Here is a 715,505-nt window from a genome sequence, read left to right as displayed (position 1 = left end):
CGCCATCTCCGGAAAACTGCGCAAAATTCGACAATAGGAACCAATCTGCGCAGTTATACTATGCGCCGATTCGTTGCCAATTTACAAACGCTTAACAAAAAGCTCTTTTATCCCGCCCGAGCGTCGCAGTTTTATGAATTTCACTGTTCAACAGTTGTCCGCGGACAACTTTTTTGAGCGGCATCTCGATGCGGTTGTCCGCGGACAACCAGACCGCTGCCGCGGTGCCCGTGGCGCACCCGCAAGTCGCCGGCGGCGTCAATTGACGCGGACAACAGCCCAGCGCCGTGGCGAGCGCAAACTATGGCACGGCTCCGTATGAGCCAGTCGGAGTGCTTCCGATCGGGCGCGGGCAGGGGAGGCTGGCGGCGCGAACGGCGGGGCGGCGATAGCTTGCCGGTTTGAGTGGTGGCAGGGCCGTTGCCACGAAGGCCAATGTAACACTTTGAATTTGCTCAGTTCCTATCCCAAGAGTGAAGCTCGATCGCACATCTTTTCCATCCGCGAGGTGCGGACTTAGCCATGATTCCACATGAGGTCGAACCCATCTGGAGCAGCTGATCAGCGGCTGGAGAGTAGGCGTGTTAGAACATAAAATTAGTAGACTATTGACAGGCTGCCGGATTGTGGCAGGATTGCGTCTGAAAACGCGAACAGGGAAGGGCGCTCAATGTTCTATCTCGGCGGAATGACACTTGGCTATTTCGAGCCGCCGGTGTCGAAGGCGGTGATGCGCAACGAAAAGGCCGCTTGCAATGTCGCCCGCGGCGACGTTTCGGCGGAGCGCGAACGGGAGCAGGAACAGGAATGGGCGCGTGCGTTCCTGACGCCTTGGCATCTCTTCTACTAAACGCACTGTCCTTTAGGAGTGGGCAGGGCGTGACGCGACTCCGCATCTCGGCTTGCGAAGACGGCATCGCGTCTCGGCACCGGCGGCGATCCCTTCGATCGTTCTCCGCTGGCCGGGCCATCTTAACACTTTGATCGTGTAGCATCCCACGAGGAAAACCGGCGGACATCCTCAGCAGGACTGTTGCCGCGGCGGGAAATGTTTAAGGTACGGGGTCAGTCACCAGCCGAGGATCCCGCCATTCCCAACGATCGTTCTTCCCACGAGGAAAACCGGGCAGAGCAGCCGCTCTCCCTGCACCAGCGGATTCTCAGCGACGTCGAGGGGCACATTCTGTCCGGCGACTGGCCGCCGGGACATCGTATTCCCTTCGAGCACGAGTTGACGGAGCAATACGGTTGCTCGCGCATGACCGTGAACAAGGCGCTGACCGAGCTCGTCAAGAAAGGATTGATCGAGCGCCGGCGAAAATCCGGCAGCTATGTCACCTTTCCGCACGTCCAGTCCGCGGTCATGGAAATCCACGACGTCAAGCTCGAGGTGCAGTCGCGCGGCCTCGAATACGACTATCGTCTCGACGAGCGGCATGTCCGCAAGGCCGGTGCCGACGATTCGGGACGCATAGACCTGCCGTCCTCGGCGCGGCTGCTCGAAATCACCTGCCGGCATCTGGCGAGCGGCCGGCCCTTTTGCTTGGAGGAGCGGCTGATCAACCTTTCAGCGGTGCCCGAGGCTGAAGCGGAATCGTTCGAGGCCGTCGCGCCCGGTTCCTGGCTGCTCGGCAAGGTGCCGTGGAGTACCGCCGAGCATCGCATCCGGGCCGTGGCGGCGAGCCGCCAGGCCGCGCAAGCCCTCGGCGTCGCGGTCGGTTCGCCCTGCCTCGTTATCGAGCGACGGACCTGGAGCGGCGGTGCGCCGGTTACCAGCGTTCGGCTGACCTACCCCGGCGACCGCCACGAACTGGTCGCGGAATTTGCGCCGAGCGCGATCGGGTAGATAGCGCGACAGAGGGCGAATGCGCGGCAGTCCTTTCTGCCGCAGCACGCGGCGCGTGCTTTCGCCGTCTACAGCGTCGCGCGGTAGCACTTTGAATCGCGGCATGTTTTGTCCTCAAATCGGCTCCGATTCAAGAAAGCGAGCAGTAGGCCCGCGACCTTTTCTTAAGATCGTCAATCTCAGCCTTGCGTAGCGACGGGCACGGGTGCACCCTTGCTAGAGCCTTGACCTCGCGGGGGAGGACGCGAGGCGGAAAACCGCGCACACTTTTCCTTATCCCGCTCTGGAAACGTGTCATCGTGACAGGAGGATCGCCGATGCGCTGCTTCACGGTACTTGGGCCTTCGCAGACTGGAAAATCCACGCTCGTGGAAAAGCTCGGTCTGCTCGAAGGCCAGTCAAGAAAATCCGCCTCTCCCTACGGTTTGAGCCTGACGGAGTTCGAATTCGGAAACGAAGAGTGGTGTGCGCTGGACACACCTGGGACCAACGAGGCGCTGGCGCATGCGCAGGATGCGTTGCTCGCCAGCGATGCCTGCGTGCTCTGCGTTTCGCCGGCACCGGAGGAGGCCGTGCTCGCTGCGCCCTATCTCAAGGCGATCGAGGCGTCGGGGACGCCCTGCATCCTTTTCGTCAACCGCATGGACGAGCCGAGAGGGCGGCTGAGGGACGTCGTCGCCGCTCTCCAGGACTATTCCAGCCACCCTTTCGTCCTCAGGCAGATTCCGATCCGCGATGGTGACCGGATCATCGGCAGTTGCGACCTGATTTCCGAGCGCGCCTGGCGCTACCGGGAAGGCCAGACGTCGGCGCTTTTCGAGCTCCCCGAAAGCGTCGTCGAGCGCGAACACGAGGCGCGCACCGAACTGCTGGAGCATCTTTCCGAATTCGATGACTGGCTGCTCGAAGAACTGATCGAGGATCGCGAGCCGGCGAGCGACGCAATCTATGCCATCTCGACGCGGATCTTGAGCGAAAACAAGATCATCCCGGTGCTGGTCGGCGCGGCAAGCCACAGCAACGGCATTCTGCGGCTGATGAAGGCGCTTCGTCACGACGCACCGCGGGTGGAGGCGCTCAGAAAACGCCTTGCCGCGGCCGGCGGCATCGCCGATGCGACGCTTTCCGCCGTCAGCTTTCACGCCCATCATCGCCCGAGCGTCGGCAAGACCGTGCTTGTTCGCGCGCTCGAAAACGGCGTGAAGCAGGGGGCCATGCTCGGCGGCTCCGGGCTCGGGGCCTTGCAGGATCCGGCGAACGGCCGCCCGCTGGCATCGGCGACACCGGCGCCCGGTCAGGTTTTCGCCGCCGTGAAATCCGATCACCTCGTCGTACCGTCGCTGTTGACGGCCAATGCCACCGTGGCACCGCCGGAATGGACGGTTCCGCCGACGCCGATGATGGAGCGGATCCTGGTGCCGGAGAGCGAGCGCGACGAGACCAAGCTTTCCGAAACACTCGCCAAGCTCTCCGAAACCGATCGCGGCCTGAAGGTCATGCAGGAGGAGGGGACCGGCGCGCAATTGGTCTGCGCGCAGGGGCCGGTGCACCTGCGCGACCTGTGCCGGACACTCTCCGATGTCTTTCACGTCGGGGTCAGCGAGCAAGCGCCGAGTCCGATCTATCGCGAGACGATCTCGAAGTCGTCTGACGTGCATTATCGTCACCGCAAGCAGACCGGCGGCGCCGGCCAGTTTGCGGATGTGAAGCTCAGTGTTCACCCCAATGAACGCGGCGGCGGATTCACCTTTGCCGAGACCGTCAAGGGCGGCGCCGTTCCGAGAAACTTCATACCGGCGGTCGAAGCAGGGGCGCGCGAAGCGATGGACAAAGGCCCGCTCGGCTTCAAAGTCATCGACGTCGGCGTGATGCTGACCGACGGCCAACATCACTCCGTCGACAGCTCGGAATACGCGTTCCGCACCGCCGGAAAGATGGGCGTCCGCCAGGCCCTGTCACAGGCCTCGGCCGTGCTGATGCAGCCGATCTTCCGCGTGGAGTTTCATATCCCCTCGATCTATTCGGGCAGCCTCGTGCCGATCGTTTCGACGCTGAAAGGCCAGGTTCTCGGTTTCGACCGGGACGAAGGGGCGAAGGGATGGGATATCTTCCGCGCCCTGATCCCAGGCGCCGCGCTTGACGACCTGGCGCGCTCGCTGAGATCCGCCACACAGGGGATCGGCTACTTCTCCAAGAGCTTCGATCATTTCGAGGAGCTCTACGGCAAGGAAGCACAGAGCGTGATCACGGCGCATGGGGCGCACGCGAACGAACACTGAGCGAAACCTTGGCCCTACAGCGCCGCGCGTCTTCTCGGACGCGCAAAGACACCTTGCTGCATGTCTTTGTCCTTGAATCGAGGTCGATCTAAGGAGACCTGCAGTAGGACCCGCTGCCGAGAGCGGCAGCCTCGCACGCGCCTCAGACCACGAAATCGAAGCGGCCGAATTTGCCGTCGGCCGTGTTGCGGATATCGAGTAGCAGCGCATCCGAATAGAGCCCGTCGCGCGCATTGCCCGGTTCGTTCGGAAAGAAAAGCTGCGTCGTGAGCAGCCCACCGCCACGGCGCTGCACGCGAAGATGATAGTGCCGGGTCCTGCCGCTGTAACGCGCGGGGACGATCGTGGCGAACCACCAGCGGCCGTTTGCATCGGTGAACTGGTGCGCGCGCAGCCGAAAACCGCTGGTGTCGTACGCGCCCGTTTCGTCGGCATGCCAGATCTCGACAAGGCTGTTGGCGAGCGGCCGGCAGTCGGCGTCGAGGACGTAGCCGGCAAGCGTGATGCGCTCGCCCTCGGGGGAATCGGCAAAGAGTTCGTGACGCAGGGGCGCGTCGGGCTTGTAGAAGGGACCGGCCGTGCGCGCGAGGGTCAGGTCGCGATCACTGCCGCAGGCGGGCGTCGGCGGCAGGGCGCGCCGCTGCGCGGCGGCCCGGCGGAGGTTGACGATGGGCAAGGCCGGGATTGCCAGAAAAGCGGTCAGCAGAGAACGTCGCGTTGGAAGCATGGCCGGCTCCTTTCACGCCTCTACAGCGCCGCGCGTTCTATCAGACGCGCAATGGACGCTGTAGCACTTTCTTTGCCGCATGTTTTATCCTTAAATGGCTAGGATTTAAGGAAACATGCAGTGTTCGGTGCGGCCCCGGTGCTTCGAGTAAGGAGCGTTTGTGAAGCTGCGCCCGTCGATCGACGTTAGCACGTAATCGACGGGCGCAGCTTCACAAAGCGGTCATCGCCTCACGCGTCCTTTTCGGACGCGCGGAGATTGTCTACTCGGCGGCAACGACCCGACGGCGACGGCCGATCGTTGCCTGGGTAACCAGGAATGCTCCAAGGGCGCAAAGCGCGATGCCGGCCGCCATCGGCAGCGCAGTGCCGTCGAAGAAGATGCTGGTGATGACCATCGCCACGGCCGAGGTCACGAAATGCAGCGTTCCCATCAGCGCCGAAGCGGTGCCGGCGATTTCGCCGTGGTCCTCGAGCGCCAGCACCGACGATGTCGGGATGACGAGACCGAGAACGCCGTAGCCGACGAAGAGGAAGGCCGCCATGACCGGCAGCTGATTGATGCCGAGGCTCATGACGACGAACATGCTGACCATGGTCAACGCGAACATCGTCACCGCCATCCGCATCAGCCGGACGAGGCCGAAGCGTTCGCCGAGCCAGCCGGTCGCCTGCGACACCGCGAAGAACGAAACGGCGTTGATCGAGAAGGCGAAGCTGTATTGCGTCGGCGTCAGGCCGTAGTGGTCGATCAGCACGAAGGGCGAGTTCGCGAGATAGACGAGGAAGCTCGAGATGCCGAGGCCGCCGATGAAGGTCAGCGTCAGGAAGTTGCGGTCGCCAAGAAGGAGCCGATAGGCGGCGATCGCGCTGCCGATGGTGCTGTCCGAGCGGTGCTCTTTCGGCCGGGTCTCCTTGAGCTGCGTCGAAAGCAGGACCAGACCGATTGCCGCGGCGATCATCACCGCATAGAAGACGCCGCGCCAGCCGTAGAATTCGATCACGGCGCTGCCGGTCAGCGGCGCGAGGATCGGCGAAATGCTGAACACGAGCATGAGCAGTGACATGAGCCGCGCCGCCTGGACGCCGGTGTGCATGTCGCGCACGACCGCGCGGGGAATGACCATGCCGGCGGCACCGCCGATGCCCTGAAGGAAGCGGAATGCAATGAGGGTTTCGATGTCGCTCGCGACCGCGCAGCCGATGCTCGCGAGCGTGAAAAGCCCGATACCGAGATAGAGCGGCGCCTTGCGGCCCCAGATGTCCGAAAGCGGTCCGTAGACAAGCTGGGACAGCGCGAAGGAGATGAAGAAGGAGAGCAGGCTCAGTTGCACGATGTTGTTTGCAGCGCCGAGATCCTTGCCGATCGAGGGCAGGGCCGGAAGGTACATGTCGATCGCAAACGGCCCGATGGCCGACAAAAGACCGAGAATAATCGCCGTGCGTAGAAATGAGGCCGTCATGATGATGTTCTTTCAGAAACCGCGAAGGCAGAGCCGGATGTACCTGCCGGCCCATCGCTGTCGCTAAAGGTTGAAACGGAAAAGCGGCCGCCGGACAGGCAGGATGCGGCTTGGGAGGATCGCATCTGCCCGCGACTGCTCGTGTCTAACAAATTGGACACGCGTGTAAACTTAGACACCATTGTCTAATTCGTCAACACGTCCTATTTTCAAGGCATGAAAAAACCGAAAGCGCCGCAACCGAAACTAGGCGGCCCCACTCAGAAAGGCCAATGCGCCAAACGCGTCTCGATATTGGACGCCGCTGCCGAAGTATTTTGCCGGGAGGGTTTTGCCGGCGCCAGCATCGACGAAATCGCGATGGAAGCCTGCGTCTCGCGCCAGACCGTCTACAATCACTACCGGGAGAAAGAGACGCTGTTCATGGCGGTCGTTCAAGACATCCTGGACCGTGCCAATGCCGCGCTGTTTGCGATCCTCGCGACCTTTCCCGACAACGGCGCCAATCTCGAAGACGACCTGACCGCCTTTGCCGTCCGCCTCAACAAGAACTGCGTGTGCAATCACGACGGAAAGTTCATCCGCAAGCTGGTGCAGACGGAGGGCGAGCGTTATCCGCATCTCTTCGAGATCTGGCGCCAGCAGGGACCGGGCAAGATCGGAACGGCGTTGGCGGCGCTCTTTGCCCGGCTGTCGCACGTCGCGCGGCTCGATATCGACGACTTCGACCTTGCCGCCAAGCAGTTCCTCGCCCTGGTCAATGCCGATCTGCAGATGACCAGCTTCTTTGGCGGAACGCCGACGGACGAGGAACTCGAGAAGTCCGCGCGGGCGGCCGTGCGCACCTTCCTGCGCGCCTATGGCAGACCGGCGGTTCGAAAAGCTGGCGGCGTCGACGAGCTCCGCCAGGAGACCGCGTAGAACAATTCCGGGAAGAGTGTGCAACGGTTTTCCGTCCGGAATTGCGAGCGACGTCCGCGTAACGCCGGACGCAGTTATGTCGTTAGGCTTCAACGGTTGCCTTGAACTGTTGCACCTCCCCCGCGATCCAGTCTCTAAAGGCGCAGACCTTCGGGTTGTCCCGATTCCCCAACGGGTAGACAAGGTCATACCCATATTCAACATCCAGGTGGGCCTCCGGGAAAAGCGCAACAAGACGGCCTGCCGCTATGTCCTCTGACACGAGGACGCTCCGCCCGAGCGCAACACCTTCTCCTCGGATTGCCGCCTCAATCGACATGCTGCCATGACTATAACCTGGTCCCCGCGCACGAGGCGCCGGAATACCCATCATTTCGAACCAGCGGTTCCAGTCGGCCTTCATGCCGTTCTCATGGATAAGCCGACATAAAGCCACGTCTTCGGCGGCTCGAAGCCCGCCCATTCGCTCGCGGTATTCGGGCGAGCAAACGGGGCTGACGGTCTCGTCCATGATCCGCTCTGCATCGGCATGAGGATATCGACCATCGCCATAGCGCATTGCCACGTCCGCCCGCGATTTGGAGAAGGCGATGTCGACATCGGTTACTTCGAGGTGGACATCATAGTCCGGGTGGCAGGCCATCAGACGATGCAGGCGCGGGGTCAGCCACTTGCTTGCGAACGAGACGCCAGAACTTACTACAAGCCGTGCGACATCGTTCCTGCGGCGGATGTTCTCCGCCTCGCGTGCGAGTTCAGAGAGCAGCCGCGTGACGACGGTGAAGAACGCGGAGCCTTCATCGCTGAACTCAATTCTGCGGGTCATCCGACGGAAGAGCTGGACGCCGAGATGATCCTCCAGCGCCCTGATCTGCCGACTTACTGCACCGTGCGTGACATGCAACTCCTCCGCTGCCAGCGTCATGCTCAGCCTTCGTCCGGTCGCCTCGAAGGCACGCAGGGTCTGCAGGGGTGGAAGTCGATCGGTCATGGCGCGCCTATGCGTGAATACTACTCACGCATCTTGTGACGATAAATGGTTTGTCGGCAAGGGTTATGACGCTTTAGATGCGACGCAGATACACATCCCCACACCAATTTCGAAGCACCATGAGCCAGCTCGTCACCGAACCCACTTCCCTTGCCGCCGCCGTCCCAGCACGTCCGGTTACGCTTATGAATTTCGGAGCGATGCTGCTGCTCGCGTTGATGTGGGGTCTGTCGATCCCGGTCACGAAGCTGGGATTGATCACGATGCCGCCTCTGACCTTGACGGCGATCCGTTTCGCCTTTGCGATCCCGTTCATGATGTTCTTGCTTCTTTGGAAAAAGCCCCTGCCGTGGAAAGCTCTGCCTGCGGTAGCCATCCTTGGTGTTCTTGGCATTGGCATAGGACAGGTCACGCAGACATTTGGCGTGGCAGGCACGTCGGCTTCGGTCGGTACCATCCTGTCTGCCACGATCCCGCTGTTCATCGTGTTCTTCGCGACGATCCGGCTTAAGCAGGCAGTATCGCGTCTACAGTTGGTCGGCGTGGCGGCCGCCTTCGCGGGTATTGTCGTGGTGGCTTTGGAGAACGCAGGTGAGGCAGGGGCTTCGGCAACAACCGTCCTCGGTCCGATCTGGATGCTGATTTCGGCCCTGGCGGTCGCATTTTACTATGTCTGGAGCGTGGAACTCACGAGCAGGCATGGCACGGTCGTGGTGGCGACGTGGAGCACATTCTTTGGCTTTATCGCGCTGGCACCATGGGCCGGCTGGGAGGCCTATCACACACCCTTTCAGGTCACGGGAGAGGCATTGGGAGCGGCGGCTTACCTTGGCCTGATCGTCACTGTGGCGGGCCTGTTCCTGTGGCTTAGCATACTACGCGACGTACCCGCGCCCATAGCAGCCAGCGTCCAATACCTCCAGCCCGTGTTCGGGATCGCCGCCTCTGCAGTGATGTTCGGCGACAAGATCGGTATCCAATTCGTGACGGGGGTTGCTCTCATCTTGGCGGGTCTCGCCTTGGCGATGCGGATGCGCAGCTTAAGATGATCCAGCTTAATCGCTACTGCTGAAGCCAGGCCTCGATCCCGCGTGCCGCCGCCCGTCCCGTGGCAAAGCAGGCGGTGAGCAGATAGCCGCCGGTCGGCGCTTCCCAGTCGAGCATTTCGCCGGCAACGAAAACCCCCGGAAGCGCCGTGAGCATATAGTCGTCGTTGATGCTGCTGAAGCTGACGCCGCCCGCAGACGAAATCGCCTCTGCGATCGGCCGGGGTCTTAGAACCGGTACAGGCAAGGCCTTGATCAGGCTGGCGAGGTCATGCGGATCGGCGTGAAGGGCATGAGGTGCCACCTCCCGCACCAGCGCGGACTTGACGCCGGCAAGGCCTGCGGCTTTGCGAAGACGGTTGGAGAAACTTGCCTTGCCATGCTGGCGCTCAAGGTCGCGGGCAAGGCGTTCGACTGTTCGTCCGGGCACGAGGTCAATAACGAGCGTGGCTTCGCGGTCGTGCTCCAGCCGGTCGCGCAGGCTCGACGCATGGGCGTAGACGAGGCTGCCCTCGATGCCGTGTCGTGTTACCACGAATTCGCCCGGAAAGAGGCCGGCATCGGACGAAGCCGTGACCGATTTCAGCGGTTCGCCGGCGAAACGATCACGAAAGCTCTCGCTCCAGGCGACGTCGAAGCCGCAATTGGCGGGCCGAAAATCGCTGACCGCGACACCCGTGTCGCGGAGCCAGGCCAGCCAGCCGGCATCGGAGCCGAGCCGCGGCCAGCTCGCCCCGCCGAGCGCCAGCAGGGCGGCGTCGCAATGGACGACTTTCCGCCCCTCCGGCGTCTCGAAGACATGGCCCGCGTCATCGAAACCCGACCAGCGATGACGGGTGAGAAGCCTGGCGCCCTGCGCTTCCAACCTGCGCAGCCAGGCACGCAGAAGTGGGGAGGCCTTCATGACCTTCGGAAAGACACGGCCCGAGGAGCCGACAAAGGTTTCCGTGCCGAGCTCGGCTGCCCAATCCCGCACATCATTCGGCGTGAAGGCATCGAGGGCGGGGCGCAATCGGTCCGACGCGGAGCCGAAGCGCGTCGCGAAATGCGCATAATCCTCGGCATGCGTGATGTTGAGGCCGGATTTTCCGGCGAGCAGGAACTTGCGCCCGACCGTCGGCATCGCCTCGTAGATAGTCACCCCGTGACCAGCGCGCGACAGCACCTCCGCCGCCATGAGGCCGGCGGGGCCACCACCCACGATGGCGATTTCTTTTCTTACCATCTGTCCAACGCCCGAATCTTCGAACGACACTCATTGCGCGTGAAGTGCCAGGGTGCAAGCCGATTGAGTAGGCAGGCGCGATTCGGAGCGACGCCGGTCACGGCGAGGTCCGTGACCGGCGACAGTATGGCGGGTGAGTTTCGGCATCAACTCAGGCGACGAGCAGGCTGATCCTGACGGTCAGATCTCTCTCCCAATCGATGTAGCCGCTCACGATGACCTTGTTGCTCTGCGGCGCGACTGCCCGAACATACATGTGCGCAGCACCGATGTCGGGAAGAGTAATCTGACCAGCTTCGGCCGGATTCGGAAATAGCTCCGAAATACTTGCCATCACAATATTGTGGGTGGTCATGCCGCCGAAGTTTATCAGCTGACGGAAGTTCCATCGTGCTCGGATCACAACAAATCCGGCAGCGCGAGTAATTCCGGTCTCAGAATTGAATGTGGTAAGTCCCTGAATATCTACCGGGGGGAGATCCTTGACGACGGATGGGTTGGCAGGCCCCGATGTTTGATCGTATTCATTGGCAATGTTCATCATAACCATATCCTCTTCAACAAGAATATTAATCATGTACTATTGCTGCAATGCGATACACACCAATAAATAGCACAACCGAGTGCTGACGGATAGGGCCTTCCGCAGGACCGAGGGCCTTCGTCGCATCGCAGCTATGACAGGCGCGCGCGAAGCTTCGTTTACGCCTGCGCCTCAGGCACCGGACCGGTCGACTCGCGCAGGATGAGCTCGACCGGCCAGAGTTCGTGAATCTCGGCCGCGGGCCTGCCCGACAGGAGCTGCAGGACGAGGTCGGCCGAACGCGCCCCGGCGGCGCGCAGCGACGAGCGGGTGGTCGAAAGCGAGGGGGCCATGTTGTCGGCGGTAAGATAGGGGAAGACGTCGTCATGGGCGATGACGGAAATGTCCCGGCCGACCACGAGGCCAAAGGAGCGCACGGCGCGGTAGACGCCGAGCGCCGTCATCATCGAACCCGCAACGAATGCCGTCGGGCGCGGCGATTGCTCGAGGAAGGAGCGGGCGAAGCGGAAGCCCAGTTCGTCGGTGAAGTGGCCATGGGCGACGAGGCGCGGATCGAACTGGATGCCGCGTTGCTCGAGGGCTTTGCGATAGCCCTTGTCGCGGTGGAGCGAAAAGGTCAGGCCGGCGCGGCCGTTGATCATCGCGATGCGGCGGTGGCCTAGATCGATGAGATGCGAGGTTGCGCGCCGGATGGCGCCCTCGTTGTCGATGTCGAGCCAGGCGTGCGGAACGGCGGTCTCGGAGCGGCCGTGAACGAGGAACGGCATTCCCAGCCTGTGCAGAAGCGCGATGCGCTCGTCGTCGGGCTTCGGCGAATGGATGATCACGGCATCGACGCGACCGCTGGTCGCTAGCCGGCTATAGAGCTGGCTTTCGTCCTTGCCGCCCTGCTCCGCGATGGGGCTGACCAGGATGTCGATGTCTTCGCTATCCAGCCGCTCGGCCATCCCGCTCATGTATTCCGAGAACTGAAATTCGCCGCTGCGACCCATCACCACGCCGATCGCGCCGGCACGGCCGGTGACCAGGCGAACAGCATTGACGTTCGGTCGGTAGCCGAGACGCACCGCTTCTTCCGCGACCCGTTTGCGGGTCTTCTCGCTGACCTCGGGATAGCCGCTCAAAGCGCGGCTGACCGTCGTCGGGGACAGCCCCAACTGCTTGGCGAACTCCTTGAGCTTCATGTGACCGATCGTATTCCCTGCACGCCCCACTGCATGGTTCTCAAACCGGAGCCGATCCGAAAGTCATGCAGCCATTCAACCTGCCGTGGCGACCTTGCGCGTCTGATCAGGCACGCGGCGCCGTTGCATTTGCGCTGGACTATACGCTGTTCGCCGGCGGTAACAATCCGTTCGTGAGGGAAAAGGGTCGCGGACCAACGAGACGGCGTGGGGCTCGCGGCCAACCAAATCGTTTTAAATTCCCCCAATTTCACGCCCGATCGGTATCCTCTACGGACTCCTGCTGCCGCGACGATCCACAGGCCTTATTTGGGAGTTTATCTTGAAAAAACAATATAGTAGGTCATGCTCGTTTTCGTTGCAACGTCGGCCGGGAGCACGTCTTGACAGAAGTTTGGCCTTCTGCCAGCTTTCTCGCCAGCCAAACCGTTTTCGAATTAAGGGGATGTTACGAAACCGGGGGAGCTTGGAGGAGCTAGAAGAACATGAAGCCTATCGTAAGGACGCTGATTTTTTGCGCCACTATCGCGGGTGCTGCCGATCTTGCCGCTGCCGCCGAGATATCGATGGCGGCCAATTCGACCGGCAAGAACTTGAGCTTTTTGCGCGAGCAGATCGCTAAGTTCGAAAAGGACACTGGTCACAAGGTCAACCTGGTGACGATGCCACCCTCGAGCAGCGAGCAGTTCAGCCAGTACCGCCTCTGGCTCGCGGCCGGAAACAAGGATGTCGACGTCTATCAGACCGACGTCATCTGGGCGCCGCAGCTTGCCGATCAATTCGTCGATCTGACCGAGGTCACGAAGGACGTGGCAGGCGCCCACTTCCCCTCGATCATCCAATCGCAGACCGTCAACGGCAAGCTGGTCGCGCTGCCGTTCTACACCGACGCGCCGGCGCTTTACTATCGCAAGGACCTGCTCGACAAATACGGCAAGAAGCCGCCCGAGACCTGGGACGAACTCGCCGCCACGGCGAAGGAAATCCAGGACAAGGAGCGCGCGGCCGGAAATCCCGACATCTGGGGCTTTGTCTTCCAGGGCAACGCCTATGAGGGCCTGACCTGCAACGCGCTCGAATGGATCAAGTCCTCCGGCGGCGGCCAGATCGTCGAAGCCGACGGCACGATCTCCGTCAACAACGAAAAGGCAGCCGCGGCCCTCGAACGGGTCAAGGGTTGGATCGGCACGATCTCTCCAAGTGGCGTGCTCGCCTATCAGGAGGAGGAGTCGCGCGGCGTCTGGCAGACCGGCAATGCCGTGTTCATGCGCAACTGGCCCTACGCCTATGCGCTCGGAAACGGCGACGACAGCGCGGTCAAGGGCAAGTTCGACGTGAAGCCGCTGCCGACGGCGACAGACGGCGATCAACCCTCGTCGACGCTCGGCGGATGGAACCTCGCGGTCTCGAAATATTCGGACGAACAGGAAGCGTCGATCGCCTTCGTCAAGTTCCTGGGTTCGCCGGAAGTCCAGAAGGCGCGCGCCATCCAGCTGTCGAACCTGCCGACGATCGCCGCCCTCTATGATGACAAGGAGGTCGCGGCCGCGCAGCCCTTCATGCCGAACTGGAAACCGATCTTCCAGGATGCCGTGCCGCGCCCCTCGGCCGTCGCGAAAGTGAAGTACAACGAGGTTTCCTCCAAGTTCTGGAGCGCCGTGCACAACACGCTCTCGGGCAACGGCACGGCCGCCGAAAACCTCGAGCTGCTGGAAGTCGACCTGACTGAACTCCAGGGAGACGGTTGGTAAATCCCACGATCCCGATGCATGTGGCCCGAAAGCATGCAGCGGCTTTGGGGTAACGACATGCACAAACGAGTACGGCAGCCGCTCGTCGGCTGCCGTCGCAAGCAGCATCGCAGGCTCTTCGGGACCCCGAAGAGTATTTCAAGCCTTTGAATACGGAGCGGTTCTCCGGTCCCACTTTGATCCAGGGAACCATGCAGCAGGTCGAACGTTCCGCCCAAGAGCTGGACGCCAACCAGTGAGCTCGTGTCATGACCGAACTTTCTCTCTCGGGGTCGCCGTCCGCAATTGCAGGCAAAAGGATAGGCTCCGATCTCCAGGCGCAGCGTCTCCGTTCGGCCTGGATTTTCCTGGCGCCGACTTTCCTGGTGCTGGCGATGGTCGCCGGCTGGCCGCTCGTCCGCACCATCTATTTCAGCTTTACCAACGCCTCGCTGACCAATCTCTCCGCTGCCGAGTTCGTCGGCCTTCAGAACTATCTCTCCTGGGTCACCCTGAAGAGCGGACGCACGATCTTCAGGGGCCTGCTCGCCGACCCCGCCTGGTGGAACGCGGTGTGGAATACGCTCAGGTTCACGGTGATCTCGGTCAGCATCGAGACGGTGCTGGGCCTGATCGTGGCGCTCGTACTCAATGCACAGTTTCCCGGGCGCGGCCTCGTGCGTGCCGCGATCCTCATTCCCTGGGCGATCCCGACCATCGTCTCCGCGAAAATGTGGGCGTGGATGCTCAACGACCAGTTCGGCATCCTGAACGACATCCTCATCGGCCTCGGCCTGATCAGCCAGAAGATCGCCTGGACCGCGAGCCCCGATACCGCGATGATCGCGGTGCTGATCGTCGACGTCTGGAAGACGACGCCGTTCATGGCGCTCCTGATTCTCGCCGGCCTGCAGATGGTGCCGGGTGAGATCTATGAGGCCACGAAGATCGACGGCGTCCATCCGGTCAAGGTTTTCTGGCGCATCACCCTGCCGCTTATACGGCCGGCGCTGATGGTCGCGGTCATTTTCCGCATGCTGGACGCGCTGCGCATCTTCGACCTGATCTACGTGCTGACGCCGAACAATACGCAAACGAAGACGATGTCGGTGCTCGCCCGCGAGAACCTTTTCGATTTCGACAAGTTTGCCTACGGCGCCGCCGCCTCGACCATGCTGTTCCTCATCATCGCGGCGATCACCGTGCTCTACATGTGGTTCGGGCGCGTCAATCTGGAAGGGGAACGCTGATGCTCATGACAGTCGTCAAACGAACCGCGTTCTATGCGCTCGTCGCCGTCATCGTCGTTGTCGCGGTGTTCCCGTTCTACTACGCGATCCTGACGAGCTTCAAATCCGGTACGGCGCTGTTCCGCGTCGACTATTGGCCGTCGACGCCCTCGCTTGCCAACTACCAAGAGATCCTGACGCATGGCAGCTTCCTGAGGAATCTCGGCAATTCGCTGCTCGTTGCGACCCTGGTCGTCGCCGTGTCGCTGCTTTTGGCGGTCACCGCCGCCTTCGCGCTGGCGCGTGTCCGTTTCCGGGGGCGCGGGCTGATTCTCCTCGCCATCCTGTCGGTGTCGATGTTTCCGCAGATCGCCGTGCTTGCCGGCCTGTTCGAACTCGTGCGCTGGATCGGCATTTTCAACACGCCGCTGGCGCTGATCTTTTCCTACATGATCTTCATGCTGCCGTTCACGGTGTGGGTCCTCACCACCTTCATGCGCGATCTGCCGGTCGAAATCGAGGAGGCGGCGATCGTCGACGGCGCTTCGCCCTGGGTGATCATCACCCGCGTGTTCGTGCCGCTGATGTGGCCGGCGCTGGTGACGACCGGGCTGCTCGCCTTTATCGCTTCCTGGAACGAATTCCTGTTCGCACTGACATTCACGTCGTCGGACATGCAGCGCACGGTGCCGGTCGCGATCGCGCTGCTCTCGGGCGGCAGCCAGTTCGAAGTCCCCTGGGGCAACATTATGGCGGCGTCGGTGATTGTCACGGTGCCGCTCGTGGTCCTCGTCCTGATCTTTCAGCGGCGCATCATTTCCGGTCTCACCGCCGGTGGCGTCAAAGGATAGGGCGGATGAGGAAAAGTGCAGGCAGTTCTCGGTTCGCATCCCGCTTGATTTAGGAGAGAATAATGGCAGAGCTTCAATTGCGGGACGTTCGCAAGTCCTTCGGCTCCTTCGAAGTCATCAAGGGTGTCAGCATGGACATCCGCGCGGGCGAATTCATGGTCTTCGTCGGACCGTCGGGCTGCGGCAAGTCCACGCTGCTCCGCTTGATTTCGGGCCTGGAGGAAATCACCTCCGGAACGCTGGCCTTCGACGGTGAGATCGTCAATCGGCTCGCCCCGTCCCGCCGCGGTATCGCCATGGTGTTTCAGTCTTATGCGCTTTATCCGCACATGACAGTTTTCGACAACATGGCCTTCGGCATGCAGCTCGCCGGCAAGGACAAGGTACAATGCAGAAACAGGGTCGAGGCGGCGGCCGAAATGCTGCAGCTTACCCCCTATCTCAAGCGTCTGCCCCGCCAGCTCTCCGGCGGGCAGCGGCAGCGCGTGGCGATCGGCCGTGCCATCGTGCGCGACCCCAAGGTCTTCCTCTTCGACGAGCCGCTTTCCAATCTCGATGCGGCGTTGCGTGTGGCGACGAGGCTTGAGATCGCCAAGCTGCATCGTAGTATGCACGGCACGACAATGATCTACGTGACGCACGACCAGGTGGAGGCAATGACGCTCGCCGACCGGATCTGCGTCCTTCGGGACGGGCTTGTCAAGCAGGTCGGCACGCCGCTCGAACTCTATGAAAGCCCGAATTCGATCTTCGTCGCCGGCTTCATCGGCTCGCCGAAAATGAATTTTCTGACCGGTGCTTTCTCGGAACCTTACGAGGCCCAGACAATTGGTGTGAGGGCGGAGCATCTGGAGATCGTCGATGACGCCGGTCAATGGAGTGGAACGATCGTCCACTCCGAAATGCTCGGCTCCGACAGCTATGTCTATATCGACATTGGCGCCGGCGAGCCGTTGATCGTCCGGGAAAGCGGGACCTCCAGGCATCAGCCCGGACAAACGGTGCAGGTGTCGCCTGCCGCCGACCAAATTCATCGCTTCGATGCGGTAGGACGCGCGATCGGCCGCACGGAATTGCGCGGCGCGGCGTAACCCCGCCGCAAGCCAACTACGGCGCCGCGCGTCTTATAAGACGCACAAAGGACGCCGTAGCACTTTGAATAGCTGCATGTTTTTGTCCTTAGTTCGGCTCGGGAGACATGCAGTGCAGACAAAGGCATCCGGCAGTGGATGCCGCAACCACGAGGAGAATGACCTTGGCTATCAACACCATCGTTTGGGGTGAGAACATCCACGAGCAGACGAATGCGGTTGTTCGGGAGATATACCCGAACGGCATGCACAACACCATCGCGGCGGCGCTGAACGAGGACGCGACGATTGCCGCGACGACGGCCACGTTGCAGGAGCCGGAGCATGGTTTGAGCGAAGAACGACTGGCTTCGACCGACGTGCTCGTCTGGTGGGGCCACAAGGACCACGGCGCCGTCGACGACCGTGTCGTCGAGCGGGTCGCCAAGCGCGTGTGGGAAGGCATGGGGCTGATCGTGCTCCACTCCGGCCATTTCTCCAAGGTGTTCAAGCGGCTGATGGGCACGCCATGCGCGCTCAAATGGCGCGAGGCCGGCGAGCGCGAACGCGTTTGGGTCGTCAATCCGCGCCATCCGATCGCCGCCGGTCTCGGTGAGAATTTCGTGCTGGAGTACGAGGAGATGTATGGCGAGCAGTTTTCCGTGCCGGAGCCGCTGGAGACGGTGTTCATCTCCTGGTTTGCCGGCGGCGAGGTGTTCCGCTCGGGCCTGACCTGGCGGCGCGGCGCCGGCAACATCTTCTATTTCCGTCCCGGCCACGAAACCTATCCGACCTATCACGACGCGACGGTGCAGACGGTGCTGCGCAACGCGGTGAAATGGGCGCACAATCCTCAGGGCACGTACAAGGCGATCCACGAGGCGCCGAACGTGCCGGTGGAGAAGGCGCTGGAGCCGATCGTCGAGCGGGGGCCGAAGCTCCACCAGGCCGGCGAAGCAGGATATCGATGAGGTCCATCATGCGTTTGCTCATTCTCGGAACCGGCGGCATGGCCAACAGCCATGCGCTCGCCTTTGCCAAGATTGATGGCGTCGAGCTTGTCGCCGCCGTCGATGTCGACCCGTCGCGGGCGCGCTCCTTTGCCGACATGCACGGCATTGCCCGCGTCTTCACCTCGCTCGATGACGCGATCGCCTGGGGCGAGTTCGACGCGGCGACCAACGTCACGCCCGACAAGGCCCATCATCCGACGACGCTGGCGCTGATCGCCGCCGGCAAGCACGTGCTGTGCGAAAAGCCGCTGGCGGAAAACTACGACAAGGCCGCCGAAATGGCCGAAGCCGCGGAGCGCGCCGGTGTCGTCAACATGGTGAACCTCACCTACCGCAACGTCGCGCCGCTTCAGCGGGCACGCGAACTGGTGCTTGCCGGTGAAATCGGCAGGGTGCGCCATCTCGAAGCCTCCTACTTGCAGAGCTGGCTGGTGTCGAAGGCCTGGGGCGACTGGGCGAGCGAATCGAAATGGCTGTGGCGGCTGTCGACCAAGCACGGCTCCAACGGCGTGCTCGGCGATGTCGGTATCCACATCCTCGACTTCGCCGGCTACGGCGCCGGCAGCGCGGTCGAGCGGGTCTTTGCCCGGCTGAAGGCGTTCGACAAGGCGCCCGACAACCGCATCGGCGAATACGACCTTGACGCCAATGACAGCTTCGCGATGACGGCGGAGTTCGAAAACGGCGCGATGGGCGTGATCCACGCCAGCCGCTGGGCGACGGGGCATCTCAACGAGTTGAGGCTGCGGCTGCACGGCGACAAGGGCGCGCTGGAGGTGTTCCATACGCCGGACGGCTCGCTCCTCAAGGGCTGCCTCGGCGCCGATGTCGAAAAGGCGATCTGGCGCGACCTCGACGCCGGGACGGTGCCGACCAATCACCAGCGCTTTGCCGCGGCGGTCGCCGAACGTCAGGCGGTCGATCCCGGCTTCCGCCATGCCGCCAACCTGCAGAAGGTGCTCGATCTCGCCATCGAAACCGAAAAGGAACGGCGCGAGCTGGAAGTCGCGGAGGCGCTTTCGGTCGAGGAAGAACGCGCGGCCGTCGGAAGCTAGAGCGGGATGAGGAAAAGTGCGTAGCGGCTTTCCGTCCGGAATTGCGTAGTTTCAAAGGGTTAGATCGTTTCACCGTTTCGACGGGGAAACGATCCAACGACACAATAATCCCGCTTCCGGCCGGTTTCGCTGGAAGCGGGAGCAATGCTCTCGTGAAAAACGCCAGCGCTGTTGCGCGTTCCTCGGAACCCGCAACGCAATGTGTCACAGCGTCCTTTGTGCGGTCACTTGAACACACGGCGCCGGAGCGGGATGAGGAAAAGTGTGCGCGGTTTTCCGCCCGCATCCCGCGTAGAATCGAGCACGTCTATGATTTTGGGTCGAGTCGACCCAAAATCATCGTGATCTAGGCCGCCGAATGCGGGTGCCGGTAGTCCCAGACAGCCCAGGCCGACAGTGCCGCGACGAGCACGCCAAGGATGACGTGTGTCCACATCGCGTTCACGTTCGCCATGAAGCCGAGCAGCCAGGGAGAGACGATCAGCCAAAGGCCGATCACCATGTTCACCCATTCCTCCCATTCTGCGAAGGCCGAAAGCGCTGCAACCGCCAGCGCACCGAGCACGATGCCGGCGATCCAGGCGTTCCAGGTCGGCAGGGCCTCAACCGCAAAACCGATGACCCAGGGAGAGAGGAACAAGCACACCGCCAGGACCAGATTGGCCCAGTCCTGGGCTCTTTTTCCCGCCATGAGAGTGTTTACCATGACAACCTCCACGTATGAAGCTTGACCAAAGCGTCACCCTCGCGTGCGCCTGACGTTTCAGCTCCGGCCTCTTCAGTTCGCACGGTCGCTGTAACGCTTTGAATTGCTGTGTAATTTTACGCTCAAATCGCTTGCATATCAAGAAATCACGCAGATTGGGTGCCGTGGGCCCACCAGGGCTGAACCAAGCCCCCGGCGGCTGCGACGCCGGGCTCTCGCAACCGGTTTTCCAACAGACCCACGGGCACTCCTTCCCTTCTCCCACGCGTGACCGGATTCACACAGCAATTCAAGGCGATAAGATCAGCGCGTCCGCGGAAAGGGGGCCGGCACATCTAGAGGGCGGCGACATGACCCCGCAGGGCGATGCCCGAGATCCTTTTGAGCGCAATCATTGGATCGGACTCCACGCCGACCTCGCCTGGCGTTCGTCGATCCGCGGCGGTAACCGGCGAACTCTCCGAATTCCGCATGCGTCGGCTGGCAATCGCGAACCAACGGGCGCATGCTGACTGCTATCGACCTCGGCAATCGAGCGTGAGAGCGCGGCGTGCTGAGCCGCTCTCTTCGCCACAAACGCGAGGGCGATGTTCAGAAGCGGGATCAATCAGAACCCGGAGGAGGTTATTGTGAGCGGGCACGTCTACAAGAAGATAGAGTTGATCGGAAGCTCGAAGACCTCGGTCAACGAGGCGATCGAAACGGCGATTTCGCGCGCCTCGAAAACCATGCGGAATCTCGACTGGTTCGAAGTCGACCAAATCCGGGGACAGATAGTCAACGGAGAGGTGGCGCATTACCAGGTCGTCATGAAGGTGGGCTTCCGCCTCGACGATTGATGCGCGCGGCCGATCCGGCCGATCAAGGGCATTTGCGTCGGCCCGGATGAAGCGGAGTCCGGGTTGCGTACCGGTTCCGGAGACAAGCACCCGAGGCGGGTCATCGCGTCCCCGCTCTTCGGCTTCGCCTTCCTTTACATTCCCATGCGCACACTCGCGCCCACGGCGCGGTGCGTTGAAGGCCCGCTGCGAGGGCATTCCGACCCCGGCCTACGGTCTTCAGGAGCGCCACCACCTCGGCTGAGCGACTGCGCCAGCCGGCTTCTCTTCCGGCTGGCGCATCAGGAATGATGGCGGCTGAGTTTACTCTGCGGCGATCGGCGTCGGATAGCGCTCTTCCTCATCATCGTCTTCGGTGCGCTGCTCGGCTGCTTCCGGCTGCACCTTTCGTGCCTTCGGCTCCCGGCCGAAGAACATCGCGTAGCCGGCCGGCAGCACCAGGATGGTCAGCACCGTCGCAACGAGGATGCCGCCCATCATGGCATAGGCAAGCGGGCCCCAGAACACGCCGCGCGAGATCGGGATCAGCGCAAGCACCGCCGTCAGTGCGGTGAGCATGATCGGCCGGAAGCGGCGAACCGCCGCGCCGATGATCGCCTCGGCGCGCTCCATGCCGGCCGCGATGTCCTGGTCGATCTGGTCGACGAGGATGATCGAGTTGCGGATGATGATGCCGAGCAGCGCGATGACGCCGAGAATGGCGACGAAGCCGAAGGGCGCGCCGCTGATCAAGAGCGCGGCGGCCGCGCCGATGATGCCGAGCGGACCGGTCGCAAGCACCAGCATCGCCTTGCCGAAGTGCTGGAGCTGCGCCATCAGCAGCACGACGATGACGACCAGCATGATCGGCGCCTTGGCGGCGATCGAGGCCTGGCTTTCGGCGCTGTCTTCGGCGCCGCCCTGGATCTCGACCTTGTAGCCGGGGGCGAGGCCGTTTCTCAGCCCCTGAAGCTCGTCATAGAGTTTCATCGTCACGTCGTTCGACTGCACGCCGTCGGGCAGCGTGGCGCGGACCGTGATCGTCGGCAGGCGATCGCGGCGCCATTCGATGCCCTGTTCCATGACCGGAACAACCTTGGCGACCTGCGATACCGGCACGAAGCCGCCGAAATCGGTTGGGACATAGACCGAGTTGACGGCCGAAAGCAGCTGGCGATTGCCATCCGGCTCCCGCGCGACGATCGAGACGGTTTCCTCGCCGTCGCGGAAATTGTCGAGCGGCACGCCGGTCATCGATGCCTGCAGCATCTGGCGGATGCGCTGCGAGGTGACGCCCAGCGCCCGGGCCCGATCCTGGTCGATCACCAGCTTCATCGCCGGCACCGGCTCCAGCCAGTCGTCGTGGACGGCGCCGAGCAGGGGGTTCTCGTTGAACTTCGCCTTCACCTGATCGGCGATGCGGCGGACTTCGGCGCGGTCCGGCCCCATCACGCGCAACTGCACGGGCCAGCCGGTCGGCGGGCCGAGGAACAGCCGGTCGACCTTGGCGCGGATCGACGGGAAGTCCTCGGCGAGAACCGTGCGCAGCTTGGCAATCAGCCGTTCGCGGGCCGGTTCGTCCTTCGCCATGACGAGCAGCTGGGCGAAGTTCGGATTGCGGAGCTGCTGGTCGAGCGGCAGGAAGAAGCGCGGCGCGCCCTCGCCGATATAGGTGGCGATGAAGCGCTTGTCCTCGTCGTCCATCATCCGCGCCTCGAGCGCCTTGGCCTGCTTCTCGACCTCCTTGATGCTGGTTCCTTCCGGCAGCCACAGATCGACCAGGATTTCCGGCCGCGACGACTGCGGGAAGAAGTTCTTCGGGATGAACTGGAATGCCCAGAGGCTTGCCATGAAGGTCGCGAGCGTCATGACGAGCACGATGACCCTGTGGCGCACCGCCCAACTGACCGTCGCGCGCAGGCGCCGGTAGAAGCGCGTGTCGAAGACATCGTGGTGGCTGCCGGCATGATGGCGCTGCTTGAGGATCATGTAGCCGAGCCAGGGCGTGAAATAGACGGCTACGAACCAGGAGACCACCAGGGCGATGCCGACGACATAAAAGAGCGAGCGCACATATTCGCCAGCGGTCGACTCGGCGAAGCCGACCGGGATGAAGCCGGCGGTCGTGATCAGCGTACCGGTCAGCATCGGGAAGGCGGTCGAGGAATAGGCGAAGCTCGCCGCCTCGATCTTCACAAGGCCTTCCTCGAGCTTGCGCTCCATCATCTCGACGACGATCATCGCGTCGTCGACGAGCAGGCCGAGCGCGATGATCAGCGCGCCGAGCGAGATGCGCTGCAGGTCGATGCCGAGTTCGTACATGATCGCGAAGGTGGCGGCGAGCACGAGCGGGATGGCGATCGCGATGACGAGGCCGGAGCGCCAGCCGATCGACAGGAAGGAGACGACGAGCACGATGATCAGCGCCTCGCCGAGGGCATGCATGAACTCGCTGATCGCGTCGGTCACGACTTCAGGCTGGTTGGCGATCTGGTCGACGGAGACGCCATAGGGAAGCGCGGATTCGAAGCGCTCATAGGTCGCTTCCACCGCCTTGCCGACGTCGGTGACATTGAAGCCTTTCGCCATGACCACGCCGATCTGGACGCCGTCGTGACCGTTGAAGCGGAATTTGCGCGAGTAGGGGTCTTCCAGTCCGGAGGTGACGCTGGCGATATCGCCGAGCCGGATCACCTGGCTCCCGGCTCGCAATCTCAGCGCACGGATGTCCTCGGCGCGGTCGACGCCGCCTTCAACGGAAATGCGCACCGAGCGTGTGCCGGTGTCGACGGAGCCGGCCAGATCGACATTGTTCTGGCCGACGATCGCGCTGCGCAGATCGTTGAGCGTCAGACCGCGTTCCGCGAGCGCCTTGGACGAAACGTCGATATAGATCTTCTCCGGCTGGTCGCCGATGATCGAGACCTTTTCGACGCCGGGCGTCGTCAAGAGCATGTCGCGGCCCTGGATCGCGAACTTCTTGAGCTCCGGATAGCTGTAGCCGTCGCCGCTGATCGAGTGGAGCGTGATGAAGGTGTCGCCGAACTCGTCGTTGAAATAGGGGCCGAGCAGGCCTTCCGGCAGCTCGTTGTCGATGTCGCCGACTTTCTTGCGCACCTGGTAGAAGGCGTCGGCCACCTCTTCGGCATTGGTGTCGCCCTCGACCTGCAGCGTGATGATGGCGCTGCCGGCGCGCGTGTAGGAGCGCACGAAATCGAGATGCGGCGTTTCCTGCAGCTTGCGCTCGATCTTGTTGACGACCTGGTCCTGCATCTCCTCTATCGACGCGCCCGGCCAGACGGCCTGGATGACCATGACGCGGAAGGTGAACTCCGGGTCTTCGCGCTGGCCCATGCGTAAGAGGCCAAGCGCGCCGGTGATGATGATCAGCGCGAAGAGGAAGCGCGCAATGCTCGGGTGGCCGATCGCCCAGCGCGAGAGGTTGAATGGTTTCCTGTCCTCAGTGGAGGCGTGCATGGCCGTCGTTCCGTTCTATCGATAAATGGGGGATTAGCGAAGGACTTCGCCCGTTTCGGTGAGTGCGGCTTGCTGTTCGGCTGCCGGCAGCTTCACCTTCAGGTCTTCCGTCATGAACTGGGTGCCGGCGGCAACGACGAGATCGCCCTGCTCAAGCCCTTCGGCGATGCGAACGCCATCGCCGGTGAATTCGGCGAGTTTCACGTCGCGCGCATGCACCGTCGAGCGTTCACGATCGACCACCCAGACGAGCTTCCGGCCGTCCCTCTCGGCAAGCGCGCTTAACGGGATGGAGACCGACGGCTGCGAGTTGGCGGCGACGGCCTCGATCGTGGCTGTCATGCCGAGCAGCACGCGCGGGTCTGTCGGGAGGCTTATGCGCACGGAAAAGGTTCGCGACTGCTGGTCCGCGCTGCCGGAGACCTCGCGCACGTTGCCGTCGAGCACGAGCGCGTCGTCAGACCAGAAGCGCGCCTTGACCGTCTTGCCCGGCTTGAATTCGGAGATATCCATCTCGGGCACGGCGATCTGCACTTCCTTCTCGCCATCGACGGCGACCGTCACCACCGGCGTGCCGGTGCCGACGACCTGGCCGATATCGGCGTTGATCGCGGTGACGATGCCGTTCTGGTCGGATTTCAGATCCGTGTAGGCGACCTGGTTCCTTGCCTGGTCGAGCGACGAGGCGGCGGCGTCCCGTGTGGAGGCCGCCTGATCGTAAAGAAGCGTCGCCTGATCGAGCTGGGCCTTGGACGAGAATTCGCGGGTGAAAAGCTGCTCCGCCCGCATCTTGGTGAGCGCTGTCGTTTCCACCTGCTTTTCAGCGGCGGCGAGGTTGGCTACGGCGCTTTTCACGGCGAGCTCATAATCGGTCGGATCGATGCGGGCGAGCAGGTCGCCCGGCTTCACCCGGTCGCCGATATTAGCGAGCCTTTCGGTGATCTTGCCGCCGACACGGAAGCCGAGATTCATCTCCGTGCGCGCCTTCACCGAGCCGGAATAGTCGAGTTCGCGCTGATTGCCGGCCGCGGCGATCTCGACGACCTTGACCGGCCGGATGATCTCCTTGGTCTCCACCTTCTCTTCCGAGCAGGCGGAGAGGGCGACGGCGATGGCAAGCACGGCCGCGAGCCTGGCGACGAGCGCGGTTCTCATTTCGAGGGCCTTTGGTGAAAACATCTCTGGCACTCCTGATCCTGTCTGCCGCCACGCGGCTTGAATATTTTTGGCTCGATTATTTCTTCAGTGCTCTGATCGCGAATTCGATCAGTTCGTCGGGCGTCGCGCGGTTTTCCTTCGCGAGGCACTGGGCGACGATCTGCGGATGACAGAGCGTCACAATGCTGGCGCCGAAGCACCTGGCAGCCTTTGCCGGGTCCTGATCGGCGAATTCGCCGGCTGCGATGCCTTCGCGGATGATATCGGCAAGAAGCCCGTCCAAGCGGTCGATGTGCTTCTCGATGACGTGCCAGTCCCGCTCGATGGCGACGACGACCATTTCGTGGACTTTCTGCTCGTCGAGCATGGTCTCGACCGTCATCTTGTGCTGGCCCTGTGCATGGCGACGGAGCCGCTCGGCGGCGCTTAAAGGAAGACGGGAATTATCGAGAGCCTGCTGGTAGCTTGCAGCCAGCATGCGCGCGCAAAGCGCCTGGTGGATCTCTGTCTTCGAAGTGAAGAAACGGTAGATATTGGCCGGCGACATTTCGAGGTCACGGGCGATGTCGGCCACATTCGTCTTGCTGTAGCCGTAATGCCTAAACAGCCGCTCGGCGGAATCGAGGATCCGCGTCACGTTTTCCTGCCTGGTAGCATCGGCGCCGATGTCTGCGAGTTCGCTCATTTCATCTCACGATTTACGAGTGACGATTTTCGAATTTCGTCAGTTATAATCCGACAGACGAAATCTGTCAATGATCTCGGGCGACGGAACATCCGTCGAAAATCGCGTTCGGAGCTCAAATGTCAGGCAAAAGCGGCCGATCGCGCCACCGCGGTTCACATGCACGAGCGGAGACAGGCCCCCGACCATCATCGTCGCGTTATTTGACGCGCGTCAAAGTCGGCAGGTCGGCATCGGCCTATTTCCGAGGCGACAACCACGGCAAGGGTCGGTGGTTCAACGGAGAAGATAAAATGCTGACAATGATGAAAAAGGGCCTTGGGATGAAGAAGGGCCTTGGCCTCGCCGCGCTGGCAATGCTGATCACCACCCCTGCGCTTGCGGCAGACTTTGAAGTGCACATGCTCAACAAGGGCGAGGACGGCGTGATGGTCTTTGAGCCGGCTTCGCTGAGGATCGCCGCCGGCGATACCGTGACCTTCATCCCGACCGACAAGGGCCACAATGTCGAGACGATCAAGGGCATGCTGCCGGATGGTGCCGAAGCGCTGAAGAGCAAGGTCAACGAGAACTACAAGGTGACGTTCACCACTCCGGGCGTCTATGGCGTGAAGTGCACGCCGCACTACGGCATGGGCATGGTGGGCGTCGTGCAGGTCGGCGACGGCCCGGCCAATCTCGACGCAGCGAAGGGGGCGAAGAACCCGAAGAAAGCGCAGGAGCGCCTCAACGCCGCCTTCACGGCGTTGGCGCTATAAGCGGCGGCGTCCGTCGACAGCGGGCGACATCCACCAACCGGGTAATGGCCGGTGCGACGCGAACGCCGCGCCGGCCTTTCGTTCTCCGACTCGCCGCGCCGCCGGCGGTTTCCGCGCGCTGACGTTGTAGAATGTGCGTTATTTCGAAAATACCAAAGGCCGGCGGGGCGTTTACTCGCAAGAGAAACCCCATATTTGCCCGGGTAAAATATCCCTTTGAATTGATAGGTGTTATTTCTTTTCTTGAGGAGGAAAGTCTAGTATATTTTTCTTTCTTTCCCGTCAGGGATTGTTACTATGCTGGCGAGTGACATCAACGGGGGATGTTAGCGTGTCAGAGTTATCTCCGCAGCAACTGACGGCACGGCCGCCGCAATCCCGGCGACGCGAACTTCTGACATTTCTTGTGCTGGCCTTCGGCATCTGGCCTCTGCTCGCCGTCGCTGTCGTCGGCGGCTATGGCTTCATCGTCTGGATGTTCCAGCTCGTCTTCGGACCGCCCGGTCCGCCGCCGGCGCCGCATTGAGGTGCGTTATGGCGGTTGCGACGATTTCCAGACGAGACCTGCTCTTCGGCCGCGGCGCGCCTGAGCCCGAACGGATCTGTCCGCCGGGCGTGACGCCGGAGAGCCTCGCCGCCTGCACCGGTTGCGGCCGCTGTGTAGATGCCTGTCCGACGCACATCATCAACCTTGCCGGCGAACGGCCGTCGCTCGATTTTTCCCTCGGCGAGTGCACCTTCTGCGGCGATTGCCGGAGCGCCTGTCCGGAGCCGGTCTTTGAGTTTGCCGACGTAAAGCGCTTCCAGCATGTGGCGGCGATCGCCGATCATTGCCTGGCGAAGAACAGTGTCGCCTGTCAGTCCTGCCGCGACAGCTGTCCGGAACAGGCGATCCGCTTCCAGCCGCGGATCGGCGGACCTTTTCTGCCGGTCGTCGACGAAGACGCCTGCAGCGGCTGCGGCGCCTGCGTCGGCATCTGTCCGGTCGGCGCTGTCCAGGTTTCTGCACGGAAAGAGGAGGGCGCCAATGTCTGACACACCGAGCGACTATCATGTGTCGAGCGCTGTCGTCGTCGCCGTTCCGGCGATGGAAGAGCAGGTATTGGCGACGCTTTCCAGAATGAAGAATGTCGAGGTTTACGGCCATCAGGGCGGCAAGATCGTGGTGGTCATCGAAGGAACGAGCACGGGCATGCTCGGCGAATGCCTGTCGCAGATTTCCACGCTCGAGGGCGTGGTGGCGGCCAACATGGTGTTCGAGCATGTCGAGAAAGAGGAGATCGGCAATGACCGGCGAACTGACGCGGCGTGACATCCTCAAGGCCCATGCGGCCGGCATAGCGGCGGCCACCGCGGGCATCGCGCTTCCCGCCGCAGCGCAACCCGTTCCCGGTGGCGTGACCGCGCTGGAGATCAAGTGGTCAAAGGCGCCATGCCGTTTCTGCGGCACCGGTTGCGGCGTGATGGTGGGCGTGAAGGAAGGGCAGGTGGTCGCCACGCACGGCGACATGCAGGCGGAGGTCAACCGCGGCCTCAACTGCATCAAGGGCTACTTCCTGTCGAAGATCATGTATGGAGCCGACCGGCTGAAGACGCCGCTCCTGCGCAAGCGGAACGGCGCCTACGCCAAGGACGGCGAGTTCGAGCCGGTGAGCTGGGACGAAGCCTTCGACGTCATGGCGGAGCAGGCGAAGAGGGTTCTGAAGGAAAAGGGACCGATGGCCGTCGGCATGTTCGGCTCCGGGCAGTGGACGATCTTCGAGGGCTATGCGGCGACGAAACTGATGCGCGCCGGCTTCCGCTCCAACAATCTCGACCCCAATGCCCGCCACTGCATGGCGTCGGCGGCCTATGCCTTCATGCGCACCTTCGGCATGGACGAGCCGATGGGCGTCTATGACGATTTCGAGCACGCCGACGCCTTCGTGCTGTGGGGCTCGAACATGGCCGAAATGCACCCGATCCTGTGGACGCGGGTCGCTGACCGCAGACTGGGGCAGCCTCATGTCCGTGTCGCCGTGCTTTCCACCTTTACCCACCGCAGCATGGACCTTGCCGACATCCCGATCATCTTCAAGCCGGGAACGGATCTGGCAATCCTCAACTACATCGCCAATCACATCATCCAGACCGGTCGGGTCAATCAGGACTTCGTGCAGCGCCACACGCGTTTCGTCCGTGGCGTCACCGACATCGGCTATGGCCTGCGACCGGAACATCCATTGGAAAAGGCGGCTGCCAATGCGGCCGATCCGACGAAGGTGGAGCCGATCGACTTTGAAGCCTTCAAGGCATTCGTTTCCGATTACACGTTGGAGAAGACGGCGGAATTGACCGGCGTCGATCGCGGCTTCCTCGAGCAGTTGGCGGAACTCTATGCCGATCCCGACCGCAAGGTCATGTCGCTCTGGACCATGGGCTTCAACCAGCATGTGCGCGGCGTCTGGGCAAACCAGATGGTCTACAACATTCACCTGTTGACGGGAAAGATCTCGGAGCCCGGCAACAGCCCGTTCTCGCTGACCGGCCAACCGTCCGCCTGCGGCACCGCGCGCGAGGTCGGCACCTTCGCCCATCGGCTTCCGGCCGACATGGTGGTGACCAATCCCAAACATCGAGAGCGTGCCGAGGAGATCTGGCGCATCCCAAAGGGAATTATCCCCGACAAGCCGGGTTATCACGCCGTCCAGCAGGATCGCATGCTCAAGGACGGCAAGCTCAATTTCTACTGGGTGCAGGTCAACAACAACATCCAGGCCGCACCAAACACCAGCAACGAGACCTGGCAGGGCTATCGCAACCCGGACAACTTCATTGTCGTCTCAGACGCCTACCCGACGATCACCGCGATGAGCGCCGACCTGATCCTGCCGGCCGCCATGTGGGTGGAAAAGGAGGGGGGCTACGGCAACGCAGAACGTCGCACCCAGCTCTGGCGCCAACTCGTCCAGGCCCCCGGCGAGGCCCGCTCGGACCTTTGGCAGATCGCGGAATTCTCCAAGCGCTTTACGACCGACGAGGTCTGGCCTGCTGACATTCTCGAGTCAAACCCCGAATATCGCGGCAAAACCTTGTACGACGTGATCTTCCGCAACGGCGAAGTGGATCGCTTCCCTTTGAGCGAAATTGATCCGGCCTACGACAACCAAGAGGCCAAAGCCTTCGGCTTCTACATCCAAAAGGGCTTGTTCGAGGAATATGCCACCTTCGGGCGCGGCCACGGCCACGATCTCGCACCCTTCAACATGTACCACGAGGTGCGCGGGCTGCGCTGGCCGGTGGTCGACGGCAAGGAGACGCTCTGGCGCTATCGCGAAGGTTTCGATCCCTTTGTCAAGCCGGGGGAGGGCGTGAACTTCTACGGCCAGCCGGACGGCAAGGCGGTCATCATCGCCCTGCCCTACGAGCCGCCGGCCGAACCGCCCGATGAGGAATACGACATCTGGCTGGTGACCGGCCGCGTGCTGGAGCACTGGCATTCCGGTTCGATGACCTTGCGCGTTCCCGAGCTCTTCAGGGCCTTCCCGGGCGCCGTCTGCTTCATGAATGCGGACGATGCCCGCAAGCGCGGCATCAATCAGGGCGCCGAAGTCAGGATCGTTTCCCGGCGCGGCGAGATGCGCGCCCGTATCGATACGCGCGGCCGCAACCGCATGCCGCCGGGCGTCATCTTCGTCCCGTGGTTCGACGCCAGCAAGCTCATCAACAAGGTTACCCTCGACGCCACCGATCCCATCTCCAAACAGACGGATTACAAAAAATGCGCGGTCAAGATAATCCCCGTCGCCGTCTAAGGCGGCCTGAATGGATGGTGGTCGTGGCAGGACTTCTGCTGTTCGTCACGACAACCGCGATTGCCCAGGTGTTACCCACGGTAATGCCGCAGTTGGTGGGGCGCACGCCCCCGATGGAGACAGGCCCCGCGGCGCCGTTGCCGAAGTGGATCGTCGATGACGTCCGCAGGCAGCGCGCCTATCCCGATCAGCCCCCGGTCATCCCGCATTCGATCGAGGGCTATCAGCTCTCGGTCAACACCAACCGGTGTCTCTCCTGCCACAGGCGCGAGTTCACCCAGGAATCCGGCGCGCCGATGATCAGCGTCACCCACTACATGACCCGCGAGGGCCAGATGCTCGCGGACGTGTCGCCGCGGCGTTATTTCTGCACCGCCTGCCACGTGCCGCAGGCCGACGCCAAGCCACTCGTCGGCAGCACTTTCAGGGATATGAGCGAGCTGGGCGCCAGGCCGGCGGGAAGCGAGTGACGCCATGGAATGGATCAGGAAACTCGTCCTCTGGGCGTGGCACGTCGTCAGCACGCCGGCAGGAACACTGAGCCTCGGCTTTCTGACGCTCGGCGGCTTCGTCGGCGGCGTGATGTTCTGGGGTGCCTTCAACACCGCGCTGGAGCTGACCAACACCGAGACCTTCTGCACCTCCTGCCACGAGATGCGCGACAACGTCTACCAGGAGCTGACGCGGACGATCCACTTCTCCAACCGCTCCGGGGTCAGGGCCACCTGCCCGGACTGTCATGTGCCGCACAACTGGACCGACAAGATCGCCCGCAAGATGCAGGCGTCGAAGGAGGTCTGGGGCAAGATTTTCGGGACGATCAATACACGCCCGAAATTCCTCGAGCACCGGTTGGAACTCGCCCAGCATGAATGGGCGCGGCTGAAGGCAAACGACAGTCTCGAGTGCCGCAATTGCCATTCCGCCGTGGCGATGGACCTACAGAGACAGACCGAGCGGGCGGCGGCAATCCACACCCGCTACCTGCTTCCCGGCCGGGCGACCTGCATCGATTGCCACAAGGGCATCGCCCACGAGCTGCCGAACATGCAAGGAATTGATCCGGGCTGGAAGATGCCGCCGGAACTGGAAGGCGAAAGCACCACCAGTTCGACTCCGATCGACGAACTGCGTCAGGCGATGAAGGAACTGCACGCGAGCAATTTCTGACGCAACTGGATCGGCGTCAATTGCTCGGGCGTGTGAGGATGAAGGCGACGGGGAGCGCCATCACAGCCGCGACGATGGCCGCAAGCATCGCGTCCGGCGCGCTGAAAAGACAGAAGAGACCGAAACTTGCGACGATCAGGGCGACGGCGGTGAACTTCGCCCTCACCGCGATCGCACCCTTTTCCCGCCAGAGGCGCAGCGAATGGCCGAAAACGGGATGCTCGACGAGCCAGCGCTCAAGCCGGGGAGACGCCCGGGCGAACAGGCCCGCCGCCAAGAGCAGGAAAGGCGTGGTGGGCAATAGCGGCAGGAACACGCCTGCGATGGCGAACCCGACCATCAGCCAACCAAGGCACAGGCAAAGGATACGCAGCGGAAGGTTCATTCGCCGTCTCCAGATCGCGTACAACAGAACCCGATCCCGAAAGTCTAATCGTGTTCATCGCACGCCCGCCTTCGAACTCGGCAACGCGGCGGTGGCATTGAGCAGCCGCGCCCCTTGCAGCGCGGCTTCGGCAATGTCCTCGAAAAGCAGCCGCGCTTCCACCAGCACGCTGCGGTCGGCATCCCCATAGCCGATCTCGTCAAGCTCGTGAAGCAATTCCATGATCGTGGCGATGCGGCGCCGCTGGCGCCGGGCCTGGTTGAGCATGCGTTTTTCGCGTTGCCTCGCCGTCAGGCTCTCGAAGCGAAGCAGCAATTCGTCGACGCGTGTGCGGCAGCCGCATTCGAGCGAAGCTCCATCGATCAACCTGCGGATCTGGCTGATCACGGTCACGAGATTTTCATCATTTGCGGTCCCATCTGCGAGCATGTCGAATTCACGTGTCATGGTGAGACTCCGGCTAAGTTGATGCGTTGCCTGCGATCCAGGCGGCTCCTTGCCGGGCGTAGTGGAACCCGTTCGAAAGCTGCGCGCCGGGATAGGCCTCTTGAAGACGGGCGATGGCATCGGCGGGTGCGGACCTGCCGGCGATTGCGTCGTCGAAGGCTCGGGCGACGGAGACCATGTCGCAGTCCTGCGGCGAAAGGCGGATCCGCGAAATGCCCGCGGCCGCCAGTTCCGGCAGCTCCTGGATCAGCGCCTGGCATGTGTGCGATACGGTCTGCACGCCATTCAGGACGAGAAAAGGCTGACGGTCGAGCGTTTCTACCGTGAGCCCATCCGGATCGTCGCCGCAGATGAACTGGCAATTGTCCTTGACCAGCCCCTTGGACCGGGCATGCGCGCAGCGGGCCGAGATCGCCAGCGGAACACGTCCGAACGCGAATATCTCGAACGATACGCCGTGTGCATCGCGAACGATTTCGCCCACGGATGTCATCGGCAGTTCCGGCGGCAGGCAGATGCTCGTGGCGCCGCGCGAGGCGAGCAGCCGTGCGGTGGCGCCGTTATAAACGTTGATCAACGGGCCGACGGAGTGTGGTTTGCCGGCCAGCAACCCGAGCGCCGACAGGTCGTTGGCTTCGACCGGGTGCGCGCTGTCGCGCACCAACGCGCGCACGACCTGGCTTTCGCGTTCGAGCGTGACGAGCGCCAGCGAGGCGAGGCTGACGCTTTTGCCTGCGCGCTCCAGCCGCTCGACCACTTCGGTGACATGCGGCTCGATAAAATGCAGCCGTTTCGAGCAGACCGTCTCGCCGATGACCACGTGGGCGATCGGTGCCTCGTCGGCGATGCGGAAATAGAAATCGCGCCATTTCGGTCCGTCCCAGAGGTAAAGAACCGGGCCGAGGCTGAGGCTTGGAAGCGTCGTGACGGTCATGATCTACCTCCAGCGCTTTTCATAGGCGCCGGACGTTGTCCGCTGGCCTTCGCTTAAGAGTCTGAGCCGCGAGATGAGGGCGGGCCGCTCGGCGGCATTCGCGGCAAGCGCGCGGCGCATCACCGAGACGACCTCCGCCACATAGGCCTTGCCGCGCTGCCGCCCCTCGATCTTCAGCGCGCTGACCCCTGCGTCGCGCAAAAGGTCGACGTGGTCCATCACGTCGAGCGAAACCGGGTCCTCGAAGGCGTAGCCGCGTTCGTCGGCGACGTTGAAGCGTCCCTTGCAAAGTGTCGGGTAGCCGGCTGCCTCGCCGGCGGGAAAGCGATTGATCGTATACTCCCCGAGTTCCGAGACGAGTTCGTTGCCGTCCTCGCGGTAGCGGACGTGGCTCGCCGGGGAACAGACGCCATTCATGTTCGGCGACTTGCCGGTCGCATAGGAGGAGAGCGAACACCGCCCCTCCGCCATCACGCAGAGCCCGCCGAAGACGAAAACCTCGATCTCGCAGCGGATCTGCCGCGCAAGGCGGGCGATGTCGGGGATGGTGAGGATGCGCGGCAGCACGACGCGCTTTGCCCGAAACGTCTCGACCAGGAAATTGACCGCGTCCGCGTTGGCGGCGGAAGCCTGCACCGATACGTGCAGGCGCTGGTCGGGATGCCGCTCGGCGGTATAGGCCATCAGGCCGAAATCGGCGAGGATGACGGCGTCGGCGCCAAGGCGTACCGCATCGTCCACGGCCTCGTGCCAGAGCTTCTCGCGACCGGCGCGCATGAAGGTGTTGATAGCAACGAAGGTCATCGCTCCGTGCTGACGGGCATAGGCGACCGCCGCCTTCAGCTCGTCGCGGGAAAAGTTCAGCCCGGGGAAATTGCGGGCATTGGTCTCGTCGCGAAAACCGCAATAGACGGCATCGGCTCCGGCATCGACGGCCTCGCGGAAGGCGGCCGGCGTGCCGGCCGGGCAGATCAGTTCCATTGGCCGGCCTCCCTGGGCAGGACGCGGCTCCTGATCTCGGCGGCGGCCCGCCGGACGAGCGGCGCGAAGGGGCCTGCGAGACTGCCGATGTCGGAGGGCAGGTCGATGTCGCAGTCGTCGAGAGCATTGCGCAGTGCCAGCATCGCTTCCATGTCGCCGGTCACCGTCAGGTCGCGCGAGAAGAACACGGCATCCCCGTCGAGCCGGCCTTCGAGCAGCCCGAGGAGGAGGACGAAACCGCCGGTGACCGAAGCGTCGGTCACCGGCAGGTTGGGCTTGCGGTGCACGGATATGTGGGCCTTGACAGGTTCGACCAGGAAGCCGACCGGCAAGTCGGACGGGATGAAGCCGTATCGCTTGGCCGCGTGTTCGCCGAGGCGATCGAAAAGGCCGGGATGACGCGCCATGACGTGGGAGAAGACGAGCCTTGTCGCCCGCTCAATGGCGGGAATGGGGATGAGCCGGAGCGGAACGGCCATCGCTGGGGGAACGGTCATGTGGAGCCTGCGAGGTGTGAATGTTCTCCCGATGTTAGCCGGCCGCCGTCGCCTGTGTTTGTCCCACATCAAAGACAGGCGGAAATCACCGGCACAAAGAGGCGGCATGAACAAAGCCTTCCGCACCGCAGAGCACTTCGCCTCGCTACAGGATTTTGCTTCGGCGCTTGAGCGCGACGGCGAGCTGAAGCGGATTTCGCGGCCTGTTTCGCTCGTCCATGAAGTGACCGAAATCCACAGGCGCGTGCTTGCGGCGGGCGGACCGGCGCTCCTGTTCGAAAAGCCGGTCGATGCTTCCGGCCGCGTGCACGCAATTCCGCTGCTCGCCAACCTGTTCGGTGCGCAAGCGCGGATCGAGCGCGGCTTCGGTCTGGAGCCGGGCGGGTTGCCGCTGCTTGCGCGGGAACTCGCGGATCTGCGTGATCCCCGCGCGCCCGGATCGCTGCGTGACGCCTGGGAGAAACTGCCCTTGCTGCGGTCCGCGCTCGCGATGTGGCCGAAGCATCATAGCCGTGCGCCGTGCCAGGAGATCGTCTGGTCGGGTCCGGAGATCGATCTCGGGAACCTGCCGATCCAGTGGTGCTGGCCGGGCGAGCCGGCGCCGCTCATCACCTGGCCGCTGGTCATCACCATGGCGCCCGACGATCCGACCGACATCAATGTCGGCATCTACCGCATGCAGGTCCTGGGCAAAGACCGCGCGATCGTCCGCTGGCTCGCCCATCGCGGCGGCGCGCGGCATCATCGCCTCTGGCAGAGACAAGGGCGGGACATGCCGGTCGCAGTCGCGATCGGGGCGGATCCGGCCATCATCCTCGCTTCGGTGATGCCGTTGCCGGACGGGTTGAGCGAACTCAATTTTTCCGGGCTCATTCGCCAGCGCCGAACGCCGGTTGCGACAGGTCGGACGGTGCCGTTGCCGGTGCCGGCGAACGCGGAGATCGTGCTCGAAGGCACCGTATCCGCCGCTGAGACGGCCGATGAAGGACCCTACGGCGACCATACCGGCTATTACAATTCCGTCGACCACTTCCCTGTCATGACGCTTTCAGCGATCACCATGCGCCGCAATCCGATCTATCTCTCCACCTATACCGGCCGGCCGCCCGACGAACCATCGCGTCTTGGCGAAGCGATGAACGTGCTGTTCGTGCCGCTCGTGAAGAAGCAGTTTCCGGAAATCGTCGATCTGTGGCTGCCGCCGGAAGCCTGTTCGTACCGGGCGATGGTCGTGGCGATCGACAAGCGTTATCCGGGCCAGGCGAAGCGGTTGATGATGGGGCTTTGGTCGATGCTGCCGCAGTTCAGCTACGTGAAGCTGATCATTGCCGTCGACCCGGACATCAATGTGCGCAACTGGCCGGATGTCGTCTGGGCGCTTTCCACGCGCTTCGACGCGAGCCGCGACGTGATGATCATCACTGACACGCCGATCGATTATCTCGACTTCGCCTCGCCGCGATCCGGTCTCGGCGGCAAGCTCGGGCTCGATGCGACCACCAAGATCGGTGCGGAGACCAACCGCGAATGGGGGAAGGTGCTCGATATGTCGCCAGAGGTGAAGGCCGACGTCGACCGGATGTGGGCCGAGCTGGGTCTAGGAGACAGTAAATGACGGGAATATCGAGGATCGTCGTCGGCGTGACCGGCGCCTCGGGAGCGGCGATCCCTTTGCGCATTGCCGAACGACTTGCGCGGATCGACGGGGTCGAGATGCATCTGGTCATGTCGCTGGCTGCACACCGGACATTGAGCCACGAGGCGGGACCTGACGCGCTGTTGCGCTTGCTCGAACGGGCTGACCGGACCTACGAGCACGACAACATCGGCGCGGCGATCGCCAGCGGATCCTTTCCTACCGCCGGCATGATCGTCTCACCCTGTTCGATGCGCACGCTGGCGGCGATCGCCAATGGACTTGCCGACAATCTCCTCGTCCGCGCCGCCGACGTGCACCTGAAGGAGCGCCGGCGGCTCGTGCTGATGACGCGCGAGACGCCGCTTCATCTCGGGCACCTGCGCAACATGTGCGCCGTCACGGAAATGGGGGCGATCGTCATGCCGCCGGTGCCGGGATTTTATCACCGGCCGACAAGCGTCGAGGCGATCGTCGACCATCTCGCCGCGCGTGCCATCGATCTCCTGGCGCTGCCTATCGCACCGCTGGCCGAAGCCTGGCAGGGATGAAGTCGGCCGAGAAGAACGTCCCGGCGGCAGGTTCAATACATCGTAAAGGCTTGCAGCAGCGGATCGGCGCCGAAGAGGGCTGAGTGGCCGCCGGCAAGCAGCCAGAGCGTGATTGCGGCCGTGGCAAAGGCCGACAGCACCAGGACCGGATCGAGACGGAAGCGGGCGCGGCCGCTGAGGATCGCCGCGAACGGCCAGATCGACGTGCCGGCGGCAGCGGTCGGCCAGTTGTCGCCGAGGCGCCGGCGCGCGCGCCGCTCGACCATCAGGAAACCGCCCGCAGCAAACAGCGCGAAACCGCCGAAGAGCACGAGCGAGCGAAGATCGCCGTTCGGAACGACGTGTCCCGCCGCCCAGATGAGGAACCCCCAGAGCACCGGATGCCGGGTGACGCCGACGATCGCTCCCGTCCGCTCGGTGCCTTGAAAGATCGAGACGGAAAGCGCGTTCTCGCTGAAGAGGCCTGCAAGAACGAGGAAGATGCCGAGGGGTGCAAGCACAAGCGTCACCCAGGCCTGCCAGGGCGCCGGGTCCCAGAGCGGTATGAAGTCCAGTGTCAACGCCGCGTGGAAGACCCAGACGAGCGCGACGATCGAGAGCAGCGAATAGCCGGCAAAATAACCCTTCCGGCCCAGCCGCTGAATGAGCCGCGCGCGAAGTTTCGGCATGGCGGGCACCATGTGGAGCGCGAGAAAGACCGCGAAGGCCAGGAGAAATTCAAGCATGGCAATTACCTCTAGACACGCGACGGACGCCACTTGCAAGTCCGCCGGGACCACACCCCCCTCTGCCCTGCCGGGCAGAGGGGGTGTGGACCTCCGTTTGCGCCGTTGCAATCTGACAGGGCGACCGGCGGGTTTCCTTGATCTGCCGCAAGCCCCGGGCTCAGCGGTCGAGAAAGAGCACCACGGCAATCGCGATCGAGAACAGGACGGCCGAGACCGTGCCGGCGCGCTGCAACACGCCCATGCGATGGAGGACAAGGGCGAAAACGATGATGATGGGGGTTGCGACCGAAAGGCCGATCTGTGCGTCTGTCATCGAATAACTCCTGGATCACGATGATTTGGGTCGACTCGACCAGAAATCATAAACGTCATCGATTCTAATAAGTTAGCGCGGGATGCGGGCGGAAAACCGCGCGCACTTTCCCTCGTCCCGCTTTAGTTGCCTTCGCCGATATCGGGTTTTTGGCCCGGCTTCCTTGCGCAATGTCAAAGACATCACTTCGCCGGCTCGCCTAAGTGCCGATCGTTTCCGCTCAAGGGAGATGTGGCATGGATGCACGGGCACCAACTGACGTCGAGGCGAAAGAAGAAGCACCCGCGGACGAGTTTCTGCTCTGGGTTCTGGTCTGGAGCGAACTCGCCGCCTTCGGCATCCTGCTTATCGCCTTCCTCGTGACCGGCCTTCTGCAAGCGGATGCATTTGCTGCCGGGCGAAGCGAACTCAACCCGGTGCTCGCGGGCATCAACACGCTGGTGCTTTTGACGAGCGGCTGGCAGGCAGCGCTCGCCGCGCGCAAGTCCGCACTACCCGGGGAGCGCCGGCGTGCCCTGGTCATGGCGGCCCTGCTCGGTTTCGTCTTCGTCGCGGTCAAACTCGCGGAATATAGCGGCGAATTTGCAAGCGGCGACATTGCCCGGCTCGGTGCCTTCTTCGAGCTCTATTTCCTGATCACCGGGTTCCACCTGCTGCATGTGGTCTTCGGCGGCCTCATCCTGCTTCTCGTCGCCTGGCGCCAGACACCCGGCAACATAACCCTGATAACAACCCTCTGGCACGTCATCGATCTCATCTGGATCGTGATGTTCCCGATCATCTATCTGGTATGACGTCATGACGGACCGCACTCGAAACCAACTCGGTCGAACCTGGATCGTGCTCGTTGCCATCGTCCTTTCGGGCATGCTGGCGGTCGCCTTTCAAGGCCGTGCCCCTGTTGTCGTTGCCGCCGTTCTCGTCCTGGCGCTCATCAAGGCCAGACTGATCATCCTGGATTTCATGGGCCTGCGCAGCGGTCCGGCCGCCATGCGGCGCGGGCTTCTCGTCTGGCCGCTGGTCCTCGCGCTTCTGGCAGCGGCGAAGCTGTTCGCCACCGGCATGCCTTCCCTTTGAAACCGCTCTCCTTGTTTGCCGAAACGCAAAGAACGCGCGCGGGAAATCCATAGACATGGATCGTGCCCCGGACATTCGTCGGCACCGCGACAGGCGGCGCCAAGCGGGGAGGGGATCAGATCAAGCCGGCCACGCTTTCGCGGCCATCTGAAATCGAAAGGACCACGTGATGGCAGAACGCCTCACCAAGACCGGGGCCCGAAACGTCTTCTACGGCGGGTCCTTCTTCTTCTTTGCAATATTCGTCGGGCTGACCGCCCATAGCCACTACTACATGAAGACGAGCTCGACGGACGAGACGACGCTGACGGACTCGGTCGGGCGCGGCAAGCACGTCTGGGAAAAGAACTCCTGTATCAACTGCCACACGCTTCTCGGCGAAGGCGCCTATTTCGCGCCCGAGCTCGGCAATGTCTGGAAGCGTTGGGGCGGGGACAAGGATCCGGACGGCGCGCGCGAGACGCTGAAGGCGTGGATGGCGGCGCAGCCCTCCGGCGTCGAAGGGCGCAGGCAGATGCCGCAATTCAATCTCACCGAACAGGAGCTCAATGATCTCGCCGACTTCCTGGAGTGGACGAGCCGCATCAAGACCCAGAACTGGCCACCGAACGAAGCCGGCTAAGCGTTGCGATTGGAGTTAAGAACCATGAAATACCAGACCCAGAAGGTCGCGATGCTCTATTTTTATGGCGCGCTCGGCCTGTTTCTCGCCCAGGTGCTGTTCGGTGTCCTCGCCGGCACCATCTACGTCTTGCCCAACACGCTCTCCGAACTCCTGCCGTTCAACATCGTGCGCATGGTGCACACCAATGCGCTGATCGTCTGGCTGCTGATGGGCTTCATGGGCGCCACCTATTATCTCCTGCCAGAGGAAGCGGAAACGGAGCTTTACAGCACCAGGATCGCCGTGGCGCAGTTCTGGCTCTTCCTGATCGCGGCGGCAGTCGCGGTGGTCGGATACCTGTTCCATGTTCACGAGGGCCGCGAGTTTCTCGAACAGCCCTTCGCGATCAAGGTCGGCATCGTCGTGGTGGCGCTGATGTTCCTCTACAACATCACGCTGACCGTTCTCAAAGGCCGCAAGACGACGGTGACCAACATCCTGATCTTCGGCCTGTGGGGTGTGGCGATCTTCTTCCTGTTCGCCTTCTACAACCCGATGAACCTGGCGCTCGACAAAATGTACTGGTGGTACGTCGTCCACCTGTGGGTTGAAGGCGTCTGGGAGCTGATCATGGCATCGGTGCTCGCCTTCCTGATGATCAAGCTCAACGGCATCGACCGCGAGGTCGTCGAGAAGTGGCTCTACGTCATCGTCGGCCTGGCGCTCTTCTCGGGCATCCTCGGCACCGGCCACCACTACTACTGGATCGGCGCTCCCGGCTACTGGCAGTGGATCGGCTCGCTCTTCTCGACGCTCGAAGTCGCACCGTTCTTCACCATGGTGATCTTCACCTTCGTGATGACCTGGAAGGCCGGGCGCAAGCATCCGAATCGTGCGGCCCTGCTCTGGTCGATCGGCTGCTCGGTGATGGCCTTCTTCGGCGCCGGCGTCTGGGGTTTCCTGCACACGCTGTCCTCGGTGAACTACTACACCCATGGCACGCAGGTGACTGCGGCCCACGGCCACCTCGCCTTCTTCGGCGCCTATGTGATGCTGAACCTTGCGGTGATGGCCTATGCGATCCCGGAAATCCGCGGCCGCCAGCCCTACAACCAGTGGCTCTCGATCGTCAGCTTCTGGGCGATGTGCACCGCCATGTCGGTGATGACCTTCGCCCTCACCTTCGCGGGCGTCCTTCAGGTCCACCTGCAGCGCGTCCTCGGCGAAAGCTACATGGACGTGCAGGACCAGCTGGCGCTGTTCTACTGGATCCGCCTCGGCTCCGGTGCCGTCGTCCTCGTCTCGGCGCTGATGTTCATCTGGGCGGTGCTGGTTCCCGGCCGGGAACGCAGCGAAAGGCTCAGCCCTTTGATCCAGCCCGCCGAATGACCGACATTACTGGCCCAGACAATGCGTCGGGGCCGGTCCTTCCGTTTGCTTCGACTGTTTGTCACGGAGATCAAAATGAATTTCGTCCTGCCGAACGCACCCCGCCCGACCGCCGACATTCCGCACTACAGTCCGCTCGGCAACGAATGCGCGCTGTTCGAAACCGCCTGGGTGAGGCAATTGCCGCTCTTGCTGAAAGGACCGACCGGCTGCGGCAAGACACGTTTTGTCAGCCATATGGCGGCAAGACTCGGCCTGCCGCTTTCGACCGTTTCCTGCCATGATGATCTTGCCGCCGCGGATCTCACCGGCCGTTACCTCTTGAAGGGCGGCGATACCGTCTGGGTCGACGGGCCGCTGACGCGCGCGGTGCGCGAGGGCGGTGTGTGCTATCTCGACGAAATCGTCGAGGCGCGCAAGGACGTTGCCGTCGTCCTGCATCCGCTGACCGACGACCGCCGCATGCTGCCGCTGGAGCGCACCGGCGAGATGCTCGCGGCGCCGCCCGGTTTCATGCTGGTCGTATCCTACAATCCCGGCTACCAGAATCTCCTCAAGAGCCTGAAGCCGAGCACGCGGCAACGCTTCGTCGCGATCGAGTTCGATTTCCTGCCGAAGGCTCGGGAAATCGCCGTCGTCTCGGCGGAAAGCGGCCTCGCGGAGGCGCAGGTGGCCCGGCTCGTCGATCTCGCCGCGCGCCTCAGGGCCCTCAAGGGCCACGATCTCGAAGAGGGCGTTTCGACCCGTCTGCTCGTCTACTGCGCCTCCCTGATCGACGCCGGGATGCCGGCGAAGGAAGCTGTTCGCGCCGCCATGATAGAACCCTTGACCGACGAGCCGGATGTCCGGGCCGCCCTGCTGGAAGTGGCCGAGTCCCTGATAGCGTGAGGTCCCTGGCGATGCTCGATTTCCTCGAACTGGAAGAAACGGTCGGTCGTGCCTGGCACCGCTTCATCGGCAATACGCGCACATGGCGGCGCCATCCGGAGCACGCGGTGCGGCTCGCCGATCTCCTGCCGGTGCTCGCGATCTCGTTCCGCGGGCACGGCGGCGAGAGTGCGGTGCAGATCGCCCCGGCCCGCGGGCGTACATCGGCCCACAGGCTCAAATGGCGCCACAGGGTGGGCCTCGGGGAAGAAAAGCTGGTGCAGCCCGGGCGCGATCATGCATCGCTGATGCTGCCGACGGAAATCGATCTTTTCCCGGACAAGGACCTCAATCGCGACCTCTATTTCTGGCTTGTCGCCTATATGGCGACGATGTCGCTGGAGCCGCTGGCGGAGGCGGATCTTCTCCGCCGCGATCTTGCCGCACTCGCCCGTGCGGAAGTAACGGTCACGGCGGTGTTAGGCACGTTTCCGGGCATGCGCGCGCGCTACCGCCGCCTGGCGGCAGCCGTCCTTGCCGAGCGGACGCGAGGCGCGCTGCCATCCGTGGAGCAGCATGTCGAAAACCGCATTCTCGGCATGTTGCGGAAGACCGCCGGGGAGCCGGACGAGACTTTGCCGGTGATCTTCCCGCATCGGGCGCCGCCCGGCTATCTGCCGATGCTGCCTCTTCCGCTCTGGCCGGATGCGCTGGTGCGCGCCGAGACGGAAACACGGCGCGAGGACGATGAGCCAGCGCAAGGCAGGGCGTCGTCGTCTGCTGTCGAGGCCGAGCGCCATGTCGCGACCCGCGAGAACCCCGAGAACCGCAAGGGCGACCGCAGCCCCTTCATCCTCAACCGCTTCGAGAAGATCCTTGCGATGGCGGAGATGGTCAACGTCGACCGGCCCGCCGACGACAGCGACGACCACGACGCGAAGGCGGCTGAAGAGCTGGACGAGATGACGCTCGGCGAACGGAAGGGCCGCCCGGCCGCCCGTTTCCGGTTCGATCTGGACCTGCCGCCCGAGGCGGTCGACGTCACACCGTTGACGGCCGAACGTACTTATCCGGAGTGGAACTACCGCACCGGCACCTATCTCAAGGACCATTGCCGCGTGTTGGCTTCCCCCGCTTCCGCGCTCGGCGACCGCGTCGAGCTGACCGCGGGGACGCAAAGCCTCATCCGTCGCATGCGGCGCCAGTTCGAGGTGCTGCGTCCGCGCCACGAGACCTTGCGCGCGCAGCTCGATGGTGCCGACCTCGATCTCGACGCCGTGGTTCGTGCACGCACCGACCTTGCGGCCGGCGGCCAGGGAAGTGACCGCATTCACCTGATGAGCCGGCCGCAAGCGCACGATCTCGCCGTCACCATCCTTGTCGACGTGTCCCTCTCGACCGATTCCTGGTCGGACAATCACCGCGTTCTCGATGTCGAGAAGGAGGCGCTGACGATCCTGGCGCATGGCCTGGCGGCCTGCGGCGACAACCATTCGATCCTGACCTTCACGTCGCGTCGGCGCGACTGGGTGCGGGTGGAAACCGTCAAGGCTTTCGACGAAGCAATGAGCGGCCTCGTCGAAGCGCGGATCGCTGCGCTCAAGCCCGGCTATTACACCCGCATCGGCGCTGCCATCCGGCATGCTTCGGCCGAACTCCGCAAGCAGCCGAACCGCAAGAAACTGCTTCTGGTGCTGACCGACGGCAAGCCGAACGACGTCGACCATTACGAGGGACGCTTCGCGCTCGAAGACAGCCGCCGTGCCGTGTCGGAGGCCCGCCGAAGCGGGATCAGCACCTTTGCCGTCACCGTCGACCGCGAGGCGCGATCCTATGTGCCGACGATGTTCGGCCAGAACGGCTATGCCATGGTCGGCAACATTGCCCGGCTATCGGCCGCACTTCCCGCCATCTATCGCGGGCTTGCCGGATAGATGAGGCCGGAGTTTGGGGAGAAGCACGGCAGACCGCATGAGGGTGCCGTACCCCGCTCCCAATCGTGCCGCGGCCGGCTTCTCATCGAGGGCTGGGTTGCTCCTCTTGAAGCCGTTGCACCGCTGGGCTAGCATCAATCGTGCTGCTGTAGGGCGCGTCGGCTTGCGAGCCGGAGGGGCATTGCCCGCCTACGAGAAAGTCAAACCGTAGTGCGCGCCCATGCCAAACAGCGAAAACCTCAGAAAGCAAGCCAAACTGTACCTGCGATGGCACCATGAACGGTACTATCCTGTCGCGGAGCAGATCAGGTCAGCTCTCGCCAAATTCCGAGACTTAACCGATGCGGACGTCTTGAAGGCGGAGTTCCGGCTCAGCGACGCGCAGGAGCTTGTCGCCAGAAAACACGGTTTCGAGAATTGGGCCGCCCTCATCAAAGGGATCGACACCATGACAGTACCAGCAGCCTCCACCGGTAACTCTCTCATCATGGCCGCAGAGCCGCAGCTCTTCGTTTCCGACATCGAGATGGCGTGCCGATTTTACGTTCAGAAGCTCGGCTTCAAGATCGCGTTCTCTTACGGGGAGCCGCCATTTTACGCTCAGGTGTTTCGCGACGGCGGCCGCTTGAACCTGCGAAAAGTCGGCGGCCCTGTTTTTGACAACGGCTTTCGGGAGCGGGAACGTGATGCGCTTTCTGCAACACTCACCCTCGACGATGCCAAGCCGCTATTCCTGGAATATCAAAGCGCAGGCGTCACATTTCACCAGAGCTTGAAGACAGAGCCGTGGGGAGCTCGCACCTTCATTGTGCGGGACCCCGATGGCAACCTGATCGCGTTCGCGGGTGGCAAAGCTTAGCCGCGCTTTGGCGGGTGAGGACAGGCACTCAGCCGCACCTGTCCCTCACGCAGCCTTGCTGTGTGTCCTTTGCGACTGCTCGAGATAGGCGTCGAAGGCGGCGGCGACGGCTCGAATGACGAAGCGGTGATCCTGCCGTACCTGAATGACGCCGCCGGTAACGTCCAGCACGCCGTCATCGGCTAGCGCCGCGAGCTTGGCGTTCTGGTCGATAAGCCGACGCGCGTCGAAACCGTGGGCCGCGGCGATCGCGGCAACGTCGGCGCTGAAGTCGCACATCAGCCTTTCGATGACCTCGGCCCGCATGCGGTCTTCGCCGGTCAGGCGATATCCCTTTGCCGTCGCCAGGCGACCCCCCGCGATGTGGCGCGCGTAGAGGCCGGGCGCGACTTCGTTCTGCGCATAACCTTCCTGCGAACGGCCGATGGCGGACGCGCCGAAGCCGATGAGCGTCTCGCAATTGTCGGTCGTGTAGCCCTGAAAATTGCGCCGCAGCTTTCCGGCGTCCTGGGCCTTCACGAGGTCGTCGTGCGGCAGGGCGAAGTGGTCGAGACCGATCTGCCGATAGCCGGCTGCGACGAGCGTTTCGCTGATCGCCATCGCCTGCGCATTGCGGGCGGCGCCGTCCGGCAGTGCGTTCTCGTCGATCATGCGCTGGTGCTTCTTGAAGGAGGGGATGTGGGCATAGCCGAAGACGGCAAAGCGCTCCGGCCGCATCGCCAAGGCGGCTTTAGCGGTTGCGACGCAGGACTCGACGGTCTGATGCGGCAGGCCGTAGATCAGGTCGAAATTGATGCTCTCGACGCCGGAGCGGCGCAGATGATGCACGGCGTCTGCTGTCTGCGCCTCGCTCTGGATTCGGTTGATGGCTTTCTGGACGACCGGATCGAAGCTTTGCACGCCGAGACTGGCGCGGGTGACGCCGCCGGCGCCAAGCGCTTCCGCCATCTCGACCGTCAGCCGGCGCGGATCGATCTCGACCGCGATGCCGGTCGCGCCCGCGAAGGAGAATTGCTCGCGCAACAAATTCATGAGCGCAAGGAATTCCGCCGGCTCGATGATCGTCGGCGTGCCGCCGCCGAAATGCACTTCGCCGATTGGAAGAGGCTGCCGCGTGCGGCCGGCCACCATCCGGATCTCGTCCTTCAAGACCGCGAGATAGTCGAGGATCGGCTCGTCCTGCCGGGTGATCGTCGTGTGACAGCCGCAGTACCAGCACATCGAACGGCAGAAGGGGATATGCAGATAGAGCGATACGTCTTGCTCGCGCGGTATCGCCGCCAACCATTCGGAATAGGTTTCGTGGTCGATCGTGTCCGCAAAACGCGGCGCGGTCGGATAGCTTGTGTAACGCGGCAGGCGCATTTCGCCGTATTTCTGCAGGATTGAGGCATGCATGGCGGTTCCTTCGGTCATGTCGGAAATTCATGACCGGACTGTAGGGCGCGATGCCGGAGGCTTCTTTGCGAAATGCCAAGTACTGCATGTTTCCTTAAGTCGTCGCCGATTCAAGGACAAAACATGCAGCGATTCAAAACGCGACGGCCTTTGTGCGTCTGATAAGACGCACGGCGCTGTAGCAGGTGCGTTGCTCAATCCGGAATTTGTTTGCGCTTCGACAACATGCTGCGTTGCCGCGCCGACTAGTTTTCTCAAATCCGGGCGACCACGCCGCCTCGTCCCGGAAAGCTGAACAATGTCGGCGGCGGCGAACGGATCCCTCATGACAACTGCAGAAACGGAATCAAAGCCCTCCATCGACGTCCGGACCATTCCCCCGGTGGAGCGCCACCCGAAAATTTTCGGCATGCTGAATGCTCTCGCCGCAGGAGGTTCCCTCATCCTCATCAATGACCACGACCCGCGACCGCTCCACTACCAGCTCGAAGCGAGGCATCCGGGCGAATTCTTCTGGGAATATCTGGAACAGGGACCCGACGTATGGCGCGTCGAAATCGGGCGGCTTGAGGCCTCCGGCTGCGAATGCTGCTGTGGTAGCCATTGAGCGGCGACCGCATTCCTGCCTATCAGAACCGGTCACGTGAGCTCGCCACTGCATGATTGCTTAAATCGTAGCCGGTTTAAGGATAAAAACATGCAGCAATTCGAGATGCGACAGCGTCCTTTGCGCGTCTGATATGACGCACGGCGCTTTAGGTTCGCGTGATCCGGTCAACCAGGTGAATCGAGATGTTCGGGGCCACGCTATCTCGCTGGACCATGTCCTATTTCGCTGCCGCACTCGCCTTTCTCTTGATCGGCGAGACGATGATGGTCCTCGGTTACGGATATCCCGCCGCTGCGATTGAGGCGCCCGAAACCCTGGCGCTGGTTCATACGATCGCGCTCGGCTGGTTGAGCCTGCTGATGGCGGGTGCGCTGCTGCAATTCGTGCCGGTCCTTGTCGGCCGGCCGCTTTGCTGCACCCATCTCGCTCTTCCCGCCCTCGTGCTTCTCGTAGCCGGCATCGGCGGCCTGGTGCTCGGTTTCGTCGGGCTTTCCGGCAGTATCGATCTGCCGCCGATCGTGCTGCCGGTGGCGGCGGCCCTGACGATAGCCGGCTTTGCCTTAATCGGGGCCGCCTTCGCGGTGACGCTATGGCGCGCGCGGCCTCTGCCGCTCACCGCGCGGTTCGTCGTCGTTGGTCTCGGCGCTCTGGTCGTTACGGTGCTGCTCGGCGGAAACTATGCCTTTGTCCGCGGAGGCTTGGCGGAGGCCGATGCTGCGATCGCCCTCACATTGGAAGGTGTCTCGCTGCATGCCGTACTCGGTCTCGGCGGCTGGCTGACCTTTACAACGATGGGCGTCAGCTATCGTCTCCTGACCATGTTCATGCTTTCGCCGGACGCGGAGCGTCGCAGCAGCAGGGTAGTCTGGCTGTCCGGCAGCGGTGCGCTTGGCCTGGTAGCCGGCGTCGTTCCGCTTATTCTGGCGGGCTCGCCCGGCCGTCTCGCCTTGTTGGTCCCTGCCGCCTGCCTTGGCGTGCTCGCGGTCGTGTTCTATGCCAGCGACATCTTTCGGATCTACCGGGAGCGAAGGAGGCGGGAAATCGAGCTCAACACCCGCGCGAGCATAGGCGCCTTTGGCGCGCTTGCCGCCGCCACGGTTCTTTTCGTGGGACTGCTCGTGACCGACCGCATGGAACAGGGCATCGGTTCGCTCGTTTATCTCGTCGCGTTCGGCTGGTTGACGGGCATGGGCCTTGCCCAGCTTTACAAGATCATTCCTTTCATGACCTGGCTCGAATGTTATGGCCCGGCGCTCGGCCGCACCCCGACGCCGCGTGTCCAGGATCTGGTCGTCGAACGGCGGGCGTTCGGCTGGTTTCGCGCGTTCTACGCATCGGTGCTGATCGCGACCCTCAGTCTCTCGGTTGGTGCGCAGCCACTTTTCCGGCTTGCCAGCCTTTGCCAATTGGTCGCAATCTTGGTGCTTGTCCTCGAGTTTACCCGTGCGCGCCGGCTCTCGAACGTACCCGCCAGCCTTCGCTTGCCGACAGGTGCTCAACGTCCGCACCTTTTCCTGCCATCCTTTCAGTTATGGAGACAACCATGACCATAGAACCGCACGAACTTGATGTCCGGCCGATATTGCGCGGCGGCGGTGATCCTTTTCAGGTGATCATGAACGCCGTCGACAACCTCGCTCCCGGACAGGCTCTGAGGCTCATCGCCTCCTTCCGGCCGGTGCCGCTTTTCAGCGTCATGGCCGGGCGCGGGTTTTCCCACCAGGAAGAGGCCCTCGGCAACGGCGACTGGGCCGTGCTGTTTACCCCTGAGGGGCAGGTTGACGACGTTCGCATGTCGGCCGGGGACATGGATCTCAACGGATGGACGGATCCAGTGCGCCAGCTCGACCTGACCGAGCTTGATCCGCCGGAGCCGATGGTGCGCATCCTCGCCGCCGTCGAGAAGATGGAAGCCGGCGAAGTGCTTTTCGCCCTGCTCTCGCGCGAGCCGCTGTTTCTCTATCCCGAACTCGCCAAGCGCGGTCATCGCTGGGCCGGAAACTTCGATGTGACCGGCGAGGTTTATCGCATCCTCATTCGCGTCGGAAAGCCGGGTCATCATGTCGGCGCCTGATGCGGAGGAATTGGTCGAGCGCATCCGCGACGCGCTGCGGATCGTCATCGATCCGGAACTGGGATCGAACGTCGTCGACCTCGGCCTGATCTATGACATCGAGGTGCGGGAGGGCGGCGTCGTGCGCGTCACCATGACGACGACCGTGAAAGGCTGCCCGGCGGCGGCGTTCCTCAAGGAGGCGGTTGAGAACTGCGTCTGGTATGTTCCCGGCGTCGAATATGCCGAGGTGCGGCTGACCTATGAGCCGGCATGGACACCGGACAGGATGGCCTCGGCTGTGCAGTCTTACGGACGATGAGAGGCAGCGTGACTATAGCGCCGCGCGTCCTATCAGACGCGCAACGGACGCTGTAGCGCTTTGAATTGCTGCATGTTTTTATCCTTAACTCAGTTACGATTTAAGGAAACATGCAGTGGCCGCCGCCTCTTCATCGAAGCGGGCAATTCCGCTCAGAGAACGAAGTAACCCTTCTGCATGGCCACGGCATCGTCGAGGTGAATGGCGAAATCCGCCTTCCTGTCGCCGTTGACGTCACCATAAATATAGGTGTCGGACGCCGCGCGGTCGTAGCGCAGCTCGCCCTTGCCGCCGGAAAAAGCGGCTGTTCCGACGAAGACGAATGCCTGGTTTCCCGTCGCCGTCGTGTTGGCGTCGATCGCCGAAAGGTCGAGCCTGTCCGATTGCGAGGCGACGAAATCGTAGAGCGTGTCACGGCCAGTCGTGGCGACGGTCGTTTCCGTGAGCGCCTTGAAGAGAAACCTGTCGGCTCCGGTCCCGCCGGTCAGCCTGTCCGCTCCGGCGCCGCCATACAGGCTGTCATTGCCGACGCCGCCGTCGAGCAAGTCGTTGCCGCTGTAGCCGCTCAGCGCGTCGTTGCCGGCATTGCCGCGAAGCGTGTTGGCGGCCTGGTTGCCGATGATCGAATCGCTGGCCGATCCGCCCAGAACGTTTTCGATCAGCGAGCGCGTGTCGCCATGGTAAAGCAGGGCATTGAAGATATTGCCGCGCGCGTAGCCGTCGTTCGGACCGCCGCCGAGATAGGCAAGCTGGTCGGCGCTGAAGGTCGAGGCTTGGCCGGGGCGCAAGTCGATCTTGAGCCCGGTCTTGTAGGCGGAGAGGTCGTAGGTGTCGGTCCCGCCGCCATCCCAGACAGTCGCGAAAATCCGGTTGGCGCCTGGGGCGATGGCGGTCGCGCCGTTGACCAGCGTGGCGCCGCTTCCCGGTGTCCATTTATAGACGGTGTTGCCGCTGTTGGTCGTGAAGTCGGCGCCATACATCTCCTGCAGCGCGGCGATGTCGGCCATCATGAAGGTTTGCGGCGCACCGAAGCGCTCGTACCAATAGGCGTTGCCGGAGCCGATGAAGCCGCTGTAGGTCATGATCGAATATTCGATCGAATTATATTGCGCGGGCAGCGCCCCGTAGTCGTCGGCCTCATGCCCGTGCGACAGGCCGAGTGCATGACCAAGCTCGTGCAGCAGCGTATGCCACGCGTAGTTTCCGGCCACGGGCGTGCGATAGTCATTAACGGTGCCGGCATAGGCCGTACCGAACCAGATGTCGCCGGCTTCAGGATTGGTACCCGGGTAATAGGCATAGGCTGTTGACGGCACCTTCGACTGCGCGAACCGGACTGTCGCGGTGTTGGCGCTGCCGAGGGCCAAGCTGGCGTTGGTGAAGCCTTCGACGGAGAAGCCGTCATTGGCGGCGGAACCGAAGGATTGCTCCATGGCGAAGAGTGCGGCGTTTTTCTGAGCCGCCGATACGGCAGCAAAGCTGCTGTTCTTTTCCCCACTGTAGCTGTAGCTGCCGGCGGCTGTGGGAAAGGCATAGGTGATCGTGCCGTTCCACGCCACACTCGAGAGCACCCCGTTAATGAGGCTGTTCCCGGTTGGCTGCACAAATTTGATGGATTTGCCCGTTCCGCTCATGCAAATTCCCACTCTTGACGTGATGGCGCCTACTGCATGTTTCCTTAAATCGTCGCCGATTAAGGAAACATGCAGCAATTCAAAGTGCTACAGCGTTCTTTGCGCGTCTGATAAGACGCGCGGCGCTGTAGAGCCTGAAAGCTCGCGTCCGGGACAATAGCCGCCGCGAGATACGATTCTCATAAGCCGATCGTTAAAATTGGAGACATTTTTGTGGCGTTCCGCGGATTACTGAAACCGGTCGGCCTAGCCGTTCTGGCGATCGGCCTGTCGACCTCTGTGCAAGGCGTGAAGAAAGCAGGCGGGGTAGAGATGCAGAAACCTCCGGATCCCGAGGTGGCCGTCAGGTCCGAGTTCGAGCGGGTGAAGGCGAAGAACACCGTCGAGGCCTATGAACGCTTCATTCGCCGCCACCCGGACCACGCGCTGGTTGAGGAAGCGCGAAAGGCCCTGCTGCGACTCAAGCAGTAGTACGGCCGGCGGGCGACGCCGCCGGCCAGAGCTGGTCTCAGGCCGCGCCGCGCGGCGAGCGGCGGTTGCGCACCAGCATCGGCCCGTATTCCAGGCAGAACAGGGTGAATGCGCATATCCAAAGGGCGCCCGATACGGCGGCCAGGACGTGGTAATAGGCCGGCACGACTTCCGCGAAGGGCCGCACCAGCGCCGCGCCGATGATTGCCACGTAGGATGCGCTGGTGATCGGCGACGCCGTCAACGGCCGGCCGGTGTGTCCCCGGCTTGCGCGGGTCATTACCGCCAGCATCATGCACGCCATGACGCCGACGGTCAGGATGTGCATCACCGGGTATTCCCCGAGTGCGCCGAGCGCGCCTGCGGCAATCCCGGCGAACCCCAAGGGCACGAAGGCGTAGGCGATGTGCAGCACGAGGAGCAGCTTCTCGGGATAGGTCGTCCAGCCGCGCCAGCGAAGCAGGCGGGCAATGTGAAGCAAGGATGCGATTGTCGCGATTGCGGCGGTGAGCACATGTTCCGGCGCCAGCGCCCAGGAAGCGAGCGCTGCGATGCCCGTCAGGATGGCGACGGTGTCCAAGCGATTATAGGGCACGGGAAAATCGGTGCGGCCGAACTTGTTCAGCCAATTGCGCGTGAAGCTCGGCAGAATTCGTCCCCCGACGATCATGATCAGCATGACATAGGCCCCGATCGCCAGCCTTGCCGCCGTATCGACGTTGGCCTCGGCCAGCACCGCGAGGTGGAAATGCACGTTGGCGCACGACAGCAACACCAATCCGCCGATCACCTTCAGGTCCTTCCATTTCCGACCCGCGATCACTTCGCGGGCGCAGATCGCCAGTAGCGTCGGTAGAAACAATGCTTCGACAGCGGCCGCCGGCGTCAGGCCGAGAAGATCGGTTGCGAGCAACGCCAACCGGCCGGCGAGCCAGAGGCCGAAGATCAAGGCGAGCGGCAGGCCCGACACAGGAAGCCTGCCGGTCCAGTTCGGCACCGCCGTCAGGAGGAAGCCCGCGAGCACGGCGGATGAGAAACCGAACAACATTTCATGGGCATGCCAGTGCGCGGCGCCGTAGACCCCAGCGATATCGATGCCCGCGCTTAGCGCCGCGATCCACGCGGCCATCGCGCCGACAGCCCAAAGACCTGCTCCGAGAAAGAACGGCCTGAAGCCATAGGAGAAGAGAACGGGCCCGGTGGTGGCAAGCCCGCGCGGTATGCTCCCACGGGGCGGCGATTTGCTGCGCATACGAAACATTGTCCGATCCTGTCTGCGGGGATCCCGATCGATATCGAGATGGCACCGAGTACCATGGGGGGAGGTCCATTCTTTGCGAAAACGCAAGTATTGGCGCGCTTTGCTGAATCGCAAGTATTGGTGGAGGTGCGACAAAGTGCGCAGGTGAATTTCCCGAAATATGCGAGGCGTCGGGAAACGTTTGTTCCAAGACAAAGATGTCGGCGGCATCTGGTTCTACTTGGAATACGAACGCTGAAAAACGAGCGGTCAAAGCAACGGTGAGCCGGCCGTGGGGGCAATGGCAACCGTAACACGTTGAATATTGGCGTGATCTTCCGACAGCAATTCCGGTGTCGCGATCATGCCCAAGGAGAGCGATGATGAGTGAACAGCTTCAGATGACTCGCAGGACGGTTCTTGCCGGCGCGGCCTTCGCAGGCGCCTTGACGCCACTCTTGCAGACGGCGACCGCGCAGGCGGCGCCCGCGGCCGCGGTGGCCACTCCGCCGGTCGACATCTCGACCTTGCCGCGCGTGAAGGTGGAGCTCGTTAAGCCGCCTTTCGTCCATGTGCATGAACAGGCGGCCAAGGCCGGTCCTCGCATCGTCGAATTCACGATGACCATTCAGGAAAAGAAGCTCGTGATCGACGGCGACGGAACGGAAATCAACGCCATGACTTTCAATGGCTCGGTACCGGGCCCGCTGATGGTCGTGCACGAGGGCGATTATGTCGAACTCACGCTGATCAACCCGGACACCAACACGCTCTTGCACAATATCGACTTTCACGCCGCGACCGGTGCGCTCGGCGGCGGCGGCCTGACGAAGGTCAATCCCGGCGAAGAGGCAGTTCTGCGCTTCAAGGCAACCAAGCCGGGCGTGTTCGTCTACCATTGCGCGCCGGAAGGCATGGTGCCCTGGCACGTCACCTCGGGCATGAACGGCGCAATCATGGTGCTGCCGCGCGACGGCCTCAAGGACGAAAAGGGCCAGGCGCTCACCTATGACCGCGTCTACTATGTCGGCGAACAGGATTTCTACGTGCCGCGCGACGAGGCCGGCAACTACAAGAAGTACGAAACCCCCGGCGACGCCTACGAGGACACGGTCAAGGCCATGCGCACGCTGACTCCGACGCATGTCGTCTTCAACGGTGCCGTGGGGGCGCTTACCGGCGAGAACGCCTTGACCGCCGCCGTCGGCGAACGGGTGCTGATCATCCATTCGCAGGCGAACCGCGATACGCGGCCGCACCTCATCGGCGGACATGGTGACTACGTCTGGGCGACCGGCAAGTTCCGCAATCCGCCCGAGCTGGATCAGGAGACATGGCTCATCCCCGGCGGCACGGCGGGCGCGGCTTTCTACACATTCCGGCAGCCCGGCATCTATGCATATGTCAACCACAATCTGATCGAAGCGTTCGAACTCGGCGCGGCCGGCCATTTCAAGGTCACCGGCGAATGGAACGACGATCTGATGACGTCGGTGGTCAAGCCGGCATCGATGTAAGCTGGTACTTACGAAGCGCCGCCGCGGGGCCGCATCAAATCTCCCCGCGTCGGCCGCGACAAATGTCCCATGCGGAAACTAAGCCATGAGCAAGAAGAACCGGAAAACTTCGCCGTCGATCCTCTCGCTGACTGTGCCAGCGGCCCTGCTCGTCGCTCTCAGCGTTACGGTGTCTGCGAAACTCGGCCTGTTCGATCCGGTGGGGCCGGTCTCCGGCCTTGCGATCAAAGGGCCGGAGACCGTCGTAATAGAACCAAGACAGATGCGTTATCGCGCCGAAGGACACTTTCTGAAACGGGGTCTGGCCGTCGATGCGCCTCTGGTCGATGCCGCACTCAGAGCGCCCTTCGCGATCACCAAGTACCAGGTCAGCCGCGGTGAATATCGCCGTTGCGTCGAGGATGGCGCCTGCCAGGCGCCGGAAGCCGGGGACGGCGGTGACGACGTGCCGGTCACGGGTGTCAACTACAGCGACGCAGAGAATTACGCCACGTGGCTTACGGCGCAGACTGGAGAGATCTGGCGACTTCCGACCGACGAGCAGTGGGCCTTCGCCGCCGGCAGCAAATTTCCCGACGATGCGCTGGGGATCGATGCCGAAAGCGACAATCCGGCACTGCGCTGGCTCGCCGACTACGAGCGTGAGGCAAGCCGCCAGAAGTCGCCCGATCCGCGGCCCCAGCGTCGCGGTACCTTCGGGGTAAACGAATACGGTGTGGCGGATGTCGGCGGCAATGTCTGGGAGTGGACCAGGACTTGCCATCGCCGGGTGACGATCGGCGATCGCGGCGAGGTGCTGAAGGAACAGCCGGCCTGCGGCATCTATGTCGTCGACGGCAAGCACCGCGCCTCCATGAGCTTCTTCGTGCGCGAGCCGAAGAGCGGCGGCTGTGCCGTAGGCGTTCCGCCGGACAATCTCGGCTTCCGCCTCGTGCGCGACGATCGCTGGTACGCCCGTGTGCTTTTTGCGTTCGAGCGGCGTCGCGCGGGTGCGGTATGACAGCGCACTTGCCTTCCCCTCCGGCCACGCGGCCGGGGAGGCCGGGGGGCGGTCCTTTCTTGCTCTGATGCTCTATGGTATAGCAGCCGCGATATCGGAACGGCAGAAGACAAGGAACGACGTGGCCGCGCTCGACCGAACACTCGTCAAATCACTCCCATTGTTTCAGAAGATGAGCGACCAGGAGCTCGATCAGCTGCTGGCGTACGCGACCGTCCGGCGCGTTCCGCAAAACGAGGCGGTATTCGAGCAGGGGGCGACAGCTGATTTCTTCTACCTGCTGCTGCATGGGCGCCTGAAGGTAACCCAAGTGACGCGGGACGGTCAGCAGATCATCGTTCGGGTCGTCAATCCCGGCGATCTCTTCGGCTTTGCCCGCGCCCTTCAGCGCAACGACTATCCCGGAACTGCGACGTCGGCGACCGAAAGCCTGGTGCTCGCCTGGCCGACGGAGCTCTGGAACGTCTTCGTCGAGATGAACCCGCATCTCGCCGTCAATGCCATGCATACGATCGGCCAGCGGCTGGACGAGGCGCATACCCGAATCCGCGAGATGTCGACCGAGGAGGTCGAACGGCGCGTTGCGCATGCGGTGCTGCGGCTCGCCGACAAGGCCGGCCGCCGCGAACAGAGCGGGGTGCGCATCGATTTCCCGATCTCGCGGCAGGATATCGCCGAGATGACCGGCACGACACTGCATACCGTCTCGCGAATATTGAGCGCCTGGGAAGGACGCGGTCTTGTCCAGGGCGGCAGGCAGAAGCTCGTCCTTTGCGACATTCCCGGGCTGAAGCGCCTCGCCGAACAGGCCGAAGAACAATAGCTTCGCGGAACCTGGGCCGGCCACGCTCGATCCGGCTTAACCACAAATCGCGGGTTCTCTTTCAGCTCGACGGCTTGCTTGCGCGGATCGCGTAGCGGTGCTGGCTCTTGCGTGCGAGCGCCTTGAAGACATTCCAGTTTCTCGCCTGCGTCCGATGGATTTCGCTGAGATCGGTATCGATCTCGACATCGACAAATCCAGCCTTCCGAAGAATGTCGACCACTGCTTCGGCTCGCGCGCCTTGCGAGAAATGGACACGCGAGAGGATGCTCCTGTGTGTCTCCATCATTCGGCGGGAGCCGGATGGGGTGTCCGCTTTTAGAAGCCCGGCGCGCTGCCCCCAGGCGCTGAGCTTCGAGAACAGCCGCTCCAGCGCGGTCGAGTTGACGAAGTCGCCGTCGACGATGAGCAGCGTGCCGCCCGGCTTCAAGACGCGCAGCCATTCCGCGAAAGCTGCGGCCGGGTCGACCAGCGTCCAGACCAGATGCCGGTTGACCACCGCATCGTAGTGATCGTCCGGCTCCATCGTGTTTTCGGCATCGCCCATGCGGAAGGAAATCCTGCGCCGGCGCTCGCGCGCCTTGCTGCGCGCCCGCTCGAGCATGGGTTCGGCCCAGTCGAGGCCGGTCACCCGGAAGCCGAGGTCGTCAAGCAGGTGCGAGACGACGCCGGTGCCGCTTGCGAGGTCCAGCGCCAGGCGGCCTTCGCCCTCACCGAGATGGCGCCGCATCAGCCGGTGCCACGCCGCACGCTCTTCCTCCGAGAAAATCTCGTGTCCGGGAGAAAGGTCGAAGGTTGCCGCGCGCTCCGACCAATAGGCCTTGATTTCGTCGCGAAGGTTATAGTTCCGCCGCTCAGCCACGTCGCTCATATCGTCCCCGTCCGACAAAGCGCGCTGCAAGCATACGGAATATGCGACGCGCTTTACCTCTTGCTTTTCATGCATGTCGTTGCCCCTAAACCGCTGCACACTTTCGGGCGACATGCATGATGTTTGGAAGCGTTCTAAAAGATAAATGTTGACTGATAAAGTCATGAAATATTAGATCGCGCAGATTTTTCAGCGGAGCGAAGAACAATGAGGCTTTTCAACAGGGTGGCCACCGCCGCCATGGGTTTTTGCATCCTTTTTTCGGCCCCGGCATTGGCTGAAACGGTCAAGGTCAGAGACGTGACGGGACGGGACGTCGAGGTCGAGGTGCCGGTCGAGCATGTGATTCTCGGCGAGGGGCGCCAGATCTATTTCCTTGGCGCGCTCGACCGGGAAGAGCCTTTCAAGCGCGTTGTCGGCTGGCGTGACGACCTCACAAAGGCCGACCCGGAAAGCTATGCCGCCTATCTCGCCAAATATCCCGATATCGGCAAGCTGCCCACTTTCGGCGGCATGAAGGACGGAACCTTCGACATCGAGCAGGCCGTGGCGCTGAAGCCGGACGTCGTGCTGATGAATGTCGACGCCAAGACGGCGACGGAGGAGGCCGGCTACATCGAAAAGCTCGGCAAGGTCGGCATTCCGCTCGTCTACGTCGATTTCCGCGAGAAGCCGATGGAAAACACCGAACCGAGCATGCGCATCATGGGCAAGCTCATCGGCAAGGAGGAAAAGGCCGAGGAGTTCATCAAGTTCCGCGCGGACAACATCGCCAAGGTGACCGATGTGCTCGCCAAGGCCGACGCGAAAAAGCCGCTGGTCTTTGTCGAACGCGCCGGCGGCTATTCCGACGATTGCTGCATGTCCTTCGGCAATGAGAATTTCGGCAAGATGGTCGAGTTCGCCGGTGGCGTGAACATGGCGAAGGACATCATCCCGGGGACGTTCGGCACGGTCAATCCGGAGCAGATCATCGCCGCGAACCCCGATCAGATCATCATTACCGGCGGCAACTGGCAGGGTTACGTTCCCGGCGGCGCCTGGGTCGGCGTCGGTTATGGCGCCGACGAGACGGAAGCACGTCGCAAGCTCGAAAACCTGACCAAGCGCCCGGCCTTCACGGGAGTCAAGGCGGTCAAGGACGGCAACGTCCATGCCATCTGGCACCAGTTCTACAACAATCCCTATCAGTTCGTCGCCGTGCAGCAGATCGCCAAGTGGCTGCATCCGGACCTTTTCAAGGATCTCGATCCCGAGGCGACGTTCAAGGAACTGCATGAGCGCTTCCTGCCGCTGCCTTACAAGGGCGGCTACTTCGTTTCGCTGAATGTCGGTCAATAATGGTTCGGGCGCCGGAGGGAATTGAGGCTCCGGCGCTCCTATCAAGAGGTTTGCCTATGTCGCTGTTCAAGAAACTTCTCCCGGCGCTGGTCGCCGTGGCAGCGCTCATCGCTGCACCGGCGATCGCCGCAGAGATCACCGATGTTACCGGCCGCCGGGTCGAACTCGACCTCCCGGCCAAGCGGGTGCTGCTTGGCGAGGCGCGGCAGATTCATGTGGCAGCGGCACTGAAGGGCGAGCACGTCTTCGACACGATCGTCGGCTGGCGTGATGACCTGATCAAGAAGGATCCGGATTCCTACGCCGCCTATCGCGAGCGCTTTCCGGCGATCGCGGACCTGCCGCTGTTCGGCTATATCCCGAGCGGCGATTTCAGCCTGGAAGCGGCAATTGCGCTGAAGCCGGACGTGCTGACGCTGAATCTCGAAGCGCAGCAGGCGGTCGAGGAGGCAGGCTTCATCGAGAAGGCGGCCGCGGCCGGTATCGCCGTTGTTTTTCTCGACTTCCGCGTCGACCCGGCCAAGAACAGCGAAAAATCCGTCGAAATTCTCGCGGCGCTTTTTGGCGCGGAGGCGCAGGCCAAGGAGTTCATCGCCTGGCGCCAAGCCCAAATCGCGCTGGTGACCGATCGTCTGGCGGCAGCCGGTGCGATTAAGCGCCCGAAGGTCTTCATCGAGCGCTCGCCCGGCATAACCGGTGAAACCGCCTGCTGCAGGACCTTCGGGCCTGCCAATTTCGGCGAGATGGTGGAAAAGGCGGGCGGCCACAATATCGGCTCGGATGTGGCCACAACAACCTTCGTTGACCTCAATCCTGAACAACTCGTCGTCGCCGATCCGGACCATGTGATCGTCACCGGCAGCAACTGGGCGGCCGAGTCCGACATCAACCAGTTCGTGAATGTCGGCCGCGGCGCCGATCCGGCCGCGGCTCGGGAAAGGCTGGCGGCGCTGATGCAGCGTCCGGGCTTCACCACGCTCAAGGCGGTGAAGGAGGGCAGGGTGCATGCCGTCTGGCACCAGTTCTACGGTGCACCCTACGAGTTCGTGCCGATCCAGCAATTTGCCAAGTGGTTCCACCCGGAGCTTTTTGCCGACATCGATCCGGAGCGCACGTTCCGCGAGTTCCACGAGAAATTCCTGCCGGTCGCCTATCGGCCGGGCTATTTCGTCTCGCTTCCCCAAGGGGGTGAATGATGGTCGCGGCCGTGGGGGAATTCTCCGGCATTGAGGGGCGCGGGCGTTACCGCGCCCTCGTCCTGCGCCGGTTGCTGCTGATCTCCTGTCTCGTCACGGCGCTCTTCGTGTCGGTGGCGGTCGACATGGCGCTCGGGCCGGCGAACTATCCGCTCGCCGATGTGCTCGCGGCCCTGTTCCGCCCGGAGACGGTCGGCGACCAGCTTCGCGTGGTGATCTGGGACATCCGCATGCCGATTGCGCTGATGGCGGTCACCGTCGGTGCGTCGCTCTCGGTCGCGGGCGCGCAGATGCAGACGATTCTTGCCAACCCGCTGGCGAGCCCCTTCACGCTCGGCATTTCCGCTGCCGCCGGCTTCGGCGCGGCGCTTGGCCTCGTCGCCGGCGTGGCGATCTTTCCCGTCGCGGTCCACTACATGGTGCCGATCAACGCCTTCCTGATGGCGATGGTGGCGGCACTCTTCATCCATTTCGCCTCGACCATGCGCGGCGTGACCGTCGAAACGATCGTGCTCATCGGCATTGCTCTCGTCTTCACCTTCAATGCGGCGCTGTCGCTGCTTGAATATCTGGCGTCCGAGCAGGCGCTCGCCGCCGTCGTGTTCTGGACCATGGGGAGCCTCACCAAGGCGACCTGGCCCAAGGTCTCGATCACCGGCGCCGTGCTCGTCCTGGCCGTGCCGCTCTTTGCGCGCCATGCCTGGGCGCTGACGGCGCTGAGACTCGGCGACGACAAGGCGGCGAGCTTCGGCATCAATGTCCGGCGCCTGAGGCTCGAAACCATGCTGACGGTCAGCCTGCTTGCGGCAATCCCCGTCTCCTTCGTCGGCACCATCGGTTTCGTCGGTCTCGTGGGACCGCATATCGCCCGCATGCTGGTCGGCGAGGATCAGCGCTTCTTCCTGCCGGCTTCCGTTCTCTGCGGTGCGCTTCTGCTTTCGGTGACGTCCGTCGTCAGCAAGATGCTCATCCCCGGCGCGGTGCTGCCGATCGGCATCATCACGGCGCTCGTCGGCGTTCCCTTCTTCTTCGTGCTGATTTTCACCAACAGGAGACGGTCATGGTAGCGCTGACGCTCAAGGATGTCGGAGCGACATACGGTCGGTGCGTGGTGCTGTCCGACATCAACACCGGAACGCTGAGAGGCGGCCGCCTGACCGCCGTCATCGGTCCGAATGCCGCCGGCAAATCGACGCTCTTCAAGCGCATCGCCGGCCTTGCCGCCGGCCCTGGCCTCGTCCATCTCTCCGATACGGCCAAGGGTCCGGAGGCGATCTGTTATATGCCGCAGGACACGGGGGCGAACGCAGTGCTGACCGTCTACGAGTCGGTACTGCTGTCGGCCAAGCAGGGATCCGGCTGGAAGGTCAAGGACGCCGAGCTTGCGGAAATCGATCGGGTGCTTGCGGCGCTCAGGATCGATGACCTGGCCTTCCGCGGTCTCGGCGAACTGTCCGGCGGCCAGCGCCAACTCGTCTCGATCGCGCAGGCGCTGGTGCGCAAGCCGGAAGTCCTGCTGATGGACGAGCCAACGTCGGCGCTCGATCTCTTCCGTCAGATCGAGGTGCTCGGCTTCATGAAGCGGTTGTCGGCGCAATCCGGGATGGCGGTGCTGATCGCCCTGCACGACCTCAACCACGCGCTGCGCTATTGCGACGACACCATCGTGATCAGCAACGGATCGGTCGTGGCGAGCGGCCCGACACATTCGGTCATCACCGCGGAAATGCTGAAAACCGTCTATCGGGTCGAAGCCCGCGTCGAGGCATGCTCGCTGGGCCGCCCCGTCGTCATCGTCGACGATTCCATCCAGACCGCCTGACCGCCGGCCAGCGAGATCGAGGACCTCTTCAAGGGCGCACGGCTTTTCCGGCGCGCCTTCACTGCTCGCGGCCGGCAAGAGGTGGAGCCGGCGCTGGTATTTCGCGGTCGTTGAAACGGTAAAATTCTGTAACCCTTTGAAACATCGCGGTTCCTGGCGGGAAATCCTTACACGCCTTCTCAAGATTGCACTCCGCGCCTGAGTGGCGGCGTGGAGGCGCCTGCTGTGCCCCAATTGCAGGCGTTCCGGCCATCCCGAGCGCTGGTCGCCGCCAATGTCGTTCGAAGCGAATGAGCGCTGTCACGACTATTCGGGAGCTTCACAGTAAATCTATCTGGGAACTGAATGATTTCTTGCCGCCGCAATGGGGCTGATCTATATAATCCATATCTAACATGCCCCAGTAAACGTATGAGCCGGCGCGACGCCCGGTGTGTCGGGCGACGGCAAACGTCTTTCTCGAAAGCGATGTCTCATGCTGACAAAAAAAGGAAAATACGGTCTGAAGGCAATGGTTGACCTTGCCCAGCTGCAGCCGGGCGAGACGGCCTTCATCACCGATATCGCCGTCCGAAACAATTTGCCGAAGAAATTCCTCGACACGATCATGCTGGAACTCCGGAACGCCGGGTTCCTTCGCTCCAAGAAGGGGCCCGGGGGAGGCTATTCGCTGGCGCGTCCGGCGGCCGAAATCCGCGTCGGCCAGGTGATCCGCACGCTCGATGGCCCGCTCGCGCCGATCCGCTGCGCCAGCCGCACGGCCTTCGAGGCCTGCGACGACTGTCGCGATCCGGAAACCTGTCAGGTGCGGCGCTCGATGGTGGTCGTACGCGATGCCATCGCAGGAATCCTCGACAACATGACGCTCGAACAGTTTGCCGCCGGCGAGAAGGAAGAGATCGTGGCGCCGCTTCGCAGCGAAGCCGGCTGACCATTTGCCGATCCCTATGCGTTGATCCGGGGAATTCTTAGACCCGACACCCGCGGACTTCAACCAATCTCAAAGCGAGCCATTGCGCGGCGGCTTGACGTCGTTGAGGTGGTAATTGCCGACGACGTGATATTTCCACCGCACGGGATCGTGCAGCGTGTGTGTGCGCGCGTTGCGCCAATAGCGGTCGAGATTGAGCGCGACCTTCGTCGACGCAGTGCCGGCAAGCTCGAAAAGCGTGTTGCTGGCGTCAAGCGCGACCTCGGTCGTCAGCACTTTGGCAGCGGCGACGGCGAGGCTTGCTTCGGTCGCGTGCTGCTCGGTCGGATCGATTTGGGCGACGTCGACCTTTTTTCCCGCATGCTCGACGACCGCCGACGCCGCTTCCAGGCGGATGGCGATCTCGCCGATCCGGGCGATCGTCAGCGGATCCTCCGACGCGCGCTCGACGCCAGTGTCGATCCAGGGCCGGGCCTTGTTGCGGACGAAGTCGACGGTTTCCCGGAAGGCGGCACGCGCGATCCCGAGATCAACGCCAGCATGGATGATCTGGCCGACGGAACCGATGGTGCCGGGGCGTTCGAAGCCGCGATGATGCCTGACGACGGATCCGGCAGCCACATAGACGTTCTGCAAAACGGTCGTGCCGCTGCCGGTGACGCGCTGCCCGAAACTGTCCCAGTCGTCGATGATCTGGACCCCGTCGGTGCCGCGCGGGACGAAAGACATGGTGAGCTGGTCAGCGGGATCGAGTGCAAAAACGGCGATCCAATCGGCAAAGAGAACACCGGTCGAATAATACTTGCGGCCATTTATGCGATAACCGGCACCGTCTTCGCTAAGGCGCGTATTGTAGTGGCCGCCGGTCTTCGTCCCGGTTTCGGCAAGCGCATTGCCGAAACGGTCGCCGGCAAGCGCGCGGCCGAAAAAGAACTTCTTCTGCTCCTCCGTCCCGTCGTGACGGAGCGCCTCCAGCACATAGAAGTGGTTCTGGGGAATCTGGCCGATCGAACTGTCGGCCTCCGACAGGATCGCAGCGACCTCGGCAAGCACGGCGTTCGAAACATCGATCCCGTCGTAGTCGGATGGAACGCTGATCGCCAGCAGGCCGGATTGCGCAAGCTGATCCAGTTCCTCATAGGGAAGAACGCGTTCGAGGTCGCGTTCGCTCGCACGTTCGGCAAAGCGGCTTGCCAGCTCCCTCGCGACCGACAGGGCCTCTTCTTCGCTCTCGATGCGCTGCGCGGGCGGCCTCGCCTTCTCGGCGAACTGCGAGATGGTTCCCATATCGATCCTCCGTGGACCGCAAATAGGTCCTGGATCGCTTTAATCCAGGACCATCGCGATCGATCCCAAGAACTTCGCTGCCGGCGGAAGCCGCCTCTCATTTTCCGCGACCGCCCGACGTTGGACCGTATCACTGAACGATCATCTTACACCGAGTAAGAAAACTTGTTCTATAGAATTTATGGATATCGAACTTTCTTTGCTTCGCTCGCGTCGATGCTCTTTCATAGTATGAAGCATGAAGCGTTTTCTTTCATCCGCCAAATATCTGCCCGGTTGCAGCAGACAACGCTGTGATCACCCAACGGCCGAGGTCGTTCTGTGCACTGCTGACGAGGGAGTAATCGTGGTTTGATTTCAATCGGAAAGAGCCGGCTGCGTTCTTCGGCGGCGTCCGCTTTAGATGAGCGACTGAACAAAATGCTTGATGATCGGCCCCTTTGTCATAAAATACTAACTTGATAGACTATGCCGTATAAGGATGGCCAGCCAAAGGAGCGGAGACTTCCGGAAGGCGTACGGCATGTTGTCTAGACTTCCCTGAAAATTCAAACGGCAGCTATTTGTGTGTCTCAAGGTCCTGCGTAGGGGTTGCCCATGACTGGTCCGGCCGCGCCGGGCGCAAAGGAGCTCACATGACTGTGCACGGATTGTTTGCAGCGAAGTCGCCTACGGTGGCCGGCCTGTCGTCGAAGCCCGAGATCGCCATCGTCGGGCGTGGATTTTCGGGCATCATGATGGCGATCGCGCTCATGAAGTCGGTCCGCGTCTCCTTTCATTTGACCATGTACGATCCGCACCCGTCGATCAGCGGTGGCCAGGCCCTGTCGTCGGCGCAGAGCATGGAGATCCTCAATAGCCGCGTGCGTGATCTGTCGGTTGCCGCCGGGCAACCCGACGACTTCAACGACTGGCTTTGCGCCAACGGCGAATTTCGTGCTGCGGTGCCGGCGGCCATCCCAGGCTTCCAGCAGATTTTCGTGCCCAAGGGCATTTTCAGCGACTATGTGCATCAGCGCTTTTCCGAGACGCTTGCGCGCCGGTCCGATATCACAGTGAGGTTTTCTCATGAGCCGGTCCACGGCCTGCGCAAGCTCGCCACAGGCCGCTTCGCGCTCGTTCACGATGGCGGAACCGACGAAAGCGATGTCGTCGTACTCGCGACGGGCTTTGGCGTCAGGGCCCGCAACGTCGAGATTCCCGATGACGAGCGGCCCGTCGTGAGAGCCCGCCGGCTCGTCGATCCGCGCCACGCGGTCCTGCTCGGCAGCGGCATTCGCGTCGTGGACCAGTTGTTTCAGATGCGCAACAGCGGCTACGCCGGCAGGATCACGTTGGTGTCGCGGCATGGCTTCCTGCCGCAGACGCATACGCGCCTGTCGGCGGCGCCGAGCTTCCCGGTCGACCCGATGCCGTCGACCCTCAGGGAGATCGTCCGGTTCGTCCGCAAGGCCTGCGCCGATGCCGAGGTCAGGGGACAGAGCTGGCAATCGGCGATGAACGGGCTTCGCCGCCGCGCCCGTTCGCTCTGGCAGGCACTTCCCGCGCGGGAGAAGCGCCAGTTCAACCGGCATCTGCGTGCCATCTACGACAGCCACAGAAACCGCCTGCCGGCGGCCGTGCACGCTCGTCTGCGGCAGGAGCTCGCCGAAGGGCGAACCGTGCTCTGCCGCGGATGGGCCGGGCGGCGCGTGCCGGAAGGACTGATGGTCCGCTGGTCCGGCCAGCCTATGGAGGAATTGCTGCGGGCCGATCAGGTGATCGACTGCCGCTGCTCGGCACCGGACCTCCAGGCACCATTGTTCCAGAGCCTTTTTGCCGGCGGATTGGCCATGCCGGACGAGCTTGAACTCGGCATTGCCGTCAGCCCCACCGGAGAAGTGCTCGGCAGCGGCGGCCGCACGCCAAACCTCTTTGCGATCGGGCCGCTCGGCGTGGGTAGCCTCCCCGACATCGACCTCGTTCCGGAGATCGTTACCCAGACCTATGCGGCGGCGCGGCTGATCGCAACCGGCAAACGCCTGGCACTGAAAGCGGGATAGATCGAACCCGCGACCTTGCTGCGGCGCTGTCGTCGCACAGGGGCGCCGCAGCCGCTTGGCATAGCAAGCAGCCGGCCGTGGTCACGCGCCCCGAAGCCGTCATGGCGGCGGCTATGCGGAATCAGCCTGATGGCCAAGAATGGCAAATCCTCTGGCGGCTAGGCGGGAGCAGTTTTTCATTGCTGAAAAACCTCATGCGGAATCGAGGCTTCTGGTCGTCACGCGACCGGTGGCATAGTCGCCGGCACAGCTTCACGACTGGAAAGGAATGCCATGCTTGCCAGCGACATCTCTGCGGTCAGCCGCAGGCCATTGGGCCGCTCCGGCCTGTCGGCCGCACCTATCGGGTTGGGCTGCTGGGCGATCGGAGGCCATTTCACGCTCGACGGAAAGCCGGACGGTTGGGGAGAGATCGACGACGAACAGTCGATCCGTGCCATTCATCTCGGGCTCGAGAGCGGTGCGTCGCTGATCGACACGGCCGACGCCTATGGAACCGGGCACAGCGAGGAGGTGATCGGCCGAGCGCTCAGCGGGCGAAGGGGTGACGCAATCATCGCGACCAAGTTCGGATACACCTATGATCGCGCCGCCCGCGCCCTCGTCGGCACCGATGTCAGCCGGGCGTACATCGAACAAGCCTGCTTAGCATCACTTGAGCGTCTTGCGACCGACTATATCGACCTCTACCAGATCCATGTCGGGGAGCTTTCGGATGATCAGGCGGATGCGGCCGGCGAGACGCTCGAACAGCTGGCGGAAAAAGGCGCCATCCGCTTCTGGGGCTGGAGCACGGACAACGCCGCTGCGGCGAAGCGAATGGTGAAATTCCCGCATTTCGTCGCGGTTCAGCAGGAACTGAACGTCTTCACCGATGGCCCGGACATGCTGGCGATGTGTGAAGGCAACCATCTCGCCAGCCTCAATCGCTCGCCCTTGGCGATGGGGTTCCTGACCGGCAAGTTCAACCCTCAAACGCGGTTGCCCCTAGGTGACGTGCGCGCCGCCGGTCATAGCTGGGTGCGGTTCTTTGAGGATGGACGGCCGCGTGCCGATTATCTTGACCGCCTTGCGCGGGTGCGGGAACTCCTCCAGAGCGGCGGCAGGACCTTGGCGCAGGGCGCGCTCGGCTGGATCCTTGCCCGTTCGCCCAACACCTTTCCGGTACCCGGTTTCAAAACGGAGGCGCAGGTGCGTGAAAACCTGGCGGCGCTGGAGAAGGGACCGTTACCGGCAGCGACAATGGCGGAGATCAATGCGCTTCTTGCGAACGGCGCTGATCACAGATGATTTCGCTGCGGAGGGCGGCGCTCCGGCAATGAGACCCCGCTGAGTGGCGGGCGTCGCGCGACGCCGGACCCGGAAGGTCGGCTCACCGGCGCCGGAGAATACCCTTGAAAAAGTGTTGTATTCTCGCAACGGATCCAGCGTGATTTCTGCAATCCGAAATTGTGCCTTTGCAAATTGGCCGGTCTCGTGTAAGGTGGCCTCACTCGCAATTCAAATCAGAGGAGGCGTGAAATGAATCCTGTTCTCGTGAATATGCGCCTCTCTGGCGGGGTGGCAGGCAGCGCTACGGTGTATCGCACATCTAGCTCGTGCCGATTTTGTTTCCTGGGTCTCTAAGCCCCGGATTTCTGCCGATTGGCGCTTTTCCATTTGACCTGACGTGATGGCTGACGGAGCGACTTGTTCGCATTTCCGCGTCCGCCTCCACTCGTCTATCGATCTTCGAGAGGACCTGGCCGCCTGGTCGCGCCGGGACGGAAAAATCATGCGTGAAGCACAATTTTTAGTTGTTGATACCCTTGCCGCAACGGTTGACGACCTGCGCCGAAAATTCGGCGTCTGGAAGACCGCGCGTGCGCTGATCCTGTCAGCCTGGAGAGATCGTCAGACGGCGAACCAGGTCTCCCATCTGTCGGATCGCATGCGCCGCGATGTCGGCCTTCCCGACGGCGAGCGCGGGCTCCTGGAAGCCAAATTCTCGCTTTGGGATCTCCGGCTTTGAGATGCTCTCCGAGCAGGACAGCAACCGTGATCGGGGGTGGAGGGGCGTCCCGGGCGCTCCTCCGCTGAGCCTTCGCGCGCTCAGTCGCGGATATAGAACAATCACAGTACCGTGCCGCGCAGGACGGGTGAGGCGGTCCGAGTTCCACAATCATCGCAATCATCACGTCGGCGTAAGAACGTGCACGGGCGTTCATTGGTTCACGCGGACGTCATTCCACCATCGGGGAACCCAACGGCCAGTGCGGCGTTTCCCAACATTGGCGGAGATCTGCGATGTGGGCCTTGAGGGCGGCGATCGTTTTCTTGGCGGCCATAGTTGTGGCTGCAGGTGGTTTCTTTTTTCTGGCGTGGCGTTCCGAAATCCCGGAGGACGCCGCGGCAGCAGAGGCGACGTTTTCTCCGGAACTGGTCGCGAAGGGAACGCAACTGGCGGCGCTTGGCAACTGCATCGCCTGCCACACTGTTCCCGGAAAGCCGGCATTCGCCGGGGGTCTTGCCGTGCCGACGCCCTTCGGGACGATATATTCCACCAACATCACCCCCGATCCTGAGACCGGCATTGGCGGCTGGAGCGAAGAGGCCTTCCAGCGGGCCATGAGCGAAGGCGTCGATCGGACGGGTAGCCACCTCTATCCGGCATTCCCCTACGACCATTTCACCCGTGTCTCGGCGGAGGACAATCGCGCCCTCTATGCCTTCCTGATGACGCGTCCCGCGGTCAAGGCCGAAGCGCCTCCGAACGACCTCCAGTTTCCTCTTTCGTATCGGCCGCTGCTCGCCGCCTGGAAACTCGCCTTCTTCGACAGGGGTGAGCTCGAACCGGATACCAGCCAGAGCGAGGCATGGACGCGCGGGCGCTATCTTGCCGAGGGTCTCGGACACTGCGGCGCCTGCCACACTCCCCGAAACGCCTTCGGAGCCGAAGATCGCGACCTGTACTTTGGCGGCGGCGAGGCGGAGGGCTGGCAGGCCTACGCGATCAACAAGGATTCCAAGGCGCCGGTCCCATGGGACGAGCAGAGCCTCGCCTTTTACCTTCGCAACGGCTGGCATGAATTCCACGGCGTTTCGCGCGGCCCCATGGCCGAGGTCACGGGCAATCTCTCAGGCCTACCGGATAGCGACATCATGGCGATCGCCACCTATGTCACGTCGATCATGGGCGACCCCACGCCCGAACGCGGGCAAAGAGCGGTGCAACTGCGCGAGCAGTTCGAGGGGGACTACCTGGAACAGGCTGCAGACAGCCAGAGTTCTCCTGTGAGTGCTTCCAGAGGCAGTCCCGGCGAGGCGATCTATGCGGCCGCCTGTGCAAGCTGCCACGAGGGCCAGCGACGTCAGCCCTTCGGAGGCCTGAACTTCGAACTGAGCACCGCCGTCAACGCCCCGAATCCGCAGAACATCGTCAACGTCGTGCTGTTCGGCCTTCCGCCGGCCGACGGCGAGGCGAGTGCGGTGATGCCGGCCTTCCGTCATCTGCTCAGCGACCAGCAGGTGGCCGACGTTCTGGCCTACATGCGCGAGCGGTTCTCCGAGGAGCAGCCTTGGGCCGGCCTCGCAGACCTGGTCGCCAATACCCGTTCCGGCGCGCGCAAGGTGACCGTCCGGCCGTCGGACGGCATTGAGAGGGCGCCGCACAATGTCCGCGCCGAGGAGGGATGATGGCGATATTGTTGACAGTCAACGGCCGCCCGCATGAGGTCGACGTCGATCCGGCGACGCCGCTGCTCTACGTCCTTCGCGATGAACTTGCCTTGAACGGCGCCAAATACGGCTGCGGATTAGGCCAGTGCGGTTCCTGCACCGTCGTGGTGGATGGTGAAGCGGTGCTTTCGTGCATGGTGCCGGTCATGTTGCTCAAGGGGCGCGAAATCACCACTGTCGAAGGCTTGGGCACGATCGACGAGCCGGGGCCGTTGCAGCAAGCCTTCATCGAGGTGCAGGCGGCTCAATGCGGTTACTGCATTCCAGGCATGATGATGAGCGCGCACGCGCTGTTGCGCCGGAACGCGCGCCCCAGCGACGCGGAGATCCGCGAGGCGCTGGCGACCAATCTCTGTCGTTGCGGCACGCATATGCGGATCCTGGCAGCGATCAGGCGGGCAGGCGAATTGATGCAGGCCGCCTCCTTGCCTGAACCTGATAAAGGGAGGGCAGGCTGATGGGCGTTCTCCGGGACGAAATCACCCGCCGCAGCGTGATCGTCGGTACCGGCGGGCTCGTAGTCAGTTTTTCGCTCGGCCGCGCATTTGCCCAGGAGCCAGCGCCTCCGACCTCGCCGGCATCGCCTCCGGGGCCACCCGCGTCCCTGCCGGGCAGCCTTGACGATGATCGCTTCCTCGATTCCTGGATCCGCATCGACCCTGACAATTCGGTTACCGTCTTCACCGGCAAGGCAGAGCTCGGCCAAGGCATCCGCACCGCCCTTCTGCAGGTTGCCGCCGAGGAGCTGGAGGTGGATCCGGGGGAGATCGAGTTTGTCACGGCGGACACCGGGCGCACGCCCAACGAAGGATTCACGGCCGGCAGCCAGTCGATGCAAAACAGCGGCACGGCCATCAGGAACGCCGCGGCACAGGTGCGCGCGCTCCTTATCGCGGAAGCCGCCAAGCGCTTCGGGATCGCGGCGGCCGAACTCAGGGCCGAAAACAAATCCGTGCTGGCAAAGGATGGGAGAAGCGCGACCTATGGCGAGCTCGTTTCCGGCCAGATGCTGCACGTGGAGGCGCAGCCGCAGTCGGCCTTGAAGCAGCCCGGGACCTTCCGCGTGATGGGCAAGCCGCTCCCGCGCATCGATATCCCGGCGAAGGTCACGGGCCAGCCCGCCTATGTGCATGATCTGCGCCTGGATGGCATGCTGCATGCGCGCGTCGTGCGCCCCCCGAGCCCGGCGGCCGAGCTTGCGGAGCTCGATCAAGGTGTGGCCGAGGCGATGCCGGGCATCGTATCCGTCGTGCGCGACGGCAACTTCCTCGCCGTCGTCGCCGAGAAAGAATTCCAGGCGGTGGACGCCATGCGGACGCTGGCCGCGGCCGCGCGGTGGCAGGAGAAGGAGACGCTGCCCGACCAGACCGACCTGCCGTCGGCGCTGCAGGGGCTCGAGCGCGAGGTGGGAACTGTTGCTGAAGCCGGCACGCTCTCGTCCAACGGCAAGGTGTTCGAGGCGACCTACACGCGGCCCTACCAGATCCACGGCTCGATCGGCCCGTCCTGCGCCGTCGCGCAAATGAAGGCGGATGGGACATTGGACGTCTGGTCGCACACACAAGGGGTCTTTCCCGACCGCGAGGCTATCGCCGAAATGCTGGCGATGCCCGAAGAAAGGGTCCATGTCATCCACATGGAAGGGTCGGGCTGTTACGGACACAATGGTGCCGACGACGCGGCTGGCGATGCCGCGCTCATCGCCAGCAAAATTCCCGGCAAGCCGGTACGCGTTCAGTGGATGCGCGAGCAGGAGCACAGCTGGGAGCCTTACGGCCCTGCGATGCTGATGAAAGTCAGCGCAACGCTCGACGATCAAGGCAGGATCGCGAGCTGGGCCTATGATCTCTGGAGCAACACACACTCCACGCGCCCCGGCGGGGCCGGTGCGCTCCTCGCAGCGCGCCACAAGGCTCAAGCCTTCCAGCCGAAGCCGGCCAAGCTCAACATCAGCCCGTCCGGCAACGGCGACCGAAACGCCAATCCGCTCTACACCATTCCGAACAAGCGCGTGCTCTGGCACTTCCTGCCCGACATGCCGCTGCGCGTCTCGGCGCTCCGGGCGCTGGGCGGCTATGCCAATGTGTTTGCGATCGAAAGCACGATCGACGAGCTGGCACTCATGGCCGAAGCCGATCCGGTCGAATTCCGGCTCAGCCACATGGAGGATCCGCGGGCGCGTGCCGTCATCGAACTGGCTGCGGAGCGCTTCGGCTGGAACAAGGCGCAAATGGCGAGGAATCGCGGACGCGGCTTCGCCTTTGCCCGCTACAAGAATCTCGCCGCCTATCTCGCGGTCGCGATGGAAGCGGAAGTCGAGCCGGAAACCGGCCGGGTGCGTGTGGTACGGGTCGTGTCCGCCATCGACAGCGGCGAGATCGTCAACCCGGACGGCATCCGCAACCAGACGGAGGGCGGCATCCTGCAGTCGATCAGCTGGACGCTATACGAGGCCGTGGCATTCGACAGGACGAGGATCACCAGCACCGATTGGTCGAGCTATCCGATCCTTCGTTTTGCGAGCGTCCCGGACAGTGTCGACGTGCATATCGTCGAGCGCCCCGGCGAACCCTTCCTCGGTACCGGCGAGGCGGCCCAGGGACCTGCCGCGGCGGCTGTCGCCAACGCGATCAGAAATGCCACCGGCAAGCGCCTCTATGATTTGCCACTTACCAGAGACCGAATACGAAACGCTGTCGGACGCGCTTGATCGACGCGCAGGTTTCCGCCGGTCAACATCGACTTTCGGCCTAGAAGCGGACCTGCACTCGGCAATTGCCGGGCCTTGAAAACTGTGCGACAAATTCCTCGCTGTCGTGCTGGAGGAGAGCATGGCCGCCATGGGAGAACAGATATTTCCAGTGTAATTTTGGAGTTGGTTGACACCTGCTTCAGAGGACAGGAAGTATTTTGGGAGGAGTGCTATGTCGCGGACCGCATTGCCCGTCCACTCGCTTTCAATAAAATCGGCCTTGGTGATCGATGATCATCCGCTTTATTGTGACGCCTTGGCCGCGACGATGGAAAGCACCTTCAAGACGCGTCGAATTCGAACTGCAACTTCGTTGAGTGAAGCGATGCAGCAGCTGCGGATGCGGTTCTCGCCAGATTTGATCATGCTTGATCTCAATCTGCCGGATGCGTCGGGTCTGAGCGGTTTTCTGAAGATCAAGGAAAAGATGCCCGATATCCCAGTGATCGTCATCTCGGCGATTACGTCGAAGGACGTCGTCCAGTCGGTTATTGCGGCCGGTGCTGCAGGCTTCATTCCCAAGGATATGGACCGGCAGAATTTCCAGGAGGCCATGCAGGACATCTGGAACGGCAAGACCTATGTGCCGCCCGGCTACACGATCCCGGCCCGCACGACAGCCACGGATCTGTCGGTCGAAACGATTTCGCGCAAGATCGCCCATTTGTCGCAGCAGCAGACCCGCATTCTGGGGCTGATCTGCGAAGGGATGCCCAACAAGCTGATCGCTTACGAGATGCAGCTGGCCGAGGCGACCGTCAAGGCCCATATCACGGCGCTTCTGCGCCGGCTGGGCGTCCATAACCGCACGCAGGCTGCGATGCTGGTGCGCGAAGTCTCGATCCGCCACAGCCTGCAGTGAGGCGTGCCGGCCCAGGCAATCGAGACTAGAGCATCCCGCTTCCAAGTGGAATCACTGAAAACGGATAAGATGCTCTAGAATCAAGGTGCTAGAGCGTCCTTTGTGCGTTCATTCGAACGCACGGCGCTCTAGAGCATCCCGTATTCGAGTGGAGTCGCCGAAAACGGATAAGATGCTCTAGAATCAAGGTGCTAGAGCGTCCTTTGTGCGTTCATTTGAACGCACGGCGCTCTAGAAGGGAGGATGACGGCGCATGACGGCTGTCGACGATCTTGACCGCAAACCGGCGGAGGCGGTGCGGCTTGCTGCATCGCGTGCCGACGACGCGGCCATTGCGCTTGCCGAGATCAGACGCCAGCTCGCCACCGCAAGGCCAAGCTTTGTCCTCCTGTTCGTGCCGAACAGGCTTCAACCCGACGACGTCGCCAAGGCTTTGCGAGTGTCGCTACCAAACACGGTGGTCTTCGGCTGCACGACGGCCGGCCAGATCACGTCGCGGGGGTATGAAGACGACGCCTTGCTGGCAATCGCCTTCCAGCGGCATCACTTCCGGGTGGCCTCGATCCTGTTCGAACCCATCTCGCCGGTTTCGATCGCCGATGTCGTGTCGCAGACGGAGCGGCTCGCCTCGCAATTCCGTGCGACGCCGGGCCGAAAGCGGCTTGCCCTGATTTTTGCCGATGGACTGTCCAAACAGGAGGATATCCTGATGGCAGCCCTGGAGGCAGGCCTGAAGGACATTCCCGTGTTCGGCGGGTCGGCCGGCGACGGGCTGCGGTTCGAGCGCACGCAGGTTTTACGCAACGGCGAGTTCCACAGCAACGCGGCGCTTCTTCTGCTCCTGGAAACCGATCTGGACTTTAGCGGCCTCGGCTTCGACCATTTCCAGCCCACGGAAACACGCATGGTGGTTACCCGCGCTGTCCCGGAGGAACGGCTGGTTCTGGAAATCAATGGCACACCGGCGGCCGACGAGTATGCCCGGCTCGTCAAGGTGCCGGTCAGCGAGTTGTCGCCAATGGTTTTCGCCGAGAACCCGGTACTGGTGCGCAACCGCAATCTCTATCACGTGCGGGCGATCCAGCAGATTCACGGCGAACATGGCCTCACCTTTCTGTCGGCAATCGACGACGGTCTGCTGTTGAGGCTCGGTCGCGGCAAGGAAGTCATCCGCACGCTCGAGACGGGGCTCGCCGTCAGGGACAAGGACGGTGAGGCACCCGATTTCATCCTGGGTTTCGACTGCTATCTGCGCAAGCTCGAGATCGCGCGGAAGGGCCTGGACGGCAAGGCGTCCGAGCAGTTCCGCCAGCATCGGGTCATCGGCTTCAACACTTATGGGGAACAGCATCTCGGCGTGCATGTGAACCAGACCTTTGTCGGCGTCGCGTTCTTCCGGCCAAAAGGAGGTGCGCCGCTGTGATCGATCCGGACGAACCCTACAAGATCCAGATCGCCAAGCAGGCCAAGATCATCGAGGCCCTGATCAATCGGGCCGAGCGCGGTCATGAGGTCGGCGGCTCCGCCTATTCACTTTTCGAATCGGCCATCGCCCTGCAGACGGAAGTCTGGGAAAAGACCAAGGACCTGGAAAAGGCCCTCGATACACTCGGCAGGGCGTCGAGCGAGCTCGAGATTGCCTATCAGACGCAGGAACGCATCCAGAGAAACCTTGCCGATGCCATGGTGGCCATGGAAGACGGCTTCGCTCTCTTCTCCGAAGAGCGGCTGCAGGTCTGCAATGCCCAGTTCCGGCACCTGCTTGCCGACGTCGAGCCGCTGATCAGACCCGGTCTCGGTTTCGACGACTATCTCGCGGCCGTCAATGCCAGCAAGTATCTGAACCGGGACGAAAACGGAGGGATCAGCCGTCCCCAGGCGCTTGTAACGGAGCAGGAGTCCGGTCAACGCTTTTCGTCCTTCGTCATGGAGCTGAGGAACGATCGCTGGTTCCAGATTTCCTACCGGCAGACCAGTTCCGGCAACATCACCGTGCTGCAGACCGAAATCACCGACATCGTGCGGGAGAACCGGCGCGAGAAGAACCGCCTGATCGACCAGCAGGCCCATTTCCTGCAGGCGGCTTTCGACCACATGTCGCTCGGGATCTGCACGTTTTCGTCACGCGGCGAATTGCTCGTTCGCAACGAGCGTTTCGGCGAGCTTCTCGGCGTACCGCTTTCGCTTCTCAAGAAGGGAAGTCCCTTCCAGCGCATCATCGAACATGTCGAACGTCACGAGATTCTCGAGCACAAGGGCCGGCGGTCGAAATTTGCCGGCTGGTTCAAGGTCATGCGCCGCGGCGAGACGATGCAGGAACGGTGTCGGCGACGCGACGGGATGAGCCTCGACATTCGCATTCATTCCCTGCCTGGCGACGGCTTCATCGTGTCGATCATGGACGTGACCGCAGAGACCCAAGCGGCAGCGCTTCTGGAGCAACGTGTACAGGAGCGGACCGCCGAACTGACCGAGGCCAATCGCCTGCTACAGATCCATGCCATCGAGCAAATCAAAATCGAGGCCGCCCTTCGGCAGGCCAAGGAGGCGGCCGAAACAGCCCATACATCCAAGACCCGCTTCCTGGCCGCGGCCAGCCATGACCTTCTTCAGCCGATCAACGCCGCGAAACTTTATCTTTCGATGTTGACGGAGACGGCGGGGCAACCCGGGACGGAAGATGTGGTCGGCCGACTCAAGCGGTCCTTCACCTCGATCGAAACGCTCCTCCAGGCGCTCCTCGATATTTCGCGCCTCGATAGCCCGGCAGCCGAGTTCAACATCACGTCGTTCGAACTCGGAGGCCTGCTGCAGGGCCTCGCCGGGGATCTGGCGCCCTTGGCGACGGAAAAGGGGATAGAGCTTCGGATAGTCCCTTCCACGCGCTGGGTCACCAGCGATCAGCGCTACCTGATGCGCTGCGTCCAGAACCTGGTCGTGAACGCGATCCAGTACACAGAGGGTGGCCGTGTGCTGGTTGGTTGCCGCCTGCGCGGCAATCGGCTGCGGATCGAAGTGTGGGACACCGGTATCGGCATCTCCGAGGAGGACCAGACCCGGATCTTCAACGAGTTCACCCGGGCCGGGGGTGCCGGAAAAGGCACGGGCATGGGACTTGGCCTGTCGATCGTCGAGCGGGCCTGCCGGCATCTCGATCATCCCGTCCGGCTGGTGTCACAGCCCGGCCGTGGTTCCGTCTTCTCGATCGAAGTGCCGCTTGTTGCGCCTGGCCGCGCCAGCGTCTGCGAAAACCCGATGATGGAGCAGATGCTCGATGGCAGCCTCGATCTCATCGTCATGGTCGTGGAGAACGATGCCGACGAGCTTCACGCGATGACGCAAGTGCTGGAGAGCTGGGGAGCGAGCGTCCTGGCGGCCGCCTCGACCGTCGATGCCGCTGCGCTGATGCAGGAAATCGGCACAGCGCCCGACATTCTGTTGGTCGATTATCAGCTGGATAATGGCGACAACGGCATAGAAACCATTCGCACGCTGCGCGCGCTTGCGGGAATCGAGATCCCCGCAATCATCATTTCTGCCAACCGGCAGCGCCAATTCCTGCAGCTCTGCAACGAAATGTCGTTCGCCGTGCTCAACAAGCCGGTGCAACTGGTGCGGCTGCGGGCATTGATCGACTGGAAGACCCGGGCGCGCGTGGCGTGAGCAAACACAGACAAAGGTCTCCGGTGACTTTGCGGCAGGCATTGCTAGGCTCGTCGCCAGCGCGACAGCGACTTTAGCGTGTACGACGCGCGGCGCTGAAGCATGGGAGGTTTGCGATGCGTGTTCTTCTCCTCTTTGCTTTGTTCCTGCTTGGAATGGGCGATGGCCCGGTCGCGGCTGCCGAGACTTACGAGCTTCTCTTTCGGTCGACGGCGTTGAAGGGGCTAGAGGCGATGCCCGATAAGAGCGAGACCAGGCAGGGCACGCTTGTCTACGACAAGGTCGTATCCGGTACCGATGTCGGGCAGGCAGGCGGCAGCTTCGGCATAGGCCTCAAGATCAAGCCCGACGACAATGTCTCCATGACGCTCTATCAGGGTACCCGGTCCCGCGCGCTTGGCAATTATCCCGCCTCGGTCGGCAATCCCGTCATCATGTACTTCCTCGAAAGCGTGCTTGCCGATGTTGCCGGTCAGTCGGGCGGCAGCCCCTTCTATATGCGCAACCGGATCAAGGAGGCCCTGCTGCGGGATGCGCAAGTCGTGCCGGTATCACGCCGCTACCAGAACCGCGACATCGCCGCGCGCGAGGTGACGATCCGGCCGTTCACAAAGGACAAGGCACGCGAACGGATGGGGCGGTTTGCCGAACTTGCGCTTGCCGTCACCGTGTCGGAAGACGTTCCTGGCTGGTACTATTCGCTGGTTGCCACCGTGCCGGCGGCCGCAGGCGGGGCAGAGGCCGGCTATTCCAATGCGATTACCCTGAAACGGGCAGGGGAGGACCAACCATGATGCGGGAGGCCCTATCCGCGCTGATAATTGTGGCAGCCGCGGTGCCGGCAAGCGGACAGAGCATGTCGGAGCGCCTGAACGACTATCCGACCGAGGCGAGGGCCGACTACGTGTTCGGTTGCATGGCGGTCAACGGCCAGAGCCGGGCGGTGTTGGGCAAATGTGCCTGCTCGATCGATCTGATCGCTTCCATCCTGCCCTATGAGAAATATGTCCAGGCCGAAACGGTGCTGTCCCTCCAGCAGACAGGCGGCGAACAGACGGCGATGTTCAAGTCGGCGGCCATGCCGCGCACGATGGTGGCCGACCTTAGACGCGCCCAGGCGGAGGCGGAGATGTTGTGCTTCTGAACCAACTTCCCATGACATCTGTCCGGTCTCCTCAAGCCGCGCAATGCCACGTGGCTAGATCACGATGATTTTAGGTCGGATCGACCTAAAATCATGAACGTGATCGATTCTAATAAGTTAGAGCGGGATGCGGGCGGAAAACCGCACACACTTTTCCTCATTCCGCTCTAAGTGGAGTGGTAGGTTCAATCGGGCATTTGCCTGAGCAGGATCTGCGCGATGGCATAGGCGCGTTTCTCCAGAAGCACCGGCGTTTCACAGACATAGGTAAGCGCCTGCGCGCGCTCGCGGTAAATGCGCTCGTCCCAGTCGATCTGTTCCTCCAGCCTGTCGATACGGTCGAAATCCGGATCTTTCTCGCGCGTAAGCTTAGCCATCTCGACGCGGCCGCCGTCGATCCGCGAGGAGAGCGCGATCTGGCTGCGGGAATAGCGGGCAATCCCGGCGATCAGCTTCTCCCGCGTGTCGGCGATTTTATCGAATACGGCGAGGAAGATATTGCCGAGCAGCTGGCCGTCCACAGGGGCATTCTTCTCGACGAAAGCCCGGACATGGGCCTCCGCTTCTTCGAGCGTAACCCGGCGAAGCGCCACGACTTCCACCAGCTCCGTCGCCGCAGGAGCAAGCGCCACGGGCGCTATCGACTCCGGCCACATCAGGCTCGCCGAAAGGTTCTCGACCTTGCGCTGGATGCATGGCCAATCGGGATCGGAAAAGTCCGCAGCGTCGGCAAAGCCGGGAGCTTGCGTCAGGCAAAGTGCCAGACCGAACGCATAACTGGCGACTCTCATTTCCGGTCTCCCCTGTTCCAACGAGCGTCAGTATAGGCTGACCAATGGAGATGCCAAAGGTCGCGTTTTACACACTAAGGTCGCAATTGTCTTTGCGCCTTGGCGCGTCTGTAATCTGTGTACAGGGCCGCACAGGGCCACTCTTACAGAACGCAGTTACCGGAGGAATCGATGCGCACACGCGCTGCTCTGGCTGTCGAAGCCGGAAAACCCCTTGTTGTGACCGAAGTCGAGCTCGAAGGGCCGAAGGCCGGCGAGGTGCTGGTCGAGGTCAAGGCGACCGGCATCTGCCACACCGACGATTTCACCCTGTCGGGGGCCGACCCGGAAGGGCTGTTCCCGGCGATCCTCGGCCACGAGGGCGCCGGCATCGTCGTCGACGTCGGCCCCGGCGTCACTTCGGTGAAGAAGGGCGACCACGTCATCCCGCTCTACACCCCGGAATGCCGCGCCTGCCCGTCGTGCCTCAGCCGCAAGACCAATCTCTGCACTGCCATCCGTGCCACCCAAGGCCAAGGACTGATGCCGGACGGCACCTCGCGCTTTTCGATCGGCAAGGACAAGATCCACCACTACATGGGCTGCTCGACCTTTGCCAACTTCACCGTGCTGCCGGAGATCGCCGTCGCCAAGGTCAATCCCGACGCCCCGTTCGACAAGATCTGCTACATCGGCTGCGGCGTCACCACCGGCGTCGGCGCGGTGATCAACACCGCCAAGGTCGAAATGGGTTCCACCGCGATCGTCTTCGGCTTGGGCGGCATCGGCCTCAACGTCATCCAGGGGCTTCGCCTTGCCGGCGCCGACATGATCATCGGCGTCGATTTGAACAACGACAAGAAGCCCTGGGGCGAGAAGTTCGGCATGACCCACTTCGTCAATCCGAAGGAGGTCGGCGACGACCTCGTGGCCCATCTTGTCAACATGACCAAGCGCGGCGCCGACCAGTTCGGCGGCGCCGACTACACCTTCGACTGCACCGGCAATGTCAAGGTGATGCGCCAGGCGCTCGAAGCCTCGCATCGCGGCTGGGGCAAGTCGGTGATCATCGGCGTGGCCGGCGCCGGCCAGGAGATCGCCACCCGGCCGTTCCAGCTGGTCACCGGCCGCACCTGGATGGGCACCGCCTTTGGCGGCGCGCGCGGGCGCACCGACGTGCCGAAGATCGTCGACTGGTACATGGAGGGCAAGATCGCAATCGACCCGATGATCACCCACACGATGCCGCTCGACGACATCAACAGGGGCTTCGAGCTGATGCATTCCGGCGAAAGCATCCGCTCGGTCGTCGTCTATTGAGTGCGAAGATGGAACTCGTAACGCAAAACCAATGCTTCGGCGGGACGCAGGCGGTCTACCGGCACGCCTCCGAGGTCTGCGGCGTCGAGATGACGTTCGGCCTCTACCTGCCGCCGCAGGCGCGGACGCGGCCTGTCCCGCTGCTCTGGTATCTCTCGGGGCTGACCTGCACCCATGAGAACGCCATGATAAAGGCGGGCTTGCAGCGGCACGCGGCGGAGCAAGGGCTGGCGCTGGTTTTCCCCGATACCTCGCCGCGCGGCGAAGGTGTGGCCGACGACGAGGCCTATGATCTCGGTCAGGGCGCAGGCTTCTATGTCAATGCGACGCAGAAGCCCTGGGCACGGCACTACCGGATGTATGACTACATCGTCTCGGAATTGCCCGCCCTGCTGCAGGAGCAATTGCCGCTCAACGGCGTCAACGGCATTACCGGGCACTCGATGGGCGGCCACGGCGCGCTGACGATCGCCTTTCGCAATCCTGGGCTGTTTCGCTCCGTTTCCGCCTTTGCACCGATTGTCAACCCGACCCGGTCCGACTGGGGCCGCAAGCAGTTCTCGGCCTATCTCGGCGACGACGAGGCCCATTGGGGCATGTACGACGCCTGCCTGCTCCTCAGCGAGTTTGGCTGGCAGGGCGATATCCTGATCGATCAGGGCTCGGCGGACCAGTTCCTCGCACAGTTGCAGCCCGAGGCGCTGGCCCGGCTCATGGCCGAACGCCGCCAGGCCGGCGTCCTCAGAATGCAGGCGGGATATGACCATAGCTATTACTTCGTGGCGAGCTTCGGCGAAGACCACGTGCGCTGGCATGCAGAGCGGCTGAACACCGCGTAAGGGAGAGGAAGGCATGGCTTTTAGACCTGGTACCACACTGACCGTTGTCGTCGTATTTGGTGGAGTTCTCGCAGGCTCGGTTGCGCCGGCGCTTGCTCTTGATCCCGCAGCCGGCGACCCAGCGACGGGAAAGACGGTGTTTCGCAAGTGTCAGGCCTGCCATGCGATCGGTCCGGATGCCAAATCGAAGACCGGCCCGCTGCTCACCGGTGTGGTCGACCGCCCGGCCGGCAAAATTGAAGGGTTCTCCTATTCCCCCGCCATGACCAAGGCGGCAGAGGGTGGATTGACCTGGACGCCTGAGAAGATCGCTGAGTTCGTGACCAACCCGAAAGCCTTTTTGCCCGGCACGAAGATGACCTTTGCGGGATTGCGCAAGGACCAGGAGCGCGCCGATCTGATCGCATATTTGGCAACGTTTCCCTGAAGCGCGACGCATTCGTTTGCAGCCATGCGACGCGCTTTGATCAGGTCGCCCGAAATTGCAACGCACGAAGCACTAACGCGAAGGAGGAACCGAAATCACAAGCAGGAGGAAGGTGCCCCGGGCTCACTGAAGCGGCGGGGGTAGTGTCGCAGGCCGATACCGGGAAGTGAGGAGACCCACGAGGTTTTCCCGGGGCGAGCGGGTTGAATGGCCCTGATCGGCAGCACTCGAGAGGAGGATGAAAATGAAACGACTTCTTACATTGCTTGCCTTGATGTCGATAGGCGGCAGCGCGCAGGTCGCTCTCGCCAACTCGGACTTGCAGAAGCAAATCGATGATCCCAATCAATGGGCTATCCAGACCGGCGACTACGCCAACCTGCGCTACTCGAAGCTCGACCAGATCAACAAGGACAATGTCGGGAAACTGCAGGTGGCATGGACCTTCTCGACCGGCGTGCTGCGCGGTCATGAAGGTGCGCCGCTCGTCATCGGCGACATTATGTACGTCCATACGCCGTTCCCGAATACGGTCTACGCCCTGGACCTCAAGAAAGATGGCCAGATCCTCTGGAAATACGAACCGAAACAGGATCCGAACGTCATTCCCGTGATGTGCTGCGACACGGTTTACCGCGGCGTGGCCTATGCGGACAACAAGATCTTCCTGCATCAGGCCGACACGACCGTTGTGGCGCTCGACGCCAAGACCGGTAAGGTCATCTGGAGCGTCAAGAACGGTGATGCTTCCAAGGGCGAGACCAATACAGCCACTGTCATGCCTGTTAAGGACAAGGTTCTCGTCGGCATATCCGGCGGCGAGTTCGGCGTCCGCGGCCACGTGACGGCCTATTCGATGGCAGATGGCAAGCTCCTGTGGCGCGGTTACTCCATGGGCCCGGACAGCGATACGCTGATGGATCCTGAAAAGACCACCCATTTGGGCAAGCCGGTCGGCAAGGACTCGGGCCTCACCACCTGGGAAGGCGATCAGTGGAAGATCGGCGGCGGCACGACCTGGGGCTGGTATGCCTATGATCCCGAAGCGAACCTGATGTACTACGGGTCCGGCAACCCTTCGACCTGGAACCCGACCCAACGGCCCGGCGACAATCGCTGGTCGATGACCATCTGGGCGCGTGATGTCGACACCGGCATGGCCAAATGGGTCTATCAGATGACGCCCCATGACGAATGGGACTATGACGGCGTCAACGAGATGATCCTGACCGACCAGCAGATCGACGGCAAGGATCGCAAGCTGCTGACCCATTTCGACCGCAATGGCTTCGGCTATACGATGGACCGCGTCACCGGCGAACTTCTGGTGGCGGAGAAATACGATCCAAAGGTCAACTGGGCGAGTGAAGTGGTCATGGACCCGAAGTCGGACCAGTATGGCCGACCGCAGGTCGTCGCGCAGTATTCGACCGAGCAGAATGGCGAGGACACCAACTCGACGGGTATCTGCCCGGCGGCGCTCGGATCCAAGGACCAGCAGCCCGCGGCCTATTCGCCGAAGACAGGGCTGTTCTACGTGCCCACCAACCACGTCTGCATGGACTACGAGCCGTTCCGGGTAAACTACACCGCCGGTCAGCCCTATGTCGGGGCAACGCTGTCGATGTACCCGCCGAAGGATAGCCACGGCGGCATGGGCAACTTCATTGCCTGGGACAACAAGGAAGGCAAGATCAAGTGGTCCCTGCCGGAACCGTTCTCCGTCTGGTCGGGTGCTCTGGCAACGGCCGGTGACGTGGTCTTCTACGGAACGCTCGAGGGCTATCTGAAGGCGGTCGACGCCAATACCGGCAAGGAGCTCTATCGCTTCAAGACGCCTTCCGGGGTGATCGGCAACGTGATGACCTATGCCCGTGACGGCAAGCAATACGTGGCCGTGCTCTCGGGTGTCGGCGGGTGGGCCGGTATTGGTCTGGCAGCCGGCCTGACCAACCCGAATGAGGGCCTCGGAGCCGTCGGTGGCTATTCCGCCCTCAGCAACTACACCGCGCTCGGCGGCACGGTCACCGTGTTCAAGCTGCCGGATTGAAGCGGCAGTCTTCGCCTAGAGCATCCCGCTTTCAAGTGGAATCACTGAAAGCGGATAAGATGCTCTAGAATCAAAGTGCTAGAGCGTCCTTTGTGCGTTCACTTGAACGCACGGCGCTCTAGGGAATGGGCGCGGATCATAAATTCCGCGTCCATTCGTCCCCGCCTAAAAGGACGCAAGATGACCAGAACCAGACCCGCCATACCGTTGATCCTTTCCGTGTTGATGCTTGTTGCCGGCACCGCAGCCGCAGAAGACGCATCGGCGCCAAAGGACAACATCACCGCCGTCCGCAGCGAGAACGGGCGGTATTACACCGCCGACGACGTTCCGACCTTCAATATCGCCAAGGATGGCACGGTCGACTGGATGACCTATTCGGGCTTCCGCCGCTATCACTCCGATTGCCATGTCTGTCATGGTCCGGAGGGCGAGGGCTCGAGCTATGCGCCGGCCTTGAAAAACTCCGCCGTAAACTTGGACTACTACGCCTTCCTCGAAGTCGTCACGAACGGACGCAAGAAGGTGAACGTGGCCGAGCACTCGGTGATGCCCGCATTCGGCGAGAACGCCAACGTCATGTGTTATCTCGATGACATATATACCTATTTGAAAGCGCGTGGCTCCGGTGCCTTGCCGCGGGGACGCCCGGCCAAGAAGGAAGCGAAATCGGATGCGATCCGGGATGCTGAAAAGTCGTGCCTCGGCAGTAACTAGCCTCGTCGCAGCAGTCAGCGTTCTGGTCCTGGGCGTCGTCGGTATCGGTCCGGCGGTGGCACAGACCTCGGACCTGGTATCGAAGACAGCTTTCCGTGTCTGTGCCGATCCGGCCAATTTGCCGATGTCGGATCGCGCGGGCGCAGGGTACGAGAACAAGATTGCCGAGTTGATGGCGTCCAGGCTCGGACTGCCATTGGACTATATGTGGTTTCCAATGGCCACCGGCTTCGTTCGCAAGACGCTGCAGGCCAATGCCTGCGATGTGGTCATCGGCTACGCCCAGGGCGACGAACTGGTGTTGAATACCAACCACTACTACACATCGGCCTATGTGCTGATCGTTCCTGCGAGCAGTCCGCTGTCCGGCGTCAGGAAGCTGTCCGATCCACTCCTCAGGGACAAGCGGATCGGCATCATCGCGGGAACCCCACCGGCGACGCATATGGCGAGGAACGGACTGTTGCCCAAAGCGAAGCCGTACCATCTGATGGTCGATCGGCGTTACGAGGACCCAGCCGACGACATGCTTGCCGACCTCACGGCTGGCGCCATAGACGCAGCCATTCTCTGGGGGCCGATCGGCGGGCCCTTGGTCAAGGCGAGCCATCCGGACCTGAAGGCAACGCCGCTTTTGTCGGAGCCGACTCCGCCGAAGCTCTTCTACCGCATCACCATGGGCGTGCGGCAAGGCGAAAAGGTCTGGGAGCGCAAGCTGAACTCCCTGATCCGCCGGAACCAGCCCGAAATCAACACGATTCTCACGGAGGCGGGGGTGCCGCTCGTGAACGATATGGGGACAGGGCCGCTCGACAACCACGCTCCTTAAGTCGCGGTTTTACGGCACAAATTGCCCTGTTAGTCTCTTCCCCCAAGGGGGTGTCAGGTAAATTGGGAGGTCGTTCCGATAATGTCCAACCTACGGCTTGCGCTTGCCGCTTTTGGCGCGGCGATGCTTGTCGCGCTCCCCTTGCGGGCAATGGAGGTGAAGGCCGCGGTGCTCAGGATCGATCGCGTGGTCGGCCCGCCGATTTCGCGGCTCGACGCGCCACCTGCCGATCTGGGCTTTGCCGGCGCAATGCTCGGCAACGAGGACAATCGGACGACCGGCGCCTTCACGGACACGGACTACACGCTGAAAACGCAGGCGGTTGCATCGGATAAGGCGGCGGCAGCGCTGGCCTCGCTGAAAGCCGAAGGTTTCGGCCTGATCACGGTGATCGCCGAAGGCGACGCCCTGAAGGCGCTGTCCGACAGAGCCGGTCCCGACGTGCTGCTCTTGAATGCAGGCGCTCGTGACGAGACGCTGCGCGACGCAGACTGCCGTGCCAATGTGCTGCATGTCTCTCCGAGCCGCTCCATGCTCAGCGATAGCGTCATCCAGTTCCTCATGTGGAAGAAATGGCCGCGCATCCTGTTGATCCACGGCTCGCATTCCGAAGACCAGCTTCTGGCAGAAAACTATCGCAAGTCTGCCGCCAAGTTCGGCGCGACGATCGTCGAGGAGCGCGAGTTCGTCGACACGGGCGGCGCCCGGCGCACGGATACCGGCCACGTCATGGTGCAGAAACAGATCCCCGTATTTACCCAGGATGCCGAGGATTACGACGTGACCATCGCGGCCGACGAGGCCGGTGTCTTCGCGCCCTATCTGCCTTATCACTCCTGGGAACCGAGGCCCGTGGCAGGATCCGCGGGCCTTCGGCCGGTGTCCTGGCATGCTGCCCATGAAGCCTGGGGCGCGACGCAGTTCCAGCGCCGCTTCGAGAAACTCGCCGGCCGCAGCATGCGCGAGGAGGACTACCAGACCTGGCTTGCCATGCGCGTGATCGGTGAAGCGGTGACGCAGTCCGGCAAGGCCGATCCGGCGTCCGTCAGGGCCTATGCCCTTTCGCCAGATTTCGAACTGGCGGCGTTCAAGGGCCAGAAGCTGACCTTCCGCCCATGGAACGGGCAACTGCGCCAGCCGGTCCTTTTGACTGACGGCCGGGTGACGGTTTCGATTTCGCCGCAGGATGGCTACCTGCACCAGCATTCGCCGCTCGACACACTGGGTATCGATGCACCTGAAACCGCTTGCCACGCCTTTGGAGGATAGAATGCTGAGATCCGCAGTGGTGCTTCTGCCAGCCGTTCTGACGTTTGCCGGTCCTGCCGAGGCCAACAAGGTATTCGTGACCAACGAACGCAGCAATGACGTGACCGTGCTCGATAGCCAGAGCTGGGAGGTGATCGCCACGTTCCCGGCCGGCCACCGGCCGCGCGGCATCACGATCAGCCCGGATGGGAAGGAGCTCTATGTCTGCGCTTCCGACGACGACACCGTCCGGGTCTTCGATCCCGAAACCTACAAGGAACTGCATACACTGCCATCAGGCGCCGATCCGGAGCTATTCGTTCTCGATCCCTCGGGCAATCCGCTCTACGTCGCCAATGAGGACGACAACCTGGTGACTGTCGTGGACGTCAAGACGCATCAGGTGCTGGCCGAGGTGCCTGTCGGCGTAGAACCGGAAGGTGTTGCGGTCAGTCCGGATGCCAAGACGATCATCAATACCTCCGAAACCACCAATATGGCGCATTTCATCAACGCCTCCACCTACGAGATCGAGCACAACGTGCGGGTGGACCAGCGCCCGCGCTATGCCGAATTCACCGCCGACGGCAAAAAGCTTTACGTCAGCTCTGAAATCGGCGGCACCGTTTCGGTGATCGACCTTACGGGACCCGAGCCGGCGATCGCCAAGAAGATCGGCTTTGCCGTGCCGGGCATTCTGCCGGAATGGTTGCAGCCGGTGGGCATCAAGGCGACCAAGGATGGCTCCCGCGTTTTCGTGGCGCTCGGCCCGGCCAACCGGGTTGCGGTGATCGATGCGGCGCGGGATGAAGTTCTCGATTACCTGCTTGTCGGACAGCGTGTCTGGCAAATGGCGTTCACCCCGGGCGAGGAATTCCTGATCACCACGAACGGCAACTCCAACGATGTCAGCATCATCGATGTCAAGGAGGAAACAGTGATCCGTTCGGTTCAAGTCGGCGAGCAGCCTTGGGGGGTCGTGGTCGCCCCGAATTGAGCGGGGCCAATGCGGTAAGACATATCGGGATCGAAGCCGCTTGAGGGCTTGAGCCCAAGGGTCAGCGCAGAAAACCGCCACTTTCCGCTATATTGCCGCCGACGGCATTTGCCTTGATCCTGCTTTCTCGGGAAGGACCTGAAGACGTTCAAGAGAGAGGAGGAACAAATGCTTAAGCTACATCCGTCCATCGACAACGGCTTTCCGCCGGCCAGCCCGGGCTTTCAGGGCGGCACGCTGCAATGCAAATGCGCCAGCAATCCGGTGACCGTCGAGATCGGTGCGCAGACGGCGCACAACCATGCTTGCGGCTGCACGAAATGTTGGAAGCCGGAGGGCGCCACCTTTGCGCAGATCGCCGTCGTCAGCCGTGACAAGGTGAACGTCGCATCAGGTTCGGAAAGGTTGCAGATTGTCGATCCAAATGCGACGATCCAGCGTTACGCCTGCAAGGATTGCGGCACGCACATGTATGGCCGGATCGAGAATACCAAGCATCCCTTCTATGGCCTGGACTTTGTGCATACCGAGCTCAGCGACGAGACGGGCTGGTCGCCGCCGCAGTTCGCGGCCTTCGTATCTTCCGTGATCGAAAGCGGCGTCAGCCCCGACAGGATGCCGGAAATACGTGCACGCCTGACGGAACTCGGCCTGCAACCCTACGACTGCTTGTCTCCGGCGCTAATGGATGCAATCGCGACACATATCGCCAAACAGTCCGGTGCCCTGCCGGCCTGACACACGAGCCCAACGCCTCCTCCCTCGGACCCTGCCCGTTTGCCTCCTTCCGGGAGGCGCTCCCAACGGGCGGGGTCTGAGGCGTTTACGGCCAAGTTGGTTGGAGCCGAGCCCTCGATATCCCTCTGCCCTGCAGGGCAGAGGGGGTGCTGCGGAGTCGATGGAATAGCCCTATTCCTGGGCGGACATCTTCCACTTGATGGAGCAACCGATCGAAGGCTGTTGTTCCGACGGACCTTTGCCAAACAGCGCGACCATGACCATGGCCTCGTAAAGGTCGCGCCTTAGATCGGTGGGGCCGATCTCCTTGCGTGAGGCGTCCAGTCGTCCGCGATATTGCAGCGTCATGTCCTTGCTGAAGCCGAAGAAGTCTGGCGTGCAGACGGCGCCATAGGCTTTGGCGATGGATTGGTCCTCGTCGTAGAGATAGGGAAAGGGCAGGGCGTTTTGAGAAGCGAAGCGCTTCATGTTCTCGAACGAATCCTGCGGATAAGTATCGGCGTCATTGGTGTTGATCGCCACGAAGCCGACGCCGTGAGCCCTGAGGCCGATCGCGTCCCGAACGATCCGGGCGATGACCGCTTTCACATAGGGGCAGTGATTGCAGATGAAGGCAACGACCAGCCCTTTCGGGCCGGCCTGATCGAATATGGAATGGGTGAGGCCGTCGACGCCGGGGAGCCTCGCGTCGACCGCCGGCCAGCCGAACTCACAGACAGGAGGTGTGGCGGCCATGGTTCATGCCGCTTTCTTCATGGCGCCATCGGAGGCCGCGCGGATGGCCGCGATGTTTTTCGCGTAGGCCTCCGCATTGCCGCCTTTGAACACTGCGGAGCCGGCGACCAGCACGTCCGCCCCGGCTGCAGCAACGAGCGGCGCTGTTTCCGGCGTCACGCCGCCGTCGATCTCGATGTGGATCGGACGGCTGCCAATCATCGACTTCACGCGCCGCACCTTCTCGACCACGGATGAAATGAAGGCCTGGCCGCCGAAACCCGGATTGACCGTCATCAGGAGGATGAGGTCCAGTCGGTCCAGCACATATTCGATGGCGCTCTCCGGTGTTGAGGGATTGAGCGACACGCCGGCCTTGCAGCCGAGGTCGCGGATCGCCTGCAACGACCGGTCGAGGTGGGTGGTCGCTTCGGCATGGACAGTGATGATGTCGCAGCCCGCATCGGCGAAGGCACCGAGAAACGGATCGGCTGGTGCGATCATCAAGTGACAGTCGAACACCTTGTCTGTTCGGTTCCGGATCGCTTTGACAACCGGTGGCCCGAAGGTGATGTTCGGCACGAAATGGCCGTCCATCACGTCAAGGTGGATCCAGTCGGCACCCGCCCGGCAGACGGTCTCGACCTCTTCGCCGAGTCTCGAGAAATCAGCCGACAGAACCGAGGGGGCTATGATGGTCTTCTCGCTCATGACGATGTCTCCGGATGATTGGGCTCACCCATGCTGAACACGCGGCTCGCGGAAATATCCCGAGCGGTGATGGTTGAGAGTTGCTCTGCGTCGACCGGGGCGACGCTTTCCTCGAACAGGCGGTTCGCCTGTCGCAGCCGCGCCCGGTCGAGCGCGTTGCGGATCGAGCGCGCATTGGCGAAATGCGGCTGGCGTCGCCGCCGGGCGATGTAGTCGCCCATCACCGCCGTCGCCTTGGCGTCAAAGCGATAGCCCTGACGGCCAAGCATGCTCTCTGCGATCGACAGGAGTTCCCCGTCGTCGTAGTCGGGAAAATCGATGTGGTGGGCAATGCGCGAACGGAAGCCCGGGTTGCTCTCGAAAAAACGGTCCATGCGGTCGGCATAGCCGGCGAGAATGACCACCAGGTCGTCGCGGTTGTTCTCCATCACCTGCAGCAGGATCTCGATCGCTTCCTGGCCATAGTCGCGCTCGTTGTCCGGCCGGTAGAGATAATAGGCTTCGTCGATGAACAGCACGCCGCCCATTGCCTTCTTCAGAACCTCCTTTGTCTTGGGCGCGGTGTGGCCGATATATTGCCCGACCAGATCGTCGCGCGTCACCGACACCAGATGCCCCTTGCGGATATAGCCGAGCCGGTGCAGCAGATTGGCCATGCGCAAGGCGACCGTTGTCTTGCCGGTGCCGGGATTGCCGGTGAAGCTCATGTGCAGGGACGGCGCTTCATGGGTCAGGCCCATTGCACGGCGGGCCCGCTCGACGAGCAGCAGGGCGGCCGTCTCGCGGATCCGCCGCTTCACGGGTTTCAGGCCCACGAGCTCTCGATCCAGTTCGTCGAGGACTTCGGCGACGCCGGAGGCCCTGTATTCCTCGGCGAGGTCGACCGATGTCGGCAGGCCTTCGGTGCCCGATGAGGTTTCGGCCATCGCCATCTCGTCTGCTCCCTCTACCGTTGCGTTTCCCAGGCGTAGTGCTGGTTGCGGCCGCGGCTTTCCGTCCGGCTCATCCTGAGGCTCGGCTCGTTGTCGGGACGGTTGACGATGAGGGACATCGTCACGGTCTCGAGGCCGCGGCTGGAATCGAATGCATTCAGGCGAATGTACTCCTGTGGATGGGCTTTGCGGCAATCCTCCAGCTCCATCATGACGCCCTTGGCATCCTTGAGGTCGAACATCGGATTGCCCCACATTTCCCAGTAGGTGTTGCGGGGGTGCGGGTCGTCGGTGTGCTCGACGCCGATCGCCCATCCCTTGCCGAGACAATACTCCACCTGCGCCGTTATCTGCTCATCCGTCAGGTCCGGCAGGAACGAGAAGCATCCTTGGGTGATACGCATGTCCGTCTCTCCTTATCTCCGTCAGGCAACGCTTACGCTCGGTACGAAATCCGAGGTGTCCGTCGGGGTGTAGTTGAAGCTGATATTGCCCCAGATCTCGAGGGCCGCTTCGAGCGGCTTGCACCACTTGGCCGCCGCCCTGAGGATCTCAGGACCTTCATGGGCGATATCGCGGCCTTCGTTGCGGGCGAGCACCATGGCTTCCAGCGCGACCCGATTGGCGGTGGCTCCTGCCTGGATGCCCATGGGGTGACCGATCGTGCCGCCGCCGAACTGCAGCACGACGTCGTCGCCGAAAAGATCGAGCAACTGGTGCATCTGGCCGGCATGGATACCGCCCGACGCCACCGGCATGACCTTCTTGAGGTCGGCCCAGTCCTGCTCGAAGAAGAGACCTCGCGGAAGGTCGACCTCATTCCTCATTTCCCGGCAGACATTGTAGTAGCCCTGCACGGTCAAGGGATCCCCTTCGAGCTTGCCGACTGCAGTGCCCGCATGCAGATGGTCGACGCCGGCGAGCCGCAGCCATTTGGCGATGACGCGGAAGGAAATGCCGTGGTTCTTCTGCCGCGTGTAGGTGCCGTGACCGGCCCGGTGCATGTGCAGGATCATGTCGTGCTGCCGGCACCATTCCGAGATCGACTGGATTGCCGTCCAGCCGATGATGAGATCGACCATGACGATGACCGAGCCGAGTTCCTTGGCGAATTCGGCACGGCGGTACATCTCCTCCATCGTGCCGGCGGTGATGTTGAGATAGTGCCCCTTGACCTCGCCGGTAACGGCGGAGGCGTGGTTGACGGCCTCCATGCAGTAGAGGAAGCGGTCGCGCCAATGCATGAAGGGTTGCGAGTTGATGTTCTCGTCGTCCTTCATGAAGTCGAGACCACCCTTCAGGCCCTCGTAGACGACCCGGCCATAGTTCTTGCCCGAGAGCCCGAGCTTCGGCTTGGTGGTAGCACCGAGCAGCGGCTTGCCGAACTTGTCGAGCCGTTCGCGCTCGACCACGATGCCGGTCGGGGGACCCTTGAAGGTCTTCACATAGGCGACGGGGAAGCGCATGTCCTCTAGCCTTGCCGCCTTTAGCGGTTTGAACGAGAAGACGTTGCCGATGATCGACGCCGTCAGGTTGGCGATCGATCCTTCCTCGAACAGGATGAGGTCGTAGGCGACATAGCAGAAATATTGCCCGGGTGTTCCGGGTACCGGGTCGACGCGGTAGGCCTTGGCCCGGTACTGGTCACAAGCCGTCAGACGATCGGTCCAGACGACCGTCCAGGTGGCTGTCGAGCTTTCGCCGGCAACGGCGGCGGCCGCCTCGATCGGATCGACACCCTCCTGCGGCGTGATCCGGAACAGCGCGATCAGATCGGTGTCCTTCGGCTCGTAATCGCCGTTCCAATAGCCCATCTGCGCGTATTTGAGCACGCCGGCCTTGTAGCGTTCCTTGCCCTTGATCTCAGTCTTTGCGTCGGCGTTCATGACACAGTCCTTTCCTCTGGATGTGGTCAGGCGGCTTGCGACCGCGCCGTCTGGGGTTTCAGCGACCCGCTTGCGTAGCGCCGGGCCATGTCCGACATCGGCACGACCTTGATGCGGGAGGCGTTGCCTGCGGTTCCGAAGGCCTCGAAACGGGCCTTGCACACGGCCGACATGGCGTCCATGGCGGGTTTCAGGAACTTGCGCGGATCGAACTCGGTGCGGATCGTGTCGGCAACGCGGCGAAAGGCGGCGGCTGCAGCCAGGCGCAGATCCGTGTCGATATTGACCTTGCGCACGCCGAAGCGGATACCCCGCACGATCTCCTCGACCGGCACGCCGTAGGTTTCCCGCATTTCGCCGCCATGGGCATTGAAGACATCCTGCCACTCCTGCGGCACCGAGGAGGAGCCGTGCATGACGATGTGGGTGTCCGGCAGCCGATGATGAATCTTCTCGATCACGTCCATGGCGAGCACTTCGCCGGTCGGCTTGCGGCTGAATTTGTAGGCGCCGTGCGAGGTGCCGATGGCCACGGCCAGCGCATCGACCCCGGTCTCGGCGACGAATCGGGCGGCCTCATCCGGGTCGGTCAACAGTTGCGAACGATCGAGCGCCCCTTCGAAACCGTGGCCGTCCTCGGCTTCGCCATGGCCGGTTTCGAGCGATCCGAGACAGCCGAGTTCACCTTCCACGGAAGCGCCGACCATATGGGCGAGGCGGCCGACTTCCGCCGTGATCGCGACGTTATAGGCGTAGTCGGCGGGGGTCTTCGCATCCTCCTTCAACGAACCGTCCATCATCACCGAGGTGAAGCCATGCTGGATCGCGGTCAGGCAGGTCGCGACGTTGTTGCCATGATCCTGGTGGATGCAGAGCGGGATGTCGGGATACATCACTTCAAGCGCTTCCATCATCTTGGCGAGCATGATGTCGTTGGCATAGGAGCGGGCGCCGCGCGAGGCCTGCAGGATCACAGGCGCATCACAAGCGCGCGCCGCTTCCATGATCGCGAGGCCCTGTTCCATGTTGTTGATGTTGAATGCCGGTACGCCATAGCCATGTTCGGCGGCGTGATCGAGCAACTGGCGGAGCGTGATACGGGCCATGGTCAAATCTCCCTGGACGATGCGATGACGTCTTTACCGATCCGCGAGTCGGTCCGGGCGCCGATGCGGGGCGCCTCCCGGAAATCGTCGCGAACAAGCCTCAGAGCTTCGGCGACGATGTGGTCGGCGGTGATGCCGAAATGGCGGTAGAGGTCTCCGGCCGGCGCCGAGGCACCGAAGCCGAGCATGCCGACGAAGGCACTGTGCGGCCCCATCCAGCGGTCCCAGCCGAGGCGGCCGGCCGCCTCGACGGCGATGCGCGGCGCATCTCCGAGGACCTGGCCCTGATAGGCTGCGTCCTGTGCCTCGAACTTCTCCCAGCAAGGCATGGAGACCACCGCCGCTTCGATGTCCTCGGCCTGCAAGCGCTCCGCAGCAGCGACGGCGATCTCGACCTCGGACCCGGTGGCAAGCAGCGTGACGTCGCGGGGGCCGCGCGCTTCCTGCAGCACATAGGCCCCGCGCGCCGACAAATTCTCGTCCCCATCCGTCTGGCGCAGCATGGGCAGAGCCTGCCGCGAAAGGGCAAGGACGCTCGGCCTCTTCTTCTCGCCGAGCGCGATCTCCCAGCATTCGGCCGTCTCGACGATGTCGGCGGGCCGGAAGACATTGAGGTTGGGGGTGGCACGGAGCATCGCCAGATGCTCGACCGGCTGGTGGGTCGGTCCGTCCTCGCCGAGCCCGATGGAATCATGGGTCAGTACGTAGATGACGGGCAGACCCATCAGTGCCGAAAGACGGATCCCACCGCGCGCATAGTCGGAGAACACCAGGAAGGTGCCGCCATAGGGAATGAAGCCGCCATGGAGCGCGATGCCGTTCATGGCGGCCGCCATGCCGTGCTCGCGAATGCCGTAATGGAGGTAGCGGCCTTTGAAATTGCCAGGCGCAATGGCTTGAGTCTGCGACGTCATCGTCAGATTCGAGCCGGTCAGATCGGCGGAGCCGCCAACCGTCAGGGCCGTCGCGCCATTGATGACTTCCAGCGTCATCTGCGAGGCCTGCCGTGTGGCGACCTTGGAGCCTCTCTTGCGATGCGCGGCTCGGAATTTTGCCAGCAGATCCGCCACACCCCCTCCCAGGTCCCGGGCGATGGTCTGTTCGTAGCGCTTCTTCGAGCGCGAAGCGTCCAGTCGGATTTCCCATGCCTCGCGGGCCACCCGGCCCCGCACCGCCACACTTTGCCAGGCGGACTTGATCTCGGCCGGCACGAAGAAGGGTGGGTGTGGCCAGGCGAGCTTCTCGCGCGTCGCGGCGATTTCCTTGTCGCCGAGTGCTGCCCCATGAGTCTTGTGCGAGCCTTCCATGCTGGCTGCACCCTTGCCGATCCGGGTGCGGCAGGCGATCAGCGACGGTTTGCGGGTCCGGCGCGCCCGCTCGATCGCCTTCGCCACGGCTTGCGGATCGTGGCCGTCGACGCTCTGCGCATCCCAGCCGGCCGCGCGGAAACGTGCAAGCTGGTTCATCGAGGTGGAGAGGTCGGTCGAACCGTCGATCGATATCCGGTTGTCGTCCCAGAGCACGATGAGCTTGCGCAGCTTCAAATGCCCGGCAAGGTCGATCGCCTCGTGGCTGATACCCTCCTGCAGGCAGCCGTCGCCGGCCACCACATAGGTGAAGTGGTTGCAGAGCGAACTCGTAAAGCGGGCGGCCATCATCTGCTCGGCAATTGCCATGCCGACGGCTGTGGCAATTCCCTGACCGAGCGGGCCGGTGGTGGTCTCGATCCCGAGGGCATGGCCGTATTCGGGATGGCCGGCCGTTTTCGAGCCGAGCTGGCGGAAGGCCGCGAGCTCGGTCATCGGCATGTCGGCAAAGCTGATGAGGTGATGGATGGCATAGAGGAGCATCGACCCATGGCCAGCCGAAAGCACGAAACGATCGCGATCCGGCCAGTCGGGCAGGGAGGGATCAATCTTGATGAAGCGATTGAAGAGCACGGTCACCGCGTCGGCCATGCCCATCGGCATCCCGGGATGGCCGGAATTGGCTTTCTGAACGGCATCCATGGCGAGAAACCGGATGGCATCGGCCATGTTGCGTTCCGATGCGGCGGCCCGTGTTTCGATCTGCTGCGAAACATTCATGATGTCCTCCTCACGACATGCGGTGTTTGCGCTCGAGCAGTTTGTGGATGAGCGGGGTGAAGATCAGCTGCATGGCGAGATCGAGCTTGTCGCCCGGCACCACGATGGAATTGGCGCGTGACATGAAGCTGTTGTTGAGCATCGACAGCAGGTAGGGGAAATCGATGCTTTGCGGTTTGGCGAAGCGGATAACCAGGATGGATTCGGCATGCGTCGGTATCCAGCGGGCGATGAAGGGGTTGGACGTGTCGACGATCGGCACACGCTGGAAATTGATGTCCGTGAGCGAAAACTGCGGGCAGATATAGTGAACATAGTCGGGCATGCGCCGCAGAATCGTGTCGGTCACGGCCTCGGTGGAGTACCCGCGCGTCGCCTTGTCGCGATGGATCTTCTGAATCCATTCGAGGTTGATCACCGGAACGACGCCGATCTTCAGATCGCAATGCTGGGCCAGATTGACCGTGTCGGTGACGGCACAGCCATGCAATCCCTCGTAAAACAGGAGATCGCTGTCGCCAAACTCTTCCCAGTTCGTGAACGTACCGGGTTCCGCGCCGTATTTCACGGCCTCGGCCTCATCATGCACGTAGTGACGGGTGCGCCCGACGCCGCGTCTGCCATATTCGGCAAAGACGCCTTCCAGGATTTCCAGTTCGTTCGCCTCGGCGGAGAAATGGGTGAAGTCGACGCCTCGCGCTTTCTCGTCCGCTATCTTGCGGCGCATGGTTTCGCGGTCGTAGCGGTGGAAGGCATCACCTTCGATGAAGGACGCCGAGATGTTCTCGCGCTTGAAAATCTTCTCGAAGGTGTCCTTCACCGTCGTGGTGCCGGCGCCGGAGGAGCCGGTGATCGATATGATTGGGTATCTGGCTGACATACCGGTCTCCTTTAGGCCCGAAACAGACCGCGCTTGCCGAAAAGCGGTGCGCGTTCGCCAATCATGTTCGGGTCGACGTGATAGCGGGCGACGCGCGCCACTTCGCGGCGCGAGCCGAAAGCCAGCGGCACGCGCTGGTGCAGGGTTTCCGGAACGAGATCGAGAATGCGTGTGATCGAGTTTGTGGCCGCGCCGCCGGCATTCTCGACGATGAAGGCGATCGGGTTGGCCTCGTAAACCAGCCGCAGCCGGCCCTGGCTGTAGCCCTTTCGGCCGTCGGCGGGGTACAGGAATATCCCGCCGCCGACCAGGATCCGATAGGCCTCGGCGACCAGCGAGGCGATCCAGCGCATGTTGAAGTCCCGTTCGCGCGGCCCCTCCGAGCCTGCCAGGCAATCGTCGACATAGAGCCGGATCGCTTCTTCCCAGTGTCGATAGTTCGACATGTTGATCGCGAATTCGCTGGTGCGCTCCGGGATGCTGACCGACTTGTAGGCCTCTACGAAGCATCCGAGCCGCGTGGAGAAGATGAAGATCTCCGTGCCCTTTCCGAGCGACAGGACGAGCGCGGTTTGTGGTCCGTAGACGAAGAAGCCGGCCGCCAGTTGTTGGTTTCCGGGCTGCAGAAAGGACTGCGTGGGATCCAAATCCGGTACCTTGACGGCGGGCAGCACGGAGAAGACCGTGCCGATGGAGACGTTGTTGGCGATGTTCGAGGAACCGTCGAGCGGATCGATGGCAACCGCCAGATGCGCCGTCGGATCGAGCGGGACAGGCTTTTCCAGCTCTTCCGAGGCGTAGTATGCGACCGGTGCCCCCTGCAGGCACGACAGGAAAAGCTCGTTGCACAGGACGTCCAGATGCTTTTGCAGGTCGCCGTCGGAATTGCTGTCGCCGCGACTACCGTTGAACGCGGTGTCGAGCGCTCCCTGATTGATGATTTTACGGATGACGAGTGCGGCCGTTGCCAGCCTCTGGATCACTGTGGCCACGTCCCGCGCCAGCTCGTCGCCATTGGCTGTACGTGAGGCGAGATAGGCCTCGAGAGTTGCACCTGACATGATGTCTCCTCCCACGATGTCCAGGAAAGGATGGCGCAAAAGATCGATTTGTAAAATTTATTCGATTGACTACCGAAGTTAGCTTTACTTATTTTGCTATCTGCATGCGCAACGTGACCCTTCGCCAACTCCGCATTGTCGAGGCCATTTGCAGGCTGGGGAGGATCAACCTCGCGGCCGAGGCCTTGCGTGTGACCGGACCGGCGCTCACCTTGCAAATCCAGCAGCTGGAACGGGACGCCGGCGTCCCGCTGTTCGACAGAACGCGCAACGGCATGGTTCCGACGGCCTACGGTATTGCTTTCCTGGAGGCGGCGCGGGCGGTCGAGGACAGCCTCGTCGGGCTCGAGGATTCGATCGATGCCATCAAGGGCCTCAGGACCGGGCGGTTGCGTCTCGGTGTCGTGTCGACCGGAAAATATTTCGCGCCGCAACTGATTGCCGCCTTCCGCGATCAGGTTCCGGGCATCGAGATCAATCTCTTCATCGGCAACCGCGCCGAGATCATCGCCAAATTGAGGGATCACGAAATCGATATTGCCCTCATGGGACGGCCACCGCGCGACTTCGAGGTGCGCGCACAGGTGTTTGGCGATCACCCACTGGTCTTCATCGCCTCCGCCGGTCATGCGCTCGCAGCAGTCCTGGAAATTTCGCGGGAGCGGATTGCGCAGGAGCAGTTCCTGGTGCGTGAGAAGGGTTCGGGGACGCGCATCTCGCTTGAGATCTTTCTGAGCAACACGCCGCACAAGCTGGAGGAACTCGGCACGGAGATCGCCTCGAACGAGACGATCAAGCAGGCTGTCATCGCTGGTCTCGGGATTGCCTTCATCTCAGCCCATACTATCGAGCAGGAGGTGAAGCTCGGCCGATTGGTCATACTCGACGTGGTCGAGACGCCGATCCGCCGGCAATGGTTCAGCGTATCACGCTCGGACCGCGCCACGACCCCGGCGATGCAGGCTTTCGAGCGGTTCCTGCTGGCGCAGGGCGCGCGATATCTGCCGGTGGTCAGCAAGCCCTATCCGGCGAACGCGTTCCGTTAAGCCGGATAGGCTGCGCGCAGCGACGGAAGGGCGTAAAGCCAGCGCTCCCGCGCGGGAAACCTGGTGTCGACCGCCACCTTGGTCTTAATTGTGAGGCCACTGAACGATTGATACCATTCAACTGGAGAGTGGAGGACCCTCGCACGAGATCACCGGTTACGGGTCGCCGTCAGGTCCGGCCTGCGGCGACAGCGGTTTCGAAACCCGGCGATGGCGACGTCGGGAATGCCGGTGCGGCGGCGTCCGTTCCGGCTCTTCACCCAAGCGGCGCTCTTCAAGAGCAAAGCTTGCTTCGTGTTCGGCCCGGTTGCGAAGCGCCGGCAATCAAGGGCAGCACACTGATCTGGACGAATGGAGGAGACATGTCCTGGCATAAACCGAAATTCATTGAAGTCAGCTGCGCGATGGAAATCACCCGCTACGCTCCAGCGGACGGGGATGAACCGATCCTGTTCTAGAGCGCCGTGCGTTCAAGTGAACGCACAAAGGGCGCTCTAGCCTTTGATTCTAGAGCATCTTATCCGCTTTCAGTGATTCCACTTGAAAGCGGGATGCTCTAGATCGCGATGGTTCCGGTCGAATCGACGCAAAATCGCGACCGTAATCCATTCCAAGAAATTAGAGCGGGATGCCGGCGGAAGCCGCGAGACGCTTTGTCATCCCGCTCTAAGACGCGGCTATAGGAGGATCGGGTTAATCCGGTGAAGAAATCGTCCGATCTTCGCATCATCGTTCTGGGGGCGGCCGCGGGCGGCGGTCTTCCGCAGTGGAATTGTGGCTGCCTGAACTGCACGATGGCGCGCGATCCGCGCTCCGCCGTCAAGCCGCAGAGCCAATCATCGCTTGCCGTCAGCCTTGATGGCGAAGCCTGGGCCGTCTTCAATACCTCCCCGGACATCCGCCAGCAGATCGAGCACAATCGTCTCCTGCAGCCGCGCCGGCTGCGTCACACGCCGATCAAAAGCGTGGTGCTGACCAACGGCGACATCGATCATCTTGCTGGGCTTCTCGTTCTGCGGGAGAAACAGCCGTTCACGGTGTTTTCCACCGGCTCGGTCGGCGAGATCATCGCCGAGAATCCGGTCTTCGGCGTCCTCGATCCGGAGCTGGTTTCAAGGAGGAGCGTCGCAATCGAGGAAGCTTTCTCTCCACTTCCCGACCTCGAGGCGCGGCTCTTCGGCGTTCCCGGCAAGGTTCCGCTTTTCCGTGAAGAGGGCGAACCGGATCTGAGCGTCGAGGGCGAGAACACGGTCGGGATCGAGCTCAGGGCCGGCAACGAGCGCGTCTATTACATTCCGGGCTGCGCCATGATCAATGACACCCTGGCTATGCGCCTCCGGGATGCCGACGCGCTGTTCTTCGACGGCACGCTCTTTACCGACCGCGAGATGATCGCGACGGGTACGGGGCGCAAGACGGGCCGCCGCATGGGCCACATGCCGATCACCGGCGAGGGCGGCAGCCTCGACGCGCTCGATGGCCTGAACATTCGCCGAAAGGTCTATATCCACATCAACAACACGAACCCGATCTGGCGGGCTGGTCCCGAGCGCGCAACGGTGGAAAGCCGCGGCTTTGAAGTCGGCTTCGACGGCATGGAGATCCGGCTGTGACGACGGCAACTGACAAGCAGGCTTTTCACGCCCGCCTTCTGGAGATCGGCAACGAACGCTATCACGACAAGCATCCCTTCCATGCGATGCTCCACGGCGGCCGCTCAACGATGACGCAGGTCCGCGCCTGGGTCATCAACCGCTACTACTACCAGAGCCGGATTCCGATGAAGGACGCGGCCTTCCTGTCGCGCTGCGACGACCCGGACCTGCGCCGGGCCTGGCGCTCGCGGATCGAAGACCATGACGGCGGCGTCGACGAGGGTGGCGGCATCCGCCGCTGGCTGCGTCTCGCGGAAGCGGTCGGCCTCGACCCCGCCTATGTCGCTTCGACGAGGGGCGTCCTGCCTGCGACCCGATTTGCCGTCGACGCCTACGTGTCGTTTGTGCGGGAGAAGCCGCTCCTTGAAGCGGTGGCCTCCTCGCTCACCGAGCTTTTTGCGCCCAAGATCCACTCGGAGCGCATTGCCGGGTTGCTGGAGCACTATGCGTTCGCGGACCACGAGGCGCTCGCCTACTTCCGCCAAAGACTGGCGGAGGCGCCGCGCGACGTCGAATTCGGCCTTGCCTATGTGCTCGACCACGCCGACACGGCCGAAAAACAGGATGCCGTCGCCGCGGCGCTCACCTTCAAGACGGACGTTCTGTGGTCGCAACTCGACGCACTTTATTCCGCCTATGTGATGCCCGGCCGGATCCCGCCGGGCGGCTGGGACGGCGAGCAAGGTGTTGTCGGCGGTCCGACGGCGAGGGAGGCGGCGGAATGAGCGCCGACACGCCGGTGATTTCAGGGGCGAGCGTCGTCAAGCTGGCACGCGGCGTGCGGCTGCACGAGGATCCGGTTCGCGGCCAGATGGTCCTGTTGGCACCGGAGCGTGCGATGGCGCTCGACGATATTGCCGTCGCGATCGTGCAAGCGCTTGACGGCAAGCGGAGCCTCGACCGGATCGCCGACGACTTTGCCGCCAAGTTCGACGCCCCGGCCGCCGAGATAGCCGGCGACGTCAGGGCTTTCGCCCACGAGCTTGCCATCCGCCGCCTGCTGGAGATCGTCGAATGAGCAGCACGATCGCCTCCACAAACCATTCCGCCGCCCCTGTTCAGCGCGTGCCGCCGCCGATGGCGATGCTGGCGGAGCTGACGCATCGCTGTCCACTGGCCTGCCCCTATTGCTCCAACCCGACCGCCCTGACGCCGGCGGACGAGGAGCTGTCGACCGAGGAATGGATCGGCGTCTTCAGCCAGGCGGCCGACCTCGGCGTGCTGCATCTGCACTTGTCCGGTGGGGAGCCGGCGGCGCGACGGGATCTTGTCGAATTGACGCGGGCGGCGGTCTCGCTGGGGCTCTACACCAACCTGATCACGTCGGGCGTGGGTTTGACGGAGGCGAGAGTCAACGACTTGGCCGAGGCCGGTCTCGACCACATTCAGTTGTCGATCCAGGGTGTTTCCCCCGAAGGCGCCGACCGGATCGGCGGCTACAAGGGTGGCCATGAACGAAAGATGGCTGTCGCAAACTGGGTGGCGGGCGCCGGCATCCCGTTGACGGTCAACGCTGTCTGCCACCGGCAGAACATGGGCGAGATCGACGGTATGATCGAGCTTGCGATCCGGCTTGGCGCGCGGCGGGTGGAGATTGCGACGGTGCAGTTTCATGGCTGGGCCGAGCGCAACAAGGCGGCTCTCATGCCGACGCGCGAACAAGCCGAGCACGCCACGCGAACCGTTGCCCTAGCACGGGAAAAATATCAGGGTATCCTGGTGATCGACTATGTGCCGGCGGATTACTATTCTATGTACCCGAAGGCCTGTATGGGCGGCTGGGGCCGCGTCGGCCTGAACGTCACGCCGTCCGGTCGCGTGCTTCCGTGCCACGCTGCGGAAACGATCCCGAGCCTCACCTTCAAGACCGTCCGCGAAGACACGCTCTCCGGGATCTGGTACGAGAGCGACGCCTTCAACGCCTATCGTGGTGAGGCCTGGATGCCGGAACTCTGTCGCGGTTGCGAGCGCAAGCAAATAGACTTCGGCGGCTGCCGTTGTCAGGCGATGGCGCTTGCCGGCGACGCGAGCACAACAGATCCGGTTTGCATCCGATCACCGCTGCGCGAACGTTTGACACGGGAGACGGAACGGCTATCAGCGATGTCATCGGCCGCTTTGGTCTACCGCGGACGGTAGAGCTTATTCAGCTCTCGAATGGGCACATGATTTGCCGCTACTCTGGCCAATGTCCGGAAGACCGGCCAATCCGTAGACCGCGCGCTCGTTTGCGGTGCCTGAATGTGACGCTGACTTCTTACTGATGGACAGTTTCCGCGACAATATGAATGAATGCTGCTGACGGGGGGCGTCTCACATATTCTCCGGCGTCACGATGTCAAACGGGACGGTGCGGTGGATTGTGCTCCCCGGTACGTCCTGATTGATCGTCTCGATCATTGTCTGCACCAGCGTGGCGGAGGTCTGCTCCAGCGGATGACAGAGGGCCGCGGTAATCAGTCCCTCGGACAGACCCTTTCGGGTCTCCGGGCCGATATCCCGGCATACCACGCGGATGCTCCTGCGCCGATCCTCGGGGGCTTCTCTCAGCGCTCGCAAAACCCCGGAGATACCGCCCCCGACGATGAGGATGCCGGCGAGGTCATCCGTTGTCGCGAGCAACTCCTGGACCATCCGGTAGGCCTCGCTCGGTTCCTCATGGGTGGGGCGGCTGTCCTCAATGGTCAGATGCGGCGCATGTTCCCGCATATAGGAGCGGAAGCTTGCATCGGCGACGTCCTGACACTGGTAGCGGTGGTTGCCGATGAATACAGCAATCCGCCCCGGCTCGGGCGTCATGTGCCCGATAAGCCATGCCGCCGTTCGCCCCATTTTCCAATTATCGGAGCCAACGTAAGCGGCTCTTTCCCGGGCTGATTGATCGGTAATATAGGCGGTGACCGGCTTGCGATGGTCGTGCAGTTCGCGGATGGCCTGCGCGATGACGGGATGATCTGCTGCAACCACGGCGACGGCGTCACAGGCTTCACCGAGGGCCTTCAGTCGACCCGCGATATTCTCAGGCGTTAAAAGGTCCACGAAATCGATCACCGGATCGACGACCTCATCACGCCTTGCGCGGCAGGCCTCGACGATCTTCTTGCCGAAGAGCTGGTAAAGCTCCCGGCTGGATTGCTGCAGCAGAAAGCCAAGCCGATATTTCGGTGCCGATTTCCGCAGCCGGTCCTCGATAGCGCCGACGCCGTAAAAACCAATGCGCTCTGCGGCAGCCTGGACGAGCTGCACGGTGGTGCCTTTAACCGAAGCGGTGCCGGTGAGGATCCTGTTGACCGTTGAGATTGAGACGCCCGCCTCTTTGGCAAGATCGGCAATGGTCGGCCGACGCATGATGTTCCTCCTCTCGCGGCGGTGATTGTATCATTATGAATGACACTGCATGATACTTTTTGTATGTTCAGTATTATTTGCCATTTCTGAAATTTCAAGCAGTCGATATGTTTCTCCTCACGGTCACGCCAGGGAGGCGGGCCAAGGGAGGAGAATGAGATGACTAAATTTCGCCGTCTTGCGGCAACCGTGTCGGCTGCCGCCATCATCACTTGCACTGCAACGGCCGTTATGGCTGCCAACATCTTCGTTGTGGGCGGCAAGCCGGACGATCCGTTCTGGTCGATCGTGAAGCGTGGCGCCGAGGACGCCGGCAAGGTGGTGGAGGCGCAGGGCGGCAAGGTAACCTGGCTCGGGCCCCAGAACTACGACAACCTTGGCGTCGATGCGGCGGAACTGATCCGTCAAGCGATCGACCAGGGCGCCGATGCGATCGTTGGGCCTAACTGGGTGCCGGAAGCCATGGACCCCGCCTTCAAAGCGGTTGTCGACGCCAAAATTCCGCTGGTCATCTATAATGCCGGGGGCATCGAAGCTGCCGATCGCCTGGGCGCCATGAACTACGTCGGCTCCAACGACTACCTGTCTGGCAAGGCCGCTGGCACCTACTTCGCCAAGCATGATCTGAAAAACGCCATCTGCCTCAACACGCTGCCCGGCGCAGCGAACATCGAAGCCTTCTGCAAAGGCATGATCGATGGCGTCACCGAAGGCGGCGGTGTCGGCTCGTCCCTGCCGCTGCCGGCAACCTCCTTCGGTTCGGCGACGGCCGTGGCGCAGGCCTTGAAGGCGCACCTGCTGCAGAACCCGGATATCAAAGCCGTGTTCGCTATCGGTAACGTCGACACGAACTCGGCGGTCAACGGTGTGACGCAGGCCGGCAAGCAGGGGCAGGTGCACGTCTGTGGCATGAACATGGACGAAACGATCCTGAACAACATCAAGAGCGGCACCCAGCTCTGCGCGATCGACCAGCAGGGTTACCTGCAGGGCTACCTGGCAGTCTCGATCCTGAACGCCAACGTCAACTACGGCCTCACCGTGCCGACCCGGGAAATCCTGACCGGCCCCGGTGTGATCGATAAAGCGAACGTCGAGGCCACCTTGGCGGGTGTGCAGGCGGGCGCCCGATAAACTTCGGCGGAACGTCGTGAAGCTGCCTGTCGCTTGAGGCAGGCCGCTTCCAGTCTTCCAATAGCGGCGACCGTTACCGGTCATGCGGCTTCGTTGGTGGTAATCAAATGAACACGACAAATAGTGCCCATGTCTCCTCGGTCCCTACAGGTGACCAGAATATCAAGGCGACCATCGGCCAGCTTTCCCGGCGACCTGAAGCGGGATCGCTCTTGGGCTTGATCGCGGTGTTCGTCTTCTTCGCCCTGGTGGGCGGCCAGGCTTTCCTGTCCTCCGCGGGCTATGCGAGCTGGCTCAACGTCGCCGCCGAGATCGGCATCGTCGCTCTCCCGGTTGGGCTCCTGATGATCGCAGGCGAAATGGACCTATCGATCGGCGCGGTCATTCCGGCGGCATCTCTGACGGTCGCCATCATTTCCGGCCACTACGGCCTTCCCGAGATTGTCGGGATTTTCGCCGGTCTGGGTGTCGGGCTCCTCGTCGGTTTTCTCAACGGCTTTGTCGTCAATCGCACGGGGGTGCCGTCCTTGATTGTCACCATCGGTTCCATGTTCGGCGTCATGGGCCTGACGCTGGGCTTCACCGTGCTCATCGCCGGCAGCACCGGCGTGTCGCTCGTGCCAAGCCCTACAGTCAAGGCGATCCTCGGCGATTTTGTCGGCGGCATGTTTCAGGTGACGATCTTCTGGTGGGTGCTGTTCGTGGCGGCGTTCTTCTATCTGCTGCACGTCTCGCCCGTGGGCAACTGGATCTTTGCTCTCGGTGGCGACAAGGTCTCGGCCCGCAACGCCGGCATCCCGACGGCGAGATTGACCGTCGCGCTCTACATGCTGTCGGGCTTCTCTGCCGCCTTCGTCGGCGTCAGCCAGGTGCTCGTCTACCAAAGCGCGCAGGTACTCGCGGGGCAATCGTTCATCTTCAATTCGATCATGTGCGTGGTCATCGGCGGTGTGCTTCTGACCGGAGGCGCCGGATCGGTGGTGGGCATTGTCTTCGGTACGCTCACCTTCGCAATCGTCAACCAGGGCATCTACTTCACCGGAATCGACCCCAACCTTGGCAGCGTCATTATCGGCGCGCTCCTGCTGCTCGCCGTGATGATGAATGACAAGTTCCGGCTGATGGCGATGTCCTATGCGACCAAAAAGAAGAAGTGAGGGCGGGGAGATGAACGGTTTTTCCATTGGACAAATTGTGCGCCGCCCGGAATTCGGGGCCGTGCTGAGCTTCGTCGCCGTGATTGCCTTCTACGTAGCCTTCGGCGGCGTTAGCCTGGGTGCGCTCTTCGGCGCGGCAAGCTGGATCAATTTCGCCGCCAACCTCGGCATCGTCGCCTTGCCCGTCGGCCTCCTGATGATCGCTGGCGAACTCGACATCTCGATCGGCGCAATGATCCCGGCGGGCTCGATGTCGATCGCCATCCTGTCGGGCTATTACGAGTTGCCGATCGTGATCGGCATGCTTGGAGCGCTCGCCTTCGGCGTTGGCGTGGGGTTGATCAACGGTTTTCTGGCGGTGCGCACGAGCGTGCCCTCGCTGATCATCACGCTGGGCACGCTGGTCGCGGTGCAGGGTCTGGTCCTCGCGGGATCGGCCATTCTGACCGGGGCCGCCTCGGTTCCGCTCGAAGCGCCCGCCTGGGCCAAGATGATCTTCGGCCAACTCATCCTCGGCAAATTCCAGGTGATCATCCTGTGGTGGTTTGCGCTGACCGTGGTCTTCGGCTTCGCGCTTCACGCGACGCGCTACGGCAACTGGATCTTCGCGATGGGAGGAGACGAGGTCAGCGCGCGCAATGCCGGCATTCCGACCAAGAGGCTGAAGATTGCACTCTTTGTTCTGTCGAGCACGGCCGCTTCCTTCGTCGGCATGTGCGGGGCGATCCAGTTCAACTCGGCGCAGGTCTCAGGCGGCATGAACTACATCTTCAACACGATCGTCTCGATTGTGGTGGGTGGGGTGCTGCTCGCCGGCGGCTTCGGCTCCATCGCCGGGATCTTCCTCGGCGCGCTGACCTTCGCCGTCGTCAACCAGGGCATCTATTTCACCGACATCGACCGCAACTGGTCCAACCTCATTATCGGCGTGATGCTCATGGCCGCTGTCCTGATGAACAATACCTTCCGGCAGATGGCGCTTAGCTTCGTGCCGAAGAAAAAGAAGTGAGTGTTCAACCATGTCTGACAATACTCCGATCCTTGAACTTCAAAATGTCGACAAGAGCTTCGGTCCGATCGACGTGCTGCACGACATCTCGCTCAAGGTCCGTGCGGGCGAAGTGCTGTGCCTGCTCGGCGACAATGGCGCCGGCAAGTCGACGCTCATCAAGACGCTTGCAGGGGTGCACAAGCCCACACGCGGCACCATCCTGATGGACGGAAAGCCGGTCGAATTCAGAGGACCGCGCGAGGCGCAGGAGATGGGCATTTCGACTGTGCACCAATTCGGCGGCACCTTTCCGCTGATGTCGATCGGCCGCTCCTTCTTTGTCGGCGTCGAACCGACCAAGGGTTGGGGGCCGTTCAAGGTCTATGACCGCAAGACCGCCAACGAGATCGCCGTCAAGGCCGTGCAGGACTTCGGCATCACCCGCATCGATGACGGCGATCGTCTGGTCGGGGGGCTTTCAGGCGGCGAACGCCAGTCACTTGCGATTGCCCGTGCCGTGCATTTCGGCGCCCGCGTGCTGATCCTCGACGAACCAACCGCGGCGCTCGGCGTGAAACAGGCGGCGCATGTGTTGCGGATCGTCAACCAGGCGAAGCGGCGGGGCCTGGCAGTGATCTTCATCACCCATCAGGTCATGCACGCCATGACGGTGGGTGATCACTTCGCCGTGCTCATCCGTGGAGCAATCGCCGCAGACTTCCGCAGGGGCGAAAAGTCCCGTGAGGAGATCACTGATCTGATGGCGGGTGGGGAAACCATGGCTGATCTGGAGGCTCAAATCGAGACTTACATGGATTCGCACGAGGGTCAGCCCCCACCGCCAGCCCAGTAATCGCTGACGGCATCACAAACGAATTGCGCAAACGCGCACAGCTTCGACAGCGACTGAAAGGACCGCTGTCGGAGGACGGAGAATTGCGTCCAGAATCCGGAGGTCAAAAAAATGAAAATCGCACTCGACCCGTTCATGCATCGGCATCTCTCGCTTGAGGAGTTGCCGAGAAAGGTCAAGGAACTCGGCTACGACTGGATCGAGCTTTCGCCGCGTGGCGATTTCCTCGAATGGTTCAAAGCGCCGCGCGTCTTTCCCGATCGGGTGAAGTCGTTCAAGAAGGCGCTTTCAAGTGCCGATGTCGGCATCGCATCGCTGCTGCCGATGTATCGCTGGGCCTCCAATGACGAGGCCGAGCGTCAGGCGGCGGTGAAACATTGGAAGCGGGCTATCGAGATCTGCGTCGAACTGGGCGTCGACACGATGAACTCGGAGTTCGGCCGCGGCCCGCACCCGGACAAGGGGTCCTGCTACTGCTGCCATACCGGGTCGATGATCGAGGCCTGCGAAGACGCCTGGTGGCGCTCGATGGAAGAGCTCGTGCCGATCTTCGAGCGCGAGGACATCAACTTGCATGTCGAGCCGCACCCGGAAGACTGGTGCGAGACGCTGCAGCCGGCGCTCGACATCATCCGCACAGTCAATTCGAAGAATGTCAAATTCCTCTACTGCGCGCCGCACACCTTCTATTTCGGCGACGACACCAAAGCCATGCTGCGCGAAGCGGCGGACGTTCTTGCCCATGTCCATGTGGGCGACACGTTCAACCATAAGGCCTCTTCGGGTCTGCGCTACATCGTCAATCCGCCGGGCTCGGCCGCCCGAGTACACCAGCATCTCGACATCGGCCAGGGCGAGGTGCCGTGGGACGATTTCTTCGGCACGCTCGCGGAGATCGGTTTCGACGGCATCATGACGGCTTGCGTCTTCGCCTGGGAAGAGCGCGCCGACCACTCCGGCCGCTTCATGCGCGAGAAGATGCAGGAATACGTCGAGAAGTACTGGGGGGCAAAATGACCCTCCAGATTGGCGTCATCGGCACGGGTATGATCGGCCAGGATCATATCCGCCGTCTTACGAAAGTCCTTTCCGGTATTGAAGTCGTGGGTGTCACCGACATCGACCAGGCCCGCGCTGCTGCTGCCGCCCCCGAAGGGGCGGAGGTGTTTGCCACCCCCACGGCTTTGATCTCTTCGGATAACGTGCAGGCCGTGGTGATCTGCTCCTGGGGACCGGCACACGAGGAGCAACTGCTCGCCTGCATCGCTGCCGGCAAGCCGGCCTTCTGCGAAAAGCCCTTGGTGACATCCGAGGCGGCCGCGCTTCGCGTGATTGAAGCCGAAGTGGCCTTCGGCCGGCGTCTCGTGCAGGTGGGCTTCATGCGGCGTTTCGATGCCGACTATCGCCGCCTCAAGGCCGTGATCGACGGAGGGAAACTTGGCGCGCCGCTGATGTTCCATTCCGTGCATCGCAATGCCTCGGTCCCCGAAGGCCTCTACACATCGGAGATGCCGCTGAACGACACGCTGGTGCATGACGCAGACATCTCCCGCTGGCTCCTGTCGGACGAGGTTACTGGGGTGGAGGTGCGCGTGCCGCGCCGGTCATCGCGCGGAGGCGAACTGCGCGATCCGGTCTTCGTGCTCCTGCACATGGCCTCGGGTGCGCTGGTCGATGTCGAGATTTCGGTGAATATCTCCTATGGCTATGACATCCGCGGCGAGGTCAGCTGCGAGACGGGCGTGGCCGCACTCCCGACCCGCCCGGCAGCCGTAATTTCGGATTCGAACGGCATCCGTCAGGCGATCCCCGAGGACTGGCGCGAGCGCTTCATCGAAGCATACGACCAGGAGTTCCGCGAATGGATCGTGGCCGCCTCTGAGGGCACCGCGACTGGTCCGTCCACCTGGGATGGATACGCGGCCACGCTGGTGGCCGATGCCGCTCTGCGTGCCGTGGCCAGCGGCGGCTTCGAATCAATCAACATGATAGCGAAACCCGGCCTTTACGGGCCTCCGACCGCCATGGCGGCGGAATGAACCAGTAGGCCATTTCAGGAAGATGATCAGATGATCAATGGAGAAAGAACGGTTTCCCGCCCCTTGCGCTGGGGCATGGTCGGCGGTGGACGCACCGGTCAGGTTGGCTACAAACACCGCACCGGCGCGCTCCGGGACGGCACCTATGAGCTTGTTGCCGGTGCCTTCGATCTCGATTTCGAACGCGGCCGGGACTTCGGCATCAGGCTCGGGGTGGCGGTGGATCGCTGCTACGCCACTTATCAGGAACTGATCGTCAATGAGGCGGCGCGGGAGGACGGCGTCGAAGTCGTCTCGATCGCAACGCCCAACTTCACCCATTACGAAATCACCAAGGCCTGCCTCGAAGCGGGCCTGCACGTGATCTGCGAAAAGCCGCTCTTCTTCACGGTGGCCGAATGCGAAGAGGTGGCGAAGCTCGCCGAGGAAAAGGGCCTGATCGTCGGCGTCACCTACGGCTTCACCGGCCATCCGCTGGTCCACCAGATGGCCGCCATGGTCAGGAAAGGCATGCTCGGCGATATCCGTATCGTCGACATGCAATATACCCATGGCTTCAACTCGGGCGACGACGTCGGTGCAGGCGAGGCCGTCAAATGGCGCACGAACCCGAAGACCGCCGGGCCGACCTTTGTCCTCGGCGACATCGGCACGCATCTCTACTACCTGTCAGAGATCGTCTTGCCACATATGAAGATCGAGAAGCTTCTCTGTGACCGCAAGGCGTTCATCCCGACCCGTGCGCCGCTCGAAGACCATGCCACGGTGCTGATGCACTACGACAACGGGGCGCGGGGCCGCCTCTGGGTTTCGTCGGTGGACGCGGGCAATATGGGATCGCAACGCTATCGCTTCGTGGGCTCGAAGGCCTCGATCGAATGGTCCGATGCCCATCCGGACCAGCTGATCTACGAAGTCCAGGGCGAGCCGAACCGTACCCTACACCACGGCATGCCGTATCTGGAGGAAGAAAGCCTCGCCGTCGACCGGATGGGTGCGCTGCACACCGAAGGCCTGGGCGATAGCTGGGCCAACATCTATCTCTGGATCGCCCAGGCGATCGACGCAAAACGTCGCGGCGACGAGGTCTTCCTCAAGGACCACCATTACCCGGGCATCGAGGCGGGCACCGAGGGTGTGCGCTGGCTGGAAAACTGCGTCCGTTCGGCGGATGCAGGTTCGGCTTGGATTGACTTCAAGTAGTTCAACCTGGGGGCACGCTGGACTTTCCTCCGTCCATCTCCCAAGCGCGCCCCCATTTTTCCATACAGAAAGATTGAGACGATGAAACTTTCCATTTGCACTGACGTGATGGGCAACCTGTCTTTTACGGACATGCTCGATAAATGCGTCGAGCTCGGCGTCGAAGGCATCGAGATGACCGGCGGCGGCTGGTCGCGCGCGCCGCATTTCCGCGCCGATGAACTGCTTGAAGATAAGGGACTTCTGAAAACCAAGATCAAGGAAATCGAAGCCCGCGGTCTTCAAATCGCCGCCCTCAATTGCTCGGCCAATCCGCTGGACCCCGGCGACATGGGCAAACGCCACCGCAAGGAGATGGAGCAGACGATCCGGCTCGCTGGCGAGATCGGCGTCAGGACCATCGTGACGATGTCCGGTCTGCCGGAAGCCGCTCCCGGCGACAGTGTTCCCAATTGGCTCGTCTATACCAAGAGCTGGCCCGACGAGATGCCCGAGCGCGACCGCTATCAGTGGGAAGACCGCGCATTCCCGCTGTGGCACGGCCTGGTCAAGCTCGCCAAGGAAGTCGGCGTCGAGAAATATGCTCTCGAAAACTTCTCGGCGATGTTGGTCTGGAACCCCGAAACCCTCTTCCGCCTGCGCAATGAGGTCGGCCCGACGGTCGGTATGAACCTCGACCCCTCGCATCTGATATGGATGGGGGCGGATCCGATTGCCTCCGCCCGCGCGCTGGGACCCGCAATTCACCACTGCCACGGCAAGGACACCCGTATCGAGCGGGGCCTGGCCGATGTCAACGGCCTGCTCGAGCTGAAGGAGGTCACCGACGTCGCGAACCGTAGCTGGAACTATGTCGCCGTAGGCGCGGGCCGTGACCTGCAATGGTGGAAGGAGTTCTTCTCCGTCGTCCGCATGTGCGGCTACAACGGCTGGGTAAGCTTGGAAATGGAAGACTTCACCATGTCTACCGAGGCTGGGATTCGATCCTCCATCGAGGCACTTCAGACGACCATCAGCCGCTAACGGAAATGCGGGTGTCGCCGGCATAGGCTCGCGGTGCCCGCCAGACCATTTCAGTCAGTCAGACGTCCTGATGATGAACCCCGTACATATGAACGTTGCTCGATGGAAAAATCCCGCAGCAGGAATCCCCCGAAGACCCTTCAGGAGTTGAAGTGCGATATTGCCAGGCGGCAGATCACCTTTCCCGGTACTCTGGACCGAGTGGCGCGCGAGGTCATCGATCGACCTGAAGCGGCAGCCTTCGAGACCGCCGCAATGATTGCCAGAAGGTGCAATGTCTCGGCGAGCACGGTTCAGCGACTCGCGCGCCATCTCGGCCTTCGCACGTTCGCCGACCTGAAGGCGGTTCTGCGAGAACATGTTCGCGATAGCTCGCGCCGCAGTTCCCGGTGACAGGCCTTCAACAGTCGGCTGTCGGGTGTTGCTGTCAGGAGCTCTTGCCGTTCGAAGCCATGCGCATGCCGGCTGCGCGCCCGCCGCTCGGTACCACGACGATCTGCCTGACCTTGCCTTGTTTGAAGGCGGTGAGAAAACGCGGGTAGTCCTTGAAGGCGACGCAGCCATGCGATTCCGCCCGATTGCCGCGCAGCAGGTAGCTGTGCGTCAGGAAGCCGTCGCGGCCATGCTTGTTCTTTCCGTCGACAGGCAGCATGCGGATCGCCTCGACGCCATGGAAGCGTGTTTCGCGCATCCTGAGATTGTAGGTGTGCGGTGGGGTCGGTCCGGTCATCTTGACATTCACGTAACGCGGATTGTCGGCCATCTTGCCGATGCCGGAATGGGCCTCGAGCACGCTGCCGTCGGGCATGTACACCTTGGCGGCCGCGATATCGTAGACGGCGACGCCATTTCCGGCCTTGGCTCCGCTGCCGAAGATGTTGCGCAGGGCCTGTCCGAAGCCGCTGCTGGAACCGTTCTCTGCCGGATTGTCCGGCCGCGCATAGGCGAGCTTCTGCTTTCTCGGCGTTTCGCGTTCGTCGGCCTTCCCGGTCCCTTCGGCCCTTGGCTGTGCTGCGTCCTGGGGCTGCCTGGTCTCGGGTTCCTCCGTTTCGGCAGCAGGCTGTTGGGCCTGATCGTCGCGCGGGCGGAACTGCGGCAGCGGGCCGGAGGACGGCGTATCCTCATAGCCTGGCAGCGCGTCGCCGTCCGTGTTCGGATCCTGCGAAGCTGCGAGGTTGTCCTCCAGCAAGGCCGAGAAGGCGGTGCTGGTCGTTCCGCTCTGGGAGTGGGCGGCATAGGCCAGCAAGGGCAGGGGCCTGTCGGTCGAGCCGGCGGGCAGTGGCCCAAATGGGCCGGGAGCAGGCGCGTCAACCTTTGCAGGCGGGCGGAGCGAGTTGGCGGAACCGGGGCGCTCGAAATGGCCGGCGAGCTTCCCCGATGTCAATGCGGCCTGCTTCACCAAGGCGTCGAAGAGCGCCGCCTTGCCGCTGCTCCCGGCATCTCCGGAAACATCGGGACTGCGGGTGGATCGGCTGGTGGCAAGGTTTGCGGACAGGACGGGCTGCGCCGCCGCGGCGACCAGCCGCGTCGCCTGGCTGATCCTGGCGTGCTTGTCCCATGGGCGCTCTTTTGTCCTCTCCGCCAAATAAAGCTGCGGCTTGGGCAGGTAGCTGCCTGAACCATGAGCGAAGGAACTGCCCATCGCGGCCATGCCGACCGCCGACCACACAGCCGCGCCGGCAAGGGCGGTGCCGCAGCAGGTGATCAACAGTGGGCGCAACAGACGCTGCAAGGACTGTGGGCGAACGATCTTACTCAACAACGCAAATCAAGCCAGAAAATCACGCAAAAGGCCCTCAGGCCGGCGAGCGGCCACCGCTGCGCGACTTCCGGATTGTCCCCTCATGACGACTGATGGAGATAAGATGGACAACTATGGTTAAATTTTGCTTTCCAGAACCCCGGATAGATCCGAACCAGCATTCCTGTGAGCGCCCACCTCGGGCTGCCGGTATCGGCGTGATGTCGATCCGGCGCTTCCTACGTCCAATCAGAGCTACCGGAACATGCCGGGGGTTGCGGCCGGAGCTCCGCGAACCCCATCGCTGAGCGGCGTTTTCTAGCCTCGAACGCGCTCCAGCACGCGTTCGAGGGCGCCGATCAATGCTTGACTTCCGCCGCTACGATGGAAGTCTTCGAACATCTGCTCATTCAAACCGCCCGGCGTCGAAAACTCGCGTCTTAGAATGTCGAGCGGCGTTTGACCAGTCCTGACAGCCGTCTGCGCAAGGCGGGCAAAGAGCGGCGCCAGATAGGCACGTGCCTTCTCGCTCGCCATGCCCTTTTGCGCCATCCAGCTGGTCGCCCGGTCGAGGATCCCGAAATACGTGCCCATCAGCGCGCTGGCGACGGCGAGCAGGTCGTATTCCTCTTTCGTCTCGCATTCGACGGCGCTGCCGAGCGCGGCGAAGATGGCTGCGATCTCGGCGTGGGGCGGGTAGATTGCGGTCACGCCTTCCCGTTCGGCGACGAAGGGCAGCGGGATCGCCTGCGTGAGGTTCACGTTCTCCTTGATCCAGCTCAGGAGCTTGGAACGATCCGTCGCCGCGACGACGCTGACGACTGTCTGGTCCTTCCGGAATGTGAGTCCGCCGATCACCTCTTCTGCGATCTGCGGCCGAATCGCGAGAAACAGGATGTCCGCCGCATCGACCACTTTCTGGTTGTCCTTGGCGATCCGCACCGAAGGAAACCGGCTGGCGAGCCGGGCGGCAATCTCCCGATTGCGAGGCGAGACGTGGATCTCCGTCACACCAAGCCCGGCGCCGACGATGCCTGTCACCATCGCCTCGGTAATCGCACCTGTGCCGACGAAACCGATACGCATCTATTCCGCTGCCTTCCGCCGCCCGAGTGATACATCCGTCGTGTAGTTCTCGCGCATGAAATTGATGAAGTTCTGCTGGAACTGGCGCGTATGGGCATGGGCCAGTTCGTCGGCGAGATCGACATTCTTCGCCCGGATCGCCTCGAGCATCAGGTTGTGCTCGTCGGTCAACAGGTAACCTTCGTGCGACCGCTCCAGATACTCGAAATGGAGATGCAGCATCCGCTGGCCCTGGTTGAGGAGCCGCTCGTAGAAGGACGCGAGATATGGATTCTTGCCGGCCCTGGCGATCGCCATATGGAACTGCTTGTTCGCCTCGGACATCTGAAGGTGATTTCCGGTTTTCACGGCCGCCTCGAATTCCTTCTGGCGCTTGGCGATGGCCTTCAGGTCGGCATCGGTCCTGAGCTCCGCCGCAAGGCGGGTGTTCATGCGCTGCGCGATGTCGAGCGCCTCCACATATTTCGGAAACGTTGCGACTTCGATCGGTGCCACGATCGTGCTGCGGTTCGATAGTGTGACGACCAGCTCCTCGCCGGCGAGCCGGATCAACGCTTCGCGGACGGGCGAGCGGGACATATCGAACCGTTCGGCCAGCGTGTTCTCGTCAAGGAGCTGGCCGGGGGCGAGCGTCAGCGCCAGGATCTCGTTTCTCAACGTCTCGTAGACGCTTTTCCAGCCCGTACCTTTGGCTCGCTTGGTTTCTGCTTCGTCAGACACTTAGGTCCCTTTCCCGTCATCCGGACGCATAAGGCCAGATCGGTCCTGCGCTGACAATGTAATTTTTCCGCTTGACTTTGTCGACACTAAGACGACATTAATCATTGTGTCGACACGAAGACGACACAAAAGCCAAGATCGGCTGAAAGCCGACGAGAGGAACCGCGCGTTACGCGCACGTCAAACAGAGGAAATGACGATGCTGTCGAAGATGCTTTCGCCCCTGCTGCGGGCGCTGCCTGCGCTTGCCCTGATCACTGGTCTTTCAACCACCGTTGCTTCCGCCCAAACGGCCGATGGCTATTGGCAAGGCGTGCAGAAGGCAGGTGTCCTTCGTTGCGGCGCGGCCGTCGCCCCGCCCTATGTCATGCGTGACCCGGCAACGGGCGAGTATTCGGGCTTCTTCGCCGATCTGTGCCGCGAATTCGCCGATGTCCTGAAGGTCAAGCCGGAATTCGTGGATACGACCTGGGACAACATTGTCGCCGGTCTGCAGGCGGGCAAATGGGACGTCTCGCTCGCGCTGAACAGGACGCCGGCCCGCGCCATGGCCGTGCAGTTCTCCATTCCGGCAATGGAGTACCAGATCTCGCTCGCCTACAATAAGGAGAACCCGAAGGTGCCGAGCGGTGCGACCTCGGTCGCCGACATCGACAAGAAGGACGTGACGCTGGCGGTCATGTCCGGCACCGCACAGGACAAGGCGATCACCGCCGCCGTGAAAAACGCAACCATCCTGCGTCTGCCTGGCAATGACGAGACGCGTCTGGCGGTGGTCTCCAGACGGGCGGACATCCTCGTCGATGCCTCCGACACCAATCAGCTTTTCACCCAATCGAACCCTGACTGGGCGGTCGCGCTCAACCCGAAGCCGGCGCTGGCGAAGCAGGGTGTCGCCTTTGGCCTGCCGCACCAGCTTTCGACGGCCGACGTCGAAGTGGTCAACATCTTCCTCGAAGAGAAGGTCGCGACCGGTCACGTGGACGAACTGATCCGCAAGGCCGTCGATCAGGTGCTGAAGAGCACGCAGTAACGGTAGCCTGGCCGGGCGCGGCCACCGTTTGCCCGGCCACTCTCATCCCCTCCTTTGACCAGTGAGATCGGCAATGACCATGTCCTTCAGTGCCCCCCTTGTCAAAATCCAGTCCCTTCACAAGAGCTACGGGCCGCATATCCAGGTGCTCAAGGGATTGGACATCGAGATGAAGCCCGGCGAACGGGTCGTGGTGATCGGCCCGAGCGGCGGCGGCAAGAGCACGCTGCTGCGCGTCATGATGGGGCTGGAGAAGATCGACAGCGGCTCGATCAGCTTCGGCGGCAAGCCCTACATATCCTCGGCGGGAGCCGACAGGAAGACCGTGATCGACACCGAGGTGCGCCGGTCGATCGGCATGGTGTTCCAGCACTACACGCTGTTCCCGCACCTCACCGTCATCCAGAACCTGATCCTCGCGCCCTGCAAGGTCAGAGGAGAAAACAAGGCGAGCGCCACCAAGCGTGCCCAGGCGCTGCTCGAGCGCTTCGGCCTCGGCGCGAAGGCGGGCGCTTATCCGGCGCAACTCTCCGGCGGGCAGAAACAGCGCGTGGCGATCGCCCGCGCCCTGATGCTCGATCCGAAGCTGATGCTCTTCGACGAGGTGACGTCGGCGCTCGATCCCGAACTCGTCGCCGAAGTCGAGCAGGTCATCCTGCAGCTTGCCGCCCAAGATATGCCGATGATGATCGTCACCCACGACATGTGGTTTGCGAAGAACATTGCCTCACGCGTGATCTTCTGCGCCGGCGGCGTGGTCGTCGAGGATGGACCGCCGGAGCAGGTGCTCGGCTCGCCCAGGGAAGAGCGCACCCGCGAGTTCATCGATCGCGTCTTCCATATCCGGCATTAGGAGGGGAAGATGGGCTATTCTTTCGACTTCCAGTCGATCTCCTTCGGTCCTCTTTGGGACGGACTGATCGTGACGCTGCAACTGACGGTCGCCGCCAATCTCATCGGCGTCGTGCTCGGCTTTCCGCTGGCGCTGCTCATCATGAACCGCTTTGCACCGGTCCGGCTGCCGGCCATGCTCTTCGTCGAATTCTTCCGCTGCACGCCGGCGATCGTGCAGATCGTCTGGTTCTTCTATTGCGTGCCGATGCTGTTCAACGTCTTTCTCGGCTCGATGACGATGGGCATCCTGGCGCTCGGCCTCAACCTGATGGCCTTCAACGCCGAGGCCTATCGTGCCGCAATCCAGGCCGTTCCGCGCGAACAGCTCGATGCCGGTATCGCGCTCGGTCTCAATCCGCTGCAGCGCACCCTCCATATCGTGCTGCCGACCGCGGTCCGAGCGTCGATACCGGTCCTGCTCACCAATGGCATCGGCATCTTCCAGCAAACCGCGCTGGTCGCCATCGTCGCCGTGCAGGACCTCATGTACCAGGCGAAGACGCTTGCAACCGAGACCTATCGGCCGATCGAGACCTTCACCATCGTCGCGCTGGTCTACTTCGCCGTCTCGTTCCCCGTCTCACAGATCGTCGGCTACCTCGAACGCCGCCGCCAACTGATGATGAGCTGAGGAGAAGACTAATGGCTCTCGACTTCTCCATCGTCCTTCGCTTCCAGGAAGCGCTCGCGCTCGGTCTCTGGATGACGATCAAGCTGACGCTGATCTGCATTGTTCTCGGCTGCAGTCTCGGTTTCCTTATCGGCCTCGCCCGGACCTCGCGCAGCACGATCCTGCGCGCGGTCTCCAGCGTCTATGTCGAGTTCTTCCGCGGAACGCCGGTGCTCGTCCAGCTCTTCTGGATCTTCTTCTGCCTGCCGCTGATCCTCGGCGTCGAGCTCTCCAACCTCACCTCCGGTGTGATCGCTCTCACCCTCTATATGGGCGCGATCACCAGCGAGACCTTCCGGGCTTCGCTGAAATCAATCGGGCCGGAGCAGCTCGACGCCTGCGTTGCACTGGGCCTTTCGCGCCGCGTTCAAGTGGCGAACGTCATCCTGCCGCAGGCGGTGCTCCGCGCCGTCCCGACGCTGCTCTCCAACTGCGTCAGCCTGTTCAAGGAAAGCGCGCTGGTCTCCGCCGTCGGCATGGCCGACCTGATGTTCGTCGGTCAGAACATTTCCAACAATACGGCGCGACCTATCGAGGTACTCACGGTCGTCGCTCTCATCTATTTCGTCATCGCGTTTCCGCTGACCCGTGCCGTCACGCTCGTCGAGCGGCGCGTGCTCGCCAAACTCGCGATCTGAATCGAAATCTTTCGAAAGGAGATATTCCATGAAACTCTCTGGCGTCATGCCCGCCCTTATCACCCCGTTCGACGCGAGCAACAGGGTCGACTTCAAGGCTTTCGAAAAGCTTCTGACCCATCTGCGTGATGCCGGGGTCACCGGCTGGGTTCCGAACGGGTCGACCGGAGAGTATTTCAGCCAGTCCAAGGAAGAGCGCCGCGATGTGCTGCAGTTCGTCAAGGATTTTGCCAAACCGGGCGAAATTCTGATCGCCGGCACCAATGCGCCCGCCACCCGCGAAGTCATCGAGCAGACGGCAATCGCCAAAGAGATCGGCTATGACACTGTGCTGCTCGCCCCGCCGTTCTACACCCGGCCGACGCAAGCCGAACTGATCCGGCATTACGAAAGCGTGCTCGATGCCGTGGATGTGAACCTGGTCCTCTATTCCTATCCGGCCAAGGATGGTTCGGACATCAGTTTCGAGCTGATGGACCATTTCGCCGACAATCCGCGCGTGATGGGGATCAAGGAAAGCTCAGGGGTATTGCAGCGCGCGATCGACATCGCCAGCCGCTACGACGGCCGCATCCAACTGGTGTCCGGATCGGACGACATTGCGCTCGACTTCATGTTCTGGGGTGCGGAGAGCTGGATCTGCGGGCCGGCGAACTGCATGGCCAAGGCATGCTGCGATCTCGACCGAACGTTCCGTTCCGGTGATCTCGACAAGGCGCGCGCGCTGATGAAAACGCTCTACCGCGCGATGAACATCCTCGAAAGCGGCAAGTTCGTGCAGAAGATCAAGTATGGCTGCGAGCTTCAGGGCTTGCCCATGGGTGAGTGCCGCGCGCCACTGGGGCCGCTGACCGACGATGAAAAGGCTGAGTTCCGCACCGCTATGGAGCCGATCCTGAACTGGTAATCGGAACCGGTCATCGCTTGTCAATGCGCTGTTTCTTGGCCGTTCGGCGATCAGGAAGCGGCGCCTCGACAGTAAGGACCCGAGCGATCCTATCCCGAGAGCTTCACGGTGGCCGACACCTGGATGACCACGGTTTGATTGCCGCACCACACCGAGAAAAGAAAAATGACGAGCAATAGCGAGGGTCCTGTCATTGTCGTAGGCGCCGGCATCATCGGCACGACGATTGCCTACGACTTGCAGCGCCGCGGGAAGAGCGTGGTGCTGCTCGACAGAGAAGGCCCCGGCAAGGGCGCGTCTTACGGGAACATGGCGTCGATCGCGGTCACCGAGTTCATGCCCGCCTCGCGGCCGGGCGTCTGGGCGCAGATGCCGAAGTGGCTGCTCGACCGGGAAGGGCCGGTGCGGATCCGGCCCTCCTATATGCCGAAGCTCGTCCCCTGGTTCCTGCGTTTTCTGGCGGCGAGCCGGCCCTCGCGGGTCAGGGAACTGGAGACGGCGGGCGCGGTGCTGTGCCATCGCGTTTATGAGGATCTTGATCCACTGCTGAAAGCGACGGGCCTCACCGGCATGCTGACCAAGGAGGGGTGCCTCAGCCTCTATGCGGACGAGGCCGAGTTCAAGGCGGACCGAGAGCATGTCGAGGTTCTAGAGTGGTTCGGCTTCCGCCATGAGATCCTGAGCGGGAAAGCCATCCGCGACCTGGAACCCGCACTGACGCCGAAGATCGCCAAGGCGGTACTGTTCCCCGACAACCGCTCCATTCGCGACCCTTATCAATTGGTCGTGAAGCTCGCCGAGGCTCTTCTGGCGCTCGGCGGCAGGATCGAGCGAGGCGAGGTCGTCGGCTTCGATCACGGTGATCGCGTCAAGGCCCTTCGCCTGAAGGATGGTCGTTCGATCGCCGCGTCTCAGATCGTGCTTTGCGCCGGCGCCTATACCGGCAGGATGGCGCGGCTGCTCGGCGAGCCGATCCCGCTCGAGACCGAGCGCGGCTACCACACGCAGATCATGGCGCCGGGCATTTCGATGCGCCATTCGATCATCTGGCCGGCGCGCGCCTTCATGGTGACCCCAACGGCCGGCGGCATCCGCGTCGGCGGCACGGTGGAATTGGCCGGGCTCGAAGCGGCGCCGGACTACCGGCGGGCAAAAGTGCTGGTCAAACGGGCGCAAGAGGCCCTGCCGGATCTTCGGGCGGAGAAAGCGATGGAGTGGATGGGCCATCGCCCGGCACTTCCCGATACGGTGCCGATCATCGGCCCTTCCGCGAAACACCGCGGCGTCTTCTACGCGACCGGCCACGGGCATCTGGGCCTCACTTATGCGGCGACGACCGGGAGGCTCATCGCCGATCTCGTGACGGGCGTCCAGCCCCCGATCGATCTCAAACCATACCGCGTCGACCGATTCTGACGGCCAGCGTGGGAATCAACGGAGCGAACAATGCGCAGCGAACTCTACATCGACGGAAAATGGACGGCGGCCGCGAACGGCAGGACGTTCGACGTCGTCAATCCGGCGACGGAGGAAGTGATCCACAAGATCGCCGCGGCAACGGCGGAAGACGTCGATGTTGCGGTAAAGGCGGCGCGCCGCGCCTTCGACAAGGATGGCTGGCCGAAGCTGTCCGGCGCCCAAAGAGCAAAATACCTGCGCGCCATCGCCGAGGGCATCCGCGCCCGTCAGGCGGAAATCGCCCGCCTCGAAGTGATCGACAACGGCAAGCCGTTTCCGGAGGCGGACTGGGATATCGCCGACGCCGCCGGCTGTTTCGACTACTACGCCGGGCTGGCCGATGAGCTCGACAACAGTCCCGAAGAGCCGATCGCGCTTCCCGACGCCCGCTTTACCTCGAAGGCGGTCAAGGAGCCGATCGGCGTTGCCGGTGCGATCATCCCCTGGAACTACCCGCTTCTCATGGCCGCCTGGAAGGTTGCTCCCGCGCTTGCCGCCGGCTGCACGGTCGTCTTGAAGCCGGCGGAAGTCACCTCGTTGACGGCGCTCGAACTCGCCGCGATCGCGGACGAGGCGGGTCTGCCGCCGGGCGTCCTCAACATCGTCACCGGGGCGGGCTCGGTCGCCGGTCAGGCGCTCATCGATCATAAGGGGGTCGACAAGCTCGCCTTCACCGGATCCGGCCCGGTCGGCTCGAAGATCATGGCGGCCGCGGCCCGCGACATCAAGCGCGTCAGCCTCGAGCTCGGCGGCAAGTCGCCCTTCGTCGTTTTCGACGATGCAGACATCGAAGAGGCGGTCGAATGGATCATGTTCGGCATCTTCTGGAACCAGGGTCAGGTCTGCTCGGCGACGTCGCGGGTCCTTGTCCAGGAAGGCATCTACGATCGTCTGCTGGCGCGCCTCGTCGAGGAGACGAAGAAGATCAGGATCGGAAACGGCCTCGAGGAGGGCGTGCTTCTCGGGCCACTCGTGTCGAAACGGCAGTATGAACAAGTGCTCGCCGCGATCGAGGCGGCAAAGGCTGCCGGTGCGACCATCGCCTGCGGCGGCATACGACCGGAAGGATTCGACAAGGGTTATTATCTTGAGCCGACGATCCTGACCGACGTGCCGCTGGAGAGTGACGCCTGGCGCGAGGAAATCTTCGGTCCCGTCGTCTGCATCCGGCCTTTCTCGATGGAAGAGGAGGCAATCGAGCTTGCGAACGATTCCCGCTTCGGGCTGGCTGCGGCAGTGATGTCGAAGGACGACGTCCGAGCCGACCGGGTTGCCGCCGCCTTCCGCGCCGGCATTGTCTGGATCAACTGCTCGCAGCCGACCTTCACCGAAGCGCCTTGGGGCGGCTACAAGGAGTCGGGTATTGGTCGTGAACTCGGCCGCTGGGGGCTCGAGAACTATCTCGAGACCAAGCAGATCACCCGCTTTGCCGCCGGCGAGAAATGGGGCTGGTACCTCAAATGACCGGCGGCATTTCGATGAATTGGGACCGTCCACTCGACCTGCTGTTGGTCCATTGCCAGGGCGAGATCGGCAAGGTGATCGTCGGCGGTGCGCCGGAAATTCCCGGCGCCACCATGCTCGACAAGATGAACCACATCAACACCGTCGACGACAGTCTCCGTCGCTTCGTCACCTTCGAGCCGCGCGCGAGCGTCGCCATGTCGGTCAATCTGCTCGTCGCGCCGACAAGGCCCGACGCCGATGCCGGGTTCATCGTGTTGCAGGCGGATCGTGCCCATCCGATGTCCGGAAGCAATTGCATCTGTGTCGTTACGGCCTTGCTCGAAAGCGGACGCGTCGCCATCAACGAGCCGGATACGATCATCCGTCTCGACACGCCAGCGGGGCTCATCGTCGCGCGCGCCACCTGCCGCGATGGACGCTGCCTCTCGGTGAGCCTCGACAACGTTCCGAGCTTTGCCGAAGCTCTCGATCGGATCGTCGAGACGCCGAGGTGGGGGCGGATCAAGATCGATGTCGCCTTTGGCGGCGTCTATTACGCAATCGTCGACATCGATCAGATCGGCGTCGAAATCACGCCCGCCAACGCACGCTATCTGGCCGAAGCGGGGATCAAGCTGAAGTCGCTTCTGGCCGACCAAATCGCCGTCAGACATCCGGAGCTCACCGGTGTCGACGAGATTGCCTATGTCATGTTCCGCGGGCACGAGCCGGACGGCGCTGTGCGCACCTGCACGACCTTGAAGCCGGGCCGGGTCGACCGCTCCCCTTGTGGGACCGGAAGTTCGGCAAATCTCGCAACACTTTACGCACGCGGAAAGGTCGCGATCGGCGATCGGCGGACATCGCGCTCGATCATCGGCGGCGAGTTCGTTGCGGAGGCGATCGGCACTACCGAGGTCGGCGGACGCCCCGCCGTGCTGCCGCGCATCACCGGGCGCGGCTGGATCTATGGCCGCGAACAGCTCCGTATTTCCGACGAGGACCCATTCAAAAGCGGCTTTGCGCTCTCCGACACCTGGGGACCGCAGGTCGATCAGCTGGGTTGAGGAGGGAAACATGCCCATCGAGTCCCTGTCGCGCCAGACCGTCCTTGTCACCGGCGCCTCCGGCGGCATCGGTGCCGCCATCGTCGAGCGCCTGGCGCAGGAGGGCGCGCGTCCGATTATCCACTACGGCAGCGACCGTGCGGGAGCGGAGGCGCTGCTTGCCCGCATTTCCGGCGAAGGGGTACTGGTTCAGGCCGACCTTTCGGCGGCCGAGGGGGCATTCGAACTGTGGCGCCGGGCAGAAGAGGCGGCCGGTCGTATCCATGCGCTCGTCAACAATGCCGGTATCCGCACTGAGGTTTCGATCGAAGCCGAGCCCGATCTCTGGAGGAACGCCTGGCAGAAGGAGTTCCAGGTGAACTTCTTCGCCGCAGTCGATCTCTGCAAGCAGGCGCTTACCCATTTCAAGGCGCATGGCGGAGGGCGGATCATCAACATGGCGAGCCGCGCCGGCCAACGCGGCTACGCAGCCGACGCCATGCCCTATGGCGCGACGAAGGCCGCGCTCGTCAATCTCACGAAATCGATCGCCCGCAGCTTCGGTCGCGATGGCGTCGTTGCTATCTCGGTTGCGCCCGGTTGGGTGCGCACCGACATGGCTGAGGATTTCGTCGCCAAACACGGCAAGGAGGCTGCGGTCGCTGACATACCGATCGGCGAGATGGCCGAGGTCTCTGAAATCGCCGAGCTCGTTGCCTTCGCGCTAAGGCCGTCACAACGTTCGCTGAACGGCGCGACGCTCGACGTCAACGGCGGCAGTTACATTCGATAGGTCTGGAGGAGCGAGGAATGAGAAGGTTCGAAGGCAAGGTCGCGATCGTCACGGGCGGAGGCGGCGGTATCGGCTCCGCAATCTCGCGGAGACTGGCGGAAGAGGGCGCACTGGTTATCGTCTCCGACGTCAACGGCGAAGCGGCGGACGCGGTCGCTGCCGAGATCGTCGCGGACGGCGGTTCCGCAGTGGCCGTTGCCGCCGATATTTCCCGGAAGGAGCCGTGTTTTGCTCTGATTGCTGAAGCCTTCGACCAGAGACAGCGCCTCGATATTCTCGTGAACAATGCGGGCATCAACCGGCGCGGCAACCTCCTGTCGCTGACGGATGACGACTGGCATGCGAGCTTTACGGTGAACCTTGATTCGATGTTTCACCTCTGCCGCGCGGCCGTCCCGCACATGATCGAGGCGGGGGGCGGCGCGATCGTCAACACCGCATCGCAATGGGGTCTTCTTCCAGCTCCGAACCACATTGCCTACAACACGACCAAGGCTGCAGTTGCGGCCTTCACGCAGAATCTTGCGCGCGACTACGCCCCTCAGAAAGTCCGCGTGAATGCTGTCTGCCCCGGCGAGATCCATACGCCCATGCTCGAGGCGGGGGTGAAGCGTTCGGGTCGCACGATCGCCGATCTTGACAAGCTGGTGCCATTTGGGCGTATCGGAAAACCCGAGGAGGTGGCCGCGCTCGTCGCGTTCCTCGCCTCGGACGAAGCCGCTTTCATGTGCGGCAGCCTGGTCGAGATTACCGGTGCTCAGGCGGTCGCGTAACGGAGCAGTGCGAGCGCCCCGGACGATGCGAGCTGACGGGCTCCATCCGACGTCACCGCGGGTGGGGAGCGGAGAGAATTCGCCTGTTCATCATGGTGACTTCTGGCCGAGTAGTCGAGCGGCCATCCGATAGTTTTCCTACAGGTTCGTGAGAGTATTGCCACTTCGTTGCCGGACGCGCTTATGTCAAAATTTGCAGACGAACTTCAGGAAAGGAAATGACATGGCTACACAAAAGGTCGCGTTGGTTACGGCAGGCGGAAGTGGCATGGGAGCGGAGGCTGCACGCAGGCTCTCGGCCGATGGCTATAGGGTTGCCATCCTCTCGTCCTCGGGCAAGGGTGAAGCGCTGGCAAAGGAGCTCGGCGGGCTGGGTGTCACGGGCTCGAACCAATCGAATGAAGACCTGAAGCGGCTCGTCGATCTCGCCGTTTCGACGTGGGGCCGCATCGACGTGCTGGTCAACAGCGCCGGCCACGGCCCGCGTGCTCCGATCATCGAGATCACCGACGAAGACTGGCATCGCGGGATGGACACGTACCTGATGAACGTGATCCGTCCGACACGTCTCGTCACGCCCGTGATGCAGAAGCAGAAGGCCGGAGCGATCATCAATATTTCCACCGCATGGGCGTTCGAACCGAGCGCCATGTTCCCGACGTCAGCGGTGTTCCGTGCCGGGCTCGCTGCCTACACCAAGATTTTCGCGGACACCTATGCGGGCGAGAATATCCGGATGAACAACGTTCTGCCCGGCTGGATCGACAGCCTGCCTGCGACCGAGGAGCGTCGCGACAGCGTGCCTATGAAGCGCTACGGAACAAGCGCGGAGATTGCCGCCACCGTAGCGTTCCTTGCCTCCGAGGGCGCGGCCTATATCACCGGCCAGAATATCCGGGTCGACGGCGGCCTCACGCGCTCACTTTAGAGCGCAACCGGATCCTGTTGGCGCGGGATCTGGCACCCCCCTCTGCTCTTGGCAGCTCGGGGTAACTCCGTGCTCGATGGTCGCGACAACGATTCAATCAAATAGGTCTTGCCCAAGTTGAGAGACGCGGCCGGCGCAGCGGTGATTGCGCCGGAAGGGATGCCTGCAGCGCCCCTTTTCAGGGGCAGACAGCCGCCCGGGCGTATTCTGCGGGAAACTGAGAAGCCCGCCAGTCGCCAGGATGGCCTCAGACCGGTGCCGTATCATGGGAAACTCTTCTCCTTTGACGACGCGGAATAGAACCGTGTTTCTATAATTCATAAAAATTATAGATTTAGATGATCACATCTGAAACGGCTTCGACGGAGGTCTACGATGCCGGATAAAAGAGTGGTCGGAATCTCGGGGAACATCACGCGCCCGTCCAAAACCCGGACGTTCGTCGATCATATCGTTCATCGGCTTGCACTGGGCGTTGCGGCCTCGGCACAGACGTTCGACATCGAGGACTTCGGCCCGTCTCTGCCACATGCAAGGCGGTTGGACGATCTCGCTCCCGAGGCGCGCTACATCGTCAGCCAGGCGGTTGCGGCGGACGTCCTGGTGGTCGGTTCACCGACGTTCAAAGGCAGCTACACCGGACTGTTCAAGCACTGCTTCGACCTCTTCGATCCCTCGTCGCTGCGCGGCAAGCCGGTCATCCTTGCGGCAACGGGCGGCGGCGAGCGTCATTCGCTGATCGTCGAGCACCAGCTGCGCCCGCTGTTCGGATTCTTTGAAGCACTGGCAATGCCGACGGCAATCTACGCGTCGGACAAGGACTTCGCGGACGGCGCCCTGATCTCGGAAGCGATCCATGCCCGGCTCGGGCAGGCGGTCGACGAAGCAACGCGCGTGCTGGGACGCTCCGGACGCTCCGACCGGCGGAGCATCGCCGCTTAGCGCGCCGGGCCGGAACCAGACATCGTGAATCAAAGCACCACTCATGGCCGATCGGCCGAAAACTCTCGGAGGGCTCAATGACCAGAAAGATCAAACTCGGCGCCTTTCTGCCCGGCGGCGGCCAGCATATCGCCGCCTGGAGACACCCGGAGGCTCCGGCCGACGGGGCGACGAGTTTCGAGTTCCACAAGAAGCTTGCGCAGACGGCCGAACGCGGCCTGTTCGACGCCTATTTCCTGGCGGACAATCTCTCGGTCGGGCTCGGGGGGCGTGAAGGCGGGAACGCCAAGATAGCAGGATTCGAACCGGTCACGCTGTTTGCCGCACTCGCACCGTTGACGACGCATATCGGCTTCATCGCGACCGCGTCGACCACCTACGAGGAGCCCTATACGCTCGCCCGCAAATTCGCGTCGCTCGATCTTCTGTCCAACGGCCGGGCCGGGTGGAACGTGGTGACTTCGGCGGGAGACGAGACGGCTCGCAACTTCAACAGGGAGACGCAGCCGAGCCATTCCGAGCGCTATGAGCGCGCCCATGAGCATGTCGAAACGGTGAAGGCCCTCTGGGACAGCTGGGAGGACGACGCCTTCATCCGTGACAAGGCGACCGGCCGCTTCTTTGACGCCGGACGCGTCCACGACATCAATCACCGGGGCAAGCATTTCGCGGTGAAAGGGCCGCTGAACGCGCCGCGCCCGGTACAGGGCCACCCGGTCGTCGTCCAGGCGGGACAATCCGAAGACGGACGCGGGCTTGCCGCTGCGACAGCGGAAGTGATCTTCACCGCCCATCAGAATCTCAGTTCCGCCCAGGAGTTCTACCGGGACATCAAGGCACGCGTCGGACGCGCAGGACGCAACCTCGAGCACGTGCTGATCATGCCGGGTGTCGCGCCCTTTGTCGGCCGTACCGAAGAAGAGGCGCGCAGCAAGTACGAGCGGCTGAACGAGCTCATCGTTCCTGAGGACGGTGTCGCCCTGCTCAACGGATTGACCGGTGGAACGCTCGACCTGACCGGATATCCGCTCGACGGTCCGCTCCCCGTCAGCCAGGAAACCGAAGGAATGAAGAGCCGCCAGGCGCTGATCCGCAAGATCGCCGACGAGCACGGTTTCACGATCCGGCAGCTCTACCAGTGGATCGCGACGGCGAGAGGTCACTACACCGTCGTCGGCAGCGTCGAGCAGGTCGCCGATCAGCTCGAGGAATGGTTCCGCAACGAAGCCGCCGACGGGTTCAACATCTTGCCGCCGTGGCTTCCCGGCGCGCTCGACGACTTTGTCGACCTTGTGATTCCGGAACTGCAGCGCCGGGGGCTGTTCCGGACCGCTTACGAAGGCCGCACGCTTCGTGAAAACCTCGGCCTCCCCAGGCCGGAAAATCCGTGGACGCAATCGCGCCAGACCGTTCAGGCCGCGGAATAAAACGCCAACAGGAGGGCAGGAGATGAGCTTACAGGATGTCGACAGATCAATCCTCGCCAACGGTGGCGTGAAAGCCGAAGAATATCTTCAGCGGGCCGGCGCAAAACTTCGCCAGTGGCTGTCGCGCTACGGACTTCTGGCTGCCTTTCTCGTCTTCTGGCAAGCCGCTAGCAGCGGCGGCTGGATCAACCCGGCCGTTTTCCCGCCGATCGACGCGATCCTTTCTGCGATGTGGAGAGGGGTCTTCGGCGGAGCCTTGCTCGACGACATCGCCATCAGCCTGCAACGATCCGGCCTGGCCTTCGTGGCGGCTGTGCTGGTGGCGATACCGCTCGGCCTGTTCATGGGGCAGGTGCGCCCGATCGAGCAGGCGCTTGACCCGATCCTTCAGCTCTTCAGGCAGACATCGGCGCTGGCGCTTTATCCGGTGTTCATCCTGCTGCTCGGGCTCGGTGAGGCATCCAAGGTCTTCGTGATCTTCTGGGCGACATTGTTCCCGCTGCTCTTGAACACGATCAGCGGGGTCAAGGAAGTCGATTCGAAGCTGATCGAAATGGCGCGTGTCTATGGAGCGTCCCGTTCGACAGTGTTCCGGCGCGTCGTCCTGCCCGGCGCCGTTCCGTCCATCTTCGTCGGCCTGCGCCTGAGCGCAACCACCGCGCTCTTGCTGCTGATCGCCTCCGAGATGATCGGCGCGAACAAGGGGGTCGGCTTCCAGGTCATGAACGCCCAGTACAACTTCCAGATACCCCTCATGTTCGCGGCGATCTTCATCCTCGCAGGACTCGGGCTTATCGCCAACTACGCGCTCGTCTTCGCGCAGCGCCGCCTGTGCCGCTGGAGCGATGTTTCGATCTAGAGCGCCGTGCGTTCAAGTGAACGCACAAAGGACGCTCTAGCGATGCGCTTCGACACCAACCCGTTCAACCAGGAAAGACGAACATATGACCATCTCCATTCGCTCCCTCGGTCTTGGCACCCTGTTTGCCATCAGCCTATCCGGGCATGCGGCGGCGCAGTCGCCCGATCAGGTGACCCTGCGCTATCTTGCCAGCCACGGCAGCATCTCGGCGCATGAGTTTGCTTCCGAGCTCGGCTATTTCGACGGGCTGGGCGTCAAGCTCGAGAACGTCGGCTATGCGAGCGGCGGCCCGGAGTCGCTCTTCGGGCTCGCATCCGGCAGCGTCGACATCGGGTCAGCCGCGACGCCAGCCGTCATAAACTCGATCGCCAGCGGCAACGATTTTGTCGCCGCCTATCCGACCAACGGCATCAACGAAGAGGTGAAGAGCATCTTCTACGTGCTCGAAGACAGTCCCATCAAATCCATCGAGGATATTGCCGGCAAGACGATTGCGGTGAACACGCTCGGCGCCCACCTCGACTATGCGATACGGGAAGCGCTGCAAAGCAAGGGCTTGCCGCAAAATGCCGCCAACCTCGTCACTGTGCCGGGCCCGCAGCTGGAGCAGACATTGCGCTCGAAGCAGGTCGACATCGCGGCCGTCGGATACTGGCAGGCAACGTTCAACGGCCAGATCGTCGACCATGGCGGCGTACGCGCGATCTTCGATGACACCGACGTCCTTGGCGAGATTGCCGGCGGTTTTGCCGTTCTTCGCCGCGACTTTGTCGAGGAGCACCCGGAAGCGGCCAGGAACTTTGTCGAACAGTCTGCCCGCGCGGCCGACTGGTCGAGAGAGAATCCGGAGGAAGCACGGGCGCTGCTTGCCAAAATTCTCGATAAACGCGGCGAGAATGGCGCTCTCGCTAAGCACTGGACCGGCTTCGGGTTGCGGCCGGGCGCGCGTGCGACCGAAAGAGATCTCGATTTCTGGATCGGCGTTCTCGAGCGCGAGGGCAGCCTGCCCCAGGGCAAGTTCAAAGCGTCCGATCTTCTGCTCCGGACCACCGCCAGCGCTGCGGCAAACTGAGGTCCAGCCATGGAAGATGTCCAGACTTTGCAAAAAGGGGAGATCGCGCTGCGCGATCTCTCGAAATCCTTCCAGATCGGCGGGCGTTCGCTCAGAGTTCTCAAGAACGTGAATCTGGACATTCGCTCCGGCGAGTGCCTCGCAATCGTCGGCGCCAGCGGATCGGGCAAGACGACATTGCTGCGCATCCTGGCGGGCCTCGAGGCCGCGGATGCCGGCAAGGTGCTGATCGACAACGAACCTGTCACGGGCGTTGGCAACGAACGCGCCGTCATCTTCCAGGAGCCACGCCTGCTTCCCTGGCAGACGGTTCTCGAGAACGTCGCGTTCGGGCTGGAGGTCAGGGGTGGCCATGCTCGTCACGCCAGGGAGCGCGCGCGCCACTACATCTCCCTGGTGGGACTGGCCGAGTTTGCCGACGCCTATCCCAAGCAGCTCTCCGGCGGCATGGCGCAAAGGGTCGGCATCGCGCGGGCGCTGACGGTCCAGCCGGAGATCCTGCTGCTTGACGAGCCATTCGGTGCGCTCGATGCGATGACCAAGCTGACGATGCAGGACGAGCTGGAGCGAATATGGCGGGAGGAGAACGTGACGATGGTTCTCGTCACGCACGATCTCGAGGAAGCGGTCTACCTCGCAGATCGCGTCCTGGTCCTTCCCAAGAACAAGGACGGCAACCCGAAGATCATCGAAATCGATCTCGCCCGACCACGTAATCGAAGCGAGCCGGGTTTCGTCCAGTACCGCAAGGATCTGCTTCGTGAGTTCGGACTGCACTGAGTTCACGCGACTTTTGCCACAGGTCGTGGGGACGTCAGTACCGAGAGCGTTTCACAATTCGTTGCACCTGCGAAACGCTCGAACTCTGCGAAGCGACGCAACTCCTGAGGGAAAACCGGCTCCGGTCCGACCTTTCAACGCGACAAACGTCGTCCGGCCTGAGCCGTCACCAGCCCTCGCCGCGCGTTCATGAATGTGGATAGTCGACCTACACGACCGCCTAGAGCATCCCGCTTTCAAGTGGAGGCACTGAAAGCGGATAAGATGCTCTAGAATCAAAGTGCTAGAGCGTCCTTTGTGCGTTCACTTGAACGCACGGCGCTCTAGTAGGATATTGCAATGCTACCCGTGTCGGACGTGGTGAAGTCAGGCTCTGGATAGGGACCCTGCCATTGAGCATAGGTGGTATTGACGTCGCCTGTGCCGGTGCTTGCGCATCCCGAAAGTAGCAGGAGCGCTATCGCGGCAATCAGAAATTTAAGAGGCATGGAATTCTCCTTTCACCGGAGATCGCCCAGGCCTCAAGGGCCAGCTCTAAATGTTCCCTCAAATCACCTTCGATGGCAAGCGTCCTGCGCACGTTTAGGCCGTTGTTATGATTGATTTTCAGCTTTACCGAGCGGTAGGGCGGCAACGATGGTATGCCACCCGTAAAGGCGCCGGCAACCAGCCCGAGGACGGGATACGTCGGTGGAGCTGGTGGTGCTACTGGTGCCCCGCCAGCAGGGGGCGCGGCCATTGACAAATACCTGACATGGGGCGAGCCTCCCGAGAACGTGGCGAAGGAGATCGCCGGGGTGCCGTTGCCGAAGCGGAGGGACGCGAGGTGACTTTCGTAAGCGGGGGGTGTCCCACGGTCATTGTGATTGGCGGCGGTTTTACCGGGGCCGTCGTCGCGGCAACTCTTGCACGCGACAAGAGCATGGAAGGATGGCAAATCGCCGTCTTCGAGCCACGCGAAAGTCTCGGCTGCGGCCTTGCATATGATACCGACGATCCGGCGCATAGGGTCAATGTGCCGGCCGGGCGCATGAGCCTTGATCCGGACGACGCCGACCATTTCGTTCGCTGGATGGAACTGCGGGGAGAGCCGCGCGACGACAGGGATGCACTGGCGCCGGACGGCCATCTCTATCCGCGCCGCGGCCTCTTCGGCCGCTATGTCGCGGATGCCGTGGCGCCGCACCTCGGCAGCGGCCGTATCGTCCATCACCGGCAGCGGGTGATCAGCGTGGAGCGGCGTGGCGGAGATTGGGAACTCCGGGGTGACGCCGGCACGACGCTTCGCGCCGACATACTGGTGATCGCAACCACCCATCCGGCCCCGGCGGCCCCAGCGGGCATCGATAGCGTGTTGCGGGGCCACCCGCGCTATGTGGCGGATACCACTGTGCCTGGGGCTCTCGCGGCCATCGGCCCCGACGACCACGTCCTTATCATCGGCACCGGTCTCACTGCAGCGGACGTCATCGCATCCTTGCGCACGACCGGGCGGACGGGGCCGATCACCGCCTTTTCCCGGCGCGGCCTCCGCTCGCGCGGGCACGCGGATCGGGCCCAGGACCCCTATGGCGACTTCACCGCGGCGCCGTCGCAAACGGCGACAGACCTGCTCGTGCGCGTGCGGCGGGCGGTCGCCGACGCCGAAGCCGACGGTTTTTCCTGGCATGCGGTCTTCGATGCACTGCGCAGCCAAGGCGGAGAGATCTGGCGCAGTCTGCCGGTCACGGAGCGGCGGCGGCTGATACGCCATCTGCGCCCCTTCTGGGACGTTCATCGCTTTCGCATCGCGCCGCAGATCGATGCCATCGTCGGGGCCGGACTGCAGTCGGGCGACATCCGCATTCTGGCGGGCCGGATCGATAGGCTTGAGAGAAACGGCGAGGAGATCGCCGCGACGTTCCGGCGGCGCCACGGGGCCGGGATCGAGCGTTGGAATGTCGATGCCGTAGTGGTCTCCACCGGGCCGGCACACAAATCCGTCCTGAAGAGCCAGCCCTGGCTCGAAACGCTTTCAGCCGACGGCCATCTGCAGCCGGATGCGGTCGGCCTTGGCCTTGCCTGCAGCGCGACAAGCCGAGCGCTCGACAGTGAGGGCCGGGAGACGGAGACGCTTTTCATCGCCGGACCGCTCGCCCGCGGAACCTTCGGGGAACTGATGGGGCTGCCGCAGGTCAACGATCACGCCATCTTCGTGGCGGAACAGGTGGCGGCACTTGCCCGCCGGCGAGGAGCAGCGAAGGCCGCTCCTTCGCGAGACGACGGATCGGAGGCATTGCGGTCTGCATCGATAAATTAGAGCAATTCCAGGAAAAGTGTGTAACGGTTTTCCGTCCGGAATTGCGTAATTTCAAATAGTTAGATCATTTCACTGTTTCAAAGAAACAATGAAATGATCTAGAGCAGGATGGGGGCGGAAGTCCGTGCACACTTTTCCTCATCCTTGTTTTGAGATCCGGCCGGCGACGTCAGCGTTCGCCGGCGAGCTGCTCCATGCAGAAGCGCAGCGTCGCCGCGGACGTGGCGATGGCCTTGTCGGCATCGAGTGCATAGTCCTCGGTTTCAATGCTGATCACATCGTCATAGCCAACTTCCCGCAGCGCCGTGAGAATCTCCAGCCAGCCCCGGACCGGGGTGCCGTGGCCGAGCGAGACGAAGTTCCACGATCGGCCGCGAACCGGCACCACGTGCTTCGGGTCGAGCAGACCGTCGATGCGCGCCTGCGGTTCAATGCGGGTATCCTTGCCATGGACATGGTAGATGCAGTCGCCGAGCGCGCGGATCGCTGAAACCGGCTCGCCGCCCATCCAGATCAGGTGGCTCGGATCGAAATTGACGCCGACGGTCGGGCCGACCGCGTCGCGCAGCCGAAAGAAGCTCTCGACATTGTAGACGGCCTGCCGGCCATGCTGCTCGACGCAGAGGCGCAGGCTCCTCTTCTCCGCGGCCGCCGCATAGTCCTTCCAGAAGGGGATAACGCGTTCGGACCATTGCCATTCGAGCATCGTCATCGCTTCCGGCGGCCAGGACGAAGTGATCCAGTTCGGGCAAATGTCGGTCGACCCGCCGGCCGGCAGTCCGGACATCATGACAATGCGCCGGACTCTGAGCAGCGTCGCGAGTTCCAGCGTGTCATAGGCGAGCTTTGTGTCCTTCGCCCCGCTCTCGCCCGGATGCAGCGGGTTCCCGGAGCAGTTGAGCGCTGAGACTTCGAGATGGCGCTCCCGCAGCATGCCGAGAAGCCGGTCGCGGGCCGTGCCGCTTGCAAGCAATTCGGCAACGTCGACATGCGGCGCGTTCGACCAGCCGCCGAGGCCGAATTCGACGCAGGCGAACCCGAGTTCGGCGACGCGGTCGAGGCACGCTTCCAGCGAGAGCGCCGCGAAGCCGTCGGTGTTCAGGCCGATTTTCATCTGTTTCCCTCCGGATCGACGCGATCGCCGTTAATCCGCGTGCGAAACCTTCACAGGCCCGCCGGTATCCGCAGCCATCTGGATCGCGTCGAGAATTTGCGCAGCGCGCAGTCCATCGAGCGTCGACCCATTCTGCATCGGACGGTTCTCGGCGATCGCTTCAAGAAACTCGTGGATCATGAATCCGAAGACTTCCGCATAGCCGATCGCCACGCCGTCATGGGGAACAGGGAGCAGTTCGGCATAGGGAAGGGCCGGGTTGTTCGCGACCAACGCAAAGGGCGATTGTCCGCTGCCGTCGAAACGCGCAATCTCGTAATGGGCCGGCAGGCGGGAATTGTAGCGCAGCGCACCCCGCGTCCCGGTGATCGTGAAGGAAAGCGTATTGCCCATGCCGACCGCCACCCGGCTCGCCAGGAACATGCCCTGGCAGCCGTTTTTGAAGCGAAGCAGGGCGGACATGACATCGTCGTTGTCAACGGGCCTCGTTTCGGGGCTGAGCGCAACCTTGTCGTGGCCGATGCCGGCGGCTGCCGGCAGAAAGCGCTCCTTGACGGAAATCGTACCGATGGCGCCGGCGACCTCGGAGACTTCTCCGCAAAGAAAGCGGGCGGTGTCGATCGCGTGGGTTCCGAGATCGAGCAACGCACCGGCGCCGGCGCGGCTCTTCTCGTACCGCCAGCTGTGCGGCAGGTTGGGATCGGCGGCATAGTCGCTTTCGTACTGGACCAGAAGGTTGACGAGATCGCCGATTTCTCCGGCGGCGATCATGTCGCGTATCGCGGCAACGGCCGGAATGCGCCGGTAGTTGAAGACCGTCGCGGAAACGACCGGCGATGCCGTCGCGGCGCGATGGATGCGCAGCGCCTCCTCGGCGTTGAGGGCAAGCGGCTTTTCGCAGAGAACGTGCTTTCCGGCAGCAATCGCCGCAAGCGTCACCTCCGCATGCAGCGCGTTCGGCAGGCAGACACTGACGATCCCGATTTCAGGGTCGGCGAGAACCGCGTCGAGATCGGTTTCCGTCTTTTCGAAGCCCCAGGTCGCGGCGAGGCGGCTGGCCAGCGCCTCATTGGCGTCGCAGACGGTTGCAAGGCGAAGACCGGCAATGCGGTTCTTGAAGCGCGGCAGATTCGTCCGGTAGCCGAACGCATGGGCTGCACCGATCATGCCGGCGCCGATGACGGCGATGGCCTTTCCTTCCATTCTTCCCTCCCAAGGAGGTGTGGCAGAGCCGTGAAATCAGCCTATGAGAGCGCCTACTGCATCTATCCCTAAATCGTAGCCGATTTAAGGATAAAAACATGCAGCAATACAAAGTGCTACGGCGACTTTTGTGCGCCTGAAACGACGCGCGGTGCCGTCAAGAATCTTGTTGCTTCGGTTCCGCAACGAACCAGAGATAGTAGGGGTTGTTCGGGTCGACGCGCAGCAGCAGCTCCATGTCGCGCGCCCATTCCGCGCGATAGCCGGAATAGGCATTGAGCGAGGCCTGGTAGAAGAGCAGCAGGCGGTTTTGCGATTCCATGATCGCCTCGGCGAGCGTCGGATCGGCGCCGATAACCGGCGGGGCGGTTCTGAGTTCAATGAGTGTCGGCAGCGTGCGCTGCAATTCGTCCGGTCGGACCCAGGCGGCATATTCGATCCGGGGCCGGTCGTCGGTCACCGGCAGCGCGGTCGCCGCATAGCGCTCGAGGCCCGAGTGGTCGGTCATCCAGGTGGCGAGGAGATCGGCCGGTCCGGCAATGCCGACTTCGTGCAGTGCAGCGGCGACTGTGGGTTGTTCCATGCGCGCGGAGATCCGCGCGGCGTCGAGCGTCTGGGGTTCGACCGTGCCGACCAGCAGCATCTCGTGAAGTTCGGTCGACCAGAGGGAGGCGTGCGGAAAGACGTCGAGGAAGCTGCGCACCAGCGCGCGCGTGTCCTCGTCGTTCTGGGTCGCCAGCGGCAGCCATTGTGCAACGATACCGCTTGCCGCGAGATGCGCCCGCGCCAGCCGGTAGAAATCCGAGGAGTAGAGATTGACGACGCCGGCGGCCGAAGGCGGCGGCGGCTCGAGCGTGATGAGATCGTAGCGTTCGGCACTGCTCAGGAGCTCGCGTCGGCCGTCGCGCAGCCGGACGTCCAGCCGGCGGTCGTTTACCGCATCGTTGTTGCCCGTGAAGAGGGTCGCGGCGCGCACCACCGAGGGCAGGAGTTCGGCGGCGACACGCCGTTCAAGGCCGGGGTAGGAAAGCAGCGACCCGGCGGTGATGCCGGTGCCCAGGCCGATGACGAGCGCTGACTTCGGCTCGCTCTGGTGGATGATCAAGGGCAGGAGTGCCTGGAGCCGCATGTAACGCAGCGACGGCATGGCGTCGCCGGTGTTGGAAACGCCCTGGATGTAGAGGCGGCGGAACCGTTTGTCCGCTTGCCCCTGTTCTATCACTGCGACGGTGGCTCCGAGGCCTTCCTCATAGGAAACGATCGAGCCCCGCGAGGCCGTCAATAGCGTCGCCAGCCGATCCGGCGGCACGGTCGCGGCTGTGATCAGCGCGATCACGCCGAGCGTCGCTGTTGCTGCGCGCAGGCCCGTCGTCGCAGCTGGCCGTCCCCGCCAGATCGCCGCGACGCCGATCGCCGCGGCGAGCGTCGCCAGAACGGAAAAGCTGCGGATGATACCGAGATTGGGAATCAGCAGGAAACCGGTTCCGATGGTGCCGACGATGCCGCCGAGCGTGTTGACGGCGATCACGCGGCCCGTGTCGCGCCCGACATGCGCCGGGTCGACCGCAAGCCTGAGGGCGACGGGAAAGGCCGCTCCGAGCAGCAGCGTCGGCAGAAAGACAATCGTGATGGCTGCGACCAGAAAGCGCGCGCACATGCCGGCAAAGATGCTGCCGGTCAGGCCTGCGACAGCCCCTTCCGTCGCCGTCTGCCAGACGGTGAGCCAGGGGCCGAGAACGGCCAGTTCCGCGAGCGCGATGAGACCCGCCGCCGTGATCAGCAGAGCGAAGGCCGCCCACGGATCGGCGAGCCGGTCGGTGCGGCGCGCGAAAAGAGCGGCGCCCAAGGCGAGGCCCGCGAGATAGGTCGCGAGCACGACCGAAAAGGCAAAACTGCGGGTGGAGATGAACTGGACGATCGCCTGCGACCACGCTACCTCGTAGCCAAGGGCGACGCCGCCCGCTACCCCATAAAGCACGAGAGCCAGGCGAGACCCGCCCCCACCGGAGTTGGCGACCTCGACGACGGACCGTGCGGGCGCGCCGAACAACCGTCCGCCGACGAGCGCGATTGCGGACGCGAGCAGGCCGAGACCGGCCGCCGCATGCCCGGTGCCCCGGACACCGAGGGTGGGAACAAGGAGGAACGAGACCGCCAGACAGCCGGCGATGGCGCCAAGCGTATTGGCCGCATAGAGCCGACCGCCCTTCGAGCCGACTCCGTCCCGGGCGGGCTCAAGCACGCGTAACAGCACCGGCAGCGTGCCGCCCATCAGCATAGCGGGTGCCGCGACCAGGAGCGTCAGCAGCAGCCAGGCGACGGGAGCGCTTCGATCTTCGAGGAAGACGAAAAGAGGTGCGACATGCGCAAGGGCGAAGGTAACCGCAAGCCCGAGAAGCGCCACGCCCGCTTCGAGCAACGCATAGAGGATGAGCGGCCGCGCCACGCGATCGCCGAGGCGGCCGATGAGGAAGCTGCCGAGTGCGAGGCCGAGAAAGAAGGCGCTGACACCTGTGCTGACGGCATAGACGTCGATGCCCGTGACCAGCGAAAGCTCCTTGATCCACAGCACCTGGAAGATCAGCGCAGCGGCGCCGGAGAGAAACAGCATCACGCCGGCGATGATCGCACCCTGCGCGCGTGCCCGCTCTCGCATGGCGTCATCTCGCTTCCGGGACGTGGCGTCGATCGCCTGCGCGGCGGGGATGTTCTTCATCGTCGCTCCGGCCATTGGTGAACGACTGTATGTTTCCTTAAGTCGCATCCGATTTAAGGACAAAAACATGCAGCATTCAAAGCACTACAGCGTCCTTGCGCGTCTGATTAGGCGCGGCGCTGCAGTGACGGCGCGCCGCATGGTTCGGCGCGCCGGTATTTCTGACTATTGAGCCGGCCGCGCCTTGCTCATGATCTCATCGATTTTCTGGTGAACACTCTCCTCCACCTGATCGATGCTGAAACTCGCGGGCTTCTGGCTCGGAGGATACTCGACAAAGGTTTCCAGGAAGCCAGCGGCCCTGATGGTCGCGTCGGCAAAGAGGTAGGCGTTCTTCGTGCGCCAGTCGTTATACTGATCCGAAACGATATCGGCGCGCTCATAGGGATCCATGCGCAGGTTGAAGATCTTTGGAACGCGCAGGCATGTGAACGGCTCCTGCCAGACATCGAAGCCGCCGGGCTTTTGCATTTCGCAGAACACGGCCTTCCAGTTATCCCAGCGCATGCCCACAAGCTTGGCGTCGTCGTTGAAGTAGAAGAACTCGCTGCGGGCGCTCTTCGGCTGTTCACCAAGCAGGTAGGGGAGCTGGTTGTAGCCGTCGAGATGCACCTTGAAGGTCTTGCCGCCGACGTCGGCGCCCTCCAGCAACCGCTCCTTGATGGAGGTGTCGCCGGCGGCGGCAAGCAGCGTCGGGAACCAGTCGAGACCCGAGAACATCTCGTTGCTGACGGTGCCCGGCTTGACCTTGCCAGGCCAACGGATGATCGCCGGCACGCGGAAGGCGCCTTCCCAGTTGGAGTCTTTTTCACTGCGGAAGGGCGTCGTCGCCGCATCCGGCCAGGAGAACTGGTTCGGGCCGTTGTCGGTCGTATAGACGACGATCGTGTTGTCGGCGATCTTCAATTCGTCGAGCAGGTTCAGAAGTTTGCCGACATCGTTGTCATGCTCGATCATGCCGTCGGCATAGTCGTTGCCGGGCATGCCGCTCTGGCCCTGATATTCCGGCCGGATATGGGTGAAGAGGTGCATGCGTGTCGTGTTCATCCAGGTGAAGAAGGGCTTCTTCTCCTGGACCTGTTTCTTGATGTACTCCATCGCGGCAGATGTCGTCTCGTCGTCGATCGTTTCCATGCGCTTGGTGTTGAGCGCACCGGTGTCCTGAACCTTGCCGTCGGCGAAGGAATGCAGCACGCCGCGCGGCGAGTAGCTTTTCAGGAAGGTCGGATCATTCTTCGGCCAATAGGGCCGCTCCGGCTCTTCTTCAGCGTTGAGATGGTAGAGGTTGCCGAAGAACTCGTCGAAGCCATGGGCCGTCGGCAGGAAGCGGTCCTGGTCGCCCAGATGGTTCTTGCCGAATTGCCCAGTCGCATAACCCAGCGGTTTCAGCGCCTGGGCAATGGTGATATCGCGGTCCTGGATGCCGACGGGTGCGCCCGGTACGCCAACCTTGGACATGCCGGTCCTGAGCACCGTCTGACCTGTGATGAAGGTCGAGCGTCCGGCGGTGCAGCTGTTCTCCGCATAATAATCGGTGAACATCATGCCTTCATTGGCGAGGCGGTCGATGTTCGGCGTCCTGTAGCCCATCACGCCGAACGAATAGGCGCTGATGTTCGTCTGACCGATATCGTCGCCGAAGATAACCAGAATGTTGGGTTTCGCGGCGTCCTGCGCGAGGGCAGGGCCGGCCGACATGGAAATCGTCGAGGCCAGCACCGTTCCGGCAAGCGCCAGCGCTTTAGGCTTCAACGCCCCGGCCGCGGGAGCGGCCAACAGGCTACACGCCCTCTTCAAATCGATAGTCATAATATGTCTCCCCTGAGACCACCGTGGTTTGCCGGAACCGGCAAACGCAGTTTCAGTATTGGCCCGGGAAATGTGCGCGCGAACGCCTGCGACGATAAGTACGTAACGGTTACGAAGACCGTTCGCGGCGTGCTTAACCCTGCAATGGCAGGCGATTTACGGGTCGGGCGAAATCCGGGTTGAGCGGCGGCAGTGCCGCGGGTCTGGCGGTCGCGCTCGGGCCGGAGCGCAACCAGTTCCGGCGGGCGTTCCTGAGCCCGCTCCGCAGCGCTCCGAAATCAGTCTTCTTCCGACCCTCGGACGGCTTGCCGTAGAGGAGCCTTTGGTGCTCGGCGAAGAGGCGCTGCGTCGCCGCATCCGCGAAGCGGTCGAGCCAGCGCGAAAGCGGCGCGTTGCCGGTCTTCCGTGACCAGGCATCAAGCGTTCGGCCAAGGCGCGTCAGATCGTGGTCCCGGCAAGCCTGCTCGATGCGCCGGAAATATTCCCGCTCCGAGTCGAGGCGGTGGCGATGCCAGGCCTCGCCCCAGGACTCTACGCGGTTGAGCAGGCGGGCAGCCAGCCAGATGAGTGCGGCGGCAATAACCGTCGCGGCGCCGACGCCGGCCCACAACTGCCAATCGAATGGGGGCTTCTGCGGCTCCGGCGCTGGCGGACCAAGCGCCGTGTCGACCGTCGGCGCGGCGGCGACAGTGACCGCGACCATCGGCGCTTCCGCCTGCTCAATGTTTCCCGTTTGAGGATCGAACCATTCGACGTCGATCGCCGGGAGCCGATAGGATCCGGCTTGCGCGAAGACATAGGTTGCCGCGTCCTTGCGAATCCCGGCCACGGGCTCTCCTCGGGGCGTTCGTTCCTCCGAAAGCGCCGGGTCGTGGACATAGACCCGAGCGCCCACCGGCGATCCGAAGTTCGGTTCCGGAATCATCATGGCATCGAGCCCCTCGGCCCGCACAGTGATGGTTCTCACCAGTGCATCGCCCGCATGCAGGCCGCTCGCATCACGGTCGAGCGCCTGGTCGACGGTGACTTTCACGGCGGTCACGCCGGCCTCGCCGCCGGCGCCGCCCGGCGCGGCCTCAACGGTAAACTTGAGCGGCGGAAGCGTGACCTTGCCCTCGGTGAGCTGGCCCGGCACGGCGGCGTAGCCGAAGGGAATTTCGGCCGGCGGCAAGGTATAGTCCCCGGCGGTCTGAGGCGTCACGACATAGCTCTTGCGGATACCCGAAAAGCTCTCTCCGTTCACGGTTTCGTTGAGGTTCATTCCACGTCCGTCGGGGATCGTCACCACAGCGCCGGAAAGATCGAACAGCGGAAACTGCGGCGGGGCGAGGAAGTAGTTGGGAACGAAGACATCGACGTCGATATGGACTTCCTGGCCGGTATAGAGCGTGCCCTTCGTCGCGAGCGTCGCGCGGGCGAAGGGATCGGCGGCAGCGGCCGGACCCGCGGGCATCAACAAGCAGGCCAGAAGGGCGAGCATCAAAGCGGAGACACCCGTCACGACCCGGATCATGGCGCACCCTCCTTCGCCTCGATGGCGAACTTTCGGGCGAGCAGGTCGGCCGGTGACACCTGGATGTTGCGCATCCACATGTCAGCGGTCTGCTCGCCAGCCTGCACCGTGCCCTCCTTGCCTTTTTCGCCCTTCTCGTCGATCTGGACCTGGTCGGGAGGCAGGTCCGCCCCCTGTTCTTGCTGCTCGTCCTCTTCCTGCTTCTCCTTTTGCTTGTTCCGCCTTTCGGCGAGCGCCAGATTTGCCTTTGCCTCCGCCCAATCGGGGCGCAGCTTCAGGGCCTGCCCATAGGCGGCGACAGCCTCCTTCGGCTTGTCGAGATGCATCAGCGCGTTGCCCTGGTTGTAGTAGCTCTCGGCCGTGTCCTCCTGGGCGAAGGCGTCGATTGCATCCTGGAAACGCCCGGCGCGGTAGAGCGCGACGCCACGCCAGGCAGGATCGGCAAAATGCTCGGCCGCACGCTGGAAGTCTCCGCGTTCGAATGCGCGGCGGCCCCGTTGGTCCGGCGTGAACCACAGGTCGCTGAAGCGGCTCTCGGCAGCCTCGGCCTTGCTGCCGGCAAGGGCCAATCCCGCAACCAGCAGGAAGCCGGCCCAGCGCACCGTCCAGCCGCGCCGGAACCAGAGCGCTGCGAAAAGGGCGATCGGGATTGTCAGCCACCAGCCGGCATCGCGCCAGCGGGTCTGTCCCTCCGCTATCTTCTGCGCGAAAGCAGATTGGATGCGCCGGGCGATCCAGCGGACATCGCTGTCGTCGAGCGTCACGGTCGCGACCTGAACGTTCGCGCCGTTCTGCAGCGCCTTGAGCGCATCGATATCGAGGCTCGCGCGGACACGCGCGCCGGACGCATCGGTGAGATAGCCGCCGCCGGCCGTCTTGACCGGACCGCCCTCCGCCGTGCCGACCGCGAGCACGATCACATCGTTGCGGCCGCGATATTGCTCGAAAGCCGCAAACGCCTTGCGTTCGACGCCGTCGGTCAAAAAGAGGATCGTGCCCGGAACGGTCTCGTTGGCGAGGCCAGCTTCGACGGCCCGAAGCGCCTTCGCCGTGTCCTTGCCCTCAACCGGCATGATGCCCGGTGAAAGCGCAGCAAGGTAGGTTCTGACGAGGGCGGCGTCGTCGGTCAAAGGCAGCACCATGTGGGCCGAACCGGCATAGGCGAAGAGTGCCGTGCGCGCGCCTTTTCTGAGATCGAGAATGTCCTGCACCTTCAGCTTGGCGCGCTCAAGCCGCGTCGGCGAGACATCCGTCGCATACATCGTCGCGGTGAGATCGATCGCAATCGCAAGCGGTGCCGTATCCTCGACGAAAGGCGGGCGCTCGCGCTCCCAGGTGGGGCCGGCCGCCGCAATTGCTGCGACGGCGATCAGCGCGGCGGTCAGGTGTACGGGGCGAAAGCGATGCGAGCCGCCGCGATCGATCAACAGGTGGTCAAGCAGGTGCGGCGCAATCATTCCTTCCCAGCGCGAGCGCATATCGGTGCGGCGGCCGATCAGCCGGATGAGGGGCGGCGCGGCAAGCAGGGCGAGAAGCCACCAGGGTCTGAGGAAGTGGAAGTCAGCAATCATCTGCCAACCTCGCTTTCCCGGCGCGCTGCGCCTCTTGATGAAAGCAGCCACATGATGGCGTGATAGGCGACGACGATGAGCAGTGATGCGCCCAGCGGATAGTAGAACAGTTCGATGCGCGGCCGCCAGGAAAGCGTCTTCTGATTAGCCGGCGTCAGCTGGTCGAGCAGCCCGTAAATGGTTTCGAGCCCGACCTGATCCTGTCCGAAGAAGTAGTGGCCGCCCGTCCTCGTTGCGATCTGCTGGAGCGCGGCGGTGTCGAGCTTCTGCTCGCCCTCGGCATGGGGATCGCCGATCCCGACCGCATGGATCGTGATGTGGCGCTGTCCGGCGATGTCGGCCGCCTTGTCCGGCGGCATCTTGCTGGCGGTATCGTTGCCATCGGTCAAGAGAATGAGGACCTTGTCGGGTGCTTGGCTCTGGTCGAACATCTTAATGGCGAGGCCGATGGCGTCGCCGAGCGCTGTGCGAGAGCCGGCCATGCCGGGCAGGCTATCGGCAAGTATCGCCTTGACCGTCCGGTGGTCGAGCGTGAAGGGCACAAGCGGATAGGGGGCATCGCCGAAGGCAATGAGGCCAAGGCGATCGCTCGGCCTGCGGCCGATGAAGTCGGCGACCACCTTGTGAACCGCATCGACGCGGGCCTCAAGGGTTCCGTCGGGATCGCGGAAATCGCGAGTGTCCATCGACTGGGAGAGGTCGATTGCAAGCATCAGATCGCGCTGCGGCTCGGTCTTCTCGATCGGCGGCTCGATGAACTGCGGGCGCGCCAGCGCCAACACGATCAGCCCCCAGCAAACGGGTGCGATCAGCATCTGCCCGAGATTGGACCGCGGCACCACCGACCCTTCCGTCGCGCCGACTCCGGCCGCCTCGGTAACATCCTTGAAGAAGGGGATGCGGACGGCCGGCGTTTGCTCACGGTAAGGCGGTAGAAGCCACCAGACGAGGAACGGCAGCGGCAGAAGCAAGAGCAGCCAGGGATAGTCAAGCACGTACATCGTGGCCCTCGATCCATTGCCTGGCCGCGGCCGCATAGGCTCGCGCCCTCTTCTCGTCGGTCAGCCGCAGCGTGTCCTCGCCACGATATTCCGCCTCCTCGAAGAACCGGGCGAATTCAGGCGAAAGGCCCGCTCCGCCGGAGCGCGCGTCAAGAAAACTGACCCAGAGCGGTCCATTCAGATCCGCGACGGTTTCGCGAGGCCAGGCGGCGAGCGCCACGCGTTTCAAGAGGGGAGGCAGTGCGGCAAGCGCCATGCCGCGTGTCGAGGGGTCGGCGAGACGCCGTTCGATCGCGGCGAGCTCGGACAGTGCCTCGCGGCGATAGCGATTGGCGGCGCGCCGGCGGAACCACAGCGATAACGCCGTGGCGACAGCCAAGACGATGATGGCGCCAAGCACACCCCAAGCCCATGTCTGCGGCAGCATTGAGACCGGCGCCGGCAGCGCGACGTCCGCCAGACCCCGCAACGTTGCCGCAAGGGCAGGATCGGTTGTGACGGGGATGCTGGGTTCCATTGCTATCGCCTCCGTTGCCGCCATCCGAGCTGCCCGAGAAGACGGCGGAGCTGGGGTGCGACCTCTTCGGCGGCCGAGAGCGGCAGCATCGGCAGGCCCATTTCCTGCTGCCAGGCGCGGAGTGCCCGGCCGCGCTTGCGGGCGAAGCTGTCGATCGCTTCGCGCACGTTTCCGCGGCCGAGTTGCAGCTCCGCCTGGAGCGCGCCGCCGCTGACGACGAGGTCGCCCTTGCGTGGCAGTTCGAGCAGGAATGGATCGTAGATCAGAATGACAACGACATCGTTGTGCATTGACAGATTGAGCAGCATCTCGCGCGTGTCGAGGCCATAGCCGTCGAAGTCGCTGATCACGATGACGAGGTGATCATGCTTGGCAATGGCGGCGACGGTCGAAAGAACGAGATCGAGCTGGTCCGCTCCCCGAGCAGTTTCGGACGCAGCATGAAGCGACGCGTTGTGCCTGGCGATCGCGTTCGCAAAGCGGATGACGGCCTCGCGGCTGCGGTGGGGACGGATCTCGTCGACCGCTTCGTCACCGAAGACGAAGCCACCGACGCGGTCGCCAAGCGCCATGACCCGCCAGGCGCAAAGCGCCGCGGTCTGTGCCGCTGCCACGGATTTCATCGCGCGGCGGCTGCCGAAGAACATGTTCATTCGCTGGTCGACGACGACCAGCGCCGGCCGGTCCTTCTCCTCGTCGTAGACACGGACGGCTGGCCTGCCGGTGCGGGCCGTCACGCGCCAGTCGATCGTGCGGATGTCGTCGCCGGGCAGATAGTCGCGCAACTCCTCGAAAGAGAGACCGCGCCCGCGCATGCGCGATTCATGGCGTCCGGCGAGCAGGCGGCGAACAGGTGCCTTGCGCAGGAAAGCCAGATCGCAGGCGGTCGCTTCCAGCCCGATCAGTTCGTCGATCGAGGTGTAGACGCCCGAACCCGCTTCACTGCGCGTCCGCGTGATGCCTTTCGATCGGGCAAAAGCAGGTATGGATATGCCCATTGGGATTCTCCCATCCTGGATCAGGTAAAGTCAGAGCGGGATGCAGGCGGAAAACCGCACACACGTTTCCTTATCCTGCTCTATGCAACCGCCACCTGCTCAACGATCCTGTCGATGACCTGGTTGGCGGAAATGCCGCCGGCATGCGCCTCGTAGGAGAGCACGAGGCGGTGCCGGAAGACGTCGTGGACGGTGGCCTGCACATCGTCCGGGGTCACGAAGTCGCGCCCCTTCAGCCAGGCATGTGCGCGTGACACCTTGTCGAGGCCGATGACGCCGCGCGGGCTGACCCCGACCTGGATCCATTTGCTAAGCTCGCTGTCGAGCTTGTCCGGATAGCGTGTCGCCATCACCAGGGCGACGATGTAGTTTTCGATCGCCTCCGACACGGTGAGGGCGGAAATCTCTTCGCGGGCGGCGAAGACGGCATCCTGCGCGAGCTTCTGCATCGCGTGGCCGTTGCCCTTTGTCGCTGTCTCCTCGGAACGCACCAGCCGCATGATGTCGGCTTCCGACTTCGCGTCCGGATAGTCGACCTGCACATGCATCAGGAACCGGTCGAGCTGCGCTTCGGGGAGCGGATAGGTTCCCTCCTGTTCGATCGGGTTCTGGGTCGCCATCACCAGGAAGAGATCGGGCAGGCCGTGGCTCTTGCCGCCGATGGTGACCTGCCGCTCCTCCATCGCCTCGAGCAATGCCGATTGCACCTTCGCCGGCGCGCGATTGACCTCGTCGGCAAGCACCAGGTTGGCGAAGACCGGCCCCTCCTGGAAGCGGAACTCCCCTTTGCCACCTTCGGTGAAATAGACCTCGGAGCCGGTGATGTCGGCCGGCAGGAGGTCGGGTGTGAACTGGATGCGCGACAGCCTGGCATCGAGATTCTTCGCCATGCTCTTGATCGCGCGTGTCTTGGCGAGGCCAGGCAGTCCTTCGACGAGCAGGTGGCCGTTGCTGATGAGACCGAGCAGCAGACGCTCGATCATGCCTTGCTGACCGATGATCGCCGCGCCGATCCGCTTGCCGAGTTGCTCGATGTCGTCGCGCGCACCCATCAGACTATGCCCCTTCGTCCAATTGCCACCGGTTTTGCTTTCATTATCTTAGAGCTTAGCGAGCCGAGAACGGATCGGAAGAACGTAACAGTAACGAAGGCCGGGGGAACGTTCAATTTTGGGCATTCGGTCAGTCGCTCCTGACCTTCGTAACCGTAACGTACTTGGAGGGCAGGCGATCGCGCGTAGAGTAAGAGTGGTGAGGTCGGACTATCTGCTGCAAGGTCGATGAGGTAACGCATGAACATTCCGCTCAATCGATCGGCGGGCGATGAATCGCCGATGGCGATCGCTGCCCGCGAACAGGTCTGGATCGAAGGCGGCACTTTCGTCATGGGATCGGACCGCCACTACCCTGAAGAGGCCCCGGCGCATCCGGTGAAGGTGGGTGGATTCTGGATCGACGTCGCGCCGGTTACCAACCGGCAGTTCGCCGAATTCGTCGAGGCGACCGGCTATGTGACGCTGGCCGAAAGACCGTCCGACCCGAACGACTATCCGGGCGCGCCGGCGCATATGTTGAAAGCCGGATCGGTCGTTTTCGATCCGCCGAAGCGGATAACCGGCCGCGATCATTCGCAATGGTGGAATTTCAAGTTCGGCGCCAACTGGCGACGGCCCTATGGGGGCTTGAGCAATCTGCGTGGAAAACTCGACCACCCGGTCGTTCAGGTCGCCTATGCCGACGCCAAGGCCTATGCGGCCTGGGCGGGCAAGGATCTGCCGACCGAAGCCGAATGGGAGTTTGCCGCCAAGGGCGGCCTCGAAGGCGCGGAATTCGCCTGGGGCGATGAACTTGTCCCGGACGGCCGGTTCATGGCCAATACCTGGCACGGTGCGTTCCCGACCGAAAATCTCAAGCCCAACGGCTTCGAGCGAACGTCGCCGGTCGGCAGCTTTCCGCCGAACGGCTACGGGCTCTACGACATGATCGGCAATGTCTGGGAATGGACGAGCGACTACTGGTCCTCCGCTCATCCCACACCGGCGCAAAAGGCCTGCTGCATCCCCGCCAATCCGCGCGGAGGCAGCGCGGAAGAAAGCTTCGACCCGACGCAACCGAAGATCCGCATCGCCAGGCGGGCGGTCAAGGGCGGATCGCACCTCTGTGCGCCCAACTATTGCCGGCGTTACCGGCCGGCGGCGCGCCACGCACAGGAAGAGAACTCGGCGACCACCCATATCGGGTTCCGCTGCGTCCGACGGTCGTAACGCCGGTTCCCGAACGCGCAATTCACTCGAGGAGAACTCACCATGATCGCAGATGCCAGATCGGGAATGTCGGCTGTCGCGACCGCCTCCATCGGTGATCGTCGGGCGCCGCTTCTCGCGACCTTTTTTGCACTGCTGGCGCTGGTGCTTGTCATGCCGGCGGCGCTCGCGGCGGATGCTGCCCCCGCTAATCTGCCTTCATGGAACGACGGCGACGTGAAGTCGGCGATCGTCGATTTCGTCACGCGCGTGACGACGGAGGGCGGGCCCGATTACGTCGCCGTGCCCGACCGCATCGCCGTCTTCGACAATGACGGCACCCTTTGGACGGAGCAGCCCGCCTATTTCCAGGCGTTGTTCATCAACGATCGCGTCAGGGCGCTGGCACCCGAACATCCCGACTGGAAGGAGAAGGAGCCCTTTGCCTCGCTTTTGAAAGGCGACGTGGCCGGCGTCGCCGCATCCGGCGAGAAGGGGTTGGTCGAACTCGCCATGGCGACCCATGCCGGCGTGACGACGGAGGAATTCAACAAGATCGTCAGCGACTGGTTCGCTACGGCCAGACACCCGCGCTTCGATCGGCCGTATAACGAGATCACCTTTCTGCCGATGCGGGAACTTCTCGACTACCTCAGGGCGAACGGCTTCAAGACCGTCTCGGGCGGCGGAATCGAATTCATGCGGCCGATGACGGAACAGATGTACGGGATTCCGCCCGAGCAGGTCATCGGCAGCAGCATCACGACCAAGTACGAACTCGAGGGCGATACGCCGGTGCTGATGCGTGAACCGACGATCGATTTCATCGACGACGGTCCCGGCAAGCCTGTCGGCATCAACAAGTTCATCGGCCGGCGTCCGATCTTCGCCGCCGGCAATTCCGACGGCGACTACGAAATGCTTCGCTGGGTGACGTCGGCCCCCAGAGCCCGCTTCGGGCTGATCGTGCATCACACCGACGGCGAACGCGAGTGGGCCTATGACCGCCAGTCGCATGTCGGCAAGCTGGACAAGGCTTTGACCGAGGCTCCTGAGCGCGGCTGGCAACTGGTCGACATGAAAGCCGACTGGAACCGCGTATACGCATTCGAGAAATAGGACGGCCGCGCGCCTTCTCCAATCCGGACCGGGCTCTTTTACAGCGCGTGCTTTGCAGGGGTAGCGGCGATCGGCTGAGATCCTGTCGAGGGAGGATCGCCATTGCCATCCATCCCGTTCGCAACCATCTCCTCCTTTTTGCCCCGCCATATGCGAGGCGCGCGCCCTCCAGCACCGTCGTGGCCGGACCCGTTTGCATCTGCGTTACCGTTACGTACTTCCATGCGGACCGTTGCATCGGCCATCATCTGTCTCTCGGAGACCCCTTGGCATCTCGATTTGAATCGTGTGTCGGCATCCCTCGATCCGACACGGCCTTCCGGCGACCGGTGCGCGCTCAGGATCGCGCCTACCGGACACGCGGCGTGTGCCAGGAACTCGGGACAACGCGAACGCGGCGCAGCTTGGTAGATGCCAATGTCCGGCGAACACAGACAGCGAGGATTGCTGAAGCTGATGCTGAAGTTGCCCGTGCTCCGGGGCCAGCTCCAGTTGCTGAGCGCGAAGGATTCGTCGCTTCATAGTCTCTGCGAAGCCTATGACGAAGCGACTTCCATGCTCGACCGGGAGCGCAGTGGCCAATTGCAGGACAAGGCCGTCCTTGCGGAATACGAGCTGATCTGCCGTGAAATCGAGGAGGAGGTCATCGCGATCTGTCTCTTCAATGAAGATCAGGACACGCCCAGGGCCTGAGCGGTGATGACCGCCTGCGGCAGAAGCGGGATGCCGGCTTCCCCGCGGTGGCGACATCGTCGTTTCATGTATTCAACATGATGTGATCGCGAAACGTCCTGATCTTTATCAAGAATCCGCTTCCCGTTCTGGTAGTAACGGTCTAATGTTCTTTCCGCAATTGCACTCCCTTGCCGTTTGTCAAACAACCGGATGGAAGCAATGGACGCCGGAGAAGACAGCGAACACGCCGCGCAGTGCATGGTTGCCGAGAGCGACGTGCGCGTCGAGACCGAGCGACTGCTGGACGACGCTCGGTTTCACGCGACGGAGCGCCACCGGAAGCTTCTGAAATATCTCGTCGACGAGTTTCTTGCCGGCCGCTCGGCGACTGTAAAGGCCTATTCCATCGCGGTCGATGTCTTCGGTCGGCCCAGTTCGTTCGACCCGAATGTCGACCCGATCGTTCGCGTTGAGGTCTCCCGCCTGCGCGCGGCGTTGGATCGATATTATGAAACCGTGGGCCAACAGGCGCCGCTCAGGATCGAGCTTCCGCGCGGCAACTACAGACCGCGGTTCATCGCGCTTTCGGGACCGGGGGGATCGGTGCAACTAGAGGATGCGCCGTCGTTCGAGCCCGGGGCGCAGGATGAAGCACAGGAGGCGCCCGCGCAACGACCGAGGACCATCCGCCCGGGCCTCTTCGCCGCCTGCGCCGGCCTCACGGTCACGGCTCTCGCCGCGGTCTATGGCATCGCCACGGGGCATCTCGGCTGGCCGCCTGCGCTTTCCGTGAAACCGACGATCATCGTCGATGTACGGAGCGAGCCCACGGCGGCGTCGGCTGCGCAGGGGCTCGAAGAGTCGCTCGTGCACGCGCTCTCGCAATTCTCCACGGTCAGGACGTTCACGCAGCCGCGGCAGGCGGATGTGGATACGGCAGCGATCACCGGAGACATATCGGCCGGCCGTCCGCTGCCGCCGAAGAGCAACGTCTACCGGCTTTCGGTGAGCTATGGCGACGCGGCCGGTTCCGGCGGTTTCTCCTGGCAGGTTATCGACATGCAGACCAATGAAACGCTGCGGTCAGGCGTCGCCGAAGCCGAGAGCGGAAACAGCGAGGCGGCCGGGGAGCACCAGGATGTCGTCGTCAAGCTCGCCCGCGCGCTCGCCGGCGATCAGGGAATCGTCACCAGCCTCGAAGCCGCACGTCAGCTCACCAACCCTTCGCTTGGCTATGGCTGCGTGCTGCTTGCCGACACTGCGCTTGCGCGCGCCGACCGCGAAAGCATGGTTGCGGCACGAACTTGCCTCGAGCGGTCGCTGACCTACCAGGAAAACGATGCCGAGGTTCTGGCAAGCCTCGCCACGGTTCTCGTCGCGGGAGCGACGGGCAATTCCTCGGTCGCCACCGAGAGGGCGCTGAAGCTGGCAGACAGGGCAACGGCACTCGCCCCGCAGTCCAGTCAGAGCTATGCGGCGCAGATGATGGCGCGCTTTGCCGCCGGCGAAACCGAGGCCGCTTTTCTTTCCGGCCGACGCGCCGCGTCGCTGAACCCGCTGGATGACTCCGTCCTCGCCAGGCTCGGTTACCTGTTGTTCGTCAGCGGCGAGTGGCAGGAAGGTGTGAAGCTTGCGCGCTCTGCCGGGCAGAACAAGGAATATGTCCAGCGCGCCGCGGTGCTGACGCTGGCATTGGAAGACTACAGAATTGGCAACTACGACGAGGCGCTGCGGCGGGTCCGCCAACTGGCGAGCCCGTCGGATACTATGGTCAACATCCTGAGGATCGCGGCCGCAGGGCAACTGGGCCTTCAGGAGGAGGCGACCGATGCCATGGAGGAACTGCGCGGCCGTGTCGAAAGATTCGAGTCCGTCTTGCGCCGGCAGATGTGGGCGCAGCATTTCTCTCCCGAGCTCGCGGCGCTGATCGAAGCCGGCTTGCGCAAGGCGGGCGTTCGCTTCTCGAGCGGTTCCTGAGACGACGCTTTGGTGACGCTCGGCAAGGCGATCGGACGCCTGCTCGGCCGCCGGTGCGAGCCGACGGCACCGGGCGAACGCTGCGGCGCGTCTTCCACGACAGGTTGCGGAACGCCTTACCCTTTCGGCAGTTCTGGCCTATATTAGAGAGCGATCACATTTAAGCATTTGGATCGCGTCGGCGCAGAATCATCGCGGTCCAATGGAACTCAGAGGTTGTGGCGGCGAATGTCCCGAATCCTCATCCTGCTCATGGCATTGATATCCGCGTTCGCGTTTCCTGCCGCGTCTGCATCCGGCGCCGAGCGCCTGGCGATGGTCTTGCATGTGAACGGCGCGATCAGCCCCGCGACTGCGGAATATGTGACGCGCGGCCTTGAGCGGGCCGATGCGCGTGGCGTCTCGCTCGTCATATTGCAGATGGACACGCCCGGCGGCCTCGACACGTCGATGCGCGACATCATCCGCGCTATCCTCGATTCTTCCGTACCGGTTGCGAGTTTCGTGGCGCCGAGCGGGGCGAGGGCGGCGAGCGCCGGCACCTATATTCTCTATGCCAGCCATGTCGCGGCGATGGCCCCGGGTACCAATCTGGGTGCCGCGACACCGATTGCAATCGGCGGTGGTCTGTTCGGCGGCGACGAGGGCGACAAGGGTGGTTCCGGCGAGGCTGACAAGCAGAGCGGCGCGAAGCAGCCGGCCAATGCCGGCGAAGCGAAAATGATAAACGATGCGGTCGCCTATATCCGCGGCCTTGCCGAGCTGCGCAACCGCAACGCCGACTGGGGTGAGCGCGCCGTGCGCGAGGCTGCGAGCCTATCGTCGACGGCGGCCGTCCGTGAGAAGGTCATCGATTTCACCGCCGGCAGCATCGAGGATCTGTTGAAGCAGGCGCACGGCCGAACAGTTCGTCTCGGCCAGGCGGATATTCGCCTCGACACCGCGGGGCTCGCCGTCGAGGACGCTCTGCCCGATTGGCGGACCCGCCTCCTGTCTGTGATCACCGATCCGAATGTCGCCCTGCTTCTGATGATCGTCGGCATCTATGGGCTGATCTTCGAGTTTCTGACACCCGGAACGGTCCTGCCTGGCACAGTCGGCGGCATAAGCCTTCTGCTGGGGCTCTATGCACTTGCGGTGCTGCCGGTGAGTTATGCCGGCATCGGACTGATCATCCTCGGCGTGGGGCTGCTGGTGGCCGAGGCCCATGCGCCGTCATTCGGGGCGCTTGGGCTCGGCGGCGGGGTCGCGCTGGTGCTCGGCGCCGCCATCCTGTTCGACACGGACGTGCCGGGTCTGCAGGTCTCCTGGCCGGTCCTCGGTGGCGTCGCCATCGCAAGCCTCGCCTTCAGCGCTCTCGTTGCCCGGCTTGCGTTCATCTCGCGCCGGCACAAGGTCGTCACCGGTGCGGAGCAGATGATCGGCATCTCCGGCACCGTCGATAGCTGGACGGGCGGCACAGGCTACGTCATCGCCCGCGGCGAACGCTGGAAGGCGGTCAGCGGCGAGCCGCTCGCAGCCGGGGAAGACGTGACGGTCATAGACCGTAACGGATTGACGCTGAAAGTCGCGCGCAGCGCGTCGCAAACCTAGCGCATCGGCCCGAAAATCGGAATCGATTTTCGGAAAGCACGATGCGTAGATTCAAAGACTTACAGCGTCCTTTGTGCGTCCTGAAAGACGCACGGCGCTGTAGGGCGATTCCTGGAAAGTGGCAGGGAGAAGGTCATGGACATAGTCGGAAGTCTCGCCCCGTTCATCGCGGCGCTTGTGGTGCTGCTCATCGTCATTGCCTACGCGATCAGGATCCTGCGCGAATATGAACGCGGCGTCATCTTCACGCTGGGCCGGTTCACCGGCGTCAAGGGGCCGGGGCTGATCCTGCTCGTTCCCTATGTCCAGCAGATGGTGAGGGTCGATCTCAGGACGCGGGTGCTCGATGTGCCGAGCCAGGACGTCATTTCCCACGACAACGTTTCGGTCCGCGTCAGCGCGGTCATCTATTTCCGGGTGATCGACGCGGAAAAATCGACGATCCAGGTCGAGGACTTCATGGCGGCGACGAGCCAACTCGCTCAGACGACCTTGCGCTCCGTGCTCGGCAAGCACGACCTTGACGAGATGCTGGCCGAACGCGACAGGCTCAACGACGATATCCAGAAGATACTGGACGTCCAGACAGATGCCTGGGGCATCAAGGTCGCGACCGTCGAGATCAAGCATGTCGACATCAATGAATCGATGATCCGGGCCATCGCGCGCCAGGCGGAAGCGGAACGCGAACGGCGGGCGAAGGTCATCAACGCCGAGGGCGAACAGCAGGCGGCGGCGAAACTGCTCGAAGCGGCGGAAATTCTCGCCCGGCAGCCGCAGGCGATGCAACTGCGTTATCTCAGCACGCTGAACGTCATCGCCGCTGAAAAGAGTTCGACGATCATCTTCCCGTTCCCGATGGAACTGGCGAACATCCTCGCGGCGAAGACGGGCGGTTCTTCGCAATAAGGCGGGGCGCCGCGCTTTCCCGAGATCATTTCATTGTTCCTTTGAAACAGTGAGTGATCTAACTCTTTGAAATTACGCAATTCCGGACGGAAAACCGTTACACACTTTTCCTGGAATTGTTCTAGTCTTTAGGCAGGCCTGCCGGCCGCAGCTGTTTCTTCAGCGCGGCGATGCGGAAGATGGCATTGGCGGCACCGTAGCCGCGATAGCCGCGTCGCTCCACGATCTCGAAGAAGAAACCCTCGCCATAGGTCGGGCTGTAGAGCTGGAAGTACTCTCCGTGCTCGTCGCGGTCGTAGAGAATATTGGCTTCTTTCAAGCGCTCGATCAGTTCCGGCTCGAGCGCGAAACGCGCCTCGATGTCGTCATAGTAGTTGGGCGAGATCGGCAGCGCCCGGAAGCCGTTTGCCCGCAATGCCTCGGCCGCCGTGAAGATATCGTTCGTGGCAAAGGCGAGATGCTGGACGCCGGAGCCGAAGGTCTCGGCGATGAAATGCCCGGCGAGTGTGTTGCGGTTTTCGGCGCCGTTCAAAGTGATGCGCAGCGACCCGGCGTCATTCTCCACCACCTGGCTGCGCACCAACCCGGCCGGATCGATGATGTCGACCATCGGCGTCTTATGCACGTCGAGCAGCGAGTTGTAGAAGAGGAGCCAGGTCAGCATTTCCTCGTATTTGACAGTCTGGGCGACATGGTCGACGGAGATGAGGCCGGCCGGCATCGTCGATAGGTCATTTTCCACCGGCTCGAATTCGATCTCCCAGATGCGCGCGAGGTCGGACTTTTCGTCGAGGAAATAGATGACGCCGCCGCCAACGCCGCGGATCGCCGGCACCGATAGCTCGCCGGGGCCAACGGCCTGTGCGAACGGTTCGGCGCCGAGCGCCTTTGCGCGCTCGACCGTCGCCGCGGCGTCGTCGACCATCAGCCCGAAGGCATAAGCCGACGTGCCGTGCACCAGGTAGGAGGCGTTGGCGAACCCCTCGCGCTCCGTATTGATGACCAGATTGATTGCCCCCTGGCGATAAAGCGCGACGCGTTTGCTCTTGTGGGTCGCGGTCTTCTGAAAGCCGAGCGTTCCGATCAGCGCCTCCAGTTCAGCCGCCTGCTCTTCGTCGGCGGCGAATTCGATGAAGGCGACACCCTTCACCTCGACGGGCGCCGGCATCGCCGGTACCGACAAGGGTGTGTCCGGTTCGGCGCGCTTGACCTGGTCGCCGAGATAGATCAGCGAGCGGCGCCCGTCGACGGCGATGGCGCCGGCATTGCCGCCGCGGAACTGGTCGTTGAAAATTTCCAGCGACAGGTAGCCGTCATAGCCGGTCGCGGCGACGGCGCGCATGAAGTCGGTGACCGGAAGATCACCTTCGCCGGGCATGTTGCGGAAATGCCGACTCCAGTAGAGCAGGTCCATGTTTATCAGCGGCGCGTCGGCGAGCTGGATGATGAAGATTTTTTCTTTCGGGATCGACCGGATCGAATTGACGTCGATCTTGCGGGAAAGCGTGTGGAAACTGTCGAGGATGAGGCCGACATTGGGGTGGTCGGCGCGCCGGACGATCTCCCAGGCGTCGCGATGATCGTTGATGTGCCGGCCCCAGGCGAGGGCCTCGTAGCCGACCCTGAGGTTCCGCTTCGCTGCCCGCTCGCCGAGCTCGCGGAAATCGGCGGCTGCACGGTCGATGCCGCCCTGGGCGGCCGGTGAAACGTTGGAGCAGACGAGCACGAGATCGGTGCCAAGCTCCTGCATCACGTCGAACTTGCGTTCAGCACGGTCGAAGGTTCGCGTGCGAAGCGGTTCCGGCATGCCCTCGAAATCGCGGAACGGCTGGAACAACGTAATCTCGAGGCCGAAGTCGCGTGCCATGCGGCCCACCTCCCGCGGGCCTTCGTCGAAGGCGAGGAAGTCGTTCTCGAAGATTTCCACGCCGTCGAAGCCGGCTTTGGCGATCGCCTGCAGCTTGTCCTTGAGATCGCCGCTCAGAGAAACGGTGGCTATCGAGGTCTTCATCGTCCTGTCCTCGGTTCTGACTTGCGATATCGGGAGGCGGGCGGTGATACCCCCCCACTGCCAAGCCCACGGATCCGATCCTCACCCGGTCAGCGCCTTGAAGTGCGTGAGCATCCGCGCAGCGTCGGGCTCGAGCCCGGTAAAGAGCCGGAAGGCGCCGACGGCCTGGAAAACGGCCATGCCGCCGCCGTCGAGGGTGCGGCAGCCGCGCCGACGCGCCTCCTTAAGAAGCGCCGTTTCCAGCGGGAAATAGACGATCTCGGCGACCCAGTGCCGGTGGTCGAGGAGTTTAGCGTCGAGCGGCAGCCCCGGATATTTCGTCATCCCGGTCGGTGTGGCGTGGATGAGACCCGATGCGTCTTGCATCGCGGCGGCGAGATCCGTGCCGGGCAAAACGTCGGCCTCAGGAAAGATCGGCGACAGCATCTCTGCAAGCGATTGCGCGCGCTCCGGCTCGCGGTCGAAGACGGTAAGCCGCCGCAAGCCGAGCGAAAGCGCGGCATAGGCCGTCGCCACGCCCGCGCCGCCGGCGCCGAGCTGGACGGCCGAGCCGAGGTCCGCATCCGGCAGACCGCGCCGGAAGCCTTCGGCGAAACCCCACCAGTCGGTGTTGTGGCCGTAGCGCCGGCCGCCCTTGAGGACGACGGTATTGACGGCGCCGAGCCGCCGGGCGTCGGGGGCGAGCTCATCGAGGAAGGAAATGATTGCCTGCTTGCAGGGATGGGTGATGTTGAGCCCAGCAAGGCCGCGCCGCTCGGCATCGGCGATGAGACGCGGCAAGTCATCTTCCGTTGCGCCGAGCGCATTGAGATCGATCAGCTCGTATTCGTAACGAAGCCCCTGCGCCGCGCCCTCCGCCATATGCATTGCCGGTGTCAGCGAGGCCTGGATGCCAGAGCCGATCAAGCCGGCCTTCAAGGATCTTACGAGCGTATCGGTCATGGTTTCCCGTTCCATGTGTTTTCCGCGCCGGCGGCATTCGCGCCGCCGCTGAAGCCGGCCCGCCTTTCGGATCAGACGGGCCGGCGGTTTTCTCCCGTTACTGGCCGCGCACGGCGCCGATGTCCTTGAAGAGGGCCTGCACCGTCTCCTGGCCGATGTCGGCACTGAACTTGTCGATCATCGGCTTGACGGCATCGCGCAGGCGCTGCGTTTCCTCGGGGCTGAGCTCGCTCACCTCCATGCCGGTCTTGCGGATTTCCTCGAGCGCTGCGGCATCCTGCTCGCGCGATACTTTGCGCTGGAAATCGCGTGCTTCGACCGCAGCCTGCTGCAGGACCGCCCTCTCCTCGTCATTGAGGCCGTCCCAGAACTTCTTCGAGATCAGCACGATCTGCGGGTTGTACTGGTGACGGGTCAGCGTCATGTACTTCTGCACCTCGTAGAATTTCGCATTGAGGATGTTGGCGGCCGGGTTCTCCTGGCCGTCGACGGTTCCCGTTTCGAGCGCGGTGTAGAGTTCGGTGTAGGGCAGCGGCACGGCGTTGGCGCCGAGGGAGTTGAAGAGCTCGACCGGGATCGGCGACTGGATCGTGCGGATCTTCAGGCCCTTGATGTCCTCGAGCTTGGTCACCGGATGGCGGTTGTTGGTGAGATTTCGAAAACCGAGCTCCCAATAGGCGAGGCCGACGAGGCCGGTGTCGGAGAGGCGCTCCATCAGGCCGGTGCCGAACGGACCGTCCATCACCTTGTCGGCCTCCTCGCCGCTGTTGAACAGGAAGGGCAGGTCGACGGCGCCGAACTCCTTGACGTTGCTTGCAAGAATGCCGGCATTGAGCACGGTCATCTCGATCACGCCGCCCTGCAGCGCCGAGACGGTCTGGACGTCGCCGCCGAGCGTGCCGCCGGGGAAGAGCTTCACATTGATCTTGCCGCCGCTCTTCTCGTTGACGAGTTCGGCGAATTTCTCCATGCCGGTCACCTGCGGGTGGCCCTTGTTGTTCGCCGAGGCGAATTTAATGGCCTGGTCGCGGATCTCGGCCTCTGCCGGTCCGCCCGCCAGCAGCGCCAGGGGCAGGGCGAGGCCGAGCGCCAGTTTCGTCATTCTGTTCAACATGTTTTCCTCCCAGGTTGGGCCGGCGTTCAGGCCGGCCGTGTTGACAGTCAGAAGTCGCGCCCGTCAGTGCCCGAACCAGGAGACCGGAACGGTCACCAACTCAGGGAACAAGACGAGCAGGAAAAGGACGATCAGTTCGGCGATCATGAACGGCATGACGCCCTTCATCAGGTCTTCCATCGACAGTTTCGAGACGCCGCAAATGACGTTCAGGACCGTACCGACGGGCGGCGTGATGAGGCCGATCGAATTGTTGATGATGAAAAGCACGCCGAAGTAGACCGGGTCGATGCCCGCCTGCTTGATGACCGGCATCAGAACCGGCGTCATGATCAGGATGGTCGGCGTCATGTCCATGGCGGTGCCGACGACGACGATCAGAACCATGATGGCGACGAGGAGCGCCGTCCGGTTGTCCATCAGCGGCTCGACGAGCGCGGCGAGCGCGCCGGGCACGTCGGCGACGGTGATCAGCCAGGCCGAGACTGCCGCGCAGGCGACCAGGAACATGACGACGGCGGTGATTTTCGCCGCCGCGACGAAGACATGGAAGAGTTGCGCCGGCGGCAATTCGCGATAGACGACCATCGAGACGAAGAGCGAGTAGACGGCCGCCACCACGCCCGCTTCCGTCGGCGTGAAGACGCCGAACTTCAGTCCGATGATGATGATCACCGGCAGCATGAGGGCCCAGAAGCTGTCGACGAAAGCCTTGAGGCGCACGGCGCCACTCACTCTCGGCGGCAGCTCGAACTGCTCCTTGCGGGCAACGATGAGCCAGGTGACGGAGAGCGCCACGGCTATCATCAGCCCGGGGAAGATGCCGGCAAGGAAAAGCTTGGTGATCGAGACGCCGCCGACGACGCCATAGAGGATGAAGCCGATCGATGGCGGGATGATCGGGCCGATGATCGAGGCAGAGGCGATGAGCCCGCCGGCGCGCGCCGGATCGTGGCCGCTTTTCAGCATCATCGGCAAGAGGAGAGCGCCAAGCGCGGCCGCGTCGGCGACCGCAGAGCCCGAAAGGCTCGAAAGGATGCAGGCCGCAAAGATCGCGACGAAGCCGAGACCGCCGCGGATATGGCCGACCATTGCCATTGCGAGCGCGACGATGCGGCGGGAAAGGCCGCCGGTGTTCATGACCTCGCCGGCGAGCAGGAAGAAGGGAACTGCCATCAGCGGGAAGCTGTCGGCGCCATTCAGAACGTTCTGCGCGACGATCTGGGCGTCAAAGAGCCCGAGATAGAGCATCAGCGCCACGCCGCTCAGGATCAGCGCGAAGGCGATCGGCACGCCGAGTGCCATGGGTCCGAGAAGCGCGCCGAGAAAGATGGTGACCGTCATCGTCGCCTCCTCAATGCTTCGGCGAGAGCTGGCCGAGCACGGGCTCGGGCAGATCGTCGAGGGCGGCCTCATCCTCGCTCTCGCGCACGAGGTCGACCGTCGTCACGTCAATGCGGCCCGTCGCGATCGCGAAGGCGTCGGAAAGCAGGATCAGGAAGGCCGGGATGCCGAAGGCGAGACCGGCGCCATAGAAGACGGCCATCGGAATGCCGGTGGCCGGCGCGCCGACATGGAGGTTGATCAGCGTCTGCGTCCAGCTGCCGCTGATCACCAGCCATGTGGCATAGAGCATCAGTGCATGGCCGCAAAGCACGGCCACCTTTGCGGCAAACGGCGGCAAGCGCTTGATGAGGGAGTCGACGCCAAGATGACCATGCTCGCGCATGGCAACGACGGCGCCGAGAAAGGTGAGCCAGACGAAGAAGATCCGCGACAGCTCCTCGGAAACGGTGATCCCCTGGTTGAAGGCGTAGCGCAGGACGACATTGCCGAAGACGAGCACGACCATGCCGGCGAGCAGCAGCGCGATCGTCACCTTCAGCGCGAAGAAATAGAAATCGATGATGCGGGCCATTCGCTCCTCCCAAAGCGATCGGGCGTACCGGCGGCACGTCGCGACGACGCGTCTGTGGCAGGCCTCCTCCTTCCAACGCACGGCGGTTCGCCGGCGGCCGCCCCGCGCTCCTCGGCACGGATCGGCAGTGGGTTTATAAAATGTACTAACTAGTTCGAATGTCAAGCGCCATGCTATTGAAAGAGGATGACAACGTGAATATGACTTGAGGCATTGCTCTTGCGGGGCACAGCTTCGGGTCGAAAATCGGCAGGTGATTTTGGGCGAGGCAGGCAGTCTCGGATCGTGAGACGAACGTTTCGGACATTCATCGAGGCGCGCGAAGCCGCAGGAAATAGGCATGATGATTCAATGGCCTGTCGGGCCGGGAAGCAGTGCGGAAATGGCGGAGCGGCAGGGGAACGGCAGAAAGAACGATCCACAGAGGACGCAGGAGGATATCCTTGCGGTAGCGACGGAAGAATTTTCGACGCACGGCCTGGCCGGCGCGCGGGTGGATGCGATCGCCGAGCGCACGCGCACCTCGAAGCGGATGATCTATTACTATTTCGGCAGCAAGGAGGGGCTCTATCTCGCCGTGCTCGAGCGCTCCTATCGCAGGATCCGCACTCTCGAGGCCGATCTCGAACTCGCCAACCTGCCGCCGGAAAAGGCGCTCAGAACATTGATCGAGACCACCTTCGATCACGACGAGACCAATCCGGATTTCGTCCGTCTGGTCAGCATCGAGAATATCCACCACGCGGCGCATATGCTGCGTTCGGAGGCGATCCGCGAGCTCAATGTCTCGGTCATTCAGATGATAGAGGCCATCATCGCGCGCGGTCTCGCAGACGGTACCTTTCGCCGCAAGGCCGACCCGATCGATGTTCACATGCTGATCAGCGCCTTCTGCTTCTTCCGCGTGTCGAACCGTTACACATTCGGCACGATCTTCCGCCGTGACCTCTCGGAAAAGGCGACGATCGAACGGCATCGCACGATGATCGCCGATGCAGTCATCAGCTATCTGAAATCGGCGGAAGGTGGGCCTGTCACGCCGCCTGGTTAAGGAACGAGTACGGCCGCTCCGCTGAGCCTGCCGGCGCGAAGGTCGGCGAGGGCGCGGTTGGCTTCATCGAGCGGATAAACGATGGTGTGCGCCTTGACGCCTGCTTCTGCGGCGATTGCGAAAAACTCGCGGCCATCCCTACGCGTGAGGTTCGCGACCGAAACCAGTTCGCGTTCGCCCCAAAGCACAGCATAGGGCATGGCGGGGATATCGCTCATGTGGATCCCGCCGCAGACCACCCGTCCGCCCTTGCGCACCGCTTTCAGCGCCGCCGGCACGAGGTTTCCGACCGGCGCGAAGATGATCGCAGCGTCGAGCGGCTCCGGTGTCGGCTCGTCCGAACCGCCGGCCCAAAGCGCGCCGAGGTCGAGGGCGAAGCGCTGCGCTGCCCTATCGTGCGGGCGGGTGAAGGCATAGACCTGCCGGCCCTGCCAGACGCAAACCTGCGTTATGATATGCGCAGCGGCGCCAAACCCGTAGATGCCGATTCTCCTGCCGTCGCCGGCCCGTTTCAACGAGCGCCAGCCGATGAGACCCGCGCAGAGGAGGGGCGCAAGCGATACGGGATCGCCCTGGGGATCCAGATCGAAGGCATAGTCTGCATCCGCGATGACGCCGGTGGCGAAGCCGCCGTCGCGGGTATAGCCGGTGAACAGCGGATCGTCGCAAAGGTTTTCCGCGTTCGACCGGCAATAGAAGCAGTGCTGGCAGGTATGGCCGAGCCAAGGGATCCCGGTGCGCCGACCGATGCGTGCCGGATCGACGCCACTCCCGACCGCCTCGATGATGCCGACGATCTCGTGGCCCGGAACGAGCGGCAGCTTTGGCCGCGGCAGATCGCCGTCGACCACGTGCAGGTCGGTGCGGCAGACGGCGCAGGCCTCGACGCGCAGCCGGATTTCGCCGGCGAGCGGTTCTGGAAGTGGCCGCTCCACCGCTTTCAACGGTTCCCCGATCCTCTCAAGGACCATCGCGCGCATCAGCCTTTGCCTCCCTGAAGTTGCACAAGTCGCGATTGCTGCTCGCTCTGTTCGAAATGAGGCTCAGCAATGATATCCTCTTGCCAGGGACGCCGGATAGTCCTGTTCCCTCCACATCGAAGAGCCTTTTTCATCAAGACCGCCATCGACCCCGGAAGGATCGCAAATGCCGAAAAGAAGCGCAGGCATCCTGCTCTACAAATACGATGGCGGGGCACTTTTCGTCTTGCTCGTTCACCCTGGCGGTCCGTTCTGGAGCAACAGGGACCTTGGTGCGTGGTCCATCCCCAAGGGCGAATATGGCCCCGACGAGCAGCCGGAAGCGGCGGCGCGACGCGAGTTCCTTGAGGAGACCGGCATTGCAGTGGACGGCGCCCTCGCGTTTCTTGGCGAGCTTCGTCAGAAAAGCGGCAAGCTCGTCACCGCCTATGCCAGCGAAAGCGATTTCGACATCACCAAGATCCGCAGCAATCTGTTCGAGATGGAATGGCCGCCGCACAGCGGCAAAACACAAGCTTTCCCGGAGGTCGATCGCGCCGGATGGTTCAGCCTGTCGGACGCTCGGGAGAAGATAAACGCGTCACAACGGCCATTTCTCGATCGCCTCGAAGCCTCGCTGTCTCCCGAATGACCTTTGGCCCGAATGACCTTCGGCCCGAATGACCTTCGGAAAGTCGGCGAAGGCTCGCACGGTCAATGATTGGCGATGTGCGCGGCCGGGGTCGCGACCGCGACAGCCAGGCCGGCCGCAATACCGACATTGGCGAGCCCGTCGATTTTGGCCGGCCCCTGCACTCCAGAGTAATGGCGCTCGGCCGGTACCCCCGGCACGATCTCGACGGGAATGCCTTCGCTTTCCAGCCGTCGGATTTCCTTACGCATTCCGGCCGAAGCGGTGGGGTCGCCGGATTTGAGGCGCACCACGCGCTTGCCTGACAGAACCAGCTCCACCACGGCATCGTGGATACCGCTCCGGCCATCGGCGACGCGGCTGTTCGGCCCGCCAACGAACTGGCGCTTTGCTTCGCGGCGGGAAAGTTCGAGCACGTCGTTCGAGATCGGTTCGTCGAAGAGGATGACGTCGGCGGCCTGCAAGGCACGGATGGCCTTCAGCGTCAGGAGTTCGGCATCGCCCGGGCCCGCGCCGACGATCGCGACGCGGCCGATGGCGGAGCGGGTCGCGGACAGGCAATCCAGCTCCTCCATCAGCCGCGTCTCGACACCCTCCTCCGGTGTATCCCAAAAGGCGCGATCGACGAACCGCTCCCAGAAGGCGCAGCGCGCCGCGCCCGGATTCAGCCGGGCGTTGACCCTTTCGCGGATCGCCTGTGCGATCGCTGCCCAGCCCTTGATCGCCGGCGGCAGCAGCGCCTCGATCCGACGGCGGATCGCTTGCGCCAGGATCGGCGCGGCGCCGTCGGTCGAGATCGACACGACGACCGGCGAGCGATTGACGATCGAGCCGAACTGGAACTGGCAGAAGGCCGGCTTGTCGATGACATTGACGGGAACGCCGGCTAAACGCGCCGCCTCAAAGAACGCCTCGGCTTCGGCATTGTCGTCGCAATCGCCAATCGCAAGGGCGGCGCCGGCAAAGATGCCATCATGCCAGATTTCATCGTGATGGACGAAGCTGCCATCCTGATGTGCGGCGCCACGTTTCATCAGGCCGAGAAAGACGTTGCTCAATTGCGAGCCCGGTGCGTAAACATCAACATCCGCGCCGCAGGCTGCCAAGAGTTCCGCCTTCCAGGCAGCGGCATCGCTGCCGCCGGCAACGACGACGCGCTTCCTCTTCAACGTCCAGAACAGCGGCAGGGTGGCAAGCGGAGCGACGCGTTGCGGCGACGGCTTTGCGACCCGGTCATTCGGCGGCAGCGGCCAGGCATCCATCGATGATCCCCCTTATCTCTGCGCGGCAGGAGCCGCAATTGGTGCCGGCGCTGAGCCTCTCGCCGATAGCCTGGACACTGTGGCAGCCGTCCCGGATGGCCGCGGTGATCTGATTGACGCCGACGCTGAAGCAGGAGCAGACCGTGGCGCCCGGGTCCTCTCTGCCGGCGCCCGGACGACCCGCCGCCACGGCGAAGCGCGTCCCGAGGTCGGTGTGCGAGGCACGAAGCTGCGAGACAGCCCAGTTGCGGGCGACCGCTACCGGGCGGGTTGCCAGGAACAGGGCGGCAAGTAGCCTTTCACCGTCGAAAAAGGCGAGGCGGAGCTCGCCGGACTGACGATCGGTGTAGCCGATCGGCTCTGTTCCGGCCGGGATGGAAAAGACCCGCCGGCACCACCCGATCCAGTCGGCTTGCTGCTCGGCGAAGGCGAGTTCCAGGCGCCAGCCGCCCTCGGCCCTGGCGATCGCCCAGTAGGCGGCATCGACGCCTTGAGGTTTCTCGGCGGAGACTGCGAAACCATAGGCCCGCGCCTCGAAGCGCGTAGCCTTTACCGCCACGTTTTTCGACGCCGGCTGCCCGGAAACGGGGTCCGTGACCGGCGGCACCAGCGCGTCGATGCGGCCCTTCGAGGCGAACTGGTCGTTCCAGTGCATAGGCACGAAGAGGCTTCCCTCCGCCTGGCGCTCGGTGATGAGGGCGCGGACGATCGCCCGTCCATAGGGGCTCTCGATCCTCATCAGATCGGCATCCGCGACGGCAAGCTTCTCGGCATCGCGCGGATGAATTTCGGCAAACGGTTCCGCGATATGGGCGGAGAGCCGGGCGCTCTTTCCGGTTCGCGTCATCGTGTGCCAATGGTCGCGCACCCGGCCCGTGTTGAGCGTGTAGGGATAGGTGTCGTTTGCCCGCCTGGAGACCGAAGCGTCGACGGCGACGAAACTGGCGCGCCCGTCCGCATGGTAGAACCCGCCCTCGGCGAAAAACCGCCTTTCACGGGGCTGCGTGCCCCGTGGCTGTGGCCACTGGAACGGCTTCAGATCGTCGTAGGCCGCTTTATCGATTGCGGCATGAGCGCCGATGTCGAAATCACGGCGGCCGTCGTTTTCAAAGCCGGAAAGGGCGGCATGTTCGGCGAAGACCTCCGCAGGAGAGGCGTGGGCGAAGGCCTGCGAAAAGCCCATGCGCCGTCCGACCTCGGCCAGTTGCCACCAGTCGGGGCGTGCCTCGCCGGGAGCGTCGAGAAAGGCGCGCTGGCGCGAGATGCGCCGTTCGGAATTGGTGACCGTGCCGTCCTTCTCGCCCCAGCCGAGCGAGGGGAGGAGCACATGGGCGTGGCGGGCCGTGTCTGTCTCTCGCAGGATGTCGGAGACGACGACGAACGGACAGGCCCGGATCGCGGCCTCGACCGCGTCCGCGTCGGGCATCGAGACGACCGGGTTCGTCGCCATGATCCAGAGCGCCTTGATCCGCCCGTCGGCGACGGCACGGAACATGTCCACGGCCTTGAGGCCCGGCTTGCCCGCGAGCGCGGGCGCGCCCCAAAAGCGCCGGACGAGATCACGGTGAACGGATTTTTCGATGTCGAGGTGGGCGGCGAGCATGTTGGCGAGCCCGCCGACCTCGCGCCCACCCATGGCATTGGGCTGGCCCGTCAGCGAGAAAGGACCCATTCCCGGCCGACCGATCCGCCCGGTCGCGAGATGGCAGTTGATGATGGCGTTCACCTTGTCGGTGCCGGAAGCCGACTGGTTCACGCCCTGGCTGTAGCAGGTGACGACCTTTTCGGTCGTCTCGAACAGGCGGAAGAAATCGCGCAATTGCGCCTGCGAAAGTCCGGTCAGGGCCGAGAGCTCCGCGAGATCCAGCGCGGAAACCGCTGCAAAGGCCTCGGCGAAGCCTCTTGTGTGCGCCGATATATAGTTCTGATCGACCGCTCCGCTCACCGCCAGATGGGCGAACAGGCCGTTGAAAAGCGCGACATCGCTGTCCGGAGCAAGCGCCAGATGCATGTCGGCGATGTCGGCGGTCATCGTCCGGCGTGGATCGATGACGACAACTTTCATTTCGGGTCGGCTTGCCTTGGCCGCGGCGAGACGCTGGTAAAGCACCGGGTGGCACCAGGCGAGATTGGAACCGGTGAGCACGACGAGATCGGCAAGCTCGAGGTCCTCGTAGGCGCCCGGAACCGTATCGGACCCAAAGGCGCGGCGATGACCGGCGACCGAGGACGACATGCATAGGCGTGAGTTTGTGTCGATGTTCGCCGAACCGATAAAACCCTTCATCAGCTTGTTGGCGACGTAATAGTCCTCGGTCAGCAATTGGCCGGAGACATAGAAGGCGACAGAATCCGGGCCGTGCTCGGCAATGGTTTCCGCGAAGCGGCGGGCGACGAGGTTCAGCGCTTCGTCCCAGCCTGCGCGGCGACCGCCGATCTCCGGATGGAGAAGGCGACCGTCGAGATCGAGGGTTTCGGCAAGTGCCGAGCCCTTGGAACAGAGCCGGCCGAAATTGGCCGGATGCTCGGGATCGCCCTTGACGCTGACGGAGCCCTCATCGTCCACGCGGGCGATGACGCCGCAACCGACGCCACAATAGGGGCAGGTGGTTTTGACCTCGCACGCCATGCCTACTCCGCCGCTGCCAGTGTCAGGGTCTCGAGTGCGATGAAGAGCGCGCCGTTGTCGTTCTTCACCGGGATCGTGCGGACCGCGCCCTCGTCTGCGCCGAGCGCCTTGCCGGTTTCGAGCGAGATCACCCAGTTGTGCAGCGGGCAAGTCACCGCAGTGCCGTGGACGATCCCTTGCGAGAGCGGCCCACCCTTGTGGGGGCAGTGGTCCTCGATCGCGAAGACATCGTTCTCCGCGGTGCGGAAGACGGCGATCTTACCCTGCGGCGTCCTCACGCAGCGGGCGCCGCGCAGAGGGATATCGGAAACGTTACCGATTGCGATCCAGTTCATCTCCATTACCTCACTCCGCTGCCTGATTGAAACCGACCGTCGCCATCGGCCGGAACTCGTGCTTGTCCTTGCCGGAGACGCGCTCCGACCAGGGATCGACCTGGGCGAACTTCTGGCTGAAGACGAAGCGGTCGAAATAGGCCTTGCGCTTCTCCGTATCGTCCATGATCTGGCGGCGGATCTCGGCGAGGCCGACGCGCTTCGCCCATTTGTAGATGCGCTCGAGATAGCGGGCCTGCTCGCGATACATCTGCGTCAGGGCAACGATGTGCTCCAGCGCCTCGTCCTCGGTCTTGACGAGCCCCAGAACTTCCGTGCCCTTGATGTCGAGTCCGGCCGCGCCGGCGAAATGGATCTCGTAGCCGGAGTCGACGCAGATGACGCCGACGTCCTTGCAGGTCGCCTCGGCGCAATTGCGTGGACAGCCGGAGACGGCCATCTTCACCTTGGCGGGTGTCCACGAACCCCACATGAACTTCTCGATGCGGATGCCGAGCCCGGTCGAATCCTGTGTGCCGAACCGGCACCAATCGGAGCCGACGCAGGTCTTCACCGTCCTCAACCCCTTGGCATAGGCCTGGCCCGAGACGAAACCGGCCTTGCCGAGATCGGCCCAGACGGCCGGCAGGTTCTCCTTCTGGATGCCGAGCAGGTCGATGCGCTGGCCGCCGGTGACCTTGACGAGCGGGACATCGAACTTGTCGACGACGTCGGCGATGGCCCGCAATTCCTTCGAATTGGTCACCCCGCCCCACATGCGCGGTACCACCGAGTAGGTGCCGTCCTTCTGGATGTTGGCGTGGACGCGTTCGTTGATGAAGCGCGACTGGTAGTCGTCGGCGTATTCGTCCGGCCAATCGCAGACGAGGTAGTAATTCAGCGCCGGCCGGCACTTTGCGCAGCCGCAAGAGGTCTTCCACTCCAACTCCTGCATGACGGCGGGAATGGTCTTCAGGCCCTTCGCCTTGATCAACCGACGGACGTCGTCATGCCCGAGTTCCGTGCAGCCGCACATCGGCTGCACGGCGGCCGGATTGTACGCGTCGCCAAGCGTCAGCGACATCAACTGCTCGACGAGGCCGGTGCACGAACCGCAGGAGGCCGAAGCCTTGGTGTGGGCACGCACGTCGTCGAGCGACGTCAAGCCCTTTCCAGTGATCGTCGAAACGATCTTGCCCTTGCAGACGCCGTTGCAGCCGCAGATTTCCGCATCATCCGGCAAGGCTGCAACGGCCGCCATAGGGTCCAGCGGGGACCCTCCCTGATAGGCCTGGCCGAAGATCAGTGTGTCACGCATCTCGGTTATGTCGGTGCCGCGCTTCAACAGATCGTTGAACCAGGCGCCGTCCCCGGTTTCACCGTAAAGCACCGTGCCGATGATGCGGTTGTCCTTGAGCACCAGCCGCTTGTAGATGCCGGCGGTGGCATCGCGCAGCACGATCTCCTCGCGGCCATCGCCATCGGCGAAGTCGCCAACCGAATAGAGGTTGATGCCGGTCACCTTCAGTTTTGTCGGTGTATCGGAATGGACGAAGGCGGCGCTGCGATCGCCGGCCAGATGGCGCACGGCAATCCGTGCCATCTCGTAGAGCGGCGCCACCAGGCCGTAGACCATGCCGTCGACCTCGGCGCATTCGCCGAGTGCCATGATGTCCCCGTCGGAGGTCTGCATGCCGGCATCGACGACGATGCCGCGGTTGACGGCGAGCCCAGCTTCCTTGGCGAGACCGGCATTCGGCCTGATGCCGACGGCCATCACCACCAATGTCGCCGGGATGATCCGGCCGTCGTCGAGCTCGATGCCCTCGACCTTCTCCTCACCGACGATCCGTTTGGTATTCGCCTTGGTGATGACCTTGATGCCGCGTTCCTCGACCGCCTTCTGCAAGAGGTATCCGGCGGCCGGGTCGAGCTGGCGCTCCATGAGCGTCGGCATGACGTGCAGCACGGTGACATCCATGCCGCGCGCCTTGAGTCCGGCAGCCGCTTCCAGGCCAAGCAGACCGCCGCCGATGACGACCGCCGTTTCGCGCGACTGGGCGGCGAGCAGCATCGCCTGCACGTCGTCGAGATCGCGATAGGTGATGACGCCGCGCAGATCCTTGCCTGGCACGGGAATGATGAACGGCACCGAACCGGTGGCGATCACCAGCTTGTCGTAGCTTTCCGTGACCCCGTGATCGGAAGTGACCGTCTTGGCGTTACGGTCGATAGCAATGATCTTATGGCCCTTGTAGAGCGTGATGCCGTGCTTGATGTACCATCCGTCGCCATGAATGATGATCTCTTCGTACTCTTTTTCACCGGAAAGCACCGGCGAGAGCATGATGCGGTCGTAATTGACGCGCGGCTCAGCGTTGAAGATCGTCACCTCGTAGCGCCCGGGGGCCTTTTCGAAGAGTTCTTCCAGCATGCGGCCGGGCGCCATGCCGTTGCCAACAATAACCAGCTTCTCGGTCATTCCATTACTCCGCGGCTTGTTTCTTGAGGGTTTGGGCGGACAACATCGTTCGGGCGGCGCGCTTCGCACGGATCGCTTCGAGATGTTCGGGAGCGGGGCTGGCGCCGCCTTCGTAGGCCTCCAGGAAGTCCAGGAGCTCCTCGCGATAGGCGTAGTAATCGGGGTGCGACAGCAGCTCCTTGCGCGAACGAGGCCGCGGCAGGTTCACTTCCATGATATTGCCGATCCGCGCGTTCGGGCCGTTCGACATCATCACCACCCGATCCGCGAGCAGGATCGCCTCATCGACGTCGTGCGTGACGCAGATCGCCGTCACCTGGGTCCGCTTCCACACGTCCATCAGCACTTCCTGCAGTTCCCAGCGGGTGAGGCTGTCGAGCATGCCGAAGGGTTCGTCGAGGAGGAGCAGCTTCGGCGAAAGCGCAAACGCCCGGGCGATGCCGACGCGCTGCTTCATGCCGTTCGACAGGTCCGCCGCGAGCCGATGCATCGCATCGCCGAGGCCGACGCGCTGCAGATAATATTCGACGACGTCGCGGCGCTCGGCAGGCGTCGCGTCGGGATAGACCCGGTCGACGCCGAGCGCGACGTTCTCGCGGGCGGTCAGCCAGGGAAGCAGGGAAGGGGCCTGGAAGACCACTGCCCGATCCGGACCGGCGCCCGAAATTTCCCGTCCGTCGAGGATGATGCCGCCGGACGAGATCGGGTTGAGGCCGGCCATCATCGACAGGACGGTCGACTTGCCGCATCCCGAATGGCCGATGATCGAGATGAATTCGCCCCTGTTCATCTTGAGGTTGAAGCCGTCGACCACCGTCAGCGGACCTTTCGGCGTCGGATAGACCTTTCGGACTTCGAAAAACTCGACGTAGCTCTTCTCGATCGCGGAACGCGCCTTTCGGGCATAGGCGTCCGGCAGCTTGGTGCCGGTAAGCTTCTGCGTGATCGGCACGACGTTGGGCAAGGCGACGGCGCCGCTCTCCCCGGTATTTCGCCCGGCGCCCAGATCCATCAGATATTCGGTGACGGCGCCGCGCAGACGGATGAACTCGGCGTTCGAGTTCATTTCCGCGCGGTCGCGTGGGCGCGGCAGGTTCACCTCGAAGCTCGGCCCGAGCGAGGCATTCGGGCCGGGCGCCAAGGGAACGATCCGGTCTGCAAGCAGGATCGCCTCATCGACGTCGTTGGTGATGAGGACGATGGTCTTCTTTTCCTTCGACGAGATCTCGGCGAATTCGTCCTGCAGCTTCGAGCGGGTGAGCGCGTCGAGTGCTGAGAGCGGCTCGTCGAGCAGGAGCACGTCGGGCCGCATCGCGAGCGCTCTTGCCACGGCCACGCGCTGGCGCATGCCGCCCGAGAGCTCGGCGGGCCGGCGCTCCGTCGCATGGGAGAGACCTACCATTTCGATATAGTATTGAACGACGCTCGCCCTTTCCGCTTTGCTCTTGCCGGAATGCACGGCATCGACGGCAAGGGCGACATTGGCGCGGACCGAGAGCCAGGGCATCAGCGAATAGGACTGGAAGACGACCCCGCGCTCGGGCCCGGGCCCTGACACTTCCTTGTCGCGGAAGAGCACCGCGCCGCGATCCGGCATCGTCAGGCCGGCGAGGAGCGAAATCAGTGTCGACTTGCCCGAGCCGGAGAAGCCGACGATGGCAATGAATTCGCCTTCCTCGACCTTGAGGTTCACGCCCGACAGGACATCGTTGCGCGACTTGCCCTCGCCGAAGGACTTCGAGACATCGCTGAGTTGAAGAATTGCCACGCGCGCCTCCTATCGGTTCGTCGAGAAGGTGAAGGCGGATTGGAGGGCATACATGACCCGGTCCAGAATGAAGCCGATGATACCGATTGTGAGCACCGCAACCATGATGCGGGCGAGCGAGTCGGAGGAGCCGTTCTGGAATTCGTCCCAGACGAACTTACCGAGGCCGGGGTTCTGGGCGAGCATCTCAGCCGCAATCAGCACCATCCAGCCCACACCCAGCGAGAGTCTCAGGCCGGTGAAGATCAACGGAAGGGCGGAGGGCAGAACCAGCTTGCGGATCGTCGTTGCCGTCGAGAGCTGCAGGACCTTGCCGACGTTCACCAGGTCCTTGTCGATCGAAGCGACGCCAAGCGCCGTGTTGATCAGCGTCGGCCACAGCGAACAGAGGGTCACGGTCACGGCCGAGATCACCAGCGACTTCGGCATCAGGCTCGACGGATCGACATAAAGTGCCGAGACGACCATGGTCACGATCGGCAGCCACGCCAGCGGCGAGACCGGCTTGAAGATCTGGATCAGCGGGTTGATGGCGCCGTTGATCGTCTTGGAGAGCCCGGAGGCTATCCCGAGCGGCACGGCGACGATCGTCGCGATCACGAAGCCGAGCCCGACGGTCATCAGCGATGTCGTGATCTGGTCGATGTAGGTCGGCTTGCCGGTGAACACCCGATGCTTCACCTGATCGGCCCTGCCGTCGGCAACGAGCTTGGCGTTGCGTTCGTCCTGCCGGGCATAGAAAGCCGTTGCCTTGCTCCGTTCCGCGAAATGATCCTTGAGCAGCACGTTCGCCTGGCCGAAGACGGCGGCGGGGCCGGGAATGGCGCCAAGCGAGGTTTGAACCTTCGGCGCAAGAAAGCCCCAGAGGGCGAGGAAGCACAGGATGCCGGCGAGCGGCACCAGCAGCACCTTGCGAATCTCGGACATCTGTTCGGCGACATTGTCGCCAGCCGCCATCCGCAGGATCGGGGTCACCCAGCCGAGGCCAAGCACATTGAGCCAGCCGGCGGCTTTGTTGATCCGCTGAAACAGGCGCTCTCGTCGCGCGAGTTTCGGGTCAGCCAGGGTAATCGCTTGAGTCATGGATTTGTCTCATCTGTTGGAATTGTGATCCGGGAGCCGGCGGCCACGGGTTTCGCGCCGCCGGCTCGACGTTCAGCCGCCGACGACATCCGACCCGGAAATCGTCTGTTCGTTCTTCAGCCCGATCTTGAGGGAGTCGATGTAGGCGTTCGGCGCCTTGGCATCGAAGCTGACGCCGTCGATGAAGTCGGAGGTCGGCGCCCTGTAGCCGTCGGTGCCGAAGGGAAAGTCGCTTGTGTCGGCCTTGCCCTCTTCGACCAGCATCCCTGCCGCTTTCAGGTAGATGTCAGGCAGGTAGACGGACCTTGCCGTTTCCGCGTACCAGGCATCGTCCTTGTGCTCGGCGATCTGGCCCCAGCGGCGCATCTGCGTCAGGTACCAGATGGCATCGGAGTAGAACGGATAGGTCGCGTTGTGGCGGAAGAAGACGTTGAAGTCGGGAACGTCGCGCTTGTCGCCCCGCTCGTATTCGAAGGTGCCGGTCATCGAGTTTGCGATGACGGCCGCGTCGGCCCCCACGTATTCGCTGCGCGACAGGATTTCGACGGCCTCGGCCCTGTTGGCGTTGTTGTTCTCGTCCAGCCATTTGGCAGCGCGAATGAGCGCCTTCGTCAGCGCGAGGGTCGTGTTCGGGTATTTCTCGGTGAATTCCTTGGTCAGCCCGAAGACCTTCTCCGGATTGTTCTTCCAGATTTCGTAGTCGGTCACCACCGGAACGCCGATGCCCTTGAAGACCGCGGCCTGGTTCCACGGTTCGCCGACGCTGTAGCCGACGATCGTGCCGGCTTCGAGAGTCGCCGGCATCTGCGGCGGGGGTGTCACGGACAGGAGCGCGTCCGCCCTGATCTGTCCCGTGACGTTTTCCGGCGAATAGAATCCAGGATGGATGCCGCCGGCAGCGAGCCAGTAGCGAAGCTCGTAGTTGTGGGTGGAAACCGGAAACACCATGCCGAGATTGAACGGCTTGCCCTCGGCCTTGAACGCATCGACGACGGGCTTCAGCGCGTCAGCCTTGATTGGGTGGAGCGGTTTGCCGTCCTCGCCGAGCGGAATATTCTCCTTCATCATCGCCCAGACGTCATTCGAGACGGTGATGCCGTTGCCGTTCAGGTCCATGGAGAAGGGCGTCACGATATGCGCCTTGGTGCCGAAGCCGGTCGTGGCGGCGAGCGGCTGACCGGCGAGCATGTGCGCGCCGTCCAGTTCGCCGGTTATCACGCGATCGAGCAACACCTTCCAGTTGGCCTGCGGCTCGAGCGTGACGAACAGCCCCTCTTCTTCGAAGAAGCCCTTCTCATAGGCGATCGCCAGAGGCGCCATGTCGGTGAGCTTGATGAAGCCGAGCTTGAGCTCGTCCTTCTCGGGCACCAGCATCTCGGCAGACGCGAAAGAGCCAACGCCGACATAGATGGTTACCGCCCAGGCGGCGACGGTCGAACACTTCGCGAATTTTCCGGTGGAAGGCCTGCTCATGCTTTTCTCCTGTGTACCGGCGATGGGAGGTTCGCCTGCGGTTGCGACGTTCGGGCAAAAAAGAAAAGGCTGCCAAACCGCAGTCCAACGCTCTGCCTCGTTCAGAGCGCGTTCCCGGTTTGGCAGCCTTGCCTTCTGCGCCCTTCATTGGGCGCCAATTATTTCGAGCGGACCCTCACTGGCCCTACGCTTTCCTCAATGCAGGAACCGTGCCAGTTTCGCGGATGGCCGGATTCTCATGATCTTTCAGTGATGAAGCCCGAAGGGCATTCCGCTGATGAAAGGCGATTAAGCTGTTGCTTGAATAAATTTTGCGCAGTGCACAATAATCGAGCAGAGTGCCGGCGCGGGTTCAGCGCTGGCTCGCCAGATAGTCGTCGAGCCGGTCCGGGTCGAAGATCCGGCCGTCGAAAAAACCATCGGGGCCGAGAACGAGCCCTTTTTCCGAAGCTCCGACCGGTGCCGCCACGGTCAGGGCGCCCTCGACCTTCATATTGGCGCCAGGCATCGGCGCGGCGATCGGCTTCAGCGCCTGCCGGTAGATGTCGGGCCGGTAGGTGTCACGCGCGCGCTCAGCAAGCGCGGCCGAATGCGGCGTGTGTCCCCACCGCACCATCTGGCTATAGAACCAGAGGGCGTGGCTCTGCCAGGGAAAGCTCGCGCCCTTGGCGTGCGGGACAAAGAACTCCGGAATGTCGCCGGTCGCGCCATCGCCGAGCATCAGTCGGCCCGTGAGGATCGGCATCAGCCTCTGGCGCGGCAGGTCAAGATAAGCAGGCGTGCTCATCAGTGCCGCGAGTTCTTCGTGGTTTGCGGCTTCGCTGCACCACATCGAGCTTCGGTAGAGCGCACGCAGCAGCGCGTCCAGCGCGGGGCGGTGTTCGGAGGCAAACCGGGCCGAAACGCCGAGCACCTTTTCCGGACTCAGCCGCCAGATCGACGCCTTGGTGGTGGCAATACGCCCGGCATGCCTTGCAACCGCGACACTGTTCCACGGTTCGCCGACGCAGAAGCCGTCGATGGCGCCAGTCGACAGCGCATCGGCCATCAACGGCGGCGGAACCACGACAATCTCGACGTGGCTTTCCGGATCGATGCCGCAGCCCGCGAGCCAATAGCGCAGCTCGTAGTTATGGCCGGAGAAAGGGTGGACGACGGCAAAACGCAGTGGCGGTTCTCCGGCGTCGCGGCGTCGCTGGACGACGCGCCTCAACGCCGCGCCATTGGCGGTCGGGTCGGTGCCGGGTCCGGCGCCGTCGGCGACCATGCGATCCCAAAGGCCGCGCGAGACCGTCACCGCATTGCCGCCAAGTCCAAGCGCAAAGGGTGCCACGAGGTCCAGCGACAGTGGCGTGAGGCCGAGATTGGATGCAATAGGCATCGGTGCCAGCATGTGGGCGGCCTGGAAATGGCCGACGGCGATCCGATCGCGGATATTGGCCCAGGAGGTTTCCCGGACCAGTTGCACCGACAGGCCCTCGTCGGCGATGAAGCCCTTTTCGCTGGCGGCGACCAGCACGGCGCTGTCGAAGAGCGGCATGAAGCCAAGGGTAATGTCGGCGGTGGCAGCCATTCACAGGTCCTCCAGCAATCCCGCCGCCAGCACCAGGCTCTGTGCGATTTCGGCTAACTTTCGGTTCTGGTTCATCGCAGCGGTGCGCAGGAGCTTGTAGGCCTCTTCTTCGCTGATGCCGCGCGACTTCATCAGGATGCCCTTGGCGCGGTCGATCACCTTGCGGTCCGCAAGCTCGCTGCGCGCTTCCGCCAACTCGCGCTCCATGCGTGAAAAGGCATTGAAACGGCTGATCGCCATGTCGAGGATCGATTTCACGCGCTCCTGCCGCAGTCCGTCGACGACGTAGGCCGAGACGCCGGCGTCGATCGCCGCCTCGATCATGCTGCTGTCGGATCGATCAACGAACATGGCGATCGGGCGCTTCACCGAGCGAGAGAGCTGGAACATGCTCTCCAGCAAATCGCGATTGGGATTTTCGAGATCGATGACGATCACATCCGGTTGCAGCCGTTCGATCACGCGCCCGACGCCATGGACATCGTGCACGATGCTCACGCGGTTGTGGCCCGCATCGCGCAAGCCTTCCTCGATGATCGAGGCGCGGATGGCGTTCTCGTCAATCACAAGAATGGTCAGGTCGCGGCGGGTCATGCGGCGATCATGATGCAGCGCAGCAAATTTCGCAATACATTTGCCTAAAAAATTTGCGCAGCCGAGAATTGCATGAATTTAAGGCGATATTGGAGTGCGAAGTGCCTCTAATCAGCCGAGGCTTGAACCGGTCTGCAGGCCCCTCCATCTATTTTGAACAACAGTACCAAATTGTTTCGGTCCGTTGGTTCGGCGGCGATGGTCGCCGCCGTTTGAGGATCAGATCATGGGTTTCATCGACAAGGAAATAGCGCCCGTCGACGACGGCGCGCTGACGGATGCCTATTCGCATGCAATTGCCGGCGCGGTCGACGTGGTCGGTCCCGCGGTCAACCGCATCGAGCGCGTTGGCGGCAGGGCCGGTCATGGCTCGGGCTTCGCCATTTCTTCCGACGGGCTGATCGTGACGAACAATCACGTCGTCGGGGATTCGAGGGCCGTTCGCATCACGACACCGGACGGCTTCGTGACGGAAGGTCGTGTGCTCGGTCGCGACGTCGACACCGACATCGCGCTCATACGAGCGAACTCGGGCGTCGGCGCCTGGGCGCGACTAGGGGACTCGCAGCGGTTGCGACGGGGCCATATTGCAATTGCCATCGGCAATCCGCTGGGCTTCGAGTGGACCGTCACGGCGGGCATCGTCTCGGCGCTTGGTCGCACCATGCGGGCGGCGAGCGGACGCCTGATGGACGACGTGATCCAGACGGACGCCGCCCTCAATCCCGGGAATTCCGGAGGGCCGCTGGTCTCGTCGGGCGGCGAAGTCATCGGCGTCAACACGGCTATGATCCAGGGCGCGCAGAGCATCGCCTTTGCGGTCGCCTCGAACACGGCGAATTTCGTGATTTCCGAGATTCTGAGATACGGTCATGTCAGGCGGGCGTACATCGGCATAGCCGGCGACACGATCGAACTGCCCCGCAGGATCGCGCTCGCGGCCGGGTCTGACCGGACGACATCCGTCCGGCTGAGACGGCTGGAACCCGGCGGTCCGGCCGAGCGCGGCGGTCTTCGGGAAGGCGACTATATCCTGGCGATCGACGGCAAGCCGGTCGGCGGCGTGGACGACGTCGTCAGGCTGATGGACGGTGAGAAAATCGGTCAGGCCACCGAATTCCTGATCTTTTCGGTGGCAGGCAAGATTGAAAAGAGGACCTTGGTGCCCGTCGCTCGATCGTAAGCGGTCTGTGTTGGCCGCCCGCGATGGCTGAGCAGTGGGAGCGGGTTCCGGTTGGAAACCGCTCCCCACGCGTTCAGTCAGCAGCGGCCCAGGCTGCCCAGAGCCACCAGATCGACCGTCGGAAGAACGTTCTTGTCGCTGATGTATTCGACTTCCTGAAGCAGGGAGGCCAAGGCCAATTCCAGGCAATATTGCACGCCCTCGACGTTCAAAGTCTTGGCGGAGTCTCGTGCGTAGCTGACGAGGCGGGCAAGGGCCAGAAGTTCCTTCTCCTTGTCTTCCACGTCGATAGGTAGCTTGATGGATTGCTGCATGATTTTCCCCAGTGTCACTCGGGGGTCACTGCGACCCGCTTTCCGCAGCAAATATAGCGTGACTTTGGCGCCGTGGGCGTGACACGGGCGTGACACACGCTGAATGGGAAATGCAACCGGTCCTACGTCTCAGGTTGATTAAGCAAAACCTTCCACATACTTGTCGAATTGAATGCCCGGCCGGGTCTTTCGCCGCGCCGTTCCTCCGGCTGGGCGCTGACCGCGTCGAAAAGCGCGAGGGCGTCGATGCGCTTCTGGTCGACCATCTCCTGATGAAGCCTTGCCGCCAAGGCGGCGCGATCGGCATCCGCCTGAAGTTCTGCATCGGCAACGATCGCCGCCCATGTGCGCCGCTTGTAGAATATCTGCCCGGCTGCCGCTTCGATCCGCATGGCATCCGCAATCGTAATCGAGCCGCCCTGCCTGAGGCGCGCAAGCGTCGCGCGCACATTGACCAGCGGGACCGTCAGGGGCGCATAGCCGAGCTCGGCGGGCGCATGAAGCAGGGCCACATCCGAGTCGTCCGCAAGCTCGCCTGCGGCATACTGGCGATATATGTCTCCGATCCCCACCATTCCGAACGGCGCACACTCAGCGGCGCGCAAGGCACCCATGCTCGCCGCCCCGAAGACCTGTACACCTTGTGAAAGGGCGAACAGGATCTCCTTGTGCCAGACCGGCGCCACATGTTCGAAGTTGCCGTCGACAAGGCCGATGATCGTCGCCCCGGCGCGTACGACACGCAGGATATCTCCCTGCATCGCCGGCGGATGGACCGCGAAAGCCGCACCGGCGAGCGCGCGCGCATCCGGGACGGTCGGGCCGACGAAGACGATCTTCATGCCACCTCCAGCGCCCGGGAGAGTGCCCGTGTGCCGAAGCGGCGCTTGCGCTCGCCCTCCGGGTTTTCCAGCTCCGGAACGAACACTTTCACAACCGCAAAGGGCAGGTCATCCCCGAGCAGCGGCACGGAGATGACCTGACCGATGCCGGCGTCCCGCAGCCGCTGCAGGACGAAAGACAAGAGCGCGTCCGGTCCCCCCGCCTGGGTAGCGTCGACGCGTGTCGGCGCTTGCGGCACAGCCTCGAACAGTTTTTGCGTCTGCTGCGGCAAGGGGCGAACGAACGTCTCCGGATAGACGTCGTCGCGCGCGCCGCTGATGTAGGTGAGCCTCGATTGGGCCGCTTCGGTTACGGCGCGGATGGCCGCCCGTGCTGCAGTCGGATGTGCCCCATGTCCGACCGTCACGTGATGGAAAAGCGGCGCCTTCGCCGTGAGAATGTCTTTCCCGGCCACGACAGCGGTGAAGCTCGGTATGCCGACGTCGCTGGTGATGTCGAAAAGGCGCAGCTCGAGTTCGGCTGCGGCAAACTTTGCGGCCATCGCATCGAGCACCGGATCGCCGAGCGCCTGCGGTGCAACGCAGCGTCGAAGCCTCGTTGCCAATGGCGTGAGGCGCCACAGCACCTCCGCATCGCGTTCGATCCGCTCCAGGAGCCCATGTAGCACCGCTTCAGTCTCGGTGTTGCCGGAGGCGAGGCCATCGGACGATTGCCAGTACCGGCAGTTCTCCACCGTCCTGTCGAGCAGCGCGGCCTCCAGCGGAACCCATGTCGGCGCTCCTCTGTCGAGGTCGCGGCCGAGAACCCAGCGGATCGGTTCATCGTCGGCAAGATCGGCTCGCGCGCTGGCGATCAGCCCCGGTAGAGGCAGGGCCTGATCGCCTTCGGCCAATAGCTCGCTGCGGTTAACAACTCTCGTCGGCACGCGCGGCGCGCATGCGACGGCACGCTCGAGCGCCTCCATGGCGGCCGAGACTTTGGCGTCGATGTCCGTTATGCCCTTGCCCTGATTGATGACCAGCGACTTCGAATTCGGAGACACGGCATTCCAGACCGGTATGCCGATGCAATCCAGTCCGGTCAGGCGTGCAAGCCGCGTGATGCCGAACTCCGGCAAAAGCGGTTCGATCCGGCCGAAGGTCGTTTCGGCGGCACAGATGCGATCGGAATAGCGAATTGAGCTGGACATGGCTATCGAGGGGTCGCACGGGCGACAGCCCCTTTGGCCTGCCGCCCGTGGCAATACCCGGCTAGCCGTCCAGGAACCCCCCGAAAACGCGGTCGGCAGAACTTGCCGCAGCGGCCAGATTGACAGTCTTGATGACGGTGGACCCTGCCTTGCGCAATGCGTCGGCGTCTGCCAGCGCACCCTGCTTGGGCGGATCGATCCTGGTGACTGTCCCCGCCCTGAGATCCGCGAGCCACAAATGATCCTCTCCGGCAATGCCGAAAACAACAACCTCAGCCATTATTTCACCCCTCTTGCTCTCGCGCGGAATTGCGCCTCAAAAACCCGCCTTCTTCAGGCCCTCGCGGTAATGCTCCCTCTGCCAATCCTCCCGGATGGGCACGATCGCCATCCAGCGGTCGAGATCGAAGTCCGGATGGACATCGAGTGTCTTTCGCACGAACTGGCGAGCCTTTCTGCGGTCGCCGAGCATGCCCCAGCTCGCGGCCGACAACCGGTCGGCCGGTGTCCGGTCCCGCATCCGGTCGATATAGGCGAGCGCCTGTTCGTAGTGGCCAAGAGAGTAGCTGGCGCCGGCGGCCGTCCAGAAATATTCGTCCGGAGCGATCGGGTTGAGATCGATCGCCGCCTCGATCTTCTGCAGGCCCTCGCCGGGACGGGAGGCCTGCACGAGGGTGTCGGCATAGCTGGCGATAACATTGGCATAGTGCGGGCTGAGCTCTTCCGCCCGGTCGTGGAATTCGACGCTTTCGTCGAATTCGCGGAGGTAGAGCTTGACGACTCCGAGTTCCCGGTGGCCGGAGGCGAGCGTCTCGTCGGCGGCGATCGCGTCACGCGCATGTCTTTCGGCCAGCGTCAGCAGCTCGCGATCGCCGCGCGCCGTCAGCAGCCATTCGACGAAATAGCTCCTGGCAAGCCCGCTCATGGCGGGGGCGAAGTCCCGCTGGTCGCTCAACGCCTCGCGGAAGCTCTTGCGCGCGCGGCGGATCTCCGGAAGGTTGAGATGCTTGAGATACCGCTGGCCGAGGAGATAGCTGCGATAGGACTCGCCATTGCGCTCGTAGGCGTGTCGGGCGGCTTCATTCCGTTCGACCTGGCTTGCGATCGCCGAAGCGATCCGGTGCGCAATGCCCCTGCGCGACTGCATCAGCCCATCGCCGACGAGATTGAACCGGTCGGCCCAGATGACCTCGTCACTCGCAAAGAAGATCAATTGGGCAAAGAGGCTCTGCCGATCGCCCTCGTCAGTCAATCGTGTGTCGAGGATATAGCTGATGGTGTGCCGTTCGTAGGTGTTCGCCTTGTCGGCCTGAAGGCCGATCTGCGCCGCGGTATAGGGCGCGATGACGCTGACGGACCGAAGGGCGCAGAGGCCGATCGTCACGTCCTCGATGAGCGAGCTTGCGAAGATTGCCGCGGCGCTATCCGCGCGCTCGGAGTTTGGCGGCAGCAGCACGAGCCGCGGCGGCTTTCTCTGCTGATGGTCATCCCCGACAAGGACCTCGACCGGTGCGGAGGGCAGGCTGCCGATGACAGGCACCGAGCGGCTGACGCTGTCGAAGATGACCTGCGCATCATGATGCCGCCCTTCGGATTCCAGCGCACTCTTCAAGATCGCGCGGACTTCCTCGTCCGACGGACTGCGTTCGAGCAATCGCATTGCCGCCGACTTGAGAAGTTCGCGATGTTTGCCGGCGGCGGCGGGCGTCGCGGCAAGCAGGCGTTCCCTGAGCAGCGACATATGCGTCTCGCGCTGGTGGCTGATCCAGGCATCGAGCGCCTTGCCGTGCGATTTCGCGTCCTTCAGGAAATCGTCGCGCAGCACAGTGGCAATGCGGCAGAAGCGAGCCACGGCGTCGCCGCCATCGTCCGTCACGGCATCCAGATCGCTCGTCAGGGTTCCCGGATTGAGCAGGATCGACGACTGCGAAAAGGTCAGAAAGGTGCGCCCGAGCTCCATCTGCTGGGCGGTGATGCGGGAGATTGTCTTGCGCAGGTTGACATAGGCCTGGCTGGGCTCGACCCCGTCCCACAGCAGCTTGGCCGTTTCCGCCCGGGACTGCTCGCGATGGCCGTTGGCAATCGCGAGACACAGGATGAGCAGGCCCTTCTCGGGGAATGCGACTTCGCGGCCCGCTTCATTAAGCAGGCGCAATCGTCCCAGAGTCTGCAACCTGTAGGTCATGCGGCCCCCTCGCTGACGGTAAGGCTAGCTCTTAACCGTGCAGGGGCTCTGTGCGGCGCGCGCCAGCGGCGACGCTCGTTGACTCCGTATCTGGTGTCTGGGCCATCGCGGCTACGAGCGAGATGATCTTCTTCCGCAACACGGGATCGGCGATCTTCAGGAACGCCCTGTTGAGCGCGATGCCTTCCTTCGAGGCGACGAAGGAGGAAATCTCGTTCGACTCATGCATGTCGCCGGCGCTTTCTCGGCCCGACGGCCTTTCTTCGTCGCGCTGGAAGAAGAAGCTTGGGTGGACGCCCAGGATATCGGCAATCGCCTGCAGCCGGCTCGCGCCGATGCGGTTCGTGCCCTTTTCGTACTTCTGTACCTGCTGGAAGGTGATGCCCAGGCCATCGGCCAGCTTCTCCTGGCTCAGCCCGACCATCAGTCTGCGCATTCTGACGCGAGAACCGACGAAGGTATCAATCGGGTTTGGATCCTTCTTGTTCATCTCAATGATTCTCCTCGGAGCGGTGCGACCTCATGCGTATGAGTTTGCTCGAATAAGTGTTGCGATGCAATCATGGCGCGCCAGAATCCATGGGCCGAAACACATTTTGTGATTGTGTCGCGTTATGATTGTGGCGCGCCGGCATACGACCGCCCGTTGGCCGCCTTGTGACTCACCAGACGGCTGGTTCGCCCTGAAACCGGCGCCGCGAAGGCTTCGGCACCGGCGACCGCGAGGGCGTCAGACAAACCGGGTTGCGCTCGAGACGAGCGCAGTTACGCCAAATCCGATGAGCAGAAGCCCGGAAATGCGCGACACCCAGGTGGCGAAACCGTCCGGGAGCCGCGCCTTGGCAAGCGCGACGCCGCCGCTCAAGAAGAACCACCAGGCAAGCGAACCGAGAAAGACGCCCGAGACGGCAATCGCGCCTTTTATCCCTTCGCCGACCGTCGAAAGCCCGAGCCCCGCGAAGATGGCGGCGAAGGACAGGATCGTCGTGGGGTTGGCGATCGTCAGGAAGAAGGTCGCAGTCGTTGTGTGAACGAGATCGCGCGCGTCGATCTCGGCGGCCATGGCAACGGGTTTCGGCGCGAGTCCGCGCCAGCCGAGCCAGATCATGAACAGGCCTCCCACCAGGCTCAGCGGTGTCGCGATCACGGAAAGCACGGCAGCGAATGCCGCGAAACCGACCGCCGCAAGCATCGCGTAGGTCGCGTCGGCGAGGGCCGTTCCGAGGCCGCCGGCAACGCCGGCCCAAAAGCCGCGCGTCAGCGTACGGCTGATGCAAAGCGCGCCGATCGGCCCGACCGGCGCGGCAATGGCAAGGCCGAGCAGGAGGCCTTTTCCGAAAAGCAGTACAGACATGTCTATCGGACCTCCGGTCCCGTGAAGAGGTTATCGGCAACGGTCGAAAGCGCGATGACGGTCTCGCTGCGGGCGAGGTATCGCCGTGCTTTCAGCTCCGAGAGAAAAGGCTCGATGTCGCCGAGCGTCGGCATGCGGATCTTGACGCAATAGGACCATGAGCCGGTCACGTGATGGCATTCGGCGACAACCGGGTGCGTTGCCATGAATGCACGGAATTCGGTTTCATCGGCATCGGCCGAGAGGGCGATCCAGACAAAGGCGAGAACGTCGAGGCCAAGAGCGCGATGATCCACGTCGAGCGTAAAACGGCGGATCGTGCCACTGGCGACGAGACGGCGGATGCGTTCGTTGATCGCCGAGGGCGAAAGGTCGACCGCCGCGCCGATGTCGGTCAACGATGTGCGGGCATCCTCCGCAAGGATTCCAATGATTTTTCTGTCTGTGACGTCCATTTCGGAAAAATACGTGGCGTTATGAGAAAATTCAACTGTTTTTTTGGATTTCGTCGTTTCAAATGGCCGGGGCAGCGGCGACGTGCGCTTCGCGCCGCTTGCCCACCGCCGCCGCGGAAGTTAAGAGCGAGGCGCAATCGCTTGCCCACAGACAGGGATGCCAGGTCCAGGATGATGATCGACAAGAGGCACAGGCCCGCGGCACCGGCACACAGATTTCCAGGCTCGATCATCGTGATGGGCGTGTCTGGCAGCGGAAAATCGTCCGTGGGCGAACACATCGCGAAGGCCTGTGGCTATCCCTTCATCGAGGGGGACGCGCTCCATCCACCCGAGAACATCAAGAAGATGTCGGAGGGCATTCCGCTGACGGACGATGACCGCTGGCCATGGCTGGCGGCGATCGGCCGTAGGCTCGCGGAAAACTCGGGCCCGGCCGTCGTTGCCTGTTCGGCGCTCAAACTCAGTTATCGGCAGAAGCTGCGTGAAAGCGCGCCGGAGGGGCTGGCCTTCGTCCATCTCCATGGAACCGAGGCGGTGTTGGCGGAGCGCATGCAGCATCGCACCGGCCACTTCATGCCGCCGTCCCTGCTGAAGACCCAGCTCGCGACGTTGGAAGATCCGACCAGCGAGGTGAACACCGTGGCGATCGACATCGACCAACCGCTGGCTGCGATCGTCGATGAGGCGCTTACCGCCCTCGGCAAGATGTAGCCGCACGCGCCCCCCTATTCCCTAAGGTTTGATAAACGGCACGGATCGACTATGGATTCCGCATGGCAAAGCGGTTCTTGAGTCGGCGATTCGGCCTTTTTTGGGAAGGGGTGGCGCTTGCCGCCCGCCGATGCACGGGCGGTCCCACGGGCATGCTTGCCATTCTGGGCCTTCTGCTGGTCGGGTGCGCGGCGCGCGAAGGCGTACGCACGATGTCAGGCGCGGCCCTTGTGCCGACGGAGAATGCGCTCATCTTGCCGCCGCCCGGCGGCCCGGCGGTCCTCAACGTCGTCGAACGCCGTTTCGCCAACTCCATAGCACAGGACGTCTTTCTCCATACATCCGCCTCGACGCCCGGACAGAATTTTCTCAAGGCCCAGTTTTTCGGGCCGATGGAAACGGTTTTCGGCCAGCAGAGCAGCGCATACCTCCCTGTTCGCAGCTCGCAGATGATGCGCGAGGCGCGGCGGGCGGTGCCCGGAGCGGCACTGACGCAATCGCCCTATTTCCTTCAGAACAGCTACGGACCTTTCGGTTACGCCTTCGGGCGCGGTCGCGGGGACGATGCCTGCCTCTATGCCTGGCAGCAGATTCGCCCGCCGCAACACCGCCGCTCGCCGCTGCAGAACCATGGCACAATACAGGTCCGGGTGCGCTATTGTGCGGCTGGAGCCACGGAAAGAGAACTTCTCGCGCCCGTTTATGGCTACACAATCAGCGGCACCTTTCCCGATCCGAGGTGGAATCCTTATGGCGAACCGCCCGCGGTAGATCCCGGCATTGGTCGTACCGGCAGTCCCATCTATCCAAAGGAGCCACCCGCGATCGAGCGTGTTACCGTGGTCGAGAGAAGGATCGTCCGTCCGGCAGTAGGGGCCGGAATGGGGAGGCCGCAAGTGCGGGAGCAGGCTGCGGTGCCCGGGCCGCCGGACCAGGCTGCAAGCGGCCTGCCAACGCCGACGGGAACGCCGGCGGGGGCGGGGAGCACGGTTGTGGTACCAATGCCGACCTGCGACGCGCAGGCCGGAACCGATTGTCCTTGATCAGCCTGTAACCAACGTTTGGTATGAGGCTGGTCGAACTTTAAGGACCTGTTTTGGTCAAACCAGCGGCATGATGCCGTCTGCTGGAAGGCGAATGAATGAGTAAAGTTGCTGCCCTTGCCGTGTGGGCGTTTCTTTCCCTTTGCGTCGTCGCCCTGATCACGCTGCCTGTCAATCTGCAGACGCAACTGATCGCAAGTGTTGTCGTCGTGACCTTCATGGCGCTGATCAAGCTCGTGAACGCCGGCGGCAGATGGCGGCTGATCGCGCTTGCCTTCGGTACGGCAATCGTGCTGCGCTATGTCTATTGGCGGACGACCAACACCTTGCCGCCCGTCAACCAGCCTGAAAACTTCATTCCGGGCTTCCTGCTCTACCTCGCCGAAATGTACAGCGTGATGATGCTGGCCCTCAGCCTTTTCGTCGTGGCCATGCCGCTCCCGCCTCGACCATCCCGGGCCGCCACGGCAGCAAAATCCCCGAAGGTCGACGTCTTCGTTCCCTCCTACAACGAGGAGGCATCGCTTCTCGCCAATACGCTCGCGGCAGCGAAAGGCATGGACTACCCGGCCGACAAGCTGACGGTATGGCTGCTCGACGATGGCGGGACCCAGCAGAAGCGCGACTCCGCCAGCCTCGTCGAGGCGCAGCGCGCCGCGGCGCGTCATCTGCAATTGCAGGAACTGTGCGCCGATCTCGGCGTGCGCTATCTGACGCGCGAGCGCAACGAACATGCCAAGGCCGGCAATCTCAACAACGGAATGCTGCACGCCGACGGCGAATTGATTGCGGTGTTCGATGCCGATCATGCGCCGGCCCGTGATTTCCTCCTGGAGACGGTCGGCTATTTCGAGGACGATCCGCGTCTCTTCCTGGTGCAGACGCCGCATTTCTTTCTCAATCCGGATCCGCTCGAGCGAAACCTCAGGACGTTCGAAAAAATGCCGAGCGAAAACGAGATGTTCTACGGGATCATCCAGCGCGGCCTCGACAAGTGGAACGCCGCCTTTTTCTGCGGCTCGGCGGCGGTGCTGCGGCGAGCGGCGCTCGACGATGCGGGCGGGTTCAGCGGCTCCAGCATCACGGAGGACTGCGAAACGGCGCTGGCGCTGCACGGGCGCGGCTGGAACAGCGTCTATGTCGATCGTCCGCTTATCGCCGGGTTGCAGCCGGCGACCTTTGCCAGCTTCATCGGTCAACGCAGCCGCTGGGCGCAGGGCATGATGCAGATCCTCATGTTCCATTTCCCACTGTTGAAGCGCGGCTTGTCCCTGCCGCAGCGGCTTTGCTACATGTCGTCCGCCCTGTTCTGGATGTTCCCGCTGTCGCGCACGATCTTCCTGTTCGCGCCGCTCTGCTATCTGTTCTTCGATCTCGAGATATTCACGGCATCGGGCGGCGAGTTCCTGGCCTATACGCTCGCCTACATGCTCGTGAACCTGATGATGCAGAACTACCTCTACGGATCGTTTCGCTGGCCGTGGATCTCGGAGCTCTACGAATATGTGCAGGCGGTGCATCTCCTGCCGGCAGTGTTTTCCGTTCTGGCGAGTCCGCGTAAACCCACCTTCAAGGTGACCGCAAAGGACGAGTCGATATTCGAAAGCCGACTTTCGGAGATCAGCCGGCCGTTCTTCGTCATCTTCGCCGTGCTGTTCATTGCCCTCCTGATCACCGCCTATCGCGTCTATGCGGAACCCTACAAGGCGGATATCACCCTTGTTGTGGGTGGCTGGAATTTCTTCAATCTGGTCCTGGCCGGTTGCGCGCTCGGCGTCGTGTCCGAGCGGGGTGAAAGATCGGGGTCGAGGCGGGTCAAGGTCAGTCGCCGATGCGAGTTCGGACTGAATGAGAAGTGGTATCCGGCAACGATCGAGAACGTTTCGGCAAACGGCGCCCGCGTGCAGGTGTATGGGTTGGGTGATGGCAATCTCGTCATCGACACGCAGGCCCAGATTCGCTTCGAGCCTTATAGCGGGGGCGGCACGCTCGATACGCTGCCGGTTGCGATCAAGAACGTCGAATCCGGCGGCGACATAACGATCGTCGGCTGCCGGTACCTGCCGGAGGTGGCCCGTCACCATAGCCTCGTTGCCGACCTGATCTTTGCAAATTCGCAGCAGTGGAGCGAATTCCAGCGCCTGCGGCGCGCAAATCCTGGGCTGGTGCGCGGAACGCTGTGGTTTTGGTGGCTCTCGCTTTATCAGATGAACCGAGGACTTGTTTATCTCTTCCGCAGCATGGGTTCCGCTCAACGTGAACCGGGGCGCGCGCGATGATCAGGATGCTCGCATTCGTGATTTCGGTGCTTGTGTGCGGGCCGACCCTGGCCCAGCCGGCACCCTTCGACATGACGGGCGAACGTCCCGCCGAGGAGCGGGCCCCGGTACAACCTCCGGCGAGGCCCGGCCAGACAGACCGGCAGGCTGATGACGCCGCGACCCCACCAGCGGAGCAGCCGATTGCATTCCGTCGCCATATCATCCCATTTTCGACGCTTTCGCTGACGGGGGAATTCGATGAGCGGACATGGTCCGTCTATCTGACGCCGGGTCAGGCGGCAGCGGGAAACACGCTCACCTTCGCCTATCAGAATGCAATAGTCGTTGCGCCCGAGGCTTCCGTTCTTTCCGTGATCGTGAACGGCAGGCTCATCGGCGAAGGGCCAGTGCGCGCGACCGAGGCGCCACAAACACGGAGTTACAAGCTCCCGCCGGATCTGTTGCGGGCGGGGTCCAACGAAGTCCGCTTTCGTGTCCACCAACGTCACCGTACGGACTGCACCATCCAGTCGACCTATGAACTCTGGACGGAAATTCCGTCCGAGACCGCCTTCATCGAGTTCGCGGGGCGGGACGCGGGCCGGTTGTCGACGATCGACGATATACGCGCGACCGGCAACAACGGCGATGGCCGCACGCGGTTCAATATCGTAATGCCTGCGCTCAACCAGCCGAGCAGGACCGGCACAGTCATGCGGCTTGCACAGGGATTGGCTCTGCTTGGACACATGCCCGCTCAGAGCGTTCTCGTGACGGAGAACATGCCTGTGCTCGGCCAGCCCGGAGAGTTGACGGTCCTGGCCGGCACGGTATCCGAATTGGCACCCCTTCTGCCGTCGATGCCGGACGGAGCGTCGGCGACATCTGTTGCTACCTTCGTACAAGACGAGGCCAGCGGCGCGCCGCTCCTGGTTTTGACGGGGCCGGATTGGTCGGCCGTCGAAGCTGCAATCGAAGAGGTCACCAAAATAACCGAACGCCCGTCGGACGTGCCACGTGACGTCATCAATACGGAACGCTGGCGCCTGCCTCAGCCGCCCCTGTTTGTTTCAGCCAAAACGCTCCGGTTCTCGGAGCTCGGGGTCACAACGGCCGAGTTCTCGGGGCGCCGCTTTCGCACGCCATTCAGCGTCTCCCTCCCTTCGGATTTTTACGCGGGCGCCTATGGCGAGGCCACCATTTTGCTTGACGCGGCCTATACGGAAGCGGTGCGTTCAGGCAGCCGGATCGATATCTATGTCAACGGTAACATCGCTTCGACGGTGCCGCTAGGTTCGGCAAGCGGCCGCTTTGTCCGCCACCTGCCCATCAGCGTCACCCTTCGCCACTTCCGGCCCGGTCCCAACCTCATCGAGTTGGAGGCTGCCTTGCTGACCGAAGCCGATAGCGTCTGCGCACCGGGAACTACTGCATCGACCGAGGCGCGATTCGCCCTGTTCGATACGTCCGAGTTTCGCATGCCGGATTTCGCACGCATCGGCCTGCGTCCGAACCTCGACGCCATGTCGGGCGTCGGCTATCCCTACCGCGCCGATGCGGGACCGGTTGCGCTCTATCTCGACCGGCGCGACACGGAGACACTTTCGGCCGCCGCGACTTTCGTGTCACGGCTGGCGCTTGCAGGCGAAAGCTTAGCGCAGATCGAGCGCATCGCCACGCCTTTGGAGGTCGGTGATCGCAATGCGCTCTTCATCGGTGCTTTGCCGCAGCTGCCGGACTCGGTGCTGACGCAGGTCGGTATCGACGCAAGCGTCAAGGTTTCGTGGGGCAGTGCCCCGGATACGGTTTCGCGCACGGTGACACAGACAGCGTTCGATGAGTGGAGAGCGCGATTGCGAGGCGGGGGCTGGCGGATGCCGATTGCAAATATTGAAGACTGGATGAGGGAGACCTTTGGTATTTCCTTGACTTCGCTCACGATCACGCCGGGGAAGGAGAGCATTTTTGCACCGCTCGACGCTGCAACCCTGCTCATTGCTCAGGCAGCCAATCCCGCAGGGACCGCGACGTGGACCGTTGTGACTTCGCCGACACCAAAGCTGCTCGAAGAGGGCGTCTCGGCGATCGCGGATATCACGAGATGGAACCAGTTATCCGGTCACATTGCGACCTTCGAACCGCTCAATGAGTTGGTCAGAACGATCCCGGCCAGGCAGTTCGAGTTCGTGCCGACACAGGCTCCGTCTCTCTGGAACTATCGATTGATCGGCGCCAACTGGCTGTCGACGAACGTCCTTCTTTACGCGTTGTTGCTCGTCGGCCTCGCCATTTTGCTCGGCATTTCAACAGCAGGACTGCTTGGCAAGCTGGGGCGTCGCCTATGAAGTGGTTGGTCGCATTCGTATTTTTGCTGGCGATTTCAGGTGGCGCTGTACAGGCGCAGGAGGTGCGCGCGGTCGTGAGCGAAGATGCGTGGACACAGTACAAGGCGAGGTTTCTGGATCCGAGCGGCCGCATCGTCGATGACGGCAACGATAATATCAGCCATAGCGAAGGACAGGGTTACGGCCTCCTTCTTGCATTTCTTGCCGACAATCCGGCCGACTTCGAGCAGATCTGGTCCTTTACCCGCCGCGAACTCCTGCTTCGCGACGATGGGCTAGCCGCCTGGAAATGGAGCCCGGTCGATACGCCGCATGTTGTCGACATCAACAATGCGACCGATGGCGATATCCTGATTGCCTATGCGCTGGCGCTCGCCGGCGAGCGCTGGGGGCGAAGCGATTACCTGAGCACTGCGTCTGCAATGGCGAAGGCGATTCTTGACAATGCCGTAGTCGAATATGGCGGCAGGACGCTGCTCACGCCAGGAGTTTCCGGCTTCTCGGCGTCGGATCGTGCCGATGGCCCGGTCATCAACCCGTCCTACTGGATCTTCGAGGCGTTCCCGGTCCTGAACCGGGTCGCCCCTTCACCCAAGTGGCAGACCCTTTCCGAGGAAGGAGAGGCGATGATTGAGGGTCTGCAGTTCGGCCCGAGGAAGATGCCGGCGGACTGGGTGAGCGCCCGGACGATGCTGAAGCCGGCGGCGGGCTTCCCGGCTCACTTCGGTTACAACGCACTGCGCATTCCACTCTACCTTGCGCGCGCAGGCTACACGGATCGCGAACTCCTCTCGCGATTGGCGGACGGCATGGGTACTCCGGATGGAGCAATCGCCATCATCGATCTCGATGGCGGGACCGTGATCAAAGCGCTGGACGACCCGGGTTATCGAATTGTTAACCATATTCTGGCCTGTGTCCTTGACGGAGCGAAGCTGCCGGACACCGCCAGGTTGTTCAGCCCCACGCAATATTATCCTTCGACACTTCACCTGCTGGGGTTGTCCTTTGTGGAGCAAAATCATCCGGAGTGTTTATGAAGACCCCAATCGTTGCCTCCGTGGCTGTCTTGATCGCGGCGATCGGCGTTGCCGGCCTCGCCGACGACAGGCATCTGCGGCAGGACATCGGGGAACTGATCAAGCACACCGTCCCCGAACGGGTTGCTTTCGTCCTGGGCGACAGCCTCCCCGGCAAGGCTGCGGCGGAAGAGATCGCCCAGGCGGCAAGCCCACCGGAGGCCGAAGCGCAGCCCGAGGAGCCGGTCGTCGATGAATCTGCACTACGCTATTTCGCCAGCAAGGGCGACACCGCGCGTCTGGAGGCCGAGATAGCGCGCTTGCGGACGCTTTATCCGAATTGGACGCCTCCGGAAAATCCGCTGGCGGTGCCGCGCAACGCCGACGCGCAACTCGAAACCATGTGGCAGCTTTATTCGGAGGGGCGCTACAGTGAGGTGCGCAGGGCGATCTCCGAACGGCAGTCGAACGATCCCGGCTGGCAGCCGCCCGCCGATCTGATCGAGCGCCTCGACATCGCCGAGGCGCGCGCGAGGCTTATCAACGCGTCCGACCTCAGGCAATACGAGACTGTCATCCAGGTGGGCGCCCGCACGCCAAGCCTTCTGACCTGCAGCGAAGTCGACGTGCTGTGGCGCGTCGCCGAGGCCTTTGCGCAAACGGACAGGCATGACCGGGCGCGTGACGCCTATCTTTATATCTTGAAGAATTGCGACGACCAATCGGAGCGGCTTGCGACGCTGCAAAAGGCGGCGGCCCTGCTACCCTACGCGACCGTCCAGGAACTGCTTTCCTTCGAGAGGACGACGGCGGCGGGAACGCTTGAATTCGAAACAATCCGCGACGATCTCGCACGACGTTTCGTTGCCGAAGGTAACGACGATGCCGCGCTTGCCGTCGATCCGAAATATCTGCAACGCGTCGAGCGATTGGTGGAAACGCAAGGCCTGGCGTCGGACGCGTTGCTGCTCGGCTGGTATCAACTGCGCCGTAACAACATGAGCGCGGCAGAGCAGTGGTTCCGCCGGGCACACGACAAGCAGGATTCCGCCGAGGCTTCCCAGGGGCTGGCGCTCGCGCTCATCGATCGCAAGGCGCCTCAGGAAGCCGAACAAGTGCTTTATCCTTGGCGGGATGCATCGGCCGACGCACACGCGACCTACATGGCAGCGGCGGCCAATCTGCTGGCGATGGATCCTCCCGTCGCGCTTTCAGCCGATGTCCTCCAGCGTATCTCCGTGGAGACAATGAAGGGCCGCGACCCGGCAACCGCACAGCAGTTCGGCTGGTATGCCCGGGCGCTCGGACAGCACCAAACGGCCGCCCAATGGTTTTCCGCTGCGCTTCGCTGGAAACCGGATGACGAGCCGTCAGCCTATGGTCTGGCGCTCAGCCGTCATCAACTCGGCGACGAAGCGGGCGTCGCCGAAATTCAACGCCTTTGGGCCGGGCGATCGGAACGGATCGCACGGCTAACGGAGACGGAAACTACGCCGCAAACCCAATTGCCGACGCCGACGGCAAACGGTGCGCCACAGCCAGCGACGGTTACGCAGCGGCCTGCGGCGGTTACGACACCCCGACGCGAGGGCGTTCAGCCTGTTTATCGCGGGACCGCGCCGCGGGCGGCAGCCCGAAGCACCGCCGGTTGCCGCGCGACGCGCGATCCGGGCCGGCTCTCGCCGGCGGCGGCGCTGGCGCGCGGGTGGTGCCTGATGGATCTGAACCGGCCGCTTGAAGCCGCAGAGGCGTTTGAAGTCGCGCTGCGCGCGCCGCAGTCGCGGTTGCGCGAGGATGCCGCCTATGGGCAGAGCCTTGCCTATCTGCGCGCCGGCCTGACCGACAGGGCGGCGGTCGCGGCGACGAAATCGCCCCAGCCCCGTGCCCGCGTCGATGAACTGCAGACGGCAATCCTCGCCGATCGGGCGATCGCCGCATTCGATGCCGGGCGCTATCCCGAGACATTGCTGTTGCTCGACCGGTTGAGCCGGATAGCGTCCGATCGCTCTGACCTGATGGTTCTTCGTGGTTACGCATATCTGCAGCTTAGACGCTTCGCAGAGGCGAAGCAGATCTTCGAAGCGGTCGCGGCGACCGGCAATCGCGATGCCTTGCGCGGGCTTGCCGACGTCACCACCGCGTGGGAAGTCTGGCCTAACAAAAATTGAGGCTCTCTCCATTGCCTCGCTAAGGAAGGAACGAGCCCTCGAATCGGCGCCGCAGATATCGGCGAAGCCCTGCCGGTGTCGAAGCATCGATTTATCGCATTCCGGCGCGTGCGTTTTCATATCGTGCTTGGCCGGGCGGCTCTTTGGAAGGAAATTAGCGAACGGCGATGTTATCGTTCGCAGCGATGGCCGTGGAGCGGTAGGATGCGCCGAGCGGTTGTGTCACTACGGCGCCGCGCGTCTCATTCACCGCGAGGACGCTGTAGCACGTTGACTTGCGGCATGGTTTTTTATCCTCAAATCGGGTGCGATTTGAGGAGACATGCAGCGGGGGAGATGCCCGCGAGGCCTGTTTCTGCCGGCGATGAGGAGATCGCCGCCGGAGACATGCGGAGGAGAAAAGACATGTATCAAGGTGGACTGAGTTTCGCCCTTGGCGATGACATCGACGCGTTGCGCGACAGCGTGCGCCGGTTTGCGAGCGAACGGATCGCGCCGCTTGCGGAAGAGACGGACCGGAGCAACGCCTTTCCCGCTCCCCTCTGGCGGGAAATGGGAGAGCTCGGCGTGCTCGGCATCACCGCCGATGAGACCTATGGCGGCGCCGGCATGGGCTATCTCGCCCATTGCATCGCGATGGAGGAAATCAGCCGCGCCTCCGCCTCGGTGGGCCTAAGCTACGGTGCCCATTCCAATCTCTGCGTCAACCAGATCAACCGCAACGGCAGCCCCGAGCAAAAGGCGAAGTATCTGCCGAAGCTGATTTCCGGCGAACATGTCGGCGCGCTCGCCATGTCGGAAGCTGGCGCCGGCTCCGACGTCGTCTCGATGACGCTGAGAGCCGACAGGCGTGGCGACCGCTACGTGCTGAACGGCAACAAGATGTGGATCACCAATGGTCCGGACGCCGATGTTCTGGTGGTCTATGCCAAGACCGATGCGGCCGCCGGCCCGCGCGGCATCACCGCCTTCCTCGTCGACAAGGGGTTCGCCGGCTTCTCGACCGGCCAGAAGCTCGACAAGCTCGGCATGCGCGGCTCCAACACCTGCGAGCTCATCTTCAGGGATTGCGAAGTGCCGGAAGAAAACGTGCTCGGTGCGGACGGCCGCGGTGTCAACGTGCTGATGTCCGGCCTCGACTATGAGCGTGTCGTGCTTTCGGCCGGGCCGCTCGGCATCATGGCGGCTTGCCTCGATGTCGTCGTCCCCTATCTCCATGAACGCAAGCAGTTCGGCCAGCCGATCGGCGAGTTCCAGTTGATGCAGGGAAAGCTTGCCGACATGTATGTGACGATGAATGCGGCGCGCGCCTATGTCTATGCGGTGGCGGCGGCGTGCGACCGAGGCGAAACCGCGCGCAAGGATGCCGCCGGCTGCATTCTCTATGCGGCGGAAAAGGCGACCGCATTGGCGCTCGAGGCAATCCAGGCGCTCGGCGGCAACGGCTACACCAACGACTATCCGGCCGGCCGCCTGTTGCGTGACGCCAAGCTCTACGAGATCGGCGCCGGCACGAGCGAGATCCGCCGGATGCTGATCGGGCGCGAGCTGTTCGCGGAAACGAAATAGACGAACGGCGGCGGCCGTTCTTCGCGCATCTTGGTCAAAATCCCGTGCCTGAGGGCTTCATGACAATTTTGAGATCGCATATCTCGGCATCCTCCGACGTCTACAGGAGCAACCGCGCCGCGATGACAGAGGCCATCGCGACGATCGAGGAGGCGGTGCGGCTCGCCGTCAACGGCGGCGGCGAGACGGCGCGGGAACGCCATGTCAGCCGCGGCAAGTTGCTGCCGCGCGACCGGGTCGCGTCGCTGATCGATCCGGGCACTCCGTTCCTGGAGGTCGGCGCCACGGCTGCGCACGGCATGTACAACGGCGACGCGCCGAGTGCCGGGCTTATTACCGGCATCGGCCGGATTGCCGGGCGCGAGTGCATGATCGTCTGCAACGATCCGACCGTCAAAGGTGGTACCTATTACCCGATGACCGTCAAGAAGCACCTGAGAGCCCAGGAAATCGCTGCCGAAAACCGGCTTCCCTGCGTTTACCTGGTCGATTCCGGCGGCGCCAACCTGCCGAACCAGGACGAGGTTTTTCCCGATCGCGAGCATTTTGGACGGATCTTCTACAACCAGGCCAATATGTCGGCTGCCGGCATCCCGCAGATCGCCGTCGTCATGGGATCCTGCACGGCGGGCGGCGCCTATGTGCCCGCCATGTCCGACGAGGCGATCATCGTCGAGGGGCAGGGCACGATCTTCCTGGCCGGCCCTCCGCTGGTGCGGGCGGCGACCGGCGAAGTGGTCTCGGCCGAGGATCTCGGCGGCGCCGACGTCCACACGCGGGTGTCGGGCGTTGCCGATCACCTGGCGCGTGACGATGCGCATGCACTGGCTCTGGCGCGGCGCGCCGTGTCAGCCTTGAACCGCGAAAAATCATCGCCGGTGGAGCTTCGCACACCCGAGCCGCCGCTCTACGATCCGGAGGAGATCGCGGGAATCGTGCCGGCCGACCTCAGGACGCCCTACGAGATTCGCGAGGTGATCGCCCGGATCGTCGACGGCTCCCGTTTCGACGAATTCAAGGCGCGTTTTGGGACCACGCTGGTCTGCGGCTTCGCCCATATTCATGGAATACCAGTCGGCATTGTCGCGAATAACGGCGTGCTGTTTTCGGAGTCGGCGCTGAAGGGGAGCCATTTCGTCGAACTCTGCGCACAGCGCAAGATCCCGCTCGTTTTCCTGCAGAACATCACCGGCTTCATGGTCGGCCGCAAATACGAAACCGAAGGCATCGCCAAGCATGGCGCCAAATTGGTGACGGCGGTGGCCACGGTGAAAGTGCCCAAGGTCACCATGTTGGTCGGCGGATCGTTCGGAGCCGGCAACTACGGCATGTGCGGGCGGGCGTTTTCACCGCGCTTCCTGTGGACCTGGCCGAACAGCCGCATTTCGGTGATGGGCGGCGAACAGGCGGCCGGCGTGCTCTCGACGGTGCGCGGCGAAGCGTTGAGGCGGGCCGGCACGCCATGGAGCGAGGAGGAGGAGGCGCGCTTCCGTCAGCCGGTGCTCGATCTTTTCGACCGGCAAAGCCATCCGCTCTATGCCTCGGCGCGTCTTTGGGACGACGGCGTCGTCGATCCGCGCAAAAGCCGGGACGTGCTCGCACTGTCGCTGTCGGCCGCGCTCAACGCCCCGATCGCGGATACACGTTTCGGATTGTTCAGGATGTAGGGAGGCCGGCATGAAGCGCGACAACATCAACGCGATCAACGCGCCGCAGCCGCGCGGCGGCTACGCGCAGGCCGTCAGCGTCGAAAGTTTTCAACGTCTGCTCTTCGTCAGCGGCCAGATACCCATGACCTCCGATGACGTCTTGCCGGAAGGCTTCGAGGCGCAGGCACGCCAGGTCTGGCTGAATGTCGACGCCCAGCTCAAGGCCGCCGGCATGACCAAGTCCAATATCGTAAAGGTGACGACCTACCTCGCCGACAGGAACCATACCCTCGCGAACCGTGAGATCCGTAGCGACTATCTCGGTGCATTGGCACCGGCGATGACGGTCGTGATTGCCGGAATCTTCGATTCCGGCTGGCTCCTGGAAGTCGAAGTGGTGGCGGCAGAATAGAAGCGGAACCGAGGGGCATGTTTTCCAAACTCCTGATTGCCAATCGCGGCGAGATCGCCTGCCGCATCATTCGCACCGCCCGGCGTCTCGGCATCCGCACCGTTGCCGTCTATTCGGATGCGGACGGCGACGCGCTTCACGTGACGCTCGCCGACGAGGCGGTGCGGATCGGCCCCGCGAATGCGGCCGAAAGCTATCTTTCGATCGAGCGCGTCATCGAGGCCGCGAAGGCTGTCGGCGCCGACGCCATCCATCCTGGCTATGGCTTCCTGTCCGAGAACGCCGATTTTGCCGAGGCCGTCGAGGCCGCCGGCATCGTTTTCGTGGGGCCGCCTCCGGAGGCGATCCGGGCCATGGGGCTCAAGGACGCGGCCAAGGCGCTGATGGAGCAGTCCGGCGTGCCCGTCGTGCCGGGCTATCACGGCGATCAGCAGGATCCTGAGTTCCTGGCGGCCCGCGCCGCGGAAATCGGCTACCCGGTGCTGATCAAGGCGCGCGCCGGAGGCGGCGGAAAGGGCATGCGGCGCGTCGAACGGCGAGAGGATTTCGGTTCGGCGCTGGAAGCCGCGCAGCGGGAAGCTCAAGGATCCTTCGGCGACGCCGGGGTTCTGATCGAGAAGTATCTGACCCGCCCCCGCCACATCGAGGTCCAGATTTTCGGAGACCGGCACGGCAACATCGTTCATCTTTTCGAACGCGACTGCTCATTGCAGCGCCGGCACCAGAAGGTGATCGAGGAGGCGCCGGCGCCGGGCATGACCGCGGAAGTGCGCCGCGCCATGGGAGACGCCGCGGTCAGGGCCGCGCATGCGATCGGCTATGTCGGCGCCGGCACCGTCGAGTTCATTGCCGACGTAACCAATGGCCTCTGGCCGGACCAGTTCTATTTCATGGAAATGAACACGCGATTGCAGGTCGAGCATCCGGTCACGGAGGCGGTCACGGGGCTCGATCTCGTCGAATGGCAGCTGCGCGTCGCAGACGGCGAGCCGCTGCCGAAAAAGCAGGGCGAGATCGGCATAGACGGCTGGTCCTTCGAGGCGCGCATCTATGCCGAGGATCCGACGCGCGGCTTCCTGCCGGCGACCGGGCGGCTCGCACATCTAAGCTTCCCGGACAGCAACGTGCGCATTGACTCCGGTGTCACCCAGGGGGACTCGATAACGCCTTTTTACGATCCGCTGATCGCCAAGCTGATCGTGCATGGAGGCACACGCTCGGCAGCGCTCGCCCGGCTGCAGGCGGCTCTGAAGGAAGTCCGGATCGGCGGAACGGTTACCAATCTCGATTTTCTCATCAGGCTGACGGACGAACAGGATTTCCGCGCCGGCAGGCCGGATACGGGACTGATCGACCGAGCGGTCGAGCGGCTGGCGGCGCCGAGCGACCCGGACGACGAAGCATTGGCGCTGGTGGCGATTGTTTCCACCGGCGTCCTTCAGCCGATGACGTCCACCGATCCCTGGGCCTCGCTCGGCTACTGGCAGATCTGGGGCGATGCCCACCGGACGATTTCCATCGACCACGCGAACGGGCGCGCGGCTGTCACGCTCGCGTCGCGCGGCCGCGATCAGTTCGCGGTTCGCGCCGGGACGAGCACCCTGCCGGCACTCGTGCTCGAACGCTTCGAAAACGGTGCGCGGCTGGAAGTGGCCGGGCAGAGGCGAACGCTTCGCTTCCTTCGGCAGGGCGAGACGCTGACATTGTTTCTCGGTGGCCGGAACCTGGTGTTTCATCTGCCGGATGGGTTGTCCGGCGGACATGGCGGGGAAATTGCCGATGACGAGCTCGTCGCGCCGATGCCAGGGCTCGTCAAGATGGTCCGTGTCGGCGCCGGCGAGGCCGTCGCCAAGGGCCAGCCGTTGGTGGTGATGGAGGCGATGAAGATGGAGCTGACGCTTTCGGCCTCGCGGGAGGGGACGGTCGCGAGCGTGCACGTCGCCGAGGGTACGCAGGTCAGCGAAGGCACCGTCCTTGTAACGCTCAGTGAGGAGGCCGCGCAGTGACGTCGTCGGCAAGTGAGCACGTCACGATCGTCGAGATGGCGCCGCGCGACGGCCTCCAGAACGAGTCCCGGCTTGTCGATACCGATGACAAGATCCGGCTGGTCGACCTGCTGTCGGATTGCGGTTTCGAGCGCATCGAGGTGACGAGCTTCGTCAGCCCGCGATGGGTGCCGCAGATGGCCGATGCCCCGGCGGTCATGGCCGGCATCGCGCGGCGCCCGGGCATTCGCTACGCCGCGTTGACGCCGAACATCAAGGGCTTCGAGGCCGCCCGCGCCGCCCGCGCCGACGAGGTGGCGATTTTTGCCTCCGCCTCCGAAAGCTTCTCTCAGAAGAACATCAACTGTTCGATTGCCGAAAGCATCGAGCGCTTCCGCCCGGTCGCGGAGGCAAGCCGGCAGCATGGGATTCCGATGCGCGGCTACGTCAGCTGTGTCGTCGAGTGCCCTTACGAGGGACCGATCGCGCCGGAGGCCACTGCCCGCGTCGCACGCCTTCTTTCCGAGCTCGGCTGTTACGAGATCAGTCTCGGCGACACGATCGGGCGCGGCACGCCGGAAGCCGTTGATACCATGCTGGCGACGGTGCTCGGTGACGTCGCGGCGACAAAGCTTGCGGGTCATTTCCATGACACGTCCGGCCGAGCGCTGGAAAATATCGCTGTCGGCCTCGATCGGGGTCTGCGGGTGTTCGATGCCTCGACCGGAGGGCTCGGCGGTTGCCCCTACGCTCCCGGCGCCGCCGGCAACGTCGATACGCTTGCGGTGGATGGCTACCTGCGGAAAAGAGGATTTTCGACCGGGCTTGACGCCGAAAAGCTCGATCGCGCCGCGGCCTTCGCCCGATCGCTGAGGAGTGCCGCATGACTGAGCAAACGATCCGGTGCGCCGTCGACAAACGGGGCGTCGCCCGCCTTACGCTCGCCCGTCCGCAAAAGCACAACGCGCTTTCCGCCGCGATGATCGGCGAGCTCACGGATGCGGCGGTCCGGCTTGGCGACGACAAGGCGGTCCGTGTCGTCATCCTCGACGGCGAGGGGAAGAGCTTTTGTGCGGGCGGCGATCTCGACTGGATGCGCCAGCAGTTTGACGCCGACCGGCAGGCGCGGATCGCCGATGCGACGCGTCTCGCGATGATGTTCAAGGCGCTGAACGAAATGCCGAAGCCGCTGATCGCGCGGGTGCATGGCAATGCCTTTGGTGGCGGCGTCGGACTGATGAGCGTCTGCGACGCCGTCGTCGCGGCGGCGGGCGCAAAGTTCGGCCTGACGGAGGCGAGGCTCGGGCTGATCCCGGCGACGATCAGTCCCTATGTCGTCGCCAGGATCGGCGAAGGGAGGGCGCGGCCGTTGTTCATGTCGGCCCGGCTTTTCGGCGCCGAAGAGGCGGTTGCCGCCGGTCTTGCGACGGTCGTGGTCGACGATGGACACCTGGACGCCGCTGTCGATGCGGAAATCGCGCCCTATCTTTCCGCCGCACCACAAGCGGCCGGAAGGGCGAAGCGCTTGGCGCGCTCGCTTGGCATGCCGATCACCGATGCAGTCATCGCAGCGACGATCGAGCAGCTTGCCGACACCTGGGAAACGGAGGAAGCCCGGGAAGGGATCTCGGCCTTCTTCGACCGGCGGACGCCCTCCTGGCAGCGATGAGCAACAGCACCGCGCGTCTTATCAGACGCGCAAAGGATGCGGTAGCACTTTGAATTGCTGTATGTTTCTATCCTTAAATCGGCTACGACTTAAGGAAACATGCAGTAGAGCTGAGCTTGAAATGATCACGGAATGATCTTATTTTATCCATGTGTTGATCAAAACAAGATCGAGTTCTGCCATGGTCGCTCTCAACCTGGACATTCCCGCCGCCCGTTTCGGGGAGGATCAATCCCCGTTTCTGTCGGCGCGCCTTGTCGCCGACCGTTTGGGCATAACGCTTGCCGAACTCGCCAAGCTGATTAGCGTCGCGCGGAACACGCTGACGGCCAAGACCGGCGCCCGCAAGGTCGATAGCGCTCTCAGCAAGGTCGTCCGCATCCTCGCCATGGCGTCCGAAATGGCGGGCGACGAGGCCCGCGCCGTCATCTGGTTCAAGCACCAGCCGATCCCCGGATGGGCCGGAAAGACGGCGTTCGATCTCGTCGGCGACGGCAAGGCCGACAAGGTACTCGCTTATCTGGAAGCTGTTCGCGCCGGCGTCTACGCCTAAAGCGGGATGAGGAAAAGCGTGAGCGGTTTTCCGTCCGTATCCCGCTCCAACTTAGAGCTGCCGCCTGCCGCACCGATGCCGCTCTGGCGCGCCTTCGTGCCGCGCTGGGCCCATGTCCCGCTTTCCGGCGAAGGTGCGGCGCGCTTCGGCGGCCGATGGAATCCGGTGGGCACGCCGACGATCTATGCCGCGCGCGAGCTATCGACGGCCTGGGCGGAATACAATCAGGGTTTCGTGCAACATCCGGCGCTGATCGTGCGGCTCGAGCTTTACGATGCGCGGCTGGCAGATCTCACGGACGCCAATGTCCTTGCGGAGCTTGGACTGACGGATGCCATCCACCGATGCGAATGGCGAGACGACCTCGACAGGGGCGCGGTGCCGCAGACCCATAAGGTGCAGGCCGATCTCTCGGCTCGTAATTTCCACGGCGTGATCTACCCGTCTTTCATGTCGCCCGGCGGCACTTGCGTCGCGCTCTGGCGCTGGAACGGCGCGGGTGGGCCACGCCTTGAGGTCATAGATCCCGAAGGCAGGCTGCCGAAGTCGCCGGCCTCCTGGCTATAGAGGAACAGTGTGCGCCGTTGATGCTGCACATTGCTGATCGTTCCATGCGGAAGGGTGCCTTGGCCGAAAGTCCACGGGTGGAGGCAGCTCGAACTAGAGCAATTCCAGGAAAGTGTGTAACGGTTTTCCGTCCGGAATTGCGTAATTTCAAAGAGTTAGATCATTTCACTGTTTCAAAGAAACAATGAAATGATCTAGCGCAGCACTTTGCCGGGATTGAGGATGCCGTTCGGGTCGAGGGCATTCTTGATCCGGCGCATGACGTCCAATTCGGCCTCGCTGCGGGAGTGGCCGAGGAAGTCGCGCTTCAACGTGCCGATCCCGTGTTCGGCAGAGATCGATCCGTGGTAGGCGGCGACAAGCGGGTAGACGATCGCATCGACCTGATGCGCGGTTTCGTCGTCGGCGTCCGGAACCGAAAAGGCGATATGGAGATTGCTGTCGCCGACATGGCCGAAGAAGGAGACATGCGCCGACGGAAACCGCGTGGAAAGCGCCCTACCGCATTCCTCGGCAAAGCGCCCGATATCGCCGATCGGCAGGCTGACATCGAGATTGACGAGGGAAGGCAGTAACCTGTCCATGGCATGGCCTTCGCGCACGCGCCAGAAGGCCTGGGCCTCCTTCTCCGACTGGGCGATCAGCGCATCGCCGATCAATCCGTCTTCGAGGGCCTGTCCCAGGAAGACTTCGAATTGCTCGCGCTCGCCGTCCTGTCCGTGGACATCCTGCTCGATGATCGCGGCGAAGGCGGGAGAAGTCTCGAAGAATTGCCGTCCTTCCGCCTCGCAATTGAAGCGGAAATAGCTTTCCCACATCGCCTCGAACGCGGAGAGACCGGAGAGCTCCCGCTGAGCGCGCTTCAGAAAGGCGACGACGTCCGTGTAGCTGTCGAGCGCACAGAGTGCCGTCAGCCGTCCGGCCGGCAACGGGCGCAGGCGCAGCACGGCGCGGGTGATGATGCCAAGCGTGCCCTCCGAACCGACGAAGATCTGCCGGAGATCATAGCCCGTATTGTTCTTGATCATCTTGTTGAGCGAAGAGACCACCGTGCCGTCGGCGAGCACGACCTCGATGCCGAGGACATTGTCACGCGCGACCCCGTTGCGGATGACACGGATACCGCCGGCATTGGTGGCGAGGTTGCCGCCGATCTGGCAAGAGCCGCGCGCGCCGAGATCGATCGGCAGCAGGAAGCCGGCATCCTCGGCCGCGCGTTGCGCGACCTCAAGCGGCGTGCGGGCAAGTACGGTCATCGTCGCGGCCGCCGCGTCGATCTCCTCGATGCCGGAAAGCCGCTCCATCGAAATGACGATGTCGCCGGCGCCCGGGTTGGCACCGCCGGCGAGCCCGGTCATACCGCCCTGCGGCACCACGCTTTGACGGTGGCCGTCGCAAACCTTGAGTGCTGCGGCAACCTCCGCCACGCTTGCGGGGCGCAAGACCGCCTTAGGCAGGTTGCGCCCGGTAAGGCTTGCGTCGCTGCGATGGCGTTCCGGGATGCGGTCACCCGTCAGCACGACCGCTTCGCCGAGCGATCGCGTCAGATCTTCGATAACCGACATTACGTACCCGTGCGCGCCAGTTCGCCGGTGGGTGTTTCGACCCTCCGCTTGACTTCCGGCAGCGCCTCGTCCTTGCGGAAGAGCTTCCATTTGGTCGGCCTGAAGGCGATGCGGGCGTGATCGGCGGCGGTCGCGCGCTCCGGCGGCAGCTCGATCTCGACGGACGGGTGCTTTCGGCCGAGATCGAGTTCGAGATGGCGCGTTCCGGCCACCCGGCGGCTGCCGGTCACGAGGCCGGCCAGACAGCCGCCGCAGCCGTCGATGAGCTCGACGTCATGCGGGCGGAAGTAGAGGGTTGCGGGCCCGTCGGGCTCGCTTGCTGCGCGCAGCCCGATCGGCCGGTCTTCGAACCAGACTTCGCCGCTTGAAAGCGAGACTTCGAGGCAGTTGGACTGGCCGATGAAGCCGTAGACGAAAGGCGAGACCGGATGGTCATAGATTTCGTCGGGCGTGCCGACCTGCTCGATCGCACCCTTGCTCATCACGACGACACGGTCGGCCAGTTCCAGGGCTTCCTCCTGGTCATGGGTGACGAAGATGGTCGTATGGCCGGTTCGGTCGTGGATTTCCCTGAGCCAGCGTCTGAGTTCCTTGCGTACCTGCGCGTCAAGCGCGCCGAAGGGCTCGTCGAGCAGCAGCACGTTGGGTTCGACCGCCATGGCGCGCGCCAGCGCCACGCGCTGGCGCTGGCCACCGGAGAGCTGGGCCGGATAGCGCTTTTCGAGGCCGGAGAGTTGCACGAGATCGAGCAGATCAAGGGCCCGGCGGCGGATCTCGGCGGCCGGCGGTCGCCTGTTGGCGCGCCGTACCTTCAGTCCGAAGGAGACGTTGTCGAGCACCGTCATGTGCCGGAAGAGGGCATAGTGCTGAAAGACGAAACCGATGTTTCGCTCCTGTACGCTCTTCTTCGATGCATCCTCGTCGCCGAAGAAGATCATGCCGCCGGTCGGGCTCTCGAGGCCGGCGACGAGGCGCAGCAGCGTGGTCTTTCCCGAGCCGGACGGGCCAAGCAAGGCGATCAGTTCGCCGGACCGGATATCGAGCGAGACGTCGTCGAGCGCCGGGAAGCGGCCGAATTCCTTGCGTATGTTCTGGACGCGGACTTCCATGAATGTCTGGACCTTTCAATGCCTGCGGCTGGCAGCGATCTCGTCGCTGTAGCGAAGTTCAAGTGCCGTCTTCAAGACGAGCGTTACCAGCGCCAGGAGCGCAAGGAGCGCCGCCACCGCAAAGGCGGCGACGAAGTTGTACTCATTATAGAGGATTTCCACCTGCAACGGCATGGTGTTCGTCTGGCCGCGAATATGGCCGGAAACGACGGAGACCGCACCGAACTCTCCCATGGCACGGGCGTTGCAGAGAAGCACGCCGTAGAGCAGGCCCCATTTGATGTTGGGCAGCGTCACATGCCAGAAGGTCTGCCAGCCGGTGGCGCCGAGCGACAGTGCCGCCTCCTCGTCGGCGGTGCCCTGTTCCTGCATCAGCGGGATCAGTTCGCGCGCGACGAAGGGGAAGGTGACGAAGACGGTTGCAAGCACCAGCGCGGGCACGGCAAAGAGGATCTGGATGCCGTAGCTCTGCAGGATGGGGCCGAGCAGGCTGTGCGATCCGAAGAGCAGCACAAAAACGAGGCCCGAAATCACGGGCGACACCGAGAAGGGCAGGTCGATCAGGGTCGTGAGGAATGCCTTGCCCTTGAACTCGAACTTGGCGATCGCCCAGGCGGCCGCCACCCCGAAGGCGAGGTTGAGCGGCACGGCGATCGCGGCGACCAGCAACGTCAGGCGAATGGCGGAAAACGTCTCCGCATCACGCAGCGCCGAGAAGAACTCCGCCGGTCCCTTGCGGAACGCCTCGATAAATACGGTCGCAAGCGGCAACAGCAGGAACAGTGCCACGAAACCGAGAGCAACCACGGTCAGGGTCATGCGCGCGAACCGCGTCTCCGAGGTCGCCGCTTTGACCAGATTTGATGGCGCCGCAATCGACGCGGTGCCGGCATCATGCGCCATAACCGTATCTCCGTCTGCTCCAGGACTGGATCGTGTTGATGACCAGCAGCATGATGAACGAAAGGAGCAGCATCACCGCGGCAATCGCGGTTGCCGCCGGATAGTTGAACTCCTCGAGGCGAATGATGATCAGGAGCGGTGCGATCTCCGAGACGTAAGGCAGGTTGCCCGCGATGAAGATGACGGAGCCGTATTCGCCGACGCCGCGCGCAAAGGCGAGCGCGAAGCCCGTCAGCCCGGCCGGAAGGAGGCCCGGCAGCAGGACGCGGCTGATCGTCTGATAGCGGCTGGCGCCAAGCGTTGCGGCCGCTTCCTCCACCTCCTTGTCGATTTCCTCCATGATCGGCTGAACCGTTCTGACGACGAAGGGCAGGCCGACGAAGACGAGGGCCACGACGATGCCGGCCGGCGTGAAGGCGATCTTGATGCCGAGCGGCGCGAGAAGCGAACCGATCCAGCCGTTCGGTGCATAGAGCGCGGTCAGCGCAATACCGGCAACCGCGGTCGGCAGCGCGAACGGCAGATCGACCATGGCGTCAATGACACGCTTTCCGGGAAACCGGTAGCGAACGAGCACCCAGGCAAGCACGACGCCGAAAACGAGATTGATGACGGCGGCGACGAAAGCGGTGCCGAAGCTGATCGTCAAAGCGTTGACGGTCCGCTCGTCAGATGCCAGCGCGAAGAATTTCGACCAGCCAAGGCCGCTCGAGCGCCAGATGAGGCCGGAAAGCGGAATGAGTACGATGAGGGTGAGCCATGTCAGGGTGACGCCGAGCGCCAATCCGAAACCCGGAATGACGCTCGGCTGCCGAAACTGCCATCGCCTGCTGCTGCGAAAGGCCATGAAATATTATTGTCCCGGCTTGTAGATCTGGTCGAAAACGCCGCCGTCGGCGAAAAACTTCGGCTGAGCTTCCTTCCAACCGCCGAATTCGTCAATAGTGACCAGCTTCACATCGGCGAAGCGTGCCGTGTCCTTGGGGTCCGCGAGCTCCGGCTTGAAGGGCCGGTAGTAGTGCTTGGCTGCCAGTTTCTGGCCGACATCGCTGTAGAGGTAGTTCAGGTAGGCTTCGGCCACTTTTCGCGTGCCCTTATTGTCGACGTTGCCGTCCACAAGCGCCACCGGCGGCTCGGCCCTGATCGAGATCGATGGCGTTATGATCTCGAAATTGTCGGGCCCGAGTTCTTCCAGCGAGAGGTAGGCTTCATTTTCCCAGGCGAGCAGCACGTCGCCGAGGCCCCGCTGGACGAAGGTTGTCGTCGAGCCGCGTGCACCGGTGTCGAGGACCGGCACGTGCTTGAACAGCTGCGCCACATATTCCTGCGCCTTGGCATCGTCGCCGCCATTGGCGGCCCGTGCCCAGGCCCAGGCCGCAAGGAAGTTCCAGCGCGCACCGCCCGAGGTCTTCGGGTTGGGGGTGATCACCTGGATATCTTCCTTGACGAGATCGCCCCAGTCCTTGATGCCTTTCGGGTTGCCCTTGCGAACGAGGAAAACGATGGTCGAGGTGTAGGGAGAGCTGTTGTTTGCGAAGCGGGTCTTCCAGTCGACAGGAATTTTCCCGCTCTCCTTGGCGATCGCGTCGATATCGGCTTCAAGCGCCAGCGTCACGACGTCTGCCTCGAGGCCGTCGATCACCGACCGAGCCTGCTTGCCGGAGCCGCCATGAGAGGTCTGGATCGTCACCGTCTCGCCGGTATCGGCCTTCCATTTTTCGGCGAAGGCCGCATTGACGTCCTTGTAGAGCTCCCGAGTGGGATCATAGGACACGTTCAGGATTGTTGTATCCGCTTGAGCGAGGCCAAGGGAGCCAAGCTGCAGGCCGCCGACCACAAGCGCTAGTTTCATCATTCCGGTAAGTCTATTCGAGCCCATATCGCCCTCCATCCTTTGCCAGATAAAACTATCAATTTAATCGACTACCACAACGCAAACTTATGACGCGCCGCACTGCATTTGCGAAATGTTCTGTCGCCAATGTCGCGTTTGCGGAAATTCTTTGCTCGCTTGGTTCTCCTGTCCGTGTCTCCGGGGCCGCAAGATAGCACGGCATTTTAGAATCGCGCCATATATCGCGGCCGTCGGCGGCCGTCCTTGTAGCAGGGGGTGGAACGTCAGGCCACTTCCGGTTGCGGCAAATGCTTCGATCCGATGAGGGCGCCGGGCTGCTCTATGACGCGTGCGGCGACCTTTGCGGCGAACGCCGCGGCGTCGCGAGAGGGCTGTCCCCGCAGGTGCATCGCCAAGAAGGCCCCGTTGAAGCTGTCGCCGGCGCTGGTTGTGTCCCTCACCGGATCGGCGGGATGGGCGGGAACATCGATGCGTGATCCGGCATCGCCGATCGTTATGCCGTTCGCGCCGTCCTTGACCACGACAAACTCCGCGCCGAGGTCGCGGTAACGCTTCACCGTTGCCTGGCGATCGGCGTCGCCAAAATAGCTGCGCTCGTCGTCGAAGCTCGGGAAGACCATCGTCGCCACGCGAGCGCCGTCCGAAACCGCAGCACACATCGTCTCGGTGTCTTGCCACAGCCGTGGCCGCAGATTCGGATCGAACGCGACGGTCTTCCCCAATTCGCGAGCCCGGCGGATTTCGTCCAGCAGACGGGCCTGATCGTCGGGCGAGAGGATCGCAAGCGTGATGCCGGAGAAATAGATGAGCTCGGCGCCATCGATCGCTGCGCGCAGTCGGTCGCGGTCTTCGGCCAGAAGCCTTGCCGCGGATGTTTCCCGCCAATATTGGAAGCTGCGCTCGCCGTCCTTCAGGTGGATCATGTACATGCCGGGATTACGCCCCTCGATGCGGCGCACGTGATCGCTGGCGATGCCGGCGCCGTTCATGAAGGCAAGCATTTCGTCGGAAAGCCTGTCCGTTCCGAGTGCCGTGAAGTAGCTTACCCGCCAGTCGTCGCCGAGAAAGGCGCGGGCATACCACGCCGTATTGAAGCTATCGCCCGCGAAACCCTTCTTGAGATGGCCGTCGCCGGCCTGTGAAAGTTCGATCATGCATTCGCCGATCGAGAGAAATGTCTTTGGCATCGGGTAATCCCATGAGTGAAGGGGAGGGCAGGCGTCGGTGACGAGAAGGCACGAAGCGGCCTTCCGTCCACGTATCCTAGAAAAGTTCCTGGGTGCAAATCTAGATGTGAATCGAAGAGATTGCCCATCTGCAGCCGGTGCTTTTGGGCGCGCTCATGCACCCGTGACGAAATCTGCGACCGAGGCGGCATTCGTCCCAACCTTCGTCAAGCGGATATCTCAAGTCTGCCTCCGGCGCCAAGAGCGTGATACGCTGGTTCGAGCTTCAACAGTCCGAGGCGTTGCCCGCCCGAAGGGAGACCATGTCCGGTTCCGATGGCAGTATTCTCGATTTTCTCGGGGTATTTGCCGTGTTTCTGCTCGTCGGTGCGAACGGCTTTTTCGTCGCCGCCGAGTTTTCGCTCGTTTCGGTCCGCCGCAGCCGCGTGGCGGAACTGGTCGCGCAAAAGCACATGAACGCGAGCGCGCTCCAGCACGCCGTCGATAATCTTGATGCCAATCTGGCGGCCACCCAACTCGGAATCACGATATCGTCCCTGGCGCTGGGATGGGTCGGTGAACCCGCGCTCGCCCATCTGATCGCGCCGTTGATGACAGTCTTGCCTGCGGCCTGGGCATCGGTCGGATCACACGCGCTCGCCGTCGCGATTTCCTTCATCATAATCACGGCGCTGCATATCGTGCTCGGCGAACTGGCGCCGAAGAGCCTGGCGCTGCAGCGCAGCGAGGGCACGGCGTTGGCCGTCGTCCGTCCGCTCGCGCTGTTCCTCTTTCTCTTGCGTCCGGCGATCCTCGCTCTCAACGGTCTCGGCAATCTGGTGCTTCGATCGGTCGGCCTGCGCCCGGGTGCAGGCGAGGCATCGCTGCATTCTCCGACGGAACTCAAGCTCCTCGTCGCCGAAAGCCAGGAGGCAGGACTTCTCGATGCGGCTCAACAGGAATTGGTGGAGCGGATATTCAGCATTGGCGACCGGAGGATATCCGACTTCATGACGCCGCGCATCGAGGTCGACTGGATCGACGCCGACGACAGCCAGGAGGAGATCCTGAGGACGATCAGGGAATGTCATCACGAACAGCTTCTGATCGGCAGGGGCAATATCGACTACCCGCTGGGAATGGTGCTGAAAAAGGATCTACTTGATCAGCTGCTCGATCGTCAGTCGTTAAACGTCCTCAGCGTTATTCGGGAGCCGCTGGTCCTGCACGAGTCGACGGCCGTCTTTCGGGTGCTCGAAAAATTCAAGAGTGCGCCCGTACGCCTGGCCGCCATTATCGACGAGTACGGCAGCCTGGAGGGGATCGTCACCCAGACAGACCTGTTGGAGGCGATTGCCGGAGACCTGCCGGATACGGAAACCGTCGAGCCCGATATCGTGGTGCGCGAGGACGGCAGCATGCTGATCGAGGGCATGATGGCCGCGCACGACGCCTTCGAGCGGCTGGGTTTCCGCGATCGTCCGGACGGCGACTTCCACACGATCGCCGGCTTCGCACTGCAGATCCTCGGCCATCTCCCGCATGTCGGCGAGAGCTTCGATTTCGAGGGCTGGCGTTTCGAAATCGTAGACATGGACGGCATGCGCATCGACAAGCTTCTGGCGTCGCGCATTAGCTGACATGTTCGTGCCGATACGCGGACGGTTGCATCCTTCGAAGACGAAATGACCGGGTAGCCGATGGTCGGCATGTTTATTCGGCAGCCGGATGCTCGCGCTGATCGAGCGAGATGCGATCGGGCATGTGTATCTGTATTTCTGATATAAAACAAAATAGTTGATTTAAAAAATCATACAGATTAGCTTCGGGCAAAATCGAATTCAACAAACGAGGAAGCCCATGCGAGCGAAAGCCACCCTCAACCGGGAATACACGATCTCGACCGTCGACAAGCGCGTCTATGGTTCCTTCCTGGAGCACATGGGGCGGGCGGTTTACACGGGCATCTATGAACCCGGTCATGAGGAGGCCGATGCGGATGGCTTTCGCCGTGATGTCCTCGAAATGGTGCGCGATCTCGACATGCCGATCGTGCGTTATCCGGGCGGCAATTTCGTTTCCGCCTACCGGTGGGAGGATGGCATCGGCCCGCGCGAGGAGCGCCCGGTTCGCCTGGACCTCGCGTGGCGCACCCGCGAAACCAATCAGGTCGGCGTCAATGAATTCGCCGACTGGGCAAAGCGCGCCGGCACCGAGATGATGCTGGCGATGAACCTCGGTTCGCGCGGCTTGGACGACGCCCGCAACTTCCTCGAATATTGCAATCATCCCGGCGGGACCTATTGGAGCGATCTGCGCGCCAAGCACGGTTACAAGGAACCGCACAATGTGCGGATCTGGTGCCTCGGCAACGAGATGGACGGGCCGTGGCAAGTCGGCCACAAGAGCGCGGCCGAGTATGGCCACCTCGCCAATGAAGTGAGCAAGGCTTTCAAATATTTCGACAAGACGCTGGAGACGGTGGTCTGCGGCTCGTCGAACGACAAGATGAAGACCTATCCGGAGTGGGAGGCGACGGTCCTCGACGCCAGCTATGACAGCGTCGACTACATCTCGCTCCACAAGTATTTCGGCAACGAAGAGCAGGACACGCTCAACTACTACGCCAAGGCGATCGATCTCGACCGGTATATCGTCACCATCGGCGGCGTTATCGACTACATCAAAGCGAAAAAGCGCTCGAAGCGCGATGTGAAGATCTGCTTTGACGAGTGGAATGTCTGGTACCACGACCGCAAGCAGGATGGCGAGCGCATCGCGAGCTGGGATTGGCCGGAGGCGCCGCCACTTCTCGAAGAGCTGTACAATCTCGAGGACGCGATCTTCGTCGGTTCGCTTCTCAACGTCTTCATTCGCCGGTCCGACCGGGTGAAGATCGCCTGCATGGCGCAGCTCGTCAACGTGATTGCGCCGATCCTCACCAAGGCCGGCGGGCCGGCCTGGCGGCAATCGATCTACTATCCGCTCCAATATGCCTCGAAATACGGACGCGGGACGGCGCTCAGCGTTGCCGCGTCCGGCCCGACCTACGACTGCGACGTGGCACAGGACGTGCCCTATCTCGATCTTTCGGCGGTCCTCCAGGAGGACGGCAAGTCGCTTGCGATCTTCGCCATCAACCGCAGCATCGACGAACCGCTCGACCTGACGATCGATCTGCAGGGCTTCAAGCAAGCCAAGGTCGTTCAGCATCAGACGCTGGAGGGTGAGGACCTCAAGGCGCGCAACTCGGTCGACGATCAAAGCCGCATCGTCCCCAAGGCGGGGAAAACACTCGCGGTCGACGATGCCGGCACGCTCGTCGGTACGCTGCCGCCGAGATCCTATCACTTCGTGCTGCTTTCCGTTGCGTCGGCGTGAATCGGCCGCTGGTACGGGCGGCCGAGGAGGTCGCCCGTATCATAAACGTGATCGATTCTAATGCGTTAGCGGGAGGCACAATGTCCGGAATCAAGTTGACCGGCGTCAGCAAGTCGTTCGGTGCCATGAAGGTGATCCACGATGTCGATATCGAGATCGAGCAGGGGGAGTTCGCCGTTTTCGTCGGTCCTTCCGGCTGCGGGAAATCGACGCTTCTGCGCATGATCGCCGGGCTGGAGGAAACGACCGGCGGCGAGATCAGGATCGAATCCGAGGACGTGACCCGTAAGGAAGCGTCGAAGCGCGGCGTGGCGATGGTCTTCCAATCCTATGCCCTCTATCCGCATTTGTCCGTCTTCGACAACATGGCCTTCAGCCTTTCCATTGCGCGCCGGCCGAAGCCGGAAATCGAGACGAAGGTGAAGGCGGCGGCAGAAATCCTGCGGCTGACCGACTATCTGAGCCACAAGCCGAGCCAGCTCTCCGGTGGACAGCGCCAGCGCGTGGCGATTGGCCGGGCCATCGTCCGCGAGCCGCGCGTCTTTCTCTTCGATGAACCGCTTTCGAATCTCGATGCGGAACTGCGGGTGAAGATGCGCATGGAGATCGCCCGCCTGCATCGCCAGATCGGTGCGACGATGATTTACGTCACCCACGACCAGGTCGAAGCGATGACGCTCGCCGACAAGATCGTCGTCTTGAAAGGCGGCGTCGTTCAACAGGTCGGCGCTCCCCTCGAACTTTACCGCAACCCGGACAACATGTTCGTCGCAGGCTTTATCGGCTCGCCGGGAATGAATTTCCTCAAAGGGCGCGTGACGGGGAGCGACGCAACGCGGCTGTCCATCGAGCTTCACGGCGCGCCGGGAGCCACCTTCGACATCAATTCAAGGGCAGGGTTCCCTGTCGGCAGCCAAATCTTCGTCGGCGTGCGACCGGAGCATGTCACGCTTGGCGATCGGGAGGGAGGAGTGCCGCTCAAGGCGCGGGCAGAATTCATCGAGGAGCTGGGCGGAACCGGCTACCTGCACGTGCTGACGGCAACAGGTGGGGAGATGACAGTCGAATGCCGCGGCGAGGAGCGGCCGCACCCGAAGCAGGAGGTGAGGCTCAGTCTGGATCTCCGCAGCATGTTCGCCTTCGACGAGCAGGGCACGCGGCTGCGTTGATATCCGAAATGCGGATATGAAGCGGAAAATGTGGATTGCGGGCCGAAATGCTCGCAAGCCGGATGGAAAACATCCGGACAGGGAGGCAGTGCGGCGCGATCGTGATCCGCCGATTCAATGAAGCATCATGCTTGTATCGAGGAGGAGACAGACGTGAAAAAGCTTTTGAAATTAGTCCTTGCGGGTGCGCTGGCGGTCCTGCCTTCGGCAACCGCCTTTGCGCAGACCGACATTACCTGGTGGGATTTCCTGAGCGGCGGCGACGGTGTGCGCATGAAGGCGCTGATCAAGGAATTCAACGACACCCATCCGGACATCAAAATCAACGCGACGACGCTTGAATGGGGCGTCCCCTTCTATACCAAGGTGCAGACGTCGACGGCCGTCGGCCAACAGCCGGACATCATGACCTATCACCTGTCGCGCTTCCCGCTGGCGATCCCGTCGGGCATTCTTCGGCCGCTGGCGCCCGAGGAGCTCGCGGAGGCGGGTATCAAGAAGGAAAACTACGTCGATGCGAGCTGGAACTCGGCCTCTGCCGACGGCAAGGTCTACGGCATTCCCTTCGACGTCCACGCCATCGTCCTCTACTACAACAAGAATATCCTGAAGGAGGCAGGACTGCTCGGCGATGACGGCCTTCCGAAAGGCCTCGACGGATTGGACAACTTCAACGCCGCGCTTGATAAGATCAAGGCGACGGGCAAGGTCCAGTATCCGCTCTCCCTGCATACCGATGAAGGCGGCTCCATGTGGCGCGTGTTCTACACGCTGCTTTCCCAGCAGGGCGGCAAATTCATCGACGGCGGGGAAATCCTTCCCGGTGACGCCGGCATGAAGGCGCTGACGACGATGGCGAACTGGGTTTCGTCCGGCTACTCGCCGCAACTGATTTCCTATGAAGCCTCGATCGCGCTCTTCACGTCGGGCAAGGCGGCGATGCACATCAACGGCGTCTGGGAAGTGCCGACGATGACGGACCTCGCGAAAAACGGCAACCTCGGCTTCGAATGGGGCGCCATCCAGATTCCGGTGTTGATGGGCCAGCCGGCTACCTGGGCGGATTCCCACGCCTTCGCCGTGCCGAACAGCGACGCCAAGCCGATTACACCGGAAAAGCTGAAAGCGGTGCTGCAGATCATCGCGTGGATGAACGAACACAGCCTTTCATGGGCTGACGCAGGGCACATCCCGGCCTTCAGGCCCGTGACCGAGAGTGCCGAGTTCAAGGCAATGCAACCGAACGCTACCTACGCAAAGCTCGCGGATACGGCCGTCTTCGATCCCGTTTCGCCGCTCGCCGGCGTCGCCGGGCCGATCTACGAGGCGACGCAGAACTTCATCGTACCGGCTCTGAACGGTCAACTCGATCCCGAGGAAGCGATCGAGCAGCTGCGCGAGGAGCTCAAGGGCCAGATGTAACGTGATGACGGACCAGCCGGTCTGTCATCGGCTGGTCCCGCCCCCCCGAATTGGTAACGGAGGACAATTGCGTGTTGACGAGCGAGGGACGGCGCAGAACGCTGACCGTCATTTTGATGATCGCGCCATTCGTGATCACCTACCTGACGGTTTTCGCCTATCCCGTCTACAAGATGTTCGCCTTGAGCTTCACGAACGCGCCGCTGATTGGCGAGGGGCAGTGGGTCGGCTTCGACAATTACGTCAAGCTGCTCAATCAGAAGCTCTTCTACACGTCGGTCTGGAACACCGGCTATTTCGTCGTGCTCACCGTTGTGCCGAACACGCTGGTCGGGCTCGGCCTCGCGCTGATGGTCGTGCGTCTCAGAGGCTGGTTGCAAAGCCTTGTGCTGGTCCTGTTCTTCCTGCCCTACATCCTGCCGGTCTCTGTCGTGACGGAGATCTGGAAATGGGTGCTGGACCAGCAATTCGGTGTCGCCCAATACGCAATCGAATTCTTCACCGGCAAGCGCATCAGTGTTTTTCGCGATCCGCTATGGGCGATGCCGATGGTGGCGCTTGTCACGGTATGGTGGACCAACGGCTTCAATCTCCTGCTTTTCATTGCCGGCTTGCGCAATATCCCGGCCGATTACTACGAGGCGGCGACGCTTGATGGCGCGACGCGCTGGCAGTGCTTTCGCCGGATCACCTGGCCGCTGATCTGGCCCGTCACCGCCCTTGTGCTGACGCTTCAACTGATCCTGCAGCTCAAGATCTTCGACCAGGTGTATCTGATGACGGAGGGCGGGCCGTTCAATTCGACCTACGTGCTGCTCCAGCTCGTCTACCGCGAGGCTTTCCGTCTCAATCACGGCGGGCTCGGCTCCGCGGTCGCGGTCTTCCTCTTCCTGATCATCGCCAGCGTTTCGGTGCTGCAATACCAGCTCTTGCGCGTAAGGGGGCGCTGATCCATGCAACGGAAATCCATCGGCAACGTCCTGCTCCTGGTTCTGACGCTTTGCGTTGCCTGCATGTGGGCCTTCCCGATCTATTGGGCGGTGATCACCTCGGTGAAGCCGGAACAGGAAGTCGTCACCAAGACCACGTTCATTCCTGACGTCTTCAATTTCTCGGCCTATTACTTCGCCTTGTTCGAGACCAAACTCGCCGCCTGGTACGTGAACTCGATTGTCACCTCCATCGCAGTCACAGTGGTGGTCATCCTCATCAGCGTGATGTGCGCCTATGCCTTGTCGCAGATTGTCTTTGCGGGGCGCAGACTGCTCTACGGCATCATTCTCGCGAGCTTCATGGTCCCCTCGCAGGCGCTCGTCGTTTCACAATTCGTGCTGATGCACCGGTTCGGCCTGATCAACAGCTGGGGCGGTATCATCCTGCCGCAGCTCATCATTCCGGTCGTCGTCATCGTCTACAAACAGTTCTTCGATTCCGTGCCGAAGGAGCTGCGGGAAGCAGCCAAACTCGACGGCTGCGGTGATTTCCAGATCCTGTTTCGGCTCTACCTCCCGCTGAACTGGGGGATCACCACGGCGCTTGCCATCATCACCTACATCATGGCGTGGAACGCCTTCCTCTGGCCCTTCCTCGTGACGAGTTCGGAGGAGATGATGACGGTTACGGTCGGGATCACCCAGGTCGGTGACGCCTTCGGGGTGAAATACGCCCGCGACATGGCGGTTGCCATCCTCGCGGCAATGCCGGTGGCAGTCGCCTACCTTCTGTTCCAGAAGCGTGTGACGCAGGCGCTGATGCTGTCCTCCGGGATAAAAGGATGAATCGCGCGAGGGGGCGTGCCGCTCCCTCGACAAGGAAAACTATGCGACAGCTGACGGATTTGCATGATATCAGCAGACCAGCCAGCGCCCGAGCCGGAGTTTCAGTAGTATAGAATGGAGACGAAGCTTTTAACCGTGGATCCGATCAAGGATGTCGAGGTCGTGCAGGCGCTCGGCTCCGCCACGCGCATCGAAATTCTCAATCTCCTGCGCCTGAAGGGGCCATTGAACGTCAACGATATCGCCGCCCACATGGCTATGCCGCAATCGACGGTGGCGACAAACCTCAAGTCGCTCGAAAAGGCCGGGTTGATCCAGACGCATACGATGAAGGCCTCGAAGGGCAATCAGAAGATCTGCTCCAGCATCTATGGCGAAATCCTGATCCGGTTCGACAACCGGACCAATCTTTCGCCGGACATCGTGACCGTCAGCATGCCGATCGGGCTCTTTACCGAATTCGAGGTCGAGGCGCCGTGCGGCCTCTGCTCCGTCAACAATGTGATCGGCATGCTCGACGTTCAGGAAGTCTTCCTCGATCCGCAGCGCATGCAGGCAGCACTTCTGTGGTTCACGCGGGGTTATGTCGAGTACAAATTCCCCAACAATGCCAAGGTCAGCGGCCGGCCGATCCGCAAAATCGAATTCTCGGCCGAGCTGAGTTCCGAGACGCCGGCCACCAACGCCAATTGGCCGTCCGACATCTCCATCTGGATCAACGGCGTCAAAGCCGGCTACTGGACATCGCCTGGTGACTTCGGCGATCGCCGGGGGATCTATTCGCCGGCCTGGTGGAAGCTCAGCGGCTCGCAATATGGCAAGCTCAAGACTTGGACCATCGACGACCGGGGCACCTGGATCGACGGCGCCATGGTGTCGACCCAGACGATCGCATCGCTCGGAATTCCGGATCATCACTCGATCCGGTTTCGCATCGGCATCGATGAGAAGGCTAAAAATCCCGGCGGCCTGAACATCTTCGGCAAAGGCTTTGGCGACTTCGACCAGGACATCGTCATGACCATTCATTTCTGAGGCTGCGGCCGCGAAGCCATGTCTGATGGATCGGCCGAAGTGCCGATCCCCTGGTGAGGGCTCGCTGCTAGAGAACGCGGCCGCGTGCGACGATCGGCCAAGTGGCCCTCGCCTCATTGCCTTCCACGATATGAACCGCATCGACCATGTTGGTCACGACGCAGGCATGGTTCGGAACGATGCGCAGCCTGTCGCCGACCTTCAGGTTGATCGGACCGTCGGAGACGAGCCTGCCGTGCTCTTCCGAAAGCTGGTCGATCCTGATGTCGTTGCGTCCAAGCACATGGCCGTAGCCGGAAAGACCGAGAAGGTCGGAGGTCAGGACCTTGCTGCCGGCATCGATGATCGCCCTGTTTTCGGCGGGAACCGAGACGACGGTCGCAAGCACCGTCAGCGCGCAATCGTCCCACGTCGCCACGCCGCGGGCGACGAGCGAGCGATCGTTGTAGATATAGGTTCCCGGACGGTGTTCGGTCGCGACGGATGCGCCGGCCGCCTCCATCATGTTCGGGGTGCCGCCGGAGGTGATGGTCGGAACGTCGATGCCGCCCGCTTCGATCAGGCGCTTCGCCTCGCTCATGAAGGCCTGGACGCGCTCGGTTCCTCCGACCGGCGGATAGGTCATCAGGCCGCCGAAATGCAATCCGGGTGCATCGGCTATGCGCCGGGCGAGGCCTGCTGCCTCGGCCGGTGTCGCCACGCCGCAGCGATCGGCGCCGGTGTTGCATTCGACAAGCACGGTCAGCGGTTGGTCTTCGCGGGCGAAACGGGCCGACAGACCGTCGATGACGGTCGGGTTGTCGGCGACCACGCTAAGCGTGACGCGTTTGTTGAGTTCCGCGAGGCGCGTGAGCTTTTCCGCTCCGAGGATGTTGTAGGTGATCAGCACGTCCTTGATCTGCGCGCTGCCTTCGACCATCGCCTCTGCCTCGGTGACCTTCTGGCAGGTTATGCCGATTGCTCCGGCCTCAAGCTGCAGCTCGGCCATCTGCGGGAGCTTGTGCGTCTTTATATGCGGCCGCACCCGAATGCCGTGGCGATCCGCGTAGTCCTGGAACGCGCGGATGTTGCGGCGGGCGATCTCGATGTCGACCAGCACCGCGGGCGTTTCGATCGGCAGGGTCATGCGGCGGACTTCCTTTTAGAGCAGTTCCAGGAAAAGTGTGTAACGGTTTTCCGTCCGGAACTGCGTGATCTCAAATGAACTACGGCAAATCATGGGTTGTGGCGAACTTAACCGATCCCGATCGGCTTTCATACCGCCCGTAGCGACCGGCCGCTCTCAGGATCGAACAGATGCAGCGACGCCTCATCGAAGGAGAAGAGCTGTTGCGATCCGGCGCCAAAACGCGTGCGCGGCGGAAGGCAGGCGGTGATGCGCTGTTCGCCGAGCTTTGCGGTCGTCACAAGCTCCGGTCCCGTCAGTTCCATGACTTCGACTTGCGCCTTGATGCGGACGCCCGGTGTATCCGCGCTTGCGAGCCGCAGTGTTTCCGGGCGGATGCCGATCTTGACGCGCCGGCCCGCGGCCGCGGCTCCTTTGAAATCCACCGGCAGCGGAAGCGCCTCCTCCGAGCCGATAAGCTTGAGGGCATTTTCGATAACTTCCGCGTCGAGAATGTTCATGGGCGGCGAACCGACGAAGCCTGCGACGTAGAGAGTTGCCGGCCGGTCGTAGATATCCTCCGGCGTGCCGAGCTGTTCGATGCGGCCGTCGCGCATGACGGCAATGCGGGTCGCAAGCGTCATCGCCTCGATCTGGTCGTGCGTCACGTAGACGACGGTCGTCTTCAGCATCTGGTGCAGGCGCTTCAGTTCGGTGCGCATCTCCATGCGCAGCTTTGCGTCGAGGTTCGACAGCGGCTCGTCGAAAAGAAAGACCTGCGGATTGCGCACCAGTGCCCGGCCGATCGCAACCCTTTGGCGCTGGCCGCCGGAAAGCTGGCTCGGCTTGCGGTCGAGAAGGTTTTCGATCTGCAACAGCCTTGCTGCCGCCACGACCGCCCTCTCGCGCTCGGCCGCCGGCACCTTGCGCATCTCGAGGCCGAAGCCGATGTTGCGGGCGACGCTCATGTTCGGATAGAGCGCGTAGGACTGGAACACCATGGCGATGTCCCTGTCCTTGGGATGCAAGCCCAGGATCGAGCGTTCGCCGATCCTGACGTCGCCGCGGCTTGGCTCCGCAAGCCCGGCGATAATGTTCAACAGGGTGGACTTGCCGCAACCGGACGAGCCGAGGAGCACCAGGAACTCGCCGCTTTCGAGCGCGATGTCGATGCCCTTCAGCGTTTCCACCTCGCCGTAGCGCTTGTGGATGTCGCGGATTTCGAGTGCACTCATTTCCTGGTTTCCTCAAGGAAGGCCAAAAGGGGTTTGCCATAGCTGCGCGGCAGCGTGGAAATGGCTTCGGATGCGACCGTGACGCCGATCCTGAGACAGTGTTCGAGCGGCAAATCCGCCGCAAGCGCGGCCAGGAAACCGGCGTTGAAAACGTCGCCGGCGCCGATCGTGTCGACGACGTCGACACGAGGCGCGGGAACCGAGAACTGGGCTCCGGTCTGGTCGAGGGCAAGCGCACCACGGGGCCCGCGCTTGACGACGACGATCGCTTCGGAAGGCATCCGTGCCTTCAGGAGACGGGCGGCCTCGCCGGGGTCTGTCTCGCCGGTCAGTGTCGTCGTCTCGACTTCGTTGAAGAGTGCGCAATGGCAGCGCTTCAGCCAGTCGAGAGACTTGCGTTTGTTCGCCCCGGTCCAGCCGTCGAGGGGCCAGCCGGTATCGAGCGCGACCGCAATGCCGTGCGCGTCGGCCCAGTCGAAGAACTCGTCATAGGCGAGCGTCAGCGCGTCGGTCAGGAACGATCCCGCGAGCAGCGCAAAGCCGCCGCGAAGACGTTCGCCGTCGAGCATCGTGCGAACTTCGTCGAAGCTGAAGAGCGGCAGGTGCCCGCGTGTGGTGAAAAACGTGCGCTCGCCGTCCGGGTGGGTGATTCCGACCGACAGCGTCGTGCCGACGGCTTCGACCGGCCAATCCCGCCCGCGCGCGCCGAAGGCCTCCTTCAGCCAGATGCCGAACTGGTCATTGCCGACATTCGCGGCAATCGCGTAGTCGACGCCGAGCGAATCCCAGGCAAGCGCGCTGTTGCCGGCGCAGCCGCCGACGCGCAGCTCGTCATGATCGACGATGATTTCCGTGCCGGCCTTCGGCCAGGGCTCGGCCGGGCCGAGGATCAGGTCGATGTTGACGTTGCCGATGACTGCAAGCGGTCGCATGGCGTCACTCGCTCCGGGTGATCTTGGTGGAGCGCACCGGTGTGCCGGCATTGTCAACGCGTGCATCGGCGAAGGCGAGCATCAGCGACTGCGCGACGGGCAGCATGGCAAAGATGGCCGCTAGACCCGCGGCACGCTGGAAGCGGATGGTCGTGATCCCTTCGACCGGCGGTTCACCGGAGGCATCGAAGACGACTACCGGGGAGCCTGCTTCTGCTGCGGAGGTCGCCATCGCGACGACGAGATCTGCCGTCGGATCGGCGGCGCGGAAAAGCACAACGCCGACATCCGGGCCGAGCATTTCCATGGGGCCGTGGCGAAGTTGTCCACCCTCGAGCGAGAAGCAGGGTATACGGGCCAGTTCGGTAAGTCCGAGCGCGATCGCCTCGGCAAGGCCTTGCAGTCTGCGGCCGGAGGTGACCACGGCGCGCACGTCGGCGAGCGCTGCAAGTGCATCGTCGATCGCCGGGGACTCGGGCTCGCGAAGGGCATGAAGCGCGCCGGCCGGATCATCGCCAAGGGCGGCAAGGACTGAAAGATGGAGCGCGAAACTGATCGTTAGGCTGCGGGTTGCGGCAAAAGCCTGCTCCGTGCCGCCAGCGCCGATGAGCGACGGTGCGGTGCGCGCCAGAAAGGAATTGTCCTCCAGCGTCAGGCCGAACGTATCCGGCGTGCCGCCGTTCGTCTCCTTGAACCAGCGCAGCACCTCGGCGCTTTCGCCCGATTGCGAGGTGATGAGAACGGTCTTTCCCTCGATTGCCAACGGCTGGCCGAGTTGCTCGGAAAGCGGCAGAGCGACGGCTTCGATGCCGAGCGCCCGGTAGAGCGGCTCGACCGCGCGGCTGACGGCGTGCGAGCCACCCATGCCCAGCAGGAGGAGGCGGCCTGTCGACCGCAGCGAGATGGCGACTTTCTGCGCCAGCGTCGCCGACCGTTCATAGGAGGCGATGGCATCGGCATGCTGGCGCGCCATTTCCCTGTCGATCGCGATGAGCCCGGCGGGCCTTTGCTTGGAAGCCTTCATGATCATCCTTTGACGCCGCCGCTTGTGAGCCCGGAAATCAGGGCCCGTTGCATGACAAGACCGATCAGTACCGGGGGCAGGGCGGCAAGCACACCGGCGGTGGCGATCAATCCGTAGTCGGATACGCGACCGCCGGCGAGGTCCGCTATGGCGACGGTAAGCGTCTTGGCGCGCAGGTCGGAGGTGAAGAGCAGCGCGTAGAAGAATTCGTCCCAGGCAAGCAGAAAGGCAAAGAGCGCGGAGGTCGCCATCACCGGGGCGGCAAGCGGCAGTGTCAGCAGCCGCAGGATCTGGTCGAGCCGTGCGCCGTCGATCATCGCGGCGCTTTCGATTTCCCTGGGTATCGAATCGAAGCCTGACTTCAGCAGCCAGGTGGTAAAGGGTGCGAGGATGGTGAGATAAACAAGCGCCAGCCCGAAGACCGAGTTGAGCAGGCCGAGATAGGCAAGCCCCATATAGAGCGGCACCGCGAGCGCCACTGGCGGCAGCATATAGGTGGCGATCACCGCATAAAGCGACCAGGAGACCGTCGGCGTGCGCGAAACCGCCCAGGCAGCGGGAATGGCGACGGCAACCGCGGCGAGCGTCGCCATGCCGGCGACCTTCAGGCTGTTGAAGAGCGAGGCGACGAAGGCGGCGCCGGCGCTGTTCTCGATCATCGAAAGCAGGGCGCGGTAGCGTGAAAGATCGATTTCGTCCGGCCACCAGTTGAGAGGCTTCGCGGAAAGGTCGGCGGCCGACGAAATGCTCATGACGAAGAGCCAGCCGATTGGCGCCAGGATAACGACCGCAAGCAGCAGCGCGCTCAGATAGACGAAGGCGGTGAACAGCGGGTTCTGGCGTTCCATCATTGTGCTCCCGCGGCCTTGCGAAGCAGCGCCGCATAGGCAACCGCGAGAATGGTGACGAGCAGCGTGACGATGAGGGCAAGCGAGGCGCCAGAGCCCGCTCGCTGAAAGGAAAAGGCCTCCTGATAGACGAGGATCGAGAGCGTCCGCGTGCTGTTTGCCGGTCCGCCGCGCGTCATCACCCAGATGATGTCGAAGACCTTGAAGGCCTCAATGGTGCGCAGCACCAGAGCGACCAAGAGTGGACCCGCGAGATAGGGCATGATTACGTAGCGAAAGCGATTGAACGGGCCAGCGCCGTCGACGAGCGCGGCGGCGGTGATGTCACGGGGAACGGCCTGAAGCGCCGCGAGCGCGATCAACGCCACCAGCGGAAAATTCTTCCAGCAATCGGCGACGATCAGCGCCGCCAATGCCAGACCCGGTTCGCCGAGCCACGAGCGATAGCTGTCGATAATGCCGAGCTGGGTAAGCGCCGCGTTGAGGGCGCCGTATTCCGGATTGTAGATCAGCCGCCAGAGCGTAGCGTTGACGACCGTCGGCAAGGCCCAGGGCAGGATCATCAAGGCTCTGAGCGCCGTACGTCCGCGAAATTTTTGGTTGAGCAGGAGCGCGGCGAGCACCCCGAGCACCATCTCGGCGGCGACGGACACGACCGCAAACCAGGTCGTCGTGATCAGTGCACGCTGGAAGTTCGACCCGCCGAGCATTTTTGCGTAGTTGTCGAGGCCGACGAAGCCGCCTGCGGTGCCGACGAGTTTCGCATCGGTGAAGGAGAGGCGCACCGTATCGACCAATGGCCAGCCGATGACGGCGATCATGACGACGAGCAGCGGCAGCATCAGGAGCCACGCACGCGTTGTTATCCAGGTACCGGGCATCGGATAGACCCTTGCGGCCGTCCGGGCCGTTCATGCGATTCATTGTGGCTCGGCCATGCCGAGGACTTGAGAGGCTGCGGGCTTCGGTCACGCTCCGGGCGGCCCAGCCGCCCGGAGCGTGACGCTGGCGTCTTTAGAGGCCGCTGTTCTCGGCAGCTGTCTTCAAGGCGTCTTCCGCGGAGGTCTGGCCGAGCAGGGCTTCCTGAATAGCCTGCTGCAGAGCGGTCGAAAGCTCCTGGTATTTCGGCGTCGTCGGCCGCGGATACATGGCCGCGAGGCCAAGCTTGGCCGCGGCGATCATCTCTTCCTGACCTTTCGTCACGTTGGGATCCTCATAGGACGAGGCCCAGATCGGCAGGCTGAGCTTCGCATAGGCGTTCTGCGTCGGCTGCGAGGTCATGTGGACGATGTATTTCCACGCCTCTTCCGGATGCTGGCTGGTCGAGGTGATGCCGAGGCCCATCGAGCCATTGACCGCAGAAACCTCGCTCTTGCCGGCGACGCCCGGAGCCGGCACGACGCCGACCTTGCCGGCAACCTTGCTCTCCTTGGGGTCGTTGGCGAGGTTGTACATATAGGTCCAGTTGAGCGCGAAGGCCGCCTCGCCGTTCTGGAACACCTTGCGTACATCCTCCTCCAGGAACTCCTTGGAGTTCGGATTGGTGATGCCGGAGGTGTAGCTTGAAACCATGTAGTTCAGCGCATCGAGACCGCCGCCGGCGGTAAAGGCGGGCTTGCCGCCCTCGATGAACTTGCCGCCATAGGCGCTGACCAGCGTCGTGTAGTCGCAGATCGCGGCTTCGGCCTGCGACCAGCTCCAGGCGATGGGTGTTGCGAGCAGTCCCTTGTCCTTGATCGTCTTTGCCTGTTCGGCAAGCTCGTCCCAGGTCTTCGGCGGCGCGGTGATCCCGGCCTTTTCCAGGATCTCCTTGTTGTAGAAGAGATATTTGGTGTCGAGGATCCACGGCATGCCATAGCGCTTGCCGTCATATTCGACCGTCGTCCAGGCACCCGGCAGGACGCCACTCTTCATCTCGTCGGTGATGCGGTCGGTGACATCGACCAGCACCTTGTTGGTGGCGTATTCGGCCGGCCAGATGACGTCGAACAGGACGACGTCGTAGCCGCCGCCGGAGCCCTGCGCGAGCACGGTCTTGTCGTGCAGTCCTTCATAGGGGACGAATTCGAGGTTGACCTTCACATCCGGGTTGGCCTTGGTGAACGCCTCCGTCATGGCGCGAACATCGGCCTCGCTGTAGGCGGCCTGAGCCATGAACAGCGCGTTCAGCGTCGTTTCCGCGTAAGCCTGGCCGCTGAAGGATAGTCCGACAAGGGCAGCGCCAAGCAATGCGTTGCGCGTGGATTTCAACATTGTTGCCTCCAATAACCGATCGTTTCAGTTGCCGGTGCGGCTCATCGGCGCGCCGGATGCGAAGAACCCGCCGCAAGCGCGCGGCGGCCGTCGACAAATCAATCGGAGCGTTTGCGACAGCGTAACGCGGCCGCCTTCGTTCCCCCGAGGTTCTTGCGACCTCTTATTAAGTCAATTGTCTTGACTTATTTCTTCGCCAATATTCTAACAGTGTCAAGCGGGATTTGTGGATGAACGACATGCGCCCCATCCGGGCCAAGAGCGGGACCAATCAGGAGGGGACCAGCGCGCACAACCGCCGCGTTATGATCGACGCTTTGCGGTTGAACGGGCAATTGTCGCGCGCCGATCTGGCGCGGGCGACGGCGCTCACGAAGCAGACCGTATCGAACATTATCGAGGAGCTCGAAAGCGACGGCCTGGTCACGTCTCTCGCCGCCGTGCGCAAGGGCAGGGGGCAGCCGTCGACGCCGTACCGGCTGGTGCCCGAAGGCGCCTTCGCGATCGGCCTGCAGATCGACCGGCATGTCACGCGCACGATCGCGGTCGATCTGGTCGGCACTGTGCTCGCACGAGGCGAGGCGAACCTGCCTGCCCGTGGCCCGGAGACGGGTGTTGCAACGATTCTGGATTTGATCGCCAGGACGCGTCGCGACCTGGCGGGGATAGCGCCGCAATCCAGGGACCGCTTCGTCGGTCTCGGCGTTGCCATGCCCGGACCGTTCGGTATCGAGGCGGACGCCGACGATCCCTGGATGATGGCGGCCTGGCAGAATTTTCCGCTCTTGGAAACACTGTCGGTCGGCACCGGCCTCGACGTGCGCTTGCAGAACGACGCAGCCGCGGCCGCGACCGCCGAGAAGATGGTCGGCGCAGCGCACGGGGTCGATCAGGCGATTTGCATCTATCTTGGCTATGGCCTCGGGGCCGGGTTGATCCTCAATGGCGAACTCTATCGCGGCGCCAACGGCAATGCCGGCGAGATCGGCATGATCTTGAGCCAGCCGCGCGCGGCGTCCGGCGTCCAGCGAGCGCCGCTCGAACACCGGGCTTCGATTGCGTCGCTCAGCAAGATCCTTGGCCTCGATCCGGCCGATCCGGATCTTTATCGCCGGATCGACGAGATCGCGGGCGGACCGGACGCACGCGTCACCGCCTGGGTCGAAGACGTGGCATTCGAGCTGCAAGCTGCCATTCAGGCGCTGGAGAGCATTTTCGATCCGCAAACCATCATCCTGTGTGGCGGCATGCCACCGGGTCTCGCCCGCCTGCTGATCGAGGCCATCCATCCGTTGCTGCCTTCGATCGCCGAGCATCGCGCACGAAGCATGCCGCGCCTGCAACTGGGCTTTACCGACCCTTGGGCCGTGGCGATCGGTGCCGCCGCGGAGCCGATCAGCCGAACTTTCGACCCTCGCTTTTCCGCTATCCTGAAGACGCGCACCGCGGGTGCCGTCTGAACCGGCAGGCGTGTTACTGGCGGGACCGTCTAGATCACGATGAATTTTAGGTCGGATCGACCTAAAATCATGAACGTGATCGATTCTAATGAGTTGAGACGCGGGATGCGGGCGGAAAACCGCACACACTTTTCCTCATCCCGGTCTAGCAGCGCCCTGCGCTTCGGGATATTGCGGCATCGGTCGCTTGTTCCTCCCGGGGTCAAGCGGTGGAAATCCGCGGGAGGTCAAGCGCGCAGGAAATGCTTGCTAGTCTGCCGTAGCGGACGAGAATCGTTTTTCCGGATGCTTGAAATATTAGCGATATAGCGTTTAAATACATCCGCGCGACGATCCGGCCTTATTTTTGCCGGCTGCGACCACTTAATACTTTAGACCGCAATGCTTTCGAGCGCGGGCGACTTAGTAATTGCACGTATAAAATTTTAAATTTTTGATAGAGGGATTGCGAAATGTCTCTTTCCCACCTTCGGCGACTTGAAGCTGAAGCAATTCACGCCATTCGCGAAGTTGTTGCAACCTTTTCAAATCCGGTTGTACTCTACTCCATTGGAAAAGACTCTTCCGTCCTGTTGCATCTGGCGATGAAGGCGTTTTTTCCATCGAAGCCACCTTTCCCTTTCCTCCATGTGGACACCACATGGAAGTTTCGCGAAATGATCGAATTCCGCGACAGGATGGCGAAGGAGCGCGGCTTCGATCTGCTGGTCCACATCAATCAGGACGGCCTGGACCAGGGCATCGGGCCATTTTCGCACGGGTCGAATGTCCACACGCACGTCATGAAGACGGTTGCCTTGCGGCAGGCGCTCGACAGGTATGGATTTGACGCGGCGCTTGCCGGTGCCCGGCGCGACGAGGAGAAGTCGCGCGCCAAGGAACGCATATTCTCGATCCGCAATGGCCAGCACGGTTGGGATCCGAAACACCAACGTCCCGAACTTTGGAAAACCTACAATACGCGCATTCGTCCGGGCGAGACGATGCGGGTGTTTCCGTTATCGAACTGGACCGAATTCGACATCTGGCAATACATCATGACGGAGGACGTACCGATCGTGCCGCTTTATTTTGCGGCGAAACGCCCGGTCGTTGAGCGTGATGGCATGCTGATCATGGTCGACGACGATCGCATGCCTCTTCAGCCGGAGGAAAGCGTGAGCGAACGGCTTGTACGCTTCCGCACGCTCGGCTGCTATCCGCTGACGGGCGCGATCGAGTCGGAAGCTGCGACCGTCGCCGACATATTGCGCGAAATGCTGACGACACGGACCTCCGAGCGACAGAGCCGTCTCATAGACCGGGACGAGGCCGGTGCCATGGAGAAAAAGAAGCGGGAGGGCTACTTCTAATGTCCTATCTTCCTTCTCTTGCGCCGCTCGATATTGCGGCGCACCTGGCCGATCAGGACAACAAGTCGATCCTTCGATTTATAACCTGCGGTTCGGTGGATGACGGCAAGTCGACATTGATCGGCAGGCTGCTTTTCGATGCGAAGCTGGTCTATGAGGACCAGCTTGCCAATCTGGGGCGCGTCGGCGCGCAGCGCAGCGCGAATGGCGACGACATCGATCTCGCCCTTCTGTTGGACGGCCTCGAGGCCGAGCGCGAACAGGGCATCACCATCGATGTGGCCTATCGTTATTTCTCGACCTCGAAGCGCAAGTTCATCGTCGCGGACACTCCCGGGCACGAAGAATATACGCGCAACATGGTTACCGGGGCCTCGACCGCGGCTCTCGCGGTGCTCCTCATCGACAGCCGTCAGGGGGTTCTCCCGCAAACACGACGCCACTCCTACATTGCGTCGCTGCTCGGCATCCGCCATGTCGTGCTGGCAGTGAACAAGATCGACCTCGTCGGCTACAGCCAGACGGTCTTCGAGAGGATCGCGGAAGACTATCTGCGCTTTGCGCGCGAGCTTGGCTTTCAAACCGTCAAGCCGATACCCATCTCGGCACGCTTTGGCGACAACGTCATCGCGAATTCGGAGAAGACGCCCTGGTACCAGGGTGCCGCCCTTCTCGAATATCTCGAAACGATCGATTTCGATCGCCAGGAGGCACAGAAGCCGTTCCGCTTTCCTGTTCAACTGGTCATGCGGCCAGACGCGAACTTTCGGGGATATGCGGGGCAGATTGCGTCCGGCAAGATTTCGGTCGGTGACCAGGTGATCGTCGCCAAATCGGGGCAGCGTACCTCGATCAAGAGCATCGTCACCTATGACGGCGAAGTGCAGAAGGCGGTGGAAGGCGAAGCGGTCACGCTGGTGCTTTCGGACGAGGTCGAGGCTTCCCGCGGCAACATGTTGGCCGCGCCGGGGGCCAGACCCTTCGTCGCTGACCAATTCCAGGCGCACATGATCTGGTTCGATCCGAGCCCGATGATCCCCGGGCGAAGCTATATCCTGCGCACGGAGACGGACAGCGTGAATGCGACCGTCACCGCGCTGAAGCACCAGGTCAACATCAACAGCTTCGCGCGCGAGGCGGCGAAGTCGCTGCAGATGAACGAAATCGGCGTCTGCAATATCTCGACCCAGGCGCCGATCGTCTTCGACGCATACAAGGATGATCGGACGACGGGCAACTTCATAATCGTCGACCGGATTTCCAATGCGACGGTCGGTGCGGGGATGATCGATTTCCCGCTGCGTCGCGCCGACAACGTCCATTGGCAGGCGACCGACGTCAACAAGGGCGCACGGAGCGCGATTAAGAACCAGCGACCCGCCGTCCTTTGGTTCACCGGGCTCTCCGGTTCCGGAAAGTCGACGATCGCCAATGCTCTCGACAAGGTTCTGCATGCGCGGGGCAAACATACCTATCTGCTCGACGGCGACAATGTGCGCCACGGTCTTAACCGAGACCTTGGCTTCACCGACGAGGACCGGGTGGAAAACATTCGGCGCGTGGCGGAAGTGGCGAAGCTGATGGCCGATGCCGGCCTGATCGTGCTTGTGTCCTTCATTTCTCCGTTCCGCGACGAACGGCGCATGGCGCGCGAACTGATGGAGAAGGGCGAGTTCATCGAGATATTCGTCGATACGCCCCTGGAAGAATGCGCGCGACGCGACCCCAAGGGCCTTTATGAAAAGGCGCTGGCGGGCAAGATTGCGAATTTCACCGGCATTTCTTCGCCCTATGAGGCGCCCGAAAATCCGGAGTTGCATCTTCATACCGTCGGCCACGAGCCGATTTCGCTGGCCCTCAAGATCGAGGAATATCTCGACCAGATGATGGAGGAGAAATGACGTCCTTGTGTGAGGAGCTCGAACGCATCGCCATCGATGCCGGCGAGGCGATCCTTGGTGTCTACGACGCCGGTCCCAATGTTTGCTACAAGGACGATCAGTCGCCCGTCACCGAGGCGGACGAAAGAGCCGAAATCATCATTCTCGACCGGCTCTCGCGGTTGTTCCCCCATGTCCCGGTGATCGCGGAAGAGGCGGTTGCCTGCGGCAACGTTCCCGATATCGGCGGCGGCTCCTTTTTTCTGGTCGACCCTTTGGATGGCACGAAGGAATTCATCAATCGGCGGAATGACTTTACGGTCAATATCGCGCTGATAGAGCGAGACGTCCCGGTTGCGGGTATCGTCTATGCGCCGGCCCAGCGTTGTGCCTACGTGGCAGCCGAGGGCAGGGCCGAGAAACTGCTTTTCGGCCACGGCGGCGCGATCGAGAAACGGGAGACGATACGGGCCAGGCCGAGGGGCGCGGCGCTGACCGCCGTTGCCAGCCGCTCGCACAGCAGTTCCGAAACCGAGGCATTTCTGGTTGGGCACGGCGTCAAGGATTGCATGTCCATCGGGTCTTCGCTGAAGTTCTGCCTCGTTGCCGAAGGCAAGGCCGATGTCTATCCGCGCTTTGGCCGCACGATGGAGTGGGATACGGCCGCCGGCGACGCAGTCCTCAGGGCCGCGGGCGGTTCGGTCGTTCGCCTGAACGGCTCTCAGCTCGCCTACGGCAAGAGGATGCAGACGGATGACTGCGATTTCGCAAATCCGCACTTCATTGCATGGGCGGATATGTCGTCGGCGTCGTTTGGCTAGAGCCGGATGAGGAAAAGTGTGTGCGGTTTTCCGCCCGCATCCCGCTCTAACTTATTAGAATCGATCACGTTCATGATTTTAGGTCGATCCGACCTAAAATCATCGTGATCTAGGGGGCTCTCGGCCCGTCCTCACGCGCTTTGCCGCAGGGCAGGCAGTTCGAGACATTCCGCAAAGCACCGGCTGAAGGGCACATTGAGTATGTACGCACAAGAAAAAAAGAGCGCCGGCAAGCCTGTTTTCCGCCGGTTCCGGGAACTCGATCACGCGCACTTGAACGTGGAATTGCAGGTTCATACCACCTGGACCGATGGGCAGGCGACGGTGCTTGAAATTCTGAGCACGGTCAAAGAGCGCGGACTGGGTGCGGTCGCATTCACGGAGCATGTTCGCAAAGACACGCCGTGGTTCCTTGAGTTCAAGAATGAGGTTGTTACTTTCGCGCGTGGTTTCGAAGGTTTGCACGTCTATGTCGGCTGTGAGACCAAAGCCATGGACGACAATGGCAGGCTGGATGTGTCGCAACAGGTGCTCGACGCATGCGACATCGTTCTCGGAGTCGTCCACCGGCTTCCGGATGGGCGGGGCGGCTATTTGGATTTCAAGCAGTTGTCGTTCGAGCGGACCGCTGAAATTGAATTTCAGCTCTCAATCGGAATGATCAGGAATGCGCCCATAGACGTTTTGGGCCATCCGGGCGGAATGAGCCTGAGACGACACGGCCGTTTTCCGGAAGCCTATTTTCGCGAGATGATGACGGCGGCGCTTGAACGGCAGATCGCTATTGAAATCAACTCGTCGTACCTGGTGGATATGCCGGCATTTCTGCACCTATGCGAAGAGGTCAATCCATTCGTTTCCATCGGCTCCGACGCTCATCGTCTGAGCGAGTTGGGCCACTGCAGGGATCAGCTACTTGAACTGGGGGTAGGGCGGTTATGAAGGTTTTTATCACGGGGGCAGGTGCCCTGCTCGGGCAAGGCATCATTCGCGCGTTGAGGCGTTCGACCTTGAACGCGACGATAGTGGCCGCGGATCCAAATCCGCTCTCCGCTGGCCTCTACTGGGCCGATACTGCGCATCTTATCCGAATGGCCAACGATCCCTCATATCTGGACAGGCTGGGCGACCTGTTGCGAACCGAGCGGCCGGATATCCTTATCCCCGGAACCGATGTGGAACTTCCGGTCCTTTCCGCCAACCGCGAATCGATCGAGAGCGCTTACGGGACCAAGGTCATCGTCAGTCCCCCGGGCGTCGTGTCCATCGCGAACGATAAATGGCTCACTTCCGAGTTTCTTCGCGAGCGGGGTCTAGGCTTCGTTCCTTCCTGTCTACCGGGCGATGAAGAAGTCCTTATCGAGGAGTGCGGGTTTCCGCTTGTCGTCAAGCCGCGGGTCGGGGCCAGGTCGATCGGCTTCAGCGTCGTTCGCGACCGGGAGCAACTGAGGCGGGCAATAGCCGAGCAGCCCGACATCGTCATACAGAAATATGTCGGATCGGATGCGAGCGAATACACAGCAGGCACGCTGACCTTCGACGGGAAATGCCGCGCGACGATCGTCATGCGCAGGGATCTTCGCGACGGTAATACCTACCGGGCGTTTGCCGAGAGCTTTCCTGCCTTGAGCAGGGCGATGGCACATGCCGCTGACGCACTTGGTGCCTTCGGCCCCGCGAATTTCCAATTCCGCCTGGACGAAGGTGTTCCTCGCATTTTCGAGATCAATGCGCGGTTTTCAGGAACCACTGCGGTGAGAATCCATGCAGGGTTCAATGAAGTGGAGATGTGTGTCCGACACATGCTTTTTGGTGAGCCGGTCGTCCAGCCGGATATCACGCCGGTAACGATATTGCGGCATTGGTCGGAGACCGTGGTGAGACCCGGCGAATTGATTACGCCTCTCATGCGACTCGAGGAAAAGGTCTGAGGCATCTGTCAGGGAGAAAATGGTCGTGGGTTCAGGGCGGCTGGTCGTCACAGGCGCGACAGGGTTCATCGGGTCAAGACTGGTCAATTGCGCTCTTTCCAGGGGCTACGAGGTCCTTGCCCTTGCGCGCGACCCGGATCGGGTCTCAGCTATAAAAGGCTCTGGTTTGCGCGTCGAAAAATGGTCGATTGGCGATCCCCTTCCGGCGGTGGATCAATCGGATGCGATCCTTCACCTGGCCGCTTATATTCCCGCTGACCTTAGCGACGTGCGCCAGGCCGCCAAATGTTTCGAGATCAACACCAACGGCGCCCTGCAGATCGTCATGGATGCCGCTTCACAAGGGGTGAAGAGGTTCGTGTATTTTGGATCAGCACAGGTCTACGCGCCCAGCCCCCATCGCGCCACGGAAACAAGTCCCGCCTTTCCCGTGCACCGGGCCAGCTACTATTTGGCAAGTAAGCTGTCGGCTGAAATATGCCTGATTGCCTTCGGCAGGGCCAATGCGATGCCGGTAACCGTGCTTCGTCTCGCATCGGTCTATGGTCCTGGTATGCATGGCACGGGAATGGTGCCGACTTTCGTACGAACGCTCGGAAGTGGACGCTCTTTGATAATTCGAGACGGCGGACAGTACAGTGTCGATCTCGTTTTTGTTGACGATGTCGCGTCGTTGGCGTTGGAGGCAGTAGGGAAAGGGGCGGACGGAGTGTTCAATGCAGGAAGCGGGCATGCCTGCACCTCGCTGGAAGCGGCGCAGATCGTGGCCAATGTTGTCGGAGCGAGCCAGGACCTTATCACCGTCGAGGGTGGGAGCGATGATGCCGCGGCTCGCGGCTTCAGTTCGCTCGATGTTGCCAAGGCTGCAAGGCAACTGGACTACAAGCCTCTCTCTTTCCGTGAGGGCATTGAAACCTGGAAAGCGATGACAGGCCCCATGGAATTCCAGGGCTGAGTGTGAGGGGAAAGACACGGTGAGCCGGAGGCGCCGCATGGCGGCGCCCCCAACGTCTCGGTTGCCAGAGCGGGATGAGGAAAGTGTGCGCGGTTTTCCGCCCGCATCCCGCGTGTCAACTTATTAGACTAGGCGAAAACGAAATCGCCCCGCGAAAAGTTTGCGGCGGAGAGGCTGCCGTTGGGGTCGTCCACGAGGATGGAGATCGCGTGGCCGGCGGAGTCATAGCCCTTTAACAGCACGTCACCACCGCTAGCGTCATACGCATAGATCGTGCCTGCTGCGCCGGATTTGGAGTACTGGCTGATCCCAAGATTCTCCAGGACAAGGAAGTCGACACCGTCTTGAAAGTCCATGACAGTGTCTTGGCCGGTGAGCGCAGGCGCTCCCTTGAACACGAAGCGATCGGAATCGGCTCCGCCCCAAAGCACATCGGTCCCCGCTTCGCCAAGGATAGTGTCCCTGCCCGCGTCGCCGTGCAGCGTGTCATTGCCATCGCCGCCGTAGAACAAGTCGTTGCCCGTGCCACCCTTGAGAAGGTCTGCGCCACTCTCGCCGGCGATTCGGTCGTCGCCGTCGTCGCCATACGCCCGATCGTTGCCGGCTCCAACCGAGATTCTGTCGTTGCCTGATCCGCCGTGGGCCTCGTCGATGCCGCTTTCCGAGTCGAGTACGTCGATGCCATCGCCGCCATCGAGATAGTTGTTTCCGTCACCGCCGTCGACTATGTCGTCGCCGATGCCGCCATATACCCGATCGTGACCGGACTGCCCCTTGAGAGCGTCGTTGCCACCTTCGCCATAGATCGTATCGTTACCGGCACCGGTCGATACCGCTTGCTGAGTGAGTTTTCCTGTTGCGGGGTTAATCCGATTGTTGAAGCCGTCATTACCCTCGCCAGCGTAGACAATGTCGTCGCCATCGCCGGCATCGATGTATTCTTCGCCGGCTCCGCCATAGATCGTGTCGTTTCCGGCGTCGCCGAGAATGTGATCGTGGCCGTCCCCGCCATTGATCGTGTCGTTACCGTCCTCACCCTCGAATATGTCGTTTCCTAAACCGCCGAGGAATGTATCGGCGCCAAGGCCGCCGTCAAAACTGTCATTGCCGTCGCCGCCCTCAGCATAGTCGTCACCGGCACCAGCCTTGAAGAAGTCATTGCCAAGGCCGCCGAAAAGCCTGTCATTGCCATTTCCACCGTCGAGGTAATCGTCGCCGGCGTAGCCCCAAATTTCGTCGTTACCATCATAGCCGCGGATCGTATCGATCAGATTCGTACCAAGCAGGCGATTGGCAACATTGGTTCCGTTCAAAATCATTTTGATGTCCTCTAGCTGTTTGCCGGAGGGCGGATAAAGTCAGAATAGGGCGCAAAAGTGATCTGTTGTCTAAAGCGGTCCGCCGACACAGCTAAACCCAACGTTTTGCAAGAGAAAAAATAAATACTACTTATTTTAGAGGTATTCAATGCCTTTCAACCGGTTTTGGAATTGAAGGTTAGCCGGAGAATTTCTTACAGCGGAGGAAATTTGGCGGGAAATTTGCCGACTTTTAGTAGCGTAGTTGCAAACGGCCCTGTCATTCAAACTGTTAGAAAGGCTGAGTATTTTTTGGAGATCGCGGCCATCGCGTACTCGTTTTCGACGCGCTCTCGCGCGTTGCGCGCATAGCGCGCATATTCGACGGGCGGTAGGTCAAGAATTTCGCGGATAGCCCAGGCGAGGGCCTCCGGGTCGCGGGCGGGCACGGCAATGCCAGCGTTTCCGGCAACCGCGGCTGCATCACCTACATCTGTCGTCACGATCGGTTTGCCGTAGCTCATCGCTTCTGCAATGACATTGGGAAAACCCTCCGTCCTCGAAGACAGAACCAGGACGTCGATATTTTGGTAGAATACCGACATGTCGGAGATTTCCCCTTTAAGCTCGACCGCGTGAACGGGAAGGCCCGCTTGAGTCATTAGTTCGACCACGGCGGGGTTGTCTTTCGAGAGCCCATTGCCCGCGGCGGAGAAGATTGCCTGCGGGTGGGTCCTGATGACTGCAGCGGCCGCTTTGAAGAAGGTCCCATGGTCCTTCTGCGGATGAAATCGGCCAACAATCCCTATCCGACGCGCCGTTGTCCCGGTTGACGCGGCCAGTTGCGGGAGTTCAAAGCCGTTCGGAATGACCACCGTATTCCGGTTTGTGTAACCATATGCCCCGTGCAAATGGAGGGCACGGGCGCTGTTGTATATGATGCCCGATGGCTGGTGCGACAGAAGCTTTGCCACCGCGATTGCGATGCGTGAACTGCGTGTGAGGCAGGCAGGGTCATCCAACGACTGGCGAACGTTCCAGAAGACCGGTGTCTCCCGCCGAGAGATGGTCGCCGCAACCGTTCCGGCGACCATCGCATGGTACATCCAGCACAGAATGACGTCGGGCTGCTCTTTTCGGATCAGTGATGCCAGCCGCAGGACGGCGCCCGGTAGCGATGCGATAGAGTTGGCTTGCAAGGATACGTAGACGACTGCGGGGTTGTTGGCGAGGTTGCGGTTCCGATCCGACACGCCCATGAGCGAGACGACGATGACGCGGTCATCGCTTGAACTGCGAAGGAGGCGCGCGAGCATCGTTTCGGCGCCGGCACTGGCCGTAAGATTGGTTATGACATGCATTATCATCTTGGCGGCCATGCATTCGGCGCTACCCATGCATAAGACGGATGGCTGAATCGCGGCGCCATGGAGCTCTCTCATCAATGGGGCAGATGCATGCCGGCAAGCAGCATGCGGTTGATCATGTGCACGTCAAATCTGGCCTCTGCGAGTTCTCGCGACCGCTTTCCCATTCTCTTCGCCAGTTCAGGGTCCTGCGCAAACGACACCATGGCGTGGGCAAGCGCGGCGACGTCGCGCGCCTTAACTGTCAGGCCGTTCACACCCGGCTGCACGGTATCGCGGCAACCGGGCAAATCCGTCGTGATCACCGGTCTTCCCGTTGCCAATGCTTCAAGAATGCTTCTCGGAATGCCCTCGCGGTAATAGGAAGGCAAGACGAAAACATTGCATGCCGCCAAATACGGACGTACATCCCGAGTGGTGCCGAGATAGTCCAGAATTCCCTCGCGCATCCAACCGTCGATTTCCGCCTGCGAGATCGCCGTGGGATTGCTGTCGAAATGTCCGAGCAACTGAAACTTGGCATCGGGGAAAGACCGACGAACCATTCGTGCGGCTTCGACATACTCCACGACGCCCTTGTCACGGAGAAGCCGGGCGATCATCAGGAAAGTCGGCCCGCCCTGAGGTGGTGTTGAGACTGTGAAATGGTCAAGATCGACGCCGGACCCGGGGATCATCGTCGGTGATAGACCACGCTGCAGCATCCGATAGCGGCGGATGTCTTCAGCATCCGCCTCGTTATAGACGTAGACGACCCTGGCACCGCGGAGCGCGAGGCGATACAGGCGGACGCATAAGTGACGGATAGCCCAGGTTTTGAACGAACGGCCGGCCGCATCCGAAAACACATGGCCCAGGCCGGTGACGAGAAAGCATCGCTCCTTGATTCCGAGCAGCCGGGCCGCGATGCCCGTATAGATGATCGGTTTCATCGTGTAGGGAAGAACTATGTCCGGCTTCAACCGGATGAAGTGTTGTCGCAGAGACCAGAGCGTGCGGAGGTCTTCCAACGGATTGAGCCCGGTGCGCGCCATGGGAATGCGGACGAAGCGGACGCCGATCTGCTTGAGTTCCTGCTCGACACGCGCGTCGCTTTCGGGGGCGAAGGCTATCACATCGTGCCCGGCGCCAGCCAACCGCCTCAGCAACTCCAAGCGAAAGATCGTCAGGGAAGCTGTCAGGCTTGCGACCACAGCAATCACAAGCTTGCGCCCTGACGGATACGCCACGGACCCATTTGGCCAATCGGCCGCATTGTCCTCAGATTCGATACGAGAAGCCTGCCCAGCCGGATTCAAGGATGGCCTCCTGGTTGACATGGTTCCGATTTTCAGAACGCAACACCTTTTTCCGCCTGTCGCGGGCTGCGGCGCTGACATGTGGCCCGTTCATTCTGACCACGCTCTCACCCCTGGTTCCCAGGCAAACGGAGAACGCTGCGCGTGCTCTTCCCGAAGCCGGTCCGCGGCGCGCGCGCCTTCGCCCGTTCTTTCGGTCGAAGCGCAGATCTCCTGCCCTTGACTTGTGTTGTGGCAGTGCTGTTTCCGTGCTCGTAGCGAGGAAGCAATTCACACATGACCGAGATCAGTGACGGCTCGTTGCCCCGCTCAGCATGGCGCCGCAGCCGCGCAAAGGCATCTCTCAGTTTCGGCAACGGAATCGGATTGGGGACCGCTCCCAGGACACCCGGCACCGGTGATGTTATGCGCTTGTCGGTCTCGTCGAAGAGTTCCTCGAACAGCTTTTCACCTGGCCGCGGGCCGATGATCTTGATTTCGATGTCCTGATCGGGCGTGAATCCCGCCAGTCGGATCATGCGCCGGGCAATGTCGATGATCTTGATCGGTTCGCCCATATCGAGGACGAAGATCTCCCCTTGGCCGATCTGCTTTTCGAAGCCGTAGGCGGAGGCCTGCAGCGTCAGTTCCACGGCTTCGCGGATCGTCATGAAGAAACGCGTCATGCATGGATCGGTCACCGTAAGGGGGCCGCCTCTCGCGAGCTGGCGCTTGAAGAGCGGAATGAGTGAGCCGCTTGACCCAAGCACGTTTCCGAACCGGACCGTCATGAACCGAGGACCTTTACCCGTCCGGTGACCGTCCAGATCGAGCGCCTGGCAATAAAGTTCTGCGAGACGCTTCGTCGCTCCCATGACGCTGGTCGAGTTCACGACTTTGTCCGTCGAGATCTGGACCATGGCGAGCGTCCCGAACTTCTTGGCCGCATTGGCGACGTTCATCGTGCCAATGACGTTGGTCAGCACGCCCTCGCAGGGGTTCAATTCCACCATGGGAACGTGCTTGAGCGCTGCGGCATGAAAGACCATTTCGGGCCGGTGCCGCTCGAAGATCTCCTCGACGCGCTGGCTGCGCCGGACGCTGCAAAGGTAGCTCGAGCGCGGAACCCCCGCGAAGTTCTCGTTCAGGACCATGTCGATCGCGTAAAGATTGTATTCCGTGTTTTCGATCAGCACGATCTCTGCCGGTCCGCAGGCTGCCACCTGAGTGGTCAATTCGCTGCCGATCGAGCCGCCGGCTCCCGTGATCAGAACGCGCCTGCCGCGAACGAGACGGGCTATCGCCTCTCGATCGAGCGCCGCCTGCGGCCGCTCCAGCAGATCGGTCAGCTCGATCGATCGCAGCTCATAAGGGTTGTCACCTTTGGCGCGCTTTAGTTCCGTCATTTGTGACAGCCGCGAGACGGCGATGCCAAGCCTTTCGGCGGAACGCAGCAGGTTGTCCGATGCCCCCTCGCCGAAGGCCGCAGGTGCTTCCGTGAAGACGACGTGGCGCGGCTGCTTGCCGAGCTGCTGCAACTCGGCCACGACTTTCTCGAAATCATCGACGCTGCCGGCGATCGGCACGCCGCGAAGGCTCATGCCTACCTGGTCTGCGTTCTCGTCGAGGCAGGCAACCGGCAGGTACGTGGAGTTGGGAGCCCGTGCGAGCGCCCGCAAGTAGAGATCAGCGGCGTCACCGGCGCCGACAAGCAAAAGCGGTATGCGGTGATCGTCGTTCGCCACCTTGCCTTTGAAAACGGGCCGAGCAAGCGGAATTTCCTCGGCGCGGAAGCTCAATCGCGCGGCGGCGAGGAAAGCAATGAGCAGAAGCGACTGCATCGGAACGACGGTTCTTGGGATTTCGCTCAACCTGGTCGAGAAGAAAAGGAGCGAGACGAGCAGCAAGGATGTCAGCAATACCGCTCGAAGTATGATGAACAGATCAGAGATAGAGCCGTATTTCCAATTGCGGCTGTAGAGGCCGGACAACGGGAATACGAACGCGCATACACCGATGTACTGGATGCTGGACCATAGCAGCACCGAGGCGGATTCAGGTCGCGCACTAAGGTCGGCGACGCCGTACCGAAGCAACAGGGCCACGGCGAGCGCGATGGCGGCGGAGCCGAGATCGGCGGCGTAAAGTGCCGGGGATTTCTGCACGCTGTGAGCGGCCATGCGCAACCGGCGCCGAGCTATTTCTGACGCGGCTGAAAAGACAGCCCAGATCAACTTTGCCGATAGTCCCCGCCCTTCACCTTTTCGCAATATTGGCGGCCACAGCAGGAAATTGTCACGAATCGTCTTCGCGGCGGCGCGTATGCGCAACATGACAGCCCCTCTAACTACTGAAGCCTTCTCGCCGCACGACGATTGCACCCGTAGCCATTCTACTGACTCGGAAACAGTTACTCTGTAATGTTGAGCGGTCGGCCGGCGCCGAAAGCTTGATAAATCTAATTCAACAAAAAATAGGCGTTCACGATTTTTTTAATCGCGACGCAAAACTTCCTTGGCATATTCAATTTCCATAATAAAAAAGCATGTTATTAACCGGTTGTAAATAGTCTTCGAGGCTTCCTCCCAATTAATAGTTTTCTATCAAAATGATGCGCATAAGGTTTCGCACTGGCGTGCTGCGGCAAGCCCACCGCGGCTGAATTCTCGCCCCCAGGTGGTCAGTGGCGAAATGTCAGGGTCCGGTTCAAATAGTAATTGACCGGGAAGATAGTGCCAAGCGCGATGACCTGAGCCACGATGTAGGGCACGACCGTCAAAAGGCTGTTAAAGAGAACGGCATTCGCCGTAAGCGTGCAGAGCGCCAAGGCGACGAAGCGCGGGGCGGCGACGATGTGCTTCGCCTTCGACCTGAACGTTATGTGGTGTTGAAGCCTATAATTGACCATGATCGCGATCGCCAGGGCCAAGGTCGATGCCACGAGGGCATGCATGCCGAAGAGTTCTATGAACAAGGTGAGCAAACACACTTGCAGAAGCGCAGCAAAGCCTCCGACAAGAGCGTATCTCAGCAGACGAATGGCAAGGGCCGCTCTGAGCGCCTTTGTGATATGGGTTGAAGACGACTGCATCATCTAAGTCGCGCCAAAGGAGGAGTGTTGCGCCTGCATGAGAGTTGCCCGCCCGACAGCGCGCTGGCGACGATGTGCACGGCCGAGAACCTGGCCCGGACACCCCGTTCGACTGGGGCATCCATGCTGCCCACTTCGCCACAGCGGCGACGTGCTTCTCCCAGGCGTGGTTTGCTAGGCATGATTTGTCTCATACAGGGCCACGAGGTCCATCCGGGAATTTGGGCGCATCAGCAACTCGTTGAAGTGGCCGATGGTTTTCAAGAGCCCTTCCTTCAATGCAATCTTGGGTGACCATCCGAGTTGTCCCCTTGCACGTGAGATGTCGGGACGCCGCCGGCAGGGATCATCCTGGGGCAATGGCCGGTACACGATCTGCGACCTGGACCCGGTAAGATCGATGATCAATTCCGCCAGCTCGCGCATGGAAATTTCGTTTGGATTGCCGATGTTGATCGGGCCGGTGACGTCAAACGGCGAATTCATGAGACGCAGAAGGGCATCAACCGTATCGCTGACATAGCAGAACGATCGCGTCTGGGAGCCATCTCCGAAGACAGTTATATCGGCGTCGAGAAGTGCCTGGACGATAAAACTTGAAACAACTCGCCCATCGCTAGGGTGGGTGCGCGGCCCGTATGTATTGAAGATGCGCGCAACCTTGATCGCCACTTGATGCTGCCGCCTGTAATCGAAGAACAGCGCTTCGGCACAGCGCTTGCCTTCATCGTAGCAGGACCGAGGTCCGATCGGGTTGACATTGCCCCAATAGTCTTCGGTCTGCGGATGTATAGAGGGATCGCCGTACACCTCCGATGTCGAGGCCTGAAGGATGCTTATCTTCAGCCGTTTGGCCAGTCCAAGCATGTTTATGGCGCCCTGCACGCTCGTCCGCGTGGTCTTGACGGGGTCAAACTGGTAGTGCACCGGAGAAGCCGGGCAGGCAAGGTTGAAAATCTTGTCCACCTCCACATAGAGCGGCATCGTCACGTCGTGCCTGAGCAGTTCGAACCGCGGATGAGACAGGAGGTGTTCGACGTTCCCGCGAGAGCCGGTGAAGAAATTATCGACACACAGAACGTCGGCGCCGCTCTCGATCAACCGCTCGCAAAGATGAGACCCTATGAAGCCGCATCCGCCGGTCACCAGTATGCGATTTGTATATTGACGGCCCATTGCGCTTACCTCATCTCAGGCGACTTGAAGCGGCATGGTATTCCAGCCTCCGACGACCAACGGGAGGCCGGCGGCCACACCCGCGTCCCAACGCATACGCGCCACAAGATCTCCGTGCGCGTCATCTGGCCAAACCTCTTTTCGCCAGCTCGGCGGCCGCGAGGTCGAACCGGTCTTCCGCCTGCTGGTCTTCTGCCCACGCAATCAGATCGTCGATTCCGGTTTCGAGCTCGACAGCGGGCTTGTAGCCAAGGTACCGCTGAATCTTGCTGATGTCGGCGTAGCAGTGTCGGACATCCCCCTCCCTGAACTTGTTCTCTATTTGAGGAGCAATGTCCCGCCGCAACTTCCGGGCGAGAAGGTTCGCAACGTCCTTGATCGATGTCGGGCGACCCGTGCCGACGTTGAACACCTGCCCATTCGCTTCGTCCTTTGCAAGTGCAAGTGAAATAGCCTGGACGATATCCGTGACATGCACGAAGTCTCGCGTTTGATTGCCATCCTCGAAGACGACCGGCGCTCGATCATTCAGGAGACGGGAGGAAAATATTGCAGCGACGCCCGTATAGGGATTCCCCAATGACTGTCGCGGACCATAAATATTGAAGAACCGCAGCGCGACGGATGGAATGTCGTAGGCTCTCCCAACGACCAGGCACATTTCCTCCTGATCCCTCTTGGAAATCGCGTAGATCGAGGTCGGCAGAACGGGCTTCAGCTCATTGGTGGGTATCGGCGATGCGGTTCGGTTGCAGCTTGGGCATCGCACCTCCCAATCGCCGAGCTTCATTTGCTCCGCCTCACGGAGCGTGGGCGTGACATCACCGCAATGGCTGCATCGTGCTCCGCCTTCGCCGTAAATCGACATCGACGACGCAACCACCACTTTCTTTACGTTGTGCTTGCGGGAAGCCAGCAATTCCAAGAGAACCGCCGTTCCGACCGTGTTGTGGTCGACGTAGCGGTGGATCTCGTACATCGACTGGCCGACCCCGACCTGCGCAGCCAGGTGGACGACGGCATCTACATCCTTCAACGCCGCTTCGAGTTGGGTAGGGCTCCGCGTGTCACCATAGACGATCTCGACTCCCTTGATTGGCAACCCATTTGGCTGCAACAGGTTTCCAAGATTGCCATGCGATGCAGCGTGGACTTGCGGTTCGTAATTATCGAATATTCGTATGTCGTATCCGGATTTGTGCAGGTTCTCGCAAAGAAATGATCCTACGAACCCTGCGCCACCTGTGACGAGTATCTTCATCACGAAATCCTTTTCGTTGAAAAAGACTTACACAACTAAAATTCATATTTACCGCGATAATTTTGCCATACTATCTTCAGTACATCAAAACCGTACTGAACCGGTTTTAAATGTGATTTTTCGTCAGCGTATCGCGTCGGTATCGCAATCTCCCTGATCCGCAATTTGCGCTTGCCTGCCATCATGATCATTTCACCATCAAAATGAAATGTATCGCTGAGGCGAACGAATGGAATAGCTTCGAGGCACCGGCGGGAATAAAGCATGTACCCGCTGTGATATTCACTCACGCGAAGCCCGTACGCCAGATTCTCTATGGCTGTAAGCGCCTTGTTGGCAATGTACTTATACATCGGCATGCCGCCCTTTAGGGCGCCGCGCTCGAGCATGCGCGATCCGATGACGACGTCAGCCTCGTCTTTTTCCAAGGGCGCGAGCAAGCGCGGCAGCAGTTCGGGCGCATACTGCCCGTCGGCGTGCAGCAGTGCGACGGTGTCCGCCCCTTGTGCCAAGGCATAAGAGAAGCCGGTCTTTTGCGCCTGCGCGTAGCCCCGGTTTTGCGGATGGTCGATGACTTCCACATTTGGCCGCGATTGAGCGATCTTCCGCGCAACATCGCCGGTCTTATCAGAGCTGCCATCGTTCACTACAACGATCCGGGCGCCTTTTTCGTAAATTTCCCTCGGGACTCTCTCAAATACGCTTTCGAGCGTCAGAGCAGCTTGATAGGCAGGAATTACCACATAAATTTTCTTCTGAACCATCACGATCCATACTCCCGTTACGATCCTTTTGGTGCCACCAATCCTTTATGCCTTGTCCCATTTGCGACGATGCCGGTCCGATGCTTCAGAGCGAGGCTGGCGTGCCGGTTACGGTGCGTGTTGCGCGGTAAATCCGCCCGTCAGGAAGTGCTTGCTCCTCGACGAGTGGGACTGAATGAAGAAGGTCGTATTCACTGATAAGGTAGTCACGCCAGTCGACCCCGTAGATGAAGGCAACGTAGGCATTGCCTTCCGCAAGGCGCTGGCGCATGGCGTTCATTTGCTGCGTAAACGGCACGCGGGCGTCATCCCGGCCGGACAGATGATTGAAGCGAGCGGGGATGTATGCGGCGCGGCGCTGCAGGCGGAACTCGATCAGATCAGGCGCGTTCGAATAGATCAGGGCATCGCTTGGCAGGTTTGCCACCGATGCGAGCACAGGCGAGGTGGACCAGGTCTGATGAGCGTAGCCTAGGCCTGATTTATAGGTGGACACGGTGAAAACGGCCGTTCGGGCGAGGTTCGACATTCCGATCACCAGCGCGAGGCCGGCAAGGATGATCCCCACTTCGCGGCGACGGATGAGGCCGGGGTTTCCCGCCCCAAAGGGAGTCATTGCGGCGAGCGCTAGGAAAACATACAGCGGCAAGAGAAATCGCCCCGTGAGGTGCAGTCGATACTGAATCATTACGGAGACGACCAAGAACAGGACGTAGAAAACCGACAGGAGGCTGAAGACGACAGGCGCAAGGGTCTGCGGTCGTGCCCTTTGCGCGGAAGATAGGCGCAGCCAAACGAGCGCGTAGTTCGCCGCAATGAAAGCTGCCGCCACGATTGCGGCTGTCAGGAATAGGATGCGAACGGATGGTGCGAGTACGGAGGGTAAAAGCACAGTTGATGCGGATTTGACCGTCCAAAGCCAATAGGCAAGATCGGGATGCCCCAGAAGTTCCAGCGACCGTCCTGTCGACTGCCCGTCAGTCAACTCGCTCGCGACCATCCATGACCCGAAAACAGCTGCGCAGGCGGTGACCATGATCGCGCAGTCGACCAATCGTTTTGCAACGCCCCCATTGCCGACGAGGATTCTCAGGGCTGCGAAAGTGGGCAGAAGTGGAGCGGCAGCGAACCGCGTCAGCATCCCCAATCCAACGATTGCTCCGACAAGTGCGACGCCCGTGCCGCGGTTGTCTTGCACCTCCCGCAGAAACGCCAAGACGGACGCGAGGACCAGTGCGAGAAACAGCGGCTCCGTCATCGCGACCGCGTGAAACTCCACGAAAAGAGGATGGCAAACGATCAAGCCCGTTCCCAAGGCGGCCCAGATCGGGCTGAGCTGTCCCAGAGACAGTAACCGCAAGATCAGCATCGTATTTGCGACGTAGAGAACCCAATTGAGCCACCAAGCTGCTGCCTTGATGTCGATCTCAGCGAATGTAAACGCTTGTAGAAGCCATGTATAAAGCGGAGCAAAGTGGCGCGCAGTTCCAATGCGCATGTATGCCACTGAGTCAGGTAGAATCCCTATTCCGTGAGTAGTGGTTGCAAGAAACAGTACTGAAACGAGCAAGGAAAGGACTGCGGCCGAAACGAGCCGCGTCCTATAGTGAACGGGAGCGAGTGCATCACCGGCGGTTCTTGCCGAAATTGATTGCACCCCCGGTAGTCGATCCCGCTTCATGCAGCCGTCGCTCCCATTTCTGGCGCGTTCGTTTGGCTCCAGCGTGTTGATGGAGGTTGAAATTCAACCCGCAAAGGCTTTGTGCTTCGTCCGGCGATCAGAAAACCCGATTCATCCGAGCAATCGCAATCGATCGAAAATCGTCGCTAAAGCCCCCACCATGCGCGTGACATGCCCGCGAACTTTAAAAATATCGAGTGCTTGGGTCGTCGATATCCGACCAAAACCGCAAGCCGTAAACAGTCCTGGAAAGTTATTTTATTCCACAATTAGCCGGCGCAGCTATAGTGCCCGCCAAACAGCGTTGATGATGGCATAGTCGGTTGAGAATGTCGACTGCCTAATATACTTGATGTTGTTCGATCTGCTTACAGCCTCAATCTTGATCGATATGGTGTCGTACAAAAGGGGCTGAGTATTTGCGGCTGAAGCCAACTTTCGTTCGATGACGCACGCTCACTGGCGCAGCTTGCTATGGACCGGTGGTCGTTTCCCAGAGGGGTAGGCCCAGGCCGACACGTCGATGCATTCCCCGTCTCCGCAAAGAACGATAAAGCCGCTGTCGGTATGGGCCTGCACTTGGCCCACCAAGCCGATGAAGCGGCCCGCGTTTTCAATACGCGTGGCTGCATCGATTCGGATCTTCTCACCATTGTGAAAGGAATAGGCTCCCGGATAGGGGGCACCCACGGCACGGATGAGGCGCAGGATCGAGCCGGCTGAAGCGTTCCAGTCGATCAAGCCATCCTCGGCTGTTCGCTTCGCGCAATAGCTTGCCTTGTCATGATCCTGCTCTATTCGCGGGGCGCTTCCCCTCTCAACGACAGCAACCGCCTCGACGACCATCTCCGCCAAGTTCGCCGTATGCTTGGCGTAAAGGCTGCCTGCGGTTTCGTCGGTCGCGAGGGGGAATAGCCGCTGAAGCAGAATGGCCCCCGAGTCGACGCCGTCATCCAACCAGAACAGCGTGGAGCCGGTCGTATCCTCGTCCCGAAGAATCGTCCAGGGAATGACTGCACGACCACGCAGGCGCGGCAACGCCGCCGGATGAAAGCCGATGGTGCCCTTGTGCGCAATTTCTCGAAACGGTCGTTGGCAAATCTGCGACCACCCGACGACAAGTGTCAGATCCGGGTCGATCGCTGCCATAGCTTCCAAGGTTGCGGGAGCATTGACGTTGGTGCTGTAAAAGACCGCGATTTCAGCCGCCCGCGCCAGTTCGCCGATGTCGGCGAAATCGGAATGTCGTCCCGCTGCCTCGGGTGGGAGTGTGATCACCAGCGTAGGCGTGCGCCCCGCCTTTATCAGCGCTTCCAGGGCGATTTTTGAGCTTTCGACGGTACCGACAAAGACAACGCGCATGATCCTGCACCAATAAGGTTGGGAATATTGATTTTTAATTTAACACGACTGCGCGTGAGTAATGGATGGAAACCTCGTCGCCGAACAGTCGTCGCAAGCGGTTTGAAACGTAACGCAAAGTCAGTATAAATCGTCACGCGCAATAATTTCTGCACATTTGTGGCGGTCTATACTTTGGTAACCCCGTGACTGTCGGCTGATGCGGCACTTCGAGCGTTTGGTCGTGTCATCTGGTCCTGGCAAGCATGCGCGCGACGCTCTTTTCACGATTGCCCTGCGACATCGCAATAATTGTGGGCTGCATGACCAATATAAGGGCTGTATACCAGTAACGCGCATAAATATGCGCGGACGCACTCGACAGTGTAACGAACACGGCGAAACAAACGAACACTGCAGCTCTGCCGTGCGGTATTACATGTTGCCGCCACGCTAACAACCACACGATCACTCCCATCGTCGACATAAGCAGCCAACCAGCTAGTGAAAGCACGCCTCCCTCGATCCACAAGAGCAGGAAGGTATTATGTACAGGAGTTTGCTGAACACTGTAGAGCCTGAATTGGTCGGCTCCAATTCCGAGCAAGGTGAAACCCCGGCTTGCGATCATCTCGAGCGCCTCAAGCATGAGAGCGGTGCGGTCTACGAACGTGCCTGCCTCGGTAATATCGCCGGAAAGCACGGCCCCCAATACTCGCCTCTGGAAGGTTGCCGGGAGATATTCAACGCCACCAAGGAGGAAAAAAGCGGCAATAACGGCAATCGCCGGTATGATTCTCAAGATAAGCGCTGGTCGGAATGTCAGGGCGAAATACGTCGTGAGCCCCGTTACCGTTGCGATGAGGCCCGTGTTGGAACTTGTGAGCACCAGTGCAACAACCATCGTTGTGATAAAGCATAGAAAGGTCAAGATGGAGATGCGGCGGATGTTGAACAGCCAAAGCGTGATAACGATTGCCATGGCGTTTAATCTCGCCGCCCCATTGGCGGTTCCATTTAAGGTTGCCAACCGCATGCCACCGGTGACAACCCGTGAATCGGGTGTGTAACCGACCGTATAAAACGTAATGATGCCATGGATGTCGAGCGCCAGTATTCCCAAAATAAATGCGATGATGAGACGGTATGCCTCGTCCTCGTCGTCCTGTATGAGAATTTGCGGAAGAAGTATGAAGCAAAAGAAGTATTGAAGACAAAGCGCGACGCCACGCCAAGCATCTCCTACAAAAAGGCTGCTGAGGTAGATGCCGCTCGAAACCAAGACAAATGCAGTGATCCAAAAAGGACCAACTTGGCCCAGCGGGAACTTTCGGAGATCTCCCTGAAGAACAATCAGCATCAACGCCAGAATATATAGCCCGTCGCTGGCGGTGAAATAGACGAATTCTGCCTTCAGGTTGAGGAATGGCGAGAGAAATATCGCCGAATAAATTATGTATCTCTTTGCTCGGCTACGCCCTGTCGGGCGTGTCTGCGTCGCCGACCTAAAGGGCGAGGTGCCGGTGGTCAAGCGGCGGGTATTTTCAATCATCGGTACGCTCCTGCGGGACGGAGGACCCTGTCTTTTTAGATATAGCTGACATCAGCGGCTGTCAGGTCGAGGCGAGCGATGCTTGCGGCTCGGTCTGAACATTCCCCGCTGTCCGAAAAGTTCGAGAGTTCCAATCAGTGATACGGAGAAAACTATTTTAACAAGCTTCTAAAATTTGTCGTCGAAGAGGGTACTACACATTAGTGCGAGGCGTAAACGCGGATTATCGCGGAACGACTGCATGTTAAGGCGCGGCGCTGCAGAAAGTTTCTAGCTTCAGCATTTCGCAGTGGTCGTCGCTCAAGCCGGTCGCACACGTCATTCCGTTGGTGGAGGCCGCAGTCAATCATATCCGCGGGCTCGTTGAGCGAAAGCAGCGATTTCACGGACGAAAGACCCACAGGCGTGCGGAGAGATAGTTCCAGGCAAAGACCACAGGCACACTCAGGATCTTGGCGACAGGTGGTGGGATCAGGCTCGCCAGCAGGGCGACGAGGCAAGTCGAGATCAAGAGACCGGTGAGCGTGGATAGGACGAACTTTACCGCCTGCACGTGGCTTCGCCGGGCACGAAAGGTCCATGATCGATTGAGAACGTAGCTGACAAAAATGCCGCAGGAGTAAGAGAGAATGTTAGCGGATGCGGGTATGGTGCCGGCGGCAGCGAGGGAGGTGAAAACGACGAAATCCAATATCGTCGTGATCGCACCAACGACGGCAAAGCGCGCCAGGGTATCGACGCCTCCTTCCCGGGCGACTTGGCCGCGGGCGGGTAGGCGCCGCATCACGGCGACCCCATTTTAGAGGGGGTCCGCTCGCGGCCGCCGTGGAACTCGCCATTCAGGCTCGCCTCGACTATCGGAGCCGGTCGTCGTTTGGATTGCATGAATATCCGCCCGATATACTCGCCGATGATGCCAAGAAAGATCGCGTTGAGGGTGATGGAGAGCAGGATCAGGATCGTCGTGGTGGCAAAGCCCGCCGGCCACTCCTGTCCGAAGATCAGTTTGCCGGCCACGTAGCCAATCAGCAACAGGAAGGTGACGGATCCCATGATCAGGCTGGTCATCGAAGCTATCCGCAATGGAATCAACGAATGGTTGAGAATACCGTCAACTGCCAGGGACAGCATGGCCTTCAGGGGGAATTTGCTCTCACCGGCCGCGCGCGCCTGCCGGTCATATTCGAAGCCGATCTGAGAAAACCCCATCGCGCTGATTAGCCCGCGCAGATAGGGCGATGTGTCATCGACCCCGCGCAATTCGTCCAGAATACGGCGATCGACAAGGCGGAACTCTCCGGCGTTCAGGGGGAGGTCGTCTTCGCTGAGTGCATTGATGCACCGGTAGAAGGCGCGCCTTATGAAGGCAGTGAGCCAATCATCCTTGAGCGAGCGGCGAATTCCATAGACGACTTGATAGCCTTCGCGCCAAAGCGCCAGCATCTGAGGAATGAGCTGTGGCGGATCCTGGAGATCGCAGTCTATCTGAACCGAGCAATCGCCGGTTGCCGCTTTGTAGGCGACGAGGAGCGAGCGCTGGTAGCCGATATTGCGGCTGAAGCGGATGACCCGAACACGGTGGTCCTCGCGTGCGATCTCCTGAAGGATCTGGAACGTGCGGTCCGTGGAGTGATTGTCGGTGAAAATGATCTCATAGGCGTAGCCGGGCAGATCGCGGAATGTCTCCAGGATGGCCGCATACGCCCGCCGCACGTTCGCCTCTTCGTTGAACGCCGGCACCAAAACGGAAATCAACGGTTTCATCTCGGCCACTACGGCGCTCCACTTCCCTTAGTGTGTGACAGGACAGGCAACTGGCCCCGGTCGTAAGGTCGTTCCGGCCGCCTGCGCTCGCGATACCATGCGACGGTGCGGATGAGGCCTTCCGCCAGCGGCGTTGATGCCGTCCAGCTCATGAGGTTACGTGCCAAAGCTGTGTCGGCTCGGAAGTCCGGGATGCCGGAGGACCCGCTTGCTGCACCGTATTCAATGAGGGACGGGTCGGCGCCCGTCTCGGCGACGATGAGCCGGGCGACTTCGCGCATACTCGGTGCGAAGCCCGTGGCAATATTGACGATCGTGCCGCCCGGTGTTTGAGCATCTGCCAAACAGAGAAGCCCGTCGACTGCATCGTCGACATAGATCAGGTCGCGTCGGTCCTCCGGATGTCGCACGACCGACGGCTCTCCGGCGAGGCAGCGGGTGATCAGCCAAGGCAGCAAATAGGCTGTCGACTGAAAAGCGCCATAAACGAGCGCCAGGCGGGCCGTAACGACGGGGAAGGATAGCCGACGCTGAAGCGCGCCAACCAAATGTGCCGCAGCCGTGAGCTCCGCGCCGTAAGCATTGACCGGGGCCTCGCGCATACCCTCCTGAAAGGGGGCGGGCGCCGAACCATATTCGGCGAGGGAGCCCGTTCGGATCATGACTTTCGGGGGACGAGGCGCCATTGCGGCTGCGCCGAGGAGGCCGATCAGCCCGTGCGTCTGCTCACGCATACCTTCCATGGCGTCGGAAAGGTCCGGAGCCTCTTGTCGGCGCGGACGGGCTGCGAGATGAAAGATGTATTCGGGTTGGACTTCGGAAATACAATACTTGAGCGCGTGCTCGGACAGGAGGTCGAAGTTGTGCCGAATAACACCGCCGCGCAGGTCCTGAACTCGCTCGTCGTCGGAGCCGGGGCGAATGATCAGGTGGACCTGATGGCCCTTCGCTAGGCAGGTCCTTGCGAGATGAGAACCGACGAATCCTGCGCCGCCAGTGATAAGTATACGCGACATCGACTTGGACCCAATGTTACTTGCCGCTTCTCAATCATGCACGAAAGCGACGCCTGGTCGACAGATGCCGTTGACCGGCACAGCGTGAGCGCCAGTCTCCTCCGCCCGTTACCTCGGCGCGTGCCCGGCATGAAGCCATCGTTAGATACCCGCAGCTCTCGCCTGAAGTGGTTGCGGTTTCCTCGTCGCCGAAAAACCTTGAGCGAACTCGCGGAACGAAGCATGAATGTGGTCGAGTTGCTCTCGCGTGAGACCGTGATGGCAGGCGAGCAGTATCCCGCCGCGCATCACATCGTCCGCGACCGGATATCCGTCGTCGGTAACTCGGCATTCCACTCCCTTCAGCGCCGGTTGGCGCAGAACATTGCCGGTGAAGACCGGGCGGGTCTGTATTTCCCTGCGTTCGAGGAATATCTGCATATCACGCCTGGTGAATGGCGCATCGGGCCGGACGGTGAGGGGAAAGGCAAGCCAGCCCGTACGGGATCCCGGCAATTGCCGCGGCAGAACGAACCAGTCTTCATATTCTTTGAAGAATGCAAACTGAGCGGCAAAATTGCGCTCGCGCGCAGCTATGTTTGCTTCGAGTCTGTCGAGTTGGACAAGTCCGAAGGCGGCGCCCATTTCGGAGGGCTCCAGATTGAAACCGAGCGTCTCGAATACGAATTTGGCATCGTAGGAGAAGCCGTCGAGATCGATGTTGAAGCGGTTCTCTATGGCTTCGGAATCGACGAACAAGGACGACGTGCGCCCCCAAGAGCGCAGCAACCGTGCCCGACGTGCCAGTTCGTCGTCATTGACGCAAAGCATGCCGCCGTTTCCGCCGGCCGTGATCACGTGTGAACCGTAGAAGCTGGTCGTGCTGACGTCAGAACGAGTGCCCGTGCTCGCGCCATGGATGGAGGCACCGAGCGTATCGCAACTGTCCTCGATGACGAACAGTCCATGCGAGTCGGCAATGGTACGAATGCGGTCCCAATCCGGGAGATTGCCGATCAGCGACGGGATCATCAGCGCCCGCGTTTTGGGCGAGATCATCCGCTCGATAGCGTCCACGTCGATATTGTAGGTCGCCTCGGCCGCGTCGACGAATACTGGCACCAGTCCCGATCTTACGATCGGTGCGACGGTCGTCGCGAAGGTCAGGGCGGGGGTGATCACCTCCGCGCCCTTTGGCAACTGCAGCAATTCTACAGCGAGAAAATTGGCCGACGACCCGGAATTGACCATGATGCCATGCCGCTTGGCGAACAGCGCCGCGACACGTTCTTCCATGGATCTGACCGCGCGACCCATCTGTGTCGAGGTCCGCATGACGTCGACAACTGCCGCTATTTCGGCCTCTCCATAGACGGACTGCCCATAGTTGACACGCATTTCACGCTCCCCATCTGCGGTTCGTTCGGGCGCGGGCTCTAAGACGCGCGGGCCCAGGCTGCGGTGTATTGTTCCAACTGCTGTTGCGAGAACCGGCGTATCTCGGCCGGCTCATCGAGGTAATTCCGGTACCAGGCGACCGTCATGGCGACGGCGTCTTCCAAGCGGAGCAAGGGTTTCCAGCCGAGCTCGACATGCGATTTCGTACTGTCGAGGCGCAGGACAACGGATTCGGCCGGTTCGTCGCCGCGGCGTTCGACGAGATAGTCGGGCGGACGCCTGCCCCAATGCGAGACGACCAGTTCTGCGAGCGTGCCGACATCGACCGTCGCATCCTTTTCCGGGCCGAAGTTCCAGCTTCCTGCGAAACGCGCGCCAGCGTCGAGCAGGCCTGCGGCCAGCATGAGGTAGCCGCGCACCGGTTCAAGCACATGCTGCCATGGCCGCACATGCCTTGGATTTCGCAGTCGTGCCGGTATGCCGGTCTCCGCCGCGCGCATCAGGTCAGGGATCAGCCGGTCGGCGCCCCAATCGCCACCGCCGATGACGTTACCCGCCCGTACCGTGGCAAGTTGTGGACCCTGGGGCGCACTGAAGAAGGAAGACCGATAGGCCGATGCCACGAGCTCGGCGCAGCCCTTGGAGGAACTGTACGGGTCACGTCCGCCCATGGGGTCGTTTTCGCGGTACCCCCAGACCCATTCGCGGTTCTCGTAACACTTGTCGCTCGTGACGACCACGACGCCGCGCAGCGACGGCATTCGGCGAGCGGCGTCGAGCACGACGGCGGTTCCAACGACATTCGTGAGGTACGTGTCGACGGGCGCCTCATAGGAGGCGCGAACGACGGCTTGGGCGGCCATGTGAATGACGAGATCGAAGTCCTGACCGTCAATGGTCTGGCCGAAGCCGGCCTCGGTGCGGATATCACCAATGCGTCCGTCGACAAGGCCTTCGAGATCGATGGCCTTACAGAACGAGGGTTCAGACGCCGGCAACGCGACACCCACGACATGGGCGCCCAGACGCCGAAGCCAAAGCGACAACCAGCCGCCCTTGAAGCCGGTGTGCCCGGTGACCAGGACGCGGCGGTCGCGGAAAATCCGGGAGAGATACGACTCGTCCACGATCGCCTCTCGCTAGATTCTTGCCTGCGGCTGCATGGCAGCGGCGGGCTCAGTTGTCGTGCTTCGTTCGAATTGCAGCCACGGTGGATCGTCAGTCTCCGCAAGGCCATTGAGATAGTCACGGTCGCGCACGGTGTCCATCGGGTGCCAGAAGCCCGTGTGCTTGTACGCGAAGAGCTCGCCATCCCTGGCAAGGTTTGTCAGCGGCGCCATCTCCAACGGTTCCGCCGGGCCGGAGATATAGTCCAGGACGCCGGGCTCGAAGACGAAGAAACCGCCATTGATCCAGGTCTCGTGTTTGCGGACTTTTTCGGTGAACTCGACGACCTTGTTGCCCTCGATTTCGAGATTTCCGAAACGTGCAGGCGGCTGCACGGCGGTGACCGTTGCCAGCCGTCCGTGTGAGCGATGGAAATCAAGCAGCGCTTCCAGATCTATGTTGCCGACACCGTCCGCGTAGGTGACCATGAAGGTGTCGCCGTCGAGCCAGTCGCGCAGCCGCAGCAGTCGTCCGCCGGTCATCGTCGACAAACCGGTGTCGACGACCGACACGTTCCAATCAAGAGGATGAACCGGCTTCAAAACCATTGAGCCATTTCCAAGCGCCACCGTGAAGTCGGCGGTCGACAAATGGAAATTGTGGAAGAAGTTCTTGATGAACATGCATTTGTAGCCACCGGCGATCACAAAGTCGTGGAAGCCCCAATGGCTGTAAATGTCCATGACATGGAGAATGATGGGTTTGCCGCCGATCTCTACCATCGGTTTCGGGATGCGCGTGGTCTCCTCGGCAAGACGAGATCCGAGACCTCCTGCGAAAAGAACGACCTTCATGACGGCCTCCAACAGGTCAGCATTTGAGAACCCGATTGGATCATCCAATCGTTCCCGTGCACGCGTCTCGCAAGAACGCGTGTAGAACGCATCTATCAGGGCGTAAGTTGGAAGCGTATATAAGCCGAGTAGGTGCGAATATTTCAGTATGAAAGCGACTGTAAATAAGATATATTTCTGCGAAATTATTCGGAAATTTTCATATATTAAATTTATGTTATCGTCACTTCTGTAAATCCGCAAGCTGTGCGGTGTCAGGATAATCCCTATGGCCCTGTCGGGATTAACCCGGTGAGCAGGATCGCTTCAAAAGAGGAAATGTCGGCCGGGATCATTTGTTCCCGCTCGCGCCAGGAGGATGTTCCGCGGGCGGGAGCGGTGGTGACCGCCTGATCGGTGTTGCAAAGTGCGGGCAGGTTTTTTTGCGCTGGGGTATCGGGGATGACGGATATTAAAGAGGCTACGCTCTCACCAGTCGCAGTTCATGCGCCGGACCTGAAAACGCTTTTGTTCCGCGCCGCCGTGATCGTCGTGTCGGCGCTGCTTTTGGTGGCCTTGCTGGTCCGTGTGATGAACTACGAGATGCGCAAGGACGAGCAACTCTATGTGCCGCCATTGAGGCTCCTCGATCAGCATCGCTTGTATGAGGACTTCTTCTATAATCACCCGCCAGGCTCGGCGTGGTTATTCCATTGGATGGACAAGATCGTCGGGTCAGATCAGTTGTTGCTCAGCGGGAGACTGGGGGTCTTCCTTGCCTGGTTGTTGCTTGTGGCGGCGATCGGCGGCATCACCTATGTTTTGACGCAGTCCGCCCTGGTCAGCTGGTGCGTCGCGGTCCTCGCCGTCGCGAACGACCTCCTCTTGACACAGACGGGAATGACCGCAACGAACAATCTCCTACCGCTGCCCTTCTCGTTCCTCGGCCTTGGACTGTTCGTGCTTGCTGTCGAAGAAGAGCGGGCAGAGCCCGTCCTGGCCGCGATTGCCGGGGCCTGTCTTTCGCTCGCCGTGAGCTTCAAGATCAGCGCCTTCGCATTCATTCCGCCGGTAGCAATTGCTGCATTCCTCCTGCCACGCTCCTATAGTTTGAGGCAGCGGCTGCTCCGCGTCGTAGCTCCTCTCGCTGGAGGCGGTCTGATCGGCGGGATACCTATCCTCATCTATCTGTTCTCCGCGCCGCAACGATTTCTCGCCCACGTGCTCGGATATCATACTGGTCCGCATTTGCAGTATTGGCAGATGTCCAACGCTGCCGGGGAGGAGGCGGCTATCTCGATTGCCGCCAAACTCATGCTTGCACGAGACGTCTGGCTCTCGGCATCGGTCGCCGTTGCCGTCTCCGCCCTGCTGGCGCTGCTCTTCACGGCGCTTCGGACAGAGGCAAACCGTCGGCCGGGGATGGTCGGCGTCGTCAACGGCCCGCTCCTTATTGTGGCCGGTGCGCTTTTCTGCAGCGCGACACTGAGTCTGGTACCGACGCCGAGCTTCCCACAGTACTTCGCCCTGCCGCTGATCTGTATCCCGCTCGCGCTCGCACTGCTTTTTAGGAGTCTCGACGTGGAGTCGCGGCTGCGCATGCAGCCAGTGCTTCTCGCCGCCGCCATGGTTGCTCTGGTGATCGAGGCGCCGCGTTTCGCTCAATTCGCCGCGACGGCGATCCATCCGGAAAGCTGGACGGTTACGCGGGTACATGAGGCAGGCGTCGCGATCTCTCAGCGGATGGCGGAGGCAGGGGTGCGCGGAAAGGTTGCCACGCTATCGCCGATCTATCCGCTTGAGGGCAACGTCGATGTCTATCTCGAACTCGCGACGGGCCCCTTTGCCTATCGAACCGCGGACATTACCGAAGCGGAACTTGCCGCCTGGTACAAGATGACGTCGCCTACGCGCATCGCCGCAGTGTTGGACGCAGATCCGCCGGCCGCACTGCTGCTCGGCTTCGATGAGGTTCTCGAGCGGCCAATGCAGGCCTACGCGCAGCGAAACGGCTATTTACCTGCGGCCGATTTCGCATTCAAAGATCGATACGGCACCCCGGTCCTTTACTTGCGGCCCGCAACGCAAGGCCGGTCAAAGCCAGCATTATGATCTCTCTGTGCCACGGCAGCACCGCAGCCGGACGTCATAGCCGATCCGCAAGGGAGCGCGGGCCGACAGTTCCGCGGTGCTTCAAACGGATCTGGCAATCACTTTGTCCCACTGTTCCAAAATGGAGGACGTTGCATAGCGCTGCGAGGCAGCAATCGCCCCGGAGGTTGCCAGCTTGTTCCGGAGATCTGGGTCGGTTACCAGAGAGCGAATTGCTTCGCCAAGCTGTTTGACGTTGCCGGACGGGACGAGCAATCCCGTGTCGGGGCCACTCAAAATCTCCGACGGTCCCCATGGGCAGTCGAAGGCAACCGACGCCATTCCCGCCGTCATGGCTTCCAGGAGAACATTTGGAAAGCCTTCGAATCGGGAGCTGAGCACAAAAACATCGCCCGCTCGAATCCATTCGACGGGGGACTTGGTGATCCCCGGCATTCTGACATGGTCACCAATGCCGAGTTCCTGCGCCTGTCGCTCCAGAATTCCGCGCTGCGGCCCGTCGCCAAAGATCGTCAGCTTGGCAGCCGGCACCGACATTGCGACATATCTGAAAGCTTGAAGCAGCAGATCGAAGCCTTTTTGCTTTTCCAGACGACCGACGGCTACGACGCGCGTCCCGTCACCCGGGACTCGCGCGCAATCGCGGGGCAGCGCCACCGGGTTGGGTATGATCTCTGCCTTGGCGCGCAGCCACTTCGGCAGAGATTGGTAAGCATCATTCGTTTGCATCACTAGGCTTGCGGCGCCTCGCGCCGCGACCGGCAGCGCAAGCCGCCAAAGCAGATGCGTCTCCTGCGATCTGAAGTTGTTGCGCTCCGACATGATGATCGGCGAGTGGAGGCCGAAAGTGGCTAACCCCGCCAGCACATTAATTTTGGTGAGGAAGGAGATGACGAGGTCCGGCTCGAGAGCTCGGAGTCGACGCCGAAGTTTCAGCAGCCTGTGCCATGCTTGCGCGAGGCGCGGTAACCTTTGCGACGGCTGTCCGAGTGCTTCGATGGTTATCGCACGATCGTAGGGAAAGTAGGATTCCGGACTGTCCGCGTTGACCGCAAGGACGTGCACGGTATCGCCCTGGGCCAATCGATGGTGCGCAAGAAGGTTGACGATCTTCTCCGCCCCTCCTGCACCCAGTCCGGAAAATACAAATACTATTCGCACTCCGATTCCAATCTTTTTGCGGGAAAGCGACCTTGCAGGTTGGCATTTCTTGAGCCGCAAAATCCGGTCGCATTGCAAGGCCGGGTTCGCAACGAAACCTCGCTGTAGCAGAATGCCCAATCGTTTGGCGGCGGCCTCTGGTCGACTTTGGGCACGCTGCACCCTTGATCTAGAGAAACACACGATAGGCCGTGATCAGCCTACCGGAATCAATTCACGCTCATCCAGCCGTGGGTCAAAGCGAAGTGGACGATTTGTGCTCGCGAATGAAGTTTCAATTTCTCGGTTGCCCGCGCCTTATAGGTCTCGATGGACTTGACGCTGATATTGGTTCGGGCACCGATCTCCTTGTTCGAATAACCGAGCGCCACCAACCGTAGGACATCTTGTTCGCGGGCAGTCAGTCCGACCCCGTCCATCGACGCAGTGGCCGTCGCGCCGCGCTCGCCGGCCGAGGACGTCATCTCGCGCGCAGTCGGGGGATCGAAAAAAAGTCCGCCGAGCATGACGGAACGAACCGCGAGCAACAGATTCTGTGCCGCTGCGCATTTCTGGACGAATCCTTTCGCGCCGACTTTGAGCGCCTGCTGAACATAGGACCGGTCATGGTACTGTGTCATGATGACCACATGCGCCGAACAGCCGTTTGCGATAACCTTTTCCGCGAGCTCAAGGCCACTCATGTCCGGCAGCGATATGTCCAGTATGGATACGTCGGGCGTGGCTTGACAGATCAATGTCAAGCCGTCGGCGCCCGTGTTGGCTTCGCCGACGCAGATGATATCCCCGGACGTTTCGATCAAAGCTCGAGCACCCGCAACGACCAGCGGATGATCATCGACAATGACGGCGCGGATCGACGACATCATACCAGTTCTCCGTCGTGAAGCGGAGCCCGCGAAGGGCCTGTCGGGATTGTCGCTACGAGCCGCGTGCCCCGTACGGCCCGGGATTCGACTGTCAAAGTGCCCCCCAGTCTCGCCACGCGATCTCGCATTCCGGCGACGCCGCTGTGGCCACGCCGGTTCTTATCGAACGACCCGGGCCATCGACCCAGTCCAACGCCGTCGTCCTCGACGGACACGACGAGACAGTTCCGCTCGTGCTCCAGACGCACAGTGACCAGCGAAGCCGTTACTGCATGCTTCGCAACGTTGGTCAACGCTTCCTGGACGAGCCGAAAGACTGCTTCGGCTTCAGCGCCGCCAACGCAGAGGTCGCCGCCGGTGTTCTCCAGGAAGCGCGCGGCGGTTCCGATGCGATCTTCCCACTCTGCGATCAGATCTGACACAGAGGCGACGACGTCACGCATATGCACGCTGTCCGATTTCGGCTCGGAGGTCACTTTCTCGAGCTCGAGACTCAGCCGCTTCAGGATTTCGCGAAGATCGCTGCAATAGGCCAGCGCGACCTCGTCTCGAACTCTAGCTTCCAGCGCCGCCAACCGAAACAAGGCAGAGACGATATGCTGCCCGGAGAGATCGTGAATGTCGCGTGCAAGCCGCTTACGTTCCTCCGCGACCGTATGTGCGGCGGCAATTTTCAGCTGGTCACGGTTGTTCGTCCTGTAAGTAGTCGCTTCCGTCGGTGGAGCAATGGTTTGCTGTCGAGGGGTGGTCGTCCGGAGCGTCCTGGCAGTGCAGAAAAAACTGTCTTGTGACTTAGTCATCACAAATACTCCGCAAAAGCATAAAACAAGCTTGTCTTGCCTATTGTTCGGGCAAGAAGGAAATGTACTGCGGTCGCAGAGACCAGAAAAAATCAAAAAAGTCAGTTCATTGTCTGTGTAAATATTAGAATAACAGATAGTTTCTGCGCGTCAACTTCAACGCTGGTCGCAACTGCCGGCCACCTCGACCGCAAGGCAAAGGTTGCAATCCGGCGTGTAAAACCCTTTTGGGCGCGCGCCTGTTCGATGTCGCCGGAAGGCTGCACTATTAGCATCGTCGACACTTGCAACGGTACTGTGACCGTGACGAGGTGGTTGTTTCTTAAACGCCTTTCCGTAGCCAATCGCTCAGATCCCTACCAACTATGGCGCCGAGCTTCTCCACCTCGGAGTTGTAGTAGTCGATCATACGCTCGCGCAGCTCGCCGCTCAGCGGTGCGTACTGAACTTCGCCGGCGGCTAGTGACCACAGCTTCTTGAAACCGGCATTTTCCCGGAACGGCGCCACCACGGGTTTCATAGGGCGCAGCAGGCGTCGCAAGGTCGGGTTGATAACGGGTTGGGATTTGTCTTTTACCCTTTTTTCCAGCGGCCGGAGGGGACGGTCGTCCGCGGCCTTCAGGAATTTTCGGACGCGGTCTATCTGTCCGCCTGCATCGGTTTTCATATCTTCGTAGAGAAGGACGAGAAGCTGATCGGCGGGAAACCGGTCGAGGTAAGATTGCAACTGTTGAAAATAAAGGCCGCCGTTCAGGAAGCGCCCACCGGCGCCGCGACGCGGGTCAAGGTACTTTCCGATATCTCGGCCAACCTCGGCCCTGCGGTAGAGCATGCAATAGTCGGAGTAGGCTCGTTCGACGGGGTTGCGAAGCTGCGCGATCAGCAGCGTATTTGGAAGCCTTTGCTTTATCCGCTCTGCCGCCTCTGGCGTATCCAAGTAGGAGTTGGACTTCTCCCCGACGAGACGTTCGCTTTTTCGTCCCTCGAAGTTGGAGAGATACCACTCGTCTCCACGGTCATAATAGCGGCTGAAGTAATGCAACTCAGGACTCGGCATGAATATGCTTGGATCCTGCTGAAGAGATTGCTGCAGCCAGGTGGTAGCGCTTTTCGTCGCGCCGATAATCAGGAAATCAATCTCTTGCATCTCCATCTTTTACTCCTTCACGTCTGTCACGGATGAGGACGCATGGACAGGACTTAAACGGACCGACTTGACGTTATTGCGCGCTACGAGAGTTTCATAAAGCCGGCTGATTCCATCGACATGCGCTTGCCTGCCATATTGAGCGTGCGACGCGTCCCGAGCCGTTGCGCTGATCCGCGTCCACTGCTCCTTGTCGAACAAAAGGCGCTCAAGTGGAGGAACCATGGCTTCCGGCCTTTCAGCTTCCACCAGATATCCCGTAATCCCGTCGTCTATAGCTTCCGGGTTGCCGCCATGATCGGTGGCGATAACGGGCGTCCCGAGGAGCATGGCTTCGATCAGAGTACGCCCGAAAGGTTCATTGACGGCTGGAACCAGCAAGGCGTCGAGGGCGCTCATGCAGGGCTCTACCGGCATGCGAAAGCCCATAAGATGGATTCTGTTCGAAATCCCGAGTTCTTCCGCCCGCTGCCTGACGGCATGGCCCAGGTCGGGTCCGTCAGCGGGGGATGAGCCGAAGAGCATGCCGGCCAAGGGGAAGGCCGGATGCTGTCGAAGAAATGCGTGAACGGCCTCCACGAACCTGACAGGCCTCTTGCGCTCAATCAATCCGCCGACATACCCGACGAAGCGTGTATCTGGAGGAAGACGCAATTCTTCGACGAACCGTCGTCGGCTGTCCTCGCGATCCGGTAGCGTGCGCGGGTGATCAAACGGGCTGTGCAGCACCGTCGTTTTGTGTGCGACCGGCACGATGGGTCTGGCGGGTTGAACGAATTTGGATACCGTCACGATGTGATTGGCAAGCAGGGGTGCCAATGTGTTGACCCCATATGCACTCGGATCGCCGCGGTGATGCCAGAGCAGCTTGCTGCCTGCAATTCTCGCCGCCAGCGCCCAAGTCGCGTGCATTCTCCCATCATTCGTGTGCACGATATCGACATTGTGCAAGCGCAGAAAATGCGTCAGCCTTGCTGTCGTCCCAAAGAAACCGGCCCCCATTGCGATGATGTCCTGGATTTTTCTACGCTTTTCCGGGGAAAGGATGGCAATGTTCGGGGCAGTAACGACAGGAATATTCTGGGAACGCAGGTGTTCATCAAGTATAAGCCCTCTCTTGTGAAGAATTACCAAGGGGTGGAACTTTGTCTTGTCGAGCCCGGCGATCAGCCCTATCGCAGATATATGGCTTCCGCCTAGGTGGTCTCCGAGAAAAGGGAAAGCTATAACAATTCTTCCACGGGTCGGAAGAAGGTATTCACTATCAATTCCGCGAGTGGAGTCCATCAATAACTCCTTTTTTCTTAATGTTATTAAATAAAAGTGCTTACTCTTCTGGCGTGATATTGTTGGGTGCAGACCGGGCGCAAAATAGAATGAATATGTCATTCATCGTAGCAAACGCGGGCACATTGAACAAGCAGACGGGAGTTCACAGGACGGCCGATCTCGCGCTTTCCCCGAGCGCAAAAACTGCGGCGAACGGACGACCGCCGGGCGAGACCTCCTGGCAACGTTGCGGACGGTTGGACTCGGCTCGTGGCAGATCTCAGTTCGCCGGGGTCCGACGATAGGCGACAGTCATTACCGACAGCCAGATCAAGGCCATAACGATATGGGCGATGTTGGCGCCCATGGCGCCGATCCGCGGGATCAGGAGCAGCGCTGTGGCGTGAAACGCCAGGGTTGCGATGAGCACACCCCGCAATATCTGGTCTTCCCGCCCCATCGCCAGAAGCGCCAAACGCATGACGGTTCCGTACAATATCAGAGTGACGGCAATGGATTGAACGAGAACCAAGGGAGCTGCCGCCACGAATTCCGAGCCGACGGCCAACTCCAGGATCGTGCCGATTGTGAGGTACACCCCGCCGACGAGCACTATTCCCAAGCAGAGCAGAAGTCCTCGCGTTTGCGCGACGATGCGATGGAACTCGGAAAATGCCTGTGAAGCCCAGGCTCGGGTCAGGTCCGGATAAAGTACCGCCTGAACCTGATCGCCGACTTGCTGCGCAAGCCGCCCGATGCGTTTGGCGATATGATACAGGCCGGCGGCCGCTGGGTCGGCCAGATATCCGACGAGAAGGGTGTCGAACTGATTGGCGCTCGAACGGAGCGTCAACGACAGGTTCGTGGAGATCGCGAATTTCCACAGGCCCGGGAACTGGGATGTGATTCCTCGAAGGGAAGCGGTGAGCATACCGCCTAGCATGCCGCGTCTGTGCAACTCGGCCAGCGCAAGGCTAACGATGCTCAGCGCGCCGATGATCTGAGTTACCATCCAGATCAATACGAACTCGAACAGGCCCCCACCGAGGGCAACGCCAATCGCGCAAAGCATGACCCTTAGGAGGCTCGTGGCGACTTGGCGAAAGGCAATGGATCTGAACTTTCCGAACAGGCGCAGAACTGCCGTCGGCATGCCGGTGATCTGGAAGGGCAGGACTGAACAATACAGGATTACAAGGCCGGAAAGTTCCTCCGAGATCCCGAACCACGGCGCGGCCGCCCACACGAGCGTCACGGCTATCAGCCATCCGGTGGCCGCTGCGGAAATGTCGAGCATCAGGCCGAATTTCAAGAGCGAAGTCAGTCGTTCCGCATTTTCCGCTTCCGCGCCATATTTGATCAGCGGCTGCCATGACTGGAAGTTCACCAGCCGCTCGATGGCGCTGGTATACGTAAAGCAGAGAGCAAGAACGCCATAGGCAGTTGGACCGAGCGCCCGGGCCGTCAAGGCAAATCCCACGAGGCCTATGAGCGAAGTGAGGACGTTCCCTGTTAGCAAATGCCCAATATTCGCCAGGCGCTCTTTCAGGCCCTTGTCCCGCGCCAGGACCTCTCGCAGTCCGCGGATTTTCTTGGCTAGCATTTCCCCGATCGCCAAAGGAACCTCCTAGCTCGCAAAAGGGCGGCCATACTTACAGAAAAGACGCCCCCTGCGGCTGCGGCGCACTGGCGAAGGGATCAAGTTGGTTACAGGAGTGTCGCCGCAGGTCGCGGAGAAATGTGGCCTCTGCCGCCGCGCCCGAAGGCGCTTTTCGAGAACGAGCCTTGCGCAAGGTCGTCTTGTCGATCGTCGTCACTCGCAGCCCCCGACGCCACAGCAGTTAATTTCCTTTGACGTACCAGTGTCTCGAAGAATATAGTCGTGAATATATATTTGGTAGCGTTTTCTTTATTACTTTTTTGGAGTGCTGTTGAGATGGGGACCTCACCGACCGCAACCAGAATTAGCTCGCCCCTATGTGCATGGAAAACGTGCCTGGTTTTGATCGCGCTACTGGCGGTTGCAACCGTGATGGGCGTTCAGTCCACCGCTTCTGCGGCTGAATACAGACTCTCCACAGGCGATGAGCTGACCTTTGACTTCCTCGACGATGCCGAGCTCCCGGTCAAGGCGACTGTTGCCGGTGACGGCGAGGCCCAGTTCCCGCTGATTGGAGCGGTGAGGGTCGTCGGGCTCACGATAGCGGAAGCACTTGAAAAGCTCCGCAATGAATATCGCAGCCGCGAAATCTTGGTCGACCCCAAGCTGTCTCTCAATATTTCGACGTTCCGGCCGATTTTTGTTCTAGGGGAGGTGAGGAATCCGGGTTCGTTTCCGTTCTATAGCGGTCTGACGGTCGAGCAAGCCATTGGCTTGGCTGGTGGCCCGCAGGTGGTGGCAGCGAATGCCTCCGACCGGCTGATCGCTCGCGCGCGCCTGCGTGGAGAGATCGAAGGTGCCGTTTCGGAAATAATCCACGAGGCCGTCTATGCCGCAAGGTTGGCCGCACAGCTAAAGGCCAGCGGCAAGATCGACCTCAATGATGTGCCCCCGGTTGCGAGTGACTATGTAAAGGATGTCCCGCTAAGTGGAGTCATCGAGGTCGAGGAGAAAATCCTCAAGGCGGACCTCGCCGCCAACAAGTCCCAGACGCAAATCCTTTCGGAAAGCATCGCGCAGGCGGAGGGCGGGATTAAGATTTTGGACGAGCTCGTTGTGCAGCAAAACGAAGTTCTCAAGAACACCGAGGAAGACTTGGCGCGTATCGGTGTCCTTCGCAAGCGGGAGCTGAACACTGAGAGCGAGCTTTCTCGCGCGAAGAACAATGCGTCGGCCGAGAAGGCGCAGCTCCTCCAGATATTTGCCACGCTTGCGCGCTCGCGTCAGGAACTGAGCGAGTTGAAGCTGCAGCTTGTAAAACTCGAGGCCGACCGCGAGAAGGAAATTCTGACTCAGCTTCAAGAGCGCGAAATAGCCATCAAGAAACTGATTGCAACAAAGCAAACCGCTGAGGAGCAAATGCTGCTCATGGCTGCCGTTGCGGCAGACGAATCGAAGAAAAACCAAGTTTCATACACGTATGAGATCCGTCGAAACCCGGTCGGTGCCAAGCCGACCAGCCTACAAGCGTCCACGTTGACTGAGTTGCTGCCAGGCGATGTGGTCGTGGTGAGTATCGCCGGAATGTAAGACATTTCAGTCATATTCTAATCTACAAAGCGCTCGGCGACCTGCAGGCACCGACGAAGGGGCATTGAGTTGAAGTTCAATCGCGAGCATGCCGTGTCCGGCCTTGCCCTAGCCACGTCCACGGGGGGCCATCGTTTCAAACGCGTCCTCGAGTGCCTGCTCGCCGGATTTATCCTTGTCGTATGCGTGCCCCTGATGGCACTGACAGCCCTCGTCGTGTGGCTGAGCGTCGGCTCGCCGCTGTTCTTCAGGCAGGCGCGCGCGGGCATGGGCATGCGCGTGTTCACCATAGCCAAGTTTCGCACGATGACCGATGCGCGTTCGTTGGACGGTACCTTGTTGCCGGACGAATTGCGGCAGACGGCGGCGACCGCGATGCTGAGGCGGCTGCGCTTCGATGAGTTGCCGCAGCTTCTTTCCGTGCTTAGCGGTGACATGTCGATGGTGGGGCCGCGTCCTCTGCCCCTCGCGACGGTTGCAGCCTTCGGTGAACTTGGCCGGATGCGTTGCCTGGTCGCGCCCGGCTTGACCGGTTGGGCGCAGGTGAACGGTAACACGCGGCTCTCCGATAACCAGAAGATCGCCTTCGACCTTTGGTACGTCGCCCATGCCAGTCTCTGGCTCGATGCGAGAATCTTGCTGCTGACGTTGAGGACGCTCGTTGTTGGCGAACGGATCAACGCGAGACATCTGAAGATGGCTGAGGAATTCCTTTCAAGTCATGCCGGCGCGCAGCGATCAAGGGGGAGGCGCTAGGCAGGGTCTGATCGAAAGCCAGTCTGCGGGAGGCGGCGAAGAGGACGGAATTCAAGCTGACGACAGCTGGCGACTTTTTTGTATTTTTATTCGCGGGGCGGTCCAGTCTGCAAAATGGGCGAACGCCACCAAATATTTTAGGAGGTTTCATGCGTCGCGCGGGCACCCTTTCCTTCGGGCGGACTTTGGTCGTCGCTCCGCATCCTGATGACGAAGTGCTGGGGGTGGGCGGGACGATTGCGAGGCTTGCGTCCGAGGGAGAGGAGGTTTTCGTCGCAGTTGTGACGGAGGGAAAACCGCCGACCTTCCATCCTGCAGACGTGGCAAAGACGCAAGCCGAGGCTGCGGAGGCGCATCGTATACTGCGCGTCAAGGAAACGTTCTGGCTGAGACTGCCGGCCGCGCGGCTTGCGGAGACGTCGCACGCGACCGTCAATGGCGCGCTCTTCGAGCTCGTTCGTCGGCTGTCGCCGCAAACGGTGGTCCTGCCATTCGTCGGCGACATGCACATGGATCATCAGCTGACCTTTACGTCGGCGCTCGTTGCCTGCCGGCCGCACCAGGCGGACTTCCCGAAGCTCATTCTCGCCTATGAGACCTTGTCGGAAACCAATTGGAATGCACCCTATTTGTCACCTGCATTCGTGCCGAATGTCTTTGTCGACATCAGCAAGCATCTCGAGACGAAGCTGACGGCAATGCGGATGTTCGCCTCGCAACTGCGTGAACCGCCCCATGAGCGCTCGATCGCCACGATTAGCGCGCTGGCCAGCTTGCGCGGTGCGACGGTGATGCAGCAGGCAGCGGAAGCATTCGTCCTGGTTCGTCAGATCGTCTGACGACGCCTGGAAGGCGTTTGCAGGGCGCTGTTTTCAGGGCGGCCGACGAGAACGGCGCCCATCTCGGGTTCGATGCGTCCGGCGCTGGCCGGAGACGAGAAATTTGCGAAGTGGAGACGGAGACGCATATGGGACGGTGGCCGGTTTACGATGAGGAGCAGATCGAGGACGTCATCTCCGTTCTGAGGTCGGGGGAGGTGAACGCGTGGACTGGGCCACACGTGCGCAATTTCGAATCGGCGTATGAGCGTTTTCTCGGCGTCAAGCATGTGGTCGCGGTAGCGAACGGTACAGTTGCGTTGGACCTGGCGCTTTTCTCACTGGGGATTGAGCCCGGAGACGAGGTCATCGTGACACCACGCAGTTTCATCGCCTCCGCCTCCGCGGTGCCGATGGCGGGCGGGGTTGCCGTTTTCGCTGACGTCGATCGCGACAGCCAGAACATCACGGCGGAGAGCATAAGGGCCAAGGTGACGCCGAGGACGAAAGGCATAATCGTCGTGCATCTGGCTGGCTGGCCTTGCGACATGCCGGCGATCATGGCGCTCGCCCGCGCGAATGGTCTTTGGGTGATCGAGGACTGCGCGCAGGCCCATGGCGCTGAAATCAATGGCCGGCCGGTCGGCAGTTTCGCCGATATCGCGGCATTCTCCTTTTGCCAGGACAAGATCATCACAACCGGAGGCGAAGGCGGGCTCGTGGCGATGAACGATGACGAGCTATGGGCAAAGGCCTGGAGCCGCAAAGACCACGGAAAGTCCTATGACGCCGTGTACAACAGGCAGCACCCACCGGGCTTCCGTTGGTTGCACGAGTCGATCGGGACGAACTGGCGGATGACCTCGATTCAGGCTGTTCTGGGACTGCGGCAATTGCAACGCCTTTCACAGTGGCGCAGCATCAGAGCGCACAATGCTGCAGTCCTGGCCAGGGCCGCAGAAGAGATCGAAGCGTTGCGCACACCGCTGCCGACAAGGGGCTATCAGCATGCATGGTATAGATTCTACACTTTCGTCCGGCCGGAGTTACTGAAGCCGGGTTGGACCCGGGACCGTATTGTCGCCAAGATTAATAGTGCCGGTATCGCCTGTTTCAGCGGGAGTTGTTCGGAGATCTATCTCGAGAGGGCTTTTACTGACATCGGCATGGCGCCGGCCGAGAGGCTGCCGGCCGCCCGGGAACTCGGAGAAACGAGCCTGGCGTTCCTGGTCGATCCTACTCTCGACACGACCGCCATGGAAAAGGCGGCGCAGGTGCTACGCGAAATCTTTGCCGGCCACTGAATCGAGTGCATGTCGCTCAAAACGTGTGCAGCGTTTTTGAGACAGCGACATGCATGAAAACAAAGACCTGAACCGCGTCGCATGGGACCGTTTGAACGCGACGCGCTTTGGGCAAGTACATTGCGCGTGGGGAACGGAATTGGTCCATGCGGGCTCGAAACACGGCGCTTGCGAGCATTGCCGGCGCGCCCTCCCGTTGCGTGCTAAACCTGAAATCCGGTGTGGCCGATGAGCTGCTTGCCGGCGGCGGTCAAATTGGTTGAGCACAGCCGTTCGATCTCCAATATCTGTACCTCGTCTAGGTAGTCGCGAAATCCGCCAACCTTGCCCTTTCGCATACGCAGGCTTTCGACATCGTTTCGGTTGTACTCGTGGGCTGGGATGCCCTCGGCTCGCTCCCGGTTCTGCATGGCATCAAAACGGCCGGCATGGACCGCATCGTGAAGAGCATTCCGGTCGACGTGGCACCCCAGGAAGCTGAGGGCGGCTTCCGTTTGCTCTTCCGCGTCGGCGGATAGGCTTTCATAGCTCAGAATGAAGTGCGCCCGGTTCGAAAGCCCGCCCGCCCACCGGTTCAGATAACGGATCATGGCAGGCATCCCCTGGTCGCGATCAACGATGAAATCCGAAAGGCTGCCCTGGAAGCGGTGCTTGTGACGCGTTGCATGGAAGTAGGCAGAGACGATCACGTCACGTGGATCCCTGACCATTATGATGACGGGGCGCCTGAGAAAACGGCTTGCCTGGTAGTCCAGATGACTGACGAAGATCCTGGGTACCGGCCCATTCTCGTCGGCGTAGCGATGGGCGGGGATTCCCCGCTTTGGGTCAAGATCGAAATTTGGCACAATGGAGAACATGTTATGCAGGTCTATCGGCTCGGAGACATCGGCGACCGAGGCAAAATAGTGCGATAGAACGTAACGGAACCAGGTGCGGCCGGACTTTGGGTAGGAGACCAGGAAAGCGTCGGCGCGGGCGGCGTACGCGGTGAGCCGCGCTCGCTTAGCCATCAGGCGCCAGACACGGCCGAATAGGTTAGCCATCTTCTCCCTCCCATGCTTTCGGCAATGTTTTAACGATGCAGGTATACATAAAAAATTGCGGATGCGTTCAGTCGGTTCGATTGCTTAAGTCCACATTTGATCGTAGTGTATCTTCATATATTGAATTATACGATGAATAGCGTCCAATTCGTCCTGTTGCATTGTGTGCTGCAATAAATAAGCCGTAAATAATGTAGGCGTTGATTCGAGATAGAATGCACTCTGGGCCATCCCAGTTAAAGCTCGCCCCACACTCACTTGCTGTTTTAAGACTGCTGCGGCGGCGCCTGTAAGTTGAATATGAAGTGAAAAGGATGCATCCTGTCAACAACGCAATTGGCGATTGCAACCTGGCCGGGCAAGCCCGCGAATGCTCGAAGCGACAACCGGGGGTGCGTTTCGCGAACGCCGTCAGCTCGTATCGTGGAGTTCGGGGGGCACCTGCCTTGTTACGGAGTTTGCTGGCAAGAAGTCAGGGTGGGAGGTGTTGAGGAATGAGCGAGGGCGCGAGTGTCCGCGCATTTGGAGCAGCCAGCATCACCGGTGCCCGCATTGTCATCGTCGTTCCGGCTCTCGGCGCAGGAGGTACCGAGCACGTCGTGAGCCTGATAGCAAACCATTGGGCCCGCGCAGGGCATAGGGTCACTCTTATCACCCTGGAGGCGCCGGGTGTCAGACCCTACTACGATCTCGACCCGGATATCGCGATAGTTCAGTTGGGAGTACCTCCTCGAAGGTCTTCGAAACTGCGGTCGGGTCTACTCGTTCTTCGCAGATTGCAGCGGCTGCGCAAGGCCATTCGCCGTTCGGAGCCTGACCTCGTCTTGAGCTTTCTGACGCGAATGAACGTGCTGACGCTGCTGGCCGCGATCGGCTTGACGGTTCCGGTTGTCGTCTCCGAGCGGAACAATCCGGCGCTGCAGCCATTTGGGCCGCTGTGGAAATGGCTCCAGAGTCTTTTGTATCCACGGGCATTCGGCCTGGTCACCATGACCAAAGGTGCTCTTGACCATTTTCCGGCGAACGTGCGCCGTCGAGGATGGGTGATTGCCAACGCAGTCGATTTGCCGGTCGGATGGCAGAAGAAACGGGGCAACAACATCCTGGCGGCAGTGGGGCGTTTGACGCATCAAAAGGGGTTCGACCTCCTGCTGGAGGCTTTTTCAAGAGTTTCGAAGACCTATCCCGAGTGGAAGTTGGTGATTTGGGGGGAGGGCGATGAAAGGCGGAAGCTGGAGGCCCTGCGCGACACGCTTGGATTGCGCGGACGCGTGGAGATGCCAGGGGTAACTCCGCATCCGGGGCTTTGGATTGAGACCGCGGACGTTTTTGTATTGTCCTCACGCTACGAAGGATGGGGAATTGTCTTGCTGGAAGCAATGGCTGCAGGACTTCCCGTGGTATCCTTCGAATGTGAATGGGGGCCGGGCGCCATGATAAGAAATAGCAGCGACGGCATACTCGTCCCGCAAGGAGATGTCGAAGCTCTCGCGAAGGCACTCGCAGAAGTGCTGGGTGATCGCTCTCTTAGAGAGCGGCTGGCCATGAGCGCTGAGGTGAGCGCCAGAAGATACTCGCCCGAGCGGATACTCTCCGAATGGGATGCTTTGGCTTTTTGCGCCTTGAACCGTGCGACAGCGACGCGGTTACAGGATGCGTGACACGGACGGCCGGCGCGAGATGGCCGTCGTTGCGGTCGAGTGAGGGTGTGGTGGACAGCGTCCGCGTCGTGCGTGGCACTTCGGCCAGTCGTCGCAAGCCTTTGTTTTGATGCGACCTAAGAATAAGCTCGCACAAAGGCAAGTTGTGTGGCAAGATCGTGGTTGGAAAATTGATTTTGTACATACATAAAAAATTACTTCATCAATCGAGCATGGGAGCGGAGCAAAAATCGAAAGCTCTTCTTGATTTTGCGCCGCCACCATCGAAGTGCAATGACCTTTTCAGTCTAGAATTAAACCCCAATTGATTGGCTGAACTGCAGCGCCCGGGGGTTGAAAGAGGGGCACGATGCTTACCTTTGATCGGGAGTTTGAAGTCCGCGAGGAGAACCGGCGCGGTGGAAGTATGTCCTCGCCCTTTGAGCGTGATACTTCCAGCTACGGCCTTTCCGACGTTCTGAATCTACTGCGGCGCCATGCCAAGTTTATTGTCGCGGTGATCGCGGTTGGCACCCTGCTGGCAGCCGTCATTACTTACTCTCTGACAAAAATTTACACTGCTTCGTCCACGCTTGTGTTCGATCGGAACGACACACGTCCCTACGAATCCGTGCTCGAACTGCAGAAGCTGGAGCGCGACAAGTCGGCGATGGAAACCGAAATGGATCTTGTTCGGTCGCGCGAGTTCCTTGGGTTTGTTGTCGATGATCTGAAGCTTCAGGAAGACCCCTATTTCAACCCCAAGCTTGCGATCGCCCATGCCGAGACTGAAGGGTCCTGGTGGTCGCGATGGCTTGATGGCTCCTCGGGTAGCAAGGGCGCCAGGGGCCGAGAGGACTTTCGTGCGATTACCGTGGCGGACGGCAGGCAACGCGACCGTGCAATCACACGGCTTGCGGCCGCGGTTTCCGCCGACCGGAAAGGCGACAGTCTCGCGATGACCATCTTCGTCAAGCACCCGATCCCGGCCCAGGCCGCTGAAATTGCGAACGGCGTTGCCTCGAACTACGTCGAATGGTCGTCGAAGTTGAAAGAGGCGGCCGCCAAGAACACGGTGAATTACCTGCGTAGTCAGGCTAATGCACTGACCGACTCCATTGCTCGCAAAGAGCGCGAGGTGGCGGATTTCACGGCGCGGAGCGATCTGACCTTTGATCCGAGGGATGATGTGCTGCGCGCGCGGGTGGATCAGTTGAACGAGCAATTCACCCTGGCGCGCGTTGAAGAAGCCGGGGCTTGGGCCAAGTTCAATGAAGCGAAACAACTGCTTGCGAGCAGCGTGGATGCCGCTGGACGTGTGTTGACCTCAGACCTGCTGAGCAATCTGAGAAGCGAGGAGGGGACACTTGTCCGCACACGCGCGCAGCTTACGGCCAAGTACGGACGGAATCATCCTCTCGTCTTGGATGCAGACGCAGAAATCGCCTCCAATCAACGCTTGATCGACGCGGAAGTCCAAAGGGTCGTGCAGGAACTTGCAAACGAGGCAAAGATCGCAACGGTTCGAGTGAAGAAGTTTCAGCAGGAAGTCGGCCTACTGCAGAAGCAAATGCAGGATCGCAACCTCGATGAAATCCGCCGGCGCGAATTGGAACGCGATCTGCTGGCTGAGCAGAAACGGTATGACGAAATCGTCCTGAGGCTAGGTTCGTTTGATCCCGAGCAGGAAGAAGTGAAGGCAACCGCGCGAATTGTATCGTTCGCCGAACTCCCGGGAGAACCTTCGTTCCCGAAGCCGGCGCTTATCATGCCGGCTAGCGTTATCGCTTCGCTTTTGCTCGCCGTCATGGGCGCAATTGCCTTCGATGCGCTGGATGATCGCATCAAGACGCCGCGACAGGTTGAGGAAGCAACGCGACGGCCTAATCTATTGTCGATCCCGGATGTAACGGACATACTGCAATCGGGAGAGGGCCCCTATCAACACATGCTCGCCAATCCGCACTCGCCTTTTGCACGGTCAATGCGATCGCTGTCTCTCTCCTGGCGGGCGATGGATCTGGGTGCGGATAAGAAACTTGTCATGTTCTGCTCGGCCAAAGCGGGCGAGGGGAAGACAACATGTGCTTTAGGCATGGCGGCTGTGGCGACCTTGAGCGGGCTTCGGGCTATCATTCTGGATATAGATCCGAAAGCGAGCGGGGCCGCGGCCATTCTTGGTGTTCCGACCAAGCATCCGGCTCGCGGCACATCTCTTGATGGAACCCTAGATCTTGAATCGGCGATTGCGGTCGCTGCCGAGTATCCCTTCCTCCGGATCCTTAATGCCCGACTCGGCCTGCACAACCATGAGGAACTCTTCGAAGAACTGCGTCGCCGGTTCGATCTGATCATCGTCGACGCTCCCGGGCTCGATCGTGACGATGACGCCATATGGCTGTCTCCGCATATGGATGCGGTCCTGCTCGTCGTCGCGGCAGGCCGCACCGGCCGCCGGGCCTTGGAGGACGCTGTGGAGCGGCTCGGCGTCAGCCGCGCGCCAATCGTCGGCAACATCGTGAACTTTTCGTCGGGTCTGAGCGAGGTGTCGCCCATCAGCCGGCTTCAGGCCATTAGAACAGGTGCGCGCGAAAAGCTGAAGAGCCTGACGACGGGCCGCCGTTTTGGCTAGAGCATCCCGCTTTCAAGCGGAATCACTGAAAGCGGATAAGATGCTCTAGAATCAAAGTGCTAGAGCGTCCTTTGTGCGTTCGCTTGAACGCACGGCGCGCTAAGGTCCGTACTCAATCATGGCTATGAATTTGCGTTGAGACGTGATTCTCTGTCGCGACGGAGAGGTGAACCATGGCAAACGCGTTCTGGCTTGACGACGAACAATGGGCGGCGATCGAACCCTGTCTGCCGAAGAACCAGCCCGGCGCCCGGCGGGTCGATGACCGGCGTGTTCTCAGCGGCATCATTCATGTGTTGCAATCCGGCTGTCGCTGGCGGGACTGTCCGACTGTCTATGGTCCCTATACGACGGTCTACAACCGTTGGAACCGCTGGTCGCGGCGCAAGGTCTGGCGCGCCCTGTTCGAGGCGCTGTGCGCGGTCTCACCAAACGACGACTTTCACGCCATCGATTCCACCACCGCCAAGGCCCATCGCGCCGCGGCCGGCGGAAAAGGGGGGCGGAGACGCAAGCCATCGGCCGCTCGCGCGGGGGCAGGAGCACGAAAATCCATGCGGTCTGCGACAGCCGTGGCAGAGCGATCGCCCTCGAAGTAACGCCCGGCCAGCGCGGCGATGTGCGCGTTGCCATCCCGTTGCTGGCGGCCTTGCCGCCGCCGCGCGTTTGTGCGGCCGATACCGCCTATGACGCCGACGGCTTACGCTCATTCCTGATCGAACGCGGCACCATCCCGGTCATTCCCAACAACCCCACCCGCAAGCGCCGCCATCCCTTCGATCGCACCGCTTACAAGCGGCGCAACCTCGTCGAACGGATGTTCTGCAGGCTCAAGGACTGGCGGCGCATCGCCACCCGCTACGACAAGCTCGCGCGAAACTTCATTGCCGCTGTCCAACGCGCCGCAACAATCATCTGGTGGGCTGATTGAGTCCAGACGCTAGCGGCAGCGGCCGCGATTGAACTGTCGCGCGTAGGCTTTCTGGATCGCCGTGGGATCGCTTCGTCCATGATCCGGCAAGCCGTGGTCGCCCCATCGGCCGGCCCCGGTCAACCCGAAGGGCCGAGCATCTTTCGAGATCACCTCGGCCCGTACATGCGGTACGATAGCAATCGCTCCTATCCTGAAGAAAAGTTGTCCTGGCAGACAGTCAACATTGGCCGTGCGCCCATCGTCGGCAGCTTACTGGAACTTCGCCGGTCGCCGCGGCGCAGGTCTGAAAACCTGGCCGCCCGATTCCCTGAAGTCCCTGTGGTCGCGAACTCGCAACAAGGTCAGGCACTTGCCTGCGGGTGGTTTGCCGGCCTCTACCGCATGTCTCCTTTAATCGTAGCCGATTTAAAACATGCAGCAATTCAAAGTGCTGCAGCGTCCTTCGCGCTTCCTGTAAGACGCGCGGCGCTGTAGGAGGCGTGATTGAGCGAGAGTATTAGCTCCCTCCGGTGCTTTGTCAGTTTCGCACCGCGGCTGATTGCAATTATTTTGACTTGACCTGCGTGAAGGCGACAGCATTGATCTTGCCGTCCTTCAAACGATAGACCAGCGACTGCGATATTTGCGCATCTGCGCTGGCTCCTTCATGAGCGTAGCGGACCAGGCCGCTCTCCGGAGCGCTGCCGAAGCGTTGTTGAAGGGATGCGTTGTTGTCGCCGAGCGTCGGGACCGGAATTGTCCAGTCCTGAACATCGAACTGTCCCTTGTCGCAATCGGGTTGATCCTCGGACGTCTCCTCGACCGCAATCATATTGACGACTTGTCCCGCCGCAGATGCTGCCCGCATGTCGTTGGCAATGAACCAGACTTCGCGCTGAACGGATTGCGAGGCAAAGGTGTAGCACAGCCACCCGACCGCAATCTCCCCGGCCGAGCGAATCCGAACTTCACCGCCAAATGCAGCTTTGATGTCGTCGAGCGTCGTCTTGTCGAGGGCGATGGTGATGGTCGGCGTCTTGACCTCCTCGACGAATGGCTGCTCGAAATTGTACGTCGGCGCCTCGGCGGTCTGGCCGCCGAGGATCAGGGAAGGCAGGCCTGAAAGCCTGCCGTCCTTAGCCGACATGCCGCCGGCAGAGAAAAGGAGGAGGGCCATAGCCAGGGCGCCGGTCAGCAGTCGCGTCGAGGCAATGGGGCTTCCCTGGATGGCGCCTGTCTTTGCAATCTTCTTCGGCATCTCGGCTTCCCCTCCTTGATCGCGAAATTCCCTTCCGGAAAACTATGCGTGCAACGGCCGGTTTCAAGTCCCCAACGGCCACACTGCCCGCGGGGGTACGCGGAAATCGTAGCGCACGCGATCCGCCTTGCACGTGCGTGTCCCCGGGTTCGATCAATGATAGATCAGATTGAGCAGGATGGCGTTGCGCTGTGACACTTTTATTAGTCATCTGCTATGTAGGATAAGGTGTAGGCTAACCGCCAACTGCATGCTTCCTTAAATCGTAGCCGATTTAAGGATAAAAACATGCAGAGATTCAAAGTGCTACAGCGTCCTTTGCGCGTCTGATAAGACACGCGGCGCGGTAGCGGGTCATCGTCGCAATGGGAAGGGCTGGTTTTATGCGTGCAGCTTCAATTCATTGCAGGAAAGGCGTCATTCTCGCCTTCTTTGTCCTGTTGCTCCAGTTGATTTTCGCGCTCACAGGCCCTCTGGCCGCGCAGGAGCCGACGGCCGCGCCGCCGCCGGCCAAGGTGCAGCAACTGATCGAGTTGCTCGATGATCCCGAGGTTCGCCAATGGCTGGCGTCCAAGCCGGCGGCTCAGCCAGCGGCGCCGGCGCCGTCCACCGGGCTTGCCTCCCAATGGGTCGCGGAAATCAAGAAGCACCTGGGCGGCATGCGGAACGCGGTTCCACGGATGGTTCCCGAGTGGCGGGCCGCGAAGGATCGCATCACCAGCGATATGCAGAACCAGGGAGCGATGCCAATTCTGCGCGGGTTCGCCTTCATCTTGCTCGTCGGCTACGGCGCCGAATATCTGCTGCGCTATTTCCTGCGGCGCAGTGCTGACCGCAATGCTGCCCAGTACGGCGGCGGTCTTGGCGCCTTCATCCGCATCGCCCCTCTCGTGGCCTTTGCAATCGGCGGCGTTGCCGCCTTCGTGCTATCCGATTGGCCGCACCGACTTGAGGCGGCGGTCGCGCCGCTGCTCGTCGCCTGGATCGTCGCTCGCCTGTTGATTGCCGTCGCATCTGCCGTGTTCAAGCCGGCGGCCAAGGTAGCCGCGACACCGGCAGGAGAAGGAGAGCACGCCGCACTTGGCCCCGACGCTGCACGCTTCTGGTTCAATCGATCGGTGCTGTTTATCTGCGCGCTGGCTTTTACGTGGGCGGTTGTCGATCTGATGCAGGCGCTTTCGTTTCCGGAAGACGTTAGCAAACTTGTTGCCGCCATTCTCGGGCTTGTCGTGCTCGGTCTCGCGATCGACACGGCTCTTCGCCGGCCTACTGAGGTCACGACGGCGGGGCGCCGGATGCTCCGCAATGCGATGATTGTCGCGCTCCTGGTCCTGCTGTGGCTCCTTTGGGTCGCCGACATGGAGGTCCTGTTCTGGATCGGAGTCTACGTGCTCGGCTTGCCGCCGCTGCTGCGCTTTACCAGCGCGACGACGAGGACGATGCTCGAAACCTCGGCGACCGACGGTATGCGCGTGCTGCGCAATGTGTTGATCGAACGGGGCGCCCGGCTGGTGATCATCGCGCTGGCGGCCGCCTGGCTCGCTGTCGTCTTCCGTTTCAACGGAGCCGCCATGATGCACGATGATGTCTTCAACCGCATCTTCCGCGGCGTTCTTGCCGGGATAGTCATCCTGCTCGCGGCAGACTTGATCTGGCAACTGGCGAAGGAGTTCATCAATCTGCGCATGAAACAGGCCAGTGTCGACGAAGCGGACCCGGTGCGGCTTGCACGTAACACGCGGCTACTCACGCTGTTGCCGATCCTGCGCAATTTCCTCGCAGTCTCCATCGCGGTGGTCGCCGTTCTGATGGTCCTTTCCGGACTCGGCGTTGCGATCGGGCCGCTGATTGCCGGTGCTGGGGTATTCGGGGTCGCGCTAGGCTTCGGCTCCCAGAGCTTGGTCAAGGACGTCATCAGCGGCATTTTCTACATGATGGACGATGCTTTTCGGGTGGGCGAATACATCCAGAGCGGCAGCTATATGGGGACGGTCGAGTCCTTCAGCATCCGCTCCGTCAAGCTGCGCCACCACCGCGGCCCGGTGTTCACCGTGCCATTCGGCTCGCTCGGCGCAGTCCAGAACATGAGCCGCGACTGGGTGATCGACAAGTTCAAGATCAACGTCTCTTACGACACCGATGTCGCCAAGGTGAAGAAGGTGGTGAAGGGTGTCGGGGCTGCACTGCTCGAGGACCCGGAGCTCGCGCCGTTGATCATTGAAACGGTGAAGATGAAGGGCGTCGAGCAGTTCGGCGATTACGGCGTGACCCTCAGCTTTGCCATGAAAACCAAGCCGGGCAACCAGACCCAGATCCGGCGGCGGGCGCAGGCGCTGATCAAGGATGCCTTCAAGACGAACGGCATCTCGTTTGCCTCGCCGACGGTGCAGGTCGCAGGTGACGAAGCGCAATCGGCGACGGCCGCCGCCGCCGCGACACGCGACGCGATTGAGAAGAAGAAGGCTGCTGCTTTGGCGCAGGGCGGAGAAGCAGCGGCGGAATAAACCGCCGCGATGCGGAACGGGTCCGCCGGGTCTGCTCGGTGTGCGGGCGACGCCGGCCGCCGGGCAACCCTCGTTCCGGCCCATGTTGACATCCGATCGCCAAGGCGAGATAGCTCGCGTCGAATGAAGATCGCCTTTTACGCGCCTTTGAAATCGCCCGATCATCCCGTCCCCTCCGGCGACAGGCAGATGGCGCGCCTGCTGATCGATGCGCTTCGGCTGGGCGGCCATGACATCGGCATCGTTTCGCAACTGCGCGGCTTTTCACGCGAGGCATCCAACGAGCAACTTTCGTCGCTTCGAACGGAAGCCGATCTCGAGGTTCGCCGTCTTCGCCGTCTTTGGCGCACCGAGGGGCCGCCCGACGCTTGGTTCTGCTACCATCCTTACTACAAGGCGCCGGACCTCATCGGTCCCCGCATTTCGGCGGAATTCTCCATTCCGTATGTCACCGCCGAGAGCTCCTACTCCTACCGCCGCAACGTGGGCGCCAGGAAACCGGCACAGGATGAAGTAGCGGCCGGTGCCAGGCATGCTGCCGTCAATATCTGCTTTACGCAGCGCGACCGCGAAGGCCTGGAAGAGGCGATACCGGATGGCCGATATGCCATGCTTGCACCGTTCATAGACGTGGAGCCGTTCCACGAACCCCGACAATCCCTGACCGACCTGTGCCGGCTGCTGGCAGTGGCGATGATGCGGCCGGGCGACAAGATGGACAGCTACCGGATGCTCGCCAAGGCTCTGGCCCTTGTGGTCGATCTGCCCTGGAGAATGTCGATCGTCGGCGATGGGCCCGCCCGGGCGCAGGTGCGGGAGGCCTTCTCCGGGCTTCCGGCCGAGAGGCTGGATTGGCTCGGCGAGAGGGAGCCCGGGTCGATCGCGGGGATTCTTGCGCGCGGCGATGTCTACGTCTGGCCGGGTTGCGGCGAGGCCTATGGCCTCTCCTATCTGGAGGCCCAGGCGGCCGGCCTGCCGGTCGTCGCGCAACGAACTGCCGGTGTTCCGGAAGTGGTCAGGGACGGGCAAACGGGATTGTTGACGGAGGCCGGTGATGTCGACCTGTTCGCTGCGGCGATCCGGCGGCTGGCCGGCGACAGGGGCCTGCGCGCCGAGTTTGGAGCAAGCGCGCGCCGCTTCGTCATCGAGCAGCGCTCGTTGCAGGCGGCTGCAACGCGCCTTGGCGAGATTTTCAGGGACTTTGTGGAGAAGGCCGCATGACCGAGACGTCGATCTGGCAGCCGATGGTCGACAGGCTGGATCGCTTGCGGGCGGCCGGGCGGCGCGCCGATTTCTGGTTGCGCGACGACGATGCCGTCGCGCCGACGGCGGAGCTCGACCGGCTGGTGGATCTGGCGGATCGTTTTTCCGTGCCGGTCACCTTGGCCGTCATCCCGGCACACACGAGCGGCGAGCTCTCGCATTACCTCGCCAGCCGTGACGATATCAGCATTGCCGTTCACGGCTGGACGCACCAAAACCATGCACCGCCGGCGGAAAAGCGGCAGGAGCTTGGCGGCCACCGGCCGCGAGAGGTCGTTCTCGACGAATTGGGCAGAGGGTACTCCCATCTCAGGGTGCTCCATCCGTCCTCTTTCATCCCGCTGCTCGTTCCGCCATGGAACCGGATCGATCCGGGGCTTCTCGCGGGGCTGCCCGCCATCGGCTTCATGGCCCTTTCGGTCTTTGGCCCCGAAAGGAGCCCGAGCAAGCCGGATGATGGGGCAAAGACCATGAAGAGCGGGTCGATCACATCGGCTTTTCCCCGGCCCGGTCTGAGCCTCGTCAACACGCATGTCGACGTGATGGACTGGCACGGAACGCGCGGCTGTCGGGATCACCGGGAAATCATTCAAGACATCGTACGGCGCCTGGACGAGATGAACCTCGCCGAGGAGGCGGTCGGCATTCTCACGCACCATCTGGTCCATGACGAGAGCGTATGGGAATTTCTGTCGCGATTGTTCGAACTGACCGCCGCGCACCCCGCCTGCCGCTGGCGCAGGGTAGGCGACCTCATAGCTCGATGATCTGGCGGTCCCGGGCCGCAAAGGCCCCGTCGAAAAACGCCTGGACGTCCTGTTCCATCGCCGCGAGCTCGAGATCCGTGCGCGACGGATCGTGGTGGAACATTGCCAGGCGCCGCACGCCCGCCGCTTGCGCCAGCTTGGCGCCGTGCATGCCGGTCGAGTGTCCATAGCCTCGATAGGTTGGCATTTCCGACTCGAGATAGGTGCAGTCGTAGACCATGAGGTCAGCGCCGGCGATGAACTCGAGGAGTGCGGGATCGAGGATACCGGCCTCGTGTTCGGTGTCGTATATCAAGGCGACGGCACGGCCGCCCCAGTCGACCCTGTAGCCCACGCACCCGCCGGGGTGATTGAGGCTCATCGTGCGGATGGTAACCCCTTTGCGGGGCGCGAGCTCCTCTCCCGGGCGGAAGTCGACAGTGTCCATGCTCGCCTGACAAATGTCGCTATCGACCGGGAACCATGGCGGCCGCATGAACTCGCCGATCATTCGCTTGGTGCTCATCCTGCCGTAAAGATGGCCGGACCAGAAACGCACAGCAGTGCTGCAGTTATAGATCGGTTTGAAATAGGGGAGGCCGATGATGTGGTCGTAGTGGCTATGAGTGAAGAACAGGTCGAATGCCGAGATGCCCTCCAACGTGAGCGCCACGCCGGCTTCGCGCAGACCTGAGCCTGCATCGAAGATCAGGACTTCGCTGCCGCAACGGACTTCGATGCAGGGTGTATTGCCTCCATAGCGTAGAAATTGTTCGCCGGATACCGGCAAACTGCCTCGCACTCCCCAGAACCGCACTCGAAAGGTGTTTTCCTGCATTCCCGTTTTGGCTTCGTCCTGCTCGCCTCGGCGCTTTTGCCTGCGTGCATTTCCTTAGACAAGCACAGATCATAAGGGTCCTGCAACGGCATAAGGTCCAATTAGATTGTAGGGGTGCTTTATTTCTAAGTCCTGCTCTCCAAAGCCTGTTTTGAAACTTTATCTTCCGATCTAACGTAATTTAGAGCGAAACGAAGAAGAATAAAGCGATTCTCGTGCGCGTTGGGCTAAAGTCGAAAGGGTTGGACGCAGTCATGGCGCAGGCAGCTGATATGCAGTTCTACGACGCCCTTCCCCTTTTCGAGGCATTCGAGGGGGTTGCCGACGAGGCGAACTATCGGCCCCTGCCGGATGGATGGGTGCTGGCGGTCGCCGACATCGTCGATTCGACCAGCGCTATCGCGGAGGGTCGTTACAAGAGCGTCAACATGGCGGGGGCAAGCGTCATATCGGCGTTGATGAATGCGCTCGATGAAAGAAACCTGCCCTTCGTCTTCGGCGGTGATGGGGCACTTGCGGCAATCCCAGCGGCGATGGAGGCGAAAGCGCGTGCAGCATTGGCGGCCGCCAAGACCTGGGTCGCGGAAGAGCTGGGCCTCGAACTGCGTGCAGCACTTGTTCCAGTTGCGGACATCCGCGCCAGCGGGCTCGACATGCGCGTCGCGCGCTTCAAGGCGAGCGAGGAAGTCTCCTACGCCATGTTTTCCGGTGGCGGTGCCAGCTGGGCAGAGGCGGAAATGAAGGCCGGGCGCTACCAGATCGAGGCCGCGGCGGCCGGAAGCAGGCCGGATCTGACCGGGCTGTCCTGCCGCTGGAATCCGATTGTCTCCCGCCACGGGGCAATCGTCTCGATCATTGCTGTCCCGGGTCTGCTTGGCAATGGTCCGGAATTCCAGGCACTTGTCGGCGACATCGTGGCATTGGCCGAAGGCGAGGAACGAGGCGGGCATCCGGTCCCGGAAAACGGTCCCGAGCCTCGGCTCTCCATGCAAGGGGTTGCAGTCGAGTCGCGCGCCGTGGCGCGGAAAGGCCGACGCCTTCTCGCCTGGTCGTGGATCACCTTGCAGAGCCTGATGCTGTTCGTGTGCTTCAAGTTGGGGTGGAACATCGGCAAGTTCGATACCACGCAATACAAGCGCGACCTAGTCAGGAACTCCGACTTTCGCAAATTCGACGACGGGCTGAAGATGACGATCGATATCGGCATCGAGCGGCTGCGCCAGATCGAGCAAAGGCTGAAGAGGGCGGCTGAGGGCGGCGTCTCCAGCTACGGGTTGCATCAGCAGGATTCTGCGCTGATGACCTGTATCGTGCCGGCGGCCATGAGCCGCGATCACGTGCATTTCATCGACGGGGCAGCCGGCGGCTACGCCATGGCGGCGAAGAATCTCAAGGCGACGCTCGCCCCAGTCGGCTAGAGCAATTCCAGGAAAAGTGTGTAACGGTTTTCCGCCCGGAATTGCGTAATTTCAAATAGTTAGATCATTTCACTGTTTCAGAGAAACAATGAAATGATCTAGCCGCCGCTCGCGAGGGAGGTCAGGCCTTGACCACGTGGTCCGCAGCAATGCCGAGCCGCGCAAAAACGTTGCGCGTATCGACGATCAGAGACGCCCAATCGGCCAGCGCCCTGTAGTCGATGCCGTCATGATCCGTTGCGACAAGCACCGCGTCGAACCGGCGCACGCTTTCCTCGTTGAAGGGGACCGATCGACGGCCCTTCAAGGCGAGATGCTCGCGGGTCGAGGGGATCTCTTCGACATGCGGATCATGGAAGGCAGCGCTGCCGCCGCGCTCCTCGATGAGCTCGATCAGCCTGAGCGAGGGGCTTTCGCGAATATCCGGCACGTTCTTCTTGTAGGCGAGACCAATGACGAGAACGTTCGAGCGGCTGAGCGCCTTGCCCTGCCGCCTGTCGAGCGCCTCGGCGAGCCGGCTGACGACATGGCGCGGCATCGCCGAATTGATTTCCCCGGCGAGTTCGATGAAACGGGTCGGCAGCTCGTATTCGCGGGATTTCCAGGTGAGATAGAACGGGTCGATCGGGATGCAATGTCCGCCGAGGCCCGGTCCGGGGTAGAAGGGCATGTAGCCGAACGGTTTCGTTTTGGCCGCCTCGATGACTTCCCATATGTCGATCCCCATGGCCTCGTAGACGACCTTGAGCTCGTTGACGAGAGCAATGTTGACGGCGCGGAAGATGTTCTCGGTGAGCTTCACGGCTTCGGCCGTGGCGTTCGAGGAAACCGGGACGACGGTCTCGACCACGGCGCCGTAGAACTGCTGCATCAGGGCCGCCGCCCGCGGTCCGTCACCGGCGACGATCTTCGGGATGCTCGCGGTTTCAAAGGCGCGGTTGCCCGGGTCTTCGCGCTCCGGCGAGAAGCCGATGAAGAAGTCTTCGCCGGACTTTAGCCCCGTTTCTTCGAGGATCGAACGGACGATGCCGTCGGTGGTGCCGGGATAGGTGGTCGATTCGAGCACAACGAGTTGGCCCGGCCTCAGCGTGGCGGCGATCGAGCGTGCCGTTCCTTCCACGAAGGAGAGGTCGGGATCGCGATGCCTGGTCAATGGCGTTGGCACGCAGATGACGATCACGTCGCACAAGGCAAGATCGGAGAAATCGGTCGTCGAACGGAACCGGCCCCCGGCCATCTCACGGCCAAGCGCCTCATCCGTCACCGCCTCGATATAGGAGCGGCCGCCATCCAGGGTGACGATCTTCGCGGGATCGATGTCGAAACCGGTTACCGGAAAACCGGAGCGTGCCACCGCAACGGCGAGCGGCAGACCGACATAGCCGAGGCCGATGACGCCGACGCGTGCCTGGCGCGCTGAGATCGATTCAAGCAGCCTGTCGTGATGAAGGGGGGTCAAGATAGGGTTCCATCTGTCAGGGGGGCAGGGCGGGTGATTGCGACGATCCCGGTTGCCGAAACATGTCGCCGTTTTGTTGGCGAGAAAGGCGTCGCAAGTCAAGCGTCGGCCGGCGCGTCGCGGGCCACCCCAACAATTACAGGGTGCAATTGCACGATCAATCCCGTGTAGCATTGGCGCATGATCAAAAATTTCGGACGTCTCTGGAAATCGCGCTCGCCGGTGAATATCTCCAGGGAAGAGGATGCTGCGATTCAATCGCCGCATCAACTGCCGCCAAGCGCAGCAGACGCCGTTCGTTACAACGGGCATCACAGGTGGACGCGGCCTTGATTGCAAGGTCCGCGCGATAGCCGTCGGTGTTGGCCGTCATGCCGATGATGAGGAATGCCATGAGCCCGATCAACAACAGCGTTTCCGAAATTCTTCTGGACAAGGTCGCAGCCTGGCTCATGCGAGCATCCTTGAGCGACGAGACGCTCGAAACCCTCGTGCGCGGCTTCTGCGAACGGCTGGCCGCCGCCGGCCTGCCGCTCATGCGCGTCCATCTCTCCTTCTCGATGCTGCATCCGCTCTACGACGCGCTCGGTTTTACCTGGTGGCGGGGCAAGGGCGTCGAGGTGAGCGGTTTGCGCCATGAGGAGCTGGCGCTCAATCCCGAGCGGTTCCTGCGCAGCCCCTATTACTATCTGCTCAACAACAACCTCGACCACGTGAGGCGGCGCATCGATCCGGCGGAGCCGTCGGAGTTTCCGATTTTCGACGAGCTGAAAGACGCCGGGGCCACCGATTATCTGGCCTTCATGCAGCCGCTCGGGACCGATTCCGACCATGGCATGGTGGGATCCTGGACGACGGATCGCCATGGCGGCTTCAGCGACGACGTAATCGCGGCGCTGCTCAAGCTTCAGAATCATCTGGCGGTTGCTGCCAAGGTCGCCGTCCTCGGCAAGCTCGCCGACAACATGCTGACGACGTATCTCGGCGCCAACGCCGGACGGCGCGTGATGAGCGGGCAGGTGCGGCGCGGCGACGGCGAGACGGTTCGCGCCGTCCTGGTGATGGCGGACATGCGGGGATCGACCATGCTCGCGGAGAAGGAAGGCCGCCAGGCCTATATCGAGACGCTCAACGGTTTCTTCGATGCGATCGCGACGCCGTTCAATCGAAACGGCGGACAGATCCTGAGCTTTGTTGGAGACGGGTTCATTGCCGTCTATCCATGCGGCCGTCACAAGGAGCCGTCGGAAATGGCGAGTCGCGAGGCGTTCGCGGCGGTGAGCGCGGCGACGGCGCGGGTGGCGGCCCTCAACGCGGAAAGAAAGAGACAGGGGCGCGATCCGATCGGCTATGGAATCGGCCTCCATGTCGGCAACGTCATGTTCGGCAATGTCGGGCTACGCGACCGGCTGACCTTTTCGGTCTTCGGCTCGGCGGTGAACGAGGTGCAGCGGCTGCAGAACCTGACGAAGAAATACGCTCACAACGTCGTCGCCAGCGAGGCCTTCGTCAATTATTGCGGCGGTGATTGGGCGACGCTCGGACAGGAGAAATTGCGCGGAGTCCGGCAGAAATTCACCATCCTCTATCCCAAGGATGCGGCGCTTGCGGCGATCGCGGAGGAGCGCCCCGACGATGCAACTCAGGATGGACTTTCCGAGGCAGAGCATGTCATGTTGCTCTATCGCAATACGAAGCGGTCGCCGGGGCCACGCGGCCTCATCGACAAGATGCTGCAATAGATCGACAAGATGCTTGCTTTAAGGAGGTTCGATGTTCCGCGTGGTTTTTCTGGCCGCAGCCCTCGCTGCGACAAGCGTTGCGCATGCTCAATCGGCAGAACAGCAACCGCCCCCGGATCAGAAGCTGGTCGACGGGTTCGAGGGTAAGGATTTCGCCCCGGAAGGCGGGCTCTACTATCGCGACAACTTCGAGCAAAGCGCCGGTTCCTACGTGTTCCAGAGCGACGTCAAGCGCACCGGGAATGGTGGTCTGAAACTGTCCATCGTACCGAAATGCCCGCCGGCGGACGACGGGTGCAGCGAGCGGGCGGAAATCTGGGAGAAGACCGCGTTGCGCGTGCCTTACGACCAGGGAGTCTGGTACGGCTTTTCGGTCAAGTTCGCCGATCCGGTGCCGAATGGAGACCATCGCTATCTCATTGCGCAATGGAAACGCGAAATCGACCACGGTGCTAACGGCGACTTCAGCCCCTTTCTGGCGTTCCGCATGAGCTTGGGTAAGCTCTTCGTTACCGTTGAGACCAATTATCTGCCGCCAGTGTCCACAGGGCCGGAGAACACGGCGGCGAGCTGTGCGCCGGGGGAGGTTCCCGTCTGGGTGCGCCCCGACCTCAATCAGATGCGCATGCTGGTCGCGGCGGATTCAAACTGGAAGCCTGAAGACGGCCGCCTTTTCAATTCATGCACGACCGGGGTCACCGTCACCAAGCACGGCAATCCGCTGCCGGACCCGAAGTCCGGCTGGATCGACTTCGCTGTCTTCACCAAGCCGGGCGCCGACGGGTCCGGACATATCGAGCTGTTCGCCAATGGTCAGCCGGTCATTACAGTGAAGGGACATATCGGCCACGCGGACAAGGGGCTCGGCCAGAATCAGTATTTCAAATTCGGGCCATATCGGGCGGCGGACACGACCAACTGGACGCTTTACTACGACGATTTCCGCCGGTCGACGCGGTGTGCCGACGTCCTGACGAACGGCGTTTGCCCGTTCTCATAAGTCGCGCTGGCCGCGCAGCAGCGGCCCTTCTGACGCTTCCGGGGGCGTGCTGGACAGCCTGCTGAAGCTAGGCTACTCTTTTTTTGGTGTCGGACGCTATGGCATCGCCGGAGAGGTGGAAACGCCTCGGAGGAAACGATGCGTAGAACCAAAGAAGGAGAGCGTCCATGTGCGTTTTGGGACAACGTACGGCGCTCTGGGGTAGTGAGGGAAGCGTGCTGCAATGACATCAGGGGCGGACCTGCTGCGGGTTGAGGGTCTGCGGATCACATTCTCGGTGCTCGGCGGCGAAGTGGAAGCCGTCAGGGGAGCAAATTTCAGGATTCTTCCGGGGAAGGTGACTGCGCTCGTCGGTGAGTCCGGATCCGGCAAGTCGGCCATCAGCCAGGCTATCATGGGCATTCTGCCAAGCGTCGCGAGGGTTGGTGGACGAGTCTTGTTCAACGACCCGGCCGTCGCGGGCAAGCCTGTCGATCTGCTCTCGCTCGAGCCCGACGGCCGCGAGATCCAGGAGATTCGCGGCGCGCGCATCAGCAAGATCTTTCAGGAGCCGATGACCTCGCTGTCGCCGCTCCACACGATCGGGAACCAGATTTCCGAGGTGCTGGCGATACATACGGACGCGGATAAGGAAGAGCGGAGAGCGAGGACCGAGCAGCTTCTGGGCTATGTCGGATTCTCCAACCCGCCGCGCGCTTACGACATGTACCCGTTCGAGCTTTCCGGCGGGATGCGCCAGCGCGCGATGATTGCCATGGCATTGATATGCCGTCCGGCGCTCCTGATTGCCGATGAGCCGACAACCGCGCTCGATGTGACGGTGCAGGCACAAATTCTCCAGCTCCTGCGCGAGCTTCAAGCCAAGCTCAACATGGCCATGCTGCTGATCACGCACGACCTCGGCGTCGTCGCCAATATGGCCGACGAAGTCGTCGTCATCTATCACGGCGACATCGTCGAGGCGGGGCCAGTCGATGCGATCTTCCGCAACCCGCAGCATCCGTATCTGAAGGGACTGATGGCTGCTGTGCCGCACTTCGACATGAAGCCCGGCGAGCGGTTGAAGGCGCTGCGCGAGGTGCCGGTCAAGGCCGAAAACCTTCTCGGAAATCGACCCGCGCGCAAGACTTCCAACTCCGATGTTCTCATCTCCGTCCGTAACCTGTCGAAAACCTTCACCACCCGCAGCTCGGGTTGGTTCGGCGGCAAGGACGCCTCCCAGCACCGTGCCGTCGACAATGTCAGCTTCGACATTCGCCGCGGCGAATGCCTCGGCCTCGTCGGCGAAAGCGGTTGCGGCAAGACGACGGTGAGCAAGATCCTGATGCGTGCGGTGACGCCGGATTCAGGTTCGATAACCTACAATGACGGTGGCGGGGCGGTCGACGTCCTGAAGCTCGAGGGCACGGCGCTGAAGGAGCTGCGCGCGAAAATCCAGATGGTTTTCCAGGACCCGGTCTCGTCGCTGTCGCCGCGCATGACGGTCAAGAACATTCTCAGCGAGCCGCTCGAGATCCACGGGCGTGGAACGCCGAAGTCGCGGATCGAAACCGTTCGCTCGCTGCTTCAGGCGGTCGGCCTCGATCAGCGGTTCATCAACCGCTATCCGCACAGTTTCTCCGGCGGTCAGAGGCAGCGCATCGGCATCGCCCGCGCACTCGCGCTCGTTCCGGACCTCTTGATCTGCGACGAGCCCGTTTCAGCCCTCGATGTTTCGGTGCAGGCCCAGATCCTCAACCTTCTCAAGGATTTACAAAAGGAATTGGGGCTGACGTCGCTTTTCATTTCGCACAATCTGGCGGTGGTGGACTATATGGCGGATCGGATCGCGGTGATGTGCGCCGGCCGGATCGTCGAGCTCGCGCCGCGTGAGGTGCTGATGCGCAATCCCGTACACCCCTATACGAAGTCCTTGCTGGCGGCGGTGCCCTATCCCGATCTCGACCGGAAGCTCGATTTCGACGCCCTCCAGGCAAGCGGAGGCTCGGACAAGCGCCGGTGGGGAGCACAGTTCTCGGACGATGGTGAGGAAGACGCCCTCTTTCCTGCGAATCTCGGCGGTGATCATTTCGTCCTTGCTCGAAAGTCGGTGGATGCAAGGGAGCTGCGCCCATGATCACCCGGAGAACGGCGCTGGCGATGCTGGCTTCCACTGTTCTGCCGCCGCGGTTGCTCGCGGCGGGGACCGAGGCCGAGGCGCTCGCGCCGCTGGTCGCGGAAGGCAAGCTGCCTCCGCTCAATGAACGACTGCCGAAGACGCCGCGCGTGATCAATGTCGCGGCCTTGGGGCGCAGGCCCGGCAAGCATGGCGGCGAGATCCGAAGCCTCATCGGCAGCGCCAAGGATATCCGCCTGATGACGGTCTACGGCTATTCCCGGCTGGTCGGCTTCGACGAGCAGCTGAACCTTCAGGCCGACGTTCTCGAAAGCTACGAAACGGTCGAGGACCGCGTCTTCACCCTGCGTCTGCGCGAGGGCCATAAGTGGTCGGATGGAACGCCGCTTACGACGGAAGACTTCCGCTACTGTTGGGAGGACGTGCTGCTCAACGAGGACCTCTCTCCGGCGGGGCTCCCGACGGCGCTGGTCATGGATGGCGAAGCGGGCAAGTTCGAGATCATCGACGACCGGACAGTGCGTTATTCCTGGACGATGCCGAACCCGGATTTCCTGCAGAAGCTGGCCGCTCCGCAGCCGTTGGTCATCGCCATGCCGTCCGCTTACCTCAAGCAGTTCCACAAGAAGTACCAGGAGGAGGGCAAGCTCAAGGCAACGATGAAGGAAGAGCGGGTCAAGAAGTGGAGCCAACTGCACATGCGTATGGCACGCTCCTATCGCCCGGAAAACCCCGACTTGCCGACGCTCGATCCCTGGCGGAACACCACACCGCTTCCAGCCGAGCAGTTCATTTTCGTGCGCAATCCGTATTTCCACCGGGTCGACGAAAACGGCCTGCAATTGCCCTACATCGACAAGTTCGTGCTGAGCGTCAGCTCCTCCTCGCTCATCCCCGCGAAAACCGGCACGGGTGAAAGCGATCTCCAGGCGACCGGCATCGATTTTGTCGACTACACTTTCCTGAAGGATGCCGAGAAGCGATATCCGATAACGGTCAAGCTGTGGAAGAAGACGCAAGGGTCACGTCTGGCGCTGCTTCCCAATCTCAATGCTTCCGATCCGGTATGGCGTCCGCTTCTGCAGGATGTCCGCGTCAGGCGAGCGCTGTCGCTGGCGATCGACCGGCGCGAAATCAACATGGCGGTCTTCTATGGCCTGACCAAGGAGAGCGCCGATACGGTGCTGCCGGATAGTCCACTGTTCCGTCCCGAATTTGCAAGCGCCTGGGTGGCCCACGATCCAGACCAGGCCAACCGCCTGCTCGACGAGGCGGGACTGGCAAAGCGCGGCAGCGACGGGATCCGTATCCTGCCGGACGGACGGGCGGCGCAAATCGTCGTCGAGACGGCAGGCGAAAGCACGCTTGAGACCGATGTTCTGCAATTGATAACCGACTACTGGCAGAAGGTCGGCATTTCGCTCTTTATCCGCACCTCCCAGCGCGACACCTTCCGCAGCCGCGCGGTCGGCGGCGAGATCATCATGTCCATGTGGTTCGGCATCGACAACGGCGTTCCGACCGCGGACATGAATCCTGGCCAGCTTGCGCCGACGGCGGACGACCAGTTGCAGTGGCCGGTCTGGGGGCTCAATTATCTGTCGCACGGGGAAATGGGAGAGGCGCCGGAGCTGCCGCCTGTGGTCGAGCTTCTTGACCTGCTTAAGCGCTGGCGGCATTCGAGCACCGACGCGGAGCGGACAGAGATCTGGAAATCGATGCTGTCGATCTACACCGATCAGGTTTTCTCGATCGGTCTCGTCAATGCATCGCTGCAGCCGATCGTCGCCACCTCGAAGCTTCGCAATGTGCCGGAAAAGGCGCTCTACGGCTTTGACCCGACGGCCTATTTCGGCGTGTACAATCCCGACACCTTCTGGCTTGAACAGGACACCTGACATGCTGCGATACATTCTCTGGCGTATTGCGGCGATGGTCCCGACCCTCCTCATTATCTCGGCCCTGGTGTTTGCCATCATCGAGCTGCCGCCCGGGGACTACTTCGAGAGCTACGTCGCCGAGATCAGAGCGCAGGGTGAAGGCGTCAACATGGAGCAGATTGACGCCCTGCGCAAAGAGTACGGTTTCGATCAGCCGCCGGTGCTGCGCTACATCTATTGGGTGGCCGGTATGCTGCAGGGCGACTTCGGCTATTCGTTCGAATACGAACTGCCGGTGAGCGAGGTCGTCGGAGACCGGCTCTGGCTGACGATCCTCGTTTCCTTTTTTACCATCATCTTTACCTGGATCATCGCCTTCCCGATCGGCATCTATGCCGCCACGAATCAGTATAGCTGGGGCGATTACGGGCTGTCGCTGATAGGCCTCATCGGCATCGCGGTGCCGAACTTCATGCTGGCGCTGATTCTCATGTATTTCGCCAATATCTGGTTCGGCACCTCGATCGGACACCTCATGGACCAGAAATATCTCGCCGAGCCCATGAGTTGGGCGAAGGCGAGGTCGATCCTCGAACATATCTGGATACCGGTCATCATCGTCGGCGCGGCAGGCACGGCCGGCATGATCCGGCGGCTGAGGGCCAACCTGCTTGACGAGCTTCAAAAGCAATATGTCGTCACTGCCAGGGCGAAGGGGCTCTCACCCACACGGACACTGCTCAAATACCCGCTGCGCATGGCGCTCAACTTCTTCATCTCAGATATCGGCTCGATCCTTCCGGCGATCATCTCCGGCGCAGAAATCACGGCAATCGTACTTTCGCTTGAAACGACCGGACCGATGTTGATCAAGGCGCTGCAGAGCCAGGACATGTATCTCGCCGGCTCGTTCCTGATGTTTCTCGCATTTCTCACGGTCATCGGCGTGCTGATATCGGATCTCGCGCTCGCCATTCTCGATCCCAGAATCCGTCTGCAAGGCAGGAGTACGAAGTGACGTCACCTATACCGGCGCCCGGCGAACCCCTGCCGCATTACGTATCAACCGCCCCGTTCGATCCCTATTCCGTCGAGGTGATGACGGAGGAGCAGGTGCGCGTGAACCAGGCGTCGCAACTGCGCCTGATGTGGTGGAAGTTCAAGCGGCACAAGCTGGCGCTCGCCTCCGGTATTTTCCTGGCAGCCCTCTACGTCATGATTCTCTTTTGCGAGTTTCTGGCGCCGTATAACCTGCACACGCGCAATGTCGATTTCATCTTCGCGCCGCCGCAGCGAGTGCATTTTTTCCATGAAGGCGCGTTCGTCGGTCCTTTCGTCTACGGCCGGACGATGACTCTGGACATGGAAACGCTGAAGCGGGACTACGCGGACAATCCTTCGGACATCCAGCCGATCCGATTCTTCTGCCGCGGTGACGGTTATCGTTTCTGGGGACTCTTCGAGAGCAACCTGCATCTGGCCTGCCCTGCCGAGGGCGGTCAGCTCTTCCTCCTGGGCACCGATAGGCTCGGACGCGATGTGTTGTCGCGTATTATCTACGGCGCGCGGATTTCGCTGACGATCGGCCTTCTCGGCATTACAGTTAGCTTCGTGCTCGGCATCGTCATCGGTGGCCTTGCCGGCTACCACGGCGGCGTGTTCGACCTCTTGGTCCAGCGGTTGATCGAGGTGCTCCAGTCGATTCCGAGCATTCCACTGTGGCTGTCGCTTGCCGCGATCATGCCAGCCACATGGAGCCCGATCCTAATCTATCTCGGTATCACCGTGATCCTGGGGCTTCTCGATTGGACCGGGCTTGCGCGGGCCGTTCGCTCGAAGCTGCTTGCCCTTCGCGAGGAGGATTATGTGCTTGCGGCCCAATTGATGGGCGCGAAAAGCAGCCGCATCATCGGGCGCCACCTCGTGCCGGGATTCATGTCCCATCTTATTGCAACGGCGACGATCTCCATTCCCGGCATGATCCTCGGCGAGACTGCGCTGAGCTTCCTGGGGTTGGGATTGCGCCCGCCGATAACGAGCTGGGGCATCCTGCTGACGGAGGCAAAGAGCGTCAGCGTTATTGCTTTCTATCCTTGGCTGCTGTTTCCGACTGTACCAGTCATTCTTGTGATTTTGGCGTTCAACTTCCTGGGAGATGGGTTGCGCGACGCCGCCGATCCCTACAAATAAGGCCGGCACTTCCTTTGACTGCCCGCGGGCGCTGCATCCTGTTGCAGGCCCTTCCAATAATGAGCGAAAGGTTCTTCGCATGGTACGGCGTTTCGAGGATGCCCGGATCCTCATGTACAGCCACGACACTTTCGGGCTCGGTCACCTGCGGCGTTGTCGGACGATCGCACACGCGCTCGTGGAAGACTATAGCGGGTTGCAGGTCCTGATCATCTCCGGCGCAACGATCGCCGGGGCCTTCGATTATCGTGCACGCGTCGACTTCGTGAAGATTCCGAGCGTCATCAAACTCAGAAACGGTGAATACACCTCGCTCGATCGGCATATCGAACTGCACGAGACGCTGAAGATGCGCCAGTCGATCATCCGCTCGACGGCCGAGACGTTCAAGCCGGACATCTTCATTGTCGACAAGGAACCCATGGGCCTGCGTGGCGAGGTCGAGGATACGCTCACCTATCTGAAGACCCATGGGACGAAGTTGGTGCTTGGGCTTCGCGAGATCATGGACGCGCCGCACCTGCTCGAGGTCGAATGGAAGCGTCGCGACACCATGCGCAAGATCGAGCAGTTCTACGATGCGATCTGGGTCTATGGGCCGCCGGACTTTTACGATCCGCTGGTGGGCCTTGAGGTGCCAGCGGCCGTCCACGAACGCATGAACTTCGTCGGTTTCCTGCAACGAAGCGTTCCGCATGACGGACTGCCTGACCACAGGCCGGAAGGCGACTATATCCTCGTCACGACCGGTGGCGGCGGCGACGGCGCCGAACTCATTCATGATGTGATCCACGCCTATCAGCAGGATCCCGAACTGACGCACAATGCCCTCGTGGTGCTTGGGCCCTACATGCCGGCCAAGCAGCGAAACAAGCTGATCAAGAAGGGCGGTCGCATTCCGTTCATCAAGATAATCGAGTTCGACAATCGCATGGAGGAGCTGATCGCCGGCGCGAGAGGGGTCGTCTCGATGGGCGGCTACAACACCTACTGCGAGATTCTCTCGTTCGACAAGCCGGCCCTGATCGTGCCGCGTCTCGAACCGCGGGAGGAGCAGTTGATCCGAGCTCGACGTGCGTCTGAACTTGGTCTCGTCGAGATGCTGCTCCCCCATGAGGCCGAGGATCCGCTGCGGTTCGCGGCCGCGTTGAAGGCTTTGCCGGGGCGTGCGCCTCCCTCGCGCGCGGCCAATGGCCTGAGGCTCGAGGGCCTTGTCCACATCTCCGAGCTTGTTGGCAGCTGGCTCGATCACAGATCGAAAGAGCACCTGAGCATCGTGAAGCAGACGAGCTGACCCAGTGTCGCCAAATCGCAAGATTGCCGTCATCCTGAAAGGCTATCCGCGCCTGTCGGAAACCTTCATTGCGCAGGAACTGCTCGGCCTCGAAAGGGCCGGGCACGAACTCGTTCTCGTCGCACTCCGCCGCCCGACCGATGGCAAGCGTCATCCCGTGCACGACGAAATCCGCGCCGACGTCCACTATTTGCCGGAATATCTGCACGAGGAGCCGTGGCGCGTGCTTCGCGCCGCGCTGCGATTGATGCCGAAGGCCGGCTTCTGGCGCGCGCTTGGCCCATTCCTTGCGGATCTCACGCGTGACCCGTCGCGCAACCGCGTCCGGCGGTTCGGTCAGGCGCTTGTGCTGGTCGCCGAATGGCCGGGGGCGGCGACCTGGCTTCATGCGCATTTCATCCACACACCCGCTTCGGTGACCGGCTATGCCAGCATCATCGCAGGCGTCCCCTGGACCTGCTCTGCGCATGCCAAGGACATCTGGACGTCGTCCAACTGGGAACTTTCCGGAAAACTCGACCGTGCCCGCTGGACCGTTACCTGTACGCGGAGCGGCTTTGAGCATCTGCAAAGCCTGACGCCCGAGAAATCCCGGGTGCATCTGAGCTACCACGGCCTCGATCTCGACCGCTTCCCTGTCTTTGGCGGCGACCACTCCCGCCGCGACGGCTCCGACCCGGCCGATCCGGTGCGTATCGTCAGCGTCGGGCGCGCCGTCGCCAAGAAGGGCTACGACATCCTGCTGAAGGCGCTGTCGCTCCTGCCGGCCGATCTCAACTGGCGCTTCGATCATATCGGCGCAGGCGAACTGGCCGGCGACCTCAACAAGCTTGCCACCCAACTTGGCCTTGCCGAACGGGTCCGCTGGAAGGGTGCGCTCGACCAGACCGACGTGCTGCAGCATTACCGCGACAGCGACATCTTCGCGCTGGCGTGCCGAGTTGCGGCAAACGGTGATCGCGATGGTCTGCCGAATGTTCTGGTGGAAGCGTCGAGCCAGCGGCTGCCTTGCGTTTCGACATCCGTCTCGGGCGTTCCGGAATTGCTGACGGACTATCAGAACGGTCTCCTCGTGCCGCCCGAGGACCCGCGGGCGCTTGCCCTGGCGCTCGAACGGCTGGTGCGCGATCCGGATCTCAGGCGGCGGCTCGGCGATACCGCCGAACGGCGCGTTCGCGCCGAGTTCGACCATCATTCGAGCGTCAGCCAATTGATAGAGCTCTTTCAAAACGAGTGGAGCAAGGCCTCTTGAGCAAGCGTCGCGTCTTCTTTTACGTGCAGCATCTGCTCGGCATCGGGCATCTGGCGCGAGCGAGCCGTATCGCGAAGGCGCTGTCCGCCGACGGGTTCGATGTAACGATGGTAACGGGCGGCGCACCCGTTCCCGGGTTTCCGGGCGAGGGCCTGGCGACGATCGCGCTGCCAACGGTAACGGCCGGCGACAAGGGTTTTTCCGGTCTCAGCGATGCTGACGGCCATCCGGTCACGGACGCTTTCAAGCAGCACCGCAGAAATCTGTTGATCGAAGCGCTGCATGCCTCGAAGCCTGATGTCGTCATCATCGAGGCATTCCCGTTCGGGCGCAGACAGATGCGCTTCGAATTGCTGCCGCTGCTCGATGCCATTGCGGCCATGGAGCCGCGGCCGCTGGTGGCGACTTCGCTGCGCGATATTCTGCAGGAACGGGTCAAACCCGGCCGTGCCGAGGAGACCGTGGATCTGGTCAAGGCGCATTTCGACCTTGTGCTCGTCCACGGCGACCCGGCCTTTGCGCGTCTTGAGGAAACCTTTCCGCTTGCGGGCGAGATCGCTGAAAAGATTGCCTACACGGGGCTCGTCGCACCGCCGCCGCCGGCTGAAGCAAATGAGAAATTCGACATTCTGGTCTCGGCGGGTGGCGGTGCTGTTGGGAAGGACCTGATCAGTACGGCACTTGGGGCCGCAACGATGCTGCCGAAGGCGCTTCGCTGGTGCATCGTTACCGGGCCCAACCTGCCGCAGGACGATTTCGATGCCCTCGCCGCCGCAGCGCCCGACGGGGTCAGCCTCTTCCGTTTTCGTCAGGATTTTGCAAGCCTGCTCGCGGGCGCGCGGCTCTCCGTCTCACAGGCAGGTTACAACACCGTGTGCGACATCCTTCGCGCCGGCTGCGGCTCGTTGCTTATTCCTTTCACGGCGGGCGGCGAAACCGAGCAGAGCACACGCGCAACGCGGCTCGAAAGGCTCGGCCTTGCGGGCGTTCTGCCCGAAGAGGGCATCACGTCCGACCGGCTCGCACGGGACATAGAGGCGATGCTTGTCCGGCCAAAGCCGGAGATTCCGCCGCTCGATCTCGCCGGCGCTGCCAGCACTGCAGCGATCCTCAGGGAGCACTTGCAACAGCGAGAGGTCAAACCGTCCCGATCAGCATGAAGCGATTGTATTTCTTCATCGGCAATGCGCCTGCGAAATCGAGCGTCGCAAGACCGGCTTGCGTCTGGAATTCCTCGAGCGAGGAGACGCAGCTTATGTGCGTCGGTTCACTGAAATAGTCGTTTGACTGCAGCAGGACGCGAGTGCCCGAAGGAATGAGCTCAAGCCAGAGCTTGAGATCGCCGATGTGTTCGCAACTTGTGTTGACGATCAGGTCGGCTCCGATTGCTCGATAGTCGAGAGCATACATATCCGCCGTGATCGCGCGGAAACGGTCACCATGCGCCGAATTGAGCGTGCGTGCGACCTCCTCCACCGCAGGATCGATGTCATAGCTGTCGATGGCGCCGATGTTGAAGCGCGTGTCTTCGAACAGCATCGCGGGCAGAACGCCGTACCAGCCACCAAGCACGGCGATTCGGTCGAAAGTCGACCCGGCGCTTTCGAGCAGCTTGTCGCGTGCCCAGATCTTGCAGCCGACCTGCTTGTAGTTGAACGCGTTGGCGATGTCCGCATCCCGGTGCCTGGCGATCACCCTGCCGATGCCCGCCACAACGGCGCTGCCGGAATAGGCGGCAATCCCGCGGACGAGATCATAGGCGTTCTCGTGCCAATCTTCGGGAGGAGTATGGGTGGCATGCATCATGAGGCTGTTGTAAGCTGGCAGGTAGGCGAGTGCAAGCCATGCGCGAGTATGCCTCAAGCCGAGGATGCTCGCCACGTCTGCAAGGAACCGCCTAGAGCGCCGGGCGTTCAAATGAACGCCCAAAGGACGCTCTAGAACTTTGAATCCAGAGTATCTCTTCTGCTTTCAGTGATTCCACTTGAACGCAGAATGCTCTAGCCTTGCTGAAGGGGCGATCTGTTCGAGGATGTTATTCGTGGTTCGTGTCCGCTTGACATGGGGCAGGGCTCTGCTCTCATGCCGGGCAGTCACGATTTCGTGGATCAAGCGCAAGTCCATTGACGATTTGATGGACTGGAACCATTTGCGACGGGACTCCGCCGGCCCGATCGGCGATCCTGTATTTTAAGTTAGGTTACGTTGCCAGCACATGGAAACACGTCTTTCCCGCTACATCTGGACTCACACGAGCAAGCAGCAGCTTTGGATCCTGCTTGTCGTCGCGCTGTCGATGATCCCCTATTTTCTGTCCTTTGATCTCCCCAAGCAGATCGTCAACGGACCGATTCAGGGCGAGGGTTTCGAGGGTCCCGAGGCGACCCAGGCCTTCCTGCCGATTTCCTTCAACCTGCCCGGTTTCGGTGAGGTCAATCTGTTTTCGGGCTTTCAACTTGAGCGAGAGGGAATGCTGCTTGCCCTCAGCCTTGTCTTCCTGCTGCTCGTTATCATCAACGGACTCTTCAAGTTCTACATCAATACCTACAAGGGCCGGCTCGGCGAGCGCCTCCTGCGGCGCATCCGCTTCGAGCTTGTCGACCGCGTGCTGCGTTTCCCGCCGAGCCACTTCAAGCGCGTGAAGCCTGCCGAAATCTCGACCATGATCAAGGACGAGGTCGAGCCACTTGGCGGGTTCACCGGCGATGCCTTCGTGCAACCGGCGCTTCTCGGCGGCCAGGCCTTGACGGCGCTGATCTTCATTCTGCTCCAGAGCCTGTGGCTCGGTCTCATTGCCGCTTTCATCGTCGCGATACAGGCGGTGATCATTCCACGTATGCGTCGCCGCCTGATCGTGCTTGGGCGCGAACGTCAGCTGACGGCGCGCGAATTGTCGGGACGGGTCAGCGAGATCGTGGACGGTATCGGCACCATTCGCGGGCACGACACCTCCAACTATGAAAGAGCCGACATCGCGGCCCGCCTCGGCCGCATATTCAAGATCCGCTACGACCTCTATCAGTGGAAGTTCCTGGTCAAGTTCCTGAACAACTTCCTGGCGCAGGTCACCCCATTCCTGTTCTACGCGATCGGCGGCTACTTCGCGCTTCAGGGCCGGCTCGATATCGGCCAGCTCGTTGCGGTGATCGGTGCCTACAAGGACCTGCCGGGACCGCTGAAAGAACTCATCGATTGGGATCAGGCGCGCCAGGACGTGCAGGTCAAGTACGCCCAGGTCGTCGAGCAGTTCAGCGTCGAGCCGCTGATCGATCCCACTGTCCAGGCGATCTCCGTAACCTCAGTGGCGCCGATCACGGCGGCGCTTGCAGCCGTCAATCTTTCCGTGTCCGATGACGGCGGCTCGAAGGTCGTGGAACACGTGTCGCTGCAGGTGCGGCCGGGCGAGGCCATCGCGATCACGGGCGGTTCTACCGGTGGCGGCGAGGCACTCGCCGAGGCCTTCGGGCGTCTGACCTGGCCCGAAAGCGGCAGGATCGTCGTCGGCGACGACGATATCCACGACCTGCCGGAATCGGTCGTCGGGCGGCGTATCTCCTACGCCTCGTCGGAGGTCTACACCTTCCAGGGCAGCCTGGGCGACAATCTGCTTTACGGCCTCAAGCACGCGCCGCTCACAGAGGTGGTTTACGAGGGCGACAAGGCTGCCCATCGTCGATGGGAATTGTTGGAAGCAAAGCTTGCCGGCAATCCCTCACTCGACCTCAACAGTGACTGGATCGATTATGGAGCCGCGGGTGCGACCGGCCCGGATGATCTCTTCGCAAAAGTCAGAGAGGTGCTCGACACGGTGCTTCTCACAAACGACATCATGGCGCTTGCCGTCCGTTCGACCATCAATCCCGCGCAGCACGAAGCTTTTGCGGGTGAAATCGTGGACATGCGCGGTGCCCTTCGCAGGCGCCTCGAGGCCGAGAAACTCAGTGATCTGGTCGTGTTCTTTGAGCCTGGCTCCTACAATGTCGAGGCGACGGTCGGCGAAAACTTGCTCTTCGGGACGGTGACAAATCAGGCGCGGTGGGAAAAGGCACTTGAAAGCCACCCGTTCTTCAAGACGGTCTTGAAAAGGGCCGGCCTGCACGAGACGTTCTACGAGATGGGGTTGGAAATCGCCGGCAACGTCGTCGAACTGTTCCGCGACCTGCCTCCCGACCACCCGTTCTTCCAGCAACTCACCTTCATGACGGCGGAAGAGATCCCGGTCTATGAAGCGCTTCTCCAGAAGGTGAGGGGACGAGCAATCGACGACGTTTCCGAGGATGATGCCATCAAGATCATCCGGCTGTGCTTCGGCTATATCGAGCCACGCCATCGTTTCGGCCTGCTGTCCGACGAATTGATGTCTCAGGTCGTCGAAGCTCGGCGGGAGTTCAGCGAAGGTCTGCCCGAGGATCTCGTCGGTATCATCGAGCACTATCAGCCGAACCGTTACATAGCATCGGCCAGCATCATCGATAATGTGCTTTTCGGCCGTATCGGCCACAGGCACACCGACGGCTCCGAGAGGATCCGCGCGATCGTGCGCGACCTCTTCGAATCGCTCGGACTCTACAACAACGTGCTTGCCTTCGGACTTGACTTCGACGTCGGCGTCGGCGGCAAGCGGCTGACGGCGGCCCAGCGGCAGAAGCTCAATCTTTCGCGGGCATTGATCCGCATGTCGGATTTCTACGTCTTCAATCAACCGCTGCTCGCCCTCGACCAGCGGGCGCAGGAGCAGATCACCCGCAACGTCTTTGCCTTCTTGAGACAGGACGATCGCAAACCGGCAATCGTCTGGGTTCTCGCCAATCCGGCTCTCTCCGAGCTGTTCGACCGCCAGGCGTACTTCGAAAACGGCCATCTCGTGAGCGACGAAGCTGTGGAAACGACTGCGAAAGACAGCGACTACAAGGAACTGGCATCTTGATGTAATATTAATGTGAGGGCGCAAGCATATTTTCCCGTTCGCACGGGGAGGGAGGTGCTTATGCTCGCGACACACTCGGAGAAACGGACTGTCATGCTCCTAAAAGACGAAGTGGAAATGCTGCGCCGGATCACACTGTTTTCCGGCTTGCCGCCAGCCAAGCTCAAACTTCTGGCATTCACCTCCGACAGGGTAATGTACAGCGCGGGAGAAAGTCTGTTTCATCAGGGCGATATCGGCGATGCGGCCTATGTGATCCTCTCCGGCAGAGCCGATGTCTTGGTTACGACGCCAACCGGACAATTGAAGGTCGCCGAGGTGGAACAAAATTCGATCGTCGGCGAGATCGCCATTCTCTGCAACACGCCGCGCACAGCCACCGTCAAGACCAGCACGGCTCTCGAGGCTCTGCGCATTCGCAAGGAAGATTTCCTGAAATTGCTGGCGGACTTCCCGGAGATGGCGGTGGAAATCATGCGCGTGCTCGCCGACCGCCTCAGCCAGACAACCTCCGAACTCACCGAAGCGCGCAGCCGTGCCCAGCGGGCAGAGGCGTAAGCGCCATTCCGCCGTTATATCTTGCGCCCGGAGCGGTGTTGCTCTGACTCCTTTCTACCCGCGTTCCCAGCGGGAGCCGCTTCACACATCGCCCCGAAATGCATTAAAGAGGCGCGATGCGCGCGATAACCTATTTTCAGAAGACCGTTTATTTCCCCGACAAGCCGGAGAAGGCGCGCTTCTTTGCCCGGCTGCAAGGCGGGCAATGGGAGCCCGGCACCTTCCGCAACATCGAGCGACTCGTCGACGCGACGACCACCTTCATCGATATCGGCGGCTGGATCGGCGTGACGCCCTACTGGGCGGCGCAGATCGCGGACAATGTCATTACCGTTGAACCTGATCCGGTGTGCTTCGAAATCCTTACCGAGATGCAGCGCGAGAATACGGGCGAAGTGAAGCTCGTCAACGCGGCGCTCTCACAGGATGAATGCCTGGTGCTGCACTCGGTCGGCGGCGGCTTTGGCAGTTCGGAAACCTCTGCCCTGATTGCCGACGACACCGGCCTGGCGGTCACGGCGCAAACGGTGACCATCGCGGACCTTCAGCAGATGGCAAGAACGGAGCGACTCTGCTTCAAGATCGACATCGAAGGCTACGAATACAAGGCGCTCGACCAGTTTCGGGCGATCGACCGCAAGAGAACAGCAGGCGTCTTGATCGCGGTGCATCCGCAGATCCTCGCCGCCTCGCTCTCCGGTCCGCCCTTTGTCCGCGCGCTTCGAACGATCGCAGCCACGGCGCGCCTTATCTGGAGCTTCCGCGGCTTCAGGCTCGAAAATCCCTCCGCCATCTGGACGGCGATCCGCAAATCGGTGGCTCGGCGCGAGTTCAGGGGCTTCGATCTGCTTTTCGTCGCGAAATGATCCTCATCGCCTCATTGCAGCGACGCGCAGACGCGCAAAGGTCGCTGCTGCGCTTTGCGTTGCTGCACCTTCTTGTCCCTAAATCCGCAACCATTTAAGGACACACGCAGTAGGCAGCAGCCGAAGATCATCGTGACTTGGCCCGAACGGGTGACCTGGCCCGCACGGGATCGACGCCGCCTCGGCCGAAGCGGGCGGGTTCCGGGGCCTTGTCGGCGCTCGCGTCCGCTTCGGCAAGGTCGTCAAGGATGGGGCAGTCCGGCCGCTCGTCGCCGTGGCAATGGGCGGCAAGGTGCTTGAGCGTCCGGCTCATCGCCTTCAGTTCCTCGGCTTTGCGTTCCAGGATTGCCACTTGATCGAGGGCGATCTTCTTGACCTCGCTGCTGGCGCGCGAGCGGTCGCGCCAGAGTGCCAGGAGATCCACCATCTGCTCGACCGTAAAGCCAAGATCACGGGCACGGCGGATGAAGCGCAGCGTATGAACGTCGTTGTCGCCATAGTTGCGGTAACCGGATTCGCCGCGGTTGGCCGGGGGGATAAGACCGATCGTCTCGTAGTAGCGGATCATTTTCGTCGAGACGCCGGAGGCGCGCGCGACATCGCTGATATTCATGACATTAACCTCTTCTGACGGCAGCGTATGTGACTGATATAGGAATCTTGCTTACGAGGCGCCAATGGCGCCCCGCGCTATTGAACAGCGGCAGCCTCGCGCGAAGGGCTCCTGAAACGCTTGAGACGCAGTGCATTGCCGACCACGAAGACGCTGGAAAGCGCCATGGCGCCGGCAGCAAAGATGGGCGAAAGCAGCACGCCATAGGCCGGATAAAGCACGCCGGCGGCGACAGGGATCAGCACAACGTTATAGGCGAAGGCCCAGAACAGGTTCTCCTTGATGTTGCGGATCGTTGCCTTCGAAAGCGCGATGGCATTTGGCACGCCGAGGAGATCGCCGGACATCAGCACGACGTCGGCGCTCTCGATGGCGACATCCGTTCCCGTGCCGATCGCCAGCCCGACATCGGCGGCCGCGAGTGCCGGCGCATCGTTGATGCCGTCGCCGACGAAGGCGACATTGGGCCCCTCCGCCTTCAGCCGCATCAGAGCAGCGACCTTTCCGTCCGGTAGAACCTCGGCGACGACCTCGTCGATACCGAGCTTACGGGCGATCGCCTCTGCCGTGCGACGGTTGTCGCCGGTGACCATCGCGATTTTGAGGCCCAGCGCGTGCAACATGCGGATCGCCTGCGGCGTCGTCTCCTTGATCGGATCGGCGACGGCGATGACCGCCGCGAGCTTGCCGTCGATCGCCGCATAAAGCGGACTCTTGCCTTCGTCACCGAGGCGACGAGCATGATCGGCGAAGACGGTGACGTCGATCCCCTCGCGCGCCATCAGCCTGTCGGCCCCGACATGAACCCTGTGGCCGGAAACATTGGCGCGGGTGCCGAAACCAGGGATCGCCTCGAATTGCTCTGCTTCGCCGATCGTCAAACCCGCATTCCTTGCCGCGGAAACGATGGCTTCCGCGATCGGATGCTCGGAGCGTGCTTCGACGCTGGCAACCAGGGCAAGGACTGTATTGCTGTCGAAGCCCTGAGCGGTTGAGAGATCGGTCAGTTCCGGCCGGCCCCGCGTCAGAGTACCGGTCTTGTCGATCGCGATGATTTCGGCGTTGCGCAGCGTCTGCAAGGCTTCCCCCTTGCGGAAGAGCACGCCCATTTCGGCGGCACGGCCGGTTCCGACCATGATGGAGGTCGGCGTTGCGAGCCCCATCGCGCAAGGGCAGGCGATGATCAGGACGGCGACGCCATTAACGAGCGCGAAGGTCAGCGCCGGATCCGGGCCGAAGACGAGCCACACGAGGAACGTTGCAAGGGCGATTGCCATGACCGCGGGCACGAACCAGGCGGTGACACGGTCGACCAGCGACTGGATCGGCAGCTTCGCGCCCTGGGCCTGTTCGACCATGCGGATGATCTGTGCGAGCACTGTATCCGCCCCGACCTTCGTGGCGCGGAAGCTGAAGGCGCCGGTCTTGTTGATCGTACCGCCGACGACTTCGGCGCCGTCTGCTTTCTGAACAGGGACCGGCTCGCCGGTGATCATCGATTCATCGACATAGGAGTTGCCCTCGAAGACCACGCCATCGACGGCGATCTTTTCGCCGGGGCGCACGACAAGGATGTCGCCCGCACGCACATCGGCGATGGCAATCTCCACCGTTTCGCCATTGCGGACGACGCGGGCGGTCTTCGGCTGCAGCCCCATGAGGTGCCTGATGGCTTCCGACGTACGACCTTTGGCGCGCGCTTCGAGGAACCGACCAAGCAGGATCAGCGTGACGATCACGGCCGCCGCCTCGTAATAGACATTGGCGGTGTCCGCCGGCAGCAGGCCGGGCGCGAAGGTTGCAACCACGGAGTAACCCCAGGCCGCAAACGCGCCGATCGCGACCAGCGCGTTCATGTCCGGCGCTGCTCTCAACAGCGCCGGAACGCCTTTCTGAAAAAAGCGAAGACCCGGCCCGAAAAGAGCGAGCGAGGCGAGCACGAACTGCAGATACCAGCTTTCCTGCATGCCGATGCGGATCATGACGAAATCGTGGATCGCCGGAACGAAATGCGATCCCATCTCCAAGACGAAAATGGGAAGCGTCAGAAGAGCGGCGGTCGTGAGAGCCAGCTTCAGGCGACGGTTTTCCCGTTCGCGTTTTACCGTTTCTTGGTCAACGTCCTGCTTGTCGGCCATGCGTCTGGCGTCGTAGCCGGCGCCCCGCACCGCTTCGACCAGCATGTCCACGGAGGCAAGACCTTTGACCACGCGAACGGTGGCCTTCTCGGTCGCAAGATTGACGCTCGCTTCCACGGCTCCCGGCACGGTTTTGAGCGCCTTCTCGATGCGGGCGACACAGGATGCGCAAGTCATGCCGTCAATGGCGAGTTCGATTCGCTCTTCTGAGGCGCCATAACCGGTATTCTCGATCGCCTTGACGATATCGGCGGGGTTCGCTGCTGCATCGAAGCGGATATCGGCTCGCTCCGTCGCCAGGTTGACGGAAGCGGACATGACGCCAGGCACCGCGCGTATGGCTTTCTCCACTCTCGCGACGCAGGAGGCACAGGTCATGCCCTCCACCCCGATGCTGGCCGTTCGAGCGGCCCTGGCAATCGGTTCGGCATTTCTCATTTGGGCTATCGTCGCGGATCCCATGATCGCGCTCCTTGCAATGCGTCTGCGAACTAGATCATTTCATTGAAACGGTGAGGGGCGATCGCCCGTATAGTCGAGCGACCGGCGCCGAACCCTCTACAGCGGCAGGCTGTCGTAACCGGCTGCCTTCAAGGCCTGAACGACGACGCCGCTGTCTGCGGTCGTTTCGACACGTACTTCCTTCGTGCCGAGATTCGCTTCGACCTCGGCCGCCGGGTCGATGGCCCGGATCGCTTTTTCGATCGTGCCGACACAGTGGCCACAGCTCATATCGTCAATCTTGTAGCGTTGCATGCTTGTCTCCTTGGCTTCGTGATGGGATGAACATGGAGCTTCCCATCGTTGGAAGGTCAAGGGTCGCAGCGCAAGAATTTTTCAAGGCTGTTCGATCGGTGACGGCCGAGTTGGCGGGCCATTTCATGGATCGGCACTTTGCATTCGACAAAGTGGTAGAGACGGCGTCGATCAGCCAGGTTCAGCTGCGAATAGCGTCGAGACATTCCAAAATCTCCAAAGGGAAGCCATTGAAATCATTGGCATGTCGCACTTGGAAATAGAATGTACCAGCTCGTCGTTGAAGATCGCATAATGTATCGTTGGGAACTCGGAAGCGTGCCGCATTTTCGGGCCGTCTGAACGATACGCCTGCGGTTTGGATCGTTGCTCAAGGGTGTGCGCCCCGGATCAATCCTGGCGAATATGGCGCGCGATCGTCTCCTTGAGGGCTGCCGCATCGCCGGCGGCGACAGCGTCGATCATGACATGATGCTCCCTGGACGATTGCTCGATGCGCGCCCGCGTTTTCCATTGCGCCACTGGGGCCGAGGAGGTGCGCTGACGGATTTCCGTCACAAGGTTGACGAGCTCCTGATTGCCGCAGAGCGCCAGCAGGCGATGGTGAAAGGCGAGATTGGCCTCGTAAAGTTCGATCGGCGTTCCTTCGAGGATCATCCGGTCGAAGCGCGATGCCAGGTCGCGTAGCGACTCGACGTCCGCGGCAGACGCATTTGCCACGATCTTATCCGCAATGCCGGTCTCCAGCAGGATGCGAATTTCGGCGACCTCGGCCGCCTGCCGTCCATCCGGCTCAAACACGTGGTAGCCGCGGTTCGGCACGTGCTCGACGAGGCGTCGTTGGGCGAGCCGGTCGAGGGCGCGGCGCACTTCAGGACGGGTACACTGATAACGCCGCTCAAGGTCGATCTGCTTCAACCACGCGCCAGCGGCGAGCACGCCTGTCTGGATGTCGTGCACAATCAGGTCCGTGACATCGACCGCCGTAGCATCGCCCTCTCCCCGCGGTTTCACCTTGTTCATGTGGCCTCCTTCAAATCTCGATCATACTGCCATTGCCCGTGGTCGCTCTCCAAGATGCGGCGGCGTGGAAAATGGAAGGCAGCCGTGTGGATAAACCGATTCATACCTCTCCGACGCCCTCTGTCATAAAATTCGCTTGATCTCACTTGCGCATTTCAAAATGTTATCATAAATTGGCGCCAATTTTGGATATCATTGTTTGGGAAGTCAGTAAACGATGAAAAATTCGGACGCCGTCTGGGACCTCGTCGACAGGAAGCGTGAAGCGTTCTTCTCCCTGAGCGATCGGGTGTGGGACATGCCGGAAACCAATTACGAGGAGTACAGGTCGTCGGCCGAGCACGCCGCGATGCTGGAGGCGCAAGGCTTCCGCGTCGCACGCGGCATTGCCGGCATGCCGACGGCGCTGATGGGCGAGGCGGGAGAGGGCGGTCCGGTCATCGCCATCCTCGGTGAGTTCGATGCGCTGCCGGGCTTGAGCCAGCAGGCGGGTGTGGCGCAGGAGCGGCCGCTCGTTGTCGGCGGCAATGGCCATGGCTGCGGCCACAATCTGCTTGGCGCCGGTTCGTTGATGGCGGCAACCGCCGTCAAGGACTTTCTCGAAGCCAACGGTATCAAGGGCCGGATCCGCTACTACGGCTGCCCGGCCGAGGAAGGCGGTTCCTCCAAGGGCTTCATGGTCCGTGCCGGCGTCTTCAACGATGTCGACATCGCCATGTCCTGGCACCCGGCCCCGTTTGCCGGTGTCAACAATCCGATCTCGCTCGCCTGCAACGAGATCAACTTCCAATTCAGTGGTCGCGCCTCGCACGCTTCCGCTGCGCCGCATCTCGGCCGCAGCGCGCTCGACGCGGTGGAACTGATGAATGTCGGTGTGAACTACCTGCGTGAGCATATGCCCTCGACCGCCCGCATCCACTATGCGGTGACCGACACAGGCGGGCATGCGCCGAACGTGGTACAGGCGCGCGCGACGGTGCGCTATCTGATCCGGGCGCGCAGCCTGCCGGAACTGCTCGATCTTTTGGGGCGGGTCAAGAATGTGGCCGAAGGCGCGGCGCTGATGACGGGAACGACCGTGCGCAGCGAAATCGTCAGCGGCGACGCCAATCTTATCGGCAACACGCCGCTGGAGGCGCTGATGCATTCGCATCTCGAGCGGCTGGGCCCGCCCGTCTTCGACGACGCCGACCGGGAGACTGCCGCGAAGTTCCAGGAGACCTTCAGCGCCGACGATATCGCCGCCTCCTTCGAACGCTTCGGCCTCAAACTGCGGAGGGGGGTCCCGCTCTGCGACACGATCTTCCCGCCGGAAAGCGGCAATGGCACGCTTGTCGGCTCGACCGATGTCGGCACAGTGAGCTGGGTCGTGCCGACCGTGCAGATGCGCGGCGCGACCTACGCGATCGGGACGCCCGGGCACTCCTGGCAACTCGTGGCCCAGGGCAAACTGCCCGCCGCCCACAAGGGCATGGAGCACGCGGCCAAGGTCATGGCCAGCACGGCGCTGGACCTCGTCACCAACCCCGACCTCATTACCGCCGCCAAGGCCGATCATGCCGCGCGGCTCGATGGCACGCCCTTCGTCAACCCGATCCCGGACGATGTCGATCCGCCGCTACCGGAGAAGCGCAATGGCTAGCTTCACGCTCGACCCGGATCGCGATCGTCTGGCCGCCCATATTGCGGAGTTCGGTCGACGCATCAAGCTTTCGGGAACGCCGGAGGAGCTGGAAAGCTTCCGTTATCTCGAGCGCGAGATGGCGTCCTACGGCTACCACACCGAGCTTCTGTTGCACGACGCCTATATCAGCCTTCCGGGTCGTGCGCGTGTCGAGGCCAACGGCGAGAGCCTGCGTTGCATAACCCATTCCATGTCGGTCTCGACCTCTGGTGAAGACATCAGCGCGCCGCTCGTTTATGTCGGCGCGGGCGACGAGGCGACATTCGCAAAAGCCGACGTCAAGGGCAAGATCGTGCTTGTCGACGGGATCGCCACCGAGGAAGTGACTGCCCTCGCAAGCGCGCACGGTGCTGCCGGCCAGCTTCACGTCAGCCCGAACGAACATCTCTACGAAATGTGCGTCTCGCCGGTATGGGGCAGTCCCTCGCAGTACACGCGCGCGATGCTTCCGACCACTGTCATCTGCACGATCGCGCGCGACGATGGCGCAAAACTGCGCGCACAATGCCTGGCGGGAGAGGATGTGCGGGTCTCGCTCTCGGCCGAGGTTGACACCGGCTGGCGCAAGACGCCGATCCTTGTTGCCGAACTGCCCGCGGGCGAGGAAACGGGCGACGACGCGCCCTTCGTGTTGTTTTCCGGCCATCATGATACCTGGCACTACGGCGTGATGGATAATGGCGGCGCCAACGCCACCATGCTCGAGGCAGCGCGGCTGCTGGCAGAACGGCGCGGCATGTGGAAGCGGGGTCTGAGGCTCTGCTTCTGGTCGGGCCACTCGCATGGTCGCTATTCGGGATCGGCCTGGTATGCGGACGAATATTGGGACGAGCTCGAGCGGCGCTGCGTCGCGCATGTGAACGTCGATTCCACGGGCGGCGAGGGCGCGAGCGTGCTCACCAATTCGGCCGTGATTGACGAGCTGAAATCTGTCGCTGCGGAAGCGGTCGAGGCCGTTAGCGGTCAGCGCCATGCCGGCCGCCGTCACGGCCGTGCCGCAGACCAGTCGTTCTGGGGCATCGGCATACCGTCGATGTTCGGCAGCCTCAGCCATCAGCCACCCGGACCGGTCAAGATGCTGACGGCGCTCGGCTGGTGGTGGCATACGCCGCACGATACGGCGGAACACATCGACCTCGACAATCTTGAGCGCGACACGACGATCGTGCTTCGCGTGCTCTGGCGTTTGCTGACGGCCTCCGTTCTGCCGCTCGACTACGCCGCCTTTGCCGCCTCGATGCGCGAAGAACTGCGCGGCCTTCAAGAGCGGCTGGGCGAGCGGATGGATGTAGCGAGCCTGCTCGCGCGTCTCGATGCGCTCGAAGCGGCGGCGCAGGCGGTAAACCGGATGGCGAGCCATGCCGAGGGCGATGCGGCGCGGGGGATCAATCGCGCCCTGATGCGTGCCTCGCGCTTGCTCGTGCCGCTCAACTACACGAGCGGAAACCGCTTCGCCCACGACAGCGCGCTGCCGCATCCGGCCTGGCCGTCGCTCGAGGGACTGCGCGAGCTTGCGAGGCTGCCGCACGGCTCGCCCGATCTGCCATTCTACGCGGTACACGCAAGGCAAAGCCGGAATCTCGTCGCTCACGCATTGCACGAAGCACACGCAGCACTCGCAGCCGTCATGGAGACGCACTGACGGCGCCCTGATCAACAGCAAAACCGGCCACGAAAAGGCCGGCAAAAACGAAGGGAACAGTAAATGAAACGCAGCAGACTTATTGCAGCCGTTCTCGCGGCTGGTCTTTCGTTCAGTGCAACTGCCGTTTTGGCAAAGGACTGGACCCTCGTCAGAGTCGGCATCGAAGGCGCCTTCCCGCCGTGGAACGCGCTTGACTCCAAGGGTGAGCTCACCGGCTTCGACGTCGATCTCATCAGAGATCTCTGCACGCGCGCCAAGGTGGAATGCGAGCTTATGACGGGCGAATGGACGAGCCTCATTCCCAGCCTCAATGCGGGCAAGTTCGATCTGATCATGACGCTCGGGATCAACGAAAAGCGCAAGCAGGTCGTCGACTTCACCGTCCCCTATGCGAGCGGTGTCGCAACGTTCCTGATCGCCAAGGGCGGCCCCGTGCCCGAACTGCCGATGACCGGCGAAAGGCTCAATCTCAACGACAAGGAAAAGGCCGATCCAGTCATGAAGACGATCGGCGAGGCGCTCGACGGCAAGGCGATCGGCGTGGTGCAGGCTACGAGCCAGGAGCAACTGATCCGAGCTTACTTCGGAGATACAGTCACGGTGCGCACCTACAAGACCTCTGGCGAGCGCGACCTTGACCTGAAAGCCGGCCGGATCGACGCAGGCTTCGATAGCGGCGTCTACGGAACCTCGATCCTCGCCAAGCCGGGCAACGAGGATCTCGCCATGACCGGGCCGCTCGTCAAGGGAGCGATGCTGGCGACCGAGGTCGCGATGGGCATGCGCAAGAGCGAGACGGACCTAAAGGAGAAGTTCGATGCCGCCATCAAGTCGGCCGCGGCCGACGGGGTCATTCGATCGCTTTCCGAGAAATGGAGCAAGCTCGACCTGACACCCTCCTTCTAACAGACACGAGGCAGGCGGGCGTTCCTAAAAAGCCCGCCGGCCCCGCAAAGCGGATAGCAAGTCATGAACAGCCAGGTATTCACCGGGCCTTTTGGCAGAGGAACATCCTCCCCATGAACAGCCCCGGTTTCTTCGACATCGTCAGCTTCGGGCCTGACGGCTGGGGCCATGCGCTCGCCGCCGGCGCGTGGATGACGATCCTCATTGCGGTCGCAGGCTTTGCGATCGGCAGCGTCATCGGCACCTTCGGCGCCTGGGCGAAGATATCCGGCGGCCCGGTCCCCCGGATGATTGCCGAGGCTTATACGACCATCCTGCGCGGCATTCCCGACCTGCTCGTCATCTATCTCTTTTATTTCGGTGGCAGCGCGGTCGTCACCGCCGTCGGGCAGTTCTTCGGGGCTGAGGGCTTCGTCAGCTTCCCGGGCTTTATCGCCGGCGCGCTTGCCGTTGGCGTGACCTCGGGCGCGCAGCAGACCGAAGTATTCCGCGGCGCGTTTCGCGCGGTTCATCCGGGCGAGCTCGAGGCGGCGACGGCCTGCGGCATGGGGCGGGTGCTCAAATTTCGCCGCATCACGGCGCCGCTGACATTGCGTCATGCGCTGCCGGGGCTCGGCAATGTCTGGCAGGTGGTGTTGAAGGAATCCGCGCTCGTTTCGGTCACCGGTGTGGTCGAGCTGTTGCGCCAGGCGCAGATCGGCGCCGGATCAACCAGCCTGCCGTTCGACTTCTACTTCGTCGCCGCGATGATCTATCTCGCGATCTCAACCGTTTCGGGCGCCTTCCTCAATCCCTCGGAACGCTGGTTCTCGCGCGGCGTCAGGAGGGGCTGATGGATATCGCCTTTGCTTCCGAAACACTGATCAGCCTCTTGTCCGCTCTGCCGCTGACGCTCGAGCTGGCGATAACGGCAATCGCACTCGGTTCGGTTCTGGCTCTTGGCCTGGCGCTTTCGCGCCTTTCGGGCATCCTCGTGCTGGACTGGTTTGCACGCGCCTATGTCTTCGTCTTCCGCGGGACTCCGCTGCTCGTTCAAATCTTCCTGATCTATTACGGCCTCAGCCAGTTTCCTGCCGTGCGGCACAGCATCCTCTGGCCAGTGCTGCGCGAGCCCTACTGGTGCGCGGTGCTGGCGCTGATGCTGAACACAGCCGCCTATGCCAGCGAGATCATTCGCGGCGGCCTCCTGTCGGTGCCACACGGCCAAGTCGAGGCAGCGCGCGCCTGCGGCATGCCCCGCTTCATGATCTTCCGTCGCATCGTCATGCCGCTCGCTATCCGCCAGGCGCTGCCCGGCTACGGCAACGAGATGATCTCGATGGTCAAGGCGACGTCGCTTGCCTCGATCATTACGCTGATGGAGATCACCGGCGTCGCCGCCCGGATCATTTCGGAAACCTACCGGGTGATCGAGGTCTTCGTCGTCGCCGGCGCGATCTATCTCGCCATCAATTTCCTGCTCACCCGGCTCATCGCCGTCGTCGAATATCAGTTGAGCCCGCATCAGCGCCAGCCGCTGCCCGTAACCGGCAGGCTGAAGGGAGAAATGCATTGAACATGTCCGCCAAAGTCACGTCCGTCGCCATCAGCGTTAAGGATCTCTACAAGAGCTTCGGGCCGGTCGAGGTACTGAAGGGGATATCGATCGACGCCCATGAGGGCGAGGTCATCTCCATTCTCGGTTCTTCGGGCTCCGGAAAATCGACGCTGCTGCGCTGCATCAACATGCTTGAAGTTCCAGACTCCGGCACGATTGCGGTAGCCGGCGAGACCATCCGCCTCAAGACTCTCAGTGGCGGCAAGAGCCGGCCGGCTGACCAGAAGCAGGTCGACCGCATCCGCTCCGAGCTCGGCATGGTGTTCCAGAGCTTCAATCTCTGGTCCCACAAGACGGTGCTGGAGAATGTCATCGAAGCGCCCGTCCACGTGCTGAAGCGGCCACGCAAGGAAGCGGTCGAGGAGGCGGAGGCGCTGCTTGCCAAGGTCGGCATCGCCGACAAGCGCAATCACTATCCGGCCCATCTTTCCGGTGGCCAGCAGCAGCGCGCCGCGATCGCCCGTGCACTCGCCATGCGTCCGAAGGCGATGCTCTTCGACGAGCCGACCTCGGCGCTCGACCCGGAACTCGTCGGCGAGGTGCTGCGCGTCATGCGCGGGCTCGCGGAAGAGGGCAGGACAATGCTCGTCGTCACTCACGAGATGGGTTTTGCCCGGGACGTGTCGAGCCGCGTCGTCTTCCTGCACAAGGGTACGATCGAGGAGGAAGGCGCGCCGCACGAGGTCTTCACCAATTCGAAATCCGAACGTTTCCGGCAGTTCATCAGCAACTGAGGCCCCCGCCAACGGGGGACGCACCGCGAAAGCCCACCCAACCACCACAGCAAAAGGGGAATAGCAGAATGAAGAAATCAACCGCGATCATGGCGGCAGCGGTCGCCGTCGCCGCCGGCCTCCTGGCGGCGACCGCGCAGGCGGAAGGCAAGAAGTGGACGAAGATCACGATCGCCACCGAGGGCGCCTTTCCGCCCTACAATCTGACGAAGCCAGATGGAACGCTGGACGGCTACGAGATCGAGCTCAGCAAACATCTCTGCGAGCACATGAAGATCGAATGCACCATCATTCCGCAAGCCTTCGACGGCATGATCCCGGCGCTGAACGCCGGCAAGTTCGACGCGATCATGGCGGGCATGTCGGCGACCGAGAAGCGCAAGGAAGTCATCGACTTCTCGATGTCCTACGGCAGCACCGGCCAGGCCTTCGCGACGCTCAAGGGCAGCGACCTCGAAACGCTGCCGATGAAGGGCGAGCTCTTCTCGCTGGCTTCCAACGAAGCGGGCGCACGCAAGGCGGCCGAGGAACTGAAGCCGCTGATCGAGGGCAAGACGATCGGGGTGCAGAGCGCTTCGATCGCGGCCCGCTTTATCGATGAGTATCTGAAAGATGTGGTCGAAGTGCGCGAGTACAAGACGACCGAGCAACATGACCTCGACCTCGTCGCCGGCCGCGTCGATTTCGTCATGGCCTCGATGGGGTATCTCAAGACCGCCGTCGAAAAGCCGGCGAATGCCGACATGACGATCGTCGGCCCACGCTTTCAGGGCGGTTTCCTCGGCGCCGGCAGCTCCGTCGGGCTGCGCAAGAGCGACACCGAGCTCAAGGCCATGTTCGACGATGCGATCGCCGCCGCCAAGGCGGACGGCACCATCAAGCGCCTCTCGGAAAAGTGGTTCGGCTTCGACCTGACGCCGCGATAAGGCTGCAACGCCATTCCTGAAACCTGAGAAATGCCGCGCATTCCTTTGGAATGCGCGGCATGTTCGCGTCGCACCGTGAGGAGGCGGGTCGTAGGTTCGGATCTCTTCAAGGCGTCCGTCCGGAGTTGGCCCGAGCTCTGCTTTGGCGGCGAGCGTCCAATCGTGTCCGGACTGGCATGAATCGCCTGCAGGACGGGCGAATGGACGGATCGGCCGCCGGGTCGATCCAGCTTTTGATTGCTCTTGGCCCTGTCGAGCAACAGCCTGAGCGCGTAATCGAACACCAGGGCGATAAGTAGGGAGCAGGCTAGCGTTGCACCGGGGAGCGGCGTGCTCTCGCTATGCAGCAAATCCAGGAGCACGGATAAGGCGATCCTGTTCGATCATCATTCTGGCGATCGAGACGCAGGGCCAGCCGGGAGATTATCTGCCAAATCTTCCTGCCTTTGGCAGCATACAGATGCTCGTCAGGAGAGCCGCACCTGCCTGTCTAACTGCACGATCAGGGTGCGCGCTCATCCGTGACAGTCTCTCGCATCAGCTCGATATCCGCGTTCATCGGTCGATCGTCGGCATAGGCGGGAATGGCGGCACGGATTCGCTGGTAGAGCGCATTTGTGCGTTGTGCCCGACCGATTGCATGCGGCTGCAGGTCATAGGCTTGGGCCGCGGCCAAAAGCTCAATGGCGAGGATTGTCTTGAGGTTGTCGACGATCACCAGCACCTTCGAGGCAGCCGGCGTCGCATGGGTGAGAATGTCCTCCTGCAGGGCAGACGTGATGCCGCCATCGAGGCTGGCGGGCGCGGCGAGGCGACGGTTCTCGGCGGCGAGCGAGGCGGCGGTGTATTGGGCGATCATGAAACCCGAGGTAACCCCGCTGTCGCCCGCAAGGAAAGCCGGCAGACCGCTAACCAGCGGGTTCACCAGTCGATCGATGCGGCGTTCGGAAATGGCCGCGACCTCCGCGACCGCAACAGCCAGCGCGTCCATCCCGAGACCGAGCGCGGCACCGACGGCGTGGGCCTGCGAATGAACCTCCGGCGCCTCAGGGGTCCCCGAGACGGCCGGGTTATCGGTCAGACTTGCAAGCTCGCGATTCACGACGTCGCCCGCATGCGCGAGCACGTCGCGCGCGGCCCCGTGAACATGCGGCACGGCACGCAGGCTCAACGGATCCTGCGTGCGATTTCCTGCAGTTGAGGCCAGCATCGGGCTGCCCTGGAGGTAATCGCGCAACTTAGCCCCGACCGTCTGCAAGCCTGGCGAATGCCGTAGCGACATCGGACCGGCGGCAAAGGCATTTGCCTGGCTACCAAGGTTCTCATAGCTCATCGCTGCGGCCGCATCCGCCCAGTCGAAGAGCCGTTCGGCACGCGCAAGCGCAAGCGCGGCAAGACCGGTGGCGCAGGGCGTGCCGTTGACGAGGCTCAAGCCCTCCTTGGCCTCGAGCCGTAACGGCGAAATCCCGAGCCGTGAGAGCGCCTCGGCGCCGCTTACCCCGCCCTTGCCGTCGTCAACGCTGCCATGGCCGATCAGCACAAGTCCGATCGCGGCAGCGTGGGTGAGATAGCCTACGGAACCACGCGACGGGATGTGAGGGATTAGGTCGGCATTGAGCAGGGCCAGCAGCGCCTCGACGATCTCGATCCGCACGCCGGAGTAGCCATGCGCGAAATTGGCGATCTGCGCCGCCATCACGGCGCGCGCTTCGCTCCGCTCAAGCCGCTCGCCGACGCCGCAGGCGTGGCTCAGGATTATGTTGCGCGAAAGCGCCTGCTGGTTCTCGCGGCTGATGACGATATCGCAAAGCGCTCCGACACCCGTATTGATGCCGTAGCCGCGGACGCCGCGCTCCACCAGCGCATCAACGATGCGGCGGGCATCAACGATCCGCTGACGCGCCCGCTCGGACAAGGCGAGGCGAGCGCCGTCGGCGATGGCCGCAATCTCGGGCCATTTCAGCGGCCCATCGATGGTAATCGTTTCAGTCATTCTACTCGGGTCTTGCCTGCCTGCGTTGGACGAAGCGCGCGACATAGTCGTTTGCCGGATTGTCGAGAATATCGTTCGGCGCGCCGACCTGCACGACCTGACCGTCCTTGAGGATTGCAATCTCGGACCCGATGCGGAGAGCCTCGTCGAGATCGTGGGTGATGAAGACAATGGTCTTAGACAGATTCTGCTGCAATTGCAGCAATTGATCCTGCATGTCGCCGCGGATCAGCGGGTCGAGTGCGCTGAAGGCCTCGTCCATCAGGATCACGTCGGTATCCGCAGCAAGCGCCCGTGCAAGCCCGACGCGCTGCTTCATGCCGCCCGAGAGCTGATGCGGGAATTTTGCGTCATAGCCCGAAAGCCCGACCGTCTCTATCCATTTCATCCCGATCTCGCGGGCGTCAGTTTTGGATGTACCGCGCACGCGCTGGCCGTAGACGACATTCTGAAGCACCGTCCGGTGCGGCATCAAGGCAAAGCTCTGGAAAACCATGCTGACGCGCCGCATGCGGAAAGCGCGTAGCGTCTTGGCGTCGAGGTCGAGAATGTTGTTGCCGTCGAAGAGGACTTCTCCGCTTGTCGGCTCGATAAGCCGGTTGATGTGGCGCACCAGCGTCGACTTGCCGGAGCCGGAAAGCCCCATGATCACGAAGATCTTGCCGGCGCCGATTTTAAGGCTGACATCGTTGAGGCCGACACTGCACCCGGACCGGGCAAGGATCTCAGCCTTGTCCAGACCGTCCCTGGCCATGGCAAGCGCCTTCTTCGCGTCATGCCCGAAGATCTTGTAAACGTGGCGGATCTCGATGTCAGCCATTGCGGGCGTCCTCCGTCCGGGGCTTGCCAAAGCCCTGCGTGATGCGATCGAGCACAATTGCGAGAATGACGATACCGATGCCCGCCTCCAGGCCCTTGCCGACGTCGAGCGTCTGGATACCGTTCAGCACCTGCTCGCCCAGGCCGCGTGCGCCGATCATCGATGCGACGACGACCATCGAAAGCGCCATCATGATCGTCTGGTTGAGGCCGGCCATGATGGTCGGGGTGGCGAGCGGCAGCTCCACGCCGAACAGGATCTGCGCCGGGCTGCCGCCGAAAGCGGTTGCCGCCTCGACAACCTCGCCATCGACCTGGCGGATGCCGAGATCGGTCAGACGGATCAACGGCGGAACCGCGTAAATGATGGTCGCAAGGATCGCGGGCACCTTGCCGAGGCCGAAGAGCATCAGCGCCGGGATCAGGTAGACAAAGCTCGGCATGGTCTGCATTACGTCGAGAACCGGCAAGGTGACGTTGCGCACCACGCGGCTCTTGGCGACGAGAATGCCGATCGGCACGCCGATCACCACCGAGACGATTGTCGCCATCAGCATCAAGGCGAGCGTCTGCATCGTCAGATCCCAGAGGCCGAGTACGCCGACTGCTATCAGCAGGAGACCGACGGCGATCGTCAGCGTCCAGCGCTTCGAACTTTGCCAGGCAAGCGCCATGAACGCGAGAATCACGAGCCACCAAGGCAAGCCACGCAGGATCCATTCAATGAATAGCACGGCCTTCAGGATGACGCCGCTGATCGCCTTGAATACCCAGCCGTAGTTGGTGACGAGAGCCTGAATGAACTCGTTCACCGGCGTGCGGATCGAAAGATTGAGAGAGTCCGGAAACATCGGAACCGTTCCTTAGCTCGGGGAGCTGCCGGCGGTTATCGCCGCCTGTCCGCAGCACGTCGGCAGCTCCTGGCGCCGCCGCTTCGTTCCGGCAACAAGGGGTGGAAGGAAGCGGCAAGCGCAGGCGATGAAGGGTGTCGTTACTTGAGGCTCGCTTCGATCTTGCCGCGTGCCTCGTCGGAGACCCATTTCCCCCAGACGTCGGACTTGGTCTTCAGGAATTCGGCCGCCGCGGCGGCCGCGTCGACCTTGTTGTCGACCATATAAGCGAGACTGCCGTTGACGTCCTCAAGCGGGAAGGTCGCTTTTTCGAGGATTTCGATAATCTCTGGCGCCTCCGAAGCGAAGGTGCTGTTGACGCCGTAGGCGACATCGACTGAGGGGAAGGCGCAAGCCTGATCACGCTTGCCGTTGGCGCTGCTCAGTTCTTTCCAGCAGGCCTCGTTATAGGCTGGTTCTTCAAGCTGGATCAGCTTGAACTTACCCATGATCGCGGTCGGGGACCAGTAGTAGAAGAGGACCGGCTCGCCCTGGAGATAGGCGGAGGTGATCGCTGAATCGAGCGCCGTGCCCGTGCCCGGACGGAAGTTCACATAGGCTTCGCCAAGCTTGTAGGCTTCGAGCTTGGCGGTGCTGATGCCTTCGCAGGTCCAGCCGGACGGGCAGTTCAGAAAACGGCCCTTAGACGGCTCCTCCGGATCGGCGAAGATTTCGACGATCTTCGGATCGGAGAGTTGGGACACGCTCTTGAGGTCCGAGGTTTTGGGCTCGATGTTGCGCGCCGGATCGCCATGAATAACGTAGTCCGGCACGAACCAGCCTTCGCTGGCGCCGACGAAGGTCTTGCCGACAGCCAGCACCTTCTTTTCCTCTACCGCCTTGTTCCAGACGTCCGAACGGCCCAGCCATTCCTCGGCAAAAATCTGGACGTCGTTATTGGCAGTCGCCTGCTCCAGCGTCACGGAATTGCCGGGGATGGAATCCACCTGGCAATCATAGCCCGTGGAGAGGATCGTCTTCATGACTTCGGTGATGAAGGCGCCGCTTTCCCAGTCGATACCGGCGAAGGTCACGGTCTTGCCGTCGCTGCAATAGGAGGCGCTGGCGCTACCGGTGGATGCTGCCAGCATCAGACCGGCGGCGGCGAAGGTGAGTTTCATTGTGCTGATCGACATGCGCGTTCCCCTTTTTTAATGTTCGCTTCGATTGCCATGATGAGTGTGCGTGCTACGGCGCGATCGGTTCCTCTTCCCGGTCGTGGCGTTCTTCGTGCATTGCGCCACCTTGTTTTGATGGACGCTTCAAAAATAAGTCGCCCACCGCCTGTATGATGTTGTATATGGAACTATAGATATTTTAAGCTGGCGCGCAAGAACGAAATAAACGAAAAAGTTTAGTAGGCGCATGCGCAGCATTCGATCGATACAGCGGTATGGAGGCGACCATCCTGATGACGGCAGCGGAGCGTAAGAACGAGAGGGCCGCGTTTGAAGACGGACCGGTGCCGCGCTATGAGGCGGTCAAGCTTTTTATCCGTAGCCGCATCGAAAATGGTGAATGGCCGGCGAACCATCGCATCCCATCGGAGAATGAGATCGTCACCGACTTTGGCGTCAGCCGTATGACCGCCAACCGGGCGCTGCGGGAACTCGCCAACGAGGGGGCGATCACGCGAGTGCAGGGGGTCGGCTCCTTCGTTGCTCCGCAAAAGGGCAGCACGGCGTTGCTCGAGGTCCGCAACATCGCCGACGAGATCCGCGAGCGCGGACATACGCACACATCCCGCATTACGCTGATGAAGCAAGAGGACGCTACGCCGGAGATCGGTTATGCCCTGGGGGTTGCCACCGGCGCGCGCGTCTTCCATTCGATCATGGTTCACTTCGAGAACGGGCTTCCGATTCAGATCGAGGATCGTTTTGTAAATCCGGCGATCTGCCCCCGCTACATGGAACAGGACTTCACCGCAATGACGCCGAACGCCTATCTAACAGCGATCGCGCCCATTACCCGGACGGAACAGATCGTTGAGGCAGTCTCGCCGCGGCCCTGGGAACGCAAGCTGCTCGGCATTGGCCGGAATGAGCCCTGTCTCATGATCAGGCGCCGCACATGGTCCGACACGGCGAACGTGACGACAGCACATCTCCTTTACCCAGGAACGCGATACCGCCTTGAGGGCATCTCGAAATAACAAACCGCTAGTTATGTCGTGGCGACAGAGTTGCCTTTAAGACGATGCCGGTAAAGACCGACACGCCGAAGTAGTATCAATCCGGCGAGACCGATCATAGCGGTCGCATCTCGAAGATCGGCGATGGGAGCGTGCGAACCGCGCTCTACGAGGCGGCCACGTCATCCTGACGCGACCGGTCAAAGGTTCCGATTTGAAGGGCTGGGCGTTGGCGGTCGCCAGACGGGCCGGTCCCAGAAAGGCGCGCGTGGCACTGGCCCGCAAGCTGGCGGTGGTGTTGCATTGCATGCTCAGGGACAGAACCAACTTCATTCCTCGTAAGGTAGCGCCAGCCCTGGCGCTTGATCGGAGGAGACGACAGGCTTTCGGACGGGCACAGCCATCGGCCCTCCGCAGCAAGGTCCCTCGCCGGGACGATGGATGGGTTAGGCCGCTATGCGATCAGCAGCACGCGGTGACTGCGCCTCTAAAGATTGGCCAACCGGTCCTCAGCAGACCCCATAGAGCAGCGGCCCAGCTCCGACTGCGGACAGAAGCGAGCCCTCGGCGAGGGATCACGCTCACAAGGGATTGACGCAACGCCCGTTACAGAAGATCGCATAATGTATCGACTGGAACCGATCATACGCGCCTGTGGCTCACTTGAACTCAGGCAATCCCCGTTACCTTGATTTTCTAGGCTTGGAACTTCTTCGGCCACTCTTGAGGGGCCCGATCTCCGTTGTTCCAGCCGGCAACTCTGCGAACAGCTCGGAAATATGACATTGCAGAGCCACCGTAAGCTTATCTAGCGTAATAATGGTGGGATTTTTGCTGCCGCGTTCCAAGTGACCGGCGTAAGACCGCTCTATCCCGGCCGCAAGTGCCAAGTCGTCTTGCGATATCTCCCTCGCCACCCTCAAGCGCCGAAGATTCAATGCAACCAGCTGCCGTACGTCCATGCGAACAAAACCAGCATTTGCCATTTTATGAAACCACGTATTATAGAACTATGAAAGTGATCATGACGTGTATCGCCTTGGATAGATGCGCGCCAAGGACGTCGGTAATATGGAGCTGCACCAGCTGAGCTATTTCGTTGCAGTGGCCGAGGAGCTGCATTTCGGTCGGGCGGCGGCACTGGTGTGTATTGCCCAGCCGGCGTTGAGCAACCAGGTTCAGGCGCTGGAGAAGGAGATCGGCGTGCAACTGTTCACCCGGACGACACGGCGGGTAGCGCTGACGAGGGCAGGGGAGGTGTTCTACGATCGCTGTATCCGGATCTTGAGCGACGTCGATCTGTCGGCCGAAGTGGCGCGCTCGGTTGCCGGCAAAAGGATGAAGCAGATCAAGATCGGCACCGTCTATCCGGCGACGATTGGCGTGCTGCCGGCGTTCCTTGCCCGCATTGCCCGCAAGTACCCGGAGATCCAGCTGCATATTGCGAGCGGCACCACCAACGACATCATCCGCAACCTTGAGAACGGCCAGATCAATCTCGGCTTTATAAGACCGGTCGAGAACATCGGAAGCTTGCGGTTCTTCTCGATCGCCCATGAGCGCTATCTGCTGGCGGTGGAAAAGAGCAGTCCGCTTGCGGTTCGCAGCGAGATCGGCATCGAGGATCTGCGGGACCAGAAGATCATCTCCTTTTCTCGAGCGAACCTCTCCTACACCGAGCGCTATTTTTCGGAGAAGTTCGAAGAGCACGACCTGACGAAGAACATTGCCTATACCTGCGACGACACCTTCTCGCTGGTCTCCCTGGTCTCCGCCGGCCTCGGCATCGGCTTTGCGCCGGAATGGACTGAGGGCATGCCGAACCGCAATTTCGAACTGAGGAAGGTGAGGGGCGTCGACTTCCGCATCGGCCTCGGGGTCGCCTGGAACAAGGAGGACCCGACTGCCGGCCGTGACGACATCATCGATATTGCCCGGTCACTTGTGAGACCGGGAAGGTGAGGGGAGGCTGGCCGGCTTTGCCGCCCATGCAACCAAGAGGGCTTCAGGGTCTCACAGAGCGTGTTGCAGTCAAGGATTAGGAGCACCGCCCAGGCGGGGTACTGGAGCCCCGTGTAGTCTTCTTTCGTCGTCTATGGCTCGATCGATCGCCTCGATGCTCATTTGAAATTCAATCACGCCCTTTGCAGTTGCCACGATCTCCCCTGGATCTTTATTACCGGCAACCGCACGGCGACGCTCGACCAATTCCTGACGCAATCTCAAGAGGTTATCGATGTGTTCCTTGCTTCTCGCCACGTCGTCTCTCCCACCACGTCTTGTAGTCGCATAGATTGGCATCTCTCAAGCAGCAGGCAACAAAAAAGGCCGGGCAACCCCGACCTTCCTGCAGCCATTGCCAGTACATCCGTGGTCAATGGCGAATGGGTATCTCTTAGCCGCCGATCGTGACGAGAGCGTGACAATGGCGTGGCGGAATCAGAGTGCGTCGCGACCCGCATTTCGCTACGTCTCTGCAAAATTCGGTTTGGGCGGCCGGGCGTTTGTTCACGTTGACAAATTGAAAATTAGCGCTCTCCAGACGTTAAATGAACACTGGAGAACGTTCGGCCAAACGGTTGCGGAACGGCGAATCTTCGTCATAATGGTGTGTCGAGCGACTCCTCTTGGCTATACTCACATCGCCCCACCCGTAACCGGATTCACTTTCGGTCTTTCGCTCGTGTCCTTGGCGCCAGGAGGCTGGACCGTGGGCGGTGCGATCGACTCCTCGTCAGGATGCTTCTTTCGATCCGCGGGTTGATGGACGTCCTTCGGCTTTCGCTGCTCCGGTTTCGCGTTGGTGTCTTTGATCGCCATCTTGATTCTCCTTCGCAAGGAAGAACGGCGGCGAGGGGCTGCGGTTCCTCGCCCTAAGGAGACTACCAGACTGGCAACCGGACAGGGTGACGGAGCGGCCGTTACTTACAGCCTTGCTCTTGATCGATGATTCGATCGCGTTGATCTCGCAAACAAATACTCGCCGTTGAAAACCGAGCAAGCGCCCAAATCGCGTCCAAGCTTGATGAGCATCTTGCGGGAGATTCGCATGCGTTCGGCGGCTTCGGCTGATGGTATCGAGAGGCGTTGTCGGGGCCACGGCCACCTCCAAGTAAGAGAAAACACGGTGCCGCCGGCACGGATGCCGACCGCATTAGCAATGTCTCCTCTGTGGTGGTGCGCCAGGTAGGGCGGTGCGCGAACGGGAAGTAATTGGCGCGAGATCACGCGGTCAAGCGTCAATGCACGGTGTGAATCGACTGCTCCAGAAAGCTGCGGATTCCGTCTCGCTGGACCGTGGCCAAAAATTCTTGGAAGGCGTCACGATCAGTATCGAACAGGTCTTCCCAGACGGTCGAGTACCCCTCTTGATCGACGACCTCGAGCGTCCAATCTCCGTTGGTGTCGGCTTGGCGGTATATGCCGATAACCACCATTACATCGTCGTCGACAAATTCGCCGGAGAACTCAGAGAACTCGTACAGCTGTTCGTTTTCGGGCATCAGGCCTTATAGCACAAAGGGGCGGGACGGGCGACCGGTTTGGACTGCGGCGAGGGCGAGCATTACGCCCCATCTTCGAGCCATCGTCGGTACAGCCGAGCTCCTGCTGGCAAATTTGCCAGTCTTGGGATGGTCGATCAGCCGCGGGTTAACGTCGAGATAAAGATCCTGCCGACGCCCGAACGCACGGAGAAGCTATTGCGCTATGTCTGCGCCACGTTGCGGGAAATGGTAGGCACGGCGACACGAACACAAGTGGCGGTGCGGGCCTGTGCGACCCGCTTACTTACATCGCGTTGAAAGGATGACGAGTGTAACATCACATCAATTCCAGCTATCCACGCCAAGCAATTACAGGTCTCCGCGCAGCCTCGGCAACCACCAACAAGTCCGGTTCGATTGCGGGTTCTGCGGTTCGATTCCCTTCAAGGCGAGAGATAGAGCCGGCTTCCGAAAAGCGTCGGTCCGCTGATCGTCTGGAATGGGTGGAAGAAGCCGGTCAGGCGTGATTCCGCCGAACGGCTTAATAAACGCCAAGACCATCCGTTCGGCGCTCGTAGTCCGAATGGCTGGTTTGAAGCGCTAAGCGGTCACTGAGCCACTTGGCGGCCAGCAACGCAGCCATCGTTGCGGTTCGTCGCCTGATTGCCAGATCGCCGCGCAGCACGGCTGCTCCGTTCCAAATACGGTCGGGTGCCCGGGATATCGCCCAGCGAGGTACGCAGGGCGCTGTGAACACATCCTGACTTCGGACAGCCCACGGCATGCTTTTCAGGACCCGCAACAAAACCGATCGTCCAGTTCGGGTGTCACTCAGGATGCGCCGACGCGTCCCCAGCGGCTAGACCGCATCCGTGCCCATCCAGCAACGATGCCTAGGGACCGACCGACGGGGGGTCATCATCGAGCCGCTCGGCATTCAGTTCTATGACGTGATGGTCGGGGTCGAGGATGTAAATTTGTGGGAACCCGGCTGTCGCCTGTTCACTGACCCGAAGACGCAGGAGTTCGTTCTCCGCTTTCTCGCTGTAACCGAGCGATTGTAGATAGCCGAGCGTCTCGCGGAAGCTACGCACTCGTAAAGCAAAATGGATATCGCGCGAATCCACTGGCTTGCCCGCTCGGAACGTTGGGGGCGACGGTCGATCCTTATGTACGATTAGATGCAACTGGCCGGCGCCAAACTGAAACCAGGCACCATCGAAATCGAAGGCCGGCCGGTCACGTTCCCGCAGACCGACGACATCCCGATAAAACCGCCTCGACTGTTCAAGGTTGGATACTGGTAAGCTGACGTGGTGCAGAGTCTCGACTGTAATACCCCAGCGGGTGTTGACCCATAATCGACATTTCCAGCGGCCGCTGTCGTTGTCTCGCTCCAGAGTCATGACATTTCGGAACGTCCCACCGAACTCTTCGCCGGTGGTCAATACGATCCCTTTGGCACGGACAATGACCGTGACGACCGCGGTTCTGGCCGCCGGGTGCGCTTCAACAGCAACGATCTCCGCGTCGCGCAGCTTGTATTGTCGTTCCGACATAGCCTTTAGCACGTCCGACTTACCCGCGACCGAACCGTCGGCGCGGCGGAAGACAAGTTCGGGATGGAGGAGTTGACCCATTGATCCCGCATCCTGTGTCTTCTCCGCATCGCCGATCAGTTTCACAGTCTGCAAAACGCTCTGAACATCGTGGCTAGCCATCGTTCATACCCCTCCAAGTGTGCGGTTCAGTCTGTTTTTCAGCAAGGAGCTCACGCGAACCTGCGGGGAGCGGCCGGAGGAGTCGCGTCAATGGGTTAAGTTACCACCAGGTTGCATCTTGTTCGACAGACAACAGGGGCCGGGCCACCTCCCGGCTCGCCGAGTCCTTGAATTCGCGAGAGAACGAGGGAAATTCGCGCTGAAGACTGCCCGCGCCTGGCCCGGCACTTTGTCGGCATGATCCGCGACAACCTTCTTTAGGTCATTTTTGCGCTCCGCCCGCCGCCGTCTGACGAAGAGGCGCGGGAGGCGGTCGCTTCCGCCGTGGAGGTCTTCCTGAATGGAGCCCGACCTCGCCACAACGGTCACTCGGTCAGACTTGCAGGTTGGGAACTGCACTTGGCCTGTTCTCGGAATGCGCAGCGGAAAGTCGCCGGATTCGACCTACGACTTCTTCGGCGCCGATTTCGATTTCTTCGGCTCTGGCTTCGCTAATTTGATCCCGCAATTCTTGCGGATCGAGTCCTCTTCAATAGCCTGCATCTCACCCTTGACGCGCGTAACTTCTGCAGCAGATGCTCCATCACCCTTCGTCAGGAATACAGCCGGCCCGAACAGCACCCAAGCCAACGGCCATGGCTGCCGCATCGTTTCCGGCTTTCTTGTCTTGTACGCCGGACGCGGCAATCGCGTGCGACGAAACAGGCAGCGCTTCAAGCGCCAACTGCTCGCAGGTGAGGTTTGGTAAAGTGTTGAAAATACGTAGCTGGCTTTGCTGTCCGCCGACCTGGAAGCGCACAAAGATAAAATCGTGGTAGTGCATGGCACGGCAACAATTTTGGATTTCACGAGTAGCCCCTCTGATAGTCCCAGGGCGACCTTGCTCACCGCTTAGTTGCGGTCCAAGCGGAGCCAGCACATTTCCTCCACATTCTCCTATGTGCCACGCAGCCAATCGCAAACGAGGCCCAGCGTGCATGATCGACGGGACCGCCAGGCCTCTAACCGCTCCTCCTCGTGTGAGACGGCTGAAGCAAGCTAATCACGACCGTAGACCGGCGGCCATTCGCTCAATGGATTTAGGCCGCTCTTGCATCCGGCGATTCCGTTGCCTGCCGGGCGTTCGGACCATTTTTCCGCACAACAAAGGCGAAGTATGGACAAGCCCGTGTAGTCTCTGCAGCGGCGCTTGATCGCGCGCGGGTTCTCGCTGCCGAAGTATGGCGCTGATGGTGACGCGGGTAGCGACACGGTCATCGCCGTGAGTGCGGCGCTGAATGAACTGGAGCGCTGAGAAACTGGTGCTCCATCGGCGTCTCGCTGGGCTGCACGGGTGACTCACGAGCAGCCGTTCAATCCCGGCAAGTATCCCATGACGATCGGGATCGTCGGCAGCGCGGTGCCGGCGCTGATTGCGATCCGCTCATTTCGGCCCTCAGGGCGAAGGGATAAGATCAAGTTCTGGACGCGGTCGGCAGCATACTCACATTTCCCGGTTGATCGAAAACTGCTGCACGTCGAAGGACGTCAGTGCGTCGGAGGGCAGCTCCCATTCCACGGCACTTGTACTTTTTCCACCCGGAATGCTTCGCATGGTCTGCCAGTCTATCTTTCCGAAGCTTTGTGCATCGGCGGAGATACCGAGATCGTTAAGTTGATAGTCCTCGATAACTTTCTGGGCCTTGTTGCTGAGGACGATAAAACTTCCGCTTTTCTGCGAAGTCAAATTCTTCAAGTCCTCAGGCGGAATCTCCTGTGTTTGCGCTATTCCGCTGAGCGTTGCGTCAACCGACAAGGACGCAAAGATGTTTGCGTCCTTTATCCTTCCGGCCGCGCGCAACTGTGCCGCAAGCTCGCTGCTGGCGATTGCCACAACCCCGTATTCCCCGTTCAGGATCGCGGTTTGAAAAGTCGATGCAAACGCCTCTCCCTTAGCCACTGCGGAAGAAGTGCCGCCGAGGACTGCGATCCAGGTCTTACGACTGGAGAGTGCTGCCGGGTCGATGCTCGCTTGGTCCGTTGGGATGAAATCATTGAACACGACTTCAGGCTCGTTGCAGGGAGCGGTCGCGCTGATGTCTCGTGTGTGCGTGTTCCACATGGCCGCAGCCTTGTAGGATATCGACGTGTCGCACTTGGCTTCCATTGACTCCATGATACCGATCGTGGGACGGTTTCCTTGGAGCTCCTTCCACTCGCCGCCGTCAATGCTCCGCCAGATTCGGGCGGCAACGAACTTCTCGCCTGTTGCCGGCGTGGAGCGGGTGACGATCACAACCTTTCTGAGGACATCCGCGGTCCCTGCCGCGGTCCAGCCGCCCCACATCAGTGCGGAGCCGACGAAGGCAGCACTAAACTTCTTCCACAGTGACGTCATGGGTGATTCCTCCAACGGTCACTTTGAGCACAGTCTTGTTCTCAGTTTCTTTTTTTGAAGAGGTGAATATTGAGCTTAGAAGCTGGATCACAAGCCAAATGGCTATGGAGCCCGTCAGGACGACAATTCCAGAGAACAATAAGGGAATGTAATTTCCGAGGACAAATGCCAGGATATGATCGGAGGCATCGTTCCAGTTCGACCAATCGAACTTCCTATCCTCGACGAGCATGATTTCGGCATCGGCCTGCTTGTTAAGAACGGGATCGAACTCGACGTTGTAGACGAGTCGAAGCGACGCTTTGACGTCGCTCACTCCTATCCTGTAAGCCACTGCGCCGCGGGGCGGAATGAGCGCAGGCACCGCGACCTTATCGTCCGGAATGACCGATGGATTCGAAGCGAGAATGACGTTTCCGCTCTGAAGAAATTGCGCCTCCGTGCCAACGGTAGGCAACTTGGCGAGACACGGCTTGCCCCCGCCAGGTAGAACGCAGGTTATAAGGAAGTTTCCGGCGTTAACGGCCCCCGACATGGACCTATTACGAAGAAAGATGGTCTTGGTAGCTACTCCGCCTGTGGTTCCGTCCTCGACCCGATATTCGACAACGCGCAGTTTCGAGGCGTTTTCAATTGCCGAGTTAAACATCCACCCTGCGAGGCTTAAAAGAAGCACAAGAACGTAAGGTGCCGCAGATTCCTTGAACACATTCGTCATGTGACACTCGCGGATAGAGAGGCTTCACGCGCACAATAAGTTTTTTGGATGTTAACCCACCACACTGCTATATTTGGATATTATAATAACGTGTTGGATCTGCAATCGGGGCTATGTCGTCCAACCGATATAAAATGAGCTGGCAGATGCAGGCTTGTTTGCGTGGTTCCATCGAGGTGGGCCAACTCGGACGGGATCGCCTCGTTGGGGTCATTCCGCGCATTAATGGATTGCCGGTTCACGCCCCCTTGCTCAAGCCGAGAATATTGGCTCGCTGACGCTTCGTCTCCATCGCGCATAAAGCGCTATCTGCTGGCAGTGGAGAAGAGCAGTCCGCTTGCCGTTCGAAGCGAAATCCGCATCGAGGATCTTCGGGGCCTCCTCCCGGAATTAGTCAAAAAAAGCGGCACCGGTTACGGGAAACCGTTGTCGGCACAGCGTCCTGAGTGCAAGGGGCCCGGCCTGCCCGTCCGGCTTGAGCGCCAGCGCCACGGGGGCACCACAGAATCCCGAGACCATTGAGGGCAACGGAATGACCACCGCCGCCGGTGCTGGCTACCGGAAATCAAGTACCCATGATATTTCCAGCAAAGTCGGAAATTGATCATGCGCGGCTTGCCGGCATCCGTAACGCTGGTTTTTACGGCGACAATGGCCGCCGCGGGGAATCCCTTGATCGATGCCGTTGCAACCGGAGACGCAGCCGCAGTCGAGCAGGCCCTGGCGGGTATCGAGTGCAGGCAATGTGCGTGCCAAGAGATACTATTTGATATTGTTTAGTTGCCTCATTCTGGAGGGTATTGGCACGTATCGAACGTCAGCGACGCAAGCACGGTCTTCGTGAGCCACAACAAAGGCTGACCGGGAGCGTTGGCACGCTCTCTGTCCTGGCCCTCTCCTCCCTATCCATGCTGCGTTGCAGCGACGATTTGCACTTGATGTGTTTAGTAAAACGTATATTACTAAACACATTGCTCAACATGAGGGAGTGTAGCGTGGGCATGTGAGCAAGGGAGAATTTTCCGAGGCCGGCGTCGGTCGGTTCTGTATCTGGGAGGAATACATGCGGAAGATGACGAGGGCCCTGATGGGCATGTCGTCGGCACTCGTGCTGTCGACGGCGATACCGGGAATGGCGAAGGCCGACGAATTGACGCTGTGCTGGGCAGCCTGGGACCCGGCGAATGCGCTGGTCGAGCTCTCCAAGGATTTTACCGCAGCGACCGGCACCACGATGAAGTTCGAGTTCGTGCCGTGGCCGAACTTCGCCGACCGCATACTCAACGAGCTCAATTCGGGCGGCAAGCTCTGCGATCTCCTGATCGGCGACAGCCAATGGATCGGCGGTTCCGCCGAAAACGGCTACTACGTCAAGCTCAACGATTTCTTCGACAAGGAAGGCATCAAGATGAGCGACTTCGCCGAAGCCGCGGTCAATGCCTATTCCACCTGGCCGAAAGGCACGCCGAACTATTGGGCGCTGCCGGCCATGGGCGACGCCAACGGCTGGTTCTATCGCAAGGACTGGTTCGCCAAACCGGAATTGCAGGCCGAGTTCAAGGAGAAATACGGCCGTGACCTCGGGCCGCCGCAGACCTGGGATGAACTGAAGCAAGTCGCCGAATTCTTCACCGGTCGCGAAATTGATGGCCAGAAGGTCTATGGGGCCGCGATCTTCACCGAACGCGCCTCCGAAGGCATCACCATGGGCGCGACCTCGGCGCTCTATCCGTACGGCTTCAAATACGAGCAGACCGGCGGCAAATACGACATGGACGGCGCCGTCAATTCCGCGGATGCCGTGGCGGGCCTCGAAGCCTACAAGTCTCTCTACAAATGCTGCCAGCCGCCCGGCTATACAGACAGCTACATGGGCGAGGGGCTCGACGCCTTCAAATCCGGCCAGGTGGCGATGGCGATGAACTGGTTCGCCTTCTTCCCCGGCCTCTACAAGGACGAGAAGGTCGGCGGCGACAAGATCGGGTTCTTCGTCAACCCCAAGCAGAAGGTCGCCGCCTCGACGCTCGGCGGGCAGGGGATGTCCGTCGTCGCCAATACCGACAACATGGACGGCGCGCTCGCCTACATCAAGTGGTTCGCTCAGCCCGACGTGCAGAAGAAATGGTGGGCGCTCGGCGGCTACGCCGTGCACAACGCAGTCCTGAACGATCCGTCCTTCAAGGCCAGCCAGCCCTTCGCGGCCGATTTCCTCGTGGCGATGAACCAGGTGCAGGATTTCTGGCAGGAGCCGTCCTACGCGATCCTGCTGCAGGCCATGCAGAAGCGCCTGCATGACTATGTCGTTGCGGACCAGGGCACGGCGCAAGAGGCGCTCGACTCTCTCGTCAGCGACTGGAAGGAAATCTTCGAGGACGAGGGCAAGCTCTAGGCTCCCATAGCAACACGGCCCGGCTGCGAAGGTCCGGGCCGTCGGCCTCGAACCCGATTCTTCCTTGAATTCAGGTGACGTCAGTGACCGATGCCCCTTCCACTATTGCGGAGCGATCCGCCGACATGCTTGCCCACGCTACGCCGACGACGATCGCGGTTCGGGTGCGCGGTCTTTCCGACCGTGCCATCGCCTGGCTCTTCATCACGCCGACGATCGCCTTACTGCTTGCGATCAATATCTTCCCGCTGATCTGGGCGGTCTATCTGTCTTTCACGAATTTCCGTGCCAATCGCCCCAACGCCGAAGTCGACGGCGTGGGTCTGCGCAACTACCAGCGGGTGCTCAACGACCCGGACATCTGGATCGCCATGCAGACGACGGCGCATTTCGTCTTCTGGACGATCCTGCTCCAGACGGTCATCGGCTTCGCGCTCGCCTATCTGATCGACCGCAAGTTCCGCGGCCATGCCTTCTGGACGACCGTCATCCTCATTCCGATGATGCTGTCGCCGGCGGTCGTCGGCAATTTCTGGCGGTTCCTTTACCAGCCGCAGATCGGCCTCTTCAATTATATCGTCTCGTTCTTCACGGGCATTCCGCCGTCATCCTTCGAGATGCTCGGCTCTGTGACCTTGGCACCCTGGGCGATCATCATCGTCGATACCTGGATGTGGACGCCCTATGTCATGCTGATCTGCCTTGCCGGCCTCAGATCCATCCCGGACTACATCTACGAGGCCGCCGAGGTCGACCGCGCCTCCGCCTGGCGCCAGTTCTGGTCGATCACCGTGCCGATGGCCTTGCCCTTCATCATGCTCGCCGTGCTCTTCCGGGGCATCGAGAATTTCAAAATGTTCGACATGGTGATGCTGCTGACGGGCGGAGGGCCTGGTTCGACCACCGAGGTCGCGTCGATCACGCTGAAGCGCGAGGCCTTTGAAAGCTGGCTCACCGGACGGTCTTCGGCCTTCGCGATCATTCTTTTCGTCGCCGTGTTCGGCCTCGCCAACATCTACGTCAAAGCGCTCAACAAGGTGAAACAGCGATGAGTTCGGTCAATACCGCCCACTCCGTGGTCGAGCCGACGCCGACCGCCAAGCGCATCGCCGGCACGATCGTCATCCTCTATGCGCTGGTGATGATGATCCCGCTCGCCTGGATCTTTCTGACGAGCATCAAGTCGCCGCCGGATTCGATCAGCTATCCGCCGAAGGTCGTCTTCACGCCGACCCTCGAGGGTTTCTGCAACCTCTTCACGACGCGCACGCGGCAGACGCCAGACTATATCCAAGCGCTGCCGCCGCCGACGGGAACATGCGACGAGATCACCCGCAGCCGCAACATGGTCATAGCCGGCCCCTCGAACTATTGGCCGCGCTTCGGCAATTCGCTCCTGATCGCCTTCGGCTCGACCTTCCTTGCCGTCTCGCTCGGAACGCTTGCGGCCTATGGCTTCTCGCGCTTCCGCGTGCCGCTCGCCGACGATTTACTGTTCTTCATCCTTTCGACCCGGATGATGCCGCCGATCGCGGTCGCGATCCCGATCTATCTCATGTACCGCCAGTTCGGCCTTTCCGACACGGCGCTCGGCATGATCCTCCTCTATACCGCCGTCAACGTCTCGCTCGCCGTCTGGTTGCTCAAGGGGTTCATCGACGAGATCCCACGCGAATACGAGGAGGCCGCGATGATCGACGGCTATACCCGCCTGCAGGCTTTCTGGAAGGTCGTGTTACCCCAGGCGACCACCGGGATTGCGGCGACTGCGATCTTCTGCCTGATCTTCGCCTGGAACGAATATGCCTTCGCAGTGCTCTTGACTTCGGGCTCGGCGCAGACCGCGCCGCCGTTCATACCGACGATCATCGGCGAAGGCGGGCAGGATTGGCCGGCGGTTGCCGCCGGCACGACGATCTTCCTGGTGCCGATCCTCGTCTTCACCATCATCCTGCGCAAGCAGTTGCTGCGCGGCATCACCTTCGGAGCGGTCCGCAAATGACGAACACGCGAGAACCCACCAGCCCGATCCGGCAGAGGCGAGCTTTCTTCCTGCGGCGAGGCCCGATGGAAAACATCGCGACCGTGCTGATCGCTGGCGGCTTCCTGATGCTGTTCCAGCCGTTCCTGCTGGCGCTTTACACCTATTCGCTGGCCATGCTGCTGACTGGAACCGTCATGTTCGTCATCGTCTCGAAATTTCCGGAGTAAGCGATGTCCGAGATCAAGATCGTAAACCTGCGCAAGCAGTTCGGTGATTTCGTCGCTGTCGAGGATTCGAGTTTCACGGTCCAGGACGGCGAGTTTCTGGCGCTGCTTGGGCCGTCAGGCTGCGGCAAGACGACGACGCTCAGGATGATCGCCGGGCTCGAGCTGCCGACCAGCGGCAAGATTTATCTCGATGGCGAGGACGTTACGAACAACCGGGCGAGCGCCCGCGACATCGCCTTCGTCTTCCAGCTCTTCGCGCTTTATCCGCACATGAATGTGCGCCGGAACATCGGTTTCCCGCTTCTGTCGCAGGGCGTGCCGAAGGCGGAAATCCGCGCCCGTGTCGAGGAGACCGCGAAGCTCCTCAGGATCGATCACATCCTCGACCGGTCGGTTTCGGGGCTCGCCGGCGGCGACCGCCAGCGCGTCGCGCTCGGGCGGGCGATCATCCGGCGGCCCAAATGCTTCCTGATGGACGAGCCGCTCGGCACGCTCGACGCTGAGTTCCGCGAGGTCATGGTCCATGAGCTGCGCGAGCTTCACAATCGTATCCACGCGACAACGGTCTACGTGACCCACGACCAGCACGAGGCCATGGCGATGGCCGACAAGATCGCGGTCATGAATCATGGCGTGATCGAGCAATTCGGCACGCCGCAGGAAATCTACAACCGCCCGGCCTCGATGTATGTCGCCGACTTCATCGGCTCGCCGTCGATGAACTTCATGCGATTCCATTCGGGGCTGCAGCGGGGGACGCGATCGGTCGCCCTCGAGGGTATCGAGGTCGCGGTGCCGGAGGTGGGAGAGGATGTCTTGCCAGGCGAACTGGCGCTCGGCGTCCGCCCGGAGCATATCCGCTTCAACGATTCATCCCGTCTTCGCGGCGCCGTCTACGGCAGCGAGTATCTCGGCACCAACCAGATCGTTGCGGTCGAAACCGCCTCCGGCATTCTCAAGGCGCGCGTGTCGACCGACCGCAGCTTCAAGCCCGGCGAGACCGTGGGTCTTGAATTCAATCCTGCGAAACTCGCCGTCTTCGATTGCGCCTCGGGCAGGGCGATCGCGTCGGCCCTCTATCAGGAGGCCCGTCATGGCTGAGGTCGTTGTTCATGGTATCGGCAAGACCTTCGGTGACACGGTGGCGGTCGACGATCTTTCGCTGACCATCCGGGATGGGGAATTCGTCGTTCTTCTCGGGCCGACGGGCGCCGGCAAGACGACCACGCTGCGCTTGATCGCCGGCCTCGAAAAGCCGGACAAGGGCCGGGTGACGATTGCCGGTCGCGATGTCGGCCGGCAATCGCCTGCCGAGCGGGACGTCGCCTTCGTCTTCCAGCAATATTCGCTCTATCCGCATTTGAGCGTCTACGACAATCTCGCCTTTCCGCTGCGCTCTCCGGCCCGACGGCTCAGCGGTGAGGAGATCGACCGCCGCGTGCGCGAGGTGGCGCGCATGGTGTGGATCGAACACAAACTCGAAAATCGTTCGACACGGCTTTCGGGCGGCGAGATGCAGCGCGTCGCGATCGGCCGCGCGCTCGTGCGCCGCCCGGCGATCTATCTGATGGACGAGCCGCTTTCGTCGCTCGACGCGAAGCTGCGGGCCGAACTCCGATTGGAGCTGAAGCGAATCCAGAACGAATTGAGCTCCACGCTTCTCTACGTCACTCATGACCAGATCGAAGCCATGACGATGGCCGACCGCATCGGCATCCTTTCCGAGGGCCGCCTCGTGCAGATCGGCACGCCGCGGGAGATCTACGCGGACCCCGCCAATCTGCATGTCGCCGCGCGCCTCGGCCAACCGCACATAAACCTGCTTCCCATAGACCTCCTGCCCGGCGCCGCACCACCTTCCGGCGCGCTGACGATCGGCGCGCGGACCGAACATCTGGAGATCGCCACACATGCTCGTGGCAACGCCGAAGTGGACTGGATCGAGCACCTTGGCGATCAGAACCACCTGCACATCCGGGTGAAGGGCCACAAGCTCGTGACGCTTGCGGATCCCTATCTCTCCATCAAACCAGGCGACCGGATCAACCTTTCGCTGAGACAGCCCCTTTATTTTGGGTCGGCCGGCGAGCGGCTGCGCTGATGCTGCGGGGATTAATCGACAAGGTAATCGGATGAGCACGATGAAGCACTTTTTCAACCGCAAGGAAAACATCGTCACCGAGGCGCTGGACGGCCTGCTCCAGACCGCGCCACCCGGCACCCTCGCGCGCCTCGACAGCTATCCTGAAATCAAGGTCGTCCTGCGCGCCGACTGGGACAAGGCGAAGGTTGCGGTCGTCTCCGGCGGCGGGGCCGGCCATGAGCCGTCGCATGCGGGCTTTGTCGGAAAAGGCATGTTGACTGCGGCGGTTTCCGGCGAGATCTTCGCCTCGCCGAGCGTCGATGCGGTGCTGACCGCAATCCGCGCGGTGACCGGGCCGAAGGGCTGCCTGCTGATCGTCAAGAACTATACCGGCGATCGCCTCAATTTCGGGCTCGCGGCGGAAAAGGCGCGCGTCGAAGGCTTTCGCGTCGAGATGGTGATCGTTGCTGACGACATCGCGCTGCCGGATATCGCTCAGCCGCGCGGCGTCGCCGGAACGCTCTTCGTCCACAAGATTGCGGGGCATTTGGCCGAGCAGGATGCGGATCTCGAGACCGTTGCCGCCGCCGCCCGCTCGGCCGCGCGCGACATCGTTTCGCTCGGCGTGTCGCTCTCCTCCTGCTCCATTCCCGGCCAGGCCCATGCGGAGCGGCTCGAGGCCGACGAGGGGGAACTGGGGCTCGGCATCCACGGCGAACCCGGCGCCGAACGGATCGCCCTACAGGAGGCGCGCAGCATTGTTGCCACGATGTCTGAGCGGCTCTCCAGAGCTTTGCCGGGAGACGGCCGCTATGCGCTTCTCATCAACAATCTCGGTGCCGTCCCGCCGCTCGAGATGGGATTGATCGCCCACGCGGTCCTTTCCTCGTCACTCGCCACGCGTGTGAAACTGACGATAGGCCCCGCGCCGATGATGACGGCGCTCAACATGAACGGCTTTTCGCTTTCGCTCATCCGGCTTGATGGCGAGAGTGAGGCGGCATTGAAATCGCCCGTCGGCCCGCATGCCTGGATACCCGCCATCGAGCGGCATGATGTCTCCGTTCTGCCGGTGATTGCCGTGCCCGCCGCTCAGTCCGCGGCAGCTAGTCACGATCCGGCCGCCGATCGGCTGATCGCGGAGATCTGCGATCATCTGCTCTCACTCGAAGCGGAGCTCAACCATCTCGACGCCCGGGCCGGCGACGGCGATACCGGCTCGACCGTGGCGACGGGTTCGCGCAGCGTTCTTGCCCATATCGAAAGGCTGCCACTGAAGGACATCGCCGCGACGCTCTCGTCGATCGGCAGCATTCTCAGCACCAGCATGGGTGGCTCGAGCGGCGTGCTCCTGTCGATCTTCTTCACCGCCGCCGCCAAGGCCTATTCCGACACCAAGGACATGGCGAGCGCGCTGCTGGCCGGGCTCGAGCGGATGACCTTCTACGGTGGCGCGGCGGTCGGCGACCGCACGATGGTGGACGCCCTGGACCCGGCGCTGCGTGCCCTCAAGGCCGGTGGCCTTTCCGCCGCCGCCTCCGCAGCGCGCGCCGGCGCCGACGCGACCCGGGCGATGAAGAAGGCGAAGGCCGGACGCGCTTCTTACGTCGGCGAACGGGATCTCGACGGCGTGCCGGACCCGGGCGCCATGGCCGTGGCGGCCGTGTTCGAGGTTGCAGCGGGGCTTCGGTAGGCAGGCGCTCTAACGGTGACGGTCGATCACGAGTATGATCGACCAAGAGGGTGTTAAGAGGTGTCCGTTGTGCCGTCGAACGCAGCGCTCATAGGCGGGTTGATCGATGTCTGCCGGGAGGCGATCGCGGCCAATGCCGACCATCTGTCGGAACTCGACAGGGCGATCGGCGACGGTGACCACGGCACCAACATGCGGCGCGGCTGCGAAGCGGTTTACGCCGAGCGAAGCCGGCTCGCTGGGCTTCCGTTGCCGAAAGCGGTGGAGGAGATCGGCCTCACTCTCGTCATGAGCGTCGGCGGCGCGGCCGGTCCGCTCTACGGGACGCTGCTGATCGAGATCGGCCGGCAGATGGCCGGCCTGAGCGAGCAGGCCGAGTTTCCGCGCGCGTTCGAACGTGCGATCGGCGCCGTCGCGCGGCGTGGGCGCGCACAGGCCGGAGACAAGACGCTGCTCGACGTGCTTTACCCGGTGCATGCCGAAGTGGTAAGGCGCGCGGGCCTGGCGGGGATAGCCGAAGAGGCCGAGCGAGCGGCAAGCCTCACTTTCGGCATGAAGGCGATGCGCGGTCGCGCATCGTTTCTCGGCGACCGGTCGATCGGACACATCGATCCGGGCGCGAAGAGCTGTGCGCTGCTGACGGCGGCGATCTGTCGTTTCTTGGAGGAGCAATGCCTGGCATGACCCCGAAATCCGCAAATGTCGGCGTCGTCATCGTGTCGCATTCGCCGCTTGTCGCGCAGGGTGCTGCCGACATGGTGCGCCAGATGGTCGGCGATTGCGTGCCGCTCGCCTGGTCGGGCGGCAATGCAGAGGGCGGGCTCGGCACGCATGCGGCCGGCATATTGGCCGCGATCGAAGAGGCGTGGTCGGACGCCGGGGTTGCCGTTTTCGTCGATCTCGGCGGCGCGGAGACCAACAGCGAAATGGCGATCGAGATGCTCGGGGAGCCGCGTTCCGGAAGGGTGATCATTTGCGATGCGCCGCTTGTCGAGGGGGCGGTGATGGCAGCGGCCGAAGCTTCGGGCGGGGCGGCTCTTGCCCGCGTCGTGGCGACCGCGGAGGAACTGTCGCCGTGATGGACAACAGGCCGCGACGGGAAGCGCCCGAGGCAGTGGACACGCAGGGTTACTGCCAGGCGGAGATCGAGGTGACGCACGGTTTCGGGCTGCATGCTCGCCCGTCGGTCGTTTTCACGCGGCTCGCGAAATCGTTTCCCTGCACTGTCGAGATCGAGGTCAACGACAGCAACGTCTGGCTGAACGGCAAGAGCATCGTCAAGATCATGGGGGCGAGGATTCGGAGGGGTTCGATCCTGAAAATCCGAGCCCGAGGCTTACGCGCCGCGGAAGCGATCCATGCGCTCAAGGCGCTCGTCGAGCGCGATTTCGATGAAGAAAAGAAGCATGGCCGAAGCGCTTGAAATCACCGGGGTCTCCGCCTCTCCGGGCGTGGGGGTCGGGCCCGCCCACCTCGCTGCCGATGTTATGGCGGAGGTACCTGCGCTCCTCGACACGGTGGCCGCGGAGGGCGACAAGCTGCGGCATGCCGTCGCCACCGCCCTCGTGGAGCTCGAGGCCCTCGCGGCCCGGTCGGACGAGGAAAGTGCCGGCATTCTCGACTTCCAGATCGAGATGTTGCTCGATCCGGCTCTCGTCGAAATGGCCGAGCGCAGGATCATCGCAGGCCATGGCGCCGCACTCGCCTGGTTTGGCGCGCTCAACGATTATATCGGCGATATCGAGCAGGCACCCGACGAGCAGCTCCGTGCCCGCGCAGTCGACATCGTCGATATCCGCAATCGCGTCCTCAGCGCATTGACGGGCCGCCCTCTGGAGGACTTCGCGCCGGGTTCGGTTTTTGTCGGCAAGGACCTTGAGCCCAGCCTCTTCCTTCAGCATGACTGGACCGCCGGCGGCGGCATCATCCTCTTTGAAGGCAGTGTTTCCAGCCACGTGGCCATGCTCGCCCGCAGCCGTTCGGTCCCTATGGTCGTGGCAACCGGGCGGTTCGAAGTCGCCAATGGCGTGGGCGTGCTTGTCGATGCGAACGACGGCCGGGTGGTTGTCGCGCCTGAAGATCAGCAGATTCACGAGGCGCGGTCGAGAACAAACGAGGCAAGGCCACCTGCTCCGTCTCGAACGGGAGGCGTGATCGAGACGGTTGACGGGGTTGCGATCCGCCTGTCGGCGATCGTCAATGATCCGTTCGAGCTCAAATCCATCGATCCCTCGTCGGTCGCGGGCATCGGCCTGATGCGGACAGAGTTTTTGGGCAATGTCTTCGATCAGGAAACACATTACGACATCTATAGGCAGGCGCTGGACTGGGCAGGTGATGCACCGGTGATTATGCGCATGTTGGATCTCGGCGGCGATAAGAAGGAGTTGGGCGTCGGGGCCAAGGAGAGCGAAGCGTTCATGGGAAGACGAGGCATCCGGCTGCTCCTGGCGCTTCCGGAAATAGCCCGTTTGCAGGCGCGCGCCCTGTTGCGGGCAGCGGCGCACGGCAATCTCGGCGTCCTCCTGCCAATGGTCACGGTGCCGGAGGAATTCGATGCGATGCGGGCGATCTTCGAAGAGGAGTCGGCCGCGCTTGGCAGGAGGGGCGTGCAAACGCGCATGCCGGAGATCGGCATGATGGTGGAGGTTCCGGCGGCGGCGCTGACGCTCGATCGCTTTTCGCGCTCGGACTTCTTCTCCTTCGGGACAAACGATCTGGCGCAATATCTTGCGGCGGCCGCAAGGGACGACCAAAGCGTCGCCGCGCTTTACGCCGCCGCCACGCCGGCTGTCTTAAGGGTAATCGCGCAGGGCGTGGCGCTTGCCGAGGCGATGAAAAAACCGATCGGGATCTGCGGCGAGATGGCCTCCGACCCCCGGCATGTACCGGCGCTCATGGCTGCGGGCCTTCGCCACTTCTCGGTGGCGACCAATCGCTTGGCGACCATAAGATCCACAATCGGCGGCATGTACTCGGACGGCCGGGCCGCGGCGGAGATGAAGTGAATGTCGCGCGACACAGTTGAAGACGCGATCATCGCCTACAAGACGATGCTGGCGCAAATCATCGACAATCGGCCGTCGGGAACCCGCCAGCGGCTCGCCGCAGCACTCGGCAAGCATCGCAGCTTTGTGACGCAGGTGACAAGTCCAACCTATTCCACTCCGCTGCCGGCGCGTCATCTCGCGACGATCTTCCGTGTCTGCCACTTCAGCCCGGGCGAACAGGAGCGCTTCGTTCAGGCCTATCAGTCCGCGCACCCCGGCAAGCTGCCGGATTTCGGAAGCGCGGAGAAGCTGCGCCAGCTCTCGCTGATTGTTCCGGATCTTGGCGACGAAAAGAAGAACCGCCTGTTCGACGAAGCGATCGAGGAACTCGTCCGGAACATGGCGAAACTGGTCGCAACGGTGGATTAGAGGGTCGCGATGTGTTTCAGTACGTCGCTTTCCCGGGAAGACCCTCCAAGTTCGAGTCCGATCGAGGGCACCGGTGTCGAGATTGCAGCGTTGCGGCGATTTTGCGCAGGGCCGGAGAGCACGGCGTCGTGGGAGGGGCACGATGAAGAAATTCATGAACCGAGCCGAGACGCTGGTGGCTGAAAGCCTCGCGGGCTTCGTTGCAGCCCACGAACGGCTGGTGGCGTTCGGAGCCGACAGGAGGTTCGTTCGCCGACGCATTCTTCATCCGGGCAAGGTCGCGCTCATTTCAGGCGGTGGCGCCGGGCACGAGCCGATGCATGTCGGTTTTGTCGGGAAAGGTATGCTGGACGCCGCCTGTACCGGACATGTCTTCACCTCTCCGACACCGGACCAGATCATTGCCGCGATACGGGAAACGGACGGCGGCGAGGGGTGTCTGCTCATCGTCAAGAATTATGACGGCGACGTCATGAATTTCGAAATGGCCGCCGAGCTCGCGGCGGCCGAGCACCGCATCGCCACCGTGATCGTGCGCGACGACGTCAACCCCGGCGGGTCGAAGCGCAGCCAAGGCAGAAGAGGCGTTGCGGGGACCCTCGTGATCGAGAAGCTGCTGGGAGCGGCGGCGGAGGCCGGCTGGCGGCTGGACGACCTGAGCGCGCTTGGTGAGGACCTGAACGGCCGCATTCGCACCATGGGGGTGGCGCTCAGCGGCGTCACTGTACCTGACACGGAGCGGGAGACCTTCGTGCTCAACGAAGACGAAATGGAGATGGGCGTCGGAATTCACGGAGAGCCGGGCCGTGCACGAGTCAAATTCGCGACGGCCGACGAAATCGTGGAAACGATGCTCGAGGCGATCCTGAGCGATCTGGTGCCGGACCGGAGCGACAAGCTGCTCCTCTTTTTCAACGGCTTCGGTGGCACGCCGGTATCGGAGCTCTATCTCGCTTACAATTGCGCCCGAGCGCAGTTTGCGCGCCTGGGCGTCACGGTCGCCCGGTCGCTGGTCGGAACCTATGCCACCTCCTTGGACATGGCGGGTCTCTCAATCACCGTTGCGCGCCTCCAGGAACGAGAGCTTTCCTTGTGGGACGCACCAGTTGACACCGCGGCGCTGCGCTGGAGAAGCTGATCGGATATTTCATGTCTGCGCGCGGTGGCCCTGAGGAATTTTGGGTCTTCGTATTTACGATCTGCGCCTGATCTGCAGCATCTGATGTTTCAGCAACTCCGGAACACGCATCCGCAGCCAAGCCTCGGTCGCGATACCTGGTTCTGTGATGCCCCTTCATATCTTGGACAGGAACCACTCAACGGCCATGCCAGCGAAGGCGCCGACAAACAGAACGGCGACAAAAAGGCGATGTACCCCGCGACTCTCTGGTAAGGGATACGGTTCGAATCGGTTCAAGGCGAGGAGCGCCTGGAGCGGCTCTGCACCTGTCGCTCGAAACGGGGCGGATTGTCGCTACTTTTTGAGATCTGTACCAGGCGCGGGTGACTGATGCGCCGCTTATCGTATCGCGGCCAACCGCTGCGGTCGTGTCTGGACTTGCAGCACCGCCCCACCATAGCCAGACCAGTCACGCGAAGCCATGGCATTCTGCATCAAGTCGTCCATCAGAGTCTCGGCAAGCAAAAATGTGCTCACCGCAACATGCGCCATAATCAAGTCTAGTCGTGTAGTCCCTGAGCAATCTCAGAGGGTGACGGCAAAATGTCCATGGGAGGCCGCGCCCTCAATATCGTCGCAGGAACCACAGAGCACAATGATCGTTGTATGTGATGGGCGAGCCGGACTGCCATTGCGACGGCCGGCAGGGTAGGGTTGGCCTGGCCCGAAGTCACAAACACCGAGCTGCCTGCCACGAAGAGATTGACGATGTCATGCACCTGACAATCTGCATTAACGACCCCGTCGCGACGGTTCGCAGACATTCTGGTAAGGCCAATCTGGTGATAGCCGTCCCTGGCCTGCATTGCGACCAATCGTTCAAGGTCCTCAGTCTCGTCCAAGAAGACCAGCCTGCCGATACCTTGCCGTGCGAGCCACAGATCGAGCGCCTGATGAGCAAGGACCGTCGACTGGTAGTCCTGCGTGGAATATTTGAACGCCACGTCCAGCTTAAGGGAGCCGTCGCGGTCGCGCGCCTCATTGAGGAAAACCCTGCTCTCACGGTTCGGTATTTGCTCTGCATGGTAACGTAGACGGTAGAGATGGTGCGGGTCGGGCACGAACAAATGCGGCTCATGAAGACGCACCCTTTTGTGCAACAGGTTCGCGGCCGAGCCGACGGATTTCAACGGATTGCGCGCCAGGTTCCACAGATGAGGCGCAATGCTCTGCTCTGTTCGTCCTCGGTTCCCGGAATTGACCTTCATGTTCTTGAGCACATATGCGAGGGAACTGGTGGTGTCCCCGGGGACAGCAGTGGATATGTCCCGATTTTGCGGCCACATCGCGATGTTCGAGACACCTAGCTCCGACTGAAGTTGAGCATCCGGCTGAAATCGTCTGCGCACGAAGGTGCCGTTGGCAGACCTGTAGAACCAATAACTTCGGGCCTGCTCGGAACTTGAGAACTCAACCTGTGCGATCTCGCCGGCCAGATGTCCCATGTAGAAGCGGCCGAGCGGGCCTTCCTTGCCCGAAAACAACTCAGGAAACTCCGCCTGCAGGTTGAGCAAGAGCCGGGCGTTTCCACGACCGCCGCAGGCCAATACGAAATGTTGCGCGGATATGAAGTGAAAATAGCCCCTGCAGGAGACGCCGAGCTTCCTTACCGTGCCCGCGACGGGATCGAATCCGATCGAGTGTACCCGCGTGTTCAAGACGACGGTCAGGTATGGCGAGGAATGAAGTTCCTTTGCGTTCGCTGTGGCAGTATCGCGCACACGCGTCCAGCGTTCGAGCGACCGGAAAAATCCTGGCCCTTCGATGGGAGCGGGCTCGTCTATTTCGGCGTCGCAGCTCAGGATTGCGCGCGCTCGCTCGTAAAAAGACGAAAGCTCCCCGTGGCTTATGGGCCAATTTCCATCGCCGATGTAGTTCCGCTTCGCAAAGTCGATATCGTCAAACTCAACGCATTTACCTCCCCACCACCCTGAGGTGCCGCCAAGCCCCGTTCCGAGCGTCTCGCGGTCTCCACAGTGATTTTGGTCTCCGCAAACGTCAAAGGGTGCCTCGTCTGGGCGTGGGCGTCTCGCGCGCTTCGCTCCTGCGTCGATTAGTAGCGTGCGAATGTTCAACCGGCTCAATTCGAGAGCCACGGCTAACCCGACCGGCCCCGCGCCCACGATGCAGACCTGAAACGGTCCCGAAAAGGCATGCGCGTCTGCAAACATTATGCACTCCCATTTTCGAGCGAATTCCGTGGCGTGACACGCTGACAGGATGGCTCTAGCTGAGCTGCGACATTACTTTCCCGATTGATCGCATTCCTCCAGTATATCCATCCAACGCCTTGCAAAAGCCCGGCCTCTGATAGGTCCTCCCACGTCTTGTACTCAGTCGTATTGCTGCTGAGGAAGTTGGTATTATCGATGTTTGAGGTATACGCCGTGTATTCTTCCGTATGCTCGGCGCGGTTCAGCGGATCGATTGCCTTCTTGACGAAGGTCGACAGGAACTTGAAATGTAAAAGTGCCCCCGAGATTCTGACGGCGCCACGCATTTCGCCAAGATTGAGGGAAAGCGGCCAAACCTGATGCGACGATTTCAGGAACATGCGTTCTCCGCCCATATAGATGAGCGGTACTTTGTTGAGCGCAGGCCCATCCCAGATCCGGTTTTGAAAGTACACCCGTCCGCGAACGCCGCCCTTGATCCAGATTGTTTGATTGCGTTTGTCGAAATGTGACGCGTAGCCCGTGCGGTCGAACAGGTTGCAAATCTCAAGAGGATCCCGCCCCGCCTCGCAGATATTTTCAAGAATTGGCTTCCGACTATACATGTCGACCATGACCGCCTGCATGGACTGATTGCCGTTTGATTCAAGATAGGCAGTCAGACTACTGATCGGCTGTGTATCGCAGTGCGGGTACACGAAAAATTCATCTGCATCGACGTAGAGAATCCATTTGCCCCTGCAGTGCCGATTGATGACCGCGTTGATCCAGTCGTTGCCGAAGCGCGCGCCTTTATAGGAGCCTCCGCTTGAAACAATGGACACATCGCTGCAGCCTGACAATTGCTCGCGCGTGCCGTCAGTCGATCCGTTGTCTATGCAGATGAAGTGCTCGAAGCCGAGATTGCGATAATATTGAAGAAAGAAGGGAAGCCGGCGCCCCTCGTCACGAACGACGAAGACAACAACATGACGGGCGCGCTCGAGTCCACTCAGCAGCCGTTCGTACGTCACCTCCCTGGCTTTCCAGGTCCGACGCAGGCGAGCCTTGACATAGTGGGATATACTGGCGGTGGTTGTGATCGGATCCATCGGTCTTTCTCAACCTTTCGCGGCGTATTCTCTCGCCTTCGATGCACGGGGTTACATGGATCGCCGCTACAGCGCCGGCGTTGAGCGGCAGTGCGACATCGCATGCGGAGATGACGGTCAGACAGCGTAGTCTCCGACAAACAGGCCCTGCAGTTGCGGACCGAATTTGTTTTGCCGAATGGTGTGCGTGAGACGCTCCTTCAGCGAGCGATATTTGTATAAGGCCTTACGATCGAAGCTTATTCCCCGGTAGAGGCCCCGGAACAGCGGATGGGCCTTACGCAAATCCACATAGACTTGGCTTTCCTTGTCCGTCCAGGGAAAGAATGTTCCATGCCAAGGCTTCGGATGCGCCATGTAGTGGACGACGGCCAAGGAGGACGAATTGACGAGGTGAAGGAAGTGCTTGGGAAAGTTCCAGCGGCTTGAAACGAGATTGAGCGAGGAGCCGCAGACACAGTTCAGGGCACCCTGGTCGTGCATCCCGTTGCAGGCGGCCGGATTCTTGACGAAAAACTCCAGTGCTTCCGGGCCGATCCAGCCATTGCGATGAAATTTGAGGAAGCCCGCATTGAAGTAGTGGCTGTCCTTGCCATAGTGCAGAAAGTCACGAATGGACGTGTAGTCTCGAGCCGCAAAGAATTTCCCTTCAGGGACATAGGCATTTTGAAGCTCGCTCAAGCTGCTGACGACTTGGGTATCGCCATCGAGATAAATAATCTGCGTATAGTGTGGCGGCAGCACGTCGCAAAGCACGAGCTTCGCCATGGTGCTGACGCTGATGCGCCCTTGGAAGTGGGAGCCGTCGAGTCTGCCGAGGGCCTGCCGCAGGGCTTCTGTGGCATCCACCAGCTGAACCCCGCGCAATGCAAGCAGGCTTCTTAGCTCGTCAAAATTATCCAGATGCTCCGACATGAGGATACAGACATCACTTGTAGGACTTGAGAATTCTCGTGCCTGGAGCGCTGACAGAATCGTCGGAAACGAATATTCGACATCTGCTGCGTAAACGATGCATTGAGTTTTCATGCCATCACCCTCTTTTCACGCCGCCTCACCGGGGCGGTGACGATGAAATCTGTTTTGGGAAAGCTGTCGTCCGGAAAAAACCGGCGGGAGTTGAGCGGCGGGCGGCGCGTTGGAAGCGGCCGACGCCTCTGCGTTTGATTATCGCAATCTTAAATGCCAGCGTGTATAAACGGCTGATACCCCGAAGCTGCACGTCAGACGGCTCAAACCGGGGGGAAATGGGTAATTTTCTGGAAGGGGTGCAAAGCGAGGGATGGCGATACTTTCCGGAGTCATCGTAGCGGCCGTATCGATCGCAGCCGCGGCCCGCATCCGCATAGCGGCCTTCGCCGTGTTTGCGCTTTTTGTAGCACTCGGCTTCGGAATTTTGACCCTTATGAAGGGGTCTCCCATCCTCGATGCGATCGTCTCCGGCATCGCGTTTCTCTTTCTGATGGAGATTTCCTACATAGGCGGCGTGTTCTTCTGGGGACTCTTGCGCCGTGCACGCCGGCCTTCCGCAAGGGAAGCGATCGTCGATTCCTCGCATACCCCGGGCAAGTAGCTTCCAGGCTTTCGGACGGGCATGTCCTGCGACCTCGATGGGTGCCGCTCGAAAGCGAGGCGCGCTCGGCGCCGACGGCCTTGTCGTTTCTGGCCTGGAACGCGAGCTGTCGATCATCTTGAGACCAGCACCGGCAAGGTCGTCAACGATGCCGATGTCCTCGATAGATGGGGCTGGGCGAAACGTTCCCGGGATGCGTCGGGGCGTGTCAGGCAACCGGCAGCCAGGCCCGCGGTAATGCTGAACAAAAGGCCGAGGTCGGTGCCGCTTGCCGACACCGTTGCGGAGGCGATCTGGGCCATCGATGCGAAGATCGCGGCAAGTCCGATCGTTCTGTCTTCAATCGTCCTGCCTAGCCGCTCAGGCCGTTTTTTCGAGCGAGCCGCGTTTAAGAGGCTGTGCACGAAGACGAGGAAAAGGACCATGCCGGCCACCCCGATATTGGACAGCAATGCGGCGGGAAAACTTGATGCCCGCACGGTTCCGAGTCCGCCGCCGAACGTCGCCGTCTCGACAAAAGCCGTCAGAGCCAAGGTGTTCCAAGCCGTGCGTTCCTCTCCGGACTGCGACTCGAGCTTGTCGACGAGCGTCAAACTTGCGAGATCGTTCACCGCGTTCCACGCGTCCGGGATCAGCATGAGGCCGATGACCGCGGCGGGGACGACGAAGAGCGTGACGCTCAGAAAGGCTGCGTGTCGCGTCGTTGTCCGGCCGATGACAAGCTGATTCAGGCTGAACGCGATCACGGCCGAGAGAAGAAGCGCACCAGCGATATACGCGGTCGTCGATGTGCACAGGAGGATCGTCACGCCGATCGACAGGGCGGCAAAACCCGCCAGCCGGCTTGGAAAACGCTCCAACCAAAGCATGACTGTGAATGTGAAGTACGCCAATGCCGCCGAGCCGTATGCGCTTGCTTCGGGGTACGAGCCGACGATACGTTTGAAGCCGCTCATGGTTTCAGCCGTATGCATCGTGTAGTTGGCGTTCCGGATAAAATCGAGCCATTCGGGCTGGCCGGCCATGAACGTCGCCACGTCGAGGCACGCCAGAGCAAAACAGGTTACGGCCGTCATCACCAATGTCTGGGCCAGGAAGCGCGCGTGCCCCAGTTGCGCGAGGCCGCAGACGACGGCAAAGCAGGCAAGGTCACTGAGCAGGTAGACGGACTGGGTCAGGTTCGACGAGCCCGGCGAAAGCGGGGAGGCTATCGTCGACATCACGCCTGACGCGCCCCGCGCCGAGGAGTAGACCAGCGTCGCGCCCTGGAAGATTCGCGGCAAGAAAAAGGCCGAAAGCACAGAAAAGAGTATGTATCCGGCGAACCAGAAGCCGGGGCCCGGATAAGCGGCGCTCGCCAATGCCTGCTGGATCAGGCGGGGCCGAAGCATGCAACATGCGATCAGCGAAAACAGAAGAAGATGGCTTGGCTGGATGCTGCTGCCACCGAGCGAGGGGAGCTGAATGGCGGCGGCGGCGCCGAACAACACCGACAAGCAAAGGACGGCGATCGCAAAGCGTGCTCCGAGAACGATGCCGAACGCACCAAGCAGAAAGACGATATAGCCGATCACTTCTATTGTCATGGCCGTCTCTTGGTCGGTTCGAACGGTTCGGGGGCAGGCGGACCCTCCTGCGCCATGTTTGCGAGCATTGCGGGCGAAAGTTGCGGGCGCTGCGGCAGGGAAGATGCTTGCGATGCCACGCCGACGCCGACCTCAATCAGGTCGTGCGGAAGCAAGGGCGTCGTTTCATAGGCATCGATATGGCTATAGCTTCCGTTGCGGTTGCGGCGCATGATCCTGAAGGTTCTGCCGATGTTGCCAAGCGCGACGGCCTCCTCCTGTGCGCTCCCTGCGACCTGCGCGCTGTAGTCGGCCTGTTCGCCAAGCAATCGCGCGACCTGGATGTCGATTGCCGACTTGCGGATTGCCAAGTCGATCGTATTCACCTCCTGCTGGTTCTCGGCATTTTGCTTGTTGACGATATTGAGCTTTTCCTGCTCGCTTTCACTCAGTGACTGGCGGGCCTTGGTGAGGGCGATTTCCAGATCGAGCAAGCGGCCTTGGGCCTCTGCCAATCCTCGATCGACGGACAAATGCCGCGCATTGTCGGTCAGGCCTTTGCTGGCGAGGTTGTTGACGCTGTCGAACTCCCGCTGGGCGAGGTCGATCTGCCGCTTCTGCGTGGTGATCTTTGCCTCAAGCGTCTTTATTTCCTGGCTGTAAAGACGGCTGAGGTCATCGGCCGCGTCGATCCGGCTTTTGAGCTCGATGCGCCTCAGCCGCATGAGGTTGGTTTCTTCCTCCTTCAACTTGTCGATGTCTGGCGTGCCCGAAAGTTCTACGGGGGTCTCGAAGCTCGTTCGACCGGCGATTTCGGCGCTGAGCCGGGCCCTTCGAACAAGGAGATCGCGTTGAACGAGGGCGGCGGTGCGATAGGCGCCGGCGGCTTCGATCCGGTTGCGTTCGAGGGTGTAGGTTTCCCCGCGGCGCAGAAAGCCGCCGGCAACGCTGACCGCTTTCATCACGGTCATGTTCGTTTGGAAGGAATAACGCCCGGGCGTCTCAACGACGCCGGTGATGAAGATCGGCGCATGCTCGGCAATTTCCACGGCGATAAAGGGTCTCCCCGGCAGCGCGGCCCTCTCGGTCAGGGCGTTCGCAATGGCGTCGGCGACCTGCTCGGTCGTCTTGCCGAAGGCCGCAACCTGGCCCGCGATGGGGATCGACAGGTTGCCCGCATCGTCGACCGCATAGGTCCCGTCGAGCGCCTGCCAACTGGCATATTGTTCGTCAGACGAACGCCACTCGACAATGCGCAGCTTTATCCTGTCCTCCGGAACAAGCGTATAGGGTTCGGCATGGGCTGCCTCCAAATGCGCCGCCCAGGCGACGGCAAACATGGCGAGGCCACCGGAAAGGCGAAGAGCGGGCAGGAAAAGTCGTTTCATGACGCGCTCCGGTTCGCTGGGGTCGACGGCAATGGTTTGGTTGAGCTGCTGCTGAATTCCAGGACGCGCGAAGGAGAGGCATTGCCTGCGAGAAGATCTCTCATGGCGACGATATTGCCGCGCAGGCGTCCAAGCCGATCGACGGAGCGGTCGGCGATCAACACGCCGCGGAGGTTTGCCAGCATATTGCGACTTATCTGCGCGATCGCGCGCGCGCTCGTCATCGTGCCCTTGCGCATCAGGTAGGCAGGATTGGCGACCTGCGAGTAGCCAAGCCGTAAACCAGGCTGACGACCTGACTTGACCCCGAGATGCACGCCGACCGCTCCTGCGACTTTAACGGATCGCCCGTGACGTGCGATGGTCCTGCTGAAATCGACATCTTCCAGCCAGCCATAGAGCGGAAGTTCTTCGTCAAATGTAAGTGCCTGCTCCAGGACGGGCGCCAGGCGCACCACCATGTTGCAGCCGTAGGCATTGTAGACGTCCGTCACCAGTTCCGCCCGCTCGCCCGCCCCTTCAATGATGGTAAGCGCTTCGGCCATGTTTAGCCCCCTGCCAAGGATACCGTCAGCCAGCACTTCGCCGGTAGCGATGACGACATCCTCCTGCCGCGCGAAAACGTCTGCCATTCGCGCCATGAAGTCGGGTGCGGGAACGAAGTCGTCGTCGAGGAAGACCACAATATCCGTATCCGGCGCCGCGGCGCGGATGATCGCGTTGCGCTGGCACGTGAGGCCGCGCCGGCCGACGATGAGTTCGACGCCGGGCGAGCTCGAAAGCGAGCCTGCATCGTCGATATCCGGCACGCATACGATCGTCCGCACGGGAGTAGCTTGCATCGTAGTCAGATAGCGGATCGTCTGTTGAAGTGTCGCGGGGCGCCCGGCCGAAGCGATGCCGACGGCGGTGCGCAACGGGAGTGGTGCGCACTCCGCGCGACGGGGCAACGTGTGGTCAAAACGCGCTTGCATGGCTCGCCTGCCTCGCTTTCTCGTCCAGTCGGAGCCCGCTGTCATCGCAGCATCCTGGCTGGGGCGTTGTTGATGACGGCGCCGAGGATCTCGCCGTCGACGTTGCGCATACTGTCGATCGCCCTGACTGCGTCATCGACGGATGTGCGCCCATAGGCTGTCACCACCAGGACTCCGTCCAGTTCCGGCGCTATCGCATTCGCATCCGGCGAAGCGGAGAATGCGGGGAGGTCGACGAGGATCGTGTCGTATTTCTTCTTCAGGGCATCAAAGCTCCATTGGGTCCGGCCCGAGCCGATACGAATGGCTGGGGTGACCCTGCCGACATTTCCAAGCGGCAGGAATTGCAGAGTCGGCACCAGCGAGATCACCGCCTTCTCCATCAGGCCGACATCGTCGAGCACATCGACGAGACCGATCGCGGCTTGAGGCGCCATTGCCGCGCTCAGGGAGGATTTTGGCGCCGCCGCATCGATAAGAAGGGTCCGCGAGCCCGACAGCGCGGTGAGGATCGCAAGATCGCGGGCCGTGGTCGAGGCCCCGGCGCCCGGATTGACCGCGACTATCCCGATGACGGTCCGTTGTCTGCGCCGCAACCCGGCGACGATCGCGGCCAATTCGCCCATGCCATCCAGCGTCCTGAGTGTGACGGCGCCGTTGCTTGCGTCGGCGGCGGGGGAGGACGCGGCAGAGCGACGTCCCAACACCGTGACGGATTTCAGGCCTGCGGCTTGGACGAGCTGCCGGGCGCGGATGATCCGGCGGTCACCGACATGCCGTATCATGGCCAACATCAAGCCGGCGCCTGTGCCGACGGCGATGGAGAAACCGAGGATCAGGCTGCTGCGCGGACGCTCCTTGGAAAGTGGCGGGGTTGCCGCGGAAACGATTGTGGCGTCGGAGACCGGATAGGAAATGCGCTGTTTCGCTTCCGTATATCGCGTCAGCGTACTTTCGAAGAGTGCGCGGCGGGCGTCCGCGGCGCTCCGCAATTCGGCAAGCTTGAACTGGTCGCGTGGACTGGCCCTGAAGGTGGTCAAGGCGTTGGCTGCCTCACTCAATTCGCGCTGTTGCTCAAGGACGAATTTCTCCAGCCATTGGCTGTATTGTTGCGCGGCCTGAGCATTCATCTGGATGTTTTTGCGGATATATTCCTGTGCGACGGTGTTGGCGATTTTCGCTGCCTTGTCGGGGCTGGATGCCGCCGCCGATATTTGCAGGATCGTGGATCGCCCGCTCCGGCGCAAAGTCACCATGCCGCGCAGCCGCATGATGATCCGATCGATCCGTTTCTGCTCTTCCGTACGCGCTCCCGGCGGGGCTTCGGCCGCTTCGTTGCCTGGTTCTGCGCGTCCCGGAAGAAGGCCCATCAACCATTCTTTTGCGATTTCCTTGGACGACGGCGGCTGATCGGCGAAATCCGGGTCGCTGGCGAGATCGAGCGCGGATGCTGTTCCGGCGAGCACGTCGCTGGAACCGGCAATCTGCAGCTGCACTTCGATGAACGCATCTTCGGCCGAGGCTCTCTGCGTCTCGGAGCTGTTGGCCGGCAACGTGATGAGGAGCTGGGTATCCGCCACGAACGTCGGCTTGGCTGTCGCGAGGTGAACAATCGCTATGGCGAGGAAGGCTGTGATCGTAGAGACGATCCAGGGCCAGCGCACGCGAAGAAAAAAGAACACGTCCTGCAAGGCCAACGGCGAATTGGCGCTAATGTTCGAGACGGGGAGGGCTATCGGGGAAACACCGCCATAGACGTAATTCATATTGCCTCATCCGTCTCCACAGCAATAACTGGAATTTTCGAAGCCTTGGCGCGGTCGTTTTGCTGCCTTGAGAGGCGCTCTAGTATGACCCGCGCTGCGAAAACAGGCTCGGAACGGTCTTGAGCATGATGGCGAAGTCCCTCCAGAGCGACCAGGTCCGGACATAGTGGACGTCGAGCGACACGCGGCTCTGATAGCTGACATCGTTGCGCCCGCTCGTCTGCCAATGGCCGGTCAGACCAGGACGGGCGGCAAAATAGGTGAGAACGTGCTCTCCGTAGCGTGGAAGCTCCTCGGCCGTGACCGGTCGGGGTCCCACCAGGCTCATTTCCCCGCGCACGACGTTGATAAGCTGCGGGAGCTCATCGAGGCTCGATCGCCTCAGGATTTCGCCTACAACCGTAATCCTCGGATCATTCTTCAGTTTCCGGGTCGCTTCCCATTCCATCCGGGCGGCAGGATCGGTCTTCAGCAGTTCCGCGAGTTGAGCGCTTGCATTCGTCTTCATCGTGCGGAATTTGAGGCATCCGAAAGGGGCGCCGCCAAATCCCACCCGGGTATGCGAATAAAGGACCGGACCGCCATCGCCAAATTTCACGACGATCGCCACGATAAGAAGAAGCGGAGCGAGAACGACCAGGGCGACTGTTGCGACCACAAGGTCGACTGCGCGTTTGGAGGTTCGTCCGAGGGGATGAGGTCTGGATCCGCTGAAATTGTGAGTATGCGCGGAAACGTCAATGCCGCGCCATGGCCGTTCTGCCTCTCGGCTCTGTGCTCTGCTGACCATCGTTCATTTCCTCTCGCAGTCAAAATCGTCACAAGTTTGCTGCACTGCGATGAGGCTGTATGTGACCAAGGTCATACTGCTTAACAAAATATTCTGCTAAAGAAAATGCCAGAAATTCTGCAATGTTGTGGCTATTGTTTCTGATTAAGTTCGATAAGTCTTTGCTTTGAATGGAGTAATGACCGACAAATCCGAAAATAATCAAATAACTCGCTCGTTAGGTGCCTATATTATTCGCTTTTTGCCTTAAAAAACATCAAAGCGTTAGCTTGATACTCAAAAAATAATCCCAATGGGTGATTTGACCAGCGCTAGTAGAGTAATTACATGTATAAACACATATTGCGCTGCAGCATTCGCCGTTACTCTGGGATATTGCTCGAGGAGTGAAGCGTATGGACGGCCCCATACCTATCCGCGATTACAGTGTAAGTCGGGCGCTTGTGCCGCGTCTTGGCGGAGAGCGCCGCGCGGCGGCGGATGATGAATTCGACTTCTGTCGCTCGAGCGTGAGGACCTTTCGCCGCGGCGAGGTTATCGCCATGGCAGGCGTCCGCATCGACAAGTTTGCTCGCGTGCAGCACGGTTTGGTTATTGCAAGCACAGTGTTGCCTGATGGAAGGGAGTTCATCGTCGAAATCATACCCAAAGCGGGGATCATTGGTGAGCTCGAAGTCTTGCGGAAGCAGACGCTCAGTCTTGAATATCGCGCCGCTACCGACTGCGAACTTCACTTCTTCGAAGGGCGGCTACTGCGCGAGAGATACGCCAGCGATCCTGACTTTCAGGAAGCGGTCCTGTTCAAGGCATTGGCGCGTGTTTCGGAGCTTGAGCTCCGCATCATTTCGAACGCCGGGTCGAGCTTGCAATCAAGACTGGCAAGCACGCTGTTGCGGCTTTCAAAGGTCTACAGCAAAGACACGCCAAGCTCCCAGGACGAGTTGATCATTTCACAGCATGAGCTTGCGGCGACCCTTCCAGCCTCTCGCGAGAAGGTCAACAAGTGCCTCCGGCGATTGCGGGAGAGCAAGATCATCGACGGAGCACAGGGCCGGATCCGCATCCTTAACCGCAAGGCTTTGCAGGATTACGCAGACAGCACGTTTTCGGCGAAATGAGGTTCCCGTGTCGAAGGCTGAAGCACATAGTCGCGATCAACGCGGATGTCCGAGCGCAAACGTCGTTGCGGAACGCTCCTTTAGCGATCACGTGATCGCCGCGGGCCTCGACAGGGTGGTCATCATCGATGACTACTCTGCGGCGCGGGGGGGAGCAACGACCCTTTCCCTGTTGTCCGCAAGGCTGTTGCGCGACCTTCGCATTCCCGTGACCTATATTTGCGGCGACGATGGCGCGAACGCCGAACTGCGCGCTCTTGGGGTTACCATCGTTGCCCTGGGCGGCCGCGATCTGCTGAACGCCAAGCGGATCACGGCGGCGTTTACCGGAATCCATAATGTCAATGCCGCGCGAATGATAGCCGCTTGGGTCAGGGCAAACGACACCCCGAACACGGCCTATCATGTGCACGGCTGGTCGAAGATCCTGTCGCCGGCAATTTTCAGTTCGCTGGCCCCGGTCGCGAGTCGTTGTGTTGTTCACGCGCATGATTTCTTCACCGCCTGTCCGAACGGCGCCTATTTCGATTATCAGGCCCAGAGGATCTGCCCCCATCGTCCGCTCGGGGTGGCTTGCCTTGCGACCGCCTGCGACAAGCGGAGCTATCCACAAAAGCTTTGGCGGGTTGTTCGGGGTGCCAATGTCCAGCGGCTTTTGAGGGGCCAGGAGAAATTTGGCAGGATCGTTCTTCTTCACGAGAAGATGCAGAGCTACTTTCTGCGCGCCGGCTACCCGGCCAGCCGGACCAAGACAATCCGCAACCCTGTCGCCTTCCTTTCCTCCGAACGCGTCAAGGCGGAAGACAATGATGAGTTCTTCTTCATCGGCCGACTGGACGAAGAGAAGGGCATCGAAGATGCGGTGGCAGCCACGAAGCGAGCCAGAGCACGGCTCTGTGTGATTGGCGACGGCCCGCTGATGGGAAAGGTTTCGGCATCGGGTTCTCACGTGAGGACCCTCGGATGGCTGTCACACGCGGAAATCAGCCAGGCCATCCGCAAGGCGCGCGCACTTGTCATGCCTTCGCGCTATCCGGAACCATTCGGCCTGGTCGCGATCGAAGCGGCGCGCAGCGGCGTTCCGGTTATCCTGTCGAAAGACGCATTTCTCACCGACGAGATGACCGGCGCCGGCATCGCGCTTTGCTGCGATACTGGCGATGAAGAGGCTTTCTCCCATGCGCTGGTGCGCTTCCTTGAAATGCCAAAGGACGAGGTTCGCCAAATGAGCGAGCGTGCCTTCCGATCGTCATCACGTCTGGCGTTGACGAACGACGAATGGCGCGATGCGCTCCTGGCCGAGTATCGGGTGCTCATTTCGCAAGGCACCCCAACTGCGTCAATAAGGACACCGCTTGAAGGAGTTTTCGCGTGATGCTCGACTTAGCGCCTGCGCTTCCTGAGGTTTTAGCCTTCAGGGCCGATGAACCGACGATCGTGAAGGCCCGGCCGGCCAATGCTTCCAGCGGACGAGACGGCAAGAAGCTTCGCGTCGCCATTGTGCATTACTGGCTCGTATCGATGCGCGGCGGCGAAAAGGTGGTCGAGGAACTGTGCCGGATGTTTCCCGACGCCGATATTTTCACGCTGGTCTGCAACCGGGATCGTCTCAGCGCCTTCCTGCAGGCACGGAACATCCACACATCGTTTCTGCAGAAGATTCCCGGTGCACAACGGCACTATACCAAGATGCTGCCGCTGATGCCCTTCGCGCTCGAACATTTCGACCTGCAGGACTACGATCTGGTGCTATCGAGCGAATCGGGGCCCGCCAAAGGGGTCATAACCCGGGCGGACGCGCTTCATATATGCTATTGCCATTCCCCGATGCGTTACATCTGGGATCAGTTTCATGTCTATCGGCATGGGCTTTCCTGGCCGGGCCGGGCATTGATGACGGCGACTGCGCCGATATTGCGGGCCTGGGACGTGACGACCGCGACGCGGGTAGATGCTTTCGTGGCCAACTCCGCCTATGTCGCCAACCGCATCCGACGCTTCTATGACCGGGAAGCCGCGGTCATTCATCCACCCGTTGCCGTTGACGATTTCACGATCGGCAGTGGACGAGGCGACTTCTATCTCTATGCCGGGCAACTGACCGCCTACAAGCGGCCGGATATCGCGGTGCGCGCCTGCAGTGAGACGGGCCGGAAGTTGGTGGTGATCGGGGAGGGCGAACAGGAAGCCTCCCTAAAATCCATCGCCGGTCCCACCGTGCAATTCCTTGGGCATCAGCCCTTCCCCATCCTGCGCGATCACCTGTCGCGGTGCCGCGCTCTCTTGTTTCCCGGGGTCGAGGATTTTGGCATTCTTCCGGTGGAGGCGATGGCATCCGGGCGGCCAGTCCTGGCCTTTGATGCCGGCGGCGCGCGCGAGACTGTCTCGTCCTCCACTGTCGGATTTCGCTTTGCGCGCCAGACGCCGGAGGCACTTCTCGACGCCATCGAGGCTTTCGAGCGGGTCGAGGACGATATGGACGGGAGCCTCATCCGCGAGCATGCAGCGCAATTCTCCTCGGCGACTTTCCGCAATCGTCTGACTGCCTTCATCGAGCAGCAGTTGTCGGCGCATTTCGGCGGCTCGGACGCCTCGATCGCGCCTTTCGCGGGTCAGCGCGCCGGCGCCAACTGATTTCACCGGCCGACAGGACGCTCGCCACCATTGTCGTGAAGGAAAAACCAAATGCGCTTCACAGAATCTGCCAAGGCGCTCTCATTGACCTGCATTTTCGCCATAGGATTGGCAGGCAGACCGGGCATCGCCCAGGACCAGATCCATCTGGATGACTTTGAGGTCACGTTCACGGAAGATTTCGATCAGTTGGACGTCTCCGCCTGGGGGGAAAACCGCTCACGCTGGATTGCGCACACGCCTTGGAACGGCGACTTCGGAGACGCGCGCTTCCACGATCCGGAGGAGGGCTTTCCGTTTACCGTCAACGCAGGCATCTTGCGCATTGAGGCGCGCAAGGGCGCCGACGGACAATGGCGCTCCGGCCTCCTGGCTTCGACGAACCCAAAGGGCGAGGGCTTTTCTCAGCAGTTCGGATATTTCGAAACACGGATGAAGCTGCCGCCGGGCAAGGGAGTGTGGCCGGCTTTCTGGCTCATCGGTATTGATCGATCAAAGTTCACGGCCGAGATAGACGTCATCGAGTATTACGGCCGAGCGCCCGGGGAGTTTAGCAGTGGCTATCATGTCTGGAGGCAGGGCGAGGGAGCTCAGCACACCACGGACGGCCACTTGACCACCGTCGAGGCTGGTGTGCTGAGCAACGAATACCACACCTATGGTGTGGAGATCACGCCAGGCAGGTCGACGTTCTATTTGGACCGCAAGTCTATATGGAGTTTTGAAACGCCGCCGGAATTTCATATGCCCTTCTTCCCGCTCGTGAATCTTGCTCTCGGCCCGGGCTGGCCGATCGATGAGACGCCGAACCCCTCATATCTCCTGGTGGATTACATTCACGTCTATAAGCGCAAAGCTCAAAGTGCGGAAAATTGAACTGCTTTACGGCGCGCCCTTCGAGGGCGCGGGCGAGGCCAATTGTGCCGACGCAGGACTCATACCTTGATGTTGGCCCCGAGAACGGGAGTCCGCGCCGAAGCGTCACGAACCCCCGCTTCCCTTGGAAGCTTCCGCAACACGTGAGGAGAGAAGTCTTGAAAAGGTTTATCCAATTGATGACGGCTCCGGCTGTCGTCGTTCAGATCCCTCTCGCCTCGTTCGCAGCCGGCTTGATCACCTATTTCTCCGAGAGCTCTATGTGGCCCACTCTCAAATATGCCGGCGGCTGCTTTGTTTTGATGCAGCTCGGATACTTCTTCGGGGTGCTTTACCTCGTTTATCACGAGCGCAGAAACGGCCGTGAAGATCGAAGAACATTGGGCACATCGACCACGCCAATCGCTCATGCAACGCTTGACCGGGCTCACCCTCGTACCCCGGGGTCTCGCTCGCTCTAACGCAGTGTCTTGACGGCTGCCCTCGCGTGTCTGATCAGGCGCGCGTCGTTGTAGCTCTGCAGTTATTTCAAGAAATGACTCCAAGTTGATGAAGAATATTTGAAATCAATGTAGAGGGTAATCCGAGTTGTGGGAGTGACCGAGGTCACATATTTTCTCTGGCGGGATGCGTATATTGTTATTTATTCGATGCGAAGTGTTCGCTCATCCGTCGAATACTGTTGTCTTAAGCTGCGTGAAATATTGCCACAGGGTTCCATATGGTTTTATTCGATCCCGCCGGTGTCCTGCTCAAACTCGAACGCGAATGGAGAATGCTTGATCCGGAGCGAGTGAGTTTAAAGTCCCTGGTAAAGGCCGGTGACGAGTCCCTCAGCTCAAGACAGCCGTCCAGGCGGCTGTGTGCCGACCCGGGGAATCGGTTTGCAGCGAACGATGCCTGAGCGTGTTGCCTGGCTGCGGCCACGGCTTCGCTCGTCTGTAAAGAATTGAATTTACTGCGCTCTTCTCGACTGCTTCCGGCGATGGAACGTCGATGGCGGCGCGGATTTTTGCGAGAACCTCATGAAATTCGGAACAAGCGGTCTTCGCGGGCTTGTCGTTGATCTCGAAGGACGGACGGCATCGCTCTATACGACGGCATTCGTCCGGCACCTGTTGGCGGCAGGCGGCATCAGGGCGGGTGATCCGGTGCTCGTCGGCCATGATTTCCGCGCTTCAAGCCCGGGAATTGCCGCAACCTGCATCGGCGCCCTGAAGCGTGAAGGTCTAAGGCCACTTGCATGTGGTGCGGTAGCAACGCCTGCTCTGGCGCTTTACGGGCTGAACATTGGTGCAGCTTCGCTGATGGTTACGGGCTCGCACATCCCTGCAGACCGCAACGGCATCAAGTTCTACCGGCCCGATGGCGAGATCGGCAAGCAGGACGAGATGCACATCACCGCGATTGCCGCAGAGCTGAACAAAGGAGAGGTCGACTGCTCTCCCGGAGAAGCGCCGGACCGCTCAGCCGAAATCGAGGCGCTCTTCTTGGAGCGCAACGCGATCGTGCTTCCACCGGGCGCCCTCAGCGGCCTCATAGTGGGACTCTACCAGCATTCGACGGTCGCCCGGGACCTATTAGGGAAGGTCCTGAAGACCTACGGCGCCGAGGTCGTTGCGCTCGGTCGCTCCGACCGCTTTATCCCGGTGGATACCGAAGCTGTTTCGCCCGAGACCATAGGTCTTCTCAGGTCCTGGGCGAGGGAGAACAAGCTCGACGCCATTGTTTCGGCCGACGGTGACGGTGACCGACCCCTTGTCGCTGACGAGACGGGCGCGCCGCTGCGTGGCGATCTGCTCGGGTTGATGACCGCCAGGTTTCTGGACGCGAGGGTTGTCGTTACGCCGGTTACCTCGAATTCCGGGATCGAGAAGGCGGGGGATTTCCGGGTCGTCCGAACAAAGGTTGGTTCGCCCTTCGTGATCGCCGCCATGCTCTCGGCGCTTGAGGGCAACGCTGATGCCGTGATGGGCTTTGAGGCAAATGGCGGCGTCCTCATTGGTTCCGAATTTCCCGTGGCGGCCGGCAGGCTTGGCCCTTTGCCGACCCGTGACAGCTTCCTGCCGGTCCTCGCGGCGCTCTTCAATGCCATCCAGGAGAAGCGGCCGCTTTCCGAGATCGCTGCCGGCTATCGGTTGCCCTTCGCGGCGGCCGGCAGGCACGAGAACGTTCCGGGGGAGGCGAGCGCGGCACTGATGGCACATCTGAGGAACTCGGACGGCAATCTCGGCGGGTTTCTCAAGGCGCGTTCTCCAGTGGCGGCCAAGAGCGAGATCGACGGACTGCGCATGACGCTGGCCGATGGCCGGATCATGCACTTCCGGCCATCGGGCAATGCGCCGGAGATGCGCTGCTACGTCGAAGCCGAAACGCAAGAGGCCGCGAACACCCTGCTCGATCAGGGGCTTGGACTGATCCGTGAGTGGGCGGGAAGCAAGAACAATGGTCTGTGCCTTTGAACATGAGTTGGAAATGTTTGAATGAGCAACAAGATAGTTCCGGTGATCATGGCGGGGGGCAAGGGGACACGTCTTTGGCCACTGTCGCGCGCGAGTGCTCCGAAGCAGTTCATCCAGTTCGTGGGCGATAGAACCCTTTTCCAAGCCACTCTTTCTCGCGTTTCCGACCCGACGCTCTATGAAGGACCGGTCGTCATCACCAACGAGGATTTCCGTTTTCTCGTCGCCGAACAGGCTCGCGAGATTGGTATCGCGCTTTCCGCCATCCTCTTGGAACCCGTCGCGCGCAATACAGCGCCCGCCGTCGCCGCGGCTGCAACCCTGCTAGGCCGACGTTTTGGGAACGACGCAGTCCTGCAGGTGCTGGCCTCCGACCACGACATCGTGGCCGATGCCGCCTATTTCGATGCGATCCGCGTGGCGCAGCGGACGGCAGCCGATGGCAAGCTGGTGACCTTTGGCATCACCCCAACAGAACCGGCAACCGGATACGGCTATATAGAAATTGGCGCCGCGCTGCCGGGTGGAGCGCATATCGTAAAGCAGTTTGTCGAAAAGCCTGCCCTCCCGGAGGCGCAAAGGATGGTGGAGACGGGCGGATTCGTCTGGAATTCGGGGATCTTCATGTTTTCTGCGGGCCAGGTGTTGAACGAAATCCACAGTCTAACGCCGGCGGTCGGAAGGGCAGCAAGAGATGCGGTCGAAAAAGGCTCAAGCGACCTCGACTTCACGCGCCTCGATGCGGAGGCCTTCATGCTGTGCCCGGACATTTCTCTCGACTACGCGATCATGGAAAGGACATCCAAGGCTGCCGTCGTGCCATCGTCCTTCACCTGGTCGGACTTGGGAAGCTGGGATGCGGTCTGGAAGCTTGGAGACCGCGATGACAACGGCAACGTCAGGTCCGGCAATGCAACGCTCGTCAATACCAAGAACTCGCTCGTCATGTCGCGCACCAGCCACCTTGCCGTTCAGGGGCTGGAGGGTGTTGCCGTCATTGCCAGTGAAGACGCAGTCTACGTCGGCCGGCTCTGTGAAAGTCAGGATGTCGGCAAGCTCGTGAAGCAATTGGCGTCGGCCAAAACGACCGCCTGTCTGACAGAAAGCCATCCCACCTCCTACCGCCCTTGGGGCGGCTATACCTCGGTCCTCAATGGCGACCGTTTCCAGGTGAAGCGGCTGTTCGTGACGCCCGGCAAGAAGCTCTCGCTGCAGAAGCACCACCATCGCTCCGAGCATTGGATCTGTGTCAAGGGGACGGCAGAAGTCACCGTTGGCAACGACATCAAGATCGTTCGCGAAAACGAGTCCGTTTACATCCCGCAGGGTGAGATTCATCGTCTCGCCAATCCGGGCAAGATCATGCTCGAAATGATTGAGGTGCAAACGGGTTCCTACCTCGGTGAGGATGACATCATCCGCATTGTGGACGAGTTTGGACGGGCATAGATGCGCCCTACACCTTGCTGCTGCAGCACTTCAAAGTGCTACGGCGTCCACCGTGGCGCGTCTGATCAGGCGCGCGGCGCTGTAGCGGGTTCCGTCACATGGCTGAGCTCCGCCATCAAGGCGCGGCCGCTGGACCAGGCGATGACGCCATAGACGAGGCCGCCCACCAACACCCCGACCAGCAGTTCCATCACAGGAAGCAGACGGAAGCCGCCCGTCACGTGGAACAACACCCCGACCGTGGCAGCCATGAGGCACGCGCCCAGGCCGGCCGGCAGGATCCTGCGCAGCAGCGGCAGCCAGCGGAACCCCGTGCCACGCTGCAGGACATGGAGCGATGCAGCCGTGGTCAGCACCGCCGCCGCCACCTGCGCAATGGCGATGTCGAGGAGTTCCGGCCTGATCCAACCTGCAATTCCAAGGCAGCCAAGGCTCACCGCAGTGAACAGCATGTTGAGGCGCGGCAACAGGGCTACTCGGCCGATGATGCTCAACACAGGCTCGTTTAGCATCTGGATAACAGCAATGCCCCGCGCGGCAGCCAAAATGACCAGAACCGGAGCAGCCGCTGTCCACTGGTCACCGAGTAGCACATGCACGAGGTTCTGCGAGACCACAGCGAGGCCCAAGAAGACCGGAAGTGCCGCGAAAGCCGTGGCAGCCAACATTAACCCAGTGAGGCGGCCCAACCATTCGGAGTTGCCCGCATCGCCGTGCTGGTGCGAGAAGTAGCTCCAGGCCAGCATTCGCACCGGCTCGGAGATGAGCTCGGTCACCGCACCCACCATGCGGCTGGCGATTCGATAGAGGCCCACCTCAGTCACGCCGATGGAGAACACAATCAAGAACTCCGCTCCATAACTCTGTGCAAATTGGATCAGCCGGGACATCAGCAGGCGCGCAGAATAGGCCGAGGCCTCTTGAGCCACGGTTAGCCTGAATTCCCAGCGAGGCAGCCAGCGCGCAAAGCTCGTAGACATCACAAGAGCGACGAGCACGACGCAGCAGCGTCCCGCCGCCAGTGCGACGATATCCCACCCCAGCAGCAATCCTCCAGCAGTCACGAGCAGGCCGCAGAGCTCGGACACCGCCTGATAGCAGGCAAGGTCACGTAACCGCCGTGCCCGCACCAGTACACCGCTCTGGCAGATGATGAACGTGCCGGGAACGATAGTGGCCAACAGCAGGAGCAGGGTGAGGAAGATGGCGCCTTCGGGTTCCAGCCAGACAAGCCAGACGGCGAGCCCGCAGAGGCCGATGAGAGTGAAGACGACGCCGCTAGCGAGGGCGCAATAGAGCAGGGTCGGGGGCAACTCCCTACCACGCGGCGCAGCGATAAGGTATTCGCTCCATCCCGCCTCAGCGACCTTGGATTGCAGCAGCACTATTGCCGAAATCATGGCGAAAACACCTACCTGCGCCGGCGACAGGATGCGCGCGGCGATCAGCAGGGCGCCGATGCCGCAGAGTTGGCTGACCAAGCGGGCGCCGGATACCCAGAGCGCATCGAGTGAGGTGGATGAGCGGCCGGCGGCCTGGCCGACCTTCGGGCAGGATACGGTGTCTGACGAACTCATCGGCGGCGCATCCAAGGCACGAGGCCGGGGACAACACTACTTTCCTCAGTTACGTCTTTGCCGCCAAATAAAAAGCGCAAACAGGCATCTCCAGCACTACAGCAAAGAACATCGGCAAGTGAGAAAGGGATTATTTCCTTGGAGGATCACTTCTCCAGATCACTCTTTCCGAAGACGCTTCGATCCGAAACAAGGCTAGATAATCAATCACTTGCGCTATATTCAGTGCGATTCCTAGCAGAATATTTTGTTAATTATTATGACCTTGGTCACATACAGCCTCATCGCAGTGCAGCAAAGTCGCACTGGTCTTCGCCGCGAGAGGGAAGTGAATGATGGTGACCAGAGCACAACGCGAAAACATGACGCGGGCAGGCGCTGGGCACGGGGCTGGCGCAGGCATTGCGGCCCGTCTCGCTGGGGCGCGCAACCCATGATGATCCTAGCGCATCGTGGCTGGTGGCATGCGCCCCATGAGCGAAACACTCTGGCTGCCTTCGATAAGGCCTTTGCCGCCGGCCACGGCGTCGAGCTGGACGTGCGCGATCTAAACGGCGCCCTCGTGATTTCACACGATCCCCCCGCCACCGGAGCGCTGCCTTTCGAACGCGTGCTCGAGTGCTATGCGGCGCATGGCGCGCCGGGGCGATTGGCAATCAACATCAAGGCAGACGGTCTCTGCTCCGCTCTCGTCCCGCTGCTCGCACGCTACGGCGTCATGAATCGCGCCTTCGTCTTTGACGCGTCGGTCCCGGATCTCCGGCCGTATCTCGAAACCGCCCTTGCGGTCTTCACCCGCTTCAGCGAGGTTGAGCGCTGCCCGGCCTTCTATGAACGCTGTCAGGGCGTGTGGGTGGACTCCTTCACCGAGGCGCCCGCCTCGATCGAGCGTGCCATCGATGATCTCGCGCGCGGCAAGTTCGTTGCGATGGTGTCGCCGGAATTGCACAAGCGTCCGCAGGAAGCGGCCTGGGCCGAGTGGTCGACCGCGCTTCGACGTGCTGCGATGGGCGGTCTGCCGCTTGAGCGACTGATGCTGTGCACCGACCTGCCGGATTTAGCGCAGCAGCGCTTCGGCTGGATGCATCAGGAGGAAGTCTAATGATCCGAGGTGTTTTCTTCGACATGGACGGCGTGCTGATCGATGCCAAGGAATGGCATTTCGAGGCACTGAACCGGGCGCTTGAGCTCTTCGGCATGCCGATTGACCGCCAGGCGCACCTTGCCACCTTCGACGGCCTGCCGACCCGCCGCAAGCTGGAGATATTGTCCCGCTCCAACGGACTGCCGCATGGCCTCAGCGAGCTGATCCATTCGCTGAAGCAGGACTACACGATGGAGCTGATCTACACGCGTTGCCGGCCGGTCTTCGCGCATCAATACGCCCTCAGCCGCCTCAAGCATGAGGGCTACGAGATCGCAGTCTGCTCGAACTCGATCCGCGACACCGTCGAATCCATGATGCGGCGCGCCGGGCTGATCGACTACATCGACCTGATCGTCTCGAACGAGGATGTCACCCGCTCCAAGCCGGATCCGGAGATGTACCTGACCACGATGGAGCGCTTTGGCCTGCAGCCGAGGGAATGTCTGATCCTGGAAGACAATGAATACGGCCTGAAGGCGGCGCGCGATAGCGGCGCGCATGTCCTGCAGGTCGGCTCGCCGGCCGATGTCGTGTACGCCAGCATCGTTTCCGAGATCAAGCTTGTGTCGGAGGTGGCGGCATGATTGTCCTGTTCCCGGCCAACGGCGCGAGCCCTCACTTCAGCCCGGAAGACTACGCTTATCCGCGTCCGCTCATCGAAGTGGCGGGAAAGCCGATGATCCAATGGGCCATCGAGAACATGAAGTCGCTCGGCGCCGAGACACGCTTCCTGTTCGTCGTCGACCAGCAAGAGGCCGTCCGATATTCATACGAGCGGATCTTCGACCTCAGCACGGGCGGTCGCTCGCAGATGTTGATGTTGAAGGGGCCGACGGCCGGAGCGCTCTGCACCTGTCTCATGGCGATCGACGTCATCGACCCGACCGAGCCGCTGGTCATCGCCAACAGCGATCAGATCATCGATATCCGCCTCTCTTCGGTGATCGCAGAGTTCGAGGCGGCCCGGGCGGATGCCGGCGTCATCACCTTTGAGACGATCCATCCGCGCTGGTCCTATGCGACCTTTGGGGACGACGGCCTGGTGAACCGCACCTCCGAGAAGGAAGTGATCAGCAACCAGGCGATCGCCGGATTCTACTATTTCCGCGAGGCGCAGCTGTTCTTCAAGGCGGCCGCGGCTGCGCTGCGGCACGGGGTCACCGTGGAAGGGCGGTACTATGTCAGCTCCTCGTTGAACGAGGTAATCCTCGACGGTGGCCGCGTCGTCTCGGCCACCATCAGCGCTGACCAGTACCACAGTTTTTACAACCCGAAGATGATCGAGAATTTCGAGGTGAATGGCGTGCGGCGTCTGTCCTCCACGCGTGCCAGCCGGCCGGTGCAGCTGGTGGTGCCAGCGGCCGGGCGGGGCAGTCGCTTCGCCAAGGTCGGCTTCCAGCATCCGAAGCCCTTCATCGACGTGCTTGGCCGGCCGATGATTCAACATGTGCTGGACAACGCCTTGCCGCCGGGTGGCCGCCCGACCGTACTTTTGCTGCGCGACCACCTGCACAGCCAGGCCGATGCGGTGGCTGAACTTCGCTCCCGGGGCGTGGGCATCGTTCCGGTCAATCAGCTCACCGAGGGCACCGCCTGCACCGTCCTGCTGGCCCGCCAGCAAATCGACGAAGAGGCACCACTGTTGATCGCCAACTCCGACCAGGTGGTGGACATGCGTATCGATGACTTCATTGATGACTGCATCTCGCGCGGCCTGGACGGGTCGATCCTCGTTTTCCGCGACCGGACACGCGATCCGAAATGGTCCTTCGCGGAAACCGATGCGGCCGGCCTGGTGCTGCGGGTCGCCGAAAAGCAGGCGATCTCCGATCTCGCGACGGTAGGCATCTATTTCTTTCGCCACGCGGGCGACTACATGAAGGCGGCACTCGACATGATGGTGCACAACGACCGCACCAATGGCGAGTTCTACGTCTGCCCGACCTACAACTACGCCATCCGCAACGGGGCGCGCATCGGCGTATATGAGATCGACAAGGGCAGCATGCATGGCCTGGGCACGCCGGAGGATTTGGCCGAGTACCTGCAAGACCGCGAGCCAGCCTATGCCTGATGCGGGCGCAAGACATGGCCATTCGACGCCGCTGAACGTTATCATTCCCTTGGCGGGGCAGGATTTTGAGCGGCCCGATGGCTCGGTGAAGGCCGAGATGGTGGTTGGAGGCACCACGCTGCTCAGCGCCACCCTTAAGGCACGTCCCTGGTGGAGCGCGACCGCAGCGCCCGTCTTCGTTCTGCGGGACACCGCCGCGTCGCTGCGCTTTGCGCGGGACACGCTCCTTGCGGAATACCCTGCAGCGAGGATCATATGGTTGTCGCATGCCAGCGGCGGCGCCGCCTGGAGTGCCGTGGCGGGCGCAGCGCTGATCGCCTGGCCGGAGGCGCCGGTCATTGTCGATCTCTGCGACATCATGTTCGAGAGCGATGCGGATGTGGCCGCAGCCTTCGCAGCCGATCCCGCTCTGGGCGGCCTTGCGCTGACCTTCGCGTCCCGTCATCCGCAATACAGTTATCTGCGGCTTGCCCCGGATGGGCGGATGCAGGAGGCGAGGGAGAAGGTGGTCATCTCCGGGAACGCGTCGGCCGGCGTTTATGCTTTTCGCGATGTCGCTGTCTTCCATGCGGCCTTTGCGCACAGCCTGCACCGTCGCGCGACGCTGTCGCACCACGGCGCGCTCTTCGTCTGCCCGATGCTGAACGGCGTCGTGGCGCAGGGGCTCGACGTGCGGTGCTTACCAGCGCGCAACGTACAGGATGTCAAATTGGCGGAGGGTCAGCCTGGCCCACCGGACCGGTTGGTTGCGTGCTCGTCAGCGATCAGTGACACGCCGTAGAAAGACGGAGGGGAGTTAGCCATGACAGCCCAGCCACCCACAAAAGTATCCTCGCTCGCCATCATCATTCCCTGCTTCAACAATGCTGAGACCCTTGCCGAGGCGCTCGCAAGCGCACTCTCGCAGGACTACCCGGCCTTCGAAGTGCATGTCTGCGACAACGGCTCCTCGGACGGCAGCCGGGAGATCATCGATGCCCATGCGTCGCCCCGATTGCGGCCGGCGCTGCACCAGGACACGGTCTCCCGCACCGACAATTGGAACCGCGCCTACGCCGCCGGGTCGCATGCGGATTACCTCGTCACCCTGCATGCAGATGATCGTCTGGCGCCGGGGGCGCTGCAGGCGATTGGGCGCGCGGCAAGGCGCCGCCCGGCCTTGATCCACGGCCGCTTCCGACAGATCACCTATGACGGCGCGCCCATAACCGGTCACCGTTTCCCGTGGAGCTACAGCAACAATGGCGAAGCGTTCCGGGAGCTGCTACTGCTCAACAACATGATTGCCATGCCGGGTGCGACCATCCGAACCGATGTCTTCTTCGAGGCGGGTTGCTGGGACGCTACCTGGCAGTACCTGCAGGACATGGAGTTGTGGTGGCGCTGCGGCGAGCTTGGCGAGGTGGCTTATGTCGCAGGGCTTCTCGGCGACCACCGGGCCTACAAGCAGCCACAGGCGCTGCACCGGCACGCCGAGGAGCACCTCCGCTGGGCGGCTGGTAAACTCTACGCTGCCCCCACCCCGCGTTTGCGCCAAGCGGCGGCGGACGGGCTCCGTGCCTATCTCGACCGGTTGGAAGCAGAGGTGGTGGCGCTGCCGGAAGTTAGCGCCAATTTGGCCGAGCCGATACAGGCCGCTCGCATGGCGCTGGCGAACGGACCCAGTCCGCGAGCGCATGCACTTCATCGGCAACGCCTGCTGCGGGCGCTGGCTGCTTCCCGCTCAGCCGTCGCAAACGTCGTCGAGCGCCTGCCGCACCGTGAGGTCGGGGTATGACGAGACCTAACTGTCATCGGTACCGCCGTCGAAACGGCGGCGCTACCGGGAGAAAAATACCGCTCCTTTGCAGGACGTTCACAATGTGTTGGAAATTCGCCGCTGCGGAGCCTACGCGCCTATCGCAGTCTTCCCAAGTCATCCGCTGAGGTTGCCTGTGCAGAACAACAACATTCTTGTCGTCGGCGGCGCCGGCTATATCGGCTCCCATACGTGTCTCCAACTGGCCGCCAAGGGCTACCAGCCCATCGTCTACGACAACCTCTCGAACGGTCACGAAGAATTCGTCAAATGGGGTGTTCTCGAAAAAGGTGACATTCGCGACCGCAAGCGTCTCGACGACGTTCTCGCACGATACCGGCCACGCGCGATCCTGCATTTTGCGGCCATGATCGAAGTCGGCGAGTCGGTGAAGGATCCGGCCGCATTCTACGACAACAACGTCATCGGCACGCTCACCTTGCTGTCGGCGGCGCTTGCTGCCGGGATCGACGCCTTCGTATTCTCCTCCACCTGTGCCACCTACGGCCTGCCCGATAGCGTGCCGATGGATGAAACGCACAAACAGGCGCCGATCAACCCTTATGGGCGCACGAAATGGGTCTGCGAGCAGGCACTGAAGGACTATGGTCTTTACAAGGGCCTGCGTTCCGTGATCCTGCGCTACTTCAACGCCGCCGGCGCCGACTTCGAAGGAAGGATCGGCGAATGGCACGAGCCGGAAACCCACGCGATACCGCTCGCGATCGACGCGGCCCTTGGCCGCCGGGAAGGCTTCAATGTGTTTGGCACCGACTACGATACCCGCGACGGCACCTGCGTGCGCGACTATATCCATGTCCTCGATCTTGCGGATGCGCATGTGCGGGCGGTCGACTACCTGCTGGAAGGCGGCGAGAGCGTCGAGCTCAACCTTGGCACGGGCACCGGCACGACGGTCAAGGAGCTTCTGACCGCAATCGAAAAGGTTGCGAAGCGACCGTTCAATATCGGGTACGCGGGGCGGCGCGAAGGCGACTCGACCACCCTGGTCGCCAACAACGACAAGGCGCGCGCGGTGCTCGGCTGGGAGCCGCAATACGACCTTGCGGCGATCACCGAGTCCGCCTGGAATTGGCATTCAGGCCGTCCCGGCGGGAGGTGAGGACACTGCATAACCTTGAAGTCTGATAGAATGTGGGCTCCAGGTCAGGCCATTCGCCTCCATGTCTTCTATCAGGAAGCAAGCCGTATATTGCGCCCGGGCGGCCGACTGGTCGTTGCGGAGTACATGCACAGCGGAAAGCTGCTCGAGCCATCGCTGCAGCGCCGGCTGAAGGAGTGGCTAGACGGCTGGTTGATCCCGGGCCTGGAAACTCGGGAGCAACATCTAGGGTCGGCCGCCGCGGCAGGATTTTCAAACCTCCGGGTCATAAACAACAACGCAGCGGCCCGCAGATCACTTAGACGTTTGTACAAGCTCGCGCTTGTGGCGCGCCCGATAGATTATTGCCCTTCCACCTTGGGATTGCGAAATGCCGTGCAGCACGGCAACGTCATCGCATCACTGCGCCAATATCAGCTCCTTCAGCAAGAGGTATGGTTTTATGGAATATTGACTGGAAAAAAGGAATGAGAGACGTCACTGAAAATGTCGGCTCAAACTTCCATATCCCGGGCTATGCTATCTATGCTCGGTGCTGGGAGGATCAGCAGTCCGTTACTTTCAGGGGAGGCAGACGGAGTCCGATCAACAGGTTCTGATTCGAATCTCCAAGCCTTATCAAGTGGCCGCGTTCGCGATCGACGTCAAGCGAAACCGCGAAGCCACGAAAAATCTTGACCCAGCCTGGGTGATAAAACCGCTGGTACTCGGAAAAGCCGCCAACTGCGAATACGAGGTCGTGGCTGATTCCGGCATGACGCCTCTCAGCGACTTCATGCTGTTTGCGGGACCGATGGGGATCGAGTCCATCCTCGTACTGACCGTTTCGATGGCTAAGGCGCTGGATGCAATCCATTCCGCTGGAATAATTCATCGCAACATAAACCCGGCCTGCATCTGGTCGGATTCGTCTTTGACGCGCGTTGTGTTCTCAGACTTCTCTCGTTCGGTTCATTTATCGGAGGCTGTGGAGGCCAGTCGAGCCGTCCCCCTGCTGGACACGCGCTTCCTGGCCCCGGAGCAGATGGGTCCGTTCTTGAGCCTGGTGGATGGACGCGCCGACCTGTACGCAGTCGGCGCCGTCGCGTACTCGCTCCTCTGCGGTTCCGCCCCGATCCAGGATGCAGTGCCGCTCGATCGCACGGGAACGCCAGCCGCGGCCCGCCTGCTGAAAGGAGATGTGCCGGAGGGGCTTTCAGCGGTGGTCATGAAACTGCTCTCCCAGGATCCTCAGCAACGGTACCAGACCACGAAGGGTGCGTTGCATGACCTAAGCTATTGTTTGGAGCAGTTACGCGCATCGGGCCGAGTTGACACCTTCGCTCTCGGGTCGCGGGATGCCGCCCCGGGTTTTGACATTCCCGACAAGCTTTTCGGACGGGAAAACGAACTTCGCCAGCTCGTCGAAGCCCTCGTCCGGGTGCGTGCTGGGGCGTCCGAACTGGTGTTGATTTCCGGCCCGGCGGGAATCGGAAAGTCGAAGCTGGCTTCGCATAATGTATCGACTGGAACAGAACGATTCTATTTCGGCAGAACTGAGCTAAATAGCTACATTTCTGTTTCCGCCGCCGCAATCGGCGGTCTGCCGGTGCTTGCCTCGGCACTCAGCTATTTCGACAGCTACCGCCGCGGCACGGCCAACGTCATCGAGGAGGCGCAGCGCGACTTCTTCGGCCGCGTCGACAGCACCGATTCGCACCATGGCCCGTGGGACGGCGCTTAACTGGAGGGTACAACCTACGCGGCCTGGATCGTTCCCATGCGCAATGGTCGCATGATTGCCGGCGGCACGTCGATTTATTGCGGCAGGCGGAAGTGGTCGTCGATGTGACGCCAATTGCGGGTTTCCTTGTGCCAGCCGATCGCCTTTCGGTAGCTACCAAAGAGGTTACTTTGGCGGACACCTTCTACCGTCAGACCGTGCACAGTTTCTGCGTCCGGCTCAACATAGAGCGCATCGACTGGGCAATAGACCTCACACATGAAGCAGGTCTGGCAGGAAGCTTGACGGGCGATTCGAGGCGGGCCGTCCGGGACCGCTTCGAATACATTTGTGGGGCAGACTTGGACGCAGAGATTGCAATCCGTGCAGGCGTCGCTATCCAGAACTTCGATCATTATTCCGCAGCCTCTCTGGCGATACCGGGATCCACCTGCTCCGTTCGAATGATGATTTTGCCGAGACCGCTTAAAACCAGCCGGTGATGTTGGGTGGGATCCTGTTTGGGAAAATCGTCTCGTCGATGCATGCCGCGTGTTTCCTTTCGCGAGAGCGCTGCGTGATACATGAAACGTGCAGTGGCGGTCATCGCCTGCGCCTGCCGTAGTTGCAGCGCTTGGCTCTCGTCCGTCGCCGACGCAGCCGACATGTTTTCCCAAAGCTGGTCGAGGCGTTCCAGCGCTGCCGAAAGGCCGGTATGGGTACGAAAATAGTTGACGTCGAGCGGGAAGACCTCGTCTTGCACGGCCCGGATGATGGCTTGGGGATTGACGGTTGCGGCGCCGGTTCGCTGTGGAGGGGGAGATTCCGGATGCGGAGCATCCGGAGCACCGTTTTTCCCTTTCGCAAATGCCGCGGCGGAAGCGCCTGCGAATGCGCCAGTGGCGATCGCCCAGGCGGCATTGTGGCTGCCGCCACCGGTGAATCCACCGCAGATCGGTTCACGTGTGGCATTGTCGCCTGCAGCAAAAAGGCCGGCGACTGTGGTCGCGCAGTCGAGCCCGGTGAGCCGCAGTCCGCCGGTGCCGCGAACCGTACCTTCGAGCCGAAGCTTCACCTCGAAGAATTCTGTGAAGGGATCAATGCCGCGCCGATCGAAGGGTACGAAAAAGTTCGGCTGTGCTCGCCGCAGGATCGCCTTGACCTCGTCGGTCCCGGCGAGATCGAGCCGGGCATAGACGGGCTCGGAAAGCAGCGTTCGGGCGATGACCGAGCGACCGCGGGCGGAGCCTGCGCCCTCGATCAGGCTTTTGTCTTTCCGGTAGAATTGCGCGAAGCGATATAGTGCCGTCTTGGTGATCGAAGAAAAAGCCGGTGAAATCGCGTAGGCCGAGGAAAACTCCATGCCCGAGAGTTCGGCGCCGACTTCCGCGCCCATCAAATATCCGTCGCCGGTCAGCACGTCGCAACCGAGGGCCTTGCTCATAAACGCACAGCCTCCAGCCGCTAGTACCACGGCGCCGGCCAGCGCCTTCCAGCGTCCACCCTCCTGCCGGCGCAGGCCGGTCGCGCCGACGACGGTCCGGCCGTCCATCAACAGCTCGGTTGCGGGGTGGTGGTCGAGAATGGTGACCCCGGCATTTTTCACCCGGCGCCGCATCAGCCGCATATATTCCGGTCCCTGGACGGAGATGCGCTGTTGTTCGCCTTTTTCGTCGCGCGGGAAGGGATAGCCCCATTCAGCGAGCCGATTGACACTTTCGAACGTCTTGTCGAGAACGGGCGCCATCCAGGAGCGTTCGGAAAGATAGCCACCCATTGCCTCGCGGCTTGCCATGGCCGCTTCCCGTTCTGCCGGGTCCGGCGGCACGTACCAGATCTGGGTGCCAGCCGAGGCGGTGGCGCCGGAGCTGCCGCAATAGCCTTTGTCGACAAGAACGACTTTTGCCTTCGCGCCTGCTGCTTCAAGCGCCGCCCAGCAGCCAGCCGGGCCGCCGCCGATGACGAGCACGTCGCACAGGATATCTGTCGACGCCCAGGTGATGGACGGGGCATTTTGTAAGGCACGGCTCATGGCAAAAGTCCTTTTTCCAACAATGCTTGTTGCGATTTTAATCTATAAATTGCATAGATTTTTCGTTGTTTCTCGGAGTTCGCCCCATGTCTTTCGCCAGCCTTGCCATGTATGTCAGCCCGCCGCCAATTGAGAAGGCGACGCAGCTGTTCTGGGAGGCGCTGGGCAAGCGGATTCGTGCATTGGGGCTCGAGGCGCCGGCGGCGTTGAACGACGGTATCCGCTATGACGAGGCGTGGCTGCGCCCTGACCTTCTGTTTGGTCAAACCTGCGGCTATCCCTATGTCCAGCGCCTGCGCGGCAAGGTGCAGCTGGTGGCGACGCCCGTCTACGGGCTGCCGGGCTGCGACGGGCCGCTCAAATGCAGCTTCATCATCGTCAATGCTCAGTCGTCTGTGACCTCGATCGAGGATTTGCGGGGCGCACGCGCCGCGATCAACGAGCCCGGCAGCAATTCCGGATATAATCTGTTTCGCGCCTTCGTGGCGCCGCATGCGGTCGATGGACGGTTCTTCTCGTCGGTCCAAGAGACCGGTGGTCACCGAGCGAGCATCGACGCGGTGTCGAGCGGGGCGGCTGATGTCGCCGCGATCGACTGCGTTACCTTCGGCAACACCCTGCGCTTCGACCCCGATCGCGTCGCCGGCGTTCGCATCCTGGCGGAAACGGCAAAGGGTCCTGGCCTGCCCTTCATCACCGCCGCCTCGACCCCGGCGAAGGACTTGGTGATCCTGCGCCGCGCGCTTGCGGAAACCATTGCCGATCCCGAGCTTGCCAAGATCTGCGGCACACTCTCGCTGCGCGGCATCAGCCTGCTCGGCGATACCGACTACGAGATGCTGGCGGAGCTTGATCGCGATGCCGTGCGTCATGGTTACCCTGCAATCGGCTGAGGCATGACGGCGGGCTTTGCTGCCAGTGGGAAGTGGCATGCGACGCTGCGCCCGCCGGCTCCGGCTTGAAGGGTAGGGGCCTCGCTTGCACATTTCGGCTGGGCCAGCGGACAGCGCTTGTGGAACCGGCATCCGGCGGGCGGATTGCTCGGGCTCGGCAGTTCGCCGGAAAGCACGATGCGCTCGCGCCGGCGATTGGCATCAAGCGTGAGATTGACGGAAAGCAGCGCCTGCGTATAGGGATGCGCCGGCTCGCGAAACAGCGTGGCCGTCGGTCCGCTCTCGACGATCTGGCCGAGGTACATGACTGCGACGCGGTCCGTGACGCGGCCGACCACATTGAGGTTATGGGAAATGAGCAGGTAGCTGAGGCCCAGGCGGTCTCTCAGCGCACGCAGGAGGTTCAAAAGCTCGCCCTGCACGGAAATGTCGAGGCCGGCCGTTGGCTCGTCGGCAACGATGATGGAAGGCTCGGCCGCAAGCGCCCGCACGAGCGCCACGCGCCGTGCCTGCCCGCCGCTGAGCTGGTGTGGGTAGCGCGGGAGAAGCTGCTCGCCGAGCCCGATGCTCTCCGCGACCGCCATGATTCGTGCCCAGTTCTCGGGCACAAAGGCCCGGCGGATCTTCAAGGGTTCGGCCAGGAGCGACTGCACCCTCAACCGCGGCGAAAGCGAGGCGGCAGGATCCTGAAACAAGAGCTGGATACGACGCTGCAGATTCACGCGGCGTTGGCTGGAAACATCCTGCAGCGTCTCACCTTCGATCGAAATTGTGCCGGCCGTCAGCGGCTGCAGCCCGACGATCGCCCGGGCGATGGTGGACTTGCCGCAGCCGCTTTCACCGACGAGACCCAGCGTTTCGCCTCGCCGCAATTCCAGGGAGACGCCGTCGACCGCGGTGAGCCGGTCATAGCGGACGATCGCATCCTTCAGGGACAAAAAGGGGGCGGTCATCACGCAGCCTCCAGCCAGCAGGAATAGGCCTGGCCATCGCGCGCCTGCCGGCGCGGCGGCCTGTCGCTGCAACGGTCATGGCGGGCGGGACAGCGGCTGGCGAAGATACAGCCCGGGGGACGACGGGCGGGATCGGGAACGCTGCCGGGGATGGTCGCAAGATCCTGTGTCGGGTCGAGGGCGGCATAAGGGTCGATCTCGCAAGCGAGAAGCGCGCGGGTATAGGGATGGCGCGGGCGATGCAGCACTGCGCCCACCGGTCCGCTTTCCACCACGGTTCCCGCATACATCACGACGACACTGTCGCAGAGCTCGGCAATCAGCCCCATGCTGTGACTGACGATCAGCATCGAGGCGGAAGTCCGCTGCCGCAGCCGGTGCAGCACCTCGACCACCTGCGCCTCGATCGTGGCGTCGAGTGCCGTCGTCGGCTCGTCGGCGATCAGAAGCTTCGGCTCGACCAAAAGCGCCATGGCAATCACCACGCGCTGGCGCATGCCGCCGGAAAATTCGTGCGGATAGCGGTGCATGCGCCCCGCCGCATCCGGCACGCCGATATCAGCGAGCACGGATTCTGCTCGCGCCCAGAGCGCGCGCCGGTTTTCATTCGGGAAACGCTGCCGCTGGATATCGACGAGCTGCGTACCGATGGTGAACAGCGGGTTGAGCGCAGTCATCGGATCCTGGAAAATCATCGCGATATCGGTGCCGCGCAGCGCGGCAGTTTCTCTCGCGCCAAAGTTCGTTTCGCGTCCGTCGAAGGCTGCGCGACGTGCCGAAACCTCGGCATTGTCGGCAAGCAGGCTGAGCAGGGCGAAGGCCACCGTCGACTTGCCGCTGCCGCTTTCGCCGACAAGGCCAACGGACTGCCCGCGGCCGATCATGATATCGACGCCATCGAGGATATGGGCCACGCGCCCGCTGCCCCGGTAGGACACATTCAGGTTTTCGATGGTGAGGAGGGCTTCGGTCACAGGGTCTGTCTCAGCTTCGGGTCGAGCGTGTCGCGCAGGGCCTCGCCCAGAAGCGCAAAGCCGAGCGTGGCAAGGATCAGCGCCATACCGGAAAAGGTGGCAAGCCAGATCGACTGGTCTAGATAGGTATAGCCATCGTTGAGCAGGTTGCCCCAGCTTGCGAGCGGCGGGCGCACACCAAGGCCGAGAAAGCTCAGGCCCGCCTCGATGGTGATGACGACGGGGATATCCATGCAGGCCAGAACGAAGATCGGTCCGATGATGTTGGGCGTCACATGATGCAGGATCACCCGCCAGGTCCCGGCGCCGAGCACCTTTTCGGCCTCGATGAAGGGGCTGTTGCGAATGGCGATCGTCTGGGCGCGGGCGACGCGGCCGAAATGGGGAATAAAGACGATGCTGACGAGCAGCACGACATTGCCGAGGCCGGGACCGAAGACCGCGACCAGCGCGAGAGCCAGGATGATGCTCGGAAACGAGGTGACGATGTCGAAGATGCCGACAATGAGGAGATCGACGGCCCGCGGGGAAAGAGCCGCCGCAACGCCGAGGGCGACGCCGGCGCTCAGGGAAATGGCGATGACCGAGAGCGAGATGCCGAGCGCCACCCGTGCGCCATAGATCAGGCGGCTCAGGATATCGCGGCCGAGATGGTCGGTTCCGAGCAGATGCTGAAGCGACGGATCCATGAGCCGGTTGCCCGGCGCGATCGCATTCGGGTCATAGGGCGCGATCAGCGGCGCGGCGATCGCGACCAGACAGAGAAGCGTCACCGCAAAAAGCGCAAAGCTGCCGCCGGGGCGACGGGAGAGATCTAGAAGCGCAGCCATCTCTATTGCCTCCGTCCGGAGGCGAGGCGGGCGCGCTCGCGCGGGTCGATCAGGCTCTGGGAGAGGTCGGCGATAAGATTGGTCAGCACGTAGAGCAGCACGATGACGAAGACACCGCCCTGAACGACGGGGTAGTTGCGTGTGCGGATGGCGTCATAGATCAGCGAGCCGAGCCCCGGCCGGTTGAAGATCACCTCGGCGAAGACTGCGCCGCCGAGGAGTTCACCGAAGCCCATGCCGAGCACCGCGACGGTCGGCAGGACAGCCGGCTTCAGCGCATATTTCATCAGGATCTTCGTTTCGCTGACGCCGTAGGCGCGCAGCGTCCGGATATGGCTTTCGCTCAGGACCTCGAGCAGCGAGGAGCGCAGGAGGCGGGCGATATAGCCTATCCAGCCGGCGGCAAGCGCGACGGTCGGCAATACGAGATGCCAGACCTGGTCGCCGAGATCGCCGCTTTCGCCGGCGCCAAGCACCGGAAACCAGCGCAGCGTCACGGAAAACACCATCAGCAGAAAGACCGAGACGACGAAACTCGGCGTGGAAATAAAGCCGACGCTGAGGAAGGCAACCAGCCGGTCCGCCTTCCCACCTGGCCAGCGGGCCGAGAGGAGTGCAAGCGGCACGCCGAAGGCGATCGCGCAGAGCATGGCGGAGACCGCAAGGGCGGCCGTGTTCGGCAGGGCGCCCGCAACCAGGCTGAAGACCGGACGGCCATTGAAGACATCCTCGCCGAGATCGCCGGAAGCCAGCCTGCCGAAAAAAGCAAAGACCTGGTCGATCAGCGGCTTGTCGAGACCGATGCGGGCATTGAGCGCGGCGACGGCTTCCGGGGTTGCGCGCGATCCGAGGATCACAGTCGCGGGATCGCCAGGGATCAGCCGCGTCAGCGCCATGAGAAGCACGACGGAACCGGCAACGGCGAGCAACGCCGTCGCCAGCTTCAAAGCGAGGTGAATCTGGAGGGATGCGCTCCTCATCAAAACGCATCCCGGTTTTGCATTACAAAGACGGTCACCGGATCAGGCCGTCGCTTCCGTGAAGGCCGTGTAGAGCCAGTTGTTGCCATTCGGCAGGACACCGGGTTTCAGCCACTTGCGCGAGGCAAAAGCGTTGAGGTTGTGCGTGATCCAGATGAAGGCCGCCGATTCATCGAGCAGCTTCTGCGCGTCGATGTAGATCTTCTCGCGCTCGGCCGGATTAACCGTCACACCGCCCTTTTCGTGCAGGGCGTCGAAATCGGCATTCTTCCAGCGCTGCCAGTTCCACTGGCCGACCTGAGCCGAGGTGAACCACTGCGTCTGGAAGCCGGGGTCGAACTTGCCGTTGTATTTGATAAGCGACAGTTCGAGGTCCTTGCTGGCGTCATTTTCACCGAGAGCCCAATAGGCTGCCGATTCAAGCGCCTCGATCTCGACCTCGATGCCGACTTCGGCGAGGTTGGCCTGGATGATCTGGGCGATCGCTTCGTAGCGCGCACCGGCTTCGATCGTGAGTTTCGTCTTGAAGCCGCCGGAGTGGCCGGCTTCAGCGAGCAGGGCCTGAGCCTTTTCCAGGTCGCGTGTGTAGACCGGCGCGTCCTTCCAGTAGCCGAGCAGGCTCGGAGCGAGCAACGAATTGGCGCGCGGATAGATGCCGGAATAAGCGCCCTGGAGGATCGCGTCGATGTCGACGGCATAGCGGATCGCCTGGCGCACGCGGATGTCGTCGAAAGGCGCCTTCTCGATATTCGGGCCGAACCAGACATAATCGATGGCTGGAATTTCCGTGACACTCGCATCCGGCAGAGCGGCGAGCGATTTGCCGTTTTCCGGGTCGATGGCGGTAAAATCGATCTCGCCGGACTGAAAGGCGATCTCGGCGGTCTTCTGTTCACCGATCGGCTTGCCGACGATTTGTTGGAAGTGCGGCTTGATCGGCCCCTTGTAGTCCGGGTTGATTTCGAGAACGAACTGCTCGCGCGGCGTCCATTCCTTGAGCACATAGGGACCGCTGCCGATGAGGTTGGTCGCGATGTCCTTGCCGAGCGCCTCGAAGGCCTTCTTAGAGACGATGCGGCCGGAACCGTCGGCGAGCGCGATGGTGTAGAGCGCCGGCGCCGGGTTCTTCAGGACGATGCGGCCTTCGAGTGGGCCGGTCACTTCGACGTGGTCGAGCGCGCTCCAGTCCTTGGCATAGGTCACGGATTTGCCTTCGGCGTCCGGCTTGATGAAACGTTCAAACGAGAATTTCACGTCCTCGGCCGTCAGGTCGCCATAGCCACCGGTAAAGGCGAGGCCGCTGCGCAGCTTGAAGCGGATTTCGGTGTCGCTCACCTGCTCCAATTCCTCGGCTGCGTCGAGCTCCCATTCGGTCGAGCCCGGCTTGAAGGAGATCAGGCCCTGCTGCACCGACCAGATGACGTTGAGGTCGACCGGGCCAGAGCGATTTGCCGGATCGAGGTTGGAAAGATCCTTTTCGACGCGCACCGTGATCTTGGTACGGTCGGCGGCGGCAAAGGCGGTGTGAACACCGCCGAGGGCGACGACGGTCGCGATGGAAGCACCGTCAATCAGCACCTGTCGACGCGTTGGGTTGAATGTCATGGAATATCCTCCGGGATTGTGTACCCGGCCGAGGGCAGGGTCTCGCCAATTCGATGGAGACATTAAAGCCAATAGTATATGAATTTGATAGAATAGATATTTTACCGCCATGCCTCTTGGCACAACCAGTTTTCCCTTTTTCGGGGCTCTCCCGCAAAGCCATGCGGCGCGGCTTGAGGCGGTGCGCTTCTATATTGGCGTTTGAAATCTATCGCTTTTTTGCATTGCCGGGACCCGCCTCATGTCCAACCGCCCATCGGCCGACGCTCTTCCTCCACAATCCGCTCTCTCTGCTACCGCCCGCGTCGAATGGCAAACCGTGGCGCTTGTGATCGTCATCTACGGCAGCTTTTTCGCCGTCACCTGGTTCTGGCAATCGCTGCCGCTCCTGGTCGTGATCGCTCTCGGCGGCTGGCTGATCGCCTGGCACGGGTCGCTCCAGCACGAGGTCATTCATGGCCATCCCACCCGCAGCCGCCTCATCAACGACGCGATCGGCTGGCCGCCTTTGTCTCTCTGGTTGCCCTATGCGATCTATCGGGAAGGCCATCTGACGCATCACCGGGACGAGCATCTGACCGACCCGATCGAAGACCCGGAATCATCCTATTTCACGCAGGCTGCATGGGAGCACATGGGACGCCTCGGCCGGCGCTTGGCGGCTTGGAACGCCACTCTTCTTGGAAGGTTGACGCTCGGACCTCTCATCATGATCCTTAGCTTCCTGGCGCAGGAGATCGCCTTGGTCGCCAAGGGCGACCGACATCGGGCTGCGCTCTGGGCGAGACATGCCCTCGGCGTGGCTGCCGTCCTCTTCTGGGTGGTGTGGGTCTCCAAGATGCCGCTCTGGCTCTATCTCTTCGGCTTCGTCTATATCGGTGCGGCGCTCACCAGACTGCGCTCCTATGCCGAGCACCGGTATGCTGACTGCCACGACGAGCGTACCGCGGTTGTTGAAAACAGTCCGCTCCTCGGGCTGCTGTTTCTCTACAACAACCTGCACGTCCTGCACCACAAGCGGCCTGGAGTGCCATGGTACCATGTCCCGTTTCTTTACCGGCGTCACAGGGACTTTCTCGTCGCCGCCAACGGCGGCCTTGTCTATGACGGTTATTGGGATATAGCGCGGCGTTTCCTGCTGCAGCCACACGACGACCCCCGCCATCCCTTGCACAGAGAGCCTCTTGATCTTGATTGAGCGTAAGCACGGGCGGACCCGACAACTTTGCTATTGGCAGGCGTCTGATCTCAAGTCGACGTGAGACAGGTCCACGGAGGACCAATATAAAATCCGACCCTGGTAGCGAGGCCGACCAGGGATGGTGGCTTCCGGTCGCTCATCAGCCACATCTCAACGGCCGTTTGCCACAGCGGTCAGACGCACGTGAAAAGGCAAACATTAGCACGAAAAACCAATATGCCGATCGAGGTTAGAACGCATGCCCTCGAATTGCGCTAAAAATCTATAGATTATATGTTCTAATATCGTCTGATGCTTTGGGGGATGCAAATGAAGATTACTAGACGCCAGTTCTCGGCTACAGTTGCAGCATCGTTGGCGCTGCCACTTCTGAAGGTCGGTCCGACCGCCGCCTCTGACAAGGTGGTCCGCATCGGCTATCAGAAATACGGCACGCTCGTGCTTCTCAAGGGCAAGGGTCTTCTCGAGCAGAAGCTAGAGAAGATCGGCTATACGGTGACCTGGACGGAGTTCCCTGCCGGTCCGCAGCTGCTCGAGGCGCTGAACGTCGGGGCGGTAGATTTCGGCACCACTGGCGAAACCCCTCCGATCTTTGCGCAGGCCGCCGGCGCGCCGCTCATCTACGTCGCGCATGAGCCGCCGGCCCCGCGGGGTGAAGCCATCCTCGTGCCGAAGGACAGCCCAATCAAGTCCGTCGCCGACCTGAAGGGCAAGAGCGTCGCGCTCAACAAGGGCTCGAACGTCCACTTTCTGCTCGTGAAAGCACTCGAAGAGGCGGGTCTCCAGTACAGCGACATCAAGACCACCTTCCTGCCACCGGCCGATGCGCGTGCCGCCTTCGAGCGTGGTGCCGTTGATGCCTGGGTCATCTGGGACCCCTTCCAGGCGGCCGCGGAAGTGGCGATCGAAGCTCGTGAGCTGCGCAATGGAGAGGGCATTGTTCCGAACCACCAGTTCTATCTCGGTGCCAAGACGTTCGTGGACAATCATGCACAAGCCGTCGATGTCGTGATCGAAGCGGTTGCGGAAATCGACCAGTGGGCGAAGGCGAACACCGCGGCGGCGGCAGCTGAACTCGCGCCTTCCGTCGGGATTCCGGAAGACGTGCTTGCCATCGCGCTGGAGCGCCAGTCCTATGGCGTCAAGGCCATCGACAATGGCGTCGTCACGCAGCAGCAGGCGATCGCTGACAGCTTCTTCGATCTCGGCCTCATCCCGAACAAGATCTCGATTGCGGACGTCGTGCGCAAAGGCGGTGCCTGATGGCGGAAACGTCGGTAGCCGGTTTCGCTGCCGGCGAAATTCGTAGACCCAATCTCAAGGGCCTGAGGAGCGCGTTGGCGCCTTGGGCTCTTCCCATTGTCCTGCTGATCGTCTGGGAAATCGCCGCGCGAACGGGTCTTGTCACCGCGCGACTGATGCCGGCGCCGACCACGATAGCCGCCGCCTTCTGGCGCGTGCTGCTTGACGGCTCGCTCCTCTATCACACGCTTGCTTCCACCCAGCGCGCTTTCATTGGCCTTGCGATCGGCGGCGGTCTCGGCTTCATCGCGGGCGTGTTGAACGGCCTCTGGAAGCCCGCGGAAACATTGTTTGACAGTACCCTGCAGATGGTGCGCAATGTTCCGCATCTGGCATTGATCCCGCTCGTCATCCTCTGGTTCGGCATCGACGAGACGGCGAAGATCTTCCTCGTGGCAATCGGCGTGTTCTTCCCGATCTACATCAACACCTTCCACGGTGTGCGCACGATCGACCCCCAATTGGTCGAGATGGCGTCGGTCTATGGCCTTGATCGCAAGGCGCTCATCCAGCGCATCATCTTGCCCGGCGCGTTGCCCTCGATCCTTGTCGGCCTGCGCTACGCGCTCGGTTTTATGTGGCTCACGCTCATCGTCGCCGAAACGATCTCGGCGACGAACGGCATCGGCTACATGACCATGAATGCGCGAGAGTTTCTGCAGACTGACGTCGTGTTGCTCGGCATCATCGTCTACGCCCTGCTCGGCAAGATCGCAGACGTAGTGACCCGGGCGATCGAGAGGCGTGTGCTCGTCTGGCATCCCGCTTACCAGTCGAAGGAAGAGGCCCATCGATGAGTGCCGTAGAATTTGCCCTTCCACCGGACGAGGTGGCCACCGCCGGCGGCCTGCCGATCTCGCTCTCACGGATTGAAAAGTCGTTCGGCACACTTAACGTTCTTCGCAATTTCAATCTCGAGGTCCCGGCCGGCCAGTTTCTGGCCGTCGTGGGCAGGTCCGGCGGCGGCAAGTCGACGCTTATGCGACTGATCGCCGGGCTCGACACGGCAAGCAGCGGACGCGTGACCATCGGTGGACGCAACGTCGAACGCCTCAATCCGTTCGTGCGCCTGCTCTTCCAGGAGGCCCGCCTGGTTCCCTGGCAGCGTGTCATCGAGAATGTCGGTATCGCACGCGGCCCAAACTGGCAGGAAACGGCGCGCCGCACGCTCGTCGACGTTGGCTTGGAAGGTCGCGAGAACGATTGGCCAACCGTGCTCTCCGGCGGCCAGCGACAGCGCGTGGCGCTCGCGCGGGCTCTTGTCAGCGAGCCGCAGATCCTACTGCTCGATGAACCCTTTGGTGCACTCGATGCGTTGACGCGCATCGAGATGCATCGCCTCCTCGAGCAGATCTGGGGCGACCGCAGGTTCACCACCGTCCTGATCACGCACGACGTTGCGGAAGCCGTCGCGCTTGCCGATCGCGTCGTCGTCCTGCGCGAGGGTGCGATCGCGCTCGATACAGATATCGATCTCGACCGTCCGCGGCGAGAACTCGCCGATCCGCTGGCCGTCGACCTCCAGCGGCGCATCCTAGAAGCGGTGTGACGACCGCGCCATCCCCAAAGTCGAGATGGCGCCCCTCGCTATCCTCGGACACGAATGCGGGCACTGCAGAAAAAGTGCATGCGCGCAAATCGTTCAATGAATTGTCCTGACGCACATTCGCACGGTCGACGGTTCCAAGTGATGCGGCTGCCTTGAAGCCGCCACGGCCGCCGCCGCCAATGGTCGAGCCGCCGAAGTGGAGGGTGTCTGGGCTGCTGGACCAGAGGCAGGCCAAGTTGGGCGTTGATGCCTTGATGTACTTGCCGTCAAGACTGGATATGCCCATCTCGATCAGCTCTTTGAAGACCTGGAACAACTCGCTGGCGTGATCATGGCATTCGCCATGAGGGCAGAAAACGCCGGCGGGCTCCTGTCTGCTGCCGCCCAAGACGATGTTGAGATCCATTCAAAATCCGGGAGGCCGCGCGTTGACCCCGACGAGACGTTTGATGGGCATTTACCTTCGCTCACCAGCGGCCAGGCGCTGCTCCAACCATTGGCTGTAACGAGATGCCCCGAAGCAGATGACGAAATAGACGATGGCCACGACCAGATAGGCTTCATTGTAGAAGCCGAGCCAGTTGGGATCGGTCGCGGACGCGCGTGCGGCATTGAGGAGATCGAAGATGCCGATAACCGCAAGCAGCGATGTTGCCAGAAGAAAGCCAATGGCGAGGTTGACCATGCCCGGGATAACGATCCTGAGTGCCTGCGGCAGGATGATAAGGCGCTGCGTGCGCCAGTACCCGAGCCCAAGCGCGGTTGCCGCCTCCACCTGACCGGGTGGAATTGCCTGAAGGCCGGCCCGGATGACCTCGGCGATATAGGCGGCCCAGAAAAGCGTTATCATGATGATGGCGCGCAGCATCTTGTCGAAGGAGAGGCTGGCCGGCATCGCCATCGGCAGGATCAGCATGGCAACATAGAGAATGCCCACCATCGGCGTGCCGCGCATGACCTCGATATAGACGACGGAGAACGTGCGCATTCCACCCAGTTTCGACCGTCGCGCCAGCGCCAGCACGACGGCGATCGGTGTTGCTGCGGCGAAGCAGCCGGCCCAGACGAACAGGGTGACCGGCAAGCCGCCCCATTGGTTGGAGGGTACCGGTGCCGTGGTGAGGAAGCCGTTCATGAGGAGCCAGCAGGCAAGCACCGCAAGCGGCCAGGCGACAAGAAGCGCGCGACCCCAGAAGCGAGGAAGTGCGCTCGCCGTCAGGACCGCCGCCAGGATCAGGATCACCAGCGCGGGCCGCCACTGCAGGTCCGGTGGGTAGAAGGCGAAGAGGATGAAGCGCAACTTGGCGGCGACGAAGGCCCAGCACGCCCCCTGCCGAGAGCAGGCATCGCCCGTACTGGAGAAGGTCGCGTCGAGAACGGCCCAGCGGAACAATGGCGGTACCACTTGGAACAACAAGATCAGCGTCGCCAAGGTGATCATCGTATTGGCGCGGGTGCCAAACAGACCGGTTTGCAACAGGATCGCAAGGCCTCTTATCCTGCCAGTAAGGCCGCTGTGCGGGTGAGCGATGCCCGTCATGCTATTCCCCTCAATGCGATTCGGTTGTTGTAAGCGCTCATCAGGGCCGAAAGGGAGAGGTTAATGGTGAGGAATGCGGCGATCATGATCATCAGCGCCTCCATGGATTGTCCCGTTGTGTTGGCGGTGGTGTTGACGATGCTGACGAGGTCCGGAAAGCCGATTGCGACAGCCAAGCTCGAATCCTTGGTGAGGTCGAGATAGCTCGACGTCGTCAACGGCGTGATCACCCGCAGTGCCTGCGGTAGCACGACGAGGCGGATGATCTGGCCATTGTGCAGACCGAGCGCGCGGGCGGCCTCCCACTGGCCGATGCCCACCGACTGGATGCCGGCGCGGACGATCTCGGCAATCAGCGCGGAGAACTTCACGACGAGGCCGGTCAGCAATGCGGCAAATTCGGGCGAAAGATTGAGCCCTTCGCGGATGTTGAAGCCAGCAAGTGCCGGCGCCTCGGCGACCGGGCGCGCACCGGAGAAGAAGAGCAACAGGAGCGTGGCGGCGAACACCAGGGCGGCGGCGCCCGCACCTGTGCGGACGGTGAGCCGCTCCAACCTGGACAACACAAGCATCACAACCCAAGCCGCCATGCCAGCGAGCGCCAGTGCTGCGACAAGCCCGAGAGGGCCGCCTTCCAAAGAAAGCGACGGCAGGTAGACACCGCGATTGGTCAGGTAAACCGCTCCAAGGAGCGGCGAAGCCTGGCGCGGCGCTGGCAGGGCCTTGGCGAGCGAGATCCAGAAGAAGAGCTGAAGCAGAAGTGGCGTATTGCGGGTGATTTCGATGAACCAGCGAACGAGCTGCGACAGCAGCAGATTGCCCGAAAGACCGGCAACCCCGATGGCTCCTCCGAAAATGGTAGCAAGGAGACAGCCGAAGAGGGAGACTTCGAGCGTGTTGATCAGCCCCGCGAATATGGCTCTGAGATAGGTGTCGCCGGCCCTGAAGGCGACGAGGCTTTCACCGATCTCAAAGTTTGCTGAGCTTGAGAGAAACTCAAAGCCGGGCAGGACGCCGATACGGGCCATGGTCTGCAGCACATTGTGGGCAAACAGCGCAGCCAGTAGACCGAAAATAGCCAGGAAGGCGAGCTGGCCGAGCGGCCAGCTGCCCCACCACAGGCGCAATTTCTGCAAAGCGCCGGGCCGTTCAGGGCCCAGCGGAAGCGTCAGTGACATGGGGTTGTGGGCCATCAGCGGAAGGGCGGCGAGTACAGCAGGCCGCCATTGCTCCACAGCTTATTGTAGCCACGCTCCCATCCGAGCGGCTTCAGATGCCGATCAAAGATCTCACCGTAGTTGCCGACGGTCTTGATGATGTTGTAGGCCCACTTTGGGTTAAGTCCGAGGGCTTCGCCGAAGGAGCTGTCGACACCGAGGAAGCGCTGGATGGCCGGGTCCTCCGACTCCAGGAACTCGTCGACGTTTGCAGAGGTGATACCCCATTCCTCCGCCTGGATGGTGGCATTCACCGTCCAGTTCACCAGTTCGAGCCAACGATCGTCGCCGCCGGCGATTGCCGGCGCGAGCGGCTCCTTGGAAAGGCGCTCGGGCAGAAGCACGTAATCATCGGGATTCTTCAGCTGCGTGCGCTTACCGACCAGATCGGAAGAATCCTGCGTGATAGCATCAACGCGGCCGGACTCCAGCGCGTCGATGAATTGCCCCGTGTCTTCAATGGTGACAGCCGTGAAGGTCTTGCCCGTCTTGCGGAAGAAGTCGGCGACGTTCAGCTCGCCCGTCGTGCCGCTCTGTGCGCCGATGGTCGCCCCGTCGAGATCGGCAGCTTTCGTGACGCCGAGATCCTTGCGGACGAGGATACCCTGGCCGTCATAAAAGATCGTCGGACCGAAGTGGAAGCCGAGCTTGAAGGCGCGCGTTGCGGTGACCGTCACTCCTGAGAGCAGGATATCGAATTCGCCGCTCTGGAGTGCCGGCAGGCGCTGCTGCGGCGACGAGCTCGTAAACTCCACCTTGTCCGGCGTTCCGAACACGGCGATGGAGAGCGCGCGGCCGTAATCGATGAAGAAGCCTTGCCACTTGCCGTTGCTGTCCGGCGCAAAGAAGCCGGGCGTCGTGCCGACGCCGACCTTGATCGCACCGCGCTGGTTGATCTTGTCCAGGGTAGGACCAGCTTGGGCGATGCTCGCTAGCAAGGTCGTTGTAAGGAAGGTAGCGGCCACCGCCGACTGGATCAAACGCCGGAAGGTCTTGTGTTCTGTCATTTGAGAATGTCCCTCTCTCGATAAATCTGCGCTTCCGTCGCATGGTCGACGTCGGAAGTAATTGTATAATATCTATAAAATTAGTGTATTTAAGAAACCAACGTCCAATATTGCCGATAGAAAGAGTAAATTGCTTCGTTTTTCAGCGGCCAGTCACGCCTTCCGACCGCGGTATCGCAGCCTCGTGCAGGCCATAACGCTGTCCCCGTTGTCTGGTGGTGCGATCCAGCTCATGCGGGGGCGAGGTCGTTCGCCATAGACCGCGCGGCCCCGCAATTACCGAAAAACCGTTTGGCCGAACTGCCCGACAACGGGGTAAGTTATCCTTAAATATATAAAAAACATGGAATTTATGATCTATTGTGAAATGCAAGCACGCCATAGGATTCACGAAATCGCAAAACGCTGAAGTCTGCGCGACAGGCAGCGACGGAGGTCGTAAGCAAAAGTCTGGCTTCTGCCCGCCGCCGATCAAGCTGTCGCCAGCTGTCAGTGAAACTCAGCACCTTCTCCGGAGCACCCCCTTGACGATCCACACCAAGCCAACCCAATTGCCGACGATCGACTTTTCCCGCTTCTACGGCAGCGCGGACCAACGCGCGGCGTTCATCGGCGAGCTGACGCGCGTCCTCCACGATCACGGCTTCTTCTATCTCACCGGTCACGGTGTACCGCAGAGCCTCATCGACGACGTGCTCACAATCTCGAAGCGTTTCTTTGCTCTGCCCGAACAGGAAAAGCTCTCGATCGAGATGGTGAAGTCCCCGCATTTTCGCGGATACAATCGGGCTGGTTCCGAGCGCACGCGCGGTGAGCAAGATTGGCGCGAGCAGCTCGACATCAATACTGAAGGCGTGCCGGTGGCGTCCGGGCCCGATACGCCTTGGAACCGGCTCTACGGCCCGAACCAGTGGCCGCAGGCGCTGCCCGAACTCAGGGCACTCCTTCTCCGCTATCAGGCGGAAGTCACGCGCATCGGCATCGACGTGCTGAAAGCAATCGCACTCGCGCTCGGTCAGTCGGAAAACGCCTTTGCTGAAATCTACGAGCCGCAGCCCTCGCAACTGCTAAAGATCATCCGGTATCCCGGCCGTGAGGCAGCCGGCAGCGATCAAGGCGTCGGCGCGCACAAGGACGGCGGCTTCGTGACCGTTCTGCTGCAGGGCACCGTGCCCGGCCTGCGGATCCGGACGGAAGAGGGCACTTGGATCGAGGCACCACCCGTACCAGGCACATTCGTCATCAACAGCGGTGAACTGCTCGAACTCGCCACCAATGGCTTCGTACGCGCCGACGTCCACGACGTCGTCACGCCGCCACGTGGCACTGAACGCTATTCGGTCGCCTTCTTTCTCGGCGCACGTTACGACGCGCGCATCCCGGTGATCCCTCTGCCAGAGGATCTGAAGCGGGGCGAACGCGGCGTCACGGCCGACCCGCTCAATCCCATCTTCCGTGAGGTCGGCATCAATCATTTGAAGAGCCGTCTGCGCTCGCATCCCGACGTTGCCGCGCGACACCATCCGGACCTGCTCCACCTGCTGGAGCGGCCTAAGACCTGAGGTGCGCGACTGGTCGTGCAAGTGGGGAGGGGGCGTCATTTTGACAGGAGGAAGATCTGATGCAAGGACAGAAAAGCAATGTCGTCTTCCTCCCGGTGGAAGATGTTGCTCGCCGCAAAGTCGCCGTCCTTTGGGAAACATTGCAGCGAGAGGCCCGTTCGGCCATCGACCGCGATCCGGCGCTTGCCCGGTCGACAAACGCCGCGGTTTTGATGCATGCGAGCTTCGGCCATGCCCTCTCGCACCGCTTGGCGATCAAGCTTGCCGACCACTACCTCGATCGTGACGAACTGCTGGCGCTCATCTACCGCGCCTATCTCGAGCGACCGAGCCTGCTCGGCGCCGCGGCCGCCGATCTCGAGGCGGCAAAGACCGTGCTATGAGCAACACCGAGGTGCTGACGCCATTCCTTTATTTCAAGGGGTTCCTGGCCTTGCAGGGCTACCGCATTGCCCACTGGTTGTGGAACAAGCGACGGCGTCACCTGGCGCTCCACATCCAGAGCCGCATCTCGGAGACATTCGTGATCGATATCCACCCCGCCGCCGTGATGGGGCGGGGCATCATGCTTGATCACGGCAGCGGACTTGTGATCGGGGAGACAGCCGTGGTCGAGGATGACGTCTCGATTCTGCAGAACGTCACGCTGGGTGGCACGGGCAAGGAGACGGGAGACCGGCATCCGAAGATCCGCCGTGGTGTCCTGATCGGCCCTGGCGCGAAAATCTTGGGCAATATCGAGGTCGGCATTGGCGCGAAGGTTGGTGCCGGCAGTGTCGTCGTCTGTCCGGTGGCCCCCTATACGTCCGTCGTCGGGGCCCCGGCACGCCCGGTCGGTCGGCCACATACGACGCTCCCAGGCGTTACCATGGATCAGGCACTCACCGAGCCGGATTATCTCATATGATTCCTCGGCTCTGCTGGTGAATTACGGCGATTGCGTAAGGCAAGCGCCGCGGCGATGAGGGCTGCTGTTTGGAAGGGACGCGACTTTCTCAGCAATCCACAGAGAGATGCTCGCGCACTGAGGCCTTCGCGCTGAGGCCCGAGGCGGCAAATTCGGCGCCTTCTTCATGCCGGGCCATTTTTCCATCAGGCTGAACGCGTCGACCGATATCTTGCAACGCAGCCGCACGGAGCTCCTTCGAACTCATCGGTTTCGTCACTTGCCGGCACGACCATTGCAGCTGTGGCTTTGGTCGCCGGTCGTCGCTTCTGGCGACCACCATGTATTCTGGCCTAACGCCATGGTTCATTTTGCCGATATTCATCGAGGAGGCCGCGGCAGCGCCGTGCCGCCCGTCGCGAGTGACGGCTGGAACTCTTTCCACGGCTAATGACCACATCTTTTCCGATTCCGTGAAGAGAAATAGAAATACATTTCTTATAAATCATAAAATCCATGTGTTTTATAGACTTTAGCTGCAGCACTGACAAAAGTCTGGAACACATAGGATGTCGTATCTTCTCAGTCTTCTCGACAAAAGCCCCCTTGACCAGGGATGGACGCCCGTAGAGGCGTTGCAGGCGACCACCGCGCTTGCGGTAAAGGCGGAAGAATGGGGCTATCATCGTTTCTGGGTCGCCGAGCATCACAACATGGCGGACCTTGCGAGCTCGGCGCCGGAAACGCTGATCGCCTATCTCCTTGCGAAGACGTCGAGGATCCGCGTCGGTTCGGGCGGCGTCATGCTGCAGCATTACAGCGCCTACAAGGTGGCGGAGACGTTCAACCTTCTCGCATCGCTGGCGCCCGGCCGCGTCGATCTCGGGGTGGGCAAGGCGCCAGGTGGATTTCCGCTTTCGACGCGGGCACTGCAGGCAGCGATCGACCCGGCGCGCCGGCAAGGCTTTGACGAGCAGCTTGCCGATCTCAACCACTATCTTGCGCCCGGTGAGATTCGAGAGGGTCTCTACGCGACCCCTCTGCCGCCGACGGCACCCGAGCGTTTCCTGCTCGGAGCCAGCGTCGAAAGCGCGAAACTCGCGGCGGAAAAAGGCTGGAAGCTGGTCTTCGCCGGTCATCTGAACGGCGATCCCGAAAATCTGGAAAATACTTTCAAGGCCTATGAGCAGGCGGCGGGTGGCGATCGCCCGATCCTGGCGCTCGCCGCTTTCGCCGCCGAAAGCCAAGAGCGGGCGCGCGAGCGCGTGGCGGAACTCAGGATCTTCAAGGTTTTCCTTGCCAACGGCCAGAGCGTCAATGTCGGCAGCGAGGAGCAGGCCGCCGAATTCGCGCGCCAGGCAGGTGTTACCGAATACCGCGTCGAGAAAAAGACGCCGAGCGTGGTTTGCGGGACGGCGCGGCAGGTGCGCAGCGAACTCGATGCATTGCACCGCCGCCATGGCGTCACGGAATTCATCATCGACACCCCCGCAGTCGGCGCGCCCGAGCGGCTCGCCTCGATCGAGCTCATTGCCAGAGAGCGGCTTTCCCTCGTCGCCTGATCATCCGGAGAAGGACATTTTGCCATGACCACCAGGAACGTGACTTTCGGTATCATGCTGCAGGGGCCGGGCGGACATATGAATGCCTGGAAACATCCGAGCGGGCCGGCCGACGCGAGCATTAACTTCGGCTTCTTCGTCGAGACTGCGCTGAAGGCGGAAGCTGCCGGCATCGCCTTCGCCTTCGTCGCCGACGGGCTATACATCAACGAACAGTCGATCCCGCATTTCCTCAACCGCTTCGAGCCGATCTCGATCCTGTCGGCGCTCGCCGCTTCCACATCGAAAATCGGGCTCGTCGGCACCGTTTCGACGTCCTACAGCGACCCGTTTACCATTGCGCGCCAATTCGCCTCGCTCGATCTCATCAGCGGCGGGCGCGCCGGCTGGAATGCCGTGACCTCTCCGTTGGAGGGCTCGGGCCGCAACTACGGAAGACCGCATCCCGAACATGAACTGCGCTACGAGATCGCCGACGAATACCTCGATGCGATCAAGGGGCTCTGGGACTCCTGGGACGACGATGCCTTCGTGCGCGATCGTGAAAAGGGGGTTTACGTCGACAAGACGAAGATGCATCGGCTGAACCACAAAGGGCGCTTCTTCCAGATCGAAGGGCCGTTGAATATCAGCCGCTCGAAACAGGGGCAGCCGGTCGTCTTCCAGGCCGGAGCCTCCGATTCAGGCGTCCGGCTCGCCGGCAAACATGCCGACGCCGTGTTCACGAATGGAGGGCCGATCGAGGACGCCAAGGCCTTCTACAAACAGGTCAAGCAAAGTGCGGTTGCTCAGGGGCGGCGGGCGGCCGATGTCGGCATCTTTCCCGGCATCGGCCCGATCGTCGGCAGGACAGCCGAGGACGCCGAGACCAAGTATCAGGCGATCCGCGGCCTTGTAACGATCGAGGAGGCGCTCCTCTATCTCGGCCGCTTCTTCGATCACCACGATTTCAGCGCCTATCCACTCGACGAACCTTTTCCCGACATCGGCGATATCGGCAAGAACAGTTTCCGCGCCACCACGGATCGCATCAAGAAGACGGCACGTGAAACCGAGGCGACGCTTCGCGAGATCGCGCTCGACGTCGCGACGCCGAGGACCGCTTTTATCGGCACTGCCGAGCAAATTGCCGACGAGATCGTCCGCTGGGTCGATGCGGAAGCCGCCGACGGCTTCATTCTCGGGTTCCCCGTGATCGCCGAGGGGTTGGATGACTTCGTTGCACACGTACTGCCAATCCTGGAACAGCGCGGTTATTTCGAGCGCGCTCTGAAAGGCGAAACACTACGCGACCATCTTGCGCTGCCCTACCGGGAGAGCCGCTACAGCGCCGCATCGCAGGAAATCACGCAAAGAGCGCACGGGTGACGGTTGGGAGGTGTCCGGCATGAATGCGATCACCAACAATGCCCATTTCATCGATGACGTCGAGCAAGGGATCGCTGCCTACATCGGCGAGATGATTGAGTTGCGGCATGATCTTCACCGAAATCCGGAACTCGCGTTTCAGGAAGTCCGCACGAGCGGCATCGTCGCGACTTTGCTTGCAAGCTGGGGATACGAGGTTGCGACAGGTATCGCCGGAACAGGCGTCGTGGCGACACTCCAGCGCGGGGACGGCACTCGGCGCATCGGCATCCGCGCCGACATGGATGCGCTGCCTATCGACGAGAAAACCAACCTCTCGTATGCGAGCCAGGAGCCGGGTCTCATGCATGCCTGCGGTCATGACGGCCACACGGCGATTCTTCTTACCGCAGCACGCTATCTTGCCGAAAGCGGCCGCTTCTCCGGTACGCTGAGGCTCATTTTTCAACCAGCGGAGGAGATCGGGGCCGGGGCGCGCAAAATGCTGTCGGACGGGCTATTCGAACGCTTCCCGGTTGATGCGGTCTTCGGCTTGCACAATTGGCCTGGTCTCGCCATTGGCCGTTTCGGGTTCGTTGCGGGACCGGCAATGGCGTCGGTCGATCAGGCGATAATTCATATCAAGGGCAGGGGTGGTCACGGCGCAGAGCCTCATAATGCGGTCGATCCGGTCGTAGCAGCAGCGTCGTTCATCACAGCATTGCAGAGTGTCGTTTCGCGCAACGTGGATCCGCGAGATATGGCCGTCATTACCGTCGGGTCGATTCACGGCGGATCAGCGTCGAACGTGATCCCGGAAACAGTCGAGATCAAACTGACGGTCAGAAGCTACAGCGAAGCAGTTCGCCAGCAGTTGAAGACACGCATCGCAGCGCTTGCCCGGGCACAGGCCGAAAGCTTCGGGGCGTGCGCTGACGTCGACTACCGGCTCGGCTTCCCAGCGGTCGTCAACCATGAGGAAGAAACGGCATTCGCGCGCCGTGTCGCGGTCGACACCTTCGGCGAAGGCTGGATCGAACAGGAGTTCAAACCGCGCACCGCTAGTGAGGACTTTGCCTTCTTCCTCGCGCGCCAGCCCGGCAGCTACCTCTTCGTCGGCAACGGAGAGAGCGCCGCGTTGCATAGCCCCCACTACAACTTCGACGATGGGATCATCGCACCCGCTGCTCGCTATTGGGTGCGGCTCGCCGAAACTTTCCTGCGCAATGATTCCAAGAACTGGAGACCGGCATGAGCGACACGTTTGTCTACACGTCGCCACTCGATCCACGTGCAAAACCGCTGATCGACGAGCTCATCTTCGAATATGACAGCCGCTACGGCACCTATTTCGACGAACAGGGCGCGGCCGCCGAGCTCAATCGCTATCCGCCCGAGGCCTTTGCTCCACCGCATGGCAATTTCGTGCTCCTGATCCGAAACAGCGAAACGATCGGCGGCGGTGCATTCAAGCACTACGACGACAGGACGGCTGAATTCAAGCGGATATGGACGCGTTCAGATCTGCGCCGCCAGGGGCTTGCGCGCAAGGTCGTCCTGGAGCTCGAGGCGCAGGCCGCGCGCCAAGGCTATTCGCGGATCTATCTGACGACCGGATTCCGGCAGCCTGAGGCCGTCGGGCTCTATCTCTCGAACGGTTATACTGCGCTCTTCGACATCGAGGCCGATCCGGAGGTCTACAAGACGCTGCCTTTCGAGAAGGACATTTCCCATCTCCTGGCATCATCCGCGTTTTTGGGTGCGGCGCTCGTGGCAGAGCCCGTAACCGCGAGCCACCCCTAGAGCGCCGGTTCTCTCCCACCAAATTTTCCGCGCGGCACGAACCACCTCAGAGAGGATGCACGATGGCACTTCTGACAGATCTTGCAGGCGCCGCCGACGCCGAACGAGAACGCGGCGCCAATTCGAACTACGCGCATTACCGGATCGTTCCGGCCCGTCACCCGGGTCGTGCGCTTGGTTCGTTGTTTGCCGCTGTGGTCATCGCAGCGGTGCTCTATTCAGTGCTCACCAATCCGCGCTGGGGCTGGCCGGTCTTCGCCGAATGGTTTTTCGCCGAGCCGGTTCTTGCCGGCCTTGGGCGGACGCTGCTGCTGACGGCGTTGGCGACTGTTTCCGGCTCGCTTCTCGGGACCGGTCTGGCGCTTGCAAGGGTTTCGAAGTCGCCCCTGCTTGCCAGTCTCTCGTTTGGCTATATCTGGCTGCTGCGCTCGATCCCGCTCATCGTCCTGCTGCTCGTGCTCAACAATCTTGGCTATCTCTACGAGACGATCACCCTCAGTGTCCCCTTCACCGACACCGTGTTTCTGAACTATCCGATGACGCAATTGCTGACGCCGTTTGCGGCTGCGTTCCTGGGCTTGACCCTCAATCAGTCGGCCTTCTTCGCCGAGATCGTGCGCGGCGGCATACTCTCCGTCGACCATGGACAGCACGAGGCGGCAGCCGCCCTCGGTCTGCCACGCAGTCGACAAGCGTTCCGTATCGTGCTGCCGCAAGCCATGCGCTCGATCCTGCCGACCGGCTTCAACGAGATCATCGGTCTCGCGAAAAGCACCTCGATGGTCTACGTGCTGGCGCTGCCGGAGCTGTTCTATACGGTTCAGGTCATCTATCGCCGCAACCTCGAAGTCATTCCGCTCCTGATGGTGGCGACCATCTGGTACCTCGTGATCATGACCGGTCTCTCGATCGCCCAGCACTATATCGAGCGGTATTTTTCGAAGGGCGCAGTTCGCAACCCGGATCCGTTGCCCTTCCAGGCCATCTTCTCGCGCTTCCGTCGCCCCCTTTCCGACATCCCGGCAGCGACCGCGGGCAAGACCGGCTTTCGCGACGCGCACGTCTTCCGCCCCGGCGGCGCCGTGCATGTTCACGGCATCTCCAAGAGCTTCGGGTCGCTCAAGGTTCTGGACGATGTCGAGCTGAATCTGCCCGCTGGCAGCGTCACGGCAATCCTCGGCCCCTCCGGCTCCGGCAAATCCACCCTGCTCAGGACGATCAATCACCTCGAGCGGGTCGACGACGGGTTCATTTCGATCGATGGGGATCTCGTCGGCTACCGGCAGAAGGGCGACACGCTCTATGAACTGAAAGAAAAGGACATACTGAAGCGCCGCGCCGACATCGGCATGGTGTTCCAGAACTTCAATCTGTTTCCACACCTGACCGTGCTCGAAAACCTCGTCGAAGCGCCGCTGCACGTGCGCGGTCTTGGCCGGGACGAGGCCATCCGCCTGGCACATGAGCTGATCACCCGCGTCGGTTTGAGCGACAAGATCAATGCCTATCCGCGCCAGCTTTCGGGCGGTCAGCAGCAGCGTGTCGCAATCGCCCGCTCCCTGGCCCTGCGCCCCAAGGTCCTGCTCTTCGATGAGCCGACGTCGGCGCTCGACCCCGAACTCGTCGGCGAAGTGCTGGACGTGATCAAGGAGCTGGCGCGCACCGGGACGACACTTGTGATCGTCACCCATGAAATCGGCTTTGCCCGCGAGGTCGCCGACACCGTGGTCTTCATGGAGGCGGGCCGCGTGCTCGAGCAGGGGCCGCCCGCGCGTATTTTCAACGAAGCACAGCACCCGCGTATGCGCGAATTTCTCGCAAGGGTTCTTTGAATACCGCCTGCATGCCGGCAACGGGTCCGGAGCGACATGAGCCACAACTTTTGGATGAAAAGGAGTCAAATACAGATGGCAGTCTTCGGCATCGCAAAATTGCTCCTCGCTGGAGCGGTCGCAGCATCGACCTTTGGTATCGGCCCGGCCTGGACCGAGGAGAAGTTTGATCTCAGTCCCGATACCTCCAATCGCCTTCGCGCCGACAAGAACGAGGCGGCGATCAAGGCGATCGCCCCCGACTTCAAGTTCGTGTCCCCGGGCAAGTTCACCGTCGCCATCAATCCCTGGGATCCGCCGATCGCCACCTATGCAACGGACTCGAAGACAGTCGTCGGCGCCGATCCGGATATTGCCTCGCTTCTCGCCGATTCCCTTGGTCTTGAACTCGAAGTCGTCGCGGTCGCCTGGGCGGACTGGCCGCTCGGCGTCAGTTCCGGCAAGTACGACGCGGTGATCAGCAACGTAACCGTCACAGAGGAGCGCAAGGAGAATTTCGACTTCTCCACCTACCGCAAGGACGTGCTCGGTTTCTTCGTCAAGGCGGATAGCCCCATCACCTCCATCAAGGAGCCGAAGGATGTGGCGGGACTGAAGGTCATCACCGGCGCCGGTACCAATCAGGAGAAGATCATTCTCGAATGGGATCGGCAGAATGTTGCCGCCGGCCTGAAGCCGATCGAGGTGCAATACTACGATGATCGCGCCGCGTCCGACCTCGCGCTGCAGTCCGGCCGCGCCGACGTCGAGTTCAATCCGAACGCGACGCGCGCCTACGCCGCGTCGATCAAGAACGACACGAAGGTCGTCGGCATCGTCAGTGGCGGCTGGCCGCTCACGGCGGAAATCGCGGTGACGACGCGCAAGGGGGCCGGTCTTGCCGATGCGATCACCATTGCCATCAATGATCTGATCAAGAACGGCAAATACAGCGAAGTCTTGAAGCGTTGGAGCGTCACCGACGAGGCGGTGGATGCATCGCAGACAAATCCCCCCGGCCTGCCGAAGAGCGGCTCCTGATTAAATCGTTTGTTCGACCGGCGGCCTGCCCGCCGCCGGTCTCCCATTTCCTTAGGAGAAGACAGGCATGGTTGGGATTTCGGTTAAGCGCTTATTCGTCGCAACAATAGCGGCACTCCTTCATTTCAGTTCGGCGCAGGCCGATGCCGGCTTTGATCTCAGCCCGGGGCAGCCGGGCCGCGTCCGCGCCGAAAAAGACGAAAGGGCAATCGCGGCGATCCCCGCCGACTTCGAGTTCGTAACGCCCGGTAAGTTCACCGTGGCGGTCAGTCCGGGTGGACCGCCGCTTGCGACGTATGCGACCGATGCCAGGACCGTCATCGGCGCCGATCCGGAATATGCGCAAGCCGTTGCCGACAGCCTGGGCTTAAGTCTCGAACTCGTGCCCGTCGCCTGGATCGACTGGCCGCTCGGCCTGACCTCGGGCAAATACGATGCGGTGATTTCGAATGTCGGCGTGACCGAGCAGCGCAAGGAGAAGTTCGACTTCTCGTCCTATCGCCAGGGCCTGCACGGTTTCTTCGTCAAATCGGACAGCGCGATCACCTCGATCAAGAAGCCGAAGGACGCGGCGGGTCTTCGGATCATCGTCGGCGCCGGCACCAATCAGGAACGCATCCTCCTGAAATGGAACGAAGAGAATATCGCGGCAGGGCTGAAGCCTCTGGAACTGCAGTATTATGACGACGAGGCGGCAAGCCTCGTGGCGCTGGCATCCGGGCGCGCCGACGTGATCGTTCAGCCGCACGCGCAGTTGGTCTTCATCGCGGCGCGTGACAGGAAGATCAAGCGCGTTGGTACCTTGAGTGCCGGCTGGCCGGAGCGATCCGACGTCGCGATTACCACGCACAAAGGCAGCGGTCTCGCCAATGCGCTCACCATCGCCACCAACGGTCTCATCGAGAGCGGAATCTATTCCAAGATCCTCGATCGCTGGCGCCTCTCCGAGGAGGCCTTGCCCAGGTCGGAAACCAATCCCCCAGGCCTGCCGAAATTCTGAGGATGGCTTGAAGATGACCGGCCGCACCATCTCGATCCGCCATATCGGTTTCCTCAGCCCAGGCAATTATCGCCACGACAATCCGCTCGAAGGGCTGGAGAAGACCCTGACGCTGCTGGAATATGGCGAGGCGCTGGGCTTTGAGAGCGCTTGGGTGCGCCAGAGGCACCTTGAACCCGGTATTTCCTCGGCAGCGGCCTTTCTGGCGGCGGCGACCCAGAGAACAACCCGGATCGAGCTGGGCACGGCCGTGATCCCGATCGGCTATGAAAATCCCTTTCGCCTCGCTGAGGATCTAGCGACGGTCGATGTCCTTTCGCGCGGCCGACTCAATATCGGCTTGAGTGCCAGTCGCCCGCCGCATCTGGACCTGATCGCTCCCTTGGCCTTCGACGGCGATTGGTCGGCCTACGATTTCTCACACGCACGCGTCCTTCGTTTTGCCGCGAACCTGCACAGCAATCTCCTCGGCGGCGAGGAGACGCTTATTTCGACGCCCTTCGGTCTCAAGCGCCCCCGTCTGCAGCCTTACGCCGTGGGGCTTGTCGAGCGCCTCTGGTATGGCGGCGGTTCGCTTCGTTCGGCCGAATGGGCGGGGGCGACCGGCTTCAACCTGCTGATCGGCAATGTCACCACCGGCGAGGAAACCGATGATTTCTTCGTCGCGCAGGCGCGACAGCTTGAGACTTACCGGTCCTCCGGCGGCGCCGGGAAGCGGGTGGCGCTCGGTCGGGTGATTGTTCCGCTCGACGGCGCCGATGCCGTGACACGGCGGCGCTACCGCGACTATGTGGCCGGGCGACACGCTCGTACGCTCTCGCCACAGGGCGAACGTCGGACGCTCTTTGCCCGCGATCTGGTCGGCACCTCGGACGAAATACTGGAGCGGTTGTTTGCCGATCCGATCCTGCCGCAGGTGAGCGAGCTTCGGCTCGAACTGCCTTACGAGTTCGAAGAGGAGGAATATCGCCAGATCCTCGAAGATGTCGTGACACGTATCGCGCCGGCGCTCGGGTGGCCGCGACCGTCACCTGCCGTTTCTGGACACACAGCACAAATTTCCGCGCGCTCGAACGACCAAGCCACCGCCTGATCAGTGGCAGCGCATTACATGCAAGAAGGACACCTCTCGCGTGACGAAAACCGTCGACTATTTCTTCTCCATTGGCTCGCCCTGGTCGTTCATCGGGCTTGAGGCCTTCGTCGCACTCGCCCGTGAGCATGGCGCAGAGATCAAGCCGTTTCTCTCGACCGTGATCGAGGAGAATGGCGGGATTTTCTCGCGCAACCGTCCGGAAGCCCGACGGGCCTATGGCGCGCGCGACTTGAGACGCTGGAGCCAGCTTCGCGGCAAGCCGCTGCTTCTCGACAATCGCCCGACGCTCGGCGATCCGACATCTGCATCCCGCATGGTTATCGCCGCCTACCTGGACGGCGCCGATTGGCTAACCCTGACGGAGGCGCTGCAGATGGCCTTCTGGGTGGAAGACAGGGACATTGGCGACATGTCCGTTCGAAAGACGGTCGCGGATGATGCCGGTTTCGATGGCGGCGCGCTCGCAGCGCGCGAAGGCGATGACGATGTAAATGCCAAGTGGGCCGCCGATCGCCAACATGCCATCCGAAGCGGCGTCTTCGGCTTTCCGACCTTCGGTTATGACGGCGAAATCTATTGGGGGCAGGACAATCTGTTCTTTCTCGCGATGCACCTGAGCGGAGACAAGCCATGAGCATGTTGCGGCAGTATGAGCGCCTGAATGCCATCCGGGATGCCTTGCAGGACAGGCTTGAGTTCTACGAGGCACGCGACTGTTTGGGCTTTGACGATTTCGATGACGGGACCGCCTCCGAGCTCCGGGACCGCATCGCTGAACTCTCCGATGAGCTTTCGAACCTCAAGCGCCAGCGCGATCGACACGAGGTGTGGTGAGCGGCAATTCCTTAAATTTGAACGCAACACGACTTTGATGACAGGAAGATCTCAATGACAGTGCAAGTGAACTCCCGTACGGCCGAACATCCGATTAACCCGCTCTTCCTCGAGCGCTGGTCGCCACGCGCCTATGCCAGCGTCGAGATTTCGCAAGCGGAGGTCTTCGAGATACTGGAAGCCGCCCGCTGGGCGCCCTCGGCCTACAATGCCCAGCCATGGCATTTCGTCTACGCACGACGCGGCGGCAAGGACTGGGAGAAGCTGCTCGGCCTGCTCAACGAATTCAATCGCAGTTGGGCCAGCCGGGCTTCGGCCTTGATTTTCGTGCTCTCGCGAACGTCACTGCTGCCGCCTGGCGCGAAGGAAGAAGTTCCCTCCTACACGCACTCTTTCGATGCGGGCGCCGCATGGGGCGCCTTGGCCTTGCAGGCTGCCTACTCCGGCTGGCAGGCCCACGGAATGGCCGGCATCGACTACGAGCGGGCGCGAACCGAACTCGGCGTTCCCGCCAACTATCGAGTCGAGGCGGCGGTCGCGATCGGCCGCGTCGGCGACAAGGCGCAGTTGCCCGAGCCGCTGCAACAGCGGGAGGCTCCGAGCCATCGCAAGGCACTGTCGGAGATCGTTTCCGAGGGGCGCTTCGAGGCTGCGTAGCGCTGACAATCAACTGGCAGATGAGTGCCTGCGCAAACGGTGCGCGGGCGCCGAAGGGCGGCCGTGATCTCCGGGCGGTACAGCTGTAAAACCACGCCGAGGACCCGGTTGCGGGTAGTTGGCCGTTCGTCCCGATGCGCTTCGGGGCGCTTTCATGGATGCTACGTTCGATACGGTTCACTCTCTGTTGGAACAATCGTTCGGCCGGGACCGCCCGGCTCTCACTACAAAATGCGCGAAAGTTCCGACAAATAGAACATCATTTCTATAGATTGAATAGATTGATGATAGCCTACGCGAGACCGATAGCCGAGGAGAGTGGAGATGACCAAACCAAAAAAACGCCAGTTGAAGCTCGGAGCCTTTCTTTATCCCACCGGCCACCATGTTGCCGCCTGGCGTCATCCGGAGGCGCAGGCCGACGCGGGTTCGAATTTCGCCCACTATGTCGGTCTCGCGCAGGTCGCGGAGGCAGCAAAGTTCGATCTCGTTTTCATGGCCGACGGTGTCGGCACGCGCGGCACCGATATCGAATCGCTCAGCCGGACCGCCATCCGCTACGTCGCTCAGTTCGAACCGATCACCCTGCTCTCAGCGCTTTCGGCCGTCACCAGGAACATCGGCTTCGTTGCGACGGCTTCCACCTCCTATAACGAACCCTATCACATTGCCCGCAAGTTCGCCTCACTCGATCACATCAGCGGCGGGCGGGCCGGCTGGAACCTGGTCACCTCGTCCAGCGAGCACGAGGCCCATAATTTCGGGCGCGACGAGCATTACGCCCATGCCGAGCGCTACGAGCGGGCAGAAGAATTCGCGGATGTTGTCCGCGGGCTCTGGGACACCTGGGAAGAAGACGCATTCCCGCGCGACAAGGAAAGCGGCATCTATTTCGATCCGGAAAAGCAGCACATCCTCAATCACAAGGGCAAGCACTTCAAGGTGCGGGGGCCGCTGAATGTCGCACGCGCTCCACAGGGGCACCCCGTTCTGGTGCAGGCGGGTTCTTCCGAGCCTGGCAAGGAACTGGCGGCCCGTACGGCGGAAGTCGTCTTCACCGCCCATCAGACGGTCGAAGACGCCCGCGCCTTCTATGCCGACGTCAAAGGGCGCCTCGCGAAATACGGAAGGGACAAGGACGATCTCAAGATCATGCCGGGCATTTTCCCCGTCATCGGCAGGACAGAGGAAGAGGCGCAGGCGAAATTCCAAGAGATCCAGGACCTGATCCATCCGGTCGTTGGCCTGTCGATGCTCGCCGGCATGGCCGGCAGCGTCGATCTTTCGAAATATCCGCTCGACGGACCTGTCCCGGACCTGCCCGAGACGAACAGCAGCAAGAGCCGGCAGAAGTTGCTCCTCGATCTGGCGCGTCGTGAAGGCCTGACGATCCGGCAACTTTACCTGCGCATCGCAGGCGCCCGCGGCCACTATCAGATCGTCGGAACGCCGGCGCAGATCGCCGACGCGATGGAGGAATGGTTCACCACTGGCGCCGCCGACGGCTTCAACGTGATGCCTCCGCATCTGCCGGTCGGGCTATACGACTTCGTCGAACATGTCCTGCCCGAGCTTCGCCGGCGCGGGCTCTTCCGGACGGAATACGAGGGCAAGACGCTCCGCGAGAATCTCGGGCTCAGCGTGCCCCGGCACCCGACCCAGATTCGCGTCGCGGCCGAATGATCCGGCAGTAGGGGGAGAAACGAGATGAGCAATCCCACCCACCTTCGAATTCGCGACGTGACGCGCGAGTTCAACGTCAACGGCAAGAAACTGACGGCGCTGGACAGCATCAGCCTCGACATTGCCGAGGGCGAATTCGTCACGATCGTCGGTGCGAGCGGTTGCGGAAAGTCGACGCTACTGCGCCTTGGTGCCGGACTCGACACGACCCATTCCGGTCGGATCTCGCATGACGGCCGGCCTGTCACTGGCCCCAGTCTCGATCGAGGCATGGTGTTTCAGGAGTCGAGGCTCTTTCCCTGGCTGACGGTGGAGCGCAACATCGCTCTCGGGCTCGAGAATTCCGAGCTTCCGAAGAGCGAGAAGAAGCGCCTGGTCGAGGAACATCTGGAACTTGTCGGGCTTTCGGGTTTCGCGGAGGCCTATCCGCACCAGCTTTCCGGAGGCATGGCGCAGCGCGCCGGGATCGCGCGGGGCCTGGTAAACCGTCCGAATGTGGTGTTTCTCGACGAGCCCTTCGGCGCGCTCGACGCGATCACAAAGACGCGGCTGCAGGACGAATTGCAAGAGATCTGGGCGCGCGAACGCATCACCATGGTCCTCGTCACCCACGACGTCGAGGAGGCCGTCTATCTCGGCGACCGTGTTGTGGTCATGTCGCCGCGGCCTGGCCGGATCCGGGACATCGTGACCGTGGGTCTTCCCCGTCCTCGCCAACGTACGTCCGCCACGCTTGCGAAGGTCCGGACGCGTGTTCTCGAAAGCCTGAACGCGATCGAGGGCAGGCCGGCCGCCGGTGAGCGGTCCGCCGAAGCCAAGAGAGGCCCGAGGACCGAACCTCTTCGGCCAGCCGTCGCGCTCGCAAACTGACATTCTCGTTAGCTAGAAATGGAGAAGACGATGAAACTGATGTCCCTGGCCCGATTGGCTGCAGGCGCGGCGCTCACGCTCGGCTTTTTTTTAACCGCCGCGCAGGCCGAAGAGCCGCTCGTCATCCACGTCGGCTACGCCGCGATCGGCGTCGACAACCGGCCTTTCGCGGAGGGTACCTCGGCGGCGACCGCGCGCGCCGGCGAATATCTCGAGAAGGAATTCGCCAACGATCCTGACATCAAGATCGAATGGACCTTCTTCAAAGGCGCCGGCCCGGCGGTGAACGAGGCCTTTGCCAATGAGCAGCTCGATTTCGCCTATCAGGGCGACCTGCCGTCGCTGATCGGCCGCGCAACCGGGCTGAAGACCAAGTACCTGCTCGCCAGCGGCGCCCGCAAGCCACTCTATCTCGCCATCGCCAAGGACTCCGGCATCCAGAAGATCGAGGAACTGAAAGGCCGCAAAGTCGCCCTTCAGCGCGGTACGAACGGTCACCTCGCCGCGATAAAGGTCTTGAACGCACATGGCCTTACCGAGCGTGACGTCCAGATCGTCAATCTCGACAGTGCCGGCACCGTGGCGGCGCTGACGAGCAAGGATATCGATGCCGCCTTCGGCGATACCCAGCTCATCAACCTCGCCGCCAAAGGCTCGGCGGATGTCATCTACACGACCAAGGGGGACGATCCGCGCTTCGGCCGCAACGCAGGCATCATCGGCCGCGAGGCCTTCATCGAGACGCACCCGGAAATCACCCAGCGCGTCGTCGATGCCTTTGTGAAGGCAGCACAATGGTCGTCGGACGAGCCGAACCGCGCGGCGCTCTTCGAGCTCTGGCACAAGTCCGGCACGCCGATCCCGATCATCGAAGAGTATTTCAGCAACGACAAGCTCGCCTACCGCAACTCGCCACTGATCGATGGCCTCCTCGTTTCCCAGTACAAGGAGCAGGCGACGAAGAGCAAGGAATACGGCCTCATTCGCCGTGAAGTGGACCTCGAAGGATGGTTCGAGCCGAAGTATCTCAACGACGCGCTCGAACGGCTGAACCTCAAGTCCTTCTGGCAGCCCTATGGCGCGGACGGCAAGCCGGTCGCCTCCTGATCTGCGACGGACAGGACGAGGCCAGCCATGACCGTGTTTGTCGAAACCGCCGGCGAAGGCACCCCGTCGCCGTGGCGGAGGCGCCTGGCGCTGGGCCTGATGGGCGCCATCTTCCCGGCGGCATTTCTCCTGCTGTGGTGGGTCGCCTCCGAGAGGGGGTGGCTCGCCGAGCAGATCCTGCCGTCGCCCGTCTATGTCTATGGGACGGCGCGCGACATGATCGTAACCGGAGAGCTGCTCTATCATGCCAGCGTCAGCCTGCGCCGCGTCGTCATGGGCTTCGCCTTCGGGGCGGCGGCCGGGCTCGGCCTCGGCATCGCTATGGGGCTTTCCCGGCGTGTCGAGGATTACGTTAAGCCGCTCTTCCTGGCCTTCGCACAGATACCGACCCTCGGCTGGATTCCGCTCCTGATGCTGCTCGTCGGCATTGACGAAACGTTGAAGGTCATCGTCATCGCCAAGGGCGCGCTTGTGCCCATGGTCGTCAACACCTATGCCGGCATTCGCGGCGTGTCGCCGAAATACATCGAAGTCGGGCACGCGCTGAGGTTCAGCGATTGGCAGATCTTGCGCTTCATCGTGCTGCCCGGCGCGATACCGTCGATCTTCACCGGCATTCGCTACGGCCTGACCCATTCCTGGACGTCCCTCGTCGGCGTCGAGCTTCTGGCCTCCTCCGAGGGCCTCGGCTACCTGCTCGTCTGGGGCCGCCAGATGTTCTGGCTCGATACGGTCATCGTCGCAATGATCGTCATCGGTCTCGTCGGCTTCGCCATGGACAAGGGCCTCGACCGCACCGAAACCTTGATCCAGCGATGGAAGCGCGAGGAGATCTGAGCATGACCGAGTCCATCGCTTCGACCCGTCTCGTCCGGTTTCGCAGAGGCATCACGCTGCCGATCCTGCTCTTGATCGCCTGGGAAACCTCGAGCCGCACCGGTCTTGTCGATCCGCGCTTCTTGCCATCGCTGCAAGATGTGGTGCTCACGGCCAAACGCGAGCTCGTCGACAATGATCTCATCGGCGAACTCGGCTTCAGCCTGATGCGAAACATCGCTGGGTTCCTGATCGGGTGCGTCGCAGGCGTCGCCTTCGCCGCAACGCTTGCATTGTCGCGCACTGCGGACGTCCTGATCACGCCGAGCTTCAACGGCTTGAAGCAGATTTCGCTGCTTGCCTGGATCCCGCTGATCTCCGTCTGGTTCGGTTTCGGCGAACAGGCGAAGATCGTCTTCGTGGCACTTGCTGCCTTCATACCGATCGTGCTCAACACCTATGAGGGGATGCGGAACGTGCCAGCCGAACTCATCGAGGTCGGCCACGCGCTGCGCTTCAATGCCCGACAGAGAATTCTTCGGATTTTCCTGCCTTCGGCCATGCCTTCGATCGCAACCGGCGTGCACCTCGGTTTGATCTATTCCTGGCTCGCGACCGTCGGAGCCGAATATTTCCTGGCTGTCGGCCCGGGCATCGGCGGTCTCGTCATCGCCGGGCGGGAACGCTTCGACATGGCGCTCGTCATGGTCGGCGTGCTGATCCTCGGCCTGGTCGGCTTTCTTCTCAATCGGCTCGCCTATGCGCTCGAAAGCCATCTACTGCGCTGGCGCCCACAGCAGCGATGAGTGACCATCTTCCCCTCAGCTATATCCGTCGTTGAGCTTCCTCGTAGCATGTTCGAAAAATATAGCGGCACGGGTTGATTGCCGCCGACGAGCTCGGACATGGTATTTCGATCGACAAGAACTCCCGCGTGCTTGATCTGCGGGCAAATCCGCACCGGGCTTGACGCCGTCGGTGCTCTGACTGCTGGTTGGTTCGGGGAACCGCCGCGGTACCGGTCCCCCAGGGGCAGGCGAGAAGCGTCGCAAGCGATCGTTTCGAGTCTGGCGTAATCCCGTCGTCCGAGCGAGCAAGAGCAGCCATTGCGGGGCCTCGTGAAATCCGCGGAAGGGATGGCGTGCTGCACGAGCAGGCACGCCATCCATCGCCTCAAGCGGCGTCGATCGCCTGGGCAAGATCGGCGATGAGGTCGTCCGGATGCTCGATGCCGATGGACAGGCGGACATAGCCTGGCGTCACACCGGTCGCCAATTGATCATTGGCGGAGAGTTGAGAATGGGTGGTCGTCGAGGGATGGATCGCCAGCGACCGCGCATCGCCGATATTCGCGATATGGTAAAAGAGCTGCAGCGCATCGATGAAGCGCCGGCCCGCCTCGCGACCGCCCTTGAGTTCGAAACCGACCAGCGCTCCATAGGAGCCGGGCCTCAGGTATTTCGCTGCTCGTTCCCCGGCCAAGCCGGTCTGGAATTTCGGGAAGACGACGTTCGAAACCTCCGGATGAGACTGCAGGTATTCAGCAATTCTGATGGCATTGTCGTTGTGCTGGCGCAGCCGCAGGGGAAGCGTCTCCAGGCCCTGGATGAGCTGGAAGGCATTCTGGGGGCTGATCGCGGCGCCGATGTCACGCAGAAGCACGGCCCTGGCGCGCAGAATGTAAGGGTGGAAGGCGATCGCTTCCGCTTTCTCGATCCAGGTCTTGTCCTGGTAGCTCGGGTCTGGCTCGTTGAGGTTCGGGTGCCGCTCCTTGAGCTCGGCCCAGGGAAAGTTGCCGCCATCGACGATAGCACCGCCGATCGAGGTTCCATGGCCGCCGATATATTTAGTCGCCGAATAGACGACGACGGCGGCGCCATGATCGAGTGGCCGAATGATCAGCGGTGCGGCGGTGTTGTCGACGATCAGCGGAATCCCGAATTTGCGGCCGATGGCCGCCACTTCGGCGATAGGGAAGACCTCGAGCTTCGGATTGGGCAGGGATTCGGCGTAGTAGGCCCGGGTGCGATCATCGGTGGCGCGGGCAAAGGCTTCCGGATCAGAGGCATCGACAAAGCGGGTCTCGACGCCGAAGTTCTTGAGCGTCGCGGCGAAGAGCGCCCAGGTGCCGCCATAAAGGCCGGCGGCGCTGACGATATTGTCGCCAGCGCGGGCGACATTGAGAATCGCGAAGGCGGACGCGGCCTGGCCCGAGGAAAGCGCCAGCGCGGCCGCGCCGCCCTCGAGTTCGGCGAGCCGCTGTTCGAAGGCGTCCTGGGTCGGATTCGACACGCGGGTGTAGAGGTGACCGGCGGCCTCCAGCGCGAAGAGCTTGTCGGCGCCTTCCGTCCCGGGAAGCTGGTAGGAGGTGGTCTGATAGATCGGAACCGCCACCGCGCCCGTAGCGGGGTCGAAGCGGAAGCTGCCGCCGTGCAATGCCTGGGTTTCCGGATGACGGCTCTTGTAGGTCGAGGTGCCAGGAGTCGCCTGCGCTGTCGCGGACTCAACGAGAGATTCTGTCGACTGCTGAATGGTCATTGCTTCCTCCGTGTGGTGGGACTAGCGAAGGCGCGGGCGCGCGCCGGATTGAATCAGGGCGAGGACGAGGAGAGCGGCGGCGGCCCAGAGCACCTCGGGTGCATACCAGCGGATTTCGAAGACGTGCGAGTTCGTACAAAGCGCCTGAGCCAGTCGGCAGAGATCGGTGTCGGCCGCGAGGCATGTTGCCGCCTGGGCGGAGCTGATGTAGCCGCTGGCGACGACGTTGCCGAAAACCAGCCACCACCAGCCGAGGCTAAGGACGAGGAGAACACCGGCAAAGCTCGCCATGGCGACTGCCAGTTTCACATTAGACGTCATTGGCGACTCCGAGGCGCTGCAGAAGCGTCTGGCGCAGGCGGACGAGATCGGCGTCGTCCCGCCGGCGCGGATGTGGCTTGTCGACCGCCACTTCTGCGACAATGCGCGCCGGCCGGTCCGAAAAGACGATGACCCGATCGGCAAGGAGCAGCGCTTCTTCGACATCATGGGTAACGAGAAGGGCGGTGAAGCCGGCGGCACGCCAGAGCTGGATCAATTCCTGCTGCATGCTGAGACGCGTCAGCGAATCGAGCTTGCCGAACGGCTCGTCGAGGAGCAGCAGTTTCGGATCGTTGACCAGGGCCCGGGCGATCGCCACGCGCTGCGCCATTCCGCCGGAAAGCTGGTAGGGATAGGCATCCGCGAAGGTCTCGAGCCTGACGAGCTTCAACATCTCGTCGACGCGATGCGATTGCTCTCTGAGGACGCCCCTGGCGTCGAGCCCGGCGGCGATGTTCTTCCTGACCGTCAGCCAGGGAAACAGGGTCGCCTCCTGAAAGACGAGGATGCGGTCGGGGTCCGGCTTGTCGATGATCCTGCCGTCTTCCTTGAGCGTGCCGGTACTCGGGCTTTCCAGGCCCGCCGCCAGACGCAGCAAGGTAGACTTGCCGCAGCCGGAGGGGCCGAGCAGCGCAACGAACTCGCCGGGTTCGAGGGTGATCGAGACATTGTCGAGCACCTGGAGGTGACGATCGGCAAGATCGTAGCCATGGCTGACGCCGTCGATCGCCAGACTGAGATTACGGCCCCAACCGGGACTGTGATGGATCGAGACCGCCATCAGATGATGCCTTTCTGCCAGCCGAGTAGCCGCTCGCGAAGGATGAAGAGCAGGCGCACCAGTCCGGCGCAGATCAGCGCGATGATGACGAGCGCTGCGTATACATTTGCGTAGGCCGAATAAGCGGTGTTGAACTGGAGGTACCAGCCGAGACCGAACTTGGCGCCGAGCATTTCCGCGACGACGAGCACGGCGAAGGAATAGTAGAGACCCATGAACAGGCCGACGAAAACATTCGGCAGGGAAGCCGGGATCGCCACCTTGAAGACGAGGTAGCGATTGTCGGCGCCGAGCGTGCGGGCGACGTCATAGTAGGCGCGATTGACCTGGCCGACCCCGGCCGCCGTCAGGATCGCGACCGGAATTCCCGAGGCGAGCGCCACGAGGAAGATCGAGGCATGGAACGTACTCGGGAAGATGAAGAAGGTGCAGGGGATCCAGGCGCTGGCAGGCACCGGACCGATCAGTTTCAGGATCGGCATGCCCCAGTAGGCGAAGCGCTTGGACCAGCCGAGAGCAACGCCAGCAACGAAACCGATGGCGACGCCGGAAAAGAAGCCGAGCCCCCACAGACGTGCCGTATAGGCGATGCAGAGGAGAAGCCGTTCCCAATCGGTGACATAGACGTGGAGCAGCCCCTGCGGCGGAGAAAAGAATGGCTTCGGCAGCCAGCCGAGTTTGGCGGTCACGAGTTCCCAGACGGCGAACCACAGGCCGATGGCAATGAGCCACGGGCCGTAGTGCACCAGAGTGCTTACCCGCCTGCCGAGGTAGGGAACGGTGACGGAGAGAATTAGAAGGAGGAGAGCGCCGAGGCCGATCACGACGGCGAACAGATTGGTCGCGCCCCAGGAAATCACATCCGGCAAGGCACAGGTGATCGCCGCGGCGGCGCCCCACGTGGCGGCGGCGAACAGGCCATCCCGCCAGAGGGCAGAGTTCCGGAGCCCGCTTGCTGCGGAAACCGCGCCGAAATCCGTCTGAACGACCTCGCTCATCGCAGCCTCACGCGAAGATGTCGATGGTGATGCGGTTGGCGATCTCCTCCGGATTGGTCGATGCATCGGCGACCCCGGTGAGCTTCAGGTCCTCGTAACCCACACGCACCTCCTTCACGAGGTCCTTGCCGAACCAATGCTCGTGATAGGTGAAGGACGCGAGCACTTCCGTCAGGTCATCGAGCGGCAATCCCGGTTTCAGCGTGTCGAAATACCACTTCGCCACCTCGTCCGGGTGCTTCGCGGTATATTGATGGATCTCGAGATTGGCGGCGGCGACCCGCTTGATCGCGTCCTTGTTGGCTTCGTAGTAGTCGCCGTTGACGCCCAGCACGCAGCAGACGCGATCCTGAAACGTGCCGGTCTGGGTGTCGGCGATCTTCACGAAGCCGTGCTTCTTCTCGTAGGAATAGGCCCAGGGGTCCATGTGCGCGACCGCGTCGGCCTCGCCTTTCAGGACACCTTCAGCGACGAGGTCGAAGGGAAAGACTTTCCAGGTGACATCGTTGTTCGGATCGAGGCCGGCTTTGGCCAGCGCTACGGAAAAGGCGACGCGCGAAGGCGACATCACGTCGAAGGTGCCAATCGTTTTGCCCCTCAAGTCGGTGAGCGTCTTGATGCCGGAATCGGGCTTGACCAGAACGCGCTGGCAGCCGCCGTGCGAGCCGGCGAAGAGCTTCACGTCGAAGCCTTGCTCGATCGGCTTTAGCCAGTCATAGAGAAGACCCGGCCCGGCCTCGGCTTTGCGGGTCGCGAGCGCCTGAATGAGCGTCTGGCCGCTGGCGCCCTGATAGAAGAGTTCAACGTCGAGGCCGTGCTTGGCATAGATGCCCTTGGCGAGACCGAAGCCCACCGGAGAGTGGCAGGCCGCCACTTCGGTCCATTCCAGCTTGATCGGAACAAGATTGCCGGCAATGGCGTAGCTCGTGGTGCGCCCGGCGACAGCGCCGATCGCCGCCGCCGCGCCCCCGATGCCGACGGTCTTGAGCAACGTGCGGCGCGATGTTCCATTGCCGGATGCATTCTGTTGCAGCGTATCATCTGTCATGGCCTGTCCCCTGAATACGTGTTCGACAACAGGATAAGACGTTAATATGTTATCTATAGATTTAATGGATTAAAGTAAGGCGAGCCTGGGAAATATTCTTCCTCCCGCTGTTGCCACGCGGGCAGACTTTGCTCCTCCCCCGAAGGCGGGGAGGGGCAAACCATTATTTGGCCGACTGGCGGGCGAGTTGTTCCGGGGTCCCGTCTCGGCGACATCCCAAGGGCATGTTCCGGTTACCCCAAGGCGCATGTCCCTGCACGCACGTGATGCGGGAGACGGATGCCATAATCGGCGTTCTCGACAGAGGACGAACGGCAGAAAAAACTTCCGCTATTTAGTACATTAAAAAGATAGATTGACTGGAATACCATTGCCGACCTGCGATGCTGAAGCCGAACGACATCTCGGCCGAACCGGACGGAGCCTTCCGATGAGCAAGACCATTCGCTTCAATGCCTTCGACATGAACTGCGTTGGCCATCAGTCACCCGGACTATGGGCGCATCCGCGCGATAGATCCTACAAATACAAGGATCTTGACTATTGGCAGGATCTCGCCCGAACGCTCGAGCGCGGCGTCTTCGACGGCATCTTCATCGCTGACGTGATCGGCTATTACGACGTCTACAAGGGCAACAACTATCATGCCATCCACCAGGCGGCACAGATTCCGGTCAACGACCCGCTGCAGCTCGCTGCGCCGATCGCGCTGGCGACCGAGCATCTCGGCATCGGCATCACCGCCTCGATTTCCTTCGAGCATCCCTACACATTCGCGAGACGCCTCTCGACGGCCGATCACCATACGAAGGGGCGGGTTGGCTGGAACATCGTCACCTCCTATCTCGAAAGCGGCGCGAAGAATGTCGGGCAGGGCGGCTTGCGCAAGCATGACGACCGCTACGCCGTCGCCCACGAATACCTAGAGGTCATCTACAAACTTCTCGAAGGCTCCTGGGAGGATGGTGCCGTGGCCCGCGACCGGAAAGCCCGCGTCTTCACCTATCCGGAAAAGGTTCACGAGATCGGCCACCGCGGCAACTATTTCGAGGTGCCGGGCTATCACCTCTCAGAGCCCTCACCACAGCGAACCCCCGTCCTCTACCAGGCCGGCGCCTCGGGACCCGGCAAGAAGTTTGCGGCGGAACACGCTGAATGCGTGTTCGTCGCGGCGCAGACGAAGACGATCCTGCGCAACTATGTCGCCGACATCCGGGCGAGGGCTGCGGCGGCCGGCCGTTCGCCCGACAGCTTCAAGATCTACAATCTCTTGACGGTCATCGTCGATGAGACCGACAAGAAGGCGCGGGCGAAGTTCCGCGACTATCTCGACTATGTCTCCTATGACGGCTCGCTGGTCTTCATGTCCGGCTGGACCGGCATCGATTTCTCGCGCTACGAGCCGGATGATCTCGTGCGCAAGGTCGAGACGAACGCCATTCACTCGGCAGTCGAAAGCCTGTCCGAAGGCGATCCCAACAAGCGCTGGACGATTCGGGAACTCGCCAAATGGGGCGGAGTCGGCGGCATGGGGCCGGTCGTTGTCGGCTCTGCGTCGACAGTCGCCGACGAACTCGAGCAGTGGGTCGAGGAGACCGGCGTCGACGGCTTCAATCTAGCCTACGCGGTGACGCCCGAAACCTTCGAGGACATTGTCGGCCATCTCGTCCCCGAATTGCAGAAGCGCGGGGTCTATCCGCGCGAATACCGTCCTGGCACGCTGCGTGAAAAACTCTTCGGCCGCGGCCCCCGCCTCGAGGCGCCGCATCCCGGCGCCCGCTACCGCGACATCGAAGCCGTCAAACGCAGCGAAGCGCTGCTTGCCACCGGCAGCTAATCTTCTTTTTAGGGAGCATGGACATGGGTACTCTTCCCGACGCGCAAATCGACTATTCCGTCCACCCTCGTGTCAATTCGACCGATCCGGTGGCACCACGTTCAAAACCGGCGAAGCCGGCCCACATCATCAAGAGCGATGCCGAGGCCATCGAAATCGCGCTAAGGCTGGCGGAAAAATTCAAGGCCGGAGCGGCGCTCCGCGACCGCGAGGGCCTGCTGCCGATTGCCGAGCTCGATGAATATTCCGAGAGCGGCCTCTGGAGCATTAACGTCCCGAAGGCTTTTGGTGGTCCGGAGGTCTCTTATGCAACGCTCGCCCGGGTGATCGCGACGATCGCCGCCGCCGATCCGGCGATCGCCCAGATCACTCAGAATCATCTCGCCATCGTGGCAACAGTGGACCTTGACGGAACCGAGGAACAGAAAAAGCTGTTCTTCTCCTGGGCACTTCAGGGCATCCGCTACGGCAATGCCTTTTCCGAACTGAAGAGCAAGAACGTCGCGGCCTTCGAGACCAAGGTCGTCTTCGACGGCGAGGACGTGGTCGTCAACGGTGAGAAGTTCTACACGACCGGCGCATTGCTCGCCCACGTCGTGCCGATCGTGGGGGTCGACGAGAACGGGCAGGGCTACCTGGTCTTCGCCGATCGGGACGCTCCCGGCCTGACGGTCACCAACAACTGGTCGAGCTTTGGCCAGCGCACGACCGCCTCGGGCTCGGTAAAGATCGAAAACGTCCGCGTGCCACGCGCCCGCGCGCTCCATGTCACCTCCTTCGACCATCCGACGGTCGGCGGCCCGGTTTCGCAGATCATCCAGTCGGCGATCGACGCTGGCATTGCGCGCGGCGCCATCGAGGACACGATCGCATTCGTCAAGAACCACAGCCGTCCCTGGATCGACAGCGGCAAGGAGACGGCGGGTGAGGACCTGTTCACGATCGCGGCCGTCGGCGACCTGAAGATCAAACTGCACGCCGCGGAGGCGCTGCTCGAGATCGCCGGCCATAGCATCGACGCGGCAAAAACGAACCCGACGCTCGAGACAGTCTCCGAGGCGACGATCAAGACCGGGGAATCCAAGGTGCTCACAACCGAAATCGCCATTCTCGCGACCAACAAGCTGTTCGAGCTTGCCGGCACGCGCTCGACCCTCGCTGAGCACAATCTCGACCGGCACTGGCGCAATGCGCGCGTCCATACGCTGCACGATCCCGTGCGCTGGAAGTTTTATCACGTCGGCAACTACTACCTGAACGGCGTGCATCCGCCGCGTCACGCCTGGAATTGAGGCGGGGAAGCGATGAGCCACAACGACCGCAGACTGCACCGGGAGGCGGCACTCGTCGCCGGCCGCCCCGCGCCCCATATCCCGCCGCGCCGGGTAGAGGCGCACCGCATCAAGGACGACGGCGAGGCGATCGCCGTCGCACGCGAGCTCGCGCGCGAGTTTGCGATCGGCGCCGCCGAGCGCGATCGGGAGCGGCGTCTGCCGATCGCGGAGATCGAGCGTTTCTCGCAATCGGGTCTTTGGGCGATCACCGTTCCGAAGGCCTATGGGGGCGCCGGCGTTTCCTCCGTCACGCTCGCCGAGGTCACGGCGATCATTTCCGCCGCCGATTCGAGCATCGGACAGATCCCCCAGAACCACTATTACATGGTGGAGGCGCTAAGACTTGCCGGTAGCGAGGAGCAGAAGGCACATCTCTTCGGGCGCATTCTCGACGGAGACCGCCTCGGCAACGCATTCACCGAGATCAGCACGAAGACGCCGGTCGATTTCAAGACGAGTTTTCGCGAACGAGACGGAAAGCTGCTGCTCAACGGCCAGAAATTCTACTCAACCGGTTCGCTCTTTGCCCACATCGTCGTCGCCGTGGCAAAGGACGAGCACGACCGGGTGCATCTCGTCTTCATCGATCGGGCAACCCCAGGCCTTGATCTCGTCGACGACTGGAGCTCGTTCGGCCAGCGGTCGACCGGAAGCGGCACAGTCACCTTCGACGATGTCGAGATAACGCCCTTCCAGATCGTCGATCACGACGGCGTTTTCGAGCGGCCGACGCCGATGGGACCCTTTGCACAGATCATTCACTCGGCAGTGCAGGTCGGGATCGCCCGCGGCGCCCTTGCGGAAACGATCTCCTATGTGCGGGCGCATGCCCGGCCTTTCTTCGAGCTCTCGATTGAGTACGGATACGAGGACCCGCACACGATCCATGCGGTTGGCGACGTCTCGATCCGGGTGCATGCGGCCGACGCGCTACTCGCCCGCGCCGGCCGGCTCCTCGACACGGCAACGGAAAATCCGACAGGAGATACGGTTGCGGCCGCATCGATCGCCGTCGCGGAGGTCAAGGCACTCGGAACGGAAGTCGCCCAGCTTGCCGCAACGAAGTTGATCGAACTCGGCGGCGCGCGCTCGACGCTCGAGAGCCACGGCCTCGACCGCTTCTGGCGCAATGCGCGCACCCATTCGCTGCACGATCCGGTTCGGTGGAAGTACCATCATATCGGCAACTATTACCTGAACGGATCGCTGCCGCCGCGGCATGGCGCGATCTGACCTTAAGGCGCCGCCTCTTCTTTGCCGGCGCGGATTTTCGTCCGCGTCCGGTCTGCGCATAGCCGCTATCAACCGCCATATTCGATGATCTCAAGCCCGGCATTGTAGTCAGTGGCGTAGATCAGGCCATTGGTGTCGACGAAGACATCCGCCGACTGAATGACTTTCGGTCGGCCGGGGCGGCGGTCGATCATCGCTGTCGGCCCGGCGGGAACGAGCGCGCCGGTCTCGACCGGACGATAGGGATCGGAAATGTCGAAGGCGCGGATGCCGGCATTCTGCCAGGTGGCGAAGACCAGCGTTTCCGAGACGAAGGAGCCGGGCCGGTTCTCATGCAGGTTATGGGGTCCGAAATGGCCGCCCTTCTTCGCATAGTCGATCTCGTTGGGAATTGGGAAGGTCGAGATGCTGATCGGATTCTCGGGCACGCGGATGTCGAAGACCCAGACGTGCTTGCGGCCGTCCTCCTCGCTGTCGAGGACCGCTTCGTCGGCCACCAGCAGGAGATCGCGCCCGGGCAGGGGCAGCGGCGAGTGGGTGCCGCCTCCATAGGGCGGGCACCAATTGTGATGCTTGATGAGCTTCGGGGCGGCGTGATCGGTGATGTCGAGCAGGGTCAGGCCGCCATCGCGCCAGCAGGCATAGGCCGTGTTGCCGTGGACAAGTGCGTGGTGCAGCGCATAGCGCCTGCCGTCTCCCCACGTCGGTTGTTCGCCGGCGGCGCGGTTCATCCCCGGCAGCCACCACTGCCCGACGAGGAGCGGTTTTGTCGGATCTTCCATGTCAATGGTGACGAAGATATAGTCGCTGAAGCCGTCGAGGAGCGCGGAGGCATAGGCATAGCGGCCACCGACATACCAGAGCCTATGGAAGCCGACGCCCTCGACATCGAGCTGGCCGATCTTTCGCGGCATGTGCAGCATGGAAATGTCATAGACAGTCATGCCGGCGGTCCAGGCCCGGTCATACTTCTTCGCCGCGACGGCGTCGCCGACCGAGCGGGTATAGTAGGCCTTTTCGCCGGTGAAGGTATCGACGTCGGCGAAGAGGTCGAGCGCATTGATGACGAGCAGCAGGTCGTCATGGGTCTGAAGATGGATGTTCCAGGTATTGGCCGGCGCCTGGATGTAGTTGATCGTCTTCGGGTTCGATGGGTCGCGAACATCGACAATGGAGTAGCCCTGCGACCAGGGATGAGCGACATAGGCATGGCCGCGATGGACCATCAACTGGAGACCATCGCCGCGCCCGCCGATATCGCTATGGCCGATTAGCTTCATATTGCGCGCGAAATCCGGGGGGGCAAGGTCAGGGCGAGGCATCAGAGAACTCAAATGCGGGAAGGGGGAAGACGTGGAGCCGGAGCGCCGTTCTCGCTCCGGCCGACTTGCTCATTTTGCTGAAGCCCAAGGCGCCAGCCATCGTTCGAAGGCACGAGCGGCAAATTCGAGGAGTATGGCGATCAGCGCTATCACCGCGATGCCGGCGATCACCACGTCGGTCACGAGGAACTGCGCCGCCGACTGGATCATGAAGCCGAGCCCTCGCGTGGCGGCCACGAGTTCCGCGGCAACGAGCGTCGACCAGCCGGTGCCGAGAGCGATGCGTATCCCGGTCAGGATAGAGGGAAGCGCGGAAGGCAGGATGACATGGAGCGTCACCTGGCGCTTCGTTGCGCCGAAGGCACGCGCGGCGTTGATGTGGTCCTTCGGCACGGAGCGGACGCCCGCCGCCGTCGAGATGATGATCGACGGCAGCATCGAGAGCGCGATCACGGCCACCTTGGAGGCCTCGCCGATGCCGAACCAGATGATGATCAGCGGCAGGTAGGCCAGGGGCGGAAGCGGCCTCAGGAACTCGACGATCGGATCGAGAATGCCACGGCCGATCCGGCTCGTGCCGATCGCAAGCCCGGCGGGAACGCCGAACAGCACGGAAACGGCAAGCCCGCCGAGCACGCGACCGAGGCTTGCGAGCACATGCTCCGGCAGGGTCGAGTCGACGAAGCCGACGATGACGAGGTTCCAAAGCGAAATGGCGACGACAGCCGGGGAGGGGAGAAAGACCGGTGAAACGAGCTCGGCCGATGCGGCCACCGCCCAAATCAGCACGAGGCCGACCACCGTCAGAAGCGAGACCAAGGAGATCGGCAGCTGTCTACGCCGGGCGAGCGCTTGCGCCGGTTCGTCCGTCTTCGCATCGCGGCTGTGGCGATAGGTCTCGGGTAGGTCGGTCGCGATCGTCATGCGGCAAATTCCTCCGGGGTGTCGGTGTGGATGAGACCGGTCAGACCGTCATGCATGCGCTTGAAGGCCGGCGATGCGCGAACCTCGGTTGCCGGCGCCCCGGCAAGGATTTCCGCAGCAAAGCTGCTTTTGATATCGGCCGCCAGCCGGCCGGGATTGGAGGACAGGACGACGATCCGCGTCGCAAGGACTAGCGCCTCGTCGATGCTGTGGGTGATCAGGAGGGCGCCGGCATGGCTCTTCGCCCAGACCTCCAGGAGGAAGGTCTGCATCCTGCTGCGGGTCAGCGCGTCAAGGGCACCGAGCGGCTCGTCGAGCAGCAGGAAGCGGGGTTTGGCGGCGAGCGCACGGGCAATGCCGACGCGCTGACGCATGCCGCCGGAAAGCTCCCAGATGCGGCGGTTTCCGGCGGTGGCGAGGCCCACGAGATCGAGGAGCTCGTCGGCCCGGGCGCGCCGATCGCGCTCGCCGACGCTCCGGAGTTTCAAGGGAAATGCGACATTGTCGCGGGCGTCGAGCCATGGGTAAAGCGCGTCGTCCTGAAAGACCACGGCGCGCTCGGCGCCTGGCCTCTCCATGATCTTGCCGTCGAGCGTCACGCTTCCTTCAGTCGGCGCCTGAAAGCCTGCGGCGAGATTGAGGAGGCTCGTCTTGCCGGAACCCGACCGGCCGATGACCACGACGAACTCACCCGTCGATACGGAAAGATCGATGCGGTCCAGCACCAGGTGTGGCGCACTTTGGCGGTCGCGGGGCGGATAGACGAGGCTCACCTCGGTGAATGACAGTTGGCTCATGGCTCCTCCTCGAAAAGATGGCGACGCGGCCTCACCGTGGACGGCCGCGTCGCAGAGCTCTGCTTCGGATCTCAGAACGAAAGCTTGGCGGCTTCCTTTACCCAGCGCGGGGAGACATGGGCTCCGTAATCGGGCAGGACGGCAGGGATCTTGCCCTGTTCCTTGAGGAAGGCCGCCGTTGCAGCAACGGCCTCGACCGTACCACCGCCGAGGAGATCGGCGCCGGCCTGCTCTTCGAGCGTCGGGAAGGTGTAGCCCTTGAGAAGCGCCGGAACCTCCTCTTGCTTGGCGCCGGTCAGCCGGGCAATCTTCTCCGCCTCGGGCGATGTGGCATTCCAGGCGTCCGGATTGGCGCGGTAGGCGGCCGTAGCGTCGCCGGTCACCTTGACGAAGGCCGCGACGACGTCCGGATGGGCGTCGGCGAACGTCTTGCTGACGATCCAGGCGTCGAAGGTCGGGCCGCCCCAATTGCCGACGTCGGCGGATGTCGCCAGCACGGTGCCGGTTTTCTTAATCTCGGCGAGCACCGGATCCCAGACGTAGGCGCCGTCGATGTCGCCGCGCGACCAGGCGGCCGCGATCTCCGGCGGCCGCAGGTTTAGGATCTCCACGGACTTCGGATCGATGTTCCAGTGCTGGAGGGCCGTCAGCAGACTGTAATGGGCGGTCGAGACGAAGGGCGTCGCGATCTTCTTGCCGGCGAGTTGTTCGGGCTTGTCGATACCGCGCACGGCAAGCGCCTCGGCCTCGCTGATTAGGCCGACAATCGCGATGGTCTCGATCGGCAGTTCGCGGCTGGCAGCGGCCGCAAGCGGCGAAGAGCCGACGTAACCGATGTCCAGGGAGCCGGATGCGATCGCGGCGATGACATCGGCGCCGCCATCGAATTTCTGCCAGTTGATCTTGGCGCCTGTAACTTTCTCATAGGTGCCGTTCGCCTGTGGGACCCGCGACGGTTCCACGATCGGCTGATAGCCGATGTTGAGCGTCACCTCGGCCGAGAAGGCAGCGGATGTTGGAATTGCGGCGGCTAGCATTGCGCCTGCGGCCAGTGCCGCGAAAGTTCTGCGATGGATTTTCATTTCCCTCTCCTGAAGTGTCGTGGCAAACGCCAACTTCATTTAAGATGACTTAGTCCATCTATTTAGTAGAGATAAATTAATCTCAATTTGATCGAACGCGTGCGACATCTTTCCGTCGAAGGCTCGGCATGCGACGTTTGGATTGCGCCGCGGCTCGCTGGAGGTGGAAGAATAGCCTCATTTTCCCTGCGGTCAGCAGATCGCTAGCTTCCCCGGCTGCGCGTGCCCGGTTCGGCCGGTGCACTGCGGGAGTGCAGAATGGGAAAGTCCGAGCCCGTTGAGTGTATCGATCGTTGGCGGCCGCAACACTCGTCTCATCTGATCATCTGAGTTCGAGGGCGGCAACACCGGCCAAGATGTCGAACCTCGCGGGGTGGAAGGACGCCTTCGCGCCTCCTATCCCGGACTGAGGGATAATCTCCACAAAGGCAAGCACTTTGGAATAATTTTTCTAGTAAAACTATTGATTATATATTGATATGTCGCTGCAGTTTAATCAGGCTCTTGTGGACGAGTACCTCGGCATCCTGGCGAAGAGCAGACGATCACCGGTCTGTGCGGCCGAAGGCCAGCTGAAACGAGGCGCCTTGAAAGGATCAGACCATGACCACGACAGACAAGCCTCTTGATTTCCTTTGGTTCATTCCGTCCTCCGGTGATGGATCCTATCTCGGATCCGATGACCTCAGCCGCCCTTCCGATCCTGGCTATTTCCGCGAGATTGCGTCGGCCGTCGATCGCCTCGGATATTCCGGCGTGCTCATCCCGACGGGGGTGGCCTGCGAGGAATCCTTCATTCTTGCCGCCAATCTCGCGGCATTCACGGAGAAGCTGAAGTTCCTGGTGGCGGTCCGCCCAGGTATCGCTTCGCCCGCCTATTACGCGCGACTGGCCTCGACGCTCGACCGCGTCTCGAACGGGCGCCTTCTGCTCAACATCGTTGCGGGCGGAAGTGCTCAGGAGCTCGCCGGCGACGGCGTCTTCCTGCCCCATGACGAGCGTTATGCGCATGCCGACGAGTTTTTCCAGGTCTTCAACCAGCTCCTTGAGACCGGCAAGAGCCAGCTCGATGGCAAATATATAAAGGCGTATAACGCACAGCTCGGGTTCCCGCCGGTTCAGGAGCCGCGCCCGCCGCTCTATTTCGGCGGATCGTCCGATGCAGCTATCGAGTTTTCGGCAGGTATCGTCGACAAGTACCTGACTTGGGGCGAGACGCCGGACCAGGTTGCGGAAAAAATCGCTAAGGTCCGCAAATTTGCTGCTGACAAGGGCCGTCAGGTGACCTTCGGCATCCGCTTGCACTTCATTGTGCGCGAGACCGACGAAGAGGCGTGGGCCGCCGCCGACCGGCTGATCTCCAAGCTCTCCGACGAGACGGTCGCCGCAGCGCAAGAGGGATTTGCGAAGAATTCCGATTCCGTCGGGCAGGCCCGCATGGTGGCGCTCCATGGCGGTCGACGCGACAAGCTCGAGGTGGCGCCGAACCTCTGGGCCGGTATCGGGCTCGTTCGCTCAGGCGCGGGGACTGCACTTGTCGGCTCGCCGAAGACCGTGGCCGCACGCCTCAAGGAGTATCAGGATCTCGGTATCGATACCGTCATCGCCTCCGGCTACCCGCATCTCGAGGAAGCCTATCGGGTCTCCGAACTGCTCTTCCCGGAAATTGGCCTTGGCGGTCCGCGCAACCAGATCCGCTCGTCCTTCGGTGGGCGCCAGGTATTCGGCGGCGGCGGACACGGCGGCAATCTAAGGGTGGTGGCGGGTTCCTAGATTCCCCTGCTCTGAAGGTTAAACGGCTGGAAAGCCGCTCGCCTCCGCTGATCGCAGGTATGACCGCTCTCCTGATCGGTCACGATATGGAGAGGCAGGCCAGGTTGCCTCCAGTGCAATAGAATACGCACTCAAGAGAGGAGTGATTGAGATGTCTGCCCAGCCTTCTGTGCGCGCTTTCGATGTCGGGTCGACCACCCTCCGTCCTGCCAACCATGCCGTGGACGCCGAGGGCCTGAAGCACGCACTGCGCGCTCTCGGCGGCGGCGTCAGCATTATAACGGCAGGGGAGGGTGACACTCGCACTGGAGCGACCGTCACGTCGGCAACCGGCCTTTCGATCGAGCCGCCGCGCATGATCGTCACCCTTAACCGTTCGTCCTCAACATTTCCCGTCGTCGAGCGATACGGCCATTTCTGCGTCAACGTGGTGGGACAGGACCATGAGACACTGGCAAACCAGTTCGCTGGCCGGGACGGGTTGAAGGGGGCGGAACGTTACCGCGGAGCCGAATGGATCCGCCTCGTGAGCGGGGCGCCGGTCCTTGAGGCTGCGGTGGCAGCCATCGATTGCGAAGTCGAGGAGGTCATCGAACGGCACAGCCATGCGATCGTGCTTGGCCGCGTGGTAGGTATTCGCTTCGGCGATGGTGCTTCACTGGTATATCGCGGTGGCCGCTATTATGCGGTCGGTGGATAGCTTGATCGACGAGTTTACGGAATGATTGACGAACGGCCGTAGTGGGGTGACACCTGCCCGCCGACATAAAGGGAAGGAATGACCAAAATGCCGCTCGGTATGGTAAACTTTTCTTTCGATCTTTTCGCTCCCTGGCGCGGGGAGGCCAGGGAGTGTGACGCTTGCGCCGCGAACATGCCCGTGAAAATGCACGATGACCACGCAAGCGGCCCAGTCACCAGGACCGAAGAACGAGATGAACTCCAACAAGGGCTGATCTGGAGTTTCTTTCCAGTTCTTTAAGGCGTGCCAACGTCATAAGTCGGCCGTGAATAGCTTGATCGCTTTAGCAGGCGGGCGCAAGCCGCTTCATTCTTCCTCACCGCCTTATCTCGGCTTTTCCGCCTTACATTCGCGAGATAGTTTCGTGGGCTAAGCATGGAGGTCGAGATGCGAACGGATGGACTTGCCGGCGTCGTGAAGCGCGCCTTGGTGGTCGGAATTCTTGAGCTTGGCTCTATCGGCATCGTTCTCGCGGACACGACGATCCTGAACGTGTCCTATGACTCGACGCGGACGCTCTATAAGGAATTCAATGCCGCCTTCGCCGAAAAATGGGAGAGAGATACTGGAGAGACGGTGACGATACAGACCTCTCATGGCGGCTCCGGAAAACAAGCGCGATTGGTGATCGATGGGCTCAAAGCGGACGTGGTAACACTGGCGCTCGAGGCCGATATCGATGCGATCGCCGCGGCGACCGGCAAGATCCCGGCTGGTTGGAAAACTCGTCTCGCAAACAACAGCGCTCCCTATACCTCGACGATCGTCTTCCTGGTCCGCAAGGGCAACCCGAAAGGCATAAGGGATTGGGGGGACCTGACGACGGAAGGCATTCAGGTCATCACGCCGAACCCGAAGACCTCGGGCGGCGCCCGCTGGAACTTCCTGGCGGCATGGGCCTGGGCACGTGCCGCTAATAACGGCGACGACGCCAAGTCGCGGGAATATGTGGCGCAACTCTTCAAGCATGTTCTCGTTCTCGACACCGGTGCTTGGGGTGCAATGACCACGTTTGTCCAGCGCGGTTTCGGCGACGTACTGCTCGCCTGGGAAAACGAGGCCTATCTGGCGCTCGAGGAACTTGGCCCGGACAATTTCGAGATCGTCACGCCGTCGATTTCGATCAAGGCCGAACCGCCTGTGGCGCTCATCGACGGCAATGTCGACAGCAAGGGCACGCGCAAGGTGGCAGAAGCCTATCTCGATTATCTCTACAGCGATGTCGGGCAGAAGATCGTCGCCAAGCATTACTACCGGCCCTACAAGCCCGAACTTGCCGATCCCGAGGACATCGCCCGCTTCGCCGATCTCAAGCTGGTCACGATTGACGAATTCGGAGGTTGGAAGGAAGCTCAACGGAACTTTTTCGACACTGGCGGGATTTTCGACCAGATCTATATGCCAGGTCGATAGGGTTAAGCCCTCGGCAGCCCGCGCGTTGAGTTCCACGGCGACGCGAGGTGCCGGACGCAGGCCTTATAAGGACGAGACATTCATGGAAGTCCGCGTCCAGAACCTACGCAAGGAATTCGGCCGCTTTCCGGCGCTCGTCGATGTCACCCTCGATATTCACTCCGGCGAGCTGATCGCACTGCTTGGTCCCTCCGGCTCGGGCAAGACGACGCTGCTCCGGCTGATCGCCGGCCTCGAAAGCCCGACCGAAGGCATGATCTTCTTCGATGACGAGGACGCATCGAAGAAGACAGTGCAGGAAAGAAACATCGGCTTCGTCTTCCAGCACTATGCGCTGTTCCGACACATGAACGTGCTGGACAACATTGCCTTCGGTTTGAAGGTGCGGCCCGGCAAGAAGCGGCCGCCGGCCGACGAGATCCGTCGCCGGTCGCTCGACCTTATCGAACTGGTGCAGCTCTCCGGCCTTGAAAAACGCTATCCGGCGCAGCTTTCCGGTGGTCAGCGACAGCGGGTGGCGCTGGCTCGTGCCATGGCGGTCAAACCCAATGTGCTGCTGCTCGACGAGCCCTTCGGCGCGCTCGACGCGCAGGTGCGCAAGGAACTTCGCCGGTGGCTGCGCGAAATCCATGATCGGACCGGTCACACCACGGTTTTCGTTACTCACGATCAGGAGGAGGCGCTCGAGCTCGCCGACCGGGTTGTCGTGATGAACAAGGGTGCGATCGAGCAGGTGGGCACGCCGGACGAGATCTACGACCACCCGATTTCTCCCTTCGTCTACGGCTTCATTGGCCAGTCGAACTGCCTGAACGTCACGCTTGCGAGCGGCGAGATCCGGTTCGAAGATCGGCCGATCGGCCTGCGCGCGGCAAACGAACAGGATGGGTCGGCAACCCTCTATTTTCGCCCGCATGATGTCGAGCTCATCGAAGGATCTGGTGGCTGTCTCGCGGGTCGCGTTACTGCAAGCCGGCGCGTGGCGGGCACGCGCCACCTGGAATTGGATATCAGCAAGGAACACTCTTCGGTCGAGATCGAGTTGTCGCCCGAGCGCGCTTCCTCGGCTGACCGCACCCATATCGCCTTCCGACCTACCAAGTGGAAGCTGTTTCGCGGGGAATAGCCTGTGGTCTTCGGTTCACGACGTCGATTTCAAACCATCCAGTGTCCGCGTTCAGAGAGTGGGGTCCAAGGTGGGCAAGAAATTCCCGGATGGAGGCCAAAGAGAATAGGTCATTCCCAAGATCACGTCCGCCGCGTCATAAGTTTGCGTTGTAGTAGTCGATTAAATTGATAGTTTTATCTGGCAAAAGAGATGGAGGGCGATATGGCCTCGAATAGACTTACCGGAATAGTGAAACTAGCGCTTGTGGTCGGCAGTCTGCAGCTTGGCGCCATCGGCCTCGCTCAAGCGGATACAACGATCCTCAACGTGTCCTATGATCCCACTCGGGAGCTTTACAAGGAATTCAATGCGGCCTTCGCCGAAAAATGGCAGGCCGACACCGGCGAGACGGTGACAATCCAGACCTCTCATGGCGGCTCGGGCAAGCAGGCCCGGTCGGTGATCGACGGCCTCGAGGCAGACGTCGTGACGCTGGCGCTTGAAGCCGATATCGACGCGATCGCCAAGGAGAGCGGGAAAATTCCTGTCGACTGGAAGACCCGCTTCGCAAACAACAGCTCTCCCTACACCTCGACCATCGTTTTCCTCGTTCGCAAGGGCAACCCGAAAGGCATCAAGGACTGGGGCGATCTCGTCAAGGAAGATATCCAGGTGATCACCCCCAACCCGAAGACCTCGGGCGGTGCGCGCTGGAACTTCCTTGCGGCCTGGGCCTGGGCACGGGCCGCCAATGGCGGCGGTGATGCCAAGGCGCAGGAATATGTGGCGCAGCTGTTCAAGCACGTGCCGGTCCTCGACACCGGTGCACGCGGCTCGACGACAACCTTCGTCCAGCGGGGCCTCGGCGACGTGCTGCTCGCCTGGGAAAACGAAGCCTACCTGTCGCTGGAAGAACTCGGGCCTGACAATTTCGAGATCGTAACGCCATCGATCTCGATCAAGGCCGAGCCGCCGGTGGCGCTTGTGGACGGCAACGTCGACAGCAAGGGCACGCGAAAAGTGGCCGAAGCCTACCTGAACTACCTCTACAGCGATGTCGGCCAGAAACTGGCAGCCAAGCACTACTACCGGCCCTTCAAGCCGGAGCTCGCGGACCCCAAGGACACGGCGCGCTTCGCCGATGTGAAGCTGGTCACTATTGACGAATTCGGCGGTTGGAAGGAAGCTCAGCCGAAGTTTTTCGCCGACGGCGGAATTTTCGACCAGATCTACAAGCCGGGACAATAATATTTCATGGCCTTTCGCAGCAGCAGGCGATGGCAGCTTCGGCAGCCGAGCGTCATTCCGGGTTTCGGATTGGCGCTCGGCGTCACATGATTGACTCAATCATTCTGACCGAAGAACGACGGGACCGCAAGGCGATAGGCGCGAATAACCATAGCCCTCCCTGCTGCGTCGATGTCATGCTTTCTTCCTCCGAGGGGAACGCTCTCAGCAGACCAGGCCAGGTGGATGCCCTGAAGCAGGCGTCGCCGGATTTGGCGGCGATGAGCAACCTTGCCATGCGGTTCCGGGGGCACCTTTCGAAGCCAGGGCACTTCGAGGCTGGAACACTGGTCCGCATGTTGAGTACCGGGGAATGATAACGCCAGAAATCGCAAGCTAAGGGTTTGCGCACGTTAGCTGCGTAGGTCGAGATTTCCGCTGCGAACACCAACCACGTTTTGGCGCGCTTTCGTAAGCCACGGGTCTCAGACGAGCACCTGCTCGCCAATCTCGACCACACGGTTGGGCGGCAGGCTGAAATAATCGGAAGGGTCGATCGCCGCATGCGACATCGCTATGAACAGCCGGTCCTGCCATCCCGGCAGGCCCGTGGTGGGGTCTGACAAGAGCTTGCGCCGTCCAAGAAAGAAGGACGTCGACATGATCTCGAATTTCAGTCCTGCTTTCCTGCACATTGCGAAGGCCTTGGAGACATTCTGATCGTCCATGAAGCCAAAGTTGATGGTGAGCTTGCTGAACCGATCTGAAAGCCTCGTCAGTTCGATCCGGTCAGCCTCAGGCACGAACGGAACGCGACGGGTTTTAACGTGAAGGATGATGTTTTGCGCATGCAGCACGTGATTGTGCTTAAGATTATGAAGCAGCACCGCGGGAGCTTTGTCAGGCACGCTCGCCAGAAATACCGCTGTCCCGGGAACGTCCGAGGGAGCGTGTTCAGATTCTCGCTCGATTAGTCTTATGAACGCCTTCAGCGGCATGTCGTTGCGGCCAATCTTCTCCTTTACGAAGCGTGTGCCCTTCTGCCAGGTCCACATCATCATCATGATCGTGCCGGCGATCATGATGGGCACGTAGCCACCGTCGTGGACCTTCAGCAGGTTGGCCACAAGGAAGATGCACTCGAGCACGAACAGAGGCAGGAGTACGCTTAGGGTAAAGAGCGTCGACCACCCCCATATCCATGTCAGGAAAGGGAATGCCAGCAGGGTCGTCACCACCATAGCCCCTGTAACCGAGATGCCGTAGGCGGTGGCAAGCGCCTCTGAACTTCCAAAGATAATGACGAGGGCAAGCACGCCGAAGAAGAGCAGAGAGTTGACAGATGGCACATAGATCTGGCCGGTCGTCGTTTCGGACGTGAAGCGTATCTCGAGGCGCGGCAGAAAACCGAGATGGATCGCCTGACGGGCCAAGGAGAACGCTCCGGTGATGACCGCCTGACTGGCGATAATGGTCGCAAGTGTAGCCAGGATCACAACCGGCAGGAGCGCCCATTCAGGAAACATCAAAAAAAAGGGATCTTCGACCGCCGTCGGCTGGGTGAGCACGAGTGCGCCCTGTCCGAGATAGTTGAGCGCAAGCGCCGGGAAAACCACCAGAAACCATGCTGTCTGAATGGGTGTGCGCCCGAAGTGGCCGAGGTCGGCATAGAGTGCCTCCGCTCCGGTGACAGTTAGAAACACCGCGCCGAGAACGACCAGACCGACGAAACCCGCATGCGTAATGAAATCGAGCGCGTAGAGTGGATTGAGTGCATTGAGGATCGAAAGATCGTCGCTGATGTGGGCAATCCCGCCGAGCGCCATGGCGATGAACCAGACGAGGGTGATCGGGCCAAAGAACTTGGACACGGCCGCGGTCCCCCTTGATTGCACAAGAAAGAGCGCCGCCAGGATCGTCACAGAGATCGGCAGGACGTAGTCCGAGAGCGTGGGCGTAACCAGCTTCAACCCCTCTACCGCCGAAAGCACGGAAAGCGCCGGGGTGATCATCGCATCGCCAATGAAGAGGGCCGCACCCGTCAGACCAGCCAAAAACAGGATCGCAGTGTTCCCTTTCGCTTTCTTCATCAGAAGAGCGAGCAAAGAGAGAGTCCCGCCTTCGCCGTCATTGTCGGCACGAAGAAGGAAAAGCACGTATTTCAGGGTCACGATGATCGTCAGCGTCCAGATCATCAACGAAATCAGCCCGATTACTTCGTTTTCGTGCACGCCATCGTGCGAGAACGGCCGCAACGCCTCGCGAAAGGCGTAAAGCGGACTGGTACCGATATCGCCGTAGACAACACCGATCGAGCCTAGCACGAGCGTGGCGAAGCGGCCGTGATCTTTGTCGGGATGGCCGGCTTGTGTTGCTGTCATGAGGACCTCGAATGGATTGCCAAGGATGTCGACGCCCGTCATGCATGGAGCAAATTCACGCGTCCATCGAATACCGGTTCCCGGCTCGGGAAAGATATTGCGGAAATATCCGCAGTCAATGTCGGAGTTGCTGTCGAGCGGTATCCCCTATCTATCGCCGTTTCTTATCCGAAGTGGTATTCGGTCAAGGGCAGCGATCGCGCGATACAGTCGATTCTCAGACGCACATTTCGACGTTCGTTTAATGCCAAAGCTGGGAGCAGCTATGACTACGTTCTCGCAGATGCTGCAGGTGATCGGTCTCCGGCAAAACTCCTGCACCGCTCTGGAGTCCACTTTCACCCCAGCACCGGAAATTCCCTTCGCTGTCGGCGAAAGACTGCACTGGGTCGAAGGGAGCCGTTTCTTAACGAGCCTTGTGCACGGCTTGTTGCGAGGATGTTCACGTTCTGGGCCAAAGTGACGGCACATTCTCGTTCTGTGCTCAAAAGATGGTGTAACGGGCGGAACCCGGTCCGCCAGGTTTGAAGGGCCGGTGGTCGTCCCTCACAATGATGGTGTCGCGGAGTCAGGACTGGCCTGCTCCATAGCAGCACGGAGAGACGACCATGAAGCAGTATGCCGGCATCGACGTATCACTGGAATACGCAAGTGTGTGCGTGGTGGATGCGGATGGCCGCATTGTCCGGGAAGCAAAGATCCTCAGCGAACCCGATGCGCTGATCGCCTGGTTCGGCGCGCACGGCGTGGCGATGGAGCGAATTGGTCTGGAGGCCGGCCCCTTGTCGCAGTGGCTCCATGCCGGGATGGTGAAAGCAGGTCTTTCCGTCGAGCTGATCGAGACGCGCCACGTGCGTGCAGCCTTCAAGACGATGCCGGTAAAGACCGACAAGAAGGACGCACGGGGCATTGCGCAGTTGATGCGGCTTGGCTGGTTCAGACCGGTCCACTGCAAATCTCTTGCCGCCCAGGAGGTGCGTGCGCTGCTGACCGCCCGCAAGCTCATTCAGGGTAAGCTTCACGATATCGAGATGAGCATCCGGGGCATCCTGCGCGGCTTCGGCCTCAAGGTCGGGCCGACGACGCGGCGCACTTACGCGGGGCGCATCCGCGAGCTGATTGCAGGCCATTCGACCTTGGAAGCGATCGCCGCTTCGCTGCTGAAGGTGCGCGACGCGCTTGTGCATGAATTTGCAGGGTTTGAGCGCAAGCTGCGTGCCATGGCCCGTCAGGATGATAACGCACAGCGGCTGATGACGACGCCCGGCGTTGGCGTCTTGGTGGCGCTGACGTTTGTGGCGGCCGTCGATGCGCCGGAGCGATTCCGCTCCTCACGGGCGGTGGGGCCGCACTTCGGATTGACGCCGAGGAAATATCAATCGGGCGAGACCGATCATAGCGGTCGCATCTCGAAGATCGGCGATGGCAGCGTGCGAACCGCGCTCTACGAGGCGGCCAACGTCATCCTGACGCGACCGGTCAAAGTTTCCGACCTGAAGGGCTGGGCGTTGGCGGTCGCCAGACGTGCCGGTCCCAGAAAGGCGCGTGTCGCGCTGGCCCGCAAGCTGGCGGTGGTGTTGCATTGCATGCTCAGGGACAGAACCAACTTCATTCCTCGTAAGGTGGCGCCAGCGCTCGCGGCTTGATCGGAGGAGACGACAAGACAGGCTTTCGGACGGGCACAGCCATCAGCCCTCCGGAGCGAGGTCCCTTCGCCGGGACGATGGATGGGTTAGGCCGCTATGCGATCAGCCGCACGAGGTGACTGCGCCTCTAAAGATTGGCCAACCGGTCCTCAGCAGACCCCATAGAGCAGCGGCCCAGCTCCGACTGCGGACAGAAGCAAGCACTCGGCGAGGGATTAAGCACACAAGGGATTGACGCAAAGCCCGTTACAGAAGAATCGCATAATGTATCAATGGGAACCTGGACGTGTGCAGTGCCGGGTAGGACAACTGCCCGTGATAGCCGCGCCATTCAACACGGTGGCCGATATCGAAGGCCGCTTGTTATTTATGCCTTTCATGTTATATGTAGGTAACTACCTACATGGAGGTGCGCCGTGAGCATCACGACCCTTTCCAGCCGAGAGCTGAACCATGACGTCAGTAGCGCTAAGAAGGCAGCAAAAAACGGCCCGGTTATCATCACGGATCGCGGCAAGCCTTCCCATGTCCTAATGACCTATGACGAATTCGAGCGCTTGAGCGGCAAGCACCGCAGCCTTGTTGACGCGCTCGCCATGCCCGGCCTGTCGGCGATCGAGTTCGAGCCGCACCGCATTGAAATCAGACCCCGGGATGTGGACTTCTCTTGAGGTACCTACTGGATACCAATGTCGTGTCCGAACTGCGCAAGATCGGTGACGGCAAAGCCGATGCCAACGTGGTAGCATGGGTCGGAGCGGAAGATGCGGCGCGCTTCTTCATTTCGGCCATCACGATTCTTGAATTGGAGCGGGGCGTGCTCGGCGTGCAGCGCAGGGACCCAGCACAGGGCGCTCGGTTGCGCGCTTGGCTTGACAGTCATGTGCGTCCGGAATTCGCTGGCCGCATCCTGCCGATTGACGACGTGGTTGCGACACGCTGCGCGCACCTGCACATTCCGGACCGCCGCAACGAGGCGGACGCATTGATTGCCGCGACGGCGCTGGTGCACGACATGACCGTGGTAACACGCAACACCAGGGATTTCGAAGGTACCGGCGTCGTTTTGGTCGATCCCTGGCAGAGCTGACAGATCGCTCGTGCTCGGGTTCGCGGCCCATCGGTCTTGAGCACAGCTGGCCGGCAATTCCGTGGGGTGTTGGCGGTAAATGTAAGCTCGACTAAATCGGAAGGTCGACTGACATTCCCGCCGTCGATTGCGCTCGATTGCAGGGTCGCCTGTTCGATTCTCCTCAAGGCGACCAAGCACGCCGGCTCCTCGATGAACTACGCGGCAGAACAACGAGGCTCGCCATCCGGGTAGGTATCACGGCTCTATGAGCTTGCTTCGGGCCTATCGTCGGATTCGATCAATGTTGAGATCTGCTCGATCGGCATTGCAGCTAAGGTTTTGATGTCCTCGGCCAGCGACGCGAGTTGCGCCGCAATTTCCAAGAGGTCCGAAGCAGAATTTCTCTCGCCGTTGCTTTTCGTATCGCGGTCGTCCATGTCCAATCCCCAAGCATTGGGTGGTTGCATAGCCTCGCGTGGCGAGGTCCACCATGGAAGTCACAGGACCCCAAGTCTAGCAGGCATCAACCCCGAGTAGGAACCTAGCATGTTGTCTCCCTACAGCTCTCGGACCTTAGTTCGAGAGCACGGCGCCAAAGGTCCTATGTCCATTGTTACAGTCTGGGTGGGGTCCGGCAGGGAGCAAAAAAAAGCAGGGGTAGACCCGACCTTAGCACGGCTGCCCAAGAAGGGCGCCCTTGGGGAAAGCAGAATATCTCGTCGCCACCTCTCGTCGCTGCCGGTACATCCGTGGTCAATTGCGAGATCGGTATTCCCTAGCCGCCAATCGTGACCGCAGCGTGACAATTACGTGACGTGATCGGAGAGGGCGGTTTGATTTAGCCATATGATCGACTCGACAAATCGACGGCCTCTGAAGGGCGGTTGGACTTTTGCCCATCTGCATCGGACTTTAGTCCGTGGGTAACCGTTTGCTAGCGTGGCAATATCGGCTTTGGTTACGCTAGGAGGCATCGCGAGGGACCAGAGCCATCGGTGACATCGCGAACCCCAAGAGCGAGTCCCAGCGGCTCGATGTCCCAAGCAACGTAACCCGGGCTCGGCAGGCCGTCGGTCGCCGGGCCTTTTGCTTATCTCGGGTCGCGCGGCAGCGAAGAAAAGGAAACCGATGAATCCCGGCTTTGACGGAACGAAGGTCAGCAAAGCCTCGGAGCGTCTGTCATCCAATCGCACCACGAAGCAGAGCGTTCGTGCTCTGCCAGGAGCGACGGCGAATGGAAAGGCATCCCGGCTGACTTAACGAGCTCCGCGTCTAAGGGGCGTTCCGTCCATCACACGTTCATAGCAAGCACCGAACAACAGATTGTCGAATTCGTGGGGATTGCCAGGAGATCAAAGGAACGGGCGCTTCGAGAAGTCGCAACTCCGCTCGCGGCGGCTAGCGTGAACGACGAAGCGGGACATCGGCCTTTGAATCTGGCATCCCGCTAGCCGGATGTGGCCTCCATCTGTCCGCAATTCGATCATCCAGGACCGCAATGGATAATTCCTTGCAGCCGAACCAAGATCGATCATCCGCTGAGTTTCTCGCGACGCGTGCCGCTCCCGAATTTCCGGCCGGATGCTACAAAACCGGTTAGCTGCAGGAGCAGACAGCGTCGCTCCTAACTCAGGTAGTCAATCAGTGCCTTGGCCTCGACAAGATCGCCAGTATCAAAACCCTCGGTGAACCAAGCGTAGATGGGGGCAAGAAGCTCTAGAGCTTCTTGGTTGCGCCCCTGATCGAGGTACAGGCGGGCAAGGCTTGCCGCAGCTCTCAGTTCTGTCGATTTCGTTTCCTCGGCGCGGGCCATTGCCAGTGCCTTCCGAAACCACCTCTCGGCAATCTCGGCGTCCGGATTGAGACGCGACAAGAGTTCACCCTTGGTGCGCAGCAGTTCGGGCAACTGATATTTCGAGCGGGTCCTGGCGGTGATTTCGAACGCCTTCTCCAGCACGGTCAACCCTTTGTTCGCCTCGCCGAACTGTCCATGCGTTTGCGCCAGCACACAAAGACAGAAGCTCATGCCCATATCAGCGCCGGTAGTCTCGACGGCTTCGACCGCTTTGTTCATTTCCCGGATACCCTCGGCCAGTTCGCGTCGCTGGGCGAGCGCCCAGCCGATGTTGAACCGGGCCGCGCCTGCCATGAGCGGCAAGTCGAACTTCGTGGATACCTCAAGCTGCTGCTGCGCTGCCTTGAGGGCTGCCTCGGGTTCTCGACGAGCGAGAAGGATATTTGCCATGTTGTTCAGGGCGGTGGCCATCGTGACGGAATGGGCTTCGCGCCTGGCCAGTACTGCCGCCTCCCGGATACGCTGAAGAGCCTGGTCGGGATAACCGTGAATCCAGAGCATCTGTGCAGAGAAATTCCTGCAACAGACGCCGGGGTCATGGCCCGTGAAGATATAGGTCAGGCGATGATCCCGATCCGGATCGTAGGTCGCTATTCCCCAGTCTGCATGCTTCTCCGCGGCCCTGTAGTCCCCGAGGAAGAATCTGGTCGCCCAGAGCTGATGATGCGCTTCGAGGAGGAGGCTTCTATCATTTGCGAACTCGGCGATCCGCAGACATTGACAGCCGAGGTCGTCCGCCTCGTGCAGGTGGCCCGATATCAGTTGGTATGAAGCTTCGCCCCGGACCGCCACGAAGAGCTCGTTGCGATCGCCCAACTTCTCGCAAAGCCTTCGCGCCGACGAGAAGGCGTGCTGAACTTCGGGCGAGCCCCAGCCTCTGACGGCTATTGCCGCCACTCCCATGGCGTTCTGCAAATGTATCTCGCGCCTCAACCGGACCTCGTTGCTGGGCAGGGACGCGACCATCTGCAACCCCTTGCCGAGGTGGGCCAGCGCTTCGACATTCGCAGATCGCTGCAACGCCTGCTGTCCTGCCTTCAGCCAGTAGTCTCCGGCCTGATCGGCAAACCCGGCGGCCGTGTAGTGGTGCGCGAGCGTCTCAGGTTCTGTCTCGGCGACCTCCGGGAACTGCGATTCGAGCGCTGAGGCAATGCTCGCGTGAATCTGATGCCGCCGGCTCTTGAGCAGGCTCTGGTAGGCCGTGTCCTGCACCAGGGCGTGCTTGAAGGCGTAGGTGGCCCCCGGCGGGACGCCGTTTCGAAAGACGAGCTCGGATTGTTCGAGCTTCAGAATATCCGCGCTGAGCCTCGCGTCTCCACTTCCAACGACCGCCGCGAGCAGCCGGTGGTGGAAGACGCGGCCGATGCATGCGCCGATCTGGGCCACGTGCTTGGCCGACGAGAGCCTATCGAGGCGGGCCATCAACGAATCCTGCAGGGTCGACGGGATTGCAAGCGACATCATCGGACCATTCGATCGGAACTGGTCGCCGTTGGGCGTCATCAGCTCGGACTCGAGGACGGCCTTGGTAAGCTCCTCTACGAACAGCGGCACGCCCTCCGTTCTGGCCAGGATTTCGTTCCTGACCCCCGAAGGCAGCGTCCTGCCTCCGGTCACCCGGTCGACGACCGCAGCTCCCTCCTCGGGGGCAAGAGGGCCGAGCGTTATCGCCGCCACGTTTGATGCCACCCAGGTTGGTCGAAACTCCGGACGGAAAGTGACGATCAGAAGCACAGGCAGATCGTGCAGGCGCTCGATGAGCATTTCGAGCCATTGGCGCGTCGTTGGGTCGATCCAGTGCGCATCCTCGACGACCATCACGATCGGCTGGCGCGCCGCGATCGCTTCGATCTGTTGGATGAGCACGCCCAGCGTTCGGGCCTTCTGCGCCTGCGGCGTCAGCTTCGTCGGCGGATATCGGCCAGTGATGTCGATCGACAGCAAAGCCGCCAGAAGCGGGCCCGCCTCAGTCGCGTCCGAAGCCCATTGCAGCATCAGCGCCTCGAGCTTGTCGAGTTTCGTGCTGGTACTGTCGCTCCGCGCTAGTCCGGCAGCGCGCGCAAGCTGCCTGATCACGGGGTAGAGCGCGCTGTTTACGTGATAAGGCGAACAGAAGTAGCGCAATCGTGCGTGCGGCTCCATGCCCAGTCTCTCTTCCAAAGCGGCAACCAGCCGCGACTTGCCGATGCCCGGTTCACCCGACAGCATTACGGCCTGGCCCTTTCCCGTCCGGGCCTGCTGCCAACGTTGAAGCAGAAGCTCGAGTTCCTCTGACCGCCCCACCAGCGGCGTCGGGATGCCATGCAGCGCCTCGAAGCGTCCCTCCGCCTCGGATTCGCCGATGACGCGCCAAGCGGGCACCGGAGCTGCGAAGCCCCTGAGCCGCTGGAGCCCGAGATCAATCACCTCAAACAACCCGGCAACCAGGCGGTGCGTCCCGCCGGAGACCACGACGGTGTTTGGCTCGGAAAGGGCCTGCAGGCGTGCCGCGAGATTGGGCGTTTCCCCGACGACCGCCTCTTCCTGTGCCGATCCTTCGCCGATCAGGTCGCCGACCACGACCAGACCGGTAGCAATGCCGATACGGGCTGAAAGGGGTTCGCCGGGCGGCGTCGTTAGGCTCGCTGTCGCGCTCACGGCCTCCAAGCCCGCCCGCACTGCCCGTTCGGCGTCATCCTCGTGCGCCGTCGGCCAACCGAAATAGGCGAGCACGCCGTCGCCCATGAGCTTGGCGATGTGGCCCTCGTACCGCGCGATTTCCGCCGACACCGCACTTTGATAGGCACGGAAGACGTCGCGCATCTCCTCGGGATCGAGCCGCTGCGACAGCCCGGTCGAACCTACAAGGTCGATGAACATGACAGTCAACTGCCGCCGCTCGGCTTCGCCTGCAAACGACACTGGCGCTGGAGCAGATCCTGAGTCGGCTGGCGGCACGGTGTCGTGCGCCAATGCGGTGATCGCCGCCAGAATCTTTCGACGCGGGCCGACGGGTAGGCCCATCTCTTTCAAGTCGCCTTCGCTGAGATGACGAAGCGCGTCGAAGTCAACTTCGTTGGCGATGAACACCTCTTTGTACTTGGCCAATCCGAGGCGGGCCAGCCAAGAGGCAATGTCCGACATGACCACTACCTCGCCGTGGGCGAGTATACCATGGCTGTCGCGCTCCAATAAACGAAGGCCACTAGCTGCGGCAGCGGTTGTCAACGAGGCGGCAACGCAATGGCATACGCTGGAATACGTTTACGCTTATTCGCACGCTAGGCTTGGCTTACGTGGGTCTTGTGTGTCACCACGAATGACATCTGTTGCTCGGACGATACACCCCGATGAAGCCACTCCTGCTTTATCAATCCATCACCACCAGGAATTCGGTCCCAGCGCGGCCGATTGAACATCCCGGACAATGCGTTGCAGCGAAACTAGCCCGAATTCCGCCATCAGGCGCAGGGTACGCGACAGGTTCGGCACCTTGCGGCCACTGAGTTCGGCGGGTTGGGATTGGGTTGCTTGTCACGGATTACGCGCAGCAGACAGCGGTTGTCATCGGAGAGCACGGCAGCCAGCGATGCAAAGGATTGACACCAAATACTTGGGGTCTCGCATCCCGCGGAGGTGAGCCACCTGGCTGCGGACACCGACAATGCAGCGTTTCATGAGCGCGAATCCAATAATAATTATATCAATGTCTGATAATCATCCTCTATCAAGAAGACTAGCGGGACTTGAACGGCATTTTCTCTTCGCTAGTAAAAAGGGTAGTCAGCGAAGCAAATACCCGTTTGAGCCGGCCTACCCGGATTTGTTGTGGTCTAACTCGTATCGCCATCGGGCTTGATCGCTCGTTCTAACGCGGCACGAGCGCTTGCATAGAGAATCTCTCACCACGTCCAAGTCGAGTAGATTGCCGGATCAGGCCGGCCGAGCTAGCGGCCTCAATAATCAATACCGTGCCGACGTTAATTTGCTGTTCATCCTATACACGTCATCAACCAGCGGAAGCGGAGCCGCCTTGATATCCCCAAGGAAAATGGCCTTCCCGCGAGTGGTTTTTGTCGGTGCGGCGCACTTGCAAAAGGTCAGTCACCCCGAGCGCGTAGTTCTTCTTGAGCGCTTGACGTCCGATGTTGTCAAGGTAACCTGTTGGCATTGAGGGTACCTTGGTCGGGAAGATGAAACGACGAGTTGGTTCAGTCGGGAACGAAGCTAATTCGCCCAGGGGCGTGACACTGAGCGAGGCACTTAAAGTCGTCGGCTTCGAACCGCCGACTATGGCGAGGATGAAGGTGTCACAGAGAAGGCCGAGCGAACCCCTGAAGCGCCGCTCCAACCGTGAAGCTGCAGCCACAACAAAGCGCGGTCAGGATTATCGTGTTGTCAGCAATAGCCTGCATTGGCACTGACGGTCCTGTAGGCAGCACCCTTTAGCGTTACCGTCTGGCGCACCGGCTGGGGACTTGATCCAATCCTAGTCGACCCTGAGTGCTCTTCGCTCGTAAGGCCCAACGTCGTCGCGGATCCTTCATTAAGGTGAGCATGGCAACAGCCGGGCCCAGGAAAGCATATGTTTCGGGGTGGTTGAATCCTTCGAGTGTAGTCAGATCAACGGGTTCCGCAAACGGGCGAATCCTTCAATTGTTGACAAATTCGTCAAACTGCAGCCTTGCTCGAATCCATGGATTCGATTTCAGAGATCATGCGCGTGCTCCGCGCCGGCCGTGCCTTGGCGGGCCTCAGCCAGGAGGAACTGGCGGAACTGTCCGGCGTCAGCCGGCAGATCGTCGTGCGGATCGAGAAGGGCGAGAACAACGTCCTTGTCGATGCGATCGACAAGGTGCGGCGTGCCCTGGAAGAACGGGGAGTGACTTTCACCGACGCCACGCGGTGGCACGGTCCAGGCGTGGCCGTGTCACGGGAGATACGCGGGATCGAAGACGCCGACGAAGGACCCGGCGGCCGTTAGTCGACGTTCATTGCCTGATCTCGTCCGGCGCGTTCGCGGTCATTATCGCCACGACGTCCTCGTGCTGGAGGCTTTCGCGTTCCACCAGCGCTGACGCCAGCGCCGCAAGGGCCTTTCGGCGGCCCGAGAGAATCCGCTTGGCCCTCTCGAATTGCTCGTGAAGGATTCCATCGATCTCCGGCCAGGCCCGCCACAGTGCAGAGCGGTCCACGTCGACTTCGATGGCGGACGCTTTCCTCAGAAAGGACAACCTGTCTCCCATGCCGTAGGAGCAAATCATCTGGGCGGCTAGCGTCGTCGCCTTATGAAGGTCGCTTCCGTGCATTCCGCCTGCGCCGGTGGACCTGCCTCCGAGCGCGATCTCCTCGGCGGCGGCTCCGCCAAGCAAGCGACATATCTGGCCGAGCAGCGCCGCGCGCGTCAGCAGCCCGCTCTCGTTCTTCGAGTACAGTGTGACGCCATGGACGTTCGGCTCCAGCGAAGATCGTCTGAACCGCTTTCGAATGGAGATGCAGACTTCCTCGGTTTGGTCGAGATCCAGGGCAACGATGGCGTGCCCGCATTCGTGGATGGCGACACGTTGGGACTCGTCTCGAGAAAGCGTCTCAAGAGGCGGGAGCGCACGAACCACGTCCTGAACCTGAACCGGCCGACCCGCCGTTCTCGCGGACTGCTTCGCCGCCCGCGCGAGTCTTTCGAGATCGGCACCGCTCCATCCCGCCAGGTCGGCGGTGATCTCCTCGATCTGCTCGATCGCCATGTCCGTCCGGAGGTGATAGAGCAGGATCTCGGCCCGTTCCACTTGGTCCGGCAGTTCCAGCCTGATGTGCCGTTCGATCCTTCCGCTCCTCAAGAGGGCAGGATCGATGGCTTCGGGATAGTTTGTGGCAGCCACGAGAAAGACGCCGTCTCTCCCCTGCGCCCCGTCTATGCATTCCAGCAGCGAGTTAACGACCTGGGTGCTGTAGCTAACGTGGTCGCCCGAGAACTTGGTGCGATCGCCGATTGAATCCAGTTCATCCAGGAAGACCAGTGCCGCTCGTTCGTTCCTAGCCTTCTCAAAGGTCTGACGCATCGCCGCCAGCATGTTCCCCAAGTGGCCAGCGGCGTGCCATTGCGACACGGATGCCGCAATGAGCGGCAATCCGCAGGTTTTGGCCAGCGCTCTGGCGAAGATGGTCTTGCCGGTGCCGGGCGCGCCTGAGAGAAGGATTCCTCGGTCGAGCTCACTCCATGTCAGCATGCCGCTACGCCATCCAGCCAGGTCCTTAGCGAAGGCGAACGCCCACGGCTTAAGTTCCCGGTAACCCGGCAATTCCTCAAGAGTCGGGCCATCGGCGGCCGCGGAGTGTCCGGCGGCGAGCCTGCCAGCGTGCGCCTGCGTCAGATACGGTCTCGACAGCAGCGCAGTCAGTACGCTCACGTCCTGACGCGCCAGCGCTGCCGCCAACTCCTCGGCCAGCGGCTTTCTGCCGAGCAGCTTTCGCGCGGCCTGGAGATGTCGAGCTTCCGGCTTTGGGATCTCGATGAGAGCATCGGCAGTGAGGACCAGTTGGTCTGGCAGCGACGCGCGGCTCTCCGCTATGACAATGCATGTCGGATGCTTTGCGCAGAGCTCCGCCAGCTCCCTCAGTTTTCGCTCCCTAAATCGTGCTGATGCTTCGAACCGGTGAACGACTGGTTTGGTGTCGCTGGCGTCCGGCCATTCCTCCGACCGGCCCAGAAAGAAGTACTCCGCGGCCGTCGCGCATGTCTCGACGTCGATCGCCGGTGACGTGATCAGCACCACAATGCCTGGATAGCCCCTCAGTAGCAGATGCTGGGAGCGCAGGCCCCTGCCGATACAACAATACGCTAGGAATAGAGCTGGCGACCGCGAGAGATTGCCGAACTGCGAATCCTTAAGGCGACCGTATAGCGCGCGCGGAGTGCTCATCAGCATCAGAACCCGCCGCCGGGCGTCGACCAGCGGTCGACGGAACGCTCCGCCAACGGCGACGGAGTGCCCAGGCGATACCATCGTGTCGACGAGCGTGCCATCTCCCCCTCGCAGGAGAAAAGGTGAAGCGGGGCCGTAAAGTTCATCCACCCGTACCTGCCATGGTCATCTCCGCGTTGGTCCGGATAGGAGATGTGTCCCACCAACATAGGGACCATGCATTTCTCGATGAACCACTCATTCACAATCGGTGTGGTGCTTGGATCGAGGGCTGGCAAGGATTTGCGGTCAGCAATACCCCTCAAGTCTTTTGCCAGGTGGTACCATTCGTTGGCGCATCTGACGATTGAGCGAAGTGAGGAATTGGCTTGTGCTTCGCCGAAGCGCAACATGTCCATGACGACCTCCGTGAACGACTCATGAGCTTTGCGCTCATAAGGTGGTCGTAAAGTTCACAATCTGCCGAGTCAACAATCAATGTTCGCGCTCAAGCGGGATCGTACGAATCTTTCCGACCATTCCTTTCAAATGATTTGGTAGGGGCGTCCGTTTCTCTCCTTGGTTCCACGGCAATGTCTGCTAATCAGCTTGGAAACGAGAGCGGCCGCGGCTTCTCACGGCTTTTGACGATCTCGCAGATCTAGCTTTCTCCCAGGCAAATGGATAGGTCGTTTCGCGGCGAATAGCCCAACATCGGCATTTTTCGATCTCTCGACCAGAAGGTCGGACTGCCCGGACAAGCCGCGTGAAGGGCGTGGTGGCAGCAGCCACATGGCCCCTGCAGCCACGGGCCATGTGGCTGCCAATCCTGCGAACCGCTTGTCGACAGTCGTCAACGGCTCGGACGAGACCGTTTCACGAAGTTCTTCTCGCATGATCGTCCGCGCCTCTCGGCATCGAACTCGCCGAAATCATCCTCGGTGGTTGGCAAAGGTGGCGCTGCGCCATTTGCTCTGGACCCATCGTCGGCTTGTTCAGACGCGAAGCAAGGGATCAGAGGCGTGGTGAGTTGCTGCGCACATAGACGATCTCAACTCCTCAAGCAGCGAATATCCTGTACCGCTAAACTGTTGACAATATCGCTGGCCGCCTCATCAGGCGGATGGCGACAGAGCATGTGGGGAGGCCCGAGTTAACGAGTGGTGCTCACGAAGTTTCGCTAGCTCGACAGCGTAGATTTTGCGGATTGCATCAGGTTTTCTTGCCAAATCGCATCAGGATTCTTTGGTGAAGCTAGTGTCTTCAGATACTTAGCCGCATCAGGTTCATTTTGCCCCATCACGTTCAGCTAGTACCCAGTCATCTCGAGATACCCCCTGCCGCCGACGCTGCCGCTGAAGGTGATCGGACCCTCCCAATACGGTATGGACGTTGCCATCCATGCTTGGTCGTTCAAAGGCCGGGTTGTGACGTCAAAGCCTCGACCGGGAATCCGGAGACTCCAGGAAACAGGAATCTGACGGCCTGCGACTTTGGCGGTTCGCACGGGGGCGATCTGTAGAGCTCCCGCGGGTAAGGGCTCCGGTCGCCCATCGGCAGTGATCCACGTTGCGGAGGTGAACCCCTCTCCTTTGTCTCTGAGGCGGAAGCCCATGAGCTTCTCCCCTGAATCGAGGTGCAGCGAGAACCAGTCCCAACCCGTTTGGTCTGCCGCGAGGGGCTGTGAGGACCACTCGCGATCAAGCCAAGCCTTTCCGGTTACGCCGACATTCCCGGTGGGTAGCGCAAGCGAGCCGCTCACCGTGTAGAACGGTTGCGAATAGTAGTAGCTGGCCTGCCCCTGCGCTGATTTTACCGAATAGCCGTTCTTACCCTGCGACACCAGCGGGCCTTTGGCCGATACGTGGAGTTCATAGCCGAAGTTTTTTGCTGTCGCGTTTAGAGTAAGTGCGGCCAGCTGATCCGCTCCTGGGGCGGCCACCCCCTTCATCTGCCAATCGTCGATCCAGGCCGAGAAAGGCTCCGCCACGACCCCAGCCTGCCCTACTCCCCCACGCGAAATACGTTCTGCCACAAAGTGGTCCTTGGCGGTGGTGACGGCTGCATGACCCATCCAAATCTGTGGGCTCGACCATCCTTTGGCCTCTCCTGGAGCAAGCGCTGACCGGAAAAGGGTCCACCGCGCTCCGTATTGAGTTCCGTCCGGAGCTTCTAGATTTGCCGTAAGGTACCACCACTCTATTCGGAAATCCGGATGTGCGCCGTGGTCCTCGGGGAAACGGAACAGCAGGCCGGGCCGCGGCACCGAAAACCCTTCAGCCGCCGAGCCGAGGCCACCAAAACCCTGGGGGGCCGCTTGGCTTCCGGACAAGCTGGCCATCGTTACCACCGCAAGGGCGATCGCAATCGATCTAACGCTCATTGGCGAATACCTTGAGAAGTTCCGACGGCGCGAGTGCCGCCAGCCGGCGAAGCGGGATGAGTGTGGAAACGACCGCGGCGGCGAGGGCGACGAGACCGACCCGGACCCACTCATAAGGAAAGATATGCATTGGCAGACGCCAGCCGAAGGCTTCGACATTCACGACCGCGAGAAGCACCCACGCCAGCGCTAGGCCGAGGGGCACAGCGGCAATGAATGTCGCCAGCCAGAGCACCAGGGTCCTTAGGACCTCAAGAAGAGCGAGATCGCGCCTTGTGACCCCCATCGCCCAAACTGGCCCAAGCTGCGGGAGGCGCATTTCAGAAAGCGTGAGGAGGCTTAAGAACATAGCCAATGCCGCAACCCCAAGCGTGAATATGTTCAGCGCGCCAGTAACCAAAAACGTGCGATCGAAGATCCGCCGTGACTGTTCCTTCAGTGCCGCTTGATCGACGATGTTGTCCGGTGGTAGTCCGAATTCGTCCGAGAGGCTCGACCGCAGGTCTGCAACCTGATCGGGCCGGACCCGCAGACCGTGGCGCAGGCGCGAGACTTGCGGGTACCGAAAGGTCAGGGCGTCTAATCCCGCGATGACCTGACCCTTTGGGTTTCCGTAATCCGAATAGACGCCGACAACCGTCGACTTCCAGTCGCTGGCCAGTTCCAGCTGATCGCCGATGCGGAGCCGCTCCCGTCTCCAGAACTGTTCGTTGACCAACACTCCTTCACCGGAAGCCACCCGATCCCAGACATCGGGCAAGCCAACGATCAGCGGCCAGTGCTTTCGATAGGTCGGATCGTCGACGACACCGAAGATCTGCATCGGTTGACCCCGGATCTCGGCGTCCACGCTCGAGATCGGCAGCACCGATTCCACCTTCGTTGCGAGCCATGCCCTGAGCCGGGTCGCTTCGGGTTCGTTCCGGGCGGCGACGTAAAGCTCCGCGGCGAGGCGTTGGTCGAGCCAGCCAACGAAAGTGAGACGGAAGCTCGACACCATGGTTCCGACGCCTACGTTTGCCGCCAGCGCAAGAAGCAATGCCATGAGGGCAAGGGAAAGTCCGGGGAGCTGCTGCCGCGCGTCGGCCCAGAACCACGTGACGAGCGCACCCGAAGACGCCCGCTGCATCAAGGTGAGGAATCCGGAGAGCACGGCCGGGAGAAGTAGCGACGCCCCGAGCAGAAGACAGCCAAGGACGCCAAAGCCCGCCCGAAGGCCATCCCCCACTGAATAAGTGCTCCCGAGAGGCCTAGCAAAGCCCCTGCGGCCAGCACCTGAAATCGCCGCCCCGTCTGCGACGATCGCGCCCAGGTCTGAGGCTGGGCCGCCGCGAGCAAAGGCACCCGCATCAAGCGCAACAGGCTCTGTATCGACGAAATCAACGTTCCGGCCACCGCGATGGCAAAGCCTGAGAGCCACCACTCCGGACGTAGGGAAAGGGTGCCTGCGACGCTGGCTCCGTAAAGTCCTTCGAGGGTTGCGGCGACTCCGGGCAGCAGCAGCGACGCGACCAGATATCCGATGATGACTCCTGCCGTCCCGGCGGCGAGGGAGAAAAGGACAAGCTCGGCGAGCAGCAAAACCGCAAGCGCGCGCAACGAAACTCCAAGGCACCGAAGCGTTCTGAAGGTCGGCCGCCGTTGCTCGAAGGCGAGGCCGATCGTCGAGTACACGATGAGCAACCCCACCGCGAAGGCGAGAAAACCGAAGGCCGTCAGATTGAGATGGAAGCTCTCGGTAAGATGCTCGACGTCGCTTTGCGCACTCGGCTCGCGAACCGAGAGCGCCGGGGCAAGTGTTCCGAGCGGCTCCAGACCCGGACGTTGGTCCTCGGCGATCACAATTCGAGAGAGTTCGCCGTCTCTCTTTAATAGCCGCTCGGCTAAGCCGATATCAACGAAGGCGGCCCCATCTGGCGTCCGATCCGAAACACGCAAGGCGAGGTCAGTCTGCCCTCGTATCTTCTCCGCTGTTTCAGGAGAGACAACCAGCGTGCCCGGAGGCGAGATGAAGGAAAGCAAGTTCCCGGCATTCCCCAGATCGACGGTCTGCGTCTCCGAGGGCATTGTCAGCGGCTCGATGCCGATCACCCTCAGCCGGGTGGCTCCGAACCGATATTCCCCCTCGAGGACCGGCGAGACGTTCCAACCCGCCCGTCTGAGCCGCACGAAAGCGGACCGCGCGATCGAGCGGCCGGGTGGAGAAACCAATTGCGCCAACCCTCTCTGATCCAATGCAGCCGCTGCGCGGGCGTAGCTCGCGCGGGCTTCCGCGTTGACCGCCTGCACCCCGGACCACAGGGCAGTCGCCAGCGCCAGGCCCAACATGAGAGCGCCAAGTTGCAGCGGCCGTCGCCGCCAGTGGGACAGGAGTGCCGCCGCTACGGTCCAAATCGTCATGCGATCTTCCCGGACCGCAAATGGAGCTGCCGGTCGAGCCTGTCCGCGAGTTTTTGCGAATGCGTCACCATGAGCAGCGTCGATCCTGTTCCCTTCGAAAGCGAGAGCATCAGATCCAGGACAGCGTCTCCATTAGCCTCGTCCAGATTTCCTGTGGGTTCGTCTGCCAGAACCAAGCCGGGACGCGCTGCAAGGGTCCGTCCGATTGCCACCCGCTGCTGCTGTCCGCTCGAAAGCTGCTCTGGATATCTGGTCAGCAATGTGCCGACTCCGAGACGCTCCACGAGTTCATTTTCCCACACGGGATCGTGGCGTCCGGCGAGCTTGGCGTGGAAGGCTATGTTCGCCGCCACGTCCAACGAGGGGATAAGATTGAACTGCTGAAACACCAGGCCGACTTCGGTTCGCCTGTAGGCGGCTCGACCCCTGTCGTCCAGCTTGGAGATGTCTCGACCACGGATCACGATCTCGCCTGCGTCCGGACGGTCTAGACCGGCTACGAGGTGCAGGAGGGTGCTTTTACCGCTACCAGACTCCCCTGTCAGGGCAACGTTGTCTCCCGCGCCGAGGTCAAGATCGATTCCTCTCAACACTTCAAGCCGCCCTTCGGCAGTCTCGTAGGATTTACTAAGATTGCGGAGAGCGATCACCATGGCGGCCAAGATCACGACAATGTCACATATATGTAACTCTCCATGCTCGCCTGGAAAGGCCCACGGCGAGGATATGCGAACGCGGTCCTCTTATGCCCGGTTGCAGCAGTTTGCATTCGCCGCGTCAATGGCTCTTGGCGAGTGCGATGGATAGAGAGGTCGCCAATGTCTGATCTATTGCCGTCCTTATTCAGAGTGACGAGGCGCAGTGTGACGAACACTTCGGTTCATCTTCAGGCGGCCTGATGTGTTGGAAGCGCAACGACGAAGCAGGCGCCGCCCCCGACCTGTTCGTGGCTCGCTCGGACTGCTCGTCCAGGTTCATGCCTATCAGCTCGTCCACACTTGTGCCGAAGATATTGGCATCAGGATCAAGATTCTCTCTCTGAACCATCAGCGTTTCAATCGGCGCTGTCGTTCACAGCCAGGGAACGCGTTTGAACACAGAGTTTTGAGTAGACGGGTAGAGGCGGTCTCACGAAGATGCTTCCGAAAACTGCCGAGGGCTCGTGATGGAACGCAAACTCGCAGCAATCGTAGCGGGCGATATCGTCGGCTATACGCGTCTGATGTCCGAGGACGAATCTGCGACCTATGCGGCCCTGCGCGCCGCCTTCAGTGAACTGATCATTCCGGCTGTCGAGAAGCATGGTGGCCGCACCTTCAAGACTACCGGCGACGGCTTTTTGGCGAGCTTCCCGAGCGTCAACGAAGCCCTCGATGCGGCGATCGAAATCCAGAACGGTTTCGCCGAGCGGCCGTTCAGCATGCGTGTCGGCATCAACCTCGGCGACGTTATTGAGGACAATGGCGATATGTTCGGCGATGGCGTCAACGTCGCTTCCCGGCTGGAAGCCATGGCAGCGCCGGCCAGCATTTTCGTCAGCGAGGCGGTGGTCCGCAGCGCTGACCGGAGCCGCAACAAGCTTTTTTACAGTATCGGGCGACGGCAGGCCAAGAACATAGCCGAGCCGCTCGCCGTCTACGCCGTGCGGCTGGAGCCGGAAGAGGCGAGCGGTCGGGGTTGGATGCGGCGGTTTGCCCTCCGCCGGCGTGCCGCTTTGCCTTTTGCGGTGGGGGCTGCGGCGCTTGTCGCCGTCGCCGCCATCACCCAGGTGCCCGCGTTGCGGGCGATCGGCGCGGATGTGACCGGCAGCATCGTGCGTCTGACAGGCGCTGTGCCTGCAGACGCCCGTCCGACCGTCGCGGTGTTGCCCTTTGACAATATGAGCGGCGAAACCGAGCAGGCCTATTTCGCCGACGGGCTGACCGAGGACATTATTGCCAGCCTTGCGCGAAATCCCGAGCTTCAGGTGATCGCACGCAACTCGACCTTCGCGCTGCGCGGTCAGGCGGAGGATATCCGCAGGATCGGGGAAAGGCTCGGGGCCGGCTATGTGGTGGAAGGCAGCGCCAGGCGCGCCGGCGACCAGCTTCGCGTGGTGGCACAGCTCATCGACGCGCGCAGCGGCGCCCATCTCTGGTCGCGCACGTACGACCGGCGCGTCGAAGACGTCTTTGCGGTCCAGACCGACCTGACGGCCGAGATCGTCTCGCATCTCGTGTCCTACGTGCGCGAATCGGAGGTATCGAATGCGGCCGAACGCCCGACCGAAAATCTCCAGGCGTACGATCTCGTACTTCAGGCGCGTGACCGCTACAAGCACGGCTCGAAGGATGCCGAGGCGCTGCTGGCCGCGCGTGCGCTGCTTCATCGCGCTCTCGAGCTCGATCCCGGCTACGCCGCGGCGCGCGCCAATCTCGGCATGACTTATATCGTCGACGTCGCACAGAACATCAGCGGCAGGGCAACCCGGGCCGATGTAGAAAACGGTCTCAGCGAGGCGCGCCAGGCCGTTCGGCTCGATCCTAGTCTCGCCGTGGGCTATCAGGTCTTGAGCTTCGGCCTTTCGGTCGCGGGCGACTACGCCGGCGCCATGCAGGCCGCGGAGCGTGCCGTCGAACTCAATCCGAACGATCCGGACAGCCTGATGGCGCTCGCCAAGGCGCAGGTCCGGTTCGGAAGCTATGACGAGGCGGCGCGCAACGCTGAGCGGGCGCGACGGCTCCATCCGATGGCGCCTGAATACTACACCTATGTCTACGGTCAGGCGCTCTATGCCGCCGGCCGCTTCGATGAAGCCGACCAGGTCCTGCGGGAATGCCTGATCCGCGCGCCGCGCGAGGCGGATTGCCTGCTGATCCACACGGCAGTGCTCACCCAGCGTGGAGACGTGCAAAGAGCGCAGCGCACGATGGCACAGCTGATCGACGTGGATCCTCAGTTTTCACTCGCCCGGGAGCGCGCCAATCGCCGCTTCGGAAATTCCCCGCTCATGGACGAATTCCTCCTGCAGCTTGCGGCAGCCAGAGCCCCGGACGTTACAAGCGGGTTCCTTTCCCGGATCCGACGACGACCATTGCTGTAGGTCCGCTCGGTTAGAGCGGGATGGGAGAAAGCGCGTGCGGTTTTCCGCTAGCACCCGAAAAATCAAGAGGGCGGGTTGATACCCCCTCTGCCCTGCCGGGCTACCTACCCGGCAGGGCAGAGGGGGGCGGCCTCGCGCCGCTTGGAGATGCGCCCCCCGCGCGATTCTCGCAGCCATCAAATCAGGCCGATCCGAGCCTCGATCCGTTGCGCCTGATCGCATCGACGGTCAGATGGCTGTGACGGGCAAGCCCGGGAGCACCTTGTCGAGCGTAATCGGAAACTCGCGCACGCGGACACCGGTCGCGTTGTAGACGGCATTGGCGATGGCGGCGCCTGTGCCGCAGACTCCGAGCTCGCCGAGCCCCTTGGAGCCGAGCGGATTGGCCTTGTCGTCGTATTCCTCGAGAAAGACGACCTCCATCTCCGGGACGTCGCCGTTGACGGGCACATGATATTCGGCGAGATCGTGGTTGACGAAATGGCCGTAACGCGGATCGAGCACAGTTTCCTCCATCAGCGCAGCACCAATGCCCCAGGCCATGCCACCGAGGATCTGCGAGCGTGCGGTCCTGGCGTTGAGAATGCGGCCCGCACCGATCACCGCCAGCAAGCGGCGCATGCGGATCTCGCCCGTGTCGCTATCGACTGCGACTTCCGCGAAGTGCGCTCCATAGGAGTGCTGGGAGTAGGTTCTATAGCTTTCCGTATCGCGGGCAGCGGCGACCGAACCGGTGGCCGCAATGCCGTCGGGGGCAATTTCGCCGATGAGATCGGCCAGGCTTACAGAACGCTCGCCGACCCTGACCTCTCCATCGGCGAACTTCGGTCCGGCGAGGTCCTCAGCACGGAACGGTGAGCGGTCACTGGCCCGCGCGACCTCCACGATCCTCTCCTTGAGCGCGTTGCAGGCCTGGTGCAGCGCTGAACCGGCGCTCGCCGCTCCCCAGGAGCCGCCGGAGCCGGCCGTGCGCGGGAAGCGGCTGTCGCCGAGCTCGACCTTGACCGCCGCGATCGGCACGCCGAGGCTTTCTGCCGCAATCTGGGCGAGGATGGTGTAGCTGCCGGTTCCGATATCGGTCATGTCAAGCTCAGCCGTGACCCGGCCCTTTGCATCGATCGTCACCTTGGCCGTCGCCGCGCCGATATAATTCGGTCGAATGGCGGCGGCCATGCCGTAACCGATAAGCTTGCGGCCTTCGCGGATGCGACCCGGGGTCGCGTCGCGGCGTTCCCAGCCGAAACGCCGCGCACCTTCCTGCATGCAGGCGACGAGGTTGCGCGTTGAAAACGGAACGCCGCGCTCCGGGTCCTCGGTCGGCTCGTTGCGGATCCTGAGCTCGATCGGATCGAGGCCGAGTTTTTCGGCGAGCTCATCCATCGCAGATTCATAGGCGAGCATGCCCGGCGCCTCGCCCGGCGAGCGCATCCATTCGCCGCGATTGAGATCGACGGGGACGAGCCGGTGGCGGGTCAACCGGTTCGGCGCGGCGTAGAGCGAGCGGCCGAAGACCGCGGTCTGCTCGCAGAACTCCTCGAAGCCGGAGGTCGCGGACCAGACATCATGGCCGATCGAGGTCAGCCGCCCGTGCCGGTCCGCGCCAAGGCGCACCCGCTGAACCATTTCGGCCCGATGACCGGCATTGGCGAACATCTGCTGCCGCGTCAGCGCGACCTTGACCGGGCGGCGCAGGACCCTCGCGGCGAGCGCTGCCAGGACGGTGTCGGCATGGACGATCAGCTTGGAGCCAAAACCGCCACCGATGTACGGACTGACGATGCGTATACGCTCTCGCGGAATTCCGAGCGTGCTGGCGAGGCCGGCCTGAAAGTTGGCAAGCGTCTGCGCAGAGGTATGGATCGTGACCTCGTCGCCCGACCAGACGGCGAGCGTTGCATGCGGCTCCATGGGGTTGTGGTGCTCGTACGGCGTCCGGTAGGTCGCATCGACCTTGACCGGAGCGGCCGCGAAGGCGCTATCGAAGTCTCCGATTGCGCTGTCCGTCTCGAAACCGGCATTGGTGCGCCGGGGCGTGTAGGCGTCGCTGAGACGCGCCGGAAGATCGAAGGCGCCGCGCCCCTCTTCATAGCGCACCCTGATGAGCCCCGCTGCAGCCCGCGCCGCCTCGAAGGTTTCCGCCACGATGAGCGCAACCGGCTCGTCGTAGAAGCGAACCCGGTCGCTGTTGAGCACGGGTCGGGCGCGGGTGAAGACCTCCGGCACCGTGGGCGTGACCGCCGGACCGAATTCCGGCTGGGCCGGCGCGTTCCGATAGGTCATGACATGAAGAACGCCCGGGGCCCGCTCGGCTTTCGCTGTGTCGATCTCGACGATACGACCCTTGGCGATGGCGGCGCCGAGGATGTAGCCATAGGCGGCCTCATTCACGGCATGCTCATAGGCGTAGGTCGCACGGCCGGTAACCTTGAGCGGGCCATCGATGCGCGCGATCGGCTGGCCGATCAGGCCGTTGCTTGTCTCGGAAGAACGGTTTCCCGGGGTCATGGTCTCTGTCATCATCACACCTCATGCACCTTCGACAGCGGCGGCGAGCGTCTGCCGTATCGTGCGTTTTGCCAGCGGGATCTTGAAATCATTGCCGCCATGCCCCACCGCTCCGGCGAGTGCGCTTTCTGCGGCCTCGGAAAAGGCGGAATCCGCGGCTGCCGCTCCGGCGAGCACATACTCCGCTTCCATCGAGCGCCACGGTTTCGGTGCAACACCACCCATCGCGATGCGCGCATTGCGTATGCGATCGCCGCTCTTTTCGACAACCACTGCGACCGAGACGAGCGCAAAGGCATAGGACGCGCGGTCGCGCACCTTGCGGTAGAGCTGCCGGCCGGGTGGCGGGGGCGGCAGGGTCACGGCCGTGATCATCTCGCCGTGGCCGAGTGCTGTCTCGACATGCGGGGTCGAGGCCGGCAGCCGGTGGAGGTCGCCGATGGGGATTGTACGAGTCGTACCGTCGGGCAGGGTTGTTTCGACCTCGGCGTCGAGCACGGCCATGGCCACGGCCATGTCCGACGGATGCACCGCGATGCAGGCCTCGCTGGCGCCGAGCACAGCGTTCATCCGGTTGAAGCCCTGAAGCGCCGCGCAGCCCGATCCCGGCTCGCGCTTGTTGCAGGGCATGTGGCGGTTGTAGAAGTAGGGACAGCGCGTGCGCTGCAGGAGATTGCCGGCGGTCGAGGCCTTGTTGCGGATCTGGCCGGACGCTCCCGCGAGAAGCGCTTGGCTGAGCATCGGATAGCCGGATAGCAGCCGCGGGTCGGCGGAGAGATCGCTGTTGCGGACCTGGGCCCCGATCCGAAGGCCGCCCTCCGGCGTTTCCTCGATGCGGTCGAGCGGCAGCCGGCTGATATCGACGAGATGCGTCGGCCGCTCGATCTCCAGCTTCATCAAATCGAGAAGATTCGTGCCGCCGCTGATGAACTTCGCGTCGGGGCGGGTCGCCACGGCGGCTGCAGCCGCCTTCACGTTGTTGGCGCGCTCGTAGGTAAAGGGTTGCATCGGCTCACACCTCTTCGGCTGCATCGCGGATGGCGGCGACGATGTTGGGATAGGCAGCACAACGGCAGATATTGCCGCTCATGCGCTCGCGGATCTCCGCTTCGGTCAACGCCGCAGCCGCGGCGGCCACGTCGGCACTTGCATGGCTCGGCCAGCCGGCTCTGACTTCCTCGAGCATTCCCACCGCCGAACAGATCTGCCCCGGTGTGCAATAGCCGCACTGGAAGCCGTCGTGGGCGACGAAGGCCGCTTGAACAGGATGCAATTGGTTGCCGTCGGCGAGCCCCTCGATTGTCGTGACCTCGTCGCCTTCGTGCTGGGCTGAGAGCGCGAGGCAGGAATTGATCCGTCGGCCGTTCACCAGAACCGTGCAGGCACCACACTGGCCGTGATCACAGCCTTTTTTCGAGCCGGTCAGTCCGAGATGGTTTCGCAAGGTATCAAGCAGGGTCGTGCGCGGGTCGAGCTCCAGGGCATGCTCCGTAGCGTTGATCCTCAAGGTCATCGGTATTCTCGCTATCGGCGTCGTGACGCGCGCGGTCGCCACGGTGGCGCTAGCGCTCTGAGCGCCGACGGGCAAGCCGGATGCCAGGAAGAGGCAGGTCGCCGCTCCGCCTTCCAAAACCGCCCGGCGTGTAATCCTGTAGTCCGTTTCAGCCATAAATGATCTCCCAGTCGCAACGGCATGAGCCCGAAAGGTCTCTGCCTCCGGCGAGCCGGCGACTTGCTTTCTTCGACACGTCGGACATGGGAGCGCGAGGGATCGCTTTCTTTCAGGAAACCGGCGGCACTGTCAGGATTCTGGAGGAAACTGCAGCCGGTAAGCCCGCGGCGTGATGCCTTTGAGGCGACGGAACGTTGCGGTGAAGTGGCTTTGGCTGGAAAAGCCGAGGCGGAATGCAATAGTGCCGATTGCCATGTCGGTCGCGCGCAGGAGCCGCTCCGCCCTTCTGACCCGCTCTTCGAGTACATAAGCATAGGGCGGACGGCCGGTCGTTTCCTTGAAGCGGCGTGCGAAGGTATCGAGCGGCATACCGGCGATGGCCGCCACCTCGCTCAGCGAGATATTGGAGGCAATCTGGTCATCAATGTAGTCGCGGACACGCTCGAACGTCCGGCGGCCAAGGCGGCCTGGGTTCCCCGCCGCACGCAGGCTCCCCTCCAGGCCGGCCAGGCGCAAACCGACGAGGGCAACCAGATGCTCGATGTAGACGGTGTCCGGCACGTGGCCGAACGCCATTTCGGTGCAAAGCGATCGCAAAAGCGTGCCGACGACCGCGTCGCTTCTGTTTACCAGAACCGGCATATCACGTAGTCGCTCCAATCCCGGAAGCGCAAGCGCGGGATCAATCCACAGAGCGGAATAGGAGAGGTCCACGTCGCGGTAGAAGCCGACGCGTTCCGCGCCCGCTGGAACAAATGTGAGGACTCCTGGCCGGTCCTGGCCGTCATAGAGGGTCTTGCCCTCGATTCGGATCGATGTCCGGGACGTGCTCCCTCCGTCTGTCAGCACGATCAGATGGTGAGGTGCCGTCCAGCGCATTTCTGCCTCCTGGCAAGCCCAGCGTCGACTGTCGAATATGACGGAAGAGCCAAGCCAGGATGCACTTTGCAGCGGTGCTGTTTTTTCTTCCCGGGTCCGGATACGCCCGTCGCCAAGCAATGGTTTGAATGACATTGCCGCATTCCGTTGGTTGCGTCTGAAGCTGTGGCAGCATGGTTTATCGGAGGGATCCGTCTCCGATACACACGGGGAGTCATAAGAACAACGGTCCGGCCCTAACAGGCACGAATTGCTCAAGAATGTTCAACGATTGGTGACCACTTATGTACTGCAGCCCTTGCGCCACAGAGTCCCCGTCCGTTCATCAGGACTGATCAGGCCCTGAGATTGAGTAGTTCTGCGTTCAATGATTGCTTCTGCGCTTCAGGTATTTTTCATGGCCGCTCCTTCGATTACCACGCCGGCGCTCACGTACTCCCAGAGTGCGACCAGCAACTTGCGAGCCAGAGCGAGCCAGAGCGACGATCATCGGCTGTTTGAGACGACGGCTATTGCGCGTGATGCGCTCCTCAAACCAGAAGGTCAGCGTCGAGTTCGGTTGATGGCGCAGCCATAGTCAGACGAGCTCGAACTCGCATAATGTATCTACGGGAACCTCAAAGAATGACAGGGTCGCAACTGCGGGCCGACGCGCGACGAAGCTTCGATTGCCTTTAGGCGGTGCCGGTCCCCCTTGAAAAATGGCGTTACCGCTGATGCACATAAGTTCCGGGCGCATCATCGATGGGGGGATAGCCTTTTTGGGGTGCGCCGAAGACTGGCGGTGCCACCCGTTCCGGCGCTGAATGGCCGGCGAGCCACTCGACCCAGTCCGGCCACCATGAGCCGTCCTTCGATGTGGCTGTTGCGGCCCATTCGTCCGCACTGACGCTGGAATCGATCTCACGTGTCAATGCGATGCGAAAACCTCTCCGGGGATGGTCTGGCTCGGAGACGATGCCGGCATTGTGGCCCCCGCTTGTCAGCACAAAAGTGACGTCGGTGTCGGTGAGATAATGTATCTTGTAGACGGAATGCCACGGTGCGACGTGGTCTCGCTCCGTCCCGACGACGAACATGGGAACGCGGATGTTCTGGGGGTGAGCCGGGCGTCCATCAACGATGAAACGGCCGGCGGCAAGTTCGTTGTCGAGATAGAGGCGCTGCAGATATTCCGCATGCATCCTGTAGGGCATGTGGGTCGGGTCCGCGTTCCACGCCATGAGATCGGTCATCGGGGTGCGTTTACCGATCAGGTAGTCGTGGACGAGGCGCGACCACACGAGATCGTTGGTGCGCAGCAGTTGAAATGCCCCCGCCATCTGATCGGCGGCGAGACAACCGCTATGCCACATTATGCTGTCGAGAAAGTGCAACTGGCTGTGATCGATGAACAGCGCCAATTCGCCGGGTTCGGAGAAGTCCGTCTGGGCGGCAAACAGAGTGACCGAAGCCAAACGCTGGTCCTCGGTGCGCGCCATCGCAGCCGCCGCGATCGCTAGAAGCGTCCCTCCCAAACAGTATCCCGTTGCGTGGACCTTGCGTTCAGGAACGATGGCGCTGACGGCATCAAGCGCGGCCAGGATTCCCAGTCGTCGGTAATCGTCGAGCGTGAGGTCGCGGTCCTTCGCGGTGGGATTGCGCCAGGAGATGCAGAAAACGGTATGGCCCCGCGCCACGAGATAGCGGATCAGGGAATTGTGCGGTGAAAGGTCGAGGATGTAGTATTTCATGATCCAGGCCGGCACGATCAGGATCGGCTCTGCCAGAACGTCCTGCGTCGCGGGCGCATACTGAATCAGCTCGATCAGGTGGTTTCGGTAGACGACCTTTCCAGGCGTGGCCGCGACATCGCGTCCCACGCGGAACGCTTCCGTCCCGACCGGAGGTTGCTTCATGGCCATCCGGCCGACGTCTTCGAGCCAGTTGCGGAAACCCTGCGTGAAGTTCGCCCCGCCGGTCTCCATTGCCTTGTGGATCACTTCCGGGTTGGCGAAGGGAATGTTGGACGGCGAGAACATGTCCAGCAACTGGCGCGTGGTGAAGGAGACGACGTCCTCGTGGTGCGGCGTCATGCCCGGGACGTTGCGCGTAGCACTGTGCCACCACTGCTGGCACAGCAGGAAAGCTTGCGCCCAGACTGTGTACGGTTGCTTTTGCCAACCCTCCGCGAGAAACCGGTTGTCTCCCGGCAGCGCCTCGATGCAGGGCGGCGCGTCCCGACGCGTGCCGGCTGCAGCCATGTAAGTCAGCAGAAGGCCCCAATTCTCCCCTGCCTTTTCGGCGAGTTCCATGTGCTTGCCGGGAGCAGATGCGAGGTGGATCGACCAGTCGAAAAAGGCGAGTGTCAATGCGGCAGGTGAAAGACCTCCCGTCGCCATTGCACTCAGAGCCCCACGCATCCGATCGATCGCCCTGAATGCTTCGCCGCCCGAGACCTCGACTTCGTATGGCAGCACCGATTGAGCCGCTATCGAGTTGACCGGCCCTGCTTCCGTCGCGCGGTCTGCGGCCAAACCTAGTGTGTCACACGTCTTCATCGCGAACTCCATTCAGCCTTGCCGCCGCAGTCGTTGATGACGATTGATGCCCGATCGCCGACGGGGAATAACGAAGTGTCCTCGATAGCCGGAAGTTTTACTATTTATGATGGTGCGCCGCTTCTCAGGTCTGTGCAAGTCAGCCTTTCGGGCTCCCTCAGTGGGTCTCGAAGGGCACGTTCGGCCCGCCTTGCGCTGTAAGACGGCACATCAACTTGCGCAGAAGAGCAAAAACTCGTCAGTGTTCGGGAGGCGCGGGCGCTGTCTGGCCATGGTGCGAATGTCTCAGAAATCATATCGAACCAGGCGCCCCATACGATAGGGAGCCAGGATGGCGCTAAAGAGCTGCAGTGCGACCTGGGTGGGCGGTGACATCCGCGCCACCTGTCCGGTGTCCCAATCCGAATGGTCCTCGATGAGCATTAGCCCCGGCACCTGCCGCTCGATCTCTGCCGGGTCGTCGAGCGCCCAATGGAGACAGGCGCCGGTGGCGCGGATCGCCGGATTGAAGCGCAGCAGTCGGATTGCGAAGCTGCTATAGGCATCGAAGGCTATCTCGCCCGAGGGAAAGTGGCCGGTGATCCGCCGCAAAACCTGCGCAACCTGGTGTTCCTTCAGATAAGGCAGAACGCCCTCGGCGACGATCATGGCCGGCTTGTCGGCGGGAAGTTTCGCAATCCAGCCGTGCTCGACGATCGAGCAGCCAATCATCGCGCAGTCCGCACGGTCGGGATAGATCTGCTGACGCAAGGAGATGACATCGGGGAAATCCAGTTCGAACCAGCGAACTCCCGGCCCAGGATCTATGCGGAAGATACGACTGTCGAGACCACAGCCGAGATGGACAACGGTGGCCTCCGGGTAGCGCTGAAGGAACGCCTCCGTCCAGCGATCAAGCATATACGCGCGCAGCGCGATGCCGATGGTCATGTCGTGACCAACCTTAAGGTGCCGACTACCCTGATCGATACGGCGCAACGCATCCGCGGCGAAGCGGTCACGCAGCAGCGAATCCGGCATGGCGCTTTCGGCTGCCTTGGCTTGGAGCGTGATCAGCAGGGTCTCCCTTGCGCCGGTGAGGCGGATTTGCTCCCGTTGCATGGCTTCCTCCAAGGTGCCCGGCATCAGGAGGGTACTCTGTTTGCCGCATCAGCAGCAACGACCTTCTTATCAATCGACTGTTCGGAACCGGGAGGCTGACGAACGCTCGGCGCACAAGCAAGGGCTCACAGGCTTTGGAACCAGGCCGTCTTAGCGTACTCAGCGTCCATTCAGCCGAGTTTCGACAGAAATGTGCAAAGCACGTCGTTTTAAAGGACAAGGCAGCCGAACTAGAATATTGTGCAGTGCAGCAGAAGGCAAGCTGCCGCGTAGCACCCATGATCGCCTGATGGTGACAGCGAGGAGGCGAGATGCGATCCCTTTCCGATACACTGGAGCGACTTGCCAGATTTCGTACCAGATTTCGTACAGGTAAGAGGGACGACGTCACTGCGGCAACCTCAACGCTGTCTCGGCTGCAACGCATCGGCCCAAATCCCGGAGCTTTGCAAGCATGGTACCATGTTCCCGTGGGCCTGACGGACGCGCCGGCGTTGGTCGTGGTCCTCCATGGATGTACGCAGAATGCTGCCGGTTATGATCACGCATCCGGGTGGTCCAAACTCGCTGAGGATTTTGGTTTCGCGGTCCTTTATCCGGAGCAGGTCCACGCCAACAACCCCAACCTGTGCTTCAACTGGTTCAACCTGAGCGATATTCGCCGCAGCGAGGGAGAGGTCCAATCGATACGGCAGATGGTCGATGCCATGATCGCCGACCATGGCATCGACCATCGCCGGGTTTACATCACGGGACTGTCGGCGGGCGGTGCGATGGCGAACGCCGCCCTTTGCGCCTATCCCGAGATTTTCGCCGGCGGCGCAATCATCGCCGGTCTTCCCTATGCTGCTGCTACTTCAGTACCGGAAGCCTTCGATCGCATGCGCGGACACGGCATCCCCAATGCGGACAGCCTGCAAAAGCGGCTGTCCGGGGCATCGCCTCATTCCGGTCCTTGGCCGACAATATCGGTGTGGCATGGCACGAATGACCGGACCGTCGCACAGGCGAATGCCAATGCGATTATCGCTCAGTGGAGCGGCGCCCATGGCGTCCCATCCAGCCCCTCGTCGGCGGAAACGGTCGACGGGCACAAAAGGCTGGTCTGGCGAGATCGATCCGGCAGGGACGCGATTGAGCTCTACCTCATAGAAGGCATGAGCCATGGGACGCCACTCGACGTCGCATCGGGCTACGGGCACACTGCGCCGTACATGCTCGACGCAGGAGTCTCCTCTACCCTCCACACAGCGCGCTTTTGGGGCCTGACGCCGTCGTTACAGCGCAGGCGGGAAAGAGCTGACTACGTCAAGTCCACCCGATCAGCTCAGGCAGCCAGCCGATCGCAGCCGGGTCGGCCGAGAGAAATTCAGGCGGTGATTGAAAGGGCACTGCGTTCGGCAGGACTGATACGCTGACACATCGCCGCGTTGCTGTGGCGCGAGGGAGTGTGCTTCGTATAGGCTTGGCGCGACGCGACATCCCGCGCATGCATGCGAAGACAGCTCTAGCTGAGCGGCCGGAGCCCACGCCAGCAGCAGACCTCTGGCTGGTCTGGGTGCGGACGTCTTGCATGGGTCAGTTTGTGACTATCGCCACTGTCTGTAGTGGGTCGAACTTCGCCTCAGCAGGCGAGCGGGCGGCGCTTCGAAGAAGCGCCGCTATTGAGCGCTACAGCTCCACTTGCTCAGAAATGGCTAGGCGTTGTCCACCTCTGTTCCGAGGCACTGCACGGTGCGCTCCAGTTTCTTGTGGCCGAGCAAGAGCTGGACGGCGCGCAGGTCTTGCGCCAGATGTCTACGCGCGAATTAGACTCAACGCCGAAATAGGCGGCCTTCAGCCTTCAATCGTGACGGTCGCGTGACAATCGCGTGACGCGTTCAGTCGCCCCGCCGAGCGGCTCAATGAAGGGGCGACGCTACCTGAACAATCAAAGAACGTTCTGCGCCTCTGTATTGGCGATCTGAAGAGCCTACATGCCGAGTTTGCTCTTGAGCTTGCAGTTGCCTTTAAACGGCTCGATGTTCCGTCCATGTCTGTATCAACGGGGCGGCCGATACCAAGCTCAATCGTATCAGTAAGGTCCGCGGAGAAGCCCGATGAGATAGATATTCTCCCTGACCGAGCCCCGAACAGCGACGCAACATCGATCATCCGCTCATCCGCCGATCGTATCGATCCCGCGACCCGGCAAGTAAGGCCGGGGCGGCAAGATAGAGGATGGTCGCGATCGTCACGACGCCAGTGAACCCGACATGCATTGCAAGCAGTGCGGCGAGGATCGCGCTCAGCACCGACGCACAGCCATTGATCCCCCACGCCCAGGGAAGAAACTCCTGCGAGCGTGCGCCGACGTGGCCAAGGCCGAGGGGGAAAGGCATGCCCATGAAGACGGCGAGCGGCGCTATCAGGAGGAGTGCGATTGCGATCTTCGCGGCATCCGGGAGTGCCAGCAGCCGTTCGAATATCAAGGGCAGGGCGAGCAGGTAGGTGCCAGCCAGGAACGCGATCACCACGACGGCGAGTGTGATGGCGCGCACCGCCGATCCGCCTCCGACCGCCGCCATCCAGCGTGCCGCGACCGCGCTGCCGAGACCTGCGAAGGCGAGGAAACCCGCAAGCACGACAGCGACAGCATAGAGCGGGTGGCCGAGGAACAGCATGAAGCGCTGGATGAAGGCGATCTCGATGAAGAGGAAGGCGAGGCCCAGGGCCAGGAAATAAAGCCCGAAGCGCAGCCGGGGCACGGCTTTCCCGAGTGCGCGCCGGCGAAGCCAGAGCGGCAGCAGGATCAGGACGGCACTGAGGATCGCGGCCTGGGCGAGCGTCGTCACCAGGATCAGGTAGCCCCAGTCGAGCATCGCCGCTCCACCTTGGGTGCGCAGCGTCAGGAGTTCGGGCAGGGCGCGCCAACGGAAAAAGTCGAAGAAATAGGGCCGATTGTCAGTAGCCGGTGCGATATCGAATTTGTAGCGCTCGGTGAAGTCGGCTCGCTCGGGGCCGAGGAGGGCGAGGGCGCCCTCGTAGAGATATTCCTGGTCGAGTTGATTGTAGAGGTTCACGTCGGTCGCCGAGATGCCCGGCACCCAGGAGATGTCAAAGAAATTCTCGCCCGCGAAGCCGCGGATGGCGGCGACGTCCTCGCCTGTGAACGGCGACTTGGCGACGATGAGGGTCGCGGTGTTCCAGCTCCGGATCAGCGCTAGGTGCCGACCGGGCTGGGACACGCCATCCGCTTCGAGCGCTGCGATCGCAGTGGCGAACAGCTTGAGGATGTCGCGCGGCGGCACCCGCAGCCATCGCGTGATGGCGACGACGCCATCCGGTCTCAGTACCGCCAGGTAATCCCGCAGTGCCTCGACGGTGTAGGTGTAGTTCTCATGCATGCTTTGCACGCCGGCCGCGGCCGCGCTGAAGGAGTCGAGGAGCGGCATCTGGATCAGGTCGTAACGCTCGCCAGTGGTCGCAGCGAAGGCGCGCGCCTCGGCCAGATGCAGCTTGACGTTCGGTCGGCTGAAGATGCCGCCGACGAAGCTTGCGAAGCGATTGCGAGTGAGGTCGATCATCTGCGGATTGACCTCTACCGCGTCCACGATATCGGCTCCGGCGCTGAGCGCCAGCAGCACCTGCTCGCCGCCACCAGCACCGAGGACCAGCATTCGCGGCCGCGCAAGCAGCCGGTACGGGAGCGCCGCCGTTGTCCGGTCGAGATAAGCGACCGTCGCCGGATCGCCGCCATAGGCGCTCATCGCCGTAATACTGTCGCCATCGCTGAAGACGGCGAGTTGCGCGGGCGGCTCTTGCACGTTGGCGAGGCTGAGGCCCGGCGCGTAGCGGAAAGGGACGGTCGGGCTCTCGACGACCGTCAGCAGTCCGAGCGGGCTCGATCGCTCCTCGATCACCCGCGCGTTCGGGACTTCGAGAGCCATGCGGAGGCCCTTGTACTCGGACATGTGCGGGCCGGTGGCCGTAAAGGACGGTGGCAGCCACACCGCGATGACCGCGGCTGCAAGCCCGAGGCTGCCCGCGGCGAGCCGCCGATGGCGAGCCGTGCCCTTCGCGGCGAGGGCAGCCGCCGCAAATCCCAGCGCTGCGACGAAGCGCAGTGCGGCAGAGGGAAAGACCAGGAACAAGAGCCCGACGATGCCCAGCGCACCGATCCCGGCGCCGACCAGATCGAAGGCATAGACGCGTCCGATCTGGCCAGGATGGCGGCTGAAGGCAAGGCCGATACAGGTTGCCCCAAAAAAGAACGGCAGGATCAGGAGAGCATAGCTGGCCGCGAGCCAACCGAGCTGCCCCGGATTCCAGACAATCTCGAGCGCGTTGAAGGGCAGGCGTTCGGCACCGGCGAAGCTTGCAACCGCGGTAATGCCGAACAGCGCTGCCGATGCTGCGAAGGCGGCCGGGTACCGTTGCACAAGGGGGCGGCGGGCCAGCGCAACGAATGTACCGCTCGCGCCGAAGCCCAAGAGCGCGATGCTTATGATCATATAGGCAAATTGATGCCACTGAATGATCGACAAGAGCCGCATCAGCAGCACTTCGTGGGCAAGGGTTGCCGCCGATATGAGACCAACCGGCAGCAGGCGCCCCGCTCTCATCGGGCCCTACCGCCCCTCAGCGGCACAAAGCCCACCGGCAGCAGCTGCCGGGTCGTGATGCTTCCATCCCGTCGCTTCTCGACCAGCATGAGAAACTGGGTCGCGAAGGGGCCTCCCACGGGGACGACCATCCGGCCGCCTTTGGCGAGCTGCTCGACAAGCGGCGGCGGGATGTGACTGGCAGCGGCAGTCACCAGGATGCCGTCGTAAGGCGCGTGCGCGGGCCAACCATAGTAACCGTCGCCTACCTTCACCTCGACATTGCCGAAGCGGAGCTCCGCGAGACGGGCGGCCGCCCTTTTGCCCAGTTCCGGTATGATCTCGATCGAGTAAACCTTTGCCGCGTGCGGCGACAGGACGGCTGCCTGATAACCCGAGCCGGTGCCGATCTCGAGGACAACATCGCCAGACCCGACGTTGATCAGGTCGGTCATCAGCGCGACGATGAAGGGTTGCGAGATGGTCTGACCGTATCCAATCGGCAGTGGCCGATCTCGATAGGCCGCACCGCGCAGCTCCTCGGGTACAAACAAGTGGCGCGGTACCTTCGCCATCGTCTCCAGCACCGCCGGATCGATGCCCTGACCCTCGACCGCTGACGGCGCTGAACGGGCGTGCGATTTGATCGTTTCGATCATCGCTGCACGCTCGCTGGGACGATCCTGTGCGGGCGCGGATGTCGAAACCACAGCGGCAGCGCTCGCCAGAACCGCGGCCAGTAACGCTTGGCACTGGGCTAGAGGACGCATGAACTCCCTCCCGGCTATAACGCAAGAGTATAGTGGCGACGGTGGCAATTTTGAACAAACTCGCTTTCTGCTGCTCTCCAGCTTAAGACTTAGGACAAAGCGAGTCGGTGCCGCGGGCGCAGGCGTTGCAGTTCAGCTTGCTGGCGCACCAAGGAGACATCAAAACAAGGTCTCACTCGCGGACGGAGTCCGCGCGGCTGCTTCCCGTTCCGTGCTCAAAAAAAGAGAATCCGCGGGTGGCGATCCACGCGACGAAGAGATCGTCAGCGCTGTACACAGGCTTCTCGATTTTTCCGAAAGCGGTCGCCCTGGCCGGGTTGCCGGAACTCGGGAGCTTTTTATCCCGCGTACGCCTCACATGGCAGCCCACGTCGTGACGGCCGATTGGATTTGTGTTCTCCGTGTGTTGCATGACGCTTAGATGTGGCGTGTCGGGTTCGACGGCGATTAGACGCAATGGACGCAGCTTTCTCGGCGTCAGTTCGGCGGCCTCCGGGGTCGGGTGACGCCCTCGAAAGCGGGGGGGGCCAAGTTCCGCTGTGCGGGACACCGCGAGTCTGCCGAATCGTTCGAACATGGTGTGATCGTACCGACACCAAGCCACGGAATGCGCGAGAGGCCACTGCAGAGGCACGAACCAAATCGAGCGTTTCGCACACGACCTTCGCTAGCCGCGAGACGCTGCAAACACGAGCAGCACGGGTTACAACTACCTGAGAGAACGCGTCTTAGGGGTGCCAGATGTCCTCCGTCGATTCTGTCGCGGCGAAATTACTATCGGCAACATTGATGTTCGATCGAACGTCTTTGGAAGCGCTTGAGGCATTAGCTGCCGAGTCCGACCGTCGGGTCTTGAGACGCGGTGAGGTTCTGCTTCGCGAAGGTGATCCATCGGACATGTTTTTCATCGTGCTGTCCGGTCGCTTTACGGTGCACAAGGTCGTTTCCGCGGACTTGATCGCCGAGATCGCGCAGGGTGAACTCGTCGGTGAGGTCGGGTTTTTTGCAGGACTGCCGCGCACGGCCACCGTCATTGCAGCACGCGATTCGATCGTCCTAGAAATCAGTCGCGACAATTTCGAGAGGGCCGCCGAGACCCTACCGAGTCTGAGAGAGTCGGTCACGGTTTTCCTGGCGCGCCGGTTCGCCACCCAATCTCCGAGCCTGTCGCGTCTCAAGAAAGCCGCCAAGAACCGGACGCTGGCGCTCGTTGCAGCCGGCGGAAGTGGCACTTCACCGCTATTCATCCGGGAACTGCAGCAAGCGTTCGACGCAGTCGCGCGCACTCGGTTCCTTTTCCGGTTTGACATACAGGAAAAGTTCGCGGGTCGTCCGATCGACGATCAGCCGATCCTTAATTGGCTGAACGAACTGGAGGCGGAAGCTGAGTTCATCGTCTATGTCGCCGATGACGAGCTCAACGAGTGGACACAAGTCTGCATTCGTCAGGCCGATGCCGTGCTGCTCGTTGCCAACGCGTCCTGCTCGCCTTGCCCGAACCCGTCCGAGAAGCTGGCGCTGTCGGTCCATCCACCATCGGCCAGCCGTCTGGTCCTCATTCACGACAGGAGATCGGCGGCTGTCGTCGGCACCCCTGCCTGGCTTGATGAGCGTCCCCATATTGGCCAACACCATCATGTCGCACTGGAGAACGGAGCTGACATCCAGCGCCTAGTCCGATTTGTTTCCGGCAAGGCACTCGGCTTCGTGGCGGAAGGTGGGGGGTCCCTCGGTAGCGCCCATCTGGGCGTCTACAAGGCCTTCATCGAAGCGGGCGCGAGCTTCGACTATCTCGGCGGGACAAGCTCCGGCGCGGCGATGATGGCCGGCTTCGCAAGCGGGTTGAACGCGGAGCAGATCGACCAGGGCACGCACAACATTTTTATCAAGAGTCGGGCGTTTCGCCGTCCGACCTTGCCGCATTTCGCGCTTCTGGACCACAAGGCGTTCGATCGGGCCCTTCGGGAGGAATACGGCGAGATTTTGATCGAGGATCTCTGGCTTCCGTTTTTTGCGCTCTCCACGAATCTCAGCAGCCGTCAGCCGCATGTCCACTGTCGCGGCAAGCTCTGGCAGGCCGTTCGGGCGTCCGGCTCGATCCCGGGCGTCCTGCCGCCGTTTTTCACAGCCGACGGCGACATGCTCGTGGACGGCGCCATCATGAACAATCTACCGCTGGAACAGATGAGGGCGCTCAAGGCCGGCCCCAATCTCGTCGTCAGCCTCGGGTCCAGTGGAACGCAGAAATACTACATCGACTATGACCGCATTCCCGGGGCAACCGAACTGGTGGTCGGCTTGCTGAGTCCTTTTGGTCGTGTCCGCCGGCCACAGGTCCCCAGCATGCTTCAGGTCATTGCGGCAAGTATGCTGGCACACCGGCCACAGGATGTCGCGGTAGGCGAAGAGGATGTCCTGGTCTGCCCGCAGGCTTCGAGTACGGTCAGCTTCATGGATTGGAGCCGACACTCAGAGTTGTTTTCGAACGCCTACGCCAGCACGACTCGATGGATCAAGGAACATCTACGCGAGAACGACCCAAAGCTTCGAGCCGTGCTCGGCGTCACGTCTGATCTATGATCGAGGGCTTCTACAAGTCGACGAGGAGACCGTCCACTACTGCATGTCTCCTTAAATCGACCTCGATTTAAGGACAAAGACGTGCAGTAATTCAAAGTGCTACAGCGACCTTTGCGCGTCTAATAAGACGCGCGGCGCTGTAGTTGCGCCTTCTAAGCCGATGTTCGGCCTTTCCAAAGAGAGGACGTCGCGGCCGGCGAGATGGAACCAGACGAGGCGAGGGGTAGGCACGGCGAATCCCCAATCTGTCGCGCGCCGATTCAGTGTTTTAGCTGCTCGTGTGCGCACCGACGCCGTTCCCTCGTGTTGCGTCGCAAGTCCTCGTGACGGGGCAACGAGAGCGCTGCCAGAGCCGCGGCGCGCGGCGATGGCACGCGCCATCACCGCCGGCGTTGCGTGAAATGGTGCGGGCTTCTGGATTTAGGGGCTTGACGGTATTGTCCATGCAGGCGCGTCGACATCGGCCTTATCCAGACACTACAGCTTGTAGCCGATCTTTCGCAGCAGGTCTTTCCGCCACGCAATGTCTGCGTCGGTTTCGACACCTAGCGGTGTAGCGCCATCCACCACGCCGAGCACACCGCGGCCCAGTTCCGTTTGCGCGACGATCACCTGTGTCGGGTTCGCCGTCGCGCAGAAAATGCGGCAGACCTCTGGCACCACACGCACCGCAGCCAGCACGTTGACGGGAAAGAATCCGTCGCCCAGGAAGATCAGGAAAGTATGGCCGGCGCCAATGGCCAATGCGTTATCGCGTGCGAGGGCGAGCACCGCTTCGTCATTACCCGAGCAGCGCACCAGCCGCTTGCCGGAGGCCTCGCAGAACGCCAGCCCGAAGCGGATCCCGGGGACCGCACCCACCAGCGCCTCGTGAAGGTCTTCCACAGTCTTGATGAAATGCGACTGGCCAAAAATGAAGTTGGCGGCGTCCGGCTTGACGATGGGCACGACAGTGAGTTCCATCGCTGCGCTCCTTCAACGTAGGCAACGCAATGGTAGGTAGGCCCACGCAAGGTGATTTCAAGCCGCCACATGCGGCCGATTCCCCCCGCTGCCGCCTCGGCTTCCTCGCGGATCGACCAACACAGCGGTAGGCGCAGACACAGGCGAAGTTCCTAATCGTAAGGATGGCGACACCACTCGTCGATCGCCGTGTGAAGCGCGACGAACTCGGCTTCGTCGGCCGTAGATTCGAGGGCATCCGGCGAGTTGCCGGGCGCGATCTCCAATATTCGCGCGGCCTCCGATCTCGCACGTCCGCATGGAACCCTGGGGGTGCTACCTCCCGCGCGTCTAGGGGGTAAAGACCTCGTTGGCGGTGGAAGCCGAACCGCCTGGCGTCGGTCCGCCGCCGACAACGAATATCCGGCCATCGACCACGGCCGCCCCCAAGCCGTGCCGCGCCGTCGGCATAGCTGCAAGGCGTTGCCAGGCGTCGCTCACGGGGTCGTAAGCCTCGACCGTGTCGAAGGTAGCCTCGGGCGCTTCGCCGCCGACCACAACGATGCGTCCGTCGATAACGGCCGCCGCGATCCCGCTGCGCGGCGTCGGCAAGTCGGAGCGGCGTTCCCAACGGTCGCTTGCCGGATCATAGACCTCGTTGGCGGCCAGGTTGCTGGCATAGCTGCCGTCGATGCGGCCACCGATTGCATAAAGCCGCCGGCCGACCACGGCGATCGCGAGATGGTCGCGCGGGGTCGGAAGAGCCGCACGGTTCGACCAAGTGTCGTTGGCGGGGTCGTAGACTTCATGCGCAGGCGCATTGCGTCGATCGTCACGACCGGCGCCCGGCTGCGCCGCCGTCGCGTTGCTCAGCAGCATCCAAACAAGAAGGAGCGTGAGGAACGGGCATGTTGCGGGTACTGACACATTGAGCCTCCTCGCCGGTGCCAGAAAAGGGACGGGCCAAAGGCGCCTCCGGAGAACCACCCACCGAAGAATACTTGAAAGGTTACGGCGACCCACAGACCCTGCGTTTGGAAATCTACGCTGGAAATCGGCGCCGTACCTCCTTTGATGCGGCCTTTAGCCCTTTTGCGCACAGCCGTCGCCCGGTCAAGCCGGTGCCGTCATCGGCGTGATACGCACCGGCCGACGATAGGCGCCCCAGTCACCCGGGTGCGGCTCGAACACGCCTGAGCAACGCGTGCCGCAGCGGTGGCAGCGACCCTCTGCGTCGAGAGCCCAGGATAGCAAGCTGTACCAGTCGCGGGCGATCAGGCATGCGCCGCAGGCATGACACCAGGTGCTGCCGCCGACGTCGTCGTGCACGTTACCGCAGTACACGTAACGCAGCCCGTTCCGGAGGCCGATGCGGCGCGCCCGTGCCAGCGTTGCGGGCGCGGTGGGCGGTTTGTCCATCATCTTCCAGTCGGGATGGAAGGCCGTGAAGTGAAGCGGCACATCCGGGCCAAGTTCTTCCATGATCCATTGTGCCAGCGCCTCGATCTCCGTCTCGGAATCGTTCTCGCCGGGAATGAGCAGCGTCGTGATCTCGAACCAGACGGAGGTCTCACGCTTGAGATAAACAAGAGTGTCGAGCACCGCCTGGAGATGGCCGCTGCAGACGCGCTGGTAAAAGCGCTCGGTGAAAGCCTTGAGATCGACATTGGCCGCATCCATGTGGCGGTAGAATTCGATGCGTGGTTCGGCGCAGACATAGCCGGCCGTAACCGCGACGCTTTTGATCCCCCGCTCATGGCAGGCATCGGCCACGTCGATGGCGTATTCATGGAAGATGACGGGGTCGTTGTAGGTGAAGGCAACGCTGCGGCAGCCGAGATCTGCCGCCGCACGGGCGATCGCCGCGGGGGAAGCGGCGTCGGCAAGCGTGTCGATCGCGCGAGACTTGCTGATGTCCCAATTCTGGCAGAACCGGCAGGCGAGATTGCAGCCGGCCGTGCCGAACGACAGGACGGCGGTTCGCGGCAGAAAATGGTTGAGCGGCTTTTTCTCGATCGGATCCGCGCAGAAGCCGCTGGAGCGGCCGTAGGTCGTCAGCACCATCCGGTCGCCCTGGCGGGCGCGGACGAAGCAGAGCCCCTGTTGCCCCTCATGCAACTTGCAAAGTCGCGGACAGAGGTCGCACTGAATGCGCCCATCGCCGAGCGCGTGCCAATAGCGGCCCGGCACAATCGACGCGTCCGGCGGCTGCAGATCCGGGCGGGCAGAGGTTGTGGCGTTGGGGATTGCGGACATGCTCGCATGATAGACCTGTCATGCCATCGTGCAATGGGTGATGGGCCGCTCCCGCAGGAGCGTGTGCCCCCCGGCGATCGTCGATGGCGTGGAAAGATCAAGGGCCGGTTACCGCTGCCCCTGGAACGGCCGCGTCGGCCGCGTGGCAGACACGAAGTTTGCCGTGGGAAATGCACAATGCCGACGCGGCCGTTTGCCCGCGGCACGTGACCGGTGTCGCCAGTGGCGCGCCTGAGGCAATCCGACGCTTCAGCGGGTCGGCTTCAGATGGCCCCCTATAGGACGACGGGGTCCGGCGGACAGCCGACTTCTGGTAACCCATTAGGCGGATGCTTGTTGCACGATCCTCGCGACGAAGTCAGGTTCGCCGCCAGTGTAGAATTTCCAGTCGCCGGTTGCCTCCGCTGCCAGTTTGCGCTTCAGCGCGGCATATTCGGCAGTGTCGTCCGGGTGAGCACGGAGCCAATCGCGAAACAGCATGCGTTTGAAATGCGTGAGGTTTTCTGGTCCGCAGAGGTAGAGCCGAGTGCCATAGGAGCCGTGACTTGAAGCCATTGCTGACTTCGGTGTTTCCGATCGATGATGCCGTGAAGGCGTTTGAGGCGACCGGAGCCGTTCGATGAAGGTTCAGCTCGCCTTCTGAGTGACTGGTGAGCAAGTGAAAAGGAGCGAATTCGGCCAAGGCGCCGGCGACCAGACATCGCATTTGCCGGAGTTTGTAATGCAGACGCGGAAATCGGGCTTATCGGCCTCGGCGTCATGGGGTCGAACCTCGCGCTCAACATCGCGGAAAAGGGCAACAGGATCGCGGTCTTCAACCGCACGGTCGAGGCGACGCGCAAGTTCTATGCGGAAGCCGACGCGCCCAAGGAGCAGATCGTTCCCTGCGAGACGATCGAGGAATTTGTCGCCGCCATCCGCCCGCCGCGGCCGATCATCATCATGATCAAGGCCGGCGAAGCGGTCGACCAGCAGATGGAAATCCTGAAGCCCTATCTTGCCAAGGGCGACATCATGATCGACGCCGGCAACGCCAATTTCCGCGACACGATGCGCCGTTTCGAGGCGCTGAAGGACTCCGGTCTTACCTTCATCGGCATGGGTGTCTCTGGTGGTGAGGAGGGCGCCCGTCATGGTCCGTCGATCATGGTCGGCGGTACGGAAGACTCCTACCGCCGTGTCGAAAAGGTGCTGACATCAGCTTCTGCATCCAGTAGCTTCAGCTCATGTATCCAGTGCGACCGATTCCTGACAATGGCGTAACGGCCGAACCTACCATCGCAACTGCTGGGGAACAGCCCAGTAATTCCGTGGTCTCAATCACGCCGCATGTAACCCTTGAAGCTCAGGAAAGCGCCCAACGCACCGGTTAGCAGCGCGGCGACTATGGTAGAGGCGCGGCCGCCATAGATGGTCGAGCCAACCGCAATCGCGACCTGCGGCAAGGCGATACGCATGATGCCACCGATTGTCATCAGCCAGCCCAGCACGGTGATGATCACGCGCCAGTCCATTTGCCATCTATTGTGCAGGTTGACGATTGCGAGGCCAGCCAGCAGCGAAAGCAATCCGGACAGATAGAACAGGGTGCCGGGGCGCAGCGCCTCCGCGATCATGGTCTCGTACATGCCGAGATTGATCAGCATCCCGATCGCGACCGCGACGAATGTCGGCCCCAGGAGTCTGGCGAGAAATAACGATCGTTCCAAGAGGCATCTCCGCTCCGCGCCGACTGATCAATAGGTAGGTGTAGGGACCAGTTCGTAAGCGCCAGACCATCGAACCCAACTAATGCGTGCGCGCTTTATTCCCTTGAGAATCAGGGCGCGTGTTCACGCTACCTTCCCTTCCCGGATTGACCACTCTGATTAGTGCAGATGGAAGGGATCAGTTCGAGCGGACCATCGTCGCCCACATCATCGATCTCATCAGTTTGCGTCCCGTCCAGGCGATGCTTGATCGCCAGTGCATAGATCGTGCAGAGCGCGTTGGCATTGTTGAGATCAAGGTCAGTCAAGGCCAGCAGCGAGGCTCGGACAAGCGTCTTGCTGGAGTTTTCGGGGATTGCCTCCGGACGAGACCGTAAAGTTCGTCGTCGGAACGGCACCACGTCGCTCCTTCGACCAAGGCTTCGTATACTTTTCTCCGCGTCGAACCCATATCGAAACCCTTTCATGGTGGCGGATGGTTGCAGCCAGCACGGCAACAAGAAATCGTTGCACAGAGCGCCGACCGTGGCAGTTTCGCAAGGCCGCGCAAGACACGATCCCGCCAACCCTCGCCGGCAGCCTTGACGCTGCCGGCGATGTGATGAAGCACTTATTTATGTTGATCTTCGTCGCGAGAAGTTGACGCTTTCGACGCCGGTCGGCGAGCAACCGGCTCAACCGATCCGGCAGGCTTAGCCGCTTCAGCAAGCTCAACACGTCTGTTAGTGGCCGCCATCTCGGCGCGCGCCTCGGCCACGAGATCCTCGTAGCCTTCACCCAGTTCCGCGACCGCGACCCGGCCTTGATGATAGGCAACCAGTCCGGCCTTCAAGACGGTCTTGATCATCGGCCGCACGATAGGAACAATGATCGGCCTCAGCACGAGTGCTCCAACGCCGATGGCAACGCCAGTGACTACGTTTGCCTTAAAAGCGTCTTCGAGTATCGCCATGTTAGGTCTCCCTATGCGCCCCTGAAACGCGTCCGTGGTGATCAGTGAAACGCGAGCCCCCGTTGGCTTCGTCGTCGTTTTCAGACGGATACTGCCGCGCCCCGCGTGTGGCGCGGCGCTTGTCACAGGAGTATCACAATTGGCTTATTTAGAATCAACTGAAAACGCTGGTCACCGGCGCGAGGCGCGGAATCCAGTATGTGAGCGCCTTGCTGTTTATCGCAGCCGCGCCGGTTTGACCTGATGACGTCCCACCATCGGATTGAGATTCCGATCATGTCGATGTCCAACGCATCAATTCCGGCATTCGCGATCGGTCTCAATACGCTCTCGGCGCTGCTCGACAAGGCGGAGGCCCATGCGGAAGGGAAGGGGATCGATCGCGCGCTGCTTCTTAACGGGCGCCTCTTCCCCGATATGTTCGGTGGCCGATGGGGCCTGGGTGAATGTCAGAGACAGCCCGAACGGGCGTCATAAAACCGAACGCTCGGGCCGCTAAAATTCACTCCAAACAAGGGAGGAAAGAATCATGGCGCGCATTCCCGAAGGATTTTCCACCATCACGCCGCAAATCGTGGTCTCGGACGCCAAGAAGGCAATCGATCTTTACCAGAAGGCACTCGGCGCCCAGAGCATGGGCGTCATGACGGTGCCTGGCAGCGACAAGGTCGTGCATTCCGCACTAAAAATCGGGACTTCTGTCCTTTTTGTAACTGACGAGCTCGAACAGTTTCCGCGAAAGGCTCCGAAGGGAACCGATTCCTGCGCGTTCTATCTCTACGTCGATGATGCCGACGCCGCCTACAAGAAGGCGGTCGATGCGGGCATGACGTCGCAGTCCGAGCCGATGGACATGTTCTGGGGCGACCGCACGGCCGTCGTCAACGACCCGTTCGGCTACAACTGGACCTTCGCCACTCACGTCCGCGACGTACCCGAAGACGAGATGATGAAGGCGATGGAAAGCATGATGGGCTGAGCGCGACCTGATCGGCGAACGCGTCAAATCCGGGCTCGCCGCTGCCAAGGCGCGCGGCAGAAAGCTTGGGCGACAGCATGGCCGACGGCCAAAGTCGGACAGGCTCGCACCGAAGGTACAGGCACTCATCGCGAAAGGACGCAGCCCTCGCTGGATCGCCCGCGATCTGGCGATCAGCAAGACTACGGTTGCTGATATCGCCAAGCGCGATCGCGCGAGCGGCGAATGACGCAATTGTTCGGATTCCCGCCACTCGGCGGTCAGATGCAAAGGACTGGAGCGGGTGGTGAGCAGTCACCCAAGGCTGGCACTTGAAACGGCTGAATTGCACCCAGAAGCGGTCGTCACCAAGCTGATCGCCGAATGACGTGTTCCGGGCCGGCAGCAGACTGTCCGCTGAAAGGATCCGCGATGCGTAAAGCGGACATCTGAGTACTCGGCCCTAGCGCCTGGAAACGGCCCGAAGCATGCGTAATCGGGCGGTCCCACGAGGGGCAAGCTCCCAGTACAGTCCCGGTGCAACCGAGATGAAGGGAGATGACGATGTTCTATGCTGCGTTGGACGTGTCACTGCGCTCAGTGGCGATCTGCATTATTGACGAAACCGGGAAAGTCAGACTTGAGCGGTCGGTGCCATCTGACTTGCCAGACCTTGTTCGCTGCCTGAACGATTTCGGCGAACAGATTCATCAAGTCGGGCTTGAGGCTGGTACGCTCACTCAGCACTTAACCTACGGCTTGACGGAGGCTAGTTTCGATGTCGTGCGCATGGAGGCGCGTCAAGTCAATGCCGCTCTTTCGGCCATGCGGAACAAGACTGACAAGAACGACGCCCGTGGCATAGCCCAACTGCTGCGATCGGGTTGGTACAGCCGGGTGCTTGTGAAGAGTGTCGAAAGCCATTACATCCGTGCACTCCTCTCCAGCCGCAAGGTCATGCAAAGGAAATGCATTGATCTTGAAAACGAGATTCGCGGCCTCCTCAAAGTCTTCGGCGTCAAGCTGCCGATGCGGCTGCGAGGTGGCGCATTCGAAACGGCTGTCCGCGGCACAATCGAAGGCGATCCGGCGTTGAGCCACGCGTTACTCCCGCTGCTGGAAGCTAGGCAAATGCTCCTGGAAATCTTCCTCGAACTCGATCGACGAGTCCGAAGGGTCGCGAAGCGAGACGCCGTCACCGCGCGGTTTATGAGTGTTCCTGGTGTTGGGTACGTAACGGCCTTGAGCTTCAAGGCTGCGGTTGATGATCCCGCGCGCTTCAGAAGTTCGCGTACCGTCGGCGCTCACTTCGGATTGACGCCGCGAAGGTTCCAGTCTGGCGAGAAGGACAACCCTGGTCGCATCTCTCACGCCGGAGACGCCGACGTGCGGGCGACACTTTATGCCGCCGCCAATGCGATGCTCATGCGCTCGATTGCCTGGAATAGCTTGAAGGCCTGGGGCGTGCGGCTGATGAAGACCAAGGGACGCCGACGAGCCATCGTAGCCGTCGCCCGAAAGATTGCCGTCGTTCTGCATCGCATGTGGATTGACGGTACAGAGTTCCGGTTCGGATCGGAGGCTGCAGCATGATTTAACACCGCCCTCGAAACCGACCCTGGCCGGATCGTCCCATGCGGACGACGGGATGGATGAAGCCGAGTATGACTGCTGCGCTTCGAGCGCGCCCCAAAGCGAGGCTCTCCAGACCCTGATCCCATGCATGCGTGCAGCGGCTCCAAACGCGAGGGGCAAACAGACTGCGAAGAGAAGCGTGACCCGCGTGAACGATCAGGCCAACGAAGATCAGAAAGAGCTTGACCCAAATGCCCGATTAGAGAAGCGGCCAACGTGGAAGTACGATGCCACCCATCGCCATCGAGAACACAACAATCCACGGCTGAGCCTCCCAGACAGCCAACACGATGAACCCAGTCAACGCGAGCGCAAAACCGTCTGAAATTGAGCACCGCGCTGGTCCACACGTGGGTTATAAAGAGGCGCGCCGAGAATGCCGACTACGGCAGCGTTCGCGCCACCCATGGCGGCTTGAGCCACCGGGCGCTTCCGTAGGCTGTCCCAGAACGGCAACGCGCCCAAGAGCAGCAAGAATCCAGGCAGAGAGATCGCGACTAAGCAGATCGCTGCGCCAAGCAGGTCATCGGGGCCAGCCCCCATGACAGCGCCGAGATAGGCGGCGACCAATCTAGCGCTCTGCGGTTCGACGCTCGTCTAACGCCAAGTTTTTTGAGATATTGAGTATTCGGCAGATCGCCCGATCTACCCAATTATTGAGGGAGGATGTCCTATGCCACTGTTCATAACCACAGGGTGCTATTCAGCCACATCTGCGAAGGGAATGATTGACAATCCAACGAACCGAGAAAAGGCGGCCCGTGCCATCATGGAAGCGGCAGGCGGGAAACTGCATTCTTTCTATCTCACGACCGGCGAAACCGACTGGATGGCAATCACGGAATTCGACGACGGTGCTGACCTGATCCCGCCGCTTCTCGTCGTCGCCGCATCGGGGGCAGCATCGAATATCAAAACCGTACGAGCATATACGGGCGCGGAATTCAAGGCGGCCCAAGAAAAGGCGGGCAAAATCGCATCTTCCTACAAGCCCCCGGCAAAATAAGCAGACCACTGGTTGAAACATCGCTGGCAGCGGATCGAACCTCCGCTGCCAGAAACGATGTGCTGCGCGCAACGAGGCCGCATTCGAGCGCGCGGTCAGTTCGATCGCCGCATGCGCCCGCGAGTTGCTCGATTCGCTGGAGACCTCTCAACCCCCTCGCGATCGCGAGGAAGTAGCTGCAAAGGCGCACGCGAGAACACCGATCCGGTCGCGTGAGAGAGTCCGTCACGATCAGGAGACCTCAGTCAGGTCTCAAGTTATCAGCCTGGGCCATCGTCTGCAGTCGGCGCACAGAGGCCGCCTCGCTGATCCACTGAGATGTCTGCTTCCGGGATGTCACTGAGGTCGATGCTATGACTGATATATCTCCACCTAGGAGTGCGTTTCGCATTGTGCAGTAGCTCGCTGGATGTGGCGAACCCGCCGAATATCTGCGTCAAGCGTCGTTCTTCCTCCTGGCACAAGCGCTGCCGTCGGCAGAACTCGCGGATCGACCACACTTTCGTGGCGGTTTGCTTGGAAAGTTTTTCGCCTTCTACGCGCTCAACCATCTTGCTCCTCCCAAAGCGATGGGCGTCAGACTATGCTACCAAAGCCTAATAAAGCGAGGAATAAACTAAGTATTACTTATTGCCTGGCGCTGCCTCGTCCGGCGACGCAGCATCATACGACCAGATATTTTTATCAGCCCCGCAGATTGGCAGAAAGCCATAGTTCTGAAGCCACTCGCGAACGAGTAGGCGGATTGCCTCGTCTCGGGTCATCTGCAGTTCTTCGCAGGCCAAAGCGAGCGCCAACTCAACGTCATCGTCGAAGAGCATTGCCCTCCCTGCGCATTACAACCACAAGATTGAGGCTCTCACAGCATGGGTTGCAGTCAAGGATTACGGAGTATGCTCAATGGGATAAGGGCAAATTGGGCTAAGACTTCTGGCCCATTTCTATGTCGGACAAAAGTCCTAGAAGATCTCAAATGGGTACAGAAAGGGCGGGCTGCCCGACCCTCGTGCCGTCATTGCATCCGCGTCAGCGGCGAGATGGGGATCTTTGGACGCGATCGGTCGGTCGCTCGCTGTGTGGCGAAAGGTGGTTCAGCTTGGCAGTCGAGGGCGGAACCGGCTGTCTGACGACCAAACGCCGCGTGTTCATGTGGGTTCAATTGGATCAAGAATATTCGGCGGGATGTTCCGCGCACGCACTGCGCGCCGCGACTGGATGCTGTCGGGGGATCGTCGTCGCTCTGGGAGAAGCCTTGAAAGGACAAGGCTTCTCCTGCAATCGAATTACCTGTTCAATGCGTCCTTGAGTGCCTTCGCCGACCCGAAGGTCAGCTTCTTTGCGGCGGCCACCTTGATTATCGCGCCCGTCGCGGGATTGCGCGCCTCTCGCTCCGGCGTGTCCTGTCGGGTAGGAACGACCCGTTGCCGGGTCGCTCCTCCCTAAGAACCGTACGTGCGAGTTTCCCCGCATACGGCTCAAGCCTCCACTAAGCCCTGTTTGACCAGAGCCGCCAGTTCCTGTCTATCGGCAGAGTGTGCGGTTTCCCCAGGCCGATCCGTAGTTTCCGACGGCAGACCACGCCTTGCGGCGAAGTAGCGGTCCCACATCGGATTGAACGGATTCGCTTCGGCTCGGATTTTGCAGTGACGACGAATAGGAACGTCGGATGCATGGAGTAGCCGCCGGAACGTGATGTTTCCGGCACGATCCTTCACTGCTGCGCGGAATACCCAGTCTCGCGTGCCTTCGCGGGCGAAGTAGCGATGCTTCACCCACCGACGTGGCTTATCTGGGTGCCTGCGACATGCCCACTGCCAGAGACACTTCCAGATGAGATGCTCGACCTTGCGGAAGGTCTCCTTCGCCACCTGGTTGTGATGATAATTGGTCCATCCCCCGATGACCGGGTTGAGCCGCATTATCAGATGCTCCTGCTTCGCATCGGCGGCGGCCTTGATGATCGTTCGGATCTTGCGCATGAACGCCGCCACGTTCTTCTTGGCGGGCTTGATATGGGTGTGTCCATCATATCTACGCACGTTCCAACCGAGGAAGTCGAAGCCTTCCTCGACCCGCACGATGCGAGTCTTTTCCTCAGACAGAGACAGACCTCGTTCTGACAGAAATTCCTCGACCAGAGACTTCGCCTCTTCCAGCACTTCTTTCGAAGCACCAGTGACGACGAAGTCATCGGCGTAACGTATCAAGTGCACCTTGGTCCGAATGTTTCGGCGTCGCGGGCCATAGTGGTCCCGTAGCATCTTTTCCATTCCGTCCAAGGCCATGTTGGCGAGCGTGGGCGAGATTATTCCACCTTGCGGCGTTCCCGCTCGTGTCGCGTACCAATCACCATCCTGCATGTAGCCGGAGTCCAGCCATTTCCGGAGCACCGCCTTGTCCGTAGGGATGTTGGCGATGAGCCAGTCCTTGCTGATTTCGTCGAAGCAGCCAGCAATGTCTGCGTCCAAGACCCATTCCGCCGTACCACGCCCGCGCAGTGCAATGTAGCACTGACGAGCCGCATCACGGGTCGCTCGAAACGGACGGAAGCCGTACGAGTTTGGGTCTGCCGTGGTTTCCGCAACAGGTAGCAGGGCGAGCAGGTGAAGTGCCTGCATGGCTCTGTCCTTCATCGTCGGAATACCCAGCGGACGGAGCTTCTCGCTGTTTGCCTTCGGGATATATACCCGCCTCAACGGCAGAGGGCGGTACCCACGCCGTTTGAGCGACAATAATCCTCTGACGCACTTATCCGGTGTGTCCCAGATGATCCGGTCCACTCCGGGTGTCCTCTTGCCCTGATTTTCGGTAACCCGTTTCACAGCAAGCGCCTTGCCGCTGAACGAGTGGGTCAGTAGCCGCTGCAAGGCTTGCACCTTGCCCCAGCGACCTTCCCGAACTGCCTTCGCAATACGCATCTGCAGCCGTCGCACGTGTTGGTAAGCCTTGCGCCAGTCGATCTGGCCCCAACTCACCGTTTCGCGGGAGGCCGCACCAGTCACTGTTGTGACCGCCATTTGCCTGTCCTCCTCCGAGGGTTCTGCACATTCTCTCGCGACGAGAGACCCGTCAGAAGTCTGCTCCCTTTCGGGCGGGGTGATGTTGGCAAGCCGCAACCCCTATCCGGATCATTACAGCCCGGCGTTCGCTTTCTCCGACATCCTCTGCCCGCACCCCCAACAGCTTTCCTTGCGGTCGGCCTGCCCGCTGCGGGGCGGAGATACGGGTTTACCGTGTTTCACCTAGATAACGTGGGCGGGTTAGATCCTGCCTATCCGCCGGCGGTCCTGTTGTCCGTGTGCCTCCAAAATCAAGGGAGACATCCGACCGCGCACCTTTTGGTCCAAGCCTGTCAGCATCTTTGGCTTGTCAAATTTCACGACGTTTATCAGCAGTTCATTTCCATTGATCAATACCACCCAGCCTAGCGCCCCATCCGCGCTGATGCTCGCAGAAGATACCTACGCCTCACGGTCTCGGCATGGCCCGAAAGCCCGGCTACATTGTCCCGGCAGCTTCACACCGGACCGTTACCAGTCCCGCATGTGCCGGTAGGCTACTGATGACGGAACATCAGGTTTGTCCCAGAATATAACTCCTGTACAAACAATTACTTAGGCGACTATCACGTCGCACTGACCCTGAACTTCCCGAATCCTGGAATCGATGTCTCGGCACCGGACGTCGCGGCTGCGGTGATGGCGGCAAAGACGGCCTCGACGATCGCCTTACTTTGTGCCTTGGTCAGGCTGTGATCGGCTGCGATCTTGTCTGCAATTTCGTTGGTTGTAGTCATGGTTTACCCCTCTTTTTTGACGACCGCGATACTTGTCAGTTTGAAATCCTTTGTCACCGGGCCGACCTGCTTCAAGGTCTGAAAGAATAGGATTTCCACAGGTGCTTTTGAATCGCCCTGCCGGTTGAGAATCCATTCGGGGTTGTCGGATTGATGGACCGCCTGCAGCCTGCGGACGTGGGTCAGAGGGGCGGAGACGAAATCCGCCACCACGAACAACCTCGCGGAAAATCGAACAGCAGGTTTTCGCGTTACCGACGGGTTCAATGCTTACCAACCGGAAGGAAGTGCTCCCGCGCCTGCGAGGCGAGCCCTAGCCACGCCCAGTCGCAGATGGACGGTAAGCCCACGAAATCTAGGTAGTCCTGCGGAAGGCGATGTGGGGAAATTGGGGGAGCCGTACCGATGCGCTCGACCGGGTCGGCGCGTAGCGTGAGCCTGCCGCCATGGGAATGGACTGCCGGTTACGACCCGTGGGCTCGCTGACTCTGACGCGGAGCTGAAGCCTTTCTGTGACCGACCAGCCATTTGTCACGGCGTGTCGATCCGAGCGCCGGCGAGAGAGGTTCGCGCCCATGCACGCGTTCACGAAGCAAATTGTGCCCTGGATTTTCAGCGCAATCGCATCGACGACCCTGGCGGCATCAGCAGGACAGCCGGTACAGCCCGACGTCAATTCTGGCGGCGCGTCGAAACAGATAGTCTTGCCGGGCACCAGACTCATTGTCGAGCCCAATGCCTTCGTTTTCGGGTCAGAGCCCAACCATTCGCGGCAGGCTGCGGTGAAGGTGATCGCGGCGTGGCTTTCGTCGGAATTCGGTCTTCCGCTCATCGACGAACCGCCTGCGATCGAATTCGCGTCCGCCAAGCGCATGATCCGTCTGCGCTATCGGGACGTGCCGTTGGATCGATGGAGAGAGGCTCTGCCCATCTGGACACGCCTAGCGAACGGAGCCGACGTCATGGCTGTTTACGATGATGAGGCAAGAACGGTCTATCTGCCGGACGGGTGGACGGGGAAGACGCCGGGGGAGTTCTCCGTGCTTGTGCACGAAATGGTCCACCACATTCAGAACGTGGCAGGATTGAAGTTTGCATGCGCCGAGGAACGCGAGAAAACAGCGTTCGAAGCGCAGAAACGATGGCTTGGTCTGTTCGGCAGCGACCTCGAGGCGGAGTTCGGGCTTGATCCCTTCACAGTGTTGGTCCGTACAAACTGTTTGTATTAATACTCGATCTTCTGTTCGTGACCTGGGATAAAGGCTTCTCTTTGAGCAGGGGTTTCCGACCCTCGGCACGTCCGCTTCGGAATCAAGGCGTACCCTAGGAAGCGGGGCTATATCGATCTCTATCCCGAAGGCCGGATGGTCTCGTATGCTGGGCGTCGTCTACTGCGTGCTGCGGATAAGCCAGCAAGGTTTCACGGCAACCTTCATCAACCGAACAACTTCTTCGCCCAGGCCGAAACATCATCGCCGCTGCTCACGTCCGGCCGCACGATCCCGTCGATCATGAAGGTCGGCGAAACGTGGATGCCGTTCTGTCGAGCATATTTGCAATGCCATTTGATTTCCCGGTCGAGATCCGGGATTGCGAACGCGTCCTTTAGCCTGACACCGCTACGGCTTTCCACGCGCTCGATGACCTGGTTGGGCGTAACGTCCATATTCGGTCCGCCGGCATGATCGATGAATTCGAACTCTTCCCGATGCGCCGCGACTGCGGCGATGACTTTCTTCGCGGTCTCCTTGCCACCCTCAAGTGTCGAGGCCGCGATGATGCAGCGAACGATGACGCCGGAATACATATGCCAGGGCTGCGACTGCAGGCGGATCTTAATGGTGACCTTGTCCTCGCCGGCCTGATCGAGAAGAAGGTCAAGCTTGTTAAATGCCTTAGCCGAGTAAGGATCGGTCGGTTCCAGAAAGACCTCGAACAGGCGCGGACCGGTGCCCCAGGTGAGTGGATCGGCGTGCCAAGCTATGTTTGTCATGCGATTTCCCTCTTTTTCAAAGCCGGCTGGGTTTCTGATTTCGCTTGTCGCTGAAGCGTCCATGGGGCAGAGCTTGAGGTAGGCGGCTAGACGGTCGCCTGTAGAGAAGATCACGGCCCATTCTTTGAAGCATTCGAACTTCAACGAAGAGTGGCTAGCTGATGAGTCCAACTAGCATTCAGCCAGATTCCCAGGACGTTGACCGTCGGCACCTACCAACCCACGCGTTGCCACTGATGCTCTCATAGGTTGAATAGAAAAGCGAGTCGGTTCTTGCTTAGGCGAACGGGCTCCTGTCTGGAAGGCGGGACTTCCCCGCCGCAATCTGGTCAAGAGTCCACGCCGCTCTGCATCGAGTTGAGAATGAGCGCGATCGCTATGGCTACGGCATTGTGAAACATCCGCCGAACGCGCTATTAGCGCGGCGGCGATTTCAAATAATCTAATCGCAGCTTTCGGCTCGAGCCCCACAGACGCGACGACGCTCTGTCGGATAGTGCCTTCGCAAGGAACGCCTTCGCGTCCGAGCCTACACCGCGCGAGGCGCTCGTCCGTTGTCGTCGCGCTGCATGCATGTTCGAGCATCCTTGTGTCACGGCAGTGGAAGTTCGGATCGTGAGCGCTACGTTGATGCCGCATGTGTAACGATTATGAGCAGCACATCAGATATGCCGAGTACTGCAAGATGATGCAGGACCTCGCGCTCGGCATCCCTTCACATCAAACGGAACTCAACTTGCCACAAGCGGACGACGTCCGGATTGGTGATACCGGACCTGTAATGAGAGTTGCAGATGGTAACGTGGTCGAACTCGTGCCGATGAGGTTCGGCTTCCCGCCGCCTGAAGGACGCAAGGGCGGACCGGTCTTCAACTCCGGAGCGAGGGGCGCAGCTTTGCCGAGAGCAGGCGATGCCTCATACCGGCGTCGGCCTTTTCGAGTTCACCGATGCAAAGTACGCGAAGGCCAAGCATCGGTTCACGCTGTGAACAGACGTCCAGAAGAAGATCCCTGGGCGTCCGCTAGGCGGGACGAAGCCGCCATTCATTGGTGACGCCCGCGAATTTGGGGCGTTCACGCTGTCGCTGCGGCACGAGAGATCTGCTGAGATGCTTTGAAAACGATCCAAGCCGAGACCATGTTGTGCGCAATCAGGCCGCCGCAGCCAAGATCTTCGACGCTTTGGCAGGCAATCGGCAACATCTGCGACCTCTTCAGCAGAAGCAAATGCTGGAACTACCTCAAGGAAGCCGGATATGCGTTCGATTAAATGTCCGATGCCCTAACGCAGAGGCAAGCAAACAATAGAAGTCGTTAAACGTCTTTGCCCCGGCTAACCCTGGCGTTTTCCCCGCACATGCGGTTCCGATAGGCACAGGTCAATGTAACAGCAGCAGCTCGAAGACAGCCGCCAAGCCACGTGGCCTTGGGACCTGGTCGTAGGCCGCCTTGGCACGAACGATTCCGGCTCCGGAGTGCTGGTCCCACCCGGCGGGGCCAATGTCCTTGGCGGTCGATCTCAGCGCGGTCTTCGCCTGGTCTTGAGTGAGCACGGGGTTGGCCTGCTTAAGAAGCGCGACCACACCCGCCGCGATCGGTGTTGCAGCCGAGGTGCCGCTGTCGCTCGCAAAGTAGCCTGTGAAATGCGTGACGGAACAGAAGTCGGGCTTGTTGGAATCAAGGCAGGCCGGACCCCGACTACTGTAACCGACAAACTGCTCATTCTTGTTCACGGCGCCGACAGTCATGACCCTGGGATGGCCATTCGCGCCCCAGATGCTCTTGCCTGGACCCGTATCGTTGCCGCATCGACTGTCTGGGCATGTGTCGCCGCAATTGCCGGCCGAAAACAGGACGAGGATGCCCTCATTGAGCGCGTCGACCACCTTGCGAGTGAAGAGATGATTGGCGTCGCAGGCATAGACGCCGTCCCAGCTCTGCTGGTAGATGCCCCAACTGTTCGTAATGACCTGCGGCGTGCCAGTCGCGCGGTGCTGATTGATCGCCCAGTCATACCCGGCAAGTGCATTCGAAATCGTGCCCGTTGAGGTGTCTGAAGCGATCCTTATGTCATAGATCTGCGCATTTGGCGCCATGCCGAGGACGTCAGTGGCGCACATGTTGCCGTGATCGCCCCATGCCGCTGCGGTCGTGCCCCAGTCGGCCGGGAATCCCCCGATTACCCGCGAGATCTTAGCCGTCTCGTTGGGCTGTGGCGTGCGGCCTAGGGCGGTGATACCGCCATCGACGACCGCTACGACGATACCGTCCCCCCGATAGCCAGCGGCCCAGATTTGGTCCACGCCGAGATAGTGGGCGACGTCGGCGATCGTGCCCTTGGCAGTTTCCGGCTCGCAGTCGCATGTTCCGATGGGGCATGGGCCCATCGCCGGTCCATCGCCGGAGAGCTGCAACAAATTCGCCGATTGCGGCATCGCTTCCAGGAGGGCCGTCGGCATGGACTCCGCGACGGGCGTGAACGGCTGGATCTCGGTATCCCTCCATGCTTTGAGGACCTCGGCTTGGGCCTCAAGCTCTGGAATCTTGTCTGATTCGATTGTGCCGCGCACCACGACCACCTGTTCGCCCGCCGCCGCCATCCGCACTGCGATGTCTGGGGAAGGGCTGACGGGAACCGGCTCATAGTTTGGGTCGACCGTGAGGCTCGGTACGGCAAGGCCAAATGCAACCCGCCGTACTGCGGCCATGCCCTGGCCGACCGGGACACGCATCTCGATTAGCACGCGCACGCGCTCGGCTCCCGAGCGTCCTGTACCGCCGACACCAGGCCCGAGGGGTGGGTTCTGTGGTCCCGCACCGCCGACACCAGGTCCGAGGGGTGGGTTCTGGAGTCCTGCACCGCCGATACGAGGCCCGAGGAGTGGGTTCTGTGGTCCCGCACCGCCGACACCAGGTCCGAGGGGTGGGTTCTGGAGTCCTGCACCGCCGACACGAGGCCCGAGGAGTGGGTTCTGTGGTCCCGCACCGCCGACACCAGGTCCGAGGGGTGGGTTCGGGAGTCCTGCACCGCCGACACGAGGCCCGAGGGGTGGGTCTTCTAGGTTGGACATTGTTTCCGTCCTTTCCGGCGCGGTCTCGCTGACCTGCGCGCGAACGTTCGGCCGCGATGCGCGAGGATTTTGGCGATCTTCTTTGCGGGTTTTCCTCATCTCAAGCGTCCTCCTGCGCCAGACCCCCGTAGATTCCGGGTCAACGCCCACTCACCGGTGGCCGGGTGCCGGAGCCGGATAGGGAACGGTTGGCAGCCGGCACACTTGGCGTCCCCCTCTGCGCCACTGCACCGGCCTTTGCTGCGCACCGCTATGCCGGCGGCACCCACTGGCGGACGTACAGACGTTCAATTACACCATATTCTTGTAAACTGTCCGGCAGAGCAGCTTCAACACGCATCCCAGTGCTCATCGCGCAGAGCGCCGTTGCTAGCATCTCTTTCTGCATGCCGGGGAAGGCTTGAAACCAACGTTCGAACGAACCATCGGTGGCCTTCAAAGCGATGAAAATACCACCGGTCTCTGTTGGACCAGCCCACGTGACCTCGCATGTCTTCCAGGCCATTGCCGGTACCTCCTCGTAAGATCTACGAGCGGTTTCTGAAAGGACAATTATATGGGTTAACCGTATCCCAGTCTACGGTTGTTCAGCCCTAGGTAGTGCGGACTCGGATCAATCTCTGCATCAATGTCCGCACGGTGATCGACGCAGTCACGAGGGGCGGGCGGATTTGCGCTTACCCCAAAATCTTTGGTCCGATCGCAGCTCGAGTCCGGGTCTTTGGTTTCGGTCATGGCGGATCCGCAGATCGAGCCAATCATGTTCCCCGTTGTCTCCCGAGCTGCGGAGGGCGATCCGGTCGTGAAGGAGATATTGCGGTGCGCAAGCGGCATTATTCTTAACGGCCGATTGCAGACGTATCTCTTGATGGCGGCGATTGCTCTTTCTTCGCTGGCGGGTGCCGGACGTGGCGGATCGTCCGAGCCAATGTCCGGGATGCACTCAATCGTGCGCGTTTGTCGTGTTCGCTGCCAAGGACCGCTTGGGGTCGATCTTTCCGGTTCAGATCCGTCGCAGTGGGTGGGAAGTTGCCGTCCGGCTCATCTGGCAGAACGAGCACGTTGCGCCAAGAGCGGAAGTCGAAGGACAGTGCAGGGAGGCAAGCAGGTTCGTTCTTCAGTTCAATCCGGTGCCGGCGAGAAGGTGAAAAAGACCTGTATTGTGTAGCAAATGCCATCCGCTTGTCCTCTTGGTTCGCCTTGGTCACACTGGCTCGCCAAGCCGGAGTTGGTTTGTTAACCTATGCCGAGCGAGGCGATGGTATGCCAAACGATCCAACGCGATCTCATCTGGCGGCGATGAAGGGGGACGGCTTCTACAACCGTCATTCCTCAATGCAGGCGACCGGCATTGCCGCACTCCTTTCATTGTTGGAAACCGCGTGCCGAACGGTCGTGATTGGCGAAGGTCCCTTGACCATCGTTGATTATGGTTCTTCGCAAGGCCGCAATTCGATGACCCCCATGCGCGTGGCGATAAAGGGGCTGCGGTTCCGATCGAGCCCATCCGTGCCAATCGAAGTCGTCCATACTGACCTTCCATCGAATGATTTTTCGGCCCTGTTTGAAGCACTTGTTTCAGACCCGGACAGCTACATGAGCGAAGCTTCCGATGTCTTTCCTTCTGCGATCGGCAGATCGTATTTCGAGCCGTTGCTCCCGCCTCAGCGCGTGAATCTCGGCTGGTCGACCTGGGCATTGCAGTGGATGAGTGCCAGCACGATCGAAGCGCCCGACCATATTCTCGCTGGAATGAGTACCGCGCCAACTGTGGTTTCTGCGGTGACAAAGCAACAAGCGCGAGATTGGGAACGCTTCCTAACGCTACGGTCGCGGGAAATGAGGCCTGGCGCGAAACTCGTGGCGGGGTTTACGGCCCGGACAGCGGACGTCACTGGCTGGGAATGGCTCCTCGGCGAGCTGCGGTCGGCAGTATGCGACATGAGGATGGATGGCTGGCTTTCGGAACGAGAAAAGAACCACCTCACGATACCGATCGGTCTTCGAACCTTGGAACAGATTCGGGAGCCATTTATACAAGCTGAAACTTTCGCCGACCTTGTACTCGAGCATCTTGATCTCGTCAAAATCACCGATCCTTGCTGGGAGCAATTCGAAACGAGCGGCGATGTATTGGCGTTCGCCAAGGATCACGCGGACATGACGCAAGCTTGGTGCGGTCCGATGATCGCCAGCTTGATTGAGCCATCTCGCGAACCAGCCGCATTCGTAGCTGAGCTGTTTGCCCGCTTTGAGCGCCGACTGTCTGAATGTCCCAGACCCCATGAACCCTACATGGCCGCCGTGGTGTTGTCCAAACGAGCGTAGCCGGAGAGCCGCCGCGGCGGCAGAAGCAGCGATGGCAGGCGGCCGCTCCTGGCGCAAAGTGCCGATCGCGTGATCAAATGGCCTGGTGGCATCTGCTACCAACTTTCAGGTGCCGACCAGGGCACCATGGCATCAGCGTGTCGATTGCGGTAGACTTTCAGCTAATCCGTCCACGTGCGCAACGCGAGGGTTGGACGATGCCCGTTTCCAAGCGAGAGTTGACTGCCGCGTCCGCAGGTGTGTCACTATGCCTGCCACTCTGGTCGCATACGCAGCAATACTTGGATTTGCTTGTCCAAACTTCGGACAGGAGCGTGCAAGACGCTCCTTGTCATGAACTGCAGTTGTGCCAGGATCCCTTCGCAAGAGACCTAAAACAGCTCTTCAGCGTCGTTCCTCTGGTTGCAGTCATTCTTTGTCTTGGGATTTCGGCAAGCGCAGTCAACGCAGAGTCCCTACACGATGCGGCGCGCGAGGGCGATCTCGACGTAATCAGCCAGCTCTTGTCTCAAGGCGTTGATGTCAATGGCCGCGACGAGAGTCGCGAGACGGCCCTGATCGAAGCTGCTCTTTCCGGCCAGACCAGGATCGCCGCCATGTTGATCGAGGCCAACGCCGACACCGAAGCCCGCAATGACCGCGGCTTCACCGCGTTGCACGCGGCGGCGTATTCCGGAAGTGTTGAGATCGCCACGCTTTTGCTGGACCACGGCGCTGAAGTCGACGCCTTGAGCAAGCAGAAGATCACGCCATTGCACGTGGCCGCCGAAGAGAACCAGGCGGCGGTGGCCGAACTGTTGATTGCCCGTGGGGCCAAGGTCGAGGCAATCCAGGCTTACGGCTATACGCCGCTGAGCCGCGCGACGTTCATGAAGAGCGCTCAGGTGATGGCCTTGCTGAAGAAGCACGGTGCCAAGTGCCAACCCAAGGAGAAGATCGGCGCGTCGTACGCAGCCTGCGTTGCCGTCGGTAACTGACCGACCGCGCCAATATCGGAGGAGACGACATGGCGAAGAAATGTCCCGCAATGCGAGGCCATTTGGCTCTTGCAACCGCCGCAGTCGTCTCCCTCACCGCCATGGGCTCTGGTGAATCCTGCGCTGCCGAGGTGGTAAATACCGGGTATTTCGGCAACGTCGCGATCCTCGGGTACGATCCCGTGGCGTATTTCACCGATGGCCGTGCGACAAAGGGTTCGCCGGAGTTCACAAAGAAATGGCTCGGCGCGACATGGTACTTCGCCAGCGTGAAGCACCGTGACGCGTTTGCTTCCGAGCCGATCCGCTACGCTCCTCAGTATGGCGGCTTCTGCGCGCTGGGCACGGCAGCGGAGGAGGCATCTGTGAACATCGACCCGGAAGCCTGGCGCATCGTCGACGGCAAGCTTTACCTTTTCTCCGGAAAGGAGGGCCTGGAGGAAGACTTCGATGCGGCCCCGGCGGCTGTCACAGCGAAGGCCGACGCTAAATGGCCGGGGGTCGAGGCGAAGGAGTTCAAGACCAGGGCGGAACACAACTGAATCAAACTGGCCATGTTGAGCCCTGACACGTCGGCCAGCCTGGCATAGGTTTATCCTGCCGAGTGAGACTGATGGAGGAGCGAGATGGCGGAACCGGGGAGCAATGCACCCCAAGCGCAAGCGGACTGCACACTCGAGGTGTTCGGCGAGACAGTGATCATTCGTCGCGATCCAGCCGGCGGGCTCGACGCATCGGTGATCGAGGAGATCGTACCGCCAGACGTGGCGGCACCGCTGCACCGCCATAGCCGGGAGGATGAAGTCTCGTATGCAATCGAAGGGACGTTTCGAATCTGGCGTGGCGATGAGGTGTTCGACATCGGCCCTGGCGGTATCGCATTGTTACCCCGCCATCAGGTCCACTCTTTCAAGAACACGGGTACGGTCCCCGGCCGCCTCTTGACCGTCATCCTACCCGCAGGCTTTGAACACTTCTTCGAAGTAGTTGCAGAGCGCCGTTTGGGGGACAAGAACCTGGACGAGATTGCGACCGTCGCGGCGGACCAGTTTGGACTCGAGATAATGGGTCTTCCGCCTGGCTGAGTCGTTGCGACGGGGACGGCATCACGGAGCCGCCGAGAAATACCAGACGCTCGAGCCTTCCGGCAGAACATACTCGTCGTGTTTCTCCGTACTTCCTCCTGGGTTGCGATACACAGGGCTGCAGATTTTGCGGCCGAGCAGAGCCGATGAGGTTCGCGTGCAAAAGAAATCGCGCTCGAGAGTGAACTTGCCGACGATCATGCTGTTTTCAGCGCGCAAGGCAAAATCACCGTTTGCGCCGAGCTCCATGAAGAAGCCTGCACCGTTGTGCCGATGCCCGGTCCAGGTCTTGTCGAGCGCCAGGTCACGGATTGCCTTGGCATCCAGGCGGTCTTCTGGCCGTCCACGGAAATCGAAGCTCCATTCCGGGAGCTTCGCTAAGCGCAAAGCATCGAGCCGATGGTCGAGGTCCTCCTGCCGACGATGGTGGGCATACACAACTCGCAGTGTGGCAAGGCAATGGCCGGGCGACCTCTCGAGCATTGCTTTGACCGAGTTGTGCGCTTCTGCCTCTCGACCCAATCGCGCGTTGGCCATGGCCAGGATTTCAAGGCCCAGGTCGCTCGGTTCCTCCGGCCGGACTGTCCGCACTGCCCCGATTGCGTCCTCATATTGATGATTCATGTAAAGCACGAGACCGTAATAGTCGTAGACTTGGGCTCGCGGTTTGGGGTCCAGTCGCAGCACACGCTCCATGGCTGTGAGTGCTTCCGGGTTCTGCCCCGCATAGGTCAGGACGATCGCGCGGTTGAGTTCCGCCTCAGCGCCATTCGGATCGAGCGCCACGGCCTTATTGACCGACGCGATGGCCTCATCGATTTCGCCGTCAAGCATTTGCAGGATGCCGAGGACGGCATAGGCTCGCGGAGACTGCGGGTTCAGTTCCAGGCCTCGCCCCGCCGCTTCATAGGCACGCTGCCGGGCGACCGCACTCAAAATCAGTGGCTGGTAGTCGAAGCCAAGGACGTCGACGATGGCTCGGGCGTAGCCTGTATGGGCGTCAGCGAATTCGGGGTCGAGCTTGATTGCCTTCTCGTAGAGGGAGAGAGCCTCTCCGAGAGATCGGTAGTCTATGGAGTACACCTTCTGTTCGGCTCGAGTGTAGGAGTCGTAGGCTTCGAGATTCCGGGTTGGCAGGCGGGCAATCTGGGTTCGCTCTCTTTCCGTCAGGCGCACCGCGAGCGCGTCCACAATGTGCTCGATCACTTCGTCTTGCAGCGCAAAGATATCGGAGTAGTCGCGGTCATACCGTTCGGCCCACACGGTTCTTCCGGTGTTCCCATCGATGAGCTGCACATTGATGCGTACCGCGACTCCCGCACGCCGGACGCTGCCCTCCAGCACGTAGCGGACGTTCAATTGCTTGGCGACCTGCTGGACGTTCATGGATGTGTCCTTAAACGAGAAAGCGGAATTGCGGGCGATAACAAGCAGCCCGGAAATCTTCGACAGATCAGCGATGAGATCGTTCGTAAGCCCCTCCGCAAAATAGTCCTGTCCAGCGTCCTCGCTAGTAGCGCCGAACGGCAGCACCGCGATGGATGGCCGCTGTGGCGCAAAGGGTAATGGCCACGCGAAGAAAATCGCGGCGGCCGCGATCAGCAGGGTCGCGACCGTTGCGAGGGCGGCGATACCCCGCCTTCCAACCCGGCGCGGAGGGGCGATGACCTTTCCCGCCTTGGAAGGATCAAGCAAAACGCGGTAGACGCGGACCGGATCGGCAATATTCTTCAGGTGCTGCTCACCGAGAGCTGAGAAACCGACATCGGCCTTGTGCACGGCATGGTCGAACGCCGTACCGGATATGCATATGCCGCCGGGCTGGGCCAGAGTTTGCAGTCGCGCCGCTATGTTGACGCCGTCGCCGTAGATGTCATCGCCTTCGACAATGACGTCGCCGAGATTGATGCCGATACGGAACTGAATTCGCTGTGCCGCGGTGACGCCCTGGTCGCGACTGGCCATTTTCCGCTGGAACGCGGCGGCGCACTGAACAGCGTCGACAACGCTCGCGAACTCGACGAGCGCACCATCGCCCATGAGCTTGATGATTCGGCCGTGGAATTCCTCTATGGCGGGATCGACCGACTCCCGGCGGCAGGCCTTCAGCCGGGCCAGCGTGCCGACCTCATCCACTCCCATGAGGCGGCTGTAGCCGACCACATCGGCAGCGAGTATCGCGGCGAGCCGCCTCTCCATGTCTCTGCTCACTCTCTCGATGTTAGCGACCGCGCAGTGTATCCTACCACGTCGAGGGGCCGCAGGCACCGCAAGCCATGCACGCTGGGCGTCCTGAATGTCCTTGGCGAAAGTCACGCATCCGAAGGGTGATCGCTTGCGCACGGGTCACGCCTCCCGCGAACGAGACCTTGTTTTAGCAATGAGAGGTATTGCGATAGAATGCCGGCCGAATGACCTCGTCCATTCGGAAGGGCAAATGGAGCGCAGGCTTGCCGCCGTCATGATTGCCGACGTTGTCGGTTATGGCCTGTTCAGCCAAGCCGACGCGGAAGGCACGCGTGTGCACTTTCAGGCCGATCTGCACGAGCTGTTCGAACAAAGGATCGCGGCGCACGTCCGGCGTTTAGTCAAGACCATGGGCGACGGGCTTCTCGTCGAGTTCCACAGTGTCGTTGAGGGAGTTCGTTGTGCGGTGGAGGTGCAGCGTGCGAAGTCCGCGGACCGCGGCGCCGATGGACATCGGCTTGAGTTCCGGATCGGCATCAATCTGGGCGACGTGATCGTCGAGGGCGACGACATCCATGGCAACGGAGTCATCATCGCCGATCGTCTGCAGGGCCTGGCCGAACCGGGCGGGATAGTGATCTCGGGCACGGCATACGATCAGGTTGAGAAGCGCCTCGATGTCGGCCTTGTCTTCCTCGGCGAAAAGCGTCTGAAGCATATCGACCAGCCGGTGCGGACCTACCGCCTTTTGCTGGATGTAGCTCACAGCGAGAACACAGGCGTCGCGGGAGGTCGCGCAACACGCTGGGGATCGCTGCCGCTGCGACCTGGTGGCGGCCATGGGAGCGGGTCGCCGAACCGTCCTCGATTCCCCGCGCGGACCTGACTCTGCCGGCCATCGATCGCAGTGCTTCCATTTGCCAATGTAACCGACTATCCAAAACAGGAGTATTTCGCGGATGGCATGACCGACGCCCTCGTCACGGAGCTGGCGCAGATATCCGGTTTGTTCGTCATCGCGCAACTCGACCTTCACCTACAAGGGCAAGGTGGTGTCGCCGCAGCAAGTGTCGGAGGAGCTTGGTGTTAGATATGTCCTCGAAGGCAGTGTGCAGCGCGCCGGAGAGCAACTCCGCATCAATGCCCAGCTCATCGACTCATTCAGCGGAGGACACGTATGGGCTGGAAAGTTCGACGGTACGCTCGCCGATGCCTTTGCGCTGCAGGACGAGGTGACAGGCGGCATTGCCGATGCGCTGGCGCTTCGATTGCAACCCGACGAGCAGATGGCCCTTGGTCGCAAGGAAACGACGGTCCCGGCGGCTTTCGATGCGTTCCTGCGCGGCTGGGAGCACTATCGGCGCATGACGCCCGAGGATTCCGTCAAGGCCGTGCCTTATTACGAGCAGGCGACTGCGCTCGACCCCGCCTATGGACGCGCCTACGCCGCGGCGGCGATGGCCTACGCGCACCTTTACGCCGGAGCAGCTTCACCACTGCCTGGTGATCATCCTTGTTAGTCTCGCCGATGTACTTGGCGGTGATGACGTCGGTGAATGGGATGGCGCAATTGATGATCGTCGACATGGACGGATTGCCTATGTCGCCAGGATCCGCCACGGCGTTACTGTTTCTCGCATCCTTCAAAAAGCCTCTGGCTATGACGAGCCTCCCCCTGACGAACGTTTCGTCGCGCTTCTTACTCGGCCCTTTTCTGACCATCGCCGCTCCTTCTCAATAGCTCCTTCGCCACATCTTCCGGACGCTTCCCTGACAGAACAACCGCATCTCCAATGCAACTTTTCCACCATGGATCGTCATCGCGAGCCATTCTCTCGACATCGTCAAAGTCGAGCCCGACAACATTCGGCAGGAAGAAAAGACGCTCCCCCGCCTCCCGGAGGAGTTCTCGAACTGCCTCCACGACCTCCGCCAGATCGTCCGGTCTTGCGATCAAACCGATATCGACGTCGCTGTCGGCGCGGTCTTCTCGACGGGCGACGCTTCCGTACAGCCACATGCTGGCAATACGATCGTTCAGCTTTTTGCCGCCGGCCTTTATCTCTTCGAAGATGTTGTGAAGCCTTTCGCTTTCCGCCCTGAAGAGCTGGCCGATCAGATCAGCCAGAGGATGCTCCCAGTTGATTCGGAACAAGCGCGACCTGTCCGTGCCTTCCTCGACTACGAGACCATACTGCCGCAGGCTCTTCAGCGCATTCCAGGTGCTGTTCCTGACCAGTCCGGTCCTCCCGGTAAGTTGCGGGGCTGAAATGTATCCTCCATGCAGGCAGAGTTCCCGCAGGAGACGTACATTCGACTCCGCCCCCAAGACCGAGTTCAGGGGGTGTCGGAGCGAACTATCTGGGGTCGGGCGCGCCATTGGGAGATCACCTTGAGAGCAAATTTCAGCATCACATATCAGGACGTATGTCCAAATAAAAGGACAAAAGTTCAGTTATCTGAGCGAACGCAGGTAAGGCGGCCCGAAGTCTGGTAGCAGGATCTCGGCTCTGGTGGTCGCCGAGGCGCGAGGTTATCGAAGTCCCGCCTGCAGGTACCCCTTGATGAAATGCTCCTTACTCCATCCGGGCGATCACTCAGCAGACATGCGGAGCGTGACAGGATGTGTTAGGGTTTCGCTGCGCGCTATCGAGGGGCCGGAGTGATGCCAACGGGTGCCAGCGACCGGCAAATGGTCGAGCGTAGATTGGCTGCAATTCTTGTGGCTGATGTCGCTGGCTATTCCCGCCTCATGGGTGCTGACGAGGAGGGCACGCTCGCGCGCCTCCAGGCGCATCGGCGCGAGTTGATCGACCGCACCGTCGCCGAGCACCGCGGCCGGATCGTGAAACTCACAGGTGACGGGATGCTGGTCGAATTTCCCAGTATTGTCGAGGCGGTGCGTTGCGCCCTCGATATCCAGGGGGGCATGGTCGCACGTAATGCCGAAGTAGCGCCGGAGAAGCGGATCGAGTTCCGCATAGGCGTCAACTTGGGTGACATGATCGTCGAAGCCGGCGACCTCTATGGCGACGGCGTCAATGTCGCGGCCCGTCTGGAGGCGCTCTCGGAGCCGGGCGGCATTTGTCTCGCCCGCACGGTGCGAGACCACATCCAGGACAAGCTGCAACTTTCACTCACCGATCTCGGAGAGCAGAGAGTGAAGAACATCGACCGGCCGATCGGCGTTTTTGCCATGAGCGCCGCGACCATTGCGGCGATGCCTGCAGCGCCGGCTTCGGGAAAAGCCATGCCAGCGGCCATTTCGGCTGCCCGCCGCGACAAAGATCAGCCGTCGGTCGTCATCATGCCGTTCGACAACCTGAGCGGCAGCGGCGACGAGTATTTCGTGGACGGGGTGGTGGAGGAGATCACCTCCACCTTGTCGCGCGTACGCGAGTTCTTCGTGATCGCCCGCCAATCCGCGTTCACCTACAAGGGCCGTTTCGTCGACGTTCGCGACGTCGGCAGAGAACTCGGCGTGACCTACGTCGTCGAGGGTACCGTGCGGCGCGGCGGGGATCGGCTGCGCATTTCGGTCCAACTGGTCGACGCCGAGACGCGGTCCCAGCTCTGGTCCGACCGCTACGAGGGCGCGACCAAGGACATCTTCGAGTTCCAGGATCGTATCGCGGCCCACGTCGCCGGCGCTATCCATCCAGCCATTCGCAGTGCCGAGATAGAGTTGTCGACGCGCAAGCCGCCAAGCAGTCTCCGGGCCTATGACCAGGTGCTTCGCGCATACCCCAAGCTTTGGGGCCACAATGCCAAGGACAACAAGGAGGCTATCTCGATTCTCCGGCAGGCGATCGCCCTCGATGAAGGGTATGGGCGTGCGCATGCGCTGTTGGCTTGGTGTCATGCCCAGGAGGTCGTGTACATCTGGTCGTCCGATGTTGAGCATGACCGGGCGTGCGCGCTGAAAGCTGTCAAAGCCGCGTCAGCTTCGATCGATGATGATCCGACTGCTCTGACCGCCGCCGGAGCTGCACTGAGCCTACTTTTCGACCAGGTCCGGGCGGCGGCCTATATCGAAAGGGCGCTGGCACTCGATCCGAACAACGCGTGGGCTTGGGCGCGATACGGGTGGGTTGCGAACTACCGCGATGAACCCGTTCGCGCGAGGGAACGATTTGAGCGGGCCCTCACGCTCAGTCCCTTTGATCCACTGGCATTCAACAGCAGGCTTGGCATTGCGCAGGCGTTGGCAATGGGCGGTGACTGGGCCGGAGCGGCACGTCTGGCGCGCGAAGTCATCGACCAGAACCCAAGGGTCACGTGGGCCTACCGAATCCTTGCCTATTCGTCTGCGATCGCCGGCGATTCGAAGACCGCCCGGCGAGCGGTACGAGAGCTATTAGCCGGTCAACCCAACGCATCGATCGAACAGTTCAAGAGTGTCGCTCCGACGAGCCAGGTGCCGCGGTTTTTCAGGCAGGCTCTGGAAGGTCTGCGGCAGGCTGGCTTACCCGAGAAGTAGTTGGAGGGCTGCCTTCGCAAAAGTCGGTTTCGGGTCAGGTCTCCCCTTCAACTTCTCCGAAGGAACGGCTGCAAGGGGTGGAAAGCCGAAGTCCAATGCGCAGATGCCGTAGCGCAGCTTCCGCGCCACTTGCGGACATTGGCATTGCGCGCATCCAGGTTCCGGGGCAGGACGATGGCGGACTGCTGCTTGGAGGCATCGATCCAACTGCGTCCGTCCCACATGGGGAAAGGTATCGGATGCGCTCGAACGGCGTCGGTCGAAGCGTGGTCCCCCGTCTCGCCTTTCGCTCAGGGCCCTTTCAGCGTCATCACCTTCGTAGCACCGAGGGAGCTTCGTCCGTCCAGCAGCAGATGCTCGGCGTGGAGCAGGAGGGTCTGGTCCTTCCAACCGCTCCCGACCGGATCCGAAGGGCTAGACGATCAGTGGAAATTCCTGAGGTTGATGGTTGTGCTGAATTCGCCGTTCATCAGTCGCTTCAGGTGAAAGCCAGCGAGCGGGTCCTCGGGATTGCGACCAACCAGCGCAGCGAATGAAGCCACGGCACGAGGATCGCCGGCCTCCAGCTCTTTGAAGGCCGCCATGTACGCCTGCGTTGCGCCGCTGGCATAGCTTTCGGCCTCAAGCGGCTCGAAAGCGCGGATCGGCTCCGCCCTGCCTCTGAGCAGGAGGTCGCCAACAGGGCGACCGCAGAATCCCTGCATGTTTGCTGCGAGGCTGCCACTGACGCAAATGCGTGTGCCAAGCGACTTGTTGGCCGCTTCCAGGCGCGCGGCAACGTTGATGGTGTCGCCGTAGGCGCTGTAGTCGAAGAACTTTCCTCCGCCGAAGTTGCCGACCACAGCCGTGCCGGCATGCGCACCAATCCGGGTATGGCCAAGGGCTATTCCGTTCCCGCACCAGTGTTCACGGAAAGACCGAGCGAAGGCGTCAAGTGCGAATGAACAGGCGATCGCGCGACTGGCATGGTCCGGCTGATCGACCGGTGCGCCGAACAGTATGTGGAGTGCGTCGCACCGCCGCGCAAGATAGGTACGGCCACCAGGCTCCGGTAGTTCGAGGATTGTGCGCTAAGGGCGGGGTGGGCCTCGTATTCTGGATCGACGAGCCGGTCCTCTATCTGTTCCACCGATCGGCTGAGGATTGAACGCCCGGCCGCACTGCCTCGACCGGGTGGGGATGGAAGCATCGCGCCCTCGGGTTCCAGCCGGTGATGCGCCACGAAATGCAACAGTTCGCCATCATAGCGAAACACGTGGCAGAATTGCGCGCCGCAAAGCCGGGCGGCACGCTGCGCGATCGTGTCGAACACGGGCTGCGCATCGGTCGGTGAGGTCGAGATGACGCGAAGTATTTCGCTCGTCGCCGTCTGCTGTTCGAGCGCCTCGGTGAGGTCTCGGTTGTGCGCTTTCGCTTCGTCGAACAGCCGGACATTCTCGATGGCTATCACCGCCTGATCGGCGAATGTTCGTAGGAGCTCGACCTGCCGCTCTGGAAAGAAGCCGACCTCGCGCCGAGTGACGGCGATCGATCCGATCGGACGTCCCTTCCACAAGAGCGGCACGCCAATGGCGCTGCGGTATGCCACGATTTTGGCGAGCGGGAGCATCTGATAATCGGGGTCGGTAAAGACGTCGGGGATCTGTTCGACGACGCCGCCGATAAAGGCTCGGCCCGTGACATTGCCTCTATTTGGTTGCTGCGGAAACTTGGCACGTACGGCTTCGATGCCCTCGCGCGAAATGCCGTGATAAGCAGCCGGATGCAGCAACGCTCCGTCGAACCAAAATACGAAACAGAATTCTGCCGCGCAGAGCCTTGCTGCGCTCTCCGCTATTGCGTCGAACACCGGTTGCACGTCGTCGGGTGAGGTTGAGATCACACGCAGGATTTCGCTCGTCGCCGCCTGCCGTTCAATCGCCTCGGCAAGCTCGCGCTTCAGCAGTTCGACCTGTTGTCTGAGACTGACGCTTGAATCATCCGCCTCGCGCCCCTCCACTGCAGTATCCCCCATGCAATCAGTTTGCGTCGAGTGCTACCGTCCTCCACCACGGGGTGCGCCCCACATCCAATCCCATGGCCGGTATGCCTGCCAGACTGGCTAGGATACTCCATCTGATCAGTTGTGACGAGGTGACCGCACAGCCATGCGCGTCTGAGCCTGCAGACGCAATTGCTGGCATCCCGCTCGGGCGGCCGAACGAAAGTCCGCAGAGTGTCGATCTTTTCAAATTCCCGTTCCCATCGCCGCAGAACGGCCCGCACCGGAAATTCCCAGCGTTATAGGGAATGGCAGCAACGGGTCGATCCTTCCGGTTCAGATTACGTCGCAGTCGGGTCGAACTCGTCCCTACCAGCCGCCAATCCGAACGTCTTGAAAGTCCGCCTTGCTGACCTTGGAAATCTAAAACCATAGCGTCCGCTTTCAGGCGTGCATCCAAGACCGTGTAAGTCCGAAATGGGGCGCAAGACAGTCACCCAGGTCACCTGCGGCGAAGGGCGGCTCGGACGCCAATCCGGTCCTTCCAGGTGTCGCCGTCAGCGGCACAGGTGGGTGGGAAACAGCCATTCGGCGTCGTTCCGCCGACGGGCTTAATAGCGCAATTGCAGACATTTGTACGCAAATTCTGCGGCCCGGTTGTCCCCGCGTCATCTTAGCTCCCGGTCACATCGCAACGGAAGATTTTGTACCCCATACGCCGTCGTCGCGCTTTGCGATTTCCTCATCGGCCAGCTTCTTGATTATTTCGATGCGCACGACCTTTGGCGCGACACCGCGCTCGTCGTCACCACCGATCACGGCTTTCTTCTCGGCGAGCACGATTTCTGGGCGAAGAACCGCATGAACATGTACGAGGAGATCGTGCACGTTCCGCTCTTCGTGCACGATCCGCGCCGGCCGGCAGGCGCCGGCGTCCGGCGGTCGGCCCTGACCCAGACCATCGATCTCGCGCCGACGTTCCTCGATCTGTTCGACGTGCCGGCCGCTCCCGAGATGCAGGGGCATTCGCTCCTGCCGCTGCTCGACGCCGATCGCAAGCTGCGGCATGGTGCTCTGTTCGGCTATTTCGGCGGTGCGATCAATGTGACGGACGGACGCTATACCTATCACCGCTTCCCGCCCGACCCTAGGTCGCAGGAGCTTTACCAATATACACTGATGCCAACGCATATCTGGGAGCCGTTCACGCCTGAGGAACTCGCCGGAGCCTCGCTTGCGCATCCGATGCCCTTCACCAAGGGCGCGCCGGTTCTCAAGATACCGGTGATCGACCGGTCGCCAATGTTCGACAACTACGGTCCCGGCGCGCTCCTTGAGAGTGAAACCCGGCTCTATGATCTCGCTGACGATCCAGGGCAGAATACACCCCTTATCTTGCCGGATATCGAGCACGCAATGACGCGCCTCCTGCAGGATCTCATGCGCGCCAACGATGCTCCGCCGGAAGCTTACACCCGTATTGCTATTGAAAGCTAAGTGAGTTGCCTTTCCGACAGTGTGCGCCGATCGCGACGTATCTTCTCTCATTATGAAAAGGAAAAACCATGAGCATGCATGAAGAGGGTCTCGATCGGCGTTTTGCCCTAGCGAAATCAGTTGCCGAGGAGGCGGGGGCGCTCGCGCTCGACTACTTCAACAAGCGCGACACCCTGGTGATCGAGACCAAGCGCGACCTACAGGATGTTGTCTCGATCGCCGACCGTAATGTCGAGGTGCTGATTCGGGAGCGCGTCGCCGCCGAACTTCCAGACGACGGGTTCCTGGGCGAGGAATTTGGCTACGTGGAGGACGCCTCGGGCTATACTTGGGTTGTGGACCCGATCGACGGTACCGCGCCGTTCATCAATGGCATGTCGACGTGGTGCGTGTCGATCGCCGTGCTGCATGGCGGCCTGCCGGTGGTCGGCGTGATCCATGTGCCCTGTGATGGAGAACTCTATGCCTCGGCCGCTGGCAAGGGTGCCAGCCTCAATGGGATAAAGTTGAACCTCGATCCGTCTCGCACGATCCAGAACGGTATGACCGGCATCGGCTGCAACACCTATGTCGAGCCGGAGCGGGTGGGTCAGATCATCGCCGCTCTGCTCGGCATTGGCGGCAACTTCATTCGCAATGGCTCCGGTGCGCTGATGCTGGCCTATGTCGCCGCCGGCCGTCTCGTCGGCTATTACGAGCCGCACATGCACGCTTGGGACTGCATGGCTGGTTACTGCCTCGTCAAGGAGGCCGGTGGCGACTATCTGTCCTTTCCGACAGAGCGCGAAGCCTTGTTTAAGGGCCACCCAGTGCTAGCGAGCAATCCAACGGCCTATGCTGACTTGGTGGCGATCCACAGTCACTGACCACCTCAGGGCAGCGGCTTTCTGCCGAGCAGCTTTCGCGCGGTCTGGAGATGTCGAGCTTCCGGCTTTGGGACCTCGATGAGGGCGTCGGCAGTGACGACCAATTCCTCGGGCAGCGACGCGCGGCTCTCCGCTAAGACGATGCATGTCGGAAACTTCGCGCAGAGCTCCGACAGCTCTCTCAGTTTTCGCTCCCTAAATCGTGCTGATGCTTCGAACCGGTGAACGACTGGTGCGGCTCATACAATCGTGCGAGATACGCGCTTCCCCATTTGCAGGGTCTCAGCGCGGGCGATCCGCCATGGCCGCCATTCTTGCATCGCGCACGCTTCTTCGGTGTCGCGAAGCGGTTCTTTGTCGACACAAGCCGTGGTCAAGGCTCGCGGATCGCGTCGTCGAGCCCTCGCAGCAGCGGATAGAGGAAGTAGGAAATAACGGTTCGTCGCCCGACCTTGACCTCAGCAGACACCGTCATGCCGGGCAGAAGGCGCACGGTCCCAGGCGGTGCACGGAGCTCGCTGTCGCCAAGCGAAACGCGCGCTTTGAAGAAGGGCGCGGCTGCCTGGCCCGTTGCCGCCTCCTGCTGGTTCGGGGTGAAGGCGTCGCGGCTGATGGTGCGGATCGAACCGGATGCGGTGCCGTATTTCTGGAATGGATAGGCATCGAATTTGATGCGGACCTCCTCGTTGACCGTCACACGACCGATATCGCGGGAATTGATCTCGACCTCGGCTTCCAGGGGCACGTTGAGCGGCACGAGCGTGACGATCGGTTCCGCCTCGCGCACGACGGAGCCGACCGAGCGTTGCGCAAGATCGAGAACGACCGCGTCGGCGGGCGCCGTCAAGGCCACCATTTCCCGGCGCAACTCCATCTTGTTCAATTCCGTGCTCGCCGTATCGCGCTGGCCGCGCAACTCTACGAGCTGCTCCGTCGATGTGCGACGGAAGTCCTCGATGAACGCCTGCCGATCGGCTCTGAGCCTTGCCAGGGCATGTTCGCCTTCGGCTGACTTGCCGCGCAGCTGCGACAGATTGGCATCGACGTCGAGACGCGCATCGCGCGAGCTGAGGAAATTGATGAGCGAACCTTTCTCCTTTTTGTAGAGCGTCTCGCGTGCGTTCTCGATCCGCGTGAGGCTCTCGCGCCGGTCGAGCAGGATAATCTCCTGGTTCTTGCCGGCCTCGATTGCGGCGCGCTGTCCGGCGATCTGCTGCTCGAAATTCTGAAGTTGAGCGACATAAAATGCGCGCCGCTGACCAAAGAGCCGCAGTTGCAGCCGTTCCTCGGGTGAATTGCCCGCGATCAAGGAATAATCGGCGTAGTCGAGTTCCGCTTCGATGCGCTTTATCTGCGCATCGAATGCCGCGAGTTTTACCCGCTGCTGGTCGAAGTCCGACTGGCTGAATGTCGCATCAAGCATCACGAGCGCTTGGCCCTCGCGAACCACCTCTCCGGTCGTCACATCGATCGAACGAACGATGGAGGTCTCCAGCGGTTGCAGGATGATGGTCGGCCGGGTCGTCACCAGCTTGCCGGGAGCAACGACGACTTCGTCGATCAATGAGATCGAGGCCCACAGTACCGCGGCGGCAATAAGGGCCGCAACGCCGTAGAGCGTCAGCCGAGCGATCTTCGGCGGCGCGCGTTCCTCCAGTTCCACCGCGTCGGACTGAAACTCCGCAATGACGGGTGGCAGCGGGCGTCTTCCCATGAGGTCGCCGTCGGAGACGACATTTGGGGAGTGCGGGTTGCGCGCGCTCATGCGGACTGCCTTGTCTGCTGCGACCAGAGGTGGCGATAGGTCATGCAGCGTGAAACGAGCTGGTCGTGACGGCCGATGTCGGCGATCTTGCCGCGCTCGATGACGAGGATCGCATCGGCATCGACGAGGGTGGACAGACGATGCGAGACGATGATGACCGTGCGCCCCTCGGCGATCTTGGAGAGGTTCTGCCTGACGATCGCCTCGCTGTCGGGGTCGAGAGCACTCGTCGCCTCGTCGAGAATGAGCAATCTGGGATCGGTGATCAACGCGCGGGCGATGGCAAGGCGCTGCTTCTGGCCACCGGAGAGATTGGAGGCATTTTCCTCGAGCAGGGTTTCGAAGCCGCGCGGCAGTCGCTCGATGAACTCCTCGGCGCCGGCAATGCGTGCGGCGGCGGCGATCTCCTCGATGCTCGCATCCGTCCTTGCCGCTGCGATGTTTTCGCGAACCGTTCCCCGGAACAGGAAATTGTCCTGCAACACGACGCCGATGCTCTTTCTCAGGTGAACGAGATCGATCTCCCGGCTGTCGTGGCCGTCTATGCGCACGAGCCCCTGCTGGTTCTGATAGAGGCCCTGGATGAGCCGGGTGACGGTCGTCTTTCCCGAGCCGCTCTTGCCGACGATGCCGAAGACGGAGCCTGCGGGAACCGTGAAGGAGACATCGTCGAGTGCAGGGGCGCCGTCGGGCCCGTATCGGAAAGTCACCCTGTCGAACTCGATCAGTCCCTTCAGGTCGGGCCTGAGCCCGCGTCCGCGCCCGAATTGTTCCGGGCGCTGGTTCATGATCTCGCCGAGCATGCGCACGGAAAGCGCTACCTCCTGATATTCATGGATCATGGTGACGATCTGGACGAGCGGCCCGGAAACCCGGCCGGCCAGCATGTTGAATGCGACGAGCGCGCCGATTGTCATGGACCCGCTGAAAACGTCCAATGCGCCCAGTCCGACGATCGCGACGCTCATCAGTTTTTCCAGGAGCCCCGTTATGGCCTGCGCGAATGTCGAAATCTTCTCGACCCGGAAGCGCACGGAGATCGACCGGGCCGAATGGTCGTCCCACACCCGGCGCTGACGCGGCTCGAGCGCCAGCGACTTGACCGTGCGCATGCCGTGGACCGTCTCCACGAGCATCGCCTGTCGGTCGCCCTCAGCCTGGTAGAGAGCCTGGAGCCGTTGCTGGAATGGCCCCACCAGCATCATGACCACGAGGCCCACCAGCGCGGCAAAGCCAAGCACCACGAAGGTGAGCTTGACGCTGTAGAGGGCGAGGATCGGCACGAACACCAGGAGCGAAAGCCCGTCGAGCAGGGTGAGAAAGAGCCTGCCGGTCAGAAATTCGCGAATGCGCCCGGTCTGCTGCATGTGCTTCACGAGGACACCGGCGGACGCCTGTTCGAAGAGCGCGATCGGCAGGTTCAGGAGATGCCCGAAGGTGCGCGTCGCTATCCTGATATCGATCTTGTTGGTCGCGTAGAGCAGGAGATAGCGCCGCAGAAAGGAGAAGGCGGCATCGAAGACCAGTGCAACCGCGATGCCGATGGTGAGAACCGTCAGCGTTGCGTAGCTCTGGTGCACCAGCACCTTGTCGATGACGAGCTGGAAAAAGATCGGCGTGGTGAGGCCAAGTCCGTAAAGGGCGATGGCTGCCAGCGCGACGTCCCGGAAAAGCCCGCGTTGGCGTATGATCTCCGGCAAGAACCAGCGAAAGCCGAACGGCTGGTCATCGTCGCCGAGACGGTAGTTGCGCTTCAGGAGGACCGCGGAGCCGCGCCACGCCTTGGAAAACTGGCTTTCATTGAGGACGATGAATTCGGGCCGCGCCGCCAGCGGATCGAGAATCCGGATCGCCTCTTCCTCGCTGTCGGTCGCAACGCCGGCGATGACGACCCAATTGCCGTTCTCGAGTTCGGCAAGCGCGGGATAGGCGCCGCCCATCTGAAAGAGCGACCGCCAGGTGAGATGCACGTGCCGGGCACGCAAGCCGGCATCCTTCGCCATGCGCAGGAGCTGCCGGGTCGCGACTGGCTGGTCCGCTAATGCGTAGTCATGCAGCAGCCGTTCGGGCGAAAGGTCGATGCCATGGTGACGGGCGACAAGGACCAGACACTGAAGACTGGTATGCGGATTGGTACTCATCACCCGCCCCAGGAATAGCTGCGCCTTTGATCAATTGAAGTTCGGTGACGCGTTGGCCGCCATCTGCCCCTGTTGGGTGTCGCCCGTCGGAAGTTTCTGGATATCGCCGATCCGCCGAACCGCGCCCGCTTCGACGAGGCCGGCAAGCGCCTTCTGCATGAGGTCCACCGCATTGGCGAACGCATCTACCGGCATGATGATCCGCTGCCGGAACACCGGCTTCGGGTTGTTCTTCTCATCCCGCTCGGTGGCGGAGAGCGACATCAGGTCGATCCTGACGATCGTTCCGGTGACGGTGATCTCGCCGATGCCGTCTGCATAAAGTTCCGTGCTCATCTTCTACTCCCTACTTTTGAGCTGGTCATGCGGCAGGCGCGTGCTGCCATGGTGGAAACGGATCACGCAGACCGCGCGCAAGCTGCGGATCGAAGCCGGTTTCCGCGCCGATCAGACAGTCGTCGAGCGCGGCGCGGATCGCAGCCTCGGCAAGGCCCGCCCCGATGAAGACGAGTTCCTGCCGGCGATCGCCCCAGACGGCGCTCCAATGCCGATCGAGCAATTCGCGGAATTGCGGAAAACGGGGCCAGTGCGCTTTCGGCACCGACGCCCACCAAACGCCCTTTGCCTCGGTGCGGCATTGCGTCCCCGCGATCGATAGCTGGCCGATCCAGTCGGGGCGCGTCGCCAGCCAGAAATGCCCCTTGGCGCGAATGAGGCCCGTCCATTCTTTCGCGAGGAAATCCCGGAATTTCGCGGGATCGAAGGGACGCCGTGCCCGGTAGACGAAACTCGTGATCCCGTATTCTTCGGTCTCGGGGACATGGTCGCCCCAGCCATGGAGTTCCTTGTGCCACAGCGGGTGTCGCGCCGACTTCTCCTCGCTGAAAAGGTCGGTATCGAGGACCGCGGCAAGCGGCAGGCGGCCGAAATCGGTTTCGATGACACGTGCATCCGGATTAAGTGCCGCGATGATCCGGCGCACCGTCGTTCGCGTTTCGACGCTCACGTCCGAGATCTTGTTGATTACCACGACATCGGCGAATTCGATCTGCTCGACGAGAAGGTCGATCAGGGTGCGCGTGTCGTCCTCGTCGCGGGCCTCGCCGCGGTCGGCGAGAAAATCCGTGCTCGAGTAGTCGGTGAGCAGGTTCACCGCATCGACCACCGAGACCATCGTATCGAGCCGGGCGACGTCACAAAGTGCTGCGCCTGTTTCATCCCTGAAGGAGAACGTCGCGGCGATCGGCAAAGGCTCGGCAATACCCGTGCCCTCGATCAGCATGTAGTCGAAGCGTCCTTCCGTGGCCAGGCGGCGAACCTCGGCAAGCAGGTCCGCGCGAAGCGTGCAGCATATGCATCCGTTGGTCAGTTCGACCAGCGTCTCGTCGGTGCGCGAAAGGTCGGCCCCTCCGTCGCGAACGAGGTCCGCATCAATGCTGATCTCGCTCATGTCATTGACGATCACGGCGACGCGATAGCCCTCGCGGTTGCGCAGAATATGGTTCAGGAGCGTCGTCTTGCCTGCTCCGAGGAAACCCGCCAGCACCGTCACCGGCAGTCGATCGTCGCGTGTTGTCCGAGTCTCCATGTCCATCTCTACGCCGCCAGTTGCGGCCTGAAAGCCACATCCACGTAGTAGTTGGTGCTGTTGAAGCTGCTGGTCGGGAACAGCCCGCTTGCGCCATACCGGTACACGCCATTGCCGCCGCTCAGCGCCGACGACAGCGCATGCAGGTTATTGTTGGTAACCTCGGAACCGAAGAAGTTGCTGGTCGCCGAATAGAACCCGTTGGTGCTGTAGGAGACGACGTAGGTCGTATTCGGCTGGATCGCGACCTGCTGGGCGAGATCGACCGATTGCCAGCCGCTCGCGGTTTCATTCGTGAAGGTGGCGCTTCCGAGCAACGTGCCGGTCGATGTCCACAGGTAGCCGGTATGCGGGCCTGTGTTGTCCGCTCCTTTGTAGAAGCGGAACCCGGTGATCCAGCCGGCCACATCTGCCTGGAACTTCATGCCGAGATTGACCGCATTCGGATCGTTCACGGAAGCGACCGCGGGCGTACTATTTGCAGCGAATACGTTCTGGTCGCTGCCTTGCTGAATGACGTCAAGCGACACCTGGGCCGAAGCGGTCTGGCCCAGGCCGTCTGCAATGGTGTAGGAGAAGCTTGCCGGGCCGGAATAGCCGTTTGTGGGAGTGAAAGTGATAGCGTTCGACTGGCTGTCGAAAGTCACGGATCCGTTGACCGCATTGCCGACACCCGCGATGGATATCGGATCGCCGTCCGGATCATTGTCATTGGCAAGCAAGGCCGATGCCGGGATCGCGTATGGGCTGTTATTGCTCGCGACAAAGCCCGAATCGTTGTTGGCCACCGGTGCCGTGTTCTGCGTCGGTTGGTCGTAGAGGACGTCGACCCAGTAGTTGGTCGCGTTGAAGCTTGACGTTGGAAAGAGGCTGCCCGTTCCATAGGCATAGACGCCGTTCCCGCTGCTCGATGCGCTCGACGGCGCAGTCAGAGCGCCGTTCGAATGGCTGCTGGTAAAGTAGTTCGGGCTTGCCGCATAGAAGCCATTGGAATGATAGCTCGCGACGTATGTCGTGCCAGCCGATATGTTGACCGGCTGAGTGAAGGTCACCGTCTGCCAGCCGCTGGGGGATTCGTTCGTAAAGGTTGCGGAGGCAAGCAGCGTGCCCGTGCTACTCCAAAGCGAGCCGACATGCGTACCCGTATCCTGCGCACTCTTGTAGTAGCGCAGGCCAACGATGGTGCCGCGAGAGGAAGCCGTGAATTTGACACCGAGTTCGATCGAGCTCGGGTCGTTGACTGCAGCGATGCTCGGCGTATCGGATGAAGCAAAGAGAGTGGTCGCGGTGGAGGGAGGTTTCACCGTCAGATTTACGGTGGCCGATGATGTCCCGCCGCGGCCGTCCGATACGCTGTAGGAGAAGCTGGCTGGCCCGCTATAGCCGGCCGCTGGCGTGAAGATGAGCGCGTTGGCCTGGCCGTCAAAGGTCACGGTTCCGTTCGTCGCCCCGCTCACACCCGTAATAGAGAGGACGTCGCCATTGGCATCGGTATCATTGGCAAGCACGGTCGATGCGGCGATCCACAACGGCGTTTCGTGATAGACAATAATCCCGTTATCGTTGGCGGCGACCGGTGCGATGTTGCCCGTCGCATAATCGAAGACGACGTCGACCCAGTAGTTCGACGCCTGATAGCTGGACGTTGGGAAGACCGTCCCTGCGCTATAGGCATAGACGCCGTTGCCGCCGCTCGTCGTCGACGAAGGGGCCGTCAGTGGACCGTTGGTATGCGCGGTCGTAAAATAGTTCGCGCTTGCCACATAGGTACCCGTCGTGTGGTAGGAGGCGACGTAGGTCGTGCCCGCCGCGATCTGGATCGGGCTGGAGAACTTGGCTGTCTGCCAGCCGCTCAACGATTCATTGGTGAAGGTCACCGTTCCCAGCAGCGTGCCGCTTGCCGTCCAGAGAGAACCGGTATGAGAACCGATATCGCCGGACGCCTTGTAGAAGCGGATACCGGTAATCGTGCCGCTGCTGGAAGCAACGAATTTCATACCGAGTTCGAGGCCGCTGTTGTCGTTAAAGCTACCGCTCGTCGGTCCCTCGTTCGGCTGGAAGAGCGATACTCCGACGGGGGTCTCCTCGACCGTCAAGCTGACGGTGCCTTGATCCGTTCCGCCGCGACCGTCGGCGATCGTATAGCTGAAACTCGCTGGGCCGACAAAACCGGCTGTCGGCTTGAAGATGACATGGCCCGTCTGAGTGTCCAACGTTACGGTGCCGTTCTCGGCATTGCCGACAGCCGTGATCGTCAATGCATCGTTATTGCCATCGGTGTCGTTCGCGACCAGAGCAGCAATCGGTATGGTCATGGTTCCATCGCGGAAAACTGTAAAGCCACTGTCGTCGACGGCCACCGGAACAATATTCGGGCCTGCATTGAAGACGACGTCCACCCAATAGTTGGCGCCGTTGACGTTGTTTCCTGGGAAGGTCCCGGCAGTCGAGCTGTAGGCATAGACGCCTCCGCCCGGAGCGACCCTCAGGGGACCGTTAGAATAGGCGGTATTGAAATACCCATCGCTCACCGAATAGTAGCCACCGGCGTGATAGGAAGCGACATAGGTCGTCCCTGCGGTAATCTGGATAGGGTTCGAGAAGGTCACAGTCTGCCATCCCGAAATCGGTTCTCCTGTTGACACGCCGGTGGCAAGACGCGCGCCATCGGCGGTCCAAAGACTCACAACATGTTGGCCGACATTGTAGAACCCTTTGTAGAAGCGAATCCCCTCTACAAGGCCGTTGGTCGTAGTCTGGAAGCGTACACCAAGTTCCACTCCATCCCGATCGACCGCCGTCTCGACAGCGGGCTTCGCGGCCATCGTCCATAGGCTCGTCGTCGAGGGCAGCGATACGGTGACCTGTTTGCCGGTCGACGGGGTCTCGAGATTGAGGCTATCGTCGACAGCGCGCGACATGATCGTGTAGGTACCGCTTGCCTGTACGACCCAGTTGTATGTCCAATTCTCCCTGCCAGTCGCCTTGAACCAATGCAACCCGCCGTCTGTGGAGATCTCGACGCCGGCTATGATGCCGCCGCCGAAATCCTGCGCCGTGCCTGTGACCGTGACCCGCTGCCCTTCCACGAAAGTCGCCCCCACATTTGGAGAGGTGATCATCGAGGTCGGCTTGAGCAGATCGGTCGATTGCGTCGCCAGGATCAGGCTGGCATCGAGTGTCTGGGGCTGAATGCCCATGTCGGCGAACATGTTCACCATCGCCTGCTGGACATTCGGGTCGGTGGGTGTCGCTGCCCCTTCGTGATTGGAATCGAGACCCCAGGACCAGAAAACCGTTCCAGCTCCGAAGACGAGCGCGCCACTATCCGCCCGGTACATGGTCAGGCTGTGCGTGACGTCGGCAGAACCGATGGACGTGCCGTAGTCGCGCAGGTAGGTGTCCACCGACACGGTCGACAGCGATAGGTTGATCAATCCGTTGGGTCTGAAACCGTTTTCGACGTCGGAGTCCCACTCATATCCGAGCAGGTTCTGGACTAGGGAGTAAGTCTGCCCCGGCTGAAGGTTCGCGACATCCGTGTTGCGCCAAAAGCGCAGGTTGGAATAGTCATAGGGAATGGTGATCGTGTCCTGACGGTAACTGTCGACCGTGAACATGGTGCCGGTCAGCGAGTTTTCCGGCTCCTGTCCCGGATCCGCAAAACGCGGATCGCGCCATGTGCCCGTGCCAGTATCGCTTGGGTCGGTGCTGGTGCCCCAGGTCTCCTTGTAACAGACCATCGTTCGGTAGGGCGTGCCGTTGCCGTCGATGCTCGTTTCCCATCGAACCTTCCAGTAGCATTCGTTACCGCTCCAGAAGGCGAGATCGACGCCCGAGTCCCGCGCGGCCTCGACGTTACCCCGCTGTTCGGCCGACCAGTATTCGTCATGACCGACCGAAAGGAAGGCCTCATGATTGAGTATTAGGCTGCCGTTTCGCGACGCATCGACGCCGGAGATGTAGGAGACATCGTAGCCGTTCTGCTCAAGCCAGCGGATCGCCGAATGCTCAGCCCCGAAGATAAAGTCGTGGGTGCCGCCGGCGGGGCTCGTATTGGTGATGAAGGGCCGATTATAACTCACGGCAGAAGCTCGACCGATCGCAGTCAGGCCGCAATTGCAGTTGGGGGGCATGTAGCCGATGATATCGTTGGGGTCGACCGGCACCTGTCCATAATACAAGCTCGCGCCGCCCCAGGCGTTATAGGCCTGCCAGGTCGTATCGGACGTCTGGAAGACTATGTCGCTGGTGGAGCTGTCGTCGCGTACGATGAACGGGATATGGCTTGAGCCCGCGGTTCCATCCTCGCGGACGAGCTTTGCGATGTAGACGCCCGACACCATGTCGTCGGGGATCGTCCAGCTTGCCGAAACCGACCAGTTGCCGCAGTCGATCAGCCCGCGCGACATGTCCACGATCGGATGCGGCTGCACTTGCGCCTGTGCCAGGTTCACGTCGATCGTCGCCACCTTGCGGGCGCCGTCCCCGCTATAGTAGCCCAACCGATAGATTTCGATCCGATAATCGGTCGAGTCGGTGGCGATCTTGAAATCGACCGTCTGCCCGAGATTGGTGCTGATCTGCGTCGCGAAACCTTGAATATTGCCGTCACCGTCGCCGACGATGCCCCATTCGCTGATGGGGTTTCCCTGCTTCATGTTTTCGAGAACGATCTTGTTCGGCGTCGCGGCGAGAGCCGTCGTCGTAGGGGCGGTCGTGGTCGCATTGGACAACGTGTTTGGCGAGAGGCTGGATCCGCCACCCACCAGCCATCCTCCCGTTGTCACATTGGATACCGCTCCCACCGTCCATGATGGGTAGAGGGTCGGCGAGGGTTGCGAGATGCCACCGTCGGTCCCGGAAACCGACTTCTCCACTGCGACGCCCGTCGCGATACTATCACCAAGCAATTTACCGAGGCCGCCTGTGTCTTGCGGGACATCGCCGAGGCCGGTGTCGCGCCGATCTTTGCGGAGCCTGTCGCCGTCGTGGCGACACTCGCTCGGATCATGGTCGTCCCTTGGAAAATCGCCCAGTCCACCGCCATCTTGCGAGAATTCGTTCGCATCGCCGGTCTCTTGCGGGCTTTCATCTCCCTCGCGGTCTTGGTGAGGCTGGATGTGCCCGGTGTCCTGTGGTGCATTGAGTGCACCCTGCGGGTGCATCTCACGCCCACCGGCATCCTGTGTAGAATCCGTGTCGCGCTTTTTCCGTCGGCGCGACGGACCGTCACGTTCGACATCAACGCTGATGCCGGGTACCACAGTTATGGAGATGTCGGGCGCAACATCCAAGTTTGCATGATACGCGGCGGATGTCGTGTAGACCCTGCTCGCACCGCTGAATACGGTTAGATATTCATGGTTTCTGAGATGCATCCTGAACATCGCGCACCGCCCCGATTGCCCTTCGCGATCGAATGGACCTAAGTGTTTGCAAAAGCTGATCCTGCCAGCTTTTGGCTCTCAATGAACGACACCAATCGGTGGTGTACCCTCTGCTATAGTTGGTAGCCGCAGAGGCACTCCCTCCACCGATATAGTTACCGTGTCTACGGCGGCAGCTCCCGACCATCGGCCCGATCAGCCGTCAACGAGCGCTGCCACAGCCTCCTGTTGTCGTCGACGCTCTCTCAGTGGAGGCGAGACCTGCGACGCCTCGCGTGTGGCATTTGACGACGCGGCGCGGCCTGCGCCGAACTCAATCTGCAAAACTCAACGGAGCCACTGGGCTCACGCCTTGGTCGTCGTGCACCGGCCTGCCACGGGAGCCGGCGACACGACAGTGGCTCGACGTTCTTGCGTGAATGGGGGTCGGAGCATCGTCTGCCGCCCCCGAACACTCCGCCGGCCCCGCCGGCCCCCGCCGAATTCCTCGAATTCAAAGAAGTATGTCCTAGCCGAAAGAACTAGCTCTGGACGTGGACGGGTACAGGTCATCCACCATTGACGATCTATCGTCCCGGCCACAATCACTCGACAATAACGCTGCGCGGTCTGCAATCTGGTTTTCAGCTTTAAGGTGTGTTCGGATGAATGATGCGGATGCACGTTTTTATATTTCGATCTTTTTGGGAAGATTGCCTTATCTGGTGGCGATAGTCAGTTCTGCGCTGGCGCTTGCCGTCATTGTTGCCAGCGTCCTGCCGCCCCGTTATCGCGCCAGCGCCAAGATTCTCGTGGAGGTGCCGCAAATCCCCACCGAACTGGCGCGATCGACAGTTCCGATACAGGTCACCCAGCAATTGCAGATCATTCGCCAGCAGATCACGACGCGCGACGATCTTCTTGCGCTTGCCGATAAGCTCGGTGTCTACGGCGCGGAAAAAGACGAAGCCACCGATGAAGACATCGCCAGTGACATGCGGTCCCGCATCACCTTCGAAGAAATCGGGCTTGGCTCGCCCTATGCTGATGCGGGCCCGTCCGTTGCAAGCGTCGGTTTCACGGCAGCCGACCCCGATCTGGCGGCAAAGGTTGTCAACGAACTCGTTGAGCTGATGCTCATCAAACAGCAGCAGCAACGGACTGGCCGTGCCGCCGACACCGTGAAATTCTTCGATCAGGAGGTCGCAAGACTTGGCTCGGATTTGAATCGGCTCGAAGCCGAGATTCTGAGGTACAAGAACGAGAACGCGGACACTCTTCCCGAAAGTCTTGAATTCCGGCGAAGTCAGCAGACAAGCCAACAGGAGAGATTGATCGCGCTCGAGCGCGAAGAATCCGATCTTCGCGCCAAGCGCAGCAATCTCGTCGAGAGCTACGCCCTTACCGGGCAGACCGTCGATGGTCGCGTGGCAACGCCAGAACAGCAGATGCTCCTGGAACTGAACCGGGCGCTCGCCGAGCAGCTCGCGATCTTTTCGGAAAACAGCCCGAATATCGTGGCCCTTCGTGCGCGCATCGCCTCATCGCAGGCTGCACTGCGCTCGAGACCTGCCACGGAAAACTCGTCGGCCGGCGATAAGCGAGAGCGGTCGGCGCTCGACCTCCAATTGTCATTTATCGACGACCGCTTACGCGCGATCGCCGGGGAGAAGGCTGCGATTACGCAGCGCATCGCCGAGCTGACGAGATCGATTAGCGCGACGCCCGACAGCGAAACCGTCCTGTATTCGCTTGAGCGGAACCGCACAAATCTGCAGACACAATACAATACCGCAATTGCCAGACGCGCCGAGGCGATGATCGGCGAACAGATCGAGAGACGATCTGACGGAGGTCGCTTCTCCGTGCTCGAACGAGCGACTCCCCCGCAATATCCGGAAAGTCCCAAGCGCCGCCGTATCGTGCTCCTCGGTGCGATTGCCGGATTGGGCTTGGCTGTGGCGTTTATCGGGCTGCTCGAGTTTTTCAACGGGAAGATACGCAGGCCCGTCGAACTCGTGCGGATGTTCGACCACCAGCCGCTCGCCACCATTCCTTATATCTCGACGACCGACGAGATCCGCACCCGCATAAGGCGAACCGTGGCAGGCGTGTTTTCTGCCGCCGCTGCCCCCGCGGCGCTCGTTGCCGCACATTACTTCTATATGCCACTGCCGCTTTTATTCCAGGATGTCTACCGGTGGCTTACCGCGCTGGTTTAGCGAGGAAGAGCCCGAAAGAGCTGTGCCGCTTATGCAAATTCGAGGCGTGAGATATGGAACACCGTAAAGTGTCGTTGCAGGAGCTACGCACGTCGGAACGACCGAACCGGGCGGGAAGCGAACCACTTTGGGAGAAGTTGCCGCCATTGCGAACCGATGTACGTGTCGCCGCCGGCAACCGGATCGTCACAGCGAGCCGACTGAACCCGGCATACGCGGTATTCGACATGATGCGAACCAAACTGCTCCAGCAGTTACAGCAGAACAACTGGACGACGGTTGCCATCACGTCGCCGACACCCGGATGCGGCAAGACCTTTGTCGCATTGAATCTGGCGTTCAGCCTGGCGAACCAGAGGGAGTGTCGCACGGTGCTGGTCGATCTGGACCTGAAGCGACCGCAGGTTGCCAAGATGCTTGGTGTGGAGGCTCCGTCAACGATCGAGACTTTTCTGAAAGGTGAGAGCGAGCTCGCCGGCGTCTTTCTGCGCCACCGCGACAATCTAGCAATCGGCGCCAACAGTCAGGCAGTGCCGTTTTCGGCGGAGCTATTGCAAAGCCGCGAGACGGGAAGGGTGCTTCAGGAGATGCGGCAAAGAATGAGTCCGGACGTCGTCCTGTTCGACATGCCACCCATGCTTTCCAATGACGACGTTGTGGCATTTCTGCCGAACGTCGATTGCGTCATTCTCGTCGCGGCGGCCGAGCAGAGCACCCTTGGCGAAGTGGACGTCTGTGAGCAGGAATTGTCCGAGAGAACCAACGTGCTCGGTGTCGTTTTGAACAAGTGCCGATTTGCCCCCGAAAAGTACGGTTATTAATGCCATCTTCCGCAGCGTTCGCGTATACTTAAAACAGACGTGGCCCTACGTCGAATAGCCAGTCGCCGCCCAAGATACGATCGTGTATCAAATAGACGTCAACACCGTTTACTGGGTCGCATCATGTGTATCGGGAGCACGCGCGGTCTGTTCGTCGCTGCGGACAATTCGTTAGCGGAGCGGATGCGGATTCGTCGTTGGGAGTGGATTCGACGGCACCTTCCGGAGCTTGCTGAGATGAATGTTCTGGATCTTGGCGGAACGCGGCTTTGGTGGTTGCGTGCCCCGGTGCGGCCTCGGCACGTTACAGTCGTCAACCTCGAGCCGAGCGAAGAAGAAACTTGGCTGACAGCCATTGCAGGAGATGCCTGCCAAGCAGATAAGCTGGTCGGAAGCCATAGCTTTGATCTTGTATTCTCGAATAGCCTCTTTGAACACGTCGGGGGGCACAAGGCGTGGTCTGCCCTCTCGCACCAGATTCGGTCTTTGGCGCCCAGTTATTTGGTGCAAACACCGTACCGGTATTTTCCGATTGAACCGCATTGGCTCTTCCCCGGAATGCAGTTCTTGCCCCTGTCGATTCGCTGGAGAATCGCCTCTCGATGGCCATTGGGCCATACGCACGGTTGGAGCGATCGACAGACGCTGCAAGAAGTGATGTCCATCGAACTGATCGGCGCAACGCAGATGCGATCGTACTTTCCCGACGGGCAATTGTACTGGGAGCGATTCTTTGGGGTTCCAAAGTCGATGATCGTCATTCGCAAAAGCTCCTCGTCGTCGATTTGAACACAATCGGTGGGACGTGAACAAGACCCGCAATGAGAACGAAAATGCTCTGAAGGAATACGACTACAGACGCCGAGAAGCGGAAAAACCATCGCGATGTTGAGATTATTTGAGAACGAGCAGGTCAACGAACCGGCTTCAGCTAGCCGGCAGCAGCCACTCGCCGTTGTGATCGTGACCTACAACAGCTCGTCTGTCCTACCTGGGTTGCTCGACTCGTTGCCCGCCGGTCTCGAAGGACTCGAAAGCTACCAAGTGATTGTCGTCGACAACGCTTCGCAGGATCTAAGCGTCGACATCGCGCTCACTCATCCAATTGCTGCCCGCATCATTAGAATGACCCGAAACGCCGGCTACTCGGCGGGGATCAATGCGGCAACAGCAACGATCGGGTCCGATTGGAACGTGCTGATTCTCAATCCTGACATCCGGTTGTACCCGGGCGCTGCGCGGATACTGAATGATCGCTTGGCCGATACATCGGTTGGGATCGTAGTTCCGCAGGTCCTGGACGAGGACGGCAGCGTCAGTCGTTCCGTGCGGCGCGAGCCGTCGCTCAAGACGGCTTGGGCGGACGCGCTCATTGGTTCGCAGCTTGCTGGCCGCCTTGGCCTGAGCGAGACCGTCTTCAATCCCGTCGTTTACCGAGAAGGCGGTCAGGTCGAATGGGCAGTCGGCGCCATTCTGGCCGTTGGCGCGCGGACGCGGTCGGCCGTCGGGGATTGGGACGAATCGTTCTTCCTCTACAGCGAGGAGGTTGACTACCAGGAAAGGGTGCGCCGTGCCGGTCTTGCGATCCTATACGAGGCACGCGCTCGCGCCATTCATATTGGTGGCGAGTTTCAGGATAACCCGTTTTTGTGCTCCCTGATGTCGGCCAATCGTATCCGCTATTACCGGAGACGCCACGGCGCCTTGGCGACGATGATGTTCCGCTTGGGCGTAATCGCTGGCGAGACCGTGAGGATCCCGCTGGGTCAAAGACATCGCGCGGCGTTACGCGGTGCGCTTGCCACCTGACGTCGTCGGCCGAAGACAGATGGCTTGCCGGAGTTGCCGGTGGGATCTTCGGCTTTCGAAGCCGGCACGCCTTAACCCGGCCGATAGTGTCTGCGAGCAACTTCACCAGCGAAAAGGCGAACGAGAGGCAGGACTGCAAAGACATACCGTCGCCATAACCTTCTCGGGTCTGACGCAAGTCGGTGCAGCCACTCCAGCCCCATCTCGCGCATCCAAACCGGAGCGCGCCTCTTGTCTCCCGTAAGAAACTCCAAGCTTGCGCCTATGCAGAAGCCGATGCCCCGCGCTTCCGGATGCGTCAGTATCGCGTGCGCAATCTTCTCCGACTGCGGCGATCCAATCGCGATGAAGATGAAGCGTGCTCGTTCCCGTACGGCGAAATCCACGCAAGCCTCCACGGCTGCGGCGTTGGACCACACGGCGTCGGGAGGCACTATGGCGCGGAAACAAACCCTGGGATATGCCCGCTCGAGAGCCCGGACAATGCCCTCGTTGGCAGCCACCAACGTGATGCGGTCCCCACTCTGGATCACGGAACCGAAGAGAACGGCTGTAAGATCTGAACCAGTCACAAGAGGCAAATCCAGCGACAGAATCTTCGCCAGCCTTGCGATTGGCCGGCTATCGCAGAGTGATAACCAGGCGTGCTCATAATACGGGGCGAGCATCGCGTTCTTGTTCAGTCTTACCACATGGTCGACATTCGGCGTAACGACATAGCGAAATCGCACGTTCGAGCCGCACCTGCTGACTAGATCCACGACGGTTTTCTTGGCAATGCAGTCAAAAGGCACGCCCAGAAAATAGTATCTACGACCGGCGTGACGCGCGCCGATCGTAGGCGAGAGAGCTGAACCCTCCATCGACGTTCCCCGTTCTTCTCGCGTTAACTGGCAGCAACTTCAAGTATTTCGGCCCCAGCCGCTTCGCATGGTTTGCTTGGATGCAGAAATTTTAGCCGATGAATTCAGCGGCCCAAATCAGCCGTCAGGACGTCAATTTGGAGTAGGGAGAGGGAGCCCTTTCTCTGTGCCAGCGGCAAGTAGGACAGATTCTTGCCCGAAGGAGGTACTTTCAACGTCACCAGAGACATATTGACCGCCCGCATGCTTCCTGCGTTATCCTCGACTCCTTCTCGTCAGTAAGGAGGGCAAATGCTGAGCGCCGCTTTGGGCTACGCAATATTCGGGTTGTCCGTTGCCCTTGTTGTGCCGAGTGGAATTTACGCGGTACAGTGCTTGATTGGCAGTCTGCCCCTGCGAAGGCGGCGTGTCGCTGAAGGGTGGCGAAGAGGGGACGCCGCGGTATGCATCCTCGTGCCCGCACACGACGAAGAAAGCGGCATCGCCGCCACGCTCGCCAGCATCGCAAGTCAGCTCTGCGAAGCAGACCGGTTGGTCGTAGTGGCCGATAATTGCTCGGACCAAACTGCCGCGATTGCGCGGGCGGGAGGAGCAGAAGTTATCGAGCGGCTTGACAGGAACCATCGTGGCAAGGGCTTTGCTCTCGATGCCGGCATTCGATACCTGGAAAAAGCGCCGCCCGACATCGTGGTGTTTGTGGATGCGGACTGCCGTCTTGGAGAAAAGGCGCTGGAAAGACTTACTGCGGCGGTTATTACGAGCGGCAGGCCGGCTCAGTCGCGCAACCTGATGACAGCTCCCGGCGACAACAGGCTCCATCTTTCAGTCGCAGAATTTGCGTTTCTCGTCAAAAATCACGTGCGCCCGCTTGGATTGGCCCGTTTGGGTCTACCGTGCCAGGCTACGGGAACGGGTCTTGCGGTCCCTTGGCATGCCTTGCGCTGTGCGGATGTCGCCCATGCGCACCGCGTGGAAGACATGAAACTGGGGCTGGATCTCGCGAGCGCCGGATATGCGCCACAGTTCTGCGAGGACGCGCTTGTAACCAGCCAATTTCCCAGCTCGACAGAAGGGACCAACTCGCAGCGCCGGCGCTGGGAGGGGGGGCATCTGGAGATGATCCGTTCGGAGTTGCGATCTCTGGTGAACCCTCTGATCCTCCGAAATCCGGCCCGCCTCGCACTCACTTTGGACCTGATGGTGCCGCCTTTGACACTGCTCGTGCTTCTGCTTGTATCAGCGATGCTGCTCGCGGGCTTCGTCGCTGTAGCCGGCATATCCGTCTGGCCCTTTGCGATCGATGCGACAAACCTGCTCGTGGTACTCGTCGCGACGCTCGTTGCTTGGCATGTCCATGGGCGCAAGGCACTGCCCGCGAATGCCATAGGCAAGATTCTACGTTACGTCCTGTGGAAACTGCGACTTTATCCGCGTGCCTTCCTTGGCGGCGCCAAGGAGGGCTGGGTCAGGACCGACCGCGAAAAGAAGTTCTAGGAGAAGGCCGGCCGTAGGTAATAATGAGCCTTCGACTGGACAATCCGTGCACGCTGAAAACTTGCAACAATCGACCGTGTCAGGGCATCAAACCTCAGGCGTGGACTACGTCCATGTACTTGACCGTGAGCTCGAGCGGCCGGCGGCCCATCTCGACATAGCCATGCTCCCTGTCGGTGCTGCCGCGGCGCTGGCATCGTCGACTCGCCTATCCTTCGATGGATGGAACGGAACTCCCCAAATGGAGAATGGATCAGTTCTTGCGAGGCTCGTACACTGATGTCCGTCTCGATGAACAGCAAGGAGTAGCGTCTTGCCAGTCACACGCGCGGAGTTTGCGAAACAGTATCGCAATCTTATAGAGGGTCGCAGTTTCGTCGAACACCAGGACTATTACAAGCGCTCCATCGACCGCTTCTGGAAGGCATTCGACAAGCTTCAAATGCTGGATCTGCCCTCCCACATCACTGCGATCGATATTGGCGGCGGCATCATGGCCGTTCTTCTGTCGAAGATACTCGGCATCAAATCCTATGTGGGAGACGTCAATGAGTGCGCTGCGGCCGATGTGCAGGACTTTGGTATCGATTTCCGCCTTGTCGACCTAACGTCGGATGAGGGCGCGCTCGACGACATGTTCGACCTCGTCGTGCTACAGGAAGTGATCGAGCATTTGCCGCAGCCTCCCTATGTCGTTTTCCAGCGGATCATGCGCTTCCTCAAGCCGAACGGCCTGCTGTTCGTGACCACGCCGAACGGCTCGCGTGTGCGCAATATCCTGTACATGCTGGCAGGCAAGGCAGTGCTGGACAATTTCCGCTATCCGGCGCCTGGCGAATCGCTCGGTCACCAGCAGGAGTATGTTCTGCCACAACTCATATGGCAGTTGGAAAAAGCTGGAATGGTGCCGATTTTCGCGGAGCAGTATGACGATGGCTGGAAGGGCGCGACCCAGGTCGCGCATATCTCCCATCTGCTGCTCAAATCTGCGAATGTCTTTCCGCACCTACGCAGTGGTTTGATGATCGCCGCCCGGAGGGCGTGAAAGTTTAGCTCGCCGGGCGAGAAAGCTACTCCAATGATGTCAAGGTAAATGCGATGACCTAATCGAGGCTTCAGCCATCCATCCTTGATCGGGCCGGACTCTGTCCCCGCTGCGGCGGTATGCAGCGGCAGGGTCCAAATTGGTCACTTTATATTGGATCAGCAGCGGTCCTGCGCAAACTTCGGAGCGCGATATGGAAAGCAGTCTTGTTCTAAAAATTGCGATGAGACTTGCGAATCGGATACTCAGCCTCGCTGGAGGAGCGAAATTATACGCGCCGCCTGGGCATTTCGGTTCTCCAATAGTAAATTCAAGAGATGTGGATGAATTTGTAATAAATCGAGAAAAAAACAAGAAGTCGGAATTTCCTGATTTCAATAATTCTGAAATGGATATCTTCTTTGAAGAAATAAGTACCTTCTTTGAAAAGGTGGCTTTTTTGGGTTCCAAATGCAGTAACAAGAGATACACGGACTCAAATGAACTTTTCAACCTAGGTGATGCATACACCCTTGCATCGATTATGGCATCGGTAAAACCTCGTAAATTTGTTGAAATTGGATCGGGATACTCATCGGCTTGCGCTCTGGATACAGTTGAAACATTTAAAATTGATACAGAATTTACATTTATTGAACCCTATCCGAAGAGGTTGTACAGTTTGCTAACAGAGCAGGATACAGCGCGGTGCAAAATAGTCGAAAAACCTGTGCAGGCTGTTGATCCTGACGTTTTCGAGTCTATGAAAGCAAACGATATTCTTTTTATAGACTCATCCCATATCATGAAGACGGGGTCAGATGTCAGCCACGAGTTTTTTGAAATATTACCTGCTCTCCAGCCTGGGGTTATAGTGCATTTCCACGATATATTCGCAGGCTGGGAGTACCCAGAGGTTTGGATAAGAGAAAATAATAGATCTTGGAATGAGATGTATGCTCTACGCGCTTTTTTGATGTATAACAATCGTTTTAAAATATTGTTCTTTAACGATTATTTTTGGAAAAGTCGGACTGAAAAAATAAAAAAGACGCCCCTTGGCTCTCTTAATGATCCCGGAAGCGGCATCTATCTTCGTAAGACATAGAGATTGAAGCGTGACCCTAAAGAGCCTCGCATCATGCGAATCTTTCAGTTTCATTCCAACTAGTCGGAGTGATGTCGTCCTCGCCCAGATAGGAGCCGGTTTGTACTTCGATAATTTCGAGAACGACGTTGCCGGGGTTTGCAAGCCTGTGCTCTTCGCCGGTCGGAATATAGGCCGATTCATTTTCCCTGAGGATTCGCACCGTTTTGCCGATCGTCACTTCTGCGGTTCCCTTAATGACGATCCAATGCCCGGATCGATGATCGTGGCGCTGCAGTGAAAGCTTCTCTCCCGGCCTGACGACAACCCGTCTTACTTGAAAATGGTCACCATCAAGGATGGTCGTGGAGCCTCCCCATGGTCGGTAGGTCGTCGGATGCGCTTCCGTGAGGCTGCACGTCGAAGGCGCGGCGGCGAGGAGCCTGACAACCTTGCCGACGTCCTGGCTGTCCTGCAGGCGACCGACATAAACTGCATCCTCGCTCGCAACCACGGCAATGCCTTCGAGGCCATGCACCGCGAGGTGCGTGCCTCGGGTCATGATCAAGGAGTTTTTGGTGTTTGTTACTGTCGTGTTTGCGGAGGCGACGTTCTCATGCTCATCACGCACACCCGCCTTCCAGACGGCATCCCAGCTCCCGAGATCGGACCATTTGAACGCCGAGGGCACGACCACCGCCCTGGACGTCTTTTCCATGATCGCGTAATCGATTGAAATGTCAGGGCATTTTTGGAAAGCGCCACTATCAAGTCGGATAAAGTCGAGATCCGCGACAGCTCTCGATACCGCCAGGTTTGTTGCCTTAAGCACCGCCGGGGCGTGTTCCGCGATCTCCTCAAGCAACGTGGAGATCGCGAACATGAACATGCCGGAGTTCCAATAGAAGCCGCCCGCGGACAACATCTTGAGCGCGTTTTCCAAAGCCGGCTTTTCAACAAAACGCCTGATCGCGTAAGCGCCGCTAGCCAGCGCCGCGCCAACCTCTATGTAGCCGTAGCCGGTCGCCGGTTCGAATGGTGTGATGCCGAAGGTCACCAATTTTCCGTCTGCAGCCTCCCGCAGTGCGATCGAATTGCAGGCGCGGTAGCACTGATCGACCGTAATGTCGTGATCGGATGCCAGCACATGCATGACGCGATCTTCACCGAAGACGTCGGATATGACAGTCGCGGCGGCCGCCACTGCGGCGGCGGTGTTGCGTGCCACTGGCTCGAGCACAACCGCACCCAAGTCGACACCTGCGTCGCGCGCCTGTTCTATTACAAGGAACCGGAACTGCTCATTGGTAACAACGACGGCAGGCTCATAGAGGTCCCGATCCGAGACGCGCAGAAGGGTGCCCTGGAACAGCGTGTAATCACCGATAAGCTGCATGAACTGCTTCGGTGCGGCCGATCGAGAGAGTGGCCAGAGTCGAGTACCCTTGCCGCCTGCCATGATCACGGGGACAATTTTTTCGATCAATTAGGGCGCTCCTCATGAGCAAGCGGTTCCTCGCTAATTCTGTCAGCCCAAAGTCTCAGTTGCGTCAGGCCGGTATTCAGCAAATCCAAGGCGGCAGTCTCAGTCGCGGCCTCGGCGTAGCAGCGCAGCTCGGGCGCATTGCCTGAGGGGCGGAAATGGATGGTGCGTCCTTCCGTCAACGTGATGCGAATGCCGTCAATGTCGCTCGTTGACGTTGCTTGACCGATTTCCCGTAGAAAAACTGCGAGATTCTCAGTGGCGCGCAGATGGCTCATCAAGGCTGCGCTGGTCACAACGGGGAAGTTTTCGAGGCGACCTGCAACGGCTGCAGGCAATTGGTAAGATCGTGCGATGACCGAAAGCGGTCGTTCCTGCGCTTTAATGTGTGAGAGCACAGCCAATATAGGAAGGATGCAGTCGCGGGTAGGCAATGCGTCAAGGTGACCTCGGGCGACCTCGAAAGCATTTGCGGTCAGCACGCCGCCATTGGCCTCGAAGCCCACAACGCGCTCCAGCGACGCAGCTACAGCCTCGTCCATCCCACTGATCACGAAAGGAGAGCCAACTTTCGTCCGAATGACGGTGAAGAGGCCCAGTGCCTCGATCGCCGAGTTGGACGTGACCGGTGTGACGACAGTTTTCGCGCCGAGGAACTGAGCCGTAATCACGCCTATGAGATCGCCGCGAAGGGGCCCGCCGACTTCATCCGTGATGAGTGGCCTGTCGCCGTCACCATCCGCAGAAACGATAGCGTCGAGCCCATGGGAAACAGCCCAGCCTCCAAGAGACGTGATTGTCTCCTGTGAGATGGCTTCCGTATCAACGGGTATGAATGTTTCCGAACGCCCGATAGGCACCACATGCGCCCCGTATTGTGACAGGAGAGTCGCGATGAGATCACGAGCAACGCTGCTGTGTTGAAAGACGCCAATCCTGAGGCCCGCCAAAGCACCGTCCGCAAGCAGTTTCGCATTCCGCTCGTAGAACAGCTTGTGGCATTTGTTCGCATGATTTTCGGCGTGCGAAACCTCGCGATTCATTGGTGCGTGTTTGTCCGCCGAAATCTCTGCCGCCAAAGCTACTATCGCCGCTTCATCAGCTTTGTTGATTTCGCCGTTCGCACAATAAAACTTGATCCCATTGCGGTCAGCGGCAATGTGGGAACCGGTGATCATTAAGCCCGCCGCAGCCAGCTTGGAACCGTAGAGTGCAAGGGCCGGCGTCGGGACCGTGCCACAGTCAACAATCCTGAAGCCCAGCCCTTCCAACACAGAGCCACAGATTTTCTTGATCTCAGGACTCGACTCACGGAGATCGCTACCAGTCAAGATAGCGTCCCCCGTCTTGGCTTTTCCAGTGTCGAGCAGGTAACGACCAAACGCCGCCGCATAGGTCCTTGCGCCAAGTTCAACGAGTTCAACGGACAGGCCGCGAAGGCCGCTGGTTCCAAATTTCATATCGTTCAGCTTCTTCAGTCGCGAACGGCTGCGCCATGCATCGGGCTTCACGAAGTCTTGTCGGGCAATTATAGTCGGGCGCGTGCTAAGTATAATGTGAACCTTTGATGGGATCGCATTAGGCCTTTTTCAGATTGCATGCTCAGATGGACTGCGCGCTAAGCCGAACCGCTTAAGTACAGGGACTAGAGACGACATTCTGAGTATCGTTGATTGGGCATACTGTTTTCTCTGCCTACGTCGAAAGGCCTAGTGCCTCCTCGATCGATTGCCTCCGCATCCAACGGATGCTTTCGGAAGCTGGAAATATTCATTCCAATTTGCAGATGGAGCCCCTGGCGGTGCCAGAATACAATTGCCTTATCTAAGCTTTGGATGAAGCGTGATCTTGTCGCCAGCGGCGTCAGCAACGCGCCCAGAATGGGGCGGGTTCAACCGGCATTACTTCTAGAGGAGGGGGATTGTTTTGGCATCACTGTCCGTTATCACGCCAAGCTATCGGCCGGACCTCGAATTGTGTCGAGATTTGAATGTGTCTTTGCGAAGATTTGGTTCGATGGATGTCACTCACCATGTCATCGTTCCCGCAGCCGATCGAAAGGCGTTTGCCGGAATCGGCGAAGTGCACGCTGCCGACGAATATCTGCCTAGGAGTTTCCTCCGTATTCCTGGAAACCTTTGGATAAATTTACGTTCTCCGACAGTGCCCGTCAGGGGTTGGATCGCCCAGCAGCTGATCAAGATAGAGTCGGTCGCTCGATCGCAGGACAGCGTGGTGCTTCTCGTCGACTCGGATGTGACGTTCATACGTCCGTTTTCGGTTGACACATTCTACTATGATGGAGAGGTCCGGTTTTATCGCGCAGTCGACGCGATACATGTGGGATTGCCCAGGCACATACTCTGGCACCGAGTGGCCCGGAAGCTGCTGGGATTACCTGCGTGCGCTCGGATACCCCTGAATGACTATATTTGCTGGCCGATGGCCTGGGACCCCAAAGTTGTACGTTCGATGCTTCACCGCGTAGAGGAAGCAACCGGCAAGCCGTGGCAATCCGCCATTGCGTCGCAACTGCATTTTTCTGAGGGCATTCTTTACGGGGTCTATGTCGATGAGGTTTTGGGTGGGGTGCCTTACTCCGACAATAGGATGCTGTGCGCGAACTATTGTGATGAGAGCCCCTTTACGGAGGTCGAAACATTTGCATCCAACATCGCGCCCGACGATATTGCCGTGATGATCTCGGCGAAGTCCGGAACGGATCTTGCGGAACGCAGGCGCGCACTGGATGCGATCGCCATCTCCGTTGGCGCAGATATCGAGCAACAGGGCGCTGAACGGGATCGCGGCCGCGAGTGAGGACGGGCTGGAAAGCCAAATGGAGGGACACCCTCAATAGTTTGAGGTGCATTTCTGAGGCGACTTAGTCGAGCGCGACACTGGGACAGTCCGGATACCGTATATCCCGTTCACCGATATAGATGTCGATGGAGGGCGTTTACTCCGGTTCGCCGCTCCGTGTTCGTCAAATAATATAGCCCTCGGATGGTGATTCACTATTATATCTCTCGCGCATAATAGAACGTCAGCTTCGAATCCTTCGACATCGATTTTCATATCTTCATGAAGTCTATTCCGGAAATATCGTGTTCTCTCACATAGGCGGTAAGCGATCTGACTGGCACCGACCTCATAAGCAATGTGATTGCCGGAACCCTTCACAACGATGGTAAGCGGTGCATTGACCCCGTCTGGCGATAGCGGTGGATCGGGTTTATTCGTGTGAGCTCAGGGAATGAGCTTGGTATGAATTGCTATGTCTGAACCTATGTCCGAACATAGAACGTTCCATATGATCGAAGCCGTTGCGGGTCGCCTGGAGGGCGCGCCGCGAGAGGTTCGACGTTGGTCAAATGAGTTGAAGGCTCAGGCGGTAGCCGAAAGCATGGAGCCAGGTGCGAGCGTTTCTGCGATAGCGAGGCGCATAGGGATCGACCCATCGCAATTGTTCACGTGGCGGCGCAATGCCCGACTGAAAGCGGAGGCTGTTGTTGATACGGCTCGGGGCGAAAGCTCCACCGCGGACATCATGATCGGCGACGCTGTGATCCGGGTGAATGTCGCGATCGACGAGCCACATCTCGTCAGGCTGATCCGCGCGGTACGCTCTGCATGATACCGGCTGGTACGAAGGTGTTCTTGGCCAGTCATCCCGTTGACTTCCGCAAAGGTCCAGACAGTCTTTTGGCGCTGGTGCGTGATGCTGGAAGTGATCCCTTCAATGGCTCGCTCTACGTTTTCCGCGCCAAAAGAGCAGACAGAATAAAGATCGCCTGGTGGGATGGCTCAGGCGTCTGCCTATATTCGAAGCGGCTCGAAAAAAATCAGTTCGTCTGGCCGAAGATCGGACCGGCCCGCGTGCAGCTCAATCACGCGCAACTGCTTGCACTCGTTGACGGCATGGACTGGAAACGGGTCCGCTCGGCTACGGTGAAACGACCGGAATTTGTTGGGTAAAAGCCCTGCGGCAGAGTGAATCAGGCGGCTGAAACTGAGGGTAAATCTCGCCGAAACATGCTCTACATAAGGGCATGAAACCAGCCGATCTCGAGCTTCCTGATGACGTTGATGCGCTGAAAGCCATGGTCATGGCGATGGCAGCAAAGGCTGCGCGCGCCGATGTTCTGGAAGACGAAGTCGCTGATCTGAAGGCCCGCAATACGGACGCGGACGAACAGATCGCCAAGTTGAAGCTGATCCTCAAAGCTTTCAATCGATACAGGTATGGCCGCCGTTCGGAAAAGCAGGGCAAGTCCATCGAGGCAGACCTGGACGAACAGGGCGCGTTTGTCTTCGAAGAAATCGACATTGGCATTGCCGCGATTGAGGCGCTGGTTTCCAAGGGCCGCAATCCAGGCGCTGCAAAGCGTGCGCCGCGCCCGCGCAAGGGCTTCCCGCCGCACCTGGAGCGGGTCCATGTAGTCATCGAGCCGGACGAACTGCCCGAACACGCTGGCAAACAGAAGGTCCTGATCGGGGAAGATACCTCCGAGCGGCTTGATGTCATTCCGCCGAAGTTCCGGGTGATCGTCACCCATCGCCCGAAGTATGCCTTCAAGAACGAAGACGGCGTCATCCAGGCCTCAGCCCCGGCGCATATCGTCGAAAGCGGCATTCCGACGGAAGCGCTGCTCGCCTATATCGCGGTCTCCAAATATGGCGACGGGTTGCCGCTCTATCGACAGGAGGCGATCTTCCTGCGCGACCATGTCGAGGTCGAGCGCGGTATCATGGCGCGGTGGATGGGTAAGCTCGGGTTCGAACTCGAGATCCTCGCGGACTACACCTTCAGCCAGATCAAACGAGGTGAACGAATATTCGCCGACGAGACGACATTACCGACACTTGTTCCCGGATCGGGGTCGGCAAAGACAGCGTATTTATGGGCGTACGCGCGGGACGATCGACCGTTCGGCGGCAGTGGTCCGCCGATGGTGGCCTATCGTTTTGAAGACAGTCGATCCGGCGATTGTGTCGCGCGGCATCTCGAAGGCTATCGCGGTATCCTGCAAATCGACGGATACACTGCCTATAACCGTGTTGCCCGCCCCGACCGCGGAAACGACGGCGCTCTATTGGCAGGATGCTGGGCGCATGGTCGCCGTCGGTTTTACGAACTGCACGCGAACGACAGTTCCAAGGTGGCAACGGCGACAATCGAAAAGATGGGCGCACTTTGGTCGATTGAGGAAAAGGTGCGCGGACAAAGCCCCGATGTTCGCGCAGCCGCCCGCCAGGAGGCCTCCGCTGCAGTCGTTGCCGATCTCTACAAACTCTGGCAGGACACGCTGCCCCGCATCTCTGGAAAATCAAAGCTCGCCGAAGCCATTCGCTATGCCCTTCATCGACGGGAAGCCTTCGAACAGTTCCTCCATGACGGGCGCATCGAAATAGACTCCAACATTGTTGAGCGTGCAATCAGACCCCAGGCAATTGTTCGGAAGAACAGCCTATTTGCCGGAAATGCAGGGGGCGGAAGGACTTGGGCCACACTCTCTACGCTCATCCAGTCCGCCAAGATGAACGAAGTTGATCCGCTGGCCTGGCTGACGCAGACGCTTGAGCGTATCGCCGCAGGTTGGCCATCAAGCGATCTCGACGCTCTGATGCCCTGGAACTTCAAGAAGTAACGGCCTCACGTCACCGCTTACCAACGATGCCGCGCCAATGGTATTTCTGTCGCTTCGTTTCCCAACGCAATTGGATGAATTGCAATTGGCAGAAGCGAGTTTGCGCTGGTCGCGGAGTTCAAAATAAGCCACCAATGTCGGTTCAAAGGCGTGTACTCCCCGTTTTCCGACGCGATCGGCCAAGTGGGACTTGAAGACGGCTGGAGTAGGCGTGCTTTCCTTGCCATCGTGTAGCGATCGCTGGTGCCCCGCCGTCCTCCGGGCAGCAGACGCGCCTTCCTCCAGACGGATCGCGACGGGACCGACGATGACCTCGGGACGGCTGACATCGCCAACCAGCGGCTCGGCGTCGGACATCTGGACAACCATCCCGCGAACTCAACCGCATCCTCAGGTGCAGGAAGGATCAACTTGCCGTGCTGCGCCATCGTGCGCCACGACGACAGGTGGTTAGGCCTCAGCCCATAACGCTCCGCCACCTCATTCACCGTCGCGCCTGGCCGCAAACTCTCCGATACGATCCGCGCCTTGACCTCCGGCCATTGCCGATGATGGTCACCCGCAGCCTTGGCGGTTGTGAGAACCTCCAACGCGGTCTCCATGGAGAAACTCCCTTCGTTCTTCCATGGAAGGCCGATTACAGATCACGCCAGACAGGGCAACGTGGGGGCTAAACACCGGTTGCCTCTCGGGTTCCTTTCAACGGAGCCATTCTGCGCCGCCGAGGGCACAGTGCCCAAAGCGCTTCGGCATCGACCGCTGCCCAGCATTACTCTGTGACCAGCTCGGCGACGGTGTATCCCCGTCTGCACTGGTATGGATCGAAGCGGATGTTGTATAGCCCCCAGGGCGAGTAGGTCAGTTGAGCGGCATTATTCGAGAGGTTCAAGACGATCTTGTATTCGCCGGCGTCGGTGCGAATTTCGCAGCCTTCAAATGGGTGCGGCAAACCCGGCTCAAGTTCGGTTTCCGAGCCACGAACCGATCTGAGAAGAAATGAAGGTCGACGGCCGCCCTTCTCACGATCCATAAGGATGTCATGGACCGCGTCGATTTGTGCATGAAGGACTGCCAGCTCCTCGACCAGCTCCGGCGGGGTGGCGTCGTATGAGAATTCGGGAGAAAATTTGAAAGAAAAGTAAATAAGTCCGACGGCCCCGTGAATGATGGATGACCAAGCTTGTGCGCGGAACTCGGCTCGCGTCGTTTCTCGACCAACCGCCCCATCATGTTGCGTCAAACCGACGAAGGAGAACTGAGGCTTGCCGGCACTCCAACGCGACATTCGATCGATGGCATGGCCCTGATGTGTAGACATGTAGCCATCGAGTTCAAGGACCAACTCACTGCCTGAGGCAATCGGATAACAGTCATGGCTCAGCCAATCGATATGTTGGCTGTCGGCGTAGTCAGACATGATTCCGTCGAGATAGGCATTGTTGATGTGATTGCCGACGTGATTGATCCAAAGAGGTTTTCCTCCAGCGGCCCAGTCGCGCGCGATCACATCGACGTCGTCGGGCCGAAAGAACACCTCGTCATAGGTGATATCCTTGCCGTCGGGTTTGAGATTTGAAGGTTCGTCCATCAACGCAAAGGCCAGCAATTTTGGCTCACGCAGATCCAGTTCGAAGGCGGCGCGATCGATGACCAAAAAGCTTGGACCGGAATAGTCGATCCCGCGGGGTGCACGCACCATGTACAGGTCTCGTTTGACGGCCTCTTTCGTCCACTGGCCGGCATCCCCGCCGCCATTCACCACGAACAGGGTGTTGATCCCGCGCTCTTTCCAGAGGGCCATTTTCTCAAGAGGTTGCTGCCAAACGCCTTTGATGAAGAAAGAAGGCGCCTTTTCGTCGGGAGACTTCGCATACGCCTTCACCGCAGCGTGACTGCGCAGCGTCCAGGCGAAGTCGGTGATTGGCAGCAGGGACCCCAAGCGAAGCAGCTGGCGGCGACTAACCAGCATGGTGAAGGCCTTTCCCTCAGCACCTGAATCCAAACGACTCCAACAGCCGCTTGTAAAATGATTGTAGCGACGGTTTCCGCGCGGTGAGATTCCCAAAATGTGATTACCCCACTAAGTCGAAAGGACTGATCCGAGGCGAACGGCTTTGCGCTAGATTTAAATATTCCCTCGCAACTCATTGCTGAGGCCGAATCTAAGGGAGCTGTTCGACTTATCGCCATTCCAAGCGCGGCCTGATGCAGTGTCCAGGATGTTCGCAGATCTGATGGTGGAATCAGGAATTTCTCGTACAACCTCTTATTTCTGGCCGACCCTGCCTCAATTCGTGGGCAAGTGGCACAAACTCAGAGACGTGAATTATGACGGCCAAAGTAGAGAGAGAAAAGATAAGCTTAAATCGGTGGCCGGTCATTCTGTTTGTCGTTGCGATTGCAGTCCCGTGGATCTTTCCCATTGGTCCCCTTCGGATGTCGTCTTATCGTATAGTTTTACTATTTTCTGTCGTACCATGCATTTTTCATTGGCTAAGAGGTTACTCTGGGCAAATACGAGTAGTTGATATTCTCATCATTCTTTTCGCTTTTTGGAGGGGCCTGTCTTTAGTAGTCCTGCATGGTGCGGAAGCGATCCAATCCACAGGAGTGTCGCTCCTGGAAACCCTTGGGGCGTACTTCTTGGCGCGCTGCTGTGTTCGCAATGCCGACGATTTTCAAGCTTTCGTCAAGGTGTTGTTCGTGCTGGTCGCTGCGTTGCTGCCGCTGGCATTGCTTGAGACCGTCACTGGATGGAAAGCAACACTGAGAATATTTGGCGTATTACTTCCCACCTATCCCGAGGAACCGATGGGTCGCGCAGGTTTCTGGAGGGCTCAAGGGCCATTTGAGCACCCCATCTTGTTCGGAGTAGTTTGTAATGCCGGATTTGCTCTCGTGTTCCTGGTTCTGGGTTTCGGACGGCCACTTCTGGAGAAATGCTGCAAGGCCGGTGCGATCGCTTTTGCTGCGGCACTCTCCCTGTCTGCGGGACCTATCCTCGGTGTTGCGCTTCAGTGTCTATTGATCGCCTGGAAGCGGCTGGCTGACGCAATCGGACTGCAGTTGGTATGGCTGATGACGATTATCTTCTCAGCAATGGCCCTGGCTTTTAGCTGGATTACTGGCCGGCCACTCGTCGAATTAATCGGCAGGTTTACTTTCGACCCGATGTCCTACTGGTCGCGCAATTTGATATGGGAATACGGTTGGTCGTCGGTTTCAAATCATAGCTTGTTCGGAACAGGCCTTGGCAGATGGGACCGGCCCCACTGGATGGCCGCCAGCATAGATAATTTTTGGCTTTGCACGGCAGTCACGCACGGGCTCCCAGCCCTGGTTCTGATTGTCGGTTCGGTGGCGGTTTGCCTTGTGGCGGTCGGGTTGAAACGGGGGTTGGATGAGAGGCACAGGGCGTGTCGGTCTGCCTACCTCATCTCGATTGTGAGTTGCTCCGCCGTAGGCCAAACCGTGCACCTGTGGGACGGCCCCTTTGCTCTCTTCCTCTTTCTTCTCGGAAGCGGTATATGGCTTTTGGACGTCGATACCAGCGGTGCGCATCCATACCCTCAGAACCGTCGATCACGCAGTGGATATTCCAACCGCAGGCAAGCAGCCAACCCGAAGGCTGCGCCTTCGCGAGGATACACAGAAGGCCGTGTTACTCGCCAGGTACGGCGTGATGGAGGCTTGCCCGACGCTGCACAGCCACCATAGGTAGAACGGCATCAACATGATGCCTCCAAGCATTTCTGCTACGGCATGTTTTCTTAGATCGGAACCGATTCAAGGACAAAATCATGCAGCAATCAAAAGTGCTACAGCGCCTTTCGGACGATTAATCCGACACATATCCGGCCTGCTTGAGGTAGTTCCAGCATTCGGTTCTGCTGAAGGTCACAGACACTGCCGTTTGCCTTCCAGTGTGCGTCGAAGGGGTTCTAGCTGCGGCGGCGCGCAGGTGCGCCTTGAGCTTGGCGAGGGCCATGTCGATGGGGTTGAGATCTGGACTGTAGGTCGACAGAGTCAGGAACCAGGCGCCCCCGTCTCTAAGGCATTGTGTGGCTCGTGCACTCTTGGGGACGGCGAGGTTATCGTAAGCGGTCAGCCGATAACGTCACGCTTGAAGCTCCAGGGCATGAGTGCTTCGATTTCGGATGCTGGCCAGCGTTGAGCAATGCGGGTCAAGGTCTGGGAGAGCCAGTCGAGCGGATCGACGCGATTCATTTTGCAGGTTTGCAGCAAGGTGGCCACCGTCGCCCAGGTTCGTCCACCGCCCTCACTGCCGGCGAATAGACTATTTTTTCTGGTAATTGCCATCTACCGAACAGTCTGACCATGCCGGGCGAGAAGTTGTCGTCCACTATCGCTGGCATCCCTATTTCGGTCGTCGTCTGCGGCTGCACTATAGCGAGAACCGTAAGAAGGGGCAGTTTGTCCACGTTGAGGTCATGCCCGGCGTTGTGACGGCGATCGCAGCCTAGATGCTCGATGCGGCGTGCTGTGCTGGCATGGAATTGGGAACCCCTCGGGTCTCATTGCCGGCCCTTGTGGATCTGGATGACCTTTTACAGCACCGCGGAATGCGACGAACCTGTTCCGGCGAGCCGAATCTCGTCGAGGAACACCAAGAAGATCCGACGAATAGCTCTTGCCCATGATCCACCTCCAATCACGGTGAATAACAAATCTCGCCGAAAAGGAATCCCTCGATTCCGGATTTCGATCCGACGCTCTGGCGCGTCTGACAAGACGCGTAGCGCTGTAGGGTGCTTCGCATTCAAATATATTCACGCGAAGCGCTCTGCCTTCTTGTGTTAATGCTGTCGTACCGAAGAAACTTACCGCTTTTGGGTGACATGCACTACAGTCTTATCAGTCGCGCCGAGGCGCTTTGCCGCTCTGAATTGTTGCATGTTTTAACTTTAAGGGGATCATTTTAAGGAAAATGTACAGCAATGTAGATCGAATTATCTAAGAGAGATCTATTGATGATTGTGGTTCGAAACGTCTAACATTTGTTTTGTCGCAAGCGAAATACATGAGATTTTTGGATTAGAGAGTTTGATTAATATATCTCTATCTCGGAATTACGATTGAAATAGTCGTATATGTCTGTGCTTGCGACGAGTTCCACTATTCATCGTGGAGAGCGCAATGCCGAAAAATCCGAGAGTGTATCCTCACTGGCTTATCGCGCGGCCGGCATCGCACGGTTCAGCGGTCGGCCCGCGGCCGTTCTATCTCACTGCTAAACGCGGCTTCGACATCGTGGCAACATTGATGATCGGGCCACTCGCTTTGGCCATCGTCGGCGTCCTGGCGCTGCTCGTTCGTCTGGATGGCGAGAAGGCTTTCTTTTGCCAGCCACGCCTCGGCAAAGGAGGAAGGGTTTTCAATCTCTGGAAACTTAGGACCATGGTTCCAGACGCAGAGCGTAGGCTGGAGGAGTATCTGGAGGCCAATCCCTTGGCTCGCATCGAGTGGGATCGGACACAGAAGCTTCAAGATGACCCCCGCGTCACCACGCTCGGCAAATATCTGCGCAAGTATTCTCTCGATGAGTTGCCGCAGCTCTTGAATGTACTTCTTGGTGACATGAGCCTTGTTGGTCCGCGGCCGATGTTGCCGGAACAGCGGCCGAATTATCCTGGCAGTGCATACTTCACCTTACGTCCGGGGATAACCGGGCTCTGGCAGATCAGCGAGCGCAATATGTCGACGTTCGCCCAACGCGCAACATATGACACACGCTATGCTGGCATAATGTCCTTCGGCATTGATCTATCGATTCTGTCGAGGACCATCTTTGTTGTCTTGCGTGGGACGGGGTTTTGAGAGCCGTTCTCGCACGTATGAAATAGGGCATTGACTGACACTTGGCGCCAATACATCAGAGGAGGAGCGAGGACGGTTGTCGCCGCTCTCGTTCAGTGATCTGGCCAGCCCGTCCCGTCGGCTGAAGGATCGCTTGGAAAAAGATCATTTATCTTATAGGCAACTTCAGTCCGGTTTGTGGCCTTCACCTTCTTCATGATGTTACGGATATGGACCTTGACCGTGCTTTCCCGCAGGTTGAGCTCGTAAGCGATGATCTTGTTCGCCTTTCCGCGTCGCAGGGCCTCCACCACTTCGGCCTGACGCGCGGTGAACATGCCGGCCAGCGGGCGTGTGACCGGGTTGCCCGACTCGAGCACACGCCGCATCGCGAATACGCTGCTCGCAGGAACGAAGGTTCCACCGGCCACCGCAAGGTCGATCGCCTCGATACACACATCTATGCTGACCGAGGAAGGAATATAGCCCTTGGCGCCATACTCGAGTGCCTTCATTATCTGGGTGAGATCGTCCGTATCAGCCAGCACAATCACCGGTATCGGTTCGATCTCAGACGAAAGCCCCTTGATTTCCTCAGCGACAGCCGGGTCAACAATCTTTCTTCCTCCGACATTCAGCAGGATTGAGGATACAGGAGGGTATTGGTACTGTTGTTGCCGCCATTCCGCTATCGATCCGAATGCCAGGACGCGCATATCCGCCTTGTGGGCGACTATGCTTTGCGCGAGGCATTGGCGATCAAGCGCCCGACCATCGATTATCACAAGCAAGCGTTCTGACGAGAGGAATTGTCCTGCGCGTGTGTTGATGTCGTCGTCATTTTCCACCGGAATTTCATCTTGTATATCTTTTCCATTGGTTATCAATTTCACAGTTATATCCCCCCATAGCAATCTCCGTCGCAATCGCATTCGAAATGTCGGCATTGCGTGTTTGCACGACATCCAACTTGGAGATTTCAACTGAAACGCGGCGAATATACGCAGCCATTAAAAACAAATTTAACTACATAAGGCATCACTTAATATATGGTGGGCCCCTGTTGCCCAGAGCCTCGACCTTCCTCCCTAGGAAGATCCAAACCAACGCTGCCAGTCTGCCCTATTCCAATGTAGGTTAAAGACCCCCAAAATCTAATAGTAGACGTACCTCTTTCGTCGTACGGCTGCACATTCGCCGGTGCGCAGCTGGGTTAGGTAAATTACTGCGGCTCCTCGAGCTCGGCGAGTTCATAACAGTGGCCAACTGGCACGTCGTGCATGGTCCACGTCCTCCGAGGCGACAGTGGTTGAGTGTACATACAAAAGCAAAATCTAATAAATTGTAGTCTACTACAACAACCTTGAGGACGAAACGACCAAATTGGGTGCGGGTAGTGAAAAAAGGAGTATCGCGTACGTGTGCGATCAGATGTACATCTCATAGCTGATACATCTGTAGTATATGTGTGCAATACACTAACACTTTTTGTGCAGGTGCCACCGCGATAGCTCGTCCCCGAGGGCCGATGTTAAGGCGCGGTCTTGTCGACCTTAACCATCGAGGATACCTGTCCGCCGGCCCACATACGTCACCTTGACACATGGCGGATGAACTCGAATTTTGATCTAAACGCCTACCGGCTTCGTGGTAATGCCTCTCGTTCTTTGATCCGGCATCGGGCGCAGCGTATCGGTAATGATATTCGACCGTCTTGGCTCAGCGGCAAGGTACGCTCCGGTGCGCCGTCGACGGCCGAAGGCGGTACCCGCATAACAAGCAGGGCAGCGCTCCCGCAATCACGCCCCTCAATTTGCGTTACAGGAGCGAACAGCCTGAACTACTCCCTTTGATCAGGTTTTCCGCTGCCTCATATGCGTACACTCTTGAGTTTATGGCGCAGCCTTCGATGGACGCGGCCGCGCTACCCCTTGAGCGAACCCGATCACTGAATTCGAGCTTCAGACCTGTCGATGGACACGAACCGCAAGCCGGCAGAAGAGAAATAGGATGTCCGCAGTCAGCACCCGCAGACGCGTATTGGTCCAACTTAACAGCGCTGGTATCGGCGGAACCGAGTTCAATGCCGTCGATCTTGCGGCCGGAGTTGTCGAGCACGGCTACGATTCCATCCTTGTCGCTCCGAAGGATACGTTCAGACCAGGCCCGTCACTCTTAGAGGTGGCTAAGGAGCGAGGCTTCGACATAGAGCTTTTCGACAGACCCCAAAGTACATTCGAGGGCGCGCGGACGATGCGGCATCTCGCTGACAAGCATCGCGTCGACGTTGTTCATGTTTATGGTTCCTGGAGTCAGCGCCCAGCATATTGGGGGCCATGCTTTCTTGGTCTTCGCCCCCTCGTCATGACGATCTATGAAATGAAGGTAAACGCTGATACCGCCGGGGCTGGCATGGAACTGATTATCGGTACGGGCTACCTACTCGACGGCATTCAGGGCCGTCGCGGCGGCGTGCACCTTATCAGCCCTCCTGTCGACCTCGAGAGGGATACGCCGAATGCCGTCGATGATGCTCCGTTCCTTGCGCGTTATCGAATTCGCAACGATCTCCCGCGTGTGGTAATCGTCAGCCGGCTCGACAATGACCTCAAAGCGCTTAGCGTCGAGTTGGCGATGCGTGCTTGCAGCCAACTCGCGGACACGGGGGTGCAACTCATAATCGTGGGGCGCGGGAATGCCGAAGATAGGCTCCTTGCGATGGCGAGCGCAATCAACGCTGCCCGTGGCAGGCCGATCGTTCACATGGTCGGGCCATTGGCAGATCCGCGACCAGCATACGCGTGTGCTGACATCGTTGTCGGCATGGGTGGCTCGGCTGCCCGCGGGCTAGCATTCGGCAAGCCTCTGATCGTTGCTGGGGAGTTTGGATGGTTCAAGACCTTTGCCCCTGACACGGAAGCCGCTCTCTTCCGCAACAGCTTTTGGAGCGATGTCATCTCACCGCAGCCCGTAGCAGATCTTGTGCAGGCCCTAGAGGCGCTACTTTGCTCGCCTGAAAAGCGTATCAACCTCGGTCGACGGGGTCGAATTTTCGCCGCGCAGAATTTCGGACTGAAGCAGATGTCCGCGAAGCTCGCGCAGGTTTACAGCCGCGCCCTTGAAACCTATGGCCCGCGCCACTGGCTGTCGGATATCCCGTTAGAATTGGGTTTCCTCGGCCGACGGTTCACATCGCGACGGGGATATCGGCCGCTCATGCTCCATAGCCCGCCGGTACAGAGCCGGCACCTATAGGTCGCAGCAGAGGAATCCTAGATGCAGGTGACAAATGCAGAATACCGATTATACGGCGTTGATCCGCACTTTTAACTCGGAGCAAACGCTGCCGGAAACGCTGGCCTCCCTCGGGCGGCAATCTCTGCCGCCACGCGAGTATGTTTTCGTCGATTCGGGGTCAGTTGATCGCACGCTCGATATTTTGCCGGCTGGTTCCAAAGTTCATCGATATGCTTCGGGAAAATTCAACTACTCAATCGCCTTGAATGAAGGTATTAATCTTGTAAAAACAAAATACACGCTCGTAATAAGTTCGCATACATCCCTTTTGAACAAGGAAGCTTTGCGCGCGGCCATCGAATTTTTGCACAGACGGAGTGACGTCCCCGCTGCATATTTTGTTCAAAAATTATCCGAACTTATCGAATTTGATATAATCACAGAAGAAAACTTTACCGGCTTCAATGGCGTCTGGAACACGTGTGCTCTGTACGATACGCACCTGTTGAAACAAAGGCCATTCAGACCAGAGGTGTTCTCGGCAGAGGATCAAGAATGGTCAAAGTGGTTACTTTCGTCTGGGAAATATATCGTAAGAGTATCTGGCGCTGGCATGTCTTACAATAATCCGCTAAGGAACAGGTTCAGGAAACGATTGAATGAAGAGTTGGCTGTTGCATTGTTCGTTAAAGACGAAATGCTGAGATTTCCATATATTGCCAGAGTGATATACAGAATTATCAGACCGATATCGAACAATGAAGAAAGGCTATTTCAGGCTGCGCTGTTGTATAACCTGCTGAAGCTTAATTATTCGGGCAGGAAATTCCCGTAACTGCTGGTACATTGCGAGCATGATTCTGCTGCCAGATACCCGACGCAATTGTAAGTGCAGAGCAACGGATCATTTCGCGTTCAACAAATCTGCGTAAATCTGTCTGACGTCGTCCTGCTCACGTTCCAGCGAATACTCTGAGAGAATAAACTTGGACGCCTTGAAACCCTGTCCTTGGCACCAGCCGGGCTGGGCATTTTCCTGCGTTATCGCATGCTCGACCGCCCGCGCAAACCCGAGGATGTCACCTGCCTCGACGGCGGTACTGAAATCCGAGCGGAAAAATTCTCGTCCCCCAAAGCCATGGTAGCCGACCACGTAGTTCCCGCAGGCCATTGCTTCGGCAGGCGGCAGGCCCAGACCCTCCTGGTGGGAGAAGGCCAAGAAGATCTTCGTCTTCTGCAATTGCGCGGCGACTTCTGTCTGAGAGATACGGTCCAGCGGCACAACCTCCCAGCTATCCAGAAGACCGCGCCCGCGCAAAAGTTCGAGCACCTTGTGAGCGTCTGCAGGCATCCTGCGTGGCATATAGGCAATGCGGTTTGCTCTGGGGCCGTCGACGACGTGAAACGTCCCTGCATCGATGCCGACGTGGAGCCTGCGAACGTCGACATGCTCAAAAGCGTAGCTGAGGGCCTCTTGATTGTGCTGGGAGACTGCAATGACCCCCAACAAGCCGCTGCCTTGGGTGTAGTGCTTCGCGATGTGACGCGCCGTTTCTTTCCAAGTGAGGTGCACATTCTGGTTGAATATTATATATTCGATGCCGGGGGATAGGCGATCCAGGATGTCAACGCACACTTCCGGGATCACGAGAGTATCTCCCTGTAGGACGGTGATATCCCCGACGTATGCGATACGGCTTCGATTTTCGAACCAAGTGCAGCGGAACCCCCGTCGCTGATGCAGCACAAATGCGTCCATTCCGGCAGAATTCAGCACGTCGACGTGCCGGTATATTACTCTGATTCCGCCGGAGGGCTGCTGATAGTCGGGAGTCAGGAAGTAAACAGTGGGCCTCACCGAGGGCTGAAGCCCAGTGACGACGCGCATTCGACCCCGCCAAGCTTGTCTTAGCGCCGCGATTTGCTGAAGTGCGCCGGTCGCGACTTCTGCGGATAAATCTAATGCCGCACGATACGTCATCATCACTCGCGTCAATCCATCCCTCGAGAAAACCAGTATATTCGTCGGGATAACACCGGACCACATCCCCAAACGTTGGACGTGTTGCATCTAACGGGCGATATTTCCTACGCCCGACTATGGTCGTCCGTGGGCGCAGAGAGCCAAACGGGAACAGGTCGCGCCAGAGCTTTGCAGGTTCAGACTGCGAATACGGATGTCCTCACTGGAGGAGTTCGTCTCGTCGCTGGCAGAAGCATGTCGAAGCCGGCCCCCTGCATGATGACTATTTTTGGGCTAACGCCGAGAAGCAATCCGGTGCAACCGGGGAGAGCTGCGCCGCGAAATCATCAAAGTTACGCAACCGGCTACCTCTTTCGACGGTTTAAATACTTAATATTGTTTTCTTTACTGCTTGGCCGAAAAGGAATTCCTTGGACAACGAACGCTCGGCTCTCTGCCCCTATCACAAGATGCACGAGAGGGGCCACCTGACCAGGTTCGCACGAATTCAGCAGCCGCTAGAAGAAGATAGGGGCTTGTCGGCATGATTGCGTCCGATGTCACGCTGCAAGACGGTGTCGTTATTCATCATCCGGATCTCGTCAATCTCTATGGTTGTGCTGTCGGCGCGGGCACGCGGATCGGCACTTTCGTGGAAATTCAGAAGAACGCGGCGATCGGCCGGAACTGCAAGATTTCCAGCCATTCCTTCATCTGCGAGGGGGTGACGCTTGAGGACGGCGTCTTCGTCGGCCATGGCGTCATGTTCACCAACGACATCTATCCGCGGGCTGTCAATGCCGACGGGGGTCTTCAGTCGGAGGCCGACTGGACCGTCGTGACGACACGGGTCAAGCGCCGCGCCTCCATCGGCAGCAATGCCACCATTCTGGCCGGGGTCACGATCGGGGAGGCCGCCCAGGTGGGGGCCGGCGCCGTGGTGACCAAGGATGTACCAAGCTTCGCGATCGTTGCCGGCGTGCCCGCCCGGATCATCGGGCGCGTCAAGGATGCCACGATCGAGACTGCGGAGGCGTGAGATGATCGGCGTTGCTGTCGTCGGATACGGTTACTGGGGACCAAACCTCGTGCGCAACTTCTGGGAAACGCCCGGTGCGCGCCTCGTCTCCGTGTGCGATCTGCGCAGGGATCGATTGGCGACGGTCCAGACCCGTTACCCGGCCGTTGACATCACGGACGATTTTGAAGAGGTCCTTCGCGACCCGCGCGTCGATGCCGTTGCAATCGCAACTCCAGCTTCCGCGCATTTCAAGCTCGCCATGAAGGCGCTGATGGCCGGCAAGCATGTCCTCGTCGAAAAGCCGATGGCAGCAACGTCGGACGAGGCACGTCGTATGGTCGAGGAGGCTGCGCGCCGCCGCCTCGTGCTCGCCGTCGACCACACCTTCGTGCATACGGGCGCCGTCCGCAAGATGCGAGAGCTCGTCGAAGACGGGCTCGGCGACGTCTATTACTACGACTCGGTCAGGGTCAATCTCGGCCTCTTCCAGCACGACGTCAGCGTCATCTGGGACCTTGCCGTGCACGATCTGTCGATCATGGACTACGTGCTGCCGGAACGGCCGGTGGCAGTGTCGGCCACGGGCATGAGCCATATTACCGGGGAGCCGGCAAACATCGCCTATCTCAATCTCTTCTTCGAAAGCCAGCTGATCGCTCACATCCACGTCAACTGGCTCGCCCCGGTCAAGGTACGCCGGACGCTGATCGGCGGCAGCAGCAAGATGATCCTCTACGACGACCTGGAGCCCAGCGAGAAGATCAAGGTTTATGACAAGGGGATAACGCTGAGCGGCAATTCGCAGAAGAATGGCGAGAAGGTCTACCAGATGCTGGTCGGCTATCGCACCGGCGATATGTATGCCCCCCACCTCAATGTCGCCGAGGCGCTCGGCATCGAACTGCGCCAGTTCATCGATTGCATCGAGCGAAATGAAAAGCCGGTCGCCGACGGAAATGCCGGGCTGCGCGTGGTGAGAATCCTCGAAGCCGCCACCCAGTCGCTCGCCGAGCGCGGTCGGGTCGTCGAACTGGAGCATATGAGGCGCATCGCATGATCCCCTTCCTCGACCTCAGGGCGCAATATGCATCAATCAAGGACGAGATCGATGCGGCGGCGCTGCGCGTGCTCGCGTCGGCGCAATATGTTCTGGGCGACGAGGTCGCGCAGCTTGAACGGGAATTCGCGGCCTATTGCGGCACGCGGCACGCGATCGCCGTCAACACGGGCACGAGTGCCCTCCATCTTGCGCTGCTTGCGCTTGGCGTGGGACCTGGCGACGAGGTCATCACCGTACCATTCACTTTCGTCGCCACGGTTTCGGCGATCTGCTACACGGGCGCATTGCCGGTCTTCGTCGATGTCGAGCCGGTGACGCTGACCATGGATGCGACGAAGATCGAGGCTGCAATCACGCCCCGAACCAAGGCGATCGTGCCGGTCCATCTCTACGGACAAATGGCCGACATGAACGCCATCAAGGCGATCGCCGACCGGCATGGCGTAGCCATCATCGAGGATGCCTGTCAGGCCCACGGCGCCGAATACAAGGGTCGCCGCGCCGGAAGCATCGGGGTATCGGGCTGCTTCAGTTTCTATCCGGGAAAGAACCTGGGCGCCTGCGGCGAAGGTGGCATCGTCGTTACCAGCGATGATAGCCAGGCGCGCACGATGCGCATGCTCAGGGATTGGGGTCAGGAAAGCCGGTATCACCACGTGCTCAAGGGCTTCAATTATCGGATGGACGGTATCCAGGGGGCTATCCTGCGGGTGAAGCTCAGGCATCTCGACGCTTGGACGCAAGCGCGCCGTTCCCATGCGGCGCGCTACTCGGCGCTGCTCGCGGGATCCGACCATGTGAAGGCGCCTGTTGAGCTCGCTGACCGGCGTCATGTCTACCACATCTATGCCGTCCGCTGCCGGGATCGCGAGGCGCTGCAGCAAGCCCTCAGCATTGAGGGCATACAGTTCGGCCTGCACTATCCCATTCCGGTGCATCTGCAGAAGGCCCATGCCGACCTTGGTTACGCGCCAGGCGATTTTCCGAGATCGGAGGCGGCCGCCCGGTCGGTTCTCTCGCTCCCGATCTATCCGGAAATGACGGTCCGGCAGGTCGAGCAGGTGCTGTCGGTGGTGGAGCAGGAGGCCCATGTCCACTGAGCGCTCTCCGATCCGGGTCGTCCAGGCGGTGCATGGCCGCCGTGAAGCCGTTGCCGATCCGAGCTATCAGGCGGCGCTCGCCGAGGAACTGAGGCAATCCTACGGCACGGCGGGGTTGGTCGAGCTCTACGGCCGCTTCATGGCTGGCGATGGCTTCGTCGACCTGCTGATGCGCAAATCGATCTGGCAAAGCGTCGCGAAGAGTTGCGGCTGCGGCCTGCAGGTCGGCAGCGGCGCAGGCTTCAAGCATCCCGAAACGTTCGAGATCGGCAACAGCGTCTTCATCGGCGCGCAGGCCTGTGTCCAGGGCCGTCACGACGGCAGATGCATAATTGGCGACAATGTCTGGATCGGGCCGCAAGCCTTCCTCGACGCGCGCGATCTTGTCATCGAGGAGTTCGTCGGATGGGGCCCGGGAGCCAAGATTCTTGGATCGAGCCACACCGGCATTCCCGTCGATGTGCCGATCATCCGCACCGACCTCGAAATCAAGCCGGTTCGCATCGGCGCGTGGGCCGATATCGGGACCAACGCGACGATATTGCCGGGCGTCACGATCGGCAAAGGCGCCGTCGTGGGGGCGGGGGCAGTGGTCGTCTCCGACGTTGAGCCCTTTGCGGTTGTTGCGGGCGTGCCCGCGAAATTCCTGCACTGGCGAACCGATAGCACGCCAGTGAAACCATGAACGAAGGGGCGGCGATGAAAGACAAGCGGATTCTGATCACGGGAGGCGCAGGCCTCATAGGCTCGCACATTGCCGATCTCGTCGCGCGCGAAGGGCCACGGGAAATTTTGATCCTCGACAATTTCGTGCGTGGCCGCCGCGAAAATCTCCGTGAGGCGGCGAGCACTGGCCCGGTCAGGATCATCGAAGGCGACATCAGGGACCGTGCGCTTCTAGCGAGGTCGTTCGAAGGCGTGGACATCGTGTTCCATCAGGCGGCGATTCGCATCACCCAATGCGCCGAGGAACCAAGGCTCGCCTTCGATGTCCTGGCGCAAGGCACGTTCGATGTGCTCGAGGCGGCGGTCGCAGCCGGTGTGTCGAAGGTGATCGCAGCCTCCTCGGCCTCCGTGCTCGGCCTTGCCGAGAGTTTCCCGACCACGGAGGAGCACCATCCCTACAACAACCGCACGATCTATGGCGCGGCCAAGGCATTCAACGAGGGGCTGCTGCGCAGTTTCGCCGAGATGTACGAGCTCAACTATGTCGCACTGCGCTACTTCAACGTCTACGGTCCGCGCATGGATGTTTACGGCGCCTATACGGAAGTCCTGATCCGCTGGATGGAGCGCATTGCGACGGGACGAGCGCCGATCATCTTCGGCGACGACACGCAGACTTTGGATTTCGTGCATGTGCGCGATATCGCGCGGGCCAATCTCATGGCTGCAAAGTCGGATGTAACGGACGAGGTGTTCAACGTCGCAAGCGGCGTGGAAACAAGTCTGCGGGAGCTGGCACAACTGCTCACCCGCGTCATGGGGCTCTCGCTCGAACCGCAGCTTGAACCGGCGCGCAAAGTGAACGCCGTCACGCGCCGGCTTGCGGACACAAGCAAAGCAGCGCGGCTCCTGGGGTTCAAGACAGAGATCACGCTCGATGAGGGATTGCGCGATCTCGTCGCCTGGTGGCGGCGCGAGCGGGCGTCGACGGGAGGTGAGGCGGCATGAGCGAGGCACCTCGTCAGATCCCGGTCGCCAGACCCGTTCTCGATGAACGGGAAGTCGAGGCGGTCAGGCGGGTCATACTTTCAGGATGGGTGACGCAAGGCCCGGAGGTCGCAGCATTCGAACGCGAGTTCGCCGCCTTCGTTGGGGCGGCCCATGCATGCGCGGTCTCGAACTGCACAACGGCGCTCCATCTGGCCCTGCGTTGCGTCGGCGCCGGTGCCGGCGATGAAGTGATCACAGTCAGCCATTCGTTCATCGCGACAGCGAATGCCATCCGATATTGCGGGGCGCTACCGGTCTTCGTGGACATCGAATCCGGCGGCTACAACATGGATCCGGATCTGGTCGAGGCCGCGATCACGCCGCGCACAAGGGCAATCGTCTGCGTGCACCAACTCGGCATGCCCTGCGATCTTCGCCGCATCCTTGAAATCGGCAAACGCCACTCCATCCCGGTTATCGAAGATGCCGCCTGTGCTGCCGGCAGCGAGATACTGTGGAACGGGCACTGGCAAAGAATCGGTAAGCCGCACGGGGATATCGCTTGCTTCTCATTCCATCCGCGCAAGGTCGTTACCACGGGCGACGGCGGCATGCTGACGACGGCAAGTGACGAATACGACCGAAAGTTCCGGCTGTGGCGCCAGCACAGCATGAGTGTTCCAGATACCGTCCGGCACGGCGCGAAGCAGGTGATCTCAGAGGATTATCCGGAAATCGGTTACAACTACCGCATGACCGACGTCCAGGCGGCGATCGGCCGGGAGCAGCTGAAGCGGCTTCCTGCTCTCGTCAAGCGGCGAAGGGCACTTGCCAGGCGGTACACCAGGCGCCTTTCCGGAGTTGCGGGACTGCAGACGCCGGTTGAGCCCCACTGGGCCCGGAGCAATTGGCAGAGCTATTGTGTGACATTGCCCAGCTGGATCGACCAGCGGCAGATGATGCAGGCCCTGCTCAATCGCGGCATCTCAACCCGCCGCGGCGTCATGAACATCCACCTGGAGGAAGCCTACGCCGGAAGCGACACGCACAGGGCCGCCACGAGCCTGGCGCGAAGCGTCGCGGCCCAACAGCAATCGGTGATCTTGCCGTTCTTCGCGCAGATGACCGACGTGGATGTGGCGCGGGTCGTCGAGGAGCTTCTTTCGATTCCCGCGATCTCCGAACCCGCAGCGCTGCGGGCGGTATGACGTCGTCGCGATGTCACTTGGCTCCTGCATGTTTCCGTAAATCGTAGCTGATTTAAGGCTGAAATCATGCGGCAATTCAAAGTGCCGCAGTAGCCTTTGCGCGTCTGATGAGACGCGCGGCGCTGTAGGTCACGCGGATCTCGAGCGCAACGCCCGCAGCGCCGCAGGCAATGTAGCGAGCGGCACGATCTCCGTGAGGACCCGCAGTGAATAGGCTCCGGTCAGCATCGCCGTCGCGAGACCGAGGACAGCTGCCGGCCAGGGCGGCAGCACGAAGAGGGCGCCGAAGACCAGCGCTGACGCCGGCAGGAAGATCAGGGCGAGTTTGCGATTGGCGGCGGACCAGCGGAAGCCCGAGAGCTGCCGAACGATCGCGTAGATCAGCAGGCCGTGCCAAACATAAAGGCTGAAAAACGCTGCACCCGCGCCGACCGAACCGAACGAGCCGACCAGGAGCCACGCGAGACCGAGATGGACCACGGTTGCCGCAACCTCCACCCAGAAGAAGGCTCTTTTCGCGCCTTTGGCGAGGACGATGTAACCCATTGGCCATGCGATGACACGCAGCATCATACCGAGGCAGATCCAGCGAAGCAGGTCCACGGCGGCGTAGAACTCGGGCGAATAAAGCAGCCTTATGACCAGCGGGGCGGCGGTCAGCGTGGCAATGAGCCCAGGGCCGGCGACGAGCATGCTGACCTGCGCCTGCTCGTTGACCAGGCGGTTGCATTCGGCATCGTCCTGGGCGACGGCGGTCAAGCGCGGATAGAAGTCGGTGCCCATCGCCTGCAGAACGAAGCTGGCATAGAAGCCGCCGAGCGTCCAGGCGGCCTGGTATAGCCCCGCTGCCGCGATGCCTTCCGCCCTCATCACGATGAGGCGGATCGCATAGGCCGCACCGAGTGTCAGGAAGCCGCTGACCATGAAGACAAAGCCGAGCTTCAGGAGGGAGCCGATTTCCTCGCGAACCTGCCGCGTGGACATCGGAGGCGCGGGGAGGCGTATCTGCCTGCCAAACCGCCAGCAGATCGCGAGCGAAGCAGCGCCACCGGCGACGAGCGAAGCCACGATTCCTGACGTGCCGAACAGATAGATCAGCGGGATGCCGATCGCGGTACTGAAAAACGCTGCAAGGACATTGATGCGGGCGAGGCTGGCAATGTCTCGCATGCCTTGAATCAAGGCCATCTGGCCGTCTGCGAGCAGGCGGAAGAGGATGGCTGCGGAAAGCAGCGCGACGCCACCGGCGTAACCAGGGCGGCCGAAGGTGAAATCCGCGACCGGATAAGCGAGCGCTACGAGAAGAAGGGCGCCAAGAAGCCCCAACACCAATGATGTGCGCTTGAGCACGGTCGCCGTTCGGGCAATCCTGTCCGCGTCGCCGCTGCCGACCGCCTCCGCGATTTGGCGTACGCCGCTTGCCTGGATTCCGAGTCCGGCGAGCGAGAAAGCGATATCGGCAATGGAACTGTAGAGGCCGATCAACCCTACGCCTGCAGGACCGAGGAGCAGTGCCATTGCCTTGTTGCGGATGATGGAAAATAGCACGGTGATGACAGACGAGCCGCCGATCAGGGCGGTCGACTTGAGGATCTGGCTGTAGCTCGGGCCACGGTGAGGGCTGGCACGCGCTTCCATTGGCGTTACTCACTTCCCATGGCCTGTCAGCTCTCAGGGACTTTCGACCATTGACCGACGTAGAGGAGGCGACGGACGACTGTCTCCACGCCCGTCTGCCAGGCGGGCAAGCGCCGGCCGAATGTTTTCTCGAACTTGTCGGTGCAAAGGCGCGAGTCCTGTGGGCGCCGGGCCCTTGTCGGGTAGTCGGCGCTGGCAATGTCCCGCACGGCTGCGGACGGGCCGCCATTTGCGCGGCTGACGGCAAGAATGTGCCTCGCGAAGCCCGACCAGTTGGTCTCGCCTGTTCCCGCAAGGTGATAGAGGCCAAAGCGATCGTTCTGCGGCTGCGTGGCGATCTCGAGTATGGCGGTCGCCAGGTCCAGTGCCGAAGTCGGATTACCGTATTGGTCGGAGACGACCGTGAGGGTATCCCGGCTTTCGGCAAGCCTCAGCATCGTTTTGACGAAGTTGTTGCCGAAAGGACTGTAAACCCAGCTTGTCCGCAGGATGATGTGACGGGGCGTTATGCTTGCCACCGCCCGTTCACCTTCGAGCTTGGTGGCGCCGTAGAAAGTGCGAGGGACTGTCTCATCATCTTCCCTGCGCGGACGGCGGTCATTGCCGGAAAAGACGTAGTCGGTCGACAGATGGATGACGGGTACGCCGAGCTTTGCCGCTGCCTCGGCAACACACGCGGCACCCACCACGTTGACGGCGTGAGCGAGCGCAGGCTCGTCCTCTGCACGATCGACGGCCGTATAGGCGGCGGCCGAGATGACCACGTCAGGTCTTGCTGCAACGATCGCCTCTCGCATCGGTATCGGCTGCGTGAGGTCGAATTCGGGACGGCCGATGGCGACCAGTTCGACGTCGCGCAGTGGAGCCGCACGCTCGATCAGGCTGCTTGCGAGCTGGCCGGTCGTGCCGGTGACGAGCACTTTCATCGCGCCGCCACCGACTTGCCGAGGCGCTCGCCCCGATAGCTGCGCTCGCGGATCGGCTGCCACCACCAACCGTTATCCAGATACCAGTCGATCGTCCGCGCCAGTCCCGTTTCGAAGCTTTCCCTTGGCCGCCAGCCGAGTTCACGCTCGATTTTGGCCGTATCCATGGCGTAACGCCGGTCGTGACCTGGACGATCGTCCACGAATGCGATGAGGTCGCGATAGCTCTTCCGGCTTCGGCGTGGTCTCTTGCGGTCGAGAATATCGCATATCGTCTCTACGACGGCGAGATTGGTCCGTTCTGAGCCTCCGCCGATATTGTAGCTTTCGCCGGTCGCGCCCTTGGCAGCAACGAGCTCCAGCGCTCGCGCGTGGTCGTCGACATACAACCAATCGCGGACATTGGCGCCGGTGCCGTAGACCGGCAGGGGCTTTTCCTCCAGTGCGTTGAGAATGATCAGGGGCACCAGCTTCTCCGGGAAGTGAAACGGACCGTAATTGTTCGAGCAGTTGGTGATCACGACCGGGAGGCCAAAGGTGTGGTGCCAGGCGCGGACAAGATGATCGGATGCTGCCTTCGAGGCGGAATAGGGCGAGGATGGAGCATAGGGCGTGTCTTCGTCAAATGTGCTGTCATCAAAGGGAAGATCGCCGAATACCTCGTCAGTGGACACGTGATGAAAGCGGAACCGTTCGGCCGCCGTTTCGGGAAGGTTGCGCCAGAATTTCATCGCGGCCTGAAGCAGCCTGAAAGTGCCGAGGATATTGGCCTCGATAAATGAGCCGGGTCCATCGATCGACCGGTCGACATGTGTCTCTGCTGCAAGATGCATGATGCGGTCGATCTTTTCGGCACGCAGGATGCCAGCCACGGTCCCCTCGTCGCAGATGTCGCCCCGGATGAAGCAGTAGTTCGGAAAGTTCTCGATTTGCCGGAGCGAGGCCGGATTGCCGGCATAGGTGAGCTTGTCGAGGTTGAATACGCGGTTGTCTGGATCGGCCACAAGATGCCGGCAAAGCGCGGAACCGATGAACCCGGCGCCGCCGGTGACGAGGATGTTCATGGACGCTCTGTCCTCGCAGCGAAGTCGAACAGTTCGGCCTGTCTGAGCTGTGGAGCCGTGCGATCCTTCTCAGACAGCTGAATTTGCGCGGTGGGCAGCGGCCAGGCTATGGCGATGTCGGGGTCGTCGAAACGGATCGCGCGATCATGGGCGGGCGAATAGGGGTTCGTGACCTTGTAGATCACCTCCGTGTCCGGTTCGAGTGTCAGAAAGCCGTGCGCAAAACCCTTGGGAACCAGCAGCTGATTCCATCGGCGGGCGGATATCTCGATCGCGACCCATTTCGCGAAGGTGGGCGAGCCCTGACGGATATCGACTGCGACGTCGAAAATGGCACCTTTCACCACCCTTACGAGCTTGTCCTGCGCGTAGGGCGGAAGCTGATAGTGAAGGCCCCGCAGGACGCCTCGCGAAGCGGAATAGGAGTGGTTGTCCTGGACAAAATGAAGCGCGATGCCGTGGTCGGCGAATTGCTGTGCGTTCCAGGTTTCGGAAAAGAACCCGCGGTCGTCTCCTATCCTGCGCGGCAGGATCTCCAGGACCCCGTCAAGGTCGAGCTTTCTGACCTCCAGGCTCATGCGACATGCTCCTCCACGAGGCGGCGGAGATAGGAGCCGTAGGCAGTTCTCCCGAGCAGGCTGGCACGCCTCAGGACGTCCTCGGGGTCGAGCCAGCCCGCATCGAGCGCGATTTCTTCCGGACAGGCAATCTGGACGCCCTGACGGCGTTCGACCGTTCGCACGAAGGACGAGGCGTCATGCAGGCTGTCATAGGTGCCGGTGTCGAGCCAGGCATAGCCGCGTCCGAGCTGGCAGACATGCAGCTGTTCCTGTGCGAGATAGATGTTGTTGACCGTGGTGATCTCGAGTTCACCTCGCGCCGAGGGCTCGATCGACGTGGCAATGTCCACGACGTCGTTGTCATAGAAATAGAGGCCGGTCACCGCCCAGTTGGATTTCGGCCTTGCAGGCTTCTCCTCGATCGTCTTGGCCTTGCCGGTCCTTTGGTCGAAGGTGACGACGCCGTAGCGTTCCGGATCGTCGACGCGATAGGCAAACACGGAGGCGCCCGTTTCACGGGATGCAGCCTGGCGGCAGACATTCGGGAGGCCGTTGCCGAAGAAGATATTGTCGCCGAGGATCATCGCGACATTGCCATTGCCGATGAACTCGCGGCCGATGATGAAGGCCTCGGCGAGTCCATTGGGATGCGGCTGTTCGGCATAGGAGAGGCTGAGCCCGAAGGCGGAACCGTCGCCGAGGAGCGCCTCGAAGCAGGGCAGGTCGCGCGGTGTGGAGATGATGAGGATCTCCCGGATGCCGGTGAGCATCAACACGCTCAGCGGATAATAAACCATTGGCTTGTCGTAGATCGGCAGGATCTGCTTGGAGACCGCAATGGTGAGCGGGTAGAGCCGGGTGCCGTTTCCTCCCGCCAATATGATCCCCTTCATTTTGTCTTTCCCCCGTGTCGATTGCGCGGAGCGGCGGTCGGCCGTGACGGAAGTGAGATCTCGTCGATCATTGGCTGGCCTGACTCGGTTTCGGGTCGGCTGAACGAGACGAGAGCACAGGCTGGTCGGACGTTGTCGGCATCCGTCGAAGGACGACCTTGATAACGTCTCCGGGCATCAGCGCTGTCGTTTCGGACGCCGGAAACTCGTCGATTTTGCCGTCGCCTCGCCGGATAATCGTGAAGGAGACTGCCTCTCCGGCGCGCTGAGCGGAGTCCTCGGTAGCAGAGAGCTTGTCGATCAACAACCTCTCCGTGGTGGCACGCTTCAGTTTCAGTTGTTCGAGCGTCGCTTGTTCCGATTGCAGTTCGGTAGCGATTTCCGCCTGACGATTGTCATAAAGCCCCTCGAGGTTCCGTGTCGCTTCGCTGATATCCTGCCGCGCCCGCATGATGGCGGTCACGAAATCCAGGCGATTAGCGCGATCGTTTGCAAGTTCACGCTCCAGGTCCGACTGTCGCGATGCGACGGCGACGCCCCGTTCGACGAGGGTTCTCACGCCTGTGAGCTCCCGCTCGGCTGCCTCTATGTTGGCTTCCGCGGCTTTCACCTTTTCTTCGAGGACCCGGATTTCCTGGTTGAGGAGATCGCGCAGTTCCGCGAAGGACTTCGATTGCCGGGCGAGCACGTTTGCACGTGTCGAAAAGATGATCCGTTCCTGGTCTTGGACTGCCGCGACAAGTGCAGGGTCGGCGTTCAAGGGTCGGGCGAAGGCTATTTCCTTCGCACCCGACATTTCCGCCTGCAGTCGCGCGATCCTCACGTTGCTGCGCAGCTGCCCGTTGTCTATCCCTCGCAACTCGCCGACAAGCGTTATATTGTCCTGCGACGGCTCGGAGCCCGTCTCGCGGAGCTCGCCGCCACCCATGGCCAAGGCCTGCAACGCGGTGAGCCCAGGGCGGAACTTATATTCTCCCGGTGTCGTCACGTCTCCGACGACATAGACTGGCGGGTATTCGACGACCTCGACGGTCGTCTCCGGCGCTTCCACCAGCCCGATCTTGCTTTGCAGGCGCTTGGCGATTTCGGCAGCAAGTCCAGCCTTGTCGAGATTGCCGACGGTCACGGTTCCGATGACGGGCACCGAGATGGCACCCGCTTCGGAAACAACGAATTCGCCGCCGAGCGCCCAAGGCACATATTCGCCCTTGGTAGGCATCCACTGCATGATCGTCAGGTGAATTTTCGTTCTCGGCGCAAGTTCTGGCGCATCGGCCCAGGCTGGTGTCGATACGGCGCCGACGACGGCGAGCGCAGCCGCAAAGGAACCGTTTCTGAGGAAAATGCGGCAAGTGCGGCAGGGTGCACTCATGTGTTTCTCCAACCCGCAAAGCAGTGTCTTCGTCGTACCGTCGAACCGAGAAGTTCTTGACCGACAAGCTTTTCGCCACCTGAATCGCGTAACGCGCATGTCTGCAGGATTCCGACGCTGCAACAGCAAGTGTGCAAAATTTCCGAATATTTGAAAGAGGAAGCGCCGTGGGTCGGCTTCATCAATATTGGTGAAGCAGTGCAGCGGTCGATTCATCCGAAACGAAGGGGCGTTGTTATCGTGCGCCCTTGTCCGACGTTTGGATGATGCGAGCAAAGTAAAGGCAGAAGAGTATTGTTGACCCTATCAATAGATGGAGGGCGATCGTCACATTGAACTAGTTCCTTCGGATAGGGCAGGCGGAACGAGATTTTGTTGCGGGGCGCCCTTCTAGGCATGCCTCAGCCCTTTTGCGCCGTCGCGACCGCGCGCGGCGTGGGCTAAGGTCGTTTGCCTGTAGCAGACATGCGGTTTGTTCTTCTCGGCAAGGACCCTGCCGATCAACGCATTCCGCGGAGGGGGACATGCATTGATGAGCAGGAGTAATTACGATGGAGTTGGCATAGGGAGAGAGCCCGACACCGTGCGCCGGCGCGAGCTACAACGCGTCATCCTGATCATAGCCAATGCCGGGACAATCTCGGAGAGGCTGATCCAAGCTCTCGAAAGAGAGTTTCCATGGGTCGTTGTCGAACAGGTCGAGGATGTCGGTTCGGCTTTCAACGTCTTTTCCCATCCCGTGTCGCTTATCCTCCTCGACGTCGCGCTGATAAACGAAGCTGAAGAAAAATCGACCGAACTCCTCCATGCCCACCCTCAGTCTCTTACCGCCGTCATCGAGCCGCATGACCAGAACTTGGACGCATCCCGTATCAAGGTCCCGGAATCACCGTTGGTCCGCAGTGTCCTTCCGATGAACCTCAGACTCGATCTATGGTTGTCGGTGATCAGGCTGATGCTTTGCGGCGGCGAGTATCTTCCACCCGGATTGATCCTGCAGGCGAGGAAGAATGGCCATAGCGCGGCCCTGCCATCTGGAAATGGCGGTATATCGCCTCGGCCTCGAAGCGATGAGGCACGTTTCTCGGAGTTGACCGCTCGCGAACTGCAGATTCTTGAAATGGTCTCCCGCGGACTGCAAAACAAACTGATTGCCGCGGAGTTTCGCCTGTCCGAACATACGGTGAAGATTCATCTGCACAACATCATTACAAAACTGGGCGCGCACAACAGAACGGAAGCGGCGGCGCGATTTCGAAGTTTGAAAGAGCGCCACTGACCGCTGACCGCCCCCTTGCTGACGGTGATGCGATGCATCCGAACGGCGGGGCCAGCATCGGCCGCGAATGACAGCGCTAAAACGGTTGGCCGGACCGCGCGAAAGACGCCAGCTGGCGACCATAAGCCTCCGGGGCCGAGGGCCAGCTTCTGAGGCTGCCCTTTCCGCTCGAAGTGGAAGCCTTTCCGCAGCCTTTCCTGATCCAGATCCTCCCCGTTGTCACGCTCGATCGCATGATGCGCTAGACCTCGTCCGCCGATTGAGAACTTGAGTAATGCATGCTACTGTCGGCGAAAATATTATTTTTGATCAAAAGTTAGTTGTTGATTTATCTTTTCCTCCGCGAAGGCGCAGTACGATGTCCGTCGATCATTTTGATATGAAATGTGTTTCTCGGTTCGGGATTGCTCTTGCTTTTCTATGTGCGGGGACAGCGTCCGCCGACGTCGAAAACGAGAAAGCCTTTCCAACTGCCATGGGTTTTGGAAGTACCGCGGTTGGCTGGCGCTCCGGCAAGATCATCCACGTTACCAATCTTAACGACGCCGGGCCAGGTTCGTTGCGCGCCTGCGTCTCGGAGAGTGACGAGCCTCGCGTCTGCGTCTTCGATGTCAGCGGCACGATCTTTGTCGACAATGCCATCTTTGTGCGACCCAACGTTTACGTCGCTGGCCAGACCGCACCCGGGCAGGGTGTGCAACTTCGCCTTCGCGAAGCCCAGCTCACGCCGCTGATCGTCAAGAACAGCCACGATGTTGTGTTGCGTTTCCTGAAGTTCCGCCCCGGCCCGAGCTCTCGACCGGCGACGAATGTCTCCGGATTGCTGATCGAGAACAGTTATCGCGTCATCGCGGATCATGTCTCAATCCAGTTCGCCACCGATCAAAACTTCAGCGTTCACTTCGAACAAGGCTCGACTCACGACGTCACGCTTCAAAACAGCATCGTCAGCTGGGGCCTTGATCGTGCCAACCACAAGAAGGGGAGGCACTCGAAGGGAGCGTTGATATGCTCCGGTGTGAAGACCGGCGGCGAATGTGGCCGCGTCAGTGTGATCCAGAATATTTTCGCTCATAACCGAGACAGAAATCCGGACATCAGTGGAACGGACCTCGGGCCGATCGATATCGCCAGCAACGTGTTTTACAACCCTATTACTCAGTTTGGCGAGTTTTATGACCGCTACGCGTCGACCACCATCCGCTATGTCAACAATCTGGCTGTATTCGGTCCGGCGACGAAAAGGAAAGAAGCGCCCATAGTCGAGACTTTCAACCTCACCGACCATGCGGTCACGGTTGAAGCCGGCCGCAACATGATGTTGGACAATGGCAGCGATAAGCCGCGGCCGGCCAATATCAAGTTGGCAGAGGGACAACTGCGTACCGTAGACGGGATAGCCGATATCGCTATGCCAGTCCCGGCCGAGAGGCTCGTTGAATACCTTTCGCCCCGTGTCGGAGCGGGCGGGCGCGTGGGCACCGTCAAGGACGCTCTCGATGAGCAGCTGCTGGCGTCGGTACGAGATCGTACGGGCACCGTGATCAACGGTCCGGACCAGGTCGGTGGATGGCCGGAACTGCCCGAGCTTGGTGCTGAGCCGGATTCCGACCAGGACGGTATGCCGGACCAGTGGGAGGAGAGCCGTCCGGGGCTGGACAAGACGAACGGGAACGACGCTTGGGCCGACCGCGACGAGGACGGCTGGTCCAATATAGAAGAATACCTGAGCGTATTGGCGGGTGATTGATATTTGAGGCGAGGGTGATTGGATCACGGTCTGCCAGTTCCCGCCCGTCCTCCGCGCGATTATCATGAGCGGGCAACTCTCAGATTGAACTGTTGACGGCAAGCGGATCTTTGCCCCCAAAGCTTCGACGCTCCGTGAATGTGGTGCAACGCTTGGGCACACACGTAGCCGGTTGTTGCCGCACATGTTGTTAACGACTGAGACGGTGTCGAGACGAAATCGCTTTGAAGCGCCTTTAGTATGATTCTTGCGGATTTGTGAGGGGCGAGATGCTATTTAATTCATTTGAATTTTTTATATTATATTTGCCAATCGTACTCATCGTATTCTTTGCGCTTGGCCGACGTTATCCAAACGCTGCATCACTCTTCGTCGGCCTTGCATCTCTTTTCTTTATTTCTGTCTGGGAGATAAGTTATGCCGTAATCCTTTCGCTTTCGATTTTGTTTAACTACGCCGCGGCATACGTGATTTCCGTTCAGGATGCGCCATTTCGAAGAAAAATTGCTCTTTCGGCAGCCATAACAGTAAATCTCGTTATAATATTCCTCTACAAATATCTAGATTTCTCCGTCGACACGTTGAATTATCTGTCAGGATCGCATCTGGAGCATTGGGAGCTTGTTCTCCCGCTTGGAATTTCATTCTACACTTTTACGCAAACGGCTTTTCTTGTTGACACGTACCGCAAGGAAGTAAGGGACCTGAATTTCGTCAGGTATCTGCTCTTCGTAACCTACTTTCCGCATCTTGTTGCCGGTCCAATCCTCCATCATGGCAGCATAATTCCCCAGTTCGCCAAGGATGCTACATATCGCGTTCAGTGGGACAACATAGCGACCGGCTTCATGTACTTCACGATTGGCCTGGCCAAGAAGGTCATATTAGCCGACACGTTTGCACTATACGCAACGCCGGTGTTCACCGCAGCAGATTCCGGGCAGGATGTTGCCGCGGTCGCCGCCTGGACTGGCGCGCTGGCCTATACCTTCCAGATCTATTTCGATTTTTCGGGATACTCTGATATGGCCGTTGGCCTTGCCAAGATGATGAATGTCGACATCCCTTATAATTTCAACTCACCCTACAAGGCGACCTCGATCATTGATTTCTGGCGCCGCTGGCACATGAGCCTCTCCGCCTTCCTGAGGGATTACGTCTATATTCCGCTCGGGGGGAGCAAGCGTGGCTCCCGCTACGTAAACCTCATGACCACGATGCTCATTGGTGGGCTTTGGCACGGTGCAAGCTGGACATTTGTTGTCTGGGGCGGTCTGCACGGATTGTATCTCGTCGTCAATCATCGGTTTTCTGCGGGCGGCGCTGCTGTCTGCCACGGGGTCGTCGAGAAGATGAGCGCGCGTCTTCTCACTTTTCTGGTGGTGATCCTTGCTTGGGTGTTCTTCCGAAGTGAGACCTTTTCGGGAGCAGCGACCATACTTTCGGCAATGCTGGTTGATGTCTTTCACGAACCTGTGGCCGACGCGCCGGCGACGCTGATCAGGATGTTCGGCGATGCTGAGGCGCCGTGGCGCATCGCTGCCATCCTCTCGGTCGGCCTTGTCATCACCTGGTTCGCCCCAAACTCGCAGGAGATCGTTCGCGCTCCCGTCTTGGAGCGTCTCGTGTCCTTTCCCGTCGTTGGGTCTGCTCTCGTCTTCGTGATGACCCTTCTCGTCATCAACACGTCACGTGGAGTTTCCGAATTCATCTACTTCAATTTTTGAGGCCCGAGATGGTCAGAAACGTACTTCAGTTGTTCGCTGGTATCTTGTTCGGCCTGCTGGCCCTCGAGGGCCTTTGCCGTGTACTGCCTGTCATGTCGGGTTGGGAAAATCCGCCCGTGACCGCAGACCATCCTTTCATCCGCAACCAGCCGTTTAACGAGTACGTCTTCTCGCAGGGGTGGGATTTGAGGGGCGTCGTGCGGGGGCGCTTCAACTCGCTCGGCTTCTCAAGCCCCGAACCGGAAAGAGACACCAAACTGGTTATCATCGGGGACAGCTTCGTCGAAGCGTCCATGCTGAATTTTGACGAGCGGTTGGCTCCGCTCATCAATAAGAAACAGAGCGACCTCAGGGCCACGTCCCTCGGGCGCGCTGGCGCGGACATTCCGGACTATATCGTGACCGCGAATTGGGTTCAGCGCCATCTGAAGTCGTCGTTCATCGTGTTCGTGATTACCGACGGAGATCTTCTCGACAGTCTTCGTCCGAAGCGCCGGGGATACTGGTTCAGCAGGGAGCCCGACGGCAGCTTGGCGCTCCGCAGGGACACAGAGTCCGGCCTCCGCAACGCGCTGCTCAAGAGTCGGTTCGCCTCATATGTCCTCTATAATCTGAAGTTCGGTCCTTCGATGATCTTCTCCGGTTCACGCCGAGGAGAGGAGGCCGCTTTGCAGTCTGAACCGGAAAGTGGCGCGCTGGAGAACGCTGTCGAGAGATTTCTGGACGAAATCGCCGCCTTGCAGAGAAGCGGGATCAAAGTCGTTTTGGCGTTCGATGCTGAACGAGGGGCAATATATACTGGCAGAGGCAAGTTGCACACGAAGGAGTTCGACCTGCTTGCCGGCCGCGCGGCGACGCAAGGCATAGCGATCTGCGACCTGTCATCCGCTTTTGCCACCAAATATGCCCTTTCCCGGCAGCCATTCGACTTTGTGAATGGCGAGGGCCACTGGAACGCCCTGGGCTCATCGGTCGTGGCAGATGCCGTTCTCGGCACGGTCAAATCTTTGAAGGTGCAGGGGAACGAGGTCTCCGCCCGCGTCCCGGATAGAAGCTGGATTGGATCTGCGGATGACCCCGGTAAGAGACAGTAGGTGTCGTCCCCGCTCGAGTGCCGAACACGCGTAAAATCATAGGTCTGTGGCGGGGATTCATCGCCCATGCCGAGTGAGCCGAGGGGGCACTGACCCTTTTGCCAATGCCTTTCCGCCTGCAGGAAGCAAAGAACATTCTCGGTGAAAGGGTGCCCTCGACGGATGGTTACCTCAACGTCAAGGGTGCCGTGTCCAATATCTTCCAAAGGTTGTAACTCGGCCCCAATCAGTAGGCGTCGACTCTGGTGCGTAAAGGCCGCGATTGAAGCTGCGCATAGGGTTCTTTTGCGCCTGCCGTTGGCTTTGTTTTTTCCATCGCTTGCAGTTGCAGGAGGATCACCTGCGCCGCAATGCTGGCTCCCTCGCGGCTGAAGTGGCCGTCGGGGGCATACATGTGCGCAGGATCCGACCGGCCGCGGAAAGCCTCGTAGAGATCGATGACCTCGATCCCCTCGGCGGCAGCGGAATCGAGCACCCTCGTCCTGAGCTGATCGAAGGGCGCATAGGTCGAGAGCGGTCCCATGAAGCGATCGAGCCTCGGCACGTAGACCAGAGCAAATGTTCCGCCCCAACTTTCCGTGAGTGCCTTCGCACGGTGCAATGTTTGCCTAAACTCCGGTATTTCGGCAGCGACCTTCGGGTAGGTCAGCCCGAGCCTTGTGAAGGTTTGCTGCAAGGCGATGAAGTTCCGCAACAGCGCTGTCCTCGTAAGGACGTCGACTACCGTTATCGCGTCCCTGCTGCGTTCCGCTGCTGCAATCCGAGCGAGACGAATGGTCTCTTCGGCGGTCGCTTGCGATCCATAGTTTGCATCCGGCGAAAGCACCGTGCGCAGCCATGGCACCGCCAACTCGCTCTTGAGATTCTCCCAGTCGTTACCCTCGAAGAAGGTCATCAGCACGAGCCGCGGCTGAAGAAGATCGCCAAAACGACCAAGGGTCGCCAGTTCTATCAACGGCCCGTTTCCCCGCATGCCCATGCTGGCGGTAGCTAGCCCGCCGTCGCGTAGCCGCGCCGCGAGATCCTCGCCCGGCGGCAAGCAGAAGCCCTCAACGAAGGAGTCGCCCAGCAGCATCAGGTCCAGGTGCTTTTCATAAAGATGGTCGGGGTTGTTGAAGCCGTAACGATCCGCTGTGTAACTGACGATGCCGCTTTCCGATGTGCACAGCACCACTTGCGTCGATGGAAAGCCCGACAGCAGCGCTTTGGAAAGTTCGTTCGTGCCGGAAAGGCGATTGAGGCGACGCAGCGTGAACCCGCGGACCACATCCTGCGTGCGCCCAAGCGCCTCGTCCTGCTCTTCGGTGTATTGGCCGAGCATTCCCAATCGGACGGAAACTGTCGTTGCCGTCAGCTTCGCCTCAAAGAGGAAGAGTGCCAGCAAGACGCTTAAGCCGCATGTGCCAACAAGGCCGGAGATGGAGGGCTTGGCAAACAGGCCCACGATCGCGAACGCCATCCCCAACAGGCCAGGGACCAGCACGTAACGTATGAAGTGCGGCGTCTCGGATGCGTATTCCTCAAAATGCAGCAGGGCGTAGACAGGGCCGAGCAACAGATACAAGGCGGGAAGTGCACAGGCTAGGAAACCGAGATATCGCTTCGTCATGATTATCCCTCGCTTGCATATCCATCGACAGCTCGTACAGCTATCGGAGCGCCGCATTTCGAGTGGACAATCCTGCTAATGCTTACGGGCGAGGGATCATCCCTCGCGGTAAAATTCATGTACGGGAACGCACCCAAATATCAACGGCTGGAGCAATGCTAGTTTTCGCAATGGTGTCTATTTAACTGCAATCCACCATGTTCGAAAAGCCCGATGTGTATCCATCGCGAGGGTTTTAGTATCCGGGTTTAATTTTATATATCCTTTGGTATATTGATTGAACTGAGAGCTGCGGGTTCGATGCCCTTTATACTATTGGCCGTAGATATTTGAAAAATCTAGCACTTTCGCGGAAGTGCCCCATGAGACAATCACAAGGGATTCTTCTCGAACATGCGCCGAGGGGCTGTCCAATCGCATCTGCGGTTATATCGCCGGCGGAATTTTAGTCGCATTCGTGCTTGCGGATGGCGGGTCGGGGCGCGCTGACGTTCGCGCTCATCGCCGTTGCCACCATCAGTTCTGACGCGATCACGATCGATCACTGGCGCCACGAGTGGAGGAAATGCGACATGGAGATCTTACGTGAGCTCTGGGCCTACATGGGCGTCCGCAAGAAGTTTTGGCTCTTGCCGATCTTTATCATGCTCGGTGTGTTTGGTGCATTGTTGGTCCTGACCCAGGGTACTGCGGTAGCGCCGTTTATTTACACTTTGTTCTGATGTGAGCTGGTCAGGCGGATTCTCGGCATCTCTGCATTTTATCACGACAGCGCAGCAGCGATAGCCGATGACGGGGTCGTGCGCGCCGCCCGGAGGCGTGCTGCACGCGCAAGCACAACGCCGGCGATGGATGCAAGGGCGCATGGAAATCGGCCCCCGTCTTCGGTCGAGCGGCGCGCGCTGTCGAGCGGCGCTCCCACTGCGCTGGAAATATTTGAAAGTCTTTCGCCTGTAGCGTCGGAATGGATGGCTAGCGATCATTCGCGCGAAGACGCACAATCATGTCGCTCTGAATGAGGCAAGCGCTGCGCTCATCCGGGGCGGGCCGAAGGGCCGAGCTGGCCGCCCGACGTCTTGAATTCCGGGATCGGTCAAAAAGCAAAATGGTCGGGAAGTTGGAGGAGCATCAGCCCGGTCTCTGTCGTTCGGCTGCGTCGTGACGGCGTCTGCCAAGGGAGGAAAAATGTTTGAACGACTTTTCAAACTGAAAGAGCATGGGACGACCGCCCGCACCGAGGTGGTTGCCGGCCTAACGACATTCCTGACGATGTCGTACATCATCTTCGTGAACCCCGACATTCTGTCGACGACCGGAATGGATCGCGATGCGATCTTTGTCGCGACCTGTCTTGCCGCCGCACTTGGCTCGATCGTGATGGCCCTCGTCGCCAATTGGCCGATCGGCATGGCGCCGGGCATGGGGCTCAACGCCTTCTTTGCCTTCACCGTCGTCGCCGCCCTCGGCTTCACCTGGCAGCAGGCCCTCGGCGCCGTGTTCATCTCCGGTCTCATCTTCCTGTTGCTGACGGTCACGGGCGTGCGCAGCTGGCTGATTGCCGGCATCCCGCATTCGTTGCGCAGCGCCATCGCCACCGGCATCGGCCTGTTCCTCGGCATCATCGCGCTCAAGAACGCCGGTATCGTCGTCGACAATCCGGCAACGCTCGTCGGTCTCGGCGATCTCAAGCAGACCGGGCCACTGCTCGCGATCCTCGGCTTCTTCGTCATCGCCGTACTGGATTCGCTTAAGATCCGCGGCGCGATCCTGATCGGCATCCTCGTCGTCACGGTGCTGTCGATGCTGCTTGGCGTCAGCGAGTTCAAGGGTATCGTGTCGGCGCCGCCGAGCATCGCCCCCACCTTCCTGCAACTCGACATCGTGGGTGCGCTGCATGGCGGTCTGCTCCATGTCATTCTCGTCTTCGTGCTCGTCGAAGTGTTCGACGCCACCGGCACGCTGATCGGCGTCGCCAAGCGCGCGAAACTGGTCGAGGAAGGTAAGCCCAGCCGTCTTGGCCGCGCTCTGCTTGCCGACAGTTCGGCGATCATCGCCGGCTCGCTGATGGGCACGAGCAGCACTACGGCTTATGTGGAGAGCGCTTCGGGCGTCCAGGCCGGCGGTCGCACTGGCCTGACCGCGCTCACCATCGCCGTACTCTTCCTCGCGGCTCTATTCATCTCGCCACTTGCCGCTGCGGTTCCGTCCTATGCAACGGCGCCGGCGCTGCTCTATGTGGCTGGCCTGATGATGCGCGAACTCACCGAAATCGAGTGGGACGACCTGACCGAAGCGGCACCGGCTGCCCTGACCGCGATCGCCATGCCCTTCACCTACTCGATCGCCAACGGCCTTGCCTTCGGCTTCGTGAGCTACGTCGTGCTCAAGGTATTCACCGGCAAGTGGAGCGTCATCCACCCGGCGACACAGATCGTGGCGGCGCTGTTCGTCGTTCGCTTCGCGTTCTTCGGCAGTTGATCGGTTGACGTCCGGGACCGTGGTTGCCGCCCCCAACGGCCGTTTCCACGACAATTATAGTGGCCGGGTCTGCTCTGCAGGTCCGGCTTTTGCTTCTGTCCCACGACCATGGCGCCAAGGCTGGTCGTAGGGTGACATCGCCCGGCGATATCTGGCCCACGCGCGGCGTCTCTCACGCGTCGACCCACGCTCCCGAAATGCGGCAGCTGAAGAAGTTTTGACTTGTCCGATAGTTGTAAAAATATGTTGCCTTCGCCACAGGTTCTGCCATGATTTGAAAAGAAAAAATGAGCGAGATTCCGCGTTCTTCTCTTGAGAATTTGTAAAATTGGACACCGCATGGATGTAGTGCAGGACAGGCTCTTGATCGTCGCCGATGATCTCACCGGCGCGCTCGATACGGCGGCGCCATTCGCGGTTCATGGCTTCTCGGTCGACGTCGTTGCAGATGAGAGCGCGCTCGGCGAGGCGATTACGGGCGGCGCCGATGTGATCGCGGTGACGACGCGCAGCCGCGAGATCGAGCCGGCCGAGGCGGCGCGGCGCGTCCTTCTTGCGCAACAGGCGATGATGCCGGGCATGCGGCTTTTCAAGAAGGTCGACTCCCGCCTGAAGGGGAACGTCGAGGCGGAGCTTTCCGTCCTGGATTTTGCAAGAGCCGTCGTCTTGCCGGCGATCCCGGAATTCGGCCGGGTCGTTCGCAAGGGCGAGATCCGAGGCTTCGGGGTCGATCAGCCGATCGCCATTGCCGACCGCCTGGGCGCCGTCGCCGACCGCGCCGTCATGCCGGACACAGAGACGGTCGAGGAGATGCAGGCCGCCGTCGACGACATTGCATCCGGTGATCTTCTCGTCGGCGCCTTGTCGCTTGCCAACGCCTTGGCGCGCAGAACGGGCAGGCCGCGTGTCGAGCCCTTTGCCGCGCGCGAAGGGCGGCTGCTGATGGCCATCGGTTCCCGGGATCCGATAACTGTATCGCAGATAGAGGAACTGCGACGAGTCGTACCGGACCTCCGCTACCTCGCAGCACCGGCAGGACAGATGGAGCAGGCCGGGTACGGCTCCAAGCCCGCTGACGATGTGACCTTGGTGCAGGCGGTGGAAGGCGTAACACCAGCCAGGGCGTCGGACGTGGCAGCGGCGCTCGCGGAGTCTGCCGGCGCTTTTGCCGGCGAATGCCGGACGGTGCTGCTCTCGGGCGGAGCGACGGCGGAAGCCTATTTCGACCGCCAGCGCATTCGCGTCCTTCGCCTCGTCGGAGAAGTGCTGCCGGGCCTGCCGGTTGCCGAGCATGGCGGCCGATTCTACATTACCAAATCGGGCGGCTTTGGGGATTCCGACACACTTTGCAGGGTCGTCCGCGCCATGACGAGGAAAGAGGTATTGGCCTGATGCGCGCCGGAGAGCAGCTTTCGCACCGCAAGAGCCTGAGCGAGGTCGTCTTCGAACGGCTGCAGCATGCGATCAAATCGGGCGCCTATCAGAGCGACGAGCGTCTGCCGACCGAGCACGAGCTGGCAGCGGAGTTCCAGGTCTCCCGTCCTGTCGTGCGTGATGCCTTGAAAAGGCTTCGCGATCAGGGCCTCGTCTATTCGCGGCAGGGCGCCGGCAGTTTCGTTCGAATACAGGGTTTGCGGCAGCCGCTTGGCTTCGGGCCGCTCGAAAACATCGCCGATCTGCAGAACTGTTACGAGTTCCGCATGACGATGGAACCCGAGGCGGCGGCGCTTGCTGCCGAGCGGCACAGCGAAACGCAGATCCGGGTGATCAGGCTTGCGCTTGAAACCCTGCAGGATGCGACCAATCGGCAGCGCCACCGGGAGGACGCCGATTTCATGTTTCATCTGGCCATCGCGCAGGCCTCCGGAAACAACTACTTCTCGACCGCCATGGAAGCGCTCAAGGAACACATCGCCATCGGCATGCAATTCCACGGCCTGTCGCTGAAAAATTCCATCGCTGGCCTGCGCCATGTCTATGACGAGCACGCAGCAATCTACGAAGCCATTCGCGACCGAAAACCGAACCAGGCACGCGAATTCATGCGCCAGCATATCCGTGGCTCCCGCGATCGGCTTTTCGAGGGCCGACGGCCGGAGCTCACTTAGGACGGTTGACCTTCCACCTTTCGCAATATGCAGATGCCGTAGGCCTTCCGTGGTCCTGATGCGCATTTCAAGTCGGGCCGCGAACACGCACTTATCGGTCAGGCGCGGCATGCGCACCTCCTAGCGTCTGTCGCCGGCAGGTGGCTGAGGATAAGTGCGCCATCACGCCGTCAATAGCGGCGATTCACGTGAGCTGACGCCCCTTCAGAATGTCGCTCGATAGATATCGAGCACATCACTCGCAGACATATCGCGCGGATTGTTGTCCATCAATCTACGAATGGCGTGGGCTTCGCCGGCCCAACCCTCCAGGGCGTCCGGATCGGCGCCGTGAGCCGACAGCCGCATTTCGACGCCGAGATCCTCGCAGAAGCGGTAGGCTGCGTTCAGAACCCGCGACTCGTCGTCGAAGACGGGAAGTCCGAGCGCCTCGAGAATTTCCGCCGTCTTCTCCTTGCGCACCGGCGCGTTATAGGCGAGTACATGCGGGAAGATGATGGCATTGGCCAGCCCGTGAGGCAGTCCGAGCCGCGTGCCGAGCGGATAGGCTAGCGCGTGCCCTGCTGCCGTATTGACCGGACCCAGGCAAATGCCGCCGTAGTAGGATGCGAGCATCATGCCGGCGCGCGCTTCCGTGTCGCGGCCGTTCTCGACAGCCCGCGCGAGATGTTTGCCGATGAGGCGAAAGCCCATGCGGGCATAGCCGTCGATGAGGTCATGGGCGCGGATATTGGTGAAGGCCTCCACGCAGTGCGCCATTGCGTCGATACCGGTGGCAGCAGTTACCGCCGGCGGCACGGACCAGGTCAGTTCCGGATCGAGGATGGCGATATCCGCAAGCAGGTGCGGGCTTTCGACCGCCTTCTTGGAATGCGTGGTGCTGTCGGTGATCAGCGCCCGGATGCCGGCCTCGGAGCCTGTGCCGGCTGTCGTCGGCACCTGCGCCAGCCGGGTCCGGCGGCCTTCGACCTTGTCTGGTCCGACGACGTCGTCGAGCGACTGCGGGCCATCCCACAGGGCGGCGACGAGCTTGGCGACGTCCAGCACCGAGCCGCCGCCGAGGCCGACGACCAGGTCCGGCCTGAGCGCCCGAGCCGCTTCCCGGGCAGCGGCGAGTGCCCTGTCGTCCGGTTCGGCCGGAACGTCGGAAAAGATCGATGCCTTGTTGCCGAGGCCGAGTCTTTCTGCAAAGCCGATCGTGTGTTCCGACGCGATGATCAGCACGCGCCGGGCGTTCTCGGCCCAGACGCCGAGCCGCGCCGAGGAGCCAGCTCCGATCTCAAGGCGCTTCGGTTGGTGGAGCGTTATCGGTCTCGCCATCCCGTCCATGATCGCCACCTCACGCCTCTTCCAGCTGTACCATGCGCGCCCAGACCGCCTCGCGTTCCGTATCGGTCAGTTCCACGAGCGGGGGATTGACGCGAAGCCAGGCGTTGTCGCCGCGGCGACGCGCAACCATTGCCTTGACGGTCGGAAGCTGGACATAGGCGTTGGTGAGTTCGCGCCATGCGACGATCCTCTCCTGGGCGGCCTTCACCTCGCTCGCCCTGCCGGCGACGTCCCAGTTGTCGAAAACGAAGCGCAGATCACCGGCTATGAGGTTCGAGCTTGCCGTAATGCAACCGGCACCACCCGCCTGCAGCAATGGCAGCAGCAGCGGGTCGGCACCAGCCAGAACACCGAAGCCCGGGAAGGCCTTGACCATGGCCTTCATGTTTTCGAGATCGCCCGAACTGTCCTTGATGCCGACGACGATGCCCGGGAAATCCTCCAGCAGCCTGCCGATGACCTCATGCGGGATCGCCACGCCGGAAACCTGCGGGATGTGGTACAGCACCACCCTCAGCCGGTCGTCTCCGACGCCGTCGAAAATGCGCGCATAGGCGCGATAAATACCCTCGGCGCTGACGCCCTTGTAGTAGAAGGGCGGCAGCATGACGACGCCGCGAACGCCAGCCCGGACGGCGTGGCGGGTAAGTTCGATCGTGTCGGCGACAGCCGACTGGGCGGTTCCCGGCAGGAGTTGCTCCGGGCGGATGCCGCCGGCAATGGCCCGGTCAAGAATTTCCATGCGGTCCTTCAATCCGAAGGAATTGGCTTCTCCGGTCGTGCCTAGGAGGGCGATGCCGTGGCAGCCTTCTTCCAGCAGCTTCCGGCAATGGTCTGTGAACAGGCGGAAATCCGGCCTGCCATCGCTCGTTACGGATGTGGTTGCGGCGCAAAATACGCCGCCGATTTCGAAATCAGACATTTGCGTTCCTCCCGGCGATAAGCTTGCGCGCGTAGGCGATAGCGGCGTTCATGTTGACATGTTTGGCCTTGCCCGTACCGGCGATATCGAAGGCGGTCCCGTGATCGACCGAAGTCCGGTCGATCGGGAGGCCCACCGACACGTTCACCGCCGTATCGAAGGCGACCAGCTTGATCGGGATGTGACCCTGATCGTGATATTGCGCGACGACGAGATCGAAGCCGCCATGGTAGGCGCGATGGAAAACCGTGTCCGCCGAGATCGGACCCTGCACGTCGATGCCCTCCGCGCGCGCTTCGGCCACGGCCGGCGCGATGTGCTCGTCATCCTCCGTTCCGAAGAGGCCGTTCTCGCCGCAATGCGGGTTGATGCCAGCGACCGCGATCCTGGGGCTCTCATAGCCGATACGTTTCAAATGCGCGTTGCCCGCCCTGATCGTAGCCAGAATGCGCTCGGGTTTGGCGCGTCCGATAGCGTCCTTCAGGGAAACGTGGGTCGAGACATGGATGACCTTGAGCCGCTTTGACGCCAGCAGCATGAAGGCGGATTTCGACCCGGTCAGCGCGGTCAGCATACCGGTGTGACCGTCATAGTGGTGTCCGGCCGAATTGAGCGCCTCCTTGTTGATCGGCGCGGTGACGATGCAGCCGATCTTCCCGGCCATCGCCGACTTGACGGCGTGGTCGATGAAACGAAAGGATGCGTCGCCGGAGACCGCGCTGAGCTTGCCCCAGGGCAGCGGTGCCCCTTCGACCGGTACGTCCTCGACGATGTCACGGAGGTCGAGTTCGATGCCGAGGACAGCCTTGGCCGCCTCGAGCTGCGCCAGGTTCCCGAACACGCGCGTCGCGGCCCGGTCGGCGGCACTCATCTCGGCAAGAGACTTGACGATAATTTCCGGTCCGACACCTGCCGGGTCGCCCATGGTTATGCCAACGAGATTGCTCATTTCGGATCTCCGTCGATCCAGCCCCTGGCGAGCCGGACGTATTTGATCGCGCGCCGATGGAAGGTGAAGGCGATGTGAAAGTTGCCTTCTCCGTCCTCGAGAAGCGCCGGATAGGAAAGCTCGTGATTTCGGCCATCGAGCGAATTGTTCGAAAGGCATGTGCCCGGGCCGTCTTCGACCACGCGCCGAAGCGGGAAGGTCCTGCCGCCGTCCGTCGAAACGCACAGCGTCAGCGGCGCCCGTGGAATGCCCCAGATCGGCGTTATACCGCCCTCGGCGTTCGGACGATGATCCTCCTCGCCAAGTTCATCATAGAGCGAATCGCGCCGGTCGCTCGACGCTGCTGACGAGACCGGATTGCAGAGCAGCGCCACCCGCCCGTCGGCGAGGCGAACGGCCGCGATCGAGGAATTGTTGTTGGGCACGTCCGTCGCTTCCGGTGCCGTCCAGCTGCGCCCGCCGTCGCGGCTCGTCGTACGGTAGACGAAGTCCGCCTGGCGGCGGCGGAAGAACGCGACCATCTCATTGCCGTCGAGAGGCACGATCGTCATATGGACGCAGCCATAGGACTGCGGGACCTCGGTGACCGACCAGGTTGCGCCCTCATCGAGGCTGACCGCCACGGCCGCGGTGTCGTGCGTGCCGGTCCAGCGCGCGCCGGGGCGAGGGTTGCATAGGAATAGAGGCAGCATCCACGCCCCATCGTCACGCCGGACGATCGTCGCCCGGATGAACGTCCCAGCCGCCAGTCCAAGATCACGCGGCGGTCCCGAAACGGGCGTTCCGTCCTCAAGGGTCAGGGATCGCTCGCGCACGCGGCTTTCGTCCTGGTTCCCCGATGGCTGCGCCGTGTGAAACAGGCTGACGCCGCCATCGGGGCGAACGAAGATCATCGGATTTTGTTCGGAACGATCCCGATCGTCGCTGACTTGAACTGCGTTCGACCAGGTGTCGCTCCCGGGCGCAAGGGTCGAGAGGTGAATGGAGATGTCCGATTTGCCCTCGAGCGTCCCGGCAAACCAGGCGCAGGCGAGCGAGCCATCCGGCAGGAATGCCAGGAACGACGCGTGATTGTGAATCCTGGGCGAGGGCAGAAAGGCCTCTTCGCGGTCCGCCTCCGTGCGCACAACGCGCCCGTCCATGCGTGTTCCGATCTCTTCCGGCGTCAATTCCTCTCTCCCTTTCCTGTCGATATGCAAAAGAAGTCAAAGAAAGTAGATGTTGTCAAGTTGAATATGCGCCTATCAAATTGATGCGTGCCGTCAATCTGCGACAAAAATGCAATAATATCAAATGAATATGACTCAGCTAAAAATGCTTGAGCGGATAATGAGATGCAATAGTTGACAAATTGGCAGTGTTGCGCCAGTCTGGTTTCAGTGAACGAGAGGAGCGTCACGGGAGAGCATGGCCGCAATCGTCAATCATCAGAGTGAGCGTACGACGGCCACGGCGCTGTGTTGTGTGGCGGTGGCCGCTGCGCTTGCTGCTGCAGACGCGGCTGTCGTCCGTCTCCTTGCTGGCGAAGTGCATGCGTTCGTCATCGGCTTCTTTCGCAGCCTCTTCGGTTTGGCGACCATCGTCCCACTGATTGTGGCGCGCCCTCGCGTCCTGAAATCCGGTTACCGGCTTCAGCATGTCACTCGCGCGGCATTGAAGCTTGCTGCGCTCGTTTGTTTTTTTATGGCCTTCGCCGCCGCGCCGCTCGCCGATGCGATGGCGATCATGTTCACAACGCCGATTTTCCTGATGCTCGGCGCCTGGCTGTGGCTCGGTGAAAAGCTGACGCCGGGCCTCGTTTTCGCACTCGTCGCGGGCTTTGCCGGTGCGTTGATCATCATCGATCCCGCCGGGCACGGCGGCATGGCGCCGGCCTTGCTTCTGGCGCTCGCCGGCGCCGGGCTTCAGGCGCTGGTCCAGCTGATGCTGAAGCGTATGTCGGACCTGGATTCGACCGAGACGCTGGTCGTCTGGAACCTTATCGTGACGGTGCCGTTGGCGGCTGTACCTGCGGCATTCTATTGGGCGACGCCCGATCTGCGCGAGTTCGCCTTGCTCGCACTGCAGGGCGTGATGGGAGCCGCCAACATGGCGTTGATGACCAAGGCGTTCAGCATCGCTGATGCATCGGAGATTGCGCCCATGGACTTTCTCCGCCTGCCCTTTGTTGCCGTCATGGCCTGGATCCTGTTCGGCGAGGTCGCCGGACTGTCCACCTGGCTCGGTGCCGCGATCATCTTCGCCGCGACGATGGTCGTCGTCGGAGGAGGGCGCCTGCGGCGGCGAGTGGCGGAAGATTGAAACAACCTGTCGCCGGTCGGCGGCAACCGATAGCGACGGCTCCGCAGCGCGGCCGGACACGGAACATTGAAAGCGCTAGCTCATCAGGGAGGAGTAGATGAAGGGCAAAAGACTGTTGTTGGGCTTGATGATGACCGCGTCGGCGGCAGCATCGGCCTGGGCCCAGGAGGCAAAGGACATCACGGTCGTTCTCGACGAAGAAGTCGACCTTGTGGAGCCTTGCATGGCGACGCGTTCGAACATCGGGCGCATCATCCTGCAGAATGTTTCCGAAACACTGACGGAACTCGACGTGCGCAACAACAAGGGGCTGATGCCGCGCCTGGCCGAGAGCTGGGAGGAGGCGAGCCCCGGCACCTGGCGCTTCCATCTGCGCAAGGATGCGAAGTTCTCCGACGGATCCGGCTTCGACGCCGGTGACGTCAAGCACTCGATCGAACGGGCGATGAGCGACAAGATCTCGTGCGAAAGCCCGCGCTATTTCGGCGACACCAAGCTGGAGACGAAGGTTGTCGACGACAATACGATCGATATCACCGCGACACCGGCGCAGCCCATTCTGCCGCTATTGATGACGCTGGTAACGATCGTGCCTGCCGAGACGCCGATCGAATTCACGCGTGAGCCAATCGGTACGGGTCCTTACAAGCTCGCGGAGTGGAAGGCGGGTCAGAGCATCACGCTTACGCGCCGTGACGACTACTGGGGAAGCGCGCCGGAGGTAACGAAGGCGACCTATGTGTTCCGGGCGGATCCTTCCGTGCGGGCGGCTATGGTTGCAGCCGGCGAGGCCGACATTGCGCCGCTGATCTCGGAACTCGATGCCAACGACGCGGAGATGGATTTCAGCTATCCCAACTCCGAAACCTTCTACATGCGGCTCGACCACTCCATCCCGCCGCTCAATGACAAGCGCGTACGCCAGGCGCTCAACATGGCACTCGATCGTGATGCCTTCATCGGCACGCTGCTGCCGAAGGGCGCGATCAAGGCGACAGCCATCGTGCCGCCGACGACCCTTGGCTGGAACCCCGACGTGAAGGTAGCGCCCTACGATCCGGAAGGCGCCAAGAAGCTGCTTGCCGAGGCAAAGGCCGATGGCGTTCCGGTCGAAACGCCGATCACCATCGTCGGGCGCACCAACAACTTCCCGAACGTGGTGGAAGTGCTCGAAGCCGCCCAGCAGATGTTCGAAGAGGTCGGCTTCAAGACGAAGCTGCAGATGTACGAGGTCGCGGAATTCGAGAAGCAGTATTCCAAGCCCTATCCGGAAAACCGCGGACCGCAGCTTGTCGCCGCGCAGCACGACAATGCGCGTGGCGATCCGGTCTTCTCGATGTACTTCAAGTACGACAGCAACGGCCGTCAATCGGGCATCGCCAATCCGGAGGTCGACAAGATGATCGCCGAAGCGACCGCGGCAACGGGCGAGGCACGCGCAGCCGATTGGAAGAAGCTCATCGGCTACCTTCATGACGACGTGGTTGCCGATGTGCTGCTGTTCCATATGGTTGGCTTTGCGCGGGTCAATCCGCGCGTCGATTTCACGCCGACGATCGCAACCAATTCGCAGCTGCAATTGTCGGAAATCCGTTTCAAGTAAGCGGATCCTGAAATGGGAAGGGCGGCGGCAACTCCGCCCTTCCATCAACAATCGGGAGTTGGACCGATGGGAAAAAAGATGATGAGGCGCATCGTGTCGAGTTTCTTCTCGCTCGTCGCGCTCGTGGTGATGGTGTTCTTCCTGTCGCGGCTGACGGGCGATCCGGCGGCCTTGTTCCTACCGATCGATGCGACGCAGGAAATGCTCGATCAGTTCCGCGAACTGCATGGATTGAACGATCCCTCTTATCCAGCAGTTCGGGCGATATGTCTGGGACGTGCTGCACCTCGACTTCGGAGACTCGATCCGCAAGGCGCGTCCCGCAATCGACGTGGTTCTCGAGTCCTTCGCCTGGACGCTGCAATTGGCGCTGATCACCATCGCGCTGGTTACGGCGCTCGCCATCACCATCGGCTCGATCGCGGCTTTCCGTCCGGGCGGCCTGTTCGATCGTTTTGTCTCGCTCGTTTCACTGATCGGCGCTTCGGCACCGGATTTCTGGATCGCGATCGTCGGCATCGTCGTCTTTTCGATCACGCTCGGCTGGGTTCCGACCTCGGGTACGGGGACGGTCTGGCACTGGATCCTGCCCGTCGCGGTGCTCTTCATCCGACCATTCGGCTTAATTCTTCAGGTGGTGCGCGGATCGATGCTCACGGCTTTCGGATCCGCCTACGTGAAAACGGCGCGCGCCAAGGGCGTCGGAAATCGTTCGATCATTTTCGTCCATACGCTGCGCAACGCCATGCTGCCAGTGATCACCGTCATCGGTGACCAGGCGGCCGCGATGCTCAACGGCGCCGTTGTCGTCGAGACGATCTTCGGCTTTCCCGGCGTCGGCAAACTGATGATCGATTCCATCCTGCAGCGCGACTTCAACGTGATCCTTGCGGCGATCATGGTCACCGCGCTTGCGATCTTCGTCATGAACCTGCTGATCGACATTGCCTACGCGTTGCTCGATCCGCGCCTCAGGACCTGAAGGCCATGACCATGTCCGGTACTTTGCCATCCACGCAGATCTCGACCAAGCAGCGCGGCAAGGCGCACGTGCTCATCGGCATGCTGTGGCGCGACAAGTTCGCGTTCTTCGCGACGGTCTTCCTCATCGTTGCGGTCCTGTGCGCGCTCTTCGGGCCGATGTTGCTACGCGAAGCCGCAGTCGCCCAGAACCTGCGCGCCCGTAACCTCGCTCCGTTTACGCTCGATAGGGGCTGGCTCTTCCTGCTCGGAGCCGACGCGCTCGGCCGTCCGTTGCTCGCCCGCATCGTAGTCGCCGCGCAAAACACGCTGATGATCGCCGCTGGCGCGGTCGTCTGTTCCGGTGTCGTCGGTGCGTTGCTCGGCCTCGTTGCCGGCTACGCGTCGGAGCGGGTATCGAACGTGATCATGCGGCTTGCGGACGTGATCATGTCCTTCCCATCGCTGCTTCTCGCGGTGATCGTGCTCTACATGTTGTCGCCGTCGGTCGGCAATATCGTGATCGTTCTCGCTATCACGCGGATCCCGGTCTATCTGCGCACGACGCGGGCCGAGGTTCTCGAAATCCGCCAGCGCATGTTCGTGCAGGCGGCGAAGGTCATGGGGGCTTCATCCCTGCGGATCGTCTTCCGCCATATTCTTCCCATGGTCGTCCCGACGCTCGTGACCATAGCGACGCTCGACTTCGCCTTCGTCATGCTCGCCGAGTCCTCGCTCTCCTTCCTCGGCATCGGCATTCAGCCGCCCGAGGTCACCTGGGGCCTGATGGTCGCGCAAGGCAAGCAATACCTCACCAACGCCTGGTGGCTGGCGTTCTGGCCGGGCCTGGCGATCATTCTCACGACGCTGTCGCTCAACCTGCTGTCGAACTGGATGCGTGTCGCCCTCGATCCGGCGCAGCGCTGGAGACTCGAAATCGGAGGCCGCAAGAATGGCTGAGCATCTGCTTGAAGTTCGCAACCTCTCCGTTCAGTTCCATACGGCCGGCGGAACGGTACATGCGGTGCGCAACATAAGCTGGCACCTGGACCGCGGCGAGACGCTGGCAATCCTGGGTGAAAGCGGCTCGGGCAAGTCTGTCTCCGCCTCCGCGATCATGAACCTGATCGACATGCCGCCAGGCGAGATCACCAACGGCGAGGTCATCTTCGCCGGCAAAAACCTGCTCGCCATGTCCGACGACGAGCGCCGCGCGATCAACGGCAAACGGATCGCGATGATCTTCCAGGACCCCTTGAGTCACCTGAACCCGGTCTTCACCGTCGGCTGGCAGATCATCGAGGTCATGCGTATTCATGGAGTGCCGGCAGAGGCGGCGCGCGCACGCGCGCTCGATCTTTTGAAGCGCGTCGGCATTCCCGCGCCGGAAACGGCGATGCGTAAATATCGGCACCAGTTTTCCGGCGGTCAGCGCCAGCGTCTGATGATCGCAATGGCGCTTGCGCTCAAACCCGACATTGTGATTGCCGACGAGCCGACGACCGCGCTCGATGTGACGGTGCAGGCCGAAGTGCTTGCACTTCTCGGCGAACTGCAGCAGGAAACCGGCCTCGGACTGCTGTTGATCACCCACGACCTCGGGGTCGTGGCCGACATCGCCGACCGGGTGGTCGTGATGAACGCCGGCGAGATCGTGGAGACCGGAACGCCGGATGAGGTCTATCACAATCCCAAGCATCCTTACACGCGCAAGCTGATTTCGGCCGCTCCCGGCCGGGGCGAGATGCATGAACCGAATGCCACCGGCGAGCCGCTTTTGAAGGTCGAAAATCTCTGCAAGTCCTATGGCTCCTTCACGGCATTGAAGGGCGTGACCTTCACGCTACAGCCGGGGGAGACGCTGGCCGTCGTCGGCGAAAGCGGATCGGGAAAGTCGACGCTGGCGCGCGCGCTGCTACGGCTCGATGAAGCGGATTCAGGCCACGCCTATTGGAAGGGCCGGGACCTTCTGAAAATGCCGGCCAAGGAGCTCTACCAGCTCCGACGCCAGCTGCAGATGGTGTTTCAGGATCCGACCCAGTCGCTCAATCCGCGCATGACGGTCTACCAGCTGATATCCGAGGCCTGGGTCATCCACCCCGAGATCCTGCCGAAGGCGCAATGGCGCGCGCGGGTGGAGGAATTGCTGACGCAGGTAGGCCTTTCGCCCGCCCACGCCGAACGCTATCCGCACCAGTTCTCCGGCGGCCAGCGCCAGAGGATCGCGATTGCCCGCGCGCTGGCTCTGCGGCCCGAACTCATCGTTTGCGACGAGGCGGTTTCCGCGCTCGACGTCTCTATCCAGGCGCAAGTGATCGCGCTGCTCGACAAGCTGCGGCGTGAACTCGGCATCGCCTTTATCTTCATCGCCCACGACCTGCCGGTGGTGCGCGATTTCGCCGATCATGTGATGGTGATGCAGGCAGGCGAATGCGTCGAAGTCGGCACCGTCAGGCAGATCTTCGAGAACCCGCAACGCGACTACACGCGCCGCCTGCTGGATGCCGGTCTCGACCCGGATCCGCGTGTCCAGGCCGCGCGGCGCATGCCAAACGTGCGGGTCGGCGTCGAAGTGGGCTGACCATCATACCGCCGGCAGTATCGGGAGGAGGGGCCTTCGCGCCCATCCCGATCTCGATGGCAAGTTACCGTACGAGGAACGGCTCCTCGAAGAAGTGTTCCTCCAGGTTCACGCCGTCACCGCCGCGGTCGATCACCGCGAAATCGGAAACACCCTCCAGGGGCGTCAGGATGCCGTGCCAGACGTTACGGGCTATGTTGACGCCCTGGCCCGGTGCCGCCAGGAAGGCGCGCGGCTCCCCTGGGCCATCGGCCGTCTCCTCGGAAACCACGACCAGGAACGGGTTGCGGCTGAGCGGGATGAAAGCCTGGCTCCCAAGCGGGTGACGCTCGACCATGGTCAATGTCAGGGGCAGGGCGTAAGGCTCGCCGCGCACGATGCTGATCATCGGGCGGGCCTTTTCGCCCGCAGTCTCGATCCTGGCGAGGTCGTGGTAGCGCATGCACCTGCCGCCGTTGATCGGAAAACTGTGGGCGTTTTCAGGCTCGATGACGTCGCCGAACGGCGCAAAAGCCTCGCGGGTCAACGGCTGGATCGCGATTTCCTTCATCTCGTAGCTTCCAGATCCTTCAAAGACGCATAGACGGCTGACGCCGCCGTCCGGTCATCATCGCATGTCCCTCAGTTTGGCAGCGTGTCCTGCAGGCGGAGGAGCGCAATCCTTTCCACCTGACGGCATGCCGTCTCGAATTCGGTTTTGCGGTCGTTGCCGATCCGGCTTTCGAAGGCGGCGAGGATCTCGTCCTTGCGCCTTCCCTTGACCGCCATGATGAAGGGGAAGCCGAACTTTTCGACATAGGCGCTGTTGAGGGTCGTGAACCGCTCGCGCTCGCCGTCCGTCAGCGCGTCGAGCCCGGCAGAGGCCTGTTCGCTGGTGGAGCTTTCGGTCAGGCGTCTGGCCTGGGCGAGCTTGCCGGCAAGGTCCGGATGCGCGTTGAGGACCGCGAGCCGCTCCTCATCCGTGGCGCTGCGAAAAGCATGGACGAGTGCGGCGTGGAGACCGATCGCCGTGTCATTGGCGGGCGAAAGTTCATCGGCGAAGGCGCGTTTGGCGATCCACTTCGAATGTTCGAAGACGCCGCCGAAACGGGCGACGAAGGCCTCTTCGGAAATCCGCGACGGGCGGCCGTTGTCGTCTTCGAAGGGGTAGGTCTTCGCCCAGTGGCGGGCGATGTCGATTCGGCGGGCAAGCCAGACCTTCTCATGCCCCTTCACATAATCGAGGAACCGGGCGAGCGCGGCGATCCGGCCCGGCCGGCCCGCGAGGCGGCAGTGGAGCCCAATGCTCATCATTTTCGGCGAGCCGGCGGCACCCTCTGCGTAGAGGACGTCGAAGCTATCCTTCAGGTAGCTGAAGAACTGGTCGCCGCTGTTGAAGCCCTGCGCTGTCGCGAAGCGCATGTCGTTGGCGTCGAGCGTGTAAGGAATGACGAGCTGGTGCCTGCCGCCGTGCTGATGCCAGTAGGGAAGATCGTCGGCGTAGGAATCGGAGACATAGTCGAAGCCGCCGGCCTCGGTCACGAGGTCAAACGTGTTTTCCGAGCAGCGGCCGGTGTACCAGCCGCGCGGCCGCTCGCCGGTGACGATCGTGTGGAGGCGGATCGCCTCGGCGATTTCGGCCCGCTCCCTTTCTACGCTGAAATCCTTGTGCTCGATCCATTTCAGCCCGTGCGAGGCAATCTCCCAGCCGGCCTCCTGCATCGCCGCGACCTGGGCGGGCGATCGCTTGAGCGCCGTTGCCACGCCATAAACGGTGGCGGGCAGATCGCGATCCGTGAACAGGCGGTGCAAGCGCCAGAAGCCAGCGCGCGCGCCATATTCGTAGATCGACTCCATGTTCCAGTGGCGCTGACCCGGCCAGGCTTGCGCGCCGACGATCTCCGACAGAAAAGCCTCCGACGCAGCGTCGCCATGCAGCACGCAGTTTTCGCCGCCCTCCTCGTAATTGATGACGAACTGGACGGCGATCCGCGCTCCGTCCGGCCACACGGCACGGGGATTTGGGCCATGGCCGTGAAGATCGCGGGGATATCTCATGAAATAAGCGCCTCCAGAAATTGTCTCTCAGGACAATTGGTAGCGAGAAAGCCGCTCCCTCATTCCCCTCAAAAAATTTGAAAGTCTCGAAGGCCGAGGCCGCTACACAAGCGCATCGCCCCTCCGGATACTGTGCAGTGGAAAGTCGACTTGGGGAGGAGCGAAACGCATGCAATCTCAAGGTGGAAACGCCGGGCGCCTGACGACCCACGTGCTGGACACGGCAAGCGGCAAGCCGGCCAGCAACCTGCGCATAGAGCTCTACCGGTTCGATGGCGAGCGGGCGGAGCATCTCGCCTCGGCGCGGACCAACGACGACGGCCGCTGCGACCGGCCGCTTCTCGCCGGCGAACGCATGGAAAGCGGCACCTACGAGCTGCGTTTCCACGCCGGCGAATATCTCGGCCCGGCTGCGGACCGCGGCGCCAATCCGTTTCTCGACGTCATCCCGATCCGCTTCGGGATCGCCGACCAGCAGGCGCACTATCACGTGCCGCTCCTGCTTTCGCCCTATGGCTATTCGACCTACCGCGGGAGCTGACCGGCCATGACGACAGAAATCCGCAACACGATCCGCTTCCTGCTGAACGACCGGCTCGTCGAGCTCGCCGACGTCTCGCCGGTCCAGACCCTGCTCGATTTCCTGCGCATCGACCGCAACCTGCGCGGGACGAAGGAAGGTTGCGCCGAGGGCGACTGCGGTGCCTGCACCGTGCTCGTCGGCCGACTTCTTGGCGGTCAATTGAAATACGAATCCATCAATGCCTGCATCCGCTTTGTCGGTTCGCTCGATGGCTGCCATGTCGTTACCGTCGATGCACTGGCTCAGCCGAACGGTCCGCTTCATCCGGTGCAGCAGGCGATGGTCGATACGCACGCCTCGCAGTGCGGCTTCTGCACGCCGGGCTTCGTCATGTCGCTCTATGGCCTCTGGATGGAAAATCCGAAACCGAGCATTCAGGAGATCGAAAAGGCGCTGCAGGGCAATCTCTGTCGTTGCACCGGCTACGCCGCGATCTTCCGTGCGGCGGAAGCGATTTCATCGATCGGGGAGATCGGAAAGGATCCGCTCGTCGCGGAGCGTGAAAATATCGGCAGGCAGCTTGCCGCGCTTCAGGATGGCCGCCGCGTCGTGATCGGCAAGGAGGCTGAACGCTTCGTGCTGCCGGCCTCCGCCGACGACTTCGCCGCCATCCTCGAAGCCGACCCCAAGGCGACGATCGTCGCGGGCTCGACCGACGTCGGTCTCTGGGTGACGAAGTTCATGCGCGATATAGCGCCGGTGGTGCACATCTCGCATCTCGAAGAACTGCGCCGGATTTCCGTCGATAGCGACGGCATCACGCTCGGGGCCGGTGTCAGCTATACCGAAGCCTTTCCGGTGATTGTGGAACACCTCCCGCAAATGCGGGAGCTGTGGGACCGGATCGGCGGGCAGCAGGTGCGCAACATGGGTACGGTCGGCGGTAACATCGCCAATGGTTCGCCGATCGGCGACACGCCGCCGGCGCTGATCGCACTTGACGCATCGGTAACACTGCGCAAGGGCGCACGGCGTCGGACCCTGCCGCTCGAGGCTTTCTTCATCGAATACGGGAAGCAGGATCGCGAACCCGGCGAATTTGTCGAAACCGTACGCATTCCCTTCCTCGACGAAGGAGCCCGCTTTGCCGTCTACAAGGTGACGAAGCGCCTCGACGAGGACATTTCTGCCGTTTGTGGTGCCTTTCGCGTATTCCTCGATGATCAGGGCAAGGTCGCTGACGCAACGATCGCTTTCGGCGGAATGGCGGGGACGCCGAAGCGCGCTTCGCACGTAGAGGCGGTGCTGAAAGGAGCGGACTGGAACGATGCAACGATTGAAGCCGGTGTGGCGGCTTTCTCCGAGGACTTCACGCCTTTGACCGATTGGCGCGCCTCGGCCGAATACCGAATGCTCGTGGCGAAGAACCTGCTTCGCCGCTTTTACCTGGAAACGCAGGAGGCCGGACGCGTCCGGCTCGATCGCGCCATCGCCGTCGCGGTATAGGGAGGTTTGAGCCATGAATGTGATGCAGCCCATCGACCGCATCCGCGGCGGCGTTCACGAGAAGGAAAAGCACGAGTCGGGCCACAAGCATGTCTCGGGCACGGCCGAATATATCGACGACATTCCCGAGCCTGCCGGGACGTTGCACGGCTATATCGGCCTGTCCGCCCGGGCGCACGCGGAAATCCTGTCGATCGATTTTGCAGAAGTCAGCGCTAGCGCCGGCGTCGTCGGCATTCTGACGGCGGACGAAATCCCCGGCGAAAACGATATCAGCCCCGCGCACAAACATGACGATCCGGTCTTTGCGACCGGCAAGGTCGAGTTCCACGGTCAGCCGATCTTCGCCGTGATCGCCACGTCACGCGATGCCGCGCGGCGGGCGGCGGCAAAGGCCAAGATCGACTATCGCGACCTGCCGCACGTCACGGACGTTCAGGAGGCGGCGGCGGCGAACTATCCGCTGGTGATCGATCCGCTGAAGCTCGAACGCGGCGACATCAATGCCGGCTTCGCCAAGGCAAGAAATGTCATTCAGGGCGAGATGCGGATCGGCGGCCAGGACCACTTCTACCTGGAAGGCCATATTTCCTTCGCGATCCCTGGCGAGGACGACGAGGTGACCGTATTCGCCTCGACCCAGCATCCGAGCGAGACGCAGCATATGGTCGCCCAGGTGTTGGGCGTTCCCTCCAACGCGGTGACGGTCAATGTCCGGCGCATGGGCGGCGGCTTCGGCGGCAAGGAGACGCAGGCGAACCTCTTTGCGGCGGTCGCCGCGATGGCGGCGCGAAAGTACCGCCGTGCCGTCAAGATCCGCCCTGACCGCGATGACGACATGACGGCGACCGGCAAGCGTCACGACTTCCATGTCGACTACAAGATCGGCTTTGACGAGGACGGCCGGATCGAGGCGGTCGATGCCGTCTTTGCCGCGCGCTGCGGCTTCTCGGCGGACCTCTCGGGGCCTGTGACCGACCGTGCGCTTTTCCACGCCGACAATTGCTATTTCTATCCGAACGTCCGGCTGCGCTCGCGGCCGATGAAAACCAATACGGTGTCGAACACCGCCTTCCGCGGTTTCGGCGGACCGCAGGGCATGGTCGGCGGCGAGCGGATGATCGAGGACATCGCTTACACGCTCGGCAAGGATCCGCTCGAGATCCGCAAGCGCAACTTCTACGGCGGCGAGGGGCGGAACCTGACGCCCTATCACCAGACGGTGGAAGACAACATCATCGGGCGGATCATCGAGGAACTCGAAACGTCGGCGGACTATGCCGCCCGACGTGAAGCTGTTCTCGCCTTCAATCGCGAGAACCGCGTGATCAAGCGTGGGATCGCGCTGACGCCGGTGAAGTTCGGCATCTCCTTCACCAAGACAGAATACAACCAGGCAGGCGCACTGGTCCATGTCTACACCGACGGCTCGATCCACCTGAACCATGGCGGTACCGAGATGGGACAGGGGCTTTACACGAAGGTCGCCCAGGTCGCGGCCGACGAGTTCCAGGTCGATCTCGACCGGATCAAGGTGACCGCGACCTCGACCGGCAAAGTGCCGAACACGTCGGCGACGGCGGCGTCGTCCGGCTCGGATCTGAACGGCATGGCGGCGGCCAATGCGGCCCAGCAGATCAAGGCGCGGCTCGTCAGCTTTGCGGCGGAACGCTATGGCGTCAGCGAAGCGGATGTCGCCTTCGAGCCGAATGTGGTCAGGATCGGCAGCGAGCGCATCTCGTTCCCGGAGTTCATCAAGATGGCCTATACGGCGCGCGTGCAGCTTTCCGCCGCTGGCTTCTACAAGACGCCCAAGATCCACTGGAACCGCTCCGAGGGCAGGGGACGCCCGTTCTACTATTATGCCTATGGGGCATCCTGCTCGGAGGTCAGCGTCGACACGCTGACCGGCGAATACCAGGTCGATCGCACCGACATCATTCACGACGTCGGCAGGTCGCTCAACCCGGCGCTCGATCTTGGCCAAGTCGAGGGCGCATTCGTGCAGGGCATGGGCTGGCTGACGACGGAGGAACTCTGGTGGGACGCCAACGGGCGGCTGCGAACCCATGCGCCTTCCACCTACAAGATCCCGCTCGCCTCCGACAGGCCACGCATCTTCAACGTGCGTCTGGCCGAGTGGTCGGTCAACCGGGAGGAGACGATCCGCCGCTCCAAGGCGGTCGGCGAACCGCCCTTCATGTTGGGCATTTCCGTTCTCGAAGCTATATCCATGGCAGCGGCGAGTGTTGCAGAATATCGTATTCCGCCGCGCATCGACGCCCCGGCGACGCCCGAGCGCGTGTTGATGGCGATCGAGCGTCTGCGCGGGAACGCAGCAACGGAGACGACGCGGTAGCATTTGATGCAGCGCATGGCCGACCGGGCGTCGGACCACGCGCGGAAACAGGAACCACGAGTATGCTTGCGAGCAGAGAGGATATCCGGGCTTTCCTGAACCGAGAGGCAGCCTGCATTCTCGTCGAGGTGGCCGTCGCGGCCGGTTCGACGCCGCGCGATACGGATGCCTGGATGCTCGTCTCGAAGGATCGCACCTTCGCGACGATCGGCGGCGGCCAGCTGGAATATATGGCGATCGATCACGCGCGGAAGCTGTTCCAGGGAGCGAGCGTGGAGCACGAGCTGACGATCCCGCTCGGCCCGGAGATCGGCCAATGCTGTGGCGGTCGCGTGGCGCTCGCCTTCAAGGCGGTCGACAAGGAAACCCGTGCGGTACTGATCGAGCGCAGCGACCGCGAGATCGCCCGCCGGCCGCATGTTTACGTCTTCGGCGCCGGCCATGTCGGCGACGCGCTCGTAATGGCGCTTTCACTGGTGCCGCTTCGAACCATTCTCGTCGATACACGCGAGCAGGAGCTTTCGGCTGTCGATGTGCCCGGGATCGAGACCTGCCTCACGGCGATGCCGGAGGCGCTCGTGCGCGATGCCCCGGCGGGAAGCGCTTTCGTCATTCTCACCCATGACCATGCGCTGGATTTCCTGATTGCCGCCGAAGCGCTCGGCCGCGAGGATGCCTGCTATGTCGGCATGATCGGCTCGAAGACCAAGCGGGCCACGTTCAAGAGCTGGCTTTCGCGGGAAATAAAGCGTCCGGAACTTTTCGACAGGCTCGTGTGCCCGATCGGCGGAACGACGGTCAAGGACAAGCGGCCGGCCGTCATCGCAGCGCTTGCCGCCGCCGAAATCATGACGGCCGCCCTGAGCCACGATCACCCGGAAGGCGATGCCCCGTCGCGCAAACGGGGAAGGCCGGTGAGGGCGTAGGGCAGGTCAACCGGTGCTCTCAGCACCGGGCCGAGGCCTGATGACGCAATCCGCAAGACGTTCGAGCTCGTTCAACTCCGCCGCGTGGCGCTGGCCCCACTCGCAGAGCGCAAGCAGTACGGGTTCGAGGCTGAGGCCGAGTGCTGTCGCCGAATATTCCACGCGCGGCGGGACCTCGCGAAAGATCTCCCGATGAACAAGGCCGTGCTCCTCCATCTCGCGGAGTTGCTGGATCAGAACCTTTTGACTGACGGCGGGGACCAGCCTCTTGAGCTCGGACAGCCGTTTTGGCGCATCGAACAGGTGATAGAGGATGACGGCCTTCCAGCGCCCGGAGATCACCTTCAAGGCCCGCTCGGAGGGCAGAACCGGCAATTTCTTCATGATCTCGGCCATAGTTACCATCTGGTCAGTATGGAACAAAAGAGTGTGTAGATCCCTCATGGACCGTAGACCTAAATGGCGGTCAGAGCAATTCCAGGAAAGTGTGTAACGGTTTCCCGCCCGGAATTGCATCGCTTCTAACCCACCACGATCCAAGGCAGATGCACATGAAAGCGATTCAGTTCCGCCATTTCGGTCCGCCCGAGGTGCTTGAAATCATTGATGTCCCCAAGCCGAAGCCGGCAGAGGGGGAGGTTCTCGTTCGCACACGTGCCATCGGTGTCAATTTTTTCGAAGTGCTGATGCGAGAGGATCGCTACGCGGTGACGCCGGAGTTGCCGATGATTCCCGGTGTCGAGGTCACCGGTGTCGTCGAGGCCGTGGGCGCCGGCGTTTCCGACGCCATCATCGGCAACCGGGTCGCTGCTCCCATGTTCGCCTTCGGCCGCGGCTCCGGCGGTTACGCCGAGTATGTTACGATCGATGCTGGTGTGTTGGTGGCAATTCCGGATGCTTTGCCGTTTGAGACGGCGACCGCGCTAATGATCCAGGGCCTGACGGCGTTGCACCTCATCCGGCAAAGCCCATCGAAAGGAAAGACGATCCTGATGACTGCCGCCGCGGGCGGGGTCGGTTCGCTGCTGATCCAGCTGGCGAAGAGCGCCGGAGCCCGATCGATCGTGGCGACGGCAAGCTCGGATGCCAAGCTGGACTTGGTACGCTCTCTGTGCGCCGACATCGGCGTCGACTACACACTGCCGAATTGGACAGCGACCCTCAAGGAAACGCTCAACGGTAGGCGCATCGATATCATATACGACTTGATCGGTGGCCCATTCACGAAAGCGGCGCTGGATCTCCTCGCACCCGGCGGCGAACTGGTTTTCGGCGCCTTGGGCCGGTTCGGTCTCGGTTCGGCCGAAATGGAGGCGATGTTCTCGCGAAACCAGTCCCTACACGGGTTCGCCCTGCTTCCTCTCCTGACAGCCGCCGACTTGAAGACCGACCTCGCCGATCTCTTCCATCAGGCTGAAAAGGGGCTGCTCAGGGTGATCGACGGCGGGTACTTTCCGCTCACGCGGGCCGCAGATGCGCACAGGGCGCTCGAGAGTCGGCAAACGACTGGGAAGATCGTACTGGTCCCCTGAGGTGGCGGTGATCGGTCACGCCGGAACGAGGCAGGCAACGGCGAAGCCGCGCAGGAGGTTCGCGATAGGAACGTGGCGCTGAGGCTCAACGACGTCGTCGGTGGCGAGATTCCGCAATCGCATGAGATCGCGGCCATCGGGCCATACGAGACAGGTGTCCTGCCAGAGGCCCGGAAGAACGGACAGCCGGTCCCCGTCCGTATGGCGGAAGATGAGGCGCGGGACCACCGTGATCGAAAAGTGGTTTTCGGTGTGGCGCATGAAGGCGGCGGCGTTGCGGGAGGCGGGGCCTCGCAGCTGCAAGGGAAGATAGCCGCCTCTCGTGAACAGGTCCGAGCCCCTGTTTTTACGATAGATGAGGCATGTTCCGATCAACGCTTGCTTGCAGTCTTCGAAATTGCCGGCGGTCGGCACGCGCGGAAGGGCGGAGAGCGAGGGTCGTGGTGAAAAACGCCGGCGGTTATCAGGATCGACGAGGCTGAAGTCGAGACGCTCGCTGCCTTGATAAATATCCGGAACTCCCGGTGCGGTCACTTTGACCAGGGTTTGCGAGAGGCTGTTGATCAAGCCGGCCTGGATGAAGGGCCTCGCCGTTCTCTCGAAGTTTTCGAGAAATATTCGGTTTTGCAAATCGAGGAGATCCGAGAGAAAGGCGGTCACCGCCATTTCATAGCGCTCGTCCGGAGACTCCCAGCTCGTCCTGAGCTTTGCTTCTCGGAGCGCTTTAACGGCAAATCCGCCAAGGCGCTCGCGCAGCGCGGAAAGAACGTCTTCATCGAGAGCGGGCTTGATGGGCCAGATGCCAAGCAGGCTCTGGTAGAGGAACTGTTCTACGGACGCCTCGGGCGCGTCGCCGCCTGGGAGGCGGCGGATCCGCTCGGCATTCATGTCGTGCCAACGCGCCAACGAGGCTGCCCAGACGTCCGGTGCCTCGCTGATGGTATAGAGACGGGCGCGTGCGTCCTCACCGCGCTTGGTGTCATGCGTCGACGTTGCCGACAGGCCGTTTGGCATGTCGCGGGCGCGATCCCTCATCATCCGATGAAAGCGGGCGACGCCCCCCGGCCTCCAGAATGGATCGGCCCCCACTTCGTTTGCGGCAAGGTAATCGGTCCGTCTGTAGAAGAAGGTGTCCTCGACCGCCTTGGCCATGACGGCGCCGCTCAATTGCTGAAAACGCGTCCGGATCCCGGCCTGTAACTCCTCACCCGCCAAACTGCTTTTCGACCTTAGCGCGGCTATAATGAAGGCTATCTCGGCACCGGCAGCGGGTGCGGCGGCCGTTGCCTTCGATTCGATCGCGTCGAGGACCCGGCTGTCGTGCTCGGTTGGGCCGCGGTCGCTGACATAGGTCCGATAGACGGGCAGCGCCGCGATCAAGTGATGAACAGCCTCGATGATCCGGCCGCTGTCGGGTGAGGAACCGCCGTTGTTTTCGCTGCCCGCAGCAAGCCTGGCGAGCCGCATGACTTCGGCGTTGAAATTGTGGCCCAGCAGTTGCAGCTTGCAGTCGAGGACCGCCTTTTCCGCCGCCGATCTCTGCGCCTCGCTCGAAAGCCGGGACGAAGGCTGCTCGTTGGTCAGGAGGTCGGCCGGGGCGGAGATGAACTCGTAGCCTGTGGTACCGTCGACAGGCCAATCCTGTGGCAGCGTTTCGTTCGCTCCCAATATCTTCTCGACGACGATGTAGGTGCTATTGCCTGCGTGCTGCCGCAACCGGCGGAGATAGGCCTCGGGATCGGCAAGCCCGTCGATGTGGTCGACCCGCAATCCGTCGGCCAAGCCTTCCTTGATGAGATCCAGAGTCAGTCGATGAGTGTCCGCGAAGACGGACGGGTCCTCGACGCGCATGCCGACGAGACCGGCTACTTCGAAGAACCGGCGATAGCTCAGATGGTCCCGCGCCGTCTTCCAGCTTGTAAGTCGCCAGCCCTGCATCTGATGCAGGCGCCGCAGATGATCCTGGTCGGCGGAGAGCCGTTCGAGAACCTCGTCCAACTCGGCAGCGGTCGCGGGCGTCTTCAGCATCGAAGAAACCTCGGAATGAAGATGTGCCGTGTCCGTTGGTCCGGCCGCTGCGGCAATGGCAGCGATCCTTTCGAGAGCGGGGTTCGCTTCCTTGAGAATTGCCGGATACGTGGCCGGATTGAGCGGATACGGCGCGTCGTAATACTTGAGCGCCAAGCAATTGCGCTTGTTGTCCAGGGCGAGCCGGATGTTGCCGGCGGCGAGCACCTCGTCAAAAGACTGCTCCAGGAAGGGCAGAGTGAGAGGCGACCGCCAGTCGATATCAAAATGACCGGCAAAGGTGCTGGAACGCCCCCATTCGATGACGTTGTGCCACCATTTGTTCTCGAGGCCCGCAGCCATGTGGTTCGGGACGATGTCCAGGATTATCCCGAGCCCTTGCGCTTTCAGGCGGCGGACCAGCCGCGAGAATCCCTCGCGACCGCCCAGAGCGGGGTCGATCTCGTTAAAGTCGACGACATCGTAGCCATGCGTCGAGCCGTGTACGGCCGAAAATATCGGCGAGGCGTAAAGATGGGATATGCCCAGGCCGACGAGATGAGGGACCAGCTCTGCGGCTTTTGCGAAGTCCATCCCGTTTCGAAATTGAAGGCGGTAGGTTGCGTTGGGCAATTGCATTGCGGGTGATTTGAATCCTGTGCTGCCTCAACACGGTTCATCGCCCTTTGTTCCCAAGCGATTTGACAATCCGCGTGCGGAGCAGGCAGGTCTGGTGGCGGTTGGCGAGGCGCCGAGCCGATCGGTCCTGCTGCAGACCGACCCGTCGCAAGGATGCCGCGCTGCGGTTGCATCCATAGTAGCAGAAAGAATTAATCCGGAAGGATGATTATGATATAGCGACCAGTTTGTCAGGAAAATCCTTTCTCAGGTTCCGTAATTGCCTGTGCTTAGCCGGAAATTCTTACGCTAACCTAACATGCGGTGACTGAGTGTTTCGGTTGTATCACCAATAGGCGCAACCTAACCCAAAAAATACATAAAACTGGATCCTGAAAAGAGAGTTTTACTTTTTCTGATCCTGCAATCAAGGAGAAAGGGAGAACGTTATGGATAAAAACAGCGAAGATACAGTAGATGAACTGCGGCGTATTCTCACCATTTCCACGGCGGCAGCATTGCTGGCGGCATTCGCTGCTCCGTTCACGATCGATGTTGCGAAGGCCGACGACACCGGGACAGGTGGCGATGGCGACGGTGACGGAGACGGCGACGGTGATGGTGACGGAGACGGCGACGGCGACGGCGACGGTGATGGTGACGGTGATGGCGACGGAGACGGTGACGGTGATGGCGACGGAGACGGAGACGGTGACGGCGGCGGCAAGGGCCCGAAGGGCAACAACGGCTTCGGCAACGGCGGCAATGACGGCGTGCCCGGCAAATCCGGCAAGACCGACAGTAATCGCTGACCTATGTAGAATGTGAGGGCGGTCGCTTGCCGGAGGGCCGCCCTCCTTTTGTATTTCGAAGCAACCGAAGCGGGCCGAGCGCGAGGCGGCCTTGCCCGCCGCGGTCTTCGTGAGCCGCGCGGGCTGTTGCCGTAGCCCGGAGCGTGGCGGGTCACGCGTCGATATCCGGATATTTGTCGTGGAACTCCGGGATGCCGGAGGCAATCAGCCGATGGCCGATGCCGAGCGGCGCAGTGATGCGAAGCGCGCCCTTGGGATTGCGGGAAAGATCGGCGACGGCGCTTTCGGCCTCGTTCACGGCTTCGAGAATCTTGACGGCGCCGTCGTAGAAGACTCGGCCGTGCTCGGTCGGCGCTAGCTGGGGGGCGTGCGGTTGGGATCAACCAATATGGGTACATTTTTGAACGATTAGAATGCGGTGCATAACCCTTTTGGGTTGTTTCTCCTTCACCTTCATGATGCTAAATTAGCGAGTGCAAATATAGCATTTATCGCAAGCGCGCAGTGTCCGGCGATGTACAAATTAGATTTGTCATAAAGATAAACTAAAAAACGCCGGGACCAAATGATGTACAATCCAAGCGTTATCTTTGAATAAATTGTGCAGGTTGTTTTCGGTAAACTTGTTGCTTTAAGTTCAAGCGTACTCGCGGCGGGCGCAAGTCCGCTGGTCTTTTAATCATGGGAAATCACGACGGAGGGCGCAATGAACAAGCTAAGACGCATTCTTATTCTTTCGACGGCATTAGCGCTGGTGGCACCATCCGCGATAGATATCGCCAAAGCCGGTGAGAAACGCGAGAGAGGCGACCGTGAAGGCCGCCGTGATTGGCATCGCGAGCGCGTTCGTGAAGGCGAGCGTCGCAATCATCGTGAGCGCGAGGATGATGATGACGAAGACGAAGATGACGATGACGACGATGATGACGATGACGACGATGACGAAGATGACGACGATGACGACGATGACGAAGATGATGATGAGGATGACTGACGGCGTACCCGAGTAAATCCGACAAACCGTGATTGATCGTTAACGTACAGACCATTTGGGAGGGCGGTCGCTCACGAGCGCGCGCCCTCCCTTTCTTGAATCCAGCTACAGCGCCGTGTCTTTTCAAACGGACAAAGGTCGCTGCAGTAGGTCGGCGGAAAATCACCCGCTAAATGTCACGTTAGCATCCTGCCGATCAGCCTCTGACAGCGTTCGGCCATGAAGTCGATGATCAACCGCACCTTCGGGTCCTGGAAGCGCTTGTGCGGATAGATCGCGGCGAGCTGCGCGCTAAGCGGCGGCGCATCCTGCAGGATCGGGATCAGGGCGCCCTCGTTTATATACTGCTTCACCTCGAAAAGCGGCTTGTTGATGATGCCGCGGCCATCGAGCGCCCACTGCGTCAGCACGTCGCCGTCGTCGGAATCGTAGGGGCCGGTCACCTCGAACTTGCGCACACCGTCGGTCGTCTGCAGCGTCCAGTAATATTCCTTGGAGCCGGGATAGCGCAGCAGCAGACAGTCGTGATGGTCGGTGATGAGCTCGTCGGGAGTAGCCGGTGTGCCGTGCTGCTCGAAATAGGCGGGGGCGCCGCAGACCACCCGCTCGCAGTTCATGATGCCGCGCATGCGCAAGTTCGAATCCTCCAGAATGCCGAGCTTGAACGCGACGTCGACGCCTTCGCTCAAGATATCGACATTGTGGTCGGAGAGGCGCAGGCGCACCTCGATATCCGGATATTTGTCGTGGAATTCCGGAATCCCGGAGGCAATCAGCCGACGGCCAATGCCGAGCGGCGCGGTGATGCGAAGCGCGCCCTTCGGATTGCGCGAAAGATCGGCGATGGCGCTTTCGGCCTCGTTCACGGCTTCCAGAATTTTGATCGCGCCATCGTAGAAGACGCGGCCGTGCTCGGTCGGCGTCAGCTTGCGGGTTGTGCGGTTGAAGAGGCGAACACCCATATGCCGCTCCAACTCCTTGATCCGGTTGCTGGCGACCGCAGGCGTCACGCGCTGGTCGCGCCCTGCCGCCGACAACGTTCCGAGTTCCACGACACGCACGAAAACGCGCACATTATCGAGATAAGACATGCCTCCCGCCTATGCTCCTCCGATGCCTTCCGGCGCGGTTCACCGCGCAAAAGGTCGATTTAACGCTTTGAATTTCTGCACAATTTTATTCCCGAATCGACTCCGATTTAACGAGCCATGCATAAGGCACCCGCGCTCCTTCGATTTTATAGTTTTTTTTGAAAGAGTTGGTGGTCGCGCGGCGTTCTCCCCTGCCCAAGCAATGACACATAATGCCGCCCAGAAAAATGGGAGAGCTGCATGTATGAATTTGCCATCGCTTGGGACTGGCTGACATTCGCCGTGAGATGGCTACATGTCATCACTGGCATCGCCTGGATCGGTTCGTCCTTCTACTTCGTCGCGCTCGACCTGGGTCTGAGACAGCGGCAGGGCTTGCCGGTCGGCGCCTATGGCGAGGAATGGCAGGTCCACGGCGGCGGCTTCTATCACATCCAGAAATATCTGGTGGCGCCGGAAAACATGCCCGAGCATCTGATCTGGTTCAAATGGGAGTCCTACGTCACCTGGCTCTCCGGCTTCGGCATGCTTGCTCTCGTCTATTATGCCGGGGCGGACCTCTATCTGATCGATCCGAACGTGCTCGACGTGTCGAAGCCGACGGCGATCGCAATTTCGCTCGCGTCGCTTGCCTTCGGATGGCTCGCCTATGACACCGTCTGTCGCTCGCCGCTCGGTAACGACAACACCCGGCTGATGGTGCTGCTCTATTTCGTGCTCGTGGGCGTCGCCTGGGGCTACACCCAGCTCTTCACGGGACGCGCCGCCTACCTGCACCTCGGCGCCTTCACGGCGACGATCATGTCGGCGAACGTGTTCTTCATCATCATTCCGAACCAGAAGAAGGTTGTTGCCGATCTGATCGCGGGCCGGACGCCCGATCCGGCACTCGGCAAGCAGGCAAAGCAGCGCTCGACCCACAACAACTACCTGACGCTGCCCGTGCTGTTCCTGATGCTGTCGAACCACTATCCGCTGGCCTTCGGCACTCAGTACAACTGGATGATCGCCTCGTTGGTCTTCCTGATGGGGGTCACGATCCGCCACTGGTTCAACACCCGGCACGCCCGCAAGGGCAGCCCGACCTGGACGTGGCTCGTCACCGCTGTGCTTTTCATCGTGATCATGTGGCTTTCGACCGTGCCCAAGGTTCTTTCCGAGGGTGGCGAAGCCCGCGCTTCAACGGCCGAACAGGCCGTCGTCGCGTCGGGGGACTTCGAAAAGGTGCGCGACACCGTGCTCGGCCGGTGCTCCATGTGCCATGCCCAGGAACCCGGCTGGGAGGGGCTCATCGTACCGCCGAAGGGTGTCGTCCTTGAAAACGACAGCGACATCGTCGCGCATGCCCGAGAAATCTATTTGCAGGCCGGGCGTTCGCACGCCATGCCGCCTGCCAATGTCACCGGTGTAACCGAAGAAGAACGCCGCCTGCTGGCCTCCTGGTATGAAACGGCGGTGAAGGAAGGAAAGCTTCAATGAGTGAGTTGCTGATCCGCGGCCGGGTGCTGACCTTCGTCAGGGAGCCCGAGGGCATCGACGATACGGCCTCCTACCGCTTTTTCGAGGATGGCGCCGTGCTTGTCCGGAACGGTAAGGTTGCTGGTATCGGTGCCTATGGCGATGTCGCGAAACAGGCCGGCGAGGGCGCAACGGTCGCCGACCATCGTCCCCATCTCGTCCTGCCCGGTCTCATCGATACGCATCTGCACTTCCCGCAGACGCAGGCGATCGCCTCCTACGGCGCTCAGCTTCTGGAGTGGCTGAACACCTACATCTTCGTCGAGGAACAGAAATTCCAAGCGCCCGAGCACGCCGCCTTCATCGCCAGCCGTTTCATGGACGAATTGCTCGCCAACGGCACGACGACGGCGGTTGCCTACTGTTCCGTGCATCCGGAAAGCGTCGACGCCTTTTTCAACGCGGCCGAGGCGCGCAACATGCTGATGGTCGGCGGCAAGGTGATGATGGACCGCAACGCGCCGGATGCACTGCGCGACACGCCTCAGAAGGGTTACGACGAGACCAAGCGACTGATCGACAAGTGGCATGGCCGTGGCCGGGCGCATTATGCGATCAGCCCGCGTTTCGCCATTACCTCGACGCCTGAGCAGATGGAGATGAGCCAGGCGCTCGTGGCGGAGCATCTCGACTGTTACGTCCAGACGCATCTTTCGGAAAACAAGGACGAGATCGCCTTCGCGACTTCGCTCTATCCGGAGGCGAAGGACTACACGGATATTTACGCGCGCTATGATCTTCTCGGTCGCAAGACGCTGCTCGGCCATTGCATCTACTTGAGCGACCGCGAGATCTCCGTGCTTGCCGAGACCGGAGCGGTCGGCGTCTTCTGCCCGACATCCAATCTCTTCCTCGGCAGCGGATTGTTCGACCGCGATCGTTTCGACAGGCTCGGCGCCCGCTATTCGGTTGCCACCGATGTCGGCGCCGGAACGAGTTTCTCGATGCTGGAGACCATGGACGAGGCCTACAAGGTGCTGCATCTGCAGGGCCAGCGGCTGTCGCCGCTCAACTCGTTCTACATGATGACGCTGGGTAATGCCCGCGCGCTCGAGCTTGAACATTCGATAGGCTCACTGCATGTCGGTGCGGATGCGGACATCGTGGTTCTCGACAGCCGCGCGAAGCCCGCAATGGAGCTACGGATGCAAGTGGCCTCGTCGCTGGTCGAGGAGCTTTTTATCCTGCAGACGATGGGTGACGATCGCTCGGTGGCCGAAGTCTATGTCGCCGGCAAGCCGATGAAGCGCGGTGCCCGCGAGGCGCCTATGACCGCCTCTCCGGCGAGGATGTTTGAAACGGCCTGATCCCGATCTTGAAAACAACCGTGCCGGCCGGGACTTGTGTTCCGGCCGCTTGCCGCTTGCGGCACCGGTCAAGGCGTCGGCGGTCTCCCGCGCCATCAGCCGCCGATAGCGGGCTTTCCATCCGTCATCTCTACGGAAAGGCCAACATCGATATGCCGGCGACTGTCACCCGATATTTTTTGCGGCTTGAAGGAGAGCTGTGCACCGGCAAGGACCGTCTTCATATTCGCGGATAGACGTGCGCCCGAAGCTGGAACTCTCTGTAATTGCCCAATAAATTCAAAAGCCTACCGCAGACCAAAGAAAAAGCTATCGCTAAGCTAAAGCGAATGTTCTGGACGCAACGGCGGCGCCGTCGAATGCTGCGCCCAACAGAGTACCGCAGCAAAGCCGAGTATGTCGGCAAATGAACGGTGCTCCAAAGCATGAGGTCAAGGGAGGTCAATTTTGGGCGAGCAATACGTCTGTAAGTCGTTCGAATTCAAGGACGGTGAACGGCGGATCATTCGGATCGGCGATGATGAAATCGGCGTGTTCAGGCACGAGGGCGATTTTTTCGCCTATAGCAATTACTGCGTTCACCAGGGTGGTCCGGCTTGCGAAGGGCTGATTATCGCGCGGGTCGAGGAGCGCCTGCGACCTGACAAGACATCAATGGGTCTCTTCTTTTCCGAGAAGGACATGAGCTTCGCCTGTCCCTGGCATGGCTATGAATACGATATGCGCACCGGCCAGCACATTGCCGATCGCAGAGTCCGCTTGCGCAAATATCAAGTCTTGCAGAAGGGGGAGGATATCTATGTCGTCGTCTGAACGCATGATCTCGGCCTGTGAACCCGATGCGGCGGAAAAGGTCGCCTTCGTGAAGGCTGTTTTCAAAGGCATCGAATCGGGAACCGAAGCGGCGCGGATCGTGGAGCGCAAAAAGCAGGGTGAGGCAGCAGCGCCGCAGGTGGAGCTATTGCGCCGGATCCCGGCGCAACCATCGCCTGAATCTCAGCCTCTCCATAAGTTGTCTGCTTCGATGCTGGCGGTGGCGGCCGAGATCGAGGCGGCGGTTTCCGCCGATGATCCTGGCCGCATCGATGTTCGTGCACAGCAGGCGCTTATGAGCGCGCTTTGCCGGCTCTACGCGGCAAATGACGAACGAGGCAATCATTTCGACGTGCTCAGCGAGCAGACGATGGTGACGGCAACCGATGCGATGGTTCTGTGCGGTGCGCTGCTCAAAGCCGTCGATCTGCAGGTGTTCGAGTTCGCTCTCTGGCAGAGCTGGAGTTCGCGATAATCCGCAGCTTGCCTCAGCCAGACAATCTCTTTGAAAGCAAAGCCACCATGGACCTTATTTCCGATCGCGGCCGCCGCGTCCCTATCGAAGACTTGAACACGACCAGGCTTCTCGATCATGCTGCCAAGCAGGCGCGTGACCGCAGATATGAAGATGTGCTGATCGTAGATTGCGACGCGCATCATTACGAGAATGAGAACCTCTCCGAGATCATCCCCTTTATGGAAAACGAGGTCTTCAAACAGCTCTCGCTTTCCAGCCGCACGAAAGGACGCGGTCATATTTCGCCGGTCGGCTACGGCTGGCAGGACATAGGTGGGCGCGTAACCCGTTATCCCATGCGGTCGTCAGAGAAGACGCCCGTCGAGAAGGGGCCGAAGCGGGATGTCGAGCTCGGCTTCCGCTGGATGGACGCAATGGGCGTCGATTATTCATGCCTTTTCCCGACGGGCATGCTGAATATCGGCCTGCATCCCCAGAAGGAGATGGAGTTCGAACTGTCCTGGGCCTATGCCCGCTGGGTGACCGAGAAGGTCCTGCCGGAATCGCAGGGTCGTATGTATACGATGCTGGGCCTGCCTTTCAGCGATCCGGAAGGCTGTTTGCGCATGGTGGAAACCTTCGGTGACCGCAAGGGCGTGGGTGGTTTCATGGTCACTTCCGTCCGAGAGAAGATGGCCGTCTACGACAACGCCTATATGAAGCTCTACCGGGCTCTGGAAGAGCGTGGGCTTGCGCTTGCCTTCCATTCGGGGCCGAACTGGAACTCCTCAACCTTCCAAAGCTGCAACCGCTTTATTTCCGCGCATGCTCTCGGCTTTAGCTGGTTCAGCATTCTGCACTGCACCAACTGGGTTGTGAACGGCATGGGCGAGCGTTTCCCCAAGCTGCCGGTCATCTGGATTGAATCCGGTCTGGCATGGATCCCCTTCCTCATGCAGAAGCTCGATCATGAATTCATGCTCCGTCCATCGGAATGTCCGCTTCTGAAGAAGAAGCCGTCGGACTACATGCGGGACATGTTCTATTCCACGCAGCCGATGGAAATCCAGGATATACAGGCCTTGGAAACGACGTTTCGGATGATGAATGCCGAAACGCAGCTGATGTATGCCTCGGACTATCCTCACTGGGATTTCGACTTGCCGTCGACCATTTGGGATCTCCCTTTCCTAAGCGACAAGGCGAAGCACAACATCATCGGTGGAACGGCGGCCCGCCTCTTCAAGCTGGAGCCACGCAATGAGGCGCAACGGCAGTACCTGATCAAATATGGAAATTATACGGGTTCGACCGCCACGCCGCCGCTGCGGGAGCCGACACCGACCCAACCCGTTCTTTGAGGAAAAATTGTCAACGATCGGCGGTCGGGCTGATGTGGGAGGAATGGAAGCAATGGGAGATATCGCTTTTCCGAGGGAGCGGGCACTCTTCTACGGCGGTGGTTGGCACGCTCCCGTCAAGGGCGGAGTGACGCAGAGCATCAGCCCGGCAACCGGCGAGGACCTCGGTCCGGTTCCGGATGCGACCTTGGAAGATGCGGAATTGGCGATTGCTGCGGCGCAGAAGGGTTTTGAAGAATGGCGCAAAGTCCTGCCGCTTGAGCGGGCCAAGATCATGAAGGAAGCGGCGGCCGTCATTCGCCGCCACGGGCCAGAACTGACTTTGCTCGATGCGGTCGATGGTGGCAATCCGATGACACCGATGGCCAAGGATGCGGTCTCGGCTGTCCAAAGATTTGAATATTTTGCAGGTCTCGTGACGGAGATGAAGGGAGCGTCGATTCCGGTCGGGCCGGATGCCGTCAATTTCTCTGTAAGGGAACCGCTCGGTGTCGTGGCCAGAATTACGGCATTCAATCATCCATTCCAGTTCTGCGCGAGCAAGATCGCCTCCGCCCTGGCCGCCGGCAACGCCGTCATCCTGAAGCCGTCCGAGCAGGCGCCACTGTCAGGGCTCCGCCTTGCAGAATTGATCGGCCCGCTTTTCCCTGCCGGGACGCTCAATGTGCTGACAGGCGGTCGCGAGCTCGGCCAGGTTTTGTCATCGCATCCATCGATTGCGGCCGTCTCGCTCGTCGGCAGCGTGCCGACTGGCCGAGCGGTGATGCGTTCGGCAGCCGATACTCTGAAGAAGGTGGCGCTGGAGCTTGGAGGCAAGAATGCGCTCATCGCCTTTCCGGATGCCGATCCAGATCGTGTTGCGGCAGCAGCAGTCAGCGGCATGAACTACGCTTGGTGCGGTCAATCCTGCGGCTCGATGAGTCGCCTCTTTCTGCATGATGCCATTCATGACGACGTTGTTGAGCGCATCGGCAAATATATCAGCCGTTTCAAGCCCGGCCTGCCAACCGACCCTGCAACGACTATGGGGTCGCTGGTTAGCCGCGAGCACTACAAAAACGTTCTTGGGTATATTGAAATCGGCAAGCGGGAGGGAGCGCGCGTCGTCTATGGCGGTAAACGCCCCGATGATCCGGAGCTTGCAAAGGGCTGTTTCATCGAGCCGACGGTCTTCGTCGACGTGAAGCAATCGATGCGCATCGCCATGGAAGAGATCTTCGGCCCCGTGCAGTCGGTTATCCGGTGGTCCGACGAAGAAGCCATGTTGAAAGACGTCAATTGCGTCGAATACGGGCTGACCTCGTCGATCTACACCAATGACCTTGAAAAGGCGCATCGGACGGCGGCGGCAGTTCAGGCCGGCTATATCTGGGTAAACAACACCAGCCGGCACGTGCTCGGGGCGCCGTTCGGCGGCTATAAGCAGTCTGGTCTGGGCCGCGAGGAGTGTCTCGAGGAACTCCTTGCCGCGACACAGGAGAAGAACATCAGCATCCACTTCTCCGGGGCGCGGGCGCAAATGGCGTCGTGAGCAATTGCCCCTGGTGGTGAGCGGCACAGCAGAGGACGTGTCCATCATCATCTGAAAAAAAACGTGAGTGTGCAGCGCGGTTGGATTGGATCTGCGCGGCCGGGGAGGCTTGTCGTTTGGAGGAATTGGCTGGCTGGGCAGCCACGTTGCCGAAGTTTTCGGCAACAGTGTAGAGCGAAAGGGAGGAGTTCAATGAGCATTTTTTCGAGAGGCATCGCGGCTGGTGCCGCTCTTCTTGCATGTGGATGGGCGACGATTGCCATAGCGCAATCGGGGCCAGAGTACTTCAACGGTAAAACGGTGAATTATATCATCGCGACTGAACCCGGCGGTGGTTATGACACCTATGGCCGACTGGTCTGCGAGTTCATGCAGAAGCACCTGCCGGGCTCGACCTTTGTCGTGCGCAACATGCCTGGGGCCGGCAACCTGCTTGGCGCAAATTACATCGCCGCCTCGAAGCCGGACGGACTAACGATTGGTAGCTTCAACACGGGGCTTGTCTATAGCCAGCTCTCTGGGAACGAAGGCGTCAGGTTCGACCTTACGAAGATGTCGTGGATCGGCAAAGCAGCCTCGGACCCGCGCGTGGTTGTCGTAGCGGCTGATGCTAATATCAAGGACTTCAAAGCACTGCAGGACCTCGACAAGAAGCTGAAGTTCTCCACCTCGGGAACAGGCAGTGCGTCGGAGGTCAACACAACGATCCTGGTTAGCGCTTTGAAGCTGCCGATCGATGTTATCAGCGGCTACAGCGGCAATGACGACCAGCTCGCCATCATGCGGGGCGAAGTACAGGGTGTGATCAGTTCGCGGTCGAGCTTCGAACCCTTCGTCAAGGATGGCCATGGCAAGTTCCTTGCGCAGATCGGTGGCTCGGATACCGATGTTCCCCAGTTGGCGACGTTGGTCGACAACGAGGAAGCGCAAAAAGCGATTGCACTCGTTGAATCGCAGAGCGACATCTCGCGCCTTACCGTCGGTCCGGAGGGAATTCCTGGCGACATCCTGAAGACATTACGGGACGCTTATTCGGCAGCAATATCCGATCCGGAATTCATTGCCAAAGCCAACACGCTCGGCCTGCCGCTCGATCCGGCCGTTGGTGATGAAGTCGCCGATCTGGTCAAGAAGGCACTCGATCAATCGCCGGAAATGGTCGAGTTTTTGAAACACGCCCTCAAGAAAGACTGATCGGCAAACGCCTCTGTTGAGCGGTCCTCCGCCGCTCATTTTCTTACCAAAGGAGCGGAAAGCATGACGATGCAGGAGAAGGTCGACCCGAAGGCCATGGCCCTGAAGGAGAGCGAAGGTTCAGCACCATTCGGATGGCAGTCCGATGTGATTGCCGATCTGATCAAGCAATACAGTTTTCCCTTCATCACACTCAATCCAGGCGCCAGTTATCGCGGCCTGCACGACTCGCTTGTCAACCACAATGGCAATGAGCCGGAAATGCTGGTCTGTCAGCATGAGAAGATCGCTGTTGAGATCGCTCATGGCTATGCCAAGGCGACAGGTAAGCCGCTTGCCGTGATCGTCCACAATGTTGTCGGTCTGCTTCATGCGACGCTCGGCGTTTATACCGCCTATACTGACCGTGCGCCGGTCTTCTTGATCGGCGCCACCGGCCCGATGGACGAAGGAAAGCGCCGTCCCCGTGTCGATTGGGCTCATACGGCCAATGTTCAGGGCACCCAGGTGCGCGATTACGTCAAATGGGATTACCAGCCAGGTGGCATCGACGGTGTCGTCGACAGTTTTGCCCGCGCCTATTCGATCATGATGACGGAGCCGCGCGGTCCGATCTATATGGTCTATGATGCCGCGCTGCAGGAAGCGCCCCTTGCCGCACCGGTTACCTTGCCGTCACCAGCTTCGGCGACGGTACCGAGCCGCATAGCACCCGATCCGAAAGCGCTGGAAGAAGCCGCTGACCGCCTCGTTTCGGCCGAATGGCCGGTGTTGTTGCCGCAATACGTTGGCTGCGATCCGAGTGGCTTTTCCAATACTGTCGCGCTTGCCGAAGCGCTAAGTGCGCCTGTCGTCGACACGCAATGGCGCCTGAACTTCCCGACTGAGCACCCACTCGACATGCGCATGAGCAAAGACGTCTTCAAGCAGGCCGATCTTATCACCTTGCTCGATTGCCGGGACTGGGAGCGACCGACCCATGTGAACGACCGGATCAACCGTACATTGCAACCACTTTTCCCGAAGGAGTGCGAGTGGCTGGACATCGGCTTTGCCGATATCGATATTTCCAAATGGGCAGCCGACTATCAGCGCTATCCTGACTGTTCGCAGCGGCTGCTTGCCGATCCGGCCCTTGCAATGCCGGCGCTCACCTCGCTGATTTCAAAACGTTCCAGGGACGATACAAGGCTTGCAAGGCGTATAGAGGAACGGTCGCACGCGGTGGCCGGGATGCATGATGCCCAACGCGCGAAGTGGCGTGAGCAAGCGCATGAGAACTGGAATGCCAGCCCGATTACACTGCCGCGCCTTGCCAGCGAGGTGTGGGAGAAGATCAGGCATCAGGACTGGGTCCTAACCACGAACCCGTTCGAGGACTGGGCACCCAAGCTCTGGGATTTCGACAAGCATTATCGCTGGGCAGGCCGAGGGCTCGGTCCTGGAACACAGATCGGTATTTCCCTTGGCATCGCCCTCGCGCATCGCGGCACCGGTCGCCTCGTCGTCAATTGCCAGACGGACGGCGATCTGCTCTTCGATGTCGGTGCGCTTTGGTTCGCCGCCAAGCACAAAGTGCCGTTCCTCTGCGTCATGCACAACAACCGCGCCTATTATAATGATTGGGAACACCAGGTGACCGTGGCCGAACAGCGCGGGACGCCGGTCAGCCGTGCACACATCGGCATGGACCTGTTTGATCCTGCCCCCGATTTCGCAACGCTGGCCCGAGGATGCGGCTGGTATGCAGAAGGCCCAATCGAGGATCCGGCGGACATTGGCCCGGCATTGGAACGTGCCATTGCCAAAGTGAAAAGTGGCGTTCCCGCGCTGATCGACACGATTACTCAGTTCACCGGTTGAACAACCGCTTGACGCTTGTCAAGAAAGGCGCATGCGTGAAAAAATACGCATGCGCCGTAGTCTTGGTAAAAAGGGGCGAACTGATCCCTCAAGTGCGGACGAGGAGCAATGTCGTCACACTTTGGGAGGAACGTCACATAAATTTTCGGCAGTTGACCTATTTCCGCAAGGTTGTCGAACTTGGCAACATGACAGCTGCGGCCGAAACGCTGAACGTCGCGCAACCTGCGCTCGGCTCGCAGATCAAGCAGCTCGAAGGTGAGCTTGGCATCGAATTGCTTGTGCGGCATTCGCGCGGCATCACTCCAACCCCGGCGGGTAGACTTCTCTATACGCATGCGCAGCATATTCTCGATGATGTCGCAAAAGCAGCCAACGAAGTCCGTGCGCTCAAGGCCGCCAAGCGGATTGAATTGCGGCTCGGCGTCGGTCGGACAATGTCAGCGCTACTCGGCCAAGATCTCTTGGCCGATGCGGATCAAACAATGCCAGATGTCACGGTCCGTGTCGTTGAAGAGCGACCACCAGCTCTTTTGCATGCTTTGGAGGCAGGACAAGTCGATGTCGCATTCCTCAACAATGTAGGTGAATGGTCCGGCTTGAAACGAACGGCCGTCTTGGAAGAGGACCTTCTGTTCATCACCGCTTCGAACCAAGCCGCACAGGAAGAAAACATCGAATTTACAGAGGCTCTGCAATACGACCTTGCAATTGGTGGCGAACGCGGCGTTCTGCGCCATATTGTCGAAAGCGAAGCCAGGAGATTGTCGCTCGACGTTCGCATTGCCCATGAAGTTCATTCGATCGATTCAATCGCGTTTGGTACAGTGGCGATGATCATGCCCTATAGCTTGATCGCCAAAGAAGTGCGTGAAGGAACACTGGTCGCCCGTCGCATCATAAAGCCTGCCCTCACCCGTACGCTCTATATGGTTCGTCAGCATTCCGAAGTGCCGGTTTTGGATGATCAGCGTGTGATCGATCATCTACAGAAGCTGATGAATGTCTATCTGGCCTTGGTCAAACCATGGGCACGACTGCTCTCATAGTACGGGTGCATGATTAACGGCCCGCGGGGTGCTCGCCAATGAACGCAGCCGCCGGTATTTGCATTCCGGCGACTATAGTTCTTCCGGCCGCTTGCCGCCCATCGCGCGTGTCAGGGCGTCGGCTGTTTCCCTGACCATCGGCCCGAGGATGGCGAGCTTCTCGTCGGTCACGCGGACCGAGGGGCCGGAGATCGATATGCCGGCGATCGTCTCGCCGTATTCGTTGAAGATCGATGCGGCGACGCAGCGCATGCCAAGCGTGTGTTCCTCATCGTCGATCGACCAGCCACGCAGCCGTATTTCCTGAATGTCCCGGAGCAGCCCGGGCAGCGTATCGCGTGTCTTTTCGGTAAAGTGCGTCAGGGTCCGACCTGACATCAACTGGCCGATTTCCTTGTCGGACCAGGTCGACAGGATCGCCTTGCCAATGCCCGAGGCGTGGACCGGACCGCGCCGCCCCGGCCGGAAGAAAGCCCGCATCGGCGCATGGCTTTCGACCTGGGAGATGAAGACGACATCGCCGCCTTCCTCGATGCCGATATTGGCCGTTTCGCCGCTTGCCTCCATCAACTGCTTCAGAAACGGGCGGCTGATCGTGCCGAGCTTGCGGAAGCGCAGAAAGGCATTGCCGATTTCGAAGGCCTTGAGGCCGACGGTCCACACCCCCGTGTCGCTGTCGCTCATGACCATGCCGTGGGAGGCGAGCGAGGTGAGCAGCCGGTGCACGGTCGAAGGCGCCATGCCGGTGCGCTCGGAAAGCGAAGTCAGCGTCGAGTCGTCGTTTTCGGCAACGATCGCCAGGAGCGCCAGGCTGCGATCCAGCACTTGCACGGACGAAGGTGCGGCATTCTCGGCGGCCTTGCGGCCGCGCTTTCCCTTGCCCGTCAACTCCATGAATCAGTCTCCAAGTCGGTTGCTTTGGTCCATCTTCCTCTATCGCGATTACGTTCGATTTTCTCCTTTTTGTTGAAAATCTTTATTTCCATAATATGGAAATGATTTCCATTTATGAATTGAATAAATCAGAAAATGGATTATCGTCCTAATTCAAACAGGAGGAATTTCCATGGCCAAGATGCGCGCTGTCGACGCGGCAGTTTATCTTCTGGAAAAGGAAGGAATCGATTGCGCCTTTGGTGTTCCGGGCGCTGCGATCAACCCGTTCTATTCGGCCTTGAAGGCCCGCGGGTCGATCCGCCACATTCTCGCCCGTCACGTCGAAGGCGCCTCGCATATGGCCGAAGGCTATACGCGGGCCAGGCACGGCAACATCGGTGTCTGCATCGGCACCTCGGGGCCGGCCGGCACGGACATGATCACCGGCCTTTATTCAGCCTCTGCCGATTCTATCCCGATCCTCTGCATCACCGGCCAGGCGCCGCGCGCCCGCCTCGACAAGGAGGATTTTCAGGCCGTCGACATCGCTGCAATCGCGGGTGCCGTCACGAAATGGGCGGTCACCGTCATGGAACCGGCCCTGGTCCCCTTCGTCTTCCAGAAGGCGTTCCACCTGATGCGCTCCGGCCGACCAGGCCCGGTTCTCATCGACCTGCCGGTCGACGTTCAGCTCGCCGAGATCGAGTTCGATCCGGAAACCTATTCGCCGCTGGAGCCCTACAAGCCGTCGGCGACCCGCGCGCAGGCCGAAAAGGCGATCGCCATGCTGAACGAGGCGGAGCGGCCGTTGATCGTCGCGGGTGGCGGCATTATCAATGCCGACGCCTCGGACCTGCTGGTCGAATTTGCCGAGATCACCGGGATTCCGGTAATTCCGACATTGATGGGCTGGGGCACGATCCCGGACGACCACCCACTGATGGCCGGCATGTGCGGCCTGCAGACGTCGCATCGCTACGGCAACGCGACGCTGCTCGCCTCTGACTTCGTCCTCGGCGTCGGCAATCGCTGGGCCAACCGTCACACGGGCAACGTTCCGACCTACACGGAAGGACGCAAGTTCATCCATGTCGATATCGAGCCGACCCAGATCGGCCGTGTCTTCGCCCCGGATTTCGGCATCGTCTCGGACGCGGGAGCCGCGCTCAAGCTCTTCCTCGACGTTGCCACCGAATGGAAGACTGCCGGCAAATTGCGCGATTGGTCGGGCTGGGCGGAAGAGTGCCGCGAGCGCAAGCGCACGATGCTGCGCAAGACCCACTTCGATCAGACGCCGCTCAAACCCCAGCGCGTCTACGAGGAAATGAACCGGGCCTTCGGCCGCGACACCTGCTACGTCTCGACCATCGGTCTCAGCCAGATCGCCGGTGCGCAGTTCCTGCATGTCTACAAGCCGCGCAACTGGATCAACTGCGGTCAAGCGGGTCCGCTCGGCTGGACGCTGCCGGCGGCGCTCGGCGTCAGGGCGGCCGACCCGGACCGGCCGATCGTCGCGCTTTCCGGTGACTATGATTTCCAGTTCCTGATCGAGGAATTGGCCGTCGGCGCGCAGCACAAGCTGCCCTACCTGCATGTGGTCGTGAACAATTCCTATCTCGGCCTCATCCGGCAGGCGCAGCGCGGCTTCAATATGGATTTCGAGGTGAGCCTCGCCTTCGACAACATCAATGCCTCCGGCGATGCGGAGAAGGGTTACGGCGTCGACCACGTCGCGGTCGCCGAAGGCCTCGGCTGCAAGGCTATCCGCGTCCGCAGCCCCAATGAATTCGCCGAAGCATTCGACAAGGCGCGGGCGCTGATGGACGAACATCGGGTTCCGGTCGTCATCGAGTTCATCCTCGAGCGCGTGACGAACATCGCCATGGGCGCCGACATCAACGCCGTCGTCGAATTCGAGGAACTCGCCGCGCGCGGCGAGGACGTGCCGACGGCCATCGCCGCCCTTCTCGACTGAAACATCAGCGGGACGAGGAAAAGTGCGTGCGGTTTTTCCGCCCGCGTCCCGCACCAACTTCCTGGAGGAGTAATCGCATGCCGAGATTTGCTGCGAACCTGACCATGCTGTTCAACGAGGCGCCATTCCTCGATCGTTTTTCGCTGGCCGCCAAGGCGGGCTTCGAGGGGGTGGAGTATCTCTTCCCCCATGAGTTCGAGAAGATGGCACTGCGCGCCGCGCTCGATCGCAACGGCCTGACGCAGGTCCTGCACAACCTGCCGGCCGGCGACTGGGCGCGCGGCGAGCGCGGCATCGCCATTCTGCCGGACCGGATCGACGAATTCCGCAAAGGGGTTGCGGCCGCCATCGACTACGCGACGGCACTCGATTGCAGGCAGGTCAATTGCCTGGTCGGCATCGCGCCGGATGGTGTTTCCGACAATATCCTGCGCACGACGCTGGTTGCCAATCTGAAGCTCGCCGCAACCGAACTCGGCAAGCACGGCATCCGCCTCCTGATCGAGCCGATCAACCGCTTCGATATTCCGGGCTTTTATCTCAACACCGTCGAGCAGGCGGCCTCGATCATCGACGAGGTTGGCAGCGACAACCTCCTCATCCAGTACGACCTCTATCACCAGCAGCGCACGCAGGGTGAATTGGTCGGCACCTACAAGCGTTTCGCCGGCCGCATCGCCCACGTCCAGCTTGCCGACAATCCGGGCCGCAACGAACCCGGAACCGGCGAGATCAACTACCCCTTCGTCTTCGATGCGCTGGAAGCGGCCGGCTACGACGGTTGGATCGGCTGCGAATACAAGCCGCTGACGACGACAGCCGAGGGCCTCGGCTGGCTGGGTGCCGAGCGCAAGCGCAGGCAGTCCGCAGACATCATCAAAATCAGGAGCTAAGCACGATGGCATCTATCGGTTTCATTGGACTGGGTATCATGGGCACGCCAATGGCGCGTCACTTGCAGGATGCCGGGCATAAGATCGTCACGTCGAAATTCGTCATCCCGCCGCGCCAGGAACTCATCGACAACGGTCTGCAATTCGTCGAGACGCCGAAGGCGCTCGCCGAGACCGTCGATACGATCATCCTGATGCTGCCGGACACGCCGGAAGTGAAGGATGTCCTCTTCGGCGAGAACGGCGTCCTCTACGGCCTCAGCAAGGGCAAGCTCGTCATCGACATGAGTTCGATCTCGCCGATCGAGACGAAGGAATTCGCCAGGAAGGTCCGCGAAACGGGCGCGGAATACATGGATGCTCCGGTTTCCGGCGGCGAAGTCGGGGCGAAGAACGCCTCGCTCAGCATCATGGCCGGCGGCTCGCAGGAATCCTTCGATCGTGCCTTGCCGCTGTTCAAGCTGATGGGCAAGAACATCACCCTTGTCGGCGATTGCGGCGACGGCCAGGTCACTAAGGTTGCCAACCAGATCATCGTTGCGCTGACGATCGAAGCGGTCTCCGAAGCGCTGGTTTTTGCGTCCAAGGCCGGTGCCGATCCGGCGCGGGTGCGCGAGGCGCTGATGGGCGGCTTTGCTTCGTCGCGCATTCTCGAAGTCCATGGCGACCGGATGATCAAGCGCACCTTCGATCCCGGTTTCCGCATCTCGCTGCACCAGAAGGATCTCAATCTGGCGCTGCAGGGAGCAAAGAGCCTCGGCATCTCGCTGCCGAACACGGCGGCCACCCAGGAACTCTTCAACAATTGCGCCGCCAACGGCGACAGCGGGCTCGACCATTCCGGTCTCGTCCGGGCGCTCGAGCGGATGGCCAACCATCAGGTTGCGTAGCTTCAAAGGGTTAGAGCGTTTCGTGGTTTCGAAGAAATGCGTGAAACGTTCATCCGTGGGGCGGCGGTGAGGAGGCCGCCGCCCTTCATTTCTGGGAGACATAAACGTGGCACCGATCGCCGACCCGCGCGCCTTTCTCGAAACTCTGTTCGCCTCGGCCGTTGCCGCCGCCGATCCAGCGCTCGTCATTGCCTCCAATCTGCCGGAGAGGCCGAAGGGGCGGACCGTTGTGGTCGGGGCTGGGAAGGGTGCCGCGCAGATGGCGCGGGCCTTCGAAAACCTTTGGCGTGGTCCGCTGAGCGGCGCCGTCGTCACCCGCTACGGTTTCGGCGTGCATTGCGAACGTATCGAGGTGCTGGAAGCCGCGCATCCCGTGCCGGACGAACGCGGGCTCCACGCATCGAAACGCCTTCTCGCCGAGGTTCGCGGCCTGACAAAGGACGATCTGGTCGTGGCGCTAATCTGCGGTGGCGGCTCGGCGCTCCTGCCTTCGCCACCGCCCGGCCTGTCGCTGCAGGATGAGATTGTCGTCAATCGCGCTCTTCTCGCCTCCGGTGCGCCGATCAGCGCCATGAACTGCGTGCGCAAGCATGTGTCGGCAATCAAGGGCGGCAGGCTCGCGGCGGCTGCCTATCCTGCAAGAGTCGTTTCACTTGTCGTCTCCGACATCCCGGGCGACGATCCGGCGCTCGTCGCCTCCGGTCCGACGATCGCGGACAAGAGCACACGCGCGGATGCCTTGAAGATCGTCGAGCGTTACGGGCTGTCGTTGCCGGAAAACGTCATGCAGTGGTTGGCGACGGATGCGGCGGACGCGCCGACGCCGTCCGATCCAAGGTTTCTCCGAAACGAAGTACGCGTGATCGCCTCGGCGGCCGTCTCGCTGGAGGCCGCGGCCGCGCGCGCCCGCGAAGCCGGGATCGAAGCGATCATCCTGTCCGACGCGATCGAAGGCGAAGCGCGCGAAGTCGGGCGCGTCCATGCCGCAATCGCGCGCGAAGTTGCCGTCCGCAGCCGCCCGTTCTCGAAGCCGGTCGTCGTCCTTTCGGGTGGCGAAACGACGGTAACGATCAAGGGACAAGGCAAGGGCGGCCGCAACGGCGAATTCCTCTTGTCGCTGGCGCTCGGCATAGATGGCATTCATGGCGTTTCTGCACTCGCTGCCGACACCGATGGGATCGACGGTTCCGAAGACAATGCCGGCGCCTTTGCCGACAGCACGACGATTGCCCGGCTCAGAGGACAGCGGCTGGACCCCTCAGCACTGCTCCAACGCAACGATAGCTGGACCGCGTTCGATGCACTCGGCGATATCTTCAAACCGGGACCGACGGGCACCAATGTCAACGATTTCCGAGCCATCCTCGTGCAGTAGGGTGGCGCCGAAACGGCTTGGCGGCCTCTGAGCCGCCGCCGGGCCTGATGGGTGCTACCGGCTTTTACTCGGTCCCGATCGCAATACGCTTGGACTTGCTCTGGCTCTGCTCCGTTTTCGGAAGCGTAACGCTCAGCACCCCGTTCTTGAACGTCGCTTTAACCTTGCCTTCGTCGATGTCGTATCCGAGCGGGATACGCCGTTCGAAACGGCCGTAATAGCGTTCGGAAAACTGCTTCTCCTTGTCCTCGCTCTCGGCGCGCTTTTCGCCTCGCAGTGTCAGGACGCCCTCGGCGAAGGACAGCTCGATATCCTTTTCTTCGAGCCCGGGCAGCTCCGCTGTGACCTTGATCTCGTTATCACGGTCGGTGACTTCGACATTAGGCCAACCGGCGCCGAAGCTCGGATGGGTCACGAACGCAAACGGCGTCCGTTGATCGAAATTGCGGAAGACGTCGTCGAACAGGCGGTTCATTTCCCGGTGAAGCATGAGGAACGGATTGCGCTCGACATCGCGATAGGATGTGGGCACGGGGTCCTGGGCGCGGCCCCATGGAATGAGATCACGTACGCTCATTGTCAGCTCCTTTTTCTTTTATCGCTGTCCGCCGAAGCGCGGGTATTTGCCGGCCCTCGGCGATTTTTCGGCATAGGCGATTGCCCTGACGCCTAAAGCGGGATGCTCTAGGCGGCCTGCTTGCCACCTTCGGCCCGCTCGTGGTCCTCGATCGGGGGCAGGGCCTTGGCCTGTTCGATCTCGATCCGGCGTGGCTTCATCTGCTCGGGCAACTCACGGACGAGATCGATTGCCAACAGGCCATTCGCGAGATTGGCACCTGTGACCGTCACGTGGTCAGCCAGCTGGAAGCGGCGATCGAAATTGCGGCCAGCAATACCGCGATAGATATACTCAGCCTTGTCCTCGCCGGCCTTTTCGCCGCGAACGACAAGCAACTGCGGTTCATGCGTAACCGTTATCTCGTCCGGCGCGAAGCCGGCGACCGACACGATGATGCGATACTGATTATCGCCGACGCGGAGGATGTCGTAGGGCGGCCAATTATCGGTTGGCGCCAGACGGCTCGCTGCGTCAAGCAAGTCGAAAACGTGGTCGAATCCGACGCTTGACCGGGACAGGGGCGAAAAGTCGAGTGTTGTTCTCATAGCCATATCCTCCTTGAGCAACATGGACGATGAGGAGCAGCGTCGAAGAGGACGATGCCCCTCGACTGCGGACCCCGAAAGGCGGCCCGTAATTGCGATTTAGTGACTTCCGCAGAGTTTTCAAGGGGTTGTGCGAGCGGCCGGCCGGGTGATCGGGCGGCAAGGAAGGAGGTAGAGGTAAGTCTTTGTAATATCGAGAAAAATTTCGACGCGCGCTCGCCTTGATTTTCCAGGATCGGCGCCAATATCTCTCTGAATATATCCATTGGGGCATGCGAAAGGAGGAAGAAATGCTTCTCAATGAGATTCCGTGGACGACCCCCCTCACCGTACGCCTTTCAAGTGGCATCAAGCATACCTTCAATTCCGTATATGAAGCCCTGGATTTTCTCGAAAACGAGTGGCCGCTACGCAACGGCCAGCGTTACGAACGTGCGGTGCGCACGTGCCGCGGCGCGCTCAAACGGATGACGCCGGCCGCGGTCGCCCGAGAGGCTTTCGTCGCTGCCTGCGTTGAGGCCGCAATGCCGATCGTGATGACCGGTCATGGATCGCATCAGCAGGCGGCTGACGGCAAAGCAACCCGGCGTGCGTGAGACAGGGTGAGGCGCCGTCCACCGGTTCAAGCCGACGCTCGGTGAATGGACGCGAAGGCTTGATGCCGTTCAGTGATCCGGAAACGGCATTACTCCACAAAAACGCGAACGCTTGCCGCCCGCCCGACGGCATCGATGACGGTGAGAGTGGAATAGCCACTGCCGTCCGGCAGCCACTGGCTGGTGCGCCGGCGGGTGACATCGGGCAACGGCCGGCCATTGGCGAGCCATCGGAACGGGGCGCGACCGCCTTGCAACTTGAGGGTCAACGGCATCATCGTTTCACTGGTGGTCGCGCCAAGTTCCACACGGGCGCCCTCCGGCGGAAAGACGATCTGCGGCGCCGGCTCGCGCGCCGATGCCGAAAGCAAGCCGCTCGCGGTCATCGAAAAACGCCGCTGGCTGATCGGGAGGTCGGCCTGCGCAATTCGAACGGCACCGGCCGGGGGATCCGGCAGCGGTGTGATGGCGATCCCCGATTTGGCGAAGCCTTCGAACAGGATTGGTGCGGCGGCAGCGTAACCGGTTAATCCTGGGACTGCGCCGTTGTCCGGGCGCCCGACCCAAACACCCAGCACGTAGCGGCCGTCGAAGCCAACGGACCAGGCATCGCGATAGCCGTAGCTGGTACCCGTCTTGTAGGCGATGCCGCGCTGCCGGCTGCCTGCTGGCGGCAATACGTCTGAGAGGATGTCGGCGACATGCCAGGCGGCAACGGTCGAGAGCACGGCTTCGCCATCGATCAGGCCCGCCTTGCCCTCAATGCCGTCGCCAAGCCGCACCGGCCAGCCGCGATTGGCCAGGCCAGCGTAAAGCTGAACGAGGTCCCGCAGGGTGATGCCGACGCCACCGAGGCCGATCGCGAGCCCCGGTGCCTCATTGGGCGGTAGGGCAGGCCGCACATCGGCGCGGCGGAAGCGGACCATCAGCCGGGCGGGGCCGACCGCGTCGAGGAGCCGGATCGCCGGCACGTTGAGGGAGAGCTGCAGCGCCTGCCGGATGCTGACGTCGCCCTGATAGCTCATGTCGAAATTGCGCGGGCGATAGCCGAAGAAGTCCGCCGGCCGGTCCTCGATGATGGTTTCCTGGGCGACCAAGCCCTCCTCGAAGGCAAGCCCGTAAATGAAGGGCTTCAACGTCGATCCCGGCGAGCGGGTGATCCGCGTCATGTCGATCCATCCGGCGCGGCTTGCGTCGAAATAGTCGGCCGATCCAACCTCGCCGACAATCTCGCCGCTCCGGACGTCGGCCATCACCATGGCGACGGAGACCTTCGGCCCGAGCTTCGCCGCTCCCTCGCGCGCAACCGCTTCGAGCCCGCGCTGAATGTCGCGACGCAGCGTCGTATGGTGCTGGAGGATCTTCGGCTCCTTGCGAAGCGCCAATTCGGCGAGATGTGCCGCATGGGCCGGAAGCTGAAGGCGCCGGGTCGGTATGGCGGCCAACGCCGCCCGTTCCGCTTCGCCTTCACCGATCACCTTGGCGACCGCCGCACGGCCGAGAACCCGTTCGCGGGCGGCTTCGGCGGCGGCGAGATTGCCGTCGGGGCGACGCTTTTCCGGCAATTGCGGCAGCGCGACGAGAAGCGCGGCTTCCGCGACCGAGAGACGGCGCGGTTCCTTGCCGAACCAGGCAAGGCTCGCGGCGCGCACGCCTTCGAGATTGCCGCCATAGGGCGCATGGGTGAGGTAGAGATCGAGGATCTGGTCCTTGCTGAGGCGACGCTCGATCTGGATGGCGCGTGCGAGTTGCAGGAGTTTCGCCGGCAGCGTCCGCTCCCGGCGCGGCTCGATCAGTCTTGCCACCTGCATTGAGAGCGTCGATGCGCCGGAAACGATGCGACCGTTTGTGACGAACTGCAGCGCCGCACGGCCGAGCGCCAAGGGGTCGACGCCGTGGTGCTCCCGAAAGCGCTGGTCCTCATAGGCGATCAACATGTTCAGAAAGCGCGGGTCGACATCGTCGACGGTGGTTTTCAGCCGCCACAGACCATCCTTGGTCGCAAAGGCGCGCAGCAGACGCCCGTCCTTGTCCAGCACTTCGGCCGAGACGGTGTCGGCCTCATCGAGCGGCGGCGGAAAGGTCTTGTCCGCCCATTGGAGGCCGAGGGCTGCGAATGCGGTCAGGACGAGGACGATCGGCAGCGCGACAAAAATCGCGCCAAGGCGGTGGGGATGTCGAAAACAATCGGGTTTGACCGTGCCGCTACGACTCCCCCCTATCCGTTCAAGTAGCTGCCGGAAGAACATCGCGCGTCCTACTGGGCTGCCAGCACCTCCATGCGGCCGGTTGCCGTTCGCGCCGAGAATTGCGGCCGGTACATGTCCTCCACGCTTGCCGCCGGATGATCATAGGTGCCGGGGGTTACGGCGCGCACAACATAGGCAAGCGTGATCTCCCGGCTATCGCCGGTCGACCGATCGAAGGCCGCCACGAAGCGATCGCTGCGGAACTCGGTATGGGCGGCCTCGACTTCGCCGATCCATTCGAAGTTTGTGAGCTGCGCGCTGTCGACCAGGCTCGGATTGTCGATCTCGAAACCGGCCGGCAACAGGTCGGTGATCAGCACGCGCGACGGCCAGTCGTTGCTCTCCGTTACCTTGAGCACGACGACGTAGCGCTCGTTTTGCCGCGCTTCGCTGACATTGGCCTCGGCGCCGTCGAGCGTGTAATAGGTGCGCTCGATCGCGAAGCCATCACCGCCGGCTGAAAGTGGCTGGGCGGGAGCCGCGACGGTCGTCACCACGGCGGAGACCGCGTCGGCGCTGTTGTTGCGAATGACGACCGGATGCTCGATGAGCGCGTCCCCCGTGATGCGTGCGGCATAACTGCCGGTGCGCGCCGCGCCGTTGATGTCGAGTTTCATGTCCTCGTCACCGCCCTGGATCGCGCGTGCTGCAAGCAGCATCCAGGTCTGTTCCTGGGTGCTGGTATATTGCGCCTGCTGCCACTCCCTCGCGACAATCCTGGAAAGTTCCGGAATGATCGCCGGTACGGGGCGGCTTTCGGCGGCCAGCGCCAGCACCGCGGCATCGTCGCGCAGCGACGAGCCGTAGTCGGACCGGGCGAGGCTGACTTTGACGAGACCCGAACCGGTCGACATGTTCAAGGACGCCGCGAAGATATCCTGCGAGCGGGCCGCATCGCCGTAGAGCGCCAGCGCCGCGGCGATATGCGCCTTGGCGAGCGGCGTCGGGAAATCGTCGAGCATCGTGTCGACGTAATAGCGAAGGTCGCTGATCGCCGCCTTGCGGTTGCGGGCCAGTACGTAGAGCGCATAGGCGATCTCGTTGCCGCGGTCCTTGACGTTGGTTTCATAGCTCAGCGCATTCTGGAGATTTTCGAGCGCTTGCACCATCGCCTGTTCGGGCACGTCGTATTTCTGTTCGCGCGTCCGCGTCAGGAAATCGCTCACATAGGCGTCGAGCCAGAGGTCGCCCGAACCGGGCCCCCAGAGGCCGAAGCTGCCGGAGGAAGACTGGTAGGAAAGGACGCGGTAGATCGCCTCCTGAACCCGCTTCGTCACCTCGCCGTCGTCGGCAAGGCCGGACTGTTTTGCGAGTTCACTGAGATAGAGCAGCGGCAAAGCGCGGCTCGTCGTCTGTTCCGCACAGCCGTAGGGATAGCGGTCGAGCGTCATCAGGAGCGCTGGAATATCAAAGGCGGCCGAGCGCGTGACGTTGAGACTGACGGAAGCGCCCTGCAGCAGGCTGTCGGCGAGCAACTGGTCATCCACGGTCAGGCTGCTGCCGGCAGCGATATTGACCACCTGTCGCTGGGTGACCGGCAGTGCGGCCGGTCGGACCGGAACGTTCAATGCCTGTTCGATCGTCAAGCCGGAGGCGTTGGAAAGTGCCACGGTGACGAGCCCGTTTCCGGGATGTTGGGCCGCCAGCGGCAGCGTCACGGCGGTCTTGCCGCCGGCGCCAAGATGCACGGTCTCGGCTGCGCCGGTCTGTTCCACGGTTACGGGACCGCTGGTCGTCACCTGCAATCGGTAGTCGCCGGCAGGTGCATCCGTGTTGGCGATGTCGAGCCTGAGTTCCGCGCGGTCTCCGGGGGCCAGGAACTTCGGCAGGCTTGCGGTCACCACGACCGGATCGCGGATCACGACGTCCTTCACCGCGTGTCCGACACCGGATTTCGTCCAGGTAACGGCCATGACCCGCGCCGTGCCGTTGAACTGCGGGATATCGAAGCTGACCTTCGCCTCGCCGTCGGCATCGAGCTTGACCGGCCCCGAGAAGAAGGCAACCAGCTTTTCGGTCGGCGGGCTGCCTTGCAGCGGCATTTGCCCGCCGTCGCCGCCGGTGCGCAAACGGCCGGTGGCGCCGAGCGATCCGTCGATCAAGCGGCCGTAAAGATCGCGGATTTCGAGACCGAGCTGCCTTTGGCCGAAGTACCAGCCGTCCGGATCGGGTGCCTCGTAGCGTGTGAGGTTGAGAATGCCGACATCGACGGCGGCGATAGTGACGTAGGCGTCCTCGTTGGCGCCTGCGCCGCGTACCTTGAGGTTGACGCCGAGGGGTTGGCCCGGCTGCATCTTCTCCGGCGCGTCGAGCGTGACTGCAAGCTTGCGCTCCGCCGGATCGACCGCGAGCCACTTGAGGCCGATGGCGCGCATCGGCATGCGACTCTCCTGGGCATCTCCGGGGCGATAGAGCGCCGCGGTGACATAGGCACCGCCGCCCCACTCGGCGGTCACGGGCAATTCGACCTCGCCGCCCGTCTCGGCAATGGTCGCGGTCTTCGTCGTGATCAGGCCTTCCGTGCCGACCGTGACCAACAATTCGCCGGCAAAGCGCGGCGAGACCTTGAGTCTCGCAGTCTCGCCGATCGCGTAGCTCTCCTTATCGAGCGCGATCTCCAGCCCGTCCGGCGTTTCCGTCGAGCTCGCTTCGACATACCAGCCCGCATCGAACTCGACGCTGGAGGCGGGACCATCGATTGCAGCCGTCTCGATCTCGAGGCGGTAGCGGCCCCAGCCGACCGGCACGGCGATCTCGGCGCCGTCCGCTGTCACGTCGACGGTACCGTTCGCCACCTGTTTCGTCGAGATGACGGGCTCGTATTTCCAGGCGCTTCCGTCCCGATACCATTGGTAATTGCGTTCGACGCTGATCAGCTTCCAGAGGAGGCCGGACATCGGCATTTTCGCGCCGTCCTCGCCGACCGCAATCACGTGGAACTGCCCGACCGCGTTTTCGGCAAGGTCGCCCGAAAACTCCGGCTTGATGCCGATCTTCGGCCCTTCCGGCTTGACCGGGAGCGTCAGCGAGCGCTCCACGGCGCGGCCGCCGGCTTCGCGCATGCGCACGGTGACATCGGCGTTGAGCAGTTGCGTCGTTGAGGGGACCTCGGTCAGATCGACGTCGAATACGGATTTACCGTCCTCGTTCAGCGGCTCCAGCGCCTCGAGCGGCAAGCGCGTGTCTTCGCTCGCTTCCTCGTCGGCAAGGCCGAAGAAGTAGCCCTTGAAGGCAGCGCTCTCGCGCGTCGGCTTGATCGAGACTTCGCCCTCGAGCGTCAGCCCGGCTGCGGGCGCGCCGTAGAGAAAGCGACCTTCAACAGAAACAGGCACCGGCGTGCCAACGGTGATCTCGCTTGCCCCGCTCGTCAGATCGAACTCGGTGCGGTCAGGCACGAAGTCGTCGACGAGGAATTGCTTCTCGCCGATCGCGGACCCTTTCGGATCGGCGAAGATCTGCATGGTCCAGGTGCCGCGCATGGCGTTTTCCGGAATCGGGAGATCGAGCGTGTGGCCGCCGAGCTTGCCGCCATTGCTCACCATACGCCGATCCTCGACGCCATCCGGGCGCAGGAAGGCGAAGGTCAGCGGCAGGTTCTCGATCGCGACGCCGTTCACGTCGCGGGCCAGCGCTGCCGCATGCACCGTCTCGCCGACGCGATAAATGCCACGTTCGGTCCAGGCGAAAAGGTCGATTGCGCCCGGCGCTGCGCGGCCGGTGACGCCGCGGTCGGAAAGATCGAAGCCGGCGCGCGTCATGTCGAGAAAGACGTAGTCCGCGTCGGCCTTCTTCGCCGTGATGACGGCGGGCGTCATGCTTGCCGTGCCGCGCATCAGGCCGGCCGCGAAAGTCGCTTTGCCCTCCGCGTCGCTCGTTGCGGTGCCGAGCACTTCATTGTTCTTCGCGACGAGTTGCAGTTCGACGCCGTCGAGCGGCTTGGCGCTCGCGAGCGAGCGGGCGAAGACGGTGAGCCCGTCCGTGCCGGCATAGGTCGAGATGCCGATGTCGGAGACGACAAACCATTGGGTGGCGCGGGCGTCCCAATCCTGACTGAGGCCGGTCCCCGAGACCGCCGTCAGCACGTAGACGCCGGGCTTGCGTTGGGGCAACGCTTCATCCACCGGGAAGCTGGTCACCACTTCCTTGTTGAGTTCGGTGTCGATGTCGATGCTGCCCTGCCAGACGAGTTCGCCGCTTTCGTCCTTGATGCGCTCTTCGCTGTAGCCGTCTATCTGCGTCAGGAATTGCGAGTTCGTCAGCAATGAAGAGATGCTGCGGTCGCCGATGCGATAGAGCTTGAGGTTTGCGCTCTCGGTATTGACCGAGACGATCGGAATGCCGCGCCGCGCGGTCGACGGCAGCACGAAGCTGTCGCCGGTAAAGCGCACCATCGGCGAGCGATCCTTGACATAGATATCGAGGCTGACGGGCGTCTCGATGACTTCGTCGACGGAGGAGGGCAGGCCCGGCCTCAGCGCCAGCTTGTAGCGCTGCCCATGGGACAGCCCCTCGACGCAGATCTCGTTTCCCTTGGCCTCGACCGCCTTGGGGGCCTTGCCGTCGAGGGTGACGAAAGAGGCATAGTCCGCTCCACTCTTGACGAGCTGTTCGGAGAACTGGACGCAGGCGCGCGGGCTGGCGCTGTCTGCATCGATTGTATGCTCGGTGACGCGAAAACCCTGCCGCGCCTTGAGGTCCAGGTAGGCCGTTTCGACCGTCTTCGCCTGCACGAGTTCGAGGCTCGCCTTGTAGGCCTGGAGCGCCGCTCGATAGTTCTGTAAGTTGTCAAGCGCTTGGGCGAGAACGGCCAGCGCATCGGCCCGACCTTCGGCGGTCCTCGTCAGTTGATAGCCGTTGAGCGCGGCGAGCGCCGCCTCGCTCGCCAAATCTGTGCCGCCGGTAAACCGGTTTGCCGTGCGCGCCGTCTCGACCCACAACTCCCCGTCCTCCGGGGCGATCGCCAGCGCGCCGCGGAAGGCCTTGAGCGCAGAGACGAAGTTGCCGGCTGTCAACTCGTTCCGGGCTGCTTCGATCAGACCGTTGACACCGAAACCCTGCTGATCTTCGGTGAGCGCAAGGTTCGCCTTGACGTCACGCGCCTGCTGCAGGAGATCGTCCGAGATGAAGGAGAGGCGTGGTGGGGCGCCGATATCGGGCTCGTTGTTGCCCGTCTCGACAACCTTGCCGGCGATCGCCCCTTTGAAGGTGTTCAACTGATTGAAGTCGGATTTCAGGAAGCACCACTTCACCTTTGGATTGTAGGTGAAGGCGCGGCAGGACTGGTCGGCGATGCAGGCGGTCTCACATTGCTGAAGCGAGACGTTCTGCTCGGTGCGGAGATCGAAGCCGAAATAGTCGCCGTCTTGTGTAATCTCGACGGTGCGGTTCGTTTCGGCTGCCGCGGCAGGCGAGCCGAGGGAAACGAGCGCGAGAAGAAGGGTGGAAAGGCCGACAAACGCGCGCATAGACTTAGGTCCTCCCAATGCTGCCCGTCTCGATCGAGCGTCACTTTGTCAACCTTCTCGGGGCCTTGTCAATCGCGCATGCGACAGGCAAGGCCGCTTGAGCGGTGCTGCAACCGGAACGTTTGACGGAGAGGGAGCTCAGCGCAAAGGCGGTTCCGGCGCGAAGGCCTGCATCGAGCCCGCAAAGGCTTTTGGAAGTGGCGCAGCATAGGAGCCGCGCTTGCTGGTCGTAAGCCCCTGCGAGACGAGCGCCTCCGCCTGCTTGACCGCCGCCGCCACGCCGTCGACGACCGGCACGCCGTATTCGCGCTGCAGCACGTGTGCCAGATCGGCCATGCCGGCGCAGCCGAGAACGATCGCTTCGGCTCCGTCTTCGGTAAGTGCCAGTTCGATCTGGCGCCTGAGCTTGGCGAGTGCGCCGGACGCCTTGTCCTCAAGATCGAGCACGGGAATATCGGCAGCGCGTACCTTTGCGCGGCCAGCCATGCCATAGCGTATGACGAGGTCTTCGATGAGAACGCGAGAGCGCTCCAGCGTGGTGACGACCGTAAAGCGCTGGGCAAGAAGCGCAGCCGTCATCACGGCGGATTCGCAGAGCCCCAGCACCGGGATGTCGGCGAGCGTGCGCGCCGCCTCGAGGCCGGTGTCATCGAAACAGGCGATGATGGCGGCGTCGGCGCCGGCTGCCTGTCCCGCACGGAGTTCGAGAAGCAGGCCCGGCACGGCGATAGCGCCGTCATAATGGCCCTCGATCGAGGCGGGCCCGTTTCTGGAGGTCGCCGCGACGATTTCCGTCCCGTGTCCGGCGACGGCGCATGCCGCTTGCGCGGCCTTTTCCGTCATTGAGGCGGTGGTGTTCGGATTGACGATCAGAATGCGCATGGATGTCAGCTTATCTTTGCCTGCCGGCGCCTCAGCACGAGAATGACGGCGAGAGCGACGAGGATGATGGTGAAGGAAAACAATGTCGTGACCGTGCCAAGGGCGTAGAGCACCGGCGTCGTCACGTTGGTTGTCATGCCGTAGATTTCGAGCGGCAGCGTGTTGTAGGTGCCCGACGTCATCAGCGTGCGGGCGAACTCGTCATAGGAGAGGGTAAAGCCGAAGAGGCCGACGCCGATGAGGCTCGGCGCGATCATCGGCAGCACGACATGACGGTAGGTCTGCCATGGTGTTGCGCCGAGGTCGCGGGCGGCTTCCTCATAGGCCGGCGAGAAGCGGTTGAAGACGGCGAACATGATCAGTACGCCGAAAGGCAGCGTCCAGGTGAGGTGCGCGCCGAAGCCGGAAGAATACCAGGCGGGCTTCAGCCCGAACTGCTGGAAGACGACGCCGATGCCAAGCGAAATGATGATCGAAGGTACGACGAGACTCGCGACCGTCACGTAGAAGAGTGTGGTCGAGCCGCGGAAGCGGTGGCGGAAGGCGAGCCCCGCCAACAGCGCTACGACGACGTTGACGACCATGACCATCAGCCCGAGCGTGAAGGACCGGCGGAACGAGGCACCGAAATCTCCGACAGCCTGCTTTTCGAAGAGGTTGTAGAACCAGTGCAGCGAAACGCCGTTCAGCGGAAAGGTGAGACCGCCGTCAGGCCCCTGGAAGGAGAGGATCAGCACCGCCGACAGCGGCCCGTAAAGGAACAGCACGAACAGCGCGAAGAAGCCGGTCAGCACATAGAACTCCAATGTCCGTCTATCGTGGCTCACGTCAGAGCTCCTTTCGGATGTCGACGACCCGGAGGATCGCGGCGACCATCAAAAGCACGACGATCAGCAGCACGACGGCGTTGGCGGCTGCCGCCGGGTACTGCAGCAACGACATCTGGTTCTTCATCATCAGCGCCACCGACGCGCTCTGCCCGCCGGACATGACCTGCACGGTGGAAAAATCCGCCATCACCAGCGTCACGACGAAGATCGAGCCGATTGCCATGCCGGGCTTTGCGAGCGGCAGAATGACGTTCCAGAGGATCTGTGAACCGCTCGCGCCGCAATCGCGCGCGGCCTCGATCAGCGAGCGATCGATACGCATCAGCGTGTTGAAGATCGGCGTCACCATAAAGAGCGTGTTGAGATGCACCATGGCGAGCACGACGGCGAAATCGGAATAGAGCAGCCATTCGATCGGCTCAGGGATGATGCCGAGTTGGATCAATGTCGAGTTGACGAGGCCGTTGCGGCCGAGAACCGGGATCCAGGAGATCATGCGGATGATATTGGAGGTGAGGAACGGCACGGTGCAGACGAGGAAAAGCACCATCTGCATCGTCGTCGTGCGGATATGGAAGGCAAGGAAATAGGCGGCCCAGAAGCCGATCGCGAGCGTCAGCGCCCAGGTGATCGCCGTGAATTTCAGTGTGTTGAGATAGGTCTTCCACGTCACCCACGAACCGAGCGTGTCGGTATAGTTCATCGTCAGGAAATCGGGATAGAGCCCGGCGAAGTCGTAGTCCCAGAAGCTGACGACGAAGATCGTGAGGATCGGCAGGATGAAGAAGAAGCCGAGGATCAGGATGAGGGGGGTGGCCTGCAGGTAGGCGATCAGCCACCCGGGTGCGCCAAGGGCGCGGGGTGCCTTGCCCGCCGTGACCTCTGCTGATTGCGAAGTCGCAATTGTCGCCATTATAGATCCTCTTGAAATTGCTTCTGGAGTGCCCCTCATCCGCCTGCCGGCACCTTCTCCCCGCGCGCGGGGAGAAGGGACTTGCGGCGACCTTCTCGTCCCCCTCCGCTCTCGCCAATGAAAGTGCGAGCGCGGCGCGCTCGTCCCCTCTCCCCGCGTGCGGGGAGAGGGCTAGGGTGAGGGGCATTTCGCCACATGAGCGAGGGGCGATGCCTACGCCGCGATGAACTCGTTCCAGCGGCGAACCATGTAACGGTCCTCGTCCATCACCGAGTTCCAGCACGCGACTTTGCCCATGCGTTTCTCGAACGAGCCGCCGTCGCGCACCGCGCCAGCCTTTTCCATGACCTTGCCTTCTGGGGAGAGGATGTCGCCCTTTGCCGGCTTGCCTTCGACCCAGAAGCCCCACTCGTCCTCTGACATATGCGCCTTGGCCGTCTCCATAGCGGCGGAATAGTAGCCCTGGCGGTTGAGATAGGCGCCGACCCAGCCGGAGAGATACCAGTTGATATATTCGTAAGCGGCGTCGAGCTGAGCGCCTTGCAAATGGGCGGCAAGACCGAGGCCGCCGCCCCAGGCGCGGTAACCTTCCTTCAGCGGCTGGTACTTGCAGGCGACCCCCTTGGAGCGGACGGCGGCGACCGCCGGCGACCACATGGACTGGATGACTACCTCGCCCGAGGCCATGAGGTTGACGCTCTCGTCGAAGGACTTCCAGAAAGCACGGAATTGGCCGCCCTGCTTGGCCTTGATGAGGAAATCGATCGTCTGGTCGATCTCGTCCGTCGTCATGTTGCCCTTGTCGGCATATTTGATCTTGCCCATGGCCTCCATGATCATGGCGGCGTCCATGATGCCGATCGACGGGATGTTGAGGATCGCCGCCTTGCCCTTGAAGGCGGGATCCATGATGTCAGCCCAGGTGGTGATCTCGCGGCCGACGAGGTCCGGGCGAATGCCGAGCGTGTCGGCATTGTAGATGGTCGGGATGAGCGTCATCCACTGCGTCGGCTCCTTGGCGAAGGTCTTGGAATCCTGCGCTTCGACGAAGCCGACGGTGTGCGGCGCGGTGCCCTGGGCGATCACGCTGTCGGGCTTCAGCTTGCCGTTGATGAAGAGCGGCACGATCTTGTCGTAATATTTGATCCTGGTGACATCCATCGGCTGCATGACGCCAGCCGGGAAGACCTTCTTGGCGATCCAGTATTCGATGTCGGCGATGTCGTAGGAGTCCGGCTGGGTGACGGCGCGCTGGGCGGCTGCGTCGGAGTCGGTCGCCGTCATTTCCAGCGTGATGCCGAGGTCCTGTTTGCACTTCTCGGCGATCGCGTTGATGTTCGAAACGCCGGTACCGAACTGGCGGAGCGTGATCGGGTTCTGCGCCCAGATGGTCGGGAAGCCGGTGATCGCACCGGATCCGGCGATGGCGCCGACGGCGGCAGCGCCGGTCTTAAGCAGCGAGCGCCGAGAGATACCCTTTTGAGCTTTCAATGAATTGGCTTCGGTTGTCATGCGCAGTTCCCCTTCTTGGTGCTTAGTGGTTAGTTTTGAGCAAGACGCGGGCGAAAATGCTTCGCAGCTTTCTGGTCTCGCTATGCTGAAAGATGGCCGAGAGGGATCACGTCCTCCAGGGCCCAGCTCAAGGACACCGCATCGCCGACGGACACGGGCCTCTTGAAATAGTCGGCGTCGGAGAGGATCACGGTGAAGTCGTCGCTGCCTGCACCGATCACGGTGATTTTCACGGAAGCGCCGCGATATTCGACATTCGACACGATGCCCTGGAAGCCGAGCGACTTTTCCGAGGCCGGCTCAAGACGGACGCGGTCGGTGCGGATGCCGATATCGATTGGCTTGCCGACCTCCTGCGCGATATCGCGCACGGTGAAGCTCTGGCCTTCCGGCACGTGAAGCGTCACGATGCCATCTTCGATCTTCGTCACGCGGCCCGAAAGCACGTTATGGTCGCCCATGAAGCGCGCGACGAAAGCGGTCGCCGGCTTTTCGAAAACGGTCCGTGGCTTCGCCGCCTGCTCGATCCGACCGTTGTTCATGATGACGATCAGGTCGGCGAGCGCCATTGCCTCTTCCTGGCTGTGGGTCACGTGCACGAAGGTGATGCCAAGCGTCTTTTGCAGCTTCTTCAGCTCCGCCCGCATCCGGACCTTCAGGAACGGGTCGAGCGCGGAAAGCGGCTCATCGAGCAGCAGCGCCTCCGGATCAGTGATGAGCGCCCGGGCGAGCGCCACGCGCTGTTGCTGGCCGCCCGAAAGCTGCGCCGGGCGGCGCGTCGCATAGGCTTCCATCTGCATCAGCTTCAGTATTTCCAGCGCCTTCGCCCGGCGCTCGTCCTTTTCGACGCCCTTCATCTTCAGGCTGAATGCGACGTTGTCGACGAGATCGAGATGAGGGAACAGCGCGTAGGATTGAAACATCATTGCGGTGCCGCGCTTCGCCGGCGGAAAATCCGTGACCACCGTGTTGCCGAGGCGAATGTCGCCGGACGAAATACTCTCGTGACCGGCAATCATACGCAGTGTCGATGTCTTGCCGCAGCCGGAAGGTCCGAGAAAGCAGCAATAGCTGCCGGCGGGGATCTTCAGGCTTATCGAATGGACGGCGGTAGTCGTTCCGTAGATCTTGGAAACGGAGGCAATATCGATCTCTGCCGCTTTTGACATGGCGTATTCTCCTTGCGAAAGCAGAGAAGCATCAAGCGTGCCAGTTCGCTCGCCAGGCTATAAGGGCATGATCTGTAGGAGATAATTACCCGCCGCAGCGAAGCGGTACGGGTCGCCACTGACCAAGTGCACATTTTATAGGCGTTTGTCGCCAATAACTAAGGCAATCGTATACAATATCGCAAATAATTGCGTGCGAATGGCTGTTAACTTCCCGCCTCCGTCACGCTAGAGTGTCGGCATGTCCGGATCGCCAGCCTCATGACCTCATCAAACCTCGCCACCTCCGAAAACGCCGTCGAAATCGGTGCTTCCCATATCCGCGACTCGATCCGTGAGGCGATCGTCGAGCGGCGTCTCGCGCCCGGCACCAAGCTTTCCGAAAACGATGTTGGCGGCCTTTTCAATGTCAGTCGCACCGTCGTTCGAGCCGCACTCCAGGCGCTCTCTTACGAAGGGCTTGTCACGGTCGAAAAAAATCGGGGCGCCTTTGTCGCCTATCCTTCGATTGCCGAGGCGCAGCAGATTTTTGCGACTCGCCGGCTTATCGAGCCGGGCATCTTGCGCGAAGCGACCCGTCACCTAGGGAAGCGGCAGATCAAGGAGCTGCGTGCGCTGCTTGCCGAAGAGGAGCGGTTGACAAGCGAGCGCGGCCAGTCGGCGCGTCGTGCCGAGATCAAGGCCTCCGGCGACTTCCACCTGGCGCTCGCGGCGATCACCGGAAATGCCATTCTCCAGCGTTTCATGGACGAACTCATTGCACGGTCCTCGCTGGTGATTGCGCTTTACGGCCAGTCCGTGGTCTCAAGCTGCGGCCACGCCGAGCATCAGCAGATTATCGACGCGTTGGAGAGCGGCGATATCGAGGCTGCCTGCAGGCTGATGCTCGATCATATCAACCATATTGAGGCCGACCTCGATCTCCAAGCGAAGCAAAGCGGTGATCTGAAAGACGTTCTGCGTCTCTAGAGCGCCGTGCGTTCAAGTGAACGCACAAAGGACGCTCTAGCACTTTGATTCTAGAGCATCTTATCCGCTTTCAGTGATTCCGCTTGAAAGCGGGATGCTCTAGGATCCACGTTCAAGTGGCCGGTTTGAGGCCGCTTGCCCGCGGGATAATTTCTGTGATAATTCTCACAAATATTGTGCTGTGCGGGCTCTCGCTCGCATTGTGGATCGCGGAAACCGAGACCGATGGCCAACCGCAAGTCGACGCGTATCACGACCTTGACCGACGCGCTTTCGGCGCGGCGCGTGCTGCATCTGAAAGAGGCTGCCGTTTTGCTTGGCGTGTCGGAAATGACGGTACGTCGCGACATTGCCGACAATCCCGGGCTTTTCGGCTATCTCGGGGGTCACATCGTTCCCGCGGCCGATATCGAAAGCGACGTTCCCTATGAACTCGCGCGCGCGGCCGACAGTCATGCGGCCGCCAAGCGTGAGGCCTGCGCCCATGCTGCACGATACATTCTTCCCGACGAGACGATCTTCATCGACTGCGGCACGACGCTTGAATATCTCGTCGACCTCATTCCGGAAAATTATTCAATAACCGCAGTCTGTTATTCTTTGAACGCGGCCGACCGCCTGACCCGGAAACCCAATGTGCGGATCGTCATGCTGGGTGGTCTTTATCATCCGTCGTCGGCATCCTTCTCAGGCGATTCCGGCCTGGAGACGCTTGATCGGCTTGGCATCAATGTCGCGTTTCTCTCGGCCGCCGGGATCGACCAACAGCGGGGAGCGACCTGCGTTCATTTCCATGAGGTGCCGATCAAACAGAAGGTGATCTCGCTCGCCCGGGAAAATTACCTTGTTGTCGATCGCAGCAAGATCGGCAAGCTGAAGCCGGCCTTTTTCGCGCCCACGGGCGCCTTTCGGGCGATTATCACGGAAGACGGCGAGACGGCGGTCGCATAGGGCGTTTCGCGGACGCGGCTCTTTGCTTGACAGATGGGCCGTTTGGTGGAATTTTAACATAAATAGATAGAAAGATAACAATGTCGCCAAGGCGGACAAAAGCTGCGAAGATGCGCGCCCAAGGGCGACATCGGCGATACGAGGAGTAGTCGTTTGGAAGACCTTGCTGTGAAGAGCACGGCGGCGAGACCTGCTGAGACCGCCGGCGTCGGTCACAATTGGCCGCGCAACGATGGCGTCGAGCTCGACCTTTCCTGGGTGGTCGATCAGCGCGTCAATCTGTCGGCGGCGGAGCGGCGCGTTGCGACGCTGCCGGGGCGGCGCACCGTCAAGAAGGACGCCCAGGCCGCCTGGCTGCTGAAGGCCGTGACCTGCATCGATCTCACTACGCTCAATGGCGACGACACGACCGAGCGTGTCAAACGGCTGTGCGCCAAGGCGCGCCAGCCCGTGCGCCAGGACATTCTCGCGGCGCTCGGCATGGGCGATCGCGGCATCACGACTGGCGCCGTCTGCGTCTACCATCGTTTCGTTTCGACCGCCGTCGAGGCGCTCGAGGGTTCCGGCGTCCCGGTTGCCGCGGTCTCCACCGGCTTTCCGGCGGGTCTTGTGCCGCACGACGTGAAGCTGAAGGAAATCGAGGCCTCGGTCGCCGATGGCGCGCGCGAGATCGATATCGTCATCACGCGCGAGCATGTGCTGACCGGCAATTGGCAGGCGCTCTATGACGAGATGCGCGATTTCCGTGCGGCATGCGGCGACGCCCATGTCAAGGCGATCCTCGCGACCGGCGATCTCAAGACGCTGCGCAACGTGGCCCGCGCATCGCTCGTCTGCATGATGGCCGGCGCCGACTTCATCAAGACCTCGACCGGCAAGGAAGGCGTCAACGCGACGCTGCTCGTGACGCTCGTCATGCTCAGGATGATCCGGGCCTATCAGGAGCGCACCGGACTCAAGGTCGGCTACAAGCCGGCCGGCGGCATTTCGGCGGCAAAAGACGTGCTGAACTACCAGTTCCTTATGAAGGACGAACTAGGGCGTGAGTGGCTGGAGCCGGATCTCTTCCGCGTCGGGGCATCGAGCCTGCTTGCCGACATCGAGCGCCAGCTGGAACATCACGTCAGCGGCGCCTACTCGGCCCTTAACAGACACCCGATAGGATAATTCCGATGAGCGTTGCCAGGTATTTTGACGAAATGTCCTATGGTCCCGCACCCGAGGCCGATACGGAAGCACGCCAGTGGCTTGCGCGCCACAAGGGCGAGTTCGGCCACTTTATCAACGGCGCCTTCGTCGCTTCGGCGTCTGGAAAGACGTTCGATACCTACGAGCCGGCGACCGGCGCGTTGCTCGCCAAGATTGCACTCGGCGGACGCGAGGACGTCAACGGCGCCGTTGCCGCCGCCCGCAGGGCGCAGGGCGCCTGGGCGAAGCTACCCGGCCATGCCCGCGCGCGTCATCTCTATGCGCTGGCGCGAATGATCCAGCGCCACGCGCGTCTCATCGCAGTGGTCGAGGCGATCGACAACGGCAAGCCGATCCGCGAGACACGCGACATCGATATCCCGCTGGCCGCCCGTCACTTCTACCATCATGCCGGCTGGGCGCAGCTGCAGGAGTCCGAGTTTGCCGATCAGGTGCCGGTCGGCGTCGTCGGCCAGGTCATCCCGTGGAACTTCCCCTTCCTGATGCTTGCCTGGAAGGTCGCGCCGGCATTGGCGCTCGGCAACACCGTCATCTTGAAGCCGGCCGAATTCACGCCGCTGACGGCGCTGCTCTTCGCCGAACTCGCCGCAGCAGCCGGGCTGCCGCCGGGCGTCCTCAATGTGGTGACGGGCGAGGGCGAAACCGGCGCGCTGATTGTCGAGCACGAAGATATCGACAAGATCGCCTTCACCGGTTCGACCGAGGTCGGGCGCCTCATCCGTGAGAAGACCGCCGGAACCGGCAAGTCGCTGACGCTCGAGCTTGGCGGCAAATCGCCCTTCATCATCTTCGACGATGCCGATATCGACGGCGCGGTCGAGGGCGTGGTCGATGCCATCTGGTTCAACCAAGGCCAGGTCTGCTGTGCCGGTTCGCGCCTTCTCGTCCAGGAGGGCATTGCGCCGCTGTTTTATGAGCGGCTGAAGCGGCGCATGGGAACCCTGCGCGTCGGTCATCCGCTGGACAAGGCGATCGACATGGCGGCAATCGTCGCGCCGGTGCAGCTGCAGCGGATCGAAAGTCTCGTCACCCAGGGCGTTACCGAGGGCGCGTTCCTGCATCAGCCGAAGATCGAACTCCCGAGGGGCGGCAGTTTCTATCCGCCGACGCTGCTCACCAATGTCCAGCCGACATCGATCGTCGCCACGGAGGAAATCTTCGGACCGGTGGCCGTTTCGATGACTTTCCGCACGCCGGAAGAGGCGATCCAGCTCGCCAATCATACGCGCTACGGCCTTGCCGCCAGCGTCTGGAGTGAAACCATCGGGCTCGCCTTGCACGTGGCCGCGAAGCTCGCGGCCGGTGTCGTCTGGGTTAATGCCACCAATCTCTTCGATGCGGCGGCCGGCTTCGGCGGCAAGCGCGAGTCAGGCTTCGGCCGTGAGGGCGGGCGCGAGGGATGCTATGAATATCTGAAGCCGAAGGCGTGGGTCGGGCGCAAGCTCCGTGCTGCTCCAGCCGAACCCGCCTTTAAACAGGCGGCAGGCGACTTCGCCATGCCGGCGCTCGACCGCACCGCCAAACTCTTCATCGGCGGTAAGCAGGCGCGGCCGGATGGAAACTATTCGCGACCGGTGCTCTCCGCCAAAGGCAAGGTGATCGGCGAGGTCGGCGAAGGCAACCGCAAGGATATCCGCAACGCCGTCGTCGCGGCGCAGGCCGCATCAGCCTGGTCTTCGGCAACGACACATAACCGCGCGCAGATCCTCTATTACATTGCAGAAAACCTGAGCAGCCGTGCGGCGGAATTTGCCGATCGCATTGGCGCGATGACCGGCGCCTCGGCCGCCGGTGCCAGGGCCGAGGTCGATGCCTCGATCGCGCGTCTCTTCACCTATGGCGCTTGGGCCGACAAGTACGAGGGCGTCGTGCACCAGCCGCCGCTGCGCGGCGTCGCGCTGGCGATGCCGGAGCCGCAGGGCGTCGTCGGCGCGATCTGCCCGCCCGAGGCCCCGCTGCTCGGCCTCATCAGCCTCGTCGCGCCGTTGATCGCCGTCGGCAACCGCGTGATAGCCGTTCCGAGCGAGCAGCATCCGCTGGCGGCAACGGATTTCTATTCCGTGCTCGAAACATCGGATGTGCCGGCCGGCGTTATCAATATCGTCACCGGATCGGCCGTAGAGCTCGCCAAGACGCTGGCCGCCCACAACGATGTCGATGCGCTCTGGGCCTTCGGCTCGCCGGAGCTCTCGAAACTGGTCGAGAGGCTTTCCGTCGGCAACCTGAAGCGCACGTTCGTCGACTACGGAAAGGCCATCGACTGGATGGACCGGACGGCTGCCGAAGGCCCGGCCTTCCTGCGCCGTGCCGTCGACGTCAAAAACATCTGGATCCCCTACGGCGAGTAGGGATCACGCATTCTTCCGGCGGGGGAGACGACCAGAAGAGCGGGGGGAAATCAGAACGACCTGTTGACGACCGGCGCTGGAAACGGCCTGATGCGACCGCGCGGCGCCGGACGTTTGCCGGCGGTGGTCACAGTGCCGCGCGTCTTATCAGACCGCCGCTGCAGCCCTATGAATTGCTACATGATTCCTTAAATCGGTTCCGATCTAAGGAATCATGCAGGGGAGGAGGACAGGAATGCTCAAGAATATCGACCCGGCTCTCAACGCCGACGTGCTGCACGCGCTGCGCTCGATGGGACACGGCGACACGCTGGTCATCTCGGACACCAATTTCCCGTCCGACGCGATCGCGCGCCAGACGACGCTCGGAAAATTGCTGCACATCGACAATGTCTCGGCCGCGCGCGCCGTGAAGGCGGTGCTTTCGGTCCTGCCGCTCGATACGCCGCTGCAACCTTCGGCCGGGCGCATGGAGGTCATGGGAGCACCCGAGGAGCTCCCGGCGGTGCAGCGCGAGGTTCAGGCCGAGATCGATCGTGCCGAGGGCAAGCCGGCACCGATGTACGGCATCGAGCGCTTCGCTTTCTACGAGGAGGCGAAGAAGGCCTATTGTGTCATCACCACGGGCGAGACGCGTTTCTACGGTTGCTTCCTCTTCACCAAGGGCGTCATTCCGCCGGAATCCGCCTGACGCCTCGGGCGTGACGAAGGCGAAGCGTCGCGGTCATAAACGTGCCGCGACCCGATCGAGATTGGTGCGCGACGGACCCGCTTTACTTCGCCGCGGTCCGTGCGGCTGCGAGAAACGCGAGCTTCGCCGGCATCTCGATGAGCTTCGAAAGCGCGACCCTTTCCGGCGTGTAGTGATGCTCGACGTCCAGACAGTTGACCGTGCCAAGCAGTTCACCACCGACGACGACAGGAATGTTCACGACCGATCCGCAGCCGAGTGCGGCGATCGTCTCGTAGTCGCCGAAGACCGTGGAAATGTCAGCGATTGTATTGGCGACGAAGGTCTCGCGCGCCTTGTGGACCGTGTCGAACCAGCGATCGTAGTGGATCGGCTTGGTGCCGGAGACCGGATATTCGTCGGGATGGGAAGTATAGGCGCGGCGCGCCAGCTCGTTCGCCATGTCCACCGTCATGATCGTGAAAAGCTTGGCGCCGATCAGCTTTCGGCTGAGCGTCTGCAGCGCGCGGTAGGGCGCTTCCGTGCCGGTGTCGTTGGCAATGGTCGCGTCAAATTCCGCCAGGGCGGCGATATGCTCGGTATTCATCATAGTTCCTTGGGAGGCTTTGTGTGAGGAGGGTTCGAGCAATTCCAGGAAAAGTGTGTAACGGTTTTTCGTCCGGATTTGCGTAATTTCAAAGAGTTAGGTCATTTCACGGGTTCAAGGAAACAATGAAATGATCTAGGTGGAGTGTGCGGCGCTGATCTGCATCAGTTCGCGCGAATAGGGTTCCTTTAGTTCACCGCGCTTCAACTCGTCGACGCCGACCACTTCGACGATGCGGCCTTGGCGCATGACCGCCAGCCGGTCGCAGAGAAACGAGACGACCGGCAGATTGTGGGTAACCATCAGGAAGGTGAGGTTCTGCTCGCGGCGCAGTCGCTTGAGCAGGTTGAGGATTTCCGCCTGGACCGAAACGTCAAGCGCCGAGGTCGGCTCGTCGAGCAGCAGGATCTTCGGTTTCAGCATCAGTGCACGGGCAATCGCCACGCGCTGGCGCTGGCCACCGGAAAGCTGGTGCGGAAAGCGGAAGCGGAATTTCCGGTCGAGGCCGACAGATGCCATGACCTCTTCGACCCGGGCGCTCCGGTCGCCGATGCCGTGGATCGTCAACGCTTCGCCAAGCGTCGCGTCGACGGTCTTGCGCGGATGCAACGAGCCATAGGGGTCCTGGAACACCATCTGGCAGATCCGCGAGAAGTTGCGGTCGACGCCGTGGCTGCGCGGCTTGCCGAGAACGCGGATCTCGCCGGTCCAATCCGGCGCCAACCCGGCGATTGCCTTCAGGACGGTGGACTTGCCCGAGCCGCTTTCGCCGACGAGCGCAAAGCTTTCGCCCTCGGCGATGTCGAGGCTCACTTTGTGGGTGATCTGCGTATCGCCGTAGGAGATGTCGAGGTCTTTGAGAGAGAGCGCGGTCATGCTTTGGCCCAGGCGCTGCGGTCGAGCACGGGCAGCTCGTCCCTTGTTTCATCGAGACGCGGAATGGAGGCGATGAGGCCGCGTGTGTAGGGGTGCTTGGCGTTCATCAATTCGCCGGCCATGCACCCTTCCACCACTTCGCCGGCGTTCATCACCAGGATCCGGTCGCAATAGCTTGAGACGAGATTGAGGTCGTGGCTGATGAAAATCAGCCCCATACCCTTGCGCCGAACGAGTTCGTCGATGATGTCGAGCACCTGTGCCTGGACCGAGACGTCGAGTGCCGAGGTCGGCTCGTCGGCAATGAGCAGGTCCGGCTCGGGAATGAGCATCATCGCTATCATCACCCGCTGCCCCATGCCGCCTGAAACCTCGTGCGGGTAAAGCCGCGCAACCCGCTCCGGATCGGCGATGCGTACCGATTCGAGCATGGCATGCATGCGGTCGTTTACTTCCCGCCGCGGCAGACGTTTGTGCGTCAGCAGCGCCTCGGCGATCTGCTCGCCGATGGTCATCACCGGATTGAGCGAGAATTTCGGGTCCTGCATCACCATCGAGATGCGGGCGCCGCGGATGGAGCGCATCTGCTTTTCCGAGCGGGTGCGAAGATCGATGCCATCGAAGGCGAGCTTGTCTGCGGTCACGCGCCCGGGCGCGCGCACGAGCTTCAGGATCGAACGGCCGGTCATCGATTTGCCGGAGCCGCTTTCGCCGACGATGCCGAGGCGCTCGCGTCTAAGCGTGAAGGAGACGCCGCGGACGACGTCGATATCGCCGCGTGCCGTCGGGAAGGTGACACGCAGGTTTTCGATTTCGAGAAGCGGTCTCATCAGCGCTGTTCTCCGCTCTTCGGGTCAAGCACGTCGCGAAGACCATCTCCGAGGAAGCAGAAGCCGAGGCTGACGAGAATGATCGCGAAGCCCGGCATCGTTGCGACCCACCATTGATCGAGAATGAAGGAGCGTCCGCGCGAGATCATCGCGCCCCACTCCGGCAGGGGCGGCTGGGCGCCGAGGCCGATGAAGCCGAGGCCGGCCGCTGTCAGGATGATGCCGGCCATGTCGAGGGTGACGCGGATGATCATCGAGGAGGTGCAGAGCGGCAGCACATGGCCGAGATTGACCCGAAGGCTCGACGCGCCGAGCAGCCGCACGGCGGCAATGAACTCGGAATTCTTGAACGTCAGCGTTTCGGCGCGCGCGACGCGCGCGTAGCCGGGCCAGGAGGTGATCGCGATCGCGATGATGGCGTTCTCGATCCCCGGGCCGAGCGCGGCGACGAAGGCGAGCGCCAGGATCAGCTTCGGCAGCGACAGGAAGATATCGGTGATGCCCATGAGGATGCGATCGACCCAGCCGCCGAAATAGCCGGAGACGACGCCGATGACGAGTCCGGCCGGCGCCGCAAGGACGGCGACAAGTGCGACGATCACCAGGGTAATGCGGGCGCCGTAGACGACGCGCGACCAGATATCGCGCCCGAGTTCGTCCGTGCCCATCCAGTGTGCGGCGCTCGGCGGCAGCAACCGTTCGGCAAGTGCCTGGCGTAGCGGATCGTGCGTCGCGAGCCACGGCGCAAAAAGGGCTGCGAGGATCAGGGCGGCGATGATGATCGCGCCGATCACCGCCAGCGGATTGTGCATCAGCGCGCCGAAGATGCGGTAGAGCCGGCCAAGCCGGGCCTGCATCGGGGAAGCGGGGCTGTCGTCGATCAGCCAGTCGCGAAGCGTCGCCACGTCACACACCTCCCTAGCGCGCACGCGGATCGAGCACGCGATAGAGCACGTCCGAAATCTTGTTGATGCCGATGAAGACCGCACCGACCACGAGGGTCGAGCCGAGCACCGCGGACATGTCGGCGTTGAGCAGCGCCACGGTCAGATAGTTGCCGATTCCGGGCCAGGAGAAGATCGTCTCGATCATCACCGAGCCTTCGAGCAGGCCGGCATAGGAAAGCCCGATGACGGTGATCAGCGGCACGCGGATCGGCCGGAACGCATGGCGCCAGATGACCAGCCGTTCCGGAACACCCTTGACCCGGGCGGTGGTGACATATTCCTGGCTCAGCTGGTCGAGCATGAACGAGCGCGTCATGCGGGCGATGTAGGCCAGCGAGAAGAAGCCGAGGCAGGAGGCCGGCAATATCAGATGCCAGACGGCGTTGCCGAAGACCTCCCAATCGCCGGCGATGATGCTGTCGATCAGCAGGAGGCCGGTCACCGGCTGCACGATGCCGTCGAGGAAGATCTCGACGCGGCCGGGGCCTCCCACCCAGTTGAGCCGGGCATAGAACACCGCGAGGCCGACAAGGCCGAGCCAGAAGGCGGGAACCGAATAGCCGAGCAGGCCGACGACGCGGATTGCCTGGTCGAGCCAGGAGCCGCGCCGGCTTGCGGCAATGACCCCGAGGGGAACGCCCAGCAGGACACCGATGACGATGCCGAGCGTTGCCATCTCCAGCGTCGCCGGGAAGACACGGGCAAGATCCTCGAGAACGGGCCGCCCGGTCGAAACCGAGGTACCGAAATTGCCGGTCAGCACGTCGCCGACATAGCTTACGAACTGCGTCGTCAACGGACGATCGAGGCCCATTTCGACGCGCACCCGCTCATAGACGGCGGCGGGCGCACGGTCGCCGACGACCGCGAGCACCGGATCGATCGGCACGATCCGGCCGATGAAGAAGGTGATCGCGAGAAGTCCGAGGAACGTTACGGCCAGCGTGACGAGAAAACCGGTCGTTGCGATGAGCCGGCGATGGCCCGAGCTGGTCGGGCCACGGCGGCGCGCTGGCCCGGCGACGGTGGTCGTGCTGTCATCTGCCACGGCGGCTCCATCCCTCATAACCCTGCGTTGGACCACGCCCATAGCGCAAGAATTCGCTTGGAGTATATAAACAAATTTGCTTAGATCAAAAAAATTTTACTGAGGAGGAGACTCGGTGACTGCATCGGACGATGCCCGTGCCGAACAGGCAAGCGCGAATTCCGCGCCGCAGCCGAGGATCGGCGCGCTGGTGCGCGCGCGACGGCGGCAGATGCACATGACGCTTCAGGAACTCAGTGATGCGGCCGGTGTTTCGGTCGGCTATCTCAGCCAGGTCGAACGGGATCTCGCCATGCCTTCGCTTGGCACGCTCGCCCAGATCGCACGCGGCCTCGACACCGAGATCAGCCATTTCATCCTCGCCCCGGCAATCGACACCGGTCTTTCGCGCGCTGAAGACCGAATGGTCTTTTCCGTCGGTGGCTCTCCGGTCGCCTACGAGCGCATCGGCGCAGACTTTGCCGGAAATCAGCTTTCGAGCTTCGTCATCACGATCCCGCCGGGCCACCGGTCGGAAGTGTTCAGCCATGAAGGGGAGGAGATCGTCTTCATCCTCGATGGTGAGATCCTCTTCAGCCTCGATGGTGAACAGACGACGCTGACGAACGGCGATGGGCTGCATTTCAGGGGCATCCAGCCGCATTACTGGTGGAACAGGACCGACAAGGCAGCGCGCATCCTCTGGACCGGAACGCTGCCGCTTTTCCGGCCGCGAACCGCCGCACCGAAGGAAGCGGGCCGTGCCGAGACCACGGGAACACCGGCACGGCCCGCAAAAACCAAGTCTCATCGAAAACAGGAGAAGCGATGATGAAAATCTTCAAGGCCGCGGTGTTCGCGGCATCACTGGCGCTCAGCGTTTCGCCGGCAGCATTCGCGGAAACGCCGGCGGATGTGCTGGTCGTCGCCCAGAACATCGACGACATCGTCAGCATCGATCCGGCTGAGGCCTATGAGTTCTCGTCGGGCGAATATGTCACGCAGACCTATGACCGGCTGGTGCAGTATGACGCGCCCGACGTTCAGAAGCTCGCGCCCGGCCTCGCCAGCGAGTGGACAGCGGATGACGCCACCAAGACGATCACCTTCACCCTGCGTGACGGCGTGACCTTCTCGTCCGGTAATCCGCTGCGTGCAGAGGATGTGGTCTACTCGTTCAAGCGCGTCGTGGCCCTCAACAAGGCACCTGCCTTCATCCTGACGCAACTCGGCTGGACGCCGGAAAACATCGAGAAGATGGTGACCGCCGACGGCAACAAGGTTGTCGTCAAGTATGAGGGTGACTTCTCGTCCGCCTTCGTGCTCAACGTGCTCGCCGCCCGCCCGGCATCCGTCGTCGATGCCGAGACGGTCAAGGCGAACGAGCAGAACGGTGATTTCGGCAATGCCTGGCTCAAGGCCAACTCCGCCGGAACCGGACCCTTCGTCCTGCGCGCCTTCCGCGCCGGCGAACTCCTGAACCTCCAGAGCAATCCGAACTATTTCGGCGGCGCTCCGGCGATCAAAGGCGTGATTATCCGCCATGTGGCAGAAGCGGCGACCCAGCAGCTCCTGCTCGAGACCGGCGACGTCGACATGGCGAAGAACCTGACGCCCGATCAGGTCGCCGGCATCACCGGCAAGGAAAACATGAAGGTCGAATCCTATCCGCAGGCGGCCGTTCACTTCCTCTCCTTCAACCTGAAGACCACTGCCCTGCAGCCGGAAGCCGTCTGGGAAGCCGCCCGCTATCTCGTCGACTACAAGGGCATGACCGACAGCTTCCTCAAGGGGCAGATGCAAGTGCACCAGGCCTTCTGGCCGAAAGGCTTCCCGGGCTCGCTCGACGAGACGCCCTACGGCTATGACGTTGAAAAGGCGAAGAAGATCCTCGCCGACGCCGGTATCAAGACGCCGATCAAGGTGACGCTCGATGTCATCAACTCGACGCCCTTCACCGACATGGCGCAGTCGCTGCAGGCTTCGTTCGCTGAAGCCGGCATCAGTTTCGAGATCATTCCGGGAACCGGCAGCCAGGTGATCACCAAGTATCGGGCCCGCACCCATGAAGCGATGCTGCTCTATTGGGGCCCGGATTTCATGGATCCGGATTCCAACGCTGCTGCCTTCGCCTTCAACGAGGACAACTCCGACGATCACTACCAGTCGACGACGACCTGGCGGAATTCCTGGGCCGTTCCGGCAGAGCTCAACGCGGCCACCAAGGCGGCGAAGGCGGAGGCGGATCCCGCCAAGCGCAACGCGATGTATGTCGACCTGCAGAAAAAGGTGCAGGAGAAGTCGCCGATCGTGATCATGTTCCAGGCGGCGACCCAGGTGGCGATGAACAACAATGTCGCGGGCTACGTCAACGGCGCCACGTCCGACTTCGTCTTCTACCGCCTGGTGAAGAAGAACTAGGCGACGCACGCGGATCGCCATGCGCGCCGCGTCCATTTCTTTGGGAACAATCGCGCCGCGGCCTAATAAGGTCCGCGGCGTTGTTGCGGGAGCGGAGCTTTGCCTCGATATTGCGCCGGTCGCTTGCGCAGCGGGAGGGGACGGTGAATGGCTGAGTTGAAGGTAAGGACCAGGGAGACGGGCGCGACCGCCGTCGTCGGGCGCACGGGCTTCCCGCACGTGACATCGGTCACCGGTGGCGAACTCGATATCGTCACCAGCCCGTCACAACCGGGCTATGGCCCGCTCGATCTTCTCTATGCTTCGCTCGCGAGCTGTCTGGTGCTCAGCGCCCGCATCGCCGCGAGCCGCTTCGGTGTGCTCGACAGGTTGACGGAAGTTTCAGCAAAGGTGACCGGCGAGAAAGCCCACGACGAGCCGTCGCGTGTCGCACGCTTCGACATCGAGTTTTCCATCAAGGGCGATTTCGACGATACCGTTCGCTATGCGATCGCGGAGGCCACGGAAAACGAGATCTGCACCGTCAGCAACACGCTGCGCGGCAATCTCGCATTCACGACCAGAGTATCGGAATAGCGCTGCGTCCGACGATGGCTTCGTCAGGCGGACGACGCGTCTGCGTAAGGCAGCAGTTCCGCATCGAAGTCGACTTCGACGACATTGTTGAACAATGCAGTGGCGACCATGATGCCGGCAAAGGCGACGAGGTTGACGAGCGTAGCGTCGTCGTAGCGTGCCTTCAGCCCGTCCCAGATCGCGGCCGAAACATTGTTGGAATCCGCCACGGTCGCCCGACCGAACGCAATGAGGCGCTCCTCGTCCTCGCTTGGCGCGATCGACTTGAAATCAATTCCCGCATTGGCAAAGGCGCGGCGAAAGAATCCCATTGCGATGCGGGAACGCATCGCCTCGGAGATCGCGTGGCAGAGCAGCCAGACGGCACGGTCGTCGAGGGCAGGGCGCAATTCCTCTCGCAGCGTGAACCACTCCGCGTAGATGCGGTGTGCCGTCGGCGAATGAAGCAGCGTGCGCTTCATATTCGTCATCCGCCCGCGAAGGCGGATCTCCTCGTCGTGTGCCGCGCGGATCGCATCGGACGCGGTGTCATAATCGATCTGGGGAATGTGGCTCACGATACTTTCCTGTTGCTGTGAGGCGGACTGGCGGCACCGCACCCAGATGAGGCCGGCGGACATGTCGTCGCGATGTTATCGCGCGCTCACCTTTCGGCTGTCATTTATCTTTCACGCCGAGCGCCCGCAACCAGAGAACCGCTTTACAGCTTTCCACGTCAGGCTTTAGAAACGGTTGGTCCAAACCAAAGGGTGCAAACAATGCCGCAGCCACGCCCCGTCTACGAGTTCAACTCAATCATTGTCCGCACGCCGTCGCAGTCCGTCGTCAACGGGCTGCGCGCTGACGATCGCGGCAACCCGACCTTTGAGGGCGTGAAGGCCGAGCATGACGCCTATATCGGCGCGATGCGCGAAGCGGGCGTCAAGGTGACTGTTCTGCCGGCACTCGAAGCCTTCCCGGACTCGATCTTCGTCGAGGACCCGGCGCTGGTCTTCACCGAAGGCGCGATCCTGCTTCGGCCGGGTGCCGCGACCCGCGTCAACGAGACCAAGGAAATCGAGCCTGCCCTGCGCGAAATGTTCGACACTGTTCTCGACCTGCCGGGCACGGGCTATGCCGATGGCGGCGACGTGCTGACGACGCGCGAAAGCGTGATGATCGGTCTCTCGGCCCGCACCGACAAAGCAGGCGCCGAAGCGCTTCGGAGCTGCCTCGACAGGCTCGGCCGTAAGAGCGAGATCGTCGCGACGCCGGAAGGCGTTCTTCACTTCAAGACCGATTGCTCGCTACTCGACGACGAAACCGTGCTTTCCACCAATCGCCTGGCGCGCTCGGGTGTCTTCGAGAAATTCAGGCAGGTCATCATTCCGGAGGGCGAGGAGGCGGCCGCCAATGCGCTCCGCGTTAACGACGTCGTCATGGTCGGCGCCGATTTCCCGCGCACGATCGAGATGCTCGACAAGGCGGGCTACAAGGTCGTGCCGCTGAAGACCACGGAAATCGGCAAGATCGATGCCGGGCTCTCCTGCATGTCGCTGAGGTGGTTCAACTGCGGCAAAGGTGTGTGAATCGGTCCGCACAGGCAGCGGGGCGATACCGGATCGTCGCGGGCGCGTGACTGCTCGTTAATTGTTCGGGGGCGCCCAATCTGCTATCATTTTAGTTATGGCTAATGCGGCTCGGGACAGCCGCCGGCCGATACAATGACAACGATGAATGCGATCCGGGAGAACGGCCATGAAACGGCTTCTAACGGCCGCTGCTCTATTAGCAGCAAGCAGTTTGGTTGCAGTGCAGGGCGTAGCCGCCGACGCAGCCGCCGACGACGCTGCACTGATCAAAAGCGCCGAATCCGCTGCGCCCGCTGCGGTAGCAAGCGGCGCTGCGATCCACACTGTGGACGAGAAAGGCACTATGCGCACGTTGAGGGAGGGCACGAACGGCTTCTGGTGCATGCCGGACAATCCGGCCACACCCGGCCCGGACCCGATGTGCGGCGATGCCAATGCGATGGAATGGGCGACGGCATGGATGCAAAAAAAGGAGCCGCCCAAAGGAAAGGTAGGGTTCATGTATATGCTCGCCGGCGGCACCGACGGAAGCAACACCGATCCCTATGCGACGAAACCCGAAGAGGGTAACAACTGGGTGGAAACCGGCCCGCATGTCATGATCGTCAACGCGACCGACATGATGCAAGGCTATCCGACGGACCCTAAGCCCGACGCATCCCGGCCGTATGTGATGTGGGCAGGCACTCCTTACGCCCACCTTATGATACCGGTGAAATAGCTGCAGCGGAAAAGCCGCTGGCGCGCGCAAATCGGCAGCTACACCGCCGTGCGTCTTATCAGACGCGTGGCGTTGTAGACGCTCGAGGCTGACCGGATTGCTCTGAAGGCCCCAGAGTCGGCAGGGATGAGCACCGCACTACTTCGCCGGTGTAAGATCCCCGAAGACCGTCGGAATCAACTCCGACACCGTCGGGTGAATGTGCATGGCGCGGGTAATCAGAGTATAGGGCTTCTTCGCATACATGACGTCAAGAATGCTCTGGATCGCCTCGTCGCCGCCGGTGCCGAGGATCGATGCGCCAAGGATTTCCTTGGTGTCCGCGTCGACGATTACCTTCATGAAGCCTTGCGTCTCGCCCTTCTCGACCGCGCGCCCGACCCGCGCCATCGGCCGGGTACCGATCAGGAGCTTGCGCCCGCTGTTGCGGGCCTCGGTCTCGGTCATGCCGGCGCGACCGAGCGGCGGATCGATGTAGAGCGCGTAGGTCTGGATGCGGTCGGTCACCCGGCGTGGATCGTTGTCGAGGAGATTGGCGGCAACGATCTCGAAGTCGTTGTAGGAAGTGTGCGTGAAGGCGCCGCGGCCGTTGCAGTCGCCCATCGCAAAGATATGCGGAACGTTCGACTGCAGGAAATCATCGACCTCGATATTGCCCCGTGCGTCGGTCTTCACGCCAGCCTTGTCGAGCCCGAGATCGTCCGTATTAGGCCGGCGTCCTGTTGCGAGCAGCACATGCGAACCGATGACTTCCGGCGCCCCGGTCGTGCAATCGACGCCGGCGGCAACCCCATTTTCATGCTTGGAGAAACGGATGCATTCGGCATTCAGGCGGATACGGATGCCTTCCTTATCGAGAATGTCGCGGATCGCATCGGAGACATCAGGATCTTCGCGTCCGATCAGGCGCGGCCCCTTCTCGATGACCGTGACTTCGGAACCGAAGCGACGGAACATCTGGGCGAATTCGAGTCCGATGTAGCTGCCGCCGATGACGACGAGATGCTCCGGAAGTTCGGTGAGGTCCATCATCGACGTGTTGGTGAGATAGGGGACGTCGTCGACTCCCGGAAAATCAGGGACTGCTGCGCGTCCGCCCGTGTTGATGAAAATCTGCTCGCCGGAAATCAGCTCATCGCCGATGCGGACCTCCGTCGGGCTTTCGAAGCGTGCGTGGCCTTCGATTACGGTGCAGTTCTTCATGCCCTTGAGCCAGCTTTCCACGCCCGAGCGGGCATCGAGGCGCACCTTTTCCTTGCGCGCCATGACGCGGGCGAAGTCGACGGAAATGGCGCCGGTCGTCATGCCGTATTCGGCGCCGCGGCGGGCCGTGTGGATCGCGTAGGCGCTCGCGACCATCGCCTTGGTCGGCATGCAGCCTGTGTTGACGCAGGTGCCGCCGAAAAGCTTGCGTTCGATGAGCGCAACGGTCTTGCCGGCCGCGGTCAGCCGCCCGGCAAGCGAGGGTCCCGCTTGGCCGGCGCCGATGATGATTGCGTCGACGTGCTTGCTCATGACACGGAGGACACCACCCAGAACGCCAGCAGAATTGCTATCAGATCTTCGAGAAGGGCGACCGGCAGGTCCTTGCCAATTGCGAGACCAAGTCGCTTTCGTGCTTCGTAGCCGCCGAGCGTACCGATGATGGCCCCGATCACGCCGGCGACCGCACCGCCGACAGGCGATCCGCCCGCGGTGCCGATCACCGCGCCGCAGAAGCCGCCGCTGACGATGCGCGCGCCGAACTGCTGCGGCACCTTGCGGCTCGGGGTACTCGGAAGCTGATCGGTGACGTATTCGACAAGTGCGAGCAGGCCGAAGATATAGGGCGTGAACCGGAAGCCCATAAAAGCCGCCCAGCTACTGGCGACCGGCAGCCAGCCGGCGGCCGCGGCGATGCTGGCGGCGGCGGGCGCGGTCATGGCACGAAGCCCCGCCACCACACCGATGAAAAGCGCGAGAATATAGACGGACATGCTTCCCCCGAAACAATTCCATGCGCGGACCAAAGAGTGGCCGAGAACCGTATCGATTGCAATGTCCAATCGAAGGCTGTGCGTGTTGAGAATTCAACCGCAGGTGCGAGCGCACAACTCACTCTATTTTTCGCCGAACCCTGACATATATGGAATGGCTTACCCCGACGCAGCGGAGAATCCGTGATCAAACTGCGAGACCATTTCGAGGGAGACAATCATGCGCCTGATCAAGACTGTTATCGGTACCGCTTTTGCCATTGTGCTCACCGCTGCCGCGGCTGAGGCCGATGTCGTCGTTTCCTCAAAGATCGACACGGAAGGGGGCGTGCTCGGCAACATCATTCTCGCGGTCCTCAATGCCAACGGCATCAAGACCACGGATCGTGTTCAGCTTGGCGCAACACCCGTCGTGCGCAAGGCGATCACCGCCGGGGAGATCGATATCTATCCGGAATATACCGGCAACGCGGCCTTCTTCTTCGAGAAGGCGGACGACCCGGCCTGGAAGGACGCTGCCAAGGCCTATGAGCAGGCCAAGAAACTCGACTACGACGCCAACAAGATCGTTTGGCTGACGCCGTCGCCCGCCAACAACACCTGGGCGATTGCATTGCGCAAGGATGTCGTGGAGGCCAACAAGCTCAAGACGCTCTCCGACTTCGGCAAATATGTCTCGGGCGGCGGCGAGGTCAAGCTTGCGGCTTCGTCCGAATTCGTCAACTCGGCCGCGGCGCTGCCAGCGTTCCAGACGACCTATTCCTTCACGCTGAAGCCGGACCAACTGATCACGCTTTCGGGCGGTGATACGGCGGCGACGATTGCCGCGGCGGCAAACCAGACGAACGGCGCCAACGCCGCGATGGTCTATGGCACCGATGGCGGCATCGCGCCCTCGGGCCTCGTCGTGCTAGAAGACGACAAGGCCGTCCAGCCGGTCTATCAACCCGCGCCGATCATCCGCGAAGCGGTGCTCAAGGAAAACCCCAAGATCGAGGAACTCCTGAGACCGGTCTTCGAAAAGCTCGACCTGGTGACGCTGCAGGAACTTAACGGCCGCGTCCAGGTCGGTGGCGAACCGGCCAAGACCGTTGCCGAGGACTTCTTGAAGAAGAACGGCTTTCTGAAATGATGTGATGAATGGAGGCGCTTGTTCGAGCTCGTTTCGGCCAAGCGCCTTCGATCGGACGGGCAACTTCTGAAACGCCACGGGTGATGGCATGATCCAAGGAAAGGAACGCGTGCCATTCCGCGTCGACAAGCTCGGCGTCGTCATTGCCGCGCTCGCTGTCTACGGCGCGCTTCTTGCTCCGTTTGCGACCTTCCGGGCCAACCGCATCGTCCAGGGTGATGCGAAGGCAATTCTGGAGGCCTTGCCGCCATCGCTCGGATACACGCTTCTCGCCCTCGTCGCATTGGCCGCCGCAATTGCCTTCTTCAAGACGCCGAACCTGGTGCGAATGGCTGTGGCCTTTGCCGCTCTCGTCGCGCTTGGCGTTCTCATCGGCACGGCCGCCAATCATCTGACTCCGCCGGAAAACACCTATGCCCGCGTTTCGCCGGCCTCCGGGTTCTGGGTCATGGTTTTTGCCTTGTCACTTCTGGTCGCCGATGCGCTGACACGCATGAATCCCGGACCGGTCATCCGACTCCTCTTCCTTTCCGCTGTTCTCGCAGCCGCCGGTGCGATGCTGATAGCCGGCGGCTGGGACGGGCTTTCCATGCTGAAAGAATATGCGAGCCGTACCGACACCTTCTGGAAGGAGGCGGGGCGACACGTGACGCTCGCGCTCGGATCGCTTGCTGCGGCGACCGTCATCGGCGTGCCGCTTGGCGTGGTTTGCCATCGCGTGGAACAGCTGCGTGCCGGCGTGTTGAATGTCCTCAACGCCATCCAGACAATTCCCTCGATCGCGCTTTTCGGCATTCTTATCGCGCCGCTCGGCTGGATTGCGACGCATGTGCCGGGTGCAGCGGCAATCGGCATTCGCGGCATCGGCGTGGCCCCCGCTTTCGTTGCGCTGTTTCTCTATTCGCTGCTGCCCGTCGTCGCCAACACGGTGGTCGGGCTCGCCGGCGTTCCGCGCGATGCCAACGATGCGGCGCGCGGCATCGGAATGACGGATTGGCAGCGACTTGCCGGCATTGAGTTTCCGCTCGCCTTTCCGGTGATACTCACCGGCATCCGCATCGTGCTCGTCCAGAACATCGGGCTCGCAACCATTGCTGCCCTCATCGGCGGCGGCGGCTTCGGGGTCTTCGTCTTCCAGGGCATAGGCCAGACGGCGATGGACCTCGTATTGCTGGGCGCTGTGCCGACCGTCGTCCTGGCTTTCGCGGCGGCGATCGTCCTCGACGCCTTGATCGAAATGACCGTAACGGACCGCAAGCAGGGCAATGCCGCATGATCGAAATCGAACAGGTTACCAAGCGCTATGGCAATACGACCGTTGTCGATGACGTGTCGCTGACCGTAGAGCCGCATACGATCACGGTGATCGTCGGCACCTCCGGCTCGGGCAAGACGACGTTGATCAGAATGGTCAATCGACTGGTCGAGCCGACTTCGGGCACGATCAGGATCGATGGGCAGGATAATCGTGTCGTGCCGGATTTCGAGCTTCGCCGCAGGATCGGCTACGCGATCCAGGGCCATGGGCTGTTTCCGCACCGCACGGTCGCCCAGAACATCGCCACCGTGCCGACACTTCTTGGCTGGGACAGGAAGCGCATCGACGCGAAGGTCGAGGAACTGCTGACTCTTTTCCAGCTCGATCCCGCGGCCTTCGGCCCGCGCTATCCGCATGAGCTTTCGGGCGGCCAGCAGCAGCGGGTCGGCGTTGCGCGCGCGCTTGCCGCTGAACCGAACGTTCTGTTGATGGATGAACCCTTCGGCGCTCTCGATCCGATTATCCGCTCCAAGGCGCAGGACGACCTTGTCGCCATCCAGAAGCATTTCGGCACGACGATCATCCTCGTCACCCATGACATGGAGGAGGCCTTTCACCTCGCCGACCGGATCGCCGTGATGGACAAGGGAGAGGTCGTGCAATATGCGACGCCGGCCGAGATGCTGGTCAAACCCGCGACACCCTTCGTCGAAACACTGATCGGCACCAGCGAGCGGCCCTTCCGGCTGCTGGCGATCGACACGGCCGCGGACGCGGTCGAGCCCGGCTCGGCCGAAGGCGCGCCGATACCGGCGACGCTCAGCCAGCGCGAGGCGCTCTCCGAGCTCCTGTGGTCCGGGCGATCCGCGCTACCGGTTGCCGCGCCAGACGGCGCGATCCTCGGCAAGGTCAGCCTCGAAGGGTTGGCGAAACGGGCGGCGAGGCCACGGTGATGGCGTGGCTGCCCAATCTCGTCCGCATGGCGGTTCTGCTGGTGTTGCTCCTCTTCCTGCTGCAACCTTCCTGGTTCGAACCCTTGCTGAGGCCACTGGTTCAGCAAAATGCCCCGGCGATCTATAACCAGGGCAGTCTGTTCTGGCTGACCGTGCTGCATCTGAGAACAGTTTTTGTCGCAACGCTTGCAGCGGCGGTCGTCGCCGTCTCATTGGCGATCCTTGTCACGCGGAAGGCCGGTACCGAATTTCTCCCGCTTTCGCGCAGCCTCGTGAACATCGGCCAGACCTTTCCGCCGGTGGCTGTTCTGGCGCTGGCGGTGCCGATCTTCGGCTTCGGGGAGAAGCCGACGCTGATCGCGCTCTTCCTCTATGGCCTGCTGCCGATCTTCGAAAATGCGCTGACAGGTTTGACGACGCTACCGCCCGCTGTGATGGAGGCTGCACGCGGCGCGGGTATGACGGAGCGCCAGCGGCTCTTCAACATTGAGCTCCCCTTGGCGCTGCCGGTCATCCTGACCGGGTTCCGATTGTCCGTCGTGATCAGTCTCGCGACCGCAACGATCGGTTCGACCGTTGCGGCAAAGACGCTCGGGGAAGTCATCATCGCCGGCCTGCAGTCGAACAACCTTGCCTTCGTGCTTCAGGGTGGCCTCATCGTGGCGGCGCTGGCCGTCCTCATCCATGATGCGCTTCAGGCACTCGAGCGGTTTCTTTCCGGTCGGGTGGGCGCCTAGACCACCCATGGCGGCTCACCACTGCTCGCAGAAGTCGTAACCTTCCAAAAAAGGCGCACAGAACACGTCTGGCATGATCGTGAAAATGAATTTCACATTTTGCCGTATCTGCCGATTTTTTGTTGATGCCCTGAAATTTCTACCCCAGTCTGCGAAAATAAATTACGCCAAGGCAAGGGAACAGCGCGAGCATGAAAGTCGGTATAATCGGACTCGGATTCCGTCTTGGCTATCTGGGCTACGTCTTCAAGGCGATCGACGAGAGCTTCGAGATTGCAGGCTATGTCGACCCGGCGCCTGCCGGCCTTGCAACCCTTACCGAAAAAGGCATATCCGCCGGCAAGGCCTATGCCTCGCCCGAAGAACTGATCGCCAGCGAGAAGCTCGATCTTCTGATGATCGGGTCGCCGAACCACATGCATCTCGAGCATATCCGCATCGGCCTTGAGGCCGGCCTCAAGATTTTCTGCGAGAAACCGATCGTCAGCACGATCGAGCAGAGCCTGGAGCTTGCGGGGCTTCTAGCCAAGCACGGTCACGACCGTCTGATGGTTGGCCTCGTGCTCCGCTACGCGCCGATGTATCGCGACCTCCGCGCTGCCCAGGCTGCAGGATCGCTCGGCCAGATCGTTTCAATCGAGGCGGCGGAACATATCGAACCCTATCATGGCGCATTTTTCATGCGTGACTGGCGCCGCTATGGACGCTACGCCGGCAGCTTCATGCTCGAAAAATGCTGCCATGATCTCGATCTCTATAACGGCGTCGTCGGCGCCCGCCCCGAGCGGGTCGCAAGCTTCGGCGGCCGCAAGAGCTTCATCCCCGCCAACGATCCCGCCCGCGATGGCATCAACGATCTGCAGCTCTTCCACCGCAAACCGAGCGGCTGGCTGGGATCGGACAAGGTCTTCGACAGCGATGGCGACATCATCGACTATCAGGTTGCGATCATCGAATACGCCAACGGCGTTGCGATGAATTTCCACACCAACCTGAACGTGCCGGACCAGTTCCGCCGCTTCTGCGTGATCGGATCGCGCGGCATGGCCGAAGGCGACTTCATCCGCGGCTATCTCGATGTCCACGAAGTGCTTTCCGGCAAGAAGGTCGTCGAGAAGAAATATGCCAAGGAGACGGCGCTGTCACAGCACTACGGTGCCGACGAGCAGATGGCGACCGACATTCTCGCACACGTCAAAGGTGGCGCGCCGCTGCCGGTCTCGCCGCTCGACGCCTTGGAAGCCGGCATCCTGGCGCTCTCCATGGATGAAGCGCGGATGAAGCGAACAGTCGTCGACCTGCGCCCGCTGTGGGATCGTTTCGACGAAGCGCTTCACGCCCGCGCGGCCTGAGAGGGTGAGGAGCATGAGCGTTCGGCGCAGCACCATCATCTTCGCCTGGATCCTGCTTCTTCCCGCCCTGCTCTATGTGTCGGTCATCGTCGCCTATCCGCTGGTGGACACATTCATCCTGTCGTTTACGGATGCATCGCTGAAGAAGACGACCAAGTGGGTCGGCGCGGTCAACTACGACAAGATCTTCAACAGCACTTTCGCGGAAGTAATCATCCGAACCTTCGTTTGGACCTTCTTTTCCGTGTCGATCAAGATGATCATCGGTACCTTCGGCGCCGTCATGCTGAATGCGGCCGTACCGGGACGCGCGCTGTTTCGTGTCCTGACCATGCCGCCCTGGATCGTGCCTATGGCAATCGGCATCTTCATGTGGGGCTGGATGTACAACGGCCAGTTCGGAATGATTTCCGGCATGCTGCAGAACTGGGGCCTTGTCGACGGTCCTGTCGCCTTCCTCGCCCATGGTTCGACAGCCTTCTGGGCAACGATCATCACCGACGTGTGGATCGGCGTGCCGCTGGTGACGCTCTATCTTCTGGCCTCGATCCAGGCAATCCCGCAGGATCTTTACGAGGCCGCATGGACGGACGGGGCCGGCCGCTTCTACCGCTTTCGCCGCATCACGCTCCCGCTTCTTGTTCCGGCGATGATCACCATGTCGATGCTGTCGCTGATCGCCACCTTCAACTCGTTCGACATCATCTGGATCCTGACGCAGGGCGGACCGAACGGTGACACGACGACGATGATCATCGACACCTATCGGACGGCGATCGGCTCTAAGAGATACGGCGAGGGTGCTGCGCGTGCCGTGCTGATCTGCATCTTCCTGTCGATTTTTTGCCTGCTCTACTTCCGCGTCACCCACCGCCTCGCCTCGGGAGAAAGCCGATGAGCCAACCGGCCCTGATCAATCGCTATCGCTGGTACGAGCTGGCCGGTATCTATGCGGGGATCTTTGTCTTCCTGACCTTCATTCTCGCCCCCTTTGTCGAAGGCTTCCTGGTGTCGTTGAAGCCGCTCGGGTTGCTCTTTTCCTCGCCGTACCGCTTCTGGCCGGAGAACGGCTCCTTCGCCGCCTACCGCAGCATGTGGGTGAGCGTGCCGGGCTTTGCACGCTATATTTTCAATTCCTTCTTCATCTCCACGATCGTCACCGTGGTCGTGCTCGCGCTGGTGGTGCCGGCGGCCTACGCCTTCGCACGGTTCAGGTTCCGCGGCAGCGGGCCGCTGCTCGCGGCCTTCCTGGCGGTCAACATGTTTTCCGGCGCGGTGCTGCTCATTCCGCTTTTCCGCCTGATGCGCAGCTTCGGCGTGCTCAATACCTATTTCGCGATGATCGTGCCGGGCGTCGCCTTCCTCATTCCCTCGGCGATCTGGCTCTTGCGTACCTACATGATGCGCATCCCCCGCGAACTGGATGAGGCCGCCTTCGTCGACGGCGCGAGCCATTTCTATACGCTCAGGCGCATCATCCTGCCGATCGCCATGCCTGGCATTACAGTGGTTGCGATCACCACCTTCATCGGGTCCTACGCCCAGCAATTCATCTTCGCGCTGACCTTCAACTCGAAGACCGAATACATGCCGCTGCCGATCGGCCTCTTTGCCTATTTCGGCCGCCAGGAAGTGATCTGGAACGAACTGATGGCGGCGAGTTTCGTCGGCATCGCGCCAGCCGTCATCCTGATCTTTCTGATGCAACGCTATCTCGTCGCCGGCCTTACCGCCGGCGCCGTGAAACAGTAACCGCAACAACGAGCTCATAAGCGAGGGGAACTACCATGACAAAGCATGCCTCATTGATTGCCGGAACTTTCGCGCTTCTCGCCAGTACGGCGCTGCCGGCGCTCGCAGACACCGAGATCAGCTTCATCGCCTGCGGCGACAAGATGCAGCCGGCCCATGCCGACTTCATCAAGAAATGGGAGGAGGCGAACCCGGGTTACAAGATCGCGGCCGAAGTGGTCGGCTGGGGTCAGTGCCAGGACAAGGTGACGACGCTCGCGGCTTCCGGAACGCCGGTTGCGCTTGCCTATGTGGGCTCGCGAACGCTCAAGGAATTCGCCGACAACGAACTGATCGTGCCGATCACGTTCTCGGAAGAAGAAAAGGCCTCCTACTATCCCTACATCATGGACACGGTGACGACCGCCGGCAAGCAATGGGGCATTCCCGTCGCCTTCTCCACGAAGTCGCTCTACTGGAACAAGGACCTCTTCAAGCAGGCCGGCCTCGATCCGGAAAAGCCGCCGCAGACCTGGGCCGAGGAACTCGAATACGCCAAGACCATCAAGGAGAAGACGGGCACCGCCGGCTTCGGCGTGGTCGCCAAGACCTTCGACAACACCATGCACCAGTTCCTGCATTGGGTTTACACCAACAACGGCTCGGTAATCGATGCTGACGGCAACATCACCCTCGACAGCAAGGAGAACCTGGAGGCGCTGACGGCGCTGAAGGATATTGTTCCCTACGCCGAGGAAGGACCGACGTCCTATGAGCAGAACGAGGTCAGGGCGATCTTCCTCGATGGCAAGCTCGGTATGATCCATGCCTCGGTCGGCGCGGTGAACCGTCTCAAGGAAACGAAGATCAACTGGGGAGTAGCACCGCTGCCGCTCGGACCCAGCGCCAAGGGGCAGGGCACGCTTCTGATCACCGACAGCCTTGCCGTTTTCAGCGGGACCGGTGTCGAGGAAAAAGCGATCGAATTCGCCAAATTCCTGACCAATGCTGAAAACCAGCCGATCTACGAAGCACAGGAAGGCCTGACGCCGTTGCGTCCGGGCAAGGCGGTGGACGACATGGTTGCCGCCAACCCCTATTGGAAGCCGTTCATCGACGGCATTTCTTTCGGCGGGCCGGAGCCGCTCTTCACCGACTATAAGGGCTTGCAGAACACGATGATCGAAATGGTCCAGTCGGTCGTCACCGGCAAGGCCGAGCCCGCTGACGCCTTGAAGAAGGCGGCAGGCGACCTTGAACAGTATAAGTAAGCTCGTCGGGACCGCGAACCGCACGGTTCGCGGTCCTTTCTTTACTTAGAGAGAACCGCTTCTCGCCGGTGGCCGGAGACAGATTCTTGGGACAGCTCAATCTCAACAAGGTTCAGAAATTCTACGGTACCTTCGAAGTGCTGAAGAGCGTGCAGCTCGAGGTCAAGAACGGCGAATTCGTAGTCTTTGTCGGTCCATCCGGCTGCGGCAAGTCCACGTTGCTCAGAATGATTGCGGGGCTCGACGAAACGACGGCCGGCGACATCCTCATCAACGGCAAGCGTGTCAACGACCTGCCTCCGGTCAAGCGCGGCATCGCCATGGTCTTCCAGTCCTATGCGCTCTATCCGCACATGAGCGTGTTCGAGAACATCGCCTTTCCGCTGCGCGTGGAAAAGATGCCCGAGGAAAAGCTCAAGGCCAAGGTCGAGCACGCGGCGCGCATTCTCCATCTCGATCAGCGGCTGCAGCAGAAGCCCGGCATGCTCTCGGGCGGACAGCGCCAGCGCGTCGCGATCGGCCGCGCGATCGTCCGCGAGCCGAAGATCTTCCTCTTCGACGAGCCGCTGTCCAACCTTGATGCGGCTTTGCGTGCCGACATGCGCATCGAACTGGCGAAACTGCACCGGCAACTAAAGGCAACGATGATCTACGTCACGCACGACCAAGTCGAAGCGATGACGATGGCGGACCGCATCGTCGTGCTCAACGCCGGAGAGATCGCCCAGACGGGCGCGCCGCTTGAACTCTATCATAAGCCGGCCAACACCTTCGTGGCCGGCTTCATCGGCAACCCGAAGATGAACTTCTTGCCGGCTACCTGCAGGAGCGTCAGCGACGCCGGCGTTGAGGTCGAATACAAGGGTCAGACGGTGATCGTTCCGGTCAAGCCGCGCAGCGGCATGGCCGGTGCGACCTTGACCCTCGGCGTGCGCCCCGAGCACATCCAGCTCGGTTCCGGAGACCTGACGTTGACGGTCACACCCTCGGTCATCGAGCGTCTCGGCGCGCACACGGTTGCCTATGCCGCGCTCGGAGGCGAGGGGGAGAATTATTGCGCCATGCTGCCGGGCACTGTTGCGATCCGGGCGGACGAAGAGGTCAGAACCGGCATCCGTGCCGCTGACTGCCACTTGTTCGACGAAAACGGTACAGCCTTCGAGCGTTGCGTCGAGATGACCGATATCGACATGGCGCTTTTCGATCCAGCAGCCTGATCGGCCGGCGGCACCTTCTCACCTCCGGTTTCGGTCGCGCGGTGGAAGGTTTCTCCTTCCGCGATCGTTGTCGTAGAATACGCACGTCATTCGAGCTCGTGGAACTCACATCAGGAGGCAGGAATGTCCGAAGTAACGGTCAACATGCGTTACATGGTTGATGACGTCGAGGCTGCCATCGAGTGGTACACGAAGCATCTCGGCTTTTCACTTCTCTCCAACCACGCTCCGGCCTTCGCGGACGTCAAGCGGGGAGCGCTGAGGCTGTTGCTCAGTGGCCCCTTGAGCTCTGCGGGACGACCGATGCCTGACGGCGAGCGTCCTGCGCCCGGCGGCTGGAATCGGATCCATCTCATTGTCGATGATCTGGCTGCAGAGGTCGCGCGATTGCGAGCAGCCGGCGCCAAGTTCCGCAACGACATCGTGACCGGACCCGGCGGATCACAGATCCTGTTGATCGACCCGTCCGGCAATTTTGTCGAACTGTTTCAGCCCGCCGGTCGCTGACGGGTGATGGCGAACCAGCGGCCTCAAAAGGGGAGGCCCGTTTGCGGAGCGCCGCAGAAAACGGCGCTCCGCCAGATTTGAGCGACCGGAACTCAGGTCGCTATTTGTTGCCGAGAACTTCAGTGATGGCGCCGACTGCGGCCTTCACGACGATGTCGGCCTCATCGCGCGTCAGGCAGAGCGGCGGGGCAAACCCCAGGATGTCACCCTGCGGCATCGCCCGGCCGAGGACACCGCGCTCCGCCAGCGCTGTCGCCACTCTTGGTCCGACCTTCTGCGCCGGATCGAAGAACTTCCGGTCGTCTTTATCCTCAACGAACTCGATCGCCGCCATCAGGCCGTCCCCGCGCACTTCGCCGACGTGCCGGTGCTCGGAGAGCGCCCTTGCAAGCTCGGATCGGAAATAGGCTCCGGTCGAGCCGGCGTTCTCGACAATGCCGAGTTCGTCGATTAGTTCGAGATTGGCGATGCCGGCCGCAGCGCAGATCGGGTGGGCGGAATAGGTCCAGCCGTGGCCGATCGGGCCGAGTTCGTCCGACCCCTGCACCAGCACCTGCCACATCTTTTCCGAAACGATGCTGCCGGAAAGCGGCGCATAGGCCGACGTCAGGCCCTTGGCGATGGTGACGAGATCGGGCTTGATGCCGTAGTGGTCGGAGCCGAACATTGTGCCAAGGCGGCCGAAGCCCGTCACGACCTCGTCTGCGACGAGCAAGATGTCGTATTTCTCGAGCGCCGCCTGGATCTTCTGCCAATAGCCCTTCGGCGGCGGCACGATGCCGCCTGTACCAAGGATCGGCTCACCGATGAAGGCCGCGACCGTATCCGGCCCTTCGGCGAGAATCATCTCCTCCAGCTTGTCGGCGCAATATTGCGAGAACTGCTCTTCGTTCATCGAGCGGTCCGGCCGGCGGAAATAGTAGGGCGCCTCGGTGTGCAGGATCGGTGCGCGCGGCAAGTCGAAGGCATTATGGAAAAGCTGGAGGCCGGTCAACGAGCCCGTCATCACACCTGAACCGTGATAGCCGCGCCAACGAGAAATGATCTTCTTCTTCTCGGGCCTGCCGAGAATGTTGTTGTAGTACCAGATCAGTTTGATGTTGGTCTCGTTGGCATCCGAACCGGAGAGGCCGAAATAGACGCGGCTCATGCTTTCCGGCGCACGATCGATGATCATCTTGGAGAGCCGGATCGACGCCTCGGTGCCGTGGCCGACATAGGCGTGATAGTAGGCGAGGTTCTTCGCCTGTTCGGCGATCGCCTCGGCAATCTTCTGCCGGCCGTAGCCGACATTGACACAGTAGAGACCAGCGAAGGCATCGAGGCTGCGCTTGCCGGCAATGTCGGTGATGTAAACGCCTTCGCCGCCGCCGATGACCCTCGTCGGGGTTTCGCCGCGCGCATGCATACCCATATGCGTGGACGGATGGAAGAAATGGTCGCGGTCCCAGGCGGTGAGTTCGTTGTTTCTGTTGAGCATGGTCTTTCCTTTCGTCAAATCCGTTCAGGCGGCGGTGTCGATGCAGAGATATTTGAGTTCGGTGAAGGCCTCCATGCCATGACGGGAGCCTTCGCGTGCCAGGCCGGACTGCTTCCAGCCGCCGAAAGGGATCGGCCCGCCGGTGATCTTCACCCGGTTGATTGCTACCATTCCGTATTCGAGAGCCCGGGCGAGCCGCAGTTGGCGAGCGCCGTTTTCGGTGACGACATAGGCCACGAGGCCATATTCGGTGTCGTTCGCTCGGGTGATCACCTCATCCTCTCTGTCGAATACGGTGACGGCGGCCACGGGGCCGAATGTCTCTTCGCGCATGATCAGCGCGTCGTCCGGTACATCGGTGAGCACGGTCGGCTGGAAGAACAGCGGCCCTGCGACGTGCCGCTTGCCGCCGATCGCGAGTTTTGCGCCGCGCTTCAGCGCGTCGGTTACCTGCTCCTCGAGCTTGGCGATGGCGCGCTCATGCATGAGCGGTCCGATGTCGGTTTCCTGTGCGAGCCCCGCGCCGACTTTGAGACGGGAAACGCGTGCAGCGAAAGCCTCGTTGAAGGCTTTGATGATCGGTCGTTCGACATAGATGCGGTTCGCCGCCAGGCAGTCCTGCCCCGAGGTCGCGAATTTTGCGGCGATCGCGATGTCCGCCGCCTTCTCCACATCGGCATCGGCGAACACGATTAGCGGCGCATGGCCGCCCAGTTCCATCACCAGCCGCTTCATCGTCGGAGCGCACTGGCGGGCGATCAGCTTGCCGATCTCGGTCGAGCCGGTGAAGCTCATGGCGCGAACGCGTGGTTCCTCGCACAGGCGGCCGACAATGGTCGCGGCATCACCGGTGACAACGTTGAAGACGCCGGCCGGCAGGCCGGCGCGCTCGCCGAGCCCTGCGAGCGCCAGGGCGGAAAGCGGCGTTTCGGAGGAGGGGTGGGCAACGACGGTGCAGCCGGCGGCAAGTGCCGCGGCCGCCTTTCGGGTGATCATCGCCGAGGGGAAATTCCAGGGCGTGACGATGCCGACTACGCCGAGTGCTTCGCGGCGCACGATCATCTCCGCGCCCGGCAGATGGCTCGTCACGCTTTCGGCGTTGAGCCGCTTGCCTTCCTCGGCATACCATTCGATGAAGGAGGCGGCATAGTCGATTTCGCCGCGGGATTCCGCAAGCGGTTTGCCCTGCTCCAGCGTCATCAGCAGCGCGAGATCCTCCTTGGCGGCAAGCATCAGCTCGTACCATTTGCGCAGAATTGCGGCGCGCGCTTGCGGCAGCGTGCTACGCCATGCCAGGAAAGCCCCGGCAGCGGCATCGACGGCTTCCGAAGTTTGGGTGGCGTCGAGCGAGGCGACCCAGGAAAGCGTCGCGCCGGTTGCGGGGTCTTGCACCTCGAAGGCCTTGCCATCACGCCCGGCAACCCAGCGCCCACCGACATAGGCGAGCTCCCGCAGGAGTTGCCGATCATTCAGGTGGTTCAATGCGTCATGGAAGGTCGTGCGTGCGAAAACAGCAGTCATATCCGATCTCCTCTCTTGTTGCGGCTAGTCTGGACCGCAAGGGGGAGAGAAGTTGTCTATTCCGCCCGCACGCAGCAGAGAGTTGGACCAAATAAGCCGGACTGGACAGCCGGATTGTCTACGGCGCCCGAGGCAGCAGGCTGGTGAGCGGGAGCAGGGTTTCTTCCTTGACCGTCTTGGTGACGATATAGGTGAAATAGCGGTCTATGCCCAATTCGCGATCCAGCAAGCCATCAATGAGCCGCTGGTAGGCGTCGACGTCGGGTGTCATGATTTTCAGAATGTAGTCGACGCCGCCGCCGACCGACCAGCAGGCGACGATTTCGGGGATCGAGGCGATCACGCGTTCGAAGCGTTCGAAATCGGTCTGGCGGTGGTTGCCGAGCGTGATCTCGGTGAGAACACTCGTGACCGGCGTGACTCGGCGCATGGCGAGTCGTGCGTGATAGCCCGTCACTATGCCGGCTTTTTCCAGTTTCCTCAGTCTGAGCCAGCAAGGTGTTGGCGACAGCCCCGCCTTCTCGGCAAGCGCCAGCTTGGTAATTCTTCCATCCTTCTGGATCGCCTCCAGGATGCGCAGATCAATGGCGTCAAGCTTGATCATGCCTTGGAACGCTCTTCGGACAGTTCCGACTTGTCGGCGTAGGCCATCATGCGGTGGAAGCTCATCGAAATGTGGGCCCGCCGAATGTATCCGATCGCCTCCCAGTCGCCGATTTCCGCAGCAGACAGGACGGCCTGCATCTCGTTGCGAAAGGCCGAGTACTCTTCCGCCAATCCCAGCTTCGGCATCATCTTCAGCACGACGCGAACGACCTGATAGTACAGCCGCTCGCTGATCTCCCGCAGCGGCAGGTTTCCTGTGAACGCCCTGATTTCGGTAAAGAACGCCATATTCAGGTGCAGGAAGGCCTTTTGCGTGGGATTTTTCATCTCCTCGTCGCAGCGGGCTATCAGCGCCCTGATCCGTTCCAGATCCTCGGCGCTGCGCGGGATCGGCGAGAGCTTGCCGACGAGAAGCGCAAGCTCCATCCGCAAATGATAGATCTGCACCAATTCGCCGATATCGGGGTCGGTCACGATCGTTCCGACACCATGCACCGATTCCACCAGCCCTTCGGACTCCAGCCTTGCCAGCACACGCCTTACTGGCGTGCGACTGGTAGAAAATTCCTTTGCCAACTCTTCCTCGGACAGGCGGCTGCTCGGCGCGTACTCGAGCATGCAGATACGGTTCCTGAGAGTATGATATATCCGGTCGAACCTCTCTCTGGCCGATACCGGCTGGAAGGCGGCGCTGGTTTCGACGTTGCCGGGCAATTCAGGGTGCAAGGCTATCCTGCTTCCAAGACAGCGTTGAGAAACTGTCTTGTCCTTTCGTTCTTGGGGTTTCCAAAGATTTCCGCAGGAGCGCCCTGTTCGCAAATCTTACCTTGATAGAAGAAGCACACCCGGTCCGAAAACTCCTTGGCGAAACCCATCTGGTGGGTAACCATGAGCATGGTCAAGTCGTGCTCGCGGCCGATCTTCCTTATAACCTGCAGCACTTCGCCCACAAGTTCCGGGTCGAGCGCCGACGTCACTTCGTCGAACAGCATGATCTTCGGCCGCATTGCAAGTGCCCGCGCGATCGCCACGCGCTGCTGCTGACCGCCCGACAGCTGCGACGGGTAGTGATCCTTCTTGGCGGACAGGCCGACCATGTCCAACAGCTCTGCCGCGCGTTCCTCGGCCTCCGAGCGCTTCATTCCGAGCACGGTTATCGGAGCTTCGATGCAGTTTCCTATCGCCGTCATGTGGGGGAACAGGTTGAAGGACTGGAATACCATGCCGATTTTCGCGCGGATCCGGCGCATGTGCTTGGTGGTCGCGGGCACAAGCTTGCCGTTTTGCATCATATGCGTCATGGGCTCTCCGTCGACCCAGAGGACACCGTCATTGATGGCTTCCAGCGTCATGAGCATGCGCAGCACGGTGGTCTTTCCGGAGCCCGAGGGACCGATGATCGACACCTTTTCCCCACGGCCGATATCGAGGTTGAGATTGTCGAGAACGGTGAGTGCGCCGTATCGTTTTGAAACGTTCTCGAAGCGTACCATTGGCATGTCGTTCATCTTTTATCTCCGCTGCAACCACGATTCGAGCATCCGGACCATGCCCGCTGAAACGAGACTCATAACCAGGAAGAACACCCCAACGAGCGTCACGGGCTCGGTATAGCGGAAGGTCTCGGATCCGATGTTCTTTGCGGTCTGCATGAGTTCGAGGACCGCAATGGCCGAGAGCAGGGGCGTCTCCTTGAACAACGCTATCAGATAGTTTCCGAGCGCTGGAACGATCGGAGGCAGGGCCTGAGGCAGGATTATATCCTTGAAAGTGTTCCATGGAGACAGATTGAGAGCGATCGATGCCTCCCATTGGCCCCTCGGAACGTTCTCGAATCCGGCCCGGTAAACCTCGGAGCAATAGGCGGCGTAGTGAATGCCTATGGCTGCCACGCCCGCCGTAAACGCGTCCAGCACGATCCCTGCCTTCGGCAAGACGAAGTAAAGGAAGAATATCTGGATGAGCAGGGGCGTCGACCGGATCAGTTCCACCAACACTGTGACCACGACGCCGGCGGCCGGAAAAGCCAGCCTGATGGAGGCGAGCACAAGCCCGAGTGTCGCCGCTATGGCGAAACCGAGAGCGGTCGCTTCGATCGTCATGATCGCCGCCCGAGCGAGGACCGGCAGAATCTCGAATGTGAATGTCCAATCCCACATCAGGCGACCCTTCCGCGTGTCAGTCCCTTCGACGCACGCTGCTCAAGCAGGCGCATGGCAATGGTGACGGTTAGAGAAATGGCCAGATAGATCAGCAGCACGAGGGTAAACACGGGTACCGTCTTCAGTGTTGTCTGGTTCATTTGCTGGGCTTTGAAGGTAAGGTCCGCCAGCGTAATCAGGGAAACCAGCGAGGTAGACTTCACGAGTTCGATAAAAAGGTTGCCCCAGGGAGGGATCATGGCCGTAAAGGCCTGAGGCAGGATGATCCGACGCAGCATTTGTGCCTTCGACATGTTGAGCGCGATCGAAGCCTCCCACTGCCCGCGGGCCACGGAGAGGATGGCACCTCGGACCACCTCCGCTCCATAGGCTCCTATGTTCAGGCCGAGCGCCAGAACCGCCACCAGGAAGGCGTCAAGGAAGACGCCGAATTGCGGCAGGACGAAATAGAGCCAAAAGAGCTGCACCAACGCGGAAGTTCCGCGGAAGATCTCAATGTAGGTTGTCGAAAGCCACCTTATCGGCAGCGGGCTGTAGAGCTTTGCGAGCGCTGCTATCAGGGCCATGAACACAGCGAGCACGGCTCCCAGAAGCGTTATCTCCACCGTCAGCACGGCGCCTTCGAAGAGGCCCGGCATGAAGAGCCGGTATTCAGGGTTGGCCGAAAGCAGGGCAATCAGCAACAAGGTTGCCGCGAGCATCGCGGCGAGCATACGAATCCACATCTGGGTCCCTCATGAACGCAGGGATTGGAAGTGCGGCGCTTTCGCGCCGCCGGCCAGAAGGCGTTACTCGCCTGCGCAAAGCTGCGCGGTCGTCTTGTTCGGCAGATAGTCCTTGCCAAAGCCCAGCGGTTCGACGAGGGCGATATGTTCCGGGGTGCCGAGGAAGGCGGCGAGTTCCTTGTTGAAGGCGTCGACGAGATCCTTGTCCTCCTTGCGGAAGCCGAAACCGCCGTGCCCCTTGACCGATTTTCCGGCAACTTCGCCGAAGGGCACCGTCGACTCCACTCCTTCCGCTTTCTTGGCCATGTCGGCGATCGACAGAGCGGTCAGGGCTGCCGCATCCGCGCGGCCGGCCTGAACAGCGGCGACGAGGCTGGACTGATCCGGGAGCGAGACGACCTGCTCCGCGGAGACGCCGGCATCCTTCGCGTAGCCGCTTTCCACGGCACCCGCCATCACGGCGAGCTTCAGGTCCTTGTTGGACGCGAAGGTGGAATAGTCCTTGACGGCCTTGGGGTTGCCCTCCGCAACCAGCATGGCCTGCCCGATGCCATAAGAGGGCTCGGAGAAGGCGATCTCGGCGCAGCGCTTGGGATTGATGAACATGCCCGCCGCGATGATGTCGAAGCGACCCGCCTTCAAGCCGGGAATGAGCGAGCCGAATTCGGTGAGGACGCCGTCGACTTCCGCAATGCCCATTTTCTTGAGCACGGCCTTGGCGACTTCCGGAGCCTCGCCCGTGAGCTTTCCGTCCGGAGTGGCGAATCCGAACGGCGCCTCATTGGCAAACCCGATGCGAATATAGCCGGCGGCCTTTGCTTTCTCGAGGGTCGATTCTGCATGGGCGTAGCCGCAGAAGGATACGGCGGCGACGGTGAGGGCTGCGGCCCTCAGTGCATTCCTGCGGGAAATGAGAGATCTGAACATGGGTTCCCCTTTTTTTGAAGATGGTGTTCGCCTCGGACGGCATGAATGCCTCGCGAGAGAATAGAAGTATACATCTGACTCTCGTTTTGGCAAGGCGGCCTGCAAAAATCTCAAATTTGCGGAGATCCTGTTGCGTGCTGCCAAAAATGATGTACACATCTATGGCGTCATACACGGTGGAGGAGATGTCGTGAACAGGTCGGCTGTTTTTACGGCGGCGGAGTATTCCCGCCGGATCCGTGACGTGAAGAAACGCATGGAGCGGGCGGGCTTCGACCTCATCATCTGTCAGGATCCTGCGAATATGGGCTGGCTCACCGGGTACGACGGCTGGTCGTTCTATGTGCCGCAATGTGTTCTCGTGCACCTGGACGAGGAACGGCCCATCTGGTTCGGTCGGGCGCAAGACGAAAAGAGCGCCCTTCTGACGACAGGCTTGCCTCAAGGCAACGTCGTGCCGTTTTCGGAGCATCTGGTGCAGAACCCGGAAGGCCACCCCTTCGACGAGCTTGCCGAACTCGTGCGCGCCCGTGGTTGGGGGACGGCGCGCGTCGGTGTGGAGATGGATGCGCACTACTACACGGCGCGGTGTCACGCCCATCTCGTCAAGGGTCTCCCGGATGCCAGCTTTTCCAACAACGGCGACCTGGTCAATTGGGCGCGCCTGATCAAATCCGAGCCCGAGCTGGCCTTGATGCGTGAGGCCGGCGCCATCTGCTCACATGCGATGGAACGAGCCATAGCGAAGATGAGCCCCGGGGTGCCGCAGAACGAGGTCATCGCCGAGCTCTATCATGCGCAGATCATGGGCGTGGACGGCCTGGGTGGCGACTATGCCGCGATCTGCCCGCTGATGCCCGTCGGCGAAGGCACTGCTACGCCGCATCTGACCTGGACCGAGGATCCTCTGCCGCAGTCCGGCCTCGCGATACTTGAAATTGCCGGCGTAAGGCGGCGTTACCATGCGGCGCTTACCCGCACGGTGCACTTTGGTCGGCCGCCGAAGACCTACGTCGATATCGCCAAGGCAATTGTCGACGGTGTGGACGCCGGTCTCGAAAAGGCGCGTTCCGGCAACACCGCCGAGGAGGTCGAAGCCGCATGGCAGGCAGTTCTGCGCAGCCGGGGACTGAAGAAGGAAAGCCGCGTCGGTTATCCGATCGGTCTGGCCTATCCGCCGGACTGGGGCGAGCGCACGGTCAGTCTCCGGCCGGGCGACCGGACCGAGTTACGGCCGGGCATGTGCTTTCACATGATGGCGGGTGTCTGGCTTGGCGATTTTGGCCTCGCGATATCCGAGTCCTTCGTCGTTACGGACAAGGGTGGGGAGAAGCTTTGCACGTCACCCCGGGAACTGATCGTCGTCGAATAGACGCCCGTTGATATCCATTCGAAGCGCCGCCGACTGAGGGCGGAGACAAGAGAGAGACCATGGACGGTAATCCCTTTACCGATGGCGAAATCGCGCGCCGTCTTGATGCTGTACGAGCTGGGCTCGTCGATCGTGGACTCGACGCTGCGGTTTTCGCGTCGCCGGAAAACGTCTTTTATCTGACGGGCCTCGACCATTGGGGCTACTTTGCGCCGCATCTTCTCATCGTTCCGCTCCAGGGCAAACCGACGCTCGTCACCCGTGCGATGGAGCGGGTGACGATCGAAAATCATGTCCGTGCGGCGGACTTCCGCGGTCACAGCGACAGCGAAACGGCGGCCGACCTTGCGTCGCGCATTCTCAATGATCAGGGTTTTGCCGGAAAGCGGCTCGGGCTCGAGCAATGGACGTCCGGGCTGAGTCATGGGCTTGCACGGCGGCTCGAGTCGCTGGTGTCCGCCGAGTGGAACGATGTCTCCAACCTGGTGGATCACCTGAGATTGGTGAAGAGCGCCGAGGAGCAAGTGCTCATGCGGCGGGCCGCTGCAGTCACCGACGCGGCGGCCAGCGCCGCCATCGAGATGATCGCCGACGGTGCACGCGAGCGCGACGTTGCTGCCGAGTGCATCGCGGCGATGACCCGCGCGGGAGGTCATGTGCCGGGCTTCGGCCCCTTCATCCGTCCGGCGTCCCGGCTTGGCGAAGAGCACACGACGTGGGGATCCGGAAGCTATCGCCAGGGGGAACCGGTTTTCATCGAGCTTTCCGGGTGCATCTCGCGTTATCACGCACCCCTGGGGCGTCTGATCCGGCTTGGAGGCATCAGCGACGCCGATGCGCGCATGGCCGAAGTGACGGCGGCCGCCTTTAATGCCGTCGTCGGGGCGCTGAGGCCCAGCGCGCGCGCCCGTGATGTCTACGCCGCCTGGCAGGCTGTCGTCGATGATGCGGGTCTTTCCCATTACCGCCGCCATCACTGCGGCTATTGCGTGGGCGTCGGCCAGCCTCCGTCGTGGACCGGGGGAAATACGGTGACCGGTCTTCGGCACGATTCCGATCTCGAGATCCGCACCGGGATGAGCTTCCACATCCTTTCCTGGCTTATGGGGACCGGCAAGGGGGACGATTTCGTCTCCAATACCGTGTTGCTAACGGAGGCCGGACCCGAGGTGCTGACGCGCACGCCGCTCGGCCCGATCGTTCGATAGGACTTTGCCATGAGCCGCTATTCGGTCTTCTCGCTGCTGCGCCACGCAGCCACAGGCAACAGGGGATGGCAACGCGCCTGGCGCGCAGCCAGTCCAAAGGCCTCCTATGACGTCGTCATCATCGGCGGCGGCGGACACGGCCTCGCAACCGCCTTCTATCTCGCCGAGAACCACGGCATCCGCAACGTTGCGGTACTTGAGAAGGGCTATATCGGCGGCGGCAATGTCGGTCGGAATACCACGGTCATCCGGTCGAACTACCTGCTCGACGGCAATACGCAGTTCTACGAGTTCTCGATGAAGCTCTGGGAGGGTATGTCGACCGCGCTCAACTTCAACGTTATGTTCTCGCAGCGCGGCCAGCTCGTGACGGCACATTCGGCCGATCAGCTCGATACGTTCACCCACCGCGCCAATGTCATGCGCTCGAACGGCATCGATGCGGAGATCCTCGACCGGGAGGCCGTGCGCAAGCTTGTGCCCTATCTCGACTTCTCCGACACAGCCCGGTTTCCGATCCACGGTGCGATCTTCCAGGGGCGAGCCGGCACGGCCCGCCACGACGCGGTGGCATGGGGCTATGCGCGCGCAGCGAGCGGCCACGGCGTCGACATCATCGAGGGCTGCGAAGTGACCGACTTTGTCCGGCAGGGCGATCGGATCATCGGCGTTGAAACCACGCGGGGCCGTATCGGAGCCGGCCGGATCGGTCTCGCGGTGGCCGGTCACACCTCCGTCCTTGCCCAGAAGGCCGGGTTGGAACTCCCGATCGAGAGCCATTTGCTTCAGGCTTTCGTGACGGAGCCAGTCAAGCCGTTGGTCGACCATGTCGTCGCCTACGGCGCGGACCACTTCTATCTCAGCCAATCGGACAAGGGCGGCCTTGTCTTTGGCGGCAACCTCGATGGCTACAACTCCTACGCCCAGCGCGGCAACACCGGCGTGCTGCGCGAGGTCTGCGAGGCCGCGATTGCGCTGATGCCGAACATCTCGCGCCTGCGCCTGCTGCGCCATTGGGGCGGGATCATGGACATGACGCCGGACGCAAGCCCGATCATCTCGCTGACGCCTGTCGATGGCCTCTATCTGAACGGCGGCTGGTGCTACGGCGGGTTCAAGGCGACCCCCGCATCCGGCTGGTGCTTCGCCGAGATGCTGGCGACCGGCGAGACACCCGCCCTTATCCGCGGTTACGGGCTGGGGCGCTTCCGCAGCGGGCACATGATCGATGAAGCGGGCGCCGGCCCCTTCGCCTGGCTTCAATAGGAGAGCGAGATGCTTCGTATCGACTGCCCCTGCTGCGGCGTGCGTGACCACAGTGAATTCCGTTACGGCGGCGATGCCACCGCCGAGCGGCCCGCTCACGACAATCCGGATCTCGATGCCTGGTACCGCTATGTATACGTGCGGGCCAATCCCAAGGGGCTGCATCGCGAATTTTGGCAGCACGTTCTCGGCTGCCGCCAATGGCTCGTCGTCGAGCGCGACACTGTCACGCATTCGATCCATTCGGTCAGTTTTTCAAGAAGGCAACGGGCATGACACCCACCGAAAAGCGCCTTGCGTCAGGCGGATATCTGGACCGCTCGCAAGTCCTCAAGTTTATGTTCGATGGCCGTCAGTATGCGGGATTGAAGGGAGACACGCTCGCTTCCGCCCTGCTCGCGAGCGGGGTCTCGCTGGTCGGCAGGAGTTTCAAGTATCATCGTCCCCGCGGCATTCTCTCCGCCGGCGTTGAGGAGCCGAACGCGCTGGTGACGGTTGGCACGGGCGCGCGCCGGGAGACGAACCTGCCGGCCACGATGCTTGAACTGACAACCGGTCTGGAAGCGGCAAGCCAGAACAACTGGCCGTCATTGCGTTTCGATGTCCAGAGCATCAACAGCCTGTTCAGTCCGCTCCTTCCCCCGGGGTTCTACTACAAGACCTTCATGGGACCGAGCCGCCGGGCCTGGATGTTCTATGAGCACTTTATCCGCAAGGCTGCGGGTCTCGGCAAAGCGACAATGATGCCGGACCCAGATGTGTACGACTCCCGTGACGATTTCACGGACGTGGCGGTCGTCGGCAGTGGGGCGGCCGGACTTTCCGCCGCCCGGGCCGCCGCGCAAGCCGGAGCGCGCGTGCTGCTGATCGAGCAGGACTTCGAAATCGGCGGGCGCCTGCTTTCCGAGCCTGCCGGAGCGGCATGGCTGCACGCGATACGGACAGAGCTTGAGGACATGCGGAACGTGCGCATCATGCGACGGACGACCGCTTTCGGACTCTACGACGGGAATACGCTCGCGCTGATCGAGGATGCAGATCCGTTCGCGGGGCGCGGCATGGATTCGGCGCGGAAAACCTTCACGCTGCTGCGCGCACAGAGCATCGTCTTCGCGACCGGCGCGGTCGAGCGGCCGATGGTCTTTTCGAACAATGACCGGCCCGGCGTCATGCTGAACTCGGCGATCAGGGCCTATATCAATCGCTACGCGGTTCTGCCGGGCAGGAATGTCGTAATCGCGACCGCCGACGACAGCGCCTATCTCACCGCTTTCGATCTCCTCGCCCACGGGGCACGGGTCACGATCGCCGACGCAAGGCCGCTCGCGGAGCCGACGCTGCTGGCGAAGGCGAAGCAAATGGGCGCCGAGGTCCATCTCGGAACGAATGTGGCGGGCGTGAAAGGCAAATATGCGGTACAGGGCGTCGTGCTTGCCGGAAAGGCAGGCAAGACCAGCGTCACCTGCGATCTGGTCGGCATGTCCGCCGGCTGGTCTCCGGTGCTGCATTTGACGTCGCACCAGGGAGTGAAGCCTGTCTACCGGCCGGACATCGATGCTTTTGTTCCGGGGCAGCTCCCTGAAACCCAGTTCGTCGCCGGTGCGGCGACCGGAAGCTTGAGCATCTCGGCGGCGGTCGCCGAGGGTGCGAGCGCCGGCCGCGCGGCGGCCGCCGTCGCTGGAAAGGTGGGGACGGTAGCCGAAGCGCGCGCGTTGGAGATCGAGGAAAACGCCGGTCCGACGACCGTCTACAAGCCGATCTTTGGTCAGCGAAAGGCATTCGTCGATTTCCAGATGGACGTGACGCTTGACGATATCCAACTGGCCCAGCGGGAAGGCTACGAGTCGGTCGAACATCTCAAGCGCTATACGACGCTGGGGATGGGAACGGACCAGGGTAAGACCAGCAATATCAACGCCTTGAAGGTGATGGCCAAGCTGCGCGGGATATCGATCCCGGAGGCCGGAACGACCACGTTCCGGCCGCCCTACACGCCGGTGACGATCGGGGCGGTTGCCGGACGTGCGACGGGTCACCATTTCCGTCCCTACCGCCTCACGCCCATCCACGACTGGCACACGGCAAACGGCGCGCAAATGCTCGAAGTCGGGCTCTGGATGCGGCCGTGGTTCTTCGAGGCCTCCGGCAAGGACGTGAATGCGGCATACGTCAACGAAATGCGGCACGTGCGGTCCGCGGCGGGGATCATGGATATCTCGACGCTCGGCAAGATCGACATCCAGGGACCGGACGCGGCCGCCTTTCTCGACCGGGTCTATGCCAATGGCTTCGCCAGCCTCAAGGTCGGGCGGGCGCGTTACGGCGTCATGCTGCGCGACGACGGCATCGTCTTCGATGACGGAACGACGACGCGCCTGGAGCAAAACCGCTTCTTCATGACGACGTCGACGGCCAAGGCCGCGGACGTGCTTTCCTGGCTGGAATTCCTTCTGGATACGGCGTGGCCGGATCTGCGTGTCTCCGTTTCGTCGGTCAGCGACGAATGGGCGGGCATGTCAGTCGCAGGGCCCGAGAGTGGCGAGATACTCGCGGCCGCTTTCCCGGATATCGATTTCTCCAACGAGGCGCTGCCGCACATGGGGCTGGCCGAGGGAACGTTCAAGGATAGTCCGCTTAGGATCGTACGCCTCAGCTATTCGGGTGAGCGCGCCTACGAGATCTATGTCGGGGCCTCGAATGGCGAGAACGCCTGGCGACACCTCGTCGATGTCGGCGCACCCTACGGCTTGAAACCCTACGGCGTGGAGGCGCTCGGTGCGCTGCGCGTCGAAAAAGGCCACGTGGCCGGCCCCGAAATCGACGGCAGAACGACTTTCTCGGACCTCGGCATGGGACGGATGGTCGCCAAGCGAAGCGGCTATGTCGGAGAGGCGCTCAGCCGTCGGGAGGCTTTTCAGGCGGCAAACCGCCAGCGACTGGTCGGCCTGAAATGCGTCGAACCCGGCAAACGGCTTCGCGGCGGGGCGCTTCTGTTCGCGCCCGGCGAGCCACTCGAAGGCCACGGCCACGGCCGCATGACGTCGATCACCTACAGTCCGGAACTCGACTGCTACGTCGGCCTCGGCCTCCTCGCCGCAAACTTCGAGGGCGACGAGGTGATTGCTTCCTATCCCATGAAAAATGAAGTCGTGCGGGCGCGCGTCGTTTCGCCTGTCTTCCTCGATCCCGCCGGAGAACGCATGCATGGTTGAGATGTCATCCGCCAAGGCCATGGTGCTGAAGCAACTGCCATGCCCGCTCATTCAATGTGATGCATGGGAGGGCACACTCGCTGCGTTCGAACCGGCGCTTGCCCGTCAGTTCGGTGGTGCCCTGCCGACGCAGGTCGGCGGGATTGCTGAGCGCGACGGCATGAAGGTCGTCCGTGCGGGACCACGCCGCTTCTGGATCTTCCCGGCGGAGCGCGCGTCGGCGATTGCTTCCGGCATTCCGCCCGAATTGGGCTGCAGGCTCGACCTCAGCGAAGGGCGGATACGCATCGAGGTGACCACGCCGGATCTGCGCGATGTCGTCTCCAAGTGTCTGGCGATCGACTGGGAACGCACGCTCGGCGTTGCGACCTTTTCCTCGCTGCACCGTATCCCGGTCATGTTCACGCGTTCCTCGGAGCACGATGGCGCATTCGTCGTACCGCGAAGCTTCGCCAGAAGCATCTCTGAATGGCTGGAGGTATGTCGGTGATGGAACTCGACACTTTCCTGGCTGCCCGCCAAAGGATCGCCGGCCGGGTGCTGCGCACGCCGCTTGTCCTTTCCGCGGCGCTGTCCGAGCGCTGCGGCGTGCCTGTCGGCCTGAAGCTCGAACACCACCAGACCACCGGCAGCTTCAAGCTGCGCGGCGCTACAAACGCCGTCCTGTCGCTCAGCCCTGAGCAGCGGGCCCGCGGCGTCGTGGCAGCTTCGACGGGCAATCACGGCCGGGCGCTCGCCCATGCGGCCAAAGCCGAAGGATCTAGCGCGACGATCTGCATGTCGCGGCTGGTGCCGGAGAACAAGGTCTCGGAGATCCGACGCCTCGGCGCGAATGTGAGGATCGTCGGCCGGTCGCAGGACGAGGCCCAGCAGGAGGTCGACCGACTGGTCAGCGAGGAAGGCCTGGTGATGGTGCCGCCGTTTGACCATCCGGCAATTGTTGCCGGACAGGGCACGTTGGGGCTCGAGATTGTCGAGGACATGCCGGAGGTGTCGATGGTACTGGCGCCGCTGTCGGGCGGCGGGCTCGCGGCGGGTGTCGCCGCCGCGGTCAAAGCATGCCGGCCAGAGGCACGCGTGATCGGGCTGACGATGGAGCGCGGTGCGGCGATGAAGGCAAGCCTCGACGCCGGCCGCCCCGTGCAAGTCGAGGAAGAGGCAAGCCTTGCGGACTCGCTCGGCGGGGGGATCGGACTCGACAACCGAGTGACGTTCGCCATGTGCCGCGATCTCCTCGACGAGGTCGTGCTGCTTTCCGAAGACGAGATCGCCGCCGGCATTCGTCACGCCTATGAGCAGGAACGCGAGATCGTCGAGGGGGCAGGGGCGGTCGGCTTCGCGGCGCTCTTGGCGGGCAAGATCAGAAACATTGGCGGACCCATCGCGCTGATCCTATCGGGACGCAACATCGACATGGGGCTGCATCTGCGCGTGATAAACGGCGAAACGGATCCCCTTCGGGAGGTTAGAACATGAGGCAAATGAAGATTCTCACAGAGGCCGATCTGAGGGCGGTCGTATCGCTCGACCTCGAGGCGGTCGATTGCGTCGAGGGCGCGTTCCATGCCTTGGCCACGAACGCCGTGGCGATGCCGCCCATCCTGCGGCTGGACATTCCGGAGTACCGCGGCGAGGTCGACGTCAAGACCGCCTACGTTCCCGGCATCGAGGGCTTTGCAATCAAGATCAGCCCTGGCTTCTTCGACAATCCGAAGATCGGGTTGCCGAGCACCAACGGAATGATGGTGCTTCTGTCGAGCCGCACCGGACTCGTGGAGGCGCTGCTGCTCGACAACGGCTACCTGACGGATGTTCGTACGGCCGCCGCCGGAGCGGTTGCGGCCAAATATCTCGCCCGGCAGGATGCGAGCCTTGCCGCGGTTTTGGGTGCCGGGATGCAGGCGAAGCTGCAGCTTCAGGCACTTGCGCTGGTGCGGCCCATCCGCGAAGCGCGCATCTGGGCGCGAGATCATTCGAGGGCCAAGGCCGCCGCGGAGGAACTCACCGCAAAGCTCGGGATCCCTGTGACCGCCATTTCAGACGCCGAGGCGGCTGTTTCGGGCGCACACGTCATCATCACGACGACGCCGTCCTCCACGCCCATACTGAAGGCGGAATGGCTCGAGAAGGGACAGCACGTTACGGCGATGGGATCGGACGCCGAGCACAAGAACGAGATCGAGCCCGCCGTCATCGGCCGCGCGGATCTGTATGTGGCCGACAGCCTCGCGCAAACACGCAGGCTGGGCGAACTGCATCACGCCATCGAGGCAGGCGTTGTCGAGGCAGGACGTGACTTCCCGGAGCTTGGGCAGATCATTGCCGGGCAGAGGCAGGGACGCGCTGATGCCGATCATATCACCATCGCGGATCTCACCGGCACGGGCATTCAGGATACGGCGATCGCCACTCTCGCCTTTGCGCGGGCCAGGGCGGCGGATGCCGGGACCACGTTTGAAAGCTAGGGCCGGAGGAGGAAAAGACGATGACGCAACCCAATCTCAAATTCTCTTCCCGAGAATACGAAGCAAGACTTCTGAAAACGCGCCAGTCGATGGAGGCGAAGGGCATCGATCTGCTGATCGTCAGCGACCCTTCGAACATGGCCTGGTTGACCGGCTATGACGGGTGGTCGTTCTACGTGCACCAGGCCGTGATCGTACCGCCGTCGGGCGAACCGATCTGGTATGGCCGCGGTCAGGACGCCAACGGGGCGAAGCTGACCACCTATCTGAAGCACGAGAACATCATCGGCTATCCCGACCACTACGTGCAGTCCACCGAGCGCCATCCGATGGATTACCTCTCCGGCATCCTTGCCGACCGCGGCTGGGCGGCGCTCCGCATCGGCGTCGAGATGGACAACTACTGGTTCTCCGCCGCCGCTTTTGCCTCGCTGCAAAAGCATCTGCCCAATGCTCGCTTCGTCGACGCGACGGCGCTCGTCAACTGGCAGCGCGCGGTCAAGAGCGAGACCGAGATCAAGTATATGCGCAACGCCGCGCGTATCGTCGAGGGCATGCATCGGCGCATCTTCGACAAGATCGAGGTCGGCATGCGCAAATGCGATCTCGTTGCGGAGATCTATGACGCCGGCACGCGCGGGGTCGACGGTATCGGCGGTGACTACCCGGCGATCGTGCCGCTGCTGCCGTCGGGCCGTGACGCAACCGCACCGCATCTCACCTGGGACGATAAGCCCATGAGGGCGGGGGAAGGCACCTTCTTCGAGATCGCCGGCTGCTACAATCGTTACCATGTGCCGCTGTCGCGCACCGTCTTCCTCGGCAAGCCGACGAAAGCCTTTCTCGACGCGGAAAAGGCGACCCTCGAAGGAATGGAGGCGGGACTTGCAGTCGCCAGGCCGGGCAATACCTGCGAGGATATAGCCAAAGCCTTCTTCGCGGTCCTGAAGAAATACGGCATCGTCAAGGACAACCGCACCGGCTATCCGATCGGGCTTTCCTATCCGCCTGATTGGGGCGAGCGCACCATGAGCCTGCGTCCCGGCGACAGGACGGAACTCAAGCCGGGCATGACCTTCCACTTCATGACGGGGCTTTGGCTCGAGGACATGGGCTTCGAGACGACGGAAAGCATCCTCATCACCGAGACGGGCGTCGAGTGCTTCGCCAATGTGCCGCGCCAGCTCTTAATCAAGGACTAGCAGCAAATGACGGAGACGATATTGCGGCCATCGCCGATCTCAGCAAGCGTCGATTTTTCGGCCGACGGCGTCCAGCACGGCTTCCTGCGGTTGCCCTACAGCCGCGATGACTCCGCCTGGGGATCGGTGATGATCCCGATCACCGTTGTCAAGAATGGGAATGGGCCGACGGCCCTTCTCACGGGCGGCAACCACGGCGACGAGTACGAAGGGCCGATCGCGCTCTTCGACCTCGCCCGGACATTGGGGCCGGAGCAGGTAACGGGACGCGTCATCATCGTACCTGCCATGAACTACCCCGCCTTCACCGCCGGCACCCGCACGTCGCCGATCGACAAGGGCAACATGAACCGGAGCTTTCCGGGAAGACCGGACGGCACCGTGACGCAGAAGATCGCCGACTATTTTCAGCGAGAGCTCCTGCCGCTCGCCGACATCGTCCTCGACTTCCACTCGGGCGGAAGGACGCTGGACTTCCTGCCGTTCTGCGCGGCGCACATCCTGCCCGACAAGGAGCAGGAGGCAAGGGCCTTCGAACTCGTCAGGGCGTTCGGCGCGCCCTGGTCGATGAAGATGCTGGAGATCGACGCGGTCGGCATGTACGACACCGCGGCCGAGGAGATGGGCAAGGTGTTCATTACCACCGAGCTTGGCGGCGGCGGAACGGCAACCGCCAGGAGCGCGGGCATTGCCAAACGTGGCGTCAGGAACGTGCTTCGCGCCGCCGGCATCCTGAAGGGTGCAGTCGAGATATCGAAGACCGAATGGCTCGACATGCCGGACGGAGACTGCTTCCTGTTCGCGGAGGATGGAGGCCTGATCGAGCCTCTCGTCGATCTTGGGGAGAAGGTGCGGAAGGGCGACGCGGTCGCCCGCATCTACCCTATCGGGCGCACCGGTGCTGACGCTGTCACGATAAAGGCAAAAATGGATGGCCTGCTGGCCGCACGGCACTTTCCCGGTCTGGTCAAGCCGGGCGACTGTGTGGCGGTCGTCGCGGTGTAGCTCATCTGAGCTACATCATATTCCAAGGAAGATAGTCGTGAAATCGCACATCCTTACAATTACGTGCAGGTCGACGACCGGCATCATTGCAGCAGTTTCCGGCTATCTCGCCGAACAGGGGTGCAACATCATCGACAGCTCGCAGTTCGACGATCTCGAAACGGGTCTGTTCTTCATGCGTGTCAGCTTCATCTCGGAGGAGGGCGTAGGCCGGGAGGCGCTCGAAAGAGGCTTCGCGCCGATCGCCGAGACATTCGGCATGGCCGCCGAAATGCATGATACGAGCGAGCGCATGAAGGTGCTGTTGATGGTGTCGCGTTTCGGCCATTGCCTCAACGACCTGCTCTACCGCTGGAAGATCGGCGCGCTGCCGATCGACATCGTCGGCGTCGTCTCCAACCACTTCGATTACCAGAAGGTGGTCGTCAACCACGACATTCCGTTCCACTGCTTCAAGGTGACGAAGGAGAACAAACCGAAGGCCGAAGCGCAGCTGCTGGAGCTCGTCGAGCAGACCGGCGCGGAACTCATCGTGCTCGCCCGCTACATGCAGGTCTTGTCCGACGCGCTATGCAAGAAGATGTCGGGCAAGATCATCAACATCCACCATTCGTTCCTGCCGAGCTTCAAGGGCGCCAACCCCTACAAGCAGGCCTATGAGCGCGGCGTCAAGCTGATCGGCGCGACGGCGCATTATGTCACCGCGGATCTTGACGAGGGTCCGATCATCGAGCAGGACATCGCCCGCATCACCCATGCGCAGTCGGCCGAGGACTACGTCTCGATCGGCCGCGACGTCGAAAGCCAGGTGCTGGCCCGGGCCGTGCACGCCCACATCCACCACCGCTGCTTCATCAACGGCAACCGCGTCGTCGTCTTCCCACCGAGCCCGGGAAGCTATGCGTCCGAGCGGATGGGCTAAATCAGGTATTGCCAAGCCAAATCGGGACCGGCAGCGTCGAGCTGACGGTTCAGGCTGCGCCCCTTTCCGGCGCATGCGGGTCCGCGATCATCGGCCAGATGTCGCGCCGCGCACGCCTGTAAGGCGTCTTCGCCGGATTGTTGGGGTAGGGCGTCCCAGCCGAGCAGTAGAGGATCTTCGACGCGATCTTCGAGAAGGAGGCGAAGAAATGGTTGGTCGACTTGATGACCAGGATCTTCTTTGACCGCGGATCAATTCCCATCACCGAGAACAGGCTTGGGTCGAAGCTCTGCGCGCGCGTGGAATTCAGGATGATGTCGATGGCGCGATGCTGGATGTGTGCGGCGTCGCCGAAGGGGGCGAAGCTTTCTCCGAACCGCATTTCGGCGTTTCGCACCAGACGTATGACCTTGACCGTTCCGTCGATCGGGTTGCCGGTACCGGGCGCCGATTTTGCGCCGAAGCGCAACGGGATCTCGGCGCCTTCGCCTGCGGCCATGCAGATCTGCACGGCCATCGGATCCCAGATCGTGCCGACGGCCGCGTCGGTGACGTCATTGGCGAGCAATTCTTCCAGCACCACGGTTGCGTCACCCGCCGTCCCACCGCCGGGATTGTCCCACATGTCGGCGATCACCACCGGACCGGCGGTCGCGGCGATCGCATCGGCGACCGCTTGGCGCTCGTCGACCTCCGGCATGCGGAACGTTCCGCGCTTGGCGAAGAGCTCCAGCCCGAGGTCGCGGGCAAGTGCCTTGCCCTTCTGCCGGTTGCCGTCGGTCACCGCGATCATCTTCGTGCCCATCTGCGGCACGTCGCCTGCCATGAAGCCGTGCACCACCGAGAGCGACAGCACATCGGCGTCCTCTCGTTCGATCCGCATGAGCTTGTCGACGAAGCTGCGCATCGGCTCGCGGGACGTCGGAAACACGTCGATCATCCGGCAGTCGAAGACCGACATGACCGGCTTTACGCGGCCTTCGAGCGTATCGACCGCGATCCGCCACAGATCCCTGGCGCGATCGACGAAATCGGTGTGCGGGAACTCCTTGAAGAAAACAAAGAAATCGGCCGCGGCTACGCGCTTCTCGGTCAGGTGGCTGTGCGGATCGAGCTCGGCACAGAGGAGCACGTCCGGTCCGATGAGTTCGCGGATGCGCGTCAGCAGATCACCTTCGGTGTCCTCGTAGCCATCGGCGACCATGGCGCCGTGCAAGCCGAGGACGACTGCGTCGACGGGAAGGGCCGTCCGCAACTGCTCGAGGATTTCGTCGCGCATGCTTTCGTAGGTGTGCCGGTTTACGAGGCCAGCGGGGTCCGCCCAGGCGGCCGTTCCCTCGATCAACTGCCAGCCCTTTTCGGCCACGACTTGCCGGCCGACGGTGATCGGTGCGGTGCAGAGCGTTGGCGTTTCCGGATGACTGCCAGGCGGGGCATAAAGCGAAGCCTCGAAGGCTCGCTTGTCGATGCAGATCGGCGAGAAGGTGTTGGTCTCGGTCGCCAGGGCCGCCGTGAAGATTCGCAATGCTGTCGCCTTTTTCGCCTAGTTCGATCCCATCGGGTTGGGCAGATAGCCGGTAAACCCGCAGATCTTCCAGCGGCCTTGATGCAGCCGGCAATAATAGACCGTCTGCCACTTCATGACATCATAGCCGCCATCGGCCTTCTTCAGGCCGCCGTCGAACTTCTTGCGCGCCAGTGCAAGGTTTCCGCTGATCTCGATGTCTTCCAGCGTGGTCGTTGCGAAGATCGCCGCGCGCGGATCCTCGGCGAAGGATTGGCCGGCGAAATCCTTCGCCTGGCGCAGCCATTCGTCGCGATAGGCGGCAAGCGACGGAAAGGCGAGGCGCCAATTGTCCGGGCTTTCGTCCCGCCTTCCGTCGATGCCGATGAACCCGTCCTCGACAAAATCTTCGGCGACCAGCGACCAGTCCGCAGCCAGGAAAGCGTCGATATCTCGTGTCACCAGCATGTCCCAAATCTGATGCCGGGCAACATCGGAGGTGGGGAACGGATTCTGGAAGGGATCCCGCATCGCTTCGCCTTGGATTGAAATTCTTTTCATAAAACAGGATTTTCTCTGGTCAAATTCCGTATTCTATGGTCACTTGTCAACGGATAAAGAAAATAATTTGCACGAAGGTCACCTATGTCCATCAAACGTTATGGCGCGGAGCAGATCGGCGCGGGTGACAAGTCGCTGCCGTTCGCGCGAGCCGTCGAGGCTGACGGCTGGTTGCACGTCTCCGGCCAGGTCGCTTTGGAAAACGGCGAGATCATCGACGGCAATATTGTCGCGCAGACGCACAAGGCGATCGGTAATCTTCTGGCCATTCTGAAGGAGGCCGGTTACGGTGTCGAACACGTGGTCAGGGTCGGCGTCTGGCTGGATGACCCGCGTGATTTCTGGAGCTTCAACAAGATCTATCAGGAATATTTCGGCGCTCATCCTCCTGCGCGCGCCTGCGTGCAGTCTTCGATGATGGTCGACTGCAAGGTTGAGATCGACTGCGTCGCCTACAAGCCGAAGGACGCCTGATCATAGGGGGTGGGCGTTCGATGGATATTTTCGCGACACTGCAGGAGGAAAAGGGGCGGCTGTCCCAGTCGGAAAGCCGCATTGCCGACATCCTGCTCAATGATTTCGAATTTGCCGTGAACGCCTCGATCATCGAGCTTGCGGGCAAGGCCGATGTGTCGCCGCCGACGGTGACCCGTTTTTGCCGGCGTCTCGGCTGCGAGAGTTTTTCCGACTTCAAGGTGCAACTGGCCCGCACCGCCTATATCGGCATGCGCTACCTGAAGCCGGAGCCGAAGAGCCAGGAGCCGGCCGACGTCGCGCAGGACATCATCACCAAGGCGCAGAACGCGCTCTTCCTGCTGCACCGCTCGCTCGATCTCGCCGCGATCGAAGAGACCGCCGAGCGGTTGGCCAGAGCGGAGATGATTTACGCCTTCGGTTCGGGCGGCAATTCGTCGATGGTTGCCAGCGAATTGCAGAACCGGCTCTTTCGGCTCGGCCTGCGCATCACCTCGAGCTCCGATCACAGCATGCAACTGATGATGGCGGCCGCGGCCAAGCCGACGGACGTGCTGATCGGTTCCTCGTTCTCGGGGCGCAACGCGGAACTCGTGCGTGCCTTCACGCTCGCCCGCGAAGCCAGGGTCCCGACGATCGCGCTGACCCAGAGCGGCAGCGCCGTCGCGCTTGCCGCCGACATCACCGTCCCGGTCGACCTGCCGGAGGGCAACAACATCTATCGGCCGACATCCACGCGCATCGCCTATCTCGCCTTGCTTGATATCATCGCCAGCCTCGTCGCCTACCGTGTCCAGCCGCAGGCGACGGCGACGCTTAGGCGCATCAAGCAGCAGCTGGTGGTGCACAGGGATGGCGACGATCGCCAGCTTCTTGGAGACTGATGTGCCACAGGAATCCCGTGTGAAGAAGTCGGTCGCGATCGTCACCGGAGCAGCGGGGGATATCGGTCGCGCGATCGCTGGCCGCCTCGCCGATGATCATGACGTGGTGGTACTTGCGGACATCGACGGAGATGCGGCGGAGAAGGTCGCGCGCGGCCTCGGCGCGGAGGAGCGTTTCGCGGCCATCGCCTGCGATGTCACAGATAACGCGAGTGTCGCGTCGATGGCGGCGAGCGCCGGATCGCTCGGGGCGGTGCGCACGCTCGTCAACAATGCGGGTGCGGCACGCGCCGTCAGCCTGCACGACACGACGCCGGAGATCTGGCGCATGGACAATGCGCTCAATCTCGAGGCGGCGTTCCTTTGCTTCCGCGCCGTCGAGGACATGCTGAAGGAGAGCCGGGGATCCGTCGTCAACATCGCATCCGTCAACGGCATGAATGTTTTCGGCCATCCTGCCTATAGCGCTGCCAAGGCCGGTCTCCTGCATCTGACCCGGCTGATCGCGGTCGAGTACGGCAAATTCGGCATCCGCTCCAATGCAGTGGCGCCCGGCACCGTGCGCACCCAGGCCTGGGAAGCGCGCGCCGCGGCCAATCCGCAGGTCTTCGAGGAGGCGAAGCGCTGGTATCCGCTGCAGCGCATCGTCAATCCGGAGGACGTCGCCAATGCCGTCCAGTTCCTCGCAGGTCCCTTGGCCAGCGCCATATCCGGCGTCTGCCTGCCGGTCGATTGCGGGCTCACTGCAGGCCAGGCGGAACTCGCACGCACCTTTTCGCAATCCAGCCATTACTGACAAAGCCATAACGGGAGGACGCTCATGCAGCCGGTTTCTCATCGCCTCGAATCTGCCTGGCAACCGGAAGGCGGTCGCTTCGGGCGCTTTACCTTCACTCTCGTCAATCTCTCCGAAACCCCGATCAGCGGCTTTCGCCTCGTCTACACGTCGCTGACCCGCGTCATCGATGCGGCGGCTTGCGAGAACGCAGTCTTTCTGCGCCGCAACGCCAATTTCCACGAATTCTCGCCGCCGCAAGGGTTTTCACTTGGCGCTGGCGAAAGCTGGACCTTTACCGTCAGCGGACTGCACAGGCAGGCAAAACACTGCACGGATGGTGCCAAGTCGGCGTATCTGACGCTTTCCGACGGCCGGCATGTGCCGGTGGCGGTTTCCGATCTTCTCCTCGAAGGGGCAACAAGCGAGCCTCCGCCGCAGCGCCTGCCGGAAGGCAAGCTCGAGCTGCCTTTCGCCTTGCAGCCCTGGCCGGCGAAGATCGACGCCGTGCCGGGTGATGGATTCCCCGTCGTTCTCTATCCGGCACCCGGCAGCAGCAAGGACGAGATCAGGGCGGTCGACACGGTGCTTTCGCTCTTTCATCGTCTCTTCTCAGCAGGCCACGCGCCGTTCACGCTCGCCTCGTCTCCACAGGGTCGCCAGATCGTCTTCGCCGCAAAGCCCGAACTCGGTCCCGAGGGCTACACGCTGGCTTTCTCCGAGCGGGAGATCCGGCTCGAATACGGCGCAGCCGCCGGCCGGCAATATGGTTTGACAACACTCGCGCAGCTTCTCGACGGGGCGCGCAGCGAGGGGGGAACGTTCCGTTTTCCCGTGTCAGGCACAATCTCTGACCAGCCCCGGTATGGCTGGCGCGGCTGCCATCTCGACGTCTCTCGCCAGTTCTATCCGACCGCCGACGTCATGCGGCTCATCGATATTCTCGCCTGGTTCAAGCTCAACATTTTCCACTGGCATCTGACCGACGACGAAGCCTGGCGGCTGGAGATCAAGGCCTATCCCACGCTGACGACGCTCGGCGTGCTTCGCGGGCCGGTCGAGCCGCTGCTGCCGCAGCTCGGCAATGGCGCGGAACCGGTCGGCGGTTTCTACAGCCAGGACGAGGTGAAAGCGATCGTTGCCCATGCCGGCGCGCTCAATGTCGAGGTCGTGCCGGAGATCGACATTCCCGGCCATAGCACGGCCGCGCTTGTCGCCCTGCCGGAGCTCTCCGATGGGCAGGAGGCGCCGGAAAGCTATCATTCCGTCCAGGGCTATCCCAACAATGCGCTGAACCCGGCCATTCCGTTGACATACGAGTTCCTCGAAAGGGTCTTCGACGAAATGATCGAGCTCTTCCCGAGCCAGTACATCCATGTCGGCGGCGACGAGGTGGCCAACGGTTCGTGGCTGGCGTCGCCATTGGCGCGCAAGCTCATGGAACGCGAGGGCATTTCCGGCACCTTTGCGCTGCAGTCCTACTTCCTGAAAAAAGTGAAGCAGATGCTGACGGCGCGCGGCCGCAAGCTCGTCGGCTGGAACGAGGTCGCCCATGGCGGCGGCGTCGGCACCGAGGGCACGCTGTTGATGGCCTGGGAGAACCCCAAGGTCGGGATCGAGCTGGCGCGCGAAGGCTACGACGTCGTGATGACGCCCGGCCAGGCCTATTACCTCGACATGGCGCAGGCCGAGGCCTTCCAGGAGCCGGGAGCGAGCTGGGCCGGCACAGCTACGCCGGCGCACACCTACGCCTACGAGGCGGAAGGCGAATTCCCGGAAGAACTGAAGAACCGCATGAAGGGCGTGCAGGCCTGCATCTGGTCGGAGCATTTCCTCTCGCGCGGCTATTTCAATCGTCTCGTCTTCCCCCGCCTCCCCGCTATCGCTGAAGCGGCCTGGACGCCGAAGGCGCAAAAGGACTGGCTGCGGTTCGCCGCGATCGCCCCTCTGAGCCCGATTTTGTGAGTTTGAAGCCATGCGGATCGCCGTCGGTGGAATCCATACGGAGTGCAGCACCTACTCGCCTGTCCTGATGACGGTGGAGGACTTCCGGGTGCTGAGGGGAGCCGAACTCCTGAGGGCGGACTATTTCAGTTTCCTCGAGGCCGACGGCTTCGAGCATGTCCCGCTCCTCCATGCACGGGCCGTGCCCGGCGGCCCCGTTTCGCGTGCGGCCTACGACGCCTTCAAGACCGAGTTCCTCGAGCGGCTTCGCGCTGCGCTGCCGCTAGACGGCCTCTATCTTGCGATGCATGGAGCGATCAAGGTCGACGGCATGGACGATGCCGAAGGCGACTGGATTTCCGCCGCCCGCGCGGTTGTCGGCCCGAACTGCCCGATCGCAACGAGCTACGATCTCCACGGTAATGTCAGCCAGAAGATCATCGACCAGATCGACATCTTTGCCGGCTACCGCACCGCGCCGCACATCGATACGCGCGAGACGATGGTTCGGGCCTGGTCGATGCTGGTGCAGGCTCTGCGGACGGGAACGCGGCCAGGCGTCGCCTGGGCGCCCGCGCCGCTGCTGCTTCCGGGGGAGTGCACGTCCACGGAGGATGAACCTGCGAGCAGCCTTTACCGGCGCCTGCCGGACTTCGATCAGCGTCCCGGCATTCTCGATGCCAACCTGATGGTGGGCTACGTCTGGGCCGACGAGCGGCGGGCAACCGCTTGTTCGGTGGTGACCGGATCGGACAAGGCGACCGCCTCGAAGGTGGTGGAAGAAATCGCCGCAAGCTACTGGAACGAACGGGAGAATTTCCGCTTCGGTGCGGTTACGGGTCCACTCGAAGCGATGCTCGACATTGCCGAGGAGATGACAACGAGGCCCGTCATCCTCGCCGATTCCGGTGACAATCCCACGGGTGGCGGTGTCGGCGACCGCGCCGATGTATTGAGGGCTCTTCTAGCGCGCGGCTGGCGGGATGCACTGATTGCCGGCATCGCTGATCGGCCGGCGGTGGAGGCCTGTTTCATGGCCGGCGAAGGCGCGACGCTCGACTTGCGGCTCGGCGGCAGTCTCGATCCGTCGAGCCCTGTGGCGGAGGTCACGGCTATTGTCGTGCGGCTGGACGATCCGGGACCGATTGCCGAGCGCCAGGCCGTCGTGCGTGTCGGCGGGATCGAGGTGGTGCTGTCGGCCCGCCGGCGCCCGTATCACAACATCGAGGACTTCCGTCGCCTTGGCCTCGATCCGAGCAGCGTGCGCCTGCTCGTCGTCAAGTCCGGCTATCTTTCGCGGGAGCTTGCACCGATTGCCAATCCCAACCTGATGGCGCTCACCGATGGTGTCGTCAATCAGGACATCGAAAATCTCGCGAGCGAACGACGCCAGCGGCCGATCTTTCCGTTCGATCGCGATTTCGATTTCGAGCCGAGGGCGCGGTTCTCGGCCCGCTGGACCTGAGTGAAACCCGGCCTTCCTGCAACGATCGCCCGTGTCGGGGCGGCCTCCCACAAGTCTTCGCACTCCGCGGACCGGATCATGTCTTCCTCCTTGCTCTTTGCCATGCGTAACCCGGTTATCCGGACGAGCGTGCTTGCCATCTTCCTGTTCGGCTTTTCGGGTGCTGCGACCTCGCCCTACCAGTCGGTGGTCGGTATCACCGAGCTTGGCTTGAGCGACGGGTTCTATTCGGCGCTGATCTTCGTTGCGGCGCTGGTGAATGTCACCGTCAGCGTCACTGTTGGCATCGTTGCCGACCGCGTCGGCAATTACCGGACGCTGATGTTGGCGGTCATCCTTTCTGGCGCGATCGGCTACGGTCTGGTCTACGCGCTGCCGACAAAGACGAGTTTCGTTGTCGCCACGTTGGCATTGCTGCCGGTCTACGGCGCACTGAACTCGCTCCTGTTCGCCAATGTCCGCAGCGCCGCCAACGGCATGGGCGGCAAGGACGCGGCAGCGGTCAATTCCGGCGTGAGAGCCGCCATATCGCTCTCGTGGGTGCTGGTTCCGGGATTGGTCGGCTTCTTGCTCTCGGCGCGGGGCAGCATGCTGCCAGCCTATCTGCTGGCCAGCCTCGGCTGTATCGCCAATCTGCTGCTGGTCTTCTTCCTGCTGCCGGCCCGACGCGGCGCCGATCCTATCCTCAGCAAGCGGCTTTCCTATCTCGCGTCCCTTGCCGAAATCCTTTCGCCCCGCGTTCTTGCCCGACTTGTCGCCGTGGCGCTCATCTGCTCCACGCTGCATGTCAACGCGACCGTGCTGCCGTTGATTGTCACCGGTGCTGCCGGTGGCTCGGCCACCGATATCGGCATTGTCGTCGGTGTCGTGGCGCTGCTGGAGGTGATCTTCATCCTCGTCTGGGGACGGATCCAGTATCGCCTCAATCACGTCGACGCGCTTGCGCTCGGTACGGCAATCTACGTGGTCTACATGGCGCTGCTCGGCTTTTCGTCCCGGCCCTGGCATATTTATGCGTTGACACTGATCAGCGGCTTCGGTGCGGCGGCGCTGATCAGCATCCCGATCACCTATCTGCAAGACCTGATTGCCGATCGTCCGGGGCTTGGAAGCTCGTTGATCGCGGTGAACGTTTTTCTGGGCGGGGCACTCAGTGCGGCGCTTTTCGCGCTCGGCACCCGCATCAGCGACTATTCCGGAACGGCACTTCTTGGCGCACTTGCGGGGGTGGCGGGCGGCGCCTTGCTACTCTTCCTCGACGGCGCCCGCCGCAGGGCGGTTTCCATGCCGTAGCGAGGGACAGCGGGAGGCCGTGCGGGCCTCCCGCGTCTTTCGTCAGTTGCCGAGAATGCCGGGCAGACGCAGGCCCTTCTCCTTGGCGCAGTCGAGTGCAATGTCGTAACCCGCGTCGGCGTGGCGCATGACGCCGGTCGCCGGGTCGTTCCACAATACGCGTTCGATCCGCCGATCGGCGTCCTCGCTGCCGTCGCAGCAGATGACAACGCCCGAATGCTGCGAGAAGCCCATGCCGACGCCGCCGCCGTGGTGGAGCGAGACCCAGGTCGCGCCAGAGGCCGTGTTCAAGAGCGCATTCAGCAGCGGCCAGTCGGAAACGGCATCGGAACCGTCCTTCATCGCTTCCGTCTCGCGGTTCGGCGACGCGACTGAGCCGGAATCGAGGTGGTCGCGGCCGATGACGATCGGAGCGCTCAGCTCGCCTTTGCGAACCATTTCGTTGAAGGCCAGGCCGAGGCGGTGACGGTCGCCGAGGCCGACCCAGCAGATGCGTGCGGGCAGACCCTGATAGGCGATGCGCTCCTTGGCCATGTCCAGCCAGTTGTGGAGATGCTTGTTGTCCGGCAGCAGCTCCTTCACCTTGGCGTCGGTCTTGCGGATGTCCTCCGGGTCGCCCGACAGCGCCGCCCAGCGGAACGGGCCGATGCCGCGGCAGAAGAGCGGGCGGATATAGGCCGGCACGAAGCCCGGGAAGGCGAAGGCATTTTCGAGGCCTTCGTCCTTGGCCATCTGGCGGATGTTGTTGCCGTAGTCGAAGGTGGGGACGCCCATGTTCTGGAAGGCGATCATCGCCTCGACGTGCTCGCGCATCGATGCGCGTGCCGCTTTTTCGACAGCCTTCGGGTCGCTGACGCGCTTTTCCTTCCACTGGCCCATCGTCCAGCCCTTCGGCAGGTAGCCGTTGACCGGATCATGGGCGGAGGTCTGGTCGGTGACCATGTCGGGGCGAATGCCGCGGCGAACCATTTCGGGGAGAATTTCGGCGGTGTTGCCGAGCAGGCCGACGGACTTTGCTTCGCCCGCCTTGGTCCAGCGATCGATCATCTCCACGGCTTCGTCGAGCGTCTCGGCCTTGGCGTCGACATAGCGGGTGCGCAGGCGGAAATCGATCGAGTCCGGATTGCATTCGACGGCAAGGCAGCAGGCGCCGGCCATGACAGCGGCGAGCGGCTGTGCGCCGCCCATGCCGCCGAGGCCACCGGTCAGCACCCACTTGCCCTTGAGGTTGCCGCCGTAGTGCTGACGACCGGCCTCGACGAAGGTCTCGTAGGTTCCCTGGACGATGCCCTGCGAGCCGATATAGATCCACGAGCCGGCGGTCATCTGGCCGTACATGGCAAGACCCTTCTTATCCAGCTCGTTGAAATGGTCCCAGGTCGCCCAGTGCGGTACGAGGTTGGAATTGGCGATCAGCACGCGCGGGGCGTCCTTGTGAGTGCGGAAGACGCCGACCGGTTTGCCGGACTGGACGAGCAGCGTTTCGTCCTCGTTGAGATCCTTGAGCGTCGCGACGATGCGGTCGAAATCAGCCCAGGTGCGGGCGGCACGGCCGATGCCGCCATAGACGACGAGTTCGTGCGGGTTCTCGGCAACGTCCGGATCGAGATTGTTCATCAGCATGCGCAGCGGTGCCTCGGTCAGCCAGCTCTTGGCGCTGATCTCGGTACCACGCGGGCTGCGCATCTCGCGGATGTTGTGGCGCGGATTATTCACGTTCATGCCTCACTCCCTGTCAGTTTGAGGGCGAATGCCGTTGTTTCGATGCGTTTCAGGATGGCCTTGAGATGGGCGCGAAGGCGTTCGGCCTTGGCGGAATCCAGCGAGAACGGCGGCGCTTCGGTCGCCAGATGCGTGGACTGCGCAAGTTCCATCTGGATCGCGTGGACGCCCGTTGCCGGACGGCCGTAATGCCGAGTCGTCCAGCCGCCCTTGAAGCGGCCGTTCAGGATACTGGTGTAACCCTCTGCAGAAGCGGCGATTTCTTCCGTCGCCTTTTCTATTTCGGCGGCGCAGGTCTTGCCTATGTCCGTGCCGATATTGAAGTCGGGAAGCTTGCCTTCGAAGAGGAAGGGGATGTGCGAGCGGATCGAGTGGCAGTCGTAGAGCACCGCCACCCCATGGATCGCCTTGACGCGCTCGATCTCGGCGGCGAGCGCCGCGTGATAGGGAGCATGGAAATCGCGAAGCCTCATCGCAATGTCGGCTTCGGTCGGTGCCTCGCCATCCTTCCAGATCGACGCGCCGTCGAAGTCGGTCTCGGGCACGAGACCAGTTGTGTTCTGGCCGGGATAGAGGCTGACACCTTCCGGGTCGCGATTGGCGTCGATGACGTAGCGGTGGAAGGTCGCGCGCACGGTTGTGGCTTCCGGCAGAAGCCCTTCGTAGAGCTCGTGGATATGCCAGTCCGTGTCGGCGAGGAGGCGACCGTTGCTGTTGAGCCGCTCCCAGATCTGTGCGGGCACGTCGGTGCCCGTGTGGGGAAGGCCGAGGATGACGGGGGAGGTGCCTCGATGGACTTCGAAAACGGCCATGTCAGATGTCCAGCTTCGGAAGAATGCCATTGGAGACGGCGGCGTTGAGCGCGCCGGACGCGACGAGTTCGCCCGCCGCCTTGAGATCGTCGGCCATGTAGCGGTCCTCTTCGATCGTCGGCGACACGCGGCGTACGGCAGCCACTGCCTTCAGGAGTTCCGCACTGGTCGTGAGCGGCGCCCGGAGCTCGACGCCCTGGGCAGCCGTCAGCGCCTCGATGCCGATGATCGAGAACAGGTTGTCGGTCATCTGCAGCAGGCGCCGGGCACCGTGGCAGGCCATCGACACGTGGTCTTCCTGGTTGGCGGAGGTCGGCGTCGAGTCGACGGAAGCCGGGTGCGCGAGTTGCTTGTTTTCCGACATCAGCGCGGCCGAGGTGACCTCGGCAATCATCAGACCGGAGTTCAGCCCCGGCTTCTTGGCCAGGAACGCCGGCAGGCCGTAGCTGAGTGCCGGATCGACAAGAAGTGCGATGCGGCGCTGCGCGATCGCGCCGATCTCGCAAACCGCAAGCGCGATCTGGTCGGCGGCGAAGGCCACCGGTTCGGCGTGGAAATTGCCGCCCGAGACGACGGAGTTGTCCGAAAGCACCAGCGGATTGTCGGTGACGGCGTTGGCCTCGATGGTGAGCGATGCAGCGACGGAGCGCAAAAGATCGAGGCAGGCGCCGTCGACCTGCGGCTGGCAGCGGATGCAATAGGGATCCTGCACCCGTTCGTCGCCCTCGATGTGGCTCTGCCGGATCACGGATCCCTCGAGCAATTGGCGAAGGGCAGCGGCGGTGTCGATCTGGCCGCGATGGCCACGCAGGGTATGAATATCCGGATGGAAGGGTGCCGACGATCCCATCGCGGCATCGGTCGAGAGCGCCCCGGTGATGAGCGCCGCCTGTGCGGCGCGGTGGGCGCGGAAGAGACCGGCGAGCGCCAGCGCGGTGGACGCCTGCGTGCCGTTGATCAGGGCGAGGCCTTCCTTCGCGGCGAGCGTCACGGGCGAAAGCCCGGCCTTTTCCAATGCGGCTCCACCCGGCATGCGCGCGCCATCGAAGAAGGCTTCTCCGTGGCCCATCATCACGGCCGCCATGTGCGCAAGCGGCGCAAGGTCGCCCGATGCGCCGACCGAGCCCTTTTCCGGGATCATCGGGATCACGCCCCGTTCCTGCATCGCCTCGATCAGGCGGACGAGTTCGAGGCGAACGCCCGAGGCGCCTCGGCCGAGCGAGACGAGCTTCAGCGCCATGATCAGCCGGACGATGTTTTCCGGAAGAGGCGCACCGACGCCGCAGCAATGGGAGAGGATGAGGTTGCGCTGCAGCGTCGCCACGTCGGCGCTGTCGATCTTGATCGAGGCAAGTTTGCCGAAGCCGGTGTTGATGCCATAAACCGGGGCGTTGCCCGCGGCAATTTCGGCGATGCGCGCGGCGCCTTTGGCAATGGCGACGTCGAAGGCGGGATCGAGGCGGGCCGGTTCCCGGCTCCAGTAGATCGTCTCCAGATCCTTGAGCGGAACGGAGCCTGGCTTAAGTACGATGGTCATTGGCCGATTCTTTCGCCTCCAAAGATGCGCTGATGCAGCGGATTGAAGCCTATCCGATAGATAAGTTCGGCAGGCTCATCGATGTTCCAGATCGCGAGGTCCGCGGATTTGCCGACCTCGATCGTGCCGGTCTTGTCGAGGATTCCGAGCGCGCGCGCGGCTTCGCGCGTGACCCCCGCGAGGCACTCGTCGACGGTCAGCCGGAAGAGCGTCGCCGACATGTTCATGGTCAGAAGCAGCGACGTCAGCGGTGAGGTACCCGGGTTGCAATCCGTCGCAATGGCAATGCGCGTGCCGGCGGCACGTAGCGCGTCGACCGGCGGCAGTTGTTTTTCCCGAAGCGTAAAGAAGGCACCGGGCAGGAGCACTGCGACAGTGCCGGCCCTTGCCATAGCGGCCGCGCCTTCCGCGTCGAGATATTCGAGATGGTCGGCCGAAAGCGCGCCGTAGGAGGCGGCGAGCTTGGCGCCGCCGAGGTCCGAAAGCTGTTCGGCATGAAGCTTGACCGGCAGGCCAAGCTCCTTCGCGGCATCGAAGACCCGGCCGATCTCGGCGGGCGAAAAGGCGATGCCTTCGCAGAAGCCGTCGACTGCGTCGACGAGGCCCTCGGCGTGCGCGGCTTCTAGGCCCGGCAGCACGACGTCGGCAATATAGTCGCTATTGCGGCTCTTGTATTCGGGGGGCGTCGCGTGCGCGGCGAGATAGCTCGTGACGATGCGCACCGGACGCAGCTCTTGAAGCCGGCGCGCGGCGCGCAGCATCTTCAGCTCGGCCTCGATATTCAGGCCATAGCCGGACTTCACCTCGACCGTCGCGACCCCCTCACCAAGCAGCGTGTCGAGCCGCGGAAGTGCCGCTTCCACCAGTTCCTCGACCGACAGGGCATTGGTCGCCTTCACCGTCGAGGCGATGCCACCGCCGGCGCGCGCAATTTCCTCGTAGGTGGCGCCTTCGAGCCGAAGCTGGAATTCACGCGCGCGGTTGCCGCCATGGACGATATGGGTGTGGCAATCGATCAGCGCCGGCGTCATCCAACGGCCTTCACAATCGATTGTCTCGTCGGCTTGGGCAAGGTCCTGGGGCAGGTGTTCTTCTGCGCCGACATAGACGATCCGGTCGCCGCGGGCGGCGACGGCGCCTTTCTCGATGATGCCGAGCGGCCCGATATCCTCGCGAAGCGTTGCCAGGCGCGCATTGCGCCAGAGGCTGGTTATGCTTGAACTCGCGTTCCTGTTTACGTCCATAAGTTCCGCCCTTCTCTTGCGATAATGTATATACATAATAATGCCGGTGGCAAGCGAAAATTCGCGGCGTTGCGACACGAACGTGCCGGATCAGCTTGATGACAGAGAAGATAGGGTGATCTTGCCGCATGGAAGGTTCCGGCGGCAGACCTAGAGCAATTCCAGGAAAAGTGTGTGACGGTTTTCCGTCCGGAATTGCGTGGTTTCAAAGAGTTAGATCATTTCACCGTTTCAATGAAACAATGAAATGATCTAGGCCGTCAGATGGGGGCAGAGTTGTCGCCGAGAGCGGCGCGATATGTTGCTGATCGGTTGGGCTGTGCCGTCGAGAGAGCGGCGACATGGCGGCCGCGACCTTATTTGAATATGTCGAACAGCGCAGCAGGGTAGATCGCTCGGTAGTGTCGCAGCGAGCCGGCACGGCCTCCGGATCGAAAGCGTTCAAGTGTTGTGCGCTTACCGACACGGAGGTGAGCGCGCCGACGAGCTTGGCCGGAATGTGTTGGATCCGCTCAGCGATCCCACTGAGATCGCGTCGCCGACCACGTTTGAGTCGGCCGGCGCGAAAGCATGCATGTCCCGCGCCGGCTCAATTGCGGTTGTACCTATTCCGCCAGGCCGACTGCGAAGCGCCGCCGGTAGGAGCGCAGCCCCGCGTAGAGCACGGCGAGCGCGGCCACCGGAAACAGCGCGGCGAAGAAGCCGAGATTGGCTGCGGCCGTGTTTTCCAGCACGCGCCCGCCGATCGCTGTGCCGCTGGCGATGCCGAGATAGATCGCCGAGGCGTTGAGCGACAGCGTCAGATGCGCCACCTCCGGCGCGAAGCCGACGATGCGACTGGCCTGTGCCGGCGGGAACGCCCAGCCGATGATGCCCCACGGCACCATGATGCCGATCAGCAGCAGGCCGGCGAGGTGGCGCGGCAGGAGATGCAGCCCGAAGGCAATCACCAGCGACACTATCAGCGCGGACATCAGCGAAAGCGCCACCATGCGCGTCGCGCCGACTTGGTCGGCCAAGTAGCCACTGGAAAGATTGCCGATCACCGCGCCCACGCCGAAAGCAAGGAGCAGGCCGGGCAACGCCATTTTCGAAAGCCCGGCACCGTCGATCGCCAGCGGTGCGAGATAGGAGATGATCACGAAGGCGCCCGCAAGATAAAGAAAGGTCACCATCAGCGACGAGGCCACGCCCGGGCGAGCGATGGCGCTGAAGCGCTCGGAAAGCGTCAGCTTGGTTCCGCTGAGGCCCCGCGGCAGGCGCAACCACAGCACGGTGGCGCAGGCGAGTCCGAGCAGGGCAACCGCCGCGAACGTGCCGCGCCAGCCCCAGAAGGCCGCGATCAGCGCCCCGAGGGGTGCGCCCAGAGCCACGGCGAACGTGGTGCCGCCCACTACGATCGAGATTGCCAGCGCGCGGTGCTCCGACCCGGCGAGCGAAACCGCTGTTGCCTGGGCGGTGGCAGCAAACAGCCCACTCGCCATTCCCATGACAATCTGGGCAAGCAGCAGCGTCGTGAACGAGACGCTTGTCGCCGCGATGCCGTTGCCGACCACGAAGGTAAGCATGGCAGCCACAAGCAGCCGCCGCCTGTCAGCCGCCCCCGCCATCGCCGAGAGCAGCGGCGCGCCGATGGCGTAGGAAAGCGAGAACACAGTAATCAGGTGCCCCGCATGTGGGATGGTCGTGTGGGTGTCGGCCGCGATCGATGGCAAAAGGCTCGAAAAAACGAAGCCGACCGTGCTCATCGTGAAGGAGCCGACAGCGAGCCAGATGAGGCGCTTGTCCATGGGAGATCCTTTATTCAAAATATACTGAACTATTGAACATGACTGGTCGCCATGTCAATATACGCGTTCCACCGCCCCGGTATAAGGGACGGGACGGCCGGCCGCGTTGAACTGGAGTGCCGGCGCAGCTATGTTCGAACCATGACCCTGCCTCATCCCACCGCCGATCAGATCACCCTATCCAACGTGCTCTCCTCCCTCGGCGACCCGACACGCCTGGCGATCGTCGCTTATCTCGCCCGCCGCGACGGACGCCCGACCATGTGCCTGAACTTCACGGAGTTCGGCTCCAAGACCAATATCAGCTACCATCTCGCCAAATTGCGCGAGGCCGGCATTACCCGCACGGAGGTCTCCGGCACCAGCCGACTGATCACGCTGCGGAGCGACGACCTCGATAGTCGCTTTCCGGGCCTGCTCGATTCCGTCATCGCCGCCGCGGTGGACCTTCCCATGGTGAAGAAGATCGAGGAAGTGGCGGAAGAGGCGCTGGCGCAAGGCGACCCGCGATAGCAAAGGTCCGCGCCGGGGCATCGATCGTATTGGTCCCGACAAGCTGTAGGGGGCAAAGCCTGTTGCCTGCCACGGGCGCAGTGCAAAAAAAAGGCCCCGGACTATTAGACCCGGGGCTATCGAGAACGTTCGCGATCCTTCGTTCTTGCTCAGGCCAGATGATGCAACGCCGCGCAATGCCGCTCGACGAGCGCAACGAAGCGCTGCCCGGCGACATCGAGCCGGCCGCTATTGTCGATCACCGTCACGTCGGGTCCGCCGGCGACGATGTCGGGCGTCTGCCGCGTGAGCCGGCGCAACACGTCCTCTTCGCTCTCGCGCCCGCGTTCGGCCAGGCGCTTCGCCAGCACCGCCGGGTCCGCGGTCACGAGCGCGACGGCGATGGTGCCGAAGGCCGCGCGAATTGCGGGAAGGGCGGCGCGGCTGCCGTTGACGATCGCCGTCATGCCGCTTGAGACCCTGTCGGCGATCTCGATTGGAACGCCGTAGCTCAAGCCATGGGCCTGCCACGAAACGGCAAAAGCGCCGTTTCGCCTCATGTCCTCGAATTCCGGAGTCGAGACGCTTTCATGCACTTCACTGCCGGCATCCGATGGACGCGTGATCACGCGCCGCACGAAGAGGATGTCCGGGCGATGCGCGAAATGGTGCGCGGCGAAGCCCATGACGCTGTCCTTGCCTGCCCCGCTTGGGCCGACGACGACGATGAGCGCTCCACGTCCCTGTCCGACCTCCGTCATGCGACACGCCGTCCTTCGCGCCAGACGGAGCGAACAACTGGAATGCCCTCACGGCGATGGACGCGCGCGATATCGGCGCGCAGTCCGACAGCAATCCGGCCGCGATCGTCGAGACCGACGGTGCGCGCCGGCGTCGCTGTTACCATGGCGATCGCCTGCGGCAGATCGATCGCCTCGACCTCGTCAGCCAGAACGAACGGCGCATGGATGAGGCTGAAAGGCACATAATCGGAGGAAAGCACATCGAGAACACCACGCTCGGCGAGATCGCGGGCGGCGATGTTGCCGGAATGAGACTTGCCGCGCACGATATTGGGCGCGCCCATCAGAACGCTCAGGCCGGCGCGATGCGAGGCTTCGGCTGCCTCGAAGCTCGTCGGGAATTCCGCCAAGCGGATGCCGTAGCCGATCGATTCCTCGACATGCGCCACCGTCGCGTCGTCATGGCTGGCAATGGTGATGCCGCGTTCGGCGCACGCCTTCGCCAGCGCCGTACGATGTGGCGCGGCGTACCGGGCGGAAAGCGCCTGCTGGCGCTCGACGAACTCGGTGAAGGCCTCGTCCGAAAGGCCGCGCTTCGTCTTGTAGTAGAGCGTGTACTGATCCATCGTCTGGAACTGACGCTGTCCCGGCGCGTGGTCCATCAGCGAGACGAGCCGAACTTGCGGGTCTTGTTGAAAGTCCTCGTAATGCTCGAGGACGTCGGAGGTCGAAACTTCGCAACGCAGATGGATGAGGTGGTCGGCGCGCAAGCGGCCTTCCTCCTTAGCCTGTGCCAGGGCGTCGGCCATGCTGCGCATCTCGCCCTTCTGGAAGCCGCCATCCTCGTCCGAACCCAGACGCAGGCAGTCGAAGACCGTGGTGATGCCGGAGGTGACGACCTGGGCGTCATGGGCCTGGATCGCCGCGATCTTCAGCCAGCGCACGCCCGGGCGCGGCGAGTAGTGCGCCTCCAGATGATCGGTGTGGAGTTCGATCAGGCCGGGCAGTAGGTAGTCGCCGTCAAAATCTTCGCCCGCGCTGCTTGCCCCTTCCGAAATGTCGGCGATGCGACCGTCACGGATGAGGACGGAACCGTTGACGATCCTGTCCTCGAGAACGATGCGGGCGTTGCTCAAAACCTGTTCTTTGCTCATCTCATGCGATCTTTCGTTGGGACGCGCCGCCAAGCGGCAGTAGGGAATGAACCGTAAACGGCGCGCCGCGATGGGGCTCGACGAAAAGTGCCACGGTCGAAACGTCGAGCGGCTTGCCGATGAACTCCTCGAATGCGGCGGTGAGCGTCTCGCGCATCACTCCTTCCGTCTCCGTCGGCACCGGTCCCGTCAGCGTCAAGTGGAACTGAAATTCCTCAAAGACGTAAGGGTAACCCCACGTCGTAAGATATTCCCGCTGACGCAGCGTGAGCTTCTCCGGATTGCGGCGACCGACATCGGCGTCCGATAGCGGCGCCCGGAACGGCTCGAAACGGCGAACGGCCTGTTCCGCCAGGTTTTGAAGAGGCTGGCAGTCTTCGGCTGCGACCAGCGCGAAAAAGGGACCGATCTGGTGAAGCACGATCCGCGGCACGTCGAAGGGTTCGATCTCCGCCGCAAACTCGTCGAAGGCCGCGAGCAGATCCGCTTCGCCCTTGCCTTCTGCGAGCTCGAACGGCGCCTTCAACGTTCCGTGAAAGCCGTATCGGCGCGGATCTGCCGTCAACGCCATCTGATTTTCGCGCCCGAGCGCCGGGACTTCCGGCCAGCTGAGTGCTCCGTCGACAAAGGCGTCGCGGCCAAGCCAACGGGCTGCGGTCTGCGTCAGCCGGTCATCGGCCGGCGGCGCGAAATAGATTGCATAACGCACGGGTCTCACTTTCTGTATCGACCGGCCCGCCGTCCGGCGGGTCGATGTTCGCGGGGTGCGATGCGCAGCTAGCCGATTTGCATGACAACATCATGATGACTTCGGTGCGAAACGCAATTCGGGGCGGAGCGGCCGAGGAAAAGTGTGTGCGGCTTCCGCCCGCCTCCCGCTCTGATTCTAATGCGTCTTGCGTCCCATCAGCCGCGAGCGGCACGCGTTTGAGATGCTGTCGAAAATGAAGACAACTATCAAGATCAGAAGCACCATGTAGGCGACATTTTCCCAATCGGAGTTGGTGCGCATCGCCTCCCACAATTTGAGCCCGATGCCGCCGGCGCCGACGGCGCCGATGATCGTCGCCGAGCGGGTGTTCGATTCCCAGAAATAGAGTGCCTGGCTGGCAAAGACCGGGAGGACCTGCGGCAGCACGCCGAAGCGCTGTACCGCGATCGGCGTCGCGCCGACCGATTTCACGCCCTCGCGCTGCTTGTCGTCGATGTTTTCGAGCGCCTCGGAATAGAGCTTGCCGAGCGTGCCGGTGTCGGTGAAGAAGATCGCCGAGATGCCGGCAAGCGGGCCGGGGCCGAAGGCGCGCGTGAAGAACAGCGCCCAGATGAACATGTCCACCGACCTCAAGAAATCGAAGAAGCGCTTGGCGAGTTGGTTGGCAAGAAAGTTCGGCGTGACGTTGCGCGCGGCGAGGAAGCAGAGCGGAAAGGCGATCAGCGATGCGAACAGCGTGCCGACGAAAGCCATGACGACCGTCTGCAACAGTTTGGTCCAGACGTCGAGATGCTGCCACTCCGCATTGTAGAGAATGTTGTTCCAAGCAAGCGAAAGGTTGGAGCGTGCCGGATCGATCCGTTCGCCGGCGACGATCAGCGAGGCCACTTCGCCATAGGGCTTTCCGAAGAACGGCGAGTTGGTGTCGAAGAGGAAGTTCGCCCAGCCGAAGAAGCGATTGCGGATCGAGACCTCGTCGCCTTCGACCTCCGCCCAGCCGGTGAGGCCGAAGGAGAGCGTGATCTTTTCTCCCGGCCGCTTCTGCATGGCCCAGCGGGGCAGCGGACCCTGCGGCGTTACCGTATCGGCGCCGTCCACGGTCATTATCAGCGTCTCGCCGCGGTGCGTCGCCTTTACCACGCCGCTGGCAGCCTCGATGCTCGTCGACCGATCGAAGGCAATCAGTGCGCGCGTGACGACCTCTTCGCTACGGGTCTCGATGCGGTCCGGTGCCTGGGCCGTTTGGGCATCGCCGAGCGCCGCATTCGGCGCCATGAAGTTGAAGGACGAACTTCCCTTCGGCTTCGACGCCTGTGCAGCGGCCGGCGCCTCTATCGTTCGGGTTACGGTCTTCTTCTCGAGCGTGATCCAATCGGGGTTGGGATTGGGGCCGAGCGGCGAATTGCGCGCGTAGGAGACTGCCATCGTGCCGTCGGCCGCAATCGCGATCTCGGGTCGGACCTCATAGGAGACCCAGTCGGCGAGATAGGTGCCGGCGATACCCCAATTGGCGTTGGCAAGCACATGGCCGATCGAAAAGAACCACCAGCTGAAAACCAGGTAGAGCACCACGCCGATACCGATCAGTGCTGTTTTCAACCTCTTTGTTGAAGAGGACTGCAACAGGTGCGGATGGCGCGCGGCGATCGCTTCCATTTCAAGGAGGCTCGGCTTGGTCGAGGCGGTCATGATGTGCTCCTACTGGGCAAGCTGGAAGGCCTGATCGCCGACAAGGCGGCGGCGGAGCCATGCGGAAAATTGATCAACGGCGAAGATTGTCGTGAACAGCAGAATCACGATCGCGAGCGTCTTTGCCTCGTGACCCTGGCCGATCGCCAGGCGCAGCAATTCGCCGATACCGCCGCCGCCGACGGCGCCGATGATCGTCGAGGCGCGCACATTGATCTCGAGGCGAAGCAGGAAGTAACTGGTGAAGTTCGGAAGAACCTGCGGAACGATACCGAACCAGACACGCTCGATCCAGTTGGCGCCGACGGCGCGCAAACCCTCTTCGGGCTTCATGTCGGCATTCTCGACGACCTCGAAGAACAACTTGCCAAGCGCACCGACCGTGTGGATCGACACCGCCGCAATCGCGGGAATGGGGCCAAGCGAGAGGATCGCCAGGAAGAAACCGGCAATGACCACTTCGGGAAAGGCGCGCAGGATCTCCATCAGGCGGCGCACCGGGCCCCTGATCCAGGGGTTGGGCATGAGATTGCGCGCGGCAAGAAACGAAAGGATGAAGCCGAAGAAGACGCCGACCACCGTCGAAAAGATGGCGATGTTCACCGTCTCCAGCATCTTGTGAAAATATTCCGGTACGTAGAGGCTGTCGGTGAGGTAAAGCCGGCCGTCAGGATAGTTGTACTTGAAGCTGCCGTCGTCATAGGGCGAGGGCAGGTCGAACATGGCACGCACGATCTCCATGGCGTCGCGCGGGAGCAGATCGCCGACGAAATCGAAGAAATGCGGCAGGCGGTCGAAAAACTTGCCGGCATTCGAGTCGTTGGCGAACCAGAGCGAGGCGAACAGCGTCAGAACGAGGAGCGCCAGACCAAGGAAGGTGTAAAGGCGGCGGCGGGCATTGAGCTCCTGCCAGTGACGCTCCACCAGAGCGCCGCTCTCGCTCAGCTGTCGGGAAAGCACGGAAGTGGCCATGGGGTTTCCGGCACGCGCCGGCCTTCTTGAGAAATGGATGCCGATGGCAATCCGGATAATCAAACGCTGGCCGCTACTGCATGATTCCTAAATCGAACTCGATCTAAGGATAAAATCATGCAGCAACTCAAACCGTTGCAGCGCCGCTGTGCGGCGCTGCAACATGGCCAGCGTGTATCTGATGCCCTGGCGATCAGCCGCCGATCGTTGCCTTGCGAGCGTCGATGATCGGCTTGTAGAAATCGGCATTAACTTCGGTGAAGCCGGAGAAGTCGCCGCCTTGGATGGCCGAGAAGCAGGCGGCGTCGGTCTTCGGCAGGTCCATCATGAACTGCTTGAACTTCGCCTTCATGTCGTCGTTCATCGAAGTGCGCACGACGATCGGGCCGTTCGGGATCAGCGGCGACTTCCAGAGCTCGACGAGGTCGTTCATGTCGACGACACCCTTGTCGACCATCTTGCGCAGGTTGCCCGAAGTGTAGCCGTCCTTGAATTCGCCGATGCCCGAACCGAAGGTCGTGCCGGCATCGAACGTGCCCTTGACGACTTCGAGCACCAGGTTCTCGTGGCCGCCGCCGAAGCCGGTTTCACCGAAGAATTCCTTGACCGGCGCGCCGATGGCTTCCGGGAGCGTGACGAGGGGGACGAGGTAGCCGGAGGTCGAATCCGGATCGGCGAAGCCGAGCTTCTTGCCCTTGAGGTCTTCGAGCTTGCTGATGCCGGAGTCCTTGCGGGCAACCATGATCGAGTGGTAGCCCGTGGAGCCGTCGGTCTGTACCGTCGTCAGGATCGGCTCGACCGCGTCTGCCTTGGCGAGGTAGATCTTGGCATAGCCGGAGGCGCCGAGCTCGGCGTAGTCGAGCGTACCGCCGAGCAGGCCCTGGATGACGCCGTCATAGTCGGCGGCCGGGAACAGCGAGACCTTTTCGACGCCGATTGCGGCCGGGAGCTTGTCGACCAGGCACTGGAAATTACGCAGGCGGTCGGCTTCGTTCTCGCCGCCAAGGATGCCGATGCGGAATTCCTTGAGGTCTTCGGCCTGAGCCTGACCGACGAGGGCGAAGAGCGCAACGGCGCCCAAAAGAGCTTTCTTCAACATGAGGTTCGTCTCCCGTTTATCCGGCCGCGCCGGATCGATATCGGTTGCAAAGAGGTGCCCTTGACGCGGGCGCTCGATCGTGGCGGGTCGTCAGAGACCAGCCAATGCCAGCGGCTTGAGGCCAGCCGATGCGGTGTTTTCCTGCGGGAGTGCCGCGGGGATATTGATGCTTGTCGAGGTCATCGATTCTTCGATTGCGGTGTCTGCGCCGTAAATTTCGGCGACGGCTGCGGCGGTCAGATCCTTCGGTTGCCCGTCGAACACGACGCGCCCATGCGCCATGCCGATGATCCGTTCGCAATAGCTCCGTGCGGTGTCGAGCGTGTGCAGGTTGGTTATGACGGTGATTCCGTCGCGCTCGTTGATGTCGCGCAGCGCATCCATGACGATCTTGGCGTTGAGCGGGTCGAGCGAGGCGATCGGCTCATCGGCGAGCAGCACCTTCGGCTGCTGCATCAGCGCGCGGGCGATCGCGACGCGCTGCTGCTGACCGCCAGAAAGCGTGCCTGCTGGCTGCAACGCCGTCTGCTCGATGCCGAGGCGCTCGAGCGCGCCGATCGCCATGATCCGCTCTTCGCGTGTGAACATGTTGAGGATGCTGAGCGCCGTCGAGCGGTGGTTGAGGCGGCCGAGCAGGACATTGGTCAAGACGTCGAGCCGCGGCACGAGGTTGAACTGCTGGAAGATCATCGCGCAATCGCGCTGCCAGTTTCGGAGCGCCGCACCGCGGAGCGAGGATACTTCCGTGCCGCCGAATTCGATCGAGCCGGACGAGAGATCGACCAACCGGTTGACCATGCGCAGCAGCGTCGACTTGCCGGCACCCGAGCGGCCGATGATGCCGACCATCTGACCCTGCGGGATGTCGAAGGTAACCGAGCTGACGGCTGTTTTCGTGCCGAACCGGCGGGTTACATTCTTCAACTGAAACATTGGCAGCAGTTCCTTTTTAGGGGGACCGGTCATCGGTATGACACCTGCCATAGCGGCGCTAGATGAACGCCAAATGTCAGTTTCTTATCGTTTCTGTAACAGTTCACAGCCGCGAGCGGGCGTGGCCCTTCAGCGGAAGATGTGAGTGGCTTGGCGGCGGCATGGCCGCGACCGACTGACCTTCGGCGGGCGTCTCCCTGCGCTGGAGAGGGGAGCGACCTTGCCCGCAATCAGGCGCCAACGATTCGTCGGCCGATGGCGGGCAGCGAATCGAAGCGCGTCGAAGTTTCGGGACGAAGGAGTGCCAGGCGATCGCCGGCCCGACTTGGGCGCAGGCTTCACCGCGTCCCACGCCGAGATCGCTGCAGCAGCTGCAAATCATCGTTCTTGCCAGCGTACCGTCGCGTTTTCAGGGGCGCTTTTTCTGCCGTCAAATCTGGCTCTCCAGCTTCATGCAGGGTGCCTTGGTTAACCATTTGTTAACCGCGATTCACGTAAATCTTGGCAACCAAAAATTAACGTAGATGACCAAAGTGCTAACAGATACTCGCTCGATCCGTATCAAGGGCCGCTCATTCCTGGCGCTCGTGCTTTCTCCGGAACTGCCTCTCGATGGATGGCTTACCCGGCTCGACGACTTAGCCTCGCGTTCAGCGGGGTTTTTCCTGGGAAGGCCGGTTGTCCTCGATGTGGAAGACATCGAGTTCGATCGAACGCAGCTGAAGGCGCTGATCGGCGAGCTCGCGAAACGCAACGTGCGGATCATGGGCATCGAAGGTGGACGCCCCTCACTGTTCGAGCCGGGCATGCCGCCGGCCATGAAGGGTGGCCGGCCCGCCCCCGATTTCGAGGTTCCGTCAGCCGATTTGACCGCGGAGCCGGCGAAATCCGGCCACGGCAAGCCGGCAGAACCTGTCGTTCGTGCCGAGGCGCAGGTGGTCAGGGCAATGCCTTCGATCATCATCAAGGAGCCCGTCCGTTCCGGGCAATCGGTGATCTTTCCCGAAGGCGATGTCACCGTCGTCGGGTCGGTTGCCTCGGGCGCGGAAATCATCGCGGGTGGTTCGGTTCACATCTACGGAACGCTGCGGGGACGAGCGCTGGCGGGATCCGTGGGTAATGCCTCGGCGCGCATCTTCTGCCGTAAGCTTGAAGCAGAATTGCTGGCAATCGACGGTGTCTACAAGACGGCCGACGACATGGCGCCACACCTTCGCGGGCAAGCGGTGCAGCTTTGGCTCGAAGGAGATTCAATCATGGCAGAGAGACTTAACTGAGCCGGCTGCCGGCCGGGAAACAGGAGTGCAAGATGGCGAAAGTAATCGTGGTTACATCGGGTAAGGGCGGCGTCGGCAAGACGACGTCTACCGCCGCACTCGGTGCGGCATTGGCGCAGAGGAACGAGAAGACCGTAGTCGTCGATTTCGACGTCGGCCTGCGCAATCTCGATCTCGTCATGGGCGCGGAGCGGCGAGTCGTTTATGACCTGGTCAATGTCATACAAGGCGACGCCAAGCTGCCGCAGGCGCTGATCCGCGACAAGCGGCTCGAAACGCTGTTCCTGCTGCCGGCGTCGCAGACGCGCGACAAGGATAGCCTGACAGCCGAGGGCGTCGAAAAGGTGATGGCCGAGTTGAAGAAGCACTTCGACTGGATCATCTGCGACAGCCCGGCCGGCATCGAACGCGGTGCCACGCTCGCCATGCGCCATGCCGACGTTGCCGTCATCGTCACCAACCCGGAAGTCTCGTCGGTTCGCGACTCGGATCGCATCATCGGCCTTCTCGACTCCAAGACGGAGAGAGCGGAACGCGGCGAGCGGGTCGAAAAGCATCTGCTGCTGACCCGTTACGACGCCAACCGCGCAGAGCGCGGCGACATGCTGAAGGTCGATGACGTGCTCGAGATCCTCTCGATCCCGCTGCTCGGTATCGTTCCCGAAAGCATGGATGTGCTGCGCGCTTCCAACATCGGCGCACCGGTCACGATCGCCGACAGCCGCAGCGCACCGGCGCTCGCCTACCTTGATGCCGCACGGCGGCTTGCCGGCGAAACGGTTCCGATCACCATTCCAGGTGAGAAGCGCGGCGGCCTGTTCGGAAAGATATTCGGGCGGAGGGCAGCATGAGTATTTTCAGCTTTTTCAGCAAGCAGACTTCCGCGCCGACAGCGCGCGAACGCCTCCAGGTCCTGCTCGCACATGAGCGCGCCTCGGTCGGTCACTCGGACCTGGTAGCGCAACTGCGGGAGGAAATCCTCGCGGTTATCGCCAAGCACGTTCAGGTCGACCGTGACAAAGTGAACGTGAAGATGGACCGCGGCGAACATGTCTCGACTCTCGAGGTCGATATCGAGATCCCGCTCGACGCAAGCGTGCGGGCAGCCTGAGAGAGGAAGGCCTGCAAGGCCAAGGATAGTCTCGGCCGCGAGGGAGCGGCCGGGACACACCCGTCGAGGCTGCCTCGCCGTCGCGCAGCTTGTCGACGAACTGGGGATCGTTGGAGAGCTTGAACTGCCGCCAGCGATGGGGCGCCAGGCCGTGCGCCTTCCAGATGCGTCTGACCGCGCTGGCGCTGATGCCGGCAGTCTGCGCCATCATGTCGGAGGTCCAGTGTGTGGTCTCGCCCGGCGGGTCCGTCAACGTCTGCGCCACCACGCGTACGGCCACTTGGGCGCCGAGCGGGGGAATGCGCGATGGCCGCGTCTTGTCGCGCAACAGTCCTTCGAAGCCTGCCGCGGCGAAGCGCTCCTGCCAGCGCCACACGCAGGTCTTGGACTTGCCGGTCTGCCGCATGATCTCGACGGTACCGGCGCCGTCAGCGCTCAGCAGGATGATCTCGGCGCGCCAGACGTGCTTCTGCGGCGTATTGCGATCTTTGACGACAGCCATCAGTCGCTGGCGATCGGTCGGCGAAACGGTGAAGGATATTCCTGTACGCATGCACCAGACTCGCATGCGCTTTCGCCAAAGCGAATCCCACACCGAGCTCTTATGTTAGGCTATATTAGGCCGATACCAGGTAGCCTTTTGAGTGACGCTAAGAGAGATCTTATGGGACTGACGCCTCGATCAATTGCGTTGCTTTTCTCGTTAAATGTGCCGGGAGACATGAGGACACGATGAGAAGCGCAACAAAACTGGCCGCGTCCGCACCAGACTATCCGGGCAAGCCGGTGCGCATAATTGAGCCGTTTGGAGCGGGCGGCGGGCCCGATCTGTTGGCCCGTGCCCTGGCCCCGAAGCTCTCTGAGCTGTGGGGCCAACCGGTGACAGTAGAGAACATCCCCGGTGCGGGAGCCACTGCGGGCCCTGCACAGGTCGCGAAGTCACCCGCCGACGGCCGCACGCTGCTGATAAACACCAACGCTCAGGCATACAGTGCGGGACTCTCGAAGGACCTCCCGTATGACCCGTTGAAGGATTTCATTCCGGTCATTCCGCTTACAAGGCAAGCTTACGTACTCGTCGCAGGCAAGGCGCCTGGTGTCACTACGGTCGGCGAGCTCATTGCGGCGGCAAAGGCGAGGCCAGGTGAGCTCAAGTTCGGATCGACCGGCATAGGCACCGGCACACATGTTGGAGTCGAGAAATTCAATCAAGCGGCGGGGATCAAGGCGCTGCATGTGCTCCCCTCACCGAACGATTCGAACGCCGATACGATCGTCAACGCGATAGCGGGGCGCTTCAACTACTATTTGGTGCCAATCTCTCTTGTCCTGCCCCACATTCGCGACGGCACACTCGTTGCGCTGGGCGTCAGTACCGCGCGGCGCTCAACCTTGCTCCCGCAGGTACCGACGATCGCGGAGGCAGGCGTCGTCGGGTTCAACTTCCCGATCTGGTATGGAATGTGGGTGCCGGCTGGCACGCCGAGCGGCGTGGTTGACAAGCTCGCGAATGACGTTGGCCGCGTACTCGCCGGAGCGGATCTGCCCGAATGGATCGCCAGACACGGGGGCGAGCCAATGAGCATGACGCAGCCCGAGTTCGCGCGCTTCGTTGAGAGCGAGAGTGAAGCTACGGCGCGACTCATGGAAGCCGCCAGTGTTAAGTCCTAATAGCCGACCGTCTGATGAGCTGTCCGCGCAATTCACGAAATGAAGGATATTCCTGTGCGCGTGCACCAGACTCGGATGCGCTTTCGCCAAAAGGAATCCAAAGCCGGACTCTTATGTTAGGCCGATACCACTAGCATGTGTTTGTATTGCAAGCTTGTAGAATAAAGTCGTGATCTCTTGGCTGGTCGTCACGGTTGCTGCAGCAAAAGGGCCTGCACCAGCTGGAATTCGTTCTTGCCCGATTTCGCGGCAATGTCGGCCAAGGCCATGTCAGGAGCCGCTGCCGCGAACCCACGCGCCCTGAGTGTTTCGACCAGCCTTTCGCTCGTCTGACCCAGAAGCGGTGCGATCTTGTCGGCGGTGTTGGCGATGATTTGCCGGCTGAAGGCGATCTGCGGCGGCCCGCCGATGCGGCCCTCACCGCTCGGCCAGGCCAAGGCAACGGCTGCTCCTGTCGAGACGAGCAGCGCAAGCGTCATCGGAAGACGTCCGAGGTAGTGCGTCATCGACCGCCAGTTCTTCCAGACATGCAGAGCGAACGGCAGGATGAGCACAATGCTCAGCCACTCATGCATCTCGTTGAAGACGCCGTTGCCGACATGGAAGAACAGCGCGATTCCCGAAATGAGCGAAACGAGAAACAGGCCTGTGATGAACGGTGTCGCATATCACTGCAGGATGACTTTCACGGTGCACCTCTGATTTCTGTTGCCCTGCGACGAACATTAGCGCGTCCAAGCGCTGAAGGCGCAGTTAAATATTTGTAATTATTGACGTAAATCAATCGCTCTCTTGATTTCGAGCGGCGGGTTTCTGCTCGCAAGCAGACGCATGCGCGTTCGTCGGGGCGCACAAGGAACCTCAGAGGCGCCCCATTTCGTAGTCCTGGCAGGACTCGCCGAATTGCGCCATTGCCTCCTCCAGATAGTCTGCCAACAGCGGTATGCCGAGCAGATAGGCGGCCGTTCGCTTGTTGTGTGCATCGGCCGCCTGGGCACGAATGTCGTCCCAGTCTTCCAGTTTGCCGTCGCCCCGGCCGAGCCAGCTCAAAGCGACGAGATCGATCTGCTCGTCTTCATTGAGCGCCCAGATCGCGCTCGCAAGTTCAGCCTCGACGGGATCGTCCGGTTGATCCTCGAGCACCGAGGCCATGTTGTCGTCGGATGCGTTGGATGCCGGGTCGGGGTCCGTGACGGCAACCTTGACGTCGAATTCCCTGGCCTTGACTATGAAAAAGCAGACCTTTTCGGGTGAAATCGACAGGTCCCAAGCTTCGCTCATTGGTGCAACCTCCAATTGGCGTCGTCTGTAACGATCTGCATCCGGAGGGGTGGATGCCCCATCCGAGAAGTATCGTTCGGTGTCTGATACGGGCAACTTTACCAGATCCTTCCCGATCTTGGTGCGTGTTGCCGTCTTCCCTTCGGCATCGATCCTTCGATCCGCTCTGCGCGGTCGGCCAAGCGCTGCGGGTTGCTGTCAGCCTCGACGGCGGGGCGCTCAGCGGGCCATCAAGATGGGGATCGCAGCATCATCGAGCATTGACTTCGTGACGCCACCGAAGATCAGCTCGCGCACTCGCGAATGTCCGTATGCTCCCATGACGATCATGTCGGCGGAAATGTCGACGGCATGCTGCTGGAGCACGCTCGCGACAGGACGGCCCGCGCTCGGCAATTGGTCGACCGTCACGTTGACGCCGTGGCGAGCGAGATAGGCAGCGACATCGGCGCCAGGCTCCTCGCCGCTCTCTCCACGAGCGGCCTCCGGATCAACCAAGGTCACGTGGACCGAGGCCGCCTTCGCCATGAGTTCGAGAGCTTCGCGCGCCGCATGTGCAGCTTCCGCGCGCGAGTCCCAGGCGAGCAGGACCGTCTTCGGCCCAAGACTCGGCTTGCTGTCGGTCGGGATGAGCATGATCGGGCGCATTGCCTGAAAGAGGCTGCCGTTGATCACCTGCCGCTTCAGGTCCGCTTGGCTCAGAACGCTTGGCCCGATCAAGACCAGATCGGCGTAGAGCGCGCGGTCGCCGATGTCGCGATCTGCCGTCCCGGCTTCGGCGTAGACGCCGTCGATCTCGAAGGAAACATCCGTGCGAGAAACTGTTTCGCGCGCGTGGTTCACGGATGCTTCAAGCTTCTCACGATCGCGATCGCGTTGTTCCAGCCATATAGTGGAAACGGTCGCATACTCCCCGATCGGCGGTGGCGGAGCCATGGCAACGACTAGGACAGAAAGATGGGCACCCGATTGGCCGCAGAGATCGGCTGCGGTTTGCAGATCGCTGTCTGAATTGTCGACCCCTGTGACGGTGAGGATTGTCTTGAAGGCCATGAGCGTTCTCCCTCGAAGGGTTGGTTGCGTTTACCGAATCTCAGCCTAACCGGGCGACCGCGTTCTGCATTGAGCTGCATCAAACCGGCTGGCCGAGCGATCCGGGGCGCGGCGTGGCTACTTCGTGAAACGCTTCCGCCGCTTGGGGGTTTCCTTTGATGAGTGCTTTGGTTGATCGGTATCAATGAGAACGATCTCCAAACGGCGTTCCATGGAACTGTCGGAGAAAACAGGAGGCATGCGTGATAGCGGAAGAACAAACCGCGGCGGTCGCTTTTCTCAGCGCTCCCGCTTCTCATGACACCACCGAGCCGATCGAAACGATGGAGACGCATATTTCCCGCATCTTCCTCGTCGGGGAGCGAGCCTTCAAAATGAAGCGGGCGGTCAAGTTGCCCTATGTCGATTTCTCGACGGCCGACCTGCGGCTCGGGGCCTGCCAGAAGGAGGTTGAGCTTAACTCCGCGACTGCGCCAGGGCTGTATCGCGGCGTCCGGCGAATTACCCGCGAGGACGATGGTACTCTGGCGTTTGACGGCCAAGGGGCGTTGGTCGATGCAGTTGTCGAAATGGCGCGCTTCGATCAGCAATCGCTCTTCGACCGAATGGCTGTCGAGGGCAGGTTGACCCGCGAGCTCATGACTGTGGCTGCACAGATGATCGCACGCTTTCACCGCGCGGCGCCGGTCGTCCATGACGGGGGAGGCGCTGACAATATCGCCGCAGTTCTCCGGATCAATGCCGCGGGATTTGCAACGAGCCGGGTTTTCGAGCCGGGCGAGCTTGCCACCATCAAACTTGCGTTCGAGCGGGGTCTCGCGCGTCATGCGGCCCTGCTCGATCGGCGCGAGGCGGCAGGAAAGGTCAGGCGCTGCCATGGCGATCTGCATCTGCGCAATATCTGCCTGCTCGAAGGTGAGCCGCGGTTGTTCGATTGCATCGAGTTCAACGATCAGATCGCTACGATCGACACGCTTTACGATCTCGCCTTTCTGCTGATGGATCTTTGGCATCGTGGCTTCCCGGATCTGGCGAACCTGGCCATGAATCGATACCTGGACGAGTCGGATGACGAGGACGGTTTCGTGCTTCTGCCGTACCTGATGGCAATCCGCGCCGCCGTCAGGGCGCACGTCACCGCGACACAGGTGGAAGAAAGCGGGGAGGCTTCGGCGAACCTCGTTGCCGAAGCGAGATCCTACTTCGACCTGGCGCGCTCGCTGATCGAACCGGCGCCGGCACGGCTGTTCGCCATCGGCGGATTCAGCGGCTCCGGCAAGACGACTGTAGCAGAGGCATTGGCTGCACAGGTGAGTGCGCCACCCGGCGCCCGGATTGTCGAAAGCGATCGCGTCAGAAAGGCCATGCATGGCGTTTCCGCAGAAACCAGACTGCCGCCCTCTGCTTACCGTCCCGAGATCTCGGACAAGGTCTATCGCGAAATGGCAGAGAGGGTCCGCCCGCTTCTTGCAGCAGGAGGCACTGCGATTGTCGATGCGGTGTTCGACAAGCCGGAAAATCGCAACCTGATGGAAAGGGTTGCAGGTGAACTCGGTGTCCCGTTCACCGCCGCGTGGCTGGATGCCGAACCGGCGCTTTTGCGTGACCGCGTTGCCTCCCGAACCGGGGGGCCTTCGGATGCGAACCTCGATGTTCTGTCCAGGCAACTGGCCCGCGACAGCGGCGAGAGGGGCTGGAGGCGGATCGATGCCGCTCGCAACGCCGAGCAAGTCGCCTCGGAGATCTTGCGCCTTCCGCAAGAGCTGGCACAGGTACAACCTACGCTTTCGGAAAAGCCTTAGCTCGGCTCTCTCGAAAACATTCCGACCGCGTCCTTCGCCATCCGGTTGACGCACCAGCGAGCGTAGATGGGGCCGAATATCGCGCCAACGATCTTGCCGATGACCGAGTTGGGGGTGTCATAGTCGATAAACACGCGCAGGCGGGAGGACTGGCCTGAAGCATTGATCTCGAAACCCATCCGGTAGGCTCCGATGACGAGCAGATCTGGCTGTCCCCGCGTTTCCCACGTTTTCCGGTGGGGAGGATGACGTTCGACGATCACCTGTTCCACGGACAGCTTCAGCCCGAGGACGCTTCCCTCCATTCTGATCAGCGAGCCGACGGCGCGGCCGCGAGCTTCGTCGAATTCATACGACATCGTTCCGCCCAGCATCATCGTCGACGACTCCTGCATATGGGAGCCGAGCCGAGCCGGGTCGTCCAGGTAGTCGAACAGCGTCTCGGCCGACGCTGCGGCTGTTACGACCGCCTGTGCCGAATGTGCGTGGGTCAACTCAAGTCGTCCTTTGTCGCGTGACTTTGGCGTCGGTCATCTGCGCACTCCTTAGCCGGAGAGCGTTGCCGATGACGCTGACGGAGGAGAGCGCCATGGCCGCGGCGGCGATGATCGGCGACAGGAGCAGCCCGAAGGCCGGATAAAGGACGCCGGCGGCAACCGGCACGCCGGCGGCGTTGTAGATGAAGGCAAAGAACAGATTTTGGCGGATGTTCTTCATCGTGGCGTGGCTGAGCTGCCGTGCTCGTGCAATGCCCTGAAGATCGCCCTTGAGCAGCGTTACACCGGCGCTCTCGATCGCAACGTCCGTCCCGGTCCCCATGGCAATGCCGACATCGGCCGCGGCAAGCGCTGGAGCATCGTTCACCCCGTCCCCGGCCATGGCGACGATCCGGCCCTCCCGGCGCAATCGGGCGACGATCTCGCTTTTGTGCTCCGGCAGGATTTCGGCCTCCACTTCCTTGATCCCGAGCCTCCTCGCGACGGCATGCGCCGTGGTCTTGTTGTCTCCGGTCAGCATGACCACCCGGACACCTTCCTTGACCAGTGCCTCGACGGCAGCGGGTGTCGTCGACTTGATCGGGTCGGAGATCGCAAAAAGTCCGCCGACGCGGCCGTCGACGGCGGCAAAGATCACGGTCGCCCCTTCCCCTCGCAACGCTTCCGCCTTTTCGCTGAGAGAGGAAACGCCCACCTTTTCCTCGGCCATTATGCGGTGGCTGCCGATGACGAGCTTGCGCCCGTCGACGGAGCCGGTCACGCCTTTGCCGACCGGACTGTCGAAGTCCTCCGCTGTGCCGAGACTCAATCCGCGTTCATGGGCGGCCTCCACAATCGCCGCCGCGAGCGGGTGCTCGCTCGCGCGTTCCAGGGTGGCGGCCAGGCGGAGCAATTCGGTCTCGGAAAATCCGCTCGCAACCTCGATCGACGTCACCTTGGGTTTGCCCTCCGTCAGGGTCCCGGTCTTGTCGACCACGAGCGTGTCGACCTTTTCGAAGCGCTCCAACGCCTCGGCGTTCTTGATCAGCACGCCGAGCCGCGCGCCCCGTCCGACGCCGACCATGATCGACATCGGGGTGGCGAGGCCGAGAGCGCAGGGGCAGGCGATGATGAGCACTGCGACCGCGGCGACAAGCCCGTGCGCAAAGCGCGGCTCGGGCCCCACCGCCATCCATATGACAAATGCAATCACGGCAATAGCAATCACGACGGGCACGAACCAGCCGGAGACCTCGTCGGCAAGGCGCTGGATCGGTGCGCGCGAGCGTTGTGCATCCGCAACCATGTGCACGATCTGCGACAGCATGGTATCGCGCCCGACCTTGCCCGCTTCCATGACGAACCCGCCTGTGCGGTTCATCGTGCCGCCAATGAGGCTGGCGCCGATCTCCTTGGTAACGGGCATCGATTCTCCGGTGATCATCGATTCATCGACCGAACTGCGTCCCTCGACGAGGACGCCGTCGACCGGGACCTTCTCGCCGGGGCGAACCCGCAGTCGATCTCCGACGACTACGGCTTCGAGTGGCACGTCCTCGTCGACGCCGTCATCGCGGATGCGGCGGGCTGTTTTCGGGGCGAGATCCAGAAGCGCCCGGATCGCGCCTCCCGTCTGTTCGCGCGCCCGCAGTTCCAAGACCTGCCCGAGCAGGACAAGCACCGTGATGACGGCGGCCGCCTCGAAATAGACCGCGATCGAGCCATCCGGAGCGCGGAAGGCTGGCGGGAAGAGGCCGGGCGCAACGGTTGCGACCACGCTGTAGATCCATGCAACGCCGGTTCCCATCGCGATCAGCGTGAACATGTTGAGGTGTCGGTTGGCGATGGATCGCCATGCCCGCTCAAAGAACGGGGCCCCGGCCCACAGCACGACTGGCGTTGCGAAGAGGAGTTGCACCCAGTTCGATGTCTGCGCCCCAAGCAGCATGTGCAGATCGGTGACATGGCCGCCCATCTCGAGGGCAAGCACCGGTATCGTCAACACCAGGCCGACCCAAAACCGGCGCCTCATGTCGATGAGTTCGGCGCTTGGGCCAGTTTCTGGCGTCGCGACTTCCGGTTCAAGCGCCATGCCGCAGATCGGGCAATTGCCGGGGCCGATCTGGCGTACCTGCGGATGCATGGGGCAGGTGTAGACGACGCCCTCCGCCTGTTCCGCGTGAGGAGCCTCCCCATGGCTTGGCTTCGTCGCGCTCTGCTGTACGGGATGGTGGTGATGCTTGTGATGATTATGATCGTCCATTGGACATGACTCCGTTGGTAGACACCCGTTGGGAGCCCGCGAGTTTGGCGCGGTTGGCCAACGTATTTCGCGATGCCGTTGCCGGCGAACGCCGAAGCGGAAACTGACTCTGCTACATGGTTCCTGAATCGTCGCGATCAAGAGGGAAATTATCCAGCAATTCAAAGCGTTAAGCACCACGCGCCGGGACGCACGGCGCTCTGGTGCTCAGCCCGCCTTCCTATAACTAAGGAAGGACATCATCCCGGATGCCATGTGATAGAGGTGATGGCAGTGGAGAGGCCAGCGCCCGGAATTGTTCGCGTCGAAGGCGATCGCCACGCTTGTCATCGGCGGCACGACAACGGTGTCCCGCACGGCTCCGCCCCGAAGGGGGAGGCCGTTGATTCCAACCACTTGAAAATGGTGGCCGTGCAGATGCATCGGGTGCGCCATCATCGACACGTTCTGCATGACGACCTCCACCCGGTCGCCCTGCCTGACGCTCAAGGCATCACCAGCGATCTGCCAGTCGTAGCCCGCCATGTCACCGGTCAGCGTGAGTGCGAAACGGCGGTCTGCCGGGCGGTTCGGGAGCGGCATGATTGCCGCCAGGCTCCGCTCGAACTCGAGGCCGACCACCGGACCTGTGTCTTCCCCTTGGGACGCGAGCTTGCTTACCGCCGCGCCAGGCGGGGCGAGGATAACGCCGGTGCGCTCATTGGACCCTTCGCGCAAGGCGAGGACAGGGTGCGCCTCACCCGTCTTCGGGAGTTCCAAACGGATATCGAGGCGCTGGCCCATGGAGATGGGGAAGCGGCTTCCCGCCATCGGCTGGATCGCCTGTCCATCCACGGCGATCAGTTGCCCAACTATCGGTCCGGTATCGATTGTGAATGCCGTCGCCGTCGCGCCGTTTATGATGCGCAGCCGAACCCGGCCGCCGTTTTCGACCGCAATGACTTCGGGATCATCGAGCGTACGATCATTGGCGAGATAGGCGTCATACTCGATGTCGTTGAGGTCCATGGCACCCATTCCTGACGTCACCGTGCCGGACATGTGCCCAGCATGCATCGCACCCGCCATGCCGTCCGTCATCGTATCATGCCCCTTGGGCATGGCGGCTGCCGCGGCGGGACCCTTGAGATTGGCGAGTAGTTCCTCCGCTGGCGTAAAGGAAAAGTCATGAAGCAGGATGACGACTTCCTGCTCGTCGCGCTTCACGTCCTCGACGGTCCTGACGATCAACGGAGCCGCCAGCAGATTCTGTTCCTGCAGCGTATGCGCATGCATCCAGTGGGTGCCTCCTGACCCGACCGGGAACGTGTAGCGCCGGCTCTCGTGCGGCATCAGAAGCGCCGCCGGATTATCCGGCACACCATCCATCTCCCAAGGCGGCGTCAGCCCGTGCCAGTGAATGAGCGTGGGCTCGCCGGCTTCGTTGCCAAGGGCAACGTCGAACTGGCCATCCGCGTCGAGTATGAGGCCATGTCTTCCGTTCGGCTGGACGAGGCCGAAGACGTTCGCAGCCTTCCCTTTCACTTCTATCACGCGTCTGGAGATCGTAAGCGGAAGTGCATCCGCGTGTGATGACGGGGTCGTTGCCGGTTGCGGCCATGCAGGCGCCGGAAGCCATAGCGGCGCTGAACCGACGAGCGCGGCGCCCGAAAGCAATCGGCCTAAGAATTGACGACGTTTCATATCTCGTTTGAACCTCTTTCTCGCGTCGGCAACGCCGACGAAACCGTTGCCATGCGCGAACCGCAGGCAACAGATGACCATTCCGCTGGGGAGCGGAGCACGTTCAGGCGTGGGATCGGGGAGGGCCGAGAGCGGGCGGCGAGGTGACGCCTGTGATGGAGCTTTGAGGATCGAGATGTCGCTGACCATTGGCGTCCAGCGACAGGACGACGGAATTGGCGGCCGGAAGCACGATACTGCACCAGTTGCACGCGCTGTGGCAGCAAGCCTTGTGGTCGCCGGGATGATGGTCGCCCGAGTGGGTCAAGTCCGGTGAGGCCTCGCTGTGTTCCAACTGCGCAGCGTAGTTATCGCATGGCGAGGGGGTCGCCTCGGCCATCGGTGCGGCAAGGAACGTGATCGCGACCAGGATGGCCAGCAATCCTCTCGCGCATCTCCAGGTTGTTTGACCCATCGCGATCACGATTCCACTCGAACGTTTGTCCGTATTCAAACACACTGCCGTGCGGTTGCAAGTGCCGCGTTGCCCTTGGCCAAATAGGGTGCCGCCCGACGCGGGAAAAGAGCAACGATCGCTCGCATTCGCCCGAAGGTTTGGGCGCCAGTTGACGTCAACTGCTCTCGCGAACGACGAGTTCGAACCCGAGGTCGATCGTCCGGTCGCGCACCTCTGCGCCCGCAAGCAACGCCAGCATCAAATGTGCCGCGTGTCTGCCGACATCTTCTCGAGGAGTCCGGACCGAGGTCAGCCTTGGAACGATGTGGGCCGACATCGGCAGGTCGTTGAAGCCGACGAAAGCGATGCGGCCTGGGACAGATATGCCCTGCCGTTGGGCCTCGAAAATTGCACCATGTGCCAGGTCGTCGTTGCAAAAGAAAATGCCATCGACATCCGGATGTTGGCGCAGCAACCTGTCGAAGAGTTCACCGCCGAGCCCGACGGACGAGGGGTCGGGCACCGCCAGCCCCAGTGCATTCACGCCCGCTTCGGCGAGTGCACGCCGGAAGCCTTCGCCGCGTCGTACGACGCGGGCGTCGAGCTGGGCCGCGACATAGGCGAGCCGGCGCTTTCCTCTCGCCAGAAGATGCCGCGCGACCATGGCTCCGGCGCTTTCCTGTGAGAAACCAACCGAAAAGACGTCCTCGGCTTTCGTGAGTTCCATCATGTGAACGCAGGGAATCCTGTTTGCTTCGAGCATGCGAAGCGATGCATCGGTGCGGTCGAAGCCGGTGAGCAGGATGCCGCAAGGCTGGATGGCAAGATAGTTGCGAATGAGCTCCTCTTCCTCGTGCCGGGAATAGTGGAAGTTCCCGATAAGGACATCATAGCCGCGTGGGCGAAGGACACTGTGAATGGCTTCGAGCGTCTCGATGAACAGCTGGTTCGAGAGTGCGGGGACAAGCACGACGACCGATTGGCTGCGCGCCGATGCGAGCGTGCGTGCCGCCGGGTTCGGCACATAGCCTAGCGCCTTCGAGGCTTCACGCACCTTCGACACCAGCACCGGATCGACTGTCGGGACGTCGCGCAGTGCGCGCGATGCGGTGATCTGCGAGACGCCGGCCAGCCGTGCGACTTCGGCGAGGGTAGGGCGGCCGGTGGTGCGGGAGGCCTCTTTACGCATGATAGTTTGATACTTGCCAACAAGGATTCGCTTCGATAAGACAGCGCTATCTTACGAAGAATACGATCTCGCCGCTACTGCATGGTTCCTTAAATCGTAACCGGCTTAAGGAAACATGCAGCAATTCAAATTGCTACAGCGTCCTTTGCCCGCCTGATAAGACGCCTGGCGCGGCAGGAGGTTTGTCTGCGATTTCGGGGATTTTCATTTCCAGTCACCTCCGTGTTCGTTGGCATGGAGGTGTTTTTTTAAACTGAATGAGACAGCGCTATCTTGAGGAGGATAAATATGGCCGAGCAAATACGCGGTATCGTCGTCATGGGTGTTGCGGGCTGCGGAAAGAGCAGCGTCGGCGCCGCCATCACCGCTCTGTACCAGGGCCGTTTGATCGAGGGCGATGCTTTTCATCCGGCTGCCAACATTGCCAAGATGAGTGCAGGTGTCCCCCTTACGGACGAAGATCGGCACGGTTGGCTCTGCCGCCTCAGCGAAGAAGTCGCCGCGGTCATTGCTGCCGGAGAGCGGCCGGTTCTCACCTGCTCAGCGCTCAGGAAAAGCTATCGTGACCTGCTCCGGCAGGGGGAGCCAGGGCTAGCATTCGTCTTTCTCGATCTGGCACGAGATCTCGCCTTCGAACGCGTTGCCACGCGTCCGGGGCACTTCATGCCGGCAAGCCTGATCGAAAGCCAATACCGGACGCTCGAGCCTCCACATCAGGAGCAGCTGACGCTTGCCGTGGACGCAAGTCTGCCGCTGGAGGCGATAGTGGAGCAGGCCGTTCATTGGTTGCAGGAAACCAATACAACGAATGCTGCCTGAAACTTACAGCAGGATTGCTCAACTGCACTGCAAAAGATAGCGCTACCTCGCTCACGTCACACGCATCAGATGAATTTCGCAGGCGTCTGGGACGTCGCTGACGCCCTAAAGGGAGATGCGGCCCGTCGTAGCGCCGGCGGTGGCGGCATGAACAGATTAGAGACTTGTGAGTCCTTCTCAACCCGAGGGTCAGTTCGATACGGCGGTTAATGCAATCGACGGTTTACGAGCGGCAATAAACGCGCTGTCCCCGACCCTGCGCGCGCTCCGGTTTCAGTGTTTTGGCCCAAGCAACCACAAGGGGATTACTGGATTTTTCCGAATGGAGAATCGGAAAGCCGCCCTTATTATTGTCGAAATACGGGCCTCAACTCACACGATCCTCATCGTGTAAAGCTAATCTTCTTGTTATACTCTCAAGGGGGTTTCGCGATGCTGCTCGATCGAGAGGGTCCACTCGAGGCTTTGCTGAGTGCGGCACGGAGCGCTGCGGCCGGACGCGGCGGTACCGTGCTGCTCGAAGGCGAGGCGGGTATTGGCAAGACCTCTGTCCTGCGCGAGTTCGCGGAGCATGCGGACAAGGGCTGCCGGGTGCTGTGGGGATGGTGCGAGGCGCTTTTTACGCCGTGCCCGCTCGGACCCTTGCAGGACATGCGGGAGTCGCTTGACCCCCGCGTGGCAACACTGCTCGATCAGGCGGCTCCGCCCGAGCGACTATTTCCGGCGCTCTTGAATGTGCTCCAGCACGCCGGTGATGCGATCGTACTCGTCTTCGAGGATGTGCACTGGGCCGACAACGCCACGCTCGACCTCGTGAAATACCTCGGTCGCCGCATCTCCTTGCTGCCCGCCGTGCTCGTGCTCAGTCTGCGCAGCGATGAAATCGGCGCCGATCATCCGCTGACGCATGTACTAGGCGACCTGCCGTCCGCGTCGGTCACGCGTATAGCGTTGGAACCGCTGTCTCTCGAAGCCGTGACGGTATTGGCTGAACAGGCGGGTCGCTGCGGCGCTGATCTTTATCGCGTTACGGAGGGCAATCCCTTTTTCATCACCGAACTTCTGGCAAGCGGCGAAACCGAGCCGGGGCGCGTGCCGGATTCCATACGCGATGCGGTCTGGGCGCGCCTCTCGCGGCTGACGGCGGGTGAGCGGGACGTGCTTGAGGTGATCAGCATCGTGCCGGGCAGCGTAGAGAGGTGGCTGATCCGGGCTCTGCTGGGTGCCGAGGCCGAAGCGCTGGTGGACCAATGCGTGGCGCGCGGATTGTTGCAGCGAGACAATCAAGACGCTCTTATGTTCCGACATGAACTTGCCCGGCAGGCGACGCTCGATCGGCTGCCACCGAGCCTTCAGAGATCGCTCCATGCAAAAGTGGAGGCGGCGATATCGCAACTCCCAGCGGCACATGCGTTTGCCCTGCTTTCACGCCGAGTCCACCACGCCGCCGGAGCCGACGACGGGGCACGCGTCCTCGAACTTGCGCCCCAGGCCGCCGCCCATGCCGCGCGTCTCGGTGCCCATCGGGAGGCCGCGTCGCATTTGGCAACGGCCCTGAAGTACGTTGCGCAAGCCACACCGGAGCTGGCCGCCGAGCTTTACGAGGATTGGGCCTACGAGGCGGGACTGGCGCTGCTTGTCTACGAGCCGGTAATCGAGGCGCATCATCGCGCTATCGAGATCTGGCGCGAACTGGGGCGGACCGACAAGATCGGTCCCAACCTGTGCCGGCTGTCGCGGCTGCACTGGCGCCGCGGCGAGGGCAAGCCAGCCGAGGATTACGCAGACCAGGCGGTGCGCGAAATGGAAAAGCTGTCGCCCGGGTCGGAATTGGCAATGGCTTACAGCACGCGCTCTCAATTCCATATGCTGCACTATCGCTTCGATGAAGCGATCGACTGGGGCTTGCGTGCGATCGCTCTCGCCGATCAACTTGGCGAGGTCGAAACGCGCGTCCACGCTTTGAACAATGTCGGCACCGCGCTACTTTTCGCCGACCGTCCGGGCGGTCGCGAGCGGCTGGAGGAAAGCTTGGCGCTGGCGCTTGAGCACGGATTTCACGACCATGCCGTGCGGGCCTACACCAATTTTGCGGAGTGCGCCGTTGCCTCCAAGGATTTTGCCCTGGCCGAACGCTTGCTGGCCGAAGGCACCGCGCTCGCGACCAAACACGATCTCGATTCAGCGGCACAATACCTGCTCGGGCGGCAGGCGCAGCTTCGCCTGGAGCAGGGCCGGTTCAGAGAGGCCGAAACCATTGCGCAGGGCGTCATGAATCTGGAGCGCCTGGCGATGGTCATGCACCTGCCGGCCCTCACGGTACTCGGAAGGGTGCGCGTGCGACTAGGTGAGGCCGGTGGCTTGGATCTGCTCCAGCAAGCGCTCCAGGAAGGACTGGCGACCGGCGAGCTCCAACGGATCGTGCCAGTCCGCATGGCATTGGCAGAAGCCGCCTGGCTTGCCGAAGACCAGAGTGCCAGCCACGAACAGCTGACCGCGCTCGCCGCGATGGATCTCGATAACTTCCGCCCCTGGGATCTGGGCGAACTGGCCGTCTGGTGGCAGCGATGCGGCATGGCTGTGCCGCTGCCGACGTCGACCGCGCGGATACCCCTATGGCGATCCTCCGAACTCGGCGGCAATCCGCTGGCGGCGGCCAAGGAATGGGAACGCCTGGGGCTTCCCTATGAAGCAGCGCTTGCCCTGATGCAGGTTCGCGGAGCCGAAGCCGGGCCGGCACTGGCTCGTGCAGTGACCATATTCGAGTCGTTGGAGGCGCGTCCCGCCGCCTTGCTGGCGCGAAAGCGGGCGCAGCAGCTGGGTGTTGCAGCTCAGTTGCCGAAGACCCGCAGAGGGCCATACGGGGCGGCTCGCCGTCACCCCCTTGGCTTAACGCGGCACGAACAACAGGTGCTCGCCTTGATGGCAGAAGGCATGAGCAACAAGGAAGCTGCCCGGCGTTTGTCGCGCTCGCCGCGCACTGTCGAGCATCAGGTTTCCTCCGTCCTCGGCAAGTTCCACGCCGCCAACCGGATGGAAGTCCTCCTGCGCCTGCGCGGCGAGCCGTGGCTCCTGTCAGCCAGCGATGTGCCGTAAGCCCCTCGACACCCACAGCGCCGCGCCTCTTATCTTAAATCGGCTGCGATCTAAGGAAACATGCAGTAGGCAAGCTCGCGAAAATTAGGGGATCGGCCACGGGAAATTGGGGGACCGCACCGATTTGCCCGAACCCATCCGCGCATAGGCTGGGCGTGTCACCATGGGAACAGACAATCTGCCGCGCTGCGCGTCTTATAGGATATCCAGAGGACTGTGTAGCCCTTTGAATTGGGCAGTTGATGGCTCACGAGGAGGGACAGCGATGACCAAACGTTCTATCGCATTTGCCATGGCCTTGCTCGCCATGACAGGCACCGCGGCCGCGTCGGACCTGACGCCGGGGAACGGCCACAGCATTCATCTCGGCCGCTTCAACGGCGCTGTGTACTACACGGTCGAAAAGGACGGCTACCGGGTGGTTGCGACCTTGGCCTCGGGAGCAGAAGAGCAGCCGATCCGCTTCGTATCTACGCTCGCATCGGGGCAGCGGCTGATGATCTCCGTGCCTCAAGAGATCGGCCAGCCTTCTGTCGACTTCGAGATCATACGCGATGGCGAAGTCCTTCTTGTGAACGAGCCCGGCGCCGCTCTGTTCGACAGCGTGACGACCAGCGCCGTACTCGAGGAGTGACGGATCCTTTTGATCGGTCCGGCATCCTTGGGCGGTCACCGACAATCCGTGAGCACCACCAGCACAAGAGCTTCGGAAAGAGGGGGGGGAACGATGCTCTACACACTGATTATGTTGGTTTGCCTGTCGAATACGCCTCAGGCTTGCGAGGTCCGCGAGGAGATAATTCGGGACTTGGCCCCGAATCCGGGCGTCGCCTTTATGGAGGCGCAAGCATTCGTTGCGCGTTGGATCGAGACGCACCCCGGTCGTTTCGTGCAGCGGTGGAGGCTCTTGCCGGACCTGAGGGTCTGAGGTCTTTTACGCAGGTCCAAGGCCAATCGCATCGTGGACGGTCACACCGCAATGTGCTGTCGAGGCAACGGGACATGCGTGGATTGCAGTATCTGGTTCTGTTCGCTGTCGTCGTCTTTAGCTTTGCAGGCGGGGGAATGTTCGCAGACGGGGTAGCCGCCGACAGGTTCTACAGAGTCGTCGACGGCAAGGCCGATGCGCGGACCTATAACGGCTATCGGCGTTATAATGCCGGCTGCAATCATTGCCACGGCCCCGATGGAATAGGCTCGAGCTTCGCATCCTCGCTCGTCGACCGGCCGCTCGGTATCGAGGAGTTCAGGCGCATCGTTCGCAACGGCCGGACCAGTGGCGGCACCTCGGTCATGAATGGCTTCGCCAATGATCCCAATTTCGCTCCCTATATCGACGACATCTACGCCTATCTGCAGGCCCGCGCCGAAGGCGCGCTTGGCCGCGGACGGCCTCGGCGATTGGAGCCGTAGAGCGCCGGGCGTTCAAATGAACGCCCAAAGGACGCTCTAGAACCGTTAGCTGCGACGACTGGAGCGTGGCCGGTTGACCGCGAGGAAGTGGCGCACGACCGGCGCGTCCGGTCCTTGCTGGAAGCGGCGAACTTCCTGCTGCACATCGGCGTCCGCCTTTGATACGCGCCGATGCTGCCTGAGGTGTTCGGCCCAGGACTCGACCATGAACCATTCGACGATCCGTTCGGGATCAGCCGCATCTTCCGTCACACCCCAGCTATAGGCGCCATCTCGCCGCCGCTCCTGAGACAGGCGATGGATGGCATCGAGAAATCCGTCTCTGTCGGCTCTTGCCACCCGATATTCGATGAGGATCATGACCGGGCCTCGGTCATTCTCGACGGGCTCGGCCGTAAGCGGCTCCGGCCAATGGTTGGATGCGACCAGATCGGCCTCGCCTCTCGGCAGCTTGAGCGGATGGAACAGAAGGCCGACGGCGAACAGGCCGGCGGCGCCGATCAACAAGGTGAGCGGAACACCAGCCGCCTCGGCGACAACACCCCAAATAAGGCTGCCGGCGGTCATCGCTCCGTTGAACACGGTCAGGTAGACTGCCAGAGAACGGCCGCGCACCCAGTTCGGCAGGATCGATTGCGCGGCGCCGTTGAGTGTCGTAAGCGCGGTAATCCACGCGGCACCGAGGGCGAGAAGCACCACGGGCGCCAGCCATTGCGGGGGCGCGAACGAGAGGCCCGTCATGACTGCAGCCGCAACGATTGCGGCACCGAGGATTAGCTTGTCGGCATCGAAGCGGGCGCGCAAAGTCGGCATCGCAATGGCACCACCGATTGCACCGGCGCCGACGGCGCCGAGGAGAATGCCGTAATAACCTGCGTCGCCACCGAGGAGGTTGCGGGCAACCAGCGGCAGCAGCGCCCACACGGCGCTCGAGAAGGCGAAAAAGACCGCGGCCCGCAGCAAGACGACGTGCAGCTCCTGGCTGGCCCTGGCGTAGCGTAAGCCGGCCCGGAAAGCGCCCGCGAATCTTTCCGAAAGTGCGTCCTCGATATCCGGCGGCCGTTTCCACCAGAGAAGCGCGGCGATGACGAAAAGATAGCTGATGACGTCGACGCCGTAGGTCACGGCTGCGCCGAACCACGCGAGCAGCAGGCCGCCCGCCGCCGGCCCGATCGACCGCGCGATGTTGATGCCAAGTGAATTCAGGGCGACGGCGCTCTTGACGTCCTTCCTCTCGACCAGTTCGGGCACGATCGCCTGCCAGGTCGGCGCGATGAGCGCAGCCCCGATACCGCCTGCGAAGGTAAGGGCGATCAGGGAGCTTACCGACTGGAGCCCGGTTGCGGAGAGAAGCAACAGGCAGATGCTGACGCAGGCAAGCATCAGCTGGATGACGATCAGAAATTTTCGCCGGTCGAGGATGTCCGACAGGACGCCCGCCGGGATCGCCAGGAGGAAGATCGGAAGCGTGGCGGCCGCCTGGATCGTGGCGACGGCGGCGGGCGCGGGTGAAAGGTCGGTCACCAGCCACGCGCTCGCGACATCACGGATGAAGCTGCCGGTGTTGCCAATAACGGTCGCAATCCAGAGCGTTGCAAAGACCTTCTGGCGAAGCGGTGCGAAGCCGCTGGAAGGGGCCGTCGTGTCTGTCATGGCTGATGGGACCTCCGCTCATGCAGGTCCTGCCATGCCACGATGACGAACGCGCCGACGAGGCCCAGGTGCTCGAAGAACGCATTGCTCGCCATGAGACGTTCCTGCCCCGGCGCGAGTTCCCAGAAGCGCAGGGCGACAAAAGTCGCCGCCAGCGTGAAGGCGGCGAGCGCAAGTGCCGCGAGCCAGCGGAAGAAGCCGCTCAGAACCATTGCCGAGGCGGCGAGTTCGAAGACGATCACTGCTACGGCGAAGAAGGGTGCGGGATGCAGGCCGAAATGGTTCATCTCGGCAATCGCCCCGCCGAAGTCGAAGACTTTCGTCAGCGGCCCCTGGATATAGGCGGAACACAGGGCAAGCAGCGCCACCCACCGCAAGGCTGGCGCGGCGAAGAGCGGCCTCGCACGGGCCGCGAGCCGATTTTCGAGCGTGGAAGCCGAGGTCATCACGCCTCCTTTCGTCAGACGGCCCAGCAGGAGCAGCCGAGCGCTCCCCAGAAGCCCTTGAGATCGGCGACCGGCAGCTTCGACGTCCAGGCGCCGGCATGATCATGGCCATGGACGCCGCAGCTGTTGGCGCAGCCGCAGGTCGCGATCGCCGTCCGGCGCAGCGAGCGCTTACCGGCGCCCTCCGGTTCGCCCCAGGCGGCGTAGCCTGCGTAGGTCCTGACCGGAGACCAGTCCGGCATGGCCGGCGGCACTTCGCTCTCATCATGGTCGGCAAAGGTTCCCGCCGCATAGACGACTTTGCCACCGACCATTGTCAACTCGGAGGTCAGGAACGAAATCTCGTCCTCTGCGCAGGCGAAGAAGTCCTTGTCGGGGACGATCAGGTCGGCGAACTGGCCCTTCTCGATCCTTCCCTTCTTGCCCTCCTCGTTGGAGAACCACGTAACGTTTTCGGTCCACATCCTGAGCGCCGTTTCGCGGTCGAGGCAATTGTGCTGCGGATAGATCCGCATGCCGCCGACCGTGCGGCCGGTGGTCATCCAAGACAGCGAGACCCAGGGATTGTAGGAGGCGACGCGCGTGGCGTCGGTGCCAGCCGACGTCTTGACGCCCTTTTCCAGCATGCGGGCAACCGGCGGCGTGGCTTCCGCCGCGCCCAGGCCGTAGCGCTCGACGAAATATTCGCCCTGATAGGCCATGCGGTGCTGGACGGCGATACCGCCGCCGAGAGCGGCGATGCGGTCGATCGAGCGCTCGGAGATCGTCTCGGCATGGTCGAAGAACCAGTTGAGGCCTTCGAGCGGGACATCCTGATTGACCTTTTCGAAGACATCGAGGGCGCGCGAGATGGTCTCGTCATAGGTCGCATGCAGACGCCACGGCCAGCGGTTTTCGGCGAGGATGCGAACAACCGCCTCGAGTTCCCCCTCCATCTCCGGCGGCATATCGGGCCGAGGCTCGCGGAAGTCCTCGAAGTCGGCGGCGGAGAACACCAGCATCTCGCCGGCGCCGTTGTGGCGGAAATAGTCGTCGCCCTGCTTGTATTTGACCGACTTCGTCCAGTTGAGGAAGTCTTCCTTCTCCTGCTTCGGCTTCTGGGTGAAGAGATTGTAGGCAAGCCGAACGGTCATCTGGCCATCGTCGGCAAGCTTCTGGATCACCGCATAGTCGTCCGGATAGTTCTGGAAGCCGCCGCCAGCATCGATGACGCCGGTGACGCCGAGCCGGTTCAGCTCGCGCATGAAATGGCGCGTGGAGTTGACCTGGTACTCGAAGGGCAATTTCGGGCCCTTGGCGAGCGTCGCATAGAGAATGCCGGCGTTCGGCCTGGCAATGAGCATGCCCGTCGGATTGCCGTTGGCGTCACGGGCAATCTCGCCACCCGGCGGGTTCGGTGTTTCCTTCGTGTAGCCGACGGCACGCAGCGCTGCGGCGTTCAGGAGCGCGCGATCGTAAAGGTGCAAGAGGAAGACCGGCGTGTCGGGGGCGACCGCGTTGATCTCTTCGAGCGTCGGCAGGCGCTTCTCCTCGAACTGGTGCTCGGTGAAGCCGCCGACAACGCGCACCCATTGCGGCGGCGGCGTGATCGCCACCTGCCGCTTCAGCATATCCATCGCATCGGCAAGCGAGCGGACGCCGTCCCAGCGCAGTTCCATATTGAAGTTCAGGCCGCCGCGCACGACGTGGGTGTGGTTGTCGATGAGCCCCGGCAACACGCGCCGGCCCTTGAGGTCGATAACCTTCGTGCCAGGCCCGGCGAGCGCCACGATCTCGCTATCGCCGCCGACGGCGAGAAACTTGCCGTCCTTGACGGCGACGGCGGTTGCGTTCGGGTTCGTCCGGTCGAGCGTGGTCACCAGGCCATGATGGAGGATCAGATCGGCGCTCATTGGCTTGTCTCCAGAATTCGAAACGGGATTGGCGGCGCGCGCCGGTGAAAACAGGCCCGGGAGCGCCAGGGCCGATGCCGCCCCCAGAAAGCCGCGGCGGGTCGGCATCAACCGATCTCCCGCGTCGGCGGCTGATCGGCCACACCGTCGTGATTGACGCCAGTCGGCAGTTCGCCGAAAACGTGCGGGACACAGCGGCTGTTGAACCAGGAAACGTTCACGGGATGGCCCGACATCAGGCGCTTGACCACCGGCACCGCCTGTTCGCCGATGAGGATGCCCAAAAGCCCCACCAGCGCGATAACCGGCGGAGCCGGCGAGCGAACGTTAAGCAGGCTGTAGATGACGCCCACGAGCAACCCGGCCCCGAGCGACAGCAGGTACATTTTCATCGGCATGGTCCTTTCGGCAAGAGGGGCCGCTCCGCCCGATGCGGACGGAACGGCGCAGTCCGGCCCTGAGAGGGCTCAGTGTCCTTCGGACGCACCGAACATGGTCTTGGCATAGATGATGCCGAGGCCGTAGGCGCCGCCGAATTTCTTGGCGATGCCTGTCGTCATGTCATAGGTCTCGGTGCGAGCCCAGTCGCGCTGCAGTTCCAGCATATATTGCAGCGAGGTCATCGGCCTGACACCGGCCTGGACCATGCGCTCCATGGCGCGCTCGTGCGCCTCTTCCGAAACGTCGCCGCAGGCGTCGGCGATCGCATAGACTTCAAAGCCCTGGTCGAGGGCCGAAAGCGTCGGTCCGACAATGCAGACGGAGGTCCACAGTCCGCAGAAGACCAGCCGCTGTTTGCCGATGGCATTGACCTTTTCGATGACGGCCGCGTCCTCCCAGGTGTTCATCGAGGTGCGGTCGAGCAGCGCCTGGCCCGGGAAGGCCTCTGTGATCTCGCCGAACATCGGGCCTGAAAAGCTCTTTTCGGCGACGGTCGTGAGGATCGTCGGCACCTTGAAGCCTGCGGCCGCGTGCGCCACCAGCGCGGCATTGTTGCGCAGTTGCACCGCGTCGATCGACTTCGTCGCAAAGGCCATTTGCGACTGGAAATCGATCATGATCAGCGCATGATCCGTCGGCGATATCAGAAGGGAGCCAGGGGTCGGTGTGGCGTTCGTCGGCATTGAGACCTCCATGTGGTTACTAGTGCGTGCGAAAGGCCGCTGATTGTAGATAGGCGAGAGGCTGATTGTAGATATGCGAAAGGATGCTGATTGTAGAAAACTGCACTCATTGTCGAAAATTGCTCGGATGGATGATTTTTTTCATCGACCTCGTGCAAACGGCCGGGCGAAGATCCCCTAGAAGGAGCGTTGTCTGCTGCCCGCGGGCTCATTTGCGCTGCATCCGCCGCCAGGCGGCCGGTGACGCGCCGCAAATGGACGAAAATACATGCGTCAGATGGCTTTGATCCGTAAACCCACAGCCGACCGCGATCTCTGCAATGGGCGTGTCACTCAACAGCAGATCCTGGGCCTTCCGGATTCGGTGCTCAGTCAGCCAGCGGTGAGGCGTGCGTCCCGTCGATTTCTTGAATGCCCGAATGAAGTGGCTGGTGGACAGGTCGCATATCGACGCGACCTCCGTCATTGATATTTTGCGCGACGCGTGTTCCGCAAGGTATGCCGTCGCGCCTGCCAGTTGATGCCTGGAAAGGCCATGTTGCCGCGCCGGCGCAAGATCAACGCCGCCGTAGCGACTTACAAGATGAGCTTGAAAAGCGAGCAGCACGTGGTCTACATACAGCTTGTCGGCGTTCTGCGGATCTGCAAGGGCAGGCAAAAGCGCTTGCCCGAGATGATACACCACCGGGTCGACCTGGCCGGGCTCGCACTTCAGGCGGGGGATGTCGGCCTTTCCGTTATCGAGCAGAAAGTCGCGCAACGCTTTGCGATCGATCGTAAAGCGGATGTTGTCAAACGCCGAGCGATGCTCGCAACGCCAGTCGTCGACAAGATGCGTGATCGACAGCGCCCCCTGCGAATGGCTTCCGTCGTGGACCAGTCTTCCGTTTCGCCACAAACGGTGGTCCTTGAACGGGCGCAGTTGAACGATGGTGCTGAACGAGTCCGAATTCGGGATTGCGACGCTCTCCTTCTTGATGACACGATCGCTGCGGACATGAGCAACCGATACGGAGCCTGATCGAAGAACGGTCACTTGCGGTCCCATTGACATGAGCTTCCTCTCTTCTTTCGTTCAGCGCTGCGACCGGCGGCCCTCGGAAAGGCTTGCCCAACTCAGCGCCTCTTTTCTGTGGGCCGCGATGATCCGGATCTGGAAAATTTAGCCCTCACGTCCTCGGTCTGGTTCCTGGCGGCCTGGTCGCCTCGATCGTGTATACAGGCTTGCCGGCTTTCTTAGAAAGTGGGATAATTGTGACATATTTGCTCGAGAAAGTTGAACTATGTCCAATCCTGGCACGCCGACTTTCGAGCAGCTTCGGGTGTTTTTGGCCGTGGTCGATGCCGGGAGTTTTGCAGGTGCGGCCCGCAACCTCAATCGCGCCGTCTCCGTCGTCAGTTACGGCATCGCCAATCTGGAAGCGCAACTCGGGCTCGAGTTGTTCGAACGCGACGGCACGCGAAAGCCCAAGCTGACGGCTGCGGGACGCACGGTGCTCGCGGAGGCGCGGGCGCTGGCTCAAGGCATCGACGGCCTGCGGGCTAAGGTGAAGGGTCTACTTGACGGATTGGAGGCGGAGGTCGACATCGCCGTCGACGTGATGCTGCCGGCGGAGAGGATTGGAAAGGCGTTGCACGCCTTCGCCGAGGCGTTTCCGACGGTGTCGCTGTGCCTCCACGTCGAGGCCCTCGGCGCAGTTACTGCGGCGGTGCTGGAACGCAAGGCGATAATCGGCATTTCCGGCCCGCTGGCAACGGCCGTCGAGGGGGTGAGTTGTGTTGCGGCAGGGGCGGTTCCAACGGTTCCCGTGGCTGCGCCCGACCATCCGCTCGGGCGGATGGAGCGGATCGAGCCGGGCGAGGCGCGCAACCATGTCCAGCTCGTCTTGACGGATCGCTCTCCCCTAACCGAGGGGCAGGACTTCGCCGTGCTCAGTCCCCGCACCTGGAGGCTCGCCGACCTCGGCGCGAAGCACGCGCTGCTGCGCCAGGGGCTCGGCTGGGGCAACATGCCCCTGCCTTTGGTCCAGCCCGATCTCGATAACGGCACGCTTATGCGGCTCGCCATCCCTGACCACAGTGGCGGGATCTATCGCTTCGCCGGCGTCTGGCGGCGCGACACGCCGCCGGGGCCGGCGGCTTCGTGGCTTTTGGACCGGTTCGTGGCGCTGGGCGCCGGCGACATCGATGAAGAAGGATTTGCCGGGATCTAAATTCGCAGCGTCGCGCACCGCCCAACGCCGTCATAGGTCTGACGACGAGTCCAATCCCGCTGCAACTCCGGCAGAACCTGGATCCACGATCTTGCTTACTTTTGGAAGCGGGCGGGGGAGAAGGATTGTGGAGCGAGCGCTTCGCTCCTGAATGCCTCCGGCAACTGTGCATCCATGACGAGGCTCGCGGCAAGCTGCCCTAGTGCCGGCGAGGTGAGGATGCCGTATCCGCCCTGGCCGGCAAGCCAGAAGAAATCGGATCGCCCTGGCGCAAATCCGACGACGGGCAACTTGTCCCCCGAGAAGTTGCGCAGGCCCGCCCAGCTGTTGGCGATCCTCCGCACGGAGATCGTGGTGGCCTCTTCCACGTAGTGTGCGGCCCAGGCGATATCGATCTCCTCGGGCTGGACATCGGACGGCTCGCAGGGCGTGGCGTCCGCCGGAGAGGCGAGCAGTCGCCCGCCTTCCGGCTTCATGTAGAAATCCTCGTCTATCTCGTTGATTTCCGGCAAGGTCGTCGCATCCACGCCATCCGGGAGATCGACCGTGATGGCGGTGCGGCGATGCGGGACGATACCGATCGGGCCGACCCCGAAGAGCGCGGCGACCGGATCGGCCCAGGCGCCGGCGGCATTGACGACGACCCTGGCGCTGATCTCGCCGGCGGTGGTCGTCAGGATCCAGGCGGTGCCATCGCGTTCGGCTGACAAGATCTCATGGCGTTCCAGGATCTCGCTTCCATTCCGCCGGGCGCCCTTGACGTAGCCCTGAAGCAGGTTTTCCACCTCGATGTCCCAGAAATGCGGGTCATGGTAAGCCGCAGCGACATAGTCGGGTCTGAGGATCGGAACGCGGGACACGGCCTCTTCCGGTGTCACGCGCTCGATTTCCGGCGTGAACGCGCGTTCTTCGGCCAGAACCGCTTCGAACCGCGCGATTTTGTCGGCGCTGGCTATCATCACGCCGCCGCGCTGCTTCAAGAGCGGCACATCGGTGAAGCCCTGCGGCGGTCGATCGAAGAAACCCTTGGCAATCCTTGCAAGCGCGCACACTTCCGGCGCATTGTACCTCAGCACGAACTCGGCGGCGGAACGGCCAGTGCTGTGGTAACCGAGCGCGTCCTCCCGCTCGATGACAGCAACCGAGCGGTGCTGGCTCAGGAAATAGGCGAGCGACAAGCCCGCAATTCCACCGCCAATGATGACGACATCGTATTTCCGCATATTTCCAGTTCCCCAGGTCGCTCGCGCGGACCATAGGGAGACCAGGGATGCCGTTCAAATTTATAGTTGGAAATGTTGTTATCAATCCTGATGATGGCTTAGGCAGTGATCCAGCGGTTCCGTGTCCGCGACATGCGCGAGAAAGGCTGCTTCCGCGGCATTGAGGATCGAGTTGGGATTCGAGATACGAAAGACATCCGTCGTCGGCAGGTCGCTATAGGGCGGCAACTGCCACAACTGCCCCGCCTTGACTGCGGGGCCCGCGATGTGGTCGGGCAGCATGCCGATACCGACATTCGCGCAAATCAGCCGCATGACCTCCTCGACATTGCACGAAACGCCCCGGACCTGCTGGCCGAAGGAGCCGATCGCGCGAACGGCGGTCACCGAATTCATGTGCTGCCCGCCAAGGACGTCGGCAATGAAAGCGATGTAGGGGTTGCCACGCAGGTCGTTGAAATCGACGCCTTCGGCGCCGAACAGCGGATGACCGCGCCCGCAATAAAGTGCGTAACGCTCGC

Annotated in this window: 616 protein-coding genes and 26 pseudogenes (1 of these 642 running past the window's edge); 354 read left to right on the top strand and 288 right to left on the bottom strand. The window is 61.5% G+C overall.

The annotated features are described in order from the left end of the window. Positions 1-670: 670 nt before the first annotated feature. The 3 genes from RB548_RS32120 (at position 671) to RB548_RS32110 (ending at position 4,125) form a co-directional block, all read left to right on the top strand. Positions 671-850, top strand: coding sequence for a hypothetical protein (locus tag RB548_RS32120; protein WP_331376406.1), 180 nt, complete (start codon positions 671-673; stop codon positions 848-850). A gap of 330 nt (positions 851-1,180) precedes the next feature. Beyond that, positions 1,181-1,846, top strand: coding sequence for a histidine utilization repressor (hutC, locus tag RB548_RS32115; RefSeq protein ID WP_408642512.1), 666 nt, complete (start codon positions 1,181-1,183; stop codon positions 1,844-1,846). A gap of 317 nt (positions 1,847-2,163) precedes the next feature. Further along, positions 2,164-4,125 carry an elongation factor G gene (locus RB548_RS32110; protein ID WP_331376405.1) on the top strand — a complete coding sequence of 654 codons (1,962 nt, stop codon included), beginning with the start codon at positions 2,164-2,166 and terminating at the stop codon, positions 4,123-4,125. Between the two features lie 142 nt (positions 4,126-4,267). Here RB548_RS32110 and RB548_RS32105 read toward each other — a convergent pair whose 3' ends face one another. Both RB548_RS32105 and RB548_RS32100 read right to left on the bottom strand, forming a co-directional pair. After that, complete coding sequence (locus tag RB548_RS32105; RefSeq protein ID WP_331376404.1) at positions 4,268-4,852, bottom strand: dioxygenase family protein; 585 nt, start codon at positions 4,850-4,852, stop codon at positions 4,268-4,270. Between the two features lie 262 nt (positions 4,853-5,114). Next, positions 5,115-6,314: a multidrug effflux MFS transporter gene (locus RB548_RS32100; protein WP_331376403.1), complete on the bottom strand. Its 1,200-nt coding sequence runs from the start codon at positions 6,312-6,314 to the stop codon at positions 5,115-5,117. Between the two features lie 216 nt (positions 6,315-6,530). Here RB548_RS32100 and RB548_RS32095 point away from each other — a divergent pair, with 216 nt between their 5' ends. Further along, positions 6,531-7,235 carry a TetR/AcrR family transcriptional regulator C-terminal domain-containing protein gene (locus RB548_RS32095; RefSeq protein ID WP_331376402.1) on the top strand — a complete coding sequence of 235 codons (705 nt, stop codon included), beginning with the start codon at positions 6,531-6,533 and terminating at the stop codon, positions 7,233-7,235. A gap of 82 nt (positions 7,236-7,317) precedes the next feature. On the opposite strand, the gene gcvA is transcribed toward RB548_RS32095, so the two are convergent. Next, positions 7,318-8,226, bottom strand: a complete 909-nt coding sequence (gene gcvA, locus RB548_RS32090; protein WP_331376401.1) for a transcriptional regulator GcvA — start codon at positions 8,224-8,226, stop codon at positions 7,318-7,320. Positions 8,227-8,345: 119 nt separating this feature from the next. On the opposite strand from gcvA, the gene RB548_RS32085 reads away from it, so the two are divergent. Next, positions 8,346-9,275: a DMT family transporter gene (locus RB548_RS32085; RefSeq protein ID WP_331376400.1), complete on the top strand. Its 930-nt coding sequence runs from the start codon at positions 8,346-8,348 to the stop codon at positions 9,273-9,275. Between the two features lie 13 nt (positions 9,276-9,288). Here the strand turns inward: RB548_RS32085 and RB548_RS32080 are convergent, their stop codons facing one another. The 3 genes from RB548_RS32080 to RB548_RS32070 all read right to left on the bottom strand — a co-directional run bounded on the left by RB548_RS32080 (position 9,289) and on the right by RB548_RS32070 (position 12,225). Next, complete coding sequence (locus RB548_RS32080) at positions 9,289-10,497, bottom strand: BaiN/RdsA family NAD(P)/FAD-dependent oxidoreductase (protein ID WP_331376399.1); 1,209 nt, start codon at positions 10,495-10,497, stop codon at positions 9,289-9,291. A gap of 151 nt (positions 10,498-10,648) precedes the next feature. Next, positions 10,649-11,074, bottom strand: coding sequence for a hypothetical protein (locus RB548_RS32075; RefSeq protein WP_331376398.1), 426 nt, complete (start codon positions 11,072-11,074; stop codon positions 10,649-10,651). A gap of 125 nt (positions 11,075-11,199) precedes the next feature. After that, the gene (locus RB548_RS32070) at positions 11,200-12,225 is read right to left on the bottom strand and encodes a substrate-binding domain-containing protein (protein WP_331376397.1); all 1,026 of its coding nucleotides are present in this window, start codon (positions 12,223-12,225) and stop codon (positions 11,200-11,202) included. A gap of 485 nt (positions 12,226-12,710) precedes the next feature. On the opposite strand from RB548_RS32070, the gene RB548_RS32065 reads away from it, so the two are divergent. From RB548_RS32065 to RB548_RS32040, 6 genes are all read left to right on the top strand, one after another. Next, positions 12,711-13,976, top strand: coding sequence for an ABC transporter substrate-binding protein (locus RB548_RS32065; protein ID WP_331376396.1), 1,266 nt, complete (start codon positions 12,711-12,713; stop codon positions 13,974-13,976). A gap of 248 nt (positions 13,977-14,224) precedes the next feature. After that, complete coding sequence (locus tag RB548_RS32060) at positions 14,225-15,205, top strand: carbohydrate ABC transporter permease (protein WP_331376395.1); 981 nt, start codon at positions 14,225-14,227, stop codon at positions 15,203-15,205. After that, complete coding sequence (locus tag RB548_RS32055; RefSeq protein WP_331376394.1) at positions 15,205-16,035, top strand: carbohydrate ABC transporter permease; 831 nt, start codon at positions 15,205-15,207, stop codon at positions 16,033-16,035. Before RB548_RS32060 ends, RB548_RS32055 begins: the two co-directional genes overlap by 1 nt. Positions 16,036-16,097: 62 nt before the next feature. Continuing rightward, the gene (locus RB548_RS32050) at positions 16,098-17,126 is read left to right on the top strand and encodes an ABC transporter ATP-binding protein (RefSeq protein ID WP_331376393.1); all 1,029 of its coding nucleotides are present in this window, start codon (positions 16,098-16,100) and stop codon (positions 17,124-17,126) included. Between the two features lie 164 nt (positions 17,127-17,290). Then, a complete protein-coding gene (locus RB548_RS32045; RefSeq protein WP_331376392.1) occupies positions 17,291-18,076 on the top strand; it encodes a ThuA domain-containing protein in 786 nt (261 codons plus the stop codon). An 8-nt stretch (positions 18,077-18,084) separates the two neighbouring features. After that, on the top strand, positions 18,085-19,173 hold the full coding sequence (locus RB548_RS32040; protein WP_331376391.1) for a Gfo/Idh/MocA family protein: 1,089 nt from the start codon (positions 18,085-18,087) through the stop codon (positions 19,171-19,173). A gap of 346 nt (positions 19,174-19,519) precedes the next feature. Here the strand turns inward: RB548_RS32040 and RB548_RS32035 are convergent, their stop codons facing one another. Beyond that, complete coding sequence (locus tag RB548_RS32035) at positions 19,520-19,879, bottom strand: SPW repeat protein (protein WP_331376390.1); 360 nt, start codon at positions 19,877-19,879, stop codon at positions 19,520-19,522. 629 nt (positions 19,880-20,508) lie between these two features. Here RB548_RS32035 and RB548_RS32030 point away from each other — a divergent pair. After that, complete coding sequence (locus RB548_RS32030; protein WP_283964650.1) at positions 20,509-20,718, top strand: dodecin; 210 nt, start codon at positions 20,509-20,511, stop codon at positions 20,716-20,718. A gap of 303 nt (positions 20,719-21,021) precedes the next feature. Here RB548_RS32030 and RB548_RS32025 read toward each other — a convergent pair whose 3' ends face one another. The 3 genes from RB548_RS32025 to RB548_RS32015 are packed head-to-tail and all read right to left on the bottom strand — an operon-like array spanning position 21,022 to position 26,017. Then, entirely contained in the window at positions 21,022-24,174 is a 3,153-nt protein-coding gene (locus RB548_RS32025) for an efflux RND transporter permease subunit (protein WP_331376389.1), read from the bottom strand. A gap of 33 nt (positions 24,175-24,207) precedes the next feature. Beyond that, the gene (locus tag RB548_RS32020) at positions 24,208-25,353 is read right to left on the bottom strand and encodes an efflux RND transporter periplasmic adaptor subunit (protein WP_331376388.1); all 1,146 of its coding nucleotides are present in this window, start codon (positions 25,351-25,353) and stop codon (positions 24,208-24,210) included. A 55-nt stretch (positions 25,354-25,408) separates the two neighbouring features. Then, on the bottom strand, positions 25,409-26,017 hold the full coding sequence (locus RB548_RS32015) for a TetR family transcriptional regulator (protein WP_331376387.1): 609 nt from the start codon (positions 26,015-26,017) through the stop codon (positions 25,409-25,411). Positions 26,018-26,319: 302 nt separating this feature from the next. On the opposite strand from RB548_RS32015, the gene RB548_RS32010 reads away from it, so the two are divergent. The 7 genes from RB548_RS32010 to RB548_RS31980 all read left to right on the top strand — a co-directional run bounded on the left by RB548_RS32010 (position 26,320) and on the right by RB548_RS31980 (position 31,739). Next, the gene (locus RB548_RS32010) at positions 26,320-26,775 is read left to right on the top strand and encodes a pseudoazurin (protein ID WP_408642511.1); all 456 of its coding nucleotides are present in this window, start codon (positions 26,320-26,322) and stop codon (positions 26,773-26,775) included. Positions 26,776-27,106: 331 nt separating this feature from the next. Continuing rightward, positions 27,107-27,301 carry a periplasmic nitrate reductase, NapE protein gene (gene napE, locus RB548_RS32005; protein WP_331376386.1) on the top strand — a complete coding sequence of 65 codons (195 nt, stop codon included), beginning with the start codon at positions 27,107-27,109 and terminating at the stop codon, positions 27,299-27,301. Positions 27,302-27,309: 8 nt separating this feature from the next. Further along, positions 27,310-27,810: a ferredoxin-type protein NapF gene (locus RB548_RS32000; RefSeq protein WP_331376385.1), complete on the top strand. Its 501-nt coding sequence runs from the start codon at positions 27,310-27,312 to the stop codon at positions 27,808-27,810. Further along, the gene (locus tag RB548_RS31995) at positions 27,803-28,087 is read left to right on the top strand and encodes a chaperone NapD (RefSeq protein WP_331376384.1); all 285 of its coding nucleotides are present in this window, start codon (positions 27,803-27,805) and stop codon (positions 28,085-28,087) included. The genes RB548_RS32000 and RB548_RS31995 overlap by 8 nt, the downstream gene beginning before the upstream one ends. Further along, positions 28,062-30,569 carry a periplasmic nitrate reductase subunit alpha gene (gene napA / locus RB548_RS31990; RefSeq protein WP_331376383.1) on the top strand — a complete coding sequence of 836 codons (2,508 nt, stop codon included), beginning with the start codon at positions 28,062-28,064 and terminating at the stop codon, positions 30,567-30,569. Before RB548_RS31995 ends, napA begins: the two co-directional genes overlap by 26 nt. After that, positions 30,536-31,039, top strand: a complete 504-nt coding sequence (locus RB548_RS31985) for a nitrate reductase cytochrome c-type subunit (RefSeq protein WP_331376382.1) — start codon at positions 30,536-30,538, stop codon at positions 31,037-31,039. The genes napA and RB548_RS31985 overlap by 34 nt, the downstream gene beginning before the upstream one ends. 4 nt (positions 31,040-31,043) lie before the next feature. Then, a complete protein-coding gene (locus RB548_RS31980) occupies positions 31,044-31,739 on the top strand; it encodes a NapC/NirT family cytochrome c (RefSeq protein WP_331376381.1) in 696 nt (231 codons plus the stop codon). 16 nt (positions 31,740-31,755) lie between these two features. On the opposite strand, the gene RB548_RS31975 is transcribed toward RB548_RS31980, so the two are convergent. The 5 genes from RB548_RS31975 to ubiT are packed head-to-tail and all read right to left on the bottom strand — an operon-like array spanning position 31,756 to position 34,983. After that, complete coding sequence (locus RB548_RS31975) at positions 31,756-32,124, bottom strand: YbaN family protein (protein ID WP_331376380.1); 369 nt, start codon at positions 32,122-32,124, stop codon at positions 31,756-31,758. A gap of 54 nt (positions 32,125-32,178) precedes the next feature. Continuing rightward, entirely contained in the window at positions 32,179-32,571 is a 393-nt protein-coding gene (locus RB548_RS31970) for a hypothetical protein (RefSeq protein ID WP_331376379.1), read from the bottom strand. Between the two features lie 13 nt (positions 32,572-32,584). Beyond that, on the bottom strand, positions 32,585-33,505 hold the full coding sequence (gene ubiV / locus RB548_RS31965) for a ubiquinone anaerobic biosynthesis protein UbiV (protein WP_331376378.1): 921 nt from the start codon (positions 33,503-33,505) through the stop codon (positions 32,585-32,587). 3 nt (positions 33,506-33,508) lie between these two features. Next, the gene (gene ubiU / locus RB548_RS31960) at positions 33,509-34,486 is read right to left on the bottom strand and encodes a ubiquinone anaerobic biosynthesis protein UbiU (RefSeq protein ID WP_331376377.1); all 978 of its coding nucleotides are present in this window, start codon (positions 34,484-34,486) and stop codon (positions 33,509-33,511) included. After that, on the bottom strand, positions 34,477-34,983 hold the full coding sequence (ubiT, locus tag RB548_RS31955; RefSeq protein ID WP_331376376.1) for a ubiquinone anaerobic biosynthesis accessory factor UbiT: 507 nt from the start codon (positions 34,981-34,983) through the stop codon (positions 34,477-34,479). The genes ubiU and ubiT overlap by 10 nt, the downstream gene beginning before the upstream one ends. Before the next feature lie 106 nt (positions 34,984-35,089). On the opposite strand from ubiT, the gene RB548_RS31950 reads away from it, so the two are divergent. Then, the gene (locus RB548_RS31950; protein WP_331376375.1) at positions 35,090-36,598 is read left to right on the top strand and encodes a UbiD family decarboxylase; all 1,509 of its coding nucleotides are present in this window, start codon (positions 35,090-35,092) and stop codon (positions 36,596-36,598) included. After that, positions 36,595-37,170 (top strand): UbiX family flavin prenyltransferase, encoded by a 576-nt coding sequence (locus RB548_RS31945; RefSeq protein ID WP_331376374.1) that lies wholly within the window; start codon positions 36,595-36,597, stop codon positions 37,168-37,170. Before RB548_RS31950 ends, RB548_RS31945 begins: the two co-directional genes overlap by 4 nt. Positions 37,171-37,202: 32 nt before the next feature. Here RB548_RS31945 and RB548_RS31940 read toward each other — a convergent pair whose 3' ends face one another. Together RB548_RS31940 and RB548_RS31935 are read right to left on the bottom strand one after the other, a co-directional pair. After that, positions 37,203-37,895: an NnrU family protein gene (locus RB548_RS31940; protein ID WP_331376373.1), complete on the bottom strand. Its 693-nt coding sequence runs from the start codon at positions 37,893-37,895 to the stop codon at positions 37,203-37,205. 160 nt (positions 37,896-38,055) lie between these two features. Then, positions 38,056-38,211 carry a hypothetical protein gene (locus RB548_RS31935; protein ID WP_153439984.1) on the bottom strand — a complete coding sequence of 52 codons (156 nt, stop codon included), beginning with the start codon at positions 38,209-38,211 and terminating at the stop codon, positions 38,056-38,058. Positions 38,212-38,447: 236 nt separating this feature from the next. On the opposite strand from RB548_RS31935, the gene RB548_RS31930 reads away from it, so the two are divergent. From RB548_RS31930 to RB548_RS31900, 7 genes are all read left to right on the top strand, one after another. After that, the gene (locus tag RB548_RS31930) at positions 38,448-39,005 is read left to right on the top strand and encodes a cytochrome c oxidase subunit 3 (RefSeq protein WP_331376372.1); all 558 of its coding nucleotides are present in this window, start codon (positions 38,448-38,450) and stop codon (positions 39,003-39,005) included. A gap of 4 nt (positions 39,006-39,009) precedes the next feature. Beyond that, complete coding sequence (locus tag RB548_RS31925) at positions 39,010-39,288, top strand: cytochrome C oxidase subunit IV family protein (RefSeq protein WP_331376371.1); 279 nt, start codon at positions 39,010-39,012, stop codon at positions 39,286-39,288. A gap of 169 nt (positions 39,289-39,457) precedes the next feature. Continuing rightward, positions 39,458-39,910, top strand: coding sequence for a c-type cytochrome (locus tag RB548_RS31920; protein WP_331376370.1), 453 nt, complete (start codon positions 39,458-39,460; stop codon positions 39,908-39,910). 24 nt (positions 39,911-39,934) lie between these two features. After that, positions 39,935-41,281 carry a nitric-oxide reductase large subunit gene (locus RB548_RS31915; protein WP_331376369.1) on the top strand — a complete coding sequence of 449 codons (1,347 nt, stop codon included), beginning with the start codon at positions 39,935-39,937 and terminating at the stop codon, positions 41,279-41,281. A 75-nt stretch (positions 41,282-41,356) separates the two neighbouring features. Beyond that, on the top strand, positions 41,357-42,169 hold the full coding sequence (locus RB548_RS31910; RefSeq protein ID WP_331376368.1) for a CbbQ/NirQ/NorQ/GpvN family protein: 813 nt from the start codon (positions 41,357-41,359) through the stop codon (positions 42,167-42,169). A gap of 11 nt (positions 42,170-42,180) precedes the next feature. Further along, positions 42,181-44,082 (top strand): nitric oxide reductase activation protein NorD, encoded by a 1,902-nt coding sequence (locus RB548_RS31905; RefSeq protein WP_331376367.1) that lies wholly within the window; start codon positions 42,181-42,183, stop codon positions 44,080-44,082. A gap of 220 nt (positions 44,083-44,302) precedes the next feature. Next, positions 44,303-44,941 carry a bleomycin resistance protein gene (locus tag RB548_RS31900; RefSeq protein WP_331376366.1) on the top strand — a complete coding sequence of 213 codons (639 nt, stop codon included), beginning with the start codon at positions 44,303-44,305 and terminating at the stop codon, positions 44,939-44,941. A gap of 45 nt (positions 44,942-44,986) precedes the next feature. Here the strand turns inward: RB548_RS31900 and hemN are convergent, their stop codons facing one another. Continuing rightward, positions 44,987-46,339 (bottom strand): oxygen-independent coproporphyrinogen III oxidase, encoded by a 1,353-nt coding sequence (gene hemN / locus RB548_RS31895; protein WP_331377188.1) that lies wholly within the window; start codon positions 46,337-46,339, stop codon positions 44,987-44,989. Between the two features lie 325 nt (positions 46,340-46,664). On the opposite strand from hemN, the gene RB548_RS31890 reads away from it, so the two are divergent. From RB548_RS31890 to RB548_RS31875, 4 genes are all read left to right on the top strand, one after another. Beyond that, positions 46,665-46,946 carry a DUF2249 domain-containing protein gene (locus RB548_RS31890; RefSeq protein ID WP_331376365.1) on the top strand — a complete coding sequence of 94 codons (282 nt, stop codon included), beginning with the start codon at positions 46,665-46,667 and terminating at the stop codon, positions 46,944-46,946. A 185-nt stretch (positions 46,947-47,131) separates the two neighbouring features. Further along, positions 47,132-48,496 (top strand): hypothetical protein, encoded by a 1,365-nt coding sequence (locus RB548_RS31885; protein ID WP_331376364.1) that lies wholly within the window; start codon positions 47,132-47,134, stop codon positions 48,494-48,496. Then, positions 48,493-49,023, top strand: coding sequence for a DUF2249 domain-containing protein (locus RB548_RS31880; protein ID WP_331376363.1), 531 nt, complete (start codon positions 48,493-48,495; stop codon positions 49,021-49,023). The genes RB548_RS31885 and RB548_RS31880 overlap by 4 nt, the downstream gene beginning before the upstream one ends. Beyond that, positions 49,010-49,324 carry a metal-sulfur cluster assembly factor gene (locus tag RB548_RS31875; RefSeq protein WP_331376362.1) on the top strand — a complete coding sequence of 105 codons (315 nt, stop codon included), beginning with the start codon at positions 49,010-49,012 and terminating at the stop codon, positions 49,322-49,324. Before RB548_RS31880 ends, RB548_RS31875 begins: the two co-directional genes overlap by 14 nt. Before the next feature lie 152 nt (positions 49,325-49,476). Here RB548_RS31875 and RB548_RS31870 read toward each other — a convergent pair whose 3' ends face one another. Then, a complete protein-coding gene (locus RB548_RS31870; RefSeq protein ID WP_331376361.1) occupies positions 49,477-50,958 on the bottom strand; it encodes a M10 family metallopeptidase in 1,482 nt (493 codons plus the stop codon). A gap of 213 nt (positions 50,959-51,171) precedes the next feature. Between RB548_RS31870 and RB548_RS31865 the strand changes: the two genes are divergently transcribed. Then, entirely contained in the window at positions 51,172-51,429 is a 258-nt protein-coding gene (locus RB548_RS31865) for a hypothetical protein (RefSeq protein ID WP_331376360.1), read from the top strand. Positions 51,430-51,466: 37 nt separating this feature from the next. Here the strand turns inward: RB548_RS31865 and RB548_RS31860 are convergent, their stop codons facing one another. Further along, the gene (locus tag RB548_RS31860) at positions 51,467-52,690 is read right to left on the bottom strand and encodes an NnrS family protein (RefSeq protein WP_331376359.1); all 1,224 of its coding nucleotides are present in this window, start codon (positions 52,688-52,690) and stop codon (positions 51,467-51,469) included. A gap of 362 nt (positions 52,691-53,052) precedes the next feature. On the opposite strand from RB548_RS31860, the gene nirK reads away from it, so the two are divergent. The 3 genes from nirK (at position 53,053) to RB548_RS31845 (ending at position 56,009) form a co-directional block, all read left to right on the top strand. Then, complete coding sequence (nirK, locus tag RB548_RS31855; protein WP_331376358.1) at positions 53,053-54,186, top strand: copper-containing nitrite reductase; 1,134 nt, start codon at positions 53,053-53,055, stop codon at positions 54,184-54,186. An 85-nt stretch (positions 54,187-54,271) separates the two neighbouring features. Next, positions 54,272-55,186, top strand: coding sequence for a formylglycine-generating enzyme family protein (locus tag RB548_RS31850; protein ID WP_331376357.1), 915 nt, complete (start codon positions 54,272-54,274; stop codon positions 55,184-55,186). 121 nt (positions 55,187-55,307) lie between these two features. Then, positions 55,308-56,009 (top strand): Crp/Fnr family transcriptional regulator, encoded by a 702-nt coding sequence (locus RB548_RS31845; protein ID WP_331377187.1) that lies wholly within the window; start codon positions 55,308-55,310, stop codon positions 56,007-56,009. Positions 56,010-56,070: 61 nt separating this feature from the next. Here the strand turns inward: RB548_RS31845 and RB548_RS31840 are convergent, their stop codons facing one another. Then, a complete protein-coding gene (locus tag RB548_RS31840) occupies positions 56,071-56,880 on the bottom strand; it encodes a methyltransferase domain-containing protein (protein ID WP_331376356.1) in 810 nt (269 codons plus the stop codon). Positions 56,881-57,087: 207 nt separating this feature from the next. Between RB548_RS31840 and RB548_RS31835 the strand changes: the two genes are divergently transcribed. From RB548_RS31835 to RB548_RS31815, 5 genes are all read left to right on the top strand, one after another. Next, positions 57,088-58,221 carry an ABC transporter substrate-binding protein gene (locus tag RB548_RS31835; protein ID WP_331376355.1) on the top strand — a complete coding sequence of 378 codons (1,134 nt, stop codon included), beginning with the start codon at positions 57,088-57,090 and terminating at the stop codon, positions 58,219-58,221. A gap of 56 nt (positions 58,222-58,277) precedes the next feature. Next, on the top strand, positions 58,278-59,417 hold the full coding sequence (locus RB548_RS31830; protein WP_331376354.1) for an ABC transporter substrate-binding protein: 1,140 nt from the start codon (positions 58,278-58,280) through the stop codon (positions 59,415-59,417). Then, positions 59,414-60,484, top strand: a complete 1,071-nt coding sequence (locus RB548_RS31825; protein ID WP_331376353.1) for a FecCD family ABC transporter permease — start codon at positions 59,414-59,416, stop codon at positions 60,482-60,484. The genes RB548_RS31830 and RB548_RS31825 overlap by 4 nt, the downstream gene beginning before the upstream one ends. Next, positions 60,478-61,239 (top strand): ABC transporter ATP-binding protein, encoded by a 762-nt coding sequence (locus RB548_RS31820; RefSeq protein WP_331376352.1) that lies wholly within the window; start codon positions 60,478-60,480, stop codon positions 61,237-61,239. The genes RB548_RS31825 and RB548_RS31820 overlap by 7 nt, the downstream gene beginning before the upstream one ends. A gap of 475 nt (positions 61,240-61,714) precedes the next feature. Continuing rightward, complete coding sequence (locus RB548_RS31815; protein WP_331376351.1) at positions 61,715-62,170, top strand: RrF2 family transcriptional regulator; 456 nt, start codon at positions 61,715-61,717, stop codon at positions 62,168-62,170. A 69-nt stretch (positions 62,171-62,239) separates the two neighbouring features. Here the strand turns inward: RB548_RS31815 and RB548_RS31810 are convergent, their stop codons facing one another. After that, the gene (locus RB548_RS31810) at positions 62,240-63,457 is read right to left on the bottom strand and encodes an SfnB family sulfur acquisition oxidoreductase (RefSeq protein ID WP_331376350.1); all 1,218 of its coding nucleotides are present in this window, start codon (positions 63,455-63,457) and stop codon (positions 62,240-62,242) included. Between the two features lie 635 nt (positions 63,458-64,092). Here RB548_RS31810 and RB548_RS31805 point away from each other — a divergent pair. The 11 genes from RB548_RS31805 (at position 64,093) to RB548_RS31755 (ending at position 77,637) form a co-directional block, all read left to right on the top strand. Further along, entirely contained in the window at positions 64,093-65,499 is a 1,407-nt protein-coding gene (locus tag RB548_RS31805; protein WP_331376349.1) for an FAD/NAD(P)-binding protein, read from the top strand. Between the two features lie 273 nt (positions 65,500-65,772). Next, a complete protein-coding gene (locus RB548_RS31800) occupies positions 65,773-66,789 on the top strand; it encodes an aldo/keto reductase (protein ID WP_331376348.1) in 1,017 nt (338 codons plus the stop codon). A 484-nt stretch (positions 66,790-67,273) separates the two neighbouring features. Then, the gene (locus tag RB548_RS31795; RefSeq protein WP_331376347.1) at positions 67,274-67,510 is read left to right on the top strand and encodes a DUF1127 domain-containing protein; all 237 of its coding nucleotides are present in this window, start codon (positions 67,274-67,276) and stop codon (positions 67,508-67,510) included. A gap of 275 nt (positions 67,511-67,785) precedes the next feature. Next, on the top strand, positions 67,786-69,174 hold the full coding sequence (locus RB548_RS31790) for a cytochrome c (protein WP_331376346.1): 1,389 nt from the start codon (positions 67,786-67,788) through the stop codon (positions 69,172-69,174). Continuing rightward, positions 69,174-69,674: a (2Fe-2S)-binding protein gene (locus tag RB548_RS31785; protein WP_331376345.1), complete on the top strand. Its 501-nt coding sequence runs from the start codon at positions 69,174-69,176 to the stop codon at positions 69,672-69,674. The genes RB548_RS31790 and RB548_RS31785 overlap by 1 nt, the downstream gene beginning before the upstream one ends. Further along, on the top strand, positions 69,674-71,926 hold the full coding sequence (locus RB548_RS31780; protein ID WP_331376344.1) for a xanthine dehydrogenase family protein molybdopterin-binding subunit: 2,253 nt from the start codon (positions 69,674-69,676) through the stop codon (positions 71,924-71,926). The genes RB548_RS31785 and RB548_RS31780 overlap by 1 nt, the downstream gene beginning before the upstream one ends. Before the next feature lie 214 nt (positions 71,927-72,140). Further along, entirely contained in the window at positions 72,141-72,830 is a 690-nt protein-coding gene (locus RB548_RS31775; protein ID WP_331376343.1) for a response regulator transcription factor, read from the top strand. A 253-nt stretch (positions 72,831-73,083) separates the two neighbouring features. After that, complete coding sequence (locus tag RB548_RS31770) at positions 73,084-74,253, top strand: FIST signal transduction protein (protein ID WP_331376342.1); 1,170 nt, start codon at positions 73,084-73,086, stop codon at positions 74,251-74,253. Then, entirely contained in the window at positions 74,250-76,493 is a 2,244-nt protein-coding gene (locus tag RB548_RS31765; protein ID WP_331376341.1) for a hybrid sensor histidine kinase/response regulator, read from the top strand. Before RB548_RS31770 ends, RB548_RS31765 begins: the two co-directional genes overlap by 4 nt. A gap of 116 nt (positions 76,494-76,609) precedes the next feature. Next, positions 76,610-77,287: a hypothetical protein gene (locus RB548_RS31760; protein ID WP_331376340.1), complete on the top strand. Its 678-nt coding sequence runs from the start codon at positions 76,610-76,612 to the stop codon at positions 77,285-77,287. Then, positions 77,284-77,637: a hypothetical protein gene (locus RB548_RS31755; RefSeq protein ID WP_331376338.1), complete on the top strand. Its 354-nt coding sequence runs from the start codon at positions 77,284-77,286 to the stop codon at positions 77,635-77,637. The genes RB548_RS31760 and RB548_RS31755 overlap by 4 nt, the downstream gene beginning before the upstream one ends. Positions 77,638-77,822: 185 nt before the next feature. On the opposite strand, the gene RB548_RS31750 is transcribed toward RB548_RS31755, so the two are convergent. After that, entirely contained in the window at positions 77,823-78,428 is a 606-nt protein-coding gene (locus RB548_RS31750) for a hypothetical protein (RefSeq protein ID WP_331376337.1), read from the bottom strand. Positions 78,429-78,599: 171 nt separating this feature from the next. On the opposite strand from RB548_RS31750, the gene RB548_RS31745 reads away from it, so the two are divergent. From RB548_RS31745 to gfa, 9 genes are all read left to right on the top strand, one after another. Beyond that, complete coding sequence (locus RB548_RS31745) at positions 78,600-79,727, top strand: S-(hydroxymethyl)glutathione dehydrogenase/class III alcohol dehydrogenase (RefSeq protein WP_331376336.1); 1,128 nt, start codon at positions 78,600-78,602, stop codon at positions 79,725-79,727. Positions 79,728-79,735: 8 nt separating this feature from the next. Next, complete coding sequence (gene fghA, locus RB548_RS31740; RefSeq protein ID WP_331376335.1) at positions 79,736-80,566, top strand: S-formylglutathione hydrolase; 831 nt, start codon at positions 79,736-79,738, stop codon at positions 80,564-80,566. A 13-nt stretch (positions 80,567-80,579) separates the two neighbouring features. Then, positions 80,580-80,993 carry a c-type cytochrome gene (locus RB548_RS31735; protein WP_331376334.1) on the top strand — a complete coding sequence of 138 codons (414 nt, stop codon included), beginning with the start codon at positions 80,580-80,582 and terminating at the stop codon, positions 80,991-80,993. 244 nt (positions 80,994-81,237) lie between these two features. Beyond that, positions 81,238-83,043 carry a lanthanide-dependent methanol dehydrogenase XoxF5 gene (xoxF5, locus tag RB548_RS31730; RefSeq protein ID WP_331376333.1) on the top strand — a complete coding sequence of 602 codons (1,806 nt, stop codon included), beginning with the start codon at positions 81,238-81,240 and terminating at the stop codon, positions 83,041-83,043. A gap of 180 nt (positions 83,044-83,223) precedes the next feature. Further along, the gene (locus RB548_RS31725; protein WP_331376332.1) at positions 83,224-83,760 is read left to right on the top strand and encodes a c-type cytochrome, methanol metabolism-related; all 537 of its coding nucleotides are present in this window, start codon (positions 83,224-83,226) and stop codon (positions 83,758-83,760) included. Next, entirely contained in the window at positions 83,717-84,589 is an 873-nt protein-coding gene (locus RB548_RS31720) for a substrate-binding domain-containing protein (protein WP_331376331.1), read from the top strand. Before RB548_RS31725 ends, RB548_RS31720 begins: the two co-directional genes overlap by 44 nt. A gap of 81 nt (positions 84,590-84,670) precedes the next feature. Beyond that, a complete protein-coding gene (locus RB548_RS31715) occupies positions 84,671-85,858 on the top strand; it encodes an ABC transporter substrate-binding protein (RefSeq protein ID WP_331376330.1) in 1,188 nt (395 codons plus the stop codon). A 1-nt stretch (position 85,859) separates the two neighbouring features. Then, a complete protein-coding gene (locus RB548_RS31710) occupies positions 85,860-86,834 on the top strand; it encodes a YVTN family beta-propeller repeat protein (protein ID WP_331376329.1) in 975 nt (324 codons plus the stop codon). A 168-nt stretch (positions 86,835-87,002) separates the two neighbouring features. Further along, positions 87,003-87,572 carry an S-(hydroxymethyl)glutathione synthase gene (gene gfa / locus RB548_RS31705; RefSeq protein ID WP_331376328.1) on the top strand — a complete coding sequence of 190 codons (570 nt, stop codon included), beginning with the start codon at positions 87,003-87,005 and terminating at the stop codon, positions 87,570-87,572. A gap of 171 nt (positions 87,573-87,743) precedes the next feature. On the opposite strand, the gene RB548_RS31700 is transcribed toward gfa, so the two are convergent. The 9 genes from RB548_RS31700 to RB548_RS31660 are packed head-to-tail and all read right to left on the bottom strand — an operon-like array spanning position 87,744 to position 96,949. Beyond that, positions 87,744-88,307: a thioredoxin family protein gene (locus tag RB548_RS31700; protein WP_331376327.1), complete on the bottom strand. Its 564-nt coding sequence runs from the start codon at positions 88,305-88,307 to the stop codon at positions 87,744-87,746. A 3-nt stretch (positions 88,308-88,310) separates the two neighbouring features. Further along, entirely contained in the window at positions 88,311-88,997 is a 687-nt protein-coding gene (gene rpe, locus RB548_RS31695) for a ribulose-phosphate 3-epimerase (protein WP_331376326.1), read from the bottom strand. Further along, the gene (cbbX, locus tag RB548_RS31690) at positions 88,994-89,929 is read right to left on the bottom strand and encodes a CbbX protein (RefSeq protein WP_331376325.1); all 936 of its coding nucleotides are present in this window, start codon (positions 89,927-89,929) and stop codon (positions 88,994-88,996) included. Before cbbX ends, rpe begins: the two co-directional genes overlap by 4 nt. A gap of 14 nt (positions 89,930-89,943) precedes the next feature. After that, on the bottom strand, positions 89,944-90,333 hold the full coding sequence (locus RB548_RS31685) for a ribulose bisphosphate carboxylase small subunit (RefSeq protein ID WP_331376324.1): 390 nt from the start codon (positions 90,331-90,333) through the stop codon (positions 89,944-89,946). Between the two features lie 21 nt (positions 90,334-90,354). Continuing rightward, positions 90,355-91,815: a form I ribulose bisphosphate carboxylase large subunit gene (locus RB548_RS31680; RefSeq protein WP_331376323.1), complete on the bottom strand. Its 1,461-nt coding sequence runs from the start codon at positions 91,813-91,815 to the stop codon at positions 90,355-90,357. A 26-nt stretch (positions 91,816-91,841) separates the two neighbouring features. Further along, complete coding sequence (gene fba / locus RB548_RS31675) at positions 91,842-92,921, bottom strand: class II fructose-bisphosphate aldolase (protein WP_331376322.1); 1,080 nt, start codon at positions 92,919-92,921, stop codon at positions 91,842-91,844. A 2-nt stretch (positions 92,922-92,923) separates the two neighbouring features. Continuing rightward, complete coding sequence (gene tkt / locus RB548_RS31670; RefSeq protein ID WP_331376321.1) at positions 92,924-95,008, bottom strand: transketolase; 2,085 nt, start codon at positions 95,006-95,008, stop codon at positions 92,924-92,926. A 10-nt stretch (positions 95,009-95,018) separates the two neighbouring features. Continuing rightward, positions 95,019-95,888: a phosphoribulokinase gene (locus RB548_RS31665; RefSeq protein ID WP_331376320.1), complete on the bottom strand. Its 870-nt coding sequence runs from the start codon at positions 95,886-95,888 to the stop codon at positions 95,019-95,021. Between the two features lie 11 nt (positions 95,889-95,899). After that, on the bottom strand, positions 95,900-96,949 hold the full coding sequence (locus RB548_RS31660) for a class 1 fructose-bisphosphatase (RefSeq protein ID WP_331376319.1): 1,050 nt from the start codon (positions 96,947-96,949) through the stop codon (positions 95,900-95,902). Between the two features lie 104 nt (positions 96,950-97,053). On the opposite strand from RB548_RS31660, the gene RB548_RS31655 reads away from it, so the two are divergent. The 6 genes from RB548_RS31655 (at position 97,054) to pqqE (ending at position 101,789) form a co-directional block, all read left to right on the top strand. Next, positions 97,054-97,995: a LysR family transcriptional regulator gene (locus RB548_RS31655; RefSeq protein WP_331376318.1), complete on the top strand. Its 942-nt coding sequence runs from the start codon at positions 97,054-97,056 to the stop codon at positions 97,993-97,995. Positions 97,996-98,357: 362 nt separating this feature from the next. Then, positions 98,358-98,453 carry a pyrroloquinoline quinone precursor peptide PqqA gene (pqqA, locus tag RB548_RS31650; protein WP_026187092.1) on the top strand — a complete coding sequence of 32 codons (96 nt, stop codon included), beginning with the start codon at positions 98,358-98,360 and terminating at the stop codon, positions 98,451-98,453. A gap of 243 nt (positions 98,454-98,696) precedes the next feature. Beyond that, a complete protein-coding gene (gene pqqB, locus RB548_RS31645) occupies positions 98,697-99,608 on the top strand; it encodes a pyrroloquinoline quinone biosynthesis protein PqqB (RefSeq protein ID WP_331376317.1) in 912 nt (303 codons plus the stop codon). After that, positions 99,605-100,375: a pyrroloquinoline-quinone synthase PqqC gene (pqqC, locus tag RB548_RS31640; protein ID WP_331376316.1), complete on the top strand. Its 771-nt coding sequence runs from the start codon at positions 99,605-99,607 to the stop codon at positions 100,373-100,375. Before pqqB ends, pqqC begins: the two co-directional genes overlap by 4 nt. Continuing rightward, positions 100,372-100,668 carry a pyrroloquinoline quinone biosynthesis peptide chaperone PqqD gene (gene pqqD, locus RB548_RS31635; protein ID WP_331376315.1) on the top strand — a complete coding sequence of 99 codons (297 nt, stop codon included), beginning with the start codon at positions 100,372-100,374 and terminating at the stop codon, positions 100,666-100,668. Before pqqC ends, pqqD begins: the two co-directional genes overlap by 4 nt. Next, positions 100,665-101,789: a pyrroloquinoline quinone biosynthesis protein PqqE gene (pqqE, locus tag RB548_RS31630; RefSeq protein ID WP_331376314.1), complete on the top strand. Its 1,125-nt coding sequence runs from the start codon at positions 100,665-100,667 to the stop codon at positions 101,787-101,789. Before pqqD ends, pqqE begins: the two co-directional genes overlap by 4 nt. Positions 101,790-101,963: 174 nt before the next feature. Here the strand turns inward: pqqE and RB548_RS31625 are convergent, their stop codons facing one another. Next, complete coding sequence (locus RB548_RS31625) at positions 101,964-102,998, bottom strand: LacI family DNA-binding transcriptional regulator (protein ID WP_331376313.1); 1,035 nt, start codon at positions 102,996-102,998, stop codon at positions 101,964-101,966. A 159-nt stretch (positions 102,999-103,157) separates the two neighbouring features. On the opposite strand from RB548_RS31625, the gene RB548_RS31620 reads away from it, so the two are divergent. The 9 genes from RB548_RS31620 to RB548_RS31580 all read left to right on the top strand — a co-directional run bounded on the left by RB548_RS31620 (position 103,158) and on the right by RB548_RS31580 (position 111,791). Beyond that, positions 103,158-104,132, top strand: coding sequence for a sugar ABC transporter substrate-binding protein (locus tag RB548_RS31620; protein ID WP_331376312.1), 975 nt, complete (start codon positions 103,158-103,160; stop codon positions 104,130-104,132). Positions 104,133-104,239: 107 nt separating this feature from the next. Beyond that, on the top strand, positions 104,240-105,289 hold the full coding sequence (locus tag RB548_RS31615) for an ABC transporter permease (protein ID WP_331376311.1): 1,050 nt from the start codon (positions 104,240-104,242) through the stop codon (positions 105,287-105,289). Between the two features lie 10 nt (positions 105,290-105,299). Next, on the top strand, positions 105,300-106,298 hold the full coding sequence (locus RB548_RS31610; protein ID WP_331376310.1) for an ABC transporter permease: 999 nt from the start codon (positions 105,300-105,302) through the stop codon (positions 106,296-106,298). A gap of 10 nt (positions 106,299-106,308) precedes the next feature. Next, the gene (locus RB548_RS31605) at positions 106,309-107,133 is read left to right on the top strand and encodes an ATP-binding cassette domain-containing protein (RefSeq protein WP_331376309.1); all 825 of its coding nucleotides are present in this window, start codon (positions 106,309-106,311) and stop codon (positions 107,131-107,133) included. A 111-nt stretch (positions 107,134-107,244) separates the two neighbouring features. Beyond that, positions 107,245-108,150 (top strand): sugar phosphate isomerase/epimerase family protein, encoded by a 906-nt coding sequence (locus RB548_RS31600; RefSeq protein WP_331376308.1) that lies wholly within the window; start codon positions 107,245-107,247, stop codon positions 108,148-108,150. Continuing rightward, complete coding sequence (locus tag RB548_RS31595) at positions 108,147-109,172, top strand: Gfo/Idh/MocA family oxidoreductase (protein WP_331376307.1); 1,026 nt, start codon at positions 108,147-108,149, stop codon at positions 109,170-109,172. The genes RB548_RS31600 and RB548_RS31595 overlap by 4 nt, the downstream gene beginning before the upstream one ends. A 30-nt stretch (positions 109,173-109,202) precedes the next feature. After that, the gene (locus tag RB548_RS31590) at positions 109,203-110,375 is read left to right on the top strand and encodes a Gfo/Idh/MocA family protein (RefSeq protein WP_331376306.1); all 1,173 of its coding nucleotides are present in this window, start codon (positions 109,203-109,205) and stop codon (positions 110,373-110,375) included. An 81-nt stretch (positions 110,376-110,456) separates the two neighbouring features. Continuing rightward, positions 110,457-111,398, top strand: a complete 942-nt coding sequence (locus RB548_RS31585; RefSeq protein WP_331376305.1) for a sugar phosphate isomerase/epimerase family protein — start codon at positions 110,457-110,459, stop codon at positions 111,396-111,398. Positions 111,399-111,500: 102 nt separating this feature from the next. Then, the gene (locus tag RB548_RS31580; protein WP_331376304.1) at positions 111,501-111,791 is read left to right on the top strand and encodes a MurR/RpiR family transcriptional regulator; all 291 of its coding nucleotides are present in this window, start codon (positions 111,501-111,503) and stop codon (positions 111,789-111,791) included. A gap of 34 nt (positions 111,792-111,825) precedes the next feature. On the opposite strand, the gene RB548_RS31575 is transcribed toward RB548_RS31580, so the two are convergent. The 3 genes from RB548_RS31575 to RB548_RS31565 form a co-directional block, all read right to left on the bottom strand. Continuing rightward, on the bottom strand, positions 111,826-113,118 hold the full coding sequence (locus RB548_RS31575) for a tlde1 domain-containing protein (RefSeq protein WP_331376303.1): 1,293 nt from the start codon (positions 113,116-113,118) through the stop codon (positions 111,826-111,828). 339 nt (positions 113,119-113,457) lie between these two features. Continuing rightward, positions 113,458-114,225, bottom strand: coding sequence for a pyrroline-5-carboxylate reductase (locus RB548_RS31570; protein ID WP_331376302.1), 768 nt, complete (start codon positions 114,223-114,225; stop codon positions 113,458-113,460). Next, positions 114,226-114,945 carry a GntR family transcriptional regulator gene (locus tag RB548_RS31565; RefSeq protein ID WP_331376301.1) on the bottom strand — a complete coding sequence of 240 codons (720 nt, stop codon included), beginning with the start codon at positions 114,943-114,945 and terminating at the stop codon, positions 114,226-114,228. It abuts the gene before it with no gap. 199 nt (positions 114,946-115,144) lie between these two features. On the opposite strand from RB548_RS31565, the gene RB548_RS31560 reads away from it, so the two are divergent. The 16 genes from RB548_RS31560 (at position 115,145) to RB548_RS31485 (ending at position 130,614) form a co-directional block, all read left to right on the top strand. Further along, complete coding sequence (locus tag RB548_RS31560; protein ID WP_331376300.1) at positions 115,145-115,978, top strand: substrate-binding periplasmic protein; 834 nt, start codon at positions 115,145-115,147, stop codon at positions 115,976-115,978. A 73-nt stretch (positions 115,979-116,051) separates the two neighbouring features. Next, complete coding sequence (locus tag RB548_RS31555; RefSeq protein WP_331376299.1) at positions 116,052-116,831, top strand: amino acid ABC transporter ATP-binding protein; 780 nt, start codon at positions 116,052-116,054, stop codon at positions 116,829-116,831. A 9-nt stretch (positions 116,832-116,840) separates the two neighbouring features. Further along, positions 116,841-117,503, top strand: a complete 663-nt coding sequence (locus RB548_RS31550) for an amino acid ABC transporter permease (protein WP_331376298.1) — start codon at positions 116,841-116,843, stop codon at positions 117,501-117,503. Positions 117,504-117,514: 11 nt separating this feature from the next. After that, the gene (locus RB548_RS31545) at positions 117,515-118,180 is read left to right on the top strand and encodes an amino acid ABC transporter permease (RefSeq protein WP_331376297.1); all 666 of its coding nucleotides are present in this window, start codon (positions 117,515-117,517) and stop codon (positions 118,178-118,180) included. A gap of 28 nt (positions 118,181-118,208) precedes the next feature. Then, positions 118,209-119,087, top strand: coding sequence for a dihydrodipicolinate synthase family protein (locus RB548_RS31540; protein ID WP_331376296.1), 879 nt, complete (start codon positions 118,209-118,211; stop codon positions 119,085-119,087). A gap of 165 nt (positions 119,088-119,252) precedes the next feature. Further along, positions 119,253-120,503, top strand: a complete 1,251-nt coding sequence (locus RB548_RS31535) for an NAD(P)/FAD-dependent oxidoreductase (protein WP_331376295.1) — start codon at positions 119,253-119,255, stop codon at positions 120,501-120,503. 30 nt (positions 120,504-120,533) lie between these two features. Next, positions 120,534-122,009, top strand: a complete 1,476-nt coding sequence (locus RB548_RS31530) for an aldehyde dehydrogenase family protein (RefSeq protein WP_331376294.1) — start codon at positions 120,534-120,536, stop codon at positions 122,007-122,009. Positions 122,010-122,023: 14 nt separating this feature from the next. Beyond that, entirely contained in the window at positions 122,024-123,058 is a 1,035-nt protein-coding gene (locus RB548_RS31525; protein ID WP_331377186.1) for a proline racemase family protein, read from the top strand. A gap of 10 nt (positions 123,059-123,068) precedes the next feature. Further along, entirely contained in the window at positions 123,069-123,830 is a 762-nt protein-coding gene (locus RB548_RS31520) for an SDR family NAD(P)-dependent oxidoreductase (RefSeq protein ID WP_331376293.1), read from the top strand. Between the two features lie 17 nt (positions 123,831-123,847). Continuing rightward, positions 123,848-124,603 (top strand): SDR family NAD(P)-dependent oxidoreductase, encoded by a 756-nt coding sequence (locus RB548_RS31515; protein ID WP_331376292.1) that lies wholly within the window; start codon positions 123,848-123,850, stop codon positions 124,601-124,603. Positions 124,604-124,826: 223 nt separating this feature from the next. Continuing rightward, entirely contained in the window at positions 124,827-125,531 is a 705-nt protein-coding gene (locus RB548_RS31510; RefSeq protein WP_331376291.1) for an SDR family oxidoreductase, read from the top strand. A 375-nt stretch (positions 125,532-125,906) separates the two neighbouring features. Then, positions 125,907-126,473 (top strand): FMN reductase, encoded by a 567-nt coding sequence (msuE, locus tag RB548_RS31505; RefSeq protein WP_331376290.1) that lies wholly within the window; start codon positions 125,907-125,909, stop codon positions 126,471-126,473. Between the two features lie 77 nt (positions 126,474-126,550). Next, positions 126,551-127,900 carry an LLM class flavin-dependent oxidoreductase gene (locus RB548_RS31500; protein ID WP_331376289.1) on the top strand — a complete coding sequence of 450 codons (1,350 nt, stop codon included), beginning with the start codon at positions 126,551-126,553 and terminating at the stop codon, positions 127,898-127,900. A gap of 22 nt (positions 127,901-127,922) precedes the next feature. Next, on the top strand, positions 127,923-128,759 hold the full coding sequence (locus RB548_RS31495) for an ABC transporter permease (protein WP_331376288.1): 837 nt from the start codon (positions 127,923-127,925) through the stop codon (positions 128,757-128,759). Positions 128,760-128,844: 85 nt separating this feature from the next. Beyond that, the gene (locus tag RB548_RS31490; RefSeq protein ID WP_331376287.1) at positions 128,845-129,834 is read left to right on the top strand and encodes an ABC transporter substrate-binding protein; all 990 of its coding nucleotides are present in this window, start codon (positions 128,845-128,847) and stop codon (positions 129,832-129,834) included. 9 nt (positions 129,835-129,843) lie between these two features. Beyond that, complete coding sequence (locus RB548_RS31485) at positions 129,844-130,614, top strand: ABC transporter ATP-binding protein (protein ID WP_331376286.1); 771 nt, start codon at positions 129,844-129,846, stop codon at positions 130,612-130,614. 323 nt (positions 130,615-130,937) lie between these two features. Here RB548_RS31485 and RB548_RS31480 read toward each other — a convergent pair whose 3' ends face one another. Next, positions 130,938-131,102 carry a hypothetical protein gene (locus tag RB548_RS31480; protein WP_331376285.1) on the bottom strand — a complete coding sequence of 55 codons (165 nt, stop codon included), beginning with the start codon at positions 131,100-131,102 and terminating at the stop codon, positions 130,938-130,940. 338 nt (positions 131,103-131,440) lie between these two features. On the opposite strand from RB548_RS31480, the gene RB548_RS31475 reads away from it, so the two are divergent. Continuing rightward, a complete protein-coding gene (locus tag RB548_RS31475; protein ID WP_331377185.1) occupies positions 131,441-132,913 on the top strand; it encodes an FAD/NAD(P)-binding protein in 1,473 nt (490 codons plus the stop codon). 169 nt (positions 132,914-133,082) lie between these two features. Here the strand turns inward: RB548_RS31475 and RB548_RS31470 are convergent, their stop codons facing one another. From RB548_RS31470 to RB548_RS31425, 10 genes are all read right to left on the bottom strand, one after another. Continuing rightward, complete coding sequence (locus RB548_RS31470) at positions 133,083-134,027, bottom strand: sugar phosphate isomerase/epimerase family protein (RefSeq protein WP_331376284.1); 945 nt, start codon at positions 134,025-134,027, stop codon at positions 133,083-133,085. 30 nt (positions 134,028-134,057) lie between these two features. Beyond that, positions 134,058-135,230, bottom strand: a complete 1,173-nt coding sequence (locus RB548_RS31465) for a Gfo/Idh/MocA family protein (RefSeq protein WP_331376283.1) — start codon at positions 135,228-135,230, stop codon at positions 134,058-134,060. Between the two features lie 157 nt (positions 135,231-135,387). Beyond that, positions 135,388-137,886, bottom strand: coding sequence for a fused MFS/spermidine synthase (locus tag RB548_RS31460; RefSeq protein ID WP_408642510.1), 2,499 nt, complete (start codon positions 137,884-137,886; stop codon positions 135,388-135,390). Between the two features lie 225 nt (positions 137,887-138,111). Then, positions 138,112-139,644 (bottom strand): arylsulfatase, encoded by a 1,533-nt coding sequence (locus RB548_RS31455; protein ID WP_331377184.1) that lies wholly within the window; start codon positions 139,642-139,644, stop codon positions 138,112-138,114. Positions 139,645-139,888: 244 nt separating this feature from the next. Further along, positions 139,889-141,268: a BatD family protein gene (locus RB548_RS31450; protein WP_331376281.1), complete on the bottom strand. Its 1,380-nt coding sequence runs from the start codon at positions 141,266-141,268 to the stop codon at positions 139,889-139,891. Next, complete coding sequence (locus RB548_RS31445; RefSeq protein WP_331376280.1) at positions 141,265-142,839, bottom strand: VWA domain-containing protein; 1,575 nt, start codon at positions 142,837-142,839, stop codon at positions 141,265-141,267. The genes RB548_RS31450 and RB548_RS31445 overlap by 4 nt, the downstream gene beginning before the upstream one ends. Continuing rightward, positions 142,836-143,840, bottom strand: a complete 1,005-nt coding sequence (locus RB548_RS31440) for a vWA domain-containing protein (protein WP_331376279.1) — start codon at positions 143,838-143,840, stop codon at positions 142,836-142,838. The genes RB548_RS31445 and RB548_RS31440 overlap by 4 nt, the downstream gene beginning before the upstream one ends. Then, on the bottom strand, positions 143,827-144,357 hold the full coding sequence (locus RB548_RS31435; protein ID WP_331376278.1) for a DUF4381 domain-containing protein: 531 nt from the start codon (positions 144,355-144,357) through the stop codon (positions 143,827-143,829). Before RB548_RS31435 ends, RB548_RS31440 begins: the two co-directional genes overlap by 14 nt. A gap of 2 nt (positions 144,358-144,359) precedes the next feature. After that, entirely contained in the window at positions 144,360-145,355 is a 996-nt protein-coding gene (locus tag RB548_RS31430) for a DUF58 domain-containing protein (RefSeq protein WP_331376277.1), read from the bottom strand. Positions 145,356-145,435: 80 nt separating this feature from the next. Then, positions 145,436-146,407 (bottom strand): AAA family ATPase, encoded by a 972-nt coding sequence (locus RB548_RS31425; RefSeq protein ID WP_331376276.1) that lies wholly within the window; start codon positions 146,405-146,407, stop codon positions 145,436-145,438. Positions 146,408-146,689: 282 nt separating this feature from the next. On the opposite strand from RB548_RS31425, the gene RB548_RS31420 reads away from it, so the two are divergent. The 6 genes from RB548_RS31420 (at position 146,690) to RB548_RS31395 (ending at position 153,871) form a co-directional block, all read left to right on the top strand. Continuing rightward, entirely contained in the window at positions 146,690-147,619 is a 930-nt protein-coding gene (locus RB548_RS31420; RefSeq protein ID WP_331377183.1) for a formylglycine-generating enzyme family protein, read from the top strand. A 153-nt stretch (positions 147,620-147,772) separates the two neighbouring features. Continuing rightward, complete coding sequence (locus RB548_RS31415) at positions 147,773-148,717, top strand: HAD family hydrolase (RefSeq protein WP_331377182.1); 945 nt, start codon at positions 147,773-147,775, stop codon at positions 148,715-148,717. Between the two features lie 444 nt (positions 148,718-149,161). Then, positions 149,162-149,410 carry a hypothetical protein gene (locus RB548_RS31410; protein ID WP_331376275.1) on the top strand — a complete coding sequence of 83 codons (249 nt, stop codon included), beginning with the start codon at positions 149,162-149,164 and terminating at the stop codon, positions 149,408-149,410. A 201-nt stretch (positions 149,411-149,611) separates the two neighbouring features. Then, positions 149,612-151,369, top strand: a complete 1,758-nt coding sequence (locus RB548_RS31405) for a tetratricopeptide repeat protein (RefSeq protein ID WP_331376274.1) — start codon at positions 149,612-149,614, stop codon at positions 151,367-151,369. Positions 151,370-151,597: 228 nt separating this feature from the next. Beyond that, positions 151,598-152,962 carry an NfeD family protein gene (locus RB548_RS31400; RefSeq protein ID WP_331376273.1) on the top strand — a complete coding sequence of 455 codons (1,365 nt, stop codon included), beginning with the start codon at positions 151,598-151,600 and terminating at the stop codon, positions 152,960-152,962. 135 nt (positions 152,963-153,097) lie between these two features. Beyond that, positions 153,098-153,871, top strand: a complete 774-nt coding sequence (locus RB548_RS31395; protein WP_331376272.1) for a slipin family protein — start codon at positions 153,098-153,100, stop codon at positions 153,869-153,871. A 121-nt stretch (positions 153,872-153,992) separates the two neighbouring features. On the opposite strand, the gene RB548_RS31390 is transcribed toward RB548_RS31395, so the two are convergent. The 5 genes from RB548_RS31390 to RB548_RS31370 all read right to left on the bottom strand — a co-directional run bounded on the left by RB548_RS31390 (position 153,993) and on the right by RB548_RS31370 (position 159,856). Continuing rightward, positions 153,993-155,882 carry a bifunctional sugar phosphate isomerase/epimerase/4-hydroxyphenylpyruvate dioxygenase family protein gene (locus tag RB548_RS31390; RefSeq protein WP_331376271.1) on the bottom strand — a complete coding sequence of 630 codons (1,890 nt, stop codon included), beginning with the start codon at positions 155,880-155,882 and terminating at the stop codon, positions 153,993-153,995. A gap of 81 nt (positions 155,883-155,963) precedes the next feature. Beyond that, a complete protein-coding gene (locus RB548_RS31385; protein ID WP_331377181.1) occupies positions 155,964-156,824 on the bottom strand; it encodes a shikimate dehydrogenase in 861 nt (286 codons plus the stop codon). 97 nt (positions 156,825-156,921) lie between these two features. Beyond that, positions 156,922-157,938: a TRAP transporter substrate-binding protein gene (locus RB548_RS31380; protein ID WP_331376270.1), complete on the bottom strand. Its 1,017-nt coding sequence runs from the start codon at positions 157,936-157,938 to the stop codon at positions 156,922-156,924. Between the two features lie 63 nt (positions 157,939-158,001). Further along, positions 158,002-159,282: a TRAP transporter large permease gene (locus tag RB548_RS31375; RefSeq protein WP_331376269.1), complete on the bottom strand. Its 1,281-nt coding sequence runs from the start codon at positions 159,280-159,282 to the stop codon at positions 158,002-158,004. Positions 159,283-159,292: 10 nt separating this feature from the next. Next, positions 159,293-159,856: a TRAP transporter small permease gene (locus RB548_RS31370; protein ID WP_331376268.1), complete on the bottom strand. Its 564-nt coding sequence runs from the start codon at positions 159,854-159,856 to the stop codon at positions 159,293-159,295. Positions 159,857-160,238: 382 nt separating this feature from the next. Here RB548_RS31370 and RB548_RS31365 point away from each other — a divergent pair, with 382 nt between their 5' ends. After that, entirely contained in the window at positions 160,239-160,907 is a 669-nt protein-coding gene (locus RB548_RS31365; RefSeq protein ID WP_331377180.1) for a TetR/AcrR family transcriptional regulator, read from the top strand. Here RB548_RS31365 and RB548_RS31360 read toward each other — a convergent pair. After that, entirely contained in the window at positions 160,904-161,887 is a 984-nt protein-coding gene (locus RB548_RS31360; protein ID WP_331376267.1) for a zinc-dependent alcohol dehydrogenase family protein, read from the bottom strand. The two genes, RB548_RS31365 and RB548_RS31360, sit on opposite strands and share 4 nt — an antisense overlap. 166 nt (positions 161,888-162,053) lie before the next feature. On the opposite strand from RB548_RS31360, the gene RB548_RS31355 reads away from it, so the two are divergent. Next, positions 162,054-162,518: an NUDIX domain-containing protein gene (locus RB548_RS31355; RefSeq protein WP_331376266.1), complete on the top strand. Its 465-nt coding sequence runs from the start codon at positions 162,054-162,056 to the stop codon at positions 162,516-162,518. 62 nt (positions 162,519-162,580) lie between these two features. Here the strand turns inward: RB548_RS31355 and RB548_RS31350 are convergent, their stop codons facing one another. From RB548_RS31350 to RB548_RS31310, 9 genes are all read right to left on the bottom strand, one after another. Next, complete coding sequence (locus RB548_RS31350; protein WP_331376265.1) at positions 162,581-163,780, bottom strand: siroheme synthase family protein; 1,200 nt, start codon at positions 163,778-163,780, stop codon at positions 162,581-162,583. Beyond that, complete coding sequence (locus RB548_RS31345; RefSeq protein WP_331376264.1) at positions 163,752-166,409, bottom strand: nitrate reductase; 2,658 nt, start codon at positions 166,407-166,409, stop codon at positions 163,752-163,754. Before RB548_RS31345 ends, RB548_RS31350 begins: the two co-directional genes overlap by 29 nt. Positions 166,410-166,411: 2 nt before the next feature. Further along, a complete protein-coding gene (gene nirD, locus RB548_RS31340; protein ID WP_331376263.1) occupies positions 166,412-166,750 on the bottom strand; it encodes a nitrite reductase small subunit NirD in 339 nt (112 codons plus the stop codon). Positions 166,751-166,754: 4 nt separating this feature from the next. Continuing rightward, the gene (gene nirB / locus RB548_RS31335; RefSeq protein WP_331376262.1) at positions 166,755-169,205 is read right to left on the bottom strand and encodes a nitrite reductase large subunit NirB; all 2,451 of its coding nucleotides are present in this window, start codon (positions 169,203-169,205) and stop codon (positions 166,755-166,757) included. 4 nt (positions 169,206-169,209) lie between these two features. Beyond that, on the bottom strand, positions 169,210-170,973 hold the full coding sequence (locus RB548_RS31330; RefSeq protein ID WP_331376261.1) for an ABC transporter ATP-binding protein: 1,764 nt from the start codon (positions 170,971-170,973) through the stop codon (positions 169,210-169,212). Between the two features lie 9 nt (positions 170,974-170,982). Beyond that, positions 170,983-172,056, bottom strand: coding sequence for an ABC transporter permease (locus RB548_RS31325; protein ID WP_331376260.1), 1,074 nt, complete (start codon positions 172,054-172,056; stop codon positions 170,983-170,985). Between the two features lie 72 nt (positions 172,057-172,128). Further along, entirely contained in the window at positions 172,129-173,529 is a 1,401-nt protein-coding gene (locus tag RB548_RS31320) for a CmpA/NrtA family ABC transporter substrate-binding protein (protein ID WP_331376259.1), read from the bottom strand. A 352-nt stretch (positions 173,530-173,881) separates the two neighbouring features. Continuing rightward, on the bottom strand, positions 173,882-175,102 hold the full coding sequence (locus RB548_RS31315) for a CmpA/NrtA family ABC transporter substrate-binding protein (protein WP_331376258.1): 1,221 nt from the start codon (positions 175,100-175,102) through the stop codon (positions 173,882-173,884). After that, on the bottom strand, positions 175,103-175,696 hold the full coding sequence (locus RB548_RS31310; protein ID WP_331376257.1) for an ANTAR domain-containing response regulator: 594 nt from the start codon (positions 175,694-175,696) through the stop codon (positions 175,103-175,105). Positions 175,697-175,922: 226 nt separating this feature from the next. Here RB548_RS31310 and RB548_RS31305 point away from each other — a divergent pair, with 226 nt between their 5' ends. After that, entirely contained in the window at positions 175,923-176,879 is a 957-nt protein-coding gene (locus tag RB548_RS31305) for a S1C family serine protease (RefSeq protein ID WP_331376256.1), read from the top strand. 77 nt (positions 176,880-176,956) lie between these two features. Here RB548_RS31305 and RB548_RS31300 read toward each other — a convergent pair whose 3' ends face one another. The 8 genes from RB548_RS31300 to RB548_RS31265 form a co-directional block, all read right to left on the bottom strand. Beyond that, positions 176,957-177,193 carry a hypothetical protein gene (locus RB548_RS31300; RefSeq protein ID WP_331376255.1) on the bottom strand — a complete coding sequence of 79 codons (237 nt, stop codon included), beginning with the start codon at positions 177,191-177,193 and terminating at the stop codon, positions 176,957-176,959. Positions 177,194-177,315: 122 nt separating this feature from the next. Further along, on the bottom strand, positions 177,316-178,035 hold the full coding sequence (locus tag RB548_RS31295; protein WP_331376254.1) for a TfuA-like protein: 720 nt from the start codon (positions 178,033-178,035) through the stop codon (positions 177,316-177,318). Continuing rightward, a complete protein-coding gene (locus RB548_RS31290; protein ID WP_331376253.1) occupies positions 178,032-179,225 on the bottom strand; it encodes a YcaO-like family protein in 1,194 nt (397 codons plus the stop codon). The genes RB548_RS31295 and RB548_RS31290 overlap by 4 nt, the downstream gene beginning before the upstream one ends. A gap of 61 nt (positions 179,226-179,286) precedes the next feature. Beyond that, entirely contained in the window at positions 179,287-179,505 is a 219-nt protein-coding gene (locus tag RB548_RS31285) for a hypothetical protein (protein WP_331376252.1), read from the bottom strand. Between the two features lie 36 nt (positions 179,506-179,541). Continuing rightward, on the bottom strand, positions 179,542-181,410 hold the full coding sequence (locus RB548_RS31280; RefSeq protein WP_331376251.1) for an SARP family transcriptional regulator: 1,869 nt from the start codon (positions 181,408-181,410) through the stop codon (positions 179,542-179,544). Between the two features lie 31 nt (positions 181,411-181,441). After that, positions 181,442-181,900 carry a helix-turn-helix domain-containing protein gene (locus RB548_RS31275; protein ID WP_331376250.1) on the bottom strand — a complete coding sequence of 153 codons (459 nt, stop codon included), beginning with the start codon at positions 181,898-181,900 and terminating at the stop codon, positions 181,442-181,444. A 240-nt stretch (positions 181,901-182,140) separates the two neighbouring features. Next, entirely contained in the window at positions 182,141-182,764 is a 624-nt protein-coding gene (locus RB548_RS31270) for a LysE family translocator (protein ID WP_331376249.1), read from the bottom strand. 2 nt (positions 182,765-182,766) lie between these two features. Next, complete coding sequence (locus tag RB548_RS31265; protein WP_331376248.1) at positions 182,767-183,219, bottom strand: Lrp/AsnC family transcriptional regulator; 453 nt, start codon at positions 183,217-183,219, stop codon at positions 182,767-182,769. A gap of 174 nt (positions 183,220-183,393) precedes the next feature. Here RB548_RS31265 and RB548_RS31260 point away from each other — a divergent pair, with 174 nt between their 5' ends. From RB548_RS31260 to RB548_RS31195, 14 genes are all read left to right on the top strand, one after another. Then, complete coding sequence (locus RB548_RS31260) at positions 183,394-183,933, top strand: gluconokinase (RefSeq protein WP_331377179.1); 540 nt, start codon at positions 183,394-183,396, stop codon at positions 183,931-183,933. 62 nt (positions 183,934-183,995) lie between these two features. After that, on the top strand, positions 183,996-184,976 hold the full coding sequence (gene bcsN / locus RB548_RS31255; protein ID WP_331376247.1) for a cellulose biosynthesis protein BcsN: 981 nt from the start codon (positions 183,996-183,998) through the stop codon (positions 184,974-184,976). Between the two features lie 98 nt (positions 184,977-185,074). Beyond that, positions 185,075-187,255 (top strand): UDP-forming cellulose synthase catalytic subunit, encoded by a 2,181-nt coding sequence (gene bcsA, locus RB548_RS31250; protein ID WP_331376246.1) that lies wholly within the window; start codon positions 185,075-185,077, stop codon positions 187,253-187,255. After that, positions 187,252-189,582 carry a cellulose biosynthesis cyclic di-GMP-binding regulatory protein BcsB gene (locus tag RB548_RS31245; RefSeq protein ID WP_331376245.1) on the top strand — a complete coding sequence of 777 codons (2,331 nt, stop codon included), beginning with the start codon at positions 187,252-187,254 and terminating at the stop codon, positions 189,580-189,582. Before bcsA ends, RB548_RS31245 begins: the two co-directional genes overlap by 4 nt. Further along, positions 189,579-190,622, top strand: coding sequence for a glycosyl hydrolase family 8 (locus tag RB548_RS31240; protein ID WP_331376244.1), 1,044 nt, complete (start codon positions 189,579-189,581; stop codon positions 190,620-190,622). Before RB548_RS31245 ends, RB548_RS31240 begins: the two co-directional genes overlap by 4 nt. Beyond that, positions 190,619-192,769 carry a cellulose synthase gene (locus tag RB548_RS31235; protein WP_331376243.1) on the top strand — a complete coding sequence of 717 codons (2,151 nt, stop codon included), beginning with the start codon at positions 190,619-190,621 and terminating at the stop codon, positions 192,767-192,769. The genes RB548_RS31240 and RB548_RS31235 overlap by 4 nt, the downstream gene beginning before the upstream one ends. A 405-nt stretch (positions 192,770-193,174) precedes the next feature. Next, a complete protein-coding gene (locus tag RB548_RS31230; RefSeq protein ID WP_331376242.1) occupies positions 193,175-194,338 on the top strand; it encodes an isovaleryl-CoA dehydrogenase in 1,164 nt (387 codons plus the stop codon). Positions 194,339-194,397: 59 nt separating this feature from the next. Continuing rightward, positions 194,398-196,005, top strand: coding sequence for a carboxyl transferase domain-containing protein (locus RB548_RS31225; protein WP_331376241.1), 1,608 nt, complete (start codon positions 194,398-194,400; stop codon positions 196,003-196,005). Positions 196,006-196,015: 10 nt separating this feature from the next. After that, positions 196,016-196,399, top strand: coding sequence for a RidA family protein (locus RB548_RS31220; protein ID WP_331376240.1), 384 nt, complete (start codon positions 196,016-196,018; stop codon positions 196,397-196,399). Between the two features lie 17 nt (positions 196,400-196,416). After that, positions 196,417-198,405: an acetyl/propionyl/methylcrotonyl-CoA carboxylase subunit alpha gene (locus RB548_RS31215; RefSeq protein ID WP_331376239.1), complete on the top strand. Its 1,989-nt coding sequence runs from the start codon at positions 196,417-196,419 to the stop codon at positions 198,403-198,405. After that, positions 198,402-199,271 carry a hydroxymethylglutaryl-CoA lyase gene (locus RB548_RS31210; RefSeq protein ID WP_331376238.1) on the top strand — a complete coding sequence of 290 codons (870 nt, stop codon included), beginning with the start codon at positions 198,402-198,404 and terminating at the stop codon, positions 199,269-199,271. The genes RB548_RS31215 and RB548_RS31210 overlap by 4 nt, the downstream gene beginning before the upstream one ends. Continuing rightward, positions 199,268-200,053 carry a crotonase/enoyl-CoA hydratase family protein gene (locus tag RB548_RS31205; protein ID WP_331376237.1) on the top strand — a complete coding sequence of 262 codons (786 nt, stop codon included), beginning with the start codon at positions 199,268-199,270 and terminating at the stop codon, positions 200,051-200,053. The genes RB548_RS31210 and RB548_RS31205 overlap by 4 nt, the downstream gene beginning before the upstream one ends. Before the next feature lie 181 nt (positions 200,054-200,234). Then, the gene (locus RB548_RS31200; RefSeq protein ID WP_331376236.1) at positions 200,235-200,606 is read left to right on the top strand and encodes an antitoxin Xre/MbcA/ParS toxin-binding domain-containing protein; all 372 of its coding nucleotides are present in this window, start codon (positions 200,235-200,237) and stop codon (positions 200,604-200,606) included. 6 nt (positions 200,607-200,612) lie between these two features. Further along, positions 200,613-201,173 (top strand): RES family NAD+ phosphorylase, encoded by a 561-nt coding sequence (locus RB548_RS31195; protein WP_331376235.1) that lies wholly within the window; start codon positions 200,613-200,615, stop codon positions 201,171-201,173. Between the two features lie 194 nt (positions 201,174-201,367). On the opposite strand, the gene RB548_RS31190 is transcribed toward RB548_RS31195, so the two are convergent. The 6 genes from RB548_RS31190 to RB548_RS31165 form a co-directional block, all read right to left on the bottom strand. Next, positions 201,368-202,738: an FAD-binding oxidoreductase gene (locus RB548_RS31190; protein WP_331376234.1), complete on the bottom strand. Its 1,371-nt coding sequence runs from the start codon at positions 202,736-202,738 to the stop codon at positions 201,368-201,370. Beyond that, positions 202,738-203,847 (bottom strand): sulfate/molybdate ABC transporter ATP-binding protein, encoded by a 1,110-nt coding sequence (locus tag RB548_RS31185; protein WP_331376233.1) that lies wholly within the window; start codon positions 203,845-203,847, stop codon positions 202,738-202,740. The genes RB548_RS31190 and RB548_RS31185 overlap by 1 nt, the downstream gene beginning before the upstream one ends. A gap of 15 nt (positions 203,848-203,862) precedes the next feature. Beyond that, complete coding sequence (gene cysW / locus RB548_RS31180; RefSeq protein ID WP_331376232.1) at positions 203,863-204,750, bottom strand: sulfate ABC transporter permease subunit CysW; 888 nt, start codon at positions 204,748-204,750, stop codon at positions 203,863-203,865. Then, a complete protein-coding gene (gene cysT, locus RB548_RS31175) occupies positions 204,740-205,597 on the bottom strand; it encodes a sulfate ABC transporter permease subunit CysT (RefSeq protein WP_331376231.1) in 858 nt (285 codons plus the stop codon). Before cysT ends, cysW begins: the two co-directional genes overlap by 11 nt. Before the next feature lie 6 nt (positions 205,598-205,603). After that, positions 205,604-206,629, bottom strand: a complete 1,026-nt coding sequence (locus RB548_RS31170) for a sulfate ABC transporter substrate-binding protein (RefSeq protein WP_331376230.1) — start codon at positions 206,627-206,629, stop codon at positions 205,604-205,606. A gap of 239 nt (positions 206,630-206,868) precedes the next feature. After that, positions 206,869-207,792: a sugar kinase gene (locus RB548_RS31165; protein WP_331376229.1), complete on the bottom strand. Its 924-nt coding sequence runs from the start codon at positions 207,790-207,792 to the stop codon at positions 206,869-206,871. A 302-nt stretch (positions 207,793-208,094) separates the two neighbouring features. On the opposite strand from RB548_RS31165, the gene RB548_RS31160 reads away from it, so the two are divergent. The 7 genes from RB548_RS31160 to RB548_RS31130 all read left to right on the top strand — a co-directional run bounded on the left by RB548_RS31160 (position 208,095) and on the right by RB548_RS31130 (position 216,556). Further along, on the top strand, positions 208,095-209,411 hold the full coding sequence (locus RB548_RS31160) for a hemolysin family protein (RefSeq protein ID WP_331376228.1): 1,317 nt from the start codon (positions 208,095-208,097) through the stop codon (positions 209,409-209,411). A gap of 220 nt (positions 209,412-209,631) precedes the next feature. Then, positions 209,632-211,152 (top strand): arabinosylfuranosidase ArfA, encoded by a 1,521-nt coding sequence (gene arfA / locus RB548_RS31155; protein ID WP_331376227.1) that lies wholly within the window; start codon positions 209,632-209,634, stop codon positions 211,150-211,152. An 80-nt stretch (positions 211,153-211,232) separates the two neighbouring features. Continuing rightward, on the top strand, positions 211,233-212,321 hold the full coding sequence (locus RB548_RS31150; RefSeq protein ID WP_331376226.1) for an ABC transporter ATP-binding protein: 1,089 nt from the start codon (positions 211,233-211,235) through the stop codon (positions 212,319-212,321). Positions 212,322-212,474: 153 nt separating this feature from the next. Further along, positions 212,475-213,743 (top strand): ABC transporter substrate-binding protein, encoded by a 1,269-nt coding sequence (locus RB548_RS31145; RefSeq protein WP_331376225.1) that lies wholly within the window; start codon positions 212,475-212,477, stop codon positions 213,741-213,743. A 74-nt stretch (positions 213,744-213,817) separates the two neighbouring features. Next, positions 213,818-214,693 carry a carbohydrate ABC transporter permease gene (locus tag RB548_RS31140; protein ID WP_331377178.1) on the top strand — a complete coding sequence of 292 codons (876 nt, stop codon included), beginning with the start codon at positions 213,818-213,820 and terminating at the stop codon, positions 214,691-214,693. A gap of 3 nt (positions 214,694-214,696) precedes the next feature. Then, positions 214,697-215,521 (top strand): carbohydrate ABC transporter permease, encoded by an 825-nt coding sequence (locus tag RB548_RS31135; protein WP_331376224.1) that lies wholly within the window; start codon positions 214,697-214,699, stop codon positions 215,519-215,521. Between the two features lie 114 nt (positions 215,522-215,635). Next, positions 215,636-216,556 carry an ArsR/SmtB family transcription factor gene (locus RB548_RS31130; protein ID WP_331376223.1) on the top strand — a complete coding sequence of 307 codons (921 nt, stop codon included), beginning with the start codon at positions 215,636-215,638 and terminating at the stop codon, positions 216,554-216,556. Between the two features lie 67 nt (positions 216,557-216,623). On the opposite strand, the gene RB548_RS31125 is transcribed toward RB548_RS31130, so the two are convergent. From RB548_RS31125 to RB548_RS31095, 7 genes are all read right to left on the bottom strand, one after another. Continuing rightward, complete coding sequence (locus tag RB548_RS31125) at positions 216,624-217,682, bottom strand: D-TA family PLP-dependent enzyme (protein WP_331376222.1); 1,059 nt, start codon at positions 217,680-217,682, stop codon at positions 216,624-216,626. A gap of 128 nt (positions 217,683-217,810) precedes the next feature. After that, a complete protein-coding gene (locus tag RB548_RS31120; RefSeq protein WP_331376221.1) occupies positions 217,811-218,896 on the bottom strand; it encodes an ABC transporter ATP-binding protein in 1,086 nt (361 codons plus the stop codon). Continuing rightward, on the bottom strand, positions 218,893-219,828 hold the full coding sequence (locus RB548_RS31115; RefSeq protein ID WP_331376220.1) for a PfkB family carbohydrate kinase: 936 nt from the start codon (positions 219,826-219,828) through the stop codon (positions 218,893-218,895). Before RB548_RS31115 ends, RB548_RS31120 begins: the two co-directional genes overlap by 4 nt. 4 nt (positions 219,829-219,832) lie before the next feature. Then, positions 219,833-220,858, bottom strand: coding sequence for an SIS domain-containing protein (locus RB548_RS31110; RefSeq protein ID WP_331376219.1), 1,026 nt, complete (start codon positions 220,856-220,858; stop codon positions 219,833-219,835). Then, positions 220,855-221,700 carry a carbohydrate ABC transporter permease gene (locus RB548_RS31105; protein WP_331376218.1) on the bottom strand — a complete coding sequence of 282 codons (846 nt, stop codon included), beginning with the start codon at positions 221,698-221,700 and terminating at the stop codon, positions 220,855-220,857. The genes RB548_RS31110 and RB548_RS31105 overlap by 4 nt, the downstream gene beginning before the upstream one ends. Beyond that, positions 221,700-222,581: a carbohydrate ABC transporter permease gene (locus tag RB548_RS31100; protein WP_331376217.1), complete on the bottom strand. Its 882-nt coding sequence runs from the start codon at positions 222,579-222,581 to the stop codon at positions 221,700-221,702. Before RB548_RS31100 ends, RB548_RS31105 begins: the two co-directional genes overlap by 1 nt. A gap of 133 nt (positions 222,582-222,714) precedes the next feature. After that, positions 222,715-223,953: an extracellular solute-binding protein gene (locus RB548_RS31095; RefSeq protein WP_331376216.1), complete on the bottom strand. Its 1,239-nt coding sequence runs from the start codon at positions 223,951-223,953 to the stop codon at positions 222,715-222,717. Positions 223,954-224,183: 230 nt separating this feature from the next. Here RB548_RS31095 and RB548_RS31090 point away from each other — a divergent pair, with 230 nt between their 5' ends. From RB548_RS31090 to RB548_RS31060, 7 genes are all read left to right on the top strand, one after another. After that, positions 224,184-225,413, top strand: coding sequence for an ROK family transcriptional regulator (locus RB548_RS31090; protein ID WP_331376215.1), 1,230 nt, complete (start codon positions 224,184-224,186; stop codon positions 225,411-225,413). A 452-nt stretch (positions 225,414-225,865) separates the two neighbouring features. Then, on the top strand, positions 225,866-226,765 hold the full coding sequence (cysD, locus tag RB548_RS31085) for a sulfate adenylyltransferase subunit CysD (RefSeq protein WP_331375569.1): 900 nt from the start codon (positions 225,866-225,868) through the stop codon (positions 226,763-226,765). Beyond that, the gene (gene nodQ / locus RB548_RS31080) at positions 226,765-228,666 is read left to right on the top strand and encodes a bifunctional sulfate adenylyltransferase/adenylyl-sulfate kinase NodQ (protein ID WP_331376214.1); all 1,902 of its coding nucleotides are present in this window, start codon (positions 226,765-226,767) and stop codon (positions 228,664-228,666) included. The genes cysD and nodQ overlap by 1 nt, the downstream gene beginning before the upstream one ends. After that, positions 228,663-229,466 (top strand): 3'(2'),5'-bisphosphate nucleotidase CysQ, encoded by an 804-nt coding sequence (gene cysQ, locus RB548_RS31075; RefSeq protein ID WP_331376213.1) that lies wholly within the window; start codon positions 228,663-228,665, stop codon positions 229,464-229,466. The genes nodQ and cysQ overlap by 4 nt, the downstream gene beginning before the upstream one ends. Positions 229,467-229,667: 201 nt before the next feature. Continuing rightward, the gene (locus RB548_RS31070; protein WP_331376212.1) at positions 229,668-230,408 is read left to right on the top strand and encodes a PHP domain-containing protein; all 741 of its coding nucleotides are present in this window, start codon (positions 229,668-229,670) and stop codon (positions 230,406-230,408) included. Beyond that, positions 230,405-231,397, top strand: a complete 993-nt coding sequence (locus tag RB548_RS31065; RefSeq protein WP_331376210.1) for an ATP-grasp domain-containing protein — start codon at positions 230,405-230,407, stop codon at positions 231,395-231,397. The genes RB548_RS31070 and RB548_RS31065 overlap by 4 nt, the downstream gene beginning before the upstream one ends. A gap of 19 nt (positions 231,398-231,416) precedes the next feature. Then, on the top strand, positions 231,417-232,352 hold the full coding sequence (locus RB548_RS31060) for an NAD-dependent epimerase/dehydratase family protein (protein WP_331376209.1): 936 nt from the start codon (positions 231,417-231,419) through the stop codon (positions 232,350-232,352). 128 nt (positions 232,353-232,480) lie between these two features. Here RB548_RS31060 and RB548_RS31055 read toward each other — a convergent pair whose 3' ends face one another. The 17 genes from RB548_RS31055 to rfbF form a co-directional block, all read right to left on the bottom strand. Further along, complete coding sequence (locus RB548_RS31055; RefSeq protein ID WP_331376208.1) at positions 232,481-233,671, bottom strand: calcium-binding protein; 1,191 nt, start codon at positions 233,669-233,671, stop codon at positions 232,481-232,483. 263 nt (positions 233,672-233,934) lie between these two features. Next, on the bottom strand, positions 233,935-235,017 hold the full coding sequence (locus RB548_RS31050; RefSeq protein ID WP_331377177.1) for a glycosyltransferase family 4 protein: 1,083 nt from the start codon (positions 235,015-235,017) through the stop codon (positions 233,935-233,937). Positions 235,018-235,091: 74 nt separating this feature from the next. Continuing rightward, complete coding sequence (locus RB548_RS31045) at positions 235,092-236,336, bottom strand: glycosyltransferase family 4 protein (RefSeq protein WP_408642509.1); 1,245 nt, start codon at positions 236,334-236,336, stop codon at positions 235,092-235,094. Between the two features lie 86 nt (positions 236,337-236,422). Further along, positions 236,423-238,528 carry a polysaccharide biosynthesis protein gene (locus tag RB548_RS31040; protein ID WP_331377173.1) on the bottom strand — a complete coding sequence of 702 codons (2,106 nt, stop codon included), beginning with the start codon at positions 238,526-238,528 and terminating at the stop codon, positions 236,423-236,425. Positions 238,529-238,974: 446 nt separating this feature from the next. Then, the gene (locus RB548_RS31035) at positions 238,975-239,388 is read right to left on the bottom strand and encodes a GtrA family protein (RefSeq protein ID WP_331376207.1); all 414 of its coding nucleotides are present in this window, start codon (positions 239,386-239,388) and stop codon (positions 238,975-238,977) included. A gap of 171 nt (positions 239,389-239,559) precedes the next feature. After that, entirely contained in the window at positions 239,560-240,561 is a 1,002-nt protein-coding gene (locus tag RB548_RS31030; protein ID WP_331376206.1) for a UDP-glucuronic acid decarboxylase family protein, read from the bottom strand. Positions 240,562-240,682: 121 nt separating this feature from the next. After that, positions 240,683-241,822, bottom strand: a complete 1,140-nt coding sequence (locus RB548_RS31025; RefSeq protein WP_331376205.1) for an NAD-dependent epimerase/dehydratase family protein — start codon at positions 241,820-241,822, stop codon at positions 240,683-240,685. 35 nt (positions 241,823-241,857) lie between these two features. Continuing rightward, positions 241,858-242,586 carry a glycosyltransferase family 2 protein gene (locus RB548_RS31020; protein ID WP_331376203.1) on the bottom strand — a complete coding sequence of 243 codons (729 nt, stop codon included), beginning with the start codon at positions 242,584-242,586 and terminating at the stop codon, positions 241,858-241,860. Positions 242,587-242,671: 85 nt separating this feature from the next. Next, on the bottom strand, positions 242,672-244,084 hold the full coding sequence (locus RB548_RS31015) for a glycosyltransferase family 39 protein (protein WP_331376202.1): 1,413 nt from the start codon (positions 244,082-244,084) through the stop codon (positions 242,672-242,674). A gap of 639 nt (positions 244,085-244,723) precedes the next feature. Next, positions 244,724-245,629, bottom strand: coding sequence for a methionyl-tRNA formyltransferase (locus RB548_RS31010; protein WP_331376201.1), 906 nt, complete (start codon positions 245,627-245,629; stop codon positions 244,724-244,726). Between the two features lie 226 nt (positions 245,630-245,855). After that, complete coding sequence (locus tag RB548_RS31005) at positions 245,856-247,160, bottom strand: O-antigen ligase family protein (protein WP_331376200.1); 1,305 nt, start codon at positions 247,158-247,160, stop codon at positions 245,856-245,858. Positions 247,161-247,542: 382 nt separating this feature from the next. Beyond that, positions 247,543-247,944 carry a GtrA family protein gene (locus RB548_RS31000; RefSeq protein WP_331376199.1) on the bottom strand — a complete coding sequence of 134 codons (402 nt, stop codon included), beginning with the start codon at positions 247,942-247,944 and terminating at the stop codon, positions 247,543-247,545. Beyond that, entirely contained in the window at positions 247,944-248,924 is a 981-nt protein-coding gene (locus tag RB548_RS30995; RefSeq protein WP_331377172.1) for a glycosyltransferase family 2 protein, read from the bottom strand. The genes RB548_RS31000 and RB548_RS30995 overlap by 1 nt, the downstream gene beginning before the upstream one ends. Before the next feature lie 8 nt (positions 248,925-248,932). Further along, a complete protein-coding gene (locus RB548_RS30990) occupies positions 248,933-249,940 on the bottom strand; it encodes an NAD-dependent epimerase/dehydratase family protein (protein ID WP_331376198.1) in 1,008 nt (335 codons plus the stop codon). A 141-nt stretch (positions 249,941-250,081) separates the two neighbouring features. Next, complete coding sequence (locus RB548_RS30985; RefSeq protein WP_331376197.1) at positions 250,082-251,317, bottom strand: aminotransferase class I/II-fold pyridoxal phosphate-dependent enzyme; 1,236 nt, start codon at positions 251,315-251,317, stop codon at positions 250,082-250,084. Between the two features lie 38 nt (positions 251,318-251,355). Next, positions 251,356-252,444: a CDP-glucose 4,6-dehydratase gene (rfbG, locus tag RB548_RS30980; RefSeq protein WP_331376196.1), complete on the bottom strand. Its 1,089-nt coding sequence runs from the start codon at positions 252,442-252,444 to the stop codon at positions 251,356-251,358. A 12-nt stretch (positions 252,445-252,456) separates the two neighbouring features. Next, a complete protein-coding gene (rfbF, locus tag RB548_RS30975; protein WP_331376195.1) occupies positions 252,457-253,278 on the bottom strand; it encodes a glucose-1-phosphate cytidylyltransferase in 822 nt (273 codons plus the stop codon). A gap of 441 nt (positions 253,279-253,719) precedes the next feature. Here rfbF and RB548_RS30970 point away from each other — a divergent pair, with 441 nt between their 5' ends. After that, on the top strand, positions 253,720-255,369 hold the full coding sequence (locus RB548_RS30970; protein WP_331376194.1) for a hypothetical protein: 1,650 nt from the start codon (positions 253,720-253,722) through the stop codon (positions 255,367-255,369). An 81-nt stretch (positions 255,370-255,450) separates the two neighbouring features. Here RB548_RS30970 and RB548_RS30965 read toward each other — a convergent pair whose 3' ends face one another. The 6 genes from RB548_RS30965 to RB548_RS30940 all read right to left on the bottom strand — a co-directional run bounded on the left by RB548_RS30965 (position 255,451) and on the right by RB548_RS30940 (position 262,233). After that, positions 255,451-256,650, bottom strand: coding sequence for a glycosyltransferase family 4 protein (locus RB548_RS30965; RefSeq protein ID WP_331376193.1), 1,200 nt, complete (start codon positions 256,648-256,650; stop codon positions 255,451-255,453). Between the two features lie 89 nt (positions 256,651-256,739). Beyond that, positions 256,740-257,399 carry a response regulator transcription factor gene (locus tag RB548_RS30960; protein ID WP_331376192.1) on the bottom strand — a complete coding sequence of 220 codons (660 nt, stop codon included), beginning with the start codon at positions 257,397-257,399 and terminating at the stop codon, positions 256,740-256,742. Next, positions 257,396-258,199 carry a sensor histidine kinase gene (locus RB548_RS30955; protein WP_331376191.1) on the bottom strand — a complete coding sequence of 268 codons (804 nt, stop codon included), beginning with the start codon at positions 258,197-258,199 and terminating at the stop codon, positions 257,396-257,398. Before RB548_RS30955 ends, RB548_RS30960 begins: the two co-directional genes overlap by 4 nt. Before the next feature lie 322 nt (positions 258,200-258,521). Next, on the bottom strand, positions 258,522-259,352 hold the full coding sequence (locus RB548_RS30950; protein ID WP_331376190.1) for a sulfotransferase family protein: 831 nt from the start codon (positions 259,350-259,352) through the stop codon (positions 258,522-258,524). Between the two features lie 3 nt (positions 259,353-259,355). Then, positions 259,356-260,633 carry a glycosyltransferase family 4 protein gene (locus RB548_RS30945; RefSeq protein ID WP_331376189.1) on the bottom strand — a complete coding sequence of 426 codons (1,278 nt, stop codon included), beginning with the start codon at positions 260,631-260,633 and terminating at the stop codon, positions 259,356-259,358. Positions 260,634-260,895: 262 nt separating this feature from the next. Beyond that, complete coding sequence (locus RB548_RS30940) at positions 260,896-262,233, bottom strand: lipopolysaccharide biosynthesis protein (RefSeq protein WP_408642476.1); 1,338 nt, start codon at positions 262,231-262,233, stop codon at positions 260,896-260,898. A 414-nt stretch (positions 262,234-262,647) separates the two neighbouring features. Between RB548_RS30940 and RB548_RS30935 the strand changes: the two genes are divergently transcribed. The 4 genes from RB548_RS30935 (at position 262,648) to RB548_RS30920 (ending at position 266,683) form a co-directional block, all read left to right on the top strand. Further along, positions 262,648-263,805, top strand: a complete 1,158-nt coding sequence (locus RB548_RS30935) for a polysaccharide biosynthesis/export family protein (RefSeq protein WP_331377171.1) — start codon at positions 262,648-262,650, stop codon at positions 263,803-263,805. Positions 263,806-263,874: 69 nt separating this feature from the next. Continuing rightward, the gene (locus RB548_RS30930) at positions 263,875-264,561 is read left to right on the top strand and encodes a sugar transferase (protein ID WP_331376187.1); all 687 of its coding nucleotides are present in this window, start codon (positions 263,875-263,877) and stop codon (positions 264,559-264,561) included. A gap of 149 nt (positions 264,562-264,710) precedes the next feature. Then, a complete protein-coding gene (locus tag RB548_RS30925) occupies positions 264,711-265,400 on the top strand; it encodes a PIG-L deacetylase family protein (protein WP_331376186.1) in 690 nt (229 codons plus the stop codon). A gap of 128 nt (positions 265,401-265,528) precedes the next feature. After that, the gene (locus RB548_RS30920) at positions 265,529-266,683 is read left to right on the top strand and encodes a DegT/DnrJ/EryC1/StrS aminotransferase family protein (RefSeq protein ID WP_331376185.1); all 1,155 of its coding nucleotides are present in this window, start codon (positions 265,529-265,531) and stop codon (positions 266,681-266,683) included. Positions 266,684-266,886: 203 nt separating this feature from the next. On the opposite strand, the gene RB548_RS30915 is transcribed toward RB548_RS30920, so the two are convergent. After that, a complete protein-coding gene (locus RB548_RS30915; protein WP_331376184.1) occupies positions 266,887-267,729 on the bottom strand; it encodes a sulfotransferase domain-containing protein in 843 nt (280 codons plus the stop codon). A gap of 494 nt (positions 267,730-268,223) precedes the next feature. On the opposite strand from RB548_RS30915, the gene RB548_RS30910 reads away from it, so the two are divergent. From RB548_RS30910 to RB548_RS30900, 3 genes are all read left to right on the top strand, one after another. Continuing rightward, positions 268,224-269,390 carry a glycosyltransferase family 4 protein gene (locus tag RB548_RS30910; RefSeq protein ID WP_331376183.1) on the top strand — a complete coding sequence of 389 codons (1,167 nt, stop codon included), beginning with the start codon at positions 268,224-268,226 and terminating at the stop codon, positions 269,388-269,390. A gap of 349 nt (positions 269,391-269,739) precedes the next feature. After that, positions 269,740-272,001, top strand: a complete 2,262-nt coding sequence (locus tag RB548_RS30905; protein ID WP_331376182.1) for a GumC family protein — start codon at positions 269,740-269,742, stop codon at positions 271,999-272,001. 173 nt (positions 272,002-272,174) lie between these two features. After that, positions 272,175-272,932, top strand: a protein-coding gene (locus RB548_RS30900; RefSeq protein ID WP_408642475.1) for an IS5 family transposase whose coding sequence is annotated in 2 segments (ribosomal slippage) — positions 272,175-272,528 and positions 272,531-272,932 — 756 coding nt in all. Because the reading frame shifts where the segments join, the coding sequence is not laid out codon by codon here. A 547-nt stretch (positions 272,933-273,479) separates the two neighbouring features. On the opposite strand, the gene RB548_RS30895 is transcribed toward RB548_RS30900, so the two are convergent. After that, positions 273,480-274,172, bottom strand: a complete 693-nt coding sequence (locus RB548_RS30895) for a hypothetical protein (protein WP_331376180.1) — start codon at positions 274,170-274,172, stop codon at positions 273,480-273,482. 383 nt (positions 274,173-274,555) lie between these two features. Here RB548_RS30895 and RB548_RS30890 point away from each other — a divergent pair, with 383 nt between their 5' ends. The 3 genes from RB548_RS30890 (at position 274,556) to RB548_RS30880 (ending at position 278,706) form a co-directional block, all read left to right on the top strand. Beyond that, on the top strand, positions 274,556-276,676 hold the full coding sequence (locus RB548_RS30890) for a mechanosensitive ion channel family protein (protein WP_331376179.1): 2,121 nt from the start codon (positions 274,556-274,558) through the stop codon (positions 276,674-276,676). A 123-nt stretch (positions 276,677-276,799) separates the two neighbouring features. Next, positions 276,800-277,897: a glycosyltransferase family 4 protein gene (locus RB548_RS30885; protein ID WP_331376178.1), complete on the top strand. Its 1,098-nt coding sequence runs from the start codon at positions 276,800-276,802 to the stop codon at positions 277,895-277,897. Next, complete coding sequence (locus tag RB548_RS30880; protein WP_331376177.1) at positions 277,894-278,706, top strand: polysaccharide deacetylase family protein; 813 nt, start codon at positions 277,894-277,896, stop codon at positions 278,704-278,706. Before RB548_RS30885 ends, RB548_RS30880 begins: the two co-directional genes overlap by 4 nt. Here the strand turns inward: RB548_RS30880 and RB548_RS30875 are convergent. Continuing rightward, a complete protein-coding gene (locus RB548_RS30875; protein ID WP_331376176.1) occupies positions 278,693-279,523 on the bottom strand; it encodes an MBL fold metallo-hydrolase in 831 nt (276 codons plus the stop codon). The two genes, RB548_RS30880 and RB548_RS30875, sit on opposite strands and share 14 nt — an antisense overlap. A 254-nt stretch (positions 279,524-279,777) precedes the next feature. Between RB548_RS30875 and RB548_RS30870 the strand changes: the two genes are divergently transcribed. Beyond that, positions 279,778-280,941: a DUF3095 domain-containing protein gene (locus tag RB548_RS30870; RefSeq protein WP_331376175.1), complete on the top strand. Its 1,164-nt coding sequence runs from the start codon at positions 279,778-279,780 to the stop codon at positions 280,939-280,941. Between the two features lie 121 nt (positions 280,942-281,062). Here the strand turns inward: RB548_RS30870 and RB548_RS30865 are convergent, their stop codons facing one another. Together RB548_RS30865 and RB548_RS30860 are read right to left on the bottom strand one after the other, a co-directional pair. Next, a complete protein-coding gene (locus tag RB548_RS30865; RefSeq protein ID WP_331376174.1) occupies positions 281,063-282,400 on the bottom strand; it encodes a nucleotide sugar dehydrogenase in 1,338 nt (445 codons plus the stop codon). Between the two features lie 184 nt (positions 282,401-282,584). Then, positions 282,585-282,794 carry a hypothetical protein gene (locus tag RB548_RS30860; RefSeq protein WP_331376173.1) on the bottom strand — a complete coding sequence of 70 codons (210 nt, stop codon included), beginning with the start codon at positions 282,792-282,794 and terminating at the stop codon, positions 282,585-282,587. On the opposite strand from RB548_RS30860, the gene RB548_RS30855 reads away from it, so the two are divergent. The 9 genes from RB548_RS30855 to RB548_RS30815 all read left to right on the top strand — a co-directional run bounded on the left by RB548_RS30855 (position 282,793) and on the right by RB548_RS30815 (position 295,034). Continuing rightward, the gene (locus RB548_RS30855; RefSeq protein ID WP_331376172.1) at positions 282,793-284,142 is read left to right on the top strand and encodes an adenylate/guanylate cyclase domain-containing protein; all 1,350 of its coding nucleotides are present in this window, start codon (positions 282,793-282,795) and stop codon (positions 284,140-284,142) included. The two genes, RB548_RS30860 and RB548_RS30855, sit on opposite strands and share 2 nt — an antisense overlap. 31 nt (positions 284,143-284,173) lie before the next feature. Continuing rightward, complete coding sequence (locus RB548_RS30850) at positions 284,174-285,142, top strand: polysaccharide lyase (protein WP_331376171.1); 969 nt, start codon at positions 284,174-284,176, stop codon at positions 285,140-285,142. Positions 285,143-285,365: 223 nt separating this feature from the next. Then, entirely contained in the window at positions 285,366-287,258 is a 1,893-nt protein-coding gene (locus tag RB548_RS30845) for an ABC transporter ATP-binding protein (RefSeq protein ID WP_331376170.1), read from the top strand. Beyond that, on the top strand, positions 287,255-289,156 hold the full coding sequence (locus tag RB548_RS30840) for an ABC transporter substrate-binding protein (protein WP_331376169.1): 1,902 nt from the start codon (positions 287,255-287,257) through the stop codon (positions 289,154-289,156). The genes RB548_RS30845 and RB548_RS30840 overlap by 4 nt, the downstream gene beginning before the upstream one ends. A 1-nt stretch (position 289,157) precedes the next feature. Next, positions 289,158-290,156, top strand: a complete 999-nt coding sequence (locus RB548_RS30835; protein ID WP_331376168.1) for an ABC transporter permease — start codon at positions 289,158-289,160, stop codon at positions 290,154-290,156. After that, positions 290,153-291,328, top strand: a complete 1,176-nt coding sequence (locus RB548_RS30830; RefSeq protein WP_331376167.1) for an ABC transporter permease — start codon at positions 290,153-290,155, stop codon at positions 291,326-291,328. Before RB548_RS30835 ends, RB548_RS30830 begins: the two co-directional genes overlap by 4 nt. 79 nt (positions 291,329-291,407) lie before the next feature. Then, entirely contained in the window at positions 291,408-292,622 is a 1,215-nt protein-coding gene (locus tag RB548_RS30825) for a glycosyltransferase family protein (RefSeq protein ID WP_331376166.1), read from the top strand. Positions 292,623-292,626: 4 nt separating this feature from the next. Beyond that, the gene (locus RB548_RS30820) at positions 292,627-293,874 is read left to right on the top strand and encodes a glycosyltransferase family 4 protein (protein WP_331376165.1); all 1,248 of its coding nucleotides are present in this window, start codon (positions 292,627-292,629) and stop codon (positions 293,872-293,874) included. Then, positions 293,871-295,034 carry a glycosyltransferase family protein gene (locus RB548_RS30815; RefSeq protein WP_331376164.1) on the top strand — a complete coding sequence of 388 codons (1,164 nt, stop codon included), beginning with the start codon at positions 293,871-293,873 and terminating at the stop codon, positions 295,032-295,034. Before RB548_RS30820 ends, RB548_RS30815 begins: the two co-directional genes overlap by 4 nt. Here RB548_RS30815 and RB548_RS30810 read toward each other — a convergent pair. After that, the gene (locus tag RB548_RS30810) at positions 295,012-295,680 is read right to left on the bottom strand and encodes a class I SAM-dependent methyltransferase (RefSeq protein WP_331377169.1); all 669 of its coding nucleotides are present in this window, start codon (positions 295,678-295,680) and stop codon (positions 295,012-295,014) included. The genes RB548_RS30815 and RB548_RS30810 overlap by 23 nt on opposite strands. Positions 295,681-296,089: 409 nt before the next feature. On the opposite strand from RB548_RS30810, the gene RB548_RS30805 reads away from it, so the two are divergent. The 3 genes from RB548_RS30805 (at position 296,090) to RB548_RS30795 (ending at position 300,225) form a co-directional block, all read left to right on the top strand. Beyond that, positions 296,090-298,801, top strand: a complete 2,712-nt coding sequence (locus RB548_RS30805) for an ABC transporter transmembrane domain-containing protein (RefSeq protein ID WP_331376163.1) — start codon at positions 296,090-296,092, stop codon at positions 298,799-298,801. Between the two features lie 93 nt (positions 298,802-298,894). Next, positions 298,895-299,359: a cyclic nucleotide-binding domain-containing protein gene (locus tag RB548_RS30800; RefSeq protein WP_331376162.1), complete on the top strand. Its 465-nt coding sequence runs from the start codon at positions 298,895-298,897 to the stop codon at positions 299,357-299,359. Between the two features lie 116 nt (positions 299,360-299,475). Next, the gene (locus tag RB548_RS30795; protein WP_331376161.1) at positions 299,476-300,225 is read left to right on the top strand and encodes an FkbM family methyltransferase; all 750 of its coding nucleotides are present in this window, start codon (positions 299,476-299,478) and stop codon (positions 300,223-300,225) included. A 127-nt stretch (positions 300,226-300,352) separates the two neighbouring features. Here the strand turns inward: RB548_RS30795 and cueR are convergent, their stop codons facing one another. The 5 genes and pseudogenes from cueR to RB548_RS30770 all read right to left on the bottom strand — a co-directional run bounded on the left by cueR (position 300,353) and on the right by RB548_RS30770 (position 304,755). Next, on the bottom strand, positions 300,353-300,838 hold the full coding sequence (gene cueR / locus RB548_RS30790) for a Cu(I)-responsive transcriptional regulator (protein ID WP_331376160.1): 486 nt from the start codon (positions 300,836-300,838) through the stop codon (positions 300,353-300,355). Between the two features lie 77 nt (positions 300,839-300,915). After that, entirely contained in the window at positions 300,916-303,414 is a 2,499-nt protein-coding gene (locus RB548_RS30785; protein ID WP_331376159.1) for a heavy metal translocating P-type ATPase, read from the bottom strand. A 120-nt stretch (positions 303,415-303,534) separates the two neighbouring features. Then, positions 303,535-303,732 carry a heavy-metal-associated domain-containing protein gene (locus tag RB548_RS30780; protein WP_331376158.1) on the bottom strand — a complete coding sequence of 66 codons (198 nt, stop codon included), beginning with the start codon at positions 303,730-303,732 and terminating at the stop codon, positions 303,535-303,537. Between the two features lie 68 nt (positions 303,733-303,800). Further along, positions 303,801-303,938, bottom strand: a pseudogene (locus RB548_RS30775) (IS30 family transposase); the annotation flags it as partial. Between the two features lie 184 nt (positions 303,939-304,122). Continuing rightward, positions 304,123-304,755: a GntR family transcriptional regulator gene (locus RB548_RS30770; protein WP_331376157.1), complete on the bottom strand. Its 633-nt coding sequence runs from the start codon at positions 304,753-304,755 to the stop codon at positions 304,123-304,125. Positions 304,756-304,972: 217 nt separating this feature from the next. Here RB548_RS30770 and RB548_RS30765 point away from each other — a divergent pair, with 217 nt between their 5' ends. The 7 genes from RB548_RS30765 to RB548_RS30735 all read left to right on the top strand — a co-directional run bounded on the left by RB548_RS30765 (position 304,973) and on the right by RB548_RS30735 (position 312,247). Next, the gene (locus RB548_RS30765) at positions 304,973-306,397 is read left to right on the top strand and encodes a M20 family metallopeptidase (RefSeq protein ID WP_331376156.1); all 1,425 of its coding nucleotides are present in this window, start codon (positions 304,973-304,975) and stop codon (positions 306,395-306,397) included. Beyond that, positions 306,390-308,081: a M28 family peptidase gene (locus RB548_RS30760; RefSeq protein ID WP_331376155.1), complete on the top strand. Its 1,692-nt coding sequence runs from the start codon at positions 306,390-306,392 to the stop codon at positions 308,079-308,081. The genes RB548_RS30765 and RB548_RS30760 overlap by 8 nt, the downstream gene beginning before the upstream one ends. Positions 308,082-308,144: 63 nt before the next feature. Beyond that, positions 308,145-308,990, top strand: a complete 846-nt coding sequence (locus RB548_RS30755) for a transporter substrate-binding domain-containing protein (protein ID WP_331376154.1) — start codon at positions 308,145-308,147, stop codon at positions 308,988-308,990. 113 nt (positions 308,991-309,103) lie between these two features. After that, on the top strand, positions 309,104-309,823 hold the full coding sequence (locus RB548_RS30750; protein ID WP_331376153.1) for an ABC transporter permease: 720 nt from the start codon (positions 309,104-309,106) through the stop codon (positions 309,821-309,823). Then, entirely contained in the window at positions 309,823-310,545 is a 723-nt protein-coding gene (locus tag RB548_RS30745; protein ID WP_331376152.1) for an ABC transporter permease, read from the top strand. The genes RB548_RS30750 and RB548_RS30745 overlap by 1 nt, the downstream gene beginning before the upstream one ends. 2 nt (positions 310,546-310,547) lie before the next feature. After that, a complete protein-coding gene (locus RB548_RS30740) occupies positions 310,548-311,321 on the top strand; it encodes an ABC transporter ATP-binding protein (RefSeq protein WP_331376151.1) in 774 nt (257 codons plus the stop codon). A 68-nt stretch (positions 311,322-311,389) separates the two neighbouring features. Then, the gene (locus tag RB548_RS30735; RefSeq protein ID WP_331376150.1) at positions 311,390-312,247 is read left to right on the top strand and encodes a transporter substrate-binding domain-containing protein; all 858 of its coding nucleotides are present in this window, start codon (positions 311,390-311,392) and stop codon (positions 312,245-312,247) included. Positions 312,248-312,749: 502 nt separating this feature from the next. Here the strand turns inward: RB548_RS30735 and RB548_RS30730 are convergent. The 4 genes from RB548_RS30730 to RB548_RS30715 form a co-directional block, all read right to left on the bottom strand. After that, positions 312,750-314,240, bottom strand: a complete 1,491-nt coding sequence (locus tag RB548_RS30730) for an HAL/PAL/TAL family ammonia-lyase (protein ID WP_331376149.1) — start codon at positions 314,238-314,240, stop codon at positions 312,750-312,752. Position 314,241: 1 nt separating this feature from the next. Next, entirely contained in the window at positions 314,242-315,060 is an 819-nt protein-coding gene (locus tag RB548_RS30725; protein ID WP_331376148.1) for a quaternary amine ABC transporter ATP-binding protein, read from the bottom strand. Next, complete coding sequence (locus RB548_RS30720; RefSeq protein WP_331376147.1) at positions 315,053-315,910, bottom strand: ABC transporter permease; 858 nt, start codon at positions 315,908-315,910, stop codon at positions 315,053-315,055. The genes RB548_RS30725 and RB548_RS30720 overlap by 8 nt, the downstream gene beginning before the upstream one ends. Before the next feature lie 140 nt (positions 315,911-316,050). Then, on the bottom strand, positions 316,051-317,085 hold the full coding sequence (locus RB548_RS30715) for an ABC transporter substrate-binding protein (RefSeq protein ID WP_331376146.1): 1,035 nt from the start codon (positions 317,083-317,085) through the stop codon (positions 316,051-316,053). A 275-nt stretch (positions 317,086-317,360) separates the two neighbouring features. Between RB548_RS30715 and hutC (RB548_RS30710) the strand changes: the two genes are divergently transcribed. Both hutC (RB548_RS30710) and RB548_RS30705 read left to right on the top strand, forming a co-directional pair. Then, positions 317,361-318,104, top strand: coding sequence for a histidine utilization repressor (hutC, locus tag RB548_RS30710; RefSeq protein WP_331377167.1), 744 nt, complete (start codon positions 317,361-317,363; stop codon positions 318,102-318,104). A 74-nt stretch (positions 318,105-318,178) separates the two neighbouring features. After that, positions 318,179-318,414 (top strand): annotated as a pseudogene (locus RB548_RS30705) (transposase); the annotation flags it as partial. A gap of 352 nt (positions 318,415-318,766) precedes the next feature. Here RB548_RS30705 and RB548_RS30700 read toward each other — a convergent pair. Further along, positions 318,767-319,045 carry a helix-turn-helix domain-containing protein gene (locus RB548_RS30700; protein WP_331377165.1) on the bottom strand — a complete coding sequence of 93 codons (279 nt, stop codon included), beginning with the start codon at positions 319,043-319,045 and terminating at the stop codon, positions 318,767-318,769. A 109-nt stretch (positions 319,046-319,154) separates the two neighbouring features. Here RB548_RS30700 and RB548_RS30695 point away from each other — a divergent pair, with 109 nt between their 5' ends. After that, positions 319,155-320,045 carry a LysR family transcriptional regulator gene (locus RB548_RS30695; RefSeq protein ID WP_331376145.1) on the top strand — a complete coding sequence of 297 codons (891 nt, stop codon included), beginning with the start codon at positions 319,155-319,157 and terminating at the stop codon, positions 320,043-320,045. Between the two features lie 69 nt (positions 320,046-320,114). Here the strand turns inward: RB548_RS30695 and RB548_RS30690 are convergent, their stop codons facing one another. From RB548_RS30690 to RB548_RS30670, 5 genes are all read right to left on the bottom strand, one after another. Further along, positions 320,115-320,342 (bottom strand): hypothetical protein, encoded by a 228-nt coding sequence (locus tag RB548_RS30690; protein ID WP_331376144.1) that lies wholly within the window; start codon positions 320,340-320,342, stop codon positions 320,115-320,117. A gap of 378 nt (positions 320,343-320,720) precedes the next feature. After that, entirely contained in the window at positions 320,721-320,903 is a 183-nt protein-coding gene (locus tag RB548_RS30685) for a hypothetical protein (protein WP_331376143.1), read from the bottom strand. Between the two features lie 419 nt (positions 320,904-321,322). After that, the gene (locus RB548_RS30680; protein ID WP_331376142.1) at positions 321,323-321,586 is read right to left on the bottom strand and encodes a hypothetical protein; all 264 of its coding nucleotides are present in this window, start codon (positions 321,584-321,586) and stop codon (positions 321,323-321,325) included. A gap of 875 nt (positions 321,587-322,461) precedes the next feature. Further along, positions 322,462-323,289: a DUF4440 domain-containing protein gene (locus RB548_RS30675; RefSeq protein WP_331376141.1), complete on the bottom strand. Its 828-nt coding sequence runs from the start codon at positions 323,287-323,289 to the stop codon at positions 322,462-322,464. Positions 323,290-323,872: 583 nt separating this feature from the next. Further along, the gene (locus RB548_RS30670; protein WP_331376140.1) at positions 323,873-324,112 is read right to left on the bottom strand and encodes a hypothetical protein; all 240 of its coding nucleotides are present in this window, start codon (positions 324,110-324,112) and stop codon (positions 323,873-323,875) included. Positions 324,113-324,466: 354 nt separating this feature from the next. Between RB548_RS30670 and RB548_RS30665 the strand changes: the two are divergent. Further along, positions 324,467-324,553 (top strand): annotated as a pseudogene (locus tag RB548_RS30665) (N-acetylmuramoyl-L-alanine amidase); the annotation flags it as partial. 219 nt (positions 324,554-324,772) lie between these two features. Here RB548_RS30665 and RB548_RS30660 read toward each other — a convergent pair. Next, complete coding sequence (locus RB548_RS30660; protein WP_331376139.1) at positions 324,773-325,666, bottom strand: hypothetical protein; 894 nt, start codon at positions 325,664-325,666, stop codon at positions 324,773-324,775. Further along, positions 325,641-326,384, bottom strand: coding sequence for a hypothetical protein (locus RB548_RS30655; protein WP_331376138.1), 744 nt, complete (start codon positions 326,382-326,384; stop codon positions 325,641-325,643). The genes RB548_RS30660 and RB548_RS30655 overlap by 26 nt, the downstream gene beginning before the upstream one ends. Before the next feature lie 1,063 nt (positions 326,385-327,447). On the opposite strand from RB548_RS30655, the gene RB548_RS30650 reads away from it, so the two are divergent. The 13 genes from RB548_RS30650 to dhaK all read left to right on the top strand — a co-directional run bounded on the left by RB548_RS30650 (position 327,448) and on the right by dhaK (position 339,317). Next, a complete protein-coding gene (locus RB548_RS30650; RefSeq protein WP_331376137.1) occupies positions 327,448-328,773 on the top strand; it encodes an ABC transporter substrate-binding protein in 1,326 nt (441 codons plus the stop codon). A 125-nt stretch (positions 328,774-328,898) separates the two neighbouring features. After that, complete coding sequence (locus tag RB548_RS30645; RefSeq protein ID WP_408642508.1) at positions 328,899-329,825, top strand: carbohydrate ABC transporter permease; 927 nt, start codon at positions 328,899-328,901, stop codon at positions 329,823-329,825. Then, a complete protein-coding gene (locus RB548_RS30640) occupies positions 329,822-330,775 on the top strand; it encodes a carbohydrate ABC transporter permease (RefSeq protein WP_331376135.1) in 954 nt (317 codons plus the stop codon). The genes RB548_RS30645 and RB548_RS30640 overlap by 4 nt, the downstream gene beginning before the upstream one ends. Next, a complete protein-coding gene (locus tag RB548_RS30635) occupies positions 330,772-330,984 on the top strand; it encodes a hypothetical protein (RefSeq protein WP_331376134.1) in 213 nt (70 codons plus the stop codon). Before RB548_RS30640 ends, RB548_RS30635 begins: the two co-directional genes overlap by 4 nt. Before the next feature lie 3 nt (positions 330,985-330,987). After that, a complete protein-coding gene (locus RB548_RS30630) occupies positions 330,988-332,085 on the top strand; it encodes an ABC transporter ATP-binding protein (protein ID WP_331376133.1) in 1,098 nt (365 codons plus the stop codon). After that, positions 332,078-333,085: an ABC transporter ATP-binding protein gene (locus RB548_RS30625; RefSeq protein WP_331376132.1), complete on the top strand. Its 1,008-nt coding sequence runs from the start codon at positions 332,078-332,080 to the stop codon at positions 333,083-333,085. Before RB548_RS30630 ends, RB548_RS30625 begins: the two co-directional genes overlap by 8 nt. 40 nt (positions 333,086-333,125) lie before the next feature. Further along, positions 333,126-334,760 carry a dihydroxyacetone kinase subunit DhaK gene (locus RB548_RS30620; RefSeq protein ID WP_331376131.1) on the top strand — a complete coding sequence of 545 codons (1,635 nt, stop codon included), beginning with the start codon at positions 333,126-333,128 and terminating at the stop codon, positions 334,758-334,760. Between the two features lie 69 nt (positions 334,761-334,829). Next, positions 334,830-335,444 (top strand): dihydroxyacetone kinase subunit DhaL, encoded by a 615-nt coding sequence (gene dhaL / locus RB548_RS30615; RefSeq protein ID WP_408642474.1) that lies wholly within the window; start codon positions 334,830-334,832, stop codon positions 335,442-335,444. Next, positions 335,441-335,839, top strand: coding sequence for a dihydroxyacetone kinase phosphoryl donor subunit DhaM (gene dhaM, locus RB548_RS30610; RefSeq protein WP_331376129.1), 399 nt, complete (start codon positions 335,441-335,443; stop codon positions 335,837-335,839). The genes dhaL and dhaM overlap by 4 nt, the downstream gene beginning before the upstream one ends. Further along, a complete protein-coding gene (locus RB548_RS30605; RefSeq protein ID WP_331377163.1) occupies positions 335,839-336,183 on the top strand; it encodes an HPr family phosphocarrier protein in 345 nt (114 codons plus the stop codon). The genes dhaM and RB548_RS30605 overlap by 1 nt, the downstream gene beginning before the upstream one ends. Further along, positions 336,167-337,768 carry a putative PEP-binding protein gene (locus RB548_RS30600; RefSeq protein ID WP_331376128.1) on the top strand — a complete coding sequence of 534 codons (1,602 nt, stop codon included), beginning with the start codon at positions 336,167-336,169 and terminating at the stop codon, positions 337,766-337,768. Before RB548_RS30605 ends, RB548_RS30600 begins: the two co-directional genes overlap by 17 nt. Further along, positions 337,769-338,179, top strand: coding sequence for a hypothetical protein (locus RB548_RS30595; RefSeq protein WP_331376127.1), 411 nt, complete (start codon positions 337,769-337,771; stop codon positions 338,177-338,179). Between the two features lie 142 nt (positions 338,180-338,321). Beyond that, positions 338,322-339,317 carry a dihydroxyacetone kinase subunit DhaK gene (gene dhaK / locus RB548_RS30590; RefSeq protein WP_331376126.1) on the top strand — a complete coding sequence of 332 codons (996 nt, stop codon included), beginning with the start codon at positions 338,322-338,324 and terminating at the stop codon, positions 339,315-339,317. Between the two features lie 542 nt (positions 339,318-339,859). Here dhaK and RB548_RS30585 read toward each other — a convergent pair. From RB548_RS30585 to RB548_RS30575, 3 genes are all read right to left on the bottom strand, one after another. Further along, positions 339,860-341,530 (bottom strand): GMC oxidoreductase, encoded by a 1,671-nt coding sequence (locus RB548_RS30585; protein WP_331376125.1) that lies wholly within the window; start codon positions 341,528-341,530, stop codon positions 339,860-339,862. Beyond that, complete coding sequence (locus RB548_RS30580; protein WP_331376124.1) at positions 341,530-342,624, bottom strand: glycosyltransferase family 2 protein; 1,095 nt, start codon at positions 342,622-342,624, stop codon at positions 341,530-341,532. The genes RB548_RS30585 and RB548_RS30580 overlap by 1 nt, the downstream gene beginning before the upstream one ends. Positions 342,625-342,741: 117 nt before the next feature. Continuing rightward, positions 342,742-343,653, bottom strand: a complete 912-nt coding sequence (locus tag RB548_RS30575; RefSeq protein ID WP_331376123.1) for a glycosyltransferase family 8 protein — start codon at positions 343,651-343,653, stop codon at positions 342,742-342,744. A 253-nt stretch (positions 343,654-343,906) separates the two neighbouring features. Between RB548_RS30575 and RB548_RS30570 the strand changes: the two genes are divergently transcribed. Next, complete coding sequence (locus RB548_RS30570; RefSeq protein WP_331376122.1) at positions 343,907-344,197, top strand: hypothetical protein; 291 nt, start codon at positions 343,907-343,909, stop codon at positions 344,195-344,197. Between the two features lie 113 nt (positions 344,198-344,310). Here the strand turns inward: RB548_RS30570 and RB548_RS30565 are convergent, their stop codons facing one another. The 5 genes from RB548_RS30565 to RB548_RS30545 all read right to left on the bottom strand — a co-directional run bounded on the left by RB548_RS30565 (position 344,311) and on the right by RB548_RS30545 (position 350,680). After that, positions 344,311-345,783: a hypothetical protein gene (locus RB548_RS30565; protein WP_331376121.1), complete on the bottom strand. Its 1,473-nt coding sequence runs from the start codon at positions 345,781-345,783 to the stop codon at positions 344,311-344,313. Beyond that, positions 345,780-347,150, bottom strand: a complete 1,371-nt coding sequence (locus RB548_RS30560; RefSeq protein ID WP_408642473.1) for a polysaccharide biosynthesis/export family protein — start codon at positions 347,148-347,150, stop codon at positions 345,780-345,782. The genes RB548_RS30565 and RB548_RS30560 overlap by 4 nt, the downstream gene beginning before the upstream one ends. Further along, positions 347,147-348,124, bottom strand: coding sequence for a glycosyltransferase family 2 protein (locus RB548_RS30555; protein WP_331376120.1), 978 nt, complete (start codon positions 348,122-348,124; stop codon positions 347,147-347,149). Before RB548_RS30555 ends, RB548_RS30560 begins: the two co-directional genes overlap by 4 nt. A gap of 41 nt (positions 348,125-348,165) precedes the next feature. Next, positions 348,166-349,890 carry a GumC family protein gene (locus RB548_RS30550; protein WP_331376119.1) on the bottom strand — a complete coding sequence of 575 codons (1,725 nt, stop codon included), beginning with the start codon at positions 349,888-349,890 and terminating at the stop codon, positions 348,166-348,168. Between the two features lie 79 nt (positions 349,891-349,969). Beyond that, a complete protein-coding gene (locus tag RB548_RS30545; protein WP_331376118.1) occupies positions 349,970-350,680 on the bottom strand; it encodes a sugar transferase in 711 nt (236 codons plus the stop codon). Between the two features lie 395 nt (positions 350,681-351,075). On the opposite strand from RB548_RS30545, the gene RB548_RS30540 reads away from it, so the two are divergent. The 7 genes from RB548_RS30540 to RB548_RS30515 all read left to right on the top strand — a co-directional run bounded on the left by RB548_RS30540 (position 351,076) and on the right by RB548_RS30515 (position 359,219). After that, positions 351,076-351,798, top strand: coding sequence for a Crp/Fnr family transcriptional regulator (locus RB548_RS30540; protein WP_331376117.1), 723 nt, complete (start codon positions 351,076-351,078; stop codon positions 351,796-351,798). Between the two features lie 91 nt (positions 351,799-351,889). Then, entirely contained in the window at positions 351,890-353,173 is a 1,284-nt protein-coding gene (locus tag RB548_RS30535; protein ID WP_331377161.1) for a glycosyltransferase family 4 protein, read from the top strand. After that, positions 353,173-354,432 (top strand): glycosyltransferase family 4 protein, encoded by a 1,260-nt coding sequence (locus RB548_RS30530; RefSeq protein ID WP_408642507.1) that lies wholly within the window; start codon positions 353,173-353,175, stop codon positions 354,430-354,432. Before RB548_RS30535 ends, RB548_RS30530 begins: the two co-directional genes overlap by 1 nt. A 51-nt stretch (positions 354,433-354,483) precedes the next feature. Continuing rightward, entirely contained in the window at positions 354,484-355,308 is an 825-nt protein-coding gene (locus tag RB548_RS30525; protein WP_331376116.1) for a glycoside hydrolase family 16 protein, read from the top strand. A 179-nt stretch (positions 355,309-355,487) separates the two neighbouring features. Beyond that, the gene (locus RB548_RS32330; RefSeq protein ID WP_408642506.1) at positions 355,488-355,769 is read left to right on the top strand and encodes an exopolysaccharide production repressor exox; all 282 of its coding nucleotides are present in this window, start codon (positions 355,488-355,490) and stop codon (positions 355,767-355,769) included. 564 nt (positions 355,770-356,333) lie between these two features. Then, a complete protein-coding gene (locus RB548_RS30520) occupies positions 356,334-357,770 on the top strand; it encodes a phosphomannomutase (protein WP_331376115.1) in 1,437 nt (478 codons plus the stop codon). A gap of 21 nt (positions 357,771-357,791) precedes the next feature. After that, positions 357,792-359,219, top strand: coding sequence for a mannose-1-phosphate guanylyltransferase/mannose-6-phosphate isomerase (locus tag RB548_RS30515; RefSeq protein WP_331376114.1), 1,428 nt, complete (start codon positions 357,792-357,794; stop codon positions 359,217-359,219). Between the two features lie 65 nt (positions 359,220-359,284). Here RB548_RS30515 and RB548_RS30510 read toward each other — a convergent pair whose 3' ends face one another. Further along, a complete protein-coding gene (locus tag RB548_RS30510) occupies positions 359,285-360,796 on the bottom strand; it encodes an oligosaccharide flippase family protein (protein WP_331376113.1) in 1,512 nt (503 codons plus the stop codon). Positions 360,797-361,229: 433 nt separating this feature from the next. Here RB548_RS30510 and RB548_RS30505 point away from each other — a divergent pair, with 433 nt between their 5' ends. The 8 genes from RB548_RS30505 (at position 361,230) to RB548_RS30470 (ending at position 368,661) form a co-directional block, all read left to right on the top strand. Then, the gene (locus RB548_RS30505; RefSeq protein WP_331376112.1) at positions 361,230-361,898 is read left to right on the top strand and encodes a PI-PLC domain-containing protein; all 669 of its coding nucleotides are present in this window, start codon (positions 361,230-361,232) and stop codon (positions 361,896-361,898) included. Further along, positions 361,898-362,527, top strand: coding sequence for an HAD family hydrolase (locus tag RB548_RS30500; protein WP_331376111.1), 630 nt, complete (start codon positions 361,898-361,900; stop codon positions 362,525-362,527). Before RB548_RS30505 ends, RB548_RS30500 begins: the two co-directional genes overlap by 1 nt. Beyond that, positions 362,524-364,017, top strand: coding sequence for a glycosyltransferase family 2 protein (locus RB548_RS30495; protein ID WP_331376110.1), 1,494 nt, complete (start codon positions 362,524-362,526; stop codon positions 364,015-364,017). Before RB548_RS30500 ends, RB548_RS30495 begins: the two co-directional genes overlap by 4 nt. Beyond that, positions 364,010-364,798: a glycosyltransferase family protein gene (locus RB548_RS30490; RefSeq protein ID WP_331376109.1), complete on the top strand. Its 789-nt coding sequence runs from the start codon at positions 364,010-364,012 to the stop codon at positions 364,796-364,798. Before RB548_RS30495 ends, RB548_RS30490 begins: the two co-directional genes overlap by 8 nt. Before the next feature lie 21 nt (positions 364,799-364,819). Further along, the gene (locus tag RB548_RS30485; protein ID WP_331376108.1) at positions 364,820-365,794 is read left to right on the top strand and encodes a glycosyltransferase; all 975 of its coding nucleotides are present in this window, start codon (positions 364,820-364,822) and stop codon (positions 365,792-365,794) included. A 157-nt stretch (positions 365,795-365,951) separates the two neighbouring features. Continuing rightward, a complete protein-coding gene (gene galE / locus RB548_RS30480) occupies positions 365,952-366,938 on the top strand; it encodes a UDP-glucose 4-epimerase GalE (RefSeq protein WP_331376107.1) in 987 nt (328 codons plus the stop codon). Between the two features lie 15 nt (positions 366,939-366,953). Beyond that, positions 366,954-367,409: a class I SAM-dependent methyltransferase gene (locus tag RB548_RS30475; RefSeq protein WP_331376106.1), complete on the top strand. Its 456-nt coding sequence runs from the start codon at positions 366,954-366,956 to the stop codon at positions 367,407-367,409. A gap of 151 nt (positions 367,410-367,560) precedes the next feature. Further along, positions 367,561-368,661 (top strand): serine/threonine protein kinase, encoded by a 1,101-nt coding sequence (locus RB548_RS30470; protein ID WP_331376105.1) that lies wholly within the window; start codon positions 367,561-367,563, stop codon positions 368,659-368,661. A 74-nt stretch (positions 368,662-368,735) separates the two neighbouring features. On the opposite strand, the gene RB548_RS30465 is transcribed toward RB548_RS30470, so the two are convergent. Further along, complete coding sequence (locus RB548_RS30465) at positions 368,736-369,056, bottom strand: 4Fe-4S binding protein (protein WP_331376104.1); 321 nt, start codon at positions 369,054-369,056, stop codon at positions 368,736-368,738. Further along, positions 369,056-370,672 carry an FAD-binding protein gene (locus RB548_RS30460; protein WP_331376103.1) on the bottom strand — a complete coding sequence of 539 codons (1,617 nt, stop codon included), beginning with the start codon at positions 370,670-370,672 and terminating at the stop codon, positions 369,056-369,058. Before RB548_RS30460 ends, RB548_RS30465 begins: the two co-directional genes overlap by 1 nt. Positions 370,673-370,758: 86 nt before the next feature. Here RB548_RS30460 and RB548_RS30455 point away from each other — a divergent pair, with 86 nt between their 5' ends. Then, a complete protein-coding gene (locus RB548_RS30455; RefSeq protein ID WP_331376102.1) occupies positions 370,759-371,565 on the top strand; it encodes a phosphate/phosphite/phosphonate ABC transporter substrate-binding protein in 807 nt (268 codons plus the stop codon). Here the strand turns inward: RB548_RS30455 and RB548_RS30450 are convergent. The 5 genes from RB548_RS30450 to RB548_RS30430 are packed head-to-tail and all read right to left on the bottom strand — an operon-like array spanning position 371,547 to position 376,907. Then, positions 371,547-372,518: an oligopeptide/dipeptide ABC transporter ATP-binding protein gene (locus RB548_RS30450; RefSeq protein WP_331376101.1), complete on the bottom strand. Its 972-nt coding sequence runs from the start codon at positions 372,516-372,518 to the stop codon at positions 371,547-371,549. The genes RB548_RS30455 and RB548_RS30450 overlap by 19 nt on opposite strands. Beyond that, complete coding sequence (locus RB548_RS30445; RefSeq protein ID WP_331376100.1) at positions 372,518-373,492, bottom strand: ABC transporter ATP-binding protein; 975 nt, start codon at positions 373,490-373,492, stop codon at positions 372,518-372,520. Before RB548_RS30445 ends, RB548_RS30450 begins: the two co-directional genes overlap by 1 nt. Beyond that, entirely contained in the window at positions 373,489-374,322 is an 834-nt protein-coding gene (locus tag RB548_RS30440) for an ABC transporter permease (RefSeq protein WP_331376099.1), read from the bottom strand. The genes RB548_RS30445 and RB548_RS30440 overlap by 4 nt, the downstream gene beginning before the upstream one ends. A gap of 2 nt (positions 374,323-374,324) precedes the next feature. Further along, positions 374,325-375,302: an ABC transporter permease gene (locus RB548_RS30435; RefSeq protein WP_331376098.1), complete on the bottom strand. Its 978-nt coding sequence runs from the start codon at positions 375,300-375,302 to the stop codon at positions 374,325-374,327. Positions 375,303-375,344: 42 nt separating this feature from the next. Next, the gene (locus RB548_RS30430) at positions 375,345-376,907 is read right to left on the bottom strand and encodes an ABC transporter substrate-binding protein (protein WP_331376097.1); all 1,563 of its coding nucleotides are present in this window, start codon (positions 376,905-376,907) and stop codon (positions 375,345-375,347) included. Between the two features lie 241 nt (positions 376,908-377,148). On the opposite strand from RB548_RS30430, the gene RB548_RS30425 reads away from it, so the two are divergent. From RB548_RS30425 to RB548_RS30410, 4 genes are all read left to right on the top strand, one after another. Beyond that, positions 377,149-378,105 carry a fatty acid desaturase gene (locus tag RB548_RS30425; RefSeq protein ID WP_331376096.1) on the top strand — a complete coding sequence of 319 codons (957 nt, stop codon included), beginning with the start codon at positions 377,149-377,151 and terminating at the stop codon, positions 378,103-378,105. 312 nt (positions 378,106-378,417) lie between these two features. Beyond that, positions 378,418-379,371 (top strand): sulfonate ABC transporter substrate-binding protein, encoded by a 954-nt coding sequence (locus RB548_RS30420; RefSeq protein WP_331376095.1) that lies wholly within the window; start codon positions 378,418-378,420, stop codon positions 379,369-379,371. Continuing rightward, positions 379,371-380,207 (top strand): aliphatic sulfonate ABC transporter permease SsuC, encoded by an 837-nt coding sequence (ssuC, locus tag RB548_RS30415; protein WP_331376094.1) that lies wholly within the window; start codon positions 379,371-379,373, stop codon positions 380,205-380,207. The genes RB548_RS30420 and ssuC overlap by 1 nt, the downstream gene beginning before the upstream one ends. Continuing rightward, a complete protein-coding gene (locus RB548_RS30410; RefSeq protein WP_331376093.1) occupies positions 380,204-380,959 on the top strand; it encodes an ABC transporter ATP-binding protein in 756 nt (251 codons plus the stop codon). The genes ssuC and RB548_RS30410 overlap by 4 nt, the downstream gene beginning before the upstream one ends. Positions 380,960-381,131: 172 nt before the next feature. On the opposite strand, the pseudogene RB548_RS30405 reads toward RB548_RS30410, so the two are convergent. The 4 genes and pseudogenes from RB548_RS30405 to RB548_RS30390 form a co-directional block, all read right to left on the bottom strand. Next, positions 381,132-381,359: pseudogene (locus tag RB548_RS30405) on the bottom strand (alkanesulfonate monooxygenase); the annotation flags it as partial. Positions 381,360-381,416: 57 nt separating this feature from the next. After that, on the bottom strand, positions 381,417-382,499 hold the full coding sequence (locus RB548_RS30400; RefSeq protein WP_331376092.1) for an amino acid ABC transporter permease: 1,083 nt from the start codon (positions 382,497-382,499) through the stop codon (positions 381,417-381,419). Then, positions 382,496-383,677, bottom strand: a complete 1,182-nt coding sequence (locus tag RB548_RS30395) for an amino acid ABC transporter permease (RefSeq protein WP_331376091.1) — start codon at positions 383,675-383,677, stop codon at positions 382,496-382,498. The genes RB548_RS30400 and RB548_RS30395 overlap by 4 nt, the downstream gene beginning before the upstream one ends. A gap of 14 nt (positions 383,678-383,691) precedes the next feature. Further along, entirely contained in the window at positions 383,692-384,723 is a 1,032-nt protein-coding gene (locus tag RB548_RS30390; protein ID WP_331376090.1) for an amino acid ABC transporter substrate-binding protein, read from the bottom strand. A gap of 524 nt (positions 384,724-385,247) precedes the next feature. Here RB548_RS30390 and RB548_RS30385 point away from each other — a divergent pair. Next, positions 385,248-386,285: an isopenicillin N synthase family dioxygenase gene (locus RB548_RS30385; RefSeq protein ID WP_331376089.1), complete on the top strand. Its 1,038-nt coding sequence runs from the start codon at positions 385,248-385,250 to the stop codon at positions 386,283-386,285. A 59-nt stretch (positions 386,286-386,344) separates the two neighbouring features. Beyond that, a pseudogene (gene epsC / locus RB548_RS30380) lies at positions 386,345-387,192 on the top strand (serine O-acetyltransferase EpsC). 88 nt (positions 387,193-387,280) lie between these two features. Here epsC and RB548_RS30375 read toward each other — a convergent pair. Further along, positions 387,281-387,556 carry a hypothetical protein gene (locus RB548_RS30375; RefSeq protein ID WP_331376088.1) on the bottom strand — a complete coding sequence of 92 codons (276 nt, stop codon included), beginning with the start codon at positions 387,554-387,556 and terminating at the stop codon, positions 387,281-387,283. A 184-nt stretch (positions 387,557-387,740) separates the two neighbouring features. Between RB548_RS30375 and RB548_RS30370 the strand changes: the two genes are divergently transcribed. The 16 genes from RB548_RS30370 (at position 387,741) to RB548_RS30295 (ending at position 403,604) form a co-directional block, all read left to right on the top strand. Beyond that, positions 387,741-388,733, top strand: coding sequence for an LLM class flavin-dependent oxidoreductase (locus RB548_RS30370; RefSeq protein WP_331376087.1), 993 nt, complete (start codon positions 387,741-387,743; stop codon positions 388,731-388,733). A gap of 24 nt (positions 388,734-388,757) precedes the next feature. Continuing rightward, positions 388,758-390,101, top strand: a complete 1,344-nt coding sequence (locus RB548_RS30365) for an LLM class flavin-dependent oxidoreductase (protein ID WP_331376086.1) — start codon at positions 388,758-388,760, stop codon at positions 390,099-390,101. Positions 390,102-390,120: 19 nt separating this feature from the next. Next, entirely contained in the window at positions 390,121-391,335 is a 1,215-nt protein-coding gene (locus RB548_RS30360) for a M20 aminoacylase family protein (protein ID WP_331376085.1), read from the top strand. After that, entirely contained in the window at positions 391,332-391,883 is a 552-nt protein-coding gene (locus tag RB548_RS30355; RefSeq protein WP_331376084.1) for a GNAT family N-acetyltransferase, read from the top strand. The genes RB548_RS30360 and RB548_RS30355 overlap by 4 nt, the downstream gene beginning before the upstream one ends. Positions 391,884-391,945: 62 nt before the next feature. Beyond that, positions 391,946-393,715, top strand: a complete 1,770-nt coding sequence (locus tag RB548_RS30350; RefSeq protein WP_331376083.1) for an amino acid ABC transporter permease/ATP-binding protein — start codon at positions 391,946-391,948, stop codon at positions 393,713-393,715. Positions 393,716-393,790: 75 nt separating this feature from the next. Next, complete coding sequence (locus RB548_RS30345) at positions 393,791-394,735, top strand: ABC transporter substrate-binding protein (RefSeq protein WP_331376082.1); 945 nt, start codon at positions 393,791-393,793, stop codon at positions 394,733-394,735. Positions 394,736-394,802: 67 nt separating this feature from the next. Further along, the gene (locus RB548_RS30340; RefSeq protein ID WP_331376081.1) at positions 394,803-395,735 is read left to right on the top strand and encodes an ABC transporter substrate-binding protein; all 933 of its coding nucleotides are present in this window, start codon (positions 394,803-394,805) and stop codon (positions 395,733-395,735) included. Positions 395,736-395,748: 13 nt separating this feature from the next. Beyond that, positions 395,749-396,828 (top strand): LLM class flavin-dependent oxidoreductase, encoded by a 1,080-nt coding sequence (locus tag RB548_RS30335; protein ID WP_331376080.1) that lies wholly within the window; start codon positions 395,749-395,751, stop codon positions 396,826-396,828. Positions 396,829-396,868: 40 nt separating this feature from the next. Continuing rightward, positions 396,869-397,465, top strand: a complete 597-nt coding sequence (locus RB548_RS30330; RefSeq protein ID WP_331376079.1) for a 2-hydroxychromene-2-carboxylate isomerase — start codon at positions 396,869-396,871, stop codon at positions 397,463-397,465. Next, on the top strand, positions 397,462-397,665 hold the full coding sequence (locus tag RB548_RS30325; RefSeq protein WP_331376078.1) for a hypothetical protein: 204 nt from the start codon (positions 397,462-397,464) through the stop codon (positions 397,663-397,665). The genes RB548_RS30330 and RB548_RS30325 overlap by 4 nt, the downstream gene beginning before the upstream one ends. 54 nt (positions 397,666-397,719) lie before the next feature. Then, positions 397,720-398,322 (top strand): nitroreductase family protein, encoded by a 603-nt coding sequence (locus tag RB548_RS30320; protein ID WP_331376077.1) that lies wholly within the window; start codon positions 397,720-397,722, stop codon positions 398,320-398,322. Between the two features lie 324 nt (positions 398,323-398,646). Beyond that, entirely contained in the window at positions 398,647-400,005 is a 1,359-nt protein-coding gene (locus RB548_RS30315; protein WP_331376076.1) for an LLM class flavin-dependent oxidoreductase, read from the top strand. A gap of 24 nt (positions 400,006-400,029) precedes the next feature. Further along, positions 400,030-400,875 carry an ABC transporter ATP-binding protein gene (locus tag RB548_RS30310; RefSeq protein WP_331376075.1) on the top strand — a complete coding sequence of 282 codons (846 nt, stop codon included), beginning with the start codon at positions 400,030-400,032 and terminating at the stop codon, positions 400,873-400,875. A 30-nt stretch (positions 400,876-400,905) separates the two neighbouring features. Further along, the gene (locus RB548_RS30305) at positions 400,906-401,982 is read left to right on the top strand and encodes an ABC transporter substrate-binding protein (RefSeq protein WP_331376074.1); all 1,077 of its coding nucleotides are present in this window, start codon (positions 400,906-400,908) and stop codon (positions 401,980-401,982) included. Between the two features lie 27 nt (positions 401,983-402,009). After that, a complete protein-coding gene (locus RB548_RS30300; RefSeq protein ID WP_331376073.1) occupies positions 402,010-402,819 on the top strand; it encodes an ABC transporter permease in 810 nt (269 codons plus the stop codon). 2 nt (positions 402,820-402,821) lie between these two features. Continuing rightward, positions 402,822-403,604 (top strand): ABC transporter permease, encoded by a 783-nt coding sequence (locus RB548_RS30295; RefSeq protein ID WP_331376072.1) that lies wholly within the window; start codon positions 402,822-402,824, stop codon positions 403,602-403,604. 367 nt (positions 403,605-403,971) lie between these two features. Here the strand turns inward: RB548_RS30295 and RB548_RS30290 are convergent, their stop codons facing one another. Genes RB548_RS30290 through RB548_RS30270 form a run of 5 tightly spaced genes read right to left on the bottom strand, consistent with a single transcriptional unit; the run spans position 403,972 to position 408,484 of the window. After that, on the bottom strand, positions 403,972-405,336 hold the full coding sequence (locus tag RB548_RS30290) for an O-acetylhomoserine aminocarboxypropyltransferase/cysteine synthase family protein (RefSeq protein WP_331376071.1): 1,365 nt from the start codon (positions 405,334-405,336) through the stop codon (positions 403,972-403,974). A 21-nt stretch (positions 405,337-405,357) separates the two neighbouring features. Further along, positions 405,358-405,657 (bottom strand): hypothetical protein, encoded by a 300-nt coding sequence (locus RB548_RS30285; RefSeq protein WP_331376070.1) that lies wholly within the window; start codon positions 405,655-405,657, stop codon positions 405,358-405,360. After that, entirely contained in the window at positions 405,647-406,438 is a 792-nt protein-coding gene (locus RB548_RS30280; RefSeq protein WP_331376069.1) for an ABC transporter ATP-binding protein, read from the bottom strand. The genes RB548_RS30285 and RB548_RS30280 overlap by 11 nt, the downstream gene beginning before the upstream one ends. After that, the gene (locus tag RB548_RS30275) at positions 406,438-407,436 is read right to left on the bottom strand and encodes an ABC transporter permease (RefSeq protein WP_331376068.1); all 999 of its coding nucleotides are present in this window, start codon (positions 407,434-407,436) and stop codon (positions 406,438-406,440) included. Before RB548_RS30275 ends, RB548_RS30280 begins: the two co-directional genes overlap by 1 nt. Positions 407,437-407,443: 7 nt before the next feature. Next, positions 407,444-408,484 (bottom strand): ABC transporter substrate-binding protein, encoded by a 1,041-nt coding sequence (locus RB548_RS30270; protein ID WP_331376067.1) that lies wholly within the window; start codon positions 408,482-408,484, stop codon positions 407,444-407,446. Positions 408,485-408,914: 430 nt separating this feature from the next. Between RB548_RS30270 and RB548_RS30265 the strand changes: the two genes are divergently transcribed. From RB548_RS30265 to RB548_RS30255, 3 genes are read left to right on the top strand one after another with little or no spacing between them, the layout of a single operon-like run. After that, positions 408,915-410,321, top strand: a complete 1,407-nt coding sequence (locus RB548_RS30265; protein WP_331376066.1) for an LLM class flavin-dependent oxidoreductase — start codon at positions 408,915-408,917, stop codon at positions 410,319-410,321. 23 nt (positions 410,322-410,344) lie between these two features. Beyond that, complete coding sequence (locus RB548_RS30260) at positions 410,345-411,613, top strand: SfnB family sulfur acquisition oxidoreductase (protein WP_331376065.1); 1,269 nt, start codon at positions 410,345-410,347, stop codon at positions 411,611-411,613. A gap of 12 nt (positions 411,614-411,625) precedes the next feature. Continuing rightward, the gene (locus RB548_RS30255; RefSeq protein ID WP_331376064.1) at positions 411,626-412,888 is read left to right on the top strand and encodes an SfnB family sulfur acquisition oxidoreductase; all 1,263 of its coding nucleotides are present in this window, start codon (positions 411,626-411,628) and stop codon (positions 412,886-412,888) included. 68 nt (positions 412,889-412,956) lie between these two features. On the opposite strand, the gene RB548_RS30250 is transcribed toward RB548_RS30255, so the two are convergent. The 4 genes from RB548_RS30250 to tauA all read right to left on the bottom strand — a co-directional run bounded on the left by RB548_RS30250 (position 412,957) and on the right by tauA (position 417,013). Beyond that, positions 412,957-414,210, bottom strand: a complete 1,254-nt coding sequence (locus RB548_RS30250; RefSeq protein ID WP_331376063.1) for an LVIVD repeat-containing protein — start codon at positions 414,208-414,210, stop codon at positions 412,957-412,959. Between the two features lie 69 nt (positions 414,211-414,279). Next, complete coding sequence (locus RB548_RS30245; RefSeq protein ID WP_331376062.1) at positions 414,280-415,134, bottom strand: ABC transporter permease subunit; 855 nt, start codon at positions 415,132-415,134, stop codon at positions 414,280-414,282. Next, positions 415,131-415,931 carry a taurine ABC transporter ATP-binding protein gene (locus tag RB548_RS30240; protein ID WP_331376061.1) on the bottom strand — a complete coding sequence of 267 codons (801 nt, stop codon included), beginning with the start codon at positions 415,929-415,931 and terminating at the stop codon, positions 415,131-415,133. Before RB548_RS30240 ends, RB548_RS30245 begins: the two co-directional genes overlap by 4 nt. 71 nt (positions 415,932-416,002) lie before the next feature. After that, entirely contained in the window at positions 416,003-417,013 is a 1,011-nt protein-coding gene (gene tauA, locus RB548_RS30235) for a taurine ABC transporter substrate-binding protein (RefSeq protein WP_331376060.1), read from the bottom strand. Between the two features lie 603 nt (positions 417,014-417,616). On the opposite strand from tauA, the gene ssuD reads away from it, so the two are divergent. The 5 genes from ssuD (at position 417,617) to RB548_RS30210 (ending at position 423,297) form a co-directional block, all read left to right on the top strand. Then, positions 417,617-418,786: an FMNH2-dependent alkanesulfonate monooxygenase gene (ssuD, locus tag RB548_RS30230; protein ID WP_331376059.1), complete on the top strand. Its 1,170-nt coding sequence runs from the start codon at positions 417,617-417,619 to the stop codon at positions 418,784-418,786. Positions 418,787-418,937: 151 nt separating this feature from the next. Beyond that, on the top strand, positions 418,938-419,486 hold the full coding sequence (locus tag RB548_RS30225) for a flavin reductase family protein (RefSeq protein ID WP_331376058.1): 549 nt from the start codon (positions 418,938-418,940) through the stop codon (positions 419,484-419,486). A 429-nt stretch (positions 419,487-419,915) separates the two neighbouring features. Further along, positions 419,916-420,941 (top strand): sulfate ABC transporter substrate-binding protein, encoded by a 1,026-nt coding sequence (locus RB548_RS30220; protein WP_331376057.1) that lies wholly within the window; start codon positions 419,916-419,918, stop codon positions 420,939-420,941. Between the two features lie 82 nt (positions 420,942-421,023). Next, positions 421,024-422,067: a sulfate/molybdate ABC transporter ATP-binding protein gene (locus tag RB548_RS30215; RefSeq protein ID WP_331376056.1), complete on the top strand. Its 1,044-nt coding sequence runs from the start codon at positions 421,024-421,026 to the stop codon at positions 422,065-422,067. A 204-nt stretch (positions 422,068-422,271) separates the two neighbouring features. Continuing rightward, positions 422,272-423,297 (top strand): sulfate ABC transporter substrate-binding protein, encoded by a 1,026-nt coding sequence (locus RB548_RS30210; protein WP_331376055.1) that lies wholly within the window; start codon positions 422,272-422,274, stop codon positions 423,295-423,297. 464 nt (positions 423,298-423,761) lie between these two features. Here the strand turns inward: RB548_RS30210 and RB548_RS30205 are convergent, their stop codons facing one another. Beyond that, the gene (locus tag RB548_RS30205; RefSeq protein ID WP_331376054.1) at positions 423,762-425,657 is read right to left on the bottom strand and encodes a potassium transporter Kup; all 1,896 of its coding nucleotides are present in this window, start codon (positions 425,655-425,657) and stop codon (positions 423,762-423,764) included. 608 nt (positions 425,658-426,265) lie between these two features. Here RB548_RS30205 and RB548_RS30200 point away from each other — a divergent pair. The 3 genes from RB548_RS30200 (at position 426,266) to RB548_RS30190 (ending at position 428,393) form a co-directional block, all read left to right on the top strand. Further along, entirely contained in the window at positions 426,266-427,303 is a 1,038-nt protein-coding gene (locus RB548_RS30200; RefSeq protein ID WP_331376053.1) for an IS110 family RNA-guided transposase, read from the top strand. 416 nt (positions 427,304-427,719) lie between these two features. After that, the gene (locus tag RB548_RS30195) at positions 427,720-427,974 is read left to right on the top strand and encodes a type II toxin-antitoxin system Phd/YefM family antitoxin (RefSeq protein WP_331376052.1); all 255 of its coding nucleotides are present in this window, start codon (positions 427,720-427,722) and stop codon (positions 427,972-427,974) included. Then, positions 427,971-428,393 (top strand): type II toxin-antitoxin system VapC family toxin, encoded by a 423-nt coding sequence (locus RB548_RS30190; RefSeq protein WP_331376051.1) that lies wholly within the window; start codon positions 427,971-427,973, stop codon positions 428,391-428,393. The genes RB548_RS30195 and RB548_RS30190 overlap by 4 nt, the downstream gene beginning before the upstream one ends. Positions 428,394-428,638: 245 nt before the next feature. Here RB548_RS30190 and RB548_RS30185 read toward each other — a convergent pair whose 3' ends face one another. From RB548_RS30185 to RB548_RS30175, 4 genes and pseudogenes are all read right to left on the bottom strand, one after another. After that, the gene (locus RB548_RS30185; RefSeq protein ID WP_331376050.1) at positions 428,639-428,812 is read right to left on the bottom strand and encodes a hypothetical protein; all 174 of its coding nucleotides are present in this window, start codon (positions 428,810-428,812) and stop codon (positions 428,639-428,641) included. Between the two features lie 1,187 nt (positions 428,813-429,999). Then, complete coding sequence (locus tag RB548_RS30180; protein WP_331376049.1) at positions 430,000-433,353, bottom strand: AAA family ATPase; 3,354 nt, start codon at positions 433,351-433,353, stop codon at positions 430,000-430,002. Between the two features lie 226 nt (positions 433,354-433,579). Beyond that, positions 433,580-433,887: pseudogene (locus RB548_RS32325) on the bottom strand (HVO_A0114 family putative DNA-binding protein). A gap of 331 nt (positions 433,888-434,218) precedes the next feature. Further along, complete coding sequence (locus tag RB548_RS30175) at positions 434,219-434,560, bottom strand: hypothetical protein (RefSeq protein ID WP_331376048.1); 342 nt, start codon at positions 434,558-434,560, stop codon at positions 434,219-434,221. A gap of 345 nt (positions 434,561-434,905) precedes the next feature. On the opposite strand from RB548_RS30175, the gene RB548_RS30170 reads away from it, so the two are divergent. Beyond that, positions 434,906-435,193, top strand: coding sequence for a helix-turn-helix transcriptional regulator (locus RB548_RS30170; protein WP_331376047.1), 288 nt, complete (start codon positions 434,906-434,908; stop codon positions 435,191-435,193). Between the two features lie 7 nt (positions 435,194-435,200). Here RB548_RS30170 and RB548_RS30165 read toward each other — a convergent pair whose 3' ends face one another. The 4 genes and pseudogenes from RB548_RS30165 to RB548_RS30150 all read right to left on the bottom strand — a co-directional run bounded on the left by RB548_RS30165 (position 435,201) and on the right by RB548_RS30150 (position 442,547). After that, positions 435,201-437,282, bottom strand: coding sequence for an AAA family ATPase (locus RB548_RS30165; protein WP_331376046.1), 2,082 nt, complete (start codon positions 437,280-437,282; stop codon positions 435,201-435,203). Between the two features lie 1,138 nt (positions 437,283-438,420). Then, a complete protein-coding gene (locus RB548_RS30160; protein WP_331376045.1) occupies positions 438,421-439,494 on the bottom strand; it encodes a lipocalin-like domain-containing protein in 1,074 nt (357 codons plus the stop codon). Next, positions 439,484-441,894 (bottom strand): annotated as a pseudogene (locus tag RB548_RS30155) (FtsX-like permease family protein). The gene RB548_RS30160 and the pseudogene RB548_RS30155 overlap by 11 nt, the downstream one beginning before the upstream one ends. Next, the gene (locus tag RB548_RS30150; RefSeq protein ID WP_331376044.1) at positions 441,891-442,547 is read right to left on the bottom strand and encodes an ABC transporter ATP-binding protein; all 657 of its coding nucleotides are present in this window, start codon (positions 442,545-442,547) and stop codon (positions 441,891-441,893) included. The pseudogene RB548_RS30155 and the gene RB548_RS30150 overlap by 4 nt, the downstream one beginning before the upstream one ends. 512 nt (positions 442,548-443,059) lie before the next feature. Between RB548_RS30150 and RB548_RS30145 the strand changes: the two genes are divergently transcribed. Beyond that, positions 443,060-444,976, top strand: coding sequence for an adenylate/guanylate cyclase domain-containing protein (locus RB548_RS30145; protein WP_331376043.1), 1,917 nt, complete (start codon positions 443,060-443,062; stop codon positions 444,974-444,976). Positions 444,977-445,204: 228 nt separating this feature from the next. Here the strand turns inward: RB548_RS30145 and RB548_RS30140 are convergent, their stop codons facing one another. From RB548_RS30140 to RB548_RS30110, 7 genes and pseudogenes are all read right to left on the bottom strand, one after another. Further along, positions 445,205-447,493: a xanthine dehydrogenase family protein molybdopterin-binding subunit gene (locus RB548_RS30140; RefSeq protein WP_331376042.1), complete on the bottom strand. Its 2,289-nt coding sequence runs from the start codon at positions 447,491-447,493 to the stop codon at positions 445,205-445,207. 9 nt (positions 447,494-447,502) lie between these two features. After that, the gene (locus tag RB548_RS30135; protein ID WP_331376041.1) at positions 447,503-448,489 is read right to left on the bottom strand and encodes an FAD binding domain-containing protein; all 987 of its coding nucleotides are present in this window, start codon (positions 448,487-448,489) and stop codon (positions 447,503-447,505) included. 4 nt (positions 448,490-448,493) lie between these two features. Further along, positions 448,494-449,150 carry a 2Fe-2S iron-sulfur cluster-binding protein gene (locus RB548_RS30130; protein ID WP_331376040.1) on the bottom strand — a complete coding sequence of 219 codons (657 nt, stop codon included), beginning with the start codon at positions 449,148-449,150 and terminating at the stop codon, positions 448,494-448,496. Positions 449,151-449,282: 132 nt separating this feature from the next. Next, entirely contained in the window at positions 449,283-450,167 is an 885-nt protein-coding gene (locus RB548_RS30125) for a helix-turn-helix transcriptional regulator (protein WP_331376039.1), read from the bottom strand. A 249-nt stretch (positions 450,168-450,416) separates the two neighbouring features. Continuing rightward, a pseudogene (locus RB548_RS32370) lies at positions 450,417-450,609 on the bottom strand (IS110 family transposase); the annotation flags it as partial. Positions 450,610-450,739: 130 nt separating this feature from the next. Next, the gene (locus RB548_RS30115) at positions 450,740-452,572 is read right to left on the bottom strand and encodes a PHA/PHB synthase family protein (RefSeq protein WP_331376038.1); all 1,833 of its coding nucleotides are present in this window, start codon (positions 452,570-452,572) and stop codon (positions 450,740-450,742) included. Positions 452,573-452,857: 285 nt separating this feature from the next. Then, the gene (locus RB548_RS30110; RefSeq protein WP_331376037.1) at positions 452,858-453,673 is read right to left on the bottom strand and encodes a class I SAM-dependent methyltransferase; all 816 of its coding nucleotides are present in this window, start codon (positions 453,671-453,673) and stop codon (positions 452,858-452,860) included. A 311-nt stretch (positions 453,674-453,984) separates the two neighbouring features. Between RB548_RS30110 and RB548_RS30105 the strand changes: the two genes are divergently transcribed. Beyond that, positions 453,985-455,091 carry an extracellular catalytic domain type 1 short-chain-length polyhydroxyalkanoate depolymerase gene (locus RB548_RS30105; protein ID WP_331376036.1) on the top strand — a complete coding sequence of 369 codons (1,107 nt, stop codon included), beginning with the start codon at positions 453,985-453,987 and terminating at the stop codon, positions 455,089-455,091. 253 nt (positions 455,092-455,344) lie between these two features. On the opposite strand, the pseudogene RB548_RS32365 reads toward RB548_RS30105, so the two are convergent. From RB548_RS32365 to RB548_RS30095, 3 genes and pseudogenes are all read right to left on the bottom strand, one after another. Further along, positions 455,345-455,460 (bottom strand): annotated as a pseudogene (locus RB548_RS32365) (tyrosine-type recombinase/integrase); the annotation flags it as partial. Positions 455,461-455,823: 363 nt separating this feature from the next. Then, positions 455,824-458,277 carry a class I SAM-dependent methyltransferase gene (locus tag RB548_RS30100; protein WP_331376035.1) on the bottom strand — a complete coding sequence of 818 codons (2,454 nt, stop codon included), beginning with the start codon at positions 458,275-458,277 and terminating at the stop codon, positions 455,824-455,826. Beyond that, entirely contained in the window at positions 458,274-459,026 is a 753-nt protein-coding gene (locus RB548_RS30095) for a protein-L-isoaspartate(D-aspartate) O-methyltransferase (protein ID WP_331376034.1), read from the bottom strand. Before RB548_RS30095 ends, RB548_RS30100 begins: the two co-directional genes overlap by 4 nt. Positions 459,027-459,223: 197 nt before the next feature. On the opposite strand from RB548_RS30095, the pseudogene RB548_RS30090 reads away from it, so the two are divergent. Further along, positions 459,224-459,447: pseudogene (locus RB548_RS30090) on the top strand (type II toxin-antitoxin system RelE/ParE family toxin). A gap of 476 nt (positions 459,448-459,923) precedes the next feature. Beyond that, positions 459,924-461,606 carry a patatin-like phospholipase family protein gene (locus RB548_RS30085; protein ID WP_408642472.1) on the top strand — a complete coding sequence of 561 codons (1,683 nt, stop codon included), beginning with the start codon at positions 459,924-459,926 and terminating at the stop codon, positions 461,604-461,606. A gap of 477 nt (positions 461,607-462,083) precedes the next feature. On the opposite strand, the gene RB548_RS30080 is transcribed toward RB548_RS30085, so the two are convergent. From RB548_RS30080 to RB548_RS30065, 4 genes are all read right to left on the bottom strand, one after another. Next, entirely contained in the window at positions 462,084-462,569 is a 486-nt protein-coding gene (locus RB548_RS30080; protein WP_331376032.1) for an adenosine-specific kinase, read from the bottom strand. 330 nt (positions 462,570-462,899) lie between these two features. Then, on the bottom strand, positions 462,900-463,475 hold the full coding sequence (locus RB548_RS30075; protein WP_331376031.1) for a Kelch repeat-containing protein: 576 nt from the start codon (positions 463,473-463,475) through the stop codon (positions 462,900-462,902). A 186-nt stretch (positions 463,476-463,661) separates the two neighbouring features. Further along, positions 463,662-464,804 carry an AmmeMemoRadiSam system radical SAM enzyme gene (gene amrS / locus RB548_RS30070; protein WP_331376030.1) on the bottom strand — a complete coding sequence of 381 codons (1,143 nt, stop codon included), beginning with the start codon at positions 464,802-464,804 and terminating at the stop codon, positions 463,662-463,664. A 321-nt stretch (positions 464,805-465,125) separates the two neighbouring features. Next, the gene (locus RB548_RS30065; RefSeq protein WP_408642471.1) at positions 465,126-465,359 is read right to left on the bottom strand and encodes a GrpB family protein; all 234 of its coding nucleotides are present in this window, start codon (positions 465,357-465,359) and stop codon (positions 465,126-465,128) included. Between the two features lie 204 nt (positions 465,360-465,563). Here RB548_RS30065 and RB548_RS30060 point away from each other — a divergent pair. Beyond that, a pseudogene (locus RB548_RS30060) lies at positions 465,564-466,037 on the top strand (NAD(P)-binding domain-containing protein); the annotation flags it as partial. An 83-nt stretch (positions 466,038-466,120) separates the two neighbouring features. On the opposite strand, the gene RB548_RS30055 reads toward RB548_RS30060, so the two are convergent. The 3 genes from RB548_RS30055 to RB548_RS30045 all read right to left on the bottom strand — a co-directional run bounded on the left by RB548_RS30055 (position 466,121) and on the right by RB548_RS30045 (position 467,465). Further along, positions 466,121-466,513 carry a hypothetical protein gene (locus RB548_RS30055; protein ID WP_331376029.1) on the bottom strand — a complete coding sequence of 131 codons (393 nt, stop codon included), beginning with the start codon at positions 466,511-466,513 and terminating at the stop codon, positions 466,121-466,123. Positions 466,514-466,641: 128 nt separating this feature from the next. Beyond that, positions 466,642-466,911, bottom strand: coding sequence for a hypothetical protein (locus tag RB548_RS30050; protein ID WP_331376028.1), 270 nt, complete (start codon positions 466,909-466,911; stop codon positions 466,642-466,644). A 212-nt stretch (positions 466,912-467,123) separates the two neighbouring features. Next, positions 467,124-467,465, bottom strand: a complete 342-nt coding sequence (locus RB548_RS30045; RefSeq protein WP_331376027.1) for a DUF5132 domain-containing protein — start codon at positions 467,463-467,465, stop codon at positions 467,124-467,126. 276 nt (positions 467,466-467,741) lie between these two features. On the opposite strand from RB548_RS30045, the gene RB548_RS30040 reads away from it, so the two are divergent. From RB548_RS30040 to RB548_RS30025, 4 genes and pseudogenes are all read left to right on the top strand, one after another. Next, positions 467,742-467,942, top strand: a complete 201-nt coding sequence (locus RB548_RS30040; protein WP_331376026.1) for a DUF1993 family protein — start codon at positions 467,742-467,744, stop codon at positions 467,940-467,942. Between the two features lie 52 nt (positions 467,943-467,994). Further along, the gene (locus tag RB548_RS30035; RefSeq protein ID WP_331376025.1) at positions 467,995-468,444 is read left to right on the top strand and encodes a VOC family protein; all 450 of its coding nucleotides are present in this window, start codon (positions 467,995-467,997) and stop codon (positions 468,442-468,444) included. Continuing rightward, positions 468,443-468,673 (top strand): annotated as a pseudogene (locus tag RB548_RS30030) (recombinase family protein); the annotation flags it as partial. The gene RB548_RS30035 and the pseudogene RB548_RS30030, both read left to right, overlap by 2 nt. A gap of 314 nt (positions 468,674-468,987) precedes the next feature. Continuing rightward, on the top strand, positions 468,988-470,016 hold the full coding sequence (locus RB548_RS30025) for an IS110 family RNA-guided transposase (RefSeq protein ID WP_331376024.1): 1,029 nt from the start codon (positions 468,988-468,990) through the stop codon (positions 470,014-470,016). A 241-nt stretch (positions 470,017-470,257) separates the two neighbouring features. On the opposite strand, the pseudogene RB548_RS30020 reads toward RB548_RS30025, so the two are convergent. Next, a pseudogene (locus RB548_RS30020) lies at positions 470,258-470,625 on the bottom strand (chromate transporter); the annotation flags it as partial. A gap of 106 nt (positions 470,626-470,731) precedes the next feature. Here RB548_RS30020 and RB548_RS30015 point away from each other — a divergent pair. Further along, complete coding sequence (locus tag RB548_RS30015) at positions 470,732-471,064, top strand: GYD domain-containing protein (RefSeq protein WP_331375196.1); 333 nt, start codon at positions 470,732-470,734, stop codon at positions 471,062-471,064. A gap of 67 nt (positions 471,065-471,131) precedes the next feature. After that, positions 471,132-471,272 (top strand): annotated as a pseudogene (locus tag RB548_RS30010) (DUF2277 family protein); the annotation flags it as partial. 154 nt (positions 471,273-471,426) lie between these two features. Here the strand turns inward: RB548_RS30010 and RB548_RS30005 are convergent. The 6 genes and pseudogenes from RB548_RS30005 to RB548_RS29980 all read right to left on the bottom strand — a co-directional run. Continuing rightward, a pseudogene (locus RB548_RS30005) lies at positions 471,427-471,615 on the bottom strand (hypothetical protein); the annotation flags it as partial. Positions 471,616-471,687: 72 nt separating this feature from the next. After that, complete coding sequence (locus RB548_RS30000) at positions 471,688-471,885, bottom strand: hypothetical protein (RefSeq protein WP_331376023.1); 198 nt, start codon at positions 471,883-471,885, stop codon at positions 471,688-471,690. A 462-nt stretch (positions 471,886-472,347) separates the two neighbouring features. Continuing rightward, positions 472,348-472,467, bottom strand: a pseudogene (locus RB548_RS29995) (HU family DNA-binding protein); the annotation flags it as partial. Between the two features lie 72 nt (positions 472,468-472,539). Next, a complete protein-coding gene (gene ltrA, locus RB548_RS29990) occupies positions 472,540-474,081 on the bottom strand; it encodes a group II intron reverse transcriptase/maturase (protein ID WP_331376022.1) in 1,542 nt (513 codons plus the stop codon). A gap of 611 nt (positions 474,082-474,692) precedes the next feature. After that, positions 474,693-474,860, bottom strand: a pseudogene (locus tag RB548_RS29985) (HU family DNA-binding protein); the annotation flags it as partial. A 3-nt stretch (positions 474,861-474,863) separates the two neighbouring features. Beyond that, positions 474,864-475,070, bottom strand: a complete 207-nt coding sequence (locus RB548_RS29980; RefSeq protein ID WP_331376021.1) for a hypothetical protein — start codon at positions 475,068-475,070, stop codon at positions 474,864-474,866. Positions 475,071-475,435: 365 nt separating this feature from the next. Between RB548_RS29980 and RB548_RS29975 the strand changes: the two genes are divergently transcribed. Next, positions 475,436-476,089 carry a DUF6647 family protein gene (locus RB548_RS29975; RefSeq protein ID WP_331376020.1) on the top strand — a complete coding sequence of 218 codons (654 nt, stop codon included), beginning with the start codon at positions 475,436-475,438 and terminating at the stop codon, positions 476,087-476,089. A gap of 206 nt (positions 476,090-476,295) precedes the next feature. Here the strand turns inward: RB548_RS29975 and RB548_RS29970 are convergent, their stop codons facing one another. Next, entirely contained in the window at positions 476,296-476,853 is a 558-nt protein-coding gene (locus RB548_RS29970; RefSeq protein ID WP_331376019.1) for a DsbA family protein, read from the bottom strand. Between the two features lie 637 nt (positions 476,854-477,490). Between RB548_RS29970 and RB548_RS29965 the strand changes: the two are divergent. After that, a pseudogene (locus tag RB548_RS29965) lies at positions 477,491-477,839 on the top strand (SOS response-associated peptidase); the annotation flags it as partial. Between the two features lie 393 nt (positions 477,840-478,232). Here RB548_RS29965 and RB548_RS29960 read toward each other — a convergent pair. Beyond that, positions 478,233-479,603 (bottom strand): S8 family peptidase, encoded by a 1,371-nt coding sequence (locus tag RB548_RS29960; protein ID WP_331376018.1) that lies wholly within the window; start codon positions 479,601-479,603, stop codon positions 478,233-478,235. A gap of 571 nt (positions 479,604-480,174) precedes the next feature. Then, entirely contained in the window at positions 480,175-480,429 is a 255-nt protein-coding gene (locus RB548_RS29955) for a hypothetical protein (RefSeq protein WP_331376017.1), read from the bottom strand. 728 nt (positions 480,430-481,157) lie between these two features. Here RB548_RS29955 and RB548_RS29950 point away from each other — a divergent pair. The 4 genes from RB548_RS29950 (at position 481,158) to RB548_RS29935 (ending at position 484,314) form a co-directional block, all read left to right on the top strand. Further along, complete coding sequence (locus tag RB548_RS29950) at positions 481,158-482,252, top strand: class I SAM-dependent methyltransferase (RefSeq protein ID WP_331376016.1); 1,095 nt, start codon at positions 481,158-481,160, stop codon at positions 482,250-482,252. Positions 482,253-482,566: 314 nt separating this feature from the next. Next, positions 482,567-483,229 (top strand): ankyrin repeat domain-containing protein, encoded by a 663-nt coding sequence (locus RB548_RS29945; RefSeq protein ID WP_331376015.1) that lies wholly within the window; start codon positions 482,567-482,569, stop codon positions 483,227-483,229. A gap of 29 nt (positions 483,230-483,258) precedes the next feature. Then, positions 483,259-483,771, top strand: a complete 513-nt coding sequence (locus RB548_RS29940; RefSeq protein ID WP_331376014.1) for a YHS domain-containing (seleno)protein — start codon at positions 483,259-483,261, stop codon at positions 483,769-483,771. A gap of 84 nt (positions 483,772-483,855) precedes the next feature. Then, positions 483,856-484,314, top strand: coding sequence for a cupin domain-containing protein (locus RB548_RS29935; RefSeq protein WP_331376013.1), 459 nt, complete (start codon positions 483,856-483,858; stop codon positions 484,312-484,314). A gap of 21 nt (positions 484,315-484,335) precedes the next feature. Here the strand turns inward: RB548_RS29935 and RB548_RS29930 are convergent, their stop codons facing one another. Beyond that, positions 484,336-486,513, bottom strand: a complete 2,178-nt coding sequence (locus tag RB548_RS29930) for an adenylate/guanylate cyclase domain-containing protein (RefSeq protein ID WP_331376012.1) — start codon at positions 486,511-486,513, stop codon at positions 484,336-484,338. 238 nt (positions 486,514-486,751) lie between these two features. On the opposite strand from RB548_RS29930, the gene RB548_RS29925 reads away from it, so the two are divergent. After that, positions 486,752-487,387: an adenylate/guanylate cyclase domain-containing protein gene (locus RB548_RS29925; protein WP_331376011.1), complete on the top strand. Its 636-nt coding sequence runs from the start codon at positions 486,752-486,754 to the stop codon at positions 487,385-487,387. Positions 487,388-487,550: 163 nt separating this feature from the next. After that, positions 487,551-488,021 (top strand): hypothetical protein, encoded by a 471-nt coding sequence (locus RB548_RS29920; protein WP_331376010.1) that lies wholly within the window; start codon positions 487,551-487,553, stop codon positions 488,019-488,021. Between the two features lie 179 nt (positions 488,022-488,200). On the opposite strand, the gene RB548_RS29915 is transcribed toward RB548_RS29920, so the two are convergent. Beyond that, positions 488,201-488,881, bottom strand: a complete 681-nt coding sequence (locus RB548_RS29915) for a nucleotidyltransferase domain-containing protein (RefSeq protein WP_331376009.1) — start codon at positions 488,879-488,881, stop codon at positions 488,201-488,203. 285 nt (positions 488,882-489,166) lie between these two features. Here RB548_RS29915 and RB548_RS29910 point away from each other — a divergent pair, with 285 nt between their 5' ends. Further along, positions 489,167-490,981, top strand: coding sequence for an adenylate/guanylate cyclase domain-containing protein (locus tag RB548_RS29910; protein ID WP_331376008.1), 1,815 nt, complete (start codon positions 489,167-489,169; stop codon positions 490,979-490,981). Positions 490,982-491,403: 422 nt separating this feature from the next. Here RB548_RS29910 and RB548_RS29905 read toward each other — a convergent pair. Next, positions 491,404-491,994 (bottom strand): annotated as a pseudogene (locus RB548_RS29905) (adenylate/guanylate cyclase domain-containing protein); the annotation flags it as partial. Positions 491,995-492,047: 53 nt separating this feature from the next. Further along, a pseudogene (locus RB548_RS29900) lies at positions 492,048-492,995 on the bottom strand (GAF domain-containing protein); the annotation flags it as partial. 600 nt (positions 492,996-493,595) lie between these two features. On the opposite strand from RB548_RS29900, the gene RB548_RS29895 reads away from it, so the two are divergent. Both RB548_RS29895 and RB548_RS29890 read left to right on the top strand, forming a co-directional pair. Then, entirely contained in the window at positions 493,596-494,459 is an 864-nt protein-coding gene (locus RB548_RS29895) for a sulfatase-like hydrolase/transferase (protein WP_331376007.1), read from the top strand. Positions 494,460-494,527: 68 nt separating this feature from the next. Further along, positions 494,528-495,325 (top strand): inositol monophosphatase family protein, encoded by a 798-nt coding sequence (locus tag RB548_RS29890; RefSeq protein ID WP_331376006.1) that lies wholly within the window; start codon positions 494,528-494,530, stop codon positions 495,323-495,325. Positions 495,326-495,698: 373 nt separating this feature from the next. On the opposite strand, the gene RB548_RS29885 is transcribed toward RB548_RS29890, so the two are convergent. The 5 genes from RB548_RS29885 to RB548_RS29865 are packed head-to-tail and all read right to left on the bottom strand — an operon-like array spanning position 495,699 to position 505,987. Next, the gene (locus RB548_RS29885) at positions 495,699-497,090 is read right to left on the bottom strand and encodes an HlyD family type I secretion periplasmic adaptor subunit (protein ID WP_408642470.1); all 1,392 of its coding nucleotides are present in this window, start codon (positions 497,088-497,090) and stop codon (positions 495,699-495,701) included. Next, positions 497,087-499,231: a peptidase domain-containing ABC transporter gene (locus tag RB548_RS29880; protein WP_331376005.1), complete on the bottom strand. Its 2,145-nt coding sequence runs from the start codon at positions 499,229-499,231 to the stop codon at positions 497,087-497,089. The genes RB548_RS29885 and RB548_RS29880 overlap by 4 nt, the downstream gene beginning before the upstream one ends. 30 nt (positions 499,232-499,261) lie before the next feature. Continuing rightward, complete coding sequence (locus RB548_RS29875; protein WP_331376004.1) at positions 499,262-499,567, bottom strand: hypothetical protein; 306 nt, start codon at positions 499,565-499,567, stop codon at positions 499,262-499,264. Positions 499,568-499,592: 25 nt separating this feature from the next. Then, complete coding sequence (locus tag RB548_RS29870; protein WP_331376003.1) at positions 499,593-500,819, bottom strand: GTP-binding protein; 1,227 nt, start codon at positions 500,817-500,819, stop codon at positions 499,593-499,595. 8 nt (positions 500,820-500,827) lie between these two features. Beyond that, positions 500,828-505,987 (bottom strand): DUF4082 domain-containing protein, encoded by a 5,160-nt coding sequence (locus RB548_RS29865; protein WP_331376002.1) that lies wholly within the window; start codon positions 505,985-505,987, stop codon positions 500,828-500,830. A gap of 866 nt (positions 505,988-506,853) precedes the next feature. Here RB548_RS29865 and RB548_RS29860 point away from each other — a divergent pair. The 4 genes from RB548_RS29860 to RB548_RS29845 all read left to right on the top strand — a co-directional run bounded on the left by RB548_RS29860 (position 506,854) and on the right by RB548_RS29845 (position 511,040). Continuing rightward, positions 506,854-508,410, top strand: coding sequence for a GumC family protein (locus tag RB548_RS29860; RefSeq protein ID WP_331376001.1), 1,557 nt, complete (start codon positions 506,854-506,856; stop codon positions 508,408-508,410). A gap of 53 nt (positions 508,411-508,463) precedes the next feature. Further along, positions 508,464-509,231 (top strand): CpsD/CapB family tyrosine-protein kinase, encoded by a 768-nt coding sequence (locus tag RB548_RS29855; protein WP_331376000.1) that lies wholly within the window; start codon positions 508,464-508,466, stop codon positions 509,229-509,231. Between the two features lie 237 nt (positions 509,232-509,468). Then, complete coding sequence (locus tag RB548_RS29850) at positions 509,469-510,020, top strand: class I SAM-dependent methyltransferase (RefSeq protein WP_331375999.1); 552 nt, start codon at positions 509,469-509,471, stop codon at positions 510,018-510,020. A 168-nt stretch (positions 510,021-510,188) separates the two neighbouring features. After that, entirely contained in the window at positions 510,189-511,040 is an 852-nt protein-coding gene (locus tag RB548_RS29845) for a glycosyltransferase (RefSeq protein WP_331375998.1), read from the top strand. A gap of 71 nt (positions 511,041-511,111) precedes the next feature. Here RB548_RS29845 and RB548_RS29840 read toward each other — a convergent pair whose 3' ends face one another. Continuing rightward, entirely contained in the window at positions 511,112-511,903 is a 792-nt protein-coding gene (locus RB548_RS29840; protein WP_331375997.1) for a WecB/TagA/CpsF family glycosyltransferase, read from the bottom strand. A gap of 291 nt (positions 511,904-512,194) precedes the next feature. Here RB548_RS29840 and RB548_RS29835 point away from each other — a divergent pair, with 291 nt between their 5' ends. The 3 genes from RB548_RS29835 to RB548_RS29825 all read left to right on the top strand — a co-directional run bounded on the left by RB548_RS29835 (position 512,195) and on the right by RB548_RS29825 (position 515,529). Continuing rightward, positions 512,195-513,397, top strand: coding sequence for a glycosyltransferase family 2 protein (locus RB548_RS29835; protein WP_331375996.1), 1,203 nt, complete (start codon positions 512,195-512,197; stop codon positions 513,395-513,397). A 313-nt stretch (positions 513,398-513,710) separates the two neighbouring features. Continuing rightward, positions 513,711-514,442, top strand: coding sequence for a class I SAM-dependent methyltransferase (locus RB548_RS29830; protein ID WP_331375995.1), 732 nt, complete (start codon positions 513,711-513,713; stop codon positions 514,440-514,442). 193 nt (positions 514,443-514,635) lie between these two features. Further along, positions 514,636-515,529, top strand: a complete 894-nt coding sequence (locus RB548_RS29825) for a class I SAM-dependent methyltransferase (RefSeq protein WP_331375994.1) — start codon at positions 514,636-514,638, stop codon at positions 515,527-515,529. Between the two features lie 31 nt (positions 515,530-515,560). On the opposite strand, the gene RB548_RS29820 is transcribed toward RB548_RS29825, so the two are convergent. Together RB548_RS29820 and RB548_RS29815 are read right to left on the bottom strand one after the other, a co-directional pair. Next, a complete protein-coding gene (locus tag RB548_RS29820; RefSeq protein WP_331375993.1) occupies positions 515,561-516,994 on the bottom strand; it encodes a mannose-1-phosphate guanylyltransferase/mannose-6-phosphate isomerase in 1,434 nt (477 codons plus the stop codon). Further along, positions 516,991-518,451, bottom strand: a complete 1,461-nt coding sequence (locus RB548_RS29815) for a phosphohexomutase domain-containing protein (RefSeq protein ID WP_331377155.1) — start codon at positions 518,449-518,451, stop codon at positions 516,991-516,993. The genes RB548_RS29820 and RB548_RS29815 overlap by 4 nt, the downstream gene beginning before the upstream one ends. A gap of 466 nt (positions 518,452-518,917) precedes the next feature. On the opposite strand from RB548_RS29815, the gene RB548_RS29810 reads away from it, so the two are divergent. The 4 genes from RB548_RS29810 (at position 518,918) to tnpC (ending at position 522,642) form a co-directional block, all read left to right on the top strand. Next, positions 518,918-519,811 (top strand): DUF6492 family protein, encoded by an 894-nt coding sequence (locus tag RB548_RS29810; protein ID WP_331375992.1) that lies wholly within the window; start codon positions 518,918-518,920, stop codon positions 519,809-519,811. Positions 519,812-520,304: 493 nt separating this feature from the next. Continuing rightward, complete coding sequence (locus tag RB548_RS29805) at positions 520,305-520,628, top strand: transposase (RefSeq protein ID WP_040669324.1); 324 nt, start codon at positions 520,305-520,307, stop codon at positions 520,626-520,628. Between the two features lie 23 nt (positions 520,629-520,651). Beyond that, the gene (gene tnpB, locus RB548_RS29800; RefSeq protein WP_158539472.1) at positions 520,652-520,969 is read left to right on the top strand and encodes an IS66 family insertion sequence element accessory protein TnpB; all 318 of its coding nucleotides are present in this window, start codon (positions 520,652-520,654) and stop codon (positions 520,967-520,969) included. A gap of 74 nt (positions 520,970-521,043) precedes the next feature. Further along, entirely contained in the window at positions 521,044-522,642 is a 1,599-nt protein-coding gene (gene tnpC, locus RB548_RS29795) for an IS66 family transposase (RefSeq protein WP_331371316.1), read from the top strand. Here the strand turns inward: tnpC and RB548_RS29790 are convergent. From RB548_RS29790 to RB548_RS29780, 3 genes and pseudogenes are all read right to left on the bottom strand, one after another. After that, positions 522,598-522,999 (bottom strand): hypothetical protein, encoded by a 402-nt coding sequence (locus RB548_RS29790; protein WP_331377196.1) that lies wholly within the window; start codon positions 522,997-522,999, stop codon positions 522,598-522,600. The genes tnpC and RB548_RS29790 overlap by 45 nt on opposite strands. Positions 523,000-523,094: 95 nt before the next feature. Then, a pseudogene (locus RB548_RS29785) lies at positions 523,095-523,244 on the bottom strand (transposase); the annotation flags it as partial. Positions 523,245-523,411: 167 nt separating this feature from the next. Beyond that, entirely contained in the window at positions 523,412-524,611 is a 1,200-nt protein-coding gene (locus tag RB548_RS29780; RefSeq protein ID WP_331375991.1) for a hypothetical protein, read from the bottom strand. A 359-nt stretch (positions 524,612-524,970) separates the two neighbouring features. Between RB548_RS29780 and RB548_RS29775 the strand changes: the two genes are divergently transcribed. After that, the gene (locus tag RB548_RS29775) at positions 524,971-526,359 is read left to right on the top strand and encodes an O-antigen ligase domain-containing protein (RefSeq protein ID WP_331375990.1); all 1,389 of its coding nucleotides are present in this window, start codon (positions 524,971-524,973) and stop codon (positions 526,357-526,359) included. A 121-nt stretch (positions 526,360-526,480) separates the two neighbouring features. Here RB548_RS29775 and RB548_RS32320 read toward each other — a convergent pair. Next, a pseudogene (locus RB548_RS32320) lies at positions 526,481-526,738 on the bottom strand (IS630 family transposase); the annotation flags it as partial. 8 nt (positions 526,739-526,746) lie between these two features. Further along, positions 526,747-526,959: pseudogene (locus RB548_RS29770) on the bottom strand (transposase domain-containing protein); the annotation flags it as partial. A gap of 840 nt (positions 526,960-527,799) precedes the next feature. On the opposite strand from RB548_RS29770, the gene RB548_RS29765 reads away from it, so the two are divergent. Continuing rightward, a complete protein-coding gene (locus RB548_RS29765; protein ID WP_331375989.1) occupies positions 527,800-528,480 on the top strand; it encodes a sugar transferase in 681 nt (226 codons plus the stop codon). A gap of 92 nt (positions 528,481-528,572) precedes the next feature. On the opposite strand, the gene RB548_RS29760 is transcribed toward RB548_RS29765, so the two are convergent. Further along, positions 528,573-529,358, bottom strand: a complete 786-nt coding sequence (locus tag RB548_RS29760; protein WP_408642505.1) for a LuxR C-terminal-related transcriptional regulator — start codon at positions 529,356-529,358, stop codon at positions 528,573-528,575. A 1,111-nt stretch (positions 529,359-530,469) separates the two neighbouring features. Between RB548_RS29760 and RB548_RS29755 the strand changes: the two genes are divergently transcribed. Continuing rightward, positions 530,470-531,714, top strand: coding sequence for a glycosyltransferase family 4 protein (locus tag RB548_RS29755; RefSeq protein ID WP_331375988.1), 1,245 nt, complete (start codon positions 530,470-530,472; stop codon positions 531,712-531,714). Positions 531,715-531,748: 34 nt separating this feature from the next. Continuing rightward, the gene (locus tag RB548_RS29750; protein ID WP_331375987.1) at positions 531,749-532,531 is read left to right on the top strand and encodes a glycosyltransferase family 2 protein; all 783 of its coding nucleotides are present in this window, start codon (positions 531,749-531,751) and stop codon (positions 532,529-532,531) included. 69 nt (positions 532,532-532,600) lie between these two features. Here RB548_RS29750 and RB548_RS29745 read toward each other — a convergent pair whose 3' ends face one another. Next, entirely contained in the window at positions 532,601-533,344 is a 744-nt protein-coding gene (locus tag RB548_RS29745) for a glycosyltransferase (protein WP_331375986.1), read from the bottom strand. 859 nt (positions 533,345-534,203) lie between these two features. Between RB548_RS29745 and RB548_RS29740 the strand changes: the two genes are divergently transcribed. From RB548_RS29740 to RB548_RS29715, 6 genes are read left to right on the top strand one after another with little or no spacing between them, the layout of a single operon-like run. Then, the gene (locus RB548_RS29740; RefSeq protein WP_331375985.1) at positions 534,204-534,698 is read left to right on the top strand and encodes an acyltransferase; all 495 of its coding nucleotides are present in this window, start codon (positions 534,204-534,206) and stop codon (positions 534,696-534,698) included. 1 nt (position 534,699) lies between these two features. Then, positions 534,700-535,737: a Gfo/Idh/MocA family protein gene (locus tag RB548_RS29735; protein ID WP_331375984.1), complete on the top strand. Its 1,038-nt coding sequence runs from the start codon at positions 534,700-534,702 to the stop codon at positions 535,735-535,737. Further along, positions 535,734-536,840, top strand: a complete 1,107-nt coding sequence (locus RB548_RS29730) for a DegT/DnrJ/EryC1/StrS family aminotransferase (protein ID WP_331375983.1) — start codon at positions 535,734-535,736, stop codon at positions 536,838-536,840. Before RB548_RS29735 ends, RB548_RS29730 begins: the two co-directional genes overlap by 4 nt. Continuing rightward, positions 536,830-537,525 (top strand): acyltransferase, encoded by a 696-nt coding sequence (locus RB548_RS29725; RefSeq protein WP_331375982.1) that lies wholly within the window; start codon positions 536,830-536,832, stop codon positions 537,523-537,525. Before RB548_RS29730 ends, RB548_RS29725 begins: the two co-directional genes overlap by 11 nt. A 14-nt stretch (positions 537,526-537,539) precedes the next feature. Continuing rightward, positions 537,540-538,514: an SDR family oxidoreductase gene (locus RB548_RS29720; protein WP_331375981.1), complete on the top strand. Its 975-nt coding sequence runs from the start codon at positions 537,540-537,542 to the stop codon at positions 538,512-538,514. Next, a complete protein-coding gene (locus RB548_RS29715; protein WP_331375980.1) occupies positions 538,511-539,704 on the top strand; it encodes a DegT/DnrJ/EryC1/StrS family aminotransferase in 1,194 nt (397 codons plus the stop codon). The genes RB548_RS29720 and RB548_RS29715 overlap by 4 nt, the downstream gene beginning before the upstream one ends. A gap of 129 nt (positions 539,705-539,833) precedes the next feature. Here the strand turns inward: RB548_RS29715 and RB548_RS29710 are convergent, their stop codons facing one another. The 6 genes from RB548_RS29710 to RB548_RS29685 all read right to left on the bottom strand — a co-directional run bounded on the left by RB548_RS29710 (position 539,834) and on the right by RB548_RS29685 (position 546,157). Beyond that, positions 539,834-541,342, bottom strand: a complete 1,509-nt coding sequence (locus RB548_RS29710; protein ID WP_331375979.1) for an O-antigen translocase — start codon at positions 541,340-541,342, stop codon at positions 539,834-539,836. Positions 541,343-541,368: 26 nt separating this feature from the next. After that, the gene (rfbD, locus tag RB548_RS29705) at positions 541,369-542,268 is read right to left on the bottom strand and encodes a dTDP-4-dehydrorhamnose reductase (protein ID WP_331375978.1); all 900 of its coding nucleotides are present in this window, start codon (positions 542,266-542,268) and stop codon (positions 541,369-541,371) included. After that, on the bottom strand, positions 542,265-543,332 hold the full coding sequence (gene rfbB, locus RB548_RS29700) for a dTDP-glucose 4,6-dehydratase (RefSeq protein WP_331375976.1): 1,068 nt from the start codon (positions 543,330-543,332) through the stop codon (positions 542,265-542,267). The genes rfbD and rfbB overlap by 4 nt, the downstream gene beginning before the upstream one ends. After that, positions 543,329-543,910 (bottom strand): dTDP-4-dehydrorhamnose 3,5-epimerase, encoded by a 582-nt coding sequence (rfbC, locus tag RB548_RS29695; protein WP_331375975.1) that lies wholly within the window; start codon positions 543,908-543,910, stop codon positions 543,329-543,331. The genes rfbB and rfbC overlap by 4 nt, the downstream gene beginning before the upstream one ends. Further along, positions 543,907-544,785: a glucose-1-phosphate thymidylyltransferase RfbA gene (gene rfbA / locus RB548_RS29690; protein ID WP_331375974.1), complete on the bottom strand. Its 879-nt coding sequence runs from the start codon at positions 544,783-544,785 to the stop codon at positions 543,907-543,909. Before rfbA ends, rfbC begins: the two co-directional genes overlap by 4 nt. 67 nt (positions 544,786-544,852) lie before the next feature. Further along, positions 544,853-546,157, bottom strand: coding sequence for a polysaccharide biosynthesis/export family protein (locus tag RB548_RS29685; RefSeq protein WP_331375973.1), 1,305 nt, complete (start codon positions 546,155-546,157; stop codon positions 544,853-544,855). A 532-nt stretch (positions 546,158-546,689) separates the two neighbouring features. Between RB548_RS29685 and RB548_RS29680 the strand changes: the two genes are divergently transcribed. The 4 genes from RB548_RS29680 (at position 546,690) to RB548_RS29665 (ending at position 552,007) form a co-directional block, all read left to right on the top strand. Then, a complete protein-coding gene (locus RB548_RS29680) occupies positions 546,690-547,436 on the top strand; it encodes a response regulator transcription factor (RefSeq protein ID WP_331377151.1) in 747 nt (248 codons plus the stop codon). A gap of 358 nt (positions 547,437-547,794) precedes the next feature. Continuing rightward, positions 547,795-549,186, top strand: a complete 1,392-nt coding sequence (locus RB548_RS29675; RefSeq protein ID WP_331375972.1) for a hypothetical protein — start codon at positions 547,795-547,797, stop codon at positions 549,184-549,186. Between the two features lie 269 nt (positions 549,187-549,455). After that, on the top strand, positions 549,456-550,913 hold the full coding sequence (locus RB548_RS29670; RefSeq protein ID WP_331375971.1) for an MBOAT family O-acyltransferase: 1,458 nt from the start codon (positions 549,456-549,458) through the stop codon (positions 550,911-550,913). A 44-nt stretch (positions 550,914-550,957) separates the two neighbouring features. Then, positions 550,958-552,007, top strand: coding sequence for a hypothetical protein (locus RB548_RS29665; protein WP_331375970.1), 1,050 nt, complete (start codon positions 550,958-550,960; stop codon positions 552,005-552,007). Between the two features lie 226 nt (positions 552,008-552,233). Here RB548_RS29665 and RB548_RS29660 read toward each other — a convergent pair whose 3' ends face one another. Beyond that, positions 552,234-553,616 (bottom strand): SGNH/GDSL hydrolase family protein, encoded by a 1,383-nt coding sequence (locus tag RB548_RS29660; protein ID WP_331375969.1) that lies wholly within the window; start codon positions 553,614-553,616, stop codon positions 552,234-552,236. A 572-nt stretch (positions 553,617-554,188) separates the two neighbouring features. On the opposite strand from RB548_RS29660, the gene RB548_RS29655 reads away from it, so the two are divergent. The 4 genes from RB548_RS29655 (at position 554,189) to RB548_RS29640 (ending at position 558,202) form a co-directional block, all read left to right on the top strand. Beyond that, positions 554,189-554,338: a DUF5989 family protein gene (locus tag RB548_RS29655; protein WP_331377149.1), complete on the top strand. Its 150-nt coding sequence runs from the start codon at positions 554,189-554,191 to the stop codon at positions 554,336-554,338. A gap of 463 nt (positions 554,339-554,801) precedes the next feature. Then, complete coding sequence (locus tag RB548_RS29650) at positions 554,802-556,094, top strand: NCS2 family permease (RefSeq protein WP_331375968.1); 1,293 nt, start codon at positions 554,802-554,804, stop codon at positions 556,092-556,094. 339 nt (positions 556,095-556,433) lie between these two features. Then, positions 556,434-557,486: a four-carbon acid sugar kinase family protein gene (locus tag RB548_RS29645; RefSeq protein WP_331375967.1), complete on the top strand. Its 1,053-nt coding sequence runs from the start codon at positions 556,434-556,436 to the stop codon at positions 557,484-557,486. Continuing rightward, a complete protein-coding gene (locus RB548_RS29640; protein ID WP_331375966.1) occupies positions 557,486-558,202 on the top strand; it encodes a FadR/GntR family transcriptional regulator in 717 nt (238 codons plus the stop codon). The genes RB548_RS29645 and RB548_RS29640 overlap by 1 nt, the downstream gene beginning before the upstream one ends. Positions 558,203-558,406: 204 nt before the next feature. Here RB548_RS29640 and RB548_RS29635 read toward each other — a convergent pair whose 3' ends face one another. The 4 genes from RB548_RS29635 to RB548_RS29620 are packed head-to-tail and all read right to left on the bottom strand — an operon-like array spanning position 558,407 to position 562,571. Beyond that, on the bottom strand, positions 558,407-559,531 hold the full coding sequence (locus RB548_RS29635) for an iron-containing alcohol dehydrogenase (RefSeq protein ID WP_331377148.1): 1,125 nt from the start codon (positions 559,529-559,531) through the stop codon (positions 558,407-558,409). A gap of 10 nt (positions 559,532-559,541) precedes the next feature. Next, a complete protein-coding gene (locus RB548_RS29630) occupies positions 559,542-560,453 on the bottom strand; it encodes a dihydrodipicolinate synthase family protein (RefSeq protein WP_331375965.1) in 912 nt (303 codons plus the stop codon). After that, positions 560,446-561,402 carry a 4-hydroxythreonine-4-phosphate dehydrogenase PdxA gene (gene pdxA / locus RB548_RS29625; protein ID WP_331375964.1) on the bottom strand — a complete coding sequence of 319 codons (957 nt, stop codon included), beginning with the start codon at positions 561,400-561,402 and terminating at the stop codon, positions 560,446-560,448. The genes RB548_RS29630 and pdxA overlap by 8 nt, the downstream gene beginning before the upstream one ends. Beyond that, entirely contained in the window at positions 561,399-562,571 is a 1,173-nt protein-coding gene (locus RB548_RS29620) for a sialidase family protein (protein ID WP_331375963.1), read from the bottom strand. Before RB548_RS29620 ends, pdxA begins: the two co-directional genes overlap by 4 nt. Before the next feature lie 238 nt (positions 562,572-562,809). Here RB548_RS29620 and RB548_RS29615 point away from each other — a divergent pair, with 238 nt between their 5' ends. The 5 genes and pseudogenes from RB548_RS29615 to RB548_RS29595 all read left to right on the top strand — a co-directional run bounded on the left by RB548_RS29615 (position 562,810) and on the right by RB548_RS29595 (position 568,847). After that, positions 562,810-563,703 carry a DMT family transporter gene (locus RB548_RS29615; RefSeq protein WP_331375962.1) on the top strand — a complete coding sequence of 298 codons (894 nt, stop codon included), beginning with the start codon at positions 562,810-562,812 and terminating at the stop codon, positions 563,701-563,703. Positions 563,704-563,800: 97 nt separating this feature from the next. Beyond that, on the top strand, positions 563,801-565,306 hold the full coding sequence (locus tag RB548_RS29610; RefSeq protein ID WP_331375961.1) for an ABC transporter substrate-binding protein: 1,506 nt from the start codon (positions 563,801-563,803) through the stop codon (positions 565,304-565,306). A gap of 66 nt (positions 565,307-565,372) precedes the next feature. Continuing rightward, positions 565,373-566,288, top strand: a pseudogene (locus tag RB548_RS29605) (ABC transporter permease). Positions 566,289-566,299: 11 nt separating this feature from the next. Continuing rightward, the gene (locus tag RB548_RS29600) at positions 566,300-567,226 is read left to right on the top strand and encodes an ABC transporter permease (RefSeq protein WP_408642469.1); all 927 of its coding nucleotides are present in this window, start codon (positions 566,300-566,302) and stop codon (positions 567,224-567,226) included. Then, complete coding sequence (locus tag RB548_RS29595; RefSeq protein WP_331375960.1) at positions 567,219-568,847, top strand: ABC transporter ATP-binding protein; 1,629 nt, start codon at positions 567,219-567,221, stop codon at positions 568,845-568,847. Before RB548_RS29600 ends, RB548_RS29595 begins: the two co-directional genes overlap by 8 nt. 64 nt (positions 568,848-568,911) lie before the next feature. Here the strand turns inward: RB548_RS29595 and RB548_RS29590 are convergent, their stop codons facing one another. Next, positions 568,912-569,397 carry an ureidoglycolate lyase gene (locus tag RB548_RS29590; RefSeq protein WP_331375959.1) on the bottom strand — a complete coding sequence of 162 codons (486 nt, stop codon included), beginning with the start codon at positions 569,395-569,397 and terminating at the stop codon, positions 568,912-568,914. A 71-nt stretch (positions 569,398-569,468) separates the two neighbouring features. Continuing rightward, entirely contained in the window at positions 569,469-570,884 is a 1,416-nt protein-coding gene (gene puuE, locus RB548_RS29585) for an allantoinase PuuE (protein WP_331375958.1), read from the bottom strand. A 169-nt stretch (positions 570,885-571,053) separates the two neighbouring features. On the opposite strand from puuE, the gene uraH reads away from it, so the two are divergent. The 4 genes from uraH to xdhC all read left to right on the top strand — a co-directional run bounded on the left by uraH (position 571,054) and on the right by xdhC (position 576,198). Then, on the top strand, positions 571,054-571,425 hold the full coding sequence (gene uraH, locus RB548_RS29580) for a hydroxyisourate hydrolase (protein ID WP_331375957.1): 372 nt from the start codon (positions 571,054-571,056) through the stop codon (positions 571,423-571,425). A gap of 6 nt (positions 571,426-571,431) precedes the next feature. Continuing rightward, positions 571,432-572,913 (top strand): xanthine dehydrogenase small subunit, encoded by a 1,482-nt coding sequence (gene xdhA / locus RB548_RS29575; protein WP_331375956.1) that lies wholly within the window; start codon positions 571,432-571,434, stop codon positions 572,911-572,913. Between the two features lie 13 nt (positions 572,914-572,926). After that, positions 572,927-575,272 carry a xanthine dehydrogenase molybdopterin binding subunit gene (gene xdhB, locus RB548_RS29570; protein ID WP_331375955.1) on the top strand — a complete coding sequence of 782 codons (2,346 nt, stop codon included), beginning with the start codon at positions 572,927-572,929 and terminating at the stop codon, positions 575,270-575,272. A gap of 62 nt (positions 575,273-575,334) precedes the next feature. Continuing rightward, on the top strand, positions 575,335-576,198 hold the full coding sequence (gene xdhC / locus RB548_RS29565; protein WP_331375954.1) for a xanthine dehydrogenase accessory protein XdhC: 864 nt from the start codon (positions 575,335-575,337) through the stop codon (positions 576,196-576,198). 6 nt (positions 576,199-576,204) lie between these two features. Here xdhC and RB548_RS29560 read toward each other — a convergent pair whose 3' ends face one another. Continuing rightward, on the bottom strand, positions 576,205-576,594 hold the full coding sequence (locus RB548_RS29560) for a winged helix-turn-helix transcriptional regulator (protein WP_331375953.1): 390 nt from the start codon (positions 576,592-576,594) through the stop codon (positions 576,205-576,207). Between the two features lie 155 nt (positions 576,595-576,749). On the opposite strand from RB548_RS29560, the gene RB548_RS29555 reads away from it, so the two are divergent. Then, on the top strand, positions 576,750-577,730 hold the full coding sequence (locus tag RB548_RS29555) for a quinone oxidoreductase family protein (protein WP_331375952.1): 981 nt from the start codon (positions 576,750-576,752) through the stop codon (positions 577,728-577,730). A 15-nt stretch (positions 577,731-577,745) separates the two neighbouring features. Here RB548_RS29555 and RB548_RS29550 read toward each other — a convergent pair whose 3' ends face one another. After that, positions 577,746-580,376 (bottom strand): malto-oligosyltrehalose synthase, encoded by a 2,631-nt coding sequence (locus tag RB548_RS29550; RefSeq protein WP_331375951.1) that lies wholly within the window; start codon positions 580,374-580,376, stop codon positions 577,746-577,748. A gap of 428 nt (positions 580,377-580,804) precedes the next feature. On the opposite strand from RB548_RS29550, the gene RB548_RS29545 reads away from it, so the two are divergent. Then, a complete protein-coding gene (locus RB548_RS29545) occupies positions 580,805-581,167 on the top strand; it encodes a hypothetical protein (protein WP_331375950.1) in 363 nt (120 codons plus the stop codon). Positions 581,168-581,324: 157 nt separating this feature from the next. On the opposite strand, the pseudogene RB548_RS29540 reads toward RB548_RS29545, so the two are convergent. Beyond that, positions 581,325-581,528: pseudogene (locus RB548_RS29540) on the bottom strand (LysR family transcriptional regulator); the annotation flags it as partial. Between the two features lie 345 nt (positions 581,529-581,873). Between RB548_RS29540 and RB548_RS29535 the strand changes: the two are divergent. Next, positions 581,874-582,161: a hypothetical protein gene (locus tag RB548_RS29535; protein WP_331375949.1), complete on the top strand. Its 288-nt coding sequence runs from the start codon at positions 581,874-581,876 to the stop codon at positions 582,159-582,161. Positions 582,162-582,337: 176 nt separating this feature from the next. Here RB548_RS29535 and RB548_RS29530 read toward each other — a convergent pair whose 3' ends face one another. Continuing rightward, positions 582,338-583,252 carry a LysR family transcriptional regulator gene (locus RB548_RS29530; protein WP_331375948.1) on the bottom strand — a complete coding sequence of 305 codons (915 nt, stop codon included), beginning with the start codon at positions 583,250-583,252 and terminating at the stop codon, positions 582,338-582,340. A 240-nt stretch (positions 583,253-583,492) separates the two neighbouring features. Between RB548_RS29530 and RB548_RS29525 the strand changes: the two genes are divergently transcribed. From RB548_RS29525 to RB548_RS29485, 9 genes are all read left to right on the top strand, one after another. Then, positions 583,493-584,731 carry a urate hydroxylase PuuD gene (locus RB548_RS29525; RefSeq protein ID WP_331375947.1) on the top strand — a complete coding sequence of 413 codons (1,239 nt, stop codon included), beginning with the start codon at positions 583,493-583,495 and terminating at the stop codon, positions 584,729-584,731. Further along, a complete protein-coding gene (guaD, locus tag RB548_RS29520; protein WP_331375946.1) occupies positions 584,728-586,077 on the top strand; it encodes a guanine deaminase in 1,350 nt (449 codons plus the stop codon). The genes RB548_RS29525 and guaD overlap by 4 nt, the downstream gene beginning before the upstream one ends. 447 nt (positions 586,078-586,524) lie before the next feature. Further along, a complete protein-coding gene (locus RB548_RS29515; protein WP_331375945.1) occupies positions 586,525-586,890 on the top strand; it encodes a Rieske (2Fe-2S) protein in 366 nt (121 codons plus the stop codon). Continuing rightward, on the top strand, positions 586,817-587,365 hold the full coding sequence (locus tag RB548_RS29510; protein WP_331375944.1) for a hypothetical protein: 549 nt from the start codon (positions 586,817-586,819) through the stop codon (positions 587,363-587,365). Before RB548_RS29515 ends, RB548_RS29510 begins: the two co-directional genes overlap by 74 nt. Before the next feature lie 47 nt (positions 587,366-587,412). Further along, positions 587,413-588,708, top strand: coding sequence for an amidohydrolase family protein (locus RB548_RS29505; RefSeq protein WP_331375943.1), 1,296 nt, complete (start codon positions 587,413-587,415; stop codon positions 588,706-588,708). Positions 588,709-588,760: 52 nt separating this feature from the next. Next, positions 588,761-590,239, top strand: coding sequence for an aldehyde dehydrogenase family protein (locus RB548_RS29500; RefSeq protein ID WP_331375942.1), 1,479 nt, complete (start codon positions 588,761-588,763; stop codon positions 590,237-590,239). A gap of 192 nt (positions 590,240-590,431) precedes the next feature. Further along, entirely contained in the window at positions 590,432-591,433 is a 1,002-nt protein-coding gene (locus tag RB548_RS29495; protein WP_331375941.1) for a Bug family tripartite tricarboxylate transporter substrate binding protein, read from the top strand. Between the two features lie 63 nt (positions 591,434-591,496). Continuing rightward, on the top strand, positions 591,497-593,296 hold the full coding sequence (locus tag RB548_RS29490) for a thiamine pyrophosphate-binding protein (protein WP_331375940.1): 1,800 nt from the start codon (positions 591,497-591,499) through the stop codon (positions 593,294-593,296). Between the two features lie 8 nt (positions 593,297-593,304). Beyond that, positions 593,305-594,345, top strand: coding sequence for a LysR family transcriptional regulator (locus RB548_RS29485; protein WP_331375939.1), 1,041 nt, complete (start codon positions 593,305-593,307; stop codon positions 594,343-594,345). A 72-nt stretch (positions 594,346-594,417) separates the two neighbouring features. Here the strand turns inward: RB548_RS29485 and RB548_RS29480 are convergent, their stop codons facing one another. Then, positions 594,418-595,239 carry an IclR family transcriptional regulator gene (locus RB548_RS29480; protein WP_331375938.1) on the bottom strand — a complete coding sequence of 274 codons (822 nt, stop codon included), beginning with the start codon at positions 595,237-595,239 and terminating at the stop codon, positions 594,418-594,420. A gap of 172 nt (positions 595,240-595,411) precedes the next feature. Here RB548_RS29480 and gcl point away from each other — a divergent pair, with 172 nt between their 5' ends. The 4 genes from gcl (at position 595,412) to RB548_RS29460 (ending at position 600,354) form a co-directional block, all read left to right on the top strand. Next, a complete protein-coding gene (gcl, locus tag RB548_RS29475; RefSeq protein ID WP_331375937.1) occupies positions 595,412-597,196 on the top strand; it encodes a glyoxylate carboligase in 1,785 nt (594 codons plus the stop codon). Between the two features lie 77 nt (positions 597,197-597,273). Then, a complete protein-coding gene (gene hyi / locus RB548_RS29470; RefSeq protein WP_331375936.1) occupies positions 597,274-598,089 on the top strand; it encodes a hydroxypyruvate isomerase in 816 nt (271 codons plus the stop codon). Between the two features lie 5 nt (positions 598,090-598,094). Beyond that, entirely contained in the window at positions 598,095-598,979 is an 885-nt protein-coding gene (glxR, locus tag RB548_RS29465; protein WP_331375935.1) for a 2-hydroxy-3-oxopropionate reductase, read from the top strand. 106 nt (positions 598,980-599,085) lie between these two features. Beyond that, a complete protein-coding gene (locus RB548_RS29460) occupies positions 599,086-600,354 on the top strand; it encodes a glycerate kinase type-2 family protein (RefSeq protein ID WP_331375934.1) in 1,269 nt (422 codons plus the stop codon). Between the two features lie 64 nt (positions 600,355-600,418). Here RB548_RS29460 and RB548_RS29455 read toward each other — a convergent pair whose 3' ends face one another. Together RB548_RS29455 and RB548_RS29450 are read right to left on the bottom strand one after the other, a co-directional pair. Then, the gene (locus RB548_RS29455) at positions 600,419-600,931 is read right to left on the bottom strand and encodes an Hsp20/alpha crystallin family protein (protein WP_331375933.1); all 513 of its coding nucleotides are present in this window, start codon (positions 600,929-600,931) and stop codon (positions 600,419-600,421) included. A 107-nt stretch (positions 600,932-601,038) separates the two neighbouring features. Further along, positions 601,039-601,518 carry an Hsp20 family protein gene (locus RB548_RS29450; RefSeq protein WP_331375932.1) on the bottom strand — a complete coding sequence of 160 codons (480 nt, stop codon included), beginning with the start codon at positions 601,516-601,518 and terminating at the stop codon, positions 601,039-601,041. Positions 601,519-601,808: 290 nt separating this feature from the next. On the opposite strand from RB548_RS29450, the gene RB548_RS29445 reads away from it, so the two are divergent. Beyond that, positions 601,809-602,114, top strand: coding sequence for a DUF982 domain-containing protein (locus tag RB548_RS29445; RefSeq protein WP_331375931.1), 306 nt, complete (start codon positions 601,809-601,811; stop codon positions 602,112-602,114). An 89-nt stretch (positions 602,115-602,203) separates the two neighbouring features. Here RB548_RS29445 and pbpC read toward each other — a convergent pair whose 3' ends face one another. The 7 genes from pbpC to RB548_RS29410 all read right to left on the bottom strand — a co-directional run bounded on the left by pbpC (position 602,204) and on the right by RB548_RS29410 (position 615,134). Continuing rightward, the gene (gene pbpC, locus RB548_RS29440; RefSeq protein WP_331375930.1) at positions 602,204-604,363 is read right to left on the bottom strand and encodes a penicillin-binding protein 1C; all 2,160 of its coding nucleotides are present in this window, start codon (positions 604,361-604,363) and stop codon (positions 602,204-602,206) included. Positions 604,364-604,371: 8 nt separating this feature from the next. Beyond that, complete coding sequence (locus RB548_RS29435) at positions 604,372-609,828, bottom strand: alpha-2-macroglobulin family protein (RefSeq protein WP_331375929.1); 5,457 nt, start codon at positions 609,826-609,828, stop codon at positions 604,372-604,374. A 138-nt stretch (positions 609,829-609,966) separates the two neighbouring features. Continuing rightward, positions 609,967-610,710 carry an aspartate/glutamate racemase family protein gene (locus tag RB548_RS29430; protein ID WP_331375928.1) on the bottom strand — a complete coding sequence of 248 codons (744 nt, stop codon included), beginning with the start codon at positions 610,708-610,710 and terminating at the stop codon, positions 609,967-609,969. A 5-nt stretch (positions 610,711-610,715) separates the two neighbouring features. Next, the gene (locus RB548_RS29425) at positions 610,716-611,537 is read right to left on the bottom strand and encodes an ABC transporter permease (RefSeq protein ID WP_331375927.1); all 822 of its coding nucleotides are present in this window, start codon (positions 611,535-611,537) and stop codon (positions 610,716-610,718) included. Position 611,538: 1 nt separating this feature from the next. Beyond that, positions 611,539-612,453: an ABC transporter permease gene (locus RB548_RS29420; protein WP_331375926.1), complete on the bottom strand. Its 915-nt coding sequence runs from the start codon at positions 612,451-612,453 to the stop codon at positions 611,539-611,541. 213 nt (positions 612,454-612,666) lie between these two features. Then, the gene (locus RB548_RS29415) at positions 612,667-613,965 is read right to left on the bottom strand and encodes an ABC transporter substrate-binding protein (RefSeq protein ID WP_331375925.1); all 1,299 of its coding nucleotides are present in this window, start codon (positions 613,963-613,965) and stop codon (positions 612,667-612,669) included. 80 nt (positions 613,966-614,045) lie between these two features. Continuing rightward, the gene (locus RB548_RS29410; protein WP_331375924.1) at positions 614,046-615,134 is read right to left on the bottom strand and encodes an ABC transporter ATP-binding protein; all 1,089 of its coding nucleotides are present in this window, start codon (positions 615,132-615,134) and stop codon (positions 614,046-614,048) included. Between the two features lie 261 nt (positions 615,135-615,395). Here RB548_RS29410 and RB548_RS29405 point away from each other — a divergent pair, with 261 nt between their 5' ends. The 5 genes from RB548_RS29405 (at position 615,396) to RB548_RS29385 (ending at position 621,302) form a co-directional block, all read left to right on the top strand. Further along, positions 615,396-616,103 carry a GntR family transcriptional regulator gene (locus tag RB548_RS29405; RefSeq protein ID WP_331375923.1) on the top strand — a complete coding sequence of 236 codons (708 nt, stop codon included), beginning with the start codon at positions 615,396-615,398 and terminating at the stop codon, positions 616,101-616,103. 225 nt (positions 616,104-616,328) lie between these two features. Continuing rightward, positions 616,329-617,054 carry a DeoR family transcriptional regulator gene (locus tag RB548_RS29400; RefSeq protein WP_331375922.1) on the top strand — a complete coding sequence of 242 codons (726 nt, stop codon included), beginning with the start codon at positions 616,329-616,331 and terminating at the stop codon, positions 617,052-617,054. Between the two features lie 153 nt (positions 617,055-617,207). Further along, complete coding sequence (gene deoC / locus RB548_RS29395) at positions 617,208-618,221, top strand: deoxyribose-phosphate aldolase (protein WP_331375921.1); 1,014 nt, start codon at positions 617,208-617,210, stop codon at positions 618,219-618,221. A gap of 5 nt (positions 618,222-618,226) precedes the next feature. Then, a complete protein-coding gene (locus RB548_RS29390) occupies positions 618,227-620,611 on the top strand; it encodes an aldehyde dehydrogenase family protein (protein ID WP_331375920.1) in 2,385 nt (794 codons plus the stop codon). Positions 620,612-620,846: 235 nt separating this feature from the next. After that, a complete protein-coding gene (locus RB548_RS29385; protein ID WP_331375919.1) occupies positions 620,847-621,302 on the top strand; it encodes an RbsD/FucU family protein in 456 nt (151 codons plus the stop codon). An 82-nt stretch (positions 621,303-621,384) separates the two neighbouring features. On the opposite strand, the gene RB548_RS29380 is transcribed toward RB548_RS29385, so the two are convergent. The 5 genes from RB548_RS29380 to RB548_RS29360 all read right to left on the bottom strand — a co-directional run bounded on the left by RB548_RS29380 (position 621,385) and on the right by RB548_RS29360 (position 625,607). Further along, entirely contained in the window at positions 621,385-621,888 is a 504-nt protein-coding gene (locus tag RB548_RS29380; protein WP_331375918.1) for a GAF domain-containing protein, read from the bottom strand. Between the two features lie 135 nt (positions 621,889-622,023). Further along, entirely contained in the window at positions 622,024-622,764 is a 741-nt protein-coding gene (locus RB548_RS29375; protein WP_331375917.1) for an ABC transporter ATP-binding protein, read from the bottom strand. After that, positions 622,761-623,594, bottom strand: a complete 834-nt coding sequence (locus RB548_RS29370) for an ABC transporter ATP-binding protein (protein WP_331375916.1) — start codon at positions 623,592-623,594, stop codon at positions 622,761-622,763. The genes RB548_RS29375 and RB548_RS29370 overlap by 4 nt, the downstream gene beginning before the upstream one ends. Further along, a complete protein-coding gene (locus RB548_RS29365) occupies positions 623,594-624,451 on the bottom strand; it encodes an ABC transporter permease (protein ID WP_408642504.1) in 858 nt (285 codons plus the stop codon). Before RB548_RS29365 ends, RB548_RS29370 begins: the two co-directional genes overlap by 1 nt. Before the next feature lie 61 nt (positions 624,452-624,512). Continuing rightward, complete coding sequence (locus tag RB548_RS29360) at positions 624,513-625,607, bottom strand: ABC transporter permease (protein WP_408642468.1); 1,095 nt, start codon at positions 625,605-625,607, stop codon at positions 624,513-624,515. A 97-nt stretch (positions 625,608-625,704) separates the two neighbouring features. Between RB548_RS29360 and RB548_RS29355 the strand changes: the two genes are divergently transcribed. From RB548_RS29355 to RB548_RS29345, 3 genes are all read left to right on the top strand, one after another. Then, positions 625,705-626,400, top strand: coding sequence for a helix-turn-helix domain-containing protein (locus RB548_RS29355; RefSeq protein ID WP_331375914.1), 696 nt, complete (start codon positions 625,705-625,707; stop codon positions 626,398-626,400). After that, positions 626,400-627,989, top strand: a complete 1,590-nt coding sequence (locus RB548_RS29350; protein ID WP_331375913.1) for an ABC transporter substrate-binding protein — start codon at positions 626,400-626,402, stop codon at positions 627,987-627,989. Before RB548_RS29355 ends, RB548_RS29350 begins: the two co-directional genes overlap by 1 nt. A gap of 147 nt (positions 627,990-628,136) precedes the next feature. Beyond that, positions 628,137-628,565, top strand: a complete 429-nt coding sequence (locus tag RB548_RS29345) for an OsmC family protein (protein ID WP_331375912.1) — start codon at positions 628,137-628,139, stop codon at positions 628,563-628,565. Positions 628,566-628,588: 23 nt separating this feature from the next. Here the strand turns inward: RB548_RS29345 and RB548_RS29340 are convergent, their stop codons facing one another. Next, positions 628,589-629,122, bottom strand: coding sequence for a carboxymuconolactone decarboxylase family protein (locus RB548_RS29340; RefSeq protein WP_331375911.1), 534 nt, complete (start codon positions 629,120-629,122; stop codon positions 628,589-628,591). Between the two features lie 201 nt (positions 629,123-629,323). Between RB548_RS29340 and RB548_RS29335 the strand changes: the two genes are divergently transcribed. Together RB548_RS29335 and RB548_RS29330 are read left to right on the top strand one after the other, a co-directional pair. Continuing rightward, positions 629,324-630,133, top strand: coding sequence for a dimethylarginine dimethylaminohydrolase family protein (locus RB548_RS29335; protein WP_331375910.1), 810 nt, complete (start codon positions 629,324-629,326; stop codon positions 630,131-630,133). Between the two features lie 169 nt (positions 630,134-630,302). Further along, a complete protein-coding gene (locus RB548_RS29330; RefSeq protein WP_331375909.1) occupies positions 630,303-630,857 on the top strand; it encodes a hypothetical protein in 555 nt (184 codons plus the stop codon). A 138-nt stretch (positions 630,858-630,995) separates the two neighbouring features. On the opposite strand, the gene RB548_RS29325 is transcribed toward RB548_RS29330, so the two are convergent. Both RB548_RS29325 and RB548_RS29320 read right to left on the bottom strand, forming a co-directional pair. Next, positions 630,996-632,372, bottom strand: coding sequence for an FAD-containing oxidoreductase (locus RB548_RS29325; protein ID WP_331375908.1), 1,377 nt, complete (start codon positions 632,370-632,372; stop codon positions 630,996-630,998). Next, entirely contained in the window at positions 632,369-632,833 is a 465-nt protein-coding gene (locus RB548_RS29320; RefSeq protein ID WP_331375907.1) for a DUF4126 domain-containing protein, read from the bottom strand. The genes RB548_RS29325 and RB548_RS29320 overlap by 4 nt, the downstream gene beginning before the upstream one ends. Positions 632,834-633,053: 220 nt before the next feature. Here RB548_RS29320 and osmF point away from each other — a divergent pair, with 220 nt between their 5' ends. From osmF to RB548_RS29270, 10 genes are all read left to right on the top strand, one after another. After that, the gene (osmF, locus tag RB548_RS29315) at positions 633,054-633,965 is read left to right on the top strand and encodes a glycine betaine ABC transporter substrate-binding protein OsmF (protein ID WP_331375906.1); all 912 of its coding nucleotides are present in this window, start codon (positions 633,054-633,056) and stop codon (positions 633,963-633,965) included. A gap of 88 nt (positions 633,966-634,053) precedes the next feature. Continuing rightward, complete coding sequence (locus RB548_RS29310) at positions 634,054-635,241, top strand: ABC transporter permease (protein WP_331375905.1); 1,188 nt, start codon at positions 634,054-634,056, stop codon at positions 635,239-635,241. Further along, a complete protein-coding gene (locus tag RB548_RS29305) occupies positions 635,238-636,176 on the top strand; it encodes an ABC transporter ATP-binding protein (protein ID WP_331375904.1) in 939 nt (312 codons plus the stop codon). Before RB548_RS29310 ends, RB548_RS29305 begins: the two co-directional genes overlap by 4 nt. Then, complete coding sequence (locus tag RB548_RS29300) at positions 636,176-636,913, top strand: ABC transporter permease (protein ID WP_331375903.1); 738 nt, start codon at positions 636,176-636,178, stop codon at positions 636,911-636,913. The genes RB548_RS29305 and RB548_RS29300 overlap by 1 nt, the downstream gene beginning before the upstream one ends. A gap of 191 nt (positions 636,914-637,104) precedes the next feature. Next, positions 637,105-638,265, top strand: a complete 1,161-nt coding sequence (locus tag RB548_RS29295) for a Gfo/Idh/MocA family protein (protein WP_331375902.1) — start codon at positions 637,105-637,107, stop codon at positions 638,263-638,265. Between the two features lie 13 nt (positions 638,266-638,278). After that, on the top strand, positions 638,279-639,163 hold the full coding sequence (locus RB548_RS29290) for a carbohydrate ABC transporter permease (protein WP_331375901.1): 885 nt from the start codon (positions 638,279-638,281) through the stop codon (positions 639,161-639,163). Next, positions 639,160-640,017, top strand: a complete 858-nt coding sequence (locus tag RB548_RS29285) for a carbohydrate ABC transporter permease (RefSeq protein WP_331375900.1) — start codon at positions 639,160-639,162, stop codon at positions 640,015-640,017. Before RB548_RS29290 ends, RB548_RS29285 begins: the two co-directional genes overlap by 4 nt. Before the next feature lie 35 nt (positions 640,018-640,052). Next, entirely contained in the window at positions 640,053-641,267 is a 1,215-nt protein-coding gene (locus tag RB548_RS29280) for an ABC transporter substrate-binding protein (RefSeq protein WP_331375899.1), read from the top strand. An 86-nt stretch (positions 641,268-641,353) separates the two neighbouring features. Further along, positions 641,354-642,484, top strand: coding sequence for an ABC transporter ATP-binding protein (locus RB548_RS29275; RefSeq protein ID WP_331375898.1), 1,131 nt, complete (start codon positions 641,354-641,356; stop codon positions 642,482-642,484). Between the two features lie 123 nt (positions 642,485-642,607). Beyond that, positions 642,608-642,991 (top strand): VOC family protein, encoded by a 384-nt coding sequence (locus tag RB548_RS29270; protein ID WP_331375897.1) that lies wholly within the window; start codon positions 642,608-642,610, stop codon positions 642,989-642,991. Positions 642,992-643,091: 100 nt separating this feature from the next. Here the strand turns inward: RB548_RS29270 and RB548_RS29265 are convergent, their stop codons facing one another. The 8 genes from RB548_RS29265 to ehuB all read right to left on the bottom strand — a co-directional run bounded on the left by RB548_RS29265 (position 643,092) and on the right by ehuB (position 650,412). Next, positions 643,092-644,471, bottom strand: a complete 1,380-nt coding sequence (locus RB548_RS29265) for an aspartate aminotransferase family protein (protein ID WP_331375896.1) — start codon at positions 644,469-644,471, stop codon at positions 643,092-643,094. 24 nt (positions 644,472-644,495) lie between these two features. After that, positions 644,496-645,992, bottom strand: coding sequence for an NAD-dependent succinate-semialdehyde dehydrogenase (locus RB548_RS29260; RefSeq protein ID WP_331375895.1), 1,497 nt, complete (start codon positions 645,990-645,992; stop codon positions 644,496-644,498). Positions 645,993-646,110: 118 nt separating this feature from the next. Next, on the bottom strand, positions 646,111-646,593 hold the full coding sequence (locus RB548_RS29255; RefSeq protein ID WP_331377143.1) for an Lrp/AsnC family transcriptional regulator: 483 nt from the start codon (positions 646,591-646,593) through the stop codon (positions 646,111-646,113). After that, on the bottom strand, positions 646,593-647,216 hold the full coding sequence (locus RB548_RS29250) for a GntR family transcriptional regulator (protein ID WP_408642467.1): 624 nt from the start codon (positions 647,214-647,216) through the stop codon (positions 646,593-646,595). Before RB548_RS29250 ends, RB548_RS29255 begins: the two co-directional genes overlap by 1 nt. Positions 647,217-647,326: 110 nt before the next feature. After that, on the bottom strand, positions 647,327-648,106 hold the full coding sequence (gene ehuA / locus RB548_RS29245; protein WP_331375894.1) for an ectoine/hydroxyectoine ABC transporter ATP-binding protein EhuA: 780 nt from the start codon (positions 648,104-648,106) through the stop codon (positions 647,327-647,329). Positions 648,107-648,109: 3 nt separating this feature from the next. After that, positions 648,110-648,760 (bottom strand): ectoine/hydroxyectoine ABC transporter permease subunit EhuD, encoded by a 651-nt coding sequence (ehuD, locus tag RB548_RS29240; protein WP_331377139.1) that lies wholly within the window; start codon positions 648,758-648,760, stop codon positions 648,110-648,112. Continuing rightward, the gene (gene ehuC / locus RB548_RS29235; RefSeq protein WP_408642503.1) at positions 648,757-649,398 is read right to left on the bottom strand and encodes an ectoine/hydroxyectoine ABC transporter permease subunit EhuC; all 642 of its coding nucleotides are present in this window, start codon (positions 649,396-649,398) and stop codon (positions 648,757-648,759) included. The genes ehuD and ehuC overlap by 4 nt, the downstream gene beginning before the upstream one ends. A 150-nt stretch (positions 649,399-649,548) precedes the next feature. Further along, a complete protein-coding gene (gene ehuB / locus RB548_RS29230) occupies positions 649,549-650,412 on the bottom strand; it encodes an ectoine/hydroxyectoine ABC transporter substrate-binding protein EhuB (RefSeq protein ID WP_331375892.1) in 864 nt (287 codons plus the stop codon). Between the two features lie 190 nt (positions 650,413-650,602). On the opposite strand from ehuB, the gene RB548_RS29225 reads away from it, so the two are divergent. Genes RB548_RS29225 through purU form a run of 11 tightly spaced genes read left to right on the top strand, consistent with a single transcriptional unit; the run spans position 650,603 to position 663,064 of the window. Continuing rightward, positions 650,603-651,784 (top strand): M24 family metallopeptidase, encoded by a 1,182-nt coding sequence (locus tag RB548_RS29225; protein WP_331375891.1) that lies wholly within the window; start codon positions 650,603-650,605, stop codon positions 651,782-651,784. Between the two features lie 59 nt (positions 651,785-651,843). After that, positions 651,844-652,992: a M24 family metallopeptidase gene (locus tag RB548_RS29220; protein ID WP_331375890.1), complete on the top strand. Its 1,149-nt coding sequence runs from the start codon at positions 651,844-651,846 to the stop codon at positions 652,990-652,992. 9 nt (positions 652,993-653,001) lie between these two features. Then, a complete protein-coding gene (locus RB548_RS29215) occupies positions 653,002-654,258 on the top strand; it encodes a sarcosine oxidase subunit beta family protein (protein ID WP_331375889.1) in 1,257 nt (418 codons plus the stop codon). Between the two features lie 9 nt (positions 654,259-654,267). Beyond that, the gene (locus tag RB548_RS29210) at positions 654,268-654,534 is read left to right on the top strand and encodes a sarcosine oxidase subunit delta (protein WP_331375888.1); all 267 of its coding nucleotides are present in this window, start codon (positions 654,268-654,270) and stop codon (positions 654,532-654,534) included. Further along, positions 654,531-657,470: a sarcosine oxidase subunit alpha family protein gene (locus RB548_RS29205; RefSeq protein ID WP_331375887.1), complete on the top strand. Its 2,940-nt coding sequence runs from the start codon at positions 654,531-654,533 to the stop codon at positions 657,468-657,470. The genes RB548_RS29210 and RB548_RS29205 overlap by 4 nt, the downstream gene beginning before the upstream one ends. Then, complete coding sequence (locus tag RB548_RS29200; RefSeq protein WP_331375886.1) at positions 657,463-657,960, top strand: hypothetical protein; 498 nt, start codon at positions 657,463-657,465, stop codon at positions 657,958-657,960. Before RB548_RS29205 ends, RB548_RS29200 begins: the two co-directional genes overlap by 8 nt. Next, entirely contained in the window at positions 657,939-658,946 is a 1,008-nt protein-coding gene (gene eutB / locus RB548_RS29195) for a hydroxyectoine utilization dehydratase EutB (RefSeq protein ID WP_408642466.1), read from the top strand. The genes RB548_RS29200 and eutB overlap by 22 nt, the downstream gene beginning before the upstream one ends. Further along, on the top strand, positions 658,943-659,935 hold the full coding sequence (gene eutC, locus RB548_RS29190) for an ectoine utilization protein EutC (protein WP_331375885.1): 993 nt from the start codon (positions 658,943-658,945) through the stop codon (positions 659,933-659,935). Before eutB ends, eutC begins: the two co-directional genes overlap by 4 nt. A gap of 20 nt (positions 659,936-659,955) precedes the next feature. Continuing rightward, on the top strand, positions 659,956-661,137 hold the full coding sequence (doeA, locus tag RB548_RS29185) for an ectoine hydrolase DoeA (protein WP_331375884.1): 1,182 nt from the start codon (positions 659,956-659,958) through the stop codon (positions 661,135-661,137). Positions 661,138-661,143: 6 nt separating this feature from the next. Further along, positions 661,144-662,142 carry a N(2)-acetyl-L-2,4-diaminobutanoate deacetylase DoeB gene (gene doeB / locus RB548_RS29180; RefSeq protein WP_331375883.1) on the top strand — a complete coding sequence of 333 codons (999 nt, stop codon included), beginning with the start codon at positions 661,144-661,146 and terminating at the stop codon, positions 662,140-662,142. A 37-nt stretch (positions 662,143-662,179) separates the two neighbouring features. Next, the gene (purU, locus tag RB548_RS29175) at positions 662,180-663,064 is read left to right on the top strand and encodes a formyltetrahydrofolate deformylase (RefSeq protein ID WP_331375882.1); all 885 of its coding nucleotides are present in this window, start codon (positions 662,180-662,182) and stop codon (positions 663,062-663,064) included. A 49-nt stretch (positions 663,065-663,113) separates the two neighbouring features. Here purU and RB548_RS29170 read toward each other — a convergent pair whose 3' ends face one another. After that, positions 663,114-664,589, bottom strand: coding sequence for a M81 family metallopeptidase (locus RB548_RS29170; RefSeq protein ID WP_331375881.1), 1,476 nt, complete (start codon positions 664,587-664,589; stop codon positions 663,114-663,116). Between the two features lie 18 nt (positions 664,590-664,607). Further along, a complete protein-coding gene (locus RB548_RS29165; protein ID WP_331377135.1) occupies positions 664,608-665,099 on the bottom strand; it encodes a hypothetical protein in 492 nt (163 codons plus the stop codon). Between the two features lie 114 nt (positions 665,100-665,213). Between RB548_RS29165 and RB548_RS29160 the strand changes: the two genes are divergently transcribed. The 6 genes from RB548_RS29160 (at position 665,214) to RB548_RS29135 (ending at position 671,964) form a co-directional block, all read left to right on the top strand. Continuing rightward, the gene (locus RB548_RS29160; protein WP_331375880.1) at positions 665,214-665,603 is read left to right on the top strand and encodes a RidA family protein; all 390 of its coding nucleotides are present in this window, start codon (positions 665,214-665,216) and stop codon (positions 665,601-665,603) included. Between the two features lie 20 nt (positions 665,604-665,623). After that, a complete protein-coding gene (locus tag RB548_RS29155; RefSeq protein WP_331375879.1) occupies positions 665,624-666,487 on the top strand; it encodes a MurR/RpiR family transcriptional regulator in 864 nt (287 codons plus the stop codon). Positions 666,488-666,506: 19 nt separating this feature from the next. Next, positions 666,507-667,283, top strand: coding sequence for an SDR family oxidoreductase (locus RB548_RS29150; protein ID WP_331377134.1), 777 nt, complete (start codon positions 666,507-666,509; stop codon positions 667,281-667,283). 24 nt (positions 667,284-667,307) lie between these two features. Continuing rightward, entirely contained in the window at positions 667,308-669,227 is a 1,920-nt protein-coding gene (locus tag RB548_RS29145) for a beta-N-acetylhexosaminidase (RefSeq protein ID WP_331375878.1), read from the top strand. A gap of 10 nt (positions 669,228-669,237) precedes the next feature. Continuing rightward, on the top strand, positions 669,238-670,671 hold the full coding sequence (locus RB548_RS29140; RefSeq protein WP_331375877.1) for a M81 family metallopeptidase: 1,434 nt from the start codon (positions 669,238-669,240) through the stop codon (positions 670,669-670,671). 78 nt (positions 670,672-670,749) lie between these two features. Then, positions 670,750-671,964 (top strand): MFS transporter, encoded by a 1,215-nt coding sequence (locus tag RB548_RS29135; protein ID WP_331375876.1) that lies wholly within the window; start codon positions 670,750-670,752, stop codon positions 671,962-671,964. Positions 671,965-672,006: 42 nt separating this feature from the next. Here the strand turns inward: RB548_RS29135 and hutU are convergent, their stop codons facing one another. The 5 genes from hutU to RB548_RS29110 form a co-directional block, all read right to left on the bottom strand. Then, complete coding sequence (gene hutU / locus RB548_RS29130) at positions 672,007-673,680, bottom strand: urocanate hydratase (protein WP_331377133.1); 1,674 nt, start codon at positions 673,678-673,680, stop codon at positions 672,007-672,009. A gap of 2 nt (positions 673,681-673,682) precedes the next feature. Next, positions 673,683-674,498, bottom strand: coding sequence for an N-formylglutamate deformylase (gene hutG, locus RB548_RS29125; protein ID WP_331375875.1), 816 nt, complete (start codon positions 674,496-674,498; stop codon positions 673,683-673,685). A 1-nt stretch (position 674,499) separates the two neighbouring features. Further along, a complete protein-coding gene (hutH, locus tag RB548_RS29120; RefSeq protein WP_331375874.1) occupies positions 674,500-676,035 on the bottom strand; it encodes a histidine ammonia-lyase in 1,536 nt (511 codons plus the stop codon). Then, positions 676,032-677,279 carry an imidazolonepropionase gene (gene hutI, locus RB548_RS29115; RefSeq protein ID WP_331375873.1) on the bottom strand — a complete coding sequence of 416 codons (1,248 nt, stop codon included), beginning with the start codon at positions 677,277-677,279 and terminating at the stop codon, positions 676,032-676,034. The genes hutH and hutI overlap by 4 nt, the downstream gene beginning before the upstream one ends. 605 nt (positions 677,280-677,884) lie before the next feature. After that, positions 677,885-679,069: an MFS transporter gene (locus tag RB548_RS29110; RefSeq protein ID WP_331375872.1), complete on the bottom strand. Its 1,185-nt coding sequence runs from the start codon at positions 679,067-679,069 to the stop codon at positions 677,885-677,887. 141 nt (positions 679,070-679,210) lie between these two features. On the opposite strand from RB548_RS29110, the gene RB548_RS29105 reads away from it, so the two are divergent. Next, positions 679,211-679,582: an ArsR/SmtB family transcription factor gene (locus tag RB548_RS29105; RefSeq protein WP_331377132.1), complete on the top strand. Its 372-nt coding sequence runs from the start codon at positions 679,211-679,213 to the stop codon at positions 679,580-679,582. Positions 679,583-679,731: 149 nt separating this feature from the next. Here the strand turns inward: RB548_RS29105 and phnN are convergent, their stop codons facing one another. The 7 genes from phnN to phnC form a co-directional block, all read right to left on the bottom strand. After that, on the bottom strand, positions 679,732-680,322 hold the full coding sequence (gene phnN, locus RB548_RS29100; protein ID WP_331375871.1) for a phosphonate metabolism protein/1,5-bisphosphokinase (PRPP-forming) PhnN: 591 nt from the start codon (positions 680,320-680,322) through the stop codon (positions 679,732-679,734). Beyond that, the gene (locus tag RB548_RS29095) at positions 680,319-681,458 is read right to left on the bottom strand and encodes an alpha-D-ribose 1-methylphosphonate 5-triphosphate diphosphatase (RefSeq protein ID WP_331375870.1); all 1,140 of its coding nucleotides are present in this window, start codon (positions 681,456-681,458) and stop codon (positions 680,319-680,321) included. The genes phnN and RB548_RS29095 overlap by 4 nt, the downstream gene beginning before the upstream one ends. A gap of 1 nt (position 681,459) precedes the next feature. After that, positions 681,460-682,167 carry a DUF1045 domain-containing protein gene (locus RB548_RS29090; protein WP_331375869.1) on the bottom strand — a complete coding sequence of 236 codons (708 nt, stop codon included), beginning with the start codon at positions 682,165-682,167 and terminating at the stop codon, positions 681,460-681,462. A gap of 177 nt (positions 682,168-682,344) precedes the next feature. Beyond that, on the bottom strand, positions 682,345-683,859 hold the full coding sequence (gene phnE, locus RB548_RS29085; RefSeq protein WP_331375868.1) for a phosphonate ABC transporter, permease protein PhnE: 1,515 nt from the start codon (positions 683,857-683,859) through the stop codon (positions 682,345-682,347). Positions 683,860-683,868: 9 nt separating this feature from the next. Continuing rightward, entirely contained in the window at positions 683,869-684,831 is a 963-nt protein-coding gene (gene phnE / locus RB548_RS29080) for a phosphonate ABC transporter, permease protein PhnE (RefSeq protein ID WP_331375867.1), read from the bottom strand. 193 nt (positions 684,832-685,024) lie between these two features. Then, on the bottom strand, positions 685,025-685,930 hold the full coding sequence (phnD, locus tag RB548_RS29075; RefSeq protein ID WP_331375866.1) for a phosphonate ABC transporter substrate-binding protein: 906 nt from the start codon (positions 685,928-685,930) through the stop codon (positions 685,025-685,027). Positions 685,931-686,020: 90 nt separating this feature from the next. Continuing rightward, positions 686,021-686,863, bottom strand: a complete 843-nt coding sequence (gene phnC, locus RB548_RS29070; protein ID WP_331375865.1) for a phosphonate ABC transporter ATP-binding protein — start codon at positions 686,861-686,863, stop codon at positions 686,021-686,023. A 524-nt stretch (positions 686,864-687,387) separates the two neighbouring features. Between phnC and minC the strand changes: the two genes are divergently transcribed. Genes minC through minE form a run of 3 tightly spaced genes read left to right on the top strand, consistent with a single transcriptional unit; the run spans position 687,388 to position 689,251 of the window. Beyond that, a complete protein-coding gene (minC, locus tag RB548_RS29065; protein ID WP_331375864.1) occupies positions 687,388-688,140 on the top strand; it encodes a septum site-determining protein MinC in 753 nt (250 codons plus the stop codon). A gap of 32 nt (positions 688,141-688,172) precedes the next feature. After that, complete coding sequence (gene minD, locus RB548_RS29060) at positions 688,173-688,991, top strand: septum site-determining protein MinD (RefSeq protein WP_225107641.1); 819 nt, start codon at positions 688,173-688,175, stop codon at positions 688,989-688,991. Then, positions 688,988-689,251, top strand: a complete 264-nt coding sequence (gene minE / locus RB548_RS29055) for a cell division topological specificity factor MinE (RefSeq protein WP_331375863.1) — start codon at positions 688,988-688,990, stop codon at positions 689,249-689,251. The genes minD and minE overlap by 4 nt, the downstream gene beginning before the upstream one ends. A 79-nt stretch (positions 689,252-689,330) precedes the next feature. Here the strand turns inward: minE and RB548_RS29050 are convergent. Continuing rightward, a pseudogene (locus RB548_RS29050) lies at positions 689,331-689,804 on the bottom strand (helix-turn-helix domain-containing protein); the annotation flags it as partial. 179 nt (positions 689,805-689,983) lie between these two features. Here RB548_RS29050 and RB548_RS29045 point away from each other — a divergent pair. After that, positions 689,984-690,922, top strand: coding sequence for a Bug family tripartite tricarboxylate transporter substrate binding protein (locus tag RB548_RS29045; RefSeq protein ID WP_331375862.1), 939 nt, complete (start codon positions 689,984-689,986; stop codon positions 690,920-690,922). A gap of 188 nt (positions 690,923-691,110) precedes the next feature. Here the strand turns inward: RB548_RS29045 and RB548_RS29040 are convergent, their stop codons facing one another. The 3 genes from RB548_RS29040 to RB548_RS29030 all read right to left on the bottom strand — a co-directional run bounded on the left by RB548_RS29040 (position 691,111) and on the right by RB548_RS29030 (position 693,256). Continuing rightward, a complete protein-coding gene (locus tag RB548_RS29040; protein WP_331375861.1) occupies positions 691,111-691,497 on the bottom strand; it encodes a DUF4405 domain-containing protein in 387 nt (128 codons plus the stop codon). A gap of 286 nt (positions 691,498-691,783) precedes the next feature. Beyond that, a complete protein-coding gene (locus RB548_RS29035) occupies positions 691,784-692,203 on the bottom strand; it encodes a DUF3775 domain-containing protein (protein WP_331375860.1) in 420 nt (139 codons plus the stop codon). A 219-nt stretch (positions 692,204-692,422) separates the two neighbouring features. Beyond that, a complete protein-coding gene (locus RB548_RS29030) occupies positions 692,423-693,256 on the bottom strand; it encodes a universal stress protein (RefSeq protein ID WP_331375859.1) in 834 nt (277 codons plus the stop codon). Between the two features lie 242 nt (positions 693,257-693,498). Here RB548_RS29030 and RB548_RS29025 point away from each other — a divergent pair, with 242 nt between their 5' ends. Further along, complete coding sequence (locus tag RB548_RS29025; RefSeq protein WP_331375858.1) at positions 693,499-695,058, top strand: bifunctional aminoglycoside phosphotransferase/ATP-binding protein; 1,560 nt, start codon at positions 693,499-693,501, stop codon at positions 695,056-695,058. On the opposite strand, the gene RB548_RS29020 is transcribed toward RB548_RS29025, so the two are convergent. The 5 genes from RB548_RS29020 to gntR form a co-directional block, all read right to left on the bottom strand. Next, on the bottom strand, positions 695,055-695,552 hold the full coding sequence (locus tag RB548_RS29020; RefSeq protein ID WP_331375857.1) for an SRPBCC family protein: 498 nt from the start codon (positions 695,550-695,552) through the stop codon (positions 695,055-695,057). The genes RB548_RS29025 and RB548_RS29020 overlap by 4 nt on opposite strands. A 1-nt stretch (position 695,553) precedes the next feature. Continuing rightward, positions 695,554-697,797 carry a copper-transporting P-type ATPase gene (locus RB548_RS29015; protein WP_331375856.1) on the bottom strand — a complete coding sequence of 748 codons (2,244 nt, stop codon included), beginning with the start codon at positions 697,795-697,797 and terminating at the stop codon, positions 695,554-695,556. Positions 697,798-698,004: 207 nt separating this feature from the next. Next, positions 698,005-699,480, bottom strand: coding sequence for a multicopper oxidase family protein (locus tag RB548_RS29010; protein ID WP_331375855.1), 1,476 nt, complete (start codon positions 699,478-699,480; stop codon positions 698,005-698,007). Between the two features lie 103 nt (positions 699,481-699,583). Then, on the bottom strand, positions 699,584-699,934 hold the full coding sequence (locus RB548_RS29005; protein ID WP_331375854.1) for a hypothetical protein: 351 nt from the start codon (positions 699,932-699,934) through the stop codon (positions 699,584-699,586). Positions 699,935-700,091: 157 nt separating this feature from the next. After that, on the bottom strand, positions 700,092-701,105 hold the full coding sequence (gene gntR / locus RB548_RS29000) for an HTH-type transcriptional regulator GntR (RefSeq protein ID WP_331375853.1): 1,014 nt from the start codon (positions 701,103-701,105) through the stop codon (positions 700,092-700,094). A gap of 288 nt (positions 701,106-701,393) precedes the next feature. On the opposite strand from gntR, the gene RB548_RS28995 reads away from it, so the two are divergent. The 4 genes from RB548_RS28995 (at position 701,394) to RB548_RS28980 (ending at position 706,433) form a co-directional block, all read left to right on the top strand. Then, the gene (locus RB548_RS28995) at positions 701,394-701,924 is read left to right on the top strand and encodes a gluconokinase (RefSeq protein WP_331375852.1); all 531 of its coding nucleotides are present in this window, start codon (positions 701,394-701,396) and stop codon (positions 701,922-701,924) included. Between the two features lie 432 nt (positions 701,925-702,356). After that, entirely contained in the window at positions 702,357-705,020 is a 2,664-nt protein-coding gene (locus tag RB548_RS28990) for an ATP-binding protein (protein ID WP_331375851.1), read from the top strand. A 265-nt stretch (positions 705,021-705,285) separates the two neighbouring features. Further along, positions 705,286-705,654 carry a hypothetical protein gene (locus RB548_RS28985; RefSeq protein WP_331375850.1) on the top strand — a complete coding sequence of 123 codons (369 nt, stop codon included), beginning with the start codon at positions 705,286-705,288 and terminating at the stop codon, positions 705,652-705,654. Positions 705,655-706,022: 368 nt separating this feature from the next. Then, complete coding sequence (locus RB548_RS28980) at positions 706,023-706,433, top strand: c-type cytochrome (protein WP_331375849.1); 411 nt, start codon at positions 706,023-706,025, stop codon at positions 706,431-706,433. Between the two features lie 45 nt (positions 706,434-706,478). On the opposite strand, the gene RB548_RS28975 is transcribed toward RB548_RS28980, so the two are convergent. The 6 genes from RB548_RS28975 to RB548_RS28950 all read right to left on the bottom strand — a co-directional run bounded on the left by RB548_RS28975 (position 706,479) and on the right by RB548_RS28950 (position 712,596). Further along, on the bottom strand, positions 706,479-708,086 hold the full coding sequence (locus tag RB548_RS28975) for an MFS transporter (protein ID WP_331375848.1): 1,608 nt from the start codon (positions 708,084-708,086) through the stop codon (positions 706,479-706,481). Then, entirely contained in the window at positions 708,083-708,532 is a 450-nt protein-coding gene (locus tag RB548_RS28970) for a DoxX family protein (protein ID WP_331375847.1), read from the bottom strand. The genes RB548_RS28975 and RB548_RS28970 overlap by 4 nt, the downstream gene beginning before the upstream one ends. A 14-nt stretch (positions 708,533-708,546) precedes the next feature. Further along, a complete protein-coding gene (locus RB548_RS28965; protein ID WP_331375846.1) occupies positions 708,547-710,532 on the bottom strand; it encodes an amidohydrolase in 1,986 nt (661 codons plus the stop codon). Then, positions 710,532-710,816: a XapX domain-containing protein gene (locus tag RB548_RS28960; protein WP_331377130.1), complete on the bottom strand. Its 285-nt coding sequence runs from the start codon at positions 710,814-710,816 to the stop codon at positions 710,532-710,534. The genes RB548_RS28965 and RB548_RS28960 overlap by 1 nt, the downstream gene beginning before the upstream one ends. A 75-nt stretch (positions 710,817-710,891) precedes the next feature. Next, a complete protein-coding gene (locus tag RB548_RS28955) occupies positions 710,892-711,548 on the bottom strand; it encodes a hydrolase (RefSeq protein WP_331375845.1) in 657 nt (218 codons plus the stop codon). Positions 711,549-711,756: 208 nt separating this feature from the next. Continuing rightward, positions 711,757-712,596, bottom strand: coding sequence for an AraC family transcriptional regulator (locus tag RB548_RS28950; RefSeq protein WP_331375844.1), 840 nt, complete (start codon positions 712,594-712,596; stop codon positions 711,757-711,759). A 235-nt stretch (positions 712,597-712,831) separates the two neighbouring features. On the opposite strand from RB548_RS28950, the gene RB548_RS28945 reads away from it, so the two are divergent. Then, complete coding sequence (locus tag RB548_RS28945; RefSeq protein WP_331375843.1) at positions 712,832-713,761, top strand: LysR family transcriptional regulator; 930 nt, start codon at positions 712,832-712,834, stop codon at positions 713,759-713,761. A gap of 95 nt (positions 713,762-713,856) precedes the next feature. On the opposite strand, the gene RB548_RS28940 is transcribed toward RB548_RS28945, so the two are convergent. Both RB548_RS28940 and RB548_RS28935 read right to left on the bottom strand, forming a co-directional pair. Beyond that, positions 713,857-714,984, bottom strand: a complete 1,128-nt coding sequence (locus RB548_RS28940; protein ID WP_331375842.1) for an NAD(P)/FAD-dependent oxidoreductase — start codon at positions 714,982-714,984, stop codon at positions 713,857-713,859. 81 nt (positions 714,985-715,065) lie between these two features. Further along, a protein-coding gene (locus RB548_RS28935; RefSeq protein ID WP_331377128.1) for a LysR family transcriptional regulator crosses the window boundary here: on the bottom strand, positions 715,066-715,505 show its final stretch. It continues 517 nt past the right edge of the window; the window shows 440 of its 957 coding nt (coding positions 518-957); the start codon falls outside the window, past its right edge; the stop codon is at positions 715,066-715,068.

The organism is Sinorhizobium chiapasense (genome assembly GCF_036488675.1).
GTDB classification, from domain to species: domain Bacteria; phylum Pseudomonadota; class Alphaproteobacteria; order Rhizobiales; family Rhizobiaceae; genus Sinorhizobium; species Sinorhizobium chiapasense.
This window is presented reverse-complemented; position numbering and strand designations above follow the sequence as displayed.

What these genes read in the sequence shown, in the direction of transcription:
- RB548_RS31605 (WP_331376309.1), top strand. Translation starts at nt 106,309, where the DNA reads ATGTCTGACAATACTCCGATCCTTGAACTTCAAAATGTCGACAAGAGC.
- RB548_RS31450 (WP_331376281.1), bottom strand. Translation starts at nt 141,268, where the DNA reads ATGATCCGGGTCGTGACGGGTGTCTCCGCTTTGATGCTCGCCCTTCTG.
- RB548_RS29685 (WP_331375973.1), bottom strand. Translation starts at nt 546,157, where the DNA reads ATGAGTGCACCCTGCCGCACTTGCCGCATTTTCCTCAGAAACGGTTCC.
- RB548_RS29435 (WP_331375929.1), bottom strand. Translation starts at nt 609,828, where the DNA reads ATGCGCGCGTTTGTCGGCCTTTCCACCCTTCTTCTCGCGCTCGTTTCC.
- RB548_RS30880 (WP_331376177.1), top strand. Translation starts at nt 277,894, where the DNA reads ATGACCGAGACGTCGATCTGGCAGCCGATGGTCGACAGGCTGGATCGC.
- RB548_RS30350 (WP_331376083.1), top strand. Translation starts at nt 391,946, where the DNA reads ATGGCACTTCTGACAGATCTTGCAGGCGCCGCCGACGCCGAACGAGAA.
- ubiV (WP_331376378.1), bottom strand. Translation starts at nt 33,505, where the DNA reads ATGACCGTCACGACGCTTCCAAGCCTCAGCCTCGGCCCGGTTCTTTAC.
- RB548_RS31985 (WP_331376382.1), top strand. Translation starts at nt 30,536, where the DNA reads ATGCGCGGTCAAGATAATCCCCGTCGCCGTCTAAGGCGGCCTGAATGG.
- RB548_RS29790 (WP_331377196.1), bottom strand. Translation starts at nt 522,999, where the DNA reads ATGTCCGACGCCGAGCCGCTGGTTGGCGATGTCAGCCGTCCCGAGGTC.
- RB548_RS28980 (WP_331375849.1), top strand. Translation starts at nt 706,023, where the DNA reads ATGCGTGGATTGCAGTATCTGGTTCTGTTCGCTGTCGTCGTCTTTAGC.
- RB548_RS30265 (WP_331376066.1), top strand. Translation starts at nt 408,915, where the DNA reads ATGAGCAAGACCATTCGCTTCAATGCCTTCGACATGAACTGCGTTGGC.
- RB548_RS30555 (WP_331376120.1), bottom strand. Translation starts at nt 348,124, where the DNA reads ATGCAAGCGCGTTTTGACCACACGTTGCCCCGTCGCGCGGAGTGCGCA.
- RB548_RS29865 (WP_331376002.1), bottom strand. Translation starts at nt 505,987, where the DNA reads ATGCACCCGCAGGGTGCACTCAATGCACCACAGGACACCGGGCACATC.
- xdhB (WP_331375955.1), top strand. Translation starts at nt 572,927, where the DNA reads ATGAATGTGATGCAGCCCATCGACCGCATCCGCGGCGGCGTTCACGAG.
- RB548_RS30750 (WP_331376153.1), top strand. Translation starts at nt 309,104, where the DNA reads ATGAACAGCCCCGGTTTCTTCGACATCGTCAGCTTCGGGCCTGACGGC.
- RB548_RS30985 (WP_331376197.1), bottom strand. Translation starts at nt 251,317, where the DNA reads ATGCGTGTCAACTATGGGCAGTCCGTCTATGGAGAGGCCGAAATAGCG.
- RB548_RS31190 (WP_331376234.1), bottom strand. Translation starts at nt 202,738, where the DNA reads ATGTCGGTTATCGAAGATCTGACGCGATCGCTCGGCGAAGCGGTCGTG.
- RB548_RS31370 (WP_331376268.1), bottom strand. Translation starts at nt 159,856, where the DNA reads ATGGCCCGCATCATCGATTTCTATTTCTTCGCGCTGAAGGTGACGATC.
- RB548_RS31455 (WP_331377184.1), bottom strand. Translation starts at nt 139,644, where the DNA reads ATGTCGGCCGGCCCTGCCCTCGCGCAGGACGCCGCGAAACCCAACATT.
- RB548_RS30280 (WP_331376069.1), bottom strand. Translation starts at nt 406,438, where the DNA reads ATGGCGGTCTCGATCCATCACAGTCCCGGTTGGGGCCGTAATCTCAGT.
- RB548_RS31535 (WP_331376295.1), top strand. Translation starts at nt 119,253, where the DNA reads ATGACGAGCAATAGCGAGGGTCCTGTCATTGTCGTAGGCGCCGGCATC.
- RB548_RS31870 (WP_331376361.1), bottom strand. Translation starts at nt 50,958, where the DNA reads ATGAGCGGAACGGGCAAATCCATCAAATTTGTGCAGCCAACCGGGAAC.
- RB548_RS31545 (WP_331376297.1), top strand. Translation starts at nt 117,515, where the DNA reads ATGGCTCTCGACTTCTCCATCGTCCTTCGCTTCCAGGAAGCGCTCGCG.
- RB548_RS32120 (WP_331376406.1), top strand. Translation starts at nt 671, where the DNA reads ATGTTCTATCTCGGCGGAATGACACTTGGCTATTTCGAGCCGCCGGTG.
- RB548_RS31105 (WP_331376218.1), bottom strand. Translation starts at nt 221,700, where the DNA reads ATGGAACGCCAGAACCCGCTGTTCACCGCCTTCGTCTATCTGAGCGCG.
- RB548_RS30720 (WP_331376147.1), bottom strand. Translation starts at nt 315,910, where the DNA reads ATGTTTCCGGACTCTCTCAATCTTTCGATCCGCACGCCGGTGAACGAG.
- RB548_RS30140 (WP_331376042.1), bottom strand. Translation starts at nt 447,493, where the DNA reads ATGACAGAGACCATGACCCCGGGAAACCGTTCTTCCGAGACAAGCAAC.
- RB548_RS29250 (WP_408642467.1), bottom strand. Translation starts at nt 647,216, where the DNA reads ATGCTCGAGTACGCGCCGAGCAGCCGCCTGTCCGAGGAAGAGTTGGCA.
- RB548_RS31815 (WP_331376351.1), top strand. Translation starts at nt 61,715, where the DNA reads ATGCTGACAAAAAAAGGAAAATACGGTCTGAAGGCAATGGTTGACCTT.
- dhaK (WP_331376126.1), top strand. Translation starts at nt 338,322, where the DNA reads ATGAAGAAATTCATGAACCGAGCCGAGACGCTGGTGGCTGAAAGCCTC.
- RB548_RS31220 (WP_331376240.1), top strand. Translation starts at nt 196,016, where the DNA reads ATGAAGCGCGACAACATCAACGCGATCAACGCGCCGCAGCCGCGCGGC.
- RB548_RS29405 (WP_331375923.1), top strand. Translation starts at nt 615,396, where the DNA reads ATGACCTCATCAAACCTCGCCACCTCCGAAAACGCCGTCGAAATCGGT.
- RB548_RS30560 (WP_408642473.1), bottom strand. Translation starts at nt 347,150, where the DNA reads ATGAAACGACTTTTCCTGCCCGCTCTTCGCCTTTCCGGTGGCCTCGCC.
- rfbC (WP_331375975.1), bottom strand. Translation starts at nt 543,910, where the DNA reads ATGAGCCTGGAGGTCAGAAAGCTCGACCTTGACGGGGTCCTGGAGATC.
- msuE (WP_331376290.1), top strand. Translation starts at nt 125,907, where the DNA reads ATGCCGGATAAAAGAGTGGTCGGAATCTCGGGGAACATCACGCGCCCG.
- gntR (WP_331375853.1), bottom strand. Translation starts at nt 701,105, where the DNA reads ATGCGTAAAGAGGCCTCCCGCACCACCGGCCGCCCTACCCTCGCCGAA.
- RB548_RS32075 (WP_331376398.1), bottom strand. Translation starts at nt 11,074, where the DNA reads ATGATTAATATTCTTGTTGAAGAGGATATGGTTATGATGAACATTGCC.
- RB548_RS30390 (WP_331376090.1), bottom strand. Translation starts at nt 384,723, where the DNA reads ATGACAGAACACAAGACCTTCCGGCGTTTGATCCAGTCGGCGGTGGCC.
- RB548_RS30045 (WP_331376027.1), bottom strand. Translation starts at nt 467,465, where the DNA reads ATGGCGATACTCGAAGACGCTTTTAAGGCAAACGTAGTCACTGGCGTT.
- pdxA (WP_331375964.1), bottom strand. Translation starts at nt 561,402, where the DNA reads ATGAGCAATCTCGTTGGCATAACCATGGGCGACCCGGCAGGTGTCGGA.
- RB548_RS31910 (WP_331376368.1), top strand. Translation starts at nt 41,357, where the DNA reads ATGAATTTCGTCCTGCCGAACGCACCCCGCCCGACCGCCGACATTCCG.
- RB548_RS29455 (WP_331375933.1), bottom strand. Translation starts at nt 600,931, where the DNA reads ATGAGCGTACGTGATCTCATTCCATGGGGCCGCGCCCAGGACCCCGTG.
- RB548_RS30495 (WP_331376110.1), top strand. Translation starts at nt 362,524, where the DNA reads ATGATTGTCCTGTTCCCGGCCAACGGCGCGAGCCCTCACTTCAGCCCG.
- RB548_RS30635 (WP_331376134.1), top strand. Translation starts at nt 330,772, where the DNA reads ATGACGAACACGCGAGAACCCACCAGCCCGATCCGGCAGAGGCGAGCT.
- RB548_RS30215 (WP_331376056.1), top strand. Translation starts at nt 421,024, where the DNA reads ATGGAAGTCCGCGTCCAGAACCTACGCAAGGAATTCGGCCGCTTTCCG.
- RB548_RS30675 (WP_331376141.1), bottom strand. Translation starts at nt 323,289, where the DNA reads ATGGCTAGCCACGATGTTCAGAGCGTTTTGCAGACTGTGAAACTGATC.
- phnE (WP_331375868.1), bottom strand. Translation starts at nt 683,859, where the DNA reads ATGACCGCCTCGACCAAGCCGAGCCTCCTTGAAATGGAAGCGATCGCC.
- RB548_RS30455 (WP_331376102.1), top strand. Translation starts at nt 370,759, where the DNA reads ATGTCTTTCGCCAGCCTTGCCATGTATGTCAGCCCGCCGCCAATTGAG.
- RB548_RS31590 (WP_331376306.1), top strand. Translation starts at nt 109,203, where the DNA reads ATGATCAATGGAGAAAGAACGGTTTCCCGCCCCTTGCGCTGGGGCATG.
- RB548_RS30670 (WP_331376140.1), bottom strand. Translation starts at nt 324,112, where the DNA reads ATGCACTACCACGATTTTATCTTTGTGCGCTTCCAGGTCGGCGGACAG.
- RB548_RS29535 (WP_331375949.1), top strand. Translation starts at nt 581,874, where the DNA reads ATGAACAAGCTAAGACGCATTCTTATTCTTTCGACGGCATTAGCGCTG.
- RB548_RS30860 (WP_331376173.1), bottom strand. Translation starts at nt 282,794, where the DNA reads ATGGCATTCCTCATCATCGGCATGACGGCCAACACCGACGGCTATCGC.
- RB548_RS29300 (WP_331375903.1), top strand. Translation starts at nt 636,176, where the DNA reads ATGGCGTGGCTGCCCAATCTCGTCCGCATGGCGGTTCTGCTGGTGTTG.
- RB548_RS31780 (WP_331376344.1), top strand. Translation starts at nt 69,674, where the DNA reads ATGGGCGTTCTCCGGGACGAAATCACCCGCCGCAGCGTGATCGTCGGT.
- RB548_RS29330 (WP_331375909.1), top strand. Translation starts at nt 630,303, where the DNA reads ATGAAACGGCTTCTAACGGCCGCTGCTCTATTAGCAGCAAGCAGTTTG.
- RB548_RS30145 (WP_331376043.1), top strand. Translation starts at nt 443,060, where the DNA reads ATGGAACGCAAACTCGCAGCAATCGTAGCGGGCGATATCGTCGGCTAT.
- RB548_RS29595 (WP_331375960.1), top strand. Translation starts at nt 567,219, where the DNA reads ATGGCTGAGCATCTGCTTGAAGTTCGCAACCTCTCCGTTCAGTTCCAT.
- RB548_RS29210 (WP_331375888.1), top strand. Translation starts at nt 654,268, where the DNA reads ATGCTTCGTATCGACTGCCCCTGCTGCGGCGTGCGTGACCACAGTGAA.
- RB548_RS29975 (WP_331376020.1), top strand. Translation starts at nt 475,436, where the DNA reads ATGCACGCGTTCACGAAGCAAATTGTGCCCTGGATTTTCAGCGCAATC.
- RB548_RS30430 (WP_331376097.1), bottom strand. Translation starts at nt 376,907, where the DNA reads ATGACATTCAACCCAACGCGTCGACAGGTGCTGATTGACGGTGCTTCC.
- cbbX (WP_331376325.1), bottom strand. Translation starts at nt 89,929, where the DNA reads ATGGCGATGGCCGAAACCTCATCGGGCACCGAAGGCCTGCCGACATCG.
- RB548_RS30320 (WP_331376077.1), top strand. Translation starts at nt 397,720, where the DNA reads ATGACAGTGCAAGTGAACTCCCGTACGGCCGAACATCCGATTAACCCG.
- RB548_RS30945 (WP_331376189.1), bottom strand. Translation starts at nt 260,633, where the DNA reads ATGGACTCCACTCGCGGAATTGATAGTGAATACCTTCTTCCGACCCGT.
- RB548_RS30540 (WP_331376117.1), top strand. Translation starts at nt 351,076, where the DNA reads ATGGACGGCCCCATACCTATCCGCGATTACAGTGTAAGTCGGGCGCTT.
- RB548_RS30650 (WP_331376137.1), top strand. Translation starts at nt 327,448, where the DNA reads ATGCGGAAGATGACGAGGGCCCTGATGGGCATGTCGTCGGCACTCGTG.
- RB548_RS31050 (WP_331377177.1), bottom strand. Translation starts at nt 235,017, where the DNA reads ATGATAATGCATGTCATAACCAATCTTACGGCCAGTGCCGGCGCCGAA.
- RB548_RS30570 (WP_331376122.1), top strand. Translation starts at nt 343,907, where the DNA reads ATGGCGATACTTTCCGGAGTCATCGTAGCGGCCGTATCGATCGCAGCC.
- RB548_RS30680 (WP_331376142.1), bottom strand. Translation starts at nt 321,586, where the DNA reads ATGCCCGAAAACGAACAGCTGTACGAGTTCTCTGAGTTCTCCGGCGAA.
- ehuB (WP_331375892.1), bottom strand. Translation starts at nt 650,412, where the DNA reads ATGTTCAGATCTCTCATTTCCCGCAGGAATGCACTGAGGGCCGCAGCC.
- RB548_RS30360 (WP_331376085.1), top strand. Translation starts at nt 390,121, where the DNA reads ATGAATGCGATCACCAACAATGCCCATTTCATCGATGACGTCGAGCAA.
- RB548_RS30270 (WP_331376067.1), bottom strand. Translation starts at nt 408,484, where the DNA reads ATGACAGATGATACGCTGCAACAGAATGCATCCGGCAATGGAACATCG.
- RB548_RS31725 (WP_331376332.1), top strand. Translation starts at nt 83,224, where the DNA reads ATGACCAGAACCAGACCCGCCATACCGTTGATCCTTTCCGTGTTGATG.
- hemN (WP_331377188.1), bottom strand. Translation starts at nt 46,339, where the DNA reads ATGCATGCCTCAATCCTGCAGAAATACGGCGAAATGCGCCTGCCGCGT.
- RB548_RS29755 (WP_331375988.1), top strand. Translation starts at nt 530,470, where the DNA reads ATGTCCGCAGTCAGCACCCGCAGACGCGTATTGGTCCAACTTAACAGC.
- RB548_RS29750 (WP_331375987.1), top strand. Translation starts at nt 531,749, where the DNA reads ATGCAGAATACCGATTATACGGCGTTGATCCGCACTTTTAACTCGGAG.
- RB548_RS31405 (WP_331376274.1), top strand. Translation starts at nt 149,612, where the DNA reads ATGGACGCCGGAGAAGACAGCGAACACGCCGCGCAGTGCATGGTTGCC.
- RB548_RS29875 (WP_331376004.1), bottom strand. Translation starts at nt 499,567, where the DNA reads ATGAGCACGGAACTTTATGCAGACGGCATCGGCGAGATCACCGTCACC.
- RB548_RS30605 (WP_331377163.1), top strand. Translation starts at nt 335,839, where the DNA reads ATGGACAACAGGCCGCGACGGGAAGCGCCCGAGGCAGTGGACACGCAG.
- RB548_RS30835 (WP_331376168.1), top strand. Translation starts at nt 289,158, where the DNA reads ATGCTGCGATACATTCTCTGGCGTATTGCGGCGATGGTCCCGACCCTC.
- uraH (WP_331375957.1), top strand. Translation starts at nt 571,054, where the DNA reads ATGCAATCTCAAGGTGGAAACGCCGGGCGCCTGACGACCCACGTGCTG.
- RB548_RS29155 (WP_331375879.1), top strand. Translation starts at nt 665,624, where the DNA reads ATGGATATTTTCGCGACACTGCAGGAGGAAAAGGGGCGGCTGTCCCAG.
- RB548_RS30715 (WP_331376146.1), bottom strand. Translation starts at nt 317,085, where the DNA reads ATGTCGATCAGCACAATGAAACTCACCTTCGCCGCCGCCGGTCTGATG.
- RB548_RS31415 (WP_331377182.1), top strand. Translation starts at nt 147,773, where the DNA reads ATGCCGGCGGCGCTCGCGGCGGATGCTGCCCCCGCTAATCTGCCTTCA.
- RB548_RS29670 (WP_331375971.1), top strand. Translation starts at nt 549,456, where the DNA reads ATGCTATTTAATTCATTTGAATTTTTTATATTATATTTGCCAATCGTA.
- RB548_RS29590 (WP_331375959.1), bottom strand. Translation starts at nt 569,397, where the DNA reads ATGAAGGAAATCGCGATCCAGCCGTTGACCCGCGAGGCTTTTGCGCCG.
- RB548_RS31835 (WP_331376355.1), top strand. Translation starts at nt 57,088, where the DNA reads ATGAGGCTTTTCAACAGGGTGGCCACCGCCGCCATGGGTTTTTGCATC.
- gcl (WP_331375937.1), top strand. Translation starts at nt 595,412, where the DNA reads ATGGCCAAGATGCGCGCTGTCGACGCGGCAGTTTATCTTCTGGAAAAG.
- RB548_RS29550 (WP_331375951.1), bottom strand. Translation starts at nt 580,376, where the DNA reads ATGCAATTGCCCAACGCAACCTACCGCCTTCAATTTCGAAACGGGATG.
- pqqD (WP_331376315.1), top strand. Translation starts at nt 100,372, where the DNA reads ATGAGCGCCGACACGCCGGTGATTTCAGGGGCGAGCGTCGTCAAGCTG.
- RB548_RS30735 (WP_331376150.1), top strand. Translation starts at nt 311,390, where the DNA reads ATGAAGAAATCAACCGCGATCATGGCGGCAGCGGTCGCCGTCGCCGCC.
- RB548_RS30160 (WP_331376045.1), bottom strand. Translation starts at nt 439,494, where the DNA reads ATGAGCGTTAGATCGATTGCGATCGCCCTTGCGGTGGTAACGATGGCC.
- RB548_RS29725 (WP_331375982.1), top strand. Translation starts at nt 536,830, where the DNA reads ATGTCCACTGAGCGCTCTCCGATCCGGGTCGTCCAGGCGGTGCATGGC.
- RB548_RS31585 (WP_331376305.1), top strand. Translation starts at nt 110,457, where the DNA reads ATGAAACTTTCCATTTGCACTGACGTGATGGGCAACCTGTCTTTTACG.
- RB548_RS31580 (WP_331376304.1), top strand. Translation starts at nt 111,501, where the DNA reads ATGGAAAAATCCCGCAGCAGGAATCCCCCGAAGACCCTTCAGGAGTTG.
- pqqE (WP_331376314.1), top strand. Translation starts at nt 100,665, where the DNA reads ATGAGCAGCACGATCGCCTCCACAAACCATTCCGCCGCCCCTGTTCAG.
- RB548_RS31700 (WP_331376327.1), bottom strand. Translation starts at nt 88,307, where the DNA reads ATGGCCGCCACACCTCCTGTCTGTGAGTTCGGCTGGCCGGCGGTCGAC.
- RB548_RS30375 (WP_331376088.1), bottom strand. Translation starts at nt 387,556, where the DNA reads ATGAATATCGGCAAAATGAACCATGGCGTTAGGCCAGAATACATGGTG.
- RB548_RS29640 (WP_331375966.1), top strand. Translation starts at nt 557,486, where the DNA reads ATGCGCGCCGGAGAGCAGCTTTCGCACCGCAAGAGCCTGAGCGAGGTC.
- RB548_RS32085 (WP_331376400.1), top strand. Translation starts at nt 8,346, where the DNA reads ATGAGCCAGCTCGTCACCGAACCCACTTCCCTTGCCGCCGCCGTCCCA.
- RB548_RS30345 (WP_331376082.1), top strand. Translation starts at nt 393,791, where the DNA reads ATGGCAGTCTTCGGCATCGCAAAATTGCTCCTCGCTGGAGCGGTCGCA.
- RB548_RS31930 (WP_331376372.1), top strand. Translation starts at nt 38,448, where the DNA reads ATGGATGCACGGGCACCAACTGACGTCGAGGCGAAAGAAGAAGCACCC.
- RB548_RS32100 (WP_331376403.1), bottom strand. Translation starts at nt 6,314, where the DNA reads ATGACGGCCTCATTTCTACGCACGGCGATTATTCTCGGTCTTTTGTCG.
- RB548_RS29560 (WP_331375953.1), bottom strand. Translation starts at nt 576,594, where the DNA reads ATGGCCGAGATCATGAAGAAATTGCCGGTTCTGCCCTCCGAGCGGGCC.
- pbpC (WP_331375930.1), bottom strand. Translation starts at nt 604,363, where the DNA reads ATGTTCTTCCGGCAGCTACTTGAACGGATAGGGGGGAGTCGTAGCGGC.
- RB548_RS29135 (WP_331375876.1), top strand. Translation starts at nt 670,750, where the DNA reads ATGTCTTCCTCCTTGCTCTTTGCCATGCGTAACCCGGTTATCCGGACG.
- RB548_RS31840 (WP_331376356.1), bottom strand. Translation starts at nt 56,880, where the DNA reads ATGAGCGACGTGGCTGAGCGGCGGAACTATAACCTTCGCGACGAAATC.
- RB548_RS30700 (WP_331377165.1), bottom strand. Translation starts at nt 319,045, where the DNA reads ATGGACGTACGGCAGCTGGTTGCATTGAATCTTCGGCGCTTGAGGGTG.
- RB548_RS30040 (WP_331376026.1), top strand. Translation starts at nt 467,742, where the DNA reads ATGTCGATGTCCAACGCATCAATTCCGGCATTCGCGATCGGTCTCAAT.
- RB548_RS30485 (WP_331376108.1), top strand. Translation starts at nt 364,820, where the DNA reads ATGACAGCCCAGCCACCCACAAAAGTATCCTCGCTCGCCATCATCATT.
- RB548_RS29615 (WP_331375962.1), top strand. Translation starts at nt 562,810, where the DNA reads ATGGCCGCAATCGTCAATCATCAGAGTGAGCGTACGACGGCCACGGCG.
- RB548_RS30845 (WP_331376170.1), top strand. Translation starts at nt 285,366, where the DNA reads ATGACATCAGGGGCGGACCTGCTGCGGGTTGAGGGTCTGCGGATCACA.
- RB548_RS30575 (WP_331376123.1), bottom strand. Translation starts at nt 343,653, where the DNA reads ATGAAAACTCAATGCATCGTTTACGCAGCAGATGTCGAATATTCGTTT.
- minD (WP_225107641.1), top strand. Translation starts at nt 688,173, where the DNA reads ATGGCGAAAGTAATCGTGGTTACATCGGGTAAGGGCGGCGTCGGCAAG.
- RB548_RS29870 (WP_331376003.1), bottom strand. Translation starts at nt 500,819, where the DNA reads ATGGAGACTCGGACAACACGCGACGATCGACTGCCGGTGACGGTGCTG.
- RB548_RS30970 (WP_331376194.1), top strand. Translation starts at nt 253,720, where the DNA reads ATGACGGATATTAAAGAGGCTACGCTCTCACCAGTCGCAGTTCATGCG.
- RB548_RS29290 (WP_331375901.1), top strand. Translation starts at nt 638,279, where the DNA reads ATGAGCGTTCGGCGCAGCACCATCATCTTCGCCTGGATCCTGCTTCTT.
- RB548_RS30520 (WP_331376115.1), top strand. Translation starts at nt 356,334, where the DNA reads ATGAAATTCGGAACAAGCGGTCTTCGCGGGCTTGTCGTTGATCTCGAA.
- RB548_RS29310 (WP_331375905.1), top strand. Translation starts at nt 634,054, where the DNA reads ATGATCCAAGGAAAGGAACGCGTGCCATTCCGCGTCGACAAGCTCGGC.
- RB548_RS29740 (WP_331375985.1), top strand. Translation starts at nt 534,204, where the DNA reads ATGATTGCGTCCGATGTCACGCTGCAAGACGGTGTCGTTATTCATCAT.
- RB548_RS31460 (WP_408642510.1), bottom strand. Translation starts at nt 137,886, where the DNA reads ATGCGAGAGCGGGCACGCGCGCAGGGTGCGATCATCGCCGGCGTGATG.
- RB548_RS32330 (WP_408642506.1), top strand. Translation starts at nt 355,488, where the DNA reads ATGACGGCTCCGGCTGTCGTCGTTCAGATCCCTCTCGCCTCGTTCGCA.
- RB548_RS29035 (WP_331375860.1), bottom strand. Translation starts at nt 692,203, where the DNA reads ATGAGCGAAGCTTGGGACCTGTCGATTTCACCCGAAAAGGTCTGCTTT.
- RB548_RS31045 (WP_408642509.1), bottom strand. Translation starts at nt 236,336, where the DNA reads ATGTCAACCAGGAGGCCATCCTTGAATCCGGCTGGGCAGGCTTCTCGT.
- tauA (WP_331376060.1), bottom strand. Translation starts at nt 417,013, where the DNA reads ATGAAAATCCATCGCAGAACTTTCGCGGCACTGGCCGCAGGCGCAATG.
- RB548_RS29505 (WP_331375943.1), top strand. Translation starts at nt 587,413, where the DNA reads ATGGACCTTATTTCCGATCGCGGCCGCCGCGTCCCTATCGAAGACTTG.
- RB548_RS30465 (WP_331376104.1), bottom strand. Translation starts at nt 369,056, where the DNA reads ATGATCGAAGTTCTGGATAGCGACGCCTGCACGGATTGCAATCTCTGC.
- RB548_RS31925 (WP_331376371.1), top strand. Translation starts at nt 39,010, where the DNA reads ATGACGGACCGCACTCGAAACCAACTCGGTCGAACCTGGATCGTGCTC.
- RB548_RS29140 (WP_331375877.1), top strand. Translation starts at nt 669,238, where the DNA reads ATGCGGATCGCCGTCGGTGGAATCCATACGGAGTGCAGCACCTACTCG.
- RB548_RS32020 (WP_331376388.1), bottom strand. Translation starts at nt 25,353, where the DNA reads ATGTTTTCACCAAAGGCCCTCGAAATGAGAACCGCGCTCGTCGCCAGG.
- RB548_RS31820 (WP_331376352.1), top strand. Translation starts at nt 60,478, where the DNA reads ATGGTAGCGCTGACGCTCAAGGATGTCGGAGCGACATACGGTCGGTGC.
- RB548_RS29375 (WP_331375917.1), bottom strand. Translation starts at nt 622,764, where the DNA reads ATGACCGCGCTCTCTCTCAAAGACCTCGACATCTCCTACGGCGATACG.
- RB548_RS30740 (WP_331376151.1), top strand. Translation starts at nt 310,548, where the DNA reads ATGTCCGCCAAAGTCACGTCCGTCGCCATCAGCGTTAAGGATCTCTAC.
- RB548_RS31510 (WP_331376291.1), top strand. Translation starts at nt 124,827, where the DNA reads ATGGCTACACAAAAGGTCGCGTTGGTTACGGCAGGCGGAAGTGGCATG.
- cysQ (WP_331376213.1), top strand. Translation starts at nt 228,663, where the DNA reads ATGACGTCCTTGTGTGAGGAGCTCGAACGCATCGCCATCGATGCCGGC.
- RB548_RS32080 (WP_331376399.1), bottom strand. Translation starts at nt 10,497, where the DNA reads ATGGTAAGAAAAGAAATCGCCATCGTGGGTGGTGGCCCCGCCGGCCTC.
- RB548_RS31160 (WP_331376228.1), top strand. Translation starts at nt 208,095, where the DNA reads ATGTCCGGTTCCGATGGCAGTATTCTCGATTTTCTCGGGGTATTTGCC.
- RB548_RS30370 (WP_331376087.1), top strand. Translation starts at nt 387,741, where the DNA reads ATGTCGTATCTTCTCAGTCTTCTCGACAAAAGCCCCCTTGACCAGGGA.
- RB548_RS29420 (WP_331375926.1), bottom strand. Translation starts at nt 612,453, where the DNA reads ATGGCGACAATTGCGACTTCGCAATCAGCAGAGGTCACGGCGGGCAAG.
- RB548_RS31825 (WP_331376353.1), top strand. Translation starts at nt 59,414, where the DNA reads ATGATGGTCGCGGCCGTGGGGGAATTCTCCGGCATTGAGGGGCGCGGG.
- RB548_RS29780 (WP_331375991.1), bottom strand. Translation starts at nt 524,611, where the DNA reads ATGCTGGTTAGTCGCCGCCAGCTGCTTCGCTTGGGGTCCCTGCTGCCA.
- cysT (WP_331376231.1), bottom strand. Translation starts at nt 205,597, where the DNA reads ATGGCCTTTCGCAGCAGCAGGCGATGGCAGTTTCGGCAGCCGAGCGTC.
- RB548_RS31790 (WP_331376346.1), top strand. Translation starts at nt 67,786, where the DNA reads ATGTGGGCCTTGAGGGCGGCGATCGTTTTCTTGGCGGCCATAGTTGTG.
- RB548_RS29815 (WP_331377155.1), bottom strand. Translation starts at nt 518,451, where the DNA reads ATGAAATTTGGAACCAGCGGCCTTCGCGGCCTGTCCGTTGAACTCGTT.
- RB548_RS29775 (WP_331375990.1), top strand. Translation starts at nt 524,971, where the DNA reads ATGACGGCCAAAGTAGAGAGAGAAAAGATAAGCTTAAATCGGTGGCCG.
- RB548_RS31100 (WP_331376217.1), bottom strand. Translation starts at nt 222,581, where the DNA reads ATGCCCGGTACCTGGATAACAACGCGTGCGTGGCTCCTGATGCTGCCG.
- RB548_RS32095 (WP_331376402.1), top strand. Translation starts at nt 6,531, where the DNA reads ATGAAAAAACCGAAAGCGCCGCAACCGAAACTAGGCGGCCCCACTCAG.
- RB548_RS31000 (WP_331376199.1), bottom strand. Translation starts at nt 247,944, where the DNA reads ATGCGGCGCCTACCCGCCCGCGGCCAAGTCGCCCGGGAAGGAGGCGTC.
- RB548_RS29415 (WP_331375925.1), bottom strand. Translation starts at nt 613,965, where the DNA reads ATGACAACCGAAGCCAATTCATTGAAAGCTCAAAAGGGTATCTCTCGG.
- RB548_RS30760 (WP_331376155.1), top strand. Translation starts at nt 306,390, where the DNA reads ATGGCTAGCTTCACGCTCGACCCGGATCGCGATCGTCTGGCCGCCCAT.
- RB548_RS28940 (WP_331375842.1), bottom strand. Translation starts at nt 714,984, where the DNA reads ATGCGGAAATACGATGTCGTCATCATTGGCGGTGGAATTGCGGGCTTG.
- RB548_RS31070 (WP_331376212.1), top strand. Translation starts at nt 229,668, where the DNA reads ATGTACGCACAAGAAAAAAAGAGCGCCGGCAAGCCTGTTTTCCGCCGG.
- RB548_RS30170 (WP_331376047.1), top strand. Translation starts at nt 434,906, where the DNA reads ATGGATTCGATTTCAGAGATCATGCGCGTGCTCCGCGCCGGCCGTGCC.
- RB548_RS30870 (WP_331376175.1), top strand. Translation starts at nt 279,778, where the DNA reads ATGGCGCAGGCAGCTGATATGCAGTTCTACGACGCCCTTCCCCTTTTC.
- RB548_RS30695 (WP_331376145.1), top strand. Translation starts at nt 319,155, where the DNA reads ATGGAGCTGCACCAGCTGAGCTATTTCGTTGCAGTGGCCGAGGAGCTG.
- RB548_RS31850 (WP_331376357.1), top strand. Translation starts at nt 54,272, where the DNA reads ATGAGCAAGAAGAACCGGAAAACTTCGCCGTCGATCCTCTCGCTGACT.
- RB548_RS30130 (WP_331376040.1), bottom strand. Translation starts at nt 449,150, where the DNA reads ATGGCTGAAACGGACTACAGGATTACACGCCGGGCGGTTTTGGAAGGC.
- RB548_RS29860 (WP_331376001.1), top strand. Translation starts at nt 506,854, where the DNA reads ATGAATGATGCGGATGCACGTTTTTATATTTCGATCTTTTTGGGAAGA.
- RB548_RS31205 (WP_331376237.1), top strand. Translation starts at nt 199,268, where the DNA reads ATGACTGAGCAAACGATCCGGTGCGCCGTCGACAAACGGGGCGTCGCC.
- RB548_RS28975 (WP_331375848.1), bottom strand. Translation starts at nt 708,086, where the DNA reads ATGACAGACACGACGGCCCCTTCCAGCGGCTTCGCACCGCTTCGCCAG.
- RB548_RS31920 (WP_331376370.1), top strand. Translation starts at nt 39,458, where the DNA reads ATGGCAGAACGCCTCACCAAGACCGGGGCCCGAAACGTCTTCTACGGC.
- RB548_RS30850 (WP_331376171.1), top strand. Translation starts at nt 284,174, where the DNA reads ATGTTCCGCGTGGTTTTTCTGGCCGCAGCCCTCGCTGCGACAAGCGTT.
- RB548_RS31615 (WP_331376311.1), top strand. Translation starts at nt 104,240, where the DNA reads ATGAACACGACAAATAGTGCCCATGTCTCCTCGGTCCCTACAGGTGAC.
- RB548_RS31055 (WP_331376208.1), bottom strand. Translation starts at nt 233,671, where the DNA reads ATGATTTTGAACGGAACCAATGTTGCCAATCGCCTGCTTGGTACGAAT.
- RB548_RS29350 (WP_331375913.1), top strand. Translation starts at nt 626,400, where the DNA reads ATGAAAATCTTCAAGGCCGCGGTGTTCGCGGCATCACTGGCGCTCAGC.
- RB548_RS30310 (WP_331376075.1), top strand. Translation starts at nt 400,030, where the DNA reads ATGAGCAATCCCACCCACCTTCGAATTCGCGACGTGACGCGCGAGTTC.
- RB548_RS30630 (WP_331376133.1), top strand. Translation starts at nt 330,988, where the DNA reads ATGTCCGAGATCAAGATCGTAAACCTGCGCAAGCAGTTCGGTGATTTC.
- RB548_RS30685 (WP_331376143.1), bottom strand. Translation starts at nt 320,903, where the DNA reads ATGGCGATCAAAGACACCAACGCGAAACCGGAGCAGCGAAAGCCGAAG.
- RB548_RS30100 (WP_331376035.1), bottom strand. Translation starts at nt 458,277, where the DNA reads ATGAGAGCGGGGCGCCTGCTGCCGGTTGGTCTCATATCGGCGGCAACC.
- RB548_RS30025 (WP_331376024.1), top strand. Translation starts at nt 468,988, where the DNA reads ATGTTCTATGCTGCGTTGGACGTGTCACTGCGCTCAGTGGCGATCTGC.
- rpe (WP_331376326.1), bottom strand. Translation starts at nt 88,997, where the DNA reads ATGAGCGAGAAGACCATCATAGCCCCCTCGGTTCTGTCGGCTGATTTC.
- RB548_RS31065 (WP_331376210.1), top strand. Translation starts at nt 230,405, where the DNA reads ATGAAGGTTTTTATCACGGGGGCAGGTGCCCTGCTCGGGCAAGGCATC.
- RB548_RS31435 (WP_331376278.1), bottom strand. Translation starts at nt 144,357, where the DNA reads ATGGAACCCAGCATCCCCGTCACAACCGATCCTGCCCTTGCGGCAACG.
- gcvA (WP_331376401.1), bottom strand. Translation starts at nt 8,226, where the DNA reads ATGACCGATCGACTTCCACCCCTGCAGACCCTGCGTGCCTTCGAGGCG.
- RB548_RS31810 (WP_331376350.1), bottom strand. Translation starts at nt 63,457, where the DNA reads ATGGGAACCATCTCGCAGTTCGCCGAGAAGGCGAGGCCGCCCGCGCAG.
- tkt (WP_331376321.1), bottom strand. Translation starts at nt 95,008, where the DNA reads ATGAATGTTTCGCAGCAGATCGAAACACGGGCCGCCGCATCGGAACGC.
- hutI (WP_331375873.1), bottom strand. Translation starts at nt 677,279, where the DNA reads ATGGACGTAAACAGGAACGCGAGTTCAAGCATAACCAGCCTCTGGCGC.
- RB548_RS29005 (WP_331375854.1), bottom strand. Translation starts at nt 699,934, where the DNA reads ATGGGTCAAACAACCTGGAGATGCGCGAGAGGATTGCTGGCCATCCTG.
- RB548_RS29105 (WP_331377132.1), top strand. Translation starts at nt 679,211, where the DNA reads ATGACCCTGCCTCATCCCACCGCCGATCAGATCACCCTATCCAACGTG.
- xoxF5 (WP_331376333.1), top strand. Translation starts at nt 81,238, where the DNA reads ATGAAACGACTTCTTACATTGCTTGCCTTGATGTCGATAGGCGGCAGC.
- RB548_RS31755 (WP_331376338.1), top strand. Translation starts at nt 77,284, where the DNA reads ATGATGCGGGAGGCCCTATCCGCGCTGATAATTGTGGCAGCCGCGGTG.
- RB548_RS30920 (WP_331376185.1), top strand. Translation starts at nt 265,529, where the DNA reads ATGGGACGGTGGCCGGTTTACGATGAGGAGCAGATCGAGGACGTCATC.
- cysD (WP_331375569.1), top strand. Translation starts at nt 225,866, where the DNA reads ATGTCTCTTTCCCACCTTCGGCGACTTGAAGCTGAAGCAATTCACGCC.
- RB548_RS31525 (WP_331377186.1), top strand. Translation starts at nt 122,024, where the DNA reads ATGAATTGGGACCGTCCACTCGACCTGCTGTTGGTCCATTGCCAGGGC.
- RB548_RS31715 (WP_331376330.1), top strand. Translation starts at nt 84,671, where the DNA reads ATGTCCAACCTACGGCTTGCGCTTGCCGCTTTTGGCGCGGCGATGCTT.
- RB548_RS30435 (WP_331376098.1), bottom strand. Translation starts at nt 375,302, where the DNA reads ATGAGGAGCGCATCCCTCCAGATTCACCTCGCTTTGAAGCTGGCGACG.
- nodQ (WP_331376214.1), top strand. Translation starts at nt 226,765, where the DNA reads ATGTCCTATCTTCCTTCTCTTGCGCCGCTCGATATTGCGGCGCACCTG.
- RB548_RS30300 (WP_331376073.1), top strand. Translation starts at nt 402,010, where the DNA reads ATGACCGTGTTTGTCGAAACCGCCGGCGAAGGCACCCCGTCGCCGTGG.
- RB548_RS29345 (WP_331375912.1), top strand. Translation starts at nt 628,137, where the DNA reads ATGGCTGAGTTGAAGGTAAGGACCAGGGAGACGGGCGCGACCGCCGTC.
- RB548_RS31440 (WP_331376279.1), bottom strand. Translation starts at nt 143,840, where the DNA reads ATGTACGTGCTTGACTATCCCTGGCTGCTCTTGCTTCTGCCGCTGCCG.
- RB548_RS30295 (WP_331376072.1), top strand. Translation starts at nt 402,822, where the DNA reads ATGACCGAGTCCATCGCTTCGACCCGTCTCGTCCGGTTTCGCAGAGGC.
- RB548_RS31665 (WP_331376320.1), bottom strand. Translation starts at nt 95,888, where the DNA reads ATGTCAGCCAGATACCCAATCATATCGATCACCGGCTCCTCCGGCGCC.
- RB548_RS31735 (WP_331376334.1), top strand. Translation starts at nt 80,580, where the DNA reads ATGGCTTTTAGACCTGGTACCACACTGACCGTTGTCGTCGTATTTGGT.
- RB548_RS30840 (WP_331376169.1), top strand. Translation starts at nt 287,255, where the DNA reads ATGATCACCCGGAGAACGGCGCTGGCGATGCTGGCTTCCACTGTTCTG.
- RB548_RS31390 (WP_331376271.1), bottom strand. Translation starts at nt 155,882, where the DNA reads ATGAAGACCTCGATAGCCACCGTTTCTCTGAGCGGCGATCTCAAGGAC.
- RB548_RS30275 (WP_331376068.1), bottom strand. Translation starts at nt 407,436, where the DNA reads ATGAGCGAGGTCGTTCAGACGGATTTCGGCGCGGTTTCCGCAGCAAGC.
- osmF (WP_331375906.1), top strand. Translation starts at nt 633,054, where the DNA reads ATGCGCCTGATCAAGACTGTTATCGGTACCGCTTTTGCCATTGTGCTC.
- RB548_RS30095 (WP_331376034.1), bottom strand. Translation starts at nt 459,026, where the DNA reads ATGCGTCCTCTAGCCCAGTGCCAAGCGTTACTGGCCGCGGTTCTGGCG.
- RB548_RS30325 (WP_331376078.1), top strand. Translation starts at nt 397,462, where the DNA reads ATGAGCATGTTGCGGCAGTATGAGCGCCTGAATGCCATCCGGGATGCC.
- RB548_RS31480 (WP_331376285.1), bottom strand. Translation starts at nt 131,102, where the DNA reads ATGCCTCTTAAATTTCTGATTGCCGCGATAGCGCTCCTGCTACTTTCG.
- RB548_RS31195 (WP_331376235.1), top strand. Translation starts at nt 200,613, where the DNA reads ATGAGGAAAAGCGTGAGCGGTTTTCCGTCCGTATCCCGCTCCAACTTA.
- RB548_RS31600 (WP_331376308.1), top strand. Translation starts at nt 107,245, where the DNA reads ATGAAAATCGCACTCGACCCGTTCATGCATCGGCATCTCTCGCTTGAG.
- phnC (WP_331375865.1), bottom strand. Translation starts at nt 686,863, where the DNA reads ATGTTTCAGTTGAAGAATGTAACCCGCCGGTTCGGCACGAAAACAGCC.
- RB548_RS29765 (WP_331375989.1), top strand. Translation starts at nt 527,800, where the DNA reads ATGCCGAAAAATCCGAGAGTGTATCCTCACTGGCTTATCGCGCGGCCG.
- RB548_RS29635 (WP_331377148.1), bottom strand. Translation starts at nt 559,531, where the DNA reads ATGGACGGGATGGCGAGACCGATAACGCTCCACCAACCGAAGCGCCTT.
- RB548_RS31515 (WP_331376292.1), top strand. Translation starts at nt 123,848, where the DNA reads ATGAGAAGGTTCGAAGGCAAGGTCGCGATCGTCACGGGCGGAGGCGGC.
- RB548_RS30245 (WP_331376062.1), bottom strand. Translation starts at nt 415,134, where the DNA reads ATGACGATCGCGACCGACCTACCCGAGACCTATCGCCACAGCCGCGAT.
- RB548_RS31805 (WP_331376349.1), top strand. Translation starts at nt 64,093, where the DNA reads ATGACTGTGCACGGATTGTTTGCAGCGAAGTCGCCTACGGTGGCCGGC.
- RB548_RS29600 (WP_408642469.1), top strand. Translation starts at nt 566,300, where the DNA reads ATGTCCGGTACTTTGCCATCCACGCAGATCTCGACCAAGCAGCGCGGC.
- RB548_RS29735 (WP_331375984.1), top strand. Translation starts at nt 534,700, where the DNA reads ATGATCGGCGTTGCTGTCGTCGGATACGGTTACTGGGGACCAAACCTC.
- gfa (WP_331376328.1), top strand. Translation starts at nt 87,003, where the DNA reads ATGCTTAAGCTACATCCGTCCATCGACAACGGCTTTCCGCCGGCCAGC.
- rfbA (WP_331375974.1), bottom strand. Translation starts at nt 544,785, where the DNA reads ATGAAGGGGATCATATTGGCGGGAGGAAACGGCACCCGGCTCTACCCG.
- RB548_RS30250 (WP_331376063.1), bottom strand. Translation starts at nt 414,210, where the DNA reads ATGCCTCGCCCTGACCTTGCCCCCCCGGATTTCGCGCGCAATATGAAG.
- RB548_RS29675 (WP_331375972.1), top strand. Translation starts at nt 547,795, where the DNA reads ATGTCCGTCGATCATTTTGATATGAAATGTGTTTCTCGGTTCGGGATT.
- RB548_RS30960 (WP_331376192.1), bottom strand. Translation starts at nt 257,399, where the DNA reads ATGATGTCGTCGATCCGCGCCGTCATTGTCGATGATCATCCGCTGGTC.
- rfbF (WP_331376195.1), bottom strand. Translation starts at nt 253,278, where the DNA reads ATGAAGGTCGTTCTTTTCGCAGGAGGTCTCGGATCTCGTCTTGCCGAG.
- napA (WP_331376383.1), top strand. Translation starts at nt 28,062, where the DNA reads ATGACCGGCGAACTGACGCGGCGTGACATCCTCAAGGCCCATGCGGCC.
- RB548_RS31110 (WP_331376219.1), bottom strand. Translation starts at nt 220,858, where the DNA reads ATGATCATGAAGGCTTCCAAGCAAAGGCCCGCCGGGCTCATCGCGATC.
- RB548_RS30460 (WP_331376103.1), bottom strand. Translation starts at nt 370,672, where the DNA reads ATGAGCCGTGCCTTACAAAATGCCCCGTCCATCACCTGGGCGTCGACA.
- RB548_RS30425 (WP_331376096.1), top strand. Translation starts at nt 377,149, where the DNA reads ATGTCCAACCGCCCATCGGCCGACGCTCTTCCTCCACAATCCGCTCTC.
- bcsN (WP_331376247.1), top strand. Translation starts at nt 183,996, where the DNA reads ATGGCAAAGCGGTTCTTGAGTCGGCGATTCGGCCTTTTTTGGGAAGGG.
- RB548_RS30855 (WP_331376172.1), top strand. Translation starts at nt 282,793, where the DNA reads ATGAGCCCGATCAACAACAGCGTTTCCGAAATTCTTCTGGACAAGGTC.
- RB548_RS31860 (WP_331376359.1), bottom strand. Translation starts at nt 52,690, where the DNA reads ATGTTTCGTATGCGCAGCAAATCGCCGCCCCGTGGGAGCATACCGCGC.
- RB548_RS29715 (WP_331375980.1), top strand. Translation starts at nt 538,511, where the DNA reads ATGAGCGAGGCACCTCGTCAGATCCCGGTCGCCAGACCCGTTCTCGAT.
- RB548_RS30035 (WP_331376025.1), top strand. Translation starts at nt 467,995, where the DNA reads ATGGCGCGCATTCCCGAAGGATTTTCCACCATCACGCCGCAAATCGTG.
- RB548_RS29885 (WP_408642470.1), bottom strand. Translation starts at nt 497,090, where the DNA reads ATGAGCGCGCGCAACCCGCACTCCCCAAATGTCGTCTCCGACGGCGAC.
- RB548_RS31305 (WP_331376256.1), top strand. Translation starts at nt 175,923, where the DNA reads ATGGGTTTCATCGACAAGGAAATAGCGCCCGTCGACGACGGCGCGCTG.
- RB548_RS31465 (WP_331376283.1), bottom strand. Translation starts at nt 135,230, where the DNA reads ATGGAAGGAAAGGCCATCGCCGTCATCGGCGCCGGCATGATCGGTGCA.
- RB548_RS31950 (WP_331376375.1), top strand. Translation starts at nt 35,090, where the DNA reads ATGAACAAAGCCTTCCGCACCGCAGAGCACTTCGCCTCGCTACAGGAT.
- minC (WP_331375864.1), top strand. Translation starts at nt 687,388, where the DNA reads ATGACCAAAGTGCTAACAGATACTCGCTCGATCCGTATCAAGGGCCGC.
- hyi (WP_331375936.1), top strand. Translation starts at nt 597,274, where the DNA reads ATGCCGAGATTTGCTGCGAACCTGACCATGCTGTTCAACGAGGCGCCA.
- RB548_RS31365 (WP_331377180.1), top strand. Translation starts at nt 160,239, where the DNA reads ATGGCGGAGCGGCAGGGGAACGGCAGAAAGAACGATCCACAGAGGACG.
- RB548_RS31980 (WP_331376381.1), top strand. Translation starts at nt 31,044, where the DNA reads ATGGAATGGATCAGGAAACTCGTCCTCTGGGCGTGGCACGTCGTCAGC.
- RB548_RS30080 (WP_331376032.1), bottom strand. Translation starts at nt 462,569, where the DNA reads ATGGAACTCACTGTCGTGCCCATCGTCAAGCCGGACGCCGCCAACTTC.
- RB548_RS29265 (WP_331375896.1), bottom strand. Translation starts at nt 644,471, where the DNA reads ATGCTCAACAGAAACAACGAACTCACCGCCTGGGACCGCGACCATTTC.
- RB548_RS30990 (WP_331376198.1), bottom strand. Translation starts at nt 249,940, where the DNA reads ATGTCGCGTATACTTATCACTGGCGGCGCAGGATTCGTCGGTTCTCAT.
- RB548_RS31425 (WP_331376276.1), bottom strand. Translation starts at nt 146,407, where the DNA reads ATGGGTGCGCGCGACGACATCGAGCAACTCGGCAAGCGGATCGGCGCG.
- RB548_RS29650 (WP_331375968.1), top strand. Translation starts at nt 554,802, where the DNA reads ATGTTTGAACGACTTTTCAAACTGAAAGAGCATGGGACGACCGCCCGC.
- ssuD (WP_331376059.1), top strand. Translation starts at nt 417,617, where the DNA reads ATGACCACGACAGACAAGCCTCTTGATTTCCTTTGGTTCATTCCGTCC.
- RB548_RS31300 (WP_331376255.1), bottom strand. Translation starts at nt 177,193, where the DNA reads ATGCAGCAATCCATCAAGCTACCTATCGACGTGGAAGACAAGGAGAAG.
- RB548_RS28945 (WP_331375843.1), top strand. Translation starts at nt 712,832, where the DNA reads ATGTCCAATCCTGGCACGCCGACTTTCGAGCAGCTTCGGGTGTTTTTG.
- RB548_RS31230 (WP_331376242.1), top strand. Translation starts at nt 193,175, where the DNA reads ATGTATCAAGGTGGACTGAGTTTCGCCCTTGGCGATGACATCGACGCG.
- RB548_RS28990 (WP_331375851.1), top strand. Translation starts at nt 702,357, where the DNA reads ATGCTGCTCGATCGAGAGGGTCCACTCGAGGCTTTGCTGAGTGCGGCA.
- RB548_RS32010 (WP_408642511.1), top strand. Translation starts at nt 26,320, where the DNA reads ATGATGAAAAAGGGCCTTGGGATGAAGAAGGGCCTTGGCCTCGCCGCG.
- RB548_RS31320 (WP_331376259.1), bottom strand. Translation starts at nt 173,529, where the DNA reads ATGAGCAGGCCTTCCACCGGAAAATTCGCGAAGTGTTCGACCGTCGCC.
- RB548_RS30105 (WP_331376036.1), top strand. Translation starts at nt 453,985, where the DNA reads ATGCGATCCCTTTCCGATACACTGGAGCGACTTGCCAGATTTCGTACC.
- rfbB (WP_331375976.1), bottom strand. Translation starts at nt 543,332, where the DNA reads ATGAACATCCTCGTCACCGGCGGCGCCGGGTTCATCGGTTCCGCGCTT.
- RB548_RS29370 (WP_331375916.1), bottom strand. Translation starts at nt 623,594, where the DNA reads ATGAGACCGCTTCTCGAAATCGAAAACCTGCGTGTCACCTTCCCGACG.
- RB548_RS31245 (WP_331376245.1), top strand. Translation starts at nt 187,252, where the DNA reads ATGATCAGGATGCTCGCATTCGTGATTTCGGTGCTTGTGTGCGGGCCG.
- RB548_RS29165 (WP_331377135.1), bottom strand. Translation starts at nt 665,099, where the DNA reads ATGCGGGATCCCTTCCAGAATCCGTTCCCCACCTCCGATGTTGCCCGG.
- RB548_RS31015 (WP_331376202.1), bottom strand. Translation starts at nt 244,084, where the DNA reads ATGCGCATTGGAACTGCGCGCCACTTTGCTCCGCTTTATACATGGCTT.
- RB548_RS31030 (WP_331376206.1), bottom strand. Translation starts at nt 240,561, where the DNA reads ATGGGCCGTCAATATACAAATCGCATACTGGTGACCGGCGGATGCGGC.
- RB548_RS31360 (WP_331376267.1), bottom strand. Translation starts at nt 161,887, where the DNA reads ATGCGCGCGATGGTCCTTGAGAGGATCGGGGAACCGTTGAAAGCGGTG.
- RB548_RS30220 (WP_331376057.1), top strand. Translation starts at nt 419,916, where the DNA reads ATGCGAACGGATGGACTTGCCGGCGTCGTGAAGCGCGCCTTGGTGGTC.
- RB548_RS32065 (WP_331376396.1), top strand. Translation starts at nt 12,711, where the DNA reads ATGAAGCCTATCGTAAGGACGCTGATTTTTTGCGCCACTATCGCGGGT.
- glxR (WP_331375935.1), top strand. Translation starts at nt 598,095, where the DNA reads ATGGCATCTATCGGTTTCATTGGACTGGGTATCATGGGCACGCCAATG.
- xdhC (WP_331375954.1), top strand. Translation starts at nt 575,335, where the DNA reads ATGCTTGCGAGCAGAGAGGATATCCGGGCTTTCCTGAACCGAGAGGCA.
- RB548_RS31385 (WP_331377181.1), bottom strand. Translation starts at nt 156,824, where the DNA reads ATGACCGATACGCTCGTAAGATCCTTGAAGGCCGGCTTGATCGGCTCT.
- RB548_RS29015 (WP_331375856.1), bottom strand. Translation starts at nt 697,797, where the DNA reads ATGGACGATCATAATCATCACAAGCATCACCACCATCCCGTACAGCAG.
- RB548_RS30420 (WP_331376095.1), top strand. Translation starts at nt 378,418, where the DNA reads ATGAAGATTACTAGACGCCAGTTCTCGGCTACAGTTGCAGCATCGTTG.
- cueR (WP_331376160.1), bottom strand. Translation starts at nt 300,838, where the DNA reads ATGAATATCAGCGATGTCGCGCGCGCCTCCGGCGTCTCGACGAAAATG.
- RB548_RS31945 (WP_331376374.1), top strand. Translation starts at nt 36,595, where the DNA reads ATGACGGGAATATCGAGGATCGTCGTCGGCGTGACCGGCGCCTCGGGA.
- xdhA (WP_331375956.1), top strand. Translation starts at nt 571,432, where the DNA reads ATGACGACAGAAATCCGCAACACGATCCGCTTCCTGCTGAACGACCGG.
- ehuA (WP_331375894.1), bottom strand. Translation starts at nt 648,106, where the DNA reads ATGAACGACATGCCAATGGTACGCTTCGAGAACGTTTCAAAACGATAC.
- RB548_RS29410 (WP_331375924.1), bottom strand. Translation starts at nt 615,134, where the DNA reads ATGTCAAAAGCGGCAGAGATCGATATTGCCTCCGTTTCCAAGATCTAC.
- RB548_RS31995 (WP_331376384.1), top strand. Translation starts at nt 27,803, where the DNA reads ATGTCTGACACACCGAGCGACTATCATGTGTCGAGCGCTGTCGTCGTC.
- RB548_RS31200 (WP_331376236.1), top strand. Translation starts at nt 200,235, where the DNA reads ATGGTCGCTCTCAACCTGGACATTCCCGCCGCCCGTTTCGGGGAGGAT.
- RB548_RS29380 (WP_331375918.1), bottom strand. Translation starts at nt 621,888, where the DNA reads ATGAATACCGAGCATATCGCCGCCCTGGCGGAATTTGACGCGACCATT.
- RB548_RS30550 (WP_331376119.1), bottom strand. Translation starts at nt 349,890, where the DNA reads ATGAATTACGTCTATGGCGGTGTTTCCCCGATAGCCCTCCCCGTCTCG.
- RB548_RS32105 (WP_331376404.1), bottom strand. Translation starts at nt 4,852, where the DNA reads ATGCTTCCAACGCGACGTTCTCTGCTGACCGCTTTTCTGGCAATCCCG.
- RB548_RS29530 (WP_331375948.1), bottom strand. Translation starts at nt 583,252, where the DNA reads ATGTCTTATCTCGATAATGTGCGCGTTTTCGTGCGTGTCGTGGAACTC.
- phnN (WP_331375871.1), bottom strand. Translation starts at nt 680,322, where the DNA reads ATGACGGAGGTCGGACAGGGACGTGGAGCGCTCATCGTCGTCGTCGGC.
- RB548_RS30505 (WP_331376112.1), top strand. Translation starts at nt 361,230, where the DNA reads ATGATGATCCTAGCGCATCGTGGCTGGTGGCATGCGCCCCATGAGCGA.
- RB548_RS29730 (WP_331375983.1), top strand. Translation starts at nt 535,734, where the DNA reads ATGATCCCCTTCCTCGACCTCAGGGCGCAATATGCATCAATCAAGGAC.
- RB548_RS31270 (WP_331376249.1), bottom strand. Translation starts at nt 182,764, where the DNA reads ATGTCTGTACTGCTTTTCGGAAAAGGCCTCCTGCTCGGCCTTGCCATT.
- RB548_RS31275 (WP_331376250.1), bottom strand. Translation starts at nt 181,900, where the DNA reads ATGAACAAGAAGGATCCAAACCCGATTGATACCTTCGTCGGTTCTCGC.
- RB548_RS31680 (WP_331376323.1), bottom strand. Translation starts at nt 91,815, where the DNA reads ATGAACGCCGACGCAAAGACTGAGATCAAGGGCAAGGAACGCTACAAG.
- RB548_RS31595 (WP_331376307.1), top strand. Translation starts at nt 108,147, where the DNA reads ATGACCCTCCAGATTGGCGTCATCGGCACGGGTATGATCGGCCAGGAT.
- RB548_RS29545 (WP_331375950.1), top strand. Translation starts at nt 580,805, where the DNA reads ATGGATAAAAACAGCGAAGATACAGTAGATGAACTGCGGCGTATTCTC.
- RB548_RS29710 (WP_331375979.1), bottom strand. Translation starts at nt 541,342, where the DNA reads ATGGAAGCGCGTGCCAGCCCTCACCGTGGCCCGAGCTACAGCCAGATC.
- RB548_RS30565 (WP_331376121.1), bottom strand. Translation starts at nt 345,783, where the DNA reads ATGACAATAGAAGTGATCGGCTATATCGTCTTTCTGCTTGGTGCGTTC.
- RB548_RS30875 (WP_331376176.1), bottom strand. Translation starts at nt 279,523, where the DNA reads ATGCAGGAAAACACCTTTCGAGTGCGGTTCTGGGGAGTGCGAGGCAGT.
- RB548_RS32040 (WP_331376391.1), top strand. Translation starts at nt 18,085, where the DNA reads ATGCGTTTGCTCATTCTCGGAACCGGCGGCATGGCCAACAGCCATGCG.
- RB548_RS30895 (WP_331376180.1), bottom strand. Translation starts at nt 274,172, where the DNA reads ATGCCGAAGAAGATTGCAAAGACAGGCGCCATCCAGGGAAGCCCCATT.
- RB548_RS29525 (WP_331375947.1), top strand. Translation starts at nt 583,493, where the DNA reads ATGTATGAATTTGCCATCGCTTGGGACTGGCTGACATTCGCCGTGAGA.
- RB548_RS29160 (WP_331375880.1), top strand. Translation starts at nt 665,214, where the DNA reads ATGTCCATCAAACGTTATGGCGCGGAGCAGATCGGCGCGGGTGACAAG.
- RB548_RS31445 (WP_331376280.1), bottom strand. Translation starts at nt 142,839, where the DNA reads ATGATTGCTGACTTCCACTTCCTCAGACCCTGGTGGCTTCTCGCCCTG.
- RB548_RS31495 (WP_331376288.1), top strand. Translation starts at nt 127,923, where the DNA reads ATGAGCTTACAGGATGTCGACAGATCAATCCTCGCCAACGGTGGCGTG.
- RB548_RS30065 (WP_408642471.1), bottom strand. Translation starts at nt 465,359, where the DNA reads ATGGCTTCAAGTCACGGCTCCTATGGCACTCGGCTCTACCTCTGCGGA.
- ltrA (WP_331376022.1), bottom strand. Translation starts at nt 474,081, where the DNA reads ATGGCGGTCACAACAGTGACTGGTGCGGCCTCCCGCGAAACGGTGAGT.
- RB548_RS30800 (WP_331376162.1), top strand. Translation starts at nt 298,895, where the DNA reads ATGCTCCTAAAAGACGAAGTGGAAATGCTGCGCCGGATCACACTGTTT.
- RB548_RS29110 (WP_331375872.1), bottom strand. Translation starts at nt 679,069, where the DNA reads ATGGACAAGCGCCTCATCTGGCTCGCTGTCGGCTCCTTCACGATGAGC.
- doeB (WP_331375883.1), top strand. Translation starts at nt 661,144, where the DNA reads ATGACGGAGACGATATTGCGGCCATCGCCGATCTCAGCAAGCGTCGAT.
- RB548_RS31880 (WP_331376363.1), top strand. Translation starts at nt 48,493, where the DNA reads ATGACCATAGAACCGCACGAACTTGATGTCCGGCCGATATTGCGCGGC.
- RB548_RS30450 (WP_331376101.1), bottom strand. Translation starts at nt 372,518, where the DNA reads ATGACCGCCCCCTTTTTGTCCCTGAAGGATGCGATCGTCCGCTATGAC.
- RB548_RS29430 (WP_331375928.1), bottom strand. Translation starts at nt 610,710, where the DNA reads ATGCGCATTCTGATCGTCAATCCGAACACCACCGCCTCAATGACGGAA.
- RB548_RS30365 (WP_331376086.1), top strand. Translation starts at nt 388,758, where the DNA reads ATGACCACCAGGAACGTGACTTTCGGTATCATGCTGCAGGGGCCGGGC.
- RB548_RS30600 (WP_331376128.1), top strand. Translation starts at nt 336,167, where the DNA reads ATGGCCGAAGCGCTTGAAATCACCGGGGTCTCCGCCTCTCCGGGCGTG.
- RB548_RS31660 (WP_331376319.1), bottom strand. Translation starts at nt 96,949, where the DNA reads ATGTCAGGTGCAACTCTCGAGGCCTATCTCGCCTCACGTACAGCCAAT.
- RB548_RS28970 (WP_331375847.1), bottom strand. Translation starts at nt 708,532, where the DNA reads ATGACCTCGGCTTCCACGCTCGAAAATCGGCTCGCGGCCCGTGCGAGG.
- RB548_RS31025 (WP_331376205.1), bottom strand. Translation starts at nt 241,822, where the DNA reads ATGAAGATACTCGTCACAGGTGGCGCAGGGTTCGTAGGATCATTTCTT.
- RB548_RS30085 (WP_408642472.1), top strand. Translation starts at nt 459,924, where the DNA reads ATGTTTTTCATCGTGCTGTCCGGTCGCTTTACGGTGCACAAGGTCGTT.
- ssuC (WP_331376094.1), top strand. Translation starts at nt 379,371, where the DNA reads ATGGCGGAAACGTCGGTAGCCGGTTTCGCTGCCGGCGAAATTCGTAGA.
- RB548_RS31940 (WP_331376373.1), bottom strand. Translation starts at nt 37,895, where the DNA reads ATGCTTGAATTTCTCCTGGCCTTCGCGGTCTTTCTCGCGCTCCACATG.
- RB548_RS30395 (WP_331376091.1), bottom strand. Translation starts at nt 383,677, where the DNA reads ATGTCACTGACGCTTCCGCTGGGCCCTGAACGGCCCGGCGCTTTGCAG.
- minE (WP_331375863.1), top strand. Translation starts at nt 688,988, where the DNA reads ATGAGTATTTTCAGCTTTTTCAGCAAGCAGACTTCCGCGCCGACAGCG.
- RB548_RS30355 (WP_331376084.1), top strand. Translation starts at nt 391,332, where the DNA reads ATGAGCGACACGTTTGTCTACACGTCGCCACTCGATCCACGTGCAAAA.
- RB548_RS30580 (WP_331376124.1), bottom strand. Translation starts at nt 342,624, where the DNA reads ATGGATCCGATCACAACCACCGCCAGTATATCCCACTATGTCAAGGCT.
- RB548_RS30905 (WP_331376182.1), top strand. Translation starts at nt 269,740, where the DNA reads ATGCTTACCTTTGATCGGGAGTTTGAAGTCCGCGAGGAGAACCGGCGC.
- RB548_RS28950 (WP_331375844.1), bottom strand. Translation starts at nt 712,596, where the DNA reads ATGGGACCGCAAGTGACCGTTCTTCGATCAGGCTCCGTATCGGTTGCT.
- RB548_RS30125 (WP_331376039.1), bottom strand. Translation starts at nt 450,167, where the DNA reads ATGTCATTCAAACCATTGCTTGGCGACGGGCGTATCCGGACCCGGGAA.
- RB548_RS30950 (WP_331376190.1), bottom strand. Translation starts at nt 259,352, where the DNA reads ATGGAGATGCAAGAGATTGATTTCCTGATTATCGGCGCGACGAAAAGC.
- RB548_RS29850 (WP_331375999.1), top strand. Translation starts at nt 509,469, where the DNA reads ATGAATGTTCTGGATCTTGGCGGAACGCGGCTTTGGTGGTTGCGTGCC.
- RB548_RS31310 (WP_331376257.1), bottom strand. Translation starts at nt 175,696, where the DNA reads ATGACCCGCCGCGACCTGACCATTCTTGTGATTGACGAGAACGCCATC.
- RB548_RS30180 (WP_331376049.1), bottom strand. Translation starts at nt 433,353, where the DNA reads ATGTCGGACATTGCCTCTTGGCTGGCCCGCCTCGGATTGGCCAAGTAC.
- RB548_RS30290 (WP_331376071.1), bottom strand. Translation starts at nt 405,336, where the DNA reads ATGACCATTCAGCAGTCGACAGAATCTCTCGTTGAGTCCGCGACAGCG.
- RB548_RS30440 (WP_331376099.1), bottom strand. Translation starts at nt 374,322, where the DNA reads ATGGCTGCGCTTCTAGATCTCTCCCGTCGCCCCGGCGGCAGCTTTGCG.
- RB548_RS29010 (WP_331375855.1), bottom strand. Translation starts at nt 699,480, where the DNA reads ATGAAACGTCGTCAATTCTTAGGCCGATTGCTTTCGGGCGCCGCGCTC.
- pqqA (WP_026187092.1), top strand. Translation starts at nt 98,358, where the DNA reads ATGTCCTGGCATAAACCGAAATTCATTGAAGTCAGCTGCGCGATGGAA.
- puuE (WP_331375958.1), bottom strand. Translation starts at nt 570,884, where the DNA reads ATGAGATATCCCCGCGATCTTCACGGCCATGGCCCAAATCCCCGTGCC.
- RB548_RS30925 (WP_331376186.1), top strand. Translation starts at nt 264,711, where the DNA reads ATGCGTCGCGCGGGCACCCTTTCCTTCGGGCGGACTTTGGTCGTCGCT.
- RB548_RS31125 (WP_331376222.1), bottom strand. Translation starts at nt 217,682, where the DNA reads ATGACCCTGCCGATCGAAACGCCCGCGGTGCTGGTCGACATCGAGATC.
- RB548_RS29630 (WP_331375965.1), bottom strand. Translation starts at nt 560,453, where the DNA reads ATGTCTGATTTCGAAATCGGCGGCGTATTTTGCGCCGCAACCACATCC.
- RB548_RS31655 (WP_331376318.1), top strand. Translation starts at nt 97,054, where the DNA reads ATGCGCAACGTGACCCTTCGCCAACTCCGCATTGTCGAGGCCATTTGC.
- RB548_RS31120 (WP_331376221.1), bottom strand. Translation starts at nt 218,896, where the DNA reads ATGAGTGCACTCGAAATCCGCGACATCCACAAGCGCTACGGCGAGGTG.
- RB548_RS31355 (WP_331376266.1), top strand. Translation starts at nt 162,054, where the DNA reads ATGCCGAAAAGAAGCGCAGGCATCCTGCTCTACAAATACGATGGCGGG.
- RB548_RS31875 (WP_331376362.1), top strand. Translation starts at nt 49,010, where the DNA reads ATGTCGGCGCCTGATGCGGAGGAATTGGTCGAGCGCATCCGCGACGCG.
- RB548_RS29385 (WP_331375919.1), top strand. Translation starts at nt 620,847, where the DNA reads ATGCTCAAGAATATCGACCCGGCTCTCAACGCCGACGTGCTGCACGCG.
- RB548_RS29720 (WP_331375981.1), top strand. Translation starts at nt 537,540, where the DNA reads ATGAAAGACAAGCGGATTCTGATCACGGGAGGCGCAGGCCTCATAGGC.
- RB548_RS30885 (WP_331376178.1), top strand. Translation starts at nt 276,800, where the DNA reads ATGAAGATCGCCTTTTACGCGCCTTTGAAATCGCCCGATCATCCCGTC.
- RB548_RS32070 (WP_331376397.1), bottom strand. Translation starts at nt 12,225, where the DNA reads ATGAAGCTCAAGGAGTTCGCCAAGCAGTTGGGGCTGTCCCCGACGACG.
- RB548_RS31720 (WP_331376331.1), top strand. Translation starts at nt 83,717, where the DNA reads ATGCGATCCGGGATGCTGAAAAGTCGTGCCTCGGCAGTAACTAGCCTC.
- RB548_RS30765 (WP_331376156.1), top strand. Translation starts at nt 304,973, where the DNA reads ATGAAAAATTCGGACGCCGTCTGGGACCTCGTCGACAGGAAGCGTGAA.
- RB548_RS30660 (WP_331376139.1), bottom strand. Translation starts at nt 325,666, where the DNA reads ATGACGTCACTGTGGAAGAAGTTTAGTGCTGCCTTCGTCGGCTCCGCA.
- RB548_RS29030 (WP_331375859.1), bottom strand. Translation starts at nt 693,256, where the DNA reads ATGGCCTTCAAGACAATCCTCACCGTCACAGGGGTCGACAATTCAGAC.
- dhaM (WP_331376129.1), top strand. Translation starts at nt 335,441, where the DNA reads ATGACCCCGAAATCCGCAAATGTCGGCGTCGTCATCGTGTCGCATTCG.
- RB548_RS29805 (WP_040669324.1), top strand. Translation starts at nt 520,305, where the DNA reads ATGATCGAAGCCGTTGCGGGTCGCCTGGAGGGCGCGCCGCGAGAGGTT.
- RB548_RS31890 (WP_331376365.1), top strand. Translation starts at nt 46,665, where the DNA reads ATGACAACTGCAGAAACGGAATCAAAGCCCTCCATCGACGTCCGGACC.
- RB548_RS29680 (WP_331377151.1), top strand. Translation starts at nt 546,690, where the DNA reads ATGAGCAGGAGTAATTACGATGGAGTTGGCATAGGGAGAGAGCCCGAC.
- RB548_RS29935 (WP_331376013.1), top strand. Translation starts at nt 483,856, where the DNA reads ATGGCGGAACCGGGGAGCAATGCACCCCAAGCGCAAGCGGACTGCACA.
- RB548_RS30795 (WP_331376161.1), top strand. Translation starts at nt 299,476, where the DNA reads ATGCGCGCGATAACCTATTTTCAGAAGACCGTTTATTTCCCCGACAAG.
- RB548_RS31285 (WP_331376252.1), bottom strand. Translation starts at nt 179,505, where the DNA reads ATGGCTGAGGTTGTTGTTTTCGGCATTGCCGGAGAGGATCATTTGTGG.
- RB548_RS31130 (WP_331376223.1), top strand. Translation starts at nt 215,636, where the DNA reads ATGGAGACGAAGCTTTTAACCGTGGATCCGATCAAGGATGTCGAGGTC.
- RB548_RS31745 (WP_331376336.1), top strand. Translation starts at nt 78,600, where the DNA reads ATGCGCACACGCGCTGCTCTGGCTGTCGAAGCCGGAAAACCCCTTGTT.
- eutB (WP_408642466.1), top strand. Translation starts at nt 657,939, where the DNA reads ATGGCTGGAGGTATGTCGGTGATGGAACTCGACACTTTCCTGGCTGCC.
- RB548_RS28985 (WP_331375850.1), top strand. Translation starts at nt 705,286, where the DNA reads ATGACCAAACGTTCTATCGCATTTGCCATGGCCTTGCTCGCCATGACA.
- RB548_RS30410 (WP_331376093.1), top strand. Translation starts at nt 380,204, where the DNA reads ATGAGTGCCGTAGAATTTGCCCTTCCACCGGACGAGGTGGCCACCGCC.
- RB548_RS31485 (WP_331376286.1), top strand. Translation starts at nt 129,844, where the DNA reads ATGGAAGATGTCCAGACTTTGCAAAAAGGGGAGATCGCGCTGCGCGAT.
- RB548_RS29390 (WP_331375920.1), top strand. Translation starts at nt 618,227, where the DNA reads ATGAGCGTTGCCAGGTATTTTGACGAAATGTCCTATGGTCCCGCACCC.
- RB548_RS29660 (WP_331375969.1), bottom strand. Translation starts at nt 553,616, where the DNA reads ATGACGAAGCGATATCTCGGTTTCCTAGCCTGTGCACTTCCCGCCTTG.
- RB548_RS31530 (WP_331376294.1), top strand. Translation starts at nt 120,534, where the DNA reads ATGCGCAGCGAACTCTACATCGACGGAAAATGGACGGCGGCCGCGAAC.
- RB548_RS31165 (WP_331376229.1), bottom strand. Translation starts at nt 207,792, where the DNA reads ATGCCAAAGACATTTCTCTCGATCGGCGAATGCATGATCGAACTTTCA.
- RB548_RS30515 (WP_331376114.1), top strand. Translation starts at nt 357,792, where the DNA reads ATGAGCAACAAGATAGTTCCGGTGATCATGGCGGGGGGCAAGGGGACA.
- RB548_RS29285 (WP_331375900.1), top strand. Translation starts at nt 639,160, where the DNA reads ATGAGCCAACCGGCCCTGATCAATCGCTATCGCTGGTACGAGCTGGCC.
- RB548_RS30285 (WP_331376070.1), bottom strand. Translation starts at nt 405,657, where the DNA reads ATGACGTCTAATGTGAAACTGGCAGTCGCCATGGCGAGCTTTGCCGGT.
- RB548_RS29260 (WP_331375895.1), bottom strand. Translation starts at nt 645,992, where the DNA reads ATGACTGCTGTTTTCGCACGCACGACCTTCCATGACGCATTGAACCAC.
- RB548_RS29500 (WP_331375942.1), top strand. Translation starts at nt 588,761, where the DNA reads ATGGGAGATATCGCTTTTCCGAGGGAGCGGGCACTCTTCTACGGCGGT.
- RB548_RS31830 (WP_331376354.1), top strand. Translation starts at nt 58,278, where the DNA reads ATGTCGCTGTTCAAGAAACTTCTCCCGGCGCTGGTCGCCGTGGCAGCG.
- RB548_RS31885 (WP_331376364.1), top strand. Translation starts at nt 47,132, where the DNA reads ATGTTCGGGGCCACGCTATCTCGCTGGACCATGTCCTATTTCGCTGCC.
- RB548_RS31020 (WP_331376203.1), bottom strand. Translation starts at nt 242,586, where the DNA reads ATGGTTCAGAAGAAAATTTATGTGGTAATTCCTGCCTATCAAGCTGCT.
- RB548_RS31935 (WP_153439984.1), bottom strand. Translation starts at nt 38,211, where the DNA reads ATGACAGACGCACAGATCGGCCTTTCGGTCGCAACCCCCATCATCATC.
- RB548_RS30335 (WP_331376080.1), top strand. Translation starts at nt 395,749, where the DNA reads ATGACCGGCCGCACCATCTCGATCCGCCATATCGGTTTCCTCAGCCCA.
- RB548_RS29205 (WP_331375887.1), top strand. Translation starts at nt 654,531, where the DNA reads ATGACACCCACCGAAAAGCGCCTTGCGTCAGGCGGATATCTGGACCGC.
- RB548_RS29305 (WP_331375904.1), top strand. Translation starts at nt 635,238, where the DNA reads ATGATCGAAATCGAACAGGTTACCAAGCGCTATGGCAATACGACCGTT.
- RB548_RS29145 (WP_331375878.1), top strand. Translation starts at nt 667,308, where the DNA reads ATGCAGCCGGTTTCTCATCGCCTCGAATCTGCCTGGCAACCGGAAGGC.
- RB548_RS30625 (WP_331376132.1), top strand. Translation starts at nt 332,078, where the DNA reads ATGGCTGAGGTCGTTGTTCATGGTATCGGCAAGACCTTCGGTGACACG.
- RB548_RS31470 (WP_331376284.1), bottom strand. Translation starts at nt 134,027, where the DNA reads ATGAAAATCGGCCTGAACACCGACGGCTTCGCGGCGCTCTCGCTGGAA.
- bcsA (WP_331376246.1), top strand. Translation starts at nt 185,075, where the DNA reads ATGAGTAAAGTTGCTGCCCTTGCCGTGTGGGCGTTTCTTTCCCTTTGC.
- hutG (WP_331375875.1), bottom strand. Translation starts at nt 674,498, where the DNA reads ATGGCCGTTTTCGAAGTCCATCGAGGCACCTCCCCCGTCATCCTCGGC.
- RB548_RS29840 (WP_331375997.1), bottom strand. Translation starts at nt 511,903, where the DNA reads ATGGAGGGTTCAGCTCTCTCGCCTACGATCGGCGCGCGTCACGCCGGT.
- RB548_RS29400 (WP_331375922.1), top strand. Translation starts at nt 616,329, where the DNA reads ATGGCCAACCGCAAGTCGACGCGTATCACGACCTTGACCGACGCGCTT.
- RB548_RS31420 (WP_331377183.1), top strand. Translation starts at nt 146,690, where the DNA reads ATGGCGATCGCTGCCCGCGAACAGGTCTGGATCGAAGGCGGCACTTTC.
- RB548_RS31315 (WP_331376258.1), bottom strand. Translation starts at nt 175,102, where the DNA reads ATGGCTGCCACCGCCGACATTACCCTTGGCTTCATGCCGCTCTTCGAC.
- RB548_RS31430 (WP_331376277.1), bottom strand. Translation starts at nt 145,355, where the DNA reads ATGGGCATATCCATACCTGCTTTTGCCCGATCGAAAGGCATCACGCGG.
- RB548_RS30490 (WP_331376109.1), top strand. Translation starts at nt 364,010, where the DNA reads ATGCCTGATGCGGGCGCAAGACATGGCCATTCGACGCCGCTGAACGTT.
- RB548_RS32000 (WP_331376385.1), top strand. Translation starts at nt 27,310, where the DNA reads ATGGCGGTTGCGACGATTTCCAGACGAGACCTGCTCTTCGGCCGCGGC.
- RB548_RS31345 (WP_331376264.1), bottom strand. Translation starts at nt 166,409, where the DNA reads ATGGCGTGCGAGGTCAAAACCACCTGCCCCTATTGTGGCGTCGGTTGC.
- RB548_RS31010 (WP_331376201.1), bottom strand. Translation starts at nt 245,629, where the DNA reads ATGCGCGTTGTCTTTGTCGGTACCGTCGAAAGCTCAAAAATCGCCCTG.
- RB548_RS29320 (WP_331375907.1), bottom strand. Translation starts at nt 632,833, where the DNA reads ATGTCCGTCTATATTCTCGCGCTTTTCATCGGTGTGGTGGCGGGGCTT.
- RB548_RS31775 (WP_331376343.1), top strand. Translation starts at nt 72,141, where the DNA reads ATGTCGCGGACCGCATTGCCCGTCCACTCGCTTTCAATAAAATCGGCC.
- RB548_RS30770 (WP_331376157.1), bottom strand. Translation starts at nt 304,755, where the DNA reads ATGAACAAGGTGAAACCGCGGGGAGAGGGCGATGCTACGGCGGTCGAT.
- RB548_RS31135 (WP_331376224.1), top strand. Translation starts at nt 214,697, where the DNA reads ATGCAACGGAAATCCATCGGCAACGTCCTGCTCCTGGTTCTGACGCTT.
- RB548_RS29280 (WP_331375899.1), top strand. Translation starts at nt 640,053, where the DNA reads ATGACAAAGCATGCCTCATTGATTGCCGGAACTTTCGCGCTTCTCGCC.
- RB548_RS29445 (WP_331375931.1), top strand. Translation starts at nt 601,809, where the DNA reads ATGCTTCTCAATGAGATTCCGTGGACGACCCCCCTCACCGTACGCCTT.
- RB548_RS30955 (WP_331376191.1), bottom strand. Translation starts at nt 258,199, where the DNA reads ATGACTAAGTCACAAGACAGTTTTTTCTGCACTGCCAGGACGCTCCGG.
- RB548_RS31090 (WP_331376215.1), top strand. Translation starts at nt 224,184, where the DNA reads ATGAACGACATGCGCCCCATCCGGGCCAAGAGCGGGACCAATCAGGAG.
- RB548_RS31395 (WP_331376272.1), top strand. Translation starts at nt 153,098, where the DNA reads ATGGACATAGTCGGAAGTCTCGCCCCGTTCATCGCGGCGCTTGTGGTG.
- RB548_RS30755 (WP_331376154.1), top strand. Translation starts at nt 308,145, where the DNA reads ATGAAACGCAGCAGACTTATTGCAGCCGTTCTCGCGGCTGGTCTTTCG.
- ubiT (WP_331376376.1), bottom strand. Translation starts at nt 34,983, where the DNA reads ATGACCGTTCCCCCAGCGATGGCCGTTCCGCTCCGGCTCATCCCCATT.
- RB548_RS31295 (WP_331376254.1), bottom strand. Translation starts at nt 178,035, where the DNA reads ATGAAGATCGTCTTCGTCGGCCCGACCGTCCCGGATGCGCGCGCGCTC.
- RB548_RS30210 (WP_331376055.1), top strand. Translation starts at nt 422,272, where the DNA reads ATGGCCTCGAATAGACTTACCGGAATAGTGAAACTAGCGCTTGTGGTC.
- RB548_RS30645 (WP_408642508.1), top strand. Translation starts at nt 328,899, where the DNA reads ATGCTTGCCCACGCTACGCCGACGACGATCGCGGTTCGGGTGCGCGGT.
- RB548_RS30935 (WP_331377171.1), top strand. Translation starts at nt 262,648, where the DNA reads ATGGGCGTTCAGTCCACCGCTTCTGCGGCTGAATACAGACTCTCCACA.
- RB548_RS28960 (WP_331377130.1), bottom strand. Translation starts at nt 710,816, where the DNA reads ATGAAAATGTACCTGCTGTCGCTCGGGGCCGGGTTGCTCGTGGGCGTC.
- fba (WP_331376322.1), bottom strand. Translation starts at nt 92,921, where the DNA reads ATGGCCCGTATCACGCTCCGCCAGTTGCTCGATCACGCCGCCGAACAT.
- RB548_RS31795 (WP_331376347.1), top strand. Translation starts at nt 67,274, where the DNA reads ATGCGTGAAGCACAATTTTTAGTTGTTGATACCCTTGCCGCAACGGTT.
- RB548_RS31225 (WP_331376241.1), top strand. Translation starts at nt 194,398, where the DNA reads ATGACAATTTTGAGATCGCATATCTCGGCATCCTCCGACGTCTACAGG.
- RB548_RS29450 (WP_331375932.1), bottom strand. Translation starts at nt 601,518, where the DNA reads ATGAGAACAACACTCGACTTTTCGCCCCTGTCCCGGTCAAGCGTCGGA.
- RB548_RS29555 (WP_331375952.1), top strand. Translation starts at nt 576,750, where the DNA reads ATGAAAGCGATTCAGTTCCGCCATTTCGGTCCGCCCGAGGTGCTTGAA.
- RB548_RS30315 (WP_331376076.1), top strand. Translation starts at nt 398,647, where the DNA reads ATGACCAAACCAAAAAAACGCCAGTTGAAGCTCGGAGCCTTTCTTTAT.
- RB548_RS30305 (WP_331376074.1), top strand. Translation starts at nt 400,906, where the DNA reads ATGAAACTGATGTCCCTGGCCCGATTGGCTGCAGGCGCGGCGCTCACG.
- RB548_RS29910 (WP_331376008.1), top strand. Translation starts at nt 489,167, where the DNA reads ATGCCAACGGGTGCCAGCGACCGGCAAATGGTCGAGCGTAGATTGGCT.
- RB548_RS31290 (WP_331376253.1), bottom strand. Translation starts at nt 179,225, where the DNA reads ATGTCCAGCTCAATTCGCTATTCCGATCGCATCTGTGCCGCCGAAACG.
- RB548_RS29045 (WP_331375862.1), top strand. Translation starts at nt 689,984, where the DNA reads ATGAGAAGCGCAACAAAACTGGCCGCGTCCGCACCAGACTATCCGGGC.
- RB548_RS30745 (WP_331376152.1), top strand. Translation starts at nt 309,823, where the DNA reads ATGGATATCGCCTTTGCTTCCGAAACACTGATCAGCCTCTTGTCCGCT.
- arfA (WP_331376227.1), top strand. Translation starts at nt 209,632, where the DNA reads ATGCGAGCGAAAGCCACCCTCAACCGGGAATACACGATCTCGACCGTC.
- RB548_RS31560 (WP_331376300.1), top strand. Translation starts at nt 115,145, where the DNA reads ATGCTGTCGAAGATGCTTTCGCCCCTGCTGCGGGCGCTGCCTGCGCTT.
- RB548_RS31265 (WP_331376248.1), bottom strand. Translation starts at nt 183,219, where the DNA reads ATGGACGTCACAGACAGAAAAATCATTGGAATCCTTGCGGAGGATGCC.
- RB548_RS30225 (WP_331376058.1), top strand. Translation starts at nt 418,938, where the DNA reads ATGTCTGCCCAGCCTTCTGTGCGCGCTTTCGATGTCGGGTCGACCACC.
- RB548_RS31170 (WP_331376230.1), bottom strand. Translation starts at nt 206,629, where the DNA reads ATGGGCTCGAATAGACTTACCGGAATGATGAAACTAGCGCTTGTGGTC.
- RB548_RS29835 (WP_331375996.1), top strand. Translation starts at nt 512,195, where the DNA reads ATGCTGAGCGCCGCTTTGGGCTACGCAATATTCGGGTTGTCCGTTGCC.
- RB548_RS30890 (WP_331376179.1), top strand. Translation starts at nt 274,556, where the DNA reads ATGCGTGCAGCTTCAATTCATTGCAGGAAAGGCGTCATTCTCGCCTTC.
- RB548_RS29480 (WP_331375938.1), bottom strand. Translation starts at nt 595,239, where the DNA reads ATGGAGTTGACGGGCAAGGGAAAGCGCGGCCGCAAGGCCGCCGAGAAT.
- RB548_RS30640 (WP_331376135.1), top strand. Translation starts at nt 329,822, where the DNA reads ATGAGTTCGGTCAATACCGCCCACTCCGTGGTCGAGCCGACGCCGACC.
- RB548_RS29200 (WP_331375886.1), top strand. Translation starts at nt 657,463, where the DNA reads ATGGTTGAGATGTCATCCGCCAAGGCCATGGTGCTGAAGCAACTGCCA.
- nirD (WP_331376263.1), bottom strand. Translation starts at nt 166,750, where the DNA reads ATGGAGATGAACTGGATCGCAATCGGTAACGTTTCCGATATCCCTCTG.
- RB548_RS29490 (WP_331375940.1), top strand. Translation starts at nt 591,497, where the DNA reads ATGACGATGCAGGAGAAGGTCGACCCGAAGGCCATGGCCCTGAAGGAG.
- RB548_RS30525 (WP_331376116.1), top strand. Translation starts at nt 354,484, where the DNA reads ATGCGCTTCACAGAATCTGCCAAGGCGCTCTCATTGACCTGCATTTTC.
- RB548_RS31325 (WP_331376260.1), bottom strand. Translation starts at nt 172,056, where the DNA reads ATGACTCAAGCGATTACCCTGGCTGACCCGAAACTCGCGCGACGAGAG.
- RB548_RS30805 (WP_331376163.1), top strand. Translation starts at nt 296,090, where the DNA reads ATGGAAACACGTCTTTCCCGCTACATCTGGACTCACACGAGCAAGCAG.
- RB548_RS30595 (WP_331376127.1), top strand. Translation starts at nt 337,769, where the DNA reads ATGTCGCGCGACACAGTTGAAGACGCGATCATCGCCTACAAGACGATG.
- RB548_RS30000 (WP_331376023.1), bottom strand. Translation starts at nt 471,885, where the DNA reads ATGCTCTTCGACGATGACGTTGAGTTGGCGCTCGCTTTGGCCTGCGAA.
- hutH (WP_331375874.1), bottom strand. Translation starts at nt 676,035, where the DNA reads ATGACCATCGTACTTAAGCCAGGCTCCGTTCCGCTCAAGGATCTGGAG.
- RB548_RS30135 (WP_331376041.1), bottom strand. Translation starts at nt 448,489, where the DNA reads ATGCAACCCTTTACCTACGAGCGCGCCAACAACGTGAAGGCGGCTGCA.
- RB548_RS30585 (WP_331376125.1), bottom strand. Translation starts at nt 341,530, where the DNA reads ATGTTTGCAGACGCGCATGCCTTTTCGGGACCGTTTCAGGTCTGCATC.
- RB548_RS31570 (WP_331376302.1), bottom strand. Translation starts at nt 114,225, where the DNA reads ATGCGTATCGGTTTCGTCGGCACAGGTGCGATTACCGAGGCGATGGTG.
- RB548_RS29940 (WP_331376014.1), top strand. Translation starts at nt 483,259, where the DNA reads ATGGCGAAGAAATGTCCCGCAATGCGAGGCCATTTGGCTCTTGCAACC.
- RB548_RS29930 (WP_331376012.1), bottom strand. Translation starts at nt 486,513, where the DNA reads ATGGAGAGGCGGCTCGCCGCGATACTCGCTGCCGATGTGGTCGGCTAC.
- RB548_RS30115 (WP_331376038.1), bottom strand. Translation starts at nt 452,572, where the DNA reads ATGAAGACGTGTGACACACTAGGTTTGGCCGCAGACCGCGCGACGGAA.
- cysW (WP_331376232.1), bottom strand. Translation starts at nt 204,750, where the DNA reads ATGGCGCATGATGCCGGCACCGCGTCGATTGCGGCGCCATCAAATCTG.
- RB548_RS31620 (WP_331376312.1), top strand. Translation starts at nt 103,158, where the DNA reads ATGACTAAATTTCGCCGTCTTGCGGCAACCGTGTCGGCTGCCGCCATC.
- RB548_RS30260 (WP_331376065.1), top strand. Translation starts at nt 410,345, where the DNA reads ATGGGTACTCTTCCCGACGCGCAAATCGACTATTCCGTCCACCCTCGT.
- RB548_RS31500 (WP_331376289.1), top strand. Translation starts at nt 126,551, where the DNA reads ATGACCAGAAAGATCAAACTCGGCGCCTTTCTGCCCGGCGGCGGCCAG.
- RB548_RS30200 (WP_331376053.1), top strand. Translation starts at nt 426,266, where the DNA reads ATGAAGCAGTATGCCGGCATCGACGTATCACTGGAATACGCAAGTGTG.
- RB548_RS31750 (WP_331376337.1), bottom strand. Translation starts at nt 78,428, where the DNA reads ATGAGAGTCGCCAGTTATGCGTTCGGTCTGGCACTTTGCCTGACGCAA.
- tnpC (WP_331371316.1), top strand. Translation starts at nt 521,044, where the DNA reads ATGAAACCAGCCGATCTCGAGCTTCCTGATGACGTTGATGCGCTGAAA.
- RB548_RS31975 (WP_331376380.1), bottom strand. Translation starts at nt 32,124, where the DNA reads ATGAACCTTCCGCTGCGTATCCTTTGCCTGTGCCTTGGTTGGCTGATG.
- RB548_RS31235 (WP_331376243.1), top strand. Translation starts at nt 190,619, where the DNA reads ATGAAGACCCCAATCGTTGCCTCCGTGGCTGTCTTGATCGCGGCGATC.
- RB548_RS30825 (WP_331376166.1), top strand. Translation starts at nt 291,408, where the DNA reads ATGGTACGGCGTTTCGAGGATGCCCGGATCCTCATGTACAGCCACGAC.
- RB548_RS29220 (WP_331375890.1), top strand. Translation starts at nt 651,844, where the DNA reads ATGGACGGTAATCCCTTTACCGATGGCGAAATCGCGCGCCGTCTTGAT.
- RB548_RS31710 (WP_331376329.1), top strand. Translation starts at nt 85,860, where the DNA reads ATGCTGAGATCCGCAGTGGTGCTTCTGCCAGCCGTTCTGACGTTTGCC.
- RB548_RS31540 (WP_331376296.1), top strand. Translation starts at nt 118,209, where the DNA reads ATGAAACTCTCTGGCGTCATGCCCGCCCTTATCACCCCGTTCGACGCG.
- guaD (WP_331375946.1), top strand. Translation starts at nt 584,728, where the DNA reads ATGAGTGAGTTGCTGATCCGCGGCCGGGTGCTGACCTTCGTCAGGGAG.
- RB548_RS31060 (WP_331376209.1), top strand. Translation starts at nt 231,417, where the DNA reads ATGGTCGTGGGTTCAGGGCGGCTGGTCGTCACAGGCGCGACAGGGTTC.
- RB548_RS29360 (WP_408642468.1), bottom strand. Translation starts at nt 625,607, where the DNA reads ATGAGGGATGGAGCCGCCGTGGCAGATGACAGCACGACCACCGTCGCC.
- RB548_RS31095 (WP_331376216.1), bottom strand. Translation starts at nt 223,953, where the DNA reads ATGTTGAAATCCACGCGCAACGCATTGCTTGGCGCTGCCCTTGTCGGA.
- RB548_RS32025 (WP_331376389.1), bottom strand. Translation starts at nt 24,174, where the DNA reads ATGCACGCCTCCACTGAGGACAGGAAACCATTCAACCTCTCGCGCTGG.
- amrS (WP_331376030.1), bottom strand. Translation starts at nt 464,804, where the DNA reads ATGTCCGCAATCCCCAACGCCACAACCTCTGCCCGCCCGGATCTGCAG.
- RB548_RS32035 (WP_331376390.1), bottom strand. Translation starts at nt 19,879, where the DNA reads ATGGTAAACACTCTCATGGCGGGAAAAAGAGCCCAGGACTGGGCCAAT.
- RB548_RS31240 (WP_331376244.1), top strand. Translation starts at nt 189,579, where the DNA reads ATGAAGTGGTTGGTCGCATTCGTATTTTTGCTGGCGATTTCAGGTGGC.
- phnD (WP_331375866.1), bottom strand. Translation starts at nt 685,930, where the DNA reads ATGTTGAAGAAAGCTCTTTTGGGCGCCGTTGCGCTCTTCGCCCTCGTC.
- RB548_RS28955 (WP_331375845.1), bottom strand. Translation starts at nt 711,548, where the DNA reads ATGCCGACGAACGCCACACCGACCCCTGGCTCCCTTCTGATATCGCCG.
- RB548_RS30730 (WP_331376149.1), bottom strand. Translation starts at nt 314,240, where the DNA reads ATGACTGAAACGATTACCATCGATGGGCCGCTGAAATGGCCCGAGATT.
- RB548_RS30995 (WP_331377172.1), bottom strand. Translation starts at nt 248,924, where the DNA reads ATGAAACCGTTGATTTCCGTTTTGGTGCCGGCGTTCAACGAAGAGGCG.
- RB548_RS30725 (WP_331376148.1), bottom strand. Translation starts at nt 315,060, where the DNA reads ATGGCTGACATCGAGATCCGCCACGTTTACAAGATCTTCGGGCATGAC.
- RB548_RS29495 (WP_331375941.1), top strand. Translation starts at nt 590,432, where the DNA reads ATGAGCATTTTTTCGAGAGGCATCGCGGCTGGTGCCGCTCTTCTTGCA.
- RB548_RS30015 (WP_331375196.1), top strand. Translation starts at nt 470,732, where the DNA reads ATGCCACTGTTCATAACCACAGGGTGCTATTCAGCCACATCTGCGAAG.
- RB548_RS31800 (WP_331376348.1), top strand. Translation starts at nt 65,773, where the DNA reads ATGCTTGCCAGCGACATCTCTGCGGTCAGCCGCAGGCCATTGGGCCGC.
- RB548_RS29270 (WP_331375897.1), top strand. Translation starts at nt 642,608, where the DNA reads ATGTCCGAAGTAACGGTCAACATGCGTTACATGGTTGATGACGTCGAG.
- RB548_RS32060 (WP_331376395.1), top strand. Translation starts at nt 14,225, where the DNA reads ATGACCGAACTTTCTCTCTCGGGGTCGCCGTCCGCAATTGCAGGCAAA.
- RB548_RS30510 (WP_331376113.1), bottom strand. Translation starts at nt 360,796, where the DNA reads ATGAGTTCGTCAGACACCGTATCCTGCCCGAAGGTCGGCCAGGCCGCC.
- RB548_RS31490 (WP_331376287.1), top strand. Translation starts at nt 128,845, where the DNA reads ATGACCATCTCCATTCGCTCCCTCGGTCTTGGCACCCTGTTTGCCATC.
- RB548_RS31400 (WP_331376273.1), top strand. Translation starts at nt 151,598, where the DNA reads ATGTCCCGAATCCTCATCCTGCTCATGGCATTGATATCCGCGTTCGCG.
- RB548_RS31520 (WP_331376293.1), top strand. Translation starts at nt 123,069, where the DNA reads ATGCCCATCGAGTCCCTGTCGCGCCAGACCGTCCTTGTCACCGGCGCC.
- RB548_RS31970 (WP_331376379.1), bottom strand. Translation starts at nt 32,571, where the DNA reads ATGACACGTGAATTCGACATGCTCGCAGATGGGACCGCAAATGATGAA.
- RB548_RS30150 (WP_331376044.1), bottom strand. Translation starts at nt 442,547, where the DNA reads ATGGTGATCGCTCTCCGCAATCTTAGTAAATCCTACGAGACTGCCGAA.
- RB548_RS29880 (WP_331376005.1), bottom strand. Translation starts at nt 499,231, where the DNA reads ATGAGTACCAATCCGCATACCAGTCTTCAGTGTCTGGTCCTTGTCGCC.
- nirK (WP_331376358.1), top strand. Translation starts at nt 53,053, where the DNA reads ATGAGTGAACAGCTTCAGATGACTCGCAGGACGGTTCTTGCCGGCGCG.
- RB548_RS29825 (WP_331375994.1), top strand. Translation starts at nt 514,636, where the DNA reads ATGGAAAGCAGTCTTGTTCTAAAAATTGCGATGAGACTTGCGAATCGG.
- RB548_RS31005 (WP_331376200.1), bottom strand. Translation starts at nt 247,160, where the DNA reads ATGATTGAAAATACCCGCCGCTTGACCACCGGCACCTCGCCCTTTAGG.
- RB548_RS31280 (WP_331376251.1), bottom strand. Translation starts at nt 181,410, where the DNA reads ATGACCTACAGGTTGCAGACTCTGGGACGATTGCGCCTGCTTAATGAA.
- rfbD (WP_331375978.1), bottom strand. Translation starts at nt 542,268, where the DNA reads ATGAAAGTGCTCGTCACCGGCACGACCGGCCAGCTCGCAAGCAGCCTG.
- RB548_RS31770 (WP_331376342.1), top strand. Translation starts at nt 73,084, where the DNA reads ATGACGGCTGTCGACGATCTTGACCGCAAACCGGCGGAGGCGGTGCGG.
- RB548_RS30110 (WP_331376037.1), bottom strand. Translation starts at nt 453,673, where the DNA reads ATGCAACGGGAGCAAATCCGCCTCACCGGCGCAAGGGAGACCCTGCTG.
- RB548_RS31905 (WP_331376367.1), top strand. Translation starts at nt 42,181, where the DNA reads ATGCTCGATTTCCTCGAACTGGAAGAAACGGTCGGTCGTGCCTGGCAC.
- RB548_RS30915 (WP_331376184.1), bottom strand. Translation starts at nt 267,729, where the DNA reads ATGGCTAACCTATTCGGCCGTGTCTGGCGCCTGATGGCTAAGCGAGCG.
- RB548_RS29325 (WP_331375908.1), bottom strand. Translation starts at nt 632,372, where the DNA reads ATGAGCAAGCACGTCGACGCAATCATCATCGGCGCCGGCCAAGCGGGA.
- RB548_RS29095 (WP_331375870.1), bottom strand. Translation starts at nt 681,458, where the DNA reads ATGAGCAAAGAACAGGTTTTGAGCAACGCCCGCATCGTTCTCGAGGAC.
- RB548_RS29295 (WP_331375902.1), top strand. Translation starts at nt 637,105, where the DNA reads ATGAAAGTCGGTATAATCGGACTCGGATTCCGTCTTGGCTATCTGGGC.
- RB548_RS31380 (WP_331376270.1), bottom strand. Translation starts at nt 157,938, where the DNA reads ATGTTGAACAGAATGACGAAACTGGCGCTCGGCCTCGCCCTGCCCCTG.
- RB548_RS30620 (WP_331376131.1), top strand. Translation starts at nt 333,126, where the DNA reads ATGAAGCACTTTTTCAACCGCAAGGAAAACATCGTCACCGAGGCGCTG.
- fghA (WP_331376335.1), top strand. Translation starts at nt 79,736, where the DNA reads ATGGAACTCGTAACGCAAAACCAATGCTTCGGCGGGACGCAGGCGGTC.
- RB548_RS31555 (WP_331376299.1), top strand. Translation starts at nt 116,052, where the DNA reads ATGACCATGTCCTTCAGTGCCCCCCTTGTCAAAATCCAGTCCCTTCAC.
- RB548_RS31260 (WP_331377179.1), top strand. Translation starts at nt 183,394, where the DNA reads ATGATCGACAAGAGGCACAGGCCCGCGGCACCGGCACACAGATTTCCA.
- ehuC (WP_408642503.1), bottom strand. Translation starts at nt 649,398, where the DNA reads ATGCCGGGCCTCTTCGAAGGCGCCGTGCTGACGGTGGAGATAACGCTT.
- RB548_RS31550 (WP_331376298.1), top strand. Translation starts at nt 116,841, where the DNA reads ATGGGCTATTCTTTCGACTTCCAGTCGATCTCCTTCGGTCCTCTTTGG.
- RB548_RS31760 (WP_331376340.1), top strand. Translation starts at nt 76,610, where the DNA reads ATGCGTGTTCTTCTCCTCTTTGCTTTGTTCCTGCTTGGAATGGGCGAT.
- RB548_RS30340 (WP_331376081.1), top strand. Translation starts at nt 394,803, where the DNA reads ATGGTTGGGATTTCGGTTAAGCGCTTATTCGTCGCAACAATAGCGGCA.
- RB548_RS31625 (WP_331376313.1), bottom strand. Translation starts at nt 102,998, where the DNA reads ATGCGTCGGCCGACCATTGCCGATCTTGCCAAAGAGGCGGGCGTCTCA.
- RB548_RS30185 (WP_331376050.1), bottom strand. Translation starts at nt 428,812, where the DNA reads ATGGACGACCGCGATACGAAAAGCAACGGCGAGAGAAATTCTGCTTCG.
- RB548_RS31185 (WP_331376233.1), bottom strand. Translation starts at nt 203,847, where the DNA reads ATGGAAGTCCGCGTCCAGAACATACGCAAGGAATTCGGCCGCTTCCCG.
- RB548_RS30780 (WP_331376158.1), bottom strand. Translation starts at nt 303,732, where the DNA reads ATGCAACGCTACAAGATTGACGATATGAGCTGTGGCCACTGTGTCGGC.
- eutC (WP_331375885.1), top strand. Translation starts at nt 658,943, where the DNA reads ATGAGGCAAATGAAGATTCTCACAGAGGCCGATCTGAGGGCGGTCGTA.
- doeA (WP_331375884.1), top strand. Translation starts at nt 659,956, where the DNA reads ATGACGCAACCCAATCTCAAATTCTCTTCCCGAGAATACGAAGCAAGA.
- RB548_RS31115 (WP_331376220.1), bottom strand. Translation starts at nt 219,828, where the DNA reads ATGCGACCGCTTGCAGTCATCGGCAACGTCAACATCGACCTGATCCTC.
- RB548_RS29645 (WP_331375967.1), top strand. Translation starts at nt 556,434, where the DNA reads ATGGATGTAGTGCAGGACAGGCTCTTGATCGTCGCCGATGATCTCACC.
- RB548_RS30655 (WP_331376138.1), bottom strand. Translation starts at nt 326,384, where the DNA reads ATGACGAATGTGTTCAAGGAATCTGCGGCACCTTACGTTCTTGTGCTT.
- RB548_RS29970 (WP_331376019.1), bottom strand. Translation starts at nt 476,853, where the DNA reads ATGACAAACATAGCTTGGCACGCCGATCCACTCACCTGGGGCACCGGT.
- RB548_RS30400 (WP_331376092.1), bottom strand. Translation starts at nt 382,499, where the DNA reads ATGACGGGCATCGCTCACCCGCACAGCGGCCTTACTGGCAGGATAAGA.
- nirB (WP_331376262.1), bottom strand. Translation starts at nt 169,205, where the DNA reads ATGACCGAGAAGCTGGTTATTGTTGGCAACGGCATGGCGCCCGGCCGC.
- RB548_RS31375 (WP_331376269.1), bottom strand. Translation starts at nt 159,282, where the DNA reads ATGACGGTCACCATCTTTCTCGGCGCGCTTCTCGGACCCATGGCACTC.
- RB548_RS32050 (WP_331376393.1), top strand. Translation starts at nt 16,098, where the DNA reads ATGGCAGAGCTTCAATTGCGGGACGTTCGCAAGTCCTTCGGCTCCTTC.
- RB548_RS29655 (WP_331377149.1), top strand. Translation starts at nt 554,189, where the DNA reads ATGGAGATCTTACGTGAGCTCTGGGCCTACATGGGCGTCCGCAAGAAG.
- RB548_RS30810 (WP_331377169.1), bottom strand. Translation starts at nt 295,680, where the DNA reads ATGATGCATGCCACCCATACTCCTCCCGAAGATTGGCACGAGAACGCC.
- phnE (WP_331375867.1), bottom strand. Translation starts at nt 684,831, where the DNA reads ATGGCCACTTCCGTGCTTTCCCGACAGCTGAGCGAGAGCGGCGCTCTG.
- RB548_RS31035 (WP_331376207.1), bottom strand. Translation starts at nt 239,388, where the DNA reads ATGATGCAGTCGTCTTCAACCCATATCACAAAGGCGCTCAGAGCGGCC.
- RB548_RS31685 (WP_331376324.1), bottom strand. Translation starts at nt 90,333, where the DNA reads ATGCGTATCACCCAAGGATGCTTCTCGTTCCTGCCGGACCTGACGGAT.
- RB548_RS31915 (WP_331376369.1), top strand. Translation starts at nt 39,935, where the DNA reads ATGAAATACCAGACCCAGAAGGTCGCGATGCTCTATTTTTATGGCGCG.
- RB548_RS29855 (WP_331376000.1), top strand. Translation starts at nt 508,464, where the DNA reads ATGGAACACCGTAAAGTGTCGTTGCAGGAGCTACGCACGTCGGAACGA.
- RB548_RS30205 (WP_331376054.1), bottom strand. Translation starts at nt 425,657, where the DNA reads ATGACAGCAACACAAGCCGGCCATCCCGACAAAGATCACGGCCGCTTC.
- RB548_RS31350 (WP_331376265.1), bottom strand. Translation starts at nt 163,780, where the DNA reads ATGGATGCCTGGCCGCTGCCGCCGAATGACCGGGTCGCAAAGCCGTCG.
- RB548_RS32015 (WP_331376387.1), bottom strand. Translation starts at nt 26,017, where the DNA reads ATGAGCGAACTCGCAGACATCGGCGCCGATGCTACCAGGCAGGAAAAC.
- RB548_RS30255 (WP_331376064.1), top strand. Translation starts at nt 411,626, where the DNA reads ATGAGCCACAACGACCGCAGACTGCACCGGGAGGCGGCACTCGTCGCC.
- RB548_RS30910 (WP_331376183.1), top strand. Translation starts at nt 268,224, where the DNA reads ATGAGCGAGGGCGCGAGTGTCCGCGCATTTGGAGCAGCCAGCATCACC.
- RB548_RS30545 (WP_331376118.1), bottom strand. Translation starts at nt 350,680, where the DNA reads ATGGTCAGCAGAGCACAGAGCCGAGAGGCAGAACGGCCATGGCGCGGC.
- RB548_RS29955 (WP_331376017.1), bottom strand. Translation starts at nt 480,429, where the DNA reads ATGGCCTGGAAGACATGCGAGGTCACGTGGGCTGGTCCAACAGAGACC.
- RB548_RS31215 (WP_331376239.1), top strand. Translation starts at nt 196,417, where the DNA reads ATGTTTTCCAAACTCCTGATTGCCAATCGCGGCGAGATCGCCTGCCGC.
- RB548_RS29610 (WP_331375961.1), top strand. Translation starts at nt 563,801, where the DNA reads ATGAAGGGCAAAAGACTGTTGTTGGGCTTGATGATGACCGCGTCGGCG.
- RB548_RS29915 (WP_331376009.1), bottom strand. Translation starts at nt 488,881, where the DNA reads ATGGCGCGCCCGACCCCAGATAGTTCGCTCCGACACCCCCTGAACTCG.
- RB548_RS29890 (WP_331376006.1), top strand. Translation starts at nt 494,528, where the DNA reads ATGAGCATGCATGAAGAGGGTCTCGATCGGCGTTTTGCCCTAGCGAAA.
- RB548_RS31610 (WP_331376310.1), top strand. Translation starts at nt 105,300, where the DNA reads ATGAACGGTTTTTCCATTGGACAAATTGTGCGCCGCCCGGAATTCGGG.
- RB548_RS30785 (WP_331376159.1), bottom strand. Translation starts at nt 303,414, where the DNA reads ATGAGAAATGCCGAACCGATTGCCAGGGCCGCTCGAACGGCCAGCATC.
- RB548_RS29925 (WP_331376011.1), top strand. Translation starts at nt 486,752, where the DNA reads ATGGAGCGCAGGCTTGCCGCCGTCATGATTGCCGACGTTGTCGGTTAT.
- RB548_RS29365 (WP_408642504.1), bottom strand. Translation starts at nt 624,451, where the DNA reads ATGCAGGCCCGGCTTGGCCGGCTCTACCGCATCTTCGGCGCGCTGATG.
- RB548_RS28965 (WP_331375846.1), bottom strand. Translation starts at nt 710,532, where the DNA reads ATGCCGACCCGCCGCGGCTTTCTGGGGGCGGCATCGGCCCTGGCGCTC.
- ubiU (WP_331376377.1), bottom strand. Translation starts at nt 34,486, where the DNA reads ATGGAACTGATCTGCCCGGCCGGCACGCCGGCCGCCTTCCGCGAGGCC.
- RB548_RS31150 (WP_331376226.1), top strand. Translation starts at nt 211,233, where the DNA reads ATGTCCGGAATCAAGTTGACCGGCGTCAGCAAGTCGTTCGGTGCCATG.
- RB548_RS30530 (WP_408642507.1), top strand. Translation starts at nt 353,173, where the DNA reads ATGCTCGACTTAGCGCCTGCGCTTCCTGAGGTTTTAGCCTTCAGGGCC.
- hutC (WP_331377167.1), top strand. Translation starts at nt 317,361, where the DNA reads ATGACGGCAGCGGAGCGTAAGAACGAGAGGGCCGCGTTTGAAGACGGA.
- RB548_RS31785 (WP_331376345.1), top strand. Translation starts at nt 69,174, where the DNA reads ATGGCGATATTGTTGACAGTCAACGGCCGCCCGCATGAGGTCGACGTC.
- RB548_RS28995 (WP_331375852.1), top strand. Translation starts at nt 701,394, where the DNA reads ATGGCCGAGCAAATACGCGGTATCGTCGTCATGGGTGTTGCGGGCTGC.
- RB548_RS30500 (WP_331376111.1), top strand. Translation starts at nt 361,898, where the DNA reads ATGATCCGAGGTGTTTTCTTCGACATGGACGGCGTGCTGATCGATGCC.
- RB548_RS30240 (WP_331376061.1), bottom strand. Translation starts at nt 415,931, where the DNA reads ATGAGCCAACTGTCATTCACCGAGGTGAGCCTCGTCTATCCGCCCCGC.
- RB548_RS32110 (WP_331376405.1), top strand. Translation starts at nt 2,164, where the DNA reads ATGCGCTGCTTCACGGTACTTGGGCCTTCGCAGACTGGAAAATCCACG.
- RB548_RS29215 (WP_331375889.1), top strand. Translation starts at nt 653,002, where the DNA reads ATGAGCCGCTATTCGGTCTTCTCGCTGCTGCGCCACGCAGCCACAGGC.
- RB548_RS31900 (WP_331376366.1), top strand. Translation starts at nt 44,303, where the DNA reads ATGCCAAACAGCGAAAACCTCAGAAAGCAAGCCAAACTGTACCTGCGA.
- RB548_RS29040 (WP_331375861.1), bottom strand. Translation starts at nt 691,497, where the DNA reads ATGCATGAGTGGCTGAGCATTGTGCTCATCCTGCCGTTCGCTCTGCAT.
- RB548_RS29335 (WP_331375910.1), top strand. Translation starts at nt 629,324, where the DNA reads ATGCCGCAGCCACGCCCCGTCTACGAGTTCAACTCAATCATTGTCCGC.
- RB548_RS32055 (WP_331376394.1), top strand. Translation starts at nt 15,205, where the DNA reads ATGCTCATGACAGTCGTCAAACGAACCGCGTTCTATGCGCTCGTCGCC.